Origin of the sequence: Pseudarthrobacter sp. BIM B-2242 (assembly GCF_014764445.1) — a bacterium.
Classification (GTDB): domain Bacteria; phylum Actinomycetota; class Actinomycetes; order Actinomycetales; family Micrococcaceae; genus Arthrobacter; species Arthrobacter luteus_A.
The window spans coordinates 1-911,367 of sequence record NZ_CP061721.1; the positions used below are offsets into that span (position 1 = coordinate 1).

Sequence of the window (911,367 nt, forward strand, 5' to 3'; positions counted from 1 at the left end):
ATGACAGTAGACGAAGCCAACCACGCCAATACTGTCGGAAGTTCCTGGCGGCGCGTTGTGACCCTCCTCGAGCAGGACCATCGCGTTTCGCCGCGGCAGCGGGGCTTTGTCATCCTGGCCCAGGCCCAGGGCCTGATCGGATCCACGCTCCTGGTGGCCGTCCCGAACGAACTGACCCGCGAGGTCCTGCAGACCCAGGTCAAGGACGCCCTCGATGACGCGCTGCACAACGTCTTCTCCGAGGACATCCGCTGCGCGATCGACGTGGACACCGATCTGGTGCCTCTCCACGTGGAGCCGGAACCCGTCGTCGAGCCTTCCTACTCACCTGACCAGCTCATCGAGCAGAAGCCGCAGCCCATGCTGCCGAGCACTTCGCACGAATTCGGCCGGCTGAACCCCAAGTATGTTTTCGATACCTTCGTGATCGGTTCATCCAACCGTTTTGCCCACGCCGCGGCCGTGGCCGTGGCCGAAGCACCCGCCAAGGCGTACAACCCCCTCTTCATCTACGGGGATTCAGGGCTCGGCAAGACCCACCTGCTCCACGCGATCGGCCACTACGCCCGGCGCCTCTACAGCGGCATCCGGGTCCGCTACGTAAATTCCGAAGAGTTCACCAACGACTTCATCAACTCCATCCGTGATGACGAGGGCGCCAGCTTCAAGACCACGTACCGCAACGTGGATGTGCTGCTGATTGATGACATCCAGTTCCTGGCCGGCAAGGACCGGACGCTGGAGGAGTTCTTCCACACCTTCAATTCGCTGCACAACAACAACAAGCAGGTGGTCATCACCTCGGACCAGCCGCCCAAGCTGCTGGCCGGTTTCGAGGACCGGATGAAATCCCGCTTCGAGTGGGGCCTCCTCACGGATATCCAGCCGCCTGAACTCGAAACGCGCATTGCTATTTTGCGGAAGAAAGCCCTGAGCGAAGGCTTGTCCGCCCCTGACGATGCCCTCGAATACATCGCTTCCAAGATCTCCAGCAACATCCGGGAACTTGAAGGTGCGCTGATCCGGGTGACGGCGTTCGCCAGCCTGAACCGCCAGCCGGTGGACGTCGCCCTCGCTGAGATGGTCCTAAAAGACCTCATCACCGACGACGGAGCCCAGGAAATCACGTCAAGCCAGATCCTGATCCAGACCGCAGACTACTTCAAACTCACCATGGAAGAACTCTGCAGCAAGTCCCGCACCCGGACTTTGGTCACCGCCCGCCAGATCGCCATGTACCTCTGCCGGGAACTGACGGATATGTCGCTGCCGAAGATCGGCCAGGAGCTCGGCGGCCGGGACCACACCACCGTGATCCACGCCGACCGCAAGATCCGGGAGCTGATGGCTGAGCGGCGTGTGATCTACAACCAGGTCACCGAGCTGACCAACCGCATCAAGCAGCAGCAGCGCGACTCCTGAGGCGTCGCCTCCATACCTTATTAACAGGTGCATGTGGATAACCCTGTGGATAGTTAAGGGGACAACCGCGCTTAATGGGCTTAAAACCCTTAAGCCGCCTGTGGATCAGCAAAATCCCAAAAATAGTTATCCCCATCCACAGGCTGTTTAAAACTCGTCAGCCCACAATCGATGAACAGGGCTCAACCGCTGGATCCTGCGGTCGGATCGAGTTATCCACAGTTTCCACAGCAGTTATTAACACTACTAATCCCAATTAATTGAGTTTCCTCAAATAACAATCTCGATCCGCACGCCAAACCGGCAGGGGCCCAAGGGCCCAAGCCGTCGACGGGGTCCTTGCCGGGGATGGGTTAATCGGCGGTCTTCCGGCTAAGCTGTCAGCAGCGCTCCCATCCTTGGGTTTCTTTGTGGTTCAGCAATCGGGGAACCATGCCGGTCCCGTCGTTGGAGCGCGACTACTTTTGGACTCCCTGCGGAGTTTCCGGTTCAGATATGGCAGCAGCAATGAAAGGCGGCACCCTTCCGTGAAGTTCAGAGTCGAACGGGACGTCCTGGCAGAAGCCGTCACCTGGACAGCCCGGTCGTTGTCTCCGCGGCCGCCGGTTCCAGTGCTGTCCGGCCTGCTTCTGAAGGCTGAAGCCGGCACCGTGAGTCTCTCCAGCTTCGATTACGAGACCTCTGCACGGTTGGAAATCCCGGCGGACATCCGCACCGAAGGCACCATCCTGGTCTCCGGCCGCCTTCTTGCTGACATCTGCCGCAGTCTTCCGTCCGCTCCGGTGGATGTTGAGACAGATGGCAATAAGGTCACGCTGACTTGCCGGCGCAGCAGCTTCCACCTGGCCACCATGCCCGAAGCCGAATACCCGCCCTTGCCGGCGTTGCCCACCATCAGCGGCACCGTGCCAGGCGACGCTTTCGCCCAGGCGGTGTCCCAGGTGATAATCGCGGCCAGCAAGGACGACACACTTCCCATCCTCACCGGCGTCCGCATGGAGATCGAGGACGATCTCATCACCCTCCTGGCCACAGACCGCTACCGCCTGGCCATGCGGGAAGTGCCGTGGAAACCGGCCACTCCCGGGATTTCCACCAGTGCGCTCGTCAAGGCAAAGACTCTCAACGAAGTTGCGAAAACCCTCGGCAACAGCGGCGACATCAACCTCGCCCTCGCTGATGACGACAGCCGGCTGATTGGTTTCGAAAGCGGCGGCCGCACCACCACGTCACTGCTGGTTGACGGCGATTACCCCAAGATCCGTTCGCTCTTCCCGGACTCAACCCCGATCCATGCGACAGTCCAGACCCAGGAGCTGGTTGAGGCTGTCCGCCGCGTGTCGCTCGTGGCTGAACGCAACACCCCGGTCCGGCTCGCCTTCACGCAGGGCCTTCTGCACCTGGATGCCGGCACCGGCGAGGACGCCCAGGCATCCGAAGAACTCGAAGCCCAGCTTTCCGGCGACGACATCACTGTGGCGTTCAACCCGCACTACCTGGTGGAAGGGCTGGCCGTCATTGAAACGAAGTTCGTCAGGTTCTCCTTCACCACCGCCCCGAAGCCCGCCATGATCACGGCCCAGGCCGACGCCGATGGTGAGGACCAGGACGACTACCGGTACCTGGTTATGCCCGTCCGCCTCCCCAACTGAGTAGCGCCAACTGTCGTTTTGAGTCGCCAAAACGACAGTTAGAGCGACCTAGTTGGGCTGACCAGTTCAGAACCCGCCAACCCCGCGCAGAAAAGAGAGTCACGTGCACATCGGACTGATCGGCCTAGGCAAAATGGGGTTCAACATGCGCGAACGGCTGCGCAAGGGCGGCATCGAAGTCACTGGTTTTGACCGCAATCCCGAAGTAACCGACGTCGCAACCGTGGACGAGCTCATCGCCGCGGTCCCGTCTCCGCGGCTGATCTGGGTCATGGTTCCGTCCGGCGAGATCACCGATGCCGTCATCACCGAGCTGGGAACCAAGCTCGACGCCGGCGACCTCGTGATCGACGGCGGCAACTCCCGCTTCACCGAGGACCAGAAGCACGGCGCGGCGCTGGCCGAAAAGGGCATCCGTTTCGCTGACTGCGGTGTTTCCGGTGGCGTCTGGGGCCTTCAGAACGGCTACGGGCTGATGGCCGGAGGGGACGCCGCCGATATCGAGCGGGCACTGCCTGTATTTGATGTCCTCCGTCCGGAAGGCGAACGCGCCGACAGCTTTGTCCACGTTGGTGGCATCGGTGCCGGACACTACGCCAAGATGGTCCACAACGGCATCGAATACGGCCTGATGCAGGCCTACGCCGAAGGCTATGAACTGCTCGCCGCCAAGGACATCGTCACTGACCTGCCCGGAACATTCCGTGCCTGGCAAAAGGGCACCGTAGTCCGGTCCTGGCTGCTGGATCTGATGGTCAAGGCGCTGGACGAGGATCCGGGGCTGGCCTCCATTGATGATTACGTTGAGGATTCCGGCGAGGGACGCTGGACCGTGGAGGAAGCCATCGCTAACGCTGTTCCGGCGCCGGCCATCACCGCCGCGCTCTTTGCCCGCTTCTCATCCCGGGAAGACAACTCGCCTGCCATGAAAATGGTTTCCGCCCTGCGCCACCAGTTCGGCGGGCACGCCACCCGCCCAGCCAAGTAGCAACCGCCCCGGATCCATGGGGGATCCGAGAATTCTGAAGACCGAGTGTACCTAGAACACCTTTCGCTGACCGACTTCCGCAGCTACGCCCAGGTTGACCTTCCGCTCCAGCCCGGCGTCACCGTGCTGGTGGGATCCAACGGAATAGGTAAAACCAACCTCATGGAGGCCATCGGCTACCTGGCGACGCTCAGTTCGCACAGGGTGAGTTCCGACGGACCGCTCCTGCGGTTCGGGACGGACCGTGCGCTGGTCCGGGCACGGGTAGTCCGCGGCGGCCAGACCACGGTGCTGGAACTCGAGATTAACGCCAGCCGGGCCAACCGCGGCCGGATCAACCGCAGCAATCCGGTCCGGGCCAGGGATCTCCTGGGAATCTGCCAGACCGTGCTCTTCGCCCCCGAGGACCTGGCCCTGGTGAAGGGGGATCCATCAAACCGCCGCCGGTTCCTGGACGAACTGCTTGTCAGCCTGATACCCCGGCACTCCGCCACACGTACGGACTACGACCGCGTCCTGAAGCAGCGCAACGCGCTCCTCAAATCCGCCCGCACCGGCAAGTTCACCGCCGGCCATGAGGCCACCCTTGATGTGTGGGACCAGCACATGGCCCGGGCGGGTGCCGAGCTGCTGCACGCCAGGCTGGACCTGGTGGAACGCTTGCGCCCGCATCTGGCCAAGGCTTACGCCCAACTGACAGACGGTTCCAAGGAAGCCGGTGCGGTCTACCGGTCCACGCTGCAGAACCTGATGGACGACGACGGCGGCGCAGCGCCCGTTGCCGGCAGCAGTTCCGCGGTGGCTGGCTCAGGCGTGTCCGGCTCTGCCGGAATTGAGGATCTACGGTTCCTCACCGTCGAAGAACTCACCGCCCGCTACGTCCAGGCTTTCGCGGCGTCACGCCGCAAAGAACTGGAGCGCGGCATTTCCCTGGTGGGACCGCACCGGGATGAACTGGAACTCGTTCTCGGGGAAGCGCCAGCCAAGGGATACGCCTCGCACGGTGAAACGTGGTCCATGTGCCTTTCGCTGCGGCTTGCTTCCTATTACGTGATGCTGGACGACGCCCGCACCGGCGGGTCCGCGCCGATCCTTATCCTGGACGACGTTTTTGCCGAACTGGATGTCCACCGGCGGCGTAAACTGGCGGCAATAGTCTCAGGCGCGGAACAGGTCCTGGTGACCGCCGCCGTCGACGCCGATATTCCGGAGGAGCTCTCCGGCCGGCGGGTGAAGGTTATCCCGGGAGGAATCGATGAATAAGGACGACAACGGCGGGCTGCAGCCCGGCCGCGATCCTGACAACATCGATGCGCCCCAGGCTGCATTGAACAGAATGCGCGAGGCCGCTGCAGCACGCGGTGAAATTCGCCGCAAGGCACCTCCCGCCGGCGGGGCCGCAAAAACGAAACGCGGCATCAGGGATACCCGGGGCTTCAGCCAGTTCCATTCCACGGGCCGGGATCCGCTGGGGCTGGGCAAGGTGGTGGGGCGCCTTGTCGCGGAACGCGGCTGGAGCTCACCGGTGGCGGTGGGGTCAGTCATGGCGGAGTGGGCCACGCTGGTGGGTCCGGAAATTTCGGCGCACTGCACGCCGGAGAGCTTCACCGACACCACACTCCACGTCCGCTGCGATTCGACGGCGTGGGCCACACAGCTGCGGCTGCTGAGCATCAGCCTGCTGGAGAAGTTTCGCACCGAACTCGGGGACGGCGTGGTCACCAGCATCCAGGTGCTCGGACCATCGGCACCGAGTTGGCGCAAGGGCGGACGGACAGTCAACGGCCGTGGTCCGCGGGATACGTACGGCTAGCCACCGCCGTCGGCTCTTGAATATTGGTCCGGCGGCGTGTAGGGCGGTCTAACGCCCATGAGGCGTATAGGCACCCGGAGGAGGGACCGCGAGGGCGCCCAAGGCGGGGCCAATGGCCTCACACAGGCATGTCGGCCCTCCGCGTCGGCCCTGGAATGCGGGTAAACCGCCTGATTCACGATAGAATCACATCAGATAACTGGGCGCCGGTGAAACGTTGACTGAGTCCGTTCTCCGCGCGTTTTCAGCAAGCGGACTTCGGTTCTTCAGGTCGACCTACTCGTCAGCGCCATCAGCTTGTGCCTGTTGGCGGCCGCTTTCCCTAGGGAAGGGCACCGCCGGCCATCATCGAAAAAGAGGAGTCGACAGCACCTGTGGCTAACGACAATACAGATACCCAGGAAATGGAACGCGCAGCGGAGGATGTCCCTACCCCCGACACACCCGCGGAGTCCGCGGCCCCACGGGAATACGGCGCAAGCGACATCACAGTACTTGAAGGCCTCGAGGCTGTCCGGAAGCGTCCGGGTATGTACATCGGCTCCACCGGCCCGCGCGGCCTGCACCACCTGGTCTATGAAGTGGTGGACAACTCCGTTGACGAGGCACTGGCCGGGTATTGCACGCACATCGAAATCGTCCTGCGGGCCGACGGCGGCGTGAAGGTTGTTGATGACGGCCGCGGAATCCCCGTGGACATGCACCCCACCGAGCACAAACCCACCGTCGAAGTGGTCATGACCATCCTGCACGCCGGCGGAAAGTTCGGCGGCGGCGGATATGCGGTCTCCGGTGGCCTCCACGGCGTGGGTATCTCCGTGGTCAACGCGCTTTCCAGCCGCGTGGACACCGAGGTCCGCCGTCAGGGCCACGTCTGGCGGATGTCCTTCGCCGATGGCGGCAAGCCCCAGGGCAGCCTGGTCAAGGGTGAGGAAACCACCGAGACCGGTACCACCCAGACGTTCTACCCCGACGCGGACATTTTCGAATCCACAGAGTTCGATTTTGAGACCCTCCGGGCACGCTTCCAGCAGATGGCCTTCCTGAACAAGGGCCTGCGCATCACCCTCACGGACGAGCGTCCGGCTGCGGTGAAGTCCGATTCTGACGAGGACCTTGATCTCGACGCCGTTGTCACCGACGGTGAAGTCACCGCCGATCACCGCACTGTGGTGTACCAGTACAACGACGGCCTCCTGGACTATGTGAAGCACCTGAACTCGGGCAAGAAGGTTGACGTTGTCCACGAGGACGTCATCGCTTTCGAAACCGAGGACACGGACCGCAAAATCGCCTTGGAAATGGCGATGCAGTGGACCAGTGCGTACTCCGAAAGCGTTCACACGTATGCGAACACCATCAACACCCACGAAGGCGGAACCCACGAAGAGGGCTTCCGGGCCGCCATGACTTCCCTCATCAACCGCTATGCGCGGGAGAAGGGAATCATCAAGGAAAAGGACGACAACCTCACGGGCGATGACATCCGTGAAGGTTTGACGGCTGTTATCTCGGTCAAACTGGCCGAGCCGCAGTTCGAAGGCCAGACCAAGACGAAGCTCGGAAACTCAGAGGTCAAGGGTTTCGTCCAGCGCGTTGTCACCGACGGCCTGGGCGACTGGCTGGAACGCAACCCCGGCCCCGCACGCGACGTGATCCGCAAAGCCATCTCCGCGGCGCAGGCCCGGATGGCGGCCCGCAAGGCCCGCGACAACGCCCGCCGCAAGAGCCCGCTGGAATCCTTCGGCATGCCGGGCAAACTTTCCGACTGCTCCTCCAAGGATCCTGCCCGCTGCGAGGTCTACATCGTGGAGGGCGACTCCGCAGGTGGCTCGGCAAAGCGGGGCCGCAATCCCGAAACCCAGGCCATCCTGCCGCTGCGCGGAAAGATCCTGAACGTGGAGCGTGCCCGGCTGGACAAAGCCCTGGGCAACGCCGAGGTCCAGTCCATGATCACGGCGTTCGGCACCGGCATCGGTGAGGACTTCGACCTGGCCAAGCTCCGGTACCACAAGATCGTCCTGATGGCCGATGCCGACGTCGACGGCCAGCACATCACCACACTGCTGATGACACTCCTGTTCCGCTACATGCGGCCGCTGATCGAAAACGGCTACGTCTACCTGGCACAGCCGCCGCTGTACCGGATCAAGTGGTCCAACGCCCCGCACGACTATGTCTTCAGTGACAAGCAGCGCGACGCCAAACTCCTTTCCGGCCAGGCCGCCGGCCGCCGCATCCCCAAGGACAACGGCATCCAGCGCTACAAGGGCCTTGGCGAGATGGACTACACCGAACTGTGGGACACCACCATGGACCCGGACAACCGGACCCTCCTGCAGGTGACCATGGACGATGCCCTCGCCGCGGACCAGACGTTCTCCACCCTGATGGGCGAGGACGTGGAATCCCGCCGAAACTTCATTCAGCAGAACGCCAAGGACGTCAGGTTCCTGGATATCTAGCCGGTTTATCCGTAGATATTCCATAACCGACATATACCTGAAACGGAAATTATAAAATGAGTGACGAGACACCCGAGAACCCGGCGGATTCCGCCGATCTTCCGGAAGACGTACTTGAAGGCGATGTGCTGATCGACCGTGTGGAGCAGGTGGATCTGCAGACCGAAATGCAGCGGTCCTACCTGGATTACGCCATGGCCGTCATTGTGGGCCGCGCCCTTCCCGACGTGCGCGACGGGCTCAAGCCCGTCCACCGGCGTGTGCTTTATGCAATGTTCGACGGCGGCTACCGGCCGGACCGGTCGTTCAACAAATGTGCCCGTGTGGTGGGCGAGGTCATGGGCCAGTACCACCCCCACGGCGACACCGCGATCTACGATGCCCTGGTCCGCCTCATCCAGGACTGGACCATGCGGTATCCGCTGGCCCTGGGCCAGGGCAACTTCGGTTCCCCGGGCAACGACGGCGCTGCCGCACCCCGGTACACCGAAACCAAGATGGCCCAGCTCGCCATGGAAATGGTCCGGGACATCGACGAGGAAACCGTCGACTTCCAGGACAACTACGACGGCAAGAACCAGGAACCCACCATCCTGCCGGCCCGTTTCCCCAACCTGCTGGTCAACGGGTCCTCCGGCATCGCCGTCGGTATGGCCACCAACATTCCGCCGCACAACCTGCGCGAAGTAGCCGACGGCGTCCAGTGGTACCTGGCCAACCCGACGGCCACACGTGAGGAGCTGCTCGAAGAGCTCCTCCTCCGCGTCAAGGGCCCGGACTTCCCCACGGGAGCCACCATCCTCGGCCACAAGGGCATCGAGGACGCCTACCGGACAGGCCGCGGGTCCGTCACCATGCGCGCCGTGGTCAACGTGGAGGAACTCCAGGGCCGCACCTGCCTTGTGGTCACTGAACTGCCCTACCAGGCCAACCCGGACAACCTGGCCATCAAGATCGCCGAACTGGTCAAGGACGGCAAGATTTCCGGCATCGCGGACCTCCGCGATGAAACCTCCGGCCGCACCGGCCAGCGCCTGGTCATCGTCCTCAAGCGCGACGCCGTGGCCAAGGTGGTGCTGAACAACCTCTACAAGCACACCGAACTGCAGAGCAACTTCTCCGCCAACATGCTGGCCATTGTGGACGGGGTCCCGCGGACGCTGAGCCTGGACGCGTTCATCCGCCACTGGGTCACGCACCAGATGGACGTCATTGCGCGCCGGACAAGGTACCGCCTGCGCAAGGCCGAAGAAGAGGCGCACATCCTGCGCGCGCTCCTGAAGGCCCTGGACATGCTCGATGAAGTCATCGCCCTGATCCGTGCGTCCAACACCACCGAAGCTGCCCGCGACGGCCTGATGCAGCTGCTCGACATCGATGAGCTGCAGGCCCGGGCCATCCTGGACATGCAGCTGCGCCGCCTCGCCGCCCTGGAACGGCAGAAGATCCAGGACCGGCACTCGGAACTCGAAGCCCTGATCGCTGAGTACAACTCGATCCTGGCCTCGGAGTCGCGCCAGCGCGAAATCATCAGCACCGAGCTGGCCGAGATCGTGGCCAAGCACGGCGATGACCGCCGCACGAAGATCCTGATGGGCTTCGACGGTGACATGTCCATGGAGGACCTGATCCCGGAAGAGGAAATGGTTGTCACCATCACCCGCGGCGGCTACGTCAAGCGCACCCGGAGTGACAACTACCGGTCGCAGCAGCGTGGCGGCAAGGGCATCAAGGGCGCGCAGCTGCGCGGCGACGACGTCGTGGAGCACTTCTTTGTGACCACCACCCACCACTGGCTCCTTTTCTTCACGAACCTGGGCCGGGTATACCGCGCCAAGGCCTACGAGCTGGTGGAAGCCGGCCGGGACGCCAAGGGCCAGCACGTTGCGAACCTCATGGCCTTCCAGCCGGACGAACACATTGCCCAGGTCCTGGACCTCAAGGACTACCAGCAGTCCCCGTACCTGGTGCTGGCCACCAAGCGGGGCCTGGTCAAGAAGACCCGGCTTGAGGACTATGACACCAACCGCTCCGCCGGGGTCATTGCCATTAACCTGCGGGACGGGGACGAACTGGTCTCCGCCCAGCTGGTCTCCGAAACAGACGATCTGATGCTCGTCTCGCGAATGGGCCAGTCCATCCGCTTCACCGCCACCGATGACGCGCTGCGCCCCATGGGCCGGGCCACCTCCGGCGTCACCGGAATGAAGTTCCGCGAAGACGACGAACTGCTGGCCGCCGACGTCGTCACGGACGGCTCGTTTGTCTTCATCGTCACCGAGGGTGGCTATGCCAAGCGGACCGCCGTGGAGGAATACCGGCTCCAGGGCCGCGGCGGCCTCGGCATCAAGGTGGGCAAGTACCAGGAGGAACGCGGCCATCTCGTCGGTGCCCTGATTGTCCAGGAAGAGGATGAGGTCCTGGTGGTTATGGAAGGCGGCAAGGTTGTCCGCTCCTCCGTGGCCGGCGTGCCGGCCAAGGGCCGCGACACCATGGGCGTCATCTTCGCCAAACCGGACAAAAATGACCGCATCATCGAGGTGGCACGCAACAGCGAACGCGGCCTTGAGGGCGAGGAATCCGCGGAGGATGACGTAACGTTGGCTGAAGACGCAGGGTCCCCCGAGGGAGCCGCAGAGTCAGCATCAGCACAAGAAGCATCACCGGCTGTTGAGTCAGAGGACGCCTCCGGCGACGCTGAGCCGAACGAAGACTACACCGGAGGTAACGAGTGAGTAATCCCGACTCATATCCCAAGCCGAGCAGCACCGTTCCCGGCGGAACCCCGCAACCCGCGGCCGCTCCCCGGGTGAACGCGCCCACCCGCCCGCAGCAGAGGCCGGGAGCTCCCGCCAGTGCCCCTGCCGGCGCACCCGGCCAGCGTCCCTCGCAGGGTCAGCCGGCGCAGGGTCAGCCCGGCCAGCGGCCCGTTCAAAGCCAGCCAGGGCAACGTCCCGTGCAGGGCCAGCCCGGCCAGCGCCCGGCAGGTGCCGGTGTCCGCCCCGGGCAGGGACAGACCGCCCAGCCCGGCCTGGTCAAGCCTGCTCCCAAAGCCAAGGTCAGGCGTGCCCGGCTGCTGGTCAGCAAGGTGGATCCCTGGTCCGTGCTGAAAATGGCGTTCCTGCTCTCCGTGGCGTTGGGAATCGTCACTGTAGTGGCTGCGATCGTGCTGTGGACGGTCCTGGACCTTACGGGGATCTTTGACCAGGTGGACAGCCTCCTGGGCACGCTGGCAGGTTCCGAAGGCGGCGGCTTTGAACTCAAGAAGGTCGCATCCTTGGGCCAGGTGGCTTCCTTTGCAACCATCATCGCTGTGGTGAACGTTGTCCTGCTGACGGCGCTGTCCATGCTGTCCGCAGTGCTGTACAACATCTCCGCCACCCTCGTGGGCGGCATCGGCGTGACCCTCACGGACGACTGAAATCCTCAATTTCGCCGGATATTTTCCGGCGAAAAGCCTCGATTTGAGATCGGGCCGGGATGTGCTGTACAGTCATATCTCGGCCCGATGAGGCATCGGGGCGTATAGCTCAGGCGGTTAGAGCGCTTCGCTGATAACGAAGAGGTCCCAGGTTCAAGTCCTGGTACGCCCACGGAACCTGTGCAGGTTTCATGGAAGGTTCGGTTTGCTTAGCGGCAGGCAGGGCCGGAACGGGGTGCATGTGAAGAAGTTGCTGGTACTCGCAGCTGCGGTCGCAGGCGTCCTGCTCTACAGGAAAGCACAGGAATCCGAAGCCCGGAAAACAGTCTGGAGCGAGTCGACGGATCAGGTCGACTAGGCCGGATCGCCGGAACGGAAGCTGGCTAAAGGCTTCAAGGTTCTAGGGTATGATTGACGGGTTGCTTCTTATGGGGGCATGGCGCAATTGGTAGCGCACCTGCTTTGCAAGCAGGGGGTTCGGGGTTCGAGTCCCCGTGCCTCCACCATAAGAGAGTCCCGGACAGCGGAAACGCTGTCCGGGACTTTTCGTTTGTGCCTGACAGTAGGGTTGAACAGTGAATCTCCTTTTTGCAGCCCTCGGGGTGCTGGGTGTGGCCTCCTCCGGGCCACTGATCGCCGCTACCCTCGGAGCCACCACAGTCAGTGCCCTCGCCATCGCCTTCTGGCGCAACGCGATCGCAGCGGCCGTGATGGCCACTCCCACACTGGTCCGCGAACCCCGGCAGTTCGGCCGCATCACCGGACCTGAGTTCCGCTGGGCCCTGCTGGCCGCCATCGCCCTTGCCCTGCACTTCGCCTGCTTTATCACCTCCCTGCAACTCACCTCCGTTGCTGCTGCCACCGCCCTGGTGTGCCTGCAGTCGGCATGGATCGCCGTCTTCCAGCTCTTCCGCGGCACCAGGCACCGCTGGCAGGTGCTGGCAGGGCTGGGGATAGCCTTTGGCGGCGTCGTTGCCATCACAGGGTTCGACATGGGATCCTCGCCGGATGCCTTCCTGGGCGATGTCCTGGCCGTGGCCGGAGGGGCGCTGGCCGGCCTTTATACGCTGGCTGGCGGCAAGGCCCGGCAGACCATGTCAACGGGGACCTACACCACGCTCTGCTACGGCATGTGCGCCGCCGTTGTGGCGGTGCTGGCGCTGTTGAGCGGCCAGCCGCTGGTGGGGTTCGACGCCGCAGGCTGGCTTGGGATCCTGGCGATCACTGTGTGCGCCCAGCTAGTTGGCCATACCGCGTTTAACCATCTGCTCGCCACCATGAGCCCGCTGCTGGTATCGATGATCATCCTGCTGGAGATCCCCGGCGCGGCTCTTCTGGCGGCAGTGTTCTTGAACGAGACGCTTCCGGCCGGGACGTACGCCGGACTGGCGCTTATCCTCGTGGGCCTAGCCGTGGTGGTGATGGGCCAGAAGTCCGGCTTCAGCCGGAAGCGGCGTGCCGCGGCCGCCGCGGGCACTCAGGCAGGAGAACCGCCGTCGGACCGTCTTGCCGAACTGGGAACCGACTGAATTGGGAACCGGCTGAGCCGGGAACGCGTTGGCGTTGCCGCCCGCCGAAAGGGCAGTTGCCCCCGGCTACTGTCCGCCGCGGCGGACCGGCTGCGCGGTGTTGACCGTGTGGATGGCCCGCAGGAGTTTGGCCGGGAAGTACACGGAGAAAAACACCACCATGGGGGCCTTGAGGGCCATCTTCTTGACGTTGTGCGCTTTGTACGTGCGGTCGAAGCGGGTCACGTAGTAGCGGTAGTCCCGCGGTGAGTCTTCCAGCCTGCGGGCGGACATACCGGAGACCATCTGCGGCCAGTACTGGACTTTGAGTTCGTGGTCGGCGAGGTGCAGGGAGAGATCGATGTCCTCGTGCATCTCATCCTTCTCATCGCGGCAGGTTTCATCCCGGATGGTTTCCCAGGCGGTGGCACGCAGGGCCATGTTGGAACCGAAGAGGAAGTGGTACTGGTGCTTGGCCAGCTTCAGCATCAGTTGGCGCATCTTGTCGTCGGCTTTGAGGCCGAATCGGCGCATGGGCATGTCGTAATAGACCACCGGGCCGGTTGCCGCCTGCACTGACGGGTCCTGGAATGCCTTCTGGACCTGTTCTACCCAGTCCGGTTCCACCACGGAGTCCGCGTCGATGCGGCCCAGGATGTCGCCGGTGGCGTGGTTCAGGCCAAAATTTCGGGTCGGGATGAGGCCCTGGTCCCGGTCCTGGCTGAGCAGGATGATGGGGCTTTCCGGATACTCCAGCTGCATCTGCGCCACAATCGCTGCGGTACGGTCCGTGGAGAGATTGTCCACCACGATGATTTCGTGGGCCGGCACTGATTGGTAAACGGCAGCGATCAGGCACTGCCGGATGACACTTTCCTCGTTGTAAGCCGGGATCACAATGGACACGCGCGGCAGCTGTGCTGCGTCGTTCAAGGCATCCCCGGAGGATTTATCGGCTGACATCAGTCCAAATTTAGCACCCATCGGGGTTCTCCCCGGCGGAGACCGGGCCGGGCCCGGGCAAACTCCGGGAAAACACTGAAGGGGTCCCGCGCCAGGCGGAACCCCTTCAGTGGACAACGCGTTAGCGCCGGAATAACTAGTGGTGTGTCTCAGTTTTGTTTGATGGTTTCGAGGGCGACGCGGCCGCGGGCTACTTTTTTGAGGATTGATTCTGCGGTCGCGGTCCAGACCAGGGGTTTGGGTTCGGTGTTGTGGGCGGCGAGGTAGTCCTCGATTTTGGTGATCAGGTCCGGGACGGAATGGAACGCTCCGCGGCGCAGGGCCTTGTCGGTGAGTTCCCGGAACCAGCGCTCGACCAGGTTCAGCCACGAGGACGACGTAGGCGTGAAATGTAGCTGGAACCGCGGATTTTTCGCCAGCCACGCCTTCACATCCGGATGCTTGTGGGTGGCGTAGTTGTCCAGGATCAGGTGGACATACAGGCCCCGCGGGACTTCCTTATTGATGGTCCTCAGGAATACCAGGAACTCCTCGTGCCGGTGTTTGGGCAGGCAGGAACCGATGACTTTTCCGGTCGCCACGTCCAGGGCCGCGAATAAGGTGGTCGTGCCGTTGCGTTTGTAGTCATGCGTCATCGTCTCCGCCCTGCCCCTCGTCATCGGCAGCGACGGCTGCGTCCGGTCAAGGGCCTGGATCGAGGACTTCTCGTCCATGCACAGCACGATCGCCTTCTCCGGCGGATTCAAATACAGGCCAACGACGTCAATGAGTTTTTCCTCAAACCGCGGATCGTTGGAGAGCTTGAAGGTATCTACCAGATGCGGCTTCAAGCCCCGGGCCGCCCAGATTCGCTGCACCTGCGCCGGGGATACCCCGACCATCGCCGCCATCGTCCGCACCGACCAGTGCGTCTGTCCTTCGGGCCTGGAATTACGCGTCAGATCAACAATCTCGTCGATCTTGGACTGCGGAATGACCGGCTTACGGCCCCGCCCCGGACGAACCTCACCCAGATGAGCGAGGCCATCCTCTGCGAACCGGGCCCGCCACGACCTGACCGTCGCCGGACTCACACCAACCACCCCCGCGATCCACTCGCTCGCCAGCCCCTCCGCAGCCATTAGCAGAACCTGCGCCCGCTGCACCTCCCGGTGCGACGCCGTCCGGGACCTGGAAAGCCTCTCCAGAAGCGCCCGCTGGGCATCAGAAACCACCAAAGCAGGAGCGCGATTCGACATACCACAATATTAACAGCCCACAACTAGCTATTTTGGAGACACACCACTAGATGGTGTTCTTGTCCGCGGAACCGTTCATGTTGGACGCGATGTTCTTCATGGCTGTTTTGGCGTCCGTGGAACCCTTGGCCTCGGCGTCGCCTGACTCATCGGCCAGGTGCCTGGCCTTGTCAGCAGCCTCGTCCGCGGTGTCCTTGGCTTCTCCGGCAACGTCCTCTGCCTTCTCAGCAACAGCGCCTGTGGCTGAAGCCGTGGCAGCTGCAGCCTTGGCCGCGGCGTCCTCTGTAGTGTCCTTCGCATCGGTCACCGTGGTGGCGGGAACCGGAGCCGGGGTGGGCGTCACCGGTGAGGGTGTCTTCCAAGGATCCTCTACAGGCTTGGACGCCTTCCAGGCGGCAACCCCCGCGGCTACGGCGGCCGCGATGATGCCGAATACCAGCCAGCCGCGCTTCTTCGGCTTCTGAGGCTCCGCGATCTGGATGCCCACAGCCTTGCCTGCTTCATGTGCAGCGGCGCGGAACTGCGTGCCGGCTGTCTGTGCCTGCTCCTGGAGGGCATGCACCACACCGGAGTCGGTCAATTTCTTCGCCACAGCATCCACATGCGTGGGAGCTTTTTCCAGTGTCCGGTGCACAGCCTCGGAGGCGTGGCCGATCTGGTCCGAGAGACGCGGCAGGTATTCCACCACCACGCGGTCCCGGGCGTTCAGGATGACGGGGGCAGCTTTGTCCACGGCGTCATGCAGCCGCGGGGTGGTGCCCTCCACGGCGTCATGGATCTTCGGAGCAAGGTGCGCCAGACCGTCCTGGATGCGCGGTGTCACTGTTGCGACGCCGTCGGCCAGGTTGTGGGCTGCGGTTTTGAGCCCCTCCTGGATTCGGGGGGATGCGGTGTCCAGGCTGTGCTGCAGGCGCGGGACTGCCCAATCCACTGCTGCTTCCACGCGGGGGGATGCCCAGTCCTTCGCATACTCAACTGCGTTGTTGACTGACTGTTCAAGGTCACGGGCAATACGATCCGATTTCTTCACAACTACCTCCCGATTAATGTGACGGTTCTGTTGTTAGCCTACGTGGATTGACCTGCACCGGCTATTCTTCCAAGGGATTTACGGCTGATTTCACCCAGCGCGGAACTGCCGGTGCAGCAGCTTTCCGCGTTGACCTGCCGTGAAAGAATGGGCCTATGACTGCCATCGCAACTGCAAAAGCAACCATCCACACCAGCCTCGGCGACATCGTCGTCAACCTCTTCGGCAACCACGCGCCCAAGACGGTCAAGAACTTTGTTGGCCTGGCCACCGGCGAGCAGGCCTGGACCCACCCCGAGACCGGCGAGGACAAGACCGGCACGCCGCTGTACAACGGCACCATCTTCCACCGCATCATCAAGGACTTCATGATCCAGGCCGGCGATCCCCTGGGCCGCGGCGTCGGCGGACCCGGCTACAAGTTCGACGACGAAATCCACCCGGAGCTCAGCTTCAACCAGCCCTACAAGCTGGCCATGGCCAACGCAGGCATCCAGATGGGCAAGGGAACCAACGGTTCACAGTTCTTCATCACCACCATCCCCACCGACTGGCTGCAGGGCAAGCACAGCATCTTCGGCGAGGTCGCCGACGACGAATCCAAGAAGGTCGTCGACGCCATCGAGGGCGTCCGTACCGGCATGGGCGACCGTCCGGTGGAGGATGTCACCATCAACAGCATTGACATCGAACAGCTCTAACCTCGTCGCATGAGCTACGGAATTCCGGCGGCTGAGCCGTCCGCGCAGATTCCGGTGTGCCCCAGGCACCCGGACAGGCCCTCCTATGTGCGCTGCCAGCGCTGCGGGCGCCCTGCCTGCCCGGACTGCCAGCGGGCGGCCGCCGTCGGATTCCAATGTGTTGACTGCGTCAACGAAACAGCACGGTCGACGCCGGCTGTTAAGAGTGTCTATGGCGGCGCCGTCGCTACGGGCAGACCAATGGTGACGCTGGGCATCATTGTGGTGTGTGCGGTGATGTACGTCCTGCAATGGATTCTTCCGAACGACTGGATGTACCAAAACCTGGCGTTCGCCAACATCTTCGCTGTGCCGGAATACGGCCAGTTCGAACCGTGGCGCATGGTGACGGCCGCTTTCCTGCATTCCCAGGGGTTCGTCCTCCACATTCTGCTGAACATGTACATGCTGTGGATTTTCGGCCAGGCACTCGAACCGCTCATGGGCAGGATCCGTTTCCTGGCGCTGTATCTGATCTCGGCCATCGGCGGATCGGTCGGCTACCTTGCGCTTACCCCCGGCTACCAGCCTGGCGTACCGCTCACCGGGGTGGTGGGTGCTTCCGGTGCCATCTTCGGCCTCTTCGGGGCGATGCTCCTGGTGCAGCGGCACCGCGGCGGCGACACGCGTCAGCTCTGGGTACTCATAGCCATCAACGGCGTCATTGGTTTTGTGGTCCCGCAGATCGCCTGGCAGGCGCATCTGGGCGGACTGATCGCCGGCGGCCTCTGCGCTGCCGTCATTGCCTACACACCCCGCGGTCCACGCCAAGGCCTGATCCAGGCGGCGGGGCTCGTGGCCGTGCTGGTTCTCCTGATCGCCGTGAGCTGGGTCAAGGTCTCCACAGGCTAGCTGCGCCCCGCTACGCGAACATCCAGACAGCAGACCCCGGCGTCCCCAGTGGACGGCGGGGTCTTTCTGTATCTCCGGGGAAGCAGTGCCTTTTTGAACTGCGATTCGTTCCCCGGTTCGAAACAGCCCGCGTCGATACATCCGGGGTCCGTTGCTCCCCGATTTCCCGACTGTGACGGCTCTTGTCCGCCTGTGGGCGCGTTGCCGGTTGCGGGGGCTGACCGGGCACTGCACCCGTCCTCTGACGGCTCTTGCGGCGCCTGCGCTCATGCCGCCTGACGCAGGCGGCACACGCAGCTCTTTGACCATAAAAACTCTTCCCCGCTGCCGCATACTTGGTTATCCACAGGGGTTATCCACACTGTTGGTAACTTACACAGGTGTAGTTCACAGAGCGTGGGACTTCCAGCCCCCGGAAGCCCGCTGTTTTCCATGCCGTACTGTCTCGGCTGTCCACAATTGTGGATAACCTCTGGGGATGGGCCTGTGGTTAAGTGGAAAAACTGCCCGTTTTGACACACAGTGTGGATAACTTGACGATTTTTGGCCTCTTCAGGCTGTCGACGGCCGTGGCGCCACCGTCTTTCAACAGGCTTATTCACAGTGTTAATAACTTACAGACGCGTAGTTAGAGATCCCGGTTTCCCGGCTCGTGGCCTGTGAGAGCTTCACCAAGGCCGGGCCTGTGGATTCTTGTCCACAACTGTGGATAACTTGTGGGTAGCCGGGTGTTAGTAAGTGGAAAAGTACGGCCTGTGGGAGGGTGTTTCTGTAGACGTCCACTCAAAAGATCTCCCCCAGCCAGGAGGACCCGCCATGAGCGCCACCGCGCCGCAACACATCTTTCTCGACAAACAGCACCCTGCGGTGTGGCGCGCTCTCAACGGACTCGGCCTGAAAGTGCGTGATGCCGCTGAAGAGGCAGGGATCGACCGGAAGACCATTGAACTGCTTTACGTGCGGATCTCGCAGATCAATGGCTGCGCCTACTGCCTTGATATGCACGTAGGGGACGCGGTCAAGGCCGGCGAGACGCCGCAGCGCCTTGCCGTGCTGCCCGCCTGGCGTGACACTGCCCTGTTCACCGACAAGGAACGGGCGATCCTGTCCCTGGCCGAGTCCGTTACCGAACTCACGGATTACGGTACCCGCGAGCACAACGAAGCAGAGGCGCGCGAACATCTTAGCGACGAGGAGTTTTCCGCCGTCAGCTGGTTGGCGATCGCCATCAATGCCTTCAACCGCGTTTCCATCACCAGCCACCACCCGGTCCGCCAGGAGCCCTAGCGGGGACGCCCCGCGTCGGTGTTATCCACAGCTAATCCACACTGTTAATAACTGCGTCGCTGAACCGGCAGGTTTCCCTCTCGCGCGTCAGGGCCTGTGCAGGAACCGGCGGCCCGCATTTGCACAAAAGTTATGCACATTGTGGATAACTATCCCAACAGCTGGGGACAACTGCCTCCACGGCAGGCAGTGAGACTGCTCAGTCACGCAGGAAATCAGGCAGCTCAGCCAAGGACGTCAGTCATTCCGGCCAGACACCCGAGGACCCGCGCCGGTGGCTGGCCAGCAAATGTGTGTCCACCATGCCGATGGCCTCCATTAGCGCGTACATGGTGGTGGGGCCAACAAACGAAAAGCCCTCTTTGCGCAGCGCCCGGGACAGCGCTACGGACTCGGGAGATTGCGTGGGGATGTCGGCGTGGGTGGCTGGCCGGGGCGTGGTGCCGGGCTGGAACTGCCAGACGAAATCAACCAGGCCTCCCCGTTCCCGGAGCGAGACGGTGGCGCGGGCATTGTTGATGGTGGCCCGGATTTTGAGCCGGTTACGGACAATGCCGGGGTCCTGCAGGAGACGCTCAACATCCGCCTCGGTGAAGGCGGCAACAGCGTCCGGGTCGAAATGATGGAAGGCGCTCCGGAAGGCCGGACGCTTGCGGAGGATGGTGGCCCAGGACAGGCCGGCCTGGAATCCTTCCAGGCTGATTCGTTCGTACAGTCCTTGCTCATCCCGGACGGGAAGGCCCCACTCAGAGTCGTAGTACTCACGCAGGAGGGGATCCACGGAGGCCCAGGGCGGACGGGCGAGTCCGTCGTCGCCAATTATGGTGCCGTCCGTACGCGCGGCAGCGGGGGTCATGCCGGTACTGCGGCCAGCGTCAGGAGCGCCAGCGTGTTGTCATCAGGAAACCGATGATGGCGATGCCGAAACCGGCCACAATATTCCACGACTCCCAGGCTTGGACGGGGAACCGGCCTTCACTGATGTAAAAGGTGATGATCCACAGAAGTCCAATGATCATCAGGCCAAACATCACGGGCTTGAACCAGACTGCGTTGGGCTTGTACGCCTGCGTCGTGGATGCGGGCTGGGCTGCGCTGGAAGACTTCCGGCGTGGCTTTGACTCGGGCACGTGCTCTCCTTGGCGGGCTGGAACAAGCTCGGCGCCGAGGGCTTGATATCCTGCAAGAAGGAAGTTGCCAGCGGTCTGCGCGATCTTGGTCAAATCTGGATTCTTACTAGCAGTCAATTCTAGCCGCAGTTCAGGGCGCACTTGTGCCCGAGGCGGCAGCCCCGAGGAGAACGCGTGGTAGTGCAGGAGAGGGCGAGGCGTGCCGCCAGGCCGCCTGCCGGTTTGAGGCCGGCCCGCGCCTCCGTTCTGCGCGGGACCGTGCAGGTGTTCGGCGAACTGCTCATCACGGCCGGGATCATCCTGCTGCTGTTTGTGGCCTGGCAATTGTGGTGGACCAACGTGGAATCAGATGCCCGGCAGAGTGCGGTCATCAAGGAGTTCGCCCAGGAACTCGGCAGTGCGGCCCCATCGGAGCCGGCCCCCGTTACCGGAACGCAGGCGGAGCCGGTGGACTATGGAGAACCCGTGGTCGGCACAGCGCCGGGCCACGCCGGCACCATCGGCATCATGTATATCCCCAGGTTCGGCGCCAATTACACCCGGCCCATCGTGCAGGGAACCACTCACGATGTCCTGGACACGCTTGGGCTGGGTCACTACCCCACCACGGCAATGCCGGGCGCGGTGGGCAACTTTGCGGTGGCCGGCCACCGGCAGACGCACGGGGCCGTCCTGGACAACATCCACACCCTGGTGCCTGGCGATAAGATCTACGTCCAGACCAAGGACGGATACTACGTCTACGTGTTCCGGAACAACCAGATAGTGATGCCGTCCCAGACCAACGTGCTGGAACCGGTGCCCACCCGCCCGGGCGCAACCCCCACCGAAAGCTACCTCACCATGACCAGCTGCAACCCGCGCTTCGGCGCCGAGGAACGCATCATCGCCTACGCGATGCTGGACAGCTGGCGGCCTGCCTCGGCGGGTCCGCCGGCCGAAATCGCGGCCCAGGTTGCCGCAGCCGTAGGGGGAAGCTGATGTACGGCTGGATTTTCCGCCACCTTCCGGGACCCCTCTGGCTGCGCATTTTCACTTCACTGGTGCTCATCGCCGGCGCCCTGGTCCTGATGGTCCAGTTCCTGTTCCCCTGGATGTCCGATCTCACCCAATTCACCGACTCAACGATTGGTGCCACAAGCCAGCCATGACCACAACCAAGATCCTGGTCGTAGACAACTACGACAGCTTTGTTTACACCCTGGTGGGCTACCTCCAGGAACTGGGCGCCGAAACGACCGTTGTCCGCAACGATGACGTCACCCTTGCCGAGGCCATCGAGCTCGCAGAGAGCCGCGACGGCGTCCTGGTCTCGCCCGGCCCGGGCAACCCCGCTGAAGCAGGGGTGTGCATTGAGCTGATCAAATGGTGCGGCGCGAACAACAAGCCAATGTTCGGTGTCTGCCTCGGCCACCAGGCGCTGGCCGAAGCCTATGGCGGCACGGTGACCCACGCGCCGGAACTGATGCACGGCAAAACGTCCCTCGTGGAGCACAACGGAACCAGTGTCTTTGCCGGGCTCCCCTCCCCCGTGACGGCCACGCGGTACCACTCCCTGGCAGCGGTGCGGGACACCATCCCGGACGTTTTGGAGATCACTGCCGAGACGTCGTCGGGCGTAATCATGGGCCTGCAGCACCGCACCGCACCGCTGGTCGGCGTGCAGTTCCACCCTGAATCAGTCCTGACCGAGGGCGGCTACCAGATGCTGGGCAACTGGCTGGAATCCCTCGGCATGACGGGTGCGGCCGCCCGGGCAGCCACGTTGAGCCCGCTTATCCAGCACTGACAGGCACTCCGCGCTGCTTTTTGTCCCGCGCTGCTTTGGCGGGTGCGGTCAGTCCCTGTCCCTGTCGCCGGTGCGGGTCGGGGTGGGAGTGGGTGTTGGCGTTGGTGTGGGCGGCGGCGGTGGTGCTTTAGCCACCACCACGTTGACGGTCGTACCCTGGTCAACGGCAACGTTCCCGGGTTCGCTCTGGTCGGTTACCCGGCCAGGTTCCACCTGCGAGTTCTCAACTTCCTGCACGTTGGGTACCAGTCCCAGGTCCTGAAGCGCTGTTTCAGCCTCTGCACGGGTGCGGCCACGAAGCTCCGGCATAGCGACCTTGCCAGTGGAAACAACAATCTCCACCGTGCTGCCCGGAGCCACCATCTGGCCAGGCGACGGGCTGGTGGTGATCACCCGGCCGCGGGGAACCGTGGCGCTGTTGGCCTCGGTGGTGGACGGGGCGCCGACCAGCCCGGTCTGGCGCAGGATATCGCGGGCCGCCGCCTCCGTCTGGCCGGGAAGGTTTTCGGGGATCTTCAGGGCGCTTGGACCTTCGGAGATGTTCAGGATCACTTCGGCATTGGGATCCAGGGATGCGCCCGCCGCCGGATCGGTTCCGATGGCGGACCCCTTGGGCACCGTCTCATGGGTCAGGCGTTCTGTCTTGGGGCGGAGGTTGGCCTCCCACAATCGCTGCAAGGCCGCCGATTCCGTGAGGGAGGCAACCACGGGCACCTCCACTTTGGGCGGCGGGGGCGGGGGCTGGTTCATGATCTGAAACAGCCACAGGCCACCGCCCGCGAGGACCAGCAGCGTCAGAACCACCAGGGTGGCAATCCACGTACGACGCCGGGACTTCTGCCGTGCAGTCCGCTCACGTTCGGGCGGGAAGCCGAGGGGCAGTACGTCCGCTTCCTGCACTTCCAGCGGTGCTGACGACTGCGCAAGGACGCTTGTGCCCTCGTTGTGCATGTCCGCGAGGTTGTACCGGCCCGTGGGTGTGTCATCAAAGTGGCCGGCTGCGCTGAGGCCGAATGCCTCGGTGGCGGGTGAATCGGGTGTGGGGACGTGGTCGTTGGGATCCGTGGGTGCCTCGGTGGCGGGAAGAGCGGGAACCGCGACGCCTGCCCGGGCCGCCCGCAGCGCACGACGGAACGCCGCGGCATCCTGGAAGCGGTCGTCGCGGTTCTTCTGCAGCGCCTTGGCCAGGACGCTGTCCAGCGCCGGGGACACCTCGGGGTTCAGGCTGCTGGCCGGCTGGGGGATCTCGCGGACATGCTGGTAGGCCACCGATACCGGGCTGTCGCCGACGAACGGCGGGCGTGCGGTGAGCATTTCGTAGAGCAGGCAGGCCGCCGAGTAGAGGTCGCTGCGCGCGTCCACGGTTTCGCCCCGGGCCTGTTCCGGCGACAAGTATTGGGCGGTTCCCACCACTGCCTGGGTCTGGGTCATGGTGGCCGAGGAATCCGCCATGGCCCGGGCGATCCCGAAGTCCATGACCTTGACCGAGTTGGATCCCTCGCAATACATCACGTTGGCCGGTTTGATGTCCCGGTGGACGATGCCCGCTTTGTGGCTGTACTCAAGGGCCGCGAGGACACCGAGGCAGAACTCGATGGCCCGGTCGATGCTCACTTCCTTGGCCCGGATGAGGTCACGGAGAGTCTTGCCCTCCACGAACTCCATCACAATGTAAGGCACGCGGACATTGTGCTCGGAGCCGTCCTGGACCAGATGTTCGCCCGTGTCATAGATGGCCACAATGGACGGATGGTTCAGCGCCGCCACGGACTGGGCTTCGCGCTTGAACCGGGCCTGGAACTGCGGATCCCTGGCCATATCCGGGCGGAGCAGCTTGATGGCCACTGTCCGGCCAAGGCGGGTGTCCAGTCCGCTGTGGACGTCCGCCATCCCCCCGCGGCCGATCAGGGCGCCGAGTTCGTAGCGGCCGCTGAGGACACGCTGATTATCCACCGGGAGGCTGTCCTCCCGGTGGAGCGGGGTGCGGGGCGAATCGTTCACGTGCAATCCAGGCGGCTACGGTGCGCAGGTAGGGGGCTGTACCGGCTCTGCGCCAGGGCTACAGGTAGGCAGCCCGGCCGTTGCCGGCGCTGACTGGGTCGAGGTGGGCTGGGGCTCCACAGTGGTCTGCGTCGGTTCGGGGGCCGGGGGCGCGACGGCGTACGTGATTGTGATCGGGGAACCCACTTCCACCCGTCCCGACCGCGACAGGGCGATGACCGTATTCGGTACGGAGTTGGGGTCCACCTGCGACTGGACGGTTACGTCCAGGTCCATGGCGGAAAGCTCCGACTGCACCGTCTGGAAGTTCTTTCCAAGATATGCCTCGGGAATAATATTCACCGTTGCGGTTGTCTGGGTGGGCGCAACACTGGTCTGCGTTGGCGTAGCCGTAGCGGATTGTGAGGTCCGGGTGGGGCTGGCACTCGTCGCCGGCGGGCTGGTCGACGCGGAGGTGGTGGCTGCGTTCTGGGCCGGGGAGAAAATCCCCTGCTGGGTCAGGAAGAACCCCACCAGCGCAAACAGCACAAGCAGGATCAGCGCAATCAGCGGCCAGGTCCAGGGACTGCGGCCGCGGCGTTCGGGCTCATCGGCGGGCTCGTCGTCGTACGTATCCTCTTCCTGGATCCAGCTGCGCTCCGCGGCCACCGCGTCAGCCCGCGACAGCGTGCGTCCGGTACTGGTCATGGCGCTGGTCGCCGGGCCGTCAGCTGCCGCACCGGCTGCCCCCGCTGCGGCGGCACCGGCGGCAGCACCCCCGGCAGCGGCGCCGAGCACCGGCAGCGCGGACGTCGACGTCGTGTTGCTGTCCTTCGGCCCGATGACGCCCGTGGGAGCCGTGGCAATGTCCACCGGTGCCGTGATGGGGCCGGTGGCCGCTTCGAACAGCAGCATGCCCGGGACCGCGGCATGTGCGGCGCTGATGTCACCGTTGCGGATGGCTTCGGCGGCTTCAGCCAGCTTGATCGCATTGGCCGGACGGTTCTTGGGATCCTTTGCCAGCATGGACATCAGGAGCGCGCGGACCGGCTTGGGCAGGGACTCCGGCAGCGGCGGCGGGGCATCGTTGACCTGGGCCAGCGCGATGGCGATCTGGGACTCGCCGGAGAACGGCCGGTGCCCGGTGAGGCACTCGTAACCGATCACGCCGAGCGAGTAGATGTCCGAGGCGCCGGTGGCTGTCTGGCCGGTGGCCTGCTCCGGAGCGAGGTACTGGGCAGTGCCCATCACCTGGCCTGTCTGCGTCAGCGGCACCTGGTCGGCCAGGCGGGCAATGCCGAAGTCGGTCACCTTCACCCGGCCCTCCGGCGTGATGAGGAGGTTGCCGGGCTTGATGTCGCGGTGCACCAGGCCCTGGGCGTGGGCCACGGAGAGGGCGCGGGCGGTCTGGGCCATCATGGACAGGGTGCGGTCCGGGGACAGCACCTGTTCGTGCTCGATGATGCTGCTCAGCGGCTGGCCCGGGACCAGTTCCATGACCAGGTAGGCCGAGCCTTCTTCCTCGCCGTAGTCGAAGACGTTGGCGATGCCCACGTGGTTCAGCAGTGCGGTGTGGCGTGCCTCGGCACGGAAGCGCTGGAGGAACCCGGGATCGCCGGTGTACTCCTCCTTCAACACCTTGATGGCGACGATGCGGCCCAGGACCAGGTCTTTGGCCTTCCAGACCTCGCCCATCCCGCCAATCGCAATCCGTGTGGTCAGCTGGAATCTGCCGCCGAGGGTGATTCCTGTTGTTGGCCTCACTTATTCAACACCGCCTCAAAAATCTTCTTCGCGTTCGGACTGGTTAGCTGTGCGCCGGTGGTGATGTCTACGCCCTCCATGACGATGGTGACACCCACCTGCGGGTTGTTCGCCGGGGCAAACCCCGTGAACCAGGAGTTGTTCAGGCCGTTGCCCAATTCGGCGGTTCCGGTCTTGCCGGCCACCTGGACCCCGGGGACACCCGCGGCGCCGGCGATCCCCTGGCTCACCGCGCTCGTCATCCACTCAGTGATCTGCTTGGCAATTTCCGGTGTGGTTGACGTCCGCAGCGCTTCAGGCTTGGGCTCATCGATAACGCGCAAATCCGGGGACCGCAGGGTCTTGACCAGGCTGGGGCTCATCTGGACGCCGTTGTTCGCAATGGCCGCGGTCATCATGGCCACCTGAAGCGGCGTGGTGCGCACATCCTTCTGGCCGATCACGGACTGGGCCAGGCCCGGTCCGTCCAGTTCTTCCGGGAAACCGCTGCCCTTTGCATAGGCCAGCTTGAGCTGGTCGCCCATGTCCTCGCCGAACCCGAACTTCGCCGCCTGTTCAGCGATGGCATCCCGGCCGATGTCGAGGGCGATGCTGGCGAACGGGGTATTACAGGACTGCTGCAGGGCGAAGGCAAAGCCGGCGGTGTCCCGGGTGTAGCAGTTGCCGCCGGCGTAGTTGGGCAGCGTGTAGGCGATTCCGGGGAAGGGCATTTGCGCTGGGTTGGGCAGCTCGCTGTCCTTGTTGTACTTCCCGGAGCTCAGGGCCGCGGCGGTGGTCACCAGCTTGAACACAGAACCCGGGGCGAGCATCTCTCCCGTGGGTCCGCTGACGTTCTGGTACAGGTTGATCCCGGGAACCTGGAGCAGCTCATTGATGTTGGCGGTCTCGGCGGCGGGGTCCTGGACGGCGATGAGATTAGGGTCATATGAGGGCTTGGAAGCCATGGCCAGGATGGCGCCGGTCTTGGGATTGGTAACCACGATGGATCCGCGCTGGCCGTCCGGAATCAGGTCATATGCCAGCTTCTGGAGCGCAGGGTCGATGGTGAGTTCCACCGATGCACCCTTTGGCTGGCTGCCCAGGAAGAGCTGTCCGACACGGTCCAGGAACTGCTGGTCCGAGCTGCCAGCGAGCTGTTCGCGCATGGCCTGCTCCAGACCGGTGGCACCGTGGTTCTGCGAGAAGAAACCGGTCAGGCCCGCATACAGCTCGGGCTGCGGGTAGGTCCGCTGGAACCCGCACTGTTCCGTAGCCTCAACGGATTCGGCCACGGGGTCCCCGCCCACAATGATGGCCCCGCGATCGTTGCAGTAGTCCTGCAGGATGGCGCGGTTGTTCCAGGCGTTGGCTTTGAGATCGTCGGCGCCAACCACCTGGACATAGCTCAGTGCACCGAAGAGCAGGGCGAAGAGCGCGATGGCCGCAACCCATGAGTTCCTGATGGCCTGGTTCACAGGGGTTTCACCGCCTCGGTTTGTGTCTTGGTTGCTTCGTTTTCAGTCCCGGCCCCCGGCGGCATGGGCGTCGTGTCAACCGGGCCCCGGGCCGTGTGGGAAATCATGAGCAGCAGGCCCACGATGATCCAGTTGGCCAGCAGTGAGGAACCGCCGGCTGCGAGGAACGGGGTTGTCAGCCCGGTCAGCGGGATCAGCCGGGTCACACCGCCGATGACCACAAAACACTGCAGGGCCACGGCGAAGGACAGGCCGCAGGCGAGGAGTTTTCCGAACGCATCACGGGTGCCCAGCGCGGCCCGGAAGCCGCGCGTGAACAGCAGCAGGTACATCATCACCACGGCGAAGAGCCCGATCAGGCCCAGTTCCTCACCGAGGGAGGCGATGATCATGTCGCTGTTGGCGAAGGGGACAAGGTTGGGCCTGCCCTGGCCCAGTCCGGTCCCCACCAGTCCGCCGTTGGCCATGCCAAAGAGCCCCTGCACGATTTGGTGGCTGCCGCCGGGGGAACGGTCGTAGACCTCGGCGGTGAAGGCATTAAGCCAGCCGTCAATGCGGAGGCCGACGTGCGAGAAGACCCGCGAGGCAACAAAGCCTCCGCCCAGGATCAGCGCGACGCCGATCACCACCCAGCTGATGCGGCTGGTGGCCACGTAGATCATCACAATGAACAGGCCGAAGAAGAGGACGGAGGACCCGAGGTCACGCTGGAAGATCAGCACACCGATGCTGACCAGCCAGGCGGTGATCATGGGGCCCATGTCCTTGAACCGGGGGAACTGCAGCGGGCCGATCTTGCGGCCGGCCAGCAGTATCAGGTCACGGTTTGACGAGAGATACCCGGCAAAGAATATGGCCAGCGTGATCTTGGCAATTTCGCCGGGCTGGAAGGTCATGGGTCCCACCCTGATCCAGACCCGGGCGCCGAGGATTTCGCCGGCGGAGATGCCGGGGACCAGGGGAAGGATCAGCAGGAAGGCGCTCACAGCCAGCGAAATGTAGGTGAAACGGCGGAGGATCCGGTGGTCCTTGAGGAACCAGATCACGCCGATCGCAACGGCCATGGCAATAACGGTCCAGCGCAGCTGGTTGTTGCCGGTGTCGTCGCCGGGGGCATCGAGGCGATGAATCATTGCCAGGCCGATGCCGTTCAGGGCAACGACAATTGGAAGTATTACCGGATCTGCATATTTCGCCCTGACGCGCAGAACCAGGTGGAAGACGATCGCGGCGACCGCCAGGAGGCTGGACTGGAACCAGAAGTCCGAGTCGAAGGCCTTCTCCTGGTCCACACCCACCAGCATGTTCGCGCCGATGCCGACAGCAAGGGCCAGCAGGAGCAGCAGCAGCTCCACATTGCGCCGCGGTTTGGGCATGGTGTTCAGCTGGCTCATTGGCCCACCTCGCAGGTGACGGTCGGGCTGGGTGTTGCGGCAGGGGCCGGCGCGGCAGCCGGGTCAGACGCAGCCGGCGACGGCGCGGGTGCGGCGGGACTCGCGCCATCAGCCGGCGGAGTGGTCGCAGCAGCGGTGGGCGACGGGGACGCGGTGAGGCATTCGTTGGACGGGGCAATGGTGCCGGTGCCTTCGAGGTTCTTCACGATCCGCTGGGCATCGTAGAGGTCCCGCGCCGGCACCGTCTGCCGGACCCGCTGCTGGGAGAACTGGGGCAAGGAGTCCATCCGGATTTCTGTCACGGCCTCGAGGGTAGAGAGCTGGATGGGGCCAAGCCGCTGCGAAACCCCGTTGTAGATTGCCACGCGCGAATCGAATTCCCCGATGTAGTAACGGGTCTGGGTCCAGGCATAGCCAAGCCAGAGGCCCACGGTCAGGACCAGGAGCACGGAGGCGGCGATGGTCCAGGTGACCCAGCGGCGCGGTTTGGCCGGCTCCAGGATCTCGTCCGCTTCGGTGTCGGCGGGCTCCGCCTTGTGCGTGAGGACGGTGGCGGCACGCCTGGCTACGGTACGGCCGGCAATGGTGGGAATGGACCCGGATTCCGCCGCAGTGGCCGCAGCTCCGACAAGTTCATGGGGCCGTGAGGCCAGCTCCTGGCGCAAGACCTCGGCCGACAGGTGCTCGCCCAGATGGGGATCGGTGGAGGCGGACGGTTCGGTAGCCGCCGGCTGGCCGTCCGGGTTGGTTGCCGGCGTGGTTTCAGCCGTGGCCGCCTCTTCGTCCGCGGCCTTTTTCTTCGCCGTTTCGCCAGCCCCATCAGGTGTGGCGGCAGCGGCGGGCAGGCCGGGAGGAATGACGTCGACGGCGGCGGTACTGACGTCGTCGTGCGTTTCCTCCACGATTTCCAGCATGATCACGGTGACGTTGTCCGGTGAACCGGCTTCGAGAGTGAGGTCAACCAGGGTTTCCACGCACTCGCGCAGGTCCTTTGTTTCCCGGACGGTGCGTTCCACCACGTGCCCGGCCACGTAGTTGAGTCCGTCAGAGCAGAGCAGCCACCGTTCACCCGGCTTGACGTCCAGCGTGTCCAGATCCAGTTCGGGGCTGGCATCGACGTCGCCCAGGACGCGCATCAGGACGTTCTTGTGCGGATGGGTCTCGGCTTCCTCGGGCCGGAGCCGGCCTTCGTCGATGAGGCGCTGCACGAAGGTGTGGTCCACGCTGACCTGTTCGAACTCACCGTCGCGGAGACGGTAGGCCCGGGAGTCGCCGATATGGGCGAAGTGCAGTTTGCCCTCGGCAAGAAGAAGGGACGTGACAGTGGTGCCCATGCCGGCAAGTTTGGGATTGATGTGGACCAGTTCGGACAGCAGCGAGTTTGCCGTCTGGATTTCATCGGCCAGGACCGTGAGGGCGTCACCGTGGTAGTCCCCGTGGTCCAGGTGAAGCATGTCCAGGACGGTGGCGGCCGAGGCCACATCGCCGCCTGCGTGTCCGCCCATGCCGTCCGCTACCACTGCCAGATGACGGCCCACATAGGCGGAGTCGTCGTTCTTGGCCCGGATGCGGCCCACATCGGATCGCGCTGAATAGCGCATGATGAGGGGCCGCTGAACGGGCCGGGCCTCGTCTGCGGGGGTTTCGGCGGCCATTGCTATGGCCTCAATTCGATGACCGTCTTGCCGATTCTCACGGGTACGCCAAGCTCAACGGGCAGGGCCCGGGTAAGTTGCTGGTCGGCCAGATAGGTGCCGTTGGTGGAGCCGAGGTCCTCGATGAACCAGCGGCTGCCTTGCGGGAACAGCCGTGCGTGGCGGCCCGAGGCGTAGTCGTCTTCGAGGACCAAGGTTGCTTCCTGGGCCCGGCCCAACAGGATGGGGCTGGCGGCGAGCGGAACTGTGGTGCCTTTCAGCGGGCCTTCGGTGACCACCAGCTGGTGGGCCTGCTGCTTGAGCGGCTGCGGGGGAGCCTCGGCCAGCTCAGGGTTTTTGCGGACCTGCCTCGCGGTGGGCGTCCCGGCGGCCGCTTTCCGGCCTACCATCAGGTCGCGGCGCATGGCCGACACGATACTGAAAATGAGGACCCAGAGCAGGATCAGGAAACCAAACCGCAGGGCGGTGATGGTCAGTTCGCTCATGTCGCTCATGCGCGGCCACCAGGGTTGGCGGGAAGCAGGCGGAAGATGATCTTTGTCCGTCCCATCGTGATGGTGGAGCCGTCGGTCAGTTCGGTGCTGCCCGCTACTTTGTGGCCGTTAACGTAGCTGCCGTTGGTGGAGCCCAGATCAACAGCACTGGTGACGCCGCTGGCTGTGCGGATCTCCAGGTGGCGGCGGGACACGCCGGTGTCGTCAACCAGGATGTCGGCTTCCGAGGAACGGCCCAGGACGATGGACGGGGCATTGAGGGAGTACCTCTGGCCGTCGATGTCCAGGACGGGCTGCAGCCGGACCGGCGGGCGGGTTGGTGCGGCCGGCATGTTGGGCCGGGGCGCGGGTGAGCCCGAACCGCCGGAGGACTTCTCCGTGGACGAGGCAATTTCGAAATCGCCAGCACGGAGTTCCTCGGCGCGGCGGAAAGAAATCCGGACCGGACCCTGCAGGGTGTAGCCCTGGCTGCGGACGTGGTTGATGACAACGTCGCACAGCTCTTCAGCCAGCGGTGTGCCCCACTCCTGCGCCCGGGTGAAGTCGTTCTCACTGAGTTGGACGTCGAACACGTTCGGTGCCAGCGTGCGGCCGGCCGCAACCGTGAGTGACTTGTGGTCCAATTCCCGGCGGAGGCGGCTGGCGATCTCCACCGGTTCCACCTGGGCCCGTGAGCCGGTGGAGAAGACACCGCGGACGGCCTTTTCGATGCCGCGCTCGACCTTGTCCAGCAATCCCATGGTCCTTCTCCTTTCCCCCCGGCAGCGGGGCAGTATTCGTTCCGGAACTCAACCGGCAGGGCAGTTAAGTACGCAGTGCTCCGCCGTGCAGCGGCAGGCACTACTACATCAGATACTACTGGGCAGGCCTGTGAATGACCTTAATCCCGACCGGCCGGGCGGCCGGAAAAGTTCGGATTTCCGCGCGAACCGGGGCTTCCGCGGCGGCGGACCCGGCGGCCTCCGGAGCTCAATTGGTGTTTTACCGGTGGTGTCCGTTATGCTTGATCTCGCTGCTTTTACAAGGTTGCGGATACGGGAAACCGGCCGCGATTCGAGGAAAAGAAGTTGCGCGCGAGTGGCGGAACGGCAGACGCGCTGGCTTCAGGTGCCAGTGTCCGAAAGGGCGTGGGGGTTCAAATCCCCCCTCGCGCACGCAATTGAAGGAACCCCGGTCTTCGGACCGGGGTTCCTTTGTTTAACGCCGTCTAACGCCGGCTTACTGCCGCAAAGCGCCGAAGCCCGCAATCAGGGCCTCGAGCCCCAGGCTGAACGCCACGTCTGCAGGGTTCTCGTATCCCTGGGCGGCCAGGCTCCGGACTGCCCCCGTGAAGCTCGGCGTAGATTCGGCCATGGTGCCGGAATCGAAAATGTCCGCCGGGGCGGTGACGTCGAAGGCCGAGCCGAAGATGAACGATTCCAGGGCAACGATGGCGGACACAATCCGCTCCTCCGGAAAACCGGCCGCCCGGAAGCCGGCACTGACGGTCTCGTACATGGCAAGCGTCTGGGGCGCGTCAGTGACGGGAAGCACCGCGATGACAGGGATCAGGGGAGTGTGCTCCGCGAAGACAGCCCGGTAACTCCAGGCCCACTTCCGCACCGCGGACTCCCAGGGTTCCGCGGCGAAGGCCGTCACATCCACCAGGGCAGTCAAATGGTCTTCGACGAGCAGGAGCACGTCCCGCTTGGATGCCACATGGTTGTACAGGGCCGACGGCGCCACGTTCAGTGAGCGGGCCAGCGCGGCCATGGTGAGTCCGGCGTAGCCGTTCCTGCTGACGAGCCGCAGCGCCGCAGTGGTGATTCCCGCCAGGTCCAGGATGGCGGCAGGCGGCCGACCCGCGCGGCGCCGTTCCGGACCGGATTTCGGTGCGGTTTCGCGATTCCGGGTGAGGGGTGGATCGGCAGGGGACTCCGGCATTGCTGGCCTTTCTGCGGGCAGTGTCCCCAGCATTATTCCACCGGCCCCTTCCGCACCTGCCCCGCACCAGCTATAGTCCTTCTAAATGAATGGCATTCATTTAGTGCTTCGTATCACTCGAAGCGCCGGAGAGAGGACATCATGCTGAACTTTGACCGCGACGTTGTAATCGTTGGCGCCGGACCATCCGGGCTCACCGCTGCCCGTGAACTGAAGAAGGCCGGCCTCACCGTGGCAGTGCTGGAAGCGCGGGACCGCGTGGGCGGCCGGACCTGGACGGACACCATCGCCGGCGCCATGCTGGAAATCGGCGGCCAGTGGGTCTCGCCGGATCAGACAGCACTGCTGGAACTCCTGGCTGAGCTAGGCCTGGAGACGTACTCCCGCTACCGTGAGGGCGAGTCCGTGTACATCGGAGCGGACGGCCGGAAGACCCGTTATACCGGCGAGTCCTTTCCGGTAAGTGCAGCCACCCGGATGGAAATGGACAAGCTGGTCGGCATCCTGGACGGCCTCGCGGCGGAAATCGGCGCCACCGAACCCTGGGCACACCCCAAAGCCCGCGAACTGGACACCGTTTCCTTCCACCACTGGCTCCGCCAAAACTCCAGCGACGAGGAGGCCTGCAACAACATTGGCCTGTTCATCGCCGGTGGCATGCTCACCAAGCCCGCCCACGCGTTTTCGGCACTGCAGGCGGTCCTGATGGCCGCCTCCGCCGGGTCCTTCAGCCATCTCACCGACGAAGACTTCATCCTGGACAAGCGGGTCATCGGCGGGATGCAGCAGGTCTCCTTGCTGCAGGCACAGGAGCTGGGTGCCGACGTCGTACTTAACAGTCCGGTGCGCACCGTCATCTGGGAGGAGAGCGGGCACGGCGTCACCGTTGTTTCGGAGCGCGCCACAGTGAACGCCCGGTTTGTGATCATGGCCGTGCCTCCGAACCTTTACTCGCGGGTCTCCTTCAACCCTCCGCTACCGCGGCGGCAGCACCAGATGCACCAGCACCAGTCGCTGGGCCTGGTGATCAAGGTCCACGCCGTCTACAGCACTCCGTTCTGGCGTGAAGACGGACTGTCCGGCACGGGATTCGGTGCCGGATCGCTGGTCCAGGAGGTCTACGACAACACCAACCACGGTGATTCACGTGGAACGCTGGTGGGATTCGTGTCGGATGAAAAGGCCGACGCCGTCTTCGAGCTGAGTGCCGGGGACCGCCGCCGCGCCATCCTGGAATCGATCGCCGGCTTCCTGGGGGATAAAGCCCTGACGCCGGAGGTGTACTACGAATCCGACTGGGGCTCGGAGGAGTGGACCCGGGGCGCCTATGCAGCGAGCTATGACCTGGGCGGGCTGCACCGTTACGGCAAGGACCAGCACGCCCCCGTCGGCCCCATCTACTGGTGCTCCTCGGACATCGCCGCAGAAGGTTACCAGCACGTTGACGGCGCCGTCCGCATGGGGCGGCGCACGGCGGCGGGCATCCTGGCTGCAGCGGGGGAATCCCGCGCGCCACACGAGGCCGTGGCTGCCGTCGGCTAAGCGCATCGGTTCCACCCATTCAGCGTCGAATGAACCAGAGAGGCAAGGCCATGAGTTCCAAAGAAGTGACTGCGCAGCTGCCCGGCAGCCCCGACAAATTGCCCGGTAATGACCTGCCCGGTAAAGATCCGGCCGGGAATGGCCTGAGCAGCAAGGGCCTGAAGGCCGGGGCAGTGGGGCTGGTGGGGGCCGTCGTCATCGGGGTTTCCTGCATTGCGCCGGCGTACACGCTGACGGCGGCGCTGGGGCCAACGGTCTCGGAGGTTGGAGTCCAGCTGCCGGCGATCTTCCTGGTGGGCTTTATCCCCATGATTTTGGTGGCGCTCGGCTACCGGGAACTGAACAATGCAATGCCCGACGCCGGCACCTCGTTTACGTGGGCATCGCGCGCCTTTGGTCCGTGGATCGGGTGGATGGGCGGCTGGGGGCTGATCGCTGCCACCATTATTGTGCTGTCCAACCTGGCAGCCGTCGCCGTCGATTTCTTCTACCTCATGCTGGCCCAGCTGTTCGGGAACCCGGAGCTGGGCGAGCTGAGCAAGAACCTTCCGCTGAACATCGCCACCACGCTGGTGTTCATCGCTGTGGCCTGCTGGATTTCGTACCGGGGCATGGAAGCCACTAAGAGCGTGCAGTATGTCCTTGTGGCGTTCCAGCTGCTGGTGCTGGGCTGGTTTGCCGTGGCCGCCTTCAGCCACGTGGCCAACGGGACGGCGTTTGATGCGACGGCCATCTCCCCGGACTGGTTCAATCCGTTCGCGGTGGGGTCCTTCTCGGCTTTCGCGGCCGGAGTTTCGCTCTCCATCTTCATTTACTGGGGCTGGGACGTCACCCTGACCATGAACGAGGAAACCAGGAACCCGGAGAAGACTCCGGGGCGGGCGGCCACCGTCACCGTCGTGGTGATTGTGGCGATCTACATGACCGTGGCGCTGGCCACCCTGTCCTTTGCGGGCGTCGGCGACACGGGCCTGGGAGCCGGAAATCCGGAGAACCAGTCGAGCATCTTCGCTGTCCTCGCCGGGCCGGTGATGGGACCGTTCGCCATCCTGATGTCCCTCGCGATCCTGAGCAGTTCGGCTGCCTCGCTGCAGTCCACGTTTGTCTCGCCCGCGCGGACCTTGCTGTCGATGGGTCACTACAAGGCACTCCCGGGGCGCTTCGGCAAGGTCAGCCCGCGGTTCAAGTCCCCGAGCTACGCCACCATCGCCGCGGGCGCTGCAGCTGCGGGCTTCTATGTCATCACCCGGACCACCTCGGAGAACGCGCTGTGGGACACCATTACGGCGCTGGGGATGATGATCTGCTTCTACTACGGCATCACAGCACTGGCCTGCGTCTGGTTCTTCCGGGCCCAGGCGTTCAGCAACGGCCGTTCCTTCTTCTTCAAGTTCCTGGCGCCGCTGCTGGGCGGCGTCATCCTGCTGGTGATGTTCTTCAAGACCGCGTCCGATTCCATGGATCCCGGGTACGGCTCCGGATCATCGGTGGGCGGGGTGGGGATGGTGTTCATCCTGGGCATGGGCGTGATCCTGCTGGGCGTGGTGGTCATGCTGGTGATGTCCCGGCTGCAGCCCGGGTTTTTCAAGGGGCAGGTGCTGGCCCGCGGAAACTGAGCGGGCAGCCCCTGCCGCTCAGGTGCGCGGGCCGACGTCGGCCTTAACAGCGGTCACCGGACAGCCGGCTTCCAGGATGACCCGCTGGGCGGTGCTGCCGAGGAAGAGCTTCCCCACGGGGGAACGCCGGCGCACACCGATAACAACCAGCTCAACGTCCTCTTCATAGGACGCGTCGATCATGAGGTCTGCCGCCTCGTCGCCGTCACCTTCGCGAAGGAACGCCGGCACGCCTGCTGCGTCAGCGATGGCATTGCGGATGTCCGCTTCTGCGTCCTTGGAACCCTGGCCGGGGACCGGACCCAGGATCTGCAGGTCCGTCCGCCGAAGCGCTGCTTCCCGGATTGCTGCGCTCAGGGCGGCCCGGCCCTCCTGCGTGGCGACGTAGCCCACCGCCACGCTCATGGCTGGACCGCCGTCACGAGGGTTCCCTCGGCCGCGAACCGGCGAAGGTTGGCGAGGGTCAGTTCAGCCATTGCCGCCCTGGTTTCGTGGGTGCCGCTGCCCAAGTGGGGCAGGAGCACCACGTTGTCGAGTGCCAGGAGGTCTTCGGGGACCTTCGGCTCATCGGCAAAAACGTCCAGGCCTGCCCCTGCGAGCCGGCCGCCAAGCAGGGCAGCAACAAGGGCATCCTCGTCAACCACGGATCCCCGGGCGATGTTGATGAGGTAGCCATTGGGACCGAGCGCCTCAATAACACCGGCGTCAACGAGCCGCGCCGAATCAGGTCCGCCCGCGGCGGCGACAATCAGGACGTCACAGCCCTCCGCGAGGTCGCGGGGTGACGCTTTGTACTCGTATGCCACGCCGTCCACGGGATTGCGGCTGTGGTAGCTGATGGCACAATCGAACCCTTCCAGCCGGCGCGCAATGACCCGCCCGATCCGGCCCAGGCCGAGGATGCCCACCCGCTTTCCGCTCGCTTTGGTGGCAAGGGGAAAGTTTCCCTTGCCGAGCCAGTCGCCGCGGCGGACGAACCTGTCCGCCGCGCTGGTCTGGCGCAGCACGTCCAAGTACAGAGCCATGGCCGTGTCAGCCACGCAGTCGTTGAGGACATCAGGGGTGTTGCTGACAGCGATGCCGCGTTCGGCGGCCTGCGCCACGTCCGTGGTGTCATACCCGACGCCGAAATTGACCACGGCGCGGAGGTTCGGCAGTGCGCGCATAAGTTCGGTACCCACACCGACTTTTCCGGACGTCACGGCGACGTCGAAGGTGCCGCCGTGCTGCTGCAGGAATTCTTCCCGCCCCGGGCCGGGGTCCGGCAGCCGGACAGCTCCGTACTCGCTGGTGATGGCATCTTGGACGGCTGGCATGAGGGGCCCTACCTGGAGGACGGCGATGTTCTTCATACCTGCACAGTAGGTTTCTGATCCATACGCGTCCAACATGTAAATGGCATGGTTCGATGCCCGAAGTGGATTGATCGGACGACTCTGGCGGAACGGCGCGGATTTCCGGGCGGAGTGGCGCCCATCACAGGTCGTGCGGGCGGTGCCGCGGTCCCCCCGCCCGTCCCCGGCGGCCGCAAAAACCTTGTGGAGCCCACTGACCTGAAATAGCTTGAGTCCAGCGCGGCCCAAGCAGCTGTTCCCGATGACCCGTCCCGGGCTCCGGAATCAGCCCGCTGCCGCAATATCCAATTCGGAGGAACCCAATGATGTCTTCTTCAAAGCTCTCCTTTCCCGCTGCCGCACTCAAATGGCCGGCCCTGGCCTCCGTTGCGGTGCTGGGCCTAAGCGGTTGTTCGGTTGCCAACACCGAAGCAACCGGCAGCTCCTCCACCACCGTCCGTGTGGTGCTCGGCCAGGAGCCGCCCACCCTGGAAGCGTGTGAATCGAACCTGACGTCCACCGGTGTGGTGGTGCGGTCCAACGTCACCGAACCGCTGATCGAGCGTAATCCCCAGAGTGGCGAGCTGGAACCCAAGCTCGCCACCGAATGGAAAGCCACCAGTGACACCGAATGGACACTCAAGCTTCGCGAAGGCGTGACCTTTCAGGACGGCACGCCGTTCAACGCCGATGCCGCCGCGTTCACCATCGAACGGGCCGTCAACTCGAAGCTCGGCTGCAACGTGGAAGGCTACGTCTTCGGTGATGCAGACCTTGTTGTAAAGGCCGTGGATGCCACCACCCTCACCGTCACCACTCCGGAGCCTGACCCCATCCTGCCGCTGCGGCTCTCGTTCCTTGAAGTAGTGCCGACTTCCACGAGCGCCACCGAAAAGGTCCGCGAGCCGATCGGAACGGGCCCCTACAAGATCGAGACGTGGGACGCCGGCCAGAAGATCACCCTCGCCAGCTGGGACGGCTACTGGGGAGACAAGCCCGCCTACGCCAAGGCGGAGTACCAGTGGCGTTCCGAAAGTTCCGTGCGCGCTGCCATGATCACCAGCGGCGAAGCGGACGTGGCCATGGGGCTCAGCCCGGACGACAACATCGGCGACCTCGGCCTGGACTACCCCAACAACGAGACTGTGGCCCTGCGCCTTGACGCCAACGAGGCGCCGCTCAACGACATCCGCGTCCGCCAGGCCATCAACTTCGCCATTGACAAAGAAGGAATCGTCAACTCGCTCTACCAGGGCAAGCACCAGGTGGCCGCGCAGCTGGTCCCCGAGGGAATCGTGGGGCACAACTCCGCGCTGGAAGGCTGGGCATTCGACCTGGAAAAGGCCAAGTCACTCGTTGCGGAAGCGAAGGCCGACGGCGTTGACACGTCCAAGCAGATTTCCATGGTGGTCCGCAGCGCCCAGTTCCCCAAGATCACCGAGCTGGGCCAGGTCCTGCAGGAGCAGCTGAGCCAGGCCGGCCTGAACGTCAAGCTCAAGATGCTTGAGACCAGCCAGCACCTGACCTACCAGGTCCGTCCCTTCCCCGAGGACGAAGGCGCAGTGGCGCTCATGACCCAGCACGGCAACCAGGCCGGCGACGCAGCCTTCACGGTGGACCAGTACATGCTCTCCACCGGCGCCCAAAGCTACTTCGGCACGCCGGAGTTCGACGCCATGATCAAGAAGGCCGACTCGGCTTCCGGCGACGAGCGGAAGAAGGCTTTCGAGGACATCTTCGCCTACCAGAACGACAAGGTTGTCCAGTTCGCACACATCTCCCACCAGACCGGCATCATCGGCAAGGCCAAGTCCGTGAACTACACGCCCAATTCGTCCAGCGGCGATGAACTGCGTGTCTCGGAAATGACCCCGGCAAGCTAACCCGTACTCCGGGAGAGAAGGACAGCCATGCTGATCTACTTGAGGAAGCGGATTGTCTCCAGCGCTCTGCCGCTGGTGGTGGTGATTGTCGGAGTGTTCGCGCTGGCCAGGATGACGGGCAACCCGGCCAGCCTGTACCTGCCGCTGAACGCCACGCAGCAGATGCGCGATGATTTCACCGAACGCAACGGCCTGGACCAGCCGCTGCTGGTACAGATGGCCGACTATTTCGGTGGCGTGCTCCGGCTCGACTTCGGGCAGTCGCTGCGGACCGGGCAGGACGCCGCCGCGATGGCGCTGCGTGCTTTCCCGGCCACCCTGCAGCTGGCGGCCACCACCATGGTGCTGGCCGTTATCCTGGCCGTGGTGGTGGGCTGCTGGGCAGCACTGAAGCCGAACGGCATCGCGGACCGCATCTCAAGTTTCGTCTCCATGGCCGCCGCCTCGATTCCGGACTTCTGGCTGGCGATCGTGGGCATCTGGATCTTCGCCATCACCCTGGGCTGGCTGCCGACATCCGGTGTGTCGGGAGCCAGCGCCTGGGTGCTGCCGATCGCCACGCTGCTTCTGCGGCCGTTCGGTGTGCTGGTCCAGATTGTCCGCGGCTCAATGGTCTCCGCACTGTCGGAGCCGTACATCAAGCTGGCCCGCAGCCGCGGTGCAGGAGAGCTCCGCGTGGTCACGCACCATGCGCTCCGCAACGCGGCTGCCCCGGCCCTCACGGTTGCCGGTGACCTGACCGTGGGCCTGGTCAACGGCGCGGTGGTGGTGGAAACCATCTTCGGCTGGCCGGGCATCGGCAAGCTTATGATCGATTCGATCCTGCAGCGGGACTTCGCGGTCCTGCAGGCAGCCGTCCTGCTCACCGCCGTCGCGATCTTCGCGCTGAACATCCTGATCGACATGGGCTACGCACTCTTGGACGCGCGCGTCCGTCCCGTCACGGTAAAGGCCTAGGAGTAGCCATGAAAAGTTCACTGAACGAGGGTTCGGCGCCGGAGCGCGTGCCAGCCGAATTCCATCCCGCCGAGAAAGACGGGCCCAACAACAAGGACGCGAAGCGGGCCTCTTCCGGCTCCTGCTCAAGGACCGCTTCGCCACCGTCTCGGCACTGATCCTGGTTTTCATCGGCCTGACAGCGCTGGTGGGCCCTGCGCTGATGGGTGACCTCGCCACAAAACAGAATCTGCTCTTCGCCAACAAAGCACCGTTCAATCCCGCATACGGCTGGGAATACTTCCTGGGCAGCGATTCCCTGGGCCGCAGCATGCTCGCCAGGCTCGTGGTGGCGAGCAGGACCACCCTGTCCGTCGCCCTGCCTGCGGTGGCCGTCGCCCTGCTGATCGGCTCCCTGTGGGGGGTCTGGGCCGGTTACCACCGCGGCTGGCGGGAGAACGTCTCCATGCGGATCGCCGACGTGATCATGAGCTTCCCCTCCCTGCTCCTCGCCGTCGTGGTCCTTTACGTGTTCAGCCCCAGCGCAGCGAACATCGTGCTGATCCTGGCCCTGACCCGTATCCCCATCTACCTGCGGACAGCGCGGGCGGAGAGCGCCGAGCTGCAGAGCCGCACGTTCGTGGACGCGGCACGCACCTTCGGCGCCAAACCCAACGCGATCATTGTCCGGCATGTCATCCCCGTGGTGCTGCCGACGCTGCTGACGCTGGCCACGCTGGAATTCTGCTACGTGATGCTCGCCGAATCCTCACTGAGCTTCCTGGGCATCGGCATCCAGCCGCCGGACGTCAGCTGGGGGCTGATGGTCTCCCAGGGCCGGCAATACCTGCAGACGGCCTGGTGGCTGTCCATCTTCCCCGGCGTCGCCATTGTGGTGACCACCATCGCCGCCAACGTCCTCGCCGCCTGGCTGCGGATCGCCACGGATCCGGCCCAGCGCTGGCGCCTGGCCCTTCCCCGCAAGCGGCTGATTGCCCGCATCCCAGCCAAGGAGGCACAGCCGTGAAAACAGCTGCCGAACAAGTACCCACCCGGGGCACCCGCGCCGCAGCATCCGCCGCAGGCGCCCGTGCCGCAGCCGGCCAGGCTAAGGCGCACGACGTCGTCCTGCAGGTCCGTGACCTCGCCGTGGACATCCGCACCCACCGCGGTACCGTGCGCGCCGTCAACAGCGTGGCCTTCGAAGCCCGGGCCGGCGAGACCCTGGCGCTGCTGGGCGAATCGGGCTGTGGAAAGTCCATGACAGCCAAGGCCCTGGCCGGGATCATGGACCCGGTCTGCGACCTGGCTGACGGGCAGATCATGCTCAACGGAACGGACCTGGCTGCGCTGAGCCCGAAAGAGCGGCTCAAGTTTGCCGGGCCAGAACTGGGCATCGTTTTCCAGGACGCCCTGACAGCGCTCAACCCTGTATATACAGTCGGAACACAGCTGGGGGAGGCCTTCCGCATCCACCGCGGCCTGAACGCCAAACAGGCACGGGTGGAAGCCATTGACCTGATGAAGCGCGTCGGCATTCCCGAGCCGGAATCACGGGTTAATTCCTACCCCCACCAGTTCTCCGGCGGCATGCGGCAGCGCATCCTGATCGCCATGGCGGTGGCGCTGAACCCGCGCCTGCTGATCGCTGACGAGCCGACCACTGCCCTGGACGTCACGGTCCAGGCGCAGATCATGCAGCTGCTGCGGAAACTCCGCGAAGAGGGCCAGATGGCTGTCATCCTCATCACGCACGACCTTGCGGTGGTGGCAGAGGAAGCCGACTCCGTAGCCGTGATGTACGCCGGCAACGTGGTGGAGTCCGGTCCTGTCTCCGAGGTCTTCGCCGACCCCCGGCACCCCTATACCAAGGGGCTGCTGGAATCCGTGCCGGTCCACCTGGAACGCGGCGCCCAGCTGAAGTCCATCCCCGGCAGCCCGCCGGAGCTTCACGACATCCCCAGCGGCTGCGTGTATCAGTCCCGCTGCCCGCTGGTGCAGGACATCTGCCGGGCCGAACGGCCCGTACTCCGCCCGGTGGGCGTGCCCGCCGGGGACGGCAGCGGCCCGGTACACACCGCCCCCGTCAACGCAGCCTCCCCTTCGGGGGACCAGCCGCGGCCCGCCCGTACCGCCGCGTGCCACTTCAGCGAGGAGATCAACAATGCCTGAGCTTCTGGAAATTGAGGGCCTGACCAAGACCTTCCACGTGGCCAAGAGCGCCAGCGGCAACACCCGGCTCAAGGCCCTGGACGGCATCAGCCTGACGGTGGGCCGCGGCGAGACCCTTGGCCTGGTGGGTGAGTCCGGCTGCGGCAAGTCCACGCTGGCGCGGACGTTGATGATGCTGGAAACGCCTGATGAAGGGACCGTGAGCTTCGAGGGGACCAACCCGTTCGGGCTCAAGGGAAAGGAACTGCTGGCCTGGCGCCGGCGGGTGCAGATGGTCTTCCAGGACCCGTTCGCGTCCCTGAACGCCCGGATGAACGCCGGGGACATCATCGCCGAACCGTGGGCCACGCACCGGAGCCTGTATCCGACATCGCGGGAACGCGAGGCCCGGGTCCGCGAACTCCTGCACATGGTGGGCCTCCGCCCTTCGGATGCGCGCAAGTCGCCGCAGGAGTTCTCCGGCGGCCAGCGCCAGCGCATCGGCATCGCCCGCGCCCTCGCCCTGAACCCGGATGTCATCATCCTCGACGAGCCCGTCTCGGCCCTCGATCTTTCGGTCCAGGCGCAGGTCTTGAACCTCCTCAACGAGCTCCAGCAGGAGCTTGGTGTGTCCTACATCTTCATCTCGCATGACCTGACCGTGGTCCGGCACGTGGCGGACCGGGTGGCCGTGATGTACCTCGGCCGGATCATCGAAACAGGGGCTACCGAAGAGGTCTTCGACCACCCCCGGCACCCCTACACGGCCGCCCTGATGTCGGCGTCGCCGAAGCTGGACGTCAGTGGAACCACGCGGGACCGTATCGTCCTGAAAGGCGAGCTGCCCTCGCCGCTGGATCCGCCGTCGGGCTGCCGGTTCCGGACACGGTGCTGGAAGGCCCAGGACATCTGTGCCGAAGTGGCACCGGAACCGCAGGTGCTGGCCGCCCCCGACGGCACCCGGCACGTTGCGGAGTGCCACTTCCCGCTCGACTCCATCAAGGGCCTGACGGGCGCCATCGCCTCCGCCCAGTGACCGGCAGCGAGTATGCCCTGATCGCCGGGGTGATCTTCCTGGCCGCCTGCCTGCAGGCGTCCAGCGGATTCGGCATGGGCATGCTCGCGGCGCCGGTGATCGCCATGGTGGATCCGTCCCTGCTGCCGGCCACACTGATCATCCTGGCGTTCCTGGTCACCGTGATGGTGACCGTTCGGGAACGGCAGAGCCTGGACCTCCGCGGCACGGGCTGGGCCTTGGTTGGGCGCGTTCCCGGCAGCTTCCTGGGCGCGTGGCTGGTGACGGCGCTGTCCCGGGAAGGCATGGCCTGGGTGGTGGTGGCCGTAGTACTGACCGGTCTGGTGCTGGCCGTCCGGGGCTGGTCGCCCAGGCCTGTCCGGAGCACCCTGATAGCAGCCGGGGCGGCCTCGGGAATCATGGGAACTGCCACGTCAATCGGCGGCCCGCCGATGGCCCTGGTCTGGCAGGGTCACGACGGGCCGCGCCTGCGGGGCACCATGAGCGCCTTCTTTATGGTGGGCTCGTCAATTTCGATGGTGATGCTCTGGATCACGGGCGCCGTCACGGCTGAGATGCTGGCCCTGGCGCTGTGGATGGTTCCGGCGGCCGTGGCCGGCTACGTGGCGTCCCGGTACGTGAACCGCTTCCTCAACGCCGGGCGCCTGAAGGCATTGGCCCTCGGCGCCTCGGCGTTGGGAAGCGTCCTGCTGATGGTGCAGCTGGTTTTTGCGGCTATTTAGAGGGGCCTATCTAGCCGGGCTGGCCGGCACGGCACTCAGCACCGGAGCCGGCCGGGCCACCACATTCCTGAGTTCTCCGCCGCGGGCCAGCAGGCCGATGTTGGCGGCGATGTCTGCCGCCCGGCGCTCGAAGGTCACGCGGGCGTGGCCGGAATGATGCGGGGTCAGCACGGTGTTCGGCAGGGAGGCGAACGGCAGTTCCGCCGGCGGCACCATACCGTCCGCAGGCGATCCCCACCAGACGTCCAGCCCGGCGCCGGCGATGCGCCGTTCCGTCAGGGCGGCGAACAGCGCGGCCTGGTCCACCACCGGACCGCGGGCGACATTAATAAGGAAGGCCGAAGGCTTCATGGCCGCCAGCTCGGCGGGCCCGATCATCCCTTCCGTGGCGGAATCCAGCGGTACCGTCACCACCACAACGTCGGAGGAGGCCAAAAGAGTGTGGAGCCCGTCATGTCCGCCCACCCAGTCCAGGCTGACTCCTTCCGGAAGCGGGGCCGCAGCGTTGCGCCGCACAGCGCGGACCTTCATGCCCAGCGCCGTGGCCACGCGCGCCACCTCAGAGCCGATGGATCCGAGGCCAACCAGCCCCAGCGTCAGGTCGGCCAGGACGGGATGGAACGGGACGTCGTCGGCCGTGGCAATGGTCCGCCACTGCCCCGCCCGGACAGCCCTGTCCGCCGCCGCCACGTTCCGGGTCAGCATCAGCGTGACCATCAGGACGTGCTCGGCGATGGGCCGTGCGTGGTGGAACGTGTTGGCCACAACTGCGGACGGTGCCAGGTGCGGAAACGAAATCTTGTCGTAGCCCGCCCCCGTGACGTGAACCAGCCTCGCCTGTGCCGCGGCTGCCGCTTCGGCGGGGCCGAGGGAGGAGCAGACCACGACGTCGGCACCCGCCAGGGCGTCCAGCCTGCGTTCCGGAGCCCACGCCGCCGCCATGTCCCAGCGGTGCGCACCGCCGTCGGCCTTCAATGCGTCCTCGAAGCGGCTGATGATGGGGTCCGTGACCACGATCTTCAGGGACTCCGGGCGCTCTGCGCCCCCCTGCGGGGCCTGCCCGGCGGCGGTCACCACCGCGGGCTCTGAAGCTCGTAGGAGGGGTGGAGCCGCTGCATGTAGCCGGTGTCGTCCCGGCTCGTGAGGCCGCAGTCGAGGTACTGGCGGTGCAGCCGCGCCAGGGCATCGCGGTCCAGCTCAATGCCCAGGCCCGGTCCGGTGGGCACCCGCACCGCGCCGTCCTTGAACGTGAACACACCGCCGGCAATAACGTCCTCGGAAGGGTCCTTCCAGGGCCAGTGCGTGTCGCACGCATAGTCCAGGTTGGGGGTGGCAGCCGCGAGGTGAACCATGGCGGCGAGGCTGATGCCCAGGTGGGAATTAGAGTGCATGGAGAGCCCCAACCCGAACGTGTCGGTGATGCCGGCCAGGAACTGCGTCCGGCGGAGGCCGCCCCAGAAGTGGTGGTCGGAGAGGATGACGTCCACGGCGCCGGCCGCCACCGCGGGGGCCACATCCGCGAAGCTGACCACGCACATGTTGGTTGCCAGCGGCATGCCAACTTCGCGGCGGACGGCGGCCATGCCCTCGATGCCGGGGGTGGGGTCCTCCAGGTACTCGAGCACGCCGTCGAGTTCCTTTCCCACGCGGATGGAGGTGTCCACGGTCCAGGCGCCGTTGGGATCGATGCGGAGCGGCAGGTCGGGGAATTCCGCCCGGAGCGCCTGGATGGCGGTGATCTCCTCCTCCGGCGGGAACACGCCGGCTTTCAGCTTGAGTGCGCTGAATCCGTACTGGTCCACCATGGTGCGGGCCTGCCGCACAATCCCGGCAGGGTCCAGGGCCGCTCCCCAGGCGTCATCTTCCTGGCCGGGGTGGCCGGCCCACTTGTAGAAGAGGTAGCCGCTGAAGTGGACTGTGTCCCGGACGGCGCCGCCGAGGAGGTCGCTGACCGGCCGGCCAAGGAGCTTGCCCTGGATGTCGAGGGCGGCGACGTCGAACGCGGACAGGACCCGGTCCGCCGTGCTGGACCCGGTGACCATGCCGCTCATGCCGTGGCCACCCTGGATGGTGTCCTGGACAAGCGCCTGGGAGATCCGGCTGTTCATCTGGTTGATGTTGAAGATGTCCGTCCCCGGCAGGGCGCCGGCGGCCAGCCGGAGCCTGGCAATGTGCCCGGCATCGCCGTACGTTTCACCGATGCCGGACACGCCGGAATCAGTGTGGACCTCCACGATGGCCCGCAAGGCGAACGGTTCGTGGACCCCAACCGTATTGAGCAGCGGCGGGTCCTTGAAAGCGACCGGAGTGATGGTCACGCCGGTAATCCGGGCCTGGTTGAGGTTGCGGGCGGGATCGTATGCCTGGTCCACTGCGCTGTGCTCCTTGGGTTGGCTTGTGGGCTCCGGAGGGTTGATTTCCGCGCCCTGTTCACCGACCATAAGGTGAGCCATCGATCCAAGTCCAAGCTAATTTATGCACTCAACAATTCAGTAAGGGTATAGATGTTTTCGCTGCCCCAGTTAGAAGCGTTTGTCGCCGTCGCGGAGGAGCTGCACTTCGGTGCCGCAGCCGAGCGGCTGAACATGACGCAGCCGCCGTTGAGCCGCCAGATCCAAATGCTTGAAAAGAAGCTGGGGACCCAGCTGTTCGGCCGGACCAGCCGGAAGGTGGAACTCACGGCAGCCGGCGCCACCCTGCTGCCGAGGGCGCGCCAGATCCTGGACATGTGTATCAAGACCGACCTGGACGTGCGTCGGGTTTCGTCGGGCCAGGCGGGCACCATTACGGTGGGCTACACAGCCATCGCCGGGCAGAGTGCGTTGCCCCTGATGCTGCGCTCGGCCGCCGAAGGGATGCCGGGAGTGTCCTTTGTGCTCCGGGAACTGGTGTCGACGGACCAGATGGACGGGCTGGTCAAGGGCAGTGTGGACATTGGCCTGCTGCGGCCCATCGTGGCCCGGCCCGGGGTTGTCTGCCGGCCGCTGATGCAGGACCGCCTGGTGGTGGCCCTGCCCATGGGAAGCACCCTGCTGGGGAACATGGCGCCGCCGTCCGGCGAGCCGCTTCCGCTGGGCCTATTGGACCACCTGCCGCTGCTGATGTACTCCACCAAGGAGGCACGCTACTTCCATGACCTGGTGCTGCGGCTGTTTGCCAGTGCCGGTGCCCACGCCAACATCACCCAGTACGCCAGCCAAGTTCCGGCGCTCCTGGCCTTTGTCCAGGCCGGACTGGGCGTGACCCTGGTGCCTGCCTCCGCGATGGCCTTCGCGCCGGCCGGCGTGGAGTTCCACGAGATCGACGGGCGGCACGGCATGTTTGAGCTGAACCGGGTGGAGCTGGACGTGGCGTGGAATGAGGAGACGGCCAACCCCGCCGTCCTGAGGTTGCTGGAGCTGATCGAGCCGATCGCCGCAGCAGCCTTGCCGACGGCGGGCTGACGCGGCTGCTGCTGCGGCCGCCGCTGCAGGCCGGGGCTTCCTTCGCGCCGTTAGCGGGCGGGGGCGGGCTCCAGGTCCGCGATGGCGGCTGCCGGTTCGCGCTGCTGCCCCGGCTCCCCGTCAGGCGTGGGAGTGCTGCGGCGTTCCTTCAGGAAGTACACCAGCCCGGCGGCCAGCGTGGAGGCCGCAGCGAGGGCGAACAGGCCGGGCACAACGCTGCCGGTGCCCTCCTTGATCAGGCCGAACCCGAACGGCGCCACAAAGCCGCCGAGGTTGCCCAGGGAGTTGATGATGGCGATGGCCGGGGCCAGGACCATGGGGTGCAGGCCGGACTGCGGGATGGTCCAGAACAGCGGCGAGGCGCTTTTGAAGCCCATGGCGGCAATGGCCAGGAAGACCAGTGCCAGCACCGGGGTGGCGACGGCGGCGGCCAGGGTTCCGACGGCGGCCACCAGGAGTGCCACCACCAGCAGCGGCCGCTTGGACTTCGCCTTGTCCTGCATCTTGGCAGCGAAATACATGGCGACGACGGCGCACACCCACGGGATGGCGGACAGGAAGCCAACGCTCAGGTCCGTGGTGCCGGGAATCTGCTTGACGATGGTGGGCAGCCAGAATGTGTTGGCGTAGATGGAGAGCTGGATGGAGAAATAGATGCCGCACAGCAGCAGGATCTGCGGGTTCAGGAGCATCTTCCAGCGGTTGACCTTTCCGCCGGTCTCGGTGGTGTGCCGGGCGTCTTCCGCGGCGATCGCCTCAACGAGGGCCGTCTTTTCACCGGCGGAGAGCCACTTGGCGTCCTGGATCCTGGCATCCAGCAGGAAGAACACCACAATGCCCACCACCACCGAGAGCAGGCCCTCGAAGCCGAACAGCCACTGCCAGCCGCGGATCCCCAGGACATCGTGCAGGCTCAGGAGCATGCCGGCGATAGGCCCGGAGAGTGCTGCCGCGATGGACGATCCGGCAATGAAGATGGCGGTTGCCTTGCCGCGCTGGCCCGCGGGAACCCAGCGGGCGAAGTAGAAGATAACGGCCGGGAAGAAGCCGGCTTCGGCGGCGCCCAGCAGGAACCTGAGGACGTAGAACATCATTTCGTTCTGGACGAAGGCCATCAGGAAGGAGACGATGCCCCAGCTGACCATGATGCGGGCGAGCCACACCTTGGCGCCGTACTTCTCCATCATCACGTTGCTGGGAAGCTCGAAGATGGCGTAGGCGATGAAGAACAGGCCTGCGCCGAAGCCGTAGGCCGCAGCCCCGATGCCGACGTCGGCTTCCAAGTGCTCGTGGGCATAGCCGATGTTGGAGCGGTTGAGCTGGTTGCACACCAGCATGACCAGCATGATGGGCAGGACCCGCTTGAAAAACTTCTTCGTGGCGAGGGCCACATCCGTGACAGCGGTGTCGACAGACTGCATGGGGGAAAATCCTTCGAATCTTAGCGCGTAGGTCCGGTGACCATTTTGGGCGCTGTGGTGCGCACCACAGCAAGTGGGTCCACTTTATTCGGGGTTTTCGATGCGCGTCCAACACGCATTTTGCATGCCGTGATGCCCTGGGGGCATCACAGCACTTCGTAACTTGGCGGCACTACGGCGCCGGGCGCACAGACGCCTTGAACCGGCGTCGGGAATTCGCCAGATGACTCCGCATGGCAGCGGCGGCGGCGCTTTCATCACCGTCAGCGATGGCGGCCGCGATTGATTTGTGTTCGTGGACCACCTGGTCGAAGTGGTCACGCGCGTAATGCTCGACGCCGGTCATCAGCCGGGTGCGCGGCATCGCGATCATCGTCTGGCCCAGTGCTGAGAGGCAGTCGGAGTAGAAGGGGTTGCCGGAGGCGGCCGCGATGGCGCGGTGGAATTCGAAATCGGCCTTCATGGCGTGACCGGGATGATCGGCGCTGGCCGTGAATTGGTCCAGTGCGGAGTTGATGGTCCTGAGCTGGCGGTCGGAGTGGTTGCGGGCGGCCAGGGCTGCTGCCTCAGCCTCCACGCCCAGCCGGAACTCCAGCAGGTGGAGGCGGTCCTCGACGCTCGCAACCGGGCGGCTGCCGGGAACCGGCTGGGGACCGTCGTCGGGCGGGGTCAGTGCGAAGCTGCCCCGCCCGCGTTCGGTTTCCACGAGTCCCTCGGCCTGGAGCCGCGTTAGCGCGGCGCGCACTACGGTGCGGCTGACGCTGAACTCGCCCATCAGCTCGTTCTCGCTCGGGAGTTTGTCGCCGGGCTGGATGGCACCGTCCACGATGCGCGTGCGAAGCTCTGCGGTGAGGTCCGCGGTCAGGTTCCGGGTCATGCGTTCAAGGTTACGCGCCGAACTCCACGGACTCGGTGGTCCAGGCGCGCGCCTGGTCACTCAGGGTCACGCCCAGGCCGGGACGGTCCGGCACGATCATCCGGCCGTTCTTGGTTTCGAGGCGTTCGTTGAAGAGCGGGTCCAGCCAGTCGAAGTGCTCCACCCAGGGTTCGCGCGGGTAGGCCGCGGCGAGGTGAAGGTGGATTTCCATGGCGAAGTGCGGGGCCAGGCCCAGGCCGCGTTCGTCCGCGAGGGCGGCGAGGCGGAGGAACTGGGTGATGCCGCCGACGCGCGGTGCGTCCGGCTGGATGATGTCGCAGCCGTTGGCGTTGATGAGGCCCTTGTGTTCGGCCACGGAAGCCAGCATCTCGCCGGTGGCGATGGGCGTGTCCAGGACGTTGGCGAGGTGGGCGTGGCCTTCGAAGTCGTAGGCATCCAGCGGTTCCTCGATCCAGATGAGGTTGAATTGCTCCAGCTGGCGGCCCATGCGCAGGGCGGTGGCGCGGTCCCACTGCTGGTTGGCGTCCACCATCAGCGGGACGTCCCAGCCAATGTGTTCACGGATGCCGGCCACGCGGCGGAGGTCCTCTTTGGTGTCGGGGAGACCCACCTTGATCTTGATGCCGCCGATGCCTTCTTCGAGGAGGACGGTGGCGCGGGCCTTGACCTCGTCGAGGGACGCGTTGAGGAAGCCGCCGGAGGTGTTGTAGGTCTGGACGGAGTCGCGGTAGGCACCCAGGAACTTGGCCAGTGACAGGCCGGCGCGCTTGGACTTGAGGTCGTAGAGGGCGATGTCGATGGCGGCGAGGGCCTGGGTGGCCACGCCGGAGCGGCCCACGGAGGCGCCGGCCCAGAGGAGCTTGGTGTAGATCTTGCCGATGTCGTTGGGGTCTTCGCCGATCAGGCCTTCGGCCACTTCCTTGGCGTGGGCGTATTGGGCGGGACCGCCGGCGCGCTTGGAATAGCTGAAGCCCAGGCCTGTGTGGCCAAGCTCGGTGGTGATCTCCGCGAACAGGAACACCACCTCGGTCATCGGCTTCTGGCGGCCGGTGAAGACCTTGGCATCGCTGATGGGGACGGCCAGGGGGAGCCGTGCGGTGGAAAGTTTGATGTGCCGGATGAAGTCGACGGTACTCATTGATGCTCCTCGGAAGCAGGCTGTCCGGGCTGCAGTGCCCTGCTACTTAGGATACAAGTGTGCCGCTTGTATTACAAGTGTTTCGCTGACGCGCTCCGACCTCACAACGATCAGTCAATCCATCACGGCAGGGCCTCAGGGCGCGCGAAAACTGTGCGACGACTTGATCGTTGCCGCGAGGTCCGAGCAGAAGAAGGCCAACACCTCCGCAGCACGGGCCGCGTTGTTGGAGGATGTCGCGACAGCACCCGCGAAGACCGTGCTAATCGCGCAGTCGGCCGGGAGAACGCCGAGGATGCACACGCCGGGTTGCCCGACCAGTTCGCTGAGCTGCTGCAGGCCGAGATCGACCTCTCCCTCGGCGAGCAGGCGCGCCACGGGCACGCCTGGACGGGCCTGCACAAGCCGGTCGCTGACCTCACCGGTCATGCCCCAGTGGTCGATCATTCGCAACAGCTCGGTGCCGCTCGGTCCGGTGGAATATCCGATGCGGGACGCCGCGCGCAGGGCGCCGCGAAGCTCGTCGGCATTCGCAAAGGCCGTGCCTTCGGAACATGTGGCTTCATCGGCGCTGCGTGCGGGCACGCCTACGGCGACCTCCGACAGTACGATCGGGGCGATGGACGCCGGATCCACGTGCCCCTCGGCAGCGAGGCGTTGGAGAGCGTCCTCGGCGAGGAACACAAGGTCGAACGGCTCACCGGCGGTCACCCGCTGGGCGGCGTCCACTCCGCCGACGGATTCGAGCTGCAGAAGCGGTAGCCCCGCTTCGGCGGCGGCTTCAGCGAGGTCGGCGAGAACGTGGCGGGTGGCCATCGACGAGATCGCCCTCACGCGGCATCCTCGAAAGTCTCGGCGTCAACTTCGGCAGCAGATGCTGGCGCATATCGCGCGCCGGAGATGGTGTCCGTGCCAATCAGCACGCCGGCCCGCGCCAACAGCGCGCCGTCGACAGTGATGTCGGCCGCCGCCATGTTCTCACGCAGGTGCGCGACGCTCGTTGTTCCCGGGATCGGCAGAACGTGATCGCCGCGGGAGAGCAGCCATGCCAGTGCTAGCTGTGCCGGGGTGCAGCCGGCCTCCGCCGCCAGCTCACGCCAAGAGGACAGCAGCACCGCATTCGCACCCCAGTGCTCGGGCTGGAAGCGGGGCATGCCGCGGCGGATGTCCTTTGGCGCCAGGGCTTCGGGATCGCCGATCGAGTCGCTGAGGAAACCGCGGGCCACCGGCGAGAACGCGACGAGCGCAACTCCCCTGGAACGGGTGGCCTCGAGCATCCCCAGCTCGGGGTTGCGGCTCCACAGCGAGTACTCGTTCTGCACGGCCGCGATAGGCGTGACTGCCTGCGCCTCGCGCAGCCGCGCCACCGACACCTCGGACAGGCCGATTGCGCCGATCTTGCCCGCGGCGACCATTTCGGCCAGCGCGCCGACGCTATCGCCGATCGGCACCTTCTTGTCCCACCGGTGAAGGTAGTACAGGTCGATGTAATCGACGCCCAGGCGGCTTAGCGAAGCATCGACCTGTGCCCGCAGCGTATCGGGGCGTCCGTCGATGACTTTCACGCCGTCGACCATCGCCATTCCGCCCTTGCTCGCCAAGAAGACCTCGTCGCGCCGCCCCGCAATCGCCCGGCCGACCAGCTCCTCGTTGCGGCCGCCGCCGTACAGAGTCGCGGTGTCGAGCAGCTGCACGCCGTCGTCGAGCGCCGCGCGCAGGAACGCCAGACCGTCCTCGGCGCTCGGGGGCACGCCGTAGGCGTGGCTCAGGGACATGCATCCGAGGCCGATCCGGGGGAGGTTCACGCGAGCTGCTCCTCCAGCGCGCCGAGGACGCGGTAGCAGTCGATGACCTGGCGGATCGACGAGTTCGGCTCGCGACCCTCGCGGATCGCGCTGATGAACTCGCGGTCCTGCAGCTCGATGCCGTTCATACTCACCGCCACGTTCGAGACGTCGATCTGCTCGTCGCGGCCGTTGAAGAGGTCGTCGTAGCGGGCGATGTACGTCTCGGTGTCGCCGATGTAGCGGAAGAACGTGCCGAACGGGCCGTTGTTGTTGAACGAGAGGGACAGGGTGCAGATCGCCCCGGTCTCGCTCTTGAGCTGGATGGACATGTCCATCGCGATGCCGAGTTCGGGGTTGATGGGGCCCTGGATCGCGTTCGCCTGCACGATCTTGCCCGCTTGGTAAGCGAACAGGTCGACAGTGTGCGCGGCGTGGTGCCACAGCAGGTGGTCGGTCCAGGAGCGTGCCTCACCCTTGGCGTTCGTGTTCGTGCGGCGGAAGAAGTACGTCTGCACGTCCATCTGCTGCACGTTGAACGAGCCTTCGGCGATCCGGTTGTGCACGAGCTGGTGCGAGGGGTTGAACCGCCGTGTGTGGCCCACCATGGCGATGCGGTCGGACGCCTCGGCCGCGGCGAGCGTCGCCTCGGCGTCGGCGAGCGAATCGGCGAGCGGGATCTCCACCTGCACGTGCTTGCCGGCCTTGAGGACCGCCTGCGTCTGCGAGGCGTGCAGCCCCGTGGGCGTGGCGAGGATGACGGCATCGACGTCGTCGCGCTCCAGCACGGCGTCGAGCCCGACGACGGCGTTGGCGACGCCGTACTTCGCGGCGACACCGTCCGCCTTCTCCTGCGAGGTGGCGGAAACCACGGTCACCTCGGCGTCTTCGATGTTCTTCAGGGCGTCAAGATGCTTCATGCCGAAGGCGCCGTTGGCGCCGACGACCGCGACGCGGATCTGGTCGGTCATTCGTTTCTCCTCAGGTAGGTGAAGGATCAGGCGCTCGGGTTCGAGATGACGAGGTGCCCGACGGCGGTGTTCGACGCCGGCACGTGGTAAAAGCGGTGGTTCACCTCGGGGCTTTCGCCTCCGAACTGATCATCCATTGCACCGCGCGCAATGAGCCAGTCGACGAGCTCGATGCCCTCGGAGCCGGCCTCATCGACGTACTCCATGTGATCCCACTCGGTCAGGCCTACGGGGTCGGCGATGAGGTGGTCCAGGAATGCGTTGTCCCACTCCTCGTTAATCAGGCCAGCCCGCGGGCCCTGCAGCTGGTGGCTCATGCCGCCGGTTCCCCAGATTTGCACGTTGAGCGGCTCACCGTCCCACTTGTCCAGCGCACGGCGGAGCGCACGCCCGAGTTCGTAGCAGCGACGCCCGGACGGCACCGGGTACTGCACCACGTTCACGGCGAGGGGGATGACCCTGACAGGCAATTCATCGACATCGCCATACACGAGCGACAGCGGTACCGTGAGGCCGTGGTCCACGACCATCTCGTTGACGAGGGTGAGGTCGAAGTCATCCTGGATCACGGACTGGGCGATGTGTGCGGCCAGCTCGGGATAACCTTTGACGTCGGGCACGGGGCGGGGGCCATAGCCCTCGTCCGCGACCGGATACTCCGCGCCGGTGCCCAGCACGAAGGTGGGGATGATTGACGAGTCGAACGCAGTGGCGTGGTCGTTGTAAACCAGGATCACGACGTCGGGGGTGTTCTCCTTGGCCCACTTGCGGGTCCAGTCGTAGCCGCTGAACACCTTCTTCCAGTAGGGCTCCTCGGTCTTGCCATGGTCCATCGCCGCGCCGATCGCAGGCACGTGCGAGGTGAACAACGCAGACGTGTACTTTGCCGGCGCGTCGGGGCGCATGACCTCGGACTTCTCGGTCGGCGCAGGAGGGGTCCATCCGTCGAGATCCTTCAGCCGCACTCCCTCGGGGCGACGGCCACCGCCGATCATCATGTCGCGGTAGGCCGCCTCGCTCATGCCGGTCATCGAGCCAGCCATCTGCTGGAAGCTCAGGCCGTGCGTGGCGCCGATCTTGCTGAGGAAGTAGATGTTGCCGCCCTCGGCCATCATGGCGTTCAGGTCCATGTCGAGCACCGCCTGGCGCTGGGCGGGGCTCAGCGGCCACTCCTCGAGATAGGCCTCGCGGTCGGCGAGGTAGCGCTCACGGTTTTCGGGCTTCATTAGCGACATCGAGAACTGGTTGAGGTGGTAACCCTTGCGGGCCATCTCAGCATCGAAAATGATGGTGCCGGGTACGTCTTTGTACGGTTTGTCGAGTGTCATGTCATGCTCCTTCGGGCCAGTAGAGGCGGCTGGGATTGTCTACGAGCAGCTTGTGCTGCAGTTCGGGGGTCGGTGCGATGTGCGGGATGAAGTCGAACAGGAGCCCGTCGTCAGGCATGTGATCCTTCAGGTTCGGGTGCGGCCAATCGGTGCCCCAGAGCACGCGATCGGGGAACTCCTCGACGACGCGACGCGCGAAGGGCACTACATCGGTGTACGCATTTTGCTCGCCGTCGAGCGCGCGCGGGCCGCTGCCCGAGAGTCGCTCGGGGCAGGAAACCTTGGTCCAGACGTTCGGGTTTTCCCGCATGAAGCGCAGGAACAGCTCGAACTCGGGACCGTTCGGGTCTTTGGTCACGTCGGGGCGACCCATGTGGTCGACGACGAGGTCGGTGGGGATCGCCGAGAAGAACTTGTACAGCTCGGGCAGATCCTCGGCCTCGAAGTAGATGACCACGTGCCAGCCGAGCGGGGCGATCTTCGCGACAATCTCGTCGAGCGAGTCTGTGGGCACCCGGTCGACCAGACGCTTTACGAAGTTGAAGCGCACGCCCCGGACGCCGGCGGCGTGCAACTCGGCGAGCTCCTCATCGGTCACGTCGCGGCGAACCGTGGCGACACCGCGGGCGCGACCCTCGCTGCGCTGTAGCGCGTCGACGAGCGCGCGGTTGTCGGCACCGTGGCAGGTGGCCTGCACGATCACGTTGCGCTCGAAGCCGAGGCGGTCGCGCAGTGCAAACAGCTGCTCAGCAGAGGCGTCGCACGGAGTGTACTTGCGCTCCGGCGCGTACGGGAACTGCTCACCCGGTCCGAAGACGTGGCAGTGCGCGTCGACCGCGCCCGTGGGCACGCGGAACGTCGGAGCCGAGGGCCCGTTGTACCAGTCGAGCCATCCGGGCGACTTCTCGAAGCCGCCGCTGGTGTCGCCGTGCGCCATGGTGCTCATGCCTCCACGTACTCGAGGCCGGCCTTGGCCAGCGGCTCGCGCATGTTGTAGATGTCGAGCCCCAGCACGCCCTCGCGGAACTGCTGACGCTTGGCCTCCTCGTTGTCCTCGCGCTTTTGGCTGGCGTCAGCCACCGCTCCGACTAGCTCGCGCGGGACAACCACGACGCCGTCGACATCGGCAACGACCACGTCGCCAGGGTTCACCACGGCGTTCGCGACCACTACGGGGATGTTCACCGATCCGAGGGTCGCCTTGACGGTGCCCTTCGAGTTGATCGCGCGGGAGAAGACCGGGAAGCCCAGCTTCTCGAGGTCGGCGACGTCACGCACGCCGCCGTCGATGACCAGGCCCTTGCAGCCGCGCGCGGTGAGCGAGGTCGCGAGCAGCTCACCGAAGAAGCCGTCTTCACTCTCGGTGGTGCAGCCGGCGACGATCACATCGCCTTCCTGCACCTGCTCGGCGGCGACGTGGAACATCCAGTTGTCACCGGGCTGCAGCAGCACCGTCACGGCCGGGCCACAGAGCTTAGCGCCGGTGTAGGCCGGCCGGATGTAGGGGCGCAGGAGCCCGACTCGCCCCATCGCCTCGTGGATAGTGGCGACGCCGAACTGCGAAAGGCGTTTGACGTCCGCGGGGTCCGGACGTTCGATATTGGTGCGGACGATGCCGAGGTTGTTCAGTCGCATTTTGATGGTCCTCTCAGAGTCCGCGCGCAGTAAGGGCGCGGTCAAGCCGTGGGTAGACACGGCGGGCGTTGGCTTCGAACACCTGCGCGCGCTGCGCATCGTTCAGGTTGGTGGTGGCGTCGATGTACCGCTTGGTGTCGTCGAAGTAGTGTCCGCTGCGCGGGTCGACGTCGCGCACGGCGCCGATCATCTCGCTCGCGAAAAGGATGTTCTCGGTAGGGACGACCTTGGTGAGGAGGTCGATGCCCGGCTGGTGGTACACGCAGGTGTCGAAGAACACGTTGTTCAGCAGGTGCTCCTCGATTTCGGGCTTGCCCAGCGCCATTGCGAGCCCACGGAAGCGCCCCCAGTGGTAGGGAACGGCGCCGCCGCCGTGAGGGATTACGAGCTTCAACTCGGGGAAGTCGCGGAACAGGTCGCCCTGGAGCAGTTGCATGAAGGCGGTGGTGTCGGCGTTGAGGTAGTGCGCTCCGGTCGTGTGGAAGGCCGGGTTGCATGACGTGCTGACGTGCACCATCGCCGGGATCTCGTATTCGACGAGTTTCTCGTATATCGGGTACCACGAGCGATCGGTCAGCGGCGGGGACGTCCAGTTGCCGCCGGACGGATCGGGGTTGAGGTTCACTGTGACGGCCCCGAGTTCCTCGACGGCGCGAGTAAGCTCGGCAACGCTCGTCGCGGGATCCGTACCGGGGGACTGAGGGAGCATCGCCCCCACTAGGAATCGTTCGGGGTAGAGCTCGCCGACGCGGGCGCACAGGTCGTTGCAGATCCGGGCCCAGGTCTCGCTCACAGCGAGGTCTCCGATGTGGTGCGCCATGAACGAGGCACGGGGGCTGAATACGGTGACGTCGCTGCCGCGCTCGTTCATGAGCTTGAGCTGGTTGGCCTCGATGGTTTCACGGATGTCGTCATCGCTGATGCGCAGAGTCGCAGGGTCAGGAGCGTCCGCGCGTCCTTCAGTGAATGCGATCTGCAGATCACGCCAGGCTCCGAGCTGTGTTGGAGCTGTGGTGTAGTGGCCGTGGATGTCGATAATCACGCGCGTGTCGTCCTTGTCACTCAGTGTAAGCGGGGCGAGAGTAGCGGCACTTCGTTGGATCAGTGCTGCCCCAAACTGACTCTAGGGGTGTTTGCCACTGTGGTCCAATAGATATGCAAGGAAAAAGCCATAGATAAGATCTATAGCATGACATTCACCGACCTCAACCAGCTCCGGACATTCGTCACGCTTTACGAGCTGCGCAGCGTCACGGGCGCCGCCAGGCGCCTGCATGTAACACAGCCCACGGTCAGCCATTCCCTGAAGCGGCTCAGGGAGCGGTTCGGCGACGAGCTGTTCCGTCGCGAAGGGAACGACATGGTGCCGACCGCGAAGGCGACGCAGCTGTTTGGGCCGCTACACAACGCCTTGGCACAAATAGACGCGACCGTCATGGGATCGGACGTGTTCGAACCGACCGGATTCAGCGGCGAACTTGTCCTCGGACTCACCTCGATCGGCGAGCAGACATTCCTCCCACCGATCATGACTGCCCTCGGGCGGGTCGGCGCCGATCCGCGAATACAGGTAGAACGGCTTGATTCGGACGAGGTCGAGAGCGCGCTAATCCGCGGCACCATCGATCTGGCACTTACCGTGTCGCGGATAGCCACACCGCGGCTGTGGAGGACGCACGTGCGTTCGGTCGAATACGTGGCTCTGTCGTCCGGGTCGCATCCACTGCCCGCGACCGGGCCTGACATGTTCGAGGGGAGGCGCTTTGTGCGGGTCTCCGCCCGTGGCGGGCACGTCTATCCTGTGCAGGCGCTGACCGAACACGACTTGATGTCCCAGGTCGTGCTGACCATGGAGGAATACGGCACCGTGCCCGCCGTACTCGAGGCGACGGACCTGGTCGTCCTGCTGCCTCGACATGTAGCGGGGGTGTTCTGCGGCTGGTTCCCCCGCCTTCGCATCGCCGAGCTGCCCTGGCCCGCGCAGAGCACGCCGGTGGAGTTGTACACGCGGCGCGAGGCGAGCCTCTCGCAGGCGCAGCGATGGTTCCGCTCGCTGGTGCTGGATGCGGTTGCGGCGGATGAATACAAGTCGCAGTCATAAGCGTCTGCGGGCGTCTACAAAATCGGACATGCCCAGGCAGCGCTAGCGTTTCGTCCTGTTCCAGCTGGCCTTACCCGGAGCGAAGGGGCTACGGACATGGATGGACCATGACGAATGCGGGTGGATCGTCAGAATCGCGTGCTCCCACCAGGCGCGGGCTTCAGTTGAGAGCTTCGGTAGTACCGCATCCTTGTCGGCGTCGTCCTCCGGACGGGGACGCAGCGCCTTCCAGACCAGCTGCACCTCGGGCGCCCCGGTCGGAATGCCGTCGACGTCGATCACTGCACGATCCCACGGCAGTTGCAGTCGGGGATCTCGTCGATAAACCCAGACGTTATCCGTTCCGTCCTCGACGTCGATCTGCAGTACCCATGCGCCCGTTTCATCATCATGGATACGGATCGGCTGCAGATCGGCATCCATATCAGCCTCTGCCCAAGGTAGAACGCCGTCGCCTGACGGGGCCCACGCGCTAAACGGTGCCGGCAAGTCCTGCACCACTCGGGGCAGGTCGGCGATCGTCGTACTGACATCGATATTGTGGTGCTCGCGAGTGTTAGTGCCGAGCCAGTGGTCGAGCGCCACCCCTCCGGACAACCACCAACGCGCCGATGACGGCCCGAGCAGCTCCGCCACGACTCGCAGGGGCAGGGGTTCCCAGCGCGTCGCGAGGGTGGGTGTGGATGAGGCCATGGCTCAAGGCTACCCGCGGGCGGAGGTGGTTTGTCGAAATGGCAAGGAGACCGAATAGAAAACCTGCGCGAGCAAGCAATCCAACAACAATTTCAGGCCGCCTGGTGCGATGCCAGGGTCTGCGAAAGATGCTCGCCCACGGCGAAGGCCCTTGTAATGGCTGAACCGAGTGTCGCTCCGCCGCCTGGGTAGGTGTTGCGGAAGACACCGGCGGATACATTGCCCGCGGCGTAGAGCCCGGGGATTCGCTGGCGGTGGCGGTCCAGGACCTGGCCGTTGAAGTCGGTATCCAGGCCACCGGAGGTGCCCAGCGTCCCGGCCGAAATCGGCACCGCATAAAACGGGCCGGTGACGAGCGGTGCGAGGCACGGGTTGGGTGCCACGCCGGCGTCGCCGAGGAATCTGTCCTGCGGAGTTGAGCCGCGGTGAAATTCGGTGTCCACGCCGTGTGCCGCGTCCGCGTTGAACCGGGTGACGGTCTGGTCCAGTCCCGCCGGTTCGATCCCGATCTTCCCGGCGAGTTCCTCGAGAGTCTCCGCCTGCGTCATCCAGTCTGCGGGAGTTCCGGGAGTGGAGCCTGCCACCGGGTACTTCGACATGTAGGTGGAGTCGAAGATGAGCCAGGCGGGATTGTTCTGCTGGCCCCGGGTGTGGGGATCGATGGAGGCGAACAGCCGGGCGGCGTCGTGGTAATTGAGTGCCTCGTTGACGAAGCGCTTCCCGGCCGCGTTCACCGTGATGGATCCGGGCAGGGTCATTTCCACGTTGCCCATCCGACCTGACTGCACGCCGTCGTACTGGTGGGCCGGCGTGCTGATGACCGGTACTCCCCAGACGGCGGTCATGTCCGCCACGCCTGCACCGGACTTAAGGCCCAGCTCCAGGCCGTCACCCTCATTGGAGGGCGCGCCTATGGGCGTCACGGGAAACGGTAGGAATGCCTTCCTGAGGCGCGGATTCCACTCAAACCCTCCGGAGGCAAGAACGACGGCGGCTGTCGCGATTTGCTTGCTGCCCTGGCCTGCGCCGATGGTCACTTTCCAGCCGTCGGTGGACCCGTCCCCAACGGGGACCAAATCCTGCAGGGGTGCCTCAACAGCAATGTGCACTCCCCGGTCCAGCGCGCTGGCCAGCAGCCTGCCTACCAGCGCGCCGCCCATGGTCCGCACGCCTGTGGCGGCCCTGCGGGCGAGCAGCGCGGGGTCGGCCCCCCGGCCGTTGAGTTCATCGCGTTCGGTCATGGTCAGCAGCGGAAAGTACGATGACGGGCGGATCAGTTCTGCCATGCCGGGATAACCTGCCGGGTCGAAGGCGTCGTTGTCCAGGCCCCTGCCGCCGCTCGCCGCGCCGGCCCACTCCATGTGGTAATCCGGACGGGCAATGGCTGTCAGGGACACCTGGGTGTTGTTGGTCAGGTATTCGACGGCGCGCCGGGCGGTGCTGATGTACCAGTGGATTTCCTCCGGTGCCAGCACGTGCCCGGCCGCCGCGGTGAGGTAGGCGACGGCATCTGCATGGCTGTCCGCGAAGCCGGCCCCGCGTGCCAGGTGGTTATTCGGTGCCCACATCACGCCGCCCCCGGCCGCGGTGGTGCCGCCCAGCTGTGCAGCTTTCTCAACCACCAGCACGCTGAGTCCGGCGTCGGCGGCGCGGACCGCTGCCACCAGCCCGGACGCGCCGCTGCCCGCCACCACCACGTCATAAGAGCCGGCCAGCCCATCCGGGGGAGTGGTCACGGAGTTCATGCCGACACTGCCTGCTGGGACGATGCGGCTGATCCGGCTGCCTGCGCGGCGGGCATGTCGATGACGATCTTGCCCACTTTTTCGGTGCGGTTCCCCATCAGGGCGTACGCCCGGGGAAGGTCGCTGAAATCAAAGCGGTGGGTCATGAGCGCCCGGGCCTGGTCAGGGTGACGGGCGAGCAGTGCCAGGCCGTCGGGGATCAGGTTCAGGCTGTTGCGGCTGCCCATGATGTCGAGCTCCTTGAAGGGCAGGTCCTTCATGGAAATGCTGGCAGCACGCGGTGAGATTCCCACCTGGACGATCCGGCCGGCGCCGGCCACCAGCCGGACGGCGTTTTCAAACGAGGAGGGCACACCGGTGGCCTCTATGACCAGGATGGGGCCGTTGCCGTCCGTCAACGAATCGAGCCGGGCGGCCTGCTCGGCGTCGGGGAAGGCGCCCCGGGGATCAACCAGGAGAGTGTCAGCGGCGCCGAAGGCCGTGGCGAGCTCCAGCCGGTCGGCTTCAGTGTCCGCGCAAAGTACTGTGACTCCGAGGTCGGTCAGGTACAAGGTGGCGAGGAGCCCGATGGGCCCGCTGCCCAGCACCAAAGCGGTTTCGCCAGCGACCGGGCGGCCGCGGTTTACAGCCTGCATGGCGATCGAGGCGGGTTCGCCCATGGCAGCGATTTCCAGCGGAAGGTCCTCGGGAACGAGGCAGAGCTTTTCCACCGGGACGCTGAGCAGTTCCACCATGGCCCCGTCGGAGTAGCAGCCGATGCAACCGATGCTGCGGCAGACGTTTTGCCTGCCCAGCTGGCACGGCTCGCACTGGCCGCAGTAGATCATGGGGCTGATGGCCACCCGGTCACCGGCACGAAAGGCACCGCCATCCTCGCCAATGGCCTCCACCACGCCTGAAGATTCGTGGCCTTGGATGATGGGCAGATCGGTGGGGTAGTCGTCTTCAAAGATGTGCAGATCGGTTCCGCAAAGAGCCACATGGTGCATGCGGACCAGAGCGTGTCCGGGTTCCAGGGAAGGTTCGGCCACCTCTTCAAAGCTGATGGTTTCTTTGGCAATGGTGCGTGCTGTCAGCATGGGATTTCCGGCCCCTACTTCTCGTTGGCGCCGAAAAAGATGTTCCACTGCCGGATGCTGCGTTCTTCCACCCGGTCGTTCTGGAAGAACGGGTCCTGGTCCATGAGGGCTTCAACATCGGCTTTGGACTCACCGGTGATGAGAAGCAGTGCCCCGGGGGCCTCGTCCGGGCCGAACGGGCCACTCTTGACCAGCCGGCCGCCGTCGAACTGCGACTGCAGGAACTCGACGTGGCGGGGGCGGTGCTGGTCGCGGCCGGCTGCGGTGTCATCAGAATATGAATAGGTGACGGCGAAAGTAGGCATGGGAAATTCCTCTGCATTGAGTCCGGGGGTTCAGGTGGGGCCTCACTTTTTTATGAGGGCGGTCACACCGTGTTATTCAATGGTGGGGAATTGATTGAGACTTGTCCAATACCTACTGAGTCAATGACAATGTGTAGATTTTACATAATCAGGGGCGGCCCAGGGTGGAGGCTGTTAGGCGGGGGTGGGGAGGACTTCCTCAGCCACTTCTAAAGCAAGTGTCAGGGCAGGTGAGGTGAGCGCCGGGTTCCAGGCAATGCCGGATTCGAGCTGCGGTGCATGGCCGGAGAGTGGAATGAATACTGTTCCGGCAGGCATGATGCCGGCAACGGAGTCAGGCATCAGGCTGACGCCCACGCCGCCGGCGACGAGTGAGAGGGCGGTGTAGGGGTCCGTTACTTCCTGGGCCACGCGGGTGCGGAACCCTGCAATGGTGCAGGCGGAAAAGATGGCCTCGCGCAGTGTGGAGCCCTGGGCCTGGCGCATGGTGACGAAGCCGTCTTCGGCCAGTTCGTTCAGGGCGATGCTTTGCCTGCCGGCAAGTGGGTGGTCTACCGGGACGGTGGCTCCGAGCGGTTCTATCGCGATGCGCCGGGTTGCCAGGGATGGTGCGTCCACGGGCAGGCCGATGAAGGACAGGTCCAGGGAGCCGTTCCGCAGGTGGCCCAGGGCGTCCTGGGTCAGGAGTCCGCCATGGAGGGTGAGGTCCAGGCCTGGGTAGCGGTTCCGCAGAGCCCGGGTCAGTGGCGGCAGCGTTTTGTGATTGAGCGCCCCTGAGAACCCGATGGCCAGACGCCCGTAAACAGTTCCGGTTTCAGCGGTGGCAGCGCGGCGGGCGAGGTCCAGTTCCTCGAGGATCTTCCGTGCGTGGGGCAGGAGCGACAATCCGGCAGTGGTCAGGGAAACGGCTCGTGTGTTGCGTTCAAACAGCTCTGCGCCCAAGTCCTTTTCCAGCTTTTTGATGGTCTGGCTCAGGGGCGACTGTGCCATATGCAGGCGAGTCGCGGCCCGGCCGAAGTGAAGCTCCTCGGCGACTGCCAAAAATGCCTCGATTTGCCGCAGTTCCATGTGCCTCCTCATCCGCCGTTCCGGCCGTCATCCCAAGGCTACTTCGTGCAGGCCGGCGGCCTGCCCCCGCAGATGGCGAGTGCAACGCCAAACCCCGGATCACGATCACTCACCCGGTCTGGACGGCACCCAAAGGCTAAGACCGGAAGTCATTTCCGGCCCCAGCTTCAATGACCCATGCCCGGTGCGCCCAGTCCGGGCCCAGCGGCGGCAGCGAGAGGTGGTTTCGCCGTTGAACCGCCAGGGTGCGGCTGGCGGGGCACCCGGTCTGAAGCATCCTGATGGCCGTGACGGGGATGTTGAGCTGCGCCGGTACCTGGTGGGTGTGGGGGAGCAGGGCCTCTTCCGGCGGCCGGCGGTTCCACCCGGCGGGTGCTGCGTGGATCAGCCGGACAGCCGTAGGGCGTTCAGGCTCGCGAGGTCTCAGGTAGGGCAGCTGCCCGGCCAGACACAACCGGGGCAAGGGCTTCGGTGGAGGGCAATTCTTCGGCCCCTGCAACAAACCTTTGGCCGCCGGGTTCCCGTTACTCCTGCTCTACAGCACTAGATTGCCTTAGATGCCTCCAGAGTAGTGGCTGCCCGGGCTGCGGCGACCGCGTGGCGGGCCGCCTGCCAGCCGAAGGTCATGCCGGAGCCGACCTGCACCCCTGCGCCGGGGTATTCCGAACCCATGACCGAGGCGGCATCGTTTCCGGCAGCGTAGAGTCCGGCGACGGGTTTGCCCTGGGTATCAAGTGCCTGCCCGTTACCGTCGGTGAGCACCCCGTAAGCGGTCCCCAGGGGTGTGGGCACTACGGCCATGGCATAAAACGGTGCCTTCAGCAGCGGCCCGATGTTCGGGTTCGGCCCGTGGTCCGGGTCCCCGGCCACCTGTCCGAAGAGCAGCTCGCCTTTGTGGAAGTCCTCATCCACGCCGGTGGCGGCAAAGCCGTTGTAGCGCTGCACGGTCGATTCCAGGCCGGCGGCGTCCACGCTGATCTGCCCCGCCAAGCCGGCGAGGGTCTCTGCCTCGTAGAGATAGCCGTCCTTGATGTAGCGCCGCAATGCCGCACGCGGCAGGTGGGGCATCGTGATCATGCCGAGCCCGTATTTTGCCAGGGTCCGCGAGTCCACGATCAGCCAGGCCGGTACTGCAGCAGCGTCCGTGGAAGCGAACATGGCCCGTACGAAGCGGTGGTAGGAACAGGATTCGTCCACGAAGCGCAAGCCGTTGGAGTCTACGGCGATCACGCCGGGACGGGCACGGTCCCAGATATGCGGGAAGACCACGCGGGAACCGTCCCTTCGCCGCCCGATCGAGCTGGGGAACCACAGGGCGTTTTCCCCGTTATCCCGGCCCAGGGCGGCCCCGGCCTCCCTGGCCAGGGACAGGGTGTCTCCGGTGGACCCTTCCCCGGCCCGCGAGTAGAGCGGCGTGGGGGAAGGCAGCAGCTTCGCGCGCATTTCAGTGCTTTGGGCGAAGCCGCCGCCGGCGAGCAGCGCGCCCTGGCGGGAACGGATGCGCAGGCGCGTGCCGTTGTGCACGACTGCGGCCCCGATTACGCGGTCCCCTTCCTTGAGCAGTTCCGTGGTTTGGGCGCCGAAAAGGAATTCCACCCCGCGGTTGCGCGATTCGTGGAACATCCGGGCCACAAGCCCGTTGCCCATGACCAGACGCGTGCCACGGGGACGGGTGAGCCGGTCAAGTGCCCACCGCAGGCCGAGTTGTGCAGCCAGAGCCACGGCCTTGCCGCGCTCAGCCAGCGAACCGGTGTAGAGCTTGAGCAAAGCGGACACGTCCGCACGGCGCAACATCAGGGTCCCGCCCATAAGTGCGAACTCAGGCACCGGCGGACGGACACGGGCGAAGTCGGACTTGTCCAGCAGGCGCCCGTTGAAGGGCTCCGGCTCCAAGGCGCGGCCGGTCTTGCCGGTCTCGGGCAGTTCGGAGTGGTAGTCGACCACGGCAGGGGATTGCCGGAAGGTAACGCCAAGCTCATGCATTGCCTCCAGCATCTTCGGCGCAGCGTCCAGGTAGGCGAGCCAGCCCTCCCGCGGGGCCTGACCGCCCACGACGGCATCCAGATAGCGTGTGGCCCGGTCGTAATCGTCCAGGATTCCGTCTTCTCGCTGGAACCGGTTGTTGGGCACCCAGCACGTCCCGGCCGAGTACGCGGTGGTTCCCCCAAGGAATTCGGTTTTTTCCAGAACCAGGACGTCCGAACCCTGCGCCGCGGCGGTCAACGCCGCTGAAAGCCCCGCCGCTCCCGTGCCAAGCACCAAAAGGTCCACTTCCTGATCCCACTTGTCCACCGAGGACGTTTTCATGCTTCTCCTTCGCGCACATCGGCGTGCGTCACGTGCTGAATGTCCTCCCCAGTATGAGCGCCAGACCATGTAGCGTCCATGACTAATTAAGTTATTGATTATGTGCGAAATAAGAATAGTGATGCGCGTGAACGGCAATGAGTGGTCGTACCAGGACGAGGATCTTGGGCCGCAGCAGTTAGCTTCGGAGCAGCCGGCATCGGAGCAAAGGTAGATCCGAGTGGCTCCTCGGCGGAGGTGTTTGGCCTTCCTGGCCGCGGCGGTTTGGGCGGAACGATCATCGGCGGACGGTCAGCACAGCGCATCAACTTTAGACATCACGGAAAGGCTGACTGAGAAATGACGCGGCCACCGTGGAAACATGAACTAGATGCCTAAGGCCTCCCGTTCTGCGCTGAACGCAGCACATCAGCATGACTGCAGTGGAATTCGCTCGCGGTCTGCGCAAGCTCCTGACGAGGGGAAACTCGGAATTCACCACGGACCGGGAGTCCTCGCAGCTACTTCTACTCCCGTGGTTTAAGAGCCGATAACCGGCCTTTCGTCAGCCTGAGCTGGGGGAGAGGCCCCAGCTGGCACATCTTTCCTGAGGTCGGCTAACGCGGCTTGTACACGTCGGATCGGTGTTCGATGCGGTGGACATACAGGATGTGCTCTTCGACGTCGAGGGTGAACAACACCCTGTAGTCACCGCGGCGTGCGGTGCGCAGGCCGCGGAGTTCGTTCGTCAACGGTTTACTCAGCCGGTAAGGGTTATCGGCCAGGACGCCAGTGACGAATTCGACGATCGCTGCCGCTGCCTTCTCGGGCAACCGCCGAAAACCCTTCAACGCGGGGCTGGTAACTTCGACCTTCCATGACGGATGACCGGCGGTCTGTGCATCAGTCACCGCGGCGGCAGCCCGAATTCACGGCGGAGGTCATCACCGCTGGTCGTGTTGCCTTCGGCGATGTCGCGCCGGGCCTGGTCCAGATCTTCGCGGATGCCAGGCTGGGAAAGCCAATGGATTGTTTCCTGCAGAGACTCGAGGTCCGCCGCGGACATCAGCACTGCCGACGGGTGCCCGTGGCGGGTGATCTGGATGATCTCGTGGGTCTTGTCAGCTTCCTCCACGAGGGCGGAAAGCTTGTCCTTGGCTTCGCTGAGCGGTACCGTTCTCATGGCACAACTCTAGCCGAAACTCAGGCTAGTCACTAGCCCAACTTTTAGCCGATAATGGATACTCTGTAAAGCTGGGGCAGGTCGATTGCATTGTGCAGACGGGGACGCAATGCTAGGCCAGCTTGGCTTGGCGCAGGTATTGATAGACCGTCTCCCGGCTGATTCCGTAGTCACGGGCGAGGATGACTTTGGGTACGCCGTCGCCAGCGCGATGTACCAGTTCGGCGGCTCGCTCGGGCGACAGGGTCTTTTTTCGTCCTTTGTAAACACCTCGTTGTTGTGCCAGCTTGATGCCTTCCCGCTGGCGTTCCCGGATAAGTGCCCGTTCGAATTCCGCGAAGGCCCCCATGACCGAGAGCATGAGGTTTGCCATGGGGGAGTCCTCGCCGGTGAAGACCAGGCTCTCTTTAACGAACTCAACGCGCACACCCTTGCGAGTGAGGCCTTGAACCAGTGCACGAAGGTCATCCAGGTTTCGGGCGAGCCGGTCCATGCTGTGCACCACCACTGTGTCCCCGTCGCGAGCAAAGCGTTGCAACTCGTTGAGCTGTGGCCTGGCCGTATCCCTGCCGGATGCTTTGTCCGTAAACACTCGGTCCAAAATCTGGCCTTCGAGCTGGCGCTTCTCATTCTGGTCTAGGGAACTGACCCGGACATACCCAATGCGCTGACCCACCATGACTGCCTCCAACTCTCATGCGTGACATTGAGTGTTAGGGCCAAGCGAACGCGGCGTCAAGGCTCTCCGGCTTTCGCATCGACTGTCGAAGCCGGCGCAGGTGATGCTGAGGTTATGCTCGTGCCGATTCCTACGCAAATCTATTCAGCAGAAGGGTTCGTACTGCTGTGTGGGTGCTGCTGAATATACGACTCGTAGGACGGGCGTGAGTCCAGCCAGGGCCAGCCGCCTTCCCTAGGACCTGCCGTAAGGGAGCCTAGGACCGGGAGGCCAAGTTCTGCACGCATGGCGTCACGAAGGACATGAAGCAGATCTTGGGCTTGAAACCACGCCGGGTAGTAGGAAGTGAACGCATGCCGCTTCTGGACTCGCCAGGTTATTTCCATCAGGGCGCCCGATACCCGGTCTGCGAGATCAGCAACATGACTGGTTGCCAGCAACTGAATCTCCCCAAGCAGTGGCTGAAGTGAGTCGTCCCAATTTATGAAGTATTCCGTGAGCCTCTCAGAGATGATTTCGTCGTCTTCATCGGAAACTTCCGAGTCCCCGTCATACGACAAGAAAGCAGCTACCCCATCAATCTCTCGAAGCATGACTTCGGCTAACGCCAGATATTTCGCATAGGCCGCGCGCCGGTCCAGAAGCCAACGACGGCTATCCTCGACCTTGACCTTGCGCATCTCGCTCGAACGAGCCAGCAGGGCCGATACGACGGCAACAGCAAGGCCGCCGCCAATTGTGAATCCGCCGGTAAGAAGCGCTGTGGTCGTCTGGGGATCCATGCTTTGATCCTAAGAGGGGCGGCGTCACTCAAGGCGCAACTATTACATGGTCGAGCAAGAAAAAGTGGTAAACCGGTTGCACCGGAAGCCCGAATCCCCAAGCCCGGTCAGCTCTAGTGGCTGCGAGGAAAGGTGTGTGAGTGATGCATCTGGTGCAATAAGCAGACCTTTACTTTACGTAACGTCCGCTATGGGCGGCCGGTGTCCGCGTGGGGGAGCGATGTACGTTTCGGGGGAGGGTCGAATGCCCTGGCGTTGGGCGGCGCGGGAATGCGCTGACGCGGGGCCGCCTGGCGTGGACCCGTCGTATTCCGGTCCTTTGACATGGGAACAACGGCTTATTGGTGTACGTTGCAGTCTCATCAGAAAGAACACCGTAGAAAACGTCAGAAATGAGAAGCACCTAGTGGCAACCGATTACGACGAAGTCCGTTCCGACGTCAAGGAATCCCAGGATTCTTCCCTGGAGGCTTTGCAGTCTGCGAATGCCCCTGATGCCCGCAGCGTCGTCACCGAACTGGACGAAGCCGATGCACTCGATGAGGGCCTGACTCCTGGGGGAGAGATCGTCGCCGAAGAGCTCATTGTTCAGGTCATTCCCCAGGCAGCGGACGAGTTCACCTGCTATTCCTGTTTCCTCGTCAGGCACCGGTCCCAGCTCGCCCGCGAAAGCAATGGCCACTCGTACTGCATCGAGTGCGAAGGCTAAGCGCCTTCGCAAGGGCGTAGCATCCGACGGCACGCCGCCATCAGGGTGGTGCATCCACCACCAGCGGGGGTCGGGTAGTCCCAGGAGGCTTAGGAAGGCATCACTTTTGGGCGTTGCTTCGATGACTCGGGAGTGGATTTTCTACCCTGACGGGAAGATTGTTGTTGCGGTTCAGGCAGCCTGCGTAGCCACTGCTGCCAAGGGCCCCGCGTTCTCCGGGGTGAGGATGCTCAGCCTGTAGTCGGACTGGAACGGATCGACACGGGCAGGCAGATGGTGGGACCTCGAGCAGGCCCGCAGTTCCTCCAGCGCATCAGGCTCGATCCGCGGCCGGGTCATATCAAGCTCCAGGGTCATACCCGCGGTGAGCGAGTTGGCGCGCTTCATGACTTCGTACAGGCCGTGGACGCTTTTGGATGTCACATGGCCCTGCGCGGCAACCTGCGCCCTCGCGCAGTCGAGGTCAACCCGGACCAGCACCCGCAGCTTGTCTGTCGTCACGAAAAATTTTCTCCGCTCTAAGTCGAGTGCCACGACACTGTGGCGCCCCGGACAACACTAGACCCCATGTGATCCAGGCAACACATCCGGCCGCGTTGGATTGTGTCATGACCGGTGCCGCGGAAGGGGTGCACCCGTAGTGCAAACGCCCGATCGGGACCCCTCCCGGTCTCGCTGGTGAGCGCGCGTATTCGGAGCCTGCGAATACCGTTGCTTCACGACTTGGCCGCCGAGGACGTGAGTCGCCGCGGGGTCGGTGATTGCTGGTTATGAGTGAAGTGCTGCGCGGGCGAAGGCTTGCCCCGGCTTGACGGTGCCGGGTTTGAGCCCGAAGCGGTCGTCGAAGATGCCGAGGTTCAGCAGGGCGTCTTGTGCGTCGACGAGCAGTGCTTGGACGGTGTTCGGTTCGAGTTCGGCTCCGGTTCGGGTGCTCCAGCCGAGTGCGCCGAGACCGAAGGAGACGGCTGCAAGGAAGCCACCCCATTCGGTTTGTCTGGCCGCGGCGACCTCAAGGAGTAGTAACAGCGCCGCGTCACGCTCGGAGTCATGACGGTGTCGGTGGGCGACGGAGCGGGCCAGAAAAAGCCAAAGACCTGCAGGATCATCGAGCAGCCGCTTGGCGGCGGATGTGAGGACAAGTCTGCCTTTAATTTTGCGGACCAGACCGAGTCGTTGAGCGCTTTCGCGCAGCTGAAGAACGGGCAGGGTCTGGTCCTCGCGGTTGGCTTTGCCGATCCAGTCCCTAGCCCACCCGAGCTCGGTCATTGCCTCCCGGACCACGGCCGGCGGCAGCCAGCCGGCAGCGGTGAGGGACAGACCCTCGCGCCCGACGCGGCGGGTGAGCCAGAGATACGGGGCAGTCATCGCCTCGGCGACGGCTGCTTCGACCGTTGCGGGGCCATCGAGGCCGGCGCCGCGCAGGTACGCACGGAATTCACGCCGTAGTCCGGGAGGCATCCGGTTCGCGAGTTCCTGGGTCAGTGACTCGGTTCCGGAGCGCTCTCCGTTCGCACACGGAGCAGGGAACATCAGGGCCAGTTCATGATTCACGGCATTGATATCGAGCTGGTCCGGGTCGAATTTCTGCCAGGGCCCGGCTGTCCAGGCCGCCCAGGCGTGAAGGTTCTCGTGGTCTTCGTGGCCGGGGTCCGCGAGGGCGTCGAGCAGGTCGTAATAGCCGCCGATGCCACCGGAATCTTCCAGCGGCGCCCGCCGTGCGCCCGCTACGAGCCGCGCCCTTGGGGCGTTGGCAGGCAGGGGGAGGGTTCCGCTGAATTCAAGGCGGTGGATCCAGCCGTCTCCGAAGTCATATTCATAGAACAGGGGACCGGATTCAGGGGTGAGGATCTGGCCCAGGGTCCAGTCCGTCTCGGGCAGGTCGTCGTCAGAGTCTTCCATCAGGTCCAGAGGGACCCAGCGCCGGGGCTCGCGCACGATCCCGTTGACGGCGCGCAGACGAACATAGGGGTCGGTGTCCGTGAAGGAATGCAGGTGATAATCCCGCCAGCCCACGGCCGCTTGCAGGACCTCGTGGACTCTGTCCAGGGTCAGGGAAGAATCGACCTCGAGGAGCCGCCAGATGGCTGGCTCGCTGCCCACGACCGATACCTTTAGCCGCAGCAACATCGACCCGGGACCTCCATCTGTAGCGCGCATCATCACAGCACTATCCTGCCAGTCCCGGTGTTTGGCGAGACTCCTGCCCGCGGGGGAGGGGATCCCGGGCGTATCGTCTGCGACGGTCTCGAAGGACAGCTCCACGTCGCCTGCAGGGCCAGCTGTCGCCGACGTCCGGGGCGAACGTGCCGCCGTGGAACAGCCGGACAAGCGCCCCAGTCGCTGGCCGGCAAATTCCGCGATGGTGTGGCTAGGCCTGCCCCGGGGAAGACAGCGGCAAACCGGCGGTCCCTCTGAAAGGTGGGCCAAGACGGCGTAGTCCAGCCAACAATAGCCATATCTACCGTTGTCTATCGTTCGCTATAGCTACCTATATTTCACTAGACATTCGTAGAGATGAGGTTGCATGGCGTCCTTCATCAAACGCCAATCCAATTGCGCCTTGAGCCGCCGCCAAATACCAAGACACCACGCCGTTCCCACCTCTAAGCTGCTCCTCCGCGACAGGCGGCATGGACCCGCCAGCGCGGGAAATGTTAGCCTTAACCAGACCCCTTTTATGTCTTGTCATACTGTCAGCTTGACATAATACCTATTATCGGCTAAAAGTTGGGCTAGTCATTGGCCTAAGCTCAGGCTAGAGTTTCAAGCATGAGAACCGTACCGCTCAGCGAAGCCAAGGACAAACTCTCGGCCCTCGTGGAGGAAGCCGACAGGACCCACGAGATCATTCAGATCACGCGGCACGGGCACCCGTCAGCGGTGCTGATGTCCGCGGATGACCTGGAATCCTTGCAGGAAACGATCCACTGGCTGTCCCGGCCGGGCATCCGCGAAGACCTGGACCAGGCGCAGCGCGACATCGCCGAAGGCAACACGACCAGCGGTGCTGATCTGCGCCGCGAATTCGGACTGCCGCCGCGGTGACCGGCACAGAACCCGGTGATACGGGGGCGTGGAAGGTCGAAGTCACGAGTCCGGCACTGAAGGGTTTCCGCCGGCTCCCCGAGAAGGCGGCAGCAGCGATAGTTGAATTCGTCACCGGCCCGCTGGCCGATAATCCCCGGCGGCTGAGCAAACCCCTCACGAATGAACTGCTCGGCCTGCACACGGCACGGCGCGGCGACTATCGCGTGCTGTTCACTCTCGACGTTGAAGACCACATCCTGTACGTCCACCGCATCGAACACCGATCCGACGTCTACAAGCCGCGTTAGCCGAACTTCAAGGAAACGTGCCAGCTGGGAGCCTCTCCCCCGGTTCAGGTTGACGAAAGGCCGGTTATCGGCGTCCAACCCACGGGAGTAGAAGCGGGGAGAACTCCCTGCGCTTGCGGACTGGCACTGGCTCGCCGGTTTTTGTTTTGCATCTCCGTAGACCGCAGTCATGCGCGAGGTCGTCGAGAGCCGCATCAACCAGGTCAACTAGCTGCGTGGACGCTGCCTTGCGGACGTTCTCGTAGGTGTTGTCATGAACGGTGTAGTTTCGCTGGCTCAGGTTCATGCGGGGCGGCGTCAACGTCGGCTTCCGGCACGAGGATAAGGTCGAGGTAGGCCTTGAGGATGCCGGGCACGTCCACGGTGTCGGGGCTCAGGAGCCACTCGGTTTGGATTCCTTCCCAGAGGGCCACGATGGTGGGTCCTGCCACGTCCGGGTCGACGCCCGGCCGGAGCCGGCCAATGCTCGCGAGGTAGCGCAGCTCCCCGCTGTATTCATTCCGAAGCCGGGCGAAGCGCTGGACGAAGTAGCCGCGGGCCGGGTGGTCCTCGGTGGTTGCTTCTCCGGAGAGTACGGAGTAGAGCTCTACGAGGTGGGGTAGGCCCTCGTTGTGTTCCGCCTGCCGCACGATGGTTTCGGCAAACCGTTGCCGCGTGCCCGGGGTGCTCGTGGAGATCCGGTCGCGGTACTCGAGCACCGCCACGAGCAGCTGAGCCTTGGTGGGGAAGTGGTGGAGGAGCGTGGTCTGGCTGATCCCTGCCCGGTCCGCGACGTCCTGGATGCTGCCGCCGTTGTAGCCACGCGACCCGAAGACCTCTACAGCGGCCTCAAGAATTTGCCGTTGACGCTCAGCGGTCTTGGCGTACGGGCCGCGCGGGCCCGAGCGTACCGTCGCATTTTTAGTCATGGGTTCCAGTCTAATTTCATTAAAACCCGAGCATGTACTCGGGTTTCGTGTTAGCCTTGTCACGTCGGGCCGTACAGCCCCGGCGCCGTATCCGCGGCGCTGACCATAACGAAGTGGGACTCATGCCATCTCTGACACGACGACAACTCCTTTCCGCTGGACTCAGCGCCTCCGCCTTGGCCCTTCTCACCGGGTGCGCCACTCCGGGCACTGTTTCCGTCAATGCCGCACCTGCCATCCCTGCGGCCGGGACCGGTGAGAAGGTGACACTCACGTACTGGTCCTGGCTCAAGAATGTTCAGAAGGTCGCCGATATCTGGAACGAGAGCCACCCGAACGTCCAGGTTGAAACGGTCTGGATCCCCAGCGGCAACCGTGGCGGGTACGCCAAGCTTTACGCCGCGCTAGCGGCGGGCGGTGGCCCTGACCTCGCACAGGTTGAAATGCGTACCGTCCCTGAGTTCATGCTCGTCAACGGGCTCGTGGATCTCTCTCGCTACGGTGCCCGTGAATACGCGCACCGTTATGACCCCGCACTTTGGAGCCAAGTGAGCTTCTCCGGGGGCGTCTACGGCATCCCCCAGGACTCGGGGCCGATGGCCACGTTCTACCGCCCCGACGTCCTGGCCAAAGTAGGCGCGGCGGCACCGTCGACTTGGGAGGAGTGGGCAGCCGTCGGGAAGGAGCTCCGCGGTGCCAACGCCTACATCGACTGCTTCTCTCTCGCGGACACCTCCTACTTCGTCTCTTTCGCCGCACAGGCTGGGGCTCGCTGGCTGCGCTCGGCCGAGGACGGATGGATCATCAACATGACCGACGATTCAACGCTGAACGTCGCGCGGTTCTTTGACCGGGCGATCGACGCCGGGATTGTTACTACCGCCTACGGGCCCTTCACCCCCGGCTGGTACGCGGCGGCTGCGAAGGGGGAGCTCGCCTCGCTCACGAGCGGCAGCTGGGCGGATGCCCTTGTGCAGAGTGTCAGCGGCGGAGCGGGCAAGTGGCGCGTGGCGCCCATGCCCATTTGGGACTCCAGAGGGTATGGCTCGAGCTACCTCGGCGGGTCCACCGCGGCGGTCCTGGCTAACAGCAAGCACCCCCGCGAGGCCCTCGAATTCGCTGTCTGGATGACGTCCACGCAGGCCGGCATCGACGCCGAGATCACTAACAGTGGCATCGGATGGTCGCCCGCGCCGGGCATCATCGGGGCAAAGCGCGAAAAGCCCTCCGACTTTTTCGGGGGGCAGAACTACAACCAGGACGTGATGGTGCCGGCGAGTAAGTCGCAGAACATGGACTGGTCTTGGTGGCCGGTCACCACGCAGTCTTTCAACATCCTAGGCGACGGGTTCCGCCGCAAGGCATCGGGCACGAGCCTTGTCGACACCGTAGTAGCCGCCGAGCAACAGATCATGACGGCCTTCAGGAACAAGGGTCTGACAATCAGGAAGGAGCAGGCATGAGCGCCACCGCAGAAACCGCACATCCGTCAGCACCCCAGCGGGATAGGCACGGACGGGCAAGGCAGCAGCGCCGCACCGTCACCCGCGCACCCTGGATCCTGCTTGCGCCCTTCCTGGCGCTCTTCGCCCTCACCTTCATCTTCCCGATCATCGCTGCAGTCGGTTCGAGCTTCACGAAAGTTACCCGCAGCGGCCTCTTCGGCGAGACGGGCGTCCACTCCGGATTTGCGGGGTTCGAGAACTATGCCCGCGCCCTCGGGGACGGAAGCTTCCTCGCCTCAATCGGCCGCGTGCTGCTCTTCGGCGTGGTCCAGGTTCCTGTCATGATCGCCCTCTGTACAGTTCTCGCGCTCCTGCTGGAGTCGGCCTCGGCTAAGTGGCCCGGGTTCTTCCGCGCGGCTTTCTTCATGCCGTATGGCGTGCCGGGCGTCATCGCGACCATTCTCTGGTCTTTTCTCTACGTCCCAGGCCTGAGCCCGCTCGTGGACGCTGCCAAGTCTGTGGGTATCACCGTGAACTTCCTTGGCCCGGATACCGTGCTGTGGTCCATCGCCAACATCGTTACGTGGAGCTACACGGGCTACAACATGCTGATCGTCATAGCCCAGCTCAAGGCAATCCCTAACGAGGTTTATGAAGCTGCGCGTGTGGACGGTGCCGGACCTTTCCGTGTCGCGTGGACCATTCAGCTGCCGCTTATCCGGCCCGCCCTCGTGCTCACCACGGTGTTCTCGATCATCGGCACGCTTCAGCTGTTCGCCGAGGCACAAGTCCTCCAGACTGTTGCGCCGGCCGTCGACAGCCAGTACACCCCGAACCTGTCCGCCTACACCACTGCCTTTGCGTACAACGACTACAACGTCGCCGCCGCCCAGGCCGTGCTCATCGCCCTCGCGGCCTTCATCCTCTCCTTCACCTTCCTCCGGTTCACGAACAGGAAGTCCTCATGACAGCCACTCCTACCATTAGCCGGCCCCAGAGCGTCGCAGGGGAGCCGCCTGTGACCCGTCGCCGGCGCCCCGGCTCAACAACGATTCTCGTGACGGGGCTGCTTGTCGTCGCCGCGCTCTACTTCCTGGTTCCCGTTTATTGGGTCGTGGTCGCGGCGACAAAGACCAGCGGTGACTTGTTCGCGACCAACGGGTTCCTGTTCGCCCCTAATTTCGTCCTGTGGGACAACCTGGCGAACGTCCTCTCCTACGGGGACGGCGTCTTCGTGCGCTGGTTCCTCAACTCGATCCTGTATGCAGGGGTTGGCGCACTGGCCGCGACTTACTTCGCCGCTGCTGGCGGCTACGCCCTGGCCAAGTACAACTTCCGGGGTAACAGTCTCATCTTCGGGCTCGTCCTTGGCGGCGTGCTCGTTCCCGGCACCGCCACGGCCCTGCCCCTGTTTCTGTTCTTCAGCCAGCTCGGTATCGCCAACACGTACTGGAGCGTGCTGTTGCCCTCCCTCGTTTCGCCGTTCGGCCTGTTTCTGTGCCGGGTTTATGCGCAGGCGACTGTGGATCCGGCGCTGCTGGAGGCTGCGCGAATCGACGGTGCCGGCGAGCTGCGTATCTTCCATTCCGTGGGGCTGCGGGTTCTCACTCCGGCCCTGGTGACGGTGTTTTTGTTCCAGCTTGTGGGGATCTGGAATAACTACTTCCTGCCGCTCGTGATGCTCTCCGACTCGAAGCTTTTCCCCATCACGGTAGGTCTGAACAACTGGCTTAGTCAGGCCGACCGGCTCCCGGAGTTCTACCAGCTGACCACCGGCGGGGTACTGCTGTCTGTCATCCCGCTCGCCATCGCCATGATCGTCCTTCAGCGTTTCTGGCGCGGAGGCCTTACAGAAGGAGCCGTCAAATGAGCCCGCGCCCCGCGGAGGCAACAGCCTCCACCGCCTATGTCACCGACCCGGGCCCGGGAGAAGGACGGCGAGTACCGGCCCGTTCCTGGCTTCGCACCGACGCCCCGTCCCTGTCCCTCGACGGGCACTGGCGATTCCGACTCCTCAACGGAGTCCCCGGAACACTCGGCGGGCGCGGGGTACTGCCCCCGGGGGAGGCCGCGGAGGCGATGGCCGCTGCGGAGTACGACGACACTACGTGGGCGTCGCTCACCGTGCCCTCCCATTGGGTGCTGCAGGGCGACGGATCGTACGGCCGCCCGATCTACACGAACGTGCAGTTCCCCTTCCCGATCGACCCGCCGTTCGTCCCCGACGAAAACCCCACCGGAGACTATCGCCGTACGTTTGAGCTCCCCGACGGCTGGAAAGCCAACGGCAAAGGCGGCGAGAGCCGCGTCGCCCTGCGCTTCGACGGGGTCGAATCCCGGTACAAGGTATGGGTCAACGGCACAGAAATCGGATGGGGCACCGGAAGTCGCCTCGCCCAGGAGTTCGACGTCACCGACGCTGTCAGCACAGGTACCAACACCATCGCAGTCCGCGTCCATCAATGGTCCGCTTCCAGCTACCTCGAAGACCAAGACCAATGGTGGCTGCCGGGAATTTTCCGATCGGTGACTCTCCTCTCCCGCCCGGCCGACGGCATCGAGGACGTCTGGCTCCGGACCGGCTACAACGACGGGGCGGGGACCCTAGAGCCGGAAGTGAAAGCGCCGGCATCGTCGTACCCTGTTCGCCTCCGCGTACCCGAGCTCGGCATCGATGTCGAGTGGGCCACTCCCGGTGATGTTGCACCGGTACCTGTTTCTGTCGTCGAGCCCTGGACCGCCGAAACCCCGCGGCTCTACGATGCGACCGTGGCCAGCAAGGCCGAGACGGTTTCACTGCGGATCGGCTTCCGCACGGTAGAAATTGTCGGAGACCAGTTCCTGGTCAACGGCCGCAAAGTCGTGTTCCACGGTGTCAATCGCCACGAGACCCACCCCACGCACGGCCGCGTCTTCGACGAGGACTTCGCCCGCGAGGACCTCGCGCTCATGAAGCGCTCCAACGTCAACGCAATCCGTACCAGCCACTACCCGCCCCACCCGCGACTGCTCGAACTCGCGGACGAGATGGGCTTCTGGGTAATCCTCGAGTGCGACCTCGAGACGCATGGGTTCGAGCGGCACGGCTGGGCCCGGAACCCGAGCGACGAGCCGATGTGGCGCGAGGCGTTCCTTGACCGGATCGAACGGACCGTGGAGCGGGACAAGAACCGGCCCTCGATCGTCATGTGGTCCCTCGGCAACGAGTCCGGCACAGGACAAAATCTCGCCGCTATGTCCGCGTGGGTGCATGCACGGGATGCGGGCCGACCGGTCCACTACGAAAACGACTACGCCGGCGCGTACACCGACGTGTACTCCCGCATGTACGCGACGCTGCCCGAGGTGGAGACGATCGGACGCGACGGCGATACCACACCGCTGCTGGGCTGCTCCCCTGCTGAGGGGGCGCGGCAGCGGACCAAGCCGTTTGTTCTGTGCGAGTACGTCCACGCAATGGGCAACGGGCCCGGGAACATCTCGCTGTACGAGGACCTCGTCGCCAAATACCCGCGGCTGCACGGCGGGTTCGTGTGGGAGTGGCGCGACCACGGTATCGCCGCCCGCACTGCGGACGGCACCGAATACTTCGCCTACGGCGGTGACTTCGGCGAGGAAATCCATGACGGCAACTTCGTCCTCGACGGCCTCGTCCTCTCCGACTCGACACCCTCGCCGGGATTGTACGAGTTCAAGACCGTCGTGGCGCCCGTGGGACTTACCTTTGAAGGGCTCGAGCCGGGCGGCAAGCCCTTTATACGGGTGGCAAACCTGCGACACAACGCGGATCTGGGAGACCTGGTCTTTCGCTGGCGCCTTGAGGACGACGGCGAACCGGTCGCCTCCGGTGAGCTCGCCGTCGATGGGCTCGACGGTGGTCCTCTCGCCCCTGGCGCCTCGGCCGCAGTCCCCCTTCCAGTGTCCGCCGAAGGATGCATGGGAGAGGTATGGGTGACCGTCGAGGCGGTCCTCGCGCAGGATGCCGGGTGGGCGCCTTCCGGGCACGAAGTCGCCTCAGCGCAGGGCCGTCTCGCGCCGCCCGCAAAGCGCCCGCTGCCGTTCGCTGCCGGGCTCCCGGGCGGAGCTTGGCGGCAGGGAGAAGGCGCTGGGCTCCTGGAGCTCGGGCCGGCAGTCTTCGATGAAGGGCGGCTCGTTACACTCGCCGGCCTCCCTGTGGATGGGCCCCGGCTTGAGCTGTTCCGGGCACCCACGGACAATGATCGCGGCGAATCCCGGGGCGGATACATCGACACCGACCCCTGGGCACCAGACGCAGACGGTATCCCGGGCGTAGGAACTCCCGGGCCTTCCTCGGCAGCGCGCTGGCACGCGGCCGGACTGAATCGGCTGCACGGGCGCGTTGAGGCAGTCGAAGTGCTCGATGAACGAGCCCTCCGCGTGCGCACCCGGTACGCCGCGGCGGACCAGGTCCGCACCGTCACCGTCGAGGAGCAATGGATCCTCGATCCCGAAGGTCTGTGGCTGCGGGTGGACATTCTGCCGTCCTCCGATTGGGACGGCGTGTGGCCCCGCGCCGGTGTGCGGTTCGGGCTGCCCACCGACGTGGACGCAGCGTCATGGTTCGGACTGGGCCCGCACGAGTCCTACCCTGACAGCCTCGAAGCCGCGCATGTAGGACGGTACGCAGCCGGGATCGATCAGCTCGCCGTGCCGTACGCGCGCCCGCAGGAGACCGGTCACCGCGGGGGTCTGCGCTCCCTCGACCTGCTCCGGGGCTCAAAACCATGGGTACAGTTCGACGCGTTCCCGGACGCACGGGGCCGCCTGCCGGGCTTCACCCTAAGCCGCAACACGGCCCAGGAATTAGCCGCAGCCACACACCCGCACGAGCTGCCTCCCGCCACGCGTTCATGGCTATACCTCGACGCGGCCCAGCACGGGCTCGGCACCCGCTCGTGCGGCCCGGATGTCTGGCCCGAGTCCGCCTTGGCGCCGGAGGCGCGGACGCTCACCTTCCGCCTGGCGGCCCCCAAATGACCAGCCTCGTAATGTCCAGAACGAGCACCGATACCGTCCCGATCTCAGGTAGACAGACCACGCTGCGCTGCGGCCCCTACACCGCCGAAATAGCCAGCGTCGGCGCATCGTTACGCTCCTTGCGCCACAACGCCAGGGACCTGATTCTCCCCTTTTCGGAACATCAGGTCCGCCCCGCCTACCGCGGCGCAGTCTTGGCGCCTTGGCCCAACAGGGTTATCGCGGGACGGTATGAATTCGAAGGCGTGGAATACCAGCTCGGTATCAACGAACCCAGCCGGGGCCACGCACTTCATGGCCTATTGGCCTGGCAAGACTGGTGCCCCGTGGAATCCGACGAGACCTCGGCTATTCTGTCCACCGTCGTTCAAGCGAGGAGCGGTTACCCCTTCCGTTTGGACATACAGGTGTCCTACCAGCTGGATCTTTCCGGGCTGCACACCACTGTCACAGCCACAAACACCGGCCCCGGCTCAGCACCTTACGGGGCCGCCGGACACCCATACCTGGTCGCCGGCGAGGGCCGGATCGACGACTGGATTCTCGAGCTGCCCGCACGAAAAGTGCAGCAAGTCACCCCAGACCTTCTGATACCTACAGGAGTTAGCGACGTTTCAGAGGACCGACACTACGACTTTGTCGCCCCCCGCCCCATCGGTTCCACAACACTGGACCATGCCTTCACCGATCTCGTACGTGACAACGAAGGTTACTCAACCGCACGCCTGACTACATGGGACGGGTCCGGAACTTCGATGACATGGGGCCGGGACTGTCCCTGGGTTCAGATACACACAGCCGACCTCCCGGATTCAGAGTCCAGCAGAGCCGGCTTGGCAGTAGAACCAATGACCTGTCCGCCTAATGCCTTCAACACCAGGACAGACCTCATAGTCCTCCTCCCGGGGCAAAGTCATACCGCGAGCTGGAACATCGAAGCGATACCAGCCAACCCAACCCACACCCGCTCATGAAAATACTGGTCACAGGGGGCACGGGCTACATCGGTTCCCACACCGTTCTTTCCCTGCAGGAAGCCGGCCACGACGTGGTCGTCATCGACAACCTGGTCAACTCCAGCGACGAATCACTGCGCCGCGTGGCGGAACTCAGCGGCAAGACCGCAGAGTTCCATCACGTAGACCTGGTGAACGAGGCAGCCCTCGACAAGGTCTTCGCCGGCAACGCCATCGACGCAGTCATCCACTTCGCGGGCCTCAAAGCGGTGGGTGAATCCGTGCGGGAGCCGTTGAAGTACTACTCCAACAACCTTGTGGGCACCCTGAACCTGATCCGTTTGATGGACAGGCATGACGTCCGGTCCATCGTGTTCAGCTCCTCCGCCACCGTCTACGGCGAACACAACCCCATCCCCTACGTGGAAAAGATGGAGATCGGGGCCAACAACCCCTACGGACGCACCAAGGAACAGATCGAGGACATCCTCCCGACCTCGGCGCGGCCGACTCCCGCTGGCACATAGCATTGCTGCGCTACTTCAACCCGGTGGGCGCCCACCCCTCGGGCCGCATCGGCGAGGATCCCCAGGGCATCCCCAACAACCTGGTCCCGTTCATCGCCCAGGTGGCCGTGGGCCGCCGCGAAAAGCTCATGGTCTTCGGCGGCGACTACGACACCCCCGACGGCACCTGCCTGCGCGACTGCATCCACGTGATGGACCTCGCGGAGGGGCACGTCGCGGCGCTGAACCATATCGCAGGACGCACCGGCGTGTTCCGCTGGAACCTCGGCTCCGGCACGGGCTCCTCCGTCCTGGAGGTCCTACGCGCCTTTGAAAAGGCCGTGGGCAAGCCCATCCCCTACGAGATCACCGAACGGCGCGCCGGAGACCTCCCTGCCTTCTGGGCCGACGCCACCTCCGCCCTGGCCGACCTGAGCTGGTCCACCACCAAGTCCGTGGACCAAATGTGCGAAGACCACTGGCGCTGGCAAAAGAACAACCCCCAAGGCTATAGATCCCACCGAGAATGAACAATAGGAGCAGTGGATAAATGCAGACAGAGAATTCCACCTGCACCGACTTCCACGAGCATGAACGCACGCAACACGATTCCATCACCATCCACGTGCACACACGATCCCATTTGGAGGCCGGCGTGGAGGCCGCAGTCCAAGAACTCGCTGCTTACGCGAGGTATCGGAAGCAGGGAATTCTGGTAACCCGGACGGCTCCGGGAACGGTCATCGTAAGCCTTGACCCAAATGTTCCCTACGGCATGAGCTACGAACGAACAACCTGGTAATACACGCAGGCGATAGGGCGAACTCAGCCTTATGGCTGTCTTGGGCTTTTCTGATGGCCCCTTTCCAACATGGCAACTCAACCTAGGAATTACGCATGAAAATTGGGATCCTAACCAGCGGCGGCGACTGCCCCGGCCTGAACGCGGTCATCCGCGGCGCCGTCCTCAAGGGCATCGCCACCCACGGCCACGAGTTCGTCGGATTCCTCGACGGCTGGCGCGGTTTGGTTGAAGGCGACATCATCGACATCCCCCGCACCATGGTCCGCGGCATCGCCAAACAGGGCGGCACCATCCTGGGCACCTCCCGCACCAACCCCTTCGAAAACGGCGGCGGCCCGGACGTCATCAAGGCCCACATGGACCGCCTGGGCATCGACGCGATCATCGCCATCGGCGGCGAAGGCACCCTGGCCGCGGCCAAACGCCTCACCGACGCCGGACTCAAGATCGTCGGCGTCCCCAAGACCGTGGACAACGACCTCGACGCCACCGACTACACCTTCGGCTTCGACACCGCCGTACAAATCGCCACCGAAGCCATCGACCGTCTCCGGACCACAGGTGAGTCCCACCACCGCTGCATGATCGCCGAGGTCATGGGCCGGCACGTGGGCTGGATCGCCCTGCACGCCGGCATGGCAGCCGGCGCCCACGCCATCCTGATCCCGGAACAAAAAGTCAGCATCGACCAGGTCACCCAGTGGGTGAAGGAAGCCCACCACCGTGGCCGCGCACCCCTGGTCGTCATCGCCGAAGGCTTCGTTCCGGACCACATGGAATCCCCCCACTCTGAGCGCGGCCTGGACACCTTCGGCCGGCCCCGCCTCGGCGGCATCGCGGACCAGCTGGCCCCCGAGCTGGAAGCCCGGACCGGCATTGAAACCAGGGCCACCATCCTGGGCCACATCCAGCGCGGCGGCGTGCCCTCAGCGTTCGACCGGGTGCTGGCCACACGCCTGGGCATGGCCGCCATCGACTCGGTGGTGGAGGGATACTGGGGCACCATGGTGGCTCTCAAAGGCACCGACATCGAGCACGTGGGCTTTGAGAAGGCAGTGGGCCAGCTGAAGACCGTTCCGCAGAAGCGCTACGACGAAGCGGCCGTCCTGTTCGGGTAAACGCAAAAAGACAACATCACTTACGAACGCCATGCTCCCCGTCACAAATCTGCTCAGCGTTCTGCTGCCATGAAACTCGAGGACGACATGCCAACAAGCACCACGCCGAATCAAGACCAAACAAACATCCACTCTTTCGCACCGTGGCAGCCTATCGACGACTGGACAGTGCTGACCGGCCAGGACGTCGAAGTTCACACTCAGGGCAGCGTGACCGACCGCGGGCGGGTCGAAGCTGTCATGGCCGACGGATCTCTACTGTGGCTGATGCAGGAAGGAGCCCACAGCCGGCGCGTCGTAGAACAACAACCAGGAACGTACATACGCCGTACCTGGAACTGACAGCGATCGTGTCGGGGGAGCTAGACCTGCGCACTCCAGCTTCAACGGCCAGCGGCTCCCATCCCATGGCGTCCGGATGGTGTAGCTCCGAGGCTTTTCGTCAGTGAAGGGCCCACCCCAACCTGACGTCAGGCGGACGCGAAGTAAGCGGCAGAATAGGGTCAAAAGGAAGTTCCTACACGTCCCCGGCGAACAATCTCAGATTCAAACCTGACAGCCGACCCTGGTGATGAGCTCGGGTCGGCGAGGTGCCTGGCATTGTGCAACAGCCTGTTGCGCAATTGTCCAGAGACTGTCTGGACAATGAGTTCCGCTGCCCCACAGCCGGGGACAATCCTGATGGGTTGTCCACCGCTACGGCTGCTGAGGGAGCTACCCCAATAGCTCCCGATTCCAGCCGTGGAAAACCCGGACTGACCCCACCTGTGGACTGTTCGGTTCTCTGCGTGCCGGTACGACGTGTGTGCCCTCTTTTCCTAATTCCCATTCAGTTCGAGTACTGGGGTGAATTAGGAGTCCCCTGGCATTACTGAAAATCCGATGCATATTCATGGTCGGGAAGGTAATAGCAGTCAGACATAGCGTTTACCGTCAGCGCGTTTGGTTTCCACTCGTCAAAGGACAGGAAGATATACCCAAGGTCCGTATGGGCAAGTTCAAGTTGATCAACACCATTCGTGAAATGGTTATCACCAGGTGCCCATCCCTCGGCTGCCATGTGGTTCTTGATGTCATCAAGAAGTTGAGCCTGGTTCCGCCCGCCGCTGAGGTCGATCCACCTCATCTCGCTCAACCGCCACTCCCCGTCGTGACTGTCGTCCTTGGGCCGCGCACAGCTGGATAGCTCGTCAAGGTTATCCGAGGCACGGACCGATGCTTCAGGAAACATCGCCTCGATGTCATCCACCGCGGAGCGGATCATCGGTTTGACCTCGCTCAGCGTTTCGCTCTGGTCGGCACGTTGTCCTGGCGCGCAGGAGACCAAAGTTGGTGCCAGGACCACTGCGCAGAGAGCTGCATCAGGCCGCTTTTCATATGTTCCTTCGGGTGGAAACAGGGGCTTGATCGCTTCGACCGTGTGGATGGCTCCATCATTTATTGACTGTCCCGTGTTCCCAATAGCGCCGCAGCGATGAATTAGTCGAACTGGCGGGTCGTCTGGTCGGGGATTCCCCGCTCCGCCCGCAGGCGTTTAGCCCTAGCTGCCACTCTCGCCATCCCCACGGCGTACACCGCCCCTGCCAACCCGGCCGCCGTCAGGAACAAGGCGCTCCACATGGGATCTTGGCCCCTGCTGGTGGGTCCGGCCACCAGAAAGACAGAGAAGACTGCCACGGCAGCGAAGACGCAAGCCATCACCAGGAAGCCGCCGGCGGACCGCACCTGGGGGTGGGAGCTGGCAGTGACCACTCCGAGCTCATCTTTGGCGTAGCTGTGAAGCCTACCTTCCACGGTGCGGAACAGGATTCTCTTGTCACCACGTGCCAGTGCCTGTTCGTGATGATTGCGGACTTGGCCGTCGTTGTTGGGGCCGCCGCCCATGTTGCTGCCTGAAATGCCGTTCTGCACGCGGGTCCTGTCGGATCGACGAAAGTTTTGAAAGGCTAAAGCAAAAACGTCGGCCGTGGTTGGAGGCGCTCCGGGGTGCCCGATCCTGGATGCTGCTTTGTGCAGACAGTGTCTGCACAAAGCAATGATGTCGACGACAACTTTGCCGGCCCGATGCGCACAACAGCTGAATTGTTCAAAGTTCTCTGGACAATTCAGGCTGATTCCCGCACTGCGGGTCGATTTTGAAGGCCCTTTACTCGGCACTTTCGGTTACTTCGGAGTCCGGTTCGGCCCATTCCAAGGCGGCGACGAGGTGTCCCTCGTCGGGAAGTGCTTTCTGTTCCGCTGCGGGCAATTTGTCGTAGGTGTAGGCGGAGACGGCCATGGGGGATGTTGAGCGTCCGAGGCTGTATCGGACGCTTCGGTCGTTTTTGGTGCCGCAGATGAGCATTCCTATGGTCTCGTTATGGTGATCGCGCCGGAGCATGTCGTCAACGAGGGCGACATAGAAGTTGAGTTGGCGGCATATTCGGGCTGGAACTTGCCAGTTTTCAGCCCGATGACCACATAGCGGGAATGTTCTGTTCCATCGAAAGCTTCGATCCTGTCTCCTGGCCTGAAGGTAAATTTGCTGTCCTTTTTCGAATGATGCTGGCGCAATGGCAATCTCCTCAAGGTGTGTGTGCCGAGCCCGTGGTCTCTGGCGGTCGTCGACGCCCTCATATGAAGGACGCGCTGGCCTCCGGAAAATCTGAGAAGGGTGCCTTAGATGCCCAATTCTTGTCTCAGTGCTGCGACATGACCCTGGGGATCCACGTGGTACTTCGCGAGAAGTACGGACCCATCGGCGTTCAGGACAACAGTGGAACGGATAACGCCTTCAGTGACGCGCCCGTCGATGAGCTTCTCGCCCCAGGCGCCGTAGGCGACGGCGACTGCGTGGTTCTCGTCGGACAGCACGGGGAAGGTCAGGGAGAAATCGTTTGTGAAACCGGCCAGCGCCTCGCGGGCGTCCGGGGAGATGCCGATGACCTCGTAACCTTTGCCCTGCATCGACGCCAGGTTGTCGCGGAAGTCGCAAGCTTCGGTGGTGCAGCCAGGGGTGGCGGCCTTGGGGTAGAAGTACACAATGACGTTCTTCCCGCGGTAATCGGCAAGGGCTGTATCGCGGCCCTGTGCGTCCTTGAGAGTGAAGTCAGGGGCCCGGGTTCCGGGCTGGAGTTTTGCGGTCAGGGCGTGGATCATGGCATTTCCTTTGGGAGAATGTGGCGGTTGCAGGCAAAGATCAGGTGAAGGGGCTTCTGGCGTCATATGCAGTATTCCGCGGGACCGCGGACGGTGGCGTGTGCCCCGGGTACAAACTGGTAGCCCTTCCCGCGGACGGTGGCCACGGCTTGGCGGGCGTTTCCGAGCTTTCGCCGAATCCTGCCCACGTACGTATCAATGGAACGGGTGGCAGCGCCGGGCGTTTCAAATGTGTCCAGGAACTGCTGAAGCTCCTCCCGCCCCACGATGCAGGACAGGTGCGTCACCAGGTATCGGAGGACCTTGTATTCAACACCGGTGAGATGCACAGGCTTTCCGTCCAGGAGGACCTGGTTGGCAGCGAGGTCAACAGTCACGTGGCTGACCGGACCGGCTGAGGGCGGCAGCCGGGTTCCGCGGTCGTCCGCGGTTTCCGCCCACGCTGCACCCTTTCCCGCAGCGGAAGGAAGCTCCGCCGTGGAAGGAAGCTGAGAGGAGTCGGCTGCGGCTCCTTCCACGGCGGACGTGGCAGCCCCGGGGGCAGGCCATTGGACTTCTGCCTCCGGAGCAAACTTAAGGGCGTAATCGAGAACCAGCCGGGCGGAACGCGCCAGCGCCGCTCCGTCCACGTCGGATTCGGATCCGCACATGATCCAGACCGCCAGGCCGCGTACGGCTGGAGGCGGGCATTCTCGGGGAAAAGACTGACCGGCACGGCGCCCGGGGTGATGCACATGTACTGCCATGGCTTGCCTTAGATGCCGCCGCGGCGGATGAGCTTGCCGGTGGGGGTCTGACCGTCCACCAGGCTGCCGCGCAGGAAGGTTTTCCGAACCACGCCGGAGAGGGCCGTGCCGTCGTAGGGGGTGATGGGGTTCTTGTGTTTGAGTTTGGCGACATCCACCACGAAGGCGTCGTCGGGCGCGAAGATGGAGAAGTCGGCGTCGTAGCCCAGGGCGAGCTGGCCTTTGGTGGCCAGGCGGGCCAGGGCGGCCGGCTTTTCGGACATCCAGGAGATGACCTGTTCGAGCGGGATGCCGCGGTGCCGGGCCTCGGTCCAGACCAGCGGCAGGCCCAGTTGCAGCGAGGACACGCCGCCCCAGGCCACGGCGAAGTCGCCGTTTTCCAGGTCCTTCAGGTCCAGCGTGCTGGGCGAGTGGTCCGAGACGATGCAGTCGATGGTGCCGTCCTGCAGGCCCTGCCACAGCAGTTCCCGGTTGGAGGCCTCGCGGATGGGCGGGCAGCACTTGTAGGCGGTGGCGCCATCGGGGATTTCCTCGGCCGTCAGTGTCAGGTAGTGCGGGCACGTCTCAACTGTGAGCTTTACCCCGTCACGCTTCGCGCTGGCGATCATGGGCAGGGCGTCCGACGACGAGAGGTGCAGGATGTGCGCACGGGCACCGGTCCAGCGTGCCCGTTCAATGACCTCGGCGATGGCCTTGTTTTCCGCACCGCGGGGGCGGGAGGCCAGGAATGTTTCGTAGTGGTCCCCACCCGGGTGCGGTGCCCGGTCAATGGCGTGGGAGTCCTCCGCATGGACGATCATGAGCGAGTCAAAGGTCCTGAGTTCGGCCATGTCCTCCTCCATCTCATCCGCATCCAGATGTGGGAATTCGTCCACACCGGAATGCAGCAGGAAGCATTTGAAGCCGAACACGCCTTCGTCGTGCAGCGGGCGCAGGTCCGCTTTGTTGCCTGGAATGGCGCCGCCCCAGAACCCGACGTCGACGAATGCCTGGTCCTCGGCCACTTCGCGCTTGAGCTTGAGCCCGTCCACGGTGGTGGTGGGCGGGATGGAGTTCAGCGGCATGTCAATGATGGTGGTGACGCCGCCGGCGGCGGCAGCCCGGGTGGCGGAGGCGAAACCCTCCCACTCGGTGCGGCCGGGCTCGTTGACGTGGACGTGGGTGTCCACCAGGCCCGGGATCAGGGTTTCGTCGTCGGCGAGCTCAATCAGCTCGGTTCCGGAGAGGCCGTTGCCGAGAGGTTCGATGGCGACGATTTTCCCGCCGCGGACGCCCACTTCACGGGGTGCAAGGCCGGCGGTGGTCAGGATGTGCTGGCCACGGATGACCAGGTCAAAGCCTTCTTTAGACATGGAGGTCCTCCTTGCTGATGGGGGAACGGGACAGCTTTTTTGCTGCCAGCTGTTCGCTGATGTGAATTCCCACCTGCTCCAGAAGCGTTCCTGCCTCTGCCATGCACGTGGTGACGTTGGTTTCAAGCTCGGTGAGCGCGTAGACGTCCTCGAACCCCGCGGCGGTTGCCTGCTCCTGCGCCAAGGTGGTGCGTCCGCAGACGGCGATGACCGGAACGCCCTGAGCGGCAGCGGCCCGTGCAACGCCAATGGGAGTCTTGCCCAGCAGGCTTTGCTCGTCCAGGCTGCCTTCTCCTGTGATGACCAGGTCCGCCCCGGCCAGGCGTTCAGCGAGTCGGGTGAATTCAAGGACAACATCGATGCCCGGGCGGCGGGTTGCTGCCAGCACGGCAATGGCGGCGTAACCTACTCCGCCGGCAGCTCCCGCGCCCGGAGCTTCCGCGGCCTTGATGGCGCGGTGACCGATTTCCCTGGCCAGGACTTCGACAAACCTGGCCAGGGCGGCGTCGAGCATGCGGACGTCCTGTTGTGCGGCTCCCTTTTGCGGGCCGAAAACCGCTGCGGCGCCCTGTGCGCCGAGCAGGGGATTATCGACGTCGGAAGCCAGCACAAAGCGTGTGTCCTTCAGCCGGGGCTCAAAACCGGTGAAGTCGATGGTGTCAAGGCGGGCCAGGGCTGCGCCGCCGGCGGGCAGTTCATTGCCGTCCGCATCCAGAAAGCGCGCCCCCAGGCCCTGAAGGACGCCGGCGCCGCCGTCGGTGTTGGCGCTGCCACCCACACCGAGGATGATCCGGTGGCAGCCTGCGTCCAGTGCTGCGCGGATCAGCTGGCCCGTTCCCAGGCTGGTAGCGGTAGTGGCGGACACCGAATCAGGTTGGTTTCCGCGGATGACCCGGGGCAAAACCGCGAGCCCTGATGCTGTTGCCATCTCGATGACGGCCTCGCTGCCCCGGACAGCGTACTCCGCGTCAACCGGTTCACCGGTGGGTCCGGAGACCCGAGCGGTGCGGCGGCTGAAGCCGGAGCCGACGGCGGCATCGAGGGTTCCCTCGCCGCCGTCGGCTACCGGTAAACGGACTATGTCCAGGTTGCTGATGTGCGCCGTAGCGGCCCCGCGCTGCAGTCCCTTTTCCAGGTGCAGGCAGACGTCCGGGGCGGACAGCGATCCCTTGAACTTGTCCGGGGCGATCACAATGCGCATGGTTAGCCCTGCATCGCAAGGATCGCGGTGGGGGCGTCGGCGGCCGTCTCTGCCAGTTCCTCGAACTCGTTCACGGCGTTGATTTCCACACCCATGGAGATGTTGGTGATCTTTTCCAGGATCACTTCAACCACCACGGGGACCTTGAACTCGCCCATGAGGGCTTTGGCCTTGTCAAAGGCTGCGGCGAGGTCGTTGGGGTCCTGCACCCGGACGGCCTTGCAGCCGAGGCCCTCCGCAACCTTGAGGTGGTCAACGCCGTAGCCGTTGGTCTCGGGGCTGTTGATGTTGTCGAACGCGAGGGACACGTTTTGTTCCATCTGGAAGCCGCGCTGGGACTGGCGGATCAGGCCCAGGTACGAGTTGTTGACCACCACGTGGATGTACGGCAGGTTGAACTGCGCGCCGACGGCCAGTTCCTCGATCATGAACTGGAAGTCGTAGTCTCCGGAGAGGGCCACGACGGTTTCCTCGGGCTTGCCGCGGACGACGCCGAGGGCTGCCGGTCCGGTCCAGCCCAAGGGTCCGGCCTGGCCGGCGTTGATCCACTTGCGGGGTCCGAAGACGTGCAGCATCTGGGCGCCGGCGATCTGGGACAGGCCGATGGTGGACACATAGATGGTGTCGCGGCCGAAGGACTTGTTCATCTCCTCATACACGCGCTGGGGCTTGATGGGGATGTTCTCGAAGTGCGTCTTGCGGTGCTGGGAGGCCTTGCGCTCCTGGCATTCGGCAACCCAGGCGCTGTAGTCCGGCAGGGACGTGGCAGCCTTGCGTTCGGCAGCCAGTTCAATCAGGCCGGCCAGCGCCGCGCCCGCGTCGGAGGCGATGCCCAGGTCCGGGGAGAAGACGCGGCCGATCTGCGTGGGCTCGATGTCGATGTGTACGAATGTGCGGCCGGCGGTGTAGGTGTCCAGGCCGCCGGTGTGGCGGTTGGCCCAGCGGTTGCCGATGCCGATGACAAAGTCGCTGCGCAGGTAGTTTTCGTTGCCGTAACGGTGCGAGGTCTGCAGGCCCACCATTCCGGCCATCAGGCGATGATCGTCCGGGATCGCGCCCCAGCCCATCAGGGTGGGAATAACCGGTATGCTCAGGATCTCGGCCAGTTCCACCAGTTGCGCGGAGGCGTCGGCGTTGATGATGCCGCCGCCGGCCACGATCAGGGGACGCTCGCCGGCTGTCAGCATGTCCAGTGCCTTTTCGAGCTGCCGGCGGCTGGCCTTGGGCTTTTCGACGGGCAGGGGCTCGTAGGTGTCGATGTCGAATTCGATTTCGGCCATCTGCACGTCAATGGGCAGGTCCAGCAGGACCGGGCCCGGGCGGCCGGAGCGCATCAGCTGGAACGCCTTCTGGAACGCGCCGGGAACCTGGCCGGGTTCGAGGATGGTCATGGCCATTTTGGTGAGGGGCTTGGCGATGGATTCGATGTCCACGGCCTGGAAGTCTTCTTTGTGCAGCTTGGCCACGGGGGCCTGGCCGGTGATGCACAGCATCGGGATGGAATCGGCCCAGGCGGCGTAGAGCCCGGTGATCATGTCGGTTCCGGCAGGACCGGAGGTACCGATGCAGATGCCGATGTTCCCGTCCTTGGCGCGGCTATAGCCGTCGGCCATGTGGCTGGCACCTTCGACGTGGCGGGCCAGGGTGTGGCGGATGCCGCCGTGGGCCCGCATGGCTGAATAGAAGGGGTTGATTGCTGCCCCTGGCAGGCCGAACGCCTCGATGGCGCCTTCCTTTTCCAGGATGGCAACCGCTGCATCAACGGTACGCATCTTGCTCATGGTGTGCTCCTAGTGAAACTTTGGGGGCCCGTGCGGGCTGTTTTTGGGTGTGCTGAGGGAGCCGCCGTCGTTTTCATGTACGACGGCGGGTCCCCTGCTGGTGTTTCTTAGGCGCCTGTGGCGCTGGTGCTTATTTCCGGCCGCTGAACTGGAGGACCTGCTTGAAGAGTCCTGAGTGGTCCAGTGCGCCGTCGCCCTGGTTGACGGTGGCGGCGACGAGCTGGGCGACGACGGCGCCGAGGGGGACGGCGACGTTGGCTTCGCGGGCGGCGGAGGTGACGATGCCCAGGTCCTTGTGGTGCAGGGCCAGGCGGAAGCCGGGGTCGAAGTTGCGGTCCAGCATCTTCTGGCCCTTCTGGTCGAGGACCTTGGAGCCGGCCAGGCCGCCGCCGAGGACCTTGAGCGCGGCGTCGGTGTCCACGCCGTAGGCCTCAAGGAAAGCGATGGCCTCGGCGAGGACCTCGATGTTGACGGCCACGATCAGCTGGTTGGCTGCCTTGACGGTCTGGCCGGAGCCGGACGGACCCACGTGGACGATTGTCTTGCCGACGGCGTTCAGGATGTCCTGGGCTGCCTCGAAGTCTGCCTTTTCGCCGCCCACCATGATGGACAGGACGGCGTCGATGGCGCCCTGCTCGCCGCCGGAAACCGGGGCGTCCAGCGGGCGGATACCGGCTTCGCGGGCGTCGTCGGCGAGCCTCTTGGCAACGTCAGGGCGGATGCTGGAGGCGTCGATCCAGAGGGTGCCCTTCTTCGCGTTGGCGAAGACGCCGTCCGTGCCGCTGACTACGCCGTCAACGTCGGGGGAGTCCGGCACCATGGTGATGACGACGTCGGCATCCTTAACTGCATCAGCAATGCTCGTGGCACCCTTGCCGCCTTCGGAGACGAGCTTGTCGATCTTGTCCTGGCTGCGGTTGAAGCCGGTGACGGTGTGCCCGGCCTTGACCAGGTTGATGGCCATGGGCAGGCCCATGATTCCGAGTCCGATAACTGCAACGTTGCTCATGATGGTTCCTTTTCTGAAAGTCTGTGGTGATTGCGGAAGCCGGACCCAACTAGGTAGCGCTATCTGTCGTTTAGAGCACTAAACGACAGATAGCGCTACTCAGTTGGGCTGGGCGGTTGGTTAGCGGGAGGCGTGTTCGCGGATGGCCCAGCTGAACGCGGTCTCCTGCGGTTCCTTGTACTCGAGGCCGATGTAGCCTTCGTAACCGAGTTCGCGGCTGCGGGCGATCCATGCGCCGAGGGGAAGCTCGCCGGTGCCGGGGGCGCCGCGGCCGGGATTGTCGGCGATCTGGATGTGGCCGAAGTCCTTGGCGTGGTTGTCGATGACGGCTGCGACGTCGTCGCCGTTGACTGCCAGGTGGTAGAAGTCGGCGAGGAGCTTGACGTTCTCTGCGCCGGAGGCTTCCTTGACGCGGGCAATCACTGTGAGGGCATCCGCTGCGGTGAGAAGCGGGTACCGGGGGGCGCCGCTGACAGGTTCGAGGAGGACGGTGCCTCCGATCCGGGCGACACCTTCAGCGGCTGCGGCCAGGTTCTTGACCGCCAGTTCGTCCTGCTCTTCGGGCGTGAAGTCGTCCTGCCTGTTGCCGTAGAGGGCGTTGAAAGCCTGGCAGCCCAGGCGCTCACCGATGCCGGCCACAACGTCGATGTTGTCCTTGAACTCGGAGCAGCGTCCCTTCCAGGAGACCAGGCCGCGGTCGCCCCCGGGCATGTTGCCGGCGTTGAAGTTCAGGCCGGTGAGCTGGACCCCTGCGTCCTTGATGGCGTTCTCGAATTTGGCGACCTGGGCGTCCGTGGGGACGGAGGTTTCGAAAGGCCACCAGAACTCGACCGCGTCGAAGCCTGCGGCCTTCGCGGCTGCGGGGCGCTCGAGCAGGGGGAGCTCCGTGAGGAGGATGGAGCAGTTCACTGTGTACGTCATCGTAGGTCCTTCCGGGGAGGGCTTGTGTCCACATTCCCATTCGCGTCCCGGTTTATCCGTTTCCGCTTTATGGAATTTAGATTCTGCTTTATGAAAAGTCTAGGGAATGGTGAAGCTGGAGTCAAGGGGCGGCGGCAGGGAGCGGAGAGGCCCCTCCCGGATTCACAACAAACAAAAACGGACGGCCCCTGGCAGGGCCGCCCGTTTCAGTTGGTCGCGATCAGGTCAGGCGGACTTGCCGGTTCATGTCCTTATAAAGCAGGTAGCGGAACTCGCCCGGGCCGCCGGCATAGCAGGCTTGCGGGCAAAAGGCACGGAGCCACATGAAGTCCCCGGCTTCCACTTCCACCCAGTCGTTGTTGAGCAGGTACATGGCCTTGCCTTCAAGGACGTACAGGCCGTGCTCCATCACGTGGGTTTCCGGGAAAGGGATCACGCCGCCGGGCTGGAACGTCACGATGTTCACCTGCATGTCGTGGGCGAGGTCGTTGGAGTCCGTGAAGCGGGTGGTCTTCCAGACGTCGTTCGTGTCCGGCATGGACGTCGGTTCCACGTCCTTTTCGTTGGTGACAAAGGATTTGGCTTCGTAGCCTTCCAGGCGTTCGTAGGCTTTGCGGATCCAATGGAATGAGACCACGTCATCGGACACGTTCTCCAGGCCCCACTCCGAGCCGGCAGCCAGGTAGGCGTAGCCGCCTTCCTCCAGCTGGTGCAGTTCTCCGTCGAGGGCGAGGTTGACTGTGCCGCGGGTAACGAAAATGACGCCTTCCACCCCGGCCTCGAACTCGGCCTTGGGGGCGCCTCCGCCCGGGCCGATCTCGACAATGAGCTGCGAGAAGGTGGTGGCAAAGCCGGAGATGGGGCGGGCGATGATCCAGGAGCGGGTGTTGTTGAAGCCGGGCAGGTTGGACGTGACGATATCCGTCATGACGCCCTTGGGGATGACGGTGTACGCCTCCGTGACGATGGCGCGCTCGGTGGTGAGGTGGGTCTGGGGCGGCAGGCCGCCCTCAGGGGAGTAGTACTTTCCCATTAGGATGATCCTTACTTAAGAGTTGGAAGGGGCGGCGAGCCGCGGGTGGGCCAGTGCGGTCAGGTGCGGGACGCCGACGCCGGCAAGCGCCTGGACTTCGTCCACGCCCACGGCGCCGCACTGGAACCCGCGCAGCACGAAGGCTGCCAGCGCGCGGGCCGTGGCGGGTTCGTCCATCACGCCGCCGTCGGTCTGCTCCACGTAGTTCCGCAGCCGGGCCGCGGCAGCCGGGAGTCCTTCGCGGTAGAACGCATACGTGGCGGCGAAGCGGCTGGGCAGCTGGGCGGGGTGGAGGTCCCAGCCCTGGTAGTAGCCGCGCTCCAGCGACCGGCGGACCAGGCGGCCGTGCAGCGCCCAGGCGTTTTCGACGTTGTCACCCACGGGGATGATGTTGGTGGAACCGTCAGAGAGCCGGATGCCCGTTCCCGCGACAGCGAGCTGCATTACTTCCTTGGCGAAGTCGGCCACGGGGTGTTCCATGGACTGGTATTCGGCGGAGATCTGCAGCGATGCGGAGTAGTCGTAGGTGCCGTAGTGCAGGGCGCTGATGCGTCCCGGGACCAGGTGCGGCAGCTGCGCTACCGGGGAGGTGCCGTCCGGCCCCAGGATGAGCTGCGGGGTTTCCACCTGGACCTCGAAGCGGAGCCGGCCGGCAGGGAGGGAGTGGACTTCCTCAAGCCGGGAGACCGCATAATCCATGGCCTGGACCTGGGCCGCCGTGGTGACTTTGGGCAGGGTCAGGACCAGGCCCTCGGGAAGTTCGCCGGCCGCTGCGAGCCCGGAGACGAAGAGGTCCAGCGTCCGGAGCCCCCGGGCACGGGTGGCAGCTTCGAAGCACTTGAACCGTATGCCGATGAACGGGGGAGCGGTGCCGGCCGCGACTGCGGCGGCCACGGCGGACGCGGCGGCAACCGCGGCGGCGTCCTCGGCATCATCGCCTCTGTCCCCGAAGCCGTCCTCGAAGTCCAGGCGGAGGTCCTCGATCGGTTCGCTTTCCAGCTTTTCCCGGACCCGGGACGCAACCGCCCCGGCGAGGTGGGCGTCCTGGCCCAGCAACGCGCACAGGCGTTCCAGCCCGCCGTGAGCTGCCGCCGTCGTCAGCGCCTGGGAACCCCAATCGGCGGCGAAGGAGGGCGTGAACCGGTCGGCGGGGACGTAGACGGTGTGGACGGGCTGGCGTGAGCCGTCATCGTCCGGATAGTTCCGCTCCAGCAGTTGGTCCGTGGCGGCCAGCCGGGCATTGATGCCTGCGATATCCGCCGCGGTGAGCGACGGGGTGTAAGAGGCAGCCATGGCTCAGCCCACCAGTTCGTAGGCCGGGGTGGTGAGGAAGTCCGTGTAGTCCTCGGAGAGGCAGATTTCCGCTATCAGGTCGCTGGCCGGCCGGTAGTAGCGGGTGAAAGCTTCGTCGCCGGCTTCGGTGCGGAGCCGCTCGGTTTCCTCGGCCAGGATTCGCTCCACGAGTTCCCGGGTGACGGTGTTGCCGGTGTCCGCCAGGAGGGACTTGTTCCGGATCTGCTGCCAGACCTGGGACCGGGAGATCTCGGCCGTGGCGGCGTCTTCCATCAGGTTGTGGATGGCCACGGCGCCGTTCCCGGAGAGCCAGACGCCGGTGTAGGCGACGGCAACATAGAGGTTTAGGCGGAGCCCGGCCTCCGTGATCTGGCCGTCGGCCGAGGCGATGTCCAGCAGCTGGTCAGCCGTGACACTGACCTCCGGGCGCTGCTTGTCCAGCTGGTTGGGACGGCCGCCGTTTTCCGGATCGCCAAGCACGGCGTCGAACACCTCCTGGCAGGTGGACACCAGGTCCGGGTGCGCCACCCAGGAACCGTCGAACCCGTCGTTGGCTTCACGGGTCTTGTCCGCGCGGACCTTGGCGAACGCTGCCTCGGTTACCTCGGGCTGTTTGCGGTTGGGGATGAACGCCGCCATGCCGCCCATGGCGAAGGCGCCGCGCTTGTGGCAGGTCTTGACCAGCAGTTCGGTATAGGCGCGCATGAAGGGTGCGGTCATGGCCACGGAGGCGCGGTCCGGGAGGACAAACTGTTCGCCTGCGTCGCGGAAGTACTTGATGATGCTGAAGAGGTAGTCCCAGCGGCCGGCGTTGAGTCCGGAGGCGTGGTCCCGGAGTTCGTAGAGGATTTCGTCCATCTCGAACGCGGCGGGGATGGTTTCGATCAGGACGGTGGCCCGGACCGTGCCCTGCGGGATGCCGAGGTAGTCCTGGGCGAAGACGAAGACCTCGTTCCAGAGGCGGGCCTCGAGGTGGCTCTCCATCTTGGGCAGGTAGTAATAGGGGCCGTGGCCGTTGAGAATCAGTTGTTTGGCCACGTGGAAGAAGTGCAGGCCGAAGTCCACCAGCGCACCCACGGCGGGTTCGCCGTCGATCAGCAGGTGTTTCTCGGGCAGGTGCCAGCCGCGCGGTCGGGCCACCACCACGGCCAGCGGCGCATCGGTGCGCAGGCTGTATTCCTTGCCTTCGGCGGAGCTGTAGCTGAGGGTGCCCCGGGCGGCGTCGCGGAGGTTCAGGATGGAGTCGATGACGTTTCCCCAGGTTGGCGTGCTGGCGTCCTCGAGGTCGGCCAGCCACACCTTGGCGCCGGAGTTCAGGGCGTTGATGGCCATTTTCGCCGGGGAGGCGGGGCCGGTCATTTCCACCCGGCGGTCCTGCAAAGGTGCCGGCGCCGCTGCAACTTTCCAGTCGCCGTCGCGCACGTCCCGGGTTTCAGGCAGGAAGTCCAGCTTGCCGGTTTCTGCGACCTTCTGGCGCTTGGCGCCGCGGGCAGTGAGCGTCTCGTTGCGGGTGCCGGCGAAGCGGAGGTGAAGTTCTTCGATGAATGCCAGCGCCTCGGGGGTGAGGATTTCCTCAGCCCGGTCGATCGGCCGGGGGTCTGTGACGGTGATGGCCATTTCTGGTCCTTTCGTTGGCTGCGGGTCAGGCGGTGTCATCAGAGTGCGGCGGCGTAGACCGCGTCGCCCGTCGGGGCAGCATCATGCGGTGCGGCGGCGTTTGCTGCATGTCCTGCGGCTTGTGCCACCGCAGTTGCGACGTCGGCCGCAACGTGCGGATCGAAGACGCTGGGAATGATGTAGCTGGCGTTGAGCTCATCGTCTGCCACCCGGTTGGCGATTGCCTCGGCCGCGGCCACCAGCATTTCGGGGGTGATGTCCGAGGCTCCGGCATCCAGGAGTCCGCGGAAGAATCCCGGGAAGGCCAGAACGTTGTTGATCTGGTTGGGGAAATCACTGCGACCGGTAGCTACGACTGCAGCGTGGCGTGCCGCGACGGCGGGGTCGATCTCCGGGGTGGGGTTGGCCATGGCGAACACGATGGAGTCCTTGGCCATGGAGGCAACGTGTTCCTCACCGATCACGTGCGGTGCGCTCACGCCGATGAACACGTCCGCGCCCTTGAGGGCTTCGTGCAGCGTGCCGGCGAAGCCTTCCTCGTTGGTGTTGGCAGCGATCCAGGTTCGGTGCTCGTCGGCATATTCCTGGCCGGCGTGAATGGCCCCGGAACGGCCGGCGGCCACAATATGGCGGGCGCCCTGGGCTTTGAGGAGCTGGATGATGGCGGAGCCGGCGGCACCGACGCCTGACACGACGATTCTCACGTCCTCAAGCTTTTTGTCAACGACGCGCAGGGCGTTGACCAGGGCGGCGAGGGTGACGATCGCGGTGCCGTGCTGGTCGTCGTGGAAGACGGGGATGTCCAGTTCTTCGCGGAGGCGGTTCTCGATCTCGAAACAGCGGGGTGCGGCGATGTCCTCAAGGTTCACGCCGCCGTAGACAGGAGCGAGAGCTTTGACGATTTTGATGATTTCCTCGGTGTCCTGGGTGTCCAGGCAGACGGGCCAGGCATCGACATTGGCGAACTGCTTGAACAGTGCCGCTTTGCCTTCCATGACGGGCAGGGCTGCGGCCGGGCCGATGTTGCCCAGGCCCAGGACGGCCGAACCGTCCGTGACCACAGCGATGGTGTTGCGCTTGACGGTCAGGTTGCGGGCCAATGCGGGATCCTCGGCAATAGCCATGCATACGCGGGCGACCCCCGGGGTGTAGGCGCGGGAAAGATCGTCACGGTTGCGCAGGGCGACCTTGGGGACAACTTCAAGCTTGCCGCCGAGGTGCATCAAAAAGGTGCGGTCCGAGACGTGCTGGACGGAAACGCCCTCGAGGGCGTTGAGTGCGTCCTTGACCCGCGCGGCGTGGGCGTCATCAGTGGTGTTGCAGGTGACGTCGACAACCAGGGTCTCGTGGTGGGACTCGGTGACGTCCAATGCCGTGATGGCTGCGCCTGCCGCTCCGACTGCCGCGGCCAGCTCACTGGTGGCCGAGAAGCTGGACGGCGCTTCCACGCGCAGGGTAATCGAATTTCCGGGGCTGGGGTTCGCCATTGAAGAGTCCTCTGTTCTGGCCCATGGATGGCCGGACTACTGGAAAGATATTTTCGTATTATGGATATTATTATCTACTTTGTGGAATTACAAGCCTCGAAACCGAGTCCCGCCGGCCTATCTCCGATGCGGTATCGTGAGACGTCTAGGGCATTCTTTTCACGATGCGGATAAGATTTGTCGGAAACCGAGTCGCAGGAGCAGTCCCATGGCTGAGAAATCCCCCGGAGGCGTTCAGTCTGTTGAGCGCGTCTTTGAACTGTTGGAACTGATTACTGATGCAGGCGGGGACGTCACGCTCAGTGAACTCTCGTCCTCGACCGACCTTCCCCTGCCCACCATCCACCGGCTCCTGCGCACCCTGGTCACTCTTGGCTATATCCGTCAGCTGCCCAACCGCAGGTACGCCTTGGGCCCCCGGTTGATCAGGCTCGGCGAAGGCGCTAACAAGCAGCTGGGTGCCGTGGCCCGGCCGCAGCTCAAATCCCTCGTGGATCACTTGGGGGAAACGGCCAACATGGCCGTGCTGGATTCGGACATGGTGATCTACGTGGCTCAAGTTCCTTCCTTGCATTCCATGCGGATGTTCACCGAAGTTGGACGCCGCGCCCATACCCACGACACCGGCGTGGGTAAGGCCATCCTGGCCCAGCTTGATGACGCGGCGGTCCGCGGGATCGTCGCGCGTACCGGAATGCCCACGCCGACGTCCAAGAGCATTGGCGACATCGAATCCCTCCTGGCGGACTTGGACCGGATCCGGGAACGCGGGTACGCCATTGACGAGGAGGAACAGGAGTTGGGCGTCCGGTGTTTTGCCATGGCCGTACCCAACGCCCCCACCCCCGCCGCGATCTCGGTCTCCGGACCTGTTTCGCGCGTTGACCGGTCCTTCGGCGACCGCGCCGTCCCTATGCTTCGGGAAGCCGCGCAGGCGATTTCGGACGAGCTCAACCGCGCCTGATCCTGTCTCTGACGTGGTTCGGCTTGCAGCGCTACGGACGGCGGCCCTTCTTTCGGGAGGGCCGCCGCCGTCGTTAACTGTGGTTCTAGTGTTCAGGTGCCTTCCCGGATGACTGGACCGCAACTTCCTTGCCGTCGCAGTCGATGAGCTTGCCGCCTTCATAACGGTCGCCGTCGGCCAGGCACTTGAGGTCCTCTTCCCGGACCACCCGGCCGGTGCCGGCAACAAACACGGATTGGTTCTCTGAGTTGCCGGCCTTTAGGTGGTTGAACAGCAGGTTAAGCAGGATGGCCATGACCGCTGCCGAGCTGATGCCGGAGTGGAAGATGGTGCCGAACCAGGTGGGGAACTTGTCGTAAAAGGTGGGTGCGGCGATCGGGATCATGCCAAAGCCGATCGAAGCGGCCACGATGATCAGGTTCATGTTGTTGCGGTATTCCACCTTAGCCAGGGTCCTGATGCCGCTGGCCGCGACGGTACCGAACAGGACGATCCCCGCGCCACCAAGAACGGCGGTCGGAACGGCTGCGACCACGCGGCCCAGGACGGGCAGCAAGCCCAGCAGCACCAGGATCACACCGCCGGCCGCCACCACGTAGCGGCTTTTGATTTTAGTGACCGCCACCAGGCCGACGTTCTGCGCGAACGCGCTCTGGGTGAACGAGCCGAAAATCGGTGCGATCAGGCTGGAGCCCATGTCGGCGCGCAGCCCGGCTGCGATCCGCTTGGAGTCCGTCCGTGTGCCAACGATCTCTCCGACGGCGAGAATGTCCGCCATGGTTTCGGTCAGGATCACCAGCACCACAATCACCATGGAGATGATGGCTGCGATTTCGAACGTTGGCGCACCCAGGTGGAACGGCGTGGGAAATGCCACGATAGGCCCGTTGCCCACCTTGGAAAAGTCCGCCATGCCAGCCAGCACCGCCACGATGGTGCCTACCACCATGGCCAGAAGTATGGACAAGCGGGAGATCGTGGCACTGCCGACCTTGCTCAGGAGGAGGACGAGCGCGAGGGTGATGGCCGCCAGCCCGATATTGGCCATGCTTCCGTAGTCCTCTGCTTTCCGGTTTCCACCCATGGCCCAGTTGGCTGCCACAGGCATCAGCGTCAGCCCGATGGTGGTGATAACAGTGCCGGTGACTACGGGAGGGAAGAAGCGGACGATCTTGGAGAAGACCGGCGCGATCAGCAGGCCGATTGCTGCCGAAACCATCACCGCTCCGAAGACCGAGGGCAGGCCGCCACCCCCGCTGACGATGGCCACCATTGTGGCGACGCTGGCGAAGGAGACGCCTTGGACCAGCGGCAGTTGCGAGCCGAAGAACGGAACGCCGATGGTCTGCAGCAGGGTGGCAAGGCCACCCATGAAGAGTGCCGCCGCGATGAGTACTCCAATGTCTGCGGGGGAGAGGCCGGCCGCCTGGCCGACGATCAGCGGGACGGCAATGATCCCGCCGTACATGGTGAGGACGTGCTGGAAGCCGTAGGCAAAGCTGCTGCCGATGGAAAGGCGCTGGTCTTCCGGACGATCCGCAACAGGGCGTTTGGTGCGCGGAGTGGCGGCTTTAAGGGGTTTGTTGATGTTCATGGCAGACTTTCTGGTTCATGGCAGACGTCTTCGTCTGTCTAACGTGGTCTGGCTGTGGATTCGACGGGCTCAATCACTTGCTCAGCGACGGCCGGTGGCCTGTGATTGAGCCCGTCGGAGTACCGATGATTTAGCAGAATCCGGTGATGCCGGACCAGGCGATGTCAGCGGGGGTGGCGTCGTCACGCTGGACTGTGGCCTCAATCAGGCCGTAGGGACGGTCTGCTGCGAAGAAGACCTCGTTGGGGTTGTCGAGGCCAAACGGCGAAAGATCCACGAGGAAGTGGTGTTTGTTCGGCATCGAGAACTTGATCTCGTCAATGTCGCTGTGGGCTTCCAGGACCTTCGTGCCCATGTCGAACAGGGTCTGCTGCAGGGCGTGGGAGTAGTTCTCCGTGAATCCTTCGAGCAGGAGCGCTTTGACGTCGTCGTAGCTCTTGTTGAAGTCCACGGTATTGAAATCGGTTCCGGTCTTGAAGCGCCAGCGGGCGGAAACGTCGGTGGCCAGGATACGGTCCGTGGTTTCGGCGAGAGTGGTGTATTTGTCCTTCGGGTAGCCCACGAAGCCCGACTCCGTGGACTTCAGGACGGTCAGGTCCCTCAGGCCGGAGATCAGGTGTGCGTCGGCGCCGTCCCGGACCAGGACCGCCGTGCGGACTTCCTGGCCGTTGCGCACGAATGAGTGGTTGTGCCCCTCACCGTGCGCCTGGATGCGGTCCCAGCTGTAGGACTCGGCTTCCCAACGGCCTCCCGTGACCCAGGCGAAGCCGGACGTGAAATGTTCGCCCAGGCGCAGGAGGAAGGCCTCGGGAGAGCCGACGCCGTCACGGGCAAAGGCATAGATGGTGTTTTTCTGGGTGTCGGTTGGCACCACATGTCCGTTATCGCCCTCCAGGTGGGCGGCCGCGAAGTCTCCGCGCAGCTGCGAGGTGACGTTCAGGTCTTCAATCTCATGGCGGTCCGTGTCCCGCGTGATCTTTACAACCCGGACTTCGGCCTTGCCGTACTGGTTGTGGCCGAGGATGATTTTGCTGCTCATGGTCAGATTCCCAACTTCAGGTACGTGGCACTGCGTCCACATAGAAAGTAAGCGCGCGTTACCCGCACGTTTCTTGTACCGTCGGCCCATAAAAAAGAGCCGACATCGATAGATGTCAGCTCATTACGACCCTGCCTGCTGCTCCCAGGTTACGTGGCTTTCGGCCACGAATTGACAATTAGCGTAGCCCAGCCCGGCCGTGTTGTACATCACAAACTGAAAAATCGGTTTGTGACTGCCGGCTCCCCGGATCCGTTGACGAGCACGGGTGGGACATCTATGCTTTTCGTATAGTAAAACTTTACTTCCACAATATGGAATCCAAATGAACCATCCAGAGGAGGATCAGATGTGCCCGCAGGACAAGACGCCGGTGATACCGGCACAAGCTGAAACCCTCGTAGCCCAGGAGTTCTACTTCCCCCTGGGCAGCGGAACGGATCCTGACTTTTATGTGCCCACAGACGCGGAGCGTCTTCGGCGGGGCGGCGGGTTCTCCCGATGGCTCCGAGCGCTGCCCGTTTTCAATCGGTAGCGTCCCAGGGCTGCAGGATTGCAGTTCGTAAGCAGGTGAAGTCGGCGGCACTGTTCCAGTGCCGCCGACTTCGACAATTCCGGACAAGTGCCCCGGAGCCCCGACCCCCGGGAACTCCCAGCCGTGCTCCTCCGTGAGCGAATCATCCGTGGGCCTTGGTGCGGCTACCGTCGCCATAACCGCTCGTCAATCATGAAGTGGCAAGTTGGCAGCCGCACTAACCAGCTCTGCTGCCAACCTGCCTCCAGTGTTACCGGTTAGGCGTCCCCGCCCGCCCCGCCGGTGGTTCCTGCGTTCACGTCCAGGAGCTTGTAGCGGTCCATGGCGTACGACGGCGCGCCCTCCTCAACGTCGCCCCTCGCCGCGAGCAGTTGCAGGGTCTTCACGACGATGGAGTGCGTGTCGTTTTTGAAGTATCGGCGGGCTGCTGCGCGGGTGTCGGAGAAGCCGAAGCCGTCGGCTCCAAGCGTGGCGAACTGGTGGGGGAGGAACTGGCGGATCTGGTCCGGCACGGCCTTCATATAATCGGAGACAGCCACCACGGGCCCCTGCGCATCCGCCAGCTGCTTAGCCACGAACGGAACACGGGCAGGCTGGCCGGGGTTGAGGAAGGCTTCTTCCTCGGCGGCCAGCCCGTCCCGGCGCAACTCATTCCAGGACGTGACGGACCAGACGTCCGCGGAAACTCCCCAGTCCTCGGCAAGGATCCGCTGGGCTTCCAGCGCCCACGGAACCGAGACGCCGGACGCAAGGATTTGGCTCTTGGGACCGTCAACGTCCGACGCCGAGACCTGGTGGATGCCCTTCAGCACACCTTCGACGTCGAGGTTCTCGGGTTCGGCAGGCTGGGTGATCGGCTCGTTGTAGACCGTCAAGTAATACATGAGGTTACGGTCAACAGATTCCGGTCCGTACATCCGCTCGATGCCGTCCCGGATGATGTGGCCCATTTCGTAGCCGTAGGCGGGGTCGTAGGTGACCACGGCCGGGTTGGTGGCGGCGAGGATGGGGGAGTGTCCGTCTGCGTGCTGGAGGCCTTCGCCGGTCAGGGTGGTCCGTCCTGCGGTGGCGCCGATGATGAAGCCGCGGGCCATCTGGTCAGCGGCGGCCCAGAAGGCGTCGCCGGTGCGTTGGAAGCCGAACATGGAGTAGAACACGTAGACCGGGATCAGCGGCACGCCGTGGGTGGCGTACGCGGTGCCGGCGGCGGTGAACGCCGCGACGGCGCCGGCTTCGTTGATGCCGGGGTGGATCAGCTGGCCCTGGGCGGATTCTTTGTAGGCCAGGACGAGGTCCCGGTCCACGGACAGGTAGTTCTGGCCGCCCGGATTGTAGATCTTGGCGGTCGGGAAGAACGCATCCATGCCGAAGGTCCGTGATTCGTCCGGCACGATGGGAACGATCCTGTGCCCGAACTTCTTGTCGCGGAGCAGGTCCTTGAGGAGCCGGACGAACGCCATGGTAGTGGCCGCCTGCTGCTTCCCGGAACCACGCTTGGCGACCTCAAAGGTCTTGGCCTCCGGCAGCTCAACAGGCTGGTGCTTCGGCCGCCGTTCCGGGACCGCTCCGCCCAGCACCCTCCTCCGGTCGAGGAGATAGGCGATCTCGGGGGCGTCCGGGCCAGGGTGGAAATAGGGCGGGCTATAGGGGTCCTCTTCAAGCCGTGCGTCCGAAATGGGGATCCGGAGGTAGTCCCGGAATTCCTTGAGGTCCTCCACCGTCAGCTTCTTCATCTGGTGGGTGGCATTCCGCCCCTCAAACCTCGGTCCGAGGCCGTAGCCCTTGACCGTTTTGGCCAGGATCACGGTGGGTTTGCCCTTGAATTCGGTGGCTGCCTTGTACGCGGCATAGACCTTGCGGTAATCGTGCCCGCCGCGCTTGAGGTTCCAGATATCGTCATCGGAAAGGTCCGCGACCATGTCCTTGGTCTGCGGGGTCTTGCCGAAGAAGTGCTCCCGGACGAACCCGCCCGATTCTGCCTTGTAGGTCTGGTAGTCACCGTCCGGGGTCTCGTTCATGATCTTCACGAGCGACCCGTCGGTGTCCTGGGTGAGCAGGTCATCCCACTCCCGGCCCCAGACGACCTTGATGACGTTCCAGCCGGCGCCGCGGAAGAACGCTTCGAGTTCCTGCATGATCTTGCCGTTGCCGCGCACCGGCCCGTCCAGGCGCTGGAGGTTGCAGTTGATCACGAAGTTCAGGTTGTCCAGGTTCTCGTTCGCGGCGAGCTGGAGCAGGCCGCGGGACTCGGGCTCGTCCATTTCCCCGTCACCGAGGAACGCCCAGACCTGCTGGTCCGAGGTGTCCTTCAGCCCGCGGTTGTGCAGGTACCGGTTGGACTGGGCCTGGTAGATCGCGTTCATCGGGCCGATGCCCATGGACACGGTGGGGAATTCCCAGAACCCGGGCATCAGCCGCGGGTGCGGGTAGGAGGAGAGCGCGTGGCCTTCCTTGGACTTCTCCTGCCGGAACCCGTCCAGGTCCTGCTCGGTCAGCCGGCCTTCCATAAAGGCCCGGGCGTACATGCCGGGGGAGGCGTGGCCCTGGAAGAAGACCTGGTCACCGCCGCCGGGGTGGTCCTTGCCGCGGAAGAAGTGGTTGAAGCCCACCTCGTACAGCGTCGCGGCCCCGGCGTAGGTGGAAATATGCCCGCCCACGCCGATGTTGGCCTTCTGCGCCCGGTGCACCATGATCGCCGCGTTCCAGCGCATGTACGCCCGGTAGCGGCGCTCGTATTCCTCGTTGCCGGGGAACTGTGCTTCCTGGTCCACCGGGATGGTGTTCACGTAGTCCGTGGTGGTTACCATCGGCACGCCCACGCTTTGCGCGCCGGCACGCTGCAGCAGGCTCCGCATGATGTATTGGGCACGCTCGGTGCCCTGTTCCCTGATCAGCGCATCCAGGGACTCAACCCATTCGGCGGTCTCTTCCGGATCACGATCAGGCAGCTGGTTAGTCAACCCGCTGAGGATATGGGAGGTATCTTCTCCTGCAGCCACGTCCAAGCCTCGTTTCATCATTGAATATTCGAGCGGTCTTTTTCGCAATGCGAGAAAGATTTCTTGTCTTACGAGAATAGACGAGGGGTTGCCGCCGGCAAAATTGCGGAGAGCCAGGCTCGGCCAGGCCAAGCACGTCGAGATGTGGATACCCTGTCGACGCAGCCTCAAAAGTGGCGTTGGCAAGCCGTATCCGGTATGCCGGAACCATCCTAAAGTCATGTCTCCGCAGGTTCCTGCCGCTTTATCAACGGATTGTGACTGACCGGACGATCCTTTGACTGACTCCCCGGTTTTGTTGCCCGTAGGCTTCTCGCCGGCGGCGCAATGGCTGCCCCACTCCCAAGGAGGTCCAGTGCTAAATACCCAAAAATTGGACCTAAAAGTTGCTGTTGTCACCGACGCCGGAGGCGACGCTGGCTGTGAACCTGACCGGAGCCATGCTCTGTGCTGCTGCCGCAGTCCGGGCGATGAAGGCGCAGTCGCCCCAGGGCGGTCGGATCATCAACAACGGATCTATCGCGGCGCATTCGCCGCGGCCCCGGAGCGTTGCCTACACCGTCACCAAACACGCCCTGACCGGACTGACCAAGAGCATCGACCTGGACGGGCGAGGCTTCGGCGTCACCTGCGGCCAGATCGACATCGGCAACACCGCCACCGAATTAATGGACCACATCGGTGTCGGGTCCGGGGCAGTCCAAGCCGACGGTAGCCGCAAGGTGGAGCCTACCTTCCCTGTGGAGGACGCGGCGCGCGCGGTCCTGCTAATGGCCCTGATGCCGGCGTCCGCCTCCGTTGGTTCCCTAATCCTCACGGCGGCAGGAATGCCATTCATAGGGCGTGGGTAGCCCTTCGCGCGGCTGGCAGGCCAGCCCCAAGACCAGATTCCAGCTTTCCTGCAGCCGCATGAACATGCCCGTGCTTCTCAGGAGCTGTAGCCACCTTGGGGCGGGCACCTCTTAGCTCCCGCGGTAGCTCGAAAACGAAAATGGGCTCAACAGCAGTGGGATGTGGTAATGCGGTTCATTTCTGTCCACAGTGAAGGTGAGCACGACCTCGGGGAAAAAGGCTGGAGTGTTCCGTTCTGCGAAGTACTCTGCTGTGGTGAATTTCAGCCGGTAGGTTCCGGAGGGCAGGAATTCCGGCCCGATTTCCTTTACCCGCCCGTCGGAATCCGTCTGTGCAACGGCGATCTCGGACCACGAACCACTAACCAGAGCGTGCAGCCCGACGGGCACTCCCACCGCCGGCTTTCCTGTAGCAGTGTCCAGAATGTGGGTAGTTACATGTGAAGTTGTCACTCGCTGATCATTCCCTCAAGCCTGTGGACTGCGATCTCACGCAACTGTTGCTGGACGACGCGCACTTCCTCGTGCGGCGTGTTGGAGATCCTCACCTGGAGGGCCTCCAAAACTTCTTCCTTGCTGCGACCGGCTGCACGGATCAAAAAGACCTGTCCGAACTTCTCTTCGTAGCTCCGGTTTCCTTCGGAGATTGCGGTCATCACTGCAGCGGGAGCAGCGCCGAGAGCCTCTTGTTCATCCCGTGAGAACTGAGCCTCGGAACTATTGCCTTGGGCACGTTCGCCTATCCGCGGGTGGTGAGCCAGTGCGGATTCAACTTCGTCTGCGGTGAACGGGGATGCGGCGCGACGGGCGAGGAGGAGCAGGTCGTGCCTTGATGAAAATGGCCGAGCGTCGGCGATCTCCTCGATCCACCGGGGGATATCAAGACAGGGCCGCAGCGCGGCGACAATGTCTGAGCGGTCGGACTCGTTGAACTCTTCGAGAAACATCACAATCCTTTGCTTAGTGATCCATGACGAATTTCATCATGTGAAATAATAATTCCATCATGTAGTAGTGAAGCTCAGGAATTTTTCCCTGTCAACCTCGCGGAAGTGCGCAGATGCCCGGCGCCAAGTTAGGAGCGGGCCTATGCGCCGGCCCAACGTGGCCGATTTTGGCGGAATCCTAGGCGTTGTAGGGGGTAGGCAGTCTGGATGAAGGCGCGCTTGGTAAGGGACGGCCTCCGCCCTTGACCCGACCCAGATAGGCTGCCGCCACGAGGAGTACGCTCACCACCGCTGCGGTTCCAGCAGCGACCTCCCACTCGATGGGCCAGTATCCGATCAGTCCCATGAACGCGGGAACTGTCGTTGTTACCTGACTGGTCAGTACGAGTGACCAGCCGTTGAACGGCGTGAGGCCCTGGCGCCCGAGCGCCGTACGGATAAAGAACAGGATCCACAAGAAGGCCCAGGACAGCCACAGGACACCGAGCAGTGGGTCCCCGGGAAGCGACGACATGGCAAGAAAGATCCCAAAACCGCCGACCCACCCGCTAAACCACCCCACTCCCTTGGTTCCGAGGTGCAGGAGGATGTCCAGCCCGCAATACACGTAGGTCAACCCGAACAGAAACATGCCGGATGCACCCAGGAAGAGTTGGGGGGACAGGCTGGTGGTAAGCCCTGCATAGGTGACACCCAGGGCAAGCTGGGTCGAGCCGATAAGGATGCTGAATACCGCCGAGTCCCGGGGGGAAATGCGGCCCAACAGTGCGAGCCCATTCACCAGCAGTGCCGCTCCGGATAGAAGGAGGCACAGGTAGATCATGGGGCCAACTCTCGTGAACTGCAGTCAGAGTCCACTCTGGAGTGGACCGTTGGTCGGGAGAAAACGCAAAGCCGAAACGGGACCCGTAGATACTCGTTCCGTTCAGCAGTCCACTAGCCCGCCCGCGGTGTGGGGGTTACTGAGCGAGGTTACGTTCGAGCTTTCGCAGGGTCAAGAAGTTTTGTTAATTGTCGATTATGACTGGCGTAGGCAGAGCGGGTGAGGGCTAGTGGACGGGGTGGTTTTCCGACGTTCGTCGGATGCACGCTGGAACATCCAAGCGCTCGTCAACGGAACCTGACTCTTTCATCAACCGCGATCCCGGGCTCGGCGGCTGCTGTGATCGGCGAACCCTGTGAACTGCTCTCGGAGCCACTTCGTGAGGTTGGATAAAGCCAGTGCCTGCGATCTTTCTGCAAGGTTGCTATCGTCGCAAGTGATGGTGCCGCCAAGTCGGCGAGCCCTTGCTGCTCCTGGACGAAGGATCATTATGAAGCGCACACGAGTTTCCGTCATTGGCCTCATCGCGGCTGCCGGACTGGCACTGGCCGGATGCGGTTCCGCGTCCACGGGTCCATCCAGCTCGGCACCTGCCGGTGGCACGGATACTTCTTTGAGCGACGTCAAGAGCGCGGGCGTGCTTAAGGTCGGCACCGAGGGAACCTACAAGCCCTTCTCGTTCCATGCCAATGGCAGCGGGGAACTCACCGGTTTCGACGTGGAGATCATCACGGCAGTCGCCGGCAAGCTGGGCGTCAAGGCCACGTTCCAGGAAACCCAGTTTGATGCCATCTTTGCCGGCCTGGAAGCCAAAAGGTTCGACGTCGTAGCCAACCAGGTCTCGATCACTGACGAACGCAAGGCAAAATATGATTTCTCGACCCCTTACACGGTCAGTACGGGCGTCATTGTCACGAAGGCCGATAACAACAGCATCACTTCTTTTGACAGTCTTAACGGCAAAACCACGGCGCAATCGTTGACCAGCAACTGGTACAAGCTGGCCCAGCAGAGCGGCGCCAACGTCGAGGCAGTTGAGGGCTGGGCGCAGGCCATCGCGCTGCTCAAGCAGGGACGGGTCGATGCAACAATCAACGACAAACTGACCTACCTGGACCAGCAGAAGGCTTCACGCGATGACAGCATCAAGATTGCCGCCGAAACCACAGACAAGTCATTGAGTGCCGTCGCGCTTCGGAAAGGCTCAACCAGCCTGACGGACGCTGTCGACAAGGCGCTCACCGAACTGCAGGCCGACGGTACCCTGGCCAAGATTTCGCAGAAATACTTCGACGCGGACGTGACCAAGTAGCGGCGATGCACATCGTTCAAGAACGCCGCGCCGGGTCATGATCAACTGGGAACTCGTTTGGGGGGCACTGGGACCGATCCTCTTGGGTGCCGTTACCGGGACCATTCCTGTGGCCCTGGTCTCATTCGCCTTTGGACTGCTGCTGGCCCTGATCGTCGCCTTGATGCGGTTAAGCCGTAACCGGGTCCTCTCGACGATCGCCCGGATCTACATTTCGGTGATCCGGGGCACGCCCCTCCTGGTGCAGTTGTTTGTCATCTTTTACGGGCTGCCCTCCATCGGGGTCACCATCAGTCCCTGGCCGAGCGCCATCATCGCCTTTTCCCTCAACGTGGGCGGCTACGCCGCGGAGGTCATCCGGGCAGCCATCCTGTCCGTACCTAAAGGCCAGTGGGAGGCCGGCCATACGATCGGGATGTCCCGCCGCCAGTCGCTGGTCCGGATCATCCTGCCGCAGGCCGCGCGGGTCTCCGTCCCGCCCCTGTCCAACACCTTTATAAGCCTGGTCAAGGACACTTCGCTGGCTTCGCTGATCCTCGTGACCGAACTGTTCCGCCAGGCGCAGCAGGTAGCGGCCTTCAGCCAGGAATTCATGCTCCTGTATTTGGAAGCGGCCGTCATTTACTGGATCATCTGCCTGGTCCTCGCCGGCGGACAGTCCGCCCTTGAGAAGAGATTGGACCGCTATGTTGCCCACTGATTCCGGGTCCACGGAGAGCGCCCAGCTCCTGGGCGTCCGTGGACTCCGCAAGTCGTTCGGCGGGCATGAAGTCCTGAAATCCATCGACGTGAACGTCAGCCGGGGTGAAGTTGTCACCTTGATTGGACCGTCCGGTTCCGGCAAGACCACTGTGTTGCGATGCCTGAACGGGCTTGAGGTTCCCGACGCCGGAGTGGTGGACTTCGCCGGTGAGCTGACCGTCGACTTTTCGGCCCCGGTGTCGAAGCAGCAGTTGGCGGCGCTGAGGGACCGCAGCGCGATGGTGTTCCAGCACTACAACCTTTTCCCGCACAAGACCGCCCTGGAAAACGTCATTGAGGGCCCGGTGCAGGTGCAGAAGCGGTCCAAGGTGGAGGCCGTGAAGGAAGCCAGGGAATTGCTGGCCCGGGTGGGGCTTGAAGACAAGGAAAACAGCTATCCCTTCGAACTCTCCGGCGGCCAGCAGCAGCGCGTCGGAATTGTGCGTGCGCTGGCCCTGCGTCCGCAGCTCCTGCTTTTTGATGAGCCCACATCGGCGCTCGATCCGGAACTGGTCGGCGACGTCCTGACTGTCATCAAGGAGCTGGCGGACGAGGGCTGGACCATGGTGGTGGTAACGCACGAGCTCGCGTTTGCCCGTGAGGTCGCCGATGAGGTCATCTTCATGGACGGCGGGGTGGTGGTGGAGCGCGGCCACCCCGACACGGTGCTCCGTAACCCTCGGGAGGAACGCACCCGGCAGTTCGTGGACCGGCTGCTGAACCCGTTCTGATCGCCATTGCCCTGCCAACCTCGACGCTCGCGCGGGCACGATAACGGAGCACCATAGGGCCGTCCGGTATCACCCAAGGCCAGCGCCCGGCTGCTCCGGCACCGCCGGCGCAGCCAACCCGCCGTCCCGCATCACCGCCACCGCGTCCGTCATCGGAACGAACTCCGTGTCGTGCGTGACCATCACCGTGGCCACCCGGAACTCGTCGGTGACCCGGCGAAGCAGCCCGACGATCGACGCGCTGCGCTCATGGTCAAGCGCCGCCGTCGGCTCATCCACCAGCAGCACTTTGGGGCTGCCCATCAGCGCGCGGGCGATGTTCACGCGCTGCCGCTGCCCGCCGGAAAGCTGGTGCGGCCGCTTGTCCGCAGACGCCTCCAGCCCCACGAGACCCAGCAGCTCCAAAGCCCGGGACCGCGCAGCCTTCAGCGGCTTTCCGCGCAAATGGTGCCCAATCATCAGCTGCTCGACGGCGGTGAGCGACGCCAGGAGGTTGGGTTGCTGGAAGATGATGCCCACTTTCTCCCGGCGCACGGCGGTCCGGTCGGCATCCTTCAGATCCGCCGTAGTGATCCCATCGATCAGCACGCGCCCACTCGTGGGGCGGACCAGGGTGGCAGCCACCGCCAGGAGGCTGGACTTGCCCGAGCCGGACGGGCCAACGAGAGAGACCATGTGACCGGCCGCGACCCCCAGGCTGACGCTGTCCAGGGCCTTGATGGTTCCGCCGCCGTCCGGGTATTCGAGGGTGACGTTGTCCAGGGTCAGGGGGAGTGCGGCGCTGTCCGCCGACGCGGCGAGCGGTGTGACGGACAAAGAGGAGACAGTCATCGGAAAGGACCTTTCGTGGAGGGGAGGGGTTTTCAGTTGCCGCCGAGGGCGATGAGCGGGTCCACCGCGGTGACCCGGCGGACTGCCAGCGCGGCGCCCGCCAGCCCGAGGGCAACAATTCCCAGCACGGGCAGCAGCGTGGTGGCGGGAGTGACGAGGAACGGTGCGGCCTGCGCCGCGGCGAACCCGCCGAGCACACCCACCGCCCCGCCAAGCCCCGCGCCGGCCACGAGCACAAGCAAGGCCTGGGTCATCGCGTCGCGCAGCACATACCTGCCGGACGCGCCCATGGCCTTGAGAACGGCGATGTCGCGGGTCCGCTGGACGGTCCACACGGTCAGGAAGGCCACGATCACCAGCGCAGAAATTCCATACAGGAAGCCCTGCATCAGCATCAGCGAGCCGTTCTCGCTCTTAAAGGAACCGAGCGCTTGGAACGAACCCGTCCGGCTCGCGCTGACCGTGCCCGCCGCGGCATTGGCGGCCGCCTCGTCCACCACGGCACCGTCCTCGTAAGTGACTGCGAGGACGGTGGCCACCGGCGGGTTCGCCGCCGCACCGCCAGCCGCGCCGCCCGCCGCACCGCCAGCCGGTGAAATGTGCGCCACCTCAGCCCAGGACGGCAGCGCTGTCCACACCACACCGGTGTGCGAATACCACTGGTCATCCACAACAGCCGTGACGGTCAGGTCTTTGCCGCCCACCGTGGCGGTGTCGCCGACGTCGAGCGCCAAATCTGCCGCAACCGTGGAACCGATCACCACCGTCCCCGCCCGCACCGGTGACGGCGCCAGCTGCCCGTCCGACGCAACGCCGAACACCGCCACATTGGTGGTCCCGCCGTCGCCCGCCTGGAAGCGCGTCTGGCTGATGCCCAGCGGCTCAGCCCGCGCCACGCCGGGAACGCGCTGCCACGCATCCACCTGCGCGGCTGTCACCTCGCTCTCGGTGAAGGACGCCGTCGGCTCGTTACTGCCCGGCGCGCCAAACACGATGCTGTCCACCGGCCGGGGCCCGGGTCCGGACCCGCCAGCGGACCCGGCCCCGAGCTTCCCGATTGCCGACGTGGACTGGTCGCCCAGTCCGGCGGTGAGTCCGGACAGGAGCACAAGCAGCAGCGTCACAAGGGCCACCACACTGCCCATCAGGGCGAACCGGCCTTTGGCGAACCGGATGTCACGAATAGCGAGAAACACGTTGCACTTCCTTCGGGGAGGGTGGATTTCCTTCTGAATCCACCCTCCCGCGCGCCGGACCGGCCCACATCGGGAAGACGGTTGATCCCCCGGGGACGAAGGGTTGAAGCCCCCGTCAACCTTTTGATTGATCCGCCCCCGGACTCCGGCGCCTAAGCTGAAGGAATGCCTGCCGCGGACCCACAGACCACCCCGTCGGGGGCCGCAGTCCTGCGGTTCCTGCGGGTGACACTTCATGTGGGCTTCACCGTGCTGCTGCTTGTCGCCATCCTGCGGCTTCACCTTTTGCAGGGAATGGCCGACGGCGGCGCGGACGCGGGTGTGCGGCGCTACCTCTGGTCCGCGCTCGCCGTCGCCCTGGCCGGGGCTTACCTCGCCGGCACCCTGCTGGAGAAGCGGTACGACGCCGGCCGCTCAACGTTCAATCCCCATCCTTACGCCGTCCCGTGGCTGGGCCTGGTCACGGCGCTGTGGGGCGTCCTCCTCGCCGGCAGTGCCGAGTTCTCCTGGGTGGCCTTCCCGCTGTTTTTCCTGCACCTGCATGTGCTGCCCCGCCCCGTCGCCCTGGTCACCATCACGGTCATGACAGCGGCAGTTGTGGCCTCGCAATGGGTGGCCAGCGGGCTGCCCTCACCCACCCTGCCGATGGTCCTGGGTCCGGTCCTGGGCGCCGGGTTCGCCGTGGTCACCGGGCTCGCCTACCGCGCACTGTATCTGGAGGGCGAAGCGCAGCGCCTCGCCGCGGAGGAGCTCCGGCGGACCCGCGCCGAGCTGGCCAGGACCCAGCACGAGGCCGGAGTGGCCGCCGAGCGCGAACGCCTGGCCCGCGAAATCCACGACACCCTGGCGCAGGGCCTGTCCAGCATCGTCCTGGTGGCCCGGGCCGCGGAGAAGTCCCTGGCAAGCGGCGATCTTGCCACCGCTGCCGAACGGTTCGCGCTGGTCCAGCAGACGGCGTCGGAAAACCTGTCCGAAGCCCGCAGCTTTGTCCGCGGCCTCACCGCGCCCCGGCTCCAGGAGTCCTCTCTGCCCGAAACCCTTACAAGGCTCTGCGCCGAGACCGAAACCCTGGCCGCCGCGCGCGGCGAAGGGCTCCACTGCCGGTTCGAGCTGGTGGGTGACCCGGCCGAGCTGCCGCCGCAGTACAGCGTCACGCTGCTCCGCGCCGCGCAGGCCAGCCTCGCCAACGTGAGAGTCCACGCGCAGGCGGGCTCCGCCGTCGTCACCCTCTCGTTCCTCGGGGACGAGGTCACGCTGGACGTGTACGACGACGGCACGGGTTTTGATCCCGAAGCGCCGGGTTCCGGTGTGGCTGGCCGCGCGGACGGGAGCGGCTTCGGGCTGCGCTCGCTGGCCGCCCGCGTGACGGAACTGAACGGTTCACTGGAGGTCGAGTCCGCACCGGGGGAGGGGACCGTCGTCGCAATCCGGCTTCCGCTCACAGGGGAGCAGCGCTGATGGGGACGTTGCGCATCCTGCTGGTGGACGACCACCCCGTGGTCCGCGCCGGCCTGCGCGCCATGCTTACCGAATTCGAGGACTTCAGCATTGCCGCCGAGGCCGCGGACGGGGACGCGGCGCTGCATGAACTCACCCGGCTCCGGACGCTGGGGGAGCGCGTGGATGTTGTCCTGATGGACCTGCAGATGGGCGCCGGAATGGACGGGGTCACTGCCACGGCGGCGATCAGGCAGCTGGATTCCGCGCCGCCGGTCCTGATCCTCACCACGTACGATACCGAGGCGGACATCCTGGCCGCCGTGGAGGCGGGCGCCAGCGGCTACATGCTCAAGGATGCGCCGCCTGAGCAGATCCGCCAGGCGGTGCTGTCCGCTGCGGCTGGTCAGACGGCGCTCGCTCCGACGGTTGCTGCGCTGCTGATGTCGCGGATCAGCAGCCCGGGAACCGCCCTGACGCCGCGTGAGGTGCAGCTGCTGGAACTGCTGGCCACCGGGCTGACGAACAGGGCCATCGCGCGGCAGCTGTTCATCTCCGAGGCCACAGTCAAGACCCACCTGGTGCACATCTTCGGCAAGCTCGGCGTCGACAACCGCACATCCGCCATTGCCGTGGCTGCGCAACGCCGGATCATCCGGGCACCGGGGCAGTAGCGCCCTTCGCCTTCGCGTACGCTGCGCGGGTGGGCGTCGAATCAGGTGTTGTTGGCGTCCCGCAGCTCGGCCATGGCTTCGGCAACAAGCTGCGCCCGTTCGGCTCCCAGGATGTCCACGAAGTTGGCGTAGACCAGACCGGCCACAAAACAGGCAAGTTCATTGGCTGTCGCCGTACCCTCGGTGCTCAGCTCCAGGTAAACAACCCGGCGGTCCTCCACGCAGGGGCTGCGCTGGACCAGGGACCGCTTAGCGAGCCTGTCGGCGATCTTGGTGAAGCCGCCGTTGCTGAATGCCACCTCGCGGGCCAGTTTCGCCATCGGCATCCGTGCACCGGGGGTGCGGACCAGCCGCAGGAGCGTCTCGGCCTCGGCGGGTTCCAGCGAGAAAGCGGAAGAAACTTCCGCGTGCACCTTCTTGTTGGTGTGCTGGAAGCCCTCGATGACCAGGCCCCACTGCGAAATCACATCAAGGTCCCCGGTGGTCGGGGTGTGCTTCTGCGTGGCCGGCATGGAATCCCTTTCCACGCCCATAATACGCTCCACGTAAATGCCTTTTCTGGTCAGATTTCAGGATGCGGAGGGCCGGTTGGCCTCCCACTTAACAGCGAAAACCGGTGCTTCCGGCGGGCGGGTGGCCCGCCGAAAGCACCGGCGCTCGGGGTGTGCGTAAGTTACGCGGCGACAGATGCTTCGGCGCGGACGGCTTCGAGGGCCTTGGTCCACGGCACGAGCTGGTCCAGGACCGGAGCCAGGGTCTGTGCCTGCAGTTCGGTGGGCTTGAAGACCGAGAAGTTCTCGAAGTCGGTAAACAGGGAGAACATGCCGGTCTTCTGCACGTGGGCGACCTGCAGCTCGGACAGGATGCCGCGCAGGTGCTCAACGGCGCGGACGCCGAAGGCCGAACCATAGGAAACGATGCCGGCTGCCTTGTTCGCGAACTCGGCATTCAGGTACGACAGGGCGTTGGCCAGTGCCGGCGCCACGGAGTGGTTGTACTCAGGGGTGATGAAGACGAAGCCGTCGAACTCGGCGATCTTGGCGGCCCAGGCGATGGTGTGGGCGTTCTGGTAGTTCTGGTACGCGGCCGGGTAGGCCTCGTCCAGCATCGGCAGGTTGTAATCGGCGATGTCGACGATCTCGAACTCAGCGTCGGTGCGCAGCTGTGCCTGGGCGAGAACCCACTCGGCAACGCCGGCGTTGTTGCGGCCGGGACGGGTGCTGCCGGTGACGATGGCGATCTTAGTCATGAACTACTCCTCTGATGGAACGAATCGCGGACGATCCTCCGCAACGCTTCAAGATACAACTATATCCGTGGAAACTATTTCTGTAAATACTATCATTGTGTGGTCCTCATCACCGAGGGCTGCTTCGGGAGATGAAGGGCGCTTGCCCGCGCCGGTGCTGCACCGGGTGCTGTTTCGGGAGTGCCCCAGCGCGTCAATATTGTCCGACGGCGGTGCGATACTGAGGGTTGCATCACAATGACGTTGGGGGAACTTCGGAAATGGTCCTTGATACAGCAACCTTGAGGATCGCCTTTGGCGTGATGGCCTTGGTGCTGGGTCTGCTGTTCTACTTTTCGTCGTACCGCACCACCCGGTCTCCGTATAGCGGCTGGTGGTGCCTCGCGCTTGTGTTTTTCCTTGGCGGCTCCGCCGCGTTCCTCCTCAACGGGACCTCCCACCAGTGGTGGGCAAACATCCTGGGCAACGTGCTGCTGGTCCACGGCGGTGTTGCCGTCTGGGCGGGGGCGCGGTCGCTCCGGGAAGTAGCGCCGAAACGCTGGCTGTTCACGGGGCTGCCGCTTGTCACCCTGCTTGCCACGGCCCTCGACGATCCCGGGACCAACGTCTGGGCCGGCGGCGTGGTGTTCCTCGCGGCCATGTGCCTTACGCTGGCTCTGGCATCGCAGGAACTCTGGCGCCTGGAGCCGGGCTATTCGCGGGTCCGGGTGCCGATGGCTGCCGCGGCCGCGGTCATGGCCGTCTTCTACTTCGGCCGGCTGGTTTTCTTCCTTCTGGACGGCCAGGACGGCCCCATTTTTGTCACATACTTCGGGTCCGCTGTGACCACCATGGTCACCATGGTGCTGCTGGTGGTGGTCTCCTTCAGCATGGCCGGGCTGAGCACCGAACAGCAGACCCGCGCCCTGCGTATGGTGGCCACCCGCGATGACCTCACCGGCCTGCTGAACCGCAAAGCCTTCCTCGACCTCGCCGCCGGGTTGCTCAATGACCGCGCCGTCACGCAGGGAACCGGCGCCCTGATCCTCGCCGACCTGGACAATTTCAAGGCAGTGAACGACACCTACGGGCATGCTGCCGGCGACGTCGCACTGCAGGCTTTCGCCGGGGCATGCCAGGACACCGTCCGGTCCACGGACCTTGTAGGACGCTATGGCGGGGAGGAATTTGTGCTCCTGATTCCGGGCGCCTCCTCTGCACGGGCTGAACACATTGCGGAGGAAATCAGCCGCCGCCTGGCCCAGGTGCCTACTGCCGACGGACTTGAAATGCCCACCGTCAGCTATGGCGTGGCACTTTATGATGCCGGGACAACGGACATAGACCATGTCATCGCCGCCGCGGACGAGGCCCTGTACACGGCCAAATCCCTGGGCCGCAACCGCACGGTACACAGCGACCGCCGCCGATAATGCGCGGCGGCTCAGCCCGTCAGTTCAGCTTCCCGGCCAGCCGCTGGCGCATCTGGATGCTCGCCTCGTTCAGTCCGATCAGCTCCACGTCCCGGCCATGCCGGCGGTACTTCTCAGTGACCGAGTCCAGTACCGCGATGGTGGACGCGTCCCAGAGATGCGAGGCGTGCAGGTCCACGATTACCCGGCTGATGTCCGGCTCGGCGTCCAGAGCGTATTCGAACTGGGTGTAAAGGTCGTTAGAGGAGGCGAAGAACAGTTCGCCGTCCACGGTGTACTTGGCCACGGTTTCGCCGTTGAGCTCGACGACGGTCCGCTCCACCGTGGCGAAGTGCGCCACCCGCCGGGCAAACAGGGCCATGGCCGCCAGCACGCCGGCGCCGACGCCGATGGCCAGGTTGTGCGTCACGGAGACCACGGCAACGGTGATCAGCATGACGCCGGTCTCGGACTTCGGCATCCTCCGCAGGGTCCGCGGCGCGATGGAGTGCCAGTCGAAAGTGATGGCCGAAACAAAGATCATCACGGCCACAAGGGCGGCCATCGGGATCAGGCCCACCACGTCGCCCAGCGTCACCACGAGGACCAGCAGGAAGACGCCGGCCAGGAACGTGGACACCCGGCTCCGCGCGCCGGAGCCCTTCACGTTGATCATCGTCTGGCCGATCACCGCGCAGCCGCCCATGCCGCCGAAGAAGCCGGTGACGATGTTCGCCACGCCCTGGCCCCAGGACTCGCGGGTCTTGTTGGAGCGCGTATCCGTGATGTCGTCCACCAGCTTGGCTGTCATCAGGGACTCCAGCAGGCCCACCAGGGCCATCGACAGCGAGAACGGAGCAATGACCTGGAACGTCTCCCACGTCATCGGGACGTTGGGGATGAACAGGGACGGCAGCTGGCCCTTGTCCTGAACCGTGGGGACATCCACTCCGGCGAGGACGGCAAACAGGGTGAGCACCACAATGGCCACCAAAGGTGAGGGCACCGCCGTCGTAATTCTTGGCAGCCCCACCACAATGACAAGGCCCACTGTCACAAGCGGATACACCATCCAGGGGACGCCGATCAGTTCCGGGATCTGGGCCATAAACACCAGGAGGGCCAGCGCGTTTACAAAGCCCACCATCACCGAGCGCGGGATAAAGCGCATCAGCCGGGTCACTCCCAGGACAGCCAGGAGGATCTGGAAGACGCCCGCCAGGATCACGGCGGCGATGAGGTGGTCCAGGCCGTGGCTGCGCATCAGCGGCGCGATGACCAGGGCCACGGCACCGGTGGCAGCAGAAATCATGGCGGGCCGGCCGCCCACGAACGAGATGGTGACGGCCATGATGAAAGACGCGAACAAACCGATCCGCGGATCCACGCCCGCGATGACCGAGAAAGCGATGGCTTCCGGAATCAAGGCCAGCGCCACCACCAGCCCGGCGAGTGCCTCGGTCTTCAGCCGACGCGGAGACCGTAATGTGGCGCGGACGGATTGGAGCTGCTGCGGTGTGCCGGTCCGGGCGTCCCGGGCGCTGCGTGCGGGCATGGTGTGCGTCCATTCGTGCTGGTGAAGCGCACGTCTGCAGCTTCTGCCGATAAGTTGGCGGGACCGCATGCCGCTTCGTTCGGATAACGACGGGCGCGTCCGCCCCTACCAGTCTGGGGCACGCCGCATCCCAACTGCTAAAATGGCGGGGTTGTAGACCGGCCTATAGCTGGTTCAGCCAGCGCCGTAACGTAAGTAGGGGACCACACAAAACATGACGGCAGGCGGTTCGCACCTCAGCACTTCGGAGACTTTCCCGGGCCCGTCGAAAAAGACGCCGGCCGCGACGGAAGTCCCGAAGTCCGCCGCGCCCCCAGCCACCGTGCCTGCCAAGCGCCGGGCTTACATCGCCATCTGGCAGGGGTTCCTCGGCGCCCTGATGATGTTCGTCGGTTCCATCGGCACCGGCTGGATCGCCAACGGTTCACCCATGATCCGCCAGCCGGTGGTCATCGCGCTGCGGACCGAGGGCTGGGGCGTCACCCTGTCCACCGTCCTCCTCACGGTGGGAGCCATGCTGCTGATGCGATCCTGGCTGCGGCTCGGCCAGCGGCTAGGGGACTGGGGTGAGCATTCCCTGCGGTCGGTGGTGATCGCCATTTCCGCCTGGTCCTTCCCCCTCCTCCTCGCCGTTCCCATCTTCTCCCGCGACGTGTATGCCTACACCGGCCAGGGGCGCCTGGTCATGGAAGGCCAAAACCCCTACGAGGTGGGCATCTCCACCCTCAGTAACTGGTTTTCGCTTGGCGCGGACCCCGCCTGGGCCGAGAACAGGACGCCCTACGGGCCCTACTTCCTGTGGCTCGCGCGCGGCGTTGTGGGGCTTACCGGCGCCCAGCCTGACGTTTCCGTCTTCCTTTTCCGGCTGCTGGCCGGTGTCGGGGTGCTGCTCTGCGTCATCTACGTGCCCAAGCTTGCCGAACTGCACGGCATCAACGGCGCCAGGGCCTTGTGGATTGCGGTGGCCAACCCGCTGTTCCTGATCAGTTTCGTGGCCAGCGCCCACAACGATGCACTCATGGTGGGCCTCGCCGTCGCCGGTGTCTACTTCGCCGCGACGAAACATTACCTCACGGGCATATTACTGGTCACCGCGTCCATCGGCATCAAGCCGATCACCGTCCTGCTGCTCCCGTTCATCGGGGTCATGTGGGCCGGGCCCGCCGCGTCCTGGACGCGAAAGTTCCTGATCTGGGGCGCGACGGCGGGAATCAGCTTCGCTGTGCTTGCCCTCAGCGGCATCCCGTACAACCTTGGCCTCGGCTGGGTATGGGCCATCATGGACCCGACGCCGGGGTACACCGGCTATTCGCCGTCCGGCTTCCTGGGGCAGCAGGTTGAGTTCCTCGGCAACGTGCTGGGGCTGCCCGGCGGCACCTTCGCGGACCTGCTGCGTACCGGGATGAAGTGGACTGCCATCGGGCTGGTCCTGCTGCTGATGTTCCGCGGCGACTACTCGCGTGCGGTGCGCCGGCTGGCCCTGGCGTTCACCGCTGTCGTAATGCTCTCGCCCATTATCCAGCCCTGGTACATCCTGTGGTTCCTCCCGTTCCTGGCCGTCACCGGCATCCGGAACGACTGGCAGATCCGAAGCCTCTACGTAGGCGTCACGTTCTTTGTGGTGTTCGGCGCCCAGGACCAGCTCTCGGTCTGGTCCTTCGTGGAGCTCCCCATTGATGCGTCGTCACTGGCGTTCGTGACGGCCCTGCTCTTCACGTTCTACCTGCTGGTCCTGGACATCCACACGCGGAAGCTGCTGATCGAAGGCAAACCGCTTGACTGGGCCCGGCATGCGTGGGGCTGGCTGCAGGAACAGCGGGCCGCGCGGCGCTGACTGCCGGTGAGCGGGTCCTCTGCCGGTCGCCATACCTTCAGCCGACGGTTGAATCTCGTATGGCGAAGGTAGAATTCGCTGGCATGAGGACAATCGCCGACGACCTTGAAGCTCCTGACGTCCATACCCGCATCGTGGTGGCGGCCTACGGATTGTTTTCGCGCCGCGGCATCCGCGATGTCGGTGTGGATGAGCTGATCCGCGCGTCAGGCGTCGCCAAGGCAACGTTCTACCGGCACTTCCCGTCGAAGGATGATCTGGTGCTCGCCTTCCTGAAGCGGCGCGACGAGCTGTGGATGTTGGGGTCCGTCGTTCCGGAGGCCAAGAGCAGGGCGGACAACCCCGAGGACCAGCTGCTGGCCATCTTCGATGTCTACCACCAGTGGTTCCAGGACGACGACTTCGAAGCCTGTTCATTCGTGAAAGTGCTGCTGGAAATGGGGGCGTCGCATCCGCTGGGGAAGGCCAGCATCGAATACCTGGCCAGGATCCGTCAGCAGGTCCGGATCCTCGCCGATGAAGCGGGACTGGAGGACTCCGAGGCGTTCGCACTGTCCTGGCACATCCTCATGAAGGGCTCCATTATTGCCGCTGCCGAAGGCGACAAGCTGGCCGCCCGCCGGGCCCGGAAGATGGCCGCAGCACTTATTGCAGAACACCGGCCCCATGGCCTGAACTCATGATCCCCGCCACCCGGACCGCACCGGATCGCACTGCAAGGTTCGGCGTCGCCTTCATCGGTGTTCTGCTCATCGCAGTCAACCTCCGGGTCTCCTTTGTCAGCGTGGGACCGGTCCTCGCGAACATCAGCGGCGAACTTGAGCTCTCCAGTGCAGCGGCAGGGTTCCTCACCGGTCTGCCTCTCATCGTCTTTGCCGTGTTCTCACCCGTGGCGCCCGGCTTCGCTGCCCGGCTTGGCCTGGACCGGGCGCTGTGGATGTCCCTGCTGATCCTCGCTTCGGGCATCGTGCTTCGCTCACTTCCCGTGCCCGGCTTCATCTGGGCGGGCACCGGACTGATCGGCCTCGCCATCGCGTTTCTCAACGTTCTGGTGCCTTCCCTCGTAAAACGTGACTTCCCGATGAAGGTCAGCCAGGTCACCGGAAGCTACACCGCCACACAGGCCGCGTTCGCGGCGATCGGGGCCGCCGTCGTCGTGCCCTTGGCCCAAACCTCCCCGGCCGGATGGCGGCTTGCCCTCGGCATCTGGGTGGGGTTAGCTCTCATCGCCATGGCCGTGCTCCTGCCGTGGCTGCGCCGGCACAGCCCCGGCGCCGCAGAGGCCGCCAAACCGGCCGTCTCCTACCGCTCGCCCTGGGGCTCAGCCCTGGGCTGGCAGGTGACGATCTTTATGGGACTGCAGTCGATCGCGTTCTACGTCCTGATGGCCTGGCTGCCCACCATCGAACAAAGCCGCGGTGTCCCGGCAGCCACTGCGGGCTTCCATCTGTCCCTTTTCCTGCTCGTCAGCGTGTTTGCCAGCCTTGTTGCAGGCGGAATCCTCCACCGGGGCTCGGACCAGAGGCTGGTGTCGTTCGCGAGCGGCGCGCTGATGTTCGTGACCTTCCTCGGCCTGGCCCTTGCGCCGGACCTCATCCTGCTGTGGGTCCTCCTTGGGGCAGTGGGCTGCGGAAGCCTGATCGTCATTGCCCTGTCGCTGTTCAGCCTGCGGTCGGTGAATTACCCGCAGGCAGCGTCCTTGTCCGGCATGGCGCAATCTGTTGGCTACGCCCTGGCTGCAGTGGGCCCCGTGATGTTCGGCGCGCTTCGCGACGTGAGCGGAGACTGGACGCTTCCGCTTCTCGCCACCGCAGGCATCATGGTGCTCCTTGCGTTGACGGGGGTTCTTGCCGGGCGTGACCGGGTGATCAGCGCCAGTCACGCCGTCTAGGGGCTTGCGTGCAGCGGCGGAATGTTAGTGAAAAAGCCATGATCCGTCCTGCGGCGGGTCTGGCTTTCTCCGCCATTTATGGATCAGGGCCAGGAAAGGCCAAGCCAGCAGCTGCAACAGGCCGGCGGTGAGCAACAAACCCACCGCAAGGAGAATCAGCGGCGAGTACAGCAGTAAAACACCAAAAACTGTGGCGATGTACCCGACAACCAACGCAGCAACTGCCCCGGGTTCCATAGGGCTCCTCTTGAGTTTTTCGTCATTCCTTGGTGCCGTGATGCAAGCCGCGCGGCTGGCTGGGGACGGGAGGGGTAAGGGACCTTGCCCGCTACGAGTGGCTGGCACCCTGAGGGGAACCAGCAGCGGAAAACGACTGTGAGTGGGAGGTTGAGCAGCCGCTACGCATCACTCCGGAAGGCTGGGGGAGATCTGCACCCAGGCTAAAAATTGTGGCGCCGCACGCTGCATAACGGTGTCATCAAAGCGTACTCTTCAGGCCGGTGAGCGAGGAAGAACACGGGTGCCGCATGCCGTTGCCGGTCTGCGCTTTAGGCGGTCCGCGCCTCCGGCACCGCCGCCTTTTTCCGGCCCAGCTCCGCCGTCCGCTTCACCGACCACCACAGCAGCACCACCAGCAGCACGTTGCGCGTCGTGAGGATTGCGGCCATCACCGGATGGGCGTGGATGAGCGGGGTGTAAAACAGCGGGTAAATCACAAAAGTGGTCATGGCGATCCCCATCAGCAGGGCGGCCGGGACCTTCCAGCGGTCCCAGTCGTGGGTCAGGCCGGCGATGATCACCGGCGCCAGCCAGATGATGAACTGCGGCGAACCCACCTTGTTGAACACGATGAACGCCGTGGTCATCATCAGGGCGCCTTCGAGGAAGAGTTCTTCCCGCTCGGCCCCGCGCTTCAGTGCACGGACCAGCAGGATGGCTGCCACCACCGCGGCGACGATCAGCAGCGGCTGCATCAGGAACGCCGCCACCGATGCGCCCGGGCCGTAGACCTCGGTGGAGTTGATGGCCGTATTGTCCGCCATTTTGGAGCCGGCAATGTTGAACACGCTCAGCCATACCCACGGCGTGGAGAACGTGGCCTCAAGCTGCATGCCCCGCTCGCCCTGGTTGGTGAGGAAGTCCATGATGTGCGGCAAACCGCCGGACAGGTACGTGCCCAGGCCCACCACGGCGGTAACGGCGACGCCGGAGGCCAGCACCTGGATGCGCTTGCGGCTGGCGATCACAATCGGCACCAGGACGGCCGCCGGCCACACCTTGATCCACGTGGCGACGCTCAGCAGGACGCCCGCCACCACGGGGCGTTCAGCGGCGTAGAGCAGGGCGATCAGCACCAGGGGAGCGGTGATGCCTTCTACCCGGGCGAAGCTCAGATACCCCATAAAGACGGTGAAAAACAGCCACCACCAGGCCGGGGCAATGCCGCGCACCTTCCGCGGACCGCGGGTCAGGTACACGAGGCCGACGGCGTTGAGGGCCGTGATGATCAGGAACCAGCAGAGCAGGTAGAGGCTGGGTCCGGCGATGTTCGCGAGGAAAATCGGGATCTGTGCCAGCACCGGGTAGACCCACGGGCTGATCTTCCCGTCGAGGCTGTCCGGGTTGTAGCCGTCCATGGCCCACTGCCGGTACTGCTCGGTGTCGCTGAACGTATCGCCGCTGAGGAAGAAGGACGCCATCCAGCCCAGGAAATACAGGTGGATAACCGCGAAGCCCCACCAGACGCTGGACGGACGGGCAAACCAGTCCACCACGCGGGCGGGCAGGAGCGTGCTGCGGACAGTGACCAGCCGGTCGAAGAACGTCGTGGAAATGTCAGGACTCCTTGAGCGCGGGGACGGACGCGGGAGCCTTCTTGCCCAGCGAGTAGAGCCGCCGGACAGACCACAGGAACAGCACCACCAGGAGCACATTGCGGATGGTCAGCACGCCGGCCATCAGCGGGTTGTTGTGGCTCAGTGCATCGTAGAACAAGGGGTAGATGAAGAAGGTGGCCACGGCGATGGCGATGAGCATGGCCGCGGGGACCCGCCATTCACGCCAGCTGTGCGCCAGGCCCACTGCCACCGCGGGGGCCAGCCACACCATGAACTGGGGCGAGCCCACCTTGTTGAACACCACAAAAGCCGTGGTGAGCGTGAGGGCGCCGGCGAGCAGCAGCTCGGTGCGGTCCACGCCGCCCCCGTTTGCGTCGTGGTTCAGCTTGCCGTTGTGCAGCGCCCAGAACGTCAGGCCTGCCACCAGCAGCGCCGCCAGGATCAGCAGCGGCTGCATCAGCACGGACATCACGGCGGTACCGGGTCCATCCACCTGCATCGAGTTGATGTCGGTGTTCATGTACATCCGGGAGTCGCCGATATTCAGCACGGAAAGCCACAGCCACGGCGTGGTGAAGGTGGCCTCGAGCTGCATGCCCCGGTCGCCCTGCTGGGTGAGGAAGTTCAGCAGCTTGGGCACACTGCCTACGACGGCGGCCAGCGCCACCACCACTGCCGACGTCGCCACGCCCGCCAGCACCACGAGCAGTCGGTTCTTGACCACGGCGAACAGGGCCAGCATCACTGCCGCCGGCCAGACCTTCACCCAGGTGGCGGCGGCGAGAATGACCGAGGCGATGAACGGCCGGCCCACGCCGTACGCAAGAGCCACCAGGACGATCGGTGCCGTGAGGCCGTCCACACGGGCGAACCCGAGCCAGCCCATCAGCAGCGTGAAGATCAGCCACCACCAGCCCGCCGGGATCGCGTCCTGGTTCCGGCCGCGGTCCGTGAGCTTCGCCAGTCCCCACCCGTTCAGAAGCGTGGTCATCAGCACCCAGAGGAAGAAGAACGGCCCGGGCCCGGCGATACCGGCCAGCGCCATGGGGATCAGCGCCAGGATGGGGTAAACCCAGGGGCTCGGACCGCCGCTGAGGTTCGCCTCGTTGAAACCGGCGCTTGCCCAGTCGCGGTAAATGAACGTGTCGCTGAATGCTTCGCCGCGGAGGGAAAGCAGGGCGCCGAAAATCAGGAACCCCAGGTGCACCAGGATGAAACCCGTGAGCAGCCCGCGGGAAGTGTTGAGCCAGGACCGAACGGGTGCCGGCAGGATGACGTTGCGGATCCGTGTGAGCGAGGCGAAGAATGCGTCCGTGGAAATGGCGGAATCCTTGTCAGAGAGGGGCAAAACGGGTGCCGGATCGTGCCGCAGGGCGGGAACCGGAAGCATTGGGGGCACGTTTGTAACAGCCGCCCCTACCAGTCAAGGGTAGTTGACGGTCCGGGGCGCCCAATAATCCTGCGGCCCCGCGCCCGTCTCTTTTCACGGCTTGAAAGGGTTACGTGACCTTGGCGTGGCGGTAGCGCTCAATCTGTTTCAGGCGCCGCAGGAGGCTGTCGCGCCGCGGGTGCGGGACGGCGTCGGGCGCTTCCGCGGTGAGGTCAATATGTTTGGTGCCGTACTGCCAGAGCAGGAGGTCATCCAGCAGCCGGTCCGGGCCGGGGGAGTAGCGGTGATCCAGGGCCTTGCGGACCTCGGTGATGCGCTGGGCGCTGAGCAAGCCGGCCAGCTGGACGGTCTGGTTCAGCCCGTGCGCCGCCATCAGCTCGGCCGCCCAGCCCCAGTCGTCGTCCACCTTGCGGTCCACGTGCGGCAGCAGCGTGCGCCAGACGTCGCGGATGCGGTTGGGCGTGAGCTGCGCGGCGCCCTCACCGTCCATGTCCCAGTAACTGCGTACTTCCTCATACCGTTCGTGGAGGTCCGCGAAGGCGGTTTCCACAGTTTCCAGCATGGCGGCGGTGGCGGTGAACTGGCGGTCAAAGTGCGGTGTCCAGGCGCGCGGGTCCTCGGCCTTGAAGCGGATGTCGTGCTCAATCTCGCTCCAGGCATGGGCGAACACGGTGCGGATCTGGCATTCGAAGAAATAGCTGCCGTTGGGCGGAAGGTCCGGGTTGAAAACCTGCTGATACTCCTTGACGGTCTCGTTCTGGATGGTGCGCAGGATGAGGTGGCGGCTGGAGTAGCCGTAGGTACCGGATTCGATGGAGCCGATGTCCTTCTCCCGGTCCCCGCGGCAGTCGAACACCTGCCGCTCGCGCTTGATGATGTTGGCCGCCAGGGCGTTTTCGGCCGGCAGTTTGGTAATGACGCGGACGCCCACCATGTCATTGAGCGTGCGGAACGGGTCCGGAAACTTCAGCACCGGAGGCCCGCCGGGCTCCAGCGGTTCTTCAATCCGGGAGATCTTTTCGCGGAACGATTCCACCGTTTTGGTGCGCCCGGTGACAAACAGCGGCGTCACCTCGCTGTCCTTGAGCATGCGGCGCAGGACGAGCAGGACGTCCCGGGTGACCAGCTTCAGGGCAGGGCGGACGCGCTCGTAGATCTCCACATTTGCCTGCACGGATTCGCGGAGGCTGACGTCCAGGCTGTCCCAGTTACTCGGCATGGTCCCAGCTTACGGCGGCGGTGTGACACGTCCCCCATCAGGACGCTCTCTCACTTAATGTGGGAAAAACGGCAACGCTCTCTCACTTTCTTGAAGAAAGTGAGAGAGCGTTGCCGAAAAACCCACATTAAGTGAGAGAGCGTCCCAAGGGGGCGGACGTGGAGTTGCGGACCACCAGGGAACTTTCCAGGGTCAGCTGGGGCTGTTGGAGCGGGCTGCCTTCCATTAGGCGCCGCAGCTGGCCGCCCGCCTGCACTCCCAAAGACGTTGCGGGCAGGTGCACGCTGGTCAGGCTGGGATTGCTCGTGGCGGAATACGGCAGATCGTCGAAGCCGGCGATGGCCAGCTCCTCCGGAATCCGCACACCCGCCACGCGGGCTTCCTGCAGCACGCCGTAGGCGTGGGTATCCGTGGCGCAGACGACGGCGGTAATCCCGTTCCGCTGCCACTGCGGCCAGGCGTCGGCGAAGGCAGCCGCTGCCGCACCGACGTCGATGGTGGTGCTGACAAACCCGCCGTCCGGCACCGACATTGCCAGTTCCTCGGCCTCGGCCAGGAAGGCGCTGCGCCTGACCTCAAACGTCGCGGTCCCGGTGACGCTGTCCAGATAAGCCACCTTCCGGTGGCCGGACGAAGCCAGGTGCGCTGCCAACTGCCGCGCGCCATGGGCAACGTCCAGGTTGACCGACGGCGCGTAGGCCTCCAGGCCCGGGGCATCGAGCAGGACCAGCGGGCCGGCGACGGAGAGATCCTCCAGGAAGCCTGCGTTGGGTGCGTCCACCAGGAGCCCGGCAGGACGCAGAGACATCAGCCGCCGGACGTCGGCGGCCTGGGGAAACTCGCCCGCGTCGGTGACGGACAGCAACAGCTGATACTCCGAGCCCAAGGACTCCCGCACCCCGGCGATCACCTTGGCGAAGAACGGGTTGGAAATGTCCGGGGCAACCAGGATCACGATCGAGCTGACGCCCTTGGCCAGCGAGCTGCCGATCCCGTCCACCACATACCCGAGCTCCGAAATGGCTTCCCGCACGCGGCTGATGTTCTCCTCGGAGACGCGGCCCGCGGTCTTGCCGTTGGCCACCAGCGACACAGTCGCCGTCGAGACTCCGGCACGCGCTGCAACCATGGCCGCTGTGACCCGCCGCGACCGCGCGGGATGCTGTAACTGTTCCGCGGATTCCATACCTCGATCGTAATAGGGGGAGGGTCTTTCTCCGGCCGTTCCCCAAGGGCAACCGCTACTCAGCCAGGGGGCCCGTCACCGGGCTGCGCACGCAGATATAGCGCGAGCATGTTCAGGACCAAGCCAGGCCAGCCAAGTTCATTGCGGCCACTGACGTCAAGCGCTTGACCTGCAGCAACGTTAAGCGCTTGACGTTGACGCTTTTCGGATGTCATGATCACTGTAATAAGTGCGCCCGCTGCTCTTGCAGGCCCCAATGACGTGGAGAAAATAGACGTGGAATCCAACTCGATGAAACCCGCCCCCAGGAAGATCATCCTCGACTGCGACCCCGGGCACGATGACGCCGTCGCCATGCTGCTTGCCCACGGCAACCCTGACATCGACCTGCTGGCCGTCACCACGGTAGTGGGCAACCAGACCCTCGAGAAGGTCACCAAAAACGCCCTGTCCGTCGGCACCATCGCCGGCATCACCGGCGTTCCGTTCGCCGCCGGCTGCGCCCGCCCCCTGGTCCGCACCATCGAAAACGCGCCGGACATCCACGGCGAATCAGGCATGGACGGCCCCGCCCAGCCCGAGTCGGCCATCGAACTGGACCCGCGCCACGCCGTCGACCTCATCATCGACACCGTGATGGCCCACGAACCCGGCACCGTCACCCTGGTCCCCACCGGCGGCCTCACCAACATCGCGCTGGCGGCCCGCAAGGAACCGCGCATCGTGGAACGCGTGAAGGAAGTTGTCCTGATGGGCGGCGGTTACCACGTGGGCAACTGGAGCGCAGTGGCCGAATTCAACATCATCATCGACCCCGAAGCCGCGCACATCGTGTTCAACGAAAAGTGGCCTGTTGTGATGGTTGGCCTGGACCTCACGCACCAGGCCCTCGCCACCCCTGAGGTGGTGGAGAAGATCGCAGCCGTGGGCACCAAGCCCGCACAGTTCGTGATGGAACTGATGGAGTTCTTCACCCAGACCTACAAGGACGCCCAGGGCTTCGACTACCCGCCCGTCCACGATCCCTGCGCCGTGGCCTACGTGATCGACCCCAGCATCGTCACCACCCGCAAGGTCCCCGTGGACATCGAACTGCAGGGCACGCTGACCCTCGGCATGACCGTGGCCGACTTCCGCGCCCCCGCGCCGGAGGACTGCCACACCTCCGTGGCCGTCGACCTGGACCATAAGAAGTTCTGGGATCTCGTCACGGACGCTCTGGTGCGCATCGGAGAGCCCGACGTCGGCGCTCCCGCCGCCGCTGCAGTCGCCGCTGAAACCGTTACCGCAGGGGCCACGGCATGAGCACCACCGCCCTCACGAACACGAAAACCAGCAACGTCACCGCCCTGATGGTGGCCCTGCTGGCTGCCTGCGTGGCCTTCCAGCTCAACGCCTCCATGCTCAGCCCCGCCCTGGTCACCATGGGCGAGGAGCTCAACACGGACCAGGCAACCATCGGCCTGTCCCAGACCTGGTTCTTCACCGCGGCCGCCCTCTTCTCCCTCTTCCTGCCCCGCCTGAGCGACATCATCGGCCGCAAGAAGATCCTGCTGGGCATGATGGTCCTCATGGCCGTCGGCTCGGTCATCGCCGCACTGGCCCCGGACGTCACCTGGCTCTTTGTGGGCCGCATCATCCAGGGTGTCAGCGGACCCACCGTCCCGCTCTGCCTCATCATGCTGCGCTCCGCCGTCAGCAGCCCCAAGAAGTACGGCGCGCTGATGGGCCTGATCACCGCGGTCAACGGCGGCGTGGCCGGCGTGGACTCCTTCGTGGGCGGCTACTTCGCCGAGCACTACGGCTTCCGCAGCATCTTCTGGCTGATGGTGGTCCTGGCGGTCGTCGCCACCGCCCTGATCGCGTTCCTCGCCGGTGAAAGCAAGCCCGCAGCCGGAACCACCATGGACTGGCTGGGCGTGTTCTTCATCGTGGTTGCAGTGGGCGCCCTGCTCACGGCCCTCAACGAAGGCTCAAAACTTGTCGGCGCCTTCGAATCCGGCACCCTGATGCTGGCGATCGGGCTGGTGGTTGTTGCCGCCGCCGCGTTCTACCTGTTCTGGCGGACCGAAAAGCGCGCCAGTCAGCCCATGGTGGAGATCGTCCACCTGCGCCAGCGCTCCACCTGGGCGCCGCTGCTGACCACCACCCTGACCATGACCGGCATCTTCGCCGTCATCAACGGCATCGTCCCGGCCTACGTGCAGGCGGCCGACCCCGGCTTCGGCATCGGCCCCACCGAAATGTCACTCATCATCCTCACCCCCTACGCCCTGCTCGGCTGGCTGGTCGGCCCCCTCAGCGGCAGGCTCGCTCCCGTGCTCGGCTACACCAAGGTGCTGCGCATCGGCATGCTGGGCAGCATTGTGGCGCTGGCCATCATCGCGTTCTTCGGCCTCAGCAGCCTGCCTATGATGATCGCCGGCACGGTCTTGCTGGGCATCATGTACGCCGGTACGGTCAACATCATGCTGAACGGTCTCGGAGTTGTCCTTTCACCCGCCGGAAACCCGGGCTTCCTGCCCGGCATGAACGCGGGCGCCTTCAACCTCGGCGCCGGCCTGAGCTTCCTGGTGCTGCCCGCAGTTTTGGTGGCGACGTCGGCGCTTGGGGATGCCAAGGCGTCCTACCTCAGCGTTGTGGTCACCGGTCTCGTGATCACGGTCGCCGCCTTCGGCGCCTCGCTCCTGATCCCCAAGCCCGTTGAGGCTGAGGTGACCGAATGAGCGCCGCAACTGCAGGCCCCGTCGTCGAAAAGAACGGCAGGATCGTCGTCGTCGGCTCCCTGAACGCTGACCTGACCATCTACTGCGAGCGGCTGCCGCTGCCCGGCGAGACGGTGCACGGCAACGGTTTTGCCGTCAATCCGGGCGGCAAAAGCGCCAACCAGGCGGTGGCTGCCAGCCGGCTGGGCGCGGACGTCAGCCTTATCGGCGCAGTGGGGGACGACTCCAACGGCGAAATGCTGATCACCTCGGCGTCCGGCGCGGGAGTCCACCTCGGGTATGTCCGCACGGCACCCACGGCAACCGGCGTCGCGGTCATCGCCGTGGACGCCAACGGTGAGAACAACATCATCATCTCGGCGGGCGCCAACGGCACCTTGTCGCCGGCGGACGTCGCCGCTGCTGCGGATGCCATCAACAACGCCGCAGTGATGTGCCTCTGCCTGGAAGTCAGCATGGAGACAGTGCTCGCGGCCGCACAGGCGGGGCACGACGCCGGCGCAACAGTAGTGCTGAACCTCTCGCCTTATGCGGAAATCCCGCAGCGGCTGGCGGACCTGACGGACGTCCTGCTGGTCAACGCCCACGAAGCCTCGCAGTTCCTTGGCTCGGCCGAGATTCCGGGCAGCGGCGGGGACGCCGGCGATTGGGAAGCGGTCCGGCTTCGCTTTGCCGAGCGCGGGCTCCAGCAGGTCCTGGTCACCCTCGGGGCCCACGGCTCCGTGGTGCTTGATTCGCTCGCGGCCGAGGACCGGCAGCTCGTCCAGATTGCACCGGTCAAGGTCAATGCGGTGGACACCACGGGCGCCGGCGACGCCTTCACCGGCGCCGTGGCTGCACGCCTGGCGGCCGGGGCGTCCCTGGCCGACGCCGCGGCGTTCGCTTCGATCGCCGCCGCGCTCGCCACCACCCGCAAGGGGACGCAGGCCGCGTACCCGGACGAGGGTGGCGTCAGGCGGGTGCTCGCCGCGGGCGTCGCCTGACGGTTTCACAACGCAAGAAGCGCCCGACGGCGGCAGGTGACCTGCCGCCGTCGGGCGCTTCTTTGTGTGTGGGGTGTTGTCAGTGTCCGGCCGGTGCGCTGGGCTGGGTGGCGAAGCGGAGGTCGGCGGTCGCCTTGGCAACTGTGGCGGCCGGCAAAGCGGAGTCCAGGTGCCTGCGGTGGAACCTCGGGCCCAGGATGGCGTAGCTGCCGGCACTCGCCAGGCCGCCTGCGAGCCAGGAGAGGTCCCAGCCGCCCAGGGCTACTGCAATGGGGCCCTGCATGGCGGGAACCAGTCCGTACATAAACAGCCACGTGGCGAAGATGCCCACCAGGAGGGAGACCACGCCGGCCCAGTTGACGTCGGGGAGGCGCTTGGTGCCCACCGCGTCGAAGAGCCTTTCCGGGTTGCCCGGATGACGCTTCTCGAGCCAGAAGTAGTGAACCAGCATAACTCCGCCCCAGGCGGCAACCCAGGCGACCAGGCCGATGAGCCAGGCGTCGAGTACCGTGGCGAAGTCTTCCTGGAAGATGAAGAAGATGACGGCGGCGAGGGAGAAGACGCCGACGAACAGGTTGAGCTTGCGGCGGCTGATGGTGATGTCCAGCGACTGGGTTGCCACCGAGAACGTGTAGATGTTCAGGATGTTGGTGGCGATGGGTCCGTGCAGCACCATCAGCAGCACGGGCAGTGCGAGGACGCCGAAGTTCTGGACGATGAGTTTGCCGGGATCGATCTCGCCGCTGTTGGTGGCGAGGCTGGCGCCGAGGATGCCGAGCCACACCACGGGGATGAACTGGCCCAGGACGGAGGCCAGGTAGACCTTCTTCTTGGGGACTTCGGTGCTGACGAACCGTGAGTAGTCGGCGGCGTAGGTGAACCAGGTGATGCCCCAGCCGATGCCGATGGCGGTCATCACGGCGCTCATGGCGGCGATGCGCTCTGAACCTTCAAGGATCTGGCCGGCCGGGCCCGCGTAGCCCCAGTCGATCTTCATGCCGAACCAGGCTACGGCGGACATCACGGCGAGGATGATGATGGTGGGCGGCACGGTCCACTTTTCGAAGGCTGCGATGGCCTTGTAGCCGAACCAGGCGATGGCTACCTGTGCGGCCATGATGGCGGTGGCCACACCGATCTTCCAGGCGTAGTTCTGGGCAGTCGGATCAACCCAGCCGAGGGTGCCGAACAGGGCCATGACCAGGTCAAGGATGATCCAGGTATTGACTGCGCACCAGCCGATCACCAGGACCGCCTGGATGGTTGCCGGGAGGTAGTTGCCGCGGCGGCCGAACGCTGCCCGGGCCAGGACCATGCCGGTGGCGCCGGTCTTCTGGCCGAGGAGGACGAAGCAGCCGAACAGCAGCATGCCGATCAGGTTCCCCAGGACCAGAACGGTGACGGTATCGGCAAAGCCGAGGCCGAGGTGGATGCCGAGGGCGCCGAGCACCCAGTTGATGGGAGCAAGGTTGGCGCCGGCCCAGATCCAGAACTGGCCGGAAACCTTGTGCGTGCGCTGGGACTCGGGAATGGGCTGGAGCCAGGCTTCGCAGTCCTCGGCCGGCGTCATTGCCGGGTCGGCCTGCTGAGTGGAGAGGTTGTCTTGCATGGGGGAGCCTCCATGAGTGAAAGGGATAGTTCCAGATTATGTGGCTCAGACCACATACACCACATACAATGTGTCGTGAAGATCGGTCTTCTATGCGACGGAGTGTCATGCCCATCAGCCTGCTGGATGTTTTGAAACATCCCACCCTCACCCCCGCGGATCCTGTGATCCGTGCAGCGGCGGCCAACGCCGCCCAGACCCAGCTGCGCTGGATCCACTCCAGTGAGGTGTTGGACATCGCCCCGTTACTTGGCGGCGGTGAACTGCTGCTGACTGGCGGGCAGGCGCTCGCTTCGGCAACAGACAAGCGGCGTATTGGCTACATCTGGGAGCTGGCGGAACGTGGCGTAGCGGCGCTGGCCATCGAAACGGGTACTGCGCTGCCGTCCATCCCGTCGTCCATGGTGGGAGCAGCTGAAGCCGCCGGGCTTCCGCTGATAGAGCTACGCAAAGTGGTGCCCTTCGTTGGCGTGATGGAGGCCATCAACTCCCTGCTGGTGAGCGAATCGGCGGCGCACCTGCAGCAGGCTGACCGGGCAAGCCACGCGATGGCGGTGGAACTGGCCCACGGCGGCAGCCTTGACCGGATCCTGGCTGTCCTCGCCGATGCCACCGGCGCGGAAGTGGTCCTGACCTCCAACACGGGCGCTCCGCTGGCCAGCGCCCTGCCTGCTGAGTACGCTGCGGAGGCCGACCATGCACCGGCTCCCGACACCGAAGAGGACCGTGCGCGGACAACGCACATCGATGTCTCCGTCCGAGGCATTCCGTCTGCCCGCCTCAGCCTCCGCACCTTGGCGGAAGGTGATGTGAACCTGGCGAGGATCGCGGGGAACCGCTCGGTGGACATTCTGGCGCTGGCCCTGCTGCAGCGCATGCCGCCCGGACTTAAGGACATGGCGGGTGCTGCCCTGATCCGCGCCGTCGATGCCGGCACGCAGAACTGGCGGCTCCAGCAGCTTGCGCCGGCCGCCGGGATTCCCCCGGCAGCCGAGCTAGTGGCCGTGGTGATCCGGTCCCCGGGCTCCCGGCAGCTCCGCACAGCGGTGGAACAGCTGCTGGACCGGGTGGGCCGGCACAGCGCCAGCTACGCGGACAACGAGGAGCTGCTGGCGCTTGCGGTCCTTCGCACGGGCAAGGCGCAGGAGGACCGGAACGATATCCTGGCCGGGCTCCAGTCACTGGAACTGCCGGAGGGAAGCATCAGTGCACTGGGCCCGGTCGCTGCCGGAATCTCTGCCGCTCCCTGGTCCCTGACGGAGGCCAGGCTGACGCTGGAAGTGGGGGCAGGCGATAAGCCGCGGCCGGCCGGACCTCGGCAGGCCGGCGCTGTGCTCGACGCCGAGGCCTTCGCCGTTGAACGGCTTGCCTTCCACTCCCTGGATGAGGTGCAGCGGACAGATTTTGTCCGCCAGCAGCTCGGGGCCATCATCGAGCACGACGACCTGCGCCGTTCAGCCCTCGTGGGGACGCTGCGGGTCTGGCTGGATTCGGGCTGCAACACGGCGCAGGCCGCACGGGAACTGCACCTGGAGCGGCAGTCGATGCACCAGCGGCTGCAGCGGATCTTCTCGCTCTGCGGCGGCGACCCCCGCGGAACCGGCCGCCTCGCCGCGCTGCACCTGGCCACCCGCCTCGCCGCCGTTTAGCCCAAACAGCCAGGACGCTCTCTCACTTAATGTGGGCTTTTGGCGAACCCTCTCTCACCTCCGGCGCCCGAGGGCAGGCCTGTGGATAACTTCTGCAGCCTCCTGCCGATACGGTGCACAATGCCAGCATGCGAAAGCAAGATTCTCTGCCCCGGCCGCTGGCTGCGGCTCCGTTCACATTCGACTCAGCCGTGACTGCCGGCCTGTCCTTGAACCGGCTTCGGCGGAAGGACATGGTCAACGTGGGCCGCGGCCTCTACCGGCCCGCTGACTGGAACTTTGATCTGGAGGGTGCTGCCAGGGCGCTGTCGGCGGCGTCGCCGGGAGCCTGGATATCCCATGTGACCGCGGCCCGGCTTCGATGCCAGGTGCTGCCTCCGTGGCTTGCGGATACGACAGAGCTCCACTTGAGCAAACCGCGTTCACTGCCGTCGGTCCGCCGGAAGGGCGTGTTTGGCCATACCGTGCTGACGCTGGCAGACGAGCTCGAAACGGTGGACGGCATCCGCCTGAGCACACGGTCCCGGACGTGGCTCGATTTGGCCCGAACCCTGCCGCTCCATGACCTGGTGAGCATGGGCGATGAACTGATCCGCATCCCGCGGGTGGATTTCGAGGGAAGGAAACAGCCCTACGACACGCTGGCCGGGCTGCGCATCCTGGTGGGCCGTCACCCGAACCTCCAAGGCGTCGTGCGGGCTCGTGAAGCACTTGACCTGATGCGGGTTGGGGCCGATTCCGGCCCCGAATCGCTGCTTCGCCTGGCTATGACCGATGCGGGGCTGCCCGAGCCAGAACTCCAGGTGCGATTGCGCACCGGAGATGAGCGATCGCCGTCGGCCGATCTTGGCTACCGTCACCGCCGGATCGCCATCCAGTACGACGGCGGTCATCACCTTGGTGACGCGCAGATCTTCAGTGACAGGAGGCGGGATAAGGCGTTCGAGTCGGCCGGCTGGACGGTCCTCGTTTTCGATAAGGGCGATCTTGCCGACGATTTCCGGAAAGCGATCGTGACGATCAAAAGGGCACTTCGCAACAGCTGGCTTGACCACCCCCAGGCATCTGGATTCGCGGGCGGGTGAGCGTTAGCGCCGTGACGCTCCCTCACCAGGGTGAGAGAGCGTCACGCCAAAACCCACATTAAGTGAGAGAGGATCGCCCGGAAACCCACATTAAGTGAGAGAGCGTCCGGGGGTAGGGGAGGGCTAGCGGAGCACTACTGTCCGGTTGCCCTGCAGGATGACCCGGCCTTCGCAGTGCCAGCGGACCGCGTTGGACAGTGCCTTGCACTCGGTGTCCCTGCCGGCCGCAACAAGGTCTTCGGGACCGTAGGTGTGGTCCACGTCCACGGTCTGCTGCGAGATGATCGGACCCTCGTCCAGCTCGGCGTTGACGTAGTGCGCTGTGGCGCCCACGGTCTTGACCCCGCGCGCATACGCCTGGTGGTACGGTTTGGCGCCCTTGAAGCTGGGCAGGAACGAGTGGTGGATGTTGATGGCCTTGCCGTCCAGCTTCCGGGTGAGTTCGTCGCTGAGGACCTGCATGTAGCGGGCCAGGATCACCAGCTCCACGTCGTACTCGTCCACGAGTTCCAGCAGCCGGGCCTCCGCGGCGGGTTTGGTGGCTGCGGTGACCGGCACGTGGAAGAACGGGATGCCGTGCCATTCCACGAGCGCCTGGTGGTCCGTGTGGTTGGAGACCACGGCAGCGATCTCCACGGGCAGTTCACCGGTCCTGGCACGGAACAGCAGGTCGTTCAGGCAGTGCCCGAACTTGGACACCATGATCAGCACGCGGCGCTTGGCGCCTTGCGGCTCCAGCCGCCAGCGCATTCCGAAGCGTTCGGCCACCGGGGCGAATCCGGTCCGCAGGATGTCCGCGGTGGAGGCATCGCCGTCGGACACAAAGTGCACCCGCATAAAGAAGTGCCGCTCGTCGCGCTCGCCGAACTGCTTGCTGTCCAGGATGTCGCAGCCGTGCTCCAGCAGGAACCCGGAGACGGCGTGGACGATCCCGGGGGTCTCCGCGCAGTCGAGGGTCAGGACGTGCTCCACGGTGGTTTCCGCCGAAGCGGGCGAGGATTCAGTCTGAATGGCAGTCATGGCTCAGCACTCGATTACGTTGACGGCGAGACCCCCGCGGGAGGTCTCCTTGTACTTGGTTTTCATGTCCGCTCCTGTCTCGCGCATGGTTTTGATGGCTTTGTCGAGGGATACTTTGTGGCTGCCGTCCCCGTGCAGGGACAGTCGTGCGGCGTTGATCGCCTTGACGCTGGCGATGGCGTTGCGTTCGATGCAGGGGATCTGCACCAGCCCGCCGACGGGGTCGCAGGTCAGGCCAAGGTTGTGTTCGATCCCCACTTCGGCGGCATTCTCCACCTGCTCGGGGGTTCCGCCGAGGACCTCACAGAGCCCGGCGGCGGCCATCGAACAGGCGGAACCCACCTCGCCCTGGCAGCCCACTTCCGCGCCGGAGATGGAGGCGTTGATCTTGAACAGGATTCCGACGGCGGCCGCGGCCAGCAGGAAGCGGACCACACCGTCGTCGTTGGCTCCCGGCACGAACTTGACGTAGTAGTGCAGGACGGCGGGGACAATTCCCGCCGCGCCGTTGGTGGGGGCCGTGACGATGCGCCCGCCCGCGGCGTTTTCCTCGTTGACGGCGAGGGCGAACAGGTTCACCCATTCCATCGCCCGCAGCGGATCGGTGACCCCCGTGTCCGCTGACAGGGTCTGGAATAACGACGGCGCGCGCCGCCTGACGTTGAGTCCGCCGGGCAGGATGCCTTCTGCGGCGCAGCCGTTGTCCACGCATTCGCGCATGACTGCCCAGAGTGCCAGCAGTTTCTCCCGGAGTTCCGCTTCGCTGCGCCACGTGAGTTCGTTGGCGAGCATAACGTCCGAGATGGACATGCCCTCGCGCTTGCAGATCGCCAGGAGTTCGTCGGCAGTCGTGAACGGGTAGGGGAGGACGGTGGCGTCGGCCACCACGCGGTCGCCCGCGTCCGCGTCGCCGTCCACCACGAAGCCGCCGCCGATGGAGTAGAAACTCCGTTCACTCAGGACGGTCCCGGCATGGTCCAGCGCCCGGAAGGTCATGCCGTTGGGGTGGGCGGGAAGGGACTTGCGCCGGTGCAGCACCACGTCCTCGTCCCAGTTGAAGTCCACCCGGTGGTCGCCGCCCACAAGGAGTTCGGCGTTGAGCGCGGCAGCCGCCACCTGGTCGTCGGCCGTGAAGGTGTCCACGGTTTCCGGGTCCAGGCCCTGCAGGCCCAGCACCACGGCTTTGTCGGAGCCATGGCCCCGGCCGGTGGCGCCGAGCGAACCGAACAGTTCAGCCTGGACCCGGGTGGTGGAGCTCAGGAGCCCGCCGCCCTTGAGCCCGTCGGCGAACTGCTTCGCTGCCCGCATCGGGCCCACCGTGTGTGACGAGGAGGGCCCGATGCCAACAGAAAACAGGTCCAGGACGCTGAGCGCCATTTAGGGGACCTCGGGGGAGGCGTACTCCCGCATTGCATCGAGGAGCCAGCGGCCCAGGAAGTCCGCGAAGGAGGCGCGGGGGAAGAGCCGGAAGCTTTCCTCCCCGGTCTTCTGCAGGACCACCGGGATGTTGCCCACCTCGGTGTTCAGGGCGGTGCCCGGAGTGAAGCTGCGCGGGTGCAGGTCCAGGGCGCAGCCCTTTTCCAGGACGGCCCGGGCGCGGGGACCGGACAGTTCGAACGTGGTGCGGTTGGCGGACAGGTCCACCACCTGGCCCGGGGCGTCGCCCAGCGCTTCGGTGAGGGAACCGATGAGGTTTCCGCCCAGGGAGTCGTGGGCCTTTTCCGGTGCAACCACCAGGAACTCCGACGGTCCAAGCCAGAGGACGCTGACGCCGTCTGCGCCGCCCACCTCGCCGCAGCGTGCCGGCAGGCCGCCGGTGGCGGCGGCAATTCGTGCGCCTTCTTCAGACTCGGGGTCTACGCGGACCCCGGCCATGGTCTGGAAGGGCCCCTCGGCGAGGACCACCTTGCCCTGAACGGAGCCCGCTTCCAGTGCTGACGCCAGGTGCGAGGCGGGGCTGCGGCGGATTTCCCGGAGTCCATTGATGCCTTCGAGTGCTGCTGAATTAGCCATCTTTGCGGGTCCCTTCGGGGTCAAACAGTACGGTTTCTGCGACAACAACATCGACCAGCTGGTCGCCGGCTGCGGCCACCAGGGTCTCGCCGATGCGGTTGCGGCCATTCTTGATCAGTGCCAGGCCAAAGGAGCGGCCCAGGGCGGCGCTGTGGTAGCTCGAGGTCACGAACCCCTGCATGGGGACGGGGCCGTAGGCGGGGCTGGTGCTGATGCCCTTCTCGACGAGCTGGGTGCCTTCCGGGAGCCGGATGGAGCCGTCCACGGGCAGGACGCTGACCAGGTGCTTGCGGTCCTCGCGCTGCGCATCGGCCCGGGCGTAGGAGCGCTTGCCGATGAACTCCTTTGCCTTGGAGACGATCCAGTCCATGCCCGCGTCCTGCGGGGTGACGGTGCCGTCGGTGTCCTGCCCGACGATCGGGTAGCCCTTTTCGGCGCGGAGCACGTGCATTGTTTCGGTGCCGTAGGGGGTGATGTTGAATTCGGCCCCGGCGGCGGCCACGGCCTCCCAGGTGTTCAGCCCGTACCAGGACGGCACGTTGATCTCGTAGGCCAGTTCACCGGAGAACGAGATCCGGCAGACCCGGGCCTGCACGCCGGAGGCGAGGGTGGTTTCGCGGAAGGTCATGAACGGGAAGGCTTCGGCTTCCAGCCCGCCGTCCTTGGCCAGTTCCGGGGCTACCTTGGCGAGGACCGCCCGGGATTTAGGCCCGACGACGGCAATGGTGGACCACTGTTCGGTCACCGAGGTGCAGTGCACGTCGAGTTCCGGCCATTCGGTCTGCAGCCATTCCTCCAGCCAGTCCAGTACCTTCGCGGCACCGCCGGTGGTGGTGGTCATGAAGTACCGGTCGTCGTCCAGGCGCAGGGTCACGCCGTCGTCGAAGATCATGCCGTCTGCCATGCACATCACGCCGTAGCGGGCCGAACCCGGGGCGAGTTTCTTGAAGGCGTTGGTGTAGATCCGGTTGAGGAACTCACCGGCGTCCTTGCCGCGGATTTCGATCTTGCCGAGGGTGGTGGCGTCCATGAAGCCCACGGAGTCGCGGACTGCTGCGCACTCACGCAGTACTGCCGCATCCATGTCTTCCCCGGCCTGCGGGTAGTACCAGGGCCGCTTCCACTGCCCGACGTCCTCGAAGAGGGCGCCCTTGGCAACGTGCCACGGGTTGATGGACGTGACGCGGGCGGGATCGAACAGTTCGCCGCGCTGGCGTCCGGCCAGTGCCGCGAAAGCCACCGGCGTAAAGGGTGCCCGGTACGTGGTGGTGCCGATGTCCCCGATGCCCCGGGACGCTTCGCCGGCTGTACGCAGGGCGGCGGCGATGACGCCGATAGCGTTGACGCCGGAGGTCTTGCCCTGGTCGTTGGCGGTGCTGATGGAGGTGTAGCGCTTGATGTGTTCCACCGAGCGCATCCCGGCCCCGGTGGAGCGGAGGACGTCGGCCACGGACTGGTCGCGCTGGAAGTCCACAAAGTGGTGGTGCCAGTCATCCGGCGTGCCGGCCTGGCCCGGGACCAGCCACAGCTGGCGCGTCGGGGCGGAGGCCTTCGGCTCGCCGATGACGGACGGCTTGGTGTCCGAGGCGAAGCCCGCGGCGATCGCCGCTGTGGCGCCCGCGGAAATGCCCTCGGCCAGGACGTCCGCGAGTTCGTAGCTGCCTCGGCCGGAGCCGATGGTCTGCTGGTTGGGGACCACGGTGCTCGGCACAAAAGCGGCCAGCTTGTCGTCCCAGCGCAGCTTGCCCTGCCGCTGGGAGTGGAGGTGGACCAGCGGGCTCCAGCCGCCGGACACTGCCAGCAGGTCGCAGGCGATCTCTTCGACGCCGGAGGTGAGTTCGCCGTCGTCGTTGATGCTGCGGACGGTGACGCTCTCAACGCGGCCGTCTGCGGCCTTGGACGCGGTGTCGGCCACCGCGCTGCCGATCAGCACCCGGGTGCCGGCTTCGACGGCGGCAGTTGCCACGGCGGTGAGCTGCGGACGGGCGTCGACGACGGCGGCGACCTTGACGCCGGCGGCGCGCAGGTCCGCGGCCAGGGCGTAGGCGCTGTCGTTGGTGGTGCTGATGACAACGCGCTGCCCGGCGGCAACGGCGTAGCGGTTGAGGTAGCTGCGGACGGCGGAGGCGAGCATGATGCCGGGGCGATCGTTGTTCTCGAACACCAGCGGGCGTTCGTGGGCGCCGGGTGCCAGGACTACCTGCTTGGCGCGGACGTGCCAGATGCGCTGCCGGGACACGCCGGGGGCGGCCGGGCTGGACAGGTGGTCGGTGCGGTTCTGGACGGCGATGACGTAATTGGCGTCGTACGCGCCGAAAGCGGATGTCCTGTTCAGGACTGTGGATTCGGCGCCGGACACGAGCTCGGCTTCCACATCCGCCACCCATTCCAGGGCCGGCTTGCCTTCGATGGTCTCGGCCAGTCCCGGCGCGGTGGAGCCGGACAGGAGGGAGCCGCCCAGTTCGGGCTGATCGTCCATGAGGATGACGCGGGCGCCGGTGCGGACAGCTTCGCGGGCCGCGGCCAGGCCGGCGGGGCCGCCGCCGATGACCAGCACGTCGGTGTGGACGTACTTCTTGTCGTATTCAGCACGGTCCTCGTCCGGGTCCAGCTTGCCGAGGCCGTTGAGCAGTTCAGCCTTCAGGCCGTCCACCAGGGTGACGGTGGTGGCAGGCAGCATGGACTCGGCCACATCGCCCGGAAAGCGCGGGGAGATCTTGACCATCGCGTTGGATTCCTCAACGCCGGCGGACATGATGCCGCGGGCGCGGTCCTCGTACAGCGAGTTGCCGGCGGAGATCCGCCCGTTGGCAATCAGGGCCGAGGCGAGGGTGTCGCCGGGGTGGCCCGCGAACTCCTCGCCGTCCACGGTGAAACGCCAGGAGATGGTGCGGTCGATGCGTCCGCCGGAGGCGAGGCGGGCGTTCTGGGAAGTCACTTGGTTGCTCCCTTCGGGGCGGTGGTGCTGGGGGCTGAATCGGCCGGGGCGATACTGGTGCCCGAGATGCTGGGCGCCGCCGTTCCGGTGGTGGTGCTGTCAGCCGCGAGGCTGGCGGTGCCGGATTCCGGGGCTGCCTTTGCCGGCAGGTCAGGGCGGGGCGTGCCCATCTGGTACACGGCCTTGATGTCATAGGTGACGGTGTCGCGAAGCATGTTGAACCACTGGCGGCAGCCGGTGCTGTGCAGCCAGCGTTCGGCGAAAATGCCTTTGGTGTTTTCCCGGTAGAACAGGAAATGGGCCCATTCCGTGTCGGTCAGTTCGTTCGGGTTTTCCGGGTAGGCCACGTGGGCCTGGCCGCCGTAGTGGAATTCGGTCTCGTCGCGCGAGCCGCAGTTGGGGCAGGAGATGAGCAGCATGTGCGTCTTCTTTCTGGGTGCTAGTGGGCGACGGCGGCTGCGCCGTGTTCGTCGATCAGGGCGCCGGTTTCGAAGCGTTCCAGCGCGAAGGGCTTGTTCAGCTGGTGCGGCGTGCCCGTGGCGATGTTGTGGGCGAAGGTCATGCCGGCGGCAGGTGTGGCTTTGAAGCCGCCGGTGCCCCAGCCGCAGTTCACAAACATGTTCTCCACCGGGGTGTTGCCCACGATGGGCGACGCGTCCAGGGTGGTGTCCACGATGCCGCCCCAGGTACGCAGCACGTGTGCCCGGGCAAAGATCGGGAAGAGCTCGACGGCGGCGGCCATCTGGTGCTCGATCACGTGGAACGACCCGCGCTGGCCGTAGCCGTTGTAGGAGTCCACGCCGGCCCCCATGACCAGTTCACCCTTGTGTGCCTGCGAAACGTAGACGTGCACATGGTTGGACATGACTACCGTGGGGTGGACCGGTTCGTGCAGTTCGGAGACCAGGGCCTGAAGCGGGTGGGACTGGATGGGGAGCTCGAAGCCGGCCATCTCGGCGAGTACGGAGCTGTGCCCGGCTGCGGCGAGGCCCACCTTTTCGGTGTTGATGGTGCCGCGGTTCGTCTTGACGCCGGTGACCCGGTTGCCGTCCTTGATGAAGCCGGTGACTTCGCAGTTCTGGATGATGTCCACGCCCATTTCGTCGCACTTGCGGGCGAAGGCCCAGGCCACGTGGTCGTGCTTGGCGATGCCGGCGCGCGGCTGGTAGGTAGCGCCCATGACGGGGTAGCGGATGTTGTCGCTGATGTTCAGGATGGGGCAGAGTTCCTTGACCTGCTTCGGGTCCAGCCACTCAGCGTCCACGCCATTAAGCTGGTTCGCTCCCACGCGGCGCATGCTTTCGCGGACGTCACCGAGGGTGTGGGCGAGGTTCATCACGCCGCGCTGGCTGAACAGGAAGTCGTACTCGAGTTCCTCGGGCAGGATCTCCCAGAGCTTGAGGGCGTGCTCGTAGATGGCCGCGCTCTCGTCCCAGAGGTAGTTGGAGCGGATGATGGTGGTGTTACGGGCCATGTTGCCGCCGGCGAGCCAGCCCTTTTCCAGGACGGCGATGTTGGTCATGCCGTGGTTCTTGGCCAGGAAGTACGCGGTGGCAAGGCCGTGCCCGCCGCCGCCCACAATCACGGCGTCGTAGGAGGACTTGGGCTCCGGGTTGCGCCAGAGGAAATCCGGGTGCTCGGGGAGGAGATCTGCACTCACTGGGCTGCTCCAATCAGGTCTGCTTCGAGGACGGCGGTGCCGCCGTTCTGGGAAAGGTGGGGGTAAAGGGGGAACTTCCCGGCCAGGGCCGTGACGCGGGCACGGAGTTCGACGGCGGTGCCCTCGGTCAGGGTGCCCGCGCTGGCGGATGCGATCAGCGCCGTCGCGATAATGTCCGCAACTTCCGTGAATTCCTCGGCGCCGAAGCCGCGGGTGGCAAGTGCCGGTGTGCCGATCCGGAGGCCGGAGGAGACCATCGGCGGGCGGGGGTCGAAGGGGACGGCGTTGCGGTTGACGGTGATGCCGATGCGGTGCAGGGCGTCTTCGGCCTGCTGGCCGTCCAGCTCGGAGTTGCGGAGGTCAACCAGGACCAGGTGCACATCGGTGCCGCCGTTGACCACGGAGATTCCTGCCGCGGCAACGTCGTCACGGAGGAGGCGTTCGGCAAGGAGCTTGGAGCCCTGCAGGACCCGTTCCTGGCGTTCCTTGAATTCAGGGGCGCCGGCCAGCTTGAAGGCCACGGCCTTGGCGGCGATGACGTGCTCCAGCGGTCCGCCCTGCTGGCCGGGGAACACCGCGCTGTTGATCTTCTTGGCGTACTGCTCCTTGGCCAGGATGACACCGCCGCGGGGTCCGCCCAGGGTTTTGTGGGTGGTGGTGGTGACGACGTCGGCGTACGGCGCCGGGTTCGGGTGCAGGCCGGCGGCGACCAGGCCGGCGAAGTGGGCCATGTCCACCATCAGGTAGGCGCCCACGAGGTCGGCGATGCGGCGGAACTCGGCGAAGTCCAGCTGGCGGGAGTAGGCGGACCAGCCGGCGACGATCAGCTTGGGCCGGTGCTCCAGGGCCAGGGCCTCAACCTCGGCCATGTCGATCGTGTGGGTGTCTTCGCGGACCTGGTACGGGACCACGTTGTAGAGCTTGCCGGAGAAGTTGATCTTCATGCCGTGGGTGAGGTGGCCGCCGTGGGCCAGGCTCAGGCCCATGATGGTGTCGCCCGGGTTCAGCAGGGCGAACATCGCCGCGGCGTTTGCCTGCGCACCGGAGTGCGGCTGGACGTTCGCGAACTCAGCGCCGAAAAGGGCCTTCACACGGTCGATGGCCAGCTGCTCAATCACATCAACGTGCTCGCAGCCGCCGTAGTAGCGCTTGCCGGGGTAACCCTCGGCGTATTTGTTCGTCAGCACTGAGCCCTGCGCCTCCATGACGGCGGACGGGGCGAAATTCTCCGACGCGATCATTTCCAGGGTGGACTGCTGCCGGCCCAGTTCATTGGCGATGGCCTGCTGGACCTCGGGATCGACTACGGAAAGTCGCTCGTTCAACTGCTCAACCACGGATGCTCCTTTTGAAATACCACTGCTGTTATGACTGATATATCAGTGTGAGGTCAATGGTATGATCAGGATCACAGCAGAGTCAAGAGGCCCGGCAAAGTTACTTCCCGCCGCAGCGGGAAATGAGATCGGAGAGTTTACGTGAACGCACTTCCCGCCCTGCCGCAGGTGGAGGATGCTGTCCTCTCCCAGGCCGAGGCCGCGTACAGGCAGTTGCGCGACAAGCTGATCATGCTCGAGATCAGGCCAGGCGAGCCCCTCAACGACGGGCAGCTGGCGGTGGAGCTCGGTTTCGGCCGCACCCCGGTGCGGGAAGCGATCAAGCGGCTTGAGGTGGACCACCTGGTGGTGTCTTATCCGCGGCGCGGGACGTTTGCCACCTCCGTGGACTTTACGGAGCTGGCCGATGTCTCCGAAGTCCGGGAGCTATTGGAACCCCTCGCCGCGCGAAGCGCAGCCCTCAGGGCCTCCGTTTCCATGCGGCAGGAACTCCTGAACGTTGCCGCGGCGATCGCCACCCTGGAACCCGGCCCCTCGGAATCCCGGGACCTGATGCGCTATGACCTGACGGTGCACCGGCTGATCTACAAGGCAGCCGGGAACCCGCACCTGGAAGACACCCTGATCCGTTACGACAACCTTGCCACCCGCATCTGGTGCCTGGTCCTGGACAAGTTGCCCTCGGTCAGCGGCCACATTACCGAGCACGTGGAATTGCTCAAGGCGGTTGCGGAGGGTGACGCCGACAGGGCCGCCGAGCTGGCCCTCCACCATGTCACCAGCTTTGAGGAAACGGTCCGCAAGGTGCTGTAGGGCCCAACCCGGCCACTTTTTTACAACGGCGGCTCCCACGCATTCGTGGGAGCCGCCATTTTTGTCTGGCGGCGGCGCTGTTTGCGCAACGATGATTCGCTATACGCAACGGAGGACATTAAGGCGCCCGTGCACCGAGGACTGCCTCCTCGCCTGAAGGCGCTCGAAATTCTTTTTAGGAAGGCATTGACTGTGTCCTCAATCACGCCATAGTCTGTTGCAACAGCGTTGCGCTGAATGCAACCACACTTCAAATTTGGTGGATACATGAGTAACGAAACTTCCTCCCCGTCCCGTGGACGAGGAACCACCCCGGAGTCCCGCGACGCGGGTGATACCTCCAGTACCGGACGCAGGACCCTCAGCGGCCAGAAGTATGAACCTGACGATGTAGTCAGCAAGGACACCCGCCGCAGGGTCATCGTGGCCAGCTTCATCGGCAACTTCGTTGAATGGTTCGACTACGCCGTATACGGCTACCTCGCCGTCACGATCGCCACAGTGTTCTTTCCCGAATCCGACCCCCAGACCGGGCTCCTACTAACCTTCGCCCTGTTCGCAATCTCGTTCCTGGTCCGCCCGCTCGGCGGGTTCGTCTGGGGCCATATCGGCGACAGGGTAGGCCGGCGGACAGCACTTTCGCTCTCCATCCTGATCATGTCCGGGGCAACATTCTGCATCGCACTTATCCCGGGCTACGACACCATCGGCATCTGGGCGCCAGTCCTGCTTCTGATCATCCGGGTAATCCAGGGCTTCTCGGCCTCCGGTGAGTACGCCGGAGCTTCGGCCTTCCTCGTCGAGTACGCGCCCGCCAACAAGCGCGGCGTGTACGCCGCGGTTGTCCCGGCCAGCACGGCAGCTGGCCTGCTCCTGGGCTCCCTGCTGGCAGGCCTGCTGACGGTCCTGCTCACATCCGACGCGATGCAGAGCTGGGGCTGGCGCCTGCCGTTCCTGCTGGCTGCACCGATGGGACTGATCGGCCGCTACATCCGGACCAAGCTTGAGGACACCCCGGTGTTCCGCCAGCTCGCAAAGGAAGACGAGGCGGTGAAGGCGCCCGTCTCCAGCCTCTTCCGGAACCACTGGCGGCAGCTGCTGCAGGCAGTCGGAGCCGTGCTGCTCAACGCCGTCGGTTTCTACGTCATCCTCAGCTACATGCCAACGTACCTGTCCTCGGAGCTTGGCCTTGGCGAAACCGAATCGTTCCTCGCCACCACCATCGCGCTGCTGACCTACATCGGATTCATCTTCCTGACGGGGATGCTCTCGGACCGCTACGGACGCAAGAAGGTGCTGATCACTGCATCCATCGCGTTTATAGTGCTGACCGTGCCCGCCTTCGCTCTGTTGGGAACCGGCAATTTCCTGGTCATCGTGCTTGTCCAGATCCTCCTCGGGGCGATGCTTACCCTCAATGACGGCACGCTTCCAAGCTTCCTGGCCGAAATGTTCCCCACCCGGGTCCGCTACAGCGGGTTTGCGGTCAGCTTCAACCTCTCAAATGCCCTGTTCGGCGGCACCGCCCCCTTCATGGCAACGCTCCTTATCGCGGCAACGGCCAACGACCTGGCACCTGCCTGGTACCTCGTCGGCGCCGCACTCATCTCCCTGATCGCCGTCGCACTCTCCAGGGAAACCGGTAAAGAACCGCTGCGTCACGAATAACAGACTTTCTTCTTCCTACCTCAAGAAACTGCACCACAGAAAGGCATCACCATGACCACCACAGCATCCGAAAACGCAACCACCGTCGCCGAACTGGAGCGCACCAAGGTCCTGAAGAACGGCAAGAAGGTCAGCCTCACGTTCTCCGACACCGAGTTCGAACGCCGTCTCGCCGGCCTCCGCCGCATCATGGCGGAGAAGGACCTCGACGCCGTCGTCCTGACCAGCTACCACTCCATCAAGTACTACTCCGACTTCCTGTTCACCACCTTCGGCCGCTCCTACGCCATGGTGGTCACCAAGGATGACAACGTCACCGTCACCGCCAACATCGACGCCGGCATGCCCTGGCGCCGCAGCTATGGCGACAACATCATCTACACGGACTGGCGCCGGGACAACTACATCTTCGCCATCCAGGAAGTCCTGCGCACCCGCGGCATCAACCCGCGCCGCCTCGGCGTCGAGGACGACTCGCTGCCGCTGGACAACCGCAACAAGATCCAGGCCGCTTTCGCCGGCGCAACCTTGGTGGACGTGGCCCAGGCCGCCATGCGCCAGCGCATGATCAAGTCCGCCGAGGAAATCGAGGTCATCAAGCACGGTGCACGCATCGGCGACCTCGGCGGCGAAGCCATCCGTAACGCCATCACCGCCGGGATCACCGAGTACGAGGTTGCCTTGATCGGCACCGAGGCCATGGTCCACGAGATCGCCCGCACCTTCCCGGACTCCGAAATCCGCGACACCTGGGTCTGGTTCCAGTCCGGCATCAACACCGACGGAGCCCACAACTGGGCAACCACCCGCAAGATCCAGGAACACGACATCCTGTCCCTGAACTGCTTCCCCATGACCTCCGGCTACTACACCGCCCTGGAGCGCACGCTCTTCTACGGCGAACCGGATGCCCGCTCCCTGGAACTCTGGAACATCAACGTCGAGGTCCACAAGCGCGGCCTGGAACTCATCAAGCCCGGCGCGGTCTGCAAGGACATCGCCGCCGAGCTCAACGAGATCTACGTCGGCCACGGCCTCCTGGCCAACCGCACCTTCGGGTACGGCCACTCCTTCGGTGTCCTCAGCCACTACTACGGCCGTGAAGCCGGGCTGGAACTCCGCGAGGACATTGACACCGTGCTGGAGCCGGGCATGGTTGTTTCCATGGAACCGATGATCACCGTCCTGGACGGCCAGCCGGGCGCCGGCGGCTACCGCGAGCACGACATCCTCGTCGTCGGCGAAGATGGTGCGGAGAACATCACCAAGTTCCCGTTCGGCCCCGAATACAACATCATCGGAGCCTGACACCTTAACAGCAGGCGGGGAAGGCTGTGCCGTGCCCGGCACGGCACCGCCTTCCCCCCCACCGAACTCCGTACCACCCACCAAGGAGCACCACCCGCATGGACAAGTCAGTATTTCTGGAAGACCTGGATGCCTTTGCCTACCGCGAAGTCCTGTCCTCCGGGGACGCGATCGTCCTGATACCTGTCGGGTCCCTGGAGCAGCACGGGCCGCACCTGCCGCTGGGCACTGACACCCTCCTGTCGTCGCAATTTGCGGAGGGTGTCGCAAGGCGCCTGGGGGCACTCGTTGCCCAGCCGATCGCCTACGGGTACAAATCGCAGCAGAAGTCCGGGGGCGGCAACCACCTCTCCGGAACCACCAGCCTGGACGGTGCCACACTGATCGGGGTGGCGCGCAACCTGGTCAAGTCCTTCCTTAACCAGGGCGTCCGGCACGTGGTCTTTGTCAACGGCCACTTCGAGAACTACCAGTTCCTCTACGAGGGCATTGACCTGGCCCTGGAAGACCTGGGGATCAAGCCCGGAGCGGAGCAGAGCGTGCTGCTGCTCTCCTACTGGGACTTTGTCAGCCAGGACACGCTCACCGAGGTCTACCCCGACGGCTTCCCGGGGTGGGACATCGAGCACGGCGGCGTCCTGGAAACCTCGCTGATGCTCCACCTTGAACCGGCCCGGGTTGGCATGGACCGCCTGGTCGATGGTCCGGCCGCGGTGCTGCCGCGTTTCGACCGGCTCCCGGTGGTCCCTGAACGCACGCCGGCCACAGGCTGTCTCTCCTCGGCTGCCGGATCCAGCGCTGCCAAGGGCGAACTGCTGTACCGGCAGGTTGTCGAAGATCTGGCCGTGGACCTGGCCCGCGAGCTGAACCGCGAACCCGTTGCCCCCGCGGCTGCCCCGCTTTCCGCTGACTATGCGCGATGATAGTGAGCACCATGACCACAACAGCCGCCCGCGAAACCAACGGCAATGACACCAACAGCATCGAGTTGAACGGCAAGAGCGACGCCAAGGGCACCTCGGTCATCGTCAACGCCATCGCCGTCCTGCGATCCTTTACCGCAGACGAGCCATTGTTGGGCGTCACGGAAATTGCCAACAGGGTGGGCCTGCACAAAAGCACGGTGTCGCGGATCCTGGCCACCTTCGAGCAGGAAAACCTCGTAGAACGGGATGAGGATACCCGCCGCTTCCGCCTGGGACTGGGACTGATCGCCGTCGCCGGGCCGCTTCTGGCCGAACTGGAGGAACGGCGGGTCGCCTATCCGGTCCTGCGCGAACTCACCGAACTGACGGGCGAAACCAGTGCCCTGATGATGTGGGAGGGCAACGAGTCAATCTGTGTGGAGCAGATCGCAAGCCGCCACCAGATCAAGCACACCACTCCGCTGGGGGCCCGGTATAACGATGCTCTGAGCTCCTCGGTGCAGGTGTTCCTTGGAACGGAGCCGGAGGAGCGCGTCCGTTCCCTCCTGCTCAGCGGAGCCATCAAATTTCACGGGCTGGATGAGGCCAGCCTTGAGGGCTACCTGCTCCGCCTCAAAGACGACGCCCGCCGCGGGTGGGCCGTCAACTACGGCGAGTCCTCGCTGGATGAAGTGGGCGTGGCCGCGCCCGTCTATGACCACCGCGGCGATGTTGTGGCCGCCGTCCTGATTCCTGCTCCGCGGTTCCGCGTTTCCAACGAGCGTCTGCAGAGCCTCGGCGAATCCTGCCTGGCAGCGGCCAACAAAGTCACCGCCCGGCTGGGCGGCAAAGTGCCCGGCGACGGCGGAGCAGGCAGCGCCGGACGCGCCAGCCGCTGACCCACCCCCCCGGGGCGCTCTCTCACTTAATGTAGGAAAAACCGGGATGCTCTCTCACTTTCCTAAGGAAAGTGAGAGAGCATCCCGGCTTAAGCCACATTAAGTGAGAGAGCGTCGGGAGGAATGCCACGTTAAGTGAGAGAGCGTCAGGCCTGTCCGGAGCCGGGGGGATCCTCGGCGTCGATCTCGTCCGAGTAGGGTGCGCGGGGGCCGTTGTGGTCGGTAAAAAGCTCGTTGGCGGCCATGGCCAGGAGGTCCCGCTGCAGTTGGGGGAGGGAGAGGAGTCCCTGCATGTAGGCCTCCACTTCATACTCACCCACGGCCCCGCCGATGCCGAAGTAGTAGAGCCACAGGTCACCGGTGCTGACCTGTGCTGCCGTCAGCGCTGCCTGAAGCCGGCGGCGCTGCTCGGGTTCGCTGCTATCGAAGCCCATCACTCGTGCCTCTATGCGGATCAGAGTCCACACCCAGGAGGGCGGCGCTGACTTCGCTCAGCGTGGACCGCGCAGCGCGCGCTTCCTGCATCAGCAGTTGGAGGGCGCCTTCCTCCGAGAGGGTGTGGCGCTCCATAAGCACGCCGCACGCCCGGTTGATCACGTCCCTGCTGTACAGCGCTGCCTGGAGGCTCTCACTGATGCGCTCGGGGACCTCGGACGTTTGGATGTGCGAAAGGAGGGTTGCGGCCGGCTCCGCAAACAGCTCCATAAGCGCTGCCGTGGCGTCATCGAAGACGCGCGGCACGGCAGCGTAGATCTTCATGGCACCAATGGCCTCGCCGTTCGCCATGAGGGGGCTGCTCACCACTGACCGGATTGGCATATCGACGACGGCGGCACTCCAGTTTGGCCACCGGGTGTCCGCGGCGACGTCGGTGACCACCACGCTTTGCTGGGTTGCCCAGGCAGTGAGGCAGGGACCCTGGACGAGTTGGTACTGAAGCGCGTCGGCACGCTTCACCGTGGCATCAGTGGAACCGGAGCTGAGCGGCCGGGCCTGTGGATCAAGAATCGAGATACCGGCGCCGATGCTGCCGGGGATGGAATCCCTGACGGCCCGGGAAAGGATTTGGACGGCGTGGTCCACCTTCTCTTCCGTGAGGAGCAGCCCCATGATTCTGCCGACGGCAGTGGAAAGTTCGTCCAAGGGATACTTTTTGATCATAGTTAATGCCTCCGGCCATTCAGCGTGACCGGCCTGCAATGGGCCGGATAACCCTGTCTTTGGGCCGCTCAGCGCTTCAGATAAAGCCTAACGCCTCTGCCGGACTAAGTGCCCCGAGCGGCGCGACTTTCAGGCGGACGTGCTATTCGTCAAATCTTGTGCGAATCTCCTGCTCGCCGGAAACGGACGAAACGATGATGGCTGCTACTTCCCTCAGTTTGAGGTTCCGATGGCTTGATGCCTTGGCCAATATCTGGAATGCCGCATCGCGGCTGCACCTGTTCTGCGACATGATCACCCCAATTGCTGTGTCTATGACGGTTCGGGACTGCAGCGCGGCGGACAGGTCGTCACGGGCATCGCGCAGGTGGGCAACGCTGAGGGCCAGATCCAGGGCCTTCGCGGCGGTTCCGGTGAGGCTTTGGGCCGTGTTAATGCCGGTCTCCGGGAAGCCGTGCGCATAGGCGGCGTACAGGTTCACCACAGCCTGCGCGGGCGTTTGGAGCTGCATGGGCACGGCGAGGATGGAACCGATTCCCGCGCCGCAGGCAGCCGTAGTGTACTTTGGCCAGCGGAGATCGGCCGCAAGGTCCGGTACGTAGACCACGGTATTCGTCCGAAGGGCCGTCAGGCACGGTCCGTCGCCGAAGCTGTTCTGCAGTTCGTCCAGGCTCCGGGCCCTGGAATCGCTGGTGGCCACCGTTGAGGGGCGTTTGTGCCGAATCACCGTGATCCCGCAGGAGATGGCATTTCCGCTGTGCGATAGCCGATCGGCAATGATCGCCGCCATATCCGTCATAAACTCGCGGAAGTCGGGGCTGTCCAGGACGAGGTCCTGCAGCTGGAGGACAAAGTCCTCCAGGCTCTCCGCACGGTCTCCGCCGTAGTGGAATTGCTTCGTATCGATGCCTTCAGACATGGGCACTCTCTTCAGTTTCCTTCCGCCGTCATCTCGTTGAGGGCGGTATGGAGGAGATCTGCCTGCAGGGGAGGCAGTTCCGCCATTTCGTTCAGATAGGCGTCCAGCACCACTTCATCGGCACTGCCGCCGATCCCGTAATAGTAGGTCCACAGCTCCGGGAGAGTCACGTTCGCGCGCTGAAACTGTGCGGCGGCAATCCGGCGCGGGTCCGGTTCGAAGGCGGGCTCCTGACCGGGCACGCCGTCGTTGATCATGGGTCTCCACCTCCGCTAACAACCGGGATGTCGGAGGCGTTGCGCAGGATGTCCTGCGCGATCTCGTGCATCCGCCGGTTGCTGCTGCGGGAGGCCACCTGCAGGAGTTCGACGGCGGCCTCGCGGCCGCAGCGGTTGTGCACCATGATCAGGGACACGGCTGAGTCCACGACCGCCCGGGAGCGGAGCGCTGACCTGAGGTGTTGCGGGTAGGGCTCCGGCGCATGCACACGCATGGCCAGCCGAAGGATCCTGGAGAGTGAGGCGGCGTGCTCCTCCACAGCTGCCACCGTTTCCGGCGCAAAAGCATGGACCTTGGTGGAGTAGCAGTTCAACGCCGAGCGGGAACCGTTGCCTGTTGGAATGGGGACAGCCAAAATGGTCTGGATTCCCTCATCGGAGACGGCCTGCGCATACCAGGCCCAGCCGTCGTCAGCCTGAAGGTCTGGGATGTGGACGGTGCGCTGATGCCGCAAGGCTGTCAGGCAGGGGCCGTCGTCGTAAGCGTATTGGCGTTCGTCCAGGCTGCGGGCTTCCGCGGAGCTGCTGGCTACCGTTGCCGGGCCGGTCTCCTGTTCCACCGTAATGGCGCAAAGCATGGGCGCGTCCCCGCCGAGCAGAGATGCGGAAACAGCGGTGAGTTCCAGAAGGAATTCCGTAAAGCCCGGGCTCTCAAGGAGCAGATCCTGGAGCTGTTCCGGTGTGGGGAGTGCTTCGTTCTCGGCCATGCGGCCTCGATTCCATGCATCACCGGGGGTTACACGCCCCGGCTGGCGGCTGTGCGCTCTCTGCGCGCGCGGCCCGAAATATTCAACCCCGGACCTCTTCACCACCCGAAATCTCCTACTACCGACACTACGCTCATTGCAGGTCGCCGCGGGCCGGCCGGGGGAAGTATTAGTTGGCCACGGGGCGCAACCAGCGGGCCCGTCCGTTCGTAACGCACTCGTTCCGCTGCAGGCATAGCGAGTGGTCCACGCGCGGAAATCTTCCGGCCCCGTTCGCTGTAGGCTCGGCACATGGCTGAGCTCCGGCGTCGCACGTTTGTGGTGCGCGCCCTGGCGGGCGCGGCAGCGGCGGCCGTTGGAAGCCGGGCTGCCGCGTGTTCGCCAGTCGCCGAGGGGGATATGAGCGTCAAGGGGGATGCAGTGAAGCGGCACAAGTACCAGTACGGCGAGGATGCCAGCCAATGGGGTGAACTCTTCCTGCCCGAACTGCCCGCGGGCGGTGAGCACCGCGGTGTGGTGGTGGTGATCCATGGCGGCTACTGGCGCCCGCAGTACGGCGCCGAACTGGGTGAGCCGCTGGCCATGGACTGTGCTGCCCACGGCATGGCCGCCTGGAACCTCGAATACCGACGGGCCGGAAATGGCGGTGGCTGGCCGAACACGTTCATCGATGTGCTTGCCGGAATTGACATGTTGCACGACCTCGCCGCCACGCACAGCTTAAATCTGGGCCCCGTGGTGGCGCTTGGCCATTCGGCTGGCGGGCATCTCGCTGCCTGGGCCGCCGGGCGCGGCAAGCTTGCCCAGCTGGGCCTGCCGGATGCGGACCGGCAGATTCCGCGCCGGCAAGACGCCTCCGCCGTGCACCTCACCGGCGTTGTCAGCCAGTCGGGCGTCCTGAATCTCGCGGAGGCGGAGCAACTCAATCTCAGCAACGGTGCGGTGAGCAACCTCCTGGGGGGATCGTCGTCGAAATATCCGCTCCGTCACCGATACGCGGATCCGATGACCACGCTGCCGCTGGCCGTGCCCCTCATCGCAGTCCATGGAACCCACGACGACGACGTTCCGCGGAGCCAGTCGGAGTCCTACGTTAACGCCGGAGCGGCAGCGCACATGGAGACCCGGCTGGTCATGGTCCCGGGCGATCATTACGCAATGATTGACACGAAGACACCCGCCTACCGGACGTGCCGCGAGCTGGTTCGGACCCTTTTGGGTTAGATTCGGCTCCTGGCGGTACAAACTCCACGAATTGGGTACGTCACCCTAGACATTGGACGTCCCATCTCCTGTACTCTGGATACGTAAGAGGAGTCGTCGCCCGTTGGCGCCGCAAGAAGGAGATCACGTGGCCATCGCATCGCAAGAAGTATCGCCCGCCCGCTTCAGCGCGCAGCTCCGTTCGCATGCCCTGCAGACGCGGATTATGGACCTCATCCTTGAGCGCGGGCTGGACGTCGGCGACGCACTGCCCACGGAAAGCGAGCTCTCCGCCGAACTCGGTGTGGGCCGCAATACCGTCCGCGAATCCCTGAAGGTGCTGCAGGCACTTGGCGTCATCGAGATCCGTCACGGGTTTGGCATGTTTGTGGCCCCTAACAACTTCAGCGCCCTGGTGTCCGGCCTGACCTTCCGCGGCCGGCTGTCCCTCCGCCACAAGGGCGAAGAGGCCATGGAACTCATCGACGTGCGGCAGGCCCTCGAATCCGGGCTGATCGGCTCCGCCATCGACCTCCTCACGGACCAGCACCTGGCCGATCTGCGCGCCACCATGGAGGCCATGGAAGCTGCCGCCAAGGAGGGCGAGCACCTGTACGTGCACGACGCCGAGTTCCACCGACGCCTTTACGCCCCGCTTAATAACGAACTGCTGATCAACCTGATGGACGTGTTCTGGCAGGTGTACCGCAAGATCCACTTGGCGCTCGGTACCGGTCCGGTGAACCTCGAGCAGCAGACCAAGGACCACTGGGAAATCTACGAGGCCGTAGCCAACAAGGACAAGGCGCTGGCCTCCGAACGCCTGCAGCGGCACTTTGATGGCATCCGCCAGAAACTGAAGGATGTAGCGGCCAGCTAGCCCGCCTTTCTTTCTTCCGCCGCCCGCACACCCGGGCGCATGCAGTCCTGCCCGAAATTCGTAGAAAGTGCCTTTGACGTGGAAATTTTTGTTGTGCCTACCGCCTCAGCCACCGGTTCCGTTGCGGCCGGGATCCTTGCCGCCGTCATCCGCAGCAAGCCCGACGCCGTCCTGGGCCTGGCCACAGGCGGCTCGCCGTTGCCCATCTACGCGGCGCTCGCAGGCCACACGGTGGACATGTCCGCAGTCCGTGGCTTCGCCCTGGACGAATACGTGGGCCTGCCCGCCGGCCACCCTGAAAGCTACGCCGAAGTCATCATGCGCGAAGTGACCGAACGGCTGCACCTGGACCCGGCCAAGGTTGCCGTGCCGGACGGCAGCGCTGCAGACCCTGAGCGTGCTGCCGCTGACTATGACGCGGCCATTGCGGCGGCCGGCGGCATTGACGTGCAGATCCTTGGCATCGGCCACAACGGACACCTGGCCTTCAACGAGCCCGGTTCGGCCTTGGATTCCCGCACACGTGTCGAGGTCCTCACCGAGCGCACCCGCGAGGCCAACGCCCGCTACTTCAGCACCCCGGAACAGGTCCCGCTCCGCTGCATCACGCAGGGCCTGGGCACCATCATGGAAGCCGGACACCTCCTGCTTGTGGTCAATGGCGCGGACAAGGCAGGCATCCTGGCGGACGCCCTGAACGGCCCTGTCACCGCCGATTGCCCGGCGTCCGTCCTCCAGCGGCACCCGCACGTGACCGTGGTGGCCGACGAAGCAGCCGCTTCCCGGTTGACGCCGGGAAGCGGCCAGGTTGCGGTCCGCGTGGCGGGCGCCACCGCCGCGGTCTAACGTCGCGGTCTTATGTCCCGGCTCCTTAGTCCCGGACTAAGGAGCCGGGACAGGCATCTCCAGGGTCATCAGCAGCGCGAAGTCCGCCTCACCCCCAAAGCAGCAAACCGGTCTGAACAGAAGCGAGCAGCGCGGCCAGACGGCACGGGGCAGCGCAGAAGTAACTGCCACGGGAAAAGTCCTTCAAGACTTGTCAGTAGCTGGTTTTGGTTTCCGCGGGCTCGGCTGCCGGGATGAACGCTGCCGCGAGGGCTTCGGAGCCGCGGGCCAGCAGGGCGACATCGGCGCCCACCAGGATGAAACGGGCGCCATTGTCCATGTAGCGGCGGGCGGTTTCGGGGTTGAAGGCGTTCACCCCGGCGGGTTTCCCGGCCGCTTCCGCCGCCGCCAGGCAATGTTCGACGGCGGCGCGCACCTCGGGGTGTTCCTGCTGTCCCAGCACCCCCATCGACGCGGCGAGGTCTGACGGTCCCAGGAAAATGGCGTCCACGCCATCGACGGCCAGGATCTCTTCCACGGCCTCAACAGCCGCCGTCGATTCGATCTGGACCGTGACGCTGATGGTTTCCCCGGCGCGGGCGAGGTAGGCCGGGACCCGGTTCCAGCGGGCGGCCCGGGCCAGGGCCGAGCCCACGCCGCGGACACCGTGCGGCGGGTACCGGGTGGCCGCCACCGCGGCTTCGGCATCGGCCACGGAGTTGACCATCGGGATCAGCAGGTTCTGGACCCCGAGGTCAAGGTACTGCTTAATGACCACGGTGTCGTTGACCGGCGGCCGGACCAGGACCTGGACCGGGTAGCCGTTGACGGCCTGGAGCTGGGACAGGATCGATTCGAGCCCGTTGGGGCTGTGCTCGGCGTCCACCAACAGCCAGTCCAGGCCGGACCCGGCGCAGAGTTCGGCGATCAGCGGGCTGCCGGAACAAACCCACATCCCGGCCAAGGGACGGCCTGCATTTCCGTTTTGATCGCGCAAGGCATCGCGGAACGTGTCCTCTATTCGAAGCGGCATGTCACAACCCCCAGCGGTCCGTAGTCCGCGTGTACGGTGTCACCCTTGTAGACCCACATGGGCCGGGTGAAGGACCCGGCGAGGATGATGTCTCCGGCCTTCATGCCGTCGCCGTGGGCGGCGATCTTGTTGGCCAGCCAGTGCACGCCGTTGGCCGGGTGGTCCAGGACGCCGGCGGCCACGCCGGTCTCCTCGACGGTCTGGTTTTTGTAGAGGATCGCGGAGACCCAGCGGAGGTCCACGGCATCCGGCTTGACCGGGCGCCCGCCGATCACCATGGCGCCCATCGCGGCGTTGTCCGCGATGGTGTCCACGATGGTCCGGCCCTCCATTTCGATCCGGGAGTCCAGGATCTCGAGGGCCGGAACAACATAGTCGGTGGCGTTCAGGACGTCGAAGATGGTGCAGCCCGGGCCTTTGAGCGCGTCTTTCAGGACAAACGCGAGCTCCACCTCCACCCGCGGATGCGTGTACTTGTCCCATTCCACCGAGCAGCCGGTCTCCAGCACCATGTCATCGAAAATCGCGCCATAGTCCGGCTCGGTGATCCCCGTGGCGGCCTGCATCGCCCGGGACGTGAGGCCGATCTTGCGCCCGACCAGCGTCCGTCCGGCCTCCTCGTTGCGGCGCCGCCACAACTGCTGCACCGCGTAGGAGTCCTCCACCGTCATGTCCGTGTAGCGGGACGTGAGCCGGGGGACGGGGGTCCGGGAACGCCCGGCCTCGAGCAGCTCGTCCGCGATGGCCTCGATCGTCTTCGCGTCCAGCATGGCTAGAGCTGCGCCCCGAGCTTGAAGCCTGTTTTCTGTTCAGCGGCGCCGGCACCTTCTCCATCTGTTTTGCGGGTGTAGGAGAAGCCGTCGGCACCGACCGTGACGGCCATTTCGCTCTTTTCCTCACGGATGATCACGGGCTGCGGGTTGCCGTCGAGGTCCAGGACCAGGGAGGCTTCGGTGTACCACGAGGGGACCACGGGGTTGCCCCACCAGTCGCGGCGCTGGTTGTCGTGCACGTCCCAGGTGATGGTGGGGTTGTCCGGGTCGCCCGTGTAGTAGTCCTGGGTGTAGATCTCCACGCGGTGGCCGTCCGGGTCAAGGATGTAGAGGTAGAACGCGTTGGAGACGCCGTGCCGGCCGGGGCCGCGCTCAATCCGGTCGCTGATCCGCAGGGCGCCCATCTTGTCGCAGATCTGGATGATGTTGTGCTTCTCGTGCGTGGCGAACGCGACGTGGTGCATGCGCGGGCCGTTGCCGCCGGTCAGGGCGGTGTCGTGCACGGTCTGTTTCCGGTGCATCCACGCGGCGTACGTGACGCCGTCGGAATCCTGGATGTCCTCGGAGACGCGGAAGCCGAGGTCCTCGAGGTACTTGCGGCCGCGGGGGACGTCCGGGGTGACCTGGTTGAAGTGGTCCAGGCGGACCAGTTCGCCGGCGGAGTAGAGGTCGTAGCGCTGGGTGAGGCGTTCCACGTGCTCCACCTCGTAGAAGAATTCGTACGGGAAGCCCAGCGGATCCTCCACCCGGACGGAATCGCCGATGCCCTTGGTGAAGCCGTCCTTGCGGCGTTCAACCCGGCAGCCCAGCTCGCGGTAATACGCCTCGGCGGCGTCCACCTCGGCGGGGGACTTCACCCGGTAGGCGAAGGCGGCGACGGCGGCGATGGGCCCCTTGCGGAGCACCAGGTTGTGGTGGATGAACTCCTCGAGGGACCGCAGGTAGATGTTGTTTTCGTCTTCTTCAGTGACGTGCAGGCCCAGAAGGTCCACGTAGAACTCACGCGACTTGGCGAGGTCGGTGACCACAATCTCCATGTAGGCGCAGCGGACGATGTCCGGGGCCGGAACGGTGGGGGTAGGAACGAAGTTTGTCATCGGATTCTCTCTTCTTTGAAAGGGTTGGGAAGCGCCGTCAGGCGCCGAACTTGGGGGTGTGGACGGTGCCGAGGGTGATGTGGACGGCCTGCTGGTCGGTGTAGAAATCGATGGAGCGGTAGCCGCCTTCGTGGCCCAGGCCGGAGGCTTTGACGCCGCCGAACGGGGTGCGCAGGTCGCGGACGTTGTGGCTGTTGAGCCACACCATGCCGGCCTCGACGTTCTGGGAGAAGTTGTGCGCCCGGGTCAGGTTCTGGGTCCAGATGTAGGCCGCCAGGCCGTATTTGGTGTTGTTCGCCAAAGCGAGGGCTTCGTCGTCGGTGTCGAACGGGGTGATGGCGACGACGGGGCCGAAGATTTCCTCCTGGAAGATGCGGGCGTCGGGGGCGACGTCGGCAAACACCGTGGGTGCGATGTAATTGCCTTCGGGGAGGTGGTCCGGGCGGCCGCCGCCGGCCAGGAGCCGGCCTTCGGACTTGCCGATCTCCACGTAGGAAGCGACTTTCTCGTAGTGCTCGGGGTGGACCAGCGCACCCACCTGGGTCTTGGGGTCGTGCGGGTCTCCGACCACGATGTTCTTGGCCCGGGCGGCGTACTTGTCGCAGAACTCGTCGTAGATGGCGCGTTCCACCAGGATGCGGGAGCCGGCGGTGCAGCGCTCGCCGTTGAGGGAGAAGACTCCGAACAGGGCTGAATCGATCGCGGCGTCCAGGTCGGCGTCGGCGAACACGACGCAGGGGGACTTGCCGCCGAGCTCCATGGAGAGGCCCTTGAGGTTGGCGGCGGCATTGCGGAAGATCGTCTGGCCCGTGGTGGTCTCGCCGGTGAAGGAGATCAGCGGGACGTCGGGGTGCTTGACCAGGGCGTCGCCGGCTTCCTCGCCGAGGCCGTTGACCAGGTTGAACACACCGTCAGGCAGTCCGGCATCCTTGAAGATGGTCGCCCACAGTGAGGCGGAGAGCGGGGTGAATTCGGCGGGCTTGAGGACCACGGTGTTGCCGGTGGCCAGGGCCGGGGCCAGCTTCCAGGACTCGAGCATAAACGGGGTGTTCCACGGCGTGATGAGCCCGGCGACGCCGATCGGCTTGCGGTTCACGTAGTTGATCTGGGAACCGGGGACCTTCATGGCGTCGTCGAACTGGGCCACGATCAGGTCCGCAAAGAACCGGAAGTTCTCGGCGGCGCGGAGGGCCTGGCCCTTGGCCTGCGTGATGGGCAGGCCGGTGTCGAAGGTTTCCAGTTCGGCGAGCCGGGCTTCCTGGGCCTCGACGGCATCGGCGATCTTATTCAACACGCGGGCGCGTTCGCGGGGCTTCATCCTCGGCCAGGGGCCGTTCGTGAAGGCTTCGCGGGCCGCGGCGACGGCGAGGTCGATGTCCTCTTTCTGGCCGGCGGCGGCGGTGGCGTAGTTGGTGTTGGATACCGGGTCCAGGACGTCGAAGGTCGCACCGCCCACGGAGTCAACGAACTGTCCGTTGATGTAGTGCTGGATGTGGGTGGGCAGGTCCTGCGGCACGTAATGGGTGCTGGTTTCTGAGGCAGCGAACGTCATTGTTGTTTCCTTACTGCTGTGGGATTGCTTAGATGCTTTTGGCTTGGGAGAGGTAGGCGTCAAGGGTGGCGCTGCGGTGGAGTCGTGCTGCTTTCTCTATGGTCTCGGCGGCGGCCCCGGATTCGATGAGTTGCAGCAGTGCCTCGTGCTCGTCCACTGAATCGTGGGCACGGCCGGGAACAAAGCGGAAGGTGGAGGACCGCAGTGAGGCGAGCCGGTTCCAGCCCCGGTGCACAAGGTCCAGGATGTGGGGGTTGGGGCAGTGTTCGAAGAGGACGCTGTGGAAGTCCTGGTTGAGCTGCGTGAAGCGGACGGGATCGAAGTGTTCCAGGCACGCGCGCATTTCCTCGTTCACTGCGCGGGCCCGGACCAGATCCGCCTCGCCGATGAGCGGGGCGGACAACGCGGTGGCGGCGCCTTCGACGATGCTCAGGGTCTGCATCGTATAGAGGTATTCGGTGGGGTCGATCCCGGCGACGGTGGCGCCGACGTTCCGCTCGAACTTCACCAGGCCCTCGGCCTCGAGCCGGCGGATGGCTTCCCGGACCGGCACCACACTGAAACCCAGGTCCTTGGCGATGCTGCCAAGGACCAGCCGGTAGCCGGGAGTGTAGGTGCCTCCCACAATCCGGGCCTTGACTGCTTCGTAGGCCTGTTGGGACTTGCTGCCAGTGGCCGCTGTCGTTTCAGTCACTGCAGCCTCAGTCATCGGCTTTGCCTGCTTCCCACTCTGCGTACCTGTTCTGCCACTCGGCGTTCATGGGATACAGGCCGTCAACGCTGTTGCCTTCCTGGACCATCTGGAAGATGAAGGCTTCTTCCTTTTCCTGCTGGATGCAGTCCTCCACCAGTTCCTCGGCGATGGCCGGCGGGATCACCAGGATGCCGTCGGAGTCGGCCACGATGATGTCCCCCGGCTGGACCGTGGCACCGCCGCAGGCGATGGTGATGTCCGTGTCCCACGGGATGTGGCGGCGGCCCAGCACGGCAGGATGCGGGTTGGCAAAGTAGGTAGGCATCTCCAGGCCGGCCACGGCGGAGTAGTCGCGGACGCCGCCGTCGGTAATGATCGCTGCGGCGCCGCGGACCTGGGCGCGGAGGGCCAGGATGTCGCCGACCGTCCCCGTGCCCTTCTCGCCGCGGGCCTCCATCACGAGGATTTCGCCTTCGTTGACGGAGTCGATGGCGCGCTTCTGGGCGTTGAAGCCGCCGCCGTGGGTCGTGAAGAGGTCCTCGCGGTTAGGAACATAGCGGAGGGTGCGGGCCAGTCCCACCACGCGCCGGTCGGGGCGGGTTGCCTGCAGGCCGTCGATGCTGACGTTGTTCAGGCCGCGTTTGCGCATCTGGGAGGACAGGGTGGCGGTGGCGACGCTCTCCAGCTTCGCCTTCAGTTCGGGGGAGAGGGAGGGCCCGACGGCGGCCGCTTCCGCGGGTGCCAGACCCGCCGCTTCGCGTGAACCGTAGGCCTCCTCCCGTTGCAGGTCATCAACCTTGGGTTCGGCGCCAAACCCGGCGAACGCCGTCGTGCCTTCCTCCACGGCCGTGACCAAGCGCCCGGTGGTGAGGCGGCCGTCGGCAGTGCTGACCTCAACTTCCAGCACGTCGCCGGGCTTGGCCACGGAGGCGCCGGCCGGGGTGCCGGTCAGGATAATGTCCCCTTCTTCGAGGGTGAGCAGCTGGGACAGGTCCGCCACCAGCCGCGCGAACGGGAACAGCAGGTCCTCGGTGGTGTCGTCCTGGACGAGTCCGCCGTTGTGCCAGGTGCGGATGCGCAGGCCGGCGGGGTCCACGGCATCGGCCGGGATCAGTGCCGGGCCCACCGGGGTGAAACCGTCCCCGCCCTTGGACCGGAGGTTCGAGCCCTTGTCCGCGTAGCGCAGGTCATAGACGCCGAGGTCGTTGCTGGCGGTCACCGCGGCTACGTGGCTCCAGGCGTCCTCGATGCCGACGCGCCGGGCGGCCTTGCCGATGATCAGGGCGATCTCGCCCTCGTAGCCGAGGAGCTCGCAGCCCGCCGGGCGTTCCACGGCGCTGCCGCTGAGGGAGAGCGAGGACGACGGCTTGAGGAAGTAGGACGGCTGGGACGGCGTGCGTCCGCGCTGGGCTGCCCGGCTGGGGTAGTTGATGTGCACCGCGATCACCTTGCGTGCCGCTGCGAGGATGTCCCCGTTGACCTGCTCCAAAACCGTCTCCTCATCAAGTACGAAATCGTATACGAATCACTATGAAGTCCAAGCAGCGATCCGTCAACCCCCTCGGTCAAGGCCGATCCAAGCCCACTTGTATGCGGCGTCACACATGCCGTACAGTCGTGGATCAAGCCACCGCTTTCTAATATAGAAACGCATGTTCTTATATAGAACGAAGCTGGATGATAGTGAACCCACAGCGAAGTGAGGAAAGTCCATGCAGTTCCACCACCACGGTTACGTATCCGGAGACCCCAGGGTTCAGCCCGCCGCAGGCGTGGGCATCGACCGGCCGGTTGAGCTCCCGGATGAAGTTGACGTGCTGATTGTTGGCAGCGGCCCTGCCGGGATGCTCGCTGCCGCGCAGTTGTCGCAGTTCCCGAATGTCACCACCCGGATTGTGGAGCGCCGTCCGGGACGGCTGGCCATCGGCCAGGCCGACGGAATCCAGGCCAGGAGCGTCGAAACCTTCCAGGCCTTTGGATTCGCGGGGAGGATCATCGACGAGGCGTATGCCATCACGGAGATGGCGTTCTGGAAGCCCGACGCCACTGACCCCTCACGCATTATCCGGACAGCACGCACGCCGGACGATCCCGCCGGGATCAGCGAATTTCCGCACCTCATCGTGAACCAGGCCCGGGTGCTGGACTACTTTGCTGAGTTCATGGCCAATTCACCCGCCCGGATGACACCCGATTACGGCTATGAGTTCCAGGACCTTGAGGTCTCCAGCGAGGGGGAGTACCCCGTCACCGTGACGCTGCTCCACACGTCCGGTCCCCATGAGGGCAGGCATCGCACCGTCCGGGCGAAGTACGTCGTGGGCGCCGATGGGGCCCGCAGCAAAGTGCGCCAGGCGATCGGCTGCACCCTTGCCGGTGACGCCGCCAACCACGCCTGGGGCGTGATGGATGCCCTCGCCGTCACGGACTTCCCCGATATTCGCACCAAGTGCGCCATCCAGTCCGGCTCCGGCGGCAGTATCCTGCTGATCCCGCGCGAAGGCGGTCACCTCTTCCGGATGTACGTTGACCTCGGCGAAGTGGACCCGGACGACAACGGTGCGGTGCGCAGCACCACCATCGAGGAAATCATCCAGAAAGCGAACGGGATCCTTCACCCCTACACCCTGGACGTGCGGAACGTTGCGTGGCATAGCGTGTACGAGGTGGGGCACCGCCTCACGGACCGGTTCGACGACGTCCTTCCGGAGGATCGCGGCACGCGGACCCCGCGCGTTTTCATTACCGGGGACGCCTGCCACACGCACAGTGCAAAAGCCGGCCAGGGCATGAACGTCTCCATGCAGGATGGCTTTAACATCGCCTGGAAGCTGGGACACGTGCTCGAGGGCCGCAGCCCGGAAGCCCTGCTCTCCACCTATTCGGAAGAGCGGCAGGTGGTGGCGAAGAACCTCATCGACTTTGATAAAGAGTGGTCCACGATGATGGCTAAGAAGCCCGAAGAATTCGGGGACCCTACGGAGCTTGAAAACTTCTACGTCAGCACGGCAGAGTTTCCGGCCGGGTTCATGACCGAGTACGCGCCGTCCATGCTGATTGCAGCCGCCGATCACCAGGACCTGGCCACGGGCTTCCCGGTGGGCAAGCGGTTCAAGTCAGCGCCTGTAGTGCGGGTGGGCGATACCAACCCCATCCACCTTGGCCATCACGCCACGGCGGACGGCCGCTGGCGCATCTACGTTTTCGCTGACCAGGCACTTCCGTCACGAGGGAAGCAGGCGGCGGCATCTGCCACGGACCGGTTTGCCGAGTGGATCGCGAACTCGCCGGAATCACCGCTGGCCGCGACGCCGTCGGGAGCGGATCCTGACGCCTGGTTCGACGTGAAGGTGATCTACCAGCAGGCACACTCCGACCTGGACATGGCGGCTGTGCCGGCAGTGTTCAAGCCGCAGGTCGGACCGTTCAAGCTCACCGACTACGAAAAGGTGTACGCCACCGATCCCGCCGCCGATATTTTCGAGCTGCGCGGCGTGGACCGCGGCGGCGTTGTGGTGGTGGTGCGGCCGGACCAGTACGTGGCAAACGTCCTGCCGCTGACCTCGACCGCTGAGCTCGGGGCCTTCTTCACTCCCTTGCTGGCCCCTCGCCTGGAGGCGTCGCTGGCTAGTGGAGCTGCTCGCTGATCCGCCGGGCTGCTTCTTTGACTGAGCTTCCAACCTGGTCGGGAGCGAGCTGGGCGCTGGGATAAACGACGGCGATGGCGGCGGGCTGGAGTCCCTGCGTGGGTTTGAGCGGGACGGCCACGCCTGTGACCCCCGGCAGGACTTCGTGGTGGCTGACGGCGAATCCCGCTTCGCGGACGGAAGCTACTTCCGCGCGGCGGGGCTGGTCTGGAGAAATCGCCTCCCACTGCGAATCGTCCAGGATCGCCTGGATGGCCAGCCCCGGCGCCCCCACGTTCAGCGCGTGACGGGTGCCGGGCCGCTGGACCACCGCGGCCCGGCTGTGCCGCGGTTCCACGCTGGTCAGCGTGGTGCAGTCCCCGCGGTCCAGCACCACCAGGAAGGCGGTGGCACCGAGCTCGTTGGCGAGGGATGTCAGCTCAGGGAGTGCTGCCGTCTGCAGGTCGCGGGCAACACCGCGGGCCAACGTTGCCAGGCCGGTGCCCAGGACGATGCCCCCGGAGCTGTCCCTGGCGACGAGCCCATGGTCTTCAAGGGTGCGCAGGATTCTGTACGCAATCGAACGGTGCACGCCCATCCGGGCTGAAATTTCCCCGATGCTGAGCGCCGTCGTTTCCTCGCTCAGGATTTCAAGCATTCTGATGCCGCGGGACAGCGTCTGCGAATGGGCCGGTGCCGCCTTCCCGCCCGGAAGTGCTGCGTCTGCCATTGCGCCCTGCCCCTGTCCTTGCCCGGTCATCCTGCCGTTGTCCAGGGCGTATGCTCGGTGGAGCAGGCCAGGACCGGCAGTCCCATATTAGAACATGCTTTGCGGTTATCGAACGAGCTGCGGCAGGCGCCATCCGTGAACGCCTACGCGTTCAGCAACTGCCCCTCGCGCAGGACCATGACCCGGCGGAAGTCCCGGTCCACCGCCACGACGTCGGCGCGCATCCCTGCGCGGAGGCTGCCAATGTCCTTTCGGCCGATGATCGCGGCCGGCACCGCGGTGGCGGACCGGACGGCGGCGGCCGGGTCCACGCCGGCTGCAATCGTTCGCCGCACAACGTCGAGCAGGGTGGCCGTCCCGCCCGCCAGGGATCCGTTGCTCCGGAGCCGCGCCACGGCGCCGCTGACGGAAACGGACTGGGGGCCCAGCTCGTAATCGCCGTCAGGCAGTCCGGTGGCGGCCATCGAATCTGTCACCAGGAGCACGTTTTTGGCCCCCACCAGGTCGAACACCATCCGGGTGGTCTCAGGGTCAAGGTGCACGCCGTCGGCAATGAGCTCGACGGCGGCCGTTCCGGATCCTGCCAGCCGGAGGCAGGCGGCGACCGGGCCGGGGCTGCGGTGGTGCAGCGGAGGCATCCCGTTAAACAGGTGCGTGACCGTGGGGCGTGACACTGTGTCCAGTCCGGACGCCGCGAGCAGTTCCGCCGCCTCGGTGAGGGCGGCCGCCGTCGTCCGCGCATCCGCATCGGTGTGTCCCAGCGACGGCGTGACGCCGCGTTCGGCGAGCATCCGCACCACGGCGTCCGCACCGGGCAGTTCCGGGGCGAAGGTCATGGTGCGCAGGTATCCGCCGGCCGCGTCGATCAGCTCGCCGAGCAGGCCGACGTCGGGGTCGCGCAGGAACCGGGGGTCCTGCGCGCCGCAGCGTGCGTGGGACAGGAAGGGGCCCTCAGAGTGAATGCCCGCGATGAGCCCCTCGTTTGCCAGCTGCCGGAGTGTTTCCAGGCCCCGCAGCAGATCCGTCCGGTCAGCGGTCACAAGGCTGGCCAGGAGCGTGGTGGTGCCGCTGCGGTGCAGGAAGTCCACAGCGGTCCGAGCGGCCTGGCTGTCGCCGGTGGGGAAGTCGCCGCCGGCAGCGCCGTGGCAGTGGAGGTCAACAAGGCCGGGCAGGATCATGCTGCCCGGCGGCAGACCGAGTTCCTCGAGGTCAGAGAGGGCGGCGTCCAGCCCGGCGCGCGGTCCCACATACGCAATGCGTCCGCCCGCAACCGCTACGACGGCGTTGTCCATGGACAGTCCGTCTGTCAGGACCGTGCCCGCCAGCAGGTAGCTGCCGGGGTTCGCAGCCTGTGGTGTCACGTCAAGGCCTCCGCGAACCAGCCGGTGATGGTGGCCGGATGCGTGATGGCTGTTCCGACGACGACGGCGAAGGCGCCCGCATCGAGGCACTGCCTGGCTTGCGCGGGGGTGTGGAGGCGGCCTTCGGCAATGAGCGGCGCACTAAACCCCGCTGCGGCGATCTGCTCGATCAATTCGAGGTCCGGGCCGTCGGTCTTGGGGCGCTCGCCGGTGTAGCCGGACAACGTGGTGCCGATCAGGTCAGCCCCGGCCTCGACGGCGGCAGCGGCGTCGTCGAAGGAGCCGCAGTCCGCCATGACCAGAGCGTGCGATTCGGCGTGGATCCCGGCAACGGTCTGCGCCGGGGTCAGCCCGTCGGGACGCCGGCGGCGGGTGCCGTCGATCGCCACCACGTGTGCGCCGGCGTTCGCCACGGCCAGGGCGTGCCGAAGGGTGGGGGTGATGAAGACGCCGTCGTGCCCGTCCTTCCACAGCCCGATGACGGGAACCTCGACGGCGGTCCGTGTGAACTGCACGTCGGCCAGCCCCTGGACGCGGATCGCCGCAGCCCCGCCAATAACGGCCGATGCGGCCATCTGTCCCGTGGTGCGGGGATCGCGCAGAGGCTCGCCCGGGTACGCCTGGCAGGAAACGATGAGCTGCCCGCGGAGTGCTTCGAGGGCTTCGGGGGTCAGGATCACGGTGAATTCCTCTGGATACGGGAGTGGATTAGGAGTCTGTGGTGAGGACCAGCCGCGCGGCGCCCACAATGGCGGCTGCGTTGCCGAGTTTAGCGGGGAGAACGGGAAGTCCGGCCAAAGCGGGCAGGAGTTCGGCTCGGAGGGCGCGTTCCATCGGGCGCCACCAGGGGGCCCCGGCGTCGGCCAGTCCGCCGGACACCACCACCACTTCCGGGTCCAGGATATTGGCGAGGCCGCCCACAGCCTGGCCGGCCGCGGCGGCGCCCCTGCCCACGGCCTGGATAGCGATTGCATCGCCGTGTCCGGCGTGGCCGAACACGGCCCGCGCGTCGGCTGCAGGTGACGCGCCGCCGAGTCGCAGGTATGCCTCCCGGATAGCGGGACCGGAGGCGATGGCCTCAACATGCCCGGTTCCGCCGCAGACGCAGGGAACAGCTTCGCCATCGTGGAACGCGTACGGCGACGCAAAGTGGCCCACGTGCCCGCCAACGTACCGGTGCCCCAGGACCGGCTGCCCGTCGAGCACAAAACTGCCGCCGACGCCGGTGCCGAAGGCCACCAGGAGCGAACTTGCCGTCCCCGCGGCGGCCCCGTTCCAGGCCTCGCCGGTTGCATGAGCATGGACGTCGTTCACCGCCCGCACGGCCGCCGGATCCAAACCGAGCCGCGACGCCAAGCCAGCCGTCAGCTCCGTTCCGGCCCACCCAAGGATCGCATCAGTCGCCGAAACCACCACGCCGCGCCCGGCATCAATCACACCGGCAGAACCAACACCGACCCCCGCCACCTCCAGGCCCTCTGCTTGAGCCTTGGACATGAGCGAAGAAACCAGCGCCGCCGTAGCATCCAAAATGGCGTCCCCGCCGTCCCGGTTCAGCGTCGGAATGGTCTCCGAAAACAGGACCGTCCCGTCCCCGGAAACAACCCCGGCAGCAGTCTTAGTGCCCCCAAGGTCAACACCGATCGCGTACGTCATTTTCTTCCTCACAGTGCCAACCCAACGCGGCTGACTAGACGAGCCCGTTGCGTTCCAGGATGCCGCGGATTGCTGACGTTTCGTCGTCGTTCAGGGAAAGCATCGGCACGCTCATGGTGTTGGACTCGATGATGCCCATGACCTGGAGGGCGGTCTTGAAGGCGCCGAGTCCTGCCGCGCCGCCGGAGACGCGGCCGTTGGGGGTGTAGACGATCTCGAAGAGGTCGGCGAGGCGGTCCTGTTCGCGGGCCGCGCCTGCCCAGTCGCCGGCCTGGGCGGCGTCGAAGAGGCGCCGGTAGCCGGCCGGGTCCACGTTGCCGAGGCCCGGGACAACGCCCTGGGCGCCGCCGAGAAGGGCGCCGTCCACAACTACTTCGTGGCCGGTGAAGATGTCGAAGTTGGGGATGTCCTTAGCAGCCAGGACCAGCTGGCGGAAGGAGACGTCGTCGCCGGAGGAGTCCTTGACGCCGGCGATCACGCCGTCGCGGCCCAGCCGGACCAGGAGGTCGGTGGGGAGCTTGAAGTGGGTGCGGACCGGGACGTCGTAGGCGAAGATCGGGGTGTCGACGGCGGCGTGAATGGTGCGGAAGTGGGTTTCGGTTTCCGCGGCGTTGCCGATGGCGTAGTACATGGAGGTGACCACGATGGCGTCGGCGCCAAGGTCCACCACCTTGCGCGCCTCTTCGATCACGCGGTTGGTGGTCTGCTCGTTGGCGCCCACGATCAGCGGCACCGCACCCGCGTTGGCGGCGGCGATGGTGCTGACCACCAGTTCACGCTCGGCGTTGGTCATGTAGGGGACCTCGGCGGAGGAGCCCAGGACGAACAGCCCGGCCACCCCGCCGTCGAGCAGGTGCTTGGTGACGTTGGTCAGCGACGCCGTGTCGATGCTGCCGTCGGCGTGGCGGGGGGTGACGACGGGCGGGATGACGCCCTGGAACTGGGTAGACACAGAATTCTCCGTTGGTTGGTACTGATAAAGGGAAGTGTTAGATATGGAGCAGGCTTGGGGCGGCGCCCAGGAGCTTCTTGGTGTAGTCGTTGGTGGGGCTGTCGAAGACCTGTGCGGCGGTGCCCTGTTCGACGATTTTGCCGAAGTACATCACGCAGATGCGGTCGGAGACGTACCGGACGGTCTGGATATCGTGCGAGATGAACACCATGCCGAGGTTCAGCTGGGTTTTCAGGTCGGACAGCAGGTTCAGCACCTGCGCGCGCACCGAAACGTCCAGGGCCGACGTCGGCTCGTCCGCCACGATGATGTCCGGATCCAGCGCCAGGGCGCGAGCGATCGCCACACGCTGGCGCTGGCCGCCGGAAACCTGCGACGGCGTGACCTCGGCCGCGGACTGCGGCAGGCCTACGAGTGCCAACAGTTCCTTGACCTTGGCCGCGCGGGTTGCCGCGGTGCCGATGCCGTGGATCTGCAGCGGGTCGGTGAGGATGTCCTGGACTGTCATGCGCGGGTTCAGGGCCGTGGACGGGTCCTGAAAAACCACGGACACGGAGCGGCCGAATTCCTTGCGCATGTGTGCGTTCCGTTTGATGGCGGGCTTGCCGTGGAAGAGCACGTCGCCCGACGTCGGGGTCTGCAGCCCCACAAGCACTGCCGCGAGCGTGGACTTGCCGCAGCCGGACTCACCCACGATGCCCACGGTCTCGCCGCGGCTGATGCTGAAGTCGACGCCGTCGACCGCTTTGACGATGTTGGGGCGGAACAGCCCGCCGCCACGCGCGTGGTGGTAGACCTTCACGTCCTTGAGCTCGATGACCGGCTTGCCGGTTGATTCACTCACTTTGCATCCTCCTTCAAATGGCTCGCCCAGAAGTGGTCGGCATCCCCGCCCTGTGCGGACGAAACCGCGGTGAGGACCAGCTGCTGGTTGGGATCGGCGTCGGCACGCAGTGAACGGGCGGCGAAGCGGTCGCCCGGGGCGAAGTCGCGCGGGGACGGGACGGTGCCGGGGATCTGGTGCAGCCGGACGGCGTCGGCCTCGATGGAGAGGACAGCGCCGAGCAGGCCGCGCGTGTATTCGTGCCTGGGGTTCTGCAGCAGCTCGGAAGCCTGCGCGGATTCGACCACCTGGCCGGCGTACATCACCGTGATGCGGTGGGCCAGGGAGGCCACCAGGGCAAGGTCGTGGCTGACGAACACCATGGCGAAGCCGAGCTGCTCACGCAGTTCGTTGAGCAGGTCCACAACCTGCTTCTGGACGGTGACGTCCAGGGCGGTGGTGGGCTCATCGGCGACGACGATCTTCGGCGAGCGGGACAGGGCCATGGCGATCAGGACACGCTGGCGCTGCCCGCCGGAGAGCTCGTGCGGGTAGCTGGCGAGTGTCCGGACCGGATCAAGCTTGACCAGTTCCAGCAGCTCCGCCGGGGTCTTCCGGCCGCCGCGCTTGGTCAGCTGCGCCATCTGGTCCTTGATCTTCATGGACGGGTTCAGGGAGCTCAGGGCGTCCTGGTAGACCATGGCGATCTGCTCGCCGCGCAGGCCCTCGTAGGCCTTGACGCTGCTGTGCTTCGTGGCCGGATCGAGGAGTTCCTTGCCGTCGAACCTGATGGACCCGGTGACCACAGCGGTCTTGGGCAGCAGGCCCATGACCGCGAGGGACGTGATGGACTTGCCGCAGCCGGATTCGCCCACCAGGCCCATGGTTTCGCCTTCGCGGACGGTGAAGGAGACGTTATCCACGATCGCGGTGTCGCCGAAGCGGCCGGGGAAGCGGATGGACAGATTCCTGACCTCCAGGACGTTGCGGGCATCCGCCGGGACCTGGGGGAGGCGGTCGGTGCGCTTGGCCTCGATGGCTGCGAGCAGTTCCAGTTCCCTGTCCAGCAGCAGGTGCGGGTTGGCCGTCGCCAGCTTCGGATCGGAGAGGATGGCGGACTCGGTGTAGCGCTCCTCGGTGAGGACGTCGCCGTAGGCGGCGCGGACGCCGTCGAGCTCGTGCTCCTCCACCACCGAGGGCTGGGCAACCGAGGTGGCCACCTCAGTGTCAACGGCGGCACCCACCGCAGCGCCGGACACGGCGGCTGCGGTGCCGTCGTCGTCCTTCACAACGGGTGCCTTGCGCAGCTTCGGGTTCACCATGGCATCGGTGAGGCCCTCGGCGAGGATGTTCAGGGACAGCACGGTGAGCAGGATGGTGAGGCCGGCGAAGGTGGTGGCCCACCAGCCGCCGGACAGGACCAGGTTGCGGCCGTAGGAGATCACGTTGCCCCAGGACGGTGCGGGGTCCTGGACGCCGGCGCCCAGGAAGGACAGCGAGGCTTCGAGGATGATGGCGTCGGCCACCATCACGGTGGCGAACACCAGCACCGGGGCGGCGGTGTTGCGGACGATGTGCTTGAGCAGGATGTAGAAGCGGCCGGCACCGATCACGCGCTCGGCACGGACGTAGTCTTCGCCGTACTGGGAGAGCACATTGGCGCGGACCACGCGGGCCAGCTGCGGCGTGTAGATGATGGCAATCGCGATGATGATGGTCGGAACCGAGTTGCCGAACGCGGCCAGCAGCACCGCGGCCAGGGCGATGCCCGGGAACGCCATCAGGATGTCCATCAGGCGCATGATCAGTTCGTTCACGGCCTTGCTGGAGGTCGCGGCCAGGGAGCCCAGGAGGGCACCTGCCAGGATGGCGAGGAGGACGGCGCCGAGGCCGATCATCAGCGAGGACTGCGCGCCGAAGAGGATGCGGGAGAAGATATCGCGGCCCAGGCGGTCGGTGCCGAAGAAGTGCTCGGCGCCGGGCGGGGTGGCCGGGATGAAGGTTTCCAGCGGATCGTGCGGGGCGATAACCGGGGCGAACACGGCCGCGAGCACAATCGTGATGAGGAAGAGGAGGGCGATGCGGGAGCCCCACGGGAGGGCCTTGAAGCGGATGCCCGGGGCACTCAGCCGTTCAGCAAGCTTGCTGCGCATGAGCTATACCGTCCTGATTCGGGGGTTGATGAGCAAGTACAGGAGGTCCACCACGATGTTCACCAGAACGAAGGTGACGGAGATGGTGAGCACCACGCCCTGGACCAGGTTGACGTCCAGGTTGGTGATGCCGTTGAGGATCAGCTGGCCCATGCCGGGCAGGGCGAAGATCATTTCAATCACGACGGCGCCGCCGAGCAGGTAGCCCACGCGCAGTCCCAGCACGGTCACCGGAGTCACCAGTGCGTTGCGGAGGACGTTCTTGGAAACGACCTCGCGGTAGGGGACGCCGTTGCCGATGGCGGTGCGGACGTAGTCCCGGTCCAGTTCCTCCACCATCGAGGTGCGGACCACGCGGATCAGCGAGGCCGAGACAGGGATGCCGAGCGCGAGGGCGGGGAGTGCCATGGAGTTCAGCCAGCCGCCGAAGCCGGATTCCGGCGTCGCGATGCCGCCCGAGGGGAACATCGGGCTGGCGCCCAGGGCGAACCACTGGATCAGCAGGATGCCCAGCCAGAATGACGGCGTGGCGATCGCGGCGATCGAGAAGACCCGGACCAGCTGGTCCTGCCACTTGTCGCGGTAGAGGGCGCCGAGGATGCCGAACGTCAGGGACAGGACGATGGCGATGAGGACGCCGAGGAAGGTCAGCTGGAGCGTCAGGGGGAACGCGGAGCCGATCATCGAGGCCACTGATTTGGCCGGCGGGGTGGTGACGCCGAGGTCGAACTGCAGCAGCTTGCCGAGGAAGCTGACGTACTGGAGGACCAGCGGATCGTTAAGGCCGTTCTCCTGGCGGTACTGCTCTTTCGCCTCTTCTGAGGCGCCATCGCCGAGCGCGGAGCTGGCCTGGTCGCCCGGGGCGGCTTGCAGGACGAGGAAGACGAGCAGTGTGATGCCCAGGATCATCAATGGCAGTGCTGCGAGTCTGCGGCCGAGCAGACGCAATATCGTGACCAATTTGTTCTCCGGTGTGTTGGGGTGCTGCAGTTCAAAATGGTGCGAGGCCTGCTCGGCGCTGTTCCCCGGGGGATGAGGGGCGCAGGGCAGGCCTCGCAACGGAAGGGGGCTGCTTAGGAGGTGCGTCCGACGTCGATGAACGACATGCCGGTGGTGGGCAGCGGCTTGAAGCCGTTGAGCTTCTTGTCGTCCCAGGCGGAGGGCAGCTGGCGGTGGAAGATCGGGTAGAGGGGGAGTTCGTCGGAGACGAGGTCCACAATTTCGCCGGTGATCTTCTTGGCGTCAGCTCCGGAAGCCTGGGAGCCCTTATCCATCAGTTCCTGCAGCTTGGTGCGTTCCGGGGCGGTCCAGTAGGCGCGCTTTTCCATCCAGGTGGCGCCCGAGTAGAACCAGCTCAGAAGCAGGTCTGCGTCGTTGCCGAAGACTGACGGGTCGCCGGGGGCGGCAACCACGGAGTAATCGCCGGCGCCGACACGGTCCGTGTACAGGGCGCCGGACTGGATGCTCTTCACGGTGACCTTCACGCCCGGGATCTTGTTCCAGGACTCGAGGATCAGCGGGGCGACGTCCTTGACCCAGGCGGTGTCGGTGGTCAGCAGCTCGAACTCGAGGTTGGTGACGCCGGCTTCCTTGAGCAGGTCCTCAGCCTTTTTGGCGTCGTAGCCGTAGACGTTCTTGGCCTTGACGTAGTCCGGGTGGCCTTCCTGGAAGTAGGAGCTGGCGGGCTTGGCGTTGCCGAACAGGGCCTTCTTGATGATGGCGTCCTTGTCCAGGCCGTAGTGCAGGGCCTGGCGGACCAGCTTGTTGTTGAACGGTGCCTTGTTGCAGTTGAACATCAGGAACATGAGCCCGAAGGACTGGACTGATTCAACCTTGACCCTGGACTTGAGGCCGTCGATGTCCAGATAGGGAACGTCTTCGATGGCCTGGACGCGGCCGGACTGGACGGCGGTGACGCGGGCTGCGGCGTCGGAGAGCAGGAGCCAGGTCATGCCCTTGGCCAGTGCCGGCTTGGGGCCGTTGTAGCCGGCGAAGGCTTCGAAGACGATCTTGTCGTCCTTGACGGCGGAGATCAGCTTGTAGGGGCCGGTGCCGACGGGCGCGGCGTCGAAGGCCTTGAGGTCCGTGGCCAAGGCCTTGGGGACGACCTTGACCACGGAGATGCGGGGGCCGAAGCCGGGGAACGCGTACTTCAGGGTGAACTCGACCGTCTTGGCGTCGACGGGCTTCACGTCCTGGATGAACGGGATGAACTGCGAGAACAGCGACTTGTTGGCCGGGTCCATCACGCGGGTGAAGGAGAAGGCCACGTCCTCGGTGGTGACCGGGGTGCCGTCGTGGAACGTGGCACCGTCGCGGATGGTCACCTGGTAGGTGGTGTCGTTGACCTTCTTGGGGTCTGCCGCGGCGAGGGCGTTGTACGGTTCGCGGGTGGCCGGGTGCAGTTCGATGAGGCCTTCGAAGATGTGCAGGTTGGCGGCCATCGGCGTGGCGCCGGAGGAGCTTAGCGGGTCGAAGCCGGTGGAGAGGGCGTAGGAGATGCCCGCCTCGATGGTGAGGTCCTTGTTCACTGCAGCGGCGCTCGCGGAGCTTCCGGTGGTGGTGGGGGCCGGGCTGCCGCAGGCGGCAACTGAGGCGGTGAATGCTGCGGCGGCACCCATGGCGCCGGTCAGCTTGAGGAAGTTCCGGCGGCTGGCGTCATTGACCAGCGGCAGATTCTTGGTGATGTTGTTCATTAAAGCCTCGCCATTCCAGAAGGTTTATCGGATGTAGGACGTCCGAGCTCGTAGGATGACTGTAAGTCGCATCACAGCCTCCCGTCAAGCGCCGCCCCCGCCCTCCCGCGCGACGCTCTCTCACTTAATGCGGGTTTTTCCCGGACGCTCTCTCTTTTAATGTGGGTTTTGGGCGGACGCTCTCTCAGTCCGACGTGCTGACGCGCCCCGTGCGGGTGTCAAAGCTGAACGCCCGACGGCGGCGCACGGCTGTGGTGCCGCGCGTGGCGGTCACGTCGAACACCACGTCCGCGCTGCCGAGTGCCACGTCCGCCTCGGTGACGGTGTAGCCCGGAGTGAAGTAGAGGGCTTCCTCGCCGGGGCCCAGATCCGCTGGGGCGAAGGCGTCCGCGCCGGGTCCGGACAGCCGGGCGCCCGTCAGCAGCGAGGGTCCGTCGTTGCGGGCGCGGCCGGTAAAGGCAAGGATGTCGCCGGTTTTATAGCCCGGAATAATGGGGCCGTAGTTGAGGTCCTGCGCTTCCCGGGTACCGATCACCTGAGCCGCTTCGGCCGTGTAGCCCTGGCCGATTTCCTTCCAGGTGTGCACGCCCCATTCGTCTCCGCCGGCCGGCATCACGTAGAAGTCGCCCGCGTTTTGCCAGACAGGCGGACGGCAGGGGGTGATGGAGCGGAGCTCCATGTCGAAGACGAGGGCGTCCTCGCCAGGCAGAGAGCCCTCACCGTCGGCCGCGCCGGTGCTTGAAAGGCCCCCGCTGAGTTGCCCGGTGAGCTGCCCGGTCAACTGCCCCGCGGGAACGGACGCAAACACAATCTCCCGGTAGCCCTGCCGCTCATACAGGACGCCGATGTTGCCGTCCGGAAGACGGGCGGCCGTCGAATAGGCCGAGCTTCCCGGGCACAGCACCAGCTTGGCCGGCCAGCTGCGCCCATCGTCAGTGGACAGGCTCAGGACCGTGTTCCGTCGCAGGGCCGTGTCGTGGTTGTTCGTGGCCAGCAGCCACGAACCGGTCTCTTCCCCGGCAAAAGAGGTCACCGAAGGCCGGCCGTCGAAGCGGACCAGGGAACCGTTGTCGCCCGGGTCCGGGAGGTCCTCAATGGGGACCAGCGCACTCCAGGTGGCGCCGCCGTCGTCGGACGTTGCGGACAGTCGGCGCGGTGTACCGCGGCTGTGGAGGAGAAGCCGGCCGTCCGCGAGGGCGGCAACCTTGTTTTCGTTCGGGCTGAAGCCGTGGGTGCCGGCGCCGATCAGCTCCCCGAGCGTCCAATTCTCGCCATGGTCGTCGCTGAAAGCGGACGCGGCCATGATCCCGCCGCCGGCAAGGACCACAAACTGCTGCACCAGCCGGCCGCTGAAAGGCCCTGTGTGGACCTGGATGCCCTGGCCCGCCGCCGCAAAGATCCCGGTGATGACGGGCTCATCCGGGCGCACCGGCGGCCGGAGCTTGAGCTGGGCGGTGATCCGGCGGTGCTGCCAGGTCAGGCCGTCGTCATCGGAAAAGCTAAGGTCGCAGTGCTGGACCTGGTCGTCCGGCTCCAGTCCGGGCGCGGCCTCGAAAAAGCCGGCGCACGTTCCGGCCGCGTGGAACATGAATATCCGGCCGGTGTCCACGTCCACCAAGAGGCTGGGATCGCCGTAGCCGTTGAGGCCGCCGCCGGTCCGCACCACCTGCTGGGGCCCCCACGTCCTGCCGTTGTCGGTGCTGCGCCGGAGCAGGAGGTCGATCGGGTTGGGCAGGTCGTCGAGGTTGGGGCGGCCGTCATAGGCAGCCAGGACGGTGCCCTCCCGCGAGACGGCGAGTGCGGGGATCCTGTATTGGCGGTAGCCGCCGGCGCCCCGGACTGCGAGCACGTGTTCGACGTCGGGCACAGCGGCCGCCATCGGCAGGACATGGGATGTCATATCTCTATGGTAGGTGATGAGTAACAAACCTGCGTGGCCAGGCCGCTTCTCTGGCAGAGTATGACCATGCTCACTGTAATTGGCGAGGGCCTTGTTGACGTTGTCCAGCGCGCCTCCGGAATCGAAGCCCATGTAGGCGGCAGCCCGCTCAATGTTGCGGTGGGACTGGCCCGCCTCGACCACCCGGTGCAGTTCATCGGCCGCTACGGCCGCGATGCCTATGGGGACGCGGTTGCCGCCCACCTGCGCACCAGTTCGGTGATGCTGCCGCAGGGCCCCGACGAATTGCCTACCAGCGTGGCCACGGCACTGATAGACGACGACGGCGCCGCCACCTACACGTTCGACCTCGCCTGGGAGCTTCCCCACCTGGCCGACCGGCTCGCCTTTATGCTGCAGGGCACCACGCTGCTGCATACCGGATCCATCGCCACCATGCTGGCGCCGGGCGCGACGGCGGTGCTCGCCGCCGTCGAGTACGCCCACCCGTCCGCCACCATCAGCTTCGACCCCAATTGCCGCCCCAGCATCATTACCGATGTGGACTATGCGCGGAAGCAGGCGGAGAAGTTCGCGTCTCTGGCGGATGTAGTTAAGGCCTCGGATGAAGACTTGGAATGGCTGTACCCGGGCGTGGATCCGCTGGACTCGGCCCGCCGCTGGCTGTCCCTGGGCGGTGAGGAAGGGCCGGCGGTGGTGGTGGTGACCCGGGGCGCGGCCGGTCCGTGGGGGATCACCGCCGCGGGCGAGACGGCATGTCCCGCGCCGGACGTCGAGGTCGCTGACACCGTTGGCGCCGGCGATTCCTTTATGGCTGCGCTGCTCTCCGGCATCGTTGACCGCGGCCTGGATGGCGCGCAGAACCGAAAGGACCTGCGTGAGCTTCCGGCCGAGGGGCTTGCCGAGCTCCTTGCCCACGCTTCACGCGCGGCCGCCGTCACCGTCTCCAGGCCCGGCGCCAACCCGCCCACACGGGCCGAACTGAACGCGGTTCCCGAGGAGTAAGCGCGGAGTCGCGGCTCCTGCGCCCTTTTAGGGGCGCCGGTCAGCCTGGTAGACGTCAGGGATGCCGTCGTGGTCGGAATCGACGGCTTCCTCGGCTTCCGCGATTCTGTATTGGCGGTTTCGTGTGCTCAGGACGATGGAGGCAAGGGCGGCTGCGAGCAGTGACGCCGTGAGGATGCCAACCTTCGCATGGTCGTCATACAGGCTGCCGTGTCCGAAGCTCAGCTCGGCTACGAGCAGGGAGACAGTGAAGCCGATTCCGGCCAGCAGGGACACGCCAAAAATGTCGATCCACTTGAACGACTTGTCGAGGGACGCCCTGGTTGCCTTGGTGAGGACCCACGTGGTTCCCAGGATGCCGGCCGGCTTGCCCAGGACGAGCGCAAGGATGATGCCCACCGCCACCGGGTCGGTGAGCGCAGAACCGAGGCCTTCCCAGCCGCCGACCGAGACGCCGGCCGAGAAAAAGGCAAAGACGGGGACGGCAATACCCGCAGAGATCGGCCGGAACCGGTGTTCGAAGATTTCGGAAAGGCCGGGGCCGGCGGCCGGACCGCCGCTTGCCTTGGACCGGATCACCGGCACGGCGAATCCCAGCAGCACCCCCGCCACCGTGGCGTGGATACCGGACGCGTGTACCAGCGCCCAGGTGGCCACTCCCAAAGGAAGCAGGATGACCCAGGCAGCGGCGGCCCTGGTGCCGAAGAAGCGTCGGTACTTCTGGGCCAGGAAGGTATAGAGGGCCAAAGGAACCAACGCGAACAGCAGCGGTCCCGCCTGGATGTCGCTTGAGTAGAACACTGCGATGATGCTGATCGCTATCAGGTCATCCACAACGGCCAGCGTCAGCAGGAAGATCCGGAGAGCGCTGGGGAGGTGTGACCCGATAATGGCCAGTACTGCCACAGCGAAGGCTATGTCCGTGGCCGTGGGAATGGCCCAGCCCCGCAGCGTTTCCGGGCTGGCAGCATTAACCACGGCATAAATCACGGCGGGGATGGCCACACCTCCCGCTGCCGCCGCGATGGGCACAATTGACGTGCTGAACCGGCGGAGGTCACCGGCAACGAATTCGCGCTTGAGTTCAAGACCCACCAGGAAAAAGAAAACAGCCAGCAGGCCGTCCGCTGCCCACGCACCCAGGCTCAACTCCAGATGCCAGGGCTCATAGCCGACCCGGTAGTCCCGTAAGGAGAAATAGCTTTCCGAGGCGGGAGAGTTTGCCCAGATCAGGGCAATGATGGCGCCTGCGACGAGCAACGCCCCGCCGACGGTTTCTTTCCGGAGAATCTCGCCAATTCTCAACGATTCGGCGTAACTTCCCCGTCCGAAGACGGAAATGCGGGGTGGAGTACGGCGGTTTTGGCTCACAGGAGGCGTCCTTAAGTAGGCTCGACAAAATCATGCCGACCAGACTTCCCGGCTCACCTCCATCCAGTCTACCTGCGGGACCCGTTGCGCTTTCGGCGGCGTGCCCGTCGTAGGCTGAAGTCCACACGATGGACAGGAGACCGAGGTGGACCGGACGACGGCAGCGGCAGGGACGACGTTGGATGAGGTGTTGGCCGAGTTGGCAGCGCTCGAAGACCCGAGGGCCCGTGAGGTGAACGCCAAACACGGCGACGACCACGGGGTAAACCTCGGCAAGCTGCGGGCAGTGGCCAAGAGGCTGAAGACACAGCAGGACCTCGCGCTTGAGCTGTGGGCCACCGGGGACACAGCAGCCCGGCTGCTGGCCCTGCTGATCTGCCGGCCGAAGGCGTTCGATAGTGCTGAGCTGGACGCCATGCTGCGCCAGGCGGGGACGCCCAAAGTGCAGGACTGGCTGGTGAACTATGTTGTGAAGAAGAGCCCGCACGCCGAGGCCCTGCGTGAGCTCTGGTTCACCGACCGGGATCCGGTGGTGGCCAGTGCCGGCTGGGCTCTGACCAGCGACCGTGTGGTGAAAAAGCCCGAGGGCCTCGACCTGCCGGGACTCCTGGACATCATCCAGGCGGAGATGCAGGCCGCCCCGGACCGGCTGCAGTGGGCCATGAACCATTGCCTGGCGCAGATCGGCATTGAGCACGCCGGGTACCGGGCCCGCGCCCTGGACATCGGGGAGCGCCTGCAGGTGCTCAAGGACTACCCGACGCCGCCGAACTGCACCTCTCCATTCGCGCCCTCCTGGATCACCGAGATGGTGAAGCGGCAGCAGCAATAGGGGGTTGGCTGATCGAGCGGCGAGCTCTCGGCGCTAAGACCGGCGCTTAGCGCCGAGAGCTCGCCGCTCGACGGGCCTGGCGTACTGCCCCTCGGCCCGACGCCCCCTCAGCCCGTCAGCTCTCAAGCGGTTCGGGCGGGGTGAGCCCGCGGAAGGGTTCGAGGCGGGACTCGAACTCGTTCCGGTCTTCAGCGGCGAGCAGGCCATTTGCCCCGTAACTCAGTGCCACGGTGTTTAGCTGCCACTGGGATCCCTGGGGCGGCCGGAGCCGGTCAGCGAAGGTGCCGTTTGTATCCTTTGACAGATCCTGGAACCGGACGGAAAGCCACTGACCGGCAGGACCGGGTGCCATCCCGGAAACGATGACCTGCTTGTCCGGGGTGAGCCCGCCCAGGTCCCGGATGCGGTCTTCCGAAGACCAGCGTTCCAGGCCATTGATTTCCGGTGCCGAATAGCCGTACCGGCTGCTGACTTCCCCGATGATGCTGAGTGCACGCTGCTTGTCGGCCCACGCCTGCGGCACGGATGTGCTCTGGGATTCCGGCCCGTTCACATTCGTGAGCAGCGACCGGCCTCCGAAGTGGTTCTCGATTGGCCTGTTGAACGGGCTGGCATCAGCATCAGCCGGCGGAGCCCATTCAAGCCCGAACTCGGCCGACAGGGCGAGCTCAATCTCAGCAATCATGGCCTGTCCGGCCTCGAATCCCTCCTGGGGCGTCGGGCCCTCCAGGACCTGCTGCGTATCAACCCCGGCCAGGCCCGGGTAGTCGCGCCAGTAGACGGTACGCTCACTGCCGTCTGCGTTTAGGCCACTGTTGTCCGACCGGTGGCGTCCTCAAACATGTGCTGCCCGATGACGACAGCCGGGACCGCAGCCAGCGCCACAACAACGAGGACCACACCCACGATCCACCAGCGGCGATGGCCGTGCGGCTTGAACTGTGACATCTAAGCAGTACCCCCATACTGTCGTTGCCGACGACACTACACTGACGCTACAGGGGCACGCCCGGCACCCGGTCCGGCGCCGGATATTTCGAGCGGCGAGCTCTCGGCGCTAAGACCGGCGCTTGGCGCCGAGAGCTCGCCACTCGACGGGCTTGGCCGGCCCGAGGGGTGTCGGAGCCTACTCCTTGCCCAGCCCGGCCGCCGAGGTCTTCTCTCCGGTGACTTCGTTCAGGGCCGCGAGGTCGAAGATGCCGTTGATGTCAGCCTGCTTGGTGGTGCCCGCCTCCACACCGTCCTTCAGCAGCTTGGGGTAGGTTCCGGCCAGCGGATCCACGGTAAAGACGATGTTCTGCAGGGACCGCTCAATCACGTCGCCCTTGAGCTCGGCTCCGGCTGCTTCCTTGAGTGCCGCGTTGATGACGGTGGCCTTCTCGCCGGCGGCCGCCCCATTCAGCCACTCGACTGACTTCACGTGGCCGCGGAGGAGGGCCTTGACCGTGTCCGGGTGGTCGGCGGCGAACTTCTTGTTGACAATCAGGATGGTGGTGGGGAATTCGCCGGCCTTGCCGGAGAGCGAACCGTCCCAGAGGTCCTTTTCATCCACCAGCACCTTCGCTCCGGCGGTCAGCACCAGGCGGGACGCCCACGGTTCCGGCAACCACGCGCCGTCGAGCTTTCCGTCCTGGAACAGCTTCAGGGTCTGCGCATTTTCGGTGGGGTTGATGGCGACGTCGCCGCTGCCGTCAACGTTGGTTTTGTACCCCTGCGAAGACAGCCACGCGCGGAGCGCCACGTCCTGCGTGCCGCCAAGCTGCGGTGAGGCCAAGGTTTTTCCGCGGAGGTCAGCGGCCGAGGTGATCTCCGGCTTGACCACCAGCTGAGCACCTCCCGCAGCCGCGCCGGCGATGATGTTCACCGATTCCCCGCCGCTCTTGACGAAGGAGTTGATGGCAGGGTTCGGGCCGATGTACGTGGCGTCGATGGCACCGGCGTTCAGGGCCTCGATCGCGGCAGGCCCGGCGTTGAAGACCTGCGTGCTGAGCTTGGTCTCGCCCAGTTCGTCAGCGATGTGACCCTGGCTGACGCCCACAAGGGCGGGGGCGTGGGTGACGTTGCCGAAGTAGCCCAGTTTCAGCTCGGCGGCGGCATTGCCCGGAGCCGCAACGGACGCGGCAGGTGCGACAGCGTTGTTGTTGACGGCCGAGGCCACGGCAACGCCGCCGCCGATCAGGGCCAGGACGCCGGCCACAATGCCGACTTTCAGGCCCAGCGGCCGCTTCGGAGTTGCTGCCTGCCCGGCCACAATACGGGTGGAAGCCGGCTGGTTTTGCGGACTGTGGTCGTGGGGATTGCTCACTGGAATTCCTTTGCTGGGGGAGGTGTTGAAAAGAGATTACGGACGGCCCTGACCCGCCACAACGGTTCCGGACACGGGCGTTCACCGGACGTAGCGCAGGCTCAATACGGCGCCGCGGAGAGTAAGAAAACGTCTCGGGACGACACCAACGAACCCTCCGCCCAAGCCAAAGCCGCCGGTTCGGCCTGCCCGCCGCCCCACGTAGACTGACAGCATGCGGCTGGTAGCAAGTGATATTGACGGAACCATCCTTGGGCACGATGGAAAGATCAGTGACCGCACCATCCGCGCCTTCCACGCCTGCCGGGACGCCGGCATCGAACTCGTCTTTGTCACCGGCCGTCCGCCGCGCTGGCTCCACCCCCTTGAGGAACAGCTGGGCCACACCGGCACTGTCATCTGCTCCAACGGCGCCGTGGTGTGGGACCTCGAAGCGGACCGGCTGGTCTCCGCCCAGGCCCTGAATCTGGATGCCGTGCGGGAAATCCGGCGGATCATCAAGGGCCTGCGCCCGGCCGCGCTGTTCGCCGCAGAGACCCTCACCGGGTTCCACCTGGAGCCGGGCTTCATCGAGAACGGCTCCAGCGAACTGCTGTCCGAGTTCACCCCCGCCCCGTTGACGGACACGCTGACCGCGGAAGACGCCGTCGTGAAGTTCCTTGCCATCGTCCGGGAGGGCACCCCGGACGACTTCCTCGCGGCCGTGCGGCCCGCCGTGGCGCACCTGGCCTACGCAACGCACTCCGCCCCCAGCGTTGCCATGCTGGAACTGTCCCTGCCCGGGGTCAACAAGGCCGTCACCCTGGCTGAGTACGCCAAGTCCCTCGCCATCGACGCCGACGATGTGGTGGCCTTCGGTGACATGCCCAATGACGTCGAGATGCTGCGCTGGGCCGGCCACGGGTACGCCATGGCCAGTGGTCACCCGGCAGCCATCCGCGCCGCAGGGCAGCAGGCGCCGCATTTCGACGACGACGGCGTTGCCCAGGTCCTTGAGGCACGGCTCGCAGCGCTGGGGCTGGAATTCTCCTGACCCGGCACGCACGCCGGTCTTCACAGCTTCCGCTCACCTGACGTTCACTTTCACGCCCTAAAGTGGGCCGTGGATATTCTCATCCACAGCTTGAGGGGAAGTTATGGCAAAGAACGGCAACCAACGCGCGGCCGACGCACCGCTGCGGCCGGCAGAACCGGCCGCCCACTGGAAAGCGCTGAAAGAAGGCGACCGCGTGCGGGTTTTCCTTAGCCCCGGTTACGAAACCGGCGGACTCGTGGACGCCAAAACCTCGGACCACACCGCCATCTGGGTGGATCTCGACGACGGACGGGGCCGCACCCTGCTGCACTGCAGTGACGACGTGGAGATTGTGCTGCAGGAGGCGTAGTGGGCCGGTTCCGGTACGCTCACAGCGTGACCTGGCCCTACTTTGAAACGTCCGGCGATGCTTCGCGTCCCACGCGCCCCGTGGCCATGGCCCACCGGGGATTCTCCCTGGATGGCCTCGAAAACTCGATGGCCGCCTTCCGCGCCGCCGTCGATCTCGGGTACCAGCATCTCGAAACGGATGTCCACACCACGTCCGACGGCGTCCTGCTGCTCTTCCACGACGACACCCTGGAGCGGGTCACCGACGGCCGCGGCCGCATCTCCGACCTGACGGCCGCCGAGGTGGCAGCTGCCCGGATCGGCGGACTCGAGCCCGTCCCGCTGTTCGATGAGCTGCTCACGGCGTTCCCGCACGCGCGGATGAACCTGGACGTCAAAGACCGGGACTCCATCCGCAGCCTCGCCGCCGCCATTGAACGGCACGGGGCCCACGACCGGGTCCTGGTGGCAAGTTTTTCGGACCGCCGACGCCGGGCGGTGCTGAGACTGCTGAGCCGGCCGGTTGCGTCCTCGGCGGGGGTGGTGACGAACGGACTGTTCGTCCTGCTCGGCCCGCTGCTTCCGGCCGGCCTGCTGCGCCTTGTGCTTCGGCGCCCGTTGCGCGATGTCCAGGCGCTGCAGGTTCCGGTCCGCCACGGTGTCGTCCCTGTGGTCACGCCGGGCTTCGTCCGGCGGGCGCACCGCCTCGGCCTGGTGGTCCATGTCTGGACCATCAACGGGCCCGCAGAGATGCACAGGCTGCTGGACCTCGGCGTGGACGGGATCGTGACGGACCGGGCGGATTTACTCAAGCAGGTGCTGCAGGAGCGGGGCGAGTGGCCGGGCAGTTGACCGTGCCCAGCGCCCGCCGTTGGCACCCCCGCCAACCCGGGTCAGCCGCGGCCAAGCCCCGTGGACGGGTCTTCGTCGCCCTCTCCCGGATCGGCGCGAAGCTCGCCTGGATCGCCTTCCGGCAATCCTGCCGGGCCCGGAACGTCGCGGGGAGCATCAGGCGTTCCGGTGGCCTCGGAATCTGTGGTCCCGCGTTCGTTGGCGGACGAGACAGGGTTGGCGGACACCGGTCCGGTGGCACTGCCGGGTTTCAGGCCAGGAGCCTTCTCCTTCTCGGCTTCCATGGCATTGGAACCCTCGCTGATCGATGAGTGCACTTCAACGTCGCTGTTGGGATCCGTTGGCTCCGGGACGTCTGTGCCCTCAGTTGGTTTGGAGGTACCTGCCAGGTCCTCCATCGCGTTCTCGGCCGCTTTGCTGATGCTGTCGCCAATGCCCATCAGACCGCTCCTTCCTGAAAATGAGAGCCCGGCGCTACCGAATGAATTCCCGCCGGAGCCTATCCTCCAGAATTATCAGCATGCTTACAATTAGTCCAGAGCTGGGGAAGAGCCGCAGCCGACCCGAGGAAGGAACCGGTCCCATGAGCAGCAGCCAACCGGAAGAAAACCCTGCAGCGTCAGTAGAGGAGCCCCGTCCGCCTGCGAAGGACTCCGCGGGCTCGGCCAACCCGGACCCTGCGGAGGGGAACGTTACCGGCCTGGAGCCCGGCGGGGGAGTGCCGCCGGGTGAGACTCCCCCCATGGAGGACCAGATGAGCGGCGATCAGGGGCACGATGAGTAACACAGCTTCGCAGGTCCGCGGCTGATCAGCGCCGGTCAGCTCCGCCGTGGCCCGGGAAGGCGTGCCCGGTTTCGGAAGCGGTGAGGTGCCGAAGTTCGTCCGGATCGAGGGGAGTGTTCCAGGACTCCCAGTCCTTCGGCCGTACTGAGGGCCGGCCGAGCAGGTAGCCCTGGCCGGCGCTGAAGCCCAGCTCGGTCAGGACACGCAGTTCATCGGCGGTTTCCACGCCTTCCGCCACCAGGACAGTGCCGAGCTGCGTCCCGAAATCCACCATGCAGGCGGCAACGGCCCGCTGGGAGGCGTCCCGGTCCACACCGCTGATCACGCTTCTGCCCAGCTTGATAAAGTCCGGGCGGAGGTGGAGCATCCGGCTCAGGGTGCCGGCGCTGGAGTGCGAATCGTCGATGGCGATACGCAGCCCGCGGTCCCGCAGGGGAGTAATTGCGGAAATGAAATGCGAGTATTGTTCGTCGGGAATTCCGTCGGTCAATTCCAGCACAATGCGGTCTATCGGCAACTCGATGTGGTCAAACAATTCAGGCAGCCGTGGATCGAGGCAGGACGTGGGGGAGATGTTCATGGCGACATAAAGGTGCGCCGGGAGATTTGCGGCGGCTGACGCTGCTGAGCCGAGAGCGGAGAATTCCAGGTTGGCGCCAAGTCCAACGGCGGCAGCTTCGGCAAACCATAGTTCGGCGCCGGCGCCGTCGTCACTGACAAACCGCGACAATGCCTCTACGCCCACCACGGTTTTGGAGTCCAGGCCATAAATCGGCTGGAAAGCCGTCATGAGCATTTGCTTCTCCAGCAGCGCGCTGATCCGTGAGAGGCTCCGCAGCGAGTCCAGCCGCTCAACCAGTTGTGGCGGCATGGCGTTCATGGGCTGAGGAAAGCGTGCTGCGTCAACAGCGCCTTCTTGTGCGGCGTCCAGCTGGCGCCGCTCCAAAAGGTATTCCAGCAACGCCCGTTCCGGCACGCCCGGGTTTTCGCCCAGGCGGTCGCTAAGGCGTTGGCGGATAGCTGCCCCTGCAGGATCCGAATCCGCCAATACGGCAGCGATAACTCCCCATGCTTGCACCCGAACAGTCATTAGCAACGCCCCCCAGTGACGAAGTAACGGCCCATTGGCCATTTTATTTTCAAATTTCCAGACGCCTTCGGAATTTGCTGCGTGATGTGGCCGGTCCCCTGGCCGCGGCGAATAGAATGCCGCATGTTGATCGTATATCGCTACGGCCCAAAAGCGCAGCCCCTCAACGATTATCCGTAATTACTTCCCCTGCGGCCTCGGCCAGCAGCCCGCGCATCTGTTCGGGCGGAACCGGCTTACTGAAGTAATATCCCTGCGCACTGAGGCAGCCGAGGTTCCGCAGCTGCTCGGCTTGCTCGGCGGTCTCCACACCTTCCCAGACAGCCTCCAGCCCGCAGGCCCGCACAAGCTGCAGAACTGCCGCCACCAGTGCCGGCTGGCTGGGGTCTGTCCCAAGACCCTCAATCAGTGAACGGTCCACCTTGACCCGGTCCACAGGCAGCCGGCGAAGATAGCTGATGGAGGAGTAGCCTGTGCCGAAATCGTCGATCTCGATTCCCACACCGAGTCCGCGGAGGCCGCCCAGCGAGTAACGGTCCAGTTCATTCCCCCTGACGATGGCCACTTCCGTCAGTTCCAGGACCACCTGCTCCGGCCGGACACCGGTCTCCTTGAGCACCCCCCGGACGTCTTCGATGAACTGCAGGCTCTGCAAATCTGTTGCCGAGATGTTGATCCGGACGGAAAACGTACTGTCCACCACTGCCTCGTCGATCCAGTGCCGCAGCTGGCCCACAGCCGTGGTGAGCACCCACAGCCCCAGCTCCGAGATCAGCCCGGCGTCCTCGGCGAGGGGGATGAACTCGTCCGGCATGATGAGCCCGCGCGTGGGGTGCTGCCAGCGGACCAGCGCTTCGACGCCTTCGATCCGCCCGGTTTCAAGCTCAATGACCGGCTGGTAATGGAGCACCAGGCCCTCGCCCTTGACGGCGGCCCGCAGGTCATCAAGCAGTTGGCTGCGGAGCCGGCGGACCAGCAGGAGCCCCGGCTCGAACACATGGAGCCGGTTCTGGCCCTCGGCCTTGGACGCGTACATCGCAACGTCGGCCTCCATCAGCAGGTCCTCCGCCGACCCGCCGGCTTCCCCGACGCTGAGCCCAATGCTCGCTCCGCAGCGGATGGTCCGGTCGGGCAGGTCAATCGGCTCCTTTAGGGCGGCGAGGATGCGTTGACCTACGACGGCGGCCTGGTCCGCTCCTGTGGCAGGCATAACGACGGCGAACTCATCCCCGCCCAGCCGGGCCACAACGTCGGTGGTCCGGACAGCGTCGCGGATCCGCCTGGCGACAGTGATCAGCACCTGGTCCCCGGCATCATGGCCAAGGGTGTCATTGATGGATTTGAAGGCATCGAGGTCCAGGAGCAATGCCACGGGCTGGCTGGCAGCCCCGCCGTCGTCGTCCTGGGCGGACTTGATTGCGGCCAGGAGCGCGGACCGGTTGGCAAGGCCGGTGAGGGGATCCTGCATGGCCATCATCTGCATTTCCCGGTGGGCTTCATGGAGGAGCTGCGTCCGGTCCTCAACGCGCTGTTCAAGTTCCTCGTAGATGATCTGCAGGTCCTCAGCCAGGAGGTTGGTGCCCATGATGATGGCATCGAGTTCGTCCCGGGCCGGTGAGACTTCAATCCGCGATTGGAGGTCGCCGGAGGCAAGCCGGACTATGCCCTCCAAAAGTTGGGACAGCCTGGGGTCATCGTCCGCGAACATGTGTCCTCCTCTCCGGGGGTTCAGGGATTCTGCGATGCCCGGGCGGTGAGCGGGAGTGCGACTGTGACCGTTGTGCCGTGCCCCAGTTCCGACGCCACCTCGATGCGCCCGCCGTGGCGGTCGACGATGTCCTGCGTGATGGCCAGTCCCAGGCCGGTACCGGGCACCGCCCCGGACATGGCATTTGACGCGCGATAGAAGCGGGTGAAGATATGGGCTATCTCGTCGCTGGAGATCCCCATGCCCGTGTCTGAGACGCTAATGACCGCCCAGCGGCTGCCGTCCGATTCCGTGTTCGAGCGGCTGGCGACGTCGATCCGGCCGCCGCTTGGCGTGAACTTGATGGCGTTGGAGACCAGGTTGGTGAACACCTGCTGCAGCTGGACTTCATCCGCCATGATTTCCGGATTGTCAGCCGAGGGTGCGAGGGCGATGGTGACGTTCTGCAGCTTCGCGAGCGGCGTGAGTGCGGCGGTGACAATCCCCAGTGTCCGGTCCAGCCGGAACGGTGTCAGCTGCAGGGGGCTTAGCTCATGCCCGTTGCGGGAAACGCTCAGCATGTCTTCGATCAGCAAGCGCAGCCGTTCGGTGTTCCTGACCACGATGTCCAGCATTTGATGGACCTCCGTGGACACAGGGTCGGAAGTGTTCTCCTGGATCATGTCCAGGTACGCCATGATGGAGGTCAGCGGGGTGCGGAGCTCGTGGTTGACCGTGGCAAGGAAATCGGTCTTGGCTTTGTCCAGCTGCCGGAGCTGCTTGACCACCTGCTGCTGGCTGGTGATCAGGTGGCTCTGGATCAGGCCGTGGGCGGCGTTGCCAGCCACGTGCTGGATCAGTCCGAGCTCGGCCCGTGACCATTCCCTCGGCGAGTCCAGCAGCGCAATCCAGATGATGCCCAGCGACGAGCTCCCCTCACCCATCGCGACGGCCACGGACGCCGCCGCGCCGAGCGAGGCAAGTTCCGGGGGCAGTACGACGTCGTTACTGCCGCCCTGCACCAGCGCAGCTTCCGCGGTCAGGGACTCCGCCCGTGACCAGAGGAGATCAGCGGCCGTGCGTGCGTCGTCCACGTCCGCGAACAGGGTTTCAGGCAGTGGCGCGAGCCGGGAACGGTGCCACTGGGCGGTAATGCGCGGCACCCTGTAGTCGTCGAACGTGGTCAGCCAGACCCGGTCCGCGCCGAAAGTCTCCCCGAAGCCTTTCACCACAAAGTCGGCGATCAGCTGGGGATCGTTGGTTCCGCGGATTGCCGCGGAGACGTGGCGGAGCCTTTCCCGCAGTGCCTCCGCTTCCTGGCGTGCCTCCGCCCGGCGGGAAACCAGGTTGATCAGGGCCGTGGCGCGGGGCACCAGTTCCTTGCCCGAGGGCGGCTTGGCCACGCAGTCCCGCACGCCGGCATGCTCCACGGCCTTGACTTCCGCGGGATTGTCCAGGTCTACGAGCACCAGCACGGGAGCGGCGGCGTCGATGTCCGAAAGAGAACTGTCCAGGACGAGTACGGAGGGCTCACCGTCTTCGAGCAGGGCGCTGAGGCCGGCGGCGCTGCCGGCGGTGCGGACGGTGAAGCCCCCGGCTTCCAGGGCTGCCGCGCTGAAGTCCCGGCGGCCGGCGTCGGGGTCTGCAACAACGGCCACGTATGGCACAGTCGCAACATGTGGCGTGTCCGTAGGCAACCCCGTCCCCCTCGCTGTTGATTTAGTACCGGATCAGTCCTGAATGAGTACATTGTAGGGTGACGGGGCACACCTGGTGCTTATAAAAGATCTGCGGAGGGGTAATAGTGACGAGTCAGCCTCCTGAAGCTGCCAAGGCGGATCTGACACTGGACGCGCAGGGTGTTGTCCAGTTGAAGTGGCCGCGCGGGGTGTCCATCTCACAAGTTGACGCCGAGGCAGCGATGCGCGGCGTGAATGAACTGTGCGGGGAGCTGCGCCATCCCATGCTGGTGGACATGGCCACCACGGCGCAGGTCAGCCGCGGTGCCCGGACCGTCTTCGGCAGGCCCTGCCAGGCGTCCCGTATTGCGCTGCTGGGCTCTTCCCCGGTTGACAAGGTCCTGGCTAACTTCATCCTTGGCCTGAACAAGTTGCCCTGCCCCACGCGTTTCTTTACAGCCAGGGATGAGGCGATGGCCTGGCTGCGGAAGGGTCAGCCGGAGACAGCCTGACCGCAATCAGTCCCGCACGCAGGCCGCAACGGTCCGGGCGCCTATATTTGAACGGTGTCCTCCCCGTTGAAGTCGATCCCCGTAGCCTGGCGCAAGTACCTGATCCTGCCGAAGCTCCTCAGCCTGTCCCGCTCTGCCCCAAAGGACCGGGCGATTGCCTGGGACAGGTATTGGGCCGGGATCGCCAGTACGGGCGCCCAGAGCGACGTGTTGTGGGACTCCGGCTCCGACCACGAACTCCTCGGCTACCGCGGCATTCTGGACCGGCACTTTGATTCCAGTCTCCCCGTGGTGGATGTGGGCTGCGGGCATGGCGGCTTCAGTCGGGCCCTCGCCGCATTCTCCCCGCGGGTCATCGGGGTCGATGTATCCGGCCATGCGGTGGCCCGGGCGCGGCACGAGTCCGCCGGCATCACCAACGTCAGCTTTCTGGCGCGCGACATGACGCGGCCCGGCGGGTGTGCCGGGCTGGTTGAGTCCATGGACTCGAACGTTTTCATCCGCGGCGTACTTCACGTCCTGAACGTCGCCGACCAGGCCGCGCTGCTGGAAAACCTCCGCCGCCTGGTGGGTGTGCGCGGCCGGGTTTTCCTGGCCGAGACGAACTTCAGCGGAAACCCGGTGGAATACGTCTCGCATCTGGGAGCTTCACGGCGGAGCATCCCGGCGCCGCTGGAGATGGCCATCCGGAAACTGCCCATGCCCGGCCGCTTCGGTCCGGAGGAACTTGCCCGGGTCATGCCGCCGGACCGCTGGACCCTGGTGGAGGACGGGCCGGCCACCATCGAAACAAACCCCCTCATGGACGCCGACGGCGATAGCACGGTCCCCGGCTACTTCGCCGTCCTCAAGGGGAAGGCCCCCGGCCAGTAAGCGCGGCTGTCCGCATCCCGGATCGGGCAAGCGCTTTCCGGCGCGTTGCTGGCATGATGGGCGGCATGCGCATTCTCATCGCCCCGGACAAATTCAAAGGCTCGCTCACCGCCGCAGAGGCCGCAGCCGCCATCGCCGAAGGCGCACTGCGTGTTTACCCGGAGGCGGTGGCCAGCCAGTTTCCGATCGCCGACGGCGGCGAGGGAACCCTGGAGGCGGCCGTCGCTGCCGGCTACGAGGAGCGGCTCAATGCCGTCGTCGGGCCCATCCTTAAGCCTGTCGGCGCCGCCTGGGCTATCCGCAAAATATCCGACGGCGGTGCTACCGCCGTCATTGAAACCGCGCAGGCCTCGGGCCTGGCGCACATGGAGCCCACGCCCGCGAATGCCCTGCGGGCCCACAGCTACGGCTGCGGGCAGTTGATCGCCGCCGCCCTGGACGCCGGTGCCACCGAAATTGTGCTGGGCCTGGGCGGCTCCGCCATGACCGACGCCGGCAGCGGCGCCCTGCGTGCGCTGGGCCTGAAGCCGCTGGACAGCGCGGGAAACGTGGTCCCCCTGGGCGGCGGATCGCTGGCCGAGGTAGTGGCCCTGGATACTTCCGGCCTGGACCCGCGGCTGTCCGCGGTGTCCTTCCGGATCGCCGTGGACGTGCAGAACCCGCTGTTCGGCAGCACCGGAGCCGCCCACGTCTTCGGGCCCCAAAAGGGCGCCGACGACGAGGCCGTGGAACTGCTCGACGCCGGCCTCCGTAACTGGGCGTCCCTGCTCCGTGAAGCAACCGGCCGGGACGTCAACGTCCCGGGCTCGGGCGCGGCAGGCGGCTTCCCGGCGTCGTTCCTTGCCTTCAGCAACGCCAGGCTGGAAAGCGGGTTCGCGCTGGTCGCCGGGCTCACGGGCCTCGCCGCGCAGCTGGACAGCGCGGACCTGGTGATCACCGGCGAAGGGTCCATGGACTCCCAGTCGCTGACGGGGAAGGCGCCCATTGCGCTCGCCGACGCTGCCAGGGAACGGGGCATTCCGGTGATCGTGGTGGCGGGGCGGATCCTGGTGACGCCGGAAGACCTGGCCGCCCACGGTGTCGTAGCCGCCGCGCAACTGCTCGATGTGGCTCCCAGCCCGGAAGACGCCGTCGCGCACGCCGCGAAGTATCTGGCGTGGGCTACCACCCAGGTCCTGGAAGGCGCCTAGGGCCCTGCGCCGGGCGGCGAGACCGCTCAGGAGCCGGTCTCATAGTGCGGCTCGGCCACCGGCTTGGATTCCGGAGACCCCCTCTCGCGGAGATACACGGACGCGCCCACCAGGACAGCCACGGCAAGGAATTCGCTTTGCCAGTTCTGGAAGGACTCGAACCAGAAGCGGCTGGTGGCCAGGTACTGCAGCCACGTCACGGTGGGCTGGCCGTGGCTTTGTTGTTCGTCGTTGTACGCGGCGGTTCCGCCGGCCGCGTGCATGCTGAAGGAGGCGAGGAACAGCAGCAGCAGGAGGATGGAGAGCGAGTGTTCGTAGAGCTTCAGGGCCAGCCCGCCGCGCTTCACCGGCCACGGTGTGGCGTCCTTGATGGTGGCATCGCGCGGATCCTGGTCCTGCGGCGCGGCCTTGCCCATGGGTTTGGACTCGGAGGAACCTTTCTGGAAAAGGAACACGGTCAGGATCACATACATGGCCATCTGCAGGAACTCGGACTCCCAGTTCTCGAACGTGGCCTCCACAAAATCGCCCGTTGACAGGTACTCCAGCACGGAGACGCCGGGCTGGCCGTGGGTGGCCTGTTCCTCGCTGTAGGTGGCCGCACCGGAGAGAATCATGCCGCCGAAGAAGGCCAGGAACAGTCCGGCGTTGGCGAGCAGGAGTCCGTGTTCTTTGGCCCACTTGCGCATGTCCGCTCCTTCGCTCGATGGTCCCGTCCGCCGCGTGCCTTGGGTCGGGCCGGTTATCGTCCCTGCGCCCGGCGGTTGAGCCGGAGCGGGACATAGATCAGCAGGACCAGGAGGACAGCCAGCAGGATTCCCCCGGCGGTCAGTCCGGCTGTTCGGCCGGCCGTGACATCAAAAACCAGGGCTGCTGTTCCCACGCTGAGCATCCCCACTCCGGCGAGGGCAATTTTGGTGATGCTGTCGGCGCTGGAGACCAGCATCGCTTTGAGGCGCTGGCGGAACAGGCGGCGGTGGACGCTGACGGGAAGCAGGATGAAGGCCGTTGTCAGCGTCGCGATGACCACGTTGACGAGGTAGAGGACCACCTGGAACCCGTCCAATTCCTCGAACCGGTCCTGGAAGGGGAGTGTCAGGAGGAAGCCTGCGAGGATCTGGACTCCGGTCTGGAGCACCCGGAGTTCCTGCAGCAGCTCGGCCCAGTTCCGGTCCAGCTGCTCCTCGCGGGTTTCGTTCCGTCCGCTGTTATGGCCGGTGAAGTCCTCCACATCCGACATTGGTTCTCCTAGCTCCGGGGCATGGCCGCCAAGCCGCGTGCTCCAAAGCTAAGCCGAAGTTGCGCCAAGATCAACAATTGCTAAGCTTGCTTATTGTTTGCTCCGCACGGTGGACTTGCTCCTCCGGGCGGGATAGTTTCGAAGGGCTGGTACAGCATGGGCCCTTTGGAAACCGATTCAGTGAAGAGGTGGACTATGAGCGACAACCAGAAACAGACAGAACCGCCCGCAGACCCCCGGGGCAGCTACCATTCCGGCGGTTTCCCGAAGCAGGAACAGGAGCAGCCCGGACTGACCGCTCCCATGGATCCCAAACCGGACCACGGCGAACTCAGCTACGAAGGCCACGGCAAACTCCAGGGCAAGGCAGCGCTGATCACCGGCGGAGACTCCGGGATCGGCAAGGCTGCCGCCATCGCGTTCGCCCGTGAGGGAGCCGACGTCGCAATCTCATACCTTCCCGAAGAGGAAGAAGACGCCCAGGACACCGCTGACTGGATCCGCAAAGCCGGCCAGCGTGCGTTGTTGCTCGCCGGTGACGGGCGGGAAGAGGACTTCAGCACCCGGATCGTGGCGGACACCGTGGCTGAGTTCGGCGGACTCGATGTTGTGGTGCTGAACGCCGCCTACCAGAAGAACCGTGAGAGCCTCGAAACCCTCCCCACCGAGGAATTCGACCGGGTGTTCAAAACGAACCTGTACTCGCTGCTCTGGACGGCGCGGGCTGCGGTGCCGCATCTGAAGGCCGGTGCCTCGATCATCACCACAGCCTCCATTCAGGCCTTCAACCCGTCCCCGCAGCTGATTGACTATGCCATGACCAAGGCCGCGCAGGTGGCGTTTACCAAGGCGCTGGCCCAGGAGCTGGGACCCAAAGGCATCCGCGTCAACGCCGTGGCCCCCGGACCCATTTGGACTCCGCTGATTCCGGCAACCGAGTGGCCGGACAAGCTCCCCACGTTCGGCCAGGACACCCCGCTCCAGCGGGCGGGCCAGCCGGCTGAACTTGCTGCCGCCTATGTGCTGCTGGCATCCGAACAGGGGTCCTACATCTCAGGCGCCGTGCTGCCGGTCACCGGCGGCAAGGGTCTCTAGAACTGCCCGTCAGATTCATCCACATCCACAACAGGAGGAACCATGAGTCAGGAAAACCAGCGCACGGAGCCGGAAGAAGAAGTGGGCGGATACGGAACGCCGACGGCCGAACAGGAGATGGGCGGAGCGGACAACAAGCAGTTCGCCCAGCCGCGGGACGAAGAGGATTTCGACGCCGCGGGCCTGAACCAGGACAGCCCGGACGGCGAAACGTTCGCCACGGGAACCCCCAAGCTCAGCCACTTTAATGAAGAGGACCAGGACAGCGCCGGCGAGCCCGGGGCGGGCCGGTTCGGCGGTACGGACGAACAGCACCATGCCGAAGCGGACTCAAATGACCCCGGGTTCGAACCGGGGGAGCCGCCCGTTCCGCGGGACGCTGACGTGCCCTCCGCCGAGGCCGAAATCGATGAATCCAACGCCGATTCGCAGGGTTCGGAGCCTTTCTCATCGGAGTCGGACCAGGACGCTGCAGGCCTGCCGGACGGCAGCGGCAACGACCTGCCCAAGGAGAAGTCACCGAACGACGACGGCGACGAAAGTTTCGACGCCGGCTGACAGTCTGGTGCGGGCTGGCTGAGTCTTTCCGCCGCGGGCGGGACCGGGACCTTTTAGTGCCCGGTCCCGCCCGCGGAGCCATCTCAGGACGTATCCTAGTAACAGGTTTTGCAGTGGGCCGAGCGTATCGAAGCTAGGCGTGCTCATGGCCGCGGCAACCCCCGGGGCGACGGTCTGGGAATCACTTCCCGACCCCCCGGATATGGTGTTCGACAGCACGGATGTCGAGGACTTCCTTGCTGCGGTCACCCACGAGTTCATGCGCGATATTGACGGTGACCTCCGCGGCATCAGCTGGGCCGTCACGTTTTTCCGCCCCGGAGTAACCCGGACCGCCGCGGCGGGCAGCGCCGCGGCCCGGGCAGCTGACGAAGAACAGTGCTCGTTCGCGGACGGACCCGTGCTGGAATCCCTTCGCACCGGTGATTTTGTTCATCTGGCTGACGTCGCCCGTGACCGCCGGTGGCCCGGGTATGCCAATGTTGCCGCCGACCACGGGGTCAGGTCACTGCTGTCCATACCCATCGTGGCCCGCGCAGGCTGGAGTGCCGCACTAAGCCTCTACGCGGCCACCTCCCACGCCTTCACCAGCGAAGACATCATTCAGATGCGACGGTATGTGCGGCAGGTGGCCAGGTCCCTGCACATGGTGGTGCGGGTGGCGGAACGGGCAGAGGCACGCGCGCAGTTGGCGGTTGCCCAGAGCTCCATGGTGCTGATGGACCTGGCGGTCACTGTCCTCACGGCTGACTACGGGCTCGGCCATGAAGCAGCACTTCAATACCTCAGGACTGTTGCACGGCACACCAACCAGGGACTCCGTGAAACAGCCATGAACATTGTGGCCGCATCGCACACGGGACCGGCAGAACCGGGCCCGGACAATGCCGGCTTCACTGGACTCATTTCGGCCAAACCCCCAGGCCGAAACGAGGGACCCTACACAACAGGGAGAACAGGATGAACGCCTGGAAGCAGGACAAAGAAGTCCGAAACGCGGCTGCGGAGGCTCCGCCCCACCCTTGGCACCGGCTCGTGGCAATGGGCGACTCGTTCACCGAGGGGATCGGCGACCCCGAACCCCGCAGCGAAGGAGGTCTGCGCGGCTGGGCTGACCGTGTGGCCGAAGAACTCAGTGCCAACCAGCGGGAATTCGCCTACGCCAACCTTGCCGTCCGGGGCCTGCTGGTGCAGCAGATCCTGGACCAGCAGCTGGAGCCCGCGCTGACCCTCAAGCCCGACCTTGTGACGCTCTCCGCAGGCGGCAACGATATTGTCTTCCGGCGCAGCGACCCGGACCGGCTCGCGGAAAAGATCGACGCAGGCGTTGACCAGCTGACCCGGTCCGGCGCCACGGTGGTCCTCTTCGCCGGACCGGACTGGGGTGCCACGCCGGTCTTCAGCCAGATCCGGGGCAAGGTTGCCATCTTCAACGAGAACCTCCACACCGTGGCCTCCCGCCACGACGCCGTGATGGTTGACCTGTGGTTCCTGCGGGAGCTCTCCAGCCCCGGCATGTGGGATCCGGACCGGCTTCACTTCTCGCCGCTGGGGCACCACACCATCGCGGCGGCCGTGTTGAAGGCCCTCGGCGTCCCGCACACGCTGGTGCCCCTGGAACCCAAGCCCCCGCGGGCCCGGGGCTGGAAGGAGGCCAGGTCCGAGGACCTGATCTGGGCACGGGAATACCTGGTCCCCTGGGTGATCCGGCAGCTGAGGCACCCTGCAGAAGCGGCCCTGGCCCCCAAACGGCCCGAGCCGGGGCCGGTCTTCGGTATTGGCACCCCGCCCGGCCCGTTCATCGGGGGCAGCCACGCGGCCTGAGTCAGCGCTTCTTCGGGGTCCGCTTCGTGGCGGCGTTGAGGGCGGCCTTCGCAGCGGGCGGCAGGCCGGCCACTTCCGTTTCCGGTTCCGCCACCGTGCCACGGGCCTTCGCGATGGCCTTCATGCCGTGGTAGATCAGCAGGGCCGCCGCGGAGCCCAGTGCAATGCCGGTGAAGGTCAGCTCGCCGATGGTCCATGTGTAGTCGGCAATGCCGATGATCAGGGCGACGGCGGCGGTAGTCAGGTTGATCGGGTTGGAGAAGTTCACCTTGTTCTGGACCCAGATCTTCACACCCAGGATGCCGATCATGCCGTAGAGCATGGTGGCCGCGCCGCCCAGCACACCCTGGGGGACCGTGGCGATCAGTTCGCCGAACTTCGGCGAGAAGCTCAGCACGATGGCGAAGACGCCGGCAACCCAGTACGCCGCCGTTGAATACACCTTGGTTGCCGCCATAACGCCGATGTTTTCCGCGTAGGTGGTGGTGCCGGAACCGCCGCCGGCTCCGGCGAGGACTGTTGCGACGCCGTCGGCCATCAGCGCACGGCCGGAGACGCCGTCGAGGTTCTGTCCGGTCATGGCCGCCACGGACTTCACATGCCCGATGTTCTCAGCCACCAGGACAAGCACCACCGGGACAAAGAGGCCAAGCACGCCAACGTGGAATTCCGGCGTCTGGAAGTGGGGGAGGCCGATCCACGCAGCAGCGTCCATCTTGGCGTAGCTCACTTCGCCGCGCAGCATGGCCACCAGGTAGCCAACCACCACGCCCACCAGGATGCTGAGGCGGCCGATGATTCCCTTGAACAGGACGCTGACCAGGATGATCGTGGCCAGGGTGATCACGGCGGTGACAGGGGCGGCGTCGAAGTTCATCTTGGCCGCGGGTGCCAGGTTCAGGCCGATCAGCGCCACGATGGCACCGGTGACGATCGGCGGCATCAGCCGGTTGATCCAGCCCGCGCCGAACTTCTGCACAATCGCACCGATCACGGCCAGTGCGACGCCGGCAAGCAGCACGCCGCCCAGCGCACCGGGTACACCGAACTGCTGCTGGGACGCCATGATGGGCGCAATGAACGCGAAGCTCGAGCCGAGGTAGCTGGGGACGCGGCCCTTCGTGATGACCAGGAACAGCAGCGTGCCGATGCCCGAGAAGAACAGGGTGGTGGCCGGCGGCATACCGGTGATGATGGGGACCAGGAACGTCGCGCCGAACATGGCCACGACGTGCTGCATACCCACCCCGATGGTCAGCGGCCAGGCCAGCCGCTCGTCCGGGGCAACCACGTGGCCCGGCTTGATTGATTTGCCGTTGCCGTGCAGCTTCCATTTCATTCCGAGCATGCTCATGGGCTGGGCCTTTCAGGGGGTTGGCCGCTGGGCCGGGGATGTTCCGGTGCAACAATACCGCGATGCAGGGTCCGGTGACCCGGTGTGCCGGACGTCACGTGCCGTCACGGGAAGAAGACACGAACGCTTGAAGTTGCAACTATGGAAAGCAGACCGCCGGCCCATCTTCCCGATGAGCGGGCCCAGCGAAAGGTACGCACATGACTATTGCCCACGAAGAAGCAGTCATCGACTCAGCAGCCGTCGACGCCATCTTTGCCGAAGCCCGCACCGCCAACTCCTTCACCGGCGAGGTGACCGAGGACCAGGCCCGCGCCATCTACGAGCTCACCAAGTTCGGCCCCACGGCTTTCAACTCCCAGCCCCTCCGCGTCACCTACGTCCGCTCGGACGAGGCCCGCGCCAGGCTGGTTGACGCCCTGGCCAACGGAAACAAGGCCAAGACCGCCTCCGCTCCGCTGGTTGCAGTCCTCAGCTACGACACCGCCTGGGCCGAGCAGTGGGACACCTTCCTGCCCGAGTACGGCGCACCGAAGGCGATGTACGACGCCGCTCCGGACCTGGCAGCGGCCACCGGCAACAACAACGCGCACCTGCAGGCCGGCTACTTCATCCTTGCCGTCCGGTCCCTCGGCCTCGCCGCAGGCCCCATGACCGGTGCCGACTTCAACCTTATCGACGCCCAGCTCTTCCCGGCCGGCGAGCAGAAGAGCTTCCTGGTGGTCAACATCGGCCAGCCCGGTGAAGACGCCTGGGGTGCAGCAAAGCCCAAGTTCGCCTACGAGGACGTCGTCCGCACCGTCTGACCCTCTCTCACTTAATGCGGCATTAACGCCGATGCTCTCTCACTTTCCTCAAGAAAGTGAGAGAGCATCGGCGTTTAAAGCGCATTAAGTGAGAGAGCGTCTGTGGGGGTGGGGGCCAGGGTCCCGGTGCGCTGCGGCGGGCGGGCGGTTAGGCGATCACACCGTCCACCAGGGCCTTGGCCTCAGCCTGCACCTGCTTGAGGTGCTCCTCGCCCTTGAAGGACTCGGCGTAGATCTTGTAGACGTCCTCGGTGCCGGACGGGCGCGCGGCGAACCAGGCGTTTTCCGTGACCACCTTGAGCCCGCCGATGGACGCTCCGTTGCCGGGCGCCTCCGTCAGCTTGGCTTTGATGGTTTCGCCGGCCAGTTCCGTGGCCGTGACGTCCGACGGCGACAGCCTGCCGAGTGCCGCCTTCTGCTCCCGTGTGGCTGCTGCATCGATGCGCGCGTAGACGGGCGCGCCGAACTGGTCGGTCAGCCCCTTGTACAGCTGCGACGGGGACTTGCCCGTGACCGCCGTGATCTCCGAGGCCAGCAGCGCCAGCAGGATGCCGTCCTTGTCCGTGGTCCAGACGCTGCCGTCCAGTTTGTTGAAGGAAGCCCCTGCAGACTCCTCGCCGCCGAACGCACCTTCACCGGACAGCAGGCCCGGGACAAACCACTTGAAGCCCACGGGGACCTCCACAAGTTTGCGGCCCAGGCTCTCAGCCACGCGGTCGATGATCGAGGACGACACCAGGGTCTTGCCCACCACCGAGTTGGGGTTCCACCCGCCGCGGTTGCGGTACAGGTAATCGATGGCGACCGCTAGGTAGTGGTTCGGGTTCATCAGGCCGCCGTCAGGGGTCACGATGCCGTGCCTGTCGGCGTCGGCGTCATTCCCGGTGGCGACGTCGAACGCTGCTGAATTGCCGCCGTCGGACATCCGCTTGATCAGCGACGCCATGGCGGCGGGCGAGGAGCAGTCCATCCGGATTTTTTCGTCCCAGTCCAGGGTCATAAATGCCCATTGCGGGTCCACGGTCGGGTTCACCACAGTCAGGTCCAGGTGGTGGCGTTCGCCGATCTCGCCCCAGTAATCCACGGAGGCGCCGCCCATGGGGTCGGCGCCGATGCGGACGCCTGCTTCGCGGATGGCGTCCAGGTTCAGGACCGACGGGAGGTCGTCAATGTAGCTGCTGAGGAAGTCGAACTTGCCGGTGCTGTCCGCGGCGAGGGCGTCCGCGACGGGGATGCGCTTGACGCCGCGGAGATCGTTTTCGAGCAATTCATTGGCGCGGTTGGCGATCCAGCCCGTGGCGTCGGAATCGGCCGGGCCGCCGTGGGGCGGGTTGTACTTGAAGCCGCCGTCGGCCGGGGGATTGTGGCTGGGCGTGACCACGATGCCGTCCGCTTCCGGGGCGCCGGCAGCGCGGTTGTTGTTGTACGTAAGGATGGCGTGGCTCAGAGCCGGCGTGGGCGTGTAGCCGTGGCGGGCGTCCACCAGCACGTTCACGCCGTTGGCAGCCAGCACCTCCAGCGCGGAGTTCTGTGCCGGTTCGCTCAGGGCGTGGGTGTCCTTCGCCAGGAACAGCGGGCCCGTAATGCCCTGGCCTGCCCGGTATTCGACGATGGCCTGCGTGATGGCCACGATGTGTTTTTCGTTGAACGAAGCCTTCAGGCTGGATCCCCGGTGTCCCGAGGTGCCGAACGCTACGCGCTGGCCGGGATCACCCAGATCCGGCGAAATATCGTAGTACGCGTCGAGGAGCGCAGTGATGTCAACAAGGTCCTGGGGTTGGGCAACTGTGCCCGCGCGGCTAGCCATGGGACCAGCATGCCAGACCCGGGCGGGCGGCAATACGACCCGGTCCAAATCGCGGACCCTGTGACGCGGAATGTCATGAACAAGTAGTGAAACCTGAGTACTTGGTCGAAAAGTACCTATATACCGGCTCCCCGCGCCGCTGTTACGTTCGGAAAAGTCAGGCAGCAGCGCACGACGGCGGCAGCACCGTCGTCGCGCATTGCGGCAGTCAGCAGCGGCGCGGGCAAGCAGCCGCTACGGGAAGTGGGGACCGGTCATGGGGGCAGGGGACGGCGCAGCCGAACAGTCACGACTCGCGGCAGAGCGCGTCCAGCGGCTGAAACGCCAATTGGACCAGGCCGAGCGGGCCACAAAATCCTGGGACGCCGGGGCAGTGGGCGAGCGGATCGTTGCCGACCGGCTCAGCCAGCTCGTCCCGCACGGCTGGTTCCTGCTGCAGGACGTGCACTGGCCCGGCCGGCCGAAGGCGAACCTGGATCACGTACTGGTGGGACCCGGCGGCGTGGTGGTCGTGGATGCCAAGAACTGGACGGGTGAAGTCCGTGTGTCCGGCGGGGTCCTCTGGCAGGGCCGGTTTGCCCGCACGCAGTCAGTGGAGGGCGCCCTGGCCCAGTGTGCCGCCGTCACCTCGGTGCTGGAGCCGCCGCACCGGCGCTTTGTCCGCCCCTTGATCTGCCTCGCCGGCCAGCCGGACGTCTTCGCCATCACCAACGCCGACGTTGCTGTGGCCGGTGTCGACCGGATTGTGGATGCCGTCCTGGCGCTGCCTGCCGTGCTCGACCACCAGTCAGTGCTGGGCCTGTATTCGCATCTTGCGCGGCAGCTCACGCAGGACCCGGCCCCGGACAGTCCTGCCCTGAAGTCCTTGACTGCCCACCGCGTGGTGGTGACGCCGTCCGCGGTCCGGCCTGACGCGTCCCAGCATCCGCCGGCCCGGCACGGTACCCGGCCGGTCGTGCGGCCAAATGACAGGCAACCGACGAGGCAATCAACCCATGGCGGCCATGGAGTGTACCGGGCCGCCTCGGGAACCGGCCGGAAAACGAAGGCGCAGCAACACGCAGCCGGCGCGATGGCCCGGCTGCTGTGCCTCGCCGGATTTGTGGTTTTCGCTGTGTACGCGCTGCCGTATTTTGGCCAGTAGGACTGGGCCGGAGGCGGCGGTAGGCTGGAAGCGAAGACTTCGATTGGGGAAAAAATGAGTGACCAGACAACGCCGCGCCCGGATCCGCAGGGGTCCGGCGCCCAGGGATCGGGCGATTCATACGGTTACGAACCGCCGCAGTTCGTGCCGCCTCAGGGTTCCACCAACCCGGCGCCGCCCCTCTACGACTGGAACCAGCCCGGGGCAGGCCAGTACAGCCAGCCTGCCGAGCAGTACGGCGCGCCCTACGCTCAGCCCGGCAGCCCGTATGGTCCGCCGAACAGCTATGGCCAGCCCAATCAGTATGGCCAGCCTAATCAGTACGGCCAGCCGGCGTATTACGGCATGCCGGCCGCCGAACCCAAGGGCCTGAGCATCACCAGCATGGTCTGCGGAATTTCCTCGGTCCTCCTGGGCTGGTTCATGATTCCGCAGGTCGTTGCGATTATCACCGGCCACCTGGGCCTCAGCCGCGAACCCGCCGGCAAGGGGTTCTCCATCACCGGGCTGGTCCTGGGCTACCTGTGCCTCGTCGGGTATGGAGCGATCTGGCTGTTCCTCATCATCGGGCTGGCGGCCTACAGTTCCAGTTCAGGCTACGGCTACTAGGTTTCCGGAGACGTTTCCGGCGACGGGTTTGCGGCCGCGATCCGTTGCGCCCGTTCGCGTTCTGTCCCGGTGAGCACACCGGAACCTGTGTGCTGCAAAGTCCAGTTCGTCTTTACTCCGCCAGGCCCGGTGAGTGATCCTCCGGCCAGGGCTTTCTCGATCCGGCGGCGGACCTCGTCTTCCTTGTCAGGCTCGGCAGCGAAGACCACCCTCAGCCGGACCCCGTTGCCTTCCCGGGAGTGTTCGGTGTGATGCGGGGCCAGGGGGCACGGCGGTTCATGCTCCCAGCTTCCGCATAGTTCAAGGGTGATGGCCGCACCCGGTGCCGCGGGATCGGACCCGGCAGCCATCAGCAACGATGCTTCGTGAACGTACTGTCCGCGCATCCAGGGTTCCTCCTGCTTCACGACGGGTTTGCGTGGGTTTCCCGGCCAGGCTGTTCGGCGGGCGGGTGCGGTGCCGGACCGGGCAGTGGAAAGGCCCCGGTACGGGGCCTTTCGTCAAGCGGGCTTGGCCAACGGCTCAGACCCTCTCGCGGGTGCGCTCAGCAGCGGGTTCCCCGGCCTCGTGGTTCTTCCGCCGGCGCGGGAACGCCCAGAAGGTGAAATCCTTGGCCGTGAATGTCGGTTCAGTACGGTCCGGCGGAGTTTGCTGGCGCACTTCGGGTTCGCGGGTGGACTCTTTCTTCGTGCCCCACCCGAAATCCTTGCTTGATGAATAGCACATCACAGACCTCCTCAAGGTGACTGCCCTTTAATGTTCCACCCGTTTGGCCGTGGAGTCGACACCCTCCAGCCAGTCCGCACCGGCTTCAGAACCCCAGCTGCGCCGCCACTTGGAGCAGGAGCAATTCTGACCCCCCTGGTCCCACCAGCTGGATGCCCATCGGGAGTCCGGTGCCGGGTTGGCCACCGGTCCAGTACACGGGAATGGTGATGGCGGGCAGGCCGCAGACGTTCACCATCGAGGACCACGGCGCGAACTCGCACTGCCTCCGGTAGTCGTCGTCGGCGTCGCCCGCCCACGCCGCGGCGGGCCAGCGCCCGTCCCCGTGAGAGGCGCCGGTGAACCAGCCCACCGGCCTTGGTGTCTGGGCAAGTGAGGGCATCAGCATAAGGTCCCACGCCGCGTACTGGGTGATGGTGTCGCGCTGGATTTGCCGCAGGAAGGCCAGCGATTCGTTCAGCTTGGACGCGCTGCGCTGTTGGGCCCTGCGCCGGAACGTTTGGGTCAGCGGTGCGAGCAGCGCTTCACGGTGCGGGCTGATCCGGGCGCTTCCGACGGCGGCTGTCCAGGCTGTGGTGAAGGCGTCCGGGTAGCGGTTGTCGTAGCGGATGGCGGCTTCGGTCACGGCATGTCCGGCATGCTCCAGCATGTCCCGGCCCGCCTGCAATGCCGCGAGGGCTTCCGGTTCCGTTGTGAACGGGAAAGTGGCGGACCAGGGACTGTCCAGGGTGAGGCCGATCCGCAGCGGCCGGGGTTCCTGTGCGACGGCGTCGAGGTAACTGCTGCCTTCAGGGGACGGCGCCAGCGAGTCCATCAGCAGCGCAGCATCGGCGGCGCTGCGGGCAAGCGGTCCCGCCACCACCAGTCCGGCGGGGTCTCCCAGGCTCTCGCCGGACGGCACCACACCGCGTCCGGGCTTGAGGCCCACCAGCCCGCAGGCAGCCGCGGGGATCCTGATGGAGCCGCCGCCGTCCGTCCCGGGCGCGAAGGGGAGCAGCCGGTCGGCCACTGCGGCAGCGCTGCCGCCGGAGGAACCGCCGGAGCTGCGGCTGGGGGCATGCGGATTGCGCGACGGCGGGGCGATGCGGTTTTCGCTGTAAGCGGTGAGGCCGAACTCCGGAACCTGGGTCTTGCCCAGCGAGATCACCCCCTCAGCCTTCAGGGCCGCGGTCAGCGCGCCGTCGATGGGGGCTGGTTTATGGTCCAGTGCTGCGCTGCCATGCGTGGTCACGACGCCGGCCACATCGGTTAGGTCCTTGAAGGCCAGCGGCATGCCGTGCAGGAGCGGGAGGCCGTCAGCGGTGCCGCCGGCGTGGTCCGCTGCCCCCGCGTTTCCCAAGCCTTTCCGAAGGCGGGCATAAAGCTCGTCGGCTGCGCCGGCGTCGGCCATTGCCTGTTCCGCGGTGACCGTGACGAAAGCGCCCAGCAGCGGATTCCGCTCGGCGATGCGGGCAAGGAAGTGACCTGTGGCTTCCCGGGCCGAAAGCTCCCCGGACCGAAGCGAGTTCCGCAGCTGGACGGCGGACATGCCGTGGATCTCGGCTGTGGAAGCGGTTGTCTGCGCAGCGGGCAAGGCTCCTCCTCAGGATCAAGTAGAAGCGTAACCTGCCCGGGTTTCGGCAGTCATGGCTGCCGCTGGCGCTAGGCTGGAAGAAGACCAACACCATCCGAAAGAGGACTCCCGTGAGCGATTTCGAATCCGTGCCAGTGGGCGACGTTCCGGCCGACGCCGCCATCCTGGACGTCCGCGAAGACTACGAGTGGGTAGCGGGACACGCAGAGGGTGCCCTTCACATTCCGCTTGACCAGTTGCCCGCACGCCTGGACGAACTCGACCCGGACCAGGACCTCTACGTCATTTGCCGCACTGGCGGACGGTCCTTCCGCGCCGCCCAGTGGCTTACCGGCCAGGGCTATGCGGCCATCAACGTTGCCGGCGGGATGGACCAGTGGCTTGAGTCGGGGAAGCCTCTGGTGTCTGACAACGGGCTGAAGCCGCTCATTCTCTAGCGGCAGGCCCCGCTCCCGTCCATCCCCATTGAGGAATATTCCATGCCGGCGTCACCCGCTACTTACACGTTCCTCGGTCCCGAGGGAACCTTTACCGAAGCGGCGCTGATGCAGGTGCCGGGCGCGGCGGCGGCTCACCGTATCCCGGCCTCCAACGTGAACGCGGCACTGGACCTGGTCCGCGACGGTAGTGCGGACGCGGCCATGGTCCCCATTGAGAACTCGGTTGAAGGCGGAGTCACGGCCACGCTGGACGCCATTGCCAGCGGGCAGGAACTCCGGATTATTCGCGAGGTCCTTGTCCCTATCAGCTTTGTGCTGGTGGCCCGTCCGGGCACGCCGGCCGCCGCGGTACGGCGCATCTCCACCCACGGCCACGCCTGGGCGCAATGCCGGCTGTGGGTCGACGCGAATATTCCGGGTGCAGAATACGTCCCCGGGTCCTCGACAGCCGCAGCAGCCATGGGGCTGCTGGAAGAGGACACCCACTACGACGCCGCTATCTGCGCACCCATCGTCGCCCGAAAACAGCCGGGCCTGGACGTCCTGGCGGAAAATATCGGTGACAACCCGGGAGCCGTGACGCGCTTCATTCTTGTCAGCCGGCCCGGAGCCCTGCCCGCACGGACCGGCGCGGATAAGACCTCCGTGGTGGTCCCGTTGCCCGAGGACCGGCCCGGGGCCCTGATGGAAATCCTGGACCAGTTCGCCACCCGCGGGGTCAACCTCAGCCGGATCGAATCCCGGCCCACCGGCCAGTATCTGGGCCACTACTTTTTCAGCATCGACGCCGATGGACATGTGCAGGACGCCCGGGTGGCTGATGCGCTGGCCGGACTGCACCGCATCAGCCCGGCTACCCGGTTCCTGGGCTCTTACGGGCGGGCGGACGCGCAGACCGTTCACGTGGCCCCGCACACCTCTGACGAGGCATTCCGTGCAGCGCATCAATGGGTGGGCGGAATACTGGGCGGGGCATACACTGCGTCCGAAACGGCTTCCGAAGCTTCGCCCACAGCGTAGGCCGGGGTACTTCCGCGCGATTGGTACTGTGCGTATGCTTGCTTGATCCACTTGGGGGACGGCCCCTAACGAAGGGAGCATGTCATGAACACCAGCAGCACAGACGATGACGGCCAGGGCATGATCGTTAACCCCAAACCGACCGCTGACAACCAGGACTGGGACGGCGACGAGGCTGACCGGGCCGACCGCCTCCGCTTTGAAGAAGAGCAGGCCATGATCCGCGAGCAGTCGGAAGCACGTGCCGCTAAGGCCGCCGCGGAGGAAGCAGCCAAGAAAGCCACTGCTTAAGGCGAACGCGGGGGCAGGCCCGGTTCAGGCTGCCTGCCCCTTGACCCTGATCAGGAGGGACCGCGGCGCCACCCGGACGGTGAGCTTCGTGGCCAGGCCGGCCGTATCGCCGTCGATTTGTGTCGGCATTGGCTCAGGGCATTTGATGACTATCGTCCCTGCCCGGTACATCGTCATGATGGGCAGGTTGCCTTTGTGCTTGAAGAGGATTTTGGCATACATGGCCAGCCAGCCGATGGCGCTCCGCGGGCTCATGACCACCACGTCGAGCATGCCGTCGTCGATCATGGCTTCCGGTATGAAGTCGATGCCGCCGGGCACCAGCCCGCAGTTGGCGAAAAGCACGCTGCGGATGTTCCGGACCTGCTCGGGACTGTCATCCAGGGCCACGGACACTTTCCTCCGCCGCCCGGGCAGGTGCCGCATGCCGGCCTCGGTGTAGGCCAGCCATCCCACCGCTTTTTTGAGGCCATCGTTGGTGTCCGCCAGGATCTCAGCGTCCATGCCGATCCCGGCGATTACCAGGAACAAGTGTTCGGCGGAGTGGCCGGTGCGGGAATTCTCGATGCCCATCCGTGCGGTGTCTATGTAGCGCTGCTGGCCGAACAACGCCGTCTGGATACTGGCGTGGAGATCATAGACGTCAATGTCAACGTTGCGCGCCAGCAGGTTCCCGGTTCCCAGCGGGATAAGTCCCATGGCCACATCCGTATGCGCGAGGGACTCCGCCACGACACGCACGGTGCCGTCTCCGCCGCCCACCAGGACGACGTCGGCGTTGTAGTCCAGCGCCGCTTTGGCCTGCGAGTACCCCGGATCCTCCGCCGTCGTTTCCAAAATGAGGGGATCGTCCCAGCCTGCTGCGAGGCACGCGCGCTGGATAGCTGCTTTCGCTTCGGCGGCACGCGCCTTGACGGGGTTGAGGATGACGGCCACGCGCTGGTTGCCGAGGTCGGCTTCGTGCGCGTCTTCATGGACGGCGCTGCGAATGTGCAGTGCTTTGAGCTTCCGCACGCCCCACCAGCTGGAGACGGCGAAAGCCAGCGCTGCCGCACTCAGGAGGTAAAGAAGCCAGTCGTTCATGGTGCCTCAACAGTATCCCGGCCGCGCCGCCGCCCCTTCCCGCGTCCGCGCGGCGGTCCTGCCCGCCCGGGATTCGATACTCTTGTCTGGTGATCGACGTAAAAGACCTCAGCGAAAACCCGGACAAGTTCCGTGCCAGCCAGCGCGCCCGCGGCGCCGATGAATCCGTGGTGGACGCGATCATCGCCGCAGACTCCGCCCGGAGGGCCGCCCTGATCCGCTTTGAAAACCTCCGCGCCGAGCAGAACGTTTTCGGCAAGAAGGTGGCGCAGGCCCAGGGTGACGAGAAGAAGGCGCTCCTGGCCGAAGTGAAGGAACTGGCCAATACGGTCAAGGCCGCCTCCGCTGAGGCCGACGCTGTGCAGGCAAAGCAGGACGAACTGCTGCGCAGCATCCCCAATCTCATTGAGGACGGCGTCCCGGCGGGCGGTGAGGACGACTACGTTGTGGTCAAGACCGTCGGCACGCCCCGCGAGTTCCCCGATTTCAAGCCCAAGGACCACCTGGAGATTGGCGAACTGATCGGCGCGATCGACATGGAGCGCGGCGCCAAGGTATCCGGCGCCCGCTTCTACTTCCTGCGCGGTGTGGGTGCGCGCCTCGAGATGGCGCTGCTGCGGATGGCCATGGACCAGGCCATCGAGGCCGGCTTCGTGCCCATGATCACGCCTACCCTGGTGCGCCCGGAGACCATGCAGGGCACCGGTTTTGATGTCAAGCACGACGCCGAGATTTACCGTCTCGCCGAAGACGACCTCTACCTCGTGGGAACCTCCGAGGTGCCCCTGGCCGGGTACCACGCGGACGAGATCCTCGACCTGTCCGCCGGCCCCATCCGGTTCGCCGGCCAGAGCTCGTGCTACCGCCGTGAAGCCGGCTCCCACGGCAAGGACACCCGCGGCATCATCCGCGTCCACCAGTTCAACAAGGTGGAGATGTTCATCTACACCACCGTTGAAGAGGCCGCCGCCGAACACGAGCGGCTCCTGGCCTGGGAAGAGGAAATGCTGGCCAAGTGCGAGCTGCCCTACCGGGTCATCGATACCGCTGCCGGTGACCTCGGCATGTCCGCCGCCCGCAAGTTCGACTGCGAAGCGTGGGTCCCCACCCAGGGCGCCTACCGCGAACTCACGTCCACCTCGAACTGCACCACGTTCCAGGCCCGCCGCCTGAACATCCGTGAGCGCGTCATCAACGACGAAGGCGTAGCCAAGGGAACCCGCGCCGTGGCCACCCTGAACGGCACGCTGGCCACAACCCGCTGGATCGTGGCCATCCTGGAGCACCACCAGAACCCCGACGGCTCGGTCAACGTCCCGGCCGCTCTGCAGCCGTACCTCGGCGGACTGGAAGTCCTCCCGGTCCTCTAGGTCCCATTGACACACGGGCGTCCGCCACTCCGTCGTAGTTGGAGTGGCGGGCCCGTGCGCCGAACGTTAACACTCACAGCGGGGATAACCTGTGGGTATTAACCACCTGTTCACGGAGTGCTGTGGCGTGCGTCCTAGCCGGTATCAGGGGGCTCTGGTCTACTTGGTGTATGACTACATTGACTGAAACCACAGTCGCTGGCACCGATGACCAGCGGATCGCAACCGAAAACATCACTAAATTCATGGTGGCCCTGGACGTGGATGGCACGCTGGTGGACCACGACGGCCACATGTCTGCCCCGGTCCGTGACGCAGCGCAGGCCGTGGTGGCCGCAGGACACGACGTCCTGATCGCCACCGGCCGCTCCCTGAACGCCACGCTGCCCATCATCGAGCAGATCGGCATGGACACAGGCTATGCCGTCTGCTGCAACGGCGGCGTCACCCTCCGGCTGGATCCGGAGCTGGCCGACGGCTACGAGATCATCCACAAGTCCACGTTTGATCCCGCCCCGGCCCTCCGTGCCCTCAGCGAACGCCTTCCCACCGCCAAGTACGCGCTGGAGGACGAGGACGGAAACTTCCTTGCCACCGAGCGGTTCCAGGACGCCAGCTTCGGCGTCGAATCCATCCCCGTGGACTTCCACACGCTGCTGGAAGCCACCGCCGTCCGCCTGGTGGTGTTCAGCACCGAGAACACGCCCGAGGAGTTCTCCGAAACCATCCAGCAGATCGGCCTGGCCGGCGTGACCTACTCCGTCGGCTGGACCGCGTGGCTGGATATCGCCGCTGCAGGCGTCACCAAAGCCAGTGCGCTGGAGCGGCTTCGCGGCACGCTGGGCATCGAATCCCACCAGACCGTGGCCATCGGGGACGGCCGGAACGACATCGAAATGCTGGGCTGGGCCGGAAGGGGCGTCGCCATGGGGCAGGCCCCGGAGGAAGTCATCGCCGCCGCGAACGAGGTCACCGCGTCAGTGTTCGACGACGGCGCTGCGCACGTGCTGCGCAGCCTCCTGTCGTAGGGCTGCTTCCGGCTGCAGCGGCCCACGCAGCACACCCGCACCCCAGTAACAGTAAAACCAGCTCAGCGCACCTCGAGGATGAGCGAGAGCAGCCGGGCGGCGGCCGGACGGGCCGCATGCTCCTCGGTCCACTGCGCGCGGGCCACGGCCTTGCTGACGGCCTGCGTGGTGATCCCCAGTTCCTGGGCCACAGCCTTCTGTTGTCCGCGGACACCGGGCGTCATCAGGTCAAGGACGCGCCACTCGGCACCGGACCTGCCCCGGACAAGGTGGCCCAGGAGCCGGAGGACGGCTTCCGCCTCGTGTGCGAGGTCCGTAAGGGGCCCCTCCACCGCAACCGGGATGCGCTCCTTGCTGTTCCGGAGCCGGTCAACGGCTCGCCGGGCATAGATCAGGCCGTGCCCGGAAGCGTCCTTGATCTGGTTGGGCAGCGGCTCGTTCACCGGCCCCACCCCAACGCCCACGTACCAGGAGCCGCAGCGGAGGGCGATGAGCGCCGCCTCCACGGCCTGATGCGGGCAGTCCACAATTCCCTGGACTTCGTCCTCAACCGAGCGGTCGAAATCAAGGCGCGCCGGAATGTGCCGCAGGTCCTTCAACAGTTGAGGGACGCGGTCGCCGTCGCGCCGGCTGTCGGTCTGGTTGATGGTCAACGTGAACATGTGAAAAACAGACTACCCGCTAGTAGCACGCTCCGGGCAAGCCAAGTAAGGGGTCCTACAGCAGTTCAACGGCGCGTCCGGGTTGTGCCGTCGCGCCGAAGGTGTTGCGATGGGGGAACGGCTTCCTGCGGGCGGCGCGCAGCAACGTGAGGACGGTTATGGTGGCGAACCCGGAGGACGAATTGATGCAGGACGAATTGTTCCAGGCCAGAATGACGCAGGAAGACCTCGAGCTGGTGGACCGCTGGTGGCGGGCCGCGAACTATCTCTCCGTGGGGCAGATCTATCTTCGGGCCAACCCGCTGCTGCGCGACCCCCTTGCCGCAGACCACACCAAGTCCCGGCTCCTGGGGCATTGGGGGACCACCCCGGGTTTGAACTTTGTGTACGCCCACCTGAACCGGGTAATCCGCCGCGACTCCCAGGACATGCTGTTCGTGGCCGGGCCCGGGCATGGCGGGCCCGCTGTGGTGGCCAACGCCTGGCTTGAGGGGACCTACTCGGAGATTTATGGCCAGGTGGGGCCCGATGAAGAAGGGATAGCAGAGCTGTTCCGCCAGTTCTCCTACCCCGGCGGCATTCCCAGCCACGCCGCGCCGGAGACGCCCGGGTCCATCAGCGAAGGCGGCGAACTGGGGTACGCGCTGGCGCACGCCTACGGGTCGGTGTTCGACAATCCCGGGCTGATCACCGCCGTCGTGATTGGCGACGGCGAAGCGGAAACCGGGCCGCTGGCGGCAAGTTGGCACTCGCACAACTTCCTGGACCCTGTACACGACGGTGCCGTGCTCCCCATCCTGCACCTGAACGGCTACAAGATCGCCAACCCCACCATCCTGGCGCGAATGCCCCAGGAACAGCTGGAGCAGCTGCTGCGCGGCTACGGCCATGAGCCTTACTTCGTCACGGTCAAAGATCCCGACGACACAGCGCAGGCGCACCGCGACTTCGCCGCAGCACTCGACGAGTGCGTGGCCGGGATCCGCGCCATCCAGGAGTCCCGCCGCGCCGGCTCCCGGCCGGATGGGACGAACGACGGCGGTGCTGACGCGGGCACACCGGGCAGCGTTACCGCTGCGCGGTGGCCGATGATCGTGCTGCGCTCGCCGAAGGGCTGGACCGGGCCGCGGACGGTGGACGGGAAGCAGGTGGAGGGCACCTGGCGCAGCCACCAGGTCCCGCTCTCAGAGGTCCGCACCAACGAGAGGCACCTGAGGCAGCTGGCGGAGTGGCTGGCCTCGTACCGCCCGGACGAACTGTTCGGCGCCGACGGCCGGCTCAGGGCCGACGTCGCCCTCAACGCGCCTGCCGGGAACCTCCGGATGAGCGCCACCCCGCACGCCAACGGCGGACTGCTGCGCACACCGCTGAAGCTGCCCGCTTACTCAGCCCACGCCGTCGAGGTTCATCAGCCGGGAACTGAACGCATCAGCCCCATGATCACGCTCGGTTCGTGGATGCGTGATGTCATCTCGCTGAACATGGAGACCTTCCGCCTCTTTGGGCCGGACGAAACCGCGTCCAACCGGCTGCAGGATGTTTACGAGGTCACGGACAAGGTGTGGCAGTACCGGATTGACGACGTCGACGAGCACCTCGCGCGGTCCGGCAGGGTGCTGGAGGTGCTGAGCGAGCACCTGTGCCAGGGCTGGCTGGAGGGCTACCTGCTGACCGGCCGGCACGGGGTGTTCAGCTGCTACGAGGCCTTCATCCACATTGTGGATTCGATGTTCAACCAGCACGCCAAATGGCTCAAGGTCCACCGGAAACTGCCGTGGCGGCAGCCGGTGGCATCGTTGAACTACCTGTTGTCCTCGCACGTCTGGCAGCAGGACCACAACGGGTTCTCACACCAGGACCCGGGCTTTATCGACCATGCGGTGAATAAAAAGGCCGAGGTCATCCGGGTGTACCTGCCGCCGGACGTGAACACGCTCCTCTCGGTCATGGAGCACTGCCTGGCATCAACGGACTACGTCAACATCGTGGTCAGCGGCAAGCAGCCGTCACCCACATGGCTGGGGCCGGCCGACGCCGCGAACCACTGCCGGCGGGGGCTGGGAATCTGGGAGTTCGCGGGTTCCGAAGTGCCGGGCGAGGAGCCTGACGTGGTGCTCGCATGTGCAGGGGATGTGCCCACGGTGGAGACCGTTGCCGCCGCCGGGCTCCTCAAGGACGGGGCGCCCGGCCTGAAGGTCCGGGTTGTTAATGTGGTGGACCTGATGAGGCTCCAGGACGCGAGTGAACACCCGCACGGCCTGACGTCGCGGGACTTCGACGGCATCTTTACTCCGGACAAACCCATCATTTTCGCCTATCACGGCTATCCGGCGCTGATCCACCGCCTGGCGTACCGGCGCACCAACCAGGAAGGCCTGCACGTCCGCGGCTACAAGGAAGAGGGAACCACCACCACACCGTTCGATATGGCCATGCTCAACGGCATCGACCGGTTCCAGCTGGCCATCGACGCGATCGACCGCGTGCCCGGACTCTCAGAGAAGCACTCGCTGCTGCGCCAGAACCTCCAGGACCGGCGGATGCAGGCCCGCGAACACACACGCACCGAAGGCGAGGACCCGGAGGACATCCGCAACTGGACGCTAAAAGCCTGAGCCGGAGGTGAATCCCTAGGAACCGCCAAGGCTGGCGAGCCCGCCGGATGGCACGTGAATCCATCCTTCGGTCAGAGCTGCGGCGGCATGAGTCTCCGGGGCGCGCAGGGTCTGGCCGATCGCGGCAGCCCGGGCGGTCAACGACGCAATCACCGCGTCAAAGAGGTCGTCGGATGCGGCCAGCCGGTCCTCATGGCCGGCAAGGTCCAGCCAAGGTGCCGCCGCTTTCAGGTGCTCCAGGATCACGCCAAGCCGCTCCGCCTCGGGGGCGCCCCGGCCCTTATAGCCGCGGGCCAGGATGCCCCAAAGTTTGAGGGACGCGGCAGGATAGACCTCCGCCAGACGGCCGGACCCGTCCCTTGCCTGCGGCCCGTACTCTGCCGCGATCCTGGCCTGGATCACGGCACACCTCATGGCCGGGTGGGCGAGCCGGTCGGCGGAGACGCTGAGGGGAATCAGCCCGGTGTGCCCCGTGACGAAGCGGTCCGTGTCCCGGTAAGCCAGCAGGCGGCGTCCCTCGATCCCGTCGTGGTCCAGGACCGGACCAGCATCAAGGTTCAGGTGCCCGGCGAGGAACGGCAGGAACGCGTCCGGCCAGCCGACCGGGCAGTCGATTCCCGTCATCGAACTGCTGCCGAAGAGCTCTACGATTTCCCGGTCATGCACATCCAGGGCGAGGTGCTCGAGGCGTGCGGTGCCGGCGTCCCAGGCCAGGACAGCGGCGGCCGTCTTTTTGGTCGCCGCCGCAAGATCGACGCCCAGGGTCCTCATGCAGCCGCGCGGTACTGGAGTGCCCCCGGGATGCCGCCCGTCCCGCCGAGGCTCTCGCCACGGGCGAAGGAAGCCCACAGCCTGCGCACTTCCCGGCCAACGGCGTCGATCTCTTCCCAGGATGCGCCTGCCAGGAGCCCTGCACCAGCCCAGGTTTGCCGGTTGCCGAACAGCAGCGGGAGGTCGACCGTATGGGCGGCACGGTAGAAGTTCCCGGGCGCACCCCAGGACAGCACATAGCTGTGGGCTCTGCCTCCGGCCCGGGCGTGGCGGCGGGCAAACTTCCGCGCAGCCCTCCCATACACCGCGTTCGTCACGGCCCAGTTGATGGCCCTGACCGCGGCGGGGCCTGCCAACGGAACCCTGCCCAGCCGGCTGAGGACGCCATTTCGAGGCATAAACAGCCGGGCTTCGTCGGACGTGTGCCCGATCAGGACCTCGATGTCCGGTGCCGTCGCGTTCCAGGCGTCCTCGATTGCGGCTTCCGGGGGCAGCGGGGCATGTCCGTATTGGGTGCCGAACGGCATGGCCGCAATCAGCCCGTACTTCCGGGCTACCTGCGAGACGTGGTTTTCAACAGCCACAACGTCCATGGCAGGGGTGTCCTCGGTGACCGCTTCCGCGGCAATGCCCATGGCGCGGCTCATCTTGTGCCGGCCGCGCGTAATGCCAAGGGGAGCGCTCTGGATGATGGCCCGCTGGAACAGGGACGGCGCTTCGGGTGTCGCCATGAGGTGGGCCACGGAATCGCCGCCTGCCGACTGGCCGAACGCGGTGACACGTCCCGGGTCGCCGCCGAAGGCTGCGATGTTGCGCTTCACCCAGCGGAAGGCTTCCAGCTGGTCCAGCAGGCCGAGGTTCGCCGGCCGGCCGGTCCCGGTGGCCAGGTAGCCGAACAGACCGAGCCGATAAGTCACGGAGACCACGATGACCCGGTTTTCGCGGACCAACGCGGAGGCATCGAAGATCGCCAGGTCCCCGGAACCGGAGGTGTAGGAACCGCCGTGCAGCCACACCATGACAGGGACCCGCTCGTCGTCGGCAAGCCCGGACGGGATGGTGATGGACAGGCGCTGGCAGTCTTCACTGCCGGGAAGTTCGCCGTAGCGGGTGCCCAGGACGTCGTCGAGGAAGGGGACGGGTCCCTGGGGGCAGGCGGGCGCGAGGCTGGTCGCAGCGAAGGGTGCGGTCCAGCCAGGCGCAGCTACAGGAGGTTGGAACCGGCCCGCGGTGGCGTAGGGAATGCCGGTGGCGCGCAGCACCCCACCATCCCGCCAACCGGTGACAGGCCCGCACGGAGGATTAAACGAAGGCTCAGAACTCACAGCCCAACGATTCCACAGATTGCTGAGAGTTTTTGTCCACTTACTGCGGCTCTGCCGCCGCCTAAGCGACGTTATCCGGACAAAAACGCGGGAACCAACGACGGCGGGTGCCGGCTCTCGCAAGCCGGCACCCGCCGTCGTAGTTAATGTGCGCCCACACGGCCAGGATTTCCCTGACCGGGCGAAGCGCGGTGGGGACTAGTGCGCTGCCGGAACGTAGCGCTTGATGGAGGCTTCCAGCTCGGCCTCGGCGGCGGCGCGGTCGCCCCAGCCCTCGGCCTTGACCCACTTGCCCGGCTCCAGGTCCTTGTAACGGGTGAAGAAGTGCTCGATTTCCTTGATCAGGAATTCGCTGACGTCGCTGACTTCCTGGATGTGGTCAAAACGGGCGTCAACAGGGACGCACAGGACCTTGGCGTCGCCGCCGCCGTCGTCGGTCATGTTGAAAACGCCGATGGGGCGGGACTCAACGATGACGCCCGGGTGCAGATCGAAGTCCTGCAGGAGCACCAGTGCGTCCAGCGGGTCGCCGTCTTCGCCCAGCGTGTTCTCGAAGAATCCGTAGTGCGTGGGGTACTGCATGGAGGTGAAGAGGACGCGGTCCAGGCGGACGCGGCCGGTCTCGTGGTCAACTTCGTACTTGACGCGTGATCCCTTGGGGATCTCGATGGTCACGTCATGCTTCATGGAATGCTCCTCGGCAATTGCAGGGGGTTCGCGGCACAGGAGACGAACCACAAAAGGAGTGTCGGTGCCGCCGACTACTATTGAGGATATAGCGAGAGGCCCAGGTTTCAGGAACTTGCGGGGAAATTTCAGGACTTGAGGACCAGCAGCAGCATGAAGGAAACATCGCGCCCCGGCGGTTCCAAAGCGGGGTTCAAGGACGCATTTCTCTCTGTCATAAGGCGCGCCCCGGTGGTAACGCGCGCCGGCGGCAGGGCGCGGAAGTTGTTGCCTCAGGCTTTCCTTATTGCCCTGATGCTTGCGCTCGCCTTCCCTGCAGCGCTGGTGGTTGCCCCGGGATTCATCAACCCTGAGCCGCCCGCCGCGCCCGTAAATCCAGCCTGGCAGCTGCCGCCGGCCACACTGTCCGCGCGGCAGGGCCTGGCTCCGGTTTCGGTGAACGCTCCGGTGCCGCTGCCCTCCGCAGTCACGGCGCAGCTGGACTCAGTGTTAACGCCCGACGGCGAGGGCAGCTTCACAGGGCTGGTCCAGGATGCGCTCACCGGCGATGTCCTATTTGACCGGGGCGGGTCGGAGAACCGCGTTCCTGCTTCCAACATGAAACTTTTCACTGCAGCGGCCGCCCTGCGGGCGCTCGGCCCCGACCACCGCTTCAGCACCAAGGCCGTGGCCGGGGCTACCGCCAACCAGGTGGTGCTCACCGGCGGCGGCGATGTCCTTCTCGGTGCCGGCGAATCCGCCCCTGGCCAGGTTATGGGCCACGCCGGACTCGCCACGCTGGCCGCCGCCACCGTGGCGGCAGTCCAGGCCCGCGGAACAACGGGCGAGCTCACGGTCCTGGTGGACGATTCCCTGTTCAGCGGGCCGGCCCTCAACCCGGCCTGGGCCGACGGTGATGTTGCGGCCGGCGAAGTTGCTCCGTTGTCTCCGCTCGCCCTGAACTCGGCGCGCTACAACCCGGCCGTCACCACGGGTCCGCGCCCGCAGGACTCGGCCGCCACCGCCGCGGAGGCGTTCGCCACGCAGCTCAAGGCGGCAGGCGCCGCAGTGGGACTCACGGTAGCGGCCGGCGTCGGGCGTTCTCCTGGTTCCCAACCCCCCGGCGCTGTCGCCAGTGCACCCGAAACCGCGTCCCCCGGCCCGGGCGCAGTGCTTGCCGAGGTGAAGTCCGCCACGGTTAGGGACCAGGTGGGCCTGATGCTGGAGTCCTCTGACAACTACCTGGCCGAGGTCCTGGGACGGATGGCCGCTGCGGCATCGGGGGAGCCGGCCAGCAACGACGGTGCCACCGCCGCCGTTCGCGCACAGGTCGGGGAGCTCGGCATTCCCACCGGATCCATGCGGTTCGCGGACGTGTCCGGGCTGGCAATCGGGAACCAGGTCACCGCCGGCCAGCTCGCCGAGGTGGTGCGGGCCATCACTGCAGGGACCGATCCGCGACTGCGAACAGCTCTGGACGGCTTCCCGGTGGCAGGGCTGACCGGGACCCTGGACTCCCGTTACGAAGATGCCGCCACGGCACGCGGCGCCGGTCTGGTCCGGGCCAAGACCGGCACCCTGAACACGGTGACCGCATTGAGCGGCTACGTGGTGGACGCGGACGGCCGCCTTCTGGTGTTCTCGTTCATTGGGAACGGCCTGAAGCCAGGTGCCGCCGGGAACCGCGAGGCTGTGGACCGTGCCGCTGCGGCGCTCGCTGCCTGCGGCTGCCGGTAAGGCGGCAGCTGAGGCGGCCGCAGTTACCCGGCCGCTGCTAGGCCGCCGCCGCGCGATAACTGCGTCAGGACATCTGCTGCCGCACGTCGGCCCGCTCGCCGGAATCGGGCGCAGGGGCCGACACTGATGTTTCGGCACGCCCGGCGGCCACGGCAGGTGTGCCGCTGGTTCCCAGCAATGCGGCCATCACGACGGCGGCCACCACCGACTTCCAGTCCCTGCCGGGTCCGAGGGTCAGCGGAGCGATGGGACGGTATGGAATCATGGTGTTCTCCTCGGTAGGCGACAGAGCGGTGGTCACGCTTCCTGTTCCAATGAGTGTGCAAGCGCCGCTTAGCACTCCGCTTTCGGCATCCTGTGCGCACCCTGTGGACCCGCCTGCGGAACTGCAGCGGGCTTGCCGGCGTTCGCCGGTCAGCGAACTTAAGGACCATCCGCCGCGGGCTGTGATGTGATGGGGCTATGGAGTCCACTGCACGTGATTCGTCCGCACCGGCGTCATCCAGCCCGGCCCAGGCCCTCATCAACTGGGACCTGGCCGCATCCACCGCGGCCCGGCTGGCCTCCGCGGGGCCAACGCTTGGTTCGGCTGAAATCGGCGAGGCAGTGGACAGCCTTCGCCGCCTGGCTGATGCCTCTGTCCCGCATGTCCACGAGATCACCGGCCTGGAAGCCGCCAGGGATCTCCGGGACTCGTCCGTCCTGGTGGTGGACCGGGCAAACTGGGCCAAGGCCAACACGCAGAGCTTTGCGGTAATGCTCAGGCCCGCCATGGAGAAAATGCTGGAAAGCCGCCGCGGCACGGTCAGCCCGGCAGCGGCCAGCGTCAGCGGCGCCATCACCGGCAGCCAGCTGGGCGCAGTCCTGGCCTTCCTGTCCAGCAAGGTCCTTGGCCAGTACGATCCCTTCGCCGCCCTGGCCGAAGGCTCCACAGCCCCGGCCGGTGGCAGGCTGCTTCTGGTGGCCCCCAACATTGTGTCGGTGGAGCGGGAACTGAATGTCACGCCCGAGGATTTCCGGCTCTGGGTCTGCCTGCACGAGCAGACACACCGCGTCCAGTTTGCCGCCGCACCCTGGCTCCGCCACCACATGCTTTCCGAAATCGACAACCTCAGCGTTCACCTGCTCGGAAACGTCGATTCCCTGATGGAGCGCGCCTCCGCAGCCGCCCGCTCCCTCAAGGACCGCTCGGCCACGGGCAATACCCCCGGCCGCGGCGCCATCCTCGACCTGCTGCAGAATCCCGAGGAGAAGGAGTCCCTCTCGCACCTGACGGCCGTGATGAGCCTGCTGGAGGGCCACGCGAACGTGGTGATGGACGCCGTCGACGCCAGCATTGTCCCCTCAGTCAAAACCATCCGGCAGCGCTTCACCGACCGCGGCAAGGACCGCGGCGTCATCGAGAAATTCATCCGCAGCCTGCTCGGCCTCGATGCGAAGATGCGCCAGTACTCCGACGGCGCCAAGTTTGTCCGCGCAGTGGTTGACGTCGCCGGGATGGACGGGTTCAACAGGGTCTGGGAATCCGCTGACAACCTCCCCACCGAGCCCGAGATCCACGAGCCCAAACTCTGGGTTGACCGGATGGGTTTGTAGGTGCCGGATTCCCCCCGCCTGAACGACGTGTCGCAGGCGCCGCACGCGAGCGGCCGACGGCGGCCCGGCAGGCTGGCGCCGGTCGTTGGCAAAGCGCGAAAAATGCTCCAGAACGCCCTGGCGGAGGCCGGCTATCCGGCGCACGTCCTGGTGGCCTGCAGCGGCGGCCCGGATTCACTGGCACTTGCGGCCGTGGCAGCCTATTTCGCCCGCCGCGGCCACGTTGACGGACACCCGCTGACGGTAGGCGCCGTGGTAGTGGACCACCAGCTGCAGGAGGGGTCCGCCAAGGTAGCCGCCGCCGCCGCCCAGGCCTTGAAGGAGCTGGGGCTCACCCTGGTGGAGGTCCGGACCGTGGACGTCGCCGGCACGGGCATGGGTCCTGAAGCCGCCGCCCGGGATGCCCGCCACGCAGCACTGGAAACAGCCGCACGCGAACAGGGCGCCGCCGCCATCCTGCTGGGCCACACGCTGGACGACCAGGCAGAACAGGTCCTCCTCGGCCTGGCCCGCGGCTCCGGGACACGCTCGCTGGCCGGCATGCGGCCCTCCCGCGGCCTGCTTATGCGGCCTTTCCTGGGGCTGCGCCGCGAGGACACCCTGGAGATCTGCCACGTCGAGGAGCTGGAGCCCTGGCACGATCCCAGCAATGCAGATCCGGCTTTTGCCCGGTCGCGGACCCGGGTGGAAGTGCTCCCGCTCCTGGAGGAAAAACTTGGACCGGGCGTGGCTGAATCCCTCGCCCGGACGGCGTCGATCCTGCAGCTGGATGCCGACTACCTGGAGGACGTGGCAGAACGCACATACGCCGGTTTGGCGCAGCGGTCCGGCCCGGAAATCAGCCTTCCCGAGGATGCCCTCGGCGAACTCTCCCCGGCCATCAGGTTCCGTGTCATCGCCAAGGCAGCGGCCGACGTCGGGGGTCAACAACCCAGCTACCAGCGCCTTTTGGCGGCGGAAGCGCTGCTGCGGCGGCAGGGTTCCGCCGGTCCCGTGGAGCTCCCGGGCGGAGTGAGCGTGTACCGGCTGTCGCTGGCACAGCTGGGCGCCGGACAGGGGCGCAAGGCCGGGCGCAAGGCTGCAGGGGCGCAGGAGCAAGGCATTCCCGTTCCCCGCGAAGCGGCCCGCTGTGGGAAGCTAGTATTCCGGCCTCAAAAGCCGCCCCAAGAATAGTCGCACCCCGCATCTACACAGGAGCCATTGGTGGATTCAAACGACGTCCAGGCAGACCTCAAGCACGTTCTCTACACCAAGGAACAGATCGAGCAGCGGATCACCGAGCTCGCTGCCCAGATCGACAAGGACTACGAAGGCCGTGAAATCCTGCTCGTCGGCGTCCTCAAGGGTGCCGTGATGGTCATGGCCGACCTCGCCCGTGCGCTCCACAGCCACGTCTCGATGGACTGGATGGCAGTGTCCTCCTACGGCTCCGGCACGCAGTCTTCCGGGGTGGTCCGCATCCTCAAGGACCTCGACACGGACCTGATGGGCAAGGACGTCCTGATTGTCGAGGACATCATTGACTCCGGCCTGACCCTGTCCTGGCTCAAGACCAACCTGGAATCCCGCGGCACCGCGTCCGTGGAGATCTGCACTGCGTTCCGCAAGCCCACGGCCGCCAAGGTGGAGATCGACGTCAAGTACGTCGGCTACGACATCCCCAACGAGTTCGTGGTGGGCTACGGCCTGGACTATGCCGAGAAGTACCGCAACCTGGACTTCGTGGGCACCCTCGCCCCGCACGTCTACGAGTAACCTTCCTCCCGCCGGGATGGCATCTCACGGCCGTCCCGGGACCGGGCATCCCGTGAAGTGCCATCCTGCGGCATTTAAGCGGACCGGGGACGGATGAGCGGCAAAAGCATCGGCATCAGGGATGTAGCGGCCGCTGCCGGCGTCTCGGCGACCACCGTTTCGCATGTCCTGAATGATGTAGCCTCCGCCCGGATCAGCCCCGAAACCCGGGAGCGGGTCAGGTCGGCGGCTGGACAGCTCGGCTATGGGCCCGACAGCGTGGCCCGGGCCCTGCGTACCAACCGGACAACATTGCTTGGGCTGGTGGTCGAGGACGTCGGGACCAGTCCCCACGCCGGGCAAATCATCCTGGGTGCCGACGACGCCGCACGGGCCCGCGGCTACAACCTCCTGATCCTCAACACCTCCGGAGCGGCGGGCCCCGAATCCCGGGAGTCCGACGTCGGGTCCCTCCTTGCGCGCCGCGTGGACGGCATCCTTTACGCCCCCGGGCGCCACCGCCAGCTCCAGCCGCCCGCCAACCTCACCAGCGTTCCCGCGGTGCTGCTGGGCACCGCCCGCAGCGGCGGCAGCATCGCTGCGGTCATCGCGAATGACGACGACGGCGTCCGTTCCGCCGCCGACTGTCTCGCCGCAGCCGGCCACACGCGGATAGGGTTCATCGGCAACACCAGTGAGCTGGAGCAGGGCGGCCATGCTGCAGCCGCCCGGATCCTGGCCGGTGAGGACCGGCCAACCGGACTTGTCTGCACGGACGCGGCGATGGCCATGCGGGTTTACTGTGCCGCCGCCGAACTGGGGCTCGCCATCCCGGCAGACCTGTCCGTCATTGCCCTCTCCGACCACGACGTCCTTGCCGAAAACCTGCACCCGGCGCTCACCACGGTGACAGTGTCCCGTTATGAGATGGCTGTCCGGGCCACGGATATCCTGATTGACGCCATCGAGGAAAAGACCGACCCCGCCGTATTTAAGCAGCATTCCGCTGTCTTCGCCTGGACGCTGACGGCCCGCGGATCGGTGGCCCCGCCGGGCCTGTCCGCTACGCCCAGAGGGAACTTTTGAGCGGCACCGTGCGTGATTTACTCGGAACGGTGTATAGCTAGTAGCTGATGCAGCACCCACACGTGCGAAGACCACTCGCCGTGCAGCACTACCAGGAGGGACGGGGCCAGCCCCCGATCAGATGAAAGCTAAGAGTTTCTTCAAGGGCCCGGGCATCTGGATCGTTGTTGTGATCGCCATGCTGCTTGTGGCCTTTGCAACACTGGCTCCCGGCGGTGCGGCACGGATCGACACCGACAAGGGCCTTGAGCTCCTCGCCGAGAACGGCCAGGTTGAGCAGGCAAAGATCTTCGACGGCGAGAACCGGGTTGACCTGGTCCTGAAGGACAGCCTGAATCTCGACGGGCAGGACAAGGGCAAGAGCGTCCAGTTCTTCTTCGTTGATGCCCGCGCCGCAGATGTCGTCAAGGCAGTCACGGACTCCAGGCCGGCCAACGGCTATACGGATCAGCCGATCGAAAGCAACTGGTTCTCCGGCCTGCTCTCGCTGCTGATTCCCGTGATCCTGCTCGGTGCGCTGTTCTGGTTCCTGATGACCCGGATGCAGGGCGGCGGCTCCAAGATCATGCAGTTCGGCAAGTCCAAGGCCAAGATGGTCAACAAGGACATGCCCCAGGTCACTTTCGTTGACGTTGCGGGTGCCGATGAGGCCGTTGAGGAACTCCAGGAGATCAAGGAGTTCCTGCAGGAGCCGGCGAAATTCCAGGCCGTGGGTGCCAAGATCCCCAAGGGTGTGCTGCTGTACGGCCCTCCCGGAACCGGTAAAACCCTCCTCGCCCGCGCCGTCGCCGGCGAGGCCGGCGTGCCGTTCTTCTCCATCTCCGGCTCCGACTTCGTCGAAATGTTCGTCGGTGTTGGCGCGTCCCGTGTCCGCGACCTCTTCGAGCAGGCCAAAGCCAACTCGCCCGCCATCATCTTTGTTGATGAGATTGACGCCGTAGGCCGCCACCGCGGCGCCGGCATCGGTGGCGGCAACGACGAACGTGAACAGACCCTCAACCAGCTGCTGGTTGAAATGGACGGCTTCGACGTCAAGACCAACGTCATCCTGATCGCTGCAACCAACCGCCCCGACGTCCTGGATCCGGCGCTGCTCCGCCCGGGCCGCTTTGACCGCCAGATCACGGTCGAGGCGCCGGACCTGATCGGCCGAGACCAGATCCTGCAGGTCCACGCCAAGGGCAAGCCGATGGCTCCCGGCGTCGACCTCAAGAGCGTGGCCAAGAAGACCCCCGGCTACACGGGCGCCGACCTCGCCAACGTCCTCAACGAAGCGGCACTGCTGACGGCCCGCTCCAACGCCAACCTTATTGACGACCGCGCCCTCGACGAGGCGATTGACCGCGTGATGGCCGGCCCGCAGAAGCGCAGCCGCGTTATGAAGGAACACGAGCGCAAGATCACCGCGTACCACGAAGGCGGCCACGCCCTGGTGGCGGCGGCCCTGCGGAACTCGGCCCCGGTCACCAAGATCACCATCCTTCCCCGCGGACGTGCACTGGGTTACACCATGGTGGTGCCGGACAACGACAAGTACTCCGTCACCCGCAACGAACTGCTGGACCAGATGGCCTACGCCATGGGCGGCCGCGTGGCGGAGGAAATCGTCTTCCACGATCCCTCCACCGGCGCTTCCAACGACATCGAGAAAGCCACGGCCACGGCCCGCAAGATGGTCACCGAGTACGGCATGAGTGAGCGCGTGGGCGCTGTGCGCCTCGGCCAGGGCGGCGGCGAGCCCTTCCTGGGACGCGACGCAGGGCACGAGCGCAACTACTCGGACCAGATCGCGTACGTGGTCGATGAGGAAGTCCGCCGCCTGATCGATCAGGCACATGACGAGGCCTACGCCATCCTTACCGACAACCGCGATGTCCTGGACTTCCTGGCACTGGAACTCCTGGAACGGGAAACCCTCAACCAGGCCGAGATCGCCGATATCTTCCGCGACATCCGCAAGCGCGATTTCCGCGAAGTGTGGCTGTCCAAGGAGACCCGCCCGGTGCAGCAGGCAGGCCCCGTGGAATCCCGCCAGGAAAAGGCAGAGCGCGAAGCCCAGGAGGAAGCCAAGCAGGCCCGCCTGGACGAGCCGCTCGACGCCCAGCCCCCGCACCCGCAGGGTGTGCCGGAGGATGCTCCGTTCCAGGGCGGCATCCCCGACTCGGGGCCAGACGCCCTGCGCGGCTAAGCTTTCTTCTGTGAACCACTTCGACGACGACGACACTCATGCCTCCGCCGGACATCCGGCGGAGGACGGATCCCACCACAAAAAGCACGAGAAAGTGGACCGGCCTCGGATCGAAGCCGCCGTCCGTGAAATCCTGCTGGCGATTGGTGAGGACCCGGACCGCGGCGGGCTCCAGGACACCCCCAAGCGCGTGGCCAAGGCCTATGCCGAGGTCTTCGCCGGGCTGCACCACGACCCCGCCGACGTCCTGTCCACCACCTTTGACCTGGACCACGAAGAACTGGTCCTGGTGAAGGACATCCCGTTCTACTCCACGTGCGAGCACCACCTGGTGCCGTTCCACGGGGTGGCCCACGTGGGCTACATCCCCTCGCACGACGGCAAAGTGACCGGCCTCAGCAAGCTGGCACGGCTCGTGGACATCTACGCCCGGCGCCCGCAGGTCCAGGAGCGCCTCACCACCCAGATCGTTGAAGCAATGGTCAGCCACCTCAAGCCGCGTGGCGCGATTGTTGTGATCGAATGCGAACACATGTGCATGTCCATGCGCGGTGTCCGCAAGCCCGGAGCGAAGACCGTCACCAGCGCGGTACGCGGGCAGCTCCATGACCCGGCCACCCGCGCCGAAGCCATGAGCCTCATCCTCGGAAGGTAACTACTCAGACCATGGATTCACTAGCTGCAGCCCCGGGAACCGGGCCCGCAACATCTCCGCTGCCCATCCTGCGCAAACCGCGCCGGGCCGCGACGTTCGCAGAACTGCCCACTGACCGCACCCTGATCATGGGCATCCTGAACGTCACCCCGGACTCGTTCAGTGACGGCGGCAAGCACGCGACGGCGGACACTGCCATCGCGGCCGGCCTGCGGATGTTCTACGCGGGGGCGGACATCATTGACGTCGGCGGCGAATCCACCCGCCCCGGCGCCGAGGACGTCAGCCCGGAGGAAGAACAGCGCCGGGTGGTGCCCGTTATCGAGGCCCTGGTCAAGGCCGGCGCCCTGGTTTCCATCGACACCACGCACACCTCCACAGCGGCGGCCGCACTGAAGGCCGGCGCCGCCATCATCAACGACGTTTCGGGGCTGACCATGGAACCCGAAATGGCGGAACTGGTGGCCTCGTCCAAGGTGCCCTATGTTCTGACGCACCGCCGTGGCGATGCCCGCACCATGAATTCCCTGGCCGAGTACCAGGATGTGGCAGGCGAAGTGGTGGCGGAGCTGGCCGGCGTGCGGGACAAGCTGTACGCCGCCGGTGTGAGCGCCGAGCAGATCATCGTCGACCCGGGGCTGGGCTTCGCCAAGAACGACGCCCAGAACTGGGAGCTCCTGCAGCACCTGGACCAGCTGGACAGCCTGGGGCACAAGGTTCTGGTGGCTGCATCCCGCAAACGCTTCCTGGGTACGCTGCTGACCGTGGCCGGCAAGTCCGCCGCCCCGGAGGAACGTGACGCCGCCACCGCGGCCATTACCGCCATCAGCGCCTTCCGCGGTGCCTGGGCTGTCCGCGTGCACGACGTCGGACCAAGCCTTGACGCTGTTAAGGTAGCTTCACGCGTGGCGGCTGCCCGCACCACACACTAGGGCCGGGGGACCCATGGACAGGATTACGCTGAGCGGCGTCACCGCCGTCGGCCATCACGGCGTGTTCGACTTTGAGCGCCGTGAGGGCCAGCCATTCGTGGTGGATGCCGTCCTGCACCTGGACTTCACCAAGGCTGCCGAGTCCGACGACGTCCGGGACACCGCGCACTACGGTGAAGTGGCCGAACGGATCAAGGACTGGATCACGGGCGAGCCCCTGAACCTGATCGAAGCCCTTGCTGTCCGGATCGCAGACGACCTGCTGGCCAGGTTCAACATCGGGGCCGTGGACGTCACGGTCCACAAGCCCCAGGCGCCCATCGAGGTGCCCTTTGGCGATGTTGCGGTCAGTGTGCACCGTGCCCGGCAGCATAGTGTCCCTCCAGACCACGCTCCGCATTACGGAACCCGGCCATGACGGGCTACACCAAAGCGGTCCTGGCCCTCGGGAGTAACCTGGGCGAACGCAACGACACCCTCTCCGGCGCCGTCGCGGACCTCGTCGACCCTCCTGAGGTGCGGCTGCTGGCTGTGTCCCCGGTAGTGCAGACCAAGCCGGTTGGCGGACCGCCCGGCCAGCCCGATTTCCTGAATATGGTCATGACCGTGGAGACCCTCCTGTCCCCGGAAGCGCTGCTGGAACACTGCCACGCGGTGGAGAACAAGCACCTCCGGGTCCGTGACGTGCGCTGGGGTCCGCGAACGCTCGACGTCGACATCATCACCTACGGCGATGTCACCAGCGACGACCCCGACCTGACTTTGCCGCATCCGCGCGCCGCCGAACGCGCCTTTGTCCTCTACCCCTGGTCCCTGATCGAGCCGGCCGCGACGCTGGGGGGCCAACGGGTCAGCGAGCTGGCCGCCCGCGCCGCCGACTTCCCGGACCTGGTCCCGTTTGACGGCTTCGGCGACTACGACGGCGCCCCTACCGCCGGGGCGGTTGAGTAGCCGTGAAACCCATCAACCCCCTCCGCCTCCTGTTCATCGGGCTGGTCCTGACCGTGGCCGGCTGGTCAGCCACGGTGGTGACCACCCGCTACAGCATGGCAACTCCGGTTCTGCCGGCCACAGCATTGGCCACCATGGCCGTGATCGTAGCCATCACCCTGATTCTGGGCATCAGGGTCCTCCGGTGGCGCAACAGCACCAAACGCAAGAAAGCGCTTGACCCGATCCTTGCCGCGAGAACACTGGTGCTCGCGCAGGCCTGCGCCTACGCCGGCACCGTTCTGCTCGGCTGGCACGCGGGGATTTTCCTGGACCAGCTGCGCATCTGGAACCTGCGCAGCGACCAAGGCATCACCTGGGTGGCAGTAGCCGTAGCCGGCGGCGGGCTGGTGATGATCGTTGTGGGCCTGCTGGTGGAGAGGTTCTGCAGGATCCCGCCCGAAGACACTGAAGCGTCCGGCGACGGGACACCCGGCCGCAAGGTGCGCGGGGAAGCTGCAGGGGAAGGCGAATATGCATACCGGGGCGATTGATCCGGCGGGTGTGACGTGGCAGCGGGTGTCGCCGAAGTACGTCACCGTCCGGCTGGTGGAGTGGGCCATCGGAAACGTCATTGCCGTGCTTGTCCTGAGCCTGCCCCTTGTCTTCGTGCTCCTGGGCTGGTGGCGATGGCCGCCGCTGTGGCTGGCCATCCTGGTGCCGGCGGCAACCTTTGTGCTGGCCATCTGGCGGCTGCTGCTGATCCCGCGGCAGGTGCGCGCCATCGGCTATGCCGAACGGGACGACGATTTGCTGATCCGCGGCGGCATTTTCTTCCAGCGGGTCATGGCAGTGCCTTACGGCCGGATGCAGTATGTGGATATCGGCGTAGGGCCGGTGGAGCGCGGCCTTGGCCTCTGCACACTCAAACTCCACACCGCCGCCCCCGGCACCAAGGCAATCATCCCCGGCCTGCCCGCCGAAGAGGGGGCGCGCCTGCGTGAACAGCTCGCCGCCCGGGGCGAAGCCAGGCTGGCAGGGCTGTGACCGCTGGGGTTCCGGAGCGCGGTGCGCCGGACGTTCCCGCTGCACCGGACGTTCCTGCCGCCGCACCGGGCGCGCCTGCACCCGGGCCCGCGTTAGCGCCCGACGGCGAGTGGCTGCGGGTGCACCCGGCCTCGCCTTTTGTGCGTGGCTGGGTTGCCCTGGCAGCCATCGGTTATTTCTTTGGCCGGGATATCTTCGAACGGCTGCTGCAGGGCAGGCCGCTCGTCGAGGAGGACTTCGCCGGCCGCGCGCCCTGGCTGGTCGCCGGTGGCGGAATCATGCTGGTGCTGGCCGTGCTGGGGTTCATCCTGACCTGGTATTTCACCAAGTACCAGGTCTCCGAAGGGTACGTCCGGGTCAACTCCGGCTTCCTCTTCCGCCAGCAGCGGCAGGCCCGGCTGGACCGCGTCCAGGCCATCGACATCGTCCAGCCCCTGCTGGCCAGGATCTTCGGCCTCGCAGAACTCAAGTTCGAGGTGGCAGACGCCGGCGAATCGGCGGTGAAGCTTGCCTACCTGCGGATGGACGACGCGCGGCAGCTTCGGGCCACCATCCTGGCGCGGGCCGCCGGCATTGTCCCGGACCCGGCCCGGCCGCAGGAAGCCCCGCCCGAGGCGCCCGAACATCCGGTGCTGTCCGTCCCGCCGTCCCGCCTGGTTGGTTCGCTGCTGCTGAGCGAGCAGAGTTTCTTCGTTGTGGTGGGCGGCATCGCCTCAGTGATCCTGTCGGCAGTGACGGATAACCAGGGCTTCTACTTCTACCTGATCCCCGCCGCGCTTGGCCTGGCCGCTGCTTACTGGGGTTCCTTTAACAAGGGCTACAACTTCACTGCGGCCATTTCCCCGGACGGGATCCGGCTCCGGTACGGCCTGCTGGACACGCAGGCACAGACCCTCCCGCCCGGCAGGATCCAGGCGCTGTCAGTGACCCAGTCCCCGCTCTGGCGGATCTTTGGCTGGTACCGAATCCAGGTCAACGTTGCCGGCTACGGTGCCGTGGGCAGCAACGGCGAGGCCTCGCCGCGGACCACGCTCCTGCCCGTGGGTAAGCTGCCGGACGTGATGAGCATGATCGCCCTGGTCCTGCCGGACCCCGGAACACCGGAGCCCGGCCGCATTTTCGCGGCGGGGCTCAGCGGACTGGATTCCGACGGCGGATTTGTCACCACGCCGCGCCGTGGCCGGTTCCTGGCTCCGCTTGGCTGGCGCCGCAACGGGTTCGCCGTCACCGGCACGGCTCTGTTGATCCGTTCGGGCCGGTGGTGGCGGCAACTGGTCATGGTCCCGCACCAGCGCACCCAGTCCCTGGCCGTGCACCAGGGGCCCATTGCACGCCGGTTCGGGGTGGCGGACCTCGTCCTCCACACTACGGCGGGGCCGGTTTCACCGCGCCTGACCCAGGCCGGTGTTGACCAGGCGAGGGCTCTCTTTGATGAACAGGCAGCACGGGCACGGCTGGCCCGTAAACGGCAGACCAGCGAACAATGGCTGGCGCAAGTGGCCCCGGTGGCTGATCCGGCCCCGGAGGCTCCTCCGGCCGAACCCCCGGTGGTTGAGCCGGTCGAAACCAGTCCCCAACAGGAAGGCCCCCGCCGTGGTTAAGCCCGGACGTCTCGGCGTCGGAATCATCGGTGCCGGCAAAGTCGGCGCGGTGCTTGGCGCCGCCCTCCGCGGGGCAGAACATGCCGTCGTCGGGGTGTCCGCTGTGTCGGAGGCCAGCCGCGAACGCGCGGAAGCGTTGCTGCCCGGAGTTCCCGTCCTTGAGATCCAGGAGATTGTGGAGCGTGCCGAACTGGTGCTCCTGGCCGTTCCCGACGACGCGCTGGCCGGCCTGGTGGACGGGCTGGCGAAACTTGGCGCCTGGCAGCCCGGACAGCTGGTGGCCCACACCTCCGGCCGGTTTGGCGTGGGCGTCCTGCACCCGGTGCGAAGCGCCGGCGCCATTCCGCTGGCACTGCACCCGGCCATGACGTTCACAGGCATGAGCCTCGACCTCACCCGACTGCTTGACTGCACCTTCGGGGTAACAGCCGATGCCGCCATGCTGCCCATTGCGCAGGCCCTGGTTGTGGAGATGGGGGCGGAACCGGTAGCAATCGCTGAGGGTGACCGGACGCTTTACCACACGGCCCTTGCCCATGGTTCCAACCACCTTGTCACGCTGGTGGCCCAGGCTTCGCAGCTGCTCCGCGATGTGGGTGTGGACGAACCGGGCCGGATGCTTGGCCCCCTGCTGCGGGCCACGCTGGAGAACGCCCTCGCCTCCGGGGAATCGGCGTTGACCGGCCCCGTGGCCAGGGGCGACGCGGGAACCGTGGCGGCCCATGCCGAGGCGTTGCGGGAGTACGACGCCGGGACGCACGGCGATGTGCTCGAGGCGTACCTCGCCATGGCCCGGGCCACGGCACGGCGGGCCGAAAGCCGCGGGCTGCTGAAAGAGGATCAAGTGGACGCCATGCGTGCGGCCCTGGAAGAAGGAGACTGACATGGTGGCGCAACTGGTGCGGACGGCGGCGGAACTGCGGGCAGCGAGTGCCTTGCTTCTGGCCGAACGAGGTGGCAGGTCCCAGGGCCTGGTGCCTACCATGGGCGCACTCCACGAGGGGCACGCCCGGTTGGCGCGTACCGCCGTCGAACAAAACGACGTGGTGGTGGCAACCATCTTTGTGAATCCGCTGCAGTTTGGTGACGCGGTGGATCTGGACCGCTATCCTCGTACGCTCGAGGCCGATGTGTCCCTGCTCGAAGAGCAAGGTGTTGACCTGGTGTTCGCACCCTCGGTGGAGGAGGTTTACCCCGGCGGCGAGCCGCTGGTGCGCGTGACGGCCGGGTCCCTGGGGGAGAAGTGGGAAGGGGCCTCGCGCCCCGGGCATTTCGACGGCGCCCTCACCGTGGTTGCCAAGCTGCTGCACTACGGCATCCCGGGTGCGGGACTTCCGCCGGCCGGGGCCTTCGTCTCGGGTGCCGGTGCCGGCCTGCCCGCCTACCGTGCGTACTTCGGCCAGAAGGACGCCCAGCAGCTGGCGCTGGTCAGGCGGATGGTGGCGGACCTGAACTTCCCGGTTGAGATAGTTGCCGTACCCACGGTGCGCTCCGACGACGGGCTGGCCCTGTCCAGCCGTAACCGGTTCCTCTCCGACGAGGAGCGGGACGCGGCCCTGGTACTGTCACGCGCACTGCGGCTCATCGAAGAGCGGGCCAACGCCCACCAGCCCCTGGACCTGGACTCCGCCCGTGCCTTGATTGAGTCCCAGCCTCTGGTTGCGCTGGACTACTTCGACGTCGTGGACCCGGACACCCTTGAGCCGCTCGCCGAAAACTGCCGGAAGGTCCCGTTCCGCGGTGAGGGGCTGGCGCTCGTCGCGGCCAAAGTCGGGCCGGTCCGGCTGATTGACAATGCGCCGCTGAGTTCCTGATGCCTGCCCTGCGGTCCCGCCCCTGAGGCCCGTACGGGCCTGGATATCTGTTGGATTACCTGCGGATCGGCTAGGCTGGACGTAGTGCCCCGGACCCTGGCATCGCCTCATCTTTGGCGACCCCCCGGAGGAGCAAACCCCATGATCCGCACCGTAGACGACGGTCTGTCTTACCTCGTCAAAGTCACTGACGCGTCCCTGGTGGATGACTATCTGAATTCAGCCGTGGATCTGGCCCGCCAGTATGCGGCCACCACTGCCCTCTGCGGCATCCTGGTGACCCGCCACGCGCACGATACCTACACCGTGGCAGTCAGCGAGGCCGTGCCGTTCGGTGAAACGCGTGAACGGCTGGATTTCTAGGGACCACTCATGCCTGACGCTGATGGCATGCTGCAACTCGTGCAGCGCCATGTATTGACTGCAGGAACCCCGCTCCAAGGGCAGGCGTATGACATCATCGCCTCCATCTTTGATGATCCGTGCCCGGAATTGGACGAGGTTAAACATCGGCTGCAGAGGTGCCTGGCTGCCTACCCGCACGCCCCGGAGAGGGCGCTGCTGGCCCACCTGACGGAAACCTCCCGGATCGCTAACGCCGAGGGTGGCGGCCTGCCGGTTGAAGGCCTGCCGGTGGCCTGAGCCGGTTGGCAGCAAATGTATTCTTGAAGGGACGACTCCGCCGTTCCGGTTCAGCCTGCAGCCGGACCCTACACAGCGGGACGAATCAGGGATCAGAGGCAGACCATGGACATTGCCCCCGGCGTGGTCGAGGGTGAAGACGACCTCTGTGCTCCCTATCTCTCGAACCTGCCCGTCACCGGTGTGGCTGTATCCCTGTTCGGCGGAACCGCCGCTGAGACGCTGGTAGCCGCCAGCGACGATCTGGCGGCGCGCCTGGACGAGTTGCAGTTCAACCTGGGGGAGGGCCCGCGGTGGCGGGCACTGAAGACCCGGCTGCCCGTCCTGCTTGGCGACGCGCAGGCCACCGTAGACGGCGAGTGGCCGGTGTTCCACAAAGCCCTCGAGGGAACGGCGGCAGCGGCGTTGTTTGTCTTCCCTTTGACAGTCGGGGCGGTGGACCTCGGCGTCGTGGAGCTGTATCACACCGCGCCGGGCCCCCTGAGCCGTTCCGACCAGTCAACTGCCGCAGTGCTGGCGGGGCAGACCGCCTGGTATCTCCTGCGCAAGATCCTCAACGTCAATTCGGCTGAGACCGATCCTTCCCTGGAGCCCGGTTTGATGTCGCGCCGGGAGATCCATCAGGCCACCGGCATGGTTCTGGCCCAGTCCGGCGCCTCAGCGGCCGAATCCCTGCTCATGCTGCGCGCCTACGCCTTTGCCAACGACCTGAGCTTGAAGGCGACAGCGGCCGCTGTGCTTGATGGCCGGCTTAGCTTCGGCCCGCAGGATGACCGGCCCGGCGGGCATGCACTGCAGTAAAATGGCGCCATGGTAACGAATACGCGCGCGGAGCGCGTCAGTGTGGCTTTCGTGAAGCTCACGGACACACTGGTGGCGGACTATGACGTCCTGGACCTCCTCCACACCCTGGTGGAGGAGTCTGTGGGGCTCCTCGACGTCGCGGCCGCGGGACTGCTGCTCGCTGATCCCAGCGGAGAATTGCAGGTGGTGGCGTCCACGAGCGAGGAGAGCCGGCTCGTGGAGGTCCTGCAACTGCAGGCAGGGGCCGGCCCGTGCGTGGAGTGCTACTTGACCGGGAAAGCCGTGGAAGTGGCCGACATCAATAGCCTGACCGCCTGGCAGGGCTTCCGGGAAGCAGCACTTTCCCAAGGCTTCCGTTCGGTCCATGCCGTGCCCATGAGGGTCCAGGGACGCACCATCGGCGCGATGGGCCTGTTTGGCGCCAGTGCGCGCCCCTTGACGAAAGAGGATGCTGCAATCGGCCAGGCGCTGGCCGACGTCGCCACCATCAGCCTTATGCAGGAACGCACCCTCAGGGAGGCTGCGCTGGTCAATGAGCAGCTCCAGCGGGCGCTCAATACCCGGGTGCTGATTGAGCAGGCCAAGGGCGTCATTGCCCATACGGCGGGTGTGGATATGGACGAGGCATTCAACCGGCTGCGCAGCCACGCGCGAGCCAACAGCCAGAGCCTGCAGGTAACCGCCGGAAAGATTGTGGACCGCAGCCTGACGTTGTGAACCGCACGCAGTGAGAGAACATTTTGCGGGTAGGGCGGAGGCGGGCCGCCTTACAGTGTTGATCCACCTTGGCGGTCCCGGTTAAGCATCAGCTGCTGGAGGAGTGCGCGTTCCGGCCGGCCGGGGTTCTGGGCGACGCAGCGGCGCAGCCGGGCCCTGGCCAGCTCTTCGTTGGGGTCCGTCCCGTTGAGAACTTCGTCAATGATTTCCTGCGCCTGCCACCGAAGGGACTCGCGGGCAAACTGTCTCACCTCAGCCGAGGCTGCGGTGGTTTCAATCCACGGGTCCGGGTCGTTGCACGGGATAAACTCGAACGTTCGCTCTGCTGACATTGGGGCCTCCTTGCACCAGGCCGACGGGCCCTGGAAGGGAACCCGTCGGAGTCAAAGCACTTGCGTCTGGGAAAAACACTACATGCAGGAAGACCGGTCTGTCTGCACTTGGGAGTAAAGTAGTACCACGATGATTTCCGATGGAGAAGCCACACTGCCGCTTGCGGAGAACGATGCAGCGGTGGCTGTTCGTCCTGCCGATTCCCGGGAGCGGATCCTCGCCGTGGCCTACGAACTGTTTTCCCGGCGCGGAGTGCGGGATGTCGGGGTCAACGAACTCATTGAACGCTCCGGCGTGGCCAAGGCAACTTTCTACCGGCACTTCCCGTCCAAGGATGCGCTGGTTCTCGCGTTCCTGGAACTTCGGGACCAACTTTGGACTGTGGACGCAATCGTTGGGCAGGCCAAACGTCGGGCCACCAAGCCGACGGAACAGCTGCTGGCAATTTTCGACGTCTTTGGCGAATGGTTCCTTCGGGACGACTTCGAAGCCTGCTCGTTCATCAACATCCTGCTTGAGATGGGTCCGGCGCATCCGCTGGGCCAGGCCAGCATCGATTACCTGTCCAGGATCCGGGGGCACGTGCAGGCCCTGGCGGAGCAGGCCGGCCTGGACCGGCCCGAGGATTTTGCCCGCTCATGGCACATCCTGATGAAGGGCTCCATCGTTTCCGCCTCTGAAGGGGATACTCAGGCGGCGAGGCGGGCCCAGGAGATGGCCGGCTGGCTGATCGAGCACCACAGCAGCTGATAGTCAGCTTGCTTATCACTTTGGGCTTTCCTAGGCTGGATGCTGTCAGGCACACAACTCTCGAAGCGGTCACCCGTGCGCTGGAATGCGCCGATCCGCCTCGCTGAAGGAGGAAAAATGTCAGAACACAGCATCGCTGGCAAAAAAGTCGCTTTCCTGCTGACGGACGGCGTGGAGCAGGTCGAACTCACCAGCCCGTGGCAGGCAGTCAAGGACGCCGGCGGCGAACCCGTTTTGGTCGCTCCCGGCAGCGGACGGCTACAGGGTTACAACGGGACGGACAAAGGCGACACGTTCAACGTCGACCTGACGCTGGCCGAGGCCAATGCGTCCGACTTTGACGCTCTGGTCCTCCCCGGCGGCGTGGTGAACGCCGATCACCTCCGTGTGGATAAGGCCGCCCAGGCCTTTACCCGCAGCTTCTTTGAGCAGCATAAACCGGTGGCTTCCATCTGCCATGGACCATGGCTGCTGATCGACGCCGGCGTGATCCGCGGCCGGAACGTGACCTCGTACCACACGCTCCAGACCGACCTGAAGAACGCCGGCGCCAACTGGAGTGATGAGGAAGTCGTGGTTGACCAAGGCCTGGTGACGAGCCGTCACCCGGGCGATCTTGAGGCCTTCAACGGCAAACTCGTGGAGGAAATCTCCGAAGGCCGGCACGCAGGCCAGACCGTCTAAGGAATCTGCCCGGTTCCCCCGCCGTTAATACAGGTGAGCGGGGGAACCACCCGTTTTGATGAAACACGAACAGGGACCGGGTATGACCAGGCAGGTTGAATCGTTTGAGGACGACTCCGGCGGAGTGGTGTACTATCACCGGCACCAGAACGGCGGGGGCTATGTGGGCCGCGGCGCGGTTGTAGCTGACTCAGCCCGTCTGGGGCTGATGACCTACGTTGAACCGCACGCGCGGATCGGAGCCGGCGTCCTCGTTGGCCACGGGAGCTGGATCGACCGCCAGGCGCAGGTGGGGGAGCGGACCATCATCGGCGACGCCGTGCGCGTGGGCCATGGAACGATCATCGGTAACCGCGTGCATATCGGCAGCCATTCACGGATCGGAGCCGGTGCCGTCATCGGCCACGGCGCCCGGCTGGCCGCTGACAGCAGGGTGCCCGACGGCGGCCGCATTGCCGCCCAGCCGCGGCGCCGGACAGGCGCGGGCACGGAAGTCCGGCAGAGGTCCCGGAAACCGAAAAAGAACCTGGCCGCCTAAGGCGGCCAGGTTCCCTCGGGTGCGCCGGTTGCGGCGGCGCGCCGGTCATCGGCCGGGTCAGAGCAGGCTGGCGCCGATGTCCTGGCCGATCCGCCGCAGCAGCGCCGCCGACAGTACAGGATCCTTGGATGAATCCAGATCGGTGTACCCGGCCGGGGTGTAAACGTTCGTGAGCGCCAGGCCGGACCCACCAGCTCCCTGCCCGCCTCGCTGAGGACCGCGCGCCGTCCTATGCGGTGGAAGAGCGGCACGCCCAGTTCCTTTTCCAGGCTGGCGATGGTCTGCGACAGCGAAGGCTGGGCGATCAGCAGATGCTCGGCTGCCCGGTTGAACCCGTCATGGTCAACAACGGCCAGGAAATACTTCAGTTTCCGGGTGTCCACGCAGATCAGCCTACGCGCGCAGGAAGAAAAATCCCGTGCGCAGGAATGACTGCTGCCGGTAAAGTGTTGGAATCTGCAGCGACGACGCTCGCGCGCCCACTTCATTCTTACTCCCTGAGGGAACACCCATGTCTACAGAAGTCTCTTCGAACGCCTCCGGCCCGCCGGGCCAATCCGGCCAGGCGGCGACGTCGAGGCCCTCCGCGCCGGAGAAAATGTCCCGCGAGTCGGTGACGATCATTGCCACCCTGCTGGTGGCGACTTTTGTGGTGATCCTCAACGAGACCATCATGAACGTTGCCCTGCAGCGGCTGATGGTGGACCTGGGCGTCGACGCGCCCACAGTACAGTGGCTCTCGACGGGCTTTATGCTCACCATGGCCGTGGTCATTCCCACGACCGGCTTCATCCTGCAGAGCCTCTCCACCCGGGCTGTCTTTATGCTGGCCATGGGCCTGTTCGCCGGCGGCACCGCACTGGCTGCCGTGGCACCAGGTTTCGAGATCCTGCTCCTGGCCCGCATCGTCCAGGCCGGCGGAACGGCCATCATGCTCCCGCTGCTGATGACCACCATCCTCACCCTGGTGCCGCTGGCCAAGCGCGGCGCCGTCATGGGCAACGTCAGCATCGCCATCTCCGTGGCGCCGGCCATGGGGCCCACCGTCTCCGGAATGATCCTGGAGCACTTCACCTGGCGCTTTATGTTTGTCTTTGTCCTGCCGGTGGCACTGGTGGCCCTTGCCATCGGTGCCAGGTATCTGACCAACATCGGCGAGACGGAGAAGACGAAGCTCGACATCCTCTCGGTACTTCTGACAGTTCCTGCCTTCGGCGGCCTGGTGTACGGCCTGAGCCAGATCGGCGGCGGACACGGCGGCCAGAGCGGTCCGGGCACCGTGGCCATCGCCGCGCTGGTCATCGGCGTGGCCAGCCTGGCGGTCTTTGTACTCCGCCAGGTCCGGCTGCAAAAGGCGGAGGCCCCGCTGCTGGATCTCCGTGCCTTCAACTTCCGCATGTTCACCGTCTCGGTGCTGCTGATGGTGGTGGCCATGATGGCGCTGTTCGGCGGCGTGATCCTGCTGCCGCTGTACCTGCAGGAAATCCGCGGACTTGGTTCACTGGAGACCGGCCTGGTCTTGCTGCCCGGCGGCTTGGCGATGGGCCTGCTGGGCCCGTTCATCGGCCGGCTGTTTGACAGGATCGGCCCGCTGCCGCTCACCGTCACCGGGTCCATCCTGATGGTGCTGAGCCTATGGCAGTTCTCCATGCTCGACGCCGGTACTCCCGTGTGGTGGATCGTTACCCTGCACGTGGGGCTGAGTTTCGGGCTGGCGCTGCTGTTCACCCCGGCATTTACCACCGGCCTGAACCCGTTGCCGCCGCACCTGTACTCCCACGGCTCGGCCATCATGAGCACCACCCAGCAGGTCGCCGGTGCCGCCGGCACCGCGCTACTGGTGTCCATCTTCGCTGTCGTGTCCGCCTCGTCCGGTCCGGTGGCGGGGATGAGTGCCGCCTTCCTGACGGCAACTGTCATAGCGCTCGCCGCCGTCGTACTCTCTGCCATGATGCGCAAAACAGAAGGTGCGGCCCCGGGCCACGGGCCAGCCCACTAACCCAACTGAGTAGCAGTAAGTGTCGTTTTGAGCGCTCAAAACGACACTTACTGCTACTTACTTGGGGTTGAGTCCCTCATCCAGCGGGCCACGGAACCTTCCCAGAGCTGTGGCCAAGTGTTCCACTCCTGGGTGTGCCGCCCGGAGGGAAACTTGACCAGGCTGACGAGGTCCGGGAACCGGGCCGCGTAATCCTCGCTGGTGCGGATTGGCGTGCTGGTATCGCCTACGCCGTGAAGGATGATTACTGGCACCGGCGGCGCCATGCCGGTGAAATCCAAGGTCCTGAGGTCCAGCGGTTGGGCCAGCCCGGCAAAGCGGTGCAGCGGCCCGCCGAGGATCCGCAACGCTCCGGTGGCCAGCGCGGCCGGAAGGAGCCACGCTGCTGTGTGCGAGAAGAGCGTCCGGCGCCAGTCCAGGACCGGGGCAGTCAGAACCAGGCCAACGATCAGGTCCCGGTAGGCCGAGGTGTGGGCTGCGGCCAAGGCCATCGTTGCGCCCATCGACCAGCCTGCGATGATGATCCGGCCTGCACCATGCGACGCTGCGTACTTGAGGGCTGTTTCCACATCGGCCAGCTCGGTGAGGCCGAGGTGGTGCTTTCCGTCCCCGGTCGGGGGAGCGTCCGGGTCGCCGCGGAATGAGATGAGCAGCTGCGTGAATCCCAGCCGGTGGAAGAACGGAGCGGTACGAAGGCCGGTGGCCCGCCGTCCGCCAAGCCCGTGGACGTGAATTACCCAAGAGCCCCGGCCGGTACCGGGGATGAGCCACGCCGGAGCCGGCCCCGGCAGGGGCACGTCATCGAAGGGCAGGCCCGCCGCTCCAGGGTCCGGGTAGACGTAGCCGGACCAGTACCCCGCAGTGCCCGGCCTGAGCTCGCCGCTGTAGATTTTCAGGACGCGCCGGGTGACTGTGCCGACCTTTTTGTCGCTGGATATCACCTGGCCGATCCGGGCGTGCCCGGTGCGGTTGCCCCAATAGAGGCTGTAGGCGCCGGGAGCCATTGTGTCCCGGTCGGCCTTAAGGGTCACGGTGCCGTTGGCGCTCCCCACAATGCGGATCCGTTCGGGACGCCGTTCCACCGGGGTCACCAGCGTTCTCGCAATGTGCACGCTTATCCAGCCGGCTAAGGAAGCTGCCGCCACTGCCGCTGCTCCACACGCGGGGCCCAACCAGCGCGGGGTCACTTAGAGCCCAGTAAACGGACCGGAAAGGGCATCATCTGACTCCGCGTTGCTGGTTGCCCTGCCGGGGTCAGCCGGCGAAGAAGTCGCTGAGCTCGGTGATGAGCTTGTCCGGGGCGCGGAGGGCGCCGTCGTGGCCGAAGCCAGGCAGGATGGTGTAGCTGGAACCGGACAGGACGTCGTGGATCTGGCCGCAGGCAACCCCGAAGTACGCGGGGCTCTTTTCACCCACCACAATCAGTGTCTCCAGCGGCAGCTCCAGGAACGGCTCGGCCGGCATGTCCGCGGCAATGATCGCCTTGACTTCCCGGACACCGGTGCGCATCATTTCCCGCATCTGCTTGCCAAGGTGCGTCCCGGCCGTGAGCTTGTTCGCGATGGTCAGCATGGACAGCGGCATCCGGGAAAAGGCGCCGCCGGTTTCCAGTCCCTTGGTAAGGACGGCGAGGGCGCGGTCATCATCTCCGGTGGCCGTGGCGCGCTCGTATTCCGTTGTCCAGTCCGCCTTGACGCTGTGGTTCACGGACACTGCAGGGTCATACACGGCCAGCCGCTCCACGGGAAGCGTTCGGGCCGCATGCAAGGCCACTGCGCCGCCGAAGCTGTGGCCAAAGACATCGGTGCTGGACGTGTGTTTCATCACGGCGTCAAGGTCGCGGATGTCCACGTCCAGGGTGTAATCCTCGGGCTGCGGCGAGGACGAGCCACGGCCGCGCCGGTTGAAAGTGTGGACGGGGCGGCCCAGGGCGGCGCTGAGTTTCTGGGCGAACCTGGTGTAGTCGGCCGCGGTCACCATGGACGTGGGCACCACAACTACGCCAGAGCCGGCAGAGGCCAGTTCCGCACCGGTGGTGAAGAGCTCCAGGGTGCCGCCGTCGGGGGTCTTGATGTTCTCGCGCGTCATGATTCGAGCCTAGCCGAGCCGGCTGAAGAATGTCTTAGCCCTTGAAGTACTCCGCGATGTCTGTGACCAGTTCCTTCACCGCGGCCGGGATGGAGCCGTGGAATCCCTTTGGCGAGAGTTCGAACGTGCTGCCGGGGACGGCGGCATGCAGCCGCTGCGCCGTGACCTTGTAGAACCGCGGACTTTTACCGCCGGCCATGAAGTGGGTGTTGGCGGGCAGCACAGCGAAGTCGCGTGCACGGTCCACCTCGTCGTAGGCGGCCCGGAGCTCACCCACGCCCGTGGGCATCAGCTCCCGCGCCATTCTGTTGACCTTGGTACGGGAGACCAGTGCCATCAGCCCGGCGAGGACCGGTTCGGGGGTCTTCGAGAGCGCAGTGGAGGGCTGCATGCCCTTCTTCAGAAGAGCCATGGCATGCGCCACCTTGCCTGCATTGACCGCAGCTTCGAAGTCGCCCAGCCACGAGGTATCAATGCTGCCTTCGATGTTCACGGCTGCGTCATACACCGCCAGTTTGTCCGGCTCGTGCGGCGTTCCAGCAAACTCCTGGACGGCGTTGAGGGCCACCGAACCGCCCAGGCTGTGGCCGAGGAGGTTCCGGGCGCCGGTGGCCTCCATGATGGTGCGGACATCGGCGATTTCGGTTGCCATGGAGTAGCCGGCCGGCTGTTCAGTGGACTTTCCCCGGCCGCGCCGGTCGTAGACATCCACGGCCCATCCCTCGCCCAGGCCGTCGGCCAGCGCCATCGAAAACGGCCGGTAGATCAGCGCCGTGAGGAAAGCTCCGCCGATAACCACTACACGGCGTTTCCCCGGTGCATCCTCGGTGCCGTAGCTGTACAACGCCAGCCTGCCGCCGTCGTGCGTGGGGACTTCCTGCTCTTTCACGGTTCCCATCCTAGGCGGATGGCGCTGCGCCTCCTGGCAGCGGTGCGCCGGGGGCCGATGATCTTCGCGGACCTACCGCCGCCGTCCCAGCGGCCGCACCTGGCCGTCGCTGGCGTTGATGAACCGGGCAATCCGCACAGCGAGTCCCTTGCCGGGGCGGATGGGTCCTTCATGCAGCTGTCCCGGAACCACGCGGAAGTCGATGGACGGCACGGCCGCGGCCAGCTGGCGTCCGGTCTCGGCGAAGTACGCCGGGCTCCAGCCGCCGCTGAGCATCAGGATGGGTGTGGTGAGCGCGGTGAAATCGTCCAGTTCGGCGTCTGCATCGAGAACGGCACGCATTTCCTTGACGGCGGTAGGCAGCAGCTGGCGCATTTCCGTTCCCAGGTTTGTCCTGGCTGAAAGGATGCTCAGCATCCGCAGCGCGCCCAGCGGCAGGTAGGACAGCGGCCCGGCAGTGCCCAGGCCCTGGACCAGATGCGCCCAGGCATGGTTGAGCTGGCCCGCGGTGACGGCGTCCTCGAGCTCCGGCCGCCAGCGGTGGCTGAGGTTTCCGGACAGTGACACGGCGGCGTCGTAGGTCACCAGCCGGCGGATCGGCAGGGTCCTTGCCGCCAGCAGCGCCACAAAGCCTCCGTAGCTGTGCGCCACAACATCGGTGGAGCCTGTCCTGTCCATCACCGCGGCAAGGTCGCTGACTTCGGTATCTGCCGAATAGTCGTCAGGCTGGATCGATGACCCGGCGCGGCCGCGCCGGTTGTAGCAGTGCACGGGGCGTCCGAGCAGGACGCTGAGCTTCCGCGCGAAAGGGCGGTAGAGGGCATCGGTGACCAATGTGCCGTGGACAAGTACGACGCCGGGAGGTCCCGCCGTCGTCGGGTCCGGTTCTGCAGGGGTGAGGAATGAATGGCCCTCAAGGTGGCCACCGTCCTCCGTTGCAACTCTCCACGACTCCACAGCCTGAGTCTATGCCCGGCAGCTGACCGGAAGCCGGTCAGCTGAACTCCCGGTAAACTTGGGGATTGTGACTTCCCAAAACACCCCCACCCCCAAAAATGCCCCAGAGCCCCTCGACGCCAGCGAGCAGATGCGCATCCGCATGGACAAGCGCGCCAAGCTGATCGAGCGCGGCACCGAGGCGTATCCGGTGGGTGTGGAGCGCACGCACTCACTCACCGAGATCCGCGAAAAGTACGCACACCTCGAGGCCGACGACACCACCGGCGACACCGTGGGCGTCACCGGCCGCGTGGTTTTTGTCCGGAACACCGGCAAGCTGTGCTTCGCCACCCTGCAGGAAGGCGGCGTTGATGGCAAGGGCACCCGGCTCCAGGCCATGCTTAGCCTGGCCAACGTGGGCGAGGAAGCGCTCGCGGACTGGAAAGCCCTGGTTGACCTTGGGGACCACGTGTTCATCAAGGGTGAGGTCATCTCCTCCCGGCGCGGCGAGCTGTCCGTGATGGCCGAATCCTGGTCCATGGCTTCGAAGGCACTGCGCCCGCTGCCTGTGCTCCACGCAGAGCTGAATGAGGAGACCCGCGTCCGCCAGCGCTACGTGGACCTGATGGTGCGCGACGAAGCCCGCGAGATGGTCTACACCCGCGCCGCCATCACCCGTTCCATCCGCGAGAGCCTCTACCGCCACAATTATGTGGAGGTGGAGACTCCCATCCTGCAGCTGGTCCACGGCGGCGCCCTGGCGCGTCCGTTCGAGACGCACATGAACGCGTTCGACCAGAAAATGACCCTGCGCATCGCCACCGAGCTGTACCTCAAGCGGGCCGTCGTGGGCGGCATCGACCGTGTCTACGACATGGGCCGCGTGTTCCGCAACGAGGGCGTGGACTCCACGCACAGCCCCGAATTCACCACGCTTGAGTGCTACGAGGCCTGGGCGGACCAGTTCGTGATGGCCGGGCGCATCAAGGAAATCATCCTCGACGCCGCTGACGCCGTGGGCGCCGGCCGCACCCTCCAGACCGAGGCCGGGGAGATTAACCTCGACGGCGACTGGGCCTGGGTTTCGGTCTACCCGGGGCTGTCCGACGCCGTTGGCCAGGAAGTCACCCCTGACACACCGCTTGAGGTGCTTCGTGACATTGCCAGCAAGCACGAGGTCAAGGTGGACCCAAAGTGGGACGCCGAGAAACTGGCCGTGGAACTGTTCGGTGAAATCGTGGAGCCCACGCTCCTGAACCCGACGTTTGTCTATGACTATCCGCCGTCGGCCCAGCCCCTGGCCCGCCCACACCGCGAAGACGGACGGCTGATCGAAGCCTGGGACCTGATCATCGGCGGCATGGAACGCGGCACGGCCTTCTCCGAACTCATTGACCCGGTCATCCAGCGTGAGCGGCTCACCGAACAGTCCCGGCACGCTGCTGCAGGCGACGTCGAAGCCATGCAGCTGGATGAGGACTTCCTCCGCGCCCTCGAATACGGTGCCCCGCCCATGGGCGGAATCGGGCTGGGCATCGACCGCCTGGTCATGCTGTTTACCGGCGCAGGCATCCGCGAGACTATCCTCTTCCCGCTCCTGAAGCCTGAGGGACACTAAGCATGGAATACGTAGCCGTACTGCTGCCGTCAATAGTGGTGGGCCTGATCTTCTGGTTCGCCATGAAATCGATCTTCAATGCCGATAAGTCCGAGCGCCAGGCTGAAGCGCGCGCCAAGGCCGAAGCCGAAGAGCGCGCCGCCAAGCCTTTGAATGGTTCGGATCCGGACGCGGGTAAATAAAGCAGCCGAAGTTCGCGTGAATATCCACAGCGGACATTTGTCGCTTTGACGCGGTGCCATAAAGAGGTTCATACTTTTTGTAGAAACATCCTGCTTTTCTGCACACCCGAACCTCAAAGAGGAAGTCTTTAAATGGCACAGAAAGTAAACATCATCCTCGTAGATGATCTGGATGGGGGATCCGCGGACGAGAATGTCCGGTTTGGCCTTGACGGGGTCAGCTACGAAATCGATCTGTCGGCGGCAAATGCGGCCGAACTTCGTTCCAGTCTTGAACGGTTTGTCGCGGCCGCACGCAAAACATCTGCGGGCCGGGCTACGCGTACGAAGGCAGCAGTGACGGGCCGTGGCAATGATTCTGCGCAGATCCGTCAATGGGCACGGGATAACGGCTACACGGTCAACAGCCGCGGCCGAATTCAGGCTGAAATCCAGGAAGCCTACCAAAAGGCCAATTCCTGACACTGATGGCGTTGAGCGCTGAGAGCCCTGTTCTGCCCTGCGGCGGGACGGGGCTTTTTGCTGCCTTTGGATAATGCGGCTGTCCGCGCATCGGGCTGAAAACCGGAGCCGCCAAACGGCCCTGAGTGTTGCCGTGAGTGAATCGTCCGCAAATTCCCTGCTATTTAGGTGACTCGGGTCCGGGACTTCGGACTGGGACGCCCGTCCAATTTGTGCCTATGCCTTTTCGCACGCCCGGCGCGAGGCTGAAATCGCAGGAAATGGCAGTCTGCCCAGTCATTGCACTTACGGCGGCTTTGTTCTGTCCGGTCCGGAAGCCGGCGGAATTCTTGCGGTAATTGAAAGGCGGCAGGGTCGACACTTCGCTGTTCTATTTCCGGAAGTAACAAGCCTCAGGGGCGCCCCAGGGAAGCCCACGCAATACTGAGCGCCACAAGGGCCGGCAGCGACAGCCACGTGCGGTGGACGTTCCAGAGGGTCTAGCGTTCGAAGGATGGTCTGCCGTCCGCGCCGCAGGAATAGCCGCAGGAATACCGGCGGCGGCGGCCGGCCGCGGCGATTCCGGTCACCTGAGAATCACCACGGTTTCCCCTGTGGCGAACACGCTCCACAAGTCGGGATCGGGCACGTAGCATCAAAGTACGTTGTAGCTAGGAGTGTGGCGAAATGTTTGAGCGATTTACGGACCGTGCCCGTCGCGTCGTTGTGCTTGCCCAAGAAGAGGCACGCATGCTGAACCATAACTATATTGGTACCGAACACATCCTCTTGGGTCTGATCCATGAGGGCGAGGGTGTGGCTGCAAAGGCACTTGAGTCCTTGAGCATTTCGCTCGACGGCGTCCGCGAGCAGGTGCAGGAGATCATTGGCCAGGGCCAGCAGGCCCCGTCCGGCCACATTCCCTTTACGCCACGCGCCAAGAAGGTGCTGGAGCTGTCCCTGCGCGAAGCGCTGCAGCTGGGCCACAACTACATCGGCACGGAGCACATCCTGCTGGGCCTCATCCGCGAGGGTGAGGGCGTAGCTGCCCAGGTGCTGGTCAAGCTTGGTGCTGACCTCAACCGGGTCCGCCAGCAGGTCATCCAGCTGCTCTCCGGCTACCAGGGCAAGGAAACCACCGGCGCCGGCGTCGGCCCGGGCCAGCCCGAAGGCGCCCCGGCCGGTTCGGTCGTCCTGGACCAGTTCGGCCGCAACCTCACCCAGGCTGCGCGCGAGAATAAGCTGGACCCCGTGATCGGCCGCGAGTCCGAGATGGAACGCGTTATGCAGGTCCTCTCGCGCCGTACCAAGAACAACCCCGTCCTGATCGGTGAGCCCGGCGTCGGCAAGACCGCCGTCGTCGAAGGCCTCGCCCAGGCGATTGTCCGCGGCGACGTCCCGGAGACCATCAAGGACAAGCAGCTTTACACCCTGGACCTCGGGTCCCTGGTGGCCGGCTCGCGGTACCGCGGTGACTTCGAAGAGCGCCTGAAGAAGGTCCTCAAGGAAATCCGCACCCGCGGCGACATCATCCTCTTCATCGACGAAATCCACACCCTTGTGGGTGCGGGTGCCGCCGAAGGTGCCATCGACGCTGCGTCCATCCTCAAGCCCATGCTGGCCCGCGGTGAACTGCAGACCATCGGTGCCACCACACTGGATGAGTACCGCAAGCACATCGAGAAGGATGCCGCGCTGGAGCGCCGCTTCCAGCCGATCCAGGTCAAGGAGCCCTCTGTCGCGCACGCGATCGAGATCCTCAAGGGCCTGCGTGACCGCTACGAGGCACACCACCGCGTCACCATCACCGACGGCGCCCTTGCCTCGGCCGCCAGCCTCGCCGAGCGCTACATCTCGGATCGCTTCCTGCCGGACAAGGCCATCGACCTGATCGACGAGGCCGGTGCACGGCTGCGTATCCGCCGGATGACCGCTCCGCCGGAGCTGAAGGCCATGGACGAGCGGATTGCCCAGCTGAAGATGGAGAAGGAATCCGCCATCGACGCGCAGGACTTCGAAGGCGCAGCGGCACTCCGTGACAAGGAGCAGAAGCTCATCACCGAGCGTTCCGAGAAGGAACGCCACTGGAAGTCCGGCGGCATGGACGACATCTCCGAGGTGGATGAGGACCTCATCGCCGAGGTGCTGGCCAACTCCACGGGCATCCCGGTCTTCAAGCTGACCGAGGAAGAATCCTCGCGCCTGCTGAAGATGGAAGACGAACTGCACAAGCGTGTGGTTGGCCAGGACGAGGCCATCAAGGCCCTGTCCCAGGCAATCCGCCGCACCCGTGCAGGCCTGAAGGACCCGAAGCGTCCGGGCGGTTCGTTCATCTTCGCCGGCCCCACCGGCGTCGGCAAAACCGAGCTGGCCAAGGCCCTGGCTGAGTTCCTGTTCGGTGAAGAGGATGCCCTCATTACGCTGGACATGTCCGAGTACTCCGAGAAGCACACGGTTTCGCGGCTGTTCGGTGCCCCTCCGGGCTACGTCGGCTACGAAGAGGGTGGCCAGCTCACCGAGAAGGTCCGCCGTCGTCCGTTCTCCGTGGTCCTGTTCGACGAAGTGGAGAAGGCACACGCTGACCTCTTCAACTCGCTCCTGCAGATCCTCGAAGACGGCCGCCTGACCGACTCCCAGGGCCGCGTGGTGGACTTCAAGAACACGGTGATCATCATGACCACCAACCTTGGCACCCGGGACATCTCGAAGAGCGTTGCCACCGGCTTCCAGTCCGGCACCGACACCCAGACCGGCTACAACCGGATGCGTGCCCGTGTGACGGAGGAGCTCAAGCAGCACTTCCGCCCCGAGTTCCTGAATCGTGTGGATGACGTTGTGGTGTTCCCGCAGCTGACCCAGGACGAGATCATCGAGATCGTGGACATGTTCGTTGGCCGGCTGGAGAAGCGCCTCAAGGACAAGGACATGGGCATCGAGCTCACGCCCGCGGCCAAGGTGCTCCTGGCGACCCGCGGCTACGACCCCGCCATGGGTGCCCGGCCGCTTCGCCGCACCATCCAGCGCGAGATCGAGGACCAGCTTTCCGAGAAGATCCTGTTCGGCGAGATCCACGCCGGCGACATCGTGGTGGTGGATGTGGACGGCGAAGGCGACGACGCCAAGTTCACCTTCGCCGGCAACGCCAAGCCGCGCATCCCGGAGATCGCCCCGAGCGTCTAACCAGCAATCGCGAAAGCCCCGCCACTCCACCAGGAGCGGCGGGGCTTTCGCCGTTTATGTCCCAATGGCTGGGTCCGGCGCCGCCGGTGTCAGAGTTCTGCCTCTTAGGATGGTTAGTGTGACTGACTCCTTCCATATCCGCCCTGCCCGCACTGGCGATGTTGCCGCGATCAAGAGGCTGGTGGCACCGCTGGCGGATCAGCGGATCCTGATGGCCAAGGAGACGGTTGCCTACTACGAGAGCCTGCAGGAATTCAGGATTGCTGAGTCGGACGACGGCGAAGTCATCGGCTGCGGGGCCCTGCATGTGATGTGGGAAGACCTGGCGGAAGTGCGCACCCTGGCTGCGTCGGATGCGTGGCGCGGCAAGGGCGTGGGCCACGTGCTTGTGGAGAGCCTGCTCGAGGAAGCACGCGCGCTCGGCGTTGACCGGGTCTTTTGCCTTACGTTCGAAGTTGACTTCTTCAAACGTCACGGCTTTGAGGTCATGGCCGATCAGTCAGCGGTGGACCCCGTGGTCTACTCCGAACTGCTGCGTTCCCATGACGAAGGCGTGGCCGAATTCCTTGACCTGGCGCGGGTCAAGCCCAACACCCTGGGCAATACGCGCATGATCAAGTCCCTTTAGGGAGCACCTGTCGTTAACCGTGGGTCACTTTTGCTGCTTTTAGTCGAATTGATAGATAAACTAGACGGGCCGCAGTTTGGGGCCTGCCGGTAAGGGACAGTCATTGGGGGCTGTCCCTTACCTCTGCGCTGATTCCGCAGGCTACCGGAGTCCATGCCGCGGTAGTAGGGTCAAAGTGCATCGTGTAGGACGAGCCCAGACCCCAGGAGTTCTGCCATGAAGAAGCTCATCAATGACCCACGTTCCGTAGTCGACGAGTCTGTAGAGGGCTTTGGTCTTGCCCATGCGCACCTCGTCAACGTCAGTGCCGACCCCAAGTACGTCACGCGCAAAGACGCTCCCGTGGCGGGCAAAGTCGGGCTGGTTTCCGGTGGGGGAAGCGGCCACGAACCACTGCACGCCGGTTTTGTGGGGCAGGGAATGCTCGACGCCGCCGTGCCCGGTGCGGTGTTCACCTCACCAACGCCGGACCAGATCCTTCCGGCGACGCTTGCTGTCAACTCCGGTGCCGGCGTCGTGCACATCGTTAAGAACTACACCGGTGACGTCCTGAACTTTGAGACCGCCGCCGAACTGGCGCAGGCCGAGGGGGTGGAGGTCCGCACGGTCCTAGTCAACGACGACGTCGCTGTGGAGGACTCGCTCTATACGGCAGGCCGCCGTGGAGTGGGCGGAACCGTCCTGGTAGAGAAGATCGCCGGTGCGGCAGCCGAGCGGGGTGACAGCCTTGATGCCGTGGCCGCGATCGGTGACCGCGTCAACAGCAATGTCCGCACCATGGGCGTCGCACTGTCGGCCTGCACCGTTCCGCACGCCGGGTCGCCGAGCTTCGACCTGGCCGATAACGAGATCGAGATCGGCATTGGTATCCACGGCGAACCCGGCCGCCACAAGATCCCGATGGAGAACGCGGACGGCATCACGAACCGGCTGCTGGAGCCTGTGCTCAGCGACCTGGGCATTTCCGGTGGCGAGAAGGTCCTGCTGTTCGTCAATGGAATGGGCGGCACGCCATTGAGCGAGCTGTACATCGTGTACCGCCGCGCAACGCAGGTGCTCGCGGAACGCGGAGTCACCGTGGAGCGCTCACTGGTGGGAAACTACATCACCTCTTTGGAGATGCAGGGCTGCTCCATCTCGGTGCTCCGGCTCGACGACGAACTGACGCAGCTGTGGGACGCCCCGGTCCACACGGCCGCGCTGCGATGGGGGGTCTAACGATGCTGCTCGACGTCAAATGGGCCGTGAAATGGCTGACAATGTGCGCCGAGTCGATGGCCGAAAACCGGGTGTGGCTCATCGAGCTCGACCGCGCCATCGGCGACTCGGACCACGGCGAGAACATGGACCGCGGATTCCAGGCCGTGCTGGAGAAGCTGGCCGAAGCGCCGCCGGAGACACCCGGTGCGGCACTCAAGCTGACCGCCATGACCCTGATGTCAAAGGTGGGCGGCGCGGCCGGCCCCCTGTATGGCACAGCGTTCCTGCGCGCCTCCACGTCACTCGGTGACGCCCGCGAAGTGGATCCCTCGGCCCTGGCTGCAGCATTGCTGGCTGCGCGTGACGGGATCGTGGCCAGGGGAAAGGCGGAGTCGGGCGACAAAACCATGGTGGACGCGTGGACGCCCGCTGTGGAGGCAGCCCAGGCCGTCGCAGCGGACGGTACCGGTAATGTCCTGGCAGTGCTCGTGGCCGCAGCCGAGGCCGCCGAAGCAGGCGCCGTGGCAACCGAACCGCTGGTGGCCCGCAAGGGCCGGGCCAGCTATCTGGGGGAGCGCAGTGCCGGCCATCGCGATCCCGGTGCTGCCTCCAGCGCCCTGATACTCCGCGCCGCTGTCGGGGCCGCCGCGTGACGGTTCGCCTGGTGGTGGTCTCCCATAGTGAAAAAATAGCCGACGGCGCCGTGGAGCTTGCCGCCCAAATGGCGCCCGACGTGGTGATGCTGGCCGCCGGGGGCACCGCGGACGGCAGGATCGGTACGAGCCTGGAGAAAGTCATGTCCGCCATGGACCAGGCCGCCGGCGGCGAGGGCGTAGTGGTCCTGACTGATCTCGGTTCGGCCGTGCTGACTGCGGAGTCCGCACTGGAACTCGCAGCTGACCCCTCCGGGGTTCTTCTGGCGGACGCGCCCTTGGTGGAAGGCCTGGTGGCGGCCGCGGTGGCCGCCCAGGGCGGCGCCGATGCGCAAGCTGTTAAGCGGGCCGCTGAGGCTGTATATGGCCGGGTTTCGCCCGCGTCGTCCCCGGTCAGCTCTGTTTCGGAAGGCTCCGTAACGGGTGCCGGACCGGAATTCACCGGGAACTTTGAGCTCATCAATCAGGCCGGCATGCATGCCCGGCCCGCAGCGAAAATCGCGGGTGGTCTGGCGGCCATGGACGCAGAAGTCACTGTCAACGGGGTGGATGGCGCCTCAATGACATCGCTCATGACCTTGGCCGCGGGCAAGGGATCCGTGCTTCATGTCGAGGCCTGGGGGCCTGACGCCGAACGCGCGCTGAACTACGTGGGCGGACTGGTCCAGGCAGGCTTCGGCGAGCCATAGCCTTCACCCCTTGGGGTCGGCGTCAGGGCTCTTGGGGGATTTCAGGAACCGGAAGGAGTGGGCGCCCACGAGCAGGTAGGCACCTGCGCCCATCACAAGGAAGCCACCGACGCCCACCACAACAATTTGCGTGCTGACACCGGCTATCAGCACAACCAGTCCGATCAAACACACGAGTGCTCCGATAGACATGCGGGCCTTGAGCCTGGACTTAAGGGACCCCGACGAGAGCCTCTGCGCGAGTCGGGGATCGTCCGCTGCCAGGTCAGCTTCCAGCTCTTCCAACTGCTTGCGCTCCCGATCTGAGAGTGGCATCGGAACCCCCATTGGTGTCCAGTTAAGTCACTAAATCTAACATTCACAGTGTTAGTAAAACTGACGCTAAGAGTGTTGCGGATGGAAGTCAAGAGCCCGCTTCGGGGTGCGCCGAAGGCCTCCCGGGAGCCGCCTCGCACCCCGCAGATTTGCCCCGAAATGACCGCGTGGAGGGGCATCGCGCCCTATGCCGGGGCCTCCCGCAACCCCTCGGCGTCGAGCACTACGGAGGCGGTGACGAACCTCCCGCACTGTTCGCCAAACGGGTAGTCTCCGCGCGGCCGGAAGTCCAGCGTCCGCACCGGAAGAGCCTTCCCGTCGGGGGAGGTTCCGGTAGCTGTCACCGCCATCGGAGCCTCGGTGAGGGAGTCCAGGAAGAGCGCGCCGGTCAACGTTCCGTCGGGGGAGGCCGTGGCGGAGCAGACACCGTCCGGCGTGCAGCCCTGGTCCACGGATACCGAGCCCGGGCGCAGTTCCACGGCGTCTTCCTTGCACAAGCCATCCTGGCAGGCCTTCAGACGAAGTGTCGCCACCTGCGGCACGTACGAAGCCGGGATGGTTACCGAGACAGCTGTCGCCTGCGCGATCGCCGGGCAGGGCTGAGGGCCCTCGTAGTAATAGCAGGAGGTGAGAAGCGCTGTGGTCATCAGCGCCGGGAGCAGTCCGGACTTGCGCATACTTCAGCGTAGATCCGGCGGAATCCGCACCGCACTGCTACCAGAGAAGTGTGCCAAACATTGTTATGGCCCCGGCCCCAAAGAGCACCAGAATGAGACCTGTGGAGAGGCGGCCCTTGGCGACCAAAAAACCCGGACGGGTGGACTCGGCCGGGTTGGCCGGGTTGTAGCGCACTGGAATGGCGTTGCCGATGATCTCCTGGTCCGGGCCGTAGATATCGGATTGGCCCAGCCACCGCTTGCCGGCAGCGTCGTGGAATTCGAAGGACGGTGCGAAGCGGTTACGGCCGTTGCTGCCGTGGCCGTCCCGGCCGTGGAGGTTTCCGGTGACGGTGGCCGAGGCCTCCACCCACCCGCGCGTAGAGGTGCGGCGCCGGAACGACGGTGCCAGTGACATCCCCACCAGGATCAGGCCGAGGGCAAGGAACAGGCCGGGCAGGACGATAAAAATCAGTTTCACGGAGTCCATGGTTCAGCCCAGCGGAAAGGCGCCGGCGGCCCAAAACAGCACCAGGGCGAAGAAAGCGAATGCCGGGATAGCGCAGCCGATCATTGCCTTGGAGTCGGACGACATCTCGAACGACTGGTTCGGGTTCGCCGGGTTGTAGGCCACATTCAGGAGCGACCCCGGTTCCTGCCGGTTGCGGTACGACACCTCGGATTCACCGGCATACAGGGCACCGTTCGGGTGAAGGAACTGGTAGGTGGGGTAAAAAACCCGGTTTCGGGTGCCGTTACCGCCGCCGTTTGTCCAGCCACCGACGTTGCCCGTCACGGTGGCCTGCACTTTTGGCCAGCCGGCGATCTGCTGTTCATGCCGCCTTGCCTGCCGCAGGTGCTTGGCGAGCAGGTAAGTGGCAGTGACAACAAACAGCGCCCAGATGATGTAGAGCACGATTCTCATTTATTTCCCCCGGTTCAAGTCACCAGAAAGTATGTCACCCTGACCTTAGGTGCCCTAAAAATTCGTCACGCGGGCAGCCGGTAACCGCCCTGGTGCAGTTCGGCCAGACCGTCACCCAGCAGGCCTGCCAGCGCACGCTCCAGCTGCTCGGGGGCGGGGCCCAGCCGGTGCAGCGCGGCCAACGGCACACTGATCCCTTCCGCCGCGAAGCCAAGATCCGCGGGCTCCTGCTGGAACAGTTCCGCCGGCACCGGGGCGTCGGCCAGCCGCAGCACGGCGATCACGGCCCCCCGGACCTGGCGGTCAGTGCCGTGCCACGCCTGGCCCTTGGGAACATACGACGGCGGCGGCTCGCCGGCTGCCAGCCAGGCGCAGGAATTCCGCACGGGGCAGTCCGCGCACTTTGGCGATCGGGCCGTGCACACCAGCGCCCCCAGCTCCATAACCGCTGCGTTCCAGCGCACGGAGGTGCCGTCGTCGTCCGGCAGCAGTTCCGCCGCAAGCCGCATCTCCGCGGCGCTCAGCGACGGTGCAGGAAGCGCGACGCCGGAAATGAGGCGTGCGTGCACGCGCCGGATGTTGGTGTCCACCACAGTCTCACGGCGTCCGAAAGCAAAGGCAGCCACCGCTGCGGCCGTGTAGCTGCCCACCCCGGGCAGGGCCAGCAGTTCGGCATAGGCTCCGGGGACCTCGCCGCCGTGGTCGCGGACAATGGCAGTGGCCGCTGCATGCAGCCGCAGTGCGCGTCGGGGGTAGCCGAGGCGGCCCCAGGCGCGGACTGCTTCGCCCGCCGGTTCGCCCGCAAGTTCTGCCGGGGTGGGCCAGCGCTCCAGCCACTCACTCCAGACAGGCAGCACGCGGACCACCGGAGTCTGCTGCAGCATGACCTCGCTGACCAGGATGCCCCACGGCGGGCAGTCCGGTTCGCGCCAGGGAAGCTCCCGTGCCGTCTCCGCAAACCAGCCGGTGATCCGGCGGTGCAGGCCGGTGAGGTGGCTTGTGCCGGCTTCAGCGGCGAGGCCGGCACCGGCGTCACGAAGGGGTGTGCCGTCCGAGGGCAGGGCTGGGGAAAGGGTTGTAGCGTCGATCCCCACACTGTAGTTGATGCTCCGGAGGGCACGCCAAAGTGCCGGGCAGGCCGCCGCCGGGAAACTGTGACCTGAGCGTTGGCCGGGCAACGGCGTGGTGGGCGGGCAGAATTCGACGGGTTCTCTAGCCTAGAAGGATGGGCAGGCAAGGCAATTCATCACAGCGCAACACGGCTTCCGCTTCCGGTTCGGGTGACCGGACCGGTTCCGGGGTGCCGCGCAAGCCCAGCCCCGCCGTCTATCGCCGCCGTCGCATGTTTCTGGGAGTAGCCCTCCTTATCGTGGCGGGCCTGGTGTTTGGCGGATTTGCCATGGCCGGGGCCTTCAAAGGCACTGAGCAGGTGTCAGCCACGGACAACCCCAACCCCGGCGCTACCGCAGCGGCCCCCGCTCCCGGCGGTTCGCCGTCGGCCGCGCCCAGCGCCACTCCCACGCCCACACCGACTCCCACGTGCAACCAGAACCTGGTCACAGTTTCGGGTTCCACGGACAAGCCGGCGTACAGCCTTGACGAAAAACCGCTGCTGAGCCTGAAGGTGACAAACGGCGGCACGATGCCCTGTGAAGTGAACATCGGGACTTCCCAGATGGAGTTCCTGGTGACCAGCGGGGCAGACCGGATTTTCTCGTCCAGGGACTGCCAGGCCAAGAGCGAAGACCTTGTGAAGACCATCGCGCCGGGTGCCAGCGAGACGGCCAACTTCCCGTGGGCCATGAACCGGTCGCTCGAAGGGTGCCAGCCGGTTGCGGCAAAGCCCGGCGGCGGCGGGGCCTACTACATCTTCACGGCCAAGCTCGGCTCGAAAGCCAGCCCCAAGGCAGTGTTCCAGCTCAACTGACGCTGCCCTCCCATCGATTGCTCCGTAACGGTCCTTTTGAGCGCCCAAAACGGCCGTTACGGAGCAATCGATGGGTGGGGCTACAGGAAGCGGTCCAGCAGGCTGGCTTCGGCCATCCGGCTCAGGCCCTCGCGGACGGTGCGGGCGCGTTGGTCGCCGATGCCGTCCACGGTCATCAGGTCATCAATGGTGGCCGCCATCAGGAACTGCAGGCCACCGAAGTGGTCCACCAGGCGGTCCGCGACGGCCTTGGGGACTGCCTTAAGGCCGGAGAGCAGCCGGTAACCGCGGGGCTGCACCACGGCGTCGAGGTTGGCCTCGCCGCCTGCGAAACCGACAATTCCTGAGATCTTGCCAAGGTCGATCAGCTCCGTGGGCCCAAGGCTTACCAGGGCGTTCACGGCCTTTTCGATGTCTTCGGCGGAGGCGTCCGGGGAGGCGTAGTCACGGATGATGACGTCGCTGCCCGGGCCGCGGCCAACTGTGAGCTCGTCCAACTGGAGGGACAAAAGGCGGCCGTCCTCGCCGAGTTCCAGGACGTACTGCGAGATTTCCTCGGAGATGCGGCGTACCATTTCCTGGCGCTGCAGGGTGACAGCAACATCGCGGACGGTCACCATGGCTTCGATCTCCAGGGCTGACAGGGAGCTGGTGACCTGGTCCAGCCGCGAACGGTACCGCTCGAGGGTTGCGAGGGCCTGGTTGGCGCGGGCCAGTACCTTCTCGGATCCTTCCAGGACGTGCCGGAGGCCGTTGACGTACAGCGCGATGATTTGCATGGACTGGCTGACGGAAATCACGGGAACGCCGGTCTGGATGGCCACGCGTTCGGCGGTCCGGTGCCGGGTGCCGGACTCCTGGGTTTCGATGCTCGAGTCCGGGACCAGCTGGACGGCGGCTCGGAGGATGTTCCCGGCGTCCTTGTCGCAGATGATGGCACCGTCCATCTTGGCCAGTTCGCGGAGCCTTGTGGGGGAGAAGTCGATGCCGATGTCGAAGCCGCCGGAGCAGATGGATTCGATGGTCCGATCGATGCCCAGGACTATCAGGGCGCCGGTGCGCCCGCGGAGGATGCGTTCGAGTCCGTCCCGCAGCGGCGTTCCTGGAGCCACTCTGCCCAGAGTCGCCTTGAGCGATTCTTCGGGGCTCCGCGCCATAGGTGTTCCCTTCAAAGGTGCAGACCGACGCCCGCAGAATGCCGGAATTCACGCTCAGCCGGCAGGACAAAAAATACTCATTTTCCCGCTAGGTCAATGATAGGGGTAGAAAACCCGAACAACCGCACGGGCAAGCCCCAAAGTGCCCCATACGGGGGTGCCCGCAACAGGCAAGGATTGCGTTCGACGGCGGCCGGTCGGGGAGGCATTTTGGCGCCCCTGCCCGGGGGCCCGGCACACGACGCAGCGCCGCCGCCGCGGGATTTCGACGCGCATCTGGCTGGCGACTCGCATTTTCTGGCGACCCCAATAAACCAAGCTCCCCGGGGAAGATGCGGGTCGAAGTGGAAAAGAAGCGGAAAAGCGCGTCGAAAGCCGTCGCCGCCTCTTGAACAGACGGGTACCATGCCCAGTCTTCGGCGCCTGCCCGGCACTGCGATAAACTTGAGCTTGGCTGTCTCAGAGCCATGCTTCCCCTTAAGGCCTGCCGATCGCCTTGGGGTAACCCATCGCAGCGAAAGTAGCACCGTGTCCCAAGATGTCCTAAGCCCCGCCAGGGTCAACGAGATTCACAAACAGGCGGCCCGGCGTCGGACCTTTGCTGTTATTTCGCACCCCGACGCCGGCAAGTCCACGCTCACCGAGGCCTTGGCACTGCACGCGAAGGTGATCGGCACCGCCGGTGCTTCCAGCGGCAAGGCCAACCGCAAGGAAACCGTCTCGGACTGGATGCAAATGGAGAAGGACCGCGGCATCTCCATCAGTTCCGCCGCCCTGCAGTTCTCCTACCGGGACACCGTCATCAACCTGCTGGACACCCCCGGCCACGCTGACTTCTCCGAGGACACGTACCGCGTCCTCGCCGCCGTCGACTGTGCCGTGATGCTGGTCGATGCCGCCAAGGGCCTGGAAACGCAGACCATGAAGCTGTTCGAAGTCTGCAAGGCCCGGAACCTGCCCATCATCACGGTGATCAACAAGTGGGACAGGCCCGGCCTGGACGCCCTGGCGCTGATGGACGAGATCACCGAGCGGACCGGCCTGCAGCCCATGCCGCTGACCTGGGCCGTGGGCATCTCGGGCGACTTCCGCGGGGTCTGGGACCTCCGTAACGACCGCTTTGCCCGGTTCCAGCGCAACAACGCCGGGGCCAACATCGCGCTGACTGAGTACTTCACACCGGAGGAAGCCGCGGAAAGCCAGGGCAATAACTGGTCCGACGCCGTGGACGAAGCCGGCCTGGTGATCGAATCCAACCTCGAGTTCGACGTTGATGCTTTCCACGCGGGATCGGCCACGCCCATCCTGTTCAGCTCCGCCGCCCTGAACTTCGGCGTGAAGGAAATCCTGGACGCCCTGGTGGACTTCGCGCCGCCGGCGGCTCCCCGGCCGGACATCGACGGCAGCCCCCGCGCCGTCGAGTCGCCATTCTCCGGCTTCGTCTTCAAGGTCCAGGCCGGCATGAACAAGGCCCACCGCGACCACGTGGCTTTCATCCGCGTCTGCTCGGGCGTCTTCGAGCGGGGCATGGTGGTCACCCAGACCCGGACCGGGAAGTCCTTCGCCACGAAATACGCCCAGCAGGTCTTCGGCCGCGAACGCGAGGTCATCGACGAGGCCTACCCCGGCGACGTTGTGGGCCTGGTCAACGCCTCTTCCCTGCGCGTTGGCGACAGCCTCTTCCTCGAAGAAGCGGTGGAGTACCCCGCCATCCCGCTGTTCGCCCCCGAACACTTCCAAGTGGCCCGGTCCAAGGACCCCAGCAAGTTCAAGCAGTTCCGCCGCGGCATCGAGCAGCTCGAGCACGAGGGTGTTATCCAGCTGCTCCGCTCCGACCTCCGCGGCGACCAGGCGCCGGTGCTTGCCGCCGTCGGCCCCATGCAGTTCGAGGTGGTGGAAGACCGGATGGCACATGACTTCAGCGCGCCCATGCGGCTGGAACGCCTGCCCTATTCCATTGCCAGGATTTCGACGGCGGATGCCATGCCCGCGCTGGCAAATGTGCCGGGCGCCGAGGTGCTGTTGAGGTCCGACGGCGAATACCTCGCCTTGTTCAATGACGTCTGGGCGCTTCGCCGGATCGAGAAGAACCACCCGGATCTGACCCTTGTGCCCATCGGCACGCATAACCCGGCAAAGTAGCCGTTCCACCCACGCTGCGCCGGCAGGCCCACCAACACCCTTGAAAAACCCGAGAGCCAGGAACGACGATGTCTGCAAATCAACCCCGCGCGCTGATCACCGGCGCAGGGACCATCAATCCCCTCGGTTCCACCGTTGCCGAGACATGGTCCGGCCTGGTGGCAGGGAAATCGGGAATCGCCGCGCTGGAGGCGGACTGGGCTGAGCAGCTGCCGGTCCGGATGGCCGGGCAGATCACCGCCGACCTCTCCGAGCACCTGACCACCCGCGAGCTGAAGCGGATGGACCGCTGCGGCCAGTTGGCGCTGGTTGCAGCCCGCGAAGCCTGGAAGCAGGCAGGGGAGCCCGAGGTTGATCCCGAGCGGTTCGCCGTGGTGATCGGCTCGGCCTACGGCGGACTGGGCTCCACCTTGGAACAGGACCGCGCACTGGCCAGCGGCGGCCCGCGCCGGGTATCGCCGCACACGCTCACCCGCCTGATGGTCAACGGCCCGGCCGCGTGGGTGTCGATCGATCTTGGCGCGCGCGGCGGCGCCCGCACCCCTGTCAGCGCCTGCGCGTCCGGCGCTGAAGCAATTGTCCAAGGTGCCGAAATGATTAGATCCGGTGCAGCCGACGTCGTTATCGCCGGCGGTGTGGACGCCTCCGTCAACGACCTGGTGATCACCGGCTTCTCCCAGATCCGCGCACTCTCAACCCGCAACGATGAGCCACAGCGCGCCTCACGGCCGTTCGACGGCGGCCGCGACGGTTTTGTTCTCGCTGAAGGCGCCGGCATTGTGGTGCTGGAAAGCGAGGCGCATGCCCGCGCGCGTGGCGCCGCCGTCCTCGGGGCCGTAGCGGGTGGCTCGGTCACCTCCGACGCAAACGACATCGTGGCAGCCGACCCGGTCATGCAGCGGCGCGTGATGCAGAAAGCGCTGGACTCCGCGGGATTGCAGGCCTCGGACATCGGCTTTGTCCACGCCCACGCCACCTCCACCCCGGTGGGGGACCGGCTTGAGGCGCAGGCCATCAACGCCATCTTCGGCTCAGACGTGCCGGTGACCTCCACGAAGGGCCACACCGGCCACCTGCTGGGCGGCGCCGGTGCGCTTGCCGCCGTCGTGGTGGTGCAGACGCTGCAGACCGGACAGCTCCCGGGCACGGTGAATATCGAGGCGCTGGATCCCGAAGTGAACCTGAACGTCATCACCGAAAACGCCCACACGCTTGCGCCCGGAACAGCCCCCGCCGGCCTGGTCAACGCCTTCGGCTTCGGCGGACACAGCGTTGCCCTGGTGATTACCGGGAGCTGAGCGGCGCATCGCAGGCCGCCACTGTTCGCGGCCGGGGAGTGACACCGCGGGTTATTTTCCTGATGTGTTCGGGTCTGAGCCCTGTGAGGGACGCCAACTCGAAGTCGTCCAGGATCCGCTGTTTGCTGGCCGCTGCAAGCAGTTGCCGGCGCTCTTCCTCGACATTTGCCCTCGATTCCTCCAGGGCTGTCAGTTCGTGCAGCATGTGGGAGATCAGCCGGAGATGCTCGGCCGCGGGAAGGCCCGAGGGCTGCATATCGTCGAAGGCGAGGCCGGTTCTGCGCACCGCCCCGGTGGAAAGCCGGGTAATACGCGATAGTGCTGTCACCGGGGCGCCGTCGCGGAGCGCCTGCGCCACCAGCACGTTGAGGTTTGCCGCGAGATCCCGGATCCGGCTGGACCTGAAACGGATGGCACTTTGTTTGTCCAGCAACTGTTGACTCAGTTCGTTCCGTTGCTGATCAGGCGACTGCGGTGGCCGGCCGCCGCGGTACCGGTAGCCTCCCGCGACCGCCTTGGCACTCTGCTGGCCTGCCATATGTTCCTCTCCTCAAAACATCAGGTCCAACCCTAGGCAGGGGCGCCCTTCTGCGGGAAATACCTATATCCGTTGCCGCGATAAGCGGATTGTGTGGCCGCCGGGGCCATAAGGGTTGCTTATCCGCCCACTCAGTATTGGTCTTATCCATACCCGCCGGATTTCCCTAGTGTCGAAGGAAACGAGTACCGCTCGCTTCGACTCCCTAGGAAGAGACCATGTCTGAATTTGTACCTGCCTCGCGGGTGTCCCGCATCAAGTCTTCCGCCAGCGTGGCCGCAGCCGCCCGTGTGCGGGAGTTGAAAGCGGAAGGGCGCCGAATCCTCGACCTCACCGTCGGCGAGCCGGACTTCGACACCCCCGGGCACATCAAGGCGGCGGCCGTCGAGGCGATCAGCCGCGGCGAAACCAAGTACACCTCCGTCACCGGAACGCCGGCCCTCCAAACGGCCATCCTGCAGACCCTTGAACAGCGCACCGGCCTGCACTACACCCCGGCCGAGATCACGATTGGCGGCGGGGCCAAACAGGTCATCTTCACGGCGTTTATGGCGTCCCTCGACGCCGGGGACGAGGTGATCGTGCCCGCGCCCTACTGGGTCTCCTACCCGGACATGGTGCTGGCCAACGAAGGCACCCCCGTCGTTGTAGCCTGCGGCGAGGACACCGGATTCAAACTCACACCGGAGGTCCTGGCCGGCGCCATTACCGGGCGCACCAAATGGGTCATCCTCAACGCGCCGTCCAACCCCACCGGGGCCGTCTACTCACGCGATGAGCTCCGGGCCCTTGCGGATGTTCTGGCTGCCTTCCCGCACGTCTACGTCCTTACCGACGAAATCTACGACCAGATCTACTTCGGCGCCGGCAAGCTGACCAGCCTGGTGGAGGTGGCCCCCGAACTGAAGGACCGCATCCTCGCCGTCAACGGTGTGTCCAAGGCCTACGCCATGACAGGCTGGCGGCTGGGGTACGCGGCCGGGCCGGCCCCGGTGATTGCCGCCATCAACAAACTGCAGTCCCAGATCTCCTCGTGCCCCTCCTCAGTGAGCCAGGCCGCCGCCGTCGCCGCCCTGACCGGGGACCAGTCCTTTGTCCGCGAGAGCCTGGATGTGTACCGCACCAGGCGGGACACCGCTGTCGCCGCACTGAACGCCGTCGACGGTTTGTCATGCACGACGCCGGAAGGCGCCTTCTACGCCTACGTCAACTGTGCGGGCGTCATCGGCAGGACGGCTCCGGATGGAACTGTCATCGGCGACGACCAGGACTTCACCCTCTACCTGCTGGATGCCGCCTCCGTAGCCGTAATCCAGGGCTCCGCCTATGGCCTGGGCCCGTACTTCCGCATCTCCTACGCCACCAGCCTGGATGTCATCGAGGAGTCCATCGCTGCCATCGACAAGGCTGTCCGGGCCCTTAACTGATCCAAACCCACCGAAGGAAAACACCGTGATCCACGTCAAAACCACCATCGAACGCCCAAGCGCGGACGCCATCAGCCGGCTCGCGAAGTTCTCGTCAGCCACGATCCACGAGGCGCAGGGACGCAAGGGCGCCCTCAGCGCCCGCATCAAACCCATCGACAGGTCCATGTCCTTCTGCGGCCCGGCCACCACAGTCCGGTGTGCGCCGCGTGACAACCTGATGCTGCAGGTGGCCATCCACTACGCCCAGCCGGGGGATGTCATCCTGGCCGCGGCGGGGGAGTACGAGGAGGCCGGAACCTTCGGCGACGTCCTCGGCAACGCCATGAAAGCGAAGGGACTGGCCGGCCTGGTGACGGACTCGGGGGTCCGCGACACCCAGGACCTCATCGAGCTGGGCCTGCCGGTCTTCTCAGGCAGTGTCTCCATCAAGGGCACGGTCAAGGAAACCATCGGCCCGATCAACCACCCCGTGGTCTTCGGCGACGAGATCATCTACCCGGGCGACGTCCTCCGCGGCGACGCTGACGGTGTGGTGGTGGTCCGCAAGGACGAGATCGAGGAAGTCATCCGCCTCTCGCAGGAACGGGACGACGCCGAGCGTGAGCTCATCAGCCTGTACAAGGCCGGCGGCACCACCATTGACCTGTGCAACCTGACCGACGTCCTGAAGGCCAAGGGACTGCTGGTCGAGCAGGCCTAGTAACACTCGGCCTAGTGATACTCGGCCTGGGAGCACTACGGCTAGGATCACCACGCCGAGAAGCAGTACGGCTAGAAGCACTACACCGAGAAGCACCACACCGAGTAGCACGGGTGCGGTAGAACGCTCGCAAAGCCGCCACAGGGTTTGTCCTGCGGCGGCTTTGCTGCACTCACGGTGGCTTCGTTGGGGAGCCAAACCCAGTCGCGGCCATGATCAGCCGCGGGCATGATCGGCTGCGAGCGTGATCAGGCGCGGGCGTGACCAGCTGCGGGCATGGTCAGCTGTGGGCATGGAGGAGGCGTTCGAGGCCGTCTTCGCCGAGGGATATCCCGAGGTGGACGAAGTCCGGCGGGCCGCCCCGGGGTCCTTCCCGCCTTTTCGGGTGGCCTGGCTGTTTGAGTGGGCGTGGCCGGTCCTGTAGATCCGGATGTTCCTGCACGTCTGGATGTTCCTCGTCTGGCTGTTTCAGTAAGTCTGGCCAGTGTGGTGGTTCCCAGTCCTGGTGTTCGCTTCGGTATCGTCGGCCGGAGGGTGAGATCCAGCCGGGTGGTTCGTTTTGGGTGGCCGGGGTGGGGGTCCAGGGTGTGGTGTGTCGGAGTTTGTGGTGGGCCGGGCAGGCCTGGCCGAGGTTGCTGATGCCGGTGGTCCCGCCTTGGGCCCAGGCGAGGAGGTGGTCCGCTTCGTTGTCCAGGGACTGGTTGTTACAGCCCGGGAAGGAGCACTTGCCGTCGCGCAGCCGCAGCCAGTTCCGCATGGCTTTGGTGAGCCGGTAACTTGTCCGGCCGATTTCCAGCGGCGCCCCGTCCCGCGGATCGATCAGGACCCGGTAGAACGAGCCGGCCCCGTTCGCCACGAGGTCCCGGGCCATCGAGGCCGGGATCGGGCCGTAGCCGTCCAGCATCGCCGGTTCCTCGGTGACGCCGAGCAGGGAAAACACCGGGACCGTCACCAGGACCTGGGCCCGCGGCGGCGGGACCTGCCCCGGACCGGATCCTTCGTGGTCTCCGTTGCTGAGTTGGTCTCCGCCGCTGAGCTGGTTTCCGTGGTTGAGGAGGGCGGTGGCGAAGGCGTCGGCGCGGAGTTGGGTGAGGGTGCGGTCCTCGTCCGGGCCCTGCAGGCCGCGGGCGATCGCGGTGGTCCGGTTCCAGATGGCTGCGGCCTGGTCTGCGGGGAGGTAGGCGGTGAGCCAGGCCATGCCGTCCTGGTCCGGGCAGTATTCCACCCGCCGGTCCAGGAGGCCTTTGGCGTGGCGTTTCTCGAGGCTTTCGGTGTGGTGGCGTTCGCGCCAGGTCCGGGCCCGGTGCCGGAACCGGGACGCTGGCATTTCCCCGGCGGGACAGCCGCTGGCCGCGCCTGGCGCGTCCGGGTCCAGGAAGTGGGCTTCCAGTGCGGCGGCGCCGGCGGGGTCGAGGGTGGCGGCTTCGTCCGCCATGACCCGGGCGTGCTGCCACGAAATGGACCCGGATTGCAGGGCGGCCAACGTCAGCGGCAGAGCAGTGGTCAGGGCGTGGGACACGGCGAGGAACGAACCGGCCGCCCGGCCGCCAATGGTCAGGGCGCACGCGACCTCGGCGGTGACTGCCATCTCCCGGGCCTGTGGCGAAGCGTCCGGCGAGGCCGCCGCGTCTGCGGCCGCGACAAATGTCGCGGCCGCAAGGGCTTTCAGCCCGGCCAGTTGCGCGTCCGCTTCCGCGGCCCCGGTCAGGATATCCAGGCAATCCCCGGATAATTCCTGCAACGGATCGACCCCTGGAGAAAGTCCACCAGGGCCGGATTCGCCCGCCTCACCGGTGAGCACGCCGTTGACGACTCCGGTGAGCACTGCAACGGCAGCGGTGATCTCCGCGTACGCCTTCGCCACCACCGGATTCCTCATAGACCCATCATGACAAGGGGGTCTGACATTCAACCGAAACAGCCGCGGGCGCGGACAGCGGACGGACGGACGGTACTTTCCGGCGTCGTCCGGAACCCTCGCGTGACGGTCCTTCCCGCGTCGTCCGGAACCCTCGCGTGACGGTCCTTCCCGCGTCGTCCGTCACCCTCGCGTGAAGTCCATCGGGTCACGGCCTAACCGGGTGCCCATCAACTGCAGGGTGCCGGTCCGGCCGGGTATCCCGCCGCCCTCGCCGTCGCAAACTCCCTTTGCCAGCCAGCTGCTGAGACAAGGCGCGGGCAACCGCAACTCCCTATTGCGTCGGGAGCAGATGGGTCGGGGGACCAAAGACTGCGTCCTCCAAAAGCCAGATGGCTGACCCGCCCCTGGCTGCCGGCATGATGCTGCCTTCGAAGACAAAGATGGGGCCCGTTGATCCGTCCTCCGGGCGCCAAAAGCCATTTGCGGGGCAGTGGAAACCGGTTTTGGCCATAAGGCCCAAGCCTTTACCGGAGACTCTCCGGAGGGTACTGATTTTTTTCACGGCTCGCTCCAATTAATCCTTCAAAATGTAACCGCCGTAATTTACCGGCTGTGCACAATTTTAGGATCCGGGGAGTTTCCTTACTAAGACTAATGATGCGTGACCCAATAAGCGGATGATATGGAAGGGCTAGCGCGCGTATTTGTTGGTGAGCATTTCCTGGAGCATTTCCTTCAGTACCAGGAGAACCGCCGAGGCAGCTTCGGAAAGCGGGTCATGGTCAGGTGTGCACAGTGCAATCTTGCACTGCAGTGCCGGATCCACAATCCGAAGCACCTGGAAGTCCTCCTCGTGGAACAAGGCGTCCGCCGCTGATTTGGGCATGATGGTGGCTCCGAGATCGGCCCGGAGCAGCCTGGCGAGCGAGGGCACGGATTCCACTTCGCCCACAAGCTTGACCTTGAGTTCCTTGCTGGTGAAGCCGGCCTCCACTGTCTGCCTCAAGGTATGGATCTGCTCAGGCAGGAACAGCCCGTGCTGTGCCACCTCCTCCAACGGGATTTCGCCGTCAGCGTGGTTCAAACCAGCCCTGTTGGCGTTGACCACAAAGTGCAGGTCCTCCACGATCATGGTGGTGAACTGGACGCCGCGGATGGCTCCCGGCTCGTAGATCAGCGCCATGTCCAGCCGGCCGTTCTTGATGGCCTCACTGAGCACACCGCCGTAAATCTCCGTGACATGCAGGGTGATGTCGGGGTACCTGCTGGCCACCTCGCTGATGATCCTGGGCGTCAGGCTCGAGGCCATGCTGTACGGCGCAATGGCAATGGACACCCGGCCGGAGGGTGCCGCCCCGGACTTGGCGACGTCCAACCGTGCCTGGTCTACCAGACGGAGGATCGACTGGGCGTGCCGGTACAGCGTGTGCCCGGCCGCGGTGGGCTTTACACCCTGTTTGCTGCGGATCAGCAGCCGTTGCTTCAGTTCCGTTTCAAGGGCCGACACCTGCTGGCTCAGGGCCGGCTGGGCCACGTGCAGCGCTGCTGCGGCCTTGGTGATGCTGCCCGAATCCACAATCTGCACAAAGTACGCAAGCTTGCGCGTATCCACTGCCGCCCTCTTTCTCCGCGACGTCCTGAACCCAGAAAGGTCATAACCGGATGCTATGGAGGGATACGCAAATGGTCTTTGTGTGATCCACATCTCTGACACTAGGTTGAACCCAGAACGCTATTTCACTAGCAGTACATTCTACCCCCGCCAGACATGCATTTTTACGATGACGTAAGACGCATATTGCATAAATGTGCCTTTTACCGGAATAGACGTTTTCTTTTACATTTCCGAAATATTCAGTCCATAGCTTCAGAGCATCCAGGATCCGCCATCACAGTCCGGATCTTCTTGAGAAAGAGATAGCAAATGCGAGTAACCATCAAAGGCAAAATGGCGGCCGTGGCCGCGCTCTCCGCAGCGGCCCTGGTCCTCTCGGGCTGCGGGGGTGGCACCGAGGCGGCCAGCACCGGCAGCGCCACTTCCGGCGAAGTTAACCTGATTGCGTATTCCGGTGTGTGGCAGGACCAGTACACCGCCGCCGTCATTGAGCCGTTCAAGGCGAAGTACCCGGACATCACAATCAATTACTCCTCCAAGCGCTCCTCCGCCGAAATGCTCAGCGCCCTGCAGGGCCAGAAGAACAACCCGGCCACCGACGTCGCCATTATGGACAACTCCGTTTCCACAACGGGCAACAAGCAGGGACTCTTCGAAAAGATTGATGCCGACGGCGTCCCGAATCTTGCCAACGTTGCCGAGAAGTTCCAGGACAAGGACGGGTACGGCCCGGTGGCCATGCTCGACGCCGTTGGCCTGGTCTACGACACTGCAACCTTCCCCGAGGCCCCCGACAGCTGGGAAGTCCTGTGGGACCCTGCGTACGCGGGCAAGATCAACGTGAACGCCCCGCCGTCGTTGCTGGGCCTGTCCCTGACCGCCATCACGTCCAAGATGGAGGGCGAGGACTACACCCAGGGCATTGACTCCGCAGTGGAACGCCTGAAGGAGATGGCACCGGGCGTGCAGACCTTCGCACCCAACCCGGACGAATACCAGAACGTGATCACCGGACAGACGGTGCTGGGCCTCGGCCAGAACGCCCGCGGCCAGTTCTACAGTGACCAGAGCAACAAGAAGATGGGCGTTACCTTCCCCAAGGAAGGCACTGTCTACCAGATCAACACCGTCAACCTGGTGAAGGATGCCCCACACTCCGCTGCGGCCAAGACGTTCATCGACTACGCGCTCTCCGCCGAGGCGCAGACGGCATTCGCCAAGGCACTCTTCTACGCACCCTCCGTTACGAACGCCGAACTGCCCGCCGACATCAAGGACCGCGTGGTACCCACGGACGGCTCCCTGAACATCGTCCCCCTGGACGTCGATTTCCTGTCCTCGGCCCGCGACAAGTGGACCGAAACCTGGAAGCGCCAGATCATCACCAAGTAGCGCCCGCCGCTGCCCCTCCCCAAACTTCCCTTCAGGAGAACTGAACCCGTGACTGAATCAAAACTGTCGATCGTAGATCTGACCAAACGATACGCAGCAGGTCTGGAACCCGCCGTCGACCGCCTGAACATGGAAGTGGAGGAGGGGCACCTGGTGGCGCTTCTCGGCCCGTCCGGCTGCGGCAAGACCACTACCCTCCGCATGGTTGCCGGCCTGATGGATCCCACCGCCGGATCCATCGTGGTGGACGGCAAGGAAATCACGCACACCCCGGTCAACAAGCGGGGAATGGGCATGGTCTTCCAGTCCTACGCCCTGTTCCCGCACATGAACGTGGAGCAGAACGTGGGATTCGGCCTGGAAATGCGCCAAGTCCCCAAGAATGAGCAGAAGGCACGCGTTGCGGCGGCCCTGGATATGGTCCAGCTTGGTCACCTTGGCAAGCGGCAGACCAAGGAACTCTCCGGCGGCCAGCAGCAGCGCATCGCCCTGGCCCGTGCCCTGGTGGTGGAGCCCACGCTCCTCCTGCTGGACGAACCGCTCTCCAACCTGGATGCCAAACTCCGCGAAACCATGCGAACCGAAATCCGGTCCATCCAGCAACGCACCAGGGCAACCACCCTCTTCGTCACCCACGACCAGGACGAGGCCCTGGACATGGCGGACCGGATCGCTGTTATGAACGGCGGCCTGATCGAACAGTTCGGGTCCCCCACCGATGTGTACGAACGCCCGCGCACGCATTTCGTGGCCAACTTCATCGGGCAGGCCAACTTCCTCACCGCCCGCGTGGGTCCCGAAACCGGACGGGCCGGCCTGGCCGGCGAAAGCTACTACGCGGTGGACGTCGAGGGCCTGGGCCAGTTTGGTGCCGTCGGATCCGCCGGTCTGACCGGCAGCACCCATGAGTTGGTCATCCGCCCCCACCGGCTGAACGTCGCCCTGCACCCGGGGGCTGCACAGGCACCCCTCGCCGGGACCATCGAGCGGGTCAGCTACACCGGTGATGCCCTGGCCGTGTCCGTCCGCGTCGGGGACCAGCACCTCCAGGCACAAATGCTCACCAGCAGCGGGGACCTGCCCCGCATCGGCGACGCCGCCTACCTTTCCTGGGCTCCCGAAGATGCCTACCTCCTGCCCACCCCGGTGGCCGCGCAAAGGCTGGTTGCGGCATGACCCTCCTGCAAGCCGCCGCAGCCCCTGAAAAGCCCCGGGGCCAGGACGAGGGGCAGCTGGAGAAAGCCACCGAACGGCGCAACCGCCGCACCTACCTTGCCCTCCTGCTGCCAGGCCTCCTTGGCCTGGTGGTCAGCTTCGTCTTCCCTCTGGCCTACATGGTCCGGATGTCTTTCAACCAGGGCGCCCCGGACGGGGTCATCGTTGAGACGTTCACACTGGACACCTACATCCAGCCGTTGACGGACCCGTACTACTGGAAAGTCACGCTTGACACCTTCCAGATGGGCGTGACCGTGGGCATCCTCTGCGTCATCGTGTCCTACCCCGTGGCCCTGTTCCTGGCCCGCAGCACCAGCAAATGGCGTGGCCTGCTTATCGCCATTGCCATCGCGCCGCTGCTCACCTCCGCCGTGGTCCGCACCTACGGCTGGATGGTCATCCTGGGAACCAACGGCCTGATCAACTCCTCCCTGGACGGGCTGGGCCTGATCGACACACCACTGAAGCTCACCAACAACATGACCGGTGTGACAATCGGCCTGGTGGAGATCTTTATGCCCTACGCCATCCTGGCCATGATCTCCGGGTTCGGCCGGCTCAGCCCCCAGCTCGAGGAGGCTGCCGGATCCTTGGGAGCTTCCAAGTTCAAAGTGTTCACCAAGATCACCCTCCCGCTGTGCCTCCCGGGCCTGCTGACGGCGTTCCTGCTGGTCTTCGTGCTCTCCATCAGCACCTTCATCACGCCGCGGCTCCTGGGCGGCGGCAGTGTTCAGGTCCTCGCCACCGAGATCTATGACCAGACCACCGGCCTGCTCAACTGGCCCTTCGCTGCCGCCCTGTCCGTCATCCTGCTGGTGCTCTTCGGCCTGATCATCGCCGTCTACCAGCGCCTCACCAAGAAGATCGGAGGCTGACCGTGAGCGACGTCAAGGTATTCAAGCCGCGCTTCAACCCTGCCAAGCCTGCGTTCGGGCTGCTGGTGTTCCTGCTGTACCTGTTCCTGCTGGCACCCCTGCTGATCGTGTTCGTGGTGTCCTTCGCCTCCAACCAGTACCTGTCCTTCCCGCCCGAAGGGTTCACTCTGAAGTGGTACGAGATGCTTCCGGAGGAAAGCACGTTTATGGAGGGCATGAAGGTCAGCCTGATCGTGGCCGTGATTGTCACGCTCATTGTGCTCGCTCTGGGCGTGCCTGCTGCGCTGGCCTTGGACCGTTTTGAGTTCAAGGCGAAGGCGGCTGTCCAGTCTTTTTTCCTCTCGCCGCTGCTGATTCCCAGCATCGTCCTGGCCCTGGGCATGGTCCTGCTGTTCGGGCCGCTGGAGCTGAACAACACCTATGCCGGCATCATCATCGGCCACGTGGCCATCACCATCCCGTTTGTCATCCGGACCACGCTGATGAGCCTGGCCACCACGGACACGTCCTGTGAGGCGGCGGCCCGCATCCTGGGGGCCGGCTCCTGGACGGTGTTCCGGCGGGTGACCCTGCCCATCATCCAGCCGGGTGTGATTGCCGGCGGCGTCATAGCCTTCATCGTTTCCTTCGACGAAGCGGTGATCTCCCTGTTCGTGGCCGAATCGGGCCTGCCCACCCTGCCCGTGCAGGTGCTGCGGTATGTCGAAAACTCCGCCGATGCCGCCGTCGCGGCCCTGTCCGTCATCCTGATTCTGATCTCGCTGGCTGTGGTGGTAGTCGTCGAACGCGTCATGGGGCTCCGCAAGGCCCTCCGCTAGGGCAGCGGGCGGCCCTCCAACCGGGCCGACCTGCCCTGCCCAGCAAGCCAATAACGCAACACCCAACAACCGAACAGCCCTGCCCGGTCCGCACCAGCGGACCGGGCAGAACGCCGTCCGGGTCATGCTCCGGAAGAGGTGCGGGTCATAACCGGCACCTATCCCGTGACACCGATTACGTCTTTGTGTGATCCAAATCCCGGTGTCAGACTTTTTCTACAAGCCCGGTAATCCGGGCCACGGGACCCAAGCTCCATCAGGCCGGTCCACCCACTTCCGCTTCCGGCAGCTGCCGCTGTGCATGGCCAGCGCCGTGCCAACACCCCCAAGGAGGGCTCACATGGGACCCATGGTTGATCTCGTAGCAGATCTCGGAGAAGGCTTCGGCGCCTACTCGATGGGCGACGACGCGGCCCTGCTCGACGTGGTCTCCAGCGCCAACATCGCCTGCGGCTTCCATGCCGGCGACCCGGACATCATGAACGCCACCGTCGCCGAATGCGTGCGCCGCGGCGTGGCCATCGGCGCGCACCCCAGCTTCCCTGACCTCCGCGGCTTCGGCCGCCGCGCCATGGACCTCACAGCAGATGAAGTCCGCCACGACGTCCTGTACCAGTTCGGGGCGCTGAGCGCTTTCGCTGCCTACCATGGCGCCGGCGTCGTCCACCTCGCACCCCACGGCCGCCTGGGCAACCTCGTGGCCACCCGCCCCGACTACGCGGAGGCCGTGGCTGACGCCGCCGCCCGCATCAATCCGGATCTGATTGTCCTGGCCCAGGACGGCGAACTCGCTGACGCTGCCACAGCCCGCCGGCTCCCCGTGGGCATCGTGGGAATCGCAGACCGGGCCTACGAAGCAGACGGGACCCTGGTGCCGCGCAGCCGGCCCGGCGCCGTGATCCACGATCCCAAAACCATCGTGGCCCGAACCATCCGCATGGTCTGCGAAGGCGTCATCGAGACCGTCGCCGGAACCGACCTGCCGATCGTTGCAGACACCATCCTGCTCCACGGTGACACCCCGGGCGCCGTCCAGCTGGCACGTCAGGTCCGCGCTGAACTGGAACGCGCCGGCGTGACCATTGCCCCGCTCGCCCGGGTGCTCGCCGCCAAAGTGAAAGCCGCCTGACATGACCGCCACGCCAACTCCAGCACTGCCTCCGGTGGAGGTGTTTGAATCCGGCGACGCCGCACTGCGCGTCGTCGCGTCCTCTCCGGACCGGGAGGCCAACTGGGCCACCGTCCACGCCCTTGCGGAGTGGCTGGACGCTGCGGGTGCCGACGGCGTCCACGGCGCAGTGCCCACCTACGACTCGCTGCTGGTGGAATTTGATCCCGGCGTCACGTCCGCGCGGCAGGTCAGGGCCTTTGTCCTCCTGGGCCTGCGCCAGCTCGAATTCACCGGCGCCCCCGCCCGCACGCCCCGGGAATTCAGCGTTCCCGTGGTGTACGGCGGCGAGTACGGTCCCGACCTGGAGCGCGTTGCCGGGCAGCAGCAGCTCTCGGTCGAGCAGATCATCGAGCTTCACACCACCAAGTCCTACGTGATCCGCTGCCTCGGCGCTCCGGCCGGCTCGCCCATGATGGACGGTCCCGATTTTCCCTTCCCCGTGCCGCGGCTGAAGGACCCCCGGCTGTCCGTCCCGGCAGGCGCCGTGTCGGTGGCCGGCCGGCAGGCGGTCATCGCCCCCGCCGTGGCACCGGGTGGCTGGTGTGTGATCGGACAGACTCCGCTGACCGTTCTTGACGCCATGGCTGAGCCGCTGGTTCCCTACGTCCCCGGCGACACCCTCCGGTTCCACCGGATCCAGCCCGAAGAGTTCGCCCAGTATGCAGGCCGGAAAATGGAGGCGGCGCAATGAGCCTGATCATCCAGCAGCCGGGCAACACCGTGGTCACGGACCTGGGACGCTTCCGCGGCCCCCGGTTCGGACTCCCTGTCAACGGTGCGCTGGACCAGTTCTCTGCCCGGGCCGCCAACATCCTGGCCGGAAACGCTGACAAAGCTCCATTGATGGAGGCCACCGCACTGGACTTCCGCATGCGGGCCACCACGGACATCCTCATCGCCGTCACCGGCGCACCCTTGCACCTCACGGTGGGCGGGCGCGAGTGCCAGCAGTGGGAGCCGGTGTCCGTACGGGCGGGGGAGACCGTAGCGCTGCGAAGGATCGACGGCGGCCTCCGCGCCTACGTCGCTGTCCACGGCTCGGTTGAGGCACCGGTCCTCCTGGGCAGCTGCGCGCCGGACACCGTCGTCGGCTTCGGGCTGCGGCTGACGGAAGGGACCGAACTGAAGACCTTCCGCGCTATCCCGCCGATCCGCCAGCCGTACTTCGATCTCCCGCTGTTCCGCCTGGGCCTCATCCGGCCGGAATTCAGCAGCACTGCGGTGGTGGACGTGACGGACGGCCCGGATGTGGACGAGTTCGGCGACACCGCGGACCTGCTCTACAGCACCGAATACACGGTCAGCGGCCGGAGCAACCATATCGGCCTGCGGCTGGGCGGAGCACTCCCGGAACGCCAGTCCACAGCCGAGGTGTTGTCCCGGGGCGTCCCCGTGGGAGCCATCGAGGTACCGTCCCGCGAAGAACTCCTGGTGCTGCACCGCGGACGTGGGGTCACCGCCGGCTACCCCGTCCTCGCCGTTGTCACCAGCCGCTCGCTGGACGTCCTGGCCCAGGCGCGGCCAGGCCACAAGATCCGGTTCAGAAGAACCACCGTCACCGAAGCAACAGCGAAACACCGGGCAGCGATCAGGGAACTGGAAACACTGCGTTCCACTGTCGGCACAGTGTTCTCGCTCCTGGGCATCGGCGACCAGCCGGGCTGGCACCAGCTCGCGCCGGCCGCCGGAGGCTAAACGCCGGCCGCCGGAAGCTAAAAGCCCTCGCTTCATCCACAAAGCATTGTTACCATCCCCATAAGTAAGGAACGCCATGTCCACCTCTACGCACGCGGCCCAGCCGCACCAAGAGCGGCTCAGCAGCAAGCAGACCCGCAAGGTCGTCACGGCCGGCTGCGTCGGCATCTTCGTGGAACTCTATGACAACGGCATCTTCGCCTTTATGGCTGGAACACTCGCCCTCGTCTTCCTGGCTCCCGGCAACCCGGACAACGCCCTGCTGTTCGTCTTCGCCGGCTACGCTGTGTCCTTCTTCGTGCGCCCCCTTGGCGCTGTGGTCTGCGGTTACCTGGGGGACCGGATCGGGCGGCAAAAGCTGCTGGTCTTTGTCATCCTGCTGATCAGCGTTGCGACGGCGGGCATCGGCTTACTTCCGGCCTACTCGGCCATCGGCATCGCCGCACCGGTCCTCCTGGTGCTGCTCCGCATGCTCCAAGGCTTCTCCGTTGGCGGCGAAGCCGCCGGCGCCATGACCTTCCTCGCCGAGCACGCCCCTGAAGGCAAGCGCGGCATCATCACCTCCTACGCCCAGATCGCCTCGTTCGCAGCCCTGCTCACCGGTACGCTGGTCGCGTTCTCCATGTCGCCCTGGCTCACGCAGGCAGCGATCGACGGCGGCGGCTTCGGTTCGTTCGCATGGCGCATTCCGTTCCTGGTTGCCATCCCCATGGGCGTCATTGGTTGGTACATCCGAAAGGCGATCAGCGACACCCCCAACTTCGAGAAGCTGAAGGAAGAGGGCGGGCTGTCCAATAACCCGCTGAAGGAAGCCTTCGCTTCACCTGAGCACCGCCGTGCCATGCTGTTGGCCCTGTTCATCCCGCTGATGAACGGCTCCGGCTATTACGTCCTGTTCTCCTACATGCCCACGTTCCTCAAGGGCAAACAGCTGAACTTCACCATCGGCGAAGCACTCCTCGTGACCGCCTGCAGCCTGGTGGTCATCTGCATCGCGATTCCGTTCATGGGCGCCCTGTCGGACCGCATCGGCCGCAAGAAAGTCATCGCCGGCTCGGCCATCGCCATGGCCGTCATCGGCATACCCGCCTACGCCCTGATCGCCACGGGCGAGATGGCATTGGCCATCCTGGGAGCCTGCCTTATGGCTGTGGTCTTCGCCGGCCACACCGCCGTGATCCACATCCTGATCGTCGAACTGTTCCCCACCCGGGTCCGCTACTCCGCCTACGGCCTGGGCTATAACATCTCTTCGGCACTCTTCGGCGGCACGGCGCCGCTGCTGCTGACCTGGCTGATCTCCATCACCGGCAACATCTACATGCCCGCCTTCTACGCCGTCATCACGGCGCTGGGCACCCTCGCGGCCGTCAGCACTGTCAAGGACCGGGCACACCTGCCGCTCCGCGACGCCTAATCTTCCACTTCATCAAGCAGCACTGGGCTGCACCCTCAGAGGAGATCTTCATGTCTTTTTCCGATTACTCAACGGCTGTTGTCACCGGTGCTTCCACCGGAATGGGCGCCGCCATCGCCGAGCGCCTGACCAAACGGGGACTCACGGTCCACGCCCTGGCCAGGAACGAGGAACGCCTGAAGGAACTGGCGGACAAGACCGGCGCAGTCCCGCACGTGGTGGACCTGACTGACACTGCCGCGCTGGCCGCCGTCGTCGGTGATCTTGAGGTGGATGTCCTGGTGAACTGCGCCGGTGTGTCACGGCCGGGCAACATCCTGGACTCCAGCGAGAACGACATCGACGAACTCATTGACGTCAACCTGCGCGGCCTCCTCCAGCTGACCAGGCTGGTCCTGCCGGGCATGGTGGAACGCGACCGCGGCCACGTGGTCAACGTCAGCTCCATCGCCGGCCTCTACAACTTCTACGGCCACACGGTCTACCACGCCACCAAGGCCGCGGTGCACCAGATCTCCCGCCAGCTGCGCAACGACACCGTCGGCAAGCGCATACGCGTCACCGAAATCTGCCCCGGCCGCGTTGAAACGGAAATTTTCGGGCGCAATATGGGCGGCACACCCGAGGCCATGGAAGAGGCGTGGAAGACCTACTACGAAGGCTATGAGTCGCTGACCACCGACGACATCGTCAACGCCATGGACTACGCCATCGAAACACCCCGGCACGTAAATGTTGGCATGCTGGAGCTTATGCCCACGTTCCAGGTCCCCGGCGGCCTCACCTTCGACCGGCGCTAAACGGCCCGCACCCACCTACCACCGATTGAAACAGGTTTACCCGATGCAAACAGTCCGCACCGTCAGCTTCCCCGACCAGCAGCTCCTCGACGATCTCTCACCCCTGCCCGGAGGGCTGCGGGGAGTCGTCTGGGACCTGGAATCGGATCCCGACGGCGGGACGCTGGCTGAGATTGACGGCGTCATCCTGCCGTATATCAACGCCGGCGCGGTGTTGGGATCCCTGGGCAAAGCCCCCAACCTGAAGTACGTGCAGACGCAGTCCACCGGGTACGACGGCGTGATCGAGGCGGCCGGCCCGGCCGCCGGCGTGGCCAGCGCCTCGGGTGTCCATGCGGCCGCGACGGCGGAGCTTGCCATTGGTCTGATCCTCGCCAAACTGCGCGGCATCGACCAGGCAGTCCGCGATGCGCAGTACGGCCTCTGGAGGCCGGAGCGCCGCCAGTCCCTGGCAGACCGTCGGGTGCTGCTGGTGGGCGTGGGCGGAATCGGTCACGAAATTGCCCTGCGCCTGGCGCCGTTCGAAGTCACCGTCACCCGCGTCGGCAGCTCGGCCCGCACAGACGAACACGGCGACGTGCACGCCTCGTCCGAGCTGACTGAGCTGGCCGCCACGCACGACATTCTTGTGTCGGTACTGCCACTGAACGAGCACACCCACCAGCTGATCGGCGAAGAGGTCCTGGCGGCCCTTCCGTACGGCGCCCTGGTGGTGAACGTTGGCCGCGGCTCTGTGGTGGACACCGCTGCGCTGACCAAGGAGGTTCTGTCCGGACGCCTGAACTGCGCCATCGACGTCGTCGATCCCGAACCGCTGCCGCAGGACCACCCGCTGTGGTCCGCCACCAACGCCCTGATCACCCCGCACGTCGGCGGCAACGCCTCGGCGTTCCAGCCGCGGATCCTGAAACTCCTCCGGAAGCAGCTCGAGGCGCTGGCCGCGGGACAGGCCCCGGCCAACCTGGTACAGGCAGGACCGTTCGCATGAGTCCACTTTTTGATTTGACGGGTCGGGTTGCTTTGGTGACGGGGTCGAGCCGGGGGATTGGTTTTGCGTTGGCGCGGGCGTTGGCTGAGGCCGGGGCGACGGTGGTGTTGAACGGGATTAATGCGGAGCGGTTGAAGGCCGCGGAGGCGGCGTTGGCTGCCGATTTCGCGCCGGGCCGGGTCCATAGTGTGGCGTTTGATGTCACCAGTGATGCGGAGGCTGCCCGGGGTGTGGCGTGGGTGGAGGAGCATGTGGGCCCGTTGCGGGTCCTGGTGAATAACGCCGGGATCCAGCACCGGGTGCCGATGCTGGAGCTGGACGTCGCGGATTGGGAGCGGGTGATCGCCACGGACCTGACCAGCGCGTTCCTGGTGGGCCGGGCGGCTGCCCGGTTCATGATCCCGCGCGGGAAGGGCAAGATCATTAACATCTGTTCGGTGCAGACGGACCTGGCCCGGCCCACGATCGCCCCGTATGTGGCGGCGAAGGGCGGTTTGCGGAACCTGACCCGGGCGATGACGGCCGAGTGGGCGGGCTCGGGGTTGCAGATCAACGGGATCGCGCCGGGGTATATCCATACGGAGATGACGCAGAACCTGGTGGACGATGAGCAGTTCAATGCCTGGATCCTGGGCCGGACCCCGGCGCACCGGTGGGGGACCGTGCAGGACCTGGCCGGGCCCGCGGTGTGGCTGGCCTCGGACGGGTCGGATTTTGTCAACGGCCAGACGGTCTTTATCGACGGCGGCATGACGGTGGTGGTCTGATGGAGGCCTCAGCGGTGACAGGGTCAGCCCGGGAAACCCACGGGACAGCCCCGGCAGCAGGGACAGCCCTGCCCGTCTCCGGCCCGGCCGTGGTGGCGTATGCGGCGGGGGATCTGCGGATCGAGGACGTGCCGCTCGCGGTGCCGGGACCGGATGAGGCGGTGGTGGAGGTCGCGTACGGCGGGATCTGCGGGTCGGACCTGCATTACTGGCTCCACGGCGCGGCCGGCGAATCGATCCTGAAGGCCCCGATGGTGCTGGGGCACGAGATTTCCGGTGTTGTGGTGGTCGCCGCGGCGGACGGGACGGGCCCGGCCGCGGGCACCCCGGTCGCGGTCCACCCGGCGACCCCCGGCCCCGGTGACGGGACGGTCCGGTACCCGGGGGAGCGGCCGAACCTGTCTCCGGGCTGCACCTACCTGGGGTCCGCGGCGCGGTTCCCGCACACCGACGGGGCGTTCGCCCGGTACGTGAACCTGCCCGCCCGGATGCTCCGGGCCCTGCCGGAGGCCCTGGACCTGCGCACCGCGGCGCTGATCGAACCGGCGTCGGTGGCCTGGCACGCGGTGGCCCGGGCCGGGGACGTAGCCGGCAAGTCCGCCCTGGTGATCGGGTCCGGCCCGATCGGGGCCCTGTGTGTTGCGGTCCTCAAACGTGCCGGCGCGGCCCGGATCACCGCCGTCGACATGCACCCCAAGCCGCTGGAGATCGCCACAGCGGTCGGGGCGGACGCGGTCCTGCAGGCACCGGACGCGGACACGATCGCGGCCGTGCAGGCCGATATCGTGATCGAATCCTCCGGCAGCCACCACGGCCTGGCCTCGGCCATCGGCGGCGCGGCCCGCGGCGGGACCGTGGTCATGGTCGGGCTGCTGCCCACCGGACCCCAGCCGGTCCTGATCTCCCTGGCCATTACCCGCGAACTGGACCTCAAAGGCTCATTCCGGTTCAACGACGAGATCGATGACGTCATCACTGCCCTCGCCGACGGCACCTTGCACATCGGGCCCGTCATCACCCACGACTACCCCCTCAGCCAGGGACTCGACGCCTTCACCACCGCCAAAAACTCCGCCCAATCCGGCAAAGTCCTCCTCAACTTCAAACCGGAATGAGCGGGGCACCGCCTGGCCGGCCCGTAAGGAACGAGATCCCGCCAGCTACCCGATCAGCAGGCTCAGTGCCTCCGTGAGGTGCTCCACTTCGCGGACGGAGAACCCCGCGGGGACAGGGCCGGGGCCGTTATGGCTGGCCGGAACCACAGCGTGCGTGAAGCCCAGCCGGTGCGCTTCCTGGATCCGCTGGTTGATCCCGGGCACGGGCCGCACTTCGCCCGCCAAACCCACTTCCCCGAAGGCAATCAGCCGGATGGGCAGGGGCTTGCGGGCCTTGGCAGAGGCCACGGCCAAGGCAACGGCCAGGTCCGTGGCGGGTTCGCTGAGCTTCACGCCGCCCACCGTGGCCACATAGGAATCGTCCTTGTGCAGGAGGCAGCCGGCCCGCTGCTGCAGGACGGCCAAAAGCATGGACACCCGGGAACTGTCCAGGCCGCTGGTGGCACGCCGGGGCTGGGAGTTGGGGCTTTCGGCCAGCAACGACTGCACCTCCGCCAGCAACGGCCGCCGGCCTTCCATGGTCACCGTGATGCAGGTGCCGGAAACGGGCTCCTTGGTGCGGCTGACAAACAGCCCGCTGGGATCCGTCAGGCCCTCGATCCCCTTCTCGTTCAGGTCGAAACAGCCCACATCATCCGTGGGACCGTACCGGTTTTTCACCGCGCGCAGCATCCGGAGCCGGGAATGGCGTTCGCCTTCGAACTGGCACACCACGTCCACCAGGTGCTCGAGCAGGCGCGGCCCGGCGATGGAGCCGTCCTTGGTCACGTGGCCCACCAGCAGCGTGGTCATGTTGCGCCGCTTGGCGGCCGCAATGATGGACGCAGCCACCTCGCGCACCTGCGATACGCCGCCGGCACTGCCGTCCACGTCCGCGCTGCTGAGGGTCTGGACCGAGTCCACAATCAGCAGCCGCGGCTCGATCTTTTCGACCTGCCCCAGGGCCTGGCCCAGGTCCGTTTCCGCTGACAGGTAGAGGGAATCCGCGACGGCGTCGATCCGTTCCGCGCGCAGCTTCACCTGGGCCGCGGACTCCTCGCCCGTGACATAGAGGACGTCCTGCGCGGTGCGGGCGAACTTCGCGGCGACATCCAGCAGCAGCGTGGACTTGCCCACACCCGGCTCGCCGGCCAGGAGGATCACAGCGCCGGGGACCAGCCCGCCGCCCAAAACGCGGTCCAGTTCGTCGACGCCGGTGGGCAGGAAAGCCGCCGTGGTGGCGTCTACCTCGGCAATCCGGCGCGCCGGTTCCACAACTGTTGTTGCCGCCGTCGTGCGCGCCACAGCCGTACCGGTTTCCTCAACGGTGCCCCACGCCTGGCATTCGCCGCAGCGCCCCACCCACTTGACGGCGGTCCAGCCGCATTCGGCGCATTTGTACGCGGGCGCCTTGGATGCGCGGGAAGTCTTTGTTGCCATGGGTTCCACCCTAACCGCCGGGCCTGACATTGCTCTCCCGGTCCGGCGAAGCGACGTACTGGCGGTCAATTAAACACCTCTGAGAGAGCGCTCTCTTGACAGTGATCAGCGCCGCCTTTAGAGTTGTGGAACTTGCGAGAGAGCGCTCTCTCGGCCCCGGGCAATTTCCCCCACAAAGGAGTGAACGTGAAATTTTCACGACGAAATACCGCTGCCGCCATAGCGGGCGCAGCAGCTTTGGCCCTTATCGCCACGGGCTGCGGCAGCAGTTCTGATCAGCCTGCAAGCGCAGAAAACCCGATTGAACTGACGGTCACCACGTTCGGAACCTTTGGCTACGGCGATCTTTACGGCCAGTACGAGGCCGCAAACCCCGGCGTCAAGATCAAGGCAACAAACATTGACCGCGGCGCCAACGCCCGCACCGATGCCTTCACGAAGCTGGCCGCAGGCTCAGGTCTCAGCGACGTGGTAGCCATCGAGGAAGGCTGGCTGGGCTCCATCATGGAGGTCTCGGACCAGTTCACGGACCTCAACGAACACGGTGCGGCCGACATCAAAGCCAATTGGGTGGACTGGAAATTCAAGCAGGGAACCGATCCTGACGACCGCGTCATCGGATACGGGACCGACATCGGGCCTCAAGGCCTCTGCTACAACGGCAAACTCTTTGAAGCCGCCGGACTGCCCAGCGACCGCGAATCCGTTGCCAAGCTGTTTGGCGGCGAGGACGCCACCTGGGAGAAGTACTTCGAACTGGGCAAGCAGTACAAGGCCGCCACCGGCAAGGCCTGGTACGACCAGTCCGGCTTTGTGTGGAACTCCATGGTGAACCAGATGGAGGAGGGGTACTACAGCAAGGACGGTGAGCTGAACATCGACGGTAACGCCGAGATGAAGGGCAAGTTCGAGATGCTTGCCGCCGGCACCGCAGCCGGGCTGTCAGCCAACCAGACCCAGTTCGACTGGGGCAAAGGCAAGGCATTCGTTGACGGCTCCTTCGCCACCTTCGTCTGCCCCGGCTGGATGCTCGGCACCATCAAAGGCCAGCTGGAATCGGCCGGCGGCGGCGCAGACAGCGGCTGGGACTTCGCGGACGTCTTCCCGGGCGGCGCCTCCAACTGGGGCGGAGCCTTCCTCACGGTGCCCAAGACCTCCGAACACCCCGCAGAAGCCGCAAAACTGGCCGCCTGGCTGACGGCTCCCGAGCAACAGGTCAAGCAGTCCGCTGCAGCCAACAACTTCCCCAGTACGCTCAAAGCCCAGGAGAAGCTGGTATCGGATGCCACCCCCAACGTCCTGTTCAACAACGCCTCCACCGGCGTTATCCTGGCAAACCGCGCCAAGGGTGTAGTGGCCCAGTTCAAGGGCCCGCAGGATTCAGTCATCCAGGAAAACGTCTTCGGCCCTGCGCTGAAGAGCCTCGACGCCGGAAAGGCCGATGCGGGCCAGGCCTGGACTGAAGCGCTGCGCCTCCTCAACGACCTGGTCGTCAACAACTAGCAGGACCCGCTGTGGGGCCTCCCGGCCGGGAGGCCCCCCGATGGAGTGCGAGAACCCATGACAACCACCCTGAACCGATCCGCCAAGCCCCCGGTGACCAAACCCAAAGCCACCTTCAGGCAACGCCTGAGCATCTTCGACGTCAAGGCATCGCCATACCTCTACGTCGCGCCATTCTTTATCCTGTTCGCCCTCGTGGGCCTTTTCCCGCTGGTCTACACCTTCTTTGTCAGCCTCTTTGACTGGCACCTCCTCAAAGGCCAAGGGCAGTTCGTAGGCCTGGACAACTTCGCGGAGGTCCTGCAGGACCGCTTCTTCTGGAATTCCCTTCTCAACACCATGAGCATTTTCCTGCTCTCCGCCATTCCGCAGCTGGCAGTGGCGCTTTTCCTGGCCGCGGTACTGGACCAGAACCTCCGTGCCAAGACCTTCTGGCGGATGAGCGTCCTGCTGCCGTACATCGTGACCCCGGTTGCGGTGGCCATGATCTTCACCAACATGTTCGGTGAGCAGTACGGCCTGATCAACAACATCATCGGCAACTTCGGCCTTGACCCTGTGCTGTGGCAAAACGAAACGTTCCCCAGCCACGTAGCCATCGCCACCATGGTCAACTGGCGCTGGACAGGCTACAACGCGCTGATCCTGCTGGCCGCCATGCAGGCGGTGCCGCGGGATCTCTACGAATCGGCGGCCCTGGACGGGGCGGGGGCCATGCGCCGGTTCTTCAGCATCACCCTGCCCAGCATCCGGCCCACCATGGTGTTTGTTGTTATCACGGCCACCATCGGCGGACTGCAGATCTTCACCGAACCCAGGCTGTTTGACCCGGCCACAGCAGGCGGATCACAGCGCCAGTTCCAAACCACTGTCCTGTACCTCTGGGAAATGGCCTTCCAGCGCCAGAACTTCGGCAAAGCATCAACCATCGCCTGGCTGCTGTTCCTGATCATCCTGCTTTTCGGCCTCGTCAACTACCTGATCTCCCGCCGGATTGCCACAGCTGACACGCCCAAGCCTTCGCGTGCTGCCCGGCGGAAGGCGCTTCGGAAGCGCGCTGAAAGGACTGAACGATGAGCATCATGGACCGTGCGGAACCCATGGCAGGCAGGGGCCCGGTCCCTGCAGCAGTGCCCCCGGCAAAGCCAGCCCTCTTCCGCAAGCGCGTGTTCGGCACCGGCGAACGCCCCGGATTCCTCAGCTACGGCCTGCTGCTGGCCTTCCTGGCAGCCTCCGCCTATCCGCTGTGGTGGTCCGTGGTCATCGGCAGCCGGTCAAACGAAGCACTGGGGGAGACCTGGCCGCCCCTTCTGCCCGGCGGAAACTTCTGGAAGAACGTAGCGGAGGTCTTCGACACCATTCCGTTCTGGCTGGCACTGGGAAACAGCGTCCTGATCTCCGGCATCATCACCGTTTCGGTGGTCAGCTTTTCAACCCTTGCCGGCTACGCCTTCGCAAAACTCAGGTTCCGTGGCCGCAACGGACTGATGCTGATGGTCGTTGCCACCATGGCCATCCCCACTCAGCTGGGCATCATCCCCCTCTTTATGGTGATGCGGACCCTGGGCTGGACCGGTGAGATCGGCGCCGTTGTGGTGCCCACCCTGGTGACCGCCTTCGGTGTGTTCTTCATGCGGCAGTACCTGGTGGATGTCATCCCGGATGAGCTCATTGAATCCGCCCGCATGGACGGAGCCAACATGATCTCCACCTTCTGGCACGTGGCGATTCCCGCAGCCCGCCCGGCAATGGCCATCCTGGGCCTGTTCACCTTTATGACAGCGTGGACGGACTTCCTCTGGCCGCTGCTGGTGCTCGATGCGGGCAACCCGACGTTGCAGACGGCGCTCAGCCAACTGCAGTCGGCCCGGTACGTGGACTACTCTGTGGTCCTATCAGGTGCGGTGCTTGCCACCCTGCCGTTGCTGGTGCTGTTCGTCGTTGCAGGAAAACAACTCATTTCAGGAATTATGCAAGGAGCAGTGAAGGGCTAATGCCACATTCGACGTACTCACGGCAGTGGCCGGACGGATTCATCTGGGGGTCAGCGACGGCGGCCGCCCAAATCGAGGGAGCCGGACACGAAGGCGGCAAGGAGGACTCCGTGTGGGACCACTTTGCCCGGATCCCCGGCGCCATCGCCAAGGGCGAGAACCTGGAGCAGGCCGTGGACCACTACCACCGGATGCCCGAAGACGTCCGGCTGATGAAGGAGCTGGGGCTGGACTCCTACCGTTTCTCCACCAGCTGGGCCCGCGTCCGGCCAGGGGACCGGGCAGCAAACCCGGAGGGCCTGGATTTCTACTCGCGCCTTGTGGACGAACTGCTGGAGGCGGGAATCCTGCCCTGGCTCACCCTGTATCACTGGGACCTCCCGCAGGCCTTGGAGGAAAAAGGCGGCTGGGCGAACAGGGACACCGCCTACCGGTTCGTCGAGTATGCCTACGACGTTTACGACGTCCTCGGCGACAGGGTGCAGCACTGGACCACGTTCAACGAGCCCTTCTGTTCCTCGTTGCTGGGCTACGGTTCCGGGGTCCACGCCCCGGGCCGCCAGGAACCGCGGGCAGCCATCGCGGCGGTGCACCACCAGCATCTGGCGCACGGCCTGGCCGTTAACGCCCTGCGGGAACGCGGCGCCCAAAACCTGGGGATCACCCTCAACCTGAGCAACTCCATTCCCCGGGACCCGGCGGACCCCGTCGACCTGGACGCTGCCCGGCGCTTCGACTCCCTGCAGAACCGGATCTTCCTGGACCCGATCCTGCTCGGAAGCTATCCGCAGGACACACTGGTGGATCTCGCGCCGTTCGGACTCCCGGAACTCATCCTCCCCGGGGACCTGGAAGTAATCAGCGCACCGCTGGAGTTCCTGGGCGTCAACCACTATCACGATGACCTGATCAGCGGCCACGCGGACCACGAGGGCGGGGACGGACACTCCGGCGGTGCCGAACGTGTGGCCGCCTCACCATGGATCGGGTCCGAGGACATCGCGTTCCCCAGCCGGGGGCTGCCGCGGACCGCCATGGACTGGGAAGTGAACCCGGACGGGTTGCGGAAGCTGCTGGTCCGCCTTGGCGAGGAATACCCCGGCCTCCCGCCGCTGTACATTACTGAAAACGGCGCCGCCTACGACGACACCGTGGAACCGGACGGCTCAGTGCAGGATACGGAGCGCACCGGCTTTATCCTTGACCACATCGCGGCTGTCGGGGAAGCGCTCGATCAGGGCGTGGATGTTCGCGGCTATTTCGTCTGGTCGTTGCTGGACAACTTCGAATGGTCCTGGGGATACGGCAAGCGCTTCGGTATAGTCCGGGTGGATTACGGCACCTTCGAGCGCACCGTGAAGGCCAGCGGCCACGCATACGCACGGCTAATCGCCGCCGCGAAGCAGCATGCCCGCGCGCTCCCGGCCTCTCGCTCTGCCTAAACTGGAGTACCGGGCGAAGCCCGCTCAACGTCACGGAGCGAAGATCTTGAAGCAAGACCCCAGCGGAAGCCGGCCGGCGCCCACCCTTGAAATGGTGGCTGCGCTGGCCGGCGTGTCCCGAGCCACCGTCTCCCGCGTGGTTAACCACGTTCCCAGCGTGGACGAAGACATCGCCGCGAAGGTCCGCCAAGCCATTCTCGCCGTGAATTACACACCCAACCGTGCCGCGCGGTCCCTCGCCAGCCGGAAGCCCAATTCCATCAGCCTGATCGTGCCGGAATCCACCTCCAAGGTCTTCGCGGATCCGTTCTTCGCCTCCGTTGTCCAGGGCGTGGCCCTCTATCTCGCAGACACCGACTACACGCTGAACATGGTCATCGCATCAGAAGCCAAACCCGAAAAGACCAGGGCATTCCTGCTCGGCGGCAACGTCGCAGGTGCCCTGGTGGTCTCCCACCACGCAGGGGACCGGTCCTGGGCCCACGTCAGCGACCACATCCCCATGGTTTTCGCGGGCAGGCCGCTGGCCGAGGGCGGAAGCTACTACGTGGACGTTGACAACGAGGCCGCCGCCGAAGGCGCAACCCGGCTGCTGGTTGAGGGCGGCCGCACCCACATCGCCACCATCGCCGGACCGCAGGACATGCCGCCCGGCGTCGACCGTTTTACCGGCTGGCGGAAGGCCATGGAAGCGTCCGGACTGGACGATTCCCTGGTGGAGTACGGGGACTTCACGCTTTCCTCCGGCGCCAAGGCCATGCGGCGGCTCCTTGAGCGCGGCAAGCCCATCGACGGGCTGTTCGTGGCCAATGACCAGATGGCCGCGGGCGCCTACACCGTGCTCCAGGAGCGCGGGATCCGGATCCCGGCTGACGTGGCGGTGGTGGGGTTCGACGACGATTCGTTTGCCACCTCTGTCAATCCGCCGCTGACAACCGTGCATCACCCCGTCATCGAGATGGGCAAAAAAATGGCAGAGACACTGGTTGAGTTGATCGACGGAAAACCCGCGGACAGGGTCACCCGGATTCCCACGTCGCTGGTCATACGGGCATCTGCCTGACCTTTAAGGCCGGCCACACCTATCGAGCGGAACACACTCATGATCCCTGCTGCCCAAGGTCAACCCCTGAACTGGGGCGTGGTGGCCACCGGGCGGATCGCCCACCGCGTCACCGCCGACCTCGCCCGCCTGGAAAACTCGGTCCTGCATGCTGTGAGCTCGCGGAGCGCGGCCGCGGCGAAGGCGTTCGCGGGGCAGTATGGCTTCGCCACGAGTTATCACGACCAGCCCGGGGCGACAGCCTATGAGCAACTCTTTGATGATCCGGACGTGGACGTGGTCTACATCGCGACGCCGCATGCACGGCACCATGAGGTTGCCACGGCGGCCCTCACAGCAGGCAAGCACGTCGTGTGCGAGAAACCGCTCACGGTCAACGCCCGGGAAGCCCAGGAGCTCATACTGTTGGCGCGTGAGCAGGAACTGTTCCTCATGGAGGCGATGTGGACGCGGTTCCTGCCGTCAACGCGGCGGGCGCTTGAAGTGGTCCGTGCCGGCGGAATCGGCACAGTCCGCTGGGTGCAGGCCGATCTCGGCTTTGCGGCCACGTACGATCCCCGCGACAGGCTCTGGGATCCGGCGGCCGGCGGCGGTGCCCTGCTGGATCTCGCCGCCTATCCGCTGACTTGGGCGGTGGGCATGCTGGGCTTTCCGGACAGCGTCACCGCCGCCGGCCGGCTGAATCGCGACGGAATCGACGTCCAGAACACCCTGACCCTCGGATACGCTGACGGCGCCGCAGCCCAGCTGGTGTCCTCCCTGGAATCCGCCAGCCCCGGCATCGTGACCGTGAGCGGCACCAAGGGCTGGCTTCGCACCGGCTCGCCCCTCTACAACGCCCGCCGGCTGGAATACGCAGGGCCGGACGGGAGGGTGCAGGTGGAGGAGTTCTACGAGGCAACCGAAGGCTTCATCCATGAACTGCGTGAAGCCGGCCGGTGCATCCGCGCAGGGCTTCCGGAAAGCCCCCTGATGCCCTGGCATGAAAGCGTGAAAATCATGCAAATCCTCGACGATGCAAGGTCACAGCTGGGCGTTCATTACGAAAACGACCGGTAGCACCCGCTAGAGCGCCGGCAGAATGTCCCTGGCCTCGCGCGAGTCCATCCCGGTGGCCTCCAACAGGTCCACCATCAGCGGCCGGAACAGCATCACCACGGTTTCACCCTCCAGCCGTTCCACCCGGAGAAGCTTGGGATGGAGCCGCAGCGCGATCTCGCTGAGGTCCTGCCGGGCGGTGCGCAGATGGGCGCGGCGGACGCCGTCGTGCGTCTCGGCCAGGCCCAGCGCGAGTTCATCAATCGCGGCCGCGGTGTCCTGGAGCACCTCCGCAATGTTCTCGGTCGCCTCGTCCGACAGTGCGGCATGGTTGATGGCGCTGGTGAGCCGGCGCGCAAACACGCGGCTGTTGCGGAGCGCCAGATCGATGAAGTCCAGGGAGGTGTCCAGCCGCTCCAGCTCGTCACGGTGCCGTCGGTGGGCCGGCGCGAGCGTGGCCACCTCGCCGGAAGCGCGCAGGGAATGGCGCATCGCGTCCACAAGCGGCTGGCAGTTCCGGCCGCGGATCAGCGCGTGCCACGCCTGCGTGGAGTCGCTGTTGCTTAGCGCAGTGGCACATTCCCGCAACACTTCGGCCAGTTCGTGGAGCAGTTTCCGGACATCCTTGCGGGGCTCCCGCCGCGGATCCTTGGGCACCAGGATGGTCACCAGCAGCGCAACCACCCCGCCAACAATGGCATCGATGCTGCGGGTGAACGGCCCGCCGTCGGGCGCCGGCAGCAGCACCACCAGCAGCGACTGCAGTCCCAGCTGCGTGGTGAAAATATTGCCGCTGTCCAGGAAGCGGGCCAGCAGGATGGAGAAGAGAAGGACGACTGCGGCCTGCCAGATTCCGCTGCCCAGCCAGTGCAGCAACAGATCACCAACGGCAATGCCGATGGTGCAGCCCAAGCCCACCTCCATGACCCTTCGCAGGCGCGGTTCACGCGAGAAGCCCAGGGCAATCAGTGAGGACGTTGCTGCGAACAGGGGACCGGAATGCCCCAGGACGTACTCAGCGAAGGCGTACGCGCCCACCGCGCAAGCCGTCATCTGGATAGCGGGGACCAGCGAGTTCCTGCTCCGGATCAGGCCCGTGCGGATTCGCCCGCGCAGGAAACGCCTGCTTGCTGAGAGTCCTGCTGCTGCGGCCATGCCGTCCAGTCTATTTGCCGGCGGTCCCCCTACGGCGGAAAGTGTGACCCGCGCAATGGTGACGCTGCACATGTAAGACAAAATGCCGCTGCCGTTAACCTTCTGTTCACTTTCGGCCGCCAATCCCTTTACCTGCAGCCCCTAAATTCGATGAAGGTACAAAACGTACGCATCGCGCTGCAGGGCGTCTCCGGCCCTGCCCGCTACTGAATATCCCTGGAAGGGGTACACATCTAGTGAAGGCACTCCGTTTCGGCCGCCACGCGGCTATTGCTGTTATCGCTGCCGGCGCACTCGCGCTTACCGCCTGCGGTTCAGACAACGCCACGGGCAACACGCCTGCCGGCACCCAGACTTCCGGCACCAAGGTGACCGGCACCCTCACCGGCATCGGCGCCTCCTCCACCGGCCCGGCCATGGATGCCTGGAAGGCCGGCTTCGCTGCCGCCAACTCCGGCGCCACCGTGCAGTACTCCCCGGACGGCTCCGGCGCCGGCCGCAAGGCCATCATCGACGGCTCGGCACAGTTCGCCGGCTCCGACGCGTACCTCAAAGACGAAGAGCTGGAGAGCTCCAAGGCCCAGTGCGGCCCCGACGGCGCCCTCAACATCCCTGTCTACATCTCCCCGATCGCCGTGGCCTTCAACCTCCCGGGCATCACCGAGCTGAAGCTGGACGCCGCCACCGTAGCCAAGATCTTCCGCGGCGAAATCGCCACCTGGAACGATCCGGCGATTGCCGCCCTGAACGAAGGCGTCACCCTCCCGGACCTGAAGGTCACGCCGGTGAACCGCTCTGACGATTCCGGCACCACCACCAACTTCACCGAGTACCTCTCCGCTGCTGCGGCTGAGGTCTGGACCGACAAGGCTTCCGGTGTCTGGCCCGCAACCCTGCAGGGCGAGAACGCCAAGGGCACCTCCGGCGTCGTCAAGACCGTCACCGACACACCGGGCGCCGTGACCTACGCCGATGACTCCGCTGTGGGCGGCAAGCTGGGCACCGCCTCCATCAAGGTCGGCGAGGAGTTCGTCAAGATCTCCGCCGACGCAGCCGCCAAGGCTGTCGAAGCCGGCAAGCCCGTCGAAGGCCGCTCCGCCACCGACGTCGCCATCAAGCTGGACCGCAAGACCACCGCTGCCGGTGCCTACCCGATCGTTCTGGTTTCCTACCACGTTGTCTGCTCCACCTACGACAAGCAGGAAACCGTTGACCTGGTCAAGGCTTTCGAAAGCTATGTAGTCTCGGACGCAGGCCAGCAGGCAGCCGCCGACTCCGCGAAGTCCGCACCGCTGTCCCCGGCCCTCGCCGAGAAGGCCACCACGGCCATCGAATCCATCAAGGTCAAGTCCTAGTAACTGCCTTGAACCAGGTTCCCCGCCACGCCGAAAGGCGGGGCGGGGAACTTGCCTTTGTAAGCTAGCTTTTGGGCACCACCACAATCGAAGGGTCTGGAATGACCGCCACCCCCCTGAGTAGTTCCCAGGGCGCAGGCCGCGCCGGGGATAAGATCTTTTCCGGCGCCGCACTTGCCGCCGGGTGCCTCATCCTCGCCGTCCTGTTCGGCGTGGCAATTTTCCTTGTTGTCCAGTCCATTCCGGCACTGACAGCACCTGCCGCCGAGATCCAGGGCGGAGCAGGCTTCTTCGCCTACATCTGGCCGATTGTGATCGGTACCCTCATCGCGGCCACCATTGCCCTGGTGATCGCCACCCCCGTCGCCATCGGTGTGGCACTGTTCATCTCGCATTTCGCACCGCGCGGGCTCGCCAACGGCCTTGGCTACGTGGTTGACCTCCTGGCCGCCATCCCGTCCGTGATCTACGGAGCCTGGGGCGCAGCGTTCCTCGCCAAGGAGATCTCCCCGGCATACAACTGGCTTGCCGACAACATGGGCTGGCTGCCCATCTTCCAGGGCCCGGCGTCGGCCACCGGCAAGACCATCCTCACAGCGGGCATTGTGCTCTCGGTGATGGTCCTGCCCATCATCACCTCCCTGAGCCGCGAAATCTTCCTGCAGACCCCCAAACTGCACGAGGAAGCCGCCCTGGCACTGGGCGCCACGCGCTGGGAAATGATCAAGATGTCGGTCCTGCCGTTCGCCCGTCCGGGCATCATCAGCGCCGTTATGCTCGGCCTGGGCCGCGCACTGGGAGAGACCATGGCCGTGGCCCTGGTGCTCTCCTCCGGCGCCCTGACCGCCAGCCTGATCACCTCCGGAAACCAGACCATTGCCGCTGAAATCGCCCTGAACTTCCCTGAAGCCAGCGGCCTCAAGGTCAGCACGCTGATCGCTGCCGGCCTGGTCCTGTTCGTCATCACGCTGGCCGTGAACATGGTGGCCCGCTGGATCATCACCCGGCACAAAGAATTCTCGGGAGCCAACTAAATGTCCTCCACTCTCACTCCCGTCCGCAGCAAGCGTTCAGCCCTCACGAAGGGCCAGCTGCCGTCCTACGCGCCGTACATTGTCCTGGCAGCCGCCCTCATCCTCGGTGCGGCAGTCATGGCACTGATCGGTTTCAACGCCTTTGGCTGGGGAATCGTCTCGGCACTGCTCTTCGCCACCGGCCTGGTGAGCTGGAGCGGCGTCGTCGAAGGTTCACGCAAAGCCAAGGACAAACTGGCCACCTGCCTCGTGGTCGGTTCGTTCCTGATCGCACTGCTGCCCCTGATCTCGGTGATCTGGACAGTGCTGGTCAACGGCATTCCCGGCCTGATCGCCCCCGGATTCCTCACCAGCTCCATGAACGGCGTCACGGGCGTCTACGACAACAGGGCCGTCGAAGAAGGCGCCCCCGTCATCGGCGGCATCTACCACGCACTGGTTGGCACCATCCAGATGACGGTGGTTGCCACCGTCATCTCCGTGCCTGTGGGCCTCCTGACGGCCATTTACCTGGTGGAGTACGGCAACGACGGCCGCCTGGCCCGTGCCATCACGTTCTTTGTGGATGTTATGACAGGCATCCCGTCCATCGTCGCCGGCCTGTTCGCCGCGGCCTTCTTCTTCGCGGTAGTCGGGCCCGGCACCAAGACCGGCGCCGTCGCCGCCGTCGCACTTTCCGTGCTGATGATCCCCGTGGTGGTGCGCTCCAGCGAGGAAATGCTGAAGATAGTCCCCAACGAACTGCGCGAAGCAGCCTACGCGCTGGGCGTACGGAAGTGGCGCACCATCATCAAGGTGGTCATCCCGACGGCGATCTCCGGCATCGCATCCGGCGTCACCCTCGCGATCGCCCGCGTTATCGGTGAGACCGCGCCCATCCTGGTCACCGCCGGTTTCGCCACCAGCATCAACAACAACGTGTTCGGCGGCTGGATGGCGTCACTGCCAACGTTCATCTACACGCAGATCCTGAACCCCACATCGCCCGCCAACCCGGACCCGTCCTCGCAGCGGGCCTGGGGCGCTGCCCTGGTGCTGATCATCCTGGTGATGGTCCTGAACCTCGGTGCCCGGCTGATCGCCAAGATTTTCGCCCCCAAGACGGGCCGCTAAAAATCTTTCCGGCAGGCCGTTCCGGTCCCCGCGACCAAACCCTAGACTTCAATCCGTACCCCCAGCAAGTGAAGGAACATCATGTCTAAGCGCATCGACGTCAAAGACCTGAACGTGTACTACGGCGATTTTCTGGCCGTGGAGGATGTCAGCATCGCCATCGAGGCCAAATCAGTGACGGCCTTCATCGGCCCCTCAGGCTGCGGAAAGTCCACGTTCCTGCGCACCCTGAACCGTATGCATGAGGTGCTTCCCGGCGCCCGCGTTGAAGGTGAAGTCCTGATGGACGGCGACAACCTTTACGGACCCGGCGTTGACCCCGTAACCGTGCGCTCGCAGATCGGCATGGTGTTCCAGCGGCCCAACCCGTTCCCCACCATGTCCATCCGGGACAACGTCCTGGCCGGCGTAAAGCTGAACAACAAGAAGATCTCCAAGGGAGAGGCTGACGCGCTGGTGGAAAGCTCGCTGCGGGGCGCCAATCTGTGGAACGAGGTCAAGGACCGCCTGGAGAAGCCGGGTTCCGGCCTGTCAGGCGGCCAGCAGCAGCGTCTCTGCATCGCCCGCGCCATCGCCGTGCAGCCCCAGGTGATCCTGATGGATGAGCCGTGTTCTGCACTGGACCCGATCTCCACGCTGGCCATCGAGGATCTCATCAACGAGCTCAAGGATCAGTACACCGTGGTGATCGTGACGCACAACATGCAGCAGGCCGCCCGCGTCTCCGACAAGACGGCGTTCTTCAACATTGCCGGCACCGGCAAGCCTGGCAAGCTGATCGAATACGGGAACACCCAGAACATCTTCAGCAACCCCACGGTGAAGGCCACCGAAGACTACGTCTCCGGCCGCTTCGGATAGTCCCCACCGGCTCCCAGCCTTCGCAAGCTCAGGCAGGGGCCCTCGCCGGCGTGGGCCCACCACCGCCGCCGCGCACCCAATCGACTGCTCCGTAAGCGCCCTTTTGATAGCTCAGAAGGGCCCCTACGGAGCAGTCGATTCCGTGTTTAAGCCAGGGGCGAGAGCGCCAGCGCGAACACAAAGGCCAATGCCGCAGCAGCGGCGGGTGTGAGGACCCAGAGCCCCAGGATCTGCAGGACCAGCTTCCGGTTGGTGACCGCGAAGTGCTGGTTCTCGCCGGCGCCCAGTACGGACGCCGTCACCGTGTGTGTTGTGGAGAGGGGGGCCTGAAGCGCGATGGCCCCCACAAAAAGCATCACGGCGCTGAACGTCTGGGCCACCGAGCCCCGCAACGGATCAACACGGGTGATTTTGTAGCCGATGGTGTGCGAGATCCGCCAGCCGCCGAACAGGGTTCCGGCTGCAATCATCACCGCGGACAGCAGCGCCACCCACAGGGGGATGCTGTCGCCGTCGGCGTAGCCTGCGGCGACCATGGCAAGCAGCAGCACAGCACCCACCCGCTGGCCGTCCTGCAGGCCGTGGCCGAAAGCGACAGCGCCGGCAGCGATGGCCTGGCTGCGGCGGAAGCGCTGGTTGACCACATGGGGCTGGGTGTGGCGTGCCGCCCACGTGACCGGGAAAACCATCAGGTACGCGCCCACGTAGGCGACGATGGGCGAGAGCAGCAGTGGCAGGAGCACCTGGACCACCAGGGAACGGTCCACTCCTCCCACTCCCACACCGCCCACGGCGAGGCTGGCGAGGCCCGCACCAGCCAGTCCGCCCACCAATGCATGGGTGGACGAGGACGGCATCCCGTGCCACCACATCAGGAGGCCCCAGGCGCAGGCGCTGGCTACACCCGCCATCAGGATGCTCAGGCCGCTGAGCCCGTCCGGCAGGTGGATCCACGTGTGGCTGATGGCGACCACCACGGTGGCGCTCAGCAGGGCGCCCAGCAGGTTGAAGAAGGCTGCCAGCAGCACGGCCACGCTGGGAGTCAGGGCCCTGGTGCGGACAGCCAGTGCCACCGCGTTGGGGACGTCGCGGAAGCCGTTGAGGAACGCGAACGCCGCGGTGATCAGGACCACGGCGCCGAAGACGAATCCTGTCACGTCAGGATTCCTTGACGATGATGCTGCCTACCTGTGTGGCGATGCGGCGCATGTCCTTGGTGACTTCCACGAGCTGGTTGGCGACGTCGCGGTTACGGGAGTACTGCGCCCACTTCATCTCCTTGATCATGTCCGCCACCCAGACCCGGTGCGTCCGTTCTGCACGTTTGGCGAGCCGTAGGATCTCGATCCAGTAGTCCTCGAGGTCATCGAGGTTGTTCAACCGGCGCATGGCCTCCACGGTGAGTTCGGCCTGCCTGCTGATGATCTCCAGCTGGTCCGCGGCACGCCGGGGCAGCCGGTCCAGCTTGTATAGAGAGACGAGTTCCGCCGCGCCATCCAGCTTCTCGATGGCTTCGTTAAGGAACCGGGACAGCGAGTACATGTCTTCACGGGGGAGCGGGTTTACGAAGCTCGTACGCATATGGGTCAGCAGGGCGAAGTGCAGCTCACCGGATTTGGCCTCGTGGTTATGCATGTCGTCCACCAGCTTGGCGTGCTCAGCGGCGGGGACGCCCAGGATCTCGGCCATGGTGGCGCTTGCGTGCACAATTTGCTGGGCCATCTGGGACAACAGGGTCAGCCCGGCGGGCTCCTGGGGAAAAAGGCTCAGCTTCACGTTGGGTTACCGGTCTCCGGGTGATCTACTGGGTCGGGGGCCGCCCACTTGTGACTTGACGCAGGCCAGCAACTGGTGTTGATTCTACCCGGCCCCTGCCCGCGGCCTGTAAACAGGCATAAAAATGGTGCCGAACCGGATACGCCTCTCGGCGGTAGGCCGCTCTAGGCGGCTAAATGTTGAAGCCCGGGGGTTTCGCGGTTCGACACCAGTTTCAGTGTTCTACGTCGGCTGGCTCAAGTCAACATTGACAGATCGGGTCTGCTGCGTCAGTCGAGCTCGCCCAAACGCCACGCATTGGCCGCATGTTCGAGGTCTTCAGCGGTTTTCACGAGCTGATGGGAGTTGCGGGTGAGCTTGCTCGCGTGGGCCTCATTGCCGTGTTCGGCACCGTCGGCGAGGGTCGCCTGGCCAAGCGCCACTACGCGGCAGAAAGCGGCGGAGCGTTCCAGCGCGACGTCGAACTCGCCGTCGAACGCGCCCGAGAGAATGGCGTCCGCCATGGCCCGCATTTCCTCGGCTCCGGGCGGTTCGGCAGCGCCGGCCACCACATGGGAGACCTGGGCGGTGTCTTTTCCTGCGCGGAAGTAGACCGAGATCCGTTCCGGGTCCTGGACGGTGGCGGCGCGCAGTGCGTAGAGCCGCCAGAGGGCGCCAGGCAGCGACCGTGCGGGGCTTTCGGCCCACATCTCGGCGATGGCTTCCAGGCCCTGTTCGTCCGTCAGTTTGACCAGGCGTTCCGTGATCACGGGATCGTCACTGTCGCGGCCGTGGCGGACCAGCGCCTGCGCCGCGAGGTGTGCCGCCTCCGAGACGCGCGCAGGATCCGGGCCGCCGGCGAACGGTTCAAAGTCGATGGGTGCGAACGGCTTCGGTTTGTGATGCCGGTTGGCGCCGCCGTAGTGACTGGGTCCTGCTTGCTCGCTCATGCCCCCACGCTACTCCTGTGCCGCACGGGAAATCGAGTACTTCCCCGTAGCCAGGACGCAGGTGGCCGTGGCTGCGAAACGCTGGGGAACTGGAAGCGTACGACGGCGGCACGCACCTTGGGTGACCTGCGCGTGGCATGTGCGTGCAACGCGGGTCCGCAGGTGAGGTAGAGTATTTATCGTCCAGAAATGGACTGGGCTGATCGGTCGGTAGACCATCAGTTGGGGCCTTTAGCTCAGTTGGTAGAGCATCGGACTTTTAATCCGTGGGTCGTGGGTTCGATCCCCACAGGGCCCACCCGCGCGAAAGCCCGGAGACACACTGTCTCCGGGCTTTCTGCTTTAACCCTTCACCTGCTTTGACCTGCTTGGCCCGACGCTCAGGTCAGGCTCCGGCAGGCAGGCAGGTCTCAGCTGAGCGACAGCACCAGATAGAGCGCCGCCAGCACCAGCGCGACGGGCGTCATCGTGAAGCGCTCAGGCCGGCTGCGCGAGATCCCGTTCATCACAACGCCCACGGCAAAGTAGGCCGTAAGCACCCAGGCAGCCACGTCCGTGAAGGTCCCGCTGATCAGGGGTGCCGCCAGCCCCGCCCTCGCCAGGGCAATATAAGCGAACAGCGCATACAGGACGATGGACACCGCGCTGCCGATGCGGAGGTTGGGTGGCAGGACCTTGTGCTGGCCGCCCCAGGCCAGATGCCCCAGGGGAGCACCAGCGATCAGCGCTGCCTGGAAAACGGCCAAGGCACCAAGGATGACAGTGGCGAAAATCGCACATGCTGGAACCAGAGCTAACACCCGGGCAGCGTCTTAGTGTTCGAAATGCGTGCGGGGTGCTCCACCCGGCAGCTTCTCCAGGATGCCCTCCGCCACCTTTCGCAGCTTGAGGTTCCGGTGGCTGGACGCCTTGGCGATGATGGCAATAGCGTCGTCGTAGGAGCACCGGTTCTGCGCCATGATCACCCCACACGCAATGTCAATGGACGTCCGGCTTTCGAGGGCCGACTGCAGGTCTGATGCCCTGGTGCTGGTGGTCTGCAGTTCCAGGACCAGCATGAGGCCCCGGGCCGCGAGGTCCGCGAAATTCCGCGCAGCGGCGATGACGTGAAGCGGAAACGCCTGGGCACCCGGCGCGAAGAAGGCGAGGGCTGCTTCCGCTCCGTCATCGAGCCGGAGCCGCAGGCCAAGAACACTATCGAACCCGGCGTTTTGCAGATGCGGCCGGTACCGCGCCCAGCGGAAGTCCGACGTGACGTGGTTCATGGCCACGGTCCCGTTACCGGCCAGGGCTTCGGTCAGGGGACCTTCGCCCGCTTCCTGCTCCAGCCTGGCGAGTAGTGCTGCCTCCGGGCTTGTGCCAGCGGTGGCGGGGATGTTTTTGACCCTCTTTAACACGATGGCGCATTCAACGGGTGAGTCCATGAGGCCGGCCAGGGTCTCCGAGGCCGTGCGGGTCAGGATCTCGAGAGAATCGGCGAGGCTTTTCGCCCCGGTAGCCAAGTCAGGGATAAAACCGGCGGTGCTTGCCGGGCCACTTTCAGTCCCTGCCCGCGCCGGGCCCGGGACCTGGCTTGGAAGCGTTGCCGGATGTCCGGTCGCGTGCTGGGTCTGATGCGTCGGACGCCGGGCCGCCGAAGCGTGTGCCGGGGAAACCTGCGATGTTGAATACTTCATGGCCGGCTTCCCCGGAATTGCAGGGCCGGTCCATTCATCACGGGAGCTGCCGGAAGATGGAAGGCTGACCGCCAAACCATGGGGATAAGAGGGCCGGCGACGGCTGGGGGAGAGGCCTTGGTCTCGAAGACCTCCTCGTCGCCGGCCCCGCTCAGTACCCGGGCCCGAAGGCACGGGAAAACGTGGCTGCTAAGTCCTGTATTCATTCCTGCTCACACCCCCTAGTGAGACATCCAACGCAGTGAGATAGCGAGTGTTGGCTCTAAGACGAAGGTAGTGGGGGCGGGGTCCCGGGCAAACGCGTATTCGGTACTCGTATTTGAGATTAGGTAGTACTTGGTTTCGTGGACCACCGTTCAAGTTTGAGCTTCAATTTGTGATCGGTTCCGGGTCCCGGGATGGCTCTCTGCCGTGTCCCGGTGGTTCATGACGCAGGCAGTCCGAGGTGGAAAGATAATGGCCATGGAACTGCACATCACAGGTGACCCGGCTGCCGACCAACTGCTCACTGACGACGCGTTTGCGCTGCTGACCGGCATGCTGCTGGATCAGCAGGTGACCATGGAATCAGCGTTTGCCGGCCCCGAAAAAATCCGGGCACGGATCGGATCCATAGATCCGGCAGCCGTGGCCGCGTACGAACCGGAAGCGTTCGTGGAGGTGTTCAAGGAACGTCCTGCGGTCCACCGGTATCCCGGCTCCATGGCGGCGCGCGTCCAGGCGCTCGCCCAGGCCGTGCAGCGCGACTGGGACGGCGATGCCACGCTAATCTGGACCAAGGATGCACCCGACGGCAAGGAAGTGCTGCGCCGGCTGCAGGCGCTGCCCGGCTTCGGGGAGCAGAAGGCCAGGATTTTCCTTGCCCTGTTGGGCAAGCAGTGCGGGTTGGAGGCGTCCGGATGGCGCGAGGCCGCGGGCCACTACGGCCAGGAGGACGCTTTCCTGTCGGTTGCCGACATCGTGGATCCGGGGTCGCTCGCCAAGGTGCGGGCCAGCAAACAGGCAGCGAAGGCGGCGGCAAAGGCTGCGAAGGGCTGACTGCCGCATGACCGGCGTTTCAGCCGCGGCGCGCCCCGTACCCGGCTGGCTCAGCCAGTTCTGTAGTCTGAGGGCGTGATGCGATCAGCGGTCATTATCGGCGCGGGAATCGGTGGCCTGAGCACGGCGCGGGCCCTGAAACGTCATGGCTGGTCGGTAACGGTCTTCGAACAGAGCGGAGCACTGCCGGAGACAGGCACCATGCTTGGTATGTGGCCGGCCGCGCTGCAGGCCCTGGGCGACCTTGGCGTCGTCGAAGCGTCACGCCGGACTGACGGCTGGGCGCACATTGCTGCCGGTGCCTCAACCCGGCTGTGGACGCCGGCCGGACGCACGCTGCTCACGGCGCCCGGCGGAGCGGACCTCCATCTGGTTGCCCGGCCGGCACTGCTCTCCGCCCTCGCCCAAGGCGTGGACATCTCCTTCAACACTCAGGTTGTTGACCCGGAACAGGTCAGCGACGCCGACCTTGTGGTGGGTGCGGACGGCACGTTCAGCCGCACCCGGCAGCGGATTTTTGGTGCCGGCTTCAGTGCACGGCCGCTCGGATCTGTGGCCTGGCGGGGAACGGTGCAGGGAGCGGTTGCCGAATATGGCGAGACCTGGGCTCCCGGCGCACTCTTTGGCATCACACCGGCAGGCCCCCACGCGACGAACTGGTACGCCAGCGTCCGCTCCGACCGGACATTCGCCGGACCGCACCTTCCGCACCTGCAGGGGTATTTCGGTTCCTGGCACCGCAGTGTGCGGGAGGTGCTGGACAGGATCGACGAGGACGCGATTTTGCATCACGGACTCTTCGAGACGCCGAAGCTGCCCTCCTTCGTCAAGGGAGGAACAGCGTTGGTAGGTGATGCTGCCCACGCCATGGCGCCCTTCCTTGGCCGTGGTGCCTGCGAAGCCATCGTGGACGGGGCAACGTTGGGGCGGTGCGTGGGGCAGGCATCCTCTCTCGAAGCGGGCCTTGCCGCCTACGACAAAGCCCGCAGGAAGCGAACGCAACGGCTGGTGCTGTCCTCGCGCCTCATGGGCCGCTTCGCCATGCTCGGCACCGGCGCAGCACCGCGCAACGCCGCGATGGCCGCGGCCGGCTCCATGGCCAGGGTTATCAAACCCAAGCCGCGGAGCCAACGCTGACCATTCACCCAGGGCCAGGCCATCAGCTGATCATCAGCGCCTGCAGGGCATCGGCCAGGGTGCGTGCCCCTGTTTCAGCGTCCTCATCCACTACGTGTTCCTCGGGGGAGTGGGAAACGCCGCTAGGGTTGCGGACGAAGATCATCGCCGTGGGGAGGAAGGGCGCCAGAACGCCGGCGTCATGGCCCGCGCCGGTGTCCAGGATGGGTGCCTGCGGCAGGGCCCGCTGGAGGTCCTTTTGCAGGCCTTGATCGAAGTGCACGGTGCGGCTCAGCGACTCTTCCCGCAGCTCAACCCGGCAGCCCTCCTCGGCCGCAATAACCTGTGCCTGCAAGTGGATGCTCTGCACCACGGCAGCCGTCACGGCGTCGTCGGGATGCCGGACATCCAGCCAGAAATCAACACGCGAGGCGATGACGTTGGTCCCGCCCGGGACCGGCTGGAGCCGTCCTACCGTGGCCCGGGTGTGGGGCTGCTTCCGGGCGATGTCCCGCACAGCCACCACCATACGGGAGGCCGACACCATGGGATCGTGCCGGTCCGCCATCAGCGTGGTACCGGCGTGGTTTCCCTGTCCGTGGACGCTCAGGCGCCAGCGGCCGTGGCCAAGGATGGACGATGCGATCGCTACGGGCTGGTCCAGGTCGATCAGGCCACGGCCCTGCTCAAGATGCAGCTCCACAAAAGCACCGATTTGGCCAAGAAGTTCTTCATCCCGGCCAATGAAACGGGGGTCCAGTCCGTTGGCCTGCGCGACGTCCGCGAAGGTGGAGCCATCAGGATCCCGCAGGTTCCGGGCCTTGTCCGGATCGATGGCGCCGGTCATCAGCCGCGAACCGAGGCAGGCCACACCGAACCGCGAACCTTCCTCTTCCGGGAACACCACAACAGCCAGCGGACGCGTGGGAACAGCTATCCGGGCCTTGAGGATGTCCACTGCCACCAGTGCTGAGGCGACGCCGAGGGGCCCGTCGAAGGGCCCGCCGCCAGGCACCGAGTCCAGGTGACTGCCGGTGACCAGGCTGTTGCTGCGGTCCCCGCCAGGCACGTCCCACCAGGCCCAGATGGCGCCGTTACGGTCGGTTTCCACGGAAAGCCCGCGCTTCGAGGCCTGCTCGATGAACCAGGTACGCAGGTCCAGTTCCGCGGTGGAGTACACGGGCCGGGTGTAGCCGCCGCGGAGCGCGTCGGTGCCGGTGCCGGCGATGTCGGAGAGCAGGCCCGTTACCGTAGCAGCGGGAGTGGCAGCGGGAGCCGGGGCCTCGGCCAGGTGAGTGGTTTCGGTACGCGGCGACATCAGCGGGCCCCCAACTCTGCGTGGGTCAGCTCTGCATTGCGCAGCCCTGCGTGGCTCAACCCTGCGCGGCTGGCCTGGGATGCGAGGCGGAACTGATCCGGGACCGGCCCTGCGCCGGTGGCAAGGTCTGCGGCGAGCCGGCCGATCAGCGGGGCGAATTTGGCGCCGTGCCCGGAGCAGGGGGAGAGGATGGTGATGCCGTCGGCGCGGTCGAGGATGAAGTCCTCGGTAGGTGTGTTGGTGAACAGGCAGGTGGTTTCGGCGTACGGTTCCGGGACCAGCCCGGGCAGGTACTGCTCCACGTAGTCGATGACCCGACGGCGGTTGACGGGGTCGATCTGTCCGTCCTGATCCGCCGCGGAGGAAAGGATTTTTCCGCCGTTGTATTCGGCGACCTTTTGGCCGCGGAACCCTGCGTCGCGGCCGCCGGGGAGGCCATAAGCCTGCCAGCCCGCACGTTTGTGAATGAAGGTGGGCCACGGTGACGCGCCATGGTCCGTCCCGTCAGCGTAAGGGAAGTGGTAGGCCTGTTCCTGGCGCACTTCAAGCGAGGGCATTCCGGCCAGGAAGGCTGAGGGCAGTGACAGCGATCCGAGCAGCTGCGGAAGCCAGCCGCCGGCGGCAACAACCACGTTAGCGGCCCGGAGCGAACGTCCGTCCGCGGACGTCAGGAGGTACCCGCCGTCGGACGCGGCTATCGAGGTGACGGCCCAGTTGGTGTACAGCGCGGCGCCGTGCGCCGCCGCCTGGTCAACCATGGCGGCGACGGATTCGTGGGCGTCGATGACGCCGGCGTCCGGGTGCCAGAGCACCCGGGTGTCGAAGGCGATCTGCGGCCAGCGGCGGTTAGCCTCGTCGGCGCTGAGGAGTTCGTGGTCGATGCCGCGGGCCGCCAGCACGGCGGCCAAGCGTTCGGGCTCACGGATGGCGCCGTAGTCCACGGCGCCCGTCGGGGTGATGAGTTGTTTGCCGCTGAGGCGTGCCAGTTCGTCCCACCCGGCCTTCGCCTCCTGGACGAGGCCGGCGTAGAACTCTTCCGGGTAGGCGTAGCGGAAGATCCGGGCAGAGCCGTGGGAGCTGCCGGCGTCGTTAGCGGGAGTTGAGCGTTCGAGCAGGGCAACGTCGTGGCCGCGGGCGGCGAGATGCCAGGCAGCGGCAGCTCCGGAGAGCCCGGCGCCAACAACGGCGTATTCAGTCGATTCCATGGGTGGCTCCTTGGTACGGGACGGGCATTGGGGTGGCTGCCCTGGGACTACATCCAGTAACTCATTCGCAAAACGTGCCCGTCCAATTCATTTGACTAGTAATTATTGGCGTCAATCGAAAGAATCATGATGGAACTCCGGCAACTTCGGTACTTCCTCGTCGTCGCCGACGAGCTGCATTTCGCCCGCGCCGCGGAGCGCCTGCACATGACCCAGCCGCCGCTGACGGTTGCCATCCGGAGGCTGGAACGTGAGCTGGGGGTCCAACTGTTCGACCGGACCACCCGCAGCGTTGCGTTGACCGCCGCCGGGCAGGCGTTCAGGGAACGGGTCCAGGCTGCTGTGGCGGACCTCGACGACGCCGCAGGGGATGTTGCCGACGTCGTCGCCGGAAAAAGCGGCAAAATCAGGGTTGGCTTCGTCAGTTCGGCGAGTTACACCGCCGTGCCCGAAGCAATCCGGGCCTTCCGGCAGCAGCGCCCGCGCATTGACCTGGTGTTGAACCCGCTCACCAGCGGAGAGCAGATTGAGCAACTGCTGGAGGGGAACCTGGATCTCGGCCTGATCCGGGATCCCGGTGACGTCCCCGGGCTGAACCTCGAACTGCTCAGCACGGAGGACCTGGTGGTTGTCCTGCCCGAATCCCACCCTTTGGCGGCAGCGACCGAAATCCGGCCCCGGGACCTTGAGGGGGAGCCCATGATCCTCTTCCCATACCGGCTGATGCCCGGTTTCGTGGCGCGGGTCCTTCGCCTCTTTGACTCGCTGCCGACCCCGCCAAACGTGGTGCAGCAGGCCATCCACCAGGAAACCGTCCTGGGCCTGGTTGCCGCAGGACTGGGAATCTCCGTCCTGCCGGAATCGGTGCAGCGGTTCCAGATGCCCGGCGTCACCACGCGCCGCCTCGCGGGCAGGCCGCAGACCGAACTCCACGTTGCCCGGCCCCATGGCGAGTCGCCCGCCGTGGAGGAGTTTGTTTTGTGCCTCAGGGAAACCGTCCGCGCGTAAGGGGCTGTGCCGCCCGCCTTCGGTTCCTACACTGGATGGATGATCACAGTCAGCGGCAGCGTGGAAACCAAACTTTCTCCCGGGAAGGCCTTCGCCTTCCTCTCCGAGTTCGAGAACACAAGCGAATGGGACCCGGGCACGCCGGTGATGGACAAGCTCACGCCGGGACCGGTGGCAGTCGGTCACCGCTACCATGCCGAATCCGAATTCCGGGGTAAGCGTCAGTCCTTGGAATACGAAGTCATTGAGCTGACCGACAGCCACATCAAGCTCCGCGGCGAGAACAAGACTGTCACCGCGTTCGATTCCATCGACGTCAGCCCCTCCGCTCAGGGTTCGTTGGTCAAGTACACGGCTGAGTTCAGCATCAAGGGGCCGGCGAAGATCCTCCAGCCCTTCCTCAAGCCGGCGTTTATGTCCTTGCGGGATCCTGCGTTGAACGGGATCCGGGACACGTTGAATTCACTCGCGGCACGCTGAACAGCCCGCGGGCCGGCGGCGGAATGGCCGCCATCCGGGGCACAGTGCTGCCCGGACGGCGGGCGCCCCGGGCGCTGCCGCCTGCCGTTAGGTTACGGACCCGGCAACGACCCTGAGCAGGCAAAGCACGCGACCCTGCAATAATCGGAACCGACAGTTGTCCGGGGGCGACGAAGGCCGCGGTTGACCAGGACGCAATGTAAGTTCAGGCCCATCACACCAGACGAGGCGGACATCCATGAAGGCTCCAGACCAGCAGTACGCTCAATTCTCCGGAACGCCGGCTCCGCCAGGCGACGGTGGAGCGGCCGGTCATGAGTCCGTGGACCAACAACTCCTCCAGCGCCTGGCCGATGCCCACGGCGTTGGCACCTCGTTTCACGGCTGGGACGGGCTGCCCCACAGCGTCGCCCCGGAAACCCTGGTCAAGGTCCTTGCCGCGCTGGGCGTCCAGGCGCACACCAACGGGCTGATCGAAGCTGCCCTGGCCGAGGCGGAACTGGCGCCGTGGCGGCGGATGCTGCCACCCGCCGTCGTGGTTCAACACGGCGATACCGCGCTGGTTCCGGTCCATCTCCGGGACGGTGCCACGGCCCGCGTGACAGTGCTGCCGGAAGCGGGTGAACCGGTGGAGGCGGCCCAGGCGGATGTTTGGGTTCCGCCGCAGGACGTGGACGGCGTGCCAACCGGGCGGGCCACGTTCTCTGTGCCGGAGGGGCTGCCGCTGGGATGGCATACGCTGCAGGCCGAGTCCGACGGCGTCACTGCCGAATGTGCGCTGGTGGTGGTCCCGGCGCGGCTCACCACAGCCGATTCCCTGGTAGAGCGCCGCGGCTGGGGTCTGGCCACGCAACTGTATTCCGTGCGCTCGAAGCGTTCCTGGGGCATCGGCGATTTCGCTGACCTCGCGGACCTTGCGGCGATCAGCGGCGAACGGGGTGCGGACTATGTCCTGGTCAACCCGCTGCACGCCGCGGAGCCCGTCCCGCCGGTCCAGCCATCGCCGTACTCGCCGTCCACCCGCCGGTTTTTCAACCCGCTCTACATCCGGGTGGAGGCGATTCCGGAGCTCGCCTATCTGCAGCCGCGCAGACGTGCCACGATCGACAGGCTGCAGGACCAGATCCAGGGCCTGAACAAGGATGCGGACCGGCTGGACCGGAACGCTGTTTTCGCCGCCAAACTCCAAGCCCTGGAGCTGCTCTACCACGCACGGCGCTCGCCGGCGCGGCAGGCTGCGTTCGACGAATTTTGCCGGATCTCCGGCCGCGGACTGGACGATTTTGCGCTGTGGTCCGCTATCCGCGAGGACCTCGGGCCGGAAGACCCGCTCTGGTCAGACCCGGACTGCGCCCTGGGGTCCCCGGCTGCCGAGGCCCTGCGCGGGAAGCTTGCGGACCGGATCGGTTTCCACCGCTGGCTGCAGTGGGTCTGCGACGAGCAGCTCGAGAACGCGCAGCATGCTGCCCGCACGTCCGGGATGCGGCTGGGCGTGGTGCACGATCTCGCCGTCGGTGTTGACCAGAGCAGCGCTGACGCCTGGACGCTCCGCGGTGTGCTGGCGCCCGGGATCAGCGTGGGGGCACCGCCGGACATGTACAACCAGCAGGGCCAGGACTGGAACCAGCCGCCGTGGCATCCTGCCCGCCTGGCCGAGGCCGGGTACGCCCCGTTCCGCAACATGCTGTCCACCGTGCTCCGGCACGCCGGCGGCATCCGCGTGGACCACGTGCTGGGCCTGTTCCGCCTGTGGTGGGTTCCGGCGGGCAACTCACCGCGCGACGGCGCCTACGTCAGGTACGACCACGATGCCCTGATCGGCATCCTGGCGCTGGAGGCCCAGCGTGCCGGCGCCGTGGTGATCGGCGAGGACCTCGGAACTTTTGAGCCGTGGGTTCGTGACTATCTGGCTGCCCGCGGCATCCTGGGAACGTCCATTCTCTGGTTCGAGAACGACGGCGACTCCCCGCTGCCGCCCGAACGCTACCGTCCGCAGGCACTCGCCAGCGTCAACACCCACGACCTTCCGCCCACTGCCGGCTACCTGGCGGGTGACCATGTGGCGCTCCGCAGCAGGCTGGGCCTGCTGGAACGCTCCGAAGCGGAAGAACGCGAGGAGCATGAGGCAACGTTGGAGAAGATGATGGGGCTGCTGCGGGAACGCGGGCTGCTGCCGGAGTCCGCCGGCGCAGACGGTGAGGCCGCTTCCGCCGGTTCGTCGGCAGCGGAGGAGCGCACCATCGTGGCGCTGCACCGCCTGCTTGCCCAGACGCCGTCGGCATTGCTCGGCGTGGCGCTGGTCGACGCCGTGGGGGAGCGGCGCGTCCAGAACCAGCCGGGCACCACCGAAGCGCTGTATCCGAACTGGCAGGTTCCGCTGGGAGATCCGGCCGGGAGGCCGGTCTACCTCGACGATCTTCCCGGCAACGCCAGGTTCAACACGCTCCTGGCGGCAGTGTCGGAGTCGCTGCGGAGCTGACTTCGGTCTGAACTGCCTGGCGCCGGCTCAGCGGGTGACTTCTTCGAGGAGTTCCAGCACGTGGCGGTACTGCTCACCCGTTGCCCTGGTCATACCCAGTTCGCAGGTCCGGTTGCATGATGCGTGCGCGGCAGCGCCCATGTCGGCCACCTCCGCGGCCTGCTTCCCGGTTGCCGATGCTGTCAGTTCGGGGTGCAGCATTCCCCTGTCCCCGGCAAACGCGCAGCAGCCCCAGTTTTCCGGAACCTCCACGCGCTCGGCCACGGCGCCGGCGACGGCCCCGAGGGCATCGTTGAGGCCCATCCTGGTGGATGAACAGGTGGGATGGAGGGCAAGGGACTCGAGTTTCGCGTGGTCCGGAAGTCCGGGAAGGATCCGTTCGGCCGCGAAGTCCACGGCGTCCACCATGCGCAGCGGACGCTGCCCTGCGGCCGGCATGTCGGATTCGACAGCCTGGCGCAGGCCCTCGGTGCAGGAGGACGCGTCGCAGACGATGGGCAGCTCGCCGTCACGGGTTGCCTCCCGGAGGGCCGCCAGGGTCTTCTCCCGCATCGTTTTCTGGCCGGCCGCCATGCCTTTGGAGGACCACGGGGTGCCGCAGCAGAGCCCGTCGATGCCTTCCGGGACGAGGAGGGTGAGCCCGGCCCGCGCGCACAGCTGTTCGAAGCTGTACTGGACACCGTGTCCCTTCGTGTCCCGGGCCGTACCCGCGGGGCCGAACATGGTCCCTACGCACGCAGGGAAGTAGACCGCGTCCACGTCACCCGTCGGCGTCGGACGCTTCCGCACCGAACCGCCGCCCGGCAGTTCGGCGGAATACAGCGGGACGGTGTCCTCGCCGAGGACTGCCCGCGCAGCCCTGTTCGGCGGCGCGATGGCGGCCGCCGGCAGCTTGTTGACTACTGTCAAGGCAAGCGCGGCACCGCGGGTGACGCCTTCCCAGTGCTTGGCGGCGGCGTTCCAAGCCCCGTTGGCGACCGGGCCGGCATCGGCCTGCCGCAGTTTCTTGACGAGCGATCCCGTGTTGATGTCCACAGGGCAGGCGGTCTGGCACATTCCGTCCACGGCGCACGTGTCCACGGACTCGTACTCGTAGTCCTTTTCCAGTTCCTTGACCAGGGCGGTGTCCCCGGCCAGCCGCGCGGTTTCGATGGCGCGCAGCGTGACGATGCGTTGGCGCGGAGTGAGGGTGATGTCCTTGCTGGGGCACACCGGCTCGCAGTAACCGCAGGAGACGCAGCGGTCCACTTCGTCGGCCACCGGCGGCGCTGTCTTGATGTGCCGCAGGTGCGCCAGCGGATCCTCGTCCATCAGCACGCCGGGGTTGAGCATCGCGGCGGGGTCGAAAAGCTGCTTGATGCGGCGCATAACGTCGTAGAGCTCTTCGCCGTACTGCCTGCGGACATAGGGTGCCATGACGCGCCCTGTCCCGTGCTCCGCCTTCAGGGAGCCGCCCTCGGCCAGGACCAGGTCCACCATGTCTTCGGTGAAGTCGCTGTATCGCTCCAGTTCTCCGGGGGTGGCGAAACCGTCGGTGAGCATGAAGTGGACGTTGCCGTCCTTCGCATGGCCGAAGATCACGCTGTTGTCGTAGCCGTACTTGTCGAAGAGCCGGATCAGTTCCCGGCAGGTCCGGCCCAGCACCGGAACGGGGACCACAATGTCTTCCAGCAGTGCGGTGGTGCCCTGGGGGCGGGCACCGGCGACAGATGCGTACAGGCCCTTGCGCAGCTGCCAGAGCTGCCCGCGTTCCCGTGAGTCACCGGTAAACCGGGCGGCCGCGGACAGCCCGAGGCCCGGGAGGATGCCCTCACCTGTCCCTTGGAGTTCCGCCAGCTGCCCGGCGCTGCCGGCGGAGTACTCCACGAGCAGGGCGGCGTGATCCCGGACTGCGAGGTCCTGCACGACGGCGGGCGTTCCCTTGAGTGTTTGGCCCACCTTCAAGGACAGCGCGTCCATCAGTTCGATGGTCGCCGCCCCCGTTTCGACGAGGGCGGGCAGGGCGGCGTTGGCGGCCTCAAGGTCCGGGAACACCAACAGGCCGGCGGCGGCATGCTGGAGCCGCGGGATGGTGCGGAAGACCGCCTCCGCCACAAAACCCAGGGTGCCTTCGCTGCCGACGATCAGGTGGGCCATGATGTCCACCGGGCTCTGGAAATCCAGCAGGGAGTTCAGGCCGTAGCCCATGGTGTTTTTCATGGCGAACTGTTGCCTGATCCTGGCGGCGGAGCCGGCATTCTCCCGGACCCGTCGGGCCAGCCGGGCCAGGCCTTCGTAGAGTTCCGGTTCAAGGGCGAGGAGCCTCCGGTCCGCATCCGGCGCTCCGGTGTCGATGACGGTGCCGGAGGGCAGCACCACGGTCAACGACCCCAGCGTCCGGTACGTGTTGTCCACGGTTCCGCAGTTCATTCCGGAGGAATTGTTGGCCACAACGCCGCCGATGGTGCACGCTGCCTCACTGGCGGGATCCGGGCCGAACTTCCGGCCGTGGCGTGCCAGCCTCGCGTTGAGCGCCCGGACGGTGACGCCGGGCTGCACGCGGACCCGTGCGCCGTCGTCGAGCACCTCGACGTCCCTGAAGTTGCGGCGGACGTCCACCAGGACGCCGTCGGTGACCGCCTGTCCGCTCAGGCTGGTTCCGCCGGAGCGGAACGTCAGCGGCACGCCCTGGGCGGCGCTGGCACGCAGCAGTGCGCCGACTTCGGCAGCACTGCCCGCGGTCACCACGGCCTGGGGGATCAAGAGGAAGTGGGAGGCGTCGTGGGCGTTGGCGTGCAGGTCGATTGCGCGGGTCTTCACCTGCGCGGGGTCCTGCACCGCCCCGCGGAGGGCTGCCAGATCGAGGGGAGCCATCAGGGCACCATCCAGCCGAGGACGGGGGTGGACTGCAGGAAGATCAGAACGGTGATGAGTGCCAGCAGGCCGAGGCTCCAGCCGATCAGCTTCCGGAAAAGTGTTCCCTCGGCGCCGTCAAGTCCCACCGCAGCGGAGGCCACGGCCAGGTTCTGCAGCGACAGCATCTTGCCCATCACCCCTGCGGAGGAGTTTGAAGCGGCCATCAGGACAGGGGAGAGGCCGGTTTGCTCGGCTGCCGTTGCCTGCATCTGGCCGAACAGGGAGTTCGAGGAGGTATCGGAGCCGGTGAGTGCCACGCCGATCCACCCGATCAGCGGGGAGAGGAGGGCGAAGAAGCCGCCCGCAGAGGCAAGCGCAAAGCCCAGGGTGGTGGTCTGGCCGGAGAGGTTCATGACGAAGGAGAGGCCAAGTACGGCTGTGACGGTGACGATTGTCCAGCGCAGCTGAACCAGGGTGTCCCGGTAGATGCGGAAGCCTTGGGATGCCGTGATCTTGTACAGCAGCATGGTGAGCAGGCCCGAGAAAAGCAGGAGGGTGCCGGTGGCCTTGAGGTGGTCCAGCTTGAACTTCGTGGCGGCGATGGGCTTGCCGGCTGAGTCTGTGATGTCCAGTCCGGGCCAGGCGAACGTGACGGTGCCGACGTGGCTCAGCCAGGCCTTGACGAACGGAATCTGGGCCACTGAGAACACCGCGATGATGATCAGGTACGGGGCGATCGCCATCCAGATCTGCCGCGGCTCGGGCCTCGAGTTATCGCTGGGTACACCGTTGTCAGTGGGCGCAGCGCTGCCCGGTGCGGGCCGGCCGGCAGCGTGTTTTGCGCTGACTCCGCTGGCTGAACCGCCGACCGAATCTGTGCGGGCACCGACGGCGGCTGCCTCCGCTGCTTCCGGTGCAGTCTGCACCGCTCCGCCGATTCCGACGGTTTCCTTCGGTTGCCACACTTTCAGCATCAGCAGCACGGCGGCCACTGTTACCACGGCGGCCACAACGTCAGTGAGTTCCACGGCGAAGTAGTTGGAGGTGACAAACTGCGCCGCGCCGAAGGCCACACCTGCCACGAGGGCCACGGGCCAGGTCTGCTTCACGCCACGGCGACCGTCCACGATGAACACCAGCAGCAGGGGAACGATCAGGGCGATGAACGGCGTCTGGCGTCCGGCCATGGAGGACAGCTCATTCAGCGGCAGGCCCGTGACGCCGTTCAGGGCGATGATCGGTGCGGCCATCGCCCCGAAAGCCACCGGAGCGGTGTTGGCGAGCAGCGACACAATGGCCGATTTCAAGGGCTTCATGCCGGCAGCCATCAGCATGGCGGCAGAGATCGCCACGGGTGCCCCGAAGCCGGCCAGGGACTCCAAGAGTGCGCCAAAGCAGAAGGCGATCAGGATGGACAGGATCCTGAGGTCGTTCGAAATGGAGCGGATGGTGCGCCCTAGTACCTCGAACCATGGCGTGGCCACGGTGAGCCGGTAGATCCACAGCGCGTTGATCAGGATCCACAGGATGGGGAACAGGCCATAAAAGATGCCGGCCGCGGTGGCGCTCAAGGCTTGGTTGACCGGCATCTGCCAGCCGACGACGGCCAGAACGAGGGACAGGGCGAGGCCGGCAAGGGCAGCCACGGGTGCCTTGACCTTGAAGACGCCCAGAAGGACGAAAAGAAGTACGAGGGGAAGGGTCGCGCAAAGGGCTGAAATCACTAGGGACCCGGCGATGGGGTCGAGGATCTGCTGAAACATGTGTCTCCAGATTGTGTTAGGCGTCACAACACCGTGGCGCCCTTCGATTGTCTAACAAGTACACATGTAGGTCAAGTGCCTTTGTTGATTTGTCTGGCAGGATTAGATGACCGGATGGAACTTTTGAGAGGGGCGCACATGGCTGGGCGCATTGCAGCAGTCTCAATCGTCGACGCGATCGCTGCGGATCTGCGGAGCCGGGTCTTCTCGGGTGAGCTGCGTTCGGGGGAAGCGCTCACTGAGACAGACATCGCCACGTCCTATGACGTGGCACGCCCCACCGCCAAGGCCTCAATTGAGAAACTCGTCGCGGAGGGACTGCTGGACAGGGGCACGCACAAAACCGCGCGGGTGGTGGAACTGGGGCCGGAATCGGTGCGGGATATCTACCTTGCCCGCGCATATCTGGAGAGCGAAGTGCTGCGCCGGCTGGCGCGATCACACGAGGTGCCGGAAGAGGCTGTCCAGGCGAACCGGGACATCGCGGCATTAAAGACCGGGGCGCCCCTGGATGTCGTGGAACCTGACATGCGCTTCCATACGAGCCTGATCGACGCTGTGGGCAATGAGCGCATCAGCCGCATGTACCGCTCGCTGGTGGGCGAAGTGCGGCTATGCATGGTCCGCGTCCAGTCGCTGCACCTCCTGGACACTGAACTCATCCTGGCTGAACACCGCAGGATCCTGGAACTGATTGAGGCAGGCGAGGGCGAGGCTGCGGCCCAACTGCTTGATGAACACCTGGGCCGCGCGCGGGAGCGCCTCGTCGCTGCCATGGGCGGAACCCCTGGTCCCGAGGCAGAGCAGCCCTCCGAACTGCAGCCCCACTAGGACGTACACGAAGTGACCGGAGCACAGCATTGCGGGGCCCCTGAACCTTAGTTCCCGACCATCCAGGAACTGCCGCCAGAGACCCCGCAATGCGGGCTTGCCAAGCGCCCGGTGACGGTACAGCTAACCCGCCGTCATCAGGTGCGTGACGTGGTCGTACCGGAAGGTGACAGCGCCGCCGTCGTGCTCATAGAGAATGTCAGCCCCGGGCGATGCGCCTCCCGCCCCGTAACTGATGCCCCAGGAACGGTTGAGGGCAGCTTTGAATGCGTAGCTGCCGGCCGCAAGGTTGGAAACCGTCAGCTTCCAGACGAGGTCCTCCTTGTCCAAGGTGAGCTGGGCCTGGTCACATGCAGGATCCCAGTCCGAAAGGCAGCCCATTTCCCCGTTCATGCTTCCCGGTACGGACACTGCCGCCGGCTGGTCCGAGGCATAGACGGCGCTCATGATGTGCGTTCGGTTGTCATACCTGAACGTCACATCACCGCCGGGGTGGTCCAGGACGATGTTGCTTCCGCCCAGGGCGCCGTCGGCACCGTAGCTGGAGTTCCAGGATTGGTTCAGCACCGCCTTGTACTCGTACTGGCCCGGGGAAAGGTTGACTGTGAGCCGCCAGATCCTGTCCGCCGGGTCCAGGGTCATCGCAGCCTCTGCACAGGTTTCATCCCAGTCCTTCGGGCAGCCCAGGTCCTTGTTGAATGATCCGGGAACAGTCACGGAGTCCGGTTGGGGAGCATCGCCGACAATCACCGTCCGCGGTTCGCTGACCACGTTGAATCCGGGCCCGGTCATCGTGGCGCGGTACCGGACCTCGGTGCCGTCTGCGGGTTCCAGCGGAGCCAGGTTGTCCGTCAGCGAATACACCGGTGAGGAATCGTCGGTGCCAACAGCTGTCCATTCTGCACCGTCCACGCTCCGTTCAAAGGCCACCACGTGGCTGGCCTTTTCCGGATCTGCAGTAGCGCTCAGCTCCACAGTGCCTTCCACGTTGCTGCCTTCCAAGGGCTTCTGCATGGTCAGGACGGGCGCCGGAACGGCTGCTTTCCGGGGCTGGCTCGGGGCGGTGTGGCCGCCGTTGTCCAGCACTGTGGCGCGGTACTCAATGGCCGTACCGGCGTCCAGGGCCGCCACGTCGTGGAACACCTGGTAAGGCGCGGTGTCATCGGTGCCGATCGGAACCCAGCCGCCGCCAGCTGTCTTCGCCTCGAAGGTGACCTCGTAGAACGACGAACCGCCGACGTCGGCCGTTACCTTGATCCTGCCGTTGTCCGCGGGTGCCGCGGCAGGCTGCTGGAGTACGACGGCGGGGGCTTCCTTGGAGTGCGGAATGCGGCCGGACGATTTGTAAACCACCGCTGACAACGGCGGCACGGTGACGTTCAGTTTGCCGTCTGCGGCCGTCTTCACGTCATTTGCCGCGTCGCCATAGATCCTCGTGTAGTTGCGCTTGCCGATGTAGGTGGGAATTTCGGCAGACTGCGGCTGTTCGCTGTTATTCAGCGCCACCACGTATTCGCGCTGGTCCTCCGCGTCAGTGCGGGAGAACGCGTAGATGCCGGTGCCTTCGGAGGCGTAGCGATGCTGATGCGCGCCATCGCGGAGTGCCGGGTGTTCCTTGGTCACGGCCGCGAGTTGGCTGATCGTCGAGTACAGCGGGTGGCTGGCATTGAAGTTGTCGACGGCGTGGGTGGCATCGGTGCCGAGCAGGTCGTCATCGAGGTACTCCGGCACCTGGCTGGCGAAGAGCGTCTGACGTGCGTCCTGGTCGCCGCCGGGACCGGTGAAGCCCTGTTCGTCGCCGTAGTAGATCACCGGGTTGCCGCGGGAGAAGTACATCAGCTCGTGCGCCAGCCTGTCCCGGGCCACCTTTTCGGCGTCGGTGGCGTCGGCGTTGTCCGTGGCGATGAAGTGGCCGATCCGGCCCATGTCGTGGTTGCCCAGGAAGGTGGGCAACTGGTAGACATTCGAATCGGCGTCGGTGTACCAGTCGTCTCCGGCGAAGAAGGTCTCCAGGGTTCTGGCGTCCTGGCTCTTGGAAGCGAAGCCGCGGGCCGCGTCCTGGAACCGGAAGTCCAGAATCGCCTGCATCTGGTTGCTGGTGTCGAAGACCTCGCCGAACATAAAGAATTCGTCCTTGCCCTGGGCCTTCGCGTAGCTGAGCACTTCCGGGCCGAATTCCTGCCAGAACTCATCATTCACGTGCTTCATGGTGTCGATCCGGAAGCCGTCCACGCCGAAGTCGCGGATCCACGTCTGGTAGATCTCCTCCATTCCGTCCACCACCTTGTGGTGTTCAGTGTTGAGATCATCCAGGCCAAAGAAGTCGCCGTAGTAGGAGTCCTCGCCCGCAAAGGTGGTGTCGCCGCGGTTGTGGTACAGCGTTGGATCGTTCAGCCACCCGGGGACTTTGAGGTTTTCTTCGCCCACGTCGAGGACGGGTTCGTAGGGAAATGATGTCTTCGGGTCGAGTTTCGGGAATTTCTTGGAGCCTGCGTAGTCGCGGTCGTCGAACACCTCACCGGCTGCCGTCCTGTAGGGCTTGGTGTCCTTGGAAACGTAGGGTTGGCGGGCTCCTTTCGTATAGCCGATGACGTCTGCCGTGTGGTTGGTGATGATGTCGAAGTAGACCTTCATGCCACGCGAGTGGGCCTCGTTGATGAGCTTTTTCAACTCATCATTGGTGCCAAGATGCGGGTCAATCTGCGTGAAGTCGGTGACCCAGTAGCCGTGGTACCCCGCCGAATTGTCCTCTGGCTGGACCGCCTTATTCTTGAAACTGGGCGTCAGCCAGATGGACGTGGTGCCCAGGCCCTGGATGTAATCGATCTTGTCCAGGAGCCCGGTGAGGTCACCGCCGTTGTAGAAGCCCTTTTTAGTGGGATCGAACCCGGACACCATAGGGTCCGGACCCAGCCCGCCGTCGTCGTTGGCGGTGTCGCCGTTGCTGAACCGGTCCGCCATAACAAAGTAGAAATTTTCGTCCGTCACCGGGGCGCGGAGTGAGTGGACGGCCGACGACGGGACGGGCTTCTGTGGATCCGGGTCCTTGGGGCCGGGCGCCGCCTGGGCTGGAAGCGCCACTGCCGAAAGGGCCAATGCTGCCGCCAGCACCACGGCAGCTGTGCGAAGCAGCTTGGTCCGGGCCAATGCGGTGCCGGGCGGTGCGGGATGATGCGGTCTGGTTCTCAGATTGCTGTCGAGGCGCGGGGTGGTGCCTCTAGGGGTGCGTGGATTCACGTCAGGAGACCTTCCTGGTAGCGACGATGCTTTTCAGGGTTTTGAGCGGCTGCTAATGGATGGTGATAATCGGTTTGTGTTGGACAGGATCCACGCAATCCCAGCGATTGCTCGGTGGACCACGCCAAACTGTAAGCGCTTGCACACAATAAATCCAGTCTTTTTAGACCGTCCCAAACGCGCTATGGTCCGCATAACATGGGGTCCATGGCGGGCTGCCTGGACCATCATCCGGTCACGTCAGGCACACACATCTCCTCTGACCGGTGTACCGAAAGGGGTTCCTTGCAAAACTCCGAATTGCGCCTCGGGTCCTTTGCCGCGATCGTCCCACGGCTCCGTGCAGCCGGGTGTGTCTTTGCGGAGGAGGAAGCCCGGCTTCTCATGGCGGACGGTGCGTCTCCGGCCGACGTGGCGGCGTCTGTGGAGCGGCGCGTTGCCGGCTATCCGTTGGAGCACATCCTGGGGTGGGCGGAGTTTTGCGGCCTGCGGATTGAGCTTGACGCCGGCGTCTTTGTTCCGCGTCTCCGTACCGAACTGCTGGTCAACGAAGCTGCTGCGCTGCTGTCGACTGAATTCTCGGGGGAGAACCGCGCTGGTGCAGGGCCTCCCGTCGTTGTGGACCTTTGCTGCGGGTCCGGGGCAGCGGGCGTAGCCATCGCGTCCCAAATTCCAGGGCTTGAACTCCATGCTGCGGACATTGACCCGGCTGCCGTGGTGTGCGCGCAACGGAACGTTGCCAAGGTGGGTGGGGCTGTTTACAAAGGGGACCTCTACCAGGCTCTTCCGCCCGCACTCAAGGGGAAGGTTTCGATCATCACTGCGAACGCTCCCTATGTCCCGACGGCCGAGATTGCCACCATGCCCCGCGAAGCTCGTGACTATGAGCCGATGATGTCGCTCGACGGCGGCGCGGACGGCCTGGACCTCCATCGCCGAGTGGCCGCCAGAGCGGTGGAATGGCTGCACGCAGACGGCTTTCTCCTCATTGAAACGAGCGTTCGGCAGGCGGGAAGTACTGCCTCGATCATGACCGCTGCGGGATTGGCCGTTAGGACTGTCCGATCGGACGACCTCGACGGCACCGTTGTTATCGGCAGGGCCGACTAGCCATCGCCCGGCCTTCGGGTTTATTCGGAGCCTTCGCTTGGCGTATCTACACCACGGCCCGTGCGCCACGCCTAGTCCGGGCCCCACGCCTAGTCCGTGCCCCACGCCTAGTCCGTGCCCCACGCCCGGACCGTTGCTCCGTGCCCGGACCGTTGCTCCGTGCCGTGGCCACGCTTGGGGGCAAACCTTCTCCGGCGCTCTGCACACACGTCCTGCTTATTCGCGTTGGGGTGGTGGGGGTGGTTTGAAGTAGTGGTTTTGTTGGGGTTTTTGGGTGGGGTCGATGTGGCGTGGGGGTGTGAACCAGGGGGTGTCGTTGGTGGTGTGGATGGTCCATTGTTCTTTGTGGATGAGGTGGTGGTGGTGTGAGCAGAGGAGGACGCCGTTGGTGGTGCTGGTGGGGCCGTTGTGTGACCAGTAGGTGATGTGGTGGGCTTCGCACCAGGGTGCGGGGATGGTGCAGTTGGGGAAGGTGCAGCCTTGGTCGCGGGCGGTGAGGGCGAGGCGTTGGGCGGGGGTGAAGAGGCGGGTTTTGCGGCCGAGGTCCAGGATTTCGCCGTGGGTGCCCAGGAGGGTGGGGATGATGTCGGCGTGGCAGGCGAGTTTGCGGATGGTGGCGGCCGCGGCGGGTCCGGTGAAGATGAAACTGCCTGTGCCTGTGCCTGTACCTGCACCTGTATTTGCGACTGTGTCCGTGTCGGCGCTGGCCGGACCGGTGTCGGTGCCGGTTTCCGGGGCTGGGAGGTGGGGGAGGAGGTCCTGGTAGTTGATGGTGGCGATGATTTGGGGGCGGTTCCCGCCGGCGGTGGGGAGTTTGTTGGTGGTGAGGGCTGCTTTGAAGGCGGTGATGATGCCGTCGAGTTGTTTTTGGGGCCGGGTGCGCCGGTCCAGGTCCACGTTATTGTCCTGCCACACGCCGGTGTTCTGCCGCGCGCCCTGCCCGGTCCCGTCGCTGTTGTCCGTGCCGGCGCTGCCGGTGTTGCTGTCCGTGTCTGGGCTGGTGGTGGGGTGGGTGCGGGGGTTGGTGGCGGCGTTCATGATGGTGGCGAAGTGTTCGTATTGGTCGGTGGTGGCGAAGATTTCGAGGTGGTGCAGGCCGTGGCGGGGTTTGCGGATGAACGCGCCTTGGGTGTGGCGGAGGGCTTCTTCGGTGGGTTCGGTGCCGTCGGCGTCGAGGGTGTCGGCCCAGCGGCGGGCGAGGCGGGCGAGGAAGTCGGGGTCGGTGGTCGCGGCGGCGCGGGTCAGGTCGTGTTCGATCCGGTCCAGGGTTTCGGCGGTGGTGTGGTGTGTGAGGCGGTCCAGGGTGGCGCTGATGATTGTCCCGGCCTGGGAGGACATCACGGGCCCGGCTGCTGCCGGGAGCTCAAGGGGGTTCAGGGTTTCGGTGCCGGGGTCTGTCGTGTCGCTGGTGGGGGTGAGGGCTGCGGCGAGGTGTTCGCGGGCCGGTGGGAGGGTGTCGCCGGTGAGGGTGGTTTCGGGGAGGATGGCGTGGGCGAGGTGGAGGCGGCGTTTGGCTTCGCTGCCACCGATCCGCAGCCGTAGACGGAGGAATTCGGCGGTGTTTTTGCAGCCGTCGTCTGCCGGTGACCCGGACGCAGGAGCAGGAGTGCCTGCGCCGGCGGGCCAGGCTGCGTCGGTTTCGGTGACGGTTTCGATGCCGGTGCTGTCCCAGCCGGTGGTCCAGGACCTGACCGCCCGGGTGGCAGCGGCGTCGGCGATGGCTTGGGTGCGGGTGCGGTCCACGGCCCCGGCGGAGAGGATCTGGAGGTACTCCACGGTCCGGGAGAGTTCTTCGGTGAGGCCGGCGTAATCGGCGGCCTCCAGATAGGAGGCCATGGCCAGGTGGGCCGGGGCCGCGGCGGCAGCGGCGCGGACGACGCCGATCGCCGCCGCCAGACTCGCAGGCGCAGCCACGGCAGAAACGCTGCCGTTCCCCGCGAGTTGCTCCGTCAAAGCCTCCATGGGAATACTCTGCCGTGAGGCACTGACATTATTGCCAGCGTCGGGCATTCCGCCTCGGGAACACTCGTCAGTTGCGGAGGCAGCGCGCAATTGCACAGCGGAACGGCTGCCGTTCCCCGTGAGCTGCTCCGTCAAAGCCTCCATGGGAATACTCTGCCGTGAGGCACTGACATTTAGGCCGGCGTCGGGCACTCCTTCTGGAAGGGGGACCGGCAATGGCAGAAGCCCGGCGGACCAGCACGGGCGAATCGCCGCGGTGCACTGTAGGCCGCTACTTCAAGCCTTCAAATAGCGACGTGTTCTAAGGGCGCCTGACGGCAGCGCCCGGATCAATCGTAGAACTGGCTTCCGGCCGGGTCGCCAGGGTGGTCACCGAGCGCAAGGCGCCCCGACCAGCGGTCACCTCGGGCATCGTATTTTTCGCACTTCGTGCAGTGTTTCCGGAGGGGTGCCATCAGGGTTGGACTCCGCGAGTCAGTGATGCCCAAGTTATATTGCAAGCAGGCTATCGAGCATAATGTGCTCTCTTCCAGAGCCTCGTGCAGGACGCCGGGCGGGTCCGCTCCGAGGAAATTACACTCTAGCGAAGCTCATTCCCGGACCCCGGACCCCGGAGGTCAGAGTCATGGGGAACTGAAGTGTTGGTGATCCGCCCTAATTCAAGCCCCTCAGGACGCCCGGAGTTACGCGGGAATGGTCGCAATCATCGAGGGTGTTTCATTGAGTGTGTAAGGGTCCGGTCTCTAACTAGGGTGTGACCTGCGGTTTCGCCCCTGAAAGGACGGGCCCTCTTGGCCGAAATCAGTATGACCACCAACCCCCTTGAAGGCGTTTTGAGCGCCGATCAGATCGATGCCCTCGTCACGGCTGCGGAGGACCTCGGGGAGGGCCGCAACGGAGTTGAGGAACTGCTCTCCCGGATGACCCGTGCGGTCCTGGAACGGGCCCTGGAAACCGAGATGAGCGACCACCTCGGCTACGAGTCCGGGGACCCCGCAGGGCAGGGCACGGGCAACTCCCGCAACGGCAAGACCACCAAGAGCGTTCAGACCCTCCAGGGGCCGGTGCAGGTCACCGTGCCGCGGGACCGGAACAGTTCCTTCGAGCCGGTGATCGTGCCCAAGCGGGCCCGCCGGCTGGGCAAGGTCGAGGACATGATCCTGTCCCTCTACGCCCGCGGGATGAGCACCCGGGACATCGGCTCCCATCTCGATGAGATCTACGGGACCAAGGTCTCCGCGGCGACGATTTCGAGGGTGACCGACGTGATCGCCGATGAGGTCGCCCAGTGGCAGAACCGGCCGCTGGAATCGGTCTACCCGATCGTCTACATCGACGCGATCTGGCTGAAAATCCGGGACGGCGGCGTGGTGGTGAACAAGGCCTGCCACGTGGCCGTGGGCGTGGACGTGGAGGGCCGCAAGCAGGTCCTGGGCCTGTGGCTGGGCACCAGCGAAGGGGCGAAGTTCTGGGCCAACGTGCTCACCGAAATCCGCAACCGCGGAGCGACCGACATCCTGATCCTGTGCTGCGACGGGCTCACCGGGCTGCCGGCAGCGGTGAACAGCATCTACCCCCAGACCGTCGTGCAAACCTGCGTGGTGCACCTGCTGCGCTCGGCCATGAAATACGCCTCCTACGGCGCACGCAAAGCCATGGCCCGGGACATGCGCCCGATCTACACCGCACCGACCGTGCAGGCGGCCGAGCTGGCCATGGAGGCCTTCGCGGAGACCTGGCAGAGCACAGCTCCCGGGGCGGTATTGGCGTGGCGGAACGCGTGGGAGGACTTCACGCCGTTCCTGGCGTTCACCCCGGAGATCCGCAAAGTCATCTACACCACCAACCAGATTGAATCGATCAACTACCAACTGCGAAAAATCACCAAAACCAGGGGCTCATTTCCCTCCGACGAGGCCGCAATCAAGCTGGTCTACCTGGGGATCCGGAACATCGAGACCACCCGCGGCGGCGAGCTCGGAACCGGCACCCAAGGCTGGCACCAGGCCCTGAACGCTTTCGCCGTTCAATTCCCCAACCGACTTCCGATCTGACCACCCGGCAGACCGGATAACCGACCGGTCCCTTACACAGAAAACTTGACACCCCCCAATCATCGACGACATCAGCTCCGACATCTTGATGTTTGTCACCACGATGTTGAGGACAAAGACACCGATCAGCACCCAGATGGGCACGAGCCCCCGTCCGCGGGCCACCTGCGACACGATCACCGAGCGGCCGATGACATACACGCCGCTGCTGAGGAAGCTCCAGGCCCAATGGAACGGCCGGACAACACCGGCGCGTTTGAGCCGCTCGGAGTCGAAGTAGGCAAGCAGCACGGAAACTGCGTATACCAGGAAGCCCGAAACGACCAGCATGAAGTACGCGGGAGTGAAGATCGACAACGGGTCCAAGGTGGGGGTCTGCTGCCGCCCGACGGTAATAAACCGGAGTTCCGGATTCCAGAGAAGCAAGAGGATCGACGACAGCAGCGGGAGGAGAGTAATGGCCCAGATCAGCGGATTGTAGACCGGAGCATCACGGCTGATGTGGGGCCGTTCTGCCGCTGGCGCATATAGGTTCGCTGCATATGGCCCCGCCGTATTAGGTCCGGCGTACATGCCTTGCTGAAGCGTGCTGAATTGGTCGGTCCATCCGGAGCCGTCCCACCAGCGCAGCCGGCCGGTCCCGGCGGGGTCGGGGTACCAGCCCGGAGGCGGGGTGGGGCTGTTGCCTGCAGTGCTCATCTGTATTCCCCCCATTAGCCACGGGCTAAGTAACCTGCGGTTGATTGCCATCGCCTAGGACGCCGCTGGCCGCCGCGTCCCCCAAGGATCGCGACGGCCAGCAAGGTCAATCAGTTTTAGCACAGTTCCCGCACGGCTACGTGTCACGCGGCAACCGGGCCGTCACGTCCTCGCAGGGAAGGAGTGGCTATTCCCGCCTGGGGTCGACGTTCGTGGCCGCTCCGGCGGGCGTTGCGCCGCCCTCGTCGGACCAGTCCTGGCCCTGGGAGTCGTTCAGCGCGGGGTCGGATTCAACATCCGAGGTCCCAAGGTTCACCGTTTCCGGGTGGGTGCTGTGGGCGGGAATGTGGTCCCCGGCGGAACCAGCGGTTCCGGCAGCCGCTGCGGAGGCGCCGACGTCGGACGTTTTTGCCTTGCCATTACCGGTTGCGGTGTCGTGGTGCATGGCTGAGCCGATCACGGTGCTTGCCCGGCGGGCTGCCTCACCCAACTGGTCAGCCACGTCCGGAGCTTTTTCCTTGATGGCGTCCGTTGCGGCATGGACCTTGTCCTGGACAGGCTTGCTGTCCCAGACGGTGACCGCCCTTGCCTTGAGTTTGTCATATGCTGCCCGGCCGGACCGCGAGCCCAGGACATAGCCTGCCGCGATCCCGATACCCAAAAGAAGTTTAGATTTCATGATGAACTCCTGCTCGTTGAGAAGGGTGCCAGTCCCCGGTTTATTGGCCGGAGAAAGAAAACCGGCCCGGGGATGGGGGTCCCAGGGCCGGTTTCACGCCGGTAAAGAAATTAGCCGCGGACGCTGCGCTTCGTGACCATGCCGTAGATCAGCAGCACGATGATCGAGCCGGCAATCGCGAGCAGCCACGTCTGCAGCGAGAAGAACTCCTGCAGCGGAGCGTTGAAAAGCAGTCCGCCGAGCCAGCCGCCGAGGAATGCTCCAACAACGCCGAGGATAAGGGTGATGATCCATCCGCCACCCTGCTTGCCCGGAAGGATCGCCTTAGCAATCGCGCCGGCAATAAGGCCAAGAATCAAAAAAGCAAAGAAGCCCATTTTTGTCGTCCTTCTTCCTACATAAAGGAGGTACCCGGATCCCGGGACGCTTCATCCTTCTGCCTCAATAGTAATCATGCTTAGTTTCGTTTAGCCAGTCTGATACCCCGTAAAACGAGTGTTTGGGGCCCGTTAATGACCGGTTGTGTCTGAATCGTTACCCGCTCCGGGACCCTCGTCCAGAATGGCAAGTTCCGCGAGATCCTGCCGATCCAGAGCGAAATCAAAGATGTCCAGATTCTCGCGCATCCGCTCCGGATCGCCTGATTTCGGAATAACTACAAGTCCCTGCTCAATATGCCACCGCAACACCAGTTGAGCAGGCGTTTTGTCGTACTTTTCGCCAAGCTGGACAAGGATCGGAGCCTTCAGCAAACTGGCTCCGGACCCGCCGAGCGGGCTATATGACTCCGTCACGATTCCATGCCGGGCATGAAATTCGCGTTCAGCCACCCGGGTGATCGCCGGACTCAGTTGAATCTGGTTTACGGCTGGCACAACGTCAGTCTCAGCCAGCAACCGTTCCAGGTGGGCAGGCTTGAAATTGGAGACACCGATGGACCGTACTTTGCCCTCCGCCTGCAATCGCTCGAACGTTTTCCAGGTCGAAATAAATTCGTCGCGTTGGGGGAGCGGCCAGTGGATCAGCAGGAGATCCACGTAGTCCAGCCGCATACGCTTCAGCGACCCTTCCAGGCCCGCTACGGCGCGGTCCTGACCCTGGAACTGCCCGTCCAGTTTGGTGGTGACAAACAGCTCGGCCCGGTCCACCCCGCTGGCCCGCATGCCATTGCCAACACCCTCCTCGTTCCCGTATTTCACGGCGGTATCGATGTGCCGGTACCCGGCTTCAACAGCGCTGACGACGGCGGCAGCCACCTGATCGTCATCCAGCGGCCAGGTGCCAAGTCCCAGCTGCGGGATGCTGTGGCCGTCATTGAGCTTAACGAGCGGTGAAAGTGTCATTTCACCAGTCTGCCCCTCATAACGCCGCCGCGTCTTCCGATTCCCCCGGTTCCCAGCGAAGCAAGTCTCCGGGCTGACAGGCCAGGACCTCGCACAGTGCCTCCAATGTTGTGAAGCGCACCGCCTTGGCCCGGCCGTTTTTAAGGACTGCCAGGTTGGCCGGCGTGATGCCGATCCGGTCAGCAAGCTCACCCACGGGCATCTTTCGCCGGGCGAGCATAACGTCGATGTCCACCACGATGGGCATCAGATCGCCTCGCCGAGCTCGGCGCGCAGATGGTTCGCTTCGGCGTCGCGCGCCACTGCCTGGGCGAGAAGCGTCCTGAGCACCAGGACAATAAGCGCCACCCCCGCAATCAGGAGGGACGCCCCGCAGATCAGCAGCACGATACCGGGGGCCGCGTCGCCGGGTGCCAGCATCACGGCCAGCGCGAACACGAGCACTGACGCGGCGGCGACTGCGCCGAAAATGATGTCAACGTAGCGGAAAGCCGCGTGGGAGAACACGGTCCCGCGCCGCACCATGGTCAGGAGGCGCCAGACGCACACCAGGGTGACTTGGACGGTGGCGATGCCCAGGAGCACAATCACCAGTGCAAGAATTCGGGTGCCTGCGTCAGTGCCGGCTTCTTCCAGGTCAACGGAGATCAGTGGCACCATCCTGACCTGGACAAACAGCGAGCCGGCGAGTGCCAGCGCCAGGACGGCGCGCAGGGCGAGGGTGAGCAGCTTTCCCATTTGGGTCTCCTTGATATCGAATAACAATGAAAGCCTATCGATATTCGACAAGTGAGGCAATCTCGGACGAACTCTCGGCGGCCCAACCGACGGGACAGCGGAAGCCGTGGTGCCTGCCGCTCTGGAGGAGGACAATTCAAGGACTAACGGTCCGTCGGAATGGTCAAGGAATCAGGTCGCATCGTGGGCGAATCCAGTGCTAACGAGAACACAGTCGAGCGGCTCATTGCGTGCATCAACGAGCGCCATATCGAGGTCATGGATGAGCTGTTCCATGACGATGCGGTGATGCACTGGCCGCAGTCCGGGGAAGTGGTGCGCGGGGCCGAAAACCGGAGGGGTATCTATAACGCCTTCCCCCAACTGCCCACCATCACGCCACGCCGGCTGCTTAGCGCCGGGAACCTCGTGGTGGCCGAGGCCCTGCTGGACTACAACGGGCCGCGGTACGAAACGGTGTTCATCTTCGAATTCCGGGACGGCAAGATCGCCAAGGAAACGGCTTACTGGAGCGAAGCCTTCGAGGCACCGGCCTGGCGGGCGCAGTGGGTTGAAAGGACCTGACCCGGACGTCGCCTTGGAGACTATCCCTCCTTGATCTTCAGCGACGTGATCATGCGCCTGGCGTCCAGGTATTCGGGGGTCAGCATGTAGGCGCGCGCAGCCTCCATCGAAGGAAAGGTCTTGGCACCACTGCGGGTTCCGTTCTCGGCGGGGGCGCCTGCATTGACCTGGAAGGCATCCGCAAACGAGTAGAGAGGCGCCTCGGCGGGCCTGCTGACCACGTTGTAGAACATGCAGGACTTACCGTCCTTGCCGGCCGCACTGCTTGTGATGCCATAGGACGCGGTGACGTGGCCGGCTTCCTGCAGTGCCCGGAAGGCAAACCGGGGCGTTATGACCTCAGCCGCTGACGGGTTGTAAGGCAAAGCGAGTTCTCCCGAGTCCAGGACCATGTAGGGGACCGGTCCCTGGCACATGCCGCCGATGCCGCCCGACGGGCCATAGTGCAAGGACGCGACTGCGGCGCCGTCTGCGTTCGAAACGTCGACGTCCACGCTCGATGTGGGGTCGGGACCGGGACTGAAGCGCCCACAGACGGCGTTACACCCGGTACCGCTGTTGATGCCTGCGTTGGGGCCGCGGTTGGCGCCACCACGGAGGGGCTGGAGCCGGCGGGAGCGGGGGGCCGTGGTGACGGAACCCAGATTCGTGGCGACCAGCAAGCCGGCGGTGACCGCGACTGCTGCAAGGGTCAGGATGCCGCCAAGTCTGGCACTTCGGCGCCGTTGCCTGTCCACGAAGGAAGAGGAAACTTCACGCGGCAGGCTGTCGCTGAACATCTGCGGTTCGGTGAGCATCCGCCGCAGGGCTGCTTCTCCGTCCTGGGCGGACGAATCGTTGGGCATGGGGTCTGCAGCCGAGATCATATTCTTGATCGGATCCATTTCAGGCACCCATTTTCTGTGTCATCGTTTCAGCACTGCTCGACATTTGCTTCCGGAAAGCGGCCCGGGCACGGTGCAGCCGGACCTTTGCTGCACCCTCACTGCAGTCCAGCGCCCCGGCCTTGCCGATCAGATTTCTGGCCACTGTCAGGATCCACGCAATATCTGTCCGGGTTTCCTTGTCCCACTTCTGCCACACCACGCGGAAGACATCCGCGGCGAGCTCCTCCGCCAATTCTGCTGATTCCACCCGCCGCCGCACAAAGCTGTAAACCCGCGGATAACTGTCCTTGTGAATGGCGACAATCGCCAGTTCGCGCTCCGAAAGCACGCATCCCCCAAATATCATGTGTCCGAGCTGCTGGGCCGCGCCTCAGTCAGCCGCCCGGCGTGCCCACCTGATCAGCCGGTCGCTCAGGGCCATGAACTCGCGGTCCACTACCTGCAGCTCCGGATGGCTGTCGTACCAGTTGACGATCTCCCGGGTTCCGTCCGCGAACGGAATGGTGGCCGCATAGCCGGGCACCAGGGCCTTGATCTTGGAGTTGTCAAACACCACTGAATGGGCGCGGTCGCCAAGGAGGCCGGGCCCAAGGTGGGGGCTGTATCCGGCGCCCTGTGCGGCAATGGTTTCCGAGGCCACGTGGACCAGTTCGGGCTCCGTAACCCCGGCTGCCCTGGCAAACAAACGGTAAATCCGGTCCCAGGGCAGATACTCGTCCGAAGTGATGGTGTAGCTCTCGCCCACTGCCTGCGGCCGGCCCAGCAGCCCCACAAACGCCTTGGCGAAGTCCCGGGCGTGCGTCAACGTCCACAGTGATGTGCCGTCGCCGTGCACCATGACCGGCTGCCCGGTGCGCATCCGGTGGATGTCTGTCCAGCCGCCCAACAGGCCCACCCTGGTGCGGTCGTACGTATGGGACGGGCGCACCACGGTCGCTGGAAAATCATCCGACCGGTAGGCCTCGAACAACACGTCCTCGCAGGCGATCTTGTCCCGCGAATACTGCCAGAACGGGTTCTTCAGCGGCGTGGATTCGAGGATCGGCAGTTTTGCGGGCGGCTTCTGATACGCCGACGCCGTGCTGATGAACACGTACTGTTCGGTTGTGCCGCGGAAGAGGGCGATGTTTTCCCGCGCCTGCTCCGGAGTGAAGGTGAGAAAGTCCGCGACGGCGTCGAACGTCCGTCCCGTAAGTACGCCCCGCACCGCCTCGGCGTCGCGGATGTCCGCGTGCAGGACCTCAGCGCCGTCCAGCACCGGTTTGCCGGACTGCCCGCGGTTCAGGATGGTCACGCGGTGGCCGAGGACGACGGCGCGTTCAGCCGCCGCTGCGCTGATCACCCCGGTGCCGCCAAGGAAGAGGAGACTTCGTGGTGCCACAGTGTCGGCTTCAAACCCTAATACGCTCACCACGCGTAGTCCTCCGGTGCCGGACGGTGCCCGGGGAAAATGTCGTCGAGGCGGGCGAGGGCGGCGGCGTCGAGGCTGACATCCAGGGCCCGGATGGCGGCCTCGAGCTGCTCCTGCGTCCGCGGTCCGACAATCGGTGCAGTGACTGCAGGCTGGTGCAGCAGCCACGCCAGTGCGGTGTCGCCGGGTTCGTGACCCAGTTCGTCCGCAAAGTCCTCGAACTGCTGGATCTGCTCCCGGTGTTTCTGAAGCGTCTCCACTGCCCTGCCCTGCCTGCGCCGGACTCCCTCGCGTTCCTTCTTCAGCACGCCGCCCAGAAGCCCGCCCTGCAGCGGGGACCAGGGTATGAGGCCCAGGCCGTACTGCTGTGCGGCGGGGATAACCTCGAGTTCCACTTCGCGCCGGAACAGGTTGTAGATGGACTGCTCGCTGACCAATCCGTTGTAATTCCGGCGTCGCGCGGCTTCCTGCGCCTGCACGATGTGCCAGCCTGCGAAGTTGCTGCTCCCCGAATACAGGATCTTGCCCTGCTGCACCGCAACGTCAATGGCCTGCCAGATCTCGTCCCACGGAGTATCCCTGTCAACGTGGTGGAACTGGTAGACGTCGATGTAGTCCGTCTGCAGGCGTTTCAGGCTGGCGTCGAGGGCGCGGCGGATGTTCAGCGCGGACAGCTTCGACTCGTTGGGCCGGTTCGTCATGGTGCCGTACAACTTGGTGGCCAGCACGGTCCGTTCCCGGCGCTCGCCGCCCTGCGCGAACCAGCGGCCGATGATCTCCTCGGTCCACCCGCGGTGTCCGCTCCCGCCGTAGACGTTGGCGGTGTCGAAGAAGTTGATGCCGGCGTCCAGCGCGGAGTCCATGATGGCGTGCGCGTCCGCCTCGTTGGTGTGCGGGCCGAAGTTCATGGTGCCCAGGCACAGCCGGGATACCTTGAGGCCGGAGCGGCCAAGATGGGTGTACTGCACGGGGCTCCTCGGGCTGGGGGCGGGCCTGCCTGGTTTCAGGCGGGCCCGCCGCGAACGGGTCTAGAGCTGCGAGAAAGCGGCGACGGCGGGATCGGATCCGATGCGCGCACCCCGCTCGAGGGCGGTGATCGAGGCGAGTTCGTCGTCGGAAAGTCCCAACGATGTCGCTGCGAAGTTCTCGCGCATGCGTGCAGAGTCAGCAGACTTGGGGATGACGATGGTTCCGGCGGCCAGATGCCAGGCAAGGACAACCTGCGCGGTGGTGGCGTGGTGGGCCTGAGCGACGGCGGTGACGGCGTTTCCGTTCAGGTCGCCTCCCTGGCCCAGCGGGCTGTACGCCTCCACAGCGATGCCAAGCGCGCGGCTTTTCGCGGCCAGTTCGGCCTGCTGGTAGCTGGGGTGCAGCTCGATCTGGTTCACCGCGGGAACCACATCGGATGCTTCGAGCAGCGTGTCCAGATGCTCGGACAGGAAGTTGGAGACGCCGATCGCGCGGAGTTGCTCGCCGGCGTACAGGTGCTCCATCTCCTTCCAGGCTTGGACAAAGAGCCCCTGCGAGGGGACCGGCCAGTGGATGAGGTACAGGTCAAGGAAATCAAGCTTCAGGGCCGTGAGGCTGTCCTGGAATGCATCCCGGGCCCGGCCCTGGTCGCCGTTGCGGAGCTTGGTGGTGATAAAGAGTTCCTCGCGGGGGAGCCCGGATGCTGCGATGGCTGCTCCCACGCCTGCCTCGTTCCGGTACGCGGCCGCGGTATCGATGTGGCGGTAGCCGGCCTCCAGCGCGTCCTCGACAATCCGCTGCGTATCTTCCGGCGGGACCTGGAAAACACCAAAGCCGAGCTGGGGGATGGAGACGCCGTTGTTCAGCGAGATGTCAGTCATAGGGACTCCTTTGTTACTGCAACGGGTAGTTCCCGGTGCGATCTGCGGCGGCGGAAACCGTTTTCTGGCAAGCTGCTTGTATGAGCCTATGCATTTTCCGCGCGCGTCAGCAACGTTGCGGCCAGTGAACAGACACGGATGGCCGCGCCTTTGCGGCGCGGCCATCCGTGAAAACCGTCATTGTCGGGGCTAGGAGCCTGAGCTTTCGTGCCGGAAACCCAGCTTGACCCGCACCTGCCAGTCCGCGATCTTGCCGTCTTCGAGATGGCCGCGGATTTCCTTCACTTCGAACCAGTCAAGGTTGCGCAGGGTCTTACTGGCTTCGGCGATGCCGTTGCGGACTGCGGCGTCGACGCCCTCTTCAGACGTGCCGACAATTTCAGTAATGCTGTACGTGTGATTGGACAACTTCGCTCCTCGTGATCGCCGTCGATTCCCGGTTGCGGGCCGTCCTTGAACACTAGTGGCGAATTCCGGGCGTGGCCAGAGCCGGCGGAGCTACGGCGTTCCGAGCACCAGGGTTTTGAGGTCGTCCAGGGTCTGCTGCATATGGAAATCCATGGCTTCCCTGGCCTTGGCCGGATTGCGCGACTCCAGGGCCTCGGCAATGTTCTGATGGTGGCCGATCGCGTGCTCCTGGATGGTGGGCACGGCAGATGTTTCCGCGCGGCGCTTTTCCAGGACGCGGTGCAGCGGCTCGAAGAGGACGGCCACAAAAACATTCTCCGAAGCCCGCAGGATCAGGTCGTGGAAGGCGAGATCGGCCTCGACAAACGCTGCCAGGTCATTGACTTCATGGGCTGTACGCATCGCGCCCACATAGCCGAACAGGGCCTGGATGTCGGCGTCGCTGATCCGGGTGGCGGCGAGTTCACACGCACCCGTCTCCAGCATGCGGCGGAGCTCGATCAGTTGCACTGAGGCCGAGGCTTCGTTCTGTCCCTCCGAGGCGGCGCGCAGCACGGCTTCGAGCGAGGCCCAGCGGTTCAGTGGATTCACAAAAGTGCCGCGGCCGCGTTCCACACTCAGGATCCGCTGCGCCTCCAGGGTTTTCATGGCCTCGCGCACGGTCATCCGGCTGACCTCGTGCTTGGCACTCAGCTCAAGCTCGCCGGGCACGCTGGAACCCGGCGGAAAGTCCCCGGCGATGATGCGGTCCAGCAGTTCATCGGCAACAACGCCGACCAGTGATTTCCGAGCCATATTTCCCCCTGCGCCCTCGCTAAATATGTCTGACAAGTCTACTTGCGCGTTCGTATGTCCTGTGCCACACTATTTGAAATGTTAGATGTCAGACATCTTACAGATACCTCAACACTTATAGATTTCTCACAACGGAGTGCACAGTGACGCTTGAAGCAGACCTCCTGGCCGCTTTCCCTGCCGAAGTCCGGATTCCCGCCCGTCTTGTGGCCGACGCCGTCGCCGCCTCCAGCGCGGAGGCTCCCCGCATGCTGGTAGTGCTCGACGACGACCCCACCGGCACGCAGTCCGTGGCAGATCTGCCCGTGCTCACCCGCTGGGAAGTCGAGGACTTCGCGTGGGCCTTCGGCCAGTCCAAGCCGGCCGTCTACGTGCTGACCAACACCCGAAGCCTGGACCCCGCCGAAGCTGCCGCCCGCAACGAGGAAGTGGTCCGCAACGCGCTCGCCGCCGCCGGATCCGTCGACAGCACAACTTCCGGCCTCCGCCTCGGCTTCGTCAGCCGCAGCGACTCCACCCTCCGCGGCCACTACCCGCTCGAACCTGATGTCATCGCCGCCACCGTGGCCGAGGTCAGCGGTGAAGCGACCGACGGTGTTGTGATGGTTCCGGCATTCCCCGACGCCGGCCGGGTGACCATCGGCGGGGTGCACTACACCCGCGGAACCGGTGACGACGCAGGCAAGCTCACGCCTGCCGCGGAGACCGAATTCGCCAAGGATGCCAGCTTTGGCTACGCCAACTCCGAGCTGGCCAAGTACGTCGAAGAGAAGTCCAAAGGCCGCTTCGCCGCCGAGTCCGTGATCGTCCTGGACCTGAACATCATCCGCGCCTCCACTGATCCGCAGATCACCGCCAAGGCCATCGCCGACGCCATCGAACCGGCCACGGACTCCACACCGATCGTGGCCGACATCGTCACCGAAAACGACCTCCGCGCCCTCTCACTGGGCCTCGAAGAAGCCGAGCGCCGCGGCAAGAAGCTCCTCTACCGCGTAGGCCCGCCGTTCGGACGCGCCCGGATCGGCCAGGAGATCCGGGCCGAACTCAGCGGCGCCGAGGCCTACGCCGGCAACACACCCTCCGAGGCAGGCGGCCTCATTGTGGTCGGCTCGCACGTTGGTGTCACCACCCGCCAGCTCAAGGCCCTGACCGAGCAGCACAGCGCGGCTCGGATTGTGGAGATCGACGTCGAGAAACTGCTTGCTGCCGAAACCGAAACAGCCGCAGACGCTTACCTGAACCAGACGGTGAACAGCGTTGTGGAGGCCCTCCGCGGCGGAGACGTCATCGTCCACACCAGCCGCCTGCTCATCAGGACAGACGACGCCGCCGAAAGCCTGCGGATCGCGCGCACGGTGTCCGCCGCCGTCGTCGCCGTCGTGAACCGGACCCTGAAGACCTTCCCGCCGCGGTTCGTCATCGCCAAGGGCGGCATCACGTCCTCGGACGTTGCCGCCCACGGCCTGGAAATCCGCCACGCCATTGTCCGCGGTCCCATGCTGCCGGGCATCGTCTCGCTCTGGGAGCCGGTGGACGGCCCCGCCAAAGGCATCCCGTACATCGTCTTCGCCGGCAACGTGGGCGACGACCAGTCGCTCGCCGACGTCACCCGCAAGCTCAGCAACACTTTCTAGCCAGAATTCGAAGGAGAACCTCATGACCAGCAACTACACCGTCACCGTCCTGGGCCTTGGCGCTATGGGCCTGCCCATGGCCACCCGCCTCGCGTCCCAGCTGACCGTCCACGGCTTCGATATCGCCGAACCGCGCCTGAAGCTCGCCGAAGAAGCCGGCATCGCCACCTTCGCCACGGCCCGCGAAGCGGCCAAGGGCGCCGACGCCCTCCTGCTCGCCGTCCGCAACGGCGAACAGCTCAATGACGTCCTCTTCGGCGAGAACGGCGTGGCCTCCGTGCTTGAGCCGGGCGCCGTTGTGATCCTCGGCAGCACCGTGGGCACCGAAGCCATCCCCGCCACAGTGGCCAAGCTTGCCGAATTCGGCGTGGAACTCGTGGACGCTCCGCTGTCCGGGGGCCCCAAGCGCGCCGGCGAAGGTGACCTGCTGATCGTCGTCGGAGCCAGCCCCGAGGCCCGCGAAAAGGCAAACCCGGCGCTGGAGCTCCTGGCCTCCACCCTGACAGTGGTGGGCGACAAGCCCGGCGACGGCCAGGCCCTCAAGACCGTCAACCAGCTCCTCTGCGGTGTCCACATCGCCGCCGCAGCCGAGGCCATGGCCCTCGCCGACGCCCTCGGCCTGGACCAGGCCAAGACCCTCGCTGCCCTCGAAGCCGGTGCCGCAGGTTCGTTTATGCTTTCCAACCGCGGCCCGCGCATCCTCGAGGCCTACACCGAGGAAGGCGCAGAGGTCCTGTCCCGCCTGGACATCTTCGTCAAGGATATGGGCATCGTGGGCAAGGCCACCCGCGCCGCCGGTCTTGCCGCTCCCGTCGCCGCCGCGGCCGAGCAGCTTTACCTGCTGGGCCAGGCCCAGGGCCTCGCCGCCGCTGACGACTCCGCCGTCATCAAGGTTGTCGCCCCCATCAAGCGCACCGCGTGAGCCCCGCCGCCTAAGTACCCCGCCTCAGGCACCCCCAGGAACGTACGACGACGGCGTTCCCCCGTTCCGCCGTCGTCGTACCTCCCGCAATTCCCGCAGTCCCAAAGCACTGTTCCCAAGCAGAAATATTTAGCGCCCGTCAGCCCGTCTTCTGGAAGACTGGCTTGTCAAAGGAGACACCCGCAATGAACCCCCTGATGAACTCGCTGATGGTGCGGGCCGCCGACGCCCCAGCCATCAAACCCGCAGTGGAGCTGGGTACTCCGCTGCTGCTCACCATCGCGGCCCTCGGCATCGCCGTCCTGCTGGTGATGATCATCCGCTTCAAGATCCAGGCCTTTGTGGCGCTTCTGACGGTGAGCATTGCCGTGGCCGTGGCGTCCCAGATCCCGCTGAAGGACGTCTTCACCGTCGTCGCCACCGGTGTGGGCGGAACCATGGGCAAAGTGGCGCTGCTGATTGCGCTCGGCGCTGTCCTGGGCCGGATGATCGAAGTTTCCGGCGGCGTCCAGTCGCTGGCAGCCCACTTCACGGAAAAGCTCGGCGCCAAGCGCGTCGCCGTGGCCCTCACCGCCGTCGGCTTCCTGGTGGCCATCCCCGTGTTCTTCGAGGTGGGCATCATTGTGCTCGTCCCGATCGTCTACGCCTTCGCGAAGATCGCCAACGTGCACCCGGTCAAGTTCGGCCTGCCCATGGCCGGCATCATGCTCTCCATCCACGTCGCCGTTCCGCCCCATCCGGGCATCGTGGCCGGCGCGGGTGTGTTCGGCGCCGACATCGGCCTCATCACCCTGATCTCCCTGCTGATCTGTGTCCCGCTCGGTTTCCTCTCCTACTGGGTTGCCAGCATCATGAACCGCAAGGAATACGAACTCCTCCCCGGCGTCAAGGCCCAGGTGGACGAATACGGTTCCGATTCCCTGGTCAAAGTTGGCCACGTGGGCCCCGGCGCCGCAGGCATCGCCCCGCCGCGTCCGGCCCTGATCATCTTCCTGATCGCGGCTCCCATCGTGCAGATCCTCATCGGTACCCTTGGCACGCTCACCATCCCCAAGGACAACTCCTGGTACGGCCTGGCTGCGTTCATCGGCAACCCGTTCTTCGCGCTCCTGGTGGCCGTGGCACTGTCCTTCTTCCTGCTGGCCGTCCGCCGCAACTGGTCGCTCAAGGAAACCGGCGAGATCTTCGAAGGCGCGCTGCCTCCCATCGCCTCCATCCTGATGGTGGTGGCCGCCGGTGGTGTGTTCGGTGAGGTCCTGCGCACCTCCGGAATCGGTGCCGCCCTCTCCCAGACCTTGGACCACCTGGGACTGCCCGTCATTGTGCTCGGCTTTGTCATCTCACTGGCACTGCGCGCAGCCCAGGGTTCGGCCACCGTCGCCATCGTCACCACCACCGGACTGCTGACCTCCGCCGTGATGGAAGGCGGCTACTCGCCTGCGCAGATCGCCGTCATCGTCATCGCCATCGGCTTCGGCTCACTGGGCCTGTCCCACGTGACCGACGCCGGCTTCTGGACCGTGGTGCGCTACTACGGCCTCACCGTCTCGGACGGACTCAAGACCTGGACCGTCCTCACCACCGTGCTGGGCGTGGCGGGCTTCCTCCTGACCTACGTCGCCTGGATCCTGGTGGGAGGCCTGAGCGTCTGATGCGCACCCGACTCGACCACCTGGTCACCACAGCCCTGCAGCAGGGCTCGGCTGTTCCCGCCTTCACCTGCTACGACTTCACCACCGCCCTGGCGGTCGTGGGCGCCGCCGAGGAGGCCGGCCGCGGTGTCATCCTGCTGGTTGCCCCCAAAACGGCCGCCACCTCCAACGGCCTGCGGCTGATTGCAGCGTTCCGCGGGCTGGCAGATGCCGCGTCCGTTCCGGTGGCCGTCCAGCTGGACCACGCCTCGGACCTGAAAGTGATGGTCGACGCCGTCGCCGCGGGGGCGGATTCGGTCCTCGCCGACGGTTCCTCCTTGCCGTTTGAGGACAACATCGCGCTGGTCCGCCAGGCGCGCGCGCTGCTGGGTGCCGACGTCGTGCTTGAAGCGGAACTCGGCGGGCTGGCCGGCGACGAGGACCGGGCCTTCGGCGCGGACTCCGCCGGCGTGGCCGTTGCAGGCCTGACTGATTCCGCCCAGGTGGAGGAATTCGTGGCCCGGACCGGCGCCGAACTGCTGGCTGTCGCCGTGGGCAACGTGCACGGCAAATACAAGGGCGAGCCGCAGCTGCGCTGGGACGTGCTCCAGGACATCGCCGTACGGACGCACATCCCGCTGGTGCTTCACGGCGCGTCCGGCATTCCGGCGGACGAGCTGGTGAAGGCCGCCGCCATGAACGTGGGCAAGGTGAACTTCAATACCGAGCTCCGCACCGGCGTCCTGTCCACGCTCCAGGAGCAGTTGCCAGCGCACCGGACCGATGGGGAAAATCTCCAGGGATTGCTGGGCCACTGGAACACGTCAGCCAGGGAATTCGCCGGCGCGGCGCTGGGGATGCTGACGCGCTGAGTGCCGGCTCCTCCCACGGAGCCAGCGCAGCGGAGGGAGGCTAGGATCAGCACATGATCCTGGCCTCCCTCCTTTTTGCCTTCCTCGCCGCGGCGCTGCACGTCTACATCTTCACCATGGAGTCCTTCACCTGGACCCGGCCAGCCACCTGGAAACGGTTCGGCCTTGCGTCCCAGGCCGACGCCGAGACCACCAAGCCCCTCGCCTACAACCAGGGCTTCTACAACCTGTTCCTGGCTATCGGCGCGTTTATCGGGGCCGGCCTCGTGGCGGCAGGGGCCAGCGGATCCGCGCAGCAGGTGGTGGGCTGGACACTCGTCTTCAGCTGCTGCGGCTCCATGCTGCTGGCAGCCGTGGTGCTCGCGCTGAGCGGGCGGAAGTACCTCCGCCCTGCGGTCCTGCAAGGTACGACGCCGTTGCTCGCCGTCGTACTGGGCGTACTGGCGGTGACGGCGGGCTGAGCAGGTCCGCGAATTTCTGGCCGACTCAGGGCCCGGGGCGGACAATTGAGTCAACAACATCATCCGCCGTTTGTAGGGGCTGCGCATGAGTGATGTGAGGGAGTCCGCGCCGGAAGATACGCCGGCCAGGGAGCGTGACCTGGTCATCGACCTTGTCCGGTTTATCTGCCTGGCACTGGTGGTGGTCAGCCATTGCATGATGGTCAGCCCTGTCCTGCACCCCGACGGTACCGTAACCTCGGCGAACACGCTGGGGGACCAGCCCTGGTTTGAGCCGGTTATCTGGATTTTTATGGTGATGCCGCTGTTTTTCGTCACCGGCGGCACCACCGGCCTGCAATCCTGGCGGCGGCTCACTGCGGACGGCGGCACCGGCTTCGAGTTTGCCCAGGCCCGGCTGCTGAGGCTGGTCCGGCCGGCGGCCGCGCTCCTCGCGGCCATGTTCCTGGGGCTGTGGGCTGCCCTCCTCACGGGTGTGGACCCGCAGGTGATCCAGCTGCTGGCCACCGGCGCAGGTATGCCGCTGTGGTTCCTCGCCGCGTACCTGTCAGCCCAGCTGAACATCCCGCTGCTGGCCCGCTTCCATCACCGCGCACCCTGGCTGACCTTCACCGCCCTGGCCGCCCTGGTGGTTGCCGTCGACTGCTTCCGCGGGGCCCTGCCGCTGCTCGCCTACGCCAACCTGGTGTTCCTCTGGTGCGCCGTCCAACAGGTGGGCTTCCTCGTAGCAGACGGCCACTTCGCGAAGCTCACGCGCTCCGGCCTGCTGGGACTGATCATCGCAGCCAACCTCCTGCTCGGAGTGGTCACCGGCCTCGGGCTCTATTCCGGAAACATGCTGGTGAACCTTAACCCGCCCAACCTGACCCTGCTCCTCCTGGGCATATCGCAGGCAGCCGCGCTCCAGCTTTTCCGGCCGGAGCTGGGCTGGGTTGCCGGCCTGCGCTGGGTCCGGGCGATGGTGATGGTGGCCGGGCGGCGTTCCATGACCGTGTACCTGTGGCACCTGCCGCTGCTCGCCGCCATGTCCGGGCTCCTGCTCCTCACCGACTTCCCCAAGCCTGCGGCCGGAACCGCGGCATGGTGGTGGGCGCGGCCACTGGTTCTTCTGGGGGTGATCGCCCTGCTCCTGCCCGTGCTGGCCGCGTTCGGGCGCCTTGAGGAACGTCCGACGGCGTCTGTCCACACCCGCGGCAGGCCCGCCGCTGCGGTGGTGACGGCCGCCGTCGTCGTCTTCATCCCGGTGGCGGACGCCGCCTTCAACGGACTGACGCTGGGACTGCTCGGAGGCGGCGCGGCCTGCTTTGCGCTGGCCGTCCTGCTGCTGGGCAGAATGCCCGAGCGGGTCACCGCCAACCCGTCCCCTAAGCGTCAGGGAGGGGTAGGCGGGCCATTGCCAGCGGGGCCGAGTAGTGCCAATGTCGAACCATGACTGAGAACATGGTTTCCACAGAGGATAAGTTCAGCCCCGATGTTTCGCTGGCCCGGAATGATGAGAAGCACGTCTACGAGCTGAAGGTGGGCGGGAAGATCGCCGTCCAGTCCTTTTTTGATGACCGGCCCGGGCACGTGGATTTCAGCCACACCGAGACCGCCGAGGAATTCAAGGGCCAGGGGCTGGGAAAGGTCCTTGCCCACTTCGCCCTGGACGACGTCGTGGCATCAGGGAAACGGATCATTCCGCACTGCCCGTTCATCGCCGGCTACCTCCGCCAGCACGAAGGCTACGAGCAGCACATCGACTGGCCCGAGGACTAGATCACGCTGCTGAGACCATCCCTGCGCGGGGCATTCTGCACCTGATTCCCCGTGCGGGCCAGTCAATGACACGCTTCAACGCCCAAAAATACGCGTATTTCCGCGGTTCCGGATAAATAGGTCACTAAAGTTTGACTATAAGGGTCACCTAAGTAAGTCTTACCTTGCTGCTGACAGCCCCATGTCGAACTAAGGATGACCAACGTGCCCTTGCTGCCCCCTGTTGATGAGATGGAAGTAGATGACGACCCGGTGGCCGGAGCCCTGCCCGGGCAGGACTTCGGCTCCCGCGTCGAGCTCGCCCTCGCGGCCTCCAACCATCTGTTCAATTCCAGAAACTCCACCCGCTACGTGGCGCAGGTGCTGCAGGGCGTCAACGTCGTCGCCACCAAACTGGACCGGACCACCCAGCCGTTCACCGGCGTCGGACCTGCCGACATGAAGGCACGCATCGGCGCTGTGGACCTTGACCGGCCGCTGCCGGACACCGCCGCCGCCCTGGAAGAACTCGAGTCCGTGTACCTCCGCGACGCCATCTACTTCCACGACGCCAAGTACGCCGCCCACCTGAACTGCCCGGTGGTGATCCCCGCGCTGGTGGGTGAAGCCATCCTCTCCGCTGTGAACTCCTCGATGGACACGTGGGACCAGAGCGCCGGCGCCACCATGATCGAACGCCGCCTCATCGACTGGACCGCCGAGCGGCTGCAGCTGGGGGCTGCAGCCGACGGCGTGTTTACCTCCGGCGGCAGCCAGTCCAACCTGCAGGCCCTGCTGATCGCCCGTAACCACGCGGTTGCCGGCCTCCGGCGCCTGCCTGAAAATGCGCGGCTCCGGCTGCCGTCCCTCCTTGAGAAGCTGCGCATTTTCACCTCCGCGGACAGCCACTTCAGCATCCAGAAATCGGCCTCCATGCTGGGCCTGGGCTTCGACGCCGTCACCTCCGTGCCCTGCGCCCCGGACCACCGGATGGACCCCGCCGCGCTCGCCGAGGCGATGGCCGAAGCGCAGGACGCCGGCCTGCTGCCGATGGCTGTTGTGGCCACCGCCGGGACCACCGACTTCGGCGCGGTGGACCCGCTCGCTGAACTCGCCGCCCTGGCCCGTGCCTATGGCGCCTGGTTCCACATCGACGCCGCGTACGGCGGCGGGCTCATGGTGTCGAACCGCTACCGCCACCTGCTGGACGGCACACGCCTGGCCGATTCCGTCACCGTGGACTTCCATAAGACTTTCTTCCAGCCCGTCAGCTCCAGCGCCCTGCTGGTCCGGGACCGCGCCATGCTGCGGCACGTCACCTACTACGCGGACTACCTGAACCCGGAAAGCGCTGCCCTGGCCGAGATCCCCAACCAGGTGGACAAAAGCATCCAGACCACCCGCCGCTTCGATGCGCTCAAACTGTGGCTGACACTGCGCATCATGGGCGCGGAGGCCCTCGGGGCCCTGTTTGACGAGGCGATCGACCTCGCCGCCCGGGTGGGATCCGTGCTGGCCGCCGATCCCGACTTCGAGCTCGCCGCCGAACCCCAGCTCAGCACGCTGGTCTTCCGGTACCGGCCGCGAGCGGGCGGGGCCCAACTTTCCGACGACGAGGCCGACTCCCTTAACCCGGCCATCCGCGCCGCCGTCTTCGCTTCAGGGAAGGCCGTGGTGGCAGGCACTACGGTGAACGGCCGCCACTACCTGAAGTTCACGCTCCTCAATGCCGAGGCAACCCTGGAGGACATCAGCGAGATCATCGAACTGCTGCGCCGCACCGGTGCGGGCCTGCTGGCCCGCACCAGCGTCGGCACCAGCGAGGTGTCCGCATGAGCACCCCTGACTTGGTTACCCCCACTGAACCGCGCATTTACGACTTCGCGGGGATCGGCGTCGGGCCCTTCAACCTCGGGCTCGCCGCGCTCAGCGAGCCCGTGGACGGGCTGGACGGCATCTTCCTGGAACAGCGGGAGCACTTCGACTGGCACCCCGGCATGATGCTGGAACCGGCCCACCTGCAGGTGCCGTTTATGGCCGACCTGGTAACCCTCGCCGATCCCACGTCGCCATATTCATTCTTGAACTTCCTCAAGCAGACGGGGCGGCTCTACCGCTTCTATATCCGCGAGAACTTTTATCCGCTGCGGGCCGAGTACAACCAGTACTGCCAGTGGGTGGCCGGGCAGCTGCGGTCCGTGCGTTTTAGCACGGCCGTGCTGGATGTGACGTACGACGCCGGGGTCTACCGCCTTTCCGCCGAAGGTCCGGACGGGCCGGAGGTGCTGCTGGCGCGGCGCCTCGTGCTGGGCACCGGAACCGCGCCATACGTTCCGGCGGCCTGTGACGGCATCGTCGGGGCCGCTGCCAGCGGCGGCGGGGGACTGGTCCTCCACAACGCCGACTACCTGTCGAGGAAGAGTGAGCTGCAGGCCAGGCGGAGCATCACCATCGTGGGCAGCGGCCAGAGCGCCGCGGAAATCTACTACGAGCTCCTGCAGGACATCGACGCCTGCGGGTACCAGCTGAACTGGGTCACGCGCTCGGGCCGTTTCTTCCCGCTCGAGTACACCAAGCTCACGCTGGAAATGACCTCGCCCGAGTATGTGGACTACTTCCACGGGCTGCCGCAGGACCAGCGGGACGGCCTCATCAAGAGCCAGAAGAACCTTTACAAGGGCATCAACTCCGAGCTCATCGATGCCATCTACGACCTCCTCTACACCAAGAGCCTCTCCGGCATGGTGGACACCCGGCTCCTGACGCATTCGTCGCTGACAGGCGGCTCCTGGAATGACACTGCGGGGTCCCACACCCTGCAGCTGCGGCATGAGGAACAGGGCGCCGACTACACCCTCGACAGCGAAGCAGTGGTGCTGGCCACCGGCTACACCTACCGCGAGCCGGGGTTTCTTGCCGGGATCCAGGAGCGCATCGCCCGGGACTCCGCCGGCAGGTTCGCCGTGGCCCGCAACTACAGCACGGGCGTCGAACCCGGCGAAATCTTCGTCCAGAACGCCGAGCTTCACACGCACGGGTTTGTCACCCCGGACCTGGGTATGGCGGCCTACCGCAACTCGTGCATCCTGCGCGAGATCACCGGCCGGGAGGTCTACCCGGTGGAGCGCAGCATCGCGTTCCAGCAGTTCGGACCGCCAGCAGGCAGCCCGGATGCTGCCCCGCCAGCCGCTGCTTCCCCGGCCGCGTCAGAGGCATTCACCCGGAAAGCGGAGGTGCCGGCATGAACTTCACTTTCCGCTGTGTTGATGCCGTGGCCGACGCACCCCTCCTCCACAGCTGGGTGACCCGGCCCTATGCCGCCTTCTGGGGCATGCAGGCCGCCACCGTTGAAGAGGTTGTGGAGGAGTACTCAAAGATCCAGGCAACCGGGCATCACCATGCTGTCTTTGGGCTCGACGGCGGCGTCCCCGCCTTCCTGATGGAGGAGTACCTGCCGTCCGCGTCCCCGCTGGCCGCGGCCTACGCGGTGCAGCACGGTGATATCGGCATGCACCTGCTGGTGGGGCCGCCGTCGGGAGCGCCTAAACCGGGGTACACGGCCGAGGTGATGGACGCGGTCCTGGAACGGCTGTTCCTCGATCCGGGCGTGGAGCGCGTGGTGGTGGAACCGGACGCCAGGAACACCAGGATCCACGTGCTCAACGAACGGCTGGGCTTCCAGCCGGCAGGGATCATCACCCTGCCCGACAAGGAAGCGCTGCTCAGTTTCTGCACGCGCAGCGACTATCACACAGCCCGCGCGGCGCTGCATCACCGTTCAGCCCCTACCCGCCAGCTTTCCCACGCCGTCCACCATGGAGCCGCACTGTGACCACTCTTGAGATTCCCGCCAGCGCCGGCTCCGTCAACACCGGCAACACTGTTCCCCACCTCTCACCGGAACGCTGGGCCGCAGCCAACCGCCACCTTGTCCGCAAGGCCCTGGCCGAGTTCCTGCACGAGCGTCTCCTGACCCCACAACGGCTGGGCTCCGGCTCCGGCCCCGATACGGACCACCCGTCAGGACCAGCGGCCTACGTGGTCCGCAGCGACGACGGACTGACGGCGTACTCGTTTACCGCCCGCGTCCTGCAGCTGGAGCACTGGTCCGTGGACCCGGCCTCCATCCGATGCACGCGCAGCGGCGAGGATGCGGCTCCGGACGCCTTGCTTTTTATCACCGAATTCAGCGACACCCTGGAGATCCGCGAGGAGATGCTGCCGGTGTATCTGGAGGAGATCAGCAGCACCCTGGCAGGCCATGCCTACAAGCAGTGGCTGGGGCAGCCGTCGGCGCAGGAACTCGCAGCAGGAGTGACCGGCGGCGCGGATGTTGCCGCTGACTTCCAGGCCATCGAGCGCAGCATGACGGAAGGCCATCCGTGCTTTGTGGCGAACAACGGCAGGCTGGGCTTCGGCATCAGCGACTACCGGGCCTTTGCTCCGGAGACCGGTGAGCCTGTCCGCCTGGAATGGATCGGGGTGCACCGCAGCAGGGCGGTGTTCACCGCCAGTGCCGGGCTCAACTACCGCGCCCACCTGGAGGCCGAGCTCGGTGCTCCGGCCCTGGCTTCTTTTGACGCGGAGCTCAGGGCCCAAAGGGTGGACCCCGATGAATATTTCCTGATGCCCGTGCACCCCTGGCAGTGGGAAAACAAGCTGACCGTGACGTTCGCGGCCGAAATCGCGCAGCAGCACATCATCCCGTTGGGCACGGGAGAGGACAGCTACCAGGCCCAGCAGTCCATCCGCACGTTCTTCAACACCAGCACGCCTGCCAAGAGCTACGTCAAAACCGCCATGTCCGTCCTCAACATGGGCTTTATGCGGGGACTCTCGCCGCAGTACATGAAAGCCACACCCGCCATCAACGACTGGCTGCAGGCTCTGATCCTGTCCGACAATGCCCTGCAGCAGCGCGGTTTGGCCATGATCAGCGAAATCGCCGCGATTGGGTACCACAACGGATATTACGAGGCCGCGTCCGCCAAGGGCTCGCCCTACCGGAAGATGCTGTCCGCATTGTGGCGGGAAAGCCCGCTGCCGCTGGTGGCGGGCGGCCGGCAGCTGACCACCATGGCCTCGCTGCTGCACGTTGATGCCGCCGGCAAGCCGATGGTGTCCGCCCTGATGGAGCGGTCCGGGCTGGAACCCGTTCAGTGGCTGCGCCGCTACTTCGAGGCCTATCTGGTCCCGCTGGTGCACTGCCTCTACAAGTACGAACTCGCCTTTATGCCGCACGGCGAAAACGTGATCCTGGTGCTGGAAGACGGTGTGCCGGTCCAGGCCATCATGAAGGACATCGCCGAGGAAATCGTGGTGATGGGGGACAGGCTGGACCTGCCGCCGGAGGTTGCCCGGATCAAGGCGGATATCCCCGACGGCGAGAAGGTACTGGCCATCTTCACCGACGTTTTTGACTGCATCTTCCGGTTCCTCGGCGCGCTGCTGGTGGAGGACGGGAAGGCCGGCGTAGACGAGTTCTGGGGCACCGCGGCCGCGGCCATCCGCGAGTACCAGGCAGAGCACCCCGAACTGGCCGGCCAGTTTGCCCGCCATGACCTGTTCGCGCCGGACTTCGAACTCTCGTGCCTCAACCGGCTGCAGCTGCGGAACAACCAGCAAATGCTGGACCTGACGGACCCCTCGGGCGGGCTGCAGATGGCCGGTCGGCTGGCAAACCCGCTCGCGCGGTTCGCCTGACGTCGGCGGGGCCGTTACGAGTGCTGCCACGGGTTAAGCCAAGGTCAGTCCAGCGCCTTCACCTTTCGCTCCAGTGCCGCCCGCTCGGCGGTGTTCCCGCACAGCGACACTGCCTCCAGGAGCGCAGACCGCGCGTCGCCACGCCGGCCCAGCCGGGTAAGCAGCTCACCGCGGACGGAGGGGAGCAGGTGCGAGCCTGCCAGCTCACCGCGGGCTGCGATCCCGTCCGCCAGCTTCAGTCCGGCTGCCGGGCCGGAGGCCATCGCCACCGCGACGGCACGGTTGAGCTCGACGATGGGGGACGGGGCCAGCCGGCCGAGGGCTTCGTAGAGGATGACGATCCGCGGCCAGTCCGTCCCGGCGACCGACGGCGCCACCGCATGGCACTCGGCGATGGACGCCTGGAGTCCGTAAGCCCCCAGCCCCCGTCCGGACCCCGCCGCCCGGGCGAGGGCCGCGCGTCCGCGCCTGATTGCAGAAAGGTCCCACCGCCGTCGGTCCTGGTCCTCGAGCAGCACCGGGTTCCCTGACGCATCGAGCCGGGCCGGGAACCTTGCAGCGGTGAGCTCCAGCAGCGCCAGCAGCCCGAAGACCTCGGGTTCGGGCGCGATCCTGACCAGCACGCGGGCCAGACGGCGGGCCTCGCCGGCCAGGTCCGTGCGGATCCAGTCCGCACCGCCGGATGCGAACGAGCCCTCAGTGAAGATCAGGTAAATGACGTTAAGCACTGAGCCCAGCCGTTCGGCCAGCTCATCCGGTTTAGGCACCGCGAAGGGCACCTTCGCAGCGGCCAGGGTCTTCTTGGCGCGCGTAATGCGTGCCTGGACGGTGGCCACCGGCACCAGGAAGGCGTTGGCGATTTCGGTGCTGCCCAGTCCGCCGACCACCCGCAGCGTCAGCGCGATCCTGGCTTCCTTGGACAACACCGGGTGGCAGGCGATGAACATCAGGGTCAGGACGTCGTCATCGATCGCGGCGGGGTCGAACAGCGCGTCCGCTCCGGGCTCTTCGGCCGAAAGGCCGCGGGCCAGCAACGCATACCGCTCGTCACGCGCCGCCCGCCGTCGGAACGCGTCAATCGCCCGACGGCGGCCGGTGGTGAGCAGCCAACCTGCAGGTTCGGCAGGTACCCCGTTGACGGACCAGGAGACCAGCGCCTCGGCGAGGGCTTCCTGCGCGAGGTCCTCGGCCAGCGGGAAGTCGCCCGTGTAGCGGGCCAGGGCGCCGACGATGCGGGCAGATTCCATCCGCCACACAGCCTCGACGGCGCCCCTCGCCGCGTTGGAGCCCACAGCCGGGCCGTCGCCGTCGCGTCGGTGCCGGCCGGTCAGAGCTGGCCGGTTTGCTCGCGCCAGGCGCGCTCCTTCTGGATCCATTCGTTATCCTGGGGGAACTCATCGATGGTTGGCACCCGGCGGATTTCGGTTTTGGTGCCGGCCGACATTGGTGCGCGCTTGGCCCACTCGATGGCCTCTTCCTTCGACGCGACGTCCAGGAGGTAGAAGCCGTTGAAGAGCTCTTTCGTCTCCCCGTAGGGCCCGTCCGTGACCACCGGCTGCTCCCCGGTGAAGTCGACCACCACGCCCTCCTTGGGGTCATCCAGGCCTTCGGCCGCCAGCAGGACGCCGGCGTGGATCAGTTCATCGTTGAACTTGCCCATCGCATTCATGGCCTCGGTGAAATCGACGTCGTTGAACTTCGCGAGGGACTCGTCCGTTGCCCGCATGATCAGCATGTACTTGGCCATCACAATCATCTCCTTGGTGGTGGAAGGTCGCCCTTCGACCTTCTCACCCACAGGTCGAACGGCGCGAGGCCGGATCGACAGAAACGGCAAAATTTCCTTCCCCTTTCTGAGGGAGGGAGTCCACATGGCTAGTCTGGGCGCATGAACACACCCACAACAGCCCTCATTACCGGTGCCAGCGCTGGGCTGGGTGCCGAGTTCGCGCGGCAGCTGGCTGCCCGCGGCCACCACCTGGTCCTGGTGGCCCGTGACAGGGCACGGCTCGAACAGACGGCGGCGGACCTGGAACAGCGGTACGGAACCACGGCGGAGGTGCTGCCCGCAGACCTGACGGACGACGCCGGTGTGGCCGCCGTCGTCGGACGTCTCAGGGACGCAACGCGGCCGGTAACGGTCCTGGTGAACAATGCGGGCAGCAGCCTCCTGCGTGACTTCGAACAGAACAGCGTGCAGGAGGAGCAGGAGCAGCTGCGGCTGCACTGCGCCGCGCCACTGGAACTGATCCATGCCGCGCTGCCCGGGATGCTTGAGCGTGGTACCGGCCGGATCATCAACGTGTCGAGTATCGCGGCGTTCCTGCCGCGCGGCTCGTACGCCGCGGCGAAGGCCTGGCTGCTGATGTTCAGCCGGTGGGCCAACCTGGCCTACAGGACGCGCGGGGTGACGGTCACGGCGGTGTGCCCCGGTCTGACGCACACCGAATTCCACGACAGGATGGGGATGGACAAGGCGGCGGTCCCGTCCTGGGCCTGGCTGAACGCCGAACGGGTGGTGCGTGAAGGCCTGGCGGACAACCTCCGCGGCAAGGCCGTGTCTGTCCCCTCAAAGCGTTACAAAGCCGTGGCGGCCGCAGCCCGGGTGCTGCCGGACCGGCTACTCACCGGGCCGGCGCGCCGGCCGAAGTAGCGGGAACCGAAGCGTCGCCGGGCGCATGACCCCTTGGCGCACGGCCACCACTACCAGGATCCCCACCAGGGCGCCCACGAAGGTTTCCACACCGCGTTCCAGGATCAGTACCGACGGATCCATCGGTGCCGCCAGCTGTGTCATGAGCAGGATGACGGGAGTGAACGAAACCATCGCGAGCCCGTAGTGGCGGGTCATAAACAGCTCCGTGGTGAACTGGAAAACGATGACCAGGATGGCCAGGACCACCACCTGATGGGCGGCAAAGAACGGTGCGAGCGACCACGGCGCCGGAACAAGAACGACGGCGGTGACTGCCAACCCGAGGAACGTCCCCACGATGCGGTGGATCCCCCGCCGCACGCGGCTGGGGAGGTCCGCTCCGGCAAGCGGCACTGCCGCGGCTGCCATGGCCCAGTGCGGGTGTCCGCTGCCGCTGAGCACCCCGATGGAGCCGGCGAGGCCAACAGCGAGGGTGTACCTTGCCGCGTGAACTGCAGCGGCCCGCCCGGCTGCGCCGCTCAGCGCCACAACGTCACGAGCGGCGCCGCGTTGCCACGACCTGCCGCGGACCCAGCCGCCGAAGCCCACCGCCATGGAGAACGCTGCGGCGCCCGCGGCGATGAGCAGGGCGACGAACCAGGGGACGGTTGTGGGAACCGAAGCGCAGGCGCCCAAGGCCAGGATGCCGAAGAACGGCCCGTTGGGCTTGAGTTTCACCCGGTCGGAGTACACGGACCCGACGCCGGCCAGCAGCGCTTCGACGGCCACCAGCCACCAGGACTGCAGATGGTTCACCGACAGGAAAACACCCACGGCCACTCCGCCCACGAGCACCAAGGCTGCCTGGGACTGGTGCCGGAGCCTGAGCTGGTGGGGTTCGGACCGTCCGTACATCCCGGTCAGCGCGCCAAAGACGGCATAGATGATCAGGTCCTCCCGGCCCAGGAGCAAAAGAATGAGTGACGGGACGGCCACGCTGAGGGCCACCCGGAGGGCTGCCAGGTGATCGTTGTCCGCCGGCTCCAACCGGTGGAGGGCACGGACCTGCCGCAGGACGGGCTTCACTCCGTTGACACTCTCCAATCACCGGTTTGTTGCCCGGGAGCCCGGACCCTCAGGACATTATCCCGCGGGCACGGCTAAGGCCCGCCCTGCATTACGTTCCGTGAGGAAACGCGCGGGACGGGCCTTTGAGCGCGGGCTACAAGACGGCCCGGACAGGCCTTGTTGTTCCGGGTGGTGCTTAGACGCCGGCCGGAAGCTTAGGGGCGGAATCCTTGCCGGCCGAGGCGTCCGTGATGTCCTGGGTTTCGAACGGCAGGTCGTCCAGGTCGATCAGCGGGTTCTCGTCCTGGGTGGCCACCAGTTCCTTGGCTTCCGCCTGCGTGTCCACGCTGGGCATGGAGCCCGGCAGCGGCCGCTGGGCTGATTCCTTCAGGAAATAGATGGCCACAGCCCCGATGGCTGAGGTAACCATGAGGTAGTACGCCGGCATCATGTCATCGCCGGTAGCCGTGATCAGCGCGGCAACGATAAACGGGGTGGTTCCGCCGAAGATGGCAACGGCGAAGTTGTAGGCGATACCCATGGCGCTGTACCTGTTGGCTGTCGGGAACTGCGCCGGCAGGGCCGAGGCGAGGTTAGCAACATAGAACGTCACAGGAAAGGCGATCAGCGACAGGCCTGCCAGTGTGGACCAGACGTCGCCGATGCCGATCAGCAGGAACGCCGGGGTTGCCAGCACCACTGTGCTGACGGCGCCGATCCACAGCACGGGACGGCGGCCGATTCGGTCAGACAGCTTCCCGGTCAGGGGGATGCAGAGGCTCATGATGACCAGCACGGGGATGGTCAGCAGCGTTCCGTGGACGGGATCGTAGCCCTTGGACTCTGTGAGGTACGTCGGCATATAGGACGTCAAGGCGTAGCCGGCGGTGTTGGCAGCGGCAACAAGGATCATGGCCACGATGAGTGAGCGCCAGTAGGCCTTCACAATTCCCACCGGGCTCTTGGCGCTGTCCGTGTCAGCTGCTGCGGCAGCCTGCCCGATGCTTTCCTGGGCATCGAGAGTGGCCTGGAACTGGGGGGATTCCTCGATCTTGTTCCGGAAGTAGATAGCGATGAGGCCCAGGGGACCTGCAACCAGGAACGGAATTCGCCAGCCCCATTCTTCCATGGCGGCCTGGCCAAGGGTCAGCTGCAGGACAGAAACCAGCGCCGCGCCCAAAGCGAAGCCAAGGTAGCTGCCCATGTCCAGGAAGCTTGCAAAGAATCCGCGGCGCTTATCCGGGGCGTATTCGCTCACGAAGGTGGTGGCACCTGCGTACTCACCGCCGGTGGAGAAGCCCTGTACGAGCTTGAGGATTACCAGCAGCGCCGCAGCCCAGATGCCGATCTGCGCGTACCCGGGCAACAGTCCCACGGCGAACGTGCTCGCAGCCATAATCATCAGTGTTGCGGCGAGTACCTTCTGGCGGCCGATCTTGTCGCCAAGCCAGCCGAACACAACGCCGCCCAGCGGACGGGCAATGAAGGTGGCAGCGAACGTACCAAGCAGGAACAGCGTCTGGACGGACTGGTCCGCCTCCGGAAGGAAGACCGGTCCCATGGTGGTGATCAGGTAGCCGAACACGCCCACGTCGAACCATTCCATGGTGTTACCCACGATGGTTCCGCCGAGTGCCTTTTTCAGCATGGGCTGGTTGACGACATTCACGTCGGACTCCTTGAGCCGGCGACGCGGAAGAATTCTTGGTTTGCGTGTCCCTGAAGGATTCGCCGATGGTGCAGTTGTTGGTACTGCGTTGTAGGTTCCGCTGGCGTTGTTCGCGCCTGCTGAAGAGTCGGTCGTGCTTCGGTCTGTGGGCATTTGGGCGACTCCTGTGGAGGTCATTTGCTTGCGACTTGTAGCTGCCCCGCTCTGGGCAGGCCTTCAATTTTACGCGAAACCCGGGACAATCATGAGCTGAATGCCGTAGGATCGCAGGTTTCAGGGCGTTTTCAGCAGCTATCAGCAGACTTCTTTTCACCGCTCTCGCCGCGCCACCATTGGGATCCCGGCGGCGCCCGGGCATCGTTACCTAATCTTTTTCCTTCAGGCATGTTTTTGGCGCCTTTTGTACCGCCGCGTGGCGCTAAATGTGGCGGCCGCCACGGCAATGTGCGGGCCTGCCGGAGGAGGCTACGGGAGCTAACCGGGGGTTCACAACCGAGCCTGTTGCTGCCTATTGTTGACCCATGGGAACACTGATTTTTGAGTAGGCGGACGCCTGCGGCCTATTAACCTCCGGCTAATACTCGGCCCCGTCCTCGCTGATCTCGTCAGACAAGCAGATCCTCCTCAGAAAGGTTCCACCCAATGACCGAAAAAAACACCTCCGACCAGACCGAATCGTCGCAGGACAACCCCGAGGCCAAAGGCATCAGGGCCGGGCTGACCGAAGCCCAGCGGGCGATGCTCGCCAGCAAGTCCCGGGGTGGCGACTCCGGGCTGCAGAGCGTGGGCAAAAACCACAAGCCCACGCACGCCAGCGGCAAGCAGGGGCCGGCGGAGAAGAAGGTCCGCTGGTAGCCGCGGCGCCGGATCTCCACAGCGGCCGGGCGTCTTAGAGTACCCGGGCAGATATTCCAGGCCGATCTATTGGCTTCATTTCATTGCGGAAAGGAAGAAAAAATGGCGAAGCAAAATGCTGGAGCAAAAATCGAACCGGAGGTGGCGGACCACCTGGCGGCCGCTATGGGCACGCAGTCCATGCCAGGGCCGGCCACCATTGCCGTGACCACGGCCATGGCGGGCGAACAGCACTGGCCGGACGGTAACGGCAAGCGCCGCCACCCCAAGGACCGGGACACGGCGCACAGACAGGTGGGAAACGGGGCAGCCGTCACGGCCGTGCACCGCACCGGCCGCCCGCAGATGCCGCACTCATCCTGATGATGCGCAGCTAAGCCCACGACACAACAAATACCTGGCGACACCTGTAGATGGGGGTCGCCAGGTATTTCCGTGTCGCAGGCGATGAGGCGCGTCGCCAGACCAGGGCTGCGCTACCCCTCCGGAACAACTTCGTCCACCACTTCGTCGGCTGTTTTGTCCAGCCGCCAGCCCCGCCACACGGGATGCCTGAGCTTCCCTGCACCGGTCCACTGCCCGAAGGTCACCTCACCCACCAGCCGCGGCCTGACCCAGTGGGCGTCCGAGGCATCCTCGCGGGGCACGTCGTCGAACGGCGAGGTCTTGCGGGCCAGATCGTCCACTTTCTGCCGGAGTTCCTCCAGCTCCCGCGCGCTGAATCCGCTGCCCACCCGCCCCACATACCGGAGCTTGGGGCCGTCGGGGATGCCCACCAGCAGCGAACCCACCGAGCTTTGCCGACCGCCCTTGCCCGGCCGCCAGCCGCCCACCACCACCTCCTGGGTCTGCTCCAGCTTGATCTTGATCCAGGTCCGCGTGCGCTGCCCGCTGACGTAGCGGCTGTCCGTCCGTTTGGCCATCACGCCCTCAAGCCCCAGTTCCTGCGCGCTCTCCAGGATGTGCTCGACCTTCTCGTCCAGGACGGGGGACAGCTCCACCGGGCACTCCGACGGCCGGTGGAACTCCTCCAGACGCTGCCGCCGCTTTGCAAAAGGCAGCCGCCGAAGGTCCTCGCCGCCGTCGGCCAGCAGGTCAAAAAGCATAAGCCGCACCGGGATGGCAGCGCGGGCCTTCGCGACGTCGCCGGGCCGGGACAGCTTCATGCGTCCCTGGAGCACGCCGAAATCGGGCCTCCCGGTAGGCCCGACGGCGAAAATCTCACCGTCCGCCACGAACGATCCGTCCGGCCAGCAGGCGCGGTCCGTCAGCTCCGGGTACGTCGCGGTGACGTCGTTGCCGTTCCGGCTGATGATGCGGACTTTTTCCTCATCGGCGACGATGAGCGCCCGGACACCGTCCCACTTGAGCTCAAACTGCCAGTCACTGCCCTTCAGATCGGCCGTGGTGCCTGCGGTCGCCATCATGGGGCTGAAGTCTTCGGCGCGGAGGGGCTGGGACGGTTCCGCGGCTGTCCCGGCAGTGGTGGGGTCCTCTGCTGGCTCCGCCGCAGTACGCCGGGGATGGCTAGTGTGATGATCCTTGTCCATCAGATGGATCAGCCACTGCCCCTCGGCGTCGCCGCCACGGCCGCGGCCGGTATGAATCAGGGCGAACTTTTTGGTCCCGCCCAGGCCGCCGCCCTCGGAACCCGTCAGCGTTGCGATGACCTCACGGCCGTTGATCCACTTTTCCAGTTCGTAGGTCCCGTGATCCCAGATGGTCACTTCGCCGGCGCCATACTGCCCTTTGGGAATGGCGCCCTCAAAGGTGGCGTAATCCAGGGGATGGTCCTCGGTCTGGACCGCCAGATGGTTCTTGCCGCCTGATTCCGGGACGCCTTTCGGCAACGCCCACGAAACGAGCACGCCGTCGTGTTCCAGCCGGAAATCGAAGTGCAGCCGGCTGGCGTGGTGCTCCTGGATCACAAAAGTGTCGCCGTTGCCAGAAGCGCCGGAGAAGGGTTCGGGCGTCGCATCGGGGTCCCGCATCGACCGGTACCGCGCCAGGCGCTGGTGCGCGCCGCCGTCGTGCGTTACCTCTTCGGTGCACCCGGGGTTCCCGCCACCGTGCTCTACGGCGGCAAACGGGTCCTTGCCGTCCTGCACCCGCCGCATCACGGCCTTGTAGTCGAGGTGCTTGAGATTGGGGGAGCTGATCTCACGCCAGGTCCGTGGCGCGGCCACCATGGGCGTGGGCCTGCCGCGGAGTGAATAGGGCACGATGGTGGTTTTGGCCGCGTTGTTCTGGCTCCAGTCCACCAGGACCTTCCCTGTGCGCAGGGCCTTCTTCATGTCACTCACGGCGAGGTCGGGGTGGTCTGCCTCCAGGGCGCGCGCCAGCTCGCGGGCGAACGCGGAGATCTGGTCCGAGGTCTGTGACCCGTCCAGGCCGGCATAGAGGTGGATGCCTTTGCTGCCGCTGGTCACGGGAACCGTTTCCAGCCCAACGTCCTGCAGGATGGTGCGGGCCAGGAGCGCCACTTCCACGCACTCAGCCAGGCCTGCGCCCTCGCCGGGGTCCAGATCCAGCACCAGACGATCCGGATTCAGCTGGTTGCCGTGCGAATCCACCTGCCACTGGGGCACATGGATTTCCAGCGAGTTGATCTGTCCGAACCACGCCAGCGTGGCGGGATCGTTAACCAGCGGATAGAAGATGGTCCGGTCCTTGTGCGTGATGGCGGCACGCGGGAGCCAGCCAGGTGCCGAGTCCTCGAGGTTCTTTTGGAAAAACACCTCGCCGGGCTGCTCCTCCGTGCCGACGCCGTTGACCCAGCGCTTCCGCGTCGCGGGCCTGTTCTTTGCCGCCGGAATGAGGACATGGGCCACGGCGGCGTAGTAGGCCAGGACGTCCGCCTTGGTGGTGCCGGTGGCCGGATAGATGATTTTGTCCAGGTTGGTCAGGGTCAGTTCCCGCCCGGCAACCCGGACACGCTCCTTAGCACCGGGCAAAGGTCTTCACCTCCGGCCTGCGGTGATGTTCACTTGAGGGATGAGAGCCATCTGGAAAGGTGCCATCGCGTTCGGCCTGGTCAACGTGCCCGTGAAGGTCTACAGCGCCACCGAGGATCATGACATCAGTCTCCACCAGGTCCACAACGCCGACGGCGGCCGGATCCGCTACCAGCGCCGGTGCGAGGTCTGCAGCCAGGTGATCGACTACTCGGACATTGAGAAGGCCTACGAGGACGGCGGCCGAACCGTGGTGCTGTCCAAAGAGGAGCTCAAGTCCATCCCTGCGGAGAGCAGCCACGAGATCGAGGTGGTCCAGTTCGTGCCGTCCGAGCAGCTGGAACCCATGATGTTCGAGAAGAGCTACTACCTGGAGCCGGATTCGAAGTCGCCCAAGGCCTACGTCCTGCTGCGCCGGGCGCTGGAGGACACCGACCGCGTGGCCATCGTCCAGTTCGCGCTGCGGGAGAAGACCCGGCTGGGGGCGCTGCGCATCAAGGACGACGTGCTGGTGCTGCAGTCCCTGCTGTGGCCGGACGAAGTCCGCGAGGCCAGCTTCCCCGCCCTGGAGGAGTCCGTCCGGATCTCCGCCCAGGAACGCGAAATGTCTGCCGCCCTGGTGGAGTCCATGGCCGCCGACTTTGAACCCGAGCACTTTACCGACGACTATCAGGTCCAGCTCCGGAAGCTTATCGAAGCCAAGCTGGAGAAGGGCGATTCGCTGGACACCGAGGAAACGTTCGGCGCGGAGGCTGGCGAAGGCGGCAAGGGCGAGGTCATCGACCTCATGGAGGCCCTGAAGCGCAGCCTGGACAGGAAGCGTGGTGGCGGTGCTGCGGCGGCTTCCGGGGATGACGCGTCCGACAGCGACGAGGCGGACGCGGAGGAAGAGGCTAAGGCGCCCGCGAAAGCCGGCTCCAGGCCGGCAACCAAGTCCGCCGCAACCAAGTCCACTGCCAGCAGATCGACGGCCACAAAGTCCACCGCAACCAAGAGCGCGGCCGGAACCAAAACGGCGGCGAAGTCCACCGCCAGTAAATCCACTGCCGGCAAGCCCGCCGCAAAGTCGGAGTCCGCTGCTGCCAAGTCCACGGCGGCGAAGTCGTCCACCGCCAGGGCGCGCAAGGGCGCCTGACGTCCGGCGACGTCCCGGAGTACGCAAGCGCCCTGCAGTACGGGGGCGCCCTCCTGTATTGACGGGGCTGGCCGCAGTATGGGTGATGGCCGCCGCCTAGGTGTTTCGCAGCGCGGAGATGAGCTCGCTCTTCTTCTTGGCTGAGTACCCGGTGAGGCCTATTTCCTTGGCTTTGGCCTTGAGCTGCGGGACTGTCCAGTCCTCGTAGTCGCCGGCTTTCCCGCCTTTGCGGCCCACTGCCGAGCGGCCCTTCGCGGCTGCCGCGTTGGAGATGCGTGCCGCCTTCTGCTTGGACGCGCCGTCCTCGCGCAGTTCCTCGTAGAGCTCAGGATCCTTCAGGCTGGGGTTCTTTTTGCCTGGCATGTCATCCTCCTTAAACGAGCCCTGTCCCGGGGCAACGGGTGCAGTTGCGCCCTCGCCTCCACGCTAATTCGGGGCCTGTGGAAAAACAAGGAAACACTAAGTCTGCTTGCTTTGGGAAGGTGCTGCGGCCACAATGGGTCCCATCACAGCCCTGCTACAACAGCGTGCTGTCACTCACAACCTGTCAATGGAGATGGAGAGGGGCGCCGAGATGAACGACAAAACGGCCGTGGATGAGGCGGACAGGGCGCTGAAGCAGAAACACCGGGCCATGTGGGCCTCCGGGGACTACCCGGCCCTGGCCAGTGAGATGCTCCTGGATCTGGGAGCAATCCTGGTGGATGCGTGCGGAGTCAAAGCGAAACAGCGTGTTTTGGACGTGGCGTCCGGGGCGGGCAACGCGGCCATCCCCGCTGCCATGATGGGTGCCCGGGTGATTGCCAGCGATCTGACTCCGGAGATGTTCGACGCCGGGCGGCACCAGGCAGCCGACCGCGGCGTTGAGCTTGAATGGGCGGAAGCCGACGCCGAGGCTCTTCCGTTCGCGGACGCCGAATTCGACGTCGTGACGTCCTGCCTGGGCGTCATGTTCGCACCGCACCATCAGGCCGGCGCTGACGAAATCGTGCGCGTGTGCAAACCAGGTGGCACCATCGGGCTGCTCAGCTGGACGCCCGAAGGGTTCGTCGGGAAGATGTTCGCAGCCATGAAGCCCTTCGCGCCGCCGCCTCCGCCAGGCGCGCAGCCGCCCCCGTTGTGGGGCAGCGAAGGCCATGTGCGGGAGCTCTTTGGCGACCGGATCACGGACATCCGCACTGAAAAGCGGACCCTCGTCATCCATAGTTTCCACCAGCCCGCAGATTTCCTGCGGTACTTCAAATCCCACTACGGCCCCACGATCTCCGTCTACAAATTCATTGGGGACGACGAGGAGAAGGTCAAAGCGCTGGACTCGGCCCTGACTGAGCTGGCCGACACCTTCGGGGACGCGCACGGCGATGCCGCCTGGCAGATGGAATGGGAATACCTGCTCTTCATCGCCAAAAAGGCCAAGGAATGAAGGGCAACTTTGTCGCAACCTCCACCGTCACCATCAACACGCCGGCCAGCCGTGTGTGGGAGGTCATCACCGATCCGGACGCCGTCAAGGAGTTCATGTTTGGCGCAGATCTGAATACGGACTGGACTGTGGGCGGGCCCATTCTCTGGCGTGGCGAGTGGGAGGGCAAACCCTACGAGGACAAGGGCGAAATCCTCGAGGTGGAACCGGGCAAAAAACTGGTCCACACGCATTTCAGCCCGCTCGGCGGCGAAGAGGACAAGCCGGAAAACTATCACACCCTGACGTGGACCCTTGAGGACCAGGAGGGCGGCGCCACACGGCTCACGCTCTCGCAGGACAACAACGCCACCGAAGAGGCCGCCGAGCACTCCAAGGGAATGTGGGACATGCTCGTGGCGGACGTCAAGAAGATCGCCGAACTCCCCTGACCCCAACTAGGTAGCGCTATCTGTCGTTTTGAGCGTCCAAAACGACAGATAGCGCTACTTAGTTGGGCGGGGGGACGCTTAAAGCCGGCGGCCGCCGTCGTAGTCTCCCCACGCAGGAGAGACGTACGACGGCGGCCGCTGGCACGCGCTGTTTGGAACCAGGTGGCGCTACTCGGCGTCGTGATCCGTTTCCAGGATCTGGACCAGACGCTCCAGGGCGTCATCCGCGCCGGTTCCTTCGGCGCGGAGCACCACAACGTCGCCGTGGGACGCACCCAGGCTCATGAGGGACAGGATGCTGGCGGCGTCCATGGCCTCGTCCACGGGCTCACCTTCGCGGGCGATGGTGATGTCCAGGTCGAACTCGCCGGCGGCTTCGGCAAAGATGGCGGCGGGGCGGGCGTGCAGGCCGACGCGGCTGGCGACGGTTGCGGTGCGTTCTGACATTGTTGCTCCTTTGTGTCTTCGGCGCCTGTTGGTTCAGCGCCGTAAATCGTTTGGCGGGTGAAAGCTGGGTCAGACCGTTACGGGAACGGTTTCCACCGTAGCAGCGGGCTTGGCTGCAACCCAGCGTTTGAGGGCGACAACCGCGAGGGCGCTCACGATGGTTCCGGCGAGGATGGCGACGACGAACATTGCCAGGTTGCCGATGGCGAAGAAAACGAAGATGCCGCCGTGCGGAGCCTGGGAGGTGACGCCCGTGGCCATGCACAATGCGCCTGTCAGCGCGCCTCCCACCATGCTGGCAGGGATGACACGCAGCGGGTCGGCAGCGGCGAACGGGATGGCGCCTTCGGAGATGAAGGATGCCCCGAGGAGCCACGCGGCCTTGCCGTTCTCACGTTCGGCCAGGCTGAAGAGCTTCTTGTCCAGGACGGTGGCCAGTGCCATCGCTAGCGGAGGCACCATGCCGGCAGCCATCACGGTTCCCATGATCTGCCACGGGGCCTGGTTTTCGATGCTGCCTGCGCTGAGGCCGGCAACCGCGAAGGCGTACGCAACCTTGTTGACCGGACCGCCGAGGTCAAAGCACATCATGAGGCCGAGGATGATTCCAAGAACCACTGCGGAGACGCCGGTCATGCCCGTGAGCCAGGCGTTCAGGCCGTTGGTGATGCCTGCGATGGGGCCGCCGAGGACCAGGAACATCAGGCCGGAGGCAAAGATGGAGGCCAGCAGCGGGATAATCACGACGGGCATCAGGCCGCGGAGCCAGCGCGGCACCTGCCAGGTGCCGATCAGGTGAGCCATGTAGCCGGCGAGCAGGCCGCCGACGATGCCGCCGAGGAAGCCTGCGCCCATAAATCCGGACACGGCACCGGCCACGAAGCCCGGCGCGATACCGGGCCGGTCGGCGATGGCGTAAGCGATGTAGCCGGCAAGTGCAGGCACCAGGAAGCCCATGGACAGGGCGCCGATCTTGAACAGTACCGCGCCAAGGTAGATGGCGAGTCCGCCCTCGGGCAGGTTGCCGAAGTTGTTATCTACCACCACCTTGTCTGCAACTTCGGTGATGTCATAGCCGCCCAGCAGGAAGCCCAGCGCGATCAGCAGACCGCCGCCGGCAACAAACGGAATCATGTAGCTGACACCGGTCAGCAGTGCGCGCTTGAGCTTCTGGCCGATGTGCTCGCCCTTTTCTGCTGCAGCCTGCTCCGCCTGCTCTTCCGCACCGAAGTGCGGTACGCGGCGGGCGTTAGGATCAGTGGCTGCGGCGAGTGCTTCCTGGACCATCTTCGTCGGCTCGTCGATGCCGCGCTTGACGGGGGCATTGATGACGGGTTTGCCGGCGAAGCGCTCCTTGCCGCGGACGTCCACGTCCACCGCGAAGATCACGGCGTCTGCGGCTGCAATGACGGCGGGGTCCAGCGGCTTGGCGCCGGAGGAGCCCTGGGTTTCCACCTGCAGGTCCACGCCCATTTCCTGGGCGGCGGCCACCAGCGAGTCGGCGGCCATGTAGGTGTGGGCGATGCCGGTGGGGCAGGCGGTGACCGCCACGAGGCGCTTAGGGCCGGCGGCGGAGGCACCCGCCGAAGCCGCGCCCGCCGAAGCCACGCCTGCGGAAGCTGCGCCTGCGGAAGCTGCGCCTGCGGACGCCGCACCCGCAGCAACGCCGTCAGCAGGCACTGCCGCCGCATGGGCAGCTGGCTTGTCCGCCAGCGCGCCGTCCACGAGGGCCACGATTTCCTCACGGCTGGAGGCCGCACGCAGCGCAGCGGTGAAGTCCTTTTTGATCAGGGACCGGGCCAGCTTGGACAGGAGCTTGAGGTGTTCCTGGTCCGCTCCGTCCGGGGCGGCGATGAAGAAGATGAGGTCAGCTGAGCCGTCCTTGGCGCCGAAGTCCACCTTGGGGTTGAGCCGCGCCATGGCCAGCGTCGGTTCGATGACGGCGGCTGAACGGCAGTGCGGGATGGCAATGCCGCCCGGGATGCCGGTGGCGGTCTTCTGCTCGCGGGCGAAGGCGTCGGCGAACAGGCCCTCAACTTCTGATGCGCGGCCGGTGGCAGCTACCTTGCTGGCCAGGTGCCGGATCACGTCCTCGGGCGAGGTGCCCAGGTTCTGGTCGAGCTCGACCAGTTCGGTGGTGATGAGCTGAGTCACTGTCAATCCTTTCGAAGGGCCGTGATAGTTACGGCATCCGGGGTGGTTTGGTGGACTGCCGGGACAGTGGAACCCGGCAGGGAGGCGGCGGCGGCACCGTGTGCCACTGCCTGACGAAGGCAATCGGCCGGGGCGGCGCCCTGGCCGTGGGCGAGCAGATAGCCAGCCAGCGATGAATCGCCCGCGCCGACAGTACTGACCGCGGCGACCGGCGGGTGCGTGGCCAGCCACGCGCCGTCGGCCGTTACCAGGACAGCTCCCTTGGATCCGAGAGTTGCCAGCACCGCACCTACACCGGAACGCACGACGGCGGCGGCGGCCTTTGCGGCTGCCTCCGGATCCGCTTCCAGTTCTTCTGCGGTGGACGCCGTGGCGAAACCGGCTGCTGCAGCCAGTTCCGCCAGTTCTTCGGCGTTGGGTTTGAGGAGGTCCGGTGTCCCGGACAGCGCGCCGGCCAGGGGCCCGCCGGAGGAGTCGACGGCGATCAACGGGGTGCCGCCGTCGCCCGCCGCACTCCGCAGCCGCTGGATGACGGTAGCGTAAAAATCAGTTGGGAAGCCGGGCGGCAGGGAGCCGGCCAGGACAACCCAGCCGGCGCCACGGGCGCGTTCCAGGAGGAGGCCGATCAGGGCTTCCTGCTCCTCAACGCTCAGCGTGGGACCAGGCTCATTGATCTTGGTGGTCACCCCGCCCGGTTCGGTGAGGGCCACGTTGGTGCGGAGCGGCTCGTCGATGGGGAGGGCAGCGAAGGGTACGTCGTCGTGAAGGAGGCCGGCAAGGACGGGATCGCTGTCACCGCCGGGAAGTACTGCGATTGTGTCCAGCCCTGAGGCGCAGAGGGCCCGGGACACATTCACGCCCTTGCCGCCGGACTCCTGGCTGACGGAGACGGCACGCTGGACTTCGCCGCGCTGCAGGGGGCCGGGGAGGGCCACCGTGCGGTCCAGGCTGGGGTTGGCGGTGAAGGTGACGATCATGCGATCACCACATCTACGCCGGCATCGGTCAGGGCGGCTGTGAGTTCCGGGCTGGGTTCGCTGTCTGTAATCAAAGTGTCCAGATCTTTCAGGGAGGCGAACTGGACCAGCGTTTCCGCGTCCAGTTTGGAGGAGTCGGCCAGCACCACGATGCGGCGGGCCGACTGGACGAAGGCTGCCTTGACGGCGGCTTCTTCAGGATCGGGCGTGCTGAGGCCAAAGCTTGCATGGATGCCGTTGGTGCCAAGGAACGCGATGTCCGGGCGCATCCTTTGGGCGGCTTCCACGGTTGCCTGCCCAACGGCGGCCTGGGTCAGGCCCCGGACCCGGCCGCCCAGGATCTGCAGGGCGATACCGGGCGCGCTGGCCAGTTTGGCAGCGATGGGCACGGCATGCGTGATGACCACAAGTTCGGGCGCGGTCGCAGGGGAGGGTTCGACGGCGGCCCGCCGGGAGAGCAGGTCGGCAAGGGCTTCGGTGGTGGAACCGGCGTCGAGCAGGATGCTCCCGGACTTGGACCGGGGGATCAGGGCAAGGGCCGCCTGGGCAATGCGGAGCTTCTGGTCCGGGCGCTGGATGGTCCGCTCGTTGATGCTTTCCTCGGACGTGCTGAAACGGTCGGCCGCAACGGCGCCGCCGTGGACGCGCCGGACGGTGCCCGCGCTTTCGAGGGTGGCGAGGTCGCGGCGGACAGTTTCGGTGGTGATGCTGAAGCGCTCGGCCAGCACGGTCACGCTGACGCGGCCGTTGCCGGCAACTAGCTCGGCAATCTTCTGCTGGCGCTCTTCGGCGAACACGTGCCCTCCATTGCGTAAAGTCTGGGTTCCATCCGTGACTGGCATCACATGATGTGGAATTACTTGACTTTATCTTTGCTTATGTTGGTTTGTCAATGGAAATCCACACGAAACAAAGACGGCGGAGCGCCTCCCGCTGGTCGGGGGGTCCGAAGGAAACGAAAAAGCCGGGACGGACCTCGGTGGTCCGGCCCGGCTGTCGGGTTTTCATGGTGACGCTATCGCCCGGGAGCTACAGTCCGCCGTCGCGGCTTTCGTTGCGCGTGATGCGCTCGCCGGTGTTCGGGTCAACCACCGATCGGGTTTCACTGACGCGCCGGCTGCGGCCCGGCGAGGCGAGTACAAGGGACGCAATCAGTCCGATGACGCCGACGGCCATCAGGATGTAGCCGATCAGGACCTGGTCAACGAACGGGATCAGGCCCGGTGCAACCGCCCAGGCCAGGATGGCACCGAGCGCGATAAGGAAGATGGCGGAACCGATTCTCATGACTTGCTCCTTGTGGTTCGAGTACGTGTGGTGCCGAACTGCTAAGCATGCTGTCCTCTCACAACCTACAGCCCGGCAGGGTGCGATTCAATCACCGGCAAGGCTGCGGATTGGCGGCGTCGTGGCTGTTCAACGGCCCGCACTGGCTAGGCTGGTCGGATGGAAACAGTTGTTTGGTCCAAGCCGGAGGCTGAGCGGGACGGCACGCCGCTGCTCGTCCTCATGCATGGCTACGGCACGGACGAGTCCCGCATGGTGCGGCTGTTCGAGTATCTGCCCGCCGAATTCACCTGTGCCGCCTTGCGGGCTCCGATGGTGATTGGCGACCACTATGGCTGGTTCCTGCTGGACTACTTCCTGGTCAACGATTTTGCCGATGTCATTGCCGCCACCAATGCCGTCCAGGACTGGATCGGCTCCGTGCGGGGCCGCCACAGCAGCGTGAGCCTGATGGGCTATTCGCAGGGGATGGCCATGGCCAGTACTCTCCTGCGCCTGCACCCCAACGACTACAAGGCAACGGTGGGGTTGTCCGGGTTTGTCCTGGAGAACGAACTGTTGTCACTAACTGACTCTTTTGAAACCCCGCCCCCCTTCTTCTGGGGGCGGGACAAAGCGGACCTTGTGATCAATGAGGACGCCACGGCCTACACCGGGCAGTGGCTCCACGAAAACACTCACCTGACTGCCCGGACGTACCCCGGCATGGGCCACGCGATGAGTAAAGCCGAGATGGTGGACGTCAGCGCGTTCCTGCGCCACTACGTGCTGGACTGACCTCCCGCGGGCCGGTTGGCGGGCCGGGCCGTCCGGGGGTTCGGCAGGCAGCAAATCCAGTTGCGCGCGAAATCTGCAAGCGCTTACACTCGATGTTGGCCCGAATCCTCCGGCCGTTGAGCCAGCAGGAGAAGGATGCCCCACCGGTGCCCATGAGCCAGGCCCCTGCCCGCGCCCGCCCGCCCGGGCAGCGCAGGTTGTCAGGCCGCACCAGGGCGCTCATCATGGAACGAGACGTTTTTTAGCAGCCCACCGGCCCGCCGAGGTTTTTTGACCCGGCCCCTGGCCGCCCCTGCTGATCCGGCGGACGCGGTTGCCCGCGCTTCCCCGCTCTGCCTTTACACCCCGTTGCCCGGACGCTGAGGTCCGCTGGTTGAAATTCCCGCCCGTTGAAACCACACCCATTTGAGTTACGCCCCCAAGGCTTCCCGCCGTCTGGAAGGACACTGCGCATGACTGACGTTTTGACAACCCAAACCCCCGGCTGGACCACCGCTTCTGCCATCCTCTTCGACCTTGACGGAGTGCTGACGCCTACCGCCACCGTCCATGAACAGGCGTGGAAGGAACTCTTCGAGGGCTATCTCACCACCCGGCCCGACGTGCCCGGCTACCGCGAAGAGGACTACTTCGACCACATCGACGGCAAGCCCCGGTTCGACGGTGTCCGCGATTTCCTGGCATCACGCGGCATCGTGCTCCCCGAAGGCTCCGCCAGCGACGGGACCGAAGGCGGCAGCTCAACCGGCGCCGCTCCGCGAACAGAAACGGTGCAGGGACTCGGCAACCGCAAGAACCAGGTGTTCAACGACATCGTCAGTGCCGGCGTCGAGCCTTTTGAAGGGTCGGTGCGTTTCCTCAAGGCCGCACTGGACCGCGGGCTCAAGGTCGCCGTCGTCTCTTCCTCACGGAACGCGCCCGCGGTCCTGAAGGCAGCGGGCCTCAACGGGCACTTCGAGGTGGTGGTTGACGGCGTGGTGGCCGCGGCCAAGGGCCTGCCCGGCAAACCCAGCCCGGCCACCTACAACTACGCAGCACAGCTTTTGGGCCTGCCCAGCGAAGAGTGCGTGGTGGTTGAGGACGCGGTGTCCGGTGTCCAGGCTGGCCACGCCGGAACGTTCCACTCGGTAATCGGCGTGGACAGGGGTGCCGGACGGCAGACCCTGCTCGACGCCGGAGCCACCAGGGTGGTCAACGACCTCCAGGAACTCCTCTAGCAAACCTCCCGGCTGGAACCAGCCAGGCAAGCCCCACACAGACCAGCACCACGCCAAAAGGATCGCAACACCATGGCACTTATCACCGCGGACCGCGAACGGTTCCCCGACACTCCCTGGCAGCTTGTGGAGACCCACCACCAGCCGGACAACGCGGGAACCCTGGAGACGCTCTTTGCCCTGGGCAACGGGCACCTTGGGATCCGCGGTGCGCACTGGGCCGCGGCGGACGCCGAACTGCCGGGCAGCTTCATTAACGGCCTGCACGAAATCTGGGACATCAAGCATGCAGAGAACGCGTTCGGCTTTGCCCGGACGGGCCAGCGGATCCTTTATATCCCCGATGTAAACAACTTCACGGTCATCATCGACGGCGAATCCCTCTCGCTCGCGGAATCGGATGTGCTGGACTACCGCCGCACGGTTGATTTCGCCACCGGGATCTACGAATGCCGCATCACCTGGCGCTGCCGGTCCGGTGCGTCGGTAACCACTACCGAACGCCGCGCCGTGGGCTTCGCGTCGCGCGGCGCCCTCGGAATCTCGCTGGAAGTAGCGTCGGACCGTGAGGTTTCCGCTGACGTCACCTCGTCCGTCATCAACCGCCAGGACCAGCCCGTGGAGGACCACTCGGCGCATGATCCCCGCCGTGCCGGCCGGCACGCAGGCCGGGTCCTGCTGCCGGTACGGATCGACGGGAGCGACGGCTCGCTCCGGCTGGCCTGGCAAGCCGCGGAATCCGGGCAGCGCGTGGGACTGGCCGTGGACCACTGGACCTCGGCCGGCCACCAGCCGTTCGAAACCGTGGCAGGCGAAGACGACAGCAGCGTCCGCTACGTCCTGGCGGTCCGCGCCGAGGAGCCGTTCCGGCTGGAGAAGAGCGTCAGCTACGCCGCCGGGCCGGGCGTCCAGGACTCCGAACGGGACGCCGCGGAAACCGCCGAGGCCGGGCTCCGTCCCGTGGAGGACATCTTCGTCGAGAGCCGGGAGCACTACCGCGAGTACTGGGCCACCTCGGACATCGTGGTAGCCGGCCAGCCCCAGCTCCAGCAGGCCATCCGCTGGAACCTGTTCCAGCTGGCGCAGGCGACGGCGCGGGCCGACGTCGCGGGCATTCCCGCCAAGGGCGTCACCGGCTCGGGCTATGAGGGGCACTATTTCTGGGACCAGGAGGTCTACCTACTGCCCTACCTCACGTACACGAACCCCGACGGCGCCCGCAAGGTCCTGGAGTTCCGGCACGAAATGCTCCCGGCGGCCAAAATCCGGGCCAAGGAGCTGAGTGTGGACGGCGCCCTGTTCCCCTGGCGCACCATTAACGGCCTCGAAGCCAGCGCGTACTATGCTGCCGGCACGGCGCAGTTCCACATCGCCGCCGCCATCGCCTTCGCCACCAGCCGCTACGTGTGGGCCAGCGGGGACGACGCCTTCCGTGAAGGCACGGGCGCGGAGCTGCTGATCGAAACCGCCCGGATGTGGATCTCGCTGGGCTTCTTTGGCAAGGACGGGCTCTTCCACATCCACGGCGTCACAGGCCCGGACGAGTACACGGCGGTTGTCAACGACAACCTCTACACCAACGTGATGGCCCGCTTTAACCTGCGCGCCGCCGCGGCCGTGGAACACCAGGCGATTGACGATGCCGAACGCCAGCTCTGGGTGCAGGCCGCCAACCGCATGCACCTGCCCTTCGACGAAGACCTTGAGGTCTATTCGCAGGACAACGACTTCATGACCCTGGAGCCCTGGGACTGGACCACGCCCCGGTCAAAGTACCCGCTGCTGCTGCACTTCCACCCGCTGGTGATTTACCGCCACCAGGTGCTGAAGCAGGCCGACACCGTCCTGGCCATGTTCCTGCAGTGGCAGGATTTCACGGCGGTGGAGAAGCGCCGCGCCTTTGATTTCTACGACCCCATCACCACCGGGGATTCCACCCTGTCCGCCTGCGTGCAGGGGATCATGGCAGCCGAAGTGGGGCACCCCGGCGCAGCGCTGGAGCACTTCACCAACGCCGTCTTTATCGACTTGGATGACACGCACGGGAACACCATCGACGGCGTGCACATCGCCTCCACCGGTGGAGTCTGGAGCTCATTGGTCTGCGGCTTCGCGGGGCTCCGCGACCAGGGCCACATGCCGTTCTTCGACCCCCGGCTCCCCGCCGAATGGGAGGCGCTGACCTTCCACCTGAAAGTCCGGGGCCGGCTGCTGCTGGTCGAGCTCGACGCCGGCGCGCTCACCCTGAGCGTCCAAAGCGGCGGTCAGCTGGACGTGGATATCCGCGGCCAGGTGTTCCGGGTGGGCACGGACCCGGTCCGGGTTGCCCTGGAAGCCTTTGAGTGCCCCGAGCCCACGGTGTTCCCCAGCGGACCGCCCACCGCGAGCATGCCCGTCGTGCACGCGGCCGGCTAAGACCCGGGCGCAACGAGGATCCTGCCGCCGGCGGAGGGAGCTGACACCCGCTGGAAGCGGGGCTGCGTCAGTCTCCCGCCGCCGTGCGTTCCACAGCGGGTGCCGGTGCCGGGTCCAGCGGATGGGCTAGTTCGTCCTGGGGCATGCGCGCCGCGATCATGGCGATCACCGCCAGGACAGGGCAGACGCCGCCGGCGAACAGGAAGATCGCCCAGATGGGAAAGACCGCGGCGGCCGGACCGGCCAGCGCCATGGACACCGGCATCAGCGCGAGCGACACAAAGAAGTCCAGGCTGGAAACCCGGCCCAGCAGATGCCGCGGCACCCGCCGTTGCAGCAGCGTGCCCCAGATGACCATGCCCACGCTGCCGGTGGCACCGAAGATGAACATCGCGGCGGCAACGGTCCAGAAGCTATCCAGGATGCCGACGGCGGCGAGCGGCAGGCTGCCCGCACCCCAGCAGACCATCATCACCGTGAGGTAGCGGCGGGGGAGTTTCAGGGACGCTGTCACCAGCGACCCGATTGCCCCGCCCACGCCCATCACGGCGAGCAGGAAGCCGAACATCCGGGAATCGCCGCCGAGCTGGTCACGGACCACAAACGGCATCAGCACTTCGATGGGGCCGATCAGGAAGAGCACCGAAATACAGGCCCACAGCAACGTCCAGAGCAGCCACGGCGTGCGGATGGTGTAGCTGACGCCCTCCCGGAGGTCGTGGAAGAACGACGTCCTGGCCGGGCGTTCGTGGGTATCGGAGCCGGTCGGGTGGGAGTCGCCGTCGTCTGCGCCGCTGGATGGCGCCGCGAGGGCATGACGGCCCAGGAAGTTCAGGATGATGAACGCCAGCAGGTGGCAGCCGGCCACGCCCGTCACGGCATGGGACGGGGAGAGCGCGGCAACAAGGATGCCCGCGACAGCCGGTCCGGCAGCCTGCTGGAGGATGGGCCGCATGGTGCCCTCCATGCCGTTGGCCGCCAGCAGGTCCTGGGCCGGCAGGATCCGCGGCAGGATGGCGGAGTAGGCCGGGAAGAAGAACGCGGCCCCCACGCCCAGGACAAAGCTGCCCGCGGCAAGATGCCACAACTGCAGCCAACCGGCCATCGCCAACCCGCTGATGGCAGCGATCACGGCCAGGTTGGCGCCTTCGACGGCGATGATCAGCAGCCGCTGCGGAACCCTGTCCGCGGCGATCCCGCCGGCCAGGACGAAGGCCACCAGGCCCACGCTGCCTGCTGCCGCTACGAGCGAAAGTTCCAGCGGCCCGCCGCCGAGGTGGATCACCTGGTAGACCATGGCGACAGCCCACATGCCGGATCCAAAGATGGAAATGGCCAGGGCTGCGATAAGGACCCGGTACTCGCGGTGCGCAAACGGCCGCAGGGCTTGGAGTGTGGGCATAGGGCAAGTTTAGGCGGGGCCGGATAGCGGTGGAACCGAAAAGGGTACGTAGTGTTAAGCACCCTTACTGTTAAGGCAAGCTGTTAAGGAAAGCCGCAGCCTGGCTGCCGCGGCAGACGTACTACAGAAGCAGAGGTGACCATGGCCAAGCGCAGTAATCCCGCAGTACGCATCGCCCAGGAGACCGCCCACAACGCGGTGTTCGATGCCGAGGGCAAGCCGAAACCCGGCGTCCACAACATGCTCCTGAGGGCGGTCGAAATCCAACGGCCGCTTGTGGTCGCCTACGTCCGGCGGCTGCAGCGCAAGCACCCCGCCGCCAGCGCAGCCAGGCTCGCGGAAATCCTGGAGCGCGACTACCTGCGTGCGGTGACCGGCGGCGGCGCGCTCGTCGGGGCAACCGCGGTTGTGCCCGGCGTCGGAACTGTAGCCTCACTGGGTCTCTCCGCCGCGGCCACGGTCGGCTTCCTTGAAGCCACGGCGCTCTACGCCACGTCGCTGGCCGAACTCCACGGGATCCGCCTGACCAACCCGGAAAAGGCCAGCACCATGGTCATGGCCATCATGCTGGGCGAGGAGGGAACTGCCCTGCTGGGTACGCTGAGCGGGCAGGCCATGGGCAAGGGTGCCAGTGCCACCCAGGCATGGGGAAACGCGCTGTCCAAGTCCATGCCCACCGGTTTCGGCGCCATCCGGACGAAGATCCAGAAGGCCTTCCTTAAGAACCTGCTCAAACGCCAGGGCACCGCGCTCTTTGGCCGGGCCCTGCCGTTCGGCATCGGCGCTGTGGTGGGCGGTGCGGGCAACCTGATGATGGGCCGGGCCGTGGTGGCGAACGCCAAGGAGGCTTTCGGCCCGATGCCGGATACGATTCCGGGGGAGCTCAAAGCCACCGCTGCAGCTGCGGAGACCAACCCCGCGGCCAACAACACCCTGGAGGGTAAAAACCTTGGATCTTAACGCTGACCTCGGCGAATCGTTCGGCTCGTGGACCATGGGCGATGACGCCGCGATGTTCCCGCTGGTGACCAGTGCCAACGTGGCCTGCGGCTTCCACGCGGGGGACCCGGTCACCATGCTGGACAGCTGCCGCGCGGCGTTCGAGCTCGACGTGACAGTGGGCGCGCACGTGGGGTACCGGGACCTGGCCGGCTTCGGCCGCCGGTCCCTGGACATGTCCTTCGACGAGCTGTTCGGCGACGTCCTCTACCAGCTGGGAGCGCTCGACGGCGTCGCGCACGCGGTGGGTGCCTCCGTTGACTACGTCAAGCCGCACGGCGCCCTCTACAACCGCTTGGTGCATGACGCCGATCAGGCCTCCGCCGTGGTGGCAGCCATCCAGGCCTACGATCCCGGGCTGCCCATTCTTGGCCTGCCCGGCTCGCAACTGCTGGTCCAGGCCAAGGAAGCCGGCCACCCCGTTTTTGTGGAGGCCTTTGTGGACCGTGCCTACCAGGCGGACGGCACGCTGGTGCCGCGCTCGCAGGAGGGCGCCGTGCTGCATAACGTTGGCTCGATCGTGGAGCGCGCCGTGCGCCTTGCCACGAAGGGGGAGGTAGTTGCCGTGGACGGAACCGTGGTCCAGGTCAGGCCTGATTCCCTGTGCATTCACGGCGACACCCCCGGCGCCGTCGAAATGGCCTCTGCCGTCCGGGCCGGGCTCGAGGCAGCCGGCGTGGAGCTGGAGTCCTTCGCCTAGCCGAACACCAGATGCGCTGCGGTGAAGATGGCCAGTCCGGCGAGGGAGCCCACCACCGTGCCGTTGATCCGGATGAACTGCAGGTCCTTGCCCACCTGGAGTTCGATCTTCTGCGAGGTTTCCTCGGCGTCCCAGCGGGCCACGGTATCGGTGATCACGCCCGCAATGTCCGAGCGGTACGTCCGCACCAGGTAGCCTGCGGCGTCGCCGATCCAGGTGTTGACCTTGCCGGCCAGTTCGTCGTCATTGACCAGGCGTGAGCCGAAGTCCCGGACCGTTGCCTTGAACCTGACGGCGAGCTCGCTCTCAGGATCGTCCACGGCGCTGAGCAGGGCGTTCTTGACGGTTCCCCACGTCCGGGAAGCGAGTTCGCGGACTTCGGGATCGCCCAGGACCTGGGCCTTGATGTCCTCCGCGCGGGCGATCATGACGGGATCAAATTGGAGGTCCTGCGCAAGATCGGTCAGGTATTTATCGATCTGCTGGCGGACCTGGTGGTTCGGATCGGACTGCACGGCCCGGGTGAACTTCAGGATCTCCACATAGACCTTGTCGCCCACCAGGCCGTCCACGAACTGCGGGACCCAGGTGGGCGAGCGGTCGGAGACTAGCCGGCTGACGGTCTCGTGGTTGGCGTCCACCCAGTCCGCGGCCCGGTCCACCAGCAGGTCCACCAGTTTGTGGTGGTGCCCGTCGGCAAAAATCCGTTCCGCCATCCTGCCCACCGGAGGCCCCCACGGCGGAGCCACCAGGTGCTTGCGGACCATCGCCTCGATCACTGCCTGGACGTCGTCGTCGTTCAGAACCTTGAACGCGCCGCGGATGACGGCGGCACCTTCCTTGGCCACGCGCTCGGCGCCGCCGGGGCCGGAGAGCCACGCTCCGGCCTTCCGCGCCACGTCCAGCGACGCCAGCTTGTCCTGGACCACCTGCTCGGACAGGAAGTTGGTCTCCACGAATTCGCCGAGGGACGCCCCGATCTGGTCCTTGCGGCGCGGAATGATGGCGGTGTGCGGGATCTTGATGCCCATGGGGTATTTGAACAGGGCAGTGACGGCGAACCAGTCGGCCAGCGCGCCCACCATGCCGCCCTCGGCCGCGGCGCGCACGTACTGCAGCCACGGATGTTCCTTTTGCAGCGCGAACGCGAACACAAAAATAACCGCCATGGCAATGAGGAGTCCCAGCGCCACAAGTTTCATTTTCCGCAGCGCTGCCGCCTTTTCGGCGTCCCCCGCACTGAGTTGATGACGGACGACGGCGGCCCCCGTCTTCCCGTCCGGCGGCACCGCGCCGGGGGTCTGGGGCGGGGCTTGCCGGGTAGTTGGCTCAGAGTTCACCTGCATGTGCCCAGCCTAGTCCCGTGGGCCCGGGCCCGGTCCGCTAACGTGTCCTCATGACATTCGACGAGCCTGTTCCGGAGCGGCCGCTGGTTTTCGCCCACAGGGGTGCCAGTGCTGCCTTTGCCGAGCACACCCGCGCTGCGTACCTTCAGGCCATCGCCGACGGCGCCGACGGGGTCGAGTGCGATATCCACCTCACCCGGGACCAGCACGCCGTCCTGATCCATGACGCGAACCTCGACCGGACGTCGGACGGCACCGGGCCGGTGGCGGACCGGACGCTGGCTGAATTGCGGCTGCTGGATTTCTCGTCGTGGAAAGGTGCCCGGATCCCGGAGAAATATGGTGCCAGGTCCGAGCAGCTCCTGACACTGCCGGAACTCCTGAACATCCTGCGGGGCGCCGGCCGGCCCATGGGACTGGCCATTGAACTCAAACATCCCAGCCCGTTCCAGCTGAGGCTCGAAGACCGGGTGCTGGACGTGCTCCGGCGCCAGGGCTGGGACCCGGCGACGTCCACCCTGGACAACATCAGCATTTCGTTTATGAGCTTCAGCCCGGATTCGGTGAAACACCTGCTCAAGACTGTTCCGGCCGGACACATCTGCCAGCTTGTTGACGACATCGACGTCGACGAGATCCGAGACGAACTGAGCCTGGGACATTTGGCGGGTGGTGCCATTGCCAATGTCATGAAGGCGGCCCAGCTGGAAGGCGAACGGATCCTGGATGAGTGCGAGGTGGGCATCGCGGGGCCCGGCATCATCTACGTCCGTGAACATGCCAGGACCGTCCAGCGCTGGCTGGAATCCGGCCGCCGGTTCCGGGTCTGGACGGTCGACACCGAGCGCGACGTGGCTCTTTGCCAGGGGCTGGGCGTCCACGAGATCACCACCAACAAACCCGCCAGGGTGCTGGCGCAGCTCCAGTCGAGCAGCCAGCAGGCCCAGCTTCCGTCCTGACCCGCGGCGCCGGCTCCGGCGGCGGACCGTACTCCACTCGCGTGGCGCCGCGTTTTAACCGCGGGCGTTCCGCTGTGATTGAGTGGAGCCATGCCTTTTCGCTGGTCCGGCCGGGCCGTCCAAACCATCTCCGCGGCAGCCATGAGCGCGCTGTTGCTGACCAGCGCCATGAAGCACTTCCGGGAGCCACAGTTCTTCTCCCAGGTGGTCCCTGACTACCTCTGCCGCGAGGAACCGGTGACCGGCCCGGATGCCACGGGCGACGGAAACACACCGCACGACGGCGGCACGCGGCATCTGGCGGTGATGTCGCGGGAGGAATGGATCGCGGTGAGCGGGCTGCTGGAGGCGGGCGCCGCCGTCGGACTCCTGATCCCCGTGACCCGCCGCGCGACGGCCACTGCTGTGACGGCAATGTTCACCGTATTTCTTGCCGGCCACGCGGATGCCCTCCGCCGGGTCTACGGACCCAAGGGCTCGCCGGCACAACGCACAGCACATACCGTCAGGTTTCCCCTTCAGCTCCCGCTCATCCTGTGGGCCTGGAGCCTGCGGAGCACCCCTGCCGGGCGGCGGCCGTGAAGCTGCCCGCATCGCCTGCCGTCCGGGTGGGAATCTCCATCAGCATCGCCACCGGCCTGTACGGAATTTCGTTTGGCGCCCTCTCCGTCACGTCAGGCCTTGATTTTTGGCAGACCATGGCGCTCAGCCTCCTGCTGTTCAGCGGCGGGTCCCAGTTTGCGTTTATCGGCGTGGTGGCCGGCGGCGGTTCCGGCATCGCGGCCATGAGCGCGGCCACGCTCCTGGGCATGCGGAACGGCATCTACGGGATGCAGCTGAATGCCCTCCTGCGCCCGACGGGATGGCGGCGCTATGTTGCCGCCCAGGTCACCATTGATGAGTCAACGGCGACCAGTACCGGGCAGACTGATCCGGCCGAGCAGCGGCGCGGTTTCTGGACCGCGGGCCTTGGCATCTATGTGCTCTGGAACCTGTTCACGGCCGTGGGCGCCCTGGCGGGAAGCGGGCTGGGCGACCCCAAGCATTGGGGCCTGGACGGCGCGGCTGTCGCGGCCTTCCTGGGCCTGCTGTGGCCCCGGCTCAAGGGCAGGGAGCCCGCCGCGATTGCCGTGGTCTGTGCCCTGGCAACAGTGATCGCCGTTCCGTTCGTTCCCGCGGGCGTGCCGATTCTGATTGCCGCCGTGGTGGCCGCCCTGATCGGCTGGTTCAGCCACGGGCGCAGTGACGAGGGGCTGGAACCGGACGTTGATCCTTACGGGGAGCACCACGGACACCGAAGCGACGGACCAGGCAAGGTGGGTGCATGAACCTCTGGTTCTGGCTGCTGTTGGCATGTGTGCTCGCCTACGCGTGGAAGCTCGTGGGCTATCTCGTCCCGGCGAAGCTCCTCAAAGACCCCCGGATGTCGCGCGTGGCCGGGACCATGACCATCGGGCTGCTGGCGTCCCTGACCATCGTCAACACGGTAGCCTCCGGCCAGGCCCTGGCTGCGGACGCACGGCTGGGCGCCCTGGCCGCCGCCGCCGTCGCACTGGCTTTCCGCGCCCCGTTCCTGGTGGTGGTGATCGCCGGCGCCGGCACTGCTGCCCTGCTCCGGCTGATCGGGTGGAACTGACGCCCAAACTCTGGCGGTCACCGGTATCTGCGCTGTAGCATGAGGCAGGCTATGCAGTTGGCCGTGGATTCTTCGTGAGAGCGCTGACCATGGACATAAAGCTGCACGTAGCCCGCACCAGACCCCGCAAGCCCCGTCGTCCCACGGACGCAGGCTGGCGCGCGGGGCTGCCGGTGAAGCGGTTCTTTACGCGCTTCAGGTCCCTCGCCGACTTGCCGCCAGAGGACCTTGACATCCTGTCCGAACAGATAAGACTGGCTCTTGACGTCAGCCAGGAACCGGGCATGGTTACCCTCCATGCGGCGGTCCGAGCCGAGCTCCATAACCGAAAATCCGCGTCCGACGAATGATGTGCGGACTGAGAGCAGCTGTGATTGCGCAGCTGCGCCCAAAGAGGAGCCAGGTGAAATGAACGAACTTGTAGAGGAACACGCGCCCGAAGGCGCCGGCGGAGCCCACAACCAGGGTGCAGAACCTAAGTCGCGGCCGATTTACGACAAGAGCGCCTCCGAAGCCACCAGGGAATTACGGGATACGTCCCGGCGCCGCCGCGCCGCCGAAGAGAAGCTGCAGCAGCACCTGATCCAGGCCAAGGACCACGTTCCTCATCACTACGACCATGACGCCACCGCACAAGGCGACCTCCAGCAAGGCGACCTCCAGGAAAAAGAAGACTCCGGGGGCCACGCCGGCTGAACGTGGTTCATCACCTCGGTTCAGCCAGGCGGGCCCGTCGGAGTCGGTGGGCCGGTCACGTGCTCAGGCCGACTGCTCATCCTCTGACGGGGCCGTCCGGCGGGCAATTTCCTCCACAGCCAGCTCGTACCAGACCTGCGCGCCGAAATCAGGGGCGGGGGTGTCAAGGTTTTGGTAGAGGGCATCCAGGAGATTGGTGAGTTCCTCAGCGGCGAGCAAGGGCAGGACCTCTTCGGGGCCGCGCGGATCATTGATGAACTGGGAGAGCTTCGCGTGATTCACTTGGCGATCTCCGAAGCATGTTGAAAGTCCACAACAGAACGCATTTCTTAAACTCCTCTGGTTGTTCAGAGGCTGGCTGCGTAACCCTCCTGCGAGTCTAATCCAACGTCTGGACACTCTCAATGGCCCCCGCGGGGACCAGTTGCGGAGACCAGTGACGGTGTCGTGCCGGGGGCCTTGCCGGGCGGCCTCCGGCCGGGTTTGGTCAGGCGTAGGGCGGGCCCTGGAGTTGCGGTACGGGCAGGGGAATGTGTGCGGGGAGGGGCCGGCCGGACCGTTCAGTTCGGATGGCATCCTCGATGAGGGCCACGGGCCGGCGCCACGCGTCTGAGCCGGGTTCCATGGTGTCCACCACGCCGATCAGCATGGCCAGGAGCCGGAACATGTCGGTCATGGAGATATCGGGACGCAGGGTGCCTTGGCCTTGGCCCCGCACCAGGAGGACGCCGATGGATTCCATCAGCGAACCCGTGATCCCGGTGAGGAGTTCCCGGCGCCCCGCCACGGCACCGAGGAGGTTGGCGTCGGCGCTGGCGGCGGCCATGATGGCCTCGATGACGCGCAGCAGGCCTTTTGCGGCGTCCATGCCCGCCAAGGCGTCGACAATGACCGGGTCGACCGTTTCCCGGAGCTGCCGGTTGAGGGCGGCCAGGACCAGCTCCTCCTTGTCGGCAAAGTTCCGGAAGAGAGTAGCCGGGCCCACTCCGGCAGTCGCTGCAATGGTCTGCAGTGGAACCTCCGGACCGTGCTCACGGAAACACTGGCGGGCGGCCAGGATGATCTTGTCCACGTTCCGGGCAGCGTCTGCGCGTAGTGGCTTGCGGACGACAGCAATGCTCATCGGATCAGGTTAGCAACGCGGCAGACGGTCATCATGGTTACTGGAGGGTAGGCGGTTATGTGACGTCGACTGGCACCATTTGTCCGGTTCGGGTCTTTTGGCGGCATGAAAGACTTGCCCTATGTTGTTAGCCTTTTCTGTTGCCCCGTCCGGCACGCCCGTTGGCGGATCCCGTCCCACCGACGCCTCAGTCCACGACGCCGTCGCTGCCGCCGTGAAGATCGTCAGGGAATCCGGCCTGCCCAATCAGACGGACTCGATGTTCACCACCATCGAAGGCGACTGGGACGAGGTGTTCGACGTCGTCAAGCGCGCCACCGAAGCCGTGGGCCGGTTCGGCAGCCGCGTTTCGCTCGTCATCAAGGCCGACATCCGGCCCGGCTATACGGGCGAGCTCGGCGCGAAGGTGGACCGGCTGGAAAAGGCCCTCACCGACGGTTCCTAGACCGGCGCGGGGCCGCGTGCCAGACTGTGGCCATGTTTGAGCACAAGACCCAGCCAGGCTGGGTGGCAGTGGAAGATTTCCTCACGGCAACCGTGGTCCAGCCCGACGACGCGCTGCAGCAGGTGGTGAGCACCGCCGTCGACGCCGGCCTGCCGCCCATCGAGGTGACCCCCAATGCCGGCAAGCTGCTGAATCTCCTGGTCCGGATTTCCGGTGCCCGGCGCGTCCTGGAGATCGGCACGCTTGCCGGCTTCAGCAGCATCTGGATGGCTCAGGGGCTTCCCGACGGCGGCCGGCTGGTGTCGTGTGAATACCTCACCAAGCATGCGGAGATAGCGAGGGCCAACGTCGCAGCAGCCGGGCTGGCTGACAAGGTGGAAGTCCGCGTCGGCGCAGCCCTTGACACGCTGGCCGCGCTGGAGGCGGAGGGGGAGGAGCCGTTCGATTTTGTGTTCATCGATGCGGACAAGGAACACGACGCCGACTACCTCGACTGGGCAGTCCGCCTGGGCAAGCCGGGAACCGTCATCGTGCTGGACAACGCGGTGTGGGAGGGGGCCGTTCTGGATCCGTCCCTTGACGAGGTCAACGCGCCGGGGATCATCAGCGCGCTGGAACTGCTGGGGAACCATCCCCGGCTGGATGCGACCGTGATCCAGACCGTCGGGTCCAAGGGCTGGGACGGGTTCGCCCTCGCCAGGGTCCAGTGACCGGCAATTCATAAGTATGCTTAGAATGACCCCGGCCGATGCCCGTCCGGATCAGACAGCCTGCAGTGGAGGAATTCGATGAAAGCGTCACCCACCCTTGCCAGCAATCTTCAGATGGTTCTCACGGACCTGATTGAGCTTCACATGCAGGGCAAGCAGGCCCACTGGAACATCGTGGGCACCAATTTCCGTGACCTTCACCTGCAATTGGACGAGATCATCGCCAGTGCCCGCCAGTTCGCTGACGACGCGGCGGAACGGATGCGTGCGCTGCATGCCCTGCCCGACGGCCGAAGCCGGACTGTAGCCGCGGATACGCGCCTGGACCAGTTTGCCGCAGGGCTGGTTTCCACAAAGGATGCCGTCAAGCTGGTCACTGCCAGGCTCGAACGCACGGTTAAGACCATGCGCGACGTCCATGACGAGGTGGACGATGAAGATCCCACCAGCGCCGACCTCCTGCACGCCGCCATCGAGCGGCTGGAGCAGTTGGCCTGGATGGTCAACGCCGAAACCATGACACCCTCAGCGCCTGTTACCGAACCGGCAGAAAAGTAGGCCGGGGCTGACAGCCGCGTGACTGAATACCAACCGGTGACCGCTGCTCACGGCCGGGGCCGCCTTCCGATGCCTGTCCGCCTGGTGTCTGCTGATGCCGAACTGGCCCGCTGGGGCAGCCTGCTGGACTCCGTAGCGGCGGCTGCCGGCGACGTCCCGGCACTGCTGGCCGTTGCCGGGAATGTGGGAAGCGACTGGCCAAAGCCGGGGGACGGGCAGACCGGCCGTCTATGGGAACTGCTTGCTTCGGTGGCCGGGGTGGATGTGGCCGCCGGCCGCGTTTTTGAACCGCATCTGGACGCGCAGGCCATCCTGGCGCAGGCGGGCGTTGCACCGGAGGAGCGCGGCGGGGTGTGGGGAGTGTTCGCCGCCGAAGGTCCGGGAACCCGGCTGGAGGCCAAACGCGATGGTGATGGCATCCTGCTGAGCGGCGCCAAACCGTGGTGTTCCCTGGCGCCTCTTCTGGACCGCGCCGTCATTACCGCCCACACCGAAACCGGTGGGAGGGCCGCCTTTGCCGTGGACCTGCGGCACCCGGGAGTGACGTGCGAGGATCCCGTGTGGGTGGCGCGCGGACTGCGGGAAATTCCCAGCGGAACTGTCCATTTTGACCAGGTGCCGGCACTTCCCTTGGGCGGGGATGACTGGTACTTCAGCCGGCCGGGTTTCGCATGGGGCGGCATGGGTGTGGCCGCCTGCTGGCTTGGTGGAGCCGTGGCGGTGGCCAGGGACTACAAGGAATCCCTGGCTGCCGCTGCGGAGAAGGGCCGCGAACCTGACCAGATTGCGCTGGCAGCTTTGGGTGAGACGGACCGGATCCTTACCTCCACCCTCCAGTACCTGGCGCGTACGGCAGAGCTGATCGACGGCGGTGCCCTGTCTAACGCGGGTGCCCTGTCCGACGGCGGTGCCCTTCCCAACCGGACCGCGGGAGCGGACCGCAGCGCATGGAGCGAGGCCTTGCGGGTGCGCGGAACGGTAGCCGCCGCCGTCGAACGCGTCCTGTCCCTCGTGGGCCAGAACCGCGGGCCGGCGCCGCTGGCGTTCGACGAACCGTACGCCAAGCGGATGGCGGACCTGGCCCTGTACGTGCGCCAGCACCATGCCATGCGGGACGATGCCCAGCTGGGAAAACGGACGCTGACGGGGGACCACCCATGGTGAGCTTCTCGCATACGGACCCGGGCACTGACGAAGAGGACTGGGCTGCAAGCGGACTGGCTGCGCTCGCCGAACTGCCGTTGGCGCCGCAGGAACTGGGCGCCATGCGGTTTGTGGTGCTGGCCGCCCACCCCGATGACGAGACGCTGGGTGCTGGAGGCCTGCTGGCGCTGCTGCACTCGTTGGGCGCCGACGTCGAGGTGCTGCTCTGCACTGCCGGGGAGGGCTCGCACCCGAACTCCGCCACCATGACTCCCGGGCGGCTCGCCGCGGTCCGGCTTGACGAATTTGCGGCCGCGATGGACGTCTTGGGGCTGGCTGGGCGGTGGCGTTACCTTGGCCTGCCGGACAGCGGCCTGGCGGACCGTAAACCGGACCTCACCACGCGGCTGCTTGAGGCCATTCAGCAATATCAGGGGAACCCGCAGGAGCTCGCGATCGTGGCGCCCTACCGTGCTGACGGCCATGCGGACCATGACGCCCTGGGCGCGGCCGCGGCCGACGTCGCCCGCGAAGGCGGGCACGCCCTGCTGGAATATCCCATCTGGTACTGGCTCTGGGCCTCCCCGCAAGACCCCGTCTGGCAGTCCTGGGCCCGGCTTCCCCTCAGCCTTGAACAGCAGGCTGCCAAGACAGCGGCCATGGCCGCGCACACCAGCCAGGTGCGCCCGTTATCCGGACTGGCCGGGGACGAAACGCTGCTCGGCCCGGGCTTTCTGGCGCATTTCCAGCGTTCCTTTGAGACATTCGCCTGGACTCCGCCGGGACCTGTTGCCGCCGGTCCGGGCCGGCACGCCACGCCTCACACCAGCGGGGACGCGCAGCGGATTTTCGACGCCGTGCACTCGGAGTCAGCGGACCCCTGGGATTACACCACCAGCTGGTATGAGCGTCGAAAGCGAAGCCTGACCCTGGCCGCATTGCCACGGGAACATTATGAGTCGGGGCTGGAGATCGGGTGCTCGATTGGAACCCTGACCGCCGAGCTGGCCGGAAGGTGCGGCAGCCTCCTGGCAGTTGACGCCAGCAGCACGGCCCTGGGACGTGCCGCCGAGCGCCTTGCCCCCTTTCCACACGTCTCCACCCGGCAGCTGACCCTGCCGGCCGAGTGGCCCCACGGGCGCTACGACCTGATAGTTGTCTCCGAGGTGGGGTACTACCTCGCGCCCTCGGAGTTTGATCAGCTCCTGGACAGGATCCGGGCATCCATGCTGGCGGGCGGTACGCTGCTGCTCTGCCATTGGCGGCACCCGGTGTCAGGCTGGGAGCTCGACGGCGACTCGGTCCACGCGCTGACCCGGAACCGGCTGCGCTGGCGCACCGCCGGGCTGTACCAGGAACGCGATTTTGTGCTGGAAACGCTTGTGGCACCCGGTGATCCCGGCTCGTTGGAGGCCTGACGTGGAGCGCATCGGGGAGGTGGCGGTGGTGATACCCGTCCACAATGAGGAACACCTCCTGCCGGCAGCCCTCGCTGCCGTCTGTGCAGCTGCCGATGCCCTGCAGGCACAGCGGCCAGCCGTCGCCGTCAGGATCCTGGTGGCGCTGGACAGCTGTACGGACGGGTCGTCGGCAGTGGCGTCGCGTTGTGCTGCGGCGGACCACCGGATCAGCCTGTTGCAGGTCACGTTCCGGAGCGTCGGCGGATCCCGGCGGGCCGGGATCCGCGCGGCGCTGGGCAGCACCGGAACCGGGCTCCCTCATGATTCCCCGCAGCTCTGGCTGGCCAATACAGACGCCGATTCCTGCGTTCCGGAAAACTGGCTGCTGCGCCAGCTGGAGCTGGCCGACCGCGGGGCCGATGCTGTCCTGGGAACCGTGGAACCGGACCCCGAAAGTACGGACGGGGACCTCCTCCGGCGCTGGCACCTGCGGCACCCGCTGGGCGAGGATCACCCGCACGTGCACGGGGCGAACCTGGGCGTGCGGGCTTCAGCCTATGTGTTGGCGGGCGGGTTCCCCCGCCTCCGCTCGCACGAGGACAGTGGATTGGTGGAGCGGCTCCGCAAGCACGGGTCCACAGTGTGGTCCACGGACACCATCCGGGTCCGGACGTCCGGCCGGACCGATGCCCGCGCGCCGCAGGGATTCGGCTCCTACCTGCTGGCACTCAGAAGGGAACCGGCGGCGGCTTTGAAGGGCTGAGGCGCGTGGATTGCTGATGGCAAACAGGTCCGGCGCAACGGCGGCAGCCACCGCACGTCACGCCGCACGTCCAAGGGGCCGACGACGACTGGGGGGACTGGCCTCGGTCTCAGAAGAGGCCACCTCGCCGCCGACCCCGTCTCACACCCGCGGCATCATGCCACGGGAAGCTCAACGGATTGTCCTACATTGATTTTCCTCCAAGATGCAGGCCCTGCCTAGTCCCGACACGTTCCGGTTCCCGGCCTAGCGCTCCTCGCGCCCCGGGTCCTTCCCGGCGGCCCTGGCACGCACCTTGTCGCGGACCCTGTCCCGATGCCGCCCCAGGCCCTGGCTCTCGCGCCGGTCGCCGCTACCGCCCCTGCCTTCGTCGCCGTCGCCGTCTCCGTCCGAACCTTCCGCGTCCCCGGCTTTTTCTGCACTGTACTTTTCGCGGAGTTCGCGGCCGTGTTGAATATCTTCTTCTTCCTGTTTCTGCAGCTTTTCACTCTTCTTGGTATCCCGCGGCGGCAACTGGATGGTCTCCTCAGCCTCGATGCCCGCCTGCAACTGCCGCCCGCGTTCCATCTCGGCGTCGAACTCGGCACCAAACAGCAGGGACATATTCAGGATCCACAGCCACAGCAGCATCACGATCACGCCGCCGAGGGCGCCGTAGGTCTTGTTGTAGTTTCCGAAGTTGCCAACATAGAAGCCGAACCCCAGCGAGGCCAGCAGGAAGATGAAGAGCGCTATGCCGGAGCCAAGGCTCATCCATTTGAACTTGGGTTGCTTGACGTTGGGGGTGGCGTAGTAGAGCACCGCGATGATAGCGATGATCAGCGCGACCATCACCGGCCATTTGGCGATGTCCCAGATGGTGAGGAACACGCCGCTGAGACCGATGAGTCCGCCCACTGCCTCGGCCACGGGCCCGCTGAGCACCAGCATGCCTGCCAGGAGGGCCACGATGACGACGGCGAGGAGGGTTACCGCCAGCATGGTTCCGCGCAGCTTGACGAAGGGACGGCCCTCGTCCACTTCATAGATCCGGTTCATGGCCCGGCCGAAGGCACCCACGTACCCTGAGGCAGACCAGAGCGCGGTTCCGAGGCCGATGACCAGGGTAAATCCGGCGGCCGGGGCGCTGGCCAGTTCCGCAACGGGCCCGCTGACGGTGTTTACTGTTTCGGCGGGGGCGAAGCCCCGCACAATCTCCAGCAGGGCTGTGGTTGTCTTCTCTGGGTCTCCGAAGAGGCCGATCAGCGAGACGATCGCCAGCATTGCAGGGAACAGGGACAGAACGGCGTAGTAGGTCAGGGCTGCTGCGAGATCCGGGCACTGGTCCTTGGTGAACTCCCGGAGGGTCTTTTTCGCTATGTACTTCCAGGACGGTTTGGTGACATCGCCGGGGCTGTCCGGCTTCCGGGAATCGTCAGGTGCCGGGGCTTGGCCCGCCTTGGCAGTGCTGGTTTCGGATGCATCTTGAGCGGCCATGGGGTGTCCTCTCGGGTAGGTAATGGACAGGCCGGCCCTCCCGGAAAGGTGGACCGGCCTGTCAGTGATGCTGCTTGCGGTTATGGATGCCGGTCAGGTGTTCTGGACGGTGTCCTTGGCGTCGGTGGCGCGGTCTTTGACGTCGGCTGCTGCGACCTGGCCTTCGGCTTTGACGTGGTCGGCGGCGTCGGTGGCGGTGGCCTTGACGTTTTCCATTGCTTCGCGTGCCGGTTCCTTCAAGCCTTCGGCCATGTCCTTGGCGGCCTCGGTCAGTTGGGTGGTCATGGGTTCGGCGGCGGTTTTGATGGCGTCCGCTGCTTCGCGTTCCTTCTCGCTGGCCGGGATCAGGGAGGACAGCAGCATGCCGGCGCCGAAGGCGATCAGGCCGGCGGCCATCGGGTTGCCCTGGGTTTTGGCCTTCAGCTGTTGCGGTGCGTCGCTGATGGCTGTGCCGGCGTCATGCAGGGCGTTCCCGGCGCTGTCGGTGCGGGTGTGGACCCCGCCCTGGACGCGGTGGGTGACGTCGTCGGCTGTTCCCATGACTTTCTCCTTCACGCCGAACACGGCTTCTTTCACTTTGTCGGTTTGGCGGTGGACGATGTTGGACGGGGAGACTTTGTCGGCCACGGCGTCCACGTTGGTGCCCAGGCGGGCGCGGGTTGCTTCTATGTCGGAACGGATTGCGTCCGGGTTCTCGCTCATCGTTTTACCTCACCGGGTTTCAGGGTTGGGGGGATTTCTGAGAGTGTTTCGGTGGTCTGGGGCATGCCCTTGACCGTTTTGAGTTCCTTCTTGCCCATGGAGGCCAGGATGGCGGCGATGATGCCCCAGATGACGGCGACGACGACCGCGGACCAGCCGAGTCCCATCAGCTCGCCCAGGGCGTACCAGAGGGCGATGGAGAGGAACAGCAGGACGAAGTGCCCGGCCACGCCGGCGCCGGCGAGCATGCCGCCGCCCTTGCCGGCCTTGGACCCGGACTCCTTGAGTTCGGCCTTGGCGAGTTCCACTTCCTGCCGCATCAGCGTGGACAGGTCCCGGGTGACCTCACCGAGCAGATCACCCAGCGACGTGTTGTCCGCCTTCACATGTGCCTCCGACGGAGGAGGCTCAGGAATCTGGCTGCTCATCACAGCCTGCCAGTCTGGCCGTCCGCAGAGCGGTCCCGGGTCAGGGGGTCATTGGCCATGGGATCGTCGGCGAGTTCCCGCTCCCGCAGCGGATCATCCGCGAGACGGTTGTCCGACCACGGTTCTTCCGCGAGCTGGGGGCTGTCCAGCGGACTGGCGGGGCGGGAAGGGTCACCATAGCTGCTTCCCGGAGCGCCGCCGTCGAACCCTGCCGTTGTGGTGGCCGGACCGGGCAGCTGGACCGGAGGCGGCTGGATGGTCCCGCCGGCCGCAGGTGTATACGCACCGCCTGACGGCGTGTAGCCGCCCGGGCCTGCCGCGTGCTGGCCGCCAGTGCCCGTGTAACCGGCGGTGCCTGTGTATCCTGTGGCGGACTCCGGTGCACCTGCGCTGAGGCTGCGGGTGAGCCGCCCTGCCAGGACGCCAGCACCGGCGGCCAGAAGCAGGAAGGTGCCGGGACGCTGGCGGGCAAAGCTCTTGACCTCGTTCAGGAGCGAGCCGGGATCGCGGCCGTCGAGCCACGCAGCAACGGCGGAGGAACGGTCTGCTGCCTGGCGGACCAGATCCGAGGCAACCCCGGGCTGGTCTGATGCGCGGGCCATGGCGTGCAGCTCGTCCGAAACTGACCGCAGGCCACTGGCTACCTTCTGCTGCTGTACGCCGGCCTGATCGGTAAGGTCACTGCGTGCCTGGTACAGCAGGTCCTTGGCATTAGCCTTGGCCTCGGATGCAACGTTGGCCGCTTCCGTCTTGGCGGTCTCGGCCACGTTGTGGGCCGAATCCGCTGCGGTCCGGGCAACGTCTGCTGCCTCGCCCTTGACGGCGTCCGTTCGGGACCCGCCAACGCCGCCACCGGTGGGCGGCACAGAGGTTGCGGGCGGGGTGGAGACTCCGCCTGTCGTGGCGGCTGCGGGGAAGGTGCTGGCGCTGCGTTCTGCGGTGAAGCTTGATTCCTCTGTGGAGCCGGGAAGGCCTGAAGGAGCCGTATATGCCGAGTCCTCGGGCCGTTGGTTCTCTGTCATCTTCGCTCTCTCTTTCCAAAGAAGGCCGGTTGCTGATCAAGAACCAGCCATGCTGGCCGTAAAATAGTAAGCATGGTTACTAATAGAACATAAGTACCCTTGGTAGTTATTTTCAAACGAGTGACCGATCAGCGGGTCCGAGCCGTCAGCCAGTCCGGTGGCGCGGGGTCCGGCCGAAGCAGATGGAAAGAGGTGGGTAGCTTGGACATTGCACCCTGGGTTTGGGTAATTGTGGGCGTTGTTGTTGTGGTTCTTCTGGTCGCATTCCTGGTGACGGGCCGTCGCCGCAGGGCAATGGAGCAGAAGCGTGACGAGGCGAACCGCGAAAAGGCCGCCGAAATGCGCCGGAAGGCGGAGCAGGTGGAGCTCGATGCCCGCGAGAAAGAGGCCCGGGCGAGCCGGGCCCGTGCTGACGCGGAGCAGGCCCAGGTTGACGCCGCGCGGCTGAAGCAGGAAGCCGAGCAGAAGGCCAGCGATGCGAGAGCCCTCCGTGATGATGTGGCCAGGCAGACCGAAAAGGCCAACGCCATTGATCCGGATGTCCACCAGGACGGGGACCGGGATTCTCGCCGGCGCGACCAGGACACACGCCAGGATCTGGGGCGGGACACCGTGCGGGACGACTCCGGCGGCGTGCGCCACGCGGAAGCCCGTCCCGGGATTGCCCCGGCATCGTCACGCACCGCGGAGGAGCAGGCCGGGGATGCTCGCGGCATGGATGCACACACGCCGGATGCCCGCGGCATGGACGCGCACACGCCGGATGCTCGTGGCATGGATGCACACACGCCGGATGCCCGCGGCATGGACGCTCATAGCGCTGATGCGCGGTCGCGTGGCGACATCCGTGGTGACGTGACCGGTGATGGTGATTCCCGCATGGCCGGTGACACCGCCGAGCCCGCGCAGGCTGAGGATCTCCGGAGGCGCCGCGAGCGTGCCGGCCGGGACGTGCCGCCCTCCGGAATATAACAAGCCCCGGTGCCGGTTCACGACCGGCCGGCCGGCTGGTAAATGCCAGGCTGTCCGGCCGGTCGAACCGGCGAAGCATTGTTTAATAAGCAGGCTTATGATTTCCTACTGCTAAGTCTTGCCGCAGGCTTTCGGACCCAGACCCGAAGGAACCGCCGACAATGCCTGAATACCTCGCCGTGCTTGCCGGAGCTACCGCTTCTGTCCGTCTGCTCCCCGCAGGTGTGCCACCGGAGCTGACCCTGCAGCAGCCCCCGGACCAGTCTGCGCAGCCGTCACAGCAGCCCCCGGACCAGTCCGCGCAGCACCCGCAGGAACCGGAGGCTGCACGCCCAACCGCCACAGGCGGGAGGCTGCGGCAGGCGTTTGAAAACGACCTGGTCCTGGATTACCTGGATCTCGCCGAAGCACTGGCTGCCCGCTTTGAAGCCCGCGGCCGGGAGCGGGCAGACCTCAACCAGGTGGCTTATCTTGGCCTCGTGAAGGCCGCCCGGGGCTTCGACCGGAGCAAGGGACACAGTTTTCCCGCCTACGCCGCCCCCACCATCACCGGCGAACTGAAGCGCTATCTACGGGACCGCAGCTGGATGGTCCGGCCGCCGCGGAACATCCAGGATCTGCGCTCGCAACTTTTCCGCGTCGAACCGGAGCTGGCCCAGGAGCTGGGACGCAATCCCACTGTTTCCGAACTTGCCGGGCACCTGGGGGTCGGAGCGGATGAGGTGCGGGAGGCCATCAATGCCTCCAGCAGTCTCCGCCCGGACTCGCTCGATGCCGTCCCGCCCCACGGCGGGGCGCTGCCTGTGTCAGAGATGCTGGCCTGTTCGGACATGCCCCTTGAACGGCTGGAGGAGCTCTCCTGCCTGCGTGAGGCCATGCAGGAGCTGGACGCGGCTGACCGGGAGTTGTTGTACCGCCGGTACTTCTGCGAGGAGACGCAGGTGGAACTCGGCAAGCGGCTCGGAATGTCGCAGATGCAGGTTTCACGCCGTCTGGCCCGCGTGCTGGTGGACCTCCAGCACAGGCTGCAGGACAGCAGTCATTGCGCCCCTGTCAGCTCAGCCGCGGCCGAGAGCACATCGTCCACTGTCACTCCCAAAAGGGCCGGGTCCGGGCTGTCCGCGAAGGGGTCCCCGCGGCGCAACCCGTCCCGCGTCAACACCACGTGAGGCCCGGGCGGCGGACCCCAGCGGTCCGGACCCACCGGCCCGAAAAGCACAACGGACGGCCGTGCGTAGGCGGAGGCCAGATGGGCTGCGCCGGTGTCTGCCGAGATCACCAGCCTCGCTTCGGCTATGCAGGCCGCAAACTCCCGCAGCTCCAGCTGTCCTGCCAGCACGGCGCTGCCCGGCAGCCCGGCCTGGCGGCAGATGTCCCGGGCGCGTGGCCGCTCGCGGGTGCTCCCCGTGAAAATTACGCGGTGGCCGCCGTCGGAAAGGCGCCGGGCTACCAAGGCAAAGCGCTCGGCAGGCCAGAGCCTGCTGGCAAAAGCGGCGCCCACATGGATGACAGTGGCGGCGGGGAAAGGCGTGGCGGCGGAGGGCATGTTCAATGCGCCGTCCCGGGGGTCGGCATCGATTCCATGCCACTGCACCAGCCGCGTCCAGCGCAGCCGCTCATTCATGTCCTCAACCCATTCCGGCCCGTCCAGCCCGCTGCCCCGGTGCGCCATGATGGCCCGGGGTCCTGCTGCCTGCAGGACGGCAGTGCTTTGCGGGCCTTTGCCGTGCAGGTTGACGGCGATGTCCACCCCGCCCCCCGGTACGGGAAGAACATCGTCCAGCCCGCGCAGGGGCAGCAGTTCGTAGCCGCCAACCAGCGTCACGGCGTCGGCCAGCCATGCGGGACCGGCATACAGCAAACGGTGGTCCGGAAAAGACCTTTGGATCGCGTGCAGGGCGGGCACGGCAACCAGGAGATCCCCGAGTCCGAGGGCGCGGAGGACCAGAAGCTGAGGGCGGGCGCTGCCGCGTCCCTCGTGGTGATGGCCCATCCGCCTGCCTTCCGCCTGGGTCCAGCTGAGCGTGCGGCCCGTATGTCTCCCCAAGCCGTGTCAAAGGATTCTATTCCGTGGAAATGCCGGCTGGCCTGTTTAGGGACTGCTGCGCGGGGGAACTACGTCCGTATGGGAAGCTCCGAAACGCCGCAGCTCAGGGCTGTTCTGTTCGATCGGGACGGAACCCTGGTGGTTGACGTGCCCTACAACGGGGACCCCGGCCTGGTCCGGGCCATGCCGGGAGCAAAAGGCGTGCTCGATTCACTGCGGGCCAGGGGGCTGGCGGTAGGAGTGCTCAGCAACCAGTCCGGCGTGGCGAGGGGCCTCCTGACAGCGGCGGACGTGGCCGGCGTCAACGCGAGGGTGGAGGAACTCCTGGGCCCCTTCGATGTGTGGGAGGTGTGCCCCCATGCTGAGTCGGACGGCTGTGCCTGCCGAAAGCCGGCCCCCGGTATGGTGCACAGCGCCTGCCGGCGGCTGGGCATCAGCGCGTTTGAGGCGGCGCTCATCGGCGACATCGGAAGCGACGTCCGCGCGGCAGAGGCGGCGGGGGCCCGGGGAGTGCTGGTACCCACGCCGGTCACGAGGCCGCAGGAGATCACCGAAGCGAAACTGGTGGCGCAGGACCTTGCCGGGGCCGTTGAGCTGCTGCTGGAGGGGTCATGACGGGCCGCGTCCTGGTGGCACGGCTGGACAGCCTGGGCGATGTCCTGCTGGCCGGCCCGGCTGTGCGTGCCGTGGCCAGTGGCCGCCAGCCCGACGGCAGCAGGCCCAACCATGTGGTGATGCTGTGCGGCCGCCAGGGTGAGGCGGCCGCGTCCCTGCTGCCCGGAGTGGGGGAAGTCTACAGCTGGGACAGCCCGTGGATCATGAATCCAGCGCCGAAGATGACGGGCCCGCACGCCGACCGGCTGATTGAGTATGTGCGGAATTCCAGGATTGCCGAGGCCGTCATCCTGACCTCGTTCCATCAGTCCCCGCTGCCCCTCGCCCTCCTGCTGCGGCTCGCAGGAGTAGAACGGATCACTGGCGTTTCCACGGATTACGCGGGCTCCCTTCTTGATATCCGGCTCAGACCGGGGGAGGACCTTCCGGAGGACCAGCCGGAGCCGGAACGGGCGCTGCAGATAGCGCGGGCGGCCGGCTTCCCGCTGCCGGCGGGCGACGACGGCAAGCTGCGGATACTGCCCGTCCCCGACGTGTCCGGGCTGGTGGGCGACCGACCTTACGTGGTGGTCCACCCCGGAGCAGCCGTGCCGGCCCGCGCCTGGCCGCCGCTCCACCACGCCGCCGCCGTCGAACTCCTGGCCGGGGCAGGGCGCCGTGTGGTGGTGACCGGCGGCCCGGCGGAAACCTCCCTCACCGCCACCGTGGCAGGGCCTTCCGCCCTCGATTTGGGCGGCCGCACGGACCTTCGCACCTTGGCCGGGGTCCTTGCCGGAGCGGAAGCGGTTGTGGTTGGAAATACCGGACCAGCCCATCTGGCCGCAGCCGTGGGAACCCCTGTTGCCTGCCTCTTTTCCCCGGTGGTCCCTGCTGTGCGCTGGGCCCCTTACGGCGTACCCCTGGAACTACTTGGCGATCAGAACGCCGCGTGCCGCCTGACCCGGGCCAGGATCTGCCCCGTTCCCGGACATCCCTGCCTGGATTCAGTGTCACCGGAAGACGTAATGCGGGCGGTGGAGCGCCTGATTGGCGGCGTCTCCTCGCTCAGCACCCGCCTCAGCACCCGGAGAAAGGACCGCAGCCGATGAGGATCCTCTTGTGGCACGTGCACGGATCCTGGACAGATGCCTTTGTCCGCGGCCGGCATGAGTATCTCCTGCCAGTACTTCCCGGGGGCGGCCCTTGGGGGCTGGGACTGGCAGGCAGGGACTGGCCTGACTCAGTCCGGGAAGTGTCGCTGGCCGGCCTCGACGCCGGCGAGGTGGACGCCGTCGTGCTTCAACGTCCGGAGGAAATCGAGGAGGTGACTGCCCGCCTGGGCCGGCGCCCCGGCGTCGACCTCCCGGCGGTGTTCCTGGAACACAACACGCCCAAGGGGAACTTTCCATTCACCCGGCACCCGCTCGCCGACCAGGACAGCATTCCCGTTGTGCACGTGACCCACTTCAACAAGCTCGCCTGGGATACCGGCTGGGCCCCCTCGCTGGTGGTGGAACACGGCATCCCGGACCCGGGTCAGCTCTATACCGGCGAACTGCCGGAACTGGCCGTCGTGGTGAACGAGCCCGTGCGCCGCGGCCGCGTGACCGGAACCGATCTGTTGCCGGCTTTCGCCGCCGCGGCCCCGGTCCATGTGTTCGGCATGAAAACCGAGGGACTCGCCGCAGCCGCAGGCTTCGAGAATGCCCGGCTCCGGATCCGCGGTGACCTTAAGACCCGCGAGCTCCACCGCGAAATGGCCCGCTGCCGTGTCTACGTCCACCCCATGCGCTGGACATCGCTGGGTCTGTCCCTCCTGGAAGCGATGCACCTGGGTATGCCGGTGGTTGCCCTCGCCACGACCGAAGCGGCCCGGGCCGTGCCGCCGGAAGCCGGGGCAGTATCCACTGATGTGGACGAACTGCTCCGCGCCGCCAGGCGTCTGCTCGCCAACCCGGAAGAAGCCCGACGGCGGGGCGTCGCCGCCAGGGAGGCCGCTTTGGCCCGCTACAGCCTGGGGAGGTTCCTGGACGACTGGGACACGCTGCTTGCGGACCTCCTGCCCGGGGACCCCGGTATTGAACGTCTCGAAGAGCAGATCCTCGTCCCGGCGCCAGAAAGGAAAAACCTATGAGAATCTCAATGGTTTCAGAACACGCCAGTCCGCTGGCCGCACTGGGCGGGGTGGATGCCGGCGGGCAGAACGTCCACGTGGCGGCCCTGTCCGAGGCCCTCGCCAGGCGGGGCCACAGCGTCACGGTCTACACGCGGCGCGACGCTCCTGAGCTGGACCGCCGCGTAAGAGTGGGGCCAGGGCTGGACGTTGTCCATGTGGACGCCGGGCCCGCCCGCCACATCCCCAAGGACGAACTGCTCCCCTTGATGGGGGAGTTGGCCGACGGCATTGCCCGGGACTGGGGGCAGCGGCCGCCGGACGTGGTGCACGGCCATTTCTGGATGTCGGGCCTGGCAGCGCTCGACGCGGCACGGCGGGACACCGCGTTCCGGGTCCCGATGGTCCAGACGTTCCACGCGCTCGGCACCGTCAAACGCCGGTTTCAGGGCGCAGAAGACACCAGCCCCCGCGAACGCCGCTGGCTGGAGCCCGGCGTGGGACGTGATGCCGACCGGATCATCGCCACCTGCCCGGACGAGGTCTTCGAACTGAAAGCCATGGGCATCGACACCGGCAAGGTGTCCATCGCACCCTGCGGCGTGGACCTGGGGCTCTTCACCACCGCCGCCCCTGCCGCCCCGCGCACCCGACGCCACCGCATCCTTTCCGTGGGCCGGCTGGTGCCCCGCAAGGGTGTTGACCTGGTGATCCGCGCCCTCCCGCTTCTCGCCGCGGCGGGACATCACGACGTCGAGCTCCTCATCGTGGGCGGCGGCGCCGACCCCGGGGTGCTTCACTCGGATCCGGAAGTGCGGCGCCTCATGGCACTCGCCGCCGGGCTCGGCGTCCTGCCCCAGGTGACCTTCAGGGGGCAGGTGCCGCGCGCTGACATGCCCGGGATCTTCCGCAGCGCAAACGCCGTGGTCTGTACTCCCTGGTATGAGCCGTTTGGCATCGTCCCGTTGGAGGCGATGGCGTGTGGCGTGCCCGTGGTGGCTGCCGCCGTCGGCGGGCTCCGCGACACAGTAGTGGACCACGGCACGGGGATCCACGTGCCGCCGCGGGATCCGGAGGCCATCGCCTCCGCACTGGGGCTCCTCCTCGGTGACCCGGCGCTGCAGGCAGAACTGGGCGCCGCCGGGCAGCAGCGGGCGCGCTCGCGGTATTCCTGGGACCGTGTGGCCGCCGAGACTGAGAAGGCTTACCAGGCGGCGATGTCGGGCATGGCCGCCGGACAGGTCCGGATGGAAGGAGCGGCGCTGTGACTGCCGAATGGTTCCTCCGGGAACAGGACCTCCAAGCCCTGGCCGGGGAGGCTGCCTTACCGGGGCTGGCGCCTGCGAATGAGGCAGCGAAGGCCGCTGCCGCCGATGCTGTGCGGGTCCATCTGGACAACGTCGTTCCGGCGCTGGATTCGCTCCGCGGCCAGTCCGCCCGCCTCGCCGCGTGGGGCGTTGAACTGGCGAACCGGATGCTCAGCGGCCAGCGGCTCCTTGCTGCCGGGAACGGCGGCTCCGCGGCCGAGGCCCAACACCTGACCGCCGAACTCGTGGGCAGGTTCGACGGCGAGCGCGTCCCGTTCTCCGCCATCTCACTGCATGCGGAAACCTCTGCGGTCACGGCCATCGCCAACGACTACGGCTACGAGGAAGTGTTCGCCCGCCAGGTCCGCGCGCACGGGCGCTCCGGCGACGTGCTGGTCCTGCTGTCCACCAGCGGCAACAGCCCCAACCTGCTCCGTGCAGTGGAAGCGGCCGGGCGGCTTGGCCTCACCACCTGGGCGCTCACCGGGCCGGGCCCCAACCCCCTCGCCACCGCGTGCGATGAGGCGGTCCTGATCGAAAGCCTTAACGCCAACGCCCAGGAAGCCCACCTGATCGCCCTGCATGCGCTCTGCCGGGCCTTCGAGTGCGAGGTTGACCGCCGAACCTCAAGGACGGGCCAGCCATGAGCATCGTCGTTGTAGGGGACGTGATCCTCGACGTTGACCTGTCCGGGGAAGCTACCCGGCTCAGCCCGGACGCTCCCGTCCCCGTGGTGGATGTGTCCGGCATCAGGCGCCGCGCGGGCGGAGCAGGGCTGGTGGCCCGGATGCTCGCTGAAGACGGCTGGCCCGTGACGCTGGTGACGGTCCTGGCGGACGACGACGCCGGGCGGCACGTGGAGGCTGCACTCGCCGGGGTGCGTGTGGTGGCCGGTCCGAGCGGCTCCCCGACACCGGTCAAGACGCGCGTCCGGGCAGGCACCCACGCGGTGGTCCGGATTGATGAGGACTGCGGCAGGCCGGTGGCACCGGACGTAACCCCCGCGATGCTGCGGGCAGTGGCCAAAGCCCGTGCCATTATTGTGGCCGACTACGGCCGCGGCCTGGCCGCCAACCCCCAGTTGCGGGAACTGCTCGAAAGGCTGGCCGATGACGTCCCGGTGGTCTGGGACCCGCACCCGTCCGGTGCCCCGCCTGTTCCCGGCGTCGCTGTGGTGACGCCGAACCTGGCGGAGGCGCACCAGTCTGCCCGCACCCGGCCGGCCGGTCCGTATGGACCGGCGGCTGCTGACGGGGCGGGCGAGGTGGCCGGCATCCTGCTGGATGAGTGGCACAGCCGCGCGGTCCTGGTCACCACCGGGGAACGCGGGGCAACCCTGCTGCTCGAACGGGACCGCACGCCGCGTCCCATCCTGGCACCGCGGGTTGAGGCAGCGGACCCTTGCGGAGCCGGGGACAGGCTGGCCGCGAGTGTGGCCGTGCACCTCCTGGAAGGCAGGGACCTTGAGGATGCCGCCGTCCTGGCCGTCCACGAGGCCGCCGATTTCCTGGCGGCCGGGGGTGTGGCCTCGCTGCCGGACCGGCGCGGACACGGCAAAGTCCGGCACCGCCCCGCCGAGCCCCTGCTGCTGGTCCGGCGGGTGCGGGAAAACGGCGGCAAGGTGGTTGCCACCGGCGGCTGCTTCGACCTGCTGCACGCCGGCCACGTGAGGTCACTGGCTGCCGCGCGGGAGCTGGGCGACTGCCTGATTGTCTGCCTGAACTCCGATGCCTCCGTGCGCCGGCTGAAAGGCGACCAGCGTCCCATCATGGGCCAGCAGGACAGGGCCGAGCTGTTGCTTGCCCTGGAATGCGTGGATGCGGTCATGATTTTTGACGAAGACACCCCCGAAGCCGTCCTGGACCGGCTCCGTCCCGACATCTGGGCCAAAGGCGGGGACTACAAGGGCGAAAGGCTGCCCGAAGCCGACCTGGTGGAAAGCTGGGGCGGGCGCTGCGTCACCGTGCCCTACCACCCGGCCCGGTCCTCCACCGCCTTGGCCGAAGCCCTCGCGAAAGTCAGCTGAACCAATCCCCACTGAAAGGAACACCATGAACACTGAGCCATCCTGGCCTGGCCGGGTCCTGGTCACGGGAGGTGCCTCCGGACTTGGCGCCGCCGTCGTCGATGCTGTGCTGAAAGCCGGCGGGACACCCGTGGTGCTGGACCGCGACATCAGCAGCGTCTCCGGCGTGAAGGCTTTCGAGGTGGACGTTGCAGACCGTTCAGCGGTGGAACAGACCGTCCGGGAGGCGGCGGAGTCGCTGGGCGGACTCGATGCGGTGGTCACCGCTGCCGGAATCGACCGCTGCGGAAAATTGGCGGACGTCGCGGCGGAAGAATGGGAGAAGGTGATCGGCGTGAACCTCCTCGGCACGGTATCGGTGGTCCGGGCCGCCCTGCCGTACCTGAAGACCTCGCACGGCAGGGTGGTGACGGTGGCGTCCACCCTGGGCAAGCGGGCCGTGGCGGATGCCACGGCGTACTGTGCCTCCAAGTTCGGCGTCATCGGCTTCACGCACGCCCTGGCAGCCGAGACCGGCGGGGAGATCGGCGTGACCGCCATGATTCCCGGCGGCATGAAGACCCGCTTCTTCGACGACCGGACCGAGCAGTACAAACCGCAGGACGATTCCCGTCTGAACAGCCCCGGGAACGTGGCCCGGGCCATCCTCTTTGTCCTGTCCCAGCCGCCGGGCTGCGAGGTGCGGGAGATGCTGATCTGCCATCCGGAGGAAGGCTCCTGGCCGTGACGGGTCAGTGCAACAGGCTGCGGACGTCCGCGTACACGTCCCCGGGCCGGATGCCGGCCACCAATGAACCGTTGTGCGGGCAGCGCGGGGCCGTCCACCCCACCTGCGTGACGTCCGCGCCGCACACCGGGCAGTTCGTCACCCAGGACAGATGGACCCGGTGCCTGCCGCGCCCCAGCGGACCGGAGGTCAGCGCGTTGCCGGCCCAGTAGATCCCCACTGTGGGCGTGCCGAGCGCCTGCGCCAGGTGGCGGGGGCCGCTGTCGTTGGCCAGAACCACGTCTGCGCGGGCCAGCAGTGCGGCCAGTTCCCCGAGCCCCAGCATCCCGGCGACGGAGGCAACCGGGGGCTCACCGCTGTGCGTGGACCTCCCGGTGGTTCCCCCTGCGGGACGCCCGACGGCGGCACTCACCACGGCGTCCGCCAGCCCCGTTTCACTGTGGTCACCGACCACCAGGACGCGGGCGCCGTCGTCGGCCGCTGCCCGGGCGACCGCGCCGAAACTGCCTGCAGGCCAGTGACGCCGCGGGTCGGTGGCACCGGGGTGGAGCACCAGCAGCGGCTGGCCGTCGGGCGGGAGTGCCGCTCCCAGGGTTTCCGGCAGCCGGGCCACAAACTCCGCCCGCGGATCGAGCCGGGCCTCCAGGTGGACGGGCGGGGCGCCGGCCAGTCCGGCAACTTCCAGCGAGCGCAGCGGTTCGTGCTGGTAGTACACGTAGGGCAGGGTGCGTTCCAGCGGGGCGGCGTCCGGTGTGCCGGAACCCACCGTATGCCGCGCCTGCAGTTGCAGCAGGAAGGGGTTGGAGAAGCGGCCGCCGCCGTGGAGCTGCACGGCAAGGTCGAACTGCCGTTCTCGTGCGGCACGGAAGAAGGATTCCATGGCGGCCGGATCCTCATGTCCGGGCCGTACCCCTTCGGCGACGGGCAGGACCATCACGTCGTCAAAGCCGGTGTGCGCGGCGGACACGAGCGCCTCGTGAACGGGCGTGCCCAGCAGCGTGACGGTGCTGCCGGGGTAGGCCGCTTTCAGCGCCGGCACGGCCGGGAGGGCGAACATCAGGTCGCCCAGGCCGCCGCCGCGCAGCAGCGCGATCCGGGAAACGCCGTCGAACCTGTCCAGCAGCGGCCCGATGCCGGTGGCGGTCTGTTCCATGCGGGCCCCTTCCGTATTGCGCACGCCCGTTTCCCGCTGCGTTCGTGCCGCGTGGTGCCACCCTACGGATGCGCGGCGCCGCTGGCTAGAGGGGCACCCTGCCTTGGCGCGGCTGTGTAAACACCTGTTCCCGGGGTACGGGACCGCAAGGACAAGTACGTACGGAGGAGTTCCATGCATACGACTGCCAAGCCCGGCACACCCACCGGCCAGACCCTTGACGGCACCGGACTGACCATCTGCGATCCCCGCACGGGAGAGTACCTGTGGTCCGTCCCCGAAGCTGAACCCGTCGCGGTGAACCATGCCGTCGAGGTGGCCCGGAGCGCGGCCGTCCGCTGGGCGGCCGTCGCACCGGGAGAGCGGGGCGCCGCACTCCGGGCCGCGGCGCGGGCCCTCGACGCCGCAGCGGGGGAGCTGGCCGGCCTGAACAGCAGCGAAACCGGACGCCCGTTCGAGGAGGCCCTGGCCGGGATAGCCGCCGGCGTCTCCACGCTGGAACAGTACGCCGAGCTCGGCCCCCTGCACCGCGGCCACAGCCTGCTGGGCAACCGGTCGGCCTCTGATTACACGGTTGCCGAACCCCGCGGCGTGGCGGTTCTCCTCACTCCCTGGAACGATCCGGTGGCGGTGGCCTGCGGACTCATTGGCGCGGCCCTGGTCACCGGAAACACCGTGGTGCACAAGCCGAGTGAACGCTGCCCACGCCTCGGCGAGGCACTGGGGGAAGTGCTGGCAGCGGCGTTTCCGCCAGGGGTCCTGCTCACGGTCTCCGGCGGCGCCGGGGTGGGCGCGCTCCTGACCGGTGCCGCCGTCGATGTCATTGCCCATGTGGGCTCCAGTGCTGCCGGCACGCGGATTGCCCGTGCCGGGGCCAAAACCGGAGCCCATGTGATCCGGGAGAACGGCGGCAACGATCCCCTGGTGGTGGACCGCGACGTGGACCCTGGCTGGGCTGCTGAGCAGGCTGCCATCGGTGCCTTCAGCAACAGCGGCCAGATCTGCACCTCGGTGGAACGGATCTACGTCCACGAAGCGATAGCTGCCCGCTTCTGCGCCGCCCTCGAAGCCGAAGCGGCGCTGCGCAACAGCAACGGCAGCGTCGCCCCGCTGGTGGATACCAGGCTGCGTGACACCGTCCACGCCCAGGTTGCCGGGGCCCTTGAGCAGGGTGCGCGGGCGGTGGAAGGCGGCGCTGTTCCCGCCGGGCCCGGCGCCTTCTACCCGGCCACGGTCCTGCTCGGCTGCACGGACAGCATGCAGGTGATGACCGAGGAAACCTTCGGCCCGGTGGCAGCGGTCCAGGTGGTCGAAAACTTCGACGACGGGCTGCGGCTTGCGGGCAGTGGCCGCTACGGCCTGGCTGCAACGGTCCTGACGGGGAGCATCGCCCACGTCCAGAAGGCCATCGCGGCCCTTCCAGTGGGCACCGTGAAAATCAACGAGGTCTTTGGCGGTGCGCCCGGCGGATCCGCCCAGCCGCGGGGTGCCAGCGGCGAGGGGTTCGGCTACGGCCCGGAGCTGCTGGACGAATTCACCCGGGTGAAGGTAGTGCATGTGGCAGCCCCGCCGGCGTTCGCCCTCCACCTGCCTGATGAACCGATGCCGGATCCGGTGCAGGCCGGGAACGTTGTGGAGGAACAGATCAGGGATGAGGAGCCCCTGCGGGGAGGGCCTGACCGGGGCCGGGACGGCGGCCCGCAGTGAGCGCGGCGAAGGCATCCGGCGCATCAGCCGGCCCCGGCGGGGCGGGCGACCTGTCCAGCCAGCGTGCCCTCTCCGGCGGGCTTCCCCGGCGGTTGGCTGCCGAAAGCCCGGCCATCCTGGTGATCGGCGACGTTATGCTGGACGGCTGGTGGAGCGGCACCATTGAACGGCTCTGCCGGGAGGCCCCCGCCCCGGTAGTGGACGTCACCAGCCGCGAGTTCGCCCCCGGCGGGGCGGCCAATACCGCCATGAACCTGGCCGCCCTCGGCGCCAGGGTATCCGTGGCAGGCATCATCGGAACGGACGACGCCGGTGCAACGCTTCGGCGGAAACTCGAGGCGGCCGGCATTGACCTCAAGCACCTGCATTCCCATCCGGACATGGTCACCACCACGAAGATCCGGATCAGCAGCGGCGGCCAGGTGATGCTGCGGATCGATGACTCGGCCACGGCTGTCCCGGCCGCCGCGCTGGCGGCGCTGGCCTCCTCGGTGCGCGCCGCCGTCGGACATCAGGACGCGGTACTGGTGTGCGACTACGGGACCGGGGTCCTGGCAGGCCCGGTCCGCGCCGCACTCGGGGAGGCACTGAGGGTGGCGGAAACCGGCGTCGGTTCGGTCGCTGACCGCCCCCTGACGGTGGTTGACGCGCATGACCCGCGCCCGTGGGCCGGGCTGCGGCCGGACCTTGTCACCCCCAACGCCCAGGAAACTGCCCGGCTGCTGGACCTGCGCCTGGCAGAGGGCAACGGCCGCGTGGAAACCGTGACCGGGCATCGGGACGCCCTGCTTTCCTCCACTGGGGCCCGGGCGGTGGTGGTGACGCTGGACAGGGACGGAACCGTGCTCTTTGCCGCCGACGGAACCACGCACCGCACCTGGGCGCGGCCGGCCGCTGAGAAACAGGCGTCCGGGGCCGGCGATACCTTCGTGGCCGCCCTGACCCTGGCCCGGTCGGCGGGTCTTCCCCTGACGGCGAGCCTGGACCTCGCCCAGGCGGCCGCGGACGTGGTGGTGCACCAGCCCGGCACGTCCGTCTGCAGCACTGCCCAGCTCGCCAGGCACCTGGAGAGCTTCGCGGACACGGCGCTCAGCGCCGACGAACTTGTGCTGCAGGTTTCCGCGCACCGGGCCCACGGCCAGCGGATTGTGCTGACCAACGGCTGCTTCGACGTGCTGCACAGCGGGCACACCCGCTACCTGAACCAGGCCAAACAGCTCGGCGACGTGCTGGTGGTGGCCCTCAACAGCGACGACTCCGTCCGCCGCCTCAAGGGCCCGGGCCGGCCCATCAATCCCGGGGCCGACCGGGCGGCAGTGATCGCTGCCCTCAGCTGCGTGGACTACGTGACCATCTTCGATACACCCACGGCCAGCCCTCTGATCAGGCAGATCCAGCCCGATATCTACGCCAAGGGCGGTGACTACACCCCGGAGATGCTGGCGGAAACCGACGCCGTGGAGGAATACGGCGGCCGCGTCGTCATCCTCGATTATGTGGCGGAGCGCTCCACCACCGCCGTGGTCCAACGGATCCGCGACGGTGCAGTGGCAAACCCGGGTTCCTGAGGCCGCCGATTTGGGGTGAACAACTAGGGTTGAAGCATGACTGAAGCGGCACACGGATAATGGCGAAACGCGGCAAGTCAGGCGGCAGGAACGGCCTGCGTCCGGTCGCGGGCGTGGTGGACGTGCCGAAAGGCACCCGGCCCGACGGACCGGTGGAGGGCGTCTACTACATCGATACCGGCGACTGCCAGCTGATCGCGGACCAGGACAACTCCACCGGCTGGCTGCTGAAGATCAACGGCGTGATGAGCTCCCACATCGACCTCGCCGATCCGCTGTTCCTGGACTTTGAGTACATGCGCTGGATGGCGGCGCTGATTGAATCGCGGTGGCCGACCAAGGCTGCGGCGCACAAGCTGCGCGGGCTCCATCTCGGCGGCGGAGCCTGCTCCCTCGCCCGTTACTTCCACGCCGCCTACCCGGATGCGCGGCAGGTAGTGGTGGAGCTGGACGGCAAACTCGCCGAGTATGTCCGCGGCTGGTTCGACCTCCCCAAGGCGCCGCTGCTGCGCCTGCGCGTGGGCGAGGCCCGTGAGGTCACCGAGACCCTCACAGCGGACACCCGGGACTTCATCATCCGCGACGTGTTCGCCGGGTCGCTGACCCCGCGGCCGCTCACCACGGCTGAGTTCACCGAACACATCAAGCGCGTCCTGGCGCCGGGCGGGATCTACGTGGTCAATTCCGGCGACGCCCCGGACCTGAAAAACGCCCGTGAGGACGCTGCCACCATTGCGGCCGCGTTCGAGCACACCGTCATCATCGCCGACCCCGCCATGCTTAAGGGACGCCGCTACGGCAACGTGGTGATGGCCGGCAGCGACACGCCGCTGGACGGCGATCCCCAGCTGGCCCGCAGGCTCCTGGGCGGCGCGGTCCCTGCCCACATCTGGAACGACGCCCAGGTGCGCGCCTTCGCCACCGGCTCCCCGGTCCGCCACGACCCCCAGCCTCCATCGATTGCTCCGTAAAGGTCCTTTTGGAGCTGGAAAACGCCCTTTACGGAGCAACCGATGACGTTTTTCCCCTCCCGAGCAGAAACTCCCGGTGCGCGGCGGTCTGCTCGCGCAACGCCTGCACCACGGCTGCCACCGCCGGGCGGCGCATCGAGTCGGGCCGCAGCACCATCCAGTAAGGGAGCAGTTCGGCGACGTCGTCCGGGAGCAGCCGGACCAGGTCCGTGTGCAGGTCGCCCATAAAGCAGGGCAGGAACCCGATGCCGGCCCCTGCCCGGGTGGCCTCCACATGGACAAACACATTCGTTGACGTCAGGCCGTCCCGCATGGCAGGCACCAGCCGGCGCGGGGCGTCGAGGTCGTCCACCTGCAGCATCGAATCCACAAAATAGACCAGCGGGTGTTCGGTCAGTTCGGCAACGGTCGCCGGCGTCCCGTGCTCGGCGAGGTAGGCGTGCGAGGCGTACATCCCCAGCATGTACTCGCCCAACCGGACCGCTTCGGCCCGGTGGACCTGCGGCTCGCCTACCACCACCTCGATGTCCAGGCCGGAACGCTGCTGCAGGGCGCGCCGGGTCATGGTCACCACCTCCACGCTGAGCCCGGGGTGGTCGCGGCGCAGCCTTGCGACGGCCGGTGCGGCAATATAAGCGCTGAACCCGTCGGTCGCCGTCATGCGTACGACGCCGGCAACCGGGTCGGGTGCCTGGCCTGCCGGTCCCAGCGCACTCACCGCGGCCTCCACCTGTTCGGCCACCCGCACGGCACGGGTGCCGAGCTCCGTCAGTTCCCAGCCGCCGGCGGCACGGGCCAGGACCCGGCCGCCCAACGACTTCTCCAGGGCGGCTATCCGGCGTGACACGGTGGTGTGGTTCAGTCCCAGGGCCTGCGCCGCCGTCGTAAATTTTGCGGAGCGGGACACCGCAAGCAGGACCAGCAAGTCATCAGGGTTGGTATCCATATCTGCAATTGTGCACATGATAGGTGCCGCATTGGTCATTGAATGCCCATGTTTGTGCAGTAATACTCAGTGGAGCCATTAGTGCTGTGGATCACAGCACGTGTCAAAGTGGACACTAAGGAGAAACTCATGAGCGTAGAGCAACGCTCGGCAGATAATAATGCCGCCGGCCCCGCATCCAAGGGATCCGGCCTCAAAAAAATCGTGGCCGCCTCGATGGTGGGCACGGTGGTGGAATGGTACGAATTCTTCCTCTATGCCACCGCGGCGACCCTCGTCTTCGGAAAATACTTCTTCCCCGCCACAGGCAACGAGCTGGACGGCATCATCCAGGCGTTCATCACCTATGCCGTGGGCTTCGTGGCCCGCCCGCTCGGCGGCATCGTCTTCGGCCAGATCGGCGACAAGCTGGGCCGCAAGCCCACGCTGCAGCTGACCATCGTCATCGTCGGCGTGGCCACGTTCCTGATGGGCTGCCTCCCGGGCTTCGCCGAAATCGGCTACCTGGCACCCACCCTCCTGGTTGCCCTGCGCTTCATCCAGGGCTTTGCGCTCGGCGGTGAATGGGGCGGCGCCGTGCTGCTCGTTGCTGAGCACAGCCCCAACAAGTCCCGTGGCTTCTGGTCCAGCTGGCCGCAGGCCGCCGTGCCTGTGGGCAACCTCCTGGCCACCCTGGTGCTGTACGTGATGTCCTCCACGCTGAGCCCCGAGGCATTCCTCAGCTGGGGCTGGCGCGTCGCATTCTGGCTCTCCGCCGTGATTGTGTTCGTTGGCTACTACATCCGCACGCACGTCACCGAAGCCCCCATCTTCCTCGAAGCGAAGGCCCTCGTGGAGAAGGAGCAGGCCGTCAGCTATGGCGTGTTCGAGGTGGTGCGGAAATACCCGAAGGGCATCCTGCAGGCCATGGGGCTGCGCTTCGCGGAGAACATCATGTACTACCTGGTGGTCAGCTTCGCAATCGTCTACCTCAAGAGCGTGCACAAGTACGACACCTCCTCGCTCCTGCTGGCACTCCTGATCGCCCACGTCATCCACTTCCTGGTCATCCCGCAGGTGGGCCGGCTCGTGGACAGCATCGGACGCAAGCCCGTCTACCTGATCGGCGCCATCTCCGGTGCTGCCTGGCCGTTCTTCGCCTTCCCCATGTTCGATACCCGCAACGCTGTGGTGATCGTCCTCGCCGTGACCATCGGCCTGTGCCTGCACGCGTTTATGTACGCCGGCCAGCCCGCCATCATGGCCGAGCTTTTCCCCACCCGGATGCGCTACTCGGGCGTCTCGCTGGGCTCGCAGGTCACGTCCATCTTTGCCGGTTCGCTGGCTCCGCTGCTGGCTACCCAGTGGCTCAAGGACACCGGTTCCTGGGTCCCCACAGCCATCTACCTGGTGGTGGCCTGCGCCATCACCACGGCGGCAGTGCTGAGCCTGAAGGAGACCAAGGGCATCGCCCTGGAGGATGTGGACAAGGCCGACGCCGCCCGCGAGGGACTGCTCCCGGCCGGCAGCCGCTGAGCTGCTTGAGTAACTGAGGACTGGGCGAACGATGGGAAGTGCGATGGAGAACAGTTTGAACGGCCGCAAGGCAGTAGTCACCGGCGGTGCCAGCGGGATCGGCGCCGCGTGTGTCAGGGAACTCGCCGCCCGCGGGGCGAAAGTGGTGGTGGCCGACGTCGATTCCGCCGGCGCTGCCGCACTCGCCGACGAAGTGGGCGGCACCTCATGGGCCGTCGACCTGCTGGATGTGGACAGGCTCGGGACCCTGAGCCTGGACTGCGACATCCTGGTGAACAACGCCGGGATCCAGCGCATCAGCCCCATTGAGGAATTTGATCCCGTGGAGTTCCGGCGGATCATCGCCCTCATGCTGGAAGCGCCGTTCCTGCTCATCCGGGCCGCCCTGCCGCACATGTACGCCAACGGGTTTGGCCGCATCATCAACCTGTCCTCGGTGCACGGGATCCGTGCCTCCCCTTTCAAGAGCGCGTACGTATCCGCCAAGCACGGCCTGGAAGGGCTGAGCAAGGTGACGGCGCTTGAGGGCGGGGAACACGGAGTCACCTCCAACTGCGTCAACCCCGGCTACGTCCGTACGGCGCTGGTGGAGAAGCAGATTGCAGACCAGGCGAAGGTCCACGGGATCCCTGAAGCCGAGGTGCTGGCCAAGGTCATGCTCACCGAATCCGCCATCAAACGCCTGGTGGAACCGGGCGAGGTGGCATCCCTGGTTGCCTGGCTGGCGTCCGATCACGCCGGCATGGTCACCGGGGCCAGCTACACCATGGACGGCGGCTGGTCAGCCCGCTGACCGGCCCCGTCCCTTAACCACCGCCACCTGCGGCCGCTAATCCTGCGGCCTCAGGTGGCGGTGGTCGTAGTAGAAGACCCCCGCCGCGGCTCCAACCTCCACAGACGGACCGCTGCGGGACATAACAATCCCCTCGTGGCGGCCGTTGAAGGGATCGTCCCCGACGACGGCATCGCCCACCCGGTAGGGGCACCCGGGGCCGAGGGCCGCGAGGACCCGCCCCCAGGCACGGGTGATGAGCGTGGATAGTTTGACGGGCCGGCCCATGCTGGCCAGATCCTGGACATGTGCTTTCACCATGCGAACCACTCCTTGAAGCGGCGTGGAGCCGCCCAGTGCGGGTGCGGTAGCCGGAAAGCTCCCAGCAGAGGATGGTCCTCCTATTCCTGGCTGGCACCTTACAAATACGGTAGGCGCTATTCACACCAGTCACACCAGTAACATGTACTCGTTTTTCCGCGGGGCGACTACTTAGGTTCGGCGCGGGTACTCCCGGCCTTTGACCTCGTGCATTGCTGCCGCGTTCAGCGCTGGCCGTTGAGGATTTCGTCGGCGTTGGTGTAGGCCCAGGCCACTAGTGGAACCAGCAGGGCAGTCAGCTCGTAGCCGCGATCCGTGAGGCTATAGTCAACGCGCGGCGGTATGACCGGCTGTGCCTTCCGCAGGACCAGGCCGTCACTCTCGAGCGTTTTCAGGGTTTGCGCGAGCATCTTCTCGCTGATCCCCTCGGCCCGGCGCCGGAGTTCGCTCCACCGCTGCTCACCCTCTGAGAGCGCAAGAAGGATCAGCACGCCCCATTTACTGGTGATGTGGTCCAGCACCGTCCGGCTCGGGCAGCCCGCCGGGAACACGCCGTCGGCAAAGGCTGCGGGCAGTTTGGCCGGAAATGCCTGGGTGTCCATGCACCAACCTTACCAAAAGGTGAGTACCTTACCTCAAAGTGCGTACTCTCTTGTGGGAAGCATTCCGCGACGGGGTTGGTTGTGCAGGGTGACCCCTTACAAATGGTGAAAGGAACCACCCATGAGCATTGTCATCACCGGAGCAACCGGACAGCTTGGCCGCCACGTCGTCGAGGCGCTGCTGCAGCGCAATGTCCCGGCCGCAGAGATCGTGGCCGCGGGCCGCTCCATCGGTAAACTGGCCGACTTCGAAGCGCGTGGCGTGCAGGTCAGGACAATGGACTACACGGATGCCGCGTCGGTGGCGCAGGCGCTCGACGGCGCCAGCAAGGTTCTGCTGATTTCCGGCAGCGAGGTTGGCCAGCGCGTTGACCAGCACCGCACGGTCATCGAGGCTGCCAAAGCCGCCGGTGTGGAACTCATCGCCTATACAAGCATCGCCAACGCCGACAGCACCGGGATGAAGCTGGCTGCCGAGCACCAGGCAACCGAAGCCATCCTCAAGGACTCCGGCGTCCCGTTCGCCATCCTCCGCAACGGCTGGTACCTCGAAAACTACACCGAGCAGCTGCAGGGAACGCTGGCCCAGGGTGCGCTGGCAGGCAGCGCCGGTGAAGGCAAGGTCAGTGCCGCGTCCCGCCAGGACTACGCCGAAGCCGCGGCCGCCGTCCTCATCGCCGAAAACCAGGCCGGCAAGGTCTACGAACTCGGCGGCGACGAAGCCTTCACGCTCACCGAACTGGCCCAGGAGATCAGCACCGCAGCGAACCAGGACGTGGCGTACCAGGATCTTCCGGCCAGTGACTACGCCGGCCTCCTGGCCGGCTTTGGCGTTCCGCAGGCCTTCGCCGACATCCTGGCGGACTCGGACCTTGGCATCGCCCGCGGGGACCTGCTCGTCAGCGGCTCGGACCTCCGTACCCTGATCGGCCGGCCCACCACACCCATGCCGGCCGCCGTCCGTTCGGCCCTGGCCGCCGTCTGACCCACCCCCCCGCACGCTCTCTCACTTAACGGGCCATTTGGGTCAACGCTCTCTCACTTCACCTGAGTGAGCGTTGACCAGGTGGCCCATGAGTGAAGGGGGATTGGCGGCAACTACGATTTGCTGCCGGTTAGCGCCAAGGTTCCGCCGAGGCCGATCATCATGACTCCGCCTGCGGCACTGAGGGTGAAAACGCGCTTCGGCGACCGGGCGAACCACTGCCGTGCAGTGCCGGCGGCAAGGGCCCAAATGCTGTCGGAGACAAGCGCTATCACCAGGAACACCGCGCCCAATGTCGCAAGCTGCAGTGGAATGCTGCCGGCCTGGTAGTCAACGAACTGCGGCAGTACCGCCACGAAGAACACGATCGACTTGGGGTTTGTGGCCCCCACCAGGAAGCCCTCGCGCAGCATGCGCGAGGTGGACGACGGCGGCACCCGGCCCGCCGTCGTCGTTCCGCCCCGGTGCCGGATCGCCTGAATGCCGAGATATGCCAGGTAGGCCGCACCGGCAAATTTGATGATGGTGAACAGCACCATCGACTGCGCCACCACGATGCCCACGCCCATGGCCACAGCGACAATTTGGGGCACCATGCCCAGGGCGTTGCCCAGCACGCTCAGGAGCCCGCCCTTGCGTCCCAGGGCGAGCGAGCGGCCGATCACAAAGAGCACGCTGGGGCCGGGGATGGCGATGAGGACCAGCGAGGCCAGGGCAAACGCCAGGAGGTTGGTGAACGGAACCATGCCTGATGATAGCCCCGGCCTCCGCCAGGGTCGACGCCGCCTAACTGCCGGCGGAAACCGCGGGCTCAACCACGGGCAGCGGTGAGGTCTCGTCCACCAGTTCCGCCCGGCGTCGTCCGTTCCCCTTGACCCAGAGGCGGTAGGCGATAACCAGCAGCCCCAGCCACGCCGCGCCCACGTAAAGTGCCACCCGGGTGTCCTCGAAGGCGCCCAGGACCGCGATCACCAGAGCCATAAACGCGATGGTCAGGAGGGACGCGGCCGGCCACCACGGAGAAGGAAATTCCGACGCCGGCAGGCCCTTCCGCGCGATCTCGCGTTTCATGGCCACATGGGACGCGAGGATCATGACCCACACCCAAACCGTGGCGAAGGTGGCAATCGAGGCGATCAGGAGAAAGACGTCTTCGGGAATGACGGCGTTCAGGACAACGCCCACCAGCAGGATGCCGGCCATCATCACCACGGTCATCCACGGGACTCCGTGCCGGGAAACCTTGCCGAACACTGCCGGCGCATGGCCCTGGCCGGACAGCCCGAAGAGGATCCGGCCGGCGCCGAAAATGTCGCTGTTGATGGCGGACAGGGCTGCGGTGATCACCACGGCGTTGAGGATGTGCGGTGCCGCCGGAATGCCCAGGCCGCCGAAGATCTGCACAAACGGGCTGCCGTTCGTGCCGATCTCGTTCCACGGGAAAAGGCTCATCAGGACGCCCAGGGTCAGGACGTAGAACAGCAGGACGCGGACCGGAACCGTGTTGACGGCCTTGGGAATGACCTTCTTGGGGTCCGCCGCCTCGCCGGCGGTGATGCCGAGCGTTTCAATCCCGCCGAAGGCGAACATCACGACGGCGAAGGAAGCCAGCAGACCTTCAAAGCCGAACGGGAAGAAGCCTCCGTGTTCCACCAGGTTGCCCAGTCCCGGCGCCACCGTGGAGCCCCCGGCCTGGAATCCAAAGGCAATGATGGCTGCGCCGCCGGCGATCATGGCGATGATGGCCACCACCTTGATCAGCGAGAACCAGAACTCAAGTTCACCGAACACTTTGACGCTGAGCAGGTTCAATGCCCCCAGGAAGAAGATGATCGCGAGGATCCAGATCCAGCGGTCCACCTCGGGGAACCAGAAGCCCATGTAGATGCTGAACGCCGTCACATCCGCGATGGCCACAATCGCCATTTCGAAGACGTACGTCCAGCCGGTCACAAATCCCGCGAGCGGCCCGAGATAGCGGCTGGCGTACTGGCCAAACGAGCCCGAAACGGGGTGCCGGACGGCCATTTCGCCGAGGGCCCGCATCACCATAAACACCGCCGCTCCGCCGATGATGTAGGCGAGCAGGACCGCCGGGCCAGCTTTTTGGATCGCGGAGGCCGAGCCGTAGAACAGGCCGGTGCCGATGGCCGAGCCGAGTGCCATAAACCGGATGTGCCGGACGTTCAGTCCGCGGTTCAGGGTGCTGTTCAGGACGCGTCCGACGGCGGTGCCGGGCGTGGTCTTGTCCGCTGGGCTTGCGTCGGGGCTGGCATTTTCGTGCGTGGCGGCTGGTTGCTGCATACAAATACCTTCTCGTCATTGGGGAGGGGATCGCTAACCAGCAGACCATTTTCGCGCCGGACGTGATGAGCCTCACGGGAGCTTGGTGTCTTCCATCTCAGACTGGGCGGCGAGGTTGACCTGCCCAACCCCGTGGTGTCGACAACTCTTGACATCATGTCTGGTTTTCTTTACTTTGAGGATGTCAGCTTTGTTTTACATCACGAGCTGTTTGCGACGGCGGATACGGCGGGAGTGAAGATGTCCTTCGAAGAGAAAAGCGCCTGGATCATGGGGGTGGCGGCTGTGGCATCCTATGGCGTGTACCTGGCCGTCATCCTGGGCCGGGCCGGCACCGCGAACCTTGCCGGGGTTCCGTACGTCGGTCCGCTGCTGTGGACCGTCGCGGCCTCCATCCTGGGGTCCATCGCGCTGCATGCCGTAATCGGCATTTCTTCGCCTCGGGATGCCGGCCGAAAGGACCAGCGGGACAGGGAGATCTACCGGTTCGGGGAGTACATCGGGCAGTCCTTTGTGGTCATCGGGGGAGTGGCGGCACTGCTCATGGCCATGGCCGAATGGGATCATTTTTGGATCGCCAATGTCATCTACCTGGCGTTTGTGCTGTCAGCAATCCTGGGGTCCGTGGCCAAGATCGTCGCGTACCGCCGGGGGTTCCAGCCGTGGTGAAGCCAACCCGGGTCACCAACTCCCTCCGCCGCCTGCGCTTTGAACGCGGCGAAATGACCCAGGCCGAACTGGCCGAGCGCGTAGGTGTCACTCGGCAAACCGTCATTGCCATCGAACAGGGCCGGTATTCGCCCTCCCTGGAGATGGCCTTCCAGATCGCCCACGTTCTCAATGTGCCGCTCGAAGTCGTCTTCCAGTACCCGCACCATGAAGGAGAAGCATCATGAAAGCTATCGTTCAGGACGTTTACGGCAATTCCGATGTGCTGGGGCTGCGGGACATCCCGAAGCCGGTGCCCGGCAGCGGCGAGGTACTCATCAAAGTCCGCGCGGCCGGCGTCGACCAGGGTGCGTGGCACCTGATGACGGGGCGGCCGTACCTCATCCGGCTCTTCGGGTACGGGCTGAAGAAGCCCAAGGTGCCGGTCCGGGGCAGGGAAGTGGCGGGCGTCGTCGAGGCCGTTGGTTCAGGGGTGACCCGCTTCGTGCCCGGCGACGAAGTGTTTGGGACGTGTGAGGGGTCGTTCGCCGAGTACGCCTGCGCGAAGGAGACGTTGCTGGCGCGGAAGCCCTCGAACCTTACGTTCGAAGAAACGGCGGCTGCCCCCATTTCGGCTGTCACTGCGCTGCAGGCCGTCCGCGACGCCGGGCACGTCACCGCAGGGCAGAAGGTGCTGGTCATCGGGGCGGGCGGCGGAGTGGGATCCTTCGCCGTGCAGGTGGCCAAAGCGTTCGGGGCAGCAGTCACCGGGGTCTGCAGCACGGGGAAAGTGGACCTGGTCCGGTCCCTTGGGGCTGACGCCGTCATCGATTACACCCGGGATGACTTTGCCGGCGCCGGGGTTCTCTACGACCTCATCATCGATACCGCCGGCAACAGGAGGCTCTCAGTCCTCCGGAAGGCGCTTGCACCGCGGGGGACTCTGGTGATCGTCGGCGGCGAAGGCGGCGGGAGCGTGACCGGCGGATTTGAGCGTTCGATGGCTGCTCCGCTGGCAGCCCTGTTCTCGGGACAGAAATTCAAGGGGCTCGTGTCGAAGGGGAATTACCTGGACCTTGAAGCGCTGGCCGAAATGTTTGAGGCCGGCCGCGTGAAACCCGCTGTCGACAAGGTTTACGCGCTCGCTGAAGCGCCGGCCGCCATCGCCTATCTTCGCGAGGGCCGGGTGCGCGGCAAGGTGGTTGTCAGAATCTGATGGCCTCCTGCTGCGGGCCCTTTTGGGAGCGGACGCGTGAGCCGCCCGATGGCCTGTTAGCCGCGTTGATCGGTTGCCCGGCCGCCCACACTTACGCAGGAACCCTGCACTGCCTTAGCCGGGGGATGTTATCCACATAGACGGTTTCCTTAGCGCCTTCTGTAGGTGCGTGCTGTGATGCTGGGGGTATGGATAACGCCGCAGGTGCAGAGGTTCTGGAGGCCATTGCGGCTTCTGCTTTGCGGCTGGCCGGTGTGTTCCGGGGCACGGATCCGGCCGACATCCCGACAGGCGCCTCGGCGGACGGCTCGGTGCCGGTTGGAGTGCCTGCCACTTGCCCAAGTGCTGGCGTGGCCGACAGCCCGCCAGTAAGCACGGCAGGCGGGCCGGCTGACGGCCCGGTGCCTGGCGCTTTCGCAACCGGCCCTTCTGCCGCTGACTCGGACCCGTTGCGTTGGCAGGCTGAGGCGTGTCTGACGGTCCTGTCCGGCGCGGCGGGGTTGGAGGCGATGGTGGCTGCGATAAAGGTCCATGCGGCCGGCGGGTACGACGAAGCCGCCCAAGCGATCGCGGGCCCCATCATGTCCCCGCAGGAGCACACCGCCCAGGACATGAGTATCGTGGCCGAGGTCGCGTGTGCCCTGACGGTCAGTGAACGTACGGCCGGCGGGCTGCTGGGCGAAGCCCACCGCCTCACCACCGCCCTGCCGCTCACGCTGGCTGCTCTGGAGGCCGGGACGTTGTCGTGGCAGCATGCCCGGATCATGGTCGACGAAACCACGAACCTGGAGCCCGCCGGCGCCCACGCGCTGGAAGCGCATTTCCTGGACCCGGAGGCGCCGAACCCGGCCCGCGGCCCCGCCGGCGGGATGGTCCCGGGCCGGTTCCGGGCCAAAGCCAGGACCTGGCGCGAACGCCACCACCCCGTCAGCATCGAACAACGCCACACCCGGAGCGCCTTGGACCGGCGGGTTGAGTATTCCCCGGACCGGGACGGGATGGCGTGGCTCTCGGCGTACCTGCCCGCCGATCAGGCTTCCGGGATCTGGAACCGGGCCACCACAGCAGCCCGGGCCCTGCAAGGCCCTGCCGAGGGCAGGACCCTCACCCAGCTCCGGGCGGATAACGTCGCGGCGTGGCTGCTCGGCGGCACCCAGCACGCCACTCAGGACGGGGCTCTGCACGGCACCCAGCACGCCACTCAGAACGGGGCTGCCGGGATGATCCCGACACCAGCGGCCCAGGTTCTGGTGACGGTTCCGGTGTTCGCGCTGATGGGCCTGACCGATGAACCCGCCATGCTCGACGGGTACGGGCCGATCCCGCCGTCCATGGCCCGCGCTCTCGTGGCCGACGGTGCCGAGTCCTTCCGCCGGGTCCTGACCGATCCCCGGGATGGGGCCCCGTTGGAGATCGGCCGGGAAAGCTACCGGATCCCCAAAGCACTGCGCCAATGGCTCCGGCTCCGGGACGGCAAATGCCAGTTCCCCGGCTGCTCCAACCCATCCCTGGACAACGAAGCCGACCACCTCAACGCCTGGGCCAACGGCGGGACCACCGGGATCTCGAACCTGGCCCAGCTCTGCCCCAAACACCACAGGCTCAAACACGCCAGACCCTGGCAACCCACCGAAGCCACCAAGGACGAGCCGCCCGGCTGGATCTCACCCACCGGCCGGCACTACCAAAGCGAACAACCCGACCGGGAACCACCCCACTGGCCGCAGCCGCTGGTGGATGATCCGGGATTTGCAGCCGGCACGCGGAGAGAGTGGGAGGAGACACGCCAGGAAATAACTGTCTGGTCGGATCAGGCGGAGACCGATAAGGAACCAGCCGCTTGGCCAGATCATGACAACCCAAGTCAGGAGGAGACCGATAAGGGACCAGCCGCTTGGCCAGATCATGACAAGTCAGGCCAGGAATGGAAAGTCCAGCGGAAGGACCTGCAAGGAGCTGACCAGGAAACTGGCGTTACCCAAGATGGGGAAGCCACACCCGACGATCCCCTGGGTGACGAGTCCTACGAGGAGTGGGCGTTACCCGTGACCGCAGGGATCCAATGAGTTACATAGGCAGGTCACTTCGATCTCAGGGCGCGAAGGTGATCCCACGCTCGCTGGCGGCCGCTTCGAGAATCCGCACGGCCTTCGGACCGACGCCGTGCATGGCAAGCAGTTCCCTGCGGCCCAGTGAGGCGACCTCAGCCAAGGAAGTGATTCCAGCATTGAGCAGGGCACTGTTGGCAGGCCGGCCAATCGGGGGCAAATCCCCGATCTGCGCAGGAACGTCCCGGGTGCTCATGCCTGCCGCGCCGCAGCTTCGATGGCGGCCCGGTGCGCGGCCCACTCTTCCGGGCTGCGCGGAGTCAGATTCGGGTCGCCTGGACCCTGACCGGCCGTGCCGTCGATGAGTTCGCGCAGTATGTCCGCGTGACCCAGGTGGTGGGCCCGCTCAGCAACCATGTGTACCAGAATCTGGTGCAGGGTGACCTGACGCCGGTCCTCCGGCCACCAGGGCACCACGCCCGGGGCGTCCACAGGCAGCGTCTCGATCGTAGCGTCGCTGTGAGCTCCGGCAAAGTGGTGCAGCTCAACGATGTCAGCCCGGCTCTCGTCGGCCCTCGCCCACAGGTCGGCATCCGGGCTTGCGTCGTCGTCGAACCAGGAGAGGTGCCGGCCACTGGGACGGCCGAAGACGTCGCCGAAGTATCCGAGTTCCATACTCGCCACGTGCTTGACCAGGCCCAGTAGATTCGTGCCGGTGGGCGTGAGTGGCCGGCGCACGTCGTACTCGCTGAGGCCGTCCAGCTTGCCGAGCAGGTTGTCCCGCCGGACTCGCAGGTAACGGTGCAGGGTCTCCTTTTCGTCCATAGCGGGCACTCTACCGAACGACCCGCCTGTTTCTCGGGCTGCAGCTCCTCGGTTTACAAGCTTCCCGGCCGTCCCAAGCTCCTCGGCGATCCCCAAGCCCCCTTGGTCATTGACAAGGTGCCCGGGCCTTTGACGCCTAACTGCGAATAGTCTGGTATTCCAGACACGGAGGTGCCGTATGCGGCACGGCAGGTGCGTGTGAGAGGCGCAAGCTTAAGTACGGTATCCCGGACACCGGGCAAAGACGACGGCGTTTCATCGGAGGACACACATGGCAGACACGGAGATAAAGGTGGTGACCTCCAAAGTCCCCGCTGCAGAAAACACCCTTCGTATCCTCAAACTGCTGGCCTCAAAGCGCGGGCCCATGGCGGCGTCGAGCATTGCCACATCCCTGGGCCTGCCCAGATCCAGCGTCTACCACCTCCTGGGCGTGATGGAGGCCAACGGTTTTGTCCTCCACCTGCACGAGGAACAGCGGTACGGGCTGGGCATCAGTGCCTTTGAACTGAGTTCGGCGTACTCGCGGCAGGAACCGTTGTCCCGACTCGGACGGCCGCTGCTGGCCTCGCTGGTGCATGTGATCGGCGAGAGCGCGCATCTGGCCGTACTCCATGGCCGGGACGTGCTGTATATCGTGGAGGAGCGGGCCAAGAACCGGCCGTCGCTGGTGACCGACGTCGGCGTCCGCCTTCCCAGCCACCTCACCGCCAGCGGCCGGGCCATCCTGGCGGCGCTGCCAAAATCGCAGGTCCGCGCGCTGTATCCAAACGCTGCCGCATTCACTGCCCGGCACGAGGTGGAAGGCGCCATCATGAAGTACTCGGCGCTGTCCTCGCACCTGGACCAGGTGAGGCAGCGGGGATACGCCACCGAACACGGCGAGGTGACGCCGGGCTTCGGGTCCATCGCAGCCGCCGTCACCGATCACCTTGGATGGCCCACAGCGGCCGTCGCCGTGACGTTCCTGGAGGACAAGTTGCCGGCCGACCAGTGGCCCGCACTCGCCGCAAGGGTGCAGAAGGTGGCGGACGAACTCTCCGTCCGCATCCACGGCCGCCCGGGCAAGTAGCGCCGGGTAGTCGGCTTTCGCTTGCGGGCGCTGCGTCTGGAATCCCGGACAGCACCACCCCTAAAGCCCTGTCTGCCCTGCCGTGAAAGGGCTTTAGTAGATACAGAACCTCTTCCCAGCACCGCGAACCGCACACTCGCCCACAAGATGAAGGAGCCCTCATGGCACCCGCCGATTTCACCACCGGTGCCCGCCCGGTCAAAGCAGCCCGCGGCACCAAGCTCACCGCCAAGAGCTGGCAGACGGAGGCCCCGCTGCGCATGCTCATGAACAACCTGGACCCCGAAGTGGCCGAGCGCCCCGACGACCTGGTGGTCTATGGCGGCACCGGACGCGCCGTCCGCAGCTGGGCCGCGTTCGATGCCATCACCCGCACCCTCGAAACCATGGAAAAGGACGAGACCCTGCTGGTCCAGTCCGGCAAGCCCGTGGGTGTCTTCCGCACCAACGAATGGGCCCCGCGGGTGCTGCTGGCCAACTCCAACCTCGTGGGCGACTGGGCCAACTGGCCCGAGTTCCGCCGGCTGGAAGCCGAAGGCCTGATGATGTACGGCCAGATGACCGCCGGGTCCTGGATCTACATCGGCACCCAGGGCATCCTGCAGGGCACCTTTGAAACCTTCGCCGCGATCGCCCGGAAGCTCACCGGCGACGAAGACGGCACCCTGGCCGGCACCCTGACGCTGACCGGCGGCTGCGGCGGCATGGGCGGCGCCCAGCCGCTCGCCGTCACGCTGAACGACGGCGCGTGCCTGATTGTCGACGTCGACGAGACCCGCCTGCGCCGCCGCGCCGGGAAGCGCTACCTGGACGAGGTGGAAACCGATCTCGACGCCGCCATCGCCAAGGTCCTCAAAGCCAAGGAAGAGCGCCGCGGCTGGTCCGTGGGCTACGTCGGCAACGCCGCCGAGGTGTTCCCGGAAATCCTGCGCCGCCACAACGCCGGCGAACTCACCGTGGACATCGTCACGGACCAGACCTCCGCGCACGATCCGCTGAGCTACCTGCCCGAAGGCATCTCGGTGGAGGAATGGCACCGTGAGGCCGAGGCCGACCCTGAGGGCTTCACCAAGAAGGCCCAGGCCTCGATGGCACGGCACGTCCAGGCCATGGTGGAATTCCAGGACGCCGGCGCCGAGGTCTTCGACTACGGCAACTCCATCCGCGACGAAGCACGCAAGGGCGGCTACAACCGCGCCTTCGAATTCCCCGGCTTCGTCCCCGCTTACATTCGCCCGCTGTTCTGCGAGGGCCTGGGCCCGTTCCGTTGGGTGGCACTGTCCGGCGACCCCGAAGATATCCGCGTCACCGACGAAGCCATCAAGGAACTGTTCCCGGAGAACAAGCACCTGCACCGCTGGATCGATGCCGCCCAGGAACGGGTGGAGTTCGAAGGCCTCCCGGCCCGCATCTGCTGGCTGGGCTACGGCGAACGCGCCAAGGCCGGCCTGCTGTTCAACCAGATGGTCAGGGACGGCAAAGTCAAGGCACCCATCGTGATCGGCCGTGACCACCTCGACTCAGGCTCCGTCGCCTCCCCCTACCGGGAAACCGAGGCCATGGCAGACGGCTCCGACGCGATCGCCGACTGGCCCATGCTGAACGCACTGCTCAACACCGCGTCCGGAGCAACCTGGGTATCCCTGCACCATGGTGGCGGCGTCGGCATCGGCCGCTCCATCCACGCCGGCCAGGTCTCCGTCGCCGACGGCACCGACCTCGCTGCGGAAAAGCTCGAACGCCTCCTCACCAATGACCCCGGCATGGGCGTCATCCGCCACGCCGACGCCGGTTACGGCCGCGCCCTCGACGTCGCCAAAGAACGCGGCGTCCGCATCCCCCTGAACGAAAACGCGAAGTAGGAATCATGACCGCCATTACCCACGAACCGCTCACCGTCGCCCTCGGCTCCAGCGGTGTCACACCCGAGGACGTCGTCGCCGTCGCCCGCCACAACGCCAAGGTGACCATCTCGCCGGACGCGCTGGAAAACGTCGCCAGGGTCCGCGCCCACATCGACGGCCTGGCCAACAGCGAGACTCCCGCCTACGGCATCTCCACCGGCTTTGGCGCGCTGGCCAACCGGCACATCCCCAACGAACTCCGCACCCAGCTGCAGAAGTCCCTCATCCGCAGCCACGCCGCCGGGATGGGCCCCGCCGTGGAGCGCGAGGTAGTCCGCGGCATCATGTTCCTGCGCGCCAAAACCCTCGCCTCCGGCCGCACCGGCGTCCGTCCCGTGGTCCTGCAGACCATGGTGGACGTCCTCAACGCCGGCATCACGCCCGTGGTTCGTGAGTTCGGTTCCCTGGGCTGCTCCGGCGACCTTGCGCCGCTGTCCCATTGCGCCCTGGTGCTGATGGGCGAGGGAGAGGCAGAAGGGCCCGGCGGCGTGACGTACGGCGGCCGCGGCGAACAGCCTGTCGCTGTCCTGCTCAGCGAGCACGGCATCGAGCCCGTGACCCTCGCTGAAAAGGAAGGCCTGGCGCTGGTCAACGGCACGGAGGGCATGCTCGGCATGCTCCTGATGGCCATCGCGGACATCCGCCGGCTGCTCACGACGGCGGACATCACCGCCGCGATGAGCGTCGAGGCGCTGCTCGGTACGGACCAGGTGTTCCTGCCCGAGCTGCACGCGGCGCTGCGCCCGCACCCGGGGCAGGCTGCAAGCGCGGACAACATGCTGCGCGTGCTCTCCGACTCGCCGATCGTGGCCTCGCACCGGGTAGGGGACTCGAAGGTGCAGGACGCCTACTCGCTGCGTTGCGCACCCCAGGTGGCCGGCGCCGTCCGCGACACCGTGGACCATGCGGCGCTGGTGGCATCCCGCGAACTCGCCGCCGCCATCGACAACCCGGTGGTTCTGCCGGACGGGCGCGTCAGCTCCAACGGCAACTTCCACGGCGCCCCCGTGGCCTACGTGCTTGATTTCCTGGCCATCGCGGTGGCGGACCTGAGTTCCATTGCCGAGCGCCGGACCGACCGGATGCTGGATCCGGCCCGCTCGCACGGGCTCCCCGCCTTCCTTGCCGCGGACCCGGGTGTTGATTCCGGTTTGATGATTGCCCAGTACACACAGGCCGGTCTGGTCTCGGACAACAAGCGGCTTGCCGTCCCGGCATCGGTGGACTCCATCCCGAGTTCCGCCATGCAGGAAGACCACGTCTCCATGGGCTGGCATGCCGCCCGGAAGCTGCGCAGGGCAGTCGAGAACCTCCGCCGCGTCCTGGCCATCGAACTTGTCACCAGCGGCCGGGCCATCGACATCCGCACCCAGCTGTCCGGGGGAAAGCTGCTTCCCGGGCCGGCGGGTGCCGCGGTCATCGGGTCACTTCGGAAGACGGTTGACGGCCCCGGCACGGACAGGTTCCTGTCGCCGGAACTGGAAGCGGCAGACCGTTTGGTCGCCTCCGGTGAGGTGATTGAAGCTGCCGAATCCGCCGTCGGAATTCTTGCCTAGGCGGGAATATTGTTCGGTACTCACGGCTTTTCGGGCCAATGCTGAAATATGGTGCAACACGCACATATCGGGTCCGGGAAGTGTAGTAGAACTGAAGGTGTAGTAAAAGTCACATCAAAGAGGCTGTGACGGGACGTATACAAAGGGGTAGAAGTTCAAATGAAAGCACGTGGGGCTGTCCTGTCGAGGCGCAACGCACATTCCGCCATCGTCTCTGACTGGGGAACATTCCAGGCCGGGGACAAAGTGGAAATCATCAAGCACGCTCATGTTATTGCGGCGGGCGAGGTGGAAGAAGTATCGCAGAGCGGGAATGTGTTGTGGCTCGTGCCGGCAGTGCCGTCCGAAAAACAACTCTTCCTTAAATCCGACGGTGTAGAGGTTCGGCGTAGCTGACCCTGAACGCAAAAAAGTCCCTGCCTCCCGGTCTGACCGGGAGGCAGGGACTTTGTCGTTAACGCAGGTCAGCTCAGGCGGCGATCGCTTCGTAGGTCTCGCCGAACGGGACGGACTCGTCGAGGGCGACGGTAAAGCGCCCGGGCCGCAGGCGGGTCACCAGGATGCCGCAGGCTGCATCCTTGGCAGTTTCGATCAGGGTGGCAACAGCGTTGTCCAGTCCTTCGCGCATCTCCTCGGCAGTTGCAAACTGCAGGTCGAGGGACCGGGCGTCTGAGGCCTCGGTGTCCGCAACGGCGGTCAAGGGGCGTTCCAATGTGGCTGTAGTCATAGGTTCAACTATACCGGCAGGATTCTCAGATGTCAGATGACTGCTATCTGAATGGAGGAAGCGCCCAAAAACCGAAGCCTGTTCGCAGGATCCCGCAGTGAAGCCGGGGCCGCGCGAACAAGCTTCGGTCTGGAGTCCCGCTTAGCGGCCCGCGCCGGCTTTGACCGCCAGCACCGGGCAGTCAGCCTCGAGCAGGATCCGCTGGGAGGTGCTCCCCATAATCAGTTTGCCCACCGGAGTGCGGCGGCGCAGGCCGATCACGATCAGCTGGGCGTTGTGTTCCTCGGCAGCATCGAGGACCTCCGCCGCTGCATCATGGCCGCGGACCGGCTGCTTGATGACATGGTCCACTCCGTGAGATGCCAGGCGCTGATCGATGCTTTGCACTTCGTCTTCCTGGGCGTACCGGTTATCCACCAGGGCGTCGCCCTTGGACGAGTTGATAACCACCAGCCGGGTATCGGACTTCCGGGCCTCCTCGATGGCCTGGGTCAGCGCCGCTTCGCCCTCGGGGGTCGGGACGTATCCCACCACGATCGTCATGGTTGCTCCTTCTTATTGGTGTGGTCGGACCGGTCTGCGCTTTCAGCGTCAGCGTCAGCGTCGGCACGGTGGCCGCCGTGGGTGCTGCCGCCCGCGTCGCGCGGAACGGTTGCCCCGGACGCGTTTGCGGGCAAAACCGCTGCCGGACGGTTGCGGCGGATCAGCTTGAACAGCAGCGGCCACAGCAGGATGAGGGCGATGATGACGTAAATTCCGACGGCGATCGGCTCGCTGAACAGGCCGGCAGGGTCGCCGGCGCTGAGCTGGAGCGTCTGCCGGAGCTGCTTTTCGATGCGTGGCCCAAGGATCACGCCGAGAATGAGCGGCAGGACGGGAAGCCCGAAGCGCCGCATCATAAAGCCCAGCGCACCGAGCGCCAGCAGGAGCACCAGGTCGAACGCCTGCAGGTTCACCGAGTAGGCGCCCAGTGTGGCGAAGAACAGGATGCCCGCATACAGGTACGGCCGGGGGATCTGCAGGAGCTTGGCCCACAGCGGTGCCAGCGGCAGGTTGATGATCAGCAGCAGGAAGTTGCCGATGAAGAGGCTCGCGATCAGCGCCCACACCAGGGGTCCCTGGCTTTCGAACAGCTGGGGTCCGGGCTGGATGCCGTACTGCGTGAAGGCTGCCAGCATCACCGCGGCCGTGGCGTTGGTGGGCAGGCCCAGGGCCAGCATGGGGGTCAGCGTGCCCGCGGCTGCAGCGTTGTTGGCTGCTTCCGGCCCGGCCACACCCTCGATGGCACCCTTGCCGAATTCCTCGGGGTGCTTGCTGAGGCGCTTTTCTGTGACGTAGGAGAGGAACGTGGGAATCTCGGCGCCGCCGGCCGGCAGGGCTCCAAACGGGAAGCCGTAGGCGGTGCCGCGGAGCCACGGCTTCCAGGACCGCTTCCAGTCCTGTTTGCCCATCCACGGACGTCCCACCGGTATGACCTGCAGAGGGGTGCGGCGCAGGTGGGCGGCAACCCAGAGCGCCTCGCCCACAGCGAAGATGGCCACTGCCACCACCACGATGTCCAGGCCGTCAGCCAGGAGCGGCACGCCGAACGTGAGCCGGGCCTGGCCGGTGACCGAGTCCAGGCCCACCAGGCCGATGGCGAGGCCGAGGCCGAGGGACGCGAAGCCGCGAAGCCGGGAGGAACCGAGGACGGCCGTGACCGCCAGCAGCGCGAGGACCATGATGGCGAAGTAGCTGGGTGCGCCCAGGCTGATGGCGAAGTCCACCACGATCGGGGCACAGACTGCCAGGAGGGTAGTGCCGATGGTGCCGGCCACGAACGAGCCGATGGCCGCCGTCGCCAAGGCCTGCGCGGCCCTGCCGGCTTTCGCCATCTTGTTGCCTTCGATGGCGGTGACCACCGACGACGATTCGCCCGGCGTGTTAAGCAGGATGGAGGTGGTGGAGCCGCCGTACATGCCGCCGTAGTAGATGCCGGCGAACATGATGAAGGCGCTGGTGGGTTCCAGGGCGTAGGTGACCGGAAGCAGGAGCGCCACGGTCATGGCCGGGCCGAGGCCTGGGAGGACGCCGACGGCGGTGCCCAGGACCACGCCGATGACGGCGTAGAGGAAATTCATGGGGGTCAGTGCGGTGGCAAAGCCGTCCATCAGGGAGGAGAAGACATCCATCAGAGAATCCCTTCCAGGAGACCGGCGGGCAGGTTAATGCCAAGGCCAAGGTAGAAGCCATAAAAGGTCAGGAGGGACAAAGCCAGGGAGATCAGGCCGTCACGGATGTAGTTCCGGCCGCCCAGTGCCCACACGCTGCCCCAGAACAGGACGGATCCGGAGATCACCCAGCCTGCCCAGTCGATGAGCAGGATGTTGGCGATGAAAGCCGCCACCAGGGGCAGAACGGTCTTCCAGTCGGCCGGATGGGTGAGGTCAACGTCTTCGCCGCCTTCGGCTTCGCCCTGGCCGCCGCGGATGACGTTGACGGCCAGCAGGACAGCGCAGACCAGCAGCAGGGCGCCCACGATGAAGGGGAGCGTCTTGGGGCCAACGGGGTCAGACTGGGAGTACGGGGTGACGATGCGGGCCGCGTCCGCGATGACCAAGGCCCCGGCCGCCCCGAGCAGGAGGGCGACCCCCAGCTCGGAGCGGCCTTTGAGCCGTGAGGCCAGTGTTGGTGAGGAGCTCACGCCAGGCCAAGCTTCGTGAGGACGTCCGCCACCCGCTTGTCCTGCTCGGTGAGGAAGCTTTCGAACTCAGCACCGGTGATGAAGGCATCGCTCCAGCTGTTCGTCTTCAGGGCTTCCTTCCAGGCAGCCGTGCCGTGCATCTTCTCCAAGGCAGCGATCAGCTTGGCCTTGTCGTCATCGCTGATGCCCGGAGGGGCCACGATGCCGCGCCAGTTGGTGAACACCAGATCGATGTTGGATTCCTTCAGGGTGGGGGCGTCCACGCCTTCGAGCCGGTTCTCGCCGCTCGTGGCCAGGACACGGACCTCGCCGGATTCGATCTGCTTGAGGTACTCACCTGCACCCGAAGCTGCGAAGCCCACCTTGTTGCCGAGGATGGCCGGGAGGAGGTCTCCGCCGCCGTCGTAGGACACAAAGTTCACTTTGGTGGCATCGATGCCCAGCGCACCGGCAAGCTGCATGGGCAGGAGGTGGTCCGGTCCGCCCGGGGAGGAGCCGCCGCCAACGCTGATGGAGGCGGGGTCTGCCTTCCAGGCGGCAGCCAGGTCATCGATTGTCTTGTAGGGCGAATCCTTGTTGACCATGATGGCGCCGGGCTCTTCGATGAGCCGGGCCAGGGGAGTGGTGGCCGTCAGCTTTGACTCGGACTTGTTGGTATAGCTCGCGCCCACCACGCCCAGGCCCATCAGCATGGTGAGGTCACCGTTGCCCTTTTCGTTCACGATGCGGGCCAGGCCCACGGTGCCGCCGGCTCCGGCGAGGTTGAAGACCTCGGGGTTCGTGGCGATCTTCTCGTCTTCGAGAACCTTGGCTGCCACGCGGGCGGTGGTGTCGTAGCCGCCACCTGCAGTGTTCGGGACCATGATCTGGAGCTGGGTCAGTGGGCCGGCGGGTGCGCCGGAGCTGGCCTCCGTGGTGCTTTTCCCGGTGGCACCGCAGCCGGTGGCCATCAGGGCGATGCCGGCGGCGACGGCGGCAATACGCAATGCGCGGATCTGGCGCATGGTGTTCCTCTTCTCTGAGTCAACAAAAAACTGATTGTGATCCGATGCTAGGCCCGCAAGTGATCGGCATCACTCTTATGTACGCAGAGAAAGTTAAGTTCATTGAGTACACGTTTCGGTCGGCTCACCGGGACGCTGCAATGGGCATAGTTCAGGTAGCCTGACCACCAGGACCCCTAATATCAGCGGGCCGCTAACCAGTTCAGCAGAAAGAACCACAGTGACTCGACGAAGAGGAATGTCCCTTGCGGGGCAGTACCTGGTTCTGCAGTTGCTGATTGTCCTCGCGGTCCTGGTTGCCGTGGTTGCCATCTCCCTCGCCCAGTCCGCTGCGGCGTTCGAACGGACCGAGGGCCGCCGGGCACTGGCCGCCGCCGAAGCCCTGGGTGCTAATCCCACGGTGCGTGAACTGCTCCCCGCTGCCGAGCCGCGCGTCGGTTCAGCCCTGCCTGCCGTGGCAGAGTCGGTCCGGACGGTGTCCGGATCCTCGCATGTGGCACTTGCAACACGTGACCGCACAGTGGTGGCCTCGTCCGATCCCGGCCTCCTGGGCCAGCCCCTGGAACTGGGCGGCAGCCGGGTGATGGAAGGACGGGCCTGGACCGGCGTGCTGGAGGGCACCGGTACGGAGGAGCTGTCCGCACACGTGCCCGTCCTCGATGACGCGGGGAACATGATCGGCATCGCGTCCGTCAGTCGGAACTATCCGTCCACCCTGGAGCGGCTGGGGGACGCCGTGCCCAACCTCCTCACCTACCTGGGGGTGGCGAGTGTCCTGGGCGTCGCCGGTTCGCTGCTGCTCGCCCGCCGAGTCAAACGGCAGACGCTTGGCATGGAGCCCAGCGAAATCACCGGGCTGGTGGAGAACCGCGAGGCCCTGATCCACGGCCTGAAGGAGGGCGTGGTGGCGCTGGACCCGCACGAGCGCATCACCGTGGCCAATGACAGTGCCCGCGCGCTGCTGGGGCTGCCCGCGGACTGCGTGGGCAAGAGGCTGCACAGCCTCAAGGTGGAGCCTGCCCTGAAGGATGTCCTCACGCGGGAGCAGCCGGAGCCGGACCAGCTGGTGCTCGTGGGCGACAGGCTGGTGGTGCTGAACCGGGTTCCCATCCGGTCACGTGGCCGGGACATCGGCTCCGTCACCACTCTGCGTGACCGCACCGAACTCTCCGCCCTCGAACGCGAACTCGGCACCACCCGGACGGCCACCGACACCCTCCGCGCGCAGGCCCACGAATTCGCCAACCAGCTGCATGTGATCTCCGGCCTCATCCAGATCGGCGAATACGATTCCGTGGTCCAGTTCGTCAACGGTGCCACGCTGGACCGGACCCGGCTCAACGATGACGTCACCAGCCGCATCCAGGACCCCGCGCTCGCCGCCCTGCTGATCGCCAAGTCCAGCCTCGCCACCGAACGCGGGGTCGCCCTGCAACTGGACCCGGACTCTGAGTTGCAGCGCGTGGACGATGAGTTGTCCCGCGACCTGACCACCGTCGTCGGGAACCTCGTGGATAACGCGTTCGACGCCGTTGCCGGGCTTCCGGAACCGGCGGTGCGGGTGCTGGTGGAGGACGCGGGCGACGACGTCCGGGTCACCGTCCGCGACACCGGCCCGGGCGTCACCGGAGATGCCGGGGAGATCTTCCGGCAGGGCTTCACCACCAAGGAACCCGGGCCCGCCGGCAGCAGGGGCTTCGGCCTCGCCCTCTCCCGGGTAGTCTGCCGGCGCAGCGGCGGCGACCTCACCGTGGCCAACGATGACGGGGCGGTTTTCACGGCACGGTTAAAAAGAACGAGGAAACTGGAGCCATGATCAAAGTCCTGATTGTCGACGACGACTTTATGGTGGCCAAGGTCCACGCCGGGTTTATCCAGCGCACTCCCGGGTTCGCCGTCGTCGGGGTTGCCCACACGGGCGCCCAGGCGGTAACGGAAACCGAACGCCTCCAGCCCGATCTGGTGCTGCTCGACATCCACCTGCCGGACATCAACGGCCTGGACCTGATGCACAAACTGCGCGAGGTGGCCCCGGAACTGGATGTGCTGGTAATCAGTGCGGCCCGTGAAGTGGATACGGTGCGCAAGGCCCTCCGCGGCGGGATTGTGCACTATCTCATCAAGCCCTTCTCCCAGACAGACCTGCAGGAGCGGCTGGAGCACTACCGCCTCGCCTACCAGGGGCTGGACTCGACCAAGGACGTGGCGGAGCAGTCGGACGTCAACCGCGTGTTTGGGCTGGACAGTGCTGCAGCCCAGGGCGGGCGGCCGCTGCCGAAGGGCTGCAGCGTTGAGACGCTGAAGCTGGTGGAAACCGCCCTGAAAGAGGCCGACGGCGACCTGTCCGCCAACGAAGTCGCCGTCCGGTTGGGCACGTCCCGGGTCAGCGCCCGCCGGTACCTTGAGTACCTCCACGACGAAGGGGTGCTGGAGGTCCGGCTCAAGTACGGCGCGGGCCGGCCGGAGCGGCGCTACGTGCTGAAGGTGTAGTGCCCTCAGCGTTCCCCGCCGGTGGTCACGCCCGGCAGGAACTCGGATGGAAGTTCAGCCACGGGGATGATCACCATGTCCTGGACCTTCCAGTCGAACTGGATGCAGGCCTTCCGGGCGGCCTCCAGCTGCTCGAGCGTGGGCATCCGGCCCTCCGCCGGGACCACAAACGACTCCACATGGAACACGTGGCCTTCGTCGCGAATCCTGGACTGCGCGGTTTCGGCCCAGTCGAGGCCGCAGAGGTATTCGTCCAGCCGGTGCCCGATCGGGTGCGGCTTCCCGTCGTCGTACGTCCTGGCCCGCTTGTCCATCAGCGCCGAGACGGCGGCACGCGTGTTGCGGACGCCGTCGTGCAGGATGCTGCCCGAGATGATCAGCGCCGCAGCATAGTCCGCCCACCACCAGCCCAGCCCGATGCCGGCCACGCCCACCGCTGCTGCCGCCGCAGTCATCCAGTCCGCCTTGTTCATGTCCGCGTCGGCGTACAGGACTTTGTCGTGAAGTTTCTCGGCCAGCTTCATCTTCACGTGGCCCAGGTAGATGGGCGGGCCCGCTGTGAGGAGCATCGCCGCCATCATCACCCAGCCCAGCCAGATGGTCTGGCCAAAGAAGTCGAAGCCGCCGATGGTGGGGTGCTCCGCACTCAGCAGGCCGATCCCCGAATCAACAATCAGGTAGGCGCCCATAACGGTCAGGGCGACGGCGGCCACCACGTGCGCGATTCCGACGGCGCGATGGAAGCCGTAGGGGTGTTCCTCGCTGGGCTTCCTGCGGATGATCCGGGCGGCCAGGAGGAAGGAGGCGGGAGGCAGGAAAGACAGGAGGTCTTCAACCCACGCCGCCTTCATCGCCTGCGAGTTGCCCAGGACAAGGAAGACCAGCACCGTTGAGGCGGCGAGGAAGCCGATCGTGATCCACTCGAACTTCACCGCTTTCCGCAGTGCGGCCTGCTGTTCGTCCGGGAGCTTGGTGTGTCCGAAGCGGGCGGGACTGTCATCGTTCAGAACGGTCATCACTGCTCCTTGGCTTCCATCAGGAACGTGTCCAGTTCCAGGAGGAACGCATTTTCACCGAGGGGCACCAGCATGACGTGCTTGTGCGGCGCCCCGCGGCTGTCGCGTGATTCCGCGTAGACCCGGGTCAGCCCGCCGTGCTGGGCCCAGGGTGTTTTGTCGTTAAGGCCGCCGATCACCAAGTCAAGTTCCCTGTGCTTGAGTTCTTCGGCCAGCACGTGTTCGGTCCCGGACACCCACTCGATGTCGGCACCGAGCCGGGCAGCAAACTCTCGAACGAGTTCCGCTTCGGTGCCCTGGACATCCTCATCCCGCCGCGGGCTGGCCGGCCGGGTGGCCTGACCGCCGCCGGAGGCCGCGGAGAACTTCACCCAGTCACCGTTCTCGCTCGCCCCCACACGGAGCGTCCCGCCGGCCACCCGCTCCAGCGTCCCTGACGGATCCGCGGGATACGTCCCGCAGCCGGCAAGGAAAACTGCCGTAACGAGGGCCAGGACGTTGGCCCACTTTCTTCCACGCTGTCCCATGCCGGCTCCCTCGGTACGCGCCCCTCACGTCAATAGACAGCCTACTTACTTTCCGGAGGCGCAGCGGAATCCGGGCGTCAGCGTAGTGTGGCGTCAGCCTGGTGGAGCAGCGTGTTCACCAGCCGGGCGGCAACCTTGGCCGTCCGGCCGTCAATGTCGAATTCGGGGTTCAGTTCGGCCACATCGAGGTGCAGGAGCTTGCCGCTGGCAGCCACCTGGCGGCAGACTGCGCTGATCACCGGCAGCGGCACTCCGTAGGCGGCGGGGGCACTCACGCCGGGAGCCGCCGACGCCGGCAGGACGTCCAAATCGATGGTCAGGTAGAGCACGTCCACGGTGTCCATAAAGTCCGCGACGAACGCCGCCACCCGCTCCGCCGTGCAGTCCTCATCCAGCAGGTACTGCACACCCAGCCGCTCCGCCGTCGTGAAAAGCGCGCGAGTGTTGTTCGGCTCGGAGATTCCGACGACGGCGTACGCGAATTCGCGCCCGGCGGCGGCTTCCGCATCGGCCATCTGGAGGAACGGCGTGCCGGAACTGGGCCGGGGTTCGTCGCGGAGGTCAAAGTGGGCGTCAAGGTTCAGGACGCCCAGCCGCCGGCCGCCGCGTACCGCTTCGGACCCTGCCACTCCCAGATAGCTGGCGTAGGCGGTTTCGTGGCCCCCGCCGAGCACCACGGTGAGGCTGCCGGCGTCGAGCATCGCCGTAATCGCCTGCCCGGCACGCGCCTGGCCGGCTTCGAGGGCGCCGTCCGCCACCACGATGTCGCCGGCGTCGGACACGGCACGGTCCAGATGGTAGGCAAGCGGACCGAGGGCGGCGCGGATGGCCGCCGGGGCTCCCGCGGCTCCGGTGCGGCCCTTGTTGCGGCGTACGCCTTCGTCGCTGGCGAAGCCGAGGATGACGGCCGGGCGCGGTGTGGCGCCGTCGTCCGCCTGAGCGCGTGCGTACGGCACAACTGCCTGCCACCAGCGCCGGTGCTCGCCGCCATCGCCGTCGAACCGCCCGGTCCAGGGCTGCGGCGGGACATCAACGGAAAGCACGGGGAGGATCATGCCTCAAGCTCACCGCACGCGCGGGGTGAAAGCCAGCAGGACCGCCGCAGTCCTGTCTGAGATTCCGGACCTCACGGGAATCCAGTCGGCCGCCGGCCGCAGCGCGTGTGGTGACGGCGTGACGGGGGCTACAGTGGAGCAATCCCCGTGGGCGTATCCGAAGTGGCGGCCCAGGGCAATGACGCAGGCCGGAGCCATATGTTCGAAGCCCCCAGTATCCTCTTCGCCGCGGCAGGGGTTGCCCTTTTTGTTGCGGCCATCCTTCCCAAACTCCTGCGCAACGCGCCGTTCTCGATGCCCATGGTGTTCCTGGGGGCCGGGCTGGCGGCGTTCTCCCTTATCCCCGGCCTGCCGGACCCGGACCCGATCGTGCATAGCGACCTTGCCCTGCACCTCTCCGAGGTCTGCGTCATCATCTCCCTCATGGGCGCGGGCCTGGCCCTGGACCGGCCGGTGGGGCGCCGAAGCTGGTCCACAACCTGGCGGCTCCTCGGAATTGCCATGCCGCTCTGCATCATCGCCCTGACCCTGCTGGGGTTGTGGTTCCTTGGCCTGGGACTCGGCGCTGCGCTGCTTGTGGCCTCCAGCCTTGCACCCACAGACCCGGTGCTGGCCTCTGAGGTGCAGGTGGGTGAACCTGCCGATGAGGAAAACGAAGCCGACAAGGAGGACGAAGTCCGCTTCGGCCTGACGTCCGAGGCCGGCCTGAACGATGGACTGGCGTTCCCGTTTGTGTACTTGGCTATCGCCATCAGCGTGGTGGGCGCGGCCCCGTCAGCGTGGTTCCCGCAGTGGATCGGTGTCGACGTCGTGTGGCGGCTGAGCCTTGGAGTGCTGCTGGGCTTCGGCATCGGCAAGTTGCTGTCCCTGCTGTTCTTTTCCGCCAAGAAGCAAAGCCTGCGGCTCGCCAACCACTCCGAGGGTTTCGTTGCCCTGGCCGCGACGTTCCTGGCGTACGGCCTCACGGAAATGGTGGAAGGCTACGGCTTCATCGCGGTGTTTGTCTGCGCGGTCACCATCCGTTCTGCGGAACATACCCATGGTTACCACCGCGTGCTCCACTCCTATGTGGAGCAGCTGGAACGGCTCATGACAGTGGTGATCCTGGTGTTGCTGGGAGGTGCGATCGCACGCGGGCTCCTGTCGGAGATCGGCTGGGCCGAGCTCCTGGTCGCGCTGGCGTTCCTGCTTGTGGTGCGGCCTGCTGCTGGCTGGATCGGACTGCTGGGCGGAAAGACGGGCCCGCGCGAGCGGATCGCCCTGTCGTTTTTCGGCATCCGCGGCATCGGCTCGCTGTACTACCTCGCGTACGCGCTGGGCAAAGGGCAATTCACGGAGCAGGCCGAATGGCTGTGGTCCTTCATAGGCCTGGTGGTTGCGCTGTCCATTGTTATCCACGGGGCCAGCACCTCGCCGCTGATGAACCGCCTGGACCGCCTCCGGGAGCGGAAGGCACTGGCGGACACCGGCGACGAGGGCAAGGCCCCCACCACGCCTGTTTAGGCGCGCGGGACCTGCGGCCGGGCTTAGATCATGCCCAGCGCGGCCTCGATGGGTCCCACGGCGAAGAACAGCAGGAACGCAGCGGCCACGGCCCACATCAGCGGGTGGACGTCCTTGACCCGGCCCTGGACCGTGCGGATGATGACGAACGCGATGAACCCGGCGCCGAGGCCGTTGGCGATCGAGTACGTGAACGGCATCAGGGTGAACGTGAGGAAAGCGGGGATGGCGATGCCCCAGTCCTGCCAGTCGATCTTGCCTACCTGGGACACCATCATGAAGCCCACTACCACCAGTGCCGGCGCCACCGCTTCGAACGGGACGAGGTTGATCAGCGGGGTGAAGAACATGGCCACAAGGAACAGCAGGCCGGTGACGATGGAGGCGACGCCGGTGCGGGCACCTTCGCCGATTCCGGCGCCGGCCTCCACGTAGATCTGGTTCGAGGATACGGATGCTCCGCCGCCAATGATGGCGCCCAGTGCGTCCACCTGCAGCACGCGGTCCACATCCGGGATGTTGCCGTCCTTGTCCACGGTGCCGGCCTCGTTGGCCAGGCCCACCATGGTGCCCATGGCGTCAAAGAAGATGCTCAGCAGGATCACAAAGGCCAGCAGCGTCGCAGCCACAACACCGAGGTGCTCAAATGCGCCAAATGGATTCGCCTTGCCGATCAGGGACAGGTCGGGGGCGGCCCAGCCGGAGAAGGACGGCGTCACCAGGGACCAGCCCTGCGGGTTGAACGGCTTGTCCGGGGCGACGCTGGGGCCGATGCGCAGGGTCAGTTCCAGGATCACGGAAATGGCGGTGGAGGTGATGATGCCGATCAGGATGGCGCCCTTGACCTTGCGGACCACCAGGGCGATGGTGAGGATCAGGCCGAAGACGAAGACCGCGGTGGGCCAGCCGAGGAGTTTGCCGTCAAAGCCCAGGCCCACCGGAACCGTAGTGCCGGCGACGTCGGGGATGCGGCGTACAAAGCCGGCGTTGACCAGGCCGATCAGCGCGATGAACATGCCGATGCCCACAACGATGGCGGTTTTGAGCCCGTCCGGGACGGCTTTGAAGACGGCGGTCCGGAAACCGGTCAGGACGAGGATCAGCATCGTAACGCCGGAGAGGACCACCAGCCCCATCATGTCCGGCCAGGTCAGGCCGGGGTTGGTGGCCACCGTGACGGCCACAAACGCGTTGACACCCAGCCCGGTGGCGAGCGCGAACGGGTGCCTGCCCCAGGCGCCCATCAGGATGGTGAGGATGCCCGCCACGAATGCCGTCACGGCGGCCACGGCAGCGAAGCCCAGGGTGGTGCCGTTGGAGTCGGGGCCGGAGAGGATGAGCGGGTTCAGCACCACGATGTAGCTCATGGCGAAGAACGTCGCAAAGCCGCCGCGGATTTCCCGCGAGAGGTTGGACCCTCGCTCGGTGATTCTGAAGTACCGGTCCAGGGCAGAGCCTTGCTTGAGCATTAGTCCTCCGGGGAAAGTGTTGTGGGGATACTTGAATCCTAAAGGGCAGCGGGCGTGAGGCCGGGATTAGGTGGGGCCCGTCACAGCCGGGCCGCGTGGGACGGCCGGCGCCCGCAGGCCCAAGCCTAGAATGACTGTCAGGAACCACGCGCAAATGATGGAGACATGATGACTGCTGCCACCACCACAGACGAGCAACTCAACGCGGTCCACGTGGCCGACAGCCACGGCCTGATCAGTGTGCAGGGTGCCCGGGAGAACAACCTCAAGGACATCAGCATTGAGATCCCCAAGCGGCGTCTCACGGTGTTCACCGGAGTCTCCGGCTCAGGCAAGAGTTCGCTTGTGTTTGCCACCATCGCCGCAGAGTCGCAGCGGATGATCAACGAGACCTACAGCGCCTTTGTGCAGGGGTTCATGCCGAACCTGTCCAGGCCCGATGTAGACCGCCTTGAGGGACTGACCACGGCGATCATCGTCGACCAGGAACGTATGGGCGCCAATCCCCGTTCCACCGTGGGCACTGCCACCGACGCCAACGCCATGCTGCGGATCCTCTTTAGCCGGCTGGGCAACCCGCAGGTGGGGCCGCCCACGGCATTCTCCTTCAACGTCCCCACCCGCAAGGCCAGCGGTGTCATGAGCACCGAGAAAGCCGGCGGCCGGGTGGAGAAGAGCGTGGTGCAGAACGCCGTCTACCTGGGCGGAATGTGCCCGCGCTGCGAGGGCATGGGTTCAGTTTCCGACTTCGACCTGACGGCGCTGTTTGACGAGAGCAAATCGCTGGCCGAGGGTGCCCTGACCGTCCCCGGCTACAGCATGGACGGCTGGTACGGCCGGATCTTCAGCGGCGCCGGCTTCATCATGGACAAGCCCATCGCCAAGTACACCAAAAAAGAAATGCACGACCTCCTGTACAAGGAGCCCACCAAAATCAAGGTGGAGGGCATCAACCTCACCTATGAGGGGTTGATCCCGAAGATCCAGAAATCGATGCTTTCCAAAGACGTCGACGCCATGCAGCCCCACATCCGGGCCTTCGTGGAGCGCGCCATCACTTTTCAGCCCTGCCCGGAATGCGAGGGTACGCGGCTCAGCGCGGAGGCAAGGTCGTCAAAGATCCAGGGCAAGAACATCGCCGACCTGTGCACTATGCAGATCACCGACCTCGCCGCCTGGGTCCGGGACCTTAAGGAGCCGTCGGTGGCGCCGCTCCTCAAAGGCCTGCAGCACCTGCTCGATTCGTTCGCCGAGATCGGCCTGGGCTACCTCTCGCTGGACCGGCCCGCCGGCACACTCTCCGGTGGTGAGGCACAGCGCACCAAGATGATCCGCCACCTCGGTTCGTCCCTCACCGACGTCACTTACGTCTTCGACGAGCCCACCATCGGCCTCCACCCGCATGACATCGAGCGGATGAACCAGCTCCTGCTGCAGCTCCGCGATAAGGGCAACACCGTGCTGGTGGTTGAGCACAAGCCCGAAACCATCGCCATCGCCGATCATGTCGTTGACCTCGGACCGGGCGCCGGCACCAAGGGCGGCAGTGTCTGCTTCGAGGGAAGCGTGGAGGGCCTGCGCGCCAGCGACACCATCACCGGACGCCATCTCGATGACCGGGCAGCCGTCAAGCCGGAAACACGTAAACCGGCCGGGGTGCTCGAGGTCCGCGGCGCCTCCATGCACAACCTCCGGAACGTCGACGTCGATGTTCCGCTCGGCGTCCTCTGCGTGGTCACGGGCGTCGCGGGTTCGGGCAAGAGCTCCCTGATCCACGGCTCGGTTGCGGGCCGCGAGGGCGTGGTGGTGATCGACCAGGGCGCCATCAAAGGCTCCCGCCGCAGCAACCCCGCCACCTACACCGGCCTGCTTGAGCCGATCAGGAAGGCGTTCGCGAAGGTCAACGGCGTGAAACCGGCCCTGTTCAGTTCCAACTCCGAAGGCGCCTGCCCCACCTGCAACGGCGCCGGCGTTATCTTCACCGAGCTGGGTGTCATGGCCACTGTCGAGTCAACCTGCGAGGACTGCGAGGGCCGCCGCTTCCAGGCCTCGGTCCTGGAATACACGCTGGGCGGGCGAAACATCGCCGAGGTTCTGGCCATGTCCATGACTGAGGCGGAAGCGTTCTTCAGCGACGGGGAGGCCCGCACGCCCGCGGCCCACAAGATCCTGGACCGGCTCGTGGACGTCGGCCTCGGCTACCTCACCCTCGGCCAGCCGCTCACCACACTGTCCGGCGGTGAGCGGCAGCGCGTGAAGCTGGCCACCCAGATGGCGGAGAAGGGCGATGTCTACGTCCTCGATGAGCCCACCACGGGCCTGCACCTCGCTGACGTCGAGAACCTGCTGGGCCTCCTGGACCGCCTGGTGGACTCCGGCAAATCGGTGATCGTTATTGAGCACCACCAAGCCGTTATGGCGCACGCGGACTGGATCATCGACCTCGGACCCGGCGCAGGGCACGACGGCGGCAAGGTGGTTTTCGAGGGCACTCCCGCCGGGCTTGTGGCGGCCAAGTCCACGCTGACCGGCAAGCATCTCGCCGCGTACGTGGGCAGCTAGCGGGGGAGCGGCCCGGGAAGACGGGGCCAGCCTAGCCGTCAGCGCCACCGGCTAGGCTGGAAGGACCAACTTTGAGGGAGTAGTCCACCGATGCGATCCATCCGCCGCCAGCTGCTGAGTGCCGTGCTGGGGTTTTTCGTTGTTGCCGCCGCCCTGCTGGGGTTCTCTGCTCCGGCCATGGCGCACGATGCCGCCGAATCCAGCAGCCCCGCGCAAGGTGCCACCCTGGAAGCGCCGCCGGAGAAGGTGTCCGTCACCTTCAACAAGAACCCGCTGGGCCTCGGCGCCGAGTTTTCTGTCAAGGATGCCAGCGGCGTTGAGTGGGCCGACGGCCCGGTTGAGATTGTGGACAACGTGGCTTCGCAGAAGCTCAGGACCGGGGGACCGGCAGGGGCCTACACGGTTGCCTGGCGCGTGGTCAGCTCAGATTCCCATCCGATCGAGGGGACGTTCGGCTTTACGGCGGCCGCCGCGGCGGTGGGGGCATCGCCGTCGGGCATTTCACCAACCGGAACCACCGCGGGCCCGACGCCGACAGCTGACGTTCCGGGGATGGGAACCGCCCAGCCGGGAACCACAGCGGCGCCGGAACCTGCCGCCGACGCATCCGAACCGTTTCCGTGGAGCCTGGTGATCTTTGCCGCGGTGGCCCTTGGCCTGCTCGTCACCATCGGGATCCTCGCGAAGCGCCGCCTCACAGCCGGCGGGGATGACGAGGACACCGAGGCGCCCTAGCCGGCGGAACTCCCGGCAAGGATGGCCGGACCGGAGTCAGGGTAGACCTTGGATGAGATGGCCTGGCCGACGGTTTTTGCCTGCCGCAGGACTTCCTTGGGGGAGGGGGTAATAAGGTCGCCCACGCCCACCAGGTAGATGCCGATCCTCCGCATGGCTGCGACGAGGTTGCGGCCAACGCTGATGCCGAAGTCGCTGATCATGCGCCGGAGCTGGCTATGCGCACAGCGGGTCAGCACAATGTGGTCTGCCAGCAGAATTCCGTTGGGGGTATGGACTTCCCATTGGAGGGCCGGGGACTCCCCGGGCGAGGCGGCGGCCGGTGCGCCGGGGACGCCGCCCACCATGGTCAGCTGAACGGCCCGGGTGGTGTTGCGGACATCCATGTGGTGGCTGGCGGCATAGTTGCGCAGGTGCCGCAGGATCTCGTTGCGTTCCCGGAGCGAATCGGAGTCTGCTGCATCGCAGCGCTGCAGTGACGTGGTGTTGGCCGGTTGCCCGGCTCCCAGGATGTCCAGCCCGTCCACCACAATGGCGTCCACGCCGCGCCGGCGCAGTTCCGCCCCGACCGCAAGGCCGGAGAGCCCGGTGCCGATGATCACCGTGGTGGTCCGCTCTGTCCCGCCGGTTACAGGCATGGTTGACACTACAGTTCTCCTCCTCAAAGGCTTTCGGCTGATGCAGGCGTCGTCGCACTGCATGCGTCCCGTTACCCCCAAAGTCCGGCCGCAGCACCGGCCCGCGATTCACCCTTGCAGAGGGCATCGACGGACCGGCAGTGCCTCGAAGACTACAGAAGATTGGTGACGGGGGATAGCCCAAAACGCAACATTCCCGTTAACGATGGATGCGGTTGCCGTTTGGGTTGCCAAAGGCTGTGGATAACGGGCTGTCCCGGGCCGCCCGCGGCTTGCTAACTGTGTCCGGACCGAGAATAGTGATGAATGGAAGCAGGGCGCTCCTGACGTGCCGCGATGTCCCGATCGCGGGTGCAGGCGAAGCGCCCGGCTTCTGGCAGAATGACCGGACCAGCAGCCGGAACATAAGGCAGTATCGCGAGGAGGCGGCCCGATGGGCGCACAAGAGATGCAACCGGACCCTGAACGGGAGAACGCAGCCAATTCTGCCGCTCCCCGGGGAATCGTTGTGGGCGTTGACGGATCGGACCACGGCCAGTGCGCACTGGTGTGGGCAGCCCGGGAAGCCGAGCGCCGTCGTCGGCCCCTGCATATTGTCACAGCGTATTCGGTGCCCATTTTCGCGGCGTCCGGGTTGGACGGCGGGTACGCCACGGTGGATGATTCCGTGATTCGCGAGGGCGCCGAAGCCATCATCCGGCAGGCCGTGGACAAGGTTTCCGGCTACAACATCGACGTCGATGCCTCCGTGGAGAACGGCGACGCCTCCGGTGTGCTGCTGGAGATGTCGGAAACGGCGGAGCTGCTGGTGTTCGGCACGCGCGGCCGCGGCGGATTTGTGGGCCGCCTGCTGGGCTCGGTGAGCAGCGCACTTCCGGCCCACGCCAAGTGCCCCACCGTTACGGTGCCCCTGGTCTGTTCCGACCGGCTCGGCGAAACCACCGACGACAAGCGCATCCGGGCCGAACAGGCGAAGGAAGACCACAAACGCGTTGACAACGTGGTGGTCGTGGGCGTGGACGGATCGGAGCAGGCGCGCGTTGCCGTGCTGGAGGCCGCAGATCAGGCTGAACGCCTCGGCGCGACCCTGCGCGTGGTCTGTGCGGTGCCCCAGTTCAGCGGGTCCCTGGCCTGGGTTCCGGCCCCGATGGACCGGCGGGCCTTGTTTGAGGACATTGAAACCCAGCTCGAAGCCGGGAAGGCCTGGCTGAAGAGCCATTACCCGAACCTTCGCGTGGAGTCGGAAGTGAAGGACGGCTCGGCCGTGGACGTCCTGGTGGATGCCAGCAGGCACGCGGAACTCGTCGTGGTGGGCACCCGCGGCCGTGGCGGCTTTACCGGCATGCTGCTCGGTTCAACGTCCGCCGGGGTCCTGCACCACACCAAGGGCCCGGTTCTGGTGGTTCCGGACCGCGACGACCCGCGGCTGGCGGACCGGGCGAAGTTCGGGCCCATTCTCGGCGCGGCCTGACCGGACGTCTGCGCAGCAGGAGCCGTGAACGTGCCTGGCGCCGGCGGACCGCCCCTGATCCTCGGATTGGAGGCTGTTAATGCCGCCATGGTGTCCGTCGTTGGCGGGAAGGCGGCCAACCTGGGGGAGCTTCTGGCCGCGGGAATGCCGGTGCCGGCAGGCTTTTGCCTCACCACCGGGGCGTACCGCCACGCCACGGCGGGCGGTACCGGCGATGGTGCTGACCCGCTGGCCACCGTCCACCAGGCACTCAAAGACACCGCCGACGCCGACCTCCCCGCCCTGGCCGCGCTTGCCGGCCAGGCCCGGGACGTGATCCGGAGCGCGCCCGTCCCGCCGGAGATAGCGGAAGCCATCAAGTCTGCCTACGCCGCGCTTGGCCAGGACGTCCCCGTGGCAGTGAGGTCCTCGGCCACGGCCGAAGACCTCCCGTCGGCGAGCTTCGCCGGCCAGCAGGACACCTACCTCAACGTGGTGGGTACTGCGGTCGTGGTGGAGGCGGTGCGCAACTGCTGGGCGTCGCTGTGGACTGACCGGGCTGTCAGTTACCGTGCCACCCGGGGGATCGATCCGGCCGCAGTGGCACTGGCAGTAGTGGTCCAGCAGATGGTGGATGCCACTGCGGCCGGTGTGCTGTTTACAGCGAACCCGCTGACAAACCGCCGGCAGCAGGCTGTCATTGATGCCAGCCCGGGGCTCGGCGAAGCGGTGGTGTCGGGGGCGGTGAACCCGGACCACTTTGTGGTTGATCCGCTCACCGGAAAGGTCCTTGAACGGCGCCTCGGCGACAAGCGCATCGCGGTCCGGCCGCTCTCGGGCGGGGGAACCCGGGCCGTGGCCGTCAGCAACGGCGGCGCCACGGCCTGCCTGACGGACCGGCAGGCGGCAGAGCTGGCGGCCCTGGGTCACCGGGTGGAGCAACACTTCGGAGCACCGCAGGACATCGAATGGGCCATCGACGGCGGCGGGCGGCTGTGGCTGACACAGTCGCGGCCCATCACCACCCTTTTCCCCGTACCCCGGCGGACTGCCCTCCGGACCGGCGACGCAGCCGGGCGTGCGCAGGCGGACAGCGCCCGCGTCTATCTTTGCTTCAGCCTGGCGCAGGGCCTCACCCGGCCCATCACGCCGATGGGTCTGGCAGTGTTCCGGCTCATTGCCTCGTCCGTTGCCCGGGCGGCGCAGTTCGATGTCCCCCAGCCACACAACGGCCCGCCGCCCTATGCCGAGGCGGGCCAGCGGATGTACTTTGACCTGACGGCCGTTGCCCGCAGCACCACCGGGCGCCGGATCGTGCCCAGGGTCTTCGACGTGATGGAGGCGCGCTCAGCCACGGTGCTGCGGAAGGTCTTCGAGGATCCGCGGTTTTCCGTGACCCGGCGGACGCCGTTGGGCCTGCTGCGTCACGTAGTGCCCGCTGCCGCGCATGCCCGCGTGCCCGAGACACTGCTGAGGGCGCTCCTCCGGCCGGACACGGCCCTCCGCCACGCGAACCGCAAGGCGCGCGAATTCGGGGACTCACTCCAGCTTCCTTCCGGTGCCACTCCGCTGCAGCGGCTGGACCATGCCGAACACGTCATCGGGACGCGCCTCTTCTCGGTGGTGCCGTCCATCCTTCCCCTTCCCGCACTCGGTTTCGCCTCGCTGGCGTTTGCCGGGAAACTGCTGGGGGGCGGCCGCTGGGATGACCTGCAGGTTGTGCTCCGGGGGCTCCCGAACAACGTGACCACCGAAATGGACCTGGAACTGTGGCGCCTGGCGCAGGTGATCAAGAACGACGGCGCCTCCCGCAGCGCAGTGGCCGGCCGGACACCCGCCGTGCTCGCCGAGGACTTCAAGGCAGGTGAGCTGCCCTTCGTGCTGCAGTCCGGGCTGGCGCGGTTCATGGATCAGTACGGGCACCGCGCGGTGGCCGAGATCGACGTCGGGATGCCACGCTGGTCAGACGATCCCACCCACATCATTGGAGTGCTGGCCAATTATCTGCGCTTGGACGCCGACGCCATGGCACCGGACGTCCAGTTCAGCAACGCCGTCGAGGAAGCCGAAGCCCAGGTGCAGGCCCTGGTGGCGGAGGCGCGGTCCCGGGGCCGGCTTCGGGGCGCGGCGGTCCGGGCAGCCCTGCGGCGGACGCGGCTGTTTGCCGGGCTGCGCGAACTGCCCAAGTCCCAGTTGGTGGTGGGACTGGCCGAAGTGCGGAAACAACTGGCGCTGGTGGGCGGGGCGCTCGCCGCGGCCGGCACCGTTGCCGAGGCTGACGACATCTTCTACCTGAATTTCGACGAAGCCAGGGCCGGTCTCCTCAAAGTGGCGGCAGGCGGGCCGGGCGGGAAACCCGGGCCAGGCCCTGTTGACCTGCATAGCGTCGTGGCTGAGCGGCGCGAGGCGTATGCCCTGGAACTGGAACGGCGCCATGTGCCCCGGCTGCTCCTCTCCGACGGCACCGAACCTGAGGCGCTGCTGCGGGCCGGTACCCCCGGGCAACCGGCGGTGGCCGGGACACTGACGGGCAGCCCGGCCTCGGCCGGGACGGTCACCGCGGCCGCCCGCGTCATCCTGGACCCGGTGGGAGCACATCTTGAACCCGGGGAAATCCTGGTGGCACCGTCCACGGATCCCGGCTGGACCCCGCTGTTCCTCACGGCCGGAGGGCTGGTCATGGAGATGGGCGGGCCCAATTCCCACGGCGCCGTGGTGGCCCGGGAGTACGGCATCCCGGCTGTGGTGGGCGTCCCCGACGCCACGCTGAGGCTCTCCACCGGCCAGCAGATAACGGTCGACGGCGGCGCGGGCACCGTTGTGCCTTCGTAACCGTTCCGGGACCCCGGGAGGGGTGTGCGCGGCGATCCCCAGGCGTAATCTGAATTCATGGGCTCCAAAGATGAAGCGGGGCTGGCATGAACCGCGCATGGAAGCGCTGGGTGCCCGCCGCAGCTGTACCCGCACTTATCGCCGCCGGTGTTCTGGTGGGATCCATTCCGGCGCGGGCCGGGGATCCGCTGCCGGAGAAGACCCCGGCGGAGGTCCTCACGCTCCTGGGCCAGCACAATACCAAAACGTTCTCCGGCACCCTGGAGCAGGTTTCGGACCTTGGACTGCCGGAGCTTCCGGCCGCCGGCCCCACGTCCGGCCCCGCCTCAGCGGGCGGCACGGCATCGATGATCGAGTTCCTGACCGGCGAGCACAGCGCACGGATTTTTATGGACGGTCCTGCAAAGATGCGGGTCCAGGTGATGGACCGGCTGGCTGAACGCGATGTTATCAGGCGCGACCAGGACGTCTGGTTCTACAACTCCAAGGACAACTCCGCCGCCCATCTGACCCTGCCGGCCTTCGCCAACGATCTGCCCCTCGCCGTTCCAGACGCTCCCGGCATGCCGTTGCCTGCGCCTCCGGACCCCGGCACGGTGCCCGCCCCGGACATGAGCAAGCCGGTGCCGCCCACGCCCGAGGACCTGGCCGCGAAGTTCCTTGCCATGGCTGACAGCTCCACAGCGGTGACTGTCGGCCCCGAGGTGCAGGTGGCCGGGCGCCCGGCGTACAGCCTTGAACTGGTGCCGCGCACTGACGGGACCCTGCTGGAGAAGGTGGCTATCGCCGTCGACGGCCGGACCGGGATGCCGCTCAGGGTAACGGTGTCGGCGCGGGGCCAGGCGGAACCGGCATTCAAGGCCGGCTTCACGAGCCTGTCGCTGGAGGCGCCCGACGCGGGCATGTTCAATTTCGTGGCCCCGCCCGGTGCCACGCTCAAGGAGTTGCAGGTCCCCCCGGCGCCCTACCCGCACGGGATGCCCGCGCATCCTGTAGAGCCGGGAACGGTCACACCGGACCAGATGCCGGCACCGGACCGGATGCCCGGCTATCACGCGCGCGAGCACGGTGACAAGCCACAGCCGACGGTGACCGGCGAGGGTTGGGAAACGGTGATCGGGTTCCCCGCGCCACCTGACGGCCAGGGCGCCCGGCTGGCCGAAGCACTACTGAAGGATCCGCTGCTGTCCCAGGCCGCCGTCGCCGTTCCCGGCGGACGGCTCCTGTCCACGTCCCTGGTCAACGTCCTGCTGACCGACGACGGCAGGATCTTTGTGGGGATGGTTCCGGCGGACCGGCTGCAGGCCGCCGCCGGCACAGCGTGACAGCGGCCGGCAGCGTGGCTGCCGGGCTGAGCATCGAGACCCAGGGCTTGACCAAGCGGTTCGGCCACCAACTGGCGGTGGACAACGTGGACCTGGCCGTACCGCATGGCGCCGTGTTCGGCTTCCTGGGGCCCAACGGATCCGGCAAGACCACCACCATCCGGATGCTGCTGGGCCTCGCTGCTGCGTCGGCCGGAACGGTCAGCGTCCTGGGCCTGCCGATGCCGCAGCGGCTGCATGAGGTGCTGCCGCGCGTGGGGGCGCTGGTGGAGGGGCCGGCGTTTTATCCGTTCCTCTCCGGTACCGCGAACCTGCACCGGCTCGACGCCGCCAGCCGGCACGGAACGCCGGGCACGCGCAAGGCCCGGGTGGCTGCGGCGCTTGAGCGGGTCGGGCTGTCGCATGCCGGCGGCAAGCGCGTGCACGCCTACTCGCTGGGCATGAAGCAGCGGCTGGGCATCGCCAACGCGCTGCTCTCGCCGCGGGATCTGCTGGTCCTGGATGAGCCCACCAATGGTCTTGACCCGCAGGGCACGCGCGAGGTGCGGAGCCTGGTCCGCTCGCTGGCCGCCGACGGTGCCACCGTCTTCGTCTCCAGCCACCTGCTGGCGGAGGTGGAACAGATCTGCACACACGCAGCGATCATGAGCGCGGGCAGGCTGGTGGCGCAGGGGCCGCTGGCGGAGCTCCGGCAGGCCGGCGGCACACGGATCCGCCTCTTAACGCCCGACGCCGGCACAGCCTGTGATGTCCTGCTGCGGTTGGGCATGGCCCCGGAAAGAGGCAACGGCCGGGCCGGAAGCGATGAGGCCGGTATGCCTGGCGTTGACGGCGATGTGGTCACCGCGGGTGCGGCTGCTGCGGCCCGGCCGGATTTGCCGGCACCGGAAGACGTCGTCGCTGAACTCGTGGCCGCAGGCGTGCGGGTCCGCGGATTCTCGGTGGAACGGGAAAGCCTCGAGGAGCGGTTTGTTGCCCTGACGGGGGAGGGGTTTGACGTTGCCCAGTGATTCTGCTGACGCTCTCAGCATTCCGACTGCCCGCAGCGCCCCTGCGGGAGGGTCCAGCCTGTCCCTCCTGGCATCAGAACTGAAGACTCTTTTCCGGCGCCGCCGGACCGTGGCCATGCTGGTAGCCCTGGCCGCAATCCCGGTGCTGATCGCCGTCGCGGTCCGGCTCTCCTCAACCGTTCCGCCCGGACGCGGACCGGCATTCCTGGACCGGATCACCCAGAACGGGCTGTTTGTGGCCGTCACGGCGATGCTGGTGTCCGTGCCCCTGTTCCTGCCCCTCACTATCGGTGTGGTGGCGGGCGATACCATCGCGGGCGAGGCCAGCCTGGGCACCCTGCGGTATTTGCTGGTGGCACCAGCCGGGCGTGTCAGGCTGCTGCTGGTCAAGTACGCCGGTGCGCTGGCCTTCTGCCTGGCCGCCCCAGTCACGGTGGCCCTGGCCGGAGCCGCGATCGGAGCGTCATTGTTCCCGATCGGCCCGGTGACGCTCCTCTCCGGCGATGTGGTGCAACCACCCGAGGCAGCCCTGAGGCTGCTCCTCATCGCGGCGTACCTGGCGGTTTCCCTTGCCGGGTTGTCGGCGATCGGTTTGTTCCTGTCCACGCTGACGGTGGTGCCCGTCGGTGCCATGGCGGCCACGGTGGTGGTTTCCGTGGCATCGCAGATCGCAGGCGAACTGCCCCAGCTGGAGTGGCTGCATCCCTGGCTTTTTACCCACTACTGGTTCGGGTTCGCCGATGTCCTGCGCCAGCCGGTGCTGTGGGACTCCTTCGCCAGCAACGCCCTGCTGCAGGCCGCCTACATAGCTGTGTTCGGGGCGCTGGCGTACGGCCGGTTCGTCACCAAGGACGTCCTGTCCTGACAGCCCCTGTTGCTGGCGCTGCCCGCCGGAGCTGTGGGTGCGTCTGTCTGTGGTGACCATTGTGGTGACCATTGCCGCAACAGGTGAAATGTGCTTCACTATTTTTCACGGAGGGGAGTATCCCCTGATTGTTCCGTCGTCAGTCCGGCCGTCCCTGTACGGCCCGGCGGGACAGGGCACCTGTTTGGGCGGCCGGGAAAGACCTCCAGTTGGTTTACTGACTGGAAGTGGGTTTGCCTGATGAATGTTCCCCTTTGGGCCTGGTTGGCTGTCCTCGGCATCATTGTCCTGATGCTTGCCGTGGACTTGTTCGCGCACCGCAGGGCACACGTCATCGGCGTCCGGGAAGCGGCGGTGTGGTCCGCGGTCTGGGTAGCCTTCGGGACTGGTTTTGGTGCCCTGGTGTGGCAGCTCTACGGGGCGGAGTTTGGTCAACAGTATTTCGCCGGGTACCTGATCGAGAAGTCCCTCGCGGTGGACAACGTGTTCGTCTGGGCCATCATTTTCACGTACTTCGCGGTTCCCAGGGAGTACCAGCACCGGGTGCTGTTCTTCGGTGTGCTGGGGGCGCTCATCTTTCGCGGCGGGTTCATCGCGGCAGGGTCAGCGATCATCGCCAGCGCTGGATGGGTGCTCTACCTGTTCGCGGCATTCCTGCTGATCACCGGCTACCGCATGATCCGGCACCGTAACGAGCATCTGGACCCGGAGAAGTCCAAGACCTTGGCCTTCTTCCGGAACACGGTGCCCATGACCAACGACTTCCATGGCCAGAGGTTCCTTATCCGCAAGAAGGGGGTCGTGCTTGCCACCCCGTTGCTGGCGGTCCTGGTGGTGGTTGAGGTCACGGACATCATTTTCGCCGTGGACTCCATCCCGGCGATCTTCGCCGTCACTGATGAAGTCTTCCTGGTCTTTACGGCCAACGCCTTCGCCATCCTCGGGCTCCGCGCCATGTACTTCCTGCTCGCAGACCTGATCCACCGGTTCATCTACCTCAAGATCGGGCTCGCACTCGTCCTTATCTGGGTCGGCGTCAAAATGCTCCTTAAGATCGATATCTACTACATCCCCACACCCCTTTCGCTCGCCGTCATTGCCACCATCCTGGGTGTATCGATCGCGATGAGCCTGTGGGCCACCCGCGGGCAGGGGCGACGGAAACTCCCCACTCCAGCAAAGCCGCCCTTCGGAATCGCCGCGGCCCAGGACCTGGAGGCGCTGGAACCGCTGTTGCGGAACCGTCGTTACGCAGCACCCACGAGGAAGGAGCAGCTTTCGGCGGGTCGACAGGAGGGCTCGGACACCAGTTTGCGCCCAACCAGCGAAGGACACGAATGAGTGGGGATGCGCTCGGTTCCCCCATGAATCACGACGAAACATTGCGTGCGTCCGGGCCCGGAGGCCGGCAGCGCGGCTGGACCTTTCTGACGAACCATGGGCACGTCCTGCTCGCAGTCGCTACCGACCCCGGCATCCGGATCGCGGAGATCGCTGATCGTGTTGGTATCACGCCGCGGGCGGCCCTTCAGATACTCAAAGACCTTGAAAGCGCAGGCTATCTGCACCGTACCCGGGTGGGGCGCCGGACCCACTACGCGATTGAACCCCACCAGCACTTCCGCCACCCGGCCACCTCAGCACAAGAAATTGACGGGCTGATCCGCCTGTTTACGCAACCTGCTCCAACAGACCAGGAGAAGCCCGAGGAAGTTTCCTAAAAGCAAGTCATCCAACATCCGCCGACACCGGTGTGTCGCTGACCTGAGCTGCTTCCGGCGGGCAGGCGCCGTTTAGTAGCGGGCAGCGTAGGGGTGGAGCTGCATTCCGGCCATCCGGCTCAGCTGCGTGACGCCGATACCCTCATCCGGGTTCAGGGCCTGCACCACTTGTCCGTTGCCCAGGTAAATGGCGACGTGATAGAAACCGGGGGCCGAACCCCACACCAGCAGGTCGCCGCGCCGGGCCTGGGAGATGGGCACATGCAGCGGAGCGGCGGCGTACTGCTGGGCAGCGGTCCGGGGCAGGTACTTGCCGGCCGCGGCAAAGGCAGTCTGAACCAGGCCCGAGCAGTCAAAGCCGCTGGGCCCTGTGCCGCCGTATTGGTAGAAGTACGGCGATCCCGCTTTGGATAAGGCGACGGAAATAGCTGTTTCGTAGTTTCCGCCCGGCGCTGGTGCAGGTACCGGAGCGGGAGCCGGGGCTGGCGCAGGCGCGGGTGCCGGAGCCGGGGCCGGGGCTGGCGCGGGCGCGGGCGCCGGAGCCGGGGCAGGCACGGGTGCCGGAGCAGGAGCGGGCGCAGGCACGGGTGCCGGAGCAGGAGCGGGCGCAGGAGCCTGTGGTGCAGGCGCGGCCGGTGACGCGGGGGCGGCAGCAGACTGGCCGGATGCGGTCCGTTCGGCGGCCGCGGTGATTGACGCGAGCCTGGCCTCTTCGCGCTGCCGGTCGAGTTCATCCACCCGCGCCGTTTCCATCACAACGGTGGTGTTCCTCAGCTGCGCCAGCTGGTCCACCAGGACGGTCCGTTGTGCTTTCGCGTCGGCAACGGCCTGGATCTGGGCTGCATTGGCCTCTTCAGCCTGGGCCTTGCGGGCTTCGGCTGTTCTGGCGGCGTTGTCGGCAGCGCGGTTGGCGTCCTGGGCCGAGGCGGTCAGCGACTGCGCTGCGGCGGCTGCTGTCTCCGCGGATTCGAAGGCCCGGCTGCGGCTGGCCGAAAGGGCCTGCAGCGTGGCGGCCTGCTGCAGCGCTTCCCCGTTGCCGCTGACGAACGTGGTCAGCGTCGGGTTAAGGCCGCCGTTGCGGTACAGGTCGCCGGCAAGCTGGCCTACCTGCTTCCGGGTCCTGTCCTGCGCCTTCGTCGCCGCCTCGGCCCTGGCTCTGGCCACGTCGGCCGCGCCCCGACGGTCCTGTAGTTCCACCAGGGCCTCGCTGTAGGCGTTGTTTGCCTGCAGGGACAAGGCAAAAGTAGCTTGCTGGGCGGCTGCAGCGTCCGCCAGGAGCCGTTCGATGGCGGTGACCTGATCCGCCGTCGCGCTTTCAGTGGACTGTGCCGCCGCAATGTCTTCCGCGGACGGGACCTCCGGTGCAGCAGGACGCTGGACGGTCAGAGGTGCAGGCGTGGGCGATGCCTGGGCAGGAAAAGCGAGGGTTCCGGACAATACAACGGCGGTACACAGCACGGCGGCCTTCAGGCCGGATCCGGACAAACCCATTCGCAGAACCTCGCAGGACAGTCAGGCTGGGGAGCGAGGTCTGGTGGCGGCACGAAAGGCCCCTCTGCTGATCGCCCAGCAGTCCGAGGCTACGTGACACCCTGCGCATTAGCAACACTGGTCACATCAATAACATAAACAACACGAGCTGGATTCCGTCATATCGGTACCGGCGTGTCGCAGAGTTGCTGGCGGTCCGCCTGTCCGCACTACCGCCGGTCCTCAGGCGTGCTGGGCTGATTCGTGTTCGGAATGGCTGGCCGGCTCGAGCTGGAACGTGCAGTGCTCGGTGTCGAAATGGGAGCCCAGGCAGGCCGTGAGCTTGTCCAGCAACTGGTCGGCGCCCCGGGCGTTCAGGACACCGTCCTCCACCACCACGTGGGCAGAAAACACGGGCACCCCCGAGGTGATGGTCCAGATGTGGATGTCGTGGACGTCAACCACGCCGTCGACGCTGAGGATGTGCTCACGGATCATCTGCACTTCCACGCCCTTGGGGGTTGCCTCCAGCAGGACGTCCACCACGTCGCGCAGCAGGTTCCATGCCCGCGGCAGGATCATCAGCGCAATCAGGACCGACGCGATGGTATCGGCGGCCTGGTAGCCGGTGAACATGATGACCAGGGCCGCGGCGATCACGGCGAACGATCCCAGCAGGTCGCCGAGCACTTCAAGGTAGGCGCCGCGGACGTTGAGGCTGTCGTGGTGTGCGCCGTGCAGGATCAGCAACGACACCAGGTTGGCAACGGCGCCCAGGATTGCGGCGAAGAGCATGATGTCGGTCTGGACTTCCGGGGTGGAGCCGATCCGCCGGATGGCCTCCGTGAAGATGACCACCGAAATGACAATCAGGATCAGCGCGTTGGCCAGGGCGGCCAGTACTTCAGCCCGCTGGTAGCCGTAGGTCCGCTGGTCGCTCGCGGGCCTGCCCGCGATCCAGGCGGCCAGGAGCGCGATTGTGACACCTGCCGCATCGGAGAGCATGTGGCCGGCATCCGCCAGCAGGGCCAGCGAGCCTGAGAGTGCCGCACCCACCACCTGGACCAGGACCACGGCCAGTGTGATGGCAAGGACGGCGATGAGGCGCTTGCGGTGGCGGCCCGTGGCGGTGATGCCGTGGGTGTGGCTGTGGTCGTGTCCCATGGCTACAAGGCTAGTCCCAGCCGAGTTCGTGCAGCCTGTCGTCATCGATGCCGAAGTGGTGCGCGATTTCGTGCACCACCGTCACGGCGACCTCCTGGATCACCTCGTCGCGCGAGGCGCAGATGTCCAGGATGGGCTGGCGGAAGATGGTGATCCGGTCCGGCAGCGAACCGGCGTCCCACCAGGAGTCCCGTTCCGTCAGCGGGACGCCTTCGTAGAGGCCAAGCAGGACAGTATCGGGGTCCTCGCCCGGGCCGGGCGTGTAGTCGTCGTCGACAAACACCGCCACGTTGTTCATGGCCGCCGCAAGCTTCGGGGGAATCAGGCCCAGCGCATCGGTGACAGCAGCTTCAAAGTCGTCTGCGGTCATCTCGAAGGGAAGCGGTTCATGCGGACCCTCCGGAACGATGGGCAGGCCGGGCGGCAGATTGGCGGGCATAAGTAGACTCTAGTCCGCGGCCGGGTTGGCATGCATACTGAAAACCCGTCCCTGACCCCCATTGAGGAACCGGATGTCCCTCCAACACCGCCTGTTTGCCGCCGCTTACGACACTCTGCTGAAGTCGGCGGAGCGCAGGGAACTCGCTCCGCGACGGGCGCAGCTGCTCGCGGGGCTGCGGGGAACTGTGGTGGACGTCGGCTCAGGAACCGGAGCCAATCTTTCACACTTCCGCCACGCTGAGCGTGTTGTCCTCGTGGAACCGGACCGGTTCATGAGGGCCAGATTGAGGACGCGGCTGGGGGAGTCATCCGTTCCGGTCACGGTTTCCGACGCCGATGCGGAGCACCTGCCGCTGGCCGACGCCGAAGCGGATGCCGTCGTGTTTACCCTGGTGCTGTGCTCGGTGCCGGATCAGAGGCTTGCCCTGCTGGAGGCGCGCCGGGTACTCAAGCCGGGCGGAACCCTGGCCGTGCTGGAGCATGTCCGCCGTCCGGGCCGTGCGGGCCGCTGGCAGGACAGGCTGGACGGTCTGTGGGGCCGTTGCGTGGCGCCGGGCTGCCACCTCAACCGGAACACCGTGGAAGCCATCGCCGAGGCCGGGTTCGACTTTACGGAAATCAGCAGGTTCGAGGCCCCGGCCCTTGCCCTGGCCACGCCGATCATCGCGGGTACGGCGGTCCTGCGGCCTGCGGATCGCTAAGCCGGGCGATCCGGTCCGCAGCCGGACACTACTGTCCACCCGCGTTGGCAGCTGGACGTTCCCGCCTCTGGCGCGACCGGCGGCGGGTCAGGCCCACCCCCACCAGGCAGACCACGCCGCCCACCAGGCCCCACACGGAGGGAGCTTCACTGAGGAGCAGCCAGGAGATCAGGATGGTGGTGCCGGGGACCAGGTAGGTGGTGGCGGCCAGTTTTCCGGCGTCGATCAGAGACAGCGCATACGCCCACGTGGTGAACGCGATTGCCGTGGGAAAGACGCCGAGATATGCCAGCCCCAGCGTCGCGGACAGCGGCGCGGCCTGGAGCTCGGACACCAGTTGGCCGCTGAAGGGCAGGCAGCAGACGGTGCCCACCATGATGCCGAACCAGGTGGCCTGGGCGGCCGGGATCTTCCGCAGCACCGGTTTCTGGATGATCACGCTGACTGCGGCGAGTACGGCGGCAAGGAGGCAGAGCAGCACACCCGCAATATCCGCCGTCGAACGTTCACCCGACGCCGGGCCGGAGCCCAGCGCGATCAGCGCCACCCCGCCAAAGGCAACCATGCTCCCGATGATCAGCCACCGCGGGAAACCTTCCCTCAGGAAGACGCCCGCCATGATGGCGACGAGGATGGGGTTGACGTTGATCAGCAGCGCGGCCGTGCCGGCGTCCAGGAGGTGCTCCGCAGCATTCAGCGCCACGTTATACCCGCCGAACCACATCACGCCGTACCCGAGGATGGGCCACCATTCACGGCCGCGGGGCAGTGCCTTGCTCCTGCGCAGTTGCGGCAGTACCAGCGCACCGAGCACGACGGCGGCAACGGCCAACCTGCCCAGCGTCAGGGACCCGGGGGAGAAGTTTGGCCCAATCGCCCGGATGCCCACAAACGCCGACGCCCACAGCACCACCGTGACCAGCACGGCGGCGATGCCGAGGGCGCTGACGCCGTCCGGTGGGGCGGGACGCGCAGCTGACTGTGCCGGGTTGGTGGAGGACGTTGAGGCCATGGTGCCAATCTAGCCCTGGCGCGGTGCCAACGGCTGGCGGAAACCGGTCACGTCTCATCAACATCCTGCCAACGCCCGGGCCGCATCGCGGCCTGTGAAGCCGCGGCCTCGGTTAGGATGCGTTTTATGGTCTCAGGTTCAACGTCATCCCGAAGGTCCACCCCCGGCCCCGCCAAAAGGATCCGCCTGGTCATCTGGATCCTGCTCGGTGTCATCGTGGTGGCCGGCGGCGCCTGGTACGCGATGCTGACACTCAACAAACCCGCGCCGGCGCCGGCACCGCATGCCGGTTCGGAACAGCTGGTCCGGGCCGATAGCCACCGGCTCACCTCACCCGCGGTTGAAAAGGCACAGCTCGTGGAGTTCCTAGACTTTGAATGCGAAGCCTGCCGCTCCATCCAGCCCTTTGTGGACGAGCTGAAACAGGAGTATGGCGACAGGATCACGTTCGTTAGCCGCTACTTCCCGTTGCCCTCGCACCCGAACTCCGGCCCGGCCGCGCTCGCCGTGGAGGCTGCCGCGCAGCAGGGACAATTTGAGGCAATGGCAGCCAGGCTGTTTGAAACCCAGGACCAGTGGCACGGCAAGCCCGAATCGCAGGGGCCGCTGTTCCGGACCTTCGCGGAGGAACTTGGGCTGGATCTTGCCGCGTTCGACGCCGCGGTGGGTGACGGGAAAACGAAGGAGCGTATCCGTAGCGACATCTCTGACGGCACGGCATTGGGCGTGACCAGCACCCCGACGTTCTTCCTGAACGGCGAAAAACTTACCCTGACCACCAAGCAGGACTTCCGGCAAAAGCTTGCCAACGCCGTGAAATAGCTCCCTGCGTCAGGCCTTCCCGGCCGCCCACTGCAGAAGCCTGTCCAGGGGCCAGGTCGTCACGATGCGCTCGGCCGGCACGTCATTCAGGGCGGCGCGGGCGGCGCCGTACTGGAGGAAGTCCAGCTGCCCGGGGGCATGGGCGTCGCTGTCGATGGAGAACAGGCACCCGGCCTCCAACGCAAGCTGGATCAGGTCATCCGGCGGGTCCTGCCGCTCGGGCCGCGAGTTGATCTCCACCGCCACGTTGTTTTCGGCGCAGGCAGCGAACACCTTTCCGGCGTCGAACTCGGACTGGGGCCGGGTGCCCCGTCCCCCTTCGACGAGACGCCCGGTGCAGTGGCCCAGCACGTTGGTGTGCGGATCCCTGATGCCTCCGAGCATCCGTTGCGTCATGGTGGTCCGGTCCGCGCGCAGTTTGGAGTGCACGCTGGCCACCACAATGTCCAGCCGGTCGAGCATTTCCGGGGACTGGTCCAGTTCGCCGGATTCCAGGATGTCCACTTCGATGCCGGCCAGGAGACGGAAACCGTTTGTGTCGCCGGCGTCCTTACTGTCGGCATTAAGCTCCGCGACGACGTCCAACTGTTCGGTGAGGCGCTCCACGCTGAGCCCGTTGGCGATGGTCAGGTTCGGCGAATGGTCTGTCAGGGCCAGGTATTCGCGGCCCAGGATCCGTGCAGCCTCAGCCATGAGCGGGATGGGGGAGCCGCCGTCGGACCAGTCGCTGTGGCTGTGGAGGTCGCCGCGCAGGGCTGCATGGAGCTCTGCCCCGCCGTCTGCCAGCGGCTCCGACCCGCGCTGCCTCAGGTCCGCCAGGTAGTCGGGCACCTCGCCGTCCACTGCCTGCCGGACCACCTGGTATGTCCTGTCGCCGATGCCCTTCATGCTTTTGAGCCTGCCGTCCCGGGCCCGGGCCTCCACCTCGGCCGGAGCGAGGCCCGCGATCACGCCGGCTGCCTTCCGGAAGGCCTGGACCTTGAAGGTGGCAGCGCGCCCGCGCTCCAGCCAAAAGGCGATCTCATTGAGCGCAGCGACGGCATCCATCTGTCCATCTTCGCCTGTTACGGCCGTTCCGTTGAGGGCTTTGGCAGCCGATTTTGGATTATTCCCTCCGAGGCCCTATAGTTTTAGAGTCCAGTTCGGAGAAACACGAAACGACAAAGACTGAAGGCATCGGCCCGAAGCCTTTTCTTTTGTGCCGAACGGGTTCTGGCCCCCATCGTCTAGCGGCCTAGGACACCGCCCTTTCACGGCGGCGGCACGGGTTCGAATCCCGTTGGGGGTACGCAAGGAACTGGTCTGGCAGGCAGAAAATGTCTGGTAAGCTGGAAGCCTTGAAAAAACGCGGTAGGCATACTGCGAAGCAAGAAAAGCAAGGCCCTGTAGCGCAGTTGGTTAGCGCGCCGCCCTGTCACGGCGGAGGTCGCGGGTTCAAGTCCCGTCAGGGTCGCTCTGGTTGTCGGAAGCAATTTCGGCGGTCATGGTGACATGTCACCTAGGCTCTGTAGCTCAGTTGGTAGAGCGTTCGACTGAAAATCGAAAGGTCACCGGATCGACGCCGGTCGGAGCCACCACTGGGAAGCATCAGTTCTTCGGAACTGGTGCTTTCCTTCTTTAACCCGGAACTCTTTCCCGGAGCTCTCCCCGGACGCGCAATCGGGGTGGGGACGCGCCGTGGACTCCGGGACGCGCGACGACGGGTGTCTCCCTGCCGTTCCCGTGTCCCCAAGGTATTCCTGCACGTTGTCACGGCCAGGGGATAGTCTTGGGAACAACAGAAGGGGGAAGTGTCTGATGGAATACCAGAACCCACAACCCAGCGCGGGCCTCGAGCGCGAGCTCGCCACAAGCCAGGTGCCGGCCAGCCAGCTTGCCGCCGGCCAACTTGCCGCCAGCCAGGCGCCGGTGCCAGGGCATGGCCGTACGGTGATCGCCGAGACCGCTGTGGCAAAAGTCGCAGGTATCGCTGCCCGTGCTGTTCCCGGGGTCTATTCCCTCGGCTCCGTTCCGTCCCGGGCGCTGGGGGCCATCAGGGACGCCGTTGGCAGCTCAGACCATGCTGCCGGTGTCCGTGCCGAAGTGGGCGAGACCCAGGTGGCCGTGGATATCAGCCTTGTAGCCTCGTACGGCACACCGCTCCACTCCCTCGCTGACCAGGTCAGGGCCTCCGTGTACCGCGCCGTCGAGGAACTCGTGGGCCTGCAGGTCATCGAGGTAAATGTCGAAATAACTGATGTCTACGTGGCGCCACCGCCGAAGTCGGCTGCTCCTGCGGGCACCGAGAGGGAGGCACTGCTGTGAACCTGACCGTTGTGGGCATCGCCATAGGCGGGTTCGTGGCGTTTATGTCGTTCCAGTTCGGATTGTGGGGCTTCCTGATTGCGCTCCTTTTTATGGCCATCGGCGCCCTCCTGGGCCGCGCTGCAGAAGGGAAACTCGACCTGCGCGGCGTCCTGGACGCCATCATTGGCCGGCGCTCCTCGTCATGATTGCAGATGCGCCCTCCCGGCTGCCGCATGTGCTGAGCGGGCATAACCGCATCAGCACGCAGGCCCTGACCAGCCTTGCCAAGGCGGCGGCGGCCGAGGCCCTCGGAGTGGACGCCCAGGATGTCCGGGCGGACTGGGCGGACGACGACGGGCTGCTTGCTTTGGCTCTCGTCTCACCTATCCGGATACCGCCGCTGGCGGCGGTGCTCCGGGATCCGGGCAAGGTCGCCGCTTTCGGGGGGTCCATTTGGGACCGGACAGTGGAGGCCAAAAGCAGGATCCTGTCCACTGTCACTGTCCTCAGCGGGGCACGTCTCAGCAGGGTGGACATTCGGATCAGCGGCGTCAAGCCAAGCGAGGGAGGCAGGGTCCTATGAGTCACAAGCTAGCGGGCGAGGACCAGGCGGGCCCAACGGTGTCCGGGCCAGCGTCCGCTCGGAGGCAGCCGGACATGCGCCGTGTGCTGTACCGGGAGACGCATTCCTCGCGTGCTGCGGTGGCGGTTGTGGCCGCAGTCCTGGTGATGGGCCTGGCCGGCTACGGGCTCCTCGAAGCAGCCGTGCATGCCATTGGGCAGCCGGCGTGGCTGATCGAACCCCAACTGGCAGCGGAACGAATTGTTGCCCTGCCGGCCGGTGTGCCGCCCCTCTTGCTCGGGGCCGCTGGTGCCGTGATAGCCATGATCGGCCTGTTTTTCCTGCTCAACGCCGTGCTTCCGGGTAAGCGCGCGCGGCATGTGCTGAAGGGCAGCGGTTCCTCCACCGCAGCGATTGTGGCGGATGACGAGGTCATCGCGTCGGCCCTGGCACGCAGCGCACGGATTGCCGCCAACGTCACCCCGGAGCAGGTGATGGTGGTGGTGTCCCAGCGCCAGGTCCTTGTCAACGTCCGTCCCACCTCAGGCGTGCCGGTGGCTGAGAATGCGGTGCTGGCGGCTGTCCAGGACGAACTCCGGGAAATGTCACCGGATCCCGTCCCCGAAGTCCGTGTGAACATATCCACCGCAGGAGTGATTGGCGCATGACCAGCACACCGTCGCTCCTTAACCGCATCCTGATCGGACTCCTCGGACTCAAACTGCTCGCTGTGGGCGTCCTGTTACTCTTGCTCGCCTCGGTTCCCGCTGTCGGCGCGTGGTGGCATGCGTGGTCAGGCGCAACCTGGAGCCGGGTGAACCAGGCGTTCAACAGCACCCGTTTTCCCGGCCGCCCGGAAAGCTGGCTCTGGATTGTTATTGCCATCGTGCTGGCCATCCTGATCGGGCTGATGGTTGCCTGGATCGCCCAGCAGGGCAAAGGCCGCAGCAACGTGCTGGTGGCCGAATTCGATCCAGGTGCCGTGCCCGGAGATGTCCGGATCAGCGGCGGAGTCGCGGAACAGGCTTTGAAGCACGCCTTGGCAGAACGGCCGGATCTGGCAGGCGCCACCGTGGCCACATATGAGTTCAAGGGCAACCCGGCCCTTAAGATCAGGCTCCAGCCCCGCCAGGGAGTCGCGCCGCACCTCCTGGGGGCCGAAGTCGCTGCCCTCGTGGGTGCCCTCGACGCCGTGGTGGGGAAACAGACGCCGGTCCTGATCCACATCGGAGCCGGCGCGCGGACGCGGTTCAGCCGGGCCGAACGCGTCCGTTAACCCGGTCACCTCCGCCGCCCGGCTACCAACAGGATCCTTCCCGAAGGCGCTTTGCGGCGCCCGGGCCGCCTTCGCATGCCGTCGCTCCGCCGTTTTTATTGTTATGTCTCCTTTCGGACACGACGCGGTGTAAACGCTTGCATTTCTTCCGGGACCTTAATTAGTCTGTGATTCATACCACGCCTCACCGTTCCACAACGTGGATCGCACCCTTTTCTGTAACTCACCGAGGAGTCCTCAGCTGATGAAAAACCGCAAATACCTGCTACCGATAGCCGCTACGGGAGCCTTGGCGCTGGCCCTGACCGGGTGCAGCAGTTCGGGGGGTGGAGGTGGAGCGGAAACCAGCGACGTCGACTGCGCTCCGTACGAGAGCTATGGCAAGCACGAAGGGAAGACCGTCTCGGTCTACTCCACCATCGTGGACATCGAGGCCACAAACCTCGAAACGGCGTTTGCTCCTTTCGAGCAGTGCACCGGGGCCACCATCAAGTACGAGGGCAGCAAAGAGTTTGAGACCCAGATCGGCGTCCGTGCCAAAGCAGGCAACGCGCCGGACATCGCCATCTTCCCCCAGCCGGGACTGATGGCCGATCAGGCCAAGGCGGGCAACCTGAAGCCCGCACCGCAGGCCGTCTCGGACCTGGTAGATAAGAACTGGTCCGCGGACTGGAAGAAGTACGGCACCGTAGACGGTGTTTTCTACACGGCTCCCATGCTCGCGAACGTCAAAGGCTACGTCTGGTACGCCCCGAACACGTTCAAGGACAAGGGCTGGGAAGTTCCCAAGACCTGGGACGAAATGTTGACGCTGTCCGACAAAATCGCCGACGACGGCACCATGAAGCCCTGGTGTGCAGGCTTCGAATCCGGCGAGGCCACCGGCTGGCCGGGCACGGACTGGGTGGAAGATGTTGTCCTCCGCGTCCAGGGCCCCGAGGTCTATGACCAGTGGGTCAGCCACGAGATCCCCTTCAACGATCCCAAGATCGTGGATGCCATGAATAAGACCGGCGAGATCCTCCTGAACGACAAGTACGTCAACGGCGGTTTCGGCGACGTACGGTCAATCCTGAGCACCGGCTTCGCACAGGCGGGCCAGCCCGTCCTCGATGGGCAGTGCGCCATGCACCACCAGGCCAACTTCCAGGCCGCCAACTGGCCGGAAGGCACGGTTGTGGCTCCTGACGGTGACGTGTGGGCTTTCATGACGCCCCCCACGGACGCCAGCAAGGGCCAGGCCATCACCGGCGGCGGCGAGATGGTGGGCGCTTACAAGGACACCCCCGAGGCCCAGGCCTTCCAGGCCTACCTGGCCAGCGCAGAATTCGCCAACAACCGGGTCAAGCTCGGCGGCGTCATCAGTGCCAACAAGGGACTGGACCCCGCGAGTGCGCAGACGGAACTCGACAAGCAGTCCATCGCCCTCCTGCAGGATCCGGACACGGTCTTCCGCTTCGACGGCTCTGACCTGATGCCGGGCGCCGTAGGCTCCAACTCCTTCTGGAAGGGCATCGTTGCATGGATCAACGGCGCACCGGCCCAGCAGGTGGCCGACAGCGTCGAAAGCAGCTGGCCGAAGGGCTGACCTCCTTCACACCGCGCCCTTGGGACTTCCAGTCCCAAGGGCGCGGTGTCGATTCCGCACTATCTGATCCACGCACACCTCGGAGGTTGGGCAATGGAATTTCTTGGAGGAAAGTTTCTTCAAGTTGCAATAGCTCTAGCGGTTTTTGCCGCACTGATTGGGCTCATCATGCTGATTGTGGACAGGGCTCCCAAATCAGTCAAAGACAAAGTAACGATCGTTGGCTTCCTGGCGCCGGCGGCAATCCTGATGTTGGTAGGCCTCGTATACCCGGCCGTACAGACGTCGTTTTTGGCATTCACGAATGCTTCAGGCCAGCCAAACGGCGTGGATAACTTCGTCTGGATGTTCACCCAGCCCGAAGCGCTGGTTACCCTCCGCAATACGGTTATTTGGACAATCCTGGTGCCACTGCTGTCCACCGGTTTTGGCCTGGCCTACGCGGTCTTCATTGATAAGGCCCGCGGTGAGAAGGCCCTCAAAGCGCTGGTGTTTATGCCCATGGCCATCTCCTTCGTGGGTGCCGGCATCATCTGGAAGCTGGTCTACGACTACCGCGGTCCCGCCATCGAACAGACCGGCGTTATCAACGCAGTCCGCGTCGCCCTCGGCATGGACCCCAAACAGTTCCTTCTCGATGCTCCCGAGAACACCATCTTCCTCATCATTGTGATGGTGTGGATTCAAACCGGCTTCGCCATGGTGATCCTCTCCGCAGCCATCAAGGGCGTCCCCATGGAGCTGGTGGAGGCTGCCCGCCTCGACGGCGCCAACCCGTGGCAGCAGTTCCGGAACGTCACCATTCCCGGAATCCGCGGCGCACTGGTGGTGGTGCTGACCACCATCACCATCGCCACCCTGAAGGTCTTCGACATTGTCCGCACCATGACGGCGGGAAACTACGAAACCTCTGTTGTGGCAAATGAGATGTATACCCAGGCCTTCCGTGCCGGCGAACCGGGCAGGGGCGCAGCGCTCGCCCTGGTTCTCTTCCTCCTCGTCCTGCCCATCGTGGTCTACAACGCCCGCGTACTCCGTCAGCAAAGGGAAATCCGATGACCGTCATGCCAGCGCCGGATGAGGCCGCCAACACGTCCCGGACACAGACGCGCCCCAGCAAGGGCCGTCCCGTTTCGCCGGAGGATTCGGCGCCGATCATGCGGCGCGTCAAAACCAAGCTGACATCACGATGGGCCACCGCGGCCGCCGTGATCATCGCAACAATCTGGACGGTGCCCACATTCGGGCTCCTGGTGTCCTCCTTCCGCCCGGCGGCCAAACAAGTGGGACCGCGCTCGGACGGCTGGTGGAACTTCTTCACCGACTGGGACTTTACGTTCAAGAACTACATTGACGTCACGGCCGCTGCCGGATCGCAGTCCGCCAACCTTTCCCAGTACTTCGCCAACTCCGTGGCGATCGTCATCCCGGTAACCGTCTTTGTGCTGGTGCTTGCCTCCATGGCGGCTTACATCTTTGCCTGGGGAAATTTCAAGGGCAGGGAGGCGGCGTTCATCTTCGTCTTCGCCCTGCAGATCATCCCCCTGCAGATGGCGCTGATCCCGCTGCTGACGCTGTTCACGCAGGTGCTCCAGATCCCGCCGGGGTCCTACGCCCAACTCTGGATTGCCCACACCATGTTCGGGCTTCCCCTGGGCATCTTCCTCCTCCACAACTTCATCTCGGAAATCCCGGGTGAAGTGATTGAGGCGGCCAAGGTGGACGGTGCCGGCCACACCACCATTTTCTGGCGGATCATCCTGCCGCTGTCCGTGCCCGCCCTGGCCTCGCTCGCCATCTTCCAGTTCCTGTGGGTGTGGAATGACCTGCTGGTGGCGCTGGTGTTCTCCGGCGGCACGGCGGACGTTGCTCCGATCACCCAGCGGCTCGCCGAGATCTCCGGTACCCGTGGCAGCAGGGATTACCTGAACCCCGCAGCAGCCTTCGTTTCAATCATTGCGCCGCTGGTGGTCTTCTTTGCCCTCCAGCGCTACTTCGTCCGTGGTCTGCTCGCGGGCGGACTGAAGGGCTAAGAGCACCGTGGCCGGCGCAGGGAACTGTGCCGGCCACACTGGTCCGGTAACACTATGAACCAGAGGAACCCGCCAAATATCATGTCGTGGGGGTAAGCGCAGGGAACTGCATAGTCTGCACGAGCCCATGAGGGGAAAACTGTGGCACGCAGTACGGAAAGGTCGCAACGCGGCGGCCACAGCGGGGTCAGCATCGAGGATGTGGCAGCGGCCGCCGGAGTGTCCACAGCCACCGTGTCCCGGGCCGTGCGCGGGTTGCCCCGGGTCTCACCTGCCACGCGCGAAAAGATCCTGGAGGTGGCCAGTGCCCTGGGCTACGTGGCGTCCTCCTCAGCCTCCGGACTTGCCACCGGCCGCACCAGGACCATCGGTGTGCTGGCGCCGTTCGTGAGCCGCTGGTTCTTCTCCAAGGCCATCGAGGGCGCGGACCGCGAACTTCACGCCCGCCAGTACAACCTCTCCCTCTTCAACCTGGGCGGGCACGGCAGCAACCGGGAACGGCTCTTCAGCAAGACCATGGTCTATAAGCAGATAGATGCCCTGCTGGTCCTGTGTATGGCCCTGACCCACGACGAGTTGGAACACCTGCAGAAGATCGACATCCCGCTGATCGTGGTGGGCGGCCATGTCGAGGAATGCGCTTACATCGGGATCGACGACTACGCGGCCTCCTCTACGGCCGTCCGGCACCTGATCGACCTCGGCCACCGGGACATTGCGCTCCTGCATGGCGACGACGAAACGGACCTCAACTTTGACGTTCCCCGGGTCCGGATCCTGGCGTTCAAGGAGGTCATGGCCGCCGCACAATTACCCATCCGCCCCGAGTGGGATGAGTGGGGCGACTTCACGGTCCGCAGCGGCCAGGAAGCCTTCCGGCGGCTGTGGGCGCGGCCCGGACTCAAGCCCACCGCCATCTTCTGCGCCTCGGACGAAATGGCCATGGGCGTGATTTTCGAAGCCGCCCGGGCGGGGGTCCGCGTGCCCGGGGACCTCTCCGTGGTGGGGATCGACGATCACGATTTCGCCGGCCCGATGGGCCTGACCACCGTGGGCCAGCGGCCCGACGAACAAGCCGAACTCGCCACCAAGATGCTCCTTGACGAACTGAGCGGCATTCCCGGGGCGGTGCGCTCCGCCGTCGCGCCCCACCAGCTTATTGTCAGGAGCACGACGGCGCCGCCTCCTTCCTGAGGCAGCGCGCCGCCGGCGCAGGGGACAGAGAGTGCCGGGTTTGGGAACGCTGCGGTCAGGACGCGCGGGCGAGCTGCCGGATGGGAATCCAGCGGGAGGCCAGCCGGCGGTAGGCAGCCGCCGCACCCGTCATGTCGCCCTCGGCCAGGCATTCGATGCCGAGCCGGATGTCCATGGGCGACTCGTCCGGGTACACCTTGTCCGCGACCGCGCCATAGTCGAGTTCCACCATGGAATTGACGTGGAACATCTCCAGCCACTCCGTCAGCTGCGCCAGGTCATCCAGCATGTCAAGATCCGGGGCGGCGAGGGCCAGGTTTGCCACGGCGTAGCGTGCCCGTTCCATGGCATCGGTGATGGGGGCCCACACCCTGACGGTAAGGATCCGGCCGCCGGCCTCCACCACGTCCTTGTGATCGCCCTCGGCAAAAAGCGAGAACCAGCTAAACGGAATGCCCCACGTGGAGGCGCGGGTGTGGACCCGGATACTGCCGTCGCGGGCCTTGACCTGGTCGATCCGCTCCTGGTGTTTGTCGCGCTGCTCCTCGGGAATCAGCAGTTCAGCCAGGGGGCCGTGGATGCCTTCCATCAGCGCGTTGGCGGCGAGCCCGGCGCGCAGGACCAGCTGGCTGGGACAGTACAGCAGGACGCGATCGGCTGCCGCTTCGTCGCCGGTGCCGGCGGCAGCATCGGCGTCGGGCGCCCCTGTTTTCGGGCTCCGGCGGGGCGGTACGCCGGGCGCGGTGGTGACCCGGACCAGATCCGTCCGCCCGGTGGGGAAGGGGTCCCCGCCGGGGCGGGTGATCCGGCCCAGCGAGGCCAGCAGCTCAGCATTCTCGACGGCGGCCCGGGACGCCGTGCGTGCACCGGCTGCCCGAATGGCTTCCCGCTGCCCTTCGGGGAAGGCTTCCAGCGGCTCGTAGACCCGGAGCGTGGAGGAGAATGGCAGGCCGGCCTGGCCCCGGTAGAGGTTTCCCGTCATGACAGTCTCCCTTCCAGGGCCCCGGCAGCAGCCATCAGTCGGCCAGCTCCACCAAAACCGGTGCGTGGTCCGAAGCGCCCTTGCCCTTGCGCTCCTCGCGGTCAATGGACGCGCCGGTGACCCGGGCGGCCAGGGCGGGGGAGCCCAGGACAAAGTCGATCCGCATGCCCTCCTTCTTGGGGAAGCGCAGCTGCGTGTAGTCCCAGTAGGTGTAGACGCCGGGCCCGGGGGTGTACTCGCGGGCCAGGTCCTTGAATCCGGCCTCTTCAAACGCGTGGAACGCAGCGCGTTCGGGCGGGCTGACGTGGGTGAACCTGTTATTGACGAAAAGGTCGATGTCCCAGACGTCGTCGTCGAAGGGTGCGATGTTCCAGTCGCCCATGAGGGCCACCTGGGCGTTCGGATCGGCACTGACCAGGCTCTGGGCGTGGGTCTTTAGGGATTCAAGCCACTTGATTTTGTACGGCATGTGTTCGTCGTCGAGGGACCTGCCGTTAGGCACGTACAGGCTCCAGATCCGGACGCCCCCACACGTGGCAGCCATGGCGCGGGCCTCCTGCACGGGGTCCTTGCCTTCCTTGCCGAACGGGGGCTGGTCCAGGAACGTGCGCTCCACGTCTTCCAGGCCTACCCGCGAAGCGATAGCCACGCCGTTCCACTGGCTGACGCCGAAGTGGGCCACCTCGTAGCCCATGCGTTCAAACAGCTCCCACGGGAAATTCTCGTCCTTGCACTTGGTCTCCTGGATCGCCAGGACATCGCAGTCACTGCGTTGCAGCCAGGCCTCAACACGGTCGGCGCGGGCACGGAGGGAGTTCACATTCCAGGTAGCAATCTTCACAGTCCCTAACTTACCTTGGCGGCGCCGATGCGGGGAAAGCCCCGGGATGGCGCTTCGCTCACAGTCCGCCGGGGGAGCCTTCAGCCTTTCAGCCCGGGAAAATCAGCGTCGGAGTACTCGATTCCAAAGCCGCCCGCCGCCTCTCCCGCCGTCTTCCCGGCTGCCTTCCCCGCCGCTGCGTCGGTGCCTGAGCCGTGCCTGGCTTCCTCCCGCTGGCGCAGCTCCACGCGGCGGATCTTGCCCGAGATGGTCTTGGGCAGTGCCCCGAATTCGAGCCTGCGGATGCGCTTGAAGGGCGCCAGGTGTTCACGGCAGTACCGCAGGATGTCCTCGGCCAGCTCCGGCCCCGGCTCCAGCCCGGCCACCAGGACCACGTAGGCCTTGGGGAGGGAAAGTTTAAGCGCATCCGGCGACGGCACCACGGCAGCCTCGGCCACCGCGGGGTGCTTCAGGAGCACGCTTTCCAGTTCGAAGGGCGAGAGCCGGTAGTCCGATGATTTGAAGACGTCGTCATCCCGGCCCACGTAGGTGATGATTCCGTGCTTGTCCCGCCGGGCCATGTCGCCCGTGTGGTAAAAACCGTCCCGGAACGCCTCCGCGGTCTTCGCTGCGTCCCCGTAGTAGGACTTCATCAGCCCCACGGGCCGCTGGTCCAGGCGCAGGCACAGCTCGCCGTCGTCCGCTTCCTCCCCTGAGTTCGGATCCACCAGCACCACGTCGTAGCCCGGAAGGGGCTGCCCCATGGCGCCCACCGTGACCGGCTGGCCCGGTGTGTTGGCCACCTGGACCGTGCTCTCGGTCTGGCCGAAGCCGTCACGGATGGTCTGTCCCCAGGCACGCTTGACCTGGTCTATCACCTCGGCGTTCAGGGGCTCACCGGCGGAGACCACTTTGGTGGGCGGAGTCTTCAGCAGCTTCAGGTCCGCCTGGATCAGCATCCGCCAGACCGTGGGCGGGGCACAGAAACTGGTGACCGACTCGCGGTCCATCTGCTCCATCAGGGCGCGGGCGTCGAAGCGTTCATAGTTGTAGACAAAGACGCACGCCTCTGCGATCCAGGGGGCAAAGAAATTGGACCACGCGTGCTTGCCCCAGCCCGGCGAGGCCACGTTCAGGTGCACGTCGCCAGGTTCCAGCCCGATCCAGTACATCGTGGACAGGTGACCCACCGGGTAGGACGTGTGCGTGTGCTCCACCAGCTTGGCCTGGGACGTGGTTCCGGACGTGAAGTACAGGAGGAGCGTCTCGTCCGCCCGGGTGGGCGCGCCGGGTGTGAAGGTGTCCGGCGCCGTCGCCGAATCCGCGTACTGCAGGGCTGTGGCGGTGACGTCGGGTGCGGAGGCCGCAGGGGTGCTGGCAGCGCCGCGGCCGCCGACATCAATGAGGCGGTAGTTGCCGGGAACGCGGGCAAACTTGCCGAGGTTCGAATGCCCGACGGCGGCCCAGCCCGCCTCGCCGCGCTCCACCCGTTCAGCCAGGTCATCGGGGCCCATCAGGGTGGTGGTGGGGATCAGGACGATTCCGAGTTTGATGCCGGCGAGCATCAGTTCCCAGAGCTCCACCTGGTTGCCCAGCATCACGATCATGCGGTCGCCGCGGCGAACACCCTGGCTTTGCAGCCAGTTGGCGGCCTGGTTGGAGCGGGAGGCGAGGTCAGCGAAGGTCCTGCGGGTGGCCGAGCCGTCCTGTTCCACGATCACCAGGGCCGGGTTGTTGGCTTTGGCCGGGTCGGCGGCGATCTGGTCGAACCAGTCGAGGGCGAAGTTGAACTCCGAAAACCGGGGCCATGCGAACTCCCGCCGGGCCCGGTGGTAGTCGGAACGGAGGGCCAGCAGGTGGTCCCGTGCTTCGCGGAAATCATCGGTCACTGACAACGGGGAGACCTTTCGCCACGTGATGCTGATCACTGATATCCAACCCTGTGCAATATACTAGGACATCCAAGAGTTTGGAAGACCGAAGGGACGCAGACCCGTGCAGCCACAAGGACGTGACAGTGAGGCCGGCCGTGATGTAACAGGCCCGCCGCCATTCCCCGAAGCCGACCTGATGTACGTCGTGGACCTCCTCCCGGCCGCCGAGCGGGAGCGGTACCTGGACATCCGCGCTTTCCTTCAGGCCACGGTCCGGGCTGCTTCCATTGATTACTGGAACCGCGAGGAATTTCCCTTCGGCCTGCTGGCCGAGATGGGCAAGCGGGGGCTGGGGACATTGCAGACCGATGGCACCTCCAAGCTCTTCAAAGGCCTGATGTACGTTGAAGTGGCCCGGGCGGACGTTTCGCTGTCTGCCCTCGTGGGGATCCATAACGAACTGATCGTGGGCATGATCGACTCGCTGGGATCCGAGGAACAGCAGCAGCGGTGGCTGCCGGGCCTTGCCACGTTCACCCAGCTGGGGGCGTTCGCCCTGACAGAGCCGGAGCACGGCTCGGACATTGCCGGCGGACTGGAGACCTCCGCGCGGCTGGAGGGCGGCGAGTGGGTGATCAACGGCGCAAAGCGCTGGATCGGTGCGGGCACCATTGCGGACTTTGCCCTGGTGTGGGCCCGCGACCAGGCGGACGGCCAGATCAAGGGCTTCATTGTGGAGACCGACCGTCTGGGCTACGTAGCAACGAAGATTGCGAACAAGATCGGCCTGCGGATCATGCAGAACGCCGACATCGTGCTGGACAACGTCAGGATCCCGGCGTCAAACCTGCTGCCGGGCGCCACGGACTTCACCAAGGCCAACGACCTTCTGCGGGATTCCCGGGCATGGGTGGGCTGGCAGGGCGCCGGCATCCAGCTGGCCGCGTTCGACATCGCCCGTGCCTACGCCCTGGAACGGCGGCAGTTCGGCAAGGAACTGGCGCGATTCCAGCTGGTCCAGCAGCAGCTGGCGGAGATCCTGGGCAATGCGTCGGCCTCACTGGCGCTGATGGCCCAGCTGGCCCGGATCCAGACGGACGGCAAACTGGAAATGGCCCAGGCCGCCATGGCCAAGTCCACGTGCACCCGCCTGGCACGCTCCTCGGTGGCCATGGGCAGATCACTGCTGGGCGGCAACGGCATCAGCGCGGACTATGAAATGGGAAAGCTGTTTGGCGACGCCGAAATCCTTTACACCTACGAAGGCAGCTATGAAATCAATTCGCTTATTGTGGGCCGGGCGGTAACTGGCAAATCGGCATTCGTCTGACGGCGTTTCGTTCTGGCAACACGCAGCCTTGGATTTCGCGCAACAAAAAACTGCCCTGGCCATGCTGGGAAGCACGGTCAGGGCAGTTGATCAGAACCTTACAGCGGGCGAATGTTCTCTGCCTGCGGGCCCTTGGGACCTTGGGTCACATCGAATTCGACTTTCTGGTTCTCATCCAGCGAGCGGTAGCCGCTGCTGGCGATTGCGGAGTAGTGCGCGAAAACATCGGCGGATCCGTCGTCCGGAGCGATGAAGCCAAAGCCCTTTTCAGCGTTGAACCATTTAACTGTGCCTGTTGCCATTGCTAACTTCCTTTGTAACCCTTTTCTGGTCCTGCTCGGACGGCAGGCAGATGCGGAGACTGTGGTCCGCTCTCTCAAACCTAGGGGGTGCGCGGTGGCCGTGCAATAGCTGCGGTCATCAACTGTCACTCCTGTTATTGAATAGTCTCTGCATGACGGGCCGTTGCGGACCGCCGAAATCAGCCATAAGCCGGCCTCCGGACTGTCCTGGCCGTGACTGCCGGCTAGCGCATGCCCTCCCGGCGGATGGCCGTTGCGATGGCCGCGGCGCGGGTCTCTACGCCGAGCTTGGCGTAGATATGCGCCAGATGGGTCTTGACCGTGGCTTCGGAGATGAACAGCCTTTGGCCCAGCTCGCGGTTGCTGAGCCCTTCGGTCAGGAGGCTCAGCAGTTCCGCTTCCCGGGGTGTCAGGACTTCGTCGGGGTTGCGGAGCTGCTGGAAGAGCCGGGAGGCTACGGGGGCGCTCATCACGCTTCGGCCCTGGACAGCGCCCCGGATTGCCGCGAAGATTTCGTCCGGAGTTGCGTCTTTGAGGAGGTAGCCCATGGCGCCGGCGTCCACCGCACGGACGATGTCAGCGTCCGAATCGTAGGTGGTGAAAACCAGGATGGCCTGCCGGCTGTTGCGTTGCCGCAGCAGCCGGATGGCCTCGATCCCGTCCATTCCGGCGCCCATGGCCAGATCCATCACCACCACGGCGGGCGCGAGGTGTTCCACGAGGTCCAGGGCTTCCTCGCCGGAGGCGGCTTCAGCCACCACCTCGAGGTCCGGCTGGGTGCCCAGAAGTGCCCGCAGCCCGCTTCGGACCACCAGATGATCGTCCACGAGCAGGACGGTGATACCGGTCATGCGTCGGCCCGGGTTGTCCGGGGCAGGGGCGGCCCGGGCTGCACGGCCGGCACTTGTGCGGCCACAATGGTCCCTTCACCGGGGGTACTTTCCACCGAGAATACTCCGCCCAACTGCTCCACCCGCTGGCGCATGGCCCGCAGCCCGTAGCCTCCGGCGTCCGACGGCGGTGCTGCCGCCGACGGGTCAAACCCGCTGCCGTCGTCGTAGATGTCCAGGGTGACGGAGTCCGGAAGGAAACCCAGCGTCAGGGTGGTGGTGGCGACGCCTGCGTGCTGCTGGATGTTCGCTGCCGCGCTTTGGACCACCCGCAGCAGGGTGTGCCGGACTTCTGCCGGCACCGGGCGCGGTTCGCCGGTGACCTGGAGCTGCATGTGCGGGACGTACTGCGCGGCGGCCAGGTGCAGGGCTTCGGGCAGCGGCGACGTGTCAAGCTTTGGGGAAGCGAGCTCGTGCACCAGGCTGCGGGTCTCGGAAAGGTTCCGCCTCAGCAGTTCGGTGGCCTGGTTAAGCTCCCGGCGGGAACCCGGGCCGGGCCAGGACCGGTCCGCTGCTTCCAGGAGCAGCAGGCTGCTGGCCAGGCCCTGCGTCACAGTGTCGTGGATTTCTCGCGACACCCGCTCGCGTTCGGCGATGGTTCCCGCCCGGCGCTCGCTGGCCGCCAACTGTCCCTGTGCCAGCGATACCTCGGCATGAAGCCGCCGCTCTTCGGCCGCGTCATGCTCGAGCCGGTCATAGATCAGCGTCAGCATTATGCCGACGGCGAGCGGCCCCAGCAGCATCGCGAGGTCTGTCCAACCGCTGAGGCGAATCAGCCCCGCTGCCGTGGCGGCAGCCGTCGCACCTGCCGCCACGTATCCCACAGCACCCGTGAAAGCCGTCCGGCAGAGGAAGAAGATCGCAAACGAACACCATGCAAAGCTGGGTGCCGCAATGACCAGGACTGCCCAGACGGCCACAAAGACCAGCATCCAGACTGCCCAGGGGCGTCCCTGCCGGGCGAGGACAGCGATCACGGCGTACAGAGCGCAGACTGCTCCCGCGAGCCCCAGGACCAGAACATTGTCCTCAAGGCTGTGCCGCATGGCGTAGCGGACAGCCGACGCGACGAGCAGAACCGCGAAGCCCACGTGGACGGCGGTTTGGATCACCTCGAACCGGCCCTGGACTGCGCTGGGCAGGGCAGGTCCGGCAGGCAGCTCCGGTTCAACAGGCAGGGGTTCACGTGGGGATTCTGGGGAGGGCATGTGGTCCGGCTTCGGGTCAGGGGAATGCTCATCCCATGCTATTGCCCGCGCCGTTCCTGGTCTCTCAGTCTTTTGGCTGATACCGCTGGCCGTTCGGGTGACCGGACCACGGCCGAACGCCTGATGCCTGGCACGGCGGGGGCTGGGCAGGATTGAGATGAGGCCGCAGCCGGACCCGGACGACGGTCCTGCCGCGCCACCCAAACCCACAATCAAGGAGAGCCCCGTGAAGAAGACCAACAAGATCGCCGCCGCTGCCGCCGCCGGAGCTTTGCTGCTGACCGGAGGCCTCACCGCCGCGGCCAACGCCGGGACCAGCCAAGGTGCTGCGCAGGCTGCCGTGCCCGCTCCGGCCGCAGTATCCGGCGTCGTTCCCGGCGTCGTTCCCGCCGCCGACATCCCGCAGGCAGCGGCAACAGTGGTGACGCAGAACCGCATCACCGTGGGCGCATCCGCGGACGCCGTCCGGGCAGCCCTCGCCAAATGCCAGGCGGACAAACTGCCGTTCGTCACGGTGGCCCTTGTAGACAGGTTCGGCACGGTCCAGGCCCTCCTGCGGGGAGACAACGCCGCCGAGCACACCATCGAGGCAGCAAAGCAGAAGGCCTATACCGCGGCCGCCTTCGGCGCGCCAACGTCCGAGCTGGCCAAGCGCATCAACGGCACCGGGCCCGGGATCGCGGACCTGCCCGGCACCCTGTTCCTGGCCGGCGGCGTGCCGCTGAAGGTCAACGGTGTATCTGTGGCGGGCATCGGAGTGGGGGGTGCGCCGGACGGCACCCTGGACGAAGCCTGCGCCAACGCCGGCGCCGAGGCAATCGCGGCAGCGGCCGCCGGCTCAGCCAAGTAGGCTCGGCTGCATGAGGTGGTCCGGGCCATGGCGCCAAGCGCGGGAAGCGGCGATTCTTACTCTGGCGGGTGGCATTGTGGTGTTCTTGACAGCGTGCCAGGCGGGCCCCGGTGAGCCGCCGGGGGCGGAGCCGCCGCCGTCCACCGCTCTGGACACCCCCGCTGCCCCCGCACCGCCGCCTCCTGCCCCGACAGCTCCGCCCGCTTCCAACCCGCCACCGCCGCTGTCCGCCGATGCCCGGGCACAGCTGGACCAGGAGCTGATCGCCGCAGCGAAAGCGAACAACGCGGCGCTGGTGCGCGAGCTCATCGGCCGGGGCGGCAATGTAAATGCGAAGGACGCCCTTCAGGACTCGGCGTTCCTCTACGCCGGAGCCGAGGGGTTCAACGAGGTGCTCCAGCTGACACTGGCAGCCGGCGCTGACGTCGCCAGCACCAACCGCTACGGCGGTACGGCGCTGATCCCGGCCAGCGAACACGGCCACGGAGAGACGGTCCGCATCCTCCTGGCCGCCGGTGTACCGGTCAACCACGTGAATAACCTTGGCTGGACCGCCATGCAGGAGGCCATCCTGCTCAACAACGGCGGGCCCAGGCAGCAGGACGTAGTGCGGCTGCTCCTCGACGCCGGCGCGGACCCCGATATCCGCGATCCTGAGGGCCGGACCGCACTGGAGAACGCCGAGCGTCTGGGCTTTGTGGAGATCGCCGACCTGATCCGGGCCCGCTAGCCGAGGTGGTGGGTTCATCGGTTGCTCCGTAACGGCCCTTTTGACTGCTCAAAACGGCCACTACGGAGCAACCGATGGTGGTGGGCTCACACGGCTTCGAGCACGCTGACGTAGTTGGCGATGCCCACGCCGCCCATGTTCTGCACCGCCGCGCGCCGGGCGCGGCCCAGCTGCATGTCGCCGGCGGTGCCGGTGAGCTGCATGGCGGCGATGACGTGCTGCGATACGCCGGTGGCGCCCACGGGGTGGCCCTTGGCCTTGAGCCCGCCGGAGACGTTGACGGGCAGCTTGCCGTCCTTGAAGACCCAGCCTTCGGTCACGGCACGGGAACCCTGGCCAGGTTCAGTCAGGCCCATGGCCTCGTACATCAGCAGTTCGGCGATGGTGAAGCAGTCGTGGACTTCGGCGAAGTCCAGGTCGTCAAGCCCGACGCCGGCCATCGCCAGGGCGCGCTGCCAGGACATGCGCGTGGCCGCGAACGCCGTGGGATCCCGGCGTTCGGCAGGGAAGAAGTCGTTGGCGTGACCGAACCCGGCCAGCCGCACCGGCGCAGTCACCCCGCCCGTTGGCGAGGCGGAAAGCACAACGGCGGCGGCGCCGTCGGACACGGGGGAGCAGTCGGTGCGGCGCAGCGGATCGGCCACCATGGGGTTTTTGTCCGAGACGGTGCGGCAGAAGTCCTCGCCGAGGTCCTTGCGAAGCTGGGCGTAGGGGTTGTCCACGCCGTTACGGTGGTTCTTCGCCGCGATTGTCCCCAGCACATCCGACACTGAGCCATAGCGCTTCTGGTAGTGCTTCGCGACGTCGGCGAACAGGCCCGTGAAACCGGTGGTGGAGGTCTGGCCGGCCATGTCGTAATCAGCGCCGAGGAGGGCGGCGCCCACCACGTCGGCCCCGGCGTGCGTCATCTTCTCCGCGCCGATTACCAGGACGGTCTTCGCGGTGCCGGCCAGCAGGGATTTGGTGCCCTGCTGGAAGGCAGCCGAACCGGAAGCGCACGCGTTTTCCACGCGGGTGGCGGCGACGTTGGCCAGGTCCGGGGAGACCTGCAGGGCCAGGGAGGACGGGAACGCCAGCGGCATCATGCCGGAGTTGAACTGGCCCAGGTAGATTTCGTCGATCCGGCCGGCCTCGATGCCGGCGTTGCTGATGGCCTCGGTGGCCACCTGGACGATCAGGGATTCGAGGGTCTCGTCCGTCAGTTTGCCGAACCGGCTGTGGCCCCAGCCGGTGAGCAGGACATCCTTGCCGAACTGTTTCTGCAGGCTCATGCCGTGGCTCCTTCCAGTTCAAGGGCAACGTCGAATGCCGCTTCCGTCTTGTCGCGGATCTCGGCCACCGTGACGCCCGGCGCGAGGCGGGTCAGCGTGAGCTGGCGTGCGCCGCCGTCGTTCTTCACAACATCGAAGACCGCGAGGTCACTGATGATCCGGTCCACACAACTCAGCCCGGTGAGCGGCAGGGTGCACTCGGTGACAATCTTGGGCGTGCCGTCCTTGGCATTGTGCTCAGTCAGAACCACCACGCGCGGCGTGCCGGCCACCAGGTCCATGGCGCCGCCCATGCCCTTGACCATCTTGCCGGGAATGGTCCAGTTGGCGAGGTCGCCGTTGCCGGAAACCTGCATGGCACCCAGGATGGCGACCTTGACGTGGCCGCCGCGGATCATGCCGAAGGACGTGGCGGAGTCGAAGATGCTGCCGCCGTCGAGCACGGTGACGGTCTGCTTGCCGGCATTGATGAGGTCGGCGTCTTCCTCGCCTTCATACGGGAAGGGGCCCATGCCCAGCAGGCCGTTTTCGCTCTGCAGGACCACGCGGATGCCCTCGGGCAGGTTATTGGCCACCAGTGTGGGGATGCCGATGCCCAGGTTCACATAGTCGCCGTCGTTCAGTTCCTCGGCCGCGATGGCAGCCATTTCATCCCTGGTCCAGGCCATGGGGTTCTCCTTAGGTAGATTCAGGGGGTTATGCAGATGCGAGTTCGGCGCGGGGCCGGACGGTGCGCTGCTCGATATCCTTCACTCGGTCAGTTGCCTGCACCAGGTGCTGGACGAACACGCCCGGGGTGACAATGTGGTTGGGGTCGAGTTCACCGGGCGCCACGATGATTTCCGCTTCGGCGATGGTGACGGCGCCCGCTGTGGCCACCACCGGGTTGAAGTTCCGGGCGGTGTAGCGGTAGATCAGGTTCCCGTCCGTGTCGGCAGTGTGCGCATGAACCAGTGCGACGTCGGCGCGGATGGCGCGCTCCTGGACGTACGTTCCGCCGTCGAACTCTGCCAGCGGCTTGCCTTCAGCAACCAGTGTGCCCACGCCGGTTTTGGTGTAGAACGCGGGGATGCCGGCGCCGCCGGCGCGGAGGCGCTCCGCCAAGGTGCCCTGCGGGGTGAACTCCACCTCGAGTTTTCCGGCGAGGTACTGCTCGGCGAAGAGCTTGTTTTCCCCGACGTAGGAGGCGATGACCTTGCGGACCTGGCCGGCTTCGATCAGGATGCCCAGGCCTTTGCCGTCCACCCCCATGTTGTTGGAAACGACGGTTAGGTCGCGCACGCCGGCATCGCGGACAGCCTCGATCAGGTCTGCCGGGATGCCGCTCAGGCCGAAACCGCCCACGGCGAGCGTCATGCCGTCCCGGAGCAGGTCCTCCAAAGCGGCTGCGGCGTTGGATCTAAGTTTGGACATTCCATCTCCTCGTCATCGAGCGGTCAGAGCGCCTCAGTGATATCCACTTTGTGGACAATGGGCCTGATCCAGGAGCCTATGGTGGCGCCCGAACTCGGTCAACGGCGCAATCCGCCCAATAGCGCTGTTCTTTCACAGCGTGGACGCTAGGCTTTAGAGTGTCCACATTGTGGAGGAATTCTTTTACAGGAGGCCTGTATGGCACATCCAGTCCAAGGCACGCAGGTGGTGGGCCGCGTGGCTTCGCTGCTGCGGCTCGTTGGCCGGAGGCCTGAGGGCAGCTCCCTCGCGGGATTGGTGCGGGAGTCCGGACTGACCCGGCCCACCGTCCACCGGCTCCTGGCCTCCCTCGCCGCCGAAGGCCTCCTGGATCACGATGCCAAAAGCGGCAACTGGATCCTTGGCCCGGAGATCTTCCTGCTGGGATCCGTGGCGGCGGCCCGCTTTCCCTTTGAGGACATCGCCCGGCCTGGCCTGCGCCGCCTGGCCGAGGAAACCGGGGAGAGCGCCTTCTACTCCATCCGCCGGGGCCACGAAACGGTCTGTGTGCTGCGCGAGGAGGGCAGTTTCCCGGTACGGTCCTTCGTCCTGCATGAGGGCGTCCGTTTTCCGCTCGGCGTGGCCTCAGCCGGGACGGCGATCATGGCCTTCCTGCCGGACGACGAACAGGAGGACATCCTGTCCAGCTGGGAGCAGCACGCAGGAGCCTTTACTGCCGGCCACCGCAAGGACCTTGTCCGCAGCAACCTCGAACGGACCCGGCTGCACGGCTATGCCGTTAATCCGGGGCTTGTCCTGGAGGGCAGCTGGGGGATGGGGGCTGCCGTGTTCGACCAGCTGGGGCGGCCGGTGGGGGCCCTTTCCCTCACCGGCATCGAGCCTCGGTTCCGCCCGGAGCGGCAGGAACTTCTCGGCAAACTCCTCATGGAGGAAGCTCACCGGATGAGCGCCAGGCTGCCGGCGGAGCGGGCTGCCCGGCAGACCTGAACCCCGTCATCCCGGCCAGGACGCACCGGCCCGGCGCCCCCTAGAAATTAGTAGGAAGTCCGAGTAGATTCGGGTTCAGGGACGACCCCCACATGCAAAGGAGCATTCGATGGTGCACGAGCTTTCACACTACGTCGGCGGCCAGCGGATCGACGGCACGTCCGGGCGGTTCAGCGATGTCTACGATCCCTGTACGGGCCAGGTGCAGGCCAGGGTACCGCTGGCCAGCAAGGAAGAAGTGGCCAATGCGGTGGCCACCGCCGAGAAGGGCCAGCTGGAATGGGCGGCCATGAACCCGCAGCGGCGGGGCCGGATCCTGCTCAAATTTGTGGATCTGGTCAACGAGAACATGGACGAGCTCGCCACCCTGCTGTCCTCCGAGCACGGCAAGACCTTCCCCGATGCCAAGGGCGATATCCAGCGCGGCATCGAAGTGGTGGAGTTTTCCGCCAACGCCCCGCACCTGCTCAAGGGTGAATTCTCGGACGACGCCGGCACTGGCATCGATGTCCACTCACTCCGCCAGCCCCTCGGCGTCGTCGCGGGCATCACCCCGTTCAACTTCCCGGCCATGATCCCGCTGTGGAAGTCCGGTCCGGCGCTCGCCGCGGGAAATGCGTTTATCCTCAAGCCCTCCGAACGCGACCCGTCCGTGCCCCTGCGGCTCGCCGAGCTCTACAGCCAGGCCGGTGTTCCGGACGGCGTCTTCAACGTGGTCAACGGGGACAAGGAAGCCGTGGACGCACTCCTTGAAGACCCGCGGGTAAAGGCCATCGGCTTTGTGGGCTCCACCCCGATCGCCCAATACATCTACGCCACGGCGGCCGCGTACGGCAAGCGCGCGCAGTGCTTCGGCGGCGCGAAGAATCACATGGTGATCATGCCCGACGCCGATCTCGAGATGGCTGCCGACGCCCTGATCGGTGCCGGGTACGGTTCCGCCGGGGAACGCTGCATGGCCATCTCCGTTGCCGTTCCCGTGGGCCAGGAGACCGCCGACGCCCTGGTGGCCAAGCTGACCCAGCGCGTCAAAGCTCTCAAGGTGGGCCACAGCCTGGACAAGGAATCCGACTTCGGGCCGGTGGTGGCAGCCTCCGCCAAGGACAGGATCGAGGGCTACATCCAGGCCGGCGTGGACGAGGGCGCCACGCTGGTGGCCGACGGCCGCGGCCTCACCGTGGACGGCTACGACGGCGGCTTCTGGGTGGGCCCAACGCTCTTCGACAACGTCACCAAGGACATGAAGATCTACAAGGAAGAAATCTTCGGCCCGGTCCTCAGTGTCCTCCGCGCCGCCGACTACGACGAGGCGCTGAGGCTCTGCTCCGAGCACGAGTTCGGCAACGGCGTCGCGATCTTCACCCGGGACGGGGACGCTGCCCGCGACTTTGCCAGCCGGGTGGAAGTGGGGATGGTGGGCATCAACGTCCCCATTCCGGTGCCCATCGCGTATTACACCTTTGGCGGCTGGAAGGCCTCCGGCTTCGGGGACCTCAACCAGCATGGCGCCGATGCGTTCCGTTTCTACACCAAGACCAAAACGGTCACCACCCGTTGGCCCTCCGGCATCCGCCAGGGCGCCAGCTTCGTGATGCCGGCCGGCAGCTGATGACTGATTTTCCGGGATCGGAGCAGGCACCCGAGGTCCTGTTTGAACGCCGCGGACACCTGGGCGTCATCACCCTGAACAGGCCGAAGGCCGTCAACGCGCTGAACGCCGGCATGGTGGCAGCCGTGCTGGAGCAGCTCACTACCTGGGCCCAGGATGACGCCGTGGCCACCGTCCTGGTCCGCGGCGCAGGGGACCGTGGCCTGTGCGCCGGCGGTGACATCGTGGCCATCTACCAGGACCTACTGGCGGGAGGCAGCGCCACAGCGGAGTTCTGGACCACCGAGTACCGGCTGAACGCGCTCATTTCCCGTTACCCCAAACCGTACGTGGCTTTTATGGACGGCCTGGTGCTGGGCGGCGGCGTAGGAATTTCCGCGCACGGCTCCCTCCGCGTCGTCACGGAGCGGACCCGCACCGGGATGCCGGAAACCACCATCGGTTTTGTGCCCGACGTCGGCGGGACCCTTCTGCTGTCCCGCGCGCCAGGGGAGTCCGGCACGCATGCGGCGCTCACCGGCGCCCACTTGAGCGGGGCCGACGCCCTGTTCCTCGGGCTCGCGGACCACTTTGTGCCGTCCGGCAGCCTCCCGGCGCTCGCCGAAGCGCTGGAAAGCGCGACGGCGGCAGACGCCGTCGGGCGCTTCGCGGAGGATCCGCCGGCCTCGGCCCTTGCGGAACGGCGGGAATGGATCGATGCTGCCTATGCCTCCTACGACGCGGAGGAGATTGTCCGCCGGCTCCGCGCCGCGGGCGGGGAAGCGGCGGACGCTGCAGCCACCATCGAGGCGAAGTCGCCCACCGCCGTGAAGCTCACGCTTGCCTCCCTGCGGCGCGTGCGCGGCTTCTCGCTGGAGGAAACGCTGGCGCAGGAATACCGGGTGGGGCTGCGCTCCCTGGCGGGGCCGGACTTCCGCGAAGGCATCCGTGCCCAGGTGGTGGACAAGGACCGCAACCCGCACTGGAAGCCCGCGACCCTCGCTGAAGTGACCGCGGCCGACGTCGAACACTACTTCGCGCCCCTGGGCGACCGTGAGCTCCAACTTCACACTAAGGAGTCCGACCATGTCTGACAGAGCAGCTTCCGGCACCATCGCCTTCCTTGGCCTGGGCCATATGGGCGGTCCCATGGCGGCCAACCTGATCAAGGCCGGGCACGGCGTGGCGGGCTACGATCCGGTGCCCGCGGCCGTGGAGGCGGCGAAAGCACACGGCATCCCGATGGCTGCTTCCGCGGCGGAAGCGGTGACCGGCGCCGCCATTGTGCTCACCATGCTGCCCAGCGGACAGCACGTCCTGGACGCCTACCGCGGCGTGGACGGGGCGCCCGGCCTGCTGTCAGTGGCCGCACCGGACACCATGTTCCTCGACTGCTCCACCATCAATGTTGACGAGGCCCGCGAGGCCGCTGCGATCGCCTTGGAGGCCGGGCACCGCTCCGTTGACGCACCCGTTTCCGGCGGTGTGGTGGGGGCCGAAGCGGGCACCCTGACATTTATGGTGGGTGCCCTGCCGGAAGACTTCGAAACCGTGAAACCCGTCCTGGAGCTGATGGGAAAGCGCGTTGTCCATTGCGGGGACCACGGCGCCGGGCAGGCCGCGAAGGTCTGCAACAACATGATCCTGGGTGTGTCCATGATCGCCGTCAGTGAGGCTTTTGTGCTTGGCGAGAAGCTCGGCCTGACGCACCAGGCACTGTTCGACGTCGCCGCCAATGCCTCCGGCCAATGCTGGGCGCTGACCACCAACTGTCCCGTTCCCGGGCCCGTACCAACCAGCCCGGCCAACCGCGACTACCAGCCCGGGTTCGCCGGCGCGCTGATGGCCAAGGACCTGCGGCTCGCCCTGAACGCCCTGGAAAGCACCGGCGTGGCGGCACAGATGGGGCCGCTGGCGTCCAGGATTTATGACGAGTTCGCCGCAGGGGGCGGGGCAGGACGCGATTTCTCGGGCATCATCACGGATATCAGGGACAAGTCAGCCACGTAGCGTTGCACGTGGACAACTTTTTCACTCACACACTAAGGGGCACGGCTTGGCGCAGCACTACGAAAACATTCTTGTGGAACAACGTGGCCGGGTGGGGCTGGTGACCCTCAACCGGCCACAGGCGCTCAACGCCCTGAACAAGGCCACCATGGAGGAGGTTGTAGCCGCCACCACCGCCATGGACGCCGACCCCGCCGTGGGTGCCGTGGTGATCACCGGCTCGGAGAAGGCCTTCGCAGCGGGCGCGGACATCAAGGAAATGTCCGCCAAAGGCTACGTGGAGATGTACGCGGCGGACTGGTTCCGGGGGTGGGAAAGCCTGACCCGGCTGCGGATCCCGGTGGTGGCTGCGGTATCCGGGTTCGCCTTGGGCGGCGGCTGTGAACTCGCGATGATGTGCGATGTCATCATCGCCGGCGACAACGCCAAATTCGGCCAGCCGGAGATCAACCTCGGCGTCATCCCGGGCATGGGCGGGTCCCAGCGCCTGACCCGCGCGGTAGGCAAAGCCAAGGCAATGGACATGGTCCTCACCGGTCGCATGATGGATGCCGCCGAGGCCGAACGCGCGGGACTGGTTTCACGGGTGGTCCCGGCGGCATCGGTGGTGGAGGAAGCACTGAAGGCTGCCGAAGTGATCGCGTCCAAGTCCAAGCCCGCCGCCATGCTGGCCAAGGAAGCCGTGAACGCCGCCTTCGAGCTGGGCCTCGCGCAGGGCGTCCTGTTCGAACGCCGGATGTTCCACTCGCTGTTCGCCACGGAGGACCAGAAGGAAGGCATGGCCGCGTTCAGCGAAAAGCGCCAGCCGGAGTTCAACCACCGCTAACCAACCATCCATTGCTCCGTAACGGCCGTTTTGGACGCTCAGAACGGCCGTTACGGAGCAATCGATCAGTCCGTGAAGTCGCCGGCGGCTTTGCGGAAATCGCCCAGGACCCGGAGCAGGTGCTCCACGTCCTCGTCGGCGAAACCGGACTTGCCGAACACCTCGGTGTTGAGCGCCGCCGTCGAGCGTTTCGCCAGGGTGCGGCCCTCGGCGGTGAGCTCAATCAGGGTGGTCCGGCCGTCGGTGGGGTGCGGGGAGCGGGCCACCAGGCCCGCCTGTTCGAGGCGGTCGACGGCGTTTGTCACCGAGGTGGGATGCACCTGGAGCAGTGCGCTTGCCTTGTTCATGGGCAGCGCGCCGCTGCGGGCGAAGCTCAGCAGCGCCAGCAGCTCGTAGCGGGCGAACGTCAGCCCGAACGGCTTGAGGACCGCCTCGATCCGGGCGAGCAGGATCTGCTGGGTGCGCATGATGGCCGTGATGGCAGCCATGGGCGCAGCGACGTCTCCCCAGCCGTGGCGTTCCCAGTTCTGCCGTGCCTCGGCGATGGGATCGCGGGGGAGCGGAGTGCCCACGGTGCCTCCTGACATTGCCGGGCCAACAGCCCGCGTGATGATCTCACCAGCAATATACTAGGACTTCCAAGGGTATGGAAGGTGGTGCGCTGCGGCCTACTTCCACCAGGTGTCGAAGATGGTGACCGGGACGGTGCGCTTGTGCCGGGTCCGGAGGTACTTCTGCTCGATCAGCTGGGCGGCGGCTTCCGGGATGTCCCGGCCTTCGAGGTAGTCGTCGATCTGGTCGTAGCTGACGCCGAGTTCATCCTCGTCCGTGCGTCCCGGCTTGTCATCCAGGAGGTCCGCTGTGGGCACCTTCTCCCAGACGCGGGCGGGCGCACCAAGCTCGGCCAGGAGCTCGCGGTTCTGGCGCTTGTTCAGGCCGAACAGCGGCAGGATGTCCGCGCCGCCGTCGCCGAATTTTGTAAAGAACCCGGTGACGGACTCCGCGCCGTGGTCCGTGCCGATCACCAGGTAGTTGTGCTCGCCGGCCAGGGCGTACTGCGCGATCATCCTCGTCCGGGCCTTGGTATTCCCCTTGTGGAAATCGGAAATCCCGTTTCCAACAGTCTTCTCGAACTCGTTCTCGAAGCCGTCCACCGCAGCGGAAATGTTGAACGTCCACTCGGTCTTGGCCTGGATGAAGTCCAGGGCGGCCTGCGCATCGTCTTCGTCATGCTGGACCCCATAGGGGAGCCGGACGGCCACAAAGTTAGCCTCCACACCCTCCGCCTCGAGCTCCTCCACGGCCAGCTGGGCCAGGCGCCCGGCAAGCGAGGAGTCCAGCCCGCCCGAGATGCCCAGGACGAAGCCCTTCGTCTGGGTGGCCCGGAGATACTCCTTCAGGAAATCAACGCGCCTGCGCACCTCCCCGCGCGGATCGATCCGGGGCTGCACGCCCATTTCTTCGATGATGGTGGCCTGGAGTTCGCGCATGTGATCCAGCCTAGTCAGCGCTGTCAACAACGCTCAACTGTGTCCCTTGTGAGGGGACGTGTCGCCGGGAAGAGCTACGACGCCGCCGGCGCCGGCCCGGTGGAGCCGCGGACGGTGAGGTGCGTAGGCATCAGGGAGCGGCTGCGGCTGCCCCCGCCGGCCAGCGGGTTGAGCTGGGCCAGCAGCATGGATACGGCCACGCGGCCGGCCTGCTCGATCGGCGAGGCCATGGTGGTCAGCGGAGGATTGCAGAAGTCAGCGCCGAAGATGTCGTCGCAGCCCACCACGCTCATGTCCTCCGGTACCCGGATACCGCGTTCGCGCAGGCGCTGGAGCATTCCAATGGCAATCAGGTCGTTGAAGGCGATGCAGGCGGTCACGCCGGAGTGCACGGCGGCGTCGGCGGCGGCAGCGCCGGACTGCGTCTTGGGGGCGAAGGGACCGAGCCGGCGGACATCCACGCCGCGTTCCTCGGCGGCGGCCGCCAGGGCAGTCCAGCGAAGCGTGCTGGACTGGGAGGTGAGCGGCCCTGCCATATAGGCGATGTGCGTGTGGCCCAGCGAAATCAGGTGGTCCAGGGCCTGGCTGGTGGCCGAGGGCGTGTCGATGACCACGGCGGGTACGCCGGCCACATCCCGGTTGATGGTGACGATCGGAATCTTCGCGGCCGCGGCCAGGAGTGCGTCGTCGCTGAGCCTGGACGCGGTGACGATGATGCCGTCGGCGCTTTTTCGCAGCTGCTCCATGCTGCTGGCTTCAACTTCATCCGACTCCTCCGTGTCCACCAGCAGCTGCGTGTAGCCGGCCGCCTTGAGCTGCAGCTGGGTGCCCCGGATCAGGTCGAAGTAGAACGGGTTGGTGATATCAGGGACCAGGACGCCCACTGCGCCCGTGCGCCCGGAACTCAGGGCTTTCGCCTGGCTGTTTGGTGTGTAGTTCAGCTGGGCGGCCGCCGCTTCGATGCGCGCACGGGTGCGGACGTTGACCCTGTCGGGGGTGGACAGTGCACGCGACACCGTGGACGCAGCCACCCCGCACATGGCGGCAATGTCGTGGATGGTGGCAGGACGGTCTGTTCCGGCTGCTTGCATCGCCATGGCGTTCCTCTCTGAACGGGACAATGAGGGCACTGTGACGATAACCACAGCCCTGATGCTCCTAGATTGCCACAAGATGTCAACATTTGGCAATCGGTTGTCATCATTTCCCAACATGTCTAGACTGAGTGCAGAACTTTGTGAAGCAAGTCACCCGCGCACCGGAGCGGCACCCAGGCTGTCCGGTTGCGGGCAAACCTAAGGAGATCCCTGTGACCACAACGGCAAACGAAGCAACCAGGACTGTTTGGCAGCTCTCAGGATTCGGCGACGAAGTGGATCCGGATCCGGCTGTCCAGGCTGCCGTCATGCTGGCTCTTGGCGCCAGCTACATCGAAGTCCGCAGCGCGTGGGGCGTCAACGTCTCCGAACTGACCCCCGGACAGGTTGCCGAACTCAAGGGCATCCTCGACGCGAAGGGCCTGAAAGTCTCGGCTGTGGCAAGCCCGATTGGCAAGGTGGACATCAGCCTGCCGGTCGAGCACGAGGTGGAGCGCCTGCGCCAGATCATCTCCGTGGCCAAGGGACTGGATACCAAGTACATCCGTATTTTCTCCTTCTACAGGAGTGAAGCCCAGACTCCCGAAGAAATCCGCGACGACGTCATCACCCGCATGCGGGCACTGGCCGCTGAAGCCGAAAGCGCCGGCGTCGTCCTCCTGCACGAGAACGAAAAGGATATCTACGGGGATACGCCCCAGCGCGTTTTGGACATCATGGAATCTGTTGATTCCCCCGCACTGCGCGTTGCGTGGGACAACGCAAACTTCGTCCAGGTGGGCGTCCGGCCGTACACCGAGGGCTACGCCATGCTCCGCCCATACCTCGAGTACCTCCAGGTCAAGGACGCCATCATGGCCACAGGCGAGGTTGTGCCCTCCGGGGAGGGTGACGGCGAACTCGACGCCACCATCGCCGCGCTGAAGGCGGACGGCTACGCAGGCTTCGCATCCTTGGAACCCCACCTTGCCAGCCATCATGAGCTTGGCGGCTTCTCCGGGCCGGTTGCCTTCGGCACCGCCGCCCGGGCGTTCGCATCGCTCGCTGCCAAGAACGGGATCGAGCTTTCGTGACCGGCCTGAAGGCCGCGGTCATTGGCTGCGGCGACGTTTCGGCTGTCCACTTCGAGGCGATCGCGAAACTCGACGGCGCGCGGCTGGCCGGCGTCTGTGACCCGGACCCCGGGCGCCTTGCCGCCGCCGTAGCAGCCTACGGTGTTCCGGGATTCGCGGACCACCACAGCCTCATCGAGGCCATCGGTCCCGACGTTGTGCATATCACCACGCCGCACAACACGCATGCCGCAATTGCCGCGGACTGCCTCGAGCGGGGCGTCAATGTGATTGTGGAAAAGCCGCTGGCGCACACGCTAGAGGAGGGCCGCCGGCTGGTGGAGGCCGCGAAGCTGAGCAGCGCCAAGATTGCTGTCTGCTTCCAGAACCGCTACAACGCCACGGCCCAGGCCATGCATGCGCTGCTGTCCACCGGCGAGCTGGGTGCGGTGGTGGGAGCTTCGGCCACCGTGATGTGGCACCGCGATGCTGACTACTACCGCAGCCGGCCCTGGCGCGGCACGTGGGAAGGCGGTGGCGGCGGGCTCATGATGAACCAGGCCATCCACACCGTGGACCTGCTGCAGTGGCTGGTGGGCGACGTTGTGTCGGTGTCCGGCCATGCGGCCACCCGGTTCCTGGGCGAAACGATTGAGGTGGAGGACACCGCGGAATTCGTGGCAGAGCACGCCAGCGGGGTCCGCAGTGCTTTTTATGCCACGTTGGCCAATGCCGTCAATGCGCCGGTGACGTTGGACATCGTGACCGAGAAAGCCACGCTCAGCCTGCGCGGAGACCTGACAGTAGCGCATGCGGACGGCCGCGTGGACGTAGTGCCCGAACGTGTGGTGGAATCCGGCGGACGCGCCTATTGGGGCGTCTCGCACGAGCTGCTTATCAGCGACTTCTATGCCCGGCTCGGTGAACCCGGGCCCTTCTGGATAGACCCGGAAGAGGCGGAGAAATCGCTGCGGATCGTCAAGGATATCTACCGACAGAGCTACCCCGAGGCGCTGGCGCAGGTCTCCTGAAGTTAGCGGGCAACCGGTTGTAGCTGTTTGAACGTTTCATTTGCGGCTCTTGGATTTTAAAGTTGCAACAAAAATGACAATCGGTTGCCAAAGTTGGCAATCATGCGTACTCTGAATCTCGCAAGGTCGGTGTGGCCCGCGCCACACCGACCGGATTCGTATCTCTCACGTTCCACAGATTCAGGAGCCAACAATGAAGTTAGGTCCCAAAGCGGCAGCAGCCGCTCTTATCGTCAGCTCGGCAATGGCGCTGACAGCCTGCGGCGGGGGTGCCCCCGCCGGCGCGGGTGCCACAGCCAAAACAGCCTCGCTGACACTGGGTGCAGTTCAGGAACTCCGCTCCTGGGACCCGGCACAGGCCCACGTGGGCCACTACCTCCAGCCGTACCAGGCTGCCTACGACTCGCTGCTCCTGCGCCAGCCGGACGGCAAGCTCAGCCCCATGCTTGCCACCGAGTGGAAGTACAACGACACCAACACCAAGCTCACGTTGGACCTCCGCACGGATGTGACCTTCAGCGATGGCGCCAAGTTCGACGCCGAAGCGGCCAAGGCCAACCTGGACCACTTCAAGAAGGCCAACGGCCCGCAGATGGCCCAGCTGACCGCCGTCGCCGACGTCGCAGTGGTGGACGCCGACACCATCGAACTGAACCTGAGCGCCCCGGACCCGTCCCTGGAGTTCTACCTCAGCCAGGCCGCCGGCCTGATGGGCAGCCCCAAGGCACTCGGAACTGAAGCCATCAAGACCGAGCCCGTCGGCTCAGGCCCCTACGTGATGGACAAGGCCGCCACCGTCAAGGACTCCCAGTCCGTGTTCACCGCCCGCGAAGGCTACTGGAACAAGGACCTCCAGAAGTTCGAGAAGGTCACCTTCAAGATCCTGACTGACCTGACCGCGCGCACCAATGCCCTCGTGTCAGGCCAGGTGGACGCCACGCTGCTGGATCCCAAGACGGGCAAGCAGGCCGAGGGCGCCAAAATGACCCTTACCGCGAACCAGGTGGACTGGCAGGGACTGCTCCTGATGGACCGCGACGGTGCCAAGAACACACCGCTCGGCAACGTCAAGGTCCGTCAGGCCATCAACTACGCGTTTGACCGCAAAACCATCCTGGACCAGGTCCTGCTGGGCCAGGGCACACCCACCTCGCAGCCTTTCGGCAAGGAGAGCGGCGCCTGGGTTGAGGAGCTCGAAAACAAGTACCCGTACGATCCCGCGAAGGCCAAGGCCCTGCTGAAGGAAGCCGGCTACGAAACCGGAGTCACGCTCGAGGTCCCGTCCGTTCCCGGCTTTGAAACGCAGATCGCCGTGGTCAAGCAGCAGCTGGCCGACATCGGCATCACGCTGAACGTTGGCTCCGCGATCACAAATACCTTCACGTCCGACGTGGCTGCGCAGAAGTTCACCACCATGTACTTCTCGCTCTTCCAGGGTGAGCCGTGGGTTGCCATCAACCAGATCGTTTCCACCAAGGCGCTGTACAACGCCTTCAAGAACACCACCCCTGACCTGCAGGCAAAGATTGACGCTGTCCAGACCGGCGGTGCCGATGCAGCAAAGCTGGCCCGGGAAGTCAACAAGTACGTTGTCGACGAGGCCTGGTTCGCACCGCTGTTCCGGGTGAACCAGATGTACTACCACAACTCCAAGATCACCGTGACGCCGCAGGTCCAGCAGGCCGTTCCGTCGATCTACAACTACGCGCCCGCCAAGTAATCCAGGGCCCGTAGTCAAACAAAACAACTGCACAGGTCCGGCAGGCCACCATCGACGGTGGGCTGCCGGACCGGGCACCCAATCCATTCCAGTTCAATGGAGCCAGCAATGATCCCCTTCATCCTTAAACGCCTCGGCAGCGGCGTAGTCGTCCTGCTTGCCGTCTCGATCCTTACCTTTTCCCTGCTCTACGTATCGAGCGGCAGCATCGCCCGGAACATCCTGGGCGACCAGGCAACACCGGAGCAGCTGGCCGTCAAGGAAGCCGAGCTGGGGCTCGATCAGCCCATTATCACCCGCTACTTCAGCTGGCTTACCAGCGCACTGGGCGGAGACCTGGGTGCCTCCTGGTTCACGTCCGAACCCGTTGCCAACGCCCTCGCCACCCGTATTCCCGTGACCATGACCATGGTGGTTGTGGCTATGATCTTCATTTCCATCATCGCTACCCTCATTGGTGTCGCCGCAGCCGTCAAACGCGGCTGGGTGGACCGAGTGGTCCAGATCGGTGCCATCATCGGCGACTCGATCCCCGGGTTCGTCATCGGCATCATCCTTGTCACCATTTTGGCCATCCAGATGGGCCTTTTCCCCGCCACGAGCACCATTTCGCCAGGCGTGGGTGCGGATGCGTGGGTTCTCTCCCTGACCCTTCCGGTGATCGCCCTGCTCATCAACGGTGTCACCGGCGGTGCGCAGCAGATCCGCAGCGCATTCATCAAGCAGCTCGAACGTGATTACGTCCGCACCCTCCGCAGCCGCGGCATTGGTGAACGGGAAGTGCTCTTCAAGCACGTCCTGCGCAGTGCGGCGCCCGCCGGGCTCACCGTGCTCAGCCTTCAGCTGATTGGCATGCTCGGCGGGGTTGTCATCCTCGAGTCCATCTTTGCCCTTCCGGGCATGGGGCCCATGGCCGTAACGGCCACCATCCAAAGCGATCAGCCGGTGGTTATGGGCGTCGTTATGTACACCGTCGCCGTTGTGATCGTGGTCAACCTCATTGTTGACATGCTCAACGGCTGGCTTAACCCGAAGGTGCGTGTCTCGTGACCGAGTCCGTCGAAACCTCAGCCCTGACACCGGCGCCCGGCACCCCCGCTCCCGGGAGCCCCGTTCCCGGACAATCCGGCCAGAGCGGCAAAGTGGTCCGGTCAACAGTCCTCCGGCGCCTCTTCAAAAACCCGCTTGGCATCATCGCCATCGTTATTCTGGCGGCCTTGGCCGTCATGGCCGTCTTCGCCGATGCCCTGGCACCGTTTGACGAGAACTTCGCGAACATCTCCAAGACCCTGGCGGCGCCCGACGCCGTCAACATCCTCGGCACGGACAGCTCCGGGCGCGACGTCTGGAGCCGGCTGTTGTTCGGCGCGCAGCTGACGCTGCTCTCAGCGTTGCTCTGCGCCGCCGTCGCCATTGTGATCGGCCTTCCTGCCGGCCTCGTGGCAGGCTACTACGCCGGGAAATTTGAGGCCGTGGCCAACTGGATTGTTGGCATCCTCATGAGCCTCCCCGGCCTGATCGTGCTGATGACCATCCGCTCGGCCTACGGTCCGTCCGTGTGGATCGCCATGATCGCGTTCGGGGTCCTGATCAGCCCCTCCTACTTCCGGCTGGTGCGCTCTGCGGTCCAGTCGGTCCGCAACGAGCTCTACGTTGACGCGGCACGCGTCTCGGGACTGTCCGACCTGCGCATCATCACGCGCCACATCTTCTCGGTGGTCCGGGCTCCGATCATCATCCAGACCGCAGCCATCACCGGTGTTGCCATTGCCATCCAGTCCGCCCTGGAGTTCCTGGGCCTGGGTGATCCGGCCAAGGCAACCTGGGGTGTGATGCTCAGTGAAGGCTTCAAGAACGTCTACCTCACGCCGTCGCTGCTGTTCTGGCCCGCCTTTGCCATGGCACTGGCCATCGGTTCCCTTGTCCTGCTGGGCAACGCCATCCGCGACGCCCTGGAAGACGGCGAGAAGATCAAGCACCGCCGGAAGAAGGCCCATGCGGCGCAGGATGCGGCCGCCGCCAGCGCTGCCAAGGCAGCACGCAAGACCATTGCCGCCGTCGAGGCCGGAACCGAACACCACCTGGTCAAGGTGACCAACCTCGGCGTGGGCTATCCCCAGGCGGACGGTTCCATCAAGAAGGTTGTCGACGACGTTTCCTTCCACGTGGACCGCGGCGAAATCCTGGGCATTGTGGGCGAGTCCGGTTCCGGTAAGTCCCAGACTGCGTTCTCCATCCTGGGCCTGCTGCCGGACACTGCGCGCATTGTGGCCGGTGCCATCCAGTTCGACGGCAGCTACACCGTGGCGCCCGGCGAGGACAAAGTGAACCAGGACCGGCTGTCCAAGCTGCGCGGCAAGCGGATTTCCTACATCCCGCAGGAACCCATGAGCAACCTGGACCCGGCGTTCACCATCGGCTACCAGCTCGTGACCCCCATGGTGCGGGTCCTGGGAATCTCCAAGGCCGAAGCCACCGCCCGGGCCATGAAGCTCCTCGCCGACGTCGGAATCGTCAATCCGGAACGGACCTTCAAGGCCTACCCCCACGAGGTTTCCGGCGGCATGGCCCAGCGTGTACTGATCGCCGGTGCCATCAGCTGTGAACCGGACCTCATCATTGCCGACGAGCCCACCACCGCCCTGGATGTCACCGTGCAGGCCGATGTCCTGGACCTGATCCGCGACCTCCAGCGCCGTCTCGGCGTGGGCGTCATCATGGTGACCCACAACTTCGGCGTGGTGGCCGACCTCTGCGACCGCGTCGTGGTCATGCAGAACGGCCGCCTCGTGGAGGAAGGCCCCGTGCGGGAGATCCTGCGCAACCCGAAGGAAAGCTACACCCAGACACTGCTGGCTTCCATGCTCGAAGGCAAGGAACCGATGACCATGCTGGTGCCCTCTACCGTAAAGGAGAACGTACTGTGACCGAGACTGCAGCCTTGAACGCCGCGGAATCAGCCCCGGCACGGGACGGACTCCTCCGCGTGGAAAACCTGGTGGTGGACTACGCGGGCAAGGGTTTCCGGGCGAAAAAGTTCCGGGCGCTCACCGACATCAACATCAGCATCGGCCAGGGGGAGACCCTGGGCCTGGTGGGGGAGTCCGGCTCCGGCAAGACCACACTGGGCCGTGCGGTGCTTGGCCTTGCGCCGGTAAGCGGCGGAAAGATCACCTTCGAAGGCCAGGACATCAGCCACGCCACCCGGAAGCAGCGCCGCATCCTCAGCCGGGACATGCAGGTGGTCTTCCAGGACCCCTACACGTCCCTGAACCCGGCCCTGGAAATCGGCGACATCCTCGCCGAACCCTTGGGCGTGCAGGGCATGGAGGCCTCGGCCGCCAAGAAGCGCGTGAAGGAGCTCCTGGACCAGGTGGGGCTCCCCTCCGACGCACTCCACCGGCTGCCCCGTGAGTTCAGCGGCGGCCAGCGCCAGCGCGTAGCGATCGCCCGCGCTCTGGCGCTCTCTCCCAAACTCATCGTCTGCGACGAGCCGGTCAGCGCACTGGACCTCTCCACCCAGGCGCGGGTCCTGGATCTCTTCCTGCAGATCCAGAGAGACACAGGTGTTTCCTACCTGTTTGTCTCCCATGACCTTGACGTCGTCCGCCACATCAGCCACCGTGTGGCTGTGATGTACCGTGGAGAAATCGTGGAGCAGGGGCCGGCTGAGGTTGTCACACGCGACCCCGAGCACCCCTATACCCAGCGTTTGCTCCTTGCCTCCCCGGTGCCGGATCCGGACCGCCAGGAGAAGCGCCGTGCCGACCGCCACCGCCTGCTGGAAGAGCAGCGGCAGCAGGCCGAACAGGCTGGCGTCCCCGCCTAGGGACCGCACCAGAACCAACCCAACCGCAACAACAACGGAGGAATATCGTGGCCAAAATTGGCGTACAGGCAATGATGCTGAGGGAAAGCTTCACCGAGATCGGGGCGTTCGAAACGCTCCGCAAGGTCAGCGACATCGGCTACAACGCCGTCGAGATCTCCCAGATCCCGATGACGCCGGAGAACGTGGCTGAGCTGGATCGTTCCCGCACCGAGCTGGGCATGGACATCGCAGCACTTTCCGTGGCCATGGAGACCCCTAAAGGCCGGCCCGGCGATTCACTGGCGGAGCACTTCGACAAGATCGTCGAGGACGCCAAGAGCCTGGACTCGAAGCTGCTGCGGATCGGCATGCTGCCGTTCGAGGCAATGACGTCCATCGGTGCTGTGATTGACTTCGCCAAGAAGGCCAACGAATACGCCGAGCGTCTTCAGGAGCAGGGCCTGAGCCTGTACTACCACAACCACCACATCGAGTTCGCGAAGTTCGACGGCAAGTACATGCTGGACATCATCGCCGAAAATTCCCCGGCCATGGGCATGGAAATCGACGTGCACTGGGTGCAGCGCGGTGGCCTCGACCCCGTCCGCACGCTCGAAAAGTACGCCGGCCGCACCGCCATGGTTCACCTGAAGGACTACCGGATCGGCCAAATGCCGGAGTCGGCCATGGGACTGCTGGACGCGGGCGACTTCGTGGGTTTCATGACCGAGTTCAAGAACGTTGTCCAGTTCGCCGAAGTGGGAGAAGGCAACCTGGACTTCGCCTCCATCATTCCGGCCGCCCAGGCTGCCGGCGCCGAGTACCTGCTGGTAGAGCAGGACGAACTCTACGGCCGCACGGTCTGGGAAGCCCTGCAGACCTCCTACGACAACCTCATCGCACTGGGCCAGTCCGAACTCTTCTAACCTCTGATCCCGGCCCAACACGTTCAACCAACGAAAAAGGAAACTAACTGTGAGCAAGAAAGTACGCCTCGGCATCATCGGCCTGGGCCAGCAAGGCGGCGCCTACGCCAAGTTCATCACCGACGGACTGGTTCCGAACATGGAGATCGGCGCCATCTGCGACATCGATCCGGCCAAGAAGACCGTTGCCTCGGAGACCTACCCCGGCGTCCCCTTCTACGAGGATTACATCGCCATGCTGGAAAGCGGCGACGTTGACGCGGTGGTGACCTGTGTCCCGCACTTCCTGCACCCCGAGATGGGCATTGAAACCCTCAAGCGCAATGTTCATGCCCTTGTGGAGAAGCCGGCCGGCGTCTACACCAAGCAGGTCAAGGAACTGAATGAGTTTGCCGCGGGCAAGCCGGAACTGTCCTTCGCCATCATGTTCAATCAGCGCAACAACCCGCTGTACCAGAAGCTCAAAGAGATCGTGGAAAACGGCGAGATCGGCAAGATCCGCCGGACCAACTGGATCATCACCACCTGGTGGCGGCCGCAGGGCTATTACAACTCCAGCGAATGGCGTGCAACGTGGGGCGGCGAGGGCGGCGGCGTCCTGGTCAACCAGGCTCCGCACCAGCTGGACCTGTGGCAGTGGATCTGTGGCGTGCCGAAGTCGGTGTACGCGAAGGTTGCGTTCGGCTTCAGGCGCGACATCGCCGTCGAGGATGAAGTGACGGCAGTTGTTGATTACGGTGACGGCGCAACCGGTGTATTCGTCACTGCCACGCACGATCTGACCGGCACCGACCGCTTCGAAATCCTGGGCGACCAGGGCAAAATCGTGGTCGAAAACAGCAAGACCGCCACCGTGACCCGCCTGCACAAGCCCGAGCGCGAGCTCAGCGAAGGCATGGACATGGACGACGTCCGCAAGCTCTTTATGGGCGAGCTGAACCCGGCGGAGTACTACACCTCCGAGGTCATCGAATTCGAGTCCGCGTGGGGCGCCCAGCACTCCGGCGTCCTGGAGAACTTTGCCGCCAACATCCTGGACGGGACGCCGCTGCTCGCGCCCGGCTCGGACGGGATCAACGGCGTGCGCCTGGCCAACGCCATCCACCTTTCGGCCTGGACCGGCAAGGAAGTCGGGCTGGACTTCAACGAAGACGAGTTCCTCGCCGAGCTCAACAAGCGCATCGCCGAAGAAGGCAAGTTCCCCGCGCGTTCGTAGCCGGGTGCGGGGCCGGCGGGCAACCGCTGGCCAACTTTGCCCAACTGGGTCGCAGTTAATGTCGTTATGGGCGTCCAAAACGACATTAACTGCGACCTACTTGGGTGGTTTCCTCGTTAGGATGGGGCGGTGACTGAACCCAAGACGCCGGACGCCGCCAGACCCGCGGGGCCGGTCAAGAAGCACGGCCGGGACGGAAAATCCAACGCGACCATCTACGACATCGCCAGGGTTGCCGGCGTCAACGCCTCCACGGTCTCCCGGGCGCTTAGCAAGCCCGGCCGGGTCAGTCCCAAAACCCAGAAACTCATCGAAGACGCGGCTGCCGAACTGAACTATCAGGTCAATCCGTTTGCCCGTGCGCTCCCCACGGGCAAGACCAACACCTTTGGCCTGATCGTCGCGGACATCACCAACCCGACGTTCTTTGACATCATCCGCGGCGCCGAGACCACGGCGACGGACCGTGACTACACCTTGGTCTTGGCGGAGTCCGCGGAGTCCGCCGCCACTGAACTCACTGCGGCCCGCCGCCTGATGGCAACGGTGGACGGCCTCATCCTGGCGAGCCCGCGCATGGACGACGACAACATCCGCGCCCTGGCCCAGGACAAACCCGTGGTGGTGATCAACCGCGAAGTGGCGGGTGTGCCCTGTGTGGTGCCGGACGTCCACAAGGGGATCAGCGAGGCGGTGCGAAGCCTGGCCGGCCACGGCCATCACAAGGTCGCCTATGTGGCAGGGCCGCCCGAATCCTGGATGTCCGAACGGCGCTGGGAGGGTGTGCAGGCAGCCTGCGACTGGTCCGGGCTTGAGGCCGTGCGCCTCGAGTCCAGCAAACCAACGGTCGACGGCGGCCGGCAGGTGGCGCGTGATATCCGCGCCAGCGGTGCCACGGCAGTGCTGACCTACAACGATCTCCTGGCCATTGGGCTGATGCAGGAGCTCCAGGCGGCGGGCATCACCGTGCCCGACCAGATCAGCATCGTGGGATTCGATGACATTTTCGGCGCGGACTTCACCACCCCGCCCCTTACCACCGTGCGTTCTCCGCTGGGGGAGTGCGGTGCCGGGGCAGCCACACGCCTCCTGGACCTCCTCCACGGGACCGGGGAACCGGCAGGCACACTGAGCGTGGAGACTGAACTGGTGCTGCGGGGTTCCAGCGGCAGGATTCTGCCCGCCAAGTAGGCCCGGGGCGGCCGGTTGCAACATTTTGGCAAATCATGGCAACCGGTTGACAAAACGGTGAGCCGAGCCGATTATTGACGTATGTCACAGTCGATTGCTGCCAACCCAGACAGGCTCCTGCCCGCCGACCCAGGAACGCGCAGCATTGCGCGCGACCTCCTGCAGCGCGTCCAGGACCTCCCCATCATCTCTCCGCACGGGCACGTTGACGCTGCTGTCATCGAGCACAACACGCCGTTCCCTGATCCGGCGGCGCTGCTGGTCAGCCCGGACCACTACGTCACCCGGCTCATCCACGCCAGCGGCGTTACCCTGGACAAGCTTCGCGCCGGCGGTGCCACCACCCCCGAATCGCGCGATATCTGGCGCACCTTCGTCGAGGCGTGGCCGCTCTTCGAGGGCACCGCCTCCGGCTACTGGCTGCGCACCCAGTTCGACAGCGTGTTCAAGCTCGGTGCCGATCTTGGTGACATGTCCGCCGATGCCAGCTACGACGCCATCGCGGCCAAGCTCGTCGAGCCGGGATTCCGTCCGCGCCAGCTCTTCAAGGACTTCAACATCGAGGTCCTGGCCACCACGGACGATCCCCTTGACGACCTCGCCAGCCACAAGGCAATCGCCGAGGACCCCACGTTCGACGGCCGGGTCCTGCCGACCTTCCGCCCGGACCAGTACCTGAACATTGCCCATCCCACCTGGAGCGCCAATGTTGACCGGCTCATCGAGGCCGCAGGTGACGGTGCCAGCGGATACGGGGCCTACATCACGGCCCTCGAAAACCGCCGCCGCTACTTCGTGGAGCACGGCGCAGTCTCCGCAGACCACGGCGTGGCCACCCCGGCCACGCTGAAGCTGGACCGCGCCGAAGCCGAGCGGATCTTCGAGCTCGCCCGCGCCGGCAAGGCCACAGCCGCGGACCGCAACACCTTCGAAGCCCACATGATGTACCAGATGGGCCGCATGTCCGTAGAGGACGGGCTGGTCATGACCATCCACCCGGGGTCCTTCCGCAACCACCACACGCCCACGTTCGAGGCATACGGCGCCGACACGGGCCACGACATTCCGTTCGCCGTGAACTACACCGAAGGCGTCCGCGATCTGCTGCAGGACTTCGGCACCGCCAAGGATTTCCACCTGGTCCTGTTCACCATGGACGAAACCGTCTTCTCCCGCGAACTGGCACCGCTGGCCGGGTTCTACCCGTCCGTCTACCTTGGCGCGCCCTGGTGGTTCCTTGACGCTCCGGATGCGATGCTTCGTTTCCGCTCCGCCGTCACCGAGACCACCGGGTTCTCCCGCTCGTCCGGCTTCATCGACGACACCCGCGCCTTCTGCTCCATCCCGGCCCGCCACGATGCGTCCCGCCGGATCGAGGCCTCCTTCCTGGCCCGCCTGGTGGCAGAGCACCGTGTCAGTGAAGAACGTGCCCACGAACTCATCGTGGACCTCGTCGATTCGTCCCCGCGAAGGGTTTTCAAACTGTGACTACCGACCAGACAAACGCCGCCGACGCCGCTGCTGCCGCACTGCCCCGGCTGAACCGCACCCTGCACGCGGCCTCGAAGCCGCCGGTCCGGATCGTGCACCTCGGACTGGGGGCCTTTCACCGCTCGCACCAGGCCTGGTACACCAGCCAGGCAAGCGACGCAGCGGACTGGGGCATTGCGGCCTTCACCGGACGCCGCCCGGACGCCGCGGTGGCACTCGCCGAGCAGGACGGGCTCTTCACGCTCGTCGAACGCGCTGACAGCGGCGACTCCTTCGCCGTCGTCGGAAGCATTGTCGAAGCGGTGGACGGCGCAGACGTGCAGCGGCTCGCGGAACTCGTGGCAGCGCCGGCAACCGCCATGGTGACGCTGACCGTCACCGAAGCCGCGTACCGGCTGGGTGCCGACGGGCAGCTCGATACCAACGCGTCCGACGTCGCCGCGGACCTTGCGCTGCTGTCTTCCGGCAGCGGAAACCCGTCGACGCCGCTGGGCCGTCTGGTCTTCGGCCTCGCCGCCCGCCGGGCAGCCGGAGCCGGGCCAATCGCCGTCGTCTGCTGCGACAACCTCGCCAACAACGGCACCGTAGCGCGCAACGCTGTGACGGGCCTGGCGCAGGCCTGGGACGCGGACCTCGCCGCCTGGGTGGAAGCGAACGTCAGCTTTGTCAGCACGTCAGTGGACCGCATCACGCCCCGCACCACGGAAGCGGACATTGCCGCCGTCGAGTCCGCCTGCGGGTACCGGGACAACTCGCCGGTTGTTGCTGAACCCTTCACCAACTGGGTGCTCAGCGGCGACTTCCCCGCCGGCCGTCCCCGGTGGGAAGATGCCGGGGCGGTCTTCGTTGACCACATCGAGCCGTTCGAGAACCGCAAACTGTGGCTCCTGAACGGCGCGCACTCCCTGCTGGCGTACGCCGGCCAGCTCCGCGGCCACACCACGGTGGCCGAGGCTCTTGCGGACCCGGAATGCCGAAAAGCCGTCGAAAGCTTCTGGGACGAGGCCGAAGCCAACCTGTCCGGTGCAGCCGCCGGCGGGGCCGACCTGCAGATCCCGGCGTACCGGGAGGCCCTGCTGGCCCGCTTCAGCAACGCGCGCATCGCCCACCACCTGGCGCAGATTGCCATGGACGGCAGCACCAAACTGCGCATGCGCGCCGTGCCGGTCCTGCAGGCTGAACGTGCCCAGGGCAGGACCGGAAACGCTGCCGCACGGATGATCGCGGCCTGGATTGATTTCGGCGCAAGCGCGGACAATTTCCACGATCCGCTCGCAGCCGAAGTGGCTGAAGCGAACAAGCTGGCGGGCCGCGAACGCGTCCAGGCACTGCTGGAGCTGGTTGATCCTGCCCTGGCGGCCGATGACGGTGTAGTGGATCTTGTTGCCAGCCTGAGCGGTTCATTCACGGCAGGACCGTAGCGAACCACTAAGACGGATCAAGTACAACAGCACTGCCCGGTCCGGGTTTCCGGACCGGGCAGCGCTGTTTTCCCTGACCTGCAGTTTCATTAAGTTTCAACAGAAATTATTGGCAACCGCTTGCCATTTTATTGCCAAGTGACTAGGATTACAGCAACGACTTACCACCGGCGGCACACCCGTCCGGATGTGGATTTGCCGGTTAGGCATAGCCCAAGGGTTCACAGCTGCATAGCATTTCAATAGTTAGCCGGCCCCCATGGCGGCAAGGGTAAAGGAGCCCAATCATGAAAAAGCTAAACAAGCTCAGCATCATCGGCTATGGCGCCGGCGATGCCGCTAACAACCTCGCTTTTACAACCGCCACCATGTTCCTCCTGGTGTATTACACGGACGTCGCCGGCATCTCCGCTGCGGCCGCCGGGACCCTGCTGCTCGTGGTCAGGTTGTTTGACGCCTTCGCGGACGTCTTCGCCGGCCGGCTCGTGGACCGGACCTACAGCAAGCGCTTCGGCAAGTTCCGCCCCTTCATCATGTTCGGCTCCATCCCGCTGCTCCTGCTGAGCGTGGCAACGTTCTCCGTGCCGCAGCTCGGTGAATCCGGCACGCTGCTGTATGCCTACGTCACCTACGCCGCCCTGGGCCTGGCCTACAGCCTCGTGAACATTCCGTACGGCTCGCTGGCCGGCGCCATGACACAGGATCCGGGGGAGCGCGCCAAGCTGGGCTCGGCCCGCATGATCGGCGGCCTGCTGGTGGGCTCGGCCCTTGGCATCTTCGTGGCACCGCTCATCAAGCCCGGCGCAGACCTGCAGTCAACCTTCACCACCATCACCCTGGTGTTTGTCGTGATCGGCGCAGGCCTCTACTTCTTCACCGTCCTGACCGCCAAGGAACGCGTCCACCGCGCCGTCCCGAACGTTTCCGTCAAGCAAAGCATCGAAACCCTCAAGGGCAACAAGCCGCTCCTGATGCTGTGCGTTAGCTCCTTCTTCTTCCTTTCCGGCTACCTGGCACTGACCTCCGTGCAGCTGTACTACCTGCGCGACGTCCTCGGCCGGCTGGACCTTTACCCCGTGCTGTCCATCATCCAGCTGGTCCTGACGTTCGCACTGGCAGCGGTTATGCCCAAACTGGTCCGCAGCATTGGCAAGAAGAACATCTACATCTACTCTTCCCTGGTCACTGTGGCCGGCGGTGTGGTGATCTTCCTTACCCCCGCAAGCATGGTCATGGTGGGCTTCGGCGGCCTTGTCCTTAGCCTCGTGGGTGTCCTGGCGATGAGCATCGTGGTGTGGGCCCTCGAAGCCGACACCGTGGAATATGGGGAATGGAAGACCGGAGTCCGGACCGAGGGCATCACCTACGCTCTCTTCTCCTTCACCCGCAAGTCCGGCCAGGCTGTTGGCGGGGCCCTTGCCGCCTATGCACTCGCCCTCGGCGGTTACAAATCCGGTGGAGTGGCCCAGACCCCGGAAGCCATCTTCGGTATCCAGATCGCAGCGGGTGCGCTCCCGGCCATCCTGACTTTCCTTGCAGTCCTGGTGATGACCAAGTACACGCTGACCGATGTCAAGCATGCGGAAATCCTCAAGGAAATTCAGGAACGCCGAACCAAGACGGCACACCCGGGCCCGGTTGACGCCGGCAACGCCGCCGAAGAGACCACTCCTGCAACCACCCCCGCCGCCGGCAGCACCTCCGCCGCCGCCAGCGGGCCTGCTGACACCAGCAAGCCCGCAGGCCAATAATTCATAGCTCCACCACCTGACCTGAAGTTCCCGAAAGGATCTGCCGTGAAAATCATTGCCGCTGAAGTGTTCGTGACCAGCCCGTCCCGTAACTTTGTGACCCTGCGCATCACTACGGACGACGGAGTCACCGGCATCGGTGACGCCACGCTCAACGGCCGCGAACTGGCTGTTGCCGCCTACCTCAAGGAGCATGTTGCACAGCTGCTGATCGGCAAGGATCCGCACAAGATCGAGGACACCTGGCAGTTCCTGTACCGCAGCTCGTACTGGCGCCGCGGCCCCGTCACCATGGCGGCCATCGCCGCCGTGGACATGGCTCTCTGGGACATCAAGGGCAAGATGGCCAACATGCCGGTCTACCAGCTCATGGGCGGCGCTTCCCGCAACGGCCTCCGTGCCTACGGCCACGCTTCCGGCGCGGACATCGAATCGCTGTTCGATTCCGTCCGCGAACACCTGGAACTGGGCTACAAGTCGGTCCGCATCCAGACCGCCGTCCCGGGCATCAAGGCCGTTTACGGTGTGGCCGCCCAAGCCCAGGCCTCCGGTGAGCGGTATGACTATGAGCCTGCCGGCCGCGGCGCTTTCCCCGTGGAAGAGGACTGGGACACCCGCGCCTACCTCCGCCACCTGCCCACCGTGTTCGAAGCCGTGCGCAACGAGTTCGGCCCCGAGCTGCCGCTGCTCCACGACGGCCACCACCGCATGACCCCCATCCAGGCCGCCAAGCTCGGCAAGGCCCTGGAACCGTACGACCTCTTCTGGCTCGAGGACTGCACCCCGGCCGAAAACCAGGAGGCCCTGCGCCTGGTCCGCCAGCACACCACCACCCCGCTGGCCATCGGTGAAATCTTCAACACCGTGTACGACTACCAGACCATCATCAAGGAACAGCTGATCGACTACGTCCGCGCAGCCTCCACCCACTTCGGCGGCATCTCCCCGCTGAAGAAGGTCATGGACTTCGCCGCCCAGTACCAGATCAAGTCCGGCTTCCACGGCCCCACCGATATCTCCCCGGTGGGCTTCGCCGCCCAGCTGCACGTGGGCCTGGCCATCCACAACTACGGCATCCAAGAATACATGCAGCACTCCGACAAGACCAACGAGGTCTTCGAGCAGTCCATGACCTTCGTGGACGGCTACCTGCACCCGGGCGACAAGCCCGGTATCGGCGTCGAATTCAACGAAGAGGCTGCCGCTGCGTACCCATACCAGCAGGCTTACCTGCCGTACAACCGCCTGGTAGACGGCACTGTCCATGACTGGTAAGGAACCGCTGGTGATCAGCCAAACTGCCTCCTCAAGCACGGGGCCGCGCGTCATCGTGATGGGCGTGTCCGGCTGCGGCAAGACCACCATCGGTGACCTCGTGGCCCGCGAACTCCGTGTGCCGTTCCTCGACGCCGATTCCCTCCATCCCGTGGAGAACGTCGCCAAGATGGCAGCGGGCATCCCGCTGACGGACGAGGACCGCTGGCCGTGGCTCGCCACGGTGGGTTCGAAACTGTCAGCGGCCGGAAACGGCGGCCTTGTCCTGGCCTGCTCCGCCCTGCGCCGCAGCTACCGGGACGCCATCCGCGCCCAGGCGCCGGACACCATCTTCCTGCACCTGCACGGCAGCAAGGAGGTGCTCGGGTCACGGCTGGAAGGCCGTTCCGGTCACTTCATGCCCGCAGCGCTGCTGGAATCCCAGCTGGCCACCCTCGAACCGCTCGAAGCGGACGAGAAGGGCGTTGTGGTGGACATCGCGGGCCCGGTTGCCCAGGTAATGGTGGATGCGCTGGCGGGCATCGCCAATGCAGTGAAGGCCGACGGCGGAACACTGTTGGGTGCCTCAGCGGGCGGTGCTTCCGGTACCGGTGCTTCCGGCGCCGCGGGCACCCAGGGCCGCCAGTTCGACGTCGACCTTAAGGCCGCGCCGTTCAACCTCGATGACGCGGCGGTCGACTGGGTGAATTCCACCCTGGAGTCCATGACGCTTGAGGAGAAGATCGGCCAGCTCTTCATCAACCACAACAACGACTACTCCCCGGAGTACCTCGACGGTGTGCTGGAGAACTACCACGTGGGCGGCATGCGGTACCGTCCGGGCCCGTCGGGCGCCGTCCAGGAGCACATCCGGTACGCACAGTCCAAGACCAAGGTGCCGCTGCTGATCGCATCCAACCCGGAAATGGGCGGCGCGGGAAGCTGCGACGACGGCACGTTTGTGTCCACCCACCTGCAGGCCGGGTCCCACCCGGACAAGGCCATCGCACGCCAGATGGGCCAGGTTGCCGGCGTCGAAACGGCTGCGCTGGGCTGTAACTGGGCTTTTGCGCCGATCGTGGACATCCACTACAACTGGCGGAACACGGTCATCTCCACCCGTTCCTTCGGCAACACCCCGGAGGTCGTGGTGGAGCGCGCCAAGGAGTACTTCGACGGCATCAGCGAGTCCCCGACCGTCTGCGCCATGAAGCACTTCCCGGGCGACGGCCTGGACGAGCGCGACCAGCACGTGGTCACGTCGTACAACACCTTCGGTTACGACCAGTGGAACAAAACGTACGGCCACGTGTACCGCGAAATGATCGGGCACGGTGTGCAGTCGATCATGATCGGCCACATCGGAGCGCCGGAACTGTCCCGGCACTTCCGTCCGGGCCTGGCCGACGCGGACATCAAGCCCGCCACGCTGGCTCCCGAACTGCTGCAGGACCTGCTGCGCGGCGAGCTGGGCTTCAACGGGCTCATCCTCACGGACGCCTCGCAGATGATCGGGCTGACCCAGGCCATGAAGCGCAAGGACCTGGTCCCTGCCACCATCGCCGCCGGTTGCGACATGTTCCTGTTCTTCCGCAACGCTGACGAGGACTTCGCGTACATGCTGGACGGCTACAAGTCCGGCGTCATCACGGAACAGCGCCTGCATGATGCCCTGCGCCGCATCCTGGCGCTGAAGGCATCGCTGGGCCTGCACCTGAAGGCGCGCGAGGAGCTGGTTCCGGCCACCGACGCACTGGCCAGGATCGGCAGCGCAGAGCACCGGGCCATTGCCGCCGGGATCGCCGACAAGACGGTCACGCTGGTCAAGGACACGCAGCACAACCTGCCCATCACGCCGCAGACGCACAAACGGATCCGCCTGTACGGCATTTCCGGCGGCTCGGACTTCACGATGGCCGATCCGCTGGCCTACCTGGACGTGGTGGCTGAGGAGCTGGAACGGGCCGGCTTTGAGGTGCACGTTTTCAAGACCGCTGCGCAGCGCAAGGCAGCCGGGGAAGAGGGCGTGAACTTCATGACCGTCATCTCGGAAGAGGGGATCGGCGACTACGCGGACAAGTACGACGCCGCGTTTGTGTTCGCCAACGTCAAGGGCTTTGCGCAGGAAGCGGCGATCCGGATCAAGTGGTCCACGCCGATGGCTGCGGAAATACCCTGGTACGTCACCGAGGTACCCACGGTGTTCGTATCGCTGAACCAGCCCAACCACCTCATTGACGTGCCGATGGTCAAGACCGCCATCCACGCCCATGCGGGATCAGTGGAGGCCATCCGGGCCACCATCGAGAAGATCATGGGCAAGTCGGAGTTCCAGGGGACGTTCAACGAGAACGTCTTCTGCGACTCCTTCGACACCCGGCTCTAATAAGCTCCGGACACGCTTACCGCGCCGGGACGCACAAGCGGCCTGGGGATACCCGAATCCGGGTGTCCCCAGGCCGTTTCCGCTTCCCGGGGCCGTTGGCGCGTCCACGGCTGCAGCGTAGCGTTAGGGCATGGAGCGAACGGGGTGCGCAGTTGCGGGCGGAGGGCCTGCGGGCATGATGCTGGGGCTGCTGCTGGCCCGGGCGGGCGTGAACGTCACGGTCCTCGAAAAGCACAGCGATTTCCTGCGGGATTTCCGCGGCGACACCGTGCACGCCTCCACCATCCGGCTGATCGACGAACTGGGCCTGGGTGACGCTTTCCGTGCACTGCCCCAGAGCCGGCTGACCAACGTCGCCTTCCCCATCCCCGGCGCCGGCCTGGTCACGTTCGGTGATTTCGCCTCGTTGAAGCCCCCGTACAACTACATCGCCATGATGCCGCAGTGGGACTTCCTGAACTTCCTGGCTTCTGAGGCCGCCCGGGAACCCTCGTTTACGCTCCTGATGGAGCATGAAGCAACGTCCTTAATGTTCGACGACGGCGGCCGGGTCGCCGGTGTCCGCTACCGGACGCGGGCCGGTGGCGAAGGCGCACTCCGCGCAGACCTCGTGGTGGCCACGGACGGGCGCCACTCGGTCCTCCGAAGGGCCGCAGGCCTGCAGCCGAAGGAATACCCGGTTCCCTTCGACACGTGGTGGTTCAAACTTCCGCGGCATCCTTCGGAAAAGGGTGCCGTGGCGGGCATCGTCCCCGCCTTCCGGGACGGGGAAGCGATGATCGCACTCTTCCGTGACGACTACTACCAAATGGGCTACCTCGGTCCAAAGGGAGAGGATGCGCGGATCCGCGCTGAAGGGGTGGAACGGTTCAGGGAGCGGGTGGCCGGCCTGCGCCCGGACCTGGCGGACCGTGTGGACGCCATCCGCTCCATCGATGACCTCCACTGGCTGGATGTCCGGCTGGACCGGCTGCGGCGCTGGTATGTGGAGGGGCTGTTGTGCATCGGGGACGCCGCCCATGCGATGTCTCCCGCGGGCGGGGTGGGCATCAACCTCGCTATCCAGGATGCGGTGGCGGCGGCGGCCCGGCTGGCTCCGGCACTTCTCCGGGGGCAGGTGGCAGTGAAGGACCTGGCCGCGGTGGAACGCAGGCGCAGGATGCCCACCGTTGTTGTCCAGACCGTGCAGCGCATCATGCACCGGGCAGTGTTCGTCCCGTTGTTCGCCGGAAGGAGGTCCGGGCCGCCGCCGGTCCTGCTGTTCATAGTCCGGCATGCCCCCATTGTCCGGCGGCTTATGCCGCGGCTCATCGCCTTCGGGCCACGGCCGGAGCACGCGCCCGCCTTCGCCCGCCGTGTGCCGCGGGAAGCTGCCTAACCTGCCGTTGGGGGGCGCGCCGTCACACATCCGGGAGCCACTAAACTGGAGCCCATGACTTCTCCCAGTGACCTTGCAGCCAACGCCGCTGCCGATCGTGCCCGCCTGCTGGAACTCATTAAGGAACTCGCCGTTGTCCGCGGCAAGGTGATCCTCTCCAGCGGTGCGGAGGCTGATTACTACATCGACCTGCGCCGTATCACCCTGCATCACGAGGCCTCCAAACTGGTGGGTAGGGTCATGCTGGCCCTCGCGGACGACGCCGGGATTGACTTTGAGTGCGCAGGTGGCCTGACCATGGGCGCCGACCCCGTGGGCACCGCCGTTATGCACGCTGCGGTTGATGCCAGCCGCCCCGTGGATGCTTTTGTGGTCCGCAAGGCCCAGAAGTCCTACGGCATGGGCCGCCAGGTTGAAGGGCCTTCTGTTGAAGGCCGCAAGGTCCTGGTGCTGGAAGATACGTCCACCACCGGTGGCTCAGCGCTGACGGCCGTTGAGGGCGTCCGCAAGGCCGGCGGCAACGTGGTGGCCGTGGCCGTCATCGTGGACCGCGATACCGGGGCCAAGGAAAAGATCGAAGCCGAAACGGGCGTGCCCTACCTGTTCGCGTTCGGCAAGGATGAGCTGGGCCTCTCCTAACATCCCGGGGCAGCAACCGGACCGAGCAACACGGCATGGCGGGCAAGGCCGGTATAATTTCCTCAGGCCTTTTCGCACCAATGGGAGAACGCACGCCATGCTGCCCTCAGAATCACCGCTGAACACCACCGCCCACATCCAGAACCTCATCCTGGACAGCCTGGACTTTGAGGAGTTCCTCAACGAGCTGGCGAGGTTTTCGGCGCATCAGATGGCAGGTGACGGTGACGACGCCCTGTGCGGGATCACCCTTCTGCGCGACCGCAAGGCTGCCACCATCGGCTGGAGCAGTGACGATGCCCGTGAAGTGGACGAAATCCAGTACTCGCTCTCGCAGGGCCCCTGCCTGACGGCGGCGGAGGAACAGTGCGAAGTCAACGTTCCGGACCTGTTCGAGGAGGACCGGTGGGGGCCGGCCTACGCTGATGCCGTGGCGTCCCATGGGCTGCGTTCTGTCCTGTCGCTGCCCTTTAACCTCCAGGGCGAGGCACGGGCGGCACTCAACCTGTACTCGGATGTGCCGAACAAATTTGACGAGCGGGCCGCGGCCAAGGCCCGCGGTTTCACCAGGGAGATTTCCCAGGCGCTGCGGCTGGCCGTCAGGTTCGCCCTGCATAGCGATAACGCCACGAACCTCCGTGCCACGCTGGAGTCCCGCACCATCATCGACATTGCGATTGGCGTGGTGATGGCGCAAAACCGTTGCAGCCAGGACGCAGCCGTGGAGATCCTGACGGACGCCTCAAGCAACAGCAACACGAAACTGCGCGATATTGCCAAGGCGCTGGTGGACTCCGTGGGAGGTGCGGGCACCCGCACCCATTACCAGCAGCCCGGACAGGCGCAGGCGGGCTGACGCCCAGGGCCCGGTCCGTTTGTGCCGGTCCCATCCGGAGGCTAAGCTTGCCGAGGTTGAGCCGTCGGCCATAGACACCCCTTGATTTGGAGTACCTATGGACCACCCTTTTAACGCCGACACCAGCTTAAATGCCAGCACCAGCCATGACGGGCTGACAAACACCGTCCGGATCAACGTCCTCGGGAACCTCAGCCAGGCGTCCCGCCCGTCCCTGGTCCACATGATCCACGACCTCCGCAGCAGGGGCGTCCAGTCCCACGTCAACGTGGACCTGTCCCGGGCCTCCCTGGTGGAATCGGCCGCGTTGGCCGGGCTCCGCGAGGACCTGAACGCCATGGAGGGCGCAGTCGGAACCGCGGGAGGCGGCGTCTCGCTGGTGCTCACAATGGACGAGGCCGCGTGGCAGAGCGGTGACAGCGAAGAGGCCAGCCAGCCGTCCCTCGTGGCGCTGCCCGGCCGCCCTTTGGAGGAATACTCCGACGACGAGCTCTTTGCGGCCAGCGACACTGTCTTTTCCCTTCTTGATGATCCCGGGACGGTCCGCGGTTCGGACCTGCTGGGCCGCTACAACGACATTGGCCAGGAAATTGTCCGGCGGACTCCGCTCAGTGAGCTGCTGGACCCGTCGTTCGTGAACCCGCCGGCGGAGAACCAGTCGGTCAGCTGACGCGGCTCCGCTTGCGGGGGCGGCTTCCCATATGGCTACGGTAGAGACGTGCCGTACAGAGAGGAAGCAGAACCGCTGGAACAGCCAGAGCAGCCCGGAATCCACCAAGCCCGGCTGCTGTCGCAAGCGGCTGCCCTCAAGCGTTTTTCACGCCGCGGATTCCTGGCCGGGACAGGTGCCTCCGCCGTACTTGCCGCGGACATGCTCTTCACCCGGTATGTCCAGGCCGAGCGGCAGGTCAACAGGATCCTGCAGGTCCCGGACGACTTCGCAGACGCCTACTATCCCAACGCCAGCTGGTTCCTGTTCCCGGGCTACAAGACCAGCTGGGAAGAGGCACAGTGGATCCTGAACGCCCTGCGCGGTGCGCTGAACAAGCGGGGCCAGCTTGCCGCCGTCGGGTATTCCAATCAGGGACTGGACATCGACCAGGTGGTAATCGCCGTCATCGAGCACGTCCGTGCGAAGAAGCTCACCAAGCTCTACTTCTACGGCCACAGCTTCGGCGGCATGGTTGCCACCCAGGTGGCGGCGCGGCTTCGCGAATTCCACGGCGTGGAGGTGGACTTCATCCTGCTCGATTCGAGTCCTTACAGCCGGAGCGACGTGCTGGATGAGAGCTGGTTCGACGGCGTGGTGTTCCTTTATGAGCGCGGCTTCCGGGTGCCCTCGGTGCTGCGCGGCAGCTATGAACTGGGGGAGCGGGTCATCCACAAGGATGAGCGGACCTGGCGCCAGATCTTCGACCAGACCATGGAACAGCTCTCGCCGATTGCACCCTCCAGCGTGCTGATCCAGTCGGAGTCGGCGTACATCTACCACTTCGACGGAAACCGCTTTGTGGACCAGCTGGGCAGCACCCGCATGGCCTACATCGGCAACCCCAGGGACCGCACGGTGCAGTACCAGACGGCCCGCGACGCATGGTCGGCCGCGTTCGGCCCGCACATGGTGTCCATGGACCGGCAGACCGAAGGAGCCCTCCCGGCCCACGCGAGTCCGGGCTGGAGTCCCCTGGTGTACCGGCCCATCGTGGAGGGCCTGATGGACGACTTCTTCCCGCTGCCCCGCGGCGGCTCGAAAGTGAGCGTCTTCTAGATCTGGTTCTTCAGGTCCGCCACGGAATTCAGGACCTGGTTTGGCCGGAACGGGTAGGCGGCAATGTCATTGCGCTGGGTGATGCCGGTGAGCACCAGGACAGTGTGCAAGCCGGCCTCCATGCCCGCAATGATGTCCGTGTCCATCCGGTCCCCGATCATGGCCGTGGTTTCGGAATGGGCATCGATCTGGTTCATTGCTGACCGGAACATCATGGGATTCGGTTTGCCTACGATGTAGGGTTCCCGGCCGGTGGCCTTGGTGATCAGCGCCGCGATGGCCCCCGTGGCAGGCATGGGGCCGTCTTTGGACGGGCCGGTGGCGTCCGGGTTGGTGGCGATAAAGCGGGCGCCGGCCAGGATCAGCCGGATGGCCATGGTGATGGCCTCAAAGGAATAGGTGCGCGTTTCGCCGAGCACCACAAAGTCCGGGTCCTGGTCGGTGAGGATAAAGCCCGCCTCGTGCAGCGCCGTCGTCAGCCCTGCCTCCCCGATGGTGTAGGCGCGGTTTCCTGAGCCGGACCCCCGCACCTGGTCTTTGAGGAACTGGGCGGTGGCCAGGGCGGAGGTCCAGATGTTCTCCTCGGGGATCTCCAGGCCGGAGGCACGCAGCCGGGCCGCCAGGTCGCGGGGAGTGAAGATGGAGTTGTTGGTCAGCACCAGGAAGCGCTTGGACGTATCCACCCAGCGCTGGATCAGCTCGGCGGCCCCCGGGACGGCCTGGTTTTCGTGCACCAGGACGCCGTCCATGTCTGTCAGCCAGCATTCGATCTCCTGGCCGCTGCGGTAAACCGCCGGATTTCCTACTACCTGGTCTGCTTTTGCCACGTCAACCTCCACAAGAAGTGCCTGTTTTCCTGGTCCAGTCTGTCATTCTTTGGGTCCGGCACCTGAGAGGGCGGAGGCGCCATATCGGTGGCGGCCGGGTGAGGCAGGCGCACCGGGCCACCTCGCCTGTCGGCTAGGCTCGTTGCTGGTACCACGGTGCCCATCGGCTGCGGATCGGGGGATGGCCGCGGTGGTTTGTTCGTGCCGGCCTGCGCCGGCTGGTCCCCGTCATCGGAAAACACCGGGTGCCGCGCGAACCGCGGATGCCCGCCAGCACCTGAGAGGGACCGCCATGAGCAACAACTTCAGCGCGCCGCCGCCGCCACACAGGGATGCAGCGGGCAACCCGCTGCCTCCGGAGCAGGGCCTGCAAAACTGGCAGAATCCGCAGCCCCCGCACAGCAAAAAGAACCTGTTCATCGTCCTCGGCAGTATTGCCGCCGCGGTGATCGTTGCCCTCGTCGCCGTCTTCGTATGGGTGATTCCCACTTTCGCCACACCGCGGGGTGCGGACGATCCCGCTCCCGTGCCAACGTCCGGCGCAGCGGAGGAAAGCGCTGCTCCGGAAGATTCAACGCCGGAGGATGCGGCGCCGTCGGACGCTGCCGCATCGGAGGAGGTGCCCGCCGGGGCCTTCGCACTCCCGCCCGGCTGGGCCGATCTGCAGGGGCCCGCGAACATTCCTGCCGAAGGTGACCCGCTGTTCAGCCGCTTTGTCACCGGCGAGTCGTCCTTCCAGTACCTCGCCGCCTGGACAGGCGATGACACGTTCGGGATCACCACCGACCCCGTCTCCGGCACCCCCATGCAGCAGAAAGCACAGGGTACCGAGGAACGGGACGGGGACGGCATCGCGCTCGCATTCGCCTTCTTCGCCGAGGCCGAAGAGGGCAAACACGGCAAGGAACCCGCCAAGGTCCGGGCCGCCATCCAAGAGATTGAAGCCAAGTTCACGGCCATGCCGGCCGCCGAACTGCCGCAGCACCTCGTGGGCCACAAGTGCACCGGCAACTTCGAAACCACCACCCCGGAAATCCGCGAGTTCCGCCGGACCGAGGCGGTTGTCATCGGCTTTGCCTGCCTCAACGCCCGCGGCGAGACCATCCAGGCAGTGAACCTCTTCAGCGTCACGCCCTGGGGCACCCCGCAGATGGTGGGCGTCAGCGGACACTCGACCTACTGGAATGAAAACCCGGAACTGCTCGAGAAGATCGCCAACTCCTACCGCGCCAACCGCTGGAAGCTGGGCGGCTGACCCCGGCTAGAGTTGGAGGGTGACTGACCACCCCCAAAAGCCCCCGCTGCCCGTTCCGCCGCCTGAGGAGGAATACGCGCCAAAGCCGGAGGTCGGCGTCGGGCCCTGGGACGGCGATCTGCCCGAAGGTGACCACTGGGACCATGAACTGCTGGCGGACGGCGACCGGCGCAACGTGGTGGACCAGTACCGCTACTGGAAGCACGACGCGATCGTGGCGGACCTCGATTCCAAGCGGCACAACTTCCACATTGCCATCGAAAACTGGCAGCATGACATGAATATCGGCACGGTGGTGCGCACCGCCAACGCGTTCCTCGCCAAGGAAGTCCACATCATCGGACGACGCCGGTGGAACAGGCGCGGGGCCATGGTCACCGACCGCTACCAGCATGTCCGTCACCACCCCACCGTGGAGGACTTCGTGGCGTGGGCACAGGGCGAAGGGCTGGCCATCATCGGCATCGACATCTTCCCGGACTCTGTGCCACTGGAAACCTACGAACTGCCCAAGGACTGCGTGCTGGTGTTCGGCCAGGAGGGCCCCGGGCTCACTCCCGAAGTCCATGACGCCGCCCTGGCCACCCTGTCCATTGAGCAGTTCGGCTCCACCCGGTCCATCAACGCAGCGTCGGCGGCCGCGATCGCCATGCACGCCTGGATCCGCCGGCACGTGTTCAACCAGCACGTTTCCTAGCCGCTCTTCCGCGCGCGAGGTGACATTTCGGCGAGGCCGCAAGCGAAAGTGTTACCGGTGTGCGTGACCGGAAACACTGCGGATGCGGAGAAATGGCTAGGATGGTGGCTAGCCGTAAGAGGTCTACTCCAGGGTCACAACCCACAGACGAAAACTCAGCATAGGAGTCAGCATGCCCATTGCAACCCCAGAGATCTACTCCGAGATGATTGACCGTGCCAAGGCCGGCGGCTATGCGTTCCCGGCCGTCAATGTCACGTCCTCGCAGACGCTGAACGCCGCACTGCGCGGCTTCGCTGAGGCCGAGTCCGACGGCATTGTCCAGGTCTCCACCGGCGGTGCCGCGTACTGGTCCGGCGCCGCGACGAAGGACATGGTGGCCGGTTCGCTCGGCTTCGCCGCGTTCGCCCGCGAGGTGGCCAAGAACTACGGCGTCAACATCGCCCTGCACACGGACCACTGCCCCAAGGACAAGTTGGACGGTTTTGTCCTGCCGCTGCTGGCAGCATCGGAGGCCGAGGTCAAGGCCGGCCGGAACCCGATCTTCAACTCGCACATGTGGGACGGCTCGCACGAGCCGCTCAACGAGAACCTGAGCACCGCGCGGGAGCTGCTGGAGCGCACGGCCGCCGCGAAGATGATTCTCGAGGTTGAGATCGGGATTGTCGGGGGCGAGGAAGACGGTGTGGAGAACGCGATCAACGACAAGCTGTACACCACTGTTGAGGATGCGCTGGCCACGATTGAGGCGCTCGGTGCCGGGGAGAACGGCCGCTACATCACGGCCCTGACGTTCGGGAACGTGCACGGTGTGTACAAGCCCGGCGGGGTGAAGCTGCGTCCGGAGATCCTGAAGGACATCCAGGCCCAGGTGGGTGCGAAGCTCGGCAAGGACAGCCCGTTTGACTTGGTGTTCCACGGCGGGTCCGGGTCCTCGGACCAGGAGATCGCGGACGCCGTGTCCTACGGTGTGATCAAGATGAACATCGATACCGACACCCAGTACGCGTACACGCGTCCTGTGGTGGATCACATGTTCCGCAACTACGACGGCGTGCTGAAGGTGGACGGTGAAGTGGGCAACAAGAAGCTCTACGATCCGCGCGTCTGGGGCGCCTCCGCCGAAGCCGGACTGTCCGCCCGTGTGGTCGAAGCCACCAAGCAGCTCGGTTCCGCCGGAAAGACGTTCTAGTATGTCCGACGAGTTTCGCAAGAACCTGATGGGCCCCGAGCCCACCCTCCTTCCTGCGGAGACCGAGGTTTACCAGCACCTGGCCCTGGGCCAGGAGGCACTTGACCTGGTGGAGAAGCACCCCACCTCGTCGCTGTTGTGGGCCATCCTGGCGGAAGAGGCGTGGGCCGAAGGCCGTACCATCGATTCCTACGCCTACTCGCGCGTCGGCTACCACCGCGGGCTCGACTCGCTGCGCCGCAACGGCTGGCGCGGCGTGGGCCCCATCCCGTGGGAGCACGAACCCAACCGCGGCTTCCTGCGGGCGCTCTACTCGCTCGGCCGTGCATCAGCAGCCATCGGCGAAGCCGAGGAACCGGAGCGCATCGAGAAGTTCCTGAACGACTCGGACCCGGCCGCGAAAGCAGCCATCGAGGCCTCATAGCCTGGACAGCAAGGCGGTTAAAGTGCGACGGCGGGCGGTTACCTTTCGGAAGAAAGGTGACCGCCCGCCGTCGTCTGCGCCGGGTTAAGTCAGCTGGCAGCTTTCGCGAGGCCGGTGCGGGCCATGGCGTCTGCATAGGCGACCCGCATTTCCTCGAGGTACTGCTCCTGGCGGGCCGGTGTGCCGGCGAATGCGCGGCCGCTCAGCGAGCGGACCTTGTAAGTCTTCAGGCCGCGGCGCCAGATCATGGGGACCTCGGTCTTCAGGAGCAGGTTGGCCAGGCGGTTGGCTTCGGTGCCGTGGGCAACAATGACCGAGGCGCGGGGAACCAAAGCCAGGAACTTGAGCAGCGGCTTCAGACCGGAAGAGATCTGGTCCGGCGTGAACTTGCCGTTGAGCTCGCCCGGGGTGTGCCACGGGTGGACGTTCCACGGCATCACAAATTCCGGACGCAGGCCCAGCTTCCACTGAATGCCGAGCATGCGGGTGGCGGCGTCGTCGTCGCCGGCGGTGATGAAGCCGGACGGGTCGGCCTCGCCGATGTTGGAGTAGAGGCTGATGATGCGGCACTCGTCCACGTCGTGCATGGGGTCGACGTAGGGGACCTGGGTGTGGGGCTTGACGCTCTGCAGGGAATCGCACAGCTCGTTGACGGCGGCGACGTTGGGCTCGTAACGGCGGCTCATGAGCTGTTCACGGAAAGATTCGGGGGCCAGGGCTGTCATGAAGTGAAGTGTCTCCTGCGGGGCTCGGTGCTGCGCCAATCCGGAAAATGGGCGCGGGGAGGCGCAGCCATTCCAGGATGGTTTTGAAATGTGGTGTGGACCGATTCCTAGTCGATCTATATCAGTCTATCAAGTCCCGCAAAGCGAAACGCCGGTGTATGAATGGTTTAATCCGTATCGGCGTCAGCCGCAAACTAGTCACGGACATTGACTTAATCCGTATAGCTTGGTTGGCTGCTGTCACAGTTCGCAACAGAGATTGTGTGGCTGGTTCGCACCCTACTTGCACTCGAAAGAGGTAACGCCCCGTGAAGCAAACTCTGGCAACCTTGAAGACGCTCGCCGTTTCCGGAGCATTGGCCTTGGCGGCGGTGGCCGCGCCGGCGCCGTTGGCGAACGCCGTGGGCGAAGGGCCCAACTATGACGGCAACGGCCAGATCACCACGTCCAAACTGGCCACCTATGACCAGATGGTCACCTTCCTGCAAGACCAGGACGCCCGCCAATCCGCCATGGAACTGGAAGTGATCGGCCAGACCGTCAAAGGCCGGGATATTCATCTGGTGAAGTACCTGTCGGATCCGGCCAAGCCCACCATCCTCTATCTGACCCAGCAGCACGGCAACGAGCAACTCACCACCGAGGGTGCCCTGGAATTCGTCAAGCACCTCGGGACCGGAAAATCGGCGGACATTCTCGGCGGGGTGAACGTCCTTATCGTTCCCATGCTCAACGCCGACGGTGCGATGGGAGACGTCAACTTCCCGCTTGATGACTATCTGGCTAAGGGCGACCGCAACATGACGCGGTACAACGCCGAGGAAGTGGACCTGAACCGGGACCATGTGGCCAAGGTTCAGCCCGAGACGCAGGCGCTGCACAACAACGTGATGACCAAGTACAAGATTGACTACATGATTGACCTTCACCACCAAGGCATCAGAAGCGAGCGCGACGGGAAACTGGTCTCCGGGTCCATCCTGTACCCAACTACCCCCAACGCCGATCCCGCTGTTGTGGACAAGTCCAAACAGCTGGGTGCCGTGGTGTTCAATAACGTTGACTCCACCGGCTGGGGCCACTTGGGCAAGTACGTCGGCGGCAGCGCCGAGACAATCAGCCGCAACGGCATCGCAGTGGAGTACGGTATCGCCACCCTGCTCTTCGAAATGCGGGGCATGTCGGATCATTACCTGGATGGCTACGCCCTCGGTCTCCGCAGCAACGGTTACCTCATCAAACAGACAGTGACCACGCTGACGGCCACGGCTGCGGCCATCGCAGATGGGTCCATTGCCGACGCCGACACCTCCTTCTGGGACAGCCTGGCCACCCAAACGTCCCGGCCGGGCGAGGAAGCCGACAGCGAGTAGTGCCTGCCCGTGGTCCTTTGTCGCTCACGAAGGGCCACGGGACGCCTCCTGAATGGAGAAAGTCTGTGATCGGCTAAACTTGGGTGGTAAGAGCCCCGGAACTCTTGCGTGGCCGGCCGCCGTCGCGGTCCGGACGGGCGTTGCCTCCGGGGCATTCTCATGAACGGCGCCGCACCGGATCTGCCATTCGGTGGACAAACTGTGCGGCCCGAACGAATGGGGGAGGATCCCATGCCAGCAATCGTGATCGTAGGAGCCCAGTGGGGCGACGAAGGAAAAGGCAAAGCCACCGATCTTCTTGGCGGCCGTGTTGACTACGTCGTCAAGCCGAACGGCGGCAACAATGCCGGCCATACCGTCGTCGTAGGCGGTGAGAAGTATGAGCTTAAGCTCCTTCCGGCAGGCATCCTGAGCCCTAACGCGGTTCCGATCATCGGCAACGGTTGCGTGGTGAACCTCGAAGCACTGTTCGAGGAGATCGACGGACTGGAGGCCCGCGGAGCGGACACCTCCAAACTCCGTGTGTCCGCCAACGCCCACCTGGTCGCGCCTTACCACCAGGTGCTGGACAAGGTCACCGAGCGCTTCCTCGGCAGCCGCGCCATCGGCACCACCGGCCGCGGCATCGGCCCGGCTTACATGGACAAGGTGGCCCGGCTGGGCATCCGCGTCCAGGACGTCTTCGACGAATCCATCCTCCGCCAGAAGGTGGAAGGCTCACTGCGCCAGAAGAACGAACTCCTGGTCAAGGTCTACAACCGCCGCAGCGTGGTGGTCGAGGAGATCGTCACCTACTTCCTGTCCTTCGCCGAGCGGCTGCGCCCGCTGGTCATCGACAGCACACTGGTCCTGAACAATGCCCTGGACGAGGGCAAGGTTGTGCTGATGGAAGGCGGCCAGGCCACGTTCCTGGACGTGGACCACGGGACATACCCGTTTGTGACCTCCTCCAACCCCACGGCCGGCGGTGCGTCCGTTGGTTCGGGCATCGGTCCCACCCGGATCTCGCGTTCCATCGGCATCATCAAGGCCTACACCACCCGCGTCGGCGCCGGCCCGTTCCCCACGGAACTGTTCGACGACATGGGCGTGTACCTGCAGAAGACCGGCGGTGAGTTCGGCGTCAACACCGGCCGTCCCCGCCGCTGCGGCTGGTACGACGCCGTCCTGGCCCGCCACGCTTCCCGGGTCAACGGCTTCACGGACTACTTCGTCACCAAGCTGGACGTCCTGACGGGCATCGAGCAGATCCCGGTATGCGTTGCCTACGACGTTGACGGCGTCCGCCACGACGAAATGCCGATGACCCAGACCGAGTTCCACCACGCGGTGCCCATCTTCGAGTACTTCGAAGGCTGGACCGAGGACATCACCGGAGCCCGCACCCTGGAAGACCTTCCCGAGAACGCCCGCAACTATGTGCTGGCCCTCGAAAAGCTCTCCGGGACGCGTTTCTCCGCTATCGGCGTGGGCCCGGACCGGGACCAGACCATCGTGGTGCACGACCTCATTAACAGCTGACGTTCCGGAACGTCCGACGGCGGCGGGTCACCCTTTTCGGGGGTGGTCCGCCGCCGTTTTTGCGGGACAGGCGGACGGTCCGCGGGTGGATGCACGCAATTTACACAGGGTTAACGCCGCCGGTCTTGTGGGGCTGCAGGCGCGGCCGGGAGACTTTTCACATAGGGTGAATGGATCAACAGATCGTTCGACCAGACCCGCGGGAACATGGCGCAGGGATGCGTCCGGGCCTGCCACGTGACAACGACGCCACGAGCAGGAACCCCGCCGACCGGAAGGATTTTTGTTATGGCCGGAATGTTTGAAGTTTTTCTCGACGCTGATTCCCTCTTCAGGTTCCGCCTCAAGGCCCCTGATGGCACCGTGGTGGCGGTGTCCGGGGCTTTCGCGGACAAGTCCGCCGTCGCAGCCGGAATCGCCGCCGCCCGCGAGTGCGCCGGAACCGGGCTCGTGACCGATCTTTCCGCCGCTGAGCGCCATGACCGGCGCACCCCTGCACGGGCTCCTGTGCCGGCCCGGTCCGTGGCCGTACCATCCGTCGCTGTGCAGGCCCCCGCAGCCGAACCTGCTTGTGACGTGCAGCGTGTGCCGGTCAGCCGGGTCCGCGCGTTTGCCCACTTCAATGCCGTGCGCGGCAGCGTGTAAGAAGCGTTTTGGCGCGGCGCCGGGGAAGGCGCCGCGGCCCAAGCCAAGAAATTTAAAAATTCTTAGTGACCGGGCGTAACCCCCGCCGGGTCCGCAACGATTACCCCTTTGTAGCGCCGGTTTGGAACTTGTCCCCCATCAGGTTCCAGGCCGGCTCTTTTGCTCCTCAACGGTGCACCGCCCGCTGCCGGCGGGCATGGTTACCGGCGGGTAAAGTTAGCGGGGCAGGCAGAGCCCCCTCACCGAAAGCCCTATGTCCGTGACCTATGCGCTGACAGACGACGTTTGGCATGCGCGCGCCCTGGAACCGGAGCTCTTCAGCATCGTGTACCGGTCCTATGCATCACAGGTCCTGGGCTACCTCACAGCCCGCGGGGTAGAAGATCCGGAGGCTGTTATGCAGGAAGTGTTCCTGGCGGTCCTTCCTCTGCTGCAGACGGTCACCGGCGGTGTGGCAGGACTGCGGACGTTTGTCTTCTCGGTGGCCCACGCGCGGATGGTGGACGACCACCGGCGGCGGCGCCGCACCCCTGTTGTCCTTCCCTTCGAACCCGACCTGGACGTGCGCGAGGAGTCCTCTGCCGAGGACGAGGTGATGGAGCGTGTCTCACCGGAGGAGGTGCAGGGTCTGCTGAGTGTCCTTCCGGATGACCAGCGTGAGGTCCTGACGCTGCGCCTGATAGCGGGCCTGACCATTGAGCAGGCGGCGGAGGTTATGGGCAAAAGCGGAGGCGCCGTGAAACAGCTCCAGCGCCGCGCTTTGATCCGGCTGCGCGAGCAGTCCGCAGTGAAGGAATATGTGATGCCATGACCTCCAACACCAGCCCTCTGCTCCGCACTGTGGATGAGATGCTGCTCGACGCCGGCGAAACGGACCCAGGCCTTCGGGCCACACTGCTCTCGTTGGGTGCGCTGGCGTCCCTGCCGGTTCCGGCGCCCGGCGGGGAACTGGCGGCACTGCTGTCGGCGCAGCCAAGCCAACTGGCCCGCCATCGCCTGCGCCGCAGCCACCGGACCGCTGCTGCCAGCCTTGCCGTCATCGCGGGGATGGGCCTGGGCGTCACCGGGGTGGCGGCCACGGCCCCGGCTCCGGGTCCCAACGCCAGCCGCTCCGTCCAGCACATGCTGCAGGACTGGGCACCGTCCTGGACCGTCACCGGGATCCCTGTCGCCGAAGCAGCCGGGGACCTGCCTTGGCCGCCCGCGGCCGGGCCCGGCTCCCCGGACGCAACCGTGCGGGACGGCTCAGGGCCGGACGATCCACTGTCGGACGGCTCATCGCTGCCCGGGCAGGGAACCAGCCATCAGGTGACCGGAGAACCGGGACCTAACCGGCCGGGAACCGGCGCCCCCGGGAACGATGTGCAGGGGAGTGCCGGGCAGGGCAACGGTCCCGGCCGAAGCCAGGACCCCGGCGGGGCCACGGTATCACCGGGTAAGCCGGCGGCCGACGGCGGGGCGTCCCGGAACGGCGCCGCCACCAACGGCGGCGGCAGCTCGCCGGACGGTACCGCGCCGGAAGGCCAGGGGCCTGGCGCTGCGCCCGGCACTGACCTCGCCGCCGGGCTGGAAGGAGCAGGCAGGCTCGTGGGCGGGGCCTCCGCCGCCGTCGTGGACAACCTGACGCCGGCAATCCTTGGACCGGCAACAACAGACCCGGCAGGAACAGAAAAAACCGGAGCCGGCAATGCCGGTCCCGGTTCAATCTGGCTGAAGAAGTTCAGCCGCTAAGCAGGGTAGTCCTCAGGGAGATGATGCTCTGAGGACTACCGCTCCTGTCATTTCCGTCAGGACAGGAGCTGCCGCTTGGAGGAGATGACGCCGGTGTCGAAACCGGCCAGGTGCAGGCCGCCGTGGAAGCGGGCGTGCTCGATCTTCACGCAGCGGTCCATCACCACGTTGAGCCCTGCTGCCTCCGCATCGGCGGCCACTGCCTCGTGCCAGGAGCCGAGCTGCAGCCAGAGGGTCTTGGCTCCGGCCGCGATGGCTTCGTCCAGGACGCCGGGGAGGTCATCGTGCTTGCGGAAGACATCTACGATGTCCGGACTTTCGGGGAGATCGGCCAGCGACGCGTACGTCGGCTCGCCCAGGATCTCCTTCACCACGGGGTTGACGAAGTAGACCTTGTACCTGGTGGATGACTGCAGGTAGGTCGCCACGAAGTAGCTCGCCCGCGACGGCTTGTCCGAGGCGCCCACAATGGCAATGGACTTGGCTGCACGCAGCAGGTTCAGGCGCTCCGGTGCGGAGGGGCCTTCCCAGGTGCGGGTTTCGGTGCTCATGCGCGTGCTCCAATCGTGCAGGAATCAGCTTCCAGGGTGAAGTCTTCCTCAGCGGCTGAGACCGCCGAGGCCTCGGTCAGGGCCTGGTCCAGGTCCCACAGGATATCCTCGATGTCCTCCAGGCCCACGGAGATGCGGACCAGGTCCTCGGGCACACCGGCCGTTGCCAGCTGCTCCGGGCTGAGCTGCTGGTGCGTGGTGGAACCGGGGTGGATCACCAGGGTGCGGGAATCGCCCACGTTGGCCAGGTGTGAGGCCAGCTGCAGGGCTTCGATGAACTTCTGCCCGGCCACGCGGCCGCCCTTCACGCCGAAGGAGAACACGGAGCCGGGGCCCAGTGGCAGGTACTTCTTCGCCCGCTCAAAGTGCGGGTGCGAGGGGAGCCCGGAGAAGTTCACATAGGCCACGCGGGGATCGGCTTCGAGCCATTCGGCCACGGCCTGCGCGTTCTTCAGGTGCTCGTCCAGGCGCTGCGGGAGGGTTTCCACGCCCTGCAGCAGCTGGAAGGCGGACTGCGGGGACAGCGCCGGGCCGATGTCGCGGAGCTGTTCGCAGCGCAGCTTGGTCAGGAAGCCGTACTCGCCGAAGTTGCCCCACCAGGAGACGTTGCCGTAGGAGGCCACCGGCTCGGTCATCGTGGGGAACTTGCCGTTGCCCCAGTTGAACCGGCCGCTTTCGACAATCACGCCGCCCAGCGTGGTGCCATGCCCGCCGAGGAACTTCGTGGCGGAGTGGATCACGATGTCGGCGCCGTGTTCGATCGGCCGCACGAGGTACGGCGTGCTCAGGGTGGCGTCGACCACCAAGGGGATACCGGCGTCGTGCGCTACCTTGGCCAGCCCGGCAAGGTCCTGGACTTCCGACGACGGGTTGGCCACCACCTCGACGAAGATCGCCTTGGTGTTTTCCCGGACCGCCGCGGCATAGTCCGCGGGGTCGGTGCCGGGCACGAACGTGGTGTCCACACCGAACCGGCGCAGGGTCACGTCCAGCTGGGTGACGGTGCCGCCGTACAGCTGTGAAGCGGCCACGATGTGGTCGCCGGACTGGGTCAGGGCGGCGAACGTGATGAACTCAGCGGCCATGCCGGAGGACGTGGCCACCGCGCCGATGCCGCCTTCCAGCGAGGCGATGCGCTCCTCGAACGCAGCCACGGTGGGGTTGCCGATGCGGGAGTAGATGTTGCCGTACTTCTGCAGTGCGAACAGGTTGGCCGCGTCCTGGGTGTCCTTGAACACAAAGGACGTGGTCTGGTAAATGGGCACTGCGCGGGCTCCGTGCTCGGCGTCGGGAGTGCCGCCGGCGTGCAGGGCGCGGGTGCGGAAACCAAATGTGCGATCGGACATTAGACAGCCACCTTTTCAGAGGCTAGGGGGCGGGTGGGGATCAGTTCCGTGCCGTTCTTGCGGGCGAGGTCGGCTTCGAGTTCGCGGACGATCGGCAGGATGTCCTGGCCGAACGCCGCCACTTCCTCCTGGAAGTGCAGGTAGCCGGTGAGGAACAGGTTCACGCCGATCTTCTTGTATTCGACGATCCGCTCGGCGATCTGCTCCGGGGTGCCGATCAGCTGGGTCTTGAAGCCGTCGTTGTACTGGACCAGGTCCTCGAAGCTCGAGTCTGCCCACATGCCCTTGCCGTCCTTGGTGGACGCGCCGGCTTCCTGCACGGCGTCGCGGAAGCCCTGGACTGCCGGCTTGTGTGCCTTCGCCACGACTTCGCGCAGGGTGTCGCGGGCTTCCTTTTCTGAATCGCGGGCGATGACAAAGCCGTTCAGGCCGAATTTGGGTGCGTCAAGCGGGCCGCCCGTGCCGCGCCGGGTCCCGCCGGCAGCGCCCACCACACCGGCGATGTTTTCCTTGAAGCCTTCCAGGTCCTTGCCGTTGGAGAAGTACCAGTCAGCCACGCGGCCGGCGGTAGCCTGCGCCGCCGTGGAGTTGCCGCCGAAGAAGATCTCCGGGTGCGCGCGGCCCGGAACGTCAACCGGTGCCGGGTTCAGGGTGAAGTCGGTGATGTTGTAGTACTTGCCGGACTGGCTGTATTCCTGCTCGGTCCAGAGGCCCCGCAGGACCTTGATGAACTCCTCGGTGCGGACGTAGCGTTCGTCGTGCTCCAGCCATTCGAGGCCGAAGTTGGTGAACTCGTTCTTGAGCCAGCCGGAGACGATGTTAACAGCGGCGCGGCCGTTGGAGATGTGATCCGCCGTGATGATGTATTTGGCCAGCACGCCCGGGTGCCACATGCCCGGGTGGACCGCGGCGATGACCTTGAGGCGCTCGGTCGCGGCCAGCAGGGCCAGGCTGAACGAGGTGGCTTCGTGCTGCTTGTCCGCGCCGTAGGAGGCGGCGTAGCGCGTCTGGGTCAGGGCGTACTCGAAGCCGGAGTTCTCGGCGATCTGCGCCAGCTTCTTGTTGTAGTCGAAGTCCCAGCCGGTCCGCTGCTCGATGGTGGAAACCACCAGGCCGCCGGAAACGTTCGGCACCCAGTAGGCGAACTTCAGCGGCTCAGAGAGACGGGCTACGTTGCTGATGTCTGTCATGAATTTTCCTTTGCTAGGGTCCGCTCGCGCAGGACGTCCTGGATGCCGGCGATCGCCGGTTCGTTCTGGAGTGAGGTGGTGTCGCCCAGGGCGGTCCCCTCAAAAAGCTGCGTCAGCAGCCGGCGCATGATCTTGCCGCTGCGCGTCTTGGGTACGTCAGGAACCACGACGACGTCGCGCGGCTTGGCGATGGGGCCGATCGCCTTCGCGACGTGGTTGCGGAGGTCCGTGGCACAGTCTTGCGCAGCGTCGCCCCGTAAAACGACAAACGCCACAATCGCGTGTCCGGTCTTCGGATCAGCCACCGGACAGACGCCGGCCTCCACCACGTCCGGGTGGGACACCAGGGCCGATTCGATCTCGATGGTGGACAGCAGGTGTCCGGAGACGTTGAGGGTGTCATCCACGCGGCCCAGGATCCAGATATCGCCGTCGGCGTCGTACTTGGCACCGTCGCCGGCCAGGAACCAGCCCTGCTCGGCATACTGCCGCCAGTAGGAATCGAGGTAGCGCTGGGGGTTGCCCCACACGGTCCGCGCGATGGACGGCCCAAAGGCGTCAACCACAATGAACCCCTGGACGCCCGGCGGAACTGTCTTGCCGGCGTCGTCCACGATCCTGGTGCTCACCCCGGGCAGCGGGCGAGCCGCGCACCCGGGTTTGAAGTCGGTGTCCGTGGGGGCGGGGGAGAGGATGGTCGCTCCGGTTTCGGACTGCCACCACGTGTCCACCACGGGGGCGGTGCCGGCGCCGACGTTCTGCCGCAGCCAGCGCCAGGCCTCGGGGTTGACAGCTTCGCCCACGGTGCCCAGCATCCGGATGGAGGAGAGGTTGTAGGTGTCCGGCACGCCGTCCGGGAACCAGCCCATCAGGGAACGGACAAGCGTGGGAGCCGTGTAGTACTGCGTGACGCCGTACCGCTCGATGATTTCGAAGTGCCGGCCCGGATGCGGGGTGTTCGGGGTGCCTTCGAAGATCACCTGGGTGACGCCGTTGGAGAGCGGTCCGTAGATTTCGTACGTGTGCGCGGTGACCCAGGCGAGGTCCGCCGTGCACCAGTGCACGTCGCCGTCACGGAGGGCCGGATCCGGGTTGCTGAACAGGTGCTCGTAGCTCCAGGACGCCTGGGTGAGGTAGCCGCCGGAGGTGTGGACCAAGCCCTTCGGCTTACCCGTGGTGCCGGAGGTGTACATGATGAAGAGGGGAGTCTCGGCGTCGAACGCTTCCGGCTCGTGGACGTCCGCAGCGTTTCCGACGGCGTCATGCCACCAGACGTCGCGGCCTTCAGTCATGGAAACGGCAGCGAGCTGGTCCGCCGGGGTGGTGCGGTTGACCACGAGGACGTGCTCGATGGCATTGTCCCCCGCGACGGCCGCATCGGCGTTGTCCTTGACCGGCACGGCCACGCCGCGGCGGAACTGGCCGTCCGTGGTGACCAGCAGCCTGGCCTGGGTGTCCTCCACACGGAACTTCAGCGCCTCCGCGGAGAAGCCGCCGAACACCAGCGAGTGGATGGCGCCGATGCGGGCCACGGCGAGGGTGATGATGACGGTTTCGGGGATGACGGGCAGGTAGATGACCACGCGGTCGCCCTTGGTGATGCCCAATGCCAGGAGCGCGTTGGCGGCCTTGGCCACTTCACGCTGGAGTTCGGCATAGGTGATGGCACGGCGGTCTCCCGGTTCGCCCTCGAAGTAGAGCGCCACCTTGTCGCCGCGCCCTGCCTCCACATGGCGGTCCACGCAGTTGTAGGCCACGTTCAGGCGTCCGCCGGCGAACCATTCGATGCGCGGGACCGAGTATTCCGCTTCGTCGGCGGGGACGTCGGGGCCGCTGAGGAGCTCTGCCTTCTCGAACGTGTGGGCGGTGTGCCACGGTTCGGCCCAGTCCAGGCGCCGGGCCGCGTCCTCCCAGAACGCAATCCGCTCGGCTTCGGTGCCGGGGTGCTTGTTGTGTGCGGTTTCAATCGCGTCCACGGTGCTCAGGCCCATCGTTTTACCGCCCATTTCTCTGCCAGGCCCAGGAGGGCATCCGTCAGTTTTCCAATCACGGCCAGCAGCACGATGGCCAGGAAAAGCCTGTCGGTGCGGCCGTTGTTTTGTGAGTCGATCAGCAGGAAGCCGAGCCCCATGGAGGAGGCGATCAGTTCGGCAGCCACCAGGAACAGCCAGGCCTGCGCCAGTGCCAGGCGCAGCCCGGAAAAGACTGCCGGCACCACAGCGGGCAGCTGCACAGTGGTCAGGAGCCTGACGCCCTTGAGCCCGAAGGCGCGGGCCGCTTCCACCAGATTTCGGTCCACGTGGCGCAGGGCCAGGGACACGGTGGTGAAAACGGGGAAGAAGGCGCCGATGATGATCAGGGTGACCTTGGAGTCTTCGCCGATCTTCAGCCACAGGATCAGCAGCGGCACCCAAGCCAGGGACGGGACGGCGCGCAATGCACCGATGGTGGGTGCCAGGAGGGCGTCGGCAATTTTCGACAGGCCCACAGTGGCTCCCAGGATGAGGCCCAATGCGGCGCCGATGAGGAATCCGATCACCACACGCTGGGTGGAAATGGCAATGTGGGTGCCCAGTTCGCCGCGGCCCAGGAGTTCGCCGGCTGCGCCCAGCACCATTGCAGGGGGCGGCAGTTGGACCACACTGAACATGCCGGTGGACGATGCCACCTGCCAGGAGACCAGCAGGATCGCCGGAATGATCACGCCAAGGGGCAGGCGCGCCCAGTTCCGTGAACGGACCCCGGCGGGAGACCATCCCTTTGCCGGAGCGGTTGCCGAAGCATCCGCCCGGGCGGCGCCTGCCGATGTTGCGGGAGCGGCTGCAGCGCGCTCATCCGCAACACTGTTGCCGGTGAGGAAGGTGTGTTCCGGATTGCTCATCAGGAACCCTTAATGGCTGACGGATCAGCCTTCTTCACCAGCGAGTCGTCGAGAAGGGAGGCCACGGCGTCGTCGATCTGCTGCTGAGTCTTGACGTCGCCGGTTTCCACAAACGTGGGGCCGATCTTCTCCAGTACTTTGCGCTGCGCCTCACCGGGCGCGGCGTCTACGTCCAGGTTGCTGCGTTCCAGAACCACGGTCTTCGCCACGGCCAGATCCAGTCCGGCAACGTCGGCCAGGATCTGTGCCGTTTCGTCCGGGTTGGCGGCGGCCCAGGCGCGGGCCTTTTCGTAGGCGTTCACCACGGCCTGCGCCAGTTCGGGCTTGTCCTTGAGGAAGGACTCGGTGGCGTTGAGGAAGCCGTAGGTGTTGAAGTCCAGGTTCCGGTAGAAGAGCGTCGCGCCCTTCTGCTCGGCACCGGCCATGATCGGGTCCAGGCCGGACCACGCCTGCACGGAGCCGTTCTCCAGGGCCGTGCGGCCATCAGCATGCTGCAGGTTCTGCACGGTCACGTCGCCGGGCTTCAGTCCGGCTTCCTCGAGGGCCTGCAGGAGGAAGAAGTAGGGGTCGGTGCCCTTGGTGGCGGCCACGGACTTGCCCTTGAGATCGGCGACGGACGTGATGCCGGAACCGGCGGGGGCCACCAGCGCCGCCCACTCCGGCTGGGAGTAGATGCTGATGGTGCGGATGGGTGAACCGTTGGAGCGGGCCAGGAGGGCTGCGGAGCCTGCTGTTGATCCGACGTCGATGGCGCCCGAGCGGAGGGCTTCGTTGGCCTTGTTTGAGCCGGCGGACTGGATCCAGTTGACGGTGACGCCCTGGTCCTTGAGTGAGGCTTCAAGCCAGCCCTGGTCCTTGATGACCAGGCTGAGCGGGTTATAGGTGGCGAAGTCAATGTTCAGCGTCCCGCCCGCCGTGCTGCCCGCAGCCGCGGCCTGGCCGGAAGAGCCCTCACCAGCAACGCAGCCGGTCAGCGCCAGGGCCGAGGCGGCGGCCACGGCGGCTGCCCCAAGGAGGGAACGGCGGGTGAAGGGACGTGCGTGCTGCATGGTTTTCCTTTGCGCTGATGGTGCGGAGGGCGCAAGTTCCGGCCGCGGGTTAATGACCGACGGCGGGCTTTTGCGTTTGTGGGTGAGCGGAGTGGATCTGTGGCCCGGAGGGCCGGGGCTATGCCGGAAGTTGCGGGCGTCAATGCCCGTCGACACCCAGGCTGGCCAGGAGGGAGACGCGCAGCGTGGCGAGTTCTGCCGAGGCTCGGTCGCGGGGACGGCTGCCTGGCACATCAACGGTCCGCACGATCGTGGCGCCCTGGCCGCCGTCGGCAGTTCCGAGAACGATGATCCGGTCCGCCAGCTGCAATGCCTCGTCAACGTCGTGGGTGACCAGGAGCACTGTGGTGGGTTCGGCCTTGTGCACGTCCAGGAGCAGGTCCTGCATCTTGATGCGGGTCAGGGCGTCCAGCGCACCGAACGGTTCGTCGAGCAGCAGGACCCCGGGGTTGCGTGCCAGTGCCCGGGCCAGGGACGCGCGCTGGGCCATTCCGCCGGAGACCTCGCGGGGGCGGTGCTTGGCGAAACTGTCCAGGCCCACAAGTTCCAGCAGGCGGGACACCTTGGCTTTGCCTTCTTTGGCGCTGCAGCCGGTGGGCAGGCCGATGGCCACATTGGCCTGCAGGGTGTGCCAGGGGAGCAGCCGCGGTTCCTGGAAAGCAAACGCACAGCGGGGATCGATGCCCTGGACGGCGCTGTCCTGGATGACCACGGAACCGGCGCTCGGGGAGTCCAGGCCCGCCGCCGCGCGCAGCAGGGTTGATTTGCCGCAGCCGGACGGTCCCAGGATGGCCAGGACTTCCCCTGCTTCGACGTCGAAGGTGACGTCGCGCAGGACAGTGCGGGCGGCGTCGCCCGTCCCGAAGGTGCGGCGCAGACCGCGGAAGGACACAGGAAGTGCTGAGGAAGAGCCGGTGGTCTTGCCGGCACGCTCGGAAGTCAGGACTGCAGTCATGGGATCACTCCATCGGTCCTGGCAGTAGCACCCTACGGAGTCGAGCCTTTTGCGGAGTGGTCAGTTCCGCTTACCCAAGGCTTTTTCCTTGCTATCAGCGTGTGCCGTGGGGGCGCCCGCTGACCAGGGTTGCTGCGGCTTCATCGATCCAGGTCTCTCGGCCGCTCGGGATGGTCACTCACCACTACACCCCATGTGAATCAAACAATCCAAATCCGGACTTGTAGTGTGTAATGTTCGTTCACATGCCATCCCGCCCCCTCGTGCCGGTCAAAAATTCGGCATGAGGAACTTTTGCAAAGCGGCGTAGGCTTGGGGCATGGGCAACACCAACGATCCTGCAGTCATGGAGCGCCTTATGCGAACCAAGGGGCGGTGGGCCATCGTGGGCCTGACCACCAACGAGTGGCGCGCCGCCTACGACACGTCCCTTTTTATCCGCGACAGGCTCGGGATGGAGATCATTCCCGTGAACCTGCCGGGCGACCCGGTGCACGGCGAAACCGGGTACCGCACCCTCGCGGATATCCCCGCCGAAAAGCAGCCCGTCGACGTCGTGGACTGCTTCGTTAATTCTCAGAAGGTCGGCGCTGTGGTTGACCAGGCCATTGCGGCCGGCGCCAAAGCCATCTGGATGCAGCTGGGCGTCATCGACGAGGCAGCAGCTGAGCGTGCGAAGGCCGCAGGACTGGATGTTGTGATGAACGTCTGCCCGGCGCAGCAGGCGTGGAAATACAACCTCTGACGGGGCGGATCCGCCCGGCCGGTCATCAGCGCTGCATCAGTCCCGGGTAGTGGCGTTCGGTGACATCCGGGTGGGCGCGCATCCTGCCCTTGAGCATGTTCAGGCCGAATGAGGCGAGCATCGGGTTGGTCGGATCGTCGGAGAGGCCGCGGGCCTGGGCCTTCAGCTCAGGCGGCAGCGGCACGGGATCGATCACGGCATCCAGGCGCGGGGACCAGAAGAACGGCACTGAATAGCGGTCCACGCCGGGCGGCGGAGCCTTGACCCGGTGGATGGTGGCCATCAGGTAGCCCTCGGTGGCTACCTCCAGCATCTCGCCGAGATTCACCACCAGCGCCCCCGGAATGGGTTCCACGGTGGCCCACTCGGTGGTTCCGTGCGGCAGCACTTCCAGCCCGCCCACCTCGTCCTGGAGCAGGAGGGTGACAAAACCGTAGTCCGCGTGTGAGCCCACACCCTGGTCGCCGGCAGCTTCCACCACGCCGCCAACGTAGTGCACCAGCTTGCCCATCCAGGCCGGCTCGTCGCCAAAGGGTTCGTCGAAGTGGTCCTCCGGCAGGCCGAGGGCCACGGCGATGCCGCGCAGGAGTTCCATGGCGACCTCGGACATCAGCTCGGCCCAGGCCATGGCCGCTGGCTCAAGCTCCGGCATTGCCTCGTCCGGCCAGAGGTTATGGCCCTGCAGGAGCCAATAAGGCTGATCCGCCGGATAGTCCACGACCGGCTCGCGTTCCGGCGAAAAGTCGATCTGCTCGCGGGCATCGGCCCTGCCCTGCGTGACTTCCGTGCCCATCCGCGTGTAGCCGCGGAAATGCGGCGACAGCCGGTTATCGAGCTTCATCCGCTCCTCAAGGGGCAGGTCGAAGAAACGCTTGATGAGGGCCAGGAGCTCTTCGGCCTGTCCGGGAGCGGCGCCGTAACCAGTGATCTGGAAGAAGCCCACGTTATGGGCTGCGTCCCGCAGCTGGTCGATGAATTCCGGGCTAAAGGAACCGTACGGCTGGCGTGCGGTGCTCATGTCCAGAACGGGGATCGTGGCCTGGTCGGGTGACATCTTCGCAGACTAGCACCGGACGGGAGGGCTTTGTAGGCTCGCACCATGGACCCAGCACAGCTCAAGGCAATCTGCCTGTCATTTCCAGGTGCATTCGAGGATTTCCCCTTTGGCCCCGAGACGTCCGTGTTCAAGGTCCGCGCCGCCGTTTCCGGCGGAGCCCGGCAGGAAGCGAAAATGTTCGCCCTGTCCGCCATGGACTCCGAGGACTGGTCGGTGAGCCTGAAGTGTGAGCCCGCGCTGGCCGAGCAGCTGCGCGCCGCGCACCCCGAGATTACCGGCGCCTGGCACATGAACAAGACGCACTGGAACGGTGTGCGCCTGGATGGAGCACTGCCTGACGACATGGTCCGGGACATGGTGGAGGACTCCTACGACCTGGTGGTGGCCACGTTGAGCCGCAAGCAGCAGGAACAGCTCGGCTGGGCACGGCTGTCCGGAACCCCTTCAGCGTCCGCTCTCCCGGGAGGACGGCCGTGAAGGGCAAGCGCCTGGTGGGCGGCCGGCTCGATTACCCGGGGGTGGGCGCCACTGAGAACGGCCGACCGCCGGAGGGATTCCCCTGCCTGGTATCCCAGGTCTATCTGGGGGAGGGCGTTGAACTGTATCGCCGGGTGGCGAAGGGAATCCTGTCCTGGGAGCTGCAGCGGCGTTCGGGGCTGCGCGTCCGGGCCGAGTCCGACGTCGTCCGTCCGGGAACGCGCGTGGTGAGCGGCTTCGGCGTCGGGCCTTTCCGGATCAATGCCCCCTGCGAGGTGGTGTGGGTCCGGCGGCCCGTGCCCGGCGACGGTCCGCAGTCAGCCGGTTTCGGTTACGGCACGCTGCCCGGACATCCGGCGCGCGGCGAAGAGGCCTTTGAGGTGGAGGTCGATGACACGGGGCGGGTGTTCCTGAAGATCACCGCGTTCAGCGTGCCTGCCAACCGCTTCTACCGTGCAGGTGCCCTGGTGACCCGGGCGGCGCAGAGGCATGTCACTTCGCGATACGTTGAAGGGGCACGCCAACTCGCCGCAGGTGAAAGCTGATCAGGAGAAGGTACATGCTGGACCAACAGACCCTTGACCGCCTATGGAACTTCACGGACCCGGCTTTGTCCGAACAGCGTTTCCGGGACGCCCTTGCCGACCCCGCCTACACCACCGACGAAAAAGCCGAACTGACCACCCAGTTGGGCCGGGCCATTGGCCTGCAGGAGCGCTACGAAGAGGCCGATGCGCTGCTGGATTCAATTGACTGCGAGGAAGAACCCACAGTAGGGGTCCGGGTTTTGCTGGAGCGCGGCCGGCTTCTGACCTCTAGCGGCCATGCAGCCATGGCGGCTCCGCTGTTGGAACAGGCTGCCGAACTGGGCGACCACCTCGGCGAGGAGTTCCTCGCCGTGGACGCGTTGCACATGCTGGCGGAGGCAGATCCCGCACACGCAGAAGCCTGGACCCGGAGTGCACTTGAGTACGCCTCCACTGCGCACGACAGGCACACGAGGCGGTGGATGGCGGAGCTGCACAGCAGCCTGGGCCGGATGTTGCATCGTGCCGGCCGGTTCACCGAAGCGCTGGTGGAGTTTCAGCTCGCTGAGCAATGGGCCGAGCAGGCCGGAACACCCGTGCAACAGCAGCAGGCCCGCGAAGCCATCCTGGCCTGCGAGCTCGACATGGCAACAAACTGACGGATTCACACACGAACGGAAGGAAATCCCATGATCTTTATTGTGGTTAAGTTCAAGGTCAAGCCCGACTGGTCAGACCGCTGGCTCGGCCTTGTGGACAGCTTCACCAAGGCCACCCGCGAGGAACCCGGCAACCTCTGGTTCGACTGGTCCCGCAGTGTGGATGATCCCAACGAGTTTGTCCTGTTGGAAGCCTTCAAGGACGATGCCGCCGGAGACCACGTCAACAGCCCCCACTTCAAGCAGGCAATGGCCGACATGCCCCAGGCCCTGGCTGAGACGCCACAAATCATCAGCCGCCAGTTCGACGGCGACGGCTGGGACCGGATGGGCGAGCTCACCATCTGACCCCATCGGTTGCTCCGTAGGTGTCGTTCTGGGTCCTCGGAACGACACCTACGGAGCAATGGATACGATTAGGGCATGTGGGTCGGCTGGATTGAATTCGACATCCTCCTGGGCGATGTCCAGAGCCTGAAGGAGAAGCGGTCCGTTATCAGGCCGCTGCTGGCCGAGCTCAAGCGCCGCTTTGACGTCTCCGTCGCTGAGGTGGGGGACCACGATCAGTACCGGCGCTCCCAGGTGGGCGCCGGCCTGGTGGCCGCAGACCGGGCGCACCTGGTGGAAGTGCTCACCGCCGTCGAACGTTTTGTGGCCGCGCGGCCGGAGATTGAGCTGCTCAGCGCCCGCCAGCGGGAGCTCCACAGCGAAGACTGACCATCGATTGCTCCGCAACTGCCGTTTTGAGCCGGGAAAACGGACGTAACGGAGCAATCGATGGGGGGTGTGGATAACTTCTGCAGCGCCCGCCGTATTCTGTTCTGATGAGTTCATGAAGACCCCGCGCCCGCTGCCTGCGGAACTACAGGACCGTCCGTTCACAGTGGTTGAGGCAGCGCGCGCCGGCGTTTCGCATAGGCGACTGCGACACCGGGCACTGAAGCGCCTCGGCAAGGGGATCAGGTCGGAAGGCCCGACGGCGGAGCTCCCGTTGAGTGACAGGGTCCGGCCCTTCATCGAGGTCAATGAGCGATGCGCCGCATCCCACCTCACTGCGGCGGAGATGCTCGCGCTGCCGCGCCGTCAGCAGAAGGGGACTCCAGAGATGTTTCATGTCATCAGGCCTGAGGGCTCGGCACACCTGAACAGGCCGCATGTCATTGTGCACCGGATGAAGCTGTACAGCGACGAGGTCACCACAGTTGACGGAATTCCCGTAACCACTCCGGAACGGACGTGGCTGGATATGGCGGAAATGCTCACAGTGGATGAACTGGTGGCCATGGGCGACAGCTGTGTGCGCCTGCCGAGGGCGGCTCTTGAGGACCGGGATATGCCACTCTGTGGCGTGGCAGACCTTCAGCGGATGATCGACAGGCACAAGGGAAAGCGCGGGCTGCGCAGGGCCAAGGAAGCCATCAAACTCATCCGGGTCGGTTCCGACTCGCCGCAGGAAACCCTCCTGCGGCTGGCCGTGGTCAGGGCCGGGCTGCCGGAACCGGAGCTGAACGTCCCAATCATCGGCGAGGACGGCCGCCGCCATCACGAGCCGGACCTGTCGTTTCGGAGGTACCGGATCGGGATCGAGTACGAAGGAGAACATCACGGCGAGGAGGGCCAGATCGTCCGGGACATTTCACGCTCTGAAAGCTACGAAACGCTGGGCTGGACTGAAGTCCGCATTTCGAAACGGCACATGCTGGACGACGCAAAGGCCGCCGTGGCCAAGATCCGGGCGGCTCTGTTCCAGGCAGGGTGGCGAAAGGGCCCTTAAGCATCGATTGCTCCGCAACTGCCGTTTTGAGGGTTCAAAAGGGCCGCTACGGAGCAATCGATGAAAGGAAGCGGTGGGGCTTAGCCGAAGTACTTCGGCAGCGTCCCTTCGTGGGCTTCGCGGAGGGCGTCGAGGGACATGGTGTCCACGCCGTTGATCTCCAGCTTGTTGCTGGCCGCGTCCACCACGCCGATCCGGACGTGGGCAAAGCCGCGCGCCGTGCACATGTCCTTGAACCGGACTTCCTCGGAGCGGGGAACGCCGACAATTGCACGGCCCTGGGTCTCGGAGAAGAGCGCGGTGAACAGGTCCACGCCGTCGCGGTCCAGGACGTCCTGCAGGGCGATCCGGGCACCCACGCCGTAGCGCAGTGAGGACTCCACCAGTGCTGCCGCGAGGCCGCCTTCGGAGAGGTCGTGTGCCGAGTCAACCATGCCGTCGCGTGAGGCGTTGATCAGGATTTCACCCAGCGCGCGTTCGGCGGCGAGGTCAACCTTGGGCGGAAGTCCACCGAGGTGGCCGCGCATGTTTGCCCATTCGGAACCGTCCAGCTCGGCCGCGGTCGTACCCAGCAGGTAGATGGCCTGGCCATCTTCGCGCCAGCCCGACGGCGTGCGGCGGGCAACGTCGTCGAGCTTGCCCAGTACCGCCACCACGGGGGAGGGGTGGATGGGGGTGGTGCCCGTCTGGTTGTACAGCGAGACGTTGCCGCCGGTGACCGGGATGCCCAGTTCCATGCAGGCGTCGGACAGGCCGCGGATGGCTTCGGCGAGCTGCCACATCACGTCAGGGTCTTCGGGGGAGCCGAAGTTCAGGCAGTCGCTGACGGCCATCGGCACGGCACCGGAGGTGGCCACGTTGCGGTAGGCCTCGGCCAGGGCAAGCTGCGCGCCATGGTACGGGTCAAGGTAGGTGTAACGGCCGTTGGCGTCGGTGGCCAGGGCCACGCCCAGGCCGGTTTCCTCATCCACGCGGACCACGCCGGCATCGTCAGGGAACGCCAGGGCCGTATTGCCGCCCACGTAGCGGTCGTACTGGTTCGTGATCCAGTCCTTGGAGCACATGTTCGGCGAGGCGACGAGCTCCGTAACGGCGGCAGCCAGTTCCGCGGGTGCGGAGGGGCGGCCGGCGTCCTGCACGGAACCGGTGAAGGAATCGGCCTGGACCGAGTCCTGCCACGAGGGGCGCGCGTACGGGCGGTCGTAGACCGGGCCGTCATGGGCAACCGTGCGCGGGTCGACGTCCACGATGACTACGCCGTCCCACGTGATGATCAGGCGGCCGGTGTCTGTGACTTCGCCGAGCCAGGAGTACTCCACAGCCCACTTGTCCATCACGGCTTCGAAGGCTTTGATGTTCTCCGGGGTGACCACTGCCATCATGCGTTCCTGCGACTCGGACATCAGGATTTCGCCCGGAGTCAGCGTGGGGTCGCGCAGCAGGACGGAGGTCAGCTCAACCTGCATGCCGCCGTCGCCGTTGGAGGCCAGCTCGGACGTGGCGCAGGAGATGCCCGCGGCGCCGAGGTCCTGGATACCTTCAACCAGAGAGCCCTTGAAGAGCTCCAGGCAGCACTCGATCAGGACCTTCTCGGCGAACGGGTCGCCCACCTGCACTGCGGGGCGCTTGGACGGCTTGGTGTCGTCGAAGGACTCCGAGGCCAGCACCGAAGCGCCGCCAATGCCGTCGCCGCCGGTGCGGGCACCGAACAGGACCACCTTGTTGCCCTTGCCGGAGGCGTTGGCCAGGCGGATGTCCTCGTGGCGCATAACGCCCACGGCCAGCGCGTTCACCAGCGGGTTGCCCTGGTAGATGGAGTCAAACACCATTTCGCCGCCGATGTTCGGCAGGCCCAGGGAGTTGCCGTAGCCGCCGATGCCGGCAACGGCACCGTGCATCACGCGGGCGGTGTCCGGGTGGTCGATGGCGCCGAAACGCAGCGGATCCATGACCGCCACCGGGCGGGCGCCCATGGAGATAATGTCGCGGACGATGCCGCCGATGCCGGTGGCGGCACCCTGATAGGGCTCCACGAACGACGGCGAGTTGTGGGATTCGATCTTGAAGGTCACGGCCCAGCCGTCCCCAAGGTTGGTCACACCGGCGTTTTCGCCGATGCCCACCAGCATGTCCTTCTTCATCTCCTCGGTCACCTTGTCGCCGAACTGGCGCAGGTGGTTCTTGGAGGACTTGTAGGAGCAGTGCTCGCTCCACATGACGGAGTACATGGCCAGTTCGGCGCCGGTGGGGCGGCGGCCCAGGACCTTGACCACCTCGTCGAACTCGTTCTGCTTCAGGCCCAGCTCGGCCCACGGCAGTTCGGTGTCCGGGGTCTTGGCAGCGTTCTCGACGGTGTCGATGTTGAACTTCTTGGTGGTTTCCGTGGTCACTTGGCGCCTCCCACAATCTTGTTCAAAACGGAGGTGAAGAAGCCCAGGCCGTCGGTATCGGACCCGCCGATGCCGTCCAGCGACTCCGGGCCGAAGCCAACTTCCACCGCATGCTCCGGGTGGGGCATTAGGCCCACCACGTTGCCGGCGGCGTTGGAGATGCCGGCGATGTCGCGGCGTGAACCGTTCGGGTTGAAGCCCACGTAACGGAAGACAACACGGCCTTCGGCTTCGAGGGCGTCCAGGACCTTTTCGTCGGCGATGTACTGGCCGTCCTGGTTCTTCAGCGGCACAGTGATTTCCTGGCCGGCCTCGTAGTCCAGGGTCCAGGCGGTGTTGCTGTTTTCCACCCGGAGGACCTGGTCGCGGCACATGAACTTCAGGTGGTCGTTCTTGATCATGGAACCGGGCAGCAGGTGCGACTCGGTCAGGATCTGGAAGCCGTTGCAAATACCCAGCACGGGCAGCTTCGCGTCGGAGTTCGCGGCGTCGATGATCTTGGACATCAGCGGAGCGAAGCGGGCGATGGCGCCGGCGCGGAGGTAATCACCGTAGGAGAACCCGCCGGGAATCACGACGGCGTCCACGTCACCGAGGGCGGTGTCCGCGTGCCAGAGCGGCACTGCGGTGCCACCGGCAAGCCGGACTGCACGGGCGGCGTCGCGGTCGTCAAGGGTGCCGGGGAATGTGACAACGCCTATGCGGGCACCCGCGAGCCGGGGCTCGGCGGCGACGGCGACTGCCTCGCCGATCAAGGGAAGTTCAGTCATCTCAGGCCTCGACGACCTCGACGTTGACGACGTCCTCGATCACAGGGTTGGACAGCAGGGTCTCGGCTGCTTCACGGGCCTGGGCCAGGATTGCATCGGTCACCTCGCCGTCAACCGTCAGTTCGAAGCGCTTGCCCTGGCGGACAGAGCTAAAGCCGGTGAAGCCCAGACGGGGGAGTGCACCCACGATGGCCTTCCCCTGCGGGTCCAGAATCTCGGGCTTGGGCATGACGTCAACAACGATCCGGGGCATCCGGCAACTCCTGTGCGTGAGCTTTGGGTAAGGGCGCAGCGGAGTGGTGCCGTCTTACGCCGTTCCGGAAATGGGGGACTGCGTGGAAACAGTGCCTTTGCAACGGTGGGACGGGCGCTCCGCGAGCTTGCAAGCCCATTCTACCGGCCGGAGCGCCGGACCCTGTATTCGGTGGGCTCCGTCACTGTTATCCGGTGGGAAGTGGTTTCGGGAGGTGAAGAACGACGGCGGCTCTGGCCCCGCAGGGCCGGCGTCACTAGGATTGCCGAATGGCTGAAAAATCGAAATCCCTGCTGTTGCCGGTTATGGCCGTTGCCGTTTTTGCCGGCCTGGGCCGGATGGTCATGCAAAAGATCAAAGCGGACCGGGCTGCCCGGGACACCCGCGTGGCCGGGCCCGTGGATGAGAAGACCCGCCAGTGGATCAGCGACGTGGTGCGCACACCCAGGCAGTAGCCGGACCTGCCCCTGACAATTGCCCTGTAGCGGGCGTTCCCCGAGTGGGGACGCCCGTTTTTTGTGCCTGTAGGCGCCCGACCTTCGACGGCGGCAAGGACCTGCGGCGGACATCAGGTCCGGTCCCGCAGGGGCCTTCTTCCGTGTCAATTCAGGGCACTCCTTGACCGCTCACCGTCATCGGCGCTCAATGGATCTATCGAGGGAACTCAAGGCTGGTGCCCCGCCGGGTGTTGAAGCAGAGGAGAGGCGAGACATGGAAAGACGCTAGCGCTCCGCCCTCCTGCAGTTGACTGATTCGAAGACACGTATGTGTCCTATGTCATATTTAGCTCTCAGTCTGTACTGTTTGAATCGGCTGGTTCACAGCATTACAAAACCTGTAAAGCTGTGTGCCGTTCCCAGCTACTTCAGACCGGCAAATGTGGCCGGCCCGTTCCTCGTGAAAGGTGTAGTCGCTCGTGAAATCAACTGGAATAGGCCCCGCTCGGGGCGGAGGGCTCCGGAAGGCCGCGGCATTGGCCGTGGGCCTGCCGCTGCTCCTCAGCTCGATGGCGATGAGCCCCGCTACCGCGGCGCCCGCCGGGCAGGATACGGCAATAGCCGCAAAGACAACCGCGGCCACTGACTTCAAGGATGGCCGCTACATTGTGGTCCTCGCAGCCAAGGCCGCAGCCGCCTATGAAGGGGAGACCCCCGGCCTGCTCGCCACAAAGCCGCAGGACGGCCGGAAGCTGGACGTGGACGGCCCCAATTACAGGGCCTACGACGCACACCTTCGCAAGACCCAGCAGGACGTGGCCAGCCAACAGGGAGTGACGCCCACCAAACAGTTCACTGCTGCCCTCAACGGTTTCACGGCCGACCTGACCGCAGCGCAGGCAGCCGAGCTCGCCAAGGACGCGAGGGTCCTCACGGTGGCGCCCGACGTCGAAAATGCCCCCGACTACACCACTAACGATTTCCTGGAACTCACGGGCGAGGAAGGCGCGTGGGAAACCCGCTTCGGCGGCGAGGAGAACGCCGGCAAGGGTGTTGTGGTGGGTGTCATCGACTCCGGCTACGCCCCGGACAACCCCTTCCTGCAGGGCGAAGCGGTGCAGCCGCTCAGCGGACCCGCCCAGGTGGGCGTGCCGTACCGTACAGCCGAGGGCCGCATCGCGATGCTCAAGGCCGACGGCACCACGTTCCTGGGCGAATGCCAAAAGGGTGTGGGCACCGGCGCCGCCTTCGACGGGACGCTGTGCAATTCCAAAGTCCTGAGTGCCCGCTACTTCGCGGACTCCTTCCTGCAGTTCGTGAAGCCTGAAAACCGTGCCCCCCAGGAGCTGATCTCCCCGGTCGATGTAGGCAGCCACGGCACGCACACGGCCACCACGGCCGCCGGCAATGCCAACGTAGAGCAGGTACTCGACGGCGAGAGCTTCGGCAAGAGCTCCGGCGTGGCGCCCGCTGCCAAAGTGTCGGTCTACAAGATCTGCTGGGAGGATGACAATCCGGCTACCGGCGGCTGCTACTCCTCCGCCTCTGTGGAAGCGATTGACGCTGCCATCAAAGACGGCGTCGATGTCCTGAACTATTCCATCTCAGGCAACACGAACAGCACCACGGATCCCGTGGCACTTTCCTTCCTTAACGCCGCCGCCGCCGGCGTGTTTGTGGCGGCATCAGCCGGCAACTCGGGCCCCGGTGCCTCCACGGTCAACCACGCATCGCCGTGGCTGACCACGGTGGCGGCCTCCACATTCCCCAGCGACCTCCTCGGAACCGTCAAGGTTTCGGACGGAAGCCTGTACCGCGGGGCCTCCATCATGAAAACCGAGGTTGCGGACAAGCCGGCCATTGTTGCCGCGGACGCTGCAGCCGCCGGTGCCGCGAACCCCAACCTCTGCGGCCCCGGGACGCTTGACCCGGCCAAGGTTGCCGGCAAGGTTGTGGTGTGTGACCGTGGCGTAGTGGACCGGACGGCCAAGAGCCTTGAGGTCCAGAACAAGGGTGGCGTGGGCATGATCCTCGTCAACCTTTCCAACAGCTCCGAAGACGCTGACAACCACGTCATTCCCACAGTCCACGTCAACGCCCCCGACAGCCTCGAGCTGAAGTCGAAGCTCGCCGCCGACACGGCCCTGACGGTCAGCCTTGTTAAGGGCGACCTGACCGGTGAGCCGCTTCCGCCGGCGCCGCAGGTGGCGGGCTTCTCCTCCCGCGGCCCCACCCTCGCCTCCGGCGGCGACCTCCTCAAGCCGGACATTTCCGCCCCGGGCGTTAACGTCCTGGCCGGAGTGTCCACCATCGGCAACGATGGTGAGCAGTTCGGATTCATGTCCGGCACGTCCATGGCCGCACCGCACATCGCCGGTTTCGGCGCGCTGGTGCTCGGCAAGCAGCCGCTCTGGAGTCCGGCACGGGTCAAGTCCGCCATGATGACCACCGCCTACCCTCTGGTTGACGCGGACGGCGAACCCAACCGGAACCCGTTCGACGGCGGCGCGGGCCATGTCGATTCCCTCAGCGTTCTGGATCCGGGCCTGGTCTACGACTCGGGCGTTAAGGACTGGCTGGCCTTCCTGAATGGCCAGGGGGTAGCTACAGGTGCTCCGCAGGCCGGGACGCTTGCCGCCCAGGACCTGAACCTGCCTTCGATTGCCCTCGGCAGCCTGGTTGGCGAAGTGACAGTCAAACGCCAGCTGACGGCACTCGTTCCGGGAATGTACCGGGCCGATGTGGAGCTGCCCGGCTTCAGCGTTGACGTTGAACCCAAGGCGCTGAATTTCGCGAAGGAAGGCCAGACCCGCGAGGTGAGCATCACCATCCGCAATGACAGCGCCACGGTAGGTGAGTTCACGGCCGGCACGCTTACGTGGAAGGGTCCGAGGACCGTCACCTCACCCATCGCCGTACGGCCCGTAGATGCGCGGATTGCGCCGTCCTTCTCCTTCGGTTCAGCCACCGGGACGGGCAGCGGAACCATTGACCTCGTCTCCGGCACGGATGCACCCCTGCCCGTGGCAGTGGAGGGTCTGGCGCCGTTGGAGCAAACGGCGGCCACCAAGACGCCGGGTGCCTACGCGCGGGCCGACGATGCGCATAACGCACGCGTCTTCGTGACAGTCCCGGCAAATGCCAGCTTCGCCCGGCTCGGCATCCAGGCGGAAACGAACGACGTCGACTGGGACATGGTGGTGTACGGACCAGACAAGTCGGTCACACAGGTGGCAACGGCTGCAGCCAGTGAGTTCCTGGACCTGGAGTCACCGCAGGCCGGCACGTACGAGATTGTGGCCAATCTCTACTCCACGCCGGGCGGAGGTGCTGCCAACGCAAACGTCCAGGCCGTCTCCTTTACCCCCTTCGAGGCGGGCACGGAGAACCTGACGGTCACCCCCAACCCGATTGTGGCGCCGAACGGTACTGCCACCACCGCCACGCTGAACTGGACGGGCCTGCGCGACGGCTCGTACATGTCCAGGCTGACGCTGGGGGAGAACGGCATCAGGACCATGGTCAACGTCAAGGTCGGAGCCGGCGCAGCAGCGTCCCCGGCCGGCTGATCGCGGGATAGGACACAAGTAACCATCTGAAACGTCCCGGCCGGCATTGCTGGCCGGGACGTTTCAGGTCCGGGACTACACCAGGGACCTAAATCCGGGATGTTCCGTATGTACGGTGATTTCCGGTTGCCGGGGGCGTCCCGCCCAGGAGCGCCGCCAGCGAATTCCAGCGGGCGATCTCGCACCCGTCCGTCCGCCGAAAAACGGCCTGGACGGGCCGCCCGTGAAAGCTTCCGGTGACGCGGGCAACCTGCGGTCCGCCGTACTGCTGGGTGCAGAGCTTGGGCGGCCCCGGCTTCGGGAAGAAGATGTCTTCACCGAACCGCTCCACCGCCTCCAGTGCGGCGGCGGGCGCAGGCAGGGTGGATCCGGCCATGATTCCGCCGTCCTCGGCGAACAGGTGGAAGACGTACTCGACGGCGGCCGGGTCCTCCTGGAGCCGGATGGTGAGCTCAACCCGGTTCGCTGCGTTCGGAGCCGCGGCCGCACTCATGGCGCCGCCGGCTCGGCCAGCGGCGCCAGTGCCTCGGCCAAGCGTCCGCGGAGCACGGCAGCCTCCTCCGCGAACGCCCGCTGGTGCTCCACATAGGCAGCTTTTCCGCCGGGGGTTTCGATGGCGATGGGCGGGTAGCCCCACTCTTCAAGGTCGTAGGGCGAGGCCTGCATATCCATGGCCCGGATCCGCCAGGACAGCTCAAAACAGTCCATGACCAGTTCACTGGGGAGTGCGGGCAGCAGTTTGTAGGCCCATTTATACAGGTCCATGTTGGCGTGCAGGCACCCCGGCTGTTCCAGTTGACGCTGGTTTTCACGGCTCGGCGTCAGCTCGTTGAGCCCGATGGCGTCCGGGGTATAGAAGCGGAAGGCGTCGAAGTGTGAGCAACGGATTCTGTTGTCTTCCACCACCTTGTCCGTGCCGGCGGAGCCAAGCCTTAGCTGCAAGTACTCATGGCGCAAATCGAACTTGTCCTGCCGGTAGACCATGGCCCATTCGTGCAGGCCAAAGCAGCCGAACTGTGCCGGCCGGGCAGCGGTTCCGCGGAGGATGATCCCGGCGAAGGCCACCGCCTCCTGGCGGTCGGCCACAAAGGAACGGCGGTCGAAGGTGACCGCCGTGGTCCCTGACGGCAGCCCGACGGCGGCGAGTTCGCCGTCGTCGAGCGTGCTGTAATGCTTCCAGCCGCTCCGCGCCGCTGCCCCGTCGCCGGCCAGGACGACGCCGGTGCCCGGGTGCCAGCGCAGCAGCTGGCCCGGTTTCTGGGTGTAGTAGGTGAAAAGAAAGTCCTCCACCGGGTGCTTCCGGCCCGCCGAGCGGCGGGCAAGGTAGGGATCGGCGTAACGGCGGACGCGTTGCTGGTGCGCTTCTTCGCGGACATGCCAGGCGTCGGCCGTGAGCAGGTTAAGCTGCTCCATCGCTGGCACCCAGGACGTCCCGGGCAGCGTTCCATTCGCCGATTTCGCAGCCGTTGGTGCGGGCGAACCCGGCGTCCACGGGCGTATTGTCCACAATCCCGGTGACTGTGGCCGTCTCCGGGCCGCCGTACTGTTCGGTGCACACCCGGTCTTTGCTCGGCGGCACAGGGCTGAGGAGCGCTGCGTTGTTCTTCAGGGCAGCGCAGGCCGCATCGGCCCTGGGGTGATTGCTTTCCGCGGCGGGGACGCCGTCACGGCAGACCAGGGTGTAGTTCACCGCAGGGTCGGCGGACGTTGGCTTCACCATGATGGAAAGTTCGGCGTTGCCCGCACCGGGTCCCGCAGTCGGGGCCGGGGGAGCGCTGGGCGACGGGGCGGGAACGCTCGTCTCGGTATCCGGGGCGGGGGCATCGGAGGCGCCCTGGGTGGCAGATGAACTGACAGACGGAGTGGCGGACGACGTGGCAGCGGGGCTGGTGGATGACGGCGGGGTGTTGTCCGGCGTTCCCGTGCAGGCGGCGAGCCCGGCCACAGCGAGGACCGCCACAAGCGGCCGTAGTGTTCGCAGGCGCATGAACCCTCCTAGGTTGCTGCCATTTTACGCTCTGCCCGGGTTCCGGGTGACATCTTCAGGAACGTCCGCAGTGGAGTCCCGGGCGGCGTCGTCCGCGGCGGCCTCCGTGGCGGCGATGAGGGCCATCATCGCCTTGTGCAGCTCGCCTACCTCGTCACGGGTGAGTCCCAGCCGCTGCATCATGGTGCCGGGGACGGCGAGGGCCTGCTCCCGCAGCGCCGCACCCGCGGCGGTCAGCCCTACCGCGAGAGCACGTTCGTTCCCGTCCACCCGCTGGCGCGTCACGTAACCCGCCTCCTCCAGCCGGCGCAGGAGCGGCGAGACGGTGGCCGGCGCCTGGGCGAGGGCGTCGCTGATGTTGCGAAGTGTCCGCGGGGCGGATTCCCAGAGGCACAGCATCACAAGGTATTGAGGGTGGGTCAGCCCCAGCTTTTCCAGAACCGGCTTGTAGGCTCCTACGACACTCCTGGAGGCCACGGTGAGCGCAAAGCAGAGTTGCTGTTCAAGTAGGAGGTCATCGTCCTGATGCCGTACGGCCTCAGATGTTGCCGTCATCACAATCCTCCAATAGTTAGTGCACTAATTATTAGCGTACACTGGAACGAGCAATCAGTTCTATCGAAGGGTGCACGTCCATGGGCAAAGGCAACTCGGCGGACAAGGGAAACGCTTCCCAACGCTTCATGCGGGCAATGGGCAGGCTGCGGATCATCCTCGGCCCGGCCAACCGCAGTTCCCTTGTACACGACATGACCGCCGAGAACCGGGTCCTCCTCGCGCAGCGCGAACGCGAAACCCAGCAGTGGGAAACGGTCACCCGGCCGGACGGCAGCACGTACGTTGTGCCCCGGAACCCGGACGATCAGTCCTTGCGCTAAGCCCTTCACGCGCCTGTTTAGGCCGAACTTTCCGGGGGCCTTTTTCGGGTTCCGGGCGTAAAATAAGGGCACTGTCTCCATCCGGGGGTCAGTGGCTCTTTCGCCCGCAGTGTGGGAAGGGGGTGGAAATAATGGGACACGCGCTCACAGGTTTTATCAACGTGACCGACAGGCTCCGTTTTGTCTTCGGGCCGGCGACGCGTCTGGACTCGGATGCACCCGTGGTCCACAAGCATGACGAATTCGAGCAGGCCTCCGACGAGGACCTTTCGCACTTCCTCGTTGAAACCGATTCCGAAGGCCATCACTACGCGGTGCGCCGCGAAGATCTGGACAAACTGACCTAAGGCAAAAGCGGCGGGGGTCATTCCCTGCCCGGTCGACCTTCGTTGACCGGGCAGGGAATGACCCCCGCGTTGCTTAAGAGCGGTTTGGGCCTAGCGGCCGGTGCCGCCGTAGACGGTTGCTTCGTTCTCGCTGTCCAGGTCAAAGGCCTTGTGGATGGCGCGGACGGCGTCATCGAGAAGATCGGCGTGCGTCACCACGGAGATCCGGATTTCCGAGGTGGAGATCATGTTGATGTTGATTCCGGCGTCGGAAAGTGCCTTGAAGAACGTTGCCGAGACGCCCGGGTGGGACCGCATGCCGGCTCCGATGAGTGACAGTTTGCCGATCTGCTCGTTGTATTCGATGTTTTCGAAGCCGATGTCGGACTGGGCGGCTTTGAGTGCGGCCAGGGCTTCTGCGCCCTCGACGATCGGGAGGGTGAACGAAATATCCGTCCGGCCCGTGCCGTGCGTGGAAACGTTCTGCACGATCATGTCGATGTTCGAGTGGGCATCGGCGATGACCTGGAAGATCGCGGCGGCCTTGCCGGGGATGTCAGGGACACCCACCACGGTGACCTTCGCTTCGGAACGGTCATGTGCAACGCCGGAGATGATTGGCTGCTCCAAGGCAACTCCCTCTTGAGTGGTGATCTTGTCTTCGGCGCTGGGGATGACCCAGGTGCCTTCGTTCTGGCTGAATGAGGACCGGACGTGCAGGGGAACGCCGAACCGGCGGGCGTATTCGACGCAGCGCAGGTGCAAGATCTTCGCCCCGGACGCGGCAAGTTCCAGCATTTCCTCGCTTGAGATCGTGTCGATCTTCTGGGCGGAGGCAACCACGCGGGGGTCGGCGGTGTAGATGCCGTCAACGTCGGTGTAGATCTCGCAGACGTCCGCTTCCAGGGCCGCGGCCAGGGCAACGGCGGTGGTGTCCGAGCCGCCGCGGCCGAGGGTGGTGATTTCGTTGGTGCTGCGGCTCATGCCCTGGAACCCGGCGACGATGGCGATGTGGCCCTTATCCAGGGACGTGCGGATGCGGTGGGGATCGACGTCGATGATGCGCGCCTTGCCGTGAATGCCGTCCGTGATCATGCCGGCTTGGGACCCGGTGAAGGACTGGGCGGACGCCCCCAGCTTGTTGATGGCCATGGCCAGCAGCGCCATGGAGATGCGTTCGCCGGCGGAGAGGAGCATGTCCATTTCGCGGGCTGGAGCGGAGTCGGTTACCTGGCCGGCGAGGTCCAGCAGTTCGTCGGTTGTGTCGCCCATTGCGGAGACCACCACGACAACTTCGTTGCCGGCCCGGTGGGCGTCGACCACGCGTTTGGCGACGCGCTTGACGCCGTCGGCATCCGAAACGGAGGACCCGCCGAACTTCTGCACGATCAGCTGTTTGGTCACGGCAGAGCCTTCGGGCAGCGTCTGTGGCTGCGTTGCTGCGGGCACTTCGGAAGTGGGCGTACTCATGCGCGTACCTTCACTGGATCAATCGGAGTTCAGGGGGTCAGGCACGGCCAGAGCGGCTGGACGGCGTGACGTGTTCAGCCCAGTTTATCGCCGCTGGCCGCAGGCGTGGAATTGTGACCGAATCTCAGCCTTCCGGTGGACACCGCCAACGTGGGGCCGGGCGTAGGCTCAGACAGGTATGCATGCGACGTTTTGGGGGGAACAGGTGCTCAGGGAATGACAGAAAACCGGGACAAAACAGACATTCCGGCCAACCCGGAAAGCCCGCGCCAGGGCGGCATCACGGCCACGGCGGTGAGCCGCAGCTTCGGGCAGGTGCACGCCGTCGAGCACATGGATTTTCACGCCCCGCCGGGAAAGGTCACCGCGCTGATCGGTCCCAACGGTGCCGGCAAGACAACCCTGCTGCTGATGCTGGCTTCGCTGCTGGCGCCGGACGCCGGAACGGTCACGGTGGAAGGGCTTGATCCGCAGCACCACAGGGCGGAGGTGCGCAGGCGGATCGGCTGGATGCCGGACACCCTGGGTGTCTGGGAGAGCCTGACAGCCCGCGAGATTCTCACGCAGATGGCCCGTTTCTACCGGCTGCCCAAGGCCGGAATCGCGCAGCGGGTCACCGAAATGCTGGACCGTGTACGGCTCAGCGACCTCGCGGACCAGCCCGCCCGTGTCCTGTCCCGTGGACAGCAGCAGCGGCTCAGCCTGGCCCGCGCCCTGATCCACGATCCGTCCGTCTTGCTCCTCGATGAGCCGGCGTCCGGGCTGGACCCGGGGTCGCGGGTGGAGCTTCGCGTTATGCTGCGGCAGCTTGCGGCGGAGGGAAAGTCCATTGTGGTCTCGTCCCATGTGCTCAGCGAGCTTGACGAAATTGCCGACGCCGCCGTGTTCGTCAACCGGGGACGGACGGTCCGGCATCAGACCACCGACGAGGCTGCTGCCGCCGGGCGCCGCTACGCGATCACCGCCACGGACAATGCTGCGCTCGCGGCAAAACTGACCGAGCTGGGCCTTCAGTTCCGGGTCGAGGATGGGCGCCGTCCGTCGGTCACCCTGTTATTGATGAACGACGACGACGCCGCCCGCCTCCTGCGCGACCTGGTGCTCGCCGGCGTCGCAGTGAACTCTTTTGCCCCCGCCTCGGGTGCCCTGGAAGAGACGTACATGAACCTTGAAGGGGAGCGGCGATGAGCCAGCTGACAGACAGGGCGCACCACGCGCCCGCCGCCGGCCGGGCCGCCGGCTACCTCGCCGGTATTTGGGACGTTGTGGTCCTGGAACTCAAGCAACGGCTGCGGTCCCGCGGCTGGTACATCATGCTGGCTATCTGGTTCATCCTGACCGGCCTGGTGACGTGGCTGACGTGGGCCAGCTGGAATGCCCAGCGCGAAGCGCAGAGGGCCTATTCGAACTTCACGCCGCCGGACACCGGGCCGGGGTCCATGATCTTCGAAGTGGTCCTCGCCTTTGTCCTTCTCTTCGCGTTGCTGGTGGCCCCCGCCCTGTCCGCAAACGCGGTCAACGGCGACCGTGCCGGCGGCACGCTGGCCATCCTGCAGGTGACGCTGCTGCGGCCCGGGCAGATCCTGTGGGGGAAGTTCTTCGCGGCGTGGGCCGCAGCCCTGGCCTTCCTGGTAGCGAGCACGCCGTTCCTTGTTGTTGGCGTGGCAGCCGGCGGGATGACTCCGGGACACGTGGTGGTGGCACTGCTGATGCTTGCGGTGGAGGTGGGCGTGGTCTGTGCGATCGGTGTCGGCATTTCCGCTCTGGCCGGCCGCCCGCTGTTCTCTATTGTGGTTACGTACCTTGCGGTGGCCGGTCTGGTTTTCGGCTCGCTGATTTCCTTCGCCCTGGGAACGGGGCTCTCGCAGGGCACCATCGTGGCCAACCAGGCACAGTACCGCAGTTACGCGCCGTACGAGCCGATGGAGGAGCAGCCTGCGCCCATGGAGCCGGAATACACGTGCTCAGGACCGCTGCAGGAACAGCCGGCTGTACACACCGAGCGCGTTGCCTGGATGCTGGCCATGAACCCCTACGTGGTGGTCGCCGATGCCATCCCTTACCCGGTGCGGACGTCCAATGCCTTCGGGATGTCGTCTCCGGTGGGGGCTATCGAGAACATCAGCCAGGGCGCCCGGTACGCCATGGCCGGCCCTGAGGGTACGTATCCTTGCGCCAACGGCGAGGCCAAGCCCCGGTATCTGGCTCAGTCCACTCCGTTGTGGCCGCTGGGCCTTGGCCTGCAGTTGCTGCTGGCCGGGCTGCTGCTGTGGCTGGGATGGCGTTCGCTGCGCACCCCGGCCCGCCGGCTGGCAAGGGGAACCCGCATCGCCTGAAGGTTTAGGTCAGGGCGTTGCGGCGGCCCTCGAAGGCGCGGCCCAGGGTGACCTCATCGGCGTATTCAAGGTCGCCGCCTACGGGCAGGCCGGAAGCGAGCCTGGTGACGGCGATTCCGATCGTCTTCAGCATGCGGGCGAGGTAGGTGGCCGTCGCTTCGCCTTCGAGGTTGGGGTCGGTGGCGATGATGACTTCCTGGATGGCGCCGTCGTTCAGCCGGGTCAGGAGTTCGCGGATCCGCAACTGCTCGGGTCCCACGCCGGCGATGGGATTGATGGCCCCGCCCAGCACGTGGTACCGGCCGCGGAAGGAGCGCGTACGTTCCACGGCCAGGACATCTTTGGATTCCTCCACGACACAGATGACTGACGGGTCACGGCGGGGGTCCCGGCAGATGTTGCAGAGTTCCTGCTCCGTGACGTTGCCGCATACGGTGCAGAACTTCACACGCTCCTTCACCGTGGTGATGGCTTCGACGAGGCGTTTCATGTCCTGCGGGTCGGCCTCAAGGATGTGGAAGGCCAGCCGCTGGGCAGACTTGGGACCAACACCGGGCAGGCGTCCGAGCTCGTCGATTAGCTCTTGGACTGCACCTTCGTACACGTTTTCCTCTTTTGGTTTGGCTTGGATGATGCTCTGGGTGGCTGCCGCAGGTCCGGCCGGCGGCTAGGAACCGACGCTTAGAAACCGGGAACGATCGGGGTGCCGTCCAGGGAACGCTCCTCGATCAGCTTCCCGCCCAGAATACGCTCGACGGCGGCGCGTCCAAACACGCCCGATTCCTCGATTGTTTCGTCGTCCGCGCTGGGGACGTCCTGGACGTAGGTGGCGGCTGCCGCACGGGCCGGTGCCTTGGCACGGCCGGCCTCGGCCTCCGGGCTGTTGGACAGCCGCTGGTAGAGACTTTGCCGGGCCTGAGCAGCCGACGGGGAGGTGGCGGGTGCCGGCTGCAAAGGTGCCGTGGCCGGGGCCGCCGCCATGGCGTATTCGCGGACCACAGCCGGCTCCGGGGCAGTAGTTTCCCGAGCCTGCTCCACTGGGGGGCTCTGCCGGGTTCCGGTTCCGGGAGTGGTGTATTCAGCAGGACGATGCGCAGCGGGAGCCTCATCCGGCACGGCAGCTTCCACCTCGACTCCGCGGACGCCAGCTGCACGGGTGTCTGGCGCCGACGCGTCGGCTGCACGGACATCAGGTGCAGGCTCGCCGGCGGTGGCAACGCCAGACGGGAAGCCGGGCGGCGTCACAGGGGGCAGCCCCCAGCTGGCATCCGCCTCGGACTGCGTCCTGACCGAGGGGCCGGGGATCTGAGCCGTGGCAGGCTCGTAAGCGGGGGCCGGAGCAGCCGTGACGGCGTCGTCCAGGGTTGATGTGGCCGGACTCTTGCCGATGTTGGGTTCTGTGCCAACCACCCAGACGCCGGGCGCCTGCTCGACGGCGAGGCCCCACGGGTCGTTCGACGTAACGGGCTGTGACGACGCGGGCGCCGTGGCAGGCGTGGCCTCTGAAGCTTTGGCGCCTACAGGCCGAGAACCAGTGCGTGCCGGCCGCTTGCCGGAGGGCGCCGAAGCGGGCGCCGGTTGCGACGGGGAGCGGCGTGGTTCGGCCGGAGCCGAAGGATCCCAATCCATGGGCGGTTCCTCCTCCAAGGGAGGAGCGTCTTCGTCCCGCGGGGGACCCCAATCGTCATCGGAGTAGGCGTACGAGCCTGCCTCGGGCTGATCGGCCCGGGGCTGATCCTGTGGTCCAGGCTCCGGGCTCGGAGGGGACGCTTCCTGGGCCTGCCCGCTGTTAGGTGTGGTGGCTTCGACAGCTGTCGAAGCCACACTCGCCGAGGCCGGGGCCGGGGCCGGGGCATGGGCGGGCGCCGGGGGAGCAGCAGGACCTGCTGAAGCCGACGGGACCGGGGTTGGCGCTGCGGCCGGGGACGGGGAAGCTGCAGTGCCGGTGGTGGGTCCGGATGCTCGTGCGGCGGCAGCCGATGCCGCAGGGGCTGGTACAGGTACAGGTGCAGGTGCAGCTGCCCGCGCAGGCTCAGAGGCCGGGGCCGGGCCTGCCGGCGTGGAAACCGCGCCTGCCGGCATGGAAACCGCACCCGCAGGGGCCAGCCCCCAGGCGACGTCCGCTGAACTGGCCGGGGTTTCCCGGCTAACGGGTGCTTTTGGGTTTGGCTCAGAGCTCGCGGGGCTGTTTGGGCGGCCAGCGCCGGACGCGCCGCCGGCGACCGCTGTGATCTGGCAATCGATGCCCACTGTTTTGTGGATCGCCTGCCGCAGGTTCTCCGAGTGGTCCGCGCGGCCAAACGCCCCGGCCAGGCCGGTGGTGGCGAAGGAGAGTGTCAGCATCTGGCCGTCAAAGGCTCCGACCTGTGCGTTCGGCTCTACCAGTGCCCACGTGCTGCGCTTGATCTTGGACAGGGTCTGCAGGACCTCGGGCCAGGCGCGGCGGAGGACCTCCACGTCGCCGGTTGCGGCCGGACCGGCCGGAGCCGCTGTGGCTGGCGGGCCAATGACGGGCGACGACGGGGCCAACGTACTGTCTACGGGTCCCGTGCTGACGGGCCCCGTGCTGCCGGGCGCGGAACTGCTCTGCTGATCGGACGGGGCAGGCCGCTGCGGCGCAGCTGCAGGACGGTTTCCTGCCGACTCGTCCACAGGCCAGTCGTTGGTGCTGACCCGTGGCGGCGTCAGTGAAGTCCTCGTGTTATGTGGCGCTGCGGGCTCCGGCGCTGCAGGCCCAGGCGCGACGGCCTCCGGCCGGGCCGAGTCAGGAGCGCCACGACCGCCCTGCATGGGAGGCTGGGTGACGCCGGCGGGGGCAACCGGCGCAGGAACGTGAGGCGGCGCGGAAACCGGCGCGGCCTGCACGGGCGCTGATGGCGTAACGCCGGCGGGTGCCGCAGCCGGCGGCATGGAAACCGGGACGTCCGCAGCAGCAGCCGCGGGGGCGGATGCGGCCGGGGCGGGAGCGCCGACGTCGTTCCCGGCGTAGTTCAGACGCCGCTCCACACGGTCAATCCGGGCAGCCATGCCCCGTTCGGTCTGTTCCGAACTGGGGAGCAGGATACGGGCGCAGAGAAGCTCGAGGTGGAGCCGGGGGGACGTGGCGCCGGTCATCTCCGTCAGGGCAGTGTTGGTGACGTCAGCGGCCCGCGAGAGTTCAGCGGCGCCGAGGTTGTGCGCCTGGTTCTGGAGCCGGGCAATCTGGTCCGCCGGCATGCCCCGCAGGATGACCTGGGCGCTTTCCGGCATGGCCTGGACGATGATGAGGTCGCGGAAGCGTTCCAGCAGGTCCTCGACGAAGCGGCGTGGATCGTGGCCGGTCTGAATGACGCGGTCCACGGCCCGGAAAACAGTGGCGGCATCTGAGGCGGCAACGGCTTCCACCACGTCATCAAGCAGGGACGCGTGGGTGTAGCCGAGGAGGGCTACCGCCAGTTCATAGTCGAGGCCGTTGGCGCCGGCGCCGGCCATCAGCTGGTCCAGCACGGACAGGGAATCACGGACGGATCCACCGCCTGCCCTGACCACCAGCGACAGGACTCCCGGGGCGACCGGCACGTTTTCCTGGTTGCACAGCAACTCCAGGTACGCCATCAGCGGTTCAGGCGGGACCAGCCGGAAGGGGTAGTGGTGGGTGCGGGAGCGGATGGTGCCGATGACCTTGTCCGGTTCCGTGGTGGCGAAGATGAACTTGATGTGTTCCGGCGGCTCTTCGACGATCTTCAGGAGGGCGTTGAAGCCGGCGGGCGTGACCATGTGGGCCTCATCGATGATGAAGATCTTGTAGCGGTCGCGGACGGGGGCGTAGGTTGCGCGTTCACGAAGGTCGCGGGCGTCATCCACACCGCCATGGCTGGCGGCGTCGATCTCGATGACGTCGAGGGAACCCGAACCGCCGCGGGCAAGTTCAACACAGCTTGGGCATGTTCCGCAGGGTGTGTCCGTGGGGCCCTGGGCGCAGTTCAGGCAGCGGGCCAGAATACGGGCGGACGTGGTCTTGCCGCAGCCGCGTGGGCCGGAGAAGAGGTAGGCGTGGTTGACCCGGTTTTTGCGCAGGGCCGTCATCAGCGGCTCCGTGACATGTTCCTGCCCGATAACGTCGGCGAAGGAGTCCGGACGGTATCTGCGGTAAAGGGCGGTGGTTGTAGCAGTCACGTAAAAACCCTACCAATCCGGGCCGACAATCAGTCCCTCGCGGGCGGCCGCCCATTGCGGGAATAGTAAAGACCCCCCATGCACCCGCCAGAGCCCGTTTACCCTTGCTACCTTCCGGTCCTGGGGGAGTTCAACAGGATGACGCCACATGAGGGGCCGCAAACAACTTTACCCGAACTTTCGGCGTGGCTCGAACCGGCGCCAGCGGTCCCCGCTTTGCGTCACCGGCGCCAGCCATCCACCGGCCAGGTCATCAAAGCCGGTTCCTCATAAGGGTGCGCCGCGCGCAACGCCAGCACGACGTCGTCGAGCATGTCTTCCTCCACCACGCACTCGACCCGCACTTCGGGCACTCGTTCGCGTACCCCACGGCTCCCGTGAAAGGCATAGCGCCGGGCAGGGGCGTAAACCGGCCCGTCCCGGGAACCACGAAAGAGCAGTGTGAGTAGTTGCCGATTTTGCCCGCTCCGGCGTCGCCGATCGCTGCGAGCAGTGCCTCGGAATGGGTCTCCGGAACGTAAACCACCAGGGCGTGGAGCTGTGTCATGGCTATATCCTGCCAAAGCGGCCGGCGTTAAAGGCCGCAATTCCGTTGCTTATCCGGCGACCAAGGTCGATCATGGGTATGTACACCGATTGGGGCAATCTCAAGGTTGTGAGCTGCAGGGCCTGGCTGGAGGGCCGGACCCGGCAGCTCAACAGTGTTCCGTAGGAATGGGCGCATTGGGGGCGTCCATTTTGACGTTAACAGGCGTCTTGAGGGGTCAATTGGGCGATGCCGAAAACTTCAGGTAGTCTAGTATCTGCTTTTGATTCAGAAGCAGCTGGAGAATTCGCCTAGCGGCCTATGGCGCACGCCTGGAACGCGTGTTGGGTTAACGCCCTCGGGGGTTCAAATCCCCCATTCTCCGCCAACGAAAACCCGGTTCTGACCTCGTCAGGACCGGGTTTTTGCTTTGCCCCCGGCCGGGTCCGCTGCCTCATAGCCCAAACGGCGGAGCCGTGCCCTGGCTGCCTGCTCGCTGGGCCCGGGCCTGCGGCCCAAGGCAAGATGTACGACGCCGAGTGTCACCTTTGTTGCCAGCCGCACCGGGAGCGGGAACGGACCCAGCCGGGGTACTTCGAGCCCCAGCATCTGCCGGTACTGCGGTTCCAGGCTGTAAACGGCACCGGCGAAGATGATCCGGTAACCGGGCCGCAGCAGGGGGTGCAGCGGCGGGTTGCGGAGGAAGCCTACGGTCTCGGCAACCCGGTTGTCGGCCAGCAGCTCGCCGTTGCGGAAGTAGCGGTCCAGCTGCTGCCGCATGTCCGCCTCGGTCAGAGGGGGATCATCCACCCCCATCAGCCGTCCGGCCTGGGCCCATTCGCGGACATAGGCGTCCGGACCGCCGGGGATCTTTCCGCCCCAGATTTTGTGCGAGGTCAAAAATGCATCAACGAAAGCGATGTGGACCCAGCGCGCCAGCTCCGGATCGTTGGCTGAGTACTGATTAAGCGATCCCTGGCGGTCACGGAAGTTGCCCTGGACCGGCTCGTGCAGGCGGCGTACGCGGGCTGACGCTTGTTCCGCAGCGGCAGTGGAGCCATAAGTGACAGTGAAAATCCACCGGATGGTCCGCGCCAGCCGGCTCAGTGGATCTGTCCGGAAATCGGAGTGCTCATGGATGCCGGCCAACGCGCCGGGGTGCAGCGCCTGCATCAGCAGCGCCCGGATTCCGCCCACGATGGGTGTCATGGAACCGTGCACTGCCCAGACAGCCGAACCCGGCAGGTGATAACCGGCGTCGTCCCCTTCGGCCAGCCGCGGAACCCACTCGGGTAACGCGTCCACGCTTCCCGTGAAGGCGCGCTTGAGTTCGCCCTGCAGATCCCTGAGGAAATTGCGCATAACACCATTGTTGCCCACGCGGGCGGCAGTGCTTTTGCCGAAGATCCCGCAATCGGTCCGCAGTCTGCAAATACGGGGTTCACAGGCCCGGGGCTTTGTGGTCCCATGGGATGGTAAACCCGTCAAGATTGGGGTCTGGCGGGCAAGCAGGGAGTTCAGCGAGTGGGAAATCATTGGGGATCCGGCCGGGACGAAGAGGCCTCGGGCCCTTGCCTGATAGCGGTGCGCGTACTGGCCGGCAGTGCTGCTGCTGCCGCGGTAATTCTCGGGCTTGGATTGCCAATGATTCCCTTGGGGCAATCCGGTGCCACAGGGTCGGTGGGGGGCATTGGCCACGTGGGGCATGCCGGTCTGGCTCCCGCGATCCTGATAGACAGCAGGGCCCTTGTTCCATTCGGCCGAACGCTGGTGGGAACCGTGGCCAAGGGCGGGAATGCTCCGCTGAATGTGGCTTCCGTCGGACTGAAACGTCCGCCGGAGGGCTCGCTGATGGCACCCTTGGAATCGCTTGCGTCCAGTTCGCCCTTTGGGTTCCGGGTCAGCCCGATCAACGGCAGGAGTGGCGACTTCCATCTTGGCCAGGATTTCGCGGCAGGCTGCGGCACCCGGGTTTACTCCGCCGACGCCGGGGTGGTCCGGGCCGCTGGCTGGCACCCCTGGGGCGGCGGGAACCGGGTGGAAATAGACCACGGCAACGGGCTGATCACCACCTACAACCACCTGGAGGCCATCGCCGTCCGGACGGGGGAGTCCGTGCAGGTGGGGCAAGTGATCGCACGGGTGGGGACCACGGGATGGTCTACGGGCTGCCACCTGCATTTTGAAACCATTCTGAATGGAGAACATACGAGCCCGCTGAACTGGAGACTCCTCCCCATCCTTCAAGTGGACAAGCTGGCAGACATTGCAATGGTCAGTTACGAAGGCAAGACCGCAAACGCTGCTACAGCCCTGCCGTGGGCCATCCCCGTTGCTGCAGACAACAGCCACACAGTCCTTCATGGCGAAGACGAACTGCCGGAGGCACCGGAGGTGGCGGAAGTGGACACACCGCCGGCACCCACGGAAACCGCTCCCACAGGCGGACCGTCCCCGGACGGAACGGCTACCACCAAACCGCCCACGACAACCGCACCGCCGACGCCCACGGAAACCACTCCCACGGACGAGCCGTCGTCGGACGAAACTTCCTCAGATGAGCCGTCGTCGGACGAAACGACTACGACCACTCCGCCGACGACGACTGCGCCGCCGTCTACGAGCACTCCGCCGACGACGACTGCGCCGCCGTCTACGAGCACTCCGCCGACGACGACTGCACCGCCGTCTACGAGCCCTGCGCCGACGACGACTGCACCGCCGACGACGGGCACTCCGCCGACGACGACTGCACCGTCTACGACGACGGCGCCGACAAGTACCCCGCCAGCGACCCCGCCGCCGTCGACGACCGTACCGGCGACCGAGACTGCCGCTCCGCCGCCGTCGACCACGAGCGCGCCGCCTCCTCCCGTGGCTCCGCCGCCGCCGTCGACCACGAGCGCGCCGCCTCCTCCCGTGGCTCCGCCGCCGCCGTCGACCACGAGCGCGCCGCCTCCTCCCGTGGCTCCGCCGCCGTCGTCGACCACGAGCGCGCCGCCTCCTCCCGTGGCTCCGCCGCCGTCGTCGACCACGAGCGCGCCGCCTCCTCCCGTGGCTCCGCTGCCGCCGCCGTCGACCACGGCCGCCGCGCCACCTCCCTCACCGGAAACGTCCTCGGCCGAGCCCGAAACGGCTGCGACCGGCACGACCGGGCAGGCGCCGGGGACCCCCTGACAGAAAACTTCCAGCATGCTCCCGTACGCTTGACGGTTGGCAACGAATCACCTGCATGACCCAACCTCGCAAGGACGGCGCTGTGACCTCTCTGTACCCGATCCCGCTCACGCTTAACGACGGCACCCAGACCGATTTCGGCCGGTTCAAAGGGAATGTGGTGATGGTGGTCAACGTGGCGTCGCAATGCGGCTTGACCCCGCAGTATGGGGGACTCGAGACGCTGTACGGGAAGTTCCGGGACCGGGGCTTTGAGATTCTCGGAGTGCCGTGCAACCAGTTCGCCGGCCAGGAGCCGGGCACCGACAGCGAGATCGCAGAGTTCTGCGAACGGAACTTCGGGGTGTCCTTCCCCCTGACAGCCAAGGCCAACGTGCGCGGCAAGGACCAGCACCCGCTCTACTCGGAGCTGACCAAGTTCAGGACCGGCGTGCTGCCCGGCCTCGTGAAATGGAACTTCGAAAAGTTCCTGGTAAACCGTACCGGCGAGGTAGTGGCACGCTTCGCCCCCACCGTCGAACCGGACTCCGCCGAAGTCCTGGACGCCATCGAAGCGGCATTGGCCGAATTTGATGTGCCGAAAAACGCATCAGCTGATTCGATTGCTTAAATCTTTTGCCTTTTTCCAACTTGCCGGTGGGAATTTACTCAAAATTTCCCCAAAATCTGGTTTGATAATAGTTACTGAAGGGTAGAAGGGAAGCGCCGTTTCCCACCGACCACAGAGGCAGCAATGAAGCACATCGAGGCCGAACATCCCCGGCCACGCCACTTCCTTCTCCACCTGAGCGACCCCCACCTGATGGGAGGTCCGGATCCCCTTTACGGAGCAGTTGACAGCGAAGCCAAGCTCATTCAGCTTTTTGACGAGGTCAGGGCTTCCGGGGCCCGCCCCGAAGCGGTGATCTTCACCGGTGATCTTGCCGATCAGGGCCATCCGGAGGCGTACGCAAAGCTGCGGGCCATCGTTGACCCAGCCTGCGAGGAGCTGGGCGCCAAAGTCATTTGGGCCATGGGCAACCATGACAACCGGGCCAACTTCCGCACCGGCCTGCTGGATGAACCGGCCAGCGAAGCGCCGGTGGACCACAGCTACTCCATTAACGGCCTGCGTATCATCACACTGGACACGTCCGTCCCGGGCTACCACCATGGCGAACTCAGTGAGGCGCAGCTTGAATGGCTGGCCCGCCAGCTGGAAACACCGGCTCCGGACGGCACCATCCTGGCACTCCACCATCCACCGGTCCCGTCCGTCCTGGACCTTTCCGTGCTGGTGGAACTGCGTGACCAGGCCAGCCTCGCCGCGGTGGTCCGGAACTCGGACGTCCGGACCATCCTCGCCGGGCACCTGCACTACTCCACCTCGGCCAGCTTCGCGGGTATTCCCGTCTCCGTGGCCTCGGCCACGTGCTACACCCAGGACCTCAACGTGTCCGTCGGCGGCACCCGCGGGCGGGACGGCGGGCAGGCCTTCAATCTCGTGCACGTCTACGAACACACCATTGTCCACTCGGTGGTTCCGCTAGGCAGCACACCGACGGTGGGCGAACATGTCACACCCCAGATGACAGCCGAGCGCCTTGCCGCAGCCGGCGTCAGCATCCCCGAGAAGGCGAAAGTCGGCGCCGCGAAGGTTGCCTTGCCTTCTCCGAGCTAAGGCAACCAGCTGGCGTGACGCGTTGTGCGGGCCTGAAAAAGCTCAGTCCCGCACAACGCGGAGGGTACAGTTCCCTGCCGTTAGAGTTCCCAGGGCGCCTTGATGGGGTAGTACTTCTCCAGGAAATCAGTCACCAGCTGTGCCCGTTCATCTGCAGGGACCTCCGGAAAGCTGCCGTCATTGAGGCAGAAGAAGTCCATGTTCCGCTTGGCCAGCAGCTTCGGCAGCGAGTTCAGGCCCGCGCGGGCAGTGGTGTCCACGTACCGCACCTTGGCAGCTGTCTGGGTGACGGCAAGCCCGGTGAGCAGGGCGTAGTAGTGGTAGAACGAATTCGTGACGGAGATGTTGTCCGCGGCGCGGAACCTGCTGGCCGCGGTCTTCCTGAATTCGTCAGGGAATTCACTTTCCATCCTGGAGACCACGCTGCGGCGCAGCGGGGCTGCGGTGTGCTCCAGATGCCGGGTGGTGATCCGTCCGAAGCGGTTCCAGAGCAGCTTGCGGTTAACCCGGGCCGCGTTCTCGAAACCGCTGCGCTCGGCGTCGTTGTCGCCCAGCCCGATCCGGGTCTCCGCCTCGATGAACTTGGTGATGCCACCGGGAGTGAAGAACATGTCCGGACCAACAGGCCGGCCGAAAAACATGTCGTCGTTTGAATAGAGGAAATGCTCGGACAATCCCTCGATGTTGTGGAGCTGGCATTCCACAGCCTGCGAGTTGTGCGTCGGCAGCACAGCGGGGTCGGAGAAGAATTCCTCGCTGCGGACGATTGTCACGGACGGGTGCTCAGCCAGCCATTCCGGGGCGGGCGAATCCGTAGCGATGAAGATGCGGCGGATCCACGGGGCAAACATGTACACCGAGCGCAGCGCGTATTTGAGTTCGTTGATCTGGCGGAAGCGCGCCTCGTGGTCATCGCCTTCGCCCAGGACCACACCTTTTTGCTGGGCACGCCGGGCAGCTATGTATTCAGGTGAGCTGCCGTCAACCCAGGAAAAGACAAGGTCAATGTCAAAGCTGATGTCGCTGGCGTGGTCCGCGAACATGTTTTCGATGGTGGGCCAGGTGTGCCCGTAGCGCTCCACCGTCCCGCGGACCGCATCCTGGGCCAGCATGGTGCGCCGGGTCAGGGAGTTCTCGATCGGCAAGGTGATCTCGTTACCGTCAAAGCTCCAGAGTTCAATCTGGACGCCTGCTGAGGAACCGAACTCGAAGCCGCCGTCGGGCTCCACTCGCGGACGGTAGAGCCGGAAGATGCGCGCCTGCCGGTTGGGGGAGAGTTCCCCGTCAGCCACCAGCACGGAGGATTTCTTCTTGGCATCAACGGTCATGGAGTAAACGGGTTCATTACGGCACGCTGCCACCAGGGCGGTCCGCAGTTTCTTGCGGTCCTTCCAGTCCAGGGCAATAACGGGGCGGTCACTGTTGCCGCGGACCAGAAGGTAGTCCAGCCCCGCGCCGGCCAGGACGCCGCGCAGGAACAGCAGATCTTCAACCATGGCCTGGAACGGCGTCCGGTTGTGGTTGATCAGGGCGTACCGGCCCTTGTGCCTGACTACGTCGGGTCGGTGCTTGAGCCGTGCTTCGGCAGCCGGAGATGTTACCTCTGCATGGGCGTGCGGCTCCGCGGACGCCTGGCCGCCATAGTAGATCTCGTCCTGGACAGCTGATTCGGTAACGGGTGCTTCTGTAATGGTTGTCTCCGTCGCGGTTAAATGGTAGGCGTGCTTAGTTGAATAATAGCGTGACCACCAAAACCGGAGCGCGCGGTACGCCGTCCGGCAGGGCTCAGGCTCCCACGGACTCCCGCCAGTTGTGGAGGAAAGCCCCGCCGGCGTCGTCGTGGATCACATCATCCGATAGACCCAGGTCCGCAGCGGTCAATACATCGTACGGTTTGACCGGGACACCGTCCGCCGGACGGACGTCGACGTGCTTTACGGAATGGTCGTTGTGATGCAGCCAGTCCGCCATGGCGTAGTCGGTCCGGGAGTCACCAACGGTGCGCCACGCCTGCGGCGTGATGCCCTGCGCGGCGAGCAGTTCAACGGCGCGGCTCGCGCCAAGGTCCTTCCCCAGCCGGACTGACTCAATATCGGTGGAAATAATGGTGGGATCAACGCGGTAGTCCACGGCGTCGTCGGAATCCGGTACGTGGTGGTCCAGACGGACCACACCGAGGCCGTGGCGGGCCATGAGACCCATTGCGTCGGATTCGAACAGCTGCTGTTCGGCGAGGTAGTCAGCGGAGGGCACCTCGATGTGCTGTTCCACGGACACCATGGCACGTTTGGTTTCGTCGAAGAACATGTGCGCCGAATAGTCCTCCGCCACGAGCCTGCGAACGTCATCGCCGTAAGCCTTGGGCACAGCCAGTTCGTGGTCCATGTGGATGGGCCCGGCCCCGGCAGCGGTGTAGCTGAACCAGACTGCGCCCTTTTCACAGATGGCGTGGATGACGGTCCCCGAAGGCATTCCGGCGGCGATCATGGGCTCCATGACCTGTTCCCGGATGAAAGTATCGGAGCGGCCGGTGTTGAAAATTACGGGAATGCCTGCGGTTGCCAGCGCCACCATGTCGGCGATGATCGCGGGCTGCACGTCACGGGTGACCGGACTGGCCACGGGACCGTCCACGTCCAGCAGGAGGGCCAAAGGCGGGGCGGACAGCGGGCGGACGCCGGGCGTGGAACTGGCAGGGAAGGCGGGGGCAGTCATGGCTCCATTGTGTCAGCCGGCGGCCAGTGCGCACGTGCGGGCAACCCAAAGTTGGCGGCGTGTGACAGATGGTCACCGTTTGGCTACAACCTTGGAATGGCGCGGTCCGGACACTTCTCTTGGAGCCCCAAGGTGCCTAGGGTTGCAGGGTGATCTTCAAAGCTGTGGGCGAGGGACGCCCGTACCCTGACCATGGTTTCAACACGCCCAAACAGTGGGCATCGCTTCCGCCGCGGCCTGTCCGCCTCGATGAACTCGTCACGACAAAACGGACCCTGGACCTTGAGGCGCTGCTGGCAGAGGATTCCACATTTTTTGGCGACCTGTTTCCGCATGTTGTGCAGTACCAAGGGGTCCTGTACCTGGAGGACGGGCTGCACCGTGCTGTCCGGACAGCACTGCACCAGCGCACCGCCATCCACGCCCGTGTGCTGGTGATAGATGGTTAAGAAACCCAAGGATGTCCGTGTCCTGCACGGCCACCATGTTGTTACCGGGCCCGAACTCCGTGCCACCTTTGAAGCCGCCGGCGATCCGGACGATCCCGTCCGCCTCCGCCGCCGGGTGGTGCACGGCGTAGTGCTGGTCCTGCTGCTGGGACTCATCGCAGCTGGCATCATCACCGCTTTCGCCATCCTCAACGGGCAGCTGAAACTCCCGGCGACGGAGACCGCCGAAGAGCCAGGCAGCGTCTGCCCTACGGCTACTTTTGACTACGTCCCGCACGAGCAGATCAACCTCAACGTCTACAATTCCACCAGCCGGCCCGGCCTCGCGCGCTCGGTGGCCGACGAATTGCTGGGCCGGAAGTTTCTTGTGGGCAACGTTGCCAACACCGAAGCGTCCTACCGCGGCGTGGCCGCCGTCGTGTCGGGAGCGGCAGGGCAGTCTGCCGCCTTCACTGTCCAGCGGAATGTGCCTGAGTCTGACTACTTCCAAGATGACCGGACCGACGCCAGCGTGGACCTGATCCTCGCAGGCGACTACAAGGAGCTGGCCGCCGCGGACCGCGTGGACCAGACCCCCGGGACACTCAGTTGCCCGCGGGAAAGCCGCCGGATCGCAGACGAGGCCAAGTGGCCCGTCATTCCGACCGCGGTCGCCACGCCCTAGCCACTCCGCACGGCCCTGCTACGACGAAGGCCAGGCTATACAACGCGCAGGGGAGTGCCGTCGTCGTTAAACCTGGCGCCGGCGCCCAGCTGGATGAACCGCACCGTCCGGGCAATCCGGGCCTCGAGCTCGGCTGGCTCGTTACTGCCGCGGGCGGCGCTGGAGGACAGCGTGCCGTGAATCAGCTGCGCCTGCTGGGCAATGTCGGCCTCCGGCAGGTAGCCCTGGGCCATGCCGTCGCGGAGGATGCCCTGCAGCATCACGCTCAGTTCGCCCACGTGGTCGGCGAGTTTTGCAAAGGACGACGGCGACAGCACCGCCGCCATGGCAGGTCCCGGCGGGAGGTGGCGCCGGCTGAGGTCTTCCACCTGGGTGCGCACGTACAGGGCCAGCCGCTCCACGGGGTTCTCCAGGGCTGCCAACGAGTCCCGCAGCTCGGCGAGGAACCGCTCCGTCTCATCCAGGGCATAGGAAATCAGCAGTTCTTCGATGTCCGCGTAATAGTTGTAGACCGCCGTCCGGCCCACGCCGGCATGACGTGCCACGTCCGTCATGGTCAGCCCGGGCAGTCCGTGCGTAAAAAGCAGCTCACCAAAGGCTGTCAGGATCCGGCGCTGCGTTTCGGCGCGTTGCGCGGCATTGGTGGCCGCCGAAATCCTAGGCATACAGACACGTTACCGCGATGTGTCAGTAAAGCAGGTTGTTGTGTTGCTGAGAGTGTCACAGCAACCGGCGCCGCGGTCAGACCGGCACTGCGGTTAGACTGCGCAGCCGTCCGGGCCGCAGGCTTCGCCGTCGGCGGCGTTGACCAGCACCAGTGGGTTGGTCTCCTGCCACGCCTGGGTGAGCGCGGCGGTGAACGTCTCGGCGGGCTGCGCACCGGAGAGGCCGAACTTGCGGTCGATCACAAAGAACGGGACGCCGGTGATGCCCAGGGCGCGGGCTTCCTCAAAGTCGAAGCGGACGTCATCTGCGTATTTGTCAGTGGTGAACAGTTCCGCGACTTCGTCGGCGTTGATGCCGAGGGCCAGGCCGAGTTCGGTCAGGTAGTCCTGGGCGCCAATATCCTTGCCGTGCTCGAAGTGGTCACTCAGCAGGCGTTCCTTCGCGGCATCCTGCTGCCCGTGCCGGGCGGCGAGGTGGATCAGCCGGTGGGCCGTGAAGCTGTTTGCCACCACCACCTGGTCGAAACGGTAGTTGAGTCCTTCACCCTTGGCCTGGGCGGCTACGTGCTCAAACATCTGCGCGACCTGCTCCGCGGCCATGCCTTTGATTCTGCTCAGGTACTCAAGTTCGCTGCCGTCGTAGTGCTCCGGAAGGCTGGGATCCAGCTGGTAGCTGCGCCACGTCACCTCCACGGAATCGCGGTGCGGGAACTCGGCCAACGCCGTCTCAAACCGGCGTTTGCCGATGTAGCACCATGGACACGCGACGTCTGACCAGATCTCAATCTTCATACGTGCCACAACCCCTTCCGTCCCGGGGGCATTCCGGGAGGGGGTGTCGGATTTGTCACACGGGGGCTTGAAATGTTGGCCCTCCCGGGGCGATAGTCGGAACGACGGGTTAAGCAGAGGCCTTTTCAAAAACAACCAATCGCCAGGCGCTGGGGGCGTGGCATGGCATCCTCCCGGAGGAAGCATGCGTATAGGACTTGTTGCTGCGCCATGGATTCCCATTCCCCCTGCGGGCTACGGGGGCATAGAAAGGGTCATCGACTCCCTTGCCCGGGGTTTCATGGCCGCCGGACATGACGTCCTGCTGGCCGCGGCATCGGACAGCACCTGCCCGGCGCCGCTGGTGCCGGGGATGAGGCCGGCAGAACCCACCCAACTCGGGTTCTCCCTGTCAGAACTCAGCCATGTCATCAGGGCCTATGAGGGCCTGCATGAGGTCGACATCATTCACGACCACACGCTGGCAGGGCCGCTGGTGGGCGGCCGGAAGCACCCCGCCCCCGTGGTGACGACGATCCACGGACCCCTCATCCCGGCGTCGGCCGATCTGTACCGCGCGATGGCCGCTGACACCGCTATCATCGCCATCTCACGTGACCAGGCCTCCGGCGTGCCGGATGTCCCGGTGACCCGGGTGATTCATCACGGGATGGACGTTGCGGCAGTTCCGGTCGGCGCGGGGCAGGGCGGTTACGCCTGCTTCGTGGGCAGGATGTGCCCGGACAAGGGTGTGGTTGAAGCCATCCATATCGCGCGCAGGGCGGGCATTCCGCTGCGCATTGCCGCGAAGATGCGGGAGCCTGAGGAAATCGAGTATTTCCGCTCCGCCGTAGAGCCCCTGCTGGGCAGCAATGAGGAGTTCCTTGGCGAGTTGGCGGACGCCGAAAAGTACCGGCTGATGGGTGACGCCATGGCGTTCCTCAACCCCATCCAATGGTCCGAACCCTTCGGACTGGTGATGATTGAATCGCTTTCCACGGGCACTCCTGTGGTGGGAACGCCGATCGGCGCCGCACCTGAAATCGTTGATAGCGGCAAGACCGGATACCTGGCGCCGACCGACCAGCTGCATCGCTTCCTGCCCCTTGCAGCGTCCCTGGACAGGTCCCACTGCAGGGACAGGGCACTGAGGCTTTTCAGCACCGAACGGATGGTTGGCAACCATCTGGACCTCTACGCCAAACTCGTCGAAAAGAGAGAGGCTGCAGGGCTTCCTGACGATACCCTTGTGCAGCAGAATCGAGAACGGGGGGCAGTTATACGGGCCCTGGGCGCGGACACCATGGCCAACCGGCGGCAATGAGGCAATGAGGCAAGGAGGGCAGCCATGACAGCATGGAACGCCGACACGGAAGCCGATGTCGGCGGCGCCGGCGCAGTCACTCTGGTGGAAGGCTCGTCGTTCTGCATCTCCTCCCACAGCGGCGACATAAGCGCCGAGGGCGGAACCAACGGGGCGTTCTACCGCGATACCCGGATTGTGTCCCGGTGGGTCCTGCGCATTAACGGCGCCCTCCGCGAGCCTCTGGTGGCGCAGCGGCCGGATGCGTTCGAGGCCGCCTTCGTGGGCCGCGCCAAATGGCCGGACGGCCGCTTCGACAGCCCGCTCGTGGTCCGTCAGCAGCGTCACATCGGACCCGGTCTGCAGGACGACATCACTCTGCAAAACTATTCCTCGGAGGCCGTCGACTGCGAGATCGAACTCCTGGTGGACGCAGACCAGGCCGACCTTTTTGATGTCAAGGGCGGCCGTCCGATCAGTGAGGACAGCCTGACCCGGACTGTCAAAGGCGCGGAACTGTTGGTCGAGACCTTCCGGAACGGGCAGCGTCGCGGCTCGGCGGTCCGGGCGGCGGGCGCCGAAGTTACTGTGGACGCGCTGCGGTTCAAGGCGCACATCCCGGCGCGGGGGAAGTGGTCCACCAGCGTCATTGTGGTGCCCTTGATTAATGGTGCGGCCCCCAGCGAACCCTTCACCGAAGCGGGCCTGCCCCGTCACCGGACGGGCGTGCAGCGCCACCTGGCGTGGGAGGAGAATGTACCTCGCATCTCTGTGGGGGACCGCAATATCGAGGAAACCCTGCAGCGAAGCCAGTCCGATCTGGGGTCGTTGCGGATCTTCGATGCCGACCATCCTGACCGTGCGGCCGTTGCAGCCGGTGCGCCCTGGTTCATGGCCCTTTTCGGCCGCGATTCGCTCCTGTCCTCCTATATGTCACTGCTGGTGGACTCGACACTGGCGGTAGGAACCCTCCAGACCCTGGCAACCCTGCAAGGGTCGAAAGTCGATCCGGACTCCGAGGAAGAGCCGGGCCGCATCCCGCATGAGGTACGGCTGGGCGTAACGGCAGGGCTGTCCCTGGGCGGAACCGCCTATTACGGCACGGCGGACGCCACACCCCTGTTTGTCAGTCTCCTCGGTGAGCTCAGCCGGTGGGGACTGTCGGATGACGTTATCGATTCCCTTCTGCCGCACGCTGACCGGGCCCTCGAATGGATTGAAAAGTACGGAGACCGCGACGGTGACGGTTTTGTGGAGTATCTGCGTCCCAACACTCACGGCCTGGTCAACCAGGGCTGGAAGGATTCCTGGGACGGGATCAACTTCGCCGACGGGCGGATAGCTGAGCCTCCCATCGCCCTGTGCGAAGTCCAGGGCTACGTCTACGCCGCCTATGTTAGCCGCTCGTTGCTGGCCCGGTCGGCTGGAGACACCGCAACGGAGCAGCACTGGGCTGACCGCGCCGCAGCGCTGAAGGAAGCCTTCAACGCGAAGTTCTGGCTGCCGGACAAGGGCTACTTCGCCATCGCGCTGGACAAGGACAAAATTCCGGTTGACGCATGCACCTCCAACATGGGCCACAGCCTCTGGGTGGGGATCGTCGACGAGGAAAAAGCTGCGTCGGTGGTGGAGCGGCTCATGTCGCCGGAGATGTTCACTGGCTGGGGGATCAGGACGCTGGCCTCGGACATGGGCGCCTACAACCCGGTGAGCTACCACAACGGATCAGTGTGGCCGCATGACTCGGCCATCGTGGCAACGGGCCTCATGCGCTACGGCTATGTGGCGGAGGCCAAACGGCTGGCGCGGGGGATCTTCGACGCCGCAGCACATTTCGACGGACAGTTGCCGGAACTGTTCTGCGGCTTCGACCGCAGTGAATACCATGGGCCAGTGCCGTACCCCACGGCGTGCTCCCCACAGGCCTGGGCCGCTGCGGCGCCCATCCAGCTTGCCCGTATCCTGCTTCGCTTAGATCCGGACTTCACCCGGGGTGTTGTCCACCTGGCACCGTTCCTCGCCGAGGACAAGGGCGATTTCAGGGCCGACAACGTCCGGCTCGGCCACTCCAGGATCTCTATCACCGCGCGAGGCACGGAAGGAAACATCGAAGGCCTTCCGCCGGGCATGAAACTGCTGAAGGAGCCGCGGCCGCCCCTTGACGAAAATCTGGGCGGACAAGCGGGGGACTAGGGGACGGCGCGTTCCATCACGAAGTCGTGTTCCACGGTTGTGCCCAGCCTGAAGGACTTGCTCCCCACCTTGCGGAAGCCGGACTTCTCGTAAAAGCGGACGGCCCGGGCATTCTGGCTGTTGACTCCGAGCCAGATACCGGCCGCGCCTGCTGCTGTGGCCGCCTCGAGGCTCGCATGCATCAGTTCGGCCGCGGCGCCGAGCCCGTGGTGTTCCGGGTGGACGTAGCACTTGCTCAGCTCGATGGACGGCCGGAGCGTCAGGGCCTCCGCCACATCCGGATCCTGAGCCTGCCGGTTCACGAGGAGGCTGTAGCCGCGGAGGGCACCTTCGACGTCAAGGACCAGGATGAGCGTGTCCGGGTCGGTGAGGTAGCCGCGGAAGTGGTCCTCGCTCAGCGTATTGGCCAGGTGCGTTGCGACGTCCTCAGGCGACGACGACGGCGGGCACGCCAGCGGGAAGGTGACTGCTGCCAGGTCGGCGAGCGCGCCGGCGTCGTCCGTTGTTGCCTTTCGGATGGTGTGGGTCATGCACGCAGTCTAATTTGCTACTGCTTGAACGCCGCGTCGAAGGACGTGTTCGACGGCGCGAAGTCGAACTTCTTGAGGGCGGCGAGGGCCTCGGGCGCGCCGTGGAGGCGGTCCATGCCGGCGTCCTCCCATTCCACCGAGATGGGGCCGTCATAGCCGATCGCGGTCAGCGCGCGGAAGGACGATTCCCAGGGGACGTCGCCCCGTCCGGCGGAGACAAAGTCCCAGCCGCGGCGTGGGTCGCCCCAGGGCAGGTGCGAGCCCATGACGGTGTTGCGGCCCGTGGGGCGGAGCTTGGTGTCCTTGCAGTCCACGTGGTAGATCCGGTCCTTGAAGTCCCAGATGAAGGAGACAGGGTCGATGCCCTGCCACATGAAATGGGACGGGTCCCAGTTGAGCCCGAACGCCGGACGGTGCCCGATCGCTTCGAGGGTGCGGACGGTGGTCCAGTAGTCGTAGGCGATTTCACTTGGATGGACTTCGTGGGCGAAGCGGACCCCGCATTCGTCGAAGACGTCCAGGATGGGGTTCCAGCGGTCGGCGAAATCCTGGTAGCCGCCAGATGGAGGATCCGGTGAACCCGACGACGGTGTCCACGCCCAGGGCTTTGGCGAGCCGGGCGGTGTGCTTCATTTCCTCGGCGGCGCGGGTGCGCACGCCTTCGGGATCGCCGTCGCCCCAGACTTTTGACCCGACGATGGCTTCGTGGCGGAAATCAATGGGGTCATCGCACACGGCCTGGCCCTTGAGGTGGTTGGAGATAGCCCAGACCTTGAGGTTGTACTTGTCCAGGACGGCGAGTTTGCCTTCGACGTAGCCGGGTTCGTCCCAGCGCCAGGCGTCCAGGTGGTCACCGGACACGGCGATTTCGAGGCCGTCGTAGCCCCAGCCGGAGGCGAGCCTGGCGACTTCCTCGAACGGAAGGTCGGCCCACTGGCCGGTGAACAGGGTGTACGGGCGGGGCATGTCAGGCTCCTTCAATGGCGCGGACGGGGGCGGTACTGAGTTGAACGGTGGCGGACTTGGCGTTGGCGGATTCTTCGATGGCCGTCAGCACCCGCTGCACGGCCAGGCCTTCTTCGAACGACGGCGACGGCGGGGTTCCGCCGTCGACGGCCGCGAGGAAGTCCCTGATTTCGTGGGTAAAGGTGTGTTCCCAGCCGATCACATGGCCCTGCGGCCACCAGGCAGCCATGTACGGGTGTTCCGGTTCGTTGACGAGGATGCGCCGGAAACCCTGTTCGCGGACCGGGAGTGTGGCGTCCTGGAAGCTGAGTTCGTTGATGGTTTCCAGGTCAAACAGGAGGGAGCCCTTGTCCCCGTAGATTTCGACTTTCAGGCTGTTCTTCTGGCCGGTTGCCACGCGGGAGACCTCGACTGAGGCGATTGCTCCGGAGTCCAGGGTCAGCGTGGCCCATGCGGCGTCGTCGACCGTTACCTGTTCCGGTCCGTCCGCCCCGGGGCGGGCGGAAACGAAAGTGTGCAGCCGGCCGGAGACCTCGGTGACGGTGCCGCCGAGCAGGAACAAGACCTGGTCGATCGCGTGGGACGCGATGTCTCCCAGCGCACCCGAACCTGCGGTTTCCTTGCGCAGGCGCCAGGTCATGGGAGACCCGGCGTCGGCGAGCCAGTCCTGCAGATACGCGGCGCGCACGTGCCGGATGGTGCCAAGCCTGCCTTCAGCGATCAGTTCCCGGGCAAGCGCCAGGGCCGGCACGCGCCGGTAATTGAAACCGATCATGGACTGGACGCCTTTGCCGCGGGCGGCTGCCGCGGCGGCGGTCATGGCTTCGGCCTCCGCAAGGGTGTTCGCGAGCGGCTTCTCAACCAGGACGTGCTTCCCGGCCTCGAGTGCCGCGATGGCGATCTCGGCGTGCATCCAGCCCGGGGCACAGATGTCCACGATGTCGATGTCCCCGCGGTCCAGGACGGACCGCCAGTCCGTCGCGGTCTCTGCCCAGCCGTACTTCGCGGCGGCTTCCGCCACTCCGGCAGCGTCGCGGCCCACGAGGACCTTCTGCTCGAAGGCCGGGACGTCGAAATAGGACGCCACGTTGCGCCACGCGTTGGAGTGGGCCTTGCCCATAAACGCGTAGCCGATCATCGCGACGCCGAGCGTTTTCCTGCCTTGCGAGGGGCCCTGGGGGGATGGATTCTGTGCGGTCATGGTGCGGCCCCTAAAGCGTGGCGGTTTCGGGCGCCCAGTCCTCGGGGAGGGCGGGAGACGCTGGTGCGGAGCTTTCGACGTTGACAAATGTGCCGGAGTCAACGGACTCAGAGATTGAGACCATGGCATCGAGCACGTGATAGGCCAGGTCCCCGATGGCGCGGTGGGGCACACCTGCGCGGATGGACCGGGCCATGTCCAGCACGCCCATGCCGCGGCCGTTGGCCGGGCCGGTTGCGGGAATCGTGGTCCACTCCTCATCCTCTGCCCGCCAAAGCCGGACGTCGCCGTCGAAATAGTTCGGATCGGGCAGGGAAAGGGTGGCCTCCGTGCCGGTGATCTCCACGAAACCCATCCTGATGCGTGGCGATTCGAAGGAGAAAACGCTGTGCGAGGATGCCCCGCGGCGACCCAGTACGTGTCCACTTCAAGGACAACGTCCGGATCCAACCGGTCCGCGAAGTACTCCAGCGCGGTGCGGCCCTCCACTGTGGACTCCAGCTCCCACTGGTGGTTGTGGTACCCCACGCGGATGCCGTACTCCGCGCCTTTCCTTGCGGCTTCGTTGAGTTTCGCCGCGGTGGCCTGGATGTCCTCGGCCCGCTGCCAGGACCCGGCCGGGATGAAGGGGTCGATGACGGTGGAGATGCCCAGCTGCTTGGCCGCCGCGAAGATCCGGTCCTGGTCCTGGCTGAGCAGCGGGGCGTGCCCGGACGGGGCGGTCAGCCCGTTTTCCTTCAGTGCCTCCCCGAGTGCTTCAGCCGTGTCCACGAAGTTGTAGGGCTCCACCTGCGTGAAGCCGACGTCGGCGACCCTGCGGATGGTGCCCGGAAGGTCCGCCTCCAATGCATCGCGGAGGGTGTAGAGCTGGAGGGAATACTTCATTGGGTCTCCTGTGAGCAGACGAATCCACGGTGACTGGTTGCCAAGTGTGGCCTTCACTAAAACTAGGAGCACTTATGTCGAGCGTCAAGCAAAAGTCGAATGCCCACTGACATCCTTTGTTCGGTGTGGCAGACAGAAGCATGGTGTGTTATTCATGAACCATGATCCCCGCCCCCGCAACCGAGATTGCTTCCCCGGACCAACCGGGCTTTCCCCGAGCCGGCGATGTCTTCCAGCTCCTGCGGGACGGCAGGGCACGCACCCGTTCGGAGATGGCCCTGACCACCGGGTTGGCACGTTCAACCGTGACGGCCCGCATCGATGCACTCATCGCATCCGGCCTTGTGGGCCCGGCGGGAGAAGGGAACTCCAGCGGCGGCAGGCCGCCGTCGCGCTTTGCGTTCAACCCAGCAGCACGCGTAGTTCTGGCGGTGGACGTCGGTGCCACCCACGTTATCGTGGCAGTCACCGATCTCAGTGGCAATGTTCTGACGGAGCGGCGGCTGACCCAGGACGTAGCCGCCGGTCCGGACACCGTGCTGGGCAGGGTGGTCAAGGAAGGCATGGTCCTGCTCCAGAATGCAGGAAGGGGCACTCGCGAGCTGGCCGGCGTCGGGATCGGCCTGCCGGGTCCCGTGGAGCATGCTACCGGGCGGCCGGTCAAGCCCCCGATCATGCCTGGTTGGGACGGCTTCGACGTGGTCCGCTATGTGCAGGGCTCGCTGCCGGTGCCGGTGCTGGTGGACAACGACGTAAACATCATGGCGCTGGGGGAGTGGACGTCGCACTGGCCCGACCACGGGGATTTCGTGTTCATCAAGGTTGCCACTGGCGTCGGCTCGGGGATCATCAGCAGCGGCGAACTGCAACGCGGCGCCAACGGGACTGCGGGCGACGTCGGCCACGTGCGCGTTCCGCGGGGCGACGACGTGCTCTGCCGGTGCGGGAACTACGGCTGCCTGGAAGCGCTCGCATCAGGGCCGGCGCTCGCCGCTGAATTGACGCGGCATGGTGTCCCCGCTCGCAAGGGCAGCGATGTGCTGCGGCTAGTGAGTGAGGGCAACGTGAAGGCCATCCACGCCCTGCGCCAGGCGGGTCGCGATGTGGGCGACGTGCTGGCCACCGTGGTAAACCTGCTTAACCCGTCCGTCATCGTGATCGGCGGAAGCTTGGGGCAGGCTGGCGAACACCTGATGGCCGGCGTCCGCGAGGTGGTGTACCGGCGGTCGTTGCCGTTGGCCACCAGCCACCTGCGCATAGCCCTGTCGTTGGCCGGGGACCAGGCGGCGATCCTTGGGGCAAGCCAGCTGGTCACGCAGTACGTGCTGTCGCCGGCTGCCATTGAGGCAACCATCCAGGCGGCCGTCTAGGACTAGCCTTCGGCGCGCCGCCAGCAAATCACCCGGCAGCGATCACCCGCACCGGCGACCCCTCAAGCCAGGCTTTGACGTCTTCGAACGCCCCGCCGTAGAACTGCCGGTAGCTTTCTTCCGTGACGTAGCCAAGATGCGGGGAGAGCACCGTGTTGGGCGTGCTGAGGAGCGGGTGGGCCGCCTGGATCGGTTCGGCATCGAACACGTCCAGGGCAGCCCCGCGGATCCAGCCCTCGTTCAGCGCGCGCACCAGGGCGTCCTGCTCCACAAGGGGGCCGCGTGAAGTGTTTACCAGCAGGCCCTCGGGCCCAAGCTGCCGCAGCTCCCGTTCTCCCACGATCCCCTCGGAACGGGGAGACAGCCGCAAATGCAGCGTGACGACGTCGGAATTCCTGAACAGGTCCTCTTTACTGACCCTCTGCACTCCGGCCTCGGCGGCGGCCTCTTCGGTGAGGTTCTGGCTCCAGGCCAGCACGTCCATCCCGAACGCCTGACCATACCCGGCAATCCGGCGTCCAATTTTGCCCAGGCCCACAACGCCCAGGGTCTTGCCGGACAGCTCCATCCCCACGGTGGTCTGCCAGGTGCCGGCACGCAGCGAATTTTCCTCGGCCGGGAGATGCCGGGCCAGCGCCAGCAGCAGCCCCCACGTCAGTTCCGGGGCTGCGGTAGGCGAGCCGGGCGTGCCGCAGACGGTGATGCCGAATTCTTCTGCGGCGGCCACGTCGATCGCGGCGTTGGCCATGCCAGTGGTCACCAGAAGCTTGAGCCCGGGAAGCCGCTCCAGCACGGAGCGCGGGAACGGCGTCCGCTCCCGCATCGCCACCACGATCTGGACGTCGGCAAGTGCCGCAGCCAGGGCATCCTCCGACTGGAACGGCTCCCGGAAGACGGACGTGGAGACCCCCTTCAGCGAGGCCCAGTCCGCGAAGCCATGCGCCACGTCCTGGTAATCGTCGAGGATGGCAAGCCGATGCTGCATGTCTTTTCCTTTGTCCAACGGTTCGCGGGCACCTACCGAACCCGTGCGGGGCGGCGTGGGTTTATCGTATGCCAGGGCTGCCCGCCGCCGGCGGTGGTGTCCTGATCACCACGGCGTGATAGCAATATCGGGTGATCAAATCGTTTTTAACCCGCCAAGGTATCTCATGAGCGGACGCTTCCTCGCGAAGGTTCCGCAGTCATGGATCCTGCTGGCCTGCATCGGACTGCTGGCGCTCAACCTGCGTGGTCCCTTCGTCGCGGTGGCCCCCGTGGTGGACCTGATCCAGGCGGATCTCGGACTCTCCCCGGTGATGCTTGGCCTGCTGACCAGCATCCCGGTGTTGTGTTTCGCCGTCGCCGCCCCGCTGGCGTCCCTGTCCACCCGGAAGTTCGGTGCCGAGTTCGCCGTATCCCTCACCATCCTCGGTGTGCTGGCGGGCGTTATCGTCCGGTCTGCGGGCGGCCCGGGGCCGGTCGTGGCAGGCACTGTCATCATCGGCCTGGCAATCACCGTAGGTAACATCGCGGTGCCCTTGATCATCCGCCGCGACTTCTCCCCGTGGCGGCAGGGCACAGCCATGGGCGTTTACACCGCAGCCCTCAACATCGGATCCTTTGCCACGTCCGTGGCCACGGCGCCGCTGGCAGAAGTGGCCGGCTGGCGTGTGGCACTCGCATCCGTCGGTGTCCTGGCGGTGGTGGCCATTGTTGTCTGGACGTTCGCAGTGGGACCCCGCACCGCGTTTGTGCCCTCCGGCGTTGTGACCAATGGCGGGCAGGAGCACGCTGCCGTCAGCGGTTCCGGCTGGATCACCGCCGGCCTGACCTTCGGTTTCGCCGGCCAGGCCTTTTCCTACTATGCCGTCACGGCGTGGCTGCCCAGCTACCTCAACGACGAGCTGGATATGTCCGCAGCGGCGGCCGGGGCGGGTTCGTCGCTGTTCCAGATCTTCGCCATCGTCGGAGGGCTCGGCGTCCCGTTCGCGGCCAAATACTTCAGTACGACGACGACGGCAGTCGCCTTGGGCGTCCTCTGGACGGCCGTTCCGGCCGGGCTGCTGCTGGCACCGGAGCTGTGGTGGCTGTGGTCTGTGTCCGGCGGCATCTCCCAGGGCGGCGGGATCACCATCATCTTCATCGCCATCATCAAGCTGGCCAAGGACCAGGTCTCCGCCGGCAAAATGTCCGCCACGGTGCAGGGCATCGGTTACTGCTTCGCCGCTGTGGCTCCGCCCCTTGTCGGTTTCGTGCACGACACCGCGGACTCCTGGACCCCGGCGTTGCTCGTTATCCTGGCCTCCACGCTCGTCTTCTTCGTCAGCACAACCCTCTCCGTGCGGCTGGTGCCGAAGGGGCGCTGACGCGTCCCCCACCCCCCAACGCTCTCTCACTTAATGTGGCTTCCCTCTACGTCAGGCTGGTTGTGAGTCAGCCAATGATTGATGAGGAGCAGGAGCAGACATGACTGTTGGTGCGCGAGGTATTAGCCGCGATGAGATTCGGGAGTTGGTGCATCAGTATTACGTGCAGCCGTACGGGACGAGGAAGGAATGGCTTGCCTCCCAGCCAGTGACTGAGTGGACGTTCCGGCGCTGGCGGAGGATGGTGCAAGAGGGTGACCTCGACCGGAATCTGATTCCACGAGAGCATGGGAACATGGCCCGCACGAATGGCGAGTGGTCCGCGTTTGAGAAAGCGCGCGCCAAAGAGATCGCTGAACACCAGTCCGAAGTCGAACAGCTCAAGGGCCGTATTCGTGATCTTGAAGGCACGAATACAGCCTTGGGAAAAGCTATCGGGCTCTTGCACGAGTTGAGCGTGCCAGAGCCCGATACGGCCCGGACGAAAGATCCGAAAGGTTCATCGAAGCCGAGAACATCCTCGTCCGGCAACTGACAACGCTCACCGGCTCGCAACGGCAAGCCCTCGAGTTCGCCGGCGTATCCCGCTCGACCTGGCACTACCGGCAGAATCCCCGCGCAGGGGTCCAGGACCCGCTCGGACAGTCTGAACGCGCTTACCAGTCACGTGTCAGCGCCAATGACCGCGACCGGATCTGCGAATACATCCTGGTGGGCTGGGCCAACCAGGTCTCCGTTGATCATTCCTACGCGGCTGCCTGGGACGCGGGGGTGATGCTCGCTTCCCGCCGCACATGGTGGCGGGTCGCGGCGCAGATCGAGGACCAGATGCTGCGCCCCGCGATCCCGACCAGGACAGGGAAGAACCGGCCCCCGCGGGAGAAGCCCGTGGTGATGGCCACGGGCCCGGGGCAGGTCTGGTCCTGGGACATCACCGATCTGTATTCACCCTGGCGGGGACGGTCGTTCAAGGCCTACTCGGTCCTTGATATCTACTCCCGCCGCATGGTGGCCTGGCGGGTCGAGGAACGGGAGGCGGACCATCTCGCTGTGGAGATGTTCGAAACCGCGATCGCCCGGTATGGCGCACCGCGCATAGTTCACGCCGACTCGGGGCCGGCGATGCGATCAAACCTGCTCCGCGAAGCTCTCACCGGCCACGGCGTGGAGCTCTCCCACAACCGGCCCTACGTCTCGAACGACAACCCCTTCTCCGAGTCCGGGTTCCGGACCATGAAGTACAGGCCCGGCTACCCCCGTGTGTTCAAAGAAGTCGAGGCCGCCCGGGCCTACCTTGCCGACTACGTGCCCTGGTATAACACCCAACACAAACACTCGGGCATCGCACTGTTCTCGCCCGCCGAAGTCCATGACGGCTCATGGAAGGAAGTTTGGAAAACCCGGGACCAGGCACTACAGCGCTACTACAACAAACACCCCGAACGATTCCACCAGCGCCCAACGACACCAGCCCCAGCCAGCCATGCCGGAATCAACCTCCCGACAACAAAAACACCCACACAACAAACCCAATGACTCCACACAGCTTGACAACCTGCGCTTAACCGCCGACGCTCTCTCACTTTTTTGAAGAAAGTGAGAGAGCGTCGGCGGTTTTCCTGCATTAAGTGAGAGAGCGTCCCGGGGGCGCCCAAGGGGTGTTCCGTCGCCGGGCCGGCGCCCCGGATCTCGGGGGTGCCTGTTGCGAAGGGCGTGCCTGCCCGGCGGACGGAAATCTGTGCGTCTCTACGCTGCGGCGAGCTCCTCCTGGGTTGCCTTTTCCCGTGCCTCCGTGAGGTAGCGGGCGTAGGCGGGGAGGGTCAGGAAGGACGGGAAGTCCTGGCTGAGGGTGACTTCTTCGAAGATGTCGCGGGCGTCTTCGAAGCGGTCGCCGTCGAAGCGTTCCAGGCGGGCGAACTCTTCGTCGAGCAGTGCCTCGATCCAGTGGTGGGTGATGATTTCGCCGTGGTCGGTGATGGCGGAGGCATACATCCACTGCCAGAGCTGGGAACGGGAGATCTCCGCGGTGGCGGCATCTTCCATGAGGTTGTGGATGGCGACGGCGCCGTTCCCGCGCAGCCAGGACTCGATGTACCGGATCCCGACCTCGATGTTGTTCCGGATGCCCTGTTCGGTGATGGTGCCTTCGGTGGCGGCCACGTTGATGAGGGCGCGGTCATCGGGGATGACGTCCTCGCGGGTGCGCTGCAGCTGGTTGGGGCGCTCGCCGAGGGTTGCGTCGAACACTTCGCGGCAGACCGGAACGAGGTCCGGGTGGGCCACCCAGGAGCCGTCGAACCCGTCGTTGGCCTCGCGGGATTTGTCTGCGCGGACTTTTTCGAAGGCGTTGGTGTTGGCCGCTTCGTCCTTGCGGTTGGGGACGGCGGCGGCCATGCCGCCGATGGCCATGGCGCCGCGCTTGTGGCAGGCGCGGACCAGCTGTTCGGTGTAGGCGCGCATAAAGGGCTGGGTCATGGTTACCTGGGCGCGGTCCGGCAGGACGAACCGGGGGCCGCGGGTGCGGAAGTTCTTGATCAGGGAGAAGATGTAGTCCCAGCGGCCGGCGTTCAGCCCGGCGGCGTGGTCGCGCAGTTCGTAGAGGATTTCCTCCATTTCGAAGGCTGCGGTGATGGTCTCGATCAGCACGGTGGCGCGGATGGTGCCCTGCGGGATGCCAAGCAGGTCCTGGGCGAGGATGAAGATGTCGTTCCAGAGCCGGGCTTCGAGGTGGTTCTCGATCTTCGGCAGGTAGAAGTACGGGCCCTTGCCCTGGGCCAGGAGGCGGCGGGCGTTGTGGAAGAAGTACAGGCCGAAGTCCACGATGCCGCCGGCTACCGGGGCGCCGTCGATGATCATGTGCTTCTCGGGCAGGTGCCAGCCGCGGGGGCGGACCACGATGGTGGGCAGTTCGCCCGCGGGACGGAGCTTGTATTCCTTGCCCTCGGGGGAGGTGAAGTCGATCCGGCGTTCCAGCGCATCGGTGAGGTTCAGCTGGCCCTTGATCACGTTGCGCCAGGTGGGGGTGGAGGAGTCTTCCATGTCCGCGAGCCAGACCTTCGCGCCGGAGTTCAGGGCATTGATGGTCATCTTCTGATCCACCGGGCCGGTGATTTCCACGCGGCGGTCCTCCAGGCCCGGAGCCGGGGGAGCGACGCGCCACGACGGGTCGTTGCGGATGTCCTCGGTCTCCCGAAGGAACCGCGGATCCTGGCCGGCAGCAATCTCGGCCCGGCGGGTCCGGCGTGCCTGCAGCAGCTCCTGCCGGCGCTCAGCCGTGGCCCGGTGCAGCTTTGCGACGAACTCCAAAGCATCCGGAGTCAGAACCTCGTTCTGCCGGCAGATAGGCTGCGCGGTCAAAGTGATTCCGTTGATAGTGAAGTTGTCTGTGAAGCTGTTCATTTCTGTCTCCTTAAAGACGAAAGGGAAGTTCGACGGCGGCCGGCGGCACTGCGCTGAGCGAGGTACAAGGCCGAAGGAGCCGGTAACGCGGCAGCCTGCGTAAAAGGGGCCCTGTGCCCGCCCCCGACCGAGTTCTACGAGGTCATGGGGCGGGCATGGGGAATAGCAGGCAGAGCGATGCCGGTCCGAAGGCCGGAGGTGAGCGCCGCCGTCGGGAGTTTTAGTGGAACTGGCCCTCTTCGGTCGATCCGACCAATGCGAGGGTGGACGCGTTCGGGTTGAGCGCGGTAGCAATGTCGTCGAAGTAGCCGGTGCCGACTTCGCGCTGGTGCTTGGTTGCGGTGTAGCCGCGGGACTCGGAGGCGAATTCCTTTTCCTGGAGCTCGACGTAGGCGCTCATGCCTTCACGGGCGTAGCCGTGGGCGAGATCGAACATCGAGTAGTTCAGGGCGTGGAAGCCGGCCAGGGTGATGAACTGGAACGTGAAGCCCATGGCGCCGAGTTCACGCTGGAACTTGGCGATGGTGGCGTCGTCCAGGTGCTTGCGCCAGTTGAAGGACGGGGAGCAATTGTAGGAGAGCATCTGGTCCGGGAAGTCGGCCTTGACGGCTTCGGCGAACTTGCGGGCCAGCTCGAGGTCCGGGGTGCCCGTCTCCATCCAGATGAGGTCGGAGTACGGTGCGTAGGCCTTGGCGCGGGCGATGCAGGGTTCGATGCCGTTGCGGACCTTGTAGAAGCCTTCCGGGGTGCGTTCGCCGGTGACGAATTCCTTGTCGCGGGGATCAACGTCGGACGTGATCAGGGTGGCTGCCTCGGCGTCGGTACGGGCGATGACCACCGACGGGGTGCCGGCGACGTCGGCTGCCAGGCGGGCGGCGTTCAGGGTGCGGACGTGCTGCTGGGTGGGGATGAGCACCTTGCCGCCGAGGTGGCCGCACTTCTTCTCGGAGGCGAGCTGGTCCTCCCAGTGCACGCCCGAGGCGCCGGCCTGGATCATGGACTTCATGAGTTCGTAGGCGTTCAGCGGGCCGCCGAAGCCGGCCTCGGCGTCGGCAACGATCGGGACCATCCAGTCCTCAACAGTCTGGACGCCTTCGGAGAATTCAATCTGGTCGGCGCGGAGCAGGGCGTTGTTGATGCGGCGGACCACGGTGGGAACCGAGTTGGCCGGGTACAGCGACTGGTCCGGGTAGGTGTGGCCGGAGTTGTTGGCGTCGGCGGCAACCTGCCAGCCGGAAAGGTAGATGGCCCGCAGCCCGGCCTTGACCTGCTGCACGGCCTGGTTGCCGGTCAGGGCGCCCAGGGCGTTGGTGTACTTGCCGGTCTTGTGCTCTTCGGTGAGCTGCTTCCAGAGCTTCTCGGCACCGCGGCGGGCCAGGGTGTGTTCTTCGGAGACACGGCCGCGGAGCTTGACGACGTCGGAAGCCTTGTAATCACGGGTCACACCTTCCCAGCGGGGATTGGCGGCCCACTCAAGCTCCAGTGCGGCGGCCTGCTCTGCGGGCGTCTGCTGGGTGGGCTCAAATGCTGCAGTCATCGTTGATCTCCTTGGTTGAGCTCCGGGTTATCGCCGGCCGGGCTGCCTCGTTGCAGATCCGGCCGGCTGTCCCGGTGCGGTGTTTCTTTCCGTGATCACTACTTTTCAGCACTTCCAAACACTTCTCTAGGGGAAAAGTATGGAAAGAAATGCACTTCTTCGCGTATTCTCAAGAAATGTCACCTGGAAGCTGGAATCGCGAAGCCGCACCGCCGCCGTCGTCCGCCATCGCACCGGAACTGGACGTCATCAGCCTGGGCCGCCGCGTGCGGCACCTGCGGAAGCAGGTTGGGTACACGCTCGATGACCTGAGTGCCGCCGTCGGGACTGCGCCGAGCCAGCTGAGCCTGATCGAAAACGGCAAGCGGGAACCCAAACTTTCGCTGCTGCAGGGACTCGCCGCGGCCCTCAACGTGAGCATCGACCAGCTGCTGGGTGCCGAGCCGCCGAGCCGCCGCGCGGCCCTGGAAATCGAGCTGGAACGCTACCAGCGCGGGCCCCTTTACGAGTCGTTGAATCTGCCTAAGATCCGCATCAGCTCGCGGCTTCCGCTTGATGTGCTGGAGGCCCAGGTGGGGCTGCTGCACGAGCTGGAACGCAAGCTCAACGAGCAGGTGGCGACGCCCGAGGAGGCACGCCGCGCGAACGGTGAACTGCGTGCCATGATGCGCGAGCGCGGCAACTATTTTCCGGAGTATGAGGCTGAGGCGCAGAAGGTGCTCGGGCTGGTGGGCTACACCGCAGGACCGCTCAGTCAGCACGTGATCGCCGACATCGCCGAGAAGCTCGGATTCAGCCTCCATCACGTGGGCGATCTGCCGCATTCCACCCGTTCCGTGACAGATTTGAAGAACCGAAGAATTTACCTGACGCAGAGCCAGCGGCAGGATCACGACCCCCGTTCGGTACTGCTCCAGGCCTTGGGCCATTACGTTTTGGGGCATGAGACGCCGCGCAGCTATGGGGATTTCCTGGCCCAGCGCGTTGCCACCAACTACTTCGCGGCGGCGCTGCTGCTGCCCGAACAGGCCACCGTTGACTTCCTGCAAAAGGCGAAGACGGCCAAGGAGATCGCTGTTGAGGACATCCGCGACGCCTTCGCCGTGTCCTACGAAACCGCTGCGCACCGTTTCACCAACCTGGCCACGCAGCACCTCGGGATCACCACCCACTTCCAAAAAACCCACCAGAGCGGCATCATCTACAAGGCCTATGAGAACGACGGCGTGACGTTCCCGATGGACCACACCGGCGCCATTGAGGGCCAACCGTCTTGCAAGTCGTGGACCTCGCGGGCCGTGTTCGATGTGCCGGACAAGTTCAGCGCCTACAGCCAGTACACGGACACACCGTCGGGGACATTCTGGTGCACGGCCCGGACCGAGCGCTCGGCAACCGGCGAGTTCTCGTTGTCGATCGGCGTTCCGTACCAGCATGTGAAATGGTTCCGCGGCCGGGAAACCACCGCCCGGGAGAAGTCCACCTGCCCGGACCCCAACTGCTGCAAGCGGCCACCCGCGGCGCTGGCCTCTGAATGGGCCGGCAACGCGTGGCCCTCGGCCCGGGCCCACTCGCACCTGCTGGCCGCGATGCCGCCGGGCGCATTTCCCGGCGTGGACGAAACCGAGGTGTACAGCTTCCTGCAGGCCCACTCCGCCACCTGACCCCGGGCGGACGCTCTCTCACTTAATGCGGGTTTTACCGGGACGCTCTCTCACTTTCTTCAAGAAAGTGAGAGAGCGTCCTTGGTTTTTCCACATTAAGTGAGAGAGCGTCCGGCTTAGCCGTGGAGCTCCCGGTACGCGGCGGCCGCGGCGGGGTGGAGCGGCAGGCCCGGGGTGTTGATCAATGAGTCGGGACTGAGGAACTGCACACCCAGGCTGGAGCGCGGGACCAGCTCCTCGGCATGGTCCACCAGAATCTCGACGGTCTTTTTCACAGTTTGGGCGTCCGCGTCGCTTCGGCACAGGAGGAGGTTCGCCACGCCCACCGTCCAGACTGCCGGAATGCCCGGGTAGGCGCCCTCCGGGATCAGGACGCGGTCATAGAACAGGCCATGTTTGGCACGCAGCGCCGGTAGCAGCGGGGAGAGGTCCAGGAGCCCCAGCCCGGCGTCGGCGTGGGCCGCCGCGATGGCCGCGGTAGGCACGCCGCCGGACCAGAACAGGGCGTCAACGGACCCGTTCCGCAGGGCGGCGAGCCCGTCGTTGAGGCCAAGATTCAGGACACTGACGGTCCCGGCGTGTGCGGGGCCAGCGCCCAGAGCGGTGGAACTCAGCCCGGCAGCGTCAAGCAGGCGCGGAGTGGTCAGCGACGTTCCGGACCCGGGTTCGCCAACGGCTACCGTCCGTCCAGCCAGCCCCGCCACGTCCCGGATACTGCTGTCGCGCCGGACGACGCAGTGGACATAGTTCTCGTACACCTTCCCGACGGCGGAAATTCCGACGGCGGCTGCCTCACCTGCCGCTGCACGCCGGGCTGCCGAGTCAGAGAGTGCGACGGCTAACGTTGCCCTGCCTGAAAGCAGAAGGTCGAGGTTCTCCAGGCTGCCACCGGTGGTCAGGGCGGTGGCTTGTCCTGCTGCACCGTGGCGTTGCAGGGACTCCGCCAGTAGTCCGGCGAACTCCAGATAAAAGCCCCCCGGTTCGCCGCCGGCCACGGTCACGGTGTCCGGACGGCCCTCGGGTGTGCAGCCGCTTAGAGCCGGCAGCAGGAGTCCGGTCAGCCCGGCGGCAACGCCGGCTTTCAGGGCGGTTCGTCGCGGGAACGCGGTGGATCCGAAGCGGTCATTCATTCGGATCCTCCCGCCCCGGCGTCCCGCCCCGTCCCGGCGTTCCGCGACGGCGCCAGCGGAAACTCGAGGCGCGCAACCAAACCGTGTGGCGAGGCGTCAGCCAGGACCAGGCGGCCGCCATTGGCCGCCGCCAATTTGTCCACAATGGTCATGCCCAGGCCGTTGCCGCGGATGCCATGGTTGCGCGGTGAGCGCCAGAACCGCCTCGTGGCTGCTGCCCGTTCGTCGGCGGAAAGCCCGGGGCCGTCGTCGGACACCTCGATCCATACCGCGCCCGGACGTAAGCGGGCACCGACCGAGATGTGGGCCCCTGGTCCTGCAGCAGGTCGGGCGTATTTTATGGCGTTGTTGATCAGTTCAGCTACCATCTGGGCCAGTTCGGCGGGGTTGCAGGCGATGTGCGCGGCCGGTTCCGGCGGGCTCTGCAGCAGGATTGTCGCTCCGTTGCGCCGTGCTGCGGGCTCGGCCCTTTCTGCCTCTTCCTGGAGAATCGGGCAGGGATCGACGGGTGCCTGGACTCCGCCCACAGATGCGCGGGAAGCGTCCGCCGGGCTCCGGGCAGAGTCTTCACTCGCCCTGTGCTCGGCTGCTGCGAGTTTCAGGACCCCCTCCAGGATGTCTTCCACATGCTCGAGCTCTGCCAGGACTCCCGCCGCCGCATCCTTCTGGCGGGTGGTCTGCAGTTCCAGCTGGAGCAGATCGATCCTGAGCCGCAGGGCACCCACCGGATTTCGGAGCTCGTGCGACGTGTCCGCGATCAGCTGCCGCTGCGATTCCAGGCTGTTGCTGACGGTCCGGGCCATGGCGGTGAAGGAACGGCTCAGTTCCCGCAGCTCCGGAGGTCCGTCTTCTGGAAGCTGACCGGTCCGTCCGGTTGCCTCAAGTTCCGTCACAGCCGAGTTCAGGCGATGGACCGGGCGCAGAACCCAGCGGGTCACCCGGGCAGCGGCCACGAGAAGCATGGCCGCGAGCGCGGTGGCTGCCAACCCGACGAAAAGCCAGCGTTCCCGCAGTTTCTGCCGGGCTGCGTTCAGGTCCACCTCCAGGACCACCTCGCCCAGCACCTGGCTGGCGCTGCCGAAAGAACGGGACAGCACCTCGGAGTCCGCCCCGAACGGCTGAAGAGGGGTAATGGTGGTGTCGCTGAGGTTCAGGTTCGCCCTGGCCACGGCGTCCCGGACCTCTGCCCGATCTTCACCCAGGCCGCCGGACCGCAGCGTCCCGTCCTGGAGCCGGATCAGGACTCCTTCGCCATAGAGGTCGGAGTATCTGTCCATCTCCGTCTGCAGCCCCGCGGACTCGCCGGCCGTTGCGGCGTCGAAGGCCACCTGGGCAAACCGGTTCAGCGCGGTGACCCGTTTGATCTGGAGTTCCTGGGTCAGCTCCCGGCTGACGGACGCCAGGATGGCCGTGGAGCCAAAGATCACCAGCAGGACGGACAGCACACTCAGGATGCCCAGGACGCGCAGCTTCACTCCGGGTCCGCCTCGATCCGGTAGCCCACGCCGCGGACATTGATGATGAATCCCGGCAGCTGGAGCTTGGAACGCAGCCCTGTGAGATGCACGTCGAGGGCGCGGGAGGAGGCCACGAAAGCGTCTCCCCACAGGGCGTCGAGGATCTGTTCCCTGGTCACCACCGAACCGGCATGGCCGGCCAGCAGGGCGAGCAGGTCGAACTCCGTGGCGGTCAGCGGCAACGCCCCGGCGCCACGGGTTGCCACGCGTCGTTCGAGATCGATCTCGAGGTCTCCCAGGACGATGTTCCGCTGCGGCGTGTCGAAGTGGCGGCCCGCGCGGCGGGTGACCGCTTCGATGCGGGCAAGCAGCTCGACCAGCTTTACGGGCTTGACGAGATAGTCGTCCGCTCCGGACCGCAGCCCGAGCACCACGCTGCGTTCGTCGTCGCGCGCTGTCAGGATAAGGATGGGCACCGGGGTGACCTGGCGCAGCTTCCTCAGGACGTCGAGCCCATCCATGTCCGGGAGCCCCAGGTCCAGCAGGATCACACCGAACTTCCGGTGGACCAGGAGGGCATCGGCCCCGCGGGCAACCCTGGTGGGATTGTGGCCCGCGGTCACCACCGCGGCGGCGAGCGCGGAAGCCATGGCGTCGTCGTCCTCGACGATCAGCAATTCCATGGTCCGGTCTCTTTTCCTCAAGCGGGCACCAAGATCTGCCCGCTTTGGAGATTACCCCCAGGCCCCGGCGAAACCTAAGGAAGTGTTAGGAAATGGCCTGCCGCGTAGGTTGTGCCGTGCATCACCCATACCGTGGATGAGGCCCTCGGCGTGTGCGGGGGACCGTCAATGTCGAGGAGGAACCATGGGCAATGTTGCCATGGACAGCAGGAAATTAAGCCAGGAAGCCGCGGCGCCGCAGCTTAGGAAGGTTCAGCGATGAGCACCCAGCAGACCGAAGTGCAGAGCGAGGCAGCCCAGACGCGCAAGGCCGTGGGCAACATCCTCAAGGGTTCCGCGGGCAACCTCGTGGAGTGGTTTGACGTCTACATCTACACGGCGTTTTCGGCGTACTTCGCGTCCCACTTCTTCAGCTCCGCAGACCCCCTGCAGAGCAATCTGGAGGCCATGGCCGTTTTCGCCGTGACCTTCCTGATGCGCCCGATCGGCAGCTGGTTCTTCGGCCGCTACGCGGACAGGAACGGCCGCAAGGCGGCACTGACCCTCAGCGTGACCATGATGTCCGCAGGCTCGTTTGCCATTGCCGTGCTTCCCACCAAAGACGTCATCGGGACCTGGGCGCTGATCCTGCTGGTGCTGATCCGTCTGATCCAGGGATTCTCGGTAGGCGGCGAATACGGCACCAGTGCCACCTACATGTCCGAAGCGGCCACGGCAAAGCGCCGCGGCTTCTTCTCGAGCTTCCAGTACGTCACGCTGATCGGCGGACAGATGCTGGCGCTGCTTACCCTGGTGATCCTGGAAAGCACACTCGGCAAGGAAGCACTGGGTGAATGGGGCTGGCGTATTCCGTTCGCCATCGGCGGCGTCGCAGCCCTGGTGGTCCTGTGGCTCCGGCGCTCCATGGAGGAGACCATCTCCGCAGAGCAGACCGCGGCCGCCCACGTCCGCGTGGACGGCGAGGCCCAGCCGGGCACCCTGAAGCTCCTCTTCACCAAGCACTGGAAGGCGCTGCTGATCTGCATCGGCGTCACCCTGGGCGGCACCATGGCGTTCTACACGTACACCAACTTCACGCTGTCCTTCATGCAGAACACCAGCGGAATCCCCAAGGAGCAGACCTCGGTCATCAGCTTCTGGGCACTGTTCATCTTTATGCTGCTGCAGCCTGTCTACGGCATTATTTCGGACAAGGTGGGCCGCAAGCCGCTGCTCCTGTGGTTCGGCATCACGGGCGTCCTCTTCACCTGGCCGCTGCTCTCCACGCTGGCCGGCACGAAGGACCCCTTCATGGCATTCCTGCTGATGATGGGTGGCCTGCTGATCGTCGGCGGCTACACGTCCATCAACGCCCTGGTGAAGGCCGAGCTGTTCCCTGCCTCCATCCGCGCCCTCGGCGTCGGCCTGGGTTACGCCATCGCCAACTCGCTCTTCGGCGGCACCACGCCGCTGGTGGGTGCCGCCCTCCAGAAGGCCGGGCAGGTTGAGGTGCTGTTCACCTACATCACGGTGGGCATCGGCATCTCGCTTCTGGTCTACATCTTCGCGCTGAAGAACAAGAAGGCCACCCACCTGGACCGCGAGCAGGGCGACGCCTGGAATCGCCCCGCCAAGGATGACGACAAGGATCTCATCAACGCTTAAGGATCCGCGGGGGCGCCTCCGGTGACGTACGACGGCGGGCGCCCACCCGCCGTCGTCCGCCCACCACCCAGCAACGCTCTCTCAGTTAATGCGGGTTTTCCCGGAACGCTCTCTCACTTTCTTGAGGAAAGTGAGAGAGCGTTCCGGATTTTCCTGCGTTAAGTGAGAGAGCGTCCGGGTGGGGTCCTGACGGGCGTTCAGGCGGCGGGGCTATATTGGCCCTGTCGGCTCATCAACCAGTCAGCCCATCAACCTGATCGCGGGAGTGTGCACTCATGGCCAAGGAACTCGCCACCCAGCTCATCGAACAGCTTCAGGCTGCCGGCGTCCAGCGGATCTACGGGATTGTAGGCGACAGCCTGAACCCGATCGTCGATGCTGTCCGGCAAACCGGCGGCGCCAAGGCGGGCGGAATTGACTGGGTCCATGTCCGGCATGAAGAGGCCGCCGCCTTCGCCGCGGCCGCGGAAGCCCAGCTGACCGGAAAGCTGGCGGTCTGCGCAGGCTCCTGCGGCCCGGGCAACCTCCACCTGATCAACGGGTTGTACGACGCGAACCGGTCCGGGGCCCCCGTGCTGGCCATCGCCTCCCACATCCCCAGCAAGCAGATCGGTAGCAGCTTCTTCCAGGAAACCCACCCGGACCGGCTGTTCAACGAATGCTCGGTCTACTCGGAACTGGTCAGCACGGCCGAGCAGGCACCGCGCGTGATGCATAGCGCCATCCAGCATGCCCTCGGGCTCGGGGGAGTCGCCGTCGTCACGCTCCCCGGTGATATTGCAGGGCTGGAAGCGACGGCCGAAACGCCGCTGCCCGCCACGTTCCGGCGCGCCACGCTCACCCCTGATCCCGCCAGCGTCCGGGAATTGGCGGATGCAATCAACGGCGCCGGGAAGGTGGCCATCTTCGCCGGGGCCGGCGTGGAAGGTGCCCATGACGAACTGATCTCACTTGCCGAACTGATCAACGCGCCCATTGGCCATTCACTCCGCGGCAAGGACTTCGTCCAGTACAACAACCCGTACGACATCGGGATGACGGGCCTGCTGGGCTACGGCGCCGCCGCCGAGGGGATCGAGGATGCTGACCTGCTGATCCTGCTGGGCACCGACTTCCCCTACGATCAGTTCCTGCCGGAAACCCGTACCGCGCAGGTGGATCGTGCCGCCCACCGGCTGGGCAGGCGGACCGACGTCGACATTGCAGTCCACGGCGACGTGCTGCCCACCCTTGCCGCGCTGATGCCGCTGCTGAAGCCCAAGAAGAGCCGCCGGTTCCTGGACCAGATGCTCAAGAAGCACGACCGGCTGATGAACAAATCTGTCCGCGCCTATACCCGCAAGGTGGAGAAGAAACAGCCGATCCACCCCGAATACGCGGCGTCCCTGCTGGACCAGGTGGCGGCCGAGGACGCCATCTTCACGGCGGACACCGGCATGTGCAACGTCTGGACGGCCCGGTACATCAACCCCCTGGGCACGCGCCGGCTGATCGGCTCCTACCTGCACGGTTCAATGGCCAACGCCCTCCCGCACGCCATCGGCGCGCAGCTGGCCTATCCGGAACGCCAGGTGGTCTCCGTCTCCGGCGACGGCGGGCTGTCGATGCTGCTGGGCGAACTCATCACCGTGGCCGCCCACAAACTGCCTGTCAACGTGGTGGTCTTCAACAATTCCACGCTGGGCATGGTCAAGCTCGAAATGCTGGTGGACGGGCTGCCCGATTTCGGCGTGGACGTGCCCGACGCCGATTATGCCGCCGTCGCGCGGGCGCTGGGTTTCCATGCCGTGCGGGTCACGGATCCGGCGCGGATCGAGGGGGCGTACCGCGCAGCCTTCGCCCACCCCGGCCCGTCGCTGGTGGAACTGATCACGGATCCGCAGGCCCTGTCGCTTCCGCCCAAGATCTCCGGCACGCAGGTGCTGGGATTCGCAACCGCCATGTCCAAGGTGGTGCTGAACCGCGGTGCCGGTGAGGCGGTCAGCATGGCCCGGAGCAACCTGCGGAACATTCCGCGGCGCTAGCGAAAGGCCGACCGGGCGTATCACTCCCCGCGCGAGATCAAAACGAGTGCAAAGCGTGACCCTGCCGGCATCGTCTCGGGCCGCCGTCGCTGTTTGACTGGGAGGAGGCGGATTCCCGCCCTTCGTGCGCCGCAGGAGGCAACTGACATGTTTCGTTTACAGCGGATGGTGGCGCTCGGTGCGGTGTTGGCTGTGGCTGGGTGCGCGGCGCCTGCCCCTGCCCCGGCGCCGCCGGAACTCCTCACGGCCGACGGCGTCGAACGGGTTTCGGTGGACCGCACGGCGTATGCCGCCGAGCTGCGTTCCTTCCGGGCTTCCGCCCTCATCCTCGGTGAGGCCCTGCTGACCGACGGCGGCGACGGTTCCGGCGGGAACGTGGTGTCCTCGCCCGGGAGCCTCCTGATTGCCCTCGCCATGCTTCGGGCGGGTGCATCCGGCGGGACAGCGGCGGAGATGGACAGTGTTCTGAGGTTTCCCGCGGAAAAAGGCGATGAGGCCATGAACTCTGTTCTCCGCTCGCTCGAAACCTTCGACGGCGACCCCGGCGCTGTGGACGAAGAGAATCCGCCGCGCAAACCGGTTATGCATGCCGCCAACGGGCTGTTTGTGGACAAGGATGTGCCCACTGGGGAGTTCTTCCTCGCCACACTGGCCCGGCACTATGGAGCCGGAGTGTATCCCGTGGATTTCAGCGATGAGGGAACAACGAAGCCTGCCATTGACGCCTGGGTGAACCGGAACACCGGCGGCCGGGTCAAGGAAGCGCCCGCAAAATACGATCCGGACAACACGTTCAGCCTGCTCAATTCCCTGTACTTCGCCGCGGCCTGGAGTGCACCGTTCGACCCTAACGACACCTCAGACCTGCCCTTCAGCACAGCCGCGGGCGAGGAAATCGAGGCACCGGCGATGCATAACGAACTCACGATGAAGTATGCGGAAGGGGCCGGCTGGAAGGGTGTGGACCTTCCCTACGCCGACGGCTTTGTCATGCGTTTGGTTCTGCCCGATGACATGACCGATCCTGCAGCCGGCCCTGCTTCTGCGGCATTCGGTGCGGACAAACTGACGGAAATTGCCGACATCTTTGATGCCGCCGGGCCCGTGTCTGTGCGGATCAAGCTACCCCGCTGGGACCACAAGAGCAGCTTTGACCTGCGCAAAGTCTTCGAGTCACTGGGCCTGAAGAAGATGCTCGCCACCACGGAGGACTTCAACAACATTCAGCCGCAGATGATGATCACCCAGGCTGCCCAGGCCGCCAACATCACGGTGGCCGAAAAGGGCACCATCGCCGCCGCCGTAACGCAGATCAACGGAGAGGCCACCAGCGCCCCGCCGCAGCCCGAACGGACCATCGATTTCGACCGGCCGTTCCACTACCAGATCGTGCACGCTGAAACCGGACTGCCGCTGTTCATGGGAACGGTGGCCGACCCGCGTTAGCGGCGCGGCCGCCGTCGTCCGTTACTTCAGACGCTCTCTCACTTAATGCAGGAAAATCGACAACGCTCTCTCACTTTCTTGAAGAAAGTGAGAGAGGGTTGCCGGAAAACCCGCATTAAGTGAGAGAGCGTCCCGGGGGTTGGGGGTTGGGGGTGGGGCAGCGGGTTAGCGCGCGCCGCCCTGCCAGAGAGCGTCGAACGGGGCGCCCGAGGCTACCCGGTTGCGGATGCCCGCCGTGACGAATTCCTTGGCCGTCCGCGCAGCCGCCAGAGGGGTGGCGCCCTTGGCGAGTTCCGCGGTCACCGCGGCGGCCAGGGAGCAGCCGGCGCCCGAAACGGCCACCTCGCCCACCTTGGGAGAACTGAGGACTTCGAGGGTGTCGCCGTCGTAGTAAACGTCGACGGCGTCCGGGCCTGCCAGCCGCACGCCGCCCTTGGCAAGCACCGCCGCGCCGCTGAGCTCATGGATGCGGATGGCCGCGGCCTTGAGGGACTCGACGTCGGTGATCGCCAGGCCGGACAGCGATTCGGCTTCGAAGTGGTTCGGCGTGACGAACGTAGCCAGGGGCAGGATCTGAACCTTCAGGGCCTGGTCGGTGTCCAGCGCGTGGCCTGGCTCCTGGCCCTTGCAGATCAGTACGGGATCCAGCACCACGTTCCGGTAATTGCCCGCACCCAGTGCTGCTGCCACCGTGCCGATAGTCGCCGGGCTCCCCAGCATGCCGATCTTTACGGTGTCCAGCACGGGCCTGCCGGGGTGCGTAACCGCGTCCGACGCCGGACCGTACGCCGCCGTTGTGGCTTCCAGCTGGTGGGCGATCACCTGCTGGTCCACCGGCGTGAACCGGTGGTTCCAGCTGTCGTTCGGGTCGAAGGACACGATGCACGTGAGGTTGGCGATGCCGAACACACCGAGTTCCTGGAAGGTCCTCAAATCAGCCTGGGCGCCGGCGCCGCCGGTGGACTCGGAGCCCGCAATCGTCAGGACAACGGCGGGGGACTGGGCAGCGGTTGTAGCAAAAGTCATGGATCTATCCTGCCATTCCGCGGCCGGTCTCCGCGCTCGGACTAGTCCCGGCTGAGTCCAGCCGCTTCGCGCGCGAGCCTGGTGATCTGGTCCCAATCATTGCTTTCCACAACTGCGCGCGGGGTGAGCCAGCTGCCACCCACGCAGGAGACATTCGGGAGCTTCAGATACGCGGGTGCGGAGTCCAGGCTGATCCCGCCGGTCGGGCAGAACTGCACCTGCGGGATGGGTGCTCCGATGGCGGCGAGATAGTCCGGGCCACCGGCGGGTCCTGCCGGGAAGAACTTCATGGCCGTGATGCCCCGTTCAAGGAGCGCCATGACCTCGCCCACGGTGGCAACCCCGGGGAGGACGGGAACGTCGAGGGTCAGCATGTGGTCCAGCAATGCCGGCGTGACGCCGGGGCTCACCAGGAACTGCGCGCCGACTCCCACCGCGGCGTCTGCCTGGGCGGGTGTGAGGATAGTGCCGGCGCCCACCAGGATGTCCGGGACTTCGTTCGCGATGCGTTTCAGCGATTCGAGGGCGCTGTCGGTCCGGAGCGTGAGTTCGATGATCCGCACGCCGCCGTCGGCCAGCGCCCTGGCCACGGGAACGGCATGCTGTGGGTCGGCTATGGTGACGACGGGAATTACGGGGGAAACGTGCAGGACGCTGGTTGCGTCAGCCATGGGGTGTTCTCTTTTCTTAGGCCGTCCAGCCTGTCGGTGTCGATGATGCGGTACCAGCCGTTGCTGCATGGGCCCGGGTCTGCTCCAAGCTGGGGATGAAGCCGGTGCCGCCCTTGCCGCCAACCACCAGCGAAGCCGCCGCTGCACCCAATCGGGCGGCCACGGGAAGGCTGTCGCCGAGGACCAGCCGGGCAGTCAGGGTGCCCACGAACGCATCGCCGGCCCCCGTCTGGTCCACCACGGACGGGGCCGGGACGGAGTCCATCCACGCGCTGTCCCGTCCCTCGCCCTCGAGCTGGATGCCCTCCGCTCCGCAGGTCACGGCGACGTTGGCAGCGCCGAGGCTCCGGAGCTTCGCCGCCGCCTCGGCCGCCGTGGAGCAGCCCAGGAGCGCGGACGTTTCGCCGGGAAACGACGGCGTCACCAGGAAGGTGCGCGGCGCGAGTTGCAGGAGTGCCTCCGTCGCGTCCTCCACGGACGTGAGCCGCGGGCGGAAGTTGGGGTCGAAGACGAAACGCCGGGCAAGCGCGGCGGCCTTCACCACCGCTGCGCGGGTGGATGCCGAAATGGCGCAGGCGATGCCGCCTGCCACTACTGACCCGGCGGCCGCGAAGACTGCCGGGTCGACGTCGTCGGGGCCCAGGCTGGAGCCGACGCTGCCGCTGCGGGCGTAGGAGAATTCGCGCTGCCCGTCGGGGTCGCAGTGAACCAGGTAGACGCCCTGCTGTCCGGCACGGAATGTCAGGAGCCCGGGGGAGATGCCTAGTTCAACAATCCGGGCGGCGATGGCCTTGCCCAGGTCGTCGTCGGTCAGCACCGATAGCAGGCCAACGCGGGCACCGGCTGCTGCCGCGGCCGCTGCGACGTTCAGGGCGTCACCGGAAATGCCGAGCTGAGCCGGGACACCGTGGGCGAACGCGACGTCGGTGGCTACCTCAACGAGGATCTCGCCCATCACGACGACGTCGAAGGGCGCGGCGGTCAGTCGGGTTGAATTGTTCACCAGTCATGTGCCGATCCGTCGAGCCGCCGGTTGATCGGCAGGTATTGGGGTCAAGGGGGAAGCGGGCGGCGGCTTCCCCGTTGAACTTTACGCCTATTCGGGGTGCCGGCGCCGTGCCTGGTTTCCACCTCGGAAGGGTGTGCCTACGGGGCCACGTCATCATGCGTTGTGACGAGGCGAACCACCGCCAACCGTCCGATTGCGGCGCAGACTCCAGTCCAGGGGATCAGTCCCCACATGGTGAGCCACCCGCCACCTGCCATGAAAAGAAGCGTGAGCAGGCCCGTGGCTAGCCCCACCCCGGCGATGGCTGCAATGTGCAGCACCTGGTCGCGGACAGGCCGCATCATGATGCCGACGGCCAGGGCCAGCGGCATCCCGAGCAGGAGCGCCGCAGCAATTCCGAAAACGTAGCCCGTCGCACCGAGGGGCACGCCAAAAAGCACCACGGTGATGCCGGCACTAAGAAGGAACGCGCCGGGGCCGAACGTCACGCGGTGGGCCCGGCTCACCGCTTGGCGATGCTAAGAAGCGCGCGCCCCAGCTCCGGCTGACGGAAGATGAACCCGGCATCGATCAGCTTCTGCGGCTGCACCCACCGGCTCTTCAGCACCAGCTCGGTGTCCGTGCGGATCAGGACGGCGCCCAGCCTGAGCAGCCAGGCCGGGGTGGGAAGGCCAAGCCTGGCGCCGTACGCCCGCCGGACGAAGTGCATCAGTTCGCGGTTGTCCACCACGTCCGGGGAAGCCACATTCACCGGACCGGAGATGTCGGTCCGGGCGTGCAGGAAGCGGACGGTGCGGTAGAGGTCCTCCAGATGGATCCAGCTGAACTTCTGGCCGCCGCGGCCCATAGGCCCGCCCAGGCCGAGCCGAGCCAGGGTGGCGAAGGGGCGCAGCGCGCCGCCGCCCGGCCCGAGGACGATGGCGATCCGCAACGCAACCTTCCTGGTCCGGGGAGTGTCTGCGGCCTCCAGGGCGGCTTCCCAGGCGCGCGCGACGTCCACGGAAAAACCGCTGCCGAGGTCGCCGTCGGACTCCGTTTGGGGACGGTCGTCCGCATTCCGGTAGATGGTGCCCGTGCTCGCGTTGAGCCAGGTCGACGGCGGCACCCGGCACCCTTCCAGGGCGCGGCCGAGCGCGGTGGTGGTGGCGACGCGGGAATCGAGGATGGCGGCTCTGTTCCGCGCGTTATAGCGGCAGTTGACCGATCGTCCGGCGAGGTTGACCAGCAGGTCGGCACCGTCCAGCACCCGGGTGATGGCGGCGTCGTCGTCCCAGCGTGCGGACTCAGCCGAACCCTTGGCTGTCCGGCGGCCGATAGTGCGCACTGACCACCCCGCCTGCTCGAAGCGCGCCCGGAGATAAGTGCCGATGAAGCCCGAGGCTCCGGCGACCACTACGGTTTTTGCCTTGTTCATTTCTTTTCCCATGATGTTCAGGTGCGGATGCTGCGGCTCAGGCTAAGGACGTCGTCCATGACCTTATTGACCCCCGGAATCCTGGCCAGCGACAGTCCCCGGGCGATCAGCGGGACGGCCCCGTCCACGAGTTTCCGGGTGCGGCGCTGGCCTTCCGAGGTGTCGTACACCCAAAACAGGGCGATCCCCATGTAGCCCAGCCACAGGAGCTCGGGCAGATCGGCGCGCAACTTCTTGGGTGGGAGAGGGCTGGCGCCGTCAACCGCGGTCCGGAAGATGCCCAGCGAGGCTTCGCGGGCCGCCGTCGATTCTCCTGCGAAGGGGTTGACTGGCGACGTCGGCCGGATGGCCGTGGCCACGAAGTCGGCGCCGAACCGGTGGTAGGGCGCCATGACGTCGAGGCCCGTGTGGAGGGTGGCTTTCAGGCGGCTGGCCAGGTCCTTCAGGCCGTCGAGCGCTTCGTCCGCCTTTGCGGCATGCTCGGCCTGGACCTGGACGTAGAGTTCCTGGACCAGGTCATCCTTGGACGCAAAGTAGTAATAGGCGTTGCCTACTGAAACCCCGGCCTCGGCAGCGATGGCCCGCATGGTGGTCTTCTCGAAGCCGATCTCGCGGAACATGCGCAGCGCGATGTCCGCCAGGTGTTGCCGCGTGTGCTCGCTCTTGGTGGTTGCCACTGTTTCCTTTTTTGAACGTGTTCAGAAATGAGTATGACACGGAACTGAACGTGTTCAAAACTTTCGCGCCCCGGAGTGGTGGGACAATGGCGTGACAGTGCTAATACAGCCGGCGCACCGCCCAGCCCCCGTTGAGGGGGCAGGCGCCGAGCGAACCACTATGAACGGACACCTCCATGCCTTCCCCCTCAGGCCGCGACGCCCTGCCCATGGCAAACCCCGCAGGCACAGCAAAATTCGCCTCCATCGGCTCGCCCTACTTCGGCATCATGCTCGCCGGGATGGCCGTGGTGCTGATCCTGTCCAACATCGGCGCGTCCAAGGGCGTGGCCATCGGCCCGATCATTACCGACGGCGGCTTCTTCCTCTTCCCGCTGGCCTACATCCTGGGCGATGTAATCAGCGAGGTATACGGCTTCAAAGTGGCGCGCAAGGCCATTTTCACCACCTTCGCCCTATCCGTCTTCGCCTCGATCTGCTACTGGGTGATCATCGCGCTGCCGGGCTTTGACGACGAATTTGGCACCTCCAAGCAGGCCGCCCTCGAAGGTGCGCTGGGCCCGGTCCCGCAGATTGTGCTGGCCTCGCTGCTGGCGTTCCTGGCCGGCCAGACCATCAACTCCTGGATCCTGGTGAAGATGAAGGCCCGCTCCGGGGAGAAGTCTCTCTGGGCGCGCCTCATGGGCTCCTCCGGCGCCGGCGAGTTCGTGGACACCCTGATCTTCTGCAGCATCGCGGCCTCCGTCATCGGCATCACCGATTTCGGCACGTTCGTGAACTACGTCGTGGTGGGTTTCGTCTACAAAACCCTGGTGGAGTTCCTGTTCGTCCCGGTGACGTCCCTGGTGATCGGCTGGATCAAGAAGCGCGAACCGAGCTACGGGGCGTAAGTCGCCGCGATGGCACCGGTGACGAACGCCGCGTAGCCGCCGCCCGGCGTCGGACTTTGTAGCCCCATCCTTTGATCCCCACCGGCACCCTAACCTCGCAAGCTCGGCCAGGGAACCCTGCCGGCGTGGGCCCTCGGCCGTTTTGAGCCTTCAAAAGGGCGGTTACGGAGCAATGGATGGGTTTGGCCGGTCAGGCCTTCAGTGTCCCGTCGAGGAGGGTGCGGAGCTCGGCGAAGTGCCGCTCCGAGGCCTCGGCATGGAACATGGACGTGTCCGCCATCGTGTAGCCGTGCGGCGCCCCGGGGTAGACCTCGTTGGACGCCTCAAGCCCTGCAGCAGCCAGCGCCTCGCCCAAGCGTGCGACGGCGTCGGAATCCATGCTCTTGTCATGGTCCGCGTGGCCGAAGACGAACCGCGCCCTGGCTTTGCCGAGCTCCAGGTGGGGGCTGTCCGGGGCATCGCTGGCGAGCCCGCCGCCGTGGAATCCGCCGCACGCTGCCACCACATCGGGGTAGGCGGTGGCGGTCCGCACCGCGAGCCGGGCGCCCATGCAGTAGCCGAACGTGCCGATGGGACCCGGTGCGACGCCGTCGAGCGTTCCCAGTGCCGCAACCCACGCATCAATGTCCGGCAGCGCCTTGTCCGTGGTCAGGCGCCCCACGCGCGCGAACGCCGCCTTGCCGGCGGCAGCCCGGCCGTCAGGGGTGGTCATGTCCACGTTTGGTGCGAGCTGCGCGGCCGTCCCTTCCCGGTAGAAGACGTTCGGTGCCAGGACCACATAGCCCCAGTCGGCGATGCGCTGCGCCATCTCCTCGATGCGCGGGCGCAGGCCAAAAGCATCCATGTAGAGGATGACGCCCGGGAACGGCCCGGCGCCTGTGGACGGACGGGTGACCAGGGCCTCGGCAACGCCGTCAGCGGCAGGGATCTCGATGAGCATTCGGTCAGGATATCGGAGCGCGACGGCGGGACGTGCCTTTGGGCGCGCGGCGCCACCCGGGATCCGGGTCCCGGGAGGGAACGGGCTCAGGAGTAGTACTGCGCCAGGGTCTCGGCCTTGAACTCGAAGAAGTTCCCTGATTCGATGGCCAGCCGGGCGTCGTCCACCATCTTCACCACAAAACGCTCGTTGTGGATGGAGATTAGCGTGGCGGAGAGCATCTCCTTGGCTTTGAACAGGTGGTGGATGTAGGCGCGCGAGTAGTTGGCGCAGGCGTAGCAGTCGCAGCCGTCCTGGAGCGGGCCGAAGTCGCGTTTGTACTTGGCGCCGGACAGGTTGTAGCGGCCGGTGGGGGTGTAGAACGCCGAGTTGCGGGCCACGCGGGTGGGGGAGACACAGTCGAAGGTGTCGGCGCCGTTCTCGATGGCGGTGAAGATGTCGTCCGGCTCGGAGATGCCCAGCAGGTGCCGCGGCTTGTCCTCCGGCAGTTCCTCGTTGCACCAGCGCACAATCGTGCCGAGGTTTTCCTTCTCCAGCGCACCGCCGATGCCGTAGCCGTCGAAGTTCATGGCCCCGAGGTCCTGGCAGGCCTTCCGGCGGAGGTCCTCGTACTGGGCGCCCTGGATCACGCCGAACAGGGCCTGGTACGGCTTCCCCGAACGCGACTCCGTCAGCCGGAAATGCTCGTCCAGGCAACGCAGCGCCCAGAGCCGGGTACGCTCCAAAGACTCTTCCTGGTAGCCGCGGGAGTTCTGCAGTGTGGTCAGCTCGTCGAAGGCGAACATGATGTCCGCGCCGATCTGGTGCTGGACCTGCATGGAGATCTCGGGAGAGAAGCGGTGGCGGTCGCCGTTCAGGTGCGATTTGAACCAGACACCGTCGTTGTCAATGTGGGCCAGGCGTTCCTTGCCCGGGGCCACAGCGTCGTCAGGCCCCGAGCTGTCCACGGACTTCATGTCGATGACCTTCTTGAACCCCGAGCCCAGGCTCATCACCTGGAACCCGCCGGAATCCGTGAACGTGGGCCCGGACCAGTTCATGAAGGCACCCAGCCCGCCGGCCTCGTCCAGGATGTCCGCGCCGGGCTGGAGGTACAGGTGGTAGGCGTTGGCCAGCAGCGCCTGCGCCCCGAGCTCCGCCATGGACTCTGGCAGCACCGACTTCACGGTGGCCTTGGTCCCGACGGCGATGAACGCCGGCGTCTGGATCTCGCCGTGAGGGGTGGTTATGGTGCCCGTGCGGCCCAGGAATCCGCCGCCGTTGGCTGCCTCCTGCGCGGCCGACGGCGCGCAGCTTTCGGCCAGCCGGGTGCCAACTGTGAAGGAGAACCGGGACTGGGTGGCAGGGTCGGCGGACAGGGCGGAGGCGGGGTTGGCTGGCACGGTTCCAGTGTGCCAGCAAACCCCGCCGATCCCTCAGTTGGCGGCCTTCTCTGTGGGGTAGTTCTCAGCCCGCCACCCGTCCCAGGACGACTGGATGGACTCCAGCTTGTGGGCACCCAGGTCGTAGGTGGAGGCAATAACCATCGCGCCGCCGTCGGGCCTTACATCCTCGATGACGGGCTGATCCGCGACGATCAGCAGGCCGTCGCCGTGCTCGGCGTATCCGTGGACGGTGAGCCCCACCTGGTGGTTGCTGCGGTACCAGACCTTGCCGGAGATATCCTCCCCGGTGGGCAGCGTCAGCTGGTACGGCTCGCCCGGCTTGGGAACATCAGACAGTCCCAGCTTCTCGATCGCCGAACCGTGGCCGCCCGGGAACTCGAAGAAAAGGGTGTGCCGCTTGCCGTGCGGATGATGTTCCAGGGCGAACCGGAGCTGCTGGAGGAACGTCAGCCAGCCCTGGGTGATGTCCTCATCCCACGCCGCCCACTCGGAGTTGTGGTCCAGGGCAGCCCGGGTGATGCTGACCTGGGTCCCGCCCGGCACAGGCTTCAGATCAAAGACGTCGCCGCCGTTGACGGTCAGACTCGTGTGGTCCGGTGCTTCGACGACGTTGCTGCCAAAGTAGATCTCGTTGATTTCGGCCGGCAGTTCGTCAGTGTCCCAGCCGTGCCACTGGGCCACCTTGGCCGGTTCGCGCAGCATGATCCAGACCTGCGGCGCATCAGCATTAATCACTACGCTCAGATTGTTCGTCATAGCCCCGAATCTACAACTCGGGCGCAGCCCCGGGTAGGGGGCATTTTCTTCAGGCCCGGACGGCCTCGAGCTCGTTGCTGATCCGGCGCTGCAGTTCGCCGAGCCCGATGGTCTCAGACCCGCCGTGGGCCCGCAGGAAGAGCAGGGATTCCAGACGCAGCAGCCGCCACTCCCGCTCGGCCTCGTGGTTGGAATTGTCGATGGAGCGGAAGATCTCTTTGTCGTACAGGTTGGGTTCGTTCAGGGAACGCTGGCGGACCTTGGCGTTCATGCGTGCCTTGAAAGGATCCGTTTCCTGGCTCTCCGGAGTCCGCAGCAGCTTCTCATACACCTCGGCGCGGTCGTCCTGCCGGTCCTGGCGGCAGATGTAGCTGGACAGCGCCAGTGACGCTTCGACGGAGGCCCACCTGCCCGGATTGCCGTCGAAGGGCAGGACGTTGAGCAGGTCCGCCACAGCCAGGGCGCCGTCGGGATCCTTCAGCGTGATGAACAGCTCGTGGGCGAGGTCGCTCAGGTCCTTCAGGCAGCTGCCCGACTTGAAGTTGATGCCCTTTGCCAGCTTGTCCGCCAGCAGCAGGACACCCACGGCGTCCGGATGTTCCTCGGCGGCAGCCGCCACTACGGACTCCGGGGTGCCCTGCGGCTCGGGGATGCGCGCGAGTTCCTCCGCGGACGGGCCGCTCACCGCGGGCGGGATGGCAGGCAGGGGAGGCACGACGACGGCGGGAGCCGCCGGGGCTGCCTCCGCCGCTGCGGGGGGCTGCTTTTCCAACGGTTCCGCGCCGCGCTGTTCGTCCCGGGACGGGTGCGCTGCCGCCGGAAGCCGGGTAACGGCGTCGGACGCCGGGTTCTCGTTTGCTTCGTCTTCGAGCATGAGGTCCTGGAGGCTGACATCGTGGACAACGCTGTGAGCGACCCTCACCGTGGAGCCCGCCGCGATGCGGATGGTGCCGCCGCCGGTGAGGCTTGCCAGAACCACGGCAGGGGTCCCGAAATCATCCGGCTCAAGCTCCACTCGCTGGATTTCGGCGGTGCGTTCACCGTCGGGAAGGAGGAGATGATCGCCGGACGTCAGAGATCCAGCCTGCTGTTCGCTGTAGTGCCGGGCGGCTGGGGTTTCGGTCATGGGGGTCCTTAAATTCTCTTGCGGTCCGCCCTACAGTCTACAAAGGAGGGCTCTCCAAATCCGGGACGCCGGGGATCCCGCGGGCGTCAGAAGCCCACTCCAGCGAAGGCCAGCGCCTGGCGGACCAAGGCTCCGCGACCGCCGCTGAATTCGAGTTGCACGCCCGGGCTCAGCACTTCTTCCGGGGTCATCCAGGTCAGTTCCAGGGCGTCCTGGCGCGGCTCGCACTCGCCCGTCACAGGGATGACGTAGGCCAGGGACACGGCGTGTTGGCGGTCATCGGTGAAGCCGGTGTGGGACGGGGCGGGGAAGTATTCGGCCACCGTGAACGGCACGGGGCTGATGGGCAGCTGCGGGAAGGCGAGCGGTCCCAGGTCCTTCTCCATGTGGCGCAGGAGCGCGCCGCGGATGGTCTCGCGGTAGATGACCCTGCCTGACACCAGCGAGCGGATCATGTTGCCGTCTTCATCGGCCTGCAGCAGCGTGCCAACCTCGTTCACGAACCCCAGCGGATCCAGCCTGACCGGAACAGCCTCTACGTAGATCATGGGCAGCCTCCCGCGGGCCTCAAAGAGGTCTTCCTCGGAGAGCCAGCCGGGATTGGGGTCAGGAGTGCGAACGTTCATGGTTAAGTTCTACCCCATCGGACGCGTCCGGGCCGGTGAGAGGTGAGCTCTCAGCGTAAAGGACGGCTTTTAGCGCCGGGAAGTCGCCTCTGGATCTCAGTTTTCCCGGTGCCGCTGCGAAATCCACAGTGTGGGCGGGATGCTGGGTGCCGGGTTCGCCGTGCTTGCGCCCTCGGCGTCGGGGTTGGCCACGTGGAGGGTCCGGCCGAAGGCCTCTTCCGTTTCGCTGACCTCCAGTCCGGCCGCGGCGAGCCGGTCGCGCAGGGTGCCCACATCGCCGTCGTACTCAAATCCCAGGCCCGACCGCGAGGGGCCGGACGCCGGCCGGACCATCAGCACCCCGCCGTTCTTGGCGGTAAAGTCCGCGGTTTCGTCGGCGTCGGGGACAGGACGGAACCTGGCGCCGATGTCCTGCAGCGTCATGGCGGCCGGACCGGGATCGGCCGTGAACCAGACGCCGACGACCGTCACCGCAGCATCAGCACCGCTGCCGTTCACCTCGCGGGCACCGGGGTCCGCTAGGAAGGTGAAGCCGTCCCGGCCCGTGATGCGGCAGGATTCGCCGTGGTCCGCGGTGATGAGCTCGGCAGTGGTGCTGCCGGATTCGTCCCCGGCCAGGCTGGTGCGGCGGGCAAACTCGGCGAGGTCGCCCACTTCGACGCCGAACGACGTCGTCCCGTCGTCCGGTGAGCCGGCCTCGGTGACGTGGAGGGCCAGCCTGCCCGAACCGGCGTCGAACTCCCGCCACGGACCGTGGTCTACGGTCTTGGCGAGGCCCAGGGCCGCCAGGAGCTCCTCCCATTTTTCCGGGCGGGACGTGAAGTGGACGGGCCTGACACGCAGCATGGCTTCTCCTCGAATCCGGGACAGTTACCGCCATCATGCCACCACTTTTACCGGCCGGCACCGTGCAGAATAGGGCCATGGCCATTGAACTTGAGGAACTGCTGGTTAAGGATGCGGCCGCATGGCGGGCCTGGCTGGAAGAGCACCACGCGGACAGCCCCGGCGTGTGGCTTGTCCTCCACAAGAAGGGCGGCAATGTCACGGAACTGGACTACGACGCCGCGCTTGATGAGGCGTTGTGTTTCGGGTGGATCGATGGACAGGTCAATAAGCGCGACGCGGAGACCTACAGCCAGCGCATGACCCGCCGCACCCCGAAGAGCCCCTGGTCAGCCCGGAATGTGGGGCACGTTGCCCGGCTGGAAGCCGCGGGCAGGATGACCGACGCCGGGCGGGCCGCCGTCGAAAGCGCCAAGGCGGACGGCCGCTGGGAGATCGCTTATGGCGGACAGGCAACCGCAGAGGTTCCGCCCGATCTGGCGGCGGCGATCGCAGCCGTCCCGGCGGCGCAGGCGATGTTCGATGTCCTCACATCCGTCAACCGATACGCCCTGATTTACAGGACGATTTCGGTGAAGCAGGCGGCCACGCGCGAACGGAAAATCGCAGGTTTTGTGGAGATGCTGGCCCGTGGCGAGACACCGTTCCCGCAGAAGCGGAAGCCCGCCGCCCCGCCCAACTAAGTAGCGCTAACTGTCGTTTTGAGGGCTCAAAACGACAGTTGGCGCTACTTAGTTGGGATCAGTCGTCCAGCGGAAACGCCACGCCTTCCCCCACCACCCGCAGGCAGAGCTCCATGCCGGGCCGGGCGATCGAGGCGTTCCAGTGCCGGATGGTGATGATCTCGCCGCCACCGGGATAGCGGTGGTCCTTGCCGCCGGCCAGTTCGGGCGGAACAGCCAGCTTCAGCCGCACGGTGGTTTCCGGGCCGAAGTAGTCGGTGTCCACCACGACGCCGCGGATGGGGCCGCCTTCGGCGATCCTGATCTGTTCGGGCCGCAGCATCAGCTGCACGCGGCCCTGTGCCGGCGGGCGGCGGACGGGGATTCCGCCGAGCGAGCAGTTGGCCAGCGAGCCTTCCATCCAGGCGTCCAGGATGACGGCGTCGCCCAGGAATTCGGCCGTGGCACGATCGGCAGGGCGCGTGTAGACCACAAACGGGTTGCCGATCTGCGCCAGCCTGCCGCCCCGCATCACGGCCACCTGGTCGGCGAAGGACAAAGCCTCGGCCTGGTCGTGGGTGACCAGGATGGTGGTCACCCCGGCGGCAGCCAGGACCTTGGCCACGGCCCGCCGGGTGGCCACCCGGAGTCCGGCGTCGAGGGCCGAGAACGGCTCGTCCAGCAGCATCAGTTCCGGTTCACGGGCCAGGGCGCGGGCCAGGGCAACACGCTGCTGCTGGCCGCCGGAGAGCTGGTGGGGCCGCCGTTTTGCCATGGATGAGTCCAGGGAGACCATCTCCAGCAGTTCGCTGATCCGGGCAGTGACAGCACCGCGTCCGCCGGGGAGCTTGCGTGCATCCAGGCCGAACGCGATGTTCTGGCCCACGGTCAGGTGCGGGAACAGGGCACCGTCCTGGGCCACGTACCCCACGTGGCGTTTATGCGCCGGCAGCCACACGCCGTCGCCGGCCACCTTGGTGCCATTGAGCGAAATGCTGCCCGTGGCCGGGTGTTCAAAGCCTGCGATCAGCCGCAGGAGCGTGGTCTTGCCCGAGCCGGACGGGCCCACAATGGCCGTGGTGCCGCCCTTGGCCACCGACAGGTTGACACCCCTGAGCACAGCCTGGGACGCGAAATTCTTGGTGACGTCGGTAATCTGCAGGTGGCTGTTGGTCGACGACTCCACTGATGCTGAGATCCGCGGTTCGGGGAGCCTGGAAGGGGCATCGCTCGGAGTGTAAAAATCGGTCACTGTCCGGCCACTTTCTTGGACTGCTGGAAGAGAAGGTATGTCATGGGTGCCGAGAGCAGGATCATCAGCAGTGCGTAGGGGGCGGCGCCGGCGTAGTCGATCTCGCTGCTCTTGGACCAGAATGCGGTGGCCAGGGTGGTTGTCCCGTTGGGGGACAGCAGCAGCGTGGCAGTCAGTTCGGTCACCACGGCGAGGAACACAAGCGCCGCGCCGCCGGCGGCCGCCGGAGCCGTGAGGCGCAACGTGATCTTCAGGAAGGCATTGAGCGGCGACCTGCCCAGGGCACGCGCCGCTTCGTCCAGCTCTTTGGGAGCCTGCGCCAGCCCGGCACGGATGTTCACCAGCGCGCGCGGAATGAACAGCAGCACGTACGCCGCCACCAACAGCGCGGTGGTTTGGTAGATGTCCGGGGCAACGTTGATGGCCACGGTGACGAAGGCCAGGCCCACCACAATGCCGGGCATGGAGCTTGTGATGTAGTTGGAGAGCTCCAGGGACTTGCTGAACCAGCCCGGATGCCGGACCGCCAGGTACGCCATGGGGAAGGCCACAACGGTCGCGGCCACAGCGCCCGCCAGGCCCAAGCCCAGCGTCTGCAGCAGCGCGGGGACAAACTCCGCAACATCCCAGATCTCTGCCCCGCCTGCCACGATCCACCGGATGACAAACCACAGCGGCAGGCCGAATGCCAGGCCGGTGAGCGCCAGCAGTCCCAGCTGGGCAGGAATCTGGTAGCGGTGCAGCGCCAGGCGCAGGGGTTTGGACTGGGCACCGGACCCGATCCGCGCGTAGCGGGCCGTGCCGCGGCTGCGGGCTTCCAGGACCAGCAGGATCAGGCAGAAAAACACCAGGACGCTGGCCAGCATGTTTCCGGCCGTGCCGTTGAACGTAGAAGCGTACTGCTGCATGATCGCCGTCGTAAACGTCTCAAAGCGGATCATCGCGAAGGCGCCGTACTCGGCCAGCAGGTGCAGGCCCACCAGCAGGCCGCCGCCGGTGACGGCGATGCGCAGCTGGGGCAGCACGACGCGGAAGAAGACCCGCCACGGACCCAGGCCCAAGGACGCCGCTGACTGCTCGATGGCCGGATCCAGCCGGCTGAGCGTGGCCGCGGCCGGAATGTAGACCAGCGGAAAGTACGACAGCGTGGCGATCAGCGCGCCGGACCAGACGCCTTCCAGGGAGGGGATGGCGGACACCCAGCCATAGCTGTTCACAAACGCGGGAATGGCCAGCGGCGCCGCCAGGAGCACGGCCCACCACTTGTGGCCCCGCAGCTTGGTGCGTTCCACCAGCCAGGCGCCGCCCACGCCGACCACCAGGGTCGCGGGCACCACGATGAGCATCAGCAGGAGGGTGTTGGCCAACAGTTCGCCCACCCGGGGGCGGAAGATCAGCTCAATGCTCGTGTCCCAGCCGGTGACCGCTGTCATGTAGATGACATAGCCCAACGGGATGAGGCCGAACAGAGCCAGCAGGGTGGCAAGGAGCGCAACCGCCAATGGCGGGCGAGGGCTGTTGCCCTTGCCCGCCATCGCTGAAGCCGCCTTGGCGGTTAGTTCTGGGGTTGAAACCAAGTGTTAGAGCAGACCAGCCTTGGTCATCAGCTCCGTGACCTTCTTGGAGTTCAGCTTGGAGGAGTCAACAGTCGGTGCCTGCAGTTCTGCCAGCGGAACCAGCTTCTCGTTCGAGGCAACACCGGAGCCCACGGTGTATTCGAAGTCCTTGCCAGTCTGGAGCTGCTCCTGGCCCTTCTTGCCCGTGATGAAGGCGAGGAACGCGTCTGCAGCGGCCTTGTTCTTGGAGGACTTCAGCACGCCACCGCCGGAGATGGAGACGAACGCGCCCGGATCCTGGTTCTTGAAGTAGTGGCTGGCGACGTTGTTGGAGTTCTCGCCGGTCTTGGCCTGATCACCGAAGTAGTAGTAGTGGTAGATCACGCCACCTTCGATCTCACCGGCGTTCACGGCCTTCAAAACAGCGCCGTTGCCCTGGTAGCCCTTGAAGTTTTCCTTCATGGCTGTGAGCCACTCTTCGGTTTCGGCCTCGCCCTTGAGCTCCAGGTAGGCGGAAACGATCGCCTGGAAGTCGGCGCCGGACGGCGATGCGCCCCAGCGGCCCTTCCATTCGGAGCCGGCCAGGTCTGAGAGGGACTTGGGCAGCTTGTCTTCGGTGAGCTTTTCCTTGTTGTACACAAACACGGTGGAGCGGGCTGCGACACCGGTCCACTTGTTGGTGGAGGGCCGGTACTCGGCCGGGACCTGGTTCTTGACCTCGTCAGTGAGATCGGCGAACAGGCCTGCGTTTTCCACCTGGGTCATGGCGGGGGAGTTTTCGGTGATGAAAACATCTGCGGGGGACTTGTCGCCCTCCTGGATGATCTGGTTGGACATCTCGGTGTCCTTGCCCTGGCGCAGGGTCACCTTGACGCCGGTCTCCTTGGTGAACTCCTCCACCCAGGCCTTAGTCATGGATTCGTGCTGGGCGTTGTACACCGTGATTTCGCCGGAAACGGCTTCGGCGGAAGCGGAAGCGGAAGGGGAAGTGGTGGCTGCCGGGGTGGTGCTGCCGCCGCAGGCGGTCAGTCCGAGGGCTGCCGTGGCGGCGAGTGCGATGCCGGCCAGGGCGCTGGAGCGGATCTTCATTGAAGGCTACTTTCTGGGGAAAAGTGTTGTGGGCCGTAGGGTCCGTGTGAGCGCGGGGAGTTGGGATTGCTCACTCGTGAAAACTGTAGGTTAGCCAAACCTAAGACACCAAGCGCCGCGGGGCTTAAGTGATCAGGATCACATGCATTACGAAACTGTTGCGTGACCTAATTCGTTGAGGGTCCCTGCTGAACCGAGGCGGCAGCCTCCAATACCATCCAGGCCTGCAGCTGGGTGGAAAGTTCGACGCCGGCGCCCGGGGGATACGTGGCGTCCGCCGGCTGCGCTGCGTGGATGGAAAAGACCGGCCCGCCTTGGGTGCGCCGGCCCGCCCAGAATGCTCCCGCGGTAGCGGTCACGAGCTCGCCGGCGGTGGTGCGGGCGCCCTCCGGAAGCCTGGCATCGGCGGCGGCGAGCGCCAGGTAACGGCAGAGGATCCCGGTGAAGAGTCCGCCGTCGCCCGTCCCGTCGCAGCGGAGGATGCTGGTGCGGCTGTCCGGGGGGCTCCCCGGCACCACCGCGTGCGCAGGTACCGTCAGGTGCTTGTCCACGGCGCGGATGAGCGTAGCGGCCCGGGCCAGGTTGGCCTCGCCGCCGAGCTCCAGGAGGGCTCCCAGTACCGGGCCCTGGTTGTACGTATAGATGGTGTTCTCCACCGTGATCTCACCGGCCGCGTTGAGGCGCGCCCCGTCGACATAGAGCCCCTGTGCCTGATCGAACAGGACCGTGTTGAGCCAGTCCACAAGGCGCTGCGCCTTGGCCTGCTGGCCGGTGCGGGCGTAGTAGAGAGCCACGGGAGCGGTGGCCGGCGTGTTCTTGAAGTCCCGCTTTGTGCTCCAGAACGTCCCGCCGCCCAGATGGTCGGTGGAGGCGGAATCAAACTGCAGGGTCAGTGTCTTGTGGATCCTGGCATTGCGCCGGCGGCCCGGTTTGCGCGTCTCCCTGGCCAGGGCCTCCAATCGAAGGGTGGCGAGTGCCAGCCAGGCCATGTCGTCGTAATAGCTGTTGACAAACGTGAAGGCGTTCCGCAGCCGGATGCCCGTGACCAGCCTGGACGCCAGCTTGCCGGCGCTGGGGCTGCCCGGGCCGTTGAACCGTGCCGCCGGGGTTGCTCCGTTGCCCAGTTCGCGGCGCCCCGCGTCCACCAGGCAGTCCACGTAGTGCGCCTGCCACCAGTAGTGCCAGGGGTGGAGGAGGCTATCAAGCACCTTTGATGGCCAGCGGACCGCCGCGAGGTGGGTTCCAGGCAGGAACAGCAGCCGCCGGCCGAAACGCTGCGTCACCGAACGCGCGGCCTGGTTGGCCCGGCCCGGCCAGTCTGCGGGCTCCACATCCGGCATTGTCATGCATGTAGCCTAGCGGGTGCAGCGGGCCGGCATTTCAGTTAACATGCACTAACTAACAGTCTGCGCGCCGGGTTGCGTGGGGCCACATCAAGGAGGATGTATGGACGTCAACGGTACGGTCGCGCTGATTACGGGCGGGGCGTCCGGTTTGGGCGCCGCGACGGCAAAACGCCTGTTCGACGCCGGCGCCTCGGTGGTGTTGATCGACCTGCCTTCGTCCGCCGGTGCGGCTTTCGCCGCGGAGCTGAACGCCGGCGGGGGTGCTGCCGCGGGTGCCGGCTACCCGCAGGCGGTCTTTGTCCCCGCTGACGTCACCAGCGAAGCGGAGGTGCAGGCCGCCGTCGATACCGCTGTAACCCTGGGGCCGCTCCGGATCGTGGTGAACTGCGCAGGGATCGCCACGCCCGGCAAGGTGCTGGGCCGGGACGGCGTCCTCCCGCTGGAGACGTTCAACCGGGTCATCCAGGTGAACCTCGTCGGGACCTTCAACGTTCTGCGCCTGGCTGCCGCCGCCATGGCTGCCACAGAGCCGGTCAGTACGGAGCTGGGCGGCCCCGAGCGCGGCGTCATCGTGAATACGGCATCCGTGGCGGCCTTCGACGGGCAGATCGGGCAGCCTGCCTACGCCGCCTCAAAAGGTGCCGTCGCTGCAATGACGCTCCCGCTGGCACGGGAACTGGCGCGCTCGCTGGTGCGGGTGGTGACCATCGCCCCCGGAATTTTCGAAACCCCCATGATGGCGGGCCTTCCGCAGGACGCGCAGGACTCGCTGGGCCGGCAGGTTCCGCACCCCTCGCGCCTCGGCAAGCCTGCAGAGTATGCCAATCTGGTGGCCCACATCGTGGAGAACGCGATGCTCAACGGCGAAACCATCCGGCTCGACGGCGCCATCCGGATGGGCCCGAAGTGAACGGGCTCCCAACGGCCGACTTCTTCGCATTCGAGTCGCTCCTCAGTCCGAAGGAGCGGGCCAAGCTGGCCGGGCTGCGCGAATTCCTCGCCGCGGAGATCGCCCCCTATGCCTCGGACTGGTGGAACAAGGCCGAGTTTCCGGCGCATATCCTGCCCAAACTCGCCGCCCTGGAACTGAGTACACCGGCCCAGCGCGGCTACAGCAACCTGTTCGCGGGACTCGTCATTGCCGAAATGACGCGCGTGGACACCTCCATAGCCACGTTCTTCCTGGTCCACCACGACCTGTTTGTGGAGTCGCTCTACGGCTTTGGCTCGGCCGGCCAGAAAGACCGGCTGCTGGCTGACGCGTCAAGCCTGCGCATCACCGGAGCCTTCGCCCTCACCGAGCCCGGGCACGGTTCCGATGTGGCCGGCGGGATGGAAACGCGGGCGCGCCGGATCTCCAGCCGCACCGGAGAGCCCGACGACGACGGCGACACCTGGGTGCTTAACGGCGCCAAGCGCTGGATCGGTAACGGGACGTTCTGCGACTACATGCTTGTGTGGGCCAGGGACGAATCCGCAGGCGCCGACGCTCCGGGCGCGGTCCGCGGGTTCATTGTTGATGCTTCCCTGCCGGGGGTAAGCCGGAGCCGGATCGAAAATAAGATCGCGCTGCGGACCGTGCAGAATGCCGACATTGTCTTCAAGGACGTCCGGGTGGCAGAAGCTGACCGGTTTGCCGGGATCAACAGCTTCGAGGACACCAACCAGCTCCTGCGCGGCTCACGGATCATGGTGGCCTGGCAGGCGGTGGGGCAGCAGCTGGCGGCATTCGACGTGGCCCGGCAGTACGCCGTCGAACGCCAACAGTTCGGGCGGCCGCTGGCGAAGTTCCAGCTCATCCAGCAGCAGCTCGTGACCATGCTGGGGAACACCGTGGCGAGCATGGGGATGATGGCGCGGCTCGCACAGCTGCAGGACGACGGCGCGGCGGACATGCCGCAGGTGGCCCTTGCCAAGTCCTACACAAGCGCCCGGATGCGCGAAACCGTGGCGCTGGGCCGGTCCATCCTCGGTGGCAACGGCATCGTGACCGACTACCGGATGGCCAAGATTTTCGCCGACGCCGAGGCGATCTACACCTACGAGGGCTCGTTCGAGATCAACACCCTCATTGTGGGCCGTGCGGTCACGGGGGTCTCGGCGATCGTCTGACGGCCCAATCACCGGGGCGGACCTCAGTCCGCCAGCGTGGGTTGCTTCTCGCCGGCTTCGATCCTCGCGTCCAGGCTGTTGTTTTTCACCGGCATGGGGCATGTGCCGAATGGCGTGAATGCGCTGGGGTAGTTGATGGCGCGGTTGAAATCCAGGACCACGGTGGCGTTGCCTTCCTTGTCAACGCGGGGCCGGGCCGTGGAGACCTTCCGCCACTCGTCTGTTGTGTCCCCGTTGGTGCCGTCGTGGAAGGTGATGGTCAGTGCGCCGAGCTTCTCCTCTTCGGCATGCAGGCGGTATTCATGGTCGATCCCCGGCAGCCGAAAAACCACCTCGCCCACCGAAAAGTGCAGGCCGTCCACCAGCGGATTGGCCGTTCCGATGGGGACGGCCACCGGCTCCGGATACGGCTCGTAGGCCGCCTCGATCACCAGGTCCGGGTTGTAGCCGAAGGTGGGGACGCCGTCGAACTCCGTCAACACAGGTGAGGCAGAATCCCGGGTGCGGATGGCGTACCGGTCCGCGCGCATGGCCAGTTCAACCACCACCTGCTGCCCGTCAGCGCCGCCGTACTGCACCCACATCAGCGAGTCCTCGTTGGTAAGGGCGGCGCTGATGGTGCCCACAACCGGCTCCCCGGTGGCCACCAGCGTCAGTCCGTCCTGCGCGGCGGCGGTGAGTGCCGCCGTCGTACCGTCCGTTGACCACAGGCCGGGGGCGAGGTCGACGGCGGACGGTTCGGATTCCAGCCACTGGAAGGAAGTGAGGGTCAGCCAGCCGTGGCGGGTGGCGAGGGCCTTGTGGCGGTTGGTGCGGAAGCGCTGCCAGCGTTCCAGCTGCGCGGGTGCGGCGATGCTCATGGGTTCCTCCGGACGGTTCTGGTTCGCCCCCTACAACCACGCTGGCAGGGCCTTCATTCCGGCGGGGTATTCCGCCAGGGGTATTCGTTGCACGGGGCGAGTAACGTCTGACGTATTGGACCACCGCGGGACGGACTGGAGTGATCATGAAGATTGCAGTACTTGGCACCGGAAGCGTGGGTCCGGCCCTCGCCGCGGCCTTCGCACGGCTCGGCCACGATGTGGCGATTGGAACCCGTGACCCGCAGGCAACGCTGGCACGCACCGAACCCGGTGCCACGGGAGGCCCGCCGTTTACCCAGTGGCATGCAGCCCACCAGGAGATAGCCGTACGCACGTTCGCCGACGCCGCAGCCGCCAGCGAACTGGTGGTCAACGCCACCAACGGCGCGGCGTCGCTCGCAGCTCTGGCCGAGGCCGGTGCGGAGAACCTGGCGGGGAAGATCGTGGTGGACGTGTCGAACGCCCTCGATTTCTCCCAGGGCTTTCCGCCGTCGCTGAATCCCGTCAATACAGACAGCATCGGCGAGCAGATCCAGCGGGCCTACCCGGAAGCCCGCGTCGTCAAGACGCTGAACACCATGGCTAACAGCGTGATGGTTGATCCCCGGCACGTAGCCGGCGGCGATCACACCGTGTTTGTGTCCGGCAACGACGCCGGGGCGAAGGCGGCAGTCACTGACATCCTGACGGCGCTTGGCCACACGGACGTTCTTGACCTCGGCGATATCACCACCGCCCGCGGTGTGGAAATGATCCTGCCCCTCTGGCTGCGGATCTGGGGTGCGCTGGGGACGGCAGACTTCAATTTCAAAGTGGCCCGCTGAGGCGCCCGCCGGGGCACCCCTGCGGCGGAGGTCAAATGCACGGACATGATCTGAGACGGATTCCCCCTTCGCCGTGCGGGACGGGTAGCATCGGTAGGTAGTAACGCGGCTCACAGTATCCAGCGCAGTGTACGAGCCAGGTCCCGAACCCTCGAAAGACAGTTTCCATGGCTAACACTGCAGTGAATCCCACAACCGATCTCGCCTCTGAACTGAGGGCCGACGTCCGTCGTGTCACCTCCTTGCTGGGCGAATCCCTGGTGCGCCAGCACGGCCCTGAGCTCCTCAACCTCGTGGAGCAGGTCCGACTCCTCACCAAGGAGTCCAAGGAAGCAGCCCGCGGGGGAGCTGATGCCACCGGGCCCTGGAGCGCGCACGACGTCGTCGAACAGGTCCGCGAACTTCTGGGCTCCCTGCCGATTGAGCAGGCAACCGACCTGGTGCGCGCGTTCGCCTTCTACTTCCACCTGGCCAACGCAGCTGAGCAGGTCCACCGGGTCCGCACCCTGCGGACCCGGGAGGAAAAAGACGGCTGGCTGGCCAAAGCCGTGGCCGAGATCGTAGCGCAGGCAGGACCCGGACGGCTCCAGGAAGTGGTGAACGGGCTGGACGTCCGCCCCATCTTCACCGCCCATCCCACCGAGGCCTCGCGCCGTTCGGTGCTGGACAAGATCCGCAAGCTCTCCGATGTGCTGTCAGAATCCACCAAGGAAGGCACCACGGCCCGCCGCCGCCAGGACCGTCAGCTGTCGGAGGTCATCGACCAGATGTGGCAGACGGACGAGCTGCGCCAAGTGCGGCCCACTCCGGTGGACGAAGCCCGCAACGCGATCTACTACCTCTCCGGCATCCTGACCGACGCCATGCCCGAGATGCTGTCTGACTTCTCAGAACTGCTGGGTGAGCACGGCGTCAGCCTCTCGTCGCAGGACGCCCCCATCCGGTTTGGCTCCTGGATCGGCGGCGACCGCGACGGCAACCCGAACGTCACGGCTGCGGTCACCAGGGAGATCCTGCAGCTCCAGAACCAGCACGCCGTCCGCATCAGCATCGCCATGATGGACGAACTGATCTCCATCCTGTCCAACTCCACGTCGCTGGCCGGGGCGGACCAGGGCCTGCTGGACTCGATCGAGGTGGACCTGAAAAATCTTCCGGGCCTGGACCGCCGTGTCCTGGAACTTAACGCCCAGGAGCCCTACCGCCTTAAGCTCACGTGTATTAAGGCCAAGCTCATCAACACCGGCAAGCGCGTGGCAGTGGATTCCAGCCATGAACACGGCCGCGACTACTTTTCCACCGGCGAGCTGCTGACGGACCTGGAACTGCTGGAGCTGTCGCTGCGAAACCACTCGGCATCGCTCGCCGCGGACGGTGCGCTGGCCCGCGTCCGCCGCGCCGTCGCATCGTTCGGCCTGCACCTGGCCACCCTGGATATCCGCGAGCACGCCGACCACCACCACGACGCCGTCGGCCAGCTGATGGACAGGCTCGGTGGCCCGGGCCTCCGCTACGCGGAACTGAGCCGGGCGGAACGCTTCGAGGTGCTGGGATCTGAGCTTGCTTCCCGCCGGCCGCTGTCCGGCCACCCGATTAAGCTCGACGGCGTCGCTGACGGAACGTACGACGTCTTCCGTGAGATCCGCCGCGCCCTGCGCACTTACGGTCCGGACGTCGTCGAAACCTACATCATTTCCATGACCCGCGGCGCTGACGACGTGCTGGCCGCGGCAGTCCTGGCGCGCGAAGCCGGCCTGATCAATCTCTTTGGCGCCTCGCCGTACGCAAAGATCGGGTTCGCGCCGCTGCTGGAAACAGTGGAAGAACTGCGGGCCTCGGCTGAGATCGTGGACCAGTTGCTGTCCGTTCCGTCCTACCGCGACCTGGTCCGGCTGCGCGGTGACGTCCAGGAGATCATGCTCGGCTATTCGGACTCGAATAAGGAATCCGGGGTGATGACCAGCCAGTGGGAGATCCACAAGACGCAGCGCAACCTGCGTGACGTCGCGGCCAAGCACGGGGTCCGGGTCCGCCTCTTCCATGGCCGCGGCGGTTCCGTGGGCCGCGGCGGCGGTCCCACCTATGACGCCATCATGGCCCAGCCCAACGGGGTCCTGGAAGGCGAGATCAAATTCACCGAACAGGGCGAGGTCATCTCGGACAAGTACTCCCTGCCGGAGCTTGCCCGGGAGAACCTGGAGCTCTCGCTTGCCGCGGTGCTCCAGGGCTCGGCGCTGCACCGCGATCCGCGCACCTCCGACGACCAGCGCGAACGGTACGGCCACGTTATGGAGACCATCTCCGACGGCGCTTTTGAGCGGTACCGGAAGCTCATCGATGATCCCGACCTGCCCGCGTACTTTATGGCTTCCACCCCGGTGGAGCAGCTCGGTTCGCTGAACATCGGCTCCCGCCCGTCCAAGCGTCCCGATTCCGGGGCCGGACTTGAGGGTCTGCGCGCCATCCCGTGGGTGTTCGGCTGGACCCAGTCCCGGCAGATCGTCCCGGGCTGGTTCGGTGTCGGCTCGGGCCTGAAGGCGGCCCGCGAAGCCGGCCACTCCGGTCAGCTACTCGAGATGATCGAGCACTGGCACTTCTTCCGCTCTGTCCTCTCCAACGTGGAGATGACCCTTGCCAAGACGGACCTGGACATCGCCGGCTACTACGTGGCCACCCTGGTTCCTGAGGAACTGCACCGCATCTTCCGCACCATCCGCGAGGAGTACGAGCTCACGGTCAGGGAGATCCAGAGCCTTACGGGTGAGAACACGCTCCTGGACGCCCAGCCCACGCTCAAGCGTTCCCTCGAGATCCGCGACCAGTATCTTGACCCCATCAGCTACCTGCAGGTGGAGCTCCTCCGCCGCGTACGGGCTGCCCGGGCGAACGAAGGCTCCGAGGAATCAAGCATCAGCAACGCCGAGATCGACGACCGCCTCCAGAGGGCCATGCTGATCACCGTCAACGGGGTGGCAGCCGGCCTGCGCAACACCGGCTAACGCCCCACCACCCCCGGGACGCTCTCTCACTTGATGTGGGTTTTTCCCGGTCGCTCTCTCACTTTCTTAGAGAAAGTGAGAGAGCGACTGCCGAAAAGGCGCATTAAGTGAGAGAGCGTCCATAGGTGGTCGGCCAGCCGGTGCCTGACGATGGGTAGGGTTGAGGGCATGCCTTCGTTCCAGACCCGCCTGAAGATCACCGGCCTGAAACCCGGCAACCCGCCGGAGGCGGTGATGGCCGCGGCCGTGGAGGCCTTGGAGACCCGCCACCATGTGGAGGCCAACCAGATCGAGCTCGCCGGGGGCGTCCCGCAGCTGAACCTCCGGTTCCTCGTGGAGGCGACCGAATACTCCGGTGAGAACCAGCAGGCGCGCGAATCGGCAGCGATGATGCGCGACGCCGTCGAACGCGTTGCGCTGACCGGCTCACTGATGGTGCTGCGCCGCAACCGCGGCCGCTGGGCACCTGTGTAGCCCTGCCGTACTTGTCACTTAGTCGCCGGGCGCGGGCTCAATCACCGGCGGGGGTTCGTCGACCGGGGAACGGGTGCCGCGGCGGCGCGTGACGATGACTCCGACGACGGCGCCGATCACCAGGCCCAGCCCCACCCCGATGAGGGAACTGGCCCAAAACGGCAGCCTGGTTGCCGATCCCGTGAAGTAGCCCAGGCCCACAAGCCAGCTGGCCCACAAAACCGCACCAAGCCCGGCGCAGAGGCTGAAGCCGCGGACGGACACATCGGCAATACCTGCTGCGGCCGACGTCGCCAGCCGTCCGCCCGGGATGAAACGGGCGCCGATGATGGCCCCATAAGTGGAGGAGCGGCCTGCCTTGGCGATCGCATCGTGGATGCCGTGGTGGATTTTCCTGCCCCAGCGCCACCGGTCAAGGACGTGGCTGAGCCGCCGCTTGAAGAGCTGGAAAACCACCATGTCGCCGATCCACGACGCCGCCGCGGACAGGGCTGCGACGAGGAAGTAGTTTGCCTTTCCCTCAGCAGAGAGCGCGCCGCCGGTGATTACCACCATCTCGGACGGGACGGGAGGAAAAATGGCGTCACCGAGCACCACGGGGATGATCCAAAAATAGATCGCCGCCCCCCAGCTGTCCGCGTTGCCGAAGTCCATGGCCACAAAGTACCGCACTTTGGGTGGCGGGACGGCCCGGGGGTCCCTGCCCTCCTTACATGCCGCCGGAAACCAGCCCGACGCGGGGACGGAATTCCGAAACAAGCCCGCTTAGCTGGTTTGAGGGCAGGACGCCAAGTTCACTTTCCAACCGGCTGGCAAACATCGTGAAGGCTCGGACTGCAGCTGCCCTGTTTCCCGCGGCAAGATGGGCCTTAACCAGCAGGAAGTGCGCCGATTCCCTGAGGGGCTCGATGCTCGCCGCCGACAGCGCCGCGATGACTGCGTTGTCCGCTTCACCCGCCGCCAGATGCTGCCGTGCCATTCGTTCGAGGGCGCTGAGGCGCATTTGCCGGAGCCGCTCCTGCTCGAAGATCACCCAGTCGTCATACCAGCCGGGCAGTAGCTCGGCCTTGCTCAGATGGTCCAGGTAGTTATCGGGGATCCGGGCCTCAGGCTGCGCGTACATCTGCGCGACGCGCCGCTGCAGGGCTGCGACATCCACACAGACCGATTCCTCCAGTTCCAGCGTGTCGGGCCCGGTCTGCAGGAGGTGCGGGAACGCATGGGAGATGCACCAGACTGTGGTGCGAAGGTTTCCCGCTGCCTGCGTTTCGCTGCTCTTCGGCCACAAAAGGCCTGCCAAAAAACTCCGATGGCGGCAGCCCAGCAGCCCCACGCATGCGATGAGCCGCTGCTCACGGGTGGCTACCGTCACTGTATTGCTGCCGCAGCGCAACCGCCAAGCCCCCAGCAGACTCAAGTGCCAATCCTGTGCGAGAGCAACGGTCATGCTTATCCCTCTCAAGCGGCCGGATTCCACGCATCCCCCAGCTACCATCGTGGCACTTGCCCAAGTCATGTCAAGTCATTTTAGTAACGGGGGTAGGGCCATCTATCAAGTGGGGTAGGGCCCAATTCTGCGTGGGGTAGGGCGGCTAGGCATTGGCCCTGCTGTCTTCCGGTTGCAGCGAATCGAGCCAGCGCTGGACAGCCTTCAAAACCTCGTCTGAATCGCCTGCAGCCTCAACGAACTCCCCGGTCTGGCCGGGCCTGCTGGAGATCAGACGTGCGCGAATCCGGTTATTTGATGCCGGCTCGGCCCATGCGCGGATAACCATCGTGCCTTCAATGTCCGCCATGAGCGGGCGCCCTGCTTTCCTGTCTGCAATTCACAAAGTATCTACGGATATTACTGCCTGGTATCACCATCCTAGGCATAGTTTATTGAGCTCCCAACTCAAAGGCTGTCACACCATAATTTCCAAAAACAACGCAAAATAACATGTTTAGTAACGAGGTGCCACGGCGGGTGGCGCTGACTGATCGGGAGCATCTGCTGGTAGTTCGACGGTCTGTATTTCAGGATCTGTTAAACGGCGGGCATGCTCCAATGCAGGGATGATTCCCAGCGTCTTTAGTGGCAGGGTGCGGAAGCAGGGATAGTGACAACCTAGCGGGCAAAGTGACAATCGCTCCGGATGCGGTGCTTGCCGCGGCGCTGGGCCCTTCACCGGGGATGGTTTTCATTCAGGCCCCGTTTATCAGGAACTCTGAACGTGCGAAACTGGCGGCATGCGGATCGATATTCTCCAGGCCGACATCACCACCCGGGCCGTGGACGCGATTGTGAACGCGGCCAATTCCTCGCTGCTGGGCGGCGGCGGGGTGGACGGCGCCATCCACCGGGCAGCCGGGCCTGAGCTGTTGGCAGCCTGCCGCGCACTCCGCGAGACCGAGCTGCCGCACGGGCTCGGAGTGGGTGCCGCCGTAGCCACTCCCGCGTTCCGGCTCCCGGCCCGCTGGATCATCCACACTGTGGGGCCGAACCGGCGTGCCGGGCAGACCAACCGTGCGCTGCTCGTCTCGTGCTTCAGTGAAAGCCTGCGGCTGGCGGATTCGCTCAGCGCCGCGTCGGTCGCGTTTCCGGCGGTGGGCGGCGGCGTTTACGGCTGGGCCGGCCGGCAGGTGGCAGAGGCCGCGTACGACGCCGTTAACGGCTTTGGTGCCTCGCATCCTTCCAGCGCACTCGAGGCGGTGGAGTTCGTGCTGTTCAGTGCCGGGATGGAGGAAGACTTCAGCGCGGTGTTTGATCAGGGCGGCGTTTGAGCCGCCTCGCTGAGCTCCAGCCGACTGCGGTATTCCACGGGCTGTTTGCTGATCGGGTCCACGAAACGGATGCCGCGGGCCAGGAGCTGCAGCGGTTTGGTGTAGTCGTCCGGCGCCTTGTCCAACAGGTCGGGATAAAAGGAATCGTTGACGATGCCAAGGCCCAGCGAGGCCATGTGCACCCTCAGCTGGTGTGTCTTTCCGGAGTGCGGCTCCAGCCGGTACCGCGCGAGCCGGGAAGCAGCATTGGTGACACCGGCACCCCCGGACGCGCTGCCGTCGAAAGTTTCCAGCCGTTCAATGCGGGTCTCTGCGTTCGGTTCCCCGTCAATGACCTCGGCCAGCAGGTAGCTGCGCGACTTGGTCATCCGGTTGCGGACCACTACGGGGTAGTCGACCGCCGGGTAGCCGTCAGCGGGCTCGGCTGCGGAAACGCATTCGTATTCCTTCTGCACCTGCCGCTTTTCGAAGAGCACCTGGTACTTGCCGCGGGTTTCGGGGTTGGTGGACAGCAGCAGGACACCGGCGGTCATCCGGTCCAGGCGGTGCATGGGAATGAGGTCCGGCAGGTCCAGCTGGTTCCGCAGCCGGACCAGGGCGGATTCCTGGATGTAGGTGCCGCCGGGGGTGGTGGGCAGGAAGTGCGGCTTGTCCACCACCAGCAGGTGCTCGTCCTGGTGGAGGATGCTGATGTCCACGGGGATGCGGGTCTCCGGCGGCAGCGTGCGGTAGTACCAGATGAAGGTGTGGTCATCGAGCTTCGTGGCACGGTCCAAGGGGATGCCGCCCTCGCCAACGATCTCGCCGGCGTCGAACCTGTCCTCGATGCCCTGCGGATCGATGTGCCCCCAGCGGTGCATCATGTAGTCCATCGCGGTGGTCCACGGCCCCTCGTCCGGGAGGCGCAGGCGGGTGGCGTTGACGCCGTCGCGCACGGGGAGGGGGGATTGCATCACCGGTCCATTCTACTTTGCGGTGCGGGGCCTGCTCTGCACCCCGGGCGGACCCGCGACGTAGAGCGGGCCTCCCCGATAAGATTCCACCGACGGGAAAAAAGTTCTTGACAAGAAAAGTTGTCGGTCGGCATGATGGAGGCATGTTGGACATCGAAGTGATCGAGGACCCGGCCGCGGCGGAAGCGTCGCTGGATCCGATCCGCACCCGCATCCTCCGGGAGCTGGCGGAGCCGGGATCGGCCACACAGCTTGCGGCCAAGGCGGGACTGCCGCGGCAGAAGGTCAACTATCACCTGAAGGCCCTCGAACGGCACGGGCTGGTGGAGCTGGTGGAGGAGCGCCGCAAGGGCAACGTCACCGAACGCGTCCTCCAGGCGACGGCGGCCTCCTACCTGATCTCACCCGTGGCCCTCGCATCGGTGGCACCGGACCCGCACCGGTTCTCCGACCGCTTCTCCGCCTTCTGGCTGCTGGCACTCGCCGGCCGGATGGTCCAGGAGGTGGGCAAGCTGATCGCCGGTGCCGCAGTGGCCCGGCAAAAGCTCGCCACGTTCGCTATCGACGGCGAGATTACGTTCCGCACCGCCGCAGACAGGGCCGCTTTTGCCGAGGAGCTCGGCGTTGCGGTGACCCGGCTGGTGGACAAATATCACGAGGGCGGCGCCCCGCGGGGGAGCGCGGGCGGCGGGCGGAAGCACCGGCTCGTCGTCGCGCTTCACCCCGCACTCAAGACCCCTACCAAAACCCTTTCAGCGAAGGAGCAGGACAATGACTGACAAACGCGAATTTGAGATCGTCTACGACACCGAGCTGCCGGGCACTCCCGAGCGCGTCTGGGAGGCGGTGACCAGCGGCACGCCGGCCTGGATGTTCCCCACCGACCAGTGGCCGGACGTCAAGACCGTGAAGGAATTCCCCACCCACCTCGTTTCCCGGATGGACGGCCCGGATGGCTGGTTCAACCAGCTGGAGCATGTCCTCGAGCCGCTCGAGGGTGGCCGCGCCAAGCTCCACTATGTGCACAGCGGGATCTTCGCCGACAACTGGGACGGGCAGTACGACGGCGCCAGCAAGCACACCGCGTTCTACCTGCACACCCTCGGCCAGTATCTGGCTCACTTCGACGGCAAACCGGTGGTGTTCACGGACATTCAGGCGCCGGCGGCCTTGCAGACCCCGGACGGGTTTGAGCGGCTGAAGAAGGCGATCGGCGTTGAGGCTGCGGCCCAGGGTTCGCCAGTGGATGTGACGCTCGACGGCGTGGGGCGGCTTACCGGGGAAGTGGACTTCGCCAATGAGAACTTCCTGGGGCTGCGGACCGCGGACACGATGTATCGGTTCTTCGGCCGTAACGCCTTCGGTGCGCCGGTGGGCATGACGGTGCACGACTTCAGCGGCAGCGGCGACTCCGAGACCACGGCCAAGGCCTGGGGCGGGTTCCTTGCGAAGGTCTACGCGTAGGCGGTTTCGCTTAGGACGCGCATCTTCCCCGGTGACGCGCAAGCGGCTTGGGGACACCCGAATTTGGGTGTCGTCAGGCCGTTCCTGTGTCACTGGGCCGTTGCCGTGTCGCAGGCCCGGCGTCCGCTCGGTCGCATGCTCAGGCGATGGCGACAGCCGGGGCGTTTGTCAGGGTCCGGCGGAGCTGCGGGGCGGCGTCGAGCCTGTCCTGGGCTGAGCGCAGCGCCCGGACCGCCTTCTCAAGCTTGTCCGGCGGCAGCGTAAACGGCACCCGCAGATACTGCTCAAATGCCCCGCCCGCGCCGAACCGGGGTCCGGCGGCCAGGCGGATGCCGAACTCGGGTGCGATGACGGTGAGCGCTGTGCTCGAAGCGGCGGGCAGCCGGCACCAGACCGTGAGGCCACCGGCCGGCCGCTCGGGCTGCCAGTCCGGTAGATGGTCGGCCAGCAGGTCCAGCAGAACCGCCCGGTTCCCGCGCAGCGTGGCAAGCCGTGCGCCGAGCGGCTCGTCCAGGGACCGCACCATCCCTGCCGCGGCCAACTGTTCAACCACGGGCCCGCCCAGGTCCATGGTGGTCCGGGTGGCAATAAAGCGGCCCAGGAGGTCTTCCTCGGCCCGGATCCAGCCGGTGCGCAGCCCCGCCCAATGCGACTTGCTGAGCGATCCGATGGACACCACGGCGGGACTGAACGCTGCCAGTGGGGAGGTGGTGGCGCCGTCGAGGTTTAACTCCCGCAGTGTTTCGTCCACCACCAGCACCGTCCCGGCGGCCGCGGCGGCGCGCACCAGGCGGCGGCGCTGGAGATCGGACATCAGCCGGCCTGTGGGGTTGTGGAAGTCCGGGACCACGTATGCCATGGCGGGGCGTTGTTCCTGCAGCGCGGCCACCATCATGTCCATGTCCCAACCCGGGGTTGCCGCCTCCACGGCAGCCGACGGCGCCCCCGCACTAGTGGCCGGCGGAAGCGGCACCGGGATGATCCGCGAGCCGGAGGCGCGGATGGCGTCGAGCGCGTTGGGGTAGGTGGGATGGTCCACCAGGACTTTGTGCTGCCGGCCGGCAAGGGTCCGCAACACGATGTTCAGGGCGTGCTGCGCGCCGGAGGTCACCAGGATCTGGCTGGGCGTTGTGGGCACACCCGCGGCGGTGTAGCGGTCCGCGATGGCTTCCCGGAGTGCGGGAAACCCCACCGCGTCGTAGCCGAAGCCGGGCAGCAAGGCCGGCAGGTCCGACAAGGCATCCGCAAAAGCGCGATGCACCACCTCGCCGGCGGCGGGAAGCGAGGCGTAGGCCAGGTCCAGGATTCCGTCAGGCAGGGCAACTCCGGGCGCGCTGACCGGCACTGTGCGGTGCGGAATGCCGGTCCGGCCGCGGCTGCCTTGGCCCCCGCTGAGGAATCCTTGCTCCCGCAGCGCCGCATAAGCGGCGGTGACAGTTGTCCGGCTCAGGCCCAAAGCCTCGGCCAGTGCGCGCTCGCTTGGCAGCGCGACCTCCAGCGGGATGCGGCCGTCCATGATCAAAAGGCGTACGACGTCGGCAAGCTCGCGGTAGGCCGGTGCGGCGCCGAGGTGCCACGCGCCCAGGAGGCGGGCCAGAGCAGGCGGACTCAGTGAAGCGGACACATAGCCAGTATCTCAGACTGGCTATGTAATTCAATGCCAGTTTCCTGGCAAAGTGATCGCTATGTTATCCCGCAGACTCCTACAGCTTTTTGTCGGCCTGGCCATCTATGGCATCTCTCTGGCCATGTTCATCCGCGCCGGCCTCGGGCTGGACCCTTGGGATGTCTTCCACCAGGGACTGGCCGGTTTGAGCGGGTTCAGTATCGGCACGGTCGTTGTGGCCGTGAGTTTCCTCGTGTTGTTGCTGTGGATTCCGCTGCGGCAGAAGCCCGGTTTCGGAACACTGGCCAACGCTGTCCTGGTGGGGGTGTTCGCCGACGTCGGGCTGGCGCTGATCCCCGCGTTCTCACACCTTGGTGGCCAGATTGCGATGCTCGCCGGGGCCGTGGTCCTCAATGGCATCGCGTCGGCCTGCTACATCGGCGCCCGCTTCGGTCCAGGCCCGCGCGACGGGCTGATGACAGGTCTGGCGCGGCGCACGGGCTGGTCAGTGCGGCTGTCCCGAACCCTGATCGAAGTGGTGGTGCTCGGCATCGGATGGCTGCTGGGCGGATCCGTCGGGGTGGGAACGGTGGTCTATGCCCTGGCCATTGGGCCGCTGGTCCAGCTGATGCTGCCGTGGTTTATGGTTCCGGCCGCAGTCCAGGACGGCGTTGTGGCGCCTGAGTCGGTGAAGGGCGCAGGCGAGCCACAGTCCCTGGAGTCCGAGCCGCTGGAGCCAACCGCCCTTCGCCCTTAGTCCAGCAGCGGCTGGCACTGGGGGCAGAAGTAGATGTCCCGCTCTTCGTCGCCGTTGAGCTTCCCCAGCGCAGCCCGCCGGATGGGTGTGCCGCATTTCAGGCAGGGTTGGTGTTCGCGCCGGTACACCCAGTAACCGGGGCGCCCTGCCATCCTTCCCACGGGCATCCCGCGCGGGTTCAGGATGGTGACCCGCCTGCCCGGGCCGAGGTTGGCTTCCAGCAGTTGCTTCGCATCGTTCATCATCGTTTGAAGATCGGCGACGGCCGAGCTGGGTGACGCCGGATGGACGCCTGACAGGAAACAGGTCTCGCAGCGGTAGATGTTGCCGATGCCCGCGAGGTTGCGCTGGTCGAGCAGAGCGACGCCGATGGGGACGTCGGGGGCCGAACGGATCCTTCGTTCCGCTTCGTCCGGATTCCAGTCCGGACCGAGCAGGTCCGGGCCCAGATGACCCACGATCGTGTCCTCGTCTTCGGTGCGGACCACCTCCACAATTCCCAACGAGAATCCGACGGCGTCCGCCACCGCGGTCCGCAGCACGCACCGTGCCGTAAATCCTGGCTTCCGCCAGCGTCCGCCGGGTGGATAGACCTGCCAGGCGCCCTCCATTTTCAGGTGCGAATGGATGGTGAGTTTACGCTGATCAGGTCCCTCGACCCGCATGAGGAGGTGTTTGCCGCGCGGCACAACCTCGGTCATGGTCCAGCCGGCAAGGTTGAGGGTGGCAAAACGGGGCACCCTGAAATCCGAGCCGGTGAGCGTTTGCCCTGCCAGCGCCTTGTGCAGTTGCGATGCGGCGCGCCAGACTGAGTCCCCCTCAGGCACGGACCCCCGCTTTCCTCGAGGTGGTCATGTGTCGCTTAGGCACGGATCCTCAGCCCCTTCGGAGTGGAGTAGGCGCCGGCGGCCGCCAGGGCTTTGGCCACAGGGGTGTCGAGGATGTCGTGGCCGTTGACCTTCTCCATGATCAGCTTGTCCACGGCCCCGCGGGTGACCACACCCACCAGCGCGGCGCCGGCGGCCGACAGGATGGCCTCGTCCCCGCTGAAGGCCAGCAACGTCTTGCCGCCACGTTCCACATAGAGGATCAAGGCACCGTCCACGAGCACCACCAGGGCACCTGCCTTCCGTCCCGGGCGGTGGCCGGTGCCGGCCTCCTCGTTGAGGGCCGGCCAGGGAAGTGCCGCACCGTATGGGTTCGCCGGATCGGTGGCCGCGAGGGCCAGTGCAACGGGCTCGGGCTTCGCGAGCTGGCTGTCCTCGGAGTAGGACCGCAGCCGGTCCACGGTGGCCGGGACGGCGAACTGGGCCGCGCCTAGATGCTCGATAAAATACCCGCGGCGGCACCGGCCCGCTTCCTCCAGCCGGGCCAGGACCTTGTACATCAGCCCGAAGCCCCCCAGGATCTGTTCTGCCATGACCGATCCCCGGGTCACCACGCCGTAGCGGTCCAACAGCAATTCCGCGGTGGCACGCGCATGAATGGTGGCATCCAGCTCCGGCAAGGGCAGTGCCGACCACCGCCCGGCAGCCATCGGCGGAGTGGCCGCCGCACCCGAAGACGAGCCGTACCGTCCGCCGCTGAGCCCCGGTGAGCCCGAACCCGACGATCCCAGGAGCCCGGTGCTGTGGGAACGGCCAAGCCTGCTCAACCTGGGCGCCCGCGACCGTGGCGCGCGTGCCACCTGGCGGTGGGCAGTGTGGCCGCCGGCGATAAGTGCGCGTACCGGGGCGAACGTATCCCCGGTAATCCGCCCCGCCCAGGCCAGATCCCACAACGCGGAGACCACGTCCTGGTCACTCAGCACTGAGTCCATCCCGCCGGCGACGTCCGTCAGCTGCCGGAAGAAGTATCCGCCGCCGTTGTTCCGGAGGTGGTCGAGGAGCCGTTGCTGGGCATCCCCAGGCTCGTACTCGATGGCGGGATTCAAGGTCAGGTCGGCAGAATCGGCCAGGTGCATGCTGACCCAGCCATCGTTGCCGGGAAGTGCGCCGGCCCCGGACCACAGGACTTCGCCGGCGGCCATGAGCTCGTCCAGCATGGCGGGCTGGTAGTTGGAAACGCGGCTTGCCAGCACCAGCGGCTCCCAGGCCGAGGCCGGCACAGGAACACCGGACAGTTGGTCGATCGCTGTGACAATTCCGTCCAGCCCGCGCAACGACGGCTGGCCGCGCCCCGAACCGGGAGTCCGGACATTCTGCCAGGCGGGGAGGAAACGGCCATAGGCGGCCGCATCCACCGGTTCCACTTCGGCGCGCAGAGCCGCCAGCGAACGACGGCGGAGCTTGCGAAGAACGTCGGCGTCACACCATTCGCTGGTGGTTGCGGGCTGCTGGTCCTGGAGGCGGGGTTCCCGGGGGACCGGCTGTGGTGGTTCGTGGTCCGTTCCGGTTCCCATTCCCGATGCCGGGCTTTCGGGCGCCTGACTTTCGGGCGGTACGACGTGCGGCCGGAACTCGCCCTCCACCACGCGGCCGTCCGCCGCGAGCCGCTTCAATGCAGTGCCGACCACCGCGACGCCCAGGCCCAGCCGTGCAGCGGCTTCCGCTGCTGTGAACGGTCCGTGCGTGCGTGCATAGCGGGAAACGAGGTCGCCAAGGGGATCCGCCACCGGTTCGATAAAGGCGAGCGGTACGCCCATAGGCAGCGGTACACCGATGGCATCCCGCAGCCGTGCGGCGTCCTCCACGGCGGCATAGCGCTCAGCGCCGCCGATGTTGACCTTGATGGCGCGGTTGGCCCGCTGCAGTGCAGTCAGATGGGCCGCGGCCAGGGCGGTATCAGCATGCGGGGTTTCGACCGGAACAGCCGGCTCTCCCGCCTCGGGCTCGGGCGGCGCAACCGCTCGCCCGGGCTCAGCCACGTGCCCGGGCGAGTCCGCCGTCGCAGATTCAACCACTGCCGGGTCCAGCCGGGCGGCGGCTTCGTCGGGCGTCAGCGGACCCAGCAGCCGGAGCAGGTCCGCCACGCCTTCCATCCCGCGGGCACGGCGGTCCGGCGCAAGCCGCTGCAATTCAAGCTCCGTGGCGTCGATGACTTTCGCGTCGAGCAGCTCGCGGAGCTCCACACGCCCCAGCAGCTCATTCAGCAGCGTCGAATCCAGGGCCAGGGCAGCGGCCCGGCGTTCGGCCAGCGGCGAGTCGCCTTCGTACAGGAACTGCGCCACATACCCGAACAGCAGGGACTTGGCGAACGGCGACGGCTGCTGCGTTGTGGTCTCGACGATCCTCAGCTCGCGGCGTTCCACCGATGCTGCAATATCCTTCAGCGCCGGAAGGTCATACACGTCCTGGAGGCATTCACGGACTGTCTCCAGCACAATCGGGAACGTAGGGTACTTCCGCGCGACATCGAGCAGCTGGGCAGACCGCTGGCGTTGCTGCCACAACGGCTGCCGCTTGCCCGGAGTCTGGCGGGGCAGCAGCAGGGCACGCGCCGCGCACTCCCGGAACCGCGAAGCAAACAGGGCGCTGCCGCCCACTTCCGCGGTGACTATCTGCTCAAGTTCCTCCGGATCGAACAGGAACAGCTCGGCTCCCGGCGGTTCGTCTTCCATCATGGGCACCCGCAGCACGATGCCGTCGTCCGCCGCCATGGCGGAGCCGTCCAGGCCGTACCGCTGGTGCAGGCGCTGTCCGACGGCGAGTGCCCACGGGGCGTGCACGGGCATGCCGAACGGGCTGTGGAGGATCACCCGCCAGTCGCCGAGTTCGTCGTGGAACCGTTCCACCACCAGGGTGGTGTCGCTGGGGACCACCTCGGTGGCGAGCTTCTGCTCGCCGAGGTACTGGATGAGGTTGTTCGCGGCGAAGGTGTCCAGCCCGCTGGCCGTACAGCGTTCGGTGGCAGGCCCGACGTCGGACGCTGACAGTTCGCGGACGAACGCACCCAGGGCGCGGCCCAGGTCCACCGGCCTGCCCAGGGAGTCGCCCTTCCAGAACGGCAGCTTGCCGGGCTGGCCGAAGGCGGGGGAGACCAGGACGCGGTCATGGGTAATGTCCTCAATTTTCCAGCTGGTGGCGCCGAGGGCGAAAACATCACCCACCCGGGACTCGTAGACCATTTCCTCGTCCAGCTCACCCACCCGTCGGCCGCCCTTGGCAGGGGACGCGGCAGGTTTGCCGTCAGCGGATGGCGACGCCGAGCCCTCAGCTTCGGTGCCGATGATGTAGACCCCGAATAACCCGCGGTCCGGAATGGTGCCGCCGGAGGTGACAGCCAGGCGCTGGGCCCCGGGCCGGCCCTCAATGGTGCCCGCATTGCGGTCCCAGATGATCCGTGGCCGCAGTTCGGCGAATTCGTCGGAAGGGTAACGGCCGGCCAGCAGGTCCAGGGTTGCCTCGAACGCGGACCGGGGTAGCGAGGCGAAGGGCGCGGACCGCCGGACCGTTGCGAACCATTCCTCCACATCGATGCTGCCCAGGGCTGTTGCGGCTACGGTCTGCTGGGCGAGGATATCCAGTGGATTGGCCGGGACAAAGAGCCGCTCGATCTTCCCTTCCAGCATCCGCTCAACGGTGATGGCCGTGTGTACAAGGTCCGCCCGGTGTTTGGGGAACAACACACCCTGCGAAATCTCGCCCACCTGGTGACCGGCACGGCCCACGCGCTGAAGGCCGCTGGCCACCGACGGCGGGGATTCCACCTGCACCACCAGATCCACGGCGCCCATGTCGATGCCGAGTTCCAGGGAAGACGTGGCCACAACACACCGCAGCCGGCCCGACTTCAGGTCATCCTCGATCATTGCCCGCTGGTCCTTGGACACCGATCCATGGTGGGCGCGGGCCAGCAACGGATCGGCTCCCGAGGTGCTGCCCGCCTGAGCCATCATGTGGGCCGGTGTGGCCGTGGATGCGGGGACACCAGTCAAGCCCGGTTCCGGTCCCTCAGCGCCCGGTGCGTCCCAGCCCCCGCCCACAGCCACAAGCTGCCGCTCCGCGTAGATCTCATTCAGCCGGGCCGTCAGCCGCTCGGCAAGACGGCGCGAGTTGGCGAACACGATGGTGGACTGGTTGGCCAGCACCAGGTCGACGATCTTCTCTTCCACGTGCGGCCAGATCGAGGCCTGCGGCTGCAGCCCGGATGCCGGACCCGAATCGAAGGCGCCCGCAGCACCCTGGAGGTCTGACATGTCCTCCACAGGCACGGAAACGGTCAGGTCCCAGGTCTTCCGCGACGGGGGCGCCACGATCTCTACCGGCGCGGAACCCGCCAGGAACTGGGCTACCAGCTCGCGGGGCTCCACCGTGGCAGACAGTCCAATCCGCTGGGCGGGTTTCGGCAGCAGCGCGTCGAGCCGTTCCAGCGAAACCGCCAGGTGCGCGCCGCGCTTGGTGCCTGCGACGGCGTGGACTTCGTCCACGATGATGGTGTCCACCTCGGTGAGCGTTTCCCGTGCCCTGGAGGTGAGCATCAGGAACAGCGACTCCGGTGTGGTGATAAGGATGTCCGGCGGGTTGCTGAGCAGCGAGCGGCGGTCCGCCGCCGTGGTGTCACCGGACCGGACGCCCACGGTGATGAGCGGGGCGGGCAGGTCCAGCCGTTTGGCCGTCTGGGTGATGCCGATCAGCGGCGCACGCAGGTTTCGCTCGACGTCAACGCCCAGGGCTTTCAACGGGGAGATGTACAGAACACGGGTCTTGCGTTTCGGTTCCCGCGGCCGGCGGCCTTTTGCCGGCGGTGCATCCAGCCCCGGCAGTTCAGGCGCAGGGGCGGGCGCCGAAACCAGCAGCCGGTCAAGGGCCCACAGGAAGGCAGCGAGCGTTTTGCCGGAACCGGTGGGCGCGACAACCAGGGCATGGGAACCGGAGGAAATGGCGTTCCAGGCGCCGTCCTGGGCCGGAGTCGGCTCGGAAAAGGCACCCAGGAACCAGTCGCGCGTGGGCCGGCTGAACCGTCCCATGCCGGTGCCGGGAAGGGCGTCCGGACCCGCTCCCGGCGGTAGCTTCTCCTGCATTCCTCCATCATGCCCTACCCCACTGACAGCGCTGCCGGGCGCATCACCGGGCCCGGGATTGCCGGTCCCGTCCGGACAGATCAACCCTTCGCTGCCGGCGGGAGGTTCTTCGTGGCGGGGCCTTCGAGGAGCTGCCCGTCACTGCCGAACCGGGAGCCGTGGAGCGGGCAGTCCCAGGTGAGTTCGCTGTCGTTCCAGCGGACGATTCCGCCCAGGTGCGTGCAGACGGCGGAGAGCCTGCACGTGGTGCCGCCGACTGTGGACACCGCCACAGGCCGGGCGCCGTCGCGATACACCTTACCGGCGCCGTCGGGCGGTGGCGTGGTGCCATCCGACGCCAGCTTTCCCCATCCGGTGGCAAGAGTCGCGGCCACACCGGCGTTGAGCGCCACGGCTGACAACGCGCCCGCTGGCGAGGTAATGCGATGGCGGATGGTGTCCGCCCAGGGGATCTGTCCGCCCAGAATGTCAGCTGACATTCCGAGCGCAACCGCGACGGCGTTGGTCATGCCCCATTTGTTGTAGCCCGTGCCGAATAGTATCCGTCCCCGTCCCCGCGGCAGCTTGCCGAAGAACGGCATGAGGTTGGTGGCCTGATAGTCCTGGGCCGACCAGGTGTGCGTGGTTGAGGCGCCGGGGAAGTGTGTTCCCGCCCAGTCGAGCAGGCCGGTGAGGTGGGACTTTTCCGAGGCAGTGCGCCCCACGTGATGCCCGTGTCCGCCTACCAGCAGCAGCCTGCGCCCGGAGGCCTCGTAGTCCCGCAGCGAATGCGTGGGCTGCTCTGCCGAGAGGTACATGCCCGGCGGCGGCGTCAGCCCGCCTGGCAGTTCCAGTGCTGCCGCGTAGGAGCGCTGCGGCTTGAGTTTCGCGAAGTACAGGCCGCGGTCCAGCACCGGGATCCCGGTTGCCAGCACCAGGTGGTCAGCCGTGACATCGCCATGGTCGGTCTTGATCGTGAGGGGTCCCCTCCCGGCGGCGTCCCGGAGCCTGACCCCGCTCACCACGCTGCCGCCGCGGGCACGGAGGTCACCCAGCAGCGTGTCCAGCACGTCCATCGGGTTGATCTGGGCCTGGCCGGCAAGCATCAGGGCGCCCTGGATGGTGAAGGGGAGGCCGGCGTCGCGCACGTACTCCACGTTGAGCCCCGCGGTGGTTGCCGCGATCAGTTCCTCGCGGAGCCGCTCGGCACCGTCACCGGTGGTGGCGTAGGTATACGCAGTGCGGCGCTGGTACGGCACCCCGTTCTCGTCGAGGTAGCGCAGCAGCCAGGCCTGCCCCTCCCGGTTCGCCTCGACGTAGGCTTTCACCTGCTTGTCCGGATACTGCCGGGACAACGAGGCCAAAACAGTTCCCTGCAGCAGGCTGACCTTGGCTGTGGTGTTCCCGGTGGTCACCGCGCCCGGGTAGCGGGCTTCCAGCACGAGCACCTGCTGCCCGGAGCGTGCCAGCAACAGCGCTGTGACCAGTCCGGTGAGCCCGGCCCCGGCCACCACGGTGTCGTATTTCGCTCCTGCCTGAAAAGGGTCAGGGCTAAAGGTACTCTCGCGGTCCAGCCAGAGGGACGTCATGGAAGCTAAGTGTACTTATCATTGCTGCCTTCGCCCAGAGCCTGGGCTGCTAGGCCGCCTGGAAGGCCCCGATGGTCAGGAGTTCGATGTTTGCATTGCTGCAGGCCTGGGTGGGCTGGGCCAGGAACAGGGAGGCCGTATCTTCCGGCGGGTAGATCCGGTACCCGGCGGCGGGCGTCAGCGTGCAGTCGGAGTAGTTGGCTGCCTGCGTATAGCGGAGCACGGCATTGCCGCCCTGGCCGGGGGCCAGGAGCACATCCGCAACAGGTGTTGATTCGTCGCGTTTCGCGGCGGCGCCGATGGGAGCGCCGTTGGCGTCCGCGGCCAGGGATACGCCCGGGTACCCCTTCAACAGGCACGGCTCGGCACCGGTGTTCGTCAAAGTGAGCGTCATGTAGACGCTGCCCGCGGCCCCGCCGCCTGTGGCGTCAGTGGCGGCGGACAATGTGGCAGCCTTGCAAAGGAGCGGCCCGGCTGTTGCGTCAGTGGTCGACGACGGCTGGGGCGTCGCGCTGGGCGGCGGCGCCGGGGATGCGGAGGGGCTGGGGGAGTTCGTTCCCGGTTCCGTGGTTCCCTGCGGTTGCGGCTGCGCCTGGCCCGGACCGCAGGCGGTGAGCAGCAGCGCGGCCGCAGCGGCCGCCATCGTAATAACAAAGCCCTGTGAAATGCGCTGAGACGTCATGGCATAACCTTTGTTGCTGCTGTGACCTGAGTCAACGATGCCACGGGGTGCCAAGAGGATTTGATGCCCGGATCGTGATGATCCGGGCATCAAATCGAGTGGTCGGAACCGTTACTGGCTGGCCGTCCCGGCCTCCTGCCTGCGCTTGGCGCCGCTGCGGACGAACGCCGCACCGCCGAGGGCCAGCCCGCCGAGGCCGGCCACCAGGCCTGCCCAGCCGCGGGCGTCCGCGCCGCTGTCAGTCACGGCAGCTGCCTGTTCGGTATCGGCATGCGCTGTCCCGGCGGCAGCCGTGGTGGCCGCGTGGCCGGCGGTTCCGTGGGCTTCGGCGGCATCGGTAATGGTGATTGACGGCGCCGGGGCCTTCAGGGAATGCGGGTCCTGGCCGTCCTTGGCGATTTCCGACCAGTCCGTCTGGCCCGTTTCGCAGGACTGCAGGGTGGGGAAGTGGAGCGTGGTCCCGGCTGCATCGGGCAGCTTCACGGACAGCACCAGGGCATCGCGCAGACCGTCAGGCAGGGGCGCCTTGGCGGTGTAGACAATCTGGCTGGTGCGTTTGGTGATGGATGAGCCGTCGGCCAGTTTCTTGGGCTCGGCCAGCTCCTCGGTCACCTTTTCCACAGTCCAGTTGGGGTTCACCGTTGGTGTGGCATCGTTCAGTTCGGCGGGCAGCGTGATGGCGATTTTGGTGGTGCCGGACTCCTCGCAGCCGTGCGGGACGCCGAAGGTCAGCAGGGCATAGGAGTTGGCGGCGGTCTTGTCCGGGCTGACACCAACATGGGCCGCTGCGCCGCTGGCGGCTGTCAGCAGGAGGGCGGCGGCGCCGGCAGTGGCGGATGCGGAGGTGAGGGTACGGCGAAGTGTTGAGGTTTTCATGGGGATGCCTTTCAGACGCACGCCCGTTTCGGGCGCGCGGAGGTACAGGAATTACGCCCGCTTACCGGGTCCGGTACGGGCTGGTCAGGGAAGCACGACGGCGGAAGGCGGGCCGCGCCGACTGTGTTGCCGAAGGTTCCGCCAGGGGCGGAGGGGAAGAACCGCTGGCGGGCCGGGCACCCAAGGGGGCGGGCCGGCGTCGGGCGTTACTGCTTCGGGGAGCCTGACGAGCGGCCGCAGCCACGCCGCGAGGGACCAGAGCGCGGCTTCACCTTTGGTAAGCAGAAGGGCGCACGCGGCAGTTGCCACGGTGTGCGTCACCAGCATGACCAGGCCGCCGGTGGTACCCGTGGCGTGGAGGTGTGCGGCGGCTTCCAGTGCGGGCAGTGCCGTGCCGGAAAGGTGGTGGGTTCCCGTCGGGGCCGGGCCTGCCGCAATGACCGGAGTGCTGAACACGGTAAAGACTTCGTGCAGGGCCAGTTGCCCGGCGCCCAGGAGGGCGGTCATAGCGGCGAAATTCAGTTTCAGGCGGGTGGCGGTGGTGGCTGCCAGGACTGTGAGGGCCAGGACTGCCAGCAGGATGCCGGCCGCAGGCAGCTCGCCGCCACCCAGCACGTGGGCTCCGGCCGCGAGGCTCAGGATCCCGGTGGAGAGCAGGGCGGCGCGGAGGAAATGGAAGGGCGCCCGAACATGGTCTGTACGCACGGATCCTCCCTTGCTTCAGCGCTGCCGACGGTGTGCCGCCGCGCTGGTGGGCCCTGCGCGGCATTGCAGGATCTTACAGGCGCCACCCGGCGATGACCAGATCCTACCGGTCCTTGGACGGCCGGCCGGTCCGGGACGGGGCGTGCAGGGCCACCACGTTGGACTCGGGTTCCTCGGCGCCGGACAGCTCATCGGCTGTGTCCAGGTAGCCCGCGGCCAGGTCCACGCACTGGACGGCTACCGGGGGAACGCGATAATGCGTGTCGGCGTCCACCAGCCCCAGTTCGGCAAGCAGGCCGAGACTGCGCCGGGCTTCCATAGCTGCGTACGACGCGTAGATCGCTTCAAGGCGGGCCTCATCCTGGCTGGCGTCGGACAGGTCCGGATCGTCGACGATGCCGTGGTCCGGGAAGGCCTCGCCTAATTCCATCGATGCCAGGGCTTCGAGCTGCGCGACGGGCACGGGGTCTTCCGTCGTGCCGTACGTGAGGACGGCGAGAACCGTCCCACCCACCGATTCCACGTCCCACACGGCATCCGATGAACTGAGGACGCCTACCAAGAGCACCACGGCCAGCATCCGCCGGGCTTTGAGCCGTTCCCCGACTTCCGCACTGTTCCAGGCAGCAGCCTCGGGGCCGGGTACGGCGCGGGTGGATCCGAGCCGTATCAGGCCCGCGCCGACCAAGGCCGACCAGACTTCGTTGAGCACCGGTACGTCGAACATGCTGCCGACTTCCAAAGGGCCGTCCGGCCGTTCCCCGGCGGACTCCGTGGCTGGCCGCTTGGCGCCACGTTTTCCACGGGCAAGGACTTCGACGGCCGCAGCAGCCGGCTCGATGTCCTTGAGCCGCAAAGCGCCGGTTGCGGTGACTTCCTTGCCCGCGCCCACCCATTCCAGGAGCGCCGACGCCCGCCGGATCAGGGGCATGGCGTCGAACGCCGATTCCTGCTCCTCGTCGCTGAGGCGGGGCACCACAATGTCCGGGTGGTCCGGGGCAGCCGCGGCAGGGCCGCTGCCGAGCACCGCTTGAAGCTCAGCGTAGGCGCCCTCAGTACCTGTCCACCGGCCGGTCCCTTTGAGGAACCGGACATAGGATTCCAAGGCGAAGTAAAGGTCGTCGAAGGCATCATCGGCATGTTCCGGGTCCAATGCTGAGGCAATTGATTCAACCGCGGCCTCAACGCCTTCTCCGGCGATAGCCGTGGCCGAGCTCGATCCCTCAATGGCATGCTGGGCGGAGAGGAAAACCTTGACAAGTTCGAGGCACTCGAAGGCCTCGGCAGGGTCGCGGAACTCAGCCGCGCTCCACTGAATAAACTCGACAGCCATCGAATCAACCACCCGATGGTTCAGGACCAGCTGCAGGGGCATCTTCGGGGCAGACGGTACTGCCTTCAGGTGCCGCTGGTTCTTGTTCCTGGTCTTGGACCTGCCGGTCTTTTTAGCCAAGGATTGCCTCCAGTTCCAGGGGCGACTTCACCACCTGCATTGTCACGTTCGATTGCATCCGGATATACGAGCTTACAAAACAGGGCCGCCGGCGAGCAGTTCGGCCAGAACGTCTGCGGCCGCGTCATGCCGGATCAGTGACGCCGCCTGGCCCGCCCAGAGCGACATCAGCGCGGTGTTTTCCTGGGCGGCTGCCTCTGGCCGGAAACGGCCGGTCAGCCAATTCTGGACAGGGAACGGTGCCGTCCCTGCCGTTAGTGAGAGTTCAGTGATGATGCGGTTAGGAATGCCCCGGGCAAGCCGTCCGCTCAACGTCCGGGTCAGCACCGTTTCCTGCGCGGCCGGGCTGTGGAGGATATCGCGGTACGCCGGCACGGCCGCGGATTCCCGTGTGGCCAGGAAGGCGGAACCGACCTGGACCGCGTCCGCGCCGAGCGCCCGTGCAGCCGCGTAACCGCGGCGGTCCACGATGCCGCCGGCGGCGATCACGGGAATGCTAACGGCGTCCGCCACCTGCGGGACCAGGGCAAACGTACCGACGAGCGACTCTTCCGCGGGTTTCAGGAAGGAGACCCTGTGGCCGCCGGACTCCGAACCGCTGGCCACCACGGCATCCACGCCGCCGGCCTCCAGCGCAACGGCCTCGTCCACCGTGGTGGCGGTACCCACCAGCACGATACCCCGCCGGTGTGCCGCCTCCACGAGGTCCGGCGCCGGGACGCCGAAGACAAAACTGACGACGGCGGGACGCGCCTCCAGGGTGGCGGCCACCTGCTCGTCGAAGTCCGGCATGTAGCGGTCGGGCATTTCCGGGAGAGGCAGGCCCACTTCGTCAAAGTAGGGCTTCAGCGCCTGGACGTAGTGCTCGAAGTCCGTTTGGGGGATCTCGGTGGTTTCGTCGCCGGTGGGAACCCAGAGGTTGAGGGCGAACGGCTTGGGTGTGGCCTTCCTGAGTTGCGCGGCCGTGGTGCGGATGGCGTCCGCACCGTAGCCGTACAGGCCGTAGGAACCCAGCCCGCCGCCGTCGCTCACTGCCGCCGTCAGTTCCACGGAGGAAACTCCGCCGAAGGGGCCCAGGACCACCGGCACGTCCGTACCGAAGAGCTCCGTGATCCGGTTTTTCTGCGGGGCGGAGGTGCTGGGAACGGGCGTCATAAGGGCTCCTGCGGGTCACGGGTGGTTTTCGCGACCAGTCTCGCAGGCCCTGCTGCTCGGCCCAAGTCTGCACGGTCCGGATACGCGTCTCCGACGGGTCCAGGGGGCTATGTACCGTGACATTGGCCAGGGCTAGACTGCTGGCGTAAGTCGCCAACTACCTCAGGGAGCACATGATGAACTACTCAGGCACTGGCAACGAGAAATCGGTTCTGGCCAGCGAGCTCAACCGGACCCATGTGGGCCAGACCGTCAGCTTCGAACCGGACGAATTCACGTTGGTGTTCGGCAAGATTGCTGCCATTGCCCGGAAGGAGGGCGGCGTCACCATCGCATTGCAGGGTGTCGAAACAAGCGGCGGCCTGCAGTCCAGCTACAGCCTCCCCGGCAGCAAGCATGTCTACCTCCAGCCGGACATGCTGACGAACACCGAGTCCACCATCAAAGACCTTTTCGGCAAGGTCCAGGAAAACCTCCGCGGTGGCGGGCACAAGGGAGATGACAGGACGGACAAGCTGTGACGGTCCTGTCGTGACTGTTGGACTCCGAATCTGACTAGGCGAACGCCCCGGTTTCCCTTCTTTGAGGGAGCGAACCGGGGCCCTGCTGCGTTGAGCGAGGTGTGGGTTTACCTTCGCCACAGGGCGCGAATCGGGCTGGGCGTAGGGTGGAACCCGGACGAAAGGAATATCTCATGAAGAAAATCCTCATGGTACTGACCAGCGTTTCCGAGATCGGCGATACCGGAGAGAAGACCGGCTACAACGTGGCCGAGGCTGCACACCCCTGGAAGGTTTTCAAGGATTCCGGGCATTTCGTCGACTTTGCGTCTATCAAGGGCGGCCAGCCCCCGCGCGACGAAGTGGACTCCCACGATCCCATCCAGGTCTCCTTCACGGAGGACGAGACCACGCGGGCCGGCCTCTACAACACTGCCCGCGTCGACGTCGTTGATCCAGAGCAGTACGACGCGGTGTTCCTCGTGGGCGGCCACGGCACCATGTGGGACTTCCCGGACAGTAAGGGCCTGCAGAACCTGGTGGCCAGCGTCTACAACGCCGGCGGCTTGGTGGGGGCGGTCTGCCACGGACCGGCCGGCCTGCTGAACGTGGAACTGGCGAACGGGCTCCGCCTCGTCGAGGGCCGGAAGGTGGCCGCCTTCACCAATGACGAGGAAGTTGCCGCAGGGAAGGACAAAGTCATCCCGTTCTTCCTGGCAGACCGACTTGAAGAACAGGGTGCCACCCACGTCTCCGCTGGTCTCTTTGAGGAGATGGTGGTGGTCGACGAGAGGCTGGTGACCGGTCAGAACCCGGCCTCCGCCGCTGGCGTGGCCAAGGAGATGGAGAAGCTCTTCGCGGAAGTTATCCACCAGGAAAAGGCCGACGAGCAGCACGACGCGGAGGCAGTGCGCGCAGCGAAGGACGCCGAGAAGAACGCCAAGAAGGCAGCAGCGGCAGAAGCCGGGCACTAGCGCCGCAGGGTTCTTCGGCAGAGCACAAGGCACTACTTCCTTGAGTTATCAGGGAGGTAGTGTTTTTTGTGTGCTCTAGGGGCGCTCTCCGGGTTGAGCTGCATCGAAGAACCGGAATTCCTCGCTGACAGGCTCCGTCACGCCTCTTCCCTTGTCCCGGATGAAATCGAGGTCCTCACGCGAAAGGATCATCTGGCCATGCCCGTCGACTTCGCCGTGCCCCGCGCAATTCCGCTGGATCATGGAGGCGACAGTGCGCGGCACCATCACACATCCCGGGTTATCCAAAAGCCATTGACGCGTCTTTGTATCAAGGCGGTCCCACTCGTCTTTGAGTGTCATCTCGTACATTCCCTCCCAATTCCCCAAACCCGTCCCGGGCTTGGGATTCCGCTAAGAGTACGTCCCGGGTGGACAGAAGAACAGGGCCTTTGACGATCCTCCCCATTCACAGAATTAATCGCGCCCCGGCGGTCGTTCTCCCGTCGTGCCTCTTCAAGGGCCGGTTGATTGGCTGTCCGCGGAAGAACACGGGCTGGTCGGCGTCCACGGACGGTACGGTCGGGACGAGGCCGTCCGGCACCAGGCCTGGGCGCGCGGCGTCGTTGGAGCTTTGGGAACGTGCTGGCTCTGGGCATTTCCGCCGGGCCTTCCCAAAGATCCGGCTTACCCGTAGATAAAGAAAGGCCCCGCCTTCCCTTGGTTATCAGGGAGGCAGGGCCTTACTCATTGGCGGTGACGGTGGGATTTGAACCCACGTTGGCTTTGACACCAAACAACATTTCGAGTGTTGCACCTTCGGCCGCTCGGACACGTCACCAACCTGAATAGGGTACCGGAGCAAGGCCCACATCCCCAAAACGGCTGGTGATCTATGTTGTGGGAATGGACTACTACGGCGCTTTAGGCTCGACGGCGGGACTGACAGTTTTCGTTGCCGCTGAGTTATCCACATAGGCGGTTTGCTTAGCGCGTGCTGTAGGTGCGTGCTGTGATGCTGGGGGTATGGATAACGCCGCAGGTGCAGAGGTTCTGGAGGCCATCGCGGCTTCTGCTTTGCGGCTGGCCGGTGTGCTCCGGGGGACGGTGGACATCTCTACGGGCGGGGATCTGGCAGGAAGCCCGGTGCCGGTTGGAGTGCCTGCCACTTGCCCAAGTGCTGGCGTGGCCGACATCCCGCCAGTAAGCACGGCAGGCGGGCCGGCGGACGGCCCGGTGCCTGGCGCTTTCGCAGCCGGCCCTTCTGCGGCCGACTCGGACCCGTTGGGCTGGCAGGCTGAGGCGTGTCTGACGGTCTTGTCCGGCGCGGCCGGGTTGGAGGCGATGGTTGCTGCTGTGAAGGTCCATGCGGCCGGCGGGTACGACGAAGCCGGCCAAGCGATCGCGGGGCCCATCATGTCCCCGAAAGACCACACCGCCCAGGACATGAGTATCGTGGCCGAAGTCGCCTGCGCCCTGACCGTCAGTGAACGTACGGCCGGCGGGCTGCTGGGCGAGGCCCACCGCTTACGTAGTGCCCTGCCGCTCACGCTGGCGGCCCTTCAGGCCGGGACGTTGTCGTGGCAGCACGCCAGGATCATGGTCGACGAAACAACCAACCTCGAGCCGGCCGCCGCCCATGCCCTGGAGGCGCATTTCCTGGACCCGGAGGCGCCGAACCCGGCCCGCGGCGCGGCCGGCGGGATGGTCCCGGGCCGGTTCCGGGCCAAGGCCCGGACCTGGCGCGAACGCCACCACCCGGTCAGCATCGAACAACGCCACACCCGGAGCGCCGTGGACCGTCGGGTCGAGTATTCCCCGGACCGGGACGGGATGGCCTGGCTCTCGGCCTACCTGCCCGCCGACCAGGCAGCCGGGATCTGGAACCGGGCCACCACAGCAGCCCGCGCCCTGCAAGGCCCAACCGAGGGCAGGACACTCACCCAGCTCCGTGCGGACAACGTCGCGGCGTGGCTGCTCGGCGGCACCCTGCACAGCACCCCGCCCGCCACCCCGGGCGGCACTCTGGACATTACTCAGGACGGGGCTGCCGGGAGGATCCCGTCACCGGCAGCCCAGGTTCTGGTGACGGTTCCGGTGTTCGCTTTGATGGGTCTGACTGATGAACCGGCCGTCCTCGACGGGTACGGGCCGATCCCGCCGTCCATGGCCCGCGCTCTCGTGGCCGATGGTGCCGAGTCGTTCCGCCGGGTCCTGACCGATCCCCGGGACGGTGCCCCGTTGGAGATCGGGCGGGAAAGCTACCGGATCCCCAAGGCACTGCGTCAATGGCTCCGGCTCCGGGACGGCAAATGCCAGTTCCCCGGCTGCTCCAACCAGTCCCTGGATAACGAAGCGGACCACCTGAACGCCTGGGCCAACGGCGGGAGTACCGGGATCTCAAACCTGACCCAGCTCTGCCCAAAACACCACCGGCTCAAACACGCCAGACCCTGGCAACCCACCGAAGCCACCAAGGACGAGCCGCCCGGCTGGATCTCACCCACCGGCCGGCACTACCACAGCGAACAACCCGACAGGGAACCACCCCACTGGCCCGGTGCGGCTATTGATGCTGTTCAACGATTCCATGACGTTCAAGGATTCCCGGGGGATCCGTGGGCGCTCTCGAACGACCAACCGCCACGAGTTCCAGTGCCTTTGGAATGAACAGACCACCTTGACGGGTCCCGGCTTCCGTGTCCCGCCTCAATCGGACTAGATTCATAAGCAAGATGACTAAAGCAAACGGACCAACACAGGCAACCCAGGCAACAGCATATTGGACCACCGGAACGGAGCAAGGCGAGCTCCGGTCCGAGGCACTCCACGGTCCGGGGCCCGGCGAAGCGCTGGTCCGGACGTTGTATTCGGGTATCAGTAAGGGCACGGAAATCGTGGTTCACACCGGCTCCGTCCCCTCACGAGTGGCCCAGGCAATGCGTGCCCCGCACCAGGAGGGCTCTTTCCCTTCCCCCGTGAAGTTCGGCTATCTGTCTGTAGGTATTGTCGAACAGGGCCCCGATGAATGGATCGGCCGGACGGTGTTCTGCCTGAACCCGCACCAGGACCGCTACGTAATTGCCACAGACGCCTTGACCAGTGTTCCCGACGGCGTTCCGGCTCGTCGCGCCGTGCTTACCGGCACCGTGGAAACAGCCGTCAATGCCCTTTGGGAAGCCGGGCCGCGGCTGGGGGACCGGATCGCTGTGGTCGGTGCCGGCCTCGTGGGCGGCATGGTGGCCACACTCCTCCGGACTTTTCCACTGGCCCGGCTGCAGCTCGTGGACCTTGATCCCGAACGCCAACAGCTCGCAGGCAAGCTCGGCGTGGAATTCGCCCACCCCGATGACGCCAAGCCGGACTGCGACATCGTGTTCCACTGCTCGGCATCCCAGGAAGGACTGGAGCGCAGCCTGCAGCTGGCCGGCGACGAAGCCGACGTCATTGAGATGTCCTGGTACGCCAATCGCGACGTCACCCTGCCGCTCGGCGAGGATTTCCACGCGCGGCGGCTCTCCATCCGGGCCAGCCAAGTGGGCGTGGTTGCCCGGGCGCGGCGGCACCGGCGAACCAATGCCGACCGTTTAAATCTTGCAGTGTCACTCCTCCAGGACCCGGTATTCGATGCTTTCCTGACCGGGGCCTCTCCGTTCACTGACCTGCCGGACGTGGTGCAAAACCTGGCCGACGGCAAGCTCGAGGCCCTGTGCCATGTGATCGAATACCCCAACGCTGACACTTCCGCAGGTGCCAGTGCAGCCAAAACCACCCCCGAAGACAAGAGGTAGCCCATGTTCAGCCTGACCATCCGACGTCACTTCATGATCGCCCACAGCCTCCCGCGCGCAGTTTTTGGTCCCGCCCAGGGCCTGCACGGGGCCACCTTCGTGGCGGAGGTGACATTCCGGCGTCGTACCCTCAGCGAAGACGCGATCGTGCTGGACATCGGGGCGGCCGGCGGCATCATCGAAGACGTGCTGGCCGGGCTCAACTACAAAAACCTCGACGAGCACCCGGACTTCGCGGGCAAACTCAGCACCACCGAGGCGCTGGCCGAGTACGTCGCCCAAACCGTGGCAGGGAAGCTCAAGAATACCGACGACGGCCGCGAGATCACCGGTATCGATGTCACCCTGCGCGAAAATCCGGACGCATGGGCTACGTATGCCCTGGATCTGTCCGCCTGACCGTGCACCTGAGATTCCTGGTCCCTGCCAACATCCGCCACAACTCCGGCGGCAACGTCTACAACGCACGTCTGGCCGAGGGCCTGGGGGCCTTGGGCGTTGAGGTTGAGGTGCTCGCGGTCGATGGGTCCTGGCCCGAGGCCAACACCAATGACCGACGGCGGCTGGGCGGCCTGTTGAGCGAACGCCAGGCAGGGACGGAACATACGTCAGGAACGGAACATACGTCAGGAACGGAACGTACGTCAGGGACGGAACATACGTCAGGAACGGAACATACGTCAGGAACGGTCACGCTCGTGGATGGGCTGATCGCGTGCGGGGCACCTAACGAATTCGAAGCTGCCGCTGCGGCCGGCCACCCCGCTTGGGTCCTGCTGCACATGCCGTCGCCCACGCATCCCGACCGCGAACGACGGTCGCTGCGGGCGGCAGCCGGTGTCATCTGCAGCAGTTCGTCGGCGGCGGATCATGCCACGAAACGACACGGCGTGCAGGATAGCCGGGTTGCGCTGCCAGGGACGGATCCGGCACCTGTAGCTGCCGGTTCGCAGCCACCGCACATCGTTGCGGTGGCTGCCGTGCTGCCCAACAAGTGCCAGTTGCTGACGGTGGAGGCGCTGACGAAAGTCCAGGACCTGGAATGGTCAGCCTCCTTGGTAGGGACGCCTGACGCCGATCCCGTCTATGCAGCACAGGTCCGGGCCGCGATCGACGCAAGCGGACTCGGCCATCGGATCCAGTTGGCGGGGCAGTTGGTGGGACAGGAATTGGCGGACGAATGGCATCGGGCGGATCTGAGCCTCCTCGTCTCGCGCGCTGAAGCTTTCGGCCTTGTGGTGACAGAGTCGTTGGCGCGCGGCATCCCGGTGATCGTCCGGGCCGGAACCGGTGCCGTCGAGGCGTTGGGCATGGGTAACCGTGCGCCCGAGGGCAGGGAAGAAGCCCTGCCGGGAACCGCCGTCGTGCTCCCCGGTCCCGACCATAATGATCCGGAAGTGCTCGCAGCGGTGATCCGGAAGTGGCTGACGGACGCAACCCTCAGGGCAGAATGGCAAGCCGCTGCCCTTGCTGCGAGGGAACGCCTGCCCGGCTGGGACACCACGGCCAGGGACGTGCTGGGCATATTCGCGGCCGGGTACACGAAACCGCGGTGAATGAACCCAATGTTAGAAACCGGAGGGCCGCCGGGTGCGCCTGGCCGGCTAAAGCCTGCTGCGGTGGGCGGCGAAGAAATCCCTGAGCAGGGTGCCGCATTCGACTTCCCGGACGCCGCCGTACACCTCCACCCAGTGGTTGAGCCGGCGCTCGCGGAGGATGTCGAACACTGAACCGGCGGCCCCGGCCTTCTCATCCCAGGCGCCGAAAACCACTCGGGGGATCCTGGCCAGCACCACCGCGCCGGCGCACATGGCACACGGCTCCAGCGTGACAACCAGGGTGCAGTCCTCCAACCGCCAGCCGTCGCCGGTACCACCGCCCAGCTTCGACAGCTCCCGCAGCCGCTCCGCCGCCTGGCGGATGGCCACCACCTCCGCATGGGCAGTGGGGTCGCCGAGTTCCTCCCTCTGATTCCGTCCGGAACCCAGCACGCCGCCGTCGGGCCCTATCACCACGGCGCCGATGGGGACGTCATCCGTGGCCAGTGCACGCCGGGCTTCGCCGAGGGCAAGGCCCATCCATTCGTTGTGGGTCTTTTCGCCGGGCACCATGGCTCAATGATAGTTTCGAGGGATATCCGTCCTTGCCACCCCACCGACGCCAGGAGGAACCCGTGGACCTCGATACATTTCGAGCCCGTTTAGGTCATTGGTTCAAACCGTACGCAGCCTTGTGGCTCACGCTGCTGGTCGGTGGGGTCCTGGTAGTGACCATGGCGCTTCTCGGTGCCGAGGTCTACGACAACGTTGTGGACGACGAAGGGCTGGCGTCCCTTGACCTGCCGGCGCTCGAGTATTCACAGAGCCTGAGGAACCCTGCGCTGGACGCGGGAGTAACGGCATTCACCAATATCGGCGGTGGCATCGGCATGCCCATCCTGGCGAGCATCCTGACGGCCTGGCTCACGTTCCTGAGCAGGACCTGGCGGCCGATCATCCTGGTGGGCGGCGCGGCGGCTGTCTCCACCCTGGCCACCACGGTCGGCAAACGCCTGGTTGGCCGTACCCGCCCGGACCACGTCGAGGCAGTCCCGCCGTACGAAACGTCGCCGTCCTTCCCCAGCGGCCACACGCTGAACACGACAGTGGTGATCGGCGTCCTGGTGTACATCATGTGCCTGCAGTTCGAGATGGCCTGGGCGCGCATCACCGCCATCTCCGCCGGGGTGGTGTTCATCATCGCCATGGGCCTGAGCCGTGTGTTCCTCGGCCACCACTGGCTGACAGACGTTATGGCCGGCTGGTTCCTGGGACTCGCGTGGGTGGGGATCGTAATCCTTGCGCACCGGCTGTTCCACGTCCTGCGAAAACGCGAGCACGCCGGCCCGGCACCCACATTCGAGCACCCCGCCATCCGTGACGACGAGCACCCCGCCGTCCGGGACGACCAGCCCAGCTGATCCCCGGCAGGGGCTGCCCGCCCGGATGATAGTTTTGACCCATGCGCACTCTTGTTGTGGACCACCCGCTGGTCGCCCATAAGCTCACCGTCCTGAGGGACAAAAACACGCCGTCGCCGGTCTTCCGGATGCTGACGGAAGAGCTGGTGACACTGCTCGCGTACGAGGCCACCCGCGATGTGCGCACGCAGCCGGTGACCATCGAAACACCTGTGAGCACCACCGTTGGCACCGCTTTCACCAAGCCAACCCCGCTGGTGGTACCCATCCTGCGCGCGGGCCTCGGCATGCTGGAAGGCATGACCAAGCTGGTGCCCACCGCTGAAGTCGGCTTCCTGGGCATGGCCCGCGACGAGGAAACCCTGGACATCATCACTTACGCAGAACGCCTGCCGGAGGACCTCACGGACCGGCAGATCTTTGTGCTGGACCCGATGCTGGCCACCGGAGGCACCCTCCGCGAAGCCATCAAGTTCCTGTTCAAGCGAGGCGCCTCTGACGTCACCTGCATCTGCCTTCTGGCCGCCCCCGAAGGCCTGGCGAAGCTGGAAGAAGAACTTGCTGATGCCAACGTAACCATCGTGCTCGCTTCCATCGACGAGAAGCTGAACGACAAGTCCTACATTGTTCCCGGGCTCGGCGACGCGGGTGACCGCCTGTACGGCATTGCCGGCTAAGCGGCAGTATTTGCCGGGCAGAGGGTAGCATCCAGGTCTTTCGGTTTTAAGAGGCCGCCGCTAGCCTGTGCGGATGGACTGGAAACTTGAACTCGTCTTTGTCCCTGTGTCCGATGTGGACCGCGCGAAGGATTTTTACGTCAACAAGGTTGGCTTTAATGCCGACTTCGACGAGCGGCCCATGGACGGCATCCGCTTTGTCCAGCTGACGCCACGCGGCTCCGGCTGCTCCATCTGTATTGGCGAGGGCCTCAATGATGCCCCGCCGGGCACAGCCCCGAGCCTGCAGCTGGTGGTCAGTGACATCCATGCCGCCCATGACTACCTCAAGAACAACGGGGTGGACGTGAGCGACGTGGACGTCCAGGCCTGGGGTCACTTTGTGTACTTCGCGGACCCTGACGGCAACAAGTGGGCCGTGCAGTACATCCCGGGACGGGAAGCCTAGGACACTCGGGACACGAAGCCTGGAACATCTGGGGCAAGATGGAGCGATGAGCATTCCAGCCCCCGCTTCCACCGTCATGCTTTCCTGCCGTGCAGTCCTCTTCGACATGGACGGCACCCTGGTGGACTCCACCGCTGTCGTCGAGCAGGTGTGGGGTGAGTTCGCCGCACGCTACAGCCTGGACATCGCAGAGATCATCCGGACTTCACATGGTGTGCAGGCCATTGACACTGTGCGGCGGTTCGCGCCGGAGGGTGCAGACGTGGCCGCCCTCACGGAGGAACTCGGCGCAATGGAACGCGTGCGGACCGAGGGCATTGTCGCGCTGCCGGGCATCGCCCGCCTGCTACAGAGCCTCCCGGCTGACGCGATCGCGCTGGTCACTTCCGCAGACCGGCTTCTGGCGGATATCCGCATGGAAGCCGCAGGGCTGGCCATGCCGGCAACAGCCCTCACTGCGGACCTGGTGACGCGGGGCAAGCCGCATCCTGAAGGCTACCTGCGGGCCGCTTCACTGCTGGGCGTGGAGCCGGAGGATGCCGTGGTGTTTGAGGATGCGCCGGCCGGAATTGCCGCCGGTGTGGCCGCAGGCATGCGGACCGTGGCCGTGGGTCCTAATACCGGCCCGCTGCCTGAAGGGGTGCTGCATATCCAGGACTACAGTTCAGTCACTGCAGCAGTGGATGCGGACGCCACGGGCCGCAGGATCATTTCATTCCGGCTCTAGGGCCGGCATCCACTTCCATTTGTGCGCAGGAACGGCGCTGCCCCGTCACCGGACACGCAGGGTCCGGCAATGCCGGATGCCGTGGGCTCCCGCTCACGACAGCAGGCCCTGAACCGGGGGATTCAGGGCCTGCTGCGCATTACGGATGCTGAAAATCTGGCTTAGTACCAGTTGTTCGACAGGTGGAAGTTCAGCGCACCGCACGGTGACTGGTAGCGCTCCTGGATGTAGTTCAGTCCCCAGTTGATCTGGGTGCGGTAGTTGGTGAGCCAGTCCGCACCTGCGCTCGCCATTTTCTCGGCGGGGAGCGACTGGACGATGCCGTAGGCACCGCTGCTGGGGTTGGTGGCCGTGGTGGTCCAGTCAGATTCCTTGGTCCACAGGGTCTGCAGGCACTGCATCTGGTCCGGCGCCCAGCCGTAGCTGGCCAGCTGGCCAGCCGCATATGCCTGGGCTCCGGCGGGGTCGTCCACGGCTACAGCCGGGGCAGGCTCAGGGGCGGGTGCGGGCTCGGGGGCCGGGGCCGGTGCCGGTTCAGCGGCCTGCGGGGCAACGCTGATTTCGGGCTCCGGGGACGGGGCGGCCTTGGCCTGAACCTCTGCTTTTTCCATGCTCAGCTTGGACTCGAGGTCGGCCGTGGACAACTGCTGGGTGTCGCTGGCAGCTGCCAGCTGGCTGGCTTCGTTTGCCTGGCCTGCTGCGCCCACACCGATGAGGAGAGCGCATGCCGCGGTGAAGACGGCTGCCCGCTGGGCCAGGGAGGGAATCTTGCGGTGATTTTTGGTGGACCCGTTCTCCGGGCGCGTTTGTACCTTGGATTCAGACATGATGGATCGCCTCTCACACCTGCGGAGTTAGCTGTCGGGTTCGGATGAGGGCATCCGGCCACACGGAAACATCACGTGCTGGCTTCACCCCAAGGGCATTTACGCCCGGGACTCTGGGTCCCCCGCCTCTGCCTCTGAATACGGGATCCGGGAAGCGGCAGAGCTTGGCGACATCCGGATATGCGGCCCGAACGGGAACCGCACCCCATTGACGCTACAGGAGCGCGGAGCTTAAGTCACATTTTGGTAACGGAGATCACGACGTCGGCGCGTTGCCTTGCGGTGCCGTAACTCCCATGGGAAGGCGCAAAACAAACGCCGTGCGTCCAGGGCGCGATGCTACGTCAACCGTGCCGCCGTGCGCCTCGGCGATTGACTGGACGATGGACAGGCCGAGGCCGCTGGTGCCTTCGGCGGCCCCAACGCCGGACGCGGGCGCAGTGCCTTTGCGGGCCGCGTCTGCGCGGGCAAACCTGGCAAAAACGTGGTCCACGAATTCCGGTGGGATGCCGCCGCCGTCGTCCGTCACGGTAACGACTGCACTGCCGGCGGACTTTTCCACACTGGTGACCACGGTGGTGCCCGGGGCCGTGTGCTTGCGCGCGTTGGAGAGCAGATTTACCAGTACCTGGCGAAGCTGCGCCGCGTCGCCATTGACCGACACCGGCTCATCAGGGAGTTCCAGGCGCCAGTTGTGGCCGGGTGCGATAACTTTTTCATCGCTGACTGCCTCGATCACGAGCTGGGTCAGGTCAACCTCGCTGAGTTTCAGGGGCTGCCCTTCGTCAAGCCGGGCGAGCAGGAGCAGGTCCTCCACCAGGGTGGTCATGCGTTCGGACTGGCTCTGCACGCGTGCGAGGGACTTCCGGCCGTCCGGCGTGAAGTCTTCGGTCATCCGCATCAGCTCCGTGTACCCGCGGATGGCGGTCAACGGGGTGCGCAGTTCATGCGAGGCATCGGCAACGAACTGCCGCACCTTCGTCTCGCTCCGCTGACGCGCCTCAAGGGCGCTGGCGACGTTGTCCAGCATCAGGTTCAGGGCGTGGCCCACGCTGCCCACTTCGGTTCCGGGATTGGCGGTCGACGGCGGGACGCGCACCGCGAGGGCCACCTCGCCGGCGTCCAGCGGGAGCCGCGCAACCTTGGTTGCCACCTCGGACAGCTGCTCCAACGGCTGCATGGTCCGGCGGATCAGCACCGTTCCGGCGAGTCCGATCAGCACCAGCCCGCCCAGCGAGACAAAGACAAAGGTCCACACCAGGGAAGCGAGGGTGCTTTCCTTGCCGGCCAGGGGAAGCCCGGTGACCAAAACGTCGCCGAAGCCGGTTTCCACGGCCACAATCCGGTAATCCCCGTTGGAGAGTGGGCGATCCACGGGATTGCCGTTCCGCGTCAGCGCCAGCAGTGTTTGCTTGTCTTCAGAGCTGAGCGCAGACCGGGTGGTGTCCGAGTCGAGGTAGCCGCCAATGTTGATCTGACCGTTGACGATGCGCGCATTCAGGGTTCCGACACTCTGGCCACGGGCATCCAGGGGATCCCTGCCGTTGAAGCCACCCTGGGGCGGGCGGCCGGGATCATTCGAGCGGTTGGCGGCCTGGCTCAACTGTTCATCCAGCTGCCTGGTAAGGAACGAATCCATGGAGGCATAGCTGAACAGGCCCACGGCGCCGCAGATGGCCACCAGCAACGTCATTGCCAGCAGGATCAGGCGCGTGCGCAGGTGCCAGGTTGCCGGTTTCAGCCAGCTGCGGCCAGGGTGCGTGATTTCTCGCGGCATGGACGGCGGCGCTATTCGGCCGGTTTGATGACGTAGCCGGCACCCCGCACGGTGTGAATCATGGGCGGGTGCACTGCATCCACCTTCTTGCGAAGATAGGAGATGTAGAGCTCCACAATGTTCGCCTGGCCGCCGAAATCGTAGTTCCAGACCCGGTCGAGGATCTGCGCCTTGCTGATGACGCGCCTGGGGTTCTCCATCAGGTAGCGGAGCAGCTCGAACTGGGTTGCCGTCAGCTGCAGCCCGTCACCGGCCCGGGTGACTTCACGGGTGTCGATGTTGAGGACAAGGTCGCCCACCACCAGCTCGGCCGTGTCCATCGCAGCCACGCCGGACCGCTGAACCAGGCGGTGCAGCCGCAGCAGGACCTCTTCCATGCTGAAGGGCTTCGTGACGTAGTCGTCCCCGCCGGCGGCCAGCCCTACAATCCGGTCCTGGACGGCGTCCTTGGCAGTCAGGAACAGCGCAGGTACCTCCGGGGCAAAGGCGCGGATCCTGCCCAGCAGCTCAACGCCGTCGAACCCCGGCAGCATGACGTCCAGTACCAGGACGTCCGGGCGGAACTCCTTGGCGAGCTTTACGGCCTCCGGGCCGTCCGCGGCCACGGCAACGGACCAGCCGGCCATGCGCAACCCCATGCTCATAAGCTCAGAGAGGCTGGGTTCGTCGTCGACTACCAAGGCGCGGATAGGGGAGCCGTCCGGGTGGGTCAGCTGCGGAAGGTTGTTGGTCATGGAGTGCGAAGTGGCCATGGGACAACTCTCTGATCTTTCGGTTAGCTCACGCTATGGGGTTCCTGTGTGCACGCTGTGAATCTCAGCCTAGCGAGCTGAACGGCCCGCCGGCGCGTCCCCCGGTCCTATGTGCGGAACGGCACCACGGGGCCTAAAGACCGTGTTAAGCCGCTTCCGTTGCCGGTTTGGACGAAATTCCCGGCTGCAGGAGCGTCCGCGGGTGGACAGAAGACAAAACGGGAGGCGCAATTTCGGTAAACCATACGTCGATGAATTTCAAGAGTCCGTGCCTGGTTCCAGCCGAATAAAGTTCGTCAACTTTGCCTGCACGGGCGGTTCTTCCGGATAACAAGTGTTATTTTATCGTTCTGCCAGAATCGTGATCTACACCACAATTTGCGGTTTTGTCTCACAATGCGGAATGACTGACCCTTTGTTACTTGCAAGTTTTCATTGTTACGTTGCACACTTTCAATTGTGAACAAGAACTCAACAGCACCTGCAGCCGCAGAATATTGGCCCAGCACATCCGCTGCTGCCGACATGCGCTGTTGTCGAATGCACGCCTGACCTTCAAACCCCACGAAGTTCTTAGGCATTCGCCTACTCCCCCCGGTCCAGAGTCGGGCGCCCCTCCCTTCCAGATTTTCATTGCAGGCAACCCGAGCATTCGAGCCGCGATGACGGCCATTCACATTGAGGTAAGCATTCATGTCAGTTGCATCCGGATACGTCCACATCTCCGTCCGTAACGCAGGTAAGCCCAGCCAGGCAGCCGGGCTCCGCCAAGGCTTTGGCACCCGGCCCGCGTTCGCCCCGGCCACCTCCGGAACCAGCTTTCCCGCTCCCGGCTACGTCCCCCAGGGTTACAACCCCAACTCCTACGGCCAGCTGCGCGCCGTCCAGCCCGCCGAAGCCGCGCCGTTTACCGCGCCGACGCCGGTGGTATCGGGGCCCAACACCGTGCGCCCCGTCGCCAACGACAACGTGGCCCGTGGATTTGTCCTGTACATGGGGATCGATGAGGAGACTGCCGCAGCTGCAGGAACCTCCATTGCCAAGCTTGCCCAGGAAATCCGCGCCTATGCGCAGTCCCTCATCACCGGTGCCGAAACGTACGCAGCGGTCGCCATGGCTCCCGCGGGCGCCCCGGGTTCCGCGCTCGACGTCGTCCGTTCCACCTTTGGCGACCCCACCGTCAACGCACAGAAGCGCACCGAAACCGCCCGGCTGCAGCAGTCTGCGGAGCCGCGTCCGTCCGGTGTGCTGATCGACCTTGCCCGCCGCGAAGTCCACCTCGACGGCGAATCCCTGAACCTGACCTTCAAAGAGTTCGAACTCCTTAACTACCTCGTCGAAAACGGCACCCGCACGGTTGGCCGCGATGAACTGCTCGAGGGCCTGTGGCGCAACGCCGAGGAGGTCCCGAACGAGCGCACCATCGACGTCCACATCCGCCGTCTCCGCTCCAAGCTCGGCCGCCTGGCCAACACTGTCCGCACGGTCCGCGGCCAGGGCTACCGCTTCTACGAGCACCCCGAAGTAGTTGTCTGGGCCGCTCCGGAATACTCGATCTAGTCCTTCAGCGACGCGCGAAAGCGGCTGCACCCCTCGGTGCGGCCGCTTTCGAGCGTTCCGGGCCAGCGAGCATTGGCCTCCGCGGCTATAGGGTGGAGGCATGAGCGACCACCACATTAAGCGCCTGGTGATCATGCGCCATGCCAAGGCGGACTGGCCCGGCGGCGTGGCTGACCACGAACGGCCGCTGGAGGAACGCGGGCACCGGGAAGCACCCCTGGCCGGAAAATGGCTGGCCAAACACAACATCTACCCGGACTTCATCCTGTGTTCCAGCGCGCTTCGCACCCGTCAGACGTGCACGTGGGTGTGCTCAGAGCTCGGGGACAAGGCGCCGACGCCGAAACTTGAGGACGGTCTGTATGCTGCCTCCGCGTTGCGTATGCTCACTGTGGTCAACCACGTGCCGGACACCGTCACCACGCTGATGCTCATCTCGCACATGCCCGGCGTCCAGGACCTGGCCATGCACCTGGCATCCCGTGACTCGGACCATGACGCCTACATGGACGCGGCAACGCGCTATCCCACCAGCGCCCTGACGGTCCTGGAAACGGACAAGTCCTGGGCCGAACTGGACGGCCAGGACGCCCGGATCACCAAATTCAAGGTTCCGCGCGCCCACTGACCTGCGCCGGGAGACTCGCCGCCGGGAGACACGTCACGGCTGCTACCGAGTCCAGCCTGTGTCCACCATTGGTCCGCCGTCCGGCGCTCTGTCAGAGTTGAACCGTGAACCTCCGACACTCCCTCCTGGCCCTCCTGGTCGCCGTTCTCTGGGGCCTGAACTTTGTGGCCATCGATATGGGGTTGCACACCGGCAGCGGGGAGGTTCCGCCGCTGCTGTTCGTTGCCATGCGGTTCGTCCTGGTGGTCTTCCCTTTGATCTTCTTTATCCGGAAGCCGGATGTCAGCTGGAAGGCGATCATCGGCGTCGGGCTCTTTATGAGTGCCGGCCAGTTTGGCCTCCTGTACCTGGCGATGGCCCTGGGCATGCCGGCCGGCCTCGCTTCCCTTGTCCTGCAGGCGCAGGTGCTGCTGACGGTGCTGCTGTCGGCCGGGTTGCTCGGGGAGCGGCCCAGCCGAAGCCAGCTGTTCGGCGTTGTGCTTGGCGTTGCCGGCCTGGCGGTGGTGGCGGTGGGACGCAGCGCCGTGGCGCCTGTCCTGCCGCTGATCATCGTGCTTGGGGCAGCGCTGTCGTGGGCTGTCGGGAACGTGGTGGCCCGCCAGGCTAAGGCCGCGTCAGGACTCGGGCTGGTGGTCTGGTCCGGTGCCGTGGTGCCGCTGCCGCTCGCCGGACTCTCGTTCCTGGTGGACGGGCCCGCGGCGGTTCTGGGAACGCTGGCCAACCTGCAGCCGGTCACCATCCTCAGCGCGCTCTACACCGCCATTTTCGGCTCACTGGTTGGGTACGGAATCTGGAACCGGCTGCTTGCGCGCTACCCGTCGTCCGCCGTGGTTCCCTTCACGCTGCTGGTCCCCGTGGTGGGGATGAGTGCTGCCTGGCTGGTCCTTGCCGAGGTTCCGACGCCGGCCGAACTGGCTGGCGGCGCAATCCTCCTGGGCGGGGTGGCGACGGCGGTGCTCACCGGCGGGCGCACGTCCCGTCAGCGGCGGGACGCCGAATTGGTGCCGGATTTGGGGGCCGGCTTGAGCGCCGGGTTACGCACCGGGGACGCGGACGCCGACGTCCGCTTGGCCGGCACGGGTACCCGCGCCCCCGCGGGCAGCCGGGCAGGGGCCCGGGCGCCGGAGGCGCGCTGAGCGCCCCCGCCCGAGGCTGAACTCCGCTGCGCGGCAGCGCCTTCCCGTGACGCTGCTCCGCTCCGTGACGCTGCTCCGCCCCGGGCTGCGGTACGCCGCGCACCAGCCGTAGTTCCCGCGGCTGGCCGTCGCTGCCCCGACGGGGAGTTGCGGTCCCCGGCAGGAAGCCGTCCGCCGGCACCCAGCCGCTTGCCTGAGGGCCACACAACCCCGATGAACAGGACCAGCACCGTGGCTACGGCCGAGGCTGCGGCCCAGAAGAAGTAGTTGTCCGGGTCGTCAGTGGGGAGCGGGGTACCAACGATGGTGGACTGGTCAACAAACGCGAGCTCCCACGTGCTGACGAAGGCCAGGAAAAAGGCCACCGTCAGGCTGGTACCAACGCCCGTGGCCAGCAGGGCGAGGTTGCGGCGCCGCAGCACAACGTCGGCCACCGCGGCGACGTATGCCAGTGCCACGAGGCCCAGGAACGTGGCCGTGACGGCTTCCTCGAGCGTGATGGCGGTGAGCACCAGCATGCCCAGGGCGGCGACGGCCGTGATCAAGGCGAACTTTCCGCTGATACCCATGTGGCGCATGGGATCAATCATCCCCGAGGGCGGAGTTACTTCAGGACGTAGCCGCGCATGATTGCCATGATTGCTGCAACACTTTGGTCACGGCTCCGCTCCGGGTTGTAGGTCACGCGGTCAAGGCCCACCACAAAGCAGGCGCCGAAGATCGCCGTTTCCAGGCTGCCGCGCGATATGGACGGGTCCACGGGGTGGACGGCCGCCACGGATTCAATGGCATCCCCGATCACGGCCAGGAGTTCGGTCCTGAGCACAGCAAAGGTATCGCGCCACACGCTGGGCGTACGCCAGTTTTCACTCACCCACAGGCGGGCGAAGGACGGGTAGTCGGCCATAAAATCCATGGCCTGGCCGATCATTTCCTCCATGGCCACCAAGGGGTCAGTTCCGGGTTCACCCGCAAGGCCGGGGCCGGTGGAGGCGCTCAGCAGCCGGGCCTTCAGGATGTCCACGCCATGCCGCAGCAGCTGCGCGATCAGGTCGGACTTGCTGCCGAAGTTGTAGTAGACAGTGCCCTTGGAGACGCCCGCCGCCGCGGCGATCTCATCCACGGTGACGCCGGCAGCGCCCCGCTCACCGATCAGCTCCATGGAGGCGTCGAAGAGCTTCTGCCGGGTGGCGTTGGTCCGGGCGGGCCGGAGTTTCTTCTCAAAGGGACTGTGTTCCGACATCACGGCACTCATACTGCGATCTCGGGCTTGAGCGTCTTGAGCGTCCAATACTTGTGCTTCCGGACGGCAAACGTGGACATCGCGGCGCCCAGGAGCGTGTAGCCGAGAAGCCCCAGGACAGTGGGCACAATCATGGACAGGTCGGCGCCATAAATCAGGTGCCGCATGCCCGTGACCACGTAGCCCATGGGAAGGACCTCGTGCACCACGTGCAGGGGCTGCGGGGTGGTCTGCCACGGGAACGTGCCGCCCGAGGAGACCAGCTGCAGCACCAGCAGGATGAGCACCACCAGCTTGCCGGGCGATCCCAGCAAGGCCACCACACCCTGGATGATGGCACTGAACGCCATGGCCGCGGCCAGCATAAACAGCCACATCAGCACGGGATGTGCCGGGTTGAGTCCAAGCGCGAGGTTTACCACCAGGGTCAGGAGGGTGGCCTGTACTGCTGAAACGGCCAGGAAGGGAAGCCAGCCGCCGACGGCGATTTTCCAGGCGGGGGCGTTCGACGCCAGGGCCCGCTGGGTGATGGGCCGCATGGCCTGGACCAGCATAAAGATGCCGATCCACAGTGCCAGGGTCAGGAAGAAAGGTGCCAGGCCGGCGCCGTAGGAATCCGCCTTGGCCTGGGAGACGTTGCTGACCGCCACCGGATCGGCGATCACCTGCGACAGGCTGTCCTTCTGCGCATCGTCCGGGTTGGGCACCTGGCCGGCGCCCTTGGCGATTTCGTTGGCAAGTGTCCGGGAACCCTCGGCGGCGGTGCCGGCGCCGGCGGCAAGCTGCCCCGCACCGGCGTCCACCGATTTAGCTCCTTCGGCGAGACGGCCGGCCCCGTCCAGTGCGGCCTGCTCGCCGGTTGCCAACGTGGCGGCCCCGGTGTGGAGCTGGTCCGCGCCGGCGGAGGCCTGGGTAACCGCGTCCTTCAATGCGGGCATGCCCGCGGCGAGCTGTGCTGCCCCCACGCTTACTGCCGCGGAGCCGTCCGCCAGCTGCTGGATCTGGGCGGCGTCGGCCTGGATGGTGGTCTTCGCCGCGGCCACCGGGCTGGAGGTGGCGGCAGAATCGAAGTCGGCCAGAATCCTGTCTGCCTGCTCCTGGGTGATCACTTGCCCGGCGACCAGGCGGGTGTTCGAGTCAATGACCCGTGCCCGCAGCCCCTGGTCCGCGGCGTCGAGCTGCGTGACAACGTTCTGGATCCTGGTGTTGAGCTGGGCGTTTCCTGCAGCCACACCCGCGGCCCCGCCGGCGAGCGTCTGGGCGTCCGTCGGGAGGGTGGCGGTCTTGTCCTTCAGCACGGTCAGGCCGCTGCTGAGCTGTCCGGCGCCGTCCGTGAGCTGGTTGGCGCCGTCCCGCAGTTTCAGTTGCCCGAGGTAAAGCTCGCCGGCGCCGGTACTGAGCTCGGACGTTCCGGTGTGCAGGGTTCCGGCGCCTTCACGCAGGGTGGCCACGCCGTCGGCCAGCTGACCGGCGCCATCGCCGGCTTTGATCATCTGGGCGTGGATGGTGCCGAAGCCGGTGAGGAGCTGGTTTGCGGTCTCTTCACCCACCTCCGTGGCCACGGTGCTGTGGACCGACGTGGTCAGTTTGTCCACGATGGTGCTCAAAAGGTAGTTGTTGGCGTCGTTGGTGGTGACGTTGAGCATGGCCTGGCTGGCCGAGTCGAAGCTGCCGGGGGAGACCAGGTTGGTGGAGAAGTCCTTGGGAATCTTCAGGGCGAAGGAGTACTTCCCGCTGCTGACACCCGCATCGGCTTCCTCCGCCGTGGCGACAGGCTGCCAGTTGAAGACGTGGCCGTCGATCAGCCCGTCAGCCACGTCCTTCCCGGCCTGGAGTTCGGCGCCGTCGGCGGATGTGGCTCCGGTGTCTTCCACCACCAGGGCGGCGTCGATCTGGTTCAGGTTCCCGTACGGGTTCCAGTTCGCGTAAAGGTATACGGCCCCATACAGGAGCGGCACCATGATCAGGGCCAGGATGGTCAGCTTCGGCAGCAGCCCGCCGGTCATCCGCTTGAGTTCGGAACGGGCCAGCCGCAGCACGGTCACTTGGCATCCTCGGTTTCGAATAGGAGGGATTCTGTTTCGTCGTCGGCAGGGTCAGGTTCACCGGGCGCTGTGTCCTGCCGTTCCACCGCATTGCCAATCACTGCCACCGGACCCGTCCACGAGTCCGGGAGGGCAGTGACGGTGGCGACGACGGCGAGTGGCCGGCCGCCGTCGTACGCCAACTGCTGAAGCCGCGGCAGCCAGTCCGCAACACTGGCACTGTGCCTGTCCGGGGAGTCCACCACCAGGAGGTCCGTGTGCGGGTTGGCCAGGGCAAGAGCGGTGAGCAGCTCCATGCGCTTCCCGGCGGGCAGCTGTTCGGTCCAGAGGTCCGCGATGTCCTCGAACCTGTTGACCTTGAGCCAGGGCTTGCTGAGGAGGGCCCCGCGGTACCGCCGGGGGACCAGGGCGAGGTCCTCGGTGACGAGGTCCCGGACGCTGAGGTGCGGCTCGGGTTCGTTCACTGCGGGGGAATCAACAAGGGCGCTGGCGAGCCTGAGGTTCTTGATCTGCCCGTTCCCTGCCCAGCCGATCTGTCCGCCGGTGGGCTTCATGCGTCCGCTGATGGTGAGGGCGAGCGCCGTCCGCTGGTCCTGCCGGTCGGCCGTTACCAGGAGCAGCTCACCCCGGCTGACGCGCAGGGAGGTGGGCGGCAGAAGATCGTCGCGCCGGCCTTTCACATGGAGTTGCTGTGCAGAGAGCAAGGGGACCTTTCGACGAAGACTGTCTGCACCCAGACTAACCGAACTGACCGGTCAGTTCAAATAGTGGCTAGAGGCCGTACTTCTCGAGGAGCCGAAGCCACACCTCACTGATTGTGGGATAGGAGGGCACCGCGTGCCACAGCCGGTCCAGGGGGACTTCTCCCACCACGGCAATCGTGGCAGCGTGCAGGAGCTCGCCCACATCGGGCCCGGCGAAGGTGGCTCCGAGGAGCACTCTGCGGTCCTCGTCCACTACCAGCTGCGCCCAGCCTTCGTAGTGTTCCGAGTGCAGGGACGATCCCGCCACCTGGATGGGCAGGTCCACGGATGAGGCGTTGTAGCCGTCCGTCCGGGCCTGCTCCAGCGTTCGTCCGACTGCTGCCACTTCGGGGTCTGTGAACACCACGCTGGGCACGGCATGCTGGCTGGCGGTCTGGGCGTAGCGGCTCCAGGGTGCCGGCGCGCCCTCAAGTTCGCCCTTGGCGCGGGCGGCGATGGCGTCCCCGGTAGCCCTGGCCTCGTATTTTCCCTGGTGCGTGAAGTAGTTCTTGCCGGCGGCGTCGCCCACCGCGTAGAGCCAGGGTTCGTCGCCCGCGGCGCCGTGGACTAGGCCGGTTGAATCGGTATCCAGCCGGAGCGGCTCCCCGTCCTGTGCCCCCAGGCCCACGCTCTCCAGGCCGAGGCGTTCGAGGGTGGGGTGCCTGCCGGTGGAGACCAGGACCTTGCTGGCCGTCACGGTGCGCTTTTCGCCGGCGGTCCGGTCGTGGAGGGTCAGGGTGAAGGTGCCGTCCGCGTTTTCCCGGATGCTTTCCGTGGCCGTGTTGAGGCGGACTTCCACGCCGTCCGCACGGAGCCCCGCCGTCACGAGCCTGCCAGCCTCGGCCGGGAAGGTGCGCAGGAGCCCGCTCCGCGCCACGAGCGTCACGTCAGCGCCAAGGCGGGCGAACGCCTGCGCCAGCTCGGTCCCGGCCACTCCGCCGCCGACCACGGCAAGGCGTTCCGGGATTTCCTTCGCTGACGTGGCTTCCCGTGTGCCCCAGACCTTGAGTCCGGCCAGACCGTCGATGGGCGGTTGGTTGGGCGTGGAGCCGGTAGCGAGCACGACGGCGTGACGTGCGTTGAGCTGGTACGTATTGCCGTCCAGTCCGGCTACTTCAACCTCGCGGACCCCGGTGAGCCGGCCGTGACCGCGGACTAGTTCGATCCCCGTGTCTTCAAGCCACTTCACCTGGCCGTCATCCTGCCAGTTGGACGTCATATAGTCGCGGCGCCTGAGCACGGCTGCGACATCGAGGGTGCGCGTGACCGCTTCTTCTGCGCCCGGAACCGTCTGGGCCCCGTGCAGGGCGGTCCCGGGACGGAGCAAGGCCTTGGACGGCATGCAGGCCCAGTAGGAACATTCCCCGCCCACCAGTCCCGCTTCGACCACCACGGCAGTAAGTCCGCCCTGGATCACCCGGTCTGCCACGTTTTCGCCCACGGCGCCTGCGCCGATCACTACGACATCAAATTCGCGTTCCACGGTCCGGGGCGTCATTTCTCCAGCCTACGCCCGGCTCCCGCGCGGCGGGGAGCGCCGGTTGCCTGCCGTCAGTTACTTAAAGCAGAAGGCCCGCACCGGCGAACCGGTGCGGGCCTTCATTCTGTGCGCCCAAAGGGATTCGAACCCCTGACCTTCTGTTCCGTAGACAGACGCTCTATCCAGCTGAGCTATGGGCGCATATTCTGCTTCGCGGAGTATCTCGCTCCCCGAACCTCGAATTACTTTACGCGAGTGGGGGCCTGAGTACCAAATCGAGAGGCGTGTAATATACGCGACTAGACCGGTCTAGGTGACCTTCGTCACTTAAATCCAGCGTTTTGCTGCGCCGTTCCTTGAATTTGCGCGGTTTCCGGTTCCAACGAGCAGAAAGGTGCAGTTAGAGGGCCGCCTGCGACCCTCGGGCGGCCAATAGCATTTAGGACACACCGATGAACCCGAGGAAGGGAACCGCAATGGGCGATCTGGCGCAGAAGCCGCTGCTTGAAACAGCACCCACCACGCATGCAGCACTGTTGGCATGGGTCGAAGAGGTTGCTGAGCTTACGCAGCCCGACCGGATCCACTGGGTTGACGGGTCTGAACAGGAAAACACGCGTCTCACGGACGAGCTCGTCGCAGCAGGAACGCTGACGCGCCTGAACCAGGAGCTCTTCCCCAATTCCTTTGCTGCATTCTCTGATCCCGCGGATGTAGCCCGTGTGGAAGAGCAGACCTACATCTGCTCCGAGAAGGAGCATGACGCCGGCTTTACCAACAACTGGATGGCGCCGGCCGAGATGAAGCAGAAGCTGCGCGGGCTGTTTGCAGGTTCCATGCGCGGACGCACTATGTACGTCATCCCGTTCGTGATGGGGCACCTGGACGCTGAGGATCCGAAGTTCGGCGTCGAGATCACCGACAGTGCCTACGTTGTCGCCTCGATGCGCATCATGGCCCGCATCGGTACCGATGTCCTGGACCGCATGACCGAGACCGATGCTTTCTTTGTGCCGGCCCTGCACTCTCTGGGTGCACCGCTCGCCGCTGGTCAGGCCGACGTGCCGTGGCCGTGCAACCCGGACAAGTGGATTGTCCACTTCCCCGAGGAGCGCTCCATCTGGTCCTACGGCTCCGGCTACGGCGGAAACGCCCTGCTGGGCAAGAAGTGCTACGCCCTCCGCATCGCCTCCGTGATGGCCCGCGACGAAGGCTGGCTGGCCGAGCATATGCTCATCCTGAAGCTGACCTCCCCGGAACAGAAAAAGTACTACATCTCAGCAGCTTTCCCGTCCGCCTGTGGCAAGACGAACCTCGCGCTGCTTGATCCCACCATCGAGGGCTGGAAAGTTGAAACCCTGGGTGACGACATCACCTGGATGCGTTTCGGCAAGGAAGGCGAGCTCCGCGCCGTCAACCCCGAGGCCGGCCTCTTCGGCGTGGCTCCGGGCACCGGCTGGGGCACCAACCCCAACGCGATGCGCGCTATCGCCAAGGGCAACAGCATCTTCACCAACGTCGCACTGACCGACGACGGCGGCGTCTGGTGGGAGGGCATGACCGAGGAAGTGCCTGCCCACCTCACCGACTGGCAGGGTAACTCCTGGACCCCGGACTCGGACAAGCCGGCAGCCCACCCGAACTCCCGCTTCTGCACGCCGATCGACCAGATCGACATGCTGGCCGAGGAGTACAACAACCCGGACGGCGTGGAGCTTTCCGCGATCCTGTTCGGCGGCCGCCGCAAGACCACCATCCCCCTGGTGACCGAGGCCCGCAGCTGGTCAAACGGCATCTTCATGGGTTCCACGCTGTCCTCCGAGACCACCGCCGCGGCGGCAGGTGCGGTGGGCGTGGTTCGCCGCGACCCCATGGCCATGCTGCCCTTCATGGGCTACGACGCAGGCGATTACCTGAACCACTGGGTCAACCTGTCCGCAAAGGCCAACCCGGAGCGCCTGCCCAAGATCTTCCTGGTCAACTGGTTCCGCCGCACTCCCGAGGGCGGCTTCGCCTGGCCTGGCTTCGGCGATAACGCGCGCGTCCTCAAGTGGGCCATCGAGCGCCTTGAGGGCAAGGCTGACGCCGTCGAGACGCCCATCGGGTTCGTTCCCACGGGCGAGTCCATCGACCTCAAGGGCCTGGACATGACCCCGGCCCAGGTTGAGGAAGCCGTTCGCGTGGATCCGGCGGAGTGGGCCACCGAGCTGGCATCCATCGAGGAATGGTACGCCAACTTCGGCGATTCGCTCCCCGAAGCACTGCAGGCCGAGCTGGCCGGCCTGAAGGCCCGCCTGGGCTGACACATCCCATAAAGTACGACGACGGCCCCGCACCTTTATTGAAAAGGTGCGGGGCCGTCGTCGTTACTTCTGCTATTAAGAAGCCAGCCAGATGTCCGGGCCGAAAACCTCGTAGTGGATCCTGGTGGCGGGGATGCCGGCATTGATGGCTTCGTTGCGGATGTGCTTCATGAACGGTAGCGGACCGCAAGATACAGCGACGCGTCGGCAGGCAGGTCCACTTCACGCAGGGACATAAATCCCTCGCGGGACCCGGCGCGTGGTTCCTCCAGCCAAAGCTGCAGATCGGCACCCGCGAGGCGGTCGACGTCGTCCGTCATCTGGCTGCGCAGGGCCCAGCTTTCCAGGGTGCTTTCCGCGTGGAGCACCAGGACCTGCCGCTCCGACCCCGCTTCGGCGAGGGAGCGCAGGATGGACGCGGTGGGCGTGCAGCCGATGCCGGCCGAGGCGAGGACCACCGGGCCGTCGCCGTCCTTGAGTGTGATCTCGCCGTAGGGGTTGGAGATCTCCAGGATGTCGCCCACCTCGACCGTGTTGTGCAGCACGGGGGAGACCTCACCGCCGTCGTCGAGCTTGGTAGTGAAGGTGCGGCTGATGCCGGCATCGTCGGACAGCGAATACTGGCGGACCTGCCGCAGGCCGTCCGGCAGCCGGACCTTGACGCTCACGTACTGGCCGGGCAGGGCAACCGTGATGGGGGTATCGTCCGCCGGTTCCAGGGTGAAGGTCATGGCGCCGGTGCCTGCAGGGGTCTTGGCTGCGACCCGCCACGGCGCCCACATTGTGCCGTTGGCCTGGGCGGCATAAAGGCCCTTCTCGATTTTGATGAGGGCATCTGCCATCAGCCAGTACACCTCGGTCCAGGCCGCCGCGATCTCCGGCGTGATGACGTCGGCCAGATCCTCGGCAATGGCCGCGAACAGGTGCTCGTAAACCACTTGGTACTGCGGCTCGGTGATTCCCAGCGAAGCATGCTTGTGGGCGATCCGGGAGAGGACGGTTTCCGGGAGGGTGCCCGGGTTGTTGACCAGGTGGGTGGCGAAAGCGGCGATGCTTCCGGCGAGTGCCTGCTGCTGGTTGCCCGAGCGCTGGTTGGAGCGGCTGAAGAGTCCGTCGAGCAGTTCCGGATGGGCTGCGAACAGCCGCGCATAGAACTTGGGGGTGATTGCGCCGATCCGCGAGCCGACCAGCGGCAGGGTGGCCTCAATGACAGGGCGGGATTTGTCCGAGAGCATGCGTACTCCTGAGGTAGGTGACCGGGGCCTTCGTCCGGTCCGGCAATACATGCATCTCAAATGCCTGTATTGATACCTCAATTTCTACACCTCGTAGAAATCGAGATCAAATCGGGTTCGTCACAGAAAGTCTGAATAGCGGGCGAAAGGCCCGGATCAGGGGGCCGGGATGGCTTCGGCCTTGATGCCGGGGCGCAGGCCGATCATCTGGAACACAGGGGCCATCTGCCTGGATCCCGGCAATTCAGCCACCACCACGTCGTCGAGTTCCCGGTAGAAGGCCTCACGGGCCCGGCCAAGGGCGGCCCGGAGTTTGCACTCGTTGATCAGCGGACAGTCGCCGCCGGGACCGATGCAGTCGGCAGCGTCCAGCCGCGTATTCAGTGCCCGCAGGACGTGGCCCACCGTCGCGAGCCTGCCTGCCGGACTTAGCCGGGCTCCGCCGCTCCTGCCTCGTTCAACGTCGATCAGGCCCAGGCCCCGCAGCTTGGCCATCGCCTTGCTGACGTGGTTGTACGGTGTGCCAACGGCATCGGCGATGTTCTGAGTGGTGAGGAGCGTGGCCTCGGGAGCGGCGGCAAGGACCATCAGGGCCCGAAGGCTGACATCGGCAAAGGCGTTGATTTTCATGGCCATCCGCCGCGGTCTAGTCCACCCAGATGGCGGGCTCATTGGTGTCGGCGGCCAATTGGCCGAACTCCCATTCGCGGCTTGCGGTGTTGGCGGCGTAGGGGAGGACCGCGGCGAAAACCGAGCCGTCCCGATGCTCTGCGGCCACGTGGATGGCGTCGGACTCTTCCTCGACCAGCGTGATATCGCAGACCACCGCGGCGGCACGGAAACCGGCCCGGTTTTGGCGGAGCACTTCGGTGAGGTCGCTGATCATCGCATCCGCGTCGAAGTCGCCGTCAGAGCCTTCCTCGGCATCCGCCGGCGTTACGGCCATCAGGCGGACTTCGCCGTCGTTCTCCACCACCAGCGCGAACGGCAGGAAGCCGCCGTTGCGTTCCAGCTGTTCCTGCGCGGCACCGATTCCGGTGCCCATCAGGTTCTCCAGATCCGCGGCGCTGGCCTCCGGCACGGAATCCCGCCAGGATTCCCCGGCGGCCGGGCTGTCTGCGGGTTCGTGCGCCACGTGCGGTTTAGCGCCGGACATTGGCCAGGACGCGGTCGCGCACGCGTTCCATCAGCGGGCGGTCCGTGGCTTCGACGTTCAGTCGGAGGAATGGCTCGGTGTTGGACGGGCGGAGGTTGAACCAGTAGCTGCCGTCGTTGGCGGTGAACGTGCTGCCGTCCATGGTGTCCACGGTGATGTCCTCAGCAGCGAAGTCGACGCGAACACGCTCCACGGCGCCGGCTTTGTCCTCAATTTCGGAGTTGATCTCACCGGACGAGACGTAGGGCTCGTACTCATGGCCCAGCTCAGACAGCGGGCCGTCCTGCTCGCCAAGTGCTGCGAGGACGTGCATGGCCGCAAGCATGCCTGTGTCTGCGTTCCAGAAGTCGCGGAAGTAGAAGTGGGCGGAGTGCTCACCGCCGAAGACGGCACCTTCCTCGGCCATGACTGCCTTAATGAAGGAGTGGCCCACGCGCGTGCGGACGGCGCGTCCGCCGTCGTTCGCCACCAGTTCGGGCACCGCGCGGGAGGTGAGCAGGTTGTGGATGATGGTGGGCGTCGCCTCGCCCTGGGCCTGGGCGCGTGCGATTTCGCGGCGCGCCACCATGCCTGTGATGGCCGACGGCGAGACGGGCTCGCCCTTTTCGTCGATGACGAAGCAGCGGTCGGCGTCGCCGTCGAAGGCCAAACCGATGTCGGCGCCGTGCTTGACGACGGCGGCCTGCAGGTCTAGGAGGTTCTCGGGCTCGAGGGGGTTGGCGGGGTGGTTGGGGAAGGAGCCATCCAGCTCGAAGTAGAGCGGAATAATGTCGAACGGGAGCTTCGGCAGGAGCGCATCGCCCAGGACGGCGGGCGTGGTGAGGCCTGCCATGCCGTTTCCTGCATCGACCACAACTTTGAGCGGCCGGCTGCCGGACAGGTCCACCAGTTCGCGCAGGTATTCGGCGTAGCCCTTCAGGACGTCGTGGACTCCGATCTTGCCGAGTGTGGCGGCCACCGGGATTGAGCGGGTATTCAGGTACTCCTCGGCGAGGGCCTGGATCTCCTTGAGTCCCGATTCGGAGGAGATGGGCTGCGCTCCGGCCTTGGCCATCTTGATCCCGTTGTATTCGGCCGGGTTGTGGCTGGCGGTGAAGGTTGCACCGGCGGCGTTCAGGGAGCCGCAGGCGTAGTAGAGCTCGTCGGTGGAGATGAGGTCAAGGAGCTGAACGTTGGCGCCACGGGTGGCGGCGCCGTCGGCGAAGGCCTTGGCGAACTCGGGGGAGGAGGGGCGCATGTCGCCGCCCACCAGGACGGTCTGGCCTTCCAGCCCGAGGACATCCACGAACGCGGCCCCCACGGCTTCGACGATTTCGGCGGTGATTGAATCGCCCACAATGCCCCGGACGTCGTAGGCCTTGAAGGATGCCGAAAGGTCAAAAGTCTTTGTCTGTTCGCTAGTCACGGGTCTTATCTTACGTGGAAGTGCCCAGGCCCCTGTTGAGGGGGAGTGGGCGCCCGGGTATGTGACGGCGGGGCTCCCGATGCCGGCGTCCGGACATGTTGGATTGTCCACATAGGGGAACTGCGGGGACGGGGGTGTCGGTGGGGGCTGGGATACTGAATCAATGGTCGATACCCAGAACGCCGCCCTTCTTTCCGCTTCCCCTGATTCACCGTCCACTACCAGGATCCAGGCGCTGGAGGTCCTTCGGGAACTCGTGGGGCATCCCGCGGCGGATTTTCACGATGGGCAGTTTGAGGCAATCGAGGCGCTCGTCGACGGCGGGCGTCGGGCCTTGGTGGTCCAGCGCACCGGTTGGGGAAAATCGGCGGTGTACTTTGTGGCATCGCTGTTGCTGCGCCGCCGGGGAGCCGGACCCACGCTGATTGTCTCGCCGCTGCTCGCCCTGATGCGGGACCAGGTTGCCGCCGCGGCACGCGCGGGGGTGCGCGCTGTGGCCATCAACTCGGCCAACCAGCTGGAGTGGGACACTGTGCGGGAACAGCTTGCTGCCGATGACGTGGACGTCCTGCTGGTCTCGCCCGAACGGCTCACCAACCCTTCCTTCCGGGAACACCAGTTGCCGGAGCTCATCCGGCGGATGGGCCTGCTGGTGATTGATGAAGCCCACTGCATTTCCGACTGGGGCCATGACTTCCGGCCGGACTACCGGCGCATTGCGGACCTGATCACGCAACTGCCGGAATCGGTTCCCGTCCTGGCCACCACGGCAACGGCCAACTCGCGCGTGGTCCACGACATCGAGGAACAGCTGGGCGCCGGCGTTCTGACCATCCGCGGCACGCTCGGCCGTGATTCCCTCCGGTTGGGTGTCCTGGCACTGCCGGACTCCCGCGAACGGCTCGGCTGGCTCCTGACCCACCTCGCCGATTTGCCGGGCAGCGGGATCATCTACACCCTGACTGTTTCCGCTGCGGAGGACACTGCACGGCTCCTCGCCGAGGCAGGGCATCAGGTTCAGGCCTACACCGGCCGGACCGATCCTGCGGACAGGGAGCGCGCCGAGCAGCTGCTCAAGGACAACCAGGTCAAGGCGCTTGTGGCCACCTCCGCCCTGGGAATGGGCTTCGACAAGCCGGACCTCGGTTTTGTGGTCCACCTCGGTGCGCCTTCATCCCCGGTGGCGTACTACCAGCAGGTTGGGCGTGCCGGCCGTGGCGCCGCGAACGCCGATGTGCTGCTCCTGCCGGGGTCTGAGGACCGCGACATCTGGCAATACTTTGCCACGGCGTCCATGCCGTCGGAGGAAAAGGCCACTGCTGTACTTACCGCATTGGCTGAGGCCGGAACCGCCGTCTCAACGGTTGCCTTGGAAGCCCGCGTGGACCTCCGCCGTACGCCGCTGGAGCTGCTGCTGAAGGTGCTGGCCGTGGACGGCGCGGTGGAACGCGTCGGCGGCGGCTGGCGCTCCACTGGCATTCCGTGGGTCTACGACGCCGAGCGCTACAGCCGGATTGCCGAGGCGCGCGTGGATGAGCAGGACTCCATGGTGATCTACCAGGACACTGCGGGGTGCCGGATGGAGTACATCACCTCCGTCCTGGACGATGAGACCGCGCACCCGTGCGGGCGCTGTGACAACTGTGCGGGCCGCTGGTTCCCGGCAGATATTGCCGCTGACGCCACTGCCGCCGCAGGCCAGACGCTGAGCCGCGCAGGCGGCATCCTGGAGGCCCGGCTGCAGTGGCCCAGCGGCATGGACCGCCTCGGTGTCCCGGTCAAGGGCAAAATCAAGCCGGACGAAGGAACGGCCAACGGCCGCATCCTGGCCAGGCTCACTGATCTGGGCTGGGGCGGGTCACTGCGGGAACTGTTCGCGGCCGGGGCAACGGACCGTCCTGTCGATCCGGCCATGCTGCAGGCCTGTGTGCAGGTCCTGCGTGAATGGGCCACCGGTGACGGCCGCAACCCGGGCTGGAGCGGGGCCGGAAGGCCGGCCGCGGTTGTCAGCATGCCTTCCAGGACCAAGCCGGAACTGGTCCGGTCCCTCGCCCGGGGCATTGCCGATATCGGCCGGATGCCGTACCTCGGCGAGCTGTCGCTTGGCCACGGCGGCCCGACGGGAAGCCGTGGCGGCAACAGCGCCTACCGCCTGGCCGGCGTCTGGGACAGGCTGGTGGTGGGCCCTGAGCTCGAGGCGGCCCTGGGTTCACTGCCTGGGCAGGGCGTGATGTTGATCGACGATCTTGTGGACAGCCGGTGGAGCCTTACCGTGGCTGGACGTGCCCTGCGGCAGGCGGGAGCGGGGGCTGTTCTTCCGCTGGTGTTGGGTCAGGCGGGCTGACGGCCTGACTGACCGGGCCGCCGGGTAGGGTGCCAGCGGGAGCGCCCGGACCGCCGGGGCCACTCGCGCCGCTGGGACCGGCGGGGCGACTGACCTCCGCCCCGGCATGCCGGTGCAGGGACAGGCTGTCCGCCGTGCTGAGGAGCATCAGGACCGCCATGGCGAGGAACGCGCCCCGGAACGGGCCGGCTGCGTCCGCGTCGAAGAGTGCCACGCCGTCGAATACCCGGATCAGCAGCGCGCCGACGGCAATCCCGGAGCCCGCGGCCAGCTGAACGAGCGTGGCTGAAACCGAGTTGGCCGATGTGAGCTGCCCCGGCACGATGTCCGCATACTGCACCGAGGCGTACGCGGAGAACCCTATGGAGCGGAAAGCCCCGCTGCACACCAGCAGGGCAAAGATTACGGCCTGAGGCGTGTCCGGAGTCAGCAGGGCACACAGTGCGAAGGTGATGGCGGAAGCCAGCGAGCCCAGGACCAGCATGGCCCGGAACCCGAACCGCCGGATCAGGGGCGTGGTGGCCGGCTTGATGCCGATGTTGCCGATGAACACGGCCGCCACCATGATCCCGGCGTGCAGCGGGGACCAGCCGAAGCCGGTCTGGAACATCAGCGGCAGCAGGAATGGCACCGAACTGATGGTCAGGCGGTACACAAAGCCGCCCGTGGCCATGGCCCGGAAAGTCCTCGTACGAAAGACCGAAAGATCAAAGAGCGGGTGTTTGGCCCGGCGCATCCAGAGCACGGCACCCGCAAGGGACGCCACTCCAGCAGCCGCGCAGAGTGCAGCCCACGGTCCGTCGGGATGGGCAGTGGCCAGTTCCAGGCCAACCACCAGCGACCCCACCCCCGTTGTGGTCAGTACGAGCCCGAACCAGTCCAGCCGGCGGGCCGGGTCACCGGAAACGGCCGGCACAATCCGGAGTGCTGCAATGAACGCGGCCGCACCAAGCGGCAGGTTGATGAGGAAGATCCAGTGCCAGGAGAGGTAGGTGGTCAGTGCACCGCCTACCAAGGGCGCCAGGACAGGAGCCAGGAGCGCCGGCCAGACCAGGAAGGCAGTCGCCCGCAGGAGTTCCGACTTGGGTGTCCCGCGGAGGACCAGCAGCGTACCCACCGGGACCATCATGGCTCCGCCCGCCCCCTGGACGATCCTGCTCGCCGTAAGCACGGTCAGGTCCGGGCTTACGGCGCAGGCCAGTGAAGCGACGGTGAAAACGGCAATTGCGAGGCAGAAGACTTTCCGTGCCCCCACCCGTTCGGCCAGCCAGCCGCTGAGCGGAATGCCCATGGCCACGGTCATGAGATAGGCGGTCATAGTAATGTTCACGTCGGCCGCGGGCACGCCGAAGTCCCCGGCAATGTTGGGAATGGCCGTGGTGAGGACGGTGCCGTCCAGAAATTCCATAAAGAGCGTGGCGGCAACCAGCAGCGCGAGGCGGGGATTCCACGCCTGGCTGGTGGCGGTTTCCACCGTCGGAGTCATGCGTGCTGCCATCCCACTATCCTGCCACCGGCTGCCCGCACGTCGCCCATGTAGGTAGCAGTTGAAGCCGTTATGACGGCTTATAAGGACATCTGCTGCTACCTACATGGGGGAGGGGGAAGGGTGGGGTGGGGACGGGGCGGGACCGCAGGTCCCAGCAAAAGCTCCGGGAACGCAAAAGGCCCCGGTCCAGGACCGGGGCCAAACGCGGAGACGGGGGGATTTGAACCCCCGGTGGAGTTGTGCCCCACACTTCATTAGCAGTGAAGCCCATTCGGCCGCTCTGGCACGTCTCCAATTGCTATTCCTAGCCCACCAAGGATACGCAGAACCGGGCACCGAGCGCAAAACGTCCAACGCGGTGTCACTCCCCGCCCCTAAAAGCCGGGTTATTGGGCGTCAGGTGACCCCGCGTTGCCGGTGGTTGCCGGAGTGCCGGTCGCTGCCGGGTGCGGTGCAGGAGGCAGAGCCCGGGTCGCCTCAGACAGCAGGCTGCACGGCGCGGACCATCCTGATGTCGCGGAGGTTTTCCCAGTCCGGGATGGTGTCCTCGGCGCCGTCGGGAGAAAAGCCGAACCGGGTGTAGAAACCGATGGCCTTGTGGTTGTCGGCGGCCACCCACAGGCTTGCCGCCCGCGTGCCCAGGGCAGCTTGGAGAAGCCGGCGGCCCAGGCCCAGCCCCTGGTGCGACGCCAGCAGGTACAGTCCCCACAGCTCCAGGTCACCGGACGCCGGCGGCGGGTGGCCCTCCGGTGAGCCGGGAGCGGGCAAGCGGCGGATGCCGGCGAATCCCACCACGGTGCCGTCGTCGCAGGCTGTCCACACCTCGGCAGGTTCAGGCCGGTCCAGCAGTTGGTGCCACAGCGCGAGGCGTCCTGCCGGATCAACGGCGGCCAGGAAAGCGTCGGAGAGCATGCCGCGGTATGTCTCCCGCCAGCAGCGGATGTGGACCTCGGCCAGCCGCTCCACGTCAGCGGCCACTGCCCGCCGCACCGACAACTCAGGCATCATCCGCCAGCCAGCGTCCGCCACAGGAAGTGCTGGCTGCGGGCCTGGAGCGCGGCAGCCTGCCGGTTGTCCGACGCTCCGGCGTGACCACCTTCCAGGGCCTCGTGGTACCAGACGTTCGGGATGCCCATGGCCTCCATCCGTGCAGCCATCTTTCGGGCCTGCACCGGGCCCACCCTGTCGTCCGACGTGGCAGTCCAGATGAACGTTTCGGGGTACTCCACACCGTCCTTGAGCAGGTGGTACGGCGAGAACGTCCTGATGTACTCCCATTCCTCCGGCACGTCAGGGTCGCCGTATTCGGCGATCCAGGAGTGCCCGGCGGAGAGTCTGGTGTAGCGGCGCATATCCAGCAGCGGCACGCCACAGGAAACTGCACCGAACAGTTCCGGGTAGCTGGTCAGCATGTTGCCCACCAGGAGGCCGCCGTTGGACCCGCCGACACAGCCAAGCCGCTCCCGTGAGGTGACGCCGCGGGAGACGAGGTGCTGCGCTACGGCGGCGAAGTCCTCGAAGGCCCGGTGCCGGTTTTCTTTCAGGGCCGCCCGGTGCCAGCCCGGTCCGTATTCGCCGCCGCCGCGGATGTTGGCCACCACGTAGACGCCGCCCCGCGAGTGTTGCGATGCACCGGCTCCTTCGGTCGCCGTGGTCCGCCGCTCCAGCCAGGCCCTGCCCACGGTCCCGCTGTAGGCGGGCGTGCGGGAGACTTCGAAGCCGCCGTAGCCGGAGAGCTGGGTGGGGTTCTGCCCGTCCAGGACCAGGTCCCGCGAGGCCACCTGGAAGTACGGGACGCGCGTGCCGTCCGCGGATACGGCGAAGTGCTGCTGCACTTCGTAGCTGGCATCATCAAAGAACGACGGCGATGCCTTCACTTCCGCGTGCCGGCTCACCACGCCTGTACTCACCGCACTCACCGCGTCGCTGCTGGCCTCACTGCCCGCCGCAGCGTTCGCGGAACCTGAGCTTCCGGCAGCAGCGCGCTCCAGCGTTCCGCGCATCAGCGTGCTGGGAGTGGTGAAGCCCGTGGCGACGAGCCAGAAATCGTCGCCGGCACCGCCGTCGGCCGGGCCTTCATCCTCATCGTCCACGGCGTAGGCGTTGACGTCGTGCAGCGGCGGGCACGCATCCAGCAGCGACGACGCCCACGAGCCCGAACCGGTAGGGGATGTTGCCGGGGCCGCCGGATCCAGCACCCGGATTTCGGAGGATACGTCCCGTAGGAGGTTTAGGAGCAGGAAGTTCCGCGTCCAGCTCCATGACTGCAGCGAGGTGTGCGCGTCCGGTGTGAACAGCACCAACAGGTCCCGGGACCCGGCGAGGTAGTCGTCGAAATTGGCGGCGAGCAGTGAACCGGCCGGGTACGTCCTTTCGCCGACGGCCCAGTCCTGCTGGGGCCGGAACAGCAGCCACTCGCGGTGGGCGCTGAGGTTGACGTCAGTGGGAGCTTCGATCTCCAGCCAGGATTCCCCGGCCCGGAGGAAGGTGCTGCGGTTGTGGAAGTCGATGTAGTCCACGGCGAACGTGCGCTCGAAGCCGGGAGTGGAATCGTGCGCCACCACAGCCAGCATGTGGTCCTCGGGAATCTCGAACAATCGGGGAGCCGCGGCAAGGGCCTCTCCTCGCCGCAGGGTCACGGCCGTGCGGGCGTACCCTGAAGCCGTCGCGGGCAGCCCCACGGCTGTGGAGGCGACCAGCAGCGTATCCGCATCCAGCCACGAGAGGTTCCCCTTCGCCGTCGGGAGGTCGAAACCGCCGGCGGCCGCATCCACGAAGGTGCGGGTGTCGACGTCGAACTCGCGGTAGCGGTTGGCGTCACCGCCGTCGGGGGAGAGCGCCACCAGCGCCAGGCGGTAGCGTTCGCCGGCAGCCGGGCGCAGGAAAGTGGCTCCATGGAAAACCCACTCGACCCCCTCGGCCGCGGCCAGCGCGTCCACGTCCAGCAGGACGTCCCATTCGGGGGAGTCGGTGAGGTAGCTCTCCCAGGTGGTGCGGCGCCACAGCCCCTTCGGGTTGGTGCTGTCCTTCCAGAAGTTGTAGTACCAGTCGCCACGCTTACCCACCATGGCGATCCTGTCCGTCGAGTCGAGCACCTCCAGGATGCTTCCCTCCAGGGCCGCGTAATCGGCGTCCTCCAGGAGGTCCTCGGTGCGGGCGTTCTGCTCGCGGACCCAGGCCAGGGGCTCTTCGCCGTAGACGTCCTCCAGCCAGACATTCTCGTCAATGGGCTCAGGGGCAACCGCGGAGGGGGTGGCGGATGATGAACCGGGCGCTTGATCAGCTGCAGTGGTGGTCATGCGCCCCATCCAAACAACATCTGCGCATGGCAGCAAGTCAAGCGGTGCAGGCCCGTGCCGATACTCTGTATGCCGTGGGTAAATCGTCGAGCATCAGGGTGGCCATCATTGGCGCAGGCCCGCGGGGTACCAGCGTCCTGGAGCGCCTGATCGCCCACGCCGCCGCCCAGACCGGCCCGGTGGCAGTCCACATCGACGTCATCGACCCCTATCCGGCGGGGCCGGGGCACGTCTGGCAACCCGGACAGTCCCGGCTGTACCTCATGAACACCCAGGCCTTCTACCCCACAGTCATTCCAGAGGATCCCAGGCTCGCTCCGCCCGTTGCCGGCACTACCTTCGACCGCTGGCGTGCCGGGCAGCTGCTTAACCCCTTGCCGTCCCTGTCGCCGGAGGAGCTCGCCGAACTGGCCGCCCTGGACTCACGGGATTTTCCCAGCCGTGCCCTGTACGGCCGCTATCTCCGCTGCACCGTGGAGGAGCTGCTGGGCCGGCTTCCCGACGGCGTCACAATCGTTTTCCACGAAACGGAGGCCTTGTCGGTGCGTGCCTCGGCAGACGGAGGTACCGGCACCACAGGTACCGCGTTCGACGTCGGACTTGCCGGCGGCGCTTCCCTCACTGCCGATTCGGTGGTCCTCGCGCTCGGACATATCCCTTCCAGGCTCAACATCGAGCAGCGTGAACTGCAGGCATCAGCCGGGCAGTTGGGCCTGCGCTACTTCCCTCCGGCTGTGCCCGCGGATGTGGACTGGTCCGCGATCCCGGCGGGCGAGCCGGTCCTGGTCCGGGGCATGGGGCTGAACTTCTTCGACGTGATGGGCCAGCTCACTGAGGGCCGTGGCGGAAAGTTCATCGACGCCGGACCGCGGCTCGAGTACCAGCCGTCGGGCCAGGAGCCGCTGATCGTCGCCGCCTCCCGCCGCGGAACCCCGTACCGTGCCAAGGCTGCGCTGGACGGCTACTACCCGTCGTCGGTCACGTTGCGCTATCTTACCGACGCCGCGCTGGAGCGGTTCGGGTCCGCCGGGATCCGCCCGGGCTTCGACCACGACCTCTGGCCGCTGCTGCACCGTGACGTTCTCTGGGCGTACTACTCCACCCTGGTGCGCTCGCAGCCCGGGGCCGTCCCGGACCAGGAGACATTCCTGGCCGCCCTGGACGAGGCACTGCGGCCGCACGCCCACGGCTCAACCCACTGGGAAGACGCGGTGGAGAGTGTCCTGGCCGTGCACGTCGTGCCGCGGCACCGGCTGGATCTGCTGGGCCTGGCCGCACCCTTGTCCGGGCGGTCGTTTGCCTCGCGCGCTGAACTGGACGCCGCCGTCGTCGATTACCTCATGGATGACGCGCGCCGCTCCGCGCTCGGTGAGCAGGACCCGGTGAAGATGGCAATCGGGGCGCTGCACCACGGGCGCGCTGTTCTGAAAACGGCCGTGGCCGACGGCGGCATCACCGATGAGTCCTGGGTGGCCGGACTCCGTGGCTGGTTTGAATCGTTCGTGGAAGGGCTGGCCAGCGGGCCGCCTGCGCTGCGCTCCGAGCAACTGGCCGCCCTGGCGCGCGCCGGAGTGGTCAGTTTTGTGGGGCCCGACCCCCGTTTCAGTGTGGATCGCCGGGCGGGCAGGTTCACCGCTGTGTCACCGTGGGTGGGCAGCCCGCCAATGACGGCGACGACGATGGTGGAGGCCCTGGCGCCCGGCAACCGGGTCTCCGCCAATGATTCACCCCTCCTGCAGCAGCTCCTCGCGGACGGCCTGGTGCGGCCCCGGCTGATGATGACGGCGGAGGGCGCCCCGGTCCAGTCGACCGGGTTGGAGGTCACCGCGCATCCGTACCGTCCGGTGTCCGCGAACGGCTCAGTGGGCGAGGGGCTGTATGTGCTGGGCCTGCAGCTCTCCTCGAACCAGTGGGGCACGGCTATCGCTGCCGAAGCCTTCCAGCCGGGTGGCCCCGCCTATGCGAGCGGGCAACGGACACTCCGCGATGCGGACGAAATCGCCCAGGCCGTCCTGGGCTACTGACAGCTCCGGGCAGGCAGCTCCCGCGTCATAACGGGACATCGTGCACAGAAACATTTGCGGGCCTCCAGCGCTGCACCGCCGCGGCCCGATGTGCGTGACTTGACTACGCCTGCAGGTGCGGTGCCTGCGCAGCATCCGGGGGTGGACTGACATGTCATTGGACGTCGCAGAAGCGTCGCCCTGTGGCCAGCCATGACAGCGCGTTACCCGGTTGCTTTACCCCTGATGGCTCAACGTTTCGCCATGCGTCCCGCAGCCTGCCTTCGAGTCGGAACACTACGCCGCGCTGCGGCCTGTGACCGCTGATTTCCCGCTATTTCCTGCCGTTTCCCGCCATTTCGCGCCGTGAACGAAGCCCTTTTGCCGCCGATTTTTCTCTGTTCTAGTGGTTGCCACAAGCCAGCCGGCCGGACCCCCGCCGCCGGTTCCAACCACCAGGCCAGGAAGATTCCGCCATGACAAACCGAAACCCATCCCCACCAGCGGCACATGCCGCAGCCAGCCAGGCACACAGGGCAGCCGGCCGGGCAGCACGCAGGACTGCACGCATCGCAGCTGCCGTTGCCACCCTGGCGCTCTCGCTGGTGCTGACCGGTTGCGGCGGCGCAGCGACGGCCCAGCCCGGCGCCGCCGGCAGCAGTTCCGGTGGCGCCGAGGTGAAGACGGTCCGTTACCAGGGGTCACCCAACACCGTCGCCCTGCTGGAAGTCGCCGAGGACCTCGGCTACCTCGGCGACGTGAAGCTCGAGTGGGTCAGCAACACCACCAGCGGCCCGCAGAGCATCCAGTCCGTCGCCACGGACCAGACGGACATCGGGGGAGCCTTCACCGGTGCGGTGATCAAACTGATCGAGGCCGGCGCCCCCGTCCAGGCCGTCATCAACTACTACGGCGAGGACAAGGAAACCTTCACCGGCTACTACGTGGAGGAAGGCAGCCCCATCCGGACGGCGAAGGACCTGATCGGCAAGAAGATCGCCGTGAACACCCTCGGCGCCCACCACGAAGCAGTCATCACCACCCACCTGAAAAACAGCGGTCTCACGCCAGAGGAGATCAAGCAGGTGCAGCTGGTGGTGGTGCCGCCGAACGAAACTGAAGTGGCCCTCCGCAAGAAGCAGGTTGACGTCGGGACGCTCGGCGGCGTGCTCCAGGACCGGGCGCTCGCCGAAGGCGGCGTGCGGGCACTGTTCACGGATACCGGGGTGATCGGTGGCCCGTTCGACGCCGGCCAGTACGTTCTCCGGAAAGACTTCATCGCGAAAAACCCGGAAACCAGCAGGACCGTGGTCACCGGCGTCGCGAAGGCCATCGAGTGGGAGCGCACCACTCCGCGGGAACAGGTCATTGCCAAGTTCGAGGAAATCATCGCCAAGCGAGGCCGCAACGAGAGCACAGAGGCGCTGAAGTACTGGAAGAGCGTAGGCGTTGCCTCGCCGGGTGGCCGGATCCAGGACACCGATTTCACCCGCTGGGCCGACTACCTGAAATCCGCGGGAATCATCAGCGGCGAACTGGACACCCAGAAGCTCTACACCAACGAGTTCAACGGCCTGGCCACCGCCGACGCTCCTGCAACCTCGAAGGGATAGACAATGACCCCCAAGATCAGCCTCCACAACGTCACCAAGGAATTCGTTATCCGCCCGGGCAAAGGCGCAGGCAAGGGCCCGGGTAAAGGCGGCCGACGCCCGGAAGGGCCGTCCGTCCTGACAGCACTGGATGACCTCAGCCTGGACGTGGCCGCCGGCGAATTCGTCACGTTGGTAGGGCCCAGCGGCTCCGGCAAGACAACACTCCTGGACCTGCTCGCAGGGCTTTCCCGGCCCACTTCAGGGAAGGTGCTGGTGGACGGCAAGGAAGTGACGGGGCCGGGCCAGGACCGCGCCGTGGTCTTCCAGCAGTACGCGCTGTTCCCCTGGCGCACGGCATCGGCCAACGTCTCCATCGGACTGGAGAACACCGGGCTGTCCAGGAAGGAAAGAGCGGCCAAGGCCAGTGAATTCCTTGACCTGGTGGGCCTGGCCGGCTTCGAGGACCGGTATCCCCATGAATTGTCCGGCGGTATGAAGCAGCGCGTGGCCATTGCACGAAGCCTCGCCTATGAGCCGGACATTCTGCTGATGGACGAGCCGTTCGCCGCCCTGGACGCGCAGACCCGTGAACAGCTCCAGGACGAGCTGCTGAAAATCTGGAAGGCCACGGGCAAAACCATCATCTTCATCACCCACGGCATCGATGAAGCCGTCTACCTCGGGCAGCGGGTGGCGGTGCTCAGTGCCCGCCCCGGCCGGCTCAAGGAGATCGTGGACATCAACATCCCGGACCGCGACGGCGACGCGGACATCCGCTCGCATCCCGCCTTTGTGGAACATCGGCACCAGGTGTGGTCCCTCCTGCACAACGAGGTCCGCCTCGCCCAGGATTCCGGCCACCGCAAAATCCTGCCCGATGGAACCGCCCCCGACGAACAGCCCCTGGAAAGGAGCGCAGCCTGATGAGCACTGTGTTGACCCGACCCCAAGAGGCGGCTGCCGCCGTCGAACGTTCACCCGAACCAGCGCGGCCGGGACCCTCGCGGAAGGACCAAGGAGAGCGGACGACGGCGGCTGCCGGACTGCGTGCCTTCGCGGGGGCCGCCGGACGGGCAGGCTGGAAATCGCTCGCGGTGCTGCTGTTCCTGGCCCTGTGGGAGTTCGGGCCGACCTACCTCGCCAGCCCGGCCACCCGGGTGTTCCTGCCGCCGCTCCACGAAGTCATTGCCGCCGGCGTGAAGCTGGTGGAAAACGGCCAGCTGCAAAGCCACCTGCAGGCGAGCCTCACCCGCTCCGTCTCCGGGTTCGGGATCGCCGTGGTGTCCGCCGTGGTGCTGGGGCTCCTGATCGCCTGGTACGGGTGGCTGAATTCGTTCCTGAACCCGCTCCTGGAGCTCTTCCGCAACACCGCCACGCTGGCACTGTTGCCGGTGTTCACGCTGCTGCTGGGGATCGGCGAGGAATCCAAGATCACCATCGTGGCCTACGCGGCGTTCTTCCCGGTCCTGCTGAACACCATCGCCGGTGTTCGGACCGTGGATCCGCTGCTGATCCGGGCCGCGAAGTCCCTGGGCCTGAACAGCTTCCGGCTCTTCCAGAAGGTGATCCTGCCCTCCGCGGTCCCCACCATCTTCACCGGCATCAGGATGGCCGGAACCTCGTCCATCCTGGTGCTGATCGCCGCCGAAATGGTGGGCGCCAAAGCCGGGCTGGGCTACCTGATCGTCAATTCCCAGATGAGCTTCCTGATCCCGGACATGTACGCCGGCATCCTGACCGTCTCGGTCCTGGGCCTGGTGGTCAACGTCCTGCTCGTGGCCCTGGAACGGCACTTCTCCAAGTGGCGCACCGCCGTCGGCTCCACCTCCTAGCTCCCGATCTTTGAACCGCCCTTCTGATACTGCAAAGGAATACTCCATGACTGTCATCACCGAAACCAACGTCGCTACCGAAGCCACGCTCGACTTCACCAAACTGGGCTCCCGCATCGGCGCCGAAATCCGGGGCCTGGACCTCAGCGCAGACCTGTCCGAGGACACGGTGGCACAGATCCGCGAAGCCCTGAATGTCCACAAGGCCCTGGTCTTCCGCAACGCCAACATCCGCACCGACGAGGACCAGGTGCGCTTCGCCAGCCGCTTCGGCCCGCTCACCAAGGCCCACCCCACAGTTGCCTCCGTGGACGGCAAGCCCGCGGTCCTGCCCGTGGACAGCGAAAACGGCAGCGCCAACAACTGGCACACCGACGTCACGTTTGTGGTCAACCCGCCGCAGGCCTCCACCCTCCGCAGCATCACCCTGCCGGCCTATGGCGGCGAAACCCTGATCGCCTCCTCGGCCGGCGCCTACCAGGACCTGCCGGCGGAACTGCGGAACTTCGCTGACGCCCTCTGGGCCATCCACACCAACGACTACGACTACTCGGTGCCCAAGAACCTGGAACACGCCAACGCCGACGAGCGGCGGAAGGAATTCACCAGGATCCACTTCGAATCCGCCCACCCCGTGGTCCGCGTCCACCCGCTGACGGGGGAGCGGGGCCTGTTCATCGGCGGCTTCGCGCAGCGGCTGCGGATCGTGGGGCTTTCCAACACCGAATCCAAGGACATCCTGCGCCTCCTGCAGGCCTACATCACCCGCCCGGAGAACGTGGTGCGCGTGAACTGGGAGCCGGACCAGCTGGTGCTCTTCGACAACCGCATCACCCAGCACTACGCACCGGCCAACTATGACGGCCAGCCCCGCCAGCTGAACCGCGTGACCATCGCCGGTGACGTTCCCCGCGGAGTGGACGGCCGCAGCAGCACCTCCCTCAAAGGTGACTCGTCCGCCTACTCCGAGACCGTCGTCGTACCCTCTGCCACTGCCGGCGAAGCCGCTGGGGTCCAGGCGTGAGCGCGGCAGAGAGCGGCCCCCGGCAGCTGCACCTGAACGCGTTCCTGATGAGCACCGGCCACCACGAGGCGTCGTGGCGGCTGCCCGAGAGCAACAGCCGCGCCGGCACGGACGTGCAGCATTTCCAGAAGCTGGCACAGACGGCCGAGCGCGGCAAACTGGACTCGATCTTCTTCGCCGATTCGCCGGTGCTGCACGGCAACGTGGGCCAGCGGCCGTACACCAGCCTCGAGCCCACGGTGCTGCTCGCCGCCATCGCGGCAGTCACCGAGAGGATCGGGCTCATCGCCACCGCCTCCACCACCTATAACGAGCCGTACAACCTGGCCCGGCGGTTTGCCTCCGTGGACCACATCAGCGGCGGCAGGACGGGGTGGAACGTTGTGACCACAGCGGGTGACGCGGCCGCCCGGAACTTCTCCCTCGCCGGCCAGCCAGCGCACTCGCAGCGGTATGAGCGGGCCGCAGAGTTCCTGGACGTGGCGAAGAAACTCTGGGACAGCTGGGAAGACGATGCCGTCGTGGCGGACAAGGGCGCCGGCGTGTGGGCCGACAGTTCCCGCGTGCACGCGGTCAACCATGAAGGCCGGCATTTCCAGGTGGAAGGCGCCCTCGACGTCCCCAGGTCCGCCCAGGGGCACCCCGTGATTGTGCAGGCCGGCTCCTCCGAGAACGGCAAGGACTTCGCGGCCCGGTACGCGGAGGCAGTCTTCACGGCGCACCAGACCCTCGCCGATGCGCAGGACTTCTACGCCGACCTGAAAAAGCGGACGACGGCGGCCGGCCGGGACCCGCAGTCCATCAAGATCCTGCCGGGCATCGTTCCGGTGATCGCCGCCACCGAGGCCGAAGCCCTGAAGCTGGAGCAGGAGCTGGACGAACTGATCCTGCCCGAACACGCCCGCCGGCAGCTCGCCAACGTGCTGCGGGTTGCACCTGAATCGCTGAAGCTGGACGCCCGGCTGCCGGCGGATCTTCCGTCCGAGGACGAGATTGAGGGTGCCAAGAGCCGGTACACGCTGATCGTGAACCTGGCGCGCCGTGAGCAGCTCACGGTGCGCCAGCTGATCGGCAGGCTGGGCGGCGGCCGCGGGCACCGGACCTTCTCCGGTACCCCGGAGCAGGTGGCGGACGCCATCCAGGACTGGTTCCAAGCGGGCGCGGCGGACGGCTTCAACATCATGCCGCCCGTGCTGCCCTCGGGCCTGGACATCTTTGTGGACCAGGTGGTGCCCATCCTGCAGGAACGGGGCCTGTTCCGGCACGAGTACTCCGGACGCACTCTGCGCGAACACTACGGACTGGCCGTCCCGGCCAACTTGTTTGCCGAAGCGGAGGCCCCGGAACGGGTCCCGCAGCCTGCCTAAAAAGGCCCCAAACAAAGAGAGGTGCCCCGTCCTGACCGGACTCCGGTCGGGGCGGGGCACCTCTGTTCTAAAGCGGGTGCAACGCTGGCGTCATCAGACCGGCATCAGGCCGGCATCAGCCGCGCAGGCACTGCTGGTACTGGAACCAGGCGATGCCGTAACGGACCCAGCCCAGGATGTCGTACCACCTGGTGGGCGGTTCGGGGGCCGTGCAGACAGGCTGGACCGGTCCGCCAGCGCCCACCTGAACCGCGGTTTTCACCACGGTGCCTGACTCGGCGGCCGTGAGGACCAGGGTGCCCGGTCCTGCAGCGGCCCCCGCCGGAACCGTGAGGTTCACGGTGGCCGCGCCGGCGGTCACCGGAACACTGCCGAGATCGGTCACCGTTCCGGCGGCGTCGGTGAATGCCGCGGCCAGGGAGGTGTTGACCGGGCTGCCCAGGGAGGTCAGGTCCAGCTTGCTGACGGTCAGGGTCATGGCATCGCCGGGCTTGACCTCAGCCGCCGTGGTGTTGGTTACGGCCACGGTGCGTCGGGCGAAATCAGGTGACACCGGGTTGTGCCCCTGGAGGTATTTGATCCAGGCGTCACGGTCCACCAGGCCGGAGTCCCGGGTGCCGGTTCCGTCCTTGAAGACCCGGAAGTTGTCGCCGCCGGTTGCCAGGAAGCTGAACGTGCCGATCCGGTAGGACTTCGCCGGATCGATGAGGACGCCATCCACCCGGATCGAGGTGATCCGGTCACCTGCGGCGCGGGAGGCGTCGTAGGTGTAGTTGACGTTCCTGGACAATCCCAGCTGCTGGTAGGCGCGGCTGGGAACCGTGCCGTCGGCGTTGGTCTGCCACTGCTGCTCCAGCAGCGTCTTGAACTGGGCACCGGTCAGGGACGTGGTCCACAGGTTGTTCACGAACGGCAGGACCGAGTTGGCTTCCGCGTAGGTGATGGTTCCGTCCGGAGCGTAGTACAGCTCGTTGCGGAGGCCGCCGGGGTTGACGACGCCGATTTCCGCGCCGCCGAGGTCAGCAGGACTCAGCGAGTCGCGCAGGGAGTCCGCAACCAGGTTGCCCAGCGTGGATTCGCTGGCACGGTCATCGCGTTTGGCCGGTCCGCCCGCCGGGTCCGGGCTGAAGGCGGTGGTGATATCAGCGGTCAGCGCGCCCACCGGCTGGTTGCCGATCTCGGCTGCGGCCGCAAGGGCCTTCTGCACGATCGCGTCCACCGCTGCCACTCGCGGGTAGGCGGTCTTCAGCTCTTCAGCCGGGCGTGTGGTCCGCTTGACGTTGCCCGCCGTGTAGGCCGTGACCTGCTTGCTGGCAGTGTCCACCGTGAGCTTGATCTGGCCGATGTTTTCGCCGTAGTTGCCGGTCTGGACGATCGGCCGGGTCTTGCCCCCGGCACCGGGGACCGGGGCGTCCCAGGCGTATTCCTTGTGGGTGTGGCCCGTGAAGATGGCGTCCACGTCGGCGGAGGTTTCGGTGACCAGCTTCGCGAACGGGCCGCCCGCTGCCACTTCCTGCTCCAGGGTGGCACCCTCCGGGGTTCCGGACCCGGCGCCGTCGTGGTTTTCCACGACGATCACATCGGCGAGGTTCTCTGCCGTGATCTTTGCTGCCACACGGTTGATGGCGTCCACGGGATCACCGAATTCAAGGTCGCTGATGCCGGCCGGTGTCACCAGGGACGGGACTTCCTGGGTGACGGTGCCGATGATGGCAACCTTCACACCGTCCATCTCCAGGACCGTGTACTCCGGCAGGACCGGTTCGGTGGTGCCCTTTGTGTAGACGTTGGCGCCCAGGTACGGGAAGGCGGCGTTGCTGCCGCCGGCAATGACGCGGTCGCGCAGGTCTGCCCAGCCGCCGTCGAACTCGTGGTTGCCCACGGCGGACGCGTCCAGCTCCAGGGCGTTCAGCACGTCGATGGTGGGCTGGTCCTTGGCGACAGCCGAGGCGAACAGCGAAGCACCGATGTTGTCCCCTGCGGACAGGAAAGCGGTGGCGCCCGGAGCGGACGCGCGCAGCTCTTCGACGGTGCCCGCGAACAGGACGGTGTTCGCGTCGATGCGGCCATGGAAATCGTTGATGCCAAGGAAGTTCAGCTCAACGCTGGCCGGGGTGACCGGGCCGGCAGGCAGGTCCAGGCCCACCACCACGGGATCGTGGTCGCTGGCGCGGAACTGGTCCGGCGCATAGTAGTTGGTCACATTGTTGTTATACCTGCTGTATTCCAGCGCCACGGACTCTACGGAGTTAATGTTCCAGATGTCGGCACCGGTCACCACTGCATCGGCTGCCGGGGAAGCGAGGATGTGGTCCAGGGAACCCACCAGGCCGCCGAAGAGGTAGGAGTGTTTTGCGGAGCCGTCGGCGTTCTTGGCTTTTTCGTCCTGGTTGACGTAGCCGGCCGCCCGGAAGACGTTCATGGGGTCTTCGTGGGCGTAGGAGTTGAAGTCGCCGATCAGGAAAACCCTGGCGGTTCCCTTCTCCGACTGCAGCTTCGTGGAGAAGTCCAGGAGTGACTTGGCCTGGGCCGTGCGGGCGAGGTTGGACGCGCCCTGGCCCATGTCGGTGTCCTCCGGTGTGGCGGCGGAGCCCTTGGACTTGAAGTGGTTTGCGATGGCGATGAACGTCTTGTCATCGGCCGCACCCACAGGTTTGAAGGCCTGGGCGAGCGGCTTGCGCGCGCTGGCGAAGGCGACGGTGTCGTTGTGGATCACGGATTCGCCGACCGGTTCCGCCACGGCCTTCTTGAAGATAAATGCGGTGCGGATCATGTCTTCATCGGCCAGCGGGGGAGCATTGGCAGGCGTGCGGACGTAGTCCCAGATGCCGGGTGTGGCGATGTTGAGGGAATCCACCAGCTTGGCCAGGGCGTCGTCGCGGTCCTTGCCGAACTGGGCCGAGTTCTCGATCTCCATCAGGGACACAACATCGGCGCCGGACTTTGTGATGGCGGCAACGATCTTGTCCTGCTGGCGTTTGAAGTTCTCGGCGTTGGCAGCGCCGCGGGCGTCGCAGCCGCTGCGAACCGTGACGGGGTTGCCGTCGCGGTCCTCGTAGAACGTGCAGCCGGCGAGCTGGTCACCTGTGGTGGGGAAGTAGTTCAGCACGTTGAAGGAGGCGATCTTCAGGTTGCCGCCCACGCCCGCCGGAGCCTCTGTGCGGGTGGCGCCGAAGCTGGCCGGCTGGACGGTGCCCCTGTTGGCCTCGGTCAGGTGGGCCAGCGGCTGGAACTTCCAGGAGTTGTTGGCGTAGCTGAGCACCACATTCGTTGTGAACGTCACCGGGGAGCCCACCCGGACGGGATCCGTGGCCGTCAGGTACGGAAGCACCTGGGCCTTGGTGGCGGCGTCCCGGAGGAAGTTGGTGGTGGAGCCGTCGTCGAGCTTGATGCCGCGGGCGGCGTTGTCCGCCACGGTGGCCTGGTATTCGGCAGAGCCGTAGGGCGCGACGGCGGTGGGCTGCACCAGCGTCGTGGTTCCGCCTGCGAGCCCGATTTCGCCGTACTGGTTCAGGGAGTAGTTGTCAGTCACGGTGACCGGCCCCTGCGGGGCGAGCAGCATGCCTTCGAGGGCTTCGCGGAAGGTTTCAGCGGCAGGCAGCGTGAAGTTGGTGGCCTTGACCTCCGGCGCGGCGTCCGTCAGCTTGGTGAGGCTGGCGGCATCCACCACGCTGACCTGGGTCATGCCGTTGAACTCGGACACCGTGCCGCTGACTTCGACGAAGTCGCCGATCTGCACGGAACCGGCGGTGGCAGGGGAGTACACAAATACAGCGTCCGACGCCGTCTGGCTGGCCGGGGTGAGGTCCCCGCCGGTCCCCGGGGTCTGGACGTAGTAACCGGCGAAACCGCCGGTGGGGAACGCCGCGGTGACCTTGCCACGCGTGGTCACCGTTGATCCGGCGAGCGGGCTGGCAGATCCGGTGCCCTGGATCTCGGCGATCGTTTTTGCCCCGACCGGTGCGGGGTCGGTCGGCGGATCAACGGGAGGATCAACCGGCGGGGTAACGGCGCCGGTGGAGGCCTGCGGGGTGATGTCGGCCTTCAGTGTGAAGTCCGCGGAATTGTCATTGCTGTCAGCAAAGCCGGCGCGGTTCAGGCTCTTGACGTCGGTGTTGCCGGCCGGGGCGGCAGCAGCCTTGGTTTCGAAGGTGTTCGACGTGCCATACCCCAGCAGGTCGGCGACACCGGCCGCCCCGATGACGGAACCGGTGGCAAGGCCGCTCAGGGCGGTGGCCTGCGTGGCCAGGATGACCGTGCCGGTGGTGCCGGAGGGGTTCAGATTGGTGGCATTAACGTCGGCGGCCGGCAATTCAGCGGCCGTGGACGTGCCGCTGTTGGTGCCGCCCTTCACAAGGAAGTGGCCCTTCGCCGGAATGGTACCGGTCAGGGGTGCCACACCGGTGGGCGCGGCGCTGCCGGTGGCTGAGCGGTACTGGATGGACCAGCCGTCCAGGGAGACCGGGGCGTCGGAGGTGTTGTACAGCTCGACGAACTTGTTTCTGTAGGCCGCGCCGGCGCTGCCGCCGCTGAGGTAGGCCTCATTGATGACAACGGCCGATGTGCCGGCAGCAGCTGAGACCTCTGCTGTGGCGTCAGCCCCTGAGACTTCCGCGACGGCGGGCACGGTTGCCAGCGGGGCAGCGATCAGCCCCACTGAGAGCGCTGTGCCCAGCGCTAATTTCCAAGGTTTGGTTTGCATCCGCTCTTACTTTCATTGGGGTGTCCCGGGTAGGGGACCCGATGGAATGGTGTCCGGGTTGTACCCAAGGACAAGGCCGGACTCCGCCCCAGGTCAGGTGGTGTCCGGCACAGCAAAGCAGCACTGAATGAACGCAGGGTTGATTCCCCGTGTAGCGCTGTCTGCGGCGCGAGGTTGCAGGAGCAATGGTTGACCGGCCACCCCCAGGTGTCCGTCATCACAAAAGAATACCGGCCGGTAGCTTCGAGGGAAGCTGCCGGCCGGTATTTGTCCGGAAAATTTACTTAGGCGATGATCTTGAATATCGCGCCGGTGGGGTCGGCCAGCGTCGCGAGGCGCCCGAACGGCGAGTCCTCGGGGCCGTCAAGAACCGCGGCCCCCAACGCAACAGCCTTCTCGATGGAGGCGTCTGCGTCCTCCACATTGAAGTAGACCTGCCAGTTGGAGGGAACTTCAGCCGGCAGGTACCCTGACGCGTCCATGATGCCCGCCTTGGCCGAATCGCCGGCGCCCAGGGTGGTGTACCGGAACCCGGGGGTGTCGCTCATAACGTCCGTGTCCCAGTTGAAGACGTTCTGGTAGAACTTCACGGCGGCGTCGTAGTCCTTGGTGTGCAGCTCGTGCCAGGCGGCAGCGCCGGGCTCGGCAACGAGTTCGTACCCGCGCATTTCGCGGGGCTGCCACACGCCGATGGCAGCTCCGGAGGCATCCCCGATAATGGCCATGTGGCCCTGCTCCGGGACGTCCATGGGTTCCATGTGCACCTGGCCGCCGTTGGCCGTGACGGCTTCGGCGGTGGCAGCTGCGTCATCCGAGCGCAGGTAGGTGGACCACACGTCGGGCATGCCGGCCTGTTCCGCGTCCTTTTGCATGAGGCCTGCCACGGTCTTGCCGTTCTTCCGGGCGGTGGTGTAGCCGCCGTACTTTTCCTCATCGCCGGTCTCGTACTCCCAGCCGAAGAGCCCGCCGTAGAACTGGCGGGCTTTGGTGATGTCCGATGTCATGAGGTCGATCCAGCAGGGTGCGCCGGGGGTGATCTCGGGTGCAGGCATGGTGGACTCTTTCTGTTGAGGGATGGCAACAGCAAAGACCCTATGCGGGGGCTCCGACAGTTTCAACGGGTGGGCGCCGGCCCGGAAACGAAGGAACCCCGGTTCGCCATTTACTGGCTAACCGGGGTTCCATTCGCGGAAGGTAAGAGATTCGAACTCTTGGTACGGGGTTACCGCACACTAGTTTTCAAGACTAGCTCCTTCGGCCGCTCGGACAACCTTCCCTACCCAGTAGTGTTTCATAGGCAGTTGGCTGCAACAAAACAGAGTCTGCCGTGCGTCCGGTGCACACTGGTTCTGGGGCACGAATCAGCTAGAAAACGGGAGTACTCCATGAAAGCCATCTACATCGCAGAACCCGGTGGTCCGGAGGTGCTGGAAGTCCGTGAAGTGGACGCTCCGGTGCCCGGCCAGGGGGAGGTGCTGATCGACGTCGTCGCCGCCGGCCTGAACCGCGCGGATGTGCAGCAGCGCCGGGGCTTTTACCCGCCGCCGCCCGGTGCGTCCGAGATTCCTGGCTTGGAGGTCTCCGGGAGGATCGCAGGGTTCGGCCCCGGTGTGACGAAAGCGTTCTCCGTGGGTGACAAGGTGGTGGCGCTGCTGGCCGGCGGCGGTTACGCGGAGAAGGTTGCCGTGCCGGCGGAGCAGGTCCTGAGGATTCCCGACGGCGTGGACCTGGTCACTGCCGCGTCCCTGCCCGAAGTGGCGGCCACGGTGTACTCGAACCTGGTCATGACGGCGCAGCTGCAGGCGGGCGAAACCGTCCTGATCCACGGCGCCACCGGGGGGATCGGCACCATGGCCATCCAGATGGCCAAGGCCTTGGGCGCCAAAGTAGCCACCACTGCGGGGTCTGACGAGAAAGTGGGGACAGCCAAAGCCTTCCTGGGGGCGGACATCGCCATCAACTACAAAGAGGAAGACTTCCCGGACAGCCTGCGCCGGCAGAACGGCGGCAAGGGAGCGGACGTCATCCTGGATGTGGTGGGCGCCAAGTACCTGGCGAAGAATATTGACGCGCTGGCCGACTACGGCCGGCTCGTGGTCATCGGGCTGCAGGGCGGCGCCAAGGGCGAGCTCGATCTCGGCCAGCTCCTGCGGAAGCGGGCCGCCGTGGTGGCAACAGCGCTGAGGCCCCGCCCCGTGGCCGAGAAGGGCGCCATCATGAGTGCCGTGCGCGAGTCGGTGTGGCCGCTTATCACCGACGGCAGCATCCGTCCGCTGGTGGCAAAAACTTTCCCGCTGAACCAGGCGGGGGAGGCGCACAAATACTTTGACACGGGCGACCACGTGGGAAAGATCCTGCTGGTCATGTAGCGGCCAGGCCGTCGGCCCCGTGAATACTGAGTATTGCTTCTGGCGGGGCGTCGGGTTACTCTCGAGCCATACGCAGTATGCACGCGTCCTGGGGGTCCGTGCATGCCACAGGCTCACGCCCCCGCCAGGAGTGACATGTCCATCCGCCACAGCCTCCTCGCCCTGCTGCAGGACCAGCCGCGGTACGGCTACCAGCTCAGGGTTGAGTTCGAGAACCGAACCGGATCCACCTGGCCGCTGAACATCGGGCAGGTGTACACCACGCTGGACCGCCTGGAACGTGACGGACTGGTCAGCAACGATGGCAGCGACGGCGAAGGCCACGTGGTCTACAGCATTACCGCCGCGGGCGCGGCGGAAGTCGAAGGCTGGTTTGCCGCCCCCGTGGAGCGCGCCAACCCGCCACGCAACGAACTCGCCATCAAGCTCGCGCTCGCCGTGACGCTGCCCGGTGTGGATGTGCAGGCCATTATCCAGGCCCAGCGGGTGGCGTCCATCCGGGCGCACCAGGATTACACCAGGTCCCGGCGGGATACGGCCGCCAACCAGAAGCCGGCGGACACCGCCTGGCTGCTGGTACTGGATTCGCTCATCTTCCAAACCGAGGCCGAGGTCCGCTGGCTGGATCTCTGCGAGGCGCGGATGGTGCAGCAGGCCCAGAACGCAGGCCCGGGAGCCAACGGCCAGGGCACGCCACGAAAACCGTCCAACGGCGTCACGACGGAAGAAGCTGCCCCGCTCACCCCGGAAACGCGCCGATAAGGATCCAGGAGCTGCCGCAGATCGGAAGTTTTACCAGGACATCAACCCGGGAGGTGGGGGCCTGACCAGCGGCTTCGGTATGCCGGCCGCCGCAATCCGTTACGCCGTTGGGTCTTTTCCATTGGAAGCCGCAGGCCTACGGTGGGGGCATGAGGTCTGTCATTGGACGCCTCCAGGCTGCCGCTCGCCGCAGGGACACGCGACACGGCGGTTACCGTCCCCGTGGCGGGGCGGCGTTGGTAGGGTGCCTCTGAGCTATCGATCGAAGCACAAACTCTCAAGGAGGAGACATGGCCACCAGGCCTGAGGAACCGGCAGGTTCAGCGAAACGGGGCGGCCCGCTGACCGCCAACCCGGACCTTCCGCCCACTGCCGTGGACGAGGCCGTCCGCGAGGCTGAAGAGAAAAAATGGACGCCGGCCAAGATTGCCTTGTGGGCTGCCATCGCACTGCTCGGGGGTGTGGCCTGGTTCATGGTGGCAATCATCCGCGGCGAGACCGTCAACGCCATCTGGTTCGTGTTCGCCTCGGTTTGCACCTACCTGATCGGCTACCGCTTCTATTCGAAGGTGATCGAGCGCTACATCACCAAGCCCGATGACCGGCGCGCCACGCCTGCTGAGTACAAGGCTGACGGCAAGGATTACGTCCGGACTGACCGCAACGTCCTGTTCGGCCACCACTTTGCCGCCATTGCAGGTGCCGGGCCTTTGGTCGGTCCGATCCTCGCGGCCCAGATGGGCTACCTGCCCGGCACGATCTGGATCATCATTGGCGTTGTGCTCGCCGGTGCTGTGCAGGACTACGTGGTGATGTTCTTCTCCATGCGCCGCGGCGGCCGGTCCCTGGGCCAGATGGCCCGGGAAGAACTCGGTGTCATCGGCGGCACAGCGGCACTCATCGCCACACTCCTGATCATCGTCATCATCGTGGCGATCCTGGCGCTCGTCGTGGTCAACGCGCTGGCTGAAAGCCCCTGGGGTGTCTTCTCCGTCGGCATGACCATTCCCATCGCACTCTTTATGGGCGTTTACCTCCGGTTCCTCCGGCCGGGCAAGGTCATGGAAGTGTCCCTCATCGGCTTCGTCCTGCTGATGGCGGCCATTATCGGCGGCGGCATCGTGGCCGAGACCGAATGGGGCGCAACGTTCTTCACGCTGGACAAGGTGACCATCGCGTGGGGACTGATCGTATACGGCTTCATCGCGGCCATCCTTCCGGTCTGGCTCCTGCTGGCACCCCGCGACTACCTGTCAACATTCATGAAGATCGGTGTGATCGTTATGCTCGCACTGGCCATCATTGTGGTTCGCCCGGAAATCACCGTCCCGGCCTTCAGCGAATTTGCCGGCCGGGACAACGGACCGGTCTTCCCCGGGGCACTCTTCCCCTTCCTGTTCGTCACCATTGCCTGCGGGGCGTTGTCAGGCTTCCACGCCCTGATCTCCTCCGGCACCACCCCCAAACTCATCGAGAAGGAGCGGCAGAGCCGCTACATCGGCTACGGCGGCATGCTGATGGAGTCCTTCGTGGCCATCATGGCTCTCGTTGCAGCCATCTCGATTGACCGCGGCCTCTACTTCGCCATGAACGCTCCTGCCGCCCTGACCGGCGGAACCGTGGAAACTGCCGCAGCCTGGGTCAACAGCCTGGGACTGTCCGGCGTGAACATCGGACCGGAACTGCTCGCCGAGACGGCCAGGAACGTCGGCGAAGAAAGCATCGTCTCCCGCACCGGCGGCGCACCCACCCTCGCGGTCGGTCTTGCCCACATCATGCAGCAGTTCATCGGCGGCACGGCCATGATGGCGTTCTGGTACCACTTCGCCATCATGTTTGAGGCGCTGTTCATCCTGACCGCGGTCGACGCCGGAACCCGCGTTGCGCGCTTTATGCTCCAGGATTCGATCGGCAACTTCGCCCCGAAATTCAAGGAACACTCCTGGCGCCCAGGCGCGTGGCTCTGCACGGCCATCATGGTGGGCGCCTGGGGTGCCGTGCTGCTGATGGGAGTGACCGATCCGCTGGGCGGAATCAACACACTCTTCCCGCTGTTTGGCATCGCCAACCAATTGCTCGCCGCGATTGCGCTTTCTGTCTGCCTGGCCATTGTCGCCCGGCGCGGAACGTTCAAATACCTGTGGATTGTGGCGCTTCCGCTGGCCTTTGCGGCGGTGGTGACAATCACCGCGAGCTACCAGAAGATCTTCTCGTCCACGCCCGCCGTCGGCTACTTCGCCAACAACGCGGCCTTCAGCAAGGCCCTCGCGGATGGCAAGACCGAGTTCGGTACCGCCAAGAGTGTTGCCGCCATGGAAGCCGTAGTCCGCAATACAGCAATCCAGGGCTGGCTGTCGGTGATCTTCGTGGTGCTGAGCATCATCGTGATTGCCACGGCCGTCATCGCTACCGTCCAGGCCTTCCAAAACCAGCAGGCCGGACGGCCGAATCCCAACCATGAGGACCCGGCCCGTCCGTCCAAGGTTTTCGCACCCGCAGGGCTGATCCCCACCCCGGCGGAAAAAGAACTGCTGGCGGAATGGAACAAGCTGCCCGCCGACGTCCGGTTCGACAGCGCACGGCACCACTGATGAGCACGGGTCTGGACGTCCTGGCAACGGGGTTCCGCGGAATCGCCCGGTACCTTGGCGGTGTTATGGGGGCGGATGCTTACACAAAGTATGTGGAGTTCCACCGCGCAGCAGGACACCAGGAACCGCCCTTGAGCGAGCGTGAGTTCTGGCGCGACAGGACGGACCGGCAGGACTCCAACCCCCAGGGCCGGTGCTGCTGAGGCTGACCGCCTCAGCCGCCTGCACAAGCCCCTCACAAGCCGGCCAGCCTTCACGGGCTGGCCGGCTTCCGGCTGTCTGGCCTTCGTGCGCGGGACAGCGATATCCATCGTCGCGGGTGTGGCCGGCCGGCGTCGGGAGTTGTACTGCGTCATCGACTGGACCGCGCGCCGCCAGCCCGTGAGAGTATGAACGCATGAGCGATCCGAACGACACTCAGCCCGACGACGTTCTTGTGGAGGGCAAAACCCTTGAGAACGGCCAACCGGTTGCACCTGCTGCCGCCGGCCCATTCGCCGCCGGGCCTGCCGGTGCCGGCCCGGCCGCCAACAAGGCAAAGGGCAGCAGCGTGCAGGACCTGGTGGACGAGCCCGCGAAGGTCATGCGGATCGGGACCATGATCCGGCAGCTCCTGGAAGAAGTTAAGTCAGCGCCCCTGGATGAAGCTGCGCGCGAACGCCTGGCCGAGATCCACGAGCGGTCCATCAAAGAGCTGGAGGACGGGCTGGCCCCCGAACTCGTGGAGGAACTGGAGCGGATCAGCCTGCCCTTTCCTGAGGATGCCACGCCGTCAGACGCAGAGCTCCGGATCGCCCAGGCGCAGCTGGTCGGGTGGCTGGAAGGCCTCTTCCACGGCATCCAGACAGCCATCGCTGCCCAGCACGCAGCCCGCGAGCATGCTGTCGCCCAAATGCAACTGAAGCAGCTGCCGCCGGGCACCATGATTGCCCCGGGTGTGGTGATCGGTGAGAACGGCGAACCGCAACGGGCCACTGCAGGCCAGCAACGGCCCGGCCCGGCCACACCCGGCCGTCCGGACGACCCGGACCACGGCCCCGGACAGTACCTCTAGGTTTCTTTCGTGGGATTCTTTAATGCCGCCCGCCAGGGGCGCAAAGACGATGCCGAGCTCGGCAAGGGTCTGTGGCGCCGCGCCCACGATCGCTTCCACCGGGGACTGGACCGCTACCACCAGGTACTTGAGGGCGTCGAAGACGAGCAGCTGTACGCCGAACTGGTCCAGGTGGCCAATGAATTGGCTGATCTCCTGGACCGGGTCCGCACTGTCTGCGTGGAGGCCCAGCGGCGATCACCCAGCGACGGTCTGGACATTCCGGGGGCGCTGGCCGGTGTCCACCGGTCGCTGTCCAAAGCCGGCAACTCGCTGGCCACCACTGCTGAGGCCGCTGCTATGCTGCGGCTGGCTGTCGGACCAATCCCGGTGGGAGCGGCGTCAGTGCGGCGCCGCGCGGAATCGGTATTCGAGCAGGTGGCAGACGCCGAACGCCGCCTTGCAGAGGATGCCTCAGGCCGGCCGGAGACTCTCTCCGGCTAGTTCACGGCGTGAAGTGTCAGGCGGCGATCCGGGACTGTTCCACCGCGACCTCGTCAATGACGGCCCAGGAGTCCTCGCTAGTGCAGTTCCGGCTGGCAAAACGCTCGGCCTCCGCGCGGGAGTCGAAGCTTTCGTTGCGGATCCGGCCACAGTCGGCGTCGAAGTAGGTGACGTGGTATTCGTGAGCGAGTTGGTTTTCCATAAATCCAGTGTGCAACCGGGGTCTGACAATCACTGGTCATCAGTCCCGCGTGTTGCCCAGCCGGAGGACCCGCTCCTGGGCGAGCACGGCTGAACGCTCTGCCTTCCGGGCCGCCCGGGCCGCTTGTTTGGCTTCGGCTGCGGCGGCCGCCTGCTGCCTACGGGCCCTGTCCAGCTCCTCCTCAGCAGTCTTCAGCCGCGCCCGGAGGTCCCGGGTTTCGCGGACCAGCTCCGCAACCGCAAGCTCTGCCTCCTCAGACTGCTCTTGCCGGTCGGCGGCCAGCCCGGCGGCCTCCTCCTCGGTTTCCCGGGCCTCTGCCAGGGCGGCTTTGGCTTTCTCCAGGGCGGAAGGCGACGACGGCCGGGGAGTCTCCCGGACAGCCTTGAGGCGCGGCTGGTCCGAGGGTTGCCCGGTGGCGGGTTCCGCCGTCGCGCGTTGCCGGTGTGCTTCCTGCTTTGGTGCGGCCGCCCTGGCAGGCGTGGGTGGAGGCGCTGCGGCTGTGCGCGGCAGGGACGTGCGGGGAACCTGCACGGCTCCGGGAACTGCCACGGCGCCGTCGAGGTCCACGGTGTCCACGCCGTCGGCGGACAGCGTTTGCACCAGCAGCCCGCTTTGTACCGCGGCCGCGGCTCCTTCGTCCGCGATCAGGGCGCCGAACGTCCGTTCGACGTCGGCGGCGATGGTGGCACTGATGGCGCGTCCCTGGCGTTCGGCGACAGAACGGGCGGTGTCGACGGCGGCGGCCAGGAGGGCGCGTCGCTCCCGCGTCAGTTCCCGGAGGGCGGCGGCATCGAAGGTGGCCTGGGCAGCGCGCATCCGCTGGCCCAGGTCGGCGAGCTGCGCGAGAACCCCGGGTTCATGGACCGCCATCATGTTGACGGCCCAGGCAGCCACGGACGGTTTGGGGAGGGCTTTGACGGCGGCAGTGAGCTCCTTCGGGGAGCCGGGTGATGCTTTGGCCGCCGCTGTCCTGGCCGCCATGAATTCCTCGAATGGCAGGGCATAAAGGTCCAGCGCGATGGCCGTCAGTGCCTTGTCATCCATGCACGCCATCATAGGCGGAGCCTGGCGGGCCGACCCTCGGGGACCCAATAAATGCAACAGGCCCTGCCTAGACTGTTCCCAGCCAGCTGCGCAGCGATGCGTTGAACAACCCGGGCTGCGCCAACGGCATACCGTGTCCAACGCCCGGGTGGATCTGGAGCGAGCTGTTGCGCACCTTTGAGTGGACGTCCTCCATGGCCCGCACGAGCCGGGTCTCTTCTTTGTCGCCGGCCATGAGAAGAGCCGGGATGGGGGAGCTCAGGACTTCGTCCGGGACCGAAAAGGAAAAGTTTGCCTGTATCAATCGCCGGAGTGTTCGGGCCGAGATGGACCGGGACAAGGCGTAGTAGTCGTCGAACATCTCGGCAGGAACAGCGAGTTGAGCGGCCTGGGCCCGGGCGAAGCACCGGCTCCTGGACAAAGGAGCGGAGGCCGCTGCCAGGACGCCGAAGACGGTTGCTCCCGGCCAGGGGCTCATGAGGGAACTGACCACCACGAGGCGCTCCACGTGGTCAGGGTACAAAGCGGCCAGTTGCGTCGCCGTCTGGCCGCCGAGGGAGAAGCCAATAACGGTCACCGGACGGGACAGGCCCAGAAGACCTGTCTCCCGGGCGACTTCTTTTGCAGCCTCGGCGTGCGTGGAAAAGGAAGATGGGTCGTGCAGGTGGTGGCCCGGGAGGGTGGGGGTGAGTACGGAATAGTCAGCGGAAAAATGGGCTGTTTGGTCCGCCCACATCCAGGGTCCCACACCGCCGCCGTGAATGAATACAAGGGTGGGGCGTTCCCTGCCGGGCGCTGACGTCATGGGCCAAGTCTTTCATCCGTCGATCCGGCCACGGCTGGATGGCGGACCCCCGTAATGGGACCCGGAGGCCCAGGCCGGATTCCCGCCCGGCGTGGGGCCGTTAGGTAGGGCGTTGCCTTGAAAGGGTTCCCGTTAGGTAGGGAGTTACCTTGAAGGGGCACCGGATCCGCTGTAAGACTGCTTGGTATCCCTTACCGCACATATCCTCCCGGAAGAGGTGTCCCGCATGGCTCGAACTCCAATCAGGCTCATGATGAGTGCGTTCCTGATGCTGCTCATGGCAGCCTTCCTTGTAGGCGCCCCGGCCGGGGCGGCCAATGCCGCGGATAAGCCGCTCATCGGCCTGACGTTCGACGACGGGCCCTCGCCTCAGCGCACCGCTTTCGTCCTCGACGTCCTCAAGCAGAAGGGCGTCAAGGCGACGTTCTTCCTTCAGGGCTCCAACGCGCAGCAGTACCCCGATCTCGTCCGCAGGATCAAAGCCGAAGGGCACGTAATCGGCAACCACTCGTGGGACCACGCGAACTTCCCCGAACTCAACCAGACGAGGCAGAGGCAGCAGATCGACCGTACCAACGCCGCCATCCAGGCCATCACGGGCGAGACCCCCAGGCTCATGCGCTTCCCGTTCGGTAACAGCACCCCCTACGCGTTGAGTTACCTCAGGACCATCGGTATGAGCGGCGGGATACTCTGGCGCTGGCACGTCGGCCAGCCCGGCGACTTCGAGTGCCCCGGTGCCGCCGGCGTCCAAAAGTTCGTGATGGACGAGGCTGCACCCGGTGCAATCATCCTGCTCCACGATGCTGAGGACGTCTTGTCCTGCCCGGCATCGCAGTGGAACTACCTGGCCACTACCATCGACGCACTGCGGGCCAAGGGCTACGGGTTCGGTGTGGTCGCCCCCTCTGCCACGGCCAACCCGCTCAACGAAGGCTCCCCGGCCGTCGTTGTCCCGCCCGCCGGCGGCTAACCGAAGCTAAACCCCGCGATGCCAACGACAGACCCCCTGGATACCTGATTCCAGGGGGTTTCTCGCGGGCTTCTAATCAGGGCCGGACTCGTGGGTTGCCGGGGGTATTGTCAGGCTGATAATAATGCTGTTAGAGTCGTTCTTGTCAGCTTGATAATAACGATGGGAACGTCATGAACGCCCTGCTTGACTGGATGAACTCCGCAGCCATCCCCAGCCTCCTCGGCAACCCCGTGAGCTGGATCGAGATCATCGGCTTCGTGACAGGTGCCGCGTGCGTCTACGGCGTCGCCCGGCAGAAGCTGTGGAACTGGCCCGTCGGCATCTTGAACAACTTCGCCTTCATCATCCTGTTCCTGGGGGCCGGTCTCTATGGCGAAACCGTCCTGCAGGTCATCTTCGCCGCCGTTGCCGTTTACGGCTGGTTCAATTGGGTCCGCGGCAACGCCGCCACCGCAGGCAAGAACGACCTGCCCATCCGGGATGCCACCGGCAAAGAGATGCTCCTTGGACTGGCCGCCACCCTCGTGGGAACCGCCGGCGTCGCCATGATTCTCACCCACGGCACGGACTCCCAGGTTCCCTGGCCGGACGCCTTCGTCCTGACCGCCTCCCTGGTCGCCACCTACGGGCAGGCCAAGAAGATCTTCCAGCACTGGTACGCGTGGATCTTCATCGATATCGTCTCCATTCCGCTGTACTTCAGCCGGGGTCTGACGCTCACCGCCATCCTCTATGCCGGCTTCCTGGCCCTGTGCATCTACGGCCTCATCGACTGGAAGCGCACCCGTGGCCTCAAAACAGTCCGCACACCCGAGACCGTTATGTCAGGAGCCTGAGATGTTCAAGAACGCTATGGTCATCGGCAAGTTCTACCCGCCGCACGCCGGACACGCCCACCTGATCAACACCGCTGCCGCCCAGTCGGATAACGTCTCGGTCCTCGTCCTGGGCAACCGCTTCGAATCCATCACTGTCGCGGACCGGGCCAAGTGGCTGGCCGCCGAGTTCGCTGACACGGCCGGGGTCCAGGTCATCGGGATGCGGAACGACTGCCCGGAGGACTATCACTCGGAAGAGATCTGGAAGGCCCAGGCAGAATTAATGCGCCTGGCCCTGAAATCCCGCGGTGTCACAGCAGTGGACGCGGTCTTCAGCTCCGAGGAGTACGGTGCCCGGCTGGCCGCGGCGTTTGGTGCCGGCCACGTCCTCGTGGACCAGTCCCGGACCACCTACCCGGTCAGCGGCACCTTGTGCCGGGATGACCTCGGGGCTGCCTGGCCGTACATCATAGGCCCGGCCCGGCAGGAGCTCGCCACCCGGATCATTGTCGTCGGTGCCGAATCCAGCGGCACCACCACCCTGACCACGGGGCTCACCGGGCGCTACCGGACCCGGTTTCCCCGCCTGGCGGACGTGCCGGAGTACGGCCGGGAATACACGTACAAAAAGTTCGAGGCCCTGCAGCGCGGGAAGCCGGACGCCCGGCTCGGAGACATGGTCTGGACCGAACAGGACTTCGGCCGGATCGGTGCACGGCAGAACGCAATGGAGAACGCGGCCGCCGATGCCTGCCCGCTGGTCATCGCCGACACCGATTCACTGGCCACCACCCTCTGGGAGCGGTTCTACCTCGGCGAGCGCAGCTACGGGTCTTTCCACGCCGCCGGCAACCTGCCCCAGCGTGATCTGTACCTGATCACCGATCATGATGGTGTGGATTTCGAAGATGATGGCTGGCGTGAAGGCGAACACCGCCGGGCAGACATGACTGAATGGTTCAAGGAGACCCTGACCGATGAGGGCCACTCCTGGATCCTTGTCAGCGGCGACCATGAGCGGCGAATGGCGACCGCCGTCGAAATCATCGATCTCATCCTCGCCCGGCGGAGCGAATTCACATCCCCGCCCTGGGCCACCCGTACCGTCCTGGAAGGTGTCACGGCATGACCGATCCGAAGTCCGAAAAGGAATTCCTCGACACTTACAAGCCCAGGGACTATCCCTCGATTGCGCTGACCGCCGACCTCGTGGTCTTCGCCGTGTCCGGGGGAGTACTCCACACCGCCCTGGTCCGCCGTGGCGGCCACCCGTTCAAGGACATGCTTGCCCTGCCCGGTGGCTTTGTTGGCCCCCACGAATCGGCAGAACAGGCCGCACACCGGGAGCTTGCCGAAGAAACCGGCCTGGACCTTGGGAAGCTGCCGGTCCACGTGGAGCAGCTGGCCACCTACACGGAGCCGGACCGGGACCCGCGCATGAGGGTGGTTTCCGTCGCGCATTTGGTTCTGCTGGCCACTGACGGCCGGACGCTGCCCGAAATCTTTGCAGGCACAGACGCCTCGGCCGCTGTGTGGCACCCGGTGCACGAAGTTTTCGCCGGCGCCGCCCTGGCGTTTGACCACACCGCCATCCTGCGGGACGGGCTGGACCGGCTGGGCGGGAAGATGGAATACACGACGGTCGCCTCCCGGCTGCTGCCTGCCGAGTTCACGATGACCCAGCTCCGCACGGTCTACGAGGCGGTCTGGAACGTCACCCTGCCCGCCGGGAACTTCACCCGCAAGATGATGCCCCAACTGGACGACACCGGGAAGAAGGCCAGGGCTGCCGCCGGCGCACCTGCGGCCCTGTTCACCGCCACCGACCGGCACATCCATCCGCCGCTGAGCAAACCGCGGGCCGGCTGATCCCTGTACCGCTGTCCAGCACCGGTCAGGCCGGCGGCCACCTGACCGGGAGTGCCTTCAGCCCATAGATGATGGTGCTTTCCATTCGTTCGAGCCGTGCCCCCTCAACCAGGGCAAGCCCGGGCAATCGGGAGAGTATGGCCTCCAGCGCGATCCTGGCTTCGAGTCTGGCCAGCGGCGCCCCGAGGCAAAAGTGAATGCCGTGGCCGAACGCCAGATGCCGGTTCTGGCCGCGGTCAATGTCGAACTCGGCTGGCCGCTGGAACTGCCGCTCGTCGCGGTTGGCGGAGCCGATCCACGCCACAATCGCAGCGCCGGCGGGAATTATGTCGTCTCCCAGGGTGGTCTCCGCGACCGTCATCCGGTACATGGACTGGACCGGCGATCGGAAGCGGAGCACCTCTTCGATGGTCTGCGGGAGCAGGTCGGGCGCCTCCAGGAGGCGGTCCATGGTTCCGGGCGACTCAGCCAGGCACAAAACGGCGTTGCCGATCAGATTGGTGGTGGTCTCATTGCCGGCGACGAGCAGGAGAGCGCAGAACCCGAGCAGTTCGGGCACCGTCAGTTTTTGCCCGTCGATCTCCGCGGCCAGCAGGGTGCTGATCAGGTCGTTGCCGGGCCGGCTCCTGCGTTTATCAATCAGGGCCAGGAAGTACGCCGTCATCTCAGCGTTCGTGGCGGAGTGGTCCTCACTGGCGGAACCGGTCCGCGTTTGGCTGACAATCACATCGGACCAGTGTTTGAAGCGCTCACGGTCCTCGGCGGGGATGCCCATGAGTTCGGAGATCACGATGACCGGCAAAGGGTAGGCCAATTCCTCAATCAGGTCTGCGCTGCCGCGCCCTGCGATCCCTTCGAGGAGCTCATCAGTGAGCCCGGCGATACGGGGAGCCAGCGCGTCCACTGCTCTGGGCGTGAACGCCTGGGTGACCAAGGAACGGAGCTGCCGGTGCCGTGGGGGATCGGTGGCGATCAGGCTCGAGGAGAACAGCTGGCCGGTCCCGGACGCATCGTCACCGCCGATGCGGGAAGAGAATGCCGCATAGTCGGACAGCGCCCGCTGAACGTCGTCGTACCGGAAGACGTGCCAACTTCCCGACTGTTCGTCGTAAAAGACAGGGGCCGTTTCCCGCATCCGTTCGTAGTGGGGGAACGGATCGAGCTGCTGTTCAGCGGACTGAGTGAAGTCCATGGCTGGCCTCTCTGCTCACCTGGGGCTCTATCGGCCTGGCAGACGCCGGGGCCGCGGTCGACTGAGCGTTGAACCTTGATTTTATCCAAAGCCTTCGAAAGAAAAAGCGGCGAATCCATAAGATTCCCCGCTTTTCCCCAAGCCAGCGAAAAACCCCCTAAAAACCGTGGTTTCTAGGGGGTTTGTCCCGAGCTTCCTATCAGAATCGAACTGATGACCTTTTCATTACGAGTGAAACGCTCTACCGACTGAGCTAAGGAAGCACCGCATGGATCTCCCGGCGAAACCGGGCGCTTCATGCAAGAGTCAACTGTAATAGAGTCCCGCCGTCCGGGTCAAAATGGGACCCGGAGGCGTTCAGCACACAGTGTTGTCGGCAGGCACCTTGCCGTCCACGAGGTAGCTGTCCACAGCATCCTCGAGGCAGCTGTTCGCCCGGCCGTACGCCGTGTGGCCTTCGCCCTGCCAGGTCATCAGTGAGGCGTTCCCCAGCTGCTTGCGCAAGGAAGCGGACCATTCCACGGGGGTGGCAGGGTCTCCCGTGGTGCCGATCACCACGATCGGGGCATCGCCGGTGTATTCCACCGGCGCGGGGGTGCGTACGCTGTCGTACGGCCAGTCCACGCAGTTGGTTCCACCGTAGGCGAAGAAGTAGCCCAGTGTGGGGGACGCCTGCCGCAGACGCTGCTCCTCGGCCCGCATCGCTGCCGTGTCGGAGACCATGGGGTAGTCCAGGCAGTTGATGGCGCTGAAGGCGAACGTGGAGTTTGAGGTGTATTTGCCGTCGGTTCCGCGGTCTGCACCGAGGTCCGCCAGACGGAGCATCAGGCTGGCATCACCTTTGAGGGCGCTTTCGAGGGCCTGGGTCAGTGCGGGCCAGCTCTGGTCGTTGTACAGCGGAGTGATGAGGCCGCTCACAAACATGGTGGCATTCACCATGCGGCCGTCCTTGGCCTGCCAGGCCCTGTTCTGGACTGCCGCGATGAGGTCGCGGATCTGTTGGACGCCGCTGTCCACGTTGCCCGTGAGGGGGCAACCCGCTCCCTGCTGGCAGCTGGCCACGTAGGCCCTGATGGCCTTTTCGAAGGCAACGGCCTGGCCCATCGTCAGTTCCTCGCTGCTGATGGACGGATCAAGGGCGCCGTCAAGAACCATCCGGCCAACGTTGTCCGGGAAAAGCGAGGCGTACGTGGAACCCAGGAACGTGCCGTAGGAGTAGCCCAGGTAGTTGATCTTCGAATCGTTCACCACGGCCCGCAGGATGTCCAGGTCCTTGGCTGCGCTGACGGTGTCGATATGGCCAAGCAGCGGTCCGGTCTGGGCCGCGCACTGCTCCGCAATTGCCTTGTTGTCGGCCAGCACGGCCGCGATGCCGGTGTCGGTTCCGTAGTCGTAGACCTTGGCGCGCGCGGCGTCCCGCTCCGCATCGGTCATGCACGTCACCGGGGCGGAGCGCTTGACGCCGCGCGGATCGAAGCCCACAAGATCATAGGTCGCCCGGACGGACTGGGAAAAGTGGGTCCCTGCGGCGTCCCTGACAAAGTCGTAGCCGGAACCGCCCGGGCCACCCGGGTTGACCAGCAGGCTGCCGGACTTCTTGCCGGTGCTGGGGGCCCGCAGGGCAGCGAGCTGAATCGTGTCCCCGTCAGGATTCGCGTAGTCCATCGGCACAGTCACCTTGGCGCACTGGAAGCCGTTTTCGCACGGCTCCCACACCACCTCCTGCGAGTAGAAGGAGTCGAGCCCTGCCGGGGCGGAAGCCACAATGGAGGGATCCGCCTTGGCCGTTGTGGGTGCCTCGTCCGGTTTGTCGCCGACGAGAAGGCTGCACGATGCCAGCGTCATGGCCAGGACCAGGGCGCCGGCAGCCCGCAGCCCAATCACCAGGGATCGGGAGCGTGCGGGCAGGGGGCGAGCAGTCATTCGGGAAGTCTCCTTGGAAGGGCTAGATGAGGCTGGCGGCCATGGACTCGATGGTCAACAGCGGAGCAACGTTGGTGGTGGTGATGCGTTGGCGGGCTTTGTTGATGGCGTCCATGCGGGCAAGAGTTGTTTCGGGGGCGGACCGGCCGGCAAATTCCTCCAACTCATTCCTGAGTTCAACGTTCACCAGCTCCACGCTGTTCCCCAGCTGGATAATCAGCACGTCCCGGTAGAACGAGAGCAGATCCGTGAGGGTCCGGTCCAGGGAATCGGTGATGGAACGTTTCGCCCGGCGTTTCTGGTCCTCCTCCAACTGCTTGATCTGGCTCCGCATGGCCGGCGGAAGCGTCCCGGATTCCGGGACACCCAGGGTAGCCAGCAGCGCAGCCTTCTCGGCGGCGTCGCGCTCTTCATTGGAACTGTTGGCCTCGGCAGTGGCGATCTTCACGAGCTTGTCCGCCATCATCACTGCGGCGGTGACGCCGCGCAGGCCAAGCGGGAACCGCACAGTCTCCAGCCGGCGCTCGCGCGCCTCCGGATCCCGCGCCAGGCGGCGGGCAATCCCCACATGGCTTTGTGCCGCGCGGGCCGCGCGCTCGGCGAGGGCCGGTTCCACGCCGTCGCGCTTTACCAGCAAAGCCGCGACGTCGGCGGCCGGGGGCAGCCGGAGGGCGACAGCCCGGCAGCGGGAACGGATGGTCACCAGGACATCGGCGGGCGATGGCGCACACAGCATCCAAATGGTCCGCGGTGTGGGCTCTTCGATCGCCTTCAGCAGCACGTTGGTGGTGCGCTCGGCCATGCGGTCTGCGTCCTCCACCACGATGATCCGCCACCGTCCGGAAGACGGCCGGTTGCCCGCCGTGGACACCAGGTCGCGGGCCTCCTCGATGGTGATGGTGACCTTCTCGGTCCGGACAAACGTCACGTCCGAATGCGTTTCTCCGAGGATGGTCAGGCAGGCGGCACACTCGCCGCAGCCGCGCCTGGCAACGTCTTCCTGGTCACAGTTCAGGGCCGCGGCAAAGGCCTTCGCAGCATTGGAACGCCCGGAACCGGGCGGACCCGTGAACAGCCACGCGTGCGTGAGCCCATCACCCAGCGTCGCGTTCCGCAACTGTTCGACGACGGCGGGCTGGCCCTGGAGGTCATCCCACACCGTCATGCGGCACCCGGCGCAGCCGTGAGCAGCGATTCGAGGCGCGCCAGGATCTGCGCGGCAATGTCGTGGACAGGCAGGTGCGCGGGCAGGACGAGGTAGGTAGCGGGGCGGCTGGCGGCGAGCTCCAGGAACGCGTCACGGATGGTGGTGTGGAACTCGTCAGCTTCGGACTCCAGCCGGTCTTCGGCGGCATCGCCGGCGGTGCGGCGGCGGCGGCCAACGGCGGGGTCCACGTCCAACAGCACCGTCAGATCGGGCTGCAGCCCGGAGGTGGCCCATTCGTTGAGCGAACGGACGGCGTCGGTCCCGAGCTCCCGGCCGGCCCCCTGGTACGCAACGGATGAATCAATGTAGCGGTCGGTCAGGACCACCTCGCCACGCTCCAGTGCCGGGCGGATCACCTGGCTGGCGTGGGCCGCGCGTGAGGCGGCGAAGATGAGCGCCTCGGTGTGGGCGTCGATGTGGCCGTGGCCGTGGTCCAGGACCAGCGAACGCAGTTTCTCCCCGATGGGTGTTCCGCCGGGTTCGCGTGTGCGCAGGACCGTCAGGCCCCGCGATTCCAGGGCCTCGGCGAGCAGGGCAGCCTGGGTGGACTTGCCGGCACCGTCGCCGCCTTCAAAGGCGACGAAGAGTCCAGGGCTGTTGGTGGTGGTCACTGCTCAAGCCTACCGACTTCGGGCACCCGCACGCGTCGAAGTACGCTTTTCACCATGAGTCTCACGGAGCAGCACGCAGCGTCCCTGTCCGCCGAAACCCTGGTGGTTGCCGCGGGCCGGCCCCCGCGTGAACACGACGAACCGGTCAACCCGCCCATCGTGCTGTCCTCAACGTATTTCGGCACGGGAGCGTTGGACGACGGCGACCGGGGTTACGGCCGCTACGCCAACCCCACCTGGGACCCTTTCGAAGAGGCACTCGGCCAGCTTGAAGGTGCCGCGCTGCCCGGCCTGCTCTACGCATCCGGACTCGCGGCAGTGAGCTCCGCGTTGTCCCTCCTGCCCGCCGGCGGCGTCCTGGTGATGCCCTCGCACAGCTACGCGGGCTCACTGGTGATGGCCACCGAGCTGGCGCAGAAAGGCTTCCTGGAACTCCGGACCGTGGACATCGCGGACACGGACGCAGTCAAGGAACAGCTGGCCCCGCAGGGTCCGGACGCCAAAGCGGCCAGGATGCTGTGGCTGGAAAGCCCCACCAACCCCATGTTGGGCATTGCCGACATCCGGGAGCTGACAGCGGCCGCCCATGCGGTGGGTGCCATCGTGGTCACGGACAATACCTTCTCCACGCCGCTGGTCCAGCAGCCCTTGTCTCTGGGCTCGGACGTTGTGCTCCACTCCGTGACCAAATACCTGGCCGGCCACTCCGACGTTGTCCTCGGCGCCCTGGTGACCTCCAACCCGGACATCCGGGCAGCGCTCCTGCACAACCGCATCATCCACGGCGGCATCGCCGGCCCCTTCGAAGCCTGGCTGGCGCTGCGCGGCCTCCGGACCCTGGCCCTTCGTGTGGACCGGTCGCAGGCTTCCGCGGCTGTCCTGGCGGAACGCCTCGCCACGCATTCCCTGATTGAAAGCATCCGCTTCCCCGGGCTTCCCTCTGATCCTGGCCATGAACGGGCCAAAAACCAGATGAAGGGCTTCGGGTCCATCGTGTGCGTGCAGATCGCACCGGCCGCGGGCCTGGACGGAGCAGCCGCCGCCGACAAATTGGTGCGGGCACTCCGGCTTTGGCTGCCTGCAACATCCCTGGGCGGCGTCGAATCCCTGATCGAACGGCGGCGCAGGCACGCGGCCGAACCTTTGAGCGTCCCGGACAACCTGGTGCGGCTGAGCGTCGGCATTGAGAATGTTGAGGACCTCTGGGCCGATTTGAAGCAGGCGCTGGACTCGCTGGGCCGCTAGGCTTGGACGGTGGACGGTGAACTGATTATTCGGCCTGTTGAGCAGGCAGTGTTTTTTATCCTGGCCCTGGTGGCCCTGGTACTCGAGGTGTGGGCGCTGCTGGACTGCGTCCGGCACAAATCGGCCGCCTTTGAGGCCACAGGCAAACGGACCAAGACCTTCTGGCTGGCGCTGACCGCCGGTGCCACCCTGATCGGTGTCATCTCCCTCTTCAGCAGCGGCGGAATCTTTGGCACGCTGGGTCTGTTCGGGCTTGCTGCCGTGGTGGCAGCTTCGGTTTACCTGGCTGACGTCCGTCCCGCCGTCAAGGACGCCGGACGCGGCGGCAACCGCAGCCCCTACGGCTGGTGACCCCCGACGGCCCCCGGCGCCACAGCCTCCCAGTTCACAGTCAGTTCGCCCAGGCGCCACCGCGACGGCCCGTCCTGAACGGGCCACCCGCCGTCGCGCAGTGCTTTGCACATGCCCTGCCAGCGCTGCCTGTTGCCGAACGAGGCCAGCGGGGCTGACGCCAGCCAGGCCCGGTCCATGGCCTGCATCAACCGGTGCACCGGTTCGCCGGGGACGTTGCGGTGAATGAGCGCCTTCGGCAGCCGCTCGGCGACGTCCGAGGGCAGCTCAAAGCTGCCGAACCGCATGGACATGCTCAGGGACAATGGCCGCTCAGCATCGAGGGCAATCCACGTCACCCGCCGCCCGATCTCGTCGCAGGTCCCGTCGATGAAGAGCCCGCCGGGAGAGAGCCGGTCCTGGACCAGGCGCCAGATCCCCGGCACGTCAGCCTCTTCGTACTGCCGCAGGACGTTGAAGGCGCGGACCAGGACGGGCCGCCCGGGGAGGGGCAGTTCGAAACCGCCCACCTGAAAGCTCAGGCCCGGCTGTTCCAGCGGCCTGGCCGCCCGGACCCGTTCCGGTTCAATCTCCACGCCCACCACGCGCACATCAGGCCGGGCGGCGCGGAGGCGCTCAAAAAGTTCGACGGCGGTGGCCGGCGTCGCGCCGTAGCCCAGGTCAACCACCAGGGGGTCGTCGGCTGCCCGCAGGCGCCAGGCCTGGGGTCCGGTAAGCCAGCGGTCCGTACGGCGCATCCGGTTGGGGTTAGTGGTGCCGCGGGTAACGTTTCCCACCGGTTTGCCGCTCCTGTTATGGGGAGCGTTGACCCGTTCAGCTTTTTGAACCACGGGCCAACTTTATCCCCGGAGCGTCCTGTGGTGTAACGCACAGCGGGCTCAAGCGTGCCCTCGGCTAGGATGAAAATCATGACTTACAAGCTGATTCTGCTGCGCCACGGCCACAGCGAATGGAACGCCAAGAACCTGTTCACCGGCTGGGTGGACGTTGACCTTAACGACCAGGGCCGCGAGGAAGCAGCCCGCGGCGGTGAGCTCCTGGTGGAGCACAACATCCTCCCCGACGTCCTGTACACGTCACTGCTCAAGCGCGCCATTAACACGGCCAACATCACCCTGGACAAGGCGGACCGTGGCTGGATCCCCGTCAAGCGCGACTGGCGCCTGAACGAGCGCCACTACGGCGCCCTGCAGGGCAAGGACAAGGCCCAGACCCTGGCCGAGTTCGGTGAAGAGCAGTTCATGGAATGGCGCCGCAGCTACGACACCCCGCCGCCGCCCCTGTCCGACGACAGCGAGTTCTCCCAGGCCCACGATCCGCGCTACGCGGACCTCGGCGACGCCCTGCCGCGCACCGAGTGCCTCAAGGACGTCCTGGTCCGCCTGCTGCCGTACTGGGAATCGGACATCAAGGAGGACCTGAAGGCAGGCAAGACCGTCCTGGTCACAGCCCACGGCAACTCCCTGCGTGCCCTGGTCAAGCACCTGGACGGCATCAGCGACGACGCCATCTCCGGCCTGAACATCCCCACGGGCATCCCGCTGGTCTACGACCTCGATGACAACTTCCAGCCGATCAAGCGCGGCGGTACCTACCTGGACCCGGAGGCTGCCGCGGAGGCCATCCTCGCTGTGGCCAACCAGGGCAAAAAATAAGTAAAGCAGTAACTAACGACGGCGGGCCGGTCACCTTGAAGTGACCGGCCCGCCGTCGTTCGCGGTGAAGTTGGGCTAGAGACCCTGCGGCTGCCATTCGCCGGTCACCAGGTAGGTAACCTTGCGGGCCACGGAGACGCCGTGGTCAGCGAAGCGCTCGAAGTAGCGGCTCGCGAGGGCAACGTCCACCGTGGTGGCAGGGGACTCGGCCCAGTCGGGGGAGGCGATCGCCTTGAATACGCTCAGGTGGAGATCGTCGATGATGGTGTTGGCCTTCAGGATGTCGCGGGCCACTTCCAGGTCCCGGCTTTCCAGGAGCACCGTGAGCTTGTCCGCAATGATCTGGTCCTGTTCGGCCATCTTGCGGAAGGTCTCGGTCATGGACGCGGGGATGACCGTCGACGGGAAGCGGAGGCGGGCCAGCTGGGCGATGTGCCGCGCGAGGTCGCCCATCCGCTCCAGCGAGGCGCTCATCCGGAGGGAGCCAACGATCATCCGGAGGTCGCTCGCTACCGGGCCTTGCAGGGCGAGGATGTCGATGGCGCGTTCATCCAGGCTGTTCTGGAGGAAATCGATCCGGGCATCCGCGGCAATGACGTCTTCGGCCAGATCAACGTCCGCCACCTGGAAGGACGTGTTGGCCTTCTCCATGGCCTCGCTGACCAACTTGGAAATCTCAACGAGCTGCTCACCCACCTGGGTCAGCTCTTCCTGAAAAACCTTACGCACGGGGGCGTCCTTTCTCTGGAATCCCGCCCCCATGTGGCAGACGGAATTCATGTCGCCGTTCGGCACTCCAACCCGTAACTCTGCCAGCGTGCGGTGAACGGTTAGTCTCTTGTAGATGAACGTTAGCTGAACCGTCCGTGCAATGCCCCCGGACGCACCGGCCGGCCCGAAAGCACAGCATAAGCTGGAGCTGTGGATCCTATGCTTATCGGTGTCATCGCGGGGCTTGTCGGCCTGTCGCTCGGCACCTTTGGCGTGCTCGCCTTCAGGGTCAGCGAAAAGCAGCGCCAACTGGTGGATGTGTACATCGACGAGCTCACGCTGCCGAAGGGCGCTGCGGAGGTACTGGCCGTCGTCGGACGGGCCTTTGTGGTGGTGGATGCCGTCGACGGTGTAGTCCGCGCCAGCCCGGCTGCCTACGCCTACGGCCTGGTGCGCGGACACACCGTGGTGCATAAAGAGCTGCTGGACATGACGGCCGGCGTGCGCCGGGACGGCGTGATCCTGGAGAAGAAACTGGAGCTGCCCCGCGGCCCGCTGGGTCAGGGGACCATCATCGTCCAGGTTCGCGCAGCCATGCTCGGTGAGGAATACATTCTGCTGCTCGCCGATGACCGCACGGAGATCACCCGCACCGAGGAGATCCGCAACGACTTCGTGGCCAACGTGTCCCATGAGCTGAAGACCCCGGTGGGGGCAATTTCCCTGCTTGCCGAGGCGCTGGAGTCCTCGGCGGATGACGAAGAGGCCGTCCGCCGGTTCGCCAAGCGGATGCATAAGGAATCGGGCCGGCTTGCCGCCCTGGTCCAGGACATCATCGAGTTGTCCCGCCTACAAGGCGCCAGTGTGTCCCAGGAGGGCACGGCAGTGGACATCAACGCCGTCATCGCGGAGGCTGTTGACCGTTCCCAGCTCCCTGCCGAAAGCAAGAAGATCCAGATCGTTGTGGGTGAGCGCGTAGACGCCACGGTCTTTGGTGACAGGGACCTGCTGGTGACCGCGCTGCGGAACCTGATCGATAATGCCATCCGTTATTCGCCGGAGAACACCAGGGTGGGCGTGGGTGTCCGGGCCAAGGACGGACTGATTGCCGTGTCCGTCACCGACCAGGGCGAGGGGATGACCCCGGAGGATCAGGAGCGGGTGTTTGAACGCTTCTACCGGGTGGACTCTGCGCGGTCGCGCCACACCGGCGGCACCGGCCTTGGCCTGAGCATCGTCAAACATGTGGCATCAAACCATGGCGGCGAGGTCACTCTGTGGTCCCGCCCCGGCCAGGGATCCACCTTCACCCTGAGGCTTCCCGAGATGGAAACCCAGGACGAACCTGAATCTTCAGTTGTCAAAGATCGAGCCGTACCCGAGCGTGTCAATGAGCGCAACGTACATGAGCAAGGAGCCAGCGCTTGAGCAGGATTTTGATTGTCGAGGACGAAGAATCGTTCAGCGACCCGTTGTCCTATTTGCTGGGCAAGGAGGGGTTTGAGGTCGAAGTCGTGGACAACGGCCTCGACGCCATCACGGAGTTCGACCGGAACGGCGCGGACCTGGTCCTGCTGGACCTGCAATTGCCCGGTTTGTCCGGCACGGAGGTCTGCCGCCAGCTGCGCCAGCGCTCCAGCGTTCCGGTCATCATGCTGACGGCCAAGGACTCCGAGATTGACAAGGTGGTCGGCCTGGAACTGGGTGCGGACGACTATGTCACCAAGCCGTACTCGTCCCGCGAACTGGTGGCCCGGGTCCGTGCAGTGCTGCGCCGGCAGGGTGAGCCGGAGGAGCTGATCTCTGCCACCGTCCAGGCCGGCCCTGTCCGGATGGATATCGAACGGCACGTGGTCAGCGTGGACGGCGAGCAGGTCCTCCTGCCGCTGAAGGAATTCGAACTCCTGGAGATGCTGCTCAGGAACTCCGGCCGGGTCCTGACCCGCGGCCAGCTGATCGACCGTGTCTGGGGTTCGGATTACGTTGGCGACACCAAAACCCTCGACGTCCACGTCAAACGGCTGCGCGGCAAGATCGAACCGGACCCGTCAGTACCCCGCTTCCTGGTGACGGTCCGCGGCCTCGGTTACAAGTTCGAGCCGTAAGCACGGCTGCCGCCGCGCAGGGGGCTTCAGCCAACAGATGCAAAAAAGGAGGTGCTCCCCGCGGGGAGCACCTCCTTTGACGTTCTTCAGCCCTACTAGTGGGCGGTATCCGCCTCGCTCGCGGACGGCGACGGCGTGGGGGAGGCGGATTCGGTCGGTTCGCTGCCGGCCGGCAGGTACTCCTTGTACTCCGGCAGCGTTGCATCCAGGACCGGCATCCGGACGGTCTTGGTGACATTCGTGCCGTCTTCGGTGACCTTGATGTCTACCAGGGAGCCGGCAATGCCGCCGCTGGTGGACAGGATTGCTTCATCGGTGGAGTCGTTGAGGAGGGTGTAGGAGTTGGCCTTCACCGGCACCTGCGTCTGTGAGCCTTCGGCACCGTTGACCGTAAGCTTCACGTCCTGGGATGAGGAGTTGTAGACGGCGCCGATCAGGCGGCCCGGCTTGTCCTCGCCGGTGGACACGATGAGCATGTTCCGCAGCTGCAGGGGACCCAGGTCGGCACGGATGCCGTCGGAGGAGGCGTACTGGTGAGTGGTCTGCTGGGGGTTGATGTAGCCGCAGCCGGTCATCGTGGCCAGGCCCAGGGCCAGGGCTCCTGCCGCCAGTGCCAGTTTGCCGCTCTGGGCCCGGTTCATCGCAGTGAAACGCACGTCACGTACTCCTCGAGAGTGTGGAAACATTATTCAGCCATAGCCTAGCCGCAAACAGGGCCAAACGAGGATTCGGGACGGTCATATTGTCCTTGGCAGCGGGCCCCGCATGCACTATTATCTGCATCCGTCAAGGGGTCGGACGGGTCCGATTTCGCCCATTTTCCGCGTAATCACTGGGTTCGCGCCCCGGTTCCGGGCCAGTCATATGCCTGAATCGTGATAAACTAGTGTGCGGGAAAGGGGAATGTTTACATGGTATTTGAGGTCGGCGAGACAGTAGTTTACCCTCACCACGGTGCTGCAAAAATTGAAGAAATCAAGATGCGCACTGTCAAGGGCGAAGAGAAAATGTATCTCAAGCTCAAGGTGGCCCAGGGTGATCTGACCATTGAAGTTCCAGCAGAGAACGTTGACCTTGTTGGGGTCCGTGACGTTGTGGGCAAGGAAGGCTTGGAGCACGTTTTCGATGTGCTGCGGGCCGAGTTCACGGAAGAACCCACCAACTGGTCACGCAGGTACAAAGCAAATCTGGAGAAGCTCGCTTCCGGTGATGTCATCAAGGTAGCAGAGGTCGTCCGCGACCTTTGGCGCCGTGATCACGATCGGGGCCTTTCCGCAGGAGAGAAGCGCATGCTGGCCAAGGCCCGGCAGATTCTGATTTCAGAACTTGCACTGGCTGAAAAGACCGACGAAGAGAAGGCCGCGAGCGTTCTCGACGAGGTTCTGGCTTCCTAAGAATCGAACACCCCGGGGGTACGAAAGTACCTCCGGGGTTTCTTTTTGCCCGGATACCGGCAGGGCAGCCCGCTGGACGTAGGCTAGTCCGCATGAGTGATACTCCCACCCGCCTCATCACCGCTGTGATCCTGGTGGCCGCTGGTTCCGGTCAACGGCTTGGCTACGGTATGCCGAAGGCTGCGGTGCCCCTCGGCGGAGAACCCCTTCTGATGCACGCGCTGCGCGGTGTGGTGGCGTCCGGAGTCAGTAGCCAGGTATGCGTGGTCCTGCCGGTTGGCGACGATGGCCTCCGCCGGCTTTGTGAGGAGTTCAGGGAGGAACTGGCCGACGGCGGCCCACTCCTGAGCGTTGTAGATGGCGGTGCCACCCGTGCAGACTCCGTCAGGGCAGGCATCGCGGCCCTGATGGACGGCGTCGAGGCGGTGCTCGTCCACGACGCTGCGCGTGCCCTGACTCCTGACACGGTGTTCCACCGTGTCGCTGACGCACTGGCCGCCGGAGCCGCGGCTGTCATCCCCGCCGTAGCCGTGGTGGACACTGTGAAAACAGTGGCACCTACGTCCGGCGAGGATGTGGCCATGGCACCCGAGATCGTCACCGGAACAGCGGCCCGGGATGAACTCCGGGCAGTGCAGACCCCGCAAGGATTCCACCTCAGGACCCTCCTGAAAGCGCACGAAGCCGCCAAGGGCCTGGACGAGAGGCAATCGGCAGCGGTGACCGACGACGCCATGCTGGTGGAAATGCTCGGCACACGGGTCTTTGCAGTACGCGGGTCAACACAGTCCCTGAAAATCACCACCCCGTTGGATCTGATCCTCGCCGAAGGGCTCCTCGAGGGGCCCTTGGGTGCCCGTTGGGTTGAGGGGTGAGTGTGGGCTCGGAGCCAATGATCCTGCCCCGCACGGGCATCGGTCTGGACGTTCACGCATATGCACCCGAGGACCAGCCGCGTGCGCTGTGGTTGGGTGGCCTGTTCTGGGACGGCGAGCGGGGACTTGCCGGCCACTCGGACGGGGACCCGGTGGCGCATGCCGCGGCGGATGCCCTGTTCTCGGCCGCCGGCATCGGGGACCTTGGCACGCATTTCGGCACGGACCGTCCGGAGTTCGCCGGGGCATCCGGGATCACGCTCCTGACAGAGGCGGCCAGGATTGTCCGGGAGGCAGGGTTTGAGATCGGCAACGTGGCGGTGCAGTTTGTGGCTAACCGGCCCAAGTTCGGGCCGCGGCGGCAGGAGTCCCAGGACGTCCTGAGCGCGGCGGCGAATGCACCCGTCAGCGTCACGGCCACCACGAGCGACGGCCTGGGTTTCACGGGCCGGGGTGAGGGCATTTCCGCCATTGCCACCGCTTTGGTGTATCCCAGGTAACTTCGCGTCATCGGCTAATCTGGAGCGGTGACCCTCCGTTTTTACGACACCGCATCCGCCGAAGTCCGCGACTTCGTTCCCCTCGTCCCGGGAAAGGTGAGCCTGTACTACTGCGGGGCCACGGTGCAGGGCATGCCGCACGTTGGCCACATCCGTTCAGCCATCGCGTTTGACCAGCTCACGCGCTGGCTGGAGTACCGGGGCCTGCGCGTCACCGCAGTCCGCAATGTCACGGACATCGACGACAAGATCCTCATCAAATCCGCAGAGTCCTTTGACCCGGACTTCGAAGACGGACCGGACACGGTCCGCGAGGAGGAATGGTGGGCGCTGGCCTACCGCTACGAGCAGGAATTCCTCAAGGCCTACGACACGCTGGGCGTGTCCCGTCCCACCTATGAGCCCCGCGCCACCGGGCACATCCCGGAAATGCACGCCCTGGTCCAGCAATTGATCGACCGCGGCCACGCCTACCCGGCGCTGGACGGCTCCGGTGACGTCTACTTCGACGTGCGGTCCTGGGACAAATACGGCTCACTCACCCGCCAGAACATCGACGACATGCAGGGTGCACCGGACGCTGACCCGCGCGGCAAAAAGGACCCCCGCGACTTCGCCCTCTGGAAAGGGTCCAAAGAGGGAGAGCCGACGACGGCGAGCTGGGCTTCGCCGTGGGGTGCCGGCCGCCCGGGCTGGCATCTGGAATGCTCCGCCATGGTCACCAAATACCTCGGCACCGAGTTTGATATCCATGGCGGTGGGCTGGACCTGCGCTTCCCGCACCACGAAAACGAGATGGCCCAGTCCCAGGCGGCCGGGCACGGCTTCGCCAACTTCTGGATGCACAACGGCATGGTCACCTACCAGGGCGAGAAAATGTCCAAGTCCATCGGCAACACCATCAGCCCCGCCGAGATGCTGGAGCTCGCGCCTCCCCGCGTCGTCCGGTACTACCTCGGCCAGGCGCACTACCGCTCCGTGCTGGACTACCGGCCCACCTCGCTGGAGGAGGCGGCTGCCGCCGTCGAACGCATTGACGGGTTTATCAGCCGCGCCGTCCGGGCCCTGTCTCAGGGCGAACCGTCCGACGGCGGCAATTACGCCTTCTTCACGTACGGCAAGGTGCCGGAGCCGTTCGAGCGTGCCATGGATGACGATCTCAACGTGCCGCAGGCCCTCGCTGTGGTCCACGAAACAGTTCGCGCCGGTAACACCGCCCTTACCGAGGGGCGCCTGGAAGATGCCCGGCAGGCGCTGCATGACGTCCACGACATGCTCCGCGTTCTCGGCCTGAATGCGGTGGCGTCGGCCGGAGCAACGGACACCCGGGAAGCGGCCGCCCTCGAGGTGTTGGTGGAAGCCCAGCTGGCTGCCCGCGCCCAGGCCCGGGCCACGAAAGACTGGGCTGCGTCGGATGCCATCCGGGACACGCTCAGGGCGGCCGGAGTCGCCGTCGAGGACGGCCCTGATGGCGCTACGTGGAGCCTCCAGCGGGACTGACGCGGGGATTTCCGGCCCGGGGTCAGGCGATTTTACTTGATTCAGTAGACTGTTAAGCAGACTCAGTCAAACAATCAAGGGTGGAACTCTCATGGCCAACAACGGTCGCCGGTCGGTCAAAGCAAAGAAGGGGCCAACCATCGGAACCGGTGGTCACGGCCGCAAGGCCCTGGAAGGGAAGGGCCCCACGCCCAAGGCGGAGGACCGCCCGTACCACAAGGCACACAAGAGCAAGCAGCTTGCGGAACGGTCGGCCGCCAAGCGCGGCACCGGCGCCCGCAGCGCCGGAGCAGCCCGTTCCGGTCCGAAGGGGCGTGCCACCGAGGAAGTGGTCACCGGCCGTAACTCGGTGGTCGAAGCACTCCGTGCCGGCATTCCTGCCAAGGCCCTGCACATCGCCATCCGGATCGAAATGGATGACCGTGTCAAGGAATCCCTGAAAATTGCTGCTGAGCGCGGGATCCCGCTGCTTGAGACCGGCAAGCCCGAACTGGACCGCATGACTGACGACGCCGTCCACCAGGGGCTCGTCCTGCAGATCCCGCCCTACGAATACCAGGACGCCTATGACCTGGCCGAGGAAACCGTGGACCGCTGGAAGAAGGGCCACGTCTCCAACGCCCCGCTGTTTGTGGCGCTCGACGGCATCACGGACCCCCGCAACCTCGGCGCGATCATCCGTTCCGTCTCCGCTTTCAGCGGTCACGGCGTCATCGTCCCGGAACGCCGTTCCGTGGGTGTCACTGCCTCGGCCTGGAAGACCAGTGCCGGCGCGGCCGTGCGTGTTCCGGTGGCCCGCGCGGGCAACCTCAACAGTGCCCTGAAGCAGTTCAAGAGCATGGGCATCTTTGTCCTGGGGCTCGACGGCGACGGCGACGTCTCCCTGCCGGCCCTCACGCTCGGTACGGAACCGGTGTGCATCGTGGTGGGCTCCGAAGGCAAGGGCCTGAGCCGGCTGGTCCGCGAAAACTGCGACCAGATCGTTTCCATTCCCATCGACTCCGCCATGGAATCGCTCAACGCCTCCATGGCAGTGGGCATCTCCCTTTACGAGATCTCCCGGCAGCGCGCCGCCAAGTAGGCCGGACGCTCTCTCACTTAATGTGGGTTTTGACGCATCGCTCTCTCACTTTCCCGAAGAAAGTGAGAGAGCGTCGTCGCTTAAGCCGCATTAACTGAGAGAGCGTTGGGCCTGGAATTCACGGCGGTTGGCCAGGACCGGAAGCTTTTGGCGGGCTTCCTTGACCACAGCGGCGTCCAGGTCGGCGAACAACATGCCCGGGGCGCCGTCGAGCTCCTCCAGCACATCGCCGAAGGGCGAGACCACGGCGGAATGCCCCACCCCGGTGGGTGAGCCGGCCTTGGCCGGGGCGCCCTGGGTGACGGGATCACCCTGCCCGCACGCGAGGACGTACGTGGTGGAGTCGAGCGCGCGGGCGCGGGCCAGCAGCTGCCATTGGTCCACCTTGCCGGGCCCGGAAGCCCACGAAGCGCAGACGATGTTGGCGTCAGCACCGCGATCCGCGTTGGCCGTAAACAGCGCGGGGAAGCGGATGTCGTAGCAGGTCGCCAAGCCAAAGGTCAGGCCGCCGGCGTCGAAAGTTACCGGATCAGTGCCGGGTGCGACGGTGTCCGACTCAAGGAATCCGAACGCGTCGAAGAGGTGGACCTTGTCGTAACTGGACTCCACGCCGGGGCCGGTTGCCAGCAGCGTGTTACGCACCTTTCCGCCCGCGCCGGGGGTGAACAGTCCCGCCACCACCACAATCCCAAGCGAGGCCGCGATGCTTCGCACCCGGGACGCCCACGGCCCATCCAAAGGTTCAGCGACGTCCAGCAGAGAGTTCCCGAAGGCCCGCATGGATGCTTCCGGGAACACCACCATGTCCGCGCCGCCCGCCTTCGCCCTCCGCGCCTCCTGTTCAAGAATGGACAAATTGCCGGCCAGGTCCCGGCCGCTGATGATCTGAGCCAGCGCTACCCGCACTGTGCACCTCCGTTTGACGTTTCTTCCAGTATGCAGCGTCGGGTTGCCTCCGTCCGGGAATCGCCCGTAGCCGTCCGCCGGGAGACACAAAAGTGCGAATGCAGCTGAACAGGCGCTGGCCGCTACCATTGACGTGATGGTTATGCCGCTATTTGACACCGCTTCCACCATGGATGCCTCTTCGGCGCATCCTCTCGGTGTCAGCCTTCCGCGCCCTGGGGCCGGTCGCGACAAAGCCCTGCCGGACAGTGCCAATGTCGCTGTCTATGCGCCGGGCGTCGAAAACCTGGAGATCGCGTACAAGGCCCCCGGCAGCGAGTGGCGGCGGCAGGCCCTTCCCAATGTCACCCACGGCGTGCATCACGGGATTGTGGTGGATTTTCCGTACGGATCGCGCTACGGGTTCCGTGCTGTTTCCAAATCCGAAGCACTGCCGCTGTCCTTCCCCACGCTGAACCTGGACGACGACGCCGGGCAGCCGCTGCTTCTCGATCCTTACGGCCGTGCGGTGGATCAGCGGGAGGGCTTCCTGACGAGCGTCCGGATGGCGGGCCATTTCGACTGGGGAACAGACCAGAGGCCGCGCCAGCACTGGCGGAACACGATCATCTATGAGTCCCACGTCCGTGGCCAGAGCATGTTGCATCCCGATGTGCCCGAGGAACTGCGCGGAACCTACGCGGGCATGGCCCACCCGGCCATCATTGAGCATTTCAAGAGCCTCGGCATCACCTCGGTCCAGCTGCTCCCGGTGCACTTCCACCTTGACGAGCAGCACCTGCAGAACCTTGGCCTGACCAATTACTGGGGCTACAACACGGCTGCCTTTTTCGCGCCGCACCCGGACTATGCCACCAAAGCCGCGCAGGAAGCCGGACCGCAGGCTGTCCAGGACGAGTTCAAGGGAATGGTCAAGCTGCTGCACGCGGCCGGACTCGAGGTGATCCTTGACGTGGTGTACAACCACACCGCCGAGGGCGGGGCCGATGGCCCCACGATCAGCTTCCGCGGTCTCGGCGAGGAAATCTATTACCGCACCGACGGCCACGGAAGGTACGTGGATACAACGGGCTGCGGAAACACATTGAACTTCGGCCACCCCCGGGTGGTCCAGCTGGTCCTGGATTCCCTCCGCTACTGGGTGGACGAGTTCCATATCGACGGCTTCCGCTTTGACCTGGCCGTGACGCTCTGCCGGAACGCGGCCAACGAATTTGATCCGCGGCATCCCTTCCTCGTGGCGGTGGCCGCTGATCCTGTGCTGTCCGACGTGAAGCTCATCTCCGAGCCCTGGGATGTGGGCTACGGGGGCTGGCAGACAGGACGCTTCCCGGGCGGCTGGGTTGACTGGAACGACCACTTCCGGGACGGCGTGCGCTCCTTCTGGCTTGCCGACCGCGCCGCCATCGAGTCCGGCGGCCACGGCGGGTCGGTGGCCCGCCTGGCGGATGCCATGTCCGGATCGTCGGAGCTCTTTAAGGCATCGGGCCGTTCCAGGCTCGCATCCCTCAACCTCATCACTGCCCACGACGGCTTCACCCTCAACGACCTCGTTTCTTACGACCGTAAACACAACGAGGCCAATGGGGAGCAGAACCGGGACGGGCACGGGGACAACCGCAGCTTCAACCACGGCTTCGAAGGCCCCACCGAGGATGAGGACATCCTGGCCCAGCGGGCACAGTCCCGGCGCAACCTCATGGCGTCGATGATGTTTTCGCTGGGGGTGCCCATGATCACCGGCGGTGACGAGCTGGCACGCACCCAGCAGGGCAACAACAATGCGTACTGCCAGGACAACCCCCTCGCCTGGATTGACTGGACCCACACGCCTGAATCGCACGAGATGCTCCGCAGCACCAAGCGCTACATCCGGCTGCGCAAGGAGTTCCTGGCCAGCCAGCCGCACGACTTTCCGGCACGGGATGAGCAGTCGTACCTGTTCTGGTTTGACCACGCCGGCCAGCCCATGTCCATGGAACGGTGGAATGATCCCCGGCACCGGGTGATGCAGCTCCTGCTCGGCTCGGACGACGGCACCATAGCGGGCCTGGTAGTGGTCAACGGCAGCAAATCCAACGTCAAGATCACGCTCCCCGAAGTCACTAATGACGACGGCACGCCGCGCCGGATGTTCGAACTCCGGCTGACCACCTCGCCTCTTCACGAGCTCCGGCAAGGCGGCCGCGTGGCATCCGGCGAGACGGACCTCGTTGAGGCGTACTCCATCAACATCTACCGCACGTAGCGGCGGAGGGGACAAACATGCGCAACCGCTCTGTCGTTGCCCTGCTGCTGACAGGCTTGCTGGCCATTGCCCTGCTCGCTTTCGGCGGCACCGGGATCCTTGAATCCCTGGCGGGAAGTCCGACGCCGGCAACAAGTTCCAGCGCTGCACCGGTACCGGAGGCTCCCGTGCCGGGTCCGGCGGAGGTCCGCACCCCTGCAGCCGTTCCGGGACCGGACGCTGCTCCGGCGAACCCTTCCGGCCTTCCCTCGATCAGCGAATCCGCGCTTCCTGCCGAAGCACGCAGAACGCTGGCCCTCATCCGCGCCGGCGGGCCCTACTCGTACAGCCAGGATGACAAAACGTTCGGCAACTTTGAGCGCCTCCTGCCGCGGCAGTCGTCAGGCTATTACCGGGAGTACACGGTGCCCACACCCGGAGAGTCTGACCGGGGTGCCCGCCGGATTGTCGCCGGAGCCGGGGGAGAGAAGTACTACACGCAGGACCACTACGACTCGTTCACGTTCATCGCAGAAGGCAGCTGACACCGGTATGAAAATCTACTCCGCCGACACCTGGACCATGGAAGAACTCCAGGAACAGGTGGCCGATGCGGGCCGCCGCGTCCTGGTGGTGCCTGCCGCGGACAGCAAACGGGCGGTCCTGGAAACCTTCGGTGAAGTCCTGGCGTTCCCCGAGCACTACGGAGTGAACCTGGACGCCCTGAACGATTCCCTGCACGATTTCGCAGACAGCATCAGCGAAAACGGCGACGTTCCGGTCACGCTGATCTGGCAGGTCGCCGCGGCATTCCGCGGCGACCGTTCCTTCGGGATTATCTGCGAGGTCCTCCAGGATGCCGAGAGCTACGCCGGCAGCGACCTGTCCGTCACCGCCGTTCTCCTCTAGGCGTTGACGATCAGCCCCAGTTCAGCCTTTGACGCCAGTGCCTCGTGCCGGGGCAGGACGCGGACGGTGTAGCCGAACGGGCCGGAGCGGTCGATCGTCAGGGAGCCGCTGAACAGGTGGCGCCCGCTGCCCAGGTCCTCCTTGGCCTGCAGTTCCATCAGGGTCACATCCGACAGGGTGTCGCTTTCCTCGGCGCGGCCATAAGCCACCTCCACCGAGACGTCAGCGGGCGTCAGGGTATGCAGCGCGACGTACGCGTTCACCTGCATGGTGTCCCCGATCTGCGGATCCTCGGAGACTCCCACGGAATCCACGTGCTCCACATGCAGCAGGGGCCAGGCGGAACGCACCTGGGCTGTCCAGGCTGCCAGGGACCGGGCCTGCGAGTAGGAGTTGGCAACAGCCCGGCGTCCTGCCTCCGCAGCCGGCCGGTAGAGGACGTTCACGTAGTCATGCAACATACGTTCCGCGGACACCGCCGGACCCAGGTGCGACAGGGTGTGCTTGATCATGGACACCCAGTGCGTGGGAACCTTCTCCGCGCCGGTGCTCGAAGGCCCGGCCGCTCCCGCGCTGCTGGACACCGTGCTCCCGTAGAAGCGCGGCGCCACCTGCGTCTCCAGAAGTTCGTAGAGCGCAGCCGCCTCGATGTCGTCGCGCTCCTCGGGGGACGCATCATTGTTGGCCGTGGGGATGGCCCAGCCGTTTTCGCCGTCGTACATCTCGTCCCACCAGCCGTCCATCACCGAAAGGTTCAGCGAACCGTTGATGGCGGCCTTCATGCCCGACGTGCCGCAGGCCTCCAGCGGGCGCAGCGGGTTGTTCAGCCACACGTCGCAGCCCGGGAAGAGCGTCCTGGCCATGGCGATGTCATAGTTCGGCAGGAAGGCAATCCTGTGCCGGACTTCGGGGTCGTCGGTGAAACGGACCAGGTCCTGGATCATTTTCTTGCCCGCATCATCGGCCGGGTGGGATTTTCCGGCGATCACGAGCTGGATGGGGTGCTCGGGGTGCAGCAGCAGTGCCTTGAGCCGGTCAGGCTCGCGCAGCATCAGGGTAAGGCGCTTGTACGTCGGGACGCGGCGGGCGAAGCCGATGGTCAGGACATCGGGGTCCAGCACGCTGTCCGTCCAGGCGAGCTCGGCGTCGGCGGCACCCCGCTTCTTCCAGGCAGCCCTCAGCCGGCGGCGGACGTCGTCCACGAGGGCGGACCGCATGGCCCGGCGCAGGGCCCAGACGTCGGCATCGCTGACGTTGTAGGCCAGGTCCCAGCGCCCGTTGGCTTCGGCCTCGGGCCCGAACTGTTCCCGGGCGAGCCGGGCGATGCGCCCGTCAACCCAGGTGGGTACGTGCACGCCGTTGGTGACGGAGGTGATGGGCACCTCGGAGTGGTCAAAGCCAGGCCACAGCGCGGAGAACATCCCGCGTGAGACTTCGCCGTGCAGCTTGGCCACGCCGTTGGCCCGCTGCGCCAGCCGAAGGCCCATGACCGCCATGTTGAAGACTGACGGGTTGCCGTCGGCGTAGTTTTCCCGGCCAAGCTCCAGGATCCGGTCCACCGGCACGGCGGGCGCCAGTCCGGCCTGGAAGAAGTGCTGGATCTGCGAAATCTCAAAGCGGTCAATGCCCGCAGGCACCGGGGTGTGGGTGGTGAAGACGGTGGAGGCGCGGCCGGCTGCGAGGGCCTCGTCAAAGGTCAGGGCCGCCTCGCCGGACATCAGCTCCTGGATCCGCTCGATCCCCAGGAAACCGGCGTGCCCCTCATTGGTGTGGAACACCTCGGGTGCCGCCGTCCCGGTGAGCTGCTGGTAGGCGCGCAGTGCCTTGACCCCGCCCATGCCCAGCAGGAGTTCCTGCTGCAGGCGATGGTCGCCGCCGCCGCCGTAGAGCCGGTCGGTGACGCCGCGGGCGGCGTCGTCGTTGCCCGGAACGTTGGAGTCAAGGAGCAGCAGGGGAACACGTCCGACGTCGGCACGCCAGATGTGCGCCAGGAGCCGCCGGCCGTTGGGCAACGGAAGGGCGATCTGCAGGGGCCGGCCGTTACCGCCGGCGGACGGCTCCCGGAGCAGGGTCAGGGGAAGGCCGTCCGGGTCCAGGACCGGGTACGTTTCCTGCTGCCAGGCGTCCCTGGACAGAGACTGCTTGAAGTAGCCGGCCTGGTACAGGAGCCCGACGCCGATCAGGGGCACGCCCAGGTCCGATGCCGCCTTGAGGTGGTCGCCGGCCAGGATGCCAAGGCCGCCCGAGTACTGCGGCAGGACCTCGGTGATGCCAAATTCGGGGGAGAAGTACGCGATGGCGGCGGGGGCATCGGCGCCCAGGCCCTGGTACCAGCGCGGCTCGTCGAGGTACCGGTCGAGGTCATCGGCGGCGGCCCGGACACGTTCCACAACGGACTTGTCCGCGGCCAGGGCCTGGAACTCCTCACGGCTGACCCGGCCCAGGAAGCTCACCGGATCCTGCCCGCTTTCCTCCCATTTCCGGAGGTTGAGGCTGGCGAAAAGTTCCCGGGTGGGCCGGTGCCAGGACCAGCGCAGGTTGGTCGCCAACCGGACCAGGGGCCTGATCGGCTCGGGGAGGACAGTTCTGACGGTAAATCTGCGGATTGCCTTCACCTGCGTCACACTAACCGACAAGATCAACGTCCGGAACCGGAAAGGCTATCTTTTAGGTAAATGACAGTGGGTGTGGCGAAAAATCCTGATCTTGTGGTCAAAAAGCATCGCAGGCTTAGCAATCCGGGCCATTTCTCGCTAACGTCGAGCATGTGACGACTAACTCAGGAACCACCGCCGCCCTAAAGAAAAAGCCCAAAGGCAAAATCACCGACGGCCTCAGGTTTGGCCGTTTTCCGATCACCGCCGTACAGCCTGTGGTTGAGGGTGGAAAATACCCTGCCAAGGCCTTGCCGGGCGAGGATATCGTGGTCGGTGCCACCGCTTTCCGGGAGGGCCATGACCAGCTTGGTGTCAGCGCCGTCCTTTTGGATCCCCGCGGGAAGGAACGCCAGCGCGTACGCCTGGCGCCGCCCAGGGGGGAACGCGGCATGGGGACGGACCGCTGGGAGGGGATCCTCACGCCGTCGGGCGTTGGAAACTGGACCTTTTTCATCGAGGCCTGGCACGACCGCTACGGAACCTGGCACCACAACGCGGAAGTTAAGGTCGCCGCGGGCATCGACGTGGAGCTGATGCTCGCCGAAGGCGAGGCACTGCTGTCAGAAGCGGCCGACGACGTCTCCCGCAGTGCGTCGGACCGGCGAACCCTGCGCATGGCTGCCTCAATCCTGGGCAACGGGTCCCTCACCGAAGAAGAGCGCCTTGCCGGCGGCTTCGGCGCCGACGTGGCAGATGTCGTGAACCGCCAGCCGATCCGTGAACTGGTGACGGCCTCCGAGCAGTTCCCGCTGCTTGTGGAGCGCGACCTCGCAGGACGCGGGGCCTGGTACGAATTCTTCCCACGCTCCGAAGGGGCGGTCCGGGACCACACCACCGGGGCCTGGACCTCAGGTAACTTCCGGACGGCTGCCAAGCGGCTGGATGCAGTGGCAGCCATGGGCTTCGATGTGATCTACATGCCGCCGATCCACCCGATCGGAATTCAGCACCGCAAGGGCCCGAACAACACCCTGATCGCTGGGCCCCACGACCCCGGCTCGCCGTGGGCCATCGGCGCCAAGGAGGGCGGACACGACGCCATCCATCCGGATCTTGGCACGTTCGAGGACTTTGACGCATTTGTTGCCCGCGCCAATGAACTGGGGCTGGAAGTTGCCCTGGACCTGGCGCTGCAGGCCGCCCCCGACCACCCTTGGGTGGAGTCTCACCCTGAGTGGTTTACCACCCGTGTTGACGGCAGCATTGCCTACGCCGAAAATCCGCCGAAAAAATACCAGGATATCTTCCCGCTGAATTTCGACAATGATCCCGAGGGGCTGGCCAAGGAAATCCTCCGGATCGTCCAGCTGTGGGTCAGCCATGGCGTCAAGATTTTCCGGGTGGACAATCCGCATACAAAGCCGGTGTGGTTCTGGGAATGGCTCATTGCGCAGGTCAACAAAAAGACCCCCGGCGTGGTGTTCCTGGCAGAGGCATTTACACGCCCCGCGATGATGCACGCCCTGGGCCGGGCCGGATTCCAGCAGTCCTACACCTACTTCACGTGGCGGAACACGAAAAAGGAACTCGAAACTTACTTCGCCGAGGTCAGCCACGAGTCCGCCGCTTTCTTCCGCCCGAATTTCTTCGTCAACACACCGGATATCCTGACGGAGTACCTCCAGTTCGGCGGTCCGGCGGCCTTCAAGATCCGCGCGGCACTGGCATCGACGGCCAGCCCGTTGTGGGGTGTTTATGCCGGTTTCGAGCTGTACGAGCATGTGGCCCGCCCCGGGGCGGAAGAATACATCGACAATGAAAAGTTCGAATACAAGGCCCGTGACTGGGACGCTGCGGCTGAGTCGGGCCGCACCCTGGCCCCGTACCTGACCAGGCTCAACAGCATCCGGCACTCCCACCCGGCGCTGCAGGATCTGCAGAACCTCACTGTCCACCACAGCTCGGATGACGCGACCGTTGTCTACTCCAAGCACAAGACCCTTCCGGACGGCACCAAGGACACCATCATTGTGGTGGTCAACGTGGATCCCCACGGCACGAGGGAGAGCACCGTCTCGCTGGATCTGGCGGCCCTCCAACTCGATGCCGAGGATTTGTTGCCCAATGGCGCGTTCCGCGTGGACGACCTCATTTCCGGCGAATCCTGGGAGTGGGGCGAATACAATTACGTCCGCCTGGACGCGCACGTCGAACCCGCACACATTCTGAGCGTACGGAGATTGCATCAGTGAGTTTTAACCCGCAAAGTTCCAGTCAGCATTTCACTCCCAAAAGCACGTTTGAGCTAAACGCCCCGGGCTTGGCGCACGACCCTCTGTGGTACCGGAAGGCCGTGTTTTACGAAGTACTGGTCAGGGCATTTGCGGATGCGAACGGAGATGGTTCGGGCGATTTCTCGGGCCTAATTGACAGGCTTGACTACCTGCAGTGGCTGGGCGTGGACTGCCTGTGGCTGCCGCCGTTCTTCCAGTCGCCCCTGCGCGATGGCGGTTACGACATCTCGGATTACAACTCCGTGCTGGATGAGTTCGGAACCATCAGCGACTTCAAGCGGCTGGTTGCCGAGGCCCACGCCCGCGGCGTCCGGGTCATCATCGACCTGCCGCTGAACCACACCTCGGACCAGCACCCCTGGTTCCAGGAGTCGCGTAAGGACCCTGACGGCCCGTTCGGCGATTTTTACGTATGGAGCGATACCGACGAGAAGTACCAGGATGCGCGCATCATCTTCGTGGACACGGAGGAGTCCAACTGGACCTTCGATCCGATCCGCCGGCAGTTCTTCTGGCACCGCTTTTTCAGCCACCAGCCTGACCTCAACTTTGAAAACCCCCGGGTCATCGAAGCACTTTTTGACGTGGTGCGGTTCTGGCTGGACCAGGGCATCGACGGCTTCCGGGCCGATGCGATTCCCTACCTCTTCGAGGAAGAGGGGACCAACTGCGAAAACCTTCCGGCCACGCACGATTTCCTGCGCAAGCTGCGGGCCATGGTGGACGAAAGCTACCCCGGCCGCGTCATCATCGCCGAGGCCAACCAGCCGCCCAACGAAGTGGTGGAGTACTTCGGAACAGCGGAAGAGCCCGAGTGCCACATGGCCTTCCACTTTCCCATCATGCCGCGGCTCTACTACGCCCTGCGCGACCAGAAGGCCGCCCCGATCATCGAGACCATGCAGGACACGCCCGAAATTCCGGAGGGTGCCCAGTGGGGCACGTTCCTGCGGAACCACGATGAGCTGACCCTTGAAATGGTCACAGCGGATGAGCGGGCCGCCATGCTGGGCTGGTACGCGCCGGACCCCCGGATGCGTGCAAACATCGGTATCCGCCGCCGGCTGGCGCCCCTGCTGGATAATTCCCGTGCCGAGATCGAACTGATCAACGCCCTGCTGCTGTCGCTGCCCGGCAGCCCGTTCCTGTACTACGGGGACGAGATCGGCATGGGGGACAACATCTGGCTCGAGGACCGCGACGCTGTGCGTACCCCGATGCAGTGGAATCCGGACCGCAACGCCGGTTTCTCCCACGCGGACCCGGGAAAGCTTTACCTCCCGGTGATCCAGTCCCTGGTCTACAACTACGGAATGGCCAACGTCGAAGCCGAGGCTGCGCATTCCGGTTCCCTGCTCCGCTGGACCCGGCAGATCCTCAGCGTCCGCAAGAACCACCCGGCGTTCGGGCTGGGGGCCTTCAAGCACGTCGAAGCGGATCATGACGCCGTCGTGTCGTACCTGCGCGAACTCTCGGAGGACAACACGATGGGGGAGGCCGGGGAAGTCATTCTCTGTGCGTTCAACCTTTCCCAGCACCCGGTCGCCGCTAAACTGCGGATCCCGCAATACGCCGGTCGCGGCCTGCGCGACGTCTTCGGCGGCCAGCCCTTCCCCGGGATTGACGAAGAGGGATCGCTGACACTGACCTTGGGAAGCCATGATTTCTTCTGGCTGCGGGTCCGCTCAGCGACGTCGAACCCATCTTCCCCGTATACGCAGGCGCTCCCCGTCCTGTCCATCGAGAACTGACATGAACGAACCCACGCTCATACCCACGCTCAGTGCCGCCCTGCGGGAATGGCTTCCGCTCCAGCGCTGGTTCCCGGTGAAGTCTGCCGATTTTTCGCTGGAGCTGGCTGGCAGCCTGAGCCTCGAGGATCCTGCCGGGCAGGCGCAGCTGCAGGTCTTCCTGCTGGCCGTCTCCTACCGGACGGCCGACGGCGGGCAGCGGACCGACGTGGTCCAGGTTCCGTTGAGTTATCGCGATGTCCCCCTCTCCGGCGCTGAAGGTGCGCTGGTGGGCCGGGCACCCGACGCCGGGATCGACTGGATCTACGACGCCGTGCACGATCCTTCCTTTGTGGCTGCCTGGCTGGAACTGATCCGGTCCGAATCGCACCCGCTCTCGGGTGCGGCGACCGGACACCGTACAGGATCGGACCACCGCCTGCCCACAGCGCACGGCATGGTCAAAGTGCTGTCCGGGGAGCAGTCCAACAGTTCCGTCATTGTCGACGACGGCGAGTCGGCGGCCATTGTGAAGTTCTTCCGCGTCCTTTCAGAAGGCGTCAACCCGGAGGTCGAGGTGGGTGCGGCGCTGACCGCCGAAGGCACATCCGAGGTGCCCGCCACGCTCGGCTGGGTGCGCGGGGAATGGCGGGTACCTGATCAGGACCGGCCCGGCGACCTTCCCTCGGGTTTTTCCCTCCAGGCACAGGGCGAGCTTGCGGTAGCCCACGAATTTCTTGCCGGTGGCCGTGATGCGTGGCGACTCGCCGTGGATGCCGCCCGGACGGGCGAGGACTTCACTGCCGAGGCACATGCCCTCGGCGCAGCTACGGCCACTGTCCACCGCCGGCTTGCCGCCGCCCTCGGCACGTCCGTGGAGCCGGTCCCCGGCCAGGTCATTGCGCCCGGAGTAGCCCAGCGTGTCCGCCAGGCATGGGCAGAAGCCGCTGCCGCCGTCGGGCCCTATGACGAGGCGCTGGAGGCGCTGCTTGGCGAGCTCGACGTCGTGGCTGCAGGACCGCTGCAGCGGATCCACGGCGATCTCCACCTCGGGCAGATTTTGCAGGTCCCCGGCCACGACGGCGATCCTGGCCGATGGGCCATCCTGGACTTTGAGGGTGAGCCCCTCCGGCCGATCGCCGAGCGCAATTTCCCCGACGTTCCGCTCCGGGACGTGGTGGGGATGCTTCGCTCCTTCGACTACGCGGCCGGTGCGGCAGAACGGGAGTACCAGGGCGCGCGCGTTCCGGCATCGTGGGTGGATGATTGTGCAGACGCCTTCCTCGCCGGTTATGCCGAGGTCACTCCCGGCACCATCGACCGCCGTTCGCCGCTGTTTGTGGCATTGTGGCTGGACAAGGCACTTTACGAAGTTGTTTATGAATTGCGGAACAGACCCGACTGGCTGGCCATTCCTGCGAATGCGTCCAGGCGGCTCCTCAGCGTTAAAGGCTCCGGCGAACAGGCCGGCGCAGCATCGGAAGGTATCAACATGACCGGTTCAGCACCAACAGACAGGCCGAGTGTGCCGCTTCACGTGGACCCGGACACTTTGGGCCAGGTGGCAAACGGCGAACACCACGCGCCGCACTCGGTACTCGGTGCCCATCTGGACAACCATGGCCACGTCACGGTCAGGACGGTAAAGCACCTTGCGGAAGCCGTGACCGTTGTGACTGCTGCCGGGTCCATCCCTATGCAGCACGAGGAGCACGGCGTATGGGTGGCGGTCATGGAACCGCTTCAGGCCGGCCACGTGCCTGACTACCGGCTGGAAGTTACGTACGCCGGGGCAGAACCGGTAACTGTGGACGAGCCCTACCGCTACCTGCCCACGGTGGGTGAAGTGGACCTGCACCTGATTGGTGAAGGCCGGCACGAGAAGCTCTGGGAAGTGCTGGGCGCCCACGTCCAGCATTACAAGTCCTCCCTGGGCGACGTCGACGGCGTGTCCTTCGCAGTCTGGGCCCCCAACGCGCAGGCGGTCCGGGTCAAGGGCGACTTCAACGCATGGGACGGCCGCGAAAATTCGCTCCGCTCACTGGGCTCCTCCGGTGTGTGGGAAGTCTTCGTCCCCGGCGTTTTAGCAGGGGCGTGCTACAAATTTGAAATCAAGACCAAGTACGGCAACTGGGTCGAAAAAGCAGACCCCCTCGCCTTCGGCACCGAGGTCCCGCCGCTGACGGCCTCCAGGGTGGTTGAGCCGTCCTATGCGTTCAAGGACGCCGAATGGATGGAGGCACGCGCCCAGCGTGACCCGCACAATTCCCCCATGAGCGTCTACGAAGTCCACCTCGGCTCGTGGCGCCTGGGCCTGGGCTACCGCGAACTGGCCAAGGAACTGGTGGACTACGTCAAGTGGCTCGGCTTTACGCACGTGGAGTTCATGCCCGTTGCCGAACACCCCTTCGGCGGCTCCTGGGGCTACCAGGTCACGTCCTACTTCGCGCCGACCTCGCGGTTCGGCCACCCGGACGAGTTCCGGTTCCTGGTGGACTCCCTTCACCAGGCCGGCATCGGTGTGCTCCTGGACTGGGTCCCGGCGCACTTCCCCAAGGATTCCTGGGCATTGGCCCAGTTTGACGGCGAGGCGCTGTATGAGCACGCTGATCCAAACCTGGGGGAGCACCCCGACTGGGGAACGCTGATTTTCGACTTCGGCCGGACCGAAGTGCGGAACTTCCTCGTGGCCAACGCACTGTACTGGCTCGACGAGTTCCACATCGACGGGCTCAGGGTGGATGCCGTGGCCTCGATGCTGTACCTGGACTACTCGCGTGAGGACGGGCAATGGTCACCCAACCGTTTCGGCGGCCGGGAAAACCTCGAAGCCATGTCCTTCCTGCAGGAAGTCAACGCCACTGTCTACAAGACACACCCCGGCGCCGTGATGATTGCGGAAGAATCCACGGCGTTCCCGGGCGTGACAGCACCGACGAGCCACGGAGGCCTCGGCTTCGGCCTTAAGTGGAACATGGGCTGGATGCACGACTCCCTCAAGTACGTCTCCGAAGACCCGGTAAACCGAAAGTGGCACCACGGGACGGTGACGTTCTCGATGGTCTACGCGTTCACGGAGAACTTCCTGCTCCCGATCAGCCATGACGAAGTAGTGCACGGCAAAGGGTCCATGCTCCGGAAGATGCCCGGTGACCGCTGGCAGCAGCTGGCCAACCTCCGCGCGTTCCTGGCGTACCAGTGGGCCCACCCCGGTAAGCAGCTCATTTTTATGGGTACCGAGTTCGGGCAGGAGGCCGAATGGTCCGAACAGCACGGCCTGGACTGGTACTTGGCCGACATTCCGGCGCACAACGGAATACAGCTCCTGACCAAGGACCTCAACGAGCTCTACAGCTCGACGCCGGCGCTGTACACGCGGGACAACGAACCGGGCGGTTTCCAATGGATCAATGGTGGAGACGCTGACCGCAACGTCCTGACCTTCATCCGCTGGGACAAGGACGGCAACCCGCTGGTCTGCGCCATCAACTTCTCCGGCGGACCTCATGTGGGTTACACCCTGGGGGTTCCGGCCGCCGGCGACTGGGTTGAGGTGCTCAATACCGATGCGGAGACCTATGGCGGATCGGGAGTCCTGAACGCCGGATCGCTGACTGCCACTGACGAAGGGCTCGACGGTCAGCCGGCGACTCTCAGCGTCACGCTTCCGCCGCTGGGTGCGGCGTACTTCAAGCCCGGTGCACGGACGGCGGTTAAGCGGCCGTCCGCTGGACAGGAAAGTGTGAAGCCGGTCTCTTAAGACCGCAAGAAAAAGCCCGGAATCCCTTGAGATTCCGGGCTTTTTCGTTGGATGATGGAGGGGTAGCGGGATGCCGTCCGGGGGGCGGGTGGTCAACCCCAAAAAGTGGTGGTAGAGTTTATTTCCGCGCTGCTCCACGGAGTCAGACGGAAAAACCGACACGAAAGCCCTAGGCTGAAGCGAGTCGCGGACGCCGGTTTGACAAGAGCTGGACCAGCCGGTAAGTTTGAAAAGTTGCTCCGGAGCGATCCACGGCTGAGAAGTGCTGGTGGTGGTGCCGGGTGTGTCTGTTGTTTGAGAACTCAATAGTGTGCCAAGTTTGTTGATACCAATTTATTGTATTGAATTGGTTGAATTGGCCGGGTCATGCCGCCCCTGTGGTGTGGTCTGGTTTTTACAGCTGGTTTCAAATTTTGCAGTGCGGTTGCCGCGTTATTTCCGTGGTTTCTGTGTTGTGTTCGTTTTTGTTTTACTTCAACGGAGAGTTTGATCCTGGCTCAGGATGAACGCTGGCGGCGTGCTTAACACATGCAAGTCGAACGATGAACCTCACTTGTGGGGGGATTAGTGGCGAACGGGTGAGTAACACGTGAGTAACCTGCCCTTGACTCTGGGATAAGCCTGGGAAACTGGGTCTAATACCGGATATGACTCCTCATCGCATGGTGGGGGGTGGAAAGCTTTTTGTGGTTTTGGATGGACTCGCGGCCTATCAGCTTGTTGGTGAGGTAATGGCTCACCAAGGCGACGACGGGTAGCCGGCCTGAGAGGGTGACCGGCCACACTGGGACTGAGACACGGCCCAGACTCCTACGGGAGGCAGCAGTGGGGAATATTGCACAATGGGCGAAAGCCTGATGCAGCGACGCCGCGTGAGGGATGACGGCCTTCGGGTTGTAAACCTCTTTCAGTAGGGAAGAAGCGAAAGTGACGGTACCTGCAGAAGAAGCGCCGGCTAACTACGTGCCAGCAGCCGCGGTAATACGTAGGGCGCAAGCGTTATCCGGAATTATTGGGCGTAAAGAGCTCGTAGGCGGTTTGTCGCGTCTGCCGTGAAAGTCCGGGGCTCAACTCCGGATCTGCGGTGGGTACGGGCAGACTAGAGTGATGTAGGGGAGACTGGAATTCCTGGTGTAGCGGTGAAATGCGCAGATATCAGGAGGAACACCGATGGCGAAGGCAGGTCTCTGGGCATTAACTGACGCTGAGGAGCGAAAGCATGGGGAGCGAACAGGATTAGATACCCTGGTAGTCCATGCCGTAAACGTTGGGCACTAGGTGTGGGGGACATTCCACGTTTTCCGCGCCGTAGCTAACGCATTAAGTGCCCCGCCTGGGGAGTACGGCCGCAAGGCTAAAACTCAAAGGAATTGACGGGGGCCCGCACAAGCGGCGGAGCATGCGGATTAATTCGATGCAACGCGAAGAACCTTACCAAGGCTTGACATGGACTGGAAATACCTGGAAACAGGTGCCCCGCTTGCGGTCGGTTCACAGGTGGTGCATGGTTGTCGTCAGCTCGTGTCGTGAGATGTTGGGTTAAGTCCCGCAACGAGCGCAACCCTCGTTCTATGTTGCCAGCGCGTAATGGCGGGGACTCATAGGAGACTGCCGGGGTCAACTCGGAGGAAGGTGGGGACGACGTCAAATCATCATGCCCCTTATGTCTTGGGCTTCACGCATGCTACAATGGCCGGTACAAAGGGTTGCGATACTGTGAGGTGGAGCTAATCCCAAAAAGCCGGTCTCAGTTCGGATTGGGGTCTGCAACTCGACCCCATGAAGTCGGAGTCGCTAGTAATCGCAGATCAGCAACGCTGCGGTGAATACGTTCCCGGGCCTTGTACACACCGCCCGTCAAGTCACGAAAGTTGGTAACACCCGAAGCCGGTGGCCTAACCCCTTACGGGGAGGGAGCTGTCGAAGGTGGGACTGGCGATTGGGACTAAGTCGTAACAAGGTAGCCGTACCGGAAGGTGCGGCTGGATCACCTCCTTTCTAAGGAGCACCTACAGTCACCGTGCCTCACGTTATGTGAGTGTGGCGGGGTTGTCAGGAGTATATGCCCGTTGCGCAGACGTTTGTTCTGCGGCGGGTGCTCACGGGTGGAATATCAGCAAATAGGTGCCTGGTGGCACGGACCGGTTGTTAGTACGGACATTGTTTTTCTTCGGAAGATCAGTTGTCCTGGAACGCTCGCTGGTTCGGGTTGCTGGGTAGTGTTTGGCACACTGTTGGGTCCTGAGGCAACAGGGCCGGGGTTCTTCCCTTGGGGAGGGTTCCGGGTTTGTTTGTTTCTGGTTTCCTGGCTGCATCGATCGCGCATGTTGTGTGTGTGGGGTGTGTGGTTTGGGGTTGTTGTTTGAGAACTACATAGTGGACGCGAGCATCTTTTATAAGAAGCAATTTCCAAGAATATGAACCTGGATCTGTTGTTCTGTCTTTCGGGATGGAGTGATGGTTTTCATGGTTCTCTCGTGAAGTAGTTTTTTGATCTTTTGTGGTCAAGTTTTTAAGAGCACACGGTGGATGCCTTGGCATTAGGAGCCGAAGAAGGACGTAGGAATCTGCGATAAGCCTGGGGGAGTCGATAACCGGACTGTGATCCCAGGGTGTCCGAATGGGGAAACCCCGCCAGGGGAGCGATCTGCCTGGTGACCCGCATCTGAACACATAGGGTGCGTGGAGGGAACGCGGGGAAGTGAAACATCTCAGTACCCGCAGGAAGAGAAAACAATAGTGATTCCGTTAGTAGTGGCGAGCGAACGCGGATCAGGCTAAACCGTTCCATGTGTGATAGCCGGCGGGCGTTGCATGGTCGGGGTTGTGGGACTTTCCATACTGTCTCTGCCGGGACAGTGAGGTGTGATGTGCAGGCATAGGTGAACGGTCTTGAAAGGCCGGCCAGAGAGGGTGTGAGCCCCGTAACCGAAATGTTTTGTGCCGCCTGGAGAGTATCCCAAGTAGCACGGGGCCCGAGAAATCCCGTGCGAATCTGTCAGGACCACCTGATAAGCCTAAATACTCCCTAATGACCGATAGCGGACCAGTACCGTGAGGGAAAGGTGAAAAGTACCCCGGGAGGGGAGTGAAACAGTACCTGAAACCGTGTGCTTACAATCCGTCGGAGCCAGTCTGATTCTGGTGACGGCGTGCCTTTTGAAGAATGAGCCTGCGAGTTAGTGTTACGTCGCGAGGTTAACCCGTGTGGGGAAGCCGTAGCGAAAGCGAGTCTGAATAGGGCGTTGCAGTGGCGTGATCTAGACCCGAAGCGAAGTGATCTACCCATGGCCAGGTTGAAGCGACGGTAAGACGTCGTGGAGGACCGAACCCACTTCAGTTGAAAATGGAGGGGATGAGCTGTGGGTAGGGGTGAAAGGCCAATCAAACTTCGTGATAGCTGGTTCTCCCCGAAATGCATTTAGGTGCAGCGTTGCGTGTTTCTTGCTGGAGGTAGAGCTACTGGATGGCTAATGGGCCCTACAAGGTTACTGACGTCAGCCAAACTCCGAATGCCGGTAAGTGAGAGCGCAGCAGTGAGACTGTGGGGGATAAGCTTCATAGTCGAGAGGGAAACAGCCCAGACCACCAACTAAGGCCCCTAAGCGTGTGCTAAGTGGGAAAGGATGTGGAGTTGCGAAGACAACCAGGAGGTTGGCTTAGAAGCAGCCATCCTTAAAAGAGTGCGTAATAGCTCACTGGTCAAGTGATTCCGCGCCGACAATGTAGCGGGGCTCAAGTACACCGCCGAAGTTGTGGATTTCAAATATTAGCCAAGCCGCTCCCTTGTGGGGTTGGTTCAGGCGTTTGGAGTGGTAGGGGAGCGTCGTGTGGGCAGTGAAGTCGCGGTGTAAACCAGCGGTGGAGCCTACACGAGTGAGAATGCAGGCATGAGTAGCGAAAGACGGGTGAGAAACCCGTCCGCCGAATGATCAAGGGTTCCAGGGTCAAGCTAATCTGCCCTGGGTAAGTCGGGACCTAAGGCGAGGCCGACAGGCGTAGTCGATGGACAACGGGTTGATATTCCCGTACCGGCGAAAAACCGTCCATGTTGAACAGGGGATACTAACCGCCCGAAACCTGCCTGACCGCCCTTGTGGTGGAAGGGTTTTGGTGGAGCGCGGGACCTGATCCTGGGAGGCAAGCGTATTAACAGGTGTGACGCAGGAAGGTAGCCAAGCCGGGCGATGGTTGTCCCGGTCTAAGGATGTAGGGCGAACGGTAGGCAAATCCGCTGTTCATGATGCCTGAGATCTGATGGGACCCCCGTGAGGGGGGATTTGGTGATCCTATGCTGCCGAGAAAAGCATCGACGCGAGGTTTTAGCCGCCCGTACCCCAAACCGACACAGGTGATCAGGTAGAGAATACTAAGGCGATCGAGAGAATTATGGTTAAGGAACTCGGCAAAATGCCCCCGTAACTTCGGGAGAAGGGGGGCCCCAACCTTGAACACCACGCGCTGGTGGGAGGGGATCGGGGCCGCAGAGACCAGGGGGAAGCGACTGTTTACTAAAAACACAGGTCCGTGCGAAGTCGCAAGACGATGTATACGGACTGACTCCTGCCCGGTGCTGGAAGGTTAAGAGGACCGGTTAGCCGTTCGCGGCGAAGCTGAGAATTTAAGCCCCAGTAAACGGCGGTGGTAACTATAACCATCCTAAGGTAGCGAAATTCCTTGTCGGGTAAGTTCCGACCTGCACGAATGGAGTAACGACTTCCCCGCTGTCTCAACCATAAACTCGGCGAAATTGCAGTACGAGTAAAGATGCTCGTTACGCGCAGCAGGACGGAAAGACCCCGAGACCTTTACTATAGTTTGGTATTGGTGTTCGGAGTGGCTTGTGTAGGATAGGTGGGAGACGTTGAAGCCCGGACGCCAGTTCGGGTGGAGTCATCGTTGAAATACCACTCTGGTCACTTTGGACATCTAACTTCGGCCCGTAATCCGGGTCAGGGACAGTGCCTGATGGGTAGTTTAACTGGGGCGGTTGCCTCCTAAAAAGTAACGGAGGCGCCCAAAGGTTCCCTCAGCCTGGTTGGCAATCAGGTGTCGAGTGTAAGTGCACAAGGGAGCTTGACTGTGAGAGAGACATCTCGAGCAGGGACGAAAGTCGGGACTAGTGATCCGGCGGTACATTGTGGAATGGCCGTCGCTCAACGGATAAAAGGTACCTCGGGGATAACAGGCTGATCTTGCCCAAGAGTCCATATCGACGGCATGGTTTGGCACCTCGATGTCGGCTCGTCGCATCCTGGGGCTGGAGTAGGTCCCAAGGGTTGGGCTGTTCGCCCATTAAAGCGGTACGCGAGCTGGGTTTAGAACGTCGTGAGACAGTTCGGTCCCTATCCGCTGCGCGCGCAGGAAATTTGAGAAGGGCTGTCCTTAGTACGAGAGGACCGGGACGGACGAACCTCTGGTGTGTCAGTTGTACTGCCAAGTGCACCGCTGATTAGCTACGTTCGGATGGGATAACCGCTGAAAGCATCTAAGCGGGAAGCTCGCTTCGAGATGAGATTTCCATACACCTTGTGTGTGAGAGGCCCCCAGCCAGACCACTGGGTTGATAGGCCGGATGTGGAAGCGAGGACTAACGACTCGTGAAGCTGACCGGTACTAATAGGCCGATAACTTACACCACACACTCTCCTCGTGAACGGATTCAAAAGACGTTCACACCATGGGGAGAGTACAAAGATAACAAGACTGCTTGCGTCCACTATGTGGTTCCCAAACAACAAACCAATTTGTTGCAGGGAACAAAAAACACAACACAATAATCAACACCACACCTGCCCTCACCGGCAGGAAGCATGTTGTAACCAGATTTCCCACCCCGCCCGGCACAGCCAGGACAGGGTGCGGAGCAAGGGTTACGGCGGTCATAGCGTGGGGGAAACGCCCGGTCCCATTCCGAACCCGGAAGCTAAGACCCACAGCGCCGATGGTACTGCACCCGGGAGGGTGTGGGAGAGTAGGTCACCGCCGGAACACCATTAGGTCGAGACCCCCCAACACACACGTGTCGGGGGGTCTCCCACATTTAACCGTCCAGAGCCTCCAGACACACCCTGGAGGCTCTCCCGCTTTAACCACCACCCCAAAAACCCACGCCGAACCAACCCCACCCGCAAACCCTCTCTGACATGAAAATTGGGTGACCACGGTGAGGTGCGTGGGGTGATCGGTGCTATCCGGCCTGTTGTAGGGGTTGGAGGGTGACTTGGTAGCCGAGTGATTCGAGTTGTCCGATGGCGCGGGCTTTGGCTTTGGCTGGTGCCTGCCGGGTGAAGTAGTCGGCGCCCGGGTCGTTGTAGAGTTCTCCGGTTGTGAGCATGTGCCAGGCTGCGGTGAGGATCGAGTGTTCGACGGCGACGAGGGCTTTGGCGGGTCCGCGCCGGGAAGCGATGCGTCGGTATCTGGCGGCGAAGTAGGTATTCTTCGATCTCGCGCAGGACAGGGCAGCGATGCCCAGGGCGCCTTTGAGGTACCGGTTGCCGGGCCGTGTTTTGGTGGATTTGATTCGTCCGGCGGATTCGTTGGATCCCGGAGAGGTACCGGCCCAGGATGCCAGGTGCCCTGCGGTGGCGAAGATGCTCATGTCGGCGCCGGTTTCAGCGATGAAGACTTCCGCGATGGTGGTGCTGAACCCCGGGATGCTCACGAGGAGCTCCCGGGCGAAACGAAAGGGCTCCATCGCCGCCTCGATCCTGGTGCTGAGGTCGTTGATGTCGGCGGTGTGGGCGTCAATCCGGTGCAGATAGAGTTCGGTCATGTAGCGGTGGTGTTCGGTGAACCGGCCGGTGAGTGCTTGGGTGAGTTCAGGGATTTTGGACCGCAGCCTGCGTTGGGCCATCTCTGCCAGGGCCGCCGGGTCGGTCTGCCCGTCGATGAGTGCTTGGAGGATCAGGCGTCCGGAGACCCCGGTGATGTTCGAAGCTACGGAGGATAGTTTGATGCAGGCGTCCTCGAGGAGTTTCTCCAGGCGCTGGATCTCCCGGGTCCGTTCCTGGGTGATGATGGTCCGGGCCCGGGTCAGATCCCGCAGTTCACGGATCGGTGGCGGGGGCACGAAGGAGGCCCGGACCAGCCCGTGGGCGCCCAGGTCGGCCAGCCAGGCAGCGTCTGAAACGTCGGTTTTGCGGCCCGGGACGTTCCTGGCGTCATGGGCATTGACCAGGATGATGTTCAGCGGGGGTGTCAAGTTTTCTGTGTAAGGGACCGGTCGGTTATCCGGTCTGCCGGGTGGTCAGATCGGAAGTCGGTTGGGGAATTGAACGGCGAAAGCGTTCAGGGCCTGGTGCCAGCCTTGGGTGCCGGTTCCGAGCTCGCCGCCGCGGGTGGTCTCGATGTTCCGGATCCCCAGGTAGACCAGCTTGATTGCGGCCTCGTCGGAGGGAAATGAGCCCCTGGTTTTGGTGATTTTTCGCAGTTGGTAGTTGATCGATTCAATCTGGTTGGTGGTGTAGATGACTTTGCGGATCTCCGGGGTGAACGCCAGGAACGGCGTGAAGTCCTCCCACGCGTTCCGCCACGCCAATACCGCCCCGGGAGCTGTGCTCTGCCAGGTCTCCGCGAAGGCCTCCATGGCCAGCTCGGCCGCCTGCACGGTCGGTGCGGTGTAGATCGGGCGCATGTCCCGGGCCATGGCTTTGCGTGCGCCGTAGGAGGCGTATTTCATGGCCGAGCGCAGCAGGTGCACCACGCAGGTTTGCACGACGGTCTGGGGGTAGATGCTGTTCACCGCTGCCGGCAGCCCGGTGAGCCCGTCGCAGCACAGGATCAGGATGTCGGTCGCTCCGCGGTTGCGGATTTCGGTGAGCACGTTGGCCCAGAACTTCGCCCCTTCGCTGGTGCCCAGCCACAGGCCCAGGACCTGCTTGCGGCCCTCCACGTCCACGCCCACGGCCACGTGGCAGGCCTTGTTCACCACCACGCCGCCGTCCCGGATTTTCAGCCAGATCGCGTCGATGTAGACGATCGGGTAGACCGATTCCAGCGGCCGGTTCTGCCACTGGGCGACCTCATCGGCGATCACGTCGGTCACCCTCGAAATCGTCGCCGCGGAGACCTTGGTCCCGTAGATCTCATCGAGATGGGAGCCGATGTCCCGGGTGCTCATCCCGCGGGCGTAGAGGGACAGGATCATGTCCTCGACCTTGCCCAGCCGGCGGGCCCGCTTGGGCACGATCACCGGCTCGAAGGAACTGTTCCGGTCCCGCGGCACGGTGACCTGCACCGGCCCCTGGAGGGTCTGAACGCTCTTGGTGGTCTTGCCGTTGCGGGAGTTGCCCGTGCCCTGCCCTGCGGGGTCCCCGGACTCGTAGCCGAGGTGGTCGCTCATCTCGGTTTCCAGGGCCCGTTCCAGGACCGCACGGGTCATCCGGGAGAGCAGTTCCTCAACTCCGTTGCGGCCCTCCCCGAGGTCCTCCGCAGCCGTGACGAGGGCATCGATCTGATCGGCGCTCAAAACGCCTTCAAGGGGGTTGGTGGTCATACTGATTTCGGCCAAGAGGGCCCGTCCTTTCAGGGGCGAAACCGCAGGTCACACCCTAGTTAGAGACCGGACCCTTACACACTCAATGAAACACCCTCTGTTCAGCCCGTCATCTTCAAGCAGGTAGTAAAAGGGGCGCCAGTAATCACCGGTGGCCTCCATCACCACGAGATCCACGTGTTCGTCCAGCAGGTGTTCCTTCAGCCCCAGGATCTGCCCGGTCATTGAACCCCAGGTCGTGACGGTGGATGTGGTGGACTGGCCGCCGCGGCCCTGGATACGGACACAGACCTTCGCGTCCTTCTTTGAAATATCGACACCCGCGCAGCGCGGGTGAACGACCTCCATGACAGATCACCTCTTCCCGATCGGTTCCAGCAGATCGCGTCTGCGTCCCGGGGAAGGCGGATAAACAACAAATCTGACATTCGTGCTCAAAGGCAACATTCCACGGTCCCGCGGATAAAAAGCTGTGCCCTCCACCACCAAACTCACTTACGGGCTCACCGGCACTAAAGAGAGACCGGGGTCGACCGGAACACACTCTCCAGTCTGCTCCGGCAGCTCCAGACCCCGCAACCATTACCGCTGCATCACATTTTCGGCCTCCACGGCGGAGCGAAGCGCCCCTGAGAAACTCACTTAACGCTGTAAAACACCAAACCCCATGCACCGCCGTCGAACACCCAGGCAGCAGGGCTGCCCCGAACCCGCCGGCGGGTGCGAGAGCGTTCCCCGAAACCCCACATCAAGTGAGTGAGAGAGCGTCCTCCGAAAACCCGCATTAAGTGAGAGAGCGTCCCACGGGAGGGGCCGCGTAGAGTTGACGTCCATGGAGAACCTTTTCAGTCACGCGGAACATGCCCTGTCCGGCCAAGCTGAGCCCGCGGAGAGCCTGGACCCGGTCATTCACACAGTGACCGTGCCCGGACCGGTGGCGCAGGCCTTCGCCGGGTTCACGGATCACACCCATTTGTGGTGGCCGATGGAATCAGACAGCGTGTTTGGGGCGGGCTCGTATGTCGAGTTCGAGGACATCCTCATTCTGGAGACCGCTGATGATGGCAGGACTTCCGTCTGGGGAAGCATCGATGACTGGCAGCCGCCGCTGTCCTTCCACGCTTCCTGGTACCCGGGAACAACCGCCCTGTGGTCCACCGAGCTGCGGGTGGCGTTCAGAGCTGTACCGAAGGGTACTGAGGTCCGGCTTGTCCATGACGGCTGGGAAGGCGCCGAGGACCCCTCGGCAGCCAGGGCGGCCTCGGCCCAGGGCTGGCCGGCGGTGCTGGACCGGTTCGTGAGGTTCATGGGCGGCGACTCAGGCGCGCAGGGCTAAACACCCGGGCAGCAGCCCGGACTCAGCCCGGCGGGACCGCCGTGCTGGACCTGACGATAAACTCCGTTGGGTACTCCCGGTCAGTAGGCCCCGAAGTGGCTCCGTTGGCGCGCGGTTCCGTTCCGTTGGCACGCGGCTCCGCGCCGGCGTCGAGCGTTTCCAGCACGAGGCGGGCTGCGAGGGCGCCCTGCCCGCGGGGATCCTGACTGATGGTGGTCAGGCCGACCACCTCGCCGAGTTCGTGGCCGTCCATGCCGATGACAGAGAGATCCTGCGGAACGCGAAGCCCGAAGTCGCGCGCAGCGAGGATAGTGCCGATGGCCATTTCGTCGGAGGCAGCGAAAACGGCGGTGGGCCGCTCGGCCGCCGTGGCGAGGAGCGTGCGGGCACTCGCGTAGGCGCCCTGGATGGTGAAGTCGGCCGAGACGGTCCATTCCGGCCGCACAGTGTGTCCCGCGGCGGCCATGGCAGATTCAAAGCCGGCGCGGCGGATCCCCGGGAGCTTGAAGTCCCGGTTCAGCTCCCCATCCCCTGTGAGGTGCGCGATGCGGGAATGGCCCAGCCCGATGAGGTGCTCAGTGGCCGCCCGTGCCAGGCGTGCGTCGTCGATCCTGATGGTGGAGGCACCGGCCAGCGCGCCGCCAATACCCACGATGGGGCGGTGGATGGCCAGCAGCTGTTTGATCTCGGCCTCACTGAGGACCAGTGCCACGGCAATAACGGCGTCCAGCCTCTTTCGCAGCAGGAAATCATTCAGGACGCTCTGGCGGCGGTCCGGCTGGTCGCCCACGTTGTACAGCGTGAGGTCGTAGCCGGCGTCGAGGAGTGCGCCGGAGACGCCCTCCACCACCGACGAGAAGTACCAGCGGTGGACGGATGGCACCACCAACCCCACATTGTGATTGCGGCCCGAGGCGAGGCTGGAGGCATGGTACGACGGAACGAAGCCGAGCTCATCGGCGGCGGCTTTGGCCAGCTGCCGGCTTCTGGCCGACACATTCGCCTTGCCGCTGAGCGCCCGTGACACCGTGGCGATGGACAGCCCGGCGCGGTCGGCAACGTCCTTGATGCCTGCGGGTCCCACTACTCTGTGCCGCCTCCGTCAATGCGAAGCCACGCGGTTTCGCCTGAGCCGAGGAGATGGCCTGCCACCGGTTCTGCGCTCCGGAGGAGGACCCGGCCGGCGGGCAGTTCCAGGGGCTCGTGGTTGAGGTTCATGATTACCAGCGTAGTGCCGTTGACGTAGGCCAAGGAGGAACCGCTGCACCAGTCTTCGGCCCAGGCGAGTGAGCCGGCGCCGAGGTCCAGCCCGCGGCGCAACGCCAGCATGCCTTTGTAGAGGTTAAGGTGCGACGACGGCGATGCGGCCTGGGCGTCCCGCGCCAGTTCCGTGAAGCTCGCCGGGAGGGGGAGCCAGGGATCCTCCCCGGCGCCGAAGCCGAGGTGCCGTTCAGCGGCCCGCCACGGCAAGGGGACGCGGCAGCCGTCACGGCCCAACCGCGCGCCGCCCGTCCGTGCGAACGTGGGGTCCTGCCGCTGGTGTTCCGGAATGTCGATGCCGTCGGGCAGGCCGAGCTCCTCGCCCTGGTACAGGTAGGCCGCGCCCGGAAGTCCAAGCATAAACATCGTGGCCGCCGCTGCACGCCGGCGGCCGAGGGCCGTGTCCGGCTGGGGATCGGCCGGGCCGATTCCGTCGCCGTCGCGGGGACCGAAGCCGTTGTAGCCGAACCGGCTGGCATGGCGGACCACATCGTGGTTGGACAGGACCCACGTGCTGGGAGCGCCCACGGCATCCAGGACATTCAGGGAGTCCGTGATGACGTTCCGCAGCCGGTAGACATCCAGCCCGGCATGGAGGTACGGGAAATTGAAGGCCTGGTGCATCTCATCGGACCGGACCCAGTCCGCGAGGCGGGGGAGCGGGTCAACGTTGGCCTCCGCGCAGAGGATGCGGTCCGGCCCGTACCCGTCCAGGATTGCCCGCCAGGAACGGAAGATGTCGTGCAGGGCGGGCTGGCCGAACATCGGTGCCTCGTGGCCGGGGTATCCGTCCGAGCTTCCGCCGTCGGCCCGGCCGTTCCAGCCAGGCAGCCCCGGGGCTTTCACCAGGGCGTGGGCAACGTCCACGCGGAAACCTGAGACGCCGCGGTCCAGCCAGAACCGGAGCACGCGCTCAAACTCAGCGTGGACGGCGGGGTTGTCCCAGTTGAAATCGGGCTGGGACGAATCGAACAGGTGCAGGTACCACTGCTCCGGTTGACCGTCCGGCCCGGTGATCCGGTTCCATGCCGGCCCGCCGAAGTGGGACTGCCAGTTGTTGGGCGGTTCGTTGCCGTCGTGCCCGGTGCCGTCCCGGAAGATGAACATGTCACGTTCCGGGCTCCCGGGCGGAGCGGCGACGGCGGCCTGGAACGCCACATGCTGGTCGGAGCAGTGGTTCGGAACGAGATCCACGATCACCCGCAGGCCCAAACGGTTGGCCTCGGCCATCATGATGTCGAAATCCATCAGCGTGCCAAAGATGGGGTCAACGTCGCAGTAGTCGCTGACGTCGTAGCCGGCGTCGCGTTGCGGTGATTTGTAGAAAGGGGACAGCCAGACGGCATCCACCTCCAGCTCGGCCAGCTGAGGCAGCTCAGCCGTGATGCCGGCCAGGTCTCCGATGCCGTCGCCGTTGAGGTCCCGGAAAGACCGTGGGTATACCTGGTAGATCACCGCCGATCGCCACCACCCGGGGGCATTGCCGGCCTCGTGAATGAGAGTCAACGGACCCGTCAGCGGTGCTGTGGCGTAAGTCACTGTATCTACAGACATGGGAGACAGCTTAGGCGCATCTTCGGTCAAAGATGAAAACGCTTCCATAACGAATCTGCAGTGTGCCGGTCGATCACGAAGGAACTTCCCGCCTGACCTGTGGAAACGCTTGCAGTCGGCGGTTACGACATATTACCGCCGAGTAGCGTAACGATCGTTCGGCCTAAACTGGTACCAACACTTACGACGACGGATGGAGGCTGCGTGGGCAGCTTGGTTGAAGAGCTGGTGGGCGCCCTCGGTGCCCCGCAGGTGAACACCGACGAAACAGCGCTGGCCAGGTATGCCGTGGACCAGGCCCCTGTCCTGGACTTCCAGTTGCCCGAAGCCGTGGTCTTCGCCCGTTCTGTGGCAGACGTCCAGGCGGTGGTCCGGCTCTGCAGTGCGCAGGGAGTTTCCGTCGTGGCCCGGGGAGCCGGGACCGGTGTTTCCGGGGGCGCCCACGCGAGCCGGAACAGCGTTGTCCTGTCGCTGGAACGGATGAACCGCATCCTTGACCTGAACCCCGACGACGAGACTGCCGTCGTCGAACCCGGGGTGGTGAACGCGGCACTCAATGAGGCCGCCGCGGAGTACGGGCTGATGTACGCGCCCGATCCCGCCAGTTTCCGCACGTCGACCATCGGCGGCAATGTTGCCACCAATGCCGGGGGACTGCGCTGCGCCAAGTACGGCGTCACCAGGGACTCGGTGCTGGCGCTGGACGTGGTGCTGGCCGATGGCTCCCTGATCCACACCGGCCACCAGACCTTCAAGGGTGTGGCGGGCTACGATCTCACGGGCCTGTTTGTTGGCTCGGAGGGCACGCTGGGGATCGTGGTGGGAGCGACCGTGCGGCTCAAATACCTGCCCCGCGACATACACACTGTTGCCGCCTTCTACCCGGACTTCAGGCAGGCCGCCGCGGGGGTCTTGGCTGTGGGCAGGGCACGAGTGCAGCCGGCCATCATGGAACTCCTCGACGGCGGCACGCTCGCCCAGCTGGACGAAATCCACGGCTCCGACCTAAGTTCGCGCGGCCGTTCGCTGCTCCTGATCCAGACCGACGGGTTCGGCGCTGCGGCGGAGGCCGCCGTCGTCCGGTCGGTCCTCGCAGCCGGCGGCGCAACGGTGAGCACCGAATCAACGGCGGAAGCCGAGCAGCTCGTGGAGCTGCGCCGGAACAGCCGGGGCGTGGAGGTGGATGACCAGTACCGGGTGGGGGAGGACGTCGCCGTACCCCGCTCGCGCCTGGTGGACTACGTCGCCGTGCTCGAAGACCTGGCGGCGCAACACCACGTGAACCTGAAGGTGGTGGCGCACGCCGGAGACGGCAACCTGCATCCGACGTTCTGGATTGACCGGGCGGGCGACGCAGTGGATGCAGACGCCATGGACCGCCTGAACCTCGCCCTGGACGCCTCCGTCACTGGCGCCCTGGAGATGGGCGGCACCATCACGGGGGAGCACGGCGTCGGGCAGTACAAGCTCCGCTGGCTCGGCCTGGAGCAGCCGGAGCCGGTCCGGGAATTCCAGCGCAGGATCAAGGAGCTGTTCGACCCTGCAGGCATCCTGAACCCTGGCAAGGCCATCTAAGGCCCGGCGGGCCCAACTGAGTAGCAGCAGGTGTCGTTATGAGCGCTTGGCTTCATGCGGTGATCGCAACACCTGCTGCTACCTAGTTGGGCAGCGCGTGTATTAACACAGCCGTGCTGCCACCCTCGCCGGACCCCTCCTAGTCGTCGACGTCCGGGTACTCGTCGATGGATTCGTCCGCACCGTAACGGGACTCCTCAGTCTCCGCTTCGAGAATCTTGAGCATACCCGTATCCGGGTTGAGCATGATGGCAGCCTCGTCCCGGCGGTGGCGCAGGACGGAATCGATGTAGGACTGCACGGCCTCGGCGAGCGGGATGTGGCGGGCCTGTTCCTCGGACATGTACCAGCGGTGCTCCAGGACCTCGTGGACTGCCTCGGCCGGCTCAAGTTTGCGGGACAGGTCGCGGGGGATGGAGCGCACAATCGGCTCGAACACCTGGCTGACCCACAGGTGCGCGCTGTATTCCTCGTCCATGCCAGGGTTGTTGTCCGCCCGGAAGGTGTCCATGTCATTGAGCAGACGCCGTGCCTGGTTTTCCTGGGCATCCAGCCCGGTCAGACGCAGCAGCCGGCGCATGTGGTGGCCGGCGTCTACCACCTTGGGCTGGAGCTGGATAGTGGACCCGTTCTGGGTGGTCTTAATGGCGTATTCCTCGACGTCGAACCCGAGTTCGTTGAGCCGCCGGATGCGGGCGGCCACGCGCCACCGTTCGCCGAGTTCGAAGGATTCCTTCTCCGTCAGCTCCGCCCATAGCCGGCGGTAGCTTTCCATGATGAGTTCGCTGGTGGCCACGGGGTCCACCTTTTCCTCGATCAGGCCGCCGTCCAGGAGGTCCATCAGCTCGCCGGCGATGTTCACCCGGGCGATCTCGAGGTCGTATTCGCGCTGGCCGGTGGAAAGATCGGGGTACAGCTCCCCGGTTTCGGCGTCGACCAGGTAGGCAGCGAACGCGCCGGCATCGCGGCGGAACAGCGTGTTGGACAGGGAAACGTCGCCCCAGTAGAAGCCGATGAGGTGGAGCCGGACCATCAGCAGGGCCTGGGCATCGATCAGGCGGGTCAGGGTGTCCTTGCGGAGCATCTGGGAGAACAAGGCCCGGTAGGGCATTGAAAACTTCAGGTGCCGCGTTACCAGCACCGGGTTCAGCGGACGTCCGTCCAGCGTGGTGCGTCCGGTGATGACCGCTACCGGGTCAACACAGGGGACGTCGAGGCGGGCCAGCTTGCGGAGCATGTGATATTCGTGCCGGGCTACATGCTCAGAGGTTTCCTTGATGGCGATGACTGAGCCGCCCAGGTGTGCGAAACGCACGATGTGCCGGGAGATGCCGCGGGGTAGCGCGGCCAGGTTTTCCGCCGGCCAGTCTTCCAACGCGATATGCCAGGGCAGGTCGAGGAGTTCCGGATCCGCGGAGGCAGCAGTGATGCTGAGTGAACTGGAGATGGCAATGTTCTTGTCGTCCTTGGCGCTCGCTGCCTCGAACCGGGGCAGTTTGCCGACCTGCGCGTAGTCCGTTGGCTCGTCGTGCCACTGGGCATTGTATTCATCGCTCATGGGTCAATTCTTCCGTACTTCTGGGGGCCAGGGGCAAAGTGCGCAAACGAACGACGGCGGCCCTCCCGTTGTGGGGGAGGGCCGCCGTCGTTCAGTGGATCTCGAGAACCTCGATCACCGGGTGCTCAGGGCGCCGGGGTGGTCAGTCGCCGAGGCGCAGCCCGGTCTTGGTGTCGAACAGGTGAACGTGGCCCGACTGCGGACGGACGTAGATGGACTCGCCCTTCATCGGGGGGCGGCGGCCGTCGACGCGTGCCACGATGTCGTGGTCCTTGCCGTCCAGCGTGGTGTGGCCGTAGACGTACGCATCTGCACCGAGCTCTTCAACAACGTCAACTTCAACCTTGAGGCCTTCACCCTGCGGTGCGGTCTCGAGGTCCTCGGGGCGGCTGCCCAGGGTGACGGTGCTGCCGTGTGCCTCTTCGAGGACGTTGCGCGGCACCGGGTAAACCGTTCCGCCGAACTGGACGCCGCCGTCGACGACGGGAAGCTCCAGCAGGTTCATGGCGGGGGAACCGATGAAGCCGGCAACGAAGACGTTCTTGGGCTTGTCGTAGAGGTTGCGCGGGGTATCAACCTGCATCAGCAGGCCGTCCTTGAGGACAGCAACGCGGTCACCCATGGTCATGGCCTCAACCTGGTCGTGCGTGACGTAAACGGTGGTGACGCCGAGGCGGCGGGTCAGGGACGCGATCTGCGTACGCGTCTGGACACGGAGCTTGGCGTCCAGGTTGGAGAGGGGCTCGTCCATGAGGAACACCTGCGGGTTACGCACGATGGCGCGGCCCATGGCCACACGCTGGCGCTGACCGCCGGAGAGTGCCTTCGGCTTGCGGTCCAGGTACGGCTCGAGGTCAAGAAGCTTGGCGGCCTCACGGACACGCTCGGCGCGCTCTTCCTTGGAGACGCCGGCGATCTTCAACGCGAAGCCCATGTTGTCCGCAACCGTCATGTGCGGGTAGAGCGCGTAGTTCTGGAAAACCATCGCGATGTCGCGGTCCTTCGGCGGAACGTCGGTGACATCGCGGTCGCCAATCAGGATCCGGCCGGCGTTGACATCCTCAAGGCCTGCGAGCATGCGCAGGGAGGTGGATTTACCGCAACCGGAGGGTCCAACGAGGACCAGGAACTCGCCATCGGCGATTTCAATGTTGAGCTTGTCAACAGCGGGCTTCTCTGTGCCCGGGTACAGACGCGTAGCGTTATCAAAAGTAACTGTAGCCACAGTTATCAATCCCTTCACCGGCAGGTACGTGCCGGACGATCCGTAGTGAATGGTTCATGTAATTCAGTTATCCACGGCCAGGCAGCCGTGAACCCCCCGGCCGAGGCCGAGGAGTATCGCGTGACGCCGCACGGTTCTGTGCGCCACATCACAGACAAGAGTATGTCAGAACTGTTGGTTATTGTTGCAAATGTTACGGAGGTCACATGTGAGGTTGGGCATGTCGGCTCACTGCGGGGTGCCGGGCTCTTCCTCAGCCACCACGAGGCTGCGCTCCTGCAGCAGCGCCTCCAGCAGCTCAGCCACGTGGGCCGGCGCCTCCACCCGAAACTCGGCCCGGGTGAAGTCCAGGCCCACTTTGACGCCCACATCGCCGGGTTCCAGCCGGGCCAGCGCGTCTTCGTCCGTGACGTCGTCACCGGCGAAAAGGACAGCCGTTGCCCCGGTAATCTGGCGCAGGAACGTCAGCCCCTCGCCCTTGGAAGCGTTGACCACCGACGTTTCGAGGACCCGCTTGCCGTCTTTCAGGAAAACGCCTTTGCGGTCCTGGAGCACTGAACGGGCTGCGGCGACGGCGTCCTCGGCCACATCGTCCTCCGCCAGGCGCGTGTGCAGGACAACTCCCGCGGGCTTGTCCTCCAGGAGCGTGCCCGGTGCGCGCTCAACGATCTCTTCCAGGACTCCACGCACTTGGGCAAGCAGCAGGCGCTGGCCCTCATCCAGGGTCAGCTCCGCCGACCCGGGGCCCAGCCAGGCTTCGGCTCCGTGGCTGCCGATCAGCAGCGTGTCCACGGGCGGTGACGCCACAGCCCGAAGACTGGCGAGCGCACGGCCTGAGAGGAGTGCCGTCGTCGTCCGCGGAAGGGCTGCCAGCCCCGCGAACGCGGCGGCTGAGCGCGGAAGGGGGCGGGCGTCGTCGGCACGGTCCACGATCGGGGAGATGGTGCCGTCGAAGTCGAGCGCCACCAGCAGGTGTTCCGTCTGGGCAATACGGCGCATGGCCTCCCGGAGCTCCGGGGAAAGGGTCAGCGGGCCTTTGGCGCTGCGGGCGTCAGGAGTCATCGCGGACAACCTTCTCGTTCAGGGCCGCCAGGAAATCAGCGGACCAGTGATCGACGTCGTGCTCCAGGATCTGCTTGCGCATGGCACGCATCCGGCGGGCGGCGTCCTTCGGGGACATGTTGACGGCGTGCATGATGGTGTCTTTAAGGCCGTCAATATCGTGCGGATTCATGAGCAGTGCCTGCTTCAGCTGGTCCGCGGCGCCCGCGAACTCGCTGAGCACCAGGGCGCCGTCGTTGTTCTTGCGGGCGGTGACGTATTCCTTGGCCACGAGGTTCATGCCGTCCCGCAGGGCCGTGACCAGCATGACGTCCGCGGCCAGGTACAGTGCCACCATTTCCTCCACGGGATAGCTGTGGTGGAGGTAGCGGACGGCCGTGTTCTGGATGGTGTCGTACGTGCCGTTGATGTGGCCGACGGTCCCCTCGATCTCCTCGCGCAGCAGCCGGTACTGCTCCACGCGTTCCCGGCTGGGGCTGGCCACCTGGATGAGGGTGGCGTCCGTGACGGCGAGCTTTCCCTCGTTCAGGAGTTCCTCGAAGGCCTTGAGCCGGTGGCGGATGCCCTTGGTGTAGTCCAGCCGGTCGACGCCCAGCAGGATGGTTTTGGGGTTGCCGAGGTCCTGGCGGATCTGGCGGGCACGCTCGATGATTTCCGGCTTGTGGGCCAGTTCGCTGATTTGCGCCACGTCAATGGAGATGGGGAAGGCCTGGGCCCTGGCTATGTGCGTGATTTCGCCGTCGTGGCCCTTAACGTGCACCTGTTGCTGCTTGACGCTGGCGCCGAGGAACCGCCGGGCGGAGCGCATGAAGTTGCCGGCATCGCTGGGACGCTGGAAACCCACCAGGTCAGCGCCCATCAGGCCGTCGATGATGGCCTTCCGCCACGGCAGCTGGGCAAAGATTTCCGGCGGGGGGAAGGGGATGTGGTTGAAGAACCCGATCCTGAGGTCCGGCCGGGCCTCCCGCAGGAGCCGTGGAACCAGCTGCAACTGGTAGTCCTGGACCCACACCGTGGCGCCCTGGTCGGCGTGGCGTATGACGGCGTCGGCGAACCTTTGATTGACCTTGCGGTAGGCGTCCCACCAGGTCCGGTGGAATTCCGGCGGGGCAATGACGTCGTGGTAGAGCGGCCACAAAGTGGCGTTGGAGAAGCCCTCGTAGTAGAGCTCAACGTCGTCGGTGCTCAGCTGGACCGGGACAAGATCCATGCCGCCATGGCTGAAGGGCTTGACCGTTTCATCCGGGGCGCCGTGCCAGCCTACCCAGGCGCCGTCGGTCTTGGTCATCATCGGTGCGAGGGCAGTCACCAGCCCGCCGGGGGAGCGGCGCCAGCCGGAGCCGTCGTCCCCGCTCTCACCTGGCGCGCAGCGGTCAACAGGCAGCCTGTTGGACACCACCATGAAGTCATACTTTGCAGGCGACCTGTGGCCGTGCGGGGCCGGGTGGCCTTCGGGTACGGCTGTTGGTTTTTCCTGGACGGGTGTTTGCATTGCGGCCCCCTGGGGTTGCTTGTGCCTTTAAGCCACCTTAATAGGATGGAATGCAAGGAGCCATTCGTCCGGTGTTGCGGCCGGGATACTTGAAACAGCAAGCTCTCAGGTTTCTACCCTAAAATGGGTGGAAGTCGCCACAGAGTGGTCCCCCTATGTCGATCGACCCTAGGAACACATGAGCCCCGCAAATGAAATACGTAAGTCCAAGGCTGAGCGAACCTCGGAGGCGCGCGAGAAGGCCCGCCTGATCCGCGAAGCCCAGCTGAAGAAGGACAAGCGCAACAAGCTGCTGATCGGCTGGGGCATTGTTGTGGCCGTTGTGGCCATCATTGCGATCGTGGCCCTTGTGGTGACCACCACCATGCGGAACAACGCGCCGGTTGCCGATCAGGGTCCGACGCCTGCCAACGGCAACGTCCACGGCGGTATCACGCTGCTCGCCAACACCGAGGTTGCCAAACTCGAACCGGCAACCGTTGATGCCGCTTCCGTGGGAGAGCCGCCTGAAACCGCCCCGGCGGAGGTTGTTGCCCCCGGCGCCGAGGCTGAAGCGGGCAAGCCCGTCAAGGTGGTCCTGTACATCGACTTCATCTGCCCCGTCTGCAAGAACTTCGAGGCACAGTACAACGAGCAGCTGACCAGCTTGCGCAACGAGGGCAAGATCAGCGTTGAATACCGGGCCCTCGGGTTCCTGGACAACCGGTCCTCGACCAACTACTCCTCGCGTGCAGCCAACGCCGCCGCCTGTGTTGTGAACGAGTCCCCGGAAAAGTACGCGGAATTTGTTGACTCGCTGTTCGCCAACCAGCCCGCGGAAGGCGGGGCCGGCATCTCCGACAACGACTTGAAGAAGATGGCCACGGACATCGGAGCCAAGCCGATTGACACGTGCATCGATGACAAGACGTACCGCCCGTTCGTGAAGTTCACTACCAAGCAGGCCGCCGCTATCGGCGTTACCGGCACGCCTACCGTGTTCGTTGACGGCCAGCAGTGGGGCAAGGGTGCCAGCGCGCAGACCCCGTTCCCTGAGTTCCTGCAGGCAGCAATCGCCGCCAAGGGCTAATCTCTTCCACCCTCTGCTGAATTGCAGCGATGGCCCGGCCCCGGATGTACTCCGGGGCCGGGCCATTTTCAGCTTTTCCGGTGCCGGGTTTTTACGAGCGGGCGGAGTTGGGCTAACCTTATCTAGCGCCGTTCAGGCGCACACCCTGTGTAAGGGTGCGCCTCCTTAGCTCAGTTGGCCAGAGCACCGCTCTTGTAAAGCGGGGGTCGTCAGTTCGAATCTGACAGGAGGCTCCACGAACCCCTTCATTCCGGCGATCTTGTCCGGGACGGAGGGGTTTTCATGTGTCAGCGTTGACACGCTCCGGCGGCAGGCCTAGATTGCTTTTTACTGCGGGGCGCGGCGCTTTTTGCCGCTGGTATCGGTCTCGTCGCCGCAAAGGCACCCATCTTCACTGCCCGTGGCAGTTTCGGCGAAAACCCTGGCTGGCTATGGCCGCCCTCAGGAGCACCACGATGACTACTTTGATGCGATATTTCCGCGCGCCGTGGACAGGCGCGCTTTCACTGTTCAGGAGTGTTCCCCTCAGCAGGTCCAAAGAGCGAAGTCTATTGCTTGTGGCCGTACTTGCGGCCAGCCTCACCGGCATCGGCGTGGCCGCACAGGCTGCGCCCGACCCCGGCGGGGCCGGCGACAGCGCCGGCGCACCCGGAAGCGGTGACGCGTACTTTCCCTACGCCGGCAACGGAGGCTACGACGTCATCCACTACGACCTCGACCTGCGCTACGCGCCGCCGTCAGATCCTGCCGTACTCCAAGGGAATCTCAGCGGCGTGGCCACCATCACGCTGCGTGCCACGGAGGACCTCGAAACGCTGAACTTCGACTTGCGCGGCCTGGACGTGACGGCAGTCAGCGTCGACGGCAAGGGTGCAAATCACGGGAAATCGTACGACGGCGGCGCCTCCGAATGGTCGCAGGTGCAGGAAGGTGTTAATCGCGTCTGGGAACTGACCATCGGCCTGCGGCCGGAACTGGAGGCCGGGCAGGTGGCCAGGATCGTCGTCGAGTACGGCGGTGTCACCGGCCGACCCACTGACACCACCGGCGCGCTCTACGGATGGGTCACCACCGCTGACGGCGCTCTGGTTGTCAACGAGCCCGACGGGGCATCAACCTGGTACCCGGTCAACGACGATCCCGAGGATAAAGCGACCTACACGTTCAACATCACGGTGCCGGAGGGCAAAACTGCAGTGGCCAACGGCCTGCCTGCGGACCGGCCGGCAACGAAGGACGGTTGGACCACGTGGGCCTGGGACGCCGCTGACCCAATGGCCAGTTATCTCTCAACGGCAAGCGTGGGGGACTTTGTGCTGCAGTACGCCGCCGGCCCCCGGCGGTTGCCCGTCATCAACGCCATCGATAAAGACGTAGCCGGTGACGCGCTGGCCCGGACGACTGATTCCCTTGCCCTGCAGCCGCAGATGATCAGGTTCCTGGAGACGCTTTTTGGGCGCTACCCGTTCGAGGCATTCGGGGCGATTGTCGACGACGATTCGGTCGACTACGCCCTGGAGACCCAGACGCGGCCGCTCTACTCCGGTGTTGCGGGCGAAGAGACCGTGGTGCACGAGCTGGGGCACCTGTGGTTCGGCAACGCCGTGAGCCCGGCGGACTGGCAGCACATCTGGCTCAACGAGGGCTGGGCGACCTATATCGAGTGGCTCTGGGCCGAGCACAGGGGATTGGCAACGGTGGCGCAGCAATTCACCGCCACCGTCACATCCCTCGACACCAACAGCCGCTGGGGGATGGACATTGCAGACCCTGGCCGGGACAACCTGTTTTCGCCTGCGGTTTATCAGCGTGGCGCGGCTGCCCTGCACGCGCTGCGTGTCAGGATCGGCGACGATGCGTTCTTCGAGGGCGCGCGATTGTGGCTGGACCGCTACGACGACTCGTCGGCCACCACAGAGGACTTCCAAGCGGTGATGGAAGAAGCCTCCGGCGAACCGCTGGACACTTTCTTTAATGAATGGCTGAGGGATCCAGCCCGGCCGGCAGTGATCCCGTAACGCTGATCCAGGTACCAAGTTCATTCAACGTCTGAGCTGAGATCCGGTGTCCTCCGGGGTCGCGGCGGGCATGGGTGCTGGCTGCAGATTCGGTCGTCAGGTACTCCCACGTCCGGGCGAGCAGCTCTTCCGGAATGACCCTGTCCTGGTCCCCATGGGCGACAAAGACGTCAAGGCCGTTCAACCGGGCAGGTGTGACCGGCACCCCGGCGTCGAATGGCAACGTGCCGTAAAGAATCGCCGCTCCCGAGAAGCGGTGGGGATCGTTGAGTATCAGGCCGCCGGCGAAAGCGGCGCCTCCGCTGAAGCCGACCAGGATGACAGGCCGGCCAGCGGGGGCGAACCCGTCGAGCCAGCTCCTGAACCAGGCCATCTGCTCTGCCAGGGACTCCGGCGTGGGCCGTCCGATGCCCCGATTGGCAAACCACGCGTATCCGCCACCCTCCGCGATGGGGGCTCGAACGGCAGCGTAGGCGAAGCCCTGCGGGAGGTGGTCCGCGAGGCCCAGGATCTCGCGTTCATTGGAACCGCGTCCGTGCAGCAGCACCACCAGCGGTGCAGCCGGGTCGGCAGAACGGGCGGTTGCCACAACGTGGGGAATGCCGTCGAGGTGCATTTCTGCGGCGTCGGGCTTTTCGGCGAGGCTCATGCGTGCTCCTGGTGGCGTATACTGGATTTAGTTGAAGCTACAACTAGTACACCGCGTCCAGGCAGCGCTGTCAATTGGCCGGCGGAGATCCTGCTGATCCCTCACTCTGAATCGATCAGGTCCAGCAGCTTCTTGGCGGCGTCCCGGATGTCATCGTGGCCATGCTGGGCTGCCCTGCTCTCCAGCGAGATCACGGCGCAGCGGTGGATCTTCTTGAAGTCGCCGAACGGAAAACTGACGCTGCCCTTGGTGCCTTCGGATTGGTCGGCATCCCGGCCCAGGTGCCATTCGGCGAATGCCGCGAAGCCGTGCTTGTCGATATACGCATTCTCGTCGTCGGCTGACGGGGCATGTTCACTCCAGTCATCGCGGACATCGCGTTCAACTTTTCCGCTCTTGATGAGCTTGCGCGCGTGGGTAAGTGCTTTGTGGTTGAGTTTGGCGGCCATGATGCCTCCTGGGGTCACAACACGGAATGCTGGCTATTTCAGCCTAACCCCGCGGCGGGCCCCTGAAATCAGTCGGGTTGCCGACGCTATTGCTTAACTACCGGCACTATGACCTAAACTGCTTCACTGAGGCGCCTGAAATGGTGCCGCGCAGCAACGAAAGTGAACCCCGTTATGGCTACCGATTACGACGCTCCACGCAAGACGGATGATGAGTCGTCCGCCGAGTCGCTGGAGGCTTTGCAGGCATCCCGCGGCGGCAATGCCCAGACCGCCGTCATCGACGTCGAGGAGAACGATACCGCTGAGGGCATCGACCTTCCCGGTGCCGATCTCTCCGGCGAAGAGCTGACCGTTGTTGTTGTCCCCGAGCAGTCCGATGAGTTCACCTGCTCATCCTGCTTCCTGGTCCGCCACCGGTCCCAGATTGCGCGCGAAAAGAACGGCATGAAGTACTGCATCGAGTGCGAAGGCTAAGACGTTCTCGCAGGCGCCAGGCCGTCGTCGTTATCATGCATAACGGCGGGGTGCAGAAATGGTGTTAATAGCGTTTCTTTTGGCCCCCGCGATGCCGCCGGATTACTCCCGCGTGACCGGCCAAAGCCCCGTTTAACGGTTCCGCGCCGAAGCGGCAACAACCCTGTATAAGGGCCGCTGAGGCTCCTACGCTTGAGCTACCTAATCACTCGAAGGGTGGCCCACAATGAAAAAGGTTTACACGTGGCTGACGGTCATTCTGATGGCTGTTGGATTGGGTTTCCTGGCTCCGGGGCCTGCCTCGGCAACCACATCCTATTGCGGACTCGTCTGGGGGTCGCTGGCTAAATCAGATGCGGCGATGAGCTCCGCATCCGTCACCAACATCAGGACGGGGCAGCACTACTGCTTCGACCGGATGGTGGTTGATCTCAACGGCGCTGTTAAGGGCTACACGGTCCGGTATGTGCCGGCTGTGGTCCAGGACGGTTCAGGCAACAAAATCCCGGTGCGGGGTGCTGCCTTCCTCCAGGTGACAGTGAACGCGCCGGCGTACAACGGCAATTACAAGCCCACGTACACCCCGCCGGTTCCGGACACCGAGCTGTCCAATGTCTCGGGATACCAGACCTTCCGGCAGGTAGCTTATGCAGGCAGCTACGAAGGCTACACCAGCCTCGGCCTGGGCGTCCGTGCCCGGCTTCCGTTCCGGGTATTCGCCCTGGACGGCCCTGGCTCCGGATCGCGTCTGGTGGTGGATGTGGCGCACTTCTGGTGACCGCCCCGTCCGGCAGATGCTCCAGCGTTGAGATAAGTCGAGAAACCCAAAGGGAAGGTGCCCTGCCCGGGAAGACTCCGGACAGGGCACCACTCTGTGCGCGGGGCGTTGGCGGCGCCAGCCGTTGTGCCGCGGGTGGCCGCAGCGGCCGAGATGACTCCCGACGGCGGGGCTACTCCCGGCGTTTGCCCTGCCGCAGCGCCGCGCGCAGTTCCTTCCAGGCTCCGGTGGACCACAGCGCCCACACGACCAGGACGGGCTGGAAGAACAGCCGCACAAAGCGTGCACGGTCTGTATCCAGGCCGAAGCCGTCCGTACGGGTCACGTACTGCGAAATGTTGCCGGGAAAGATGAGTACGAAGAATGCCGCCGCCATCAATCCGACCGGGACGCGGCGCTTGCGCAGTGCGATCAGGGCGGCGCCGAGGCTGATTTCAGCCACGCCTGACGCCAGCACCACAAAGTCTTTATCCATCGGGAACCAGGGCGGGACCTGAGCCTGGAATTCCTGCCGCGCAACGGTGAGGTGGCTGACTCCGGCGAAAGCCAGTGCACCGCCCAGTGCCACCGCTCCGATCAGCCGGGGCGCCGAGACCTTCCCTGCGGGGCGGGTCAGGAGCCGGGTCAATGCTGTTCGGGTGAGCGTCATGACTGAAAAGTAGCATGTTTCCATGCCTGCTCTACCCGCCGGTAACCTGCGCTGCGTGTTCGCGGACGAGGCGCCAAGCCACTCTGCTTTGAGCCGCGCCGGACAGCTTAGTAAGCTTACTGAGAAATCGTTGCCGCCGGCAGGGCTCAGCCCCTGCCGGACTGATAGCGTCGGCATTACTGGACCAATCGAGGAGGATTCATGAAAGCTTCACCGACCCTGACCAACAACCTGCAGGCCGTTCTGGCAGACCTGATCGAGCTGCACATCCAAGGCAAGCAGGCGCACTGGAATATTGTGGGCACCAACTTCCGGGACCTGCACCTGCAGCTGGATGAAATTGTCGACGCCGCCCGGCAGTTCGCTGATGACACCGCCGAGCGGATGCGCGCCCTCCATGCCCTGCCGGACGGCCGCAGCGCCACCGTGGCCAAGTCCACGTCGCTGGCCCAGTTCCCCGAGGGACTCATCAACACCAAGGATGCCATCGAGCGGATCGTCGCCGCCCTTGAGGCAGCGGTAGGTACCATGCGCAAGGTCCATGACGAGGTGGATGAAGAGGATCCCACTACAGCGGACCTGCTGCACGAATTCATCGCCAAGCTGGAGCAGTACGCGTGGATGGTCAACGCCGAGACCATGAAGGCGTCCGCCAGCGTCACCGCGCCCGACACGAAGTAGCAGTCTGGCCCGGGGAGGCCCCGGTTCCGGAATCACATCCGGAACCGGGGCCTTCTTTATGCGCAACCCGGCGGGGCCGGGCCGCTGTGCCTAGTCCGCCGTCGGAATTCTGCGGAGCACGACGGCGGTGAGGACCGCAGCTCCAGCCATCATTACCAGCGCAATTGCGGCAGTGATGTGGACCCCCGAATCAAACGCCAGGCGGGCCGCGCCGCGCAGCGCGTCGCCCAGCGGAGCAGGCAGGCTGACTGCCAGTTCCATGGCACCCGCGAGGGTTTCGCCGGCCTGGTGGACGGCGCCGCCTGGCGAGGACTCCGCCAGCCCGGCGGGAAACCGGAGATTGTGCTGGTAGGACGCGGTGAGGATCGAGCCCAGGACGGCCGTCCCCAGCAGGGAACCCACCTCGTATCCTGTTTCCGAGATGGCGGCAGCTGCACCTGACTTTTCGGCAGGGACGGAGCCCAGGATGAGATCGTTGGAGATTGTCTCCGCCGCACCGACTCCGAGGGCAAGAATCAGCAACGCAGCCAGCAGGAGAACGGGGCCGGAGGCGTGATCGCCGAAGAGGACGATGCCGTAGCCGGTGGCGCTAAGGGCCAGGCCTCCGGCCACCACGAAGCCTGGCCGCACCTTCCGCACCAGCGGCACCACCGCGAGGCCGGCCACCACTGTTGCTACGAGGGCCGGGATCATGGCGACGCCGGCGGCTGACGGCGTCATCCCGTCCAGGAGCTGCAGGTGCTGGGCGAGGAACAGGATAAAGCCGTTGAAGGAGAACAGCGCCAGCACGTTGGCCGTGATGGCGGTACTGAAAACCGGGTTGCCGAACAGTGACATGTCCAGCAGAGGGCTGGCAAGCCGTTGCTGACGGCGGACAAGGACGAATCCCATGGCGAGGCCGAATGCGATCAGGGCCGCGGGTGTGGCCGCGAAGCCTTCTGTTGCCAGCTCCTTGATGCCATACACCACCGGAACCATCACCAGCAGGGACAGGGCGATGCTCGGCACATCCAGCCGTCCGGGTCGGGGGTCCCTCGATTCCGGGATGAAGGCGGGGCCGAAAGCCACCAGCGGCAGCATGATGGGCACGGCGACCAGCAGGATGGCACCCCACCAAAACTCCTCCACCAGCCACCCGCCAAAAATGGGCCCGAGGGCGGCGCCGCCGGAGAAGCCCGCCGCCCAGATGGCTACGGCCAGCCTGCGCCGGTTTGGATCAGGAAAGATGTTGCGGATCAGGGACAGGGTGGACGGCATCAGCATGGCACCAAAGAACCCCAGCGCGGCCCGACCTGCGATGAGCCATTCCGCGCTGGGGGCAAAGGCTGTGATTGCTGACACGGCCGCAAAGCCAACGCTGCCGATCAGCAGCAGGCGGCGGCGCCCGATCCGGTCGCCCAGGCTGCCCATGGCAACCAGGAGGCCGGCGAGCACCAGCGGATAGGCGTCCACGATCCACAGCAACTGGACGCCGGTCGTCTCCAGGCTGCCCGCAATCGCCGGCAACGCGAAGGTCAGGGCCGTGTTGTCCACGGCGACCAAGAGCACGGGGAACATCAGCAGGGCCAGGGCGAGCCAGTCCCGCCACGGCGACCTGGCCGGTCCCGACGGCAGGGCGGTGGTGGATGTGCTGCGCGTGTTCTGGCGGGAGGATGCGGGCAACGTCATTCCGTAACTATACCGTCCAGACGGTACAGTTAAGAAACGAAGCCGTGACCGTGCATGATGGGAACCATGCCCAGAAAACCCGTAGCCCGCGGCGCCGTCCTTGACGCTTTTGAAGAACTCCTGATTAGCGTGGGGGAGCGGGCTGCCACCCTGGATGCCGTGGCGAAGCGGGCTGGCGTGTCCAAAGGCGGCCTGCTCTACCACTTCCCCAACAAAGAGGCGCTGATCACGGCCATGCTGGAGCGCCTGGACCTGCTGGCAGGCGAAGACATCGCCCTCATGGCGGCGGCTCCGGAAGGGGCGGCCACCTACTTCATCCGGACCTCGCTCTGGTCCGGTTCGCCGATGGACCGTTCGTTCCTCGCCGCCAGCAGGCTGGCGGAAGTGGCCCATGTGGAGGCCCGGCGCCGGTTTGCCGCCATCCAGCAGCAATGGCTGGACCTCATCGCCACCGATGTTGGCACCGCGATGGCAAAGGCCGTGCTGTATATGGGGGACGGGTTGTATCTGAACGCCATGTGGGAAGGCGGGCAGGCATCGGGTGCCGACGGACTGAAGGGCGACGTGGAAGTGCTCCTGTCCGCCGTGGAGCGGTTGCGCGGCTGATTCTGCTCAGTCTTTCGGCCAGGCCTGTGTGCGGCCCGGGGGTCTCCGGGCGCTCTTAGCCTCCCGGAGCGAAATGATGGTGCAGAACCCGACGGCCCATTTGCCCGATGACCAGGGGCGGAGGAGAATTGGACGTCGTGGCGTACCCTTGCCGCCTCATCTATTTATGGAGTTCCCTGTGAGTGTTACGCCCGCCTCAGCCACCTTTGTTGACAGGCACATTGGCGCCCGCCGCCAGGCCGATATCGACACGATGCTCATGGCCGTTGGCCAGGACACCGTTGATGGCCTGGTGGATACCGCAGTCCCTAAGGGCATCCGGCAGGACATGGCACTTCGCCTCCAGGACGCCCTGAGTGAGGTTGAGGTCCTGGCTGAGCTGCGGAAGCTCGCGGGTAAGAACAAGACGGCTGTGCAGATGATCGGCCAGGGCTATTACGACACGGTCACCCCTGCGGTGATCCGCCGGAACATCCTTGAAGCGCCGGCCTGGTACACCGCGTACACCCCGTACCAGCCCGAGATTTCCCAGGGCCGGCTCGAGGCGCTGCTGAACTTCCAGACCATGGTCCAGGACCTGGTGGGCCTGCCGATCGCCAACGCGTCCCTGCTGGACGAAGCCACCGCCGTGGCCGAGGCCGTCCTGATGATGCGCCGGGCGAATAAGAACAAGGCCGCCGTGGAGGGCAAGACCGTCCTGGATGCCGATGTGATGCCGCAGACCGTCGCGATCGTGAAGGGCCGCGCCGAGGCCCTCGGCTTCGAGGTGGAGGTCGCTGACCTGTCCAAGGGCCTGCCCGAGGGTGTCATCAACGGCATCGTGCTGCAGCAGCCCGGTGTCTCCGGCCGGGTGTTCAACCACGCCGAGGTCATCGCCGCTGCCAAGGAGCGCGGTGCTCTGGTCACGGTCGCCGCGGACCTGCTGGCCCTGACCCTGATCACCCCTCCCGGTGAGCAGGGCGCTGACATAGCGGTCGGTTCCACCCAGCGTTTCGGGGTGCCGCTGTTCTTCGGCGGCCCGCACGCGGCCTACATGGCGGTGGCGAAGGGGCTGGAGCGGTCCATGCCCGGCCGCCTCGTGGGTGTGTCGAAGGACGACGCCGGTGTTCCGGCGTACCGTCTGGCGCTGCAGACCCGTGAGCAGCACATCCGCCGGGAGAAGGCGACCTCGAACATCTGCACGGCGCAGGCCCTGCTGGCCATCGTGTCCTCGTTCTACGCCGTCTACCACGGCCCGGACGGGCTGAAGGCGATCGCCGAACGCGTCCACAACCACGCGAAGACGCTGGCAGCTTCATTGACGGCGGGCGGGCTGGACGTGCCGCACACCAGCTACTTCGATACCCTCACTGTTTCAGTTCCTGGGAAGGCCGCAGCTGTGGTTGCCGCTGCCGAAGCCAAGGGCATCAACCTCCGCGGCATCGACGCCGATACCGTTGGCATCTCCGTCGATGAAACCACGACGCCGGAAACCGTCGCGGCCGTCGCTGAGGCGTTTGGTGCCCGGGTTGCCGGCACCGGCTCCTCCCTTCAGGCGGGGTACTCCTTTGATGGCTCCGTGCTGCGCACGTCGGAGTTTATGCAGCACCCGGTGTTCAACACGCACCGGTCCGAGACGCAGCTGCTGCGTTACATCCGGAAGCTCTCGGACCGTGACCTGGCGCTGGACCGGACCATGATCCCGCTGGGTTCGTGCACGATGAAGCTGAACGCGACCGCGGAGATGGAAGCGATTTCCTGGCCGGAGTTCGCCTCGATCCACCCGTTCGCCCCCGAGTCCCAGACCGTGGGCTGGCGCGAACTGATCAAGGGCCTCGAAGACGACCTGGCAGAGATCACCGGCTATGACCAGGTCTCGTTGCAGCCGAATGCCGGGTCCCAGGGCGAACTCGCCGGGTTGTTGGCGATCCGCGGGTACCACCGGGCCAACGGCGACGCGCAGCGCAACGTCTGCCTGATCCCGGCCTCCGCGCACGGCACCAACGCCGCGTCCGCGGTCCTGGCCGGCATGAAGGTCGTTGTTGTCGCCACCGCGGCGGACGGCACGATTGATCACACGGACCTGTACGCGAAGATCGAGGCGCACAAAGACGCCCTCTCCGCGATCATGATCACCTACCCCTCCACCCACGGCGTGTACGACGCGGACGTGACCGAAATCTGCGACGCCGTGCACGCTGCCGGCGGCCAGGTCTACGTGGACGGGGCGAACCTGAACGCCCTCGTCGGCCTGGCCCAGCCGGGCAAGTTCGGCGGGGACGTCTCGCACCTGAACCTGCACAAGACCTTCTGCATCCCGCACGGCGGCGGCGGACCCGGCGTGGGCCCGGTCGCGGCCAAAGCCCACCTGGCCCCGTTCATGCCCGGGGACGCGAACAAGGCAGCCCACCAGGAAGGCCACGGCGTAGCCATCAGCGCGTCGAACTTCGGCTCCGCCGGTGTCCTCCCGATCTCCTGGGCCTACGTGAAGCTCATGGGTGCCGAGGGCCTGAAGGAAGCGACGAAGTCGGCGCTGCTCGCGGCGAACTATGTTGCGGCCCGCCTGAACGAGTACTTCCCGGTCCTCTACACCGGTGAGGGCGGTCTGGTGGCGCACGAGTGCATCCTGGACCTGCGCGAACTGACCGCCAAGACCGGCGTGACGGCCGAGGATGTGGCCAAGCGCCTGATCGATTACGGTTTTCACGCCCCCACCCTGGCGTTCCCGGTCGCGGGCACCCTGATGGTGGAGCCCACCGAGTCCGAGGACCTGGCCGAGATCGACCGGTTCATCGACGCGATGATCACCATCCGCAAGGAAATCGACCAGGTCGCTGCCGGTGACTTCACCGTGGAGAACTCGCCCCTGCGCAACTCACCGCACACGGCTGCCGCCGTCGTAAATTCTGACTGGACCCGCGAGTACTCCCGTGAGCAGGCCGTCTTCCCCGTCCACCACCTCAAGCAGGACAAGTACTTCCCCCCGGTCGGCCGGATCGACGGCGCCGGCGGAGACCGTAACCTCATCTGCTCCTGCCCGCCGCTCTCCGAGTTCGAAAACTAAGGATTCCGGCTAGTTGTTCAGCGCCGCCCAGAGGTTGAGGGATGAGGCGAACACAATCCACGTGATGTAGGGCAGCAGCAGCAGTCCGGCCAGCCGGCTGATGGGACCGAAACGAACCACCGTAAAGGTCACTGCCACAATCAGCGAGAGGATGACAGCAAACGCCAGCCAGAGGGCCGCTGTGCCCATGACCGGGTAGAGGCTGAAGAAGGTGGGCGTCCACAACAGGTTGAGGAACAACTGGATGCCGTAGGTAACCAGGGCCGGGCGGGACGCGGGCACACCGCGGCGCCAGACCAGCCACGCTGCCACGGCCATGGCCGTGTAGAGAAATGTCCACACGGGACCGAACAGCCAGTTGGGCGGTGACCACGGAGCTTTGTCGGCGTCGACATACCAGCCGTCCACGTTGGCCATCGTGGAGAATGCACCCAGCCAGGCGACCAGGTACGAGGCCGCCAGGAAGAGCACAAGGGCAATTGCCTGGACGCCCGGCCCGCGTTTGGGGCCGGCGCCTCCTGGCGCGTGGGAGGACTCTTCCGGCAGTAGCTTCATGGGTCAACCCTTGCGAAGCGTGGCGGCCGAGTCAAGCGGGCGCACAGCCCTGCTGGACTGGCAGGAGCGGTTCAGGCTTTAGACTTGTGGCTACATGTCCGCACGCAGCCACGAGCACAGAACCACGAACGAAACCCTGAGATTGGACACTGCCCCCTTGCGAGAATTCACCGCCCGCTTTGCCACAGCGGAGGAAATTGAGAACTGGGACAAGCACGTCACGGCCAACCCCAACGGCGGCAACATGCTGCAGTCAGCGGCCTACGCGTCCGTCAAGAACGGCAGCGGCTGGAATGTCCGCTTCCTGGTCCTGGAGTCGGGCGGAACATCCAGTTATAACCTCGTCCTGGAGAAGAAGTTCCCTGTTCTGGGCCGCCTCTGGTACCTCATCAAGGGCCCGGACCTGGACTCCGCCGCGGATCTTAAGCCGGCCCTCGAAGCCTGCGCCGCGTTCGCCCGGAGCCGCAAGCTCAACGTCTTTAGCATCAAGATTGAACCGGACATCATCTCCTCGCCTGACGCCCAGGCGGAGCTCGTGGCGGCCGGCCTGGTGAAGGCACCCAACATCCAGTCGAACGACTCCACCGCGCTGCTGGACATCACCGCACCGGAAAACGAGGTGCTGCGTGCCATCTCGTCCCGCGCCCGGAACGCCATCCGCCGAGCGGAACGTGAAGGCTGCGAAGTTGTTGAGCGCGAACAGAGCCCGGAAACGTACAGGGCGCTCTACGACCTGATGGCGGACACAGTGAATGCCAAGGGTTCCATGCCCCTGCGCAGCTACGAGTACTACGCCCGGTTCTGGGACGAGTTCTGCAACCGCGGCCAGGGCCGGTTCTTCTTCGTGTATGAGGACGGCAAACCCAGCGTTGGTGCCTTCGTGATCAATTACGGCGCCAAGGCAACGTACAAGGACGGCGGCTCCACGCAGAACCGCAAACAGTACGGCGATTCCCACCTGGTCCAGTGGGCCGCGATCCGCCGCATGCAGGAGCTGGGCTGCACCGAGTACGACTTCTGCGGAACCCCGCCGGCCGCGCAGATCAAGGACAAAGCCCACAACCTCTACGGCATGGGCATGTTCAAGACGAGCTTCACGAAGACTGTCACAGACTTCGTGGGCTGCCACGATTACGTCCTGGCCCCGCTCAGGTACGCCCTGTGGACCAAGGGTGCCGAACGGGTCTTCCGCCGGGTCGAAACCGCCCGGACCGGCCAGCAGTTCTACTGACAGCCCCTCAGCGAACACCCACCGAACCACACACAGACGAACGCCGGCGCATGCCCCAGCCGGCGGCACAGCCACAGATGAGGTTACTTCCGTGAATCCAACCAAGGCAGGAACCGGGCTCGAGCTCGGGGTCCTCAGCGATGCCGAGTTCGAGACCTTCTCGCTCAACCATCCCCAAAACAACTTCATCCAGTCCGTCGGGTTCGTCCGGTTCCAGCGCGCCCGCGGCCAGGTAGTGGAACTGTTCGGTGTCAGGCGCGACGGTGAACTCGTGGCCGCCGGCAAACTGAACTACACCACCAACCGGTTCGGCTACAAAGTGTGCGAGTGCGCCAAAGGCCCCCTCATGGACTACACGGACGCCGCCTTGGTGCGTGACGTCGTCGGGCTTCTCAAAGAGCGCGCAGCGGCCCGCAAGGCCGCAGAACTGCGGATCTCCCCGAACCTGCCGTACATCGCCCGCGATGAGGACGGCGCCGAGCACCCCGAGATAACGGACAACAGGCCGCTGGTGTCCGAGCTGGCGCGCCTGGGCTTTGAACACCAGGGCTCGGAGATGGACTTCGTCAATGTGAACTGGATGTTCGTCAAAACGCTCGAAGGCATCAAGGACTCTGAAGAGCTCATCATGAGCACCAGCTACCGGACCCGCAAGGCCATCCGCAAGGCAGAGAAGAACGGTGTGTTCCTGGAACAGGCCACGCTCGAGACGCTGGATGAGTTCTACAACGCCCTCAGCACCGCCGGGAACGAGAAGGGGTTCGTCTACCGGGAGCGCGAATACTACGAACAGCTCCTGCGGACCACGACACCCGAGTTCACCAAGCTCATGATGGCCAAGATCGACATTCCCGCGTACCGGAAATCGATCACAGAGCGCCTGGAAGCCGAATCGGCGGCCGCTGCCGAGCTGCGGCGTGAGGTCGAGGAAACCGGCAGCAAAAAGAAGGCCAACCGGCTCAAGGTGGTCCAGGACCTCGTGGACAGCTACGAACGCAGCCTGAAGGACATTGAGCGGTTCCCGGACTCGGTGGGTGTGGCCACCGTGGCAGCCATCCACTTCGTCTGCTTCGGCGACGAGGTGGTGTGCGTGATCGGCGGGACCGTCCAGGACTACATCTACTTCAACGGCGCCACCTCCCTGTATTGGGGCATGATGCTCCACGGCCTGGAGAAGGGATATGCCCGGTACAACTTCTACGGCACCTTCGGTATCGAGGGGCAGGACGAAGAAGGACACGGCGGGTACCAGTTCAAGAAGGGCTTCGGCGGCGAGGTGGTCCAGCTGGTGGGCAACTTCGTGACCCCGGTGCGGCCGCTCCCGTTCCAGGCCAACCGCCTGGCCCGCGCCGCCGTGGCAGCGGCCCGGACAGTACTCGGCAAACTGCCGCTGAAGCGGCAGGCATAACACCAATCCACCAAAGCGCAGAGGGAGGCGGACCAACGTGAACAAACGTCCCGAGAATTACCGCGGCAAGCCTCATACAGACGGCCTGCCCAAGACAGAGCCGCTCTCGCCCTCCCAGCTCGGCCACGATGCTGCGGCCAAACGGATGCTGCGGCGCCTGGTCCAGGGGGAGAACCCGCCGACGGCGCCAATGAGCATCGTGGACAGGCTCGCCGGGAGCCCCTACGCCAACCCCATGATCCAGGTGGGCGGGGTGGACACCTCCGCCCGGAAAACCCTGGACTTTGCCCTGCACCTCGCCGAGACCATGTTCCGGTACGGGGCGGGCGCGCTGGAGGTGGAGACGAGCATTATTGCCGTGACCGCGGCGCTGGGGCTGAAAAACATCGAGGTGGATATCACCAACCAGTCGGTGGCCATCAACTACGCCCCGAAGGACCAGCCACCGATTGCGCTGCTTCGGGTGGTGCGGTCCTGGACCAACAACTACGCCGGACTGGCCAAGGTACACCGGCTGGTGACCGACATCGTGGCCGGGGGAGTGGGCCGCGACGAGGCCGTCCGCCGGCTCGACGAGGCCATCACCAGCCCCAAGCCGTTCCCGCGCTGGATGGTCACCATGGCCTTCGGCGTGTTTGCCGCGGTCTTTGTGGGCGTCCTGGGCGGCGGCCCGGCGTCCTCGGCCATTGCTTTTGTGGCCAACCTTGGCGTCAGCCTACTCGCCCGGCAGCTGGGCCGGTGGCGGGTGCCGGACTTCTTTACGACGGCGGCCTGCGCCTTCGCGGTCACCCTCACCGCGCTGCTGTTGTGGCGCTTCGGCCTGACCAATGCGCCGGCCATCGTTGTAGTGGGCGGCATCCTCCTGCTCCTGCCCACAGGGCGCCTTGTCTCCTCCGTCCAGGACGCCATTAACGGATTCCCCGTCACGGCAGCCGGCCGGTTCCTTTCCACGTTGCTGACTTTCGGCGCGATTGTGGCCGGCATCGCGGTGGCCTTCGTGGTGGGGTCGATGACCGGGATGCAGGCGATCGACGTCACGCAGACGTTCCCCCCGGCTTACGACCTGTGGGTCCTGGTGATCTTCATCGCCGTTGCCGTGATGGCCATTGGCATCACGGAGCAGACCTCGTGGGATCTGCTGCTGCCCACCGCCGGTGTGGGGGTGGTGGGCTACTTTGTCCTGCTGGGTGCAGGATCGCTTGGCATCGGCGACCGGTTCTCACCGGCACTCGCCGCCGTGGTCATCGGCCTGCTGGCACGGGTGGTGGCACTGAAGATGGGCGCCCCGCAGCTGGTGGTGGCTGTTCCGGCGGCACTGATCCTGCTGCCCGGCCTGACCATTTTCCGCTCGATGTACGTCCTGACCATCGAGGAATCAGAAATCCTGCTGGGCGCCGGCGGCATGCTCAACGCCGGCGCCATTGTCCTCGCTACCGCGGCCGGGATTGTCCTCGGCGACACCCTGGCGCGGCCGCTGACGCGCAGCCTGGCGAGCAACGAGCGGCGGCGCGCCCGGCGGCGGTGATGCTTTAGATCTTCCCTACGGGGAGCTTCTTCTCCGCCTGGAAATCGTCCTCCACCCGGCCCTGGGCCCAGTAACCGGACAGCGATACCTGGCTCCGCTGAAGGCCCCGCTGGACAAAGAGCACATCGCGCAGCGCCTTCATGTAGCCGCGCTCGCCATGGGCAAAAACATCAACGCGTCCTGCCGGCCACTCGGCGTCAGCCACTGCCGACACCAGGAGGTTGCCGGAGCCGGCGGGAATGCCGTTGCGGCGGAGCCACGTGACCTGCACACCGTCCGGGGCGCCGATTGGCTGGACATCGGCATCGCTGTCCACCTCGAGGAACGCAAGGCCCTGTGCTTCCGCGGGCAGTGATTCGATGGCTGCCGCGATTGCCGGAAGGGCGGCCTCGTCCCCGGCGAAGAGATACCAGTCTGCCTCCGGCGACGGGTTGTAGGCACCGCCCGGACCGGTGAACGTGAAGGTGTCGCCCGGCTTGGCTGCGGCGGCCCACGGCCCGGCCAGTCCCTCGTCCCCGTGAATCACAAAGTCGATGGCCAGTTCCTGCGCTGCGGTATCCACCCAGCGGACCGTGTAGGTGCGGGTAAAGGGCCACTGCGCCCGGGGCATGGTCTCCCGGATGGTCCACAGGTCCAGGGGCAGGGCATACTCCACACCCGGCTGCGGGAACACAATTTTTACGTAGCGGTCCACGAAGCTGTTGTTCTCATAGGCGGCAAAGCCCGGGCCGCCGGCCACGATCCTGACCATGTGGGGCGAGAGTTCTTCCCGCCGGATCACGGTGAGGTCAATCTGGGGACGTGTCTTCTTTGTTGCGCTCGTGGCGGCCGGGACTGTGCTCATAAGGCAAGCCTAAGCTAAACAACCGGGGGCAGTTCCCAGGTTACGCCGGACGAGCCCTGCTCCCGCAGCAGTTCATTGATGGTGCTGAACGGCCTGGAACCGAAGAAACCGCGCGACGCCGACAAGGGACTCGGGTGCGCGCTGGAGACCACGGCCACGCCGGACAGCAGCGGCCGGACACTCTCCGCATCCTTGCCCCAGAGCACGGCCACGAGTGGCGGCCTGCCGCCGCCGGCGGTGCGGCGGTTGGCAACCGCGGTGACTGCCGCCGTCGTAACGGCTTCCCAGCCCTTGCCCCGGTGGGAACCGGCGGCACCGGCCCGGACGCTCATGACCCGGTTCAGCAGGAGGACGCCCTGGCCCGCCCACGCGGACAGGTCGCCGTGGACGCGGGCGGGAATACCCAGATCAGACTCGAGTTCACGGTAGATGTTGGCCAGGCTCCGGGGGATGGGGCGGGTCCGCGCGTCAACGGCGAAGGACAGGCCGATTGGGTGACCGGGCGTCGGGTAGGGGTCCTGGCCCACGATCAGGACCTTGACCTCCGCCAGCGGCTGCCTGAAGGCGCGGAGAACGTTCGACGGCGAGGGCAGGACGTTGTGCCCCGCCGCGACTTCTTGTGCCAGGAACGCAAGCACTCTCCGGAGCTCGGGCTCAACCGTCACCAGGGCGGCGGCCCAGTCCGGGGCCATCAGCTCAGGCAGCGGCATTTCGGCAAGCCCGGCGTACGACGCGGCATCTGCCGGCTCCGCCTCCAGCTCGAACAGGGCATCGGATTCAAACACGGTCCCATTCTCGCAGGGTTGACGGCAGGGAATGCCTGCCGTGGTGGGGAAAGCAACAGCGCCACAAATGACAAGCATGTTATTCACGCCGTAGCATGGGATGAGATTTCCAAACCAAACCAGCGAAGGGATGTGCCGTGGCGGAGCCTGCTCGGGAACACGTGCCGGAGCCCGCAGAACGGAAACCGGTGCTGGCGGATTTCACCCTCCGGGACTCCCCGTTGAGCGAGCGGGACCAGCAGATGCTGGCCCTCGAACGGCAGTGGTGGAAGTACGCCGGGGCCAAGGAACAAGCCGTCAGGGAGCTCTTCGACCTGTCCGCCACGCACTATTACCAGCTGCTGAATGCCCTCATTGATTCCGAGGCGGCGCTGGCCCACGACCCCATGCTGGTCAAGAGATTGCGTAGACTACGTACGTCGCGTCACCGGGCGCGCACTGCACGCCGCCTGGGTTCCGACGCCTGACTAACCTCGTGCTGAGCCATCAGCAGCAATCACCAAGGATGTCTCTGCACCATGACCAAATACGCTCGGGATGAATTCGACAAGGTTCCGGAGGCCGCCTCAAGGCAAGGCGTCCACCGCGCAGCCTCGGCACCTGTCCGGCACCGGCTCTGGCCCATCCTTTCCGTAGGGATCGCCGCGCTGGCGATCGGCCTGGTCTCGTTCCTTATCCTCCCCAAACTCGGCATTACCCAGGCCGGAACTGAGCTGTCCACCAGCCTGGGGTCGTCCACTTCCCAAGAGGCCGGCACAGCTCCTTCGGCCAGCCCTGGTGCTTCGCCAAGTCCGGATCCTTCCCCGGATTCGCAGCCTTCGGAGAGCCCGGAAACCGGGTCCGAAGCGTCTGCCTCGCCGTCCGCCACCGAATCCCCGGCTGCTGTCCTGAACAAAGCCCAGGGCGTTGCCGTATACAACGCGGCAGGCACGGCCGGGCTCGCCGGACGCGTCAGTTCAGTGCTCCAGAACGACGGCTGGACGCTGGGACAGGTGGGCAACTGGGCCGGTGCGCCGCAGCAGGGCTCCGTGATCTTCTACTCCGGTGCCGCGCAGCAGGCCAACGCCGAGGCCCTCGCCGCCCTGCTGGGCATTCCCGCGCTGGTCAACAGCCAGGAATTCCGGGTTCCCCTGGTCGTGGTTCTGGGGCCCGGATACCGCTGACCCCTCCGGGGTTACGCGTGGATAACATTCAGCACCGCAGCAGCCGTGTGACTCGGCCCCCGCGACGGCTTGTGGCTAGAGTGATTTCAGGCGACGGTCCACAAGCAGGTCCGTAAAAACGCGGCACACAGCGGAGTGGCTCGTCGGGACGACGGAAAGAGTGGACATCATGGCACTGGGAACCGTGAAGTGGTTCAACGCCGAAAAAGGCTATGGCTTCATCACCGTGGACGGCTCGGGGGATGACGTTTTTGTGCACTGGTCTGCCATTGACGGCGAAGGCTACCGGGCCCTCGAAGAAGGCCAGCGTGTGCAGCTCGAAGTTGGCGAAGGCGAGAAAGGCCCGCAGGCCGAAAGCGTCCGGCCCGCGCAGTGATCGTCAGCAGACAGATTTCCACGGCCTTCCGGACACTCACGGCAGCAGCCCTGCTGCTGGCATTGGCCGGCTGCGGTGGCGCCGCGGGAGGCAACGCGCGGCTGGACACCGTGGAGGCCTCCGGTGACGGCGCCCTGCGCATCGGCCTGATCCAGGACAGTACGGGAGCGCAGAGCTTCCTCAACGATTCACAGCGGGCCGCCGCCGAGCTCGCCATCAATGACATCAACGCCGCCGGGGGCCACAAGGGAAAGCCCGTGGAATTGATCATCGGAGCCGGAGACGGCGCCGGGTCCCAAGCCAGGAACCTCGCCGAAGCCAACGCCGACGTGGTGATCGGGCCCACCGATTCCAGCCAGGCAGCAACTGCCATCGACGTCCTCTCCGCGGACAGGATTCCGCTGATTTCGCCAGCGAACGCCGCCTCCGCGCTGAGTGCCTATAAAAGCGGCGGTTACTATTTCCGGACCGCCGCCGCTGACATCGCCCAGGCATCCGTGCTGGTCAAGCTTGCCAAGGACGGCGGAGCGAAGAGTATTTCCGTTGTCCACCAGGACAGCGCCTACGGCAAGGACGTGTCCGCAGCGGTAGCCAGTGCCGCGACCGCCGCGGGCGGCCTGAAGACCGTGAGCACCTCCGCATTCGCACCGGGCGCCGCGGGGCCGGCAGCCGCTGCCGCGCAAGCGGCAAAGCCGGACGCCGTGGTGCTGATCGCGCGGGACGACGCCCAGGGCGCGCTCGCCGAACTCAACAACGCCGGGCTTTCCGGCAGCAAACTCATCCTCAGCGACGGCGCCTTTGCCCAGTACGGGCAGGGGCTGGGATCAAAGGCCTTGGATGGTGCCCGTGCCGTGGTGCCGGGTGTGCTTGCGTCGGCGGCGTTCCAGGCCCGGCTGCTGGCAATTGATCCGGCGTTAAAGGATCTGTCGTTCGCGGCTGAGGCGTACGACGCCGTGATTCTGGCGGCCCTAGCGGCGGCAGCGGCCGGGGATGACGCCGGACGCTCCATCGCAGCCAACCTGATCGGCGTATCGGGAGGTAACGCCAGCGCCACGTCCGGGGCGGCAGGCGGGCAGGCCGGCACGCCGTGCCTGACGTACGCCGACTGCCTGGCGGCCCTGAAGTCCGGCGCGACGGTGAATTACGACGGCGAATCCGGGCCGGTTGCCTTCGATTCGCAGGGAGACATCACCACGGCAAACTTCATGGTGTTTACGTATGGAGCGGATAACCGGGCCGTACTCACCGGACGTGAGGCGGCAGGACGGTCAACGGCCTGATCGCCAGCGGCGAACGGCGGCCGCCGGATAGGCGGTTCCGGCCTTCATTCGCTTGCACTCTCACCTAGGGAGTGCTAATTATTGAGTTAGCACTCCTACGTACCGACTGCTAAAGCAACGTCCGGTTTTCGCCGGCTTCGGAGCTTGGTGCCGGTCGTGGAGCGAGAGAAATACCTAGCTGGAGTGAGATCCCCAGCCGCGGCATACAGAGGCCGCCGGTGAAGGATCGTCCGTCGCGGGCACTGCAGTGAGGTTCATTCTTAACGACTGTCCCGAAAGGACTACTGCCGTTATGGCCAAGATCATTGCATTTGATGAAGAGGCACGCCGCGGTCTTGAGCGGGGCCTGAACATCCTCGCCGACGCCGTCAAGGTCACCCTCGGCCCGCGTGGACGCAACGTCGTCCTCGAAAAGAAGTGGGGCGCCCCCACGATCACCAACGATGGTGTTTCCATCGCCAAGGAGATCGAACTCGACGATCCTTACGAAAAGATCGGCGCCGAGCTGGTCAAGGAAGTTGCCAAGAAGACGGATGACGTTGCTGGCGACGGTACCACCACGGCAACCGTGCTGGCCCAGGCCCTGGTGAAGGAAGGCCTGCGCAACGTTGCGGCCGGCGCTGACCCGCTGTCCCTCAAGCGCGGCATCGAGAAGGCCGTAGAGGCCGTCACCGTTGAGCTGCTGGCTTCCGCCAAGGAAATCGAAACCAAGGAAGAGATCGCGGCCACCGCCTCCATCTCCGCCGGTGACGACGAAATCGGCGCCCTGATCGCCGAAGCCCTGGACAAGGTGGGCAAGGAAGGCGTCATCACGGTCGAGGAGTCCAACACCTTCGGCCTGGAGCTGGAACTCACCGAAGGCATGCGCTTCGACAAGGGTTACATCTCCGCTTACTTCGTGACCGACACCGAGCGCCAGGAAACGGTCCTTGAGGACCCGTACATCCTGATCGTCAACTCCAAGATCTCCAACGTCAAGGAACTGGTTGCTGTCCTCGAAAAGGTCATGCAGTCCAACAAGCCGCTGCTGATCATTGCCGAAGACATCGAGGGCGAGGCTCTGGCCACCCTGATCGTCAACAAGATCCGCGGCACCTTCAAGTCGGTTGCCGTCAAGGCTCCGGGCTTCGGCGACCGCCGCAAGGCCCAGCTGGCCGACATCGCTGTTCTCACCGGTGGCCAGGTCATCGCCGAGGAAGTGGGCCTCAAGCTGGAGACCGCCGGCCTGGAACTCCTGGGACGCGCCCGCAAGGTTGTTGTCACCAAGGACGAGACCACCATCGTTGAAGGTGCCGGCGACGCCGACCAGATCGCTGGCCGCGTCTCCCAGATCCGTGCCGAGATCGAAAACTCCGATTCCGACTACGACCGCGAGAAGCTGCAGGAGCGCCTGGCCAAGCTGGCCGGCGGCGTTGCAGTCATCAAGGCCGGTGCCGCAACCGAAGTTGAGCTCAAGGAACGCAAGCACCGCATTGAGGACGCCGTCCGCAACGCCAAGGCTGCAGTTGAAGAAGGCATCGTCGCTGGTGGCGGCGTTGCACTGATCCAGGCCGGCGCCAAGGCGTTCGCCAACCTGCAGCTCCAGGGCGACGAGGCAACGGGCGCCAACATCGTCCGCGTTGCCATCGATGCTCCGCTGAAGCAGATCGCCTTCAACGCCGGCCTCGAGCCCGGCGTTGTGGTGGACAAGGTCCGCGGCCTGCCCGCAGGCCACGGCCTGAACGCAGCAACCGGCGAATACGTCGACCTGCTGGCTGCCGGCATCAACGACCCCGTCAAGGTGACCCGCTCTGCACTGCAGAACGCGGCTTCCATTGCCGGTCTGTTCCTCACCACTGAGGCCGTTGTGGCCGACAAGCCGGAGAAGAACGCTCCGGCCATGGGTGGCGGCGACGACATGGGCGGCATGGGCGGCTTCTAGTCCCCAGGCTTTCCCAGGCACAACGCACGACGGCGGTCCTCACCTTTGGTGGGGGCCGCCGTCGGCGGTTAACGGCTGAGGACACCGTCGGCGTCAGCTCCAAACGCCAAAGGGTGGACTTCTGCCGGCGCCAAGGGGTGACCACTGCCGGCGTCAAGGCGCGCACCGGAATTCTGGCAGGATGGAAAGGTGACGATTACAGCAGCAGCCGACGGTTCGGCTTTAGGAAACCCTGGGCCGGCCGGCTGGGCCTGGTATGTGAACGACGACTGCTGGCGGGCCGGGGGATGGCCGCACGGCACCAACAACCAGGGTGAGCTGATGGCTGTCCTTGACCTGTTCCGGGCCACCGCCCACATGCCGGAGGAAGACCTGCGGGTCCTCTGCGACAGCCAGTACGTCATCAACTCCATCACCAAGTGGATGCCGGGCTGGAAACGGAAGGGCTGGCGGAAAGCCGACGGCAAGCCCGTCCTGAATGTTGAGCTCCTCAAGGAACTGGACCGGGAACTTGCCGGCCGCAAATACAGTTTCGAATGGGTCAAGGGCCATGCCGGCCACGACCTGAACGAAGCGGCGGACGTGCGCGCCCGTGCCGCCGCCACCGCGTACCAGCAGGGCGTCGCTGCCCGGTCCGGCCCCGGTTTCGCCGGCGCACCGGAACCCGGTGCTGCGGCAAACTCCGCCGCGTCTGACACGGGCAGCGCAGGCGCAGGTACGGCTGTCCGCACCGCAGCCCGTTCGGCCGTTCCCGCTTCCGCCTCAACTCCTGCGTCTGAGCCTGCGTCGGCGCCTGCAGCCGCGTCTGGCACCGGTGCAGACTTCGAGGGACAGGGCCTGTTCGGACGAGGCGATACCCAACAAAGCCTGTTCGGACAGGCGGCGTTCGAGGAGCCGGACCTGTTCAGCGAGCTGGAAACTGAGGTTTACCCAGCGGCCGAAGGCTCAGGCACGGAAACCATCCCGGAGGTGATCGTCGAGGCCCTCGAACGTGAACTGGCGTTGCCGGACACCAGGAGCGACATTGGCCGCACCGGCGTTCTCCTACATCCCGACTTTATGGAAATTGGCAGTTCGGGCCGGGTCTGGACCCGGGACGCCATGATGATGGCGCTCGAGGAGGACCCTGGACACCACACCGAGCTGGAAATCCTCGGCGCGGACCGCATCGGCGCCGGCGCGGTCCTGCTGACGTACCGAAGCTACTCGCGCTCAGGCACAGTCCTCCGGAGCTCCCTCTGGGTCCTGGACGGCGGCAGGTGGCGGCTCCGGTTCCACCAGGGGACACCCGAGGCCTGACGGCCCGGCCGGAGCAACAGGGTCAGCTGAAGCGCTGCGTGTTGCCCTGCTCGGCCTGGGCGTACGTGTTTGCTGCAGAAGCCAGAGCCATGTTGATAGACGCAAGCGACGCCTCAACCTTGCCTTGGGTCAGGGTCCACTCGGTGACGAGGGCCTGGAAATTGTTGGCGGCAGAGCCACGCCAGGTGGCCTGAAGTTCGTCCAGACCCCGCTTCATGGCGTGGACGTCGGAGCTGATCCGGTCCACCGTTGCCTGGACGTTCGCCGACTTGAGTTGGAGAAGTTCGGTATCGACGGAAATGATGCTCATGGCTGATGCCTTTCGATGAAGTGGGGCAGCTGCCGCTGCCCGCCCGGCTGCTCCGGGCCACTGCTACGAGCCTATGAAGGGGCGCGGAGGGCACGCCACGGGCAATAGCTATATGTGGATAACTTGGCCGTCGCCCGGGCCGCCGGAGGCGTTTCCGGCCGTACTGCCGGCGATCGCCGCATCGAGGTTGTCTGCCGTCTCGTCCCGGACAGGAAGACTGACTACGAGGGTGGCACCGCCGCCGTCGGTCTTTTCCACCCTGACGGACCCTCCGTGCGCGCCCACGATGGCGGCCACGATCGCGAGCCCCAGCCCGCTGCCGCCGGTCTCACGGGTACGGGAGGTGTCGGCCCGGTAGAAGCGCTCAAAAACCTTCGCCGCGTCTTCTTCGGAGATGCCCGGGCCGTGGTCCCGGACCTCAATCACTGCGAGGGCGTGCCCGCCCCCGGACCGGCGCACTCCCACGGCGAGCTCAATCGGGCTGCCCTCCGGGGTGTAGCGCAGCACATTGCCCAGCAGGTTCCCCACCACCTGGCGAAGCTTTGCTTCGTCGCCGAGCACGGGGGCGGGACCGGCCGGTCCGCCGTCGAGGCCAACAAGGGAAACGGTGCGTGAGCGGTCACTCGCACGGGTGTCCACTACGGCGTCGTGGGCGATCAGCTGCAGGTCAACAGGTTTCTTTTGGAGGGGACGCTGTTCGTCGAGGCGTGCCAGCAGCAGGAGGTCCTCCACCATGGAGCCCATCCGCTTGGCTTCGCTTTCGATCCGCCCCATGGCAGTGGCCACGTCCTCATCGGTAGCCAGCGCCCCGTGGCGGTAGAGCTCGGAGAAGCCCCTGATGGTCACCAGCGGAGTTCGCAGTTCGTGAGAGGCGTCGGCGGCGAAGCGCCGCATTTTGGCCTCGGACGCGGTGCGGGCGGCGAATGCCGTTTCGATGTGGGCCAGCATGGCGTTCAGGGAGTTCCCAAGGCGTCCCACCTCGGTATAGGAGTTTTCGATCTCCACGCGCCGGGAGAGGTCACCGGCAGCAATGGCTGCGGCGGTTTTCTCCACCCTGGCAAGCGGCCGGAAGGACCGCGAAACAGTCCAGCTGGCTATCAGGGAAGCGAGCAGCAGCGTGAGCAGGCCGGCGCCGCAGATCACCAGGGTGGCGTGCTTGAGGACATCGTCCACGCTCTGCAACGGCAGGCCAATGACCACCACGGCCAGACGTCCGCTGTTGAGGACCGTCACGGCTACGACGCGCCAGTTCTGGCCGTCCGTGCCCCGGACCTGGTAGGGCTTGCCGTCCCGCCGCTGGGCCTCGTCCACGGAGATGCTGCTGATGTCCGGACGGATTTCGGCGTCCCCGCCGAACGGATACGGCTCCTCGCCCGGCGTGAAAAGGGTGAGCGAGTAATCGGTGGGGACGGGGCTTGGCGCCTGCAGCGGCGTAAAGGAACGTTGCTTGCCTGCAATGCTGACGGCGGCATACAGCTTGTTGTCCACCTGGCCCACCAGGTAGCTGTGCAGCAGCGTCAAGGTGCCTGTCCCGGTGGCGGTCAGGGCAACAATCAGCAGCGCCATGATGATGGCGACGAGCTGGGACCTCAGGGAGGCCGATTTCCACCGCTGCAGCAAGGTCAGCGCTTCTCTGCCGTCCGGAGCACGTAGCCCACGCCGCGCTTGGTCTGGATCAGCGCCGGAGCGTCCGGGTCAATGTCCACTTTGCGGCGCAGGTAGGAAATGTAGGACTCCACAATCGAGGCGTCGCCATTGAAGTTGTACTCCCAGACGTGGTCCAGGATCTGGGATTTCGAGAGCACCCGGTTGGGGTTCAGCATGAGGTACCGCAGGAGCTTGAACTCGGTGGGGGAGAGCTCGATGACCGTACCGCCGCGGCGCACCTCATGGGCGTCGTCGTCGAGCTCCAGGTCATCAACGCGGATCACGGCGTCATCGTCGAGCAGCGGCTGGGTGCGGCGGAGGACGGCCCGGATGCGGGCCACCACCTCGTCCAAACTGAAAGGCTTGGTGACGTAGTCGTCCCCGCCGACGGTGAGGCCGGTGACTTTGTCCTCGGTATCGTCCTTGGCGGTCAGGAACAGGACCGGGAAGTGCTTGCCGGAAGCCCGGAGCTTCCGCGTGACGGTGAAGCCGTCCATATCCGGCAGCATGACGTCCAGGACGGCGAGGTCCGGTGCGTGCAGTTCAGCTGCGGCCAGGGCGTCGCGCCCGTTGGCAGCCGAGACCACCTCGAAACCGGCGAAGCGAAGGGACGTGGACAGCAGTTCGCGGATGTTCGGTTCATCATCAACAACAAGCAGCTTGGCTTCTGGACCGGTCTTCTTCATACTCACATCATGCTCCCGGAATCTGGGAGTTTTCTGGATGGAAGGTGTGTGTTCCGTGTGGCCCGGGAAAGTCCGCGTCCGGCGGCTTACGCGGCCTCCACATCCTTGGCGTCCATAATCCGGTAGGCGTAGCCCTGCTCAGCCAGGAAGCGCTGCCTCTTGGCCGCGAAATCCTGGTCCAGGGTATCCCTGGCCACAAGCGAGTAGAACCGTGCAGCCCGGCCGTCCTTCTTGGGACGGAGCAGCCGTCCCAGCCGCTGCGCCTCTTCCTGGCGGGAGCCGAACGAGCCCGATACCTGGATGGCCACCGAGGCCTCCGGCAAGTCAATGGAGAAGTTGGCCACCTTGGACACCACCAGCGTGTGCACCTCACCGGCGCGGAAGGCATCAAAGAGTTTCTGGCGTTCCTTGACGGAGGTGTCGCCTTTGATGACGGGGGCTTTGAGGCGCTCGCCGATCTCGTCCAGCTGGTCGATGTACTGACCGATCACCAGCAGTTGCTCCCCTGAGTGCCTGGCAACAAGCTGTTCCACGAGCAGGGTCTTGGACTCCGAGGTCGAGCACAGCCGGTACTTGTCCGCGTCCTCGGCCATCGCGTAGGCCACGCGCTCGTCCCGGGGAAGGTCAACACGGACCTCCACGCAGTCGGCGGGCGCGATGTAGCCCTGTGATTCGATGTCCTTCCAGGGCGCGTCGTAGCGTTTGGGCCCGATCAGGCTGAAGACCTCGCCTTCCCGCCCGTCTTCGCGGACCAGCGTGGCAGTCAGGCCCAAACGACGGCGGGCCTGCAGGTCCGCGGTCATACGAAAGATCGGGGCGGGCAGCAGGTGCACCTCGTCGTAGATGATCAGGCCCCAGTCATGGCCGTCCACCAGCTCCAGGTGGGGGTAGAGGCCGCCGCGCTTGGTGGTAAGCACCTGGTACGTGGCGATGGTGACGGGCCGGACCTCCTTGACCGCACCCGAGTACTCGCCGATCTCATCCTCTGTGAGGGAGGTGCGCTTGAGCAGTTCATCCTTCCACTGCCGGGCAGCCACCGTATTCGTCACCAAGATGAGCGTCGTGGTGGAACTGGTGGCCATGGCCGCAGCGCCCACCAGCGTTTTCCCCGCCCCGCAGGGCAGCACCACCACGCCGCTGCCGCCGGCCCAGAAGTTCTCCGTGGCCAGCTGCTGGTAAGGGCGAAGCTTCCAGCCGTCCTCGTTCAGGGCGATCAGGTGCGGGGTGCCGTCCACGTAGCCGGCCAGATCCTCGGCCGGCCAGCCGATCTTGAGGAGCAGCTGCTTGAGCTGGCCGCGCTGGGAGGAGTGGACCACTATGGTTTCGCCGTCTATCCGCGGCCCCAGCAGGGGCTGGATCTTCTTCGCGCGGATCACTTCCTCCAGCACAGGGTAATCGTCAGTGCGCATAACCAAACCGTGCTGAGGATCCTTCTCGAGGCGGAGCCGGCCGTACCGGGACATGGTCTCTTCGACGTCGATCAGCAGCGAATGCGGGACCGGGAACCGGGAGTACTTGAGCAGGGTGTCCAGCACTTTTTCCGCATCCAGTCCGGCGGCGCGCGCATTCCACAGGCCCAGCGGGGTCAGCCGATAGCTGTGCATGTGTTCGGGGGCGCGTTCCAGCTCGGCGAAGGGAGCGATGGCATGCCGTGCCTCGGTTGCAAGCTCATGGTCCACTTCGAGCAGGATGGTTTTGTCGCTCTGGACAATCAGCGGGCCGTCGTTCACGTGGGGGAGTCCTTCACTGGCGCAGGTCGTCTGCGGCTTCGACATCGATGATGCGGTGGATCGAGAGCACGCGCTCCGTTTCCTTTGCCGGATCGAAAACCCGGACCCGGCCACCGCCTACGGAGAGGGGAACAACTGTCTCCAGGCTGGAATTCCCCTGGCTGTCCACCACGTTCATGCTGACGGGCTGCTTGAGCCGGATGGCCCGCTGCAGGGTCTCCAGGCCGAGCTGGGTTGCCGCTTCGCCGGAGCCGGAGCCTGGTGCGGCATGCGGATGGCTGCCGTTGGACTCGGCCCGGCGGTGGCGCAGGACGGCAAGCTGGGCGTCAATGTCCTCCGCGGCGGGCGCAGTCCGCGGGGCCGTGTAGACCGGCCGGACGCTGCCGGGAGCGCTGGTGGTGCGTCGGAGCCGAACGACGGCGGGCTGGGAGTCTTCCACGGAGGGGGAGAGGCCGAGGCCGCGCAGGACCTGGGCCGTTTCACGCGGCGGGGCGGTGGAAATCAGGACTGTGGGTGCGATGCGGGCCAGCCCCAGGCTGGCCGCCCTGGTTTCCGCCTCCAGCTCCAGCACGGCGGCTTCGTCGTCGCTCTGGATAAAGCTGGCGGCTGTACCCACCCGGAGCCTGCCGTGCCTGGCGGCGGTGTCTTCCACCAGGTATTCCAAGGGCTGGGGGACGGCGGTGGCCGAATGTTCACGCAGGAAGCCCAGGAGGCTGGACGCATCGTGACCCGCATCCAGCGCGCGCCTGATGGAGTTTGTCGAGAACCGGTAGATGGTGGCAGGCCCCTGGCCCTCGGCGTCGGACATCAGCAGCAGCTTCTCGCTCAGCTCCGGTGTCAGGTACCCGGGGGCGACAGCGGTGAGGTCCGCCTGGAGCAGGACGTGGTTAAGGGCGGCAGGCAGGTGCTCGCCCAGGATGCCGAGGGCTTCTTCTGGCTTGTCGTCGGCGATGGCGCTGCCAAGCTGGCTCAGCGCTCCAGAGCCGGTCAGGCCCAGCAGCTCCGCTTCGGCCAGCACGCCTTTGATCAGGGAGCTGAAGCGTCGCGCCATCCGTGGCTGGGCCCATTCGGCCCGCTGCAGCACGGCTGCCGCGTCCAGGACCGGGGCAGTGCCATCCATTGCACCGGCCTCGCGGGTAAGCTCGTCCAGGATTTCCAGGATCCGCTTCCTGACCACCGGCGCGTCCGGCCGCTGGGCCTCGGCAGAGAGGGCGTTGATCGCGGTCCCGGCCAGCGCCCTGTGCGCGGCGGAAGCGCCGGTGGTCCCGGTAACGGGCTGGCCCACCAGCGAGGGCACGCGCTCGCTCGCGAGCCAGGCGTTGACCAGCCACAGCCATTGTTCCTGCCGGGTGAGGGCCAGCCACTCCAGCTGCGGCGGCTGAACCCACGAGGATGAGTCCACATCCAGGCGCAGCAGGCCGGAGAGTGCGCTGAGCTCCGCCAGCAGGCCGGCCAGGTGCTGGTCGATGCGCAGCGTTTCGGCCAGCCGCTTCATTTCGCGGACACCGACGCCGCCGCTGCGCAGCGTCACGAGCGGCTGTTCCCGGACGGCGTGCAGGAGCTCGCCCACCAGCCGCAGGGTCTCGGCGATCGCGCCAAGCGCTGCATTCCGGCGCAGCGCAGCGGTGGTGCTGCCCAGTTCCGGAACCGGCGGCGAAAGGGTGAAATCGTTGATGATGGCGCCGCCGCGCAGGGACAGCCCCACACTGTGCGGCAGTTCCACGTGGGCTGCATCCAGCGGGACGAGGAGCCCCCTGGCCAGCAGCCAGTCAACAGGCCCGACGGCGGCGCCCTGGTGTGTAACGGACGCTTTTCGTTGTGCCTGGGGGACGGCACCCATGGCCCAGTTGCGAAATTTGGCGAGCAGCGCCGTCGTACGCTCCGGGGCTCCGGCGAGGGCCTGGTTGAGGGCCTCGGGCGAAGACGTCCAATGCTGCAGCGCAAGCGCTGCCTCCATGGGGGTGGTGGCTTCCTGGATGGCGACGCCGCTGCGGTGAAGCTCGGCAACCAGTTGGACTGCCCGCTGCGCGAACGCCGGCTGGAGCCTGACCAGTTCGGTGTAGCTGCGCCCCAGACCGGCGGGGTAGATGCCCACCACGTCCTTGAGGCATCCCACCGGCAGGTAGAACCGCTGCCGGTGCCCCGGGGCAACAGTGCCGTGCGGCGGCTCTGCCCGGTGGACCAGGGCCAGTTCCTGCAGGGAGGCCAGGATGCGTTCGACGGCCGCCTGCGTGGAGCCGGCTATCAGCTTGCGGACTCCCGCAGCCGAGGCGCTGTGTTCGGTGTCCGGGTTGGTGCACAGGTACAGCGTCTCCAGCACCTGCATCTGGGGCCGGTTGAGGCGTTCCAACGCCCGCTGGACGCTGACCCTGGCGCTTGCCCTGGCCGCCAGTGCGGCAAAGTCCGGCACCGCGGGGGACATCAGATCCGGCCGCGCCGCAAAGAGTGCCCGCAACGAGTCATCGCTGCGGGCTTCCAGTTCTTTACTGAGCGCGCGGATAAGGGACATCAGTCCAACGTTACAGCCCGCCGGACTTTCCCGCCCGGCGACGCCCGGCAACGCTGTCCAGGACAAGGAAGAGCATCAGCAGGAAGGCCACGGGCAGGCCGTACAAGGCGACGGATGTGACCCACACCGGGGCGGCGGTGCCGGCGAAAGCCAGCGCCATCACGGCTCCCACCGCGCCAAGGGAAAGGATGGCGACAATAGCTGCACAGATCATCAGTGGGCGCCGGTAACGCGAGGGTGTCATGCACGTAACGCTAACAGGCGGGCGCCGCGGCGGTCCGTCACTGCCGGACCGCCGCGGCTACCGCCGCTTGCAGGGTTTTGGCCCGGGCCGCGACGGGCATGGCGGGGGGCCATAAAGCAGGAATCGGTCCCCGGCAGGATAACCTTGAAGGAACAGACCAACACGGTCCGTCGCAGTCATTCCCTGAACCCGCATAACAGTGCGGATGCGGTGCCTGCAGGCCGTGTCAGAAGACGTCAGAACGAAGAAGGTTGATTACGTGCCTACCGGCAAGGTCAAGTGGTATGACAAAGAAAAGGGCTTCGGCTTCCTCGCAGGCGAAGACGGCCAGGAAGTTTTCCTGCCCAAATCCTCGCTGCCTGAAGGCGTCACGGAGCTGAAGGCCGGCACCCGCGTTGAGTTCGGCGTCGCCGACGGGCGCAAGGGCGCCCAGGCATTGGGCCTGCGGGTCCTGGACAAGACGCCCTCCATCGCCAAGGCCAAACGGCCCAGCGCACGCGACCTCGCCCCGCTGGTCCAGGACCTGGTCAGCGTCCTGGACAACCTGTCGGGGACCCTGTCCGCGGGCAAGTACCCGGAAGGCAACAAGGGCAAAGCCATCGCGGCGGCACTGCGTAAGGTTGCCGACGAGCTGGACGTTTAGGCCTTGCTGATGAACCAGGAAGCTGAACAGCAGGGCACCACGGCAGCGGAACAGCCATCAACAGATGCGCCGGCACCTGCGGCGGAGCAGACTGCCGCCAAGCCTGCAGCAAAGCGCCGAGCGGGCGTGCCCGTATGGCGGACCGGCAAGCCGGATGCCTTCCTGGCGGCGGCCGTAGATGTGGCCCGCGCCGCCGTCGAAGGCATTACGGCCCCGGCGGATATCGGCGTCCACATCGCGGCCAAAAGCGAAGGGGAGCGCCTGGTCACGCACCTTTTCGAATCAAAGCTGGCCGGTTACCAGGGCTGGCAGTGGTACGCGGTACTGACCCGGAACTCCCGTTCGAAGGTTGTCACCATCAGCGAGCTCGGACTCCTCCCGTCCGAGGACTCCATCCTGTCCCCGGAGTGGGTGCCATGGGCCGAACGTGTTCGTCCTGAGGATGCCCGGGAAGCGGAAGAAGATCAGCCTCCCGCAGCCGCAGCCGCAGCCGACGCCGACGCCGAGGCCGACACAGATGCCGACGCCGACGCGGCCCGCCCTGCGGACGAGGATGACGTGTCCGGGGAACCTGATCCCGAGGAAGACGAACCAGCATCCGAGGCTGACTAGCACGTTGGTACAGGCGCAGGGTGACCACCACGTAAGGCGGCAGTGATGTCCACCTTCAAATCCCTGCACATCCTCAACTACCGGATCTGGTTCATCGGCGCGCTGGTCTCCAACATCGGGACCTGGATGCAGCGGACCGCCCAGGACTGGCTGGTTTTCGATCACCTCACCGATCACGACGCGGGCGCCATGGGCATCACCATGGCGCTCCAGTTGGGACCGCAGCTCTTCCTTGCCCCCGTCGCCGGACTCGTAGCGGACCGTTACAGCCGCAAGCAGCTGCTGATTATGACCCAGTCCGTGATGGCCCTCCTGAGCACGGGGCTCGGTGTCCTGGTAGTCCTCGGCGCCGGGCAGTTGTGGCATGTCTATGGCTTTGCCCTGCTGCTGGGCATGGTGTCCGCGCTCGACGCCCCCGTACGCCAGACCTTCGTGTCAGAGCTTGTCCGGGACGACTACCTGCCCAACGCCGTGGCACTGAACAGCGCCTCCTTCAATGTGGCCCGTATGATCGGTCCTGCGGTGGCAGGAATCCTGACGGTGGCCGTGGGGCCGGGGTGGGTGTTCCTGATCAACACCGCCACGTTCCTTGCCATGCTCCTGAGCCTGTGGAAGATCCCGACGGCGACCTTGCGGCAGCTGCCCCGCGCAGCGCCGGGCAAGGGACGGATCAGGGAGGGCCTGCGTTATGTGCGGTTCCGGCCGGACATTGTGGTGGTCCTGGTGGCCGTCTTCATTGTGGGAACCCTGGGGCTGAACTTCGTGCTGTTCATCGCGGCCATGGTGGGGACCGAATTCGGCCTGGATGCCAGCGCGTTCGGACTTATGAATTCGATCATGGCCATCGGCTCGGTGGCGGGGGCGCTGCTGTCCGCCGGCCGCGGGAAACCCAGGCTGCGGATGATCTTTGGCGCGGCCGCTGCCTTTGGCGTGACCTCCGGTCTCGCGGCGCTGGCCCCAAACTATTTCTGGTTCGGAGTTGCGCTGGTACCGGTGGGGCTGTTCGCCATCACCATGATGACCAGTGCCAACGGCTATGTCCAGACCACCACCGATCCCGTCATGCGGGGCCGGGTTATGGCCTTGTACATGGCCATTTTTATGGGCGGAACACCCATCGGGGCGCCGCTGGTGGGTTGGGTGGCCAACGTGGCAGGGGCCCGCTGGTCGTTGGGCGTGGCCGCCGCTTCCGGGATCATTGCGGCGCTGATCGGCATGGTGTGGATCATCCGCGCCAGGCAGCTCCGGCTCGCCTTCGACCGGCGGGCCCGCGGCCTGCGCCAGTTTCGTGTTGTCTCCCGGCTGGGGGACAACACAAACGGCGCCGCCCGGGAAGAAGACCCGGACGACGCCGTCGGACGCTGACGCTGCCGGTGGCAGCGCGCTGAGCGCGGGGGATTACTTGCGCAGCTCGCCCACCACGTAGTCGATGCTGGCCAGCAAGGCTGAAACGTCGTCCGGTTCGATGGCGACAAACGTGGCGATCCGGAGCTGGTTGCGGCCCAGCTTGCGGTAAGGCTCGGTGTCCACCACGCCATTGGCACGCAGGACCTTGGCGATGGCCGCGGCATCGATCGAGTCATCGAAGTCGATGGTGGCGATGACGTTGGAGCGCTCTTCAGCCTTCGCCACGTACGGGGTGGCGAACTCTGACGCCTCCGCCCAGGCGTAGATCCGGCCCGCAGAGTCGGCCGTGCGCTTGCTGGCGAAGTCCAGGCCGCCGTTGGCGTTCAGCCACTGCACCTGGTTGTCCAGCGTTACCAGCGTGGTCAGGGAAGGGGTGTTGTAGGTCTGGTTCAGCTTCGAGTTATCGATCGCGGTCTGAAGGTCCAGGAAGTCCGGGATCCAGCGGCCGCTGGCTTTGATCCGCGCCGCGCGTTCCAGGGCGGCGGGGGAGAACAGGCCCAGCCAGAGGCCGCCGTCGGAAGCGAAGTTCTTCTGCGGTGCGAAGTAGTAGACGTCCGTCTCGGCAACGTCCACGTCCAGGCCGCCGGCCGCGGAGGTGGCGTCCACCAGTACCAGGGCGCCGGCATCGGCACCCTCAACACGCTTGACCGGAGCTGCCACGCCGGTGGAGGTCTCGTTCTGCGGCCAGGCGTACACGTCAACGCCGGCTTCGGCCCGGGCCGCCGGGCGGGTGCCGGGCTCGGATTTGATGATGGAGGACGCGTCCAGGAAGGGGGCCTTGTTTGTGGCTGCGGCGAACTTGGAGCCGAACTCGCCGAAGGACAGGTGCTGGGCCTTCTTCTCCACCAGGCCAAATGCTGCAACGTCCCAGAAGGCAGTGGAGCCGCCGACGCCCAGGACAACCTCGTAGCCCTCCGGGGCGCGGAAGAACTGGCTCAGGCCCTCGCGGACCGAACCCACAAGGTTCTTGACGGGCGCCTGGCGGTGTGAGGTACCCAGGATGGTCCGGGATGCCGCCTGGAGTGCTTCAAGCTGCTCCGGCCTGACCTTGGATGGTCCCGCGCCGAAGCGTCCGTCCTTGGGCAGGAGGTCGGCAGGAATAGTGATGCTGGTTTCGCTCACAAGGGCTCCAATTCGGCGTGGACATGTTGGCGTCCGGGACGGTGGGGTGGCCGGCAGTCAGCAACGACTGCAACGAGGGCCGCTTTTATTCTGCCTGAAACAGAAGAACGGGCGGGAACCGGCACCGTCATAGTCCAATCAACGAGACGATCTGCACCCTGCGGGATTATCCGGACAAACTCAAAATAGGCTAAGCTTTTCACCGGACCTCGACGCGGCTGGGACGCGATACGGTGGGACAACGCTAGGTACTGCGCTCGAGGAGCTGAGCTGGATGACGGATCTGATCGATACCACGGAGATGTATCTTCGAACCATTTTGGAGCTTGAAGAAGAGAACATCGTTGCCCTTCGCGCCCGCATCGCCGAGCGGCTGCGGCACTCCGGACCTACGGTGTCCCAAACCATCGGCCGGATGGAGCGCGACGGACTGGTTGTGGTCTCCGGCGACCGCCATCTGGAACTGACCGGGACAGGGCGCAAGCGGGCCACCGAGGTCATGCGCAAGCACCGGCTCGCTGAGCGCCTCCTGGCTGATGTCATCGGCCTGGACTGGGCTTACGTCCACGACGAAGCCTGCCGCTGGGAGCACGTGATGAGCGAGCGCGTTGAGCGGCGCATCTACGAACTGCTCGACCACCCCACTGAATCTCCTTACGGCAATCCCATCCCCGGCCTGGCAGCGCTGGGCGGAACATCCTCCGTTCCGGACGCCGGTGTGATTAATCTCGTAGAGGCCATGCTGGGCTACGGGCCAACATCGAGCGTGACGGTGAACCGCCTGGCAGAACCCATCCAGGTAGAACCTGAGTTGCTTGTGCAGCTGGATGAAGGCGGGATTCGGCCGGGCGCCTCCGTTTCCCTGGAACGCGTCGGGGAGTACATTTCCGTGCGGGTTCCCGGCATTGAGGGTGCGCTTGAGCTCCCGCCCGAAGTGGCTGCGCACGTCTTCGTTTCTGTCCGCTAGAGGACCCGCCTGACGGACGTCACGTCCCCGCTGCCCGGCGGTCCGGAGCGCCGCTCCAGGGCCCCGCTAGCGGATCGTCGCGCATTCCGCAAAAGATAACGGAATTGTTACCTCCCCGCTTCGTCGCATATAGTTTAAGCCAAGCGTCGATACAAAAGCGTTACCTGATCCGGAGCCGAGCTCTGCCAGCGGATCAGGTGCAAAGTCACCAACTGGCAGAGGCGGAGGAACCACAACCGGCAGTCAAAAAGCTGCCTTGGGGTGAAGTCCGTCAGCAGCAAGCCTTTCCAGCGGAAGAATCTCCCGGGATACCCCTGCGCCAAATGCTTGCCACGGCGGACCGGGTCTTTGAACTCTCTGACCCGAATCCGACAGCTAACTTCGCAGGCTATCCAGAGAGGAACATTCTTGACCACGCAATACTCCAGGGGCCGCCGCCGCGCGGCAGGCCCCGCTTCGGCGCCGCGGGCTGCCGAGGAATTTTCCGCGGAGAGGCCACGCGACGTACAGCGCGCAGCGCGGCGTCAGCGGCGTGGCGCGTTCAGGCAGATGACCGATTTTGCGGCCGCCAGCGGTATTGGCCAGAAAGCCGGAATTGCCCTCGCGGCCACTGGCCTGGCCCTCACTGTGACGGTTCCGGTCACGGGTCCGGTGATGGCCGACCAGCAGCCGGGCCAGTCCGTCGGCGCGGTTTCCGCAACCCCGCAGCCCGAGATTTCCGCTGAAGCAGCGGCTCAGATCGACTTCAGCCGCTCGTCAGTTGTGACGGAGGGTGACCCCGACGGCAAGCTCAAGCAGTTGCTGAGTGCGCAGTCGGCCGGCTCTATTACGCCTGCGGCCTCCGCGGGCAGCCTGGGCGCACCGCTCGCAGAACTCTCCACGGCGTCACCGTTCGGATTCCGGATCAGCCCCATCACGGGCGGGTCCGGGGACTTCCACCGCGGCCAGGACTTCATGGCCCAGTGCGGTACGTCGGTGCTGGCTGCTGCCAGTGGCACCGTGACGTTCGTCGGCTGGCACCAGTACGGCGGCGGCAACCGGGTAGTGGTGGACCATGGCAACGGCCTGGAGACCACGTACAACCACCTGTCGTCCGCAACGGTCAGCACAGGCCAGACAGTGACCCGCGGCGATGTCGTGGCCCTCAGCGGCACCACGGGGGCCTCCACGGGCTGCCACCTCCACTTTGAAGTCCAGGTCAACGGCGAAGTTGTTGACCCCACAGGCTGGCTCTAAGCGCAAAATGAGCGCTAGCTCTCAATTCACCGAGACCTGCCGTGACCTGAATGTGACATTGGCTCTGAACTGCTGTAACGTCTAAAGCGCGTCAACTTTTCCGAAGTTGACGTTCTTGAGTGGATTGCCTAGCTCTGCCACCGCTCAAGGTCCGTTCGCATGAATTCGTCTGGCAGGGGCGGGGGAACCAATTTTGGTCTTCGATCCTGAAGGCCTTGGGGTTAAGTCGCAAAGCTTCCCAGGAAGCGGCGCGGCCGGGTGACTCCCATCCGAATCCGACAGCTCACCTCGCAGGCATTGGGAGAGGCTACCTTCGTGTCTTCACGCCATAATTCTGCGCGCCACCGCGCGCAAACGGTTCGCACCAACCCCTTGGGCTCCGTGTCCAAGGCTGTTAGTGCAAACGCCGGGACCGTAGGTCGCCAGGCTGCTGTCATCGCAGCTGCGTCAGGTCTGATCCTGACCATGGGGCTTCCGGCCAACGCCGCGGACACCACCGCAGGTGTGTCCGCCTCCACCGAGTCCGGTTCAACGCAGACTGCGCTTGCCGTCACTGCCGCGCCCACGGCCACGGTTTCCTTCGAGCGCATTGTGGTCGAGACCACGCCGGCGCCGAAGATCGAACCGGTCCGTGCACAGTCCACGGCTTCCGAAACAGCAGCCGAAGCGGCAGCTGAAACGGAAACCGCCGCTGCCGGTGCAGCCGAGACCAAGCTTGCGGACACTGTTTCTGCAGCCGCAGGTTCGGGCTTGGCAGCAATTGCGTACACCGGTATCGGCAGCCCTTACGTCTGGGGAGGCACCTCTCCCAATGGCTGGGACTGCTCCGGCTTCACCCAGTGGGTTTACGCCCAGGCCGGCATCAGCATTCCCCGCGTCAATGCCTGGACCGCGATGCGGCCCACCGCCACCCCGGCCCCGGGTGACCTGGTGATGCAGAACGGCGGAGCGCACGTTGGTATCTACGTCGGCAACGGCATGATGATCAGCGCGCTGAACCCGTCACAGGGCACGTTGCTGCACGCTGTTGCGGCAACAGGATCGTCCTCCTTCTACACCATGGGCTAAATCCGGTTATCCGGATCAACTCCCCGTTTCTTCGCTAGAAACCCTTAAAAAATCCCCGTTCGGGGCGTGCCGGCGTGCCCCCAAGATGCCGGCGCGTCCACAGCCCTCGGGCTGCCCAAAAGGCCCTGAGGAACACGAAAGAGAGAAATTTTAATGACTACTCGTGCAACTGTTGCACGGCACCGCGCCGAGGTCACCAAGACCAACTCGCTTGCTGTCATTGCCAAGGCTGTCGGCGACAACGCCGGTGGCATGGGCCGCCAGGCCGCGGTTATCGCTGCTGCCTCCGGCCTGGTCCTGACCAGCGGGATTGCGGCCAACGCCGCAGACACCAACATTCAGCGGGAAGCCGCTTCGGCCTCCAACCTTGAGGTTGAGGTTTCAGCGCCGGCCATCATTTCGGCTGCCTCCACCATCGCCATCTCCTACGAGAAGCCTGCTGTGACCACCACGCCGGCTCCCGTTGAAGAGCCGGAGCCCGTTGTTGAAGCAGTTGAGGCACCTGCCGCACCTGCTGCCCAGCCCGCGGCCGCAATCAAGGTTGCGTCGTCCACCCCGGCTGCCCCGGCCGCGCCCGCCGCTCCCGCTGCCGCCAGCGGCAAGGGCCAGGCCATCCTGTCCGCTGCCTACGCACAGCTCGGCGTAAACCAGGATTGCACCATGCTGGTCACCAACTCTCTCGCCGCCGTCGGAATCAACTTCCACGACTGGCCCGCAGGCTACCTCGGCCTTGGCCGCACCGTCAGTGCAGCCGAAGCCCAGCCGGGCGACCTCATCTACTACGCAGACGGTGGAGCAGGCATGGCCCACGTCGCGGTCTACGCCGGCAACGGCCAGGCTGTTCACGGCGGCTACAACGGCAACCAGACCGTTGTGTTCAGCGCCAACGTTGGTTCGGGCCCGGTCTTCATCCGCGTGTCCTAGCAGCTGATTGAACTTCCAAGGGACCTCCGCCTGATGGCGGGGGTCCTTTGTTGTCTGCCGGGCCTTCCGGCACGGATTGGACGCCGGGCAGATTTGACACGTCGCCCCGGACTGAGGTCGATTAGTTAATCCCGGTATTTTTTGTTTACTCTTGTGGTGTCGATCCATAGCCCGGATATGCCGGGGGCAGCCGGCCCTCGTGCCCCTGACGGGTGCGGCCACGAAGAGGTAAGTGCATGCGCACTCTCGTTCTGAATGCTGGATATGAACCGCTGGCGGTTGTTACCTTCCGCCGGGCGCTGGTGCTTGTGCTGACGGGCAAGGCCAGCGTTATAGCCGAGGGCGACGACCCGGTCGTGGGTCCGCAGGAGATTCTGGGCCGCCCGTCCGTGATCCTCCTGAACCGGTACATCCGCCCCCGATACAACCACCACACCGCGGTCAGCCGCCGCGGAGTCCTGCGGCGCGATGGCCACCGGTGTGCATACTGCGGCAAAGGTGCCCACACCATCGACCATGTCCAGCCAAAATCCCGCGGCGGTGCAGATTCGTGGGAGAACCTCGTCGCCGCGTGCCTGCGGTGCAACAACACCAAGGGTGATCACACCCCCGCCGAGATGGGGTGGAAGCTGCGGATTGTGCCCGAACCGCCGCACGGCACCATCTGGCAGATCAAGGAACTTGAGAAGCCGACGCCCGCATGGGATCCCTTCCTGTTGCCGGAACGGGCGGCCTGACCCTTCCGTCGCAGCTAGGCTGGGTGGGTGGACGCTGAAAGCCTCGATTTTGATGCCGTGATTCTCGCCGGGGGCCGCTCCGCGCGTCTTGGCGGTGTGCCCAAGCAGCACCTGACGTACGACGGCGACACTCTGTTGCGCCGTTCGGTCGCCGCAGCCGGGGGTGCCCGGGTCGTGGTGGTGGTGGGCCCCGGTGAGGGAGACCTGCCCGCCGGCATCCTCAGGTGCCGGGAAGAGCCGGCCTTCAGCGGGCCCGCCGCCGCCATCGCCGCCGGGCTCGCGGAGCTGGAGAGAACCGGCCGACCCCCTTCCAGGTTCACCCTGGTGCTTGCCTGCGACATGCCCAATAGCGCAGATGCGGTGTCGGCCCTGGCAGATGCGCTGCTCATCAATGAACGGGCCGGCGGGAATTTCAGCAGCAGCAAACAGGACGGGGTTGTGGCTGTTTCCGGGGACGGCCGGCTGCAGCCCTTGGCGGGCTTTTATAGCACGGCTGCGCTACAACGTGCCGTTGCTGACCTTGCCGGCAGAGGAAGCTTAATCAACAGTTCGGTCATGGCACTCCTTGCTAGTCTTGACGTACAGCCTGTCGCCGTTCCGGCCGGCTCCACGTCAGATGTGGACACCTGGGACGATGCCGCCGCGCTTGGAGTGGCCGGCCGGGACCCGATCAGCGGGTTCCGGAGCAACGCGGCCGCAGATGATTTGGGAGGCAAAGCGTGAAAAGTCAGGATGAGACCCTGGAAGAGTGGAGCCGGGCGCTGCTGCAGGCATATGAGCTGGAGGACGTCCAGATCGATGTGAACGCCATCCTCTCCCTTGCCGGCGTGGCTGCCCATACCGTGGTCCGCCCGGCCGCACCGCTGACGACATTTATCGCCGGGCTTGCGGCGGGCATCGCGGCGGGATCGGGGCAGGCGTCCGACGCTGCGGCCATAACTGCTGCCATGGACCGCGCCCGCTCCCTCGTTGCAGACTACGCTTCCGAAGCCACCGGGGCGCCCGTCGAATGATCACCGTCGAATGACCGCCGCCCCCGGCGACAAACCCGGGAGCCCCGACCCAACGCACGCGCCCGCACCTGACACCCACGCCAAACACCTGGCCCATACCTGGGAAGAGGCGCGCCAAGCCGCCTTCGACAGTGCCACGCCCATTCCACCCGGACGGGTACCGCTGGCGCAGGCGCTGGGCAGGGTCCTGGTTGAAGACATCACCGCGCTGCACGATATGCCGCACTATGCGTCCTCGGCGATGGACGGCTGGGCGGTCAACGGCAGCGGTCCGTGGATCGTGGCGGAGGCCGGCCAGCGGCTCGCCCCGCACCAGGCCAGCCCGATTGTCACCGGGGGACTGATTCCGCCCGGTGCCAAGGCAGTGCTGCGCAGCGAGAGTGCAGTGCTGGGCACCGACGACGACGGCCTGCCGCTTTTGCTGACCGGCGGCACCGCCCGTCCAGGGGAACCGCGGAACGGCCAGCACATCCGGAAGGCCGGCGAGGAAGCAGCTGCGGGGGAAGTCCTGGTCAAGGCCGGCGTCACACTGAACCCGGCACACCTGGCCTTCGCTGCCCTGGCCGGGTACGACGACCTGCTGGTCCGCGGGAAGCCGGTGGTGAAGCTGCTGCTCACGGGGTCCGAAGTCGTGGCGGAAGGCCTGCCCGTGCCCGGGCAGGTCAGGGACACGTTCGGGCCGCAGCTCGCATCAGTGGTGGCCATGCTTGGCGGCATTTTCGCCGGCAAGGAGAAAATCGGCGATTCGTATGCAGAGTGGCTGGCAGGGCTGGAGGACCTCCCGCCTGAGGTTCCGGACCCGGCTGCCCTGCCCGCCGACGTCGTCATTACCACCGGCGGAACGGGACCATCCCACACCGATCACCTCCGCCGTGCAGTATCGGAGCTGGGCGGTCGGCTGATCATCGATGGCATCGCCATGCGCCCCGGGCATCCGGCCGTCCTGGCCGAACTGCCGGACGGGCGCTTTGTCCTGGGGCTGCCCGGCAACCCTTTGGCCGCCATGATGGCTTTATCGACGGTGGGGGCACCGCTCCTGGCCGGCTTGGGCCACGCACCCCTGCCGCCCGTGCAGGAGGTCCCTTGCGGGACAACCCTGGAGCCCGAGCCCGGCCGGACCCGGCTCCTTCCGTTCAGGCTCCTGTACGGAATGGCTTCCCCTGCGAGGCACACGGGTCCCGGGATGATGCGCGGGCTCGCGTCGGCGGACGGCGTGATGGTGGTTCCGCCGCACGGCGTGCAGCTTGGCGAGCCCGTGCCTGCATTCGCATTGCCGTGGGGGCCGCCCTTGCCCGTACCGGAACCGGCGGGCGCAAAGGCCAAAACCCGGACTGCGGCCAGGGCAGCCAACCGGACTGCGGCCAAGGACGGGGTAAAAGACCGCGCGAAGCCGGCCGGCCCCGTGGATTGGAGCGCCCTGCTGGACTGAACTGCTGAGGCTGCAGGACCCGGACCCGGCCGCAGGTTCTTCCTGGCCGGGTGTGCTCCGCAGTCCGGCCGTGATGCGATGATTGAGCTATGAACACTCCCCGCAGCAAGGTCCGGAACCCCAGCAGCAAGGGCCCTCAGAGCACCAGCCCAGGCCGCTGATGGGACGCGTGACGCAGCGCCGCAAGGTGCATAAGTATGTTCTGGACGGCTCACCCAAGGCGCTCGAGTTTCCGGTCCGCCACCGCGAGGACGTGCTCGCCGTCGAAGAGCCGCTGGAGATCAGAATTGGCCAGCTGTCGTTCTCGGTGACGATGCGGACGCCCGGCGATGACTTCGATTTGGTGGCCGGTTTCCTGGTGTCCGAAGGAATCATTTGGAGCCCCGACCAGCTGGTTTCACTCCGCTTCTGCGCCGGCGAGGACGAAAACGGGGTGCAGACCTTCAACGTGGTGGAAGCCCAGTTGCGGCCCGACGTCGAACTGCCCGCCAAAGGACGGAACGTTTTCACCTCAAGTTCCTGCGGCATTTGTGGCATAGATTCGATCGAAGCGGTGCGGAAATCCTCCCACTACAGCCCTGCCTCGGATCCGGTGACCGTTCCGGCTGACGTCCTGGCCGTCCTGCCCGACCGGCTCCGCGAAGCACAGGCGGTGTTCGACACCACCGGCGGCGTGCACGCCGCGGGCCTGTTCCGGGTATCGGACGACGGCAGCGTGGAACTTTTGTGCCTCCGGGAGGATGTGGGCCGCCACAACGCCGTGGACAAGGTGGTGGGCTGGGCCCTGCGGGAACGGATGTTGCCGCTGACCGGACTGGTCCTGCAGGTATCGGGACGGGCGTCGTTCGAATTGGTCCAGAAGGCAGCGCTGGCCGGAATCCCGGTGCTTGCGGCCGTGAGTGCACCGTCCAGCCTGGCCGCCGAGCTCGCCGCGGCCAGCGGCATGACGCTGGTCGGATTCAGCCGCCGGACCAGCCTGAATGTGTACGCCGGGCAGGAAAGGATCACCCTTTCCGCCGGGCAGGTTCGCGCAGAGGCTGCTGCCGACGTCTCGGGCTGAGGCTGCGCGGACGGCCCCGGGGAGGGAAACTGGCACTTGGCTATTGAGCTACTAGCCGGTAGATTTTATCCATCGATTGGACGGCGATGTCCCGATTCGACTACTCACATTCACGTATTTAAGAGGGTTTACAGTGCATGACGACCGCCGGATTACCGAAGTCCGCCTGGACCGGTTTGTCCGCGAGCGGATCAATCCCGCCGTTTACACCCGCAGCGTTCCCCTGAACCTGAGCAGCTGGGACGCGCCCGGTGAACCTGTCACCGTGATGGACGCCCTGCGGCATGAGTTCCTGCCGCAGGAGCACGGTGCTGCCTGGGGCCAGCCGTGGGGCACCAAGTGGCTTCGTCTGCAGGGGGACGTGCCCCAGGCCTGGGGTACCGGGCCGGACACCACGGTGGAAGTCGTGGTGGACCTCGGGTTTATCAACGAAGCCCCCGGATTCCAGTGTGAGGGCATCGCGTGGCGCCCGGACGGAACCATCATCAAGGCCATTTCGCCGCGGAACCAATACATCCCGCTGAAACTGCTGGGTAGCGGCATGGCCGTCGACTTCTACGTTGAAGCGGCCGCCAATCCTGACATGGCGCAGGGCTGGACGTTCGCGGCCACGCCGTACGGGGACAAGGCAACCGCCGGCACGGCACCGCAGTACCGGCTCGGCAGGATCGCCATCGCCGAACTCAACCAGACGGTCTGGGAACTCCAGCAGGACATCTGGACCCTCTCCGGGCTGATGCATGAACTTCCCATGGAGCAGCCCAGGCGCCACGAAATTCTGCGCGCGCTCGAACGCATGATGGACCTGATGGACCCGGATGACGTCGCAGGCACCGCGGCCGCAGGACGCGAAGCCCTCGCAGAGGTCATGTCCCGCCCCGCCTATGCCTCCGCGCATCAGCTGGTGGCCACGGGCCATGCCCACATAGACTCCGCCTGGCTGTGGCCGGTCCGCGAAACCATCCGCAAATGCGCAAGGACGTTCTCCAACGTGGTGGCGCTGATGGATGAGGACCCAAGTTTTGTGTTTTCCTGCTCATCGGCCCAGCAGTTCGCGTGGATGAAGGAGTTCTACCCTGAGCTCTTCGGACGGATCCGGGAGAAGGTCAAGGCCGGCCAGTTCGTTCCGGTGGGAGGCATGTGGGTCGAATCGGACACCAACATGCCCGGTGGTGAGGCCATGGCCCGCCAGTTCGTGGAAGGCAAGCACTTCTTCCTTCAGGAATTCGGCGTCGAATGCAAGGAAGCCTGGCTCCCGGACTCCTTCGGGTACTCCGCAGCCCTGCCGCAGATCGTTCGGTCAGCCGGCAGCCAGTGGTTCCTGACGCAGAAAATCTCCTGGAACCAGATCAACCGGATGCCGCACCACACCTTCAACTGGGAGGGCATTGACGGCACCAGGCTCTTCACGCACTTCCCGCCGGTGGACACCTACAACGCCGAGCTCAGCGGACGCGAACTGGCCCACGCCGAGCGCAACTTCCGCGACCATGGCCGCGCCAATATCTCGCTGGTGCCGTTCGGTTACGGCGACGGCGGCGGCGGGCCCACACGTGAAATGCTGGCTGCCGCGCAACGCACCGCAGATCTGGAAGGCTCACCCAAAGTGCGGGTGGGATCCGCCGAAAGCTTCTTCACGGCGGCGGAGGAAGGCTATGCCGGCCTTCCTGTCTGGGTGGGGGAAATGTACCTCGAGCTCCACCGCGGCACGTACACCAGCCAGGCGCAGACCAAGCGCGGCAACCGGCGCAGTGAACACCTGCTGCGTGAGGCCGAACTCTGGTGCACCACAGCCGCTGTCCGCGGCTCCTTTGCCTACCCGGCGGCCGAACTGAAGCGGCTCTGGCGGCTGGTCCTCCTGCAGCAGTTCCACGACATCCTGCCCGGCAGCGCCATCGCCTGGGTCCACCAGGACGCGGAGCGGAACTACGCCGCCATCAGCGCGGACCTCGAAACCATCATCGGCCAGGCGGCGGCCGCGCTGCTTGGCGAGGGTCCGCGGACGTTCCTGCTCAACGCGGCACCGCACGCCCGGAACGGCGTCCCGGCACTCGGCGCAGCCGAGCCTGCGGTCCAGGGCGAGCCTGCCCAGGCCACCGCGGAGGACGGCGGGTACGTGCTGGACAACGGCGTGATCAGGGCGGTCCTGGACGCCGACGGCCTCCTCGCCTCCCTTACCGACTACGCCACGGGCCGCGAGGCCATCGCGCCCGGGGAACGCGGCAACCTGCTGGAACTGCACCGGGACACCCCCAACGAGTGGGACGCATGGGATATCGATGAGTTCTACCGCCGCAACGTCACGGCACTGGCGTCAGCGCAGGAGATCCGGCTGGAGCACGTCGGGAGCGGCGCCGTTGTGGTGGTGAGCCGGGTTGCGGGCTCGTCGCCGGTCACCCAGCGGATCACGCTGGAGGCGGGCAGCGACTCGCTGAGCATCACCACGGCCGTGGAGTGGCAGGAGAGCGAGAAGCTCCTCAAACTCGGCTTCCCGCTGGACGTCAAAGCGGACCGCTCCGCCGCCGAGACGCAGTTCGGGCACGTCTTCCGGCCGACGCACGTGAACACCTCGTGGGAGGCCGCGAAGTTCGAGATCTGTGCGCACCGCTGGATCCACGTGGCCGAGCCCGGCTACGGCGTCGCGATTTCCAACGCGGCCACCTACGGGCACGATGTCACCCGGACCGTCCGCGGCACCGACGGCGGGACCACCACCACGGTGCGGCTGTCCCTGCTGCGGGCACCGAAGTTCCCGGACCCGACGGCGGACCGCGGACACCAGGAACTCACGGTCACCATCCGTCCCGGCGCAGGCATTGCCGAGGCAGTGGAAGAGGGGTACCGCACCAACCTGGCTCCGCGGCTGGTCCGCGGCGGCCACGATGTGCAGCCGCTGTTCGCGGTGGACAATCCGGCCCTGGTCATTGAGGCGGTCAAGCTCGCCGAGGACGGTTCCGGAGACGTTGTGGTCCGTCTTTATGAGTCCCTGGGGCAACGGTCATCCGGCACCCTCACCGCCGGCTTCCCGGTCAAGGACGTACAGGCGACGGACCTGTTGGAACGGCCTTCGGCTGCACCCGGCGTCACGCCCGCCCAAGAAGGCGCCGTCAACCTTGCCCTGCGTCCCTTCCAGCTGGTCACGCTGAGGTTTGTCCGGTAGAGCCCGGGTGACGAGGGAGATCCTGAGTTCACGAGGGAATATGCGTATGCATATAAACCTTATGCAGGGCATGGAACTGGGAATCTTTACCTTCGGCGACATCCACCGGGACCCTGTGAGCGGCGCCCGGGTATCGCCGGAGCAAAACGTGCAGGACCTCCTGGAGCGTGCGCGGCTCGCTGACCAGGTGGGGCTCCATTACTTCGGAGTGGGGGAGCACCACCGGCCGGACTATTCGGTCACGTCGCCCTCGACAGTGCTGGCAGCGGTCGCGGCGCAGACGGGGCAGATCAGGGTGGGAAGCGCCGTCACGGTGCTGAGCACCGAGGACCCTGTGCGCGTCTTCCAGCAGTTCGCCACCCTCGACCTCATCAGCAAGGGCCGCGCGGAGCTGACCGCCGGCAGGGGTAGCTTCATCGAGTCTTATCCGCTGTTCGGTGCCAGGCTGGAGGACTACGACGCCCTCTACGAGGAAAAGCTGGAGCTGCTCCTCCAACTCAATGCCCGGGAGCGCGTGACCTGGACCGGGCGGTTCCGGGCCGCCCTGGATGACGCACTCATTTTGCCACGCCCCTTCCCGGCCCCTGACGGCAAGCGTGAGCTGGACATCTGGATCGCCACCGGGGGAACTCCCAAGTCATCTGTGCGTGCTGCAGCCTTGGGGCGAAATGTTATGTATGCGCTCCTGGGCGGATCCGTGCGGAACTTCGAGCGCCACGCCGCACTCTACCGGCAAACCGCCGTCGAGCACGGGCATGGCCGGGTTCCCCTGAAGGTGGGCGTCAGCGCGCCTGGCATGGTGCTGCGGGACGCTCCGGCAGGGCCGGGCCGCGCCAAGGACGCCTTCCGGCCGTACTGGCTGGACACCATGCGCCGGATCGCAGCCGAGCGGGGCTTTCCCGCACCCAGCGGCGTCACGTACAACATGGAGACCGCCCCGGCCGGTGCATTGTTCGTGGGCAACCCGGAGCAGGTGGCCCACAAAATCATCAGGATGCACGGGTATATGCAGCACGATCGGCAGATCTTCCAGCTGGACCTGTCGTCGGTTCCGCAGCGGACTGTGCTTGAAGCGATCGAGCTCCTGGGTACCGAGGTACTTCCGCTCGTGCAGCGTGAGCTGGGAAGTGCGGCCGCAACGGCAACTGAGGTCCCAAACCAGACAGCCTCAAGCCAAAAAGCGCCTTAAACAGGCTGAGTGGGGGCGGTCCCCAACGGCCGCCACCACTCATCCCCCCAATGTGTGCAAAGGTTTATCGGGCCCGGCGTCCAAGAAGTTATCCCCGTTCGCAAACACCGGCGCGCCACCTTCACACATTCATGATTGTGCCACGTCTAATGATTTTGTGAAAGCCGTGACTCCTACTTTGCAGTAGAAGTCTTTTGCCGCGTGCCGCTCCGACCGTAGATGAGGCTGGCAACGCCAATCAACGCCAGCCCCAGCACAAAGCAAAGCACCGCCGTGTAGTTAACCAGGAACGTAGCCCCCGCCCAGCTTGGCGGGTAAAACGGGAAGAACAGGGTCAATGCCACGGCCACGGAGCCGACGGCCAGCAGGAGGGCGGCGACCCGGACCAGTGCGGGCAGCCTGCTTCCCACCGCGCGGGCCATGGCCGGTAACAGAGCCAGGGAAACGTAGGCGGGATAAGCGCGGCCGGCGGCGCCGTAGTACTCAACCAGCAGTCCATTGCGGCTGTTCTTGGCCGACACCCCGGCCAGGCCCACGGACGATCCGGCAGTATCCATCATCAGGAAGACGGCCACCACAATCAGCGAGGTGAGCGCCACCGCTGCCATTCCGATCCGGCCGGTGATCAGCCGGTAGGCCGTGTCAGCCCCAAAGCCCCTCGTGATCCGGATTCCCACGAAGAAGATGGCGGCGAAGATGACCAGACGCAGAATGAGGTTGGCCACGTTGAGGCCGCCCAGGGCCTGGTCGATGGCAACATACGGCGCTTCGATGCTGAGGAGGATCGCGAGGGTCATCAGGGCAAAAATGTAGAAGAGTGTCCTGTTTTTCCCCCGCACGGCGCTGGGAACCCGGGCGATGGCCACCAGGCCGCACACAGCCAAGGTGGACCATTGCAGGATTTCGATCATCCCAGGTTCTCCCAAATCTTGTCGGTTTTCTCTTGGTCGTGTTCCTGCCGGCGGAGGGCCCTGCCCAGGGTCTGAAGGCGTTCCCCCGCCAGCGTAGTCAGCTCGCCGTCGCTCATGCTGTCCAGCGCCGCCTGCCGGGCCCCGGGTGGCCAGCCGGCCTCCGCCTCCGTGATGAGTCCGGTGGCCACGAGGCCACTGGCGGGACCGACGCCGGCTGCCAGGGAGGTGGCCATGGCAAGTTCCGGGGCAAGCCGGTTGGCGGTCAGCTGCGCCGAATAGTTCTGCGGAGCGATCCCGGTGGCGGCCGAGACGCGGTGCCGCAGCTCGCCGTCGTCGATTGCTTCGACCCAGCTCTTGACGGACGTGGCATGCGGCGGCGGCCCCAAAGGGGCCGGTCTGGATTCTTGCAGGCCGGATTCCGGCTGCGCCGCGGCGGGCTGCCCTGTATCCGGCTGCCCTGTGTTCGACTGCCCTGGGTCCGGCTGCCGCGCGTCAGGAGGGGTCCCCGGGTCGGCGTCTGACCGCAGCAGGACGGCCCGCAGGAGATCCGGCGTGGAGATCTGGCTGATTAGCTCGTCCCTGGTTGGCTGGCGCGGCGGGCCGGCCAGTTGGCTGAAGGCGTCAAAACCGGCAAGGGCCGTGACGGGATTGATGTTGTAGGCGCGGCTGATGCTCACCACTGTGGCTTCAGCGACTTTGCCGCGGACGAGTTGCTGAGCAAGCGTTGTCCGCTTGATGCCCGAGACGCGGCAGATGTCAGAAGTGCTCGTGTCGGGGGCGATGCCGTGCAGCCAGCGCTGGAACGCCTTGGCAGGAATGGGCATATCGGCTCTCTGCTGAACGGATAGGTTAACTCTGATTTTAGCCTGACTGCCGGGCGCGGTTTGATGCCGGCAGTGGAGTCGACTATGCTTAATGGTCGAGCCCGTTGGTCCGTACACCCCCCAAGTCCGGACCGGCGGGCTCTTTAGTGCCAGGGCACTTTGCGGGGCGGCACAGTGCGGATTCTCCGCCTGTGCGGGCCGATCCAGGCGGGGTCATCCGGCCTTCCTCCGGCCGGGCGGCGAGAGGAACCAACCCATGACTGCAACCCTTGTTGCCAAAGACCTTTCCGGTGGCCACGACCATCGGACGCTTTTCTCCAACCTTTCCCTCACGGTGGCCCCCGGCGATGTGGTGGGTGTGGTGGGCGCCAACGGCGCCGGAAAGTCCACCCTGCTGCGCCTGCTGGCCGGCGTGGACCAGCCCCAGGCCGGCAGCGTGAGCCTTGCGCCGGCCGACGCCTTTGTGGGCTGGCTGCCACAGGAACATGAGCGCGTGGCGGGTGAAACCGTGGCCGGCTACATCGCCCGCCGCACCGGTTGCGCACAGGCGACGGCAGAGATGGAGTCCACGGCCGAAGCGCTGGGTTCCGGCGCGCCGGGCGCCGATGACGCCTACTCCCTCGCCTTTGACCGCTGGATGGCGTCCGGCGCGGCTGACCTTGAGGAACGCATTCCCGCTGTCCTGGCCGACCTTGGCCTGGAGACCGGCGCGGACGCCCCCATGACGGGCCTCTCCGGCGGCCAGGCCGCCCGCGTGGCACTGGCTGCCCTGCTGCTCAGCCGGTTTGACGTGGTGCTGCTGGACGAGCCCACCAACGACCTCGACTTGGCCGGACTGGCCAAACTGGAAGCCTTCGTCCAGGGCCTGCGCGGCGGTGTGGTGCTGGTATCCCACGACCGCGAGTTCCTGGCCCGCTGTGTCACCACCATCGTGGAACTGGACCTGGCACAGAATTCCGTGGCGGTCTATGACGGCGGGTACGAGGCCTTCCTGGAAGAGCGCGCGGTGGCCCGGCGCCACGCACGCGAAAAGTTCGAGGAGTTTGCGGCCACGAAGGCGGACCTGGTCTCGCGGGCCCGGACGCAGCGGGAGTGGAGCTCCCAGGGCGTGCGGAACGCCATGAAGAAGAGCCCGGACAATGACAAGATCCGCCGCGCGGCCAGCACCGAATCATCGGAGAAGCAGGCCCAGAAAGTCCGGCAGATGGAGTCCCGGATCGCACGCCTGGACGTGGTGGACGAGCCGCGGAAGGAATGGCAGCTGCAGTTCACCATCGGTCAGGCCCCCCGGTCCAGCGCTGTGGTGGCTACCTTGCGTGACGCCGTCGTCAACCAGGGAAGCTTCACCCTCGGTCCCGTGAACCTGCAGCTCAACGCAGGGGAGCGGATCGGGATCACCGGCCCCAACGGTGCCGGAAAATCCACGCTGCTGCGCCTCCTCCTGGGCGTCCAGGCTCTCGACTCAGGCAACGCCGCGATGGGCGCCTCGGTGGCCATCGGCGAAATCGACCAGGCCCGTGGACTGCTGGCCGGTCACCTCACGCTGGCAGACGCCGTCGAAGCCGTCCTGACGGACCTGACATCGGCTGAGGTCCGCACGCTGTTGGCCAAGTTCGGGCTGAAAGCGGACCACACGGCCCGCCCGGTGGACTCGCTCTCACCCGGCGAACGCACGCGGGCTGCGCTGGCACTCCTGCAGGCACGCGGAGTGAACCTGCTGGTCCTGGACGAGCCGACCAACCACCTCGACCTGCCTGCCATCGAGCAGCTGGAGGAGGCTTTGGGAAGTTATGAGGGTGCTTTGTTGTTGGTAACCCATGACCGGAGGCTGCTCGAAAACGTTCAGCTCGACGTCCGGTGGAATGTGGAAGATGGAATGGTAACTGAATTGATGACCGGCGCAACGGGGCACAAGCGATGAGCATGGACGGCGCCGCCTGGCACACCCTGTACAACATCACCCGCGCCAAGAGCGGCTCCAAGCCCTTTTCCAAGGCGACGCTGAAGCGGGTCCTGGGCTTCGCCCGGCCGCACCGCACCAAACTGATCGCTTTCGTGGCGCTCTCGGTTGTGATGGCGTTCCTTGCCGTGGCCACGCCCGTTCTGGCGGGCCAGGTGGTTGACGCCATTGTGGCCAAGGCCGGTACGGAGGAAGTGATCCGGCTGGCTGTGCTGATCGCCGTTGTGGCAGTTGCCGAGGCCGGTTTGGGACTCGTGAGCCGCTGGCTGTCCTCCACTATTGGTGAAGGCGTCATTGTGGACCTGCGCACGAAGGTCTTTGACCACGTGCAGAAGATGCCCATCGCCTTCTTCACGCGCACCCGCACCGGTGCCCTGGTCAGCCGCCTCAATAACGACGTCATCGGTGCGCAGTCTGCCTTTGCCGGTACCCTGTCCGGGGTGGTCAGCAACGTGGTGGCCCTGGTCCTCACGCTGATCGTGATGCTGGGGACCTCCTGGCAGGTCACCGTTCTGGCGATGATCCTGCTGCCCATCTTCCTGATCCCTGCCCGGCGGATGGGATCACGGCTGGCTGACCTGCGCCGCGAGGCCGCCGAGCACAATGCCGCCATGGGCACCCAGATGACCGAACGGTTCTCCGCCCCCGGCGCCACGCTGGTGAAGCTCTTCGGCCGGCCGGACGAGGAGTCCCGCGAGTTTGCTGTGCGGGCCGGCCGCGTCCGCGACATCGGCGTGCGGACCGCGATGCTCCAGTTCACCTTTGTCACGGCACTGACGCTGGTGTCCGCCCTGGCCCTTGCCCTGGTCTACGGCCTGGGCGGTGTGCTGGCCATCGCGGGCCAGCTTGCCCCCGGCGACGTCGTGGTGCTCGCGCTGCTCCTGACCCGCCTGTATGCCCCGCTCACCGCACTGTCCAACGCCCGGGTGGAAATCATGAGCGCCCTGGTCAGCTTTGAACGGGTCTTCGAAATCCTGGACCTCAAGCCACTGATCCAGCAGAAGCCCGACGCCGTGACGGTGCCTGCCGGGCCTGTTTCCGTGGAGTTCGACGACGTCCGGTTCGCCTACCCGTCCGCGGACAAGGTCTCGCTCGCGTCGCTGGAGGAAGTCTCCACCCTCGACACCCGCGGCGGCGAAGAAGTGCTGCACGGCATCAGCTTCCGCGTGGAACCCGGCCAGACGGTCGCGTTGGTGGGGTCCTCCGGCGCGGGCAAGTCCACCATTGCGCAGCTGCTTTCGAGGCTGTACGACGTCGATTCCGGCGCCGTCCGGCTTGGCGGCACCCGGCCGGGCTCGGGCCTGGACGTCCGCGACGCCACCTTTGATTCGCTGCGTGACACCCTGGGCATGGTCACCCAGGACGGCCACCTCTTCCACGAGTCCATCGCCTCCAACCTGCGGCTCGCCCGGCCGGACGCCACCGAAGCGGACATGTGGGACGCCATCCGCCAGGCCCGCCTGGAGACCATGGTCCGGTCCCTGCCCGACGGCCTGGACACCGTCGTGGGGGAGCGCGGCTACCGGCTCTCCGGCGGTGAACGCCAGCGCCTCACCATCGCCCGGCTGCTCATCTCGCAGCCGCGCGTTGTCATCCTGGATGAGGCGACGGCCGCGCTGGACTCCACCAACGAAGCAGCCGTCCAGGCTGCCCTGGGCGCCGCGCTCGAGGGTCGCACCGCCGTCGTGATTGCCCACCGGCTGTCCACTATCCGCGCCGCCGACGTCATCCTGGTGGTGGAGGACGGGCAGATCGTGGAGCGCGGGACGCACACCGAACTCCTCGCCGCCGAGGGGCGGTACGCCGAGCTGTACCGGACGCAGTTCGCCGAGGCCACCGCGGTGGCAGAGGAAGCCGTCCCGGAGTACTGACACCTCATCCAGTGGCGAGATCTCGGCACTAACGCCGGCCCTTAGCGCCGGGACCTCGCCGCTGGATGCCGGGTCAACGGCGGGAAGCGGCCAGTTCCGGCAGGATGCAGTCGGTCAGGAGCGGGGCGAGGTCCGCAGGCGCGGGGATGCCTCGTTCACGCTCCCGGTCCAGCACAGCCAGGTCCAGCCAGCGGATCTCGGCAATCTCGGCCGACGGGTGCGCGGTCCAGGTGCCCGGCGCGAGGAACACCGTGGCTTCAATATCCGTGGCGGCCTCGTTCGCGGCGTCGGCAATCCAGACGCCCATCAACTCCAGGTCGCCGGGCTCGACGACGATGCCCACTTCCTCCTGAAGCTCCCGGGCTGCAGCCTCGACGGCGGTCTCGCCGGACTCGGGCTTGCCGCCGGGGTGCATAAACATGCCGGTGCCGCGCTTGCGGACGGTCAGGAGGCGACCGGCGTCGTCGAAGACGCAGACGGCGGAGACAACGATGCGGGCTTTCACGGCTTCGAGCCTAGCCTGTTGTGTCTTGAGGTTCAGCCGTGCCGCGTCAGCACAGATGACAGCAGAAGGTCCTTGCGCGGACCGCTCACATCCCACGTGTAGCTGAAGGCGTCAGGGCCTTCGCAGGTGTAGGCCACGCGGTACGTATCGGGATCGCACCAGTGCTGGTCCAGGTTGGCTTGCGGGGTGAAGCTCATCCGGTGGAAGGGGCGCCCGTCGGCAAAGAACACGTCCAGCGCGTCGGGCCGGTCGGCGGCTCTGAGCAGGTATTCACGCGAGGCGGGGCCGGTGAACGTGGGCCAGCGCATGGTGCCCTCTTCACGGAGGATGATGCCGTCGTCGCCCGTTGGCGTAAAAAGTACGACGCCGGTGAAGGTTCCGCGGGTGCCTGCGGACCTGTCATGCAGTTGCCGTTCAACAGCCCACTTTCCCGCAGTGGTGGAGCCGGCCTGCGACGGGCCGAGCAAGTAGGCGCGGAGGTGGAACTCCGGGGCAGGAAGCTTCAAGTGCCCTCGATTGGAATCGAACCAACGACACCGGCTTTAGGAGAGCCGTGCTCTATCCACTGAGCTACGAGGGCGCGTGTCCGATGAGCCGGCAGGACCGGTCCGTCCGGACACGGATACAAGCATACAAGGTGGGAGGCCGTACTACGCTCATGGCATGAGTTCTGCCCCGACGTCCCCTGCCGCCGCGGTCTATATTCCGGACACGGCGTCCACCCGCCAATACATCGGCGCCTGGTCCGTCCTGAGTGTCCTGCAGTATTTTGTGGCTGAAGCGGCAGTGATCGGCGCCTGGGCGGGGACGCAGCCGTACGACCGGCGGACCGGCTGGATCAGTGACCTCGGCGCTGTCCACTGCGGGATCTATGACGGCAGGGATGTCTGTTCGCCCTTGCACTGGCTGATGAATGCCTCGTTTGTAGTGCAGGGGCTGGGCATGTTCCTCGGCGCGCTGCTGCTGAGCCCGGGGCTGCTGTGCGTCGCGGCCAGAGCAGGAGCCCTCGTCCGGCCCGGCCGCCGGAAGCCGTGGCGGGCCGCCGTCTGGGTGCGCGTGCTGATGGGCGCCGCGGGTGCGGGAACCATGGTGGTGGGCTTCGTCCCGGAGGACGCGGGCGCATTCCTGCTGCACTTTGCGGGAGCCGTGGCATATTTCCTCAGCGGCGGGGCAGCGCTGGTGGTGCTGGGCGCGCTTTGGTTGAGGCAGACACCGCTGGGCTGGTTTGTGCTGGTATGCGGGCTGGTGTCACTGCTGGCCCTTGCCACCGGCGGCCTGACGGGAATGGACGTTCCCGAGCCGGGCACGCTGGAACGGCTTATGGGCTACCCCATCACAGTGGGTGTGGCCGCGGCGGGCCTGGTGATCGCCCAGCGCGTGCACAGGCACCGGCAGGAGCGGGCGCGTTTCCTTAGCTCAGCGGAGGGGCTCAGGGCCGGCTGAGGAAGAATTCGAGGAAGTCTTCCCGGCGGACCATCACTTTTGTCGGGGCTTCCAACCGAGGAACACCGCTGCCGCCCCCGCAAGGAGGCTGAGGACCAACAGGACCCAGCCCGCAATGGTGAGTCCGGACGCCAGGGCCACCGCGCCGGCGTCGGCCGTTTCCGCAGCCAGCATGGAATCGATGGTGACATTGCCCCATAGCCGGACCGCCGCGAACAGCAGCGGGAAGGCCCACAGGGCCCAGCGGAGCGACTTTTTGGCCACGTTGGTGCCGATCAGCAACAGCCACGTGAAGCCGAAGATCAGCGGGAACAGGGTTCCGGCGGTTTTGTGGACGTAGTTGAGCTGGCCGCGGGCGTCGTCATCCATCGCGGCCCGCAGGTCAGCGATGTAGCTTGTGTCGAAGCCACCCACCAGGGAATCAGGCATGGCCAGCCCGCCGGTGAGCTGCGTGAGCTGGTTCAGGGTCAGCAGGTGGAGATACCAGAACAGAAACAGGCTGACCGCAACGCCGGCGATCAGGATCAGGTTGCTGTTGGACTGGGCTTTCTGCGGCGTGCGGCTGGTGCTCGGGTTGATTACCGGCGGCAGGCTGTGCTGCGGCACAACAGCCTTGGAGCCGTGCTTCTTGATCCGCTGCGCTGGGGTTTTGGCCATGGCACCATTATGGCGCTGCATAGACTGGTTCCATGACCACTGGCCGGCACAGCGCCCTTGAACTTGACCCCGCCCTGGATGATTACCAGCTGGCATCCGCCCTGGTGCGCGAAGCCGGGCAGTTGGCCCTCCTGATGCGCATGGCAGGTCTGCAGTCTCAGCAGAAAACGTCCATTTCGGATGTGGTGACAGCCGCCGACCACGCTGCCGAAGCGTACGTGCTGGAGCAGTTGCAGCGCTGCAGGCCGGAGGACGGAATCCTGGGCGAGGAGGGTGCGTCCGTGGCCGGCACCAGCGGCCGGACCTGGGTGATCGATCCCGTGGACGGCACCTACAACTTCCTGCATGGCTCCACTTACTGGTGCTCGGCCATCGCCCTGAAGGACTCCGCGGACGTGTTGCTGGGTGCGATTTTCCAGCCTGAGGAGGACAAGTTGTGGCTTGGCGGCACGTCCCGCACGGCGACCCTCAACGGCGAGGCTCTGACTTTCTACCGTGACACGGACTCCGGCCAGGACGGCGGGGCACGCAATGCAGCGGCCCTGGCGGAAGTCGGTGCGGCCACCTACATCCACCCCACATGGCTGATGGATCCCCTCTGCGCCATGCCGTGGCACGCTGCCGCGACGTCGGCCGCTGCGCTGCGGATGCTGGGCTCCGGGTCCTGTGACCTTGGCCGCGTGGCCGACGGCCAGCTGGGCTGCTGGTTCCAGCACAGCTGCCCGGAGTGGGACTGGTTGCCCGGGAAGGCAATTGTCCGTGCCGCAGGCGGCGCCACGGACAGTGTGCAGGTCAACGGCCTGGAATGGTTTATGGCAGGGGGCACGACGGCGGTGCGGGAGTTGCGCGAGGCCCTGCTGTCCGGCTCGGTGACCTGAGCCCGGGCTGGCTTAGCGCGCCCGTGTCGTGGCGGATCCGGCGCCGGCAACGCGGCGTTATCCACAGGGTTGGACGTGACTGTCGGCCCCACCGCCTAGACTTGTAGGCACCATGGATATGTTGTTTGACCCGTACTCTGACGGACCGTTCAAGGCCGCCCCGGCGGCCTCCACCCGCACCAAGTCGCGCCCGGAAGACCGTGCCGCGGCAGCCGACCTTGGTGGCGGCGGACGCATCAGCGGTCCCGCGCACAGTGCCGCTGATGGCGCCGCCCAGGCTCCGGAACGGGGGAGTGCAGGGCAGGAAACTTCAGAGCAGGGCTCCCGGCAGAGCGGCGGCTGGGCCAGCCGGCAGCCGCACGGCGACGGGACCGAAGACCACGCGCACCACCGGCCAAATGCCGCGGAACTGCTGGAGGGACTGAACCCGCAGCAGGAGGAAGCCGTCAAGCACGCCGGCACCGCCCTGCTGATTGTGGCCGGCGCCGGCTCGGGCAAAACCCGGGTGCTCAGCAACAGGATCGCTTACCTGATCGCCACGCACCGCGCCCACTACGGCGAGATCCTGGCCATCACCTTCACCAACAAGGCGGCCGCCGAAATGCGGGAGCGCATCGCGGCGCTGGTAGGGGGCCGGGCCAAGATCATGTGGATCTCCACGTTCCACTCCTCCTGCGTGCGCATCCTGCGCCAGGAAGCCGCCAACGTGGGCCTGAAGTCCAACTTCTCCATCTACGACTCCGCCGACTCTTTGCGGCTGGTCACGCAGGTGTCCAAGAGCCTTGACCTGGACCCTAAAAAGTTCGCGCCCAAGGCCATCCAGCACAAGATTTCGGCGCTCAAGAACGAACTCATCGACGCCGATTCCTTCGCCTCCACCGCCAACTTCAACGACCCCTTCGAAAGTGCCGTCGCGGACGTCTTCAAGGGCTACACCCAGCGGCTCCGGCAGGCCAACGCCATGGACTTTGACGACCTCATCGCCGAGACCGTCTACATGTTCCGGGCCTTCCCGGCGCTCGCAGATTCCTACCGCCGCCGGTTCCGGCACGTCCTGGTTGACGAGTACCAGGACACCAACCACGCCCAGTACGCCCTGGTCCGGGAGATTGTGGGCGAAGGCCCAGGTGCCTCCGAGCTCACTGTCGTTGGTGATTCGGACCAGTCCATTTACGCCTTCCGCGGCGCCGACATCCGCAACATCGTTGAGTTCGAGAAGGACTACCCGGAAGCCCGCACCATCAAGCTGGAGCAGAACTACCGCTCCACGCAGAACATTCTCACCGCAGCCAACTCCGTGATCTCCCGGAACCCCAACCGGCCCGAAAAACGGCTGTGGACGGCCGAGGGCGAAGGTCATAAGATCATCGGCTACGTGGGCGAAAACGAGCACGACGAAGCCCAGTTCATCGCCAAGGAAATCGACCGGCTCCAGGACGAGGACAACCTCCGCCCCGGTGATGTCGCCATCTTCTACCGCACCAACGCCCAGTCCCGCTCCATCGAGGACGTGCTGGTCCGGGTTGGACTGCCATACAAGGTGGTGGGCGGAACACGCTTCTACGAACGCAAGGAAATCAAGGACGCCCTGGCCTACCTTCGGGTCCTGGTCAACCCTGACGACGACGTCAACCTCCGCCGCGTCCTTAACGAACCCAAACGCGGCATCGGTGACCGCGCCGAGGGTGCTGTGGCGGCGCTCGCCTCGCGGGAGCGGATGTCGTTTATGGCAGCAGCCCGGCGTGCCGAGGAGGCTCCGAGCATGGCGACGCGTTCCGTAAACGCCGTGCTTGGCTTCGTGAAACTGCTGGACGACCTCGCCGAGGTAGCTACCGGCTCCGGTGCCGCCGCAGCCCTGGAAGCCGTGCTGGAACAGACCGGCTACCTGGCCGGGCTGCGTTCCAGCACGGATCCACAGGACGAGTCCCGCGTGGAGAACCTGGCGGAACTCGTCGCCGTCGTACGTGAATACGAACAGGAGAACCCGGAAGGTTCCCTGGGTGCCTTCCTGGAACAGGTGTCCCTCGTAGCTGACGCGGACCAGATCCCGGACGCGCCCGGGGCGGACATCGACGCCGCGGTGGCGGAGGCCAAACGGCTGGGCGTGGTCACGCTGATGACCCTCCACACCGCCAAGGGCCTCGAGTTCCCGGTGGTGTTCCTGACTGGCATGGAGCACGGGCTGTTCCCGCACCAGCGCTCTGCCACGGACCCGAAGGAGCTTGCGGAAGAGCGCAGGCTGGCCTATGTGGGACTGACCCGCGCCCGGAAGCGGCTGTACGTCACCCGCTCCGAAGTGCGCAGCATGTGGGGCCAGAGCCAGTACAACCCCGCGAGCCAGTTCCTCGAGGAAATCCCGGCCGAGCTGGTGGAATGGAAACGCGAAGGAACCAGCCGGCAGTCCGGCGGCTGGGGGAACAGCGGTTCCATCGGCTCAGGCCGCTACAACGGATCCTTCTGGGGTGCAGGCACGTCCCGGGGTGCCGCCGCCGACTCCTCGGCCGGGTTCAACGCTGACGTCCCCGCCGCCCTCGCCAAGAACCGCGTGCAGCCGCAGAAGGAAATTGTGGCCGTCAGCGTGGGGGACAAGGTCAACCACACCAGCTTCGGAAACGGCACGGTGCTGGCCCTCGAAGGCGCAGGGGACAAGACCGTGGCCAAGGTGAAGTTCGATGTCGGCGAGAAGCGGCTCCTGCTCCGCTACGCGCCGCTGACCAAGCTGGACGCCTGAGGGCAGCGGGGAATTGGCTGCCGCGGCACTGCGGGAGGAGCCCCGGGGCAGCCATAAAGCATAATGGGGACCATGCGACGGACTGTATTGGGGATCTTCGCCGCCTTCACTTTGCTGGCGGCCACGGCGTGCACCATCACCACCGAGGACCCGGGCTATGTGACCCCGCCGCCGCTGCCGCCGTTGGAACAGCTGGAACAGGCAGCCCTGGTGGACCCGGAGGGGTTCGGGGCCGGCCAGGAAGTCCTGTCCTTCATCACCGAGGACCGGAACATTGTGTGTTCGTTGACCTCGGCCAAGGGGGAACACCTCAACCTTCCGTACGAGCCGAACAGTTTTACGGACAGCGCCAACGACAAACTGGCCACCGTTCCCGTAGCCCACTGTGAACTGGCGTCCTACCCCAAACCTGCTGCCGGCGATGTCAAGGATGATTGTGCGGGCACCGGCCTCGGCTACCTCGGGGGAACGGCGCTGCTCACACCGGACAAGGCCACGTACGGGGAATGCCGGTCCGGTGTCACACAAATGGAGGCCACGTACGGGCCCAAAGGGAGCAAGAGCGGTCCGCTTAGCGAACTGCCCGTCCTGGCCGACGGGGCCAACCTGGAACGGAACGGGCTCCGGTGTTCTGCGTATAACCACGGGGTCGCATGCGGAAATGTGTCCGCTGGCGTTGCCTTCTTCGTCACCAGGGATCATTACGAAGCTTTTTCCAAAGGTGCCGAAACCGCCGCCCCTGCCCCGTCTGAAGCCCCAAAAACCCCGTAATCTAGGGCTTTTTCTACGCTCTATAGAATAGTGTGCTTACTCACATAAGAGGTACTGTGGAACGGGCCGGTCCTCAGAGAGGACTAGAGTTCCGAGTGGAGCATCGCACGCTGTGGCTCGTTTCCGGACAGGTCGCAGGTGTGTGCAATCCGCAGCCCGGTCATCGTCTTCGATGGTGCCCGACTGTACAGAAACTACTTCGACGTAGAAGGACACTAAACCGTGGACCTGTTTGAATACCAGGCGCGCGATATGTTCGAGGCGCACGGTGTACCCGTGCTTGCCGGCATCGTGGCGTACACCCCAGAAGAAGCAAAAGCAGCAGCCGACAAAATCGGCGGCGTGACTGTTGTTAAAGCACAGGTCAAGGTAGGCGGTCGCGGCAAGGCCGGCGGCGTCAAGGTAGCCAAGACCGCTGATGAGGCACTTGAGCACTCCACCAACATCCTGGGCATGGACATCAAGGGCCACACCGTCAACAAGGTGATGATTGCCCAGGGTGCCGATATCGCCGAGGAGTACTACTTCTCCGTGCTGCTGGACCGGGCCAACCGCAACTACCTGGCCATGTGCTCGGTTGAAGGCGGCATGGAAATCGAGCAGCTCGCCGTCGAACGCCCGGATGCGCTGGCCAAGATCGCCATCGATCCTGCCGTTGGCATCGACCAGGCCAAGGCTGACGAAATCGTTGCAGCCGCAGGCTTCGCTGAGGAACTGCGCGGCAAGGTCGCCGCCGTGATCCTCAAGCTCTGGGACGTCTTCAAGAAGGAAGACGCCACCCTCGTGGAGGTCAACCCGCTGGTCAAGACCGGCGCGGGCGACATCGTTGCACTGGACGGCAAGGTCACGCTGGACGAGAACGCCGAGTTCCGTCACGCCAAGCACGCGCTCCTCGAAGACAAGGACGCTGCCGACCCGCTTGAGGCCAAGGCCAAGGCGCAGGACCTGAACTACGTCAAGCTGGACGGTCAGGTGGGCATCATCGGTAACGGTGCCGGCCTGGTCATGTCCACCCTGGACGTTGTTGCCTACGCCGGTGAAAACCACGGCAACGTCAAGCCCGCCAACTTCCTGGACATCGGCGGTGGAGCTTCCGCCGAGGTTATGGCTGCAGGCCTTGACGTCATCCTGGGTGACGAGCAGGTCAAGTCCGTGTTCGTGAACGTCTTCGGTGGCATCACCGCGTGTGACGCCGTCGCCAAGGGCATCGTTGGTGCGCTGGCCGAGCTGGGCCACAACGCGAACAAGCCGCTGGTAGTCCGCCTCGACGGCAACAACGTTGAGGAAGGCCGCCGCATCCTGGCCGAGGCCAACCACCCGCTGGTTACCCTGGCCGCCACCATGGACGAGGGCGCCGACAAGGCCGCCGAGCTCGCCAACGCAGCTAAGTAAAGGGACGCACCATGTCTATCTATCTGAACAAGGACTCCAAGGTCATCGTCCAGGGCATCACCGGCGGCGAAGGCACCAAGCACACCGCCCTGATGCTGAAGGCCGGCACCAACATTGTGGGTGGCGTCAACGCCCGCAAGGCCGGCACCACGGTCCTGCACGGCGACACCGAAATCAACGTTTTTGGCACCGTCAAGGAAGCCATCGCTGAAACCGGCGCCGACGTCTCCATCGTCTTCGTCCCGCCGGCATTCACCAAGAACGCTGTTGTGGAAGCCATCGAGGCGGGCATCGGACTGGTCGTTGTCATCACCGAGGGTGTTCCCGTCCAGGATTCAGCCGAGTTCTGGGCACTGGCCCAGTCCAAGGTTGACGCCAACGGCAACCAGGTCACCCGCATCATCGGACCGAACTGCCCCGGCATCATCACCCCGGGTGAGGCGCTGGTCGGCATTACCCCGAACAACATCACCGGAAAGGGCCCCATCGGACTGGTTTCCAAGTCCGGTACCCTGACCTACCAGATGATGTACGAACTGCGCGACCTTGGCTTCTCCACCGCCATCGGCATCGGCGGCGACCCCGTCATCGGCACCACGCACATCGACGCCCTGGCTGCGTTCGAAGCTGACCCCGAGACCAAGGCGATCGTGATGATCGGCGAAATCGGTGGCGACGCTGAAGAGCGCGCTGCCGAGTTCATCAAGGCCAACGTCACCAAGCCCGTTGTTGGCTACGTTGCCGGCTTCACCGCTCCCGAAGGCAAGACCATGGGCCATGCCGGCGCCATCGTCTCAGGTTCCGCCGGAACCGCCCAGGCCAAGAAGGAAGCCCTCGAAGCTGCAGGCGTCAAGGTCGGCAAGACGCCGTCCGAGACCGCCACGCTGCTGCGCGAAGTTTACGCGGCGCTCTAGGCTCACAGCACCACAACGCGGGGTCACTCCCTGCCCCATCCAGAGGTTGGATCGGGCGCGGAGTGACCCCGCGTTGCTGTTTAAGGCGCGTTGCTGCATCAGTGCGGCCTGCATCAGTACGACGGCGTCCGTCACCTTCATCGCGAAGGCAGCGGACGCCGCCGTCGTTAAGTCCGTCCAGCCGGCGTCCCGCGCTGCGCCGGAACCGTGTTGCTATGGAGCGGGGCGGCGGTTGCTGTTGCTTCTCCGTTTCGTTGTTTGTTAGTATGTCAGGACAAATTACTTCAAGGAGAAGCTCAATGCCGCTGGTTCGAATCGATGTCAACGCAGGCCGAAGTCCTGAGGAACTCGGCAACCTCAGCCGTCGCATCCACGACGCCATCCTGGCCGAGTATGGCATTCCCGAGCGGGACTACTTCCACATCGTCACCGAACACGCGCAGGGCCAGATTTTCGCCCAGGATGCCGGCCTGGGGTTTGAGCGGTCCCCTGATGTGGTGATGATCCAGATTTTCACCCAGGGCGGTCGGAGCCAGGCCGCCAAGCAATCGCTCTTTGCGGCCATCGCCGCACGGCTAGCCGAGGTTGGCGTCGCCGGCGAGGACGTATTCCTGGGCTACGTGGAAAACACCGCCAGCGATTGGTCCTTTGGCTTCGGCCGCGCCCAATATGTCACGGGTGAACTGGCAGTTCCGCGCAAATAGCAGTTTTGCGCGGCCCGATTTCGGGACCGTCTGGAGACCTGTTTCCCAAGACTACGTTTCGTTGTAGTTATGTCAGTACAAAGCTTTGACAGGACATGAATTCTGGTGCAGAGTAGTGGTTGTGGCCCCGCTCACGTGCGGCCCCGCCAGGCACCGGAGCTCAGTCCCAAGAGTTCACAACAGAAAGGTCCGCGATCACCGTGAACCATGAACTGCTCACGATCGGGCGCATCAGCGTTGATATCTACCCGAACGACATCGGGGTGGACCTGGAGGACGTGCAGTCCTTCGGCAAGTACCTCGGAGGCTCACCCTCAAACGTCGCCGTGGCAGCCGCCCGGCATGGCCGCCGGACCGGCGTGATCACCCGCACCGGCGATGACGCCTTTGGCACCTACCTGCACCGCGAACTGCACAAGTTCGGCGTCGACGACTCCTTCGTCACCCCGGTCAAGGAATGGCCCACCGCCGTGACGTTCTGTGCGATCAAGCCGGCGACGGACGAGTTCCCGCTGTACTTTTACGGCCGGTTCCCCACGGCACCGGACCTGCAGATCAAGGCCGAAGAGCTTGACCTGGACGCGATTCGGAACGCCCGGATTTTCTGGTCCACGGTGACCGGTTTGTGCCAGGAGCCCAGCCGCGAAGCGCACCTTGCGGCCCATGAGGCCCGGGACCGCGACCAGCTCAAGATCGGCCAGTTCACCGTCCTTGACCTGGACTACCGGCCCATGTTCTGGGCTTCCGAAGCGGAAGCCCGGGAACAGATCGCCAAGATCCTGCCCCACGTCACAGTCGCGATCGGCAACGACAAGGAATGCGCTGTTGCGGTCGGCGAGGGAACTCCCGACGAGCAGGCCGACCGGCTGCTGGCTGCCGGCGTCGAGATCGCCGTAGTCAAGCTTGGCCCCGAAGGTGTGATGGCCAAGACCCGCACGGAACGCGTGGTGTCGGCACCGGTGAAGGTGGAGACCGTCAACGGCCTGGGCGCCGGCGATTCCTTCGGCGGCGCATTCTGCCACGGACTGCTGTCCGGCTGGCCGCTCGCCGAGGTGCTGGACTTCGCCAACGCTGCCGGTGCCATTGTGGCCTCGCGACTGTCCTGCGCTGATGCGATGCCGACGCCGGAAGAGGTCACCTCACTGCTGGCCGAGCGCGGCCGGCTGGTGCCCGCGTTCGCCGGAACAGCCGCAGGCACGTCCCCTGAATCAGTTTCCGAAGGAGCAGCGTCTTGAGCCTCAACGACGATCCCCGCCGCTATGAACACCTGAGCCGGATCAGGCTGGAAGACCCGGACGCCGTTGCCCGGGCAGCCGCCTCGCGCCGCCGCCATCCCGGCCTGAAGTACGGTGTCCAGAGCTTTATTGTCGCCGCCGACCACCCGGCCCGCGGCGCCCTCGCTGTCGGCAACGATCCGGTGGCCATGGCGGACCGGCGTGGTCTGCTGGACCGCCTGCAGATCGCCCTGGCGAACCCCGCCGTGGACGGCATCCTGGCCTCTCCTGACGTCATGGATGACCTGCTCCTGCTCGGCGCTTTGGAAGGGAAACTCGTTTTCGGTTCCATGAACCGGGGTGGACTCTCCGGGCTGGTGAATGAGGTCGATGACCGCTTCACCGGCCACACAGCGGCCGCGCTGGAGGCGCTGGGCGCGGACGGCGGGAAGATGCTGACACGGATCTGTCTGGGGGATCCGGATACGGTGGCCATGCTGGAAGCGACGGCCAAGGCCATTGATTCGCTGGCTGCGCGTAAGCTGATCGCCATGGTGGAGCCCTTCCTGTCCTCGTGGCAGAACGGCAGGGTCCGCAACGACCTGAGCCCGGACGCCGTGATCAAGTCCATCGCGATTGCCGAGGGCCTGGGTTCCACGAGCGCCTACACATGGATGAAACTGCCTGTAGTCGCGGAGATGGAACGCGTGATGGCCGCGACCACCATGCCCACAGTGCTGCTGGGCGGCGATCCGGAAGGCACTCAGGACGAGGTGTTTGCCAGCTGGCAGGCCGCCCTCGCGCTGCCAGGGGTCCAGGGGCTCACGGTCGGGCGGACGCTGTTGTATCCGGCCGACGGCGACGTTGCCGGAGCCGTCGCGACCGCCGCGTCCCTGCTCAAGACCCCTGTGCTGCAGTCCTCAGCGAAAGTATCGGAGTAACCATCGTGGGAACAACAACCCGCCGCATGACAGTGGCCCAGGCCGTCGTCGAGTACCTGTCCAGGCAGTACACCGTGGACTCCATCAACGGGGTGGAGTTCCGGGAGCGCCTGATTCCGGGCACGTTCGGGATTTTCGGGCACGGCAATGTTGCCGGTGTGGGCCAGGCGTTGAAGCAGTACCAGCAGCTGGACCCGAGCATCATGCCGTACTACCAGGGCCGGAACGAGCAGGCCCAGTCGCATCAGGCCGTGGGTTACGCACGCCATACCCGTCGGCGCCAGACCTTTGCGATCAGCACCTCGATCGGGCCGGGTTCCTCGAACCTGCTGACCGGTGCCGCTTTGGCCACCACGAACCGTTTGCCGGTGCTGCTGCTGCCGAGTGACACGTTCGCGACCCGTGCCGCTGACCCGGTCCTGCAGCAGCTGGAGCAGCCGTACGCGTACGACATCACCGTCAACGACGCGTTCCGGCCGCTGTCGAAGTTCTTTGACCGGGTGTCCCGGCCGGAGCAGCTGTTCTCGGCGTTCCACCACGGTCTGCGGGTCCTGACGGATCCGGCCGAGACCGGCGCTGTGACCATTTCGCTGCCGCAGGATGTCCAGGCCGAGGCCTTTGACGTGCCCGAGGAGTTCCTGGCCGAGCGTGAGTGGCGGATCCGCCGCCCTGACGCGGATGATGCGGACATCGCCCGCGCCGCTGCCGCGATACGTGCCGCGAAGCGTCCGCTGATCATCGCCGGCGGCGGCGTGCTCTACGCCTACGCCAACGATGAACTGGCCACGTTCGTGGAGCTGACAGGGATCCCGGTAGGCAACACGCAGGCCGGCGTCGGCGTCCTGCCCTGGGACCACCCGTTCTCCCTCGGCGCGATCGGCTCCACCGGCACGACGGCGGCGAACGCCATCGCTGCGGAGGCGGACCTGATCATCGGGATCGGCACCCGGTATGAGGACTTCACCACCGCGTCGCGGACCGCGTTCCAGAACCCGGACGTGCGCTTCATCAACATCAACGTCGCCGCGATCGACGCGTACAAGCACGGCACCACGCTCCCAATCGTGGCCGACGCCCGCAAGGCCCTGGTCAAACTCAACGCGGCGCTCGGCGGATACCGGGTCGGCGCGGACCTGGAGCAGCAGGTCGCGGCGGAGAAGAAGCGCTGGGACGCCACCGTCGATGAAGCCTTCGACACCCGGTACACGCCGTTGCCGGCGCAGAACGAGATCATCGGCGCCACGTCCCGGGCCATGGATGCGGCCGACGTCGTGATCTGTGCGGCCGGGTCGCTGCCCGGGGACCTGCACAAGATGTGGCGGGTCCGGGATCCGTTCGGCTACCACGTGGAATACGCGTACTCCTGCATGGGCTACGAAATCCCCGGTGGCCTCGGCGTCAAGCGCGCCGCGCTGGCCGAGGCCGCGCGCGGCGGCGAGCAGCGCGATGTTGTGGTGATGGTGGGGGACGGCTCCTACCTGATGATGCACACCGAACTGGTCACCGCCGTCGCCGAACGCATCAAACTGATTGTGGTCCTGATCCAGAACCACGGCTACGCCTCCATCGGCTCCCTGTCCGAGATGCTGGGTTCGCAGCGGTTCGGGACCCAGTACCGGGCCCTGAACGAAGAGGAACACAGCTTCGACGACGGCGACACCCTCCCGGTGGACCTGGCACTGAACGCCGAATCCCTGGGTGTGAAGGTGGTCCGGATCGAACCGGGGGAGAAGGTCATCGCCGAACTCGAACAGGCCATCCGGGACGCCAAGGCCGCCCCCGAACGCGGCGGGCCTATCCTGATCCACGTCGAATCCGACCCGCTGCTGGACGCACCCTCCTCCGAGTCCTGGTGGGACGTGCCCGTCTCTGCCGTTTCCGAGCTGGAGTCCACCCAGCAGGCCTTCCAGACCTACACCGACCACAAGAACCGCCAGCGCAAACTGCTCGGCTAAACCCACACTCCTTTTCGAACTACTCAAGGAAGAGTCCCATGACTGCCACCTCCACTGAGACCACCACCATCCACCACTTCATCAACGGCGCCGAAACCGCCGGTGAGGGCACCCGTACCCAGCCCGTCTACAACCCGGCCACCGGTGCCGTCTCCGCCCAGCTGCGCCTGGCCAACCGGGCGGACCTGGACGCCACCGTCGCCGCGGCCCGCAAGGCCGCCGATACCTGGGGCGATATTTCCCTGGCCAAGCGCACCGCGGTGCTGTTCAAGTTCCGCGAACTGGTCGCCGCCCACGTGAACGATCTCGCCGAACTGATCACCGCCGAGCACGGCAAGGTCCTCTCCGACGCGAAGGGCGAGATCGGCCGTGGCCTGGAAGTCATCGAGTTTGCGTGCGGTATCCCGACCCTGCTCAAGGGTGACTACTCGGACCAGGTCTCCACCGGCATCGACGTGTTCTCCTTCCGCGAGCCGCTCGGTGTCGTCGCCGGGATCACCCCGTTCAACTTCCCGGTCATGGTGCCGTTGTGGATGGCCCCTATGGCCATCGCCACCGGCAACGCCTTCATCCTCAAGCCCTCCGAACGCGACCCCTCCGCCTCCATGCTGCTGGCGAAGCTGTGGAAGCAGGCCGGTCTGCCCGACGGCGTGTTCCAGGTCCTGCACGGCGATAAGGAGACCGTGGACGGGCTCCTGACCCACCCGGACGTGGACGGCATCTCCTTCGTCGGGTCCACCCCGATCGCCCAGTACGTCCACGAGACCGCCACCAAGCACGGCAAGCGCGTCCAGGCCTTGGGCGGGGCGAAGAACCACGCCATCGTGATGCCCGACGCCGACCTGGACAACGCCGCGGACCACCTCGCCGCCGCCGCGTTCGGCTCCGCCGGGGAGCGCTGCATGGCGATCTCCGTGGCCGTCGCCGTGGGTGACGCTGCGGACCTGATCGTGAAGAAGGTCGAAGAACGCGCCCTGGCCGTGAAGGTCACCAACGGCACCGCCCCCGGCGCCGAAATGGGCCCGGTCATCACGCCCGCGTCCAAGGAACGTATCGTCAGGATTGTCACCGAAGCCGAAACCGCCGGCGCTGCGATGGTGGTGGACGGCCGCGACCTCGTCGTCCCCGGCCACGAAGACGGCTTCTGGGTGGGCCCCACCGTCATCGACCACGTCAAAACCGAAATGACCGCCTACACCGAGGAAATCTTCGGACCCGTCCTCGTCGTGGTCCGCGTTGACACCCTGGAAGACGGCATCAACCTGATCAACTCCAACCCCTACGGCAACGGCACCGCCATCTTCACCTCATCCGGCGCCAACGCCCGCACGTTCCAGCGTTCCGTGACCGTGGGCATGATCGGCATCAACGTGCCCCTGCCCGTCCCGGTGGCCTACCACTCCTTCGGCGGCTGGAAAGCCTCGCTCTTCGGCGACAAGCACATCTACGGCCCCGAAGGCGTCTCCTTCTACACCCGCGGCAAAGTGGTCACCTCCCGCTGGCCCGAACCCACCCACGCCTCCGGCGCAAGCTACAACTTCCCGTCCAACTAGCAACCACCATCGATTGCTCCGTAAACGCCGTTTTGAGCGTCCAAAAGGGCCATTACGGAGCAATCGATGAGAAGGAAAGTCATGACTGACGTCGAGAACAAGCTCATCATCGGCACCGCCCCTGACTCCTGGGGTGTCTGGTTTCCGGACGATCCCCAGCAGACCCCGTGGGAGCGTTTCCTGGACGAGGTTGCAGAGTCGGGTTACAAGTGGATCGAACTGGGTCCCTACGGCTACCTGCCCAACGACCCCACCCGCCTGGCCGAAGAGCTCAAGGCCCGCGACCTGAAGGTCACTGCCGGAACGGTCTTCACGGCTTTCCACCGCGGCGCCAAACAGTATGACGAGGCCTGGGAGCCTGCCCGCAAGGTGGCCGAACTGACGGCAGCCATGGGCGGCGAACACATCGTGGTCATCCCGGCGATGTGGCGTGATGACGTCACCGGCGAAGCCGTCGAAAGCGGCGAACTGACCGATGAGCAGTGGGCAGACCTGTTCGCTGGCCACAACCGTATGGGCAAGGTCCTGCTGGAGGACTTCGGCCTGCAGCAGCAGTTCCACTCCCACGCTGACTCCCACGTCGGTGCCCAGCAGGACATCGAGACCTTGCTGGCCGCTACCGACCCCAAGTACCTGAACCTGTGCCTGGACACCGGTCACGCGGAATACTGCGGAGCCTCCAGCCTTGAACTGATCAAGAACTACCCGGACCGCATCGGCTACCTGCACCTGAAGCAGATCAACCCGGAGGTCCTCAGACAAGTCAACGAGGAAAACATGACCTGGGCAGCAGCCAACCTCGCAGGCGTGATGACGGAGCCTCCGAACGGCCTGCCGGACCTGCGCGCCGTCATCGAGGCTGTGGAAGCACTCAACCGTCCGATCTTCGGCATTGTTGAGCAGGACATGTACCCCGTCGCGTTCGACGTCCCGATGCCCATCGCCAAGCGCACCCGCAACTACCTGCTCTCCTGCGGATCCCGCACCCGGGTCCAGTAGCTCAACCGAACCTCACGAAGGACAGAAAAGTGACAAAGACTCTCCGCGTAGCCGTCATTGGCGCAGGCCGAATGGGTGCGGACCACATCAAGCGCCTCAGCACGCGCATCCACGGCGCTGAAGTAGCCGCCGTCGTCGACGTCGACCTTGCCCGTGCGCAGGCCGCCATCGAAGGCATCGACGGTGCGTCGGCCCTGGCCAGCGCCGACGAAGCGCTCAACAACGGCGACGTCAACGCCGTGCTGATCGCCACGCCGGGCTTCCTCCACGAGGAAATCCTGTATAAGGCCCTTGAGAAGGGTTTCCCCATCCTCTGCGAAAAGCCGCTCACGCCGGATGCGGAGAGCGCCTGGAAGGTGGTCCAGGCCGAGGTCGCTGCGGGCCGCAAGCTCATCCAGGTCGGTTTTATGCGGCGCTTCGACGCGGAGTACGCGGCGCTGGGTTCGGTCATCCGCAACGGCGAACTGGGGGAGCTGCTGATGCTGCACCACCAGCACCGCAACCCGAGCACCCCCGAGGGCTTCACCAACGAGATGCTCATCAACGACTCCGTGGTCCACGAGTTCGACGCGATCCGCTACTTCACCGGTGAGGAAATCACCTCGGTCCAGGTCCGCCTCGGCAAAGCCACGCGCAATGCCCCAAACGGCCAGCACGATCCCCAGCACGTCCTGCTGGAGACCGAATCCGGTGTCCTGGCCGACGTCGAGATCTACGTCAACGCCAAGTTCGGTTACCAGGTGGCCACGCAGGCGTCCTTCGAGGACGGCATCGTGAGCATCGGCGGGGACAGCGGACCGTACATCCAGACGGCCGGCAAGTGGGGCGGCAACGTCACCCCCGGGTTCGAGGACCGCTTCGGGGCGGCCTACGACGTCGAGGTCCAGGCCTGGGTGGATGGCGCCCTTCGCGGGGAAATCGGCGGCCCCACCGCCTGGGACGGTTACGCCACCGCAGCGTGCTGCGAGGCCGGCGTCGAGGCCCAGAAATCAGGCGAGAAGGTCAAAGTCCAGCTGAACACCAAGCCTGCGCTGTACAGCTAGCCTTCGGTTGGACCAAGGGCGGCCTGCCGGCAGCAGACCGGCAGGCCGCCCCTCTATGCAGCATCGAAGTTTTCCGAACCACAAAGGAGTGACCATGAAAATCGCCCTGGACCCCACCCCGTTCCACCACAGCCACAGCCTGCTGGAATTCCCGCGCGTGGCCGCCGATCTTGGCTACAAGTACCTGCAGATGACCCCGCACGCAGACATGATCCCGTTCTATAACCACCCCAAGGCCGACGACGAACTGGTGGTCCAGCTGAAGAAGGAGTGCAAGGACGCCGGTGTGGAAATCGCTTCGGTGCTTCCGGTCCTGCGCTGGTCCGGCCCGGATGAGGACGCCCGCGAGGCTGCCGTCCGCTATTGGAAGCGCGCCATCCAGATCGCCGTGGACCTCGGTGTCAATACGATGAACACCGAATTCAGCGGCCGGCCCGAGAAAGCCGAAGAGTCCGAGCGCGCCTTCTACCGCTCCATGGAGGAGCTGCTGCCGATCATTGAACGCGAGGGCCTGGACGTCCTGATCGACCCGCACCCGGACGACTTCGTCGAGGACGGCCTCGCGGCCATCCGCGTCATCCGGGGTGTGAACTCGCCCAACATCGGCATGGTCTATGTCGCCTCGCACTCGTTCCACATGGGCAACAAGCCGCTGGAAATCATGCGTGCCGCCGGGGACAGACTCCGCCTGGTCCATGTTTCGGACACGATGGACCACCATGCGTCCCACGGCCTGCGCTACATCACCAACCCGCCCGGAAACGCCGTCCGCGTCCACCAGCACCTGAAGATCGGCGACGGCGACGTCAACTGGGACGAGTTCTTTGGCGGCCTCAAGGAAATCGGCTTCCTGGACAAGGACAACACCGTGATGGTGTCCAGCGTCTTCGCCGAGGACGAGAACGCCGAGGACGTCTCCCGCTACCAGCTGGAGACGATGGGCCAGTACATCGACAAGGTCAAGTAGTGGGGGGCGACGCGAAGCAAACCATGGCGAATCCCGGCACAGTCCAAGCCGAAGCCCCCGGCAGTCCCAAGCAGAACAACTCCGCCAAGCCTGCCAACCCGAAGAAATTCATGCGGAAGGTGGCGCTCTTCTCCACCTTCGGCGGACTGCTCTTCGGCTATGACACTGGCGTCATCAACGGTGCCCTGCCGTTTATGCAGCGGGACCTCGGCCTCACACCGCTGACCGAAGGGCTGGTCACGTCCACGCTCCTGTTCGGCGCGGCCTTCGGCGCCATCAGCGCGGGCCGGCTCTCTGACCGCCTCGGCCGGCGGAGGACCATCATGGGCCTGGCCCTGATCTTCATTGTGGCCACTATCGCCTGCACCATCTCGCCAAGCACCGAACTGCTCATTGCGGCCCGGACCCTGCTGGGCCTGGCAGTGGGCGGCGCTTCCGTGATTGTTCCCGTGTACCTCGCGGAAATGTCGCCGGCGGCCCAGCGCGGCCGGATCGTCACGCAAAACGAACTGATGATCGTCACCGGCCAGTTCCTGGCCTTCACCTTCAACGCAGTGCTGGGCAACCTCTTCCCCGAAGAGATGCACGTCTGGCGGTGGATGCTGGTGATCGCCACGCTCCCGGCCGTTATCCTGTGGTTTGGAATGCTGGTCCTGCCGGAGAGCCCGCGCTGGCTGGCGTCGGCAGGCCGCTTCGGAGCCGTCCTTGAGGTGCTGCGCTCCACCCGCGCCGCCGGCGACGTCTCCGCGGAGTTCGACGAGGTCCGGCAGGCAGCCCGCGAGGATTACCAGTCCAAGATGGGCACGTTCAAGGACCTCACGGTTCCGTGGATCCGCAGGATCTTCGTGGTGGGCCTGGGCATGGCAATCATCAACCAGATCAGCGGCGTCAACGCCATCATGTACTACGGGACGTCCATCCTGTCTTCGTCCGGATTTGGCGACCAGGGCGCCCTGATTGCCAACGTCCTCAACGGCATCACGTCGGTGGCTGCCGTCGTCGTCGGCATGTATCTGATGACGCGGGTGCCCCGCAAACCCATGCTGATCGTAGGGCTGTGCGGCACAGCGTCGTCGCTGACGGCCATTGCAGTCATCTCCCTGGCACTGCCGGAGAGCACCCTGCGCGGCTACCTGGTGCTGCTGTTCATGGTGACGTTCCTGGCGTCCATGCAGGGCTGCATCGGCACCGTCACATGGTTGACCATGTCCGAGATCTTCCCCATGCACGTCCGCGGCATCGCGATGGGCATCTGCGTCTTTGTGCTGTGGATGATCAACTTCCTGATCGGGTTCTTCTTCCCGCAGATGGTCTCGTGGATCGGTGTTTCGGCGACGTTCTTCATCTTCGTTGCCCTGCAGCTGGGTGCCATTGCCTGGGTCAAGCGCGTCGTTCCGGAAACCAAGGACAAATCCCTGGAGGAGCTCGAGCACCTGTTCAAGGAGCGCTCAGGCGTGTCCGCCTAAGTTGACGCAAAAACCAGGGTGACGCAAGAACGCCCGACGCCGGCCGGCGTCGGGCGTTTCTGTCTCCAGCGGGTGCGTGGCCCAGGACGCTCTCTCACTTAATGCAGGAAAACAAGGATCCCTCTCTCACCCTGTGAGCGAGGGATGCGGGAAAACCCGCATTAAGTGAGAGAGGGTGCTACAGCGCGATCACCGCGTTCTCCTGCGCACTGCGGCGGGCCGCATCCAGCACCTCCAGCGTCCGGAGCCCGTCCGCGGCCGGCACCGGTTCGGGGCCCTCACCACGGACTGCGCGGGCGAACCAGGTATAAAAGCCGGCATAGTTTCCCTGCGCCGAGGCAATGGTTACGCGGCCGTCCTTGGTGGACAGCGTGCCCCAGTTTTCGGCCGCGTCGATGCCCCACGTGGCCGGTTCCTCAACCGGACGGCGGCCCGACATCAGGGCCTCCGCCTGCACATCGGCGCCGGAGGCGATGTAGCTGCCCCTGCTGCCGTAAGCCCGCAGCTCCCGGGTCTCGGAGTGGTTGAGTTTGCTGGCAGACACGGTGGAGACAGCTCCTGACGCATGCGTCATGGTCACCACAAAGCCGCAGTCAGTCCGCTCCCCGAAACGGTCCGTCCAGTCCAGGGTCGCGTGCACGTGGCTCGCCGGTCCCAGCAGCCACAGCATCTGGTCAACCAGGTGGCTGCCCAAATCCCGCAGGAGCCCACCGCTGGCGCCAACTTCAAGGCTGCCGGCGTTGTCCTGGTCCATTGTGGAGTGCACCCGCCAGATGTCGCCAAGTTTCCCGGAAGCAAGGACGCCGGCGAGGGTGAGGATATCGGCGTCGCGACGGCGGTTGTGGTACACGTTGAGGACCACGCCGGCCCGCGCGGCGGCTTCGGCCAGTTCACGCGCCGCCTGAGCATTCGGGGCAAAGGGCTTGTCGGCGACCACATGCACGCCTGCCTTGATGGCTTCCATCACCAGGTCATGGCGGGTGTGCGGCGGCGTGGTGATGGTCACCGCGTCAACACCGGCCGCAAGCAGTTCTCCCAGGCTCGAATACACGGGAAGTCCCGGGAGATCCGCTTCCACCTCGGCCTTCTTCGCAGCCGAGCGGGCCACGATCCCCACGAGCTCGATGTCCTCAGCCGCTTCGATGAACGGCGCATGGAAGTACTTTCCACCGGCTCCGTACCCGACTATCCCAATGCGCATGTTTCCTCTTCCTTCTCTGTCAGGGGGAATGCTCCGGAGACAGAACAGCAGGGGCGCCGCGGAAGCGACGCCCCTGCTGTCAGTCTGCGGGCCGTGGGGTGGTTAAACCGCCGGGTTCAGCGATGCGGCAAGCGCGGCATCAGCGTCGAGCAGGACCTTGGCTGCGACCTCCAGCCCCTCGATCCGGCCCAGGGAGGTGTCCTCGTGTTCGATGTTGACCAGCATGTCCGGGTCCACTTCATGCAGCGCGCGCAGGAACTCGGTCCAGAAGGCTGTATCGTGCCCGCGGCCCAGAGCCACGAAGTCCCAAGCGGAGTTCTTGGGCCACTCGTTGGCCCACTCGTCGCCGCCGAGGTTGGTCCGGTTTTCCTCCGGGGAGAGCCGGCGGAAGCTGTTGTCGAGCACACCGTAGAGCGCGGCGTTCGCGGTGTTGACCCGGACGTCCTTGGCGGCAGCCTGGAAGACCAGCGGGCCGAGTTCGCGGACCACCGCCACCGGATCCATCTGCTGCCAGAACAGGTGGGAGGCGTCCAGCTCAACACCCACGTGGGTGGCACCAGTGAGTTCGATGAGCTTGTGGACGTCAGCGGTGTTGAAGACGATGTTCTGCGGGTGCAGCTCCAAGGCCACCTTGACGCCGTGGTCAGCCGCGAGGCGATCGGTTTCCTTCCAGAAGTCGGCGGCGACGCCCCACTGATAGTCCAGTACGTCCAGGGCAGCTGAGTTCCAGGCGTTCACCACCCAGTTGACGGTGGTTGCACCCGGTTCACCACCTGGCAGGCCGGACATGGTGACCACCCGGTTCTGGCCCAGACGCGCAGCGAGCCGGATGGAGCGGCGGATATCCTCGGCATGCTTCTCGCCGATTTCGCGCTTGGGATGCAGCGGGTTGCCGTTGCAGTTCAGGCCGGCGATTGCCACGCCGGTGCCTTCGAAGATCGCCAGGTAGTCGTCCCGGGCGGCGTCGCTGGTGAGGATCTCATCGAACGTGGGGACGTGGACCGCGGGCAGGAATCCGCCGGTGTTGATTTCGATGCCGGTCAGGCCCAGATCCGCGATGACCTTGAGGGCCTCGGGCAACGGCCGGTCGTGCAGGATTGCGTTGTAGACGCCGAGTTTCATAGCGTGATTTTCTTTCCGTTGTTGAGGGCGGATTCGGTGACGGCACCGAGGAGTTCCATGTTGCGCACGCCCTCCTCGAACGTGGCGCAACGCGGCAGTGACTCCGCTTCGCTGAGGCCGGCAACCTCTTCGAGGAACGCGCGGGCCTGGTAGCCGAACGCGTCGTTCTGGCCGAAGCCCACCTCGGGAGCGTCCATGGCCAGGCCGCCGGTGATGTAGGGGTGGCCCGGGCCCAGGATGACCTGGCGGTAGCCGTTCTCGTTGCCGGAGCCGTCGTTGAGGAACAACTGGATTTCCGAGGGCCGACGCTGGTCGAACTTGGCGGCGCCGTTTTCGCAGAACACCTCGAACTGGAGGCTGTTGGCGTGTCCGGCGGCAACGCGGGAGACTTCGAAGCTTCCGGCGCCGGTGGCGAACTCAGCGTTGAATGCTGCGTAGTCGTCGTTTTCGACGGCTTCGAAGGTGTCGCTGACGGCAGCATGGTCGTGGCCCATCACGGCGGCAAGCGGCAGCGGACGTTTGTTGATGACGGTGCTGAGCTGGCCGCCGGAGATGGACTGAATGTCACCGCACAGGAACTCGGAGACGTAAGCCAGGTGGGATCCGACGTCGGCAAGGGCCCCGGAGCCTGGGCCGCCTTTGTAGCGCCAGCTCATGGGAGCGGAGGGGCTGAAGCCGTAGTCGGTCCAGTAGCGGCCGCTGAAGTGCAGGACGTTGCCGAGGACGCCGTTCCGGATGAGGTCGCGGATGTAGGCGATGCCGGGAGTGCGCCGGAACGTGAAGCCAATGCGGGCGATGCTGGATGCGTTGCGGGCGGCTGCGGCCATCGCGCGTGCGTCTTCCATCGAATCGCTGAGCGGCTTTTCGCACAGGACGTGCTTGCCTGCAGCGAGCAGGCCTTCGACGACCTCGCGGTGCAGCGAGTTTGCAATAACCACGCTGACGACGTCGATGTCGTCGGCTTCGGCGATTGCCTGCCACGACGTGTCGTTGCGCTCATACCCGAAACGGCGGGCAGCCAAGGAACCGAACTCGGCGTTCACGTCACCTATCGAGACAAGTCGGACCTGGGGGAGGACCGGGCTGTAGAGGGTGGACGCCGTCCGGTAGGCCGCCGCGTGGGCCTTTCCGGCCATGCCTGCGCCGATGACCGCGACACCAAGGCTTTCAGCCATTGATTTCTCCTTTGAAATTCAGCCGCGGCGGGACACTCTGCGGCATTTTTGTAGCGCTACAATTTTGTATGCTGACTTTGAGCGTAGTCATGTCTATATGTCCTGTCAATCGTCCGTGAAAACTCCATGAGACCCAAGGAAGGCAGCCCCGGTGATAATGCACAACCATCAGGCCAGACGCCCCACAATTTACGATGTTGCCAAGCTGGCCGGAGTCTCGCCGTCGCTGGTTTCACTGGTGCTGCAGAACCCTGGCAGGGTGAGCGATAAGCGCCGCGAGGCAGTGCGGGCCGCCATTGCCGAGTTGGGATACCGTCCCAGCAGGGCGGCCACCACGCTGGCGAGCAGCAGGACCAAGAGCATCGGCCTGGTGATCGATGATTACCGGAACCTCTGGTTCGTGGATCTGCTCAGGGGGATGGAATCTGTTCTGACGGAGCATGGCTACCATGTGACGCTGGCCGATTCCCGGCCGGGGGAGAACCGCATCAGGGAGGCGGCTGACGGGCTGCTGGCCATGCATGTGGACGGCCTGGTGATCGCAGCGGAACCTGGCGGGACTCCACTGACCGGGGCCGGGGTTCCGACTGTCGTGGCGGGGTGGCGGAATGGCGTGCCGCCAGATGCCGACCTCATTACCAACGACGACGACGGGGGCGGCGCCATTGCCGCGGACCACCTCCTGTGGCTGGGGCACGCGAGGATCGGCCACCTTACGGGTTCAGGCGGCGCCGCGGCCCATCGCAGGGCAGGCTTCGATGGCCGGCTCCGGGAGGCGGGTGTTGATGCGCGGATTGTGGGGGATGAGGGCGGTACGGCGGAGGAGGACGGGTATGCCTCGGCGTGCTGGCTGTTGGACCGGTATCCGGACACCACGGCCATTTTTGCCGCCAATGACACGATGGCGCTGGGCGCCTTCGGCGCGATTAAGGCCCATGGCTTGGCGGTCCCTGCAGACATCTCCGTGATCGGCTACGACAATTCGACCTGGGCAAAGTCCCGATATCTCGAACTGACCTCTGTGGACAACCGCAGTGACCTGGTGGGCGCGGACGTGGCAAAAGCACTGCTGGAGCGCATTGAGGACCCCACCAAAGGACCCATAAGAGAGCTGATTAAGCCTTCGCTGGTTGTTCGCACTACGACGGCCCGGCCTTCCGTCTAGGGCGTCCCGGAACTTTATCGACGTCAAAACATCCTAATGTCAGGACAAAGTATTGACATTCGTGAGCCAGGTCACCATGATCGAGATAGACAGTGCTCCGGCGGTTGCAGAGTGGCAGCCCGGACCTGAGAGATCAAAGGAGATTTAGGTGGCTAATTTTTCTTGGCGTAAGGCTGCTCTGGTTGCGGCGGTAGTGCCGATGATGGCGTTGAGCGCATGCTCCAGCACCGGCGGACGTGCCCCGGACACCGGAAGCGGTGGAGGCGGTGGCCAGGTCGCCACAACAGAGCGAATGAAGATTGCGTTGATCGCCCACGCTCCCGCCGGCGACACGTTCTGGGACACCGTCCGAAAGGGCGCCGAGGAGGCGGCCGCGAAGGACAACGTTGAACTGCTGTACACCTCCGATCCGGAGGCCGGCCGGCAGGCGCAGTTGATCGAGCAGGCCATCGACCAGAAGGTAGACGGCATTGCAGTTACCCTGGCCACCCCTGACGCCCTGAAGGAAGCGCTGAAAAAGGCCACTGATGCAGGCATTCCGATTGTCAGCTTCAACGCCGGCGAAGCGGCCTCCGCACAGTTGGGCGCCTTCACCCACTTCGGGTCCAATGAAAAGCTTGCTGGCGAGGCCGTGGGTTCACGGCTTGCAGACGGCGGTTACAAGCACCCGGTGTGCGTCATTCAGGCCCAGGGGCACGTGGGTCTCGAGGCCCGGTGTGCCGGTGTAAAGGCCAAAGTACCCGGCACGGAAATTCTGTACGTCAACGGGGCGGACATGACATCGGTGGAATCGACGGCCACCGCGAAGCTGCAGGCATCCCAAGATGCCGATGTCATTATCGGCCTCGGTGCTCCCATCACCCTGACGCTCCTGAAGTCAGTGGCGACGGCCGGAAGTTCGGCCAAGGTTGCCAGCTTCGACTTGAACAAGGAGCTTGCCCAAAAGGTGTCCGACGGCAGTGTGCTGTTCACAGTTGATCAGCAGCCATGGCTCCAGGGCTACGGGGCCGTCGATGCCCTGTGGCAGAACAAGCGCGGCGGATTCAGGCTCGGCGGCGGACAGTCAGTCCTCACCGGTCCGGCCATCGTTGACCAGTCCAATGCGGCGGCTGTCCTCACGTTCGCCGAACAGGGTATTCGCTAACAGCCCGCTGGCCGGGCCGGTGTATGCCGGCCCGGCAGCAAGGAGAGTTCACATGACTATTACCCAGACCAAGATCAAATCACCTGCCACCGATGAGCGCGTTGCGAAGCGCAGCCCGTTCCAGAAGCTCCTCGGCCGGCCCGAGGTCGGCGCCCTGGTGGGCGCGATCGTCCTCTTCATCTTCTTCGCGTTGGTGTCTTCAACGTTTACCCAGCCCAATGCGCTGGCGACCATCCTGTATGGCAGTTCTACGATCGGGATCATGGCGGTGGGGGTGTCGCTGTTGATGATCGGCGGGGAGTTTGACCTCTCCACGGGTGTGGCGGTGATCTCCTCGGCTCTGACCGCGTCGATGTTCAGCTGGTACTTCAGCACTAACGTCTGGGTGGGAGTCCTTCTTGCCCTGATTGTCTCGGTGGGGATCGGGTTCATCAATGGCTGGATCCTGATGAAGACCAAGCTGCCCAGCTTCATCGTTACCCTGGCCACGTTCCTGATGCTGACCGGCCTGAACCTGGGCCTGACCCGCCTGATCGGCGGTTCGGTGTCCTCACCCTCGATCTCCACCATGGACGGCTTCGCCTCGGCCCGGGCCGTGTTTGCCTCCTCCGTCACCATCGCCGGGATCGACGTCAAAATCACTGTCTTTATCTGGATCGCCCTCGTCGCGGTGGCCACCTGGGTGCTCATGCGGACCCGGGTGGGGAACTGGATCTTCGCCGTGGGCGGGGACGAGAACGCCGCCCGCGCCGTGGGTGTTCCGGTCAAGGCCACCAAGATCGGCCTGTTTATGGGCGTGGGGTTCTGCGGCTGGGTGCTGGGCATGCACAACCTCTTCGCGTTCGACACCGTGCAGTCCGGTGAGGGCGTGGGCAACGAGTTCCTCTACATCATCGCCGCGGTGATCGGCGGGTGCCTGTTGACCGGCGGCTACGGATCGGCCGTGGGCGGGGCGATCGGTGCGTTCATCTTCGGCATGGCCAACAAGGGCATCGTGTACGCGCAGTGGAACCCGGACTGGTTCAAGTTCTTCCTGGGCCTGATGCTGCTGCTGGCCACCATCGTGAACCTCATCGTCAAGCGCCGCGCGGAACTGAAGTAAAGGGGCCCGGAAATGAACGCCAATCAGATCGATCAGCAAACCCTGCTGCAAAACGAAAAAGACCCCCTCACGCACACCCCGGTGCACCTGCTCTCCCTGGACGGGGTGGGCAAGCACTACGGGAACATCATCGCCCTGTCCGATGTCACCATGGCCGTGGACAACGGCCGCGTCACCTGCGTGCTGGGTGATAACGGTGCGGGCAAGTCCACGCTGATCAAGATCATCGCCGGCCTGCACCAGCACGACGCCGGTGTCTTGAACATCATGGGCGAGGAACGGAAATTCTCCTCACCCAGGGATGCGCTGGATGCCGGGATCGCCACCGTCTACCAGGACCTTGCTGTGGTCCCGTTGATGCCGATCTGGCGGAACTTCTTCCTCGGCTCCGAGCTCACCAGCGGTTTTGGGCCGTTCAAGAGCATGGACGTGGAGAAGATGAAGGCCATCACGCTCAAGGAACTCGCCGAGATGGGCATCGACCTGCGCGATGTGGAGCAGCCCATCGGCCAGCTCTCCGGCGGTGAACGCCAGTGTGTGGCGATCGCCCGGGCGGTGTACTTCGGCGCGAAGGTCCTGATCCTGGATGAGCCGACGGCGGCGCTTGGCGTGAAGCAGTCCGGTGTGGTCCTGCGGTACATCCTGCAGGCCCGCGACCGCGGCCTGGGCGTCATCTTCATCACCCACAACCCGCACCACGCCTTCCCCGTGGGAGACCGGTTCCTGCTGCTCAAGCGCGGCAAGTCCATCGGCTACTACGACAAAAAGGACATCACCCTGGACGAACTCACCGCCCAGATGGCCGGCGGCGCCGAACTCGCCGAACTCGCCCACGAACTCGAACAACTCGGCGGCCACAGCGACGTCGTGAAAGAAGTTAAAGCCGAAGTGGCCGAAGTCTCGGACAGCGCTAACGCCGGCGGCCCGAAACACGCTTAGCGGCAGCACCGGGCGGGGTGCTCCGGACATTCCTCCGGAGCACCCCGCCATGCCCGTGCGCACCGACCATACGCTCACGAACGTAAACGAAGGGAACACCATGCCGATCCGGGTAGGCGTCATCGGCGCCGGAATCATGGGCGCGGACCACATCAGGAACCTCTCCACCAGCATCGGCGGTGCCGTAGTCTCCTTTGTGGCGGATCTCGACGCCGACCGCGCCGCCGCGGCAGCACCGCCGTCGGCACGCATCACCACAGACCCATCGGAGCTGATCAACTCCAGCGAGGTGGACGCCGTGGTGGTCGCCTCGCACGACTCCACCCACGCCGGCCTCGTCCTGGAATGCTTCGAGGCGATGACGCCGGTCCTGTGCGAAAAGCCGCTGGCACCTACGGTCCTGGAAAGCACGGAAGTGGTGGCCGCGGACGCGGACATGGTGGCCGCAGCGGGAGCGTCCCTGCTCTCGCTCGGATTTATGCGGCGCTTCGACCCGGGCTACGTTGCACTGCGCCGCGCAGTGCAGGGCCGGGCACAGGGCGAGCCCCTGATGGTCCATTGCATCAGCCGGAACGCTTCGGCAGCTCCCGGCGCCACCGCCGAATCGGCCATCACAAATTCAGCCATCCACGAGCTGGACATCATTCCCTGGCTGCTGGATTCTCCCATCACGGAAGTGTCATGGCAGGCGGGAAAGAGCACCCGGCAGGCGGACGCCGGACTCCGTGATCCCGCGTTGATGACGCTGCGCACCGCGGACGGAACCCTCACCACGCTGGAGCTGTTCCTGAACGCGCAGTACGGCTACACCACCCGCTGCGAAGTTGTTTCGGAACGCGGCACCACCGCTATCCAGGATTCGGCCATGCTGCGCATCGAACAGGAGGGAACCACCCAGGAGCAGATCCCTGCCGACTGGCGCCCCCGGTTCGCCGACGCGTACCGGCTGCAGCTGCAGGCCTGGATTTCTGCGCTCGCCGCCGGGGACAAGCCTTCCCTCGCCGGAGGGCAGGACGGCCTGAATGCCTCGCTCGTGGCCCAAGCCATGATCCAGTCACTACACAGCGACGGTGCCGCCACGAAAGTCAACTACCTATGACCGCTACCGCCCTTCCACCGTCCCGTGTCCCCGACTCCCGCGACGCTCCCGTGCTGCGCTGGGGAATTATGGGCCCGGGCTGGATTGCCGAGCGCTTCACCGAATCCATCCAGGCGCACACCGGGCAGGTGATCGCCGCCGTCGGGTCCCGTTCGCTCAGCCGGTCCAAGGCCTTCGCGGACACATTCGACGTGCCGGCCGCGTACGGCAGCTATGAGGAACTGGCCGCCGCCCCGGACGTCGACATCGTTTATGTGTGCACCCCGCACACCGGCCACCACGCGGCCGCTGTGCTGGCCATCGACGCCGGCAAGCACGTCCTGATCGAAAAGCCGATCGGGCTCAACGCGGACCAGGCGCGGGACATCGCTGCCCGGGCCGAGGCCGCCGGCGTCTTTGCCGCCGAGGCCATGTGGACGTTCTTCCTGCCGAAATTCGACGTGATCCGGCAGCTCCTCGACGCCGGTACCCTGGGGACCATCACCACGGTTATCGCAGAGTATGGCGAGCACTTCGACCCCTCCCACCGCATCTTCGACCCGAAGCTGGCCGGCGGTCCGCTGCTTGACCTTGGCACCTACCCGCTGGCCCTGGTCACGGAAGTGCTGGGCAGCCCGCAGCAACTGGCCGCCATGGGGCAGCCCCACGAGTCAGGAGTCAACGCCCAGCTGTCCGCCGTGATGCAGTTCGACGGCGGCGCCCAGGCTGTGGTGAACACCCACATTCACAATTTCACGCCCACCGCAGCCATCGTGGTGGGATCCGAAGCGACCTTGACCATCGACGGCCCCTTCAACATGCCCGGCGGCTTTGAGGTCCGCTTCCCTGACGGAACACGCCTGCGTCATGATGAACCGGCCGGCGGCCACTTCGAAGGCCTCCACTACGAGGCTGCTGCGGTGGCTCGCGCCATCGCCGCAAGCAACACGCAAGCCAGCCAGCGGACGCTGGCGGCTTCCATCCGCACCTTGGAAGTGGCCGATGAGATCCGCCGCCAGCTCGGCGTCGTGTTCCCCGGCGAAGCAGCAACTCCGGCCCGCACCGCCCGGCACTGATTTCACTGACCTAACCCACACGCTACGACCCTACGAAAGGACCAGCCCATGGCTTACCTCGCACAGAACCCCGCTCCCGTCCCGGCGCCAGTGCGCACCGGGCTCATCGGTTCGGGCTGGATGGGCGCGTTCCACGCCGAAAGCATCGCCCGCCGTGTCCCGGACGCCGTGCTCGCCGCCATCGCCGACCCCAACCTCGAATCCGCCGGCGCGCTCGCAGCATCGCTCGGCACGGCCAAGGTCACCGCCAGCGCGGACGACATCCTGGCCGATCCCGACATCGATGCCGTGATCATCGCCAGCCCGGCCCGCTTCCACGCAGCCCTGATCAGCCAGGCCGCCGCGGCCGGAAAACACGTGTTCTGCGAGAAACCCGCAGGCCAGGGCCTGGACGAGCTCGACGCCGCGATCGCCGCTGTGGAGGCCGCCGGCGTGCATTTCCAGATTGGCTTCAACCGGCGGTACGCAGCGGACTTCCAGGCGGCCAAGAAGGACCTGGCCGCAGGGATAGCCGGCCAGCCGCAGCTCCTGCGCTCCCTGACGCGCGACCCGGGCACCGGCAGCATCCCGCACGCAGCCAGGGTCCCCGCCTGGACCATCTTCCTGGAAACCCTCATCCACGACTTCGACACCCTGAACTGGTTCAACGAAGGCGCCGAGCCCGTGGAGGTCTACGCGGTGGCCGACGCCCTCGTGGAACCCGGCCTGCGCGACCAGGGCTTCCTGGACACCGCAGTGGTCACCATCCGCTACAGCAACGGCGCCATCGCCGTGGCGGAAGCGAACTTCAGCGCCCTCTACGGCTACGACGTCCGCGGCGAGGTCTTCGGCTCCAAGGGCATGGTCCAGGCCGGCCGTGCCACGGAAACCGCCGCCCGCCGGTACACCGCCGTCGGCCTCGCGGCAGACACGCCGCGGCTCAACGTGGAGCTCTTCCGGGACGCCTACACCGATGAACTCGCCGACTTCGCCGCCGTGGTGAGGTCCCGGCGGGACGGTACGCCGCCGCCGTCGGGCGATTTCACCCTCACGCCGGGAACGGCGGACGCCCGCCGCGCCCTGGCCGTGGCGCTGGCCTGCATCGAATCCGTCAAGCAGGGCGGCCCGGTGGCTGTCCCCGCGGCAGCCAAGGCAGGGGTCTGATGCGCCTGGCCGTCTGCGCGGAGATGGTGTTCACGGACCTGCCTTTAACGGAGCGGGTGCGGCGCATCCACAACGCCGGGTTCGACGTCGAAATCTGGGACTCCCGCACCAAGGACCTGACGGCGCTCAAGGCCACCGGTGCGGTGTTCTCCTCCATGACGGGATACACCGCGGGGAGCCTGGTGGACCCCGACACGGCCGACGATGTGGTCCGGACTGCCGAATCGCTCATCCCCACTGCCCTGGAGCTCGGGGTGAGCCGCATGGTGGTGCACTCCGCGGAACTGGTGGACGGGAAAGCAGCACGTCCGGTCTTCCGTTCCACAGGCCGCATGTGGAGTACCGGGGCCAGGACCCTGGAACGCCTCGGCGCGCTGGGGGAGAAGCACCAGGTGACGTTCTGCCTGGAGAACCTCAACACGGTCCTGGACCACCCCGGAATTCCGCTCGCCCGTGCCAAGGACACCCTGGCCCTGGTGGAAGCCGCCGGCCACCCCAACGTCAAGCTCATGCTGGACCTCTACCACGCACAGCTGGGCGAGGGGAACCTGATCGAACTGGTGCGGACCGCCCTGCCGCACATCGGCGAGATCCAGGTGGCGGACGTCCCGGGCCGCTGCGAACCCGGCACCGGCGAAATCAACTACCAGGCAGTCGCCCGGGCGCTCGCCGAGGCCGGCTATTACGGCACGGTCGGCCTGGAAGCCTGGGCCAGCGGCGACAGTGAGGCGGCACTGGACGCCTTCCGGGCGGCCTTCACCGTCCAGCCGGCGCTCGCCTAGCCGGCGCCCGTCGCAACCCGTTAGCACTACTACGTACAAAGGAACACTATGAAGGATGTCATTCTCGGCCTGGTGGGAGTGGGACGCATCGGCGTCATGCACGCCAACAACATCGCCGCGCTCAACGGAGACCTCAACCCGCGCGGGATCAATGTCCGGCTCAGGCTGACGGATGTTGCCGCAGACCATGCACGCAATATCGCCGCGGGCCTCGGCGCAGAGTTCCTGCCCTCGGTGGCGGACCTGATCGCCTCCGGCGTGGACGGCCTGGTCATCGCCACGGGAACCGGGACCCACCCGGAACTGATCCGGGCCGGAGTGGACGCCGGCATTCCCGTGTTCTGCGAGAAGCCGGTGGCCATGAACGTGGCCGATGCGCTGCCGGTGCTGGACTACGTCAGGGGCAGGAACGGCGTGGTGCAGATCGGCCACCAGCGCCGGTTCGATGCCGGCTACCTCGAAGCCAAACGTGCCTACCAGGCCGGCGAGCTGGGCTGGATCCACTCGCTGCGCGCCGTCACCTGCGACATGACGCCGCCGCCGGTGGAATTCCTGGCGACGTCCGGCGGCCTGTTCCGCGACTGCTCGGTCCACGACTTCGACATCCTGCGCTGGCTGACCGGCCGGGAGATCGTGGAAGTCTATGCGAAGGGCTCCAACAACGGTGACCCGGCCATCGGCGAAGTGGGCGATGTGGACACAGCCCTCGCGGTGATTACCTTCGACGACGGCACAGTGGGAACGGTCTCCGCCAGCCGCTACAACGGGGCCGGCCACGACGTCAGGCTGGAGATCCAGGGGTCCAGCCGCTCGGTCATGGTGGGCCTGGACGGGAAGTCTGCCCTGGCCTCGGCCGAAGCCGGCGTCGTCTTCCCGGACGGGGAACCGCACCAGACCTTCGCCGAGCGCTTCGACCAGGCGTACCGGTCCGAAATGGCAGCGTTTGTGGAGCTGATCCTGGGCGAGCGGGAGAACCCGTGCACGCCCGAAGACGCCGTGGCAGCATCACGGGTGGCCGACGCCGCCCAGGAGTCGCTGGCGACCGGTGCGCCGGTCAGGGTGGCGCTGAAAGTTGCCAGCTGATTGCCGTTAGTGTGCACAATGCCCCGCCGGAATTTCTTCCGGCGGGGCATTGTTTTTTGGTGACTGCGGGAACCTGCCTAGGCCGTAAACGGCAGCCGGGGGTCGATGTCCTGCCCGTCCCAGGTCTGCCGCACCCAGCCATGGTGGGGGTCGTCGCTGATGAGCCATTCGCGCACGGGGCCGGGGCCTGCCATCACGTTGAGGTAGTAGAGGTCGTAGCCCGGTGCCGCCATGGCAGGGCCGTGCCAGCCGTAGGGGACCAGCACCACGTCGCCGGTGCGGACTTCTGCGGACACGTCGATGGGGCGGTCATCGGAGGCGTAGACGCGCTGGTAGCCGATGGCATCGGCGTCGGCAGGTGCCCCGGAACCGGCGGCAACCTGCGTCTCGAAGTAGTAGATCTCCTCGAGGTGCGTTTCTCCGTCCTTCTCCTCATCGTGCTTGTGCGGGGGATAGGAGGACCAGTTGCCGGCGGGGGTGATGACCTCGCAGACGATAAAGCGGTCTGCTTCCAGTGCGGCCGGGGTGCCGAAATTGTGGACCTGTCGGGAGCAGTTGCCCGCGCCGCGCAGTTCCACGGGTGTCTCGGCAGCCGTAACGAGCCGGGTGGGGTACGAGGCCTGCGCCGGGGCGGTGGCGACGGCCACGCGGCCGCCGTCGGACGAGCTGATGGTGACGGCGTTCCCAATGCCCGAATACAGGACGTCACTGGGACCGTGGAACACCGAGCGCCGCCCGGCCAGGGGGTAGCCGACGCCGTCCACGGTGACGGTAAAGGAGCCGTTGAGCGGAACCACGATGCGTTCCTCACCGGCCGCGGGAAGCTCGACGGCGGCGCCCGCCGCGAGGGTGGCAACCTTCAGGCCGGTGTGGGCCCAGCCGTCCACGGCGGTGGTGGAATCGGAGGTTCCGAGCGAGATGTCCCAGGCGCCGTCGGTGGCGGAGCCCAGGGGGTAGACCCAGTTGGTCATGGCAGAAGTCCTTGCGTTAGCGCTGTACGAGTGTCATTTCAAAGCTGTAGGAGTCGGCACGGTAGACGTGGTGGCCGGTCTCGACGCGGCGGCCGGTATCGTCCACGGCGGTGCGTTCCATGGTCACCAGGGCCGAGTTCACCTCGGTCTCGAGCAGGGGCGCCTGGTAGTCGTTGGCGATCATCGCGCCGATCCGCTGGGTGGCCAGGCGGAAGTTGACGCCGCCCCGGCGCAGGATGGAGTAGAGGCCCTCGGCGGCCAGCATGGCTTCGTCCATGGTGGCGATGTCATCGCGGACCCAGTTCTCCATCAGCGCCAGCGGCTTGCCGCCCACTTTCCGAAGGCGGGTGAAGTGGTAGACCTTGGAGCCGGCCGGCAGCTGCAGCGTCGCCAGGGTGGGGGCGTCGGCCTCCATGTGGGAGAAGCTCAGTACCTCGGTGGTGGGCTTTTTGCCGTTGTTGGTGAGGTCATCGAACAGGCTGGAGAGCTCCAGCGGGCGGCGGACCTGGCTGGAGACCACCTGGGTTCCCACGCCGCGCTTGCGGACCAGCAGGCCGGAGCGGACCAGTTCGTCCATGGCCTTGCGCATGGTGGGCCGGGACAGGTTGAGCTGCGCGGCGAGGTCGATTTCGTTGTCCAGCCGGCTGCCCGGTTCCAGGACCCCGCTGTGGATGGCCGCCTCGATGCCCTGGACCACCTGGTGGTACAGGGGTATGGGGGAGGACCGGTCGATGTTGAGACCAAGTTGATTCGCCACTGAATGTTCCCCGTGTTCCAGGATTAATCCCTGCAACGTCCGCTTCAGGACGTGCCGGGTATGTCACCCTTTGTTCTTTTGATAGGACATGCTTCCTTTTCTCGATAGTAGCAGCCGTCCGGGGAGGGTCAAGGGGGCGGAATTGGCTAGTTGGTGGCGAAATGACTGGGGTTCATGTCCTGACGTCAGTCCACATGATTCAGAAGGTGTCCTTCGACGCTTCTCGTGAGGATTCATCCAAGGCACGACGGCGGACGGTCACTTCCGCCGGGAAGGTGACCGTCCGCCGGTGTACTTTATGGGTTTTAGACCTTGGCGCCGCTCAGCAGTTCGTCCAGCCGCTCGTAGCCTTCGGTCATGCCGCCTTCCATGCCCGACTGGGCCATGCCGTCGCGTGCCTCGAGGCTGGGGTACACGGAGTGGCCCCGCAGGCGGGTGCGTCCGTTGCCGAGGTCCTCGAACGTCATGAATTCGAGGCTGACAATGTCCGGGTAGCCGCCGAATTCAAAGGTCTGGATGGCGAACTCGTTCTCGCGGACGGTGTGGAAGATGCCTTTGAACTCGTAGGGCACCCCTTCCGGGCCGGTGTGGAGGTAGCTGTAGCTGCCGCCGGTGCGGAAATCGTAGTGGCCGATGTCCATTTTGTAGCCGCGCGGACCAAGCCACTGGACGATCAGGCCGGGCTCCTTGTGGGCGCGGAATACGTCCGCCACGGGGAAATCGAACTCGCGGTCGTAGTCGATAAAGGGGAGTCCCTCAGGAACGCTGAGGTTCAGTGGATTGCTCATGATGATTCCTTGGGGTGTGCGCCGCCGGGGGCGGCTGTGGAACGGAGCACGGCGTCCAGGCTGCGGAACTGCTCCTCGCGGACCAATCGGTACTGGTCGATCCACGCTGTGAGTGCCTCAAGCCGTGCGGGATTCAGGTGGACGGGCCGGCGCTGGGCGTCACGCGTGCGGGTGACGAGCCCGGCCTGCTCGAGGACCTGGATGTGCTTCGAGACCGCCTGTTTGGTAATCGCGAAGGGTTCCGCCAATTCGTTGACCGTGGCCTGCCCCCGGCTGAGCCGGGCAATGATCCGCCGCCGCACGGGATCGGCCAGGGCCATAAAGGCCGAGTCCAGGGTGCCGTCGTCGGAGTTCATTGTGCTGCGGGCCTTTCACTTCAAAATCAATCGTTCCGTGATCAACCTTGCGTCTAATCGACTATTGCGTCTAATCAACTACTCCATTGATCAACTGATTGATTGATTACGAATCTACGCCTGTCCCGGACTGCGGTCAAGAGGTCTTCGCGGCGGCGGGCGGCCAGTTTTCGGGCGCCGCAGGCGCCGCGTCCGGCGCCTTCTGCGGCTACTGCGCCGTTTGGTTACTGCGCCGTTGCGTGGAGCCGCGGTAGAGCGTCCACCAGGGCTGCGAGTTCCGGAATGCCCTGGGCCTCGGCCAGTGCGCGCTCCAGGGTGGCGTCGTGGACCGGCCGGGCTTCCTCCAGCAGGGCGACGCCGCTGGCGGTGAGTTCCGTGTAGATTCCCCGGCGGTCATCGGCGCAGAGGATCCGGGTCAGCAGGCCGCGGTCCTCAAGCCGGTTGACCAGCCGGGTGGTGGCGCTGGCGCTCAGGGCGGTGGCGCGGGCGAGCTGCTGCATGCGCATGTGCCAGCCGTCCTGCCGGCTCAGCGCGTCCAGGACGGTGTACTCCACTACGGACAGCTTCGATTCCGCCTGGAGCGACCGTTCCAGCTCGCCCTCGATCAGGCCATGCAGTGCCGCCAAGGTGCGCCAGCCCTGCGCGCGAACCTCGACGGCGTCGTCCTTGATGCCCATTTTCCTGTCCTTTCGGGGTGTTACGCCGGGACGCCTCAGGCGTGAACCGGCACACACTCCAATTTAGTTGCTTGCGCTGGGTATCTGCACGTGCAACAATAAATAACGCGTCTGCAACTACTAGCTTACGCTTCCTATCTCGCCCCGTACATTCCCACCCGTACATTCTTCAAAGGAGCACCCCCATGCCCATCGGCCTGATAGCCCTCGCCCTCGGCGGGTTCGGCATTGGACTCACCGAGTTCGTCATCATGGGCCTCCTCCCCGAGGTGGCCGCCGACTTCCAGGTCAGTGAGGCCACGGCAGGCTGGCTGATCTCCGGCTACGCCCTCGCCGTCGTGGTCGGCGCCTTGCTGCTGACAGCGGCGGTGACACGGTTTGAACGCAAGCCCGTTCTCGCCGTCCTGCTGGTGCTGTTCATCGCCGGCAACCTGATCTCAGCCATCGCCCCCGATTACGGCATGATGATGATCGGCCGCATTATTGCTGCCCTGGCCCATGGTGCCTTCTTCGGAATCGGTGCCGTGGTGGCAGCTGACATGGTGGCCCCCACCAAGAAGGCCGGGGCGATCGCCATTATGTTTACCGGGCTCACCGCGGCCAATGTCCTGGGCGTGCCGTTCGGCACCATGCTGGGGCAGGCTGCCGGGTGGCGCTCCACGTTCTGGGCCATCACCGTCATTGGTGTCATCGCCCTCTTGGGAATCCTCGCCCTGGTGCCCAAGACCGGTCACGGTGACACCGTGCCGGGATCCCTGCGCACCGAACTGCGGGCCTTCCGCTCCGGCCAGGTATGGCTCTCCATCCTGGTGACCATCCTTGGCTACGGCGGGATGTTCGGCGCCTTCACCTACATCGCCTTTACGCTCACCGAAGTTTCAGGCTTCGCGGCGTCCACCGTGCCGTGGCTGCTGATCGTCTTCGGGGTTGGCCTGTTCATCGGCAACACCATCGGGGGCAAGGCCGCGGACCGCAACGTGGACCGCACCCTGGTCGTGGTGCTCTCCGTACTCGTGGTGGTGCTCGTCGGCTTTGCCCTTGCGGCAGGCAACCAGGTGCTCACCGTGGCCTCCATCGTCCTGATGGGCGGCTTCGGCTTCGCCACGGTTCCCGGCCTGCAGATGCGCGTAATGAAGTACGCCGCCGGCGCCCCCACCCTCGCCTCCGGTGCCAACATCGGCGCCTTCAACGTGGGCAATGCGCTCGGCGCCTGGCTGGGTGGCGTGACCATCACGGCCGGACTCGGCTACACCTCTCCCATCTGGGCCGGTGCCGGCATCACATTGCTCGGGCTCGCCGTCATGATCTTGGCTGCCGCCGGAGCCAAGCGGGCCGGTGCAGGGACCGCTGCCCGGGAAGCATCCGCCCGGGAAGCGTCCGCCCGGCAAACGTCCACCGCAGGGCAGGTGCCGTCCGCACACAGCGCGGATACCGCCGTCGAACGCGCGGACGCCCTCCTCTAGCTCTTCCTTTTCCGCAAAGCCCCACCACCCAAGGAGACCCTCATGACATCCACGTCCACCACGCCCGCTATTACCCTCAACAACGGGGTGCGCATGCCGCAGCTTGGATTCGGCGTCTTCCAAGTGTCCGACGACGACACCTCCGCCGCCGTCAGCCTCGCCCTCACGGCGGGTTACCGGAGCATCGACACCGCCGCGATCTACGGCAACGAAGCGGGCACCGGCCGTGCCATCGCAGAGTCGGGCATCGACCGTGCCGAACTGTTCATCACCTCCAAGCTGTGGGTGGCCCACCTCGGCTACGACGCCACGCTGGCCGCGTTCGAGGCCAGCCTCGGGAAGCTGGGCCTGGATTACCTGGACCTGTACCTCATCCACTGGCCGGCGCCCGCGACAGACCTGTACCTGGAGTCCTGGCAGGCCCTCGAGCGGCTGCTGGCCGACGGCAAGGTCAAGGCCATCGGTGTGTCCAATTTCCTCCCTGAACACCTGCAGAAGGTCATCGACCTGGGCGGAACAGTGCCGGCAGTCAACCAGATCGAGCTTCACCCGGCTCTCCAGCAGCGGGACATAGCCGCCTACAACGCCGCGCACGGCATCGCCACGGAAGCCTGGAGCCCGCTGGCGCAGGGTGCCGTGCTGGCCGATCCGGCGGTCACGGAGATTGCCGCACGGCACGGGGTGAGTCCGGCGCAGGCCATCCTGCGCTGGCACCTGCAGCAAGGGAGGGTCATCATCCCCAAGTCCGTTACCCCGGAGCGGATCCGCGAAAACCTGGACGTGTTTGGCTTCGACCTGACCGCGGACGAACTGGCTGTGATCGACGGACTGGAGCGCGACGGCCGCACGGGTCCGCACCCCGCCGAGTTCAACGGCTAAGCGGGTCCCCGCACCAAAGCCCTGACACGCCTAGTCAGGCGGGGCCGGAAGACGCAGGCCCCGCCTGACTAGGCTGGGGGAATGAACAACCGATACCTGGTGTCCCGTGAGCGCTTCATTCCCGCAGCACCGGAGGAGATCTTCGAGGTGCTGGCCACGCCGGCCCTGCACAGCGTTATTGACGGGTCGGGCACCGTCAAGGGGGCCCAGCCCCGCGGCCCGGAGCGGCTGGACCTCGGATCCCGGTTCGGCATGGAGATGAACATGAAGGTGGACTACAAAATCCTGAACACGGTCTGCGAGTTCGAGGAGGGCCGGCGCATCGCCTGGCGCCACTTCTATGGGCACATCTGGCGCTACATCCTGGAACCGGCCACCGACGACGCCGGCACCGCCGGGACCCGCGTCACCGAACAGTGGGACGCCAGGGCCGTCCGGGGCAAGTCCTTCCTCCGGCTGGCAGGCTACCTGCGCCGCCACCCCGCCAGCATCGAGAAGACCCTGCTCCGGCTCGACCAACACCTGACGGGCACCGCCGGGCTGGCGAGCTAGGTCTCCGGCGTGAACCGCTCCGGCGGCCTGACACCCAGCCCGCGGACCCTTGAAGTCGAAAGCCTTGCCAGCTTCGACCGCCTGGTCGCGGCGGGGGCAGTGGCCATGCGCGGCTGGCACGCCCAGTCGCTGGACCTGCGGGGCCGGAAAGCGGCCCTTGCTGCCCTGGACGTGGAAGGCGCCATCTTCCTTGGCTGCACTTTCGATCCGGGAGTGGAGGACGCCCTTCGGCACCGCGGCGCACTGATCTTTCCCAGGCTGGCGGGTGTGCCGTTCGACGCCTACCGGGCCCGGCTGTACACGCCGCAGGAACTCTACGCAGGCCTGGAATCGAGGCCGTACGAGGAACTGCCCGATGCGCTGGTGTATCAGTGGAGCATCAGCCCGGGGCAGCGGCGCCGGCTGGACGCCACGCTGGCTTCGGCGCTCCATGACCATGCCATCGGCGATGCCTTGGAGGAATTCAGGCGGTCGGACCTCGCCGCCGGCCGGACCACCGTCGGGGTGATGGGCGGGCACGCCGCACAACGCGGTACTCCGGAGTTCGCCCAGGCAGCGGAGCTCGGCCGGCTCCTCGCCCGGTCCGGGCGGCTGGTGGCCACGGGCGGTGGTCCGGGGGCCATGGAAGCTGCCAACCTGGGCGCTTACCTCAGCCACGTCCCGGGTCATGATTTCGAAGTGGCGCTGGCTGCGCTGCAGGCCGTCCCCGGGTTTCGGCCCTCGGTGTCCGCGTGGGCGCGCGAGGCGGCTGCCGTCGTCGAACGTCATCCGGGCGGAATGCCGTCGCTGGGAATCCCCACGTGGTTCTACGGGCATGAGCCGCCCAATTACTTCGCCACCCACATCGCGAAATACTTCGCCAACGCCATCCGCGAGGCGATCCTGCTGGAGCTGTGCGACGGCGGCATCATCTTCCTGCCCGGAGCTGCCGGCACGGTGCAGGAGATCTTCCAGGATGCGTGCGAGAACTACTACAGTGCCCGCGAAGCCGTCACGCCGATGGTGCTGGTTGGCAGGCGGTACTGGGAGCAGGAATTGCCCGCCTGGCCGATGCTGCGGACGCTGGCTGCGGGACGGCCCATGGCGGACCGGATTTTCCTGGTGGACAGCGTGGCTGAGGCGCTGGGCGTGCTGGGCGGTTAGCCCACCACGGTGCCGAAGGCGAGCCCCAGCAGATAGGTCACCGCGGCGGCACCCAGGCCAATTGCCAGCTGGCGCAGGCCGCGGGACAACGGGGATGTCCCGGACAGCAGGCCCACGATTCCGCCGGTCACCAGCAGCGCCATCCCCACCAGCACTGCCGCCACCACCAGCGCGGGCACACCGGTCAGGCCGAACAGGAACGGCAGGATGGGGACCACGGCGCCGGAAGCGAAGAAGCAGAAGCTGGACAGCGCCGCCCCCCACGCGGTTCCCACGGCTTCGTGCTCGTCATCCGCATCAGGCAGTTCGGGATGGAGGGACAGGCTGGGATCGCAGTCGCAGCTGAGCATGCCAATACGTTCGGCGACGCGGTGCTCGGCGGCCTCGTGGGACATCCCGCGCGCCAGGTAGACGAGGAGGAGTTCGTTGTGTTCGATATCCAGTTTCGGGGCCGCGGCCAGGGTGATCTGGGTGGGTTTTGTGGCGGCCAGCAGTTCGCGCTGGGAGCGGACGGAAACAAATTCTCCCGCCGCCATGGACATGGCGCCGGCGAGGAGCCCGGCCACGCCGCTTAGCAGCACCACGCTGCTGGCCACGCCCGAGGCGGCCATGCCCATCACCAGTGAGAGGTTGCTGACCAGGCCGTCGTTGGCACCAAAAACGGCCGCACGGAACGTTCCGGCCAGCCGGTTGCGGCCCCGGGTTGCCAGGCCGCGGACCACCTCTTCGTGGATCTGTTCGTCTGCGGCCATGGCGTCCGTGGCGTTCGGATCCATGGCGTAGGGGGAGCGGCCTTCGGCCCGCTGGGCCAGGGCCAGGACAAAGACGGAGCCGAAGTGGCGGGCCAGGAAGCCCAGGAGCTGGCTGCGCAGGGACGCAGGCCGGGACTTTTGTGCGTGCTCACCGAGGAGCTCGAGCCAGTGGGCCTCGTGGCGGCCTTCTGCTTCGGCGAGGGCCAGCAGGATCTCGCGCTCTTCGCCCTCGCGGTTCTGGGCAAGATCACGGTAGACGGCGGCTTCCGCGCGTTCGTCCGCGAGGTACTGGCGCCACCGGCGGATATCGGCCGGTGTGGGCTCGGCGGTTCGGGTTCCCGCCGGGTGGGTGCGGCGTGAATTGGCGTACTGGGACACGGGAGCTCCTGTGCTGGATGGGGCATGGTTCGGCCCCATTGCAGAGCCAGCTTACCGCGGAATTCCGCGGATTTTCGGCTGGCAAACCTCACTGCGGAGTTTCGGGTTCCCTTAATTTCCGCCGTTCCGGGCGTGTTTGCGGGGTGGTTCCAAAGACCCTTGACCGGGCTGGCGGCCGGTGCTGTGATGAAGGTGTGGAGCCCACCCGCAAGAGCACGTCAGGCGATCAAACGGAGGTTGAATCATGAACACCACCGGACAGCAACCGGACATGCCGCACCTCGAGGCTGTTGAATCGGATCCCGCATACGACTACGCCGAGGATGTCCCCGTCAGCGAGGACGATTGGGACGCAGAGGACGAATTCCTGGACGGGGAAGAGGTGGTCGTTGTCCCCACACCTCCGGTGGAGGTGGATGCCGAGGAGCGCGTGGTTCCCCTGGACGACGACGAGTTCCGCGACACTGAATAGCAGGACCGGGCAGGACGCACGACGGCGGCACTTCCGGTTCGTTGAACGCGAACCGGAAGTGCCGCCGTCGTGCGCTGCCCTTGAGTGAACGAGCTTGCCGGGATTACGGGGCTGTCACGGTTACGGGGACTTCCTCGTTGTCCTGGCCGGCTACCCGCCGCACCCAGTTCCGCATGACCTGGGGGTCAGTGGGCTTGGTGAAGAGCGAGACCGCCACGTAGACCACGGCGGAGCTGATGAGGCCGAAGTAGATCGGCTCGTTGGCGAACACGCCGTCCAGCGGGGCCTTGGCGTTGATCTCCAGCACGATCATGGTGCCGAGCGTGACCACGGAGCCCGCGGCCATGGATGCGGCGGCGGCCAGTCCAGTGCCGCGCTTCCAGACGAGGCCGCCGAGGATGGCTACCAGGAGCCCGCCCACCAGGATGTCGTAGGCGATGGTGAGGGCGGCCACCACGTCCTTGGTGATGATGGCGATCAGGATGGCAACGATGCCGAGGGACAGGACCCAGAGCCGGTTGGCCCTGACATCGTGCTCGGGGTTGTCGGTATCGTCCGTGTTGATGTCCTTGCCGAACCAGCTGGCAACAAACGGGAGGACATCGGCGCGGGCCACGGTGGCGGCAGCGATCAGGGCGCCGGAGGCGGTGGACATCATGGCGGCCACGGCTGCGGCGAGCACCAGTCCGCCGATGCCGACGGGAAGGATGGTCTGGGCAACCTCGGCGTAGACGTCGTCCTTGGCGGCGATGTCCATGCCGGACAGGGCCACGCTTGCCGCCATGCCGATCAGTGCCCCGGCAACACCGTAAAGGATGCAGTAGATGCCTGCGGTGGCGCCGCCCCAGCGGGCCACGCCGGGAGTCTTGGCGGTGAATACGCGCTGCCAGATGTCCTGGCCGATCAGCAGGCCAAGGGTGTAGACCACGAAGTAGGTGATGATGGTCTGCAGGCCGATGCCGTCCATTTGGAAGAAGCTTTCATCCACGCGGCTGCGGATGCCGTCGAGTCCGCCGGCGGCGTTGAGCGTGAAGGGGAGCATGAGCGCGAAGATGCCCACGGTCTTGATGACGAACTGCACCTGGTCCGCGAGGGTGATGGACCACATGCCGCCAATGGTGGAGTAGACCAGGACGATCGCGCCGCCGATCGCGATGGCGAGCCAGCGCTCCCAGCCGAAGAGGACCACAAAGATGGTGGCGTAGGCGCTGGTGGAGGTGGCGCACAGCATGAGCGTGTAGGCGAGCATCACGATGCCCGAGGTCTGCGTTGCCTTGCTGCCATAGCGAAGGGTGAGCATCTGGGAGACGGTGTAGATCTTCAGTTTCTGGATAGTGCCGGCGAAGAGGAGGCTCAGCAGGAGTACGCCGGCGCCGATGGCCACCACCAGCCACATCCCGGAGATGCCGAACTTGTAGCCGAGGCCCACGCCGCCTACTGTGGACGCTCCGCCGAGGACGACGGCGGCCATGGTGCCGGTGTAGAGGAACGGGCCCAGGCGGCGGCCGGCCACAAGGAAGTCGCTGTTGTTCTTGGTGCGGGACTTGCCCCACCAGCCAAAGGCCAGCATTGCGATGAGATACACCACCACAATGGCGATGTTGACGAAATTTGCGTCCATGTTGGGGCTCCTGGAGCTGGTCTGCTGCGAAGTGGAAGGGGTTCATATTGCCTGACAGGCAACACTTGTTGCCTAAAAGAGTATGTTGTGACGTGCGTAACAGTCAAGGACGGCAGCGCCATCTTGTCGGTGAACCGGGCTCGCGCCGCGTCACGGCCACTGCTGGCCACTAGGATTGCTCCAGAGATGGGGCCGGACCGCCGGCCATGAAAGGTCAGCATATGAAGGCACTGCCAGTCGAGCCGAGCAACATTCCGGTTGCCATCGGGTCCAGAATCCGTGCCGCCCGGCAGTCCCAGCGGCTGACCATCGAGCAGGTTGCCGACGCCACCGGCCTGACCAAGGGGTTCCTGAGCCGCGTGGAGCGCGACCTTACATCGCCGTCGGTCGCCTCGCTGGTGACGCTGTGCCAGGTACTGTCCATCTCGATCGGCGATCTGTTTGCGGCCCCGGAAACCCACCTGACCAAGCGGAACCACGGTCCCAAAATCTCCCTGGGCGGCGAGGGCATCGTGGAGCGGCTGCTGACGGCCCGGTCCGAGCGCCGCATCCAGATCATCCAGGCTGTGATTGAGCCCCACGGCCGGGGCGAGGCTGAACTCTATGCGGTGGACTGTGACGTGGACGTGCTCCACGTGATCAAGGGCCGCATCCGCCTGATCCTGACCAACGAGGAATACGAACTCAGCACCGGCGACACCGTGACCTTCCCGGGCCGCGAACCCCACACCTGGGTCAACCCAACCGACGAATCCGTTGAGGTCCTCTGGGTTCTGGTCCCGGCTGCGAGCCGCTAGTTCCTTTTGCTCGCCCGCGTGCGTTCCTTCCCGGTTTGTTGCCCGCCTTCCGAGGCCGCGCCCCGGGTGCGCCCCGGGTGTGGCGCGGGTTGGCGCGGGCGGAGATGCACGGATTGGGGCCGCCGGCATGACTAACCGGGCTGGAACGCCCGTGTTGCTGTCCCTTGTCCGTTCCGGGCGGCCAGCACAGCCCGGATTTCTCCCAATACATGGTCCGGGTTGAACCAGATGTGCTCCGGCATGTAGCGCAGGACGGCGAATCCCTGAACTGTTGACGTATTGTTCCGGTCGCGGTCCCGGAGCATGTCCGCACGCTGTGAATGGAACGCGAATCCGTCGATTTCCACGATTAGGAACCCGTCCAGCAGGAAATCCACCCGTCCGATTCCCGGCAGGAACACCTGGGCGTCGAAATGGATGCCGTTGGTCCGGAAAAGGTGCTGCGCATCGACTTCCACAATGGACTCCGCGCGCAGGTCCAGATCTCGCAGCGCCCGCAGGACCGGGGCCGACCGGTCTCCCCGAAGCTGGTCTTTGAGCAGCTCCAAGTGAATACCGTGCAGTCGGATGGCCGATGTTGCCAAGGCCGTGGACGACGGCGGCGCCAGGCATCCGAGCGCGTGCAAGGTTACGTCTTCCACGGCAGCTATCGGTAAGTCCTGGTGGCCATCGAAGCGGAGGGTCCGGTGCCGGATGAAGCCCCTTCCGTGGCCGTGATTGCACGCCAGGTGCAGGCGGGGCGGGGGATTTCGGAGCCACAGCCCGTACCGGGAGGCTGCGCTGGCGCACGTCAGCCGTCCGTTGTGCCGGATTGCGGCGGCGAGGTCCGGGTCGCAGTCCGGTACGAGGAAAACTCCCCGGCGTGGCTGCGTCGCACCCAGGTCCGTGAGCCGGCCGATGTCCCGCCGGGAGTAGCCGGCGCTGAGGAGCTGCGCGGTGCGGGCCGCTCCGCCCGCCTGCTTGAGGTACTCGAAGATGTCCATCAGGCCATTGCAGGCCGTTCCCGCGCCGGCCGGAAGGCAGAACAGGCCGTATGTGGACGGCTGCGGGACCGTGCAGGACCGCCCGTGCCGTGCCTTCCCGCCCGGTTGCTCGGCCTGTCGCGGCATGCTGGCCAGGGAAGCCCGCGGGATTCGGGCCTTGCGGGCGACGGGGGTCCGGCCGGCCCGGGGGTAACTGGGTTGGAAGGTACGCGTCCGGCGGCGGGCAGGCAACGAACGTGGACGGCGCGGGATCCGCAGACGCAAGTGGGGGCAGCATGTAAACAGTTGATGCGCATTAGAAAACTTCGGGCTATGATGGCTGTCACACCTGCCGATCAAATCCTCGAAGGAGAGGCTCACCGTGAAAGAGCTGCGCATCGAAGCCAACGGCAACATTGGCCCGATCGATTCTGCCCGCATTCCGCGTTATGCCGGAGCCGCCACCTATGCCCGCCTGCCCCGCCTGGACCAGGTGGCCAAGTCCGACGTGACCGTGGTGGGCGTACCCTTCGACTCCGGCGTTTCGTACCGGCCCGGCGCCAGGTTCGGCGCGAACCATGTCCGCGAGGCCAGCCGCCTGCTCCGCCCGTACAACCCGGCCTGGGACGTCAGCCCTTTCGAAAACATCCAGGTGGCCGACGCCGGCGACATGGCGGTCAACCCGTTCAACATCAACGAAGCCATCGAAACCATCCAGCAGAACGCCCTGGACCTGACGTCTGGCGGCAGCAAGCTCGTGACGCTCGGCGGGGACCACACCATCGCCCTTCCGCTTCTCCGCGCTGCGGCCGAGCGGGCCGGGGGACCTATCGCCATGCTGCACTTTGATGCTCACCTGGACACCTGGGACACCTACTTCGGCGCCGAATACACGCACGGAACGCCGTTCCGCCGGGCCGTCGAGGAAGGCATCCTGGACACTGAGGCCATCAGCCACATCGGCACCCGCGGGCCGCTCTACGGCAAAAAGGATCTCGACGACGACCACCGCTTCGGGTTCGGCATCGTCACCTCCGCCGACGTTTACTACCAGGGTGTCCTGGAGACGGTGGCCAAGGTCCGCGACCGGATCGGCAACCGCCCGCTGTACATTTCGGTGGACATCGACGTCCTGGACCCCGCCCACGCACCCGGCACCGGAACCCCCGAGGCCGGCGGCATCACCAGCCGCGAGCTCCTGGAAATCATACGGGGCTTCCGCGGCATGAACCTGGTGGGGGCCGACATCGTTGAAGTGGCACCGGCCTACGACCATGCCGAAATCACCGGCGTCGCTGCCAGCCATGTGGCCTATGAACTGGTCACCCTGATGGCGGACAATGCAGTGGAAGGCGACCGCTTCGGCGCAGCCAACGGCTACGCCGCCCAGGCACTCGGCCGGGAAGTCCGCCAGCCCGCCGGTTTCGCCGCCGCCTCGAAGGAGTCATAAGAATGATCGATTTTGATCCGGGCACAGCAGCTGCTACCGCAGGCGAAGGCAAGGGTACCGATGTCCGCAACGGCGGGGACCTCGTCGTCGAAACCCTGGAAGCACTTGGTGCCAAGACGGTCTTCGGCATCCCCGGCCAGCACGCGCTGGGGCTGTTCGATGCCATGGGCCGCGGCAACCTCCACTTTGTCTCGTCCCGCGTGGAGAACAACAGTGCCTTCGCCGCAGACGGCTATGCGCGCGCCACCGGTGAAGTGGGTGTGCTGTTCCTGTCCACCGGACCGGGCGCGCTGACGTCCCTCGCCGGCCTGCAGGAGGCCTACGCAACGGGCGTGCCCATGGTGGTGGTGGCCAGCCAGATCCCGCTCGACGGACTCGGCGCCCGCCGCAAGGGCATGCTCCACCAGCTCGATGACCAGAAGGCCTCGGCCGCCAACGTCACCAAGAGCCAGCGCCTCATCCAGCACGCCTCCGGCATTCCGTCGGCAATCCAGGATGCCTGGACCGAGGCCATCTCCTCGCCGCAGGGCCCGGTCTGGCTGGAAATCCCGCAGAATGTCCTGCTGGATCCCATCATGGTTCCCCCGGTGGAGGATGCGCTCGCCGAGGCGGCCGACAACCCGCCGCGCGTGGAGCTTGTCCGCGAAGCCGTGAAATGGCTGTCGACGGCGGAGCGTCCGGCCATCATCGCCGGCGGCGGCACCCGGAGGGGCCGGGCCGAGAAGTCCCTGCTCTCCATTGCCGAAAAGCTCCGGGCGCCCGTGATCTGCACCCCGGGCGGCAACGGCGCGTTCCCCTGGAACCACGAGCTCTCGCTGCAGTCCTGGATCGAGGACCGGTACATGACCGACGTGCTGGAGGATGCCGACGTCCTGATCGTGATCGGCTCGTCCCTGGGCGAGGTGACATCGAACTACTTCACGTTCGAGCCCCGCGGCCGGATCATCCAGATCGACGCCGAGCCGCGCGTTCTCGAGTCCAACCGTCCCGGCCTGGGCATCCGTGCCGACGCAGGCCAGGCGCTCGCCGCCCTCGATGAAGCCCTGGTGGCGCCCGTCGAAACAACCCGCAGCTGGCACGGCGTCAGCCCCGAGGACCTGGTCGGGGAGTCCCTCGCCAAGGTGCGGGCTCGGCTCGAATCACAGGACCTGGCCAAGGAACTGAAGTTCATGGCCGACATCCGCGAAGCCGTTCCCGACGACATGCAGACCTTCTGGGACATGACCATTGCGGCCTACTGGGGCTGGAGCTGCTGGGATGCCCGGCAGGGCCAGTTCCACTCAGCCCAGGGGGCCGGGGGACTGGGGTATGGCTTCCCGGCAGCAATCGGCGGGGCCGTGGGGCTGGAGACGCTGGGCAGGTCCGGCCGTGTGCTCGCTGTCTCCGGGGACGGCTCGTCCATGTACTCCATCTCAGAACTCGCCACCGCCAAGCAGCACAACGTCCCGGTTACCTGGCTGATTGTGGACGACGGCGGCTACGGCATCCTGCGCGAATACATGGTGGGCGCCTTCGGCAAGGCCACGGCCACCGAACTCGCACGTCCGGACTTCGTCAAGCTCGCGGAAGCGTTCGGTGTGCCGGCCACGCGCGTTGCCCCCGAGGATGTGGGGGACGCGCTCAGGGCGGGCTTCGCGGCAGACGGGCCCAACGTCGTCGTCGTCGAAACCCTGCTCAAGATGTTCGGCCCGACGCACCTGGGCACCTAAGCCCAAGCGCAAAGAATTCAGTCCCGCCGCGCGGAACCACTACTGAGGCCCCCTTTCCGAGAGGAGAGGGGGCCTCCCTCGTCTTCTTAGTTTCCCAAAGCAACCTTTTAGGGATATAGTTGCTTCAGGCAAACAACTGAGGAGATCGACATCATGGCAGTCGCGCCGGACACCGCAGCGGACCTGGTCTACCGCATCTTTGACCTCCAGCGCATGGTTCGCTGCGTGGCTGCGGCGAGCTTCCGCGGGCAGGACACGGGGGTCGCCCTGCAGGGCGTGCTCCGCTACGTGGGGGAAGGGGAATCGCGTGCCACCCACCTCGCCGAGCGCCTCGGTGTCAGCGCCCCTGTCCTCAGCCGCCACATCGCGGACCTTGAAGAGCAGGGTTATGTCATCCGGCGGCAGGATCCCGACGACGGCCGGGCCCAGCTGGTTGCCTTGTCGCCTGCGGGGGCGGAAAAGCTTCGCCGGATCGAGGAACACCGCGCGGTAACCCTGCAGGGTTACCTCAGCGACTGGAGCCAGGAAGACGCCGAAGACACGGCACGGATCCTGGCCAGGCTCTCCGAATCGCTCAAACAATCAACCCGGGCAACGGCGGCCGGACCCATCACCATCCCGACCCCCTAGAAGGACCGATATGTCGAGCCAAGCACCCGCCGCCCCGCCCATAGTGATGACCCACCGCCAGATCATGGAGGCCCTCACCGGGCTTCTGGCGGCATTTTTCACGGCCATCCTCAGCAGCACCATCGTGGCCAACGCGCTGCCCACCATCATGTCGGACCTCCACGGCACCCAGACCGACTTCGCCTGGGTGATTACCGCCGCCCTGCTGGCGAACGCCGTCACCACCCCCATCTGGGGCAAGCTGTCGGACCTCTTCAACAAAAAGCTGCTGGTCCAGCTAAGCATCGTGATCTTTGTGGCCGGCTCGGTCATGGCCGGGCTTTCGGAGACCATCCCGCTGCTGCTCACCGCCCGCGTGATCCAGGGCGTTGCCATGGGCGGGCTCACCGCGCTGGCACAGTCCATCATCGGCACCATGATCCCGCCGCGGGACCGCGGCAAATACTCCGGTTACATGGGTGCCGTGATGGCTGTCGGAACAGCCGGCGGACCGCTGCTCGGCGGATTCATCGTGGACAGCCCGCTCGGCTGGCGCTGGACGTTCTTTGTCTGCGTGCCGCTCGCCGTCGTCGCGCTCATCCTGCTCCAGGTCACCCTGAAGATCCAGCACATCAAACGCCCCGCCAAGATCGACTGGCTCGGCTCCGTCCTCCTGACATCCGGCGTCAGCCTGCTCCTGATCTGGGTTTCCTTCGCCGGCAACCCGGCCTACTACGACTGGGTTTCCTGGCAGTCCGCCGCCATGGTGGGCGGTGGCGTGGTGCTGCTGGCCCTGCTGGTGCTGGTGGAATCGAAGGTTGAGCAGCCCATCATCCCGCTGAAGATCATCTCCGAACGCACCACCGCACTCGCCATCCTCGCCTCCGTGGCAGTGGGCATCGCGATGTTCGGCTCCACCACGTTCCTGGGCCAGTATTTCCAAGTAGCCCGCGGCGCCACCCCCACCGAAGCCGGGCTCCTGACCCTTCCGATGATTGCCGGCAACCTGACCGGCTCCGTTGTCTCGGGTCTCCTGATCAGCCGCACCGGCAAGTGGAAGGGCTACCTGATCGGCGGTTCCATCCTGCTGATCGGCGGACTCGGGCTCGCCGGAACCATGGACCACACCACCGAACTGTGGCAGGCCGGGATCTTTACCGCCATCCTTGGCCTCGGCTTGGGCATGCTGATGCAGAACCTGGTGCTGGCCGTCCAGAACACGGTCCGCGCGTCCGACATCGGAACGGCCAGCGCGTCCGTTGCCTTCTTCCGCTCGGTGGGCGGGGCGATCGGCGTCGCCGTGCTCGGTGCCGTCCTCAGCAGCCGGGTCACCGAACTCGCCACTCAGGGACTGGCAGCGGCCGGCATCCCGGTAGCGGGCGGTTCCGCTGCGGCCACGATGGACCTGGTTGACATGCCGGCGCCTGTCCGCGAAATCATGCGCGCCGCCTACGGCGATGCCACTGCCGAGGTCTTCCTGATCTCCGCCGGTGTGGCCGTGGTTGCCCTGCTCTCGGTGCTGTTCATCAAGGAACGGCCGCTGCGGCGCACCGTGGACATCCAGCCGGACGCCGCGCCGGACACAGATGCGGAACGTCCGACGGCGGAACTCACCTCCGTGGCTAAGTAACCGCCGGGGGCCGGCGCGCAGTACGCCTACGGGATGAGATTTACCGGGCGATGTTTCGCCCGGGCAACGGATTTCGTACAGTGGGTAGGCTAAGAATGTCAGCCTCTGCTGCTACTACTTATCTCACCATTTTCGCGCTCTCTCCCTTAAGGACCCGTGGGCATGCTTCTGACCCTGATACGGCGCTACTCCAAGCCGTATATGCCGTATATCGTGGCCGTCATCGTTTTCCAGCTGGCGTCCACGATTGCGGCGCTTTACCTGCCCAGCCTCAACGCCCAGATCATCGATGAAGGCGTTTCCCGCGGGGATACCGACTTCATCTGGCGCACCGGGGCCGTGATGCTCCTGGTGGCGATTGTCCAGGTGGGCACGGCCATCGCCGGTGTCTACTACGGCTCCAAGACGGCCATGGCCGTGGGCCGCGACCTCCGCCGCGGGGTGTTCCGCAAGGTCACCAGCTTCTCGGCCAAGGACGTCAACAGGTTCGGCGCGCCCACGCTCATCACCCGCGGCACAAACGACGTCCAGCAGGTCCAGATGCTGGTGCTGATGGGCCTGAACTTCATGGTGGCCACCCCCATCATGTGCATCGGCGGCATCATCATGGCGCTGCGCGAGGACCTCAACCTGTCCTGGCTGGTCTGGGTTTCCGTGCCGGTGCTGATCATCGTGGTGGGCTACCTGGTGGTCCGGCTGATGCCCCTCTTCCGTGCCATGCAGAAGAAGATCGACCGGATCAACGCCGTCCTTCGAGAGCAGATCATTGGCATCCGGGTGGTCCGCGCTTTTGTCCGCGAACCCTATGAGACCGACCGTTTCGGTGTGGCCAACAAGGATCTGACGGACGTTTCCCTCAAGATCGGGGCACTGTTCGTCCTGATGTTCCCGGCCATCGGCATGATCCTGCACCTTTCCACCGCCGCCGTCCTGTGGTTCGGTGGCCAGCGCGTGGATTCCGGCGAGATGCAGGTGGGCGCACTGACTGCCTTCCTGCAGTACCTGCTGCAGATCCTGATCGCCGTCATGATGGGCACCTTCATGGCCATGATGATCCCGCGGGCCTCGGTCTGCGCGGACCGCATCGGTGAGGTGCTCGACGTCGAACCCTCCATCCACGATCCCGAACACCCCGAAACTCCGGCCACGCTGGCCGGTGTGGTGGAGTACCGGAACGTCACCTTTGCCTACCCCGGTGCCGAATCGCCGGTGCTGAGCAACATCAGCTTCACCGCCAAGCCCGGGGAGACCGTGGCCATCATCGGCTCCACCGGTGCCGGCAAAACGTCGCTGCTGTCCCTGCTGCCCCGCCTCTACGACATCGCCGAGGGCGAGGTGCTGCTGGACGGCGTCCCGGTCAGCAACCTGGACCGGGCCGAGATCACCAGGCGCGTTGCCCTGGTCCCGCAGCGTCCCTACCTCTTCTCCGGGACCATCGAGCACAACCTCCGCTTCGGCAAGACCGAAGCCACGGACCAGGAACTCTGGGACGCGCTGCACATTGCCCAGGGGGAGGACTTTGTCCGCGAGAAGAAGAACGGCCTGAACTCCCGCATCTCGCAGGGCGGCACCAACGTCTCCGGCGGCCAGCGGCAACGGCTCTGCATAGCCCGCGCTTTGGTCACCAAGCCCAGGGTGTACCTCTTCGACGATTCATTTTCGGCACTCGACGTGGCCACTGATGCCAGGCTCCGCGCCGCACTGAAACGGACCACCGCAGATGCCACCGTGATTATCGTGGCCCAGCGGATCTCCACCATCACCGAGGCAGACCAGATCCTGGTCCTGGACAACGGCCGGATTGTGGACCGCGGAACGCACGAGGAACTCCTGGAAACCTCGCCCACCTACCAGGAAATTGTTGAATCCCAGCTGAGCGTGGAGGAAATGGCATGAGCGCCGCCAAGAAGGACCCTGCAGGCTCCACCACGGAAACGACGCCCACTGCCACAGCAACAGGTACCGCAACCCCCGAAGAACTCCTGGACGACGAGGAATTCTTCGAAGAGGAATACAAGCCTTCTGAAGCCGACGGCGACATGTTCGGCGGCATGCCGGCGAAGAAGGCCGAGCACTTCTGGCCTTCCGCGAAACGCCTCCTCGGACTCCTGAAGCCGGAAGCCGCCGGCATTCACGCCGTCGTGGCCCTGGTGGTTGTCTCGGTGGTCCTGAACGTCATTGCTCCGAAGATCCTCGGCCAGGCCATGGACGTGATCTTCGGCGGGGTCGTAGGCAAGCAGCTGCCCGCGGGGGCAAGCAAGGAAGAGTTTGTTGAGGGCTTGCGCCAGCAGGGCCAGGACAACTTCGCGGACATGATCTCCAAGATGGAACTGGTGCCAGGCACCGGGATCGACTTCCAAAAACTTTCGGTCCTGATTGCCATCGTGCTGCTGATGTACTTTGTGGCCAACATCTTCCTGTGGCTGCAGGGCTATGTGCTGAACCGCATCGTGATGAAGGTCATCCGAAAACTCCGGGACGACACCGAAAAGAAGCTGAACCGGCTGCCGCTGAACTACTTCGACACGCGCCAGCGCGGCGACGTGCTCTCCCGGGTGACGAACGACGTCGACAACGTCCAGCAGGCGCTGCAGCAGGCTTTCGCGCAGCTGATCAGCTCCCTCCTGACGGTCATCGGCATTGTCATCATGATGTTCATCGTTTCCTGGCAGCTGGCCCTCATCGCCCTGATCGCGCTGCCGCTCTCCGGTGTTGCCGCTGGCATCATCGGCTCGCGCAGCCAAAAACTGTTCGCCGCCCAGTGGAAGAACACCGGCTCCCTGAACGGCCAGATCGAGGAGTCCTTCTCAGGGCACGACCTGGTGCGGGTTTTCGGACGCGACGCCGACATGCTGGCGCGCTTCGAGGAACGCAACGAGGAGCTGTACAAGGCCAGCTTCGGCGCCCAGTTCGTCTCCGGCATGATCTTCCCCGTGATGCAGTTCGTCTCCTACCTCAGCTACGTGGGCATCGCCGTGGTGGGCGGCCTCCGGGTCGCCTCCGGTTCCATGTCTCTGGGCGACGCCACGGCGTTCATCCAGTACTCACGCGAGTTCACCCAGCCGCTGGGGCAGATGGCCGGCATGGCCAACATGCTCCAGTCCGGTGTTGCGTCCTCGGAACGGGTCTTCGAGTTCCTCGACGCCGACGAGCAGGACGCCGAGACCGCCACCGATCACCTGCCGGCCAAGACCGACGGGCATGTGGAGTTCCGCAACGTCACGTTCAGCTACACCGAAGACAAGAAGCTGATCGAAGACCTGTCCTTCACGGCCGAACCCGGGCACACCGTGGCCATCGTCGGACCCACCGGGGCCGGCAAGACCACCCTGGTGAACCTGGTGATGCGCTTCTACGAGCTCAACTCAGGGTCCATCACCCTGGACGGCGTGGACGTTACCAGGCTGAGCCGTGCCGAGCTGAGGTCCAAGGTCGGGATGGTACTCCAGGATGCCTGGCTGTTCGGCGGGTCCATTTACGACAACATCCGCTACGGCAACCTGGACGCCACCGAAGAGCAGGTCATGGCGGCGGCGAAGGCCACGTTCGTGGACCGCTTTGTGCGCGCGCTGCCGGAGGGCTACGACACTGTCATTGACGAGGAAGGCAACAACGTCAGCGCCGGTGAGAAGCAGCTGATCACCATTGCCCGCGCCTTTGTGGCCAACCCGTCGCTGCTCATCCTCGATGAGGCCACCAGCTCCGTGGATACCCGCACCGAACTCCTGGTCCAGAAGGCCATGGCTGCCCTGCGGACCGACCGGACAAGCTTTGTGATCGCCCACCGCCTGTCCACCATCCGCGACGCCGACACCATCCTGGTGATGGAGAACGGCCAGATTGTGGAGCAGGGCAACCACAAGACACTGCTGGCGGCCGAGGGTGCGTACTGCCGGCTGTACATGTCCCAGTTCGCCGGGTCCGACGTTGAGGAAACCGTTGTGGACGACTCGACGGCGGTGCACAGCTGAGCGCCAACGGAAACCCGGCCGAACCCCGGCGCATCGAGGTCCTGGTCCCGATGCGCTGGGGGGACATGGACGCCTACGGACACATCAACAACGTCCAGATCGTGCGGATGCTGGAGGAGGCCCGGATCGCCGCGTTCGGGCCGCCCCGGGGCACAGGCATGCCGGGCATCGAGCCGGAGGTAGCCCTCTTCAACGAGGTCCCTGAGGGAACGCTGGCGCTGGTGGTGGACCACAAGATCCGCTACGTGAAGACCCTCGAATACCGCAACGTTCCTGCCGTGGTCCAGGTGTGGATCGGGGCCGTGAAGGGCGCCAGCTTCGACATCCACTACGTGGTGCAGGACCCGGTCACGCAGGTGGAGTGCGTCCGCGCCAGCAGCCACCTGGCGTTCGTGGACGAGGCGTCGGGGCGTATCCTGCGCCTCACCCCGGAGCAAAAGGAGCGGATGGCGCCGTTCACGTTCTAGTCCGCCTTCATGCTGTGCACTTATCGACCTGCAAGACTGTTGGACCGCGCACCCGTTGCGCGGTAACGGCGCCACACCTGAGACTGTAACTGTCTACTAAGGAGCTTCACCATGGCCAAGAAAACCAAAAAGACCTGGAAAGAAATGTCACCGGCGGCACGGGCAAGCTTCGTGGCCATCGGCATCGCGCAGGTTTCATTGATGATCGCCGCCCAGCGGGACATCAGCAAACGTCCGGCGGAGCTGATCAACGGGCCAAAGGCGGCATGGCGGATGGCGTCGATGATCAACTTCATTGGGCCGATGGGCTACTTCGTTTTGGGGCGCAAGCGGCCCGGGGTAAGCGCTTAGCACGTCGCGGGGGGTCCCGACCGGACTCCCCGTCGGCAGGGACCGTGGAGCAGACGCCCAGCTTGAGCCTGTAAATTTGAAGCCATGACCCCTGCCCCAAAGCCTGCCATGCACCGCGCCCTCGGAGTCTCCAAGGAGATCGAGGACGCGGCGTGGTTTGTACTGGGACCAGGGCTGCAGGGCAAGCCCTCGGCCCTCGACGGCACAACACTGACCTGGACGGCGGACGCGGCGGCCGAGCTGCTGGAACGGCTTGAACAGGGCGTCGCCGATGCCAAGGCGCCCATGATGACCAACCTCCGGCAGAACCTTGAGGGCGCCTCCCGCGAGGCCAAGCAGCTGGCAGTGGAGCTGCTGTTCCTGCAGTCGCTGCCCCTTGCTCACGAGGTCAAGTCGCTCAAGGTCAAGCGCGCCCGTGTGGCGGAGGCGGCATCGTGGTTGGAACCCCCGCTGGAGCTGCCTGAGGAACTGTACAAAGGCATGACGGACCACGGTGTGATCAGGGACCGCACCGCGGAATTCAACTGGACCATCTGGGACCACCTGAAGTGGCTGTGCCGCTTTGTGCAGCACGTGGACCAGCAGGTCCCGGCAGCCATCACCAAGGCGCTGAAGGATCCGCTCAAGTTCCACGAACTGGCCGCCGGCACACCCTTGGACCAGCCCGCCATCCGGCGCAGCATCGAGTACCTTGCCTGGCCCGGCTACTTCGAGCCGGTGGTGGCCGACGTCGAACGCCGGGAAATCCGTGACGCCTTTGCCTCCCTGGTGGGCGGCGCCAAGGGTGATTCGGACGAGGAGATCACTGCGGACATCCACCGCATCCGCCTGCACCTGGACGAGCAGGCCGGGCAGCGCATCGATTGGTACGCGCGCCAGCTGGTCAGCCAGTGGCGCAAGGTGGGGGACCCCGGCCGCCGCGCCTGGCTCCTGCGCACGCACAGCGACAACGCCGAGCTCCTCGCCGCGTGGCAGGACGAGGAGAAAGTGACGCTCGACGTCGAACATCTCCGCCATCTTGAACCGGGCGTAACGGCCGGGCTGGTCCAGCACGCGGTGGATGAGGACTACAAGCACCTGGGGTACGTGGAGCGGGAGGACACAAAAACCGCGGTCTTCGCTTTCCTGACGGTCATGAAGCCGGGCGACCTTGTCCTGTACCAGAACTCGGGCACCGTGCGGCTGGGTGTTGTGCTCGGCGAACCCGACCACAACGAGGACCACCGCCGGATGCGCCGCAAGGTGCGCTGGCTCGACGACGAGGGCCACGCCACCGCCGAGCTGCCCCGTCACGTCCAGCGCCAGCTTGCCACTGCCGGGATCATCGTGGATGTCACCAAAGTGGTGCAGGCCCTCCAGGCGCTGGTCCCGGGAGAGGCGGAACCGGACGACGACGACCCCGCTACTGCCGCCGTCGAGGTCGTCCCCGTGCAGGAGGGCTTCCGCCCGCTGAGCCGCGGCTTCGCGGATTCGCTCCACATGGACCTCGAACCGCTCCAGGAGATCGCGGAGCTGCTGGAGGAAAACCGCCAGCTGGTCCTCTACGGTCCGCCGGGGACCGGCAAGACGTACCTCGCCAAGCACCTTGCGGCCGAGCTCGCGCAGGACAGCACCGACGAACGCGTGAAGCTGGTGCAGTTCCACCCGTCGTATGCCTATGAGGACTTCTTCGAGGGCTACCGGCCGGACAAGACAGACGAGGGGCAGGTGTCCTTCAAGCTTGTGGCCGGGCCGCTGCGCCGGCTGGCCGAGGAAGCCGCCAAACCCGGGAACGAAAAGAAGCCCTACTTCCTCATCATCGACGAGATGAACCGCGCAAACCTGGCTAAGGTGTTCGGCGAGCTGTATTTCCTGTTGGAGTACCGTGACGACCGGATATACCTGCAGTACAGCCCCAACGAGCCGTTCACCCTGCCGGACAACCTGTACATCATCGGCACCATGAACACCGCGGACCGGTCCATCGCCATGATGGACGCCGCCATCCGGCGACGGTTTGCGTTCATCGAGCTGCACCCGCAGACCGAACCGGTGAAGGGATCCCTGCTGCGTTTCCTCCAGGCACGGCAGCTGGACACCACGCCGGCGCTGCTCCTCGATGCCCTCAACGCTGCCATCGACGAGTGGGACAGGGACCTGATGATCGGCCCGTCCTACTTCATGAAGCCCGCTGCCCAGACGCCGGCCGGGCTTCGCCGGATCTGGAAATATGAGCTGATGCCGCTGCTTGAGGAGCACTACCACGGCCAGCTGACGAGGGCGCAGCTGGAGGAGCGGTTCGGACTGGAACCGTTGCTGGGACGCCTTGCGGCCAGCTAAGAACCCGTTGGCTGAAGCGAAACCCCTGCCGGGCAAGCCGCTGCCAGCCAAGCAGCAGCCGGCAAAACCGCCGAAGCCCCCGGTGCACGGCAACCGTCCGAAGGGCACCAAGCACCTGGTCCTGGGCGAGGTGTCCGGCGGCATCGTGGAACGGCTGGATGCTGCCAGCGCTGCCTTCCTGAACTCCAGCGGCCTGGCCAAGGCTTCGCCGATGGGTATGGGCCTGTACAGGATCGAGCCTGTGGGCAAGGTGGGATCTGTCCGCACGGCCACCATGCAGCTTGATGTCCGGCCCAAGGACAGGCTGGGGCTGAGCCGCCTCCTGTTCCTCCTCAGCTACGCCGGCAACCAGGGATTCCGGCCGGATTCGGTGGCCGCCGCGGAGGACCGCGAACTGTGGAGCGCCTTGGCGGAGTCCCTGGCCCAGCTGGCCGAGCGTGCCTTGGGCCGCGGCGTGCTGCAGGGCTACCTGACAGTGGACGAGTCCCTCCGCACCGTTAAGGGCCGCATCCGCATCTCGGACCAGATCTCCCGCCGGCCCGGCATGCTGGTGCCGTTGGAGGTGTCCTATGACGAGTTCACCGAGGACATCGCCGAAAACCGGATCCTGCGGGCGGCGCTGGAACGGATGGGCCAGGTCCCGCGCGTCCGGCCCGAGGTGCTGAGCCGCCTGCGCCAGCTCAAGGGAAAGCTCGACGCCGTCACGCGCCTTCCCGCCGGGGCTCCGCTGCCGCCGTGGACACCGGGCAGGATGAACGTCCGCTACCACTCGGTGCTGCGCCTTGCAGGGCTGATCCTGCGCAACGCTTCCGCCGAGGCCGGCGAAGGCAAGCAGCAGACGGCCTCGTTTGTGGTGGACATGGGCCAGGTGTTTGAAGACTTCGTGGGCGCTGCGCTCCGCGAGGCGATGGCGGCGTACCCGGGGGAGACACGGCTGCAGTACAACGCGCTCCTCAGCGAGGCCGTCCATGACTCCGACCGGCTGTCGGTGCGCCCCGATGCCGTGCACCTGCTGGGCGGACGACCCGTGGTGGCCTACAACGCAAAGTACAAGGCCGCTGCGGACCTTGGCGCGTCCCTGACGGCCGACCATTACCAGATGCTGGCCCACTGCACAGCCCTGGGCGTACCCACCGCCTGGCTCATCTACGCGGGAGCGGGGGAGATGAAGCTGCGGCGGATCCTCAACACGGACATCGACATTGTGGAGTTTCCGCTGGACCTGTCGCTGCCGCCGTCGGAAATCTTGGCAGCAGTGGGGGAGCTGGCGCGGCAGTCCTGGGGCGAAGTCGTCCGCACTTCCCGGGACCTGGACGCGGACTGACGCATCCGGAGGTGGGCCCTAAACAGGCATGCGGAACGTGAACGTGGTGCCTTGGCCCTTTTTGCTTTGCACCTTGATGGTGCCGCCATGGGCTTCCACGATCGCCTTGCTGATGGACAGGCCCAGCCCCACTCCGGGGATGGCGGTCCGGCGTACGCTGCTGGTCCGGAAGAACTTGGAGAACACTTCGGCCAGGTCCTCCTCGCTCATGCCCATTCCGGTGTCGCTGACCCGGCAGGTCATGTGGCCGTCTTCCTGCGTCAACGACACCACCACAGTGCCGCCGTCGGGGGAGTACTTGATGGCGTTCGATACGAGGTTGTCCAGCACCTGGGAGATGCGCGGACCGTCCACGTGGGCGTCCAGGCGGCCCGGTGCGTCGGCTTTGAGGACTACCCGGCCGGCGTCGGCCTTTGGCATGGCGGCGGAGACACTGGCACGGACCAGTTCCGCCACGTCCACAGCGTGCGGCGTCACGATCAGCTGGCCGTTCCGGGTAGCAAGCAGGTCGGATACCAAAGTCAGCAGCCGCTCTGAGTTACGCCGGATGATGTTCAACGGCTCCAGCTGGTCATCCCGGGGCTCGTCCTCCAGGAGGATCTCCACGTAGCCGAGGATTGACGTCAGGGGGGTCCGGAACTCATGGGAAACGCTGGACACGAAATCGTCCTTCGCGGCCAGGGCATTCACCAGGTCGGTCACATCGCTGAAGACAATGACGGAACCCGCAAACTGGCCGTCCGCATCCTTCATGGCCCGGGCGCTGGTGGTGATGGCCCGCTGTTCCTTCCCAATGCCGAGCCACACCAGGTAGTCCGTGAACGTCTCGCCCAGGACAGCCCTGCGGACCGGACGGTCCTCGACGGGGACGGGCGTGGTGCGGTCAGCGCCGAAGACCAGCAGCTGCGACTCGTTCGGGTCCGCGATGTCCTTCGGGCGGGCCAGCTCGTGGTTGGTGCGCTGCTTCCGGTTCATCAGGATGTCGTGTCCACCGGCGTCCACCGCCAGGACGCCCATGTGGACGGTGTCCAGGACGGAGTTGAGCAGGGCTTCCTGCCGTCTGGTGCTGGCCAGGCTGGCCTGGAGCTGTTCGCCCTTCTCCTCAAGGGTCCGCTGCTGGCGCATCATGCTCAGTGTCAGGACGCTGACAGACACGCCGATTCCAAGCATCATGACCGGGATGAGCAGCGACTTGGCCAGGCTCGGCCCGGAGATGTCCCCCCGTAGCAGCAATGGAACCCAGATGATGGCCAGCGGCCCGAAGAACGATAGCCACAGCGAGGCCCGGGGGTAGTAGCCGGAGGCGCAAAGCCAGATGACCGGAAAGACCGCCAGCAGGCTGAGTCCGGTCAGGCCTTCCTGACCGCCTTCCCGGCCCAAAGCGATCGACGCAAAATCCAGCAGCGGGATCGCCAGAAAGCTGGTGAAAGGCAGCCGGTCCCATGGCACCAGGAAGCACAACGCCATGATGGCCAGTTGAGAGCCCAGGAAGGCCAGGAACAGCGGATTGTTCATGGTCCCCGGGAAAAACGCCCACATGAGGAATGCGGTCAGGAGCGTGGTGACGGACAGCGGCGCTTGGCTCAGGACCACCCTGTCGGTCAGCCGGTATTCGTGGAAAGGACGCCGGAAAAACTTCAGACGGCCGGTGGCCCACGCCGTTGGCTCACTCATAAACGGCAGCCGGAAGTGTCAGGGTAGTGAGACGCATACCAACAGGGTATCGGCAGCGGGCTATACTTCTGACGTTGTCAAGCTGGCTGAGGGGGCTTGTATGAATGAAGCGCGAGTGGGTCTGGTCATCGAGGATGACCAGGATATCCGTGAGCTGGTCCGGACGGTGCTGACCCAGGCAGGTTTTGACGTTACTGTGGCCGCCAGCGGCCTGGAAGGCGTTCTGGCGGCAAAAACGCTGAATCCCGACGTCATCACGCTGGACTTGGGACTGCCTGATATTGATGGCTTTGAGGTTTCACGCCAGATCCGTGAATTCTCGGACGCCTACATCGTGATGCTGACGGCGCGGGCCGAAGAGCTGGACACGTTGATCGGTTTGGAGTCCGGGGCTGATGACTACCTCACTAAGCCGTTCCGCCCCCGCGAGCTCCGCGCGCGGATCGCTGCGATGATGCGCCGCCCCCGCTCAGTACCGGACCCGGCGGACGTCGCGCCGTCGTCGGATCAGGCGGCCGATAACGGAACCCGAAAAGGCCACTACAGCCACAACGGCCTGGACCTGACGTACGCTTCGCGGTCGGTCACGGTGGACGGCCAGGAATTGAACCTGACCCGGACGGAGTTTGAACTGCTCTACGCCCTGCTGGAGGCGGGCCGGACTGTCCGGACCAAATCCGATTTGGTGCGCCGCCTCCGGGACGAGGATTACGACGTCGGAAGTTACATCAGCGAAGCAGACGAGCGCTCTGTGGAGGTCCACATGGGAAACCTCCGGAAGAAGCTCGGTGACTCACCGCAGCGTCCCCGCTGGCTGCAGACGGTGCGGGGAGTCGGCTACCGGCTGGCGCCTGCGGAGCGCTGAGTCTCCAAACGGTTCAGCGTCTGGCGGCAGCAAAGGTTGATGGGCCGGAGGTAGTCGGCTGCCAGCCTGGGGAGAGCCACCGAGGGCAGCGCGCGGGGCGCGTCGTCCCGGATGGAACGCTCCAGGTCCATCGCCAGCCCCGCCAGCCGTTCGGCCCCCACCATCTGGCTGGACGTCTTCAGGCTCAGGACAGCATCCACGGCGCCCGCAAGATCTCCAGTGGTCAGTGCCAATCGAAGTTTGCCGATCCGGACCGGTAGGTAGTCGATGAAGTTGCCCACAAAAACGGTGCAGTAGCCCTCGTCCTCATCCAGTTCAGCACGGAGCCGGTCAAGGACGGAGGGATCCACCAAGGGCCGCCCGGCGTCATCGGAGGGAGCCATTTTTGTCCTTTCCGCTTCGGTCTGCGGCTCCAGAAGACTGGGCCGGCAGCGTGGGTCGTTGTCCAACTTCAGATTAGGTCTCTTCCCTTCTCCTGTAGCCGAACCCAACCAAGATTGGGGGTTTTTTGGGGAGAATGCGGGTTTTTCTGTTGCAGTCATCTTTGCCGGTGCCGATCAATTCAGGCGCGGGCAAAGGCTCAAGATTGACTCAACTTAGGCAGGCGGTTCCTGCCCGCCGAGAAACTTCACGAGTTGGGCCTCGAGGACGGCCCCGTCCTTCAGCTCACACTCCCACACGGTCAGGACCTCCCAACCGGCGGACTCCAGCTGGCTCAGCTGCCGGGCATCCCGCTCACGGGTCCGGGTGCGCTTGGCTTCCCAAAAATCCGCGTTCGCTTTGGGGGCGTGCTGGCCTGCCCGGCAGTCGTGGAAATGCCAGAAGCAGCCATTGACGAAAATGACCTTGCGGCGCCCGGCAAAGACCAGGTCCGGGTTCCCGGGCAGGCGGACTTTGCCGGCCTTGCCGTGAAGGCGGTACCGGTAGCCTTTGGCATGCAGGAGGCGGCGCACCAGCAGTTCCGGCTTGGTGTTTTTGCCCCGGATGCGGGACATGTTCCAGCTCCGCTGCGCGGGCGACAGCTTGTCCGACATGGTTCCAGTCTAAAAGTTCCTAAATTTCGCGCTCCGGCTGTTCTCCGAACAGGAAGTGCCGGCCACTGACGGACGTGGGCAGGATCTCCACGTAGAAATCCTTGAGTGTGGGAACCCACGTCTTAAGCCCCAGCGCTTCAACGCCCTCAAGTTCCGCGGAGGTGGTCAGGACGCGGGCCGTTCCCCGAAGGACCACTGACCAGGCTTCGTCAGACAGGATGCCGTCCGTTTCAAACAGCACCCGGGAGTTGATGGTGAGCTGGGCCAGCTTGTTGCCGGGCGCCGTGCGGAGGTAAATCTTCTGGCCCGAGGTCACATAATTCACCGGGAAGATGTCCGGTTCGCCGGCAACGGAAACCACTATCCGTCCGTGTTTGGTTGCTTTCAGGAGTTCCCAGGACTGCTCGTCATCGAGTTCCAGGATCGGGTTGCCGTCTTCGTGAGTGAACATCATAACGACCATTGTTCTACGTTCGGTAGAAGAATTCTAGGGTTGCGGAGGAATCATTTTCGGCATCCCGCTGCGGCCGTGACGCGAGCACTCCGCCGTCCACCCTGACGGCGTCACCTGGACTTTCATCCGACGGCGGCAGGCCGCGCAGTAGCGCGGAGGTTCCAGCAGCAGCAGGTCGCCGCACCGGAGGTGAGCGGACGACGGCGGGTTCGCGCCGCCGTCGTACGTCCCGCCGCAGTGGCCGCAAAATGTAGCGGCGGCTGAGCTCGTCGGAAGCCCGCTCATAGCGTCTTTTGCAGTTCCCTGATGGGCATGTTCAGTTCCACCAGAAGGTTGAGGTCTGCTGTGGCGGGGCGGCCCAAGGTGGTGAGGTAGTTGCCGACGATGACTGCGTTGATGCCGCCGAGCAGGCCTTCCCGCGTGCCGAGATCGCCGAGGGTGAGTTCGCGGCCGCCGGCGTAGCGAAGCACGGTTCGCGGCATGGCCAGGCGGAAGGCGGCGATCGCACGGAGCGCGTCCTTGCCGTCCATAAGCCCTTGGTTTTCCAGTGGTGTTCCGGGGCGGGGGTTGAGGAAATTGAGCGGGACTTCGTGCGGTTCAAGGGCTGCGAGCTGAGCTGCGAGTTCGGCGCGTTGTTCGAGGGTTTCGCCCATGCCGATCAGGGCACCGCAGCACAGTTCCATGCCGGCGTCCTTGACCATGTTGCAGGTCTCAAGGCGCTCTTCGTAGCTGTGAGTGGTGACGACTTCGGGGAAGTAGCTGCGGGCGGTTTCGAGATTGTGGTTGTAGCGGTGGACGCCCCAGTCCTTGAGTTGGTCGACTTGGCGCTGGGTCAGCATGCCCAAAGAGCAGGCGATGTTGATGTCCACTTCTTCGTTGATCCGGTCGATCGCGAACTTGATCTGGTTCATGAGTTTGATGTCGGGTCCGCGGACGGCGGCGACGATGCAGAACTCGGTGGCTCCTGTGGCTGCTGTTTCCTTCGCGGCCTTGACCAGCTCGGGGATGTCCAGCCAGACCCCTCTTACCGGGCTGTCAAAGAGGCCGGACTGGCTGCAGAAGTGGCAGTCCTCGGGGCAGCCGCCGGTCTTTATGGAGATGATGCCCTCCACCTCGACGTCCTCGCCAGAGTGCCTCAGGCGGACCTCGTGGGCCAGTTGCAGGGCGGCGGGGAGGGCTTCGTCCGGGAGGCGGAGGATCTCGACGAGCTGCCCTTCGGAAAGTCCGACGCCGTCTTCGAGAACCTGCTTTCGTGCCGTCTCAAGAATCGGGCTACTGCTGGTTTCGGGTGCTGCTGTAATCGTCATTGATTGTCCCTTTGTTCTCAGTTCCGTGGTCTCCCTCGACGCTAGTTGGGCGTTCTGCCGCTGTTTTTGTTAGGTGGCTACAAGGACGGCAGTGACTCTTTGTTGGGCGCTTGTGTGAATGGCTGTCCTTCGCCCGCGGGTTGTGCCGACTACGGCGGGCTGCTCTTCTTTTGGTCGGTGGCGGTGATCGAACCGATCGCGCGGTGCCTGTGGATAACTTTGATCGCTCTGGTGTGATCTGGGCTACCCTTAAGTCATTGTTCGGAGCGAGGCGTCTTGAAACTATCGGGGGAATAGCTGCCCATGACATCGCAAACTCTTACGGCCCGGCGCTTGCGCCTGCACTTCGTGGCGGTTGCGGCGGGGGTGGCCTTGGTTCTGACCGGATGCAACACGGGCAGCGACCCCGGCGCCACCGACACGTCCTCGGCCTCAACAACTCAGGTGCCAAGCCCCAGCGCCACGCCAACCCCGACGGCGACTCCCGCTTACGTGCCGGCGTCGGCCAGCGGGCGGGCACAGAACGTGCCGGTTCCCGTGCTTCCTGAGGTCGCGAAGACGGAGACGAAGGAGGGAGCGATTGCTTTTGCCCGTTACTGGTATCAGGTCCTTAGCTACTCGTATGAATCGGGGGAGCTTTCGCTTCTCGAAGGTATGGCCCCTCCAACGTGCGGGGCATGTCAGAAGTCCGCAGAAGGGATTAGAGCCTGGCACTCCGAAGGCAGATGGTTGATCGGTGGACAGATCAGCACTCCGGCCATCGATACCACTTTTTCAAAGGATGAGGCTGGGAAATATAAAGTTTCTGTCCAAGTGCATCAGATTCCTCTTTCTTACGTTCGCGCCGATGGAACGATCGCACATGCAGACCCACAGGCTGCCGACCAGGGTAACTTGCTGATCATTTCGTACGGCACCAACTCATGGCGGCTGGATGAAGTCGGAAGCATTGTCGGCTAAACATGGCTACCCGGCGAACGATCGGATATCGCGCAGTATTGTTGTGGATGGCGTTGCTCGTACCTTTTCTTGTTTCGCCTGCTTGGGGAGCCGATGACCCGAAATTTGATTTCGCTTGGAACCCGGACGCACTCGGAGCCGGGGGTTATGTTTGGGATGCTGAAGCCCACGACTTCGTCCGGCAGCCACCCGGGGCGCCTCAGTTGAACCCCAATACTTACAAGTACGAACTCCAGTGCCATCTTGGCGGCGGCGACTTTGACTCCGATTGTCTACGTGCGCAAATTGAGTGCGCGGATGAGCCGGACGGCCGAGTAGGCATCCCGGTCATCTGGTATTCCATGCCGAGAGGTGTCCCCGGCGCGGTGTGGGCTATCCATTCCGGCCCAACCTGCCTTTACGATGCTCAGCCTGAAGACCTTCTGCCGCGGATAGCCGCTGACATCCAGAGGCAGTTCGAGAGCTTGCCGATCAATGCGGGAACTGTCGTCGCCCAGCCGAGCCCGCACACCCTCCGCGGCGCCGAAACGAACTTCTATGCCAACGCTGCCGAGCAGCAGTTTGACGTGACGATGTTCGGACAGCGGGTGCACATCGTGGCTACACCAGTCCAGTACACGTGGAATTACGGCGACGGAACCGTGTTTGGCCCGCAGCCGTCCATGGGCGGGCCGTTGCCGCAGGAACGCTGGGGTGAGAAGACCAGGACCAGCCACGCCTATCCCCAAACAGGTGACTTCCAGGTAATCCTCACCACCTCCTTCCAGGGTACGTACTCAGTAAACGACGGACCGCCATTGCCCATCCCGGGCCAAGGACAGTTCAGTGCGCCGGCTCAGACCATCAGCGTCTGGCGCTCCATCACCCGGAACTACGCCGACGACTGCAACCAAAATCCACAAGGCCAGGGGTGCCCGGGCGTGGCATCAAGCCACTAAGTAAAGCTCCTGAACGCGGTGTGAGAGCCGTCTCGTCCGGAATAGACGCGGACGCCAGCAGGTTGGGCCCAGCAGTACCAATTCCCTGCGAAAGGAACTGCGCATGCTGTTTTCCCCCTTGGCTCTCGGTGAGCTTGAACTGTCCAACCGCCTTGTCATGGCGCCACTGACCCGCCTGCGCGCGGGCGAAGAAGGCGTGCCAGGCCCGCTGGTCGCGGAACACTACCGCCAGCGCGCGTCACTGGGCCTGATCGTCAGCGAAGGCACCTACCCCAGCCAGGCCGGCCGCTCCTACGCCGGCCAGCCCGGGCTGATCACGGAAGCGCAGATCGCTGGCTGGAAGAAGGTTACCGACGCTGTCCATGCCGAGGGTGGCCGGATGTTTGCCCAGGTCATGCACGGCGGGCGCGTGTCCCATGAGGACATCACCGGCGGCCACACCCTCGTGGCTCCAAGCGCCATTGCCATTGACGGCGAAGTCCGCACGCCGTCAGGCAAGAAGCCTTACCCCGTGCCGCACGCGCTGACCAGTGACGAGCTTCCGGTCGTTATGCAGGAGATCGTCACAGGTGCGCTCAACGCTATCGAAGCAGGCTTCGACGGCGTGGAACTGCACTCGGCGAACGGTTACCTGCTGCACGAATTCCTCGCCCCCAATTCCAACGTGCGCGACGACAGCTATGGCGGTTCCCCTGAGAACCGGGCACGTTTTGTGATCGAAACGGTCAACGCGGTTGTCGCCGCAGTAGGCGCCAACCGCGTCGGTATCCGCATCTCGCCCGAGCACAATGTCCAGGGCATCGCCGAAACAGATGCAGCCGACGTCCGTGCAACGTATGAGGTGCTGGTGGACAGCATCGCCCCGCTGAACCTCGCCTACCTCAGCGTGCTTCACCACGAGCCAACCAGCGAACTGGTCCAGGACCTCCGCGCCCGCTTCAACGGCACCTTCCTCGTCAACTCCGGGTTCGGCACCGTGACCACGCGGGAGGAAGCAGCCAGCCTGGTTGCCGACGGCCACGCCGATGCAGTGGTGGTGGGGCGCCCCGCCATCGCCAACCCGGACCTCGCGCGGCGCTGGAAGGAAAACCTTCCCCTGAACGAACCCGACCCGTCCACGTTCTACGCAGACAGCTCGGCCGGCTACACAGATTACCCCGTGCACTCGGCATAGACCCTGCGCGCTCGCTTAAGCTGTTGCGCTTGGGCAAACAAGGGGCGGAGCCCCGGCTTAACGACGACGGCGGCACCCGGCTTTGGGTGCCGCCGTCGTTGGCTGCTCGGTGTGCTGTCCCGGCAACTCGAACCGAAAGCCATCCGACGGCTCTTTGGCTCTTTATACAAAAAGTTGGCCCGCTCAGGCTCACTGAAGCTGAGCGGTACGGCTAGGATACTCCAGCGAATGGACTATCGCTAGAGGCTCCTACATAAATGCTTCCCGGCCCGTCCCCTCGCGCATGACGAGCTTGTTGTCCTGGATGGAAACGAGCAGGCTCTTGGGCTTTCCGCTGACTTTGGTGATGGCTTTTAGGCCACGGTTCGTCACTTCAACCCCCACCTGCGCCCCTTTCGCGGGCAGCTCCACGGATGTTTCGAAGGCTTCCCCCAAGAGCGGATTGGTGGTGACGCCCACGTCGCGCCGGACTTCCTTGCCATTGACCATGACGGTGATGTTGGCCTCGTCGAATCCGTCCTGAAAGACGATGAGCAGTTCCCGCATGGTGTCCTCTTCCTCGAGAATGAGTACCGGTGACGGCATATCAACTACAGCACTTCGCAGCCCGGAGCGGAATACCCGGCCTGCCGAGGCCGCCGCTGCGGCACCGCTGGAGACGGTTAGCCCGGTAAGGCAAAATGTTCTGGTGACTCAACTCCCGCACGCGCCGTCCGCACCCGTGTCCGCCGAAACCGCGGACAGTGCCATCCACACCCAGATTGCCAGAGAACTCGGCGTCCAAGCGTGGCAGGTGAGAGCCGCCGTGGAACTGCTCGACGGCGGATCCACCGTGCCGTTCATCGCCCGGTACCGAAAAGAAGCCACCGGGACGCTTGACGACACGCAGCTCCGTGAGCTCGACGAACGCCTGCGGTATCTCCGCGAACTCGAGGACCGCCGTCGTACTGTCCTTGAGGCGATCGGCTCGCAAGGCCAGCTGACCAAGGAACTGCAGGCAGCGATCCTGGCGGCGGACACGAAGTCCCGGCTAGAGGACATCTACCTTCCGTTCAAGTCCAAGCGCCGCACCAAGGCGCAGATCGCCCGCGAAGCCGGTCTTGAACCCCTCGCCGATGCCTTGCTGAAGCGCCCCGATGTGCATCCAGAGCGCGAAGCAGCCAAGTATCTGAACGCCGAGCATGCGATTGACGACGCGGCAGCCGCGCTCGCCGGCGCCCGGTCAATCCTCGTGGAGCGGGTGGCCCAGGACCCGGACCTTGCCGCCAATCTGAGGGAACGCCTCTGGACCCAGGGCCGGATGGTGTCGCGGGTGAAGAAGGGCAAGGAGGCTGAGGGGCAGAAGTTCGCTGATTACTTTGACTTCACGCAGGCGCCGTCGGGGATGCCTTCGCATCGCGTACTTGCCCTACTGCGAGGCGAAAAAGACGGCGTCCTGGAACTGGAGCTTGCCGAGGCCGATCCGAATAAAGACGACGCCCTCGCCGCCGCACGCTCGCGCTACGAGGCCGCGGTGGCGAGGTGCCTCGGGGTTGCCGACCGCGGCCGTCCCGCCGATGCCTGGCTGATGCAGACCGCGCAGCTCGCCTGGCGCTCGCGCGTGTTGGCTCGGCTGACCGCCGACCTTCGCAGCCGGATGTTCACCGCAGCCGAGGATGAAGCGGTACGCGTGTTCGCCGCCAACCTGCGGGACGTCCTGCTGGCCGCACCCGCCGGCAACCGCGCCACCCTTGGCCTGGACCCGGGGCTGCGCACCGGCGTGAAGGTGGCCGTTGTGGACGGCACAGGCAAAGTGGTGGCCACCGACACCGTGTATCCGCACGCACCGGCCCGTAAATGGGACGAGGCGCTGGCAACCCTCGTGGGGCTCGCACGGACACACAACGTTGAACTGGTGGCAATCGGCAACGGAACGGCGTCACGGGAGACAGACAAACTCGCCGCTGAACTGATCAAGCTACTGCCTGCTGCTGAGAAGAAACCGCAGAAACTCGTTGTCTCCGAGGCCGGAGCATCCGTGTATTCGGCGTCGGCACTTGCCGCGGCCGAGCTGCCGGGCATGGATGTTTCCTTGCGCGGGGCGGTCTCCATCGCCCGGCGTCTGCAGGATCCGCTCGCGGAACTGGTGAAAATCGACCCCAAGTCTATCGGCGTGGGCCAGTACCAGCACGACGTCACCGCCTCGAAGCTGGACCGCAGCCTGGACGCGGTAGTGGAAGACTGCGTCAACGCGGTGGGGGTGGATGTGAACACGGCATCGCCCGCACTGCTCAGCCGCGTGGCTGGCGTCGGGCCGCTGCTGAGCGAGAACATTGTGGCATACCGGAACGACCATGGGCCGTTCGCCAAGCGCAGTGACCTGAAGAAGGTGCCCCGGCTCGGTGCCAAGGCCTTCGAACAGTGCGCAGGCTTCCTACGGATCACCGGCGGAGCGGAACCGCTGGACGCCTCAAGCGTGCACCCTGAAGCCTATTCAGTGGCCCGCAAGATCCTGGTGGCTGCCGGGTCGGCGCCCGCGTCGTCCCTGGATCCGCGGACGTTTGTGGACGGGACGTTTGGCCTGCCCACGGTGCAGGACATCCTGGCCGAGCTGGACAAGCCCGGCCGGGATCCGCGCCCGGCCTTTGCCGCCGCGACGTTCGCCGAGGGCATTGAGAAGATCTCCGACCTCAAGCCGGGCATGGTGCTTGAAGGGACGGTGACAAACGTTGCCGCGTTCGGTGCCTTTGTGGATGTGGGCGTGCACCAGGACGGTCTGGTTCATGTGTCCGCGCTGGCCAACAGGTTCGTGTCCGACCCCCGCGAAGTGGTCAAATCGGGGCAGGTTGTGCGCGTGAAGGTGCTGGAAGCCGATCCGGAGCGGAAGCGGATTTCGCTGACGTTAAGGCTCGACGACGAGCCCTCGCCTTCCGCCGGGCGAGGACAGGGCCGTCCGGAAGAGGGCCGTTCGGGCGGCGGAGGCCGGGCAGGAGGCCAGCCGTCGGGGCAGCCGAACCGGCGGGGGACTAGGGGTGCCGATCGCAACTCTGGTGGGCGTGGTGCCGGGACCAGGACTCCGTCCAGCGTAAATCCGTCCGGCGCAAATCCGTCGGTCGGAAACGGCAATGCATCCGGCCGAAAGCCGGATGCCAAGCCAGCAGCCGGCCGGCCTCCAGCTACGAAGCCGGCGCCGGTGAACACCGCGATGGCCGAAGCCCTCCGGAGGGCTGGACTCGGCAAGTAGCGGGCTTCTTCGTCCCTTATCAGGCGAGCGACAAGACGAAGGCGAGGACAAACCCTGCGGCGGTGCTGATGGCTACCGCAGGGCCGCCGTGCTCGTAGGCCTCCGGCATCAGAGTATCCGCGAGCGAGGCGATAACGGCGCCGGCGGCAAAGGCCAGAGGCAGGGAGATGGCTTCAGGGTCCGTGCCGGACAATGGGCCTGCCCCGACAACGACAGCGGCCACCAGCAGCACCGCGCACGCAAACCAAAGGCCTATGACGCTGCCGGCCGAGCGGCCCTGGCTTCGCATGGACGCAGCGCCGACCAGTGCCTCCGGCAGGTTGGAGACGAAGATGGCGGCGAGCAGCGCCAGCCCGCCGGTGCCCTCGCCAAGGGAGACCCCCAAAGCCACATTCTCCGGCACACCATCCAGGGTCACCGCAGCCAGGAGCGCCATTCCGGCCGCCCCGCGCGTGGAAGCAGCGGTTGCTTTGCGGTCGGCCGCTGCTGCGTCGGTGTCCAGCTTGGCGCTGCCTTGGTATTCATCGGCGGGAGTTGCCTGCGCACCCGGCTGTGCCCAACGGTCCAGGAGTGCGCTGAGGATGGTGAAGACAATGGCACCGCCCAAGAGTCCCAGTGCTGCTCGAACGATGCCACCCCGTTGGTAGGCATCCTCAAAGAGTTCGAACGCGAGGGCCGTTATGAGGGAGCCTGCTGCGAATGCCAGCAGGATGGCCAACAGACGTTTGGGCAATTCGAACCGCACGCCGATGACGGCACCCAGAATCAGTGCGCTGGATGCTATGACGCCGAAAAACAGCGGCATGATCATCCGGTCAGTATAGGAGTGCACGTCAGCCGTTGGAAGCTGGCATTTTTTCTTGTCCGGGGCATCGCAGCCGGTGTTGTGGCTGCTGTCCCTGACCAGGCATGTAAGCTTCCGGCCGACGATTGTTTCTGGAAGTGTGGGGTCATGACTTACTTCCTGGAGTACATCGTTCCTGCTGCTTCCAACGACGCTGAGTTTGAATTCCCCAACGAAGAAATCAACGCTGACACCACCGTGCCTCTCCAGAAGACAGAGGCCAACGTCGTCCACACACCAGAGTTACCTGCCCGGACAGGCATCCTCGGCGCGACGGATTCTGAGGCCAAACTCGAGGCCGAGCAACTCATCACCCACAGCCGTGCGCGGGAGGGCAGCTTGTACTTTGACCCTTCTAGTTCTCTTCAGGCCGGAGTGGGAACTCTGGTGGCAACCTTCGTCGAAGGACGTGGCTGGCAGGACTCCTAGTCGACCAACCCTTCCGGCAGGTGGGGTGGTTCCCAATCGGGGTGTTCGCTTTGGTAACGCCGGCCGGCCGGAGATATCCAGCCGGGCGGGTTGTCTTTGCTGGGCTCGGTGGGTGTCCATCCGGTGGTGTGGCGGAGGATGTGGTGACGGCGGCACGGCTGGCCGAGGTTCGAAACCCCGGTGGTGCCGCCGTTGGCCCAGGCGAGGACGTGGTCGGCTTCGTTGTCCAGGGATTGGTTGGTGCAGCCGGGGAACGGGCATTTGCCGTCCCTGAGCCTGAGCCATCGGCGTTGCGCTTTGGTGACCGGGTAGCTGGTCCGTCCGATTTCCAGCGGTGCACCGTCACGCGGGTCAATGAGGACCCGGTGAAAGGACTTGGCGCCGTTGGCAATCAGCTGCCGGGCCATGGACGGCGGGATCGGCCCGTAACCGTCGAGCATGGCCGGCTCCTCCGTGACACCGAGCAGGGCCATCACCGGGACCATAATCAGCACCTGCGCCTGCGGCGACGGAACACCGCCAAGCAGCTCCATAGGCTCGCTGGCGGCCGGGACGGTATTCGTCTCGCTGGCGGCCGGGAGGGCAGTGTCACGGACCGGCAGGTCTTCCAGGTCATTGCCGGCACCGCCAGGGACATTGCCAGCCCGGTCAGAGACATTGCCGGCACGGTCAGGGACGCTGTCCGCGGCACCGGAATTGACGCCTAGCAGCCAGGTCGCGGCGATATCGGCCCGCAGCTGGGTGAGTGTTTTGTCCTCGTCCGGGCCCTGCATGGCCCGGGCCGCGGCGGTGGCCCGGTTCCAGATTCCGGACGCGGTATCGGCCGGGAGGTAAGCCGAGAGCCAGGCCATGCCATCCCGGGCCGGAGCAAACAGCAGCCGCCGGTCGGCCGCAGATGTCGCGTGGCGTTTCTCGATGCCGACCGGGTGGTGGCGTTCCCGCCAGGTCCGGGCCTTGGCCCGGAACCTGCCGGCCACCATCTCCCCGGCGGGAGCGCCCCGGGCCGGGTTCGGGGCAGCAGGGTCCAGGAAGTGGGCCTCTAACGCCTGCGCACCCTCCGGACTCAGGCCGTTGGTTTCATCCACCACGATCCGGGCATGCTGCCAGGAAATGGTTCCGGCCTCCAAGGACGATAACGTCAACGGCAGCGCGGTGGTCAGTTCGTGGGCCTCTGCCAGCAGGTTGGCTGCCGCGGCCTCACTGACCGTCAGCACGCCAGCCAGCTCAGCGACGAGAGCCATCCCGTGGGCGCTCTCCTCCTGCAGGGTCATGGACGGAGACGCCATGGTCCGGGCCAGCTGAGCGCACCGGGCCGCAGCCCGGACTTTGCGGGCTGCCAGCCTCGCTTCCTCACGGGTGATCTCCACCAGCGCGTCCAAACACCCGTCGTATTCCTGACGCAGCAGATCAGCGGCACCGGCCGGAGCCCCAAGAACCTCCGCTGTATCCACCGCCGTGCTGTTGTCCATACCCACAGCATCCCAGCGTCCACCGTCACCGCGGGCAAGGAAAATCACCTATGTGGATAAGAACCTAGGTGGATAGCCCAGGCCTGAAGGCCACTGAACCAAGGGTTAGGGGTGGCGGACTCCGGTGCCCGCCAGGACCGCACGGTAGCCTTCCCGAAATGTCGGGTAGGCGAGCTTGAGTCCGGAGCTTCGCAGCAGCGCGTTGCTGCAGCGTTTGTTGCCGCCCCGCGCCTCACCGGCAGGGCCAACAGGTGGTTCCGGAAACCCCATCTCGGCCGCCAGGAAACGCAGCACCTCGCCAAGTTCGGCAGGCGAATCATCCACGCCCACGTAAACCGGCGCAGGGTCAACGGCGGTCGACGCCAGATGAACCATGGCGGCGGCCGCATCATCCCGGTGGATGCGGTTGGTGTAGCGCGGCTCGTCCGGAATCACGGCGGCGCCACTGCGCACCTGGTCGATCAGACGCGTCCGCCCCGGACCGTAGATCCCACCGAGCCGCAGCACAACAGGCACTGACCCGGTGCCGCGCAACCGCGAAAGCAGGAGGTCCTCCGCTTCCAGGAGGACGCGCCCGGAGAATCCGCCGGGCGCCGCCGTCGTACTTTCATCAACCCAGCCACCGCCGGCGTCCCCATAGACTGCCGTGGAGGACACAAAAAGGACGCGCCGCGGTGTCACGGCGTCGCGCTCCAGGGCGTCCAGGACGTGCGCCAGCCCGTCCACATAGGCGGCCCGGTAGGCCGCTTCTGTGGGTGAGTCAGCCGCAACGGCCACGACGACGGCGGTAGTGTCCGCGGGGACAACCGGCAGGTCCGTAGAACGGAGGTCAGCCGCCACACCTTCTATCGCCGCCGGCAGTTTCGCGGGTGAGCGGCGCCAGCCAACCACCCTGTGCCCGGCCGCGGCAAAGCGCAGGCCTGCCTCGGAACCCAGATCGCCGCAACCGGCCAGGAGGATGGTCACGCGGTCAGCCGGCGAGAACCGACGGCGTCGGAACCGGGAAGAAGACGCGGGGATCCTGCAGGAGCGCCGGGTAGTCGAACGCGGACCGGTCGATCACCTCGGTGACGCTGAAGGTCCGGCCGAAGCGGCCATCATCGAGCGTGATGGGCCGGCCCAGGACCTGCCCAACAGCGAACTTCCGGCCGTCCTCGAACGAGACGGCGACGGTGGTTTTGCCCGGAAGGGTGGCGAAGGCCTGCTCCTGGGCCTGGCGTTTCCGCGTTGGTTTCTTGACGAGCTGCTTGGGCGCCAGTTTGCGGGGCTGCTTGGACGGGCGGCGGGACCCGTCGTCAACATAGACGGGGGAGTAGCCGTCCGCATCGGGCGTGGCCGCAAGCGCAGAGCGGCGGACCGGCGGGAGTGCCACGGTGTCCAGGGTCTGCGGGTCGACGTCGGCGTGCGGGTCGCGGAGGATCCACAGGAAGTCGTCCTCGGGTTCTTCCGGATAGAACTCGTGTTTTGGCTCAGGCCAGATGTAGTCCAGGTCGAGGTCGGCGTCCGGGAATACCGTCTTATAGAACTTCGGTTCCTTGCGGAGCAGCTTCGCGCGGTGGCTCAGGTGGAAGTCGGGGTTCCCCAGCCACTCCGGCATGGGAATCCTGGCCGCATAGTCAGGGTGCGCAGCCTGGGGCGCAAACTCGGTGATGTTGGCGCGCGTGTTGTCCGCGTGGCCGCGGCCGGTCCATTCGTCCACCATGGCCAGGCCGTACAGGGTCAGTGCCGGGACGTGGCCCATCCACATGCGGACGGCGGGGTGGGTCTGCCAGCCGTATTCGGGAATCACCAGGGCCCGCAGGGTCTGCAGCGCCTCGACACGCTGCTTGCCAAGCCTGGCGGTGTCCAGTGCTGCGGCGCTCTGCCGGAAATCGGGATACGGAAGGAAGGTTTGCATACTTTCAGTCTGACGGCACGCGGCGGATGTGCCAATTGCAGTGCCCGCCGCCACACGGCGCTGCCACACGCCACCGCATCAGCGTATGCCCAAAGTGTTCACATAGTGGACCGATGCATACAGCGCATGCCGCCAACCACTAAGATCACCGAAACGCCCCACCGTCCCGGAAGCCCTCCCATGACAATTTCTCCTGAAAAGACCGCCGGCTCCTCAGAGCATTTCATGCCCAAGTTCGGGCAAATGCTCAGCCCGGAGGCAAAGGGCATCCTGGTCCTTGATGAATTTACCCTTGATCCCGCCGAAGCGCGGAAAGAGCAGCATGGCTTCCGCGCCGCCATGGCCTCGGTTGCCCTGACCCTCCGGCGCATCGTCGCGCTGCGGGTTGTTATTGCACTTGTGGCCATTGGCAACCTGCCCTTGTTCCTGCTGAACAGCGGCTGGTGGATTTATGCCGTTTCGCTGGTGCTGGTGATTGCCGTCCACCTGGCCGTTTCCTGGCTCAACAAGCACGAACCCAAGGTGCGCCAGCGCCAGATGCTGGAGCTCCACCTGCACCGCGAGCGGAGCGCGAATTACCGCAAAGTCCGCGACGCCGTGAAGTACATGATCGACGCCCCCGGCCGCATGAACGAGCACCTTTACCTCGAACTGCTCGCAGCCAAGCGCGTGGCGCTGAACGTCGCCCACGGTACCGTAGCGCTGCTGGACACCAGCGACGCCAAAGCCTGGAAGGTGCGCATTGTCCGGGAGATCCCAGCCATCGCGTAGCCATTGAGGCATCCGCTGATCGGCAGCGGAAAGACTTAGAAACAACGACGCCGGAACTCCCCTTGGGCGGGGAGCTCCGGCGTCGTTGTTTCGTGCTTTGCGTGTCCCCGGCGCAAGGGGGAAGGGGAAAATGCCCGGGAACGTCCGACCGCTAGGCCGGGAGCTGGATGACCTGCCCCGCGAACACAAGGTCCGGGTCAGCGATGGTATCCAGGTTGGCGTCGGCCAGTTTCTCCCAGCCGCCTTCGATGCCCAGCTTGTCGGCCACGCTGCTGAGCGTGTCACCGGGCTCGAGCGTGTAGGTTTCCCCGCTCAGTGCCGGCGGCGCGGCGTGTTGCGGAGCCTGGGTGACGGGCGCTGGGGTGACGGGCGCTTGCGTGACGGGCGCCTGGCTAACCGGGGCCTGAACGGCCGGGGCTTGGGCAACCGGTGCCTGGGTGACGGGCACGCTTTGCGGGGCAACCGCAGTCGCGCCGCCTCCGCCGCTCAAGCCAAGCTGGGCGGCGCACGACGGCCAGGCTCCCCAGCCCTGGCCGGCCTGGACCTGTTCGGCCACGGCGATCTGCTGCTCACGGCTCGCGTCTGCTGCGGAGCCGGTGCCGCCGTAGGCAGCCCAGGTGGTGGGGCTGAACTGCAGCCCGCCGGAATAGCCGTTGCCGGTGTTGATGGCCCAGTTTCCGCCGCTCTCACATTGCGCCAGGGCGTCCCAGGTAGCGCCGTCGGTGGCCGCGTTGGCTCCGGTGGCGGAGAGTGCGATGCCGGCAGCTGAAATTGCGGCCACGGTGACTCCACGGCGCGCGGCAGTACGGATGGTGGTGTTTTTCATGTGATGCTCCCGAAGGCCACCTGCGCTCGGTCCGTCCCCGGACGTTATCGCGCCACTGCCCGCCCCTGACAAGTCGAGGTCATTTTCGGTGGCTGCCGGCCGGGCAGTTCTGGTGGAGGCAGCACCGGGCATTCAGTCGCCCGCGTGGCGGGCTTGTGTTTCACGCTAGGACATCGGGGCGCCGTTATCAAACCGAGATCTCTCTGTTTCATGGTGCAGGCCGATGTTCCGAAGCCGGCGGGGGCCATTCGGGGACTATCCTGACCGAATGGATATTTTTGCCGACGGCTCTGCCGCGCCTGAAACTGAAACAGCGGAAGACCTGCCGGAGGCGGAAGTTGCGCGGATCCTCCCATTGGCCGAACTGCACCTGCATATCGAGGGCACGCTGCAGCCCGAGTTGATCTTTGAACTGGCTGAGCGCAACGGCCTGACCCTCCCATACGCCGGCCTGGAGGAGTTGCGGGGACTCTACGAGTTCAGCGATCTGCAGTCGTTCCTGGACCTGTACTACGCCAACATGGCGGTGCTGCAGACAGAACAGGACTTTGCCGACATGACCCGCGCGTACCTAACCAGGGCGGCGGCCGCCGGAGTGCGGCATGCAGAAATCATGATGGACCCCCAGGCTCACATCGCCCGCGGCATCAGTCTGGAAACCTGCGTCAACGGGGTGGCCTCGGCGCTGGCGACCTCGGTGGAAGACTTCGGCATCTCAACCCTGCTGATTGCGGCGTTCCTGCGCGACCTGTCGGAGGAATCGGCGCTGGAGGTCCTGGACGGACTGCTTGCCATGAATGCTCCCATCGCTGCCATTGGCCTGGACTCGGCTGAGGTGGGCAACCCGCCGGCCAAGTTCGAGCGGCTGTTTGCCAAGGCCCGCGAAGCGGGCCTGCGTCTGACCGCCCATGCGGGCGAGGAGGGTCCGGCGTCGTACATTATCGAAGCGCTGGACGTCCTGGGGGTGGAGCGCATTGACCACGGCATCCGCTGCATGGAAGATCAGGATCTCGTGGAACGCCTCGTGGACGAGCGGATTCCGCTGACTGTCTGCCCGCTGTCCAATGTCCGGCTCCGCGCGGTGGATACGCTGGCGGACCACCCCTTGCCGGCAATGCTCGCCGCCGGGCTTAATGTCTCCGTGAACTCGGACGATCCTGCCTATTTCGGCGGCTACGTGGATGACAACTTTGCGCAGCTGCAGGCGGTGTTTGAGCTCTCCGAGTTCGACAGGTCCAGGCTCGCAGCCAACTCCATCCACTCGTCGTTCGCTTCGGAGGAACGGAAAGCCGAGCTCCTGGACGAGCTGAACGGCGGCTAGCTCCGGGGCGCAGGGCTCGCTACACTTGGGCCCATGCGCGTCCGGGAAGTGTCCAGCGGTACCCCCGGGAAAGCGTTTGAGGGTTGAGAAAACAGCCCCGTACCCGAGACTCATGCCTCAGTTCCGCTGTAATCCGCGTCATAGTCGGTCACGACACGCAGAGTTAACCATTTCAAGTCGTGCGATTTAACAGGCTGTTGGCAAAATGCCTAGAGACAGATCGCTTTACTAAGGGGAATCATGGCCAAGTCCACCGCAGAGAACACCTACCTTCGACTCAAGACCGTACTGAATGTCCTGACGGAGGGCACGTGGACAGGCGAGGCAAGAAACGCCGGCGAGGTGCTGGCGGAAGCCACTGCCCGCGTTCCGTTCAGCGACCACGAGGCTGTGCTGCTTAGCGGCGGCATTCCTCGCGGGCACAAGACGCTGACCTCGGCCACGGCCAAGCTGGTCCGGGCCGGCTGGCTGGTTAAGGGCCGCTCGGGCTGGACCATCACCGAGGACGGCATGCGCGCCACGGTCGCCTTCCCGGACACGGAGTCTTTCGCCACAGCGCTCGACGCCGGAACTCCCGTCCCGGCCGACACGCCGCTTCCGTCGGCTCCCGCTGTGAAAACGGCTCCCGCAAAGGTGGCCGCGGCCAGCGTGAAGAAGGCCCCCGCGAAGAAGGCGCCGGCCAAGAAGGCCGCCGAGGCCGTGGGCAAGGCCGCCAAGCTGATCGAGGACGCCGTGGAGCCGGTGGTCAAGGCCGTCCGTACACGAAAGGCCGCCGCCCCGAAGGACACCGCTGCAGCTGTGGCCGAGCCCCTGGAAGGGCCGGACGAGGAAACGTTCCCGCAGCCCGAGGCAGTGGCTCTGGCTGGCGACTTCAATACGTTCCTGGGTGCGCCGGAGAACTGGGCGCCGCAGTACGACGAGTCGCAGATGGACTTCGACTTCGGTTCGCAGGTCTGGGTCAAGAGCACCGAGCTGCCCGCAGGCTTCTACACGTTCAAGATTGCGCTGAACCGGTCCTGGGACGAGAACTACGGCGCGTTCGGCACGTTCGATGGCCCCAACCACGAACTGCACCACGACGGCGGCACCGTCACCATCCGCTACGACCACCGCACACGGGACATCACCATCAACTGACCGCGGCATCTCTGGACAAAGCCTCCGGAGTGAAGCAGTGTGGGAACCGGCCGTAATGGCTGGTTCCCACACCTGTTTCCGAGCACAAGGAGATGCAAAGTGACCCTTCCCTCAGGCCTGACACCAGGCATTTGGCTCCTCGACATGTCCCACAGCGAGATCGGCTTCACGGTCCGCCACGCAGGCATCAGCAAAGTCCGCGGACGCTTCACCGACGCCTCAGCCGAAGCCCGCGTGGGCGGGTCCCTCGCCGACGCGTCACTGCACGCCACGGTCAAAACGGCGAGCTTCGAATCCGGTGACGCCAACCGCGACGCGCATGTGAAGGGCCCGGACTTCTTCGACGTGGAGGAATTCCCGGAGATGACCTTCCGTGCCACCGGGGTGGAGGGCGACGGCGAGGATTACACACTCACCGGTGACCTCACCATCCGGGGCATCAGCAAGCCCGTGGAGCTGGAAGTTGAATTCACCGGGGTGGCCGTTGACCCGTTCGGTGCCACCCGCGCGGGATTCTCCGCTGAGTGCGAGATCAGCCGCAAGGAATTCGGGCTGACCTGGAACGCTGCGCTGGAAGCCGGCGGGCTGCTGGTCAGCGACAAGGTCAAGATCAACGTTGAAGCTGCGCTGGTCAAGCAGGCCTGAGTGCCATGACAAATGACGGGCCCCGGCGGGGCGACATCCGGCTCTCTGCCCGCGTCTTCGGCGTGGTGCAGGGGGTCGGATTCCGTTTTTGGACCATGGGCAAAGCGGACGAGCTCGCCCTCAAGGGTGTTGTGAAGAACCTCGGGGACGGTTCGGTGTCCGTTGTTGCTGAAGGCCCGGAGGAGCAGGTGCGCCAACTCCTGGACTGGCTGAGGTCGGACAACGCACCCGGCCGGGTGGAACGCGTTGAAGAGTCCATTTCTGAAGCCGAGGGTTCCTTCCGGGACTTCAGGGCCCGCTGACGGGAACTTCGGAGCGCCGCTCCTCCCGGCCAGGCGGGTACGCATGCCGCCGGCCGGCCATGATGAGCACAAGTGCCACGACGGCGGGAAGGGCCGCTGCGACAGGGATCAGGGCGGGCCCGGCGAACGTCAGGGCCGCGGCACCGAACATCGCGCCGATGGTGATTCCTACCTGGATGGTCAGGACCGTCAGGCCGTTGGCGGCGTCCCGGTACTCACCGCCGGCCCGGAGGATGGCGGACTGGTTATAGATGCCCATGGCGCCGATGCCTGTGCCCCACACGAACATCAGGACCAGGGCGGCGGGCAGGTCGAGGCCGCCGGCAAGATTGCCCACCAGCGGAAGCAGCAGCAGGGATGCCACAACGCCCGCAACGGTGATGAGGTGCCACCGCCGCGGCCTGGAGTCCACTGTGACTCCGGCGATCCAGATGCCCACCAGGCCTGCCACACCAAGGACACTGATGGACAGGGGAATGCTGAAGTCGGGCAGCCGGACCTCACGCAGGAACGGGGCAATGTAGGTGAACAGGGCGAAGTGGGCCATCAGCATCAATGGCCAGCCAACGGCAACGGTTTTGACACCAGGCTGGGCGATGGCCTTGCGGAGCGAAGGGTGCGGCGTGTCGGGGATGCGGCGCACCGGGGGAAGCAGCCACACGGCAAGGATGGCCAGCAGCACGCCGGAGGCGGCCAGGACCAGGAACGCTGCGCGCCAGCCGAGGAGGTTGCCCAGGGCAGTACCCACCGGGGCGCCGATGGCCAGTCCCAGGCTGTTGCCGCTGAAAACAATCGCCAGTGCCTTGCCCACCTTGTGGGCGGGAACGATCCGGGCCACGAATGGAGCCATGGCGGACCACAGCAGGCCGTGCGCGATGCCGCCCACAACGCGTGAACCCATGGCGGCACCGAAGTCGGAGACTATGGCCACCAAGGCGTTGCTTGCCGCGAAGGTCAGGATCAGGGCGATGAGCAGGAAGTGCCGCGGGATCCGGGCCAAGGCCATGGACAGCGGGATGACGGTCACTACGATGATGGCCGCGTAGCCTGCCGTCAGGTACCCGGCCGTCGCTTCGGAGACCTTGAAGTCGGCGCTGATCCGGGGCAGCAAACCGGAGGGCAGAAGTTCGGTGGTGATGGCGGTAAAGCCGATGGCGGCAAGGACGATCAGGGCGCCAACAGGCATTTTACTCTGGGATGTCACCCCACGAACTTACCCTGTTGTGCGCGGGCTGAGGCCGATGAAGGCGCCGAGCTCCTCCAGTACCGCGGGTTTGGATGGCATGTAGTTGGTCAGCTCCGGTGACCGGACAATCACGGCACGCCATTGGCCTCGGGAGACCGCCACGTTGATCCGGTTGCGGTTCAGCAGGAACTCGGCGCCGCGCGGAGCCTCGGCCACCGCGGAACAGGCCATGGACACCAGCACCACGGGCGCCTCCTGGCCCTGGAACTTGTCCACGGTGCCTACCCGGACGCCTGCGAGGCCGGCCAGGTGGAGGGCCTGCCGGATGAGCTGGACCTGGGCGTTGTACGCGGCCACCACCAGGATGTCCTCCGGCGTCAGCGGCCGGGCGGGCTTGTCGCCGCCGGGAATCCATTTCAGGCCGATGTGGCGCTGCGCCTGGCGGACCACTTCGGCCGCTTCCTCCGGGGAGGACGTGGTGTTCGCGCTGTGCGTCACGAACACGGTTTCGACGCCGGCGGGCAGCTCGGCGAGGCTGCGCTGGGACGCGGCCGGCGCCGCTTCCAGCTTGCCGTCATAGCTGAGGGCCGACACGGCGCGGCACAGGTCGGGATGCATGCGCCAGCTGTCGGCCAGGAAGTAGCCAAGGTCCTCCGGCAGCGTGGCATGGCCGGCGGCGAGCCAGCCCAGGGCCGACTCGTCCACTGGTTCCGGGTGCGAGCCCTGGGTGACCTGCGGCAGCTGCTGCGGGTCGCCCAGGAGCAGGAGGCGCTTGGCGGAGCGGGCCACAGCCAGGGTGTTGGCCAGCGAGAACTGCCCCGCCTCATCAATCACCAGCAGGTCCAGGGAGCCGACGGGGACGGACTTGCCGGTCATGGTCCAGGCCGTGCCGCCCACCAGGGCGCCGCCCGGGGAGGCCAGCAGGGAGGCGACGTCCTCGTCCTTCGTTTGACGCCACGGCACCCTGTGGTCCGTGGCCAGTCTCTTGGCTACCCGGGCCGGATCCACCCCGGCCGATTCGATGGCGGTGCACAGCATGTTTTCCACCACGGCATGGGATTGCCCCACCACACCGATCTTCCAGCCGTGGGCTACCAGCCGCGCAATGACATGGGAACCGACGTAGGTCTTGCCTGTCCCGGGAGGGCCCTGGACGGCAAGGTAGGACTGGTAGAGGTCCAGCAGCGAGGTAGTGATGGCCGTGATGTAGTCCACTGCGCCGGCGCTGTCCGTTCCCACTCCGGCCGGCGACGGCCGCGTCCGGAAGCGCGGCGGGACCTTGCGCAGGATGTCGACGCCGGGATGTTCCGGAAGGACGGGCACCGAAGCCCCAACCGTCCGGGCAAGTTCGGCCAGCGCAGCTTCGATGCTCGCGGTCCGGACCGGCTGATCCTCGGTGAGGGCTATCGGGATGTGCGGGTACGCGGGGACCTTGCCGGTTTCCTTCTCAACGATGGTGATGATGCTCTGTCCCGGGATCTTCGGATGGTCCTCCACTTCTGTCACCAGCGTGCCGAACGTGAAGCCGCGGCCGTCGATGTTTCCGGAAGAATCCTCGAGTCCTTTGGGGACAGGCGAATCGTAAAGCCGGCACCACGTGCTGCCGGGCTTGAAATCCGAGCCTTCGCTCATGGCCCCCGTCAGCCGGAGGGTGCGGGTGCGCATCCGCACCGTCGGTTTCGCCAGAGCCCAGTCCGAGACCACCTCGGCGGTGTCCACCACAAACACGTTCCGGTGGTCCCGCCAGTGGTCGATCTCGGACTCCGTGCGGTCAAAATGCTCCCACCAGAACTGCTTCCGCTCGCGCCGGTGGTACCCGGTGGCGGCGGCCACCATGGCGATGGCCCGTTCGTCGCCGGTCCAGGGCCTGGTGTCCGGGAGGCCCGCCAGGAACTCCTGGAGCCTGCGCTCCTCCTCCGGCGTGGGTTCCGCTTCAACAACATCAGGCAGGAGCGGAACCGGGCCGCCGCCGTCGTGCGTGGCAGCCGTGCGGGCGGAAGCGGGACTCGCGGCGCGGAGTCCCAAAAGCCAATCCCGGAGCCGGAGGGTGGAGAGGCAGTCGTACTCGTTGTAGTCCGAGATGGAGGCAAGGACCTTGGAAGCTTCGGCGGGATCGCCCCCGTCCCGGGCTGCGCAGAAGGCGGCGTAGGCCACCACAGAGGCGCCGGCGTCCTTCACCTCGCCCGAGCGCAGGTTGTCGCCCATGTAGAGCGGCTCGAGTTTCTTGATGGAGTACGAGGGCTCGGAAATCCGCAGCGAATGCCGGGCGATGGCGTAGAGGTCCACGAGCACACCTTCGCGGAGCCAGTTGTCCACGATGTCCTCGCCCGCCAGGTGCCGCACGGACAGGTTCCGCAGCGCCGATTTCTCGTAGGCGGCGTAGTGGTAGACGTGCATCTCCGGATAGCGTGCGCGGCGCTCCTCCACGTAGGCCAGGAAGTCCAGGAAAGCCTGCCGCTCTTCGTTGCGGGAATGCGCCCAGAAAGGCCGGAACACGGGCTTTTCGGCCGCTTCGGCGGCGCTGCCGGCCGCTGTGCCGAGAGGCGCTTCGATCACACCGAACAGGTACTCGAGCCCCCACTGGCTGGTGGCCGGATCCTGCCAGAGGGGATCGCCCTCGAAGTCGAAGAAGATGTCACCCGGGCTTGGCGCCGGAATACTCGCCAGGGCGTTCTCCGGCAGGACCTTGAACGTGACTGTATGGTCTTCGCCGTCCTTGGTGAACGTGCGGGAACCGTCGGGTGCGTCCAGGCCCAGCTGCATCCGGGCCTGGTCCCGGAGCCTGACCAGCGAGCCGATGGCCTTTGCCGCGGGGAGGCCGGCCAGCGCATCGATGGTGGTGATGCCCTCGGCGATGAGCTTCTTGCGCCGGATGGTGCTCATGCCGCCCACCATCAGGAGGTCGCGGTGGGCCTGCACCTGCTCGGCGCAGTAGTTGCACCGGCCGCAGTGGGTAACGCCCGGCTGCTGCCATTGCACCGGCGGTTCCCCCTTCCGGTGCGCAGCGGTCAGGTGCCGGAACCTGGCGCGGCGCTCGCGGAAGACGGGCAGCAGGTCCGGCAGGGAATGGTGGCTGCGGACGTAGTCGCCATCCACCACCGCGCCCAGCACCAGGGTGACCCGCGGCGACGGGTCCAGGCCCATCCCGAGGAGCTGGTCGCCGTAGGCCGCGAGCTGCAGGAGCGCGCCGACCTTGGCGTGCCGGGCCAGCTTGGTGTCCCAGACTTCGTACCGGCCAGGCGTGCCGGTGCCGGCTGCCTCGTTGACGATGAAGTCTGCATAGCCCAGGAATTCGCCGTCGAAGAAGGTTGCCTGAAAAACGACGTCGGCCCCGGCACGGAGGGCCAGCTCGGTTTCGGCGTGCTTGGCCACAAGATTTCCCCGGGTGTTGTCCCCGCGCTCAAGGGAGTAGACGCCGCTGCCGCGGCCCGCATCCCAGGCGCCGTACTGCGCGACCAGGCCGGCCAGGACCTTTGCCTCGTGCTGGTCGCCGAGCGTCCCGGCACGGCGCTGCATCTCGTCGTCGGGAAATACAGCCTTGGGGGACCGGCCCAGTTTCTCGTCCAGGATGCGAAGCGTGCGGTACTCACACTCGCTGGCGGCCACCAGATCGCTGGCGGAAAACACCAGGTCCGGTGGTGCGCCGGCACCGGCGGAATCGAGCAGGAACACGGGGGCCTCCCTATCGGGCTACCTGGCCCGGAGAGGGTTCCTCCGGCCATGATGTGAATCTATCAACAGGCACTGACAACGCGGGCGGAATCAGGAATTCGCGGCGCGGACCTGGGCCTTGTCATGCTCGATGTGGGCGCTGCGGAGGAGCTCCAGGAACTCGGTCTCATTGCGGATGAGCCGCTTGTACTTCTCCGGCAGGCTGCGGATCTGATCCTCTTCGCGGCACATCGCGGCGAAGATCTTGTCCCTCTCGTTCATGTCGGTCTCGTAGTTGAGGTCCAGGTATTCGATGGCGTGCCGCTTGGCCCCGGAGACTGCGTTTTTGGCTTTGCCCTTGGGGCTGAACAGGGACGCCAGGATGGTCACCACCAAAACGCCCAGGATCACACTGAGGGACACAGCCGTGCTGACCTCCACCACGCTGACGTGTTCGCCCTCGTTAATGAACGGCAGGGTGTTCTCGTGCAGCGCGTGCAGGATAAGTTTCACGCCGATGAAGCCCAGGATGGCCGCGAGGCCGTAGGACAGGAAGATGAGCCGGTCCAGCAGTCCGTCGATCAGGAAGAACAGCTGCCGCAGTCCCATCAGCGAGAAGGCAGTGGCGGTGAAGACGATGTACACGTTCTGCGTCAGGCCGAAGATGGCCGGAATGGAGTCGAGGGCAAAGAGGATGTCGGTGCCGCCGATGGCCACCATCACCAGGAGCATGGGCGTGAGGACGCGTTTGCCGTTTTCCGTGGTGAAGAGTTTGTCGCCGTCGTAGTGTGCCGACGCCGGGAGGTACTTTTTGGCGAGCCGGACCACCAGGCCATCGGAGTCGTCGTCGTGGCTGTCCGGTTTGAGCAGGTTGCCGGCGGTGATGAGCAGGATGAGCCCGAAGATGTAGAACACCCAGGCGAAGCTGTTGATGAGCGCGGCGCCGAGGAAGATGAAGGCGGTGCGGGCGATCAGGGAGAAGACGATGCCGAACAGCAGCACTTTTTGCTGGTCCGCGCGGGGGACCTTGAAGCTGGCCATGATGATGAGGAAGACAAAGAGGTTGTCTACGGACAGGGCCTTCTCCGTGACATAACCGGCGAAGTATTCGGTGCCCATGGTGCTGCCGCCAAACACCAGCACGCCGAGGCCGAAGAGGATGGCGATGCCCACGTAGATGGAAGACCAAATGGCCGATTCCTTCAGCGACGGGGTGTGGGCCTTCCGCACATGGAAAAAGAAATCGAAGGCCAGGAGGCCAACAATTCCGGCGATGGTCAGGGTCCAGACAAAGGAAGAAACTTCCACGTTGGGGGCCTTTCGTTGGAGTCTTCCTCCAGCGTACCTAAGCAGGCTTCAGAAGTTTCCGCTTCATGACGGCCTCCCGGGAGAGCGTTTTGTAGCCTTCCCGCTCGAACAGGACGGTGATGACGTCGTCCTCGTAGCGCATCACCAGCCCGGCTCCCCACTTTTTGTGGGTCACCGGGGATTGAAGCGGAAACGGCACATCGGCAGCATTGCCGGGCACGCCGCCGTCGCGCGTTACCGCCTGCGGTTGCAGCGCACCGTGCCGCGTGCCGTCGTTGCAGGTATCGCAGTTGCCGCACGGTTCCGGGAGGTCCTCGCCGAAGTATCCCAGCAGGAACTGGCGGCGGCAGCCGTCAGTCTCGGCGTAGCCGCGCATCATGTGGAGCCGGGACTGGTCCGCCCGCTGCCGCGCTTCGGCGAGCTCGACGGCGCGTTGCACCAGTGCGGCCGGTTTCGCTTTGGAGGTGAGCCGGACGCCCCGCTTGCCGGAGGTGACGGCACCGGCGTCCTGCAACTGATTCAGGAGGCCGGTCATCCGGCGGGGCTTAAAGCCGGTGAGGACGGCGAGTGAGGACGCGAACACGGGCCCGTCCGCCGTTCGCAGGGCCTTGAGAACTGCCAGCAACGCCTCCGGGTCCGGGTTGTGGGTGCCAAAGAACTTTCGCAGGCCCAGGTCCTCGGCGCGGTAATGGAGAACTGCCGACGCCGGCTGGCCGTCGCGTCCGGCCCGGCCCAGCTCCTGATAGTACGCATCCAGGGATTCGGGAATGTCCGCGTGGATCACAAACCGGACGTTGGGCTTATCAATCCCCATCCCGAACGCCGTGGTGGCCACCACCACATCCAGTTGGTCGTCCATAAACAGGTCCAGGATCCGCTCGCGGTCTGCGGCGGCGCGGCCTGCATGGTAGGCCTCGGCACGAAGCCCCGCCGCCAGCAGCTTGGCGGCGTACTTCTCCGTGTCCTTGCGGGTGGCAGCGTAAAGCAACCCATGCTGCCGTTTTCCGGCGCCGGTGCCGGTGCCGGTGCCGTGTCCGAGGACCAGGGCGACGACCTGGTCCACCACCGCGCGGCGTTTTTCCTTCTCCTCATGGTGCCTGACCACGTCCAGGGTGATGTTGGGCCGGTCAAAGCCGTGGACAAGGACCAGCGGATCCTTCATGCCCAGCCGTTCCGCAATCTCCTCCCGGACGGGAGGGGAAGCTGTGGCAGTCAACGCGGCGGCCGGGGGATTGCCCAGCTGCTCCCGCACCGTTCCCAGGGTCAGGTAATCGGGGCGGAAATCGTGTCCCCAGGACGAAACGCAGTGCGCCTCATCCACCACAAAAAGTGCAGGCTTGACAGCTGCAATCCGCTCCACTGTTTCCTTCCTGGCCAGCTGCTCGGGCGCCAGGAAAAGGAAAGCGGCGCGGCCGAACTCGACTTTCTGCCACGCATCCTCCACTTCCGCGTCGGTGTGCGAGGAGTTGATGGCGACGGCGGCATCCTCGCCGAGTGCCTCGGTGAGCCCGTCGACCTGATCGTCCTGGAGGGCGATCAGGGGCGAAACCACGACGGCGGGGCGTCCCGTTTCCCGGTGGAGGTGAAGGGCCGCCACCTGGTAGATCGCGGACTTGCCGTAGCCGGTGGGCATCACGGCCAGGACGTCGCGGCCGGTGACGAGCGCGCCCATCCCGGCGAGTTGACCGTCACGGAGCTTTGGCAGGGAGAAAGCGGAGGTAGCAAGCGCGCTCAGCGCAGGATTCTCGGACATAAACGCAGCTCCGGAGGGTGGGTCCTGGGGCCGCTTGCTTCAGCCGTGGTGACCAGCCTACGCGAGGCGGCGTCCCGGCGTCGTCCTCCCTATCAAGGTGACGGCGGATTTATGGGGGTGACGGCACATCCGGTTCCCGGTGGCTGGCGTTTTCCTTGACTTCCGGGGGCCCCTGAACAAGTGTGGGATGAGACTGGTGCGCCGCTGTGAAACCCGTGGGCGGGCACAGGCTTCAATCAAGGAGAGTCCAACGTGGCACGCAAAAATCCGAAGGTGGAAGAGGTTAACGAGGCCGACATCGAGGTCACGGGCCACCCGAAGACGTGGGTCGCCGGGGTTCCGGGCGTGTACCACTCGATGGAACCCGCCCTGACGCATATGGGCGTGAGCCGGGCCGCGAAGACGCTGCTGGCACTGAACCAGAAAGACGGCTTCGACTGCATGAGCTGCGCCTGGCCGGATCCCGGCCACCGCAAGACTTTCGAGTTCTGCGAGAACGGTGCCAAGGCTGTCACCTGGGAAGCAACGCCGGTGGTGATCGGCTCCGAGTTCTGGGCCGAACATCCCGTGAGTGAACTGCGGCAGCGGTCAGAGTACTGGCTGGGCATGCAGGGCCGCCTCACCGAGCCGGTCTACAAGCCTGCGGGGGAGGACCACTACCGCCCGGTCAGCTGGGATCAGGCGTTTACCATCGTCGGGGACAAGCTCAAGGGACTCGCCAGCTCGGACCAGGCCACGTTCTACACCAGCGGCCGGACCTCCAACGAAGCAGCCTTCCTGTACCAGCTCTTTGTCCGGGCGTACGGCACCAACAACCTGCCGGACTGCTCCAACATGTGCCACGAATCCTCCGGCTGGGCGATGGGCCAGACCATCGGCGTCGGCAAGGCAACCATCGCCTACGACGACTTCGCCAAGGCGGACCTGATCATCATCATGGGCCAGAACCCGGGCACCAACCACCCCCGGATGCTCACGGCCCTGGAGGAGGCCAAGGAGGCAGGGGCAAGCATCGTGGCCGTGAATCCTCTGCCCGAGGCCGGGCTGATGCGCTACAAGAACCCGCAGAAGGTCAAGGGGATCGTGGGCCGGGGCACCGACCTGGCCGACCAGTTCCTGCAGGTGCGGCTGGGCGGCGACATGGCCCTGATGCAGGCGGTCTCCAAGCGCGTCCTCGACGCCGAGGCTGCCAACCCGGGCACCGTGCTGGATCACCAGTTCCTCGCGGAGCACTGCGAGGGGCTGGAGGAGCTGCAGGCCCACCTGGCCGGGCTTGATGAAGCCGCAGTCCTCAGGGCAACGGGCCTGCGTGCCGAGGAGATTGACGAGCTCGCGGACCGCTACCTGCGGGCAGACAAGGTGATCATCACCTGGGCCATGGGCATCACCCAGCACAAGAACGCCGTGGCCACCATCAAGGAAATCATCAACCTGCTGCTGCTGCGCGGCAACATGGGCAAGCCCGGCGCCGGCGCCTCGCCAATCCGCGGGCACAGCAACGTCCAGGGCGACCGGACCATGGGCATCTGGGAGCAGATGCCGCCGGCCTTTATGGACGCCCTGGGCAAGGAGTTCAGCTTCGACCCGCCGCATGAGCACGGCATCGACGCCGTGGAAACCGTCCGGCAAATGCGCGACGGCGGGATCAAGGTTTTTGTGGCTATGGGCGGCAACTTCGTGGGAGCCATTTCGGACACCGACGCGGCGTTTGCGGCGATGGAGAACACCGACCTGTCCGTCCAGATTTCCACCAAGCTGAACCGCTCGCACACGGTGACCGGGGCCGAAGCGCTGATCCTGCCCACGCTGGGCCGTACCGAGATCGACATGCAGGAATCCGGTGCGCAGTTTGTCTCCGTGGAGGACACCGTCTCCGCAGTGCACGCCTCGCACGGCACCGTCAGGCCGGTGGCACCGGACCTGCTGTCAGAAGTTGCGATCGTCACCAGGCTGGCGCGGAAGGTGGTGGGGGATTCAGTCCAGGCGGACTGGGCCGGGTTTGAGAAGAATTACGACCTGATCCGGGACCACATCGCGCACGTAGTCAGTGGCTGCGAGGACTACAACCGCAAGATCCGGCAGGACGGCGGCTTTGTGCTGCCCAACGGGCCCCGGGATTCGCGGGAGTTCAACACGCCAACGGGTAAAGCCATGCTGACAGTCAACGAGCTGGAGCACGTAGAGCGGCCCGCCGGCACCCTGATCCTGCAGAGCATGCGCTCGCACGACCAGTTCAACACCACCATCTACGGCAATAACGACCGTTACCGGGGCATTAAGAAAGGCCGCGAGGTGGTGTTCGTCAGCCCTGAAGACCTGGCCGAACTGGGGCTGAACGACGGACAGCACGTGGACATCCACGGGATTTACCAGGACAACGTGGACCGTGTCCTGCGCAACTTCCGTGTGGTTTCGTATCCCACCGCCCGCGGCTGTGCTGCCGCGTACTACCCCGAAGCCAACGTGCTTGTTCCGCTGGACAGTGTGGCGGAGGGCAGCCAGACGCCCGTTTCCAAGGCCGTGATCGTCCGGCTGGAGCCGGCCGCGGTGGCGCCTGCCGTCACATAAGCGGGCCTGAGCCGCACAGGCGGTGCCGGCCAGCGCCGCTTATGCGGTTCGGACCGTCTGTGCGCCAATTCCCTACTGCCCGGTGTCTGCCCAGCCCTTAGCCGCCGGGCCGCCGTCGTGACCGTCCTCGCAGAGCCGGGACGCGACGTCGGCCGCTCTGGTAATTGCCGCGGCTGATGAAGCCTTTGAGCCAGCGCCGCCCTGGGTGCCGGCGTCGAGCCCTGCGGCATAACCCACCAGGAACGTGGTCACCGGTGCGGCCGCGTGGATGACGGAGTCGGCAGATTTCCTGGCCAGGTCAAGCAGGATGTCCTGGTCGACTTCCAGGTCCAGGATCTGCAGTGCCTGGGCCAGCCGGTGGGTCCACTGGTCCAGGACCTGCGCTTCGTTCTCGTCAACGGGCATGGGGTTCTCCTTTGTCGCTGGTGGTTGATTCAGCAGAGACCACCAGCCTATGTGCCTCGCCTTTGGGAGGCGAGACCGTGCGCCTATAGGCTCAAGGCGCGGGGGCAACTGTTCCTGCATGCCTGTGCGCGACGGGGGAAGCCGCATGAACACCATTCACCACCTGGACCCGGCATCACAGGCACCAATGGCTGAGGGCCCGGACGCCACGGCGATCACACTCGGGCAGGCGTTCCGGGTGCTGTTGTTCGTGGGGCTGTACGTCGCGGTGCCGGCGGCCGGAATCCTGGCTGTGGGCCTCCTGCGCCTTGTTGACTTCACCCCGGCTTCGTTGATCTTGGCGGTCCTCGTCGGCGCCACCGCAGCCGCCATGCTCGCGCTGTACGTCCACCTGATCCGAAAATATGGGCTCAGCGTCGGCGATCTGGGCTTCCGGCGCCTCTCGCCACGGATGTTCCATCTGCTGTGGCAGGTTCCCGCCGCCATCATCGCTTCGGCCTGCGTTCAGGGAATGTCATTGGCTGCTTTTGGACAGTTCGGTCTGGACACGTCCGCAGTGGGCGCCTCCAATAGCCCGCTGTCTCTGGTGACCGGCTTGCCCGTTGCGTTCATAATCCTGGCCGTCGTTATTGCTTCCGTGCTCACGCCCCTGTGGGAGGAAGTTCTGTTCCGGGGTGCCATCCTCAGCGGCCTCCTGCGCCGGTTCGGGCCGTTCCTGGCGGTTGTGCTGTCCGCTGCGGTCTTTGCGTCCGTCCACCTGGTGGTGCTCACCTTTCCGTATCTCTTCTGCTTAGGCATCGCGCTGGCGCTCCTGCGCACGTTCCACCGGAATCTTTGGGCACCGGTGGTCCTCCACGCCGTCAACAACGGACTTGTGGCGCTGATCGTTGTGACAGCGCTGTGAACAGCCAGGGGAGCAGCCAAGCTGCGGGTCAGACAACCAGCCAGACCACCCTCGTGGGGCGGGGAACGGCCATGCTCGGCGGAGTGTTCACGGCGGCGTGGGTCATTGCCGGGGCGGGGTTGCTGGCCACAATTGGTATCCTGCTCACCATCCCGACACTCGGTTTCGCTCCAGGGAACCCGTGGGCCGCCTCCGTCCTCTACATTGCGGCGCCGGGACTGCTGATTCCGTTCTCGCTGTACCTGTTTGCCCGTGCAGGCCGGTACTGGCTGGACGGAAAGGGGAACTGGTTCCGGCCCGCCGGAAAAGAGTTCGCCTACCGGCTGAGCCTCTCGCTGGCATTTGGCTTGGCGGGCCTGGCCGCGTGCATGGCCGGGCTCGCACCTTTCGAAGACTTCATGCCGGGCAGCTGGGACAGCGCCGGGGACCTGTTTGTCGGCGCGTTCGCGGCCCTGTTCTTCCTGGCGATCCTGATTTCGGCTGTGGCGGGGGCGGCCTTCATGGCCGGCTGGAAGGCCGTTCCCGCGGCCCTGTTGGTTTCCAGCGGATTCGGCGCTATCTGCGTTTATGCGCTGACCGACGGGAACGCCTGGGAAATTGCTGCCTACACGCTCCTGGCGGCGTCCGTAGCGTGGTTCTATGCGATCGGCGTCGAAACCGGCTGGGTTCCTGACTATCACCACGGGGTTCTGGGCCACTGGCTGACCGGGGTGCTGGCCGCTGCTGCGGTTGCCACGGCGATCTGGTGGGGCGTCGGCTTCCTGCCGTTGGCCGGACTCTGCGTCCTCGCTGCCTGGATTCCCCTGCAGCTGCCCGTAACCAGCGGAGCGGCCCATCGTGTGCCTGAAACGCGGCCCCCGAAGCAACAGCGCACCCGGCGGAAGCGAAATCGCGGACGGAGTTGAGGGGGCGGCGCGTCCTTGACACTCCTGCGAGCCCTGAGGAATATCGAAGATGCCGGTGCAACTGGCGATCTTCTGAAGTGCAGCTGCCGACCGGCCCCTGAAGGGAGTCGGGATGCAGGCTGTTGTTCGTGGTTTCATCGCCTCCCGCCTTATTGCCGTGGCGGCTGCAGCCGGGCTGGTGGCCTCGCTCGGAAGCTGCACCAACGCGACCGCACCGTCCGGCCAGGAGTCGGCCGCTGTCCATTCCACCCCTGGCGCTACAGCCCGGCCGGCGCCTGCCTTTGTGGCGGTGCTGAAAAAGTACAGCGAGGACCTGCGCGCGGGGGGAGCCACCGCCGTCGTCATTCAGATGAAATCCAGGGTGGGGGAGTGGTCCTCGGCCGAGGGTGTCCGCAGCCTTGAGGGCAATGAGCCTGTTCGGCTGACAGACCAGACCCATATCGGCGATATCACCATGACCATGGTGGCGGTTTCGGTCATGAAGCTCGTGGAGGAAGGCAGGATCAAACTGGACGACCCCATCCAGAAATACCTGCCGGACTTCGAGACCATCATCAAGCCGCCCGGGCCGGTCAGCATCCGAAACCTTCTCAGCCACCGGTCCGGAATGCCGCACTACTGGGATTACCCGGCGGACCTCGGCAACCGGCGGTTCACGCATGAGGAGCGTTTGGGCTTCGCTGCGGCCCTCCGCTGGCGTCCGCGGCAGTTCCCCGCCTATCGCTACTCGAACACCAACTATTCGGCGCTGGCGCTCCTTGTCGAGAAGCTGCGGGGAAAGGACATCGGTACTGTCATCGCCACGGACAACGTGAAACCGCTGGGGCTGAAGGACACCCTTATGTCCGGCGGCACCCCCGGACCGCAACGGATGATCCACGGCTACACCAAGGAAAAGGGCGAACTGTCAGAGGGCACGCTTGCTCCGTTCCACGCAGGTTCCCCCGACACGGGGATGATTTCCACAGTGCCCGAGCTCAACACCTATTTCGCCGCCCTGCAGAAAGGGACGCTGCTGACGCGCCAGAGCGTGGAGGAGGTGCATCATCCGAAATATGAAGAGTTCGGCCTGGGCGTGGTCCGCCGTTATGACGAATGCTCCAACAATGCCTACTTCGGCCATATCGGAGTGGTGCGGGGGTACGCCGCGCTGGCCCTGATCAGCGCAGACGGGTCCCGCCAGGTTGCCATGACGGTGGCCCGCGCACCATCAGAAGAGCTGATTGGTTTTGATGACCCGCAGTCCATCGAGATGTCTGAAGCGGCGGTGGAGGCTCTCAACCTGGCCTGCTAGCCGGCGGAGAAATAGTGACACGCATTCCGCGGTTAGGCTGTAGCAGACGCCTACAATCCGAGGAGATCTCCGTGAATGATGTGACCATCCGCCACAACCCGGAGCGGCACCGCTTCGAAGTCCTCACCGGCGGCGTTGTTGTTGGTAAAGCCGCGTACAGGGATTACGACGGCGGCAGCGCACCGCAGCGGATCTTCTATCACACCGTGATCAACGAGGAATACGGCGGCCAGGGGCTCGCAGGCAAGCTCGCGAAAACGGCGCTCACAGACACAGTCGCCGCGGGCCGGGCCATCGTCCCGGTCTGCCCGTACATCAAGAAATACGTCCGCAAGCACCCGGACTATGCCGCTGCCACGGTGGCTGTCACCCCTGCCCACCTGGAATTCCTCAACACGGCCCTGGCGGCCCGGGCCTGAGCCCGGGCTGCAGCAGAAGTTTTCCGTGAGCCATAAACCCCGGACCGGGCTGGCCGTCGCCGGCCTAAGCCTGGGTACGGCGCTGAACCCGCTCAACTCGTCGATGATCGCGGTCGCCCTGGTGGTGCTCCGCACGGACTTCGGGCTCGACGTCGCCACGGTCACCTGGGTGATTACCTCCTTCTACCTCAGCTCCGCTGCTGGCCAGCCGCTGATGGGCAAGCTCGCGGACAGGTTCGGTCCGCGCCGGATGTTTATGCTCGGCATGGGACTGGTGGCGGTGACCTGTGCGCTCGCTCCCTTTTCGCCGAACTTCGCGTTGCTCTGCGTTGCCCGGGCCGTCATGGCACTGGGCACGGCCACGGCATATCCCAGCGCGGTGGTGATGGTGGGAGCCATCGTACGGGAGGCCAGCGCCGGGCAGCGGTCCAAGGCCGAATCGTCGCGACCGCTGGGCTATATCCAGATGGCCAACACGTCTGCGGCGGCTGTGGGGCCGGTCATTGGTGGCCTGCTGGTGGGCTTCGTCGGCTGGGAGGCCCTGTTCCTCATCAACGTTCCCTTGGCGTTGGCGGCGTTGCTGATCGTGCGGCAGGCGGCTCCGGCAGATGCGGCACGGGAACGCGGGAGCTTCCTGGCACTGGTCCGCGACTCGGACATTCCGGGCATCCTGGGTTTCGTCGGTTCCCTCCTGCTGGTGATGATGGCACTGCTTGACGTGGCGCCCGGTTACCGCTGGTGGCTGCTGGGTGCCGGAACCGTGATCGCTGCACTGTTTGTCTGGCGTGAACTGGGCTTCAGCCCGCCGTTCCTGGACCTGCGGCTCCTGGGCCGGAACCGGCCGCTGATGCTCGTGTACGTAGGTTTCGCCGTATTCAACAGCGTCTACTATTTTGTGTTCTTTGGCCTGCCCCAATTGCTCCAGGAATCGGCGGGCTACAACCCGGGCGTGGTCGGCCTGCTGATGCTGCCGCTGGCCGCCGCCTCGGTCCTTGCCACCCCGTGGGCCGTGCGGGCAATGGGAAAGTTCGGCGTGCGGCGCGTGCTGATCGCCGGTGTCGTTCTCCTTGCTGTGGCAGCCGCCCTCATGGGGCTCCTGACCGGCTCGCTGGCCATCCCGCTGGTCCTGGCACTCACGGCGCTGATGGGTGTTCCGTTCGGGGCGGTGAGTATTGCCTCAAACCAGGGCATGTTCGTCTCCACCCGCCCGGAGGAACGCGGAATCGCCGCAGGTATCTTCCAGACGTGCCGGTATGTGGGTGCCATTACGGCGACGGTGCTGATCGGGGTGTTCGCGGCCGGCGGCGTGGATCAGGCGAGCTGGGGGCTGATGGTGGTGGCCATGCTGGTCCTTAGCGTGGTGGCTTTCGGCGTGACGCTCTTGTGGCGGGAGCGGCAAGGCTAGCAACTGCCCGGTTTTCAGGACTTCAGGCGGGCATGATGAACAGGTGGTGAACACAACATGAGGTGCCTGGGCGGGGTCTGGCGGGTTGCCTGCGACGTCCGTTTATGATGGCCGCATGGCACCTTACGAAGTCACCCGCAGCGCCCTCATCCCTGCCCCGCCGGAAGAGGTGTTTCCGCTCGTTAACAGCTTTCTGGAGTGGACTAAATGGTCGCCGTGGGAGAACGTTGATCCGGAGCTGGACCGTTCGTATTCCGGTAACGACGCCGGCGTTGGCGCACGCTATGCCTGGAGCGGCAACCGCAAGGCCGGCAGCGGGACCATGGAAATTGTTGAGTCCGATTTCCCCCGGAGCATCAAAGTGAGGCTCGAATTCATCAAGCCGTTCAAGGCCGTCAACCCCACGTCGTTCGCCTTTACGCCGTCCGACGGCGGCACGCTGGTCACATGGCGGATGACCGGCGAGAACAAGGGCCTCGCGAAAATCTTTGGCCTGTTTATGAACATGGACAAGTTCATCGGGGCCGACTTCGAACGCGGTCTTGCCGCACTCTCCACCGCTGTGAGGGCTAAGACAGCCTGACCCTTCCCCGGGGGCGGGCAAACCGTTTGTTCTTAGTGGGCATGCGGGGGCGCAACGGCCGGCGTCGGCCTCCACCCATGGTGATCGGTGCGCCCCGCGCCTATCGTGGAGCCATGGCTGATACTTTTGCGTCCTTTGTGGAAACCTTCAAAAACGTTGGCGTCGCCAAGGCGTACGGCCCGCCCGTCACCGTTGCCGGGGAGGAGATAGTCCCCGTGGCCTTGGTGACGTTCGGGTTCGGTGGCGGCGGGGAAGGCGGCGAGGGCGCGTCCGGCGGTGGCGGTGGTGGCATGGTGCTGCCGCTGGGTGTGTACGGAAGTTCCGGCGGCCGCGCGGCGTTCCGCCCCAACACCGTTGTAACTTTGGTGTGCCTCGTCCCGGTGATCGCCGTCGTGGGAGCCGCCGTCCGCGGGGCCATCCGCGCTGCGAGGTCCTGACCCGCGCCCGGTCAGCCGTGTGCGTCCATTATCCGGCAGACCGCCGGTTCCGCGCCTGGCGCGCCAGCCGGAGGAAGGCGTAGAGGAAGACGGCCTCGATCAGCAGCATCAGGCCCAGAAGCAGCCACTGGCCCTGGGCGACGAATACGATCGCCCCGGTGACAACCAGCGTGGTACCGAGGCCCAGCGCGTACAACGCGAATCCGAGCGCCACCTTTGCGCTGCGCACGCCTGTGCGGAAGCCGAAGCCCGCCGGTTCGCCGCCCGGGTAGCCGGGCACGCGGTCGGGGGCTGCCGGCCTGAGCCTGTCGAACTCCTCCCAGGGGTCCGCATCGGGATTGGTCATGCCTCCATTATCCCGCTGTGACACCCCGGAATTGCTGTGCCGGACTCCCACGGCGGGCAGCTCACGCCCGCCTGCGGTTGCGGACAGGAATCTCGCCGCTGCCGGTGAGGTGGTCGGCTACGTCCCGGAGTTTGGTGTTGGTCTCAGAGCTGGCCCGGGTCAGCACCTGGAAGGCCTGCTGGGAGGTTATTTTGAACCTTTCCATCAGGATTCCTTTGGCCTGGCCTATGACGTCACGCGTGTCCAGGGCCTGGTTGAGCTGGCTGATTTCCTGCGCATCGGAGAAAGCGACCGCTCCGTGGGACGCGACCAGTAGGCCGGCCTGTTCTGATTCCTCGTCAAAGACGTCCACGTCTTCCCCGTAGAGGTTGAGGGCGCCCAAATTATCGCCTTTGACGAAGAGCTGGAAGCAGAGCATGCTGCGGGCACCGGCATCGGCTGCCGCCTTTGCGAAGCGGGGCCAGCGTACCTCCCGCTGCATGTCAGGGACCCGGACAATCCGTTCCGCATAGGCGGCGTCGATGCAGGGGCCCTCGCCAAGGGCGCTTTGCAGCTCATCGATGATCCTGGGGAGTTCGCCAGAGGCTGCTTGCGAGTGAACGGTTCTTCTACCCCTGACAAGGCTGATAGAGGCTGAGGTAACGTGCGGTATCAGGGCCAAGGCAGCGTCAACGATGTCAGCAAGGAGTGCATCGGTATCTTCTTCCTCCTGAAGCTCCCTGGCAAGATCGCTGAGCCGCCCGGCGAGGCTGGTTTCCACCGCCGGTTCCTGCGCAACAGCGTCCTTGGTGTCCCCGGTACTGGAGGCCATATGCCCCACCCTCATCCTTCATTTGCTAAGCCCTTGTATTTTCAGGAACGCAACCATGGCGATCTCTGCGGCCGGGCAACACAGGTGGGCCCCTGAGGTTGCCGTTCCTAATGGAATAGTCCCACCAGATCTTCTCTTCAGGAAGACCGTCGCAGGCAGGGCTCGGGTCCGGTGACCGGTCGAAAGGCTGCACTGGGACGTAGAAATCCCCTATTTCCGTAGGCGCCTCTTCGGTTCCATAATGGCCACATAAGCTTCGGGGACCCTCGCGCCGATGATGGCTGGCGGGGCGTTGCAGAGTCCCAGGTGGCCGCCCCGGCACTTGGCGCAGAGGGTGGCCACGCGGCCCCGGGACAAGGATGGTCCGGGACTGAACCCGGGGGAGAGCACCGCCACCAACGCGAAAAGGCACGAAGGAAATCATCATGCTCAAGGATCGAACCATCATGGCTGTCCTTCCCGCAAAGGACATCAACAGGGCGAAGGATTTCTACCGGGACAAGCTGGGACTGGAACCTTCCGAGACGGTGGAGGACAGCCTGGTTTACCTGGGTGGCAACGGAACGGGCTTCCTGATTTACCAGACGGAGAATGCCGGAACGGCCAAGAATACCCAGATGGGTTGGGACACAGACGACATTGATCGCGAGATGGAGGAGCTGCGTGGCCGCGGCGTCGTGTTCGAAGAGTACGACATGCCTGGCTTGAAGACAGAAAACGGCGTCGCCACCAACGAATGGGGGAAGGGTGCCTGGTTCCTGGACAGCGAGGGAAACATTCTTAACCTCTCCCAGCGGGCTTAGTTCCAGCCTGAGCTGAGCGGAAGACGCGCTCAGCGGGCCGCGTTTGCCGCCGGGCAAACGCGGCCCGCATCACGGGCTCATGCCGGCGAAGTCCAGGATCTTCAGGCAATTAGTCCGCGCCCGCCGTCGCGCCTGCATTGCGGCGGGACAGATGCCGGGAGGTCAACGCCAGGGGCAGGATCAGGAACAGGCGCGGAATAGAATGAGCGCCATGGGTTCCGTAGACGATTCCTTGGCCGGCCTGCCGGAGCCTGAACGCGGCTGCCTGCAGCACGTCGGCGATATAGCCCGGGCCGTGGTGCCCGAAGCGACGGAAGGCATGAGTTACGGCATGCCAGCCTTGAAGTATGAGGGGAAACCGCTTCTCGGAGTGGTCATGGCCGCCAAACACCTCTCCGTTTTCCCGTTTTCGCCGGCGGTGATTGACGCCGTCGCCGCCCGCCTTGAGGGATACTCGCTGTCCAAAGGGACCATCCGCTTCACCGCGGAGCATCCTCTTCCTGACGACGTCGTGGAGGATATCGTCCGCCTCCGCCGTGCTGAGATCCTTAATAAGTAGCGCCGCGATTCACGTGAGGAGGATCCAATGGAATCCAAAGAGCTGTTGCTGGACGCGTTCGGCCGGATCCGGGAAACCGTGGAGACCACGCTGGAAGGGCTCGACGACGGGTCCCTGGTCCGGCGTCCGGCCGGAAAGGGGAACTCGGTTGCGTGGCTGATTTGGCACCTCGGCCGGGTGGAAGATGCCCAGGTAGCATCCGCAGCCGAACTGGAGCAGGTCTGGACTTCACTGGACTTCGTGGCACGGTTCGGCCTGCCACTGAGTGCCCGTGACACAGGGTACGGCCATTCGTCGGAGCAGGTGGACGCCGTGCACGCCCCGGCGGACCTGCTGCTCGAGTACTACGATGCCGTGCACCGCCAGACGGTGGGTTTTGTAACGCCCCTTACTGATGAGGACCTGGACCGGGTGATTGACAAGCGCTGGGACCCGCCCGTCACACTTGGCGTGCGGCTGGTCAGCACCATCGCGGACTGTCTCCAGCATGTGGGGCAGGCTGCCTATGCACGGGGGCTGAAAGCTTAGGAAGGCGAAGCCCATGGCTGATCAACCCGAGGCCGTCCTTCACGACGGTTCCACTATCGCCGTCACCGTCGGGGGCGACGGCCCCGCCATCCTCCTGCCGGTCAGCCCGGCGACCCACACGGCGGCGGAAGCGGAGACGCTGCGCCAGTGGGGAGCGGACCCTGACCTGGGGCCAAACCTCATGACCGGGCTGGCGCCGACAAACCGCGTCATTGTGGCCGACTATGAGTCCCACCGGATGGCCAACCCGGCGCCGGCAACACTAACGCCGGATAACATCGCCGCAGATTTCCTGGCCATTGCCGATTCCGCCGGCGCTGAAAACTTTGCCTACTACGGCTATTCGTGGCTCGCGCTCAGCGGCCTGCAGCTGGCACTCCGTACGGACCGGCTCAAGGCGCTGGCCATGGGCGGCTTCCCGCCGGTCGAGGGTCCATACCGGAGTATGCTGGCAGTCACCCGGGCAGCGCACGCTTTCTCCGTGAAGGCCGCCGAGGAATCAACCGGACCGCTGCCGGAACCGGAGCCCGGTGACTGGGACTCGGTGTCCGTCCGGACAACCGAGGCACAGACCCGGCAGTTCGTCACGCTGTACGAGGCGCTGCAGGACTTCGACGACGGTGCGGCGGTGCTGGCGCCTGGCCGGCGCCGGGCTGACAAGCATCTACGGCACAGGCTCCCGCCATCAGTCCCGTGCCTCGCGTTCGCCGGGGCGGAGGACCATATCGACTACAAGCCCGTGTGGGGCGGCGTGCGGGTGGCCATCGGGGAGCCGCTGGCAAGGCACCAGGGTGCACTGATGGAGGCGGGCTGGGATGTTCGGATCCTGCCGGGACTTGACCACATGGGCGCCATGCACAGCGCTGTGGTGCTGCCCCTCCTGACCGACTGGCTGCAAAAGTCCGGGTGGACGAAATAGCGGCCGCAGGCAACGCCACCGGTGCCCGCAGCCGCTGCCGGCGTCCTTTCAGTGGCTACTCCTCCCTCCACCCGCGCAATCTCGCATCCCCTGACCCTGATCTGCTTGATGGCGCGATATCCGCTGCCGCATGAGGGAGGCTGGTTAACTGTCAAGGGAGTCGAGAGAAGGAGCACGCATGTCCGGTGTGGCCACGGAACGGAAACTACGGGTGAGTCTGCCCAGCCAGGAGCTGAAGGATGCGGTGGAGCCGCCTGCCGGCGTCGAGATCTTCCTGTGGGACCTCACCGGCGAGGCGCCCGCGGACCGGTTCGACCTGCTGGTGCCGCCCTACATGGGCAAACCGGACGCGCTGACCGCGCTCGCCGCCGTCGACGTCGGGCTGGTGCAGAGCCAATCCATTGGGTACGACGGCGTTGCTGCGGTCCTGCCCGCGGGCTGCCGTTTCGCCAATGCGGCGGGAGTCCATGAAACGTCGACGGCGGAACTTGCGGTGGGAATGATGATCGCCAGTCAGCGCGGCATCGCAGACTTCGTGCGGAATGCTGCCACCGGCACCTGGGACAACGCGCAGCGCCCCAGCCTCGCGGACCGGCGTGTGCTCCTGGTGGGCTACGGGGGAGTGGGGAAGGCGATCGAGGCCAGGCTGCTGCCGTTCGAAACAGAGGTGACCCGGCTCGCCAGCCGTGGCCGGGAGGACGATCGCGGCAGGATTTACGGGATTGACGCCCTGTACGGGCAGTTGCCGCTGCATGACATCGTGGTGGTAAGCGTGCCCTTGGGCGAGCAGACCAGGCACCTCGTGGACGGCAAGTTCCTGGCCGCGATGCCGGACGGCGCGCTGCTGGTGAACGTGGCCCGCGGTCCCGTGGCAGACACGGATGCCCTGCTCCGCGAGACCTCAACCGGAAGGCTCCGGGCCGCCCTGGACGTGACCGATCCGGAGCCGCTGCCGCGGGACCACCCGCTGTGGACTGTGCCCGGCGTCCTGATCACGCCGCATGTGGGCGGCGCGAGCACTGCCATGCTGCCGCGGATGGCGCGCCTGATACGGAAGCAGATCGGACTGCTGCTGGCCGGCGACAAGCCGGTGAATGTGGTGCTGGACGGGGATGCCGGGCGCTAGCCGGCGTTCGCATCCTGTAGCAAAGATTCGCATCCTGTAGCAAAGACAGGGGTAACAGATAGGGGGCTCTTGCTATGGCCCTTTCGGGGAGGCATGCCTAGACTGGCGGGACCTCCGACGGCAGGAAAGACATGCAGCTGCTCAAACCGTGGGCAGCCCCTGCATCCGGGGGTCCATCGCAACACTTTATGATCCACTGCGGACCCCACCGGGTGCGCAGGGCTGACAAAGGAGAGCACTGATGACAGGGAACAAAGCCGTTGCCTACAAGGAACCCGGCAAAGTCGAACTGATCGACATCGATTATCCGAGCTTCGAACTCAAGGACGGGCCGGGCGTAAACCCGGCGAACGTGGGACGGGCGGTCAATCATGGAGTCATCCTGAAGACCGTGGCCACCAACATCTGCGGATCGGACCAGCACATGGTGCGCGGGCGCACCACCGCTCCGGCCAACCTGGTGCTGGGTCATGAAATTACCGGCGAAGTGGTGGAGGTGGGCCGCGACGTCGAATTCATCAAAGTCGGGGACCTCTGTTCAGTGCCGTTCAATATCGCTTGCGGCCGGTGCCGCAACTGCAAGGAACGCAAAACCGGCATCTGCCTGAACGTCAACCCGGACCGCCCGGGCAGCGCCTACGGGTATGTGGACATGGGCGGCTGGGTGGGTGGCCAGGCGAACTACGTGCTGGTGCCCTACGCCGACTGGAACCTGCTGAAGTTCCCGGACAAGGACCGGGCCATGGAGAAAATCATGGACCTCGCCATGCTGTCGGACATCTTCCCCACCGGGTTCCATGGCGCCGTGACCGCAGGGGTGGGCGTCGGATCCACCGTGTACGTGGCAGGCGCCGGTCCTGTGGGACTCGCAGCGGCCACCAGCGCGCACCTGCTCGGTGCCGCCGTCGTGATTGTGGGTGACCTCAACGAGGACCGGCTGGCGCGGGCTCGCAGTTTTGGCTGCGAAACGGTGGATCTCACCAAGGGCGGCCCGGCGGAGCAGATCGAACAGATCCTCGGCGTGCCTGAGGTGGACTGCGGCGTGGATGCGGTGGGCTTCGAAGCGCGCGGGCACGGGCACGGAAGGGACGCCGAGGAAGCACCTGCCACGGTGCTTAACTCGCTGATGGAAATCACCGCGGCCGGCGGCGCGCTCGGCATCCCGGGCCTCTACGTGACCGGCGATCCCGGCGGCATTGACGAGGCCGCCAAGAAGGGCGCCCTGAGCCTCAGCCTGGGTACCGGCTGGGCGAAGTCGCTGAGCTTCACCACCGGCCAGTGCCCGGTGATGAAGTACAACCGGCAGCTGATGATGGCCATCCTGAACGACAGGGTGAACATCGCCAAGAACGTGAACGCCAAGGCAATCACCCTTGAGGAGGCACCGCAGGGCTACGCGGAGTTCGACGCCGGGGCGGCCACCAAGTACGTCCTCAACCCGAACGGCTACCTCAGCTAAGCCGTCGCAGGGCCGGGTGCATAACGCATCCGGTCCTGCTTTTCGGCGCCGGGATGCCCGGGCTGGCCGGACGTGCCGACCGGTTAAAACGGCAGCGCGATCAGTGTGATCAGGGCCGGCACGGTGGCGCCCAGCGTGCCCGGGATACTGTCGCCCTTCCTGGGGTAGTGGCCCTGCATGTCCGCCAGGAACATGGCCGGGGCGGTGAGCACCATGTTCGCGCAGCAGTAGATCACCAGGGTGTAGCCCACCACGAGGTAGCCCAGGTTCACGGCCACCACCCCGGCCAGGACTCCCAGGCCGATCGCCAGGTTGCGGAACCCGGTGGGGATGGCCCACATCATCACGGCGGGAACATTCTGGGGCGGTGTGCTGAGGAATTTTTGCGGGCCCGGCCGGTGCATCAGGAAGCTCTCCAGCGGGAACACCACGATGTAGATCAGTGCCGCGATGACCGCGGAAATCTGGGATACGGCGTTCATGGGGGAAGCGTACGACGGCGGTGCACACCGGCCCATCCCCTGCCAGGGGGTACCGGGGTGCTTTCGAAATCCCCGTTGTGGGGGATTGCGGCGGCGGTCCCCGCGCGGATACTGGTGCTATGTGGGAAGAACGCGCTGAGCGTGCCCGGCGGGAGATCGCCGCCCTGGCCGCCGGCGGCATGGGCCTGGCCGAGCTGTATGCCTCGGCGCTCGCCGTTGTGCAGCGGGAGGTCCCGTTCGAGCAAGGGTGCTGGGCCGGCGTCGACCCTGACTCCTTGGTGATGACGTCCATTACCAACTGGCGGGACTGGGGCGTCACCGCGGAGTATGCGGCGCGGTTCGCCGCGACGGAGTACGCCGGGCAGGAACCCAACAGGTTCGCGGAGCTGTCCCTGCGCCCACAGACCGTGGCCCGGATTTCAGATGCCCCGCACCGGGATGTGGCCGGCAGCGTCCGGATCAACGACATCCTGAAGCCGCTCGGCCTGGAACACGAACTGCGGGCCGCGTTTCGCGTGGACGAGGCGTGCTGGGGAGTGGGGAGCATCTTCCGGGGACCGGGGCGGGATTTCTCGGACCGCGAGGTGGAATTCCTGGGGGCGGTGACGGCTACATTGGCGGCCGCCAGCCGGATCGCGGTGCGGGCGGAGCACGCCGGGCGGCGGGCCCCGGGCGGGCCGGTGATCGTGATTGCCGGACTGCACGGCGAACTGCGGGCGGCTACTGCGGCAGCAGCCGCCTGGCTGGCAGACGTGGAGGACGCTGCCCCGGGCCGTTTCACCATGACGCTGTACTCCGTCGTGGCACGTGCCCATGCCTCCGCTTCAGGCACGGCGCGGGCAAGAATGCGCGACGCCCGCAATAACTGGGTGGTGCTGCAGGCAAGCCGCCTTATCACCGGTGACGATCCGGAACAGATGGTGGTCACCGTGGAACCTGCCACCACTCTGGACCTGGCCACCCTGCTGCTGGCGGCCTACGGGGTCACCGCCCGTGAGCAGGAGGTCTGCCTGGAGGTCCTGTCGGGGAGTCCAACTGTGGAGATCGCCCGGCACTTGTTCATTTCCCCGCATACGGTGCACGACCACCTGAAATCACTCTTCGGGAAGGTGGGCGTCGGCAGCCGCGGCGAGCTGGTGGCCAAACTGGTGGCGTGAGGGTTACCTCGCCCTGCCGGCGTTCGCGGGCAGGTGGCGGCCCGGGTCGAACGTGTCGAAGGAGGATGCACCGATCAGGAAGATGCCGCGTTGGGGGATCCAGAAATCGCCGAGCCGCGTCTGGTCCTGCAGGGGCTGCGGCGTTCCCAGGTCTTCGCCGTCAAGGGTGGCAGTGCTTGAGGAGACAAACCACATGCGGCGGGGCTTGGCACGGAAGCCCTGGCCGTTCGGCACGTCGCCCGCCAGGCCCAGCCGGCCCGCCCTCAGGGCTGGGCCGGCCGCGGCACCCATCATTCTCAGGAATCGTCCGTTTTCCAGGAGGAAGCCCGGCAGGGCGCTCATGACGGCAGTCATGGCCCGGGTCAGGGGAGTGGGCTCGAGCTCAAGCTCCCAGGTCAGGTTTAGTCCGCCCCGGACTGCCACTGCTAGCGCGGCCTCCCCCGTCCAGGTGACGTCTACGGGGCACTGGACCGTGGACGCCAGCGCCGCGCCGAAGTAGCGGGCGCACGAGACCTCGGGCGGGGCGTCGGCGCAGATGGTCCAGGCGCCGGAGGGCCGCCGCAGCCAGACCGATGAGTAGCCGGGCCCCACGCTGGTGACCGGGAAGCGTCGCATTGCCAGGACATGGCCCGAGCTAAAGGGCAGTCCCATCACGCCGTATCCGGTGAACCGTTCGTTATCACCCTGCCCAAGGGTGGCATGGTGTTCAGCGTCGTAGGCCTGCGCCCGGATGCTTTTCATGGCAGTGTGCCTCCGCCTCGAATGGTGGGCCCAGTCTACGCCCGCGGTTCGTGGCTACCGGGGGTTGGCGTCCAACGCAAGAGTCGTTGGCACCCCGGTTCAGGACGCGCATTGGGGGTACGGTGTCCTCATGCAGAAGATATCGATTGAGGCCCTGGCCCGTCAGCAGATCGCGGCGGCCGTCGCGGCACCCAGCGGGAGGGCTGCCGACACCGCCTTCGGCGGACACGAAAAGAAGCTGCGGCAGACCGTCATGGCCTTCCGGGCCGGCACACAGCTCAGCGAACATCAGAACCCTGGCGAGGCCACGGTTTACGTCATCACCGGGTCTGTATGGCTGAAGGCGGGCGAGGAATCGTGGCAGGGCAAGGCGGGGGACCTGCTGATCGTGCCGGACGGGCTGCACAGCCTTGTAGCGGACGAGGACTCGGCGGTGCTGTTCACGGTGGTCAAGACCGACCGTTAGTGAGGCGCCGTCCTGGTTATGGCATCCAGTTCCCGCAACATAAGTGTTCGGCGTCCTGGGCTCCACCCTCTGGACACGTCAGGAGACGGGGCGTAGATTCAGAGTGGTTGACGTCACTTTTCGGTGATTGTCCCCTTCTCGGCTCCGTGCAAAGCCGTTTGGAGATGTCGCTATAGCCTCATGGCGGCCAGAGTGCACACAGCGAAAGAGAGCCACCATGGCCCCCTCGCACTTCACCCAGTTCCTTGCAGAAGCCACCACCGCCGACTTTGATACGGATTGTCCGCTGACCGCGGATTGCCTGTATGGGCTTTACACCAGCTGGTGTCTCCTTCACGGTCTGGAGGTCAGGCCGGACGAAACCTTCCGGGCCGCAATGCATCGGCTGGGAGTGGACGTTAACAACAGCCGCCTGCGGATGGTTGGTCCGGCGGCCGCGGATTACATCCTGTCCAGTTACCCCTACGCTGCCTGAGGATGTCCATCGATCCACACGTCCCCCTTGACCACGCTTCAGGAGGACGGGACGAACCTGCGCTGGTATGTGGCCGGTGCGGCACTGATAAGAACCTGTTGCTGCATTCCATCTCGGCGGCCCGCCCGCCGGTCCGGGACATGGTGGAGGTCGGATACTCCTGCACGAGGTGCAGACTCGACGATGTCCGCCTCGCAGACGTGGCGGACGTCGCCGCGGTGCTGAACCGCACCAGCAGCCCGCAGGATGTCCTCGTGTTCGGCGGGAACTACATCCATTGCGGCCAGCCTATGCAGCGGTTCGGCGCCGAGATCCGACGGCTCGTGGCACCCATGTCGACGGAGCGGGAAGCCGATGACGCTTTGGACATCTACCTCAGGACACGGGTGCTGCGGTGCGCCTGCGGCTTCCAGATAGAGCTGCCCGACTGATTCCCGTAGACGGATCGTGTGGGTTCCCTGATGGTTCGTGTGGGTTCCCTGATGGTTCGTGTGGGGGGTCGCTACTGTGCCGCCTCGAGCAGCCCGATGATTTCCGTGAGCGGCAGGACGCGCTGGCGGTACTCGCGGGACAGGATGTCCTGTACGGCCGCGGCGGCATTTTTGTCCTCCGATGCAGTGGCATCAGCGGCGTGGATAACCCTGATGTTGTAGGCGAAGGCGTCGGCGGCTGTTTGGGCCACGCAGTTATGCGTTGATACCCCGGCCAGCACGATTGTGTCCGCGTTCCAGTTTCGCAGGCGCAGGTGCAGGTCCGTACCGAGGAAGGCGCTGTCCCTCGTTTTCAGGAGATGGGGGAGCCCTTCCGTCCTCAGGCCGGGGACGAAATCGGCCTGCGCCGTGCCGCGGAAGATGAAACCCTGATCATCCTCGAGCATGTTCAGCGTCCAGGTCGATTTGTCCTGCTCGTGCTCGGTCTTCACAAGCAGGACCTTGACGTTGTTGTCCTTCGCCGCGGTTATCAGGTGGTTGCATTGGCGGACCGTCTCCTCTTTCTGCCGCTCAAGAGCGGGATCCTCGAAGAAGGCCTGCTGCATATCGATCATCAATACTGCAATCATGTCCGTCCTCCTCGACGTGTGCGGTGCGCTTCCGGACGGACCGGGGCCGCATCGCTAACGCTAAAAACTAAGCATGCTTAGAAAGTAGCAAGGCCTGCAGGTCCTGAAAAGGGGATACCGGCCAGCGTGCGCTCCTGCCTGAGGCCGTCCGTGCTAGGCGGCTTTGACGAGGGGCAGTTCATCCCACCGGGTGGTGTAGCGGGGCGAGAGCATGTCCCGCTTCATGGTCCAGTCGAGCCCGCTGCGGATGCCGGCATGGCCGAGGCCGATGGAGCCGCGGCCGTACTTTCGGGAAACGTCTTCGAGAAGGCTGCCGATGTGGCGTTCCTCGTGCGGGTTCTCGAACACGGCTAAGGGCGCCTGGTTGCCGGTGGGCCGCAGGTCGGTGACCATGATTCCGGCCTTGGCGTATTTCACGCCCTCGTGGATCAGGGGCAGGAGCGCGTGCGCGGCCCGGGTCAGGATTACCGGATCCGCTGTGGGCATCGGCAGCGGGACGCACACTGACGGGAAGGATGTGTCGTTGGGGTTGAAGTGTGAGGTGGCGGCGAACGAAGTGAGGACTTTGGCCTGCAGGTCATGCTTTGCCAGCCGGGCTGAAGCCTGCTGGCCGTAGACGGAGAGGACCTGGCGGAGGTCGTGCGCGGTGGTAATCGCCGTGGCGAAGGAGCGGGAGAAAATCAGCTGGTCCCGGCCGACCCTCTCCTCCTCCATCGGGATGCAGGGGGTGCCTTGGAGTTCCAGGACGGTGCGCATCATGACCACGGAAAACCGGTCCCGGATCATCACCGGATCTGCCCGGGACAGGTCGAGGATGGAATGGATGCCGCGGGCGTTGAGCCGTTTGGTCAGCCGCGTGGCGATTCCCCAGATCTCGATGACCGAAAGACGGCTCATCAGCGTTTCCCGGTCCTCGGCCGGAACGGAATCCCAGTGGCAGACGCCGCCGAAGGCCGGGTTGTTTTTCGCCCATTTGTTGGCCAGCTTCGCGAGAGTCTTTGTGGTGGCAATCCCGACGCAGACGGGCACGCCGACGTTCCGCCGGACGGCGGTTTTCATTTCATGGCCGAGGGTGAGCAGTTCCGCCGGGGTGCCTTTGACGCCGAGGAAGGCCTCGTCGATGCTGAAGACCTCGAGCCAGGCCGAGTAGCGGCCCAGCAGTTCCATTACCCGGGCACTGATGTCGCCGTAGAGTTCGTAGTTGCTGGACAGGGCAACGAGCCCCCATTCCTTGGCCCGCGGGGCGAGCTTGAACCACGGCTCACCGATGGGGATGCCCAGCGCCTTGGCTTCCGGGGAGCGGGTGACGGCGCAGCCGTCATTGTTGGACAGGACCACGACGGGCCGGCCCTCCAAGGACGGATCAAAGGCCCGTTCGGCGGAGGCATAGAAGCAATTCACGTCCACGTGGGCGATCTGCGGCATGTGCCGCATCAGGGCCGGCTTAGACATGGTGCAGGCACCGCGTCGCCACGCCCCAGATGGTGAGCTCGCTGAGGGTGGGAACCCGGATGTCCGGATAACGGGGGTTCTCCGCCTGGAGCACGACGCCGGCGGGCGTGATCCGCAGCCGCTTCACCGTGAGTTCCCCATCCAAGACCGCGACCACGACGCAGCCGTCCCGTGGCTCCAGCGCCCTGTTCACGATCAGTTCATCGCCGTCGCTGATCCCGGCACCTTCCATCGAGTCCCCGGACACCCGCACCACGTACGTGCTGGTGATGTCCTTGATCAGGTGCTCGTTCAGATCGATCCGGCCGTCAAAGTAGTCCTGCGCCGGCGACGGGAAGCCCGCAGCGACGGGAACGGGAGAGATTAGAACTGACAGCAATGAGACGCCCGCATCTATCACGCGGGGCCCGATAAGTACGCCCACAACACACCTTTATTCGAATATATGTTCGATTCATTCAGTGTAGCGCGAGGGGGCGACAAAAGAGCTTCCCGCTGTATCGCGAGGAGTTCAGGGTGGCCAAGCTCCGCACCCTCGGGGGCGGGACGTCGTTCTGACGGCATCGCCGCCGCCCCCGATGGGCCTGGCCACAGTGGCTGTTACTTCTTAGTGGGGCAGCTCAGGTCCGGGTTGAAGGCTGCGAACATGCCGTCCGGGTTGTCCCTCCATACCCATGCGTGGAGCGCCCAGGAGTCGGGGAACGGGCCTTTTTCGAAGTCGACGCCGGCAATCGACGGCTGGTCGTCCGCCGTCGAGATAAATTCAACGGCTACCAGCCTGAACTCTCCAGACCGATTCGGCATGTACACAAGAACCTCAGGCTTTCGCGGCTGGGTCTTGTCATCGATCAGGTCCTCCTTGGCGTAGTGGTAGCCCATTGCCCCGCCCTCGGGATGATCGATGCATTCAGTGATTCGCTTGTAGCCGTCCTTCTTGGCGTTCTTCAGCCAGCGGTAGTCTTCGGTAACGTTGCGCAGGATCCTGACCAGCCGGCGCTGATCGTCATTGTTCCGCCAGTCGTCGCTGTGGTCCGAATCCCCGTGCCCGGATCCTCCATGGGCCACCGCCGTTCCGGGAGCGAGTCCCATGGCAAGTACTGCCGCGGTGGCCATGGACAGTAGCCCCGTCTTGGTGCGATTCATCGTTGATCTTCTACCCCTCTGAGACCAATATCTTCTGTTTCAGGGAAGCGAAGCGCGGGAAGGGAGCAGGCCCACCTTCGCCAGGATGCCGGCAGAGTTCCCCGGGAACTGCCGGTGAATGAGCCGCCCGGTCGGCAGATCGTCCAACGAATGGAGCGGCGTTTCCAGTATGCTCCTGCTGCAAAACGCAGCGCTACGCTACGGACGGGTAGTAGGGGTGCCAACTGTGCACGCACACCTGATCAGCGGCGCTTGCGTCCGGGCCGGTCCCTCCGCTCGGCCGTCTCTCGCTCCGCCCACCGTTGCGACTTCCCGGCGGATACCACCTTCTGGTGCCACTCCCGCTGGTAGGCCCGCTGGGCGGCAGAGTCGCTCCGGCGGGCCAAGGCGGCCAGTTCGCGCTGCATCTTCAGATAGTTGTGCCAGCGGCGTTCCTCGAGCAGACCGTCGTCGATCGCTGCCTGGACGGCGCACCCGGGCTCACCCTGGTGGGCGCAGTCCGAGAACCTGCATTCGCTTGCCAGTGCCGCCACGTCGCCGAACATCTCGCCGATCCCGTCCTCGGCGTCGAACAGTCCGAAGCCGCGGACGCCGGGTGTGTCCATCAGGACGGTTCCGTTGGGCAGCGGCACCAGCTCGCGCGAGGTGGTGGTGTGCTTGCCCTTGAAGTCACCGCTCCGAACCTCTCCGGTGTCCTGGACGTCGCGGCCCACCAGGGCGTTGATGAGCGTGGACTTCCCGGCGCCGGACGGCCCCAGGAGGACAATGGTTCCTCCCGCCGGAATGTGTCCCAGCAGTTCGTCAATGCCGTCGCGGGTCTCCGCGGACGTGGTGACCACGTCCACACCCGCCGCCTGCAGGATCACTTTCCCGACGACGTCGTCCGCCACCGCGGCGAGGTCCGCCTTGGTGATGATCACCAGGGGAGTGGCCCCGGAATCCCAGGCGGCTACAAGTGTCCGCTCCAGCCGGTTGTGCGTAAGGGGCCGGTCCACGGGCACCACCACGCCCACCATGTCCATGTTGGCGGCCAGGACCTGCGCGGCAGAGGAGTCCTCGAAAGCGCGCTTGCGGCTCAGTTCCGAGCGGCGCGGAAGGACGCCCAGGATCTGGCGCTCGCCGGCCCGGTTGGGCCCGATCCACACCCAGTCCCCGGTCACCGCCGTTTCACCGGTCAGCGGGTAGGGCAGGTGCAGCAGGTCGGTGCCCACCGCCACGACCAGCAGGTTGCGGTCCACGCGGACCACCCGGCCGGGCGCGGTGGCGGATGCGAGGGGATGGCTTGCGAAGTGTTGGGCGACGGACGGGGTGAAGCCGAACAGGCGCGGGCCGCCGCTGGTTGGTGTTGTGGGGTCAGGGATGGTGCTGTTCAGGGTGCTGCCTGAAGAAGAGTTCACTGTGAAACCTCAAGGGGAAGTCCCCGCGCACCGGCCGCTGACGGCCTTGGGTTTCCGGGCGCTCCGCTGATGAGGTCAGGCGGTGCCGGTGCGGTCCAGGGAAGGTTTTTGGATGACAGGTGCGGAGCGCGCAGGGCGCACGGCTGTGACAATCATCAAAACACCTCCCTCTGTCGCGGTGGGACCGGTTTCGGCCCGGTCCTACTGTAGCTGCGGACGGTGCGATCCGCCAGAGGTTTTTGCAGGCCAGCAGCGGACCGTAATGGTTCCCCTCCAGTTCCAATGTAATGCGCGTCCGGGGGCTTGCGGCAAGGCCCCCCACATGCCGCAAACTGGCTCGGATACGCCCTGACATCATGCAGGGAAACAGCCGCAGGGCGGGCACGGAAAAAAGCGTGGAAAGGCGGGGTCTGATGGTTGACGTGATCATTGCCGGCGGCGGCCCGACCGGGATGATGCTGGCCGGTGAACTGGCGCTGGCAGGCATCGATGTGGCGATTGCGGAGCGCCGCCCCACGCCGGAGCTGGCGGGCTCGCGCGCGGGCGGGTTCCACTCCAGGACCATCGAAATCCTCGATCAGCGCGGAATTGCGGACCGCTTCCTCGCTGAGGGCAAACCTGTCCAGGCGGCGTTCTTCGGGACCACCAAGCTGGATGTGAGCGACTTTCCCAGCCGGCACCCGTACACGCTCGGCCTGTGGCAGAACCACATCGAGCGGATCCTGGCCGGCTGGATCGGAGAGCTGGGTGTGCCGGTCCACCGGGGACGTGCGGTGACCGGCTTTGACCAGGACGCCGGCGGTGTGGAGGTGCATCTCAGCGACGGGACGATGATGCGGGCGCTCTACCTGGTGGGCGCCGACGGCGGGCGCAGCGCTGTCCGGAAGGCAGCCGGCATCGGGTTCCCCGGCTGGGATGCGACCAGGAGCAGCCTGATCGCCGAGGTGGAGGTGACCGGGGAGACTCCGGCGGGCATGCGCATCGATGAGGTGGGGGTCCATGGGCTGTCCCTCATGGAGGACGGCCGGACCACGCGGGTGGTGGTCACGGAGAAGCACATCGGACCGGCCACCGAGCCCACGCTGGCTGACCTGAGCAGGGCGCTGAAGGACATCTACAGCACCGACTTCGGCGTCCATTCTCCGACCTGGATCTCCCGATTCAGCGACGCCACCCGGCAGGCCGCGGCCTACCGCAGCGGCCGGGTGCTGCTGGCCGGGGACGCCGCGCACATCCATTCCCCGTCGGGCGGACAGGGGATCGGGCTCGGCATCCAGGACGCCGTGAACCTCGGCTGGAAGCTCGCCCAGGTGGTCAGGGGAATCGCGCTGGACAGCCTCCTTGACACTTACCATGCCGAGCGGCACTCCGCCGGGGCCCGTGCGCTGAAGCACACCATGGCGCAGGCCGTGATGCAGCGGGCCGATCCGCGCGTCGGTGCGCTGGCCGATACGGTGGCAGGCCTGCTGGACATCGATGAGGCCCGGAAGCGGCTGGGCGGGCTCATTTCCGGCCTGGACGTCCGCTACGACTTCGGCGAGGGGCACCCGCTGCTGGGCCGCCGCATGCCCGATCTCGACGTCGTCGCCGCCGCCGGTCCGCTGCGCATGTTCACCCTCCTGCACCACGCCCGTGCGGTGCTGCTCAACCTCGGCGCGCCCGGCAGCATTGACCCGGGGCCGTGGGCGGAGCGGGTGCAGGCGGTGGACGCAACGTACGACGGCGGGTGGCAGCTTCCGGTGATCGGTGCGGTCAGCGCCCCTGCCGCCGTGCTGATCCGGCCGGACGGGTATGTGGCGTGGACGGGAGACGGGACCAGAACGGGGCTTGAGCAAGCGCTGGCCATCTGGTTCGGGCCTGCGCGGCCCTAACTGCCTGCGATACGGATTGCGGTGTCAATCCAGTAGCGGCGCTTCCCGTTGCGCGTGTCTTCGTACACGCCGCCATTCTTTTCAATCGTCGCCCGCGAGCCGAAGTTTTCCTCATCGCAGGTGAGCAGTGCCCGGCCGATGCCCAGGTCCCGGGCCATCGGCAGGGCCTCCGCCAGGGCAGCAGATGCGTGCCCGCGGCGCCGGGCGGAAGGCCTGACGCTGTAGCCGATGTGTCCGCCCTGCTCGAGGAGGAAATCGGTCAGATGATGCCTGATGGCCAGGGAGCCCAGGAACGTCCCGCCGTCCACGATCCACAGGTAGGTGCAGGGCACGTGCCCCGGCGGGCGCGGGCTCTCCGGCAACGCATCGTTGCGGAGCGAGTCCACAAACCGGCGGAAGGTCCGGGCCTCCTTGAGTTCTGCCACCGGCCAGCCGTCTGAACCGCCGCCGTCCTGGCGGGTTCCATCAAATTCGGCGGCTCCCTCCAACCAGGAGGAGTGGTAGCTGACGTCGGGGGCGATGAGGAGAGGCATCCCAAAATCCTAGTTGCCGGGGGCCGCGGACCGGTGCAACGCAGTACTAATCCACGGCCCGTGCCTGAGGAGCACTGCCCGTCGGGGGCGGTTCGGGGCGCCTGGCGAAGGCCTCCTTGTTGGCCAAGGCAACACCGGCGATGACAACGGTCCCGCCGAGCACCTGCGCGAGGGTGAGTGCCTGTCCCGTCAGGAGGGTCAGGATGGCGGCGAACACGGTGATGAGGTTAAGGAAGACACCGGCCTTTGCGGGTTCGATGGTTTGCAGTGCCCGGTTCCAGAGCAGGTAGGACAGCAGCGACGGGAACACCGCGATGTACGCCATGGACCACGCAGTGCCGGCAGTCTGTGGCAGGTCGATGCCCTGGACCAGGGCCACGGGAGTCAGCGCCGCCACGAGGATGAATGCCTGCAGGGCGGTGGAGGTGATGGGCGGCAGGCGGGGTGCCCGGCGTCCGATGATCGTGTAGGCCGTCCAGCTGACAATCGCCCCGAGCATCAGCAGATCCCCGGCGTTGTGCTGTGCTTCCAGCAGGGTGACCAGGTTGCCCTTGCTGAGGATCACCAGCACGCCCAACAGGGCGAGCAGCAAGCCCACGACGGCGGCCCTGCTGAGACGTTCGTGCAGGAACAGGACCGAAGCCACCACAATCAGCGCCGGGTTGAAGGCGTTGATCAGCGAGGCGTTGAAAGGATCGGTGAACTGCAGGGCGGCGTAAAGCAGGAAGTTGTAGCCTGCGAGGCCGAAAAGGCTCAGCGCCAGCAGCCAGGGCCAGGCACGCAGGACCAGCCGCCACGCCGGGCGTTCGACCACCTGCGCCACGAGGAACAGCGGCACCACGGCCAGCAGCCACCGCAGATAGACCAGGCTCAATGGGCTGAGTTCGGCTACCGCGATCTTTCCCACAACATAGTTGCCGGCCCAGAAAAGCGTTGCAGCAACAAGTGAGAGGGCAGCAACCAGCATCGAACGTGACAGACGCATGGGCCTCCTCCTGGCCACTGCGGGCCGAGTCCTACTTCATCAACACCCTCCCACACGGCCGGGACAAAAGCTCAAATGGGGTAGGCGCTGCAATATACGGGCACGTGCCGGGCTCTTAAAATTGTTTGTACGGGTGGACGTGAAAGACCGTCCGGCGATGCGTCGTCCAATATGGCGATCACTGGCAACGTTGGGATGCCGCCGGCCTGGAGAGGAGAACCCGATGGAACCGCGCGTGGAATCGAAGGCACCCTGGGGAAGGATCGGTGCTATTGCGCTTCCCCTTGGAGTCATCCTGCTGGTGGCCGCCACAGCTGTGCACCCGTCCAGGGAAAACGTCATGAACCATACGGCGGTTTTCACGGAATATGCTCAAAGCGACGGCTGGATTGCAATCCACTTCACGCAGTGGGCCGCCGCCCTTGTGTTCTTCGGCGGGCTCGTGGCACTTTACTTTGCGATGACCGCCAAACGCGAGGGTCCCAACACGCTGGTCCGCTTTGGGCTGGCTGCGGTGGTGCTGACAGCGGCGGCCATCACCATGCTCCAGGCAGTGGACGGCATTGCCCTCAAATGGGCCGTGGATGCCTGGGTGAATGCTCCCGCTGATCAGGAGTCTTCGGCACTTTCGGCCGCCATGGGACTGCGGTGGACCGAATACGCCCTGCAGAGCTATTCCAACCTCCTTCTGGGGCTCACGCTGATTTTCTTTGGTTTGGCACTCGCGTACGGCAGCGTATTCCCGCGCTGACCGGGCTGGCTGGCTGCGGCGTCGGGGGTCGCGTGGATCGTCCACGGACTGATGGTTTCCTATGTCGGGCTCTTTGACTCCGTGCCACGGCTGGTGGCTCTGGTTCTCATGGCTATCTGGGCAATTGTCATGGCCGTGCAATTGTGGCCGAGGGGCAGCCGCGGGGAGGCGGCCCGCTCGTCGGCGCCGGCCGGGCCGGCTACCGCATAATTCAACAGCTTTTTCAGTGCACAACCCGGTAGGTCACGTGCGTGACGAGGCGGGTGCCGCGCACTTCGGTGGGCTCCAGCGTGAGGTCTGTGACGCCGTCCAGCGGCCTCTCACCCGCGCCCAGGAGCACGGGTGCCGTGTGGAGCCGCAGCTCGTCAATCAGGCCAGCCGCCAGGAACTGCTGCACCGTCCTGGCCCCGCCGGCAATGGCCATGTCCCTGCTGCCTGCCGCCTCCCGGGCCTGCGCCAGCGCGGATTCGATGCCGTCGGTGACGAAGTTGAACGTGGTCCCGCCCGCCATCTCCAGCGGATCGCGTTGATGGTGGGTGAGCACAAAAACGGGGGCGTGATACGGCGGTTCCTCGCCCCACCAGCCCCGCCATTCCGGGTCCCACGGGCCGGGTCCGGGCCCGGCGAACATGTTCCGGCCCATGATGTAGGCGCCTGCCGCGAGGATGCCTGCCAGCTCGGCCGCGTTGTTTTCGGCGTCCTTGAACATCCACCCGTGGAGGCGCTCGCCGTTCTCGCCCAGCGGCTCCGTCATGCTTTGGTTCGGACCGGCGAGGTATCCGTCAAGGGAGATGGTCAGATCGCACGTGACTCGGCTCATCCGCCCATCATGCCACCGCCCGTGCGGCCTGGGCAGTAGCCGGATGCTCGACGGTGACCGTACCGGCGTCGCCATCAACCCGGATCTGCTGCCCGCTGGTCAGCCGCTGCGTGGCCACTCCGGTGCCAAGCACGGCCGGGATGCCGTACTCGCGGGCCACGATGGAGCTGTGGCTCAACGGGCCGCCGACGTCTGTCACCACGGCCGAGGCCATGGCGAACAGCGAGGTCCAGGCCGGCGTGGTAATACGGGCTACCAGGACGTCGCCGGGTTCCATGAATGGGAAATCCTGGGGCCCCCGCAGCACCCGGGCCGGAGCGGTCACGCGGCCCGAGCTTGCGCCAGCGCCCTTGATGATGTCGCCGGACTGGTGCTGCGAGCCTGCCGGCATCATGGATCCGAAGGCTTTCTCCATCCACCGGCTTTCAGGCAGCATCTGCGGGGCGGCTGCCCTCGCCTGGCCACGCCACAGCATCCTGCGCTCCTCGACGGCGGCCGCGCGGACCGGCCGCCCGGCTCCGCTGATGGCAACTGCCGTGGCCCCAATTCCGGCTCCCGGCGCGGCCAGCCCGAACTCGACGGCGCTCCGCAGCTCCTGATGTTGCAGCCAGAAGACGTCGTCCGGCAAAGCGACCACGCCGGAGTCCACCAGCCGCCGGCCGAGTTCGAGGAGCATCCGCCGCAGCAGCGGCCAGGCCAGGCCGACGTCGGCCAGGGCGTCCTCGCGGATCGGTGCGGTGGCCTGGGCCCACCGGAGCAGCCGGAGGAACGCAGCCCGGCGGCGCGGCCCCAGCCTGGCCGCCATCTGGCTGGTCAGCTGCTCCCGTCGCTCGGTGAGCAGCCGCTGCCGCTCGTGCGGGTCAGCGCCCTGCCCGCGGAGGTAGAACCTAACCGTCTCCAGTTGGGCGGAGGGATCATCGGCCGGCACCGGGCTCGCGAAGTCAAGGTTGTAGACCGTGTGGCCGAAGAAGCCCAGGTGCTCCTGGAAGGAGAAGCGCCATTCCTGCCACAGGACGGCGTCCACGCCTGGCGGCGGGGACCCGGTGCGCTGGCACTCGGTGAGCACCGCCGTCGGACTTTCCACCAAAGCCGTTGCCAGTCCGGGATCGCTGCGCGCCCAGCCGGCCAAATCAAACAGGGACTTTTCCGCGCGGATGGGCTGGCTGTCGTAGCCCAGGAGGAACGTCCGGGCCGGCGGATCGCCGTCGCGGCGGACCAGCCTGTCGTAGAAAGCGGCGAAGGAGAGTTCGCTGGTGGCGGCGAGCGGAATGATGGACTGCACAGCCGTGTAGTAGACGGCGCCGGCATCCAGCAGGGTCCGGACTCCCTCCAGCAGTTCCTCCCCGGGGAGTTCTGCGAGGGGCTTCGCCGCCCACTCCCGGATCACCCGTTCATAGCGGGGATGCGAATAGTCGCTCCAGCCGGCAACCCCCATATGCGCCCTGCCACGTGCCAGCGCACCCATCGCCGTGAACATCCTGCCCAACATCCGCACCATCCCCGAGTTGCGGTAGTAGTAATACGCATAGCCGTTGATGGTGGGCAGCCGCACGTCGCCCTCGCGCAGGACGTTTTTACCCACCGCCTCGGACATCAAGAGCCGCAGCGAGCGGGAAACCGAACCGTCAATGAGATCGGCAAACAGCGGCGTGAGCGGGTCCGGCAGCTGTTCCACAATGCTCGCGCGGAAGTAGAGGCCCTTGGGGTACGGCACCTCCCAGGTGTCCGGGGTATCGGCCGCAGGTTCAGGGAGGGCCGTGATGGGCCGGGACTGCACCAGGAAGAACCTGCCACCGGCACGCGCCCACTCGATGTCCTGCGGCGCCCCGAAATAGTCCGCTATCCGTGCCCCGTAACCGGCCAGCTCGGCCGCCTCGCGGTCATCCAAAACAGGCGCACGACGGCGGGCTGCCGCCACCGGCTCCTCCCGGATCCCGTTCACCGCGGTGACAGTCATGACGTCCTTGTCGGCGGTCTGCCGCGACACCACGGAGCCCGTCCCGGCGTCGACAATCACGTCATCCGTGGTGACCGCACCGCTGACCACTGACTCGCCGAGGCCCCACGCGGCACTGATCACCGTCTGGTCGCGGCGGCCGTTGGAAGGGTTCGCGGTGAACATCACCCCGGCGGCGTCGGCGTCCACCATCCGCTGGACCACAATGGCGAGGCGCACCTGGTCCGGGCGGATGCCCTGGCGGGCGCGGTAGGCCATGGCGCGCGCGGTCCACAGCGACGCCCAGCAATCGAGTACCGCGGCGGACAATGCCGCCATCCCGCGGACGTTCAGGTAGGTTTCCTGCTGCCCGGCGAAGCTGGCCGTGGCAAGGTCCTCGGCAGTGGCGGAGGAGCGGACCGCCACGGCGGTGTCGCCGTCGCCGTCGCCGTCGCCGAGCCGTTCGTAGGCGGAGCCGAGTCCGGCCGCGACCTCGGCCGGCATGGTGCCGGTCTTGAACAGGGTCCGGATCCGCCCCGAGGCGGCCTCGTATTCCTGCGGGTCCGCGCCCGGTGGCAGCGCGGCCAGTTCCTGGATAGCAGCCTCGAACTGGTTGGCCTCGACGAAATGCGAATAGGCGGCGGTGGTCAGGACAAACCCCGGCGGCACCGGCAGCCCGGCCTGGATGAGGCCGCCCAGTCCCACGGCCTTGCCGCCGGCTGCGGCGACGTCGCCCCGTCCTACATCGGCCAAATCGTTGACATAGGTCATGACTCCGCGTCCTTAGTGCGCCCGCCGTTGGGCGCCTGCAGTGAACCTGATGCTCAACATACTGGCACTGCGGGGGAGAGGAGGCCATAGACTCGGACGCATGTCAGCTCATAGGGGGATGCCGGCTTGGCGCAGAGGAGTCCTGTTCGTTGCGGCCGCGATCGCAACCCCGCTCGCCCTGGCGCTCGCTGGGTGTGAGTACAGCGGCCCGGCTACGCAACCGGCGTCCTCCCCGGCAGCAACGCCGCAACCGAGGTCTTTCGAGGAAAACGCCGCTGAGGTGGGGCACCTGCTAGGGACCCCGCCGTCGGATCCGGGTATGCCATCGGAGGCGGAGCCCGCGGGGAAGCTGTTCCTTGTCCTGGCGCCAGGTGACTACATCGTTACAGGTGCCTGCGCCGGGGCTTACGGGGCCAAGCTCACCATCGTGAGGGGCGACGGGATGCCCGAAGCGTCGGGCTTTGAGTGCAGTTCCGCACTGGACCGGTTCATCAGGCACGCCGGCGGCCCCATCACCATCAGCGCGGTTCCGCCGACGGGAAAACCGGCCGCAACGGGGGTCAAAGTGCAGACCAACCCGGACCCGCGGTGGTCCGAGATGGAGGACTTCGGCGAGTGGTCACGGCAGCAGATGCAACCGCCTCTGCCGGGCGAATTGAGCGGGGCCAACAGATCGAACACACCCGCCGTCGGGACGCTGATGGCCAAGCCCGGCCAGTACGAACTCCGCTTCGTCTGCGACGGATCAGCGCGCGCCGAGCTGTCGGTGTCCACCGCGGCAGGTGCTGAAGTTTTAGCCCCCGTGCAGGTCCCGTGCGACGGGCAGGTGTTCACGGCACCCGTGCTGCTGCCAACCGAGGGTGCAGACGTGAGAATGAGCCCGGACGGTGGCGTGGACGGCCGCTTCGCATACAAGCTTGTGCCAACCGGCTAACAGTGTTCCGCGGGATGCGTGTCTTGGGATTCGCCGCGCCTGCACGTCACCTATTCTCGAGTGGTGGGTACGAAACAGACAGCCGAGTTGGAGGGGCAGACCTCCATCAACGAGCTGCTCGACGAGCCGATCGGCGCCACCCACATTCAGCTTGTCCTGCCCATCCATGTCCAGCTCCCCACCGGGGAATTCCGCCGCGTGTCCTGACCCGGCACTCCTGCTATTGCCACGCTATCTAGTTAGTGACACTATCTAGATGTGGATGACATGGAGTTCGACCAGGAGCTGACCCGGGCTGCTCTCCAGCAGGCAGTTTTAGGGGTGCTCAGCCACGGCGAACGCCATGGGTACGCCATCGCCGAGGTCCTCCGTCACCACGGTTTCACCCGGATCAAGGGCGGAACTCTCTATCCGCTCCTCAAGAGGCTGGAGGACCAAGGCTTCGTGGAGCACGTGTGGCACCACGAGCAGGCAGGCCCGGGCCGCAAGCAATTCACCCTCACCGAGCGGGGCCGTGATGAGTTGAAGCGTTCGGCAACGGCCTGGCAGCGCATGAGCCAGGCCCTCACCCAGATCCGAAACACGCGACAGGACCAACCATGAGCTACGAGCGAAACCTGACCTTCAACCTCAGACTCCGCGGATTGTCTGAAGCCGAGATCGCGGAAGCGCTGGCCGAGGTCCGGGCTCATGCGGACGCAGCCGGGACGCCCGCGGCGGCCGAGTTTGGCCCTGCCGACGAGTATGCGCGGCAGTTTCCCAAGCAGAAGCGGAAGACCCGCGGAAGCGCCATCGCCAAGGCAGGACTTCTGCTGGCCATCGCCTACTTGCTGTTCGCGGTCCTGCTGATGGTCGTCTTCAGGGTGGATATTCGCGATTTCGTCGGACCTGTCACGCTCCTGCCGGCCGTCGCAGTCATCCTGGTCAGCCTGCTCGCCGGGTTCCTGACCGATTACATTCGGCCCGTGCGGGATTCCCGCGCCGCCAGGTAGCTGTCCTGCCTGCTGCGTCAGCGCACTCGGGTGAAGAGGCGGCGGCCATGGCCAAACATATCCTCCAGCCGGGTTACAGCTATGCGGATGAATTCACCTTCAGGCTGGACCTGGTGCTTGATGGTTTGGAGCGGGCAAAGGATTCAGAGGCCTGAGGGCGGCGCAACGCTGTCCGGACCCACGGTGCGGAGCCTTGGGGCAGCTCCGCGGGCCCGCCGATAGATGAAGAATTCGGCCACCGCCAGACTGAGGACCCAGGAAGCCCCGATCAGCAGGGCACGGCTCAGTTCGGTGACGGGCCCCACCAGGACGATCCACGGCATGGTGACCACGGCAATGGTTCCCTGGGCAATGCCGATGGCATAGGCGCGGGACATCCACTCGCTGTGCCGTACATAATTCCGGCGCCGTACCGCGAGGAACCCGAGGACGATGAACACCACCATGGCGGAGCCGAAGGCAAGCCGGAACATCAGCAGGAGCGTCCCGTCGATGGGCGGCAAGTCATAAAAGACCGCCATCCACAAACCCGACAGGGCAGCCAGCAGGCCGGTGGGAACAAGGAGGCGGCCAGCCATTTTGTGCCAGCTGGCCCTGCCGGGTTTGCCCCGCCGGAGTGAGGGGGCGAATTGGAACGCGCCCAGCACCAGGTACACGGTGACGGTGGGAATATGAATCAGTACCGGGGCCGGCGAGTCGAAGAACCGCACGTTCTCCGGGGTGATGTGGCCTCCCGTCAGCTCTGTCAGGCGCACTGTCCCGGCGATGAGCGGTATGAGGCTGAGGAAGATCAGGGCGGCGGGCACCAGCCACCGGAACCGCGGGTTTGGACGGGAGCGGGTAAGGGTTGCAGAGTTCATGGGTTCGCGTCTCTGGTCTGCGCTCGCCAGTGCGCATCGTTGTTAACGCGGGGCTGGGGGGTGGGTAGTTGGTGGCCGGAACAGCAGTGCCCCTGCAGCACCTATTCGGACGGCGTACGCCCCAAGGTACTGTAACCACTTCGAATTGGCGATAGGGGATGTGAACCCGGACGCTATTGCATTCCCTGATGCTGTCTCCTTATCGCCGTTCGGCATGCAAGCAGGATCGCCCCCTGCGGGGTGTGCAGGGGGCGATCGCTATGGGTGCCGGCTCAGTGCTGGATCTTTCAGCCCAGCAGGGTGGTGATAAGTCGGATGGAGGAGGCGATGATGGCGATGAGTCCGATGGCTCCGAAGAGGTTGTGCCACCACCTGTTGCGGAGATCGCCCATGACGGATCGCCTGTTGGCCATGATGACGATCAGGACACCGAGCAGAGGTGCGATGAGCACTGTGAGCGATTGGGCAATGACGATCAAACCGACTGGTGACGATTGAAAGGTCAGGGTGATGATCAGTCCGAAGGCCAGGATGATGCCGGTGACGATGCGTGCTGTAGGCGATCCCGCCTTGGCCCCACGTCCGAGGGCATCGGAGAGCATGGTGCCGCCGGCTGTGGCGTTGGCGATCATGGACGAGAAAGCGGCTCCCGAGAGGCCGAGGGCAAAGAGCATCGCGCCTACAGGCCCGGCAAGCGGCGTGAAAATGGATGCGAGGGCGTTGATGGTTCCTGCTTCGGCCCCGGTTTTGCCGAGGACTGCTGCGGCGACCATGATGACGAGGGCGGTCATAATGCCGGGGGCGACGATGCCGGGGATGGTGTCGACGAGGGTGATGTCGCGGTAGTCGGCGCGGGTGCGGCGGTGTTCCTTGATGCCGTAGGAGGTGTAGAAGGCGGCATTGATGGAGAAGTTGGTGCCCACGAGGGCCACGATCAGGATTTCGCTTCCTGCGGGCAGCTGCGGGACCATGCCTTCCATCGACCGGTACCAGTCGGGCTGGGCAACAACGGTGCTGGCAATGAATGCGATGCCCATGAGGACGACGATGACCAAGAGGGCCTTTTCGACGATTCCGTATACGTTCTTAAAGGCCAGGACAAACCCCACAGCGGCGGTACAGACGACGGTCCACAGGACCGGGGAGCCGCCGAAGATCAGTGACAGGCCCAGACCGGATCCCACCGCGTTGCCGACGGAGAACATGAGCGTGATGCCGAAGACGCCGAAGCCGGCCAGGAGGCCCACTGATTTCCCGAGGTGTTCCTTGATCGAGGTGATCAATGAAGTGGGCGTGGCGATGCCGAGCCGGACGCTCATGTCAGTGAAGAAAATCATCAGGACAGTGGAGACGGCGATGACCCAGACAAGGCTGTAGTCGAACCTGCTGCCGGCCTGCACGGCGGTGGTGAGGTTTCCGGGACCGAACTGCCAGGCTCCGACCACGAAGGCCGGGCCCATCAGGGCAAGGTATCCCACGAAAGTACGGTGCTTTTTCCTAGTCTCCTGGGGCGGGTTTCCTTGCTGGGTTGCCATCTGTTCTTCCGTAGTTCCGGAGCGGGTGATGGTCTTATTCTGCTCGCGCATCGGCGAGTCCTCCTTATACAGCGACGTTGCTGGGGGTCGAATCGACCGGGATGGAGAGTTTGAAGCTTGGAACGGGTGGCGGGCCCGGAGGCCCGCCACCCGGAAGGATCCGGAGCCCGGGGATCAGACGCTGACGGTGACGTTGCCCAGATTCGCTGACTTCAGGGCGAGGGCGATCTCCTCACCAGCGCCTTCCGCGAGGGGCAGCAGCGGGGGCCGGACGGTGGCGTGTTCCAGGATGCCCCGGGCGACGAGGCCTTCCTTGAGGGCCACCGTGCCTTCCATGTGGGATCCGCGGTGGTAGACGTTTTTGGTGACGGGCAGGAGGCGGTCATGGATCGCACGGGCCGCCGAGTAGTCCTTGGCCTTGCCTGCGGCGATCAGCTCCACCAGCGGTTCCGGAGCCAGTCCGCCGTAGCCCACCAGTGCGCCGTCGACGTCGAACATGGTGTGCAGCAGGTATTCGTCGTGGCAGGTGAGGATCTGCAGGTCCGGGTAGGTTTCGCGCAGGACCGGGATTTCGGTGTCCCAGCGCTTCATGTTGCGGACGCCGTTCTTGGTGGCGAACACGCCTTCCTGACCGGCGATTTCGAGTTGGGTCTCCAGGTCATAAGTGGCCTTGGTGGCATCAGGGTACTGAAAGAGGATCAGGGGCAGACCGGAGGTTTCGTAGATTTCCTTGTAACGGGTCTGGGGTGCACCCTTCTGGTAGCCGAAGCGCAGCCAGCCGTGGGAGGGGTAGACCAGTCCGGCTTCGGCGCCGGCCTCAACAGCACGCTTAGCCTCGAGGGCCGCCACCGTATTGCCCTCACCGGTGATGCCGGCAATGATCGGGATCTCGCCGTTGACCGCGTTCTTGAACTCGCGGATCACCAGCGCCTGCTCATCCTGGGTCAGGAACGTGCCTTCACCGGCGTGGCCCAGGACCACCAGGCCCTTGACGCCTTCGACGCTGGCCAGCCAGCCGCCGAGGCGGTGGATCGCATCCACGTCGACGCTGCCGTCGCGGTTGAACGGGGTGACGGGGGCGGGGACAAGCCCGCGGAGATCGATGGTCATTTGAGCTACCTCATGTCTTCTTTGATGGTCGGCAGTCCCGCTATGATGAAAACGTTTGCGGGAACGTTTTCAATATTGCACCGTGTCCTGGCTCACTGTCAAGAGAACGTTTGCAAAAGGAGGAATAGAGTGTCAGTAACGCCATCACTGCAGAGGAGAACAGCCATGGAACCGGCCGTCCCCGGCACTATCGTCACGCTCAAAGATGTTGCCGCGGCCAGTGGAGTGAGCATCTCGACCGCCAGCCGCGCCCTCGACGAACGCACCACATCCCGTTCGGCGGCCGCAGCGCACGTCAGGAAAATCGCCGAGGAGCTTGGCTATCG

General features: G+C 65.6%; 835 protein-coding genes, 15 tRNA genes, 3 rRNA genes, 1 other RNA gene, 15 pseudogenes and 3 riboswitches (1 of these 872 only partly in view). Of the genes and pseudogenes, 476 read left to right on the forward strand and 393 right to left on the reverse strand.

The genetic code is table 11. From position 1 onward, the window contains the following. From dnaA to IDT60_RS00055, 12 genes are all read left to right on the forward strand, one after another. On the forward strand, positions 1-1,422 hold the full coding sequence (gene dnaA, locus IDT60_RS00005; protein WP_164203784.1) for a chromosomal replication initiator protein DnaA: 1,422 nt from the start codon (positions 1-3) through the stop codon (positions 1,420-1,422). Between the two features lie 527 nt (positions 1,423-1,949). Continuing rightward, the gene (dnaN, locus tag IDT60_RS00010; protein ID WP_164203780.1) at positions 1,950-3,074 is read left to right on the forward strand and encodes a DNA polymerase III subunit beta; all 1,125 of its coding nucleotides are present in this window, start codon (positions 1,950-1,952) and stop codon (positions 3,072-3,074) included. A gap of 103 nt (positions 3,075-3,177) precedes the next feature. Further along, the gene (gene gnd / locus IDT60_RS00015) at positions 3,178-4,062 is read left to right on the forward strand and encodes a phosphogluconate dehydrogenase (NAD(+)-dependent, decarboxylating) (RefSeq protein ID WP_191080394.1); all 885 of its coding nucleotides are present in this window, start codon (positions 3,178-3,180) and stop codon (positions 4,060-4,062) included. Between the two features lie 45 nt (positions 4,063-4,107). Then, entirely contained in the window at positions 4,108-5,325 is a 1,218-nt protein-coding gene (gene recF / locus IDT60_RS00020) for a DNA replication/repair protein RecF (protein ID WP_191080395.1), read from the forward strand. Next, positions 5,318-5,875: a DUF721 domain-containing protein gene (locus tag IDT60_RS00025; RefSeq protein ID WP_191080396.1), complete on the forward strand. Its 558-nt coding sequence runs from the start codon at positions 5,318-5,320 to the stop codon at positions 5,873-5,875. Before recF ends, IDT60_RS00025 begins: the two co-directional genes overlap by 8 nt. 374 nt (positions 5,876-6,249) lie before the next feature. Then, positions 6,250-8,340, forward strand: coding sequence for a DNA topoisomerase (ATP-hydrolyzing) subunit B (gene gyrB, locus IDT60_RS00030; RefSeq protein ID WP_191080397.1), 2,091 nt, complete (start codon positions 6,250-6,252; stop codon positions 8,338-8,340). Between the two features lie 56 nt (positions 8,341-8,396). Next, positions 8,397-11,075 carry a DNA gyrase subunit A gene (gene gyrA, locus IDT60_RS00035; protein ID WP_164203768.1) on the forward strand — a complete coding sequence of 893 codons (2,679 nt, stop codon included), beginning with the start codon at positions 8,397-8,399 and terminating at the stop codon, positions 11,073-11,075. Further along, positions 11,072-11,761 (forward strand): DUF3566 domain-containing protein, encoded by a 690-nt coding sequence (locus IDT60_RS00040; RefSeq protein ID WP_191080398.1) that lies wholly within the window; start codon positions 11,072-11,074, stop codon positions 11,759-11,761. The genes gyrA and IDT60_RS00040 overlap by 4 nt, the downstream gene beginning before the upstream one ends. 98 nt (positions 11,762-11,859) lie before the next feature. After that, positions 11,860-11,933, forward strand: a tRNA-Ile gene (locus IDT60_RS00045). A 69-nt stretch (positions 11,934-12,002) separates the two neighbouring features. After that, on the forward strand, positions 12,003-12,119 hold the full coding sequence (locus IDT60_RS23130) for a DLW-39 family protein (RefSeq protein ID WP_208786652.1): 117 nt from the start codon (positions 12,003-12,005) through the stop codon (positions 12,117-12,119). 72 nt (positions 12,120-12,191) lie between these two features. Then, positions 12,192-12,267, forward strand: a tRNA-Ala gene (locus IDT60_RS00050). A 69-nt stretch (positions 12,268-12,336) separates the two neighbouring features. Beyond that, on the forward strand, positions 12,337-13,290 hold the full coding sequence (locus tag IDT60_RS00055; RefSeq protein ID WP_191080399.1) for a DMT family transporter: 954 nt from the start codon (positions 12,337-12,339) through the stop codon (positions 13,288-13,290). 66 nt (positions 13,291-13,356) lie between these two features. On the opposite strand, the gene IDT60_RS00060 is transcribed toward IDT60_RS00055, so the two are convergent. From IDT60_RS00060 to IDT60_RS00070, 3 genes are all read right to left on the reverse strand, one after another. Next, positions 13,357-14,232: a glycosyltransferase family 2 protein gene (locus IDT60_RS00060; RefSeq protein ID WP_164203760.1), complete on the reverse strand. Its 876-nt coding sequence runs from the start codon at positions 14,230-14,232 to the stop codon at positions 13,357-13,359. A gap of 149 nt (positions 14,233-14,381) precedes the next feature. Next, positions 14,382-15,470: an IS630 family transposase gene (locus IDT60_RS00065; protein ID WP_191080400.1), complete on the reverse strand. Its 1,089-nt coding sequence runs from the start codon at positions 15,468-15,470 to the stop codon at positions 14,382-14,384. A 46-nt stretch (positions 15,471-15,516) separates the two neighbouring features. Then, positions 15,517-16,500 carry a hypothetical protein gene (locus tag IDT60_RS00070; protein WP_191080401.1) on the reverse strand — a complete coding sequence of 328 codons (984 nt, stop codon included), beginning with the start codon at positions 16,498-16,500 and terminating at the stop codon, positions 15,517-15,519. A 155-nt stretch (positions 16,501-16,655) separates the two neighbouring features. Between IDT60_RS00070 and IDT60_RS00075 the strand changes: the two genes are divergently transcribed. The 3 genes from IDT60_RS00075 to IDT60_RS00085 all read left to right on the forward strand — a co-directional run bounded on the left by IDT60_RS00075 (position 16,656) and on the right by IDT60_RS00085 (position 19,379). Beyond that, the gene (locus IDT60_RS00075; RefSeq protein WP_164203753.1) at positions 16,656-17,201 is read left to right on the forward strand and encodes a peptidylprolyl isomerase; all 546 of its coding nucleotides are present in this window, start codon (positions 16,656-16,658) and stop codon (positions 17,199-17,201) included. Between the two features lie 9 nt (positions 17,202-17,210). Further along, positions 17,211-18,092, forward strand: coding sequence for a rhomboid family intramembrane serine protease (locus IDT60_RS00080; protein WP_164203750.1), 882 nt, complete (start codon positions 17,211-17,213; stop codon positions 18,090-18,092). An 816-nt stretch (positions 18,093-18,908) separates the two neighbouring features. Then, positions 18,909-19,379: a carboxymuconolactone decarboxylase family protein gene (locus tag IDT60_RS00085; RefSeq protein WP_191080402.1), complete on the forward strand. Its 471-nt coding sequence runs from the start codon at positions 18,909-18,911 to the stop codon at positions 19,377-19,379. 241 nt (positions 19,380-19,620) lie between these two features. Here the strand turns inward: IDT60_RS00085 and IDT60_RS00090 are convergent, their stop codons facing one another. Next, positions 19,621-20,235, reverse strand: coding sequence for a DNA-3-methyladenine glycosylase I (locus IDT60_RS00090; RefSeq protein ID WP_191080403.1), 615 nt, complete (start codon positions 20,233-20,235; stop codon positions 19,621-19,623). A gap of 19 nt (positions 20,236-20,254) precedes the next feature. After that, a complete protein-coding gene (locus tag IDT60_RS00095) occupies positions 20,255-20,509 on the reverse strand; it encodes a cell division protein CrgA (protein WP_164203741.1) in 255 nt (84 codons plus the stop codon). A gap of 174 nt (positions 20,510-20,683) precedes the next feature. On the opposite strand from IDT60_RS00095, the gene IDT60_RS00100 reads away from it, so the two are divergent. From IDT60_RS00100 to IDT60_RS00110, 3 genes are read left to right on the forward strand one after another with little or no spacing between them, the layout of a single operon-like run. Further along, complete coding sequence (locus tag IDT60_RS00100; RefSeq protein ID WP_191080404.1) at positions 20,684-21,490, forward strand: class E sortase; 807 nt, start codon at positions 20,684-20,686, stop codon at positions 21,488-21,490. Continuing rightward, positions 21,490-21,660 (forward strand): hypothetical protein, encoded by a 171-nt coding sequence (locus IDT60_RS00105; RefSeq protein ID WP_167525096.1) that lies wholly within the window; start codon positions 21,490-21,492, stop codon positions 21,658-21,660. Before IDT60_RS00100 ends, IDT60_RS00105 begins: the two co-directional genes overlap by 1 nt. After that, positions 21,657-22,298, forward strand: coding sequence for an aminodeoxychorismate/anthranilate synthase component II (locus IDT60_RS00110; protein ID WP_164203735.1), 642 nt, complete (start codon positions 21,657-21,659; stop codon positions 22,296-22,298). Before IDT60_RS00105 ends, IDT60_RS00110 begins: the two co-directional genes overlap by 4 nt. 48 nt (positions 22,299-22,346) lie before the next feature. On the opposite strand, the gene pknB is transcribed toward IDT60_RS00110, so the two are convergent. Genes pknB through IDT60_RS00145 form a run of 7 tightly spaced genes read right to left on the reverse strand, consistent with a single transcriptional unit; the run spans position 22,347 to position 31,779 of the window. Then, positions 22,347-24,299, reverse strand: coding sequence for a Stk1 family PASTA domain-containing Ser/Thr kinase (pknB, locus tag IDT60_RS00115; protein WP_191080405.1), 1,953 nt, complete (start codon positions 24,297-24,299; stop codon positions 22,347-22,349). A 15-nt stretch (positions 24,300-24,314) separates the two neighbouring features. After that, entirely contained in the window at positions 24,315-26,042 is a 1,728-nt protein-coding gene (locus IDT60_RS00120) for a protein kinase (RefSeq protein ID WP_191080406.1), read from the reverse strand. Continuing rightward, complete coding sequence (locus IDT60_RS00125) at positions 26,039-27,496, reverse strand: penicillin-binding protein 2 (RefSeq protein WP_164203723.1); 1,458 nt, start codon at positions 27,494-27,496, stop codon at positions 26,039-26,041. Before IDT60_RS00125 ends, IDT60_RS00120 begins: the two co-directional genes overlap by 4 nt. Further along, complete coding sequence (locus IDT60_RS00130) at positions 27,493-28,890, reverse strand: FtsW/RodA/SpoVE family cell cycle protein (protein ID WP_164203720.1); 1,398 nt, start codon at positions 28,888-28,890, stop codon at positions 27,493-27,495. Before IDT60_RS00130 ends, IDT60_RS00125 begins: the two co-directional genes overlap by 4 nt. Further along, positions 28,887-30,545: a PP2C family serine/threonine-protein phosphatase gene (locus IDT60_RS00135; RefSeq protein ID WP_191080407.1), complete on the reverse strand. Its 1,659-nt coding sequence runs from the start codon at positions 30,543-30,545 to the stop codon at positions 28,887-28,889. Before IDT60_RS00135 ends, IDT60_RS00130 begins: the two co-directional genes overlap by 4 nt. A 2-nt stretch (positions 30,546-30,547) precedes the next feature. Next, positions 30,548-31,030: an FHA domain-containing protein gene (locus tag IDT60_RS00140; RefSeq protein ID WP_164206603.1), complete on the reverse strand. Its 483-nt coding sequence runs from the start codon at positions 31,028-31,030 to the stop codon at positions 30,548-30,550. Positions 31,031-31,035: 5 nt separating this feature from the next. Beyond that, the gene (locus IDT60_RS00145; RefSeq protein WP_164203714.1) at positions 31,036-31,779 is read right to left on the reverse strand and encodes a DUF3662 and FHA domain-containing protein; all 744 of its coding nucleotides are present in this window, start codon (positions 31,777-31,779) and stop codon (positions 31,036-31,038) included. A 331-nt stretch (positions 31,780-32,110) separates the two neighbouring features. Here IDT60_RS00145 and IDT60_RS00150 point away from each other — a divergent pair. Next, a tRNA-Leu gene (locus IDT60_RS00150) sits at positions 32,111-32,193 on the forward strand. Positions 32,194-32,257: 64 nt separating this feature from the next. On the opposite strand, the gene IDT60_RS00155 is transcribed toward IDT60_RS00150, so the two are convergent. After that, positions 32,258-32,995: a TetR/AcrR family transcriptional regulator gene (locus IDT60_RS00155; protein WP_191080408.1), complete on the reverse strand. Its 738-nt coding sequence runs from the start codon at positions 32,993-32,995 to the stop codon at positions 32,258-32,260. Positions 32,996-33,103: 108 nt separating this feature from the next. On the opposite strand from IDT60_RS00155, the gene IDT60_RS00160 reads away from it, so the two are divergent. Together IDT60_RS00160 and IDT60_RS00165 are read left to right on the forward strand one after the other, a co-directional pair. Beyond that, positions 33,104-34,504, forward strand: a complete 1,401-nt coding sequence (locus tag IDT60_RS00160; RefSeq protein ID WP_191080409.1) for an NAD(P)/FAD-dependent oxidoreductase — start codon at positions 33,104-33,106, stop codon at positions 34,502-34,504. A gap of 50 nt (positions 34,505-34,554) precedes the next feature. Beyond that, a complete protein-coding gene (locus tag IDT60_RS00165) occupies positions 34,555-36,120 on the forward strand; it encodes an APC family permease (RefSeq protein WP_223883828.1) in 1,566 nt (521 codons plus the stop codon). A gap of 18 nt (positions 36,121-36,138) precedes the next feature. Here the strand turns inward: IDT60_RS00165 and IDT60_RS00170 are convergent, their stop codons facing one another. Then, complete coding sequence (locus IDT60_RS00170) at positions 36,139-36,525, reverse strand: universal stress protein (protein WP_191080410.1); 387 nt, start codon at positions 36,523-36,525, stop codon at positions 36,139-36,141. Beyond that, the gene (locus IDT60_RS00175; protein ID WP_191080411.1) at positions 36,522-37,472 is read right to left on the reverse strand and encodes a 2-hydroxyacid dehydrogenase; all 951 of its coding nucleotides are present in this window, start codon (positions 37,470-37,472) and stop codon (positions 36,522-36,524) included. Before IDT60_RS00175 ends, IDT60_RS00170 begins: the two co-directional genes overlap by 4 nt. A 305-nt stretch (positions 37,473-37,777) precedes the next feature. On the opposite strand from IDT60_RS00175, the gene IDT60_RS00180 reads away from it, so the two are divergent. The 6 genes from IDT60_RS00180 to IDT60_RS00205 all read left to right on the forward strand — a co-directional run bounded on the left by IDT60_RS00180 (position 37,778) and on the right by IDT60_RS00205 (position 44,182). Further along, complete coding sequence (locus tag IDT60_RS00180) at positions 37,778-39,337, forward strand: ABC transporter substrate-binding protein (protein ID WP_191080412.1); 1,560 nt, start codon at positions 37,778-37,780, stop codon at positions 39,335-39,337. A gap of 27 nt (positions 39,338-39,364) precedes the next feature. After that, on the forward strand, positions 39,365-40,294 hold the full coding sequence (locus tag IDT60_RS00185; RefSeq protein ID WP_191080413.1) for an ABC transporter permease: 930 nt from the start codon (positions 39,365-39,367) through the stop codon (positions 40,292-40,294). Positions 40,295-40,481: 187 nt separating this feature from the next. Then, positions 40,482-41,300, forward strand: a complete 819-nt coding sequence (locus tag IDT60_RS00190; RefSeq protein ID WP_223883829.1) for an ABC transporter permease — start codon at positions 40,482-40,484, stop codon at positions 41,298-41,300. Continuing rightward, positions 41,297-42,445, forward strand: a complete 1,149-nt coding sequence (locus tag IDT60_RS00195; protein WP_223883830.1) for an ABC transporter ATP-binding protein — start codon at positions 41,297-41,299, stop codon at positions 42,443-42,445. The genes IDT60_RS00190 and IDT60_RS00195 overlap by 4 nt, the downstream gene beginning before the upstream one ends. Further along, the gene (locus tag IDT60_RS00200; RefSeq protein WP_191080414.1) at positions 42,438-43,460 is read left to right on the forward strand and encodes an ABC transporter ATP-binding protein; all 1,023 of its coding nucleotides are present in this window, start codon (positions 42,438-42,440) and stop codon (positions 43,458-43,460) included. Before IDT60_RS00195 ends, IDT60_RS00200 begins: the two co-directional genes overlap by 8 nt. After that, entirely contained in the window at positions 43,457-44,182 is a 726-nt protein-coding gene (locus tag IDT60_RS00205; RefSeq protein ID WP_191080415.1) for a sulfite exporter TauE/SafE family protein, read from the forward strand. The genes IDT60_RS00200 and IDT60_RS00205 overlap by 4 nt, the downstream gene beginning before the upstream one ends. A 6-nt stretch (positions 44,183-44,188) precedes the next feature. On the opposite strand, the gene IDT60_RS00210 is transcribed toward IDT60_RS00205, so the two are convergent. Beyond that, positions 44,189-45,259, reverse strand: a complete 1,071-nt coding sequence (locus IDT60_RS00210) for a 2-hydroxyacid dehydrogenase (RefSeq protein WP_223883831.1) — start codon at positions 45,257-45,259, stop codon at positions 44,189-44,191. Beyond that, positions 45,253-46,554, reverse strand: coding sequence for a glucarate dehydratase family protein (locus IDT60_RS00215; RefSeq protein WP_191081758.1), 1,302 nt, complete (start codon positions 46,552-46,554; stop codon positions 45,253-45,255). The genes IDT60_RS00210 and IDT60_RS00215 overlap by 7 nt, the downstream gene beginning before the upstream one ends. Before the next feature lie 132 nt (positions 46,555-46,686). Here IDT60_RS00215 and IDT60_RS00220 point away from each other — a divergent pair, with 132 nt between their 5' ends. Then, positions 46,687-47,625, forward strand: a complete 939-nt coding sequence (locus tag IDT60_RS00220) for a LysR family transcriptional regulator (RefSeq protein ID WP_164203680.1) — start codon at positions 46,687-46,689, stop codon at positions 47,623-47,625. Positions 47,626-47,675: 50 nt separating this feature from the next. Here IDT60_RS00220 and IDT60_RS00225 read toward each other — a convergent pair whose 3' ends face one another. The 10 genes from IDT60_RS00225 to IDT60_RS00270 form a co-directional block, all read right to left on the reverse strand. After that, positions 47,676-49,046, reverse strand: coding sequence for an MFS transporter (locus IDT60_RS00225; RefSeq protein ID WP_191080416.1), 1,371 nt, complete (start codon positions 49,044-49,046; stop codon positions 47,676-47,678). Positions 49,047-49,218: 172 nt separating this feature from the next. Then, positions 49,219-49,923: a FadR/GntR family transcriptional regulator gene (locus tag IDT60_RS00230; protein ID WP_164203674.1), complete on the reverse strand. Its 705-nt coding sequence runs from the start codon at positions 49,921-49,923 to the stop codon at positions 49,219-49,221. Between the two features lie 10 nt (positions 49,924-49,933). Then, positions 49,934-51,061, reverse strand: a complete 1,128-nt coding sequence (locus IDT60_RS00235; protein ID WP_191080417.1) for a mandelate racemase/muconate lactonizing enzyme family protein — start codon at positions 51,059-51,061, stop codon at positions 49,934-49,936. Positions 51,062-51,196: 135 nt separating this feature from the next. Continuing rightward, positions 51,197-51,895, reverse strand: coding sequence for a substrate-binding domain-containing protein (locus tag IDT60_RS00240; RefSeq protein ID WP_191080418.1), 699 nt, complete (start codon positions 51,893-51,895; stop codon positions 51,197-51,199). After that, positions 51,892-52,866: an aldo/keto reductase gene (locus IDT60_RS00245; RefSeq protein ID WP_191080419.1), complete on the reverse strand. Its 975-nt coding sequence runs from the start codon at positions 52,864-52,866 to the stop codon at positions 51,892-51,894. The genes IDT60_RS00240 and IDT60_RS00245 overlap by 4 nt, the downstream gene beginning before the upstream one ends. Continuing rightward, positions 52,863-53,816, reverse strand: a complete 954-nt coding sequence (locus IDT60_RS00250) for a Gfo/Idh/MocA family oxidoreductase (protein WP_223883832.1) — start codon at positions 53,814-53,816, stop codon at positions 52,863-52,865. The genes IDT60_RS00245 and IDT60_RS00250 overlap by 4 nt, the downstream gene beginning before the upstream one ends. 26 nt (positions 53,817-53,842) lie before the next feature. Further along, complete coding sequence (locus IDT60_RS00255) at positions 53,843-55,144, reverse strand: protocatechuate 4,5-dioxygenase subunit alpha/beta (RefSeq protein ID WP_191080420.1); 1,302 nt, start codon at positions 55,142-55,144, stop codon at positions 53,843-53,845. Between the two features lies 1 nt (position 55,145). Next, positions 55,146-56,090 carry an amidohydrolase family protein gene (locus IDT60_RS00260; RefSeq protein ID WP_223883833.1) on the reverse strand — a complete coding sequence of 315 codons (945 nt, stop codon included), beginning with the start codon at positions 56,088-56,090 and terminating at the stop codon, positions 55,146-55,148. Then, positions 56,087-56,779: a 4-carboxy-4-hydroxy-2-oxoadipate aldolase/oxaloacetate decarboxylase gene (gene ligK / locus IDT60_RS00265; protein ID WP_191080421.1), complete on the reverse strand. Its 693-nt coding sequence runs from the start codon at positions 56,777-56,779 to the stop codon at positions 56,087-56,089. Before ligK ends, IDT60_RS00260 begins: the two co-directional genes overlap by 4 nt. A gap of 13 nt (positions 56,780-56,792) precedes the next feature. After that, positions 56,793-57,821 (reverse strand): amidohydrolase family protein, encoded by a 1,029-nt coding sequence (locus tag IDT60_RS00270; protein ID WP_191080422.1) that lies wholly within the window; start codon positions 57,819-57,821, stop codon positions 56,793-56,795. 147 nt (positions 57,822-57,968) lie between these two features. Between IDT60_RS00270 and IDT60_RS00275 the strand changes: the two genes are divergently transcribed. Continuing rightward, entirely contained in the window at positions 57,969-58,880 is a 912-nt protein-coding gene (locus IDT60_RS00275) for a LysR family transcriptional regulator (RefSeq protein ID WP_191080423.1), read from the forward strand. A 42-nt stretch (positions 58,881-58,922) separates the two neighbouring features. On the opposite strand, the gene IDT60_RS00280 is transcribed toward IDT60_RS00275, so the two are convergent. The 10 genes from IDT60_RS00280 to IDT60_RS00325 all read right to left on the reverse strand — a co-directional run bounded on the left by IDT60_RS00280 (position 58,923) and on the right by IDT60_RS00325 (position 68,700). Then, complete coding sequence (locus tag IDT60_RS00280; protein ID WP_191080424.1) at positions 58,923-59,573, reverse strand: hypothetical protein; 651 nt, start codon at positions 59,571-59,573, stop codon at positions 58,923-58,925. A 92-nt stretch (positions 59,574-59,665) separates the two neighbouring features. Then, positions 59,666-61,318: an FAD-dependent oxidoreductase gene (locus tag IDT60_RS00285; RefSeq protein ID WP_191080425.1), complete on the reverse strand. Its 1,653-nt coding sequence runs from the start codon at positions 61,316-61,318 to the stop codon at positions 59,666-59,668. Next, positions 61,315-62,397 carry an alcohol dehydrogenase catalytic domain-containing protein gene (locus IDT60_RS00290; RefSeq protein ID WP_191080426.1) on the reverse strand — a complete coding sequence of 361 codons (1,083 nt, stop codon included), beginning with the start codon at positions 62,395-62,397 and terminating at the stop codon, positions 61,315-61,317. The genes IDT60_RS00285 and IDT60_RS00290 overlap by 4 nt, the downstream gene beginning before the upstream one ends. Positions 62,398-62,411: 14 nt before the next feature. Continuing rightward, positions 62,412-62,702: a YciI family protein gene (locus IDT60_RS00295; protein WP_191080427.1), complete on the reverse strand. Its 291-nt coding sequence runs from the start codon at positions 62,700-62,702 to the stop codon at positions 62,412-62,414. A 174-nt stretch (positions 62,703-62,876) separates the two neighbouring features. Beyond that, a complete protein-coding gene (locus tag IDT60_RS00300) occupies positions 62,877-63,770 on the reverse strand; it encodes a LysR family transcriptional regulator (RefSeq protein ID WP_191080428.1) in 894 nt (297 codons plus the stop codon). 543 nt (positions 63,771-64,313) lie between these two features. Next, the gene (locus IDT60_RS00305) at positions 64,314-66,077 is read right to left on the reverse strand and encodes an FAD-dependent oxidoreductase (protein ID WP_191080429.1); all 1,764 of its coding nucleotides are present in this window, start codon (positions 66,075-66,077) and stop codon (positions 64,314-64,316) included. A 596-nt stretch (positions 66,078-66,673) separates the two neighbouring features. Then, a complete protein-coding gene (locus IDT60_RS00310; protein ID WP_191080430.1) occupies positions 66,674-66,967 on the reverse strand; it encodes a type II toxin-antitoxin system RelE/ParE family toxin in 294 nt (97 codons plus the stop codon). Beyond that, positions 66,964-67,239, reverse strand: coding sequence for a type II toxin-antitoxin system Phd/YefM family antitoxin (locus tag IDT60_RS00315; RefSeq protein ID WP_191080431.1), 276 nt, complete (start codon positions 67,237-67,239; stop codon positions 66,964-66,966). The genes IDT60_RS00310 and IDT60_RS00315 overlap by 4 nt, the downstream gene beginning before the upstream one ends. Before the next feature lie 112 nt (positions 67,240-67,351). Further along, complete coding sequence (locus IDT60_RS00320) at positions 67,352-67,918, reverse strand: recombinase family protein (RefSeq protein WP_191080432.1); 567 nt, start codon at positions 67,916-67,918, stop codon at positions 67,352-67,354. 140 nt (positions 67,919-68,058) lie between these two features. After that, positions 68,059-68,700 carry a hypothetical protein gene (locus tag IDT60_RS00325; protein WP_191080433.1) on the reverse strand — a complete coding sequence of 214 codons (642 nt, stop codon included), beginning with the start codon at positions 68,698-68,700 and terminating at the stop codon, positions 68,059-68,061. Positions 68,701-69,106: 406 nt separating this feature from the next. On the opposite strand from IDT60_RS00325, the gene IDT60_RS00330 reads away from it, so the two are divergent. Then, the gene (locus IDT60_RS00330) at positions 69,107-69,409 is read left to right on the forward strand and encodes a DUF4193 domain-containing protein (protein ID WP_191080434.1); all 303 of its coding nucleotides are present in this window, start codon (positions 69,107-69,109) and stop codon (positions 69,407-69,409) included. A 171-nt stretch (positions 69,410-69,580) separates the two neighbouring features. On the opposite strand, the gene IDT60_RS00335 is transcribed toward IDT60_RS00330, so the two are convergent. Both IDT60_RS00335 and IDT60_RS00340 read right to left on the reverse strand, forming a co-directional pair. Beyond that, positions 69,581-69,910, reverse strand: coding sequence for a hypothetical protein (locus IDT60_RS00335; RefSeq protein WP_191080435.1), 330 nt, complete (start codon positions 69,908-69,910; stop codon positions 69,581-69,583). Positions 69,911-70,177: 267 nt separating this feature from the next. Further along, a complete protein-coding gene (locus IDT60_RS00340; protein ID WP_191080436.1) occupies positions 70,178-71,569 on the reverse strand; it encodes a plasmid pRiA4b ORF-3 family protein in 1,392 nt (463 codons plus the stop codon). A gap of 609 nt (positions 71,570-72,178) precedes the next feature. Here IDT60_RS00340 and IDT60_RS00345 point away from each other — a divergent pair. Next, complete coding sequence (locus tag IDT60_RS00345) at positions 72,179-72,454, forward strand: type II toxin-antitoxin system Phd/YefM family antitoxin (protein ID WP_191080437.1); 276 nt, start codon at positions 72,179-72,181, stop codon at positions 72,452-72,454. Beyond that, a complete protein-coding gene (locus IDT60_RS00350) occupies positions 72,451-72,744 on the forward strand; it encodes a type II toxin-antitoxin system RelE/ParE family toxin (RefSeq protein ID WP_191080438.1) in 294 nt (97 codons plus the stop codon). The genes IDT60_RS00345 and IDT60_RS00350 overlap by 4 nt, the downstream gene beginning before the upstream one ends. A gap of 332 nt (positions 72,745-73,076) precedes the next feature. Here the strand turns inward: IDT60_RS00350 and IDT60_RS00355 are convergent. Continuing rightward, positions 73,077-73,652, reverse strand: a pseudogene (locus IDT60_RS00355) (TetR/AcrR family transcriptional regulator); the annotation flags it as partial. Positions 73,653-73,774: 122 nt separating this feature from the next. Between IDT60_RS00355 and IDT60_RS00360 the strand changes: the two are divergent. The 9 genes and pseudogenes from IDT60_RS00360 (at position 73,775) to IDT60_RS00400 (ending at position 83,822) form a co-directional block, all read left to right on the forward strand. Then, positions 73,775-75,115, forward strand: a complete 1,341-nt coding sequence (locus tag IDT60_RS00360) for an ABC transporter substrate-binding protein (protein ID WP_191080440.1) — start codon at positions 73,775-73,777, stop codon at positions 75,113-75,115. Continuing rightward, positions 75,112-76,065, forward strand: coding sequence for a carbohydrate ABC transporter permease (locus tag IDT60_RS00365; protein ID WP_191080441.1), 954 nt, complete (start codon positions 75,112-75,114; stop codon positions 76,063-76,065). The genes IDT60_RS00360 and IDT60_RS00365 overlap by 4 nt, the downstream gene beginning before the upstream one ends. Continuing rightward, positions 76,062-76,967 carry a carbohydrate ABC transporter permease gene (locus IDT60_RS00370; protein WP_191080442.1) on the forward strand — a complete coding sequence of 302 codons (906 nt, stop codon included), beginning with the start codon at positions 76,062-76,064 and terminating at the stop codon, positions 76,965-76,967. The genes IDT60_RS00365 and IDT60_RS00370 overlap by 4 nt, the downstream gene beginning before the upstream one ends. Next, positions 76,964-80,095, forward strand: a complete 3,132-nt coding sequence (locus IDT60_RS00375; protein ID WP_191080443.1) for a glycoside hydrolase family 2 TIM barrel-domain containing protein — start codon at positions 76,964-76,966, stop codon at positions 80,093-80,095. Before IDT60_RS00370 ends, IDT60_RS00375 begins: the two co-directional genes overlap by 4 nt. An 11-nt stretch (positions 80,096-80,106) precedes the next feature. Next, positions 80,107-81,069: an aldose 1-epimerase family protein gene (locus IDT60_RS00380; RefSeq protein WP_223884008.1), complete on the forward strand. Its 963-nt coding sequence runs from the start codon at positions 80,107-80,109 to the stop codon at positions 81,067-81,069. Further along, a pseudogene (gene galE / locus IDT60_RS00385) lies at positions 81,066-82,087 on the forward strand (UDP-glucose 4-epimerase GalE). The gene IDT60_RS00380 and the pseudogene galE overlap by 4 nt, the downstream one beginning before the upstream one ends. 20 nt (positions 82,088-82,107) lie before the next feature. Then, the gene (locus IDT60_RS00390) at positions 82,108-82,359 is read left to right on the forward strand and encodes a hypothetical protein (protein ID WP_191080445.1); all 252 of its coding nucleotides are present in this window, start codon (positions 82,108-82,110) and stop codon (positions 82,357-82,359) included. A 95-nt stretch (positions 82,360-82,454) separates the two neighbouring features. Further along, entirely contained in the window at positions 82,455-83,480 is a 1,026-nt protein-coding gene (locus IDT60_RS00395; protein ID WP_191080446.1) for an ATP-dependent 6-phosphofructokinase, read from the forward strand. A 69-nt stretch (positions 83,481-83,549) separates the two neighbouring features. Further along, positions 83,550-83,822, forward strand: coding sequence for a hypothetical protein (locus tag IDT60_RS00400; RefSeq protein WP_191080447.1), 273 nt, complete (start codon positions 83,550-83,552; stop codon positions 83,820-83,822). Between the two features lie 526 nt (positions 83,823-84,348). On the opposite strand, the gene IDT60_RS00405 is transcribed toward IDT60_RS00400, so the two are convergent. From IDT60_RS00405 to IDT60_RS00470, 15 genes and pseudogenes are all read right to left on the reverse strand, one after another. Continuing rightward, positions 84,349-84,825, reverse strand: coding sequence for a hypothetical protein (locus IDT60_RS00405; protein WP_191080448.1), 477 nt, complete (start codon positions 84,823-84,825; stop codon positions 84,349-84,351). A 134-nt stretch (positions 84,826-84,959) separates the two neighbouring features. Continuing rightward, complete coding sequence (locus IDT60_RS00410; RefSeq protein ID WP_191080449.1) at positions 84,960-85,391, reverse strand: phage holin family protein; 432 nt, start codon at positions 85,389-85,391, stop codon at positions 84,960-84,962. Between the two features lie 235 nt (positions 85,392-85,626). Next, complete coding sequence (locus tag IDT60_RS23360; RefSeq protein ID WP_255527102.1) at positions 85,627-85,758, reverse strand: hypothetical protein; 132 nt, start codon at positions 85,756-85,758, stop codon at positions 85,627-85,629. 12 nt (positions 85,759-85,770) lie between these two features. Then, positions 85,771-85,860 (reverse strand): annotated as a pseudogene (locus tag IDT60_RS23365) (hypothetical protein); the annotation flags it as partial. A 278-nt stretch (positions 85,861-86,138) separates the two neighbouring features. Further along, on the reverse strand, positions 86,139-86,618 hold the full coding sequence (gene bcp, locus IDT60_RS00420) for a thioredoxin-dependent thiol peroxidase (protein WP_191080450.1): 480 nt from the start codon (positions 86,616-86,618) through the stop codon (positions 86,139-86,141). A gap of 62 nt (positions 86,619-86,680) precedes the next feature. Next, positions 86,681-87,364: a winged helix-turn-helix domain-containing protein gene (locus IDT60_RS00425; protein WP_191080451.1), complete on the reverse strand. Its 684-nt coding sequence runs from the start codon at positions 87,362-87,364 to the stop codon at positions 86,681-86,683. Between the two features lie 8 nt (positions 87,365-87,372). Next, a complete protein-coding gene (gene allB / locus IDT60_RS00430; protein ID WP_191080452.1) occupies positions 87,373-88,716 on the reverse strand; it encodes an allantoinase AllB in 1,344 nt (447 codons plus the stop codon). Beyond that, complete coding sequence (locus tag IDT60_RS00435) at positions 88,709-89,917, reverse strand: glycerate kinase (RefSeq protein ID WP_191080453.1); 1,209 nt, start codon at positions 89,915-89,917, stop codon at positions 88,709-88,711. The genes allB and IDT60_RS00435 overlap by 8 nt, the downstream gene beginning before the upstream one ends. Before the next feature lie 2 nt (positions 89,918-89,919). Beyond that, positions 89,920-91,698 (reverse strand): glyoxylate carboligase, encoded by a 1,779-nt coding sequence (gcl, locus tag IDT60_RS00440; protein ID WP_191080454.1) that lies wholly within the window; start codon positions 91,696-91,698, stop codon positions 89,920-89,922. Positions 91,699-91,828: 130 nt separating this feature from the next. Further along, a complete protein-coding gene (locus IDT60_RS00445; RefSeq protein WP_191080455.1) occupies positions 91,829-92,707 on the reverse strand; it encodes a 2-hydroxy-3-oxopropionate reductase in 879 nt (292 codons plus the stop codon). Positions 92,708-92,827: 120 nt separating this feature from the next. After that, positions 92,828-93,628: a hydroxypyruvate isomerase family protein gene (locus IDT60_RS00450; protein WP_191080456.1), complete on the reverse strand. Its 801-nt coding sequence runs from the start codon at positions 93,626-93,628 to the stop codon at positions 92,828-92,830. A gap of 220 nt (positions 93,629-93,848) precedes the next feature. Then, positions 93,849-94,661, reverse strand: a complete 813-nt coding sequence (locus IDT60_RS00455) for a bifunctional allantoicase/(S)-ureidoglycine aminohydrolase (protein WP_164203651.1) — start codon at positions 94,659-94,661, stop codon at positions 93,849-93,851. 15 nt (positions 94,662-94,676) lie between these two features. Next, the gene (locus tag IDT60_RS00460) at positions 94,677-95,954 is read right to left on the reverse strand and encodes an aldolase (RefSeq protein ID WP_191080457.1); all 1,278 of its coding nucleotides are present in this window, start codon (positions 95,952-95,954) and stop codon (positions 94,677-94,679) included. Between the two features lie 3 nt (positions 95,955-95,957). After that, positions 95,958-97,571: a malate synthase A gene (gene aceB, locus IDT60_RS00465; RefSeq protein ID WP_191080458.1), complete on the reverse strand. Its 1,614-nt coding sequence runs from the start codon at positions 97,569-97,571 to the stop codon at positions 95,958-95,960. A gap of 38 nt (positions 97,572-97,609) precedes the next feature. Then, the gene (locus IDT60_RS00470) at positions 97,610-99,058 is read right to left on the reverse strand and encodes an NAD-dependent malic enzyme (protein ID WP_191080459.1); all 1,449 of its coding nucleotides are present in this window, start codon (positions 99,056-99,058) and stop codon (positions 97,610-97,612) included. A 208-nt stretch (positions 99,059-99,266) separates the two neighbouring features. On the opposite strand from IDT60_RS00470, the gene IDT60_RS00475 reads away from it, so the two are divergent. Further along, a complete protein-coding gene (locus IDT60_RS00475; RefSeq protein ID WP_191080460.1) occupies positions 99,267-100,022 on the forward strand; it encodes an IclR family transcriptional regulator in 756 nt (251 codons plus the stop codon). Positions 100,023-100,107: 85 nt separating this feature from the next. On the opposite strand, the gene IDT60_RS00480 is transcribed toward IDT60_RS00475, so the two are convergent. The 3 genes from IDT60_RS00480 to aceE all read right to left on the reverse strand — a co-directional run bounded on the left by IDT60_RS00480 (position 100,108) and on the right by aceE (position 106,207). Further along, positions 100,108-101,616 (reverse strand): nucleobase:cation symporter-2 family protein, encoded by a 1,509-nt coding sequence (locus IDT60_RS00480; protein ID WP_191080461.1) that lies wholly within the window; start codon positions 101,614-101,616, stop codon positions 100,108-100,110. 130 nt (positions 101,617-101,746) lie between these two features. Then, positions 101,747-102,655, reverse strand: coding sequence for a factor-independent urate hydroxylase (gene pucL, locus IDT60_RS00485; protein ID WP_191080462.1), 909 nt, complete (start codon positions 102,653-102,655; stop codon positions 101,747-101,749). A 792-nt stretch (positions 102,656-103,447) separates the two neighbouring features. Next, on the reverse strand, positions 103,448-106,207 hold the full coding sequence (aceE, locus tag IDT60_RS00490; protein WP_223883834.1) for a pyruvate dehydrogenase (acetyl-transferring), homodimeric type: 2,760 nt from the start codon (positions 106,205-106,207) through the stop codon (positions 103,448-103,450). 389 nt (positions 106,208-106,596) lie between these two features. Here aceE and IDT60_RS00495 point away from each other — a divergent pair. Next, positions 106,597-107,040 (forward strand): annotated as a pseudogene (locus IDT60_RS00495) (SDR family oxidoreductase); the annotation flags it as partial. Between the two features lie 111 nt (positions 107,041-107,151). On the opposite strand, the gene uraH reads toward IDT60_RS00495, so the two are convergent. From uraH to IDT60_RS00510, 3 genes are all read right to left on the reverse strand, one after another. Continuing rightward, positions 107,152-107,493: a hydroxyisourate hydrolase gene (gene uraH, locus IDT60_RS00500; RefSeq protein ID WP_191080464.1), complete on the reverse strand. Its 342-nt coding sequence runs from the start codon at positions 107,491-107,493 to the stop codon at positions 107,152-107,154. Further along, positions 107,490-107,987 carry a 2-oxo-4-hydroxy-4-carboxy-5-ureidoimidazoline decarboxylase gene (gene uraD, locus IDT60_RS00505; protein WP_191080465.1) on the reverse strand — a complete coding sequence of 166 codons (498 nt, stop codon included), beginning with the start codon at positions 107,985-107,987 and terminating at the stop codon, positions 107,490-107,492. The genes uraH and uraD overlap by 4 nt, the downstream gene beginning before the upstream one ends. 178 nt (positions 107,988-108,165) lie before the next feature. After that, entirely contained in the window at positions 108,166-108,810 is a 645-nt protein-coding gene (locus IDT60_RS00510; protein WP_191080466.1) for an AmiS/UreI family transporter, read from the reverse strand. 490 nt (positions 108,811-109,300) lie between these two features. Between IDT60_RS00510 and IDT60_RS00515 the strand changes: the two genes are divergently transcribed. Genes IDT60_RS00515 through IDT60_RS00525 form a run of 3 tightly spaced genes read left to right on the forward strand, consistent with a single transcriptional unit; the run spans position 109,301 to position 111,594 of the window. Beyond that, the gene (locus IDT60_RS00515; RefSeq protein ID WP_191080467.1) at positions 109,301-110,122 is read left to right on the forward strand and encodes an amino acid ABC transporter substrate-binding protein; all 822 of its coding nucleotides are present in this window, start codon (positions 109,301-109,303) and stop codon (positions 110,120-110,122) included. Between the two features lie 40 nt (positions 110,123-110,162). After that, on the forward strand, positions 110,163-110,822 hold the full coding sequence (locus tag IDT60_RS00520; protein ID WP_305072169.1) for an amino acid ABC transporter permease: 660 nt from the start codon (positions 110,163-110,165) through the stop codon (positions 110,820-110,822). Further along, positions 110,809-111,594 (forward strand): amino acid ABC transporter ATP-binding protein, encoded by a 786-nt coding sequence (locus tag IDT60_RS00525; protein WP_191080469.1) that lies wholly within the window; start codon positions 110,809-110,811, stop codon positions 111,592-111,594. The genes IDT60_RS00520 and IDT60_RS00525 overlap by 14 nt, the downstream gene beginning before the upstream one ends. A 69-nt stretch (positions 111,595-111,663) precedes the next feature. On the opposite strand, the gene IDT60_RS00530 is transcribed toward IDT60_RS00525, so the two are convergent. Continuing rightward, positions 111,664-112,425, reverse strand: a complete 762-nt coding sequence (locus IDT60_RS00530; protein ID WP_191080470.1) for an ABC transporter ATP-binding protein — start codon at positions 112,423-112,425, stop codon at positions 111,664-111,666. 32 nt (positions 112,426-112,457) lie between these two features. Next, positions 112,458-113,621 carry an FtsX-like permease family protein gene (locus IDT60_RS00535; RefSeq protein ID WP_191080471.1) on the reverse strand — a complete coding sequence of 388 codons (1,164 nt, stop codon included), beginning with the start codon at positions 113,619-113,621 and terminating at the stop codon, positions 112,458-112,460. Positions 113,622-113,786: 165 nt separating this feature from the next. On the opposite strand from IDT60_RS00535, the gene IDT60_RS00540 reads away from it, so the two are divergent. After that, a complete protein-coding gene (locus tag IDT60_RS00540; RefSeq protein WP_191080472.1) occupies positions 113,787-115,079 on the forward strand; it encodes a sensor histidine kinase in 1,293 nt (430 codons plus the stop codon). Next, the gene (locus IDT60_RS00545; RefSeq protein WP_191080473.1) at positions 115,079-115,732 is read left to right on the forward strand and encodes a response regulator transcription factor; all 654 of its coding nucleotides are present in this window, start codon (positions 115,079-115,081) and stop codon (positions 115,730-115,732) included. The genes IDT60_RS00540 and IDT60_RS00545 overlap by 1 nt, the downstream gene beginning before the upstream one ends. Positions 115,733-115,773: 41 nt before the next feature. Here IDT60_RS00545 and IDT60_RS00550 read toward each other — a convergent pair whose 3' ends face one another. Continuing rightward, a complete protein-coding gene (locus tag IDT60_RS00550; RefSeq protein ID WP_223883835.1) occupies positions 115,774-116,244 on the reverse strand; it encodes a MarR family winged helix-turn-helix transcriptional regulator in 471 nt (156 codons plus the stop codon). Between the two features lie 161 nt (positions 116,245-116,405). Further along, complete coding sequence (locus tag IDT60_RS00555) at positions 116,406-116,981, reverse strand: NADPH-dependent FMN reductase (protein WP_191080475.1); 576 nt, start codon at positions 116,979-116,981, stop codon at positions 116,406-116,408. Between the two features lie 260 nt (positions 116,982-117,241). Here IDT60_RS00555 and IDT60_RS00560 point away from each other — a divergent pair, with 260 nt between their 5' ends. Continuing rightward, positions 117,242-118,393 carry a diguanylate cyclase gene (locus tag IDT60_RS00560; RefSeq protein ID WP_191080476.1) on the forward strand — a complete coding sequence of 384 codons (1,152 nt, stop codon included), beginning with the start codon at positions 117,242-117,244 and terminating at the stop codon, positions 118,391-118,393. A gap of 19 nt (positions 118,394-118,412) precedes the next feature. Here the strand turns inward: IDT60_RS00560 and IDT60_RS00565 are convergent, their stop codons facing one another. Further along, a complete protein-coding gene (locus IDT60_RS00565) occupies positions 118,413-119,927 on the reverse strand; it encodes a SulP family inorganic anion transporter (RefSeq protein WP_191080477.1) in 1,515 nt (504 codons plus the stop codon). 214 nt (positions 119,928-120,141) lie between these two features. On the opposite strand from IDT60_RS00565, the gene mptB reads away from it, so the two are divergent. From mptB to IDT60_RS00580, 3 genes are all read left to right on the forward strand, one after another. Continuing rightward, positions 120,142-121,761, forward strand: coding sequence for a polyprenol phosphomannose-dependent alpha 1,6 mannosyltransferase MptB (mptB, locus tag IDT60_RS00570; RefSeq protein WP_164203291.1), 1,620 nt, complete (start codon positions 120,142-120,144; stop codon positions 121,759-121,761). Positions 121,762-121,844: 83 nt separating this feature from the next. After that, positions 121,845-122,444, forward strand: a complete 600-nt coding sequence (locus tag IDT60_RS00575; RefSeq protein WP_191080478.1) for a TetR/AcrR family transcriptional regulator — start codon at positions 121,845-121,847, stop codon at positions 122,442-122,444. Next, on the forward strand, positions 122,441-123,652 hold the full coding sequence (locus IDT60_RS00580) for an MFS transporter (protein WP_191080479.1): 1,212 nt from the start codon (positions 122,441-122,443) through the stop codon (positions 123,650-123,652). Before IDT60_RS00575 ends, IDT60_RS00580 begins: the two co-directional genes overlap by 4 nt. 24 nt (positions 123,653-123,676) lie before the next feature. Here the strand turns inward: IDT60_RS00580 and IDT60_RS00585 are convergent, their stop codons facing one another. The 5 genes from IDT60_RS00585 to IDT60_RS00605 all read right to left on the reverse strand — a co-directional run bounded on the left by IDT60_RS00585 (position 123,677) and on the right by IDT60_RS00605 (position 129,285). Continuing rightward, positions 123,677-123,889, reverse strand: coding sequence for a hypothetical protein (locus IDT60_RS00585; RefSeq protein WP_191080480.1), 213 nt, complete (start codon positions 123,887-123,889; stop codon positions 123,677-123,679). A 311-nt stretch (positions 123,890-124,200) separates the two neighbouring features. After that, complete coding sequence (locus tag IDT60_RS00590) at positions 124,201-125,427, reverse strand: glycosyltransferase 87 family protein (protein WP_191080481.1); 1,227 nt, start codon at positions 125,425-125,427, stop codon at positions 124,201-124,203. Positions 125,428-125,488: 61 nt separating this feature from the next. Continuing rightward, positions 125,489-126,811, reverse strand: a complete 1,323-nt coding sequence (locus IDT60_RS00595; RefSeq protein WP_223884010.1) for a glycosyltransferase family 87 protein — start codon at positions 126,809-126,811, stop codon at positions 125,489-125,491. Positions 126,812-126,989: 178 nt separating this feature from the next. Further along, positions 126,990-128,099, reverse strand: a complete 1,110-nt coding sequence (locus IDT60_RS00600; RefSeq protein ID WP_191080483.1) for a GTP pyrophosphokinase family protein — start codon at positions 128,097-128,099, stop codon at positions 126,990-126,992. 127 nt (positions 128,100-128,226) lie between these two features. Next, entirely contained in the window at positions 128,227-129,285 is a 1,059-nt protein-coding gene (locus IDT60_RS00605; protein WP_191080484.1) for a LacI family DNA-binding transcriptional regulator, read from the reverse strand. A 291-nt stretch (positions 129,286-129,576) separates the two neighbouring features. On the opposite strand from IDT60_RS00605, the gene IDT60_RS00610 reads away from it, so the two are divergent. Genes IDT60_RS00610 through IDT60_RS00620 form a run of 3 tightly spaced genes read left to right on the forward strand, consistent with a single transcriptional unit; the run spans position 129,577 to position 132,994 of the window. Then, entirely contained in the window at positions 129,577-130,590 is a 1,014-nt protein-coding gene (locus tag IDT60_RS00610; protein WP_191081761.1) for a nucleoside hydrolase, read from the forward strand. Next, the gene (locus tag IDT60_RS00615) at positions 130,587-132,011 is read left to right on the forward strand and encodes an MFS transporter (protein ID WP_191080485.1); all 1,425 of its coding nucleotides are present in this window, start codon (positions 130,587-130,589) and stop codon (positions 132,009-132,011) included. Before IDT60_RS00610 ends, IDT60_RS00615 begins: the two co-directional genes overlap by 4 nt. Then, positions 132,008-132,994 (forward strand): ribokinase, encoded by a 987-nt coding sequence (locus IDT60_RS00620; protein ID WP_191080486.1) that lies wholly within the window; start codon positions 132,008-132,010, stop codon positions 132,992-132,994. The genes IDT60_RS00615 and IDT60_RS00620 overlap by 4 nt, the downstream gene beginning before the upstream one ends. 79 nt (positions 132,995-133,073) lie before the next feature. Here IDT60_RS00620 and IDT60_RS00625 read toward each other — a convergent pair whose 3' ends face one another. Further along, positions 133,074-134,603, reverse strand: a complete 1,530-nt coding sequence (locus IDT60_RS00625) for a cytosine permease (protein ID WP_191080487.1) — start codon at positions 134,601-134,603, stop codon at positions 133,074-133,076. A 107-nt stretch (positions 134,604-134,710) separates the two neighbouring features. Here IDT60_RS00625 and IDT60_RS00630 point away from each other — a divergent pair, with 107 nt between their 5' ends. Together IDT60_RS00630 and IDT60_RS00635 are read left to right on the forward strand one after the other, a co-directional pair. Continuing rightward, positions 134,711-136,252 carry a PucR family transcriptional regulator gene (locus IDT60_RS00630; RefSeq protein WP_191080488.1) on the forward strand — a complete coding sequence of 514 codons (1,542 nt, stop codon included), beginning with the start codon at positions 134,711-134,713 and terminating at the stop codon, positions 136,250-136,252. Positions 136,253-136,380: 128 nt separating this feature from the next. Beyond that, positions 136,381-137,337 (forward strand): DUF559 domain-containing protein, encoded by a 957-nt coding sequence (locus tag IDT60_RS00635; protein WP_191080489.1) that lies wholly within the window; start codon positions 136,381-136,383, stop codon positions 137,335-137,337. Between the two features lie 123 nt (positions 137,338-137,460). Here IDT60_RS00635 and purU read toward each other — a convergent pair whose 3' ends face one another. The 7 genes from purU to glyA are packed head-to-tail and all read right to left on the reverse strand — an operon-like array spanning position 137,461 to position 146,305. Beyond that, positions 137,461-138,357, reverse strand: coding sequence for a formyltetrahydrofolate deformylase (gene purU / locus IDT60_RS00640; RefSeq protein WP_191080490.1), 897 nt, complete (start codon positions 138,355-138,357; stop codon positions 137,461-137,463). Between the two features lie 3 nt (positions 138,358-138,360). Continuing rightward, on the reverse strand, positions 138,361-139,734 hold the full coding sequence (locus tag IDT60_RS00645) for an L-serine ammonia-lyase (protein WP_164203255.1): 1,374 nt from the start codon (positions 139,732-139,734) through the stop codon (positions 138,361-138,363). Further along, positions 139,735-140,370, reverse strand: coding sequence for a sarcosine oxidase subunit gamma (locus IDT60_RS00650; protein ID WP_191080491.1), 636 nt, complete (start codon positions 140,368-140,370; stop codon positions 139,735-139,737). Next, positions 140,363-143,308 (reverse strand): sarcosine oxidase subunit alpha family protein, encoded by a 2,946-nt coding sequence (locus tag IDT60_RS00655; RefSeq protein ID WP_191080492.1) that lies wholly within the window; start codon positions 143,306-143,308, stop codon positions 140,363-140,365. Before IDT60_RS00655 ends, IDT60_RS00650 begins: the two co-directional genes overlap by 8 nt. Further along, a complete protein-coding gene (locus IDT60_RS00660) occupies positions 143,305-143,727 on the reverse strand; it encodes a sarcosine oxidase subunit delta (RefSeq protein ID WP_191080493.1) in 423 nt (140 codons plus the stop codon). The genes IDT60_RS00655 and IDT60_RS00660 overlap by 4 nt, the downstream gene beginning before the upstream one ends. A 20-nt stretch (positions 143,728-143,747) precedes the next feature. After that, on the reverse strand, positions 143,748-144,968 hold the full coding sequence (locus IDT60_RS00665) for a sarcosine oxidase subunit beta family protein (RefSeq protein WP_191080494.1): 1,221 nt from the start codon (positions 144,966-144,968) through the stop codon (positions 143,748-143,750). Further along, positions 144,965-146,305 carry a serine hydroxymethyltransferase gene (glyA, locus tag IDT60_RS00670; RefSeq protein ID WP_305072140.1) on the reverse strand — a complete coding sequence of 447 codons (1,341 nt, stop codon included), beginning with the start codon at positions 146,303-146,305 and terminating at the stop codon, positions 144,965-144,967. Before glyA ends, IDT60_RS00665 begins: the two co-directional genes overlap by 4 nt. Positions 146,306-146,446: 141 nt before the next feature. Here glyA and IDT60_RS00675 point away from each other — a divergent pair, with 141 nt between their 5' ends. The 5 genes from IDT60_RS00675 to IDT60_RS00695 all read left to right on the forward strand — a co-directional run bounded on the left by IDT60_RS00675 (position 146,447) and on the right by IDT60_RS00695 (position 151,898). Next, on the forward strand, positions 146,447-147,118 hold the full coding sequence (locus IDT60_RS00675) for a GntR family transcriptional regulator (protein WP_191080495.1): 672 nt from the start codon (positions 146,447-146,449) through the stop codon (positions 147,116-147,118). Positions 147,119-147,385: 267 nt separating this feature from the next. Next, positions 147,386-148,786: an MFS transporter gene (locus IDT60_RS00680; protein ID WP_191080496.1), complete on the forward strand. Its 1,401-nt coding sequence runs from the start codon at positions 147,386-147,388 to the stop codon at positions 148,784-148,786. Positions 148,787-148,837: 51 nt separating this feature from the next. Continuing rightward, entirely contained in the window at positions 148,838-150,094 is a 1,257-nt protein-coding gene (locus IDT60_RS00685) for an aminopeptidase P family protein (protein ID WP_191080497.1), read from the forward strand. A 98-nt stretch (positions 150,095-150,192) separates the two neighbouring features. After that, complete coding sequence (locus IDT60_RS00690; RefSeq protein ID WP_191080498.1) at positions 150,193-151,017, forward strand: creatininase; 825 nt, start codon at positions 150,193-150,195, stop codon at positions 151,015-151,017. An 11-nt stretch (positions 151,018-151,028) separates the two neighbouring features. Then, positions 151,029-151,898 carry an IclR family transcriptional regulator gene (locus IDT60_RS00695; RefSeq protein WP_191080499.1) on the forward strand — a complete coding sequence of 290 codons (870 nt, stop codon included), beginning with the start codon at positions 151,029-151,031 and terminating at the stop codon, positions 151,896-151,898. Positions 151,899-152,044: 146 nt separating this feature from the next. Here the strand turns inward: IDT60_RS00695 and IDT60_RS00700 are convergent, their stop codons facing one another. From IDT60_RS00700 to IDT60_RS00720, 5 genes are all read right to left on the reverse strand, one after another. Then, complete coding sequence (locus IDT60_RS00700) at positions 152,045-152,332, reverse strand: hypothetical protein (RefSeq protein ID WP_191081763.1); 288 nt, start codon at positions 152,330-152,332, stop codon at positions 152,045-152,047. After that, the gene (locus IDT60_RS00705; RefSeq protein WP_191080500.1) at positions 152,319-153,059 is read right to left on the reverse strand and encodes a GAF and ANTAR domain-containing protein; all 741 of its coding nucleotides are present in this window, start codon (positions 153,057-153,059) and stop codon (positions 152,319-152,321) included. The genes IDT60_RS00700 and IDT60_RS00705 overlap by 14 nt, the downstream gene beginning before the upstream one ends. A 142-nt stretch (positions 153,060-153,201) precedes the next feature. Beyond that, a complete protein-coding gene (locus tag IDT60_RS00710; RefSeq protein WP_191080501.1) occupies positions 153,202-153,978 on the reverse strand; it encodes a GAF and ANTAR domain-containing protein in 777 nt (258 codons plus the stop codon). 11 nt (positions 153,979-153,989) lie between these two features. Further along, complete coding sequence (locus tag IDT60_RS00715) at positions 153,990-154,235, reverse strand: hypothetical protein (RefSeq protein WP_191080502.1); 246 nt, start codon at positions 154,233-154,235, stop codon at positions 153,990-153,992. Next, on the reverse strand, positions 154,232-154,963 hold the full coding sequence (locus IDT60_RS00720) for a GAF and ANTAR domain-containing protein (protein ID WP_191080503.1): 732 nt from the start codon (positions 154,961-154,963) through the stop codon (positions 154,232-154,234). The genes IDT60_RS00715 and IDT60_RS00720 overlap by 4 nt, the downstream gene beginning before the upstream one ends. A gap of 420 nt (positions 154,964-155,383) precedes the next feature. On the opposite strand from IDT60_RS00720, the gene IDT60_RS00725 reads away from it, so the two are divergent. The 3 genes from IDT60_RS00725 (at position 155,384) to IDT60_RS00735 (ending at position 157,892) form a co-directional block, all read left to right on the forward strand. Next, on the forward strand, positions 155,384-156,187 hold the full coding sequence (locus tag IDT60_RS00725) for an alpha/beta hydrolase (RefSeq protein WP_191081764.1): 804 nt from the start codon (positions 155,384-155,386) through the stop codon (positions 156,185-156,187). A 133-nt stretch (positions 156,188-156,320) separates the two neighbouring features. Continuing rightward, the gene (locus IDT60_RS00730) at positions 156,321-157,046 is read left to right on the forward strand and encodes a FadR/GntR family transcriptional regulator (RefSeq protein WP_370590757.1); all 726 of its coding nucleotides are present in this window, start codon (positions 156,321-156,323) and stop codon (positions 157,044-157,046) included. 78 nt (positions 157,047-157,124) lie between these two features. Beyond that, positions 157,125-157,892, forward strand: a complete 768-nt coding sequence (locus IDT60_RS00735; protein ID WP_191080504.1) for a glucosamine-6-phosphate deaminase — start codon at positions 157,125-157,127, stop codon at positions 157,890-157,892. A gap of 193 nt (positions 157,893-158,085) precedes the next feature. Here IDT60_RS00735 and IDT60_RS00740 read toward each other — a convergent pair whose 3' ends face one another. From IDT60_RS00740 to IDT60_RS00765, 6 genes are read right to left on the reverse strand one after another with little or no spacing between them, the layout of a single operon-like run. Then, positions 158,086-158,904 (reverse strand): HpcH/HpaI aldolase/citrate lyase family protein, encoded by an 819-nt coding sequence (locus tag IDT60_RS00740; RefSeq protein WP_191080505.1) that lies wholly within the window; start codon positions 158,902-158,904, stop codon positions 158,086-158,088. Then, positions 158,889-159,674 carry a 2-oxo-hept-4-ene-1,7-dioate hydratase gene (gene hpaH, locus IDT60_RS00745; protein WP_164203208.1) on the reverse strand — a complete coding sequence of 262 codons (786 nt, stop codon included), beginning with the start codon at positions 159,672-159,674 and terminating at the stop codon, positions 158,889-158,891. The genes IDT60_RS00740 and hpaH overlap by 16 nt, the downstream gene beginning before the upstream one ends. Before the next feature lie 2 nt (positions 159,675-159,676). Further along, positions 159,677-160,774, reverse strand: a complete 1,098-nt coding sequence (gene hpaD / locus IDT60_RS00750) for a 3,4-dihydroxyphenylacetate 2,3-dioxygenase (RefSeq protein ID WP_191080506.1) — start codon at positions 160,772-160,774, stop codon at positions 159,677-159,679. 37 nt (positions 160,775-160,811) lie between these two features. Further along, entirely contained in the window at positions 160,812-162,326 is a 1,515-nt protein-coding gene (gene hpaE, locus IDT60_RS00755; protein WP_191080507.1) for a 5-carboxymethyl-2-hydroxymuconate semialdehyde dehydrogenase, read from the reverse strand. A 28-nt stretch (positions 162,327-162,354) separates the two neighbouring features. Then, a complete protein-coding gene (locus IDT60_RS00760; RefSeq protein ID WP_191080508.1) occupies positions 162,355-163,035 on the reverse strand; it encodes a GntR family transcriptional regulator in 681 nt (226 codons plus the stop codon). After that, on the reverse strand, positions 163,028-164,509 hold the full coding sequence (locus IDT60_RS00765; RefSeq protein WP_191080509.1) for a fumarylacetoacetate hydrolase family protein: 1,482 nt from the start codon (positions 164,507-164,509) through the stop codon (positions 163,028-163,030). Before IDT60_RS00765 ends, IDT60_RS00760 begins: the two co-directional genes overlap by 8 nt. Positions 164,510-164,732: 223 nt before the next feature. Between IDT60_RS00765 and IDT60_RS00770 the strand changes: the two genes are divergently transcribed. Continuing rightward, complete coding sequence (locus IDT60_RS00770; protein ID WP_191080510.1) at positions 164,733-166,667, forward strand: FAD-binding monooxygenase; 1,935 nt, start codon at positions 164,733-164,735, stop codon at positions 166,665-166,667. Here the strand turns inward: IDT60_RS00770 and IDT60_RS00775 are convergent. The 10 genes from IDT60_RS00775 to IDT60_RS00820 form a co-directional block, all read right to left on the reverse strand. After that, complete coding sequence (locus IDT60_RS00775) at positions 166,648-167,376, reverse strand: IclR family transcriptional regulator (protein ID WP_191080511.1); 729 nt, start codon at positions 167,374-167,376, stop codon at positions 166,648-166,650. The two genes, IDT60_RS00770 and IDT60_RS00775, sit on opposite strands and share 20 nt — an antisense overlap. A gap of 143 nt (positions 167,377-167,519) precedes the next feature. Further along, complete coding sequence (locus tag IDT60_RS00780) at positions 167,520-168,668, reverse strand: N-acetylglucosamine-6-phosphate deacetylase (RefSeq protein ID WP_191081766.1); 1,149 nt, start codon at positions 168,666-168,668, stop codon at positions 167,520-167,522. 65 nt (positions 168,669-168,733) lie between these two features. Further along, a complete protein-coding gene (locus IDT60_RS00785; RefSeq protein WP_191080512.1) occupies positions 168,734-169,417 on the reverse strand; it encodes an N-acetylmannosamine-6-phosphate 2-epimerase in 684 nt (227 codons plus the stop codon). A gap of 28 nt (positions 169,418-169,445) precedes the next feature. Beyond that, positions 169,446-170,393 (reverse strand): ROK family protein, encoded by a 948-nt coding sequence (locus IDT60_RS00790; protein WP_191080513.1) that lies wholly within the window; start codon positions 170,391-170,393, stop codon positions 169,446-169,448. A 34-nt stretch (positions 170,394-170,427) separates the two neighbouring features. Further along, entirely contained in the window at positions 170,428-171,345 is a 918-nt protein-coding gene (locus IDT60_RS00795; protein WP_191080514.1) for a dihydrodipicolinate synthase family protein, read from the reverse strand. A 37-nt stretch (positions 171,346-171,382) separates the two neighbouring features. Next, on the reverse strand, positions 171,383-172,189 hold the full coding sequence (locus IDT60_RS00800) for an ATP-binding cassette domain-containing protein (RefSeq protein ID WP_191080515.1): 807 nt from the start codon (positions 172,187-172,189) through the stop codon (positions 171,383-171,385). Then, positions 172,186-174,321, reverse strand: a complete 2,136-nt coding sequence (locus IDT60_RS00805) for a dipeptide/oligopeptide/nickel ABC transporter permease/ATP-binding protein (RefSeq protein ID WP_191080516.1) — start codon at positions 174,319-174,321, stop codon at positions 172,186-172,188. The genes IDT60_RS00800 and IDT60_RS00805 overlap by 4 nt, the downstream gene beginning before the upstream one ends. A gap of 3 nt (positions 174,322-174,324) precedes the next feature. Beyond that, complete coding sequence (locus tag IDT60_RS00810) at positions 174,325-175,281, reverse strand: ABC transporter permease (RefSeq protein WP_167525093.1); 957 nt, start codon at positions 175,279-175,281, stop codon at positions 174,325-174,327. Between the two features lie 113 nt (positions 175,282-175,394). Beyond that, on the reverse strand, positions 175,395-177,017 hold the full coding sequence (locus IDT60_RS00815) for an ABC transporter substrate-binding protein (protein WP_191080517.1): 1,623 nt from the start codon (positions 177,015-177,017) through the stop codon (positions 175,395-175,397). A gap of 184 nt (positions 177,018-177,201) precedes the next feature. Beyond that, the gene (locus IDT60_RS00820) at positions 177,202-178,917 is read right to left on the reverse strand and encodes an exo-alpha-sialidase (protein ID WP_191080518.1); all 1,716 of its coding nucleotides are present in this window, start codon (positions 178,915-178,917) and stop codon (positions 177,202-177,204) included. Between the two features lie 66 nt (positions 178,918-178,983). On the opposite strand from IDT60_RS00820, the gene IDT60_RS00825 reads away from it, so the two are divergent. Beyond that, positions 178,984-179,922 (forward strand): carbohydrate kinase, encoded by a 939-nt coding sequence (locus tag IDT60_RS00825; protein WP_191080519.1) that lies wholly within the window; start codon positions 178,984-178,986, stop codon positions 179,920-179,922. Positions 179,923-179,949: 27 nt separating this feature from the next. On the opposite strand, the gene nhaA is transcribed toward IDT60_RS00825, so the two are convergent. Continuing rightward, entirely contained in the window at positions 179,950-181,293 is a 1,344-nt protein-coding gene (nhaA, locus tag IDT60_RS00830) for a Na+/H+ antiporter NhaA (RefSeq protein WP_191080520.1), read from the reverse strand. Between the two features lie 145 nt (positions 181,294-181,438). Between nhaA and IDT60_RS00835 the strand changes: the two genes are divergently transcribed. Continuing rightward, complete coding sequence (locus IDT60_RS00835; RefSeq protein WP_191080521.1) at positions 181,439-182,125, forward strand: DNA alkylation repair protein; 687 nt, start codon at positions 181,439-181,441, stop codon at positions 182,123-182,125. A 115-nt stretch (positions 182,126-182,240) separates the two neighbouring features. On the opposite strand, the gene IDT60_RS00840 is transcribed toward IDT60_RS00835, so the two are convergent. The 3 genes from IDT60_RS00840 to IDT60_RS00850 form a co-directional block, all read right to left on the reverse strand. Beyond that, positions 182,241-182,810, reverse strand: a complete 570-nt coding sequence (locus tag IDT60_RS00840) for a hypothetical protein (protein WP_191080522.1) — start codon at positions 182,808-182,810, stop codon at positions 182,241-182,243. A 119-nt stretch (positions 182,811-182,929) separates the two neighbouring features. Further along, a complete protein-coding gene (locus IDT60_RS00845; protein ID WP_191080523.1) occupies positions 182,930-183,073 on the reverse strand; it encodes a hypothetical protein in 144 nt (47 codons plus the stop codon). 178 nt (positions 183,074-183,251) lie between these two features. Continuing rightward, positions 183,252-184,430: an ABC transporter substrate-binding protein gene (locus tag IDT60_RS00850; protein WP_191080524.1), complete on the reverse strand. Its 1,179-nt coding sequence runs from the start codon at positions 184,428-184,430 to the stop codon at positions 183,252-183,254. Between the two features lie 214 nt (positions 184,431-184,644). On the opposite strand from IDT60_RS00850, the gene IDT60_RS00855 reads away from it, so the two are divergent. The 3 genes from IDT60_RS00855 (at position 184,645) to IDT60_RS00865 (ending at position 186,648) form a co-directional block, all read left to right on the forward strand. Then, the gene (locus tag IDT60_RS00855; protein WP_191080525.1) at positions 184,645-185,463 is read left to right on the forward strand and encodes an HAD family hydrolase; all 819 of its coding nucleotides are present in this window, start codon (positions 184,645-184,647) and stop codon (positions 185,461-185,463) included. 103 nt (positions 185,464-185,566) lie between these two features. Continuing rightward, positions 185,567-185,815 (forward strand): hypothetical protein, encoded by a 249-nt coding sequence (locus IDT60_RS00860; protein WP_164203156.1) that lies wholly within the window; start codon positions 185,567-185,569, stop codon positions 185,813-185,815. 86 nt (positions 185,816-185,901) lie between these two features. After that, complete coding sequence (locus IDT60_RS00865; RefSeq protein WP_191081767.1) at positions 185,902-186,648, forward strand: glycerophosphodiester phosphodiesterase; 747 nt, start codon at positions 185,902-185,904, stop codon at positions 186,646-186,648. A gap of 41 nt (positions 186,649-186,689) precedes the next feature. Here the strand turns inward: IDT60_RS00865 and IDT60_RS00870 are convergent, their stop codons facing one another. Continuing rightward, positions 186,690-187,088 carry a hypothetical protein gene (locus tag IDT60_RS00870; protein WP_191080526.1) on the reverse strand — a complete coding sequence of 133 codons (399 nt, stop codon included), beginning with the start codon at positions 187,086-187,088 and terminating at the stop codon, positions 186,690-186,692. Positions 187,089-187,231: 143 nt separating this feature from the next. Between IDT60_RS00870 and IDT60_RS00875 the strand changes: the two genes are divergently transcribed. Beyond that, a complete protein-coding gene (locus tag IDT60_RS00875) occupies positions 187,232-187,432 on the forward strand; it encodes a DUF6480 family protein (RefSeq protein WP_191080527.1) in 201 nt (66 codons plus the stop codon). Positions 187,433-187,457: 25 nt separating this feature from the next. Here the strand turns inward: IDT60_RS00875 and IDT60_RS00880 are convergent, their stop codons facing one another. The 3 genes from IDT60_RS00880 to IDT60_RS00890 all read right to left on the reverse strand — a co-directional run bounded on the left by IDT60_RS00880 (position 187,458) and on the right by IDT60_RS00890 (position 191,867). Next, the gene (locus IDT60_RS00880) at positions 187,458-188,510 is read right to left on the reverse strand and encodes an EAL domain-containing protein (RefSeq protein ID WP_223883836.1); all 1,053 of its coding nucleotides are present in this window, start codon (positions 188,508-188,510) and stop codon (positions 187,458-187,460) included. Positions 188,511-188,685: 175 nt separating this feature from the next. Further along, positions 188,686-190,230: a bifunctional diguanylate cyclase/phosphodiesterase gene (locus tag IDT60_RS00885; protein ID WP_191080528.1), complete on the reverse strand. Its 1,545-nt coding sequence runs from the start codon at positions 190,228-190,230 to the stop codon at positions 188,686-188,688. A gap of 20 nt (positions 190,231-190,250) precedes the next feature. Continuing rightward, on the reverse strand, positions 190,251-191,867 hold the full coding sequence (locus IDT60_RS00890) for an ATP-binding protein (protein ID WP_223883837.1): 1,617 nt from the start codon (positions 191,865-191,867) through the stop codon (positions 190,251-190,253). Positions 191,868-192,013: 146 nt separating this feature from the next. On the opposite strand from IDT60_RS00890, the gene IDT60_RS00895 reads away from it, so the two are divergent. From IDT60_RS00895 to IDT60_RS00905, 3 genes are all read left to right on the forward strand, one after another. Next, positions 192,014-192,400 carry an STAS/SEC14 domain-containing protein gene (locus tag IDT60_RS00895; protein ID WP_191080530.1) on the forward strand — a complete coding sequence of 129 codons (387 nt, stop codon included), beginning with the start codon at positions 192,014-192,016 and terminating at the stop codon, positions 192,398-192,400. 54 nt (positions 192,401-192,454) lie between these two features. Continuing rightward, positions 192,455-193,273, forward strand: coding sequence for a class I SAM-dependent methyltransferase (locus IDT60_RS00900; RefSeq protein ID WP_223883838.1), 819 nt, complete (start codon positions 192,455-192,457; stop codon positions 193,271-193,273). Positions 193,274-193,338: 65 nt separating this feature from the next. Further along, positions 193,339-194,463 carry a glycerate kinase gene (locus IDT60_RS00905; protein WP_191080531.1) on the forward strand — a complete coding sequence of 375 codons (1,125 nt, stop codon included), beginning with the start codon at positions 193,339-193,341 and terminating at the stop codon, positions 194,461-194,463. A 26-nt stretch (positions 194,464-194,489) separates the two neighbouring features. Here the strand turns inward: IDT60_RS00905 and IDT60_RS00910 are convergent, their stop codons facing one another. Both IDT60_RS00910 and IDT60_RS00915 read right to left on the reverse strand, forming a co-directional pair. Then, entirely contained in the window at positions 194,490-195,152 is a 663-nt protein-coding gene (locus IDT60_RS00910) for a DUF6766 family protein (RefSeq protein WP_191080532.1), read from the reverse strand. Positions 195,153-195,205: 53 nt separating this feature from the next. Further along, on the reverse strand, positions 195,206-195,703 hold the full coding sequence (locus tag IDT60_RS00915) for a DUF6328 family protein (RefSeq protein ID WP_191080533.1): 498 nt from the start codon (positions 195,701-195,703) through the stop codon (positions 195,206-195,208). Between the two features lie 195 nt (positions 195,704-195,898). Here IDT60_RS00915 and IDT60_RS00920 point away from each other — a divergent pair, with 195 nt between their 5' ends. The 4 genes from IDT60_RS00920 to IDT60_RS00935 all read left to right on the forward strand — a co-directional run bounded on the left by IDT60_RS00920 (position 195,899) and on the right by IDT60_RS00935 (position 199,180). Further along, positions 195,899-196,798, forward strand: a complete 900-nt coding sequence (locus tag IDT60_RS00920; RefSeq protein WP_191080534.1) for an SDR family oxidoreductase — start codon at positions 195,899-195,901, stop codon at positions 196,796-196,798. Between the two features lie 42 nt (positions 196,799-196,840). Then, positions 196,841-197,356 carry a hypothetical protein gene (locus IDT60_RS00925; RefSeq protein ID WP_191080535.1) on the forward strand — a complete coding sequence of 172 codons (516 nt, stop codon included), beginning with the start codon at positions 196,841-196,843 and terminating at the stop codon, positions 197,354-197,356. A gap of 145 nt (positions 197,357-197,501) precedes the next feature. Continuing rightward, positions 197,502-198,320, forward strand: coding sequence for a GAF and ANTAR domain-containing protein (locus IDT60_RS00930; protein WP_191080536.1), 819 nt, complete (start codon positions 197,502-197,504; stop codon positions 198,318-198,320). Further along, positions 198,317-199,180 (forward strand): SGNH/GDSL hydrolase family protein, encoded by an 864-nt coding sequence (locus IDT60_RS00935; protein ID WP_191080537.1) that lies wholly within the window; start codon positions 198,317-198,319, stop codon positions 199,178-199,180. The genes IDT60_RS00930 and IDT60_RS00935 overlap by 4 nt, the downstream gene beginning before the upstream one ends. A gap of 1 nt (position 199,181) precedes the next feature. Here IDT60_RS00935 and IDT60_RS00940 read toward each other — a convergent pair whose 3' ends face one another. Further along, on the reverse strand, positions 199,182-200,534 hold the full coding sequence (locus tag IDT60_RS00940) for a uracil-xanthine permease family protein (protein ID WP_191080538.1): 1,353 nt from the start codon (positions 200,532-200,534) through the stop codon (positions 199,182-199,184). A gap of 200 nt (positions 200,535-200,734) precedes the next feature. Here IDT60_RS00940 and IDT60_RS00945 point away from each other — a divergent pair, with 200 nt between their 5' ends. Then, the gene (locus IDT60_RS00945; RefSeq protein ID WP_191080539.1) at positions 200,735-201,340 is read left to right on the forward strand and encodes a malonic semialdehyde reductase; all 606 of its coding nucleotides are present in this window, start codon (positions 200,735-200,737) and stop codon (positions 201,338-201,340) included. Between the two features lie 148 nt (positions 201,341-201,488). On the opposite strand, the gene pgm is transcribed toward IDT60_RS00945, so the two are convergent. After that, complete coding sequence (gene pgm, locus IDT60_RS00950; protein ID WP_191080540.1) at positions 201,489-203,147, reverse strand: phosphoglucomutase (alpha-D-glucose-1,6-bisphosphate-dependent); 1,659 nt, start codon at positions 203,145-203,147, stop codon at positions 201,489-201,491. A gap of 256 nt (positions 203,148-203,403) precedes the next feature. Between pgm and IDT60_RS00955 the strand changes: the two genes are divergently transcribed. Both IDT60_RS00955 and IDT60_RS00960 read left to right on the forward strand, forming a co-directional pair. Further along, entirely contained in the window at positions 203,404-204,291 is an 888-nt protein-coding gene (locus IDT60_RS00955) for a nuclease-related domain-containing protein (protein WP_191080541.1), read from the forward strand. Positions 204,292-204,345: 54 nt separating this feature from the next. After that, positions 204,346-204,900: a DUF4190 domain-containing protein gene (locus IDT60_RS00960; protein ID WP_164203121.1), complete on the forward strand. Its 555-nt coding sequence runs from the start codon at positions 204,346-204,348 to the stop codon at positions 204,898-204,900. Here IDT60_RS00960 and IDT60_RS00965 read toward each other — a convergent pair. From IDT60_RS00965 to IDT60_RS00975, 3 genes are all read right to left on the reverse strand, one after another. Further along, complete coding sequence (locus IDT60_RS00965) at positions 204,897-205,286, reverse strand: hypothetical protein (RefSeq protein WP_191080542.1); 390 nt, start codon at positions 205,284-205,286, stop codon at positions 204,897-204,899. The two genes, IDT60_RS00960 and IDT60_RS00965, sit on opposite strands and share 4 nt — an antisense overlap. A gap of 136 nt (positions 205,287-205,422) precedes the next feature. Then, positions 205,423-205,626 carry a hypothetical protein gene (locus IDT60_RS00970; RefSeq protein WP_191080543.1) on the reverse strand — a complete coding sequence of 68 codons (204 nt, stop codon included), beginning with the start codon at positions 205,624-205,626 and terminating at the stop codon, positions 205,423-205,425. A gap of 85 nt (positions 205,627-205,711) precedes the next feature. Next, complete coding sequence (locus IDT60_RS00975; protein ID WP_191081770.1) at positions 205,712-207,154, reverse strand: amidase; 1,443 nt, start codon at positions 207,152-207,154, stop codon at positions 205,712-205,714. A 155-nt stretch (positions 207,155-207,309) separates the two neighbouring features. On the opposite strand from IDT60_RS00975, the gene IDT60_RS00980 reads away from it, so the two are divergent. The 3 genes from IDT60_RS00980 (at position 207,310) to IDT60_RS00990 (ending at position 208,950) form a co-directional block, all read left to right on the forward strand. Further along, positions 207,310-207,636 carry a rhodanese-like domain-containing protein gene (locus IDT60_RS00980; RefSeq protein WP_191080544.1) on the forward strand — a complete coding sequence of 109 codons (327 nt, stop codon included), beginning with the start codon at positions 207,310-207,312 and terminating at the stop codon, positions 207,634-207,636. Between the two features lie 42 nt (positions 207,637-207,678). After that, positions 207,679-208,659 (forward strand): prephenate dehydratase, encoded by a 981-nt coding sequence (pheA, locus tag IDT60_RS00985; RefSeq protein ID WP_191080545.1) that lies wholly within the window; start codon positions 207,679-207,681, stop codon positions 208,657-208,659. An 84-nt stretch (positions 208,660-208,743) separates the two neighbouring features. Then, positions 208,744-208,950 carry a hypothetical protein gene (locus tag IDT60_RS00990; RefSeq protein WP_164203111.1) on the forward strand — a complete coding sequence of 69 codons (207 nt, stop codon included), beginning with the start codon at positions 208,744-208,746 and terminating at the stop codon, positions 208,948-208,950. Between the two features lie 24 nt (positions 208,951-208,974). On the opposite strand, the gene IDT60_RS00995 is transcribed toward IDT60_RS00990, so the two are convergent. Further along, positions 208,975-210,033 (reverse strand): diacylglycerol kinase family protein, encoded by a 1,059-nt coding sequence (locus IDT60_RS00995; protein ID WP_191080546.1) that lies wholly within the window; start codon positions 210,031-210,033, stop codon positions 208,975-208,977. Between the two features lie 89 nt (positions 210,034-210,122). Here IDT60_RS00995 and serS point away from each other — a divergent pair, with 89 nt between their 5' ends. Further along, on the forward strand, positions 210,123-211,403 hold the full coding sequence (gene serS / locus IDT60_RS01000; protein WP_191080547.1) for a serine--tRNA ligase: 1,281 nt from the start codon (positions 210,123-210,125) through the stop codon (positions 211,401-211,403). 170 nt (positions 211,404-211,573) lie between these two features. Then, a complete protein-coding gene (locus IDT60_RS01005) occupies positions 211,574-212,431 on the forward strand; it encodes an HAD family hydrolase (RefSeq protein ID WP_191080548.1) in 858 nt (285 codons plus the stop codon). Between the two features lie 62 nt (positions 212,432-212,493). Here IDT60_RS01005 and IDT60_RS01010 read toward each other — a convergent pair whose 3' ends face one another. Next, positions 212,494-213,093, reverse strand: a complete 600-nt coding sequence (locus IDT60_RS01010; RefSeq protein ID WP_191080549.1) for a hypothetical protein — start codon at positions 213,091-213,093, stop codon at positions 212,494-212,496. A 185-nt stretch (positions 213,094-213,278) separates the two neighbouring features. Here IDT60_RS01010 and IDT60_RS01015 point away from each other — a divergent pair, with 185 nt between their 5' ends. Beyond that, positions 213,279-215,708 carry a phosphoketolase gene (locus IDT60_RS01015; protein ID WP_223884011.1) on the forward strand — a complete coding sequence of 810 codons (2,430 nt, stop codon included), beginning with the start codon at positions 213,279-213,281 and terminating at the stop codon, positions 215,706-215,708. Positions 215,709-215,723: 15 nt separating this feature from the next. Here IDT60_RS01015 and IDT60_RS01020 read toward each other — a convergent pair whose 3' ends face one another. The 3 genes from IDT60_RS01020 to IDT60_RS01030 form a co-directional block, all read right to left on the reverse strand. Then, positions 215,724-216,479 (reverse strand): DUF429 domain-containing protein, encoded by a 756-nt coding sequence (locus IDT60_RS01020; RefSeq protein ID WP_191080551.1) that lies wholly within the window; start codon positions 216,477-216,479, stop codon positions 215,724-215,726. Beyond that, a complete protein-coding gene (locus IDT60_RS01025) occupies positions 216,476-217,804 on the reverse strand; it encodes a carboxylesterase family protein (protein WP_191080552.1) in 1,329 nt (442 codons plus the stop codon). Before IDT60_RS01025 ends, IDT60_RS01020 begins: the two co-directional genes overlap by 4 nt. Before the next feature lie 198 nt (positions 217,805-218,002). Further along, complete coding sequence (locus IDT60_RS01030; protein ID WP_024818962.1) at positions 218,003-218,491, reverse strand: inorganic diphosphatase; 489 nt, start codon at positions 218,489-218,491, stop codon at positions 218,003-218,005. A 294-nt stretch (positions 218,492-218,785) separates the two neighbouring features. Between IDT60_RS01030 and dacB the strand changes: the two genes are divergently transcribed. After that, on the forward strand, positions 218,786-220,207 hold the full coding sequence (gene dacB, locus IDT60_RS01035) for a D-alanyl-D-alanine carboxypeptidase/D-alanyl-D-alanine-endopeptidase (protein ID WP_223884012.1): 1,422 nt from the start codon (positions 218,786-218,788) through the stop codon (positions 220,205-220,207). A 64-nt stretch (positions 220,208-220,271) separates the two neighbouring features. Here the strand turns inward: dacB and IDT60_RS01040 are convergent, their stop codons facing one another. Beyond that, the gene (locus IDT60_RS01040; protein ID WP_191080554.1) at positions 220,272-220,508 is read right to left on the reverse strand and encodes a hypothetical protein; all 237 of its coding nucleotides are present in this window, start codon (positions 220,506-220,508) and stop codon (positions 220,272-220,274) included. 161 nt (positions 220,509-220,669) lie between these two features. On the opposite strand from IDT60_RS01040, the gene IDT60_RS01045 reads away from it, so the two are divergent. The 18 genes from IDT60_RS01045 to IDT60_RS01130 all read left to right on the forward strand — a co-directional run bounded on the left by IDT60_RS01045 (position 220,670) and on the right by IDT60_RS01130 (position 235,953). After that, positions 220,670-221,803 carry a zinc-dependent metalloprotease gene (locus tag IDT60_RS01045; protein ID WP_164203091.1) on the forward strand — a complete coding sequence of 378 codons (1,134 nt, stop codon included), beginning with the start codon at positions 220,670-220,672 and terminating at the stop codon, positions 221,801-221,803. 102 nt (positions 221,804-221,905) lie between these two features. Further along, entirely contained in the window at positions 221,906-222,976 is a 1,071-nt protein-coding gene (gene tilS / locus IDT60_RS01050) for a tRNA lysidine(34) synthetase TilS (RefSeq protein WP_191080555.1), read from the forward strand. Between the two features lie 30 nt (positions 222,977-223,006). Further along, complete coding sequence (gene hpt, locus IDT60_RS01055; RefSeq protein ID WP_164203087.1) at positions 223,007-223,558, forward strand: hypoxanthine phosphoribosyltransferase; 552 nt, start codon at positions 223,007-223,009, stop codon at positions 223,556-223,558. A gap of 93 nt (positions 223,559-223,651) precedes the next feature. Then, entirely contained in the window at positions 223,652-224,623 is a 972-nt protein-coding gene (locus IDT60_RS01060) for a LacI family DNA-binding transcriptional regulator (protein WP_191080556.1), read from the forward strand. 121 nt (positions 224,624-224,744) lie between these two features. Next, entirely contained in the window at positions 224,745-226,811 is a 2,067-nt protein-coding gene (gene ftsH / locus IDT60_RS01065) for an ATP-dependent zinc metalloprotease FtsH (RefSeq protein WP_191080557.1), read from the forward strand. Between the two features lie 10 nt (positions 226,812-226,821). Further along, positions 226,822-227,466: a GTP cyclohydrolase I FolE gene (gene folE / locus IDT60_RS01070; RefSeq protein WP_164203082.1), complete on the forward strand. Its 645-nt coding sequence runs from the start codon at positions 226,822-226,824 to the stop codon at positions 227,464-227,466. Positions 227,467-227,477: 11 nt separating this feature from the next. Continuing rightward, complete coding sequence (gene folP / locus IDT60_RS01075; protein WP_191080558.1) at positions 227,478-228,398, forward strand: dihydropteroate synthase; 921 nt, start codon at positions 227,478-227,480, stop codon at positions 228,396-228,398. 13 nt (positions 228,399-228,411) lie between these two features. Continuing rightward, entirely contained in the window at positions 228,412-228,816 is a 405-nt protein-coding gene (folB, locus tag IDT60_RS01080; protein WP_191080559.1) for a dihydroneopterin aldolase, read from the forward strand. Continuing rightward, positions 228,813-229,349 (forward strand): 2-amino-4-hydroxy-6-hydroxymethyldihydropteridine diphosphokinase, encoded by a 537-nt coding sequence (folK, locus tag IDT60_RS01085; protein WP_191080560.1) that lies wholly within the window; start codon positions 228,813-228,815, stop codon positions 229,347-229,349. The genes folB and folK overlap by 4 nt, the downstream gene beginning before the upstream one ends. Positions 229,350-229,351: 2 nt before the next feature. Next, a complete protein-coding gene (locus IDT60_RS01090; RefSeq protein WP_191080561.1) occupies positions 229,352-229,882 on the forward strand; it encodes a DUF3180 domain-containing protein in 531 nt (176 codons plus the stop codon). Beyond that, positions 229,863-230,375 carry a PH domain-containing protein gene (locus tag IDT60_RS01095; protein ID WP_164203072.1) on the forward strand — a complete coding sequence of 171 codons (513 nt, stop codon included), beginning with the start codon at positions 229,863-229,865 and terminating at the stop codon, positions 230,373-230,375. Before IDT60_RS01090 ends, IDT60_RS01095 begins: the two co-directional genes overlap by 20 nt. Continuing rightward, on the forward strand, positions 230,372-231,976 hold the full coding sequence (locus IDT60_RS01100) for a PH domain-containing protein (protein ID WP_191080562.1): 1,605 nt from the start codon (positions 230,372-230,374) through the stop codon (positions 231,974-231,976). The genes IDT60_RS01095 and IDT60_RS01100 overlap by 4 nt, the downstream gene beginning before the upstream one ends. After that, positions 231,969-232,859, forward strand: coding sequence for a Rossmann-like and DUF2520 domain-containing protein (locus IDT60_RS01105; RefSeq protein ID WP_164203061.1), 891 nt, complete (start codon positions 231,969-231,971; stop codon positions 232,857-232,859). The genes IDT60_RS01100 and IDT60_RS01105 overlap by 8 nt, the downstream gene beginning before the upstream one ends. A 1-nt stretch (position 232,860) precedes the next feature. Next, complete coding sequence (locus IDT60_RS01110; protein WP_191080563.1) at positions 232,861-233,790, forward strand: pantoate--beta-alanine ligase; 930 nt, start codon at positions 232,861-232,863, stop codon at positions 233,788-233,790. A 141-nt stretch (positions 233,791-233,931) separates the two neighbouring features. Further along, positions 233,932-234,153, forward strand: coding sequence for a hypothetical protein (locus tag IDT60_RS01115; RefSeq protein ID WP_164203057.1), 222 nt, complete (start codon positions 233,932-233,934; stop codon positions 234,151-234,153). Positions 234,154-234,162: 9 nt separating this feature from the next. Continuing rightward, positions 234,163-234,432: a hypothetical protein gene (locus IDT60_RS01120; protein WP_191080564.1), complete on the forward strand. Its 270-nt coding sequence runs from the start codon at positions 234,163-234,165 to the stop codon at positions 234,430-234,432. A 105-nt stretch (positions 234,433-234,537) separates the two neighbouring features. Next, on the forward strand, positions 234,538-235,233 hold the full coding sequence (locus IDT60_RS01125; protein WP_191080565.1) for a GAF and ANTAR domain-containing protein: 696 nt from the start codon (positions 234,538-234,540) through the stop codon (positions 235,231-235,233). A 9-nt stretch (positions 235,234-235,242) separates the two neighbouring features. Then, on the forward strand, positions 235,243-235,953 hold the full coding sequence (locus IDT60_RS01130) for a GAF and ANTAR domain-containing protein (protein WP_164203050.1): 711 nt from the start codon (positions 235,243-235,245) through the stop codon (positions 235,951-235,953). A gap of 50 nt (positions 235,954-236,003) precedes the next feature. Here IDT60_RS01130 and IDT60_RS01135 read toward each other — a convergent pair whose 3' ends face one another. Next, on the reverse strand, positions 236,004-236,285 hold the full coding sequence (locus IDT60_RS01135) for a hypothetical protein (protein ID WP_191080566.1): 282 nt from the start codon (positions 236,283-236,285) through the stop codon (positions 236,004-236,006). A gap of 130 nt (positions 236,286-236,415) precedes the next feature. On the opposite strand from IDT60_RS01135, the gene IDT60_RS01140 reads away from it, so the two are divergent. The 3 genes from IDT60_RS01140 (at position 236,416) to IDT60_RS01150 (ending at position 238,258) form a co-directional block, all read left to right on the forward strand. Next, positions 236,416-237,036 carry a TetR/AcrR family transcriptional regulator gene (locus IDT60_RS01140; protein ID WP_164203046.1) on the forward strand — a complete coding sequence of 207 codons (621 nt, stop codon included), beginning with the start codon at positions 236,416-236,418 and terminating at the stop codon, positions 237,034-237,036. 117 nt (positions 237,037-237,153) lie between these two features. After that, on the forward strand, positions 237,154-237,720 hold the full coding sequence (locus tag IDT60_RS01145; protein ID WP_164203044.1) for a type 1 glutamine amidotransferase domain-containing protein: 567 nt from the start codon (positions 237,154-237,156) through the stop codon (positions 237,718-237,720). A gap of 82 nt (positions 237,721-237,802) precedes the next feature. Then, positions 237,803-238,258: a transferase gene (locus IDT60_RS01150; protein WP_191080567.1), complete on the forward strand. Its 456-nt coding sequence runs from the start codon at positions 237,803-237,805 to the stop codon at positions 238,256-238,258. 179 nt (positions 238,259-238,437) lie between these two features. Here the strand turns inward: IDT60_RS01150 and IDT60_RS01155 are convergent. Together IDT60_RS01155 and IDT60_RS01160 are read right to left on the reverse strand one after the other, a co-directional pair. Beyond that, positions 238,438-238,641, reverse strand: a pseudogene (locus tag IDT60_RS01155) (LysR family transcriptional regulator); the annotation flags it as partial. 10 nt (positions 238,642-238,651) lie between these two features. Next, a complete protein-coding gene (locus tag IDT60_RS01160; protein WP_191082046.1) occupies positions 238,652-238,882 on the reverse strand; it encodes a hypothetical protein in 231 nt (76 codons plus the stop codon). Here IDT60_RS01160 and IDT60_RS01165 point away from each other — a divergent pair. After that, positions 238,770-240,257: an MDR family MFS transporter gene (locus IDT60_RS01165; RefSeq protein WP_191080568.1), complete on the forward strand. Its 1,488-nt coding sequence runs from the start codon at positions 238,770-238,772 to the stop codon at positions 240,255-240,257. The two genes, IDT60_RS01160 and IDT60_RS01165, sit on opposite strands and share 113 nt — an antisense overlap. Before the next feature lie 53 nt (positions 240,258-240,310). Here the strand turns inward: IDT60_RS01165 and IDT60_RS01170 are convergent, their stop codons facing one another. The 4 genes from IDT60_RS01170 to IDT60_RS01185 form a co-directional block, all read right to left on the reverse strand. After that, positions 240,311-241,369: a S9 family peptidase gene (locus tag IDT60_RS01170; RefSeq protein ID WP_191080569.1), complete on the reverse strand. Its 1,059-nt coding sequence runs from the start codon at positions 241,367-241,369 to the stop codon at positions 240,311-240,313. A gap of 142 nt (positions 241,370-241,511) precedes the next feature. Next, positions 241,512-242,345, reverse strand: coding sequence for an alpha/beta fold hydrolase (locus IDT60_RS01175; protein WP_191080570.1), 834 nt, complete (start codon positions 242,343-242,345; stop codon positions 241,512-241,514). Between the two features lie 34 nt (positions 242,346-242,379). Further along, positions 242,380-243,243 carry an alpha/beta hydrolase gene (locus IDT60_RS01180; RefSeq protein WP_370590710.1) on the reverse strand — a complete coding sequence of 288 codons (864 nt, stop codon included), beginning with the start codon at positions 243,241-243,243 and terminating at the stop codon, positions 242,380-242,382. Positions 243,244-243,306: 63 nt separating this feature from the next. Beyond that, positions 243,307-244,191 carry an alpha/beta fold hydrolase gene (locus IDT60_RS01185; protein WP_191080572.1) on the reverse strand — a complete coding sequence of 295 codons (885 nt, stop codon included), beginning with the start codon at positions 244,189-244,191 and terminating at the stop codon, positions 243,307-243,309. Positions 244,192-244,258: 67 nt separating this feature from the next. Here IDT60_RS01185 and lysS point away from each other — a divergent pair, with 67 nt between their 5' ends. The 8 genes from lysS (at position 244,259) to dhaM (ending at position 252,764) form a co-directional block, all read left to right on the forward strand. After that, a complete protein-coding gene (lysS, locus tag IDT60_RS01190; protein ID WP_191080573.1) occupies positions 244,259-245,791 on the forward strand; it encodes a lysine--tRNA ligase in 1,533 nt (510 codons plus the stop codon). Between the two features lie 2 nt (positions 245,792-245,793). After that, positions 245,794-245,973: a hypothetical protein gene (locus IDT60_RS01195; protein WP_191080574.1), complete on the forward strand. Its 180-nt coding sequence runs from the start codon at positions 245,794-245,796 to the stop codon at positions 245,971-245,973. 132 nt (positions 245,974-246,105) lie between these two features. Beyond that, positions 246,106-246,435 carry an Lsr2 family protein gene (locus tag IDT60_RS01200; protein WP_164203019.1) on the forward strand — a complete coding sequence of 110 codons (330 nt, stop codon included), beginning with the start codon at positions 246,106-246,108 and terminating at the stop codon, positions 246,433-246,435. A 666-nt stretch (positions 246,436-247,101) separates the two neighbouring features. Further along, positions 247,102-249,594 carry an ATP-dependent Clp protease ATP-binding subunit gene (locus IDT60_RS01205; RefSeq protein WP_164203017.1) on the forward strand — a complete coding sequence of 831 codons (2,493 nt, stop codon included), beginning with the start codon at positions 247,102-247,104 and terminating at the stop codon, positions 249,592-249,594. A gap of 118 nt (positions 249,595-249,712) precedes the next feature. After that, positions 249,713-250,222: an amino-acid N-acetyltransferase gene (locus IDT60_RS01210; protein ID WP_191080575.1), complete on the forward strand. Its 510-nt coding sequence runs from the start codon at positions 249,713-249,715 to the stop codon at positions 250,220-250,222. Positions 250,223-250,438: 216 nt separating this feature from the next. Then, positions 250,439-251,440, forward strand: a complete 1,002-nt coding sequence (dhaK, locus tag IDT60_RS01215; RefSeq protein WP_191080576.1) for a dihydroxyacetone kinase subunit DhaK — start codon at positions 250,439-250,441, stop codon at positions 251,438-251,440. 2 nt (positions 251,441-251,442) lie between these two features. Next, a complete protein-coding gene (gene dhaL / locus IDT60_RS01220) occupies positions 251,443-252,075 on the forward strand; it encodes a dihydroxyacetone kinase subunit DhaL (protein WP_164203011.1) in 633 nt (210 codons plus the stop codon). Continuing rightward, positions 252,072-252,764, forward strand: a complete 693-nt coding sequence (gene dhaM, locus IDT60_RS01225; RefSeq protein WP_164203009.1) for a dihydroxyacetone kinase phosphoryl donor subunit DhaM — start codon at positions 252,072-252,074, stop codon at positions 252,762-252,764. Before dhaL ends, dhaM begins: the two co-directional genes overlap by 4 nt. 3 nt (positions 252,765-252,767) lie before the next feature. On the opposite strand, the gene IDT60_RS01230 is transcribed toward dhaM, so the two are convergent. From IDT60_RS01230 to IDT60_RS01250, 5 genes are all read right to left on the reverse strand, one after another. Beyond that, positions 252,768-253,079: a DUF3040 domain-containing protein gene (locus tag IDT60_RS01230; RefSeq protein WP_191080577.1), complete on the reverse strand. Its 312-nt coding sequence runs from the start codon at positions 253,077-253,079 to the stop codon at positions 252,768-252,770. Between the two features lie 185 nt (positions 253,080-253,264). After that, entirely contained in the window at positions 253,265-253,756 is a 492-nt protein-coding gene (locus tag IDT60_RS01235) for a hypothetical protein (protein ID WP_191080578.1), read from the reverse strand. Between the two features lie 37 nt (positions 253,757-253,793). After that, complete coding sequence (locus IDT60_RS01240; RefSeq protein ID WP_191080579.1) at positions 253,794-254,216, reverse strand: DUF3592 domain-containing protein; 423 nt, start codon at positions 254,214-254,216, stop codon at positions 253,794-253,796. Between the two features lie 12 nt (positions 254,217-254,228). Then, complete coding sequence (locus tag IDT60_RS01245; protein ID WP_164203001.1) at positions 254,229-254,660, reverse strand: DUF3592 domain-containing protein; 432 nt, start codon at positions 254,658-254,660, stop codon at positions 254,229-254,231. A gap of 65 nt (positions 254,661-254,725) precedes the next feature. After that, positions 254,726-255,562 carry an A/G-specific adenine glycosylase gene (locus tag IDT60_RS01250; RefSeq protein WP_370590758.1) on the reverse strand — a complete coding sequence of 279 codons (837 nt, stop codon included), beginning with the start codon at positions 255,560-255,562 and terminating at the stop codon, positions 254,726-254,728. Positions 255,563-255,885: 323 nt separating this feature from the next. Between IDT60_RS01250 and IDT60_RS01255 the strand changes: the two genes are divergently transcribed. Continuing rightward, complete coding sequence (locus IDT60_RS01255) at positions 255,886-256,587, forward strand: hypothetical protein (protein ID WP_191080580.1); 702 nt, start codon at positions 255,886-255,888, stop codon at positions 256,585-256,587. Between the two features lie 80 nt (positions 256,588-256,667). Here IDT60_RS01255 and disA read toward each other — a convergent pair whose 3' ends face one another. After that, a complete protein-coding gene (gene disA, locus IDT60_RS01260; RefSeq protein ID WP_164202997.1) occupies positions 256,668-257,744 on the reverse strand; it encodes a DNA integrity scanning diadenylate cyclase DisA in 1,077 nt (358 codons plus the stop codon). Between the two features lie 528 nt (positions 257,745-258,272). On the opposite strand from disA, the gene IDT60_RS01265 reads away from it, so the two are divergent. After that, the gene (locus tag IDT60_RS01265) at positions 258,273-259,886 is read left to right on the forward strand and encodes a peptide chain release factor 3 (RefSeq protein WP_164202995.1); all 1,614 of its coding nucleotides are present in this window, start codon (positions 258,273-258,275) and stop codon (positions 259,884-259,886) included. Positions 259,887-259,954: 68 nt separating this feature from the next. Further along, complete coding sequence (locus tag IDT60_RS01270) at positions 259,955-261,184, forward strand: beta-ketoacyl synthase (RefSeq protein WP_191080581.1); 1,230 nt, start codon at positions 259,955-259,957, stop codon at positions 261,182-261,184. Here IDT60_RS01270 and IDT60_RS01275 read toward each other — a convergent pair. Beyond that, a complete protein-coding gene (locus tag IDT60_RS01275) occupies positions 261,171-261,722 on the reverse strand; it encodes a hypothetical protein (protein WP_191080582.1) in 552 nt (183 codons plus the stop codon). The two genes, IDT60_RS01270 and IDT60_RS01275, sit on opposite strands and share 14 nt — an antisense overlap. 218 nt (positions 261,723-261,940) lie before the next feature. Between IDT60_RS01275 and IDT60_RS01280 the strand changes: the two genes are divergently transcribed. Together IDT60_RS01280 and IDT60_RS01285 are read left to right on the forward strand one after the other, a co-directional pair. After that, positions 261,941-263,149, forward strand: coding sequence for an aspartate transaminase (locus IDT60_RS01280; RefSeq protein ID WP_191080583.1), 1,209 nt, complete (start codon positions 261,941-261,943; stop codon positions 263,147-263,149). Between the two features lie 25 nt (positions 263,150-263,174). Then, positions 263,175-263,852, forward strand: a complete 678-nt coding sequence (locus IDT60_RS01285) for a 4-carboxy-4-hydroxy-2-oxoadipate aldolase/oxaloacetate decarboxylase (protein WP_191080584.1) — start codon at positions 263,175-263,177, stop codon at positions 263,850-263,852. A 280-nt stretch (positions 263,853-264,132) separates the two neighbouring features. Here the strand turns inward: IDT60_RS01285 and IDT60_RS01290 are convergent, their stop codons facing one another. Together IDT60_RS01290 and nac are read right to left on the reverse strand one after the other, a co-directional pair. After that, on the reverse strand, positions 264,133-265,731 hold the full coding sequence (locus IDT60_RS01290) for an HNH endonuclease signature motif containing protein (RefSeq protein ID WP_191080585.1): 1,599 nt from the start codon (positions 265,729-265,731) through the stop codon (positions 264,133-264,135). A gap of 673 nt (positions 265,732-266,404) precedes the next feature. Beyond that, complete coding sequence (gene nac, locus IDT60_RS01295) at positions 266,405-267,325, reverse strand: nitrogen assimilation transcriptional regulator NAC (protein WP_191080586.1); 921 nt, start codon at positions 267,323-267,325, stop codon at positions 266,405-266,407. 312 nt (positions 267,326-267,637) lie between these two features. Here nac and IDT60_RS01300 point away from each other — a divergent pair, with 312 nt between their 5' ends. From IDT60_RS01300 to IDT60_RS01355, 12 genes are all read left to right on the forward strand, one after another. Then, entirely contained in the window at positions 267,638-268,720 is a 1,083-nt protein-coding gene (locus tag IDT60_RS01300) for an ABC transporter substrate-binding protein (protein ID WP_191080587.1), read from the forward strand. A gap of 48 nt (positions 268,721-268,768) precedes the next feature. After that, positions 268,769-269,896 carry an ABC transporter ATP-binding protein gene (locus tag IDT60_RS01305; RefSeq protein ID WP_191080588.1) on the forward strand — a complete coding sequence of 376 codons (1,128 nt, stop codon included), beginning with the start codon at positions 268,769-268,771 and terminating at the stop codon, positions 269,894-269,896. Then, positions 269,893-270,813 carry an ABC transporter permease gene (locus tag IDT60_RS01310; protein ID WP_191080589.1) on the forward strand — a complete coding sequence of 307 codons (921 nt, stop codon included), beginning with the start codon at positions 269,893-269,895 and terminating at the stop codon, positions 270,811-270,813. Before IDT60_RS01305 ends, IDT60_RS01310 begins: the two co-directional genes overlap by 4 nt. A gap of 2 nt (positions 270,814-270,815) precedes the next feature. Continuing rightward, positions 270,816-271,631 carry an ABC transporter permease gene (locus IDT60_RS01315; protein WP_191080590.1) on the forward strand — a complete coding sequence of 272 codons (816 nt, stop codon included), beginning with the start codon at positions 270,816-270,818 and terminating at the stop codon, positions 271,629-271,631. Positions 271,632-271,971: 340 nt separating this feature from the next. Next, a complete protein-coding gene (locus tag IDT60_RS01320) occupies positions 271,972-272,760 on the forward strand; it encodes a LamB/YcsF family protein (RefSeq protein WP_191080591.1) in 789 nt (262 codons plus the stop codon). Position 272,761: 1 nt separating this feature from the next. Continuing rightward, complete coding sequence (locus tag IDT60_RS01325) at positions 272,762-273,493, forward strand: allophanate hydrolase subunit 1 (protein ID WP_191080592.1); 732 nt, start codon at positions 272,762-272,764, stop codon at positions 273,491-273,493. Next, complete coding sequence (locus IDT60_RS01330) at positions 273,490-274,497, forward strand: biotin-dependent carboxyltransferase family protein (protein ID WP_191080593.1); 1,008 nt, start codon at positions 273,490-273,492, stop codon at positions 274,495-274,497. The genes IDT60_RS01325 and IDT60_RS01330 overlap by 4 nt, the downstream gene beginning before the upstream one ends. 76 nt (positions 274,498-274,573) lie before the next feature. After that, on the forward strand, positions 274,574-275,914 hold the full coding sequence (locus IDT60_RS01335; RefSeq protein ID WP_191080594.1) for an MFS transporter: 1,341 nt from the start codon (positions 274,574-274,576) through the stop codon (positions 275,912-275,914). Positions 275,915-275,964: 50 nt separating this feature from the next. Continuing rightward, positions 275,965-276,714 (forward strand): SDR family oxidoreductase, encoded by a 750-nt coding sequence (locus tag IDT60_RS01340; protein ID WP_191080595.1) that lies wholly within the window; start codon positions 275,965-275,967, stop codon positions 276,712-276,714. A 43-nt stretch (positions 276,715-276,757) separates the two neighbouring features. Then, complete coding sequence (locus tag IDT60_RS01345) at positions 276,758-277,702, forward strand: 2-hydroxyacid dehydrogenase (RefSeq protein ID WP_191080596.1); 945 nt, start codon at positions 276,758-276,760, stop codon at positions 277,700-277,702. Further along, positions 277,699-278,469: an SDR family oxidoreductase gene (locus IDT60_RS01350; protein ID WP_191080597.1), complete on the forward strand. Its 771-nt coding sequence runs from the start codon at positions 277,699-277,701 to the stop codon at positions 278,467-278,469. Before IDT60_RS01345 ends, IDT60_RS01350 begins: the two co-directional genes overlap by 4 nt. Next, positions 278,469-279,584, forward strand: coding sequence for an L-idonate 5-dehydrogenase (locus IDT60_RS01355; RefSeq protein ID WP_191080598.1), 1,116 nt, complete (start codon positions 278,469-278,471; stop codon positions 279,582-279,584). Before IDT60_RS01350 ends, IDT60_RS01355 begins: the two co-directional genes overlap by 1 nt. Before the next feature lie 45 nt (positions 279,585-279,629). On the opposite strand, the gene radA is transcribed toward IDT60_RS01355, so the two are convergent. Further along, positions 279,630-281,003 (reverse strand): DNA repair protein RadA, encoded by a 1,374-nt coding sequence (gene radA / locus IDT60_RS01360; RefSeq protein WP_191080599.1) that lies wholly within the window; start codon positions 281,001-281,003, stop codon positions 279,630-279,632. Positions 281,004-281,183: 180 nt separating this feature from the next. Between radA and IDT60_RS01365 the strand changes: the two genes are divergently transcribed. The 6 genes from IDT60_RS01365 to IDT60_RS01390 are packed head-to-tail and all read left to right on the forward strand — an operon-like array spanning position 281,184 to position 288,064. Next, positions 281,184-282,506, forward strand: coding sequence for an ABC transporter substrate-binding protein (locus IDT60_RS01365; RefSeq protein WP_370590711.1), 1,323 nt, complete (start codon positions 281,184-281,186; stop codon positions 282,504-282,506). Positions 282,507-282,563: 57 nt separating this feature from the next. Further along, the gene (locus IDT60_RS01370; protein WP_191080601.1) at positions 282,564-283,583 is read left to right on the forward strand and encodes a carbohydrate ABC transporter permease; all 1,020 of its coding nucleotides are present in this window, start codon (positions 282,564-282,566) and stop codon (positions 283,581-283,583) included. Then, positions 283,580-284,500: a carbohydrate ABC transporter permease gene (locus IDT60_RS01375; protein ID WP_191080602.1), complete on the forward strand. Its 921-nt coding sequence runs from the start codon at positions 283,580-283,582 to the stop codon at positions 284,498-284,500. The genes IDT60_RS01370 and IDT60_RS01375 overlap by 4 nt, the downstream gene beginning before the upstream one ends. Then, positions 284,500-285,942 carry a GH1 family beta-glucosidase gene (locus IDT60_RS01380; protein WP_191080603.1) on the forward strand — a complete coding sequence of 481 codons (1,443 nt, stop codon included), beginning with the start codon at positions 284,500-284,502 and terminating at the stop codon, positions 285,940-285,942. Before IDT60_RS01375 ends, IDT60_RS01380 begins: the two co-directional genes overlap by 1 nt. Positions 285,943-285,988: 46 nt before the next feature. After that, the gene (locus IDT60_RS01385; RefSeq protein WP_164202947.1) at positions 285,989-287,005 is read left to right on the forward strand and encodes a LacI family DNA-binding transcriptional regulator; all 1,017 of its coding nucleotides are present in this window, start codon (positions 285,989-285,991) and stop codon (positions 287,003-287,005) included. A 39-nt stretch (positions 287,006-287,044) separates the two neighbouring features. Beyond that, positions 287,045-288,064, forward strand: coding sequence for a Gfo/Idh/MocA family protein (locus IDT60_RS01390; RefSeq protein ID WP_191080604.1), 1,020 nt, complete (start codon positions 287,045-287,047; stop codon positions 288,062-288,064). 6 nt (positions 288,065-288,070) lie between these two features. Here IDT60_RS01390 and IDT60_RS01395 read toward each other — a convergent pair whose 3' ends face one another. After that, positions 288,071-289,198, reverse strand: a complete 1,128-nt coding sequence (locus IDT60_RS01395; protein ID WP_191080605.1) for an aromatic acid exporter family protein — start codon at positions 289,196-289,198, stop codon at positions 288,071-288,073. 236 nt (positions 289,199-289,434) lie between these two features. Between IDT60_RS01395 and pstS the strand changes: the two genes are divergently transcribed. The 4 genes from pstS to pstB all read left to right on the forward strand — a co-directional run bounded on the left by pstS (position 289,435) and on the right by pstB (position 293,561). Next, positions 289,435-290,553 carry a phosphate ABC transporter substrate-binding protein PstS gene (pstS, locus tag IDT60_RS01400; RefSeq protein WP_191080606.1) on the forward strand — a complete coding sequence of 373 codons (1,119 nt, stop codon included), beginning with the start codon at positions 289,435-289,437 and terminating at the stop codon, positions 290,551-290,553. Positions 290,554-290,654: 101 nt separating this feature from the next. Next, entirely contained in the window at positions 290,655-291,587 is a 933-nt protein-coding gene (gene pstC / locus IDT60_RS01405) for a phosphate ABC transporter permease subunit PstC (protein WP_191080607.1), read from the forward strand. Beyond that, the gene (pstA, locus tag IDT60_RS01410) at positions 291,588-292,700 is read left to right on the forward strand and encodes a phosphate ABC transporter permease PstA (protein WP_164202938.1); all 1,113 of its coding nucleotides are present in this window, start codon (positions 291,588-291,590) and stop codon (positions 292,698-292,700) included. It abuts the gene before it with no gap. A gap of 81 nt (positions 292,701-292,781) precedes the next feature. Continuing rightward, positions 292,782-293,561, forward strand: coding sequence for a phosphate ABC transporter ATP-binding protein PstB (gene pstB, locus IDT60_RS01415; RefSeq protein ID WP_164202936.1), 780 nt, complete (start codon positions 292,782-292,784; stop codon positions 293,559-293,561). 146 nt (positions 293,562-293,707) lie between these two features. Here the strand turns inward: pstB and IDT60_RS01420 are convergent, their stop codons facing one another. The 3 genes from IDT60_RS01420 to IDT60_RS01430 form a co-directional block, all read right to left on the reverse strand. Then, on the reverse strand, positions 293,708-294,718 hold the full coding sequence (locus IDT60_RS01420) for an inorganic phosphate transporter (RefSeq protein ID WP_191080608.1): 1,011 nt from the start codon (positions 294,716-294,718) through the stop codon (positions 293,708-293,710). A 1-nt stretch (position 294,719) separates the two neighbouring features. Continuing rightward, positions 294,720-295,337: a DUF47 domain-containing protein gene (locus IDT60_RS01425; protein ID WP_164202934.1), complete on the reverse strand. Its 618-nt coding sequence runs from the start codon at positions 295,335-295,337 to the stop codon at positions 294,720-294,722. A gap of 269 nt (positions 295,338-295,606) precedes the next feature. Continuing rightward, complete coding sequence (locus tag IDT60_RS01430; RefSeq protein ID WP_164202932.1) at positions 295,607-296,266, reverse strand: hypothetical protein; 660 nt, start codon at positions 296,264-296,266, stop codon at positions 295,607-295,609. Positions 296,267-296,491: 225 nt separating this feature from the next. On the opposite strand from IDT60_RS01430, the gene IDT60_RS01435 reads away from it, so the two are divergent. Further along, positions 296,492-296,564 (forward strand) — tRNA-Lys (locus tag IDT60_RS01435). 112 nt (positions 296,565-296,676) lie between these two features. Here IDT60_RS01435 and IDT60_RS01440 read toward each other — a convergent pair. Together IDT60_RS01440 and IDT60_RS01445 are read right to left on the reverse strand one after the other, a co-directional pair. Beyond that, positions 296,677-297,012: a hypothetical protein gene (locus tag IDT60_RS01440; protein WP_223883839.1), complete on the reverse strand. Its 336-nt coding sequence runs from the start codon at positions 297,010-297,012 to the stop codon at positions 296,677-296,679. Positions 297,013-297,078: 66 nt separating this feature from the next. After that, on the reverse strand, positions 297,079-297,768 hold the full coding sequence (locus IDT60_RS01445; RefSeq protein ID WP_223883840.1) for an ANTAR domain-containing protein: 690 nt from the start codon (positions 297,766-297,768) through the stop codon (positions 297,079-297,081). 636 nt (positions 297,769-298,404) lie between these two features. Between IDT60_RS01445 and IDT60_RS01450 the strand changes: the two genes are divergently transcribed. Together IDT60_RS01450 and IDT60_RS01455 are read left to right on the forward strand one after the other, a co-directional pair. Further along, complete coding sequence (locus IDT60_RS01450) at positions 298,405-298,980, forward strand: HhH-GPD-type base excision DNA repair protein (protein WP_191080610.1); 576 nt, start codon at positions 298,405-298,407, stop codon at positions 298,978-298,980. A 78-nt stretch (positions 298,981-299,058) separates the two neighbouring features. Beyond that, positions 299,059-300,117: an FAD-dependent oxidoreductase gene (locus IDT60_RS01455; RefSeq protein ID WP_223884016.1), complete on the forward strand. Its 1,059-nt coding sequence runs from the start codon at positions 299,059-299,061 to the stop codon at positions 300,115-300,117. Between the two features lie 22 nt (positions 300,118-300,139). On the opposite strand, the gene IDT60_RS01460 is transcribed toward IDT60_RS01455, so the two are convergent. Then, a complete protein-coding gene (locus IDT60_RS01460; RefSeq protein WP_191080612.1) occupies positions 300,140-301,414 on the reverse strand; it encodes an allantoate amidohydrolase in 1,275 nt (424 codons plus the stop codon). Further along, complete coding sequence (locus IDT60_RS01465) at positions 301,414-302,619, reverse strand: FAD-dependent oxidoreductase (protein WP_191080613.1); 1,206 nt, start codon at positions 302,617-302,619, stop codon at positions 301,414-301,416. Before IDT60_RS01465 ends, IDT60_RS01460 begins: the two co-directional genes overlap by 1 nt. A gap of 126 nt (positions 302,620-302,745) precedes the next feature. Between IDT60_RS01465 and IDT60_RS01470 the strand changes: the two genes are divergently transcribed. The 3 genes from IDT60_RS01470 (at position 302,746) to malQ (ending at position 306,586) form a co-directional block, all read left to right on the forward strand. Continuing rightward, positions 302,746-303,627, forward strand: a complete 882-nt coding sequence (locus IDT60_RS01470) for a LysR family transcriptional regulator (RefSeq protein ID WP_223883841.1) — start codon at positions 302,746-302,748, stop codon at positions 303,625-303,627. A 39-nt stretch (positions 303,628-303,666) separates the two neighbouring features. Continuing rightward, a complete protein-coding gene (locus IDT60_RS01475; protein ID WP_191080614.1) occupies positions 303,667-304,107 on the forward strand; it encodes an SRPBCC family protein in 441 nt (146 codons plus the stop codon). 238 nt (positions 304,108-304,345) lie between these two features. Beyond that, positions 304,346-306,586 (forward strand): 4-alpha-glucanotransferase, encoded by a 2,241-nt coding sequence (malQ, locus tag IDT60_RS01480; protein WP_191080615.1) that lies wholly within the window; start codon positions 304,346-304,348, stop codon positions 306,584-306,586. A gap of 27 nt (positions 306,587-306,613) precedes the next feature. Here malQ and IDT60_RS01485 read toward each other — a convergent pair whose 3' ends face one another. Continuing rightward, positions 306,614-309,439 (reverse strand): FAD-binding and (Fe-S)-binding domain-containing protein, encoded by a 2,826-nt coding sequence (locus tag IDT60_RS01485; RefSeq protein WP_191080616.1) that lies wholly within the window; start codon positions 309,437-309,439, stop codon positions 306,614-306,616. Then, positions 309,439-311,184: an L-lactate permease gene (locus tag IDT60_RS01490; protein ID WP_191080617.1), complete on the reverse strand. Its 1,746-nt coding sequence runs from the start codon at positions 311,182-311,184 to the stop codon at positions 309,439-309,441. The genes IDT60_RS01485 and IDT60_RS01490 overlap by 1 nt, the downstream gene beginning before the upstream one ends. 138 nt (positions 311,185-311,322) lie before the next feature. On the opposite strand from IDT60_RS01490, the gene IDT60_RS01495 reads away from it, so the two are divergent. Continuing rightward, positions 311,323-312,015 (forward strand): GntR family transcriptional regulator, encoded by a 693-nt coding sequence (locus IDT60_RS01495; RefSeq protein ID WP_191080618.1) that lies wholly within the window; start codon positions 311,323-311,325, stop codon positions 312,013-312,015. A 123-nt stretch (positions 312,016-312,138) separates the two neighbouring features. Here the strand turns inward: IDT60_RS01495 and IDT60_RS01500 are convergent, their stop codons facing one another. Continuing rightward, positions 312,139-315,162 (reverse strand): alpha-amylase family glycosyl hydrolase, encoded by a 3,024-nt coding sequence (locus IDT60_RS01500; protein ID WP_223883842.1) that lies wholly within the window; start codon positions 315,160-315,162, stop codon positions 312,139-312,141. Between the two features lie 375 nt (positions 315,163-315,537). On the opposite strand from IDT60_RS01500, the gene IDT60_RS01505 reads away from it, so the two are divergent. Next, positions 315,538-316,362 carry a putative protein N(5)-glutamine methyltransferase gene (locus tag IDT60_RS01505; RefSeq protein WP_223883843.1) on the forward strand — a complete coding sequence of 275 codons (825 nt, stop codon included), beginning with the start codon at positions 315,538-315,540 and terminating at the stop codon, positions 316,360-316,362. A 216-nt stretch (positions 316,363-316,578) separates the two neighbouring features. Here the strand turns inward: IDT60_RS01505 and IDT60_RS01510 are convergent, their stop codons facing one another. After that, positions 316,579-318,324, reverse strand: coding sequence for an HNH endonuclease signature motif containing protein (locus IDT60_RS01510; RefSeq protein WP_191079760.1), 1,746 nt, complete (start codon positions 318,322-318,324; stop codon positions 316,579-316,581). Between the two features lie 806 nt (positions 318,325-319,130). Here IDT60_RS01510 and IDT60_RS01515 point away from each other — a divergent pair. After that, positions 319,131-320,378 (forward strand): IS256 family transposase, encoded by a 1,248-nt coding sequence (locus IDT60_RS01515; RefSeq protein WP_191081774.1) that lies wholly within the window; start codon positions 319,131-319,133, stop codon positions 320,376-320,378. A gap of 618 nt (positions 320,379-320,996) precedes the next feature. Here IDT60_RS01515 and IDT60_RS23490 read toward each other — a convergent pair. From IDT60_RS23490 to IDT60_RS01545, 6 genes and pseudogenes are all read right to left on the reverse strand, one after another. After that, a pseudogene (locus tag IDT60_RS23490) lies at positions 320,997-321,128 on the reverse strand (hypothetical protein); the annotation flags it as partial. A gap of 136 nt (positions 321,129-321,264) precedes the next feature. Then, on the reverse strand, positions 321,265-321,756 hold the full coding sequence (locus IDT60_RS01525) for a YtxH domain-containing protein (protein WP_191080621.1): 492 nt from the start codon (positions 321,754-321,756) through the stop codon (positions 321,265-321,267). Between the two features lie 110 nt (positions 321,757-321,866). Then, positions 321,867-322,133 (reverse strand): GlsB/YeaQ/YmgE family stress response membrane protein, encoded by a 267-nt coding sequence (locus IDT60_RS01530; protein ID WP_164202889.1) that lies wholly within the window; start codon positions 322,131-322,133, stop codon positions 321,867-321,869. A 132-nt stretch (positions 322,134-322,265) separates the two neighbouring features. Next, positions 322,266-323,099 (reverse strand): aldo/keto reductase, encoded by an 834-nt coding sequence (locus IDT60_RS01535; RefSeq protein ID WP_191080622.1) that lies wholly within the window; start codon positions 323,097-323,099, stop codon positions 322,266-322,268. A 16-nt stretch (positions 323,100-323,115) separates the two neighbouring features. Then, positions 323,116-323,346, reverse strand: coding sequence for a helix-turn-helix transcriptional regulator (locus IDT60_RS01540; RefSeq protein ID WP_164202884.1), 231 nt, complete (start codon positions 323,344-323,346; stop codon positions 323,116-323,118). Continuing rightward, complete coding sequence (locus IDT60_RS01545; protein WP_191080623.1) at positions 323,346-323,837, reverse strand: DUF2975 domain-containing protein; 492 nt, start codon at positions 323,835-323,837, stop codon at positions 323,346-323,348. Before IDT60_RS01545 ends, IDT60_RS01540 begins: the two co-directional genes overlap by 1 nt. A gap of 183 nt (positions 323,838-324,020) precedes the next feature. On the opposite strand from IDT60_RS01545, the gene IDT60_RS01550 reads away from it, so the two are divergent. Further along, on the forward strand, positions 324,021-324,401 hold the full coding sequence (locus tag IDT60_RS01550) for a nuclear transport factor 2 family protein (RefSeq protein WP_370590712.1): 381 nt from the start codon (positions 324,021-324,023) through the stop codon (positions 324,399-324,401). A 20-nt stretch (positions 324,402-324,421) separates the two neighbouring features. On the opposite strand, the gene IDT60_RS01555 is transcribed toward IDT60_RS01550, so the two are convergent. From IDT60_RS01555 to IDT60_RS01585, 7 genes are all read right to left on the reverse strand, one after another. Further along, a complete protein-coding gene (locus IDT60_RS01555; RefSeq protein ID WP_191080624.1) occupies positions 324,422-325,294 on the reverse strand; it encodes a hypothetical protein in 873 nt (290 codons plus the stop codon). Next, positions 325,287-325,616: an RNA polymerase sigma factor gene (locus tag IDT60_RS01560; RefSeq protein ID WP_191080625.1), complete on the reverse strand. Its 330-nt coding sequence runs from the start codon at positions 325,614-325,616 to the stop codon at positions 325,287-325,289. Before IDT60_RS01560 ends, IDT60_RS01555 begins: the two co-directional genes overlap by 8 nt. 42 nt (positions 325,617-325,658) lie before the next feature. After that, a complete protein-coding gene (locus IDT60_RS01565; protein ID WP_191080626.1) occupies positions 325,659-326,699 on the reverse strand; it encodes an NAD-dependent epimerase/dehydratase family protein in 1,041 nt (346 codons plus the stop codon). After that, positions 326,696-327,667, reverse strand: a complete 972-nt coding sequence (locus IDT60_RS01570) for an aldo/keto reductase (RefSeq protein WP_191080627.1) — start codon at positions 327,665-327,667, stop codon at positions 326,696-326,698. Before IDT60_RS01570 ends, IDT60_RS01565 begins: the two co-directional genes overlap by 4 nt. A 60-nt stretch (positions 327,668-327,727) precedes the next feature. After that, positions 327,728-328,549: an aldo/keto reductase gene (locus IDT60_RS01575; RefSeq protein ID WP_164202875.1), complete on the reverse strand. Its 822-nt coding sequence runs from the start codon at positions 328,547-328,549 to the stop codon at positions 327,728-327,730. Between the two features lie 189 nt (positions 328,550-328,738). After that, positions 328,739-328,957: a dodecin gene (locus tag IDT60_RS01580; protein ID WP_164202873.1), complete on the reverse strand. Its 219-nt coding sequence runs from the start codon at positions 328,955-328,957 to the stop codon at positions 328,739-328,741. A gap of 90 nt (positions 328,958-329,047) precedes the next feature. Continuing rightward, positions 329,048-329,752, reverse strand: a complete 705-nt coding sequence (locus IDT60_RS01585; protein ID WP_191080628.1) for a FadR/GntR family transcriptional regulator — start codon at positions 329,750-329,752, stop codon at positions 329,048-329,050. A 143-nt stretch (positions 329,753-329,895) separates the two neighbouring features. Between IDT60_RS01585 and IDT60_RS01590 the strand changes: the two genes are divergently transcribed. From IDT60_RS01590 to IDT60_RS01640, 11 genes are all read left to right on the forward strand, one after another. After that, positions 329,896-331,389 (forward strand): four-carbon acid sugar kinase family protein, encoded by a 1,494-nt coding sequence (locus IDT60_RS01590; protein WP_191080629.1) that lies wholly within the window; start codon positions 329,896-329,898, stop codon positions 331,387-331,389. Positions 331,390-331,411: 22 nt separating this feature from the next. Further along, on the forward strand, positions 331,412-332,311 hold the full coding sequence (locus tag IDT60_RS01595) for an NAD(P)-dependent oxidoreductase (RefSeq protein ID WP_191080630.1): 900 nt from the start codon (positions 331,412-331,414) through the stop codon (positions 332,309-332,311). A 185-nt stretch (positions 332,312-332,496) separates the two neighbouring features. Continuing rightward, on the forward strand, positions 332,497-333,963 hold the full coding sequence (locus tag IDT60_RS01600) for a GntP family transporter (protein ID WP_191080631.1): 1,467 nt from the start codon (positions 332,497-332,499) through the stop codon (positions 333,961-333,963). Next, positions 333,963-334,814: a class II fructose-bisphosphate aldolase gene (locus IDT60_RS01605; protein ID WP_191080632.1), complete on the forward strand. Its 852-nt coding sequence runs from the start codon at positions 333,963-333,965 to the stop codon at positions 334,812-334,814. Before IDT60_RS01600 ends, IDT60_RS01605 begins: the two co-directional genes overlap by 1 nt. 53 nt (positions 334,815-334,867) lie before the next feature. Next, entirely contained in the window at positions 334,868-335,275 is a 408-nt protein-coding gene (locus tag IDT60_RS01610; RefSeq protein ID WP_191080633.1) for a DUF1304 domain-containing protein, read from the forward strand. Between the two features lie 85 nt (positions 335,276-335,360). Continuing rightward, positions 335,361-336,707, forward strand: coding sequence for an acyltransferase (locus IDT60_RS01615; protein WP_191080634.1), 1,347 nt, complete (start codon positions 335,361-335,363; stop codon positions 336,705-336,707). Next, entirely contained in the window at positions 336,704-337,033 is a 330-nt protein-coding gene (locus IDT60_RS01620) for a GNAT family N-acetyltransferase (RefSeq protein WP_164202858.1), read from the forward strand. The genes IDT60_RS01615 and IDT60_RS01620 overlap by 4 nt, the downstream gene beginning before the upstream one ends. A gap of 204 nt (positions 337,034-337,237) precedes the next feature. Next, a complete protein-coding gene (locus tag IDT60_RS01625; protein WP_370590713.1) occupies positions 337,238-338,848 on the forward strand; it encodes an aspartate aminotransferase family protein in 1,611 nt (536 codons plus the stop codon). Then, entirely contained in the window at positions 338,845-340,257 is a 1,413-nt protein-coding gene (locus IDT60_RS01630) for a lysine N(6)-hydroxylase/L-ornithine N(5)-oxygenase family protein (protein ID WP_191080635.1), read from the forward strand. Before IDT60_RS01625 ends, IDT60_RS01630 begins: the two co-directional genes overlap by 4 nt. Then, positions 340,254-340,844 carry a GNAT family N-acetyltransferase gene (locus IDT60_RS01635; protein WP_191080636.1) on the forward strand — a complete coding sequence of 197 codons (591 nt, stop codon included), beginning with the start codon at positions 340,254-340,256 and terminating at the stop codon, positions 340,842-340,844. Before IDT60_RS01630 ends, IDT60_RS01635 begins: the two co-directional genes overlap by 4 nt. Then, on the forward strand, positions 340,841-342,715 hold the full coding sequence (locus IDT60_RS01640; protein ID WP_223883845.1) for an IucA/IucC family siderophore biosynthesis protein: 1,875 nt from the start codon (positions 340,841-340,843) through the stop codon (positions 342,713-342,715). Before IDT60_RS01635 ends, IDT60_RS01640 begins: the two co-directional genes overlap by 4 nt. A 44-nt stretch (positions 342,716-342,759) precedes the next feature. On the opposite strand, the gene IDT60_RS01645 is transcribed toward IDT60_RS01640, so the two are convergent. Then, positions 342,760-344,007 carry an RNA polymerase sigma factor gene (locus tag IDT60_RS01645; RefSeq protein WP_223884017.1) on the reverse strand — a complete coding sequence of 416 codons (1,248 nt, stop codon included), beginning with the start codon at positions 344,005-344,007 and terminating at the stop codon, positions 342,760-342,762. Positions 344,008-344,042: 35 nt separating this feature from the next. Continuing rightward, entirely contained in the window at positions 344,043-344,462 is a 420-nt protein-coding gene (locus IDT60_RS01650; RefSeq protein WP_191081777.1) for a YciI family protein, read from the reverse strand. Positions 344,463-344,603: 141 nt separating this feature from the next. On the opposite strand from IDT60_RS01650, the gene IDT60_RS01655 reads away from it, so the two are divergent. Further along, entirely contained in the window at positions 344,604-345,368 is a 765-nt protein-coding gene (locus IDT60_RS01655) for an SDR family oxidoreductase (RefSeq protein ID WP_191080638.1), read from the forward strand. On the opposite strand, the gene IDT60_RS01660 is transcribed toward IDT60_RS01655, so the two are convergent. Both IDT60_RS01660 and IDT60_RS01665 read right to left on the reverse strand, forming a co-directional pair. Continuing rightward, positions 345,336-346,436, reverse strand: a complete 1,101-nt coding sequence (locus tag IDT60_RS01660) for an FUSC family protein (protein WP_164202844.1) — start codon at positions 346,434-346,436, stop codon at positions 345,336-345,338. The genes IDT60_RS01655 and IDT60_RS01660 overlap by 33 nt on opposite strands. A 178-nt stretch (positions 346,437-346,614) precedes the next feature. Then, positions 346,615-348,240 carry an MFS transporter gene (locus IDT60_RS01665; RefSeq protein ID WP_164202842.1) on the reverse strand — a complete coding sequence of 542 codons (1,626 nt, stop codon included), beginning with the start codon at positions 348,238-348,240 and terminating at the stop codon, positions 346,615-346,617. A 489-nt stretch (positions 348,241-348,729) separates the two neighbouring features. Between IDT60_RS01665 and IDT60_RS01670 the strand changes: the two genes are divergently transcribed. Then, positions 348,730-348,942, forward strand: coding sequence for a hypothetical protein (locus tag IDT60_RS01670; protein ID WP_191080639.1), 213 nt, complete (start codon positions 348,730-348,732; stop codon positions 348,940-348,942). A 102-nt stretch (positions 348,943-349,044) separates the two neighbouring features. Then, positions 349,045-349,305: a hypothetical protein gene (locus IDT60_RS01675; protein WP_191080640.1), complete on the forward strand. Its 261-nt coding sequence runs from the start codon at positions 349,045-349,047 to the stop codon at positions 349,303-349,305. A gap of 113 nt (positions 349,306-349,418) precedes the next feature. Here the strand turns inward: IDT60_RS01675 and IDT60_RS01680 are convergent, their stop codons facing one another. Then, positions 349,419-351,896: an ATP-dependent DNA ligase gene (locus IDT60_RS01680; protein ID WP_191080641.1), complete on the reverse strand. Its 2,478-nt coding sequence runs from the start codon at positions 351,894-351,896 to the stop codon at positions 349,419-349,421. A 40-nt stretch (positions 351,897-351,936) separates the two neighbouring features. On the opposite strand from IDT60_RS01680, the gene IDT60_RS01685 reads away from it, so the two are divergent. Then, positions 351,937-353,031: a Ku protein gene (locus tag IDT60_RS01685; RefSeq protein WP_191080642.1), complete on the forward strand. Its 1,095-nt coding sequence runs from the start codon at positions 351,937-351,939 to the stop codon at positions 353,029-353,031. Positions 353,032-353,127: 96 nt separating this feature from the next. Here IDT60_RS01685 and IDT60_RS01690 read toward each other — a convergent pair whose 3' ends face one another. Further along, positions 353,128-353,394: a Rho termination factor N-terminal domain-containing protein gene (locus tag IDT60_RS01690; protein ID WP_191080643.1), complete on the reverse strand. Its 267-nt coding sequence runs from the start codon at positions 353,392-353,394 to the stop codon at positions 353,128-353,130. 211 nt (positions 353,395-353,605) lie between these two features. On the opposite strand from IDT60_RS01690, the gene IDT60_RS01695 reads away from it, so the two are divergent. Both IDT60_RS01695 and IDT60_RS01700 read left to right on the forward strand, forming a co-directional pair. Continuing rightward, positions 353,606-354,454 (forward strand): class I SAM-dependent methyltransferase, encoded by an 849-nt coding sequence (locus IDT60_RS01695; protein ID WP_191080644.1) that lies wholly within the window; start codon positions 353,606-353,608, stop codon positions 354,452-354,454. Then, the gene (locus IDT60_RS01700) at positions 354,451-354,885 is read left to right on the forward strand and encodes an SRPBCC domain-containing protein (protein ID WP_191080645.1); all 435 of its coding nucleotides are present in this window, start codon (positions 354,451-354,453) and stop codon (positions 354,883-354,885) included. Before IDT60_RS01695 ends, IDT60_RS01700 begins: the two co-directional genes overlap by 4 nt. Before the next feature lie 168 nt (positions 354,886-355,053). On the opposite strand, the gene IDT60_RS01705 is transcribed toward IDT60_RS01700, so the two are convergent. The 5 genes from IDT60_RS01705 to IDT60_RS01725 all read right to left on the reverse strand — a co-directional run bounded on the left by IDT60_RS01705 (position 355,054) and on the right by IDT60_RS01725 (position 359,750). After that, positions 355,054-355,332, reverse strand: coding sequence for an HPr family phosphocarrier protein (locus tag IDT60_RS01705; protein ID WP_164202827.1), 279 nt, complete (start codon positions 355,330-355,332; stop codon positions 355,054-355,056). Positions 355,333-355,401: 69 nt separating this feature from the next. Beyond that, positions 355,402-357,486: a fructose-specific PTS transporter subunit EIIC gene (locus IDT60_RS01710; protein WP_191080646.1), complete on the reverse strand. Its 2,085-nt coding sequence runs from the start codon at positions 357,484-357,486 to the stop codon at positions 355,402-355,404. A 2-nt stretch (positions 357,487-357,488) separates the two neighbouring features. After that, positions 357,489-358,463: a 1-phosphofructokinase family hexose kinase gene (locus IDT60_RS01715; RefSeq protein WP_191080647.1), complete on the reverse strand. Its 975-nt coding sequence runs from the start codon at positions 358,461-358,463 to the stop codon at positions 357,489-357,491. Then, the gene (locus IDT60_RS01720) at positions 358,460-359,260 is read right to left on the reverse strand and encodes a DeoR/GlpR family DNA-binding transcription regulator (RefSeq protein ID WP_191080648.1); all 801 of its coding nucleotides are present in this window, start codon (positions 359,258-359,260) and stop codon (positions 358,460-358,462) included. The genes IDT60_RS01715 and IDT60_RS01720 overlap by 4 nt, the downstream gene beginning before the upstream one ends. A 232-nt stretch (positions 359,261-359,492) precedes the next feature. Beyond that, entirely contained in the window at positions 359,493-359,750 is a 258-nt protein-coding gene (locus IDT60_RS01725) for a DUF6458 family protein (protein ID WP_164202818.1), read from the reverse strand. Between the two features lie 159 nt (positions 359,751-359,909). Between IDT60_RS01725 and IDT60_RS01730 the strand changes: the two genes are divergently transcribed. The 3 genes from IDT60_RS01730 (at position 359,910) to IDT60_RS01740 (ending at position 364,159) form a co-directional block, all read left to right on the forward strand. Further along, positions 359,910-360,527, forward strand: coding sequence for an alpha/beta hydrolase (locus tag IDT60_RS01730; RefSeq protein WP_191080649.1), 618 nt, complete (start codon positions 359,910-359,912; stop codon positions 360,525-360,527). Positions 360,528-360,979: 452 nt separating this feature from the next. Beyond that, positions 360,980-361,744 carry an HAD family phosphatase gene (locus IDT60_RS01735; protein WP_191080650.1) on the forward strand — a complete coding sequence of 255 codons (765 nt, stop codon included), beginning with the start codon at positions 360,980-360,982 and terminating at the stop codon, positions 361,742-361,744. A gap of 72 nt (positions 361,745-361,816) precedes the next feature. Next, complete coding sequence (locus tag IDT60_RS01740; protein WP_191080651.1) at positions 361,817-364,159, forward strand: glycoside hydrolase family 65 protein; 2,343 nt, start codon at positions 361,817-361,819, stop codon at positions 364,157-364,159. Positions 364,160-364,226: 67 nt separating this feature from the next. Here the strand turns inward: IDT60_RS01740 and IDT60_RS01745 are convergent, their stop codons facing one another. Further along, positions 364,227-365,561 carry an MFS transporter gene (locus IDT60_RS01745; protein WP_191080652.1) on the reverse strand — a complete coding sequence of 445 codons (1,335 nt, stop codon included), beginning with the start codon at positions 365,559-365,561 and terminating at the stop codon, positions 364,227-364,229. Between the two features lie 141 nt (positions 365,562-365,702). On the opposite strand from IDT60_RS01745, the gene IDT60_RS01750 reads away from it, so the two are divergent. Together IDT60_RS01750 and IDT60_RS01755 are read left to right on the forward strand one after the other, a co-directional pair. Next, a complete protein-coding gene (locus tag IDT60_RS01750; protein WP_191080653.1) occupies positions 365,703-366,521 on the forward strand; it encodes a hypothetical protein in 819 nt (272 codons plus the stop codon). Next, positions 366,511-367,260 (forward strand): LamB/YcsF family protein, encoded by a 750-nt coding sequence (locus tag IDT60_RS01755; RefSeq protein ID WP_191080654.1) that lies wholly within the window; start codon positions 366,511-366,513, stop codon positions 367,258-367,260. The genes IDT60_RS01750 and IDT60_RS01755 overlap by 11 nt, the downstream gene beginning before the upstream one ends. Here IDT60_RS01755 and IDT60_RS01760 read toward each other — a convergent pair. Then, positions 367,257-368,606: a DUF445 domain-containing protein gene (locus tag IDT60_RS01760; RefSeq protein ID WP_191080655.1), complete on the reverse strand. Its 1,350-nt coding sequence runs from the start codon at positions 368,604-368,606 to the stop codon at positions 367,257-367,259. The two genes, IDT60_RS01755 and IDT60_RS01760, sit on opposite strands and share 4 nt — an antisense overlap. Positions 368,607-368,656: 50 nt before the next feature. Between IDT60_RS01760 and IDT60_RS01765 the strand changes: the two genes are divergently transcribed. The 6 genes from IDT60_RS01765 (at position 368,657) to IDT60_RS01790 (ending at position 371,897) form a co-directional block, all read left to right on the forward strand. Then, on the forward strand, positions 368,657-369,565 hold the full coding sequence (locus IDT60_RS01765; protein WP_191080656.1) for a glycerophosphodiester phosphodiesterase family protein: 909 nt from the start codon (positions 368,657-368,659) through the stop codon (positions 369,563-369,565). Between the two features lie 90 nt (positions 369,566-369,655). After that, positions 369,656-370,147 (forward strand): hypothetical protein, encoded by a 492-nt coding sequence (locus tag IDT60_RS01770; RefSeq protein ID WP_191080657.1) that lies wholly within the window; start codon positions 369,656-369,658, stop codon positions 370,145-370,147. Beyond that, a complete protein-coding gene (locus IDT60_RS01775) occupies positions 370,144-370,893 on the forward strand; it encodes an AzlC family ABC transporter permease (RefSeq protein ID WP_191080658.1) in 750 nt (249 codons plus the stop codon). Before IDT60_RS01770 ends, IDT60_RS01775 begins: the two co-directional genes overlap by 4 nt. Further along, positions 370,890-371,201 (forward strand): AzlD domain-containing protein, encoded by a 312-nt coding sequence (locus IDT60_RS01780; RefSeq protein WP_191080659.1) that lies wholly within the window; start codon positions 370,890-370,892, stop codon positions 371,199-371,201. Before IDT60_RS01775 ends, IDT60_RS01780 begins: the two co-directional genes overlap by 4 nt. A gap of 74 nt (positions 371,202-371,275) precedes the next feature. Continuing rightward, the gene (locus tag IDT60_RS01785) at positions 371,276-371,551 is read left to right on the forward strand and encodes a hypothetical protein (RefSeq protein ID WP_191080660.1); all 276 of its coding nucleotides are present in this window, start codon (positions 371,276-371,278) and stop codon (positions 371,549-371,551) included. Positions 371,552-371,609: 58 nt separating this feature from the next. Continuing rightward, positions 371,610-371,897, forward strand: a complete 288-nt coding sequence (locus IDT60_RS01790; protein ID WP_191082047.1) for a hypothetical protein — start codon at positions 371,610-371,612, stop codon at positions 371,895-371,897. Positions 371,898-371,960: 63 nt separating this feature from the next. Here the strand turns inward: IDT60_RS01790 and IDT60_RS01795 are convergent, their stop codons facing one another. Both IDT60_RS01795 and IDT60_RS01800 read right to left on the reverse strand, forming a co-directional pair. Beyond that, complete coding sequence (locus IDT60_RS01795; RefSeq protein ID WP_191080661.1) at positions 371,961-372,179, reverse strand: hypothetical protein; 219 nt, start codon at positions 372,177-372,179, stop codon at positions 371,961-371,963. A 205-nt stretch (positions 372,180-372,384) separates the two neighbouring features. Further along, positions 372,385-373,020, reverse strand: coding sequence for a TetR/AcrR family transcriptional regulator (locus IDT60_RS01800; protein WP_191080662.1), 636 nt, complete (start codon positions 373,018-373,020; stop codon positions 372,385-372,387). A 121-nt stretch (positions 373,021-373,141) separates the two neighbouring features. On the opposite strand from IDT60_RS01800, the gene IDT60_RS01805 reads away from it, so the two are divergent. From IDT60_RS01805 to IDT60_RS01830, 6 genes are all read left to right on the forward strand, one after another. Next, complete coding sequence (locus IDT60_RS01805; RefSeq protein ID WP_191080663.1) at positions 373,142-373,465, forward strand: thiamine-binding protein; 324 nt, start codon at positions 373,142-373,144, stop codon at positions 373,463-373,465. Between the two features lie 32 nt (positions 373,466-373,497). Beyond that, positions 373,498-374,175 carry an O-methyltransferase gene (locus tag IDT60_RS01810; RefSeq protein WP_191080664.1) on the forward strand — a complete coding sequence of 226 codons (678 nt, stop codon included), beginning with the start codon at positions 373,498-373,500 and terminating at the stop codon, positions 374,173-374,175. Between the two features lie 78 nt (positions 374,176-374,253). Further along, on the forward strand, positions 374,254-374,733 hold the full coding sequence (locus tag IDT60_RS01815) for a Dps family protein (protein WP_191080665.1): 480 nt from the start codon (positions 374,254-374,256) through the stop codon (positions 374,731-374,733). A 69-nt stretch (positions 374,734-374,802) separates the two neighbouring features. Continuing rightward, on the forward strand, positions 374,803-375,897 hold the full coding sequence (locus tag IDT60_RS01820) for an acyl-CoA dehydrogenase family protein (RefSeq protein ID WP_191081778.1): 1,095 nt from the start codon (positions 374,803-374,805) through the stop codon (positions 375,895-375,897). Then, the gene (locus tag IDT60_RS01825) at positions 375,891-377,294 is read left to right on the forward strand and encodes a bifunctional PIG-L family deacetylase/class I SAM-dependent methyltransferase (protein ID WP_191080666.1); all 1,404 of its coding nucleotides are present in this window, start codon (positions 375,891-375,893) and stop codon (positions 377,292-377,294) included. Before IDT60_RS01820 ends, IDT60_RS01825 begins: the two co-directional genes overlap by 7 nt. A gap of 1 nt (position 377,295) precedes the next feature. Further along, positions 377,296-378,039, forward strand: coding sequence for a glycosyltransferase family 2 protein (locus IDT60_RS01830; protein WP_223883846.1), 744 nt, complete (start codon positions 377,296-377,298; stop codon positions 378,037-378,039). A 246-nt stretch (positions 378,040-378,285) separates the two neighbouring features. On the opposite strand, the gene IDT60_RS01835 is transcribed toward IDT60_RS01830, so the two are convergent. The 4 genes from IDT60_RS01835 to IDT60_RS01850 form a co-directional block, all read right to left on the reverse strand. Beyond that, entirely contained in the window at positions 378,286-379,515 is a 1,230-nt protein-coding gene (locus IDT60_RS01835; RefSeq protein WP_191080667.1) for a YihY/virulence factor BrkB family protein, read from the reverse strand. Positions 379,516-379,608: 93 nt separating this feature from the next. Next, the gene (locus tag IDT60_RS01840) at positions 379,609-380,217 is read right to left on the reverse strand and encodes a DUF3618 domain-containing protein (protein WP_191080668.1); all 609 of its coding nucleotides are present in this window, start codon (positions 380,215-380,217) and stop codon (positions 379,609-379,611) included. Continuing rightward, on the reverse strand, positions 380,214-380,645 hold the full coding sequence (locus IDT60_RS01845) for a phage holin family protein (protein WP_191080669.1): 432 nt from the start codon (positions 380,643-380,645) through the stop codon (positions 380,214-380,216). Before IDT60_RS01845 ends, IDT60_RS01840 begins: the two co-directional genes overlap by 4 nt. Next, positions 380,645-381,667 (reverse strand): hypothetical protein, encoded by a 1,023-nt coding sequence (locus tag IDT60_RS01850; RefSeq protein ID WP_191080670.1) that lies wholly within the window; start codon positions 381,665-381,667, stop codon positions 380,645-380,647. Before IDT60_RS01850 ends, IDT60_RS01845 begins: the two co-directional genes overlap by 1 nt. A gap of 201 nt (positions 381,668-381,868) precedes the next feature. Here IDT60_RS01850 and IDT60_RS01855 point away from each other — a divergent pair, with 201 nt between their 5' ends. Both IDT60_RS01855 and IDT60_RS01860 read left to right on the forward strand, forming a co-directional pair. Beyond that, the gene (locus IDT60_RS01855; RefSeq protein ID WP_191080671.1) at positions 381,869-382,639 is read left to right on the forward strand and encodes a hypothetical protein; all 771 of its coding nucleotides are present in this window, start codon (positions 381,869-381,871) and stop codon (positions 382,637-382,639) included. A 161-nt stretch (positions 382,640-382,800) separates the two neighbouring features. Then, on the forward strand, positions 382,801-383,808 hold the full coding sequence (locus IDT60_RS01860) for a sigma-70 family RNA polymerase sigma factor (RefSeq protein WP_191080672.1): 1,008 nt from the start codon (positions 382,801-382,803) through the stop codon (positions 383,806-383,808). Here the strand turns inward: IDT60_RS01860 and IDT60_RS01865 are convergent. Further along, positions 383,694-384,632: pseudogene (locus tag IDT60_RS01865) on the reverse strand (glycosyltransferase family 9 protein); the annotation flags it as partial. The gene IDT60_RS01860 and the pseudogene IDT60_RS01865 overlap by 115 nt on opposite strands. Positions 384,633-384,764: 132 nt before the next feature. On the opposite strand from IDT60_RS01865, the gene IDT60_RS01870 reads away from it, so the two are divergent. The 7 genes from IDT60_RS01870 to IDT60_RS01900 are packed head-to-tail and all read left to right on the forward strand — an operon-like array spanning position 384,765 to position 391,453. Further along, on the forward strand, positions 384,765-385,301 hold the full coding sequence (locus IDT60_RS01870; protein ID WP_191080673.1) for an HAD-IIIA family hydrolase: 537 nt from the start codon (positions 384,765-384,767) through the stop codon (positions 385,299-385,301). Then, on the forward strand, positions 385,298-386,389 hold the full coding sequence (locus IDT60_RS01875; protein WP_191080674.1) for a glycosyltransferase family 9 protein: 1,092 nt from the start codon (positions 385,298-385,300) through the stop codon (positions 386,387-386,389). The genes IDT60_RS01870 and IDT60_RS01875 overlap by 4 nt, the downstream gene beginning before the upstream one ends. Further along, complete coding sequence (locus tag IDT60_RS01880) at positions 386,386-387,414, forward strand: glycosyltransferase (RefSeq protein ID WP_191080675.1); 1,029 nt, start codon at positions 386,386-386,388, stop codon at positions 387,412-387,414. Before IDT60_RS01875 ends, IDT60_RS01880 begins: the two co-directional genes overlap by 4 nt. Continuing rightward, positions 387,411-388,661: a glycosyltransferase gene (locus IDT60_RS01885; protein WP_191080676.1), complete on the forward strand. Its 1,251-nt coding sequence runs from the start codon at positions 387,411-387,413 to the stop codon at positions 388,659-388,661. The genes IDT60_RS01880 and IDT60_RS01885 overlap by 4 nt, the downstream gene beginning before the upstream one ends. Beyond that, positions 388,658-389,347: an SIS domain-containing protein gene (locus IDT60_RS01890; RefSeq protein WP_191080677.1), complete on the forward strand. Its 690-nt coding sequence runs from the start codon at positions 388,658-388,660 to the stop codon at positions 389,345-389,347. Before IDT60_RS01885 ends, IDT60_RS01890 begins: the two co-directional genes overlap by 4 nt. Beyond that, the gene (gene rfaE2 / locus IDT60_RS01895) at positions 389,344-390,726 is read left to right on the forward strand and encodes a D-glycero-beta-D-manno-heptose 1-phosphate adenylyltransferase (protein WP_191080678.1); all 1,383 of its coding nucleotides are present in this window, start codon (positions 389,344-389,346) and stop codon (positions 390,724-390,726) included. Before IDT60_RS01890 ends, rfaE2 (IDT60_RS01895) begins: the two co-directional genes overlap by 4 nt. A 25-nt stretch (positions 390,727-390,751) precedes the next feature. Next, positions 390,752-391,453 (forward strand): SDR family oxidoreductase, encoded by a 702-nt coding sequence (locus IDT60_RS01900; protein ID WP_191080679.1) that lies wholly within the window; start codon positions 390,752-390,754, stop codon positions 391,451-391,453. Between the two features lie 4 nt (positions 391,454-391,457). Here the strand turns inward: IDT60_RS01900 and IDT60_RS01905 are convergent, their stop codons facing one another. Next, positions 391,458-392,606, reverse strand: a complete 1,149-nt coding sequence (locus IDT60_RS01905; protein ID WP_191080680.1) for a glycosyltransferase family 9 protein — start codon at positions 392,604-392,606, stop codon at positions 391,458-391,460. A 174-nt stretch (positions 392,607-392,780) separates the two neighbouring features. Here IDT60_RS01905 and IDT60_RS01910 point away from each other — a divergent pair, with 174 nt between their 5' ends. From IDT60_RS01910 to IDT60_RS01920, 3 genes are read left to right on the forward strand one after another with little or no spacing between them, the layout of a single operon-like run. Then, positions 392,781-394,313, forward strand: coding sequence for an aldehyde dehydrogenase (locus IDT60_RS01910; protein WP_191080681.1), 1,533 nt, complete (start codon positions 392,781-392,783; stop codon positions 394,311-394,313). Then, positions 394,310-395,881, forward strand: a complete 1,572-nt coding sequence (rfaE2, locus tag IDT60_RS01915; protein WP_191080682.1) for a D-glycero-beta-D-manno-heptose 1-phosphate adenylyltransferase — start codon at positions 394,310-394,312, stop codon at positions 395,879-395,881. Before IDT60_RS01910 ends, rfaE2 (IDT60_RS01915) begins: the two co-directional genes overlap by 4 nt. Positions 395,882-395,940: 59 nt before the next feature. Further along, positions 395,941-396,852, forward strand: coding sequence for a spermidine synthase (locus IDT60_RS01920; RefSeq protein ID WP_191080683.1), 912 nt, complete (start codon positions 395,941-395,943; stop codon positions 396,850-396,852). A gap of 28 nt (positions 396,853-396,880) precedes the next feature. Here IDT60_RS01920 and IDT60_RS01925 read toward each other — a convergent pair whose 3' ends face one another. Beyond that, complete coding sequence (locus tag IDT60_RS01925; protein WP_191080684.1) at positions 396,881-397,798, reverse strand: LysR family transcriptional regulator; 918 nt, start codon at positions 397,796-397,798, stop codon at positions 396,881-396,883. A gap of 129 nt (positions 397,799-397,927) precedes the next feature. Here IDT60_RS01925 and IDT60_RS01930 point away from each other — a divergent pair, with 129 nt between their 5' ends. Further along, positions 397,928-399,313 carry an MFS transporter gene (locus IDT60_RS01930; protein ID WP_191080685.1) on the forward strand — a complete coding sequence of 462 codons (1,386 nt, stop codon included), beginning with the start codon at positions 397,928-397,930 and terminating at the stop codon, positions 399,311-399,313. A gap of 43 nt (positions 399,314-399,356) precedes the next feature. Next, positions 399,357-400,106, forward strand: a complete 750-nt coding sequence (locus tag IDT60_RS01935) for a 3-hydroxybutyrate dehydrogenase (RefSeq protein ID WP_164202733.1) — start codon at positions 399,357-399,359, stop codon at positions 400,104-400,106. A 36-nt stretch (positions 400,107-400,142) separates the two neighbouring features. On the opposite strand, the gene IDT60_RS01940 is transcribed toward IDT60_RS01935, so the two are convergent. Beyond that, the gene (locus IDT60_RS01940) at positions 400,143-400,406 is read right to left on the reverse strand and encodes a hypothetical protein (protein WP_191080686.1); all 264 of its coding nucleotides are present in this window, start codon (positions 400,404-400,406) and stop codon (positions 400,143-400,145) included. 224 nt (positions 400,407-400,630) lie between these two features. Beyond that, positions 400,631-401,008 (reverse strand): helix-turn-helix domain-containing protein, encoded by a 378-nt coding sequence (locus tag IDT60_RS01945; protein WP_164202729.1) that lies wholly within the window; start codon positions 401,006-401,008, stop codon positions 400,631-400,633. 121 nt (positions 401,009-401,129) lie between these two features. Here IDT60_RS01945 and IDT60_RS01950 point away from each other — a divergent pair, with 121 nt between their 5' ends. Continuing rightward, entirely contained in the window at positions 401,130-401,993 is an 864-nt protein-coding gene (locus tag IDT60_RS01950; RefSeq protein WP_191080687.1) for an SDR family oxidoreductase, read from the forward strand. A gap of 113 nt (positions 401,994-402,106) precedes the next feature. Here IDT60_RS01950 and IDT60_RS01955 read toward each other — a convergent pair whose 3' ends face one another. Together IDT60_RS01955 and IDT60_RS01960 are read right to left on the reverse strand one after the other, a co-directional pair. Continuing rightward, on the reverse strand, positions 402,107-402,739 hold the full coding sequence (locus IDT60_RS01955) for a LysE family translocator (RefSeq protein WP_191080688.1): 633 nt from the start codon (positions 402,737-402,739) through the stop codon (positions 402,107-402,109). A gap of 40 nt (positions 402,740-402,779) precedes the next feature. Next, positions 402,780-404,297, reverse strand: a complete 1,518-nt coding sequence (locus IDT60_RS01960; protein WP_223883847.1) for an amino acid permease — start codon at positions 404,295-404,297, stop codon at positions 402,780-402,782. Between the two features lie 156 nt (positions 404,298-404,453). Here IDT60_RS01960 and IDT60_RS01965 point away from each other — a divergent pair, with 156 nt between their 5' ends. The 4 genes from IDT60_RS01965 to IDT60_RS01980 all read left to right on the forward strand — a co-directional run bounded on the left by IDT60_RS01965 (position 404,454) and on the right by IDT60_RS01980 (position 408,227). Further along, complete coding sequence (locus IDT60_RS01965; RefSeq protein WP_223883848.1) at positions 404,454-404,966, forward strand: hypothetical protein; 513 nt, start codon at positions 404,454-404,456, stop codon at positions 404,964-404,966. Then, positions 404,960-405,193 (forward strand): helix-turn-helix transcriptional regulator, encoded by a 234-nt coding sequence (locus IDT60_RS01970; protein ID WP_164202721.1) that lies wholly within the window; start codon positions 404,960-404,962, stop codon positions 405,191-405,193. Before IDT60_RS01965 ends, IDT60_RS01970 begins: the two co-directional genes overlap by 7 nt. Next, on the forward strand, positions 405,190-406,161 hold the full coding sequence (locus tag IDT60_RS01975; protein ID WP_191080689.1) for an NAD(P)-dependent alcohol dehydrogenase: 972 nt from the start codon (positions 405,190-405,192) through the stop codon (positions 406,159-406,161). Before IDT60_RS01970 ends, IDT60_RS01975 begins: the two co-directional genes overlap by 4 nt. Positions 406,162-406,349: 188 nt before the next feature. Beyond that, positions 406,350-408,227, forward strand: a complete 1,878-nt coding sequence (locus tag IDT60_RS01980; RefSeq protein WP_191080690.1) for an HNH endonuclease signature motif containing protein — start codon at positions 406,350-406,352, stop codon at positions 408,225-408,227. Between the two features lie 234 nt (positions 408,228-408,461). On the opposite strand, the gene IDT60_RS01990 is transcribed toward IDT60_RS01980, so the two are convergent. Further along, a complete protein-coding gene (locus IDT60_RS01990; RefSeq protein WP_191080692.1) occupies positions 408,462-409,034 on the reverse strand; it encodes a DinB family protein in 573 nt (190 codons plus the stop codon). Between the two features lie 271 nt (positions 409,035-409,305). Here IDT60_RS01990 and IDT60_RS01995 point away from each other — a divergent pair, with 271 nt between their 5' ends. The 4 genes from IDT60_RS01995 to IDT60_RS02010 all read left to right on the forward strand — a co-directional run bounded on the left by IDT60_RS01995 (position 409,306) and on the right by IDT60_RS02010 (position 413,962). After that, positions 409,306-410,106, forward strand: a complete 801-nt coding sequence (locus IDT60_RS01995; protein WP_191080693.1) for an IclR family transcriptional regulator — start codon at positions 409,306-409,308, stop codon at positions 410,104-410,106. 161 nt (positions 410,107-410,267) lie between these two features. Next, positions 410,268-411,968: a urocanate hydratase gene (hutU, locus tag IDT60_RS02000; protein ID WP_191080694.1), complete on the forward strand. Its 1,701-nt coding sequence runs from the start codon at positions 410,268-410,270 to the stop codon at positions 411,966-411,968. Positions 411,969-411,973: 5 nt separating this feature from the next. Further along, the gene (hutH, locus tag IDT60_RS02005) at positions 411,974-413,566 is read left to right on the forward strand and encodes a histidine ammonia-lyase (protein WP_191080695.1); all 1,593 of its coding nucleotides are present in this window, start codon (positions 411,974-411,976) and stop codon (positions 413,564-413,566) included. Positions 413,567-413,725: 159 nt separating this feature from the next. Further along, the gene (locus tag IDT60_RS02010) at positions 413,726-413,962 is read left to right on the forward strand and encodes a hypothetical protein (protein WP_164202711.1); all 237 of its coding nucleotides are present in this window, start codon (positions 413,726-413,728) and stop codon (positions 413,960-413,962) included. 73 nt (positions 413,963-414,035) lie between these two features. Here the strand turns inward: IDT60_RS02010 and IDT60_RS02015 are convergent, their stop codons facing one another. The 5 genes from IDT60_RS02015 to IDT60_RS02035 all read right to left on the reverse strand — a co-directional run bounded on the left by IDT60_RS02015 (position 414,036) and on the right by IDT60_RS02035 (position 417,980). After that, entirely contained in the window at positions 414,036-414,293 is a 258-nt protein-coding gene (locus IDT60_RS02015; RefSeq protein WP_164202710.1) for a hypothetical protein, read from the reverse strand. Between the two features lie 141 nt (positions 414,294-414,434). Next, positions 414,435-414,836 carry a universal stress protein gene (locus tag IDT60_RS02020; RefSeq protein ID WP_191080696.1) on the reverse strand — a complete coding sequence of 134 codons (402 nt, stop codon included), beginning with the start codon at positions 414,834-414,836 and terminating at the stop codon, positions 414,435-414,437. Beyond that, the gene (locus IDT60_RS02025) at positions 414,833-416,464 is read right to left on the reverse strand and encodes a tripartite tricarboxylate transporter permease (protein WP_191080697.1); all 1,632 of its coding nucleotides are present in this window, start codon (positions 416,462-416,464) and stop codon (positions 414,833-414,835) included. Before IDT60_RS02025 ends, IDT60_RS02020 begins: the two co-directional genes overlap by 4 nt. Then, complete coding sequence (locus tag IDT60_RS02030; RefSeq protein WP_191080698.1) at positions 416,464-416,976, reverse strand: tripartite tricarboxylate transporter TctB family protein; 513 nt, start codon at positions 416,974-416,976, stop codon at positions 416,464-416,466. The genes IDT60_RS02025 and IDT60_RS02030 overlap by 1 nt, the downstream gene beginning before the upstream one ends. Then, complete coding sequence (locus IDT60_RS02035) at positions 416,973-417,980, reverse strand: tripartite tricarboxylate transporter substrate binding protein (RefSeq protein ID WP_191080699.1); 1,008 nt, start codon at positions 417,978-417,980, stop codon at positions 416,973-416,975. Before IDT60_RS02035 ends, IDT60_RS02030 begins: the two co-directional genes overlap by 4 nt. Before the next feature lie 238 nt (positions 417,981-418,218). Between IDT60_RS02035 and IDT60_RS02040 the strand changes: the two genes are divergently transcribed. Together IDT60_RS02040 and IDT60_RS02045 are read left to right on the forward strand one after the other, a co-directional pair. Beyond that, a complete protein-coding gene (locus IDT60_RS02040) occupies positions 418,219-419,796 on the forward strand; it encodes a sensor histidine kinase (protein WP_191081782.1) in 1,578 nt (525 codons plus the stop codon). Next, positions 419,793-420,470, forward strand: a complete 678-nt coding sequence (locus tag IDT60_RS02045; protein ID WP_191080700.1) for a response regulator — start codon at positions 419,793-419,795, stop codon at positions 420,468-420,470. Before IDT60_RS02040 ends, IDT60_RS02045 begins: the two co-directional genes overlap by 4 nt. Positions 420,471-420,475: 5 nt before the next feature. Here IDT60_RS02045 and IDT60_RS02050 read toward each other — a convergent pair whose 3' ends face one another. The 3 genes from IDT60_RS02050 to hutG all read right to left on the reverse strand — a co-directional run bounded on the left by IDT60_RS02050 (position 420,476) and on the right by hutG (position 423,068). Beyond that, positions 420,476-421,486, reverse strand: a complete 1,011-nt coding sequence (locus IDT60_RS02050) for a cation transporter (RefSeq protein WP_191080701.1) — start codon at positions 421,484-421,486, stop codon at positions 420,476-420,478. After that, positions 421,486-422,013, reverse strand: a complete 528-nt coding sequence (locus tag IDT60_RS02055; protein ID WP_191080702.1) for an ABC transporter substrate-binding protein — start codon at positions 422,011-422,013, stop codon at positions 421,486-421,488. The genes IDT60_RS02050 and IDT60_RS02055 overlap by 1 nt, the downstream gene beginning before the upstream one ends. 77 nt (positions 422,014-422,090) lie before the next feature. After that, positions 422,091-423,068 carry a formimidoylglutamase gene (gene hutG, locus IDT60_RS02060; RefSeq protein WP_191080703.1) on the reverse strand — a complete coding sequence of 326 codons (978 nt, stop codon included), beginning with the start codon at positions 423,066-423,068 and terminating at the stop codon, positions 422,091-422,093. A 198-nt stretch (positions 423,069-423,266) separates the two neighbouring features. Here hutG and IDT60_RS02065 point away from each other — a divergent pair, with 198 nt between their 5' ends. Further along, positions 423,267-424,571: a sodium:proton antiporter gene (locus IDT60_RS02065; RefSeq protein WP_191081783.1), complete on the forward strand. Its 1,305-nt coding sequence runs from the start codon at positions 423,267-423,269 to the stop codon at positions 424,569-424,571. 23 nt (positions 424,572-424,594) lie between these two features. On the opposite strand, the gene IDT60_RS02070 is transcribed toward IDT60_RS02065, so the two are convergent. Continuing rightward, on the reverse strand, positions 424,595-426,040 hold the full coding sequence (locus tag IDT60_RS02070) for an NCS2 family permease (protein ID WP_191080704.1): 1,446 nt from the start codon (positions 426,038-426,040) through the stop codon (positions 424,595-424,597). Between the two features lie 168 nt (positions 426,041-426,208). Here IDT60_RS02070 and IDT60_RS02075 point away from each other — a divergent pair, with 168 nt between their 5' ends. Then, positions 426,209-428,602 (forward strand): excinuclease ABC subunit UvrA, encoded by a 2,394-nt coding sequence (locus IDT60_RS02075; protein ID WP_191081784.1) that lies wholly within the window; start codon positions 426,209-426,211, stop codon positions 428,600-428,602. Between the two features lie 90 nt (positions 428,603-428,692). Then, positions 428,693-429,337, forward strand: a complete 645-nt coding sequence (locus IDT60_RS02080; RefSeq protein WP_191080705.1) for a copper resistance CopC family protein — start codon at positions 428,693-428,695, stop codon at positions 429,335-429,337. On the opposite strand, the gene IDT60_RS02085 is transcribed toward IDT60_RS02080, so the two are convergent. After that, the gene (locus tag IDT60_RS02085; protein ID WP_191081785.1) at positions 429,334-429,975 is read right to left on the reverse strand and encodes an FAD-dependent oxidoreductase; all 642 of its coding nucleotides are present in this window, start codon (positions 429,973-429,975) and stop codon (positions 429,334-429,336) included. The two genes, IDT60_RS02080 and IDT60_RS02085, sit on opposite strands and share 4 nt — an antisense overlap. A gap of 433 nt (positions 429,976-430,408) precedes the next feature. On the opposite strand from IDT60_RS02085, the gene IDT60_RS02090 reads away from it, so the two are divergent. The 7 genes from IDT60_RS02090 to IDT60_RS02120 all read left to right on the forward strand — a co-directional run bounded on the left by IDT60_RS02090 (position 430,409) and on the right by IDT60_RS02120 (position 439,178). Next, positions 430,409-431,446, forward strand: coding sequence for a universal stress protein (locus IDT60_RS02090; RefSeq protein ID WP_164202686.1), 1,038 nt, complete (start codon positions 430,409-430,411; stop codon positions 431,444-431,446). A gap of 87 nt (positions 431,447-431,533) precedes the next feature. Next, complete coding sequence (locus IDT60_RS02095) at positions 431,534-434,257, forward strand: PEP/pyruvate-binding domain-containing protein (RefSeq protein WP_191081786.1); 2,724 nt, start codon at positions 431,534-431,536, stop codon at positions 434,255-434,257. 86 nt (positions 434,258-434,343) lie between these two features. After that, positions 434,344-435,582, forward strand: coding sequence for a hypothetical protein (locus tag IDT60_RS02100; RefSeq protein ID WP_191080706.1), 1,239 nt, complete (start codon positions 434,344-434,346; stop codon positions 435,580-435,582). After that, on the forward strand, positions 435,579-436,592 hold the full coding sequence (locus tag IDT60_RS02105) for an ABC transporter ATP-binding protein (RefSeq protein ID WP_191080707.1): 1,014 nt from the start codon (positions 435,579-435,581) through the stop codon (positions 436,590-436,592). The genes IDT60_RS02100 and IDT60_RS02105 overlap by 4 nt, the downstream gene beginning before the upstream one ends. Continuing rightward, the gene (locus tag IDT60_RS02110; RefSeq protein ID WP_370590760.1) at positions 436,582-437,457 is read left to right on the forward strand and encodes an ABC transporter permease; all 876 of its coding nucleotides are present in this window, start codon (positions 436,582-436,584) and stop codon (positions 437,455-437,457) included. The genes IDT60_RS02105 and IDT60_RS02110 overlap by 11 nt, the downstream gene beginning before the upstream one ends. 240 nt (positions 437,458-437,697) lie before the next feature. Further along, a complete protein-coding gene (locus tag IDT60_RS02115) occupies positions 437,698-438,798 on the forward strand; it encodes a TerC family protein (protein ID WP_191080709.1) in 1,101 nt (366 codons plus the stop codon). Beyond that, complete coding sequence (locus IDT60_RS02120; RefSeq protein WP_370590714.1) at positions 438,795-439,178, forward strand: helix-turn-helix transcriptional regulator; 384 nt, start codon at positions 438,795-438,797, stop codon at positions 439,176-439,178. The genes IDT60_RS02115 and IDT60_RS02120 overlap by 4 nt, the downstream gene beginning before the upstream one ends. A 72-nt stretch (positions 439,179-439,250) precedes the next feature. Here IDT60_RS02120 and IDT60_RS02125 read toward each other — a convergent pair whose 3' ends face one another. The 3 genes from IDT60_RS02125 to IDT60_RS02135 form a co-directional block, all read right to left on the reverse strand. Then, positions 439,251-440,669, reverse strand: coding sequence for a C40 family peptidase (locus IDT60_RS02125; protein ID WP_191080710.1), 1,419 nt, complete (start codon positions 440,667-440,669; stop codon positions 439,251-439,253). A gap of 222 nt (positions 440,670-440,891) precedes the next feature. Then, a complete protein-coding gene (locus tag IDT60_RS02130; protein WP_191080711.1) occupies positions 440,892-441,812 on the reverse strand; it encodes a cation diffusion facilitator family transporter in 921 nt (306 codons plus the stop codon). A gap of 10 nt (positions 441,813-441,822) precedes the next feature. Continuing rightward, positions 441,823-442,251, reverse strand: coding sequence for a metallopeptidase family protein (locus IDT60_RS02135; RefSeq protein ID WP_191080712.1), 429 nt, complete (start codon positions 442,249-442,251; stop codon positions 441,823-441,825). A 73-nt stretch (positions 442,252-442,324) separates the two neighbouring features. Between IDT60_RS02135 and IDT60_RS02140 the strand changes: the two genes are divergently transcribed. Continuing rightward, complete coding sequence (locus tag IDT60_RS02140; protein WP_191080713.1) at positions 442,325-442,954, forward strand: class I SAM-dependent methyltransferase; 630 nt, start codon at positions 442,325-442,327, stop codon at positions 442,952-442,954. 28 nt (positions 442,955-442,982) lie between these two features. On the opposite strand, the gene IDT60_RS02145 is transcribed toward IDT60_RS02140, so the two are convergent. Continuing rightward, positions 442,983-443,966, reverse strand: a complete 984-nt coding sequence (locus tag IDT60_RS02145) for a DMT family transporter (protein WP_191080714.1) — start codon at positions 443,964-443,966, stop codon at positions 442,983-442,985. Between the two features lie 126 nt (positions 443,967-444,092). On the opposite strand from IDT60_RS02145, the gene IDT60_RS02150 reads away from it, so the two are divergent. After that, positions 444,093-444,788, forward strand: a complete 696-nt coding sequence (locus tag IDT60_RS02150) for a thioredoxin domain-containing protein (protein ID WP_191080715.1) — start codon at positions 444,093-444,095, stop codon at positions 444,786-444,788. Positions 444,789-444,797: 9 nt separating this feature from the next. On the opposite strand, the gene IDT60_RS02155 is transcribed toward IDT60_RS02150, so the two are convergent. Continuing rightward, the gene (locus tag IDT60_RS02155) at positions 444,798-445,835 is read right to left on the reverse strand and encodes a PHP domain-containing protein (protein WP_191080716.1); all 1,038 of its coding nucleotides are present in this window, start codon (positions 445,833-445,835) and stop codon (positions 444,798-444,800) included. A 168-nt stretch (positions 445,836-446,003) separates the two neighbouring features. On the opposite strand from IDT60_RS02155, the gene IDT60_RS02160 reads away from it, so the two are divergent. The 12 genes from IDT60_RS02160 (at position 446,004) to IDT60_RS02215 (ending at position 453,727) form a co-directional block, all read left to right on the forward strand. Continuing rightward, positions 446,004-446,076, forward strand: a tRNA-Glu gene (locus IDT60_RS02160). A gap of 91 nt (positions 446,077-446,167) precedes the next feature. Then, a tRNA-Asp gene (locus IDT60_RS02165) sits at positions 446,168-446,241 on the forward strand. Positions 446,242-446,289: 48 nt separating this feature from the next. Further along, positions 446,290-446,365, forward strand: a tRNA-Phe gene (locus tag IDT60_RS02170). A 220-nt stretch (positions 446,366-446,585) separates the two neighbouring features. Beyond that, a complete protein-coding gene (locus tag IDT60_RS02175) occupies positions 446,586-447,092 on the forward strand; it encodes an Asp23/Gls24 family envelope stress response protein (protein ID WP_191080717.1) in 507 nt (168 codons plus the stop codon). After that, the gene (locus tag IDT60_RS02180) at positions 447,089-447,280 is read left to right on the forward strand and encodes a hypothetical protein (RefSeq protein WP_164202658.1); all 192 of its coding nucleotides are present in this window, start codon (positions 447,089-447,091) and stop codon (positions 447,278-447,280) included. The genes IDT60_RS02175 and IDT60_RS02180 overlap by 4 nt, the downstream gene beginning before the upstream one ends. Further along, positions 447,277-447,657, forward strand: a complete 381-nt coding sequence (locus tag IDT60_RS02185) for a hypothetical protein (protein ID WP_191080718.1) — start codon at positions 447,277-447,279, stop codon at positions 447,655-447,657. The genes IDT60_RS02180 and IDT60_RS02185 overlap by 4 nt, the downstream gene beginning before the upstream one ends. Then, positions 447,654-448,304 carry a DUF6286 domain-containing protein gene (locus tag IDT60_RS02190; protein WP_191080719.1) on the forward strand — a complete coding sequence of 217 codons (651 nt, stop codon included), beginning with the start codon at positions 447,654-447,656 and terminating at the stop codon, positions 448,302-448,304. Before IDT60_RS02185 ends, IDT60_RS02190 begins: the two co-directional genes overlap by 4 nt. Then, on the forward strand, positions 448,301-448,912 hold the full coding sequence (locus tag IDT60_RS02195) for a hypothetical protein (protein WP_164202652.1): 612 nt from the start codon (positions 448,301-448,303) through the stop codon (positions 448,910-448,912). The genes IDT60_RS02190 and IDT60_RS02195 overlap by 4 nt, the downstream gene beginning before the upstream one ends. Positions 448,913-449,156: 244 nt before the next feature. Further along, positions 449,157-450,500 carry an ABC transporter substrate-binding protein gene (locus tag IDT60_RS02200; protein ID WP_191080720.1) on the forward strand — a complete coding sequence of 448 codons (1,344 nt, stop codon included), beginning with the start codon at positions 449,157-449,159 and terminating at the stop codon, positions 450,498-450,500. A 93-nt stretch (positions 450,501-450,593) separates the two neighbouring features. Further along, on the forward strand, positions 450,594-451,559 hold the full coding sequence (locus IDT60_RS02205) for a carbohydrate ABC transporter permease (protein WP_164202648.1): 966 nt from the start codon (positions 450,594-450,596) through the stop codon (positions 451,557-451,559). After that, complete coding sequence (locus IDT60_RS02210) at positions 451,556-452,533, forward strand: carbohydrate ABC transporter permease (protein ID WP_191080721.1); 978 nt, start codon at positions 451,556-451,558, stop codon at positions 452,531-452,533. The genes IDT60_RS02205 and IDT60_RS02210 overlap by 4 nt, the downstream gene beginning before the upstream one ends. A gap of 141 nt (positions 452,534-452,674) precedes the next feature. Continuing rightward, positions 452,675-453,727 carry a LacI family DNA-binding transcriptional regulator gene (locus tag IDT60_RS02215; protein ID WP_191080722.1) on the forward strand — a complete coding sequence of 351 codons (1,053 nt, stop codon included), beginning with the start codon at positions 452,675-452,677 and terminating at the stop codon, positions 453,725-453,727. A gap of 55 nt (positions 453,728-453,782) precedes the next feature. On the opposite strand, the gene IDT60_RS02220 is transcribed toward IDT60_RS02215, so the two are convergent. The 3 genes from IDT60_RS02220 to IDT60_RS02230 all read right to left on the reverse strand — a co-directional run bounded on the left by IDT60_RS02220 (position 453,783) and on the right by IDT60_RS02230 (position 457,424). After that, entirely contained in the window at positions 453,783-454,709 is a 927-nt protein-coding gene (locus IDT60_RS02220) for a hypothetical protein (protein WP_191080723.1), read from the reverse strand. 34 nt (positions 454,710-454,743) lie between these two features. Continuing rightward, complete coding sequence (locus tag IDT60_RS02225) at positions 454,744-455,550, reverse strand: exodeoxyribonuclease III (RefSeq protein ID WP_164202640.1); 807 nt, start codon at positions 455,548-455,550, stop codon at positions 454,744-454,746. Positions 455,551-455,630: 80 nt separating this feature from the next. Further along, positions 455,631-457,424, reverse strand: a complete 1,794-nt coding sequence (locus tag IDT60_RS02230) for an AMP-binding protein (protein WP_191081788.1) — start codon at positions 457,422-457,424, stop codon at positions 455,631-455,633. Between the two features lie 175 nt (positions 457,425-457,599). On the opposite strand from IDT60_RS02230, the gene IDT60_RS02235 reads away from it, so the two are divergent. After that, the gene (locus IDT60_RS02235) at positions 457,600-458,733 is read left to right on the forward strand and encodes an acyl-CoA dehydrogenase family protein (RefSeq protein ID WP_191081789.1); all 1,134 of its coding nucleotides are present in this window, start codon (positions 457,600-457,602) and stop codon (positions 458,731-458,733) included. A gap of 98 nt (positions 458,734-458,831) precedes the next feature. On the opposite strand, the gene IDT60_RS02240 is transcribed toward IDT60_RS02235, so the two are convergent. From IDT60_RS02240 to IDT60_RS02250, 3 genes are all read right to left on the reverse strand, one after another. After that, complete coding sequence (locus IDT60_RS02240) at positions 458,832-459,035, reverse strand: cold-shock protein (RefSeq protein WP_013599688.1); 204 nt, start codon at positions 459,033-459,035, stop codon at positions 458,832-458,834. Positions 459,036-459,259: 224 nt separating this feature from the next. After that, the gene (locus IDT60_RS02245) at positions 459,260-459,886 is read right to left on the reverse strand and encodes a response regulator transcription factor (protein ID WP_191080724.1); all 627 of its coding nucleotides are present in this window, start codon (positions 459,884-459,886) and stop codon (positions 459,260-459,262) included. Continuing rightward, complete coding sequence (locus IDT60_RS02250) at positions 459,883-461,133, reverse strand: sensor histidine kinase (protein WP_191080725.1); 1,251 nt, start codon at positions 461,131-461,133, stop codon at positions 459,883-459,885. Before IDT60_RS02250 ends, IDT60_RS02245 begins: the two co-directional genes overlap by 4 nt. A 226-nt stretch (positions 461,134-461,359) precedes the next feature. Between IDT60_RS02250 and IDT60_RS02255 the strand changes: the two genes are divergently transcribed. Then, positions 461,360-461,983: a heme-binding protein gene (locus tag IDT60_RS02255; protein WP_191080726.1), complete on the forward strand. Its 624-nt coding sequence runs from the start codon at positions 461,360-461,362 to the stop codon at positions 461,981-461,983. Positions 461,984-462,059: 76 nt separating this feature from the next. Beyond that, complete coding sequence (locus IDT60_RS02260) at positions 462,060-462,713, forward strand: ankyrin repeat domain-containing protein (RefSeq protein WP_370590715.1); 654 nt, start codon at positions 462,060-462,062, stop codon at positions 462,711-462,713. Positions 462,714-462,799: 86 nt separating this feature from the next. On the opposite strand, the gene IDT60_RS02265 is transcribed toward IDT60_RS02260, so the two are convergent. Genes IDT60_RS02265 through IDT60_RS02275 form a run of 3 tightly spaced genes read right to left on the reverse strand, consistent with a single transcriptional unit; the run spans position 462,800 to position 465,397 of the window. Beyond that, on the reverse strand, positions 462,800-463,984 hold the full coding sequence (locus IDT60_RS02265) for an acetyl-CoA acetyltransferase (RefSeq protein ID WP_191080727.1): 1,185 nt from the start codon (positions 463,982-463,984) through the stop codon (positions 462,800-462,802). Next, positions 463,981-464,652, reverse strand: coding sequence for a CoA transferase subunit B (locus IDT60_RS02270; RefSeq protein ID WP_191080728.1), 672 nt, complete (start codon positions 464,650-464,652; stop codon positions 463,981-463,983). Before IDT60_RS02270 ends, IDT60_RS02265 begins: the two co-directional genes overlap by 4 nt. A 28-nt stretch (positions 464,653-464,680) precedes the next feature. After that, positions 464,681-465,397 (reverse strand): CoA transferase subunit A, encoded by a 717-nt coding sequence (locus tag IDT60_RS02275; protein ID WP_191080729.1) that lies wholly within the window; start codon positions 465,395-465,397, stop codon positions 464,681-464,683. 198 nt (positions 465,398-465,595) lie between these two features. On the opposite strand from IDT60_RS02275, the gene IDT60_RS02280 reads away from it, so the two are divergent. The 5 genes from IDT60_RS02280 to IDT60_RS02300 all read left to right on the forward strand — a co-directional run bounded on the left by IDT60_RS02280 (position 465,596) and on the right by IDT60_RS02300 (position 470,808). Next, positions 465,596-466,384: an IclR family transcriptional regulator gene (locus tag IDT60_RS02280; protein ID WP_191080730.1), complete on the forward strand. Its 789-nt coding sequence runs from the start codon at positions 465,596-465,598 to the stop codon at positions 466,382-466,384. 109 nt (positions 466,385-466,493) lie between these two features. Further along, a complete protein-coding gene (locus tag IDT60_RS02285; protein ID WP_191080731.1) occupies positions 466,494-467,993 on the forward strand; it encodes a CoA-acylating methylmalonate-semialdehyde dehydrogenase in 1,500 nt (499 codons plus the stop codon). Continuing rightward, on the forward strand, positions 467,993-469,066 hold the full coding sequence (locus IDT60_RS02290) for an enoyl-CoA hydratase/isomerase family protein (RefSeq protein ID WP_191080732.1): 1,074 nt from the start codon (positions 467,993-467,995) through the stop codon (positions 469,064-469,066). Before IDT60_RS02285 ends, IDT60_RS02290 begins: the two co-directional genes overlap by 1 nt. Beyond that, positions 469,059-469,982 carry a 3-hydroxyisobutyrate dehydrogenase gene (gene mmsB / locus IDT60_RS02295; RefSeq protein WP_164202619.1) on the forward strand — a complete coding sequence of 308 codons (924 nt, stop codon included), beginning with the start codon at positions 469,059-469,061 and terminating at the stop codon, positions 469,980-469,982. Before IDT60_RS02290 ends, mmsB begins: the two co-directional genes overlap by 8 nt. Positions 469,983-470,028: 46 nt before the next feature. Continuing rightward, positions 470,029-470,808 carry an enoyl-CoA hydratase gene (locus IDT60_RS02300; RefSeq protein ID WP_223883849.1) on the forward strand — a complete coding sequence of 260 codons (780 nt, stop codon included), beginning with the start codon at positions 470,029-470,031 and terminating at the stop codon, positions 470,806-470,808. A gap of 65 nt (positions 470,809-470,873) precedes the next feature. On the opposite strand, the gene IDT60_RS02305 is transcribed toward IDT60_RS02300, so the two are convergent. The 3 genes from IDT60_RS02305 to IDT60_RS02315 form a co-directional block, all read right to left on the reverse strand. Then, entirely contained in the window at positions 470,874-471,380 is a 507-nt protein-coding gene (locus IDT60_RS02305) for a MarR family winged helix-turn-helix transcriptional regulator (RefSeq protein ID WP_164202615.1), read from the reverse strand. A gap of 96 nt (positions 471,381-471,476) precedes the next feature. Then, on the reverse strand, positions 471,477-472,298 hold the full coding sequence (gene nadE, locus IDT60_RS02310; protein ID WP_191080734.1) for an ammonia-dependent NAD(+) synthetase: 822 nt from the start codon (positions 472,296-472,298) through the stop codon (positions 471,477-471,479). 74 nt (positions 472,299-472,372) lie between these two features. Continuing rightward, a complete protein-coding gene (locus IDT60_RS02315) occupies positions 472,373-473,389 on the reverse strand; it encodes a LacI family DNA-binding transcriptional regulator (RefSeq protein ID WP_164206502.1) in 1,017 nt (338 codons plus the stop codon). A 218-nt stretch (positions 473,390-473,607) separates the two neighbouring features. On the opposite strand from IDT60_RS02315, the gene IDT60_RS02320 reads away from it, so the two are divergent. The 19 genes from IDT60_RS02320 (at position 473,608) to IDT60_RS02410 (ending at position 497,286) form a co-directional block, all read left to right on the forward strand. After that, entirely contained in the window at positions 473,608-474,468 is an 861-nt protein-coding gene (locus tag IDT60_RS02320; RefSeq protein ID WP_223883850.1) for a sugar phosphate isomerase/epimerase, read from the forward strand. After that, positions 474,465-475,478: a Gfo/Idh/MocA family protein gene (locus tag IDT60_RS02325; RefSeq protein ID WP_191080735.1), complete on the forward strand. Its 1,014-nt coding sequence runs from the start codon at positions 474,465-474,467 to the stop codon at positions 475,476-475,478. Before IDT60_RS02320 ends, IDT60_RS02325 begins: the two co-directional genes overlap by 4 nt. A 193-nt stretch (positions 475,479-475,671) precedes the next feature. Next, positions 475,672-477,198 (forward strand): ABC transporter substrate-binding protein, encoded by a 1,527-nt coding sequence (locus IDT60_RS02330; RefSeq protein WP_191080736.1) that lies wholly within the window; start codon positions 475,672-475,674, stop codon positions 477,196-477,198. Positions 477,199-477,306: 108 nt separating this feature from the next. Then, positions 477,307-478,248, forward strand: a complete 942-nt coding sequence (locus tag IDT60_RS02335) for an ABC transporter permease (RefSeq protein ID WP_191080737.1) — start codon at positions 477,307-477,309, stop codon at positions 478,246-478,248. Beyond that, positions 478,245-480,125 carry a dipeptide/oligopeptide/nickel ABC transporter permease/ATP-binding protein gene (locus IDT60_RS02340; RefSeq protein ID WP_191080738.1) on the forward strand — a complete coding sequence of 627 codons (1,881 nt, stop codon included), beginning with the start codon at positions 478,245-478,247 and terminating at the stop codon, positions 480,123-480,125. The genes IDT60_RS02335 and IDT60_RS02340 overlap by 4 nt, the downstream gene beginning before the upstream one ends. Beyond that, entirely contained in the window at positions 480,122-481,027 is a 906-nt protein-coding gene (locus IDT60_RS02345) for an ATP-binding cassette domain-containing protein (RefSeq protein ID WP_305072149.1), read from the forward strand. The genes IDT60_RS02340 and IDT60_RS02345 overlap by 4 nt, the downstream gene beginning before the upstream one ends. A gap of 47 nt (positions 481,028-481,074) precedes the next feature. Further along, entirely contained in the window at positions 481,075-481,935 is an 861-nt protein-coding gene (locus IDT60_RS02350; RefSeq protein ID WP_223883851.1) for a sugar phosphate isomerase/epimerase, read from the forward strand. A gap of 49 nt (positions 481,936-481,984) precedes the next feature. Next, a complete protein-coding gene (locus IDT60_RS02355; RefSeq protein WP_191080739.1) occupies positions 481,985-483,151 on the forward strand; it encodes a Gfo/Idh/MocA family protein in 1,167 nt (388 codons plus the stop codon). A 129-nt stretch (positions 483,152-483,280) separates the two neighbouring features. Continuing rightward, positions 483,281-484,342: a LacI family DNA-binding transcriptional regulator gene (locus IDT60_RS02360; protein WP_191080740.1), complete on the forward strand. Its 1,062-nt coding sequence runs from the start codon at positions 483,281-483,283 to the stop codon at positions 484,340-484,342. A gap of 81 nt (positions 484,343-484,423) precedes the next feature. Then, on the forward strand, positions 484,424-485,830 hold the full coding sequence (gene uxaC / locus IDT60_RS02365) for a glucuronate isomerase (protein ID WP_191080741.1): 1,407 nt from the start codon (positions 484,424-484,426) through the stop codon (positions 485,828-485,830). Further along, on the forward strand, positions 485,827-487,254 hold the full coding sequence (locus IDT60_RS02370) for a mannitol dehydrogenase family protein (protein ID WP_223883852.1): 1,428 nt from the start codon (positions 485,827-485,829) through the stop codon (positions 487,252-487,254). Before uxaC ends, IDT60_RS02370 begins: the two co-directional genes overlap by 4 nt. Before the next feature lie 287 nt (positions 487,255-487,541). After that, a complete protein-coding gene (uidB, locus tag IDT60_RS02375; protein ID WP_191080742.1) occupies positions 487,542-489,005 on the forward strand; it encodes a glucuronide transporter in 1,464 nt (487 codons plus the stop codon). Positions 489,006-489,050: 45 nt separating this feature from the next. Further along, positions 489,051-490,280, forward strand: a complete 1,230-nt coding sequence (manD, locus tag IDT60_RS02380; RefSeq protein ID WP_191080743.1) for a D-mannonate dehydratase ManD — start codon at positions 489,051-489,053, stop codon at positions 490,278-490,280. A 58-nt stretch (positions 490,281-490,338) separates the two neighbouring features. Further along, the gene (locus tag IDT60_RS02385; protein ID WP_223884023.1) at positions 490,339-492,645 is read left to right on the forward strand and encodes a gluconokinase, GntK/IdnK-type; all 2,307 of its coding nucleotides are present in this window, start codon (positions 490,339-490,341) and stop codon (positions 492,643-492,645) included. Positions 492,646-492,775: 130 nt separating this feature from the next. Beyond that, positions 492,776-494,023 carry an FAD-dependent oxidoreductase gene (locus IDT60_RS02390; RefSeq protein ID WP_191080745.1) on the forward strand — a complete coding sequence of 416 codons (1,248 nt, stop codon included), beginning with the start codon at positions 492,776-492,778 and terminating at the stop codon, positions 494,021-494,023. Between the two features lie 54 nt (positions 494,024-494,077). Beyond that, positions 494,078-494,662, forward strand: a complete 585-nt coding sequence (gene pyrE, locus IDT60_RS02395) for an orotate phosphoribosyltransferase (protein WP_191080746.1) — start codon at positions 494,078-494,080, stop codon at positions 494,660-494,662. Positions 494,663-494,759: 97 nt separating this feature from the next. Then, positions 494,760-495,518 (forward strand): GAF and ANTAR domain-containing protein, encoded by a 759-nt coding sequence (locus IDT60_RS02400; RefSeq protein ID WP_191080747.1) that lies wholly within the window; start codon positions 494,760-494,762, stop codon positions 495,516-495,518. A gap of 97 nt (positions 495,519-495,615) precedes the next feature. Next, on the forward strand, positions 495,616-496,188 hold the full coding sequence (locus IDT60_RS02405; protein WP_191080748.1) for a hypothetical protein: 573 nt from the start codon (positions 495,616-495,618) through the stop codon (positions 496,186-496,188). Between the two features lie 48 nt (positions 496,189-496,236). Next, on the forward strand, positions 496,237-497,286 hold the full coding sequence (locus IDT60_RS02410) for an alpha/beta fold hydrolase (protein WP_223883853.1): 1,050 nt from the start codon (positions 496,237-496,239) through the stop codon (positions 497,284-497,286). On the opposite strand, the gene IDT60_RS02415 is transcribed toward IDT60_RS02410, so the two are convergent. After that, entirely contained in the window at positions 497,283-498,113 is an 831-nt protein-coding gene (locus tag IDT60_RS02415; RefSeq protein WP_223883854.1) for an HAD-IIA family hydrolase, read from the reverse strand. The genes IDT60_RS02410 and IDT60_RS02415 overlap by 4 nt on opposite strands. Before the next feature lie 292 nt (positions 498,114-498,405). Between IDT60_RS02415 and IDT60_RS02420 the strand changes: the two genes are divergently transcribed. The 4 genes from IDT60_RS02420 to IDT60_RS02435 all read left to right on the forward strand — a co-directional run bounded on the left by IDT60_RS02420 (position 498,406) and on the right by IDT60_RS02435 (position 501,681). After that, the gene (locus IDT60_RS02420; protein WP_191080749.1) at positions 498,406-499,368 is read left to right on the forward strand and encodes a hypothetical protein; all 963 of its coding nucleotides are present in this window, start codon (positions 498,406-498,408) and stop codon (positions 499,366-499,368) included. Between the two features lie 19 nt (positions 499,369-499,387). Next, positions 499,388-500,065, forward strand: a complete 678-nt coding sequence (locus tag IDT60_RS02425; protein ID WP_370590716.1) for a TrmH family RNA methyltransferase — start codon at positions 499,388-499,390, stop codon at positions 500,063-500,065. 172 nt (positions 500,066-500,237) lie between these two features. Further along, positions 500,238-501,257 (forward strand): class II fructose-bisphosphate aldolase, encoded by a 1,020-nt coding sequence (fbaA, locus tag IDT60_RS02430; protein WP_164202582.1) that lies wholly within the window; start codon positions 500,238-500,240, stop codon positions 501,255-501,257. A gap of 1 nt (position 501,258) precedes the next feature. Continuing rightward, on the forward strand, positions 501,259-501,681 hold the full coding sequence (locus IDT60_RS02435; protein WP_191080750.1) for a DUF3151 domain-containing protein: 423 nt from the start codon (positions 501,259-501,261) through the stop codon (positions 501,679-501,681). Positions 501,682-501,770: 89 nt separating this feature from the next. Here IDT60_RS02435 and IDT60_RS02440 read toward each other — a convergent pair whose 3' ends face one another. Beyond that, positions 501,771-502,406, reverse strand: a complete 636-nt coding sequence (locus IDT60_RS02440; RefSeq protein ID WP_164202577.1) for a uracil-DNA glycosylase — start codon at positions 502,404-502,406, stop codon at positions 501,771-501,773. A 308-nt stretch (positions 502,407-502,714) separates the two neighbouring features. On the opposite strand from IDT60_RS02440, the gene IDT60_RS02445 reads away from it, so the two are divergent. The 5 genes from IDT60_RS02445 (at position 502,715) to IDT60_RS02465 (ending at position 507,676) form a co-directional block, all read left to right on the forward strand. Then, complete coding sequence (locus IDT60_RS02445; RefSeq protein ID WP_191080751.1) at positions 502,715-503,779, forward strand: M14 family zinc carboxypeptidase; 1,065 nt, start codon at positions 502,715-502,717, stop codon at positions 503,777-503,779. A gap of 231 nt (positions 503,780-504,010) precedes the next feature. Further along, the gene (locus IDT60_RS02450; RefSeq protein ID WP_191080752.1) at positions 504,011-505,300 is read left to right on the forward strand and encodes an adenylosuccinate synthase; all 1,290 of its coding nucleotides are present in this window, start codon (positions 504,011-504,013) and stop codon (positions 505,298-505,300) included. 288 nt (positions 505,301-505,588) lie between these two features. Further along, positions 505,589-505,945 carry a DUF1508 domain-containing protein gene (locus IDT60_RS02455; protein ID WP_164202571.1) on the forward strand — a complete coding sequence of 119 codons (357 nt, stop codon included), beginning with the start codon at positions 505,589-505,591 and terminating at the stop codon, positions 505,943-505,945. A gap of 259 nt (positions 505,946-506,204) precedes the next feature. After that, positions 506,205-506,756 carry an RNA polymerase sigma factor gene (locus tag IDT60_RS02460; protein ID WP_223884024.1) on the forward strand — a complete coding sequence of 184 codons (552 nt, stop codon included), beginning with the start codon at positions 506,205-506,207 and terminating at the stop codon, positions 506,754-506,756. Next, a complete protein-coding gene (locus IDT60_RS02465) occupies positions 506,753-507,676 on the forward strand; it encodes a hypothetical protein (protein WP_191080754.1) in 924 nt (307 codons plus the stop codon). The genes IDT60_RS02460 and IDT60_RS02465 overlap by 4 nt, the downstream gene beginning before the upstream one ends. 56 nt (positions 507,677-507,732) lie before the next feature. On the opposite strand, the gene IDT60_RS02470 is transcribed toward IDT60_RS02465, so the two are convergent. The 7 genes from IDT60_RS02470 to IDT60_RS02500 all read right to left on the reverse strand — a co-directional run bounded on the left by IDT60_RS02470 (position 507,733) and on the right by IDT60_RS02500 (position 515,648). Then, entirely contained in the window at positions 507,733-508,227 is a 495-nt protein-coding gene (locus IDT60_RS02470; protein WP_164202567.1) for a CoA-binding protein, read from the reverse strand. Next, positions 508,224-509,573 carry an O-acetylhomoserine aminocarboxypropyltransferase/cysteine synthase family protein gene (locus IDT60_RS02475; RefSeq protein WP_191080755.1) on the reverse strand — a complete coding sequence of 450 codons (1,350 nt, stop codon included), beginning with the start codon at positions 509,571-509,573 and terminating at the stop codon, positions 508,224-508,226. Before IDT60_RS02475 ends, IDT60_RS02470 begins: the two co-directional genes overlap by 4 nt. Beyond that, positions 509,573-510,763, reverse strand: coding sequence for a dimethylsulfone monooxygenase SfnG (sfnG, locus tag IDT60_RS02480; RefSeq protein WP_191080756.1), 1,191 nt, complete (start codon positions 510,761-510,763; stop codon positions 509,573-509,575). The genes IDT60_RS02475 and sfnG overlap by 1 nt, the downstream gene beginning before the upstream one ends. Next, positions 510,760-512,754, reverse strand: coding sequence for an acetate--CoA ligase (gene acs / locus IDT60_RS02485; RefSeq protein WP_191081797.1), 1,995 nt, complete (start codon positions 512,752-512,754; stop codon positions 510,760-510,762). Before acs ends, sfnG begins: the two co-directional genes overlap by 4 nt. After that, positions 512,745-513,644, reverse strand: coding sequence for an ABC transporter permease (locus tag IDT60_RS02490; RefSeq protein ID WP_191080757.1), 900 nt, complete (start codon positions 513,642-513,644; stop codon positions 512,745-512,747). Before IDT60_RS02490 ends, acs begins: the two co-directional genes overlap by 10 nt. Beyond that, positions 513,644-514,693, reverse strand: coding sequence for an aliphatic sulfonate ABC transporter substrate-binding protein (locus tag IDT60_RS02495; RefSeq protein ID WP_191080758.1), 1,050 nt, complete (start codon positions 514,691-514,693; stop codon positions 513,644-513,646). The genes IDT60_RS02490 and IDT60_RS02495 overlap by 1 nt, the downstream gene beginning before the upstream one ends. A gap of 139 nt (positions 514,694-514,832) precedes the next feature. Next, positions 514,833-515,648, reverse strand: coding sequence for an ABC transporter ATP-binding protein (locus IDT60_RS02500; RefSeq protein ID WP_164202556.1), 816 nt, complete (start codon positions 515,646-515,648; stop codon positions 514,833-514,835). A gap of 319 nt (positions 515,649-515,967) precedes the next feature. On the opposite strand from IDT60_RS02500, the gene IDT60_RS02505 reads away from it, so the two are divergent. After that, positions 515,968-516,393, forward strand: a complete 426-nt coding sequence (locus tag IDT60_RS02505) for a CoA-binding protein (protein ID WP_191080759.1) — start codon at positions 515,968-515,970, stop codon at positions 516,391-516,393. Positions 516,394-516,418: 25 nt separating this feature from the next. Here the strand turns inward: IDT60_RS02505 and IDT60_RS02510 are convergent, their stop codons facing one another. Further along, positions 516,419-517,447 carry an isopenicillin N synthase family oxygenase gene (locus IDT60_RS02510; RefSeq protein ID WP_164202552.1) on the reverse strand — a complete coding sequence of 343 codons (1,029 nt, stop codon included), beginning with the start codon at positions 517,445-517,447 and terminating at the stop codon, positions 516,419-516,421. Positions 517,448-517,492: 45 nt separating this feature from the next. Between IDT60_RS02510 and IDT60_RS02515 the strand changes: the two genes are divergently transcribed. The 6 genes from IDT60_RS02515 (at position 517,493) to IDT60_RS02540 (ending at position 520,887) form a co-directional block, all read left to right on the forward strand. After that, complete coding sequence (locus tag IDT60_RS02515) at positions 517,493-517,927, forward strand: MmcQ/YjbR family DNA-binding protein (RefSeq protein WP_191080760.1); 435 nt, start codon at positions 517,493-517,495, stop codon at positions 517,925-517,927. Continuing rightward, complete coding sequence (locus IDT60_RS02520) at positions 517,924-518,472, forward strand: DUF1990 family protein (RefSeq protein ID WP_191080761.1); 549 nt, start codon at positions 517,924-517,926, stop codon at positions 518,470-518,472. The genes IDT60_RS02515 and IDT60_RS02520 overlap by 4 nt, the downstream gene beginning before the upstream one ends. A gap of 14 nt (positions 518,473-518,486) precedes the next feature. Beyond that, positions 518,487-519,113, forward strand: coding sequence for a hypothetical protein (locus IDT60_RS02525; protein WP_191080762.1), 627 nt, complete (start codon positions 518,487-518,489; stop codon positions 519,111-519,113). A gap of 30 nt (positions 519,114-519,143) precedes the next feature. Then, positions 519,144-519,461: a putative quinol monooxygenase gene (locus IDT60_RS02530; protein WP_191080763.1), complete on the forward strand. Its 318-nt coding sequence runs from the start codon at positions 519,144-519,146 to the stop codon at positions 519,459-519,461. A 75-nt stretch (positions 519,462-519,536) separates the two neighbouring features. Then, the gene (locus tag IDT60_RS02535) at positions 519,537-519,830 is read left to right on the forward strand and encodes a DUF503 domain-containing protein (RefSeq protein WP_164202531.1); all 294 of its coding nucleotides are present in this window, start codon (positions 519,537-519,539) and stop codon (positions 519,828-519,830) included. 274 nt (positions 519,831-520,104) lie between these two features. Next, the gene (locus IDT60_RS02540) at positions 520,105-520,887 is read left to right on the forward strand and encodes a hypothetical protein (RefSeq protein WP_223883855.1); all 783 of its coding nucleotides are present in this window, start codon (positions 520,105-520,107) and stop codon (positions 520,885-520,887) included. An 80-nt stretch (positions 520,888-520,967) separates the two neighbouring features. On the opposite strand, the gene purL is transcribed toward IDT60_RS02540, so the two are convergent. The 3 genes from purL to purS are packed head-to-tail and all read right to left on the reverse strand — an operon-like array spanning position 520,968 to position 524,300. Further along, entirely contained in the window at positions 520,968-523,277 is a 2,310-nt protein-coding gene (purL, locus tag IDT60_RS02545) for a phosphoribosylformylglycinamidine synthase subunit PurL (protein ID WP_164202529.1), read from the reverse strand. After that, complete coding sequence (purQ, locus tag IDT60_RS02550) at positions 523,274-524,047, reverse strand: phosphoribosylformylglycinamidine synthase subunit PurQ (RefSeq protein WP_164202527.1); 774 nt, start codon at positions 524,045-524,047, stop codon at positions 523,274-523,276. The genes purL and purQ overlap by 4 nt, the downstream gene beginning before the upstream one ends. Position 524,048: 1 nt before the next feature. Beyond that, entirely contained in the window at positions 524,049-524,300 is a 252-nt protein-coding gene (gene purS / locus IDT60_RS02555; protein WP_066287204.1) for a phosphoribosylformylglycinamidine synthase subunit PurS, read from the reverse strand. Positions 524,301-524,569: 269 nt separating this feature from the next. Here purS and IDT60_RS02560 point away from each other — a divergent pair, with 269 nt between their 5' ends. Continuing rightward, on the forward strand, positions 524,570-524,755 hold the full coding sequence (locus tag IDT60_RS02560) for a hypothetical protein (RefSeq protein WP_164202525.1): 186 nt from the start codon (positions 524,570-524,572) through the stop codon (positions 524,753-524,755). Positions 524,756-525,216: 461 nt separating this feature from the next. Beyond that, complete coding sequence (locus tag IDT60_RS02565) at positions 525,217-528,306, forward strand: S8 family serine peptidase (RefSeq protein ID WP_223883856.1); 3,090 nt, start codon at positions 525,217-525,219, stop codon at positions 528,304-528,306. A gap of 88 nt (positions 528,307-528,394) precedes the next feature. Here IDT60_RS02565 and IDT60_RS02570 read toward each other — a convergent pair whose 3' ends face one another. From IDT60_RS02570 to IDT60_RS02585, 4 genes are read right to left on the reverse strand one after another with little or no spacing between them, the layout of a single operon-like run. Continuing rightward, complete coding sequence (locus IDT60_RS02570) at positions 528,395-528,799, reverse strand: serine protease inhibitor (RefSeq protein ID WP_164202523.1); 405 nt, start codon at positions 528,797-528,799, stop codon at positions 528,395-528,397. Next, positions 528,796-529,719, reverse strand: a complete 924-nt coding sequence (locus tag IDT60_RS02575) for a 3-methyladenine DNA glycosylase (protein WP_191080764.1) — start codon at positions 529,717-529,719, stop codon at positions 528,796-528,798. The genes IDT60_RS02570 and IDT60_RS02575 overlap by 4 nt, the downstream gene beginning before the upstream one ends. Beyond that, complete coding sequence (locus tag IDT60_RS02580) at positions 529,706-530,293, reverse strand: SSI family serine proteinase inhibitor (protein WP_191080765.1); 588 nt, start codon at positions 530,291-530,293, stop codon at positions 529,706-529,708. Before IDT60_RS02580 ends, IDT60_RS02575 begins: the two co-directional genes overlap by 14 nt. A gap of 24 nt (positions 530,294-530,317) precedes the next feature. Further along, a complete protein-coding gene (locus tag IDT60_RS02585; protein ID WP_191080766.1) occupies positions 530,318-530,848 on the reverse strand; it encodes a MarR family winged helix-turn-helix transcriptional regulator in 531 nt (176 codons plus the stop codon). Positions 530,849-530,928: 80 nt separating this feature from the next. Here IDT60_RS02585 and IDT60_RS02590 point away from each other — a divergent pair, with 80 nt between their 5' ends. After that, complete coding sequence (locus tag IDT60_RS02590) at positions 530,929-531,171, forward strand: hypothetical protein (protein ID WP_164202516.1); 243 nt, start codon at positions 530,929-530,931, stop codon at positions 531,169-531,171. Between the two features lie 131 nt (positions 531,172-531,302). Continuing rightward, entirely contained in the window at positions 531,303-531,518 is a 216-nt protein-coding gene (locus tag IDT60_RS02595) for a hypothetical protein (RefSeq protein WP_164202514.1), read from the forward strand. Positions 531,519-531,608: 90 nt separating this feature from the next. Here IDT60_RS02595 and IDT60_RS02600 read toward each other — a convergent pair whose 3' ends face one another. Continuing rightward, on the reverse strand, positions 531,609-532,967 hold the full coding sequence (locus IDT60_RS02600) for an aspartate kinase (protein ID WP_164202512.1): 1,359 nt from the start codon (positions 532,965-532,967) through the stop codon (positions 531,609-531,611). A gap of 216 nt (positions 532,968-533,183) precedes the next feature. Between IDT60_RS02600 and IDT60_RS02605 the strand changes: the two genes are divergently transcribed. Together IDT60_RS02605 and IDT60_RS02610 are read left to right on the forward strand one after the other, a co-directional pair. Then, complete coding sequence (locus tag IDT60_RS02605) at positions 533,184-534,155, forward strand: ABC transporter ATP-binding protein (protein WP_191080767.1); 972 nt, start codon at positions 533,184-533,186, stop codon at positions 534,153-534,155. Further along, complete coding sequence (locus tag IDT60_RS02610; RefSeq protein ID WP_191080768.1) at positions 534,152-535,303, forward strand: ABC transporter permease; 1,152 nt, start codon at positions 534,152-534,154, stop codon at positions 535,301-535,303. Before IDT60_RS02605 ends, IDT60_RS02610 begins: the two co-directional genes overlap by 4 nt. Before the next feature lie 4 nt (positions 535,304-535,307). On the opposite strand, the gene recR is transcribed toward IDT60_RS02610, so the two are convergent. The 4 genes and pseudogenes from recR to IDT60_RS02630 form a co-directional block, all read right to left on the reverse strand. After that, complete coding sequence (gene recR, locus IDT60_RS02615; protein WP_164202505.1) at positions 535,308-535,907, reverse strand: recombination mediator RecR; 600 nt, start codon at positions 535,905-535,907, stop codon at positions 535,308-535,310. 77 nt (positions 535,908-535,984) lie between these two features. Beyond that, a complete protein-coding gene (locus tag IDT60_RS02620) occupies positions 535,985-539,458 on the reverse strand; it encodes a DNA polymerase III subunit gamma and tau (RefSeq protein WP_191080769.1) in 3,474 nt (1,157 codons plus the stop codon). A gap of 64 nt (positions 539,459-539,522) precedes the next feature. Further along, positions 539,523-539,619, reverse strand: an RNA gene (gene ffs, locus IDT60_RS02625) — signal recognition particle sRNA small type. 60 nt (positions 539,620-539,679) lie between these two features. Further along, positions 539,680-540,005 (reverse strand): annotated as a pseudogene (locus IDT60_RS02630) (hypothetical protein). 279 nt (positions 540,006-540,284) lie between these two features. Here IDT60_RS02630 and IDT60_RS02635 point away from each other — a divergent pair. Further along, positions 540,285-540,372: transfer RNA gene (locus IDT60_RS02635), tRNA-Ser, on the forward strand. A 23-nt stretch (positions 540,373-540,395) separates the two neighbouring features. On the opposite strand, the gene IDT60_RS02640 is transcribed toward IDT60_RS02635, so the two are convergent. Further along, positions 540,396-541,346: an oxygenase MpaB family protein gene (locus IDT60_RS02640; RefSeq protein ID WP_191080770.1), complete on the reverse strand. Its 951-nt coding sequence runs from the start codon at positions 541,344-541,346 to the stop codon at positions 540,396-540,398. Between the two features lie 489 nt (positions 541,347-541,835). On the opposite strand from IDT60_RS02640, the pseudogene IDT60_RS23145 reads away from it, so the two are divergent. Then, positions 541,836-542,189, forward strand: a pseudogene (locus IDT60_RS23145) (M23 family metallopeptidase); the annotation flags it as partial. Positions 542,190-542,344: 155 nt separating this feature from the next. Here the strand turns inward: IDT60_RS23145 and IDT60_RS23150 are convergent. Then, the gene (locus tag IDT60_RS23150) at positions 542,345-543,178 is read right to left on the reverse strand and encodes a hypothetical protein (protein WP_223884026.1); all 834 of its coding nucleotides are present in this window, start codon (positions 543,176-543,178) and stop codon (positions 542,345-542,347) included. A gap of 65 nt (positions 543,179-543,243) precedes the next feature. On the opposite strand from IDT60_RS23150, the gene IDT60_RS02650 reads away from it, so the two are divergent. Further along, positions 543,244-543,771 carry a glutathione peroxidase gene (locus IDT60_RS02650; RefSeq protein WP_223883857.1) on the forward strand — a complete coding sequence of 176 codons (528 nt, stop codon included), beginning with the start codon at positions 543,244-543,246 and terminating at the stop codon, positions 543,769-543,771. Positions 543,772-543,894: 123 nt separating this feature from the next. Then, entirely contained in the window at positions 543,895-544,821 is a 927-nt protein-coding gene (locus tag IDT60_RS02655; protein WP_164202495.1) for a phosphodiesterase, read from the forward strand. An 80-nt stretch (positions 544,822-544,901) separates the two neighbouring features. On the opposite strand, the gene IDT60_RS02660 is transcribed toward IDT60_RS02655, so the two are convergent. Both IDT60_RS02660 and IDT60_RS02665 read right to left on the reverse strand, forming a co-directional pair. Then, positions 544,902-546,317, reverse strand: a complete 1,416-nt coding sequence (locus IDT60_RS02660) for a stealth family protein (RefSeq protein WP_167525091.1) — start codon at positions 546,315-546,317, stop codon at positions 544,902-544,904. A gap of 289 nt (positions 546,318-546,606) precedes the next feature. Further along, on the reverse strand, positions 546,607-547,536 hold the full coding sequence (locus IDT60_RS02665; protein ID WP_164202494.1) for a hypothetical protein: 930 nt from the start codon (positions 547,534-547,536) through the stop codon (positions 546,607-546,609). Positions 547,537-547,685: 149 nt separating this feature from the next. Between IDT60_RS02665 and IDT60_RS02670 the strand changes: the two genes are divergently transcribed. Next, the gene (locus IDT60_RS02670; protein ID WP_164202492.1) at positions 547,686-547,985 is read left to right on the forward strand and encodes a type II toxin-antitoxin system VapB family antitoxin; all 300 of its coding nucleotides are present in this window, start codon (positions 547,686-547,688) and stop codon (positions 547,983-547,985) included. Next, positions 547,978-548,649: a LytR C-terminal domain-containing protein gene (locus IDT60_RS02675; protein ID WP_191080773.1), complete on the forward strand. Its 672-nt coding sequence runs from the start codon at positions 547,978-547,980 to the stop codon at positions 548,647-548,649. The genes IDT60_RS02670 and IDT60_RS02675 overlap by 8 nt, the downstream gene beginning before the upstream one ends. Positions 548,650-548,684: 35 nt before the next feature. Here IDT60_RS02675 and IDT60_RS02680 read toward each other — a convergent pair whose 3' ends face one another. Both IDT60_RS02680 and IDT60_RS02685 read right to left on the reverse strand, forming a co-directional pair. Beyond that, the gene (locus tag IDT60_RS02680) at positions 548,685-549,314 is read right to left on the reverse strand and encodes a TetR/AcrR family transcriptional regulator (protein WP_164202488.1); all 630 of its coding nucleotides are present in this window, start codon (positions 549,312-549,314) and stop codon (positions 548,685-548,687) included. A 93-nt stretch (positions 549,315-549,407) separates the two neighbouring features. After that, complete coding sequence (locus tag IDT60_RS02685) at positions 549,408-550,106, reverse strand: DsbA family oxidoreductase (protein WP_191080774.1); 699 nt, start codon at positions 550,104-550,106, stop codon at positions 549,408-549,410. A 184-nt stretch (positions 550,107-550,290) separates the two neighbouring features. Here IDT60_RS02685 and IDT60_RS02690 point away from each other — a divergent pair, with 184 nt between their 5' ends. Beyond that, positions 550,291-551,409, forward strand: a complete 1,119-nt coding sequence (locus tag IDT60_RS02690; protein ID WP_191080775.1) for a glycosyltransferase family 4 protein — start codon at positions 550,291-550,293, stop codon at positions 551,407-551,409. A 24-nt stretch (positions 551,410-551,433) separates the two neighbouring features. After that, positions 551,434-553,581, forward strand: a complete 2,148-nt coding sequence (locus IDT60_RS02695; RefSeq protein WP_191080776.1) for an amylo-alpha-1,6-glucosidase — start codon at positions 551,434-551,436, stop codon at positions 553,579-553,581. Here the strand turns inward: IDT60_RS02695 and IDT60_RS02700 are convergent. The 5 genes and pseudogenes from IDT60_RS02700 to IDT60_RS23495 form a co-directional block, all read right to left on the reverse strand. Further along, complete coding sequence (locus IDT60_RS02700) at positions 553,578-554,111, reverse strand: N-acetyltransferase (RefSeq protein WP_191080777.1); 534 nt, start codon at positions 554,109-554,111, stop codon at positions 553,578-553,580. The two genes, IDT60_RS02695 and IDT60_RS02700, sit on opposite strands and share 4 nt — an antisense overlap. A gap of 17 nt (positions 554,112-554,128) precedes the next feature. Then, positions 554,129-555,077, reverse strand: a pseudogene (locus tag IDT60_RS02705) (sugar phosphate isomerase/epimerase family protein). A gap of 1 nt (position 555,078) precedes the next feature. Beyond that, positions 555,079-556,278, reverse strand: coding sequence for a Gfo/Idh/MocA family protein (locus IDT60_RS02710; RefSeq protein WP_191081800.1), 1,200 nt, complete (start codon positions 556,276-556,278; stop codon positions 555,079-555,081). Positions 556,279-556,288: 10 nt separating this feature from the next. After that, positions 556,289-556,681, reverse strand: a pseudogene (locus IDT60_RS02715) (gfo/Idh/MocA family oxidoreductase); the annotation flags it as partial. Between the two features lie 59 nt (positions 556,682-556,740). Further along, positions 556,741-557,163, reverse strand: a pseudogene (locus IDT60_RS23495) (sugar phosphate isomerase/epimerase family protein); the annotation flags it as partial. Positions 557,164-557,324: 161 nt separating this feature from the next. Here IDT60_RS23495 and IDT60_RS02725 point away from each other — a divergent pair. Beyond that, positions 557,325-558,533: an ROK family transcriptional regulator gene (locus IDT60_RS02725; RefSeq protein ID WP_191080778.1), complete on the forward strand. Its 1,209-nt coding sequence runs from the start codon at positions 557,325-557,327 to the stop codon at positions 558,531-558,533. A gap of 28 nt (positions 558,534-558,561) precedes the next feature. Here IDT60_RS02725 and IDT60_RS02730 read toward each other — a convergent pair whose 3' ends face one another. Continuing rightward, on the reverse strand, positions 558,562-559,518 hold the full coding sequence (locus IDT60_RS02730; protein ID WP_191080779.1) for a D-2-hydroxyacid dehydrogenase family protein: 957 nt from the start codon (positions 559,516-559,518) through the stop codon (positions 558,562-558,564). Between the two features lie 166 nt (positions 559,519-559,684). Here IDT60_RS02730 and IDT60_RS02735 point away from each other — a divergent pair, with 166 nt between their 5' ends. From IDT60_RS02735 to IDT60_RS02745, 3 genes are all read left to right on the forward strand, one after another. Further along, positions 559,685-560,881 carry a CynX/NimT family MFS transporter gene (locus tag IDT60_RS02735; protein WP_191080780.1) on the forward strand — a complete coding sequence of 399 codons (1,197 nt, stop codon included), beginning with the start codon at positions 559,685-559,687 and terminating at the stop codon, positions 560,879-560,881. Between the two features lie 100 nt (positions 560,882-560,981). After that, positions 560,982-561,416, forward strand: coding sequence for a hypothetical protein (locus IDT60_RS02740; protein WP_191080267.1), 435 nt, complete (start codon positions 560,982-560,984; stop codon positions 561,414-561,416). A gap of 176 nt (positions 561,417-561,592) precedes the next feature. Next, complete coding sequence (locus IDT60_RS02745; RefSeq protein ID WP_191080268.1) at positions 561,593-562,417, forward strand: DDE-type integrase/transposase/recombinase; 825 nt, start codon at positions 561,593-561,595, stop codon at positions 562,415-562,417. 210 nt (positions 562,418-562,627) lie between these two features. Here the strand turns inward: IDT60_RS02745 and aceB (IDT60_RS02750) are convergent, their stop codons facing one another. After that, positions 562,628-564,280 (reverse strand): malate synthase A, encoded by a 1,653-nt coding sequence (aceB, locus tag IDT60_RS02750; RefSeq protein ID WP_191080781.1) that lies wholly within the window; start codon positions 564,278-564,280, stop codon positions 562,628-562,630. A gap of 220 nt (positions 564,281-564,500) precedes the next feature. Continuing rightward, on the reverse strand, positions 564,501-565,817 hold the full coding sequence (aceA, locus tag IDT60_RS02755; protein WP_164202464.1) for an isocitrate lyase: 1,317 nt from the start codon (positions 565,815-565,817) through the stop codon (positions 564,501-564,503). Between the two features lie 149 nt (positions 565,818-565,966). On the opposite strand from aceA, the gene IDT60_RS02760 reads away from it, so the two are divergent. After that, a complete protein-coding gene (locus IDT60_RS02760) occupies positions 565,967-567,481 on the forward strand; it encodes an XRE family transcriptional regulator (RefSeq protein WP_164202462.1) in 1,515 nt (504 codons plus the stop codon). Positions 567,482-567,597: 116 nt separating this feature from the next. Here IDT60_RS02760 and IDT60_RS02765 read toward each other — a convergent pair whose 3' ends face one another. From IDT60_RS02765 to IDT60_RS02775, 3 genes are read right to left on the reverse strand one after another with little or no spacing between them, the layout of a single operon-like run. Beyond that, positions 567,598-568,611: a TAXI family TRAP transporter solute-binding subunit gene (locus IDT60_RS02765; RefSeq protein WP_191080782.1), complete on the reverse strand. Its 1,014-nt coding sequence runs from the start codon at positions 568,609-568,611 to the stop codon at positions 567,598-567,600. After that, the gene (locus tag IDT60_RS02770; RefSeq protein ID WP_191080783.1) at positions 568,608-570,086 is read right to left on the reverse strand and encodes a HAMP domain-containing sensor histidine kinase; all 1,479 of its coding nucleotides are present in this window, start codon (positions 570,084-570,086) and stop codon (positions 568,608-568,610) included. Before IDT60_RS02770 ends, IDT60_RS02765 begins: the two co-directional genes overlap by 4 nt. After that, positions 570,083-570,751 (reverse strand): response regulator transcription factor, encoded by a 669-nt coding sequence (locus IDT60_RS02775; RefSeq protein WP_191080784.1) that lies wholly within the window; start codon positions 570,749-570,751, stop codon positions 570,083-570,085. Before IDT60_RS02775 ends, IDT60_RS02770 begins: the two co-directional genes overlap by 4 nt. 258 nt (positions 570,752-571,009) lie before the next feature. Between IDT60_RS02775 and IDT60_RS02780 the strand changes: the two genes are divergently transcribed. From IDT60_RS02780 to IDT60_RS02790, 3 genes are all read left to right on the forward strand, one after another. Then, positions 571,010-572,395, forward strand: a complete 1,386-nt coding sequence (locus tag IDT60_RS02780) for an MFS transporter (RefSeq protein WP_191080785.1) — start codon at positions 571,010-571,012, stop codon at positions 572,393-572,395. 275 nt (positions 572,396-572,670) lie between these two features. Then, positions 572,671-574,419, forward strand: coding sequence for a pyruvate dehydrogenase (locus tag IDT60_RS02785; RefSeq protein ID WP_191080786.1), 1,749 nt, complete (start codon positions 572,671-572,673; stop codon positions 574,417-574,419). A 147-nt stretch (positions 574,420-574,566) separates the two neighbouring features. Next, positions 574,567-575,865: a serpin family protein gene (locus tag IDT60_RS02790; RefSeq protein ID WP_191080787.1), complete on the forward strand. Its 1,299-nt coding sequence runs from the start codon at positions 574,567-574,569 to the stop codon at positions 575,863-575,865. A 165-nt stretch (positions 575,866-576,030) separates the two neighbouring features. On the opposite strand, the gene IDT60_RS02795 is transcribed toward IDT60_RS02790, so the two are convergent. From IDT60_RS02795 to IDT60_RS02820, 6 genes are all read right to left on the reverse strand, one after another. After that, entirely contained in the window at positions 576,031-576,891 is an 861-nt protein-coding gene (locus IDT60_RS02795; RefSeq protein WP_191080788.1) for a hydroxymethylpyrimidine/phosphomethylpyrimidine kinase, read from the reverse strand. Between the two features lie 41 nt (positions 576,892-576,932). After that, the gene (eda, locus tag IDT60_RS02800; RefSeq protein WP_191080789.1) at positions 576,933-577,562 is read right to left on the reverse strand and encodes a bifunctional 4-hydroxy-2-oxoglutarate aldolase/2-dehydro-3-deoxy-phosphogluconate aldolase; all 630 of its coding nucleotides are present in this window, start codon (positions 577,560-577,562) and stop codon (positions 576,933-576,935) included. A 16-nt stretch (positions 577,563-577,578) separates the two neighbouring features. Continuing rightward, a complete protein-coding gene (locus tag IDT60_RS02805; RefSeq protein WP_191081801.1) occupies positions 577,579-578,517 on the reverse strand; it encodes a PfkB family carbohydrate kinase in 939 nt (312 codons plus the stop codon). Between the two features lie 191 nt (positions 578,518-578,708). Continuing rightward, positions 578,709-579,077: a hypothetical protein gene (locus tag IDT60_RS02810; RefSeq protein ID WP_191080790.1), complete on the reverse strand. Its 369-nt coding sequence runs from the start codon at positions 579,075-579,077 to the stop codon at positions 578,709-578,711. Continuing rightward, on the reverse strand, positions 579,074-579,985 hold the full coding sequence (locus IDT60_RS02815; RefSeq protein WP_191080791.1) for a TIGR01777 family oxidoreductase: 912 nt from the start codon (positions 579,983-579,985) through the stop codon (positions 579,074-579,076). Before IDT60_RS02815 ends, IDT60_RS02810 begins: the two co-directional genes overlap by 4 nt. Positions 579,986-580,002: 17 nt before the next feature. Further along, positions 580,003-580,605, reverse strand: coding sequence for a TetR/AcrR family transcriptional regulator (locus IDT60_RS02820; protein WP_191081802.1), 603 nt, complete (start codon positions 580,603-580,605; stop codon positions 580,003-580,005). 233 nt (positions 580,606-580,838) lie between these two features. Between IDT60_RS02820 and IDT60_RS02825 the strand changes: the two genes are divergently transcribed. Next, positions 580,839-581,552, forward strand: a complete 714-nt coding sequence (locus IDT60_RS02825; protein WP_191080792.1) for a queuosine precursor transporter — start codon at positions 580,839-580,841, stop codon at positions 581,550-581,552. Positions 581,553-581,742: 190 nt separating this feature from the next. On the opposite strand, the gene IDT60_RS02830 is transcribed toward IDT60_RS02825, so the two are convergent. The 6 genes from IDT60_RS02830 to IDT60_RS02855 form a co-directional block, all read right to left on the reverse strand. After that, complete coding sequence (locus IDT60_RS02830; protein WP_191080793.1) at positions 581,743-582,492, reverse strand: dienelactone hydrolase family protein; 750 nt, start codon at positions 582,490-582,492, stop codon at positions 581,743-581,745. Between the two features lie 86 nt (positions 582,493-582,578). Continuing rightward, complete coding sequence (gene tgt, locus IDT60_RS02835) at positions 582,579-583,874, reverse strand: tRNA guanosine(34) transglycosylase Tgt (protein WP_191080794.1); 1,296 nt, start codon at positions 583,872-583,874, stop codon at positions 582,579-582,581. Positions 583,875-583,907: 33 nt separating this feature from the next. After that, positions 583,908-584,633 (reverse strand): SRPBCC domain-containing protein, encoded by a 726-nt coding sequence (locus IDT60_RS02840; protein ID WP_191080795.1) that lies wholly within the window; start codon positions 584,631-584,633, stop codon positions 583,908-583,910. 49 nt (positions 584,634-584,682) lie between these two features. Further along, positions 584,683-585,759, reverse strand: coding sequence for a DUF6707 family protein (locus IDT60_RS02845; RefSeq protein ID WP_191080796.1), 1,077 nt, complete (start codon positions 585,757-585,759; stop codon positions 584,683-584,685). Between the two features lie 86 nt (positions 585,760-585,845). Continuing rightward, positions 585,846-586,385: an NUDIX hydrolase family protein gene (locus IDT60_RS02850; RefSeq protein WP_164202427.1), complete on the reverse strand. Its 540-nt coding sequence runs from the start codon at positions 586,383-586,385 to the stop codon at positions 585,846-585,848. A gap of 96 nt (positions 586,386-586,481) precedes the next feature. Next, positions 586,482-587,231 (reverse strand): VOC family protein, encoded by a 750-nt coding sequence (locus IDT60_RS02855; protein WP_191080797.1) that lies wholly within the window; start codon positions 587,229-587,231, stop codon positions 586,482-586,484. A gap of 77 nt (positions 587,232-587,308) precedes the next feature. Here IDT60_RS02855 and IDT60_RS02860 point away from each other — a divergent pair, with 77 nt between their 5' ends. After that, positions 587,309-587,914 (forward strand): YdeI family protein, encoded by a 606-nt coding sequence (locus IDT60_RS02860; protein WP_164202423.1) that lies wholly within the window; start codon positions 587,309-587,311, stop codon positions 587,912-587,914. A 58-nt stretch (positions 587,915-587,972) separates the two neighbouring features. Here the strand turns inward: IDT60_RS02860 and IDT60_RS02865 are convergent, their stop codons facing one another. The 4 genes from IDT60_RS02865 to IDT60_RS02880 form a co-directional block, all read right to left on the reverse strand. Then, the gene (locus tag IDT60_RS02865; protein ID WP_191081803.1) at positions 587,973-589,091 is read right to left on the reverse strand and encodes an ABC transporter ATP-binding protein; all 1,119 of its coding nucleotides are present in this window, start codon (positions 589,089-589,091) and stop codon (positions 587,973-587,975) included. A 50-nt stretch (positions 589,092-589,141) separates the two neighbouring features. After that, positions 589,142-590,680 (reverse strand): iron ABC transporter permease, encoded by a 1,539-nt coding sequence (locus IDT60_RS02870; RefSeq protein ID WP_191081804.1) that lies wholly within the window; start codon positions 590,678-590,680, stop codon positions 589,142-589,144. A gap of 45 nt (positions 590,681-590,725) precedes the next feature. Beyond that, positions 590,726-591,790 (reverse strand): iron ABC transporter substrate-binding protein, encoded by a 1,065-nt coding sequence (locus IDT60_RS02875; RefSeq protein WP_191080798.1) that lies wholly within the window; start codon positions 591,788-591,790, stop codon positions 590,726-590,728. 167 nt (positions 591,791-591,957) lie between these two features. Continuing rightward, positions 591,958-593,136, reverse strand: coding sequence for a glycoside hydrolase family 76 protein (locus IDT60_RS02880; RefSeq protein ID WP_191080799.1), 1,179 nt, complete (start codon positions 593,134-593,136; stop codon positions 591,958-591,960). Positions 593,137-593,236: 100 nt separating this feature from the next. Between IDT60_RS02880 and IDT60_RS02885 the strand changes: the two genes are divergently transcribed. Then, a complete protein-coding gene (locus IDT60_RS02885; RefSeq protein ID WP_191080800.1) occupies positions 593,237-594,046 on the forward strand; it encodes an SDR family NAD(P)-dependent oxidoreductase in 810 nt (269 codons plus the stop codon). After that, entirely contained in the window at positions 594,043-595,248 is a 1,206-nt protein-coding gene (locus IDT60_RS02890; protein WP_164202415.1) for an acyl-CoA dehydrogenase family protein, read from the forward strand. The genes IDT60_RS02885 and IDT60_RS02890 overlap by 4 nt, the downstream gene beginning before the upstream one ends. A gap of 23 nt (positions 595,249-595,271) precedes the next feature. Here the strand turns inward: IDT60_RS02890 and IDT60_RS02895 are convergent, their stop codons facing one another. Further along, positions 595,272-596,108, reverse strand: a complete 837-nt coding sequence (locus IDT60_RS02895; RefSeq protein ID WP_191080801.1) for a DUF1684 domain-containing protein — start codon at positions 596,106-596,108, stop codon at positions 595,272-595,274. Positions 596,109-596,254: 146 nt separating this feature from the next. On the opposite strand from IDT60_RS02895, the gene IDT60_RS02900 reads away from it, so the two are divergent. From IDT60_RS02900 to IDT60_RS02910, 3 genes are all read left to right on the forward strand, one after another. Continuing rightward, positions 596,255-596,935 carry an NADPH-dependent F420 reductase gene (locus IDT60_RS02900; protein ID WP_191080802.1) on the forward strand — a complete coding sequence of 227 codons (681 nt, stop codon included), beginning with the start codon at positions 596,255-596,257 and terminating at the stop codon, positions 596,933-596,935. A 167-nt stretch (positions 596,936-597,102) separates the two neighbouring features. Further along, the gene (gene ppc / locus IDT60_RS02905; protein WP_164202409.1) at positions 597,103-599,934 is read left to right on the forward strand and encodes a phosphoenolpyruvate carboxylase; all 2,832 of its coding nucleotides are present in this window, start codon (positions 597,103-597,105) and stop codon (positions 599,932-599,934) included. Positions 599,935-600,102: 168 nt separating this feature from the next. Further along, positions 600,103-600,408, forward strand: a complete 306-nt coding sequence (locus IDT60_RS02910; protein ID WP_164202407.1) for a hypothetical protein — start codon at positions 600,103-600,105, stop codon at positions 600,406-600,408. A gap of 18 nt (positions 600,409-600,426) precedes the next feature. Here the strand turns inward: IDT60_RS02910 and IDT60_RS02915 are convergent, their stop codons facing one another. From IDT60_RS02915 to IDT60_RS02925, 3 genes are all read right to left on the reverse strand, one after another. Next, a complete protein-coding gene (locus IDT60_RS02915) occupies positions 600,427-601,062 on the reverse strand; it encodes a DedA family protein (protein ID WP_191080803.1) in 636 nt (211 codons plus the stop codon). Positions 601,063-601,117: 55 nt separating this feature from the next. After that, the gene (locus tag IDT60_RS02920) at positions 601,118-601,708 is read right to left on the reverse strand and encodes a bacterial transcriptional activator domain-containing protein (RefSeq protein ID WP_191080804.1); all 591 of its coding nucleotides are present in this window, start codon (positions 601,706-601,708) and stop codon (positions 601,118-601,120) included. Between the two features lie 292 nt (positions 601,709-602,000). Next, on the reverse strand, positions 602,001-602,204 hold the full coding sequence (locus tag IDT60_RS02925) for a hypothetical protein (protein WP_191080805.1): 204 nt from the start codon (positions 602,202-602,204) through the stop codon (positions 602,001-602,003). 433 nt (positions 602,205-602,637) lie between these two features. Between IDT60_RS02925 and IDT60_RS02930 the strand changes: the two genes are divergently transcribed. After that, on the forward strand, positions 602,638-603,171 hold the full coding sequence (locus IDT60_RS02930; protein ID WP_191080806.1) for an O-acetyl-ADP-ribose deacetylase: 534 nt from the start codon (positions 602,638-602,640) through the stop codon (positions 603,169-603,171). On the opposite strand, the gene IDT60_RS02935 is transcribed toward IDT60_RS02930, so the two are convergent. Next, complete coding sequence (locus IDT60_RS02935) at positions 603,156-604,124, reverse strand: RluA family pseudouridine synthase (protein ID WP_191081805.1); 969 nt, start codon at positions 604,122-604,124, stop codon at positions 603,156-603,158. The genes IDT60_RS02930 and IDT60_RS02935 overlap by 16 nt on opposite strands. A gap of 143 nt (positions 604,125-604,267) precedes the next feature. Here IDT60_RS02935 and IDT60_RS02940 point away from each other — a divergent pair, with 143 nt between their 5' ends. Together IDT60_RS02940 and IDT60_RS02945 are read left to right on the forward strand one after the other, a co-directional pair. After that, complete coding sequence (locus IDT60_RS02940) at positions 604,268-604,903, forward strand: helix-turn-helix domain-containing protein (RefSeq protein ID WP_191080807.1); 636 nt, start codon at positions 604,268-604,270, stop codon at positions 604,901-604,903. After that, complete coding sequence (locus IDT60_RS02945; RefSeq protein ID WP_191080808.1) at positions 604,896-605,588, forward strand: SRPBCC domain-containing protein; 693 nt, start codon at positions 604,896-604,898, stop codon at positions 605,586-605,588. Before IDT60_RS02940 ends, IDT60_RS02945 begins: the two co-directional genes overlap by 8 nt. A 139-nt stretch (positions 605,589-605,727) precedes the next feature. Here the strand turns inward: IDT60_RS02945 and IDT60_RS02950 are convergent, their stop codons facing one another. Further along, entirely contained in the window at positions 605,728-607,212 is a 1,485-nt protein-coding gene (locus IDT60_RS02950; RefSeq protein ID WP_191080809.1) for a PLP-dependent aminotransferase family protein, read from the reverse strand. 61 nt (positions 607,213-607,273) lie between these two features. Here IDT60_RS02950 and IDT60_RS02955 point away from each other — a divergent pair, with 61 nt between their 5' ends. Further along, complete coding sequence (locus IDT60_RS02955; protein ID WP_223883859.1) at positions 607,274-607,951, forward strand: YitT family protein; 678 nt, start codon at positions 607,274-607,276, stop codon at positions 607,949-607,951. Here IDT60_RS02955 and IDT60_RS02960 read toward each other — a convergent pair. The 8 genes from IDT60_RS02960 to IDT60_RS02995 all read right to left on the reverse strand — a co-directional run bounded on the left by IDT60_RS02960 (position 607,948) and on the right by IDT60_RS02995 (position 620,352). Beyond that, positions 607,948-608,778 carry an Fpg/Nei family DNA glycosylase gene (locus tag IDT60_RS02960; RefSeq protein ID WP_191080810.1) on the reverse strand — a complete coding sequence of 277 codons (831 nt, stop codon included), beginning with the start codon at positions 608,776-608,778 and terminating at the stop codon, positions 607,948-607,950. The two genes, IDT60_RS02955 and IDT60_RS02960, sit on opposite strands and share 4 nt — an antisense overlap. 35 nt (positions 608,779-608,813) lie before the next feature. Further along, positions 608,814-613,913 (reverse strand): DEAD/DEAH box helicase, encoded by a 5,100-nt coding sequence (locus IDT60_RS02965; RefSeq protein WP_191080811.1) that lies wholly within the window; start codon positions 613,911-613,913, stop codon positions 608,814-608,816. A gap of 80 nt (positions 613,914-613,993) precedes the next feature. After that, positions 613,994-615,481, reverse strand: a complete 1,488-nt coding sequence (locus IDT60_RS02970) for an FAD-dependent oxidoreductase (RefSeq protein WP_191080812.1) — start codon at positions 615,479-615,481, stop codon at positions 613,994-613,996. A gap of 49 nt (positions 615,482-615,530) precedes the next feature. Next, positions 615,531-616,163 (reverse strand): DUF4232 domain-containing protein, encoded by a 633-nt coding sequence (locus tag IDT60_RS02975; RefSeq protein ID WP_164202386.1) that lies wholly within the window; start codon positions 616,161-616,163, stop codon positions 615,531-615,533. A gap of 111 nt (positions 616,164-616,274) precedes the next feature. After that, positions 616,275-617,039, reverse strand: a complete 765-nt coding sequence (locus IDT60_RS02980) for a YcnI family protein (RefSeq protein ID WP_191080813.1) — start codon at positions 617,037-617,039, stop codon at positions 616,275-616,277. Positions 617,040-617,123: 84 nt separating this feature from the next. Next, positions 617,124-617,744, reverse strand: coding sequence for a hypothetical protein (locus IDT60_RS02985; protein WP_191080814.1), 621 nt, complete (start codon positions 617,742-617,744; stop codon positions 617,124-617,126). 103 nt (positions 617,745-617,847) lie between these two features. Further along, complete coding sequence (locus IDT60_RS02990; RefSeq protein WP_191080815.1) at positions 617,848-619,197, reverse strand: hypothetical protein; 1,350 nt, start codon at positions 619,195-619,197, stop codon at positions 617,848-617,850. 72 nt (positions 619,198-619,269) lie between these two features. After that, entirely contained in the window at positions 619,270-620,352 is a 1,083-nt protein-coding gene (locus tag IDT60_RS02995; RefSeq protein WP_191080816.1) for a nitronate monooxygenase family protein, read from the reverse strand. Between the two features lie 173 nt (positions 620,353-620,525). Here IDT60_RS02995 and IDT60_RS03000 point away from each other — a divergent pair, with 173 nt between their 5' ends. Further along, positions 620,526-620,873, forward strand: coding sequence for a hypothetical protein (locus tag IDT60_RS03000; RefSeq protein WP_223883860.1), 348 nt, complete (start codon positions 620,526-620,528; stop codon positions 620,871-620,873). A gap of 173 nt (positions 620,874-621,046) precedes the next feature. Continuing rightward, positions 621,047-621,826 (forward strand): type 1 glutamine amidotransferase domain-containing protein, encoded by a 780-nt coding sequence (locus IDT60_RS03005; protein WP_191080817.1) that lies wholly within the window; start codon positions 621,047-621,049, stop codon positions 621,824-621,826. A gap of 75 nt (positions 621,827-621,901) precedes the next feature. On the opposite strand, the gene IDT60_RS03010 is transcribed toward IDT60_RS03005, so the two are convergent. Both IDT60_RS03010 and IDT60_RS03015 read right to left on the reverse strand, forming a co-directional pair. Next, positions 621,902-622,168 carry a hypothetical protein gene (locus tag IDT60_RS03010; RefSeq protein WP_191080818.1) on the reverse strand — a complete coding sequence of 89 codons (267 nt, stop codon included), beginning with the start codon at positions 622,166-622,168 and terminating at the stop codon, positions 621,902-621,904. A 388-nt stretch (positions 622,169-622,556) separates the two neighbouring features. Then, positions 622,557-622,646 (reverse strand) — tRNA-Ser (locus IDT60_RS03015). Positions 622,647-622,831: 185 nt separating this feature from the next. On the opposite strand from IDT60_RS03015, the gene IDT60_RS03020 reads away from it, so the two are divergent. From IDT60_RS03020 to IDT60_RS03035, 4 genes are all read left to right on the forward strand, one after another. Continuing rightward, the gene (locus IDT60_RS03020; protein ID WP_191080819.1) at positions 622,832-624,475 is read left to right on the forward strand and encodes an HNH endonuclease signature motif containing protein; all 1,644 of its coding nucleotides are present in this window, start codon (positions 622,832-622,834) and stop codon (positions 624,473-624,475) included. A 65-nt stretch (positions 624,476-624,540) separates the two neighbouring features. Then, positions 624,541-625,596, forward strand: a complete 1,056-nt coding sequence (locus IDT60_RS03025; protein ID WP_191080820.1) for a zinc-binding alcohol dehydrogenase — start codon at positions 624,541-624,543, stop codon at positions 625,594-625,596. 3 nt (positions 625,597-625,599) lie between these two features. Beyond that, entirely contained in the window at positions 625,600-625,995 is a 396-nt protein-coding gene (locus IDT60_RS03030; protein WP_191080821.1) for a 6-carboxytetrahydropterin synthase, read from the forward strand. Beyond that, positions 625,962-627,152: a glycosyltransferase family 4 protein gene (locus IDT60_RS03035; RefSeq protein WP_191080822.1), complete on the forward strand. Its 1,191-nt coding sequence runs from the start codon at positions 625,962-625,964 to the stop codon at positions 627,150-627,152. The genes IDT60_RS03030 and IDT60_RS03035 overlap by 34 nt, the downstream gene beginning before the upstream one ends. Positions 627,153-627,200: 48 nt before the next feature. Here the strand turns inward: IDT60_RS03035 and IDT60_RS03040 are convergent, their stop codons facing one another. Beyond that, positions 627,201-627,707: a nucleoside deaminase gene (locus tag IDT60_RS03040; protein WP_191080823.1), complete on the reverse strand. Its 507-nt coding sequence runs from the start codon at positions 627,705-627,707 to the stop codon at positions 627,201-627,203. 62 nt (positions 627,708-627,769) lie between these two features. Here IDT60_RS03040 and IDT60_RS03045 point away from each other — a divergent pair, with 62 nt between their 5' ends. From IDT60_RS03045 to IDT60_RS03060, 4 genes are all read left to right on the forward strand, one after another. Continuing rightward, a complete protein-coding gene (locus tag IDT60_RS03045) occupies positions 627,770-628,555 on the forward strand; it encodes a phosphatase PAP2 family protein (RefSeq protein WP_191080824.1) in 786 nt (261 codons plus the stop codon). A gap of 41 nt (positions 628,556-628,596) precedes the next feature. Continuing rightward, on the forward strand, positions 628,597-629,232 hold the full coding sequence (upp, locus tag IDT60_RS03050) for a uracil phosphoribosyltransferase (RefSeq protein WP_164202329.1): 636 nt from the start codon (positions 628,597-628,599) through the stop codon (positions 629,230-629,232). 73 nt (positions 629,233-629,305) lie between these two features. Then, positions 629,306-629,680: a VOC family protein gene (locus tag IDT60_RS03055; protein WP_191080825.1), complete on the forward strand. Its 375-nt coding sequence runs from the start codon at positions 629,306-629,308 to the stop codon at positions 629,678-629,680. A gap of 46 nt (positions 629,681-629,726) precedes the next feature. Further along, on the forward strand, positions 629,727-630,407 hold the full coding sequence (locus IDT60_RS03060; protein WP_191080826.1) for an HAD-IA family hydrolase: 681 nt from the start codon (positions 629,727-629,729) through the stop codon (positions 630,405-630,407). Positions 630,408-630,568: 161 nt separating this feature from the next. On the opposite strand, the gene IDT60_RS03065 is transcribed toward IDT60_RS03060, so the two are convergent. From IDT60_RS03065 to IDT60_RS03075, 3 genes are all read right to left on the reverse strand, one after another. Then, a complete protein-coding gene (locus tag IDT60_RS03065) occupies positions 630,569-631,234 on the reverse strand; it encodes a hypothetical protein (protein WP_191080827.1) in 666 nt (221 codons plus the stop codon). Between the two features lie 5 nt (positions 631,235-631,239). After that, positions 631,240-631,388: riboswitch (cyclic di-AMP (ydaO/yuaA leader) on the reverse strand. 102 nt (positions 631,389-631,490) lie between these two features. After that, positions 631,491-633,011, reverse strand: coding sequence for a HAMP domain-containing sensor histidine kinase (locus IDT60_RS03070; protein ID WP_191080828.1), 1,521 nt, complete (start codon positions 633,009-633,011; stop codon positions 631,491-631,493). Positions 633,012-633,022: 11 nt separating this feature from the next. Continuing rightward, complete coding sequence (locus tag IDT60_RS03075; protein ID WP_191080829.1) at positions 633,023-633,763, reverse strand: response regulator transcription factor; 741 nt, start codon at positions 633,761-633,763, stop codon at positions 633,023-633,025. 693 nt (positions 633,764-634,456) lie between these two features. Between IDT60_RS03075 and IDT60_RS03080 the strand changes: the two genes are divergently transcribed. The 3 genes from IDT60_RS03080 (at position 634,457) to IDT60_RS03090 (ending at position 637,087) form a co-directional block, all read left to right on the forward strand. Next, on the forward strand, positions 634,457-635,323 hold the full coding sequence (locus tag IDT60_RS03080; RefSeq protein WP_191080830.1) for a winged helix-turn-helix domain-containing protein: 867 nt from the start codon (positions 634,457-634,459) through the stop codon (positions 635,321-635,323). 100 nt (positions 635,324-635,423) lie between these two features. Continuing rightward, the gene (locus tag IDT60_RS03085) at positions 635,424-635,951 is read left to right on the forward strand and encodes a histidine phosphatase family protein (RefSeq protein ID WP_191080831.1); all 528 of its coding nucleotides are present in this window, start codon (positions 635,424-635,426) and stop codon (positions 635,949-635,951) included. A 104-nt stretch (positions 635,952-636,055) separates the two neighbouring features. After that, positions 636,056-637,087 carry an EamA family transporter gene (locus IDT60_RS03090; protein ID WP_191080832.1) on the forward strand — a complete coding sequence of 344 codons (1,032 nt, stop codon included), beginning with the start codon at positions 636,056-636,058 and terminating at the stop codon, positions 637,085-637,087. 604 nt (positions 637,088-637,691) lie between these two features. Here IDT60_RS03090 and IDT60_RS03095 read toward each other — a convergent pair. The 5 genes from IDT60_RS03095 to IDT60_RS03115 form a co-directional block, all read right to left on the reverse strand. Next, on the reverse strand, positions 637,692-638,330 hold the full coding sequence (locus tag IDT60_RS03095; protein ID WP_191080833.1) for a TetR/AcrR family transcriptional regulator: 639 nt from the start codon (positions 638,328-638,330) through the stop codon (positions 637,692-637,694). 8 nt (positions 638,331-638,338) lie between these two features. Then, positions 638,339-640,375: a YhgE/Pip family protein gene (locus IDT60_RS03100; RefSeq protein ID WP_191080834.1), complete on the reverse strand. Its 2,037-nt coding sequence runs from the start codon at positions 640,373-640,375 to the stop codon at positions 638,339-638,341. Further along, entirely contained in the window at positions 640,372-641,079 is a 708-nt protein-coding gene (locus IDT60_RS03105; protein WP_191080835.1) for an ABC transporter ATP-binding protein, read from the reverse strand. Before IDT60_RS03105 ends, IDT60_RS03100 begins: the two co-directional genes overlap by 4 nt. Positions 641,080-641,146: 67 nt before the next feature. After that, positions 641,147-642,616: an NAD(P)/FAD-dependent oxidoreductase gene (locus tag IDT60_RS03110; protein ID WP_191080836.1), complete on the reverse strand. Its 1,470-nt coding sequence runs from the start codon at positions 642,614-642,616 to the stop codon at positions 641,147-641,149. 109 nt (positions 642,617-642,725) lie between these two features. Further along, positions 642,726-642,799, reverse strand: a tRNA-Arg gene (locus IDT60_RS03115). Positions 642,800-643,074: 275 nt separating this feature from the next. Here IDT60_RS03115 and IDT60_RS03120 point away from each other — a divergent pair. Further along, positions 643,075-644,901 (forward strand): phosphoenolpyruvate carboxykinase (GTP), encoded by a 1,827-nt coding sequence (locus IDT60_RS03120; RefSeq protein ID WP_164206462.1) that lies wholly within the window; start codon positions 643,075-643,077, stop codon positions 644,899-644,901. A 75-nt stretch (positions 644,902-644,976) separates the two neighbouring features. Here IDT60_RS03120 and IDT60_RS03125 read toward each other — a convergent pair. From IDT60_RS03125 to IDT60_RS03140, 4 genes and pseudogenes are all read right to left on the reverse strand, one after another. After that, positions 644,977-646,136: pseudogene (locus IDT60_RS03125) on the reverse strand (globin domain-containing protein). A 156-nt stretch (positions 646,137-646,292) separates the two neighbouring features. Beyond that, a complete protein-coding gene (locus tag IDT60_RS03130; protein ID WP_191080837.1) occupies positions 646,293-646,766 on the reverse strand; it encodes an Rrf2 family transcriptional regulator in 474 nt (157 codons plus the stop codon). A 16-nt stretch (positions 646,767-646,782) separates the two neighbouring features. After that, complete coding sequence (locus IDT60_RS03135; protein WP_370590732.1) at positions 646,783-647,181, reverse strand: hypothetical protein; 399 nt, start codon at positions 647,179-647,181, stop codon at positions 646,783-646,785. A 97-nt stretch (positions 647,182-647,278) separates the two neighbouring features. Next, positions 647,279-648,697, reverse strand: coding sequence for a phosphomannomutase/phosphoglucomutase (locus IDT60_RS03140; RefSeq protein ID WP_191080838.1), 1,419 nt, complete (start codon positions 648,695-648,697; stop codon positions 647,279-647,281). 163 nt (positions 648,698-648,860) lie between these two features. Between IDT60_RS03140 and IDT60_RS03145 the strand changes: the two genes are divergently transcribed. Next, complete coding sequence (locus tag IDT60_RS03145) at positions 648,861-651,041, forward strand: ATP-dependent DNA helicase RecQ (RefSeq protein ID WP_191080839.1); 2,181 nt, start codon at positions 648,861-648,863, stop codon at positions 651,039-651,041. On the opposite strand, the gene IDT60_RS03150 is transcribed toward IDT60_RS03145, so the two are convergent. From IDT60_RS03150 to IDT60_RS03165, 4 genes are all read right to left on the reverse strand, one after another. After that, positions 650,965-652,539: an MFS transporter gene (locus IDT60_RS03150; protein ID WP_191080840.1), complete on the reverse strand. Its 1,575-nt coding sequence runs from the start codon at positions 652,537-652,539 to the stop codon at positions 650,965-650,967. The genes IDT60_RS03145 and IDT60_RS03150 overlap by 77 nt on opposite strands. Before the next feature lie 196 nt (positions 652,540-652,735). Next, positions 652,736-652,823: transfer RNA gene (locus tag IDT60_RS03155), tRNA-Ser, on the reverse strand. A 184-nt stretch (positions 652,824-653,007) separates the two neighbouring features. Next, a complete protein-coding gene (locus IDT60_RS03160) occupies positions 653,008-653,538 on the reverse strand; it encodes a GNAT family N-acetyltransferase (RefSeq protein ID WP_191080841.1) in 531 nt (176 codons plus the stop codon). After that, positions 653,535-655,829, reverse strand: coding sequence for a prolyl oligopeptidase family protein (locus IDT60_RS03165; protein ID WP_191080842.1), 2,295 nt, complete (start codon positions 655,827-655,829; stop codon positions 653,535-653,537). Before IDT60_RS03165 ends, IDT60_RS03160 begins: the two co-directional genes overlap by 4 nt. Positions 655,830-655,855: 26 nt before the next feature. On the opposite strand from IDT60_RS03165, the gene IDT60_RS03170 reads away from it, so the two are divergent. The 6 genes from IDT60_RS03170 to IDT60_RS03195 all read left to right on the forward strand — a co-directional run bounded on the left by IDT60_RS03170 (position 655,856) and on the right by IDT60_RS03195 (position 663,650). Then, the gene (locus IDT60_RS03170; RefSeq protein WP_370590717.1) at positions 655,856-657,853 is read left to right on the forward strand and encodes an FAD/NAD(P)-binding protein; all 1,998 of its coding nucleotides are present in this window, start codon (positions 655,856-655,858) and stop codon (positions 657,851-657,853) included. 455 nt (positions 657,854-658,308) lie between these two features. Next, on the forward strand, positions 658,309-659,445 hold the full coding sequence (locus tag IDT60_RS03175) for an ABC transporter substrate-binding protein (RefSeq protein ID WP_223883862.1): 1,137 nt from the start codon (positions 658,309-658,311) through the stop codon (positions 659,443-659,445). Positions 659,446-659,448: 3 nt separating this feature from the next. Further along, positions 659,449-660,351, forward strand: a complete 903-nt coding sequence (locus IDT60_RS03180; RefSeq protein ID WP_191080843.1) for an ABC transporter ATP-binding protein — start codon at positions 659,449-659,451, stop codon at positions 660,349-660,351. Next, the gene (locus tag IDT60_RS03185) at positions 660,351-661,259 is read left to right on the forward strand and encodes an ABC transporter permease (RefSeq protein WP_191080844.1); all 909 of its coding nucleotides are present in this window, start codon (positions 660,351-660,353) and stop codon (positions 661,257-661,259) included. The genes IDT60_RS03180 and IDT60_RS03185 overlap by 1 nt, the downstream gene beginning before the upstream one ends. A 46-nt stretch (positions 661,260-661,305) precedes the next feature. Further along, positions 661,306-662,283 (forward strand): TauD/TfdA family dioxygenase, encoded by a 978-nt coding sequence (locus tag IDT60_RS03190; RefSeq protein WP_191080845.1) that lies wholly within the window; start codon positions 661,306-661,308, stop codon positions 662,281-662,283. Continuing rightward, on the forward strand, positions 662,280-663,650 hold the full coding sequence (locus tag IDT60_RS03195) for an LLM class flavin-dependent oxidoreductase (RefSeq protein ID WP_255527072.1): 1,371 nt from the start codon (positions 662,280-662,282) through the stop codon (positions 663,648-663,650). Before IDT60_RS03190 ends, IDT60_RS03195 begins: the two co-directional genes overlap by 4 nt. 115 nt (positions 663,651-663,765) lie before the next feature. Here IDT60_RS03195 and IDT60_RS03200 read toward each other — a convergent pair whose 3' ends face one another. From IDT60_RS03200 to IDT60_RS03210, 3 genes are all read right to left on the reverse strand, one after another. Further along, positions 663,766-668,352 (reverse strand): ExeM/NucH family extracellular endonuclease, encoded by a 4,587-nt coding sequence (locus IDT60_RS03200; protein ID WP_191080846.1) that lies wholly within the window; start codon positions 668,350-668,352, stop codon positions 663,766-663,768. A gap of 284 nt (positions 668,353-668,636) precedes the next feature. Beyond that, on the reverse strand, positions 668,637-669,404 hold the full coding sequence (locus IDT60_RS03205; protein WP_191080847.1) for a VOC family protein: 768 nt from the start codon (positions 669,402-669,404) through the stop codon (positions 668,637-668,639). Between the two features lie 136 nt (positions 669,405-669,540). Continuing rightward, positions 669,541-669,628, reverse strand: a tRNA-Ser gene (locus IDT60_RS03210). A 109-nt stretch (positions 669,629-669,737) separates the two neighbouring features. Here IDT60_RS03210 and IDT60_RS03215 point away from each other — a divergent pair. The 6 genes from IDT60_RS03215 to IDT60_RS03240 all read left to right on the forward strand — a co-directional run bounded on the left by IDT60_RS03215 (position 669,738) and on the right by IDT60_RS03240 (position 675,611). After that, complete coding sequence (locus IDT60_RS03215; protein WP_191080848.1) at positions 669,738-670,721, forward strand: NAD(P)H-quinone oxidoreductase; 984 nt, start codon at positions 669,738-669,740, stop codon at positions 670,719-670,721. A gap of 135 nt (positions 670,722-670,856) precedes the next feature. Further along, positions 670,857-671,483 (forward strand): PadR family transcriptional regulator, encoded by a 627-nt coding sequence (locus IDT60_RS03220; RefSeq protein WP_191080849.1) that lies wholly within the window; start codon positions 670,857-670,859, stop codon positions 671,481-671,483. 290 nt (positions 671,484-671,773) lie between these two features. Continuing rightward, a complete protein-coding gene (locus IDT60_RS03225) occupies positions 671,774-674,074 on the forward strand; it encodes a carbon starvation CstA family protein (RefSeq protein WP_191080850.1) in 2,301 nt (766 codons plus the stop codon). Further along, positions 674,074-674,277 carry a YbdD/YjiX family protein gene (locus IDT60_RS03230; protein WP_164202272.1) on the forward strand — a complete coding sequence of 68 codons (204 nt, stop codon included), beginning with the start codon at positions 674,074-674,076 and terminating at the stop codon, positions 674,275-674,277. Before IDT60_RS03225 ends, IDT60_RS03230 begins: the two co-directional genes overlap by 1 nt. Before the next feature lie 194 nt (positions 674,278-674,471). Next, a complete protein-coding gene (locus tag IDT60_RS03235) occupies positions 674,472-675,128 on the forward strand; it encodes a bacterial proteasome activator family protein (RefSeq protein WP_191080851.1) in 657 nt (218 codons plus the stop codon). A 9-nt stretch (positions 675,129-675,137) separates the two neighbouring features. Further along, complete coding sequence (locus IDT60_RS03240) at positions 675,138-675,611, forward strand: hypothetical protein (protein ID WP_164202268.1); 474 nt, start codon at positions 675,138-675,140, stop codon at positions 675,609-675,611. Positions 675,612-675,627: 16 nt separating this feature from the next. On the opposite strand, the gene IDT60_RS03245 is transcribed toward IDT60_RS03240, so the two are convergent. From IDT60_RS03245 to IDT60_RS03255, 3 genes are all read right to left on the reverse strand, one after another. After that, entirely contained in the window at positions 675,628-675,813 is a 186-nt protein-coding gene (locus IDT60_RS03245) for a hypothetical protein (RefSeq protein WP_191080852.1), read from the reverse strand. Between the two features lie 39 nt (positions 675,814-675,852). Next, positions 675,853-676,857 (reverse strand): hypothetical protein, encoded by a 1,005-nt coding sequence (locus IDT60_RS03250; protein ID WP_191080853.1) that lies wholly within the window; start codon positions 676,855-676,857, stop codon positions 675,853-675,855. A 67-nt stretch (positions 676,858-676,924) separates the two neighbouring features. Then, complete coding sequence (locus IDT60_RS03255; RefSeq protein ID WP_191080854.1) at positions 676,925-677,662, reverse strand: alpha/beta fold hydrolase; 738 nt, start codon at positions 677,660-677,662, stop codon at positions 676,925-676,927. A 226-nt stretch (positions 677,663-677,888) separates the two neighbouring features. Between IDT60_RS03255 and IDT60_RS03260 the strand changes: the two genes are divergently transcribed. The 4 genes from IDT60_RS03260 to IDT60_RS03275 all read left to right on the forward strand — a co-directional run bounded on the left by IDT60_RS03260 (position 677,889) and on the right by IDT60_RS03275 (position 681,325). Then, entirely contained in the window at positions 677,889-678,635 is a 747-nt protein-coding gene (locus IDT60_RS03260; protein ID WP_223883863.1) for a polysaccharide deacetylase family protein, read from the forward strand. 173 nt (positions 678,636-678,808) lie between these two features. After that, positions 678,809-679,474, forward strand: a complete 666-nt coding sequence (pnuC, locus tag IDT60_RS03265; protein ID WP_191080855.1) for a nicotinamide riboside transporter PnuC — start codon at positions 678,809-678,811, stop codon at positions 679,472-679,474. Position 679,475: 1 nt separating this feature from the next. Then, positions 679,476-680,585, forward strand: coding sequence for an AAA family ATPase (locus IDT60_RS03270; protein WP_191080856.1), 1,110 nt, complete (start codon positions 679,476-679,478; stop codon positions 680,583-680,585). Continuing rightward, positions 680,582-681,325 carry an NUDIX hydrolase gene (locus tag IDT60_RS03275; protein WP_191080857.1) on the forward strand — a complete coding sequence of 248 codons (744 nt, stop codon included), beginning with the start codon at positions 680,582-680,584 and terminating at the stop codon, positions 681,323-681,325. Before IDT60_RS03270 ends, IDT60_RS03275 begins: the two co-directional genes overlap by 4 nt. A gap of 25 nt (positions 681,326-681,350) precedes the next feature. Here IDT60_RS03275 and IDT60_RS03280 read toward each other — a convergent pair whose 3' ends face one another. The 5 genes from IDT60_RS03280 to tmk form a co-directional block, all read right to left on the reverse strand. Further along, positions 681,351-682,517, reverse strand: a complete 1,167-nt coding sequence (locus IDT60_RS03280) for a cytochrome P450 (protein WP_191080858.1) — start codon at positions 682,515-682,517, stop codon at positions 681,351-681,353. 190 nt (positions 682,518-682,707) lie between these two features. Next, positions 682,708-682,780 (reverse strand) — tRNA-Thr (locus tag IDT60_RS03285). Positions 682,781-682,874: 94 nt separating this feature from the next. After that, positions 682,875-684,440, reverse strand: coding sequence for an alpha/beta hydrolase (locus tag IDT60_RS03290; RefSeq protein ID WP_191080859.1), 1,566 nt, complete (start codon positions 684,438-684,440; stop codon positions 682,875-682,877). Positions 684,441-684,462: 22 nt separating this feature from the next. Then, entirely contained in the window at positions 684,463-685,605 is a 1,143-nt protein-coding gene (locus tag IDT60_RS03295; protein WP_191080860.1) for a DNA polymerase III subunit delta', read from the reverse strand. After that, complete coding sequence (gene tmk / locus IDT60_RS03300) at positions 685,602-686,258, reverse strand: dTMP kinase (RefSeq protein ID WP_191080861.1); 657 nt, start codon at positions 686,256-686,258, stop codon at positions 685,602-685,604. The genes IDT60_RS03295 and tmk overlap by 4 nt, the downstream gene beginning before the upstream one ends. A 54-nt stretch (positions 686,259-686,312) precedes the next feature. On the opposite strand from tmk, the gene IDT60_RS03305 reads away from it, so the two are divergent. Together IDT60_RS03305 and IDT60_RS03310 are read left to right on the forward strand one after the other, a co-directional pair. Then, positions 686,313-687,503 carry a PLP-dependent aspartate aminotransferase family protein gene (locus IDT60_RS03305; protein ID WP_191080862.1) on the forward strand — a complete coding sequence of 397 codons (1,191 nt, stop codon included), beginning with the start codon at positions 686,313-686,315 and terminating at the stop codon, positions 687,501-687,503. A gap of 9 nt (positions 687,504-687,512) precedes the next feature. Next, positions 687,513-687,854 carry a DUF2516 family protein gene (locus tag IDT60_RS03310; protein ID WP_164202245.1) on the forward strand — a complete coding sequence of 114 codons (342 nt, stop codon included), beginning with the start codon at positions 687,513-687,515 and terminating at the stop codon, positions 687,852-687,854. On the opposite strand, the gene IDT60_RS03315 is transcribed toward IDT60_RS03310, so the two are convergent. Then, positions 687,842-688,684, reverse strand: a complete 843-nt coding sequence (locus IDT60_RS03315; RefSeq protein ID WP_191080863.1) for a class I SAM-dependent methyltransferase — start codon at positions 688,682-688,684, stop codon at positions 687,842-687,844. The two genes, IDT60_RS03310 and IDT60_RS03315, sit on opposite strands and share 13 nt — an antisense overlap. Positions 688,685-688,762: 78 nt before the next feature. Between IDT60_RS03315 and IDT60_RS03320 the strand changes: the two genes are divergently transcribed. Next, positions 688,763-689,509, forward strand: a complete 747-nt coding sequence (locus IDT60_RS03320) for a phosphoglyceromutase (protein ID WP_191080864.1) — start codon at positions 688,763-688,765, stop codon at positions 689,507-689,509. 75 nt (positions 689,510-689,584) lie between these two features. Here the strand turns inward: IDT60_RS03320 and phoU are convergent, their stop codons facing one another. Then, the gene (gene phoU, locus IDT60_RS03325; RefSeq protein WP_164202239.1) at positions 689,585-690,238 is read right to left on the reverse strand and encodes a phosphate signaling complex protein PhoU; all 654 of its coding nucleotides are present in this window, start codon (positions 690,236-690,238) and stop codon (positions 689,585-689,587) included. Positions 690,239-690,439: 201 nt separating this feature from the next. Here phoU and IDT60_RS03330 point away from each other — a divergent pair, with 201 nt between their 5' ends. Both IDT60_RS03330 and IDT60_RS03335 read left to right on the forward strand, forming a co-directional pair. Next, positions 690,440-691,648 carry a cell wall metabolism sensor histidine kinase WalK gene (locus IDT60_RS03330; protein ID WP_191081810.1) on the forward strand — a complete coding sequence of 403 codons (1,209 nt, stop codon included), beginning with the start codon at positions 690,440-690,442 and terminating at the stop codon, positions 691,646-691,648. Beyond that, a complete protein-coding gene (locus IDT60_RS03335; RefSeq protein ID WP_164202237.1) occupies positions 691,645-692,325 on the forward strand; it encodes a response regulator transcription factor in 681 nt (226 codons plus the stop codon). Before IDT60_RS03330 ends, IDT60_RS03335 begins: the two co-directional genes overlap by 4 nt. A gap of 95 nt (positions 692,326-692,420) precedes the next feature. On the opposite strand, the gene IDT60_RS03340 is transcribed toward IDT60_RS03335, so the two are convergent. Then, complete coding sequence (locus tag IDT60_RS03340; protein WP_370590718.1) at positions 692,421-692,981, reverse strand: hypothetical protein; 561 nt, start codon at positions 692,979-692,981, stop codon at positions 692,421-692,423. A gap of 255 nt (positions 692,982-693,236) precedes the next feature. On the opposite strand from IDT60_RS03340, the gene IDT60_RS03345 reads away from it, so the two are divergent. From IDT60_RS03345 to rlmB, 5 genes are all read left to right on the forward strand, one after another. Next, positions 693,237-693,719, forward strand: a complete 483-nt coding sequence (locus IDT60_RS03345) for a CarD family transcriptional regulator (protein WP_026266570.1) — start codon at positions 693,237-693,239, stop codon at positions 693,717-693,719. Positions 693,720-693,811: 92 nt separating this feature from the next. After that, positions 693,812-694,594 carry a 2-C-methyl-D-erythritol 4-phosphate cytidylyltransferase gene (gene ispD / locus IDT60_RS03350; RefSeq protein ID WP_191080865.1) on the forward strand — a complete coding sequence of 261 codons (783 nt, stop codon included), beginning with the start codon at positions 693,812-693,814 and terminating at the stop codon, positions 694,592-694,594. A 17-nt stretch (positions 694,595-694,611) separates the two neighbouring features. Further along, entirely contained in the window at positions 694,612-695,094 is a 483-nt protein-coding gene (gene ispF, locus IDT60_RS03355) for a 2-C-methyl-D-erythritol 2,4-cyclodiphosphate synthase (RefSeq protein ID WP_164202233.1), read from the forward strand. A gap of 27 nt (positions 695,095-695,121) precedes the next feature. After that, entirely contained in the window at positions 695,122-696,594 is a 1,473-nt protein-coding gene (gene cysS / locus IDT60_RS03360; protein ID WP_191080866.1) for a cysteine--tRNA ligase, read from the forward strand. A gap of 91 nt (positions 696,595-696,685) precedes the next feature. Next, positions 696,686-697,675 carry a 23S rRNA (guanosine(2251)-2'-O)-methyltransferase RlmB gene (rlmB, locus tag IDT60_RS03365; RefSeq protein WP_164202229.1) on the forward strand — a complete coding sequence of 330 codons (990 nt, stop codon included), beginning with the start codon at positions 696,686-696,688 and terminating at the stop codon, positions 697,673-697,675. A 90-nt stretch (positions 697,676-697,765) separates the two neighbouring features. Here rlmB and IDT60_RS03370 read toward each other — a convergent pair whose 3' ends face one another. Continuing rightward, positions 697,766-698,581: a carbon-nitrogen hydrolase family protein gene (locus tag IDT60_RS03370; protein ID WP_191080867.1), complete on the reverse strand. Its 816-nt coding sequence runs from the start codon at positions 698,579-698,581 to the stop codon at positions 697,766-697,768. A gap of 136 nt (positions 698,582-698,717) precedes the next feature. Here IDT60_RS03370 and glgX point away from each other — a divergent pair, with 136 nt between their 5' ends. Genes glgX through IDT60_RS03385 form a run of 3 tightly spaced genes read left to right on the forward strand, consistent with a single transcriptional unit; the run spans position 698,718 to position 701,717 of the window. After that, on the forward strand, positions 698,718-700,829 hold the full coding sequence (gene glgX / locus IDT60_RS03375; RefSeq protein WP_191080868.1) for a glycogen debranching protein GlgX: 2,112 nt from the start codon (positions 698,718-698,720) through the stop codon (positions 700,827-700,829). Between the two features lie 17 nt (positions 700,830-700,846). Then, entirely contained in the window at positions 700,847-701,353 is a 507-nt protein-coding gene (locus tag IDT60_RS03380; RefSeq protein WP_191080869.1) for a ribonuclease domain-containing protein, read from the forward strand. A gap of 7 nt (positions 701,354-701,360) precedes the next feature. Next, on the forward strand, positions 701,361-701,717 hold the full coding sequence (locus IDT60_RS03385) for a barstar family protein (RefSeq protein WP_191080870.1): 357 nt from the start codon (positions 701,361-701,363) through the stop codon (positions 701,715-701,717). On the opposite strand, the gene glgP is transcribed toward IDT60_RS03385, so the two are convergent. Further along, positions 701,714-704,332: an alpha-glucan family phosphorylase gene (gene glgP, locus IDT60_RS03390; RefSeq protein WP_191080871.1), complete on the reverse strand. Its 2,619-nt coding sequence runs from the start codon at positions 704,330-704,332 to the stop codon at positions 701,714-701,716. The two genes, IDT60_RS03385 and glgP, sit on opposite strands and share 4 nt — an antisense overlap. Before the next feature lie 152 nt (positions 704,333-704,484). Between glgP and IDT60_RS03395 the strand changes: the two genes are divergently transcribed. The 6 genes from IDT60_RS03395 to rrf all read left to right on the forward strand — a co-directional run bounded on the left by IDT60_RS03395 (position 704,485) and on the right by rrf (position 718,089). Continuing rightward, a complete protein-coding gene (locus IDT60_RS03395) occupies positions 704,485-706,566 on the forward strand; it encodes an alpha-1,4-glucan--maltose-1-phosphate maltosyltransferase (RefSeq protein WP_191080872.1) in 2,082 nt (693 codons plus the stop codon). Next, on the forward strand, positions 706,563-708,359 hold the full coding sequence (gene treS, locus IDT60_RS03400; protein WP_164202216.1) for a maltose alpha-D-glucosyltransferase: 1,797 nt from the start codon (positions 706,563-706,565) through the stop codon (positions 708,357-708,359). Before IDT60_RS03395 ends, treS begins: the two co-directional genes overlap by 4 nt. Before the next feature lies 1 nt (position 708,360). Next, complete coding sequence (locus IDT60_RS03405; protein ID WP_191080873.1) at positions 708,361-712,098, forward strand: 1,4-alpha-glucan branching enzyme; 3,738 nt, start codon at positions 708,361-708,363, stop codon at positions 712,096-712,098. A gap of 474 nt (positions 712,099-712,572) precedes the next feature. Next, positions 712,573-714,096 (forward strand): 16S ribosomal RNA (locus IDT60_RS03410). 504 nt (positions 714,097-714,600) lie between these two features. Continuing rightward, positions 714,601-717,739 (forward strand): 23S ribosomal RNA (locus IDT60_RS03415). A 233-nt stretch (positions 717,740-717,972) separates the two neighbouring features. Next, positions 717,973-718,089: ribosomal RNA gene (gene rrf, locus IDT60_RS03420) — 5S ribosomal RNA — on the forward strand. Together the 16S, 23S and 5S rRNA genes form the textbook arrangement of a ribosomal RNA operon. Before the next feature lie 199 nt (positions 718,090-718,288). Here rrf and IDT60_RS03425 read toward each other — a convergent pair. The 3 genes and pseudogenes from IDT60_RS03425 to IDT60_RS03435 all read right to left on the reverse strand — a co-directional run. Continuing rightward, positions 718,289-719,290, reverse strand: a pseudogene (locus IDT60_RS03425) (IS110 family transposase); the annotation flags it as partial. Positions 719,291-719,347: 57 nt separating this feature from the next. Continuing rightward, a complete protein-coding gene (locus tag IDT60_RS03430; RefSeq protein ID WP_191081774.1) occupies positions 719,348-720,595 on the reverse strand; it encodes an IS256 family transposase in 1,248 nt (415 codons plus the stop codon). A 99-nt stretch (positions 720,596-720,694) separates the two neighbouring features. Continuing rightward, positions 720,695-720,943: pseudogene (locus tag IDT60_RS03435) on the reverse strand (IS110 family transposase); the annotation flags it as partial. A gap of 484 nt (positions 720,944-721,427) precedes the next feature. Between IDT60_RS03435 and IDT60_RS03440 the strand changes: the two are divergent. Beyond that, the gene (locus tag IDT60_RS03440) at positions 721,428-721,931 is read left to right on the forward strand and encodes an SRPBCC domain-containing protein (RefSeq protein WP_191080874.1); all 504 of its coding nucleotides are present in this window, start codon (positions 721,428-721,430) and stop codon (positions 721,929-721,931) included. A 22-nt stretch (positions 721,932-721,953) separates the two neighbouring features. Here the strand turns inward: IDT60_RS03440 and IDT60_RS03445 are convergent, their stop codons facing one another. Together IDT60_RS03445 and IDT60_RS03450 are read right to left on the reverse strand one after the other, a co-directional pair. After that, positions 721,954-723,015 carry a LacI family DNA-binding transcriptional regulator gene (locus tag IDT60_RS03445; protein WP_191080875.1) on the reverse strand — a complete coding sequence of 354 codons (1,062 nt, stop codon included), beginning with the start codon at positions 723,013-723,015 and terminating at the stop codon, positions 721,954-721,956. Further along, positions 723,015-724,745, reverse strand: a complete 1,731-nt coding sequence (locus IDT60_RS03450; RefSeq protein ID WP_191080876.1) for a glycoside hydrolase family 13 protein — start codon at positions 724,743-724,745, stop codon at positions 723,015-723,017. The genes IDT60_RS03445 and IDT60_RS03450 overlap by 1 nt, the downstream gene beginning before the upstream one ends. A 204-nt stretch (positions 724,746-724,949) precedes the next feature. On the opposite strand from IDT60_RS03450, the gene IDT60_RS03455 reads away from it, so the two are divergent. Beyond that, complete coding sequence (locus IDT60_RS03455; RefSeq protein WP_191080877.1) at positions 724,950-726,320, forward strand: FAD-binding oxidoreductase; 1,371 nt, start codon at positions 724,950-724,952, stop codon at positions 726,318-726,320. Between the two features lie 139 nt (positions 726,321-726,459). On the opposite strand, the gene IDT60_RS03460 is transcribed toward IDT60_RS03455, so the two are convergent. From IDT60_RS03460 to IDT60_RS03475, 4 genes are all read right to left on the reverse strand, one after another. Next, the gene (locus IDT60_RS03460; RefSeq protein WP_164202204.1) at positions 726,460-727,878 is read right to left on the reverse strand and encodes a DUF4032 domain-containing protein; all 1,419 of its coding nucleotides are present in this window, start codon (positions 727,876-727,878) and stop codon (positions 726,460-726,462) included. A 142-nt stretch (positions 727,879-728,020) separates the two neighbouring features. Continuing rightward, positions 728,021-729,103, reverse strand: a complete 1,083-nt coding sequence (locus tag IDT60_RS03465; protein WP_164202202.1) for an ABC transporter ATP-binding protein — start codon at positions 729,101-729,103, stop codon at positions 728,021-728,023. A gap of 228 nt (positions 729,104-729,331) precedes the next feature. Then, a complete protein-coding gene (gene otsB / locus IDT60_RS03470) occupies positions 729,332-730,165 on the reverse strand; it encodes a trehalose-phosphatase (protein WP_191080878.1) in 834 nt (277 codons plus the stop codon). Then, positions 730,155-731,657, reverse strand: a complete 1,503-nt coding sequence (locus tag IDT60_RS03475) for a trehalose-6-phosphate synthase (protein ID WP_191080879.1) — start codon at positions 731,655-731,657, stop codon at positions 730,155-730,157. The genes otsB and IDT60_RS03475 overlap by 11 nt, the downstream gene beginning before the upstream one ends. A 178-nt stretch (positions 731,658-731,835) precedes the next feature. Between IDT60_RS03475 and IDT60_RS03480 the strand changes: the two genes are divergently transcribed. The 3 genes from IDT60_RS03480 to IDT60_RS03490 all read left to right on the forward strand — a co-directional run bounded on the left by IDT60_RS03480 (position 731,836) and on the right by IDT60_RS03490 (position 734,744). Next, positions 731,836-732,726 carry a thioredoxin domain-containing protein gene (locus IDT60_RS03480; protein ID WP_164202196.1) on the forward strand — a complete coding sequence of 297 codons (891 nt, stop codon included), beginning with the start codon at positions 731,836-731,838 and terminating at the stop codon, positions 732,724-732,726. Positions 732,727-732,885: 159 nt separating this feature from the next. Then, a tRNA-Thr gene (locus tag IDT60_RS03485) sits at positions 732,886-732,962 on the forward strand. Between the two features lie 321 nt (positions 732,963-733,283). Next, positions 733,284-734,744, forward strand: a complete 1,461-nt coding sequence (locus IDT60_RS03490) for a M1 family metallopeptidase (RefSeq protein WP_223883864.1) — start codon at positions 733,284-733,286, stop codon at positions 734,742-734,744. Here IDT60_RS03490 and IDT60_RS03495 read toward each other — a convergent pair. Next, the gene (locus tag IDT60_RS03495) at positions 734,698-735,393 is read right to left on the reverse strand and encodes an alpha/beta hydrolase (protein ID WP_191080880.1); all 696 of its coding nucleotides are present in this window, start codon (positions 735,391-735,393) and stop codon (positions 734,698-734,700) included. The genes IDT60_RS03490 and IDT60_RS03495 overlap by 47 nt on opposite strands. A 101-nt stretch (positions 735,394-735,494) precedes the next feature. After that, complete coding sequence (locus IDT60_RS03500) at positions 735,495-735,842, reverse strand: hypothetical protein (protein ID WP_191080881.1); 348 nt, start codon at positions 735,840-735,842, stop codon at positions 735,495-735,497. Positions 735,843-736,016: 174 nt separating this feature from the next. On the opposite strand from IDT60_RS03500, the gene IDT60_RS03505 reads away from it, so the two are divergent. After that, the gene (locus IDT60_RS03505) at positions 736,017-736,319 is read left to right on the forward strand and encodes a DUF4193 domain-containing protein (RefSeq protein WP_164202190.1); all 303 of its coding nucleotides are present in this window, start codon (positions 736,017-736,019) and stop codon (positions 736,317-736,319) included. Between the two features lie 226 nt (positions 736,320-736,545). Next, entirely contained in the window at positions 736,546-737,097 is a 552-nt protein-coding gene (locus IDT60_RS03510) for a hypothetical protein (RefSeq protein ID WP_164202188.1), read from the forward strand. 172 nt (positions 737,098-737,269) lie between these two features. Here the strand turns inward: IDT60_RS03510 and IDT60_RS03515 are convergent, their stop codons facing one another. Further along, a complete protein-coding gene (locus IDT60_RS03515) occupies positions 737,270-737,746 on the reverse strand; it encodes a hypothetical protein (protein ID WP_208786629.1) in 477 nt (158 codons plus the stop codon). 201 nt (positions 737,747-737,947) lie between these two features. Here IDT60_RS03515 and IDT60_RS03520 point away from each other — a divergent pair, with 201 nt between their 5' ends. After that, a complete protein-coding gene (locus tag IDT60_RS03520) occupies positions 737,948-738,427 on the forward strand; it encodes a Dps family protein (RefSeq protein WP_191080882.1) in 480 nt (159 codons plus the stop codon). Between the two features lie 90 nt (positions 738,428-738,517). On the opposite strand, the gene IDT60_RS03525 is transcribed toward IDT60_RS03520, so the two are convergent. Then, positions 738,518-740,095 (reverse strand): MFS transporter, encoded by a 1,578-nt coding sequence (locus IDT60_RS03525; RefSeq protein WP_191080883.1) that lies wholly within the window; start codon positions 740,093-740,095, stop codon positions 738,518-738,520. Between the two features lie 66 nt (positions 740,096-740,161). On the opposite strand from IDT60_RS03525, the gene IDT60_RS03530 reads away from it, so the two are divergent. Next, entirely contained in the window at positions 740,162-740,701 is a 540-nt protein-coding gene (locus tag IDT60_RS03530; RefSeq protein WP_164202181.1) for a TetR/AcrR family transcriptional regulator, read from the forward strand. Positions 740,702-740,879: 178 nt separating this feature from the next. Further along, positions 740,880-743,744: an aminomethyl-transferring glycine dehydrogenase gene (gcvP, locus tag IDT60_RS03535; RefSeq protein ID WP_191080884.1), complete on the forward strand. Its 2,865-nt coding sequence runs from the start codon at positions 740,880-740,882 to the stop codon at positions 743,742-743,744. A gap of 9 nt (positions 743,745-743,753) precedes the next feature. On the opposite strand, the gene IDT60_RS03540 is transcribed toward gcvP, so the two are convergent. Beyond that, positions 743,754-744,299: a TspO/MBR family protein gene (locus tag IDT60_RS03540; RefSeq protein WP_191080885.1), complete on the reverse strand. Its 546-nt coding sequence runs from the start codon at positions 744,297-744,299 to the stop codon at positions 743,754-743,756. A 157-nt stretch (positions 744,300-744,456) separates the two neighbouring features. Here IDT60_RS03540 and IDT60_RS03545 point away from each other — a divergent pair, with 157 nt between their 5' ends. The 3 genes from IDT60_RS03545 (at position 744,457) to IDT60_RS03555 (ending at position 748,463) form a co-directional block, all read left to right on the forward strand. Further along, the gene (locus tag IDT60_RS03545) at positions 744,457-745,530 is read left to right on the forward strand and encodes a peptidoglycan bridge formation glycyltransferase FemA/FemB family protein (RefSeq protein ID WP_223883865.1); all 1,074 of its coding nucleotides are present in this window, start codon (positions 744,457-744,459) and stop codon (positions 745,528-745,530) included. Positions 745,531-745,621: 91 nt separating this feature from the next. Further along, entirely contained in the window at positions 745,622-746,938 is a 1,317-nt protein-coding gene (locus IDT60_RS03550; RefSeq protein ID WP_191080887.1) for a peptidoglycan bridge formation glycyltransferase FemA/FemB family protein, read from the forward strand. Between the two features lie 145 nt (positions 746,939-747,083). Continuing rightward, the gene (locus tag IDT60_RS03555; protein WP_370590733.1) at positions 747,084-748,463 is read left to right on the forward strand and encodes a threonine/serine exporter ThrE family protein; all 1,380 of its coding nucleotides are present in this window, start codon (positions 747,084-747,086) and stop codon (positions 748,461-748,463) included. Positions 748,464-748,467: 4 nt separating this feature from the next. Here the strand turns inward: IDT60_RS03555 and IDT60_RS03560 are convergent, their stop codons facing one another. Both IDT60_RS03560 and IDT60_RS03565 read right to left on the reverse strand, forming a co-directional pair. Beyond that, entirely contained in the window at positions 748,468-749,307 is an 840-nt protein-coding gene (locus tag IDT60_RS03560; RefSeq protein ID WP_191080889.1) for a siderophore-interacting protein, read from the reverse strand. 14 nt (positions 749,308-749,321) lie between these two features. Continuing rightward, a complete protein-coding gene (locus tag IDT60_RS03565) occupies positions 749,322-750,092 on the reverse strand; it encodes a uracil-DNA glycosylase (protein ID WP_223883866.1) in 771 nt (256 codons plus the stop codon). Positions 750,093-750,229: 137 nt separating this feature from the next. Here IDT60_RS03565 and IDT60_RS03570 point away from each other — a divergent pair, with 137 nt between their 5' ends. From IDT60_RS03570 to IDT60_RS03595, 6 genes are all read left to right on the forward strand, one after another. Continuing rightward, the gene (locus IDT60_RS03570; protein WP_164202166.1) at positions 750,230-750,559 is read left to right on the forward strand and encodes a DUF3263 domain-containing protein; all 330 of its coding nucleotides are present in this window, start codon (positions 750,230-750,232) and stop codon (positions 750,557-750,559) included. A 51-nt stretch (positions 750,560-750,610) separates the two neighbouring features. Continuing rightward, positions 750,611-751,255, forward strand: coding sequence for a LytR C-terminal domain-containing protein (locus IDT60_RS03575; protein ID WP_191080890.1), 645 nt, complete (start codon positions 750,611-750,613; stop codon positions 751,253-751,255). 169 nt (positions 751,256-751,424) lie between these two features. Beyond that, a complete protein-coding gene (locus IDT60_RS03580; protein WP_164202162.1) occupies positions 751,425-751,631 on the forward strand; it encodes a cold-shock protein in 207 nt (68 codons plus the stop codon). Continuing rightward, entirely contained in the window at positions 751,628-752,911 is a 1,284-nt protein-coding gene (locus IDT60_RS03585) for an ABC transporter substrate-binding protein (RefSeq protein WP_223883867.1), read from the forward strand. Before IDT60_RS03580 ends, IDT60_RS03585 begins: the two co-directional genes overlap by 4 nt. 292 nt (positions 752,912-753,203) lie before the next feature. Beyond that, a complete protein-coding gene (groL, locus tag IDT60_RS03590; RefSeq protein WP_164202160.1) occupies positions 753,204-754,832 on the forward strand; it encodes a chaperonin GroEL in 1,629 nt (542 codons plus the stop codon). Positions 754,833-755,021: 189 nt separating this feature from the next. Continuing rightward, on the forward strand, positions 755,022-756,131 hold the full coding sequence (locus tag IDT60_RS03595) for a ribonuclease HI family protein (RefSeq protein WP_191080891.1): 1,110 nt from the start codon (positions 755,022-755,024) through the stop codon (positions 756,129-756,131). A gap of 22 nt (positions 756,132-756,153) precedes the next feature. Here IDT60_RS03595 and IDT60_RS03600 read toward each other — a convergent pair whose 3' ends face one another. The 6 genes from IDT60_RS03600 to IDT60_RS03625 form a co-directional block, all read right to left on the reverse strand. Continuing rightward, positions 756,154-756,441, reverse strand: a complete 288-nt coding sequence (locus IDT60_RS03600; RefSeq protein WP_164202156.1) for a WXG100 family type VII secretion target — start codon at positions 756,439-756,441, stop codon at positions 756,154-756,156. Positions 756,442-756,549: 108 nt separating this feature from the next. Beyond that, the gene (locus tag IDT60_RS03605; protein ID WP_191080892.1) at positions 756,550-758,061 is read right to left on the reverse strand and encodes a cell wall metabolism sensor histidine kinase WalK; all 1,512 of its coding nucleotides are present in this window, start codon (positions 758,059-758,061) and stop codon (positions 756,550-756,552) included. Between the two features lie 2 nt (positions 758,062-758,063). Then, positions 758,064-758,774 carry a response regulator transcription factor gene (locus tag IDT60_RS03610; protein ID WP_058929981.1) on the reverse strand — a complete coding sequence of 237 codons (711 nt, stop codon included), beginning with the start codon at positions 758,772-758,774 and terminating at the stop codon, positions 758,064-758,066. 86 nt (positions 758,775-758,860) lie between these two features. Further along, the gene (locus tag IDT60_RS03615; RefSeq protein WP_191080893.1) at positions 758,861-760,504 is read right to left on the reverse strand and encodes a DNA repair helicase XPB; all 1,644 of its coding nucleotides are present in this window, start codon (positions 760,502-760,504) and stop codon (positions 758,861-758,863) included. 13 nt (positions 760,505-760,517) lie between these two features. After that, the gene (locus IDT60_RS03620; RefSeq protein ID WP_191080894.1) at positions 760,518-763,013 is read right to left on the reverse strand and encodes a helicase-associated domain-containing protein; all 2,496 of its coding nucleotides are present in this window, start codon (positions 763,011-763,013) and stop codon (positions 760,518-760,520) included. Positions 763,014-763,023: 10 nt separating this feature from the next. After that, positions 763,024-763,257, reverse strand: coding sequence for a hypothetical protein (locus IDT60_RS03625; RefSeq protein ID WP_164202151.1), 234 nt, complete (start codon positions 763,255-763,257; stop codon positions 763,024-763,026). A 259-nt stretch (positions 763,258-763,516) separates the two neighbouring features. On the opposite strand from IDT60_RS03625, the gene IDT60_RS03630 reads away from it, so the two are divergent. Genes IDT60_RS03630 through IDT60_RS03640 form a run of 3 tightly spaced genes read left to right on the forward strand, consistent with a single transcriptional unit; the run spans position 763,517 to position 765,877 of the window. Next, the gene (locus tag IDT60_RS03630; RefSeq protein WP_066286899.1) at positions 763,517-763,900 is read left to right on the forward strand and encodes a cold-shock protein; all 384 of its coding nucleotides are present in this window, start codon (positions 763,517-763,519) and stop codon (positions 763,898-763,900) included. Between the two features lie 9 nt (positions 763,901-763,909). After that, on the forward strand, positions 763,910-764,512 hold the full coding sequence (locus tag IDT60_RS03635; protein WP_191080895.1) for a DUF3027 domain-containing protein: 603 nt from the start codon (positions 763,910-763,912) through the stop codon (positions 764,510-764,512). 45 nt (positions 764,513-764,557) lie between these two features. Beyond that, the gene (locus IDT60_RS03640; protein WP_191080896.1) at positions 764,558-765,877 is read left to right on the forward strand and encodes an MFS transporter; all 1,320 of its coding nucleotides are present in this window, start codon (positions 764,558-764,560) and stop codon (positions 765,875-765,877) included. A gap of 33 nt (positions 765,878-765,910) precedes the next feature. Here IDT60_RS03640 and serC read toward each other — a convergent pair whose 3' ends face one another. Then, positions 765,911-767,041 (reverse strand): phosphoserine transaminase, encoded by a 1,131-nt coding sequence (gene serC / locus IDT60_RS03645; protein WP_191080897.1) that lies wholly within the window; start codon positions 767,039-767,041, stop codon positions 765,911-765,913. A gap of 274 nt (positions 767,042-767,315) precedes the next feature. Here serC and IDT60_RS03650 point away from each other — a divergent pair, with 274 nt between their 5' ends. The 11 genes from IDT60_RS03650 (at position 767,316) to IDT60_RS03695 (ending at position 779,824) form a co-directional block, all read left to right on the forward strand. Continuing rightward, positions 767,316-768,008, forward strand: a complete 693-nt coding sequence (locus IDT60_RS03650) for a metal-dependent transcriptional regulator (RefSeq protein WP_164202143.1) — start codon at positions 767,316-767,318, stop codon at positions 768,006-768,008. A gap of 163 nt (positions 768,009-768,171) precedes the next feature. Then, positions 768,172-768,413, forward strand: a riboswitch (cyclic di-AMP (ydaO/yuaA leader). A 3-nt stretch (positions 768,414-768,416) separates the two neighbouring features. Continuing rightward, positions 768,417-769,244 (forward strand): M23 family metallopeptidase, encoded by an 828-nt coding sequence (locus tag IDT60_RS03655; RefSeq protein WP_191080898.1) that lies wholly within the window; start codon positions 768,417-768,419, stop codon positions 769,242-769,244. 139 nt (positions 769,245-769,383) lie between these two features. Further along, positions 769,384-769,555: riboswitch (cyclic di-AMP (ydaO/yuaA leader) on the forward strand. Between the two features lie 70 nt (positions 769,556-769,625). Beyond that, positions 769,626-770,312 (forward strand): C40 family peptidase, encoded by a 687-nt coding sequence (locus tag IDT60_RS03660; protein ID WP_164206434.1) that lies wholly within the window; start codon positions 769,626-769,628, stop codon positions 770,310-770,312. Between the two features lie 153 nt (positions 770,313-770,465). Then, complete coding sequence (locus IDT60_RS03665; protein ID WP_164202139.1) at positions 770,466-771,236, forward strand: NlpC/P60 family protein; 771 nt, start codon at positions 770,466-770,468, stop codon at positions 771,234-771,236. A 236-nt stretch (positions 771,237-771,472) separates the two neighbouring features. Continuing rightward, positions 771,473-771,973: an HNH endonuclease gene (locus IDT60_RS03670; protein WP_164202137.1), complete on the forward strand. Its 501-nt coding sequence runs from the start codon at positions 771,473-771,475 to the stop codon at positions 771,971-771,973. Between the two features lie 27 nt (positions 771,974-772,000). Then, on the forward strand, positions 772,001-772,696 hold the full coding sequence (locus IDT60_RS03675; RefSeq protein WP_223883868.1) for a molybdenum cofactor guanylyltransferase: 696 nt from the start codon (positions 772,001-772,003) through the stop codon (positions 772,694-772,696). Next, a complete protein-coding gene (locus IDT60_RS23155; RefSeq protein ID WP_223883869.1) occupies positions 772,693-772,986 on the forward strand; it encodes a DUF6457 domain-containing protein in 294 nt (97 codons plus the stop codon). Before IDT60_RS03675 ends, IDT60_RS23155 begins: the two co-directional genes overlap by 4 nt. 10 nt (positions 772,987-772,996) lie before the next feature. Continuing rightward, positions 772,997-774,415, forward strand: coding sequence for a molybdopterin molybdotransferase MoeA (locus IDT60_RS03680; protein ID WP_191080899.1), 1,419 nt, complete (start codon positions 772,997-772,999; stop codon positions 774,413-774,415). Between the two features lie 160 nt (positions 774,416-774,575). Next, positions 774,576-775,475, forward strand: coding sequence for a formate dehydrogenase accessory sulfurtransferase FdhD (gene fdhD / locus IDT60_RS03685; RefSeq protein ID WP_164202133.1), 900 nt, complete (start codon positions 774,576-774,578; stop codon positions 775,473-775,475). Positions 775,476-775,608: 133 nt separating this feature from the next. Then, entirely contained in the window at positions 775,609-778,635 is a 3,027-nt protein-coding gene (locus tag IDT60_RS03690) for a glycoside hydrolase family 38 C-terminal domain-containing protein (RefSeq protein WP_191080900.1), read from the forward strand. 46 nt (positions 778,636-778,681) lie between these two features. Then, positions 778,682-779,824, forward strand: coding sequence for an LLM class flavin-dependent oxidoreductase (locus IDT60_RS03695; protein WP_223883870.1), 1,143 nt, complete (start codon positions 778,682-778,684; stop codon positions 779,822-779,824). A 173-nt stretch (positions 779,825-779,997) separates the two neighbouring features. Here IDT60_RS03695 and IDT60_RS03700 read toward each other — a convergent pair whose 3' ends face one another. Together IDT60_RS03700 and IDT60_RS03705 are read right to left on the reverse strand one after the other, a co-directional pair. Continuing rightward, positions 779,998-780,735, reverse strand: coding sequence for a hypothetical protein (locus tag IDT60_RS03700; RefSeq protein ID WP_191080901.1), 738 nt, complete (start codon positions 780,733-780,735; stop codon positions 779,998-780,000). Continuing rightward, complete coding sequence (locus IDT60_RS03705; protein ID WP_191080902.1) at positions 780,732-781,559, reverse strand: hypothetical protein; 828 nt, start codon at positions 781,557-781,559, stop codon at positions 780,732-780,734. Before IDT60_RS03705 ends, IDT60_RS03700 begins: the two co-directional genes overlap by 4 nt. 256 nt (positions 781,560-781,815) lie before the next feature. Between IDT60_RS03705 and IDT60_RS03710 the strand changes: the two genes are divergently transcribed. Then, complete coding sequence (locus IDT60_RS03710; RefSeq protein WP_191080903.1) at positions 781,816-783,480, forward strand: ABC-F family ATP-binding cassette domain-containing protein; 1,665 nt, start codon at positions 781,816-781,818, stop codon at positions 783,478-783,480. Beyond that, positions 783,477-785,390 carry an ABC transporter ATP-binding protein gene (locus IDT60_RS03715; RefSeq protein WP_164202126.1) on the forward strand — a complete coding sequence of 638 codons (1,914 nt, stop codon included), beginning with the start codon at positions 783,477-783,479 and terminating at the stop codon, positions 785,388-785,390. Before IDT60_RS03710 ends, IDT60_RS03715 begins: the two co-directional genes overlap by 4 nt. A gap of 73 nt (positions 785,391-785,463) precedes the next feature. On the opposite strand, the gene IDT60_RS03720 is transcribed toward IDT60_RS03715, so the two are convergent. From IDT60_RS03720 to IDT60_RS03730, 3 genes are all read right to left on the reverse strand, one after another. After that, positions 785,464-785,895 (reverse strand): NUDIX domain-containing protein, encoded by a 432-nt coding sequence (locus IDT60_RS03720; RefSeq protein WP_191080904.1) that lies wholly within the window; start codon positions 785,893-785,895, stop codon positions 785,464-785,466. A gap of 32 nt (positions 785,896-785,927) precedes the next feature. Beyond that, positions 785,928-786,401 (reverse strand): DUF6314 family protein, encoded by a 474-nt coding sequence (locus tag IDT60_RS03725; RefSeq protein ID WP_370590719.1) that lies wholly within the window; start codon positions 786,399-786,401, stop codon positions 785,928-785,930. Between the two features lies 1 nt (position 786,402). Beyond that, positions 786,403-786,475, reverse strand: a tRNA-Arg gene (locus IDT60_RS03730). An 83-nt stretch (positions 786,476-786,558) separates the two neighbouring features. Here IDT60_RS03730 and IDT60_RS03735 point away from each other — a divergent pair. Beyond that, on the forward strand, positions 786,559-787,338 hold the full coding sequence (locus IDT60_RS03735; RefSeq protein WP_164202122.1) for a DUF998 domain-containing protein: 780 nt from the start codon (positions 786,559-786,561) through the stop codon (positions 787,336-787,338). A 33-nt stretch (positions 787,339-787,371) separates the two neighbouring features. On the opposite strand, the gene IDT60_RS03740 is transcribed toward IDT60_RS03735, so the two are convergent. Further along, positions 787,372-787,995 carry a hypothetical protein gene (locus IDT60_RS03740; protein ID WP_191080905.1) on the reverse strand — a complete coding sequence of 208 codons (624 nt, stop codon included), beginning with the start codon at positions 787,993-787,995 and terminating at the stop codon, positions 787,372-787,374. A gap of 32 nt (positions 787,996-788,027) precedes the next feature. Between IDT60_RS03740 and IDT60_RS03745 the strand changes: the two genes are divergently transcribed. From IDT60_RS03745 to IDT60_RS03810, 14 genes are all read left to right on the forward strand, one after another. Beyond that, entirely contained in the window at positions 788,028-788,873 is an 846-nt protein-coding gene (locus IDT60_RS03745; protein ID WP_191080906.1) for an inositol monophosphatase family protein, read from the forward strand. Positions 788,874-788,985: 112 nt separating this feature from the next. Next, positions 788,986-791,604, forward strand: coding sequence for a DNA helicase PcrA (gene pcrA / locus IDT60_RS03750; RefSeq protein ID WP_191080907.1), 2,619 nt, complete (start codon positions 788,986-788,988; stop codon positions 791,602-791,604). Between the two features lie 63 nt (positions 791,605-791,667). After that, a complete protein-coding gene (locus tag IDT60_RS03755) occupies positions 791,668-792,375 on the forward strand; it encodes a hypothetical protein (protein WP_191080908.1) in 708 nt (235 codons plus the stop codon). 222 nt (positions 792,376-792,597) lie between these two features. Beyond that, complete coding sequence (gene sucC, locus IDT60_RS03760) at positions 792,598-793,767, forward strand: ADP-forming succinate--CoA ligase subunit beta (RefSeq protein ID WP_191080909.1); 1,170 nt, start codon at positions 792,598-792,600, stop codon at positions 793,765-793,767. Positions 793,768-793,778: 11 nt separating this feature from the next. After that, positions 793,779-794,681 (forward strand): succinate--CoA ligase subunit alpha, encoded by a 903-nt coding sequence (gene sucD / locus IDT60_RS03765; RefSeq protein WP_164202106.1) that lies wholly within the window; start codon positions 793,779-793,781, stop codon positions 794,679-794,681. A 299-nt stretch (positions 794,682-794,980) separates the two neighbouring features. Continuing rightward, on the forward strand, positions 794,981-795,385 hold the full coding sequence (locus tag IDT60_RS03770; protein ID WP_191080910.1) for a tautomerase family protein: 405 nt from the start codon (positions 794,981-794,983) through the stop codon (positions 795,383-795,385). Between the two features lie 200 nt (positions 795,386-795,585). Continuing rightward, entirely contained in the window at positions 795,586-796,620 is a 1,035-nt protein-coding gene (gene iolC / locus IDT60_RS03775) for a 5-dehydro-2-deoxygluconokinase (protein WP_191080911.1), read from the forward strand. Beyond that, on the forward strand, positions 796,617-797,540 hold the full coding sequence (locus tag IDT60_RS03780) for a deoxyribose-phosphate aldolase (RefSeq protein ID WP_164202100.1): 924 nt from the start codon (positions 796,617-796,619) through the stop codon (positions 797,538-797,540). Before iolC ends, IDT60_RS03780 begins: the two co-directional genes overlap by 4 nt. 26 nt (positions 797,541-797,566) lie before the next feature. Then, positions 797,567-799,495 (forward strand): 3D-(3,5/4)-trihydroxycyclohexane-1,2-dione acylhydrolase (decyclizing), encoded by a 1,929-nt coding sequence (iolD, locus tag IDT60_RS03785; protein WP_191081817.1) that lies wholly within the window; start codon positions 797,567-797,569, stop codon positions 799,493-799,495. Positions 799,496-799,533: 38 nt separating this feature from the next. Further along, positions 799,534-801,048, forward strand: a complete 1,515-nt coding sequence (locus tag IDT60_RS03790; protein WP_191080912.1) for a CoA-acylating methylmalonate-semialdehyde dehydrogenase — start codon at positions 799,534-799,536, stop codon at positions 801,046-801,048. A gap of 81 nt (positions 801,049-801,129) precedes the next feature. After that, positions 801,130-802,047 carry a sugar phosphate isomerase/epimerase gene (locus IDT60_RS03795; RefSeq protein ID WP_191080913.1) on the forward strand — a complete coding sequence of 306 codons (918 nt, stop codon included), beginning with the start codon at positions 801,130-801,132 and terminating at the stop codon, positions 802,045-802,047. Positions 802,048-802,076: 29 nt separating this feature from the next. Further along, on the forward strand, positions 802,077-803,090 hold the full coding sequence (locus IDT60_RS03800) for a Gfo/Idh/MocA family protein (protein ID WP_191080914.1): 1,014 nt from the start codon (positions 802,077-802,079) through the stop codon (positions 803,088-803,090). Positions 803,091-803,184: 94 nt separating this feature from the next. Beyond that, positions 803,185-804,057: a sugar phosphate isomerase/epimerase gene (locus tag IDT60_RS03805; RefSeq protein WP_191080915.1), complete on the forward strand. Its 873-nt coding sequence runs from the start codon at positions 803,185-803,187 to the stop codon at positions 804,055-804,057. Between the two features lie 23 nt (positions 804,058-804,080). After that, positions 804,081-805,523: a sugar porter family MFS transporter gene (locus IDT60_RS03810; protein ID WP_191080916.1), complete on the forward strand. Its 1,443-nt coding sequence runs from the start codon at positions 804,081-804,083 to the stop codon at positions 805,521-805,523. A gap of 178 nt (positions 805,524-805,701) precedes the next feature. Here the strand turns inward: IDT60_RS03810 and IDT60_RS03815 are convergent, their stop codons facing one another. The 3 genes from IDT60_RS03815 to IDT60_RS03825 all read right to left on the reverse strand — a co-directional run bounded on the left by IDT60_RS03815 (position 805,702) and on the right by IDT60_RS03825 (position 809,021). Further along, positions 805,702-806,724: a Gfo/Idh/MocA family oxidoreductase gene (locus IDT60_RS03815; protein WP_191080917.1), complete on the reverse strand. Its 1,023-nt coding sequence runs from the start codon at positions 806,722-806,724 to the stop codon at positions 805,702-805,704. Between the two features lie 102 nt (positions 806,725-806,826). Next, complete coding sequence (locus IDT60_RS03820) at positions 806,827-807,846, reverse strand: sugar phosphate isomerase/epimerase (RefSeq protein ID WP_191080918.1); 1,020 nt, start codon at positions 807,844-807,846, stop codon at positions 806,827-806,829. After that, positions 807,843-809,021 (reverse strand): Gfo/Idh/MocA family protein, encoded by a 1,179-nt coding sequence (locus IDT60_RS03825; protein ID WP_164202084.1) that lies wholly within the window; start codon positions 809,019-809,021, stop codon positions 807,843-807,845. Before IDT60_RS03825 ends, IDT60_RS03820 begins: the two co-directional genes overlap by 4 nt. A gap of 157 nt (positions 809,022-809,178) precedes the next feature. On the opposite strand from IDT60_RS03825, the gene IDT60_RS03830 reads away from it, so the two are divergent. The 9 genes from IDT60_RS03830 (at position 809,179) to IDT60_RS03870 (ending at position 818,533) form a co-directional block, all read left to right on the forward strand. Further along, the gene (locus IDT60_RS03830) at positions 809,179-810,186 is read left to right on the forward strand and encodes a LacI family DNA-binding transcriptional regulator (protein WP_191080919.1); all 1,008 of its coding nucleotides are present in this window, start codon (positions 809,179-809,181) and stop codon (positions 810,184-810,186) included. A 148-nt stretch (positions 810,187-810,334) separates the two neighbouring features. Further along, a complete protein-coding gene (locus tag IDT60_RS03835; RefSeq protein ID WP_164202080.1) occupies positions 810,335-811,330 on the forward strand; it encodes a substrate-binding domain-containing protein in 996 nt (331 codons plus the stop codon). A gap of 52 nt (positions 811,331-811,382) precedes the next feature. Further along, complete coding sequence (locus IDT60_RS03840) at positions 811,383-812,432, forward strand: ABC transporter permease (RefSeq protein WP_191080920.1); 1,050 nt, start codon at positions 811,383-811,385, stop codon at positions 812,430-812,432. Between the two features lie 12 nt (positions 812,433-812,444). Continuing rightward, positions 812,445-813,371, forward strand: a complete 927-nt coding sequence (locus IDT60_RS03845) for an ATP-binding cassette domain-containing protein (RefSeq protein ID WP_191080921.1) — start codon at positions 812,445-812,447, stop codon at positions 813,369-813,371. 100 nt (positions 813,372-813,471) lie between these two features. Next, positions 813,472-814,470 carry a Gfo/Idh/MocA family oxidoreductase gene (locus tag IDT60_RS03850; protein ID WP_191080922.1) on the forward strand — a complete coding sequence of 333 codons (999 nt, stop codon included), beginning with the start codon at positions 813,472-813,474 and terminating at the stop codon, positions 814,468-814,470. Further along, positions 814,467-815,525, forward strand: a complete 1,059-nt coding sequence (locus IDT60_RS03855; RefSeq protein WP_191080923.1) for a Gfo/Idh/MocA family protein — start codon at positions 814,467-814,469, stop codon at positions 815,523-815,525. The genes IDT60_RS03850 and IDT60_RS03855 overlap by 4 nt, the downstream gene beginning before the upstream one ends. Before the next feature lie 48 nt (positions 815,526-815,573). Continuing rightward, the gene (locus IDT60_RS03860; RefSeq protein ID WP_191080924.1) at positions 815,574-816,668 is read left to right on the forward strand and encodes a Gfo/Idh/MocA family oxidoreductase; all 1,095 of its coding nucleotides are present in this window, start codon (positions 815,574-815,576) and stop codon (positions 816,666-816,668) included. Further along, positions 816,668-817,450 (forward strand): TIM barrel protein, encoded by a 783-nt coding sequence (locus tag IDT60_RS03865; protein WP_191080925.1) that lies wholly within the window; start codon positions 816,668-816,670, stop codon positions 817,448-817,450. The genes IDT60_RS03860 and IDT60_RS03865 overlap by 1 nt, the downstream gene beginning before the upstream one ends. A gap of 48 nt (positions 817,451-817,498) precedes the next feature. Continuing rightward, a complete protein-coding gene (locus IDT60_RS03870; protein WP_191080926.1) occupies positions 817,499-818,533 on the forward strand; it encodes a Gfo/Idh/MocA family oxidoreductase in 1,035 nt (344 codons plus the stop codon). 77 nt (positions 818,534-818,610) lie between these two features. Here IDT60_RS03870 and iolB read toward each other — a convergent pair whose 3' ends face one another. From iolB to IDT60_RS03895, 5 genes are all read right to left on the reverse strand, one after another. Beyond that, positions 818,611-819,504 (reverse strand): 5-deoxy-glucuronate isomerase, encoded by an 894-nt coding sequence (gene iolB, locus IDT60_RS03875; protein WP_191080927.1) that lies wholly within the window; start codon positions 819,502-819,504, stop codon positions 818,611-818,613. A gap of 16 nt (positions 819,505-819,520) precedes the next feature. Beyond that, positions 819,521-820,261 (reverse strand): GntR family transcriptional regulator, encoded by a 741-nt coding sequence (locus IDT60_RS03880; protein WP_164202061.1) that lies wholly within the window; start codon positions 820,259-820,261, stop codon positions 819,521-819,523. A 305-nt stretch (positions 820,262-820,566) separates the two neighbouring features. Next, positions 820,567-821,049: an SRPBCC family protein gene (locus IDT60_RS03885; RefSeq protein WP_164202059.1), complete on the reverse strand. Its 483-nt coding sequence runs from the start codon at positions 821,047-821,049 to the stop codon at positions 820,567-820,569. Further along, on the reverse strand, positions 821,046-821,405 hold the full coding sequence (locus tag IDT60_RS03890) for a helix-turn-helix transcriptional regulator (protein WP_191080928.1): 360 nt from the start codon (positions 821,403-821,405) through the stop codon (positions 821,046-821,048). Before IDT60_RS03890 ends, IDT60_RS03885 begins: the two co-directional genes overlap by 4 nt. A 224-nt stretch (positions 821,406-821,629) precedes the next feature. Continuing rightward, the gene (locus IDT60_RS03895; RefSeq protein ID WP_191080929.1) at positions 821,630-822,082 is read right to left on the reverse strand and encodes a MarR family winged helix-turn-helix transcriptional regulator; all 453 of its coding nucleotides are present in this window, start codon (positions 822,080-822,082) and stop codon (positions 821,630-821,632) included. Positions 822,083-822,267: 185 nt separating this feature from the next. Here IDT60_RS03895 and IDT60_RS03900 point away from each other — a divergent pair, with 185 nt between their 5' ends. The 4 genes from IDT60_RS03900 to IDT60_RS03915 all read left to right on the forward strand — a co-directional run bounded on the left by IDT60_RS03900 (position 822,268) and on the right by IDT60_RS03915 (position 826,119). Continuing rightward, positions 822,268-823,545: an MFS transporter gene (locus IDT60_RS03900; protein ID WP_223883871.1), complete on the forward strand. Its 1,278-nt coding sequence runs from the start codon at positions 822,268-822,270 to the stop codon at positions 823,543-823,545. A 42-nt stretch (positions 823,546-823,587) separates the two neighbouring features. Further along, positions 823,588-824,424 (forward strand): aldo/keto reductase, encoded by an 837-nt coding sequence (locus IDT60_RS03905; RefSeq protein ID WP_191080930.1) that lies wholly within the window; start codon positions 823,588-823,590, stop codon positions 824,422-824,424. Between the two features lie 81 nt (positions 824,425-824,505). Then, positions 824,506-824,976 (forward strand): polyketide cyclase / dehydrase and lipid transport, encoded by a 471-nt coding sequence (locus IDT60_RS03910; protein ID WP_191080931.1) that lies wholly within the window; start codon positions 824,506-824,508, stop codon positions 824,974-824,976. Positions 824,977-824,985: 9 nt separating this feature from the next. Beyond that, positions 824,986-826,119 (forward strand): LOG family protein, encoded by a 1,134-nt coding sequence (locus tag IDT60_RS03915; RefSeq protein WP_191080932.1) that lies wholly within the window; start codon positions 824,986-824,988, stop codon positions 826,117-826,119. Here IDT60_RS03915 and IDT60_RS03920 read toward each other — a convergent pair. Next, positions 826,116-827,249 carry a VIT1/CCC1 transporter family protein gene (locus tag IDT60_RS03920; protein WP_223883872.1) on the reverse strand — a complete coding sequence of 378 codons (1,134 nt, stop codon included), beginning with the start codon at positions 827,247-827,249 and terminating at the stop codon, positions 826,116-826,118. The genes IDT60_RS03915 and IDT60_RS03920 overlap by 4 nt on opposite strands. Positions 827,250-827,493: 244 nt before the next feature. Between IDT60_RS03920 and IDT60_RS03925 the strand changes: the two genes are divergently transcribed. Next, on the forward strand, positions 827,494-827,721 hold the full coding sequence (locus tag IDT60_RS03925) for a hypothetical protein (protein ID WP_191080934.1): 228 nt from the start codon (positions 827,494-827,496) through the stop codon (positions 827,719-827,721). A gap of 103 nt (positions 827,722-827,824) precedes the next feature. On the opposite strand, the gene IDT60_RS03930 is transcribed toward IDT60_RS03925, so the two are convergent. Then, positions 827,825-829,342: a sodium:solute symporter gene (locus IDT60_RS03930; RefSeq protein WP_191080935.1), complete on the reverse strand. Its 1,518-nt coding sequence runs from the start codon at positions 829,340-829,342 to the stop codon at positions 827,825-827,827. Positions 829,343-829,563: 221 nt separating this feature from the next. Between IDT60_RS03930 and IDT60_RS03935 the strand changes: the two genes are divergently transcribed. After that, complete coding sequence (locus IDT60_RS03935; RefSeq protein ID WP_164202039.1) at positions 829,564-830,139, forward strand: helix-turn-helix domain-containing protein; 576 nt, start codon at positions 829,564-829,566, stop codon at positions 830,137-830,139. A gap of 131 nt (positions 830,140-830,270) precedes the next feature. Here the strand turns inward: IDT60_RS03935 and IDT60_RS03940 are convergent, their stop codons facing one another. Continuing rightward, on the reverse strand, positions 830,271-831,122 hold the full coding sequence (locus tag IDT60_RS03940; RefSeq protein ID WP_191080936.1) for a DUF559 domain-containing protein: 852 nt from the start codon (positions 831,120-831,122) through the stop codon (positions 830,271-830,273). A 361-nt stretch (positions 831,123-831,483) separates the two neighbouring features. On the opposite strand from IDT60_RS03940, the gene speB reads away from it, so the two are divergent. The 10 genes from speB to IDT60_RS03990 all read left to right on the forward strand — a co-directional run bounded on the left by speB (position 831,484) and on the right by IDT60_RS03990 (position 844,931). Next, positions 831,484-832,551 carry an agmatinase gene (gene speB, locus IDT60_RS03945; protein WP_191080937.1) on the forward strand — a complete coding sequence of 356 codons (1,068 nt, stop codon included), beginning with the start codon at positions 831,484-831,486 and terminating at the stop codon, positions 832,549-832,551. 2 nt (positions 832,552-832,553) lie between these two features. Next, positions 832,554-834,260: a thiamine pyrophosphate-binding protein gene (locus IDT60_RS03950; RefSeq protein WP_191080938.1), complete on the forward strand. Its 1,707-nt coding sequence runs from the start codon at positions 832,554-832,556 to the stop codon at positions 834,258-834,260. A 153-nt stretch (positions 834,261-834,413) separates the two neighbouring features. Further along, entirely contained in the window at positions 834,414-834,890 is a 477-nt protein-coding gene (locus tag IDT60_RS03955) for a MarR family winged helix-turn-helix transcriptional regulator (protein ID WP_191080939.1), read from the forward strand. Between the two features lie 10 nt (positions 834,891-834,900). Next, entirely contained in the window at positions 834,901-836,499 is a 1,599-nt protein-coding gene (locus tag IDT60_RS03960; protein WP_223883873.1) for an MFS transporter, read from the forward strand. 162 nt (positions 836,500-836,661) lie between these two features. Then, complete coding sequence (locus tag IDT60_RS03965; RefSeq protein WP_191081818.1) at positions 836,662-838,395, forward strand: ABC transporter ATP-binding protein; 1,734 nt, start codon at positions 836,662-836,664, stop codon at positions 838,393-838,395. Then, the gene (locus IDT60_RS03970) at positions 838,392-840,470 is read left to right on the forward strand and encodes an ABC transporter ATP-binding protein (protein ID WP_305072154.1); all 2,079 of its coding nucleotides are present in this window, start codon (positions 838,392-838,394) and stop codon (positions 840,468-840,470) included. Before IDT60_RS03965 ends, IDT60_RS03970 begins: the two co-directional genes overlap by 4 nt. A gap of 50 nt (positions 840,471-840,520) precedes the next feature. Further along, positions 840,521-840,937 carry a thioesterase family protein gene (locus tag IDT60_RS03975; protein ID WP_164202025.1) on the forward strand — a complete coding sequence of 139 codons (417 nt, stop codon included), beginning with the start codon at positions 840,521-840,523 and terminating at the stop codon, positions 840,935-840,937. A 111-nt stretch (positions 840,938-841,048) separates the two neighbouring features. Further along, positions 841,049-841,288: a hypothetical protein gene (locus tag IDT60_RS03980; protein ID WP_191080940.1), complete on the forward strand. Its 240-nt coding sequence runs from the start codon at positions 841,049-841,051 to the stop codon at positions 841,286-841,288. A gap of 84 nt (positions 841,289-841,372) precedes the next feature. Then, positions 841,373-843,607, forward strand: a complete 2,235-nt coding sequence (locus tag IDT60_RS03985) for an McrB family protein (RefSeq protein ID WP_164202021.1) — start codon at positions 841,373-841,375, stop codon at positions 843,605-843,607. A 121-nt stretch (positions 843,608-843,728) separates the two neighbouring features. Next, a complete protein-coding gene (locus IDT60_RS03990; RefSeq protein ID WP_191081820.1) occupies positions 843,729-844,931 on the forward strand; it encodes a restriction endonuclease in 1,203 nt (400 codons plus the stop codon). Positions 844,932-844,949: 18 nt separating this feature from the next. Here the strand turns inward: IDT60_RS03990 and IDT60_RS03995 are convergent, their stop codons facing one another. Then, entirely contained in the window at positions 844,950-846,605 is a 1,656-nt protein-coding gene (locus IDT60_RS03995; RefSeq protein WP_191080941.1) for a cell wall metabolism sensor histidine kinase WalK, read from the reverse strand. Positions 846,606-846,705: 100 nt separating this feature from the next. Here IDT60_RS03995 and IDT60_RS04000 point away from each other — a divergent pair, with 100 nt between their 5' ends. Beyond that, a complete protein-coding gene (locus IDT60_RS04000) occupies positions 846,706-847,470 on the forward strand; it encodes a response regulator transcription factor (RefSeq protein ID WP_191080942.1) in 765 nt (254 codons plus the stop codon). Here the strand turns inward: IDT60_RS04000 and IDT60_RS04005 are convergent. The 4 genes from IDT60_RS04005 to bioB form a co-directional block, all read right to left on the reverse strand. After that, positions 847,443-847,853: an Hpt domain-containing protein gene (locus IDT60_RS04005; protein ID WP_191080943.1), complete on the reverse strand. Its 411-nt coding sequence runs from the start codon at positions 847,851-847,853 to the stop codon at positions 847,443-847,445. The genes IDT60_RS04000 and IDT60_RS04005 overlap by 28 nt on opposite strands. A 213-nt stretch (positions 847,854-848,066) precedes the next feature. After that, positions 848,067-848,504: a very short patch repair endonuclease gene (locus IDT60_RS04010; RefSeq protein ID WP_191080944.1), complete on the reverse strand. Its 438-nt coding sequence runs from the start codon at positions 848,502-848,504 to the stop codon at positions 848,067-848,069. A gap of 19 nt (positions 848,505-848,523) precedes the next feature. Then, a complete protein-coding gene (locus IDT60_RS04015) occupies positions 848,524-848,958 on the reverse strand; it encodes a pyridoxamine 5'-phosphate oxidase family protein (RefSeq protein ID WP_191080945.1) in 435 nt (144 codons plus the stop codon). Between the two features lie 281 nt (positions 848,959-849,239). Beyond that, complete coding sequence (gene bioB, locus IDT60_RS04020) at positions 849,240-850,265, reverse strand: biotin synthase BioB (protein WP_191080946.1); 1,026 nt, start codon at positions 850,263-850,265, stop codon at positions 849,240-849,242. Positions 850,266-850,568: 303 nt separating this feature from the next. Here bioB and IDT60_RS04025 point away from each other — a divergent pair, with 303 nt between their 5' ends. The 3 genes from IDT60_RS04025 to IDT60_RS04035 all read left to right on the forward strand — a co-directional run bounded on the left by IDT60_RS04025 (position 850,569) and on the right by IDT60_RS04035 (position 853,337). Next, positions 850,569-851,225, forward strand: a complete 657-nt coding sequence (locus tag IDT60_RS04025; RefSeq protein WP_191080947.1) for a DUF6318 family protein — start codon at positions 850,569-850,571, stop codon at positions 851,223-851,225. 464 nt (positions 851,226-851,689) lie between these two features. Continuing rightward, complete coding sequence (locus IDT60_RS04030; RefSeq protein ID WP_223883874.1) at positions 851,690-852,163, forward strand: hypothetical protein; 474 nt, start codon at positions 851,690-851,692, stop codon at positions 852,161-852,163. Positions 852,164-852,266: 103 nt separating this feature from the next. Continuing rightward, complete coding sequence (locus IDT60_RS04035; protein WP_191080948.1) at positions 852,267-853,337, forward strand: alkene reductase; 1,071 nt, start codon at positions 852,267-852,269, stop codon at positions 853,335-853,337. A gap of 249 nt (positions 853,338-853,586) precedes the next feature. On the opposite strand, the gene IDT60_RS04040 is transcribed toward IDT60_RS04035, so the two are convergent. Further along, complete coding sequence (locus tag IDT60_RS04040) at positions 853,587-853,904, reverse strand: hypothetical protein (RefSeq protein WP_164206416.1); 318 nt, start codon at positions 853,902-853,904, stop codon at positions 853,587-853,589. A gap of 121 nt (positions 853,905-854,025) precedes the next feature. On the opposite strand from IDT60_RS04040, the gene IDT60_RS04045 reads away from it, so the two are divergent. Then, positions 854,026-856,560 carry a Tex family protein gene (locus IDT60_RS04045; RefSeq protein ID WP_191080949.1) on the forward strand — a complete coding sequence of 845 codons (2,535 nt, stop codon included), beginning with the start codon at positions 854,026-854,028 and terminating at the stop codon, positions 856,558-856,560. Positions 856,561-856,579: 19 nt separating this feature from the next. Here IDT60_RS04045 and IDT60_RS04050 read toward each other — a convergent pair whose 3' ends face one another. Beyond that, positions 856,580-857,371 (reverse strand): ZIP family metal transporter, encoded by a 792-nt coding sequence (locus IDT60_RS04050; RefSeq protein ID WP_191080950.1) that lies wholly within the window; start codon positions 857,369-857,371, stop codon positions 856,580-856,582. Positions 857,372-857,512: 141 nt separating this feature from the next. Here IDT60_RS04050 and IDT60_RS04055 point away from each other — a divergent pair, with 141 nt between their 5' ends. Further along, positions 857,513-857,833, forward strand: a complete 321-nt coding sequence (locus tag IDT60_RS04055) for a hypothetical protein (protein ID WP_191080951.1) — start codon at positions 857,513-857,515, stop codon at positions 857,831-857,833. Here the strand turns inward: IDT60_RS04055 and IDT60_RS04060 are convergent. The 3 genes from IDT60_RS04060 to IDT60_RS04070 all read right to left on the reverse strand — a co-directional run bounded on the left by IDT60_RS04060 (position 857,830) and on the right by IDT60_RS04070 (position 861,199). Continuing rightward, positions 857,830-859,302, reverse strand: coding sequence for an HNH endonuclease signature motif containing protein (locus tag IDT60_RS04060; RefSeq protein WP_191080952.1), 1,473 nt, complete (start codon positions 859,300-859,302; stop codon positions 857,830-857,832). The genes IDT60_RS04055 and IDT60_RS04060 overlap by 4 nt on opposite strands. Before the next feature lie 105 nt (positions 859,303-859,407). Then, complete coding sequence (locus IDT60_RS04065) at positions 859,408-860,268, reverse strand: SDR family oxidoreductase (protein ID WP_191080953.1); 861 nt, start codon at positions 860,266-860,268, stop codon at positions 859,408-859,410. A gap of 4 nt (positions 860,269-860,272) precedes the next feature. Then, a complete protein-coding gene (locus tag IDT60_RS04070) occupies positions 860,273-861,199 on the reverse strand; it encodes an MSMEG_6728 family protein (RefSeq protein WP_191080954.1) in 927 nt (308 codons plus the stop codon). A gap of 180 nt (positions 861,200-861,379) precedes the next feature. On the opposite strand from IDT60_RS04070, the gene IDT60_RS04075 reads away from it, so the two are divergent. Further along, on the forward strand, positions 861,380-861,970 hold the full coding sequence (locus IDT60_RS04075) for a hypothetical protein (protein WP_223883875.1): 591 nt from the start codon (positions 861,380-861,382) through the stop codon (positions 861,968-861,970). 151 nt (positions 861,971-862,121) lie between these two features. On the opposite strand, the gene IDT60_RS04080 is transcribed toward IDT60_RS04075, so the two are convergent. After that, positions 862,122-862,796, reverse strand: a complete 675-nt coding sequence (locus IDT60_RS04080; protein WP_191080955.1) for a transglycosylase family protein — start codon at positions 862,794-862,796, stop codon at positions 862,122-862,124. 268 nt (positions 862,797-863,064) lie between these two features. Between IDT60_RS04080 and IDT60_RS04085 the strand changes: the two genes are divergently transcribed. The 4 genes from IDT60_RS04085 (at position 863,065) to IDT60_RS04100 (ending at position 866,201) form a co-directional block, all read left to right on the forward strand. Further along, positions 863,065-864,117, forward strand: a complete 1,053-nt coding sequence (locus IDT60_RS04085; protein ID WP_191080956.1) for an adenosine deaminase — start codon at positions 863,065-863,067, stop codon at positions 864,115-864,117. Between the two features lie 240 nt (positions 864,118-864,357). Continuing rightward, positions 864,358-865,254: a glycosidase gene (locus IDT60_RS04090; RefSeq protein ID WP_191080957.1), complete on the forward strand. Its 897-nt coding sequence runs from the start codon at positions 864,358-864,360 to the stop codon at positions 865,252-865,254. Between the two features lie 99 nt (positions 865,255-865,353). Then, a complete protein-coding gene (locus IDT60_RS04095) occupies positions 865,354-865,899 on the forward strand; it encodes a YceI family protein (RefSeq protein WP_191080958.1) in 546 nt (181 codons plus the stop codon). Positions 865,900-865,904: 5 nt separating this feature from the next. Beyond that, entirely contained in the window at positions 865,905-866,201 is a 297-nt protein-coding gene (locus IDT60_RS04100) for an acylphosphatase (protein ID WP_191080959.1), read from the forward strand. On the opposite strand, the gene IDT60_RS04105 is transcribed toward IDT60_RS04100, so the two are convergent. The 4 genes from IDT60_RS04105 to IDT60_RS04120 form a co-directional block, all read right to left on the reverse strand. Then, positions 866,188-867,387 (reverse strand): MFS transporter, encoded by a 1,200-nt coding sequence (locus IDT60_RS04105; protein ID WP_191081823.1) that lies wholly within the window; start codon positions 867,385-867,387, stop codon positions 866,188-866,190. The two genes, IDT60_RS04100 and IDT60_RS04105, sit on opposite strands and share 14 nt — an antisense overlap. Positions 867,388-867,414: 27 nt before the next feature. Then, positions 867,415-871,059: a TM0106 family RecB-like putative nuclease gene (locus IDT60_RS04110; RefSeq protein WP_191080960.1), complete on the reverse strand. Its 3,645-nt coding sequence runs from the start codon at positions 871,057-871,059 to the stop codon at positions 867,415-867,417. A 90-nt stretch (positions 871,060-871,149) separates the two neighbouring features. Beyond that, complete coding sequence (locus IDT60_RS04115; RefSeq protein ID WP_191080961.1) at positions 871,150-872,346, reverse strand: TerC family protein; 1,197 nt, start codon at positions 872,344-872,346, stop codon at positions 871,150-871,152. 37 nt (positions 872,347-872,383) lie between these two features. After that, positions 872,384-874,099, reverse strand: coding sequence for an ATP-dependent DNA helicase RecQ (locus IDT60_RS04120; RefSeq protein WP_191080962.1), 1,716 nt, complete (start codon positions 874,097-874,099; stop codon positions 872,384-872,386). A 252-nt stretch (positions 874,100-874,351) separates the two neighbouring features. On the opposite strand from IDT60_RS04120, the gene IDT60_RS04125 reads away from it, so the two are divergent. Further along, positions 874,352-876,667 (forward strand): FdhF/YdeP family oxidoreductase, encoded by a 2,316-nt coding sequence (locus tag IDT60_RS04125; RefSeq protein ID WP_191080963.1) that lies wholly within the window; start codon positions 874,352-874,354, stop codon positions 876,665-876,667. 72 nt (positions 876,668-876,739) lie between these two features. On the opposite strand, the gene IDT60_RS04130 is transcribed toward IDT60_RS04125, so the two are convergent. Beyond that, the gene (locus IDT60_RS04130) at positions 876,740-877,072 is read right to left on the reverse strand and encodes a DUF6457 domain-containing protein (RefSeq protein WP_191080964.1); all 333 of its coding nucleotides are present in this window, start codon (positions 877,070-877,072) and stop codon (positions 876,740-876,742) included. Positions 877,073-877,217: 145 nt separating this feature from the next. Here IDT60_RS04130 and IDT60_RS04135 point away from each other — a divergent pair, with 145 nt between their 5' ends. The 7 genes from IDT60_RS04135 to IDT60_RS04165 all read left to right on the forward strand — a co-directional run bounded on the left by IDT60_RS04135 (position 877,218) and on the right by IDT60_RS04165 (position 883,019). Next, positions 877,218-877,976, forward strand: coding sequence for a CPBP family intramembrane glutamic endopeptidase (locus IDT60_RS04135; RefSeq protein WP_223883876.1), 759 nt, complete (start codon positions 877,218-877,220; stop codon positions 877,974-877,976). A 53-nt stretch (positions 877,977-878,029) separates the two neighbouring features. Next, positions 878,030-878,881, forward strand: a complete 852-nt coding sequence (locus IDT60_RS04140) for a hypothetical protein (RefSeq protein ID WP_164201976.1) — start codon at positions 878,030-878,032, stop codon at positions 878,879-878,881. A gap of 112 nt (positions 878,882-878,993) precedes the next feature. After that, positions 878,994-880,175: a serine hydrolase gene (locus IDT60_RS04145; RefSeq protein WP_191080966.1), complete on the forward strand. Its 1,182-nt coding sequence runs from the start codon at positions 878,994-878,996 to the stop codon at positions 880,173-880,175. Between the two features lie 71 nt (positions 880,176-880,246). After that, the gene (locus IDT60_RS04150; RefSeq protein ID WP_191080967.1) at positions 880,247-880,594 is read left to right on the forward strand and encodes a GNAT family N-acetyltransferase; all 348 of its coding nucleotides are present in this window, start codon (positions 880,247-880,249) and stop codon (positions 880,592-880,594) included. 25 nt (positions 880,595-880,619) lie between these two features. Next, on the forward strand, positions 880,620-881,999 hold the full coding sequence (locus IDT60_RS04155) for an MFS transporter (protein ID WP_223883877.1): 1,380 nt from the start codon (positions 880,620-880,622) through the stop codon (positions 881,997-881,999). A 115-nt stretch (positions 882,000-882,114) separates the two neighbouring features. Further along, positions 882,115-882,582, forward strand: a complete 468-nt coding sequence (locus tag IDT60_RS04160) for an SRPBCC family protein (RefSeq protein WP_191080969.1) — start codon at positions 882,115-882,117, stop codon at positions 882,580-882,582. A gap of 113 nt (positions 882,583-882,695) precedes the next feature. Continuing rightward, entirely contained in the window at positions 882,696-883,019 is a 324-nt protein-coding gene (locus tag IDT60_RS04165) for a hypothetical protein (protein WP_191080970.1), read from the forward strand. 28 nt (positions 883,020-883,047) lie between these two features. On the opposite strand, the gene IDT60_RS04170 is transcribed toward IDT60_RS04165, so the two are convergent. Both IDT60_RS04170 and IDT60_RS04175 read right to left on the reverse strand, forming a co-directional pair. Continuing rightward, positions 883,048-883,365: a hypothetical protein gene (locus IDT60_RS04170; RefSeq protein ID WP_191080971.1), complete on the reverse strand. Its 318-nt coding sequence runs from the start codon at positions 883,363-883,365 to the stop codon at positions 883,048-883,050. A 61-nt stretch (positions 883,366-883,426) separates the two neighbouring features. Further along, the gene (locus IDT60_RS04175; protein ID WP_191080972.1) at positions 883,427-884,176 is read right to left on the reverse strand and encodes a GAF and ANTAR domain-containing protein; all 750 of its coding nucleotides are present in this window, start codon (positions 884,174-884,176) and stop codon (positions 883,427-883,429) included. Positions 884,177-884,601: 425 nt separating this feature from the next. Here IDT60_RS04175 and IDT60_RS04180 point away from each other — a divergent pair, with 425 nt between their 5' ends. The 6 genes from IDT60_RS04180 to fdhA all read left to right on the forward strand — a co-directional run bounded on the left by IDT60_RS04180 (position 884,602) and on the right by fdhA (position 889,570). Next, positions 884,602-884,979, forward strand: coding sequence for a VOC family protein (locus tag IDT60_RS04180; protein WP_191080973.1), 378 nt, complete (start codon positions 884,602-884,604; stop codon positions 884,977-884,979). Positions 884,980-885,190: 211 nt separating this feature from the next. Then, positions 885,191-885,538 (forward strand): iron chaperone, encoded by a 348-nt coding sequence (locus IDT60_RS04185; protein WP_191080974.1) that lies wholly within the window; start codon positions 885,191-885,193, stop codon positions 885,536-885,538. A gap of 27 nt (positions 885,539-885,565) precedes the next feature. Further along, positions 885,566-886,066 (forward strand): DUF664 domain-containing protein, encoded by a 501-nt coding sequence (locus IDT60_RS04190; RefSeq protein WP_191080975.1) that lies wholly within the window; start codon positions 885,566-885,568, stop codon positions 886,064-886,066. A gap of 13 nt (positions 886,067-886,079) precedes the next feature. Beyond that, complete coding sequence (locus tag IDT60_RS04195; protein WP_191080976.1) at positions 886,080-886,985, forward strand: alpha/beta fold hydrolase; 906 nt, start codon at positions 886,080-886,082, stop codon at positions 886,983-886,985. A gap of 178 nt (positions 886,986-887,163) precedes the next feature. Beyond that, entirely contained in the window at positions 887,164-888,111 is a 948-nt protein-coding gene (locus tag IDT60_RS04200; protein WP_191080977.1) for a 2-hydroxyacid dehydrogenase, read from the forward strand. Positions 888,112-888,352: 241 nt separating this feature from the next. Next, a complete protein-coding gene (gene fdhA / locus IDT60_RS04205; RefSeq protein WP_164201951.1) occupies positions 888,353-889,570 on the forward strand; it encodes a formaldehyde dehydrogenase, glutathione-independent in 1,218 nt (405 codons plus the stop codon). 83 nt (positions 889,571-889,653) lie between these two features. Here fdhA and IDT60_RS04210 read toward each other — a convergent pair whose 3' ends face one another. Next, the gene (locus tag IDT60_RS04210) at positions 889,654-890,052 is read right to left on the reverse strand and encodes a DUF1304 family protein (protein ID WP_191080978.1); all 399 of its coding nucleotides are present in this window, start codon (positions 890,050-890,052) and stop codon (positions 889,654-889,656) included. 119 nt (positions 890,053-890,171) lie between these two features. Here IDT60_RS04210 and IDT60_RS04215 point away from each other — a divergent pair, with 119 nt between their 5' ends. Further along, complete coding sequence (locus tag IDT60_RS04215) at positions 890,172-891,209, forward strand: helix-turn-helix transcriptional regulator (protein ID WP_191080979.1); 1,038 nt, start codon at positions 890,172-890,174, stop codon at positions 891,207-891,209. A gap of 3 nt (positions 891,210-891,212) precedes the next feature. Here IDT60_RS04215 and IDT60_RS04220 read toward each other — a convergent pair whose 3' ends face one another. Continuing rightward, entirely contained in the window at positions 891,213-891,950 is a 738-nt protein-coding gene (locus IDT60_RS04220) for a hypothetical protein (protein ID WP_191080980.1), read from the reverse strand. Between the two features lie 130 nt (positions 891,951-892,080). On the opposite strand from IDT60_RS04220, the gene IDT60_RS04225 reads away from it, so the two are divergent. From IDT60_RS04225 to IDT60_RS04235, 3 genes are all read left to right on the forward strand, one after another. After that, positions 892,081-892,416: a cupin domain-containing protein gene (locus tag IDT60_RS04225; RefSeq protein WP_191080981.1), complete on the forward strand. Its 336-nt coding sequence runs from the start codon at positions 892,081-892,083 to the stop codon at positions 892,414-892,416. A gap of 217 nt (positions 892,417-892,633) precedes the next feature. Further along, a complete protein-coding gene (locus IDT60_RS04230) occupies positions 892,634-892,891 on the forward strand; it encodes a hypothetical protein (protein ID WP_191080982.1) in 258 nt (85 codons plus the stop codon). Positions 892,892-892,893: 2 nt separating this feature from the next. Next, positions 892,894-893,322 carry a hypothetical protein gene (locus tag IDT60_RS04235; protein WP_191080983.1) on the forward strand — a complete coding sequence of 143 codons (429 nt, stop codon included), beginning with the start codon at positions 892,894-892,896 and terminating at the stop codon, positions 893,320-893,322. Positions 893,323-893,393: 71 nt separating this feature from the next. Here the strand turns inward: IDT60_RS04235 and IDT60_RS04240 are convergent, their stop codons facing one another. The 5 genes from IDT60_RS04240 to rsgA all read right to left on the reverse strand — a co-directional run bounded on the left by IDT60_RS04240 (position 893,394) and on the right by rsgA (position 897,943). Continuing rightward, positions 893,394-893,951 carry a cysteine hydrolase family protein gene (locus IDT60_RS04240; protein ID WP_191080984.1) on the reverse strand — a complete coding sequence of 186 codons (558 nt, stop codon included), beginning with the start codon at positions 893,949-893,951 and terminating at the stop codon, positions 893,394-893,396. A 153-nt stretch (positions 893,952-894,104) separates the two neighbouring features. Beyond that, positions 894,105-895,403, reverse strand: coding sequence for a Y-family DNA polymerase (locus tag IDT60_RS04245; protein WP_191080985.1), 1,299 nt, complete (start codon positions 895,401-895,403; stop codon positions 894,105-894,107). Continuing rightward, positions 895,396-895,827, reverse strand: coding sequence for a LexA family transcriptional regulator (locus IDT60_RS04250; RefSeq protein WP_164201937.1), 432 nt, complete (start codon positions 895,825-895,827; stop codon positions 895,396-895,398). The genes IDT60_RS04245 and IDT60_RS04250 overlap by 8 nt, the downstream gene beginning before the upstream one ends. Positions 895,828-896,003: 176 nt before the next feature. Next, positions 896,004-896,546, reverse strand: a complete 543-nt coding sequence (locus IDT60_RS04255) for a hypothetical protein (RefSeq protein ID WP_191080986.1) — start codon at positions 896,544-896,546, stop codon at positions 896,004-896,006. 242 nt (positions 896,547-896,788) lie between these two features. Next, positions 896,789-897,943, reverse strand: a complete 1,155-nt coding sequence (rsgA, locus tag IDT60_RS04260) for a ribosome small subunit-dependent GTPase A (protein ID WP_191080987.1) — start codon at positions 897,941-897,943, stop codon at positions 896,789-896,791. Positions 897,944-898,356: 413 nt separating this feature from the next. Between rsgA and IDT60_RS04265 the strand changes: the two genes are divergently transcribed. Then, a complete protein-coding gene (locus IDT60_RS04265) occupies positions 898,357-899,814 on the forward strand; it encodes an FAD-dependent monooxygenase (RefSeq protein WP_191080988.1) in 1,458 nt (485 codons plus the stop codon). Here IDT60_RS04265 and IDT60_RS04270 read toward each other — a convergent pair. After that, positions 899,811-900,347: a GNAT family N-acetyltransferase gene (locus tag IDT60_RS04270; protein WP_191080989.1), complete on the reverse strand. Its 537-nt coding sequence runs from the start codon at positions 900,345-900,347 to the stop codon at positions 899,811-899,813. The two genes, IDT60_RS04265 and IDT60_RS04270, sit on opposite strands and share 4 nt — an antisense overlap. 46 nt (positions 900,348-900,393) lie before the next feature. Next, on the reverse strand, positions 900,394-901,332 hold the full coding sequence (locus IDT60_RS04275; protein WP_191080990.1) for a DMT family transporter: 939 nt from the start codon (positions 901,330-901,332) through the stop codon (positions 900,394-900,396). Positions 901,333-901,555: 223 nt separating this feature from the next. Here IDT60_RS04275 and IDT60_RS04280 point away from each other — a divergent pair, with 223 nt between their 5' ends. Continuing rightward, complete coding sequence (locus tag IDT60_RS04280; protein ID WP_191080991.1) at positions 901,556-902,083, forward strand: hypothetical protein; 528 nt, start codon at positions 901,556-901,558, stop codon at positions 902,081-902,083. A gap of 223 nt (positions 902,084-902,306) precedes the next feature. Here the strand turns inward: IDT60_RS04280 and IDT60_RS04285 are convergent, their stop codons facing one another. Together IDT60_RS04285 and IDT60_RS04290 are read right to left on the reverse strand one after the other, a co-directional pair. Further along, positions 902,307-902,903 (reverse strand): dihydrofolate reductase family protein, encoded by a 597-nt coding sequence (locus IDT60_RS04285; RefSeq protein WP_191080992.1) that lies wholly within the window; start codon positions 902,901-902,903, stop codon positions 902,307-902,309. A 7-nt stretch (positions 902,904-902,910) separates the two neighbouring features. Continuing rightward, complete coding sequence (locus tag IDT60_RS04290) at positions 902,911-905,610, reverse strand: PEP/pyruvate-binding domain-containing protein (RefSeq protein WP_191080993.1); 2,700 nt, start codon at positions 905,608-905,610, stop codon at positions 902,911-902,913. 100 nt (positions 905,611-905,710) lie between these two features. On the opposite strand from IDT60_RS04290, the gene IDT60_RS04295 reads away from it, so the two are divergent. From IDT60_RS04295 to IDT60_RS04310, 4 genes are all read left to right on the forward strand, one after another. After that, complete coding sequence (locus tag IDT60_RS04295; RefSeq protein ID WP_191080994.1) at positions 905,711-906,544, forward strand: hypothetical protein; 834 nt, start codon at positions 905,711-905,713, stop codon at positions 906,542-906,544. A gap of 63 nt (positions 906,545-906,607) precedes the next feature. Then, the gene (locus IDT60_RS04300) at positions 906,608-906,751 is read left to right on the forward strand and encodes a hypothetical protein (RefSeq protein ID WP_164201901.1); all 144 of its coding nucleotides are present in this window, start codon (positions 906,608-906,610) and stop codon (positions 906,749-906,751) included. A 60-nt stretch (positions 906,752-906,811) separates the two neighbouring features. Next, positions 906,812-907,147 (forward strand): PadR family transcriptional regulator, encoded by a 336-nt coding sequence (locus tag IDT60_RS04305; protein ID WP_223883948.1) that lies wholly within the window; start codon positions 906,812-906,814, stop codon positions 907,145-907,147. Next, positions 907,144-907,536: a hypothetical protein gene (locus tag IDT60_RS04310; RefSeq protein WP_191080996.1), complete on the forward strand. Its 393-nt coding sequence runs from the start codon at positions 907,144-907,146 to the stop codon at positions 907,534-907,536. The genes IDT60_RS04305 and IDT60_RS04310 overlap by 4 nt, the downstream gene beginning before the upstream one ends. A 143-nt stretch (positions 907,537-907,679) precedes the next feature. On the opposite strand, the gene IDT60_RS04320 is transcribed toward IDT60_RS04310, so the two are convergent. From IDT60_RS04320 to IDT60_RS04330, 3 genes are all read right to left on the reverse strand, one after another. Continuing rightward, a complete protein-coding gene (locus IDT60_RS04320; RefSeq protein WP_191080997.1) occupies positions 907,680-908,396 on the reverse strand; it encodes a DUF2306 domain-containing protein in 717 nt (238 codons plus the stop codon). 287 nt (positions 908,397-908,683) lie between these two features. Beyond that, on the reverse strand, positions 908,684-909,982 hold the full coding sequence (locus IDT60_RS04325; protein WP_223883878.1) for an Nramp family divalent metal transporter: 1,299 nt from the start codon (positions 909,980-909,982) through the stop codon (positions 908,684-908,686). Between the two features lie 123 nt (positions 909,983-910,105). After that, positions 910,106-911,041 (reverse strand): dihydrodipicolinate synthase family protein, encoded by a 936-nt coding sequence (locus tag IDT60_RS04330; RefSeq protein WP_191080998.1) that lies wholly within the window; start codon positions 911,039-911,041, stop codon positions 910,106-910,108. Between the two features lie 165 nt (positions 911,042-911,206). Here IDT60_RS04330 and IDT60_RS04335 point away from each other — a divergent pair, with 165 nt between their 5' ends. Then, on the forward strand, positions 911,207-911,367 hold the start of the coding sequence (locus IDT60_RS04335; protein WP_191080999.1) for a LacI family DNA-binding transcriptional regulator. The gene runs 865 nt beyond the window's last position; only the first 161 of its 1,026 coding nucleotides appear in the window; the start codon lies at positions 911,207-911,209; the stop codon falls past the right edge of the window.

Excerpts from the sequence above, each read along its gene's own strand:
- IDT60_RS00455 (WP_164203651.1), bottom strand. The coding sequence starts at position 94,661 with ATGGGAAAGTACTACTCCCCTGAGGGCGGCCTGCCGCCCCAGACCCAC.
- IDT60_RS01110 (WP_191080563.1), top strand. The coding sequence starts at position 232,861 with ATGGTGGCGCAACTGGTGCGGACGGCGGCGGAACTGCGGGCAGCGAGT.
- IDT60_RS04215 (WP_191080979.1), top strand. The coding sequence starts at position 890,172 with ATGTGGGAAGAACGCGCTGAGCGTGCCCGGCGGGAGATCGCCGCCCTG.
- IDT60_RS03235 (WP_191080851.1), top strand. The coding sequence starts at position 674,472 with ATGAGCGATCCGAACGACACTCAGCCCGACGACGTTCTTGTGGAGGGC.
- IDT60_RS02605 (WP_191080767.1), top strand. The coding sequence starts at position 533,184 with ATGACAGAAAACCGGGACAAAACAGACATTCCGGCCAACCCGGAAAGC.
- IDT60_RS01470 (WP_223883841.1), top strand. The coding sequence starts at position 302,746 with ATGATGGAACTCCGGCAACTTCGGTACTTCCTCGTCGTCGCCGACGAG.
- IDT60_RS01310 (WP_191080589.1), top strand. The coding sequence starts at position 269,893 with ATGACCCTCCTGCAAGCCGCCGCAGCCCCTGAAAAGCCCCGGGGCCAG.
- IDT60_RS02265 (WP_191080727.1), bottom strand. The coding sequence starts at position 463,984 with ATGAGCCTGCAGAAACAGTTCGGCAAGGATGTCCTGCTCACCGGCTGG.
- IDT60_RS00200 (WP_191080414.1), top strand. The coding sequence starts at position 42,438 with ATGCCTGAGCTTCTGGAAATTGAGGGCCTGACCAAGACCTTCCACGTG.
- IDT60_RS02405 (WP_191080748.1), top strand. The coding sequence starts at position 495,616 with ATGGACCACCCTTTTAACGCCGACACCAGCTTAAATGCCAGCACCAGC.
- pnuC (WP_191080855.1), top strand. The coding sequence starts at position 678,809 with ATGAACGCCCTGCTTGACTGGATGAACTCCGCAGCCATCCCCAGCCTC.
- IDT60_RS02820 (WP_191081802.1), bottom strand. The coding sequence starts at position 580,605 with ATGTTCCGCGAGATCGGCTTCGAGAAGACCACCATGCGGGCCATCGCT.
- IDT60_RS02190 (WP_191080719.1), top strand. The coding sequence starts at position 447,654 with ATGAGTCACAAGCTAGCGGGCGAGGACCAGGCGGGCCCAACGGTGTCC.
- IDT60_RS00815 (WP_191080517.1), bottom strand. The coding sequence starts at position 177,017 with ATGAACAACATCACCAAGAATCTGCCGCTGGTCAATGACGCCAGCCGC.
- IDT60_RS00130 (WP_164203720.1), bottom strand. The coding sequence starts at position 28,890 with ATGAGCCAGCTGAACACCATGCCCAAACCGCGGCGCAATGTGGAGCTG.
- IDT60_RS01810 (WP_191080664.1), top strand. The coding sequence starts at position 373,498 with ATGTTTGAGCACAAGACCCAGCCAGGCTGGGTGGCAGTGGAAGATTTC.
- IDT60_RS03770 (WP_191080910.1), top strand. The coding sequence starts at position 794,981 with ATGCCGCTGGTTCGAATCGATGTCAACGCAGGCCGAAGTCCTGAGGAA.
- IDT60_RS23150 (WP_223884026.1), bottom strand. The coding sequence starts at position 543,178 with ATGCTGGAAGTTTTCTGTCAGGGGGTCCCCGGCGCCTGCCCGGTCGTG.
- hutG (WP_191080703.1), bottom strand. The coding sequence starts at position 423,068 with ATGATCCTCCCCGTGCTTTCCGTTGATGTCCCGCCGCAGCCCTGGACC.
- IDT60_RS02475 (WP_191080755.1), bottom strand. The coding sequence starts at position 509,573 with ATGTCCGATCGCACATTTGGTTTCCGCACCCGCGCCCTGCACGCCGGC.
- IDT60_RS00885 (WP_191080528.1), bottom strand. The coding sequence starts at position 190,230 with ATGTTCGCGGACGATGACCCCAGGCTGTCCCAACTTTTGGAGGGCATA.
- IDT60_RS04280 (WP_191080991.1), top strand. The coding sequence starts at position 901,556 with ATGGAACCGCGCGTGGAATCGAAGGCACCCTGGGGAAGGATCGGTGCT.
- IDT60_RS02130 (WP_191080711.1), bottom strand. The coding sequence starts at position 441,812 with ATGGGACACGACCACAGCCACACCCACGGCATCACCGCCACGGGCCGC.
- IDT60_RS03840 (WP_191080920.1), top strand. The coding sequence starts at position 811,383 with ATGACTATTACCCAGACCAAGATCAAATCACCTGCCACCGATGAGCGC.
- IDT60_RS02090 (WP_164202686.1), top strand. The coding sequence starts at position 430,409 with ATGGGCGCACAAGAGATGCAACCGGACCCTGAACGGGAGAACGCAGCC.
- IDT60_RS01595 (WP_191080630.1), top strand. The coding sequence starts at position 331,412 with ATGACCAGCAACTACACCGTCACCGTCCTGGGCCTTGGCGCTATGGGC.
- IDT60_RS01020 (WP_191080551.1), bottom strand. The coding sequence starts at position 216,479 with ATGAGGACCCTGGGCGTCGATCTTGCGGCGGCGACCAAAAAGACGGCC.
- IDT60_RS04080 (WP_191080955.1), bottom strand. The coding sequence starts at position 862,796 with ATGAAAAACACCACCATCCGTACTGCCGCGCGCCGTGGAGTCACCGTG.
- IDT60_RS01980 (WP_191080690.1), top strand. The coding sequence starts at position 406,350 with ATGGATAACGCCGCAGGTGCAGAGGTTCTGGAGGCCATTGCGGCTTCT.
- IDT60_RS02740 (WP_191080267.1), top strand. The coding sequence starts at position 560,982 with ATGACTGTTGGTGCGCGAGGTATTAGCCGCGATGAGATTCGGGAGTTG.
- IDT60_RS02775 (WP_191080784.1), bottom strand. The coding sequence starts at position 570,751 with ATGGAATTGCTGATCGTCGAGGACGACGACGCCATGGCTTCCGCGCTC.
- IDT60_RS00285 (WP_191080425.1), bottom strand. The coding sequence starts at position 61,318 with ATGAACTCCGTGACCACTCCCCCGGATGGGCTGGCCGGCTCTTATGAC.
- IDT60_RS03940 (WP_191080936.1), bottom strand. The coding sequence starts at position 831,122 with ATGGACATCTTCGAGTACCTCAAGCAGGCGGGCGGAGCGGCCCGCACC.
- IDT60_RS00380 (WP_223884008.1), top strand. The coding sequence starts at position 80,107 with ATGTCCAGAACGAGCACCGATACCGTCCCGATCTCAGGTAGACAGACC.
- IDT60_RS04105 (WP_191081823.1), bottom strand. The coding sequence starts at position 867,387 with ATGCCTGTTGGCGCCCTGATCGTCCTTGCCGCCATCGGCTTTACCGCC.
- IDT60_RS03005 (WP_191080817.1), top strand. The coding sequence starts at position 621,047 with ATGAAGAAAATCCTCATGGTACTGACCAGCGTTTCCGAGATCGGCGAT.
- glgX (WP_191080868.1), top strand. The coding sequence starts at position 698,718 with ATGGTTATGCCGCTATTTGACACCGCTTCCACCATGGATGCCTCTTCG.
- IDT60_RS01820 (WP_191081778.1), top strand. The coding sequence starts at position 374,803 with ATGCCTGTCCGCCTGGTGTCTGCTGATGCCGAACTGGCCCGCTGGGGC.
- IDT60_RS02710 (WP_191081800.1), bottom strand. The coding sequence starts at position 556,278 with ATGACCGCACAGAATCCATCCCCCCAGGGCCCCTCGCAAGGCAGGAAA.
- IDT60_RS01350 (WP_191080597.1), top strand. The coding sequence starts at position 277,699 with ATGAGTCCACTTTTTGATTTGACGGGTCGGGTTGCTTTGGTGACGGGG.
- IDT60_RS00845 (WP_191080523.1), bottom strand. The coding sequence starts at position 183,073 with ATGTCACAGTTCAAGCCGCACGGCCATCGCCGCTGGTGGATCGTGGGT.
- IDT60_RS01910 (WP_191080681.1), top strand. The coding sequence starts at position 392,781 with ATGCATACGACTGCCAAGCCCGGCACACCCACCGGCCAGACCCTTGAC.
- IDT60_RS02515 (WP_191080760.1), top strand. The coding sequence starts at position 517,493 with ATGGACCCAGCACAGCTCAAGGCAATCTGCCTGTCATTTCCAGGTGCA.
- IDT60_RS02280 (WP_191080730.1), top strand. The coding sequence starts at position 465,596 with ATGGCACATCCAGTCCAAGGCACGCAGGTGGTGGGCCGCGTGGCTTCG.
- IDT60_RS04120 (WP_191080962.1), bottom strand. The coding sequence starts at position 874,099 with ATGTCCGAGAATCCTGCGCTGAGCGCGCTTGCTACCTCCGCTTTCTCC.
- IDT60_RS02290 (WP_191080732.1), top strand. The coding sequence starts at position 467,993 with ATGACTGATTTTCCGGGATCGGAGCAGGCACCCGAGGTCCTGTTTGAA.
- IDT60_RS00065 (WP_191080400.1), bottom strand. The coding sequence starts at position 15,470 with ATGTCGAATCGCGCTCCTGCTTTGGTGGTTTCTGATGCCCAGCGGGCG.
- IDT60_RS00475 (WP_191080460.1), top strand. The coding sequence starts at position 99,267 with ATGGCTGAGAAATCCCCCGGAGGCGTTCAGTCTGTTGAGCGCGTCTTT.
- IDT60_RS02875 (WP_191080798.1), bottom strand. The coding sequence starts at position 591,790 with ATGAAGATCCGCTCCAGCGCCCTGGCCGGCATCGCACTCGCCGCCACG.
- radA (WP_191080599.1), bottom strand. The coding sequence starts at position 281,003 with ATGGCAACAAAGACTTCCCGCGCATCCAAGGCGCCCGCGTACAAATGC.
- pheA (WP_191080545.1), top strand. The coding sequence starts at position 207,679 with ATGCCGGCGTCACCCGCTACTTACACGTTCCTCGGTCCCGAGGGAACC.
- IDT60_RS03430 (WP_191081774.1), bottom strand. The coding sequence starts at position 720,595 with ATGACCACCAACCCCCTTGAAGGCGTTTTGAGCGCCGATCAGATCGAT.
- IDT60_RS00565 (WP_191080477.1), bottom strand. The coding sequence starts at position 119,927 with ATGCCCGCACGCAGCGCCCGGGACGCCCGGACCGGCACACCGCAGCAG.
- IDT60_RS04180 (WP_191080973.1), top strand. The coding sequence starts at position 884,602 with ATGCTCAAGGATCGAACCATCATGGCTGTCCTTCCCGCAAAGGACATC.
- IDT60_RS00280 (WP_191080424.1), bottom strand. The coding sequence starts at position 59,573 with ATGGCCTCATCCACACCCACCCTCGCGACGCGCTGGGAACCCCTGCCC.
- IDT60_RS03380 (WP_191080869.1), top strand. The coding sequence starts at position 700,847 with ATGCGCAACCGCTCTGTCGTTGCCCTGCTGCTGACAGGCTTGCTGGCC.
- IDT60_RS00185 (WP_191080413.1), top strand. The coding sequence starts at position 39,365 with ATGCTGATCTACTTGAGGAAGCGGATTGTCTCCAGCGCTCTGCCGCTG.
- IDT60_RS04190 (WP_191080975.1), top strand. The coding sequence starts at position 885,566 with ATGGAATCCAAAGAGCTGTTGCTGGACGCGTTCGGCCGGATCCGGGAA.
- IDT60_RS04025 (WP_191080947.1), top strand. The coding sequence starts at position 850,569 with ATGACATCGCAAACTCTTACGGCCCGGCGCTTGCGCCTGCACTTCGTG.
- IDT60_RS01670 (WP_191080639.1), top strand. The coding sequence starts at position 348,730 with ATGACCGAAAAAAACACCTCCGACCAGACCGAATCGTCGCAGGACAAC.
- bcp (WP_191080450.1), bottom strand. The coding sequence starts at position 86,618 with ATGATCCACGCCCTGACCGCAAAACTCCAGCCCGGAACCCGGGCCCCT.
- IDT60_RS01930 (WP_191080685.1), top strand. The coding sequence starts at position 397,928 with ATGAGCGTAGAGCAACGCTCGGCAGATAATAATGCCGCCGGCCCCGCA.
- IDT60_RS01545 (WP_191080623.1), bottom strand. The coding sequence starts at position 323,837 with ATGGGAAAGCTGCTCACCCTCGCCCTGCGCGCCGTCCTGGCGCTGGCA.
- IDT60_RS02455 (WP_164202571.1), top strand. The coding sequence starts at position 505,589 with ATGGCCGGAATGTTTGAAGTTTTTCTCGACGCTGATTCCCTCTTCAGG.
- IDT60_RS01575 (WP_164202875.1), bottom strand. The coding sequence starts at position 328,549 with ATGACTGACATCTCGCTGAACAACGGCGTCTCCATCCCCCAGCTCGGC.
- IDT60_RS03010 (WP_191080818.1), bottom strand. The coding sequence starts at position 622,168 with ATGACACTCAAAGACGAGTGGGACCGCCTTGATACAAAGACGCGTCAA.
- IDT60_RS02825 (WP_191080792.1), top strand. The coding sequence starts at position 580,839 with ATGCCTTCCCCCTCAGGCCGCGACGCCCTGCCCATGGCAAACCCCGCA.
- IDT60_RS01975 (WP_191080689.1), top strand. The coding sequence starts at position 405,190 with ATGAAAGCTATCGTTCAGGACGTTTACGGCAATTCCGATGTGCTGGGG.
- IDT60_RS03185 (WP_191080844.1), top strand. The coding sequence starts at position 660,351 with ATGAGCACTGTGTTGACCCGACCCCAAGAGGCGGCTGCCGCCGTCGAA.
- IDT60_RS00770 (WP_191080510.1), top strand. The coding sequence starts at position 164,733 with ATGCAGTTCCACCACCACGGTTACGTATCCGGAGACCCCAGGGTTCAG.
- hpaE (WP_191080507.1), bottom strand. The coding sequence starts at position 162,326 with ATGACGTTCGCTGCCTCAGAAACCAGCACCCATTACGTGCCGCAGGAC.
- IDT60_RS02390 (WP_191080745.1), top strand. The coding sequence starts at position 492,776 with ATGGAGCGAACGGGGTGCGCAGTTGCGGGCGGAGGGCCTGCGGGCATG.
- IDT60_RS01905 (WP_191080680.1), bottom strand. The coding sequence starts at position 392,606 with ATGGAACAGACCGCCACCGGCATCGGGCCGCTGCTGGACAGGTTCGAC.
- IDT60_RS01490 (WP_191080617.1), bottom strand. The coding sequence starts at position 311,184 with ATGTTTCAGCAGATCCTCGACCCCATCGCCGGGTCCCTAGTGATTTCA.
- IDT60_RS00930 (WP_191080536.1), top strand. The coding sequence starts at position 197,502 with ATGGCCGCGGCAACCCCCGGGGCGACGGTCTGGGAATCACTTCCCGAC.
- IDT60_RS00825 (WP_191080519.1), top strand. The coding sequence starts at position 178,984 with ATGCTCACTGTAATTGGCGAGGGCCTTGTTGACGTTGTCCAGCGCGCC.
- IDT60_RS03035 (WP_191080822.1), top strand. The coding sequence starts at position 625,962 with ATGGGCTACGTATGCCCTGGATCTGTCCGCCTGACCGTGCACCTGAGA.
- IDT60_RS01180 (WP_370590710.1), bottom strand. The coding sequence starts at position 243,243 with ATGGGAACCGTGAAAGAGCAGGAAGTCCCCACGCACGACGGCGGCAGG.
- IDT60_RS00715 (WP_191080502.1), bottom strand. The coding sequence starts at position 154,235 with ATGATCAACGACGGCGTGCCCGGTCAGGAGCCCGCCTTCGAACCGGAC.
- IDT60_RS00540 (WP_191080472.1), top strand. The coding sequence starts at position 113,787 with ATGCCTGCCGCGGACCCACAGACCACCCCGTCGGGGGCCGCAGTCCTG.
- gyrA (WP_164203768.1), top strand. The coding sequence starts at position 8,397 with ATGAGTGACGAGACACCCGAGAACCCGGCGGATTCCGCCGATCTTCCG.
- IDT60_RS00025 (WP_191080396.1), top strand. The coding sequence starts at position 5,318 with ATGAATAAGGACGACAACGGCGGGCTGCAGCCCGGCCGCGATCCTGAC.
- IDT60_RS04085 (WP_191080956.1), top strand. The coding sequence starts at position 863,065 with ATGGATATTTTTGCCGACGGCTCTGCCGCGCCTGAAACTGAAACAGCG.
- IDT60_RS01730 (WP_191080649.1), top strand. The coding sequence starts at position 359,910 with ATGGAAACAGTTGTTTGGTCCAAGCCGGAGGCTGAGCGGGACGGCACG.
- IDT60_RS03165 (WP_191080842.1), bottom strand. The coding sequence starts at position 655,829 with ATGACCACCACTGCAGCTGATCAAGCGCCCGGTTCATCATCCGCCACC.
- IDT60_RS02840 (WP_191080795.1), bottom strand. The coding sequence starts at position 584,633 with ATGACGAACAATCTGAGCGTAGTGATTAATGCTGATGCGCCGCAGGTC.
- IDT60_RS04050 (WP_191080950.1), bottom strand. The coding sequence starts at position 857,371 with ATGATCATGCCGCTGTTTTTCGGCGTCATAGCATCCAGCGCACTGATT.
- IDT60_RS04290 (WP_191080993.1), bottom strand. The coding sequence starts at position 905,610 with ATGACCTATGTCAACGATTTGGCCGATGTAGGACGGGGCGACGTCGCC.
- IDT60_RS02125 (WP_191080710.1), bottom strand. The coding sequence starts at position 440,669 with ATGGGTTTGTCCGGATCCGGCCTGAAGGCCGCCGTGCTGTGTACCGCC.
- IDT60_RS03860 (WP_191080924.1), top strand. The coding sequence starts at position 815,574 with ATGGCTTACCTCGCACAGAACCCCGCTCCCGTCCCGGCGCCAGTGCGC.
- IDT60_RS00235 (WP_191080417.1), bottom strand. The coding sequence starts at position 51,061 with ATGAGTACCGTCGACTTCATCCGGCACATCAAACTTTCCACCGCACGG.
- IDT60_RS03525 (WP_191080883.1), bottom strand. The coding sequence starts at position 740,095 with ATGACGTTGCCCGCATCCTCCCGCCAGAACACGCGCAGCACATCCACC.
- IDT60_RS00085 (WP_191080402.1), top strand. The coding sequence starts at position 18,909 with ATGAGCGCCACCGCGCCGCAACACATCTTTCTCGACAAACAGCACCCT.
- IDT60_RS03935 (WP_164202039.1), top strand. The coding sequence starts at position 829,564 with ATGAAGGCACTGCCAGTCGAGCCGAGCAACATTCCGGTTGCCATCGGG.
- IDT60_RS02760 (WP_164202462.1), top strand. The coding sequence starts at position 565,967 with ATGCACTTCTTCGCGTATTCTCAAGAAATGTCACCTGGAAGCTGGAAT.
- IDT60_RS02915 (WP_191080803.1), bottom strand. The coding sequence starts at position 601,062 with ATGGACTTCGGCAACGCGGACAGCTGGGGGGCGGCGATCTATTTTTGG.
- sucD (WP_164202106.1), top strand. The coding sequence starts at position 793,779 with ATGTCTATCTATCTGAACAAGGACTCCAAGGTCATCGTCCAGGGCATC.
- IDT60_RS03970 (WP_305072154.1), top strand. The coding sequence starts at position 838,392 with ATGAGCGCCGCCAAGAAGGACCCTGCAGGCTCCACCACGGAAACGACG.
- IDT60_RS02435 (WP_191080750.1), top strand. The coding sequence starts at position 501,259 with ATGTCCGACGAGTTTCGCAAGAACCTGATGGGCCCCGAGCCCACCCTC.
- IDT60_RS02525 (WP_191080762.1), top strand. The coding sequence starts at position 518,487 with ATGCTGGACCAACAGACCCTTGACCGCCTATGGAACTTCACGGACCCG.
- IDT60_RS00320 (WP_191080432.1), bottom strand. The coding sequence starts at position 67,918 with ATGGTGGGTCAGCGCATTGGGTATGTCCGGGTCAGTTCCCTAGACCAG.
- IDT60_RS00780 (WP_191081766.1), bottom strand. The coding sequence starts at position 168,668 with ATGGACAACGCCGTCGTAGCGGTTGCGGGCGGACGCATTGCGTATGTG.
- IDT60_RS02600 (WP_164202512.1), bottom strand. The coding sequence starts at position 532,967 with ATGAGTACGCCCACTTCCGAAGTGCCCGCAGCAACGCAGCCACAGACG.
- IDT60_RS00255 (WP_191080420.1), bottom strand. The coding sequence starts at position 55,144 with ATGACACTCGACAAACCGTACAAAGACGTACCCGGCACCATCATTTTC.
- otsB (WP_191080878.1), bottom strand. The coding sequence starts at position 730,165 with ATGACTCCTGACGCCCGCAGCGCCAAAGGCCCGCTGACCCTTTCCCCG.
- IDT60_RS02995 (WP_191080816.1), bottom strand. The coding sequence starts at position 620,352 with ATGACGCCCGTTCCCAGCACCTCCGCCCCGCAGAAAAACCGGATCACG.
- IDT60_RS00110 (WP_164203735.1), top strand. The coding sequence starts at position 21,657 with ATGACCACAACCAAGATCCTGGTCGTAGACAACTACGACAGCTTTGTT.
- IDT60_RS03450 (WP_191080876.1), bottom strand. The coding sequence starts at position 724,745 with ATGTCTGTAGATACAGTGACTTACGCCACAGCACCGCTGACGGGTCCG.
- IDT60_RS02935 (WP_191081805.1), bottom strand. The coding sequence starts at position 604,124 with ATGCAATCCCCCCTCCCCGTGCGCGACGGCGTCAACGCCACCCGCCTG.
- IDT60_RS03745 (WP_191080906.1), top strand. The coding sequence starts at position 788,028 with ATGACCACTGGCCGGCACAGCGCCCTTGAACTTGACCCCGCCCTGGAT.
- IDT60_RS02200 (WP_191080720.1), top strand. The coding sequence starts at position 449,157 with ATGAAAAACCGCAAATACCTGCTACCGATAGCCGCTACGGGAGCCTTG.
- aceB (WP_191080458.1), bottom strand. The coding sequence starts at position 97,571 with ATGGCCATCACCGTCACAGACCCCCGGCCGATCGACCGGGCTGAGGAA.
- IDT60_RS01280 (WP_191080583.1), top strand. The coding sequence starts at position 261,941 with ATGTCTGAATTTGTACCTGCCTCGCGGGTGTCCCGCATCAAGTCTTCC.
- IDT60_RS01330 (WP_191080593.1), top strand. The coding sequence starts at position 273,490 with ATGAGCCTGATCATCCAGCAGCCGGGCAACACCGTGGTCACGGACCTG.
- IDT60_RS00600 (WP_191080483.1), bottom strand. The coding sequence starts at position 128,099 with ATGCCGAGTAACTGGGACAGCCTGGACGTCAGCCTCCGCGAATCCGTG.
- IDT60_RS01650 (WP_191081777.1), bottom strand. The coding sequence starts at position 344,462 with ATGGCCAAGTACATGCTGATCATGCGGGCAACGGACGAGTCCCTCGCG.
- IDT60_RS00860 (WP_164203156.1), top strand. The coding sequence starts at position 185,567 with ATGGCAAAGAACGGCAACCAACGCGCGGCCGACGCACCGCTGCGGCCG.
- IDT60_RS01430 (WP_164202932.1), bottom strand. The coding sequence starts at position 296,266 with ATGAGCGAGCAAGCAGGACCCAGTCACTACGGCGGCGCCAACCGGCAT.
- IDT60_RS00425 (WP_191080451.1), bottom strand. The coding sequence starts at position 87,364 with ATGGCAGTACATGTGCATCACCCCGGGCGCCGTGCCGGTCAGTCTTTT.
- IDT60_RS04165 (WP_191080970.1), top strand. The coding sequence starts at position 882,696 with ATGGCTGATACTTTTGCGTCCTTTGTGGAAACCTTCAAAAACGTTGGC.
- IDT60_RS02560 (WP_164202525.1), top strand. The coding sequence starts at position 524,570 with ATGGCTGAAAAATCGAAATCCCTGCTGTTGCCGGTTATGGCCGTTGCC.
- IDT60_RS00220 (WP_164203680.1), top strand. The coding sequence starts at position 46,687 with ATGTTTTCGCTGCCCCAGTTAGAAGCGTTTGTCGCCGTCGCGGAGGAG.
- IDT60_RS02440 (WP_164202577.1), bottom strand. The coding sequence starts at position 502,406 with ATGACAGCCCTGGCCCCCGAATCTTTCCGTGAACAGCTCATGAGCCGC.
- IDT60_RS03275 (WP_191080857.1), top strand. The coding sequence starts at position 680,582 with ATGACCGATCCGAAGTCCGAAAAGGAATTCCTCGACACTTACAAGCCC.
- IDT60_RS04225 (WP_191080981.1), top strand. The coding sequence starts at position 892,081 with ATGCAGAAGATATCGATTGAGGCCCTGGCCCGTCAGCAGATCGCGGCG.
- IDT60_RS03575 (WP_191080890.1), top strand. The coding sequence starts at position 750,611 with ATGACCAAATACGCTCGGGATGAATTCGACAAGGTTCCGGAGGCCGCC.
- IDT60_RS00290 (WP_191080426.1), bottom strand. The coding sequence starts at position 62,397 with ATGCTGACAGCACGCACCATTGCCAAAGAAACCATCAGCTTTGAAGAG.
- IDT60_RS03680 (WP_191080899.1), top strand. The coding sequence starts at position 772,997 with ATGACCGCCGCCCCCGGCGACAAACCCGGGAGCCCCGACCCAACGCAC.
- acs (WP_191081797.1), bottom strand. The coding sequence starts at position 512,754 with ATGGGCCTGAGCACCGTGGACGCGATTGAAACCGCACACAACAAGCAC.
- IDT60_RS01160 (WP_191082046.1), bottom strand. The coding sequence starts at position 238,882 with ATGATCGTCACCGACTCGCGGGACATTTTCTCCGGCGCGGAGGGCCTC.
- hpaH (WP_164203208.1), bottom strand. The coding sequence starts at position 159,674 with ATGCTGGACGCGAAGACGATCGAGGCCATCGCGGACGAGCTGCTCGAG.
- IDT60_RS04235 (WP_191080983.1), top strand. The coding sequence starts at position 892,894 with ATGTCCATCGATCCACACGTCCCCCTTGACCACGCTTCAGGAGGACGG.
- IDT60_RS04245 (WP_191080985.1), bottom strand. The coding sequence starts at position 895,403 with ATGTCTAAGCCGGCCCTGATGCGGCACATGCCGCAGATCGCCCACGTG.
- IDT60_RS00760 (WP_191080508.1), bottom strand. The coding sequence starts at position 163,035 with ATGACTGAGGCTGCAGTGACTGAAACGACAGCGGCCACTGGCAGCAAG.
- IDT60_RS03715 (WP_164202126.1), top strand. The coding sequence starts at position 783,477 with ATGAGCATGGACGGCGCCGCCTGGCACACCCTGTACAACATCACCCGC.
- IDT60_RS01145 (WP_164203044.1), top strand. The coding sequence starts at position 237,154 with ATGTCAGAACACAGCATCGCTGGCAAAAAAGTCGCTTTCCTGCTGACG.
- IDT60_RS00375 (WP_191080443.1), top strand. The coding sequence starts at position 76,964 with ATGAGCCCGCGCCCCGCGGAGGCAACAGCCTCCACCGCCTATGTCACC.
- IDT60_RS02145 (WP_191080714.1), bottom strand. The coding sequence starts at position 443,966 with ATGGCCTCAACGTCCTCCACCAACCCGGCACAGTCAGCTGCGCGTCCC.
- IDT60_RS02735 (WP_191080780.1), top strand. The coding sequence starts at position 559,685 with ATGAGCGGACGCTTCCTCGCGAAGGTTCCGCAGTCATGGATCCTGCTG.
- IDT60_RS02175 (WP_191080717.1), top strand. The coding sequence starts at position 446,586 with ATGGAATACCAGAACCCACAACCCAGCGCGGGCCTCGAGCGCGAGCTC.
- IDT60_RS00550 (WP_223883835.1), bottom strand. The coding sequence starts at position 116,244 with ATGCCGGCCACGCAGAAGCACACCCCGACCACCGGGGACCTTGATGTG.
- IDT60_RS00875 (WP_191080527.1), top strand. The coding sequence starts at position 187,232 with ATGAGCAGCAGCCAACCGGAAGAAAACCCTGCAGCGTCAGTAGAGGAG.
- IDT60_RS00260 (WP_223883833.1), bottom strand. The coding sequence starts at position 56,090 with ATGAGCACCATGGCGCACGGCGACACCAGCGGCGGCTTCGAGAAGTCG.
- IDT60_RS01060 (WP_191080556.1), top strand. The coding sequence starts at position 223,652 with ATGAGCGGCAAAAGCATCGGCATCAGGGATGTAGCGGCCGCTGCCGGC.
- ftsH (WP_191080557.1), top strand. The coding sequence starts at position 224,745 with ATGAAAGCTAAGAGTTTCTTCAAGGGCCCGGGCATCTGGATCGTTGTT.
- IDT60_RS01485 (WP_191080616.1), bottom strand. The coding sequence starts at position 309,439 with ATGGCTCCCCTCGATCTGGCAGCCCTCCGCGGGGCGGTGCAGGACCCC.
- IDT60_RS01800 (WP_191080662.1), bottom strand. The coding sequence starts at position 373,020 with ATGAGCATTGCTGTCGTCCGCAAGCCACTACGCGCAGACGCTGCCCGG.
- IDT60_RS00615 (WP_191080485.1), top strand. The coding sequence starts at position 130,587 with ATGAGCACCACCGCCCTCACGAACACGAAAACCAGCAACGTCACCGCC.
- IDT60_RS01705 (WP_164202827.1), bottom strand. The coding sequence starts at position 355,332 with ATGTCAGAACGCACCGCAACCGTCGCCAGCCGCGTCGGCCTGCACGCC.
- disA (WP_164202997.1), bottom strand. The coding sequence starts at position 257,744 with ATGGCGCGGAGCCCCGAAGAATCGCTCAAGGCGACTCTGGGCAGAGTG.
- IDT60_RS03075 (WP_191080829.1), bottom strand. The coding sequence starts at position 633,763 with ATGGCCACTTCGCACTCCATGACCAACAACCTTCCGCAGCTGACCCAC.
- IDT60_RS03295 (WP_191080860.1), bottom strand. The coding sequence starts at position 685,605 with ATGACGGTGTGGGATGACCTCCAGGGCCAGCCCGCCGTCGTCGAACAG.
- IDT60_RS02150 (WP_191080715.1), top strand. The coding sequence starts at position 444,093 with ATGGTCTCAGGTTCAACGTCATCCCGAAGGTCCACCCCCGGCCCCGCC.
- IDT60_RS02885 (WP_191080800.1), top strand. The coding sequence starts at position 593,237 with ATGGACGTCAACGGTACGGTCGCGCTGATTACGGGCGGGGCGTCCGGT.
- IDT60_RS03110 (WP_191080836.1), bottom strand. The coding sequence starts at position 642,616 with ATGACGCCCCGGACCGTGGAACGCGAATTTGATGTCGTAGTGATCGGC.
- IDT60_RS01300 (WP_191080587.1), top strand. The coding sequence starts at position 267,638 with ATGCGAGTAACCATCAAAGGCAAAATGGCGGCCGTGGCCGCGCTCTCC.
- IDT60_RS02975 (WP_164202386.1), bottom strand. The coding sequence starts at position 616,163 with ATGACGTCTCAGCGCATTTCACAGGGCTTTGTTATTACGATGGCGGCC.
- IDT60_RS03845 (WP_191080921.1), top strand. The coding sequence starts at position 812,445 with ATGAACGCCAATCAGATCGATCAGCAAACCCTGCTGCAAAACGAAAAA.
- IDT60_RS03865 (WP_191080925.1), top strand. The coding sequence starts at position 816,668 with ATGCGCCTGGCCGTCTGCGCGGAGATGGTGTTCACGGACCTGCCTTTA.
- IDT60_RS02655 (WP_164202495.1), top strand. The coding sequence starts at position 543,895 with ATGAAGCACATCGAGGCCGAACATCCCCGGCCACGCCACTTCCTTCTC.
- IDT60_RS01840 (WP_191080668.1), bottom strand. The coding sequence starts at position 380,217 with ATGAGCGAGAACCCGGACGCAATCCGTTCCGACATAGAAGCAACCCGC.
- IDT60_RS02970 (WP_191080812.1), bottom strand. The coding sequence starts at position 615,481 with ATGACGTCCCTCTGGCTGGACCGCGAGAGTACCTTTAGCCCTGACCCT.
- IDT60_RS00680 (WP_191080496.1), top strand. The coding sequence starts at position 147,386 with ATGAGTAACGAAACTTCCTCCCCGTCCCGTGGACGAGGAACCACCCCG.
- IDT60_RS00365 (WP_191080441.1), top strand. The coding sequence starts at position 75,112 with ATGAGCGCCACCGCAGAAACCGCACATCCGTCAGCACCCCAGCGGGAT.
- IDT60_RS03030 (WP_191080821.1), top strand. The coding sequence starts at position 625,600 with ATGTTCAGCCTGACCATCCGACGTCACTTCATGATCGCCCACAGCCTC.
- IDT60_RS03505 (WP_164202190.1), top strand. The coding sequence starts at position 736,017 with ATGGCTACCGATTACGACGCTCCACGCAAGACGGATGATGAGTCGTCC.
- IDT60_RS00390 (WP_191080445.1), top strand. The coding sequence starts at position 82,108 with ATGCAGACAGAGAATTCCACCTGCACCGACTTCCACGAGCATGAACGC.
- IDT60_RS00905 (WP_191080531.1), top strand. The coding sequence starts at position 193,339 with ATGCGCATTCTCATCGCCCCGGACAAATTCAAAGGCTCGCTCACCGCC.
- IDT60_RS02660 (WP_167525091.1), bottom strand. The coding sequence starts at position 546,317 with ATGGTTGAAGATCTGCTGTTCCTGCGCGGCGTCCTGGCCGGCGCGGGG.
- IDT60_RS03965 (WP_191081818.1), top strand. The coding sequence starts at position 836,662 with ATGCTTCTGACCCTGATACGGCGCTACTCCAAGCCGTATATGCCGTAT.
- IDT60_RS00955 (WP_191080541.1), top strand. The coding sequence starts at position 203,404 with ATGGGGGCAGGGGACGGCGCAGCCGAACAGTCACGACTCGCGGCAGAG.
- IDT60_RS00545 (WP_191080473.1), top strand. The coding sequence starts at position 115,079 with ATGGGGACGTTGCGCATCCTGCTGGTGGACGACCACCCCGTGGTCCGC.
- IDT60_RS03120 (WP_164206462.1), top strand. The coding sequence starts at position 643,075 with ATGGGCGATCTGGCGCAGAAGCCGCTGCTTGAAACAGCACCCACCACG.
- IDT60_RS00855 (WP_191080525.1), top strand. The coding sequence starts at position 184,645 with ATGCGGCTGGTAGCAAGTGATATTGACGGAACCATCCTTGGGCACGAT.
- IDT60_RS03135 (WP_370590732.1), bottom strand. The coding sequence starts at position 647,181 with ATGGGCACCGGAATCGGTGCCGCGCAGGAACAGCTGGAACGCAACGGC.
- IDT60_RS01620 (WP_164202858.1), top strand. The coding sequence starts at position 336,704 with ATGACTGAGAACATGGTTTCCACAGAGGATAAGTTCAGCCCCGATGTT.
- IDT60_RS03650 (WP_164202143.1), top strand. The coding sequence starts at position 767,316 with ATGACGGATCTGATCGATACCACGGAGATGTATCTTCGAACCATTTTG.
- IDT60_RS01935 (WP_164202733.1), top strand. The coding sequence starts at position 399,357 with ATGGAGAACAGTTTGAACGGCCGCAAGGCAGTAGTCACCGGCGGTGCC.
- IDT60_RS02420 (WP_191080749.1), top strand. The coding sequence starts at position 498,406 with ATGAGCAACAACTTCAGCGCGCCGCCGCCGCCACACAGGGATGCAGCG.
- IDT60_RS04010 (WP_191080944.1), bottom strand. The coding sequence starts at position 848,504 with ATGTCGGACAAGCTGTCGCCCGCGCAGCGGAGCTGGAACATGTCCCGC.
- IDT60_RS02900 (WP_191080802.1), top strand. The coding sequence starts at position 596,255 with ATGAAGATTGCAGTACTTGGCACCGGAAGCGTGGGTCCGGCCCTCGCC.
- IDT60_RS01725 (WP_164202818.1), bottom strand. The coding sequence starts at position 359,750 with ATGAGAATCGGTTCCGCCATCTTCCTTATCGCGCTCGGTGCCATCCTG.
- IDT60_RS02015 (WP_164202710.1), bottom strand. The coding sequence starts at position 414,293 with ATGACTACAGCCACATTGGAACGCCCCTTGACCGCCGTTGCGGACACC.
- IDT60_RS03405 (WP_191080873.1), top strand. The coding sequence starts at position 708,361 with ATGAACGAACCCACGCTCATACCCACGCTCAGTGCCGCCCTGCGGGAA.
- IDT60_RS00645 (WP_164203255.1), bottom strand. The coding sequence starts at position 139,734 with ATGGCGCTCAGCGTCCTGGACCTGTTTTCTGTTGGCATCGGGCCCTCC.
- fbaA (WP_164202582.1), top strand. The coding sequence starts at position 500,238 with ATGCCCATTGCAACCCCAGAGATCTACTCCGAGATGATTGACCGTGCC.
- IDT60_RS02115 (WP_191080709.1), top strand. The coding sequence starts at position 437,698 with ATGAATGTTCCCCTTTGGGCCTGGTTGGCTGTCCTCGGCATCATTGTC.
- pstA (WP_164202938.1), top strand. The coding sequence starts at position 291,588 with ATGTCCTCCACTCTCACTCCCGTCCGCAGCAAGCGTTCAGCCCTCACG.
- IDT60_RS02450 (WP_191080752.1), top strand. The coding sequence starts at position 504,011 with ATGCCAGCAATCGTGATCGTAGGAGCCCAGTGGGGCGACGAAGGAAAA.
- IDT60_RS04310 (WP_191080996.1), top strand. The coding sequence starts at position 907,144 with ATGAGCTACGAGCGAAACCTGACCTTCAACCTCAGACTCCGCGGATTG.
- IDT60_RS00480 (WP_191080461.1), bottom strand. The coding sequence starts at position 101,616 with ATGAACATCAACAAACCCCTTAAAGCCGCCACTCCGCGCACCAAACGC.
- ispD (WP_191080865.1), top strand. The coding sequence starts at position 693,812 with ATGAGTGATACTCCCACCCGCCTCATCACCGCTGTGATCCTGGTGGCC.
- IDT60_RS03280 (WP_191080858.1), bottom strand. The coding sequence starts at position 682,517 with ATGGACTTCACTCAGTCCGCTGAACAGCAGCTCGATCCGTTCCCCCAC.
- IDT60_RS03755 (WP_191080908.1), top strand. The coding sequence starts at position 791,668 with ATGGGGACCATGCGACGGACTGTATTGGGGATCTTCGCCGCCTTCACT.
- IDT60_RS00970 (WP_191080543.1), bottom strand. The coding sequence starts at position 205,626 with ATGTGCTATTCATCAAGCAAGGATTTCGGGTGGGGCACGAAGAAAGAG.
- IDT60_RS00165 (WP_223883828.1), top strand. The coding sequence starts at position 34,555 with ATGAGTTCCAAAGAAGTGACTGCGCAGCTGCCCGGCAGCCCCGACAAA.
- IDT60_RS00920 (WP_191080534.1), top strand. The coding sequence starts at position 195,899 with ATGAGCGACAACCAGAAACAGACAGAACCGCCCGCAGACCCCCGGGGC.
- IDT60_RS04275 (WP_191080990.1), bottom strand. The coding sequence starts at position 901,332 with ATGCGTCTGTCACGTTCGATGCTGGTTGCTGCCCTCTCACTTGTTGCT.
- ligK (WP_191080421.1), bottom strand. The coding sequence starts at position 56,779 with ATGCGACTGAACAACCTCGGCATCGTCCGCACCAATATCGAACGTCCG.
- IDT60_RS03580 (WP_164202162.1), top strand. The coding sequence starts at position 751,425 with ATGGCACTGGGAACCGTGAAGTGGTTCAACGCCGAAAAAGGCTATGGC.
- IDT60_RS02075 (WP_191081784.1), top strand. The coding sequence starts at position 426,209 with ATGACTGCTGCCACCACCACAGACGAGCAACTCAACGCGGTCCACGTG.
- IDT60_RS03200 (WP_191080846.1), bottom strand. The coding sequence starts at position 668,352 with ATGCAAACCAAACCTTGGAAATTAGCGCTGGGCACAGCGCTCTCAGTG.
- IDT60_RS00710 (WP_191080501.1), bottom strand. The coding sequence starts at position 153,978 with ATGTCTGAAGGCATCGATACGAAGCAATTCCACTACGGCGGAGACCGT.
- IDT60_RS04130 (WP_191080964.1), bottom strand. The coding sequence starts at position 877,072 with ATGCCCGTTGACGAGAACGAAGCGCAGGTCCTGGACCAGTGGACCCAC.
- IDT60_RS02285 (WP_191080731.1), top strand. The coding sequence starts at position 466,494 with ATGGTGCACGAGCTTTCACACTACGTCGGCGGCCAGCGGATCGACGGC.
- aceB (WP_191080781.1), bottom strand. The coding sequence starts at position 564,280 with ATGAACAGCTTCACAGACAACTTCACTATCAACGGAATCACTTTGACC.
- IDT60_RS00625 (WP_191080487.1), bottom strand. The coding sequence starts at position 134,603 with ATGCAAGACAACCTCTCCACTCAGCAGGCCGACCCGGCAATGACGCCG.
- IDT60_RS01245 (WP_164203001.1), bottom strand. The coding sequence starts at position 254,660 with ATGAGAATCGTGCTCTACATCATCTGGGCGCTGTTTGTTGTCACTGCC.
- IDT60_RS00580 (WP_191080479.1), top strand. The coding sequence starts at position 122,441 with ATGATCCCCGCCACCCGGACCGCACCGGATCGCACTGCAAGGTTCGGC.
- IDT60_RS02025 (WP_191080697.1), bottom strand. The coding sequence starts at position 416,464 with ATGGATGTCTTCTCCTCCCTGATGGACGGCTTTGCCACCGCACTGACC.
- IDT60_RS03150 (WP_191080840.1), bottom strand. The coding sequence starts at position 652,539 with ATGGCAGCACGCATGACTCCGACGGTGGAAACCGCCACCAGCCAGGCG.
- IDT60_RS02250 (WP_191080725.1), bottom strand. The coding sequence starts at position 461,133 with ATGCCCTCCCCAGAATCCCCACGTGAACCCCTGCCTGTTGAACCGGAG.
- IDT60_RS01965 (WP_223883848.1), top strand. The coding sequence starts at position 404,454 with ATGTCTGGTTTTCTTTACTTTGAGGATGTCAGCTTTGTTTTACATCAC.
- IDT60_RS03065 (WP_191080827.1), bottom strand. The coding sequence starts at position 631,234 with ATGTCTGAATCCAAGGTACAAACGCGCCCGGAGAACGGGTCCACCAAA.
- IDT60_RS02235 (WP_191081789.1), top strand. The coding sequence starts at position 457,600 with ATGTACGTCGTGGACCTCCTCCCGGCCGCCGAGCGGGAGCGGTACCTG.
- IDT60_RS04185 (WP_191080974.1), top strand. The coding sequence starts at position 885,191 with ATGGGTTCCGTAGACGATTCCTTGGCCGGCCTGCCGGAGCCTGAACGC.
- IDT60_RS03955 (WP_191080939.1), top strand. The coding sequence starts at position 834,414 with ATGGCAGTCGCGCCGGACACCGCAGCGGACCTGGTCTACCGCATCTTT.
- IDT60_RS01380 (WP_191080603.1), top strand. The coding sequence starts at position 284,500 with ATGCCACATTCGACGTACTCACGGCAGTGGCCGGACGGATTCATCTGG.
- IDT60_RS04175 (WP_191080972.1), bottom strand. The coding sequence starts at position 884,176 with ATGGCCTCCAGTACCGGGGACACCAAGGACGCTGTTGCGCAGGAACCG.
- IDT60_RS00555 (WP_191080475.1), bottom strand. The coding sequence starts at position 116,981 with ATGACTAAGATCGCCATCGTCACCGGCAGCACCCGTCCCGGCCGCAAC.
- IDT60_RS01465 (WP_191080613.1), bottom strand. The coding sequence starts at position 302,619 with ATGGAATCGACTGAATACGCCGTTGTTGGCGCCGGGCTCTCCGGAGCT.
- IDT60_RS03890 (WP_191080928.1), bottom strand. The coding sequence starts at position 821,405 with ATGAACTCCGACGACGGCACCCTGGACTCGGCCTTTATGGCCCTGGCC.
- IDT60_RS02570 (WP_164202523.1), bottom strand. The coding sequence starts at position 528,799 with ATGAGTGCGGCCGCGGCTCCGAACGCAGCGAACCGGGTTGAGCTCACC.
- IDT60_RS03260 (WP_223883863.1), top strand. The coding sequence starts at position 677,889 with ATGGCTCGAACTCCAATCAGGCTCATGATGAGTGCGTTCCTGATGCTG.
- gcl (WP_191080454.1), bottom strand. The coding sequence starts at position 91,698 with ATGAGCAAGATGCGTACCGTTGATGCAGCGGTTGCCATCCTGGAAAAG.
- IDT60_RS02315 (WP_164206502.1), bottom strand. The coding sequence starts at position 473,389 with ATGCAAGCAGCCGGAACAGACCGTCCTGCCACCATCCACGACATTGCC.
- IDT60_RS03205 (WP_191080847.1), bottom strand. The coding sequence starts at position 669,404 with ATGCCTGCACCCGAGATCACCCCCGGCGCACCCTGCTGGATCGACCTC.
- IDT60_RS04000 (WP_191080942.1), top strand. The coding sequence starts at position 846,706 with ATGAATGAAGCGCGAGTGGGTCTGGTCATCGAGGATGACCAGGATATC.
- IDT60_RS01270 (WP_191080581.1), top strand. The coding sequence starts at position 259,955 with ATGTCTGCAAATCAACCCCGCGCGCTGATCACCGGCGCAGGGACCATC.
- IDT60_RS02945 (WP_191080808.1), top strand. The coding sequence starts at position 604,896 with ATGACTGACAAACGCGAATTTGAGATCGTCTACGACACCGAGCTGCCG.
- IDT60_RS02980 (WP_191080813.1), bottom strand. The coding sequence starts at position 617,039 with ATGAAAACCTCAACACTTCGCCGTACCCTCACCTCCGCATCCGCCACT.
- IDT60_RS01355 (WP_191080598.1), top strand. The coding sequence starts at position 278,469 with ATGGAGGCCTCAGCGGTGACAGGGTCAGCCCGGGAAACCCACGGGACA.
- IDT60_RS02335 (WP_191080737.1), top strand. The coding sequence starts at position 477,307 with ATGATCCCCTTCATCCTTAAACGCCTCGGCAGCGGCGTAGTCGTCCTG.
- IDT60_RS01740 (WP_191080651.1), top strand. The coding sequence starts at position 361,817 with ATGGCACTTATCACCGCGGACCGCGAACGGTTCCCCGACACTCCCTGG.
- IDT60_RS03290 (WP_191080859.1), bottom strand. The coding sequence starts at position 684,440 with ATGACTGCTCGCCCCCTGCCCGCACGCTCCCGATCCCTGGTGATTGGG.
- IDT60_RS03895 (WP_191080929.1), bottom strand. The coding sequence starts at position 822,082 with ATGGGCATCAAGGACGACGCCGTCGAGGTTCGCGCGCAGGGCTGGCGC.
- IDT60_RS01320 (WP_191080591.1), top strand. The coding sequence starts at position 271,972 with ATGGGACCCATGGTTGATCTCGTAGCAGATCTCGGAGAAGGCTTCGGC.
- pstC (WP_191080607.1), top strand. The coding sequence starts at position 290,655 with ATGACCGCCACCCCCCTGAGTAGTTCCCAGGGCGCAGGCCGCGCCGGG.
- IDT60_RS02795 (WP_191080788.1), bottom strand. The coding sequence starts at position 576,891 with ATGACTTTTGCTACAACCGCTGCCCAGTCCCCCGCCGTTGTCCTGACG.
- IDT60_RS01525 (WP_191080621.1), bottom strand. The coding sequence starts at position 321,756 with ATGAAATCTAAACTTCTTTTGGGTATCGGGATCGCGGCAGGCTATGTC.
- folP (WP_191080558.1), top strand. The coding sequence starts at position 227,478 with ATGGATTCACTAGCTGCAGCCCCGGGAACCGGGCCCGCAACATCTCCG.
- IDT60_RS00695 (WP_191080499.1), top strand. The coding sequence starts at position 151,029 with ATGACCACAACAGCCGCCCGCGAAACCAACGGCAATGACACCAACAGC.
- IDT60_RS03270 (WP_191080856.1), top strand. The coding sequence starts at position 679,476 with ATGTTCAAGAACGCTATGGTCATCGGCAAGTTCTACCCGCCGCACGCC.
- IDT60_RS02685 (WP_191080774.1), bottom strand. The coding sequence starts at position 550,106 with ATGAAGATTGAGATCTGGTCAGACGTCGCGTGTCCATGGTGCTACATC.
- IDT60_RS00610 (WP_191081761.1), top strand. The coding sequence starts at position 129,577 with ATGAAACCCGCCCCCAGGAAGATCATCCTCGACTGCGACCCCGGGCAC.
- IDT60_RS02780 (WP_191080785.1), top strand. The coding sequence starts at position 571,010 with ATGAGCACCCAGCAGACCGAAGTGCAGAGCGAGGCAGCCCAGACGCGC.
- purU (WP_191080490.1), bottom strand. The coding sequence starts at position 138,357 with ATGACTGCCATTCAGACTGAATCCTCGCCCGCTTCGGCGGAAACCACC.
- IDT60_RS01990 (WP_191080692.1), bottom strand. The coding sequence starts at position 409,034 with ATGGACGAAAAGGAGACCCTGCACCGTTACCTGCGAGTCCGGCGGGAC.
- IDT60_RS01750 (WP_191080653.1), top strand. The coding sequence starts at position 365,703 with ATGGCCAAGCGCAGTAATCCCGCAGTACGCATCGCCCAGGAGACCGCC.
- IDT60_RS02155 (WP_191080716.1), bottom strand. The coding sequence starts at position 445,835 with ATGGATGCCGTCGCTGCGCTCAATGAGATCGCCTTTTGGCTGGAGCGC.
- IDT60_RS01390 (WP_191080604.1), top strand. The coding sequence starts at position 287,045 with ATGATCCCTGCTGCCCAAGGTCAACCCCTGAACTGGGGCGTGGTGGCC.
- IDT60_RS04135 (WP_223883876.1), top strand. The coding sequence starts at position 877,218 with ATGAACACCATTCACCACCTGGACCCGGCATCACAGGCACCAATGGCT.
- IDT60_RS03910 (WP_191080931.1), top strand. The coding sequence starts at position 824,506 with ATGAACAACCGATACCTGGTGTCCCGTGAGCGCTTCATTCCCGCAGCA.
- IDT60_RS01515 (WP_191081774.1), top strand. The coding sequence starts at position 319,131 with ATGACCACCAACCCCCTTGAAGGCGTTTTGAGCGCCGATCAGATCGAT.
- IDT60_RS02910 (WP_164202407.1), top strand. The coding sequence starts at position 600,103 with ATGCCTTCGTTCCAGACCCGCCTGAAGATCACCGGCCTGAAACCCGGC.
- IDT60_RS01760 (WP_191080655.1), bottom strand. The coding sequence starts at position 368,606 with ATGCAGGTGAACTCTGAGCCAACTACCCGGCAAGCCCCGCCCCAGACC.
- IDT60_RS00945 (WP_191080539.1), top strand. The coding sequence starts at position 200,735 with ATGACTATTGCCCACGAAGAAGCAGTCATCGACTCAGCAGCCGTCGAC.
- IDT60_RS00510 (WP_191080466.1), bottom strand. The coding sequence starts at position 108,810 with ATGATCTACCTGTGCCTCCTTCTATCCGGAGCGGCACTGCTGGTGAAT.
- IDT60_RS02085 (WP_191081785.1), bottom strand. The coding sequence starts at position 429,975 with ATGCCTGTAACCGGCGGGACAGAGCGGACCACCACGGTGATCATCGGC.
- IDT60_RS03710 (WP_191080903.1), top strand. The coding sequence starts at position 781,816 with ATGACTGCAACCCTTGTTGCCAAAGACCTTTCCGGTGGCCACGACCAT.
- pstB (WP_164202936.1), top strand. The coding sequence starts at position 292,782 with ATGTCTAAGCGCATCGACGTCAAAGACCTGAACGTGTACTACGGCGAT.
- IDT60_RS01540 (WP_164202884.1), bottom strand. The coding sequence starts at position 323,346 with ATGCCCATCGTGGTGGACATCGACGTTATGCTCGCCCGGCGAAAGATG.
- pgm (WP_191080540.1), bottom strand. The coding sequence starts at position 203,147 with ATGGCTAGCCGCGCGGGCACAGTTGCCCAACCCCAGGACCTTGTTGAC.
- IDT60_RS03795 (WP_191080913.1), top strand. The coding sequence starts at position 801,130 with ATGACTGACGTCGAGAACAAGCTCATCATCGGCACCGCCCCTGACTCC.
- IDT60_RS03305 (WP_191080862.1), top strand. The coding sequence starts at position 686,313 with ATGAGTCTCACGGAGCAGCACGCAGCGTCCCTGTCCGCCGAAACCCTG.
- IDT60_RS02880 (WP_191080799.1), bottom strand. The coding sequence starts at position 593,136 with ATGACAATGCCGGATGTGGAGCCCGCAGACTGGCCGGGCCGGGCCAAC.
- IDT60_RS00105 (WP_167525096.1), top strand. The coding sequence starts at position 21,490 with ATGTACGGCTGGATTTTCCGCCACCTTCCGGGACCCCTCTGGCTGCGC.
- hpaD (WP_191080506.1), bottom strand. The coding sequence starts at position 160,774 with ATGACAAACTTCGTTCCTACCCCCACCGTTCCGGCCCCGGACATCGTC.
- IDT60_RS00915 (WP_191080533.1), bottom strand. The coding sequence starts at position 195,703 with ATGTCGGATGTGGAGGACTTCACCGGCCATAACAGCGGACGGAACGAA.
- IDT60_RS01255 (WP_191080580.1), top strand. The coding sequence starts at position 255,886 with ATGGGCAGGCAAGGCAATTCATCACAGCGCAACACGGCTTCCGCTTCC.
- IDT60_RS03560 (WP_191080889.1), bottom strand. The coding sequence starts at position 749,307 with ATGAGCACAGTCCCGGCCGCCACGAGCGCAACAAAGAAGACACGTCCC.
- IDT60_RS01125 (WP_191080565.1), top strand. The coding sequence starts at position 234,538 with ATGGACATTGCCCCCGGCGTGGTCGAGGGTGAAGACGACCTCTGTGCT.
- IDT60_RS02955 (WP_223883859.1), top strand. The coding sequence starts at position 607,274 with ATGTTATCCCGCAGACTCCTACAGCTTTTTGTCGGCCTGGCCATCTAT.
- IDT60_RS03495 (WP_191080880.1), bottom strand. The coding sequence starts at position 735,393 with ATGAGCCTCGCCGAAAAGCCCGACGCCGCAGAAATGCACCTCGACGGC.
- IDT60_RS03095 (WP_191080833.1), bottom strand. The coding sequence starts at position 638,330 with ATGTCGGAACACAGTCCCTTTGAGAAGAAACTCCGGCCCGCCCGGACC.
- fdhA (WP_164201951.1), top strand. The coding sequence starts at position 888,353 with ATGACAGGGAACAAAGCCGTTGCCTACAAGGAACCCGGCAAAGTCGAA.
- IDT60_RS03320 (WP_191080864.1), top strand. The coding sequence starts at position 688,763 with ATGACTTACAAGCTGATTCTGCTGCGCCACGGCCACAGCGAATGGAAC.
- IDT60_RS00870 (WP_191080526.1), bottom strand. The coding sequence starts at position 187,088 with ATGGGCATTGGCGACAGCATCAGCAAAGCGGCCGAGAACGCGATGGAG.
- IDT60_RS01530 (WP_164202889.1), bottom strand. The coding sequence starts at position 322,133 with ATGGGCTTCTTTGCTTTTTTGATTCTTGGCCTTATTGCCGGCGCGATT.
- IDT60_RS03500 (WP_191080881.1), bottom strand. The coding sequence starts at position 735,842 with ATGGCCGCCAAACTCAACCACAAAGCACTTACCCACGCGCGCAAGCTC.
- IDT60_RS01835 (WP_191080667.1), bottom strand. The coding sequence starts at position 379,515 with ATGGCCGCTCAAGATGCATCCGAAACCAGCACTGCCAAGGCGGGCCAA.
- IDT60_RS03040 (WP_191080823.1), bottom strand. The coding sequence starts at position 627,707 with ATGGTGCCCGGCGAAAAGACCCACAACGAATGGATGGGCCTTGCCCTC.
- IDT60_RS03810 (WP_191080916.1), top strand. The coding sequence starts at position 804,081 with ATGGCGAATCCCGGCACAGTCCAAGCCGAAGCCCCCGGCAGTCCCAAG.
- IDT60_RS04305 (WP_223883948.1), top strand. The coding sequence starts at position 906,812 with ATGGAGTTCGACCAGGAGCTGACCCGGGCTGCTCTCCAGCAGGCAGTT.
- IDT60_RS00395 (WP_191080446.1), top strand. The coding sequence starts at position 82,455 with ATGAAAATTGGGATCCTAACCAGCGGCGGCGACTGCCCCGGCCTGAAC.
- IDT60_RS02590 (WP_164202516.1), top strand. The coding sequence starts at position 530,929 with ATGGGCAAAGGCAACTCGGCGGACAAGGGAAACGCTTCCCAACGCTTC.
- IDT60_RS00865 (WP_191081767.1), top strand. The coding sequence starts at position 185,902 with ATGGCCCACCGGGGATTCTCCCTGGATGGCCTCGAAAACTCGATGGCC.
- IDT60_RS02330 (WP_191080736.1), top strand. The coding sequence starts at position 475,672 with ATGAAGTTAGGTCCCAAAGCGGCAGCAGCCGCTCTTATCGTCAGCTCG.
- IDT60_RS02730 (WP_191080779.1), bottom strand. The coding sequence starts at position 559,518 with ATGCAGCATCGGCTTGCCATCCTCGACGATTACCAGGACGTGGCGCAT.
- IDT60_RS01850 (WP_191080670.1), bottom strand. The coding sequence starts at position 381,667 with ATGACAGAGAACCAACGGCCCGAGGACTCGGCATATACGGCTCCTTCA.
- IDT60_RS01205 (WP_164203017.1), top strand. The coding sequence starts at position 247,102 with ATGTTTGAGCGATTTACGGACCGTGCCCGTCGCGTCGTTGTGCTTGCC.
- IDT60_RS03790 (WP_191080912.1), top strand. The coding sequence starts at position 799,534 with ATGACTGCCACCTCCACTGAGACCACCACCATCCACCACTTCATCAAC.
- IDT60_RS02895 (WP_191080801.1), bottom strand. The coding sequence starts at position 596,108 with ATGAGCATCGCCGCACCCGCGCAGCTGGAACGCTGGCAGCGCTTCCGC.
- IDT60_RS02095 (WP_191081786.1), top strand. The coding sequence starts at position 431,534 with ATGGTGTCCGTCGTTGGCGGGAAGGCGGCCAACCTGGGGGAGCTTCTG.
- IDT60_RS04240 (WP_191080984.1), bottom strand. The coding sequence starts at position 893,951 with ATGATTGCAGTATTGATGATCGATATGCAGCAGGCCTTCTTCGAGGAT.
- IDT60_RS03905 (WP_191080930.1), top strand. The coding sequence starts at position 823,588 with ATGACATCCACGTCCACCACGCCCGCTATTACCCTCAACAACGGGGTG.
- allB (WP_191080452.1), bottom strand. The coding sequence starts at position 88,716 with ATGTCTAAAGAAGGCTTTGACCTGGTCATCCGTGGCCAGCACATCCTG.
- IDT60_RS00635 (WP_191080489.1), top strand. The coding sequence starts at position 136,381 with ATGCGAAAGCAAGATTCTCTGCCCCGGCCGCTGGCTGCGGCTCCGTTC.
- IDT60_RS01960 (WP_223883847.1), bottom strand. The coding sequence starts at position 404,297 with ATGCAGCAACCAGCCGCCACGCACGAAAATGCCAGCCCCGACGCAAGC.
- IDT60_RS02385 (WP_223884023.1), top strand. The coding sequence starts at position 490,339 with ATGGGCGTGTCCGGCTGCGGCAAGACCACCATCGGTGACCTCGTGGCC.
- IDT60_RS02860 (WP_164202423.1), top strand. The coding sequence starts at position 587,309 with ATGGCCATTGAACTTGAGGAACTGCTGGTTAAGGATGCGGCCGCATGG.
- IDT60_RS00400 (WP_191080447.1), top strand. The coding sequence starts at position 83,550 with ATGAAACTCGAGGACGACATGCCAACAAGCACCACGCCGAATCAAGAC.
- IDT60_RS00435 (WP_191080453.1), bottom strand. The coding sequence starts at position 89,917 with ATGCGCATTGTGATCGCCCCGGACAAGTTCAAGGGATCGCTGTCCGCC.
- sfnG (WP_191080756.1), bottom strand. The coding sequence starts at position 510,763 with ATGACAGACATCAGCAACGTAGCCCGTCTCTCTGAGCCGCTGAAGTTC.
- IDT60_RS01715 (WP_191080647.1), bottom strand. The coding sequence starts at position 358,463 with ATGATCGTCACCTTCACCGCCAACCCCAGCCTGGACCGCACGGTGGCC.
- IDT60_RS01120 (WP_191080564.1), top strand. The coding sequence starts at position 234,163 with ATGCCTGACGCTGATGGCATGCTGCAACTCGTGCAGCGCCATGTATTG.
- IDT60_RS02065 (WP_191081783.1), top strand. The coding sequence starts at position 423,267 with ATGTTCGAAGCCCCCAGTATCCTCTTCGCCGCGGCAGGGGTTGCCCTT.
- IDT60_RS00325 (WP_191080433.1), bottom strand. The coding sequence starts at position 68,700 with ATGGATCCCCAGACGACCACAGCGCTTCTTACCGGCGGATTCACAATT.
- IDT60_RS00090 (WP_191080403.1), bottom strand. The coding sequence starts at position 20,235 with ATGACCCCCGCTGCCGCGCGTACGGACGGCACCATAATTGGCGACGAC.
- IDT60_RS02080 (WP_191080705.1), top strand. The coding sequence starts at position 428,693 with ATGCGATCCATCCGCCGCCAGCTGCTGAGTGCCGTGCTGGGGTTTTTC.
- IDT60_RS01685 (WP_191080642.1), top strand. The coding sequence starts at position 351,937 with ATGAGAGCCATCTGGAAAGGTGCCATCGCGTTCGGCCTGGTCAACGTG.
- IDT60_RS03220 (WP_191080849.1), top strand. The coding sequence starts at position 670,857 with ATGTCCATCCGCCACAGCCTCCTCGCCCTGCTGCAGGACCAGCCGCGG.
- dhaL (WP_164203011.1), top strand. The coding sequence starts at position 251,443 with ATGCTGCTCGACGTCAAATGGGCCGTGAAATGGCTGACAATGTGCGCC.
- IDT60_RS03000 (WP_223883860.1), top strand. The coding sequence starts at position 620,526 with ATGATGAACTACTCAGGCACTGGCAACGAGAAATCGGTTCTGGCCAGC.
- IDT60_RS00340 (WP_191080436.1), bottom strand. The coding sequence starts at position 71,569 with ATGATGCGCGCTACAGATGGAGGTCCCGGGTCGATGTTGCTGCGGCTA.
- IDT60_RS01665 (WP_164202842.1), bottom strand. The coding sequence starts at position 348,240 with ATGCCCACAGACCGAAGCACGACCGACTCTTCAGCAGGCGCGAACAAC.
- dnaA (WP_164203784.1), top strand. The coding sequence starts at position 1 with ATGACAGTAGACGAAGCCAACCACGCCAATACTGTCGGAAGTTCCTGG.
- IDT60_RS02675 (WP_191080773.1), top strand. The coding sequence starts at position 547,978 with ATGGTTAAGAAACCCAAGGATGTCCGTGTCCTGCACGGCCACCATGTT.
- IDT60_RS01015 (WP_223884011.1), top strand. The coding sequence starts at position 213,279 with ATGCAGGACGAATTGTTCCAGGCCAGAATGACGCAGGAAGACCTCGAG.
- IDT60_RS00705 (WP_191080500.1), bottom strand. The coding sequence starts at position 153,059 with ATGATCAAAAAGTATCCCTTGGACGAACTTTCCACTGCCGTCGGCAGA.
- IDT60_RS02790 (WP_191080787.1), top strand. The coding sequence starts at position 574,567 with ATGTTTCGTTTACAGCGGATGGTGGCGCTCGGTGCGGTGTTGGCTGTG.
- IDT60_RS02120 (WP_370590714.1), top strand. The coding sequence starts at position 438,795 with ATGAGTGGGGATGCGCTCGGTTCCCCCATGAATCACGACGAAACATTG.
- IDT60_RS01450 (WP_191080610.1), top strand. The coding sequence starts at position 298,405 with ATGGAACTGCACATCACAGGTGACCCGGCTGCCGACCAACTGCTCACT.
- IDT60_RS02690 (WP_191080775.1), top strand. The coding sequence starts at position 550,291 with ATGCGTATAGGACTTGTTGCTGCGCCATGGATTCCCATTCCCCCTGCG.
- IDT60_RS03870 (WP_191080926.1), top strand. The coding sequence starts at position 817,499 with ATGAAGGATGTCATTCTCGGCCTGGTGGGAGTGGGACGCATCGGCGTC.
- IDT60_RS03815 (WP_191080917.1), bottom strand. The coding sequence starts at position 806,724 with ATGCGCATTGGGATAGTCGGGTACGGAGCCGGTGGAAAGTACTTCCAT.
- fdhD (WP_164202133.1), top strand. The coding sequence starts at position 774,576 with ATGGGACGCGTGACGCAGCGCCGCAAGGTGCATAAGTATGTTCTGGAC.
- IDT60_RS03960 (WP_223883873.1), top strand. The coding sequence starts at position 834,901 with ATGTCGAGCCAAGCACCCGCCGCCCCGCCCATAGTGATGACCCACCGC.
- IDT60_RS04055 (WP_191080951.1), top strand. The coding sequence starts at position 857,513 with ATGACTTACTTCCTGGAGTACATCGTTCCTGCTGCTTCCAACGACGCT.
- IDT60_RS00740 (WP_191080505.1), bottom strand. The coding sequence starts at position 158,904 with ATGCCGCTTCGAATAGAGGACACGTTCCGCGATGCCTTGCGCGATCAA.
- IDT60_RS01690 (WP_191080643.1), bottom strand. The coding sequence starts at position 353,394 with ATGCCAGGCAAAAAGAACCCCAGCCTGAAGGATCCTGAGCTCTACGAG.
- IDT60_RS00910 (WP_191080532.1), bottom strand. The coding sequence starts at position 195,152 with ATGCGCAAGTGGGCCAAAGAACACGGACTCCTGCTCGCCAACGCCGGA.
- IDT60_RS02805 (WP_191081801.1), bottom strand. The coding sequence starts at position 578,517 with ATGGGCGAGATCCTCGTTGAGGTAGCCACCGACGTCGCGTTCGCCCAC.
- IDT60_RS03025 (WP_191080820.1), top strand. The coding sequence starts at position 624,541 with ATGACTAAAGCAAACGGACCAACACAGGCAACCCAGGCAACAGCATAT.
- IDT60_RS01845 (WP_191080669.1), bottom strand. The coding sequence starts at position 380,645 with ATGAGCAGCCAGATTCCTGAGCCTCCTCCGTCGGAGGCACATGTGAAG.
- IDT60_RS04270 (WP_191080989.1), bottom strand. The coding sequence starts at position 900,347 with ATGCCTCTCCTCATCGCCCCCGACGTCAGCTACCACTCCTCCTGGTTG.
- IDT60_RS04075 (WP_223883875.1), top strand. The coding sequence starts at position 861,380 with ATGACAATTTCTCCTGAAAAGACCGCCGGCTCCTCAGAGCATTTCATG.
- IDT60_RS00700 (WP_191081763.1), bottom strand. The coding sequence starts at position 152,332 with ATGGGCTTCGATAGCAGCGAACCCGAGCAGCGCCGCCGGCTTCAGGCA.
- IDT60_RS03330 (WP_191081810.1), top strand. The coding sequence starts at position 690,440 with ATGCTTATCGGTGTCATCGCGGGGCTTGTCGGCCTGTCGCTCGGCACC.
- IDT60_RS01790 (WP_191082047.1), top strand. The coding sequence starts at position 371,610 with ATGAACGAACTTGTAGAGGAACACGCGCCCGAAGGCGCCGGCGGAGCC.
- IDT60_RS02815 (WP_191080791.1), bottom strand. The coding sequence starts at position 579,985 with ATGAACAAGGCAAAAACCGTAGTGGTCGCCGGAGCCTCGGGCTTCATC.
- IDT60_RS02940 (WP_191080807.1), top strand. The coding sequence starts at position 604,268 with ATGTTGGACATCGAAGTGATCGAGGACCCGGCCGCGGCGGAAGCGTCG.
- bioB (WP_191080946.1), bottom strand. The coding sequence starts at position 850,265 with ATGACGATTACAGCAGCACCCGAAACCAGCAGTAGCCCGATTCTTGAG.
- IDT60_RS01900 (WP_191080679.1), top strand. The coding sequence starts at position 390,752 with ATGAACACTGAGCCATCCTGGCCTGGCCGGGTCCTGGTCACGGGAGGT.
- IDT60_RS02240 (WP_013599688.1), bottom strand. The coding sequence starts at position 459,035 with ATGGCAACAGGCACAGTTAAATGGTTCAACGCTGAAAAGGGCTTTGGC.
- IDT60_RS00630 (WP_191080488.1), top strand. The coding sequence starts at position 134,711 with ATGCCCATCAGCCTGCTGGATGTTTTGAAACATCCCACCCTCACCCCC.
- IDT60_RS01880 (WP_191080675.1), top strand. The coding sequence starts at position 386,386 with ATGAGGATCCTCTTGTGGCACGTGCACGGATCCTGGACAGATGCCTTT.
- IDT60_RS02925 (WP_191080805.1), bottom strand. The coding sequence starts at position 602,204 with ATGGCGGACATTGAAGGCACGATGGTTATCCGCGCATGGGCCGAGCCG.
- IDT60_RS01235 (WP_191080578.1), bottom strand. The coding sequence starts at position 253,756 with ATGCGCAAGTCCGGACTGCTCCCGGCGCTGATGACCACAGCGCTTCTC.
- IDT60_RS01510 (WP_191079760.1), bottom strand. The coding sequence starts at position 318,324 with ATGGAGGCTTTGACGGAGCAACTCGCGGGGAACGGCAGCGTTTCTGCC.
- IDT60_RS02765 (WP_191080782.1), bottom strand. The coding sequence starts at position 568,611 with ATGAATGACCGCTTCGGATCCACCGCGTTCCCGCGACGAACCGCCCTG.
- tilS (WP_191080555.1), top strand. The coding sequence starts at position 221,906 with ATGCTCCAGAACGCCCTGGCGGAGGCCGGCTATCCGGCGCACGTCCTG.
- IDT60_RS02100 (WP_191080706.1), top strand. The coding sequence starts at position 434,344 with ATGAACCGCGCATGGAAGCGCTGGGTGCCCGCCGCAGCTGTACCCGCA.
- IDT60_RS01695 (WP_191080644.1), top strand. The coding sequence starts at position 353,606 with ATGAACGACAAAACGGCCGTGGATGAGGCGGACAGGGCGCTGAAGCAG.
- IDT60_RS01495 (WP_191080618.1), top strand. The coding sequence starts at position 311,323 with ATGGCTGGGCGCATTGCAGCAGTCTCAATCGTCGACGCGATCGCTGCG.
- dacB (WP_223884012.1), top strand. The coding sequence starts at position 218,786 with ATGCTTGCGCTCGCCTTCCCTGCAGCGCTGGTGGTTGCCCCGGGATTC.
- IDT60_RS00925 (WP_191080535.1), top strand. The coding sequence starts at position 196,841 with ATGAGTCAGGAAAACCAGCGCACGGAGCCGGAAGAAGAAGTGGGCGGA.
- IDT60_RS01375 (WP_191080602.1), top strand. The coding sequence starts at position 283,580 with ATGAGCATCATGGACCGTGCGGAACCCATGGCAGGCAGGGGCCCGGTC.
- IDT60_RS01395 (WP_191080605.1), bottom strand. The coding sequence starts at position 289,198 with ATGGCCGCAGCAGCAGGACTCTCAGCAAGCAGGCGTTTCCTGCGCGGG.
- IDT60_RS01745 (WP_191080652.1), bottom strand. The coding sequence starts at position 365,561 with ATGCCCACACTCCAAGCCCTGCGGCCGTTTGCGCACCGCGAGTACCGG.
- IDT60_RS01370 (WP_191080601.1), top strand. The coding sequence starts at position 282,564 with ATGACAACCACCCTGAACCGATCCGCCAAGCCCCCGGTGACCAAACCC.
- IDT60_RS04100 (WP_191080959.1), top strand. The coding sequence starts at position 865,905 with ATGACAAATGACGGGCCCCGGCGGGGCGACATCCGGCTCTCTGCCCGC.
- IDT60_RS02695 (WP_191080776.1), top strand. The coding sequence starts at position 551,434 with ATGACAGCATGGAACGCCGACACGGAAGCCGATGTCGGCGGCGCCGGC.
- IDT60_RS01030 (WP_024818962.1), bottom strand. The coding sequence starts at position 218,491 with ATGAAGCATGACGTGACCATCGAGATCCCCAAGGGATCACGCGTCAAG.
- IDT60_RS03070 (WP_191080828.1), bottom strand. The coding sequence starts at position 633,011 with ATGCCGCGAGAAATCACGCACCCTGGCCGCAGCTGGCTGAAACCGGCA.
- IDT60_RS03980 (WP_191080940.1), top strand. The coding sequence starts at position 841,049 with ATGGCCAAGAAAACCAAAAAGACCTGGAAAGAAATGTCACCGGCGGCA.
- IDT60_RS03665 (WP_164202139.1), top strand. The coding sequence starts at position 770,466 with ATGACTACTCGTGCAACTGTTGCACGGCACCGCGCCGAGGTCACCAAG.
- IDT60_RS03695 (WP_223883870.1), top strand. The coding sequence starts at position 778,682 with ATGCATATAAACCTTATGCAGGGCATGGAACTGGGAATCTTTACCTTC.
- IDT60_RS03180 (WP_191080843.1), top strand. The coding sequence starts at position 659,449 with ATGACCCCCAAGATCAGCCTCCACAACGTCACCAAGGAATTCGTTATC.
- iolB (WP_191080927.1), bottom strand. The coding sequence starts at position 819,504 with ATGACCAACTGGGTCTACCCCCTGGGCTCCGCCACCGACGGCGCCTGG.
- purQ (WP_164202527.1), bottom strand. The coding sequence starts at position 524,047 with ATGACTGAACTTCCCTTGATCGGCGAGGCAGTCGCCGTCGCCGCCGAG.
- IDT60_RS04265 (WP_191080988.1), top strand. The coding sequence starts at position 898,357 with ATGGTTGACGTGATCATTGCCGGCGGCGGCCCGACCGGGATGATGCTG.
- IDT60_RS00450 (WP_191080456.1), bottom strand. The coding sequence starts at position 93,628 with ATGACGTACACAGTGAACTGCTCCATCCTCCTCACGGAGCTCCCCCTG.
- IDT60_RS02785 (WP_191080786.1), top strand. The coding sequence starts at position 572,671 with ATGGCCAAGGAACTCGCCACCCAGCTCATCGAACAGCTTCAGGCTGCC.
- IDT60_RS02850 (WP_164202427.1), bottom strand. The coding sequence starts at position 586,385 with ATGAACGTTCGCACTCCTGACCCCAATCCCGGCTGGCTCTCCGAGGAA.
- IDT60_RS02965 (WP_191080811.1), bottom strand. The coding sequence starts at position 613,913 with ATGCAGGAGAAGCTACCGCCGGGAGCGGGTCCGGACGCCCTTCCCGGC.
- IDT60_RS02610 (WP_191080768.1), top strand. The coding sequence starts at position 534,152 with ATGAGCCAGCTGACAGACAGGGCGCACCACGCGCCCGCCGCCGGCCGG.
- IDT60_RS00575 (WP_191080478.1), top strand. The coding sequence starts at position 121,845 with ATGAGGACAATCGCCGACGACCTTGAAGCTCCTGACGTCCATACCCGC.
- IDT60_RS00180 (WP_191080412.1), top strand. The coding sequence starts at position 37,778 with ATGATGTCTTCTTCAAAGCTCTCCTTTCCCGCTGCCGCACTCAAATGG.
- aceA (WP_164202464.1), bottom strand. The coding sequence starts at position 565,817 with ATGACTGCAGCATTTGAGCCCACCCAGCAGACGCCCGCAGAGCAGGCC.
- IDT60_RS00160 (WP_191080409.1), top strand. The coding sequence starts at position 33,104 with ATGCTGAACTTTGACCGCGACGTTGTAATCGTTGGCGCCGGACCATCC.
- IDT60_RS03900 (WP_223883871.1), top strand. The coding sequence starts at position 822,268 with ATGCCCATCGGCCTGATAGCCCTCGCCCTCGGCGGGTTCGGCATTGGA.
- IDT60_RS01175 (WP_191080570.1), bottom strand. The coding sequence starts at position 242,345 with ATGACGCGCGAGAACATCAAGACCCCCGACGGCGGCACCCTGGAGCTC.
- IDT60_RS01875 (WP_191080674.1), top strand. The coding sequence starts at position 385,298 with ATGACGGGCCGCGTCCTGGTGGCACGGCTGGACAGCCTGGGCGATGTC.
- IDT60_RS02040 (WP_191081782.1), top strand. The coding sequence starts at position 418,219 with ATGTCCCTTGCGGGGCAGTACCTGGTTCTGCAGTTGCTGATTGTCCTC.
- IDT60_RS02210 (WP_191080721.1), top strand. The coding sequence starts at position 451,556 with ATGACCGTCATGCCAGCGCCGGATGAGGCCGCCAACACGTCCCGGACA.
- IDT60_RS00315 (WP_191080431.1), bottom strand. The coding sequence starts at position 67,239 with ATGAGAACGGTACCGCTCAGCGAAGCCAAGGACAAGCTTTCCGCCCTC.
- IDT60_RS01585 (WP_191080628.1), bottom strand. The coding sequence starts at position 329,752 with ATGGCTCGGAAATCACTGGTCGGCGTTGTTGCCGATGAACTGCTGGAC.
- IDT60_RS03855 (WP_191080923.1), top strand. The coding sequence starts at position 814,467 with ATGACCGCTACCGCCCTTCCACCGTCCCGTGTCCCCGACTCCCGCGAC.
- IDT60_RS00960 (WP_164203121.1), top strand. The coding sequence starts at position 204,346 with ATGAGTGACCAGACAACGCCGCGCCCGGATCCGCAGGGGTCCGGCGCC.
- uidB (WP_191080742.1), top strand. The coding sequence starts at position 487,542 with ATGAAAAAGCTAAACAAGCTCAGCATCATCGGCTATGGCGCCGGCGAT.
- IDT60_RS00790 (WP_191080513.1), bottom strand. The coding sequence starts at position 170,393 with ATGACGTACGCGATCGGTGTTGACCTTGGGGGCACTAAGACTGCTGCC.
- IDT60_RS02680 (WP_164202488.1), bottom strand. The coding sequence starts at position 549,314 with ATGCCTAGGATTTCGGCGGCCACCAATGCCGCGCAACGCGCCGAAACG.
- IDT60_RS01345 (WP_191080596.1), top strand. The coding sequence starts at position 276,758 with ATGCAAACAGTCCGCACCGTCAGCTTCCCCGACCAGCAGCTCCTCGAC.
- IDT60_RS00530 (WP_191080470.1), bottom strand. The coding sequence starts at position 112,425 with ATGACTGTCTCCTCTTTGTCCGTCACACCGCTCGCCGCGTCGGCGGAC.
- eda (WP_191080789.1), bottom strand. The coding sequence starts at position 577,562 with ATGGCTGACGCAACCAGCGTCCTGCACGTTTCCCCCGTAATTCCCGTC.
- IDT60_RS02140 (WP_191080713.1), top strand. The coding sequence starts at position 442,325 with ATGTCCCTCCAACACCGCCTGTTTGCCGCCGCTTACGACACTCTGCTG.
- IDT60_RS01635 (WP_191080636.1), top strand. The coding sequence starts at position 340,254 with ATGAACTTCACTTTCCGCTGTGTTGATGCCGTGGCCGACGCACCCCTC.
- IDT60_RS00605 (WP_191080484.1), bottom strand. The coding sequence starts at position 129,285 with ATGGAATCCGCGGAACAGTTACAGCATCCCGCGCGGTCGCGGCGGGTC.
- IDT60_RS02575 (WP_191080764.1), bottom strand. The coding sequence starts at position 529,719 with ATGGAGCAGCTTAACCTGCTCACGGCCGACGCCTGGCATGTCCGCGAA.
- IDT60_RS00370 (WP_191080442.1), top strand. The coding sequence starts at position 76,062 with ATGACAGCCACTCCTACCATTAGCCGGCCCCAGAGCGTCGCAGGGGAG.
- IDT60_RS01140 (WP_164203046.1), top strand. The coding sequence starts at position 236,416 with ATGATTTCCGATGGAGAAGCCACACTGCCGCTTGCGGAGAACGATGCA.
- IDT60_RS01815 (WP_191080665.1), top strand. The coding sequence starts at position 374,254 with ATGAAAGCGTCACCCACCCTTGCCAGCAATCTTCAGATGGTTCTCACG.
- IDT60_RS02930 (WP_191080806.1), top strand. The coding sequence starts at position 602,638 with ATGCGGATCGATATTCTCCAGGCCGACATCACCACCCGGGCCGTGGAC.
- IDT60_RS00360 (WP_191080440.1), top strand. The coding sequence starts at position 73,775 with ATGCCATCTCTGACACGACGACAACTCCTTTCCGCTGGACTCAGCGCC.
- IDT60_RS02135 (WP_191080712.1), bottom strand. The coding sequence starts at position 442,251 with ATGCCCGCCAATCTGCCGCCCGGCCTGCCCATCGTTCCGGAGGGTCCG.
- IDT60_RS02035 (WP_191080699.1), bottom strand. The coding sequence starts at position 417,980 with ATGCGCCAGATCCGCGCATTGCGTATTGCCGCCGTCGCCGCCGGCATC.
- IDT60_RS03850 (WP_191080922.1), top strand. The coding sequence starts at position 813,472 with ATGCCGATCCGGGTAGGCGTCATCGGCGCCGGAATCATGGGCGCGGAC.
- ppc (WP_164202409.1), top strand. The coding sequence starts at position 597,103 with ATGGCTAACACTGCAGTGAATCCCACAACCGATCTCGCCTCTGAACTG.
- IDT60_RS03175 (WP_223883862.1), top strand. The coding sequence starts at position 658,309 with ATGACAAACCGAAACCCATCCCCACCAGCGGCACATGCCGCAGCCAGC.
- IDT60_RS01130 (WP_164203050.1), top strand. The coding sequence starts at position 235,243 with ATGGTAACGAATACGCGCGCGGAGCGCGTCAGTGTGGCTTTCGTGAAG.
- IDT60_RS02275 (WP_191080729.1), bottom strand. The coding sequence starts at position 465,397 with ATGTCCAAACTTAGATCCAACGCCGCAGCCGCTTTGGAGGACCTGCTC.
- IDT60_RS00840 (WP_191080522.1), bottom strand. The coding sequence starts at position 182,810 with ATGATTGCTGAGATTGAGCTCGCCCTGTCGGCCGAGTTCGGGCTTGAA.
- IDT60_RS04060 (WP_191080952.1), bottom strand. The coding sequence starts at position 859,302 with ATGGACAACAGCACGGCGGTGGATACAGCGGAGGTTCTTGGGGCTCCG.
- IDT60_RS04330 (WP_191080998.1), bottom strand. The coding sequence starts at position 911,041 with ATGACCATCGATCTCCGCGGGCTTGTCCCCGCCCCCGTCACCCCGTTC.
- mptB (WP_164203291.1), top strand. The coding sequence starts at position 120,142 with ATGACGGCAGGCGGTTCGCACCTCAGCACTTCGGAGACTTTCCCGGGC.
- uxaC (WP_191080741.1), top strand. The coding sequence starts at position 484,424 with ATGTCACAGTCGATTGCTGCCAACCCAGACAGGCTCCTGCCCGCCGAC.
- IDT60_RS04035 (WP_191080948.1), top strand. The coding sequence starts at position 852,267 with ATGCTGTTTTCCCCCTTGGCTCTCGGTGAGCTTGAACTGTCCAACCGC.
- IDT60_RS04285 (WP_191080992.1), bottom strand. The coding sequence starts at position 902,903 with ATGAGCCGAGTCACGTGCGATCTGACCATCTCCCTTGACGGATACCTC.
- purS (WP_066287204.1), bottom strand. The coding sequence starts at position 524,300 with ATGCCCCGGATCGTTGTTGACGTCATGCCCAAGCCCGAGATTCTGGAC.
- IDT60_RS00470 (WP_191080459.1), bottom strand. The coding sequence starts at position 99,058 with ATGGCGAACCCCAGCCCCGGAAATTCGATTACCCTGCGCGTGGAAGCG.
- IDT60_RS00990 (WP_164203111.1), top strand. The coding sequence starts at position 208,744 with ATGAACACCAGCAGCACAGACGATGACGGCCAGGGCATGATCGTTAAC.
- IDT60_RS02510 (WP_164202552.1), bottom strand. The coding sequence starts at position 517,447 with ATGTCACCCGACCAGGCCACGATCCCCGTTCTGGACATGAGCACCGCA.
- IDT60_RS03555 (WP_370590733.1), top strand. The coding sequence starts at position 747,084 with ATGCTGCGGCGCCTGGTCCAGGGGGAGAACCCGCCGACGGCGCCAATG.
- IDT60_RS00935 (WP_191080537.1), top strand. The coding sequence starts at position 198,317 with ATGAACGCCTGGAAGCAGGACAAAGAAGTCCGAAACGCGGCTGCGGAG.
- IDT60_RS01150 (WP_191080567.1), top strand. The coding sequence starts at position 237,803 with ATGACCAGGCAGGTTGAATCGTTTGAGGACGACTCCGGCGGAGTGGTG.
- IDT60_RS01825 (WP_191080666.1), top strand. The coding sequence starts at position 375,891 with ATGGTGAGCTTCTCGCATACGGACCCGGGCACTGACGAAGAGGACTGG.
- IDT60_RS02245 (WP_191080724.1), bottom strand. The coding sequence starts at position 459,886 with ATGACCGGTATCACCGTCCTGCTCGTGGACGATCATCTGGTGGTCCGA.
- IDT60_RS01920 (WP_191080683.1), top strand. The coding sequence starts at position 395,941 with ATGGCGAAACGCGGCAAGTCAGGCGGCAGGAACGGCCTGCGTCCGGTC.
- IDT60_RS02465 (WP_191080754.1), top strand. The coding sequence starts at position 506,753 with ATGACCTCCAACACCAGCCCTCTGCTCCGCACTGTGGATGAGATGCTG.
- IDT60_RS03250 (WP_191080853.1), bottom strand. The coding sequence starts at position 676,857 with ATGGATGACAAGGCACTGACGGCCATCGCGCTGGACCTTTATGCCCTG.
- IDT60_RS01335 (WP_191080594.1), top strand. The coding sequence starts at position 274,574 with ATGTCCACCTCTACGCACGCGGCCCAGCCGCACCAAGAGCGGCTCAGC.
- IDT60_RS00300 (WP_191080428.1), bottom strand. The coding sequence starts at position 63,770 with ATGGAACTGCGGCAAATCGAGGCATTTTTGGCAGTCGCCGAGGAGCTT.
- IDT60_RS02205 (WP_164202648.1), top strand. The coding sequence starts at position 450,594 with ATGGAATTTCTTGGAGGAAAGTTTCTTCAAGTTGCAATAGCTCTAGCG.
- IDT60_RS02220 (WP_191080723.1), bottom strand. The coding sequence starts at position 454,709 with ATGACGGGAAACCTCTACCGGGGCCAGGCCGGCCTGCCATTCTCCTCC.
- IDT60_RS03600 (WP_164202156.1), bottom strand. The coding sequence starts at position 756,441 with ATGAGCATCATTTCCGTCGATACCGAACTTCTCCAACTCAAGTCGGCG.
- IDT60_RS01805 (WP_191080663.1), top strand. The coding sequence starts at position 373,142 with ATGTTGTTAGCCTTTTCTGTTGCCCCGTCCGGCACGCCCGTTGGCGGA.
- IDT60_RS03510 (WP_164202188.1), top strand. The coding sequence starts at position 736,546 with ATGAAAAAGGTTTACACGTGGCTGACGGTCATTCTGATGGCTGTTGGA.
- rfaE2 (WP_191080678.1), top strand. The coding sequence starts at position 389,344 with ATGAGCATCGTCGTTGTAGGGGACGTGATCCTCGACGTTGACCTGTCC.
- IDT60_RS00975 (WP_191081770.1), bottom strand. The coding sequence starts at position 207,154 with ATGTCCGCCGTCCAGCTGCGGAACTCGCTTCGGTCCGGGGAGCTTTCG.
- IDT60_RS00345 (WP_191080437.1), top strand. The coding sequence starts at position 72,179 with ATGAGAACCGTACCGCTCAGCGAAGCCAAGGACAAACTCTCGGCCCTC.
- IDT60_RS03145 (WP_191080839.1), top strand. The coding sequence starts at position 648,861 with ATGGTCGATACCCAGAACGCCGCCCTTCTTTCCGCTTCCCCTGATTCA.
- IDT60_RS03975 (WP_164202025.1), top strand. The coding sequence starts at position 840,521 with ATGCGCTGGGGGGACATGGACGCCTACGGACACATCAACAACGTCCAG.
- IDT60_RS00620 (WP_191080486.1), top strand. The coding sequence starts at position 132,008 with ATGAGCGCCGCAACTGCAGGCCCCGTCGTCGAAAAGAACGGCAGGATC.
- IDT60_RS02055 (WP_191080702.1), bottom strand. The coding sequence starts at position 422,013 with ATGGGACAGCGTGGAAGAAAGTGGGCCAACGTCCTGGCCCTCGTTACG.
- IDT60_RS03705 (WP_191080902.1), bottom strand. The coding sequence starts at position 781,559 with ATGCCCATTCCTGCCAAGGCGTTCCAGCGCTGGCTGCACGGCATCGCC.
- IDT60_RS02830 (WP_191080793.1), bottom strand. The coding sequence starts at position 582,492 with ATGCTCATCGAGATCCCTGCCGCTGACGGCGTTGCCGAGGCCCTGGTC.
- IDT60_RS00155 (WP_191080408.1), bottom strand. The coding sequence starts at position 32,995 with ATGCTGGGGACACTGCCCGCAGAAAGGCCAGCAATGCCGGAGTCCCCT.
- IDT60_RS01655 (WP_191080638.1), top strand. The coding sequence starts at position 344,604 with ATGAACACACCCACAACAGCCCTCATTACCGGTGCCAGCGCTGGGCTG.
- IDT60_RS01925 (WP_191080684.1), bottom strand. The coding sequence starts at position 397,798 with ATGGATACCAACCCTGATGACTTGCTGGTCCTGCTTGCGGTGTCCCGC.
- IDT60_RS03055 (WP_191080825.1), top strand. The coding sequence starts at position 629,306 with ATGGACTGGAAACTTGAACTCGTCTTTGTCCCTGTGTCCGATGTGGAC.
- IDT60_RS04295 (WP_191080994.1), top strand. The coding sequence starts at position 905,711 with ATGTCAGCTCATAGGGGGATGCCGGCTTGGCGCAGAGGAGTCCTGTTC.
- IDT60_RS04210 (WP_191080978.1), bottom strand. The coding sequence starts at position 890,052 with ATGAACGCCGTATCCCAGATTTCCGCGGTCATCGCGGCACTGATCTAC.
- iolD (WP_191081817.1), top strand. The coding sequence starts at position 797,567 with ATGACAGTGGCCCAGGCCGTCGTCGAGTACCTGTCCAGGCAGTACACC.
- IDT60_RS03060 (WP_191080826.1), top strand. The coding sequence starts at position 629,727 with ATGAGCATTCCAGCCCCCGCTTCCACCGTCATGCTTTCCTGCCGTGCA.
- IDT60_RS00175 (WP_191080411.1), bottom strand. The coding sequence starts at position 37,472 with ATGAAGAACATCGCCGTCCTCCAGGTAGGGCCCCTCATGCCAGCCGTC.
- IDT60_RS02700 (WP_191080777.1), bottom strand. The coding sequence starts at position 554,111 with ATGACCCACACCATCCGAAAGGCAACAACGGACGACGCCGGCGCGCTC.
- IDT60_RS01950 (WP_191080687.1), top strand. The coding sequence starts at position 401,130 with ATGAGCATTGTCATCACCGGAGCAACCGGACAGCTTGGCCGCCACGTC.
- IDT60_RS03805 (WP_191080915.1), top strand. The coding sequence starts at position 803,185 with ATGAAAATCGCCCTGGACCCCACCCCGTTCCACCACAGCCACAGCCTG.
- IDT60_RS00080 (WP_164203750.1), top strand. The coding sequence starts at position 17,211 with ATGAGCTACGGAATTCCGGCGGCTGAGCCGTCCGCGCAGATTCCGGTG.
- IDT60_RS01045 (WP_164203091.1), top strand. The coding sequence starts at position 220,670 with ATGGAGTCCACTGCACGTGATTCGTCCGCACCGGCGTCATCCAGCCCG.
- IDT60_RS00525 (WP_191080469.1), top strand. The coding sequence starts at position 110,809 with ATGTTGCCCACTGATTCCGGGTCCACGGAGAGCGCCCAGCTCCTGGGC.
- IDT60_RS00060 (WP_164203760.1), bottom strand. The coding sequence starts at position 14,232 with ATGTCAGCCGATAAATCCTCCGGGGATGCCTTGAACGACGCAGCACAG.
- IDT60_RS04015 (WP_191080945.1), bottom strand. The coding sequence starts at position 848,958 with ATGATGTTCACTCACGAAGACGGCAACCCGATCCTGGAACTCGATGAC.
- IDT60_RS03345 (WP_026266570.1), top strand. The coding sequence starts at position 693,237 with ATGGTATTTGAGGTCGGCGAGACAGTAGTTTACCCTCACCACGGTGCT.
- IDT60_RS02530 (WP_191080763.1), top strand. The coding sequence starts at position 519,144 with ATGATCTTTATTGTGGTTAAGTTCAAGGTCAAGCCCGACTGGTCAGAC.
- IDT60_RS04220 (WP_191080980.1), bottom strand. The coding sequence starts at position 891,950 with ATGAAAAGCATCCGGGCGCAGGCCTACGACGCTGAACACCATGCCACC.
- IDT60_RS03885 (WP_164202059.1), bottom strand. The coding sequence starts at position 821,049 with ATGAGCAATCCACTGAACCTCAGCGTTCCTGAGGGACTCCCCTTTATC.
- IDT60_RS01615 (WP_191080634.1), top strand. The coding sequence starts at position 335,361 with ATGAGTGATGTGAGGGAGTCCGCGCCGGAAGATACGCCGGCCAGGGAG.
- IDT60_RS01115 (WP_164203057.1), top strand. The coding sequence starts at position 233,932 with ATGATCCGCACCGTAGACGACGGTCTGTCTTACCTCGTCAAAGTCACT.
- IDT60_RS00660 (WP_191080493.1), bottom strand. The coding sequence starts at position 143,727 with ATGCTGCTCATCTCCTGCCCCAACTGCGGCTCGCGCGACGAGACCGAA.
- IDT60_RS03620 (WP_191080894.1), bottom strand. The coding sequence starts at position 763,013 with ATGTCCCTTATCCGCGCGCTCAGTAAAGAACTGGAAGCCCGCAGCGAT.
- IDT60_RS03670 (WP_164202137.1), top strand. The coding sequence starts at position 771,473 with ATGCGCACTCTCGTTCTGAATGCTGGATATGAACCGCTGGCGGTTGTT.
- IDT60_RS01600 (WP_191080631.1), top strand. The coding sequence starts at position 332,497 with ATGAACCCCCTGATGAACTCGCTGATGGTGCGGGCCGCCGACGCCCCA.
- IDT60_RS04255 (WP_191080986.1), bottom strand. The coding sequence starts at position 896,546 with ATGAATCGCACCAAGACGGGGCTACTGTCCATGGCCACCGCGGCAGTA.
- IDT60_RS01770 (WP_191080657.1), top strand. The coding sequence starts at position 369,656 with ATGCCTTTTCGCTGGTCCGGCCGGGCCGTCCAAACCATCTCCGCGGCA.
- IDT60_RS00820 (WP_191080518.1), bottom strand. The coding sequence starts at position 178,917 with ATGACATCCCATGTCCTGCCGATGGCGGCCGCTGTGCCCGACGTCGAA.
- IDT60_RS01780 (WP_191080659.1), top strand. The coding sequence starts at position 370,890 with ATGAACCTCTGGTTCTGGCTGCTGTTGGCATGTGTGCTCGCCTACGCG.
- ispF (WP_164202233.1), top strand. The coding sequence starts at position 694,612 with ATGATCCTGCCCCGCACGGGCATCGGTCTGGACGTTCACGCATATGCA.
- IDT60_RS01765 (WP_191080656.1), top strand. The coding sequence starts at position 368,657 with ATGACATTCGACGAGCCTGTTCCGGAGCGGCCGCTGGTTTTCGCCCAC.
- IDT60_RS01275 (WP_191080582.1), bottom strand. The coding sequence starts at position 261,722 with ATGGCAGGCCAGCAGAGTGCCAAGGCGGTCGCGGGAGGCTACCGGTAC.
- upp (WP_164202329.1), top strand. The coding sequence starts at position 628,597 with ATGCGCACTCTTGTTGTGGACCACCCGCTGGTCGCCCATAAGCTCACC.
- IDT60_RS02010 (WP_164202711.1), top strand. The coding sequence starts at position 413,726 with ATGAAAGCACGTGGGGCTGTCCTGTCGAGGCGCAACGCACATTCCGCC.
- IDT60_RS04160 (WP_191080969.1), top strand. The coding sequence starts at position 882,115 with ATGGCACCTTACGAAGTCACCCGCAGCGCCCTCATCCCTGCCCCGCCG.
- IDT60_RS03820 (WP_191080918.1), bottom strand. The coding sequence starts at position 807,846 with ATGAAACTCGGCGTCTACAACGCAATCCTGCACGACCGGCCGTTGCCC.
- groL (WP_164202160.1), top strand. The coding sequence starts at position 753,204 with ATGGCCAAGATCATTGCATTTGATGAAGAGGCACGCCGCGGTCTTGAG.
- IDT60_RS04195 (WP_191080976.1), top strand. The coding sequence starts at position 886,080 with ATGGCTGATCAACCCGAGGCCGTCCTTCACGACGGTTCCACTATCGCC.
- dhaK (WP_191080576.1), top strand. The coding sequence starts at position 250,439 with ATGAAGAAGCTCATCAATGACCCACGTTCCGTAGTCGACGAGTCTGTA.
- IDT60_RS02595 (WP_164202514.1), top strand. The coding sequence starts at position 531,303 with ATGGGACACGCGCTCACAGGTTTTATCAACGTGACCGACAGGCTCCGT.
- IDT60_RS23360 (WP_255527102.1), bottom strand. The coding sequence starts at position 85,758 with ATGGCCGTCTCCGCCTACACCTACGACAAATTGCCCGCAGCGGAACAG.
- IDT60_RS00305 (WP_191080429.1), bottom strand. The coding sequence starts at position 66,077 with ATGAAAACGTCCTCGGTGGACAAGTGGGATCAGGAAGTGGACCTTTTG.
- IDT60_RS00225 (WP_191080416.1), bottom strand. The coding sequence starts at position 49,046 with ATGCAGTCTGTCGACACCGCTGTCACGGATGTGGCCCTCGCCACGAAG.
- IDT60_RS03530 (WP_164202181.1), top strand. The coding sequence starts at position 740,162 with ATGCCCAGAAAACCCGTAGCCCGCGGCGCCGTCCTTGACGCTTTTGAA.
- pyrE (WP_191080746.1), top strand. The coding sequence starts at position 494,078 with ATGACTTCTCCCAGTGACCTTGCAGCCAACGCCGCTGCCGATCGTGCC.
- IDT60_RS01340 (WP_191080595.1), top strand. The coding sequence starts at position 275,965 with ATGTCTTTTTCCGATTACTCAACGGCTGTTGTCACCGGTGCTTCCACC.
- IDT60_RS00135 (WP_191080407.1), bottom strand. The coding sequence starts at position 30,545 with ATGGCCGCCGAAACCCCCGCAGACGAGGCCCGGCCCGTTCAGCGGCCC.
- IDT60_RS03995 (WP_191080941.1), bottom strand. The coding sequence starts at position 846,605 with ATGAGTGAGCCAACGGCGTGGGCCACCGGCCGTCTGAAGTTTTTCCGG.
- IDT60_RS00585 (WP_191080480.1), bottom strand. The coding sequence starts at position 123,889 with ATGGAACCCGGGGCAGTTGCTGCGTTGGTTGTCGGGTACATCGCCACA.
- IDT60_RS01860 (WP_191080672.1), top strand. The coding sequence starts at position 382,801 with ATGCCTGAATACCTCGCCGTGCTTGCCGGAGCTACCGCTTCTGTCCGT.
- IDT60_RS01195 (WP_191080574.1), top strand. The coding sequence starts at position 245,794 with ATGGAATACGTAGCCGTACTGCTGCCGTCAATAGTGGTGGGCCTGATC.
- IDT60_RS03700 (WP_191080901.1), bottom strand. The coding sequence starts at position 780,735 with ATGATCGAAATCCTGCAATGGTCCACCTTGGCTGTGTGCGGCCTGGTG.
- IDT60_RS02585 (WP_191080766.1), bottom strand. The coding sequence starts at position 530,848 with ATGACGGCAACATCTGAGGCCGTACGGCATCAGGACGATGACCTCCTA.
- IDT60_RS02495 (WP_191080758.1), bottom strand. The coding sequence starts at position 514,693 with ATGCAGCACGCACGTCCCTTCACCCGCCGTTCCCTCCTTGGGGCAGCC.
- IDT60_RS01165 (WP_191080568.1), top strand. The coding sequence starts at position 238,770 with ATGTCTACAGAAGTCTCTTCGAACGCCTCCGGCCCGCCGGGCCAATCC.
- rlmB (WP_164202229.1), top strand. The coding sequence starts at position 696,686 with ATGGCCAACAACGGTCGCCGGTCGGTCAAAGCAAAGAAGGGGCCAACC.
- IDT60_RS00145 (WP_164203714.1), bottom strand. The coding sequence starts at position 31,779 with ATGGGATTGCTGGACAAGGTCGAGCGCGGCATCGAAAAGGCCGTCCGC.
- IDT60_RS04070 (WP_191080954.1), bottom strand. The coding sequence starts at position 861,199 with ATGCAAACCTTCCTTCCGTATCCCGATTTCCGGCAGAGCGCCGCAGCA.
- IDT60_RS02070 (WP_191080704.1), bottom strand. The coding sequence starts at position 426,040 with ATGCTCAAGCAAGGCTCTGCCCTGGACCGGTACTTCAGAATCACCGAG.
- IDT60_RS04090 (WP_191080957.1), top strand. The coding sequence starts at position 864,358 with ATGGCCAAGTCCACCGCAGAGAACACCTACCTTCGACTCAAGACCGTA.
- IDT60_RS04230 (WP_191080982.1), top strand. The coding sequence starts at position 892,634 with ATGGCCCCCTCGCACTTCACCCAGTTCCTTGCAGAAGCCACCACCGCC.
- IDT60_RS01005 (WP_191080548.1), top strand. The coding sequence starts at position 211,574 with ATGACTACATTGACTGAAACCACAGTCGCTGGCACCGATGACCAGCGG.
- IDT60_RS00295 (WP_191080427.1), bottom strand. The coding sequence starts at position 62,702 with ATGCCTACTTTCGCCGTCACCTATTCATATTCTGATGACACCGCAGCC.
- IDT60_RS00995 (WP_191080546.1), bottom strand. The coding sequence starts at position 210,033 with ATGAACGACTGGCTTCTTTACCTCCTGAGTGCGGCAGCGCTGGCTTTC.
- IDT60_RS02505 (WP_191080759.1), top strand. The coding sequence starts at position 515,968 with ATGGGCAACACCAACGATCCTGCAGTCATGGAGCGCCTTATGCGAACC.
- pucL (WP_191080462.1), bottom strand. The coding sequence starts at position 102,655 with ATGAGCAGCAAAATCATCCTCGGCCACAACCAGTACGGCAAGGCCGAA.
- IDT60_RS01200 (WP_164203019.1), top strand. The coding sequence starts at position 246,106 with ATGGCACAGAAAGTAAACATCATCCTCGTAGATGATCTGGATGGGGGA.
- IDT60_RS01475 (WP_191080614.1), top strand. The coding sequence starts at position 303,667 with ATGATCACAGTCAGCGGCAGCGTGGAAACCAAACTTTCTCCCGGGAAG.
- IDT60_RS02870 (WP_191081804.1), bottom strand. The coding sequence starts at position 590,680 with ATGGCGGGCAAGGGCAACAGCCCTCGCCCGCCATTGGCGGTTGCGCTC.
- IDT60_RS03130 (WP_191080837.1), bottom strand. The coding sequence starts at position 646,766 with ATGAAAATCAACGCCTTTGCCGATGTCAGCCTTCGGGCCCTGATGGTC.
- IDT60_RS03170 (WP_370590717.1), top strand. The coding sequence starts at position 655,856 with ATGGCAGCAAGTCAAGCGGTGCAGGCCCGTGCCGATACTCTGTATGCC.
- IDT60_RS03230 (WP_164202272.1), top strand. The coding sequence starts at position 674,074 with ATGAGCACGGGTCTGGACGTCCTGGCAACGGGGTTCCGCGGAATCGCC.
- IDT60_RS03460 (WP_164202204.1), bottom strand. The coding sequence starts at position 727,878 with ATGAGCGATGAATACAATGCCCAGTGGCACGACGAGCCAACGGACTAC.
- IDT60_RS01010 (WP_191080549.1), bottom strand. The coding sequence starts at position 213,093 with ATGTTCACGTTGACCATCAACCAGACCGACAGCCGGCGCGACGGCGAC.
- IDT60_RS00685 (WP_191080497.1), top strand. The coding sequence starts at position 148,838 with ATGACCACCACAGCATCCGAAAACGCAACCACCGTCGCCGAACTGGAG.
- IDT60_RS00720 (WP_191080503.1), bottom strand. The coding sequence starts at position 154,963 with ATGGCCGAGAACGAAGCACTCCCCACACCGGAACAGCTCCAGGATCTG.
- IDT60_RS02490 (WP_191080757.1), bottom strand. The coding sequence starts at position 513,644 with ATGAGCAATCCGGAACACACCTTCCTCACCGGCAACAGTGTTGCGGAT.
- uraD (WP_191080465.1), bottom strand. The coding sequence starts at position 107,987 with ATGTTTCTCGAAGAGTTCAACGAGTCCGACCGCTCAGACATTGTCGCC.
- IDT60_RS00460 (WP_191080457.1), bottom strand. The coding sequence starts at position 95,954 with ATGGCTGCCTCTTACACCCCGTCGCTCACCGCGGCGGATATCGCAGGC.
- nadE (WP_191080734.1), bottom strand. The coding sequence starts at position 472,298 with ATGCGCGAACTCCAGGCCACCATCATCGAAGAAATGGGCGTGCAGCCC.
- IDT60_RS00250 (WP_223883832.1), bottom strand. The coding sequence starts at position 53,816 with ATGACCGACCAGATCCGCGTCGCGGTCGTCGGCGCCAACGGCGCCTTC.
- IDT60_RS02725 (WP_191080778.1), top strand. The coding sequence starts at position 557,325 with ATGATCCCCGCCCCCGCAACCGAGATTGCTTCCCCGGACCAACCGGGC.
- IDT60_RS03190 (WP_191080845.1), top strand. The coding sequence starts at position 661,306 with ATGACTGTCATCACCGAAACCAACGTCGCTACCGAAGCCACGCTCGAC.
- IDT60_RS02580 (WP_191080765.1), bottom strand. The coding sequence starts at position 530,293 with ATGCGCCTGCGAACACTACGGCCGCTTGTGGCGGTCCTCGCTGTGGCC.
- hutU (WP_191080694.1), top strand. The coding sequence starts at position 410,268 with ATGGCACCCGCCGATTTCACCACCGGTGCCCGCCCGGTCAAAGCAGCC.
- IDT60_RS03020 (WP_191080819.1), top strand. The coding sequence starts at position 622,832 with ATGGATAACGCCGCAGGTGCAGAGGTTCTGGAGGCCATCGCGGCTTCT.
- IDT60_RS03225 (WP_191080850.1), top strand. The coding sequence starts at position 671,774 with ATGGCCACCAGGCCTGAGGAACCGGCAGGTTCAGCGAAACGGGGCGGC.
- malQ (WP_191080615.1), top strand. The coding sequence starts at position 304,346 with ATGAAGGCTCCAGACCAGCAGTACGCTCAATTCTCCGGAACGCCGGCT.
- IDT60_RS04325 (WP_223883878.1), bottom strand. The coding sequence starts at position 909,982 with ATGCGCGAGCAGAATAAGACCATCACCCGCTCCGGAACTACGGAAGAA.
- IDT60_RS03825 (WP_164202084.1), bottom strand. The coding sequence starts at position 809,021 with ATGGCTGAAAGCCTTGGTGTCGCGGTCATCGGCGCAGGCATGGCCGGA.
- IDT60_RS01135 (WP_191080566.1), bottom strand. The coding sequence starts at position 236,285 with ATGTCAGCAGAGCGAACGTTCGAGTTTATCCCGTGCAACGACCCGGAC.
- IDT60_RS03985 (WP_164202021.1), top strand. The coding sequence starts at position 841,373 with ATGACCCCTGCCCCAAAGCCTGCCATGCACCGCGCCCTCGGAGTCTCC.
- IDT60_RS03520 (WP_191080882.1), top strand. The coding sequence starts at position 737,948 with ATGAAAGCTTCACCGACCCTGACCAACAACCTGCAGGCCGTTCTGGCA.
- IDT60_RS03245 (WP_191080852.1), bottom strand. The coding sequence starts at position 675,813 with ATGGAAAACCAACTCGCTCACGAATACCACGTCACCTACTTCGACGCC.
- IDT60_RS01870 (WP_191080673.1), top strand. The coding sequence starts at position 384,765 with ATGGGAAGCTCCGAAACGCCGCAGCTCAGGGCTGTTCTGTTCGATCGG.
- IDT60_RS00650 (WP_191080491.1), bottom strand. The coding sequence starts at position 140,370 with ATGGCTAATTCAGCAGCACTCGAAGGCATCAATGGACTCCGGGAAATC.
- IDT60_RS03735 (WP_164202122.1), top strand. The coding sequence starts at position 786,559 with ATGAGTTCTGCCCCGACGTCCCCTGCCGCCGCGGTCTATATTCCGGAC.
- IDT60_RS01290 (WP_191080585.1), bottom strand. The coding sequence starts at position 265,731 with ATGAGGAATCCGGTGGTGGCGAAGGCGTACGCGGAGATCACCGCTGCC.
- IDT60_RS00515 (WP_191080467.1), top strand. The coding sequence starts at position 109,301 with ATGAAGCGCACACGAGTTTCCGTCATTGGCCTCATCGCGGCTGCCGGA.
- IDT60_RS00140 (WP_164206603.1), bottom strand. The coding sequence starts at position 31,030 with ATGAGCGAACTGACCATCACCGCCCTGCGGTTTGGTTTCCTGATCCTG.
- IDT60_RS02020 (WP_191080696.1), bottom strand. The coding sequence starts at position 414,836 with ATGACGATCGTGGTGGGATACGTCCCGACCCCCGAGGGCGAAGCGGCG.
- IDT60_RS00230 (WP_164203674.1), bottom strand. The coding sequence starts at position 49,923 with ATGACCCGGAACCTGACCGCGGACCTCACCGCAGAGCTTCGCACGCGC.
- folB (WP_191080559.1), top strand. The coding sequence starts at position 228,412 with ATGGACAGGATTACGCTGAGCGGCGTCACCGCCGTCGGCCATCACGGC.
- hutH (WP_191080695.1), top strand. The coding sequence starts at position 411,974 with ATGACCGCCATTACCCACGAACCGCTCACCGTCGCCCTCGGCTCCAGC.
- IDT60_RS00965 (WP_191080542.1), bottom strand. The coding sequence starts at position 205,286 with ATGCGCGGACAGTACGTTCACGAAGCATCGTTGCTGATGGCTGCCGGG.
- IDT60_RS01455 (WP_223884016.1), top strand. The coding sequence starts at position 299,059 with ATGCGATCAGCGGTCATTATCGGCGCGGGAATCGGTGGCCTGAGCACG.
- IDT60_RS00560 (WP_191080476.1), top strand. The coding sequence starts at position 117,242 with ATGGTCCTTGATACAGCAACCTTGAGGATCGCCTTTGGCGTGATGGCC.
- IDT60_RS02050 (WP_191080701.1), bottom strand. The coding sequence starts at position 421,486 with ATGACCGTTCTGAACGATGACAGTCCCGCCCGCTTCGGACACACCAAG.
- IDT60_RS00775 (WP_191080511.1), bottom strand. The coding sequence starts at position 167,376 with ATGGCAGACGCAGCACTTCCGGGCGGGAAGGCGGCACCGGCCCATTCG.
- IDT60_RS02845 (WP_191080796.1), bottom strand. The coding sequence starts at position 585,759 with ATGACCGAAACCCCAGCCGCCCGGCACTACAGCGAACAGCAGGCTGGA.
- IDT60_RS03950 (WP_191080938.1), top strand. The coding sequence starts at position 832,554 with ATGATCGATTTTGATCCGGGCACAGCAGCTGCTACCGCAGGCGAAGGC.
- IDT60_RS03480 (WP_164202196.1), top strand. The coding sequence starts at position 731,836 with ATGAGCCCCGCAAATGAAATACGTAAGTCCAAGGCTGAGCGAACCTCG.
- IDT60_RS01095 (WP_164203072.1), top strand. The coding sequence starts at position 229,863 with ATGCATACCGGGGCGATTGATCCGGCGGGTGTGACGTGGCAGCGGGTG.
- IDT60_RS03635 (WP_191080895.1), top strand. The coding sequence starts at position 763,910 with ATGAACCAGGAAGCTGAACAGCAGGGCACCACGGCAGCGGAACAGCCA.
- IDT60_RS04005 (WP_191080943.1), bottom strand. The coding sequence starts at position 847,853 with ATGGCTCCCTCCGATGACGCCGGGCGGCCCTTGGTGGATCCCTCCGTC.
- IDT60_RS01885 (WP_191080676.1), top strand. The coding sequence starts at position 387,411 with ATGAGAATCTCAATGGTTTCAGAACACGCCAGTCCGCTGGCCGCACTG.
- IDT60_RS01940 (WP_191080686.1), bottom strand. The coding sequence starts at position 400,406 with ATGGTGAAAGCACATGTCCAGGATCTGGCCAGCATGGGCCGGCCCGTC.
- IDT60_RS03625 (WP_164202151.1), bottom strand. The coding sequence starts at position 763,257 with ATGACACCCTCGCGTTACCGGCGCCCACTGATGATCTGTGCAGCTATT.
- IDT60_RS02665 (WP_164202494.1), bottom strand. The coding sequence starts at position 547,536 with ATGACTGCCCCCGCCTTCCCTGCCAGTTCCACGCCCGGCGTCCGCCCG.
- IDT60_RS02045 (WP_191080700.1), top strand. The coding sequence starts at position 419,793 with ATGATCAAAGTCCTGATTGTCGACGACGACTTTATGGTGGCCAAGGTC.
- IDT60_RS00170 (WP_191080410.1), bottom strand. The coding sequence starts at position 36,525 with ATGAGCGTGGCGGTGGGCTACGTCGCCACGCAGGAGGGCCGGGCCGCC.
- IDT60_RS00690 (WP_191080498.1), top strand. The coding sequence starts at position 150,193 with ATGGACAAGTCAGTATTTCTGGAAGACCTGGATGCCTTTGCCTACCGC.
- IDT60_RS01945 (WP_164202729.1), bottom strand. The coding sequence starts at position 401,008 with ATGGACACCCAGGCATTTCCGGCCAAACTGCCCGCAGCCTTTGCCGAC.
- IDT60_RS02185 (WP_191080718.1), top strand. The coding sequence starts at position 447,277 with ATGATTGCAGATGCGCCCTCCCGGCTGCCGCATGTGCTGAGCGGGCAT.
- IDT60_RS01735 (WP_191080650.1), top strand. The coding sequence starts at position 360,980 with ATGACTGACGTTTTGACAACCCAAACCCCCGGCTGGACCACCGCTTCT.
- IDT60_RS01700 (WP_191080645.1), top strand. The coding sequence starts at position 354,451 with ATGAAGGGCAACTTTGTCGCAACCTCCACCGTCACCATCAACACGCCG.
- IDT60_RS01610 (WP_191080633.1), top strand. The coding sequence starts at position 334,868 with ATGATCCTGGCCTCCCTCCTTTTTGCCTTCCTCGCCGCGGCGCTGCAC.
- IDT60_RS00445 (WP_191080455.1), bottom strand. The coding sequence starts at position 92,707 with ATGAGCAACGTTGCAGTTATCGGACTCGGAATCATGGGCCTGCCCATG.
- IDT60_RS03385 (WP_191080870.1), top strand. The coding sequence starts at position 701,361 with ATGAAAATCTACTCCGCCGACACCTGGACCATGGAAGAACTCCAGGAA.
- IDT60_RS02500 (WP_164202556.1), bottom strand. The coding sequence starts at position 515,648 with ATGACTGCAGTCCTGACTTCCGAGCGTGCCGGCAAGACCACCGGCTCT.
- IDT60_RS03080 (WP_191080830.1), top strand. The coding sequence starts at position 634,457 with ATGTCAGTTGCATCCGGATACGTCCACATCTCCGTCCGTAACGCAGGT.
- IDT60_RS04145 (WP_191080966.1), top strand. The coding sequence starts at position 878,994 with ATGCAGGCTGTTGTTCGTGGTTTCATCGCCTCCCGCCTTATTGCCGTG.
- IDT60_RS01535 (WP_191080622.1), bottom strand. The coding sequence starts at position 323,099 with ATGACACTTTCACCGCTCGTTAAGCTCAATGACGGCCACAGCATCCCG.
- IDT60_RS01230 (WP_191080577.1), bottom strand. The coding sequence starts at position 253,079 with ATGCCACTCTCAGATCGGGAGCGCAAGCAGTTGGAAGAGCTGGAAGCT.
- IDT60_RS03475 (WP_191080879.1), bottom strand. The coding sequence starts at position 731,657 with ATGCAAACACCCGTCCAGGAAAAACCAACAGCCGTACCCGAAGGCCAC.
- IDT60_RS03515 (WP_208786629.1), bottom strand. The coding sequence starts at position 737,746 with ATGACGCTCACCCGAACAGCATTGACCCGGCTCCTGACCCGCCCCGCA.
- IDT60_RS02195 (WP_164202652.1), top strand. The coding sequence starts at position 448,301 with ATGACCAGCACACCGTCGCTCCTTAACCGCATCCTGATCGGACTCCTC.
- IDT60_RS03740 (WP_191080905.1), bottom strand. The coding sequence starts at position 787,995 with ATGGCCAAAACCCCAGCGCAGCGGATCAAGAAGCACGGCTCCAAGGCT.
- IDT60_RS00075 (WP_164203753.1), top strand. The coding sequence starts at position 16,656 with ATGACTGCCATCGCAACTGCAAAAGCAACCATCCACACCAGCCTCGGC.
- IDT60_RS01675 (WP_191080640.1), top strand. The coding sequence starts at position 349,045 with ATGGCGAAGCAAAATGCTGGAGCAAAAATCGAACCGGAGGTGGCGGAC.
- IDT60_RS03830 (WP_191080919.1), top strand. The coding sequence starts at position 809,179 with ATGCACAACCATCAGGCCAGACGCCCCACAATTTACGATGTTGCCAAG.
- IDT60_RS03930 (WP_191080935.1), bottom strand. The coding sequence starts at position 829,342 with ATGGACGCAAATTTCGTCAACATCGCCATTGTGGTGGTGTATCTCATC.
- pcrA (WP_191080907.1), top strand. The coding sequence starts at position 788,986 with ATGGATATGTTGTTTGACCCGTACTCTGACGGACCGTTCAAGGCCGCC.
- IDT60_RS02470 (WP_164202567.1), bottom strand. The coding sequence starts at position 508,227 with ATGAGCACCGAAACCCGCACCTGGGAAGGCCCCTCCGCACCGGAGCGC.
- IDT60_RS01995 (WP_191080693.1), top strand. The coding sequence starts at position 409,306 with ATGGCAGACACGGAGATAAAGGTGGTGACCTCCAAAGTCCCCGCTGCA.
- IDT60_RS03255 (WP_191080854.1), bottom strand. The coding sequence starts at position 677,662 with ATGACGTCAGCGCCCGGCAGGGAACGCCCCACCCTTGTATTCATTCAC.
- IDT60_RS01605 (WP_191080632.1), top strand. The coding sequence starts at position 333,963 with ATGCGCACCCGACTCGACCACCTGGTCACCACAGCCCTGCAGCAGGGC.
- IDT60_RS02640 (WP_191080770.1), bottom strand. The coding sequence starts at position 541,346 with ATGCGCAATTTCCTCAGGGATCTGCAGGGCGAACTCAAGCGCGCCTTC.
- IDT60_RS01630 (WP_191080635.1), top strand. The coding sequence starts at position 338,845 with ATGAGCACCCCTGACTTGGTTACCCCCACTGAACCGCGCATTTACGAC.
- IDT60_RS03215 (WP_191080848.1), top strand. The coding sequence starts at position 669,738 with ATGAAAGCCATCTACATCGCAGAACCCGGTGGTCCGGAGGTGCTGGAA.
- aceE (WP_223883834.1), bottom strand. The coding sequence starts at position 106,207 with ATGAAACGAGGCTTGGACGTGGCTGCAGGAGAAGATACCTCCCATATC.
- IDT60_RS03160 (WP_191080841.1), bottom strand. The coding sequence starts at position 653,538 with ATGATGCCTGAGTTGTCGGTGCGGCGGGCAGTGGCCGCTGACGTGGAG.
- IDT60_RS04320 (WP_191080997.1), bottom strand. The coding sequence starts at position 908,396 with ATGAACTCTGCAACCCTTACCCGCTCCCGTCCAAACCCGCGGTTCCGG.
- IDT60_RS01955 (WP_191080688.1), bottom strand. The coding sequence starts at position 402,739 with ATGGTTCCGTTCACCAACCTCCTGGCGTTTGCCCTGGCCTCGCTGGTC.
- IDT60_RS03925 (WP_191080934.1), top strand. The coding sequence starts at position 827,494 with ATGAACACCACCGGACAGCAACCGGACATGCCGCACCTCGAGGCTGTT.
- IDT60_RS01325 (WP_191080592.1), top strand. The coding sequence starts at position 272,762 with ATGACCGCCACGCCAACTCCAGCACTGCCTCCGGTGGAGGTGTTTGAA.
- IDT60_RS00805 (WP_191080516.1), bottom strand. The coding sequence starts at position 174,321 with ATGCGCAGCAAGCTTGCTGAACGGCTGAGTGCCCCGGGCATCCGCTTC.
- IDT60_RS03640 (WP_191080896.1), top strand. The coding sequence starts at position 764,558 with ATGTCCACCTTCAAATCCCTGCACATCCTCAACTACCGGATCTGGTTC.
- IDT60_RS00275 (WP_191080423.1), top strand. The coding sequence starts at position 57,969 with ATGACATTCACCGACCTCAACCAGCTCCGGACATTCGTCACGCTTTAC.
- IDT60_RS00940 (WP_191080538.1), bottom strand. The coding sequence starts at position 200,534 with ATGAGCATGCTCGGAATGAAATGGAAGCTGCACGGCAACGGCAAATCA.
- IDT60_RS03540 (WP_191080885.1), bottom strand. The coding sequence starts at position 744,299 with ATGAAGCTACTGCCGGAAGAGTCCTCCCACGCGCCAGGAGGCGCCGGC.
- folK (WP_191080560.1), top strand. The coding sequence starts at position 228,813 with ATGACGGGCTACACCAAAGCGGTCCTGGCCCTCGGGAGTAACCTGGGC.
- IDT60_RS03610 (WP_058929981.1), bottom strand. The coding sequence starts at position 758,774 with ATGAAGAAGACCGGTCCAGAAGCCAAGCTGCTTGTTGTTGATGATGAA.
- IDT60_RS02855 (WP_191080797.1), bottom strand. The coding sequence starts at position 587,231 with ATGCTGCGTGTCAGGCCCGTCCACTTCACGTCCCGCCCGGAAAAATGG.
- IDT60_RS02535 (WP_164202531.1), top strand. The coding sequence starts at position 519,537 with ATGTGGGTCGGCTGGATTGAATTCGACATCCTCCTGGGCGATGTCCAG.
- IDT60_RS02270 (WP_191080728.1), bottom strand. The coding sequence starts at position 464,652 with ATGGCCTGGACCAGGGATGAAATGGCTGCCATCGCGGCCGAGGAACTG.
- IDT60_RS03085 (WP_191080831.1), top strand. The coding sequence starts at position 635,424 with ATGAGCGACCACCACATTAAGCGCCTGGTGATCATGCGCCATGCCAAG.
- mmsB (WP_164202619.1), top strand. The coding sequence starts at position 469,059 with ATGTCTGACAGAGCAGCTTCCGGCACCATCGCCTTCCTTGGCCTGGGC.
- IDT60_RS03440 (WP_191080874.1), top strand. The coding sequence starts at position 721,428 with ATGGAGAACCTTTTCAGTCACGCGGAACATGCCCTGTCCGGCCAAGCT.
- IDT60_RS04170 (WP_191080971.1), bottom strand. The coding sequence starts at position 883,365 with ATGACCAATCCCGATGCGGACCCCTGGGAGGAGTTCGACAGGCTCAGG.
- IDT60_RS01460 (WP_191080612.1), bottom strand. The coding sequence starts at position 301,414 with ATGTCGCCGCGTACCGAAACCACTCACCTGGCCGAGGCCCCGGCTCCC.
- IDT60_RS02400 (WP_191080747.1), top strand. The coding sequence starts at position 494,760 with ATGCTGCCCTCAGAATCACCGCTGAACACCACCGCCCACATCCAGAAC.
- IDT60_RS04200 (WP_191080977.1), top strand. The coding sequence starts at position 887,164 with ATGTCCGGTGTGGCCACGGAACGGAAACTACGGGTGAGTCTGCCCAGC.